At 66.9% G+C, this 905,410-nt stretch carries 808 protein-coding genes, 6 tRNA genes, 1 other RNA gene, 2 pseudogenes and 5 riboswitches (2 of these 822 running past the window's edge); of the genes and pseudogenes, 334 read left to right on the forward strand and 483 right to left on the reverse strand.

Annotated elements, in window-relative coordinates; translation table 11 throughout:
- The 4 genes from ACSDHM_RS13285 to ACSDHM_RS13300 form a co-directional block, all read right to left on the reverse strand.
- Nucleotides 1–994: the 5' portion of a virulence factor family protein gene (locus tag ACSDHM_RS13285; protein ID WP_072169110.1), read on the reverse strand. Its footprint begins 353 nt before the window's first position; 994 of the gene's 1,347 nt are visible here — the first part of the coding sequence; its start codon is at nucleotides 992–994; its stop codon lies off the left edge, out of view.
- A 78-nt stretch (nucleotides 995–1,072) separates the two neighbouring features.
- Nucleotides 1,073–1,690 carry a DUF998 domain-containing protein gene (locus ACSDHM_RS13290; RefSeq protein WP_072169109.1) on the reverse strand — a complete coding sequence of 206 codons (618 nt, stop codon included), beginning with the start codon at nucleotides 1,688–1,690 and terminating at the stop codon, nucleotides 1,073–1,075.
- The gene (locus ACSDHM_RS13295) at nucleotides 1,687–1,860 is read right to left on the reverse strand and encodes an oxidoreductase-like domain-containing protein (RefSeq protein WP_061480629.1); all 174 of its coding nucleotides are present in this window, start codon (nucleotides 1,858–1,860) and stop codon (nucleotides 1,687–1,689) included. Before ACSDHM_RS13295 ends, ACSDHM_RS13290 begins: the two co-directional genes overlap by 4 nt.
- A gap of 49 nt (nucleotides 1,861–1,909) precedes the next feature.
- Nucleotides 1,910–2,512 (reverse strand): HD domain-containing protein, encoded by a 603-nt coding sequence (locus ACSDHM_RS13300; RefSeq protein ID WP_188240756.1) that lies wholly within the window; start codon nucleotides 2,510–2,512, stop codon nucleotides 1,910–1,912.
- Nucleotides 2,513–2,741: 229 nt separating this feature from the next.
- Here ACSDHM_RS13300 and ACSDHM_RS13305 point away from each other — a divergent pair, with 229 nt between their 5' ends.
- A complete protein-coding gene (locus ACSDHM_RS13305; RefSeq protein WP_188240755.1) occupies nucleotides 2,742–3,893 on the forward strand; it encodes a transglutaminase domain-containing protein in 1,152 nt (383 codons plus the stop codon).
- Nucleotides 3,894–3,900: 7 nt separating this feature from the next.
- Here ACSDHM_RS13305 and ACSDHM_RS13310 read toward each other — a convergent pair whose 3' ends face one another.
- Complete coding sequence (locus tag ACSDHM_RS13310; protein ID WP_010482882.1) at nucleotides 3,901–4,236, reverse strand: zinc ribbon domain-containing protein YjdM; 336 nt, start codon at nucleotides 4,234–4,236, stop codon at nucleotides 3,901–3,903.
- Between the two features lie 179 nt (nucleotides 4,237–4,415).
- Here ACSDHM_RS13310 and ACSDHM_RS13315 point away from each other — a divergent pair, with 179 nt between their 5' ends.
- The 3 genes from ACSDHM_RS13315 to ACSDHM_RS13325 all read left to right on the forward strand — a co-directional run bounded on the left by ACSDHM_RS13315 (nucleotide 4,416) and on the right by ACSDHM_RS13325 (nucleotide 6,494).
- On the forward strand, nucleotides 4,416–5,777 hold the full coding sequence (locus ACSDHM_RS13315) for an Hsp70 family protein (RefSeq protein ID WP_061480625.1): 1,362 nt from the start codon (nucleotides 4,416–4,418) through the stop codon (nucleotides 5,775–5,777).
- Nucleotides 5,778–6,006: 229 nt separating this feature from the next.
- A complete protein-coding gene (locus tag ACSDHM_RS13320) occupies nucleotides 6,007–6,300 on the forward strand; it encodes a YkgJ family cysteine cluster protein (RefSeq protein ID WP_072169117.1) in 294 nt (97 codons plus the stop codon).
- Nucleotides 6,301–6,311: 11 nt separating this feature from the next.
- On the forward strand, nucleotides 6,312–6,494 hold the full coding sequence (locus tag ACSDHM_RS13325; protein ID WP_005410566.1) for a hypothetical protein: 183 nt from the start codon (nucleotides 6,312–6,314) through the stop codon (nucleotides 6,492–6,494).
- A gap of 49 nt (nucleotides 6,495–6,543) precedes the next feature.
- On the opposite strand, the gene ACSDHM_RS13330 is transcribed toward ACSDHM_RS13325, so the two are convergent.
- From ACSDHM_RS13330 to ACSDHM_RS13340, 3 genes are read right to left on the reverse strand one after another with little or no spacing between them, the layout of a single operon-like run.
- A complete protein-coding gene (locus ACSDHM_RS13330; protein ID WP_061480626.1) occupies nucleotides 6,544–7,425 on the reverse strand; it encodes a DUF4097 family beta strand repeat-containing protein in 882 nt (293 codons plus the stop codon).
- A gap of 11 nt (nucleotides 7,426–7,436) precedes the next feature.
- A complete protein-coding gene (locus tag ACSDHM_RS13335; RefSeq protein WP_188240753.1) occupies nucleotides 7,437–7,970 on the reverse strand; it encodes a hypothetical protein in 534 nt (177 codons plus the stop codon).
- Nucleotides 7,967–8,545, reverse strand: coding sequence for an RNA polymerase sigma factor (locus tag ACSDHM_RS13340; protein WP_005418173.1), 579 nt, complete (start codon nucleotides 8,543–8,545; stop codon nucleotides 7,967–7,969). Before ACSDHM_RS13340 ends, ACSDHM_RS13335 begins: the two co-directional genes overlap by 4 nt.
- Nucleotides 8,546–8,671: 126 nt before the next feature.
- Here ACSDHM_RS13340 and ACSDHM_RS13345 point away from each other — a divergent pair, with 126 nt between their 5' ends.
- Together ACSDHM_RS13345 and ACSDHM_RS13350 are read left to right on the forward strand one after the other, a co-directional pair.
- Entirely contained in the window at nucleotides 8,672–8,851 is a 180-nt protein-coding gene (locus ACSDHM_RS13345; protein ID WP_005418175.1) for a hypothetical protein, read from the forward strand.
- A 35-nt stretch (nucleotides 8,852–8,886) separates the two neighbouring features.
- Nucleotides 8,887–9,480 (forward strand): mechanosensitive ion channel family protein, encoded by a 594-nt coding sequence (locus ACSDHM_RS13350; RefSeq protein ID WP_005418176.1) that lies wholly within the window; start codon nucleotides 8,887–8,889, stop codon nucleotides 9,478–9,480.
- A 685-nt stretch (nucleotides 9,481–10,165) separates the two neighbouring features.
- Here the strand turns inward: ACSDHM_RS13350 and ACSDHM_RS13355 are convergent.
- Entirely contained in the window at nucleotides 10,166–10,432 is a 267-nt protein-coding gene (locus ACSDHM_RS13355; protein ID WP_072169104.1) for a DksA/TraR family C4-type zinc finger protein, read from the reverse strand.
- A gap of 171 nt (nucleotides 10,433–10,603) precedes the next feature.
- Entirely contained in the window at nucleotides 10,604–11,161 is a 558-nt protein-coding gene (locus tag ACSDHM_RS13360; RefSeq protein ID WP_005418186.1) for a DUF2058 domain-containing protein, read from the reverse strand.
- A 63-nt stretch (nucleotides 11,162–11,224) separates the two neighbouring features.
- Here ACSDHM_RS13360 and ACSDHM_RS13365 point away from each other — a divergent pair, with 63 nt between their 5' ends.
- The 3 genes from ACSDHM_RS13365 (at nucleotide 11,225) to ACSDHM_RS13375 (ending at nucleotide 14,191) form a co-directional block, all read left to right on the forward strand.
- The gene (locus ACSDHM_RS13365) at nucleotides 11,225–11,725 is read left to right on the forward strand and encodes a M48 metallopeptidase family protein (protein ID WP_053499398.1); all 501 of its coding nucleotides are present in this window, start codon (nucleotides 11,225–11,227) and stop codon (nucleotides 11,723–11,725) included.
- A 47-nt stretch (nucleotides 11,726–11,772) separates the two neighbouring features.
- Complete coding sequence (locus tag ACSDHM_RS13370; RefSeq protein ID WP_088496799.1) at nucleotides 11,773–12,471, forward strand: RNA pseudouridine synthase; 699 nt, start codon at nucleotides 11,773–11,775, stop codon at nucleotides 12,469–12,471.
- Nucleotides 12,472–12,634: 163 nt separating this feature from the next.
- On the forward strand, nucleotides 12,635–14,191 hold the full coding sequence (locus tag ACSDHM_RS13375; RefSeq protein ID WP_227836914.1) for a phospholipase D family protein: 1,557 nt from the start codon (nucleotides 12,635–12,637) through the stop codon (nucleotides 14,189–14,191).
- A 3-nt stretch (nucleotides 14,192–14,194) separates the two neighbouring features.
- On the opposite strand, the gene ACSDHM_RS13380 is transcribed toward ACSDHM_RS13375, so the two are convergent.
- Nucleotides 14,195–15,271 carry an HDOD domain-containing protein gene (locus ACSDHM_RS13380; RefSeq protein ID WP_072169100.1) on the reverse strand — a complete coding sequence of 359 codons (1,077 nt, stop codon included), beginning with the start codon at nucleotides 15,269–15,271 and terminating at the stop codon, nucleotides 14,195–14,197.
- A gap of 277 nt (nucleotides 15,272–15,548) precedes the next feature.
- Here ACSDHM_RS13380 and ACSDHM_RS13385 point away from each other — a divergent pair, with 277 nt between their 5' ends.
- On the forward strand, nucleotides 15,549–16,646 hold the full coding sequence (locus ACSDHM_RS13385) for a Glu/Leu/Phe/Val dehydrogenase dimerization domain-containing protein (RefSeq protein ID WP_088496797.1): 1,098 nt from the start codon (nucleotides 15,549–15,551) through the stop codon (nucleotides 16,644–16,646).
- A 47-nt stretch (nucleotides 16,647–16,693) separates the two neighbouring features.
- Here the strand turns inward: ACSDHM_RS13385 and ACSDHM_RS13390 are convergent, their stop codons facing one another.
- Nucleotides 16,694–19,537, reverse strand: a complete 2,844-nt coding sequence (locus tag ACSDHM_RS13390) for an autotransporter serine protease (RefSeq protein WP_188240751.1) — start codon at nucleotides 19,535–19,537, stop codon at nucleotides 16,694–16,696.
- Between the two features lie 182 nt (nucleotides 19,538–19,719).
- Here ACSDHM_RS13390 and ACSDHM_RS13395 point away from each other — a divergent pair, with 182 nt between their 5' ends.
- The 3 genes from ACSDHM_RS13395 to ACSDHM_RS13405 all read left to right on the forward strand — a co-directional run bounded on the left by ACSDHM_RS13395 (nucleotide 19,720) and on the right by ACSDHM_RS13405 (nucleotide 21,926).
- Entirely contained in the window at nucleotides 19,720–20,895 is a 1,176-nt protein-coding gene (locus ACSDHM_RS13395; protein ID WP_049413060.1) for a thiolase family protein, read from the forward strand.
- Between the two features lie 124 nt (nucleotides 20,896–21,019).
- Nucleotides 21,020–21,361, forward strand: coding sequence for a hypothetical protein (locus tag ACSDHM_RS13400; RefSeq protein ID WP_005418203.1), 342 nt, complete (start codon nucleotides 21,020–21,022; stop codon nucleotides 21,359–21,361).
- Nucleotides 21,362–21,515: 154 nt separating this feature from the next.
- Nucleotides 21,516–21,926 (forward strand): hypothetical protein, encoded by a 411-nt coding sequence (locus ACSDHM_RS13405; protein ID WP_088496748.1) that lies wholly within the window; start codon nucleotides 21,516–21,518, stop codon nucleotides 21,924–21,926.
- Nucleotides 21,927–22,206: 280 nt separating this feature from the next.
- On the opposite strand, the gene ACSDHM_RS13410 is transcribed toward ACSDHM_RS13405, so the two are convergent.
- Nucleotides 22,207–23,844 (reverse strand): acyl-CoA dehydrogenase family protein, encoded by a 1,638-nt coding sequence (locus tag ACSDHM_RS13410; protein WP_088496749.1) that lies wholly within the window; start codon nucleotides 23,842–23,844, stop codon nucleotides 22,207–22,209.
- Between the two features lie 113 nt (nucleotides 23,845–23,957).
- On the opposite strand from ACSDHM_RS13410, the gene ACSDHM_RS13415 reads away from it, so the two are divergent.
- Genes ACSDHM_RS13415 through pdeM form a run of 4 tightly spaced genes read left to right on the forward strand, consistent with a single transcriptional unit; the run spans nucleotide 23,958 to nucleotide 29,647 of the window.
- On the forward strand, nucleotides 23,958–24,956 hold the full coding sequence (locus ACSDHM_RS13415) for a ligase-associated DNA damage response exonuclease (RefSeq protein WP_061479802.1): 999 nt from the start codon (nucleotides 23,958–23,960) through the stop codon (nucleotides 24,954–24,956).
- Nucleotides 24,953–26,560 carry an ATP-dependent DNA ligase gene (locus ACSDHM_RS13420; protein WP_072169096.1) on the forward strand — a complete coding sequence of 536 codons (1,608 nt, stop codon included), beginning with the start codon at nucleotides 24,953–24,955 and terminating at the stop codon, nucleotides 26,558–26,560. The genes ACSDHM_RS13415 and ACSDHM_RS13420 overlap by 4 nt, the downstream gene beginning before the upstream one ends.
- Nucleotides 26,557–29,016, forward strand: coding sequence for a ligase-associated DNA damage response DEXH box helicase (locus ACSDHM_RS13425; RefSeq protein ID WP_088496751.1), 2,460 nt, complete (start codon nucleotides 26,557–26,559; stop codon nucleotides 29,014–29,016). The genes ACSDHM_RS13420 and ACSDHM_RS13425 overlap by 4 nt, the downstream gene beginning before the upstream one ends.
- Nucleotides 29,006–29,647, forward strand: coding sequence for a ligase-associated DNA damage response endonuclease PdeM (gene pdeM, locus ACSDHM_RS13430; RefSeq protein ID WP_072169094.1), 642 nt, complete (start codon nucleotides 29,006–29,008; stop codon nucleotides 29,645–29,647). The genes ACSDHM_RS13425 and pdeM overlap by 11 nt, the downstream gene beginning before the upstream one ends.
- Nucleotide 29,648: 1 nt before the next feature.
- Here pdeM and ACSDHM_RS13435 read toward each other — a convergent pair whose 3' ends face one another.
- The 9 genes from ACSDHM_RS13435 to rlmD all read right to left on the reverse strand — a co-directional run bounded on the left by ACSDHM_RS13435 (nucleotide 29,649) and on the right by rlmD (nucleotide 37,005).
- On the reverse strand, nucleotides 29,649–29,918 hold the full coding sequence (locus tag ACSDHM_RS13435; protein ID WP_088496771.1) for a hypothetical protein: 270 nt from the start codon (nucleotides 29,916–29,918) through the stop codon (nucleotides 29,649–29,651).
- 180 nt (nucleotides 29,919–30,098) lie between these two features.
- The gene (locus ACSDHM_RS13440; RefSeq protein ID WP_088496752.1) at nucleotides 30,099–31,367 is read right to left on the reverse strand and encodes an FAD-dependent oxidoreductase; all 1,269 of its coding nucleotides are present in this window, start codon (nucleotides 31,365–31,367) and stop codon (nucleotides 30,099–30,101) included.
- Between the two features lie 124 nt (nucleotides 31,368–31,491).
- The gene (locus ACSDHM_RS13445) at nucleotides 31,492–31,698 is read right to left on the reverse strand and encodes a cold-shock protein (RefSeq protein WP_005410590.1); all 207 of its coding nucleotides are present in this window, start codon (nucleotides 31,696–31,698) and stop codon (nucleotides 31,492–31,494) included.
- Nucleotides 31,699–31,786: 88 nt separating this feature from the next.
- Nucleotides 31,787–32,533, reverse strand: a complete 747-nt coding sequence (locus tag ACSDHM_RS13450; protein WP_005418222.1) for an S-methyl-5'-thioinosine phosphorylase — start codon at nucleotides 32,531–32,533, stop codon at nucleotides 31,787–31,789.
- A gap of 82 nt (nucleotides 32,534–32,615) precedes the next feature.
- Nucleotides 32,616–33,170, reverse strand: a complete 555-nt coding sequence (locus tag ACSDHM_RS13455) for a hypoxanthine-guanine phosphoribosyltransferase (RefSeq protein WP_005418223.1) — start codon at nucleotides 33,168–33,170, stop codon at nucleotides 32,616–32,618.
- Complete coding sequence (gene nagZ / locus ACSDHM_RS13460) at nucleotides 33,170–34,177, reverse strand: beta-N-acetylhexosaminidase (RefSeq protein ID WP_061479808.1); 1,008 nt, start codon at nucleotides 34,175–34,177, stop codon at nucleotides 33,170–33,172. The genes ACSDHM_RS13455 and nagZ overlap by 1 nt, the downstream gene beginning before the upstream one ends.
- 164 nt (nucleotides 34,178–34,341) lie before the next feature.
- Entirely contained in the window at nucleotides 34,342–35,037 is a 696-nt protein-coding gene (locus ACSDHM_RS13465) for a DsbA family oxidoreductase (RefSeq protein WP_151354904.1), read from the reverse strand.
- A gap of 113 nt (nucleotides 35,038–35,150) precedes the next feature.
- Nucleotides 35,151–35,636: a CYTH domain-containing protein gene (locus ACSDHM_RS13470; RefSeq protein WP_053500339.1), complete on the reverse strand. Its 486-nt coding sequence runs from the start codon at nucleotides 35,634–35,636 to the stop codon at nucleotides 35,151–35,153.
- Nucleotides 35,637–35,670: 34 nt separating this feature from the next.
- Entirely contained in the window at nucleotides 35,671–37,005 is a 1,335-nt protein-coding gene (gene rlmD / locus ACSDHM_RS13475) for a 23S rRNA (uracil(1939)-C(5))-methyltransferase RlmD (protein ID WP_088496755.1), read from the reverse strand.
- Between the two features lie 127 nt (nucleotides 37,006–37,132).
- Here rlmD and ACSDHM_RS13480 point away from each other — a divergent pair, with 127 nt between their 5' ends.
- Nucleotides 37,133–37,861 carry a response regulator gene (locus ACSDHM_RS13480; protein ID WP_072169087.1) on the forward strand — a complete coding sequence of 243 codons (729 nt, stop codon included), beginning with the start codon at nucleotides 37,133–37,135 and terminating at the stop codon, nucleotides 37,859–37,861.
- Between the two features lie 308 nt (nucleotides 37,862–38,169).
- Here the strand turns inward: ACSDHM_RS13480 and recO are convergent, their stop codons facing one another.
- From recO to rpoE, 9 genes are all read right to left on the reverse strand, one after another.
- Complete coding sequence (gene recO, locus ACSDHM_RS13485; RefSeq protein ID WP_049447075.1) at nucleotides 38,170–38,889, reverse strand: DNA repair protein RecO; 720 nt, start codon at nucleotides 38,887–38,889, stop codon at nucleotides 38,170–38,172.
- Between the two features lie 18 nt (nucleotides 38,890–38,907).
- Nucleotides 38,908–39,804 (reverse strand): GTPase Era, encoded by an 897-nt coding sequence (gene era / locus ACSDHM_RS13490; RefSeq protein ID WP_005410599.1) that lies wholly within the window; start codon nucleotides 39,802–39,804, stop codon nucleotides 38,908–38,910.
- Nucleotides 39,801–40,481 (reverse strand): ribonuclease III, encoded by a 681-nt coding sequence (gene rnc, locus ACSDHM_RS13495; protein ID WP_005418230.1) that lies wholly within the window; start codon nucleotides 40,479–40,481, stop codon nucleotides 39,801–39,803. Before rnc ends, era begins: the two co-directional genes overlap by 4 nt.
- Nucleotides 40,471–40,854 carry a DUF4845 domain-containing protein gene (locus ACSDHM_RS13500; protein WP_014038086.1) on the reverse strand — a complete coding sequence of 128 codons (384 nt, stop codon included), beginning with the start codon at nucleotides 40,852–40,854 and terminating at the stop codon, nucleotides 40,471–40,473. The genes rnc and ACSDHM_RS13500 overlap by 11 nt, the downstream gene beginning before the upstream one ends.
- 37 nt (nucleotides 40,855–40,891) lie before the next feature.
- Nucleotides 40,892–41,686, reverse strand: coding sequence for a signal peptidase I (lepB, locus tag ACSDHM_RS13505; protein WP_005418234.1), 795 nt, complete (start codon nucleotides 41,684–41,686; stop codon nucleotides 40,892–40,894).
- A 54-nt stretch (nucleotides 41,687–41,740) separates the two neighbouring features.
- Nucleotides 41,741–43,534 carry a translation elongation factor 4 gene (lepA, locus tag ACSDHM_RS13510; RefSeq protein WP_005418237.1) on the reverse strand — a complete coding sequence of 598 codons (1,794 nt, stop codon included), beginning with the start codon at nucleotides 43,532–43,534 and terminating at the stop codon, nucleotides 41,741–41,743.
- 182 nt (nucleotides 43,535–43,716) lie between these two features.
- Complete coding sequence (locus ACSDHM_RS13515; protein WP_439426323.1) at nucleotides 43,717–45,249, reverse strand: DegQ family serine endoprotease; 1,533 nt, start codon at nucleotides 45,247–45,249, stop codon at nucleotides 43,717–43,719.
- Between the two features lie 74 nt (nucleotides 45,250–45,323).
- Nucleotides 45,324–46,205, reverse strand: coding sequence for a sigma-E factor negative regulatory protein (locus ACSDHM_RS13520; RefSeq protein ID WP_072169164.1), 882 nt, complete (start codon nucleotides 46,203–46,205; stop codon nucleotides 45,324–45,326).
- Nucleotides 46,202–46,822, reverse strand: a complete 621-nt coding sequence (rpoE, locus tag ACSDHM_RS13525; protein WP_005418256.1) for an RNA polymerase sigma factor RpoE — start codon at nucleotides 46,820–46,822, stop codon at nucleotides 46,202–46,204. The genes ACSDHM_RS13520 and rpoE overlap by 4 nt, the downstream gene beginning before the upstream one ends.
- 235 nt (nucleotides 46,823–47,057) lie before the next feature.
- Here rpoE and ACSDHM_RS13530 point away from each other — a divergent pair, with 235 nt between their 5' ends.
- The 4 genes from ACSDHM_RS13530 (at nucleotide 47,058) to ACSDHM_RS13545 (ending at nucleotide 52,141) form a co-directional block, all read left to right on the forward strand.
- Nucleotides 47,058–49,121, forward strand: a complete 2,064-nt coding sequence (locus ACSDHM_RS13530) for a 3-hydroxyacyl-CoA dehydrogenase NAD-binding domain-containing protein (RefSeq protein WP_439426324.1) — start codon at nucleotides 47,058–47,060, stop codon at nucleotides 49,119–49,121.
- Between the two features lie 659 nt (nucleotides 49,122–49,780).
- Nucleotides 49,781–50,644 carry a pirin family protein gene (locus ACSDHM_RS13535; RefSeq protein WP_134972112.1) on the forward strand — a complete coding sequence of 288 codons (864 nt, stop codon included), beginning with the start codon at nucleotides 49,781–49,783 and terminating at the stop codon, nucleotides 50,642–50,644.
- A gap of 121 nt (nucleotides 50,645–50,765) precedes the next feature.
- Nucleotides 50,766–51,485 (forward strand): aquaporin Z, encoded by a 720-nt coding sequence (gene aqpZ, locus ACSDHM_RS13540; RefSeq protein WP_134972113.1) that lies wholly within the window; start codon nucleotides 50,766–50,768, stop codon nucleotides 51,483–51,485.
- Nucleotides 51,486–51,682: 197 nt separating this feature from the next.
- Nucleotides 51,683–52,141: a hypothetical protein gene (locus ACSDHM_RS13545; protein ID WP_049414687.1), complete on the forward strand. Its 459-nt coding sequence runs from the start codon at nucleotides 51,683–51,685 to the stop codon at nucleotides 52,139–52,141.
- Between the two features lie 128 nt (nucleotides 52,142–52,269).
- On the opposite strand, the gene ACSDHM_RS13550 is transcribed toward ACSDHM_RS13545, so the two are convergent.
- On the reverse strand, nucleotides 52,270–53,121 hold the full coding sequence (locus ACSDHM_RS13550; RefSeq protein ID WP_053499689.1) for a pirin family protein: 852 nt from the start codon (nucleotides 53,119–53,121) through the stop codon (nucleotides 52,270–52,272).
- A gap of 215 nt (nucleotides 53,122–53,336) precedes the next feature.
- Between ACSDHM_RS13550 and ACSDHM_RS13555 the strand changes: the two genes are divergently transcribed.
- On the forward strand, nucleotides 53,337–55,418 hold the full coding sequence (locus tag ACSDHM_RS13555) for a carbon starvation CstA family protein (RefSeq protein ID WP_005418274.1): 2,082 nt from the start codon (nucleotides 53,337–53,339) through the stop codon (nucleotides 55,416–55,418).
- Nucleotides 55,418–55,642 (forward strand): YbdD/YjiX family protein, encoded by a 225-nt coding sequence (locus ACSDHM_RS13560; RefSeq protein WP_005410613.1) that lies wholly within the window; start codon nucleotides 55,418–55,420, stop codon nucleotides 55,640–55,642. The genes ACSDHM_RS13555 and ACSDHM_RS13560 overlap by 1 nt, the downstream gene beginning before the upstream one ends.
- 117 nt (nucleotides 55,643–55,759) lie before the next feature.
- On the opposite strand, the gene ACSDHM_RS13565 is transcribed toward ACSDHM_RS13560, so the two are convergent.
- The 3 genes from ACSDHM_RS13565 to ACSDHM_RS13575 form a co-directional block, all read right to left on the reverse strand.
- Nucleotides 55,760–57,010, reverse strand: coding sequence for a DUF819 family protein (locus tag ACSDHM_RS13565; protein ID WP_072169169.1), 1,251 nt, complete (start codon nucleotides 57,008–57,010; stop codon nucleotides 55,760–55,762).
- Nucleotides 57,011–57,135: 125 nt separating this feature from the next.
- Entirely contained in the window at nucleotides 57,136–58,422 is a 1,287-nt protein-coding gene (locus ACSDHM_RS13570) for a sensor histidine kinase (RefSeq protein ID WP_088497636.1), read from the reverse strand.
- Nucleotides 58,409–59,122 carry a response regulator transcription factor gene (locus ACSDHM_RS13575; RefSeq protein ID WP_072169171.1) on the reverse strand — a complete coding sequence of 238 codons (714 nt, stop codon included), beginning with the start codon at nucleotides 59,120–59,122 and terminating at the stop codon, nucleotides 58,409–58,411. The genes ACSDHM_RS13570 and ACSDHM_RS13575 overlap by 14 nt, the downstream gene beginning before the upstream one ends.
- Nucleotides 59,123–59,252: 130 nt before the next feature.
- On the opposite strand from ACSDHM_RS13575, the gene ACSDHM_RS13580 reads away from it, so the two are divergent.
- The 4 genes from ACSDHM_RS13580 to ACSDHM_RS13595 all read left to right on the forward strand — a co-directional run bounded on the left by ACSDHM_RS13580 (nucleotide 59,253) and on the right by ACSDHM_RS13595 (nucleotide 66,051).
- Nucleotides 59,253–60,956: an ArnT family glycosyltransferase gene (locus ACSDHM_RS13580; RefSeq protein ID WP_439426325.1), complete on the forward strand. Its 1,704-nt coding sequence runs from the start codon at nucleotides 59,253–59,255 to the stop codon at nucleotides 60,954–60,956.
- 113 nt (nucleotides 60,957–61,069) lie between these two features.
- A complete protein-coding gene (locus ACSDHM_RS13585; RefSeq protein ID WP_227837263.1) occupies nucleotides 61,070–61,837 on the forward strand; it encodes a phosphatase PAP2 family protein in 768 nt (255 codons plus the stop codon).
- Nucleotides 61,834–63,483 (forward strand): phosphoethanolamine transferase, encoded by a 1,650-nt coding sequence (locus tag ACSDHM_RS13590; RefSeq protein ID WP_088497634.1) that lies wholly within the window; start codon nucleotides 61,834–61,836, stop codon nucleotides 63,481–63,483. Before ACSDHM_RS13585 ends, ACSDHM_RS13590 begins: the two co-directional genes overlap by 4 nt.
- 603 nt (nucleotides 63,484–64,086) lie before the next feature.
- Nucleotides 64,087–66,051, forward strand: coding sequence for a M2 family metallopeptidase (locus ACSDHM_RS13595; protein WP_439426326.1), 1,965 nt, complete (start codon nucleotides 64,087–64,089; stop codon nucleotides 66,049–66,051).
- 82 nt (nucleotides 66,052–66,133) lie between these two features.
- Here the strand turns inward: ACSDHM_RS13595 and ACSDHM_RS13600 are convergent, their stop codons facing one another.
- The 3 genes from ACSDHM_RS13600 to ACSDHM_RS13610 all read right to left on the reverse strand — a co-directional run bounded on the left by ACSDHM_RS13600 (nucleotide 66,134) and on the right by ACSDHM_RS13610 (nucleotide 68,859).
- On the reverse strand, nucleotides 66,134–66,526 hold the full coding sequence (locus tag ACSDHM_RS13600; RefSeq protein ID WP_005418286.1) for a hypothetical protein: 393 nt from the start codon (nucleotides 66,524–66,526) through the stop codon (nucleotides 66,134–66,136).
- 68 nt (nucleotides 66,527–66,594) lie between these two features.
- A complete protein-coding gene (locus ACSDHM_RS13605) occupies nucleotides 66,595–67,491 on the reverse strand; it encodes a siderophore-interacting protein (protein ID WP_439426327.1) in 897 nt (298 codons plus the stop codon).
- Between the two features lie 141 nt (nucleotides 67,492–67,632).
- Nucleotides 67,633–68,859 (reverse strand): multidrug effflux MFS transporter, encoded by a 1,227-nt coding sequence (locus tag ACSDHM_RS13610; RefSeq protein ID WP_072168607.1) that lies wholly within the window; start codon nucleotides 68,857–68,859, stop codon nucleotides 67,633–67,635.
- 299 nt (nucleotides 68,860–69,158) lie between these two features.
- A riboswitch (glycine riboswitch) is annotated at nucleotides 69,159–69,261 on the forward strand.
- A gap of 62 nt (nucleotides 69,262–69,323) precedes the next feature.
- Between ACSDHM_RS13610 and gcvP the strand changes: the two genes are divergently transcribed.
- A complete protein-coding gene (gene gcvP / locus ACSDHM_RS13615) occupies nucleotides 69,324–72,191 on the forward strand; it encodes an aminomethyl-transferring glycine dehydrogenase (RefSeq protein ID WP_072168600.1) in 2,868 nt (955 codons plus the stop codon).
- Nucleotides 72,192–72,283: 92 nt separating this feature from the next.
- On the opposite strand, the gene ACSDHM_RS13620 is transcribed toward gcvP, so the two are convergent.
- The 3 genes from ACSDHM_RS13620 to ACSDHM_RS13630 all read right to left on the reverse strand — a co-directional run bounded on the left by ACSDHM_RS13620 (nucleotide 72,284) and on the right by ACSDHM_RS13630 (nucleotide 75,053).
- The gene (locus tag ACSDHM_RS13620) at nucleotides 72,284–72,694 is read right to left on the reverse strand and encodes a VOC family protein (protein ID WP_005418291.1); all 411 of its coding nucleotides are present in this window, start codon (nucleotides 72,692–72,694) and stop codon (nucleotides 72,284–72,286) included.
- Between the two features lie 186 nt (nucleotides 72,695–72,880).
- On the reverse strand, nucleotides 72,881–74,248 hold the full coding sequence (locus ACSDHM_RS13625; protein ID WP_061478840.1) for an amino acid permease: 1,368 nt from the start codon (nucleotides 74,246–74,248) through the stop codon (nucleotides 72,881–72,883).
- 82 nt (nucleotides 74,249–74,330) lie between these two features.
- Nucleotides 74,331–75,053, reverse strand: coding sequence for a helix-turn-helix transcriptional regulator (locus tag ACSDHM_RS13630; RefSeq protein ID WP_005418296.1), 723 nt, complete (start codon nucleotides 75,051–75,053; stop codon nucleotides 74,331–74,333).
- Nucleotides 75,054–75,167: 114 nt separating this feature from the next.
- On the opposite strand from ACSDHM_RS13630, the gene ACSDHM_RS13635 reads away from it, so the two are divergent.
- Both ACSDHM_RS13635 and ACSDHM_RS13640 read left to right on the forward strand, forming a co-directional pair.
- Complete coding sequence (locus ACSDHM_RS13635) at nucleotides 75,168–77,249, forward strand: catalase (protein ID WP_188240746.1); 2,082 nt, start codon at nucleotides 75,168–75,170, stop codon at nucleotides 77,247–77,249.
- 22 nt (nucleotides 77,250–77,271) lie between these two features.
- Nucleotides 77,272–77,748, forward strand: a complete 477-nt coding sequence (locus tag ACSDHM_RS13640) for a hypothetical protein (protein WP_188240745.1) — start codon at nucleotides 77,272–77,274, stop codon at nucleotides 77,746–77,748.
- Nucleotides 77,749–77,757: 9 nt separating this feature from the next.
- Here ACSDHM_RS13640 and ACSDHM_RS13645 read toward each other — a convergent pair whose 3' ends face one another.
- Entirely contained in the window at nucleotides 77,758–78,498 is a 741-nt protein-coding gene (locus ACSDHM_RS13645) for an alpha/beta fold hydrolase (RefSeq protein WP_005418301.1), read from the reverse strand.
- 167 nt (nucleotides 78,499–78,665) lie between these two features.
- Between ACSDHM_RS13645 and ACSDHM_RS13650 the strand changes: the two genes are divergently transcribed.
- Nucleotides 78,666–79,178: a hypothetical protein gene (locus ACSDHM_RS13650; protein WP_242015793.1), complete on the forward strand. Its 513-nt coding sequence runs from the start codon at nucleotides 78,666–78,668 to the stop codon at nucleotides 79,176–79,178.
- 14 nt (nucleotides 79,179–79,192) lie between these two features.
- Entirely contained in the window at nucleotides 79,193–79,483 is a 291-nt protein-coding gene (locus ACSDHM_RS13655) for a hypothetical protein (RefSeq protein ID WP_032954416.1), read from the forward strand.
- 88 nt (nucleotides 79,484–79,571) lie between these two features.
- On the opposite strand, the gene ACSDHM_RS13660 is transcribed toward ACSDHM_RS13655, so the two are convergent.
- Nucleotides 79,572–81,698: a methyl-accepting chemotaxis protein gene (locus ACSDHM_RS13660; RefSeq protein WP_005418317.1), complete on the reverse strand. Its 2,127-nt coding sequence runs from the start codon at nucleotides 81,696–81,698 to the stop codon at nucleotides 79,572–79,574.
- A gap of 233 nt (nucleotides 81,699–81,931) precedes the next feature.
- Between ACSDHM_RS13660 and ACSDHM_RS13665 the strand changes: the two genes are divergently transcribed.
- Both ACSDHM_RS13665 and ACSDHM_RS13670 read left to right on the forward strand, forming a co-directional pair.
- A complete protein-coding gene (locus ACSDHM_RS13665) occupies nucleotides 81,932–82,894 on the forward strand; it encodes a L,D-transpeptidase family protein (protein ID WP_088496827.1) in 963 nt (320 codons plus the stop codon).
- A gap of 4 nt (nucleotides 82,895–82,898) precedes the next feature.
- Complete coding sequence (locus ACSDHM_RS13670; RefSeq protein WP_111007831.1) at nucleotides 82,899–83,579, forward strand: M23 family metallopeptidase; 681 nt, start codon at nucleotides 82,899–82,901, stop codon at nucleotides 83,577–83,579.
- On the opposite strand, the gene ACSDHM_RS13675 is transcribed toward ACSDHM_RS13670, so the two are convergent.
- From ACSDHM_RS13675 to hflK, 5 genes are all read right to left on the reverse strand, one after another.
- The gene (locus ACSDHM_RS13675) at nucleotides 83,509–84,177 is read right to left on the reverse strand and encodes a hypothetical protein (protein WP_439426328.1); all 669 of its coding nucleotides are present in this window, start codon (nucleotides 84,175–84,177) and stop codon (nucleotides 83,509–83,511) included. The two genes, ACSDHM_RS13670 and ACSDHM_RS13675, sit on opposite strands and share 71 nt — an antisense overlap.
- A gap of 132 nt (nucleotides 84,178–84,309) precedes the next feature.
- On the reverse strand, nucleotides 84,310–85,602 hold the full coding sequence (locus ACSDHM_RS13680; RefSeq protein ID WP_005418326.1) for an adenylosuccinate synthase: 1,293 nt from the start codon (nucleotides 85,600–85,602) through the stop codon (nucleotides 84,310–84,312).
- A gap of 317 nt (nucleotides 85,603–85,919) precedes the next feature.
- Complete coding sequence (locus tag ACSDHM_RS13685) at nucleotides 85,920–86,105, reverse strand: DUF2065 domain-containing protein (RefSeq protein WP_005410640.1); 186 nt, start codon at nucleotides 86,103–86,105, stop codon at nucleotides 85,920–85,922.
- Between the two features lie 67 nt (nucleotides 86,106–86,172).
- The gene (gene hflC / locus ACSDHM_RS13690) at nucleotides 86,173–87,036 is read right to left on the reverse strand and encodes a protease modulator HflC (RefSeq protein WP_019660037.1); all 864 of its coding nucleotides are present in this window, start codon (nucleotides 87,034–87,036) and stop codon (nucleotides 86,173–86,175) included.
- Nucleotides 87,033–88,166, reverse strand: coding sequence for an FtsH protease activity modulator HflK (gene hflK, locus ACSDHM_RS13695; RefSeq protein ID WP_005418335.1), 1,134 nt, complete (start codon nucleotides 88,164–88,166; stop codon nucleotides 87,033–87,035). The genes hflC and hflK overlap by 4 nt, the downstream gene beginning before the upstream one ends.
- A 153-nt stretch (nucleotides 88,167–88,319) precedes the next feature.
- Between hflK and ACSDHM_RS13700 the strand changes: the two genes are divergently transcribed.
- Entirely contained in the window at nucleotides 88,320–89,315 is a 996-nt protein-coding gene (locus ACSDHM_RS13700; RefSeq protein ID WP_088496826.1) for a YhdH/YhfP family quinone oxidoreductase, read from the forward strand.
- 88 nt (nucleotides 89,316–89,403) lie between these two features.
- The gene (gene pilH, locus ACSDHM_RS13705) at nucleotides 89,404–89,775 is read left to right on the forward strand and encodes a twitching motility response regulator PilH (RefSeq protein WP_005410644.1); all 372 of its coding nucleotides are present in this window, start codon (nucleotides 89,404–89,406) and stop codon (nucleotides 89,773–89,775) included.
- Nucleotides 89,776–89,855: 80 nt separating this feature from the next.
- Here the strand turns inward: pilH and ACSDHM_RS13710 are convergent, their stop codons facing one another.
- On the reverse strand, nucleotides 89,856–90,743 hold the full coding sequence (locus tag ACSDHM_RS13710) for a DnaJ C-terminal domain-containing protein (RefSeq protein ID WP_061478849.1): 888 nt from the start codon (nucleotides 90,741–90,743) through the stop codon (nucleotides 89,856–89,858).
- Between the two features lie 262 nt (nucleotides 90,744–91,005).
- Here ACSDHM_RS13710 and ACSDHM_RS13715 point away from each other — a divergent pair, with 262 nt between their 5' ends.
- Nucleotides 91,006–91,488: a peroxiredoxin gene (locus ACSDHM_RS13715; RefSeq protein ID WP_049413449.1), complete on the forward strand. Its 483-nt coding sequence runs from the start codon at nucleotides 91,006–91,008 to the stop codon at nucleotides 91,486–91,488.
- A 29-nt stretch (nucleotides 91,489–91,517) separates the two neighbouring features.
- Nucleotides 91,518–92,093 carry a ferritin-like domain-containing protein gene (locus tag ACSDHM_RS13720; protein ID WP_439426329.1) on the forward strand — a complete coding sequence of 192 codons (576 nt, stop codon included), beginning with the start codon at nucleotides 91,518–91,520 and terminating at the stop codon, nucleotides 92,091–92,093.
- Between the two features lie 120 nt (nucleotides 92,094–92,213).
- On the opposite strand, the gene pbpC is transcribed toward ACSDHM_RS13720, so the two are convergent.
- The 9 genes and pseudogenes from pbpC to prpB all read right to left on the reverse strand — a co-directional run bounded on the left by pbpC (nucleotide 92,214) and on the right by prpB (nucleotide 107,951).
- On the reverse strand, nucleotides 92,214–94,595 hold the full coding sequence (pbpC, locus tag ACSDHM_RS13725; protein WP_072168585.1) for a penicillin-binding protein 1C: 2,382 nt from the start codon (nucleotides 94,593–94,595) through the stop codon (nucleotides 92,214–92,216).
- A 49-nt stretch (nucleotides 94,596–94,644) separates the two neighbouring features.
- Nucleotides 94,645–99,552: an alpha-2-macroglobulin family protein gene (locus ACSDHM_RS13730; protein ID WP_439426330.1), complete on the reverse strand. Its 4,908-nt coding sequence runs from the start codon at nucleotides 99,550–99,552 to the stop codon at nucleotides 94,645–94,647.
- A gap of 160 nt (nucleotides 99,553–99,712) precedes the next feature.
- Nucleotides 99,713–101,173, reverse strand: a pseudogene (locus ACSDHM_RS13735) (bifunctional 2-methylcitrate dehydratase/aconitate hydratase).
- A 102-nt stretch (nucleotides 101,174–101,275) separates the two neighbouring features.
- Entirely contained in the window at nucleotides 101,276–102,454 is a 1,179-nt protein-coding gene (gene prpF / locus ACSDHM_RS13740) for a 2-methylaconitate cis-trans isomerase PrpF (RefSeq protein WP_439426331.1), read from the reverse strand.
- A 23-nt stretch (nucleotides 102,455–102,477) separates the two neighbouring features.
- Complete coding sequence (locus ACSDHM_RS13745; protein ID WP_072168582.1) at nucleotides 102,478–102,804, reverse strand: type II toxin-antitoxin system RelE/ParE family toxin; 327 nt, start codon at nucleotides 102,802–102,804, stop codon at nucleotides 102,478–102,480.
- Complete coding sequence (locus ACSDHM_RS13750) at nucleotides 102,791–103,048, reverse strand: type II toxin-antitoxin system ParD family antitoxin (RefSeq protein ID WP_019338677.1); 258 nt, start codon at nucleotides 103,046–103,048, stop codon at nucleotides 102,791–102,793. Before ACSDHM_RS13750 ends, ACSDHM_RS13745 begins: the two co-directional genes overlap by 14 nt.
- Before the next feature lie 100 nt (nucleotides 103,049–103,148).
- On the reverse strand, nucleotides 103,149–105,767 hold the full coding sequence (acnD, locus tag ACSDHM_RS13755) for a Fe/S-dependent 2-methylisocitrate dehydratase AcnD (protein WP_088496814.1): 2,619 nt from the start codon (nucleotides 105,765–105,767) through the stop codon (nucleotides 103,149–103,151).
- Between the two features lie 97 nt (nucleotides 105,768–105,864).
- Entirely contained in the window at nucleotides 105,865–107,022 is a 1,158-nt protein-coding gene (gene prpC / locus ACSDHM_RS13760; protein WP_005418357.1) for a bifunctional 2-methylcitrate synthase/citrate synthase, read from the reverse strand.
- Nucleotides 107,023–107,057: 35 nt separating this feature from the next.
- Nucleotides 107,058–107,951, reverse strand: a complete 894-nt coding sequence (gene prpB, locus ACSDHM_RS13765; RefSeq protein WP_088496824.1) for a methylisocitrate lyase — start codon at nucleotides 107,949–107,951, stop codon at nucleotides 107,058–107,060.
- 154 nt (nucleotides 107,952–108,105) lie between these two features.
- Here prpB and prpR point away from each other — a divergent pair, with 154 nt between their 5' ends.
- Nucleotides 108,106–109,689, forward strand: coding sequence for a propionate catabolism operon regulatory protein PrpR (prpR, locus tag ACSDHM_RS13770; RefSeq protein ID WP_227837283.1), 1,584 nt, complete (start codon nucleotides 108,106–108,108; stop codon nucleotides 109,687–109,689).
- Nucleotides 109,690–109,746: 57 nt separating this feature from the next.
- On the opposite strand, the gene ACSDHM_RS13775 is transcribed toward prpR, so the two are convergent.
- Together ACSDHM_RS13775 and pdxH are read right to left on the reverse strand one after the other, a co-directional pair.
- Complete coding sequence (locus ACSDHM_RS13775) at nucleotides 109,747–110,106, reverse strand: hypothetical protein (RefSeq protein ID WP_072168578.1); 360 nt, start codon at nucleotides 110,104–110,106, stop codon at nucleotides 109,747–109,749.
- A gap of 9 nt (nucleotides 110,107–110,115) precedes the next feature.
- On the reverse strand, nucleotides 110,116–110,715 hold the full coding sequence (gene pdxH / locus ACSDHM_RS13780) for a pyridoxamine 5'-phosphate oxidase (RefSeq protein ID WP_065178210.1): 600 nt from the start codon (nucleotides 110,713–110,715) through the stop codon (nucleotides 110,116–110,118).
- A 40-nt stretch (nucleotides 110,716–110,755) separates the two neighbouring features.
- Between pdxH and ACSDHM_RS13785 the strand changes: the two genes are divergently transcribed.
- Complete coding sequence (locus tag ACSDHM_RS13785) at nucleotides 110,756–111,583, forward strand: kinase (RefSeq protein ID WP_151355325.1); 828 nt, start codon at nucleotides 110,756–110,758, stop codon at nucleotides 111,581–111,583.
- Nucleotides 111,584–111,589: 6 nt separating this feature from the next.
- Here the strand turns inward: ACSDHM_RS13785 and ACSDHM_RS13790 are convergent, their stop codons facing one another.
- Nucleotides 111,590–111,793 (reverse strand): dodecin family protein, encoded by a 204-nt coding sequence (locus ACSDHM_RS13790; RefSeq protein ID WP_005410663.1) that lies wholly within the window; start codon nucleotides 111,791–111,793, stop codon nucleotides 111,590–111,592.
- 98 nt (nucleotides 111,794–111,891) lie between these two features.
- On the opposite strand from ACSDHM_RS13790, the gene ACSDHM_RS13795 reads away from it, so the two are divergent.
- The 5 genes from ACSDHM_RS13795 to mdtD all read left to right on the forward strand — a co-directional run bounded on the left by ACSDHM_RS13795 (nucleotide 111,892) and on the right by mdtD (nucleotide 116,495).
- Nucleotides 111,892–112,434, forward strand: a complete 543-nt coding sequence (locus ACSDHM_RS13795) for a shikimate kinase (RefSeq protein ID WP_061478864.1) — start codon at nucleotides 111,892–111,894, stop codon at nucleotides 112,432–112,434.
- Nucleotides 112,431–113,543, forward strand: a complete 1,113-nt coding sequence (aroB, locus tag ACSDHM_RS13800) for a 3-dehydroquinate synthase (RefSeq protein WP_272040565.1) — start codon at nucleotides 112,431–112,433, stop codon at nucleotides 113,541–113,543. Before ACSDHM_RS13795 ends, aroB begins: the two co-directional genes overlap by 4 nt.
- Before the next feature lie 102 nt (nucleotides 113,544–113,645).
- The gene (locus ACSDHM_RS13805) at nucleotides 113,646–113,885 is read left to right on the forward strand and encodes a WGR domain-containing protein (RefSeq protein ID WP_053498927.1); all 240 of its coding nucleotides are present in this window, start codon (nucleotides 113,646–113,648) and stop codon (nucleotides 113,883–113,885) included.
- Between the two features lie 25 nt (nucleotides 113,886–113,910).
- Nucleotides 113,911–114,993 carry a uroporphyrinogen decarboxylase gene (gene hemE / locus ACSDHM_RS13810; RefSeq protein WP_032954409.1) on the forward strand — a complete coding sequence of 361 codons (1,083 nt, stop codon included), beginning with the start codon at nucleotides 113,911–113,913 and terminating at the stop codon, nucleotides 114,991–114,993.
- Between the two features lie 92 nt (nucleotides 114,994–115,085).
- The gene (mdtD, locus tag ACSDHM_RS13815; RefSeq protein ID WP_134970372.1) at nucleotides 115,086–116,495 is read left to right on the forward strand and encodes a multidrug transporter subunit MdtD; all 1,410 of its coding nucleotides are present in this window, start codon (nucleotides 115,086–115,088) and stop codon (nucleotides 116,493–116,495) included.
- Nucleotides 116,496–116,831: 336 nt separating this feature from the next.
- Here the strand turns inward: mdtD and ACSDHM_RS13820 are convergent, their stop codons facing one another.
- Nucleotides 116,832–120,359, reverse strand: coding sequence for an ATP-binding protein (locus ACSDHM_RS13820; RefSeq protein ID WP_439426332.1), 3,528 nt, complete (start codon nucleotides 120,357–120,359; stop codon nucleotides 116,832–116,834).
- A gap of 96 nt (nucleotides 120,360–120,455) precedes the next feature.
- Nucleotides 120,456–123,998 carry a hybrid sensor histidine kinase/response regulator gene (locus tag ACSDHM_RS13825; protein WP_353761586.1) on the reverse strand — a complete coding sequence of 1,181 codons (3,543 nt, stop codon included), beginning with the start codon at nucleotides 123,996–123,998 and terminating at the stop codon, nucleotides 120,456–120,458.
- Nucleotides 123,999–124,162: 164 nt separating this feature from the next.
- On the opposite strand from ACSDHM_RS13825, the gene ACSDHM_RS13830 reads away from it, so the two are divergent.
- The 3 genes from ACSDHM_RS13830 to ACSDHM_RS13840 are packed head-to-tail and all read left to right on the forward strand — an operon-like array spanning nucleotide 124,163 to nucleotide 125,954.
- Complete coding sequence (locus ACSDHM_RS13830; RefSeq protein ID WP_088496806.1) at nucleotides 124,163–124,795, forward strand: YceI family protein; 633 nt, start codon at nucleotides 124,163–124,165, stop codon at nucleotides 124,793–124,795.
- A gap of 10 nt (nucleotides 124,796–124,805) precedes the next feature.
- Nucleotides 124,806–125,378, forward strand: a complete 573-nt coding sequence (locus ACSDHM_RS13835; protein WP_088496805.1) for a cytochrome b — start codon at nucleotides 124,806–124,808, stop codon at nucleotides 125,376–125,378.
- A 3-nt stretch (nucleotides 125,379–125,381) separates the two neighbouring features.
- Nucleotides 125,382–125,954 carry a YceI family protein gene (locus ACSDHM_RS13840; RefSeq protein WP_021202032.1) on the forward strand — a complete coding sequence of 191 codons (573 nt, stop codon included), beginning with the start codon at nucleotides 125,382–125,384 and terminating at the stop codon, nucleotides 125,952–125,954.
- A 71-nt stretch (nucleotides 125,955–126,025) separates the two neighbouring features.
- On the opposite strand, the gene ACSDHM_RS13845 is transcribed toward ACSDHM_RS13840, so the two are convergent.
- A complete protein-coding gene (locus tag ACSDHM_RS13845; protein WP_111200768.1) occupies nucleotides 126,026–126,256 on the reverse strand; it encodes a glutaredoxin family protein in 231 nt (76 codons plus the stop codon).
- Between the two features lie 100 nt (nucleotides 126,257–126,356).
- On the opposite strand from ACSDHM_RS13845, the gene ACSDHM_RS13850 reads away from it, so the two are divergent.
- Nucleotides 126,357–127,739, forward strand: coding sequence for an L-serine ammonia-lyase (locus tag ACSDHM_RS13850; RefSeq protein ID WP_049415888.1), 1,383 nt, complete (start codon nucleotides 126,357–126,359; stop codon nucleotides 127,737–127,739).
- Nucleotides 127,740–127,866: 127 nt separating this feature from the next.
- Nucleotides 127,867–128,862, forward strand: a complete 996-nt coding sequence (locus ACSDHM_RS13855; protein WP_072168570.1) for an alpha/beta fold hydrolase — start codon at nucleotides 127,867–127,869, stop codon at nucleotides 128,860–128,862.
- 107 nt (nucleotides 128,863–128,969) lie between these two features.
- On the opposite strand, the gene ACSDHM_RS13860 is transcribed toward ACSDHM_RS13855, so the two are convergent.
- Genes ACSDHM_RS13860 through metX form a run of 3 tightly spaced genes read right to left on the reverse strand, consistent with a single transcriptional unit; the run spans nucleotide 128,970 to nucleotide 132,297 of the window.
- Nucleotides 128,970–130,037 carry a homoserine dehydrogenase gene (locus tag ACSDHM_RS13860; protein ID WP_088496804.1) on the reverse strand — a complete coding sequence of 356 codons (1,068 nt, stop codon included), beginning with the start codon at nucleotides 130,035–130,037 and terminating at the stop codon, nucleotides 128,970–128,972.
- On the reverse strand, nucleotides 130,034–131,269 hold the full coding sequence (locus ACSDHM_RS13865) for an O-succinylhomoserine (thiol)-lyase (RefSeq protein ID WP_111200760.1): 1,236 nt from the start codon (nucleotides 131,267–131,269) through the stop codon (nucleotides 130,034–130,036). The genes ACSDHM_RS13860 and ACSDHM_RS13865 overlap by 4 nt, the downstream gene beginning before the upstream one ends.
- Entirely contained in the window at nucleotides 131,266–132,297 is a 1,032-nt protein-coding gene (gene metX, locus ACSDHM_RS13870; protein WP_049415906.1) for a homoserine O-succinyltransferase MetX, read from the reverse strand. The genes ACSDHM_RS13865 and metX overlap by 4 nt, the downstream gene beginning before the upstream one ends.
- A gap of 76 nt (nucleotides 132,298–132,373) precedes the next feature.
- Nucleotides 132,374–132,492, reverse strand: a riboswitch (SAM riboswitch).
- Between the two features lie 147 nt (nucleotides 132,493–132,639).
- Between metX and ACSDHM_RS13875 the strand changes: the two genes are divergently transcribed.
- The 4 genes from ACSDHM_RS13875 to ACSDHM_RS13890 all read left to right on the forward strand — a co-directional run bounded on the left by ACSDHM_RS13875 (nucleotide 132,640) and on the right by ACSDHM_RS13890 (nucleotide 138,049).
- Complete coding sequence (locus tag ACSDHM_RS13875) at nucleotides 132,640–133,524, forward strand: M23 family metallopeptidase (RefSeq protein WP_252744515.1); 885 nt, start codon at nucleotides 132,640–132,642, stop codon at nucleotides 133,522–133,524.
- 66 nt (nucleotides 133,525–133,590) lie between these two features.
- On the forward strand, nucleotides 133,591–135,195 hold the full coding sequence (locus ACSDHM_RS13880; protein ID WP_049415910.1) for a peptide chain release factor 3: 1,605 nt from the start codon (nucleotides 133,591–133,593) through the stop codon (nucleotides 135,193–135,195).
- Nucleotides 135,196–135,354: 159 nt separating this feature from the next.
- Nucleotides 135,355–135,993 (forward strand): PAQR family membrane homeostasis protein TrhA, encoded by a 639-nt coding sequence (gene trhA, locus ACSDHM_RS13885; protein ID WP_005418403.1) that lies wholly within the window; start codon nucleotides 135,355–135,357, stop codon nucleotides 135,991–135,993.
- Nucleotides 135,994–136,075: 82 nt separating this feature from the next.
- Nucleotides 136,076–138,049, forward strand: coding sequence for an AsmA family protein (locus ACSDHM_RS13890; protein ID WP_404830541.1), 1,974 nt, complete (start codon nucleotides 136,076–136,078; stop codon nucleotides 138,047–138,049).
- Between the two features lie 491 nt (nucleotides 138,050–138,540).
- On the opposite strand, the gene ACSDHM_RS13895 is transcribed toward ACSDHM_RS13890, so the two are convergent.
- The 3 genes from ACSDHM_RS13895 to mtgA all read right to left on the reverse strand — a co-directional run bounded on the left by ACSDHM_RS13895 (nucleotide 138,541) and on the right by mtgA (nucleotide 140,762).
- Entirely contained in the window at nucleotides 138,541–138,972 is a 432-nt protein-coding gene (locus ACSDHM_RS13895) for a CBS domain-containing protein (protein WP_005418405.1), read from the reverse strand.
- A complete protein-coding gene (locus ACSDHM_RS13900) occupies nucleotides 138,932–139,951 on the reverse strand; it encodes a glycosyltransferase family 2 protein (protein ID WP_072168565.1) in 1,020 nt (339 codons plus the stop codon). Before ACSDHM_RS13900 ends, ACSDHM_RS13895 begins: the two co-directional genes overlap by 41 nt.
- A 61-nt stretch (nucleotides 139,952–140,012) precedes the next feature.
- The gene (gene mtgA, locus ACSDHM_RS13905; protein WP_439426333.1) at nucleotides 140,013–140,762 is read right to left on the reverse strand and encodes a monofunctional biosynthetic peptidoglycan transglycosylase; all 750 of its coding nucleotides are present in this window, start codon (nucleotides 140,760–140,762) and stop codon (nucleotides 140,013–140,015) included.
- Between the two features lie 77 nt (nucleotides 140,763–140,839).
- Between mtgA and ACSDHM_RS13910 the strand changes: the two genes are divergently transcribed.
- From ACSDHM_RS13910 to ACSDHM_RS13920, 3 genes are all read left to right on the forward strand, one after another.
- Nucleotides 140,840–141,733, forward strand: coding sequence for an Hsp33 family molecular chaperone HslO (locus ACSDHM_RS13910; protein WP_439426334.1), 894 nt, complete (start codon nucleotides 140,840–140,842; stop codon nucleotides 141,731–141,733).
- Nucleotides 141,734–141,849: 116 nt separating this feature from the next.
- A complete protein-coding gene (locus tag ACSDHM_RS13915; protein ID WP_061478882.1) occupies nucleotides 141,850–142,698 on the forward strand; it encodes a hypothetical protein in 849 nt (282 codons plus the stop codon).
- Between the two features lie 372 nt (nucleotides 142,699–143,070).
- On the forward strand, nucleotides 143,071–145,953 hold the full coding sequence (locus ACSDHM_RS13920; RefSeq protein WP_111129172.1) for a TonB-dependent receptor domain-containing protein: 2,883 nt from the start codon (nucleotides 143,071–143,073) through the stop codon (nucleotides 145,951–145,953).
- A gap of 141 nt (nucleotides 145,954–146,094) precedes the next feature.
- Here the strand turns inward: ACSDHM_RS13920 and ACSDHM_RS13925 are convergent, their stop codons facing one another.
- The gene (locus ACSDHM_RS13925) at nucleotides 146,095–146,697 is read right to left on the reverse strand and encodes a TetR/AcrR family transcriptional regulator (protein WP_005418411.1); all 603 of its coding nucleotides are present in this window, start codon (nucleotides 146,695–146,697) and stop codon (nucleotides 146,095–146,097) included.
- 153 nt (nucleotides 146,698–146,850) lie between these two features.
- Here ACSDHM_RS13925 and ACSDHM_RS13930 point away from each other — a divergent pair, with 153 nt between their 5' ends.
- The 3 genes from ACSDHM_RS13930 to ACSDHM_RS13940 all read left to right on the forward strand — a co-directional run bounded on the left by ACSDHM_RS13930 (nucleotide 146,851) and on the right by ACSDHM_RS13940 (nucleotide 150,786).
- Nucleotides 146,851–147,768, forward strand: coding sequence for an alpha/beta fold hydrolase (locus ACSDHM_RS13930; protein ID WP_188240735.1), 918 nt, complete (start codon nucleotides 146,851–146,853; stop codon nucleotides 147,766–147,768).
- A complete protein-coding gene (locus ACSDHM_RS13935; RefSeq protein WP_072168562.1) occupies nucleotides 147,765–150,242 on the forward strand; it encodes an acyl-CoA dehydrogenase in 2,478 nt (825 codons plus the stop codon). Before ACSDHM_RS13930 ends, ACSDHM_RS13935 begins: the two co-directional genes overlap by 4 nt.
- A 76-nt stretch (nucleotides 150,243–150,318) precedes the next feature.
- On the forward strand, nucleotides 150,319–150,786 hold the full coding sequence (locus ACSDHM_RS13940) for a hotdog fold domain-containing protein (RefSeq protein WP_072168561.1): 468 nt from the start codon (nucleotides 150,319–150,321) through the stop codon (nucleotides 150,784–150,786).
- A 501-nt stretch (nucleotides 150,787–151,287) separates the two neighbouring features.
- Here the strand turns inward: ACSDHM_RS13940 and ACSDHM_RS13945 are convergent.
- Together ACSDHM_RS13945 and ACSDHM_RS13950 are read right to left on the reverse strand one after the other, a co-directional pair.
- The gene (locus ACSDHM_RS13945; protein WP_072168560.1) at nucleotides 151,288–151,638 is read right to left on the reverse strand and encodes a DUF1304 domain-containing protein; all 351 of its coding nucleotides are present in this window, start codon (nucleotides 151,636–151,638) and stop codon (nucleotides 151,288–151,290) included.
- Nucleotides 151,639–151,680: 42 nt separating this feature from the next.
- Nucleotides 151,681–153,009, reverse strand: a complete 1,329-nt coding sequence (locus tag ACSDHM_RS13950; protein ID WP_188240734.1) for an MFS transporter — start codon at nucleotides 153,007–153,009, stop codon at nucleotides 151,681–151,683.
- Nucleotides 153,010–153,294: 285 nt separating this feature from the next.
- Here ACSDHM_RS13950 and ACSDHM_RS13955 point away from each other — a divergent pair, with 285 nt between their 5' ends.
- Nucleotides 153,295–154,695, forward strand: a complete 1,401-nt coding sequence (locus ACSDHM_RS13955; RefSeq protein ID WP_005418422.1) for a serine hydrolase domain-containing protein — start codon at nucleotides 153,295–153,297, stop codon at nucleotides 154,693–154,695.
- Nucleotides 154,696–154,788: 93 nt separating this feature from the next.
- Here the strand turns inward: ACSDHM_RS13955 and ACSDHM_RS13960 are convergent, their stop codons facing one another.
- Complete coding sequence (locus ACSDHM_RS13960; RefSeq protein WP_072168558.1) at nucleotides 154,789–155,547, reverse strand: SDR family NAD(P)-dependent oxidoreductase; 759 nt, start codon at nucleotides 155,545–155,547, stop codon at nucleotides 154,789–154,791.
- Nucleotides 155,548–155,661: 114 nt separating this feature from the next.
- Between ACSDHM_RS13960 and ACSDHM_RS13965 the strand changes: the two genes are divergently transcribed.
- Complete coding sequence (locus ACSDHM_RS13965; RefSeq protein ID WP_439426335.1) at nucleotides 155,662–156,576, forward strand: LysR family transcriptional regulator; 915 nt, start codon at nucleotides 155,662–155,664, stop codon at nucleotides 156,574–156,576.
- Nucleotides 156,577–156,640: 64 nt separating this feature from the next.
- Here the strand turns inward: ACSDHM_RS13965 and ACSDHM_RS13970 are convergent, their stop codons facing one another.
- A complete protein-coding gene (locus ACSDHM_RS13970; RefSeq protein WP_032954412.1) occupies nucleotides 156,641–157,147 on the reverse strand; it encodes a hypothetical protein in 507 nt (168 codons plus the stop codon).
- A gap of 111 nt (nucleotides 157,148–157,258) precedes the next feature.
- On the opposite strand from ACSDHM_RS13970, the gene ACSDHM_RS13975 reads away from it, so the two are divergent.
- The gene (locus ACSDHM_RS13975) at nucleotides 157,259–157,630 is read left to right on the forward strand and encodes a hypothetical protein (protein WP_134968390.1); all 372 of its coding nucleotides are present in this window, start codon (nucleotides 157,259–157,261) and stop codon (nucleotides 157,628–157,630) included.
- 292 nt (nucleotides 157,631–157,922) lie between these two features.
- Here the strand turns inward: ACSDHM_RS13975 and gcvH are convergent, their stop codons facing one another.
- The 7 genes from gcvH to nudE all read right to left on the reverse strand — a co-directional run bounded on the left by gcvH (nucleotide 157,923) and on the right by nudE (nucleotide 162,653).
- Nucleotides 157,923–158,318, reverse strand: coding sequence for a glycine cleavage system protein GcvH (gene gcvH / locus ACSDHM_RS13980; protein WP_005418426.1), 396 nt, complete (start codon nucleotides 158,316–158,318; stop codon nucleotides 157,923–157,925).
- 93 nt (nucleotides 158,319–158,411) lie between these two features.
- A complete protein-coding gene (gene gcvT, locus ACSDHM_RS13985; RefSeq protein WP_049438098.1) occupies nucleotides 158,412–159,524 on the reverse strand; it encodes a glycine cleavage system aminomethyltransferase GcvT in 1,113 nt (370 codons plus the stop codon).
- A 159-nt stretch (nucleotides 159,525–159,683) separates the two neighbouring features.
- On the reverse strand, nucleotides 159,684–159,986 hold the full coding sequence (locus ACSDHM_RS13990; RefSeq protein ID WP_049415586.1) for a DUF962 domain-containing protein: 303 nt from the start codon (nucleotides 159,984–159,986) through the stop codon (nucleotides 159,684–159,686).
- 124 nt (nucleotides 159,987–160,110) lie between these two features.
- On the reverse strand, nucleotides 160,111–160,440 hold the full coding sequence (locus ACSDHM_RS13995) for a YnfA family protein (protein WP_072168556.1): 330 nt from the start codon (nucleotides 160,438–160,440) through the stop codon (nucleotides 160,111–160,113).
- A complete protein-coding gene (gene mazG, locus ACSDHM_RS14000; RefSeq protein ID WP_072168555.1) occupies nucleotides 160,437–161,276 on the reverse strand; it encodes a nucleoside triphosphate pyrophosphohydrolase in 840 nt (279 codons plus the stop codon). The genes ACSDHM_RS13995 and mazG overlap by 4 nt, the downstream gene beginning before the upstream one ends.
- 13 nt (nucleotides 161,277–161,289) lie before the next feature.
- A complete protein-coding gene (gene cysQ, locus ACSDHM_RS14005) occupies nucleotides 161,290–162,093 on the reverse strand; it encodes a 3'(2'),5'-bisphosphate nucleotidase CysQ (protein WP_111007839.1) in 804 nt (267 codons plus the stop codon).
- The gene (gene nudE, locus ACSDHM_RS14010; RefSeq protein WP_005418435.1) at nucleotides 162,090–162,653 is read right to left on the reverse strand and encodes an ADP compounds hydrolase NudE; all 564 of its coding nucleotides are present in this window, start codon (nucleotides 162,651–162,653) and stop codon (nucleotides 162,090–162,092) included. Before nudE ends, cysQ begins: the two co-directional genes overlap by 4 nt.
- Before the next feature lie 77 nt (nucleotides 162,654–162,730).
- Here nudE and bioA point away from each other — a divergent pair, with 77 nt between their 5' ends.
- A complete protein-coding gene (gene bioA, locus ACSDHM_RS14015) occupies nucleotides 162,731–164,122 on the forward strand; it encodes an adenosylmethionine--8-amino-7-oxononanoate transaminase (RefSeq protein WP_216358873.1) in 1,392 nt (463 codons plus the stop codon).
- A complete protein-coding gene (locus ACSDHM_RS14020) occupies nucleotides 164,113–164,850 on the forward strand; it encodes a 16S rRNA (uracil(1498)-N(3))-methyltransferase (RefSeq protein WP_111007840.1) in 738 nt (245 codons plus the stop codon). Before bioA ends, ACSDHM_RS14020 begins: the two co-directional genes overlap by 10 nt.
- Before the next feature lie 88 nt (nucleotides 164,851–164,938).
- Here ACSDHM_RS14020 and ACSDHM_RS14025 read toward each other — a convergent pair whose 3' ends face one another.
- The 7 genes from ACSDHM_RS14025 to pilG all read right to left on the reverse strand — a co-directional run bounded on the left by ACSDHM_RS14025 (nucleotide 164,939) and on the right by pilG (nucleotide 176,934).
- Nucleotides 164,939–165,403 (reverse strand): chemotaxis protein CheW, encoded by a 465-nt coding sequence (locus tag ACSDHM_RS14025; protein WP_005418442.1) that lies wholly within the window; start codon nucleotides 165,401–165,403, stop codon nucleotides 164,939–164,941.
- Nucleotides 165,400–166,737, reverse strand: coding sequence for a chemotaxis protein CheB (locus ACSDHM_RS14030; RefSeq protein WP_088496837.1), 1,338 nt, complete (start codon nucleotides 166,735–166,737; stop codon nucleotides 165,400–165,402). Before ACSDHM_RS14030 ends, ACSDHM_RS14025 begins: the two co-directional genes overlap by 4 nt.
- Nucleotides 166,724–173,443: an Hpt domain-containing protein gene (locus ACSDHM_RS14035; RefSeq protein WP_439426336.1), complete on the reverse strand. Its 6,720-nt coding sequence runs from the start codon at nucleotides 173,441–173,443 to the stop codon at nucleotides 166,724–166,726. Before ACSDHM_RS14035 ends, ACSDHM_RS14030 begins: the two co-directional genes overlap by 14 nt.
- 100 nt (nucleotides 173,444–173,543) lie before the next feature.
- Complete coding sequence (locus tag ACSDHM_RS14040; RefSeq protein WP_049415562.1) at nucleotides 173,544–175,580, reverse strand: methyl-accepting chemotaxis protein; 2,037 nt, start codon at nucleotides 175,578–175,580, stop codon at nucleotides 173,544–173,546.
- 41 nt (nucleotides 175,581–175,621) lie between these two features.
- A complete protein-coding gene (locus tag ACSDHM_RS14045) occupies nucleotides 175,622–176,152 on the reverse strand; it encodes a chemotaxis protein CheW (RefSeq protein ID WP_065178184.1) in 531 nt (176 codons plus the stop codon).
- Complete coding sequence (locus tag ACSDHM_RS14050) at nucleotides 176,152–176,514, reverse strand: response regulator (protein ID WP_005410717.1); 363 nt, start codon at nucleotides 176,512–176,514, stop codon at nucleotides 176,152–176,154. The genes ACSDHM_RS14045 and ACSDHM_RS14050 overlap by 1 nt, the downstream gene beginning before the upstream one ends.
- An 18-nt stretch (nucleotides 176,515–176,532) precedes the next feature.
- Complete coding sequence (pilG, locus tag ACSDHM_RS14055; RefSeq protein ID WP_005418455.1) at nucleotides 176,533–176,934, reverse strand: twitching motility response regulator PilG; 402 nt, start codon at nucleotides 176,932–176,934, stop codon at nucleotides 176,533–176,535.
- Between the two features lie 240 nt (nucleotides 176,935–177,174).
- On the opposite strand from pilG, the gene gshB reads away from it, so the two are divergent.
- Complete coding sequence (gene gshB, locus ACSDHM_RS14060) at nucleotides 177,175–178,122, forward strand: glutathione synthase (RefSeq protein ID WP_061478899.1); 948 nt, start codon at nucleotides 177,175–177,177, stop codon at nucleotides 178,120–178,122.
- Nucleotides 178,122–179,006 (forward strand): energy transducer TonB family protein, encoded by an 885-nt coding sequence (locus ACSDHM_RS14065; RefSeq protein ID WP_151354840.1) that lies wholly within the window; start codon nucleotides 178,122–178,124, stop codon nucleotides 179,004–179,006. Before gshB ends, ACSDHM_RS14065 begins: the two co-directional genes overlap by 1 nt.
- A gap of 455 nt (nucleotides 179,007–179,461) precedes the next feature.
- Here the strand turns inward: ACSDHM_RS14065 and tsaB are convergent, their stop codons facing one another.
- The 4 genes from tsaB to mrcB form a co-directional block, all read right to left on the reverse strand.
- The gene (tsaB, locus tag ACSDHM_RS14070) at nucleotides 179,462–180,175 is read right to left on the reverse strand and encodes a tRNA (adenosine(37)-N6)-threonylcarbamoyltransferase complex dimerization subunit type 1 TsaB (protein WP_072168547.1); all 714 of its coding nucleotides are present in this window, start codon (nucleotides 180,173–180,175) and stop codon (nucleotides 179,462–179,464) included.
- Nucleotides 180,176–180,184: 9 nt separating this feature from the next.
- Nucleotides 180,185–182,233 (reverse strand): ATP-dependent DNA helicase, encoded by a 2,049-nt coding sequence (locus tag ACSDHM_RS14075; RefSeq protein ID WP_252745519.1) that lies wholly within the window; start codon nucleotides 182,231–182,233, stop codon nucleotides 180,185–180,187.
- Between the two features lie 597 nt (nucleotides 182,234–182,830).
- The gene (locus ACSDHM_RS14080; RefSeq protein WP_050562713.1) at nucleotides 182,831–183,367 is read right to left on the reverse strand and encodes a hypothetical protein; all 537 of its coding nucleotides are present in this window, start codon (nucleotides 183,365–183,367) and stop codon (nucleotides 182,831–182,833) included.
- Entirely contained in the window at nucleotides 183,364–185,790 is a 2,427-nt protein-coding gene (gene mrcB, locus ACSDHM_RS14085; protein ID WP_188240732.1) for a penicillin-binding protein 1B, read from the reverse strand. Before mrcB ends, ACSDHM_RS14080 begins: the two co-directional genes overlap by 4 nt.
- 96 nt (nucleotides 185,791–185,886) lie before the next feature.
- Here mrcB and ACSDHM_RS14090 point away from each other — a divergent pair, with 96 nt between their 5' ends.
- Entirely contained in the window at nucleotides 185,887–187,986 is a 2,100-nt protein-coding gene (locus tag ACSDHM_RS14090) for a glycosyltransferase (protein WP_188240731.1), read from the forward strand.
- On the opposite strand, the gene ACSDHM_RS14095 is transcribed toward ACSDHM_RS14090, so the two are convergent.
- Nucleotides 187,983–189,548 (reverse strand): hypothetical protein, encoded by a 1,566-nt coding sequence (locus tag ACSDHM_RS14095; RefSeq protein ID WP_049414184.1) that lies wholly within the window; start codon nucleotides 189,546–189,548, stop codon nucleotides 187,983–187,985. The two genes, ACSDHM_RS14090 and ACSDHM_RS14095, sit on opposite strands and share 4 nt — an antisense overlap.
- Before the next feature lie 30 nt (nucleotides 189,549–189,578).
- A complete protein-coding gene (locus ACSDHM_RS14100) occupies nucleotides 189,579–191,735 on the reverse strand; it encodes a RelA/SpoT family protein (RefSeq protein ID WP_111008316.1) in 2,157 nt (718 codons plus the stop codon).
- 130 nt (nucleotides 191,736–191,865) lie between these two features.
- On the opposite strand from ACSDHM_RS14100, the gene ACSDHM_RS14105 reads away from it, so the two are divergent.
- Nucleotides 191,866–192,390 carry a hypothetical protein gene (locus tag ACSDHM_RS14105; protein WP_111008317.1) on the forward strand — a complete coding sequence of 175 codons (525 nt, stop codon included), beginning with the start codon at nucleotides 191,866–191,868 and terminating at the stop codon, nucleotides 192,388–192,390.
- Between the two features lie 75 nt (nucleotides 192,391–192,465).
- On the opposite strand, the gene hrpA is transcribed toward ACSDHM_RS14105, so the two are convergent.
- A complete protein-coding gene (hrpA, locus tag ACSDHM_RS14110; protein WP_188240730.1) occupies nucleotides 192,466–196,548 on the reverse strand; it encodes an ATP-dependent RNA helicase HrpA in 4,083 nt (1,360 codons plus the stop codon).
- Nucleotides 196,549–196,634: 86 nt separating this feature from the next.
- On the opposite strand from hrpA, the gene ACSDHM_RS14115 reads away from it, so the two are divergent.
- The 6 genes from ACSDHM_RS14115 (at nucleotide 196,635) to ACSDHM_RS14140 (ending at nucleotide 203,452) form a co-directional block, all read left to right on the forward strand.
- Nucleotides 196,635–197,183: a Dps family protein gene (locus ACSDHM_RS14115; protein ID WP_005418469.1), complete on the forward strand. Its 549-nt coding sequence runs from the start codon at nucleotides 196,635–196,637 to the stop codon at nucleotides 197,181–197,183.
- 513 nt (nucleotides 197,184–197,696) lie between these two features.
- On the forward strand, nucleotides 197,697–199,502 hold the full coding sequence (gene recQ, locus ACSDHM_RS14120) for a DNA helicase RecQ (protein WP_072167681.1): 1,806 nt from the start codon (nucleotides 197,697–197,699) through the stop codon (nucleotides 199,500–199,502).
- A gap of 93 nt (nucleotides 199,503–199,595) precedes the next feature.
- Nucleotides 199,596–199,979, forward strand: a complete 384-nt coding sequence (locus tag ACSDHM_RS14125; RefSeq protein WP_088497078.1) for a CopL family metal-binding regulatory protein — start codon at nucleotides 199,596–199,598, stop codon at nucleotides 199,977–199,979.
- A gap of 75 nt (nucleotides 199,980–200,054) precedes the next feature.
- Nucleotides 200,055–201,866, forward strand: a complete 1,812-nt coding sequence (locus ACSDHM_RS14130) for a copper resistance system multicopper oxidase (protein WP_439426337.1) — start codon at nucleotides 200,055–200,057, stop codon at nucleotides 201,864–201,866.
- Nucleotides 201,863–202,858, forward strand: coding sequence for a copper resistance protein B (locus ACSDHM_RS14135; protein ID WP_353761554.1), 996 nt, complete (start codon nucleotides 201,863–201,865; stop codon nucleotides 202,856–202,858). Before ACSDHM_RS14130 ends, ACSDHM_RS14135 begins: the two co-directional genes overlap by 4 nt.
- An 81-nt stretch (nucleotides 202,859–202,939) precedes the next feature.
- On the forward strand, nucleotides 202,940–203,452 hold the full coding sequence (locus ACSDHM_RS14140; protein ID WP_353761555.1) for a GNAT family N-acetyltransferase: 513 nt from the start codon (nucleotides 202,940–202,942) through the stop codon (nucleotides 203,450–203,452).
- A gap of 87 nt (nucleotides 203,453–203,539) precedes the next feature.
- Here the strand turns inward: ACSDHM_RS14140 and ACSDHM_RS14145 are convergent, their stop codons facing one another.
- Complete coding sequence (locus ACSDHM_RS14145) at nucleotides 203,540–203,860, reverse strand: zf-TFIIB domain-containing protein (protein ID WP_061480338.1); 321 nt, start codon at nucleotides 203,858–203,860, stop codon at nucleotides 203,540–203,542.
- A gap of 150 nt (nucleotides 203,861–204,010) precedes the next feature.
- On the opposite strand from ACSDHM_RS14145, the gene ACSDHM_RS14150 reads away from it, so the two are divergent.
- Together ACSDHM_RS14150 and ACSDHM_RS14155 are read left to right on the forward strand one after the other, a co-directional pair.
- Nucleotides 204,011–204,778 carry a CPBP family glutamic-type intramembrane protease gene (locus ACSDHM_RS14150; protein WP_072167676.1) on the forward strand — a complete coding sequence of 256 codons (768 nt, stop codon included), beginning with the start codon at nucleotides 204,011–204,013 and terminating at the stop codon, nucleotides 204,776–204,778.
- A gap of 93 nt (nucleotides 204,779–204,871) precedes the next feature.
- Nucleotides 204,872–205,297 carry a response regulator gene (locus ACSDHM_RS14155; protein WP_061480336.1) on the forward strand — a complete coding sequence of 142 codons (426 nt, stop codon included), beginning with the start codon at nucleotides 204,872–204,874 and terminating at the stop codon, nucleotides 205,295–205,297.
- A 37-nt stretch (nucleotides 205,298–205,334) separates the two neighbouring features.
- Here ACSDHM_RS14155 and ACSDHM_RS14160 read toward each other — a convergent pair whose 3' ends face one another.
- A complete protein-coding gene (locus ACSDHM_RS14160; protein ID WP_439426338.1) occupies nucleotides 205,335–206,273 on the reverse strand; it encodes an alpha/beta hydrolase in 939 nt (312 codons plus the stop codon).
- 82 nt (nucleotides 206,274–206,355) lie between these two features.
- Nucleotides 206,356–207,207 (reverse strand): alpha/beta hydrolase, encoded by an 852-nt coding sequence (locus ACSDHM_RS14165; RefSeq protein WP_072167674.1) that lies wholly within the window; start codon nucleotides 207,205–207,207, stop codon nucleotides 206,356–206,358.
- 1,033 nt (nucleotides 207,208–208,240) lie between these two features.
- On the opposite strand from ACSDHM_RS14165, the gene ACSDHM_RS14170 reads away from it, so the two are divergent.
- On the forward strand, nucleotides 208,241–208,393 hold the full coding sequence (locus ACSDHM_RS14170) for a hypothetical protein (RefSeq protein WP_227838078.1): 153 nt from the start codon (nucleotides 208,241–208,243) through the stop codon (nucleotides 208,391–208,393).
- 83 nt (nucleotides 208,394–208,476) lie between these two features.
- Nucleotides 208,477–208,806 carry a hypothetical protein gene (locus ACSDHM_RS14175; protein WP_252745503.1) on the forward strand — a complete coding sequence of 110 codons (330 nt, stop codon included), beginning with the start codon at nucleotides 208,477–208,479 and terminating at the stop codon, nucleotides 208,804–208,806.
- A 74-nt stretch (nucleotides 208,807–208,880) separates the two neighbouring features.
- Here ACSDHM_RS14175 and ACSDHM_RS14180 read toward each other — a convergent pair.
- Nucleotides 208,881–208,956, reverse strand: a tRNA-Lys gene (locus ACSDHM_RS14180).
- Between the two features lie 168 nt (nucleotides 208,957–209,124).
- On the opposite strand from ACSDHM_RS14180, the gene ACSDHM_RS14185 reads away from it, so the two are divergent.
- Entirely contained in the window at nucleotides 209,125–210,078 is a 954-nt protein-coding gene (locus ACSDHM_RS14185) for a DUF2268 domain-containing putative Zn-dependent protease (RefSeq protein WP_252744913.1), read from the forward strand.
- A 91-nt stretch (nucleotides 210,079–210,169) separates the two neighbouring features.
- Here ACSDHM_RS14185 and queC read toward each other — a convergent pair whose 3' ends face one another.
- The 18 genes from queC to aspS all read right to left on the reverse strand — a co-directional run bounded on the left by queC (nucleotide 210,170) and on the right by aspS (nucleotide 226,140).
- On the reverse strand, nucleotides 210,170–210,835 hold the full coding sequence (queC, locus tag ACSDHM_RS14190) for a 7-cyano-7-deazaguanine synthase QueC (RefSeq protein WP_061480332.1): 666 nt from the start codon (nucleotides 210,833–210,835) through the stop codon (nucleotides 210,170–210,172).
- Nucleotides 210,836–210,912: 77 nt separating this feature from the next.
- Nucleotides 210,913–211,614, reverse strand: a complete 702-nt coding sequence (gene queE, locus ACSDHM_RS14195; protein WP_072167671.1) for a 7-carboxy-7-deazaguanine synthase QueE — start codon at nucleotides 211,612–211,614, stop codon at nucleotides 210,913–210,915.
- Between the two features lie 176 nt (nucleotides 211,615–211,790).
- Nucleotides 211,791–212,609, reverse strand: coding sequence for a tol-pal system protein YbgF (ybgF, locus tag ACSDHM_RS14200; protein ID WP_053499377.1), 819 nt, complete (start codon nucleotides 212,607–212,609; stop codon nucleotides 211,791–211,793).
- A 3-nt stretch (nucleotides 212,610–212,612) separates the two neighbouring features.
- Nucleotides 212,613–213,131, reverse strand: coding sequence for a peptidoglycan-associated lipoprotein Pal (gene pal / locus ACSDHM_RS14205; RefSeq protein WP_005418510.1), 519 nt, complete (start codon nucleotides 213,129–213,131; stop codon nucleotides 212,613–212,615).
- Nucleotides 213,132–213,195: 64 nt separating this feature from the next.
- Nucleotides 213,196–214,515, reverse strand: coding sequence for a Tol-Pal system beta propeller repeat protein TolB (tolB, locus tag ACSDHM_RS14210; protein ID WP_005418511.1), 1,320 nt, complete (start codon nucleotides 214,513–214,515; stop codon nucleotides 213,196–213,198).
- Between the two features lie 285 nt (nucleotides 214,516–214,800).
- Entirely contained in the window at nucleotides 214,801–215,856 is a 1,056-nt protein-coding gene (tolA, locus tag ACSDHM_RS14215; protein WP_069139342.1) for a cell envelope integrity protein TolA, read from the reverse strand.
- Nucleotides 215,846–216,274, reverse strand: a complete 429-nt coding sequence (gene tolR / locus ACSDHM_RS14220; RefSeq protein ID WP_005410751.1) for a protein TolR — start codon at nucleotides 216,272–216,274, stop codon at nucleotides 215,846–215,848. The genes tolA and tolR overlap by 11 nt, the downstream gene beginning before the upstream one ends.
- 24 nt (nucleotides 216,275–216,298) lie before the next feature.
- Nucleotides 216,299–217,078 (reverse strand): protein TolQ, encoded by a 780-nt coding sequence (gene tolQ / locus ACSDHM_RS14225; RefSeq protein ID WP_005410752.1) that lies wholly within the window; start codon nucleotides 217,076–217,078, stop codon nucleotides 216,299–216,301.
- 10 nt (nucleotides 217,079–217,088) lie between these two features.
- Entirely contained in the window at nucleotides 217,089–217,520 is a 432-nt protein-coding gene (ybgC, locus tag ACSDHM_RS14230) for a tol-pal system-associated acyl-CoA thioesterase (RefSeq protein WP_049413323.1), read from the reverse strand.
- Nucleotides 217,510–218,550 carry a Holliday junction branch migration DNA helicase RuvB gene (ruvB, locus tag ACSDHM_RS14235; protein WP_005418515.1) on the reverse strand — a complete coding sequence of 347 codons (1,041 nt, stop codon included), beginning with the start codon at nucleotides 218,548–218,550 and terminating at the stop codon, nucleotides 217,510–217,512. The genes ybgC and ruvB overlap by 11 nt, the downstream gene beginning before the upstream one ends.
- Before the next feature lie 126 nt (nucleotides 218,551–218,676).
- Nucleotides 218,677–220,596, reverse strand: a complete 1,920-nt coding sequence (locus ACSDHM_RS14240) for a potassium transporter Kup (RefSeq protein WP_072167670.1) — start codon at nucleotides 220,594–220,596, stop codon at nucleotides 218,677–218,679.
- Nucleotides 220,597–220,645: 49 nt separating this feature from the next.
- Complete coding sequence (ruvA, locus tag ACSDHM_RS14245) at nucleotides 220,646–221,239, reverse strand: Holliday junction branch migration protein RuvA (protein ID WP_439426339.1); 594 nt, start codon at nucleotides 221,237–221,239, stop codon at nucleotides 220,646–220,648.
- A gap of 13 nt (nucleotides 221,240–221,252) precedes the next feature.
- Entirely contained in the window at nucleotides 221,253–221,774 is a 522-nt protein-coding gene (gene ruvC / locus ACSDHM_RS14250; RefSeq protein ID WP_005418518.1) for a crossover junction endodeoxyribonuclease RuvC, read from the reverse strand.
- A gap of 106 nt (nucleotides 221,775–221,880) precedes the next feature.
- The gene (locus ACSDHM_RS14255) at nucleotides 221,881–222,612 is read right to left on the reverse strand and encodes a YebC/PmpR family DNA-binding transcriptional regulator (protein WP_005418519.1); all 732 of its coding nucleotides are present in this window, start codon (nucleotides 222,610–222,612) and stop codon (nucleotides 221,881–221,883) included.
- Between the two features lie 175 nt (nucleotides 222,613–222,787).
- Nucleotides 222,788–223,420, reverse strand: a complete 633-nt coding sequence (locus ACSDHM_RS14260; RefSeq protein ID WP_032954421.1) for an esterase/lipase family protein — start codon at nucleotides 223,418–223,420, stop codon at nucleotides 222,788–222,790.
- Between the two features lie 75 nt (nucleotides 223,421–223,495).
- Nucleotides 223,496–224,017, reverse strand: a complete 522-nt coding sequence (locus tag ACSDHM_RS14265) for a GNAT family N-acetyltransferase (RefSeq protein ID WP_049415346.1) — start codon at nucleotides 224,015–224,017, stop codon at nucleotides 223,496–223,498.
- A gap of 31 nt (nucleotides 224,018–224,048) precedes the next feature.
- Complete coding sequence (locus tag ACSDHM_RS14270; protein WP_072167668.1) at nucleotides 224,049–224,372, reverse strand: DNA primase; 324 nt, start codon at nucleotides 224,370–224,372, stop codon at nucleotides 224,049–224,051.
- Between the two features lie 16 nt (nucleotides 224,373–224,388).
- A complete protein-coding gene (gene aspS / locus ACSDHM_RS14275) occupies nucleotides 224,389–226,140 on the reverse strand; it encodes an aspartate--tRNA ligase (RefSeq protein WP_072167667.1) in 1,752 nt (583 codons plus the stop codon).
- Between the two features lie 158 nt (nucleotides 226,141–226,298).
- Here aspS and ACSDHM_RS14280 point away from each other — a divergent pair, with 158 nt between their 5' ends.
- Nucleotides 226,299–227,042 (forward strand): DUF3011 domain-containing protein, encoded by a 744-nt coding sequence (locus ACSDHM_RS14280; RefSeq protein WP_072167666.1) that lies wholly within the window; start codon nucleotides 226,299–226,301, stop codon nucleotides 227,040–227,042.
- Nucleotides 227,043–227,092: 50 nt separating this feature from the next.
- Here the strand turns inward: ACSDHM_RS14280 and ACSDHM_RS14285 are convergent, their stop codons facing one another.
- From ACSDHM_RS14285 to blaL2, 3 genes are all read right to left on the reverse strand, one after another.
- Entirely contained in the window at nucleotides 227,093–227,734 is a 642-nt protein-coding gene (locus tag ACSDHM_RS14285; RefSeq protein WP_005410764.1) for a hypothetical protein, read from the reverse strand.
- Between the two features lie 53 nt (nucleotides 227,735–227,787).
- Nucleotides 227,788–229,005: a cation:proton antiporter gene (locus tag ACSDHM_RS14290; RefSeq protein ID WP_072167665.1), complete on the reverse strand. Its 1,218-nt coding sequence runs from the start codon at nucleotides 229,003–229,005 to the stop codon at nucleotides 227,788–227,790.
- A gap of 85 nt (nucleotides 229,006–229,090) precedes the next feature.
- The gene (gene blaL2 / locus ACSDHM_RS14295; protein WP_111007689.1) at nucleotides 229,091–230,002 is read right to left on the reverse strand and encodes a L2 family extended-spectrum class A beta-lactamase; all 912 of its coding nucleotides are present in this window, start codon (nucleotides 230,000–230,002) and stop codon (nucleotides 229,091–229,093) included.
- A gap of 173 nt (nucleotides 230,003–230,175) precedes the next feature.
- On the opposite strand from blaL2, the gene ampR reads away from it, so the two are divergent.
- Nucleotides 230,176–231,039: a LysR family transcriptional regulator AmpR gene (gene ampR, locus ACSDHM_RS14300; protein WP_088496740.1), complete on the forward strand. Its 864-nt coding sequence runs from the start codon at nucleotides 230,176–230,178 to the stop codon at nucleotides 231,037–231,039.
- 114 nt (nucleotides 231,040–231,153) lie between these two features.
- On the opposite strand, the gene ACSDHM_RS14305 is transcribed toward ampR, so the two are convergent.
- Complete coding sequence (locus ACSDHM_RS14305) at nucleotides 231,154–233,019, reverse strand: ABC-F family ATP-binding cassette domain-containing protein (RefSeq protein ID WP_061480402.1); 1,866 nt, start codon at nucleotides 233,017–233,019, stop codon at nucleotides 231,154–231,156.
- 333 nt (nucleotides 233,020–233,352) lie between these two features.
- On the opposite strand from ACSDHM_RS14305, the gene ACSDHM_RS14310 reads away from it, so the two are divergent.
- On the forward strand, nucleotides 233,353–235,740 hold the full coding sequence (locus ACSDHM_RS14310) for a TonB-dependent receptor plug domain-containing protein (protein ID WP_227838088.1): 2,388 nt from the start codon (nucleotides 233,353–233,355) through the stop codon (nucleotides 235,738–235,740).
- A 198-nt stretch (nucleotides 235,741–235,938) separates the two neighbouring features.
- Nucleotides 235,939–237,636, forward strand: coding sequence for a YbaL family putative K(+) efflux transporter (gene ybaL / locus ACSDHM_RS14315; protein ID WP_069139333.1), 1,698 nt, complete (start codon nucleotides 235,939–235,941; stop codon nucleotides 237,634–237,636).
- 592 nt (nucleotides 237,637–238,228) lie between these two features.
- On the opposite strand, the gene ACSDHM_RS14320 is transcribed toward ybaL, so the two are convergent.
- Entirely contained in the window at nucleotides 238,229–239,515 is a 1,287-nt protein-coding gene (locus tag ACSDHM_RS14320) for an O-acetylhomoserine aminocarboxypropyltransferase/cysteine synthase family protein (protein WP_439426340.1), read from the reverse strand.
- Between the two features lie 180 nt (nucleotides 239,516–239,695).
- Between ACSDHM_RS14320 and ACSDHM_RS14325 the strand changes: the two genes are divergently transcribed.
- The 3 genes from ACSDHM_RS14325 to ACSDHM_RS14335 all read left to right on the forward strand — a co-directional run bounded on the left by ACSDHM_RS14325 (nucleotide 239,696) and on the right by ACSDHM_RS14335 (nucleotide 242,660).
- Nucleotides 239,696–240,433, forward strand: a complete 738-nt coding sequence (locus tag ACSDHM_RS14325) for a response regulator transcription factor (protein WP_005418539.1) — start codon at nucleotides 239,696–239,698, stop codon at nucleotides 240,431–240,433.
- Nucleotides 240,430–241,719, forward strand: coding sequence for an ATP-binding protein (locus ACSDHM_RS14330; protein WP_353761569.1), 1,290 nt, complete (start codon nucleotides 240,430–240,432; stop codon nucleotides 241,717–241,719). The genes ACSDHM_RS14325 and ACSDHM_RS14330 overlap by 4 nt, the downstream gene beginning before the upstream one ends.
- 140 nt (nucleotides 241,720–241,859) lie before the next feature.
- Nucleotides 241,860–242,660 (forward strand): MipA/OmpV family protein, encoded by an 801-nt coding sequence (locus ACSDHM_RS14335; RefSeq protein ID WP_069139331.1) that lies wholly within the window; start codon nucleotides 241,860–241,862, stop codon nucleotides 242,658–242,660.
- Between the two features lie 39 nt (nucleotides 242,661–242,699).
- On the opposite strand, the gene ACSDHM_RS14340 is transcribed toward ACSDHM_RS14335, so the two are convergent.
- The 3 genes from ACSDHM_RS14340 to ACSDHM_RS14350 form a co-directional block, all read right to left on the reverse strand.
- Nucleotides 242,700–243,284, reverse strand: a complete 585-nt coding sequence (locus ACSDHM_RS14340; protein ID WP_242015783.1) for a hypothetical protein — start codon at nucleotides 243,282–243,284, stop codon at nucleotides 242,700–242,702.
- A 54-nt stretch (nucleotides 243,285–243,338) separates the two neighbouring features.
- Complete coding sequence (clpB, locus tag ACSDHM_RS14345) at nucleotides 243,339–245,924, reverse strand: ATP-dependent chaperone ClpB (protein ID WP_072167658.1); 2,586 nt, start codon at nucleotides 245,922–245,924, stop codon at nucleotides 243,339–243,341.
- A gap of 181 nt (nucleotides 245,925–246,105) precedes the next feature.
- Entirely contained in the window at nucleotides 246,106–246,927 is an 822-nt protein-coding gene (locus ACSDHM_RS14350) for a DUF3014 domain-containing protein (protein ID WP_439426341.1), read from the reverse strand.
- Between the two features lie 169 nt (nucleotides 246,928–247,096).
- Between ACSDHM_RS14350 and ACSDHM_RS14355 the strand changes: the two genes are divergently transcribed.
- On the forward strand, nucleotides 247,097–247,807 hold the full coding sequence (locus ACSDHM_RS14355) for a glutathione S-transferase (protein ID WP_072167656.1): 711 nt from the start codon (nucleotides 247,097–247,099) through the stop codon (nucleotides 247,805–247,807).
- A gap of 197 nt (nucleotides 247,808–248,004) precedes the next feature.
- On the opposite strand, the gene ACSDHM_RS14360 is transcribed toward ACSDHM_RS14355, so the two are convergent.
- From ACSDHM_RS14360 to ACSDHM_RS14375, 4 genes are all read right to left on the reverse strand, one after another.
- Nucleotides 248,005–249,609 (reverse strand): hypothetical protein, encoded by a 1,605-nt coding sequence (locus ACSDHM_RS14360; RefSeq protein WP_439426342.1) that lies wholly within the window; start codon nucleotides 249,607–249,609, stop codon nucleotides 248,005–248,007.
- 302 nt (nucleotides 249,610–249,911) lie between these two features.
- Complete coding sequence (locus ACSDHM_RS14365; RefSeq protein WP_439426343.1) at nucleotides 249,912–251,630, reverse strand: thiamine pyrophosphate-dependent enzyme; 1,719 nt, start codon at nucleotides 251,628–251,630, stop codon at nucleotides 249,912–249,914.
- Between the two features lie 126 nt (nucleotides 251,631–251,756).
- Nucleotides 251,757–252,611: an SH3 domain-containing protein gene (locus ACSDHM_RS14370; protein ID WP_072167653.1), complete on the reverse strand. Its 855-nt coding sequence runs from the start codon at nucleotides 252,609–252,611 to the stop codon at nucleotides 251,757–251,759.
- A 36-nt stretch (nucleotides 252,612–252,647) separates the two neighbouring features.
- Complete coding sequence (locus tag ACSDHM_RS14375) at nucleotides 252,648–253,130, reverse strand: DUF3574 domain-containing protein (RefSeq protein ID WP_439426344.1); 483 nt, start codon at nucleotides 253,128–253,130, stop codon at nucleotides 252,648–252,650.
- 214 nt (nucleotides 253,131–253,344) lie between these two features.
- On the opposite strand from ACSDHM_RS14375, the gene ACSDHM_RS14380 reads away from it, so the two are divergent.
- From ACSDHM_RS14380 to otsA, 4 genes are all read left to right on the forward strand, one after another.
- Nucleotides 253,345–255,780, forward strand: a complete 2,436-nt coding sequence (locus tag ACSDHM_RS14380) for a TonB-dependent receptor plug domain-containing protein (RefSeq protein WP_088497232.1) — start codon at nucleotides 253,345–253,347, stop codon at nucleotides 255,778–255,780.
- 207 nt (nucleotides 255,781–255,987) lie between these two features.
- A complete protein-coding gene (gene otsB, locus ACSDHM_RS14385; RefSeq protein WP_061480563.1) occupies nucleotides 255,988–256,746 on the forward strand; it encodes a trehalose-phosphatase in 759 nt (252 codons plus the stop codon).
- 41 nt (nucleotides 256,747–256,787) lie between these two features.
- On the forward strand, nucleotides 256,788–258,569 hold the full coding sequence (locus ACSDHM_RS14390) for a glycoside hydrolase family 15 protein (RefSeq protein WP_072167689.1): 1,782 nt from the start codon (nucleotides 256,788–256,790) through the stop codon (nucleotides 258,567–258,569).
- A complete protein-coding gene (gene otsA, locus ACSDHM_RS14395) occupies nucleotides 258,566–259,930 on the forward strand; it encodes an alpha,alpha-trehalose-phosphate synthase (UDP-forming) (protein WP_061480565.1) in 1,365 nt (454 codons plus the stop codon). The genes ACSDHM_RS14390 and otsA overlap by 4 nt, the downstream gene beginning before the upstream one ends.
- 70 nt (nucleotides 259,931–260,000) lie before the next feature.
- Here the strand turns inward: otsA and ACSDHM_RS14400 are convergent, their stop codons facing one another.
- The 4 genes from ACSDHM_RS14400 to rluD are packed head-to-tail and all read right to left on the reverse strand — an operon-like array spanning nucleotide 260,001 to nucleotide 262,699.
- The gene (locus ACSDHM_RS14400; RefSeq protein WP_072167650.1) at nucleotides 260,001–260,438 is read right to left on the reverse strand and encodes a thiol-disulfide oxidoreductase DCC family protein; all 438 of its coding nucleotides are present in this window, start codon (nucleotides 260,436–260,438) and stop codon (nucleotides 260,001–260,003) included.
- Nucleotides 260,413–260,919 carry a DUF4166 domain-containing protein gene (locus ACSDHM_RS14405; protein ID WP_227837960.1) on the reverse strand — a complete coding sequence of 169 codons (507 nt, stop codon included), beginning with the start codon at nucleotides 260,917–260,919 and terminating at the stop codon, nucleotides 260,413–260,415. The genes ACSDHM_RS14400 and ACSDHM_RS14405 overlap by 26 nt, the downstream gene beginning before the upstream one ends.
- Nucleotides 260,920–260,939: 20 nt before the next feature.
- Complete coding sequence (gene pgeF, locus ACSDHM_RS14410; RefSeq protein WP_227837958.1) at nucleotides 260,940–261,710, reverse strand: peptidoglycan editing factor PgeF; 771 nt, start codon at nucleotides 261,708–261,710, stop codon at nucleotides 260,940–260,942.
- Nucleotides 261,710–262,699: a 23S rRNA pseudouridine(1911/1915/1917) synthase RluD gene (gene rluD / locus ACSDHM_RS14415; RefSeq protein ID WP_080376926.1), complete on the reverse strand. Its 990-nt coding sequence runs from the start codon at nucleotides 262,697–262,699 to the stop codon at nucleotides 261,710–261,712. Before rluD ends, pgeF begins: the two co-directional genes overlap by 1 nt.
- 113 nt (nucleotides 262,700–262,812) lie before the next feature.
- Here rluD and ACSDHM_RS14420 point away from each other — a divergent pair, with 113 nt between their 5' ends.
- Both ACSDHM_RS14420 and ACSDHM_RS14425 read left to right on the forward strand, forming a co-directional pair.
- Complete coding sequence (locus tag ACSDHM_RS14420) at nucleotides 262,813–263,700, forward strand: outer membrane protein assembly factor BamD (protein WP_032960726.1); 888 nt, start codon at nucleotides 262,813–262,815, stop codon at nucleotides 263,698–263,700.
- A 190-nt stretch (nucleotides 263,701–263,890) separates the two neighbouring features.
- The gene (locus ACSDHM_RS14425) at nucleotides 263,891–265,093 is read left to right on the forward strand and encodes a lipase family protein (protein WP_439426345.1); all 1,203 of its coding nucleotides are present in this window, start codon (nucleotides 263,891–263,893) and stop codon (nucleotides 265,091–265,093) included.
- Between the two features lie 114 nt (nucleotides 265,094–265,207).
- On the opposite strand, the gene ACSDHM_RS14430 is transcribed toward ACSDHM_RS14425, so the two are convergent.
- From ACSDHM_RS14430 to sucC, 3 genes are all read right to left on the reverse strand, one after another.
- Nucleotides 265,208–266,842 carry an NAD+ synthase gene (locus tag ACSDHM_RS14430; protein WP_065178926.1) on the reverse strand — a complete coding sequence of 545 codons (1,635 nt, stop codon included), beginning with the start codon at nucleotides 266,840–266,842 and terminating at the stop codon, nucleotides 265,208–265,210.
- A gap of 226 nt (nucleotides 266,843–267,068) precedes the next feature.
- A complete protein-coding gene (sucD, locus tag ACSDHM_RS14435; protein WP_005418610.1) occupies nucleotides 267,069–267,944 on the reverse strand; it encodes a succinate--CoA ligase subunit alpha in 876 nt (291 codons plus the stop codon).
- Nucleotides 267,945–267,968: 24 nt separating this feature from the next.
- Nucleotides 267,969–269,138: an ADP-forming succinate--CoA ligase subunit beta gene (gene sucC, locus ACSDHM_RS14440; protein ID WP_005418614.1), complete on the reverse strand. Its 1,170-nt coding sequence runs from the start codon at nucleotides 269,136–269,138 to the stop codon at nucleotides 267,969–267,971.
- 407 nt (nucleotides 269,139–269,545) lie between these two features.
- Between sucC and ACSDHM_RS14445 the strand changes: the two genes are divergently transcribed.
- Nucleotides 269,546–271,159 carry a sensor histidine kinase gene (locus ACSDHM_RS14445; RefSeq protein ID WP_088497229.1) on the forward strand — a complete coding sequence of 538 codons (1,614 nt, stop codon included), beginning with the start codon at nucleotides 269,546–269,548 and terminating at the stop codon, nucleotides 271,157–271,159.
- A gap of 60 nt (nucleotides 271,160–271,219) precedes the next feature.
- A complete protein-coding gene (locus tag ACSDHM_RS14450; RefSeq protein WP_072167645.1) occupies nucleotides 271,220–272,593 on the forward strand; it encodes a sigma-54-dependent transcriptional regulator in 1,374 nt (457 codons plus the stop codon).
- 95 nt (nucleotides 272,594–272,688) lie between these two features.
- Here the strand turns inward: ACSDHM_RS14450 and pilB are convergent, their stop codons facing one another.
- The 3 genes from pilB to ACSDHM_RS14465 all read right to left on the reverse strand — a co-directional run bounded on the left by pilB (nucleotide 272,689) and on the right by ACSDHM_RS14465 (nucleotide 275,408).
- A complete protein-coding gene (pilB, locus tag ACSDHM_RS14455; protein WP_439426346.1) occupies nucleotides 272,689–274,419 on the reverse strand; it encodes a type IV-A pilus assembly ATPase PilB in 1,731 nt (576 codons plus the stop codon).
- 63 nt (nucleotides 274,420–274,482) lie between these two features.
- Nucleotides 274,483–274,902 (reverse strand): pilin, encoded by a 420-nt coding sequence (locus ACSDHM_RS14460; protein WP_227837949.1) that lies wholly within the window; start codon nucleotides 274,900–274,902, stop codon nucleotides 274,483–274,485.
- A 95-nt stretch (nucleotides 274,903–274,997) separates the two neighbouring features.
- Nucleotides 274,998–275,408, reverse strand: a complete 411-nt coding sequence (locus tag ACSDHM_RS14465; RefSeq protein WP_227837948.1) for a pilin — start codon at nucleotides 275,406–275,408, stop codon at nucleotides 274,998–275,000.
- 355 nt (nucleotides 275,409–275,763) lie between these two features.
- Here ACSDHM_RS14465 and ACSDHM_RS14470 point away from each other — a divergent pair, with 355 nt between their 5' ends.
- The 3 genes from ACSDHM_RS14470 to coaE are packed head-to-tail and all read left to right on the forward strand — an operon-like array spanning nucleotide 275,764 to nucleotide 278,518.
- Nucleotides 275,764–277,023, forward strand: coding sequence for a type II secretion system F family protein (locus ACSDHM_RS14470; RefSeq protein WP_227837946.1), 1,260 nt, complete (start codon nucleotides 275,764–275,766; stop codon nucleotides 277,021–277,023).
- Between the two features lie 8 nt (nucleotides 277,024–277,031).
- Complete coding sequence (locus ACSDHM_RS14475; RefSeq protein ID WP_005418626.1) at nucleotides 277,032–277,895, forward strand: prepilin peptidase; 864 nt, start codon at nucleotides 277,032–277,034, stop codon at nucleotides 277,893–277,895.
- An 11-nt stretch (nucleotides 277,896–277,906) separates the two neighbouring features.
- Complete coding sequence (gene coaE / locus ACSDHM_RS14480) at nucleotides 277,907–278,518, forward strand: dephospho-CoA kinase (RefSeq protein WP_439426347.1); 612 nt, start codon at nucleotides 277,907–277,909, stop codon at nucleotides 278,516–278,518.
- Between the two features lie 173 nt (nucleotides 278,519–278,691).
- Here the strand turns inward: coaE and ACSDHM_RS14485 are convergent, their stop codons facing one another.
- The 8 genes from ACSDHM_RS14485 to ACSDHM_RS14520 all read right to left on the reverse strand — a co-directional run bounded on the left by ACSDHM_RS14485 (nucleotide 278,692) and on the right by ACSDHM_RS14520 (nucleotide 284,885).
- Nucleotides 278,692–279,078 carry a hypothetical protein gene (locus tag ACSDHM_RS14485; RefSeq protein WP_072167640.1) on the reverse strand — a complete coding sequence of 129 codons (387 nt, stop codon included), beginning with the start codon at nucleotides 279,076–279,078 and terminating at the stop codon, nucleotides 278,692–278,694.
- Nucleotides 279,079–279,613: 535 nt separating this feature from the next.
- Nucleotides 279,614–280,984, reverse strand: a complete 1,371-nt coding sequence (locus tag ACSDHM_RS14490) for a sensor histidine kinase (protein WP_069139309.1) — start codon at nucleotides 280,982–280,984, stop codon at nucleotides 279,614–279,616.
- Nucleotides 280,947–281,624: a response regulator transcription factor gene (locus ACSDHM_RS14495; protein ID WP_005410804.1), complete on the reverse strand. Its 678-nt coding sequence runs from the start codon at nucleotides 281,622–281,624 to the stop codon at nucleotides 280,947–280,949. Before ACSDHM_RS14495 ends, ACSDHM_RS14490 begins: the two co-directional genes overlap by 38 nt.
- A gap of 162 nt (nucleotides 281,625–281,786) precedes the next feature.
- Complete coding sequence (locus tag ACSDHM_RS14500) at nucleotides 281,787–282,248, reverse strand: hypothetical protein (RefSeq protein WP_439426348.1); 462 nt, start codon at nucleotides 282,246–282,248, stop codon at nucleotides 281,787–281,789.
- A gap of 115 nt (nucleotides 282,249–282,363) precedes the next feature.
- Complete coding sequence (locus ACSDHM_RS14505) at nucleotides 282,364–282,834, reverse strand: hypothetical protein (RefSeq protein WP_111008108.1); 471 nt, start codon at nucleotides 282,832–282,834, stop codon at nucleotides 282,364–282,366.
- 94 nt (nucleotides 282,835–282,928) lie between these two features.
- Entirely contained in the window at nucleotides 282,929–283,408 is a 480-nt protein-coding gene (locus ACSDHM_RS14510) for a hypothetical protein (RefSeq protein ID WP_439426349.1), read from the reverse strand.
- A 258-nt stretch (nucleotides 283,409–283,666) separates the two neighbouring features.
- Entirely contained in the window at nucleotides 283,667–284,545 is an 879-nt protein-coding gene (rimK, locus tag ACSDHM_RS14515; protein ID WP_005418651.1) for a 30S ribosomal protein S6--L-glutamate ligase, read from the reverse strand.
- A gap of 97 nt (nucleotides 284,546–284,642) precedes the next feature.
- Nucleotides 284,643–284,885: a hypothetical protein gene (locus ACSDHM_RS14520; RefSeq protein WP_111008110.1), complete on the reverse strand. Its 243-nt coding sequence runs from the start codon at nucleotides 284,883–284,885 to the stop codon at nucleotides 284,643–284,645.
- Between the two features lie 145 nt (nucleotides 284,886–285,030).
- Between ACSDHM_RS14520 and ACSDHM_RS14525 the strand changes: the two genes are divergently transcribed.
- On the forward strand, nucleotides 285,031–285,534 hold the full coding sequence (locus ACSDHM_RS14525; RefSeq protein WP_146260250.1) for a hypothetical protein: 504 nt from the start codon (nucleotides 285,031–285,033) through the stop codon (nucleotides 285,532–285,534).
- Nucleotides 285,535–285,584: 50 nt separating this feature from the next.
- On the opposite strand, the gene ACSDHM_RS14530 is transcribed toward ACSDHM_RS14525, so the two are convergent.
- A tRNA-Gly gene (locus ACSDHM_RS14530) sits at nucleotides 285,585–285,658 on the reverse strand.
- Between the two features lie 117 nt (nucleotides 285,659–285,775).
- Nucleotides 285,776–287,629 (reverse strand): autotransporter domain-containing esterase, encoded by a 1,854-nt coding sequence (locus ACSDHM_RS14535; RefSeq protein ID WP_053501089.1) that lies wholly within the window; start codon nucleotides 287,627–287,629, stop codon nucleotides 285,776–285,778.
- Between the two features lie 207 nt (nucleotides 287,630–287,836).
- Between ACSDHM_RS14535 and thiS the strand changes: the two genes are divergently transcribed.
- The 4 genes from thiS (at nucleotide 287,837) to ACSDHM_RS14555 (ending at nucleotide 291,594) form a co-directional block, all read left to right on the forward strand.
- Nucleotides 287,837–288,037: a sulfur carrier protein ThiS gene (gene thiS, locus ACSDHM_RS14540; RefSeq protein WP_072167635.1), complete on the forward strand. Its 201-nt coding sequence runs from the start codon at nucleotides 287,837–287,839 to the stop codon at nucleotides 288,035–288,037.
- Between the two features lie 153 nt (nucleotides 288,038–288,190).
- Entirely contained in the window at nucleotides 288,191–288,985 is a 795-nt protein-coding gene (locus ACSDHM_RS14545; RefSeq protein WP_164229966.1) for a thiazole synthase, read from the forward strand.
- The gene (gene trmB / locus ACSDHM_RS14550) at nucleotides 288,985–289,719 is read left to right on the forward strand and encodes a tRNA (guanosine(46)-N7)-methyltransferase TrmB (protein WP_053501092.1); all 735 of its coding nucleotides are present in this window, start codon (nucleotides 288,985–288,987) and stop codon (nucleotides 289,717–289,719) included. The genes ACSDHM_RS14545 and trmB overlap by 1 nt, the downstream gene beginning before the upstream one ends.
- A 27-nt stretch (nucleotides 289,720–289,746) precedes the next feature.
- Nucleotides 289,747–291,594, forward strand: a complete 1,848-nt coding sequence (locus ACSDHM_RS14555) for an SLC13 family permease (RefSeq protein ID WP_005418803.1) — start codon at nucleotides 289,747–289,749, stop codon at nucleotides 291,592–291,594.
- Between the two features lie 392 nt (nucleotides 291,595–291,986).
- Here the strand turns inward: ACSDHM_RS14555 and ACSDHM_RS14560 are convergent, their stop codons facing one another.
- Nucleotides 291,987–292,322, reverse strand: a complete 336-nt coding sequence (locus ACSDHM_RS14560; protein ID WP_188240662.1) for a Rieske (2Fe-2S) protein — start codon at nucleotides 292,320–292,322, stop codon at nucleotides 291,987–291,989.
- A gap of 178 nt (nucleotides 292,323–292,500) precedes the next feature.
- Here ACSDHM_RS14560 and ACSDHM_RS14565 point away from each other — a divergent pair, with 178 nt between their 5' ends.
- The 4 genes from ACSDHM_RS14565 to ACSDHM_RS14580 all read left to right on the forward strand — a co-directional run bounded on the left by ACSDHM_RS14565 (nucleotide 292,501) and on the right by ACSDHM_RS14580 (nucleotide 295,699).
- Nucleotides 292,501–292,782: a hypothetical protein gene (locus tag ACSDHM_RS14565; RefSeq protein WP_005410817.1), complete on the forward strand. Its 282-nt coding sequence runs from the start codon at nucleotides 292,501–292,503 to the stop codon at nucleotides 292,780–292,782.
- Between the two features lie 75 nt (nucleotides 292,783–292,857).
- Nucleotides 292,858–293,574, forward strand: coding sequence for a fumarylacetoacetate hydrolase family protein (locus tag ACSDHM_RS14570; protein WP_010481460.1), 717 nt, complete (start codon nucleotides 292,858–292,860; stop codon nucleotides 293,572–293,574).
- Between the two features lie 54 nt (nucleotides 293,575–293,628).
- Entirely contained in the window at nucleotides 293,629–294,033 is a 405-nt protein-coding gene (gene mscL, locus ACSDHM_RS14575) for a large-conductance mechanosensitive channel protein MscL (protein ID WP_072167632.1), read from the forward strand.
- Between the two features lie 244 nt (nucleotides 294,034–294,277).
- Nucleotides 294,278–295,699 carry a M28 family peptidase gene (locus ACSDHM_RS14580; RefSeq protein ID WP_111008091.1) on the forward strand — a complete coding sequence of 474 codons (1,422 nt, stop codon included), beginning with the start codon at nucleotides 294,278–294,280 and terminating at the stop codon, nucleotides 295,697–295,699.
- Nucleotides 295,700–295,825: 126 nt separating this feature from the next.
- On the opposite strand, the gene ACSDHM_RS14585 is transcribed toward ACSDHM_RS14580, so the two are convergent.
- The 10 genes from ACSDHM_RS14585 to ACSDHM_RS14630 all read right to left on the reverse strand — a co-directional run bounded on the left by ACSDHM_RS14585 (nucleotide 295,826) and on the right by ACSDHM_RS14630 (nucleotide 310,339).
- The gene (locus ACSDHM_RS14585) at nucleotides 295,826–297,277 is read right to left on the reverse strand and encodes an alanine/glycine:cation symporter family protein (RefSeq protein ID WP_151355266.1); all 1,452 of its coding nucleotides are present in this window, start codon (nucleotides 297,275–297,277) and stop codon (nucleotides 295,826–295,828) included.
- 10 nt (nucleotides 297,278–297,287) lie between these two features.
- Nucleotides 297,288–298,274 carry a hypothetical protein gene (locus tag ACSDHM_RS14590; protein WP_088496988.1) on the reverse strand — a complete coding sequence of 329 codons (987 nt, stop codon included), beginning with the start codon at nucleotides 298,272–298,274 and terminating at the stop codon, nucleotides 297,288–297,290.
- A gap of 166 nt (nucleotides 298,275–298,440) precedes the next feature.
- Nucleotides 298,441–299,274: a TrmH family RNA methyltransferase gene (locus ACSDHM_RS14595; RefSeq protein WP_188240658.1), complete on the reverse strand. Its 834-nt coding sequence runs from the start codon at nucleotides 299,272–299,274 to the stop codon at nucleotides 298,441–298,443.
- Complete coding sequence (locus ACSDHM_RS14600; RefSeq protein WP_088496986.1) at nucleotides 299,275–300,783, reverse strand: alanine/glycine:cation symporter family protein; 1,509 nt, start codon at nucleotides 300,781–300,783, stop codon at nucleotides 299,275–299,277.
- A gap of 180 nt (nucleotides 300,784–300,963) precedes the next feature.
- The gene (locus ACSDHM_RS14605; RefSeq protein WP_439426350.1) at nucleotides 300,964–301,548 is read right to left on the reverse strand and encodes a GNAT family N-acetyltransferase; all 585 of its coding nucleotides are present in this window, start codon (nucleotides 301,546–301,548) and stop codon (nucleotides 300,964–300,966) included.
- The gene (locus ACSDHM_RS14610; protein WP_005418827.1) at nucleotides 301,541–304,666 is read right to left on the reverse strand and encodes an efflux RND transporter permease subunit; all 3,126 of its coding nucleotides are present in this window, start codon (nucleotides 304,664–304,666) and stop codon (nucleotides 301,541–301,543) included. The genes ACSDHM_RS14605 and ACSDHM_RS14610 overlap by 8 nt, the downstream gene beginning before the upstream one ends.
- Nucleotides 304,663–305,769, reverse strand: a complete 1,107-nt coding sequence (locus tag ACSDHM_RS14615) for an efflux RND transporter periplasmic adaptor subunit (protein WP_111128032.1) — start codon at nucleotides 305,767–305,769, stop codon at nucleotides 304,663–304,665. Before ACSDHM_RS14615 ends, ACSDHM_RS14610 begins: the two co-directional genes overlap by 4 nt.
- Before the next feature lie 273 nt (nucleotides 305,770–306,042).
- A complete protein-coding gene (locus ACSDHM_RS14620) occupies nucleotides 306,043–308,106 on the reverse strand; it encodes a TonB-dependent copper receptor (protein ID WP_439426351.1) in 2,064 nt (687 codons plus the stop codon).
- Between the two features lie 72 nt (nucleotides 308,107–308,178).
- Nucleotides 308,179–308,598 (reverse strand): DUF2946 family protein, encoded by a 420-nt coding sequence (locus ACSDHM_RS14625; protein ID WP_188240655.1) that lies wholly within the window; start codon nucleotides 308,596–308,598, stop codon nucleotides 308,179–308,181.
- A 757-nt stretch (nucleotides 308,599–309,355) separates the two neighbouring features.
- Nucleotides 309,356–310,339 (reverse strand): LysR family transcriptional regulator, encoded by a 984-nt coding sequence (locus ACSDHM_RS14630; RefSeq protein WP_061479313.1) that lies wholly within the window; start codon nucleotides 310,337–310,339, stop codon nucleotides 309,356–309,358.
- 209 nt (nucleotides 310,340–310,548) lie between these two features.
- On the opposite strand from ACSDHM_RS14630, the gene cysK reads away from it, so the two are divergent.
- Nucleotides 310,549–311,508 carry a cysteine synthase A gene (gene cysK / locus ACSDHM_RS14635; RefSeq protein WP_061479314.1) on the forward strand — a complete coding sequence of 320 codons (960 nt, stop codon included), beginning with the start codon at nucleotides 310,549–310,551 and terminating at the stop codon, nucleotides 311,506–311,508.
- 210 nt (nucleotides 311,509–311,718) lie between these two features.
- The gene (locus tag ACSDHM_RS14640; protein WP_065185299.1) at nucleotides 311,719–312,318 is read left to right on the forward strand and encodes an O-acetyl-ADP-ribose deacetylase; all 600 of its coding nucleotides are present in this window, start codon (nucleotides 311,719–311,721) and stop codon (nucleotides 312,316–312,318) included.
- 91 nt (nucleotides 312,319–312,409) lie between these two features.
- On the opposite strand, the gene ACSDHM_RS14645 is transcribed toward ACSDHM_RS14640, so the two are convergent.
- The 8 genes from ACSDHM_RS14645 to gap form a co-directional block, all read right to left on the reverse strand.
- A complete protein-coding gene (locus ACSDHM_RS14645) occupies nucleotides 312,410–313,555 on the reverse strand; it encodes an ABC transporter substrate-binding protein (RefSeq protein WP_088496280.1) in 1,146 nt (381 codons plus the stop codon).
- A gap of 129 nt (nucleotides 313,556–313,684) precedes the next feature.
- Complete coding sequence (locus tag ACSDHM_RS14650) at nucleotides 313,685–314,689, reverse strand: class I fructose-bisphosphate aldolase (RefSeq protein WP_019660018.1); 1,005 nt, start codon at nucleotides 314,687–314,689, stop codon at nucleotides 313,685–313,687.
- A 197-nt stretch (nucleotides 314,690–314,886) separates the two neighbouring features.
- Nucleotides 314,887–316,353, reverse strand: coding sequence for a pyruvate kinase (gene pyk, locus ACSDHM_RS14655; protein WP_005418863.1), 1,467 nt, complete (start codon nucleotides 316,351–316,353; stop codon nucleotides 314,887–314,889).
- A gap of 178 nt (nucleotides 316,354–316,531) precedes the next feature.
- Nucleotides 316,532–317,185, reverse strand: coding sequence for an HAD hydrolase-like protein (locus tag ACSDHM_RS14660; RefSeq protein WP_088496279.1), 654 nt, complete (start codon nucleotides 317,183–317,185; stop codon nucleotides 316,532–316,534).
- A complete protein-coding gene (locus ACSDHM_RS14665; protein ID WP_088496278.1) occupies nucleotides 317,182–318,357 on the reverse strand; it encodes a phosphoglycerate kinase in 1,176 nt (391 codons plus the stop codon). The genes ACSDHM_RS14660 and ACSDHM_RS14665 overlap by 4 nt, the downstream gene beginning before the upstream one ends.
- A gap of 645 nt (nucleotides 318,358–319,002) precedes the next feature.
- Complete coding sequence (locus tag ACSDHM_RS14670; protein ID WP_072168479.1) at nucleotides 319,003–320,379, reverse strand: DUF3999 domain-containing protein; 1,377 nt, start codon at nucleotides 320,377–320,379, stop codon at nucleotides 319,003–319,005.
- The gene (locus ACSDHM_RS14675) at nucleotides 320,376–323,042 is read right to left on the reverse strand and encodes a DUF2339 domain-containing protein (protein ID WP_439426352.1); all 2,667 of its coding nucleotides are present in this window, start codon (nucleotides 323,040–323,042) and stop codon (nucleotides 320,376–320,378) included. The genes ACSDHM_RS14670 and ACSDHM_RS14675 overlap by 4 nt, the downstream gene beginning before the upstream one ends.
- A gap of 124 nt (nucleotides 323,043–323,166) precedes the next feature.
- Nucleotides 323,167–324,171 (reverse strand): type I glyceraldehyde-3-phosphate dehydrogenase, encoded by a 1,005-nt coding sequence (gene gap / locus ACSDHM_RS14680; RefSeq protein ID WP_005418885.1) that lies wholly within the window; start codon nucleotides 324,169–324,171, stop codon nucleotides 323,167–323,169.
- Between the two features lie 192 nt (nucleotides 324,172–324,363).
- On the opposite strand from gap, the gene ACSDHM_RS14685 reads away from it, so the two are divergent.
- The 3 genes from ACSDHM_RS14685 (at nucleotide 324,364) to ACSDHM_RS14695 (ending at nucleotide 327,182) form a co-directional block, all read left to right on the forward strand.
- Nucleotides 324,364–324,993 (forward strand): OmpW/AlkL family protein, encoded by a 630-nt coding sequence (locus tag ACSDHM_RS14685; RefSeq protein ID WP_049410595.1) that lies wholly within the window; start codon nucleotides 324,364–324,366, stop codon nucleotides 324,991–324,993.
- Nucleotides 324,994–325,551: 558 nt separating this feature from the next.
- Nucleotides 325,552–326,370: a S1/P1 nuclease gene (locus ACSDHM_RS14690; protein ID WP_072168477.1), complete on the forward strand. Its 819-nt coding sequence runs from the start codon at nucleotides 325,552–325,554 to the stop codon at nucleotides 326,368–326,370.
- Between the two features lie 11 nt (nucleotides 326,371–326,381).
- Nucleotides 326,382–327,182 (forward strand): MBL fold metallo-hydrolase, encoded by an 801-nt coding sequence (locus ACSDHM_RS14695; RefSeq protein ID WP_065179072.1) that lies wholly within the window; start codon nucleotides 326,382–326,384, stop codon nucleotides 327,180–327,182.
- 53 nt (nucleotides 327,183–327,235) lie between these two features.
- On the opposite strand, the gene ACSDHM_RS14700 is transcribed toward ACSDHM_RS14695, so the two are convergent.
- From ACSDHM_RS14700 to ACSDHM_RS14710, 3 genes are read right to left on the reverse strand one after another with little or no spacing between them, the layout of a single operon-like run.
- Nucleotides 327,236–327,799 carry a hypothetical protein gene (locus tag ACSDHM_RS14700; protein WP_069139291.1) on the reverse strand — a complete coding sequence of 188 codons (564 nt, stop codon included), beginning with the start codon at nucleotides 327,797–327,799 and terminating at the stop codon, nucleotides 327,236–327,238.
- Nucleotides 327,796–328,998: a M56 family metallopeptidase gene (locus tag ACSDHM_RS14705; RefSeq protein WP_439426353.1), complete on the reverse strand. Its 1,203-nt coding sequence runs from the start codon at nucleotides 328,996–328,998 to the stop codon at nucleotides 327,796–327,798. The genes ACSDHM_RS14700 and ACSDHM_RS14705 overlap by 4 nt, the downstream gene beginning before the upstream one ends.
- Complete coding sequence (locus ACSDHM_RS14710; RefSeq protein WP_005418895.1) at nucleotides 328,991–329,356, reverse strand: BlaI/MecI/CopY family transcriptional regulator; 366 nt, start codon at nucleotides 329,354–329,356, stop codon at nucleotides 328,991–328,993. Before ACSDHM_RS14710 ends, ACSDHM_RS14705 begins: the two co-directional genes overlap by 8 nt.
- Nucleotides 329,357–329,474: 118 nt before the next feature.
- Here ACSDHM_RS14710 and ACSDHM_RS14715 point away from each other — a divergent pair, with 118 nt between their 5' ends.
- Nucleotides 329,475–330,032 (forward strand): flavin reductase family protein, encoded by a 558-nt coding sequence (locus ACSDHM_RS14715; RefSeq protein ID WP_005418896.1) that lies wholly within the window; start codon nucleotides 329,475–329,477, stop codon nucleotides 330,030–330,032.
- Between the two features lie 34 nt (nucleotides 330,033–330,066).
- A complete protein-coding gene (locus tag ACSDHM_RS14720) occupies nucleotides 330,067–332,019 on the forward strand; it encodes an acetyl-CoA hydrolase/transferase C-terminal domain-containing protein (RefSeq protein ID WP_088497532.1) in 1,953 nt (650 codons plus the stop codon).
- A gap of 128 nt (nucleotides 332,020–332,147) precedes the next feature.
- On the opposite strand, the gene tkt is transcribed toward ACSDHM_RS14720, so the two are convergent.
- From tkt to ACSDHM_RS14790, 14 genes are all read right to left on the reverse strand, one after another.
- Nucleotides 332,148–334,145: a transketolase gene (gene tkt, locus ACSDHM_RS14725; RefSeq protein ID WP_065179078.1), complete on the reverse strand. Its 1,998-nt coding sequence runs from the start codon at nucleotides 334,143–334,145 to the stop codon at nucleotides 332,148–332,150.
- 126 nt (nucleotides 334,146–334,271) lie between these two features.
- Nucleotides 334,272–334,694, reverse strand: coding sequence for a hypothetical protein (locus tag ACSDHM_RS14730; protein ID WP_227837915.1), 423 nt, complete (start codon nucleotides 334,692–334,694; stop codon nucleotides 334,272–334,274).
- Nucleotides 334,695–334,771: 77 nt separating this feature from the next.
- Nucleotides 334,772–336,091, reverse strand: a complete 1,320-nt coding sequence (locus ACSDHM_RS14735; protein WP_252745408.1) for a dicarboxylate/amino acid:cation symporter — start codon at nucleotides 336,089–336,091, stop codon at nucleotides 334,772–334,774.
- 57 nt (nucleotides 336,092–336,148) lie between these two features.
- Entirely contained in the window at nucleotides 336,149–337,864 is a 1,716-nt protein-coding gene (locus tag ACSDHM_RS14740; protein ID WP_252745409.1) for a BatD family protein, read from the reverse strand.
- Nucleotides 337,861–339,684, reverse strand: coding sequence for a tetratricopeptide repeat protein (locus ACSDHM_RS14745; RefSeq protein ID WP_334271244.1), 1,824 nt, complete (start codon nucleotides 339,682–339,684; stop codon nucleotides 337,861–337,863). The genes ACSDHM_RS14740 and ACSDHM_RS14745 overlap by 4 nt, the downstream gene beginning before the upstream one ends.
- On the reverse strand, nucleotides 339,681–340,685 hold the full coding sequence (locus tag ACSDHM_RS14750; protein ID WP_334271245.1) for a vWA domain-containing protein: 1,005 nt from the start codon (nucleotides 340,683–340,685) through the stop codon (nucleotides 339,681–339,683). The genes ACSDHM_RS14745 and ACSDHM_RS14750 overlap by 4 nt, the downstream gene beginning before the upstream one ends.
- Nucleotides 340,682–341,131 carry a DUF4381 family protein gene (locus ACSDHM_RS14755; protein ID WP_072168469.1) on the reverse strand — a complete coding sequence of 150 codons (450 nt, stop codon included), beginning with the start codon at nucleotides 341,129–341,131 and terminating at the stop codon, nucleotides 340,682–340,684. The genes ACSDHM_RS14750 and ACSDHM_RS14755 overlap by 4 nt, the downstream gene beginning before the upstream one ends.
- Entirely contained in the window at nucleotides 341,128–342,057 is a 930-nt protein-coding gene (locus ACSDHM_RS14760) for a DUF58 domain-containing protein (RefSeq protein WP_252745411.1), read from the reverse strand. Before ACSDHM_RS14760 ends, ACSDHM_RS14755 begins: the two co-directional genes overlap by 4 nt.
- An 8-nt stretch (nucleotides 342,058–342,065) precedes the next feature.
- Entirely contained in the window at nucleotides 342,066–343,091 is a 1,026-nt protein-coding gene (locus ACSDHM_RS14765) for an AAA family ATPase (RefSeq protein WP_005418911.1), read from the reverse strand.
- Nucleotides 343,092–343,264: 173 nt separating this feature from the next.
- On the reverse strand, nucleotides 343,265–345,235 hold the full coding sequence (locus ACSDHM_RS14770) for a type IV pilus secretin PilQ (protein ID WP_065185316.1): 1,971 nt from the start codon (nucleotides 345,233–345,235) through the stop codon (nucleotides 343,265–343,267).
- Between the two features lie 21 nt (nucleotides 345,236–345,256).
- A complete protein-coding gene (locus ACSDHM_RS14775; protein ID WP_005418914.1) occupies nucleotides 345,257–345,790 on the reverse strand; it encodes a pilus assembly protein PilP in 534 nt (177 codons plus the stop codon).
- Nucleotides 345,790–346,446 carry a type 4a pilus biogenesis protein PilO gene (locus tag ACSDHM_RS14780; RefSeq protein ID WP_057493352.1) on the reverse strand — a complete coding sequence of 219 codons (657 nt, stop codon included), beginning with the start codon at nucleotides 346,444–346,446 and terminating at the stop codon, nucleotides 345,790–345,792. Before ACSDHM_RS14780 ends, ACSDHM_RS14775 begins: the two co-directional genes overlap by 1 nt.
- The gene (locus tag ACSDHM_RS14785; RefSeq protein WP_088497528.1) at nucleotides 346,443–347,318 is read right to left on the reverse strand and encodes a PilN domain-containing protein; all 876 of its coding nucleotides are present in this window, start codon (nucleotides 347,316–347,318) and stop codon (nucleotides 346,443–346,445) included. Before ACSDHM_RS14785 ends, ACSDHM_RS14780 begins: the two co-directional genes overlap by 4 nt.
- Complete coding sequence (locus ACSDHM_RS14790; RefSeq protein WP_014038321.1) at nucleotides 347,318–348,376, reverse strand: pilus assembly protein PilM; 1,059 nt, start codon at nucleotides 348,374–348,376, stop codon at nucleotides 347,318–347,320. Before ACSDHM_RS14790 ends, ACSDHM_RS14785 begins: the two co-directional genes overlap by 1 nt.
- A 219-nt stretch (nucleotides 348,377–348,595) precedes the next feature.
- Between ACSDHM_RS14790 and ACSDHM_RS14795 the strand changes: the two genes are divergently transcribed.
- Together ACSDHM_RS14795 and ACSDHM_RS14800 are read left to right on the forward strand one after the other, a co-directional pair.
- Nucleotides 348,596–351,019 (forward strand): penicillin-binding protein 1A, encoded by a 2,424-nt coding sequence (locus ACSDHM_RS14795; protein ID WP_111007624.1) that lies wholly within the window; start codon nucleotides 348,596–348,598, stop codon nucleotides 351,017–351,019.
- Between the two features lie 191 nt (nucleotides 351,020–351,210).
- Nucleotides 351,211–351,855 (forward strand): hypothetical protein, encoded by a 645-nt coding sequence (locus ACSDHM_RS14800; RefSeq protein WP_049411389.1) that lies wholly within the window; start codon nucleotides 351,211–351,213, stop codon nucleotides 351,853–351,855.
- Nucleotides 351,856–352,567: 712 nt separating this feature from the next.
- On the opposite strand, the gene ACSDHM_RS14805 is transcribed toward ACSDHM_RS14800, so the two are convergent.
- The 15 genes from ACSDHM_RS14805 to gmk form a co-directional block, all read right to left on the reverse strand.
- A complete protein-coding gene (locus ACSDHM_RS14805; RefSeq protein ID WP_439426354.1) occupies nucleotides 352,568–353,314 on the reverse strand; it encodes a hypothetical protein in 747 nt (248 codons plus the stop codon).
- A gap of 69 nt (nucleotides 353,315–353,383) precedes the next feature.
- Nucleotides 353,384–357,715 carry an ESPR-type extended signal peptide-containing protein gene (locus tag ACSDHM_RS14810; RefSeq protein ID WP_439426355.1) on the reverse strand — a complete coding sequence of 1,444 codons (4,332 nt, stop codon included), beginning with the start codon at nucleotides 357,713–357,715 and terminating at the stop codon, nucleotides 353,384–353,386.
- Between the two features lie 65 nt (nucleotides 357,716–357,780).
- A complete protein-coding gene (locus ACSDHM_RS14815) occupies nucleotides 357,781–358,491 on the reverse strand; it encodes a pilus assembly protein (RefSeq protein ID WP_065197144.1) in 711 nt (236 codons plus the stop codon).
- A gap of 18 nt (nucleotides 358,492–358,509) precedes the next feature.
- A complete protein-coding gene (locus ACSDHM_RS14820; RefSeq protein WP_345782200.1) occupies nucleotides 358,510–359,643 on the reverse strand; it encodes a CfaE/CblD family pilus tip adhesin in 1,134 nt (377 codons plus the stop codon).
- A complete protein-coding gene (locus ACSDHM_RS14825) occupies nucleotides 359,640–362,366 on the reverse strand; it encodes a TcfC E-set like domain-containing protein (RefSeq protein WP_439426356.1) in 2,727 nt (908 codons plus the stop codon). Before ACSDHM_RS14825 ends, ACSDHM_RS14820 begins: the two co-directional genes overlap by 4 nt.
- Before the next feature lie 51 nt (nucleotides 362,367–362,417).
- Nucleotides 362,418–362,927, reverse strand: a complete 510-nt coding sequence (locus ACSDHM_RS14830; RefSeq protein WP_151354762.1) for a CS1 type fimbrial major subunit — start codon at nucleotides 362,925–362,927, stop codon at nucleotides 362,418–362,420.
- A gap of 281 nt (nucleotides 362,928–363,208) precedes the next feature.
- Nucleotides 363,209–363,571: a NirD/YgiW/YdeI family stress tolerance protein gene (locus ACSDHM_RS14835; protein ID WP_088497522.1), complete on the reverse strand. Its 363-nt coding sequence runs from the start codon at nucleotides 363,569–363,571 to the stop codon at nucleotides 363,209–363,211.
- A 238-nt stretch (nucleotides 363,572–363,809) separates the two neighbouring features.
- A complete protein-coding gene (locus ACSDHM_RS14840; protein ID WP_061480588.1) occupies nucleotides 363,810–365,087 on the reverse strand; it encodes a citrate synthase in 1,278 nt (425 codons plus the stop codon).
- Between the two features lie 296 nt (nucleotides 365,088–365,383).
- Nucleotides 365,384–365,626 carry a type B 50S ribosomal protein L31 gene (locus tag ACSDHM_RS14845; RefSeq protein ID WP_005410871.1) on the reverse strand — a complete coding sequence of 81 codons (243 nt, stop codon included), beginning with the start codon at nucleotides 365,624–365,626 and terminating at the stop codon, nucleotides 365,384–365,386.
- Between the two features lie 88 nt (nucleotides 365,627–365,714).
- Complete coding sequence (locus tag ACSDHM_RS14850) at nucleotides 365,715–366,653, reverse strand: nucleoside hydrolase (protein WP_005418952.1); 939 nt, start codon at nucleotides 366,651–366,653, stop codon at nucleotides 365,715–365,717.
- A 395-nt stretch (nucleotides 366,654–367,048) separates the two neighbouring features.
- On the reverse strand, nucleotides 367,049–369,160 hold the full coding sequence (recG, locus tag ACSDHM_RS14855) for an ATP-dependent DNA helicase RecG (protein ID WP_072168456.1): 2,112 nt from the start codon (nucleotides 369,158–369,160) through the stop codon (nucleotides 367,049–367,051).
- Nucleotides 369,161–369,167: 7 nt separating this feature from the next.
- Nucleotides 369,168–369,554: a RidA family protein gene (locus tag ACSDHM_RS14860; protein ID WP_005418954.1), complete on the reverse strand. Its 387-nt coding sequence runs from the start codon at nucleotides 369,552–369,554 to the stop codon at nucleotides 369,168–369,170.
- A 195-nt stretch (nucleotides 369,555–369,749) separates the two neighbouring features.
- The gene (locus tag ACSDHM_RS14865; protein WP_005410876.1) at nucleotides 369,750–371,912 is read right to left on the reverse strand and encodes a RelA/SpoT family protein; all 2,163 of its coding nucleotides are present in this window, start codon (nucleotides 371,910–371,912) and stop codon (nucleotides 369,750–369,752) included.
- A 106-nt stretch (nucleotides 371,913–372,018) separates the two neighbouring features.
- Entirely contained in the window at nucleotides 372,019–372,318 is a 300-nt protein-coding gene (gene rpoZ, locus ACSDHM_RS14870) for a DNA-directed RNA polymerase subunit omega (RefSeq protein WP_005410877.1), read from the reverse strand.
- Nucleotides 372,319–372,428: 110 nt separating this feature from the next.
- Nucleotides 372,429–373,094, reverse strand: coding sequence for a guanylate kinase (gene gmk, locus ACSDHM_RS14875; RefSeq protein WP_005410878.1), 666 nt, complete (start codon nucleotides 373,092–373,094; stop codon nucleotides 372,429–372,431).
- Nucleotides 373,095–373,384: 290 nt separating this feature from the next.
- Here gmk and fdnG point away from each other — a divergent pair, with 290 nt between their 5' ends.
- The 8 genes from fdnG to selD all read left to right on the forward strand — a co-directional run bounded on the left by fdnG (nucleotide 373,385) and on the right by selD (nucleotide 384,051).
- Nucleotides 373,385–376,453 carry a formate dehydrogenase-N subunit alpha gene (gene fdnG, locus ACSDHM_RS14880; RefSeq protein WP_141653593.1) on the forward strand — a complete coding sequence of 1,023 codons (3,069 nt, stop codon included), beginning with the start codon at nucleotides 373,385–373,387 and terminating at the stop codon, nucleotides 376,451–376,453.
- 10 nt (nucleotides 376,454–376,463) lie between these two features.
- A complete protein-coding gene (gene fdxH / locus ACSDHM_RS14885) occupies nucleotides 376,464–377,381 on the forward strand; it encodes a formate dehydrogenase subunit beta (protein WP_012481154.1) in 918 nt (305 codons plus the stop codon).
- Nucleotides 377,378–378,025 carry a formate dehydrogenase subunit gamma gene (locus tag ACSDHM_RS14890; RefSeq protein ID WP_061480581.1) on the forward strand — a complete coding sequence of 216 codons (648 nt, stop codon included), beginning with the start codon at nucleotides 377,378–377,380 and terminating at the stop codon, nucleotides 378,023–378,025. The genes fdxH and ACSDHM_RS14890 overlap by 4 nt, the downstream gene beginning before the upstream one ends.
- Nucleotides 378,026–378,485: 460 nt before the next feature.
- Entirely contained in the window at nucleotides 378,486–379,469 is a 984-nt protein-coding gene (gene fdhE / locus ACSDHM_RS14895) for a formate dehydrogenase accessory protein FdhE (protein ID WP_111008432.1), read from the forward strand.
- Between the two features lie 3 nt (nucleotides 379,470–379,472).
- Complete coding sequence (gene selA / locus ACSDHM_RS14900) at nucleotides 379,473–380,897, forward strand: L-seryl-tRNA(Sec) selenium transferase (RefSeq protein WP_111008431.1); 1,425 nt, start codon at nucleotides 379,473–379,475, stop codon at nucleotides 380,895–380,897.
- A complete protein-coding gene (selB, locus tag ACSDHM_RS14905; RefSeq protein WP_439426357.1) occupies nucleotides 380,894–382,825 on the forward strand; it encodes a selenocysteine-specific translation elongation factor in 1,932 nt (643 codons plus the stop codon). The genes selA and selB overlap by 4 nt, the downstream gene beginning before the upstream one ends.
- 24 nt (nucleotides 382,826–382,849) lie before the next feature.
- Nucleotides 382,850–382,945, forward strand: a tRNA-Sec gene (locus tag ACSDHM_RS14910).
- 26 nt (nucleotides 382,946–382,971) lie between these two features.
- Complete coding sequence (gene selD / locus ACSDHM_RS14915) at nucleotides 382,972–384,051, forward strand: selenide, water dikinase SelD (protein WP_439426358.1); 1,080 nt, start codon at nucleotides 382,972–382,974, stop codon at nucleotides 384,049–384,051.
- A gap of 57 nt (nucleotides 384,052–384,108) precedes the next feature.
- Here the strand turns inward: selD and ACSDHM_RS14920 are convergent, their stop codons facing one another.
- Entirely contained in the window at nucleotides 384,109–384,969 is an 861-nt protein-coding gene (locus ACSDHM_RS14920) for a YicC/YloC family endoribonuclease (RefSeq protein ID WP_072168451.1), read from the reverse strand.
- Nucleotides 384,970–385,093: 124 nt separating this feature from the next.
- Between ACSDHM_RS14920 and rph the strand changes: the two genes are divergently transcribed.
- From rph to pepQ, 7 genes are all read left to right on the forward strand, one after another.
- Nucleotides 385,094–385,819, forward strand: coding sequence for a ribonuclease PH (gene rph, locus ACSDHM_RS14925; RefSeq protein ID WP_111008428.1), 726 nt, complete (start codon nucleotides 385,094–385,096; stop codon nucleotides 385,817–385,819).
- Nucleotides 385,816–386,205: a VOC family protein gene (locus ACSDHM_RS14930; protein ID WP_061480722.1), complete on the forward strand. Its 390-nt coding sequence runs from the start codon at nucleotides 385,816–385,818 to the stop codon at nucleotides 386,203–386,205. The genes rph and ACSDHM_RS14930 overlap by 4 nt, the downstream gene beginning before the upstream one ends.
- Nucleotides 386,202–386,798: an RdgB/HAM1 family non-canonical purine NTP pyrophosphatase gene (rdgB, locus tag ACSDHM_RS14935; RefSeq protein ID WP_439426359.1), complete on the forward strand. Its 597-nt coding sequence runs from the start codon at nucleotides 386,202–386,204 to the stop codon at nucleotides 386,796–386,798. The genes ACSDHM_RS14930 and rdgB overlap by 4 nt, the downstream gene beginning before the upstream one ends.
- A 56-nt stretch (nucleotides 386,799–386,854) precedes the next feature.
- On the forward strand, nucleotides 386,855–388,081 hold the full coding sequence (gene hemW, locus ACSDHM_RS14940; protein WP_088497270.1) for a radical SAM family heme chaperone HemW: 1,227 nt from the start codon (nucleotides 386,855–386,857) through the stop codon (nucleotides 388,079–388,081).
- Nucleotides 388,082–388,284: 203 nt separating this feature from the next.
- Nucleotides 388,285–390,564 carry a DUF1631 family protein gene (locus tag ACSDHM_RS14945; protein WP_414607409.1) on the forward strand — a complete coding sequence of 760 codons (2,280 nt, stop codon included), beginning with the start codon at nucleotides 388,285–388,287 and terminating at the stop codon, nucleotides 390,562–390,564.
- Complete coding sequence (locus ACSDHM_RS14950; RefSeq protein WP_072168447.1) at nucleotides 390,561–390,935, forward strand: PilZ domain-containing protein; 375 nt, start codon at nucleotides 390,561–390,563, stop codon at nucleotides 390,933–390,935. The genes ACSDHM_RS14945 and ACSDHM_RS14950 overlap by 4 nt, the downstream gene beginning before the upstream one ends.
- Nucleotides 390,936–391,010: 75 nt before the next feature.
- Nucleotides 391,011–392,342: a Xaa-Pro dipeptidase gene (pepQ, locus tag ACSDHM_RS14955; RefSeq protein WP_353761400.1), complete on the forward strand. Its 1,332-nt coding sequence runs from the start codon at nucleotides 391,011–391,013 to the stop codon at nucleotides 392,340–392,342.
- A gap of 524 nt (nucleotides 392,343–392,866) precedes the next feature.
- On the opposite strand, the gene ACSDHM_RS14960 is transcribed toward pepQ, so the two are convergent.
- Both ACSDHM_RS14960 and ACSDHM_RS14965 read right to left on the reverse strand, forming a co-directional pair.
- Nucleotides 392,867–394,189 carry an aminopeptidase P N-terminal domain-containing protein gene (locus ACSDHM_RS14960; protein ID WP_111174779.1) on the reverse strand — a complete coding sequence of 441 codons (1,323 nt, stop codon included), beginning with the start codon at nucleotides 394,187–394,189 and terminating at the stop codon, nucleotides 392,867–392,869.
- Between the two features lie 5 nt (nucleotides 394,190–394,194).
- Nucleotides 394,195–394,743, reverse strand: coding sequence for a UPF0149 family protein (locus ACSDHM_RS14965; RefSeq protein WP_005418994.1), 549 nt, complete (start codon nucleotides 394,741–394,743; stop codon nucleotides 394,195–394,197).
- Nucleotides 394,744–394,897: 154 nt separating this feature from the next.
- Here ACSDHM_RS14965 and ACSDHM_RS14970 point away from each other — a divergent pair, with 154 nt between their 5' ends.
- From ACSDHM_RS14970 to ACSDHM_RS15005, 8 genes are all read left to right on the forward strand, one after another.
- Nucleotides 394,898–395,119, forward strand: a complete 222-nt coding sequence (locus ACSDHM_RS14970; RefSeq protein WP_005418996.1) for a TIGR02449 family protein — start codon at nucleotides 394,898–394,900, stop codon at nucleotides 395,117–395,119.
- A complete protein-coding gene (locus ACSDHM_RS14975) occupies nucleotides 395,116–395,412 on the forward strand; it encodes a cell division protein ZapA (RefSeq protein ID WP_006467013.1) in 297 nt (98 codons plus the stop codon). The genes ACSDHM_RS14970 and ACSDHM_RS14975 overlap by 4 nt, the downstream gene beginning before the upstream one ends.
- Nucleotides 395,413–395,509: 97 nt before the next feature.
- Nucleotides 395,510–395,695, forward strand: a non-coding RNA gene (gene ssrS, locus ACSDHM_RS14980) — 6S RNA.
- 83 nt (nucleotides 395,696–395,778) lie between these two features.
- Nucleotides 395,779–396,372: a 5-formyltetrahydrofolate cyclo-ligase gene (locus ACSDHM_RS14985; protein WP_032954483.1), complete on the forward strand. Its 594-nt coding sequence runs from the start codon at nucleotides 395,779–395,781 to the stop codon at nucleotides 396,370–396,372.
- Complete coding sequence (locus ACSDHM_RS14990) at nucleotides 396,369–396,848, forward strand: EVE domain-containing protein (RefSeq protein WP_005419001.1); 480 nt, start codon at nucleotides 396,369–396,371, stop codon at nucleotides 396,846–396,848. Before ACSDHM_RS14985 ends, ACSDHM_RS14990 begins: the two co-directional genes overlap by 4 nt.
- A 23-nt stretch (nucleotides 396,849–396,871) precedes the next feature.
- The gene (gene rpiA / locus ACSDHM_RS14995) at nucleotides 396,872–397,519 is read left to right on the forward strand and encodes a ribose-5-phosphate isomerase RpiA (RefSeq protein WP_005419003.1); all 648 of its coding nucleotides are present in this window, start codon (nucleotides 396,872–396,874) and stop codon (nucleotides 397,517–397,519) included.
- Between the two features lie 21 nt (nucleotides 397,520–397,540).
- A complete protein-coding gene (locus ACSDHM_RS15000) occupies nucleotides 397,541–397,987 on the forward strand; it encodes a DUF192 domain-containing protein (RefSeq protein WP_014648292.1) in 447 nt (148 codons plus the stop codon).
- A 160-nt stretch (nucleotides 397,988–398,147) separates the two neighbouring features.
- On the forward strand, nucleotides 398,148–398,993 hold the full coding sequence (locus ACSDHM_RS15005) for a SirB1 family protein (protein WP_005419007.1): 846 nt from the start codon (nucleotides 398,148–398,150) through the stop codon (nucleotides 398,991–398,993).
- A 40-nt stretch (nucleotides 398,994–399,033) separates the two neighbouring features.
- Here the strand turns inward: ACSDHM_RS15005 and ACSDHM_RS15010 are convergent, their stop codons facing one another.
- Complete coding sequence (locus ACSDHM_RS15010) at nucleotides 399,034–399,258, reverse strand: rubredoxin (protein ID WP_014038358.1); 225 nt, start codon at nucleotides 399,256–399,258, stop codon at nucleotides 399,034–399,036.
- Nucleotides 399,259–399,292: 34 nt separating this feature from the next.
- Between ACSDHM_RS15010 and thiE the strand changes: the two genes are divergently transcribed.
- A complete protein-coding gene (thiE, locus tag ACSDHM_RS15015) occupies nucleotides 399,293–399,919 on the forward strand; it encodes a thiamine phosphate synthase (protein ID WP_072168443.1) in 627 nt (208 codons plus the stop codon).
- 18 nt (nucleotides 399,920–399,937) lie between these two features.
- On the forward strand, nucleotides 399,938–401,227 hold the full coding sequence (gene hemL, locus ACSDHM_RS15020) for a glutamate-1-semialdehyde 2,1-aminomutase (RefSeq protein WP_088497614.1): 1,290 nt from the start codon (nucleotides 399,938–399,940) through the stop codon (nucleotides 401,225–401,227).
- 72 nt (nucleotides 401,228–401,299) lie between these two features.
- Here the strand turns inward: hemL and azu are convergent, their stop codons facing one another.
- The gene (gene azu / locus ACSDHM_RS15025; RefSeq protein ID WP_072168441.1) at nucleotides 401,300–401,749 is read right to left on the reverse strand and encodes an azurin; all 450 of its coding nucleotides are present in this window, start codon (nucleotides 401,747–401,749) and stop codon (nucleotides 401,300–401,302) included.
- A gap of 123 nt (nucleotides 401,750–401,872) precedes the next feature.
- On the opposite strand from azu, the gene ACSDHM_RS15030 reads away from it, so the two are divergent.
- Nucleotides 401,873–402,475: an HAD-IA family hydrolase gene (locus ACSDHM_RS15030; RefSeq protein WP_072168440.1), complete on the forward strand. Its 603-nt coding sequence runs from the start codon at nucleotides 401,873–401,875 to the stop codon at nucleotides 402,473–402,475.
- Between the two features lie 51 nt (nucleotides 402,476–402,526).
- On the opposite strand, the gene ACSDHM_RS15035 is transcribed toward ACSDHM_RS15030, so the two are convergent.
- Nucleotides 402,527–403,753 carry an acetylornithine transaminase gene (locus tag ACSDHM_RS15035; RefSeq protein ID WP_072168439.1) on the reverse strand — a complete coding sequence of 409 codons (1,227 nt, stop codon included), beginning with the start codon at nucleotides 403,751–403,753 and terminating at the stop codon, nucleotides 402,527–402,529.
- Nucleotides 403,754–403,816: 63 nt separating this feature from the next.
- On the opposite strand from ACSDHM_RS15035, the gene ACSDHM_RS15040 reads away from it, so the two are divergent.
- The gene (locus ACSDHM_RS15040; RefSeq protein ID WP_439426360.1) at nucleotides 403,817–404,689 is read left to right on the forward strand and encodes an ion transporter; all 873 of its coding nucleotides are present in this window, start codon (nucleotides 403,817–403,819) and stop codon (nucleotides 404,687–404,689) included.
- A gap of 102 nt (nucleotides 404,690–404,791) precedes the next feature.
- Here the strand turns inward: ACSDHM_RS15040 and ACSDHM_RS15045 are convergent, their stop codons facing one another.
- The 3 genes from ACSDHM_RS15045 to ACSDHM_RS15055 form a co-directional block, all read right to left on the reverse strand.
- A complete protein-coding gene (locus tag ACSDHM_RS15045) occupies nucleotides 404,792–405,733 on the reverse strand; it encodes a YiiG family protein (protein ID WP_439426361.1) in 942 nt (313 codons plus the stop codon).
- Nucleotides 405,734–405,893: 160 nt separating this feature from the next.
- Nucleotides 405,894–406,886 (reverse strand): YiiG family protein, encoded by a 993-nt coding sequence (locus ACSDHM_RS15050; protein WP_088497618.1) that lies wholly within the window; start codon nucleotides 406,884–406,886, stop codon nucleotides 405,894–405,896.
- Between the two features lie 91 nt (nucleotides 406,887–406,977).
- Nucleotides 406,978–407,796 carry an SDR family oxidoreductase gene (locus ACSDHM_RS15055; RefSeq protein ID WP_088497633.1) on the reverse strand — a complete coding sequence of 273 codons (819 nt, stop codon included), beginning with the start codon at nucleotides 407,794–407,796 and terminating at the stop codon, nucleotides 406,978–406,980.
- A 108-nt stretch (nucleotides 407,797–407,904) separates the two neighbouring features.
- Here ACSDHM_RS15055 and ACSDHM_RS15060 point away from each other — a divergent pair, with 108 nt between their 5' ends.
- On the forward strand, nucleotides 407,905–408,588 hold the full coding sequence (locus ACSDHM_RS15060; RefSeq protein ID WP_072168435.1) for a hypothetical protein: 684 nt from the start codon (nucleotides 407,905–407,907) through the stop codon (nucleotides 408,586–408,588).
- An 80-nt stretch (nucleotides 408,589–408,668) separates the two neighbouring features.
- Here ACSDHM_RS15060 and ACSDHM_RS15065 read toward each other — a convergent pair whose 3' ends face one another.
- A complete protein-coding gene (locus ACSDHM_RS15065) occupies nucleotides 408,669–409,175 on the reverse strand; it encodes a DUF2867 domain-containing protein (protein WP_111200504.1) in 507 nt (168 codons plus the stop codon).
- A complete protein-coding gene (locus ACSDHM_RS15070; protein ID WP_049413709.1) occupies nucleotides 409,172–409,834 on the reverse strand; it encodes a serine/threonine-protein kinase in 663 nt (220 codons plus the stop codon). Before ACSDHM_RS15070 ends, ACSDHM_RS15065 begins: the two co-directional genes overlap by 4 nt.
- An 85-nt stretch (nucleotides 409,835–409,919) precedes the next feature.
- Between ACSDHM_RS15070 and ACSDHM_RS15075 the strand changes: the two genes are divergently transcribed.
- Nucleotides 409,920–411,917 carry a bifunctional DedA family/phosphatase PAP2 family protein gene (locus ACSDHM_RS15075; RefSeq protein WP_111008266.1) on the forward strand — a complete coding sequence of 666 codons (1,998 nt, stop codon included), beginning with the start codon at nucleotides 409,920–409,922 and terminating at the stop codon, nucleotides 411,915–411,917.
- 132 nt (nucleotides 411,918–412,049) lie between these two features.
- On the opposite strand, the gene ACSDHM_RS15080 is transcribed toward ACSDHM_RS15075, so the two are convergent.
- The 3 genes from ACSDHM_RS15080 to ACSDHM_RS15090 form a co-directional block, all read right to left on the reverse strand.
- Nucleotides 412,050–412,628: an LON peptidase substrate-binding domain-containing protein gene (locus tag ACSDHM_RS15080; protein WP_072168432.1), complete on the reverse strand. Its 579-nt coding sequence runs from the start codon at nucleotides 412,626–412,628 to the stop codon at nucleotides 412,050–412,052.
- A complete protein-coding gene (gene mpl, locus ACSDHM_RS15085; protein WP_072168431.1) occupies nucleotides 412,625–413,989 on the reverse strand; it encodes a UDP-N-acetylmuramate:L-alanyl-gamma-D-glutamyl-meso-diaminopimelate ligase in 1,365 nt (454 codons plus the stop codon). The genes ACSDHM_RS15080 and mpl overlap by 4 nt, the downstream gene beginning before the upstream one ends.
- Nucleotides 413,990–414,317: 328 nt before the next feature.
- Complete coding sequence (locus ACSDHM_RS15090) at nucleotides 414,318–414,881, reverse strand: adenylate kinase (RefSeq protein ID WP_005419045.1); 564 nt, start codon at nucleotides 414,879–414,881, stop codon at nucleotides 414,318–414,320.
- 136 nt (nucleotides 414,882–415,017) lie between these two features.
- On the opposite strand from ACSDHM_RS15090, the gene ACSDHM_RS15095 reads away from it, so the two are divergent.
- Both ACSDHM_RS15095 and ACSDHM_RS15100 read left to right on the forward strand, forming a co-directional pair.
- Entirely contained in the window at nucleotides 415,018–416,274 is a 1,257-nt protein-coding gene (locus ACSDHM_RS15095; protein WP_072168430.1) for a 6-phosphofructokinase, read from the forward strand.
- A gap of 117 nt (nucleotides 416,275–416,391) precedes the next feature.
- Nucleotides 416,392–416,781, forward strand: coding sequence for a DUF488 domain-containing protein (locus ACSDHM_RS15100; protein WP_088497623.1), 390 nt, complete (start codon nucleotides 416,392–416,394; stop codon nucleotides 416,779–416,781).
- Nucleotides 416,782–416,853: 72 nt separating this feature from the next.
- Here the strand turns inward: ACSDHM_RS15100 and ACSDHM_RS15105 are convergent, their stop codons facing one another.
- Nucleotides 416,854–417,357 carry a hypothetical protein gene (locus ACSDHM_RS15105; RefSeq protein ID WP_061480501.1) on the reverse strand — a complete coding sequence of 168 codons (504 nt, stop codon included), beginning with the start codon at nucleotides 417,355–417,357 and terminating at the stop codon, nucleotides 416,854–416,856.
- Between the two features lie 308 nt (nucleotides 417,358–417,665).
- Between ACSDHM_RS15105 and ACSDHM_RS15110 the strand changes: the two genes are divergently transcribed.
- A complete protein-coding gene (locus tag ACSDHM_RS15110) occupies nucleotides 417,666–419,693 on the forward strand; it encodes a sodium-translocating pyrophosphatase (protein ID WP_072168427.1) in 2,028 nt (675 codons plus the stop codon).
- Between the two features lie 95 nt (nucleotides 419,694–419,788).
- Here ACSDHM_RS15110 and ACSDHM_RS15115 read toward each other — a convergent pair whose 3' ends face one another.
- On the reverse strand, nucleotides 419,789–420,256 hold the full coding sequence (locus ACSDHM_RS15115; protein ID WP_111008264.1) for a YbaN family protein: 468 nt from the start codon (nucleotides 420,254–420,256) through the stop codon (nucleotides 419,789–419,791).
- A gap of 31 nt (nucleotides 420,257–420,287) precedes the next feature.
- Nucleotides 420,288–420,875: a biliverdin-producing heme oxygenase gene (locus tag ACSDHM_RS15120; protein WP_072168425.1), complete on the reverse strand. Its 588-nt coding sequence runs from the start codon at nucleotides 420,873–420,875 to the stop codon at nucleotides 420,288–420,290.
- A 108-nt stretch (nucleotides 420,876–420,983) separates the two neighbouring features.
- Here ACSDHM_RS15120 and ACSDHM_RS15125 point away from each other — a divergent pair, with 108 nt between their 5' ends.
- Nucleotides 420,984–421,241, forward strand: a complete 258-nt coding sequence (locus ACSDHM_RS15125) for a DUF2789 domain-containing protein (RefSeq protein ID WP_005410930.1) — start codon at nucleotides 420,984–420,986, stop codon at nucleotides 421,239–421,241.
- A 95-nt stretch (nucleotides 421,242–421,336) separates the two neighbouring features.
- Here the strand turns inward: ACSDHM_RS15125 and ACSDHM_RS15130 are convergent, their stop codons facing one another.
- The 5 genes from ACSDHM_RS15130 to ACSDHM_RS15150 form a co-directional block, all read right to left on the reverse strand.
- A complete protein-coding gene (locus tag ACSDHM_RS15130) occupies nucleotides 421,337–424,255 on the reverse strand; it encodes a TonB-dependent receptor domain-containing protein (RefSeq protein ID WP_439426362.1) in 2,919 nt (972 codons plus the stop codon).
- Between the two features lie 256 nt (nucleotides 424,256–424,511).
- A complete protein-coding gene (locus ACSDHM_RS15135) occupies nucleotides 424,512–425,447 on the reverse strand; it encodes a FecR family protein (RefSeq protein WP_439426363.1) in 936 nt (311 codons plus the stop codon).
- A gap of 104 nt (nucleotides 425,448–425,551) precedes the next feature.
- Nucleotides 425,552–426,052 carry an RNA polymerase sigma factor gene (locus ACSDHM_RS15140; RefSeq protein ID WP_088497628.1) on the reverse strand — a complete coding sequence of 167 codons (501 nt, stop codon included), beginning with the start codon at nucleotides 426,050–426,052 and terminating at the stop codon, nucleotides 425,552–425,554.
- A gap of 84 nt (nucleotides 426,053–426,136) precedes the next feature.
- Nucleotides 426,137–426,592, reverse strand: coding sequence for a hypothetical protein (locus ACSDHM_RS15145; protein WP_439426364.1), 456 nt, complete (start codon nucleotides 426,590–426,592; stop codon nucleotides 426,137–426,139).
- Between the two features lie 35 nt (nucleotides 426,593–426,627).
- On the reverse strand, nucleotides 426,628–427,119 hold the full coding sequence (locus ACSDHM_RS15150; RefSeq protein ID WP_088497630.1) for a hypothetical protein: 492 nt from the start codon (nucleotides 427,117–427,119) through the stop codon (nucleotides 426,628–426,630).
- Between the two features lie 184 nt (nucleotides 427,120–427,303).
- On the opposite strand from ACSDHM_RS15150, the gene ppa reads away from it, so the two are divergent.
- Nucleotides 427,304–427,840, forward strand: coding sequence for an inorganic diphosphatase (gene ppa, locus ACSDHM_RS15155; protein WP_005410935.1), 537 nt, complete (start codon nucleotides 427,304–427,306; stop codon nucleotides 427,838–427,840).
- A 152-nt stretch (nucleotides 427,841–427,992) separates the two neighbouring features.
- Complete coding sequence (locus tag ACSDHM_RS15160) at nucleotides 427,993–429,114, forward strand: HDOD domain-containing protein (protein WP_049413685.1); 1,122 nt, start codon at nucleotides 427,993–427,995, stop codon at nucleotides 429,112–429,114.
- A 59-nt stretch (nucleotides 429,115–429,173) separates the two neighbouring features.
- On the opposite strand, the gene ACSDHM_RS15165 is transcribed toward ACSDHM_RS15160, so the two are convergent.
- The 6 genes from ACSDHM_RS15165 to thiC all read right to left on the reverse strand — a co-directional run bounded on the left by ACSDHM_RS15165 (nucleotide 429,174) and on the right by thiC (nucleotide 438,694).
- A complete protein-coding gene (locus ACSDHM_RS15165; protein WP_014648325.1) occupies nucleotides 429,174–429,383 on the reverse strand; it encodes a hypothetical protein in 210 nt (69 codons plus the stop codon).
- Nucleotides 429,384–429,552: 169 nt separating this feature from the next.
- Nucleotides 429,553–432,399 (reverse strand): TonB-dependent receptor, encoded by a 2,847-nt coding sequence (locus ACSDHM_RS15170; RefSeq protein ID WP_061479548.1) that lies wholly within the window; start codon nucleotides 432,397–432,399, stop codon nucleotides 429,553–429,555.
- Between the two features lie 49 nt (nucleotides 432,400–432,448).
- A complete protein-coding gene (locus ACSDHM_RS15175; RefSeq protein ID WP_053497516.1) occupies nucleotides 432,449–433,348 on the reverse strand; it encodes a helix-turn-helix transcriptional regulator in 900 nt (299 codons plus the stop codon).
- Between the two features lie 115 nt (nucleotides 433,349–433,463).
- Entirely contained in the window at nucleotides 433,464–435,782 is a 2,319-nt protein-coding gene (locus tag ACSDHM_RS15180) for a winged helix-turn-helix domain-containing protein (RefSeq protein WP_111008261.1), read from the reverse strand.
- A gap of 259 nt (nucleotides 435,783–436,041) precedes the next feature.
- Nucleotides 436,042–436,713, reverse strand: coding sequence for an ion channel (locus ACSDHM_RS15185; protein ID WP_188240630.1), 672 nt, complete (start codon nucleotides 436,711–436,713; stop codon nucleotides 436,042–436,044).
- Between the two features lie 136 nt (nucleotides 436,714–436,849).
- Nucleotides 436,850–438,694 (reverse strand): phosphomethylpyrimidine synthase ThiC, encoded by a 1,845-nt coding sequence (gene thiC, locus ACSDHM_RS15190; protein WP_072168417.1) that lies wholly within the window; start codon nucleotides 438,692–438,694, stop codon nucleotides 436,850–436,852.
- Nucleotides 438,695–438,776: 82 nt separating this feature from the next.
- Nucleotides 438,777–438,878: riboswitch (TPP riboswitch) on the reverse strand.
- A gap of 223 nt (nucleotides 438,879–439,101) precedes the next feature.
- Here thiC and ACSDHM_RS15195 point away from each other — a divergent pair.
- Nucleotides 439,102–440,679, forward strand: a complete 1,578-nt coding sequence (locus tag ACSDHM_RS15195) for a BCCT family transporter (RefSeq protein ID WP_069139241.1) — start codon at nucleotides 439,102–439,104, stop codon at nucleotides 440,677–440,679.
- Nucleotides 440,680–441,237: 558 nt separating this feature from the next.
- On the opposite strand, the gene ggt is transcribed toward ACSDHM_RS15195, so the two are convergent.
- On the reverse strand, nucleotides 441,238–442,956 hold the full coding sequence (gene ggt / locus ACSDHM_RS15200; protein ID WP_353080350.1) for a gamma-glutamyltransferase: 1,719 nt from the start codon (nucleotides 442,954–442,956) through the stop codon (nucleotides 441,238–441,240).
- 671 nt (nucleotides 442,957–443,627) lie between these two features.
- Here ggt and ilvC point away from each other — a divergent pair.
- The 9 genes from ilvC to leuB all read left to right on the forward strand — a co-directional run bounded on the left by ilvC (nucleotide 443,628) and on the right by leuB (nucleotide 453,279).
- Complete coding sequence (gene ilvC / locus ACSDHM_RS15205; RefSeq protein ID WP_252744848.1) at nucleotides 443,628–444,602, forward strand: ketol-acid reductoisomerase; 975 nt, start codon at nucleotides 443,628–443,630, stop codon at nucleotides 444,600–444,602.
- A gap of 39 nt (nucleotides 444,603–444,641) precedes the next feature.
- Complete coding sequence (ilvG, locus tag ACSDHM_RS15210) at nucleotides 444,642–446,378, forward strand: acetolactate synthase 2 catalytic subunit (protein ID WP_069139240.1); 1,737 nt, start codon at nucleotides 444,642–444,644, stop codon at nucleotides 446,376–446,378.
- Nucleotides 446,362–446,613: an ACT domain-containing protein gene (locus ACSDHM_RS15215; protein WP_005419108.1), complete on the forward strand. Its 252-nt coding sequence runs from the start codon at nucleotides 446,362–446,364 to the stop codon at nucleotides 446,611–446,613. The genes ilvG and ACSDHM_RS15215 overlap by 17 nt, the downstream gene beginning before the upstream one ends.
- Nucleotides 446,614–446,709: 96 nt before the next feature.
- Nucleotides 446,710–447,801 (forward strand): threonine dehydratase, encoded by a 1,092-nt coding sequence (locus ACSDHM_RS15220; protein ID WP_053499063.1) that lies wholly within the window; start codon nucleotides 446,710–446,712, stop codon nucleotides 447,799–447,801.
- The gene (locus tag ACSDHM_RS15225) at nucleotides 447,798–449,387 is read left to right on the forward strand and encodes a 2-isopropylmalate synthase (RefSeq protein WP_188240625.1); all 1,590 of its coding nucleotides are present in this window, start codon (nucleotides 447,798–447,800) and stop codon (nucleotides 449,385–449,387) included. Before ACSDHM_RS15220 ends, ACSDHM_RS15225 begins: the two co-directional genes overlap by 4 nt.
- A gap of 10 nt (nucleotides 449,388–449,397) precedes the next feature.
- Entirely contained in the window at nucleotides 449,398–450,171 is a 774-nt protein-coding gene (locus ACSDHM_RS15230) for a class I SAM-dependent methyltransferase (RefSeq protein ID WP_072167588.1), read from the forward strand.
- A gap of 60 nt (nucleotides 450,172–450,231) precedes the next feature.
- A complete protein-coding gene (leuC, locus tag ACSDHM_RS15235; RefSeq protein ID WP_072167589.1) occupies nucleotides 450,232–451,650 on the forward strand; it encodes a 3-isopropylmalate dehydratase large subunit in 1,419 nt (472 codons plus the stop codon).
- Nucleotides 451,650–452,228: a 3-isopropylmalate dehydratase small subunit gene (gene leuD, locus ACSDHM_RS15240; RefSeq protein WP_021202144.1), complete on the forward strand. Its 579-nt coding sequence runs from the start codon at nucleotides 451,650–451,652 to the stop codon at nucleotides 452,226–452,228. The genes leuC and leuD overlap by 1 nt, the downstream gene beginning before the upstream one ends.
- Nucleotides 452,218–453,279 (forward strand): 3-isopropylmalate dehydrogenase, encoded by a 1,062-nt coding sequence (gene leuB / locus ACSDHM_RS15245; protein ID WP_088496830.1) that lies wholly within the window; start codon nucleotides 452,218–452,220, stop codon nucleotides 453,277–453,279. The genes leuD and leuB overlap by 11 nt, the downstream gene beginning before the upstream one ends.
- Before the next feature lie 103 nt (nucleotides 453,280–453,382).
- Here leuB and ACSDHM_RS15250 read toward each other — a convergent pair whose 3' ends face one another.
- Complete coding sequence (locus ACSDHM_RS15250; RefSeq protein ID WP_072167591.1) at nucleotides 453,383–454,156, reverse strand: SDR family oxidoreductase; 774 nt, start codon at nucleotides 454,154–454,156, stop codon at nucleotides 453,383–453,385.
- A 117-nt stretch (nucleotides 454,157–454,273) separates the two neighbouring features.
- Here ACSDHM_RS15250 and ACSDHM_RS15255 point away from each other — a divergent pair, with 117 nt between their 5' ends.
- Nucleotides 454,274–455,179: a LysR family transcriptional regulator gene (locus tag ACSDHM_RS15255; protein ID WP_180890587.1), complete on the forward strand. Its 906-nt coding sequence runs from the start codon at nucleotides 454,274–454,276 to the stop codon at nucleotides 455,177–455,179.
- A 199-nt stretch (nucleotides 455,180–455,378) separates the two neighbouring features.
- Here the strand turns inward: ACSDHM_RS15255 and ACSDHM_RS15260 are convergent, their stop codons facing one another.
- Both ACSDHM_RS15260 and ACSDHM_RS15265 read right to left on the reverse strand, forming a co-directional pair.
- Nucleotides 455,379–458,540, reverse strand: a complete 3,162-nt coding sequence (locus tag ACSDHM_RS15260) for an efflux RND transporter permease subunit (protein ID WP_049416701.1) — start codon at nucleotides 458,538–458,540, stop codon at nucleotides 455,379–455,381.
- A gap of 4 nt (nucleotides 458,541–458,544) precedes the next feature.
- Complete coding sequence (locus ACSDHM_RS15265; RefSeq protein WP_088497410.1) at nucleotides 458,545–459,675, reverse strand: efflux RND transporter periplasmic adaptor subunit; 1,131 nt, start codon at nucleotides 459,673–459,675, stop codon at nucleotides 458,545–458,547.
- A gap of 118 nt (nucleotides 459,676–459,793) precedes the next feature.
- Between ACSDHM_RS15265 and ACSDHM_RS15270 the strand changes: the two genes are divergently transcribed.
- From ACSDHM_RS15270 to ACSDHM_RS15280, 3 genes are all read left to right on the forward strand, one after another.
- A complete protein-coding gene (locus ACSDHM_RS15270; RefSeq protein WP_072167595.1) occupies nucleotides 459,794–460,474 on the forward strand; it encodes a TetR/AcrR family transcriptional regulator in 681 nt (226 codons plus the stop codon).
- A 135-nt stretch (nucleotides 460,475–460,609) separates the two neighbouring features.
- Nucleotides 460,610–461,257, forward strand: coding sequence for a protein-L-isoaspartate O-methyltransferase family protein (locus ACSDHM_RS15275; protein ID WP_049416694.1), 648 nt, complete (start codon nucleotides 460,610–460,612; stop codon nucleotides 461,255–461,257).
- A 16-nt stretch (nucleotides 461,258–461,273) separates the two neighbouring features.
- Nucleotides 461,274–462,632, forward strand: coding sequence for a TolC family outer membrane protein (locus ACSDHM_RS15280; RefSeq protein WP_005419128.1), 1,359 nt, complete (start codon nucleotides 461,274–461,276; stop codon nucleotides 462,630–462,632).
- Between the two features lie 101 nt (nucleotides 462,633–462,733).
- On the opposite strand, the gene ACSDHM_RS15285 is transcribed toward ACSDHM_RS15280, so the two are convergent.
- Both ACSDHM_RS15285 and waaA read right to left on the reverse strand, forming a co-directional pair.
- Nucleotides 462,734–463,936: an amino acid transporter gene (locus ACSDHM_RS15285; protein WP_409349621.1), complete on the reverse strand. Its 1,203-nt coding sequence runs from the start codon at nucleotides 463,934–463,936 to the stop codon at nucleotides 462,734–462,736.
- A gap of 271 nt (nucleotides 463,937–464,207) precedes the next feature.
- On the reverse strand, nucleotides 464,208–465,506 hold the full coding sequence (gene waaA, locus ACSDHM_RS15290) for a lipid IV(A) 3-deoxy-D-manno-octulosonic acid transferase (RefSeq protein ID WP_065178339.1): 1,299 nt from the start codon (nucleotides 465,504–465,506) through the stop codon (nucleotides 464,208–464,210).
- Nucleotides 465,507–465,566: 60 nt separating this feature from the next.
- Between waaA and ACSDHM_RS15295 the strand changes: the two genes are divergently transcribed.
- Entirely contained in the window at nucleotides 465,567–466,484 is a 918-nt protein-coding gene (locus ACSDHM_RS15295) for an LpxL/LpxP family Kdo(2)-lipid IV(A) lauroyl/palmitoleoyl acyltransferase (protein WP_061479569.1), read from the forward strand.
- A 108-nt stretch (nucleotides 466,485–466,592) separates the two neighbouring features.
- Here ACSDHM_RS15295 and ACSDHM_RS15300 read toward each other — a convergent pair whose 3' ends face one another.
- The 4 genes from ACSDHM_RS15300 to ACSDHM_RS15315 form a co-directional block, all read right to left on the reverse strand.
- The gene (locus ACSDHM_RS15300; protein ID WP_072167598.1) at nucleotides 466,593–467,042 is read right to left on the reverse strand and encodes an REP-associated tyrosine transposase; all 450 of its coding nucleotides are present in this window, start codon (nucleotides 467,040–467,042) and stop codon (nucleotides 466,593–466,595) included.
- A 150-nt stretch (nucleotides 467,043–467,192) separates the two neighbouring features.
- Nucleotides 467,193–468,524 carry an O-antigen ligase family protein gene (locus tag ACSDHM_RS15305; protein ID WP_439426365.1) on the reverse strand — a complete coding sequence of 444 codons (1,332 nt, stop codon included), beginning with the start codon at nucleotides 468,522–468,524 and terminating at the stop codon, nucleotides 467,193–467,195.
- Nucleotides 468,505–469,620, reverse strand: a complete 1,116-nt coding sequence (locus ACSDHM_RS15310) for a glycosyltransferase (protein WP_061479571.1) — start codon at nucleotides 469,618–469,620, stop codon at nucleotides 468,505–468,507. The genes ACSDHM_RS15305 and ACSDHM_RS15310 overlap by 20 nt, the downstream gene beginning before the upstream one ends.
- 15 nt (nucleotides 469,621–469,635) lie before the next feature.
- Nucleotides 469,636–469,833 carry a zinc-finger domain-containing protein gene (locus ACSDHM_RS15315; protein ID WP_005410967.1) on the reverse strand — a complete coding sequence of 66 codons (198 nt, stop codon included), beginning with the start codon at nucleotides 469,831–469,833 and terminating at the stop codon, nucleotides 469,636–469,638.
- A gap of 418 nt (nucleotides 469,834–470,251) precedes the next feature.
- Between ACSDHM_RS15315 and ACSDHM_RS15320 the strand changes: the two genes are divergently transcribed.
- Nucleotides 470,252–473,596 (forward strand): GH92 family glycosyl hydrolase, encoded by a 3,345-nt coding sequence (locus tag ACSDHM_RS15320; protein WP_439426366.1) that lies wholly within the window; start codon nucleotides 470,252–470,254, stop codon nucleotides 473,594–473,596.
- Nucleotides 473,593–474,336, forward strand: a complete 744-nt coding sequence (locus ACSDHM_RS15325) for a basic secretory protein-like protein (protein WP_072167601.1) — start codon at nucleotides 473,593–473,595, stop codon at nucleotides 474,334–474,336. The genes ACSDHM_RS15320 and ACSDHM_RS15325 overlap by 4 nt, the downstream gene beginning before the upstream one ends.
- A 392-nt stretch (nucleotides 474,337–474,728) precedes the next feature.
- Here the strand turns inward: ACSDHM_RS15325 and ACSDHM_RS15330 are convergent, their stop codons facing one another.
- Both ACSDHM_RS15330 and ACSDHM_RS15335 read right to left on the reverse strand, forming a co-directional pair.
- Nucleotides 474,729–477,020, reverse strand: a complete 2,292-nt coding sequence (locus tag ACSDHM_RS15330; protein WP_005419150.1) for an NADP-dependent malic enzyme — start codon at nucleotides 477,018–477,020, stop codon at nucleotides 474,729–474,731.
- Nucleotides 477,021–477,250: 230 nt separating this feature from the next.
- A complete protein-coding gene (locus ACSDHM_RS15335; RefSeq protein ID WP_072167602.1) occupies nucleotides 477,251–478,594 on the reverse strand; it encodes a dicarboxylate/amino acid:cation symporter in 1,344 nt (447 codons plus the stop codon).
- 332 nt (nucleotides 478,595–478,926) lie between these two features.
- On the opposite strand from ACSDHM_RS15335, the gene ACSDHM_RS15340 reads away from it, so the two are divergent.
- Nucleotides 478,927–480,096 carry an OprO/OprP family phosphate-selective porin gene (locus tag ACSDHM_RS15340; RefSeq protein WP_188240621.1) on the forward strand — a complete coding sequence of 390 codons (1,170 nt, stop codon included), beginning with the start codon at nucleotides 478,927–478,929 and terminating at the stop codon, nucleotides 480,094–480,096.
- Nucleotides 480,097–480,162: 66 nt separating this feature from the next.
- A complete protein-coding gene (locus ACSDHM_RS15345; protein WP_188240620.1) occupies nucleotides 480,163–482,805 on the forward strand; it encodes a hybrid sensor histidine kinase/response regulator in 2,643 nt (880 codons plus the stop codon).
- Between the two features lie 444 nt (nucleotides 482,806–483,249).
- On the opposite strand, the gene ACSDHM_RS15350 is transcribed toward ACSDHM_RS15345, so the two are convergent.
- From ACSDHM_RS15350 to ACSDHM_RS15365, 4 genes are read right to left on the reverse strand one after another with little or no spacing between them, the layout of a single operon-like run.
- Nucleotides 483,250–483,900, reverse strand: coding sequence for a response regulator (locus tag ACSDHM_RS15350; RefSeq protein ID WP_065185360.1), 651 nt, complete (start codon nucleotides 483,898–483,900; stop codon nucleotides 483,250–483,252).
- A 28-nt stretch (nucleotides 483,901–483,928) separates the two neighbouring features.
- A complete protein-coding gene (locus tag ACSDHM_RS15355; RefSeq protein WP_111008233.1) occupies nucleotides 483,929–484,984 on the reverse strand; it encodes an ABC transporter substrate-binding protein in 1,056 nt (351 codons plus the stop codon).
- Entirely contained in the window at nucleotides 484,981–486,372 is a 1,392-nt protein-coding gene (locus ACSDHM_RS15360) for a sensor histidine kinase N-terminal domain-containing protein (protein WP_439426981.1), read from the reverse strand. Before ACSDHM_RS15360 ends, ACSDHM_RS15355 begins: the two co-directional genes overlap by 4 nt.
- Nucleotides 486,365–487,054, reverse strand: a complete 690-nt coding sequence (locus ACSDHM_RS15365; RefSeq protein ID WP_005419188.1) for a response regulator transcription factor — start codon at nucleotides 487,052–487,054, stop codon at nucleotides 486,365–486,367. The genes ACSDHM_RS15360 and ACSDHM_RS15365 overlap by 8 nt, the downstream gene beginning before the upstream one ends.
- A gap of 242 nt (nucleotides 487,055–487,296) precedes the next feature.
- Between ACSDHM_RS15365 and ACSDHM_RS15370 the strand changes: the two genes are divergently transcribed.
- The 4 genes from ACSDHM_RS15370 (at nucleotide 487,297) to ACSDHM_RS15385 (ending at nucleotide 493,105) form a co-directional block, all read left to right on the forward strand.
- Nucleotides 487,297–488,436: an OprO/OprP family phosphate-selective porin gene (locus ACSDHM_RS15370; protein WP_188241077.1), complete on the forward strand. Its 1,140-nt coding sequence runs from the start codon at nucleotides 487,297–487,299 to the stop codon at nucleotides 488,434–488,436.
- Between the two features lie 75 nt (nucleotides 488,437–488,511).
- On the forward strand, nucleotides 488,512–489,840 hold the full coding sequence (locus ACSDHM_RS15375; RefSeq protein ID WP_088497414.1) for a CitMHS family transporter: 1,329 nt from the start codon (nucleotides 488,512–488,514) through the stop codon (nucleotides 489,838–489,840).
- 24 nt (nucleotides 489,841–489,864) lie between these two features.
- A complete protein-coding gene (gene phbB, locus ACSDHM_RS15380) occupies nucleotides 489,865–490,605 on the forward strand; it encodes an acetoacetyl-CoA reductase (protein ID WP_188240619.1) in 741 nt (246 codons plus the stop codon).
- A gap of 202 nt (nucleotides 490,606–490,807) precedes the next feature.
- Nucleotides 490,808–493,105, forward strand: coding sequence for a TonB-dependent receptor (locus tag ACSDHM_RS15385; protein WP_439426367.1), 2,298 nt, complete (start codon nucleotides 490,808–490,810; stop codon nucleotides 493,103–493,105).
- Nucleotides 493,106–493,540: 435 nt separating this feature from the next.
- On the opposite strand, the gene ACSDHM_RS15390 is transcribed toward ACSDHM_RS15385, so the two are convergent.
- Nucleotides 493,541–494,794, reverse strand: coding sequence for a flavohemoglobin expression-modulating QEGLA motif protein (locus ACSDHM_RS15390; protein WP_151355246.1), 1,254 nt, complete (start codon nucleotides 494,792–494,794; stop codon nucleotides 493,541–493,543).
- A gap of 123 nt (nucleotides 494,795–494,917) precedes the next feature.
- Nucleotides 494,918–496,027, reverse strand: a complete 1,110-nt coding sequence (gene rsgA / locus ACSDHM_RS15395) for a ribosome small subunit-dependent GTPase A (protein ID WP_070489841.1) — start codon at nucleotides 496,025–496,027, stop codon at nucleotides 494,918–494,920.
- Nucleotides 496,028–496,141: 114 nt separating this feature from the next.
- Here rsgA and ACSDHM_RS15400 point away from each other — a divergent pair, with 114 nt between their 5' ends.
- The 3 genes from ACSDHM_RS15400 to ACSDHM_RS15410 are packed head-to-tail and all read left to right on the forward strand — an operon-like array spanning nucleotide 496,142 to nucleotide 498,761.
- Complete coding sequence (locus ACSDHM_RS15400; protein WP_252745077.1) at nucleotides 496,142–497,416, forward strand: pyridoxal phosphate-dependent aminotransferase; 1,275 nt, start codon at nucleotides 496,142–496,144, stop codon at nucleotides 497,414–497,416.
- A 3-nt stretch (nucleotides 497,417–497,419) separates the two neighbouring features.
- On the forward strand, nucleotides 497,420–498,037 hold the full coding sequence (locus ACSDHM_RS15405; RefSeq protein ID WP_065196456.1) for an SGNH/GDSL hydrolase family protein: 618 nt from the start codon (nucleotides 497,420–497,422) through the stop codon (nucleotides 498,035–498,037).
- Nucleotides 498,038–498,041: 4 nt separating this feature from the next.
- The gene (locus ACSDHM_RS15410) at nucleotides 498,042–498,761 is read left to right on the forward strand and encodes a class I SAM-dependent methyltransferase (RefSeq protein WP_353761320.1); all 720 of its coding nucleotides are present in this window, start codon (nucleotides 498,042–498,044) and stop codon (nucleotides 498,759–498,761) included.
- Nucleotides 498,762–498,886: 125 nt separating this feature from the next.
- Here the strand turns inward: ACSDHM_RS15410 and ACSDHM_RS15415 are convergent, their stop codons facing one another.
- On the reverse strand, nucleotides 498,887–499,666 hold the full coding sequence (locus ACSDHM_RS15415; protein WP_439426368.1) for a polysaccharide deacetylase family protein: 780 nt from the start codon (nucleotides 499,664–499,666) through the stop codon (nucleotides 498,887–498,889).
- 59 nt (nucleotides 499,667–499,725) lie between these two features.
- On the opposite strand from ACSDHM_RS15415, the gene grxD reads away from it, so the two are divergent.
- On the forward strand, nucleotides 499,726–500,652 hold the full coding sequence (gene grxD / locus ACSDHM_RS15420; protein WP_439426369.1) for a Grx4 family monothiol glutaredoxin: 927 nt from the start codon (nucleotides 499,726–499,728) through the stop codon (nucleotides 500,650–500,652).
- Between the two features lie 120 nt (nucleotides 500,653–500,772).
- On the opposite strand, the gene ACSDHM_RS15425 is transcribed toward grxD, so the two are convergent.
- The 3 genes from ACSDHM_RS15425 to ACSDHM_RS15435 form a co-directional block, all read right to left on the reverse strand.
- Complete coding sequence (locus tag ACSDHM_RS15425; protein ID WP_005419210.1) at nucleotides 500,773–501,312, reverse strand: DUF924 family protein; 540 nt, start codon at nucleotides 501,310–501,312, stop codon at nucleotides 500,773–500,775.
- A 43-nt stretch (nucleotides 501,313–501,355) separates the two neighbouring features.
- Entirely contained in the window at nucleotides 501,356–502,132 is a 777-nt protein-coding gene (locus ACSDHM_RS15430) for an AMP nucleosidase (RefSeq protein ID WP_049415280.1), read from the reverse strand.
- Nucleotides 502,133–502,257: 125 nt separating this feature from the next.
- A complete protein-coding gene (locus ACSDHM_RS15435) occupies nucleotides 502,258–505,851 on the reverse strand; it encodes an autotransporter domain-containing protein (protein WP_439426370.1) in 3,594 nt (1,197 codons plus the stop codon).
- Nucleotides 505,852–506,099: 248 nt separating this feature from the next.
- Between ACSDHM_RS15435 and ACSDHM_RS15440 the strand changes: the two genes are divergently transcribed.
- The 5 genes from ACSDHM_RS15440 (at nucleotide 506,100) to ACSDHM_RS15460 (ending at nucleotide 510,882) form a co-directional block, all read left to right on the forward strand.
- On the forward strand, nucleotides 506,100–507,509 hold the full coding sequence (locus tag ACSDHM_RS15440) for an amidohydrolase (RefSeq protein ID WP_065185374.1): 1,410 nt from the start codon (nucleotides 506,100–506,102) through the stop codon (nucleotides 507,507–507,509).
- On the forward strand, nucleotides 507,509–508,771 hold the full coding sequence (locus tag ACSDHM_RS15445; RefSeq protein ID WP_188240615.1) for an amidohydrolase family protein: 1,263 nt from the start codon (nucleotides 507,509–507,511) through the stop codon (nucleotides 508,769–508,771). Before ACSDHM_RS15440 ends, ACSDHM_RS15445 begins: the two co-directional genes overlap by 1 nt.
- Before the next feature lie 25 nt (nucleotides 508,772–508,796).
- Nucleotides 508,797–509,429 (forward strand): 2-hydroxychromene-2-carboxylate isomerase, encoded by a 633-nt coding sequence (locus ACSDHM_RS15450; protein ID WP_111202285.1) that lies wholly within the window; start codon nucleotides 508,797–508,799, stop codon nucleotides 509,427–509,429.
- 95 nt (nucleotides 509,430–509,524) lie between these two features.
- Nucleotides 509,525–510,466: a DegV family protein gene (locus ACSDHM_RS15455; RefSeq protein WP_053501128.1), complete on the forward strand. Its 942-nt coding sequence runs from the start codon at nucleotides 509,525–509,527 to the stop codon at nucleotides 510,464–510,466.
- A gap of 77 nt (nucleotides 510,467–510,543) precedes the next feature.
- Nucleotides 510,544–510,882 (forward strand): hypothetical protein, encoded by a 339-nt coding sequence (locus ACSDHM_RS15460; RefSeq protein ID WP_006469105.1) that lies wholly within the window; start codon nucleotides 510,544–510,546, stop codon nucleotides 510,880–510,882.
- 114 nt (nucleotides 510,883–510,996) lie between these two features.
- Here ACSDHM_RS15460 and ACSDHM_RS15465 read toward each other — a convergent pair whose 3' ends face one another.
- The 6 genes from ACSDHM_RS15465 to ACSDHM_RS15490 all read right to left on the reverse strand — a co-directional run bounded on the left by ACSDHM_RS15465 (nucleotide 510,997) and on the right by ACSDHM_RS15490 (nucleotide 516,604).
- Entirely contained in the window at nucleotides 510,997–512,442 is a 1,446-nt protein-coding gene (locus ACSDHM_RS15465) for a GGDEF domain-containing protein (protein ID WP_111008228.1), read from the reverse strand.
- A gap of 533 nt (nucleotides 512,443–512,975) precedes the next feature.
- Nucleotides 512,976–513,806, reverse strand: a complete 831-nt coding sequence (gene fghA / locus ACSDHM_RS15470) for an S-formylglutathione hydrolase (RefSeq protein ID WP_439426371.1) — start codon at nucleotides 513,804–513,806, stop codon at nucleotides 512,976–512,978.
- 63 nt (nucleotides 513,807–513,869) lie between these two features.
- On the reverse strand, nucleotides 513,870–514,226 hold the full coding sequence (locus tag ACSDHM_RS15475) for a YqcC family protein (protein ID WP_151354810.1): 357 nt from the start codon (nucleotides 514,224–514,226) through the stop codon (nucleotides 513,870–513,872).
- An 8-nt stretch (nucleotides 514,227–514,234) separates the two neighbouring features.
- Complete coding sequence (locus ACSDHM_RS15480; RefSeq protein WP_061479597.1) at nucleotides 514,235–515,344, reverse strand: S-(hydroxymethyl)glutathione dehydrogenase/class III alcohol dehydrogenase; 1,110 nt, start codon at nucleotides 515,342–515,344, stop codon at nucleotides 514,235–514,237.
- Between the two features lie 64 nt (nucleotides 515,345–515,408).
- A complete protein-coding gene (frmR, locus tag ACSDHM_RS15485; protein WP_005411009.1) occupies nucleotides 515,409–515,684 on the reverse strand; it encodes a formaldehyde-responsive transcriptional repressor FrmR in 276 nt (91 codons plus the stop codon).
- Nucleotides 515,685–515,926: 242 nt separating this feature from the next.
- Complete coding sequence (locus ACSDHM_RS15490; protein ID WP_439426372.1) at nucleotides 515,927–516,604, reverse strand: SMI1/KNR4 family protein; 678 nt, start codon at nucleotides 516,602–516,604, stop codon at nucleotides 515,927–515,929.
- A 114-nt stretch (nucleotides 516,605–516,718) separates the two neighbouring features.
- Here ACSDHM_RS15490 and ACSDHM_RS15495 point away from each other — a divergent pair, with 114 nt between their 5' ends.
- Entirely contained in the window at nucleotides 516,719–517,135 is a 417-nt protein-coding gene (locus ACSDHM_RS15495; RefSeq protein ID WP_088497890.1) for a VOC family protein, read from the forward strand.
- A gap of 112 nt (nucleotides 517,136–517,247) precedes the next feature.
- Here the strand turns inward: ACSDHM_RS15495 and ACSDHM_RS15500 are convergent, their stop codons facing one another.
- Nucleotides 517,248–518,132, reverse strand: coding sequence for a LysR family transcriptional regulator (locus ACSDHM_RS15500; protein ID WP_061479601.1), 885 nt, complete (start codon nucleotides 518,130–518,132; stop codon nucleotides 517,248–517,250).
- Nucleotides 518,133–518,239: 107 nt separating this feature from the next.
- On the opposite strand from ACSDHM_RS15500, the gene ACSDHM_RS15505 reads away from it, so the two are divergent.
- Nucleotides 518,240–519,298: an NAD(P)-dependent alcohol dehydrogenase gene (locus ACSDHM_RS15505; protein WP_061479602.1), complete on the forward strand. Its 1,059-nt coding sequence runs from the start codon at nucleotides 518,240–518,242 to the stop codon at nucleotides 519,296–519,298.
- A gap of 91 nt (nucleotides 519,299–519,389) precedes the next feature.
- Here the strand turns inward: ACSDHM_RS15505 and ACSDHM_RS15510 are convergent, their stop codons facing one another.
- Entirely contained in the window at nucleotides 519,390–520,754 is a 1,365-nt protein-coding gene (locus tag ACSDHM_RS15510; protein WP_065185383.1) for a glutamate--cysteine ligase, read from the reverse strand.
- A 152-nt stretch (nucleotides 520,755–520,906) separates the two neighbouring features.
- On the opposite strand from ACSDHM_RS15510, the gene ACSDHM_RS15515 reads away from it, so the two are divergent.
- The 3 genes from ACSDHM_RS15515 (at nucleotide 520,907) to ACSDHM_RS15525 (ending at nucleotide 524,015) form a co-directional block, all read left to right on the forward strand.
- On the forward strand, nucleotides 520,907–521,611 hold the full coding sequence (locus ACSDHM_RS15515) for a VIT1/CCC1 transporter family protein (protein ID WP_072167623.1): 705 nt from the start codon (nucleotides 520,907–520,909) through the stop codon (nucleotides 521,609–521,611).
- On the forward strand, nucleotides 521,608–522,432 hold the full coding sequence (locus tag ACSDHM_RS15520) for a helix-turn-helix transcriptional regulator (protein WP_061479605.1): 825 nt from the start codon (nucleotides 521,608–521,610) through the stop codon (nucleotides 522,430–522,432). Before ACSDHM_RS15515 ends, ACSDHM_RS15520 begins: the two co-directional genes overlap by 4 nt.
- Before the next feature lie 608 nt (nucleotides 522,433–523,040).
- Entirely contained in the window at nucleotides 523,041–524,015 is a 975-nt protein-coding gene (locus tag ACSDHM_RS15525) for an MBL fold metallo-hydrolase (RefSeq protein ID WP_134970508.1), read from the forward strand.
- Nucleotides 524,016–524,114: 99 nt separating this feature from the next.
- Here ACSDHM_RS15525 and yihA read toward each other — a convergent pair whose 3' ends face one another.
- Complete coding sequence (gene yihA / locus ACSDHM_RS15530; protein WP_049414655.1) at nucleotides 524,115–524,717, reverse strand: ribosome biogenesis GTP-binding protein YihA/YsxC; 603 nt, start codon at nucleotides 524,715–524,717, stop codon at nucleotides 524,115–524,117.
- Between the two features lie 156 nt (nucleotides 524,718–524,873).
- Between yihA and ACSDHM_RS15535 the strand changes: the two genes are divergently transcribed.
- From ACSDHM_RS15535 to ACSDHM_RS15550, 4 genes are all read left to right on the forward strand, one after another.
- Nucleotides 524,874–525,674 (forward strand): c-type cytochrome, encoded by an 801-nt coding sequence (locus tag ACSDHM_RS15535; protein WP_111007821.1) that lies wholly within the window; start codon nucleotides 524,874–524,876, stop codon nucleotides 525,672–525,674.
- A 106-nt stretch (nucleotides 525,675–525,780) separates the two neighbouring features.
- Complete coding sequence (locus ACSDHM_RS15540; protein WP_072167154.1) at nucleotides 525,781–526,431, forward strand: thiol:disulfide interchange protein DsbA/DsbL; 651 nt, start codon at nucleotides 525,781–525,783, stop codon at nucleotides 526,429–526,431.
- Nucleotides 526,432–526,537: 106 nt separating this feature from the next.
- Nucleotides 526,538–527,374 carry a thiol:disulfide interchange protein DsbA/DsbL gene (locus tag ACSDHM_RS15545; protein WP_072167155.1) on the forward strand — a complete coding sequence of 279 codons (837 nt, stop codon included), beginning with the start codon at nucleotides 526,538–526,540 and terminating at the stop codon, nucleotides 527,372–527,374.
- 53 nt (nucleotides 527,375–527,427) lie between these two features.
- The gene (locus ACSDHM_RS15550; RefSeq protein WP_172412138.1) at nucleotides 527,428–528,165 is read left to right on the forward strand and encodes an endonuclease/exonuclease/phosphatase family protein; all 738 of its coding nucleotides are present in this window, start codon (nucleotides 527,428–527,430) and stop codon (nucleotides 528,163–528,165) included.
- A gap of 78 nt (nucleotides 528,166–528,243) precedes the next feature.
- Here the strand turns inward: ACSDHM_RS15550 and ACSDHM_RS15555 are convergent, their stop codons facing one another.
- Nucleotides 528,244–529,119: an EamA family transporter gene (locus tag ACSDHM_RS15555; RefSeq protein ID WP_072167156.1), complete on the reverse strand. Its 876-nt coding sequence runs from the start codon at nucleotides 529,117–529,119 to the stop codon at nucleotides 528,244–528,246.
- A 72-nt stretch (nucleotides 529,120–529,191) separates the two neighbouring features.
- Here ACSDHM_RS15555 and ACSDHM_RS15560 point away from each other — a divergent pair, with 72 nt between their 5' ends.
- The 3 genes from ACSDHM_RS15560 to fhuE all read left to right on the forward strand — a co-directional run bounded on the left by ACSDHM_RS15560 (nucleotide 529,192) and on the right by fhuE (nucleotide 532,651).
- Nucleotides 529,192–529,674 carry an Lrp/AsnC family transcriptional regulator gene (locus ACSDHM_RS15560; protein WP_334271272.1) on the forward strand — a complete coding sequence of 161 codons (483 nt, stop codon included), beginning with the start codon at nucleotides 529,192–529,194 and terminating at the stop codon, nucleotides 529,672–529,674.
- Nucleotides 529,675–529,751: 77 nt separating this feature from the next.
- Nucleotides 529,752–530,303 (forward strand): M23 family metallopeptidase, encoded by a 552-nt coding sequence (locus ACSDHM_RS15565; RefSeq protein ID WP_334271273.1) that lies wholly within the window; start codon nucleotides 529,752–529,754, stop codon nucleotides 530,301–530,303.
- Between the two features lie 185 nt (nucleotides 530,304–530,488).
- A complete protein-coding gene (gene fhuE, locus ACSDHM_RS15570) occupies nucleotides 530,489–532,651 on the forward strand; it encodes a ferric-rhodotorulic acid/ferric-coprogen receptor FhuE (RefSeq protein WP_439426373.1) in 2,163 nt (720 codons plus the stop codon).
- Nucleotides 532,652–532,783: 132 nt separating this feature from the next.
- Here the strand turns inward: fhuE and ACSDHM_RS15575 are convergent, their stop codons facing one another.
- Nucleotides 532,784–535,594, reverse strand: coding sequence for a TonB-dependent receptor (locus ACSDHM_RS15575; protein ID WP_404830553.1), 2,811 nt, complete (start codon nucleotides 535,592–535,594; stop codon nucleotides 532,784–532,786).
- A 411-nt stretch (nucleotides 535,595–536,005) separates the two neighbouring features.
- Between ACSDHM_RS15575 and ACSDHM_RS15580 the strand changes: the two genes are divergently transcribed.
- A complete protein-coding gene (locus tag ACSDHM_RS15580; protein ID WP_439426374.1) occupies nucleotides 536,006–536,347 on the forward strand; it encodes a hypothetical protein in 342 nt (113 codons plus the stop codon).
- A gap of 9 nt (nucleotides 536,348–536,356) precedes the next feature.
- Here ACSDHM_RS15580 and ACSDHM_RS15585 read toward each other — a convergent pair whose 3' ends face one another.
- Nucleotides 536,357–536,764: an ExbD/TolR family protein gene (locus ACSDHM_RS15585; protein ID WP_088497183.1), complete on the reverse strand. Its 408-nt coding sequence runs from the start codon at nucleotides 536,762–536,764 to the stop codon at nucleotides 536,357–536,359.
- Between the two features lie 151 nt (nucleotides 536,765–536,915).
- Here ACSDHM_RS15585 and ACSDHM_RS15590 point away from each other — a divergent pair, with 151 nt between their 5' ends.
- Nucleotides 536,916–538,901 carry a transglycosylase SLT domain-containing protein gene (locus ACSDHM_RS15590; protein WP_111200770.1) on the forward strand — a complete coding sequence of 662 codons (1,986 nt, stop codon included), beginning with the start codon at nucleotides 536,916–536,918 and terminating at the stop codon, nucleotides 538,899–538,901.
- 205 nt (nucleotides 538,902–539,106) lie between these two features.
- Nucleotides 539,107–540,327 (forward strand): multifunctional CCA addition/repair protein, encoded by a 1,221-nt coding sequence (locus ACSDHM_RS15595; RefSeq protein ID WP_072167162.1) that lies wholly within the window; start codon nucleotides 539,107–539,109, stop codon nucleotides 540,325–540,327.
- Between the two features lie 48 nt (nucleotides 540,328–540,375).
- On the opposite strand, the gene ACSDHM_RS15600 is transcribed toward ACSDHM_RS15595, so the two are convergent.
- Nucleotides 540,376–540,810 carry an SseB family protein gene (locus tag ACSDHM_RS15600; protein WP_072167163.1) on the reverse strand — a complete coding sequence of 145 codons (435 nt, stop codon included), beginning with the start codon at nucleotides 540,808–540,810 and terminating at the stop codon, nucleotides 540,376–540,378.
- A 685-nt stretch (nucleotides 540,811–541,495) separates the two neighbouring features.
- Here ACSDHM_RS15600 and ACSDHM_RS15605 point away from each other — a divergent pair.
- Both ACSDHM_RS15605 and ACSDHM_RS15610 read left to right on the forward strand, forming a co-directional pair.
- Nucleotides 541,496–542,134, forward strand: a complete 639-nt coding sequence (locus ACSDHM_RS15605) for a hypothetical protein (protein ID WP_072167164.1) — start codon at nucleotides 541,496–541,498, stop codon at nucleotides 542,132–542,134.
- Nucleotides 542,131–543,615, forward strand: a complete 1,485-nt coding sequence (locus ACSDHM_RS15610) for an XVIPCD domain-containing protein (protein ID WP_072167165.1) — start codon at nucleotides 542,131–542,133, stop codon at nucleotides 543,613–543,615. The genes ACSDHM_RS15605 and ACSDHM_RS15610 overlap by 4 nt, the downstream gene beginning before the upstream one ends.
- Nucleotides 543,616–543,706: 91 nt before the next feature.
- Here ACSDHM_RS15610 and ACSDHM_RS15615 read toward each other — a convergent pair whose 3' ends face one another.
- Both ACSDHM_RS15615 and ACSDHM_RS15620 read right to left on the reverse strand, forming a co-directional pair.
- Complete coding sequence (locus tag ACSDHM_RS15615) at nucleotides 543,707–544,033, reverse strand: hypothetical protein (protein WP_072167166.1); 327 nt, start codon at nucleotides 544,031–544,033, stop codon at nucleotides 543,707–543,709.
- Nucleotides 544,030–545,073, reverse strand: coding sequence for a S41 family peptidase (locus tag ACSDHM_RS15620; RefSeq protein ID WP_438915071.1), 1,044 nt, complete (start codon nucleotides 545,071–545,073; stop codon nucleotides 544,030–544,032). Before ACSDHM_RS15620 ends, ACSDHM_RS15615 begins: the two co-directional genes overlap by 4 nt.
- A 409-nt stretch (nucleotides 545,074–545,482) precedes the next feature.
- Between ACSDHM_RS15620 and ACSDHM_RS15625 the strand changes: the two genes are divergently transcribed.
- Nucleotides 545,483–545,917 carry a hypothetical protein gene (locus tag ACSDHM_RS15625; protein WP_072167168.1) on the forward strand — a complete coding sequence of 145 codons (435 nt, stop codon included), beginning with the start codon at nucleotides 545,483–545,485 and terminating at the stop codon, nucleotides 545,915–545,917.
- 102 nt (nucleotides 545,918–546,019) lie between these two features.
- Here the strand turns inward: ACSDHM_RS15625 and ACSDHM_RS15630 are convergent, their stop codons facing one another.
- The 6 genes from ACSDHM_RS15630 to ACSDHM_RS15655 form a co-directional block, all read right to left on the reverse strand.
- On the reverse strand, nucleotides 546,020–549,046 hold the full coding sequence (locus ACSDHM_RS15630; protein WP_439426375.1) for an autotransporter family protein: 3,027 nt from the start codon (nucleotides 549,044–549,046) through the stop codon (nucleotides 546,020–546,022).
- Nucleotides 549,047–549,308: 262 nt separating this feature from the next.
- Entirely contained in the window at nucleotides 549,309–550,376 is a 1,068-nt protein-coding gene (locus ACSDHM_RS15635) for an acyltransferase family protein (RefSeq protein WP_072167170.1), read from the reverse strand.
- A complete protein-coding gene (nagA, locus tag ACSDHM_RS15640; protein WP_439426376.1) occupies nucleotides 550,376–551,524 on the reverse strand; it encodes an N-acetylglucosamine-6-phosphate deacetylase in 1,149 nt (382 codons plus the stop codon). Before nagA ends, ACSDHM_RS15635 begins: the two co-directional genes overlap by 1 nt.
- On the reverse strand, nucleotides 551,524–552,552 hold the full coding sequence (locus ACSDHM_RS15645) for an SIS domain-containing protein (RefSeq protein ID WP_072167172.1): 1,029 nt from the start codon (nucleotides 552,550–552,552) through the stop codon (nucleotides 551,524–551,526). The genes nagA and ACSDHM_RS15645 overlap by 1 nt, the downstream gene beginning before the upstream one ends.
- Before the next feature lie 7 nt (nucleotides 552,553–552,559).
- A complete protein-coding gene (locus tag ACSDHM_RS15650) occupies nucleotides 552,560–553,627 on the reverse strand; it encodes a LacI family DNA-binding transcriptional regulator (RefSeq protein WP_005411045.1) in 1,068 nt (355 codons plus the stop codon).
- A gap of 39 nt (nucleotides 553,628–553,666) precedes the next feature.
- Complete coding sequence (locus ACSDHM_RS15655; protein ID WP_072167173.1) at nucleotides 553,667–554,959, reverse strand: sugar MFS transporter; 1,293 nt, start codon at nucleotides 554,957–554,959, stop codon at nucleotides 553,667–553,669.
- Nucleotides 554,960–555,334: 375 nt separating this feature from the next.
- On the opposite strand from ACSDHM_RS15655, the gene ACSDHM_RS15660 reads away from it, so the two are divergent.
- The 3 genes from ACSDHM_RS15660 (at nucleotide 555,335) to ACSDHM_RS15670 (ending at nucleotide 561,627) form a co-directional block, all read left to right on the forward strand.
- Nucleotides 555,335–556,351, forward strand: a complete 1,017-nt coding sequence (locus ACSDHM_RS15660) for a glucokinase family protein (RefSeq protein WP_088496523.1) — start codon at nucleotides 555,335–555,337, stop codon at nucleotides 556,349–556,351.
- A 143-nt stretch (nucleotides 556,352–556,494) separates the two neighbouring features.
- On the forward strand, nucleotides 556,495–559,158 hold the full coding sequence (locus ACSDHM_RS15665; protein ID WP_088496524.1) for a TonB-dependent receptor: 2,664 nt from the start codon (nucleotides 556,495–556,497) through the stop codon (nucleotides 559,156–559,158).
- A gap of 111 nt (nucleotides 559,159–559,269) precedes the next feature.
- Entirely contained in the window at nucleotides 559,270–561,627 is a 2,358-nt protein-coding gene (locus ACSDHM_RS15670) for a family 20 glycosylhydrolase (RefSeq protein ID WP_439426377.1), read from the forward strand.
- A gap of 118 nt (nucleotides 561,628–561,745) precedes the next feature.
- On the opposite strand, the gene ACSDHM_RS15675 is transcribed toward ACSDHM_RS15670, so the two are convergent.
- Nucleotides 561,746–562,138 carry a VanZ family protein gene (locus tag ACSDHM_RS15675; protein WP_439426378.1) on the reverse strand — a complete coding sequence of 131 codons (393 nt, stop codon included), beginning with the start codon at nucleotides 562,136–562,138 and terminating at the stop codon, nucleotides 561,746–561,748.
- Complete coding sequence (locus tag ACSDHM_RS15680; protein WP_065178045.1) at nucleotides 562,135–563,319, reverse strand: class I SAM-dependent methyltransferase; 1,185 nt, start codon at nucleotides 563,317–563,319, stop codon at nucleotides 562,135–562,137. Before ACSDHM_RS15680 ends, ACSDHM_RS15675 begins: the two co-directional genes overlap by 4 nt.
- A 59-nt stretch (nucleotides 563,320–563,378) precedes the next feature.
- On the opposite strand from ACSDHM_RS15680, the gene ACSDHM_RS15685 reads away from it, so the two are divergent.
- A complete protein-coding gene (locus ACSDHM_RS15685; protein ID WP_005419347.1) occupies nucleotides 563,379–564,116 on the forward strand; it encodes a pteridine reductase in 738 nt (245 codons plus the stop codon).
- Between the two features lie 59 nt (nucleotides 564,117–564,175).
- Here the strand turns inward: ACSDHM_RS15685 and folK are convergent, their stop codons facing one another.
- The gene (gene folK, locus ACSDHM_RS15690) at nucleotides 564,176–564,661 is read right to left on the reverse strand and encodes a 2-amino-4-hydroxy-6-hydroxymethyldihydropteridine diphosphokinase (protein ID WP_088496526.1); all 486 of its coding nucleotides are present in this window, start codon (nucleotides 564,659–564,661) and stop codon (nucleotides 564,176–564,178) included.
- Between the two features lie 89 nt (nucleotides 564,662–564,750).
- Here folK and ACSDHM_RS15695 point away from each other — a divergent pair, with 89 nt between their 5' ends.
- Complete coding sequence (locus ACSDHM_RS15695) at nucleotides 564,751–565,491, forward strand: 20S proteasome subunit A/B (protein ID WP_061479677.1); 741 nt, start codon at nucleotides 564,751–564,753, stop codon at nucleotides 565,489–565,491.
- An 80-nt stretch (nucleotides 565,492–565,571) separates the two neighbouring features.
- On the opposite strand, the gene ACSDHM_RS15700 is transcribed toward ACSDHM_RS15695, so the two are convergent.
- The 4 genes from ACSDHM_RS15700 to ACSDHM_RS15715 all read right to left on the reverse strand — a co-directional run bounded on the left by ACSDHM_RS15700 (nucleotide 565,572) and on the right by ACSDHM_RS15715 (nucleotide 569,960).
- Nucleotides 565,572–567,083 (reverse strand): ATP-binding response regulator, encoded by a 1,512-nt coding sequence (locus tag ACSDHM_RS15700; protein ID WP_088496527.1) that lies wholly within the window; start codon nucleotides 567,081–567,083, stop codon nucleotides 565,572–565,574.
- A gap of 4 nt (nucleotides 567,084–567,087) precedes the next feature.
- On the reverse strand, nucleotides 567,088–567,528 hold the full coding sequence (locus ACSDHM_RS15705) for a response regulator (RefSeq protein WP_005411057.1): 441 nt from the start codon (nucleotides 567,526–567,528) through the stop codon (nucleotides 567,088–567,090).
- Nucleotides 567,525–569,342 (reverse strand): sensor histidine kinase, encoded by a 1,818-nt coding sequence (locus tag ACSDHM_RS15710; protein WP_111007681.1) that lies wholly within the window; start codon nucleotides 569,340–569,342, stop codon nucleotides 567,525–567,527. Before ACSDHM_RS15710 ends, ACSDHM_RS15705 begins: the two co-directional genes overlap by 4 nt.
- Before the next feature lie 231 nt (nucleotides 569,343–569,573).
- Entirely contained in the window at nucleotides 569,574–569,960 is a 387-nt protein-coding gene (locus tag ACSDHM_RS15715) for a BON domain-containing protein (RefSeq protein ID WP_072167181.1), read from the reverse strand.
- Nucleotides 569,961–570,132: 172 nt separating this feature from the next.
- Between ACSDHM_RS15715 and ACSDHM_RS15720 the strand changes: the two genes are divergently transcribed.
- Nucleotides 570,133–571,176, forward strand: coding sequence for an oxidoreductase (locus ACSDHM_RS15720; RefSeq protein ID WP_439426379.1), 1,044 nt, complete (start codon nucleotides 570,133–570,135; stop codon nucleotides 571,174–571,176).
- A gap of 184 nt (nucleotides 571,177–571,360) precedes the next feature.
- On the opposite strand, the gene gnd is transcribed toward ACSDHM_RS15720, so the two are convergent.
- The 7 genes from gnd to ACSDHM_RS15755 all read right to left on the reverse strand — a co-directional run bounded on the left by gnd (nucleotide 571,361) and on the right by ACSDHM_RS15755 (nucleotide 578,822).
- Nucleotides 571,361–572,266, reverse strand: a complete 906-nt coding sequence (gene gnd, locus ACSDHM_RS15725; RefSeq protein WP_072167183.1) for a phosphogluconate dehydrogenase (NAD(+)-dependent, decarboxylating) — start codon at nucleotides 572,264–572,266, stop codon at nucleotides 571,361–571,363.
- Between the two features lie 10 nt (nucleotides 572,267–572,276).
- Nucleotides 572,277–573,527, reverse strand: coding sequence for a hypothetical protein (locus ACSDHM_RS15730; RefSeq protein WP_088496531.1), 1,251 nt, complete (start codon nucleotides 573,525–573,527; stop codon nucleotides 572,277–572,279).
- A gap of 2 nt (nucleotides 573,528–573,529) precedes the next feature.
- A complete protein-coding gene (locus ACSDHM_RS15735) occupies nucleotides 573,530–574,126 on the reverse strand; it encodes a DUF2242 domain-containing protein (RefSeq protein WP_252744845.1) in 597 nt (198 codons plus the stop codon).
- 234 nt (nucleotides 574,127–574,360) lie between these two features.
- On the reverse strand, nucleotides 574,361–576,538 hold the full coding sequence (locus ACSDHM_RS15740) for a carboxy terminal-processing peptidase (RefSeq protein WP_072167186.1): 2,178 nt from the start codon (nucleotides 576,536–576,538) through the stop codon (nucleotides 574,361–574,363).
- 278 nt (nucleotides 576,539–576,816) lie between these two features.
- The gene (gene lipA, locus ACSDHM_RS15745) at nucleotides 576,817–577,827 is read right to left on the reverse strand and encodes a lipoyl synthase (RefSeq protein WP_072167187.1); all 1,011 of its coding nucleotides are present in this window, start codon (nucleotides 577,825–577,827) and stop codon (nucleotides 576,817–576,819) included.
- An 18-nt stretch (nucleotides 577,828–577,845) separates the two neighbouring features.
- Complete coding sequence (gene lipB, locus ACSDHM_RS15750) at nucleotides 577,846–578,556, reverse strand: lipoyl(octanoyl) transferase LipB (protein WP_072167188.1); 711 nt, start codon at nucleotides 578,554–578,556, stop codon at nucleotides 577,846–577,848.
- A complete protein-coding gene (locus ACSDHM_RS15755; RefSeq protein ID WP_065196483.1) occupies nucleotides 578,544–578,822 on the reverse strand; it encodes a YbeD family protein in 279 nt (92 codons plus the stop codon). The genes lipB and ACSDHM_RS15755 overlap by 13 nt, the downstream gene beginning before the upstream one ends.
- Before the next feature lie 350 nt (nucleotides 578,823–579,172).
- On the opposite strand from ACSDHM_RS15755, the gene ACSDHM_RS15760 reads away from it, so the two are divergent.
- Nucleotides 579,173–580,231 (forward strand): lipid A deacylase LpxR family protein, encoded by a 1,059-nt coding sequence (locus ACSDHM_RS15760; protein WP_080376906.1) that lies wholly within the window; start codon nucleotides 579,173–579,175, stop codon nucleotides 580,229–580,231.
- 244 nt (nucleotides 580,232–580,475) lie between these two features.
- On the opposite strand, the gene ACSDHM_RS15765 is transcribed toward ACSDHM_RS15760, so the two are convergent.
- From ACSDHM_RS15765 to ACSDHM_RS15810, 10 genes are all read right to left on the reverse strand, one after another.
- Nucleotides 580,476–581,696 carry a D-alanyl-D-alanine carboxypeptidase family protein gene (locus tag ACSDHM_RS15765; protein ID WP_061479685.1) on the reverse strand — a complete coding sequence of 407 codons (1,221 nt, stop codon included), beginning with the start codon at nucleotides 581,694–581,696 and terminating at the stop codon, nucleotides 580,476–580,478.
- 100 nt (nucleotides 581,697–581,796) lie between these two features.
- The gene (locus ACSDHM_RS15770; protein ID WP_053498246.1) at nucleotides 581,797–583,068 is read right to left on the reverse strand and encodes a septal ring lytic transglycosylase RlpA family protein; all 1,272 of its coding nucleotides are present in this window, start codon (nucleotides 583,066–583,068) and stop codon (nucleotides 581,797–581,799) included.
- Nucleotides 583,065–584,210, reverse strand: coding sequence for a lytic murein transglycosylase B (gene mltB, locus ACSDHM_RS15775; protein ID WP_061479687.1), 1,146 nt, complete (start codon nucleotides 584,208–584,210; stop codon nucleotides 583,065–583,067). The genes ACSDHM_RS15770 and mltB overlap by 4 nt, the downstream gene beginning before the upstream one ends.
- Before the next feature lie 608 nt (nucleotides 584,211–584,818).
- Nucleotides 584,819–586,170, reverse strand: a protein-coding gene (locus tag ACSDHM_RS15780; RefSeq protein WP_088497681.1) for an IS3 family transposase whose coding sequence is annotated in 2 segments (ribosomal slippage) — nucleotides 584,819–585,723 and nucleotides 585,723–586,170 — 1,353 coding nt in all. Because the reading frame shifts where the segments join, the coding sequence is not laid out codon by codon here.
- A 479-nt stretch (nucleotides 586,171–586,649) separates the two neighbouring features.
- Nucleotides 586,650–587,744: a rod shape-determining protein RodA gene (gene rodA / locus ACSDHM_RS15785; protein WP_072167190.1), complete on the reverse strand. Its 1,095-nt coding sequence runs from the start codon at nucleotides 587,742–587,744 to the stop codon at nucleotides 586,650–586,652.
- Between the two features lie 130 nt (nucleotides 587,745–587,874).
- Nucleotides 587,875–588,987 (reverse strand): rod shape-determining protein RodA, encoded by a 1,113-nt coding sequence (gene rodA / locus ACSDHM_RS15790; protein ID WP_005419392.1) that lies wholly within the window; start codon nucleotides 588,985–588,987, stop codon nucleotides 587,875–587,877.
- Nucleotides 588,984–591,056 (reverse strand): penicillin-binding protein 2, encoded by a 2,073-nt coding sequence (gene mrdA / locus ACSDHM_RS15795; protein WP_111007805.1) that lies wholly within the window; start codon nucleotides 591,054–591,056, stop codon nucleotides 588,984–588,986. The genes rodA (ACSDHM_RS15790) and mrdA overlap by 4 nt, the downstream gene beginning before the upstream one ends.
- Before the next feature lie 3 nt (nucleotides 591,057–591,059).
- A complete protein-coding gene (gene mreD, locus ACSDHM_RS15800) occupies nucleotides 591,060–591,545 on the reverse strand; it encodes a rod shape-determining protein MreD (RefSeq protein WP_005419400.1) in 486 nt (161 codons plus the stop codon).
- On the reverse strand, nucleotides 591,542–592,588 hold the full coding sequence (gene mreC, locus ACSDHM_RS15805; protein ID WP_111007806.1) for a rod shape-determining protein MreC: 1,047 nt from the start codon (nucleotides 592,586–592,588) through the stop codon (nucleotides 591,542–591,544). The genes mreD and mreC overlap by 4 nt, the downstream gene beginning before the upstream one ends.
- 121 nt (nucleotides 592,589–592,709) lie before the next feature.
- Nucleotides 592,710–593,756 carry a rod shape-determining protein gene (locus tag ACSDHM_RS15810; protein ID WP_005419402.1) on the reverse strand — a complete coding sequence of 349 codons (1,047 nt, stop codon included), beginning with the start codon at nucleotides 593,754–593,756 and terminating at the stop codon, nucleotides 592,710–592,712.
- A 283-nt stretch (nucleotides 593,757–594,039) separates the two neighbouring features.
- Here ACSDHM_RS15810 and ACSDHM_RS15815 point away from each other — a divergent pair, with 283 nt between their 5' ends.
- The gene (locus ACSDHM_RS15815) at nucleotides 594,040–594,978 is read left to right on the forward strand and encodes a carbohydrate kinase family protein (RefSeq protein ID WP_005419403.1); all 939 of its coding nucleotides are present in this window, start codon (nucleotides 594,040–594,042) and stop codon (nucleotides 594,976–594,978) included.
- Nucleotides 594,979–595,194: 216 nt separating this feature from the next.
- On the opposite strand, the gene ACSDHM_RS15820 is transcribed toward ACSDHM_RS15815, so the two are convergent.
- From ACSDHM_RS15820 to ubiE, 4 genes are all read right to left on the reverse strand, one after another.
- The gene (locus ACSDHM_RS15820) at nucleotides 595,195–595,827 is read right to left on the reverse strand and encodes an HAD family hydrolase (protein WP_111007807.1); all 633 of its coding nucleotides are present in this window, start codon (nucleotides 595,825–595,827) and stop codon (nucleotides 595,195–595,197) included.
- Nucleotides 595,815–596,546 carry a hypothetical protein gene (locus tag ACSDHM_RS15825; protein WP_088496534.1) on the reverse strand — a complete coding sequence of 244 codons (732 nt, stop codon included), beginning with the start codon at nucleotides 596,544–596,546 and terminating at the stop codon, nucleotides 595,815–595,817. Before ACSDHM_RS15825 ends, ACSDHM_RS15820 begins: the two co-directional genes overlap by 13 nt.
- 127 nt (nucleotides 596,547–596,673) lie before the next feature.
- On the reverse strand, nucleotides 596,674–598,602 hold the full coding sequence (locus tag ACSDHM_RS15830; protein WP_439426380.1) for a M1 family metallopeptidase: 1,929 nt from the start codon (nucleotides 598,600–598,602) through the stop codon (nucleotides 596,674–596,676).
- Between the two features lie 183 nt (nucleotides 598,603–598,785).
- Nucleotides 598,786–599,547 (reverse strand): bifunctional demethylmenaquinone methyltransferase/2-methoxy-6-polyprenyl-1,4-benzoquinol methylase UbiE, encoded by a 762-nt coding sequence (ubiE, locus tag ACSDHM_RS15835; RefSeq protein ID WP_005419407.1) that lies wholly within the window; start codon nucleotides 599,545–599,547, stop codon nucleotides 598,786–598,788.
- 81 nt (nucleotides 599,548–599,628) lie between these two features.
- On the opposite strand from ubiE, the gene ACSDHM_RS15840 reads away from it, so the two are divergent.
- The 4 genes from ACSDHM_RS15840 to ACSDHM_RS15855 all read left to right on the forward strand — a co-directional run bounded on the left by ACSDHM_RS15840 (nucleotide 599,629) and on the right by ACSDHM_RS15855 (nucleotide 601,444).
- Entirely contained in the window at nucleotides 599,629–600,081 is a 453-nt protein-coding gene (locus ACSDHM_RS15840) for a nucleoside deaminase (RefSeq protein ID WP_049399252.1), read from the forward strand.
- Nucleotides 600,082–600,279: 198 nt separating this feature from the next.
- Nucleotides 600,280–600,540, forward strand: coding sequence for a hypothetical protein (locus tag ACSDHM_RS15845; RefSeq protein WP_053497535.1), 261 nt, complete (start codon nucleotides 600,280–600,282; stop codon nucleotides 600,538–600,540).
- Nucleotides 600,541–600,615: 75 nt separating this feature from the next.
- Nucleotides 600,616–600,951, forward strand: a complete 336-nt coding sequence (locus ACSDHM_RS15850) for a hypothetical protein (RefSeq protein ID WP_005411085.1) — start codon at nucleotides 600,616–600,618, stop codon at nucleotides 600,949–600,951.
- Between the two features lie 70 nt (nucleotides 600,952–601,021).
- Entirely contained in the window at nucleotides 601,022–601,444 is a 423-nt protein-coding gene (locus tag ACSDHM_RS15855; RefSeq protein ID WP_065186225.1) for a low affinity iron permease family protein, read from the forward strand.
- 83 nt (nucleotides 601,445–601,527) lie between these two features.
- Here ACSDHM_RS15855 and smeF read toward each other — a convergent pair whose 3' ends face one another.
- From smeF to smeD, 3 genes are read right to left on the reverse strand one after another with little or no spacing between them, the layout of a single operon-like run.
- The gene (smeF, locus tag ACSDHM_RS15860) at nucleotides 601,528–602,928 is read right to left on the reverse strand and encodes a multidrug efflux RND transporter outer membrane subunit SmeF (RefSeq protein ID WP_143592510.1); all 1,401 of its coding nucleotides are present in this window, start codon (nucleotides 602,926–602,928) and stop codon (nucleotides 601,528–601,530) included.
- 57 nt (nucleotides 602,929–602,985) lie between these two features.
- Nucleotides 602,986–606,108, reverse strand: coding sequence for a multidrug efflux RND transporter permease subunit SmeE (smeE, locus tag ACSDHM_RS15865; protein WP_095378279.1), 3,123 nt, complete (start codon nucleotides 606,106–606,108; stop codon nucleotides 602,986–602,988).
- Between the two features lie 12 nt (nucleotides 606,109–606,120).
- Nucleotides 606,121–607,305: a multidrug efflux RND transporter periplasmic adaptor subunit SmeD gene (gene smeD, locus ACSDHM_RS15870; protein ID WP_072167198.1), complete on the reverse strand. Its 1,185-nt coding sequence runs from the start codon at nucleotides 607,303–607,305 to the stop codon at nucleotides 606,121–606,123.
- 207 nt (nucleotides 607,306–607,512) lie between these two features.
- Here smeD and smeT point away from each other — a divergent pair, with 207 nt between their 5' ends.
- Nucleotides 607,513–608,172 carry an efflux transporter SmeDEF transcriptional repressor SmeT gene (gene smeT / locus ACSDHM_RS15875; protein WP_088496536.1) on the forward strand — a complete coding sequence of 220 codons (660 nt, stop codon included), beginning with the start codon at nucleotides 607,513–607,515 and terminating at the stop codon, nucleotides 608,170–608,172.
- 45 nt (nucleotides 608,173–608,217) lie between these two features.
- Nucleotides 608,218–609,210, forward strand: coding sequence for a Gfo/Idh/MocA family protein (locus ACSDHM_RS15880; RefSeq protein WP_180867755.1), 993 nt, complete (start codon nucleotides 608,218–608,220; stop codon nucleotides 609,208–609,210).
- Nucleotides 609,211–609,306: 96 nt separating this feature from the next.
- Here ACSDHM_RS15880 and hslU read toward each other — a convergent pair whose 3' ends face one another.
- The 8 genes from hslU to ACSDHM_RS15920 form a co-directional block, all read right to left on the reverse strand.
- Nucleotides 609,307–610,680 (reverse strand): ATP-dependent protease ATPase subunit HslU, encoded by a 1,374-nt coding sequence (hslU, locus tag ACSDHM_RS15885; RefSeq protein ID WP_072167201.1) that lies wholly within the window; start codon nucleotides 610,678–610,680, stop codon nucleotides 609,307–609,309.
- 94 nt (nucleotides 610,681–610,774) lie between these two features.
- On the reverse strand, nucleotides 610,775–611,326 hold the full coding sequence (gene hslV / locus ACSDHM_RS15890) for an ATP-dependent protease subunit HslV (RefSeq protein ID WP_005411093.1): 552 nt from the start codon (nucleotides 611,324–611,326) through the stop codon (nucleotides 610,775–610,777).
- 85 nt (nucleotides 611,327–611,411) lie between these two features.
- Nucleotides 611,412–612,308 (reverse strand): tyrosine recombinase XerC, encoded by an 897-nt coding sequence (xerC, locus tag ACSDHM_RS15895; RefSeq protein ID WP_151355121.1) that lies wholly within the window; start codon nucleotides 612,306–612,308, stop codon nucleotides 611,412–611,414.
- Nucleotides 612,309–612,324: 16 nt separating this feature from the next.
- Entirely contained in the window at nucleotides 612,325–612,999 is a 675-nt protein-coding gene (locus tag ACSDHM_RS15900; RefSeq protein ID WP_005419445.1) for a DUF484 family protein, read from the reverse strand.
- Nucleotides 612,996–613,847 (reverse strand): diaminopimelate epimerase, encoded by an 852-nt coding sequence (gene dapF / locus ACSDHM_RS15905; protein WP_088496538.1) that lies wholly within the window; start codon nucleotides 613,845–613,847, stop codon nucleotides 612,996–612,998. The genes ACSDHM_RS15900 and dapF overlap by 4 nt, the downstream gene beginning before the upstream one ends.
- Nucleotides 613,840–614,112: an LPS translocon maturation chaperone LptM gene (gene lptM / locus ACSDHM_RS15910; RefSeq protein ID WP_188240599.1), complete on the reverse strand. Its 273-nt coding sequence runs from the start codon at nucleotides 614,110–614,112 to the stop codon at nucleotides 613,840–613,842. The genes dapF and lptM overlap by 8 nt, the downstream gene beginning before the upstream one ends.
- Nucleotides 614,113–614,194: 82 nt before the next feature.
- On the reverse strand, nucleotides 614,195–614,620 hold the full coding sequence (locus tag ACSDHM_RS15915; protein ID WP_061479705.1) for a YbaN family protein: 426 nt from the start codon (nucleotides 614,618–614,620) through the stop codon (nucleotides 614,195–614,197).
- 54 nt (nucleotides 614,621–614,674) lie between these two features.
- Complete coding sequence (locus ACSDHM_RS15920; protein ID WP_439426381.1) at nucleotides 614,675–616,786, reverse strand: S9 family peptidase; 2,112 nt, start codon at nucleotides 616,784–616,786, stop codon at nucleotides 614,675–614,677.
- A 143-nt stretch (nucleotides 616,787–616,929) separates the two neighbouring features.
- Between ACSDHM_RS15920 and ACSDHM_RS15925 the strand changes: the two genes are divergently transcribed.
- Nucleotides 616,930–618,123, forward strand: a complete 1,194-nt coding sequence (locus tag ACSDHM_RS15925) for a pyridoxal phosphate-dependent aminotransferase (protein WP_439426382.1) — start codon at nucleotides 616,930–616,932, stop codon at nucleotides 618,121–618,123.
- A gap of 119 nt (nucleotides 618,124–618,242) precedes the next feature.
- Here ACSDHM_RS15925 and ACSDHM_RS15930 read toward each other — a convergent pair whose 3' ends face one another.
- Together ACSDHM_RS15930 and ACSDHM_RS15935 are read right to left on the reverse strand one after the other, a co-directional pair.
- Entirely contained in the window at nucleotides 618,243–620,339 is a 2,097-nt protein-coding gene (locus ACSDHM_RS15930; RefSeq protein WP_072167207.1) for a prolyl oligopeptidase family serine peptidase, read from the reverse strand.
- A 69-nt stretch (nucleotides 620,340–620,408) separates the two neighbouring features.
- The gene (locus ACSDHM_RS15935) at nucleotides 620,409–620,708 is read right to left on the reverse strand and encodes a hypothetical protein (protein ID WP_334272015.1); all 300 of its coding nucleotides are present in this window, start codon (nucleotides 620,706–620,708) and stop codon (nucleotides 620,409–620,411) included.
- A 128-nt stretch (nucleotides 620,709–620,836) separates the two neighbouring features.
- Here ACSDHM_RS15935 and ACSDHM_RS15940 point away from each other — a divergent pair, with 128 nt between their 5' ends.
- Nucleotides 620,837–621,436 (forward strand): lipocalin family protein, encoded by a 600-nt coding sequence (locus ACSDHM_RS15940; protein ID WP_088496542.1) that lies wholly within the window; start codon nucleotides 620,837–620,839, stop codon nucleotides 621,434–621,436.
- 93 nt (nucleotides 621,437–621,529) lie between these two features.
- On the opposite strand, the gene ACSDHM_RS15945 is transcribed toward ACSDHM_RS15940, so the two are convergent.
- The 3 genes from ACSDHM_RS15945 to ACSDHM_RS15955 all read right to left on the reverse strand — a co-directional run bounded on the left by ACSDHM_RS15945 (nucleotide 621,530) and on the right by ACSDHM_RS15955 (nucleotide 624,299).
- Complete coding sequence (locus tag ACSDHM_RS15945) at nucleotides 621,530–622,219, reverse strand: methionine ABC transporter permease (RefSeq protein WP_065196496.1); 690 nt, start codon at nucleotides 622,217–622,219, stop codon at nucleotides 621,530–621,532.
- Nucleotides 622,216–623,223, reverse strand: coding sequence for a methionine ABC transporter ATP-binding protein (locus ACSDHM_RS15950; RefSeq protein ID WP_072167209.1), 1,008 nt, complete (start codon nucleotides 623,221–623,223; stop codon nucleotides 622,216–622,218). Before ACSDHM_RS15950 ends, ACSDHM_RS15945 begins: the two co-directional genes overlap by 4 nt.
- A gap of 179 nt (nucleotides 623,224–623,402) precedes the next feature.
- The gene (locus ACSDHM_RS15955; RefSeq protein ID WP_019660712.1) at nucleotides 623,403–624,299 is read right to left on the reverse strand and encodes a DMT family transporter; all 897 of its coding nucleotides are present in this window, start codon (nucleotides 624,297–624,299) and stop codon (nucleotides 623,403–623,405) included.
- A 151-nt stretch (nucleotides 624,300–624,450) separates the two neighbouring features.
- Between ACSDHM_RS15955 and ACSDHM_RS15960 the strand changes: the two genes are divergently transcribed.
- The 3 genes from ACSDHM_RS15960 (at nucleotide 624,451) to ACSDHM_RS15970 (ending at nucleotide 626,400) form a co-directional block, all read left to right on the forward strand.
- Nucleotides 624,451–624,933, forward strand: a complete 483-nt coding sequence (locus ACSDHM_RS15960) for a YajQ family cyclic di-GMP-binding protein (RefSeq protein WP_005419468.1) — start codon at nucleotides 624,451–624,453, stop codon at nucleotides 624,931–624,933.
- A 100-nt stretch (nucleotides 624,934–625,033) separates the two neighbouring features.
- Nucleotides 625,034–625,600 (forward strand): DUF1415 domain-containing protein, encoded by a 567-nt coding sequence (locus ACSDHM_RS15965; RefSeq protein WP_061479870.1) that lies wholly within the window; start codon nucleotides 625,034–625,036, stop codon nucleotides 625,598–625,600.
- Nucleotides 625,597–626,400 (forward strand): SDR family oxidoreductase, encoded by an 804-nt coding sequence (locus ACSDHM_RS15970; protein ID WP_111096771.1) that lies wholly within the window; start codon nucleotides 625,597–625,599, stop codon nucleotides 626,398–626,400. Before ACSDHM_RS15965 ends, ACSDHM_RS15970 begins: the two co-directional genes overlap by 4 nt.
- Before the next feature lie 103 nt (nucleotides 626,401–626,503).
- On the opposite strand, the gene ACSDHM_RS15975 is transcribed toward ACSDHM_RS15970, so the two are convergent.
- Nucleotides 626,504–628,534 carry a M3 family metallopeptidase gene (locus ACSDHM_RS15975; protein WP_072167211.1) on the reverse strand — a complete coding sequence of 677 codons (2,031 nt, stop codon included), beginning with the start codon at nucleotides 628,532–628,534 and terminating at the stop codon, nucleotides 626,504–626,506.
- 165 nt (nucleotides 628,535–628,699) lie between these two features.
- On the opposite strand from ACSDHM_RS15975, the gene ACSDHM_RS15980 reads away from it, so the two are divergent.
- Nucleotides 628,700–629,104, forward strand: a complete 405-nt coding sequence (locus tag ACSDHM_RS15980; RefSeq protein WP_005419475.1) for a hypothetical protein — start codon at nucleotides 628,700–628,702, stop codon at nucleotides 629,102–629,104.
- Nucleotides 629,105–629,151: 47 nt separating this feature from the next.
- On the opposite strand, the gene ACSDHM_RS15985 is transcribed toward ACSDHM_RS15980, so the two are convergent.
- The gene (locus ACSDHM_RS15985) at nucleotides 629,152–630,264 is read right to left on the reverse strand and encodes a PLP-dependent cysteine synthase family protein (RefSeq protein WP_072167212.1); all 1,113 of its coding nucleotides are present in this window, start codon (nucleotides 630,262–630,264) and stop codon (nucleotides 629,152–629,154) included.
- 125 nt (nucleotides 630,265–630,389) lie between these two features.
- On the opposite strand from ACSDHM_RS15985, the gene gloA reads away from it, so the two are divergent.
- Nucleotides 630,390–630,908 carry a lactoylglutathione lyase gene (gloA, locus tag ACSDHM_RS15990; protein ID WP_033834977.1) on the forward strand — a complete coding sequence of 173 codons (519 nt, stop codon included), beginning with the start codon at nucleotides 630,390–630,392 and terminating at the stop codon, nucleotides 630,906–630,908.
- A gap of 95 nt (nucleotides 630,909–631,003) precedes the next feature.
- Nucleotides 631,004–631,432 carry a VOC family protein gene (locus ACSDHM_RS15995; protein ID WP_019660719.1) on the forward strand — a complete coding sequence of 143 codons (429 nt, stop codon included), beginning with the start codon at nucleotides 631,004–631,006 and terminating at the stop codon, nucleotides 631,430–631,432.
- A 67-nt stretch (nucleotides 631,433–631,499) separates the two neighbouring features.
- Here the strand turns inward: ACSDHM_RS15995 and ACSDHM_RS16000 are convergent, their stop codons facing one another.
- Together ACSDHM_RS16000 and glmS are read right to left on the reverse strand one after the other, a co-directional pair.
- Entirely contained in the window at nucleotides 631,500–631,931 is a 432-nt protein-coding gene (locus ACSDHM_RS16000; protein ID WP_005411115.1) for a CBS domain-containing protein, read from the reverse strand.
- Nucleotides 631,932–632,378: 447 nt separating this feature from the next.
- Nucleotides 632,379–634,217: a glutamine--fructose-6-phosphate transaminase (isomerizing) gene (glmS, locus tag ACSDHM_RS16005; RefSeq protein ID WP_072167214.1), complete on the reverse strand. Its 1,839-nt coding sequence runs from the start codon at nucleotides 634,215–634,217 to the stop codon at nucleotides 632,379–632,381.
- A gap of 203 nt (nucleotides 634,218–634,420) precedes the next feature.
- Here glmS and ACSDHM_RS16010 point away from each other — a divergent pair, with 203 nt between their 5' ends.
- The 7 genes from ACSDHM_RS16010 (at nucleotide 634,421) to ACSDHM_RS16040 (ending at nucleotide 642,203) form a co-directional block, all read left to right on the forward strand.
- Nucleotides 634,421–635,698 (forward strand): efflux RND transporter periplasmic adaptor subunit, encoded by a 1,278-nt coding sequence (locus ACSDHM_RS16010; protein ID WP_072167215.1) that lies wholly within the window; start codon nucleotides 634,421–634,423, stop codon nucleotides 635,696–635,698.
- 28 nt (nucleotides 635,699–635,726) lie between these two features.
- Nucleotides 635,727–636,449 (forward strand): ABC transporter ATP-binding protein, encoded by a 723-nt coding sequence (locus tag ACSDHM_RS16015; RefSeq protein WP_439426383.1) that lies wholly within the window; start codon nucleotides 635,727–635,729, stop codon nucleotides 636,447–636,449.
- Between the two features lie 10 nt (nucleotides 636,450–636,459).
- On the forward strand, nucleotides 636,460–637,758 hold the full coding sequence (locus tag ACSDHM_RS16020; RefSeq protein ID WP_072167216.1) for an ABC transporter permease: 1,299 nt from the start codon (nucleotides 636,460–636,462) through the stop codon (nucleotides 637,756–637,758).
- A gap of 20 nt (nucleotides 637,759–637,778) precedes the next feature.
- Nucleotides 637,779–638,996, forward strand: coding sequence for an ABC transporter permease (locus tag ACSDHM_RS16025; protein WP_439426384.1), 1,218 nt, complete (start codon nucleotides 637,779–637,781; stop codon nucleotides 638,994–638,996).
- A gap of 16 nt (nucleotides 638,997–639,012) precedes the next feature.
- A complete protein-coding gene (locus ACSDHM_RS16030; RefSeq protein ID WP_172412113.1) occupies nucleotides 639,013–639,384 on the forward strand; it encodes a PDZ domain-containing protein in 372 nt (123 codons plus the stop codon).
- Between the two features lie 123 nt (nucleotides 639,385–639,507).
- The gene (locus ACSDHM_RS16035; RefSeq protein WP_049411106.1) at nucleotides 639,508–640,854 is read left to right on the forward strand and encodes a sigma-54-dependent transcriptional regulator; all 1,347 of its coding nucleotides are present in this window, start codon (nucleotides 639,508–639,510) and stop codon (nucleotides 640,852–640,854) included.
- Nucleotides 640,851–642,203 (forward strand): sensor histidine kinase, encoded by a 1,353-nt coding sequence (locus ACSDHM_RS16040; protein ID WP_005419497.1) that lies wholly within the window; start codon nucleotides 640,851–640,853, stop codon nucleotides 642,201–642,203. The genes ACSDHM_RS16035 and ACSDHM_RS16040 overlap by 4 nt, the downstream gene beginning before the upstream one ends.
- Nucleotides 642,204–642,259: 56 nt before the next feature.
- Here the strand turns inward: ACSDHM_RS16040 and ACSDHM_RS16045 are convergent, their stop codons facing one another.
- The gene (locus ACSDHM_RS16045) at nucleotides 642,260–642,793 is read right to left on the reverse strand and encodes a GNAT family N-acetyltransferase (RefSeq protein ID WP_072167220.1); all 534 of its coding nucleotides are present in this window, start codon (nucleotides 642,791–642,793) and stop codon (nucleotides 642,260–642,262) included.
- Nucleotides 642,762–644,129 (reverse strand): bifunctional UDP-N-acetylglucosamine diphosphorylase/glucosamine-1-phosphate N-acetyltransferase GlmU, encoded by a 1,368-nt coding sequence (glmU, locus tag ACSDHM_RS16050; protein ID WP_072167221.1) that lies wholly within the window; start codon nucleotides 644,127–644,129, stop codon nucleotides 642,762–642,764. The genes ACSDHM_RS16045 and glmU overlap by 32 nt, the downstream gene beginning before the upstream one ends.
- 83 nt (nucleotides 644,130–644,212) lie before the next feature.
- On the opposite strand from glmU, the gene ACSDHM_RS16055 reads away from it, so the two are divergent.
- The gene (locus ACSDHM_RS16055) at nucleotides 644,213–644,596 is read left to right on the forward strand and encodes a GtrA family protein (RefSeq protein WP_061479886.1); all 384 of its coding nucleotides are present in this window, start codon (nucleotides 644,213–644,215) and stop codon (nucleotides 644,594–644,596) included.
- Between the two features lie 19 nt (nucleotides 644,597–644,615).
- On the opposite strand, the gene ACSDHM_RS16060 is transcribed toward ACSDHM_RS16055, so the two are convergent.
- From ACSDHM_RS16060 to ACSDHM_RS16105, 10 genes are all read right to left on the reverse strand, one after another.
- Nucleotides 644,616–646,820, reverse strand: coding sequence for a YfhO family protein (locus ACSDHM_RS16060; RefSeq protein ID WP_242015782.1), 2,205 nt, complete (start codon nucleotides 646,818–646,820; stop codon nucleotides 644,616–644,618).
- Nucleotides 646,821–646,892: 72 nt separating this feature from the next.
- Nucleotides 646,893–647,315: a F0F1 ATP synthase subunit epsilon gene (locus ACSDHM_RS16065; RefSeq protein ID WP_005419509.1), complete on the reverse strand. Its 423-nt coding sequence runs from the start codon at nucleotides 647,313–647,315 to the stop codon at nucleotides 646,893–646,895.
- 113 nt (nucleotides 647,316–647,428) lie between these two features.
- On the reverse strand, nucleotides 647,429–648,835 hold the full coding sequence (atpD, locus tag ACSDHM_RS16070; RefSeq protein WP_005419510.1) for a F0F1 ATP synthase subunit beta: 1,407 nt from the start codon (nucleotides 648,833–648,835) through the stop codon (nucleotides 647,429–647,431).
- A 37-nt stretch (nucleotides 648,836–648,872) separates the two neighbouring features.
- Nucleotides 648,873–649,736, reverse strand: a complete 864-nt coding sequence (atpG, locus tag ACSDHM_RS16075; RefSeq protein ID WP_005411129.1) for a F0F1 ATP synthase subunit gamma — start codon at nucleotides 649,734–649,736, stop codon at nucleotides 648,873–648,875.
- Nucleotides 649,737–649,833: 97 nt separating this feature from the next.
- Nucleotides 649,834–651,381, reverse strand: a complete 1,548-nt coding sequence (atpA, locus tag ACSDHM_RS16080) for a F0F1 ATP synthase subunit alpha (protein ID WP_005411130.1) — start codon at nucleotides 651,379–651,381, stop codon at nucleotides 649,834–649,836.
- Nucleotides 651,382–651,425: 44 nt separating this feature from the next.
- The gene (locus tag ACSDHM_RS16085) at nucleotides 651,426–651,953 is read right to left on the reverse strand and encodes a F0F1 ATP synthase subunit delta (RefSeq protein WP_005411131.1); all 528 of its coding nucleotides are present in this window, start codon (nucleotides 651,951–651,953) and stop codon (nucleotides 651,426–651,428) included.
- A gap of 2 nt (nucleotides 651,954–651,955) precedes the next feature.
- Nucleotides 651,956–652,426 carry a F0F1 ATP synthase subunit B gene (locus ACSDHM_RS16090; protein WP_005419512.1) on the reverse strand — a complete coding sequence of 157 codons (471 nt, stop codon included), beginning with the start codon at nucleotides 652,424–652,426 and terminating at the stop codon, nucleotides 651,956–651,958.
- A gap of 106 nt (nucleotides 652,427–652,532) precedes the next feature.
- Nucleotides 652,533–652,838, reverse strand: a complete 306-nt coding sequence (gene atpE / locus ACSDHM_RS16095; protein WP_005411133.1) for a F0F1 ATP synthase subunit C — start codon at nucleotides 652,836–652,838, stop codon at nucleotides 652,533–652,535.
- A gap of 73 nt (nucleotides 652,839–652,911) precedes the next feature.
- On the reverse strand, nucleotides 652,912–653,712 hold the full coding sequence (gene atpB, locus ACSDHM_RS16100) for a F0F1 ATP synthase subunit A (RefSeq protein ID WP_005411134.1): 801 nt from the start codon (nucleotides 653,710–653,712) through the stop codon (nucleotides 652,912–652,914).
- 31 nt (nucleotides 653,713–653,743) lie between these two features.
- Entirely contained in the window at nucleotides 653,744–654,109 is a 366-nt protein-coding gene (locus ACSDHM_RS16105; RefSeq protein ID WP_014648497.1) for a hypothetical protein, read from the reverse strand.
- A 456-nt stretch (nucleotides 654,110–654,565) separates the two neighbouring features.
- Between ACSDHM_RS16105 and ACSDHM_RS16110 the strand changes: the two genes are divergently transcribed.
- A complete protein-coding gene (locus ACSDHM_RS16110; protein WP_005419516.1) occupies nucleotides 654,566–655,384 on the forward strand; it encodes a hypothetical protein in 819 nt (272 codons plus the stop codon).
- Between the two features lie 639 nt (nucleotides 655,385–656,023).
- On the opposite strand, the gene lpdA is transcribed toward ACSDHM_RS16110, so the two are convergent.
- The 3 genes from lpdA to ACSDHM_RS16125 form a co-directional block, all read right to left on the reverse strand.
- Nucleotides 656,024–657,832, reverse strand: a complete 1,809-nt coding sequence (lpdA, locus tag ACSDHM_RS16115; protein ID WP_065178009.1) for a dihydrolipoyl dehydrogenase — start codon at nucleotides 657,830–657,832, stop codon at nucleotides 656,024–656,026.
- A 106-nt stretch (nucleotides 657,833–657,938) separates the two neighbouring features.
- The gene (gene aceF, locus ACSDHM_RS16120; protein ID WP_438914931.1) at nucleotides 657,939–659,645 is read right to left on the reverse strand and encodes a dihydrolipoyllysine-residue acetyltransferase; all 1,707 of its coding nucleotides are present in this window, start codon (nucleotides 659,643–659,645) and stop codon (nucleotides 657,939–657,941) included.
- Nucleotides 659,646–659,812: 167 nt separating this feature from the next.
- Complete coding sequence (locus ACSDHM_RS16125) at nucleotides 659,813–660,328, reverse strand: DNA-deoxyinosine glycosylase (RefSeq protein WP_072167224.1); 516 nt, start codon at nucleotides 660,326–660,328, stop codon at nucleotides 659,813–659,815.
- A 186-nt stretch (nucleotides 660,329–660,514) separates the two neighbouring features.
- Between ACSDHM_RS16125 and ACSDHM_RS16130 the strand changes: the two genes are divergently transcribed.
- The 3 genes from ACSDHM_RS16130 to glpK all read left to right on the forward strand — a co-directional run bounded on the left by ACSDHM_RS16130 (nucleotide 660,515) and on the right by glpK (nucleotide 664,430).
- Entirely contained in the window at nucleotides 660,515–661,150 is a 636-nt protein-coding gene (locus tag ACSDHM_RS16130) for an OmpW/AlkL family protein (RefSeq protein WP_005419535.1), read from the forward strand.
- Nucleotides 661,151–661,343: 193 nt separating this feature from the next.
- Nucleotides 661,344–662,828 (forward strand): glycerol-3-phosphate dehydrogenase, encoded by a 1,485-nt coding sequence (glpD, locus tag ACSDHM_RS16135; protein ID WP_088496545.1) that lies wholly within the window; start codon nucleotides 661,344–661,346, stop codon nucleotides 662,826–662,828.
- A 102-nt stretch (nucleotides 662,829–662,930) separates the two neighbouring features.
- The gene (gene glpK, locus ACSDHM_RS16140; protein ID WP_049413243.1) at nucleotides 662,931–664,430 is read left to right on the forward strand and encodes a glycerol kinase GlpK; all 1,500 of its coding nucleotides are present in this window, start codon (nucleotides 662,931–662,933) and stop codon (nucleotides 664,428–664,430) included.
- A gap of 177 nt (nucleotides 664,431–664,607) precedes the next feature.
- On the opposite strand, the gene ACSDHM_RS16145 is transcribed toward glpK, so the two are convergent.
- Nucleotides 664,608–665,402, reverse strand: a complete 795-nt coding sequence (locus ACSDHM_RS16145) for a MetQ/NlpA family ABC transporter substrate-binding protein (protein WP_049413241.1) — start codon at nucleotides 665,400–665,402, stop codon at nucleotides 664,608–664,610.
- Nucleotides 665,403–665,428: 26 nt separating this feature from the next.
- On the reverse strand, nucleotides 665,429–666,400 hold the full coding sequence (locus tag ACSDHM_RS16150) for a helix-turn-helix transcriptional regulator (protein WP_061479894.1): 972 nt from the start codon (nucleotides 666,398–666,400) through the stop codon (nucleotides 665,429–665,431).
- An 80-nt stretch (nucleotides 666,401–666,480) separates the two neighbouring features.
- Here ACSDHM_RS16150 and ACSDHM_RS16155 point away from each other — a divergent pair, with 80 nt between their 5' ends.
- Nucleotides 666,481–667,083 (forward strand): hypothetical protein, encoded by a 603-nt coding sequence (locus ACSDHM_RS16155; protein WP_188240593.1) that lies wholly within the window; start codon nucleotides 666,481–666,483, stop codon nucleotides 667,081–667,083.
- A gap of 106 nt (nucleotides 667,084–667,189) precedes the next feature.
- Nucleotides 667,190–667,966: a DUF481 domain-containing protein gene (locus ACSDHM_RS16160; RefSeq protein WP_049413237.1), complete on the forward strand. Its 777-nt coding sequence runs from the start codon at nucleotides 667,190–667,192 to the stop codon at nucleotides 667,964–667,966.
- 75 nt (nucleotides 667,967–668,041) lie between these two features.
- Here the strand turns inward: ACSDHM_RS16160 and hemC are convergent, their stop codons facing one another.
- The 5 genes from hemC to mdoH form a co-directional block, all read right to left on the reverse strand.
- A complete protein-coding gene (hemC, locus tag ACSDHM_RS16165; protein WP_088496546.1) occupies nucleotides 668,042–668,953 on the reverse strand; it encodes a hydroxymethylbilane synthase in 912 nt (303 codons plus the stop codon).
- Nucleotides 668,954–669,516: 563 nt separating this feature from the next.
- Entirely contained in the window at nucleotides 669,517–670,248 is a 732-nt protein-coding gene (locus tag ACSDHM_RS16170) for a LytR/AlgR family response regulator transcription factor (protein ID WP_061478104.1), read from the reverse strand.
- A gap of 10 nt (nucleotides 670,249–670,258) precedes the next feature.
- Nucleotides 670,259–671,302, reverse strand: a complete 1,044-nt coding sequence (locus ACSDHM_RS16175) for a sensor histidine kinase (protein WP_181503449.1) — start codon at nucleotides 671,300–671,302, stop codon at nucleotides 670,259–670,261.
- Between the two features lie 3 nt (nucleotides 671,303–671,305).
- Nucleotides 671,306–671,965, reverse strand: coding sequence for an alpha/beta hydrolase (locus tag ACSDHM_RS16180; RefSeq protein WP_439426385.1), 660 nt, complete (start codon nucleotides 671,963–671,965; stop codon nucleotides 671,306–671,308).
- Nucleotides 671,966–672,015: 50 nt separating this feature from the next.
- Nucleotides 672,016–673,941, reverse strand: coding sequence for a glucans biosynthesis glucosyltransferase MdoH (mdoH, locus tag ACSDHM_RS16185; protein ID WP_439426386.1), 1,926 nt, complete (start codon nucleotides 673,939–673,941; stop codon nucleotides 672,016–672,018).
- Nucleotides 673,942–674,437: 496 nt separating this feature from the next.
- Between mdoH and ACSDHM_RS16190 the strand changes: the two genes are divergently transcribed.
- Nucleotides 674,438–676,471: a TonB-dependent receptor domain-containing protein gene (locus ACSDHM_RS16190; protein WP_439426387.1), complete on the forward strand. Its 2,034-nt coding sequence runs from the start codon at nucleotides 674,438–674,440 to the stop codon at nucleotides 676,469–676,471.
- Between the two features lie 60 nt (nucleotides 676,472–676,531).
- Here the strand turns inward: ACSDHM_RS16190 and ACSDHM_RS16195 are convergent, their stop codons facing one another.
- Nucleotides 676,532–676,702, reverse strand: coding sequence for a hypothetical protein (locus tag ACSDHM_RS16195; protein ID WP_172412093.1), 171 nt, complete (start codon nucleotides 676,700–676,702; stop codon nucleotides 676,532–676,534).
- Between the two features lie 214 nt (nucleotides 676,703–676,916).
- Here ACSDHM_RS16195 and ACSDHM_RS16200 point away from each other — a divergent pair, with 214 nt between their 5' ends.
- Nucleotides 676,917–677,303, forward strand: coding sequence for a DUF2628 domain-containing protein (locus tag ACSDHM_RS16200; protein WP_014648516.1), 387 nt, complete (start codon nucleotides 676,917–676,919; stop codon nucleotides 677,301–677,303).
- 77 nt (nucleotides 677,304–677,380) lie between these two features.
- Here ACSDHM_RS16200 and ACSDHM_RS16205 read toward each other — a convergent pair whose 3' ends face one another.
- From ACSDHM_RS16205 to ACSDHM_RS16215, 3 genes are all read right to left on the reverse strand, one after another.
- Nucleotides 677,381–679,912 (reverse strand): methyl-accepting chemotaxis protein, encoded by a 2,532-nt coding sequence (locus ACSDHM_RS16205; protein ID WP_439426388.1) that lies wholly within the window; start codon nucleotides 679,910–679,912, stop codon nucleotides 677,381–677,383.
- Nucleotides 679,913–680,123: 211 nt separating this feature from the next.
- Entirely contained in the window at nucleotides 680,124–681,017 is an 894-nt protein-coding gene (locus tag ACSDHM_RS16210; protein WP_072167234.1) for an NAD-dependent epimerase/dehydratase family protein, read from the reverse strand.
- Between the two features lie 98 nt (nucleotides 681,018–681,115).
- Nucleotides 681,116–682,027, reverse strand: coding sequence for a S41 family peptidase (locus ACSDHM_RS16215; protein ID WP_439426389.1), 912 nt, complete (start codon nucleotides 682,025–682,027; stop codon nucleotides 681,116–681,118).
- Nucleotides 682,028–682,077: 50 nt separating this feature from the next.
- On the opposite strand from ACSDHM_RS16215, the gene ACSDHM_RS16220 reads away from it, so the two are divergent.
- Complete coding sequence (locus ACSDHM_RS16220) at nucleotides 682,078–682,542, forward strand: MarR family winged helix-turn-helix transcriptional regulator (protein ID WP_072167236.1); 465 nt, start codon at nucleotides 682,078–682,080, stop codon at nucleotides 682,540–682,542.
- A 4-nt stretch (nucleotides 682,543–682,546) separates the two neighbouring features.
- On the opposite strand, the gene ACSDHM_RS16225 is transcribed toward ACSDHM_RS16220, so the two are convergent.
- On the reverse strand, nucleotides 682,547–682,681 hold the full coding sequence (locus ACSDHM_RS16225; protein ID WP_255299123.1) for a hypothetical protein: 135 nt from the start codon (nucleotides 682,679–682,681) through the stop codon (nucleotides 682,547–682,549).
- A 175-nt stretch (nucleotides 682,682–682,856) separates the two neighbouring features.
- On the opposite strand from ACSDHM_RS16225, the gene ACSDHM_RS16230 reads away from it, so the two are divergent.
- A complete protein-coding gene (locus ACSDHM_RS16230; protein WP_188247798.1) occupies nucleotides 682,857–683,159 on the forward strand; it encodes a KGG domain-containing protein in 303 nt (100 codons plus the stop codon).
- Between the two features lie 125 nt (nucleotides 683,160–683,284).
- On the opposite strand, the gene ACSDHM_RS16235 is transcribed toward ACSDHM_RS16230, so the two are convergent.
- The 3 genes from ACSDHM_RS16235 to ACSDHM_RS16245 form a co-directional block, all read right to left on the reverse strand.
- A complete protein-coding gene (locus tag ACSDHM_RS16235; protein WP_072167239.1) occupies nucleotides 683,285–683,635 on the reverse strand; it encodes a VOC family protein in 351 nt (116 codons plus the stop codon).
- A 104-nt stretch (nucleotides 683,636–683,739) separates the two neighbouring features.
- Nucleotides 683,740–683,940 (reverse strand): hypothetical protein, encoded by a 201-nt coding sequence (locus tag ACSDHM_RS16240; protein WP_072167240.1) that lies wholly within the window; start codon nucleotides 683,938–683,940, stop codon nucleotides 683,740–683,742.
- A gap of 91 nt (nucleotides 683,941–684,031) precedes the next feature.
- Nucleotides 684,032–684,550: a Rossmann fold nucleotide-binding protein gene (locus ACSDHM_RS16245; protein WP_252744762.1), complete on the reverse strand. Its 519-nt coding sequence runs from the start codon at nucleotides 684,548–684,550 to the stop codon at nucleotides 684,032–684,034.
- A 174-nt stretch (nucleotides 684,551–684,724) separates the two neighbouring features.
- Here ACSDHM_RS16245 and ACSDHM_RS16250 point away from each other — a divergent pair, with 174 nt between their 5' ends.
- Nucleotides 684,725–688,075 (forward strand): autotransporter domain-containing protein, encoded by a 3,351-nt coding sequence (locus ACSDHM_RS16250; protein WP_439426390.1) that lies wholly within the window; start codon nucleotides 684,725–684,727, stop codon nucleotides 688,073–688,075.
- Nucleotides 688,076–688,144: 69 nt separating this feature from the next.
- Here the strand turns inward: ACSDHM_RS16250 and cml are convergent, their stop codons facing one another.
- Nucleotides 688,145–689,332: a CmlA/FloR family chloramphenicol efflux MFS transporter gene (cml, locus tag ACSDHM_RS16255; RefSeq protein WP_072167243.1), complete on the reverse strand. Its 1,188-nt coding sequence runs from the start codon at nucleotides 689,330–689,332 to the stop codon at nucleotides 688,145–688,147.
- Between the two features lie 253 nt (nucleotides 689,333–689,585).
- On the reverse strand, nucleotides 689,586–690,038 hold the full coding sequence (locus ACSDHM_RS16260; RefSeq protein WP_088496113.1) for a PA2169 family four-helix-bundle protein: 453 nt from the start codon (nucleotides 690,036–690,038) through the stop codon (nucleotides 689,586–689,588).
- Nucleotides 690,039–690,505: 467 nt separating this feature from the next.
- On the opposite strand from ACSDHM_RS16260, the gene ACSDHM_RS16265 reads away from it, so the two are divergent.
- Nucleotides 690,506–691,147, forward strand: a complete 642-nt coding sequence (locus tag ACSDHM_RS16265) for a glutathione S-transferase family protein (RefSeq protein ID WP_088496112.1) — start codon at nucleotides 690,506–690,508, stop codon at nucleotides 691,145–691,147.
- A 23-nt stretch (nucleotides 691,148–691,170) separates the two neighbouring features.
- Here ACSDHM_RS16265 and ACSDHM_RS16270 read toward each other — a convergent pair whose 3' ends face one another.
- Nucleotides 691,171–691,578, reverse strand: coding sequence for a hypothetical protein (locus ACSDHM_RS16270; RefSeq protein WP_065196870.1), 408 nt, complete (start codon nucleotides 691,576–691,578; stop codon nucleotides 691,171–691,173).
- Between the two features lie 49 nt (nucleotides 691,579–691,627).
- Nucleotides 691,628–692,047, reverse strand: a complete 420-nt coding sequence (locus tag ACSDHM_RS16275; protein WP_005419573.1) for an H-NS histone family protein — start codon at nucleotides 692,045–692,047, stop codon at nucleotides 691,628–691,630.
- A gap of 118 nt (nucleotides 692,048–692,165) precedes the next feature.
- Here ACSDHM_RS16275 and ACSDHM_RS16280 point away from each other — a divergent pair, with 118 nt between their 5' ends.
- On the forward strand, nucleotides 692,166–692,558 hold the full coding sequence (locus ACSDHM_RS16280) for a DoxX family protein (RefSeq protein WP_088496111.1): 393 nt from the start codon (nucleotides 692,166–692,168) through the stop codon (nucleotides 692,556–692,558).
- A gap of 18 nt (nucleotides 692,559–692,576) precedes the next feature.
- Here ACSDHM_RS16280 and ACSDHM_RS16285 read toward each other — a convergent pair whose 3' ends face one another.
- Together ACSDHM_RS16285 and ACSDHM_RS16290 are read right to left on the reverse strand one after the other, a co-directional pair.
- Nucleotides 692,577–694,352: a serine hydrolase domain-containing protein gene (locus ACSDHM_RS16285; protein ID WP_253247513.1), complete on the reverse strand. Its 1,776-nt coding sequence runs from the start codon at nucleotides 694,350–694,352 to the stop codon at nucleotides 692,577–692,579.
- Between the two features lie 61 nt (nucleotides 694,353–694,413).
- Nucleotides 694,414–695,055 (reverse strand): hypothetical protein, encoded by a 642-nt coding sequence (locus ACSDHM_RS16290; RefSeq protein ID WP_439426391.1) that lies wholly within the window; start codon nucleotides 695,053–695,055, stop codon nucleotides 694,414–694,416.
- An 844-nt stretch (nucleotides 695,056–695,899) separates the two neighbouring features.
- Between ACSDHM_RS16290 and ACSDHM_RS16295 the strand changes: the two genes are divergently transcribed.
- The 3 genes from ACSDHM_RS16295 (at nucleotide 695,900) to ACSDHM_RS16305 (ending at nucleotide 699,833) form a co-directional block, all read left to right on the forward strand.
- A complete protein-coding gene (locus tag ACSDHM_RS16295; RefSeq protein ID WP_227836840.1) occupies nucleotides 695,900–696,763 on the forward strand; it encodes a hypothetical protein in 864 nt (287 codons plus the stop codon).
- Nucleotides 696,764–698,264: 1,501 nt separating this feature from the next.
- A complete protein-coding gene (locus ACSDHM_RS16300; RefSeq protein WP_065196868.1) occupies nucleotides 698,265–698,669 on the forward strand; it encodes a hypothetical protein in 405 nt (134 codons plus the stop codon).
- Between the two features lie 27 nt (nucleotides 698,670–698,696).
- A complete protein-coding gene (locus ACSDHM_RS16305) occupies nucleotides 698,697–699,833 on the forward strand; it encodes an XVIPCD domain-containing protein (protein ID WP_088496107.1) in 1,137 nt (378 codons plus the stop codon).
- A gap of 88 nt (nucleotides 699,834–699,921) precedes the next feature.
- Here the strand turns inward: ACSDHM_RS16305 and ACSDHM_RS16310 are convergent, their stop codons facing one another.
- Entirely contained in the window at nucleotides 699,922–700,932 is a 1,011-nt protein-coding gene (locus ACSDHM_RS16310) for a phage portal protein (RefSeq protein WP_088496106.1), read from the reverse strand.
- Nucleotides 700,932–701,753 (reverse strand): terminase large subunit domain-containing protein, encoded by an 822-nt coding sequence (locus tag ACSDHM_RS16315; RefSeq protein WP_245885063.1) that lies wholly within the window; start codon nucleotides 701,751–701,753, stop codon nucleotides 700,932–700,934. Before ACSDHM_RS16315 ends, ACSDHM_RS16310 begins: the two co-directional genes overlap by 1 nt.
- A gap of 390 nt (nucleotides 701,754–702,143) precedes the next feature.
- On the opposite strand from ACSDHM_RS16315, the gene ACSDHM_RS16320 reads away from it, so the two are divergent.
- The 5 genes from ACSDHM_RS16320 (at nucleotide 702,144) to ACSDHM_RS16340 (ending at nucleotide 708,173) form a co-directional block, all read left to right on the forward strand.
- Complete coding sequence (locus tag ACSDHM_RS16320) at nucleotides 702,144–703,481, forward strand: hypothetical protein (RefSeq protein ID WP_439426392.1); 1,338 nt, start codon at nucleotides 702,144–702,146, stop codon at nucleotides 703,479–703,481.
- 384 nt (nucleotides 703,482–703,865) lie between these two features.
- Complete coding sequence (locus ACSDHM_RS16325; RefSeq protein ID WP_135968299.1) at nucleotides 703,866–704,348, forward strand: LexA family protein; 483 nt, start codon at nucleotides 703,866–703,868, stop codon at nucleotides 704,346–704,348.
- A complete protein-coding gene (locus ACSDHM_RS16330; RefSeq protein ID WP_197604736.1) occupies nucleotides 704,332–705,582 on the forward strand; it encodes a DUF4113 domain-containing protein in 1,251 nt (416 codons plus the stop codon). The genes ACSDHM_RS16325 and ACSDHM_RS16330 overlap by 17 nt, the downstream gene beginning before the upstream one ends.
- A 56-nt stretch (nucleotides 705,583–705,638) precedes the next feature.
- Nucleotides 705,639–707,306, forward strand: coding sequence for an AAA family ATPase (locus ACSDHM_RS16335; protein ID WP_439426393.1), 1,668 nt, complete (start codon nucleotides 705,639–705,641; stop codon nucleotides 707,304–707,306).
- Between the two features lie 12 nt (nucleotides 707,307–707,318).
- A complete protein-coding gene (locus ACSDHM_RS16340) occupies nucleotides 707,319–708,173 on the forward strand; it encodes a DNA adenine methylase (protein WP_439426394.1) in 855 nt (284 codons plus the stop codon).
- Between the two features lie 100 nt (nucleotides 708,174–708,273).
- Here the strand turns inward: ACSDHM_RS16340 and ACSDHM_RS16345 are convergent, their stop codons facing one another.
- The 27 genes from ACSDHM_RS16345 to ACSDHM_RS16475 all read right to left on the reverse strand — a co-directional run bounded on the left by ACSDHM_RS16345 (nucleotide 708,274) and on the right by ACSDHM_RS16475 (nucleotide 733,623).
- The gene (locus tag ACSDHM_RS16345) at nucleotides 708,274–709,206 is read right to left on the reverse strand and encodes an SOS response-associated peptidase family protein (protein WP_439426395.1); all 933 of its coding nucleotides are present in this window, start codon (nucleotides 709,204–709,206) and stop codon (nucleotides 708,274–708,276) included.
- Between the two features lie 42 nt (nucleotides 709,207–709,248).
- Nucleotides 709,249–709,719, reverse strand: coding sequence for a hypothetical protein (locus tag ACSDHM_RS16350; protein WP_439426396.1), 471 nt, complete (start codon nucleotides 709,717–709,719; stop codon nucleotides 709,249–709,251).
- Between the two features lie 2 nt (nucleotides 709,720–709,721).
- Nucleotides 709,722–711,011, reverse strand: coding sequence for a hypothetical protein (locus ACSDHM_RS16355; protein ID WP_439426397.1), 1,290 nt, complete (start codon nucleotides 711,009–711,011; stop codon nucleotides 709,722–709,724).
- Between the two features lie 69 nt (nucleotides 711,012–711,080).
- The gene (locus ACSDHM_RS16360) at nucleotides 711,081–715,799 is read right to left on the reverse strand and encodes a host specificity factor TipJ family phage tail protein (RefSeq protein ID WP_439426398.1); all 4,719 of its coding nucleotides are present in this window, start codon (nucleotides 715,797–715,799) and stop codon (nucleotides 711,081–711,083) included.
- Complete coding sequence (locus ACSDHM_RS16365) at nucleotides 715,790–716,182, reverse strand: peptidoglycan endopeptidase (protein ID WP_439426399.1); 393 nt, start codon at nucleotides 716,180–716,182, stop codon at nucleotides 715,790–715,792. The genes ACSDHM_RS16360 and ACSDHM_RS16365 overlap by 10 nt, the downstream gene beginning before the upstream one ends.
- The gene (locus ACSDHM_RS16370; RefSeq protein ID WP_064239302.1) at nucleotides 716,182–716,643 is read right to left on the reverse strand and encodes a DUF1833 family protein; all 462 of its coding nucleotides are present in this window, start codon (nucleotides 716,641–716,643) and stop codon (nucleotides 716,182–716,184) included. Before ACSDHM_RS16370 ends, ACSDHM_RS16365 begins: the two co-directional genes overlap by 1 nt.
- Nucleotides 716,640–716,966: a hypothetical protein gene (locus tag ACSDHM_RS16375; RefSeq protein WP_134968102.1), complete on the reverse strand. Its 327-nt coding sequence runs from the start codon at nucleotides 716,964–716,966 to the stop codon at nucleotides 716,640–716,642. The genes ACSDHM_RS16370 and ACSDHM_RS16375 overlap by 4 nt, the downstream gene beginning before the upstream one ends.
- Nucleotides 716,967–716,995: 29 nt before the next feature.
- Nucleotides 716,996–719,767, reverse strand: a complete 2,772-nt coding sequence (locus ACSDHM_RS16380; protein ID WP_439426400.1) for a phage tail tape measure protein — start codon at nucleotides 719,765–719,767, stop codon at nucleotides 716,996–716,998.
- Nucleotides 719,768–719,801: 34 nt separating this feature from the next.
- The gene (locus tag ACSDHM_RS16385; RefSeq protein ID WP_262219382.1) at nucleotides 719,802–719,954 is read right to left on the reverse strand and encodes a hypothetical protein; all 153 of its coding nucleotides are present in this window, start codon (nucleotides 719,952–719,954) and stop codon (nucleotides 719,802–719,804) included.
- 41 nt (nucleotides 719,955–719,995) lie between these two features.
- Nucleotides 719,996–720,406: a hypothetical protein gene (locus tag ACSDHM_RS16390; protein WP_439426401.1), complete on the reverse strand. Its 411-nt coding sequence runs from the start codon at nucleotides 720,404–720,406 to the stop codon at nucleotides 719,996–719,998.
- Between the two features lie 3 nt (nucleotides 720,407–720,409).
- Nucleotides 720,410–721,165, reverse strand: a complete 756-nt coding sequence (locus ACSDHM_RS16395) for a hypothetical protein (RefSeq protein WP_087786502.1) — start codon at nucleotides 721,163–721,165, stop codon at nucleotides 720,410–720,412.
- Between the two features lie 36 nt (nucleotides 721,166–721,201).
- Nucleotides 721,202–721,657 carry a hypothetical protein gene (locus ACSDHM_RS16400; RefSeq protein ID WP_243412474.1) on the reverse strand — a complete coding sequence of 152 codons (456 nt, stop codon included), beginning with the start codon at nucleotides 721,655–721,657 and terminating at the stop codon, nucleotides 721,202–721,204.
- On the reverse strand, nucleotides 721,650–721,982 hold the full coding sequence (locus ACSDHM_RS16405) for a head-tail joining protein (RefSeq protein ID WP_439426402.1): 333 nt from the start codon (nucleotides 721,980–721,982) through the stop codon (nucleotides 721,650–721,652). Before ACSDHM_RS16405 ends, ACSDHM_RS16400 begins: the two co-directional genes overlap by 8 nt.
- Nucleotides 721,979–722,737 (reverse strand): hypothetical protein, encoded by a 759-nt coding sequence (locus ACSDHM_RS16410; RefSeq protein WP_439426403.1) that lies wholly within the window; start codon nucleotides 722,735–722,737, stop codon nucleotides 721,979–721,981. The genes ACSDHM_RS16405 and ACSDHM_RS16410 overlap by 4 nt, the downstream gene beginning before the upstream one ends.
- 45 nt (nucleotides 722,738–722,782) lie before the next feature.
- Nucleotides 722,783–723,784 (reverse strand): major capsid protein, encoded by a 1,002-nt coding sequence (locus ACSDHM_RS16415; RefSeq protein WP_439426404.1) that lies wholly within the window; start codon nucleotides 723,782–723,784, stop codon nucleotides 722,783–722,785.
- A gap of 87 nt (nucleotides 723,785–723,871) precedes the next feature.
- Complete coding sequence (locus ACSDHM_RS16420) at nucleotides 723,872–724,561, reverse strand: head decoration protein (RefSeq protein ID WP_423170760.1); 690 nt, start codon at nucleotides 724,559–724,561, stop codon at nucleotides 723,872–723,874.
- Nucleotides 724,562–724,563: 2 nt separating this feature from the next.
- Entirely contained in the window at nucleotides 724,564–725,985 is a 1,422-nt protein-coding gene (locus ACSDHM_RS16425; RefSeq protein WP_439426405.1) for a S49 family peptidase, read from the reverse strand.
- A complete protein-coding gene (locus ACSDHM_RS16430; protein ID WP_439426406.1) occupies nucleotides 725,915–727,396 on the reverse strand; it encodes a phage portal protein in 1,482 nt (493 codons plus the stop codon). The genes ACSDHM_RS16425 and ACSDHM_RS16430 overlap by 71 nt, the downstream gene beginning before the upstream one ends.
- On the reverse strand, nucleotides 727,389–727,604 hold the full coding sequence (locus tag ACSDHM_RS16435; RefSeq protein WP_049461274.1) for a phage head-tail joining protein: 216 nt from the start codon (nucleotides 727,602–727,604) through the stop codon (nucleotides 727,389–727,391). Before ACSDHM_RS16435 ends, ACSDHM_RS16430 begins: the two co-directional genes overlap by 8 nt.
- A 1-nt stretch (nucleotide 727,605) precedes the next feature.
- Nucleotides 727,606–729,645, reverse strand: a complete 2,040-nt coding sequence (locus ACSDHM_RS16440) for a terminase gpA endonuclease subunit (RefSeq protein ID WP_439426407.1) — start codon at nucleotides 729,643–729,645, stop codon at nucleotides 727,606–727,608.
- Nucleotides 729,646–729,667: 22 nt separating this feature from the next.
- Nucleotides 729,668–730,171, reverse strand: a complete 504-nt coding sequence (locus ACSDHM_RS16445; RefSeq protein ID WP_008265668.1) for a DUF1441 family protein — start codon at nucleotides 730,169–730,171, stop codon at nucleotides 729,668–729,670.
- A 192-nt stretch (nucleotides 730,172–730,363) separates the two neighbouring features.
- Nucleotides 730,364–730,651, reverse strand: coding sequence for a hypothetical protein (locus tag ACSDHM_RS16450; RefSeq protein ID WP_439426408.1), 288 nt, complete (start codon nucleotides 730,649–730,651; stop codon nucleotides 730,364–730,366).
- A 1-nt stretch (nucleotide 730,652) separates the two neighbouring features.
- Nucleotides 730,653–731,135, reverse strand: coding sequence for a hypothetical protein (locus tag ACSDHM_RS16455; protein WP_439426409.1), 483 nt, complete (start codon nucleotides 731,133–731,135; stop codon nucleotides 730,653–730,655).
- Nucleotides 731,132–731,575 (reverse strand): hypothetical protein, encoded by a 444-nt coding sequence (locus ACSDHM_RS16460; protein ID WP_235643177.1) that lies wholly within the window; start codon nucleotides 731,573–731,575, stop codon nucleotides 731,132–731,134. The genes ACSDHM_RS16455 and ACSDHM_RS16460 overlap by 4 nt, the downstream gene beginning before the upstream one ends.
- An 8-nt stretch (nucleotides 731,576–731,583) precedes the next feature.
- Nucleotides 731,584–732,072 (reverse strand): glycoside hydrolase family 24 protein, encoded by a 489-nt coding sequence (locus ACSDHM_RS16465; protein ID WP_134968318.1) that lies wholly within the window; start codon nucleotides 732,070–732,072, stop codon nucleotides 731,584–731,586.
- A gap of 72 nt (nucleotides 732,073–732,144) precedes the next feature.
- Nucleotides 732,145–732,894 carry a DNA adenine methylase gene (locus ACSDHM_RS16470; RefSeq protein WP_439426410.1) on the reverse strand — a complete coding sequence of 250 codons (750 nt, stop codon included), beginning with the start codon at nucleotides 732,892–732,894 and terminating at the stop codon, nucleotides 732,145–732,147.
- Between the two features lie 237 nt (nucleotides 732,895–733,131).
- Nucleotides 733,132–733,623 (reverse strand): GIY-YIG nuclease family protein, encoded by a 492-nt coding sequence (locus ACSDHM_RS16475; RefSeq protein WP_134968316.1) that lies wholly within the window; start codon nucleotides 733,621–733,623, stop codon nucleotides 733,132–733,134.
- Between the two features lie 148 nt (nucleotides 733,624–733,771).
- Here ACSDHM_RS16475 and ACSDHM_RS16480 point away from each other — a divergent pair, with 148 nt between their 5' ends.
- Nucleotides 733,772–733,999: a hypothetical protein gene (locus tag ACSDHM_RS16480; RefSeq protein ID WP_439426411.1), complete on the forward strand. Its 228-nt coding sequence runs from the start codon at nucleotides 733,772–733,774 to the stop codon at nucleotides 733,997–733,999.
- A gap of 26 nt (nucleotides 734,000–734,025) precedes the next feature.
- Here ACSDHM_RS16480 and ACSDHM_RS16485 read toward each other — a convergent pair whose 3' ends face one another.
- The 12 genes from ACSDHM_RS16485 to ACSDHM_RS16540 all read right to left on the reverse strand — a co-directional run bounded on the left by ACSDHM_RS16485 (nucleotide 734,026) and on the right by ACSDHM_RS16540 (nucleotide 742,059).
- Nucleotides 734,026–734,544, reverse strand: a complete 519-nt coding sequence (locus ACSDHM_RS16485; protein WP_134968314.1) for a hypothetical protein — start codon at nucleotides 734,542–734,544, stop codon at nucleotides 734,026–734,028.
- Between the two features lie 391 nt (nucleotides 734,545–734,935).
- Nucleotides 734,936–736,684 (reverse strand): SNF2-related protein, encoded by a 1,749-nt coding sequence (locus tag ACSDHM_RS16490; protein ID WP_439426412.1) that lies wholly within the window; start codon nucleotides 736,682–736,684, stop codon nucleotides 734,936–734,938.
- Complete coding sequence (locus ACSDHM_RS16495; protein WP_231352329.1) at nucleotides 736,684–737,115, reverse strand: hypothetical protein; 432 nt, start codon at nucleotides 737,113–737,115, stop codon at nucleotides 736,684–736,686. The genes ACSDHM_RS16490 and ACSDHM_RS16495 overlap by 1 nt, the downstream gene beginning before the upstream one ends.
- Nucleotides 737,115–737,357: a hypothetical protein gene (locus ACSDHM_RS16500; protein WP_439426413.1), complete on the reverse strand. Its 243-nt coding sequence runs from the start codon at nucleotides 737,355–737,357 to the stop codon at nucleotides 737,115–737,117. The genes ACSDHM_RS16495 and ACSDHM_RS16500 overlap by 1 nt, the downstream gene beginning before the upstream one ends.
- Entirely contained in the window at nucleotides 737,350–738,138 is a 789-nt protein-coding gene (locus tag ACSDHM_RS16505) for a phage antirepressor KilAC domain-containing protein (RefSeq protein WP_231352767.1), read from the reverse strand. Before ACSDHM_RS16505 ends, ACSDHM_RS16500 begins: the two co-directional genes overlap by 8 nt.
- Nucleotides 738,139–738,143: 5 nt before the next feature.
- Entirely contained in the window at nucleotides 738,144–738,656 is a 513-nt protein-coding gene (locus tag ACSDHM_RS16510; RefSeq protein WP_231352330.1) for a hypothetical protein, read from the reverse strand.
- Complete coding sequence (locus tag ACSDHM_RS16515; RefSeq protein ID WP_439426414.1) at nucleotides 738,656–739,186, reverse strand: hypothetical protein; 531 nt, start codon at nucleotides 739,184–739,186, stop codon at nucleotides 738,656–738,658. Before ACSDHM_RS16515 ends, ACSDHM_RS16510 begins: the two co-directional genes overlap by 1 nt.
- Entirely contained in the window at nucleotides 739,173–739,727 is a 555-nt protein-coding gene (locus ACSDHM_RS16520) for a hypothetical protein (protein WP_439426982.1), read from the reverse strand. The genes ACSDHM_RS16515 and ACSDHM_RS16520 overlap by 14 nt, the downstream gene beginning before the upstream one ends.
- Nucleotides 739,728–739,749: 22 nt before the next feature.
- Nucleotides 739,750–740,751, reverse strand: coding sequence for a YdaU family protein (locus ACSDHM_RS16525; RefSeq protein ID WP_439426415.1), 1,002 nt, complete (start codon nucleotides 740,749–740,751; stop codon nucleotides 739,750–739,752).
- Nucleotides 740,751–741,041, reverse strand: a complete 291-nt coding sequence (locus ACSDHM_RS16530; RefSeq protein ID WP_197637084.1) for a hypothetical protein — start codon at nucleotides 741,039–741,041, stop codon at nucleotides 740,751–740,753. Before ACSDHM_RS16530 ends, ACSDHM_RS16525 begins: the two co-directional genes overlap by 1 nt.
- A 92-nt stretch (nucleotides 741,042–741,133) precedes the next feature.
- Nucleotides 741,134–741,460, reverse strand: a complete 327-nt coding sequence (locus ACSDHM_RS16535) for a hypothetical protein (protein ID WP_439426416.1) — start codon at nucleotides 741,458–741,460, stop codon at nucleotides 741,134–741,136.
- Nucleotides 741,457–742,059 carry a hypothetical protein gene (locus tag ACSDHM_RS16540; RefSeq protein WP_064239326.1) on the reverse strand — a complete coding sequence of 201 codons (603 nt, stop codon included), beginning with the start codon at nucleotides 742,057–742,059 and terminating at the stop codon, nucleotides 741,457–741,459. The genes ACSDHM_RS16535 and ACSDHM_RS16540 overlap by 4 nt, the downstream gene beginning before the upstream one ends.
- A 126-nt stretch (nucleotides 742,060–742,185) precedes the next feature.
- Between ACSDHM_RS16540 and ACSDHM_RS16545 the strand changes: the two genes are divergently transcribed.
- The gene (locus tag ACSDHM_RS16545) at nucleotides 742,186–742,449 is read left to right on the forward strand and encodes a hypothetical protein (RefSeq protein ID WP_180845896.1); all 264 of its coding nucleotides are present in this window, start codon (nucleotides 742,186–742,188) and stop codon (nucleotides 742,447–742,449) included.
- Between the two features lie 158 nt (nucleotides 742,450–742,607).
- Here ACSDHM_RS16545 and ACSDHM_RS16550 read toward each other — a convergent pair whose 3' ends face one another.
- Nucleotides 742,608–742,844, reverse strand: a complete 237-nt coding sequence (locus tag ACSDHM_RS16550) for a Cro/CI family transcriptional regulator (RefSeq protein WP_439426417.1) — start codon at nucleotides 742,842–742,844, stop codon at nucleotides 742,608–742,610.
- Nucleotides 742,845–742,921: 77 nt separating this feature from the next.
- On the opposite strand from ACSDHM_RS16550, the gene ACSDHM_RS16555 reads away from it, so the two are divergent.
- A complete protein-coding gene (locus tag ACSDHM_RS16555; protein WP_439426418.1) occupies nucleotides 742,922–743,629 on the forward strand; it encodes a S24 family peptidase in 708 nt (235 codons plus the stop codon).
- A 2-nt stretch (nucleotides 743,630–743,631) separates the two neighbouring features.
- Here ACSDHM_RS16555 and ACSDHM_RS16560 read toward each other — a convergent pair whose 3' ends face one another.
- A complete protein-coding gene (locus ACSDHM_RS16560; RefSeq protein ID WP_439426419.1) occupies nucleotides 743,632–744,330 on the reverse strand; it encodes a hypothetical protein in 699 nt (232 codons plus the stop codon).
- A gap of 124 nt (nucleotides 744,331–744,454) precedes the next feature.
- On the opposite strand from ACSDHM_RS16560, the gene ACSDHM_RS16565 reads away from it, so the two are divergent.
- From ACSDHM_RS16565 to ACSDHM_RS16610, 10 genes are all read left to right on the forward strand, one after another.
- Complete coding sequence (locus ACSDHM_RS16565; protein ID WP_231352333.1) at nucleotides 744,455–744,970, forward strand: hypothetical protein; 516 nt, start codon at nucleotides 744,455–744,457, stop codon at nucleotides 744,968–744,970.
- Complete coding sequence (locus tag ACSDHM_RS16570) at nucleotides 744,967–745,251, forward strand: winged helix-turn-helix domain-containing protein (RefSeq protein ID WP_439426420.1); 285 nt, start codon at nucleotides 744,967–744,969, stop codon at nucleotides 745,249–745,251. The genes ACSDHM_RS16565 and ACSDHM_RS16570 overlap by 4 nt, the downstream gene beginning before the upstream one ends.
- Nucleotides 745,248–745,472, forward strand: a complete 225-nt coding sequence (locus ACSDHM_RS16575) for a hypothetical protein (protein ID WP_439426421.1) — start codon at nucleotides 745,248–745,250, stop codon at nucleotides 745,470–745,472. Before ACSDHM_RS16570 ends, ACSDHM_RS16575 begins: the two co-directional genes overlap by 4 nt.
- A 190-nt stretch (nucleotides 745,473–745,662) precedes the next feature.
- Nucleotides 745,663–745,908, forward strand: a complete 246-nt coding sequence (locus tag ACSDHM_RS16580) for a hypothetical protein (protein WP_439426422.1) — start codon at nucleotides 745,663–745,665, stop codon at nucleotides 745,906–745,908.
- Nucleotides 745,909–745,927: 19 nt separating this feature from the next.
- Nucleotides 745,928–746,134 (forward strand): hypothetical protein, encoded by a 207-nt coding sequence (locus tag ACSDHM_RS16585; protein ID WP_315805995.1) that lies wholly within the window; start codon nucleotides 745,928–745,930, stop codon nucleotides 746,132–746,134.
- 10 nt (nucleotides 746,135–746,144) lie between these two features.
- Nucleotides 746,145–746,597, forward strand: coding sequence for a hypothetical protein (locus ACSDHM_RS16590; protein WP_439426423.1), 453 nt, complete (start codon nucleotides 746,145–746,147; stop codon nucleotides 746,595–746,597).
- Between the two features lie 109 nt (nucleotides 746,598–746,706).
- The gene (locus ACSDHM_RS16595; protein ID WP_439426424.1) at nucleotides 746,707–747,240 is read left to right on the forward strand and encodes a hypothetical protein; all 534 of its coding nucleotides are present in this window, start codon (nucleotides 746,707–746,709) and stop codon (nucleotides 747,238–747,240) included.
- A complete protein-coding gene (locus ACSDHM_RS16600) occupies nucleotides 747,233–747,595 on the forward strand; it encodes a hypothetical protein (RefSeq protein WP_439426425.1) in 363 nt (120 codons plus the stop codon). Before ACSDHM_RS16595 ends, ACSDHM_RS16600 begins: the two co-directional genes overlap by 8 nt.
- Nucleotides 747,592–747,879, forward strand: coding sequence for a hypothetical protein (locus ACSDHM_RS16605; protein ID WP_439426426.1), 288 nt, complete (start codon nucleotides 747,592–747,594; stop codon nucleotides 747,877–747,879). The genes ACSDHM_RS16600 and ACSDHM_RS16605 overlap by 4 nt, the downstream gene beginning before the upstream one ends.
- A gap of 189 nt (nucleotides 747,880–748,068) precedes the next feature.
- Nucleotides 748,069–749,775, forward strand: coding sequence for a DNA cytosine methyltransferase (locus ACSDHM_RS16610; protein ID WP_439426983.1), 1,707 nt, complete (start codon nucleotides 748,069–748,071; stop codon nucleotides 749,773–749,775).
- A 17-nt stretch (nucleotides 749,776–749,792) separates the two neighbouring features.
- Here ACSDHM_RS16610 and ACSDHM_RS16615 read toward each other — a convergent pair whose 3' ends face one another.
- Nucleotides 749,793–750,620, reverse strand: a complete 828-nt coding sequence (locus tag ACSDHM_RS16615) for a hypothetical protein (RefSeq protein WP_439426427.1) — start codon at nucleotides 750,618–750,620, stop codon at nucleotides 749,793–749,795.
- A 221-nt stretch (nucleotides 750,621–750,841) separates the two neighbouring features.
- Between ACSDHM_RS16615 and ACSDHM_RS16620 the strand changes: the two genes are divergently transcribed.
- The 4 genes from ACSDHM_RS16620 to ACSDHM_RS16635 are packed head-to-tail and all read left to right on the forward strand — an operon-like array spanning nucleotide 750,842 to nucleotide 752,256.
- Nucleotides 750,842–751,090, forward strand: a complete 249-nt coding sequence (locus ACSDHM_RS16620; RefSeq protein WP_057503226.1) for a hypothetical protein — start codon at nucleotides 750,842–750,844, stop codon at nucleotides 751,088–751,090.
- Nucleotides 751,087–751,659 carry a hypothetical protein gene (locus ACSDHM_RS16625; RefSeq protein ID WP_439426428.1) on the forward strand — a complete coding sequence of 191 codons (573 nt, stop codon included), beginning with the start codon at nucleotides 751,087–751,089 and terminating at the stop codon, nucleotides 751,657–751,659. Before ACSDHM_RS16620 ends, ACSDHM_RS16625 begins: the two co-directional genes overlap by 4 nt.
- On the forward strand, nucleotides 751,656–752,069 hold the full coding sequence (locus ACSDHM_RS16630; RefSeq protein ID WP_439426429.1) for a hypothetical protein: 414 nt from the start codon (nucleotides 751,656–751,658) through the stop codon (nucleotides 752,067–752,069). The genes ACSDHM_RS16625 and ACSDHM_RS16630 overlap by 4 nt, the downstream gene beginning before the upstream one ends.
- On the forward strand, nucleotides 752,056–752,256 hold the full coding sequence (locus tag ACSDHM_RS16635) for a helix-turn-helix transcriptional regulator (RefSeq protein ID WP_439426430.1): 201 nt from the start codon (nucleotides 752,056–752,058) through the stop codon (nucleotides 752,254–752,256). The genes ACSDHM_RS16630 and ACSDHM_RS16635 overlap by 14 nt, the downstream gene beginning before the upstream one ends.
- A gap of 65 nt (nucleotides 752,257–752,321) precedes the next feature.
- Here the strand turns inward: ACSDHM_RS16635 and ACSDHM_RS16640 are convergent, their stop codons facing one another.
- The 5 genes from ACSDHM_RS16640 to dtd form a co-directional block, all read right to left on the reverse strand.
- A complete protein-coding gene (locus ACSDHM_RS16640) occupies nucleotides 752,322–752,948 on the reverse strand; it encodes a DUF4760 domain-containing protein (protein WP_439426431.1) in 627 nt (208 codons plus the stop codon).
- 392 nt (nucleotides 752,949–753,340) lie between these two features.
- Nucleotides 753,341–753,416: transfer RNA gene (locus tag ACSDHM_RS16645), tRNA-Ile, on the reverse strand.
- Between the two features lie 40 nt (nucleotides 753,417–753,456).
- A complete protein-coding gene (locus ACSDHM_RS16650; RefSeq protein ID WP_088496105.1) occupies nucleotides 753,457–753,768 on the reverse strand; it encodes a hypothetical protein in 312 nt (103 codons plus the stop codon).
- 265 nt (nucleotides 753,769–754,033) lie between these two features.
- Nucleotides 754,034–755,887, reverse strand: a complete 1,854-nt coding sequence (gene rpoD / locus ACSDHM_RS16655) for an RNA polymerase sigma factor RpoD (protein ID WP_088496104.1) — start codon at nucleotides 755,885–755,887, stop codon at nucleotides 754,034–754,036.
- Between the two features lie 90 nt (nucleotides 755,888–755,977).
- A complete protein-coding gene (gene dtd / locus ACSDHM_RS16660; protein ID WP_005419588.1) occupies nucleotides 755,978–756,418 on the reverse strand; it encodes a D-aminoacyl-tRNA deacylase in 441 nt (146 codons plus the stop codon).
- 61 nt (nucleotides 756,419–756,479) lie between these two features.
- Between dtd and ACSDHM_RS16665 the strand changes: the two genes are divergently transcribed.
- The 4 genes from ACSDHM_RS16665 to ACSDHM_RS16680 all read left to right on the forward strand — a co-directional run bounded on the left by ACSDHM_RS16665 (nucleotide 756,480) and on the right by ACSDHM_RS16680 (nucleotide 760,735).
- A complete protein-coding gene (locus ACSDHM_RS16665; RefSeq protein ID WP_005419590.1) occupies nucleotides 756,480–757,400 on the forward strand; it encodes a lauroyl acyltransferase in 921 nt (306 codons plus the stop codon).
- An 87-nt stretch (nucleotides 757,401–757,487) separates the two neighbouring features.
- Nucleotides 757,488–758,624 carry a GTP cyclohydrolase II RibA gene (gene ribA / locus ACSDHM_RS16670; RefSeq protein ID WP_088496103.1) on the forward strand — a complete coding sequence of 379 codons (1,137 nt, stop codon included), beginning with the start codon at nucleotides 757,488–757,490 and terminating at the stop codon, nucleotides 758,622–758,624.
- A gap of 75 nt (nucleotides 758,625–758,699) precedes the next feature.
- A complete protein-coding gene (locus ACSDHM_RS16675) occupies nucleotides 758,700–759,200 on the forward strand; it encodes a PH domain-containing protein (protein WP_005419594.1) in 501 nt (166 codons plus the stop codon).
- The gene (locus ACSDHM_RS16680; protein WP_072167252.1) at nucleotides 759,197–760,735 is read left to right on the forward strand and encodes a PH domain-containing protein; all 1,539 of its coding nucleotides are present in this window, start codon (nucleotides 759,197–759,199) and stop codon (nucleotides 760,733–760,735) included. The genes ACSDHM_RS16675 and ACSDHM_RS16680 overlap by 4 nt, the downstream gene beginning before the upstream one ends.
- Before the next feature lie 131 nt (nucleotides 760,736–760,866).
- Here the strand turns inward: ACSDHM_RS16680 and ACSDHM_RS16685 are convergent, their stop codons facing one another.
- Entirely contained in the window at nucleotides 760,867–761,925 is a 1,059-nt protein-coding gene (locus ACSDHM_RS16685) for a CDP-glycerol glycerophosphotransferase family protein (RefSeq protein WP_072167253.1), read from the reverse strand.
- Here ACSDHM_RS16685 and ACSDHM_RS16690 point away from each other — a divergent pair.
- A complete protein-coding gene (locus tag ACSDHM_RS16690) occupies nucleotides 761,924–762,730 on the forward strand; it encodes a glycosyltransferase family 2 protein (protein ID WP_088496602.1) in 807 nt (268 codons plus the stop codon). The two genes, ACSDHM_RS16685 and ACSDHM_RS16690, sit on opposite strands and share 2 nt — an antisense overlap.
- Before the next feature lie 30 nt (nucleotides 762,731–762,760).
- On the opposite strand, the gene ACSDHM_RS16695 is transcribed toward ACSDHM_RS16690, so the two are convergent.
- The 5 genes from ACSDHM_RS16695 to def all read right to left on the reverse strand — a co-directional run bounded on the left by ACSDHM_RS16695 (nucleotide 762,761) and on the right by def (nucleotide 768,793).
- Nucleotides 762,761–764,017 carry an O-antigen ligase family protein gene (locus tag ACSDHM_RS16695; RefSeq protein ID WP_334271793.1) on the reverse strand — a complete coding sequence of 419 codons (1,257 nt, stop codon included), beginning with the start codon at nucleotides 764,015–764,017 and terminating at the stop codon, nucleotides 762,761–762,763.
- Nucleotides 764,018–764,169: 152 nt separating this feature from the next.
- Complete coding sequence (locus tag ACSDHM_RS16700) at nucleotides 764,170–765,879, reverse strand: ArnT family glycosyltransferase (RefSeq protein ID WP_439426432.1); 1,710 nt, start codon at nucleotides 765,877–765,879, stop codon at nucleotides 764,170–764,172.
- A 22-nt stretch (nucleotides 765,880–765,901) separates the two neighbouring features.
- The gene (rsmB, locus tag ACSDHM_RS16705) at nucleotides 765,902–767,233 is read right to left on the reverse strand and encodes a 16S rRNA (cytosine(967)-C(5))-methyltransferase RsmB (protein WP_065196856.1); all 1,332 of its coding nucleotides are present in this window, start codon (nucleotides 767,231–767,233) and stop codon (nucleotides 765,902–765,904) included.
- 3 nt (nucleotides 767,234–767,236) lie between these two features.
- Nucleotides 767,237–768,160, reverse strand: a complete 924-nt coding sequence (gene fmt / locus ACSDHM_RS16710) for a methionyl-tRNA formyltransferase (RefSeq protein WP_439426433.1) — start codon at nucleotides 768,158–768,160, stop codon at nucleotides 767,237–767,239.
- A gap of 120 nt (nucleotides 768,161–768,280) precedes the next feature.
- The gene (def, locus tag ACSDHM_RS16715; protein ID WP_005419619.1) at nucleotides 768,281–768,793 is read right to left on the reverse strand and encodes a peptide deformylase; all 513 of its coding nucleotides are present in this window, start codon (nucleotides 768,791–768,793) and stop codon (nucleotides 768,281–768,283) included.
- A gap of 126 nt (nucleotides 768,794–768,919) precedes the next feature.
- Here def and ACSDHM_RS16720 point away from each other — a divergent pair, with 126 nt between their 5' ends.
- The 9 genes from ACSDHM_RS16720 to ACSDHM_RS16760 all read left to right on the forward strand — a co-directional run bounded on the left by ACSDHM_RS16720 (nucleotide 768,920) and on the right by ACSDHM_RS16760 (nucleotide 778,459).
- Nucleotides 768,920–770,050 (forward strand): LysM peptidoglycan-binding domain-containing protein, encoded by a 1,131-nt coding sequence (locus ACSDHM_RS16720; protein ID WP_439426434.1) that lies wholly within the window; start codon nucleotides 768,920–768,922, stop codon nucleotides 770,048–770,050.
- Nucleotides 770,051–770,160: 110 nt separating this feature from the next.
- Nucleotides 770,161–771,288, forward strand: a complete 1,128-nt coding sequence (dprA, locus tag ACSDHM_RS16725) for a DNA-processing protein DprA (RefSeq protein ID WP_072167259.1) — start codon at nucleotides 770,161–770,163, stop codon at nucleotides 771,286–771,288.
- A 43-nt stretch (nucleotides 771,289–771,331) separates the two neighbouring features.
- Nucleotides 771,332–771,805 (forward strand): DUF494 family protein, encoded by a 474-nt coding sequence (locus ACSDHM_RS16730; protein WP_005419622.1) that lies wholly within the window; start codon nucleotides 771,332–771,334, stop codon nucleotides 771,803–771,805.
- A 39-nt stretch (nucleotides 771,806–771,844) separates the two neighbouring features.
- A complete protein-coding gene (locus ACSDHM_RS16735) occupies nucleotides 771,845–772,603 on the forward strand; it encodes a pilin (RefSeq protein WP_053496977.1) in 759 nt (252 codons plus the stop codon).
- Nucleotides 772,604–772,652: 49 nt separating this feature from the next.
- A complete protein-coding gene (locus ACSDHM_RS16740; protein WP_061478133.1) occupies nucleotides 772,653–773,582 on the forward strand; it encodes an RDD family protein in 930 nt (309 codons plus the stop codon).
- A 193-nt stretch (nucleotides 773,583–773,775) separates the two neighbouring features.
- Nucleotides 773,776–776,259, forward strand: a complete 2,484-nt coding sequence (locus ACSDHM_RS16745; protein ID WP_439426435.1) for a DNA topoisomerase I — start codon at nucleotides 773,776–773,778, stop codon at nucleotides 776,257–776,259.
- Nucleotides 776,260–776,390: 131 nt separating this feature from the next.
- Nucleotides 776,391–776,981 (forward strand): Sua5/YciO/YrdC/YwlC family protein, encoded by a 591-nt coding sequence (locus ACSDHM_RS16750; protein ID WP_005419629.1) that lies wholly within the window; start codon nucleotides 776,391–776,393, stop codon nucleotides 776,979–776,981.
- Between the two features lie 43 nt (nucleotides 776,982–777,024).
- Nucleotides 777,025–777,714, forward strand: a complete 690-nt coding sequence (locus ACSDHM_RS16755) for a DUF4124 domain-containing protein (RefSeq protein WP_188240578.1) — start codon at nucleotides 777,025–777,027, stop codon at nucleotides 777,712–777,714.
- A 34-nt stretch (nucleotides 777,715–777,748) separates the two neighbouring features.
- Nucleotides 777,749–778,459: a hypothetical protein gene (locus ACSDHM_RS16760; RefSeq protein WP_088496606.1), complete on the forward strand. Its 711-nt coding sequence runs from the start codon at nucleotides 777,749–777,751 to the stop codon at nucleotides 778,457–778,459.
- Nucleotides 778,460–778,555: 96 nt separating this feature from the next.
- Here ACSDHM_RS16760 and ACSDHM_RS16765 read toward each other — a convergent pair whose 3' ends face one another.
- Nucleotides 778,556–779,332 carry an SDR family oxidoreductase gene (locus tag ACSDHM_RS16765; protein WP_014038643.1) on the reverse strand — a complete coding sequence of 259 codons (777 nt, stop codon included), beginning with the start codon at nucleotides 779,330–779,332 and terminating at the stop codon, nucleotides 778,556–778,558.
- A gap of 111 nt (nucleotides 779,333–779,443) precedes the next feature.
- Here ACSDHM_RS16765 and ACSDHM_RS16770 point away from each other — a divergent pair, with 111 nt between their 5' ends.
- Nucleotides 779,444–779,656: a hypothetical protein gene (locus tag ACSDHM_RS16770; protein ID WP_005419638.1), complete on the forward strand. Its 213-nt coding sequence runs from the start codon at nucleotides 779,444–779,446 to the stop codon at nucleotides 779,654–779,656.
- Between the two features lie 125 nt (nucleotides 779,657–779,781).
- Here the strand turns inward: ACSDHM_RS16770 and sppA are convergent, their stop codons facing one another.
- The 4 genes from sppA to ACSDHM_RS16790 form a co-directional block, all read right to left on the reverse strand.
- Entirely contained in the window at nucleotides 779,782–781,704 is a 1,923-nt protein-coding gene (sppA, locus tag ACSDHM_RS16775) for a signal peptide peptidase SppA (protein ID WP_061478137.1), read from the reverse strand.
- A 115-nt stretch (nucleotides 781,705–781,819) separates the two neighbouring features.
- A complete protein-coding gene (locus ACSDHM_RS16780) occupies nucleotides 781,820–783,184 on the reverse strand; it encodes an MATE family efflux transporter (RefSeq protein WP_005419642.1) in 1,365 nt (454 codons plus the stop codon).
- Between the two features lie 207 nt (nucleotides 783,185–783,391).
- Nucleotides 783,392–783,973 carry a DUF3106 domain-containing protein gene (locus ACSDHM_RS16785; protein ID WP_072167263.1) on the reverse strand — a complete coding sequence of 194 codons (582 nt, stop codon included), beginning with the start codon at nucleotides 783,971–783,973 and terminating at the stop codon, nucleotides 783,392–783,394.
- The gene (locus tag ACSDHM_RS16790; RefSeq protein ID WP_088496608.1) at nucleotides 783,966–784,970 is read right to left on the reverse strand and encodes a hypothetical protein; all 1,005 of its coding nucleotides are present in this window, start codon (nucleotides 784,968–784,970) and stop codon (nucleotides 783,966–783,968) included. The genes ACSDHM_RS16785 and ACSDHM_RS16790 overlap by 8 nt, the downstream gene beginning before the upstream one ends.
- Before the next feature lie 411 nt (nucleotides 784,971–785,381).
- Here ACSDHM_RS16790 and ACSDHM_RS16795 point away from each other — a divergent pair, with 411 nt between their 5' ends.
- The gene (locus tag ACSDHM_RS16795) at nucleotides 785,382–787,559 is read left to right on the forward strand and encodes a primosomal protein N' (protein ID WP_072167302.1); all 2,178 of its coding nucleotides are present in this window, start codon (nucleotides 785,382–785,384) and stop codon (nucleotides 787,557–787,559) included.
- An 82-nt stretch (nucleotides 787,560–787,641) separates the two neighbouring features.
- Here ACSDHM_RS16795 and ACSDHM_RS16800 read toward each other — a convergent pair whose 3' ends face one another.
- A complete protein-coding gene (locus tag ACSDHM_RS16800; protein ID WP_072167265.1) occupies nucleotides 787,642–788,262 on the reverse strand; it encodes a glutathione S-transferase family protein in 621 nt (206 codons plus the stop codon).
- Between the two features lie 133 nt (nucleotides 788,263–788,395).
- Nucleotides 788,396–789,175 carry an NYN domain-containing protein gene (locus tag ACSDHM_RS16805; RefSeq protein WP_049470953.1) on the reverse strand — a complete coding sequence of 260 codons (780 nt, stop codon included), beginning with the start codon at nucleotides 789,173–789,175 and terminating at the stop codon, nucleotides 788,396–788,398.
- Between the two features lie 123 nt (nucleotides 789,176–789,298).
- Here ACSDHM_RS16805 and ACSDHM_RS16810 point away from each other — a divergent pair, with 123 nt between their 5' ends.
- Nucleotides 789,299–790,579 (forward strand): NAD(P)/FAD-dependent oxidoreductase, encoded by a 1,281-nt coding sequence (locus ACSDHM_RS16810; protein WP_439426436.1) that lies wholly within the window; start codon nucleotides 789,299–789,301, stop codon nucleotides 790,577–790,579.
- Nucleotides 790,580–790,659: 80 nt separating this feature from the next.
- Here the strand turns inward: ACSDHM_RS16810 and ACSDHM_RS16815 are convergent, their stop codons facing one another.
- From ACSDHM_RS16815 to ACSDHM_RS16825, 3 genes are all read right to left on the reverse strand, one after another.
- Entirely contained in the window at nucleotides 790,660–791,112 is a 453-nt protein-coding gene (locus ACSDHM_RS16815; RefSeq protein ID WP_088496611.1) for a hypothetical protein, read from the reverse strand.
- Nucleotides 791,113–791,115: 3 nt separating this feature from the next.
- A complete protein-coding gene (locus ACSDHM_RS16820; protein ID WP_439426437.1) occupies nucleotides 791,116–791,547 on the reverse strand; it encodes a nuclear transport factor 2 family protein in 432 nt (143 codons plus the stop codon).
- Between the two features lie 144 nt (nucleotides 791,548–791,691).
- Nucleotides 791,692–791,955: a GIY-YIG nuclease family protein gene (locus ACSDHM_RS16825; RefSeq protein WP_111008366.1), complete on the reverse strand. Its 264-nt coding sequence runs from the start codon at nucleotides 791,953–791,955 to the stop codon at nucleotides 791,692–791,694.
- 40 nt (nucleotides 791,956–791,995) lie between these two features.
- A riboswitch (glycine riboswitch) is annotated at nucleotides 791,996–792,085 on the forward strand.
- A 13-nt stretch (nucleotides 792,086–792,098) separates the two neighbouring features.
- Nucleotides 792,099–792,202: riboswitch (glycine riboswitch) on the forward strand.
- 84 nt (nucleotides 792,203–792,286) lie between these two features.
- On the opposite strand from ACSDHM_RS16825, the gene ACSDHM_RS16830 reads away from it, so the two are divergent.
- Nucleotides 792,287–792,904 (forward strand): trimeric intracellular cation channel family protein, encoded by a 618-nt coding sequence (locus tag ACSDHM_RS16830; RefSeq protein ID WP_072167270.1) that lies wholly within the window; start codon nucleotides 792,287–792,289, stop codon nucleotides 792,902–792,904.
- Between the two features lie 206 nt (nucleotides 792,905–793,110).
- On the opposite strand, the gene ACSDHM_RS16835 is transcribed toward ACSDHM_RS16830, so the two are convergent.
- The 6 genes from ACSDHM_RS16835 to ACSDHM_RS16860 all read right to left on the reverse strand — a co-directional run bounded on the left by ACSDHM_RS16835 (nucleotide 793,111) and on the right by ACSDHM_RS16860 (nucleotide 798,270).
- Entirely contained in the window at nucleotides 793,111–794,184 is a 1,074-nt protein-coding gene (locus ACSDHM_RS16835; RefSeq protein ID WP_072167272.1) for a 3-deoxy-7-phosphoheptulonate synthase, read from the reverse strand.
- Between the two features lie 295 nt (nucleotides 794,185–794,479).
- A complete protein-coding gene (locus ACSDHM_RS16840) occupies nucleotides 794,480–794,737 on the reverse strand; it encodes a hypothetical protein (protein ID WP_227836833.1) in 258 nt (85 codons plus the stop codon).
- Nucleotides 794,738–794,922: 185 nt separating this feature from the next.
- Nucleotides 794,923–795,663, reverse strand: coding sequence for a DNA alkylation repair protein (locus ACSDHM_RS16845; RefSeq protein WP_088496615.1), 741 nt, complete (start codon nucleotides 795,661–795,663; stop codon nucleotides 794,923–794,925).
- Complete coding sequence (locus ACSDHM_RS16850) at nucleotides 795,660–796,160, reverse strand: MarR family winged helix-turn-helix transcriptional regulator (RefSeq protein WP_072167274.1); 501 nt, start codon at nucleotides 796,158–796,160, stop codon at nucleotides 795,660–795,662. Before ACSDHM_RS16850 ends, ACSDHM_RS16845 begins: the two co-directional genes overlap by 4 nt.
- Before the next feature lie 71 nt (nucleotides 796,161–796,231).
- A complete protein-coding gene (locus tag ACSDHM_RS16855; protein WP_111008364.1) occupies nucleotides 796,232–797,530 on the reverse strand; it encodes a sensor histidine kinase in 1,299 nt (432 codons plus the stop codon).
- A gap of 32 nt (nucleotides 797,531–797,562) precedes the next feature.
- Nucleotides 797,563–798,270 (reverse strand): response regulator, encoded by a 708-nt coding sequence (locus ACSDHM_RS16860; RefSeq protein WP_061478145.1) that lies wholly within the window; start codon nucleotides 798,268–798,270, stop codon nucleotides 797,563–797,565.
- Nucleotides 798,271–798,376: 106 nt separating this feature from the next.
- Between ACSDHM_RS16860 and ACSDHM_RS16865 the strand changes: the two genes are divergently transcribed.
- Nucleotides 798,377–799,300 carry an aspartyl protease family protein gene (locus ACSDHM_RS16865; protein ID WP_439426438.1) on the forward strand — a complete coding sequence of 308 codons (924 nt, stop codon included), beginning with the start codon at nucleotides 798,377–798,379 and terminating at the stop codon, nucleotides 799,298–799,300.
- A 68-nt stretch (nucleotides 799,301–799,368) separates the two neighbouring features.
- Nucleotides 799,369–800,529: a serine hydrolase domain-containing protein gene (locus ACSDHM_RS16870; protein ID WP_439426439.1), complete on the forward strand. Its 1,161-nt coding sequence runs from the start codon at nucleotides 799,369–799,371 to the stop codon at nucleotides 800,527–800,529.
- A 71-nt stretch (nucleotides 800,530–800,600) separates the two neighbouring features.
- On the opposite strand, the gene ACSDHM_RS16875 is transcribed toward ACSDHM_RS16870, so the two are convergent.
- From ACSDHM_RS16875 to ACSDHM_RS16885, 3 genes are all read right to left on the reverse strand, one after another.
- Nucleotides 800,601–801,212: a DUF6445 family protein gene (locus tag ACSDHM_RS16875; RefSeq protein WP_061478148.1), complete on the reverse strand. Its 612-nt coding sequence runs from the start codon at nucleotides 801,210–801,212 to the stop codon at nucleotides 800,601–800,603.
- A gap of 137 nt (nucleotides 801,213–801,349) precedes the next feature.
- Complete coding sequence (gene groL, locus ACSDHM_RS16880) at nucleotides 801,350–802,999, reverse strand: chaperonin GroEL (RefSeq protein WP_005411226.1); 1,650 nt, start codon at nucleotides 802,997–802,999, stop codon at nucleotides 801,350–801,352.
- Between the two features lie 81 nt (nucleotides 803,000–803,080).
- A complete protein-coding gene (locus ACSDHM_RS16885; protein ID WP_005411227.1) occupies nucleotides 803,081–803,368 on the reverse strand; it encodes a co-chaperone GroES in 288 nt (95 codons plus the stop codon).
- 311 nt (nucleotides 803,369–803,679) lie between these two features.
- On the opposite strand from ACSDHM_RS16885, the gene ACSDHM_RS16890 reads away from it, so the two are divergent.
- From ACSDHM_RS16890 to ACSDHM_RS16910, 5 genes are all read left to right on the forward strand, one after another.
- Nucleotides 803,680–805,470 carry an endonuclease gene (locus ACSDHM_RS16890; protein WP_262221006.1) on the forward strand — a complete coding sequence of 597 codons (1,791 nt, stop codon included), beginning with the start codon at nucleotides 803,680–803,682 and terminating at the stop codon, nucleotides 805,468–805,470.
- A gap of 68 nt (nucleotides 805,471–805,538) precedes the next feature.
- The gene (gene cutA, locus ACSDHM_RS16895) at nucleotides 805,539–805,877 is read left to right on the forward strand and encodes a divalent-cation tolerance protein CutA (protein WP_065196842.1); all 339 of its coding nucleotides are present in this window, start codon (nucleotides 805,539–805,541) and stop codon (nucleotides 805,875–805,877) included.
- The gene (locus tag ACSDHM_RS16900; protein WP_072167278.1) at nucleotides 805,874–808,255 is read left to right on the forward strand and encodes a protein-disulfide reductase DsbD family protein; all 2,382 of its coding nucleotides are present in this window, start codon (nucleotides 805,874–805,876) and stop codon (nucleotides 808,253–808,255) included. The genes cutA and ACSDHM_RS16900 overlap by 4 nt, the downstream gene beginning before the upstream one ends.
- On the forward strand, nucleotides 808,252–808,815 hold the full coding sequence (locus ACSDHM_RS16905; protein WP_439426440.1) for a TlpA family protein disulfide reductase: 564 nt from the start codon (nucleotides 808,252–808,254) through the stop codon (nucleotides 808,813–808,815). The genes ACSDHM_RS16900 and ACSDHM_RS16905 overlap by 4 nt, the downstream gene beginning before the upstream one ends.
- Nucleotides 808,816–809,533: 718 nt before the next feature.
- Complete coding sequence (locus tag ACSDHM_RS16910) at nucleotides 809,534–812,056, forward strand: PepSY domain-containing protein (protein ID WP_439426441.1); 2,523 nt, start codon at nucleotides 809,534–809,536, stop codon at nucleotides 812,054–812,056.
- Between the two features lie 44 nt (nucleotides 812,057–812,100).
- On the opposite strand, the gene ACSDHM_RS16915 is transcribed toward ACSDHM_RS16910, so the two are convergent.
- Nucleotides 812,101–814,689: a methyl-accepting chemotaxis protein gene (locus tag ACSDHM_RS16915; RefSeq protein ID WP_439426442.1), complete on the reverse strand. Its 2,589-nt coding sequence runs from the start codon at nucleotides 814,687–814,689 to the stop codon at nucleotides 812,101–812,103.
- Nucleotides 814,690–814,891: 202 nt separating this feature from the next.
- On the opposite strand from ACSDHM_RS16915, the gene ACSDHM_RS16920 reads away from it, so the two are divergent.
- The gene (locus tag ACSDHM_RS16920) at nucleotides 814,892–815,731 is read left to right on the forward strand and encodes an arylamine N-acetyltransferase family protein (RefSeq protein ID WP_072167282.1); all 840 of its coding nucleotides are present in this window, start codon (nucleotides 814,892–814,894) and stop codon (nucleotides 815,729–815,731) included.
- Nucleotides 815,732–816,003: 272 nt separating this feature from the next.
- Nucleotides 816,004–816,720: an ABC transporter substrate-binding protein gene (locus ACSDHM_RS16925; RefSeq protein ID WP_061478210.1), complete on the forward strand. Its 717-nt coding sequence runs from the start codon at nucleotides 816,004–816,006 to the stop codon at nucleotides 816,718–816,720.
- Here ACSDHM_RS16925 and ACSDHM_RS16930 read toward each other — a convergent pair.
- Nucleotides 816,704–817,615 carry a LysR substrate-binding domain-containing protein gene (locus ACSDHM_RS16930; RefSeq protein ID WP_032954576.1) on the reverse strand — a complete coding sequence of 304 codons (912 nt, stop codon included), beginning with the start codon at nucleotides 817,613–817,615 and terminating at the stop codon, nucleotides 816,704–816,706. The genes ACSDHM_RS16925 and ACSDHM_RS16930 overlap by 17 nt on opposite strands.
- Before the next feature lie 98 nt (nucleotides 817,616–817,713).
- Here ACSDHM_RS16930 and ACSDHM_RS16935 point away from each other — a divergent pair, with 98 nt between their 5' ends.
- A complete protein-coding gene (locus ACSDHM_RS16935) occupies nucleotides 817,714–817,857 on the forward strand; it encodes a hypothetical protein (RefSeq protein WP_176698770.1) in 144 nt (47 codons plus the stop codon).
- A gap of 7 nt (nucleotides 817,858–817,864) precedes the next feature.
- Here the strand turns inward: ACSDHM_RS16935 and ACSDHM_RS16940 are convergent, their stop codons facing one another.
- Nucleotides 817,865–818,431: a GIY-YIG nuclease family protein gene (locus ACSDHM_RS16940; RefSeq protein ID WP_072167283.1), complete on the reverse strand. Its 567-nt coding sequence runs from the start codon at nucleotides 818,429–818,431 to the stop codon at nucleotides 817,865–817,867.
- A 133-nt stretch (nucleotides 818,432–818,564) separates the two neighbouring features.
- Here ACSDHM_RS16940 and ACSDHM_RS16945 point away from each other — a divergent pair, with 133 nt between their 5' ends.
- On the forward strand, nucleotides 818,565–819,347 hold the full coding sequence (locus ACSDHM_RS16945; protein WP_072167284.1) for a D-alanyl-D-alanine carboxypeptidase family protein: 783 nt from the start codon (nucleotides 818,565–818,567) through the stop codon (nucleotides 819,345–819,347).
- 13 nt (nucleotides 819,348–819,360) lie between these two features.
- On the opposite strand, the gene ACSDHM_RS16950 is transcribed toward ACSDHM_RS16945, so the two are convergent.
- A complete protein-coding gene (locus ACSDHM_RS16950; protein ID WP_065178823.1) occupies nucleotides 819,361–819,954 on the reverse strand; it encodes a TetR/AcrR family transcriptional regulator in 594 nt (197 codons plus the stop codon).
- Nucleotides 819,955–819,970: 16 nt separating this feature from the next.
- Nucleotides 819,971–820,567: an NAD(P)H-dependent oxidoreductase gene (locus ACSDHM_RS16955; protein WP_072167285.1), complete on the reverse strand. Its 597-nt coding sequence runs from the start codon at nucleotides 820,565–820,567 to the stop codon at nucleotides 819,971–819,973.
- A gap of 125 nt (nucleotides 820,568–820,692) precedes the next feature.
- Between ACSDHM_RS16955 and ACSDHM_RS16960 the strand changes: the two genes are divergently transcribed.
- On the forward strand, nucleotides 820,693–821,226 hold the full coding sequence (locus ACSDHM_RS16960; protein ID WP_072167286.1) for a hypothetical protein: 534 nt from the start codon (nucleotides 820,693–820,695) through the stop codon (nucleotides 821,224–821,226).
- Nucleotides 821,227–821,259: 33 nt separating this feature from the next.
- On the opposite strand, the gene ACSDHM_RS16965 is transcribed toward ACSDHM_RS16960, so the two are convergent.
- Nucleotides 821,260–822,087, reverse strand: coding sequence for an isocitrate lyase/PEP mutase family protein (locus ACSDHM_RS16965; protein WP_375366689.1), 828 nt, complete (start codon nucleotides 822,085–822,087; stop codon nucleotides 821,260–821,262).
- 165 nt (nucleotides 822,088–822,252) lie between these two features.
- Between ACSDHM_RS16965 and ACSDHM_RS16970 the strand changes: the two genes are divergently transcribed.
- The 4 genes from ACSDHM_RS16970 (at nucleotide 822,253) to accC (ending at nucleotide 825,633) form a co-directional block, all read left to right on the forward strand.
- A complete protein-coding gene (locus tag ACSDHM_RS16970; protein ID WP_439426443.1) occupies nucleotides 822,253–822,981 on the forward strand; it encodes a DOPA 4,5-dioxygenase family protein in 729 nt (242 codons plus the stop codon).
- Between the two features lie 291 nt (nucleotides 822,982–823,272).
- Nucleotides 823,273–823,716 (forward strand): type II 3-dehydroquinate dehydratase, encoded by a 444-nt coding sequence (gene aroQ / locus ACSDHM_RS16975; protein WP_053498267.1) that lies wholly within the window; start codon nucleotides 823,273–823,275, stop codon nucleotides 823,714–823,716.
- Between the two features lie 59 nt (nucleotides 823,717–823,775).
- Entirely contained in the window at nucleotides 823,776–824,255 is a 480-nt protein-coding gene (gene accB, locus ACSDHM_RS16980; RefSeq protein ID WP_019660824.1) for an acetyl-CoA carboxylase biotin carboxyl carrier protein, read from the forward strand.
- Between the two features lie 10 nt (nucleotides 824,256–824,265).
- Complete coding sequence (gene accC, locus ACSDHM_RS16985; protein WP_065178826.1) at nucleotides 824,266–825,633, forward strand: acetyl-CoA carboxylase biotin carboxylase subunit; 1,368 nt, start codon at nucleotides 824,266–824,268, stop codon at nucleotides 825,631–825,633.
- A 133-nt stretch (nucleotides 825,634–825,766) separates the two neighbouring features.
- Here accC and ACSDHM_RS16990 read toward each other — a convergent pair whose 3' ends face one another.
- Nucleotides 825,767–826,141, reverse strand: a complete 375-nt coding sequence (locus ACSDHM_RS16990; protein WP_072167288.1) for a hypothetical protein — start codon at nucleotides 826,139–826,141, stop codon at nucleotides 825,767–825,769.
- Nucleotides 826,138–827,103, reverse strand: coding sequence for a hypothetical protein (locus ACSDHM_RS16995; protein WP_065178827.1), 966 nt, complete (start codon nucleotides 827,101–827,103; stop codon nucleotides 826,138–826,140). The genes ACSDHM_RS16990 and ACSDHM_RS16995 overlap by 4 nt, the downstream gene beginning before the upstream one ends.
- 164 nt (nucleotides 827,104–827,267) lie before the next feature.
- On the opposite strand from ACSDHM_RS16995, the gene prmA reads away from it, so the two are divergent.
- The 3 genes from prmA to fis all read left to right on the forward strand — a co-directional run bounded on the left by prmA (nucleotide 827,268) and on the right by fis (nucleotide 829,389).
- A complete protein-coding gene (prmA, locus tag ACSDHM_RS17000; protein WP_439426984.1) occupies nucleotides 827,268–828,188 on the forward strand; it encodes a 50S ribosomal protein L11 methyltransferase in 921 nt (306 codons plus the stop codon).
- Between the two features lie 42 nt (nucleotides 828,189–828,230).
- Nucleotides 828,231–828,998 (forward strand): DUF3426 domain-containing protein, encoded by a 768-nt coding sequence (locus ACSDHM_RS17005; protein ID WP_072167290.1) that lies wholly within the window; start codon nucleotides 828,231–828,233, stop codon nucleotides 828,996–828,998.
- A gap of 115 nt (nucleotides 828,999–829,113) precedes the next feature.
- Entirely contained in the window at nucleotides 829,114–829,389 is a 276-nt protein-coding gene (gene fis, locus ACSDHM_RS17010) for a DNA-binding transcriptional regulator Fis (RefSeq protein WP_005419706.1), read from the forward strand.
- A gap of 95 nt (nucleotides 829,390–829,484) precedes the next feature.
- Here the strand turns inward: fis and ACSDHM_RS17015 are convergent, their stop codons facing one another.
- Genes ACSDHM_RS17015 through ACSDHM_RS17040 form a run of 6 tightly spaced genes read right to left on the reverse strand, consistent with a single transcriptional unit; the run spans nucleotide 829,485 to nucleotide 835,285 of the window.
- Nucleotides 829,485–830,480, reverse strand: a complete 996-nt coding sequence (locus ACSDHM_RS17015) for a phosphatidate cytidylyltransferase (protein WP_088497430.1) — start codon at nucleotides 830,478–830,480, stop codon at nucleotides 829,485–829,487.
- Entirely contained in the window at nucleotides 830,477–831,106 is a 630-nt protein-coding gene (locus tag ACSDHM_RS17020; protein WP_072167292.1) for a lysophospholipid acyltransferase family protein, read from the reverse strand. Before ACSDHM_RS17020 ends, ACSDHM_RS17015 begins: the two co-directional genes overlap by 4 nt.
- Before the next feature lie 13 nt (nucleotides 831,107–831,119).
- The gene (locus ACSDHM_RS17025) at nucleotides 831,120–831,557 is read right to left on the reverse strand and encodes a hypothetical protein (protein ID WP_188240565.1); all 438 of its coding nucleotides are present in this window, start codon (nucleotides 831,555–831,557) and stop codon (nucleotides 831,120–831,122) included.
- Nucleotides 831,554–832,882 (reverse strand): phosphatase PAP2/dual specificity phosphatase family protein, encoded by a 1,329-nt coding sequence (locus tag ACSDHM_RS17030; RefSeq protein WP_252745373.1) that lies wholly within the window; start codon nucleotides 832,880–832,882, stop codon nucleotides 831,554–831,556. The genes ACSDHM_RS17025 and ACSDHM_RS17030 overlap by 4 nt, the downstream gene beginning before the upstream one ends.
- Entirely contained in the window at nucleotides 832,882–834,633 is a 1,752-nt protein-coding gene (locus ACSDHM_RS17035) for a bifunctional alpha/beta hydrolase/class I SAM-dependent methyltransferase (protein ID WP_072167295.1), read from the reverse strand. Before ACSDHM_RS17035 ends, ACSDHM_RS17030 begins: the two co-directional genes overlap by 1 nt.
- A gap of 34 nt (nucleotides 834,634–834,667) precedes the next feature.
- Complete coding sequence (locus ACSDHM_RS17040; protein ID WP_088497434.1) at nucleotides 834,668–835,285, reverse strand: CDP-alcohol phosphatidyltransferase family protein; 618 nt, start codon at nucleotides 835,283–835,285, stop codon at nucleotides 834,668–834,670.
- Nucleotides 835,286–835,491: 206 nt separating this feature from the next.
- On the opposite strand from ACSDHM_RS17040, the gene purH reads away from it, so the two are divergent.
- Nucleotides 835,492–837,075 (forward strand): bifunctional phosphoribosylaminoimidazolecarboxamide formyltransferase/IMP cyclohydrolase, encoded by a 1,584-nt coding sequence (purH, locus tag ACSDHM_RS17045; protein WP_072167297.1) that lies wholly within the window; start codon nucleotides 835,492–835,494, stop codon nucleotides 837,073–837,075.
- Nucleotides 837,076–837,136: 61 nt separating this feature from the next.
- Nucleotides 837,137–838,420, forward strand: a complete 1,284-nt coding sequence (gene purD / locus ACSDHM_RS17050; protein WP_151354803.1) for a phosphoribosylamine--glycine ligase — start codon at nucleotides 837,137–837,139, stop codon at nucleotides 838,418–838,420.
- A 134-nt stretch (nucleotides 838,421–838,554) separates the two neighbouring features.
- On the opposite strand, the gene rpoH is transcribed toward purD, so the two are convergent.
- The 6 genes from rpoH to rhlB form a co-directional block, all read right to left on the reverse strand.
- Nucleotides 838,555–839,430 carry an RNA polymerase sigma factor RpoH gene (rpoH, locus tag ACSDHM_RS17055; RefSeq protein ID WP_005411269.1) on the reverse strand — a complete coding sequence of 292 codons (876 nt, stop codon included), beginning with the start codon at nucleotides 839,428–839,430 and terminating at the stop codon, nucleotides 838,555–838,557.
- A gap of 278 nt (nucleotides 839,431–839,708) precedes the next feature.
- Nucleotides 839,709–840,422, reverse strand: a complete 714-nt coding sequence (gene ung / locus ACSDHM_RS17060; protein ID WP_005419723.1) for a uracil-DNA glycosylase — start codon at nucleotides 840,420–840,422, stop codon at nucleotides 839,709–839,711.
- Complete coding sequence (locus ACSDHM_RS17065) at nucleotides 840,419–841,261, reverse strand: response regulator (protein ID WP_005411271.1); 843 nt, start codon at nucleotides 841,259–841,261, stop codon at nucleotides 840,419–840,421. Before ACSDHM_RS17065 ends, ung begins: the two co-directional genes overlap by 4 nt.
- 7 nt (nucleotides 841,262–841,268) lie before the next feature.
- A complete protein-coding gene (ftsX, locus tag ACSDHM_RS17070) occupies nucleotides 841,269–842,216 on the reverse strand; it encodes a permease-like cell division protein FtsX (protein WP_005419726.1) in 948 nt (315 codons plus the stop codon).
- A 3-nt stretch (nucleotides 842,217–842,219) separates the two neighbouring features.
- Nucleotides 842,220–842,906 carry a cell division ATP-binding protein FtsE gene (gene ftsE / locus ACSDHM_RS17075; RefSeq protein WP_005419728.1) on the reverse strand — a complete coding sequence of 229 codons (687 nt, stop codon included), beginning with the start codon at nucleotides 842,904–842,906 and terminating at the stop codon, nucleotides 842,220–842,222.
- 115 nt (nucleotides 842,907–843,021) lie between these two features.
- Entirely contained in the window at nucleotides 843,022–844,746 is a 1,725-nt protein-coding gene (gene rhlB / locus ACSDHM_RS17080; RefSeq protein ID WP_088497439.1) for an ATP-dependent RNA helicase RhlB, read from the reverse strand.
- A 509-nt stretch (nucleotides 844,747–845,255) separates the two neighbouring features.
- On the opposite strand from rhlB, the gene trxA reads away from it, so the two are divergent.
- From trxA to ACSDHM_RS17095, 3 genes are all read left to right on the forward strand, one after another.
- Nucleotides 845,256–845,585 carry a thioredoxin gene (gene trxA / locus ACSDHM_RS17085; protein WP_005411275.1) on the forward strand — a complete coding sequence of 110 codons (330 nt, stop codon included), beginning with the start codon at nucleotides 845,256–845,258 and terminating at the stop codon, nucleotides 845,583–845,585.
- A 228-nt stretch (nucleotides 845,586–845,813) separates the two neighbouring features.
- The gene (rho, locus tag ACSDHM_RS17090; protein ID WP_065178838.1) at nucleotides 845,814–847,568 is read left to right on the forward strand and encodes a transcription termination factor Rho; all 1,755 of its coding nucleotides are present in this window, start codon (nucleotides 845,814–845,816) and stop codon (nucleotides 847,566–847,568) included.
- Nucleotides 847,569–847,777: 209 nt separating this feature from the next.
- A complete protein-coding gene (locus ACSDHM_RS17095) occupies nucleotides 847,778–849,352 on the forward strand; it encodes a sensor domain-containing diguanylate cyclase (protein WP_005419756.1) in 1,575 nt (524 codons plus the stop codon).
- Nucleotides 849,353–849,391: 39 nt separating this feature from the next.
- On the opposite strand, the gene ACSDHM_RS17100 is transcribed toward ACSDHM_RS17095, so the two are convergent.
- From ACSDHM_RS17100 to ACSDHM_RS17150, 11 genes are all read right to left on the reverse strand, one after another.
- Nucleotides 849,392–850,294: a TonB-dependent receptor gene (locus ACSDHM_RS17100; protein ID WP_072169177.1), complete on the reverse strand. Its 903-nt coding sequence runs from the start codon at nucleotides 850,292–850,294 to the stop codon at nucleotides 849,392–849,394.
- Nucleotides 850,295–850,374: 80 nt separating this feature from the next.
- Nucleotides 850,375–852,105 (reverse strand): bifunctional isocitrate dehydrogenase kinase/phosphatase, encoded by a 1,731-nt coding sequence (aceK, locus tag ACSDHM_RS17105; RefSeq protein WP_439426444.1) that lies wholly within the window; start codon nucleotides 852,103–852,105, stop codon nucleotides 850,375–850,377.
- A gap of 146 nt (nucleotides 852,106–852,251) precedes the next feature.
- Complete coding sequence (locus ACSDHM_RS17110; RefSeq protein ID WP_005419760.1) at nucleotides 852,252–852,611, reverse strand: hypothetical protein; 360 nt, start codon at nucleotides 852,609–852,611, stop codon at nucleotides 852,252–852,254.
- Nucleotides 852,612–852,664: 53 nt separating this feature from the next.
- Nucleotides 852,665–853,081 (reverse strand): roadblock/LC7 domain-containing protein, encoded by a 417-nt coding sequence (locus tag ACSDHM_RS17115; protein ID WP_061478181.1) that lies wholly within the window; start codon nucleotides 853,079–853,081, stop codon nucleotides 852,665–852,667.
- Nucleotides 853,074–853,622 carry a GTP-binding protein gene (locus ACSDHM_RS17120; RefSeq protein ID WP_072169179.1) on the reverse strand — a complete coding sequence of 183 codons (549 nt, stop codon included), beginning with the start codon at nucleotides 853,620–853,622 and terminating at the stop codon, nucleotides 853,074–853,076. The genes ACSDHM_RS17115 and ACSDHM_RS17120 overlap by 8 nt, the downstream gene beginning before the upstream one ends.
- Nucleotides 853,615–854,580, reverse strand: a complete 966-nt coding sequence (locus ACSDHM_RS17125; RefSeq protein WP_088497440.1) for a hypothetical protein — start codon at nucleotides 854,578–854,580, stop codon at nucleotides 853,615–853,617. Before ACSDHM_RS17125 ends, ACSDHM_RS17120 begins: the two co-directional genes overlap by 8 nt.
- A gap of 315 nt (nucleotides 854,581–854,895) precedes the next feature.
- On the reverse strand, nucleotides 854,896–857,118 hold the full coding sequence (locus tag ACSDHM_RS17130; protein WP_072169181.1) for an NADP-dependent isocitrate dehydrogenase: 2,223 nt from the start codon (nucleotides 857,116–857,118) through the stop codon (nucleotides 854,896–854,898).
- Between the two features lie 315 nt (nucleotides 857,119–857,433).
- Nucleotides 857,434–857,946 carry a hypothetical protein gene (locus ACSDHM_RS17135; RefSeq protein ID WP_072169182.1) on the reverse strand — a complete coding sequence of 171 codons (513 nt, stop codon included), beginning with the start codon at nucleotides 857,944–857,946 and terminating at the stop codon, nucleotides 857,434–857,436.
- Nucleotides 857,947–857,989: 43 nt separating this feature from the next.
- A complete protein-coding gene (locus ACSDHM_RS17140) occupies nucleotides 857,990–858,283 on the reverse strand; it encodes a LysM peptidoglycan-binding domain-containing protein (protein WP_049410686.1) in 294 nt (97 codons plus the stop codon).
- Between the two features lie 283 nt (nucleotides 858,284–858,566).
- The gene (queF, locus tag ACSDHM_RS17145) at nucleotides 858,567–859,385 is read right to left on the reverse strand and encodes an NADPH-dependent 7-cyano-7-deazaguanine reductase QueF (RefSeq protein ID WP_439426445.1); all 819 of its coding nucleotides are present in this window, start codon (nucleotides 859,383–859,385) and stop codon (nucleotides 858,567–858,569) included.
- A 491-nt stretch (nucleotides 859,386–859,876) separates the two neighbouring features.
- On the reverse strand, nucleotides 859,877–861,196 hold the full coding sequence (locus ACSDHM_RS17150; RefSeq protein ID WP_439426446.1) for a M20 family metallopeptidase: 1,320 nt from the start codon (nucleotides 861,194–861,196) through the stop codon (nucleotides 859,877–859,879).
- 186 nt (nucleotides 861,197–861,382) lie between these two features.
- Here ACSDHM_RS17150 and ACSDHM_RS17155 point away from each other — a divergent pair, with 186 nt between their 5' ends.
- The 10 genes and pseudogenes from ACSDHM_RS17155 to ACSDHM_RS17200 all read left to right on the forward strand — a co-directional run bounded on the left by ACSDHM_RS17155 (nucleotide 861,383) and on the right by ACSDHM_RS17200 (nucleotide 877,939).
- The gene (locus ACSDHM_RS17155) at nucleotides 861,383–862,627 is read left to right on the forward strand and encodes an efflux RND transporter periplasmic adaptor subunit (protein ID WP_353762327.1); all 1,245 of its coding nucleotides are present in this window, start codon (nucleotides 861,383–861,385) and stop codon (nucleotides 862,625–862,627) included.
- 74 nt (nucleotides 862,628–862,701) lie between these two features.
- Nucleotides 862,702–865,935, forward strand: a complete 3,234-nt coding sequence (locus ACSDHM_RS17160) for an efflux RND transporter permease subunit (RefSeq protein ID WP_334271149.1) — start codon at nucleotides 862,702–862,704, stop codon at nucleotides 865,933–865,935.
- Nucleotides 865,936–865,966: 31 nt separating this feature from the next.
- Nucleotides 865,967–869,089: an efflux RND transporter permease subunit gene (locus tag ACSDHM_RS17165; RefSeq protein ID WP_439426447.1), complete on the forward strand. Its 3,123-nt coding sequence runs from the start codon at nucleotides 865,967–865,969 to the stop codon at nucleotides 869,087–869,089.
- Between the two features lie 285 nt (nucleotides 869,090–869,374).
- Nucleotides 869,375–871,444 (forward strand): annotated as a pseudogene (locus ACSDHM_RS17170) (TonB-dependent siderophore receptor).
- 95 nt (nucleotides 871,445–871,539) lie between these two features.
- The gene (gene yccS / locus ACSDHM_RS17175) at nucleotides 871,540–873,717 is read left to right on the forward strand and encodes a YccS family putative transporter (protein WP_072168920.1); all 2,178 of its coding nucleotides are present in this window, start codon (nucleotides 871,540–871,542) and stop codon (nucleotides 873,715–873,717) included.
- A gap of 140 nt (nucleotides 873,718–873,857) precedes the next feature.
- Complete coding sequence (locus ACSDHM_RS17180; protein ID WP_111200489.1) at nucleotides 873,858–874,652, forward strand: SDR family NAD(P)-dependent oxidoreductase; 795 nt, start codon at nucleotides 873,858–873,860, stop codon at nucleotides 874,650–874,652.
- A gap of 98 nt (nucleotides 874,653–874,750) precedes the next feature.
- Nucleotides 874,751–876,640, forward strand: coding sequence for an MFS transporter (locus ACSDHM_RS17185; protein ID WP_353762325.1), 1,890 nt, complete (start codon nucleotides 874,751–874,753; stop codon nucleotides 876,638–876,640).
- A gap of 229 nt (nucleotides 876,641–876,869) precedes the next feature.
- The gene (locus ACSDHM_RS17190; protein WP_005419784.1) at nucleotides 876,870–877,157 is read left to right on the forward strand and encodes a CD225/dispanin family protein; all 288 of its coding nucleotides are present in this window, start codon (nucleotides 876,870–876,872) and stop codon (nucleotides 877,155–877,157) included.
- A gap of 34 nt (nucleotides 877,158–877,191) precedes the next feature.
- On the forward strand, nucleotides 877,192–877,470 hold the full coding sequence (locus ACSDHM_RS17195) for a CD225/dispanin family protein (protein ID WP_005419785.1): 279 nt from the start codon (nucleotides 877,192–877,194) through the stop codon (nucleotides 877,468–877,470).
- Between the two features lie 43 nt (nucleotides 877,471–877,513).
- Nucleotides 877,514–877,939, forward strand: a complete 426-nt coding sequence (locus ACSDHM_RS17200; protein WP_005419786.1) for a DUF2752 domain-containing protein — start codon at nucleotides 877,514–877,516, stop codon at nucleotides 877,937–877,939.
- A gap of 583 nt (nucleotides 877,940–878,522) precedes the next feature.
- On the opposite strand, the gene ampE is transcribed toward ACSDHM_RS17200, so the two are convergent.
- From ampE to ACSDHM_RS17225, 5 genes are all read right to left on the reverse strand, one after another.
- Complete coding sequence (gene ampE, locus ACSDHM_RS17205; protein ID WP_088497349.1) at nucleotides 878,523–879,410, reverse strand: regulatory signaling modulator protein AmpE; 888 nt, start codon at nucleotides 879,408–879,410, stop codon at nucleotides 878,523–878,525.
- A gap of 146 nt (nucleotides 879,411–879,556) precedes the next feature.
- Entirely contained in the window at nucleotides 879,557–880,462 is a 906-nt protein-coding gene (nudC, locus tag ACSDHM_RS17210; RefSeq protein ID WP_088497350.1) for an NAD(+) diphosphatase, read from the reverse strand.
- Between the two features lie 119 nt (nucleotides 880,463–880,581).
- Nucleotides 880,582–880,974 carry an iron-sulfur cluster insertion protein ErpA gene (erpA, locus tag ACSDHM_RS17215; protein ID WP_252744863.1) on the reverse strand — a complete coding sequence of 131 codons (393 nt, stop codon included), beginning with the start codon at nucleotides 880,972–880,974 and terminating at the stop codon, nucleotides 880,582–880,584.
- Between the two features lie 31 nt (nucleotides 880,975–881,005).
- Nucleotides 881,006–881,470, reverse strand: coding sequence for a bactofilin family protein (locus tag ACSDHM_RS17220; protein ID WP_053497672.1), 465 nt, complete (start codon nucleotides 881,468–881,470; stop codon nucleotides 881,006–881,008).
- A gap of 4 nt (nucleotides 881,471–881,474) precedes the next feature.
- Nucleotides 881,475–882,218, reverse strand: coding sequence for a DUF6776 family protein (locus tag ACSDHM_RS17225; RefSeq protein ID WP_005419791.1), 744 nt, complete (start codon nucleotides 882,216–882,218; stop codon nucleotides 881,475–881,477).
- Between the two features lie 179 nt (nucleotides 882,219–882,397).
- Here ACSDHM_RS17225 and ACSDHM_RS17230 point away from each other — a divergent pair, with 179 nt between their 5' ends.
- From ACSDHM_RS17230 to ACSDHM_RS17240, 3 genes are read left to right on the forward strand one after another with little or no spacing between them, the layout of a single operon-like run.
- The gene (locus tag ACSDHM_RS17230; RefSeq protein WP_252744862.1) at nucleotides 882,398–883,015 is read left to right on the forward strand and encodes a DUF4126 domain-containing protein; all 618 of its coding nucleotides are present in this window, start codon (nucleotides 882,398–882,400) and stop codon (nucleotides 883,013–883,015) included.
- Between the two features lie 44 nt (nucleotides 883,016–883,059).
- A complete protein-coding gene (locus tag ACSDHM_RS17235) occupies nucleotides 883,060–884,949 on the forward strand; it encodes an EAL domain-containing protein (protein WP_252744861.1) in 1,890 nt (629 codons plus the stop codon).
- 1 nt (nucleotide 884,950) lies between these two features.
- Nucleotides 884,951–887,185, forward strand: a complete 2,235-nt coding sequence (locus tag ACSDHM_RS17240) for an ATP-binding protein (protein ID WP_088497352.1) — start codon at nucleotides 884,951–884,953, stop codon at nucleotides 887,183–887,185.
- Between the two features lies 1 nt (nucleotide 887,186).
- Here ACSDHM_RS17240 and bfr read toward each other — a convergent pair whose 3' ends face one another.
- From bfr to ACSDHM_RS17255, 3 genes are all read right to left on the reverse strand, one after another.
- The gene (bfr, locus tag ACSDHM_RS17245; protein ID WP_005419804.1) at nucleotides 887,187–887,657 is read right to left on the reverse strand and encodes a bacterioferritin; all 471 of its coding nucleotides are present in this window, start codon (nucleotides 887,655–887,657) and stop codon (nucleotides 887,187–887,189) included.
- Nucleotides 887,658–887,799: 142 nt separating this feature from the next.
- A complete protein-coding gene (locus ACSDHM_RS17250) occupies nucleotides 887,800–888,009 on the reverse strand; it encodes a (2Fe-2S)-binding protein (RefSeq protein WP_005411309.1) in 210 nt (69 codons plus the stop codon).
- 203 nt (nucleotides 888,010–888,212) lie between these two features.
- Nucleotides 888,213–888,836, reverse strand: coding sequence for an RNA pyrophosphohydrolase (locus ACSDHM_RS17255; protein WP_005419809.1), 624 nt, complete (start codon nucleotides 888,834–888,836; stop codon nucleotides 888,213–888,215).
- 121 nt (nucleotides 888,837–888,957) lie between these two features.
- Here ACSDHM_RS17255 and ACSDHM_RS17260 point away from each other — a divergent pair.
- Nucleotides 888,958–889,034: transfer RNA gene (locus ACSDHM_RS17260), tRNA-Met, on the forward strand.
- Between the two features lie 55 nt (nucleotides 889,035–889,089).
- Nucleotides 889,090–889,164: transfer RNA gene (locus ACSDHM_RS17265), tRNA-Gln, on the forward strand.
- A gap of 330 nt (nucleotides 889,165–889,494) precedes the next feature.
- On the opposite strand, the gene rpsI is transcribed toward ACSDHM_RS17265, so the two are convergent.
- Together rpsI and rplM are read right to left on the reverse strand one after the other, a co-directional pair.
- Nucleotides 889,495–889,887, reverse strand: a complete 393-nt coding sequence (gene rpsI / locus ACSDHM_RS17270) for a 30S ribosomal protein S9 (RefSeq protein ID WP_005411311.1) — start codon at nucleotides 889,885–889,887, stop codon at nucleotides 889,495–889,497.
- 2 nt (nucleotides 889,888–889,889) lie between these two features.
- Entirely contained in the window at nucleotides 889,890–890,318 is a 429-nt protein-coding gene (gene rplM / locus ACSDHM_RS17275) for a 50S ribosomal protein L13 (protein ID WP_005414692.1), read from the reverse strand.
- 196 nt (nucleotides 890,319–890,514) lie between these two features.
- Between rplM and coq7 the strand changes: the two genes are divergently transcribed.
- Nucleotides 890,515–891,159 carry a 2-polyprenyl-3-methyl-6-methoxy-1,4-benzoquinone monooxygenase gene (gene coq7, locus ACSDHM_RS17280; protein ID WP_111202298.1) on the forward strand — a complete coding sequence of 215 codons (645 nt, stop codon included), beginning with the start codon at nucleotides 890,515–890,517 and terminating at the stop codon, nucleotides 891,157–891,159.
- A gap of 82 nt (nucleotides 891,160–891,241) precedes the next feature.
- On the opposite strand, the gene ACSDHM_RS17285 is transcribed toward coq7, so the two are convergent.
- Together ACSDHM_RS17285 and speD are read right to left on the reverse strand one after the other, a co-directional pair.
- Entirely contained in the window at nucleotides 891,242–891,562 is a 321-nt protein-coding gene (locus ACSDHM_RS17285; protein ID WP_005419816.1) for a DMT family transporter, read from the reverse strand.
- Nucleotides 891,563–891,730: 168 nt separating this feature from the next.
- Nucleotides 891,731–892,525, reverse strand: coding sequence for an adenosylmethionine decarboxylase (gene speD, locus ACSDHM_RS17290; protein WP_005411315.1), 795 nt, complete (start codon nucleotides 892,523–892,525; stop codon nucleotides 891,731–891,733).
- Nucleotides 892,526–892,674: 149 nt separating this feature from the next.
- On the opposite strand from speD, the gene crp reads away from it, so the two are divergent.
- Together crp and ACSDHM_RS17300 are read left to right on the forward strand one after the other, a co-directional pair.
- A complete protein-coding gene (crp, locus tag ACSDHM_RS17295) occupies nucleotides 892,675–893,364 on the forward strand; it encodes a cAMP-activated global transcriptional regulator CRP (RefSeq protein ID WP_010482649.1) in 690 nt (229 codons plus the stop codon).
- A gap of 135 nt (nucleotides 893,365–893,499) precedes the next feature.
- A complete protein-coding gene (locus ACSDHM_RS17300; RefSeq protein WP_072168911.1) occupies nucleotides 893,500–894,261 on the forward strand; it encodes a sulfite exporter TauE/SafE family protein in 762 nt (253 codons plus the stop codon).
- A gap of 97 nt (nucleotides 894,262–894,358) precedes the next feature.
- Here ACSDHM_RS17300 and ACSDHM_RS17305 read toward each other — a convergent pair whose 3' ends face one another.
- The 10 genes from ACSDHM_RS17305 to ACSDHM_RS17350 form a co-directional block, all read right to left on the reverse strand.
- On the reverse strand, nucleotides 894,359–895,075 hold the full coding sequence (locus tag ACSDHM_RS17305) for a haloacid dehalogenase-like hydrolase (RefSeq protein ID WP_005419826.1): 717 nt from the start codon (nucleotides 895,073–895,075) through the stop codon (nucleotides 894,359–894,361).
- A complete protein-coding gene (gene trpC, locus ACSDHM_RS17310; RefSeq protein ID WP_005419828.1) occupies nucleotides 895,072–895,866 on the reverse strand; it encodes an indole-3-glycerol phosphate synthase TrpC in 795 nt (264 codons plus the stop codon). The genes ACSDHM_RS17305 and trpC overlap by 4 nt, the downstream gene beginning before the upstream one ends.
- A gap of 74 nt (nucleotides 895,867–895,940) precedes the next feature.
- Entirely contained in the window at nucleotides 895,941–896,972 is a 1,032-nt protein-coding gene (trpD, locus tag ACSDHM_RS17315; protein ID WP_049443905.1) for an anthranilate phosphoribosyltransferase, read from the reverse strand.
- Nucleotides 896,973–896,988: 16 nt separating this feature from the next.
- Nucleotides 896,989–897,576 (reverse strand): anthranilate synthase component II, encoded by a 588-nt coding sequence (locus ACSDHM_RS17320; RefSeq protein ID WP_065178878.1) that lies wholly within the window; start codon nucleotides 897,574–897,576, stop codon nucleotides 896,989–896,991.
- 2 nt (nucleotides 897,577–897,578) lie between these two features.
- Nucleotides 897,579–898,358: an SIMPL domain-containing protein gene (locus ACSDHM_RS17325; RefSeq protein ID WP_065197061.1), complete on the reverse strand. Its 780-nt coding sequence runs from the start codon at nucleotides 898,356–898,358 to the stop codon at nucleotides 897,579–897,581.
- Between the two features lie 67 nt (nucleotides 898,359–898,425).
- On the reverse strand, nucleotides 898,426–899,901 hold the full coding sequence (gene trpE / locus ACSDHM_RS17330; protein ID WP_065178876.1) for an anthranilate synthase component I: 1,476 nt from the start codon (nucleotides 899,899–899,901) through the stop codon (nucleotides 898,426–898,428).
- Nucleotides 899,902–900,101: 200 nt separating this feature from the next.
- Complete coding sequence (gene yegS / locus ACSDHM_RS17335; RefSeq protein ID WP_111008326.1) at nucleotides 900,102–901,037, reverse strand: lipid kinase YegS; 936 nt, start codon at nucleotides 901,035–901,037, stop codon at nucleotides 900,102–900,104.
- Between the two features lie 254 nt (nucleotides 901,038–901,291).
- Nucleotides 901,292–901,774 carry a GNAT family N-acetyltransferase gene (locus ACSDHM_RS17340; protein WP_065178874.1) on the reverse strand — a complete coding sequence of 161 codons (483 nt, stop codon included), beginning with the start codon at nucleotides 901,772–901,774 and terminating at the stop codon, nucleotides 901,292–901,294.
- Between the two features lie 12 nt (nucleotides 901,775–901,786).
- Nucleotides 901,787–902,464, reverse strand: a complete 678-nt coding sequence (rpe, locus tag ACSDHM_RS17345; protein WP_072168909.1) for a ribulose-phosphate 3-epimerase — start codon at nucleotides 902,462–902,464, stop codon at nucleotides 901,787–901,789.
- Nucleotides 902,465–902,494: 30 nt separating this feature from the next.
- The gene (locus tag ACSDHM_RS17350; protein ID WP_008265098.1) at nucleotides 902,495–902,824 is read right to left on the reverse strand and encodes a J domain-containing protein; all 330 of its coding nucleotides are present in this window, start codon (nucleotides 902,822–902,824) and stop codon (nucleotides 902,495–902,497) included.
- Between the two features lie 144 nt (nucleotides 902,825–902,968).
- Between ACSDHM_RS17350 and ACSDHM_RS17355 the strand changes: the two genes are divergently transcribed.
- The 3 genes from ACSDHM_RS17355 to ACSDHM_RS17365 form a co-directional block, all read left to right on the forward strand.
- Nucleotides 902,969–903,895: a phosphoribosylaminoimidazolesuccinocarboxamide synthase gene (locus tag ACSDHM_RS17355; protein ID WP_171956169.1), complete on the forward strand. Its 927-nt coding sequence runs from the start codon at nucleotides 902,969–902,971 to the stop codon at nucleotides 903,893–903,895.
- Between the two features lie 199 nt (nucleotides 903,896–904,094).
- Nucleotides 904,095–904,580, forward strand: coding sequence for an Mpo1 family 2-hydroxy fatty acid dioxygenase (locus ACSDHM_RS17360; RefSeq protein ID WP_053497697.1), 486 nt, complete (start codon nucleotides 904,095–904,097; stop codon nucleotides 904,578–904,580).
- 331 nt (nucleotides 904,581–904,911) lie between these two features.
- On the forward strand, nucleotides 904,912–905,410 hold the start of the coding sequence (locus ACSDHM_RS17365) for a monovalent cation/H+ antiporter subunit A (RefSeq protein ID WP_072168907.1). 2,330 nt of this gene lie beyond the right edge of the window; only the first 499 of its 2,829 coding nucleotides appear in the window; its start codon is at nucleotides 904,912–904,914; its stop codon lies beyond the right edge, outside the window.

Here is a 905,410-nt window from a genome sequence, read left to right on the forward strand (position 1 = left end):
TCAGCATTACCTTGTCGCGGTGCCACTGCTGGCGGTAGTGGTCGATGATCTTCTGCAGGTCAGCGGCGAAGCCCTTCGGCGTGCGCTCGCTCCAGAAGTAGCGCAGCGAGTCGATGCCGACCACGGCCACGCCGTGCTCGTTGAGCGACGACGCCACGTCCTTGTCCAGGCCGGCCCAGCCGCCATCGCCGGACACGAACACGGCCAGCGTGTCACCGTTGCCACTCGCCGGCACTTCCACTATCGGCAGGTCCTTCAGCGCTGCCGGTGGCGGTGCCAGGCTGACACCCGCCTGCGCACCGATCACGCGCGCCGCGGCGACCAGACCCGGCGACGCATCACCGCGCGCGGTGCGCTTGAATTCGCGCGCCATCGCCACCTGCTGCACGAACTGGCTGGCCTCGCCCACCTTGCAGCCGTGATCGCCAGCGGCACTCAACCACGGAAAATTCAGTTCGGCGGGCTGCAGCGTGTTGTGCTTCACACCATCGCCGCAGACCATGCGCTCATGGTTGTGGTCCGGGCAGAAGCCGGTGGTCAGCAGGCCGGCAAACACCTGGGTGTCGGCCTGCGCCGCGAGCGAATAGGCCATCTCGGCACCCTCGCCGTCACCGCCGACCAGCGGCAGGTGGTAGCCGGGCAGATGCAGGGACGCCTGCAGCCAGCGCGAGAAGTTCTCGACGTCACCGGCGCCGAACGAGCAGGTCGGATCACCCTCGCGCTTGAGCACCCCGCGCAGGTGCGCGATGTCCACAGCGGCAACCATGGCGCCGTCGGCACGCAGGGCTTCGATCGGCAGGCGGCTGGTGTCACCCCCTGGGGTGGGTTCGTGGAACCAGATCACCACCCGCTGCGGCGTGCCGGCCGGCATGTGCACCGGAATCTGCTCGAACCGCCCGTGGCTGAACTGCTGCACGTTGGCCGCCGCCATTGCCGGCAGCGCCGCCAGCGCCAGAACCACACCCATTGCCCTGCCCAGCCCTGCACGCTTCATATCGCATCCCCGATGGAATGCGCACACGATACGCCGCCACCGCGTGCACGGCACGTACCGGTGCAGGCCGTTGGCGATTCAGTCGGCCGTGGTACGCCGACTGCGCCGGTACAGTGCCAGCGCCAGGTACAGCAGCCAGCCTACGATCACCACGATCACGACCTTCTGCCCCAACCCGCGCGGCGGCCCGCCACGCCACAGCACATGCAGCCACAACAGTACGAACGCCAGCCAGGCCCAGCCCCAGAGCAGGCCCGCGGCGGACTGCCAACCCGGTTCGCGGCGCAGGTACCAGGCCTGCAGCAGCATGCCGACGCTGGCACACAGGAACGCAGTGTTGGCCGCCAGCCCATGGATGAACGGTGCCAGCAGCGGCGTCGCTTCCGGCAGCCAGCTGTCACCGATGGCGACCGTGGCCAGGCCCAGCGCCGAGACAGTGAAGAGCAGCGGCGCCGCCGCGCTGCGCCGCGGGCCGACGCTGCCCCGGTAGAGGCTGATGCCGAGCAGGGCGATCGCCAATGCCAGCAGGCAGTAGGCCGCGCGCAATGCCAGCCCCCACGGCCCGTGCAGGTAGAGGCTGAGCGTGGCCCGCACCCAGTCCAGATCAGTGCGTGCGAACTGGGTCCACAGCGCGGTGGCCACGAACAGCAGCAGCGCCGCCAGCGCCAGCAGTGCCGCTGGGCGCGCGCGGCTCATGCGGACGCCTCCGGGTGCCGCGCCAGCCATTCGGCCAACGCCTTGCGATAGCGCTGCAGCTCGTCGGCATACAGGTCCAGCACGCACAGCGGGCAACCGCTGCCGCAGCATTCGTTCGGACCGGGCTCTTCCGGCGGCAACGGGCGGGGATCGGGATCAGGGACAGACACGGTTGGAAGCGGCAATCGGTGGAAACAGGCCCCAGTGTACCGGGCTGGTTCAGCGGCCCAGCTGCCGGCGCAGGTTGTCGCGCGCGGCCGCGTCGAGTCGCTGGTGGAAGAATTCGCTGAGGAAGATGCGCGGTGCACGCAGCAGGCCCTGCAGGAAACGGCGGCGGCCGGCGCGATAAAGGAAGCCCGGCACCACGCCCTTGTACTCTTCGGCCACGCCGCGGTCATAGGCGCTGAACACCGGTTCCGGCGCGGCCAGGATCGCCATGTCGCAGTCCAGGAACAACGCGGCCTCGGCATCGACATCGTCCAGGCCGAGCTCGCCATGACGGGCAGTCAGCAGGATCAGCTGCTCGACCCGGGCCGCGTCGACCGTGGCAAGTTCCGGCGCCTGCGCGATCACTTGCAGGGCCAGCTGCGCCGAACGCGCCTCATTGTCCTTTCGCCCCGCCACATAGATCGCATCGTGGTAGAGCGCGGCCAGGTAGACCTCGGCCGGCTGCTGCCAGCCTGGACCGTCGGCAACCTCCTGGCAGTGCTGCAGCACCGCACGCACGTGGCCGAAGTGATGGTAGGCACGTGGTGGCGTCGCATAGTTGTCCTGCAGCGCCTGCCACTGCGCCGGAGCGAGCGTCAGCGGGGAGAAGTCCATGACCGGATCATCCCGCCTGCGCCGGTGGCGGGCAAGCTGGCCATTTTTTCACCACACCCTCACAACGCCCTTCGCACGGGGCCCCAACGCGGTTGTCCACAGCTTTGTCGAGCGCTGGTCCACACCGGCTGTGGATGAACGCGCGTACCGACCAGCGGTCACTGCAGGGGGGCGCGCACAGGTCTACACTCGCCTCAGGCGGGAGCGCCCGCCGCTGCCGGGAGCCGTCATGTACCGTCCTGCCGCCCGATCCGTTCTGCTCGCACTGGCCGCATTGGCGGCACCCTCCGCGATCGCACTGAACCCTGGCGCGAACGAAGTCCCTGCGCTCACTGCCAGCACCGCCGCGCCGACGATTCCGACGCCGCAGCAGGTGTTCGCGATTCCACCGGCCATGCTCGATATGCTGCACACCCAGGTGACCCGTCGCAGCTATTCGCGCGAGCAGCGCCTGCAGGCGCTGGTGGAGATGATCTTCGACCGCCATGGCATGGACCTGCAGTACGACGCCGACGCGACCCTTACCGTCAGCGAGATCTGGCAGCAGCGACGCGCCAACTGCCTGGCCTTTACCCTGATGTTCGTGGCGCTGGCACGCGAAGCCGGCATCCAGGCGCGCGTGCAGGAGGTCGGCCAGGTGGTGTCGTGGTACCAGGACCAGGCCCAGGGCCTGGTCTACAGCGTAGGCCACGTCAATGCCGGGGTCGGCTTCGCCGGCCGCTTCGCCACCGTCGATCTGGATCGCAATGTGCTGTACGACCGCCGCGGGCCGCTGCCGATCAGCCAGGCGCGGGCGTTGGCGCACTTCTACAACAATCGTGGTGCCGAGCGCATGGCCAGCGGCGACCTGGCGGGCGCACGTACCTTCTTCGATACCGCGCTGGCGCAGGACGACAGCTTCGCTGCCACCTGGAACAACCTGGGCGTGCTGGAAAATCGCACGGGCGATACCGCCGCCGCGCGACGGGCACTGGAAAGGGCGCTGCGACTGGACGGCCGCCAGGATGCTGCACTCACCAACGCCAGCGCCCTCTACCGCAAGCTCGGCATGATTGCGCAGGCCCAAGCACTGGAGCAGCGGCTGCAATCGGTGCAGCGCGAAGACCCGTTCGCGCAGTACATGCTCGGTGCCGAGGCCGAACGCGCCGGGCAACTGCAGCAGGCGATCCGCTATTACCGGCAGGCCGTGCGCCTGTACGACACCGCGCACCAGTTCCACTTCGGGCTGGCGCGGGTCTATTTCCTGGCGGGCCAGCTCAAGCACGCCGATCGTGAGCTGCTGCGTGCACAGGAACTGGGCGGGGCGCCGCAGCAGGCGCGCTACCAGGCCAAGCTGGACAGCCTGGCCCGCTGGCGCGCACGGCAGCAGGCCAGGCGCTGAAGGCCGGTCAGGCCTTCTTGAGGAAGCAGGTCTTCAGGACCAGGCCCTTGATCTTGTCCGAATTGCCTTCGATGTGCTCGGCATCGTCCTCGACCAGGCGGATGTTGCGGATCACGGTGCCCTGCTTGAGCGGGATCGAGGAGCCCTTCACCTTCAGGTCCTTGATCACGGTGACGGTGTCACCGGCCTGCAGGGTATTGCCGTTGCTGTCACGCACGACCAGGGTCGAACCGGCACTTTCCTCGGCGGTCCATTCGAAGCCGCAGTCGGCGCAGATCCACAGCGCGCCATCGGCGTAGGTGTTTTCCAGGGTGCACTGCGGGCAGGCAGGGGCAGAAGACATCAGCAAGTACCTCAAAGTGAATCAACAGCCGCCATTGTAACCGTCCGGCTCCCCTGGCCTTTTCCGGGCAGTACGCCGCGACCTCCTTGACCCGGCCCGGAACAGGAAACTGCGGGACCTTGCAGTCGGCGGCGAACTGCAGCAGAGTGCGCGGCCCCTGATCGCCCCCGGAACTCCCCATGCGCCTCGGCATCGACTTCGGTACCAGCAACTCCGCCGCCGCCATCGTGCATGAAGGGAAGCTGCTGCCGATCCGCTTCGGCGACGCCGAGCAGTTCCGGACCAGCGTGTACTTCCCCGGCGTGGTTCCCGACCCGGATGACTTCCAGCTCGATGACGGCCAGGAGCACCAGCTGCAGCAGATGATCGACAGCGCTGCGCGTGCGGCGCGCGCCGCCGGCCAGGAACGCACGCCGCAGGCGCTGCGCCGCGAAGCCCTGCGCGCGCTGCGCCGGGAATGGATGGAAGCCCGTGCCGGCAAGGAACGCAGTGCCAGCGACCTGCTGCAGAATGCGGTCTACGGTGACGAAGCGCTGGAAGCCTATTTCGAGGAACACGAAGGCAACCTGGTGCAGAGCCCGAAATCGATGCTCGGCTACAACCTGCACCCACGCGCCAAGCAGACCATCACCGGCATCGCCGCGCACATCCTCGAGCACATCCGCCTGACCGCCAGCGCCCAGCTCGGCCAGCCGCTGCGAGCGGCCCTGCTCGGGCGTCCGGTGCAGTTCCGCAGCTCGATCGGTGCGGCCGGCAATGACCAGGCGCTGGACATCCTGCGCGAAGCCGCCAGCCAGGCCGGTTTCGACCAGATCGATTTCCTCGAGGAACCGGCCGCGGCGGCCATGCACTATCACGCCGAAAGCCGCGAACGGCACCAGGCCGTGATCGTCGACATCGGTGGCGGTACCACCGATATCGCCCACGCCGAAGTCGGCGGCGACGACGCCCCGCGCATCCACCGCGCCTGGGGCATCGCCCGCGGCGGTACCGACATCGACCTGGCGCTGAGCCTGTCCAGCTACATGCCGCTGTTCGGCCGCGGCATCACCCGCGTGCCCGCCCACCACTACGTGGAAGCGGCCACCGTGCAGGACATGACCCGCCAGCGCGACTTCCGCCAGCACAAGTATGACCATGTCGACAATCCGTGGGGCGCGCGCCTGCAGGCCCTGCAGGACACCGGCAATACCGCCCGCCTGTACCGCGACGTCGAGCGCGCCAAGATCGCCCTCAGCGCCGCCAGCGAACATCGCAGCACGCTGGACTACATCGCCCGCGACCTGCATGCCGACAGCAGCGCCGACGGCCTGGCCGCAGCCGCCCATGGTTATCTGGAGCAGCTCCGGGAGCTGCTGGCCCAGGTCCGCAGCGACATCGGCGGCGACCCGGACGCGGTGTTCCTGACCGGCGGCATGTCCCGCGCCGGGTATCTGCGCCAGGCCGTTGCGGAGGCCTTCCCGGGCGCCCGCATGGTCCACGGCGAGCCCTCGCTGGGCGTGGTCCAGGGCCTTGCGCTGGCGGCAGCCAGCCAGGATTAACAAAACGTTACGCGATCCAAGTTACTCTTGGTCGGCTAGAACCCTGCTGTACCTTCCACCGGCCACGCCGGTGTGTGTCCACGGTGCAGCCTGGCCCGCCCTGCGGGCCTAGCGGCCATGCCTTCCTGGCTCGTTCATGGTCCGCGTACCACCGGAGCCGCCATCGAGACCCGCTTTGGGCACCCGCCAGGCCCCTGAGGCCTTACAACCTGACGCAGCACATGCACCCATCGACTGCCGCCGTTGTGACGCGGTCTGTTGCCGGCTGCCCGTGTTGCTGCAGTCCGGCGACCACGTGCCCGGCCAGTTCCTGTCACGCGACACCCACGGCCGTGCCGTGATGGCGCGCAACGAGGAAGGCTGGTGTGCGGCGATCGATCCCTATCACCTGCGCTGCACGATCTATTCGCAGCGCCCGGCGATCTGCCGCCAGTTCTCGATGGGCGGCAGTGACTGCCGCCGCGAGCGGCAGGACTACCTGCGCCAGGCTGATGCCTGGGCGCTTTCCTCCCCTTCCACCTGACAGGAGCAACCATGCCCCGCAAGGCAAAGACCCCCGCGAAGGCCAGCAACAGCATCCGCAGCGAACGCAAGGGCGCGGCCGCCAGCACCGTGGTCAGCAGCGATTCGATCGCTTCGGACCTGGCAGCGTTCCGCAAGGCCGGTGGCAAGATCGAAGTCCTCGGCACCACCTGGGCGCTGAAGAAAGCCAGCTGACCCAGTAGCGACCGCGGCGGCGCTGCCGCCGCGGCCTGCCGGATCGCGCTCAGCGATCCAGGCTTACCCGAACACTGCCCGAATGCGACTGGATGCGGATATCACCGTCGCCGCTGCCCAGCCGCGTATCAAGATGGCTGCCGGGGCCGTAGCGCGGCCGCTCCACCTGGCCAGCATCGCTGTTGATCGACCCGCTGAAGCTGTTCACCGACAGCTGCGCCGAGACGGCGCGCGGCAGGCGCAGGTTGACCGACGCACTCACCGATTCGACATTGATACGGCCTCCCGGCGCCAGCCCGGCCGCCGACAGGTCAATGCTGCCCGATACGGTTTCCACCGCCAGCCGCTGCACCCGCCCGGCATCGACCTCGACCCGGCCGGATACCGTCTGTGCACCGATGTCGCCGGACACGCCGCTCCCGGCCACGATCCGGCCACTGACCGTATTTACGTCCAGCTTCGGCGTCTGCAGGCGCGCGCTGACACCGCCACTGACCGTATTGAGCTTGCTGTCACCGCTGCGACCGGAGGCGCTGAGGCTGCCGCTGACGGTGTCGGCCTGCAGGCGGCGCACGTCGATGCCACTGATGTCCTGGCTGGCACTGACCGTGCTCAGCAGCAGCTCCACCGAGCGCGGCACGTTCAGCACCAGCGTTGCGCCGCCGTTGTTGCTGCGACGCGGATACTCGATCTCCCAGCGGACGCGGTTGGCACTCTTTTCCTGGCGCAGCTGCAGGCCATCACTGAGCGTACCGGTGAGCTGCACGTCGTTGCGGTCCCAGCCACGCACGGTCACCTTGCCGGCCACGTTGCTCAGTTCGATGCGGCCGCCGGCGGCCAGGTTGTGGCGTTCGTCGATCCGGGTGTCAGCCAGGGCCACCGCGGGCAGCAGCAACAGCGCGGCGCAGCAGGTCATCAGGGTTCGTGTCATCGGGGGTCTCCTCAGGTCGTCAGGCCGGACTCGGCGGCATAGGCCGCCTGCCGGGTCAGTTCCAGCCGCAGCGCATAGGTGCGCTTGAGCTGGCCAAGCAGGTGAGGCGCACGTGGATCCTGCGCCAGCGCGGCCTGGATCTGTGCCGCGCTTTCATCCAGTTCGTGCAGGGCCGGCTGCCATTCCGGTGCCCGGCCTGAGGGCAGCGAGGCCACCGCCTGCCGGTACTGCTCGGTCATCGCCGCAGCCTGCAACTGCAGGGTAGACGGCACCGGCGCATCCGGCTGCACGTGGCGCCATGGCGCCACCGCGTACAGCGCCAGGCTGGCCGCCAGGACAGCGCCGGCCGGCAACCACCCGCGGCGCCGCGAACGCGCTGGCAGCACCACCACGTTGTCGGCCGGCACAGGCGCCGCCTGCGGCTCGCGCGGCGGCAGCTGCGCCGACAGGCGCGCCCAGCCATCGGCGGGAACTTCTCGCTCGCTGGGCAACGCGCGCAGCCGGGCCAGCAGATCGTGATCGGAATCGTGTTCGTGTGTACTCATGTCATGTCTCCCAGCCGTGCGCGCAGCAGGCCGCGCGCACGATGCAGCTGTGCCTTTGAACTGCCGACGGCCATCTGCAGCTGCTCGGCGATTTCCTGGTGCTTCCAGCCTTCGATGTCGTGCAGTACCAGTACCGCACGCGCCCTCGGAGGCAGCGTCGCGAGTGCGCGCTCCAGGTCGCGCTCGGTACCGGCACAACGGTCGTGCACCGCCAGCTCCTGCAGGCCGCCGTCGACCTCCTCCAGACTGTCGTGGTCCTGCCCGGCGGCGCGCCCGCGCAGTTCCATCAGTGCAGCGTTGACGCCCAACCGGTGCAACCAGGTCGACAGGCTGCTTTCGAACCGGAACCCCGGCAGCGCCTTCCATGCCTGCAGGAACGCTTCCTGCAGGGCATCCTCGGCACGCGCCTGCTGGCCCCCGCACAGGCGCCACAGTACGGCGAACACGCGCGGCGCATGGCGCCGGTACAGCAGTTCGTAGGCCGCAGTGTCACCGGCGGCGGCCGCCCGCACCAGGGCGGGTTCGTCGACAGGGGCGTGGGCGGCAGGCGGCGCTGGCATGGTGGTGTCGAGCATATCGCTTGGATGCGGCGCCCCGGAAAAAGGTTTAGAGCCGATCGCCGATCAAGGCCATGCAACCTTTTCGACGATGGCTGCATCCATGGAAGGTCATTCGAGAAAACACCTCCAGGGAGTTCCGCCATGTCCAGCTCGTCCTGCGCCGCCCTGCTGGTAATCGTCGCTTGCGTCGTGCTGCAGGCATCGGGCCTGTCCTTGCGGTTGTGCCCCGACAACGGCCGCGCCTGCCTGCAGCAGCATCGACAGGAGCTGGTCTGCCTGGCGTGGTCGCCGATGGTCGAAACCCCGGCACGCGCCGGGTAACATCGAGGCCGTTCCCGCCACCTGTTTTCGCCCCCATGATGTTGTCGCTGAAGGATCACCTGCCGGCCTGGAGCCACCCATGGCTGAACTACGCGGGCGTGGCCCTGCAGATCGTGCTGGTGCTGCTGGTCGCCTGGCTGCTGCGGGTACTGGCCCGTCGCCTGATCCGGCGCTTTGCCGAGCACTACACGCTGCCACCTGAAATGGTGATGGGCGCGCGCCGGATCACCAGTTTCGTGGTCTATTTCAGCGCCCTGCTGTATATCCTCAGCCTGCTCGGCGCGAAGCCTTCAGTGCTGTGGACCGCGTTCACCGGCTTCGCCGCCGTGGGCGCAGTGGCCTTCTTCGCGGCCTGGAGCGTGCTCTCCAACATCTTCTGCACGTTGCTGATCTTCACCACTCGCCCGTTCCGCCTGCATGACTACATCGAAGTGCTGGAGAACGGCGAGAAGCCGGGCCTGAAGGGGCGGGTGATCGACGTGAACCTGATCTACACCACGCTGCAGGAAACCGGCGACGGCCATGAGGGTACGGTGCTGCAGCTACCGAACAACCTGTTTTTCCAGCGCACGGTGCGCCGCTGGCGCGACCCGGCGCAGGCACCCGGCGGCATCCAGGGCGACGGCTGAGGGTGGGGTTTTCGGCAGGGCTGCGCCCTGCACCTGCAGAGGCCGAAGCCGAAGCAAGATCAAGAGCGGCATTCCGTGGGATGGCGGGGCGGTGTGGGTGGTCAGGACACGCCGTAAACCCATCCATGGGGGCTCGATGGCGCCATCCATGGCGCCAACGGTCCTGCCCACCCACACCGCCCCACCTCTGACAGATTCCGCGCGCTGTTGGTGGGTGCCGACCGTTGGTCGGCACATCTGTCAGATATCGATAGTCAGAATTGGATCCGACCCCGTGCCGACCAACGGTCGGCACCCACCATCAGCAGCAGGTTCCAACAGATCGCGGAAATCTGTCGAAGGCGGGGTGGGTCCGGTTGAGGGGGCGTGAGCCGCATGGGCCCGAGGCATGCCTCGGGCGGGTTGGGCAGGACGCCCAACCCCGGTCTTGCCGTGTGCGCAGGACAGCGCACACGAGCAAGCGGCGGCCGAGCTTACATGGGTGAGGGCGCTTTGCTTGCGAAGCATTGCTTCGCAAGCGCCCGAACGCACAGCCGCCAGCGGCTGGGCCGGGCCCCGGAGGGGGACTTGCAGCGTCCCCCTCAATCGGCCCCCCCCCCCCCGCCATCCCACGGATAGCACGCTTTTGCCGTTGCCGTTGCCGTTGCTCCAAGCAGGTGCAGGGCGCAGCCCTGCCCAACACCCCTTACCTCAACTGGCTGTCCTTGCTGCCGCGCCGGTTGTAACCGGCATGCGCCTGCGCTTCTTCGTCATGCGCCTGCTGGCACGCCACGCACAGGCGAACTCCCGGCACAGCACGACGTCGCGCCAACGGAATCGGCGCGTCACATTCCTCACAGTGTTCAAGGCCCGGGCCCTGCCGCAGCTGGCCTCGCGCGCGGGCGATCGCATCGTCGACGGTGGCGTCGATCTGGTCCTGGACCGCGCCATCTCCCGCCCAACCAGTGGCCATGGCCTTCCTCCGCAGGTGTGTCGCCTGATATGGGGACGATACACCCGCGCACAAAGGAGCAGGCCTGTGTTGCGCCGAGCCATGGCCGGTGCGCCTTCAGCAAGCTGAGCAGAACGCCAACGGATCCAATCAGGTCGATCGCGACTTAATCCCCTCCGTCCCCTTTTTTGCTTACCAGATCAGGTCGTCCGGCACCTGGAACTGGGCGTAGTAGGCGTCGTCCTCGGCGTTGCCGGTGGAGATCTCGGCGGTCGAGCCCGGCTGGCCGTGGTCGACGATGATCGCCTCCGGAGCCCGCTCGCGCACTTTCTCGGCGGCGGCGCGCGGCAGCAGGGCGTAACCCTCGCCATTGGCGACGATGACCAGCACGCCCACCGACAGCGCCTTGCGCAGCTTGGGGTCGATCAGCAGGGTGCGGATCGCCGCGCCATCGCTGAAGCGATACTCGTCATCGCCCTTGTGGGGCACGGCATGGGCCGCGATGATCTGCTTCGCCTGCGCCTTCTGTTCCGCCTGCCTGGCCTGGGCATTGCGCTCGGCGGCCAGCGCACGGTCGCGCTCGACCTTCTCGGCACGGGCACGTTCAGCCTCACGCTGGACCTCGGCCGAGGCCGATTCGGCCTTGCCCTGGCGGGCCTTGGCCTGCTCCCGCGCGGCGGCGCTGGCCTGCGATTTCTTGGCCAGACCGGCCTTGAGCAATTGTTCCTGCAGCGCGTTGGGCTTTGCCATGGTCGGTACGTACCGCGTGTAATCTTGGATGCTTCCATTCTACCGACGCCCCGCCGCCCCTGCATGGCAGTCCTGAAGTACCTCACCGGCTACCCCGAACCCCTGGTCGCCCAGGTCAGCGAACTGCTGGCGCAGGGCAAGCTCGGCCCCTGGCTGCAGCAGCGCTATCCCGACCCGCACGAGGTCCGCAGCGACCGCCAGCTGTACGACTACACCCAGGCGCTGAAGGACCGTTACCTGCGCAAGTCGGTGCCGCTCAACAAGGTCTGCTACGACAACACCCTGGAAGTGATCAAGCACGCGCTGGGTACGCATACCGCCATTTCCCGCGTGCACGGCAGCCGCCTCAAGGCCAGCCGCGAGATCCGCATCGCTACCGTATTCCGCCAGGCACCCGCGGCGTTCCTGCGCATGATCGTGGTGCATGAGCTGGCCCACCTGAAGGAAGCCGACCACAACAAGGCCTTCTACCAGCTGTGCCAGCACATGGAACCGGATTACCTGCAGCTGGAGTTCGATACCCGTCTGTACCTGACCGAGCTGGCCAACCGCAGCCAGCGCTGACCGGCCGCAGCAGCTACACTGCGCGCCCCCTGCCCGACCTGCCCGCCATGGAACCGATCCGTCTCGACAAACGCCTGTCCGCCCTGCTCGGCATCCCCCGCGGCGAAGCGCGGCGCTATATCGAAGGCGGCTGGGTAACGGTCGACGGCGAAGTGGTGGAACAACCACAGCGCCCGGTTGATGAAGCCGCGCAGATCGTGGTCGCCGAGCAGGCCAGCGATGAAAAGGCCGAGCGGGTCAGCATGCTGCTGCACAAGCCGGCCGGCGTTGCTGCTGAGACCCTGTGTGCGCTGGTCAGCAGTGACAGCCGCAGCGAACTTGATGCCAGCGACATCCGTCCGTTGCAGCGCCATTTCCACGGCCTGCAGCTGGCCGCTGCGCTTCCGGCCAGCGACAGCGGCCTGGTGGTGGTCAGCCAGGATCCGGCCACGCTGGCCCATCTACAGCGCAATCTGGGCCGCACCGAACAGGAGTACCTGATCGAAGTGGCCGAAGGCGGCCCCGAGCGAGGACCGTGGCTGCTGGCGCGGCTGCAGCAGGAATCCGGCGGCGCCAAGGTCAGCTGGCAAAGCGAGCAGCGCCTGCGCTTTGCCGGCAAGGGGCTGACCGCCAAGGGGCTGCGCGTGGCGGTGACCGCCGCCGGGCTGCAGGTGCTGGCCGTGCGCCGACTGCGCATCGGCCGCGTGGCATTGGGGCCGCTGCCGCCGGCGCAGTGGCGTTACCTGGGCAGCGACGAGCGGTTCTGAGGCCTGCGGGTCAGGGCCCTTTCCTGCGGAAACGGGTCCGCCCCCATCCTGACGCCCCCGGGGTCGGACCCGTTGCCGAAGGCAAGCGCGCTGACGCCCTATCGATCCTGCAGGCATTCCTTCACGCAGGGCGTGGATCTACCATCGAGGCATGAGCCTGCCCATGCCCCTGTGGCGACGCCTGTTGCGCGTCGCTGCAATCATCCTCGCCGCGCTGTTGCTGCTGGTCCTGTCCGGGCTGCTGCTGGCCGACCATCTCACGCCACAGGCACAGGGCGCGCCCTCGCATGTACTGCCATTGCAGCCGGCGCAGACCCGCATCGACCAGCAGATCGTGCCGCTGCAGGACGCGCATCCCGGGCAATCAGGCGTAGCGTTCCTCGGTGATGGCATGGATGCCTTCGCCGCGCGCGCGATGATCACCGCGCACGCTGGCCGCAGCCTGGACCTGCAGTACTACATCTGGCACGACGACCTGATCGGCCACCTGATGGCCAAGGCGCTGCATGACGCCGCCGAGCGCGGTGTGCGCGTGCGCATCCTGCTCGATGACATGAATGCCAAGGACAAGGACGCGCTGATGATGGCGCTGGACCGGCACCCCAACATTGAAATCCGCCTCTACAACCCGTTCCGCAACCGGACCGGCATCCTGCGCATGGTGGAGATGGTGCAACGCTTCTTCAGCGTGAACCACCGCATGCACAACAAGAGCTGGATCGCCGATGGCCGCGTCGCGATCGTCGGCGGCCGCAACATCGGCGAGGAGTACTTCAGCGCGCGCACCGATGTGAACTTCCAGGATCTGGACCTGCTGGTCGCCGGCCCTGCCGTGGAGCAGGCCAACCGGATCTTCGACGACTACTGGAACAGCGAGGCCGCCATTCCGGTATCCGCGCTTGCCTTCCATACCGATGCGCAGCTGCGCCTGCTGGTGCGCGAATCGGATCATGAGGCGCAGCGGGACGTGGCCCGGCCCTACCTTGCGCGCGTGGCCGAATCGCGCCAGCGGCAACGCCCGAGTCCCGAGCCATTGCACTGGAGCAGTGCAGTGCGCATCGTCTCGGACCCGCCGATGAAGCATCGCAGGGATGATCGCGCTGCCTGGCTGGTGTCGACCCTGATCAGCGAGCTGCAGGCCGCCCGGCACAAAACGTTGTTGATCTCACCCTACTTCGTGCCAGGCAACGAAGGCCTGGATGGCTTTTCGGCCATGGCCGGGCGGGGCGTGCAGGTCGGCGTGGTGACCAACTCACTGGCTGCCAACGACGTCGCCGCCGTGCACGGCGGCTACATGAGCTACCGCGTGCCGTTGCTCGAAGCGGGCGTCCGCCTGTACGAACTGAAGGCGCAGGGGCAGTCCGGCGATGCCGGCATGTTCGGCAGCAGCGGCGCGAGCCTGCACACCAAGGCGTTCGTGGTCGACGACCGCCGCGGCTTCGTCGGCTCGTTCAACCTCGACCCGCGCTCGGCCTACCTCAACACCGAAATGGGCGTACTGTTCGACGACCCGGTGCTGGGGGCGCGGCTGCGCGATGAGTACCTGCGCCTGGCAGACCCCAGGCACAGCTGGTGGCTGGCGCTGGACGACCGTGGCCGGTTGCGCTGGCTGGAGCGCGAGCCGCCACCGCACTGGGTCGAGGCCGAGCCAGGGGCAACGGCGCGCAAACGCTGGTTGTCGCGGGCCATCAGCTGGCTGCCTGTCGAATCGCAGCTGTAGCACTCAGGCGGCCGGGCCGGCCTGGTCCTGTCCGGCCTCATCCAGCGTTTCCACGCTGCGCCCATGCAGGCGCCGCCAGATCCAGCGCAATGCATGCGGCGGCGCTGAAGGCAGCTGCTCCAGCAGCGCCAGCATGCGGCTCTGGCTGGCATGCCCATGGCGGCACAACAGGCTGGCCGCTGCGGCGGCGCTGGCCAGGCGCAGGCTGTCGGCCAGCGCCCCTTCTGCATCCACCGCCAGGGCCTGGTGAACCGGTTCAGGCAGCTCCCATGCGGCGGCGACCCGCTGCGCCAACGGTAACGACCACTGCTGCAGCAGCTGCAGGGCCAACGCCGGCTCCACGGCCTCGCCGCGGGCCTGCGCTTCCTGCAGCAGCTGGCGCATTACCAGTGACGCGCCCAGTCCCTGCACCAGGCCCAGCCACTGCGCAGCGAAGGCATCACCGAAGGTGACCGTACGTGCGTGATCGGCGGCCGCGCGCGAGGCCAGCAGCGCGTGCTCCCAGATGATCGCGCTGAACTGCGGGAACACTTCGCACTGCACCTGCATCACCGGCTGCACCAGTACCGCGCTGATGATCTGCCGCACGCCTTCGGTACCCACCAGTGTCACCGCCCGCTGCAGGCTTTCGACCGGGCGCTCATGCACCTTGTAGGCCGGGCTGTTGGCGATGCGCAGCAGGTTGCCGGTCAGTACCGGGTCCTGGCCGATGATCGCGGCCATCACCCGCGCTGAGGCGGCATCGTCGTTGACGGTCTGGATCAGCTGCGGCAGCAGTTGCGGCCGGCGGGGCAGCTGCCTGGCCGCCCAGTTGCGGTCCTGCAGCGCGCGCGCCACCGCCTCGCCCAGCCCTGCGGCCTGCACCGGCGTGGATTCACCGGCCAGACGCGGGTACAGGGCCAGGGCATGCAGGCCACGTTGCAGATGTGCAGCGATCTCGGCCGGGGGCAGCGCCTCGCCCTGCAGGCTCGCCGCTGCGGCGGCCACCGCCTGGCGGGACGCAGCAACCAGCCGCGACGGTGCCGCCCCGGTCGAACGCGCCAGCCAGGCGCGCAGCGATCGCCACCAGGCCGCTGTCATCGCCGCCTGCCCTGTCGTTGTGGTGCCCTTGCCGTCACTGACCGCCTGCCTCTTCACGCGAATCCGGCCACCCGCCGTCGTCGCAGCATCGGCCGCATTTTCATCTTCTTTAACTGCAAGGCATGCGATGTCGACGGCACCGGCCGGGGGAATGGACTAGAATGGCGCCGCGCGACCCGTCCCCCAGCCATGACGACGTCGCTTTTTTTGTTTTGGGACCCTACCGTTCACTGGCCGTTCGCTGCAGTTCGCCGCTGTTCGCGCCATCGGAGACGCCATGCTATTCGAAACCCTCGCCACCACCGGCCACGAACAAGTGGTGTTCTGCCACAACCACGATGCCGGCCTGCAGGCGATCATCGCCATCCACAACACCACCCTGGGCCCGGCCCTGGGCGGCGTGCGCATGCGTCCGTATGCCAGCACCGACGAGGCGCTGGCCGACGTGCTGCGGCTGAGCCGGACGATGACCTACAAGAATGCGCTGGCCGGCCTCAACGTCGGTGGTGGCAAGGCGGTGATCATCGGCGACCCGAAGGTGGACAAGACTGAAGTACTGTTCCGCGCCTTCGGCCGTTATGTCGACTCGCTGGGAGGGCGCTACATCACCGCCGAGGACGTCGGTACCGACGTCAACGACATGGAGAACATCTACCTGGAGAGCCAGTTCGTGACCGGCGTGCACCAGGTCCATGGCGGCTCCGGCGATCCGGCCCCGTTCACCGCCTACGGTGCGCTGCAGGCGCTGATGGCGGCGATGCGCTTCAAGTTCGGCCATGAGGAAGTGGGCAAGACCAGCATCGCAGTGCAAGGCCTGGGCCACATCGGCATGGAGCTGGTCAAGCTGCTGCGCGACCGCGGCGCCAAACTGTATGTCACCGACCTGGACAGCGCGCTGATTGATCGCGCGGTCAGCGATTTCGGCGCCGAAGCGGTCAAGCCGGACGAGATCCACGAAGTGAACGCCGATGTGTTCGCACCGTGCGCGCTGGAAGGCGCGATCAACGCCGACACCCTGCCGCGGATCAAGGCGAAGATCATCTGCGGTACCGCCAACAACCAGCTGGCGAGCCTGGAAATCGGCGACGAACTGCATGCGCGCGGCATCCTGTATGCACCTGACTACGCGGTCAACGCGGGCGGCGTGATGAACGTGTCGCTGGAGATCGATGGCTACAACCGCGAACGCGCGATGCGCCTGATCCGCAGCATCTACCACAACCTCACCCGCATCTTCGAACTGTCGCAACGCGAGAACATCGCGCCGCAGCGGGCAGCCGACCGCATCGCCGAAAGCCGTATCCTGTCGATCGGCAAGCTGAAGATGCCGCTGGGCCGCAGCACCCCGCGCCTGGGCAACCTGCGCGGCGGCTGAGCCTGCCGATGTCGCGCCGGGCCTTTCGACCCGGCGCGACCGCCCGTTCAGAAGCCGGTGCTGTAGCGCAACGCCGCCTGGCGCGCGCCTTCGCCGCCGACGCGCTGGTCGAAGCCCAGGCTCAGGCGGCCGTTGCGGCCCCACCACGACTCCAGCGCCACGCCGAACAACGCACTGCCGCGCGGGGCGTTCCAGCCCGCCAGTGGCGCCCATGCATCAACGCCGACGAAACTGGCCTGCCAGTCCGCATCGGCACCATCGAGCCGCTGCTGCCATTCGGCATGCCCGCGCAGGGTCCAGCGCCCCCAGCCACGTTCGCCGCGGATACCGGCCAGCATCTGGCTGCGCTGTACGCGGTTGGCATCGCCACGCAGGCCGAAGCCGAACCCGCCCAGTTCGTTGAAGGCATCGGTATCCACGCGCGTCGTGCTTGCGCCCAGATACGGTGTCAACGACGCACCCGCGTTGCCGAAGCGATAGCCGCCTTCGACACTGGCACTGCTGAAACGTCCGCCGTAACGTGCAGAGACACCGTAGGCGCCGGCGCCCAGCAGCAACTGGCGATCCAGCGCCCGGGTGAACTGGCCGCTGCCGACCTGCGCCAGCGCATAGCCCCGGCCCAGGTTCCAGCCGGCGTACAGCTGCGCCTGCGCCTGGCGATCACGCCCACGATCACCGCCGAAGCCGCTGCCACCATTGCTGCGGGTTTCGCCAAAGGCCACGCCCATCAGCCCATTGCTGCCCAGCGGCAGGTCCTGGCCGGCCATCCAACCGCGGCTGTCGGCGGCATTGCCGGCGAAACTGCCCTGCCCGGCTTCGCCGAGCGCGCTCTGCCAGGCCCCGCGCAGGCGCGGCGCCGCCTGCACGCGATCAAAGCGCTCGGCGATCGCGCGGCGTGACATGTCGATGCTGTCGAAGGTGGCCGACTCGGCCCGCGCATGCGCCTGTCCGGACAGGCTCTGCAAACTGGCCTCGAGGCCTTTGCTGCCACCGCCAGTCCACTGCAGCGCACCGGCGGCCGTACCGAAGGCCGAGCCCTGCAGCGTCGTATCGCCATCAAGCGCGCTGAACGCACTGTCCACGCGTTGCGCAGCCGACTGCGCCGAGGCCGTGAGGCCGGTCGCTGCCGCCGTGACGCTGACCTGGGTCAGGTTCAACCAAGCGTTGTTGCTGTCATAGCCATAGCTGCTCTGCAGCAGCGACAGGCCCTGCAGGCCGCTGGAGGTGGCCGGGCTGCTGAAGGTGCCGCTGAGGCCGCCGGCGGCGTGGATCAGGTCCTGGCGGCTGCCGTTCTGCGGCACATAGCCGGAGACGAAGCCGTGTACGCGCACGCCCCCGTTGATCGTGGCGTTGCCGGTGACCTGCAGCGCATTGGCACCGAGCGCGATCATCAGCTGCGCGCCGGCCTGCTGGGTGTAGTTGCCCTCGATGGTGCCGGTGGTGCTATCGGTGGTCAGCAACACGCTGCTGCCGTTGACCACATTGCCGATCACGCGCGGCGTACCGCCATTGAACTGCAGGCCGGTCGAATCCGGATCGGGCTGCGCCAGGATCGTCACGTTGGAGCGGATCACGCTGCCGTTCTGCAGTGACAGGATGCCGCGCTCGATGCGGGTGGCACCGCTGTAGCTGTTGTTGCCCCCCAGCACCAGGGTTCCCCCGCCCTGCTTGACCAGGCCACCGCTGCCGACGATGTCATTGCTCCACAGCGAGCCACTCGATGGCGCATCGACATTGGCCACCACGTCGCCCCAGTCGAAGCGCCCCGGCCCCTTGATCGCCCGCGAGATGTCGAGCAGGCCGTAGCCGAACACCGCATCCACGCCGGGCGCACCGATGTCCTTGGCGGTGCCCAGCAGGGTCTGCCGCACCAGGTTGTTGTCGAAGTACGGGTAGCGCTGCCAGACCAGGGCGGCGGCGCCGGAAATCAGCGGGGCGGCGAAGGACGTGCCGTAGTTCCAGTAATAGCTGCCGCCGTTGGCATCGGGATAGACCGCGCTGCCCGGCGCCGCCAGGCAGTAGCGCGCGGCCTGGCCGCAGGCATTGGCGTAGCTGGCCAGCGTGCCCGGTGCATACGGATCCACCGCAGTGGCCACCAGCCAGCCGCGCTCCAGATCGGCCGCTGGCAGCGAGCCGGCAACGCCCAGCTGGCTGGGCAGCGCGGCCAGGCTGCTCGGCTCGGGGCGCGCATCGTTGCCGGCCGCGAACACCACCAGGCCGCCATGATTGATGACGAACGGCCGGTACTCGGCCGCCACCTGCGCGGTGGTCGGCAGGTCGGTCCAGTACAGGCCGCCCCACGAATTGTTCATCACCTTCACGTTGTAGCTGATCAGGTCCTGGTGGACCTGCGCCACGCCCAGTGGGCCGCTGAAGGAATTGCCCTTGCCGCTGCCGTCATCGACGGGCGGCTTGTCGGCGATGATCCGCGCCGAAACGATCTGTGCGCCAGGGGCGATGCCGCCCGGCCAGGACCCCACCGGAGCACCCGCGGCCAGGCTGGCCACCGCCGTGCCGTGGCCCACCACGTCGTCCACCTGCAGGTTGTTGCGGGCGGGGTCGATGTAGTTGAGGTTGGCGACCACGCGCCCGTTCAGCGCCACTGCGTTGCGCTGCACGCCCGAATCGACGATGCCGATGCGCACCCCCTGCCCGGTCAGGCCAGCGGCCTGTGCGGCACGCGCATTGGTCACGGACAGGTGCGCGTCGAAGGCCGGCTCCTGCGGCTTGGCCGGAGGCGGGGTGGTCGGCGGGGGCGTGGTCGGGGGCGTCGGGGTGGTCGGGGGTGGATCGATGCGGACATTGCCGCCGCCTCCGCCGCCACCACATGCCGTCAATGCCATCGCCAGCGCCGACGCCAGCGCCGACCTCACCATCATCGTGCGTTCCATCGATTCCTTCCCATGAACGTTGGCCTGCCCACATCCCGGCAGGCGTGCGGTGCCGCCCAGCGGCGGCCCTCCCCGACCCTCTATACTTGGGTCGACCCCCACGCAGTCTGCCGGGAAATCGCGGCGCTTCCAACGTCTTCGGTCTCCTTTCCGAACATTGCTTACGCATCAACGAGATTGCCATGTCCAACATCGTCATCGCCGCCGCCAAGCGCACCGCCATCGGCTCCTTCCTCGGCCAGTTCAACGGCGTGCCGACCCCGACCCTCGGCGCGGCCGCCATCGCGGCCGCCCTGGAACAGTCGGGCGTGCCGGCCAGCGACGTCTCTGAAGTCCTCATGGGCTGCGTGCTGCCGGCCAACCTCGGCCAGGCGCCCGCCCGCCAGGCGGCGATCGCCGCCGGCATTCCGCTGTCGACCGGTGCCACCACCCTCAACAAGGTGTGCGGCTCGGGCATGAAGACCATCATGCTCGGCCATGACCTGATCAAGGCCGGTTCGGCCAGCATCGTGGTTGCCGGTGGCATGGAATCGATGTCCAACGCCCCGCACCTGCTGCCCAACTCGCGTACCGGCAACCGCTTCGGCAACTTCCAGGCGATCGACCACATGGCCCACGACGGCCTGGTCAACGCCTACGACGGCAAGGCCATGGGTGAATTCGCCGAATGCGCCGTGGACAAGTACCAGTTCAGCCGCGAGGAACAGGACGCCTATGCGATCGAATCGGTCAAGCGCGCACAGGCCGCACAGGCCAATGGGGCATTCGCCGACGAGATCGTCGCGGTGAAGGTCGCCACCCGCAAGGGTGAGGTCGAGGTCGCCACCGACGAGCAACCCGGCCGCTCCGACATCGCCAAGATCCCGACCCTGCGCCCGGCCTTCAAGAAAGACGGCAGCGTCACCGCCGCCAGCTCCTCCAGCATCTCCGACGGCGCCGCTGCGGTGGTCCTGCTGACCGAGGAAGACGCCAACGCACGTGGCATTACCCCGCTGGCGCGCATCGTCGGCCACGCCACCCATTCGCAGGAACCGGAGTGGTTCACCACCGCCCCGATCGGCGCGATCCGCACGCTGCTGGCCAAGACCGGATGGTCGCTGGACCAGATCGACCTGTTCGAAATCAATGAGGCCTTCGCCGTGGTGGCGATGGCACCGATGCGTGAACTGGGCATCCCGCACGACAAGCTCAACGTGAATGGCGGGGCCTGCGCACTGGGCCATCCCATCGGTGCCTCCGGTGCACGCCTGGTGGTGACCTTGGTCAACGCCCTGCGCACGCGCGGTGGCAAGCGCGGCATTGCCACCCTGTGCATCGGTGGCGGTGAAGCAACAGCCATCGCCATCGAATTGATTTAAAAAGATTTAACGACGATTTCGCAAAAATGAATGCGGGATCGCTTGACACCCAATCTTGGCTTGTCATCATGTTGTCGGCGCGCAGCATGCGCGTTGCCTAATTCTAACGACGAGGATTTACACAATGAGCATCAACAAGCTGCTGGTCGCGATGTCCCTGGCTCTGGCCCTGGCCGCCTGCTCGAAGCAGGAAGCTGCCCAGGACGCCGCTGCTTCGGCCAACGAAGCCGCCACCGAAGCCCAGGCTGCTGCCGACCAGGCCGCCGCTGCCGGCGCCCAGACCGCCGACGCTGCCCAGCAGGCTGCCAACACCGCCGCCACCGCTGCTGACGCTGCGACCGACGCTGCTGCCAACACCGCTGCTGCCGCGACCGACGCTGCTGCTGGCGAAGCCAAGGACGCTGCCAAGGCTGCCGAAGCTACCGCTGAGCAGGCCAAGGACGCTGCTGAAGAAGCCAAGAAGTAATAACTTCTTTCTTCAGGCTGTTCTGGAAAAGCCGCTGGTTCGCCAGCGGCTTTTTCTTTGGCCTGCTGCCTGCGCGCGCCTCGGATCGCGACCCCGTCTTCACAACGGCATGAATAGGCTGGCGTCCCCATCCATTGCAGTACCGGAGACCGCCATGAAGATTCGCCCGATCACCACCACGCTGCTGGCCGCCTCCCTGCTGCTGGCCCTGGCCGCCTGCAAGGGTCCGGAAGCCGAACAGGCCAAGCAGGACGCGCAGCAGGCCGCCGACAGCGCCGGCGCTGCCGCCCGTGACGCCGTGGACAGGGCCGCCGAAGCCACCCGCAACGCTGCCGACAAGACCGCTGCCGCTTCCGAGCAGGCCGCCGCCGATACCCAACAGGCACTGGACAAGGCCGCAGACGCCACCGCAAACGCCGCAGACAAGGCCAAGGTTGCGGCCACCGACGCCGCTGCACATGCCAGCGACGCCACTGCGGACGCCGCACAGAAGGTTGCTGACAAGGCCCGTGATGTCGCCAATGACGCCAAGGCCAACGCCGCCAGGGAAGAAGCCAAGCACTAAGGCGTACCGGCAGCCGGGCATCGGCTCGGCGCCACAGGAAAAGCCGCGGCACTGCCGCGGCTTTTCTGCTTTTCGCTCTCTGCTCTTTCTGTTGATTCCGTGCTGGACGCGTACGGAAAGTGTCCAAGGACGCGCGGGTAGGTTGCGCAGGGGCGTAAGCGCCATGGATGGCGCGCCCGAGCCTACAAGAACGTATTCACGGCGTCCCCTGCGCGACCTACCCGCGCGGCCCACCCATCAGTATCAGCGCCCACCACGAGGGGCTTCGCCGTTGGCCGCCCTACGGCAGCGCGCGCGCCAGCATTGCCGACAGATCCACACCCGCCGGCAGCGTCCCGAACACCAGCCCATGCTGCCCTTCCAGCCGGCTGCGCACGAACGCTTCAGCCATTGGACTGCCCGCCCGCAACATCAACGCTGCCTGCAGCAGCAGCGCAGTGCGCTCGCAGAAAAGCCTCGCCTGCGACTCATCCGGTGCCGGTGCCGCTGCCCAACGCTGCAATGCCGCTGCGTAGCGCGCATCACGATCGGCCACCGCTGCCAGCTCGGCGCGCAGCGCCGCCAGTGCCTCCGGTTCACGTGCCAGCGCGCGCAGTACGTCCAGGCACTGGATGTTGCCACTGCCTTCCCAGATCGAATTCAACGGCGCCTGCCGGTACAGCCGCGGCAGCATCGATTCCTCCACATAGCCTGCGCCGCCGAGGCATTCCTGCGCTTCGTTGACGAAGGCCGGTGCGCGCTTGCACAGCCAGTACTTGCCCAGTGCCGTTCCCAGTCGCGCCAGCGCGGCCTCGTTGGCATCCACGCCTGCGCGATCCACCGCGCGTGCGATGCGCATCGAAAGTACCGTGGCCGCTTCCGATTCCAGTGCCAGGTCGGCCAGCACATTGGTCATCAACGGGTGCTCGACCAGCAGCTTGCCGAAGGTGCGGCGATGGCGTGCGTGGTGCAACGCCTGCGCCAACGCCATGCGCATTTCCGCCGCTGCGCCCAGCATGCAATCCAGGCGGGTCATCATCACCATGCCGATGATGGTGGCCACGCCACGCCCCTCCTCGCCCACCCGCCATGCCTGCGCGCCGCAGAACTCGACTTCGCTGGAGGCATTGGCCCAATCGCCGAGCTTGTCCTTCAATCGCATCAGGCGGAACGCGTTGCGGTCACCGTCGGCCAGCCGGCGCGGCATCAGCAGGCAGGTCAGTCCTCCCGGCGCCTGCGCCAGCACCAGGAAGCCATCGCACATCGGTGCGGAAAAGAACCACTTGTGGCCGACAAGGCGATAGCGCTCACCATCGATCGGTTCGGCGCGCGTGCTGTTGGCGCGCACATCCGAGCCGCCCTGCTTCTCGGTCATGCCCATGCCCAGGGTGATGCCGGCCTTGTCAGCCACCGGCACGTCGCGCGGGTCATAGACCGGCGCTGCGGCCTTGCGTGCCCACTCGGCCAGATGCGACTGCGCGTGCAGCACCGCTACTGCTGCATGGGTCATCGTCAAAGGGCAACTGGTGCCGGCCTCGGCCTGGTGGTGCAGGTAGCTCAACACCGCACGCGCGACGTGCGCGCCGGGTTGCGGTTCGTGCCAGGACAAGCCGGCGACACCGTGCGATTTCGCCGTTTCCATCAACTGGTGATAGGCCGGGTGGAACTCCACCGTATCGATGCGATGACCCTGCGCATCATGCGTGCGCAGGCGTGGGCGGTCGCGGTTGGCATCAAAGCCGAGCCGGTACAGCTCGTCGCCGGCCAGCGCGCCATAGACCGCCAGGCGTGGCGCGAAGCTGCCAGCGCCTTCGCGCTGCACAGCTTCCATCAGCGCCACGTCGTCAGTCCACAACTGGCGCCCCGCGAACGGTGGCGGCTGGTTCAACACCACATGGGTTTCGTAGGGCGCGTCGCTGCTGAAGCTCGGTCCACTCATCCGGTCCATCCTGGCGGCAAGAGGTATGCGGTCCGATTGTGCCGCATGACTTGCCAAGCCCGTGTTCAGGCCGGTTCTCACCCTGTGCACGAGCGGCAGGCCACAGTGACCGCATGGCAGCCAACGACGATCTGGTGGTGTTGCGCCCGGAAGGGCTGTACTGCGCCGCCGGCGATTTCCACATTGATCCCTGGCGACCGGTAGCGCGCGCGGTCATCACCCATGGCCACGGGGATCACGCCCGCCCGGGCATGGGCGAGTACCACTGCAGCGAAGGCAGCCTGCCGATCCTGCGCTGGCGCCTGGGCGATGTGCCGGTACAGGCGCACGTCGAGGGCGTGCCGTTCCGCCTGGGCCGGGTACAGGTCTCGCTGCATCCAGCCGGTCACGTCCTGGGATCTTCGCAGGTGCGCATCGACGACGGGCGGCAGGTCTGGGTCGCCTCCGGCGACTACAAGCGGCAGCCTGACCCAACCTGTGCGCCGTTCGAAGTGGTGCCCTGCGATACCTTCATCACCGAAGCCACCTTCGCCCTGCCGATCTACCGCTGGCCGGACACGCCGGCCGTCGCTGCTGAGATCGTGGCGTGGCGCCGCGAATGCGAACAACGCGGCGAGGCTGCGATCCTGCTGTGCTATGCACTCGGCAAGGCACAACGGGTGCTGGCCGAGCTGCGGCCGCTGGACGATCGGCCGGCCTGGCTGCATGGCGCCATCGCCAATGGCGTGGCGGTGTACCGGCAGGCCGGCGTACCGATGCTGGAGACGCTCACCGTGGCCGAACAGGGCCGCCAGCCCGATGCCGCCGGCCAGTTGATCCTCGCCCCGCCCTCGGCTGCGGGCACGCCCTGGATGCGCCGCTTCGGCCGTCACCAGCTGGGCTTCGCCTCGGGCTGGATGCAACTGCGCGGCAACCGCCGCCGCCGCAACGTTGATCGTGGCTTCGTCATTTCCGACCACGCCGATTGGCCCGCACTGCTGCAGACGATCGAACAGACCGGCGCGCAGCGGGTGATCGCCACCCATGGCAATACCGATGCGTTGATTCCGTTCCTGCGCGAGCGCGGCGTGGCTGCCGAAGCCTTCCGTACCGATTTCGGGAGCGAGGAATGAAGGCCTTCGCAGCACTCTACCAACGCCTGGACCGCAGCACTGCCACGCTGGACAAGCGAGCGGCACTGGTCGATTACTTCGGCCAGGCAGGCGCGCACGATGCGGCGTGGGCGCTGTACCTGCTCAGTGGTGGCAAGGTGGGCGGCGCGCGCAGGAAGATCGCCGCCAGTGGCGAACTGCGCGCCTGGATTGCCGAGGAATCAGGGTTGCCACCGTGGCTGGTGGAGGACAGCTATGCGCAGGTGGGTGACCTGGCCGAAACGCTGACCCTGCTGCTGGACGACCCACCGAACCCCTCGCCTGACCGGCCCCTGGCCGAATGGATCGAACAGCACCTGCTGGCGGTGGCCAACCAACCCGAGGCGATGCGCCGTGCGGCAGTCGTGGCCGGCTGGCAGCAGCTGTGCAGCAGCGAACGCCTGGTGTTCAACAAGCTGCTGACCGGCGCCCTGCGCGTTGGCGTCTCGCAACGACTGGTGCAGCAGGCGCTGGCCGAATGGTCCGGCCTGGACATCGCACGCATCGCCCAGCGCATGCTGGGCGAGTGGGTGCCCTCGCCCGGGCTGCTGGCCCAGCTGCTGTCGCCGGATGAGCTGCCGCTGGACCGGCAGCAGCCCTACCCGTTCTTCCTCGCCTCGCCACTGGAGGGCAACCCTGCCGAACGACTCGGCGCGATCGATGACTGGCTGCTGGAATGGAAGTGGGATGGCATCCGCCTGCAGCTGCTGCGCCGGCGCGGCGAGGTCGCCTTGTGGTCACGCGGCGAAGAGCGGCTGGATGGCCGCTTCCCCGAGATCGAACAGGCGGCGATGGCGCTTCCCGATGGCTGCGTGCTGGACGGCGAGCTGCTGGCCTGGGACGAAGCCGCGGACCTGCCGCGTGCCTTCACCGCGCTGCAGACGCGTATCCAGCGCCGAAAGCCCGGTGCGGCCACCCTGCGCAACACGCCAGTGCGGGTGCTCGCCTATGACCTGCTTGAACTCGATGGCGTGGACCTGCGCGAACGTCCGCTGCAGCAGCGGCGCGCGCGTCTCGCCGAGGTCGTCGGTGCACTGAACGATGCACGGATCCAGCTCTCACCCGGCGTTGACGCCGACGACTGGCTTCAGGCGGCGGCAATGCGCGACGTGGCACGCGAACGCGGCGTGGAAGGGCTGATGCTGAAGCGGCATGCCTCGCCCTACCAGGCCGGACGCCGCCGTGGTGACTGGTGGAAATGGAAGGTCGATCCGCTCACCATCGATGCGGTGCTCCTGTACGCGCAGGCCGGCCATGGGCGGCGCAGCACGCTGTACACCGACTACACCTTCGGCGTCTGGGACGGCGACACGCTGGTGCCGGTGGCCAAGGCCTATTCGGGCCTGGATGACAAGGAAATCCTCGCGCTCGATCGCTGGATCCGCGCCAACACCCGCGAGCGCTTCGGCCCGGTGCGCAGCGTTCGCGCCGAACACGTCTTCGAGCTGGGCTTCGAGGCGGTCAACCGCAGCAGCCGGCACAAGTCGGGCATCGCCGTGCGCTTTCCGCGCATCCTGCGCTGGCGCCACGACAAGCCCGCCAGCGAAGCCGATCAGTTGGCCACGCTGCAGGCGTTGGCACGATGAACCGCAGCCAGGCACTGCGCCGGCTTGAAGACTGGTTCGCGTCCAGAGGCTGGCGCTCACTGCCGTTCCAGCGCGCGATGTGGCGTCACTATCTCGCCGGCGAATCCGGACTGCTGCACACACCCACAGGCAGTGGCAAGACACTGGCGATGTTCGGAGGGCCGCTGCTGCAGGCCATGATCAACCCGCCGACCTCCCCCCGCCGCGCCAGCGCGGTACGCCCGCTGCAGGTGCTGTGGGTGACCCCCTTGCGCGCCTTGGCCAGCGACACTGCACGCGCGCTGCAGACCGTGGTCGATGGGCTGGGGCTGGGTTGGCGTGTCGGCCTGCGCAGTGGTGACGCCAGCAACCGAGAGCGGCGCCAGGCGCGCGAAGGCCGCATCGACGTACTGGTGACGACGCCGGAATCACTGGCGCTGCTGCTGAGCTATCCAGATACGCTGCCGCGCATGCAGCGGCTGCGCTGCGTGGTGGTGGACGAATGGCACGAACTGCTGGGAAACAAGCGCGGCGTCCTGCTGCAGTTGAACCTGGCGGTGTTGCGCGATGCCACGCCGGCATTGCAGCTGTGGGGACTGTCAGCCACCCTGGGCAATCTGCACGAGGCGCGCGACGTGCTGCTGCCCGGGCGACCGGAAGCACCGATCGTGCAGGGCGTACGGCCGCGCCCACTGAGCGTGCGCAGCCTGCTGCCAGACCCCGGCGAGCGCTTCCCATGGGCGGGGCATCTGGGCCTGGCACAGCTGCCACGCGTGCTGGAGGCGCTGATGCAGGCACGCAGCAGCCTGCTGTTCACCAACACCCGTGCACAGGCGGAACTGTGGCATCAGGCGCTGGCGGCGGTCTGGCCGGAAGAACCGGACACGCTTGCACTGCACCACGGCTCGCTGGATCCGGCACTGCGCCAGCAGGTGGAGGACGGCCTGCGCGCGGGTGCGCTGCGCTGCGTGGTTGCCACCTCCAGCCTCGACCTGGGCGTCGACTTCCCCGAGGTTGAGCAGGTCCTGCAGCTGGGCAGCCCGAAGGGCGTGGCGCGCCTGCGCCAGCGCGCCGGACGCGCACGCCACCGCCCGGGTGCCAGCGGCGCCATCCTGTGCGTGCCCAGCCATGCGCTGGAACTGGCCGAGTACGCTGCGGTGCGCCGTGCCTTGGCTGAAGGTGTGGTCGAAGCGCGCAGGCCGCCGACGCTGTCGCTGGATGTGCTGGCCCAGCACGCGGTCAGCCGCGCACTGGCGGGCGGCTTCGACAGCACTGCGCTGCTGGCACAGGTCCGGCGTACCCATGCCTTCGCGTCGCTCGGCGACGACCAGTGGCAGGCCGTGCTCACGTTCATTGTGCAGGGCGGGCAGGCGTTGGCCCAGTACCCCGATTTCCACAAGGTCGTGCGAGATGCCGATGGGTGGTACCGCATGCACGACCGCCGCCAGGCGCTGCGTCATCGGCTGTCGATCGGCACCATCAGCAGCGATGGCAGCGTGCGCGTGCAGTTCCTGCGCGGCGGCGGCCTGGGCGCCGTGGAGGAGCAGTTCGCCAGCCGCCTGCGCCGTGGCGACCGCTTCCAGTTCGCCGGGCGCCTGCTGGAGCTGGTGCAGCTGCGCGACATGACCGCCTTCGTGCGGTTGGCACGAGGGCGCGGAGACGGTGTCGTGCCACGCTGGCAGGGAGGCCAGTTGCCGCTGTCGATGCCACTCGGACGCGAGCTGGAGTGGGTACTGTCCGGTGCTGACGACAGCGCCGAATCACGCTGGCTGTCGCCCTTGCTGGCACTGCAGCAACAGTTGTCGGCGCTTCCCGGCCCGGACCACCTGCTGGTGGAAGAGGTGCGGCGTCGCGAAGGCCAGTTCCTGTTCGTCTATCCCTTTGCCGGCCGCCACGTGCATGAGGCGCTGGCCGCCCTGCTCGCGCTGCGCTGTACCCGCCGGCAGCGCAACAGCATCGGCTATGCGGTGAACGATCACGGCCTGGTGCTGGCACCGGCACAGGCCATCGATCTGGACGCGGCGCAATGGCGGGCGCTGTTCGCCACCGGTCAGCTGCTGGATGACCTGCGTGCTGCGGTGAACCTGGGCGAGCTGGCGCGTCGCCAGTTCCGCGGCATCGCACGCGTCGCCGGCCTGCTGATCCCCAGCCTGCCCGGTGGCATGCCACGGGCACTGCGCCAGCTGCAGGCGTCCGCGGGACTGCTCTACGACGTACTGCGCGAGCACGACCCGGATCACCTGCTGCTGGCGCTGGCGGAACAGGAAGTGCTGAATGACAGCCTCGACATGCCGGGGCTGCAACAGGTACTGGCCAGGATTCGGATGCAGACCCTCTCGGTGCAGCGCCCGGCGTCACTGACGCCGTTGGGTTTCCCGCTGTGGGCCGAACGCCTGCGCGGGCAGTTCAGCAACGAAGACTGGCGTACCCGGGTGCAACGCGTGGCCCAGCAGCTGGAGCGTCGGCATGGCCGATGAACTGCCGCTGCTGCGCGCAGGCGAGCCGCTGGTGCTGCTTGGCGCGCGTGCACTGTACTGGCCCGCGCGGCAGGCACTGCTGCTCGCCGACCTGCACCTGGGCAAGGCCGATGTCTTCCGCCGCGCAGGCATCGCGCTGCCCGGCGGCGGTACCGGCAAGGACCTGCAACGCCTGCAGGGGCTGCTGGACGCGCGTGCCTGCCGCGAGGTGTGGATCCTGGGCGACATCCTGCACGGCCCGGCGCATCGTGCTGCGTGGTACCAGCAATGGCTGGGATGGCGCGAACGCAATGCCGCACTGGACGTGCATGTCCTGCGCGGAAATCATGACCGGCAGCTGCCGCGTGCCGAGCTGCAGGTGCAGATCCACGACGAAGTACGGTTGCCACCGTTCCTGCTTCGGCATGAGCCGGTGCCCGATGCGGAGCTGCATGTGATCGCCGGGCATCTGCATCCACAGATCGCTTTGCCTCCGTTGCGGCGGCGCTTCCCCGCATTCTGGCTGCGTGACAGGATGACACTCCTGCCGGCCTTCTCCGCGTTCACCGCCGGAATCGTTCCTGTTCCCGCTGCCGGCGAACAGATGGTCGCCTGCGTGGACAACGGCCTGGTGGCACTGCCCCTGGCTTGAATCAGGCCGGACGGATATCCAGCTGCGGCATCAGCTGGAACTCAGGCGTGTCCTCTTCCCGTCGCCGCGGCAAGGCCTGGATCGCCGCCAGCATCTCCTGCGCGCAGGCGCGGATGCGCGTGTGGTGCTCCGGCGACGCATGACTGATCAGGCTGCCGACATGAAACTCGAACACGTCCTCCAGTACGTCGGGCTGGTCCTCGTGCAGCATCTGCAACAGACCGCGCAGCTTGCAGATTTCCGATTCCAGCTCCTCGACCGCGAACAACATGGCATCCTCCTCTTCGACAACAGGCGGCACATCCGGGCCGCAACAGGCCGCGACGGCAGCGCCTCCCGGGCCACGCGCGATGTTGATCACGGAAAGGAAAACGGGCGACGCGTAATCGCGTGCAACCTACTTCTCGCATATGCGCAGTGAGGCAACCGTTAATTCACGTGACGATGCGTTTCACGCAGTGGCTGTGATCGCGTTGATGCGAGGCACCTGCGCCGCAGTGGCCAGCGCGTCGACGAAAGCAGGATCCAGCGCGAGCGAACCGAACCAGCCATGCTGGGTACCGCTGAGCACACGCAGCATGTGACCACGTCCACCCGGCAGGCGCCCCATCGGGCCGAGCAGCACGTCGCGCGCTTTGGCCCAGGCATCGCGATCGGACTGGAACAGCGGCGTCAGCCAACGGCTCCAGCGCTGGTAGACCGCAACGTGTGCCCTGCGCTGCGCCTGGTAGGCCTGCAATGCCGCGGCACCGCCACCATGCGCGCGCAAGGCATCGCGCAGCGCCAGCGCATCGAGCAGCGCCATGTTCACGCCCTGGCCCAGCTGTGGGCTCATCGCATGCGCGGCATCGCCGGCCAGCACCATGCGGCCGTGATGCCAGCGCGTCATCACCGCGTCGCGGTAGACGGCCCGTGCCAGCTGGCCGGCGTCACGCAGATGCGCGAAGCGTGCACTGGCCTGCGGCCACAGCGCATGCAGTTCGTCCAGCCAGGGCATCATGCCGTCGGCCTGCCAACGTTCGAAATCGGCGCGTGGCAGGCTCCAGAAAAAGCTCAGGCGCGGCGTGTCATCACCGGGCCGCGTACCGACCGGCAACAGCCCGATCATCTTGCGAGCGGCCACGTAGCGCTGCCGCAGCTCCTGCAGGTGTGGCCAGTCTTCGGCCGGCAACAGGCACCACAGCGCACCCCACGGATACACGCGATCCAGTCCGTTACCGTCTTTGATCGTGCCGCGCAGCGTCGAGGCCGCACCATCGGCGGCCACCACCAGGTCGAACGCACCGTGCAGGCGCCCTTCGCTGTCACGCAGGCGGCCGTGCTCGGCATCCACTGCAGCGATGCTGACGCCGGCATGCAGCTGGCCCGCACCAGCACGCGCATCATCCAGCAACGAGAACAGGGCGCCGCGCTGCATGCCAAGGCCGTGCAGGCGCGCGTCCAGGCCGGCGTAGCGCATGTCCATCACTGCGCGTTCGCACGGCGTATCGCCGTACAGGCGATGCACCGGCGCGGCATGCGCGCGCACGGCGTCAAGCAGGCCCATCTGCCACAGCACCTGCAGGCCGCTGGGCTGCAGCAGGAAACCGGCGCCAACCGGTCCCGGCGTGGGCACACGTTCGAAGATCTCCACCTCGTGGCCATCACGGGAGAGCAGGATGGACAATGCCTGTCCAGCGGTGCCGTAGCCGATCACGGCGATGCGCAGTCGTTCCTTCATGGGCGCATTGTGCCCGAGCGCAAATCCGGATGCCCAGCGGGGCCCCGCCCACGGCAGCGCAATTCTTGTCGCAGCGCAAAAAAAACCCCGCCGGAGCGGGGTTTTCAACGCACTGTCGAGTGGATCACTCGGCCGGCGTGATGTTCGAAGCCTGGGCGCCCTTCGGGCCCTGGGTCACGTCATAGGTGACACGCTGGCCTTCCTGCAGGCTGCGGAAGCCCTTGGAGTTGATGGCGGAGAAGTGCGCGAACACGTCGGCGCTGCCATCCTCCGGCGAGATGAAGCCAAATCCCTTGGCGTCGTTGAACCACTTGACGGTACCGTTCGGCATGGTGATGCGAGACCTTATGCAATGAATGGGTGGTGTACGCTGAACCCGCGCACAAGCTGAGTATGCAAAGCTTGCTCGGGGAAGACAATCACCCCCGCGCCAATTCGCCCACCAGTTCCGGAAGTCCGTTGCTGGCCGCCTGCACATTGGCCAGCACTTCGGCCATCGTAATCTCCTCGCCATCACCGCAGCCGGCGGCCCAGTTGGCGATGATCGCCAGGCAGGCATAATCCAGCCCCAGCTCCCGCGCCAGTGCGGCTTCCGGCATGCCGGTCATGCCCACCAGATCGCAACCGTCGCGGCGCATGCGGGCGATTTCGGCGATCGTTTCCAGGCGCGGGCCCTGCGTTGCGCCATAGCAGCCACCGTCATGGACCGTGACACCGGTCACTTTGGCTGCCGCCAGGATCTTGCTGCGCAGCATCGGCGTGTACGGATGGCCGAAATCGACGTGGACCACGTCGGAGCCTTCTTCTTCACAGATCGTGCTGATGCGGCCCCAGGTGTAGTCGATGATCTGGTCCGGGCAGGCGAGCACGCGCGGACCGAAGTTCTCGGTGATGCCACCCACCGTGTTCAATGCCAGCACCCGCTGCGCGCCCAGCTGCTGCAGCGCAGCCAAATTGGCTCGGTAGTTGATCTTGTGCGGCGGCAGCGAATGCCCCTCGCCATGCCGCGCCAGGAACGCCACGCGATGGCCGAGCAGCGTGCCCACGCGCACCGGGCCCGATGGGCGGCCGAAGCGGGTGTCGACCTCGTGGGTCTGCACGTCGTCAAGCTTGGCCAGGTTGTAGACACCGGTACCGCCGATCACGGCCAGGGCGATCTGTTGCATTCGAAGCACTCCATGAAAAGACGAACGCCGGCACCCGAGGATGCCGGCGGCAGAAGAAGACGCGCCGCGGGCGGCTGCGCCGTTATTCCTTCATCGCGTAGATGGCCGGCACGCAGCGCAGGGTCTCGTTGACGTCCATGCCGAAGCCGAACACATAGCGGTCCGGCAGCTCGATGCCCGCGTAATCGGCGGTCACGTCAGGCAGCGCACGGTCGTGCTTCTTCACGGTCATCGCAGCGATGCGCACATCGGTCGCGCCCTGTTCCAGGCACCAGGTGCGAACGCCCTGCAGGGTGTAGCCCTCGTCGAGGATGTCGTCGACCAGCAGCACGCGGCGGCCGAACAGCGAGGTGGCCGGCTTGTGCTTCCAGACCAGGTCACCGCCGGTGGTTTCGCCGCGGTAGCGGGTGGCGTGCAGGTAATCGAACTGCACGTCCTGGCCGCGCGCGCCCAGTTCCAGCGCCAGCTGGCCGGCGAACGGCAGCGCACCATGCATGATCGACAGGAACAACGGCACCTCGCCCTTGTAATCGCGCGCGATGGCGTCGGCGATAGCAGCGATGGCCTTGTCGATGGTGGGGCGGTCGACCAGCAGGTCAGCCTGGGCCAGGGCCTGGGAAATGGTGAGGTTGGGCATCAGACGGTTCTTCCAAGGGTTTCAAGCAGACGGGATTGGGTGTCGCCATGGCGGGCATCGGCCAGCAGGCCGTCCCAGCCGAGTGCGCCGCGGCCGAGCAGGCCCAGCAGCGCAGCAGTATTGAGGGAGCGTCCCTGCACCGCATGCAGGGCTTCATCGACCAGTTCCGGATGGCAGACCAGCACCACGTCGCAGCCGGCGTCCAGGTGCGCGTGCACGCGTGCCGGCACGCCGCCGGCGCTGTGCGAGGCGGCCATGCCGATGTCATCGGAGAACACCACGCCGCGGAAGCCGAGTTCGCCGCGCAGGATGTCCTGGATCCAGCGTGGGGAATAGCCGGCGGGCTCCGGTGCCACCTGCGGATAGATCACGTGCGCCATCATCACCGCATCGGCACCGGCGGCGATGCCGGCCTGGAACGGCACCAGGTCCTGCGCGCGCAGTTCGTCCAGCGCGCGTGGATCGATCGCGGTATCCACGTGGGTGTCTTCCAGCACGGTGCCGTGGCCAGGGAAATGCTTGAGCGTGGCGGCCATGCCGACCGCGTGCATGCCGCGCACATAGGCTGCGGTGAACGCGGCCACGACCTGCGGGTCTTCACTGAAGGCGCGGTTGCCGATGGCGCGGTTGCCGCGGCCAAGGTCGACCACCGGGGCGAAGCTGAGATCCAGGCCGCTGGCGCGGACTTCACTGGCCATCAGCCAGGCATGCTGCTCGGCCAGCGCCAGGGCCTGCTGCGGGTCGGTGGCGTACAAGGCACCAATGTCCTGCAGCGGCGGAAGATCGCTGTAACCCTCGCGGAAGCGCTGTACGCGGCCGCCCTCCTGGTCCACGCAGATCAGCTGCGGGCGCGGGGCAGCGGCACGGATGGCCGCGCTCAGATCGGTCACCTGCTGGCGCGAGGCGAAGTTGCGCTTGAACAGCACCACTCCGGCCACGGCGTCGTGCTGCAGCCAGTCACGTTCCTGGGCGGTCAGTTCGGTGCCGGCAACGCCGATCAGCAGCATGGTCGATCTCCACAACGCGCGCCCGCATGGCGCAGTGCCGCATTGTCGCAGAACCGGCCGACAGGCGCAGTGGTCAGAAAAAGGGGACGGAGGGGATTAAGGCGCAATCGGCCCCAAGAGGCTGGATACGTCTTAATCCCCTCCGTCCCCTTTTGAGGAGCCGGTCAGACCTTGCAGCCGTCCGGGCCGCAGGCCTCGTCGCCGTCAGCCGGGGTGGCCGGGGCGCCCTGTTCGGCCGCGATCTGCTGCAGGGCCTGGGCGAACGCCTCGGGTGGTTGGGCCCCGGAAATCGCCCACTTCCCATCGATGACGAAGGTCGGCACCGAAGAAATGCCCAGTGCATGGGCCTGCGCCAGCTTGGCTTCGACCTCGGCCAGCCCGCGGTCGGAGGCCAGCATCTGCGCGATTTCGCCACCGTCCAGGCCGCCCGCCACGCCGGCCTTCACCAGTACAGCGTTGTCAGCCAGGTTCTGGCCATGCTCGAAGTGGGCGCGGAACAGCGATTCACCCACCGCATCCTGCACGCCATGCTGGCCGGCCAGCCACAACACCCGATGCGCCGGCAGCGTGGTCACCCGCACCTGGCCCTGGTTGAAATCCATCGGCAGCCCCTCCGCGCGTGCGGTGGTCTGGGTCTGGCCGAGGATCTGCTCGGTGCGCTCGACGCCCCCGAACTTGCGCGCATAGGCCTCGCGCAGCGGCACCGGGGTGTCGTCCGCATCCGGGTCCAGCTGGAACGGCTGCCAGTGGATATCGAGGTCAGGCGCGTTCGGGCCCAGCAACTGCACGCCCTGCTGGAAACGATGCTTGCCGATCCAGCACCAGGGGCAGACCACGTCGGAGTAGATGTCGATTCTCATCCGAACGACATGGGGACCGCCTTCCTCGATAAAAGGGGACGGAGGGGATTAAGTCGCTTTCCGCACAGGCGGGGTAAAGCCGACTTAATCCCCTCCGTCCCCTTTTTGGGGGCTCACCACTGTGAATACGGGCGGCTGGCCAGGGCAACGTTGTAGTAGCGGGCGTCATCGGTCACTTCGGCGCCGACCCAGTCCGGCAGGTCGATGGCCTGGTCCGCGCTTTCCAGCTCGACTTCGGCCACCACCAGGCCGGCGTTGTCACCGAGGAACTCGTCCACTTCCCAGGTCAGGCCGGCGTGTTCGACCAGATGGCGGCGCTTGTCGATCAGGCCGCCGACACACAGCGCCAGCAGTGCGCGCGCGTCCTCCACGGGGATCGGGTAGTCGAACTCCTGCCGGGTGTGGCCGAGGGTGCGCGACTTCAGGTTCAGCGCGGCGTGGTCGCCTTCGATGCGCACGCGCACCGAGGCGTTCTGGGTGCCGCGGTCGAGCGCGCCCATGTCGTTGATGTAGCCCTGCGCCATCGGGATCACCCGATGCGCGGCGGTGCGCCAGCCATCGCTGCTGACCAGGAATTTGCGTTCGATTTCGATGCCCATGGCGCAATTATGCGCCACGGGTGATGACAGCTGCTCAGCGCTTTTCGAATACCGCGATGCTTTCCACGTGCGCGGTGTGCGGGAACATGTCCATGGCACCGGCGCTGACCAGGGTAAAGCCCTGTTCGTTGACCAGATAGCCGGCATCGCGCGCCAGCGAGCCCGGGTGGCAGCTGACGTAGACGATGCGCTTGAACTGCTTCAGCGGCAGCTGCTGCAGCACTTCGATCGCGCCCGAGCGCGGCGGATCCAGCAGCAGCTTGTCGAAGCCCTGGCGCATCCACGCCGTGCTGCGCTGGTCCTGGGTCAGGTCGGCGCTGAAGAACTGCGCGTTCGCCAGGCCGTTGCGCTCGGCGTTCTCACGCGCACGCGCGACGAGGCCGGCATCGCCTTCCACACCCACCACTTCACGCACACGGCGGGCCAACGGCAGGGTGAAGTTGCCCAGGCCGCAGAACAGGTCCAGCACGCGCTCGTCCTTACCCGGCTGCAGCAGGTCCAGGGCGTGGGCGATCATCTTCTCGTTGAGCTTGGCGTTGACCTGGATGAAATCCAACGGGCGGAACGCCAGCTCGACATCCCACGGCGCCAGCCGGAACGACAGCGGCACGCCCTGCCCGTCCAGCGGCTGCACGGTGTCCACGCCGCCGGACTGCAGGTAGATCACGAACCCATGCTGCTGGCCGAAGGCAGCCCAGGCCGCGCGGTCCGCATCGCTGAGCGGTTGCAGGTGGCGCACGGTCAGCACCACCGCCTGGTCACCGGCGATGAACTCGATCTGCGGGATGTCGCGCTTGCCATCGAGCGTTTCAATGAAGGTGGACAGCGCCTCGACCTGGGTGCCGATTTCCGGAATCACCGTCAGGCATTGGCTGAGGTCGGCGACGAAACGCGGATCCTGTTCACGGAAGCCGACCAGGGTCTTGTCCTTCTTCTCGACCCGGCGCACCGAGAAGCGGCCCTTGCGGCGGTAACCCCAGCTCTCGCCGACCAGCGGCGGCAGCACGGTGCCCGGCTTCACATGGCCGATCCGCTCCAGGTTGTCCATCAGCACGCGCTGCTTGGCGACGATCTGCTGGGCCTCGTCCAGGTGCTGCAGTACGCAGCCGGCACAGGTGCCGAAATGGGGGCACTTGGGGGTCACCCGCTGCGGCGAGGCCTGCAGCACCTCCAGCGTGCGCGCCTCGTCGAAATGGCGGCTGCGGGCTGTCTGTTCGGCCATCACCACCTCACCGGGCAGGGCGCCGCTGACGAAGGTAACCTTGCCGCCCTCGCCTTCACGGCGGGCGACACCGCGACCATCATGGCTGAGGTCGAGGATCTCGGTCTGGAACGGGGTACGGTCGGTGCGGGAGCGGGATCGGGCCACGTGGCAACAGGCTGCGGGCAAAAATGGGGGCGTATTGTCGCAGATCCTGACCGATGGGGCCCGGACCCGCTTGCGCCCGTGGCCGTCGTGCATGATGATTGGGACAGCTGACATGGAGGCAGCCCTGATGCAGATGACCCCGCGGGCCGCACGGCCCCGCTTCCTGCTTGTCGAGGACGACATCATCAGCCGCGGTTTTTTCAAGGCGGCGTTGGAAACGTTACCGGCGGATGTGGACACCGCAGATTCGCTGGCCAGTGCCCTGGCCAGTGCCGAGCCCGGCTCGCATGACCTGTGGCTGATCGACGTCAACCTGCCGGACGGCAATGGCGCGCAGCTGTTGCGTGAGTTGCGCCGTTCACATCCCGACACGCCGGCGCTGGCACATACCGCCGACGGCGATGCCTCCATTCACGCCCGCCTGCGCGAAGCTGGTTTCAGCGACACGCTGGTCAAGCCACTGGGCCGCGACCAGCTGCTGAAGGCCGTGCGCCGAGCGCTGGTCAACAGCCCGGCGGGGATCTTCGTGGCACAGGCCCCGGCCGCGGTCGAACTGGCCGTACAGGACTGGGACGAGACCGCAGCCCTGGCAGCGCTCAATGGCCAGCGCAACCACCTGATCGCACTGCGCGAACTGTTCCTGGCCGAGTTGCCGGGCGTGCGCGACGCGGTCGAGCAGGCGGTCGACCAGCACGACGAGCGCCAGTTGCGCAGCCAGTTGCACCGATTGCAGGCCAGCTGTGGCTTCGTGGGGGCGGCACGGTTGGGACGGGCGGTGCGCCAGCTGCATCATGCGCCCGATTCCGGGCAGGCCCAGGCGGGGTTCCGCGACGCGGTGGCTGCCCTGCTGCACTGAGGGTTGCTCGGCAGGGCTGCGCCCCTGCAACTGCCGAGGCTTCAAACCAAGGCAACAGCAAAGGCCAGAGCCAGAGCGGCTCTGGCCTTTGCTTGTTGGGCGGGCCGGTGTGGGTGGGCAGGACACGCCGTAAACCCCGCTCCGCGGTCCGGCCCAGCCGCTGGCGGCTGGGCCGGGCCCCGGAGGGGTACTTGCAGCGCCCCCCCCTCAACCGGACCCACCCCGCCATCCGACGGAATGCACGCTGTTGCTGTTGCTGTTGCTTTGGCCTCGGCAGGTGCAGGGCTGCAAGCCCTGCCGAACACCCCTCAACGCCTGGGCGCCAGCTGCTCGAGCATTTCCCAGGACTTCAGCCCGCGCGGCCCCAGGTGATGGGCCAGCACCCGCCGCATCGGCAGGCGCAGGCTGGCCAGATCGGCGGCATCCGGCTCTTCGTCAGCCGCCAGCGCCAACAGCGCCGACCCGGTGGCGGCTGCCCGGCGCTCCCCGCCGCGCTCGCTCAACAGGCGCTGCGCACCCTCCTGCGGGTCCAGTTCGTACCGCGCCGCCGGGTCGATCGGCTGGCCATCGCTGGCGCTGTCCAGCTCGAAACCCAGGCCCAGCGCAGACAGCAGCTCGCGTTCGAAACGGCGCAGGGTCCAGGCCAGGCCAGCGCCCACCGCCAGCCGCGCACGCGCCTCGCCGTAGGCGAGGTACAGCTCCGGCAGCGGGTCCTGGCGCGGGGCCAGGCGCAGGGTCAGTTCGCTCAGGTAGAAGCCGGCCAGCATCGCCTGCCCGACCAGGCGTGGCGCGGCATCCAGCGCCTCGGCGCCACGCAGCTGGGCCAACTCACCCCGCTGCTGGGCACTGAAGCGGATCCACTGCAACGGCTGCAGGGCGGCGCGCAGCACCTGGCCCTTGGCAGTGGACACGCCACGCGCAAGCAGGCCGATACGGCCATGCTGTGCGCTCAACACTTCGACCAGCAGGCTGGTCTCGCGGTAGGCCCGTGCGTGCAGCACGAAGCCGGTGTCGTCCTCGATCATCATCGAAGCGACTACAACGCCTTACTCGTAACCGAAGGCCTTCAGCGCGGCCTCGTCGTCGGACCAGCCTTCACGCACGCGCACCCAGGTTTCCAGGAACACCTTGGCCCCGAACAGACGCTCCATCTGCAGGCGGGACTTGGCGCCGATCTCCTTCAGGCGGGCGCCGCCCTTGCCGATCACGATGGCCTTCTGGCCTTCACGCTCGACCCAGATCACCGCACCGATGCGCAGCAGGTTGCCGTCCTCGGTGAAGCGTTCGATCTCGACAGTGGTGGCATACGGTAGTTCCTCGCCGAGCTGGCGCATCAGCTGCTCACGCACCAGTTCACCGGCCAGGAAACGCTGGCTGCGGTCGGTGATCTCATCCTCGCCGAACATCGGCGGGGCTTCCGGCAGCAGCTTCAGCACGTCGCGCACCAGCGCTTCCAGGCCGTTGCGCTTCTGCGCGGAGATCGGATGCACGGCGGCGAAGTCGCGACCCTCGGTCACCTGCTGCAGGAACGGCAGCAACGCGCCCTTTTCCTTCAGGCGATCGATCTTGTTGACCACCAGCACCACCGGGATGCCGGCGTCGCGCAGCACGTTGAACGCCAGGCTGTCCTCTTCATCCCAGCGACCGGCTTCGATCACCAGCAGGCCGGCATCGACGCCTTCCAGCGAGCCACGCGCGGCGCGATTCATCACCCGGTTCATCGCCCGCTTCTGGACCTTGTGCAGTCCGGGGGTGTCAACCAGCACCAGCTGGCCCTCCGGATAGGTGGCGATGCCCAGCAGGCGATGACGCGTGGTCTGCGGACGGTTGGAGACGATGCTGACCTTGGCGCCGACCAGGGCATTGGTCAGGGTCGACTTGCCCACGTTCGGGCGGCCGATGACGGCCACGCTGCCGCAATGATGGGGAGTTTGTTCGCTCACTTGGAATCCAGTTGTTCTAGGACGGCCGCAGCCGCCTGTTGTTCGGCAAGCCGCCGCGAGGCGCCTTCGCCCTCGGTGCTGGCGGCCGGGTCGGCTACGTTGCAGCGTACCCGGAAGTGCTTGGCGTGGTCGTCACCGGATTCTGACACCAGTTCATACTGCGGCAACGCCTTCTGTCGGGCCTGCAGCCATTCCTGCAAGCGGGTCTTGGGGTCCTTCTCGGGTCGGCCGGAGGCCGGCAGTGCCTCGATCGAAGCGCTGAACCAAGGCAGTACCACCGCCCGGCAGGCCTCGAAACCGGCATCCAGGTAGATCGCAGCCACCACGGCTTCCACCGCGTCGGCCAGGATCGAATCACGACGGTGGCCACCGGACTTCATTTCGCCCGGGCCCAGGATCAGCCGCTCGCCCAGTTCCAGGCTACGTCCAATCACCGCCAGCGCGCCCTCACGCACCAGTTCGGCGCGGGCACGGGTCATCGCGCCCTCGTCAGCCTTGGGCCAGCGTCGGTACAACGCCTCGGCCGCCATCATGTTGACGATGCTGTCGCCCAGGAATTCCAGGCGCTCGTTGTGTGGCGCACCGGCGCTACGATGCGTCAGCGCCTGCTTGAGCAGCGCCGGGTCGCGGAAGGGATGACCGATCAGGTCACCACGTTGGAAAGGTTTATTCGGCACCGCTTCGAGTCAGGTCCTGGGATGAATCGAATTTGCCAACCACGTCCAGGTTGCCGACCAGCGGACGGCGCACTTCGTAGTTGACCTTGAGGGTCCAGCCATTGTCGCGACGGTCGAACTTCACGTTGGCCGGCTTCACGTTTTCCGAGTAATTGATGTACAGGCGCTTGAAGAACAGATCCTGGATCCGGGCCGGCTCCATGCTGCCCACGCCCGGCTCCTTGGCCAGGCTCTTCATCGCCGAGCGCACCGCGTAATACTCCTGGTACATCGGGAACAGCTTCATGCCGATGTAAAGGAAGAAACCCACCACGATCAGGACCGCCAGGAACGAGGTCAGGGTCATGCCACGCTGCGTGTTCATCGTCTTCATTGCGTTCTCCCCAGATACGCGTTGGATGTGAAGGTACTCAGTTGATGCTCGAGCCGATCCGCGACGGCTCGAAGCCATCCTTGCAGAACCAGCCCTGGCAGTTCAGCCAGATCAGGAAGGCCTTGCCGCGCAGGTTTTCTTCCGGCAGCAGGCCCCAGAAGCGGCCATCGTCGCTGTTGTCACGATTGTCGCCCATCACCAGGTACTTGCCGGCCGGTACGGTCCACTGGCCCTGGCCACGCGGATAGTCGGTCTCCAGCACGGTATGGGTACGGCCCGGCAGGTGCTCGACCAGCAGGTTGGCGCCCTCGCCCTGGCCCTTGTGGCCGGCATAGATGCCCTTGTTGTCGTACTTCAGCGGTTCGCCATTGAGGATCACGCCGTCGCCTTCGAAGACCACGGTGTCACCCGGCACGCCGATCACGCGCTTGATGAAGTTCTCGCCCTTGGCCGGGTCGTTGTCGCTGTGGCCGGGGAAGTGGAACACCACCACGTCGCCGCGCGACGGCTCGCCGAAGGGGACGATCTTGGTGTTGCTGATCGGCAGGCGCAGGCCGTAGGAAAATTTGTTGACCAGGATGAAATCGCCGATCAGCAGGTTCGGCATCATCGAGCTGGACGGGATCTTGTACGGCTCGGCGATGAAACTGCGCACGATCAGCACGATCGCCAGCACCGGGAAGAATGCACGCGAGTAGTCCACCAGCACCGGCTCGGTGTCGAGCAGGCCCGCGCGCTGGGCGCGGCGCTTGGCGAGGTACAGCTTGTCGGCGAGCAGGATCAGGCCCGAGGCCAGGGTCAGCACGACCAGGAGGATCTCAAACAGTTTCATTCAGGGTCCTTTGCAACGTCACCAGACGACCGGCCCCGCGAGGCCGGTGCGGGCTTACTTGTTGTCCATCTGCAGCACGGCCAGGAACGCTTCCTGCGGGATCTCCACGCGGCCGACCTGCTTCATGCGCTTCTTGCCTTCCTTCTGCTTTTCCAGAAGCTTCTTCTTGCGCGAGACGTCGCCACCATAGCACTTGGCCAGCACGTTCTTGCGCATCGCCTTGACCGTGGTGCGGGCGATGATCTGCGAGCCGACGGCGGCCTGGATGGCCACGTCGAACATCTGCCGGGGGATCAGGTCCTTCATCTTCTCGCACAGCTCGCGGCCACGGCGGTCGGCGTGGCTGCGGTGCACGATCAGCGACAGTGCGTCGACCTTGTCACCGTTGATCAGCACGTCGACGCGCACGAACGGGCCGGCGTCGAAGCGCACGAAGTGGTAGTCCAGCGAGGCATAGCCACGGCTGACCGACTTGAGCTTGTCGAAGAAGTCCAGCACCACCTCGGCCATCGGCAGCTCGTAGCTGATCTGCACCTGGCTGCCCAGGTAGTTGATGCCGATCTGGCTGCCGCGCTTTTCTTCGCACAGCTTGATGATGTTGCCGATGTATTCCTCGGGAGTGAGCACATTGGCGCGGATGATCGGCTCGCGGATCTCCTCGACCTGGTTCACCGGCGGCAGCTTGGCCGGGTTGTCCATGTTGATGACCGAGCCGTCGGTCTTCAGGACCTCATACACCACCGTCGGCGCGGTGCTGATCAGGTCCAGGTTGTATTCGCGTTCCAGGCGCTCCTGCACGATCTCCATGTGCAGCATGCCCAGGAAGCCACAGCGGAAGCCGAAGCCCATCGCTTCGGAGCTTTCCGGCTCGAAACGCAGCGCGGCATCGTTCAGGCGCAGCTTGTCCAGCGCTTCGCGCAGGTCCGGGTAGTCCTCGGCATCGACCGGGAACAGGCCGGCGAACACGCGCGGCTGCATTTCCTGGAAGCCCGGCAGCGGCTTCGGCGCCGGATCGCCGGCCAGGGTGAGGGTGTCGCCGACCGGCGCACCATGCACGTCCTTGATGCTGGCGGTGACCCAGCCCACTTCACCGGCACGCAGCGCCGGCAGCACCTTGCGCTTGGGAGTGAACACGCCGACGTTGTCGACCTGGTGGTTGCGGCCGGTCGACATCACCTGCAGCTTGTCACCGGCCTTGATCTCGCCCTGCATCACGCGCACCAGCGAGACCACGCCCAGGTAGTTGTCGAACCACGAGTCGATGATCAGCGCCTGCAGCTTGTCGGTGTCGCGCGGCACCGGCGGCGGGATGCGATGGACGATCGCCTCCAGCACGTCCTGCACGTTGAGGCCGGTCTTGGCACTGACCGGCACGGCGTCGGAGGCGTCGATGCCGATCACGGCCTCGATCTCGGCCTTGGCGCGCTCGATGTCGGCGGTGGGCAGGTCGATCTTGTTGATCACCGGCACCACTTCCAGGCCCTGCTCCACTGCGGTATAGCAGTTGGCCACCGACTGCGCTTCCACGCCCTGCGCCGCGTCGACCACCAGCAGCGCGCCTTCGCAGGCGGCCAGCGAGCGGCTGACTTCATAGGAGAAGTCGACGTGGCCGGGGGTGTCGATGAAGTTCAGGTGATAGGTCTGCCCGTCCTTGGCCAGGTACGGCAGTGACACCGATTGCGCCTTGATCGTGATGCCACGCTCGCGCTCGATGGGATTGGAGTCGAGCACCTGCGCTTCCATCTCGCGGGCCTGCAGGCCACCACAGAGCTGGATGATGCGGTCGGCCAGCGTGGACTTGCCGTGGTCGACATGGGCGATGATGGAGAAGTTGCGGATGTTCCGCATCGAATCAGAAGACATAGGTGGCGGCGGCGCGCGGCGTCGTCAGGGTAACGGTCGATTATCGCATGCCCGGCGCCCGGCCGCGAAAACTGCCTCATCGGGCCGGGGCCAGAACGGCCGAAGCCCCGCCGGGGCGGGGCTTCGGGGGCCGCGTCGGCGCCGCCGAAGCGGCCCCGGCAGGAGCCTTACTGGCCGGCCTTCACCGCCACGAAGGCGCTGTTGCCGTTGGCCGTGCGGACCAGCAGCATCACCACGTCGTCCTTCTTGAAGCTGGACAATGCCCGGTTCAGGGCATCCACGCTGCCGACCGCAGTGCGGCCGACCTGCAGGATCACCATGCCCGGCGACAGGCCGGCATCGCGTGCCGCCTGGCCCTTGACCCCGGTGATGCGCACGCCTTCATTGCCGTTGAGCCCCAACTGCTTGCGCTGGGCCGCGTTCAGGTCGCTGACGTCCAGCCCCAGCAGGGCGTTGGCACCGGTCTGCGGAGCCGCCTCGCCACCGCCAGCCGACGGCCCGCGGGCATTGGCCTGCCCGTCCTCGCTCAGTGCGGTCAGCGTGGCACTGAGCTCATGCGGCTTGCCGTCGCGGTAAACCACCAGGTTCACCTTGCTGCCCGGCGCCATCGCACCGATCAGCGGCGGCAGGTCGGACCAGCTGTTGACCGCGCTGCCGTTGACCGAGCGGATGACATCGCCCACCTGCACGCCGGCCTTGGCGGCCGCACTGCCGGCCACGATCTGGTTGACCAGCGCGCCGCGGCTGTCCGGCAGGCCCAGTCCCTGCGCCTTCAGCGAATCGATCGGTTCGACCACCGCGCCGAGCTGGCCGCGGGTGACCTTGCCGCTCTTCTTGATCTGCTCGACCGCGCTCATCGCCAGGTCGATCGGGATCGCGAAGCTGATGCCCATGTAGCCGCCGGAGGCCGAGAAGATCTGCGAGTTGATGCCGACCACTTCGCCGCGGGTGTTCAGCAGCGGCCCACCGGAATTGCCCTGGTTGATCGCCACGTCGGTCTGGATGAATGGCACGTAGCGCTGGTCCGGCCCCCCCGTACTGCGACCAACGGCGCTGACCACGCCGGCGGTAACGGAATGGTCGAGGCCGAACGGCGAGCCGATCGCGACAACCCATTGACCGGGCTTCAGGGTGTTGGAATCGCCCACGCGCACGGTGGGCAGGTTCTTGCCATCGATCTTGAGCAGGGCCACGTCGTACTGCTGGTCGCTGCCCACCACCTTGGCGGTGAACTCGCGGCTGTCGCCCAGCTTGACCTTCACCTCGCTGGCGTCGGCCACCACGTGGTAGTTGGTCAGTACATAGCCATCGGGCGAGATGATGAAGCCCGATCCCATGCCACGCCCCTTGATGCTGGGACCGCCATCCTGCCCACCCGGCCCCTGCCCCGGCATCGGGAAGTCAGGGCCGAAGAAGCGGCGGAAGAACTCCGGCATGTCATCGTCGCCCATCGGGCCGCGCGAGGCCTGGCGGTTGTTGCGGACGATGGTGGTGTCGACGTTGACCACGCCCGGGCCGACCTGTTCGACCAGGTTGGTGAAGTCAGGCAAGCCACTGACCAGCGGTTGTGCAGGCGCCCGCGGCGCCGCGGCCGGCGCAGGCTGGGTCTGCGCGGCAGGCGCCGGCTCCTGTGCGCAGGCCACCAGGGGAAGGGTCAGGGCCAGCAGGCCAATGGCCTGCGTGCGGAGTCGGGGAGTCATCGGACGGCAACCTCCGGATCGGGTGGAAAGAGGAATACGGGCCCCGCCGACGGCGGGGCGTGAAGGCGCCCGGCTCAGTCGCGCGGGCGCGGCGGCACCGGCAGGTCGTCCTGCAGGCGCGGCTCGAACGGGTAGAACGCGGCACCACCGGCATGGGCCGGGAAGCTGGCATTGAGCGCACCACCGGCGGCGGGCGCCAGGCTGGAGCGCGGCCATGGCCGGGCCTGCAGCCCACCGACCTCACCAAACGGCAGGTTGTGGTTGGCGTTGGCCGGTACGGTCGGAGCCAGCGGTGCCTGCACGGCGGCGATGGCGCGCTGCGGAGCGTCATCGCGCTGGGCGGCACGCGCGGCCTGCTGGCTGCGGGTTGCACTGGCGCGGCGGGCGTCCTGGCGACGGCTGGTAGCAGCCATCGCCACAGCCGGCGCCGCCGCCACGGCCATCGCGGCGGTATCCACCGATGCTTCGGTCACCGGGGCCGGCGCGGTTGGCGCCGGTGGCAGTTCCGCCTGGCTGGCGATCACCTGCGGCGCCAGCGGTTCACCCGGCGTGGCCTCCTTCAGTTTCTCGCCGCCGATGAACAGTGCGACGGCGGCCACCGACGCGGCCAGGGCGGCGCCGCCGCCCCAGGCCCGCCAGCCACTGCGACGTACCTGGCGACGCGGCTCGGCCTGTGGCGCCGGCTCGGCCGCGATGGCGGCAGCCACGGCGGCACTGAAGCCGGCCGGCGCCAGCGCCGACGCCTGTCCGCGCATCACGTCGCCCAGCAGCTGCCAGCGTTCCTGGCAGCCGGCCAGCTCGGGGTCGTGCTCCATCCGGCGCAGCAGGAAGCGCGCTTCATCGGCGCCCAGCTCGCCATCGACCAGGGCCGACAGCTGCTCGCGATGGCGCTGGTCCAGGCGCTGCCCGGCGGGCGATTGATGGTTCTGCGATTCGTTGAACGGGTTACTGGTCATACGCGGCTCTTCTCACGGGTGGCGCTGCCGATGTCCAGCAGCGGCCGGAGTTCGGTGTCGATCGCCTCGCGCGCCCGGAAGATCCGTGAACGCACCGTGCCGATCGGGCACCCCATCTTCTGCGCGATATCCTCGTAGCTCAGGCCTTCCACCTCGCGCAGGGTGATCGCTGACCGGAGTTCTTCCGGCAGCGCGTTGACGGCCTTCATCACCGTCTGTTCCAGCTCCTGGCGCATCAACTCGCGTTCGGGCGTGTCGGTGTCACGCAGGCGCGTACCACTGTCGAACTGTTCGGCATCGCCGATGTCGATGTCATCGGTCGGCGGCCGTCGATTGTGTGAAGCCAGGTAGTTTTTGGCGGTATTCACGGCGATTCGATGCAACCAGGTTGAGAACTGGGCATCGCCACGGAAACTCCCGATCGCGCGGTAGGCACGGATGAAAGTGTCCTGGGCGACGTCCTGACATTCGCTCCAGTCGGCGATGTAGCGACCGACCAGGGCCACCACCCGATGCTGGTACTTGCGCACCAGGACATCGAAGGCGGCACTCTCGCCGTGCTGCACGCGCCGGACCAGTTCCAGATCCAGCTCCTGTGGTGTATCAACCTCGGCCATGAGGGGCCGCACTCCTGTCAGCCCAACCGACGTCGGGCAATGAGACTGCCAATCCCGGGAAAAGTTCAGTCGCCGATCACCTGGCGCCGCACCAGCTTTTAACCACCGTTCCGTTAGCGTCCCGGTCCACGGCCATGGATCCGGGGGCGCCACTCCCCTGCTATTGGGATTTGACGCGAGGGAAACAACCTCTGGATCATAGCCGCTTCTCCATACACAACCGGATGGAACGTCCATGCTCTCAGGCTTCGATGGTCTCCGCTTCAGCCACTGGCACCCCGAGATCCGCGACGACGGCGTGGTGGTTCTCTCCCTGGATCGTCAGGACAGCAGCGTCAACGCGATGTCGCAGGACGTGCTGCTGGAGCTGGGCGACCTGCTTGAGCGCATCGCGCTGGACCCGCCCAAGGGCGTGGTGGTCCAGTCGCTGAAGAAGGCCGGCTTCATTGCCGGTGCCGACCTGAAGGAGTTCCAGGAATTCGACCGTCGCGGCACTGTCAACGACGCGATCCGTCGTGGCCAAGCGACCTATCAGAAGCTGGCCGAGCTGCCCTGCCCCACCGTGGCGGCGATCCACGGCCACTGCCTGGGCGGCGGCACCGAACTGGCGCTGGCCTGCCGCTACCGCGTGGCGTCCAATGACAGCAGCACCCGCATCGGCCTGCCGGAAACCCAGCTGGGCATCTTCCCGGGCTGGGGCGGCAGCGCCCGCCTGCCGCAGTTGGTGGGCGCGCCGGCGGCGATGGACATGATGCTGACCGGCCGCACCCTGTCGGCCTCGGCCGCGCGTGGCATCGGCCTGGTCGACAAGGTGGTGGCGCCAGCGGTGGTGCTCGACACCGCCGTCGCGCTGGCGCTGTCCGGTACCACCCGCCCGTTCAAGCAGCGCGCGACGGCATGGGCCACCAACACCTGGCTGGCACGCAGGCTGCTGGCGCCGCAGATGGTCAAGCAGGTCGCACGCAAGGCGAAGAAGGACCATTACCCGGCGCCGTACGCGCTGATCAGCACCTGGCAACGCAGTGGCGGCAAGCCGATCCAGGCCCGCCTGGACGCCGAGCGGCGCGCCGTGGTGAAGCTGGCCAGTACACCGACCGCGCGCAACCTGATCCGTATCTTCTTCCTCACCGAGCGACTGAAGGGCCTGGGCAGTGGTGATTCCGGCATCCGTCACGTGCACGTGGTCGGCGCCGGCGTGATGGGCGGCGACATCGCCGCGTGGGCCGCTTACAAGGGCTTCGAGGTGACCCTGCAGGACCGCGAGCAGCGCTTCATCGACCCGGCCATGGAACGCGCGCAGGCGCTGTTTGCCAAGAAGGTGCGCGACGAAAGCAAGCGCCCCGCCGTGGCCGCACGCCTGCGTGCCGACCTGGAAGGCAATGGGGTTGCCGAAGCGGATCTGGTGATCGAGGCGATCATCGAGAACCCGGAAGCCAAGCGTGCGCTGTACCAGACGCTGGAACCGAAGATGAAGCAGGACGCCCTGCTGACCACCAATACCTCGTCGATTCCACTGGTGGAACTGCGCGATCACATCCAGCGCCCGGCGCAGTTCGCCGGCCTGCACTACTTCAACCCGGTAGCGCAGATGCCGCTGGTGGAAATCATCCACCACGATGGCATGGCGCCGGAGACCGAGCGCCGCCTGGCCGCGTTCTGCAAGGCGCTGGGCAAGTTCCCGGTGCCGGTGGCCGGCAGTCCGGGCTTCCTGGTCAACCGCGTGCTGTTCCCGTACATGCTGGAAGCCGCCACCGCCTACGCCGAAGGCGTCCCGAGCCCGGTGATCGACAAGGCCGCCGTGAAGTTCGGCATGCCGATGGGCCCGATCGAACTGATCGATACCGTTGGCCTGGACGTGGCCGCCGGTGTCGGCCGCGAACTGGCGCCGTTCCTGGGCCTGCAGATTCCGGCCGCGCTGCAGACGGTGGAACCGGACAAGCGTGGCAAGAAGGATGGCCAGGGCATCTACACCTGGGAGAACGGCAAGCCGAAGAAGCCGGACGTGGCCAGCGACTACCAGGCCCCGGCCGACCTGGAAGACCGCCTGATCCTGCCGCTGTTGAACGAGGCAGTGGCGTGCCTGCACGAAGGCGTGGTGGCCGATGCGGACCTGCTGGATGCCGGCGTGATCTTCGGCACCGGTTTCGCCCCGTTCCGCGGCGGTCCGGTCCAGCACATCCGTGCGGTCGGTGCCGATGCGATCGTCGAGCGGTTGAAGGCGCTGCAGCAGCGCCACGGCGACCGTTTCGCCCCGCGCCCGGGCTGGGACAACCCCGTCCTGCGCGAACCGGTGGTCTGAGTTCATCGGCCGGGCCTGCGGCCCGGCACCCGCAGAGGCAACCGCCGAAGCAAAAGCCAGAGCCGGAGCCAGAACCGGAGCCGGAGCAACAGCCGGCTCTGGCTTTTCTGTTTGCTGGGCGGGGCGGTGTCGGGTTGCGGGGACGCCGTAAACCCGTCCTTGGGGGCTTGGCCGCGGCATCCATGCCGCGGACACCCCGCAACCCGACACCGCCCCACCCCTGACAGTTTCCCGGTGACGGTGGGTGAACTGCGATGGCTGTAGGTGTCGACCTTGTTCAGCACGGATCATTACGAACTGGCGGGTGTCGACCTTGGTCGACACCAAGAGCGAAGCGACCGGCGTTTGATTTTGATTTTCTTTTTCTTCTCCGTGGCTGGACGCACACGGAAACTGTCTGGGGCCGGGCGGGGTGGGTTCGCGGGGGTGTCCGCGGCATGGATGCCGCGGCCAAGCTTCCACGGACGGATTCACGGCGTCCCCCGCGAACCCACCCCGCCCGGCCAAGCACGGCTTGTGCTTGTGCCGTCAGCGACCAAGCGACCAGCCACGAGGGGCTGCGCCGTTGGCTGGAACACCCTGTTACCCATACGAGGCATGTCCCCGTCACAGCTGCATGCGATGCTGGCCCCCTGATCCCTGCCAGCGAGAACGCCCGCATGACCACCATCATCGCCCCGCGCGTGCACGACATCGGCGGCCTCGAAGTCCGCCGCGCCGTTCCCACCCTGCAGGCGCGCAGCATCGGTTCGTTCGTGTTCGTCGACCAGATGGGCCCGGCACTGATGCACCCCGGCACCGCCATCGACGTGCGCCCGCATCCGCATATCGGCCTGGCCACGGTCACCTACCTGTGGTCGGGCGCGATCGGCCACCGCGACACCCTTGGATCGGACCAGGTGATCCGTCCCGGTGACGTCAACTGGATGACCGCCGGCCGTGGCATCGCCCATTCCGAACGCACGCCACAATCGGACCGCGACCATGACAACCCGATCCACGGCATGCAGACCTGGGTCGCGCTGCCGAAATCGCACGAGGAAATCGAGCCGGCGTTCTATCACCATGCCGCGGCCACCCTGCCCGAGCAGCGCCGCAACGGCGCCTGGCTGCGGGTGATCGCTGGCCGCGCCTATGGCGAGGAATCGCCGGTGAAAGTGTTCGCCGATACGCTCAATGTGGCGATCGATCTGGACCCGGACGCGGAAATCGACATCGACGACGGCCACCGCGAGCGCGCGTTGTACATCCTTGAGGGCGACGCGCAGTTGGATGGCGTGGACATCCCCGCACAGCACCTGGTCATCCCCGAAGCCGGCGCACGCGGCCGCCTGCGCGCAAAGACACCGGTAAAGGCGATGCTGTTCGGTGGCGAGCCGCTGGATGGCCCGCGCCACCTGTGGTGGAACTTCGTGTCCAGCTCGAAGGAGCGTATCGAGCAGGCCAAGCACGATTGGGAAGCCGGTCGCTTCGGCACCATCCCCGGCGACGACAAGGAGTTCATCCCGCTGCCGCAGTACTGAGCATCGCGTGTTGCACACAGCCGAGGGTGTATTCCTGCACCCGGCGTTGACGCTACAGTCACCCGCTGATCATTGAAATGTGACATAAATCACACTTTCGACCGTCAAAGGAGTGCAACACATGAGCATGGGTAAACGCTTGTCCGCCGAATTCCTCGGCACGTTCTGGCTGGTTCTGGGTGGCTGTGGCAGTGCGGTGCTGGCCGCCAAGTTCGGTGGTGACGGCAATCCGCTGGGTATTGGCTTCCTCGGCGTGGCGCTCGCCTTCGGCCTGACCGTGGTGACCGGCGCCTATGCGTTCGGCCATATCTCCGGTGCGCACTTCAATCCGGCGGTCAGCGTCGGCCTGTGGGCGGGTGGTCGCTTCCCGACCAAGGACCTGGTGCCGTACATCATCGCCCAGGTTGCGGGCGGCCTGCTGGCCGGCTTCATCCTGCTGCAGATCGCCTCCGGCGCCAGTGGCTTCGCCATCGACGGCAGCCAGGCCGGAGCGTTCGCCAGCAATGGCTATGGCGCGCTGTCGCCCGGTGGTTACAGCGTGGCTGCGGCCTTCCTGTGCGAAGTGGTACTGACGGCGGTGTTCCTGATCGTGATCATGGGTACCACCCACGGCAAGGCACCGGCCGGGTTCGCCCCGCTGGCGATCGGCCTGTCGCTGACCCTGATCCACCTGATCAGCATCCCGGTCACCAACACGTCGGTGAACCCGGCCCGCTCCACGGCCGTGGCCTTCTTCGCCGGCAGCGGTGCGGTCAGCCAGTTGTGGCTGTTCTGGGTCGCCCCGTTGCTGGGCGGCGCGATTGGCGGCCTGATCTACAAGTGGATCGGCAACGACCGCTGATCCCCGCAGCAACCATTGCGGCCGACGGTCGGTCGCAATGGTTGCGCTTGCAACCGCGAATTGTGCGATTGCTCACGTTCCGTTAAGGTTCAGTTGACCGTCCGTGCACATGCCGGATGGGGTGGCGTCCGGGGATGGGATGCCATGGTCGCCGGCTCCGCTGGCGAAGCCAACCAATTCATCACCTTGGGGGATGCATGAAGTTCGTGCCTGTCATGTTGTCGAGCCTGCTTTTCGCTGCGGCCCAGGCCGCCGCGCAGGCGCCGTCCGAATGTCCTTCGCTGCCGGCCAGCAGCGGTCTGCAGTGGCAGCAGCAGGTGCAGGCCGATTTCCTGGTCTGCCGCGCCAGCACCCCTGATGGCCGCGAAGTGCTGAGCCTGATGCTCAGCGCGCGTGATCCGTCCATTCCGCTGAACCGCTCGCTGCGGCAGGAAAAAGGCAGCTTCGGCGGTGAATCGCTGTACTGGTACCAGCCCGACCTGGGCGGCCAGCAACCGCCGGGGTATGCCGAACGGCGCATCAGCGTGGTCAAGCTCGACAAGGGGCGTTACGCGCAGATTTCGCTGTATCCGGACAGCGCGCAGGAGCTGGGGTCACTGCAACAGCTGGCGCAGGGCATGAGCCTGACCCCGTCGGCCGTGGCCGCCGGGCGCTGAGGATGACGGGGATGACTGCTTGGCAGCATCCCCGCAGCGCGACCCGATCCAACGGTAGTGCCGGCCGCTGCCCGGCACCCCGATCCGCCTCCAGGCGAGGCAGTTGCCGGCCAGCGGCCGGTACTACGTCAGAACTTGCCTTCCTGGAAATCGACGAAGGCCTGCATCAGTTCCTGCCGCGTGTTCATCACGAACGGCCCGTGGCGCATCACCGGTTCGCGCAGCGGACGGCCGGCCACCAGGATCAGGCGCGCGCCTTCATTGCCGGCCGAGATGTGCAACTGCTCGCCACCGCCCAGCACCGCCAGTTCCTGGCGAGCGACGTCGCGCGCGGCGTCCTGCTCACCCACGGTCACGCCACCTTCGAACACGTACGCAAAGGCGTTGTGCCCTTCCGGCAGCGCATAGGTCCAGGCACGGTCGGGCGCCAACGTGATGTCGAGGTAGAGCGGGTCGGTGGCCGGTTGCACGATCGGGCCGCGGGTGCCATCGACCGTGCCAGCGATCACCTTCACCTCCACGCCCGCTTCCGGGTGCACCACGGGAATCCGCTCAGGCGCGAACTCCTGGTACTTCGGCTCGGTCATCTTCTCCTTCGCCGGCAGGTTCACCCACAGCTGGAAGCCACGCATCTGCCCGCTTTCCTGCTCGGGCATCTCCGAGTGCACCAGGCCGCGGCCAGCGGTCATCCACTGCACGCTGCCCGGGGTCAGCAGGCCTTCGTTGCCATGGTTGTCGCGATGCCGCATGCGCCCGTCGAGCATGTAGGTGACGGTCTCGAATCCGCGGTGCGGATGCTCCGGGAAACCGGCGATGTAGTCCTCGGCGCGGTCGGTGCCGAATTCATCGAGCAGCAGGAACGGATCGAGGTCGGGCAGCGTCGGGCCACCGATGACGCGGGTCAGGCGCACGCCGGCACCGTCGGAGGTGGGCATGCCACGGATGGTCCGCAGCACGCGGACCGGTTCGGGAAAGCTCATGGCGACTCCTGTTGGATGGATGCCACTGAAGATGGACGCCGCACGGCCACACGCCAATGGACGGCGCCGCAACCGATTGTTCCATCCCTGATGTTCGCTGCACGTCAGCACAACAAGCGTACGACCAAAGTACTACCGCCGATTCGTCCTGTGCCAATTGACCCTGTCGAGGGCTCGCGGGACTCTTTGACTGTCTTTCCGGGAGAGAGCACCTCATGAAAGGGTTTTCCAAAATAGGCTGGGCGGTCCTCGCCCTGCTCGGCGCCTTCTGTCTGGGCACCGTGGCCCTGCGCCGCGGCGAACACATCAATGCGCTGTGGATCGTCGTCGCCGCGGTTTCGCTGTACCTGGTGGCGTACCGCTTCTACAGCCTGTTCATCGCCAACAAGGTGATGCAGCTGGATCCGACCCGGGCCACGCCGGCGGTGATCAACAACGATGGCCTGGACTACGTGCCGACCAACAAGCACGTATTGTTCGGCCACCACTTCGCCGCCATCGCCGGCGCCGGCCCGCTGGTCGGCCCGGTCCTGGCCGCGCAGATGGGCTACCTGCCTGGACTGCTGTGGCTGGTGGTGGGCGTGGTGCTGGCCGGTGCGGTGCAGGACTTCATGGTGCTGTTCCTGTCCAGCCGTCGCAACGGCCGTTCGCTGGGCGACCTGGTAAGAGAAGAGATGGGCCAGGTACCTGGCACCATCGCGTTGTTCGGTGCGTTCCTGATCATGATCATCATCCTGGCGGTGCTGGCGATGGTGGTGGTCAAGGCGCTAGCTGAAAGCCCGTGGGGCATGTTCACGGTGATCGCGACGATGCCTATCGCCATCCTGATGGGCGTGTACATGCGCTATATCCGCCCCGGCAAGATCGGCGAGATCTCGGTGGTCGGCCTGATCCTGCTGCTGGCCGCGATCTGGTACGGCGGCAAGGTCGCCGCCGACCCGGTGTGGGGCCCGGCGTTCACGTTCACCGGCACCCAGATCACCTGGATGCTGATCGGCTACGGCTTCGTCGCATCGGTGCTGCCGGTGTGGCTGTTGCTGGCCCCGCGCGACTACCTGTCGACCTTCCTCAAGATCGGCACGATCATCGCGCTGGCCGTCGGCATCCTGATCGTGATGCCGGAACTGAAGATGCCGGCGCTGACCCAGTTCGCCGCCAGTGGCGACGGCCCGGTGTGGAAAGGCGGCATGTTCCCGTTCCTGTTCATCACCATCGCCTGCGGTGCGGTCTCTGGTTTCCATGCGCTGATCTCCTCCGGCACCACGCCGAAGCTGCTGGCCAATGAAGCGCACATGCGCTACATCGGCTACGGCGGCATGCTGATGGAATCGTTCGTGGCGGTGATGGCGCTGGTCGCGGCCTCGATCATCGATCCAGGCATCTACTTCGCGATGAACAGCCCGGCGGCGGTGATCGGCGCCGATGCGGCGTCGGCGGCGCACTACATCACCAACACCTGGGGCTTCACCATCACGCCGGAGCAGCTGACCGCGACCGCGGCGGCGATCGGCGAGCCGACCATCCTGCATCGTGCAGGTGGCGCACCGACACTCGCGGTGGGCATCGCGCAGATCCTGCACGAAGCGATCCCCAGTGGCAGCGACGCAATGATGGCGTTCTGGTACCACTTCGCGATCCTGTTCGAAGCATTGTTCATCCTGACCGCGGTGGACGCTGGCACCCGTGCCGGACGCTTCATGCTGCAGGACCTGCTGGGCAACTTCGTCCCGGCGCTGAAGAAGACCGAGTCGTGGACCGCCAACATCATCGGTACCGCCGGCTGCGTGGCGCTGTGGGGCTACCTGCTCTACACCGGTGTGGTCGATCCGTTCGGCGGCATCCAGACCTTGTGGCCGTTGTTCGGCATCTCCAACCAGATGCTGGCCGGTATCGCGCTGATGCTGGGCACGGTAGTGCTGTTCAAGATGAAGCGCGACCGCTATGCGTGGGTCACTGCGGTACCGGCGGTGTGGCTGCTGATCTGCACCACCTATGCCGGCTTCATCAAGATCTTCGACAGCAACCCGGCGCAGGGTTTCCTGGCACAGGCACACAAGTTCCAGGCCGCACTCGCCAGCGACACGATCACGGCGCCGGCCAAGTCGGTGGCGCAGATGAAGCAGATCGTGGTCAACGCCTACGTCAATACCGGCCTGACCGCGCTGTTCCTGCTGGTGGTGGGCGCAGTCCTGGTGTATTCGATCAAGACCATCCTGGCGGCACGCCGCAATCCGCAGCGCAGCGACCGCGAGACCCCTTACGTGGCGCTGAAGCCACATGAAATGGTGGATCTGTGATGAGTACGCAACTGGTTCCCGCCGGCCAGTACCAGGCGCACCGCCGCATCTGGCGGCGCCTGGTGCAGACCGCACGACTGTGCTGTGGCATTCCTGATTACGACAACTACGTCCGGCATATGCTGGAAAAGCATCCGGACCAGGAGCCGATGGACTACAAGACGTTCTTCCGCGAGCGCCAGGAAGCGCGCTACGGCGGACGCAATGGTGGCCGCTGCTGTTGAGGGCCGGGACGGTCTTTTCGCAGGCAAAAGAAGGCCGAGCGCGTGCTCGGCCCTGCACGGGCAGAGCGGGTTCGCGGCGCACGCCGCGAACCCGCAACAGGAACGTCCGGTCAGAACTCAGGCGCCGGCCATCCACTTCAGGATCAGGCCGGTGACATAGGCCAACCCGGTACCGGTGGCATAGCCCACCGTCCCCAGCAGCACCCCCACAGGCGCCAGCGTCGGATGGAAGGCCGCGGCCACCACGGGAGCCGAGGCGGCCGCCCCGATGTTGCCCTGCGAACCGATCGCGAAGAAGAACAACGGCGCGCGCAGCAGCTTGGCCACCCCCCACAGCACCAGCACGTGCGTGGCCATCCAGATCGCGCCGAGCAGGAACAGCCAAGGCCGATCCAGCAGCGACAGCAGGTTCATCTGCATGCCGATGCAGGCGATCAGGAAGTACAGGAACACCGTGCCCAACCGCGAAGCGCCTGCGGCTTCCAGCCGGCGCGCACGGGTGAAGCTCAGGCCCAGGCCCATCGCCGTGGACAGCAGGATCACCCACACGAACTGGCTGTCCAGGCTGAACTGGCTGGCCCAGCTGACGTTGGCCTTGAACCAGCCCGACAGCGGTGCGGCGATGGCGTGGGCCAGGCCGACGCCACCCAGTGCCACGCCGACGATCACCATCAGGTCGGTCATGCTGGGAATGCGCGCGTTCTGTGCCTCGTAGGCGCTGATGCGTGCCTTCATCTCGTCGATGGCACGCGTATCGGCCCCGTTGCGGGTGTCGATCTGCTGCGCGCGGTTGGCCAGGAACAGCAGGATCGCCATCCACAGGCTGGCGCAGGCCACGTCGACCACGGCGAACTGCCCGAAGGTGGTGGCATCGGTGCCGAACACTTCGCGCATGGCGACCATGTTGGCGCCGCCACCGATCCAGCTGCCGGCCAGCGCGGCCATGCCGGCCCAGGTATCACCGGCCACCGTTTCCGGATGGATCAGCTTCATCAGCTGGAAGGAGACGATCGCACCGAGCATGATGCCAGCGGTACCGGCACAGAACACAAGCAACAGCTTCGGCCCCAGCTTGATGACGCCCTTGAGGTCGATCGACAGCGTCAGCAGGACCAGCGCGGCCGGCAGCAGCACGTCACGCGCGACCGGGTTGTAGAGCGAGGTGTTGTGGCCATCGATGACACCGGCGGTGTTGTAGATGGCGGGGATGAAGTAGCACAGCAGCAGTGCCGGCACCCAGGCGAAGATCTTCTTCAACAGCGGGGTCGGACCACTGGCGGCCCAGAAGATCAGGGCCAGGGTGGCGGCAATCAGGCCCAGTCCAACGATATCGTTGCTGATCAGGGCAGTAGCGGGTTCGGTCGGCATGGGATCCTCTGTCGATCGAAGGAGCGGGGAAAAAAAAAAAAGCGCCGCATGAAGCGGCGCAGGTCGAGATTAACATTGTCTTCACGTCGGGTCATGCCGCAGCGCGGAGCAGGTCGGCCGTCCGATCAAGCGGGGCGCGAAGCGCCGAAGTCCAGGGTGACACGCGTCCCGCGCGGTTGGCGGGGCTGCAACTGCAGCGTCCAGCCCAGGTGCTCGCACAGCCGCGCGATCAGGTCCAGGCCGATGCCACTGCCTCGATCGGCACGCTCGCCGCGGGCCATGCGCGCGTGGATCGCCGCGATCTCCTCCGGGCTCATCCCATGCCCGGGGTCCTGCAGGGTCAGTACCGCCGACGAACTCAGCTGCAACTCGATATGGCCGCGGCCGCTGTTTTCGATGGCATTGCGCAGCAGGTTGCCGATCGCCGCCTGCACCACCGCCAGCGGCGCGACGATATCCACCGGCGCAGCCTGGATGCCGATGCTCAGGTCCTTGTCGCCGAGCAGGTGGCGATGGTCGTCGACGATCTCCGGCAGCAGCTGGTCCAGTGCGATGCGCTCGGCACGCGCGGCCAGGCGCGCAGGATCACGCGCCAGCACCAGCAGCAGCTCGATCAGCTGCTCCACGCTCTGTGCCGTGCGCAGGACCCGCTGCATCTGTTGGCGGGCACGTTCGGGCAGGCCCGGTTGCTCCAGCGCCAGCTCGGCTGCACCGGTCATCACTGCGATCGGCGTGCGCAGTTCGTGGCTGGCGGTACTGATGAAGACCCGCTCACGCTCGACGAACTGCTCGTTGCGGTCCAGGTAGTCGTTCAGCGCATCGGCGATGGTGTGCAGCTCGGAACTGCCGCGCGGGTCGACCTCGATGCGCTGGCCCTGAACGCCCGGCCGCAATGCGCCGATGTGCTGGGCCAGCAGGCTCAACGGGCGCACCATGCGTTCCATGCCGAAGGACGCCATCAGCACGGTGACGAAGATCATGATCACCCCGGCCAGCATCACCCAGCGCGTGGCGAACTGCTCCAGGTCATGGAAGTCGGAGATGTCCAGCGCCAGCGCGACCCGTCCCATCGACCGGGTCTCGCGCACCATCACCGCCGTCTCCCGGCCTTTGATCATCACGCCGTCGTGAAGGCCCGGATGCAGCGTACGCAGGCTGTCAGGCAGGTTGACTGCATCGAAGCGGTACAGGCTGAGCGTGTCCGAATCCTGCCAGCGATAGTGCGGTTCATGCTCGACGTGCTCGACGATGCTGTCCAGTTCGGAGTTGAGCAGCGCACGCCAGGCGGCATGTTCGGCGTGTTCGTGCACGTAGTTGCCGACGCTGAACACAGCGATCGACAGCAGGGCCAGGTAGCCCAGCAACCACCACACCACGCGCCGGTACAGCGGGCCCGGCCTACGCGCCTTCATCATCATCCTTGCCTGCATCGGCGGCCGCGGTCACCGCAAGGCGGTAACCAACCCGCGGCAGGGTGTGGATCAGCTTGTCGGCAAACGGACCATCGACGCTGCGGCGCAGCTCATAGACATGCGAGCGCAGCAGGTCACCATCCGGTGGCTCGTCACCCCACAGGGCGAACTCCAGCTGTTGGCGGGTGACCGCACCGGGGCTGGCGCGCATCAGCACCTCCAGCAGCTTCCGGCAGGCCGGGTAGAGGTGGAGCACCTGACCACCCCGCTGGGCTTCGAGGGTCGCCAGGTCCAGCACCAGGTCGCCCACCTGCAGGCGCTTGCGCGGGTTCCGGCCCTGCGCACGCAGCAGCAGCGCCTCCAGCCGAACTTCCAGCTCGGGCAGGGCGAACGGCTTGGTCAGGTAATCGTCGGCACCCGCGCGGAAGCCGGTGATCTTGTCCGGCAGTTCGTCGCGCGCGGTCAGCATGATCACCGGCACCTCCGAAGCCTGCTCGGCGCGCAGGCGACGCAGCACCTCCGGCCCCTCCATGCGCGGCAGCATCCAGTCCAGGATCACCGCGTCGTAGGGATGGCTGCCGGCCAGGTGCAGGCCGGTGATGCCGTCCGGGGCCACGTCGAGCACGTGCCCGCGCGACTCGAAGTAGTCGAACAGGTTGGCCACCAGCTGGCGGTTGTCCTCGATCACCAACAGACGCATGCACGAAACATCCACGGAACTTCGTACCATGGTAGCGCTGCCCATGTCGGAATGCGGTCGCCCCGGCCTCCTCTGACGCTTTTCCAACCCCCGCCACCTCAGAATGGCCGTTTTGCTCCCGGAGCCTGCCGTGCCCGTAGTCCTGCCCCGCCGTTGGCGCCTGCCCCTGTTGTGGCTGTTGATCGTTGCTGCGCTGGCAGCGGGGATCGGCCTTCGGCAGCCGCAGCCACCGGACGAGCCGCGCTTCGTGCTGGCGGCCCGCACCATGGTCGAGAGTGGGCAATGGCTGCTGCCGCACCGGGGCGTGGAGCTGTATGCGGAGAAGCCACCGGTCTTCATGTGGCTGCAGGCGGCGGCCTACGAGATCGTCGGCAGCTGGCAGTGGTCGTTCCTGCTGCCATCGCTGCTGGGCGCCCTGCTCAGCCTGTGGTTGGTGTCGGATCTGGCACGCCGACTGTGGTCACCGCGGCATTCCCTGTACGCCCTGGCGGCGCTGTTCTGCACCCTGCAGTTTGGCCTGATGGCCAAGCGCGCGCAGATCGACATGGTGCTGGTCGGCATGACCACGGTGGCCCTGTGGGGCTTGATGCGCCACCTGTGCGAACGCCGCAACCTGGCTGCCTTGTGGCTGGCGGGGTTCGCCGCTGGCCTCGGCACGGTGACCAAAGGCGTGGGTTTCCTGCCGCTGCTGATGGTCCTGCCGTGGTTCGGCTGGTGGCTGTACCAGCGTCGCCGCGGGCGCAGCGTTGACGGCCCCCACCCGGCAACGCTGCTGTGGCTGATCCCGGCCTTCCTGCTGGGCGTGTCGGTGTGGCTTGCGCCGCTGGGCTGGGCCCTGCTGCACACGCCCAACGCCGAACTGCAGGCCTACGCGCATGAGCTGTTGTTCAAGCAGACCGGTACCCGCTATGCCAACGCCTGGCACCATCGCCAACCGGCCTGGTACTACCTGCAGGTGATCCTGACCCTGTGGCTGCCGGGCAGCCTGCTGCTGCCGCTGCTGTTCAAGCCGTGGTGGCGCCGCATCCGCCGGGGCGACCGCCGGCAGTGGCTGCTGCTGGGTTGGGCGCTGCTGGTGCTGGTGTTCTTCAGCGCCAGCCCGGGCAAGCGCGAGGTCTATGTGCTGCCGATGCTGCCTGCGATGGCACTGGCGGTTGCGCCGTTGTTGCCGGGCTTGCTGCGCCGGCTGTGCGTGCGCCGGTATCTGTTCGGCTACAGCGTGGTGCTGATGCTGGCCACCGGCGTGCTCGGCGTGATGCTGATGACCGAGCACCCGTGGGCCTTGGCGCAACTGGAGCGCCGGGCCATGCCCGATACGCTGCTGCCGGTGCTGGGTGATGGCCTGCTGACCTTCGCCATCGCGCTGGCCACGTTGGCCGTCTGGTTGCGGGTGCGCCGCGCCACGACCCTGGTGCTGCTGACCCACGGCATGCTGTGGATGCTCTACGGCCTGGTGCTGATCCCGGCACTGGATCCCTACGCATCGGCATCGGCGCTGATGCGCCGCGTCGGCGCGCGGATCGGTCCGGACGCCGAATTGGCGCTGGTCGCCTGGCGCGAGCAGAACCTGCTGCAGGCTGACCGCCCGGTACGCGAGTTCGGCTTCAAGCGGCCCTGGGCCGAGCAATGGCACGATGCCGGCCCCTGGCTCGCCGAAGCGCCGGACAAGCGCTGGTTGCTGGTGCTGGACGAGGCGATGAGTCCCTGCGTAGACCGGGCCAAGGTGATCGACATCGGCATGGCCAACAGGAATCGTTGGCAACTGCTTCCCGGTACGGCCTGGGACCCGCAATGCCACGCCGAACGGGCCGGCTCGACCGCCGAAGAAGACTGAACGTTGACTCGTGCCGGGGAAATCATTAACCCGGCGCGAACGAGCGTCCGACCCTTCTCCGACATGCAGGTGACGAGCATGGCTGCGGATTCCCGAACCCGCCTTCCCTCAGCATGCCCGTTCGTCCCCTTGATTCGATCGCGCCGCTTGCGTCATCGCCACTGGCGTCAAGATTCGCCGTAACTCACTTTTGGCTGCCTGTCGCAATCGGTCTGCCCGTGTTTGCGCTGCTGATGGGGTTCGGCGGCGACCAGTGGGTGGCCGATCACCTGTTCCGCCTTGAGGGCAGCCGATGGGTGCTACAGGACGCCTGGATCACCCGCACGGTGGTGCACAAGGCCGGCAAATGGCTGAGCACGTCAGCGGCCTTGGTCGCGATCCTGCTGTGCTTCCACCACTGGCGTAAAGGACGCGATCACACCCTGCGGTGGGCGCTGCTTTATGTCGTACTTGCCCTGGCGCTGGGCACCGGCGTGATCTCCCTGCTGAAGTCACTGGTGCCGATGGAATGCCCTTGGGACTTGCTGCGCTACGGCGGCCACCAGCCATTTATCGGGCTTTTCACCGCACGCCCCGCTGGCATGGCCGCGCAGGCCTGCTTCCCGGCCGGGCACGCCAGTGCCGGCTACGCCTGGCTGTGCCTGTACTATTTCGCCCTCCTATGGCGCCCGTCGTGGCGCTGGGCCGGGTTGTGGATCGGCCTCGGCGCCGGTTTGGTGTTCGGCATCGGCCAGCAGCTGCGCGGTGCGCATTTCCTTTCGCATGACGTCGCCACTGCATTGATCTGCTGGCTGCTTTCGCTCGGCCTCTATCTGATCGCCAAGCGCGTCCTGACACACCGTCAACTGAACCATGCCAACCGCCAGGAGGCAAACGCATGAGCGCATCGGTCCAACGGCCCGCCCGCCTCCCCGCCCTTGCGGGTCTGCGCCACTGGCGGCCGCAGCTGTCCACCGAAGCGCTGATCGCGCTGACCAGCCTGTTCTTCGCGGTGGCCGGCAATGGCCTGTTCTGGCACAGCGCGATGGCCAGCCATCCAGGCAGCCTGCGCTACGCGCTTTCGCTGCTGCTGTTGCTGCTGGGTGCTCACGGCGTGCTGCTGGGCATCCTGGTCTGGCGCTGGAACGCCAAGGTGGTGATCAGCCTGTTGCTGCTGGTGACCGCATTCGCCGCGCACTACATGAGTCGCTACCACATCTACCTGGATGCGGACATGCTGCGCAACGTGCTGGCGACGGACCCCAAGGAAAGCCGCGAGCTGATGACCGTGTCGCTGCTGTGGCCGGTACTGTTGCTGGCCGTGTTGCCGATGGCGGTGTTGTGGCGCGTGCAGCTGCGTCGCCGCAGCTGGGGCCGCACCCTGCTGTGGCGGCTGGGCTTCCTGCTGGTGGCCGCGGTAACCGCCGTCGGCGGCGCGTTGATCTCGTTCCAGGATGTTTCAGCACTGATGCGCAACCAGCGCGAAGTGCGTTACCTCGCCACCCCGGCCAACGTGCTGCTGGGCATGCCGCGTGCGCTGCGTGGCGACAACCCGGTGCAGCGCGCACCGAAGCTGCCGATCGGCACCGACGCCAAGGCCACTCCGCGAGCGCCGGCCAGCAAGCCGCGCCTGCTGGTGATCGTCATGGGCGAGACCGTGCGTGCGCAGAACTGGGGCCTCAACGGTGGCCGCAACACCACTCCGGAACTGGCGCAGGCCAGCGTGATCAATTTCCCGGACATGCATTCGTGCGGCACCAGCACGGAGGTCTCGCTGCCGTGCCTGTTCTCGCCGTGGGGCCGCCACGACTACGACGAGAAGAAGATCCGTGCGCACCAGTCGCTGCTGCACGTACTGAACCGCGCCGGCATCGCGCCGCTGTGGCGTGACAACCAGTCCGGCTGCAAGGGCGTGTGCGAGGGCCTGGACTTCCAGTCATTGTCCGACGCCACCACACCCGGCCTGTGCGCCGATGGCCGCTGCATGGACGAGATCCTGCTGCAGGACCTGGCCACCCAGGTGCGGGCCAAGCCCGGCGACCGGGTCGTGGTGCTGCACCAGCTGGGCAACCACGGCCCGGCCTATTTCGAGCGCTATCCGCCCGCGTTCCGCCGCTTCACCCCGACCTGCGACACCCGTGACATCGGCCGCTGCTCGCGCGACGAGATCACCAACAGCTATGACAACGCCGTGCTGTACACCGATCACTTCCTGACCAAGACCATCGGCACGCTGCAGGGCATGCAGGACTACGACACGGCGATGATCTACCTGTCCGACCATGGTGAATCGCTGGGCGAGAAGGGCCTGTTCCTGCATGGCGTGCCGTATGCGATCGCACCGGCCGAGCAGACCCGCGTACCGATGACGATGTGGTTCTCGCCGGGCTTCGCCAGCAGCCGTGGGTTGGACCTGCAGTGCGTGCGCAAGCGTTCGGCGGCCTATACAGACCACGACAACCTGTTCCCGTCGGTGCTGGGCCTGATGCAGGTTAAGACGGCGCTGTACGAGCGCGACCGCGACGTGTTCGCCAACTGCGAAGGTTGAGGGGTGTTTGGCAGGGCTTGCAGCCCTGCACCTGCAGGGGCAACGGCAACGGCCGAAGCAACAGCAGAAGCGGGTTTCCTGAGGGGTGGCGGGGTGGGTCCGGTTGCGGGGGACGCTGCAAGTACGTCCATGTAAGCTCGGTCGCCGCATCCATGCGGCTCACGCCCCCGCAACCGGCCCCACCCCGCCTTCGACAGTTTTCCGCGATCTGTTGGAACGATCTTGGGGTCAGATCCGTTTTCCGGAAGAAAACGGATCTGACCCCATTTTGATTGTCGATACCTGACAGATGTGTCGACCAGGGTCGACACCTACCAACAGCCGCCACGATCTGTCAGACGTGGGGCGGTGTGGGCTTGCAGGACCGTTGGCGCCATGGATGGCGCCATCGAGCCCCCATGGATGGGTTTACAGCGTGTCCTGCAAGCCCACACCGCCGCGCCATCCCACGGATACCCCGCTGTTGCGGTTGCTTCGGCGGTTGCTGTTGCTTGTGCTCTGGCCTCTGCGGGTGCCGGGCGCCGCCCGGCTGACGTCCGCCACTTGCGGTGGCAGCGACGGCCTACTAGCCTTCGGCCGTCGTTCACCACCCAAGGACCGCCCGTGAAACACCGTCATCTCCTGCTGGCCTCGGCAATCGCCGCCGCCACGCTGGCCCTGGCCGCCTGCAAGAAGGAAGCTGCCCCAGGCACCGATACCGCCAGCAGCAGCGCTCCGGCCGGTGAAACCGCCGACCAGTTCGTGGCCCGCATCAATGCCGAATTCAAGGCCGCTTACCCGGAGATGACCTCGGCGCAGTGGCTGTCCTCCACCTACATCAACGGTGATTCGGAACGCATTGCGGCCAAGGCCAACGAGCGTTCGCTGACGCAGCTCAACAGCTGGATCGAACAGGCCGCCAAGTTCGACGGCAAGCCGATGAGCGAGGACAGCAAGCGCGCGATCCACCTGCTGAAGCTGATGTCCTCGATGCCTGCACCGCGCGACCCGGCCAAGCTGGCCGAGCTGACCCAGATCGCCACGCGCATGGAAGGCAGCTACGGTGCCGGCAAGTACTGCACCGATGCCAATGATCCGAACTCCTGCCGCCAGCTGGGCGAGCTGGAACAGGTGCTGGCGCGCAGCCGCGACTATGACAAGCAGCTCGACGCCTGGCAGGGCTGGCACAGCACCACCAAGAGCATGCGCGGCGACTACCAGAAGTTCGTCGGCCTGGTGAACGAAGGCGCCAAGGGCATGGGCTTTGCCGACGCCGGCCAGATGTGGCGCAGCGGCTACGACATGCCGCCGGAGCAGATCGGCCCGGAAACCGACCGGCTCTGGGAACAGGTCAAGCCGATGTACGAGCAGCTGCACTGCTATGCACGCGGCAAGCTGGACAAGACCTACGGCAAGGACAAGGCCGAAGTGGGCAACGGCCTGATTGCCGCGCACCTGCTGGGCAACATGTGGCAGCAGGACTGGTCGAACCTGTGGGACCAGCTGGAACCGTACCCGGGTGCCGGCAGCCTGGACATCACCGCTGCACTGGAAAAGCAGTACCAGGCCAACCTGAGCGCGGCGCTGGCCAAGGCCGGCAAGGACGCCAACGTGGCGGCGCAGTACAAGGCCCAGCGCGAAGCCGAACTGCGTACCGCCAAGCAGATGACCGAACGCGCACAGGACTTCTATGTGTCGCTGGGCATGCCGTCGCTGCCGCAGTCGTACTGGGAACGCACCCAGTTCATCAAGCCCGACGACCGCGATGTGGTCTGCCACGCCAGCGCCTGGGACATGAACATGGAAGGCGATGTGCGCACCAAGATGTGCATCAAGCCGAACGAAGAGAACTTCACCACCATCTACCACGAGCTGGGCCATATCTATTACGACCTGGCCTACAACCCGCTGCCGCCGCTGTTCCAGGGCGGTGCCAACGATGGCTTCCATGAGGCGATCGGCGACACCATCGTGCTGGCGATGACGCCCAAGTACCTCAGCTCGATCGGCCTGGTCGATGCACCGACCGAGAGCCGCGAAGCGGTCATCAACAACCAGATGCGCATGGCGCTGTCGGGCGTGTCGTTCCTGCCGTTCGGGCTGATGATCGACCGCTGGCGCTGGGGCGTGTTCGATGGTTCGATCACCGCCGACAACTACAACAAGGCGTGGTGGGACCTGAAGGCCAGGTACCAGGGCGTGGCCCCGGCCAGCCCCCGTGGCGAGGAATTCTTCGATCCGGGCGCGAAGTACCACGTGCCGGGCAACACCCCCTACACCCGCTACTTCCTGGCCCGCATCCTGCAGTTCCAGTTCTACAAGGGCCTGTGCGATGCAGCCGGCTACAAGGGCCCGCTGCACGAGTGCACCTTCTACGGCAACAAGGAAGCCGGCCAGAAATACTGGGCGATGCTGAGCAAGGGTGCCAGCCAGCCGTGGCAGGCCACGCTGAAGGAGCTGACCGGCACCGACAAGCTCGATGCCGGCCCGATGATCGAGTACTTCACTCCGGTCAACGAGTGGCTGAAGCAGCAGAACGAAGGCCAGATGTGTGGCTGGCAGGCCAACGCGGCCCCGGCGGCGAAATGAGAAAAGGGGCGGATCCGCAAGGATCCGCCCCTTTTCCGTGTTGTAGAGCCGAGCCATGCTCGGCTCTACAGATTCGGCGCGATCAGCTGTCCTTCTTCGCCGCCATCGCCGCGGCCAGTTCCGCCTTGAATTCCTCGAAGGTCTGGCCCTTCTCTTTCGCTTCGGCGTGCGCGGCGTCGCGCAGCGCATCGGAGTACATCAGGCGCACCGGCGTGCCGTTGCGCTCGTGCAGTTCACCGGCCTGCATGATCAGCGCCAGTACCTGTGCGGCGGAGTCACTGTGGCCGGCGATACGGCCGTCCATGCCCAGCACCCATTCGCCGTCGCGGCGCACGACACCGGCCAGCAGGGTGCGCTGCGCGTCGCGCAGTTCGGCATGCGGCTCCACCGGCGAGGCCTGGGCAGCGGCCTTGTTGGCGGCCTGCTTTTCCTGGCGACGGCGCTGGTCGCGGCGGGTCTTGGAGCTGGTGGACATGGTGCAATACCGCTGCGAGGGGGGCGCAAGGATAGCGCACCCCACCCGCCACGCCGCTTCACACCCCCTCAATCCAGCACTTTGCCGTGCCGCCAGTAGCCCATGAAGCTGATCGCGCGGCGATCCAGCCCGCAGTCGCGGACCAGATGGCGACGGATCGCCATCACCGCCGCCGCCTCGCCTGCCACCCAGGCATACAGCGGCCCGGCCACGCTGGCATCGGCCTGCTCCCAGAGGATCTGGGCATCGACATCGATCTCCTCCAGCTCATCGCCGGCAACCACGCTGGAAGCCGCCGCAAGCCGCGCCTGCACCGCTTGCAGCAGGGGCGCCCCGTAAGCCGCCTGTCCGCGCGGCAGCCAGACCAGCTCGGCCGTGGCCGGCGCCTTCAGCGGCACCGCGTCGCCGGCCTGCGCCACTTCCAGCAGCGCCAGCGTACGCGGCGGATCCACCATGGCCGCCAGTTCCTCAAGAATGCCGGCCACCGCCGGTAACGCGGTTTCATCGGCCACCAGCAGCACCTGGCCGACGCCGGCCGGCGGCTTCCATTCCCAACCTTCGCTGCTGTCGGCACAGTCGGCATCGGGAGCCAGCAACACCACACGGTCGCCGGGGCGTGCATGGATGGCCCAGCGCGAGGCCGGCCCGGTCTCGCCATGCAGCACGAAATCAACATCGACTTCGCCCAGCTCTGCACGCAGCTGGCGGATGGTATAGGTGCGCATCGGCGGGCGCTGATCGTCCGGCAGCGCCCGGTAGCGGGGATACCAGTCCTCGCCGCTGGGCACCTGTGGCAGGTCCTGCCCGGGCAAGGGGAAGAATACCTTGATGCGCTGGTCCGGGCCTTCGGTCTTCATCCGCGCCACGTCGGCGCCGGTGAACACCATGCGGTCCAGGGAAGGGGAAAGAACGCGGCGCTCCTTCAGCGCCACCTCGAACAGGCGGTAGGTCTGCTGCGCAGCCATGGCGAAACCTCATGCAACGACATTGGGTCGGCTGGCTGTCGTGCACCCACGCACCGGCTGGCTGGAATGCCCAGCCTAGTCCGGCCGTTCCCTGCCGCAAGTGTTTCGGGCATCGCGGCCCACCCTACCCCTGCGCGCTGCTCAGTGACCCGTGCAGGCTGCCTGCGCCGCGCGCTCGCGCTGGTGTTCCCAGTACCAGAACACGAAACCGGCGCCGAAGAACGCCGCCTGGCCCAGTGCCAGGTGCAGCGGGCTGCCGCTCAGCAGTGGTGACACCACGCCGGCCACCACGGTGCTGATCATCAGCTGCACGAAGGCCTGCAGCGACGAGGCCAGGCCGCGCTGATGCGGGTACATGTCCAGCACCGCCAGCGCCAGGATCGGGAAGATCAGCGCCATGCCCATGCCACCCAGGAAGATCGGCAGTACCGCCCATGGCAGCACGAACTGTGGCGACAGCACCACGTAGCCAACGTTCAACAGCACTGACAATGCGCACAGGCCGAAACCAATGGAGACCTGGCGGGTGGGCGTGGTGTGCCCGGCCATGCGCCCGGACAGGAATGAGCCGGTGGTCATGCCGCCGATGGTCGGGATGAACAACCAGGCGAAACCGCCCTCGCCCAGGTGCAGGTGCTGCATCACGAACACCGGCGCCGAGGAGATGTACAGGAAGATTCCACCAAAGCCGATGCTGCCGGCCAGCGCCAGGCGCAGGAAGCGTGGATTGAAACCGATGCGCACGTAATCACGCAGCAGCACGCGCGGCGACAACGGCACGCGCGCTTCGACGGGATGGGTCTCGGGCAGGTAGCGTGCAGTGGCCGCCAGCAGGACCAGCCCGAACACCACCAGGAACCAGAAGATCAGCGGCCACCCCGCGCCACTGAGCAGGATCCAGCCACCGATGATCGGCGCGATGGCCGGGGCGATGCCGAACAGCATGGACACCTGGCTCATCAGCCGCTGCGCGTCATGGCCGTGGTACAGATCGCGGATCACCGCGCGGCCGACGATCATGCCGACACCCGCCGACAGGCCCTGCAGCGCACGGAACGCCAGCAGCGTGGTCAGGTCGGTGGACAGTGCGCAGCCCACCGAGGCGCCGACGAACACCACCAGGCCACCGAGGATCACCCGCTTGCGGCCCCAGGCGTCGGACAGCGGACCGTGCGCCAGGCTCATCAGGCCGTAGAACAGCAGGTAGACGCTGATGGTCTGCTGCACCGCCACCTCGTCCACCGCCAGGCGCTGGGCCAGCTGCGGGAAGGCCGGGAAGATGGTGTCGATCGAGAACGGGCCGAACATGGCCAGGCCGGCAAGCAGCAGGGCCATGCGGCGGGTGGAGGGAGCAACAGCGGCGGTCATGGGAAAGGCGTCCGGCAGGGCCATGCGCGGCACGCACGGCGGGCGCCGGTCCCTGTCTGCAGGGAGGGCGCCAGATGAATTCGGGTATCTGGCCATCATAGGTGGGGATTGCGCCTGATGCCATGCAGCGATGCACAAAACGCACGTCCGGGCCATCGGCCATTCAGGCGCAGCGGCCAGGCCCGTAGACGGCCAGCGGGCCCGCAACGGGCTATAATCGGCGGGCAACACGGTGGGAGAAGCGGAACACCGCTGCCGAAGGCGCAACGCCCGTAATCGCTCAGGCCCGATACCACCCGTAACAGAACTCTGGAGAGACCGGTTCGATCCGGCGCCGAAGGGGCACGAAGCTGCGGTTTTCCGCGCTTCCAAACTCTCAGGCAAAAGGACAGAGGGGCGCCCCGCAGACCGCCGACCGGCGGCTTGTGCCCGTGCGTGTGCCCTTTCCTGACGGATCCTTCGCCATGTCCCAGAACACCCCTTCCCTGCGTGAGCTCGAGCACCACAATGCGTTCGTCGAGCGCCACATCGGCCCCAACGATGCCGAGATCGCGCAGATGCTCGACGTCGTCGGCCACGCGTCGCTGGATGCGATGACCGATGCCATCGTGCCGGCCAAGATCAAGTCGCCGGCGCCGCTGGCGCTGCCGGAGTCGATGACCGAAGTGCAGGCACTGGCGAAGATCCGCGCGATCGCCGACAAGAACACCGTGCTGCGCAGCTTCATCGGCCAGGGCTACTACGGTACCCACACCCCGAACGTGATCCTGCGCAACATCCTGGAAAACCCGGCCTGGTACACCGCTTACACCCCGTACCAGGCCGAGATCTCGCAGGGCCGCATGGAAGCGCTGATCAACTTCCAGACCCTGTGCGCCGACCTCACCGGCATGGAGATCGCCAACGCCTCGCTGCTGGACGAAGCCACTGCCGCCGCCGAAGCGATGACCCTGGCCAAGCGTTCGGCCAAGTCGAAGTCGGACACCTTCTTCGTGCACGACGCCGTGCACCCGCAGACCCTGGAACTGCTGCGCACCCGCGCAGAACCGATGGGCATCGTGCTGCGCGTCGGCACCCCCGCCGAAGCACTGGAAGCGGAAGCCTTCGGCCTGCTGCTGCAGTACCCGGACACCTTCGGCCAGATCGGCGATTACAAGGCCCTGGTCGAGGCCGTGCACGCACGCGGCGGCTTGGTGGCCGTGGCCACCGACCTGCTGGCGCTGACCCTGCTGGCCGCACCGGGCGAATGGGGCGCGGACATCGTGGTCGGCAACAGCCAGCGTTTCGGCGTGCCGTTCGGCTTCGGCGGCCCGCACGCCGCGTTCATGGCCTGCCGTGACGCCTACAAGCGCTCGATGCCGGGCCGCCTGATCGGTGTCTCCATCGATGCCCAGGGCAACCCGGCCTATCGCCTGACCCTGCAGACCCGTGAGCAGCACATCCGCCGCGAGAAGGCGACGTCGAACATCTGTACCGCACAGGTGCTGCTGGCGGTGATGGCCTCGATGTATGCGGTCTACCACGGTCCGGAAGGCCTGACCCGCATCGCCCGGCGCACCCACCGCCTGGCTTCGATCCTGGCTGCGGCACTGCGCAACGCCGGCGTGCAGGTCGGTGGCGACTTCTTCGACACCCTGCACATCACCGGCGTGCATGCCGATGAGATCCACGCCAAGGCACGCGCCGCCGGTTACAACCTGCGCGCGATCGACAGCGACTCGGTCGGCATCAGCCTGGACGAGACCGCCACCCGCGCCGACGTGGTCGCGCTGGCCACCGTGTTCGGCGCGCAGGCTGACGTCGAGGCGCTGGACGCCAGCACCGCCGACGCGCTGCCGGCCGGCCTGCTGCGCCAGTCCGCGTTCCTGACCCACCCGGTGTTCAACACCCACCACAGCGAGCACGAACTGCTGCGCTACCTGCGTTCGCTGGCCGACAAGGACCTGGCGATGGACCGCACGATGATCCCGCTGGGCTCGTGCACCATGAAGCTCAACGCCACCGCCGAGATGATCCCGGTGACCTGGCCGGAGTTCTCGCAGATCCACCCGCTGGTGCCGGCCGACCAGGCGCTGGGCTACAAGGAACTGATCGACACGCTGGAAGCGATGCTGGTCGAATGCACCGGCTACGACGCGGTCAGCCTGCAGCCGAACTCCGGCGCGCAGGGCGAGTACGCCGGCCTGCTGGCGATCCGTGCCTACCACCGCTCGCGCGGCGAAGGCCACCGCGACATCTGCCTGATCCCGGACTCGGCACACGGCACCAACCCGGCCTCGGCGCAGATGTGCGGCATGAAGGTCGTGGTGACCAAGACCGATGCCAACGGCAACGTCGACGTCGAGGACATCCGCCTCAACGCCGAGAAGTACAGCGACCGCCTGGCCGCGATCATGATGACCTACCCGTCCACGCACGGCGTGTTCGAGGAAGAGGTGGTCGAGATCTGCGAGATCATCCACAAGCACGGCGGCCAGGTGTACACCGACGGCGCCAACATGAACGCCCTGGTCGGCGTGGCCAAGCCGGGCAAGTGGGGTTCGGACGTTTCGCACCTGAACCTGCACAAGACCTTCTGCATCCCGCACGGCGGTGGTGGCCCGGGCGTGGGCCCATGCGCGGTCAAGGAGCACCTGGCCCCGTTCCTGCCGGGCAAGCTGGGTGACAACGGCCCGGTCGGCATGGTCAGCGCGGCCAGCTTCGGCAGTGCTTCGATCCTGCCGATCAGCTGGATGTACATCGCGATGATGGGCCGCGAAGGCCTGCGCAAGGCCACCCAGGTCGCGCAGCTCAACGCCAACTACATCGCCAAGCGCCTGGCTCCGCACTTCAAGACCCTGTACACCGGCCGTAACGGCCTGGTGGCGCACGAGTGCATCCTGGACGTGCGCCCGCTGGAGAAGACCAGCGGCATCGGCGCCGAGGACGTCGCCAAGCGCCTGATCGACTTCGGCTTCCACGCCCCGACCCTGAGCTTCCCGGTTGCGGGCACGCTGATGGTCGAACCGACCGAGAGCGAGTCGCTGCACGAGCTGGATCGCTTCATCAACGCGATGATCCAGATCCGAGAGGAAATCAGCGCGATCGAAGACGGTCGCCTGGACCGCGAGGACAACCCGCTGAAGAACGCGCCGCACACCGCCACCGCGGTGACCGCCAGCGAGTGGACCCACGCCTACCCGCGCGAACTGGCCGCCTTCCCGCTGGCCAGCCTGAAGCAGAGCAAGTACTGGCCGCCGGTGGCACGCGTCGACAACGTGTACGGTGACAAGAACGTGATGTGCGCCTGCATCCCGGTCGATGCCTACAAAGATGATGAAGTCGAGGCTTGATTCCTTACTGCATCGATAAAGAAAACGGCCCGCGCAAGCGGGCCGTTTTCATGAGGGCGTGTGAACCAGGGTCCACACCCACAGTTACCCGATCACGGGTCCGGCATCTGTCCCAGGCTCAACTGCCACGATACGCCAAAGCGGTCCTGCACCCAGCCATAGCGGTTGCTGAAGTCGTAATCACCCACCGGCATCAACCAATGGCCGCCCTCGCCCAGCACGCGTGCCGCACGCTCGAACTGCTCGGCACCGGAACACTCGACGAACAGCGAGATCGACGGGCTGAAGGTGAAGTCGTGCACATCCAGGCTGTCGAAGCACAGGTAATGGGTGCCACCGAGCAGGAAGATGGCCTGGCGGACCTGTCCGGGTACGCCGGCGCCGGCCCCCTCGGGGTGGCGTTGCAGGGCCAGCAGGCGGAAATCGGCAAAGGCTTCGGCGTACAGGGCCAGCGCGGCCTCGGCCTGGCCGGTGAACATCAGGAAGGGACGGCTGCGCAGCATGCGGTACTCCTGGTCGACGGGCCGCTGGCGGCCCACACGATCAGGATGGCACGGCGGATGTATGCCGGCTGTAGAGCCGAGCCCGCGCTCGGCTGGCGACTACGCGAACAGCAGCCGACCACAGGGTCGGCTCTACAGAAACTACAGCAACCGCAGCCGACCGTAGGGTCGGCTCTACAGCTTCAGTCACGCCTCGCGCATGCGCCGGGCGATGGCGCTGCCGGCGGCGATGGTGGCGGTCAGCGCCACCATCGACAGGAACTGCAGGCGGGTGTGCGCCTCGCTCAGCAGCAGGCCGAAGATCAGCGCCAGGATCGCCAGCGCGCAGCAGGTCAGCCACGGGAAACCGGCCATGCGGAATGGCAGCCGGGTACCCAGGCGATCGGCGCGGCGGCGCAGCACCAGCTGCGAAACCAGCGACAGCGTCCACACCAGCAGGCAGGTGGAACCGACGATGTTCAGCAGCACCGGCAGCACCCGGTCCGGGAACAGCAGCTCCATCACCGTGGCCGCAAAGCCGAACAGCACGCTGGCCAGCACGGCGATGACCGGCACCTGCCGCGGATCGGTCCAGCCCAGCACGGCCGGCGCTTCGCGGCGCTGCGCCAGCGAATACATCATGCGCGAGGCGCCGTAGAGGTTGGCATTGAGTGCCGACAGCAGCGCGATCACCGCGATCAGGGTGATGGCGGTGCCTGCGCCCGGAATGCGCGCTATGTCCAGCACGGCGGCGAACGGCGACTTCAGTGCTTCGCTGGTCCAGGGCACCACGGCGATGATCACGCTCAGCGAGCCGATGTAGAACACCAGGATGCGCCAGGCCACGGTACGGATGGCACGGGCGATGCTGCGTTCGGGATCTTCGGTTTCGGCCGCCGCAACGGCTACGATTTCGGTGCCGCCGAAGGCAAAAACGACAACCAGCAGCGCCGCACCGATCCCGGCCAGGCCCTTCGGTGCGAAACCGCCGTGTCCGGTGAAGTTGCTCAGGCCAGGTGAGGTGACCTGCGGCAGCCAGCCCATCAGCAGTGCCACGCCGATGGCAATGAAGGCCAGGATCGCCGCCACTTTCAGGATGGCGAACCAGAATTCGAACTCGCCGAAGTTCTTCACCCCGAGCAGGTTGATCGCAGTGAAGAACAGCATGAAGGCCAACGCAGCCATCGGCACCGGCACCACCGGCCAGACCGTGGCAAGCAACCCGGCCGCACCGACCGCCTCGGCGGCGATCACGATCACCAGCTGCACCCACCACAACCAGCCGACCGTGGCGCCAGCGGTGGCGCCCATGGCATCGGCGGCGTACACCGAGAAAGCGCCGCTGGTCGGTTTGGCCGCCGCCATCTCGCCCAGTGCGTTCATCACGATGATCACCAGCGCGCCAGCGACCAGATACGAGACCAGAACGGCCGGACCGGCCGCCTGCACACCCACGCCCGAGCCGAGGAACAGGCCGGCGCCGATGGCACTGCCCAGGCCCATCATGATCAGCTGGCGGGGCTTGAGCGAATGTCCGAGGCGGGACGGCGAAGCGGTCGGAATCGAATTGGGCATCGGCGGGGCTGGCGGCGGGCTACAGGGGCGACACCTTACCCTGTCCCAGGCCCGCGGGGATAGGCACAGCGCAGCAGGGGGCTCAGGCCAGTGCGGGCTCGCCGACGTTGCCGCCGATCCGGGCGCGATAGGCGCGCGGCGAGAAACCGGTTTCAGCCTTGAACTTGCGGGTGAAGGCGCTCTGGTCGCTGAAACCGCAGGCCTGCCCGATGCAGGCAATGCTGTCGTCGCCATGCAGCAAGTGCATGGCCATCTGGATCCGCAGCCGGGTCAGCACCTGCTGCGGGGTCATCTGGAACACCTTGCGGAAACTGCGCTCCAGCTTGGACAGCGAAAAGCCGGTGATGTCCAGCAGGGTCTGCATGCGCACGTTCTCGGCGTAGTGCGCGTTGAGGTGGGCCAGGGCCAGCCGCAGCTGCTCGTACTGGGCGCCCAGGCTGTCCTTCTGGCCCAGGTCGCGGGAAATGCCGATCAGGCCCTCGATGGCGCCATCGACCAGCAACGGGCGCTTGCAGGTCAGGCACCAGCCCGGTTCGCGGTTGGCGAACAGGTGCAGCTCCATCAGGTTCTCGATCACCTCGCCGGACAGCACGCGGGCGTCCTGGTCGACATAGTCCGCGCTGAGGCCGGTCGGGTAGATCTCGGCCGCTGTGCGCCCGATCACGTCCTTGCGCGCGCGCAGGCCCAGCCGTCGCAGCATGGTCTGGTTGACGTGGGTGTACCGCCCCTGGCGGTCCTTGATGAAGAACAGCACGTCCGGGATGGCGTCGAACAGGGCTTCGATGTCGGCGGGCTCGACTCGCATGGGGCAAGCATACCCGAGCCTGCTTTTGCCCGTACGTTCACCTTTGCCGGACCTGGGTTTAACGGGTTCGGTTCCAGTGTCGTGGTTCCCTTGATGATCCGGAGCCTCCCCCCCATGGCCGCCAGCAAGCCGACCGGCAAGCGCGCAACCGAAAACCACCCCCGCGGCAACGGCGATGAACTGCACCCGCGCGCCGGCGGCAGCCACCCGGCGATGACCACCGATCAGGGCATCCCGGTGGCAGACAACCAGAACTCCCTGCGGCAGGGACCTCGAGGACCCACGCTGCTGGAAGACTTCATCCTTCGCGAGAAGATCACCCACTTCGATCACGAACGCATTCCCGAGCGCATCGTGCACGCACGTGGCAGCGCGGCACATGGCTACTTCGAGTTGACCCGGTCTCTGGCCACCCACACCCGGGCGCGCATCCTGACCGAGGTAGGCGTGAAGACGCCCGTGTTCACCCGCTTCTCGACCGTGGCCGGTGGCGCAGGGTCGGTGGACACTCCGCGCGACGTGCGCGGCTTCGCGGTCAAGTTCTATACCAAGGAAGGCAACTGGGATCTGGTCGGCAACAACATCCCGGTGTTCTTCATCCAGGACGCCATGAAATTCCCGGACCTGGTGCATGCGGTGAAGATGGAACCAGACCGTGCGTTCCCGCAGGCGGCTTCGGCCCATGACACCTTCTGGGACTTCATTTCGCTGATGCCCGAGTCGATGCACATGATCATGTGGGCGATGAGCGACCGCGCCATTCCGCGTTCGCTGCGCATGATCGAAGGCTTCGGGGTGCACAGCTTCCGCCTGCTGAACGAGGCGGGCGAGTCGACCTTCGTCAAGTTCCATTGGCGGCCAAAGCTGGGCATCCAGTCAACGGTCTGGGACGAAGCGTTGAAACTGCAATCGGCTGACAATGACTTCCATCGCCGTGACCTGTTCGAGGCCATCCAGCGCGGTGATTTCCCCGAGTGGGAACTGGCGGTGCAGCTGTTCACCGAAGAAGAAGCCGACGCGTTCCCGTTCGATCACCTGGACCCGACCAAGATCATTCCCGAATCGCTTGTGCCGCTGCAGGTGATCGGGCGGATGGTGCTGGACCGCTGGCCCGACAACTTCTTCGCCGAGACCGAACAGGTGGCGTTCTGCCCGGCCAACGTGCCGCCGGGCATCGACTTCAGCAACGATCCGCTGCTGCAAGGCCGCCTGTTCTCCTACCTGGACACCCAGCTGCTGCGGCTTGGCGGCCCGAACTTCCACCAGATCCCGGTGAATGCCCCGAAGTGCCCGTTCGCCAATCACCAGCGCGACGGCCACATGCAGATGCAGGTGCCCAAGGGCCGCGTCGCCTATGATCCCAGCTCGCTGCAGGAGGACTCGCCGCGCGAGACGCCCGCAGGTTTCCGCAGCCACGCCAGCGCCGACGATGGCCGCAAGGGCCGCACCCGCGCGGAGAGCTTCGCCGACCACTACAGCCAGGCCCGCATGTTCTTCCGTAGCCTTGAGAAGCCGGAACAGGCGCATCTGGCATCGGCACTCGTGTTCGAATTGTCCAAGGTGGAAACACTCAAGGTGCGGGTGCGTACCGTCAGCCACCTGCGCAACATCGACGAATCACTGGCGCAGCGCGTAGCCGATGGGCTCGCACTGCCTGCACTGCCCGACCCCGCGCCGACCGCCACGCCGGCGCAGGACATGCCTGCCGCTCCCGAGGTGCGCGTGATCGGGCGCAACAAGCCCACCCTGCAAGGACGCAGCATCGGCATCCTGTTTGATGAGGGCTCCGACGCGCGCGTGATGGCCAGCCTGAGCAAAGCGGCGCGGAAGGCGGGTGCAGACGTGAAGCTGGTCGCGCCCAAAGTAGGCGGCGCCACGCTGAGCGATGGGGCGATACAGGCGGCGGATGGGCAACTGGCGGGCACGCCATCGGCTGTGTTCGATGCGGTGGCCGTGGTGCTCAGCCCGGAAGCCGCGAAGGCCTTGTCGAAAGAGAGTGCAGCCATCGAGTTCGTCAGCCAGGCGTGGGCGCACCTGAAGGCCATCGCCAGCGACGCAGGCGGCCAGGCGCTGCTGAAGGCGGCGCGCGTCGGCAACGACGCCGGCATCGTCGAAGCGGAAGACGCCAAGGCCTTCCTGGCGGCGGCCGCCACCCGCCAGTGGGCGCGTGAACCCAAGCTGCGCCTGCTGGCCTGACTACTACAACAGGAGAACCGTCATGCCCCGTGGTGACAAATCCGCATATACCGACAAACAGAAGCGCCAGGCCGAGCACATCGAGGACAGCGAGCGCGAGCGCGGTGCCAGCGAAAACACCGCCGAACGCATCGCCTGGGCCACCGTGAACAAGCAGGACGGTGGCGGCAAGCGTAGCGGCAGCGCACGCAAGGGTACGAAGAAGGCGGCGAGCAAGAAGGCGGCCAGCAAGGCGCCTGCCAGGAAGTCAGCCGCAAAGAAGGCCACGACCAAGGCGACGGCCGCGAAGAAGGCGCCTGCGAAGAAGGCGGCGGCAAAGAAGGCACCGGCTCGTAAGATTGCCACCAAGAAGGCCGCAAAGAAGACAGCGGTCAAGAAGGCCGGTACAGCCGCCTCGCGCAGTGCTGCAGCGAAGAAGGCGGCCAAGACCCGTGCGGCGAAGAAGACCGTGCGCAAGGTGGCGGCCAGGAAGGCGGCACGTACCCGCGCCCGCAGCTGAGCGCATCGTTCAACGCGGCAACGTCCTCATCCACGCGGCCACTTCGGCTGCAGCTGCGTCGGCACGCGCCTGCAGCAGCAGATGTGGCCCCTCCAACGACACATGGCGGGCATCGGGCAACAGGGCCTGCAGCTCGGCCACGCTGGGCGGCCACAGCAGGCGGTCGTGGCACGCGTGCAGGCACAGCGTCGGCACCTGGATTGCCGGCAGCAATGCACGCACGTCGACCCGCAGGGTCGCTGCGGCGCGTTGCCGCAACGTGCTCGTCGGAGTCCTGGCCAACGCTTCGCGCAGCATCGACGTGTGCCCGCGGGTGTACCACGGCCCCAGCAACAGGCGCGCCAGCAATGCCACGGGAGGCAGCGGCCAGGCCGGCGACAGCAGGGCTGCGCTGGCTGCCGGCAGTGGCACCGGCCGACGCGCAAAGGTCGCTGCAAGCACCAGTCCGCGCAGCCCCGTGGGATGGCGCGTGGCCAGTTCAACAGCCAACGGGCCCGAGAAAGACTCGGCGAGCAGGATGAAGGGACGACTGGGCAGCTGCGACCACAGCCGTTGGGCAAGCGTGGCGTGATCCTGCGGTCCCTGCGCGGGCAGCGTGATCGCCTGCGTTGACAGACCGTAAGCCTGGAGTGCCGACAGGAACGGGGGCGACAGCCTGCTGGAGCCATCCAGACCGGGCAGCATCAGCACGTGCTGCGGCGCGGCCGATGCAGGGAAACAGATCGGCGTTTCCTCGCTCCCGATTCCCATGCCACCTCCTTTGCTGGCAAGCATCACCCACATCGGCAGGCAACGGAACCCCTGCTCCGGCTGTCCTGCTGCTTTGCCGGCCAATGTTGGGCAATACTACCCGCTCTGCCGCGGGACGCGGCTACCCGGGAGAGCCGTTGATGCGATGGACCTGCGCGCTGGCCATGATGGCCATGATGCTGCCACTGAACAGCTCCGCCAGCGATGGTTGGATAAATGGGGATGGCAAGGCGTTGACGGAGACCGATGCCATGAAATCCAGCGGCGGCTTCGCGGCATCGCTGCTGGTCACTTCCGATGCCGACTGGCGGGCCAAGTGGGCGACCCCGCCGGAGACCACTCCCCGCTTCAACGAGGCCGACGAAGTCCACCCGGGCGGTGAGTTGTTCCTGCTGACATTCCTCTCCAACCCGCAACTGGACGAGAACCGCGTACCCAAGGTGCACTGCGATCTGCGCATGCTGCGCCCGGACGGCAGTACCAGTATCGACGAACGCGATGTTCCCTGTTTCACCGCCGCCCTGACCGGCCCGCCAAATCTGCTGTACATGACCAACCTGCACCTGAAGTTCGTCGCCGAGGCCGGTGATCCCAAAGGCACGTGGACTGCGCAGGTGGTGGTCCGGGATCTGCTGCGGAAGGTGAGCCTGCCGCTGCAGGCCCGCTTCGACGTCCGTTGAACCGGGGCATGCGGATGAAGATGCGGCGACTCCTGAGCTGGACCGGTCTTGCGCTTTGCGTGGTCTACCTGCTGTTGACCGCATGGCTGGTTCACGGCGCGCAGTCGGAGGGGGACCCGAAGGGTACCTATATCCTGATGGCGCTCCCCATCACCCTGCAGTCTGCCGCACTCGATGCCATCGGCGCAGGCGGCCTGCTGCGTGGCAAGCCCTGGTCGACCGCATATGCAGTGCTGGTTCCGCCAACACTGCTGTTGCTGTACGCAGCCGGCTGGCTGATCGAACGCTCAGCCCGCGGGCGCTAGCCCGCGGCATCGTTCCGGTGGGTGCATCGACGCCCTGCATGCGGGACATCGCAGGCAGGGCGCCATCCAGTATCCAGTTACAGGTCGCTTACGCCGCCCGCGCCGGCATGACCGGCATGCGCGGCCCCTGCTCCAGCTGGAATACCGCCACTGACGTGGTCAGTGCATGCGCCTGTTCTTCCAGCGCGCGGCTCGCGGCAGTGGCTTCTTCCACAAGCGCGGCGTTCTGCTGGGTCACCTGGTCCATCTGCACCACCACCTGGTTGACCTGCTCGATGCCGGCGGCCTGCTCCTTGCTGGCCGCTGCGATGTCGCTCATCAGCTGGGTGGTGCGCGAACTGGCCTGCGCCACGCGTGCGATCGCGGCTTCCGATTCAACGGTCACCGCCAGGCCACTCTTCACCTTGGAAGCGGCGTCCTCGATCAGTTCCTTGATCTCCTTGGCGGCGACACCGGCACGCTGTGCGAGCGTGCGCACTTCGCTGGCGACCACGGCAAAGCCACGGCCCTGCTCGCCTGCGCGCGCAGCTTCCACTGCCGCATTCAGCGCCAGGATGTTGGTCTGAAACGCGATGCCGTCGATCACCGTGGAGATTTCCGAGATGCGTGCCGAGGACTGATCGATTTCGCCCATCACCGATGCCATCTGTGCCATCGCCTGCTCGGTCTCGCGCACGGCGGCACCGGCGGCATGCGCTTCGCTGTCGGCCTGACGCGCCAGTTCGGCGTTCTGGCGTACGGTGGAGGTCAGCTCCTCCATCGACGCGGCCGCTTCTTCCAGATTCGCAGCCTGCTGCTCGGTGCGGCGCGACAGGTCGTTGTTGCCGGCGGCCAGTTCCTGGGCCGCGTTGTTGATGCTGTCGGCAGCCACTTGGATGCCGCGGACAATGCCGGTCAGCTGCGCGGTGGTGGTGTTGGCATCGTCGCGCATGCGCGCAAACACGCCGTCGTACTCGCCCTCCATGCGTGCGGTCAGGTCGCCATGCGAGATCGCGCGCAGCACGTCGGAAACATCGGCGATGCTGGCCTGCGAACTGGCCATCATGCCGTTGAGGTGCTCGACCATCGTCTTGAACTGGTACTGGAACGCAGCGGCATCGCCACGCATGCTGAAATCGCCGGCGCGTGCGGCGCGGGCCAGTTCATCGATCTGCGCGTTGATCGCCATCAGGCTCTGCTTCACCGCTGCCAGGGTGCGGGTCAGCGTGCCCTTCTCGCCCGGGTAGTCCGGCAGGTCGCGGCTGAGGTCACCCATGGCGTAACGCTGCATCACCTCGGCCATCAGCAGTTCCACCTGCACGTGTGACTCCACCAGGCTGTTGGTGGCCTGCACCATGCGGCCGAAATCACCGGGGAACGCACTGGCGTCCATGCGATAGCGGATTGCACCGGCCTCGTGCTGCTCGGCCATCTGCAACTGCGCGCCGATCGCCGCCTGCACACTCTGGCGCACGCTGGCCATCGCCTCGCCCAGCTGGGTCAGCTCGTCGCGGCCACCGAGGCGGAACTCCTGGTCCAGCTGTCCCTTGGACAGGCGCTCGGCCAGGTTCACCGCGCGCGCCAGCGGACCGGTCAGGCTGCGGCCGATCATCACCGAGGCACCGATGCCCACCAGCAGCGCGACGCCGCCCAGCACCAGCAGCTGCAGCAGGCTGCGCTCGCCCAGGCGGATGGCCTCGGCGGCTGCCTCACGGCTTTCCTTCTCTTCGAAATCCACGCCATCGGACAGTGCCTTGTTCCAGCCGTTGGCCGCTTCCTGCACCGGGCCCAGGGTCAGTGCCACGGCACCCGGGTAGTCGCCCTGCTCCATCAGTTCGCTGGTCTGCTTGTTGAGCGGGCGCGCGATGGCACGCTTGGCCGCGATGGTTTCCGCGATGGCCTTGCCCTCCGCATCGCCTGGCAGCGCCTGGTAGGCGGCCCAGCTGGCCTCATAGCGCTTGACCAGATCGGCAATGCGCTTCTCATCGCTGCCGCGGTCTTCGCCCTGGCGGATCAGCATTTCGCGCCGCACCACCATCATCTGGTTGTTGGCGTCGAGCATCTGCGACAACAGGCGCACCTTGGCCACGCTGACGTCGACCACCTGCTGCATCGCGCGCTTCTGCACGACGCTGGCGGTGGCGCCGGTGGCCACTACGGCGGCAACCAGCAGCAGCAACAGGCCAAAGCCCAGCCCAAGACGCCAGGCAACCCTGACGTTCCTCAAGTAGTTCATGGGGGTATCCAAAACGGGGGGATGTGGGCTTATCGGCGGCACGGCAGGCAATCTTGATCGCCGCCCATCGACGGCGTCGGCCACCGTTCACCTTGGTGAGTCCCCGTCCCAGCGGCACCTGCCGGTGCCAGCCGGCCGCAATGACATGCCTGCTCATGCGGGTATCAGATCCCTTTCACGGCGGTTCCGCACCGTCTGCGGGCAAGGTGGCGGCGTACCTGCTGGAGATCCCAATGCGCTCATCTGTGTCCCGATCCACCCTGCTCGCAATCTCGCTGCTGGCGTCGCCGGCCTTCGCGCAGGTGCCGCCGCCCAACCTGCCCGCCCCCATTGCCGAGAAGGCTGGCCCGGACACCGCAGTGCGCTCCGCACTGCATGCCCAGGTGCTGCTGGATCGTGCGAACTTCTCTCCGGGCCAGATTGATGGTGAGGTAGGCAGCAACCAGCGGCGGGCGGTGTCAGGCTTCCAGGCGGCGCACGGGCTGACCGTAACGGGTGAGCTGGACGACGCCACCTGGAAGGCTCTGCAGGCCGATACGATCACGCCGCTGGCCAGCTACACGCTGACTGCTGAGGATGTCGTCGGCCCGTTCCAGCCGATACCGAAAGGACCCGCCGCCCAGGCCAAGCTGAAATCGCTGGGCTACGGTAGTGTGGAAGAAGCCCTGGGCGAGCGCTTCCACGCGTCGCCAGAGCTGATGAAGATGCTCAATCCCGGCGTGGATCTGACCAGGGCTGGCAACCGTATCCAGGTCCCCAACATCGCCCCGGCCGCATTGCCGAAGGCCGCCAGGATCGTGGTCGACAAATCCGACTCCACGCTGCAGCTACTGGACGCACAGGGCAAGCTGATCGCGCAGGTGCCGGTGTCGTCCGGCAGCCAGCACGACCCGTTGCCGATCGGCGAATGGAAGATCCTGGGTGTATACCGCGACCCGCCGTTCCACTACAACCCGAAGCTGTTCTGGGATGCCCGAAAAGGTGAAAAGAAGGCCACGCTGCCGCCCGGCCCGAACAATCCGGTCGGCCGGGTCTGGATCGATCTGTCCAAGCCGCATTACGGCCTGCATGGCACGCCTGAACCCGGCCACGTGGGCAAGACCGAGTCGCATGGCTGCGTACGCATGACCAACTGGGATGCGCTGCGCGTGGCCGACGCAGTAGACACCTCGGTGCCTGTCGTGATGCAGGAGTGAGTCGATGCGTCTTCCGCAACTGATTGTGCTCGGTGTTCTGCTGGGATTGGGTGCAGGTTGGCGGCTGCACCGCGATATGGATGAGCCGGTGGCCGAAGCGCTGCCGGAAGCGCCATCGACGGTGGCCGCCGCGCCGGTGACGGAACCGGTAGCGCCAGGTGCAACAGCCCCACCCGCCTCCACTGCGCCGCCGGCCGCGCAGGCTCCGGATGCCCCGTCCGGCCTGCTGCTGCCGGTGCAGGGCATCCTGTTCTCGCAGCTGCGCGATACCTTCACCGATGCACGCAGCGAGGGCCGCGTACACGATGCCATCGACATCATGGCCGATGCAGGTACGCCGGTGCTGGCGGTGGCCGATGGCACGGTGGAGAAACTGTTCGACAGTGAGCGCGGCGGGCTGACGATCTACCAGTTCGAGCCCAGCAGGCGCTGGTGCTACTACTACGCGCACCTGCAACGCTACGCCGATGGCCTGGCCGAGAAGCAGGTGATCAGGCGCGGCGAGGTGATCGGCTACGTCGGCAGCACGGGCAACGCCAGCGCCGAGGCCCCACACCTGCATTTCGAGGTGCATGTGCTGGGGCCGGAGAAGCAGTGGTGGAAGGGAGAGTCGATCAATCCCTATCCGCTGCTGAAGTCGGCAGCGATGATGCCCGGCGCTGCCAGCGTCGCAATGCCACAGTAAAGACGGCCAACGCAGCTCCTGGAATCATCAGCAACAGCGCCGCCATCTTCCAGAAGAAGAACGGCCACAGCCAGAGGTAGTCGAGGTCGGTCAGCTTCAGCACGTCCATCGGCGGCAGCAGGTCCACCGAGGCCGCACGGCCGGCCAACGCCGGATCGACCTCCAGCACGGTCAGCCGCAGCGAGGAACGGCCTCGCCGCAGTGCGTCACTGCGGCCGTAGCCGAAGTACGAGGCGGCGAACCGGTCTCGCTCGACCGATTTCAGTGCGCGGTGGATCTCCGGATCGGTCACCGCCGAGCGGCTGTCCGCGCGGAACTCGGTGCGATCGGTTGGGGTTTCCGCGCGCAGGCGCAGCTCGGGATCGACCGCCGGATCGGCGCCGTCATCCGCATAACGCAGACGCAGTCGCAGCGGGTCGTCGATGAAGCGGTACACCGTGATCTCGGCGGTCGCGCCCGGCTGCAGCACCAGCGGCAGGGTCTGCGTGCGCGAAGCTAGGTAATTGGCGAGCGCGCCCAGCACCAGCACGATGCCGGCCAGCGTCCACAGGCTCCACAGCAGCCACAGAGTCACCCGTGCGACCGTCTCGCCCTTCATGCCGAAGTCTCCGTCATCGCTGCGCTGCCCTGCCGGCTGTGCCGCCACAGTACCGAAAACGAAAAAGCCCCGCTTGCGCGGGGCTTTTCCTTCAGCAACACCAGGCAGGGCCCAGCGCTACCGGTCTCTCACTCAGGCAAACGGATCCTGCAGGACCATGGTGTGGTCGCGGTCCGGGCCGGTCGAAACGATGCTGATCGGGCAGCCGGCCAGTTCTTCCAACGAACGCAGGTAGGCGCGTGCCGCCGGCGGCAGTTCGTCCCACTGGGTGATGCCGTGGGTGTTCTCGCTCCAGCCCGGGAACTCCAGGTATACCGGGGTGCACTCTTCCCAGCCCTGCGCATCCAGCGGAGCATATTCAGTGCGCTTGCCGTTGTATTCGTAGGCGATGCAGACCTTCAGCTTTTCCATGCCATCGAGCACGTCCAGCTTGGTGATGCACAGGCCGCTGATGCCGTTGATGGCCACGGCGCGCTTCAGCGCGACGATGTCCATCCAGCCGCAACGACGCGGGCGGCCGGTCGATGCGCCGTATTCGGCGCCGCGGTCACGGATGCCCTGGCCGACTTCGTCGTCCAGTTCGGTCGGGAACGGGCCGCCGCCGACGCGGGTGGCGTAGGCCTTGGCGATGCCCAGCACGTAGTCGATCGAATCGGCGCCGACGCCGGAACCGGCCAGCGCACCACCGACGGTGGTGTTGGAGCTGGTGACATACGGGTAGGTGCCGTGGTCGATGTCCAGCAGCGCACCCTGCGCGCCTTCGAACAGCACGCGCTTACCCTGCTTGCGCAGGTCGTGCAGGATGCCCGCCACGTCGGACTTCATCGGCTGCACGTATTCGCCGAAGGCCAGCGCCTCGTCGAAGGTCTTCTGGAAGTCGACCGCATCGGTGTTCAGATACTTGGTCAGCACGAAGTTGTGGTAATCCAGCGCGGTGCGCAGCAGTTCTTCCAGCTGCTTCGGGTAATGCAGGTCGGCGATGCGGATGCCGCGACGCGCCACCTTGTCTTCGTAGGCCGGGCCGATGCCACGGCCGGTGGTGCCGATCGCCTTGCCACCGGCAGCGCGCTCGCGCGCCTGGTCCAGGGCGATGTGGTACGGCATGATCAGCGGCGCGGCCGGGGAAATCTTCAGGCGCGAACGCACTTCCACGCCGGAGGCTTCCAGCTCGGCGATTTCCTTCTGCAGCGCGGCCGGCGAGATCACCACGCCGTTGCCGATCAGGCACAGCGCGTCGTCACGCAGGATGCCCGACGGGATCAGGTGCAGGACGGTCTTCTTGCCGTTGATGACCAGGGTGTGGCCGGCATTGTGGCCACCCTGGAAGCGCACGACGGCGCCGATTTCCTCAGTGAGCAGATCGACGATCTTGCCCTTGCCTTCATCGCCCCACTGGGCACCCAACACTACGACAGACTGACCCATGACGGGCTCCTCGATTTGTTGCGGCCATCGGGGCCGCGGACGGGTAAACCGTGGCGGGGCTGGCCAGCACCTGGAGGGCGGCTCCAGACGGGGAGCGGCCGGCGATGGAAGGCCCAGACACGGAAAAAGCCGAACGGGGAGGCCCGTCCGGCTTTTGTGCATTATCCGGGTTTCCGGGGTCCGCTGCCACCTTTCCGACCGGCGGCTTCACCCACCGGTCAGGCCGGCGTCTCATGTAGAGCCGAGCCCATGCTCGGCTGCCTTCCCGCCGCTGCGCGGCGCCGCCCGAGCATGGTCTCGGACGCTACAGGGCGGGGTCAGTGCCGTGCCCACCACAGCAGGCTCAGGCCGGCCAGCAGCACCAGCCCGCCGAAGCTGCGCAGGGCCGGGCTGGGCAGGTCCAGCAGGCGCTCGGCCATGCGCTTCCAGGCGAACGGCGCCACGAACAGGAAGAGGCCTTCCAGCACCGCGACCAGGCAGACGGCGGCGAACAGATCTTTCATGGGGAACTCCGGAAAAAGCACGGGGCCCGGCGTCTGGCCGGGCCCCGTGGGGTAGTGCCCTGCGACCTCAGCGGTCGTTCTTCAGGTACTGCAGGAACGGGTCGTTCTTGTCGAGCACAATCACGCCATTGCCGTCGGTCATGGAGCCACGGTAAGCCTCCAGGCTGCGGTAGAACGCATAGAACGACGGATCAGCCGAGCCAGCCTTGCCGTAGATGCGGGCCGCCTCGGCATCGCCTTCACCGCGCAGGCGCTGTGCATCGCGCTCGGCCTCGGCGATCAGAACCGTGCTGTCGCGGTCGGCCTGGGCACGGATGGTCAGCGACTGCTCCTCGCCCTCCGCACGCAGCTTGGCCGCTTCCTGCTTGCGCTGGGCGCGCATGCGCTCGTACACGTCGTTGATCACCTGGCTGTCGGTCGGCAGGTCCACCTGCTTGATGCGCAGGTCGATCATCTGCATGCCGAGGCCGGCCACCGCCTCGTTGATCCCCTTCAGCTGCTCGGCGATCAGCTCGCTGCGGTCGCCGGACACCAGCTGCTGCAGGGTGCGCGAGTTGATCTGGTTGCGCAGCGAGTCGGTGATGATCGGCGCCAGGCGGGCGTTGGCCACACGCGGGTCGCCGCCGGTGGCACGGAAGTAGTCACCTACGTTGGAGATGTAGCCGATGGCGAAGAAGTCGACGCTGACGTCCTTCTGCTCGGCGGTGAAGTAGCGCGCAGGCGCAGTGTCGAGCACCTGGAAGCGGCGGTCGAAGACCTTCACCGTTTCCACCACCGGCACCTTGAAGTGCAGGCCCGGCTTGATGTCCGAACGCACCACCTTGCCCAGGTTCAGCACCATGGCGGTCTGGTCCTCACGGACCACGTACACCGAGCCGAGCAGGCCCAGCACCACCGCCACGATCACGGCGATCCAGATAGGACTCTTCATCGGCTGCCCTCCTCACGGCCGCTCGGTCGCCCGGTCGGGCGGCCCACCGGCCGGCCCGGATCACGGGAAGCTTCCACCGCTGCACCCGGCAGCGACGGCATCACCACGTCCGGGTTCGCCACTGCGGCCGGGGCCGAGGTGGTGGGACGGGTATCGCCGGTCATCGGCACGTAGATCAGCTGGCGGCCATCGCCGCCGATCACCTTGCGGTTCTCGCTCAGCACCTGCTGCACGGTTTCCAGCCACAGGCGCTTGCGGGTCACTTCCGGGGCGTCCTTGTACTGGGCCTGCAACAGGCTGAAGCGCTGCGCGTCACCCTCGGCCTTGGACACCACGGCCTGCTTGTAGCCTTCGGCGGTGGTACGGGCGCGCGAGGCCTGGCCCCGGGCTTCCGGCACGACCTTGGCAGCGTAGGCCTGGGCCTCGTTGATCAGGCGTTCCTTGACCTGCTGGGCACCGTTGACTTCGTCGAAGGCCGGCTTCACTTCTTCCGGCGGACGGGCGTCCTGCAGGGTCAGGCCGGTCACGGTCAGGCCGGTCTTGAACGCCTTCAGCAGTGCCTGCAGGCGCTCCTCGGCAGCCACGGCCAGCGGGCCACGGTTGTTCAGTACCGCGTTGAGGTCGGCACGGCCGACTTCCTCGCGCACCGCGCTCTGCGCCGACTGCTCCAACACCTGGTTGGCATCGACGGTGCCGAACAGGTACTGCTGCGGGTCGTCGATGCGGTACTGGACGTTCAGCGAGACGTTGACGATGTTCTCGTCCCGGGTCAGCACCGGCACCTGGATCGAGAACGTCTTGATCTCGGTGGCGTTGACCTTGGTGACCGATTCGATCGGCCACGGCAACTTGAAGTTCGGGCCGGGCTGCAGGATGCGCGAGAACTGGCCGAAGCGCAGGACCACGCCACGCTGCTGTTCACCGATCAGCTGGAAGCTGGAGAACAGCACCAGCAGCACCACGGCCGCCACCACCCAACGCACGATGCCGCCGTCGAACAGGTCCTTCAGCGGCCCGGGCAATCCGCCCCAGCCACCACCATTGCCACCGCCGCGCGACCCGAACGGCCCGCGTCGATTGTCCTCGGGGCCTTGTCCGCCCTTGTTGCCGCCGGGTGTATTCCAGGCCATGCACGCTCCATCAAGATGTGGGCTGCGGCGCGGGCCCTTCCCGCGGCGCCAGCCGTGAAACCATTACTGATCATACAAGATGGGGCGGATTGGCAGGATCGAAAGGGGGGCAACGGGGTAAGGTGGCGTTTTCCTCGAAGTCAGGCAATGCCGATGGCCCCCACCACCCCGTTCACCGCCTTCCGCATCGAAAACGACGACGCCGGTTACCGCAGCGGCCTGGCCCAGCTCAAGGTCGAAGACCTCAGCCCCGGCCAGGTTCTGATCCGCGCCAGCTGGTCCTCGGTCAACTACAAGGACGCTCTGGCCGGCACCGGCAAGGGAAAGATCCTGCGCCGCTTCCCGCTGGTGGGGGGCATGGACGTAGCCGGCACCGTGGTCGCCAGCACCGATCCGGAATGGCGTGAAGGCGACGCGGTGCTGGCCACCGGCTGCGGCCTCAGCGAGACCCGCGACGGCGGCTACAGCCAGTATGTGCGGCTGGAATCGCGTGCGGTGATCGCCCAACCGGCCGGGCTGAGCCCACGCGAGGCGATGGTGCTGGGCACCGCCGGCTTCACCGCGGCGTTGGCGCTGCTGCGCATGCAGGACAACCGGCAGAGCCCGGAACTTGGACCGCTGGCGGTCACCGGCGCCAGTGGCGGCGTCGGCGCGCTGGCACTGTCGATCTTCAGCCGCGCCGGCTACACGGTGCATGCGATCAGCGGCAAACCCGACCAGACCGGTTTCCTGCACGCCATCGGCGCCACCGAGGTGCTGCCGCGTGAGGCCCTGGCCGACACCGGCCCACTGCAATCGGCGCGTTTCGGTGGGGGCCTGGACAATGCCGGCGGCGCCATGCTCGCCAGCCTGCTGGCGCAGACCGCGCCCTACGGCAGCGTGGTCAGTGCCGGCCTGGCGGCCAGCCCGACCCTGGAGATGACGGTGATGCCGTTCATCCTGCGTGGTGTGTCGCTGCTGGGCGTGTCGTCGGCCAATGCGCCACGCGGGCTGCGCGAGGACGTCTGGGCGCGGCTGGGCAACGAATGGAAACCGCAGCACCTGGACCGCATCTGTACCGCCGAGGTCGGCCTTGATGGCCTGCCGGCCGTGTTCGAGCGGATGCTGGCGGGCGGATCGCTGGGCCGCACCGTGGTGCGGATCGACTGAACGTCGCAGGCAGGCGACAGACGGCAGATGCGCCCCTCCCGCCGGTAATGAGCCCGCACTACACTGCGGGCATTACATGGGGAACAACATGGCACGCATTCTGATCGTCGACGACTCACCGTCGCAGCTGTTGGGGATACAGCGCATCGTCGAGAAGCTCGGGCACCAGATCCTGACCGCCACCGATGGCGCGGCCGGGGTCGAAACCGCCAAGGCCGAGCTGCCCGACCTGGTCCTGATGGACGTGGTGATGCCCAATCTCAACGGCTTCCAGGCCACCCGCACCCTCGCCCGCGACGAGGCGACCCGGCATATCCCGGTGATCCTGGTGACCACCAAGGACCAGGACACCGACCGCATGTGGGGCATGCGCCAGGGCGCCAAGGCCTACATCACCAAGCCGTTCTCGGAAGACGAGCTGTCCGAAGTGCTGGAGCGCGTGTTCGCCGGGCAGGGTTGAGACGCGCGCGGTAGTGCCGGCCGCTGGCCGGCAATCACAGCTCATTGCCGGCCAGCGGCCGGCACTACCGGAAGGCGTGCTCAGATCGTCTCGCCAAACGCCTTGGCCAGGTTCCGGTAGGCCTTCTTCTGCGCCTCGTCGGTCGCGGCCGGGGCCACGATCTCGATCTCGACGATCTGGTCGCCCTCCGGGTTGCCCGGCAGGCCCCGCCCGCGCAGGCGCAGCTTGCGCCCGGCATCGGAGTCGGCCGGGATCTTCAGTTCCACCGCGCCGCCCAGGGTCGGCACGCTGATGCTGGTACCCAGCGCGGCCTGCCACGGCGTGACCGGCAAGGTGTAGAGGATGTTGCGGCCATCGACCTCGAACTGCGGGTGTGCGGCGTACTCCACTTCCAGCAGCAGGTTGCCACCATGGTTGCCCTGCCCCGCCAGGCGGATCACCTGCCCCGGACGGATGCCCTTGGGCACGCGCACGTCCAGCTGCTTGCCGTTGACGGTGATGCGCAGGCTGTCGCCGCTGTAGGCCGCTTCCAGCGGGACCGACAGCTTGGCACGGGTGTCGCGGTTGGGGGCATGGCCCTGGCTGCTGAACCCCGGGCCAGGACCGGCACCGCCGCGCTGGCGCGCGAACAGGCTTTCGAAGAAGTCGCTGAAGCCGCCGTTGGCGCCACCACCCCCGAACACTTCCTCGAAATTGAAACCACCGGCGCCGCCGTAGTTCGGCGGCACGTTGAACTCCTCGCCCGGGCGATAGCCCTGCGCGCGCAGCTGGTCGTAGGCTGCACGCTTTTCCGGATCGCGCAGCGCCTCGTAGGCCTCGTTGACCGCCTTGAACTTGTCCTCCGCCCCGGCTTCCTTGCTGACGTCCGGGTGGTACTTGCGTGCCAGCCGCCGGTAGGCGGTCTTGATCTCCGCCTCGCCCGCGCTCGGTTCCACCCCCAGGGTGGCGTAGTAATCCTTGAATTCCATCCAGCTACCTCGATCTGCTTCGGCCGCGCCGGTGGCGCCGCCCCGGGTTCATTCTACGCGCCGGCGATGCTACGCCGCCCCTCGTGCGGCGCCGGTGAGGCCGACTGATCCTGCGCAATGCGGTTGCCATCGCCCTGCCCCAGGCTATGGCTGGAAGCCCGCTCCGCAAAGCCTGAAGATGGGGCCTGCACGCCGGTTTTCCAATGTCTTGACGTCCCTGTCCCATCCGGCCCACTACGCTGCCCCAGCAAGGAGTTCCCCCATGACCATCCATGTCGGCGACCGCATTCCGGAAGTGACCCTCAAGCGCATCCGCGAGGGCATTGAAACGCTCGATACGCATTCGCTGTTCGACGCGCGCAAGGTGGTGCTGTTCGCCGTGCCCGGCGCGTTCACGCCGACGTGCTCGGCCCGCCACCTGCCCGGCTACGTCGAGAAATTCGAGGCCTTCCGCCAGCGCGGCATCGATGTCTACTGCATGGCCGTCAACGACCCGTTCGTGATGAAGGCCTGGGCCGCAGATCAGCACGTGCCCGACGGCCTGCTGATGCTGTCCGACGGCAATGCCGAACTGACCCGCGCGCTCGGCCTGGAGCTCGACGCCAGTGCCTCGGGCATGGGCATCCGCTCGCGCCGTTTCGCCCTGTACGTGGTCGACGGCGTGGTCCGCGCCGCCTGGGTTGAACAGCCCGGTCAATTCGAAGTGTCTTCGGCCGACTACGTGCTGGAGCACCTGCCCACCTGATCTCCCACCGCAAGAGGAAACGGCCAGCCATGTCCAGCAAGCCAGCCAAAGCCCCCAGGCCCGGCGCGCAGATTCCCGGCATCAGCGAGCGCAGGGCCCTGCGCGAGCGCGCCCGGCGCAACATCGAGGATGGTGCGATCACCGACAGCTACAGCGCCGACCGCAAGGTGGTGATCAAGCTGCTCAACGACGCACTGGCCACCGAGTACGTGTGCGTGTTGCGCTACTACCGGCACTACTTCATGGCCAAGGGCATGCTGGCCGACGCGGTGAAAGCCGAATTCCTTGAACATGCACAGCAGGAACAGGCGCATGCCGGCAAGCTGGCCGAGCGCATTGTGCAGCTCGGCGGCGAGCCCGACTTCAACCCTGATACGCTGACCGCGCGCTCGCATGCCGAATACAAGGAAGGCAGCGACCTGCGCGACATGGTCCGCGAGAACCTGGTGGCCGAACGCATCGCCATCGACAGCTACCGCGAGATGATCAACTTCATCGGCGACCGCGATACCACCACCAAGCGCATCCTCGAAGAGATCCTGGCGCAGGAAGAGGAACACGCCGACGAGTTCGCCGATCTGCTGGATGGATGGATCGGGGAATGATTGCGCTGCGGATGCTCTGGTAGATGCCCACCTTGGTGGGCGCTTTGCCGTTCGCGTGCCAACCAAGGTTGGCACCCACCAAAGCGGAGCAATGCCATCCCGCCGCGCATGGCCCGGCACCTACCGGAGGACAGTGAACCGTACCTGCGTCCACGCGCCGTCCGCGGCCAAGGCGGTCAGGGTATGCGCCCCGGGATCGGCGAACTCACGCTGCATCAACTGTGCGCCGCGGGTCTGCGCGATCCAGCGTCCATCCAGCAACCAGTCCACCGCCTGCTCGCTGCCCAGCGCGCGCAGCTGCAGGCGTACGCCATGTTCGGCGTTGGGCGCACGCGCCAGTGCGGCGCCATCATTGAGGCCATCGATGTGCAGCGCGACGCTGGCCTCCCGGCCATCATCACGGCAGTCCGGCGACAGCGCCGGCAGCTGCGAGGCGTCGCGTGTGGCCTTGGGCAGCCACGGCGACAACAGCGCCGGCCAGCGCGCGATCTCACGCGCGACTTCTTCGTGCGGCAAGCGGCAATCGGCGGATACACGCAAGCCGGTGCGCGCGTCGGCAAGGTAGCGCTGCCGCCCCGGCTGCCAGCGCCGCGCCTCGCGCTCCGGGAAGGTCGGCGGTGCGGCGCCATCGAGCAGGTAGGCTGGCATCCTGCGCTGGCACAGTGCCGCCGGCAGCCCCTCGGCACGTTCGCCAGTGGGCCAGCAGATGTCTTCCTGGCTGACACTGGCCGGCATCGGCGCGGCCGCCGAATCACCACGCTGGCGCGGCAGGCTGTCCACCACTTCGAACATCAGCGGCAGCGCGGTGACCGCGCCGTACTGGCCCGGCAACGGAGTACCGTCCGGCCGGCCCACCCACACGCCCACCGTGTAGTGGCGGGTACTGCCGATCGCCCACGCATCGCGGTACCCGTAACTGGTGCCGGTCTTCCACGCCACGCGCGGGCGGCCACCGACATCGAACGTCCCGGCGCTGTATCCCGGGCGCGGGTTTGATTCGAGCATCTCGCGCACGATCCAGCTGGCGCCCGGCGAGGCCAGGCGCCGCTCGATCATCGGCTCGTCGTCGGTGTAACGCACGCGGCCGGCGATACCGCTCCGGTTGAGCGCGGCGAAGGCGCCGACCAGGTCTTCCAGGCGCGCGCCGGTGCCGCCCAGGATCAGCGACAGGTTGGGCGTACTGCCCGGCGGGAAGCGCAGCTGGATGCCCGCGTGCGACAGCCGGGCAGCGAAGCGCGCGGCGCCGACCCGCTGCAGCAGGTCCACCGACGGTACGTTGAGCGACAGCCGCAATGCGGCAGAGGCACCGATGGGCCCATTGAAGGCCATGTCGAAGTTGCCGGGGCGGTAGCTGCCGAAACTCTGCGGTGCATCGACCAGCAGGCTTTCCGAATGGATCAGGCCATCGTCCAGCGCCATCGCGTACAGGAACGGCTTGAGCGTGGAGCCTGGCGAACGCCAGGCCTGCACCATGTCCACGTGACCCAGCCGCTGGCGGTCACCGAAGGACAATGTGCCGACATAAGCGCGTGCCTGCAGGGTCCGGTTGTCGACCACCAGCAGGGCCGCCGAGGTACGCTCGGGCAGCGTCGAGAAATAGCTGGCCACGCGCTCTTCCAGCGTGCGCTGCAGGCCGATGTCGATGCTGCTCTGGATGCGTGCCTGGCCCGGATGCGCCGAGTGCAGGCGCTGCGCCAGCAGCGCGGCGTGCAAGGGAGGGCGCAGCGAACGCGCCACCACGTTCTCGATGCGCGCATCCTCCACTTCTTCCGGTGTCCACGCGCCCAGCTCGGCCATGCGTGACAGCACCTTGTCGCGCGCTTTCTGCGCAGCTTCCGGATGGCGGTCCGGGCGCAGCCGGCTGGGCGCCTGTGGCAGCACCGCCAGCAGCGCAGCCTCGGCATGCGACAGCTGCGCCGCCGGCTTGCCCAGATAGGCCCAGCTGGCCGCTTCCACGCCTTCGATGGTGCCGCCGTAGGGTGCACGCTCCAGGTACAGGGCCAGGATCTGCTGCTTGCTCAGGTGCACCTCAAGCTGCACTGCACGCAGCATCTGCTTCAGCTTGCCCCACGGGGTGCGTGAGTGCGGATCGAGAATGCGCGCGACCTGCATGGTCAGGGTCGAGCCACCGGACACGATGCGGCCGCCGCGCAGCAGCTGGCCGCTGGCCCGCAGGATCGCCAGCGGGTTGATGCCCGGATGGCGCCAGAACCAGCGGTCTTCGTAGGTCAGCAACGCTTGCAGGTACAGCGGCGAGACGCTGTCGACCGAGGCCGGATACCGCCACACGCCCTCGGCATCGGCAAACGCCCGCAATGGCGTGCCGTCGGCAGCCACCACCAGGGTGCTGGTATCACGCTGCTTCGGCAGCGGCGGCGGGAAGGCGAAATCCAGCACCAGCAGCAGCGCCAGCGCAGCGGCCATGCCCCAGCGCAGCCACGGCCACAGCGGCCGCCACCGGCGGCGCAGGGTCGCCAGCCGGGTCGTCATCGTGTTCTTCATTGCGGGTTGCCAGCAGGACGGGCCGCGCCGTCGCGGCCCGTCCGCGCGGTCACGGCTGTACCACCGTGATCGTGGTCGGGTTGCTGCGGCCGACACCGCGCAGCTGCGGCCGGTACATGTCCTCCACCAGCGGCGGCGGCACCGAGTAGGTACCCGGGGTCACCGCGCGCACCAGGTAGAACACGTTGGCCTTGCTGCCACGCGAGAGCTTCAGCGCAGCCACGTAGCGGTCGTCGCGGAACTCCTCGTGCTTGGTATCGGCGGCCTCACCCCGGTCGCTGATGGTGATGCCATCGACCACCACGTCGGCCCACTGCTTGGCATCGCCCAGGTTGAAGTTCTCGATCTCCAGGCCCGCCGGCAGCAGGTCGGTCAGCAGTGCATCGGGCATCGTGGTGTCGGCGGTGACGGTGACGCGCACGATCAGCGCTTCGCCTTCCTTCAGCGGGCGCGGCGACCACGGCTTGCCATCGGTACCGAAGTAACTGCGTTCAATACCCACTACGCTGTTGTCTGGTGCGGGTGCACTGCGCGGGATACCGGCCACGTCGATGCTGGCGAACATCGGCGGTTGCCCCTGCGGGGTGAAGCGCACGCCACTGGCCAGCTCGCTGGCGCTGAAGTTGCGTCCGAACAGCTTGCGCTCGCCGATCGCTTCGGTGGTGCCACCGATCACCAGCTCACCGGCTACCAGCGCCTTCTGGTTGGCGGCGAGCGCCTTGCCGAGGCGGGCAATCGCCACCTGCTCCTGCGTGCTCAGCCACATCCAGCCGGCATTGCGGCGCGCATCCAGGCCACGACCGAGGTCGACCGCGCGCGCGTCCCAGGCCGGCTTGGCCAACTTGTTCTCGTGGGTCAGCGCGATCATCAGCGCGTCATCGCGGATCGCGCTGCCGTAGTCGCCGAAGTACGACGGGCGCTCGCTGCTGGACTTGGCGAAGGCCGCCGCCAGCGCGGCCTGGCCACGCTTGGCATCACCCTGCAGCGACAGCGCCACGCCCAGGTGGACCAGCGACAGGCCACCGACCGCCTTGCTGCGTTCGTTGTCGTACAGCGTGCGCAGGGTACCCAGCGGTGCACGATTGACCCGAGCCAGCACGTAGCCCGAATACGCCTGGTTGGCGAACTTCAGCTTCTCGCGATCCTCCTGGCCATAGAACTGATTGCCGCCGGACAGCAGATCCTCGCTCAGGCGGTTGAGCGCCTTCTGCAGCACGTTGTCAGGCACGGCGAAGCCGGCGTCCTTGGCATCGAGCAGGAACTCGGTGATGTACGGGGTCAGCCACGGGTTCACGTAGCCGTCGTCACCCCACATCGAGAAGTTGCCGTTGGCCACCTGCATCGACGCCAGGCGACCGAACGCACCTTCCATGCGCTCGCGGCGGGTCTTGGCATCCAGGCCATCGGCGCCGAGCATCGACGAGGTGGCCTGGTCCAGGATCAGCGCGGCATAACCCTTGCTGGTGGTCTGCTCGGCGCAGCCATATGGATAGTTCAGCGCGCCCTGCAGTGCACTGGCGAACGGAATCGGCGGCAGCGGGCTGACCAGCAGGCGGGCATTGACCGACTCGGACATCAGGCCCTCGGTCAGGCTGTTGTCGAGGCTGACCGCCGCCAGTGGATCGAGCGTACGCACCTGAGAACGCAGCACCTGCGGCCACGCCGCACGCACCGGCAGGTCGTAGCGGCGATCGGCCTTGAAGCCGTTGCCGTCCACCCGCACCCGCACCTTGGCCACGCTGTGGCCCTCGCGAGCCGACAACGGGAAGCTCAGCGTGGTCTTGGCATCGGCATTCAACTGCACGCTGCGGCTGCCCTCACCCAGGTTCAGCGGGCCTTCGCTCTCCACCTTCACGTTGAACTGCCCCGGCTTGCCGGTGAAGTTCTGCACGTCCAGAGTCACCGTGCTGCGGTCGCCCGGGGCCAGCACGCGCGGCATGCTGGCTTCGGCCAGGATCGGGGCGCGCACAATGGTTTCCACGTCACGCTTGCCGTACTGGTCATCGCTGTAGACCAGCGCCGACACGCGCAGGGTGCCGTTGAAGTCCGGCACCTTCAGGCGGATGCGGGCATTGCCCTTGGCATCGAGCTGCACCGGGCCGGAGAACAGGTCCACGGTCTGCACGCGCGCGGTCGGGCGCTTGGCCTGCGGCAATGCCTGCAGCGCCATGTCGCCGCCGAACTTCAGCTTGCCGCTGCCGCCATCGAAGCTCTCGATCACCCGGCTGTAGATGTCGTAGGCATCGATACCGAGGCGACGCTGGGCGAAGAAGTGTGCACCGGCGTCGGGCACCGGGAAACGGGTGATGTTGAGGATGCCCACGTCCACCGCCGAAACGGTGACGTGCGCGGTCTTGCCGGCCAGCTGCGGCGCACTGACGGTTACCGGCAGGTCCTGCTCGGGCCGCATCTGCTTGGGCGCGACCAGGCCGACGGCCACGGTGCGGCCCTTGCGGTCCATCGGCACATGCACCACGCCCACGGCACGGGCCGGGGTGATCTTGCTCGGCGCACTGCCGCCACGGAACACCAGCGCAGTGATATAGACGTCGTGGCGTTCCCAGTCGGCGGTGACCGGAATCTTGAAGGTCGAACCCGGCTTGGCGTCGATGTCCTGCACGTACAGCATGCGGTCGGTCTCGACCATCAGGATGCCCTTGCCGGCGTGCGGCGGGGTCACCGTCACTTCCAGGGTGTCACCGGCCTTGTAGCCGGTCTTGTCCAGGCCCAGCTTGACCTTGTCCGGGCGTGCATCCAGGCCACGGTTGTCATCGCCCCAGCTCCAGCCGGCACGGAACGGGTAGCGGCTGGTCAGGCCGGTGGACGGATCGAACACGTCCACCCGGTACTCGCCCCACTCCACCGGGAAATCAAAGGCGACCGCGCTGTTGCCGGCATCGACGGTGCGGGTTTCCTTGTTCTCGAAACGGCGGGTGAAATCGTAATCCCAGCGGTTGTCGTTGAAGGTCCAGTGATAGTCGCGCAGCTCGCGCACCAGGGTGATCTTCAGGCCCTTGGCCGGCTGGGGCGTACCAGCGGCATCCACGCGCATCAGCTCGAAGCGCGCGTTGCCGTTGGAATCGGCGCCATCGTCCGGGTTGAACAGCGGCCGCACGCCGACCAGCGCATTGGCGGGCCACATCACCCGCTTCAGGGTGCGGGTGACTGTGCGGCCGCCGGTTTCATACAGGCTGCCGGACAGCACCACGGCGATCGGCGCCTTGGCCTTGGCCGCCTCTTCCGGCAACGCCACATCCTCGCGCAGCTGGCCATTGGCCGGCAGCGTGGTGTCGATCACGTCCTTGGCCTCGCGCGGCAGCTGCAGGGTCGGGTCACCGAAGAAATAGCCCGGCAGGCCGTCCACCGGCTTCTGTTCGGCGGCCACCGCCATGCGTGCGGTGAAGCGGTTGCCATCGGCCGGTGCGCCATACAGGTAGGCGCCATTGGCCTGCAGGCGCAGGTCCTCACCCGGCTTCAGCGTCTTCTGCGCGCTGTCCAGGTCCAGCTTCATGCGTTCGGGCAGGAACTCCTCGATGCGCAGGGTCATGCCCTGGATCGCTTCCTTGCTGGCCGGGTCGGTGCGGAACTCGACCTGCCAGCGGCCGGTCGGCGCCTCGGCGGGGATCACCTGCTCGAAATTGATGTAGCCCTGGTCGCCCGGCTGCAGGCGGGTCTCGCGGAAGGTCTTGCCGTCGGGCTGCTTCAGGCGCAGGAACACCGGTTGTGCCTTGACCGGCTTGCCGTCGTTGTCGCGCAGCAGCGCGGACAGGCGCACGGTCTCGCCCGGGCGGTACAGGTCGCGGCCGGACCAGGCGTAGACGTCGAACCACGCGTTGTCGCGGCCGGCCACAGCGAACTCGCTCAGGTCCAGCGCCGGCTGGTTGAACGGCAGGAAGCTGGTGTCCTTGCCACTGCTGGCGACCAGCACGTGGGTGGCATCCAGGGTGTAGTTCAGCAGCGCATTGCCGTTGCCGTCGGTGCTGCCCTTCAGCACCACCTCACCCTTGGCGTCGAGCACGCGCAGGTCGATGCCCTTCAGCGGCGCGCCGTCCTTGAGGCCGGCGGTATGGACGAACAGCTTGTCCTTGTAGGCGCGGGTATGCAGGCCGATGTCGCTGACCGAGAAGAACGCGGTGTCGAACTCGCCTTCGTAGTCACCGGTGCGCTTGAGCAGGGCGAAGTACAGGCCCGGCTCCTGCAGTTCCTTGATGTCCTGGGTCGGCAGGTAGGTCAGCACCCGCTCGTTCTTCTTGCCCCCCAGGATGAAACGGTTGACGTACACCGGCTCGGCCAGCTTGTTGATCGGGCTGCGCTCGTAGTCGCTGCTCAGCTCCCAGCTGCCACGGCGGCCGCCGCGCTGGTACTGGCTGAAGAAGGTCGGAAGATCCTTCTCGCGCACGCGCAGGAATTCGACGTCGACTTCCGGCACGTTCACCGAGACCACCGGCAGGCCACGGCTGTCCTTGGCAGGCAGCACGCTGCCCTGCGAGGCGAAGCCAACCACCGGCTTCAGCTCGCCGCTGAACACCTTCTGCTTCAGTTCCTTGCCCAGGCGGCTGCCATCGGCGGCCAGCAGGTCCGGCGAGACCACCAGGCTGAACTCCTTGCCGGCCTCGACGAACGGGTAGCGCAGGGTCAGGCCGTCATCGGACAGCGTCCAGCTGCTGTCCTCGGTGCCGACCTTCTCCTCGAAGCGCACCAGCGTGTCGAAATCCTGGGTGCCGACCAGCGGGCGCGAGAACTCCAGCGCCAGCGACAGGCCGTCATTCTTCTGGTCCGGGTAGGCGCGCAGCAGGGTGAATTCCTTCACCTGCTCGGCCTTGGTGGTGATCGCCTCGCCACTGGCCTTGGGCAGCTGCCCGCTGTCGTTGCGGCAGCCGGCCAGGCCCAGCAACAGGCCTCCTGCCAGTACCACCGCCGCCCATCCCCACCGCTTCCGCCGTGCCGGACCGCTCATGTCGTCACTCCTTGATCGAGGTGGCCATTATAGGCAGGCCGCGTCAAGGCGTTGGCGCCCCGGCGGTCGGAAACCCGGTTCCGCCCGGGACCCGGTAGCCGCCAACCTTGGTTGGCGCCCCCCCACTTGCCAACCAAGGTTGGCCTCTACCAGAGCGGCCCTACCCCGGCAGGTACAGGTCCACATAGTCGGTCACCGGCATTGCCGCCAGCGCCACCGGGTCCAGCGAGGCCGCCAGGATGCGCTGCTGCTGGACGGTCGGGAAGCGGTGGGCCAGGTGCCGGCGGAACTTGTCCATCAGCAGCGGAATGCCTTCCCCCCGGCGCCGGGCATGGCCGAGCGGGTACTCCACCAGTACCTCGGGTAGCTCAGTACCGTCGCTGAAGCGCACGCCCAGGCCATTGGCGATGCTGCGCTTGTCCGGATCCAGGTAGTCGGCGCTGAGTTGCGGATCCTCATGGCAGGCCATCTTCGCCCGCAGGGCATCGATGCGCGGATCAGCTGCAACGTCGTCCTCGTAGTCCTCGGCCACCAGCCGCCCGTGCAGCAGCGCGATGGCGACCATGTACTGCACGCAATGGTCGCGGTCGGCCGGGTTATGCAGCGGGCCCTGCTTGTCGATGATGCGGATGCAGGCTTCCTGGGTCCGGATCGCGATATGCGCGATGTCCTCGACCCGCCGCCCCATCGCGCGCAACTGCTGGTGCAGCGTGATGGCCGCCTCCACCGCGGTCTGGCCATGGAACTCGGCCGGGTAGCTGATCTTGAACAGCACGTTCTCCATCACGTAGCTGCCCAGCGGTCGCCCCAGCGTCAGTGCCTTGCCATGCATCGACACCGCTTCAAAGCCCCAGGTCGGCGCGCTGAGCACGCTGGGGTAGCCCATCTCGCCACTGGCCGCCATCAGCGCCAGGCGCACGCCACGGCTGGTCGCGTCGCCGGCGGCCCAGCTCTTGCGCGAGCCGGTGTTGGGTGCGTGCCGGTAGGTGCGCAGGGACTGGCCATCGACCCAGGCCAGCGACAACGCATTGAGCATGCGCTCGCGATCCAGGCCGAGCAGCTGCGCAACCACGGCGGTGGTGGCCACTTTGACCAGCAACACGTGGTCCAGCCCGACCCGGTTGAAGGAATTCTCCAGCGCCAGCACGCCCTGGATCTCGTGCGCCTTGATCATCGCCAGCAGCACGTCGCGCACGGTCGGCGGTGGGCGTCGCAGAGCCTGCGCGTTGCGCCCCAGCCAATCGCAGACGGCAAGGATGCCACCCAGGTTGTCCTAAGGGTGCCCCCATTCGGCCGCCAGCCAGGTATCGTTGAAATCCAGCCAGCGCACCATCGCGCCGATGTTGAAGGCGGCCTGCACCGGGTCCAGGACGTAATGCGTACCCGGAACGCGGGCGCCGTTGACCACGCTGATGCCCGGCACCAGGGGACCAAGCAGCTTGCTGCAGGCCGGGAAGGACAGCGCTTCCAGGCCGCAGCCCAGCGTGTCGAGCAGGCAGTGGTGCGCGGTCTGGAACGCCAGCGGTGAGTCGATGCGCGCGTCGCGCACGTAGTCGACGATGCCCACCAGCAGCGCATCCCACGCTGCACGCTCGTTGGATGGGGTGTGGCTGTCGGACATCGTCGATCTCCTCGCCGGAAAGCAGGTCAGGCCGCGTGTCCCGGTAGTCGCCAACCTTGGTTGGCGCTTGCATGCCAACCAAGGTTGGCATCTACCAGAGCACTATTCGGCCGGCACCCGCACCTTGCCTTCCATCAGCACACGGGCGCTGCGGCTCATGATGGCCTTGGTAACCGTCCACTGTCCGTCAACGAGACCGGCCTGCGCACCCACGCGCAACGTGCCGGAGGGATGGCCGAAGGTCACCGCTTCGCGTTCGCCGCCTCCAGCAGCGCGATTGACCAGCGTGCCCGGAATCGCTGCCGCGGTGCCGATCGCCACGGCAGCGGTACCCATCATCGCGTGGTGCAGCTTTCCCATCGACAACGCACGCGCATGCAGGTCGATCGCCGAGGCCGGAATGGCCTTGCCACTGGACGACACGTAGTCCTGCGCCGGTGCCACGAAGGCCACCTTCGGCGTGTGCTGGCGGGTCGCCGCATCTTCCAGGTTCTTGATCAGCCCCATGCGCAAGGCGCCGTAGGCGCGGATATTCTCGAAGCGCTCCAGCGCCCCCTTGTCCTCGTTGATCGCAGGCTGCAGTTCGGTGCCGGTGTAGCCCAGGTCGGCCGCATTGAGGAAGATGGTCGGAATGCCGGCGGTGATCATGGTCACCTCGAAACTGCCCACGCCCGGCACGTCCAGGGTGTCGACCAGGTTGCCGGTCGGGAACATCGCGCCCGCATCGCCGTCATCGGACGGATCGATGAATTCCAGTTGGATCTCGGCCGCCGGGAAGGTCACGCCGTCCAGCTCGAAATCGCCGATCTCCTGCACTTCGCCATCGCGCATCGGCACATGGGCGATGATGGTCTTGCCGATGTTGGCCTGCCAGATGCGCACGGTGCACAGGCCATCGCGCGGCACGCGGGCCGGATCGATCAATCCATTGGCGATCGCAAACGGACCCACCGCGGTGCTGAGGTTGCCGCAGTTGCCGCTCCAGTCGACGAAGGCGGTGTCGATCGAGACCTGGCCGTACAGGTAGTCCACATCGTGGTCCGGCACCGAGGCGGCGGAGATGATCACGCACTTGCTGGTGCTGGACGTTGCACCGCCCATGCCGTCGGTCTGCTTGCCATACGGATCGGGCGAGCCGATCACGCGCATCAAAAGCGCGTCGCGTGCGGCGCCCGGCACTTGCGCGGCGTCGGGCAGGTCCTGCAGGCGGAAGAACACGCCCTTGCTGGTGCCACCGCGCATGTAGGTGGCGGGAATACGGAGTTGCGGGAGGAAGGTCATGGTCGAATCCACGCGTTTGAATTTCAGGAAATGTCTTGCATCAGTGCGTCAAGACCACGATCAACGCACCACACGCGCATGATGTCCACGCGGTCCGGTAGATCGAGGTAATAGACGAGGTAGCGTTCGAAGCCCGGAACCAGCATGAACCGCAACGGCACCGGTAGCTGTGCTGCGAGGTCGGCGTGCCGGGTGGAACCCGAGCCTGGAAATACCGCGATGCGTTGAAGCGTGGCCTCCAACTCGGCGAGAAAGCGCCGACCCAGTATCAGCCCACCCTGCCGTGCGAACCACAGTGCGGCATCGGCTGCGTCGGCTTCGGCCCTAGGTCGCCATTCAATCGCCCTCACGCTCCATCCTTTCGGTCAGTTCACGACGCATGCGCTCGAATGTGTCGGCCGTCACCGGGACGCCAGGCCCAGAAGCCAGACCCTCGGCAATCAGCTGCTTGAGCAGTTCTTCGGCCTTGCTGCGCTGGCGCTGGCGGATCAGGTCACGCACGTAGTCCGACGTACTGGAATAGCCGCCTTCACGCACTTCCTCGTCCACGAACTGCTTGAGCGGGTCGGTCAGCGAAATGTTCATGGTGGCCATGAGACTCTCCATTGGCAGTTTTTGCCAAGTCAGTGTGCGCCCTGCCCAGGTGTCGGACAAGCCCGCCCCCGGCCTCCGGGGGCAGGCATTCAGGCCGGTATCACGCCACCTTGGCGCCTTCCAGGAAGTCCTGGGCGAAGCGCTGCAACACGCCACCGGCTTCGTAGATCGCCACTTCCTCGTCGCTGTCCAGGCGGCAGGTGACCGGCACGATCACGTCCTGGCCGTCGCGGCGGTGGATGACCAGGGTCAGCTCGGCGCGCGGGGTGCGCTCGCCGACCACATCGAAGGTTTCGGTGCCATCAATGCCCAGGGTCAGGCGGGTGGTGCCCGGCTTGAACTCCAGCGGCAGCACGCCCATGCCGATCAGGTTGGTACGGTGAATCCGTTCGAAGCCCTCGGCCACGATCGCCTCCACACCAGCCAGGCGCACGCCCTTGGCGGCCCAGTCACGCGAGCTGCCCTGGCCGTAGTCGGCACCGGCAATGATGATCAGTGGCTGCTTGCGCTCCATGTAAGTCTCGATGGCTTCCCACATGCGCATCACCTTTCCTTCCGGCTCCACGCGCGCCAGCGAACCCTGCTTCACGCTGCCGTCGTCGTTGCGCACCATCTCGTTGAACAGCTTCGGGTTGGCGAAGGTGGCGCGCTGCGCGGTCAGGTGGTCGCCGCGGTGGGTCGCGTAGGAATTGAAGTCCTCTTCGGGCAGGCCCATTTTCGCCAGGTATTCACCGGCGGCACTGGAGGCCAGGATCGCGTTGGACGGCGACAGGTGGTCGGTGGTGATGTTGTCCGGCAGCACCGCCAGCGCGCGCATGCCCGACAGCGTGCGCTCACCGGCCAGTGCGCCCTCCCAGTACGGCGGACGGCGGATGTAGGTGCTCTGCGGGCGCCAGTCGTACAGGGGGCTGACCGCGGCGCCGTGCTCCACGCGCACATTGAACATCGGGTTGTAGACGCGGCGGAACTGCTCCGGCTTCACCGATGCCTTGACCACGGCGTCGATCTCGGCGTCGCTCGGCCAGATGTCCTTCAGGCGCACCTCGTTGCCGTCGGCGTCCACGCCCAGCACGTCCTTCTCGATGTCAAAGCGCACGGTGCCGGCGATGGCATAGGCGATCACCAGCGGCGGCGACGCCAGGAACGCCTGCTTCGCATACGGGTGGATGCGGCCATCGAAGTTGCGGTTGCCCGACAGCACGGCCGTGGCGTACAGGTCCCGGTCGATGATCTCCTGCTGGATGGCCGGATCGAGCGCGCCGCTCATGCCGTTGCAGGTGGTGCAGGCGAAGGCGACGATGCCGAAGCCCAGCTTTTCCAGGTCGGGCAGCAGTCCGGCCTCTTCCAGGTACAGCTGCACCGCCTTCGAGCCGGGCGCCAGCGAGGACTTCACCCACGGCTTGCGCAGCAGGCCGCGCTCGTTGGCCTTGCGTGCCAGCAGGCCGGCAGCGATCACGTTGCGCGGGTTGGAGGTGTTGGTGCAGCTGGTGATGGCGGCGATGATCACCGCGCCATCCGGCATCAGGCCCTGCGCCTGCTCGGCCTTGCCCGCTGCCAGCTTGGCCTCGTCGGCGATGCCGCGCTCGGCCAGCTCGGAAGTGGCCACGCGCTTGTGCGGGTTGGACGGGCCGGCCATGTTGCGCACCACGCTGGACAGGTCGAAGCGCAGCACGCGCTCGTACTGCGCGGTGGCCAGGTCGTCAGCCCACAGGCCAGTGGTGCGGGCGTAGTTCTCCACCAGCGCCACCTGCGATTCCTCGCGGCCGGTCAGGCGCAGGTAATCGATGGTCTGCCCGTCGATGTAGAACATCGCGGCGGTCGCGCCGTATTCGGGGCACATGTTGGAGATGGTGGCGCGGTCACCGATGGTCAGTGCCGCCGCCCCCTCGCCGAAGAATTCAAGGTACGCGCCGACCACGCGCTCCTTGCGCAGGAATTCGGTCAGCGCCAGCACCACGTCGGTGGCGGTGATGCCCGGCTGCGGCCTGCCGGTCAGCTCGACGCCGATGATGTCCGGCAGCCGCATCCACGAGGCACGACCGAGCATCACGTTCTCGGCTTCCAGGCCGCCCACACCGATCGCGATCACGCCCAGCGCATCCACGTGCGGGGTGTGGCTGTCGGTGCCCACGCAGGTATCCGGGAAGGCCACGCCGTCCTGCACGTAGACCACCGGCGACATCTTCTCCAGGTTGATCTGGTGCATGATGCCGTTGCCCGGCGGAATCACGTCCACGTTCTGGAACGCCTGCTTGGTCCAGTCGATGAAGTGGAAACGGTCTTCGTTGCGGCGATCCTCGATCGCGCGGTTTTTCTCGAACGCCTGCGGGTCGAAACCACCGCACTCCACCGCCAGCGAGTGGTCGACGATCAGCTGCACCGGCACCACCGGATTGACCTTGGCCGGGTCACCGCCCTTGTCGGCGATCGCATCGCGCAGGCCGGCCAGGTCAACCAGTGCGGTCTGGCCGAGGATGTCGTGGCAGACCACACGCGCGGGGAACCATGGGAAATCGAGGTCGCGGCGGCGCTCGATCAGCTGCTTCAGCGAGTCGCCAAGCGTGGCCGGATCGCAGCGGCGCACCAGGTTCTCGGCCAGCACGCGCGAGGTGTACGGCAGAGTGGCGTAGGCGCCGGGCTGGATTGCATCGACGGCGGCGCGCGCGTCGAAATAGTCCAGCGCGCTGCCGGGGAGGTTCTTGCGGTAATCGGTATTCATGGGCTGGCGGAATGCTTGGGGCGGGCCGGGTGCCGGCGGTGCGGCGGCGAAAGCATCCGGCCGGCACGCGGCCGGCCGGATGGGGACAGCAGGTGGATCAGACGCGCTTGTCGATGGCGACGAAGTCGCGGTCTTCCGGACCGATGTAGTTGGCGCTCGGGCGGATGATCTTGCCGTCGATGCGCTGCTCGATGATGTGCGCGCTCCAGCCGGCGGTACGCGCGATCACGAACAGCGGGGTGAACATCGCGGTCGGCACGCCCATCATGTGGTAGCTGACGGCGCTGAACCAGTCCAGGTTCGGGAACATCTTCTTGATGTCCCACATCACCGATTCCAGGCGCTCGGCGATGTCGTACATCTTCATGCTCGACTGTTCTTCGGACAGCTCGCGGGCCACGTCCTTGATCACCTTGTTGCGCGGATCGGACACGGTGTAGACCGGATGGCCGAAGCCGATCACCACTTCCTTGCGCTCGACGCGGGCCTTGATGTCTTCCTCGGCCTCATCCGGATTGTCGTAGCGCTTCTGCACTTCGAACGCCACTTCATTGGCGCCGCCGTGCTTCGGGCCACGCAGTGCGCCGATGCCACCGCAGATCGCGCTGTACATGTCGCTGCCGGTACCGGCGATGACACGACAGGTGAAGGTCGAGGCGTTGAACTCGTGCTCGGCGTACAGGATCAGCGAGGTGTGCATCGCCTTCACCCACGAGTCCTGCGGCTTCTCGCCGTGCAGCAGGTGCAGGAAGTGGCCACCGATCGAGTCATCGTCGGTTTCCACGTCGATGGCACGGCCGTTGTGGCTCCAGTGGTACCAGTACAGCAGCATCGAGCCGAGGCAGGCCATCAGCTTGTCGGCAATGTCGCGCGCGCCCGGATGGTTGTGGTCATCCTTCTCCGGCGCCACGCAGCCGAGCACGGACACACCGGTGCGCATCACGTCCATCGGGTGTGCCGACGGCGGCAGTTCTTCCAGCGCGGCCTTCACCGCGGCCGGGATGCCACGCAGCGACTTCAGCTTGGCCTTGTACGAAACCAGCTCGGCGCGGGTCGGCAGCTTGCCGTGCACCAGCAGGTAGGCGATTTCCTCGAACTCGCTGGTGTTGGCCAGGTCCAGGATGTCGTAGCCACGGTAATGCAGGTCGTTGCCACTGCGGCCCACGCTGCACAGCGCGGTGTTGCCGGCGGCGGTGCCGGACAGGGCGACGGACTTCTTCGGCTTGAAGGTCGGGGTTGCGGTCGTATCGTTCATGTTTCCCTCCGAAACTTGATGGTGCAGGGTACTGCTTATTTCTTGGCGGCGAACAGCGCATCGAGCTGCTGCTCGAAGGCGTGGTAGCCGATGCGGTCGTAGAGTTCTTCGCGGGTCTGCATGGTTTCCACCACGTTGCGCTGGTGGCCATCGCGGCGCACCGCCTGGTAGACGTTCTCGGCCGCCTTGTTGGCCGCGCGGAACGCCGACAGCGGGAACAGCTGGATCGCAACTCCGGCCGAAGCCAGTTCATCGCGGCTGAACAGCGGGGTGGCACCGAATTCGGTGATGTTGGCCAGCACCGGCACCTTCACCGCGTCGACGAAGCGGCGGTAGGTATCCAGATCGTAGGCGGCCTCGGCGAAGATGCCGTCGGCACCGGCCTCGACACAGGCGATGGCGCGCTCGATGGCCTTGTCCACGCCGTCCACCTGGATGGCGTCGGTACGCGCGATCAGGAAGAAGTCCGGATCGGTCCTGGCATCGGCGGCCGCCTTCACCCGGTCCACCATTTCACCCTGCGAGACGATTTCCTTGCCCGGACGGTGACCGCAGCGCTTGGCGCCGACCTGGTCTTCGATGTGGCAGGCGGCCGCGCCGGCCTTGATCAGCGACTTCACGGTGCGCGCGATGTTGAACGCGCTCGGACCGAAGCCGGTGTCGATGTCAACCATCAGCGGCAGGTCGCAGACATCGGTGATGCGGCGCACGTCCACCAGCACGTCTTCCAGGGTGTTGATGCCCAGATCCGGCAGGCCCAGCGAGCCCGCGGCAACACCGCCGCCGGACAGATAGATGGCGCGGAAGCCGGCGCGCTTGGCCAGCAGGGCGTGGTTGGCGTTGATGGCGCCGATCACCTGCAGCGGCGATTCGGCAGCCAGCGCCTCACGGAAGCGGGCACCGGCGGAGAAAGGGGCGGAAGCGGTCATGCGGCAATCCAGGTTGGAGAACGGATAGGTAGCCGCAAGCACCATGCCAAGCTGCAAGCCGTTGATTTCACGAGGATGACCGCCACGCGATAGTGAAACATATGAAACATTGAAACGGATGTATCATGAAACATTCGGTCGACCTCCCGCCGCCATGTACCTGCCCCGCTCCCTCCTGCGCCACGCCGACGCCGACCCCGGTCGCCCGGTGATCTGGACCGTCAGCGTTTCGCGCCTGACCGGCCTGCTCGGCGACGTCATTCCCGAGTTCGACCGCCGTGCGCGCATCGAGCAGATCAACCTCGGCTTCGAGGAAGCGGTGGACGTGATCGGCCAACGGCTACGCCGCGAGCACTGCGACGTGGTGATCGCCGGCGGCTCCAACGCGGCCTGGCTGCGCGGCCGGCTGGAATTGCCACTGGTGCCGATCCAGGCCAACGGCTTCGACCTGATGGAAGCGCTGGCCCGTGCCCGCCGCATCGCCAGCCGCATTGGCCTGGTCACCCACGCCAGCGACGTGCCCGTGTTCAGCAACTTCCAGCAGAGTTTCGGCCTGGATATCGAGCATCGCCGCTTCGTCACCCGTGAGGACGCGCGCGACTGTATCGCCGACCTGCGCGCCAATGGCATCGAGGTGATCGTCGGCACCGGCATGGCCATTGACCATGCCGAGCAGGCCGGCCTGCCCGGCGTGCTGCTCTATTCGGCTGACTCGGTGCGGCAGGCGTTCGAGCATGCGCTGGAGCTGACCCGGGCCCTGGCCCGCTCCGGCGGCAACCACGCCGCCCCGCGCCGGCGCCCGGCAGCGCGTGCCGATGCGCATGAACTGCTCGGCGACAGCCAAGCGATGGCCCAGGTGCGCGCACAGATCGCGCTCTATGCACCGCATGACAGCACCGTACTGGTGACCGGCGAAACCGGCACCGGCAAGGAGCTGGTGGCGCGGCAGCTGCACGCAGCCAGTGGCCGCCGTGGCCGCTTCGTCGCGCTGAACTGCGGCGCCATCAGCGAATCACTGCTGGAGGCGGAACTGTTTGGCTACAGCGATGGTGCCTTCACTGGTGCACGGCGCGGTGGTCGCGTCGGCCTGGTCGAGGCCGCCGATGGCGGTACGTTGTTCCTGGATGAAATCGGCGAACTGCCGCTGCCGTTGCAGACCCGCCTGCTGCGCGTGCTGGAAGAACGCGAGGTGCTGCGTGTCGGCGCTACCGAACCGACCGCAGTCGACCTGCGCGTGGTGGCCGCCACCCTGCAGTCGCTGGAGCAGCGCGCGGCGACCGGCAGCTTCCGTCGCGACCTGTATTACCGGCTGGCCGCACTACGCATCGCCCTGCCCCCGCTGCGTGCGCGGCGCAGTGACATCCCGCTGCTGGCACAGCACTTCTTCCGCAAGCTGCGTGGCATCGACGCGCCATTGGATGCGGAGGCACTGGCGGTACTGAGCGCGGCCGAGTGGCCGGGAAACGTGCGCGAACTGCGCAATCTGGTGGATCGACTACGCATCCACTGGCAGCCTGGGGAAGGATTGATCGATGCAGCGCGTCTGCTGCAGCTCGCGCCCGAACTGGTGAAAGAAAGCGCCACCATGTTGCCGCTGGAAAGCAACGGCAAGCGTCCGCCGCGCGCGCAGTTGGAAACGCTGTTGCAGGATCACCGCAATGACCGTGAGGGCATGGCACAGGCGTTAGGGGTATCCCGCACCACGCTGTGGCGCTGGCTGCGCGCGGAGGGGCTGTAGAGCCTGGCCCATGCTCGGCTGCGCGTGCGGAAACATCAGCCGAGCATGGGCTCGGCTCTACAACGGCTGCCCACCCGTCAGCAGCAGCTCGACTTCCTCCACCTGCACCACCGGCACCCGCCACGGATGATGCGGCACGATGCCCTGCTCGAAGATGCGCTGCAACCGCTGCGGATCCCGAGGCAGGCAGAACTCCAGGCGCACGCTGTCAACCACTTCCGTGCGCCCCTCCTCCCCCTGGACGGGCGATGCACCCACCCGCGGGCGGAACTGCTCGAACCCCGGCGCCGACCACCACATGCCGTGCTCGTAGTCACCCGCCGCCAGGGCATCCACCGCAAGGATGCCCTGCTTCACTGCGTCCAGTGCTGCCGACGGCACGAACACCACCACGCGGTACAGCGGCAGGCGTTGCATCAGTCAGCCTTACGGGTACAGCAGTCGCTTGCTCCAGCGCCCTTCAGCACCGGCTTCATAGCACCAGCGCTCGTGCAGGCGGAACTGCGCGCCGTACCAGAACTCGATGCGGTCAGGCACCACGCGCAGGCCGCTCCAGCCGTCCGGGCGCGGAACGTCCTGGCCCTCGAAGCGGGCTTCGACCTCGGCCACGCGCGCGTCGAACTCCTCGCGCGTGGCCAGCGTCTTCGACTGCTGCGAGGCCCAGGCACCGATCTGGCTCATGCGCGGGCGGCTGGCGAAATAGGCATCGGCCTCGGCATCGGCCACCTGCTCGACACGACCTTCGATGCGCACCTGGATGCCGGCCTCGCGCAGGCTGCGCCACAGGAACAGCAGTGCAGCCTGCGGATTGGCCTGCAGCTCCCGGCCCTTGTGGCTGTCCAGGTGGGTGTAGAACACGAAGCCACGCTCATCGAACGCCTTCAGCAGCACGGTGCGCGCCGAGGGACGGCCGTGCGTATCGGCGGTCGCCACGGTCATGGCGTTCGGCTCGACCTCGCGGCTCTGCCTGGCCTCTTCGAACAGGCTGGCAAACGTGGACAGGGCTTCGGCGTACAGGTCGCTCATGATTGCGTTCTTCTCACACGGATTGGGCTATTGTGGCTGCATGGCCGCTGCTGCGTATATGCCCCAGGTGAAAGGATTCCCCGAAACATTGGCCGAACAGGTGCTGGACGACGCACTGGGCAGTGGCGCAGCGGTTCCAGTATTGGCGATCAGCGGCCTGCAGGGGAGCGGCAAATCGACGCTGGCCGCGCAGGTCGTGGCCCGCGCCCAGGCACGCGGCCTGAACGCGGCCACGCTGTCGATCGATGATGTCTACCTGACCCGCGCACAGCGCCAACGGCTTGCCCGCCAGGTGCATCCACTGCTGATCACCCGGGGTCCGCCGGGCACCCATGACCTGCCGCTGGCCCACGCAGTGCTGGATGCGGTGGCCGCACGCCAGCCCTTCGCGATGCCGCGTTTCGACAAGCTGGCCGACGAACGGCTGCCAGAAGCGCAATGGCCGCGCCTGCAACATCCGCTGGACCTGCTGGTGTTCGAAGGCTGGTTCCTGGGCACGCCCGCGCAGGATGACATCGCGCTGGACAGCCCGTTGAACGCGCTGGAGCGCGAGGCCGACGCCGATGGCCGCTGGCGGCGCTGGTGCAACCAGGCGCTGGCCCACGACTACACGGCGCTGTGGCAGCGCTGCGACCGGCTATGGTTCCTTCAGCCGCCGGATTTCTCGGTGGTACCGCGCTGGCGCTGGCAGCAGGAACAGAACCTGCAGGCCGCGCAGCCGGGCCGGCACGGCATGAGCCGGCCACAGCTGGAGCGCTTCGTGCAGTACTACGAGCGGGTCAGTCGGCAGGCACTGCACACCCTGCCCGCCATCGCCGACCACGTGGTGGTACTGGATGGCCAGCGCCAGGTGCAGGACGTGCGCTGAGCGCGCCTATTCCACCAGGAAGGTCACCCGCAGGTTGACCCGCCACTCGGTGATCTCGCCGCTGCCATTGGTGACCACCTTGGTCTCGTTCACCCAGGCGCCCTGGATGCCCTTGACCGTCTCGGAGACCTTCTTCAGCCCGCTGCGCACGGCGTCCTCCACGCTTTTCGGAGAGGAGGCGGTGATTTCGATGACCTTGGCGACCGTCATGGCCTGTACTCCGGCTGGCGCGGGAGACCCCGCAGGAACACCTACCCTGACGTGAAGGACGTAAAGGCCAGGGCACGGAGGTGTTAGCATCACAGGGCATGAATCCTGCTCCGAACCTGATCCTGATCGGCCCGATGGGCGCCGGCAAAACCTGCATCGGCCGCCGCCTGGCCGAGCGCTTCACGCTGGACTTCGTGGACGTCGACCAGGCCATCGTCGATGCCGCCGGCGCCAGCATCCCGACCATTTTCGAGCACACCGGCGAAGCCGGCTTCCGCAGCCATGAGCGGCAGGCCCTGGCCCGCGTGCTGGAAGGCCGCGGCCAATTGGTCTCCACCGGCGGCGGCGCGGTGCTGGACCCCGGCAACCGCGCATTGATTGCCCGGCGCGGCTTCGTGGTCTACCTGCGGGTCGGCGTGGCCGCGCAGCTGGAGCGCCTGGCCCGCGACAAGGGCAGGCCGCTGCTGCAGCGCCCGGACCGCGAGCAGGTACTGCATGATCTGGCCGCACAGCGCGACCCGCTGTACCGAGAACTGGCCGACCTCACCCTCGATACCGACCCGTATACCGCTGCCGACGCGACTGCCCAACTGGTAGTCAAGCTGGCCACGCAATGGCAGCGCCAGGACATGACCGCATGACTTCCCCCGCCCTGCTGCAGGTCGCCGTTGGCGGCGATCGCCCGTACTCCATTACCGTCGGCGCCGGTGCCCTGGCCGATGGCGCTGCACTGGTTTCACACGTGCGCGGCCGCCATGTGCTGCTGCTCAGCGACAGCGAAGTCGCCCCGCGCTATCTGGCGCCGGTGAAGCAGACGCTGCTCGCCGCACGCCCCGACCTGATCGTCGGCGAGCACGTGCTGGCCGCCGGCGAAGCGTCCAAGACCCTGGCCGAATTCGGCCGTGCCATCGAAGCGCTGGCCGCGCTCGGCGCCACCCGCGACGCCTGCGTGTTCGCCCTCGGCGGCGGCGTGGTCGGTGATCTCGCCGGTTTTGCCGCCGCCTGCTGGATGCGCGGCGTGGACTGCGTGCAGCTGCCGACCACCCTGTTGGCGATGGTCGATTCGTCGGTGGGCGGCAAGACCGCGGTCGACATCCCTGCCGGCAAGAACCTGGTCGGCGCGTTCCATCCACCGCGTGCGGTGATCGCTGATACCCGCGTGCTGGCTACCCTGCCGCCGCGCGAACTGCGCGCGGGCCTGGCCGAAGTGGTGAAGTACGGCGCGCTGGGCGATGCGGTGTTCTTCGAATGGCTGCAGCAGCATGCCGATGCGCTGCTGGCCGGCGAGGATGCCACGCTGGCCGAAGCCATCGCGCGCAGCTGCCGGCACAAGGCCGCCATCGTCGAGCGCGATCCGTTCGAGAAGGGCGAGCGTGCCCTGCTCAATCTCGGCCACACCTTCGGCCATGCCATCGAGACCGAGCAGGGCTACTCGGCTCCGGGCCGCGATGCGCTGAACCATGGCGAAGCCGTGGCGGTCGGTATGGTGCTGGCGGCAAAGCTGTCCACCGACCTGGGCCTGGCCGACGACGCCGACCGCGCTCGCCTGCAGGCACTGTTGGAACGCCTCGGCCTGCCGGTGGCGATCCCGGCCGGGCTGGACCCGCAGGCCCTGCTCGGCCGCATGCGCCTGGACAAGAAGAATGTGGCCGGCCGCCTGCGCGTGGTGCTGTGGCGCGGCATGGGCCGCGCCGAAGTGGTGCCGGACGTGGATGAGGCGGCGGTGCTGAAGGTGCTGTCAGCCAGGTAGAGCCGGCCGCTGGCCGACTTGTCCACGCATGAAGTTGCCGGCCAGCGGCCGGCACTGCCACGTTGCGGCAGGGGTCACCCCTGCCCCGCTACAATCGGCGCCATGCACGTCTACCTGCAACATCCCGACGCCGGTGCGCAGGCACCGCGTTTCCTGCGCCTGAGCCTGCAGCCGGACCTGTTCGGCGGTTGGGAGCTGCTGCGCGAGAGCGGCCGCGTCGGCAGCCGCTCGCAGCTGCGGCGCGAGCTGTTCCTGCAGGCCGACGACGCCCGCCACGCCTTCGAGAAGGCCCGCGATGCCGAACTGCATCGCGGCTTCCAGATCCTTTCGCACGGCGACTGACGCCGCTGCTCCTCCCGTCCAAGGAATGCCCATCGTGACCAGCCCTCTCCGCAACGATCGCCTGCTGCGCGCCCTGCGCCGCGAACCGGTGGACTGCACCCCCGTCTGGCTGATGCGCCAGGCCGGCCGCTACCTGCCGGAATACCGCGCGACCCGGGCCAAAGCCGGTAGCTTCCTGGCCATGGCCAAGACCCCGGAGATCGCCTGCGAAGTCACCCTGCAGCCGCTGCGCCGCTTCCCGCTGGACGCAGCCATCCTGTTCTCGGACATCCTCACCATTCCCGATGCGATGGGCCTGGAGCTGTACTTCGTCGAAGGCGAAGGCCCGAAGTTCCGCCACCCGGTACGTGATGAAGCGGCCATCGCCAAGCTGGCGGTGCCGGACATGGAGCAGGACCTGGGCTACGTGATGGATGCGGTACGCCTGATCCGCCGCGAGCTGGACGGCCAGGTGCCGCTGATCGGCTTCTCCGGCAGCCCCTGGACGCTGGCCTGCTACATGGTGGAAGGCGGCGGCAGCAAGGATTTCGCACGCATCAAGGCGATGGCGCTGAACCATCCGCAGGCGCTCCACCGCCTGCTGGAGGTCACCACCGAAGCGGTGATCGCCTACCTCGGTGCGCAACGCGCGGCCGGTGCGCAGGCGCTGCAGGTGTTCGACACCTGGGGTGGCGTGCTGTCCCCGGCGATGTACCGCGAGTTCTCGCTGCGTTACCTGCAGCGGATTGCACAGGGCCTGGATCGCGGCGAAGGCAGCGAGCGCACGCCGCTGATCCTGTTCGGCAAGGGTACCGGCCTGCACCTGGAAGCACTGTCGCAGACAGGCGCCGATGCACTTGGCCTGGACTGGACGCTGGACCTGGACGAAGCAATGCGCCGCACCGGTGGTCGCGTCGCCCTGCAGGGCAACCTCGACCCGACCACGCTGTACGCCTCGCCGGATGCGATCGCCACGGCCGCAGCGCGCGTGCTCGACACCTATGCCGCCGGCAACGGCGGCTCGCGCGAAGGCCATGTGTTCAACCTCGGCCACGGCATGTCGCCGGACATGGACCCGGCGCACGTGCAGGTCCTGGTCGACGCGGTGCACGCGCACAGCCAACGCTGAGCATTCCGCATGCCATCACGGCGCGATGTTGATCGCGCCGTGACCCGCAGTGCGCGATCATGGCGGCCCCCACGCCGCACCGGCCACACCCCATGCCCACATCGCCATCGACCTACAACCGCCAGCGTCCCCTGCTGTGGCTGGTGTCTCTGGCGATCTTCATGCAGATGCTGGACTCGACCATCGTCAACACGGCGTTGCCGGCGATGGCAGCCAGCCTGGGCGAGAGCCCGCTGCAGATGCAGTCGGTGGTGTTCAGCTATGCGCTGGCGGTCGCCACCTTCATTCCCGCCTCGGGCTGGATCGCCGACCGCTATGGAACCCGGCGCACCTTCCTGGTGGCGATCATTCTGTTCACCCTCGGCTCGCTGGCCTGCGCGTTGGCCCAGCACCTGCACCAGCTGGTTGGCGCGCGCGTGCTGCAGGGCATCGGCGGTGCGATGCTGCTGCCGGTCGGCCGGCTGGCGGTGATGCGCTCGGTGCCGCGCGAGGATTTCCTGCGCGCGATGAGCTTCATCGCCATCCCCGCGCTGGTCGGCCCGCTGATCGGCCCGACGCTGGGCGGCTGGCTGGTCGAGATCGCCTCATGGCACTGGGTGTTCCTGATCAACCTGCCGATCGGCGTGATCGGTTTCATCGCCGCGATGAAGATCATGCCCGACCACTACGCCAGCCATCGCACCCGTTTCGACCTGCGCGGCTACATCATGCTGGCCTTTGCGATGGTGGTGCTGTCGCTGGCATTGGACGGCATCTCCGGACTCGGCACCCCGCACGCGCTGGTGATGCTGATGACGGTCGCGGGCCTGGCTGCGCTGGTGGGCTACTGGCTGCATGCAGCCAATTCCACCGCGCCCTTGTTCTCGCTGGCCCTGTTCCGCGTACCCAGCTACCGCATCGGAATCCTCGGCAACCTGTTCTCGCGCATCGGCAGCAGCGCCATGCCGATGCTGATCCCGCTGCTGCTGCAGGTCGGCCTCGGTCTGGGCCCGATGAACGCCGGCCTGATGATGGTACCGGTGGCGGCCGCCGGCATGGTCTCAAAGAAACTGGCAGTGAAGCTGGTCGAACGTTACGGCTACCGCCGCGTGCTGATGACCAACACCGTGCTGGTGGGGCTGGCAATGGCCAGCTTCATCCTGATGACACCCGGCCAGCACCTGGCCTGGCGCCTGGTGCAGCTTGCATTCTTCGGCGCGGTCAATTCGCTGCAGTTCACCGTGATGAACACCGTGACGCTGCGCGACCTTGACCGCGAATTCGCCAGTTCCGGCAACAGCCTGCTGTCGATGGTGATGATGCTGGCCGCCGGTTTCGGCGCCGCGGCGGCCGGCAGCCTGCTGGCCGCGTTCGGCAATCACCTGGACAGCAACAGCGCGACCGCCGCGCTGCATGCCACATTCCTGTGCGTGGGCGCCATCACCCTGACCTCGACGATGATCTTCTGGCAGCTGCCTGACACCAAGCCCGAACCGCGGCAGGTCGAGCACGTCGCGGAGTGAGGGTGGTTCGGCAGGGCCTGCGGCCCTGCACCCGCGGTAGTGCCGGCTGCTGGCCGGCAACAGCAACAGCCAAAGCGGCATTCCGTGGGTTGGCGGGGCGGTGTCGCAGTGCGGGGACGCCGCAAGTACGTCCCTGTAGGCTTGGCAGCCGCATCCATGCGGCTGACACCCCGCACTGCGACACCGCCCCACCTCTGACGGATTCCGGCGGCTCTTGGTAGGTGTCGACCTTGGTCGACACATCTGTCAGATATCGAAATCGATCTGACCCCACGCCATTTCAACAGCTCGCAGAATTCTGTCGAAGGCGGGGTGGGTCCACAGGCCCTGCAGAACCTACCTACCCGTGACCCTGGCGATCGCTTCCACCAACAGCTCACCAGTCACCGGCTTGCGCAGGAAGCCGCCGATGCCGGCTGCTTCCACCTGCTGCTGCAGGTCCGGATCGGTGCGTGCGGTCACCGCCAGCAACGGCAGCATGTAGCCCTGGTTGCGCAGGTGCTGGGCCAGTTCGAAACCGCTCAGGCCCGGCAGGTCCAGATCCAGCAGGCCGACGTCGAAATCGCCGGCACTGACCTCGCGCAGCGCCGCCAGCGCATGGCCGGCATGCACCACCTCGTGGCCGCGTGCGCTCAACAGGCCACGCACCACGTCGGCCACGGTGGCATCGTCCTCGACCAGCAGCACCCGCAGCGGCGGCATGTTCGCCGCTTCGTCGCGATGCCCCTCGGCCGATGCCTCGGCATCGCTGTTCACCACCAGCGGCAACGGCAAGGTCACGCCGAAACAGGTGCCCCGGCCCAGCTGGCTCTCCACCTGGATCCGCCCCTGCATCGCATGCGCCAGCTCGCGGCAGATCGCCAGACCGAGGCCACTGCCACCGTACTGCGCGGCGGTACGGGCACCATCGGCCTGCTCGAAGCGACGGAACAGGCGCTGCTGCTGTTCCTGGCTGATGCCCGGGCCGGTATCGCGCACCTCGAAGTGCAGCGCGCGCAGCTCGCCATCGCAACGTGCGTGCAGGGTGATAGTGCCGCGGCTGGTGAATTTCACTGCGTTCGACAGCAGGTTGAGCAGGATCTGCCGCACGCGCATGGCATCACCGGTCGCCTGCAGGCCTGGCGGCAGCTGATTGTCGAGGACGAAGCGCAGGCCCTTCTGTGCAGCCAGCGGGCCCATCAGCGCCGCCAGATCCTGCAACAGGCCATTCAACGCAAACGACTGCGACTGCAGTTCCAGGCGCCCGGACTCGATTCGCGCCAGGTCCAGCGCATCGTTGACCAGGTGCAGCAGGTGCTCGCCCGCATGCCGGATCGACTGCGTGTAGCCACGCTGCTGCGGGTCCAGTGGCGAGGCCAGCAGCAGCTCGCTCATGCCCAGCACGCCGGTCATCGGCGTGCGGATCTCATGGCCAAGGTTGGCCAGGAAGCGGGTCTTGGCCGCCGAGGCCTGCTCGGCAAGCTCCTGCTTGTGCAGCGCCAGCTGGTAGGCATGGCGCCGCTGCAGGCGGCGTCGGTACAACCAGGCGAACCAGCTGGTCAGCAGCAACCCGACCGACGCCAGCACCAGCAGACCGGACAGGCTGCGCCACCACGGCGGCTGCACGCGGAATTCCAGGCTCTGCACCCGCGACCACACATGGTCGGCCGAGCGTGCCTGCACTTCCAGCCGGTAGCTGCCCGGCGCCAGGCGCGAGAACAGGCGCTCGCCGGCCGGGCCGACTTCGACCCAATCGGGGTCGTAGCCGGCCAGGCGGTAGCGGTACATATTGGACGCCGAGTCGGCGAAGGACAGCAATCGCGCGACGATGCGCAGGTCGCGGTCGCCATCGGCGATCTGCAACGGCGCATCGTGGGTCATGTCCAGCACCTGCTCGTTGCGGCGCACTTCCACCCGCTCGATCACCAGCGGGGCGCGACGGACCGAAGGCCGTACCTGCTCCGGGTCGAACACCACCGCGCCCGCTGCCGTTCCGGCCACCAGGTGGCCATCGGCCGCTGCGATCAAGGTGTGCTCGCGGAATTCCTGGCTGGGCAGCCCATCATGCACGCCGTACAGGCGCACGCTCTGCCCATCGGCACTGACGCGTACCAGGCCGCGTGCGCTGGTCGCCCAGGCCACGCCCTGCGCATCCACCACCAGACCAGAGGCGGAGATCGCCGGATAGCCCTGTTCGGCACCGACCACCGCCTGCCGTTCCAGCCTCCCCTGGCTCCAGCGGTAACGGGACAGGCGACCATCCTCGGACAACCAGACCTGGCCGTCACGGCCCACATGCAATGCATGGATCGCCGTTGCCGGCGCACCCGGCACCGGCTGGAAGCGCTCGCTTTCCGGCAGCCACTGCAGCAGGCCACGGCTGCTGGCCAGCCAGATGTGGTCCTGCGGCCCGCATTCCACATCAAGGTTGAGCTGGCCCTGCTGCAGGCCGCGCTGGCCATTGTCCAGCTGGCGCCGCACGTGGCCGTCGAGGTCGCGCTGCTGCAGGCCTGCGGGCAGCATCAACCAGAGGCTGTCGCCGTCGCAGGTCATCATCGCTTCGACGACCCCTTCCATCGCCGCATCTGCACCGGCATCACGGCCCCAACGACGCAGTTCGCGCCGCTGCGGGTCGTAGCGCACCAGCGCATCGGTTGATCCAATCCAGACCTGCCCACGCCGGTCCTCACGCACCGAGGTCAACCAGTGCATGCCGTTGACCCAGGTGCGATGCTGCTCGATCCTGCCGGTCTTCGGATCGAAGCGGTCCAGCGCGCCATGGCTGCCCACCGTCCAGACGCCGCCGTTGCTGGAGGGGCTGGTACCCAGCACGAGCGCATTGCGCAGCGAGCTGGGGTCGTCCTCCAGGCGCGACAGCACCGAGAACTGCCACCAGCGTGGCAGCAGGTGCCACAGCCCGGCATTGGTGCTGGCCAACCAGATGCCACCTTCGCGGTCCTCGTAGGCACCGGTCCAGTTCGGCCGTACCGGACCGCGCGCGATCACGCTGTACAGCGGCACGGTCTGGTACTGGCCATCGACCGCACGCCCCAGCCCGGTGCGTGTATCCAGCCAGTGCCCGCCCTGCTCGTCGCGCAGCATCATGCCCAGCACCTGCTCGCCCGGCGGCAGCTTCCACGGGGGGGCTTCGAAGCGGCCATCCGGGCGGCGCACGGTGGCGCCGGCCATCGTGCTGATCCACAGGCTGCCATCCGGTTCGGCGGTCAGCCCGTTGATCAGCAGGCTGGGGATGATGTCCGTACCGACACGCTCGAAGTCGGTCCCGGTCCAGCGCGCCACGCCATGCTTGGTGCCGATCCACAGGCTGCCATCGGCCAGCGTGGCCAGGTAGGGCACCGACGACGAAGGCAGGCTGCGCGGATTGTTCGGCTCGGGCAGGAAGCGCTGCAGGCGATCCTGGCTGTCCAGGCGGTACAGGCCGCCTTCGTGGGTACCGAACCAGATCGAGCCATCAGGCGTGCTGGCCAGGCTCCAGACCGTGTTGGTACCCATCAACGGCTGGCTGCTGCGGTCGTAGAAGTGCAGCTGGCGGCGGTCGGCCGACATGCGCACCAGGCCGGCGTTCTCGGTGCCTATCCACAACTGGTTGCGGGCATCGACCAGCACCGTCCAGATGCGGTTGTCACGCAGTCCATCCTCGGAACGCCACACGCGGTAGGTGCGGCCGTCATAGCGGGCCAGGCCATCGTTGGTGGCGATCCACAGGTAGCCGTAACGGTCCTCGGCCATGCGGTTGACGGTATTGGACGGCAGGCCATCGAACACCGTCACCTGCCGCGGGCTCGGAGGCACCGGCTGTGCCGCAGCGGGCAACGCGCAGCACAGGAGGACCAGCAGCAGCATCGCCGCCCGCAGATACACCACCGATTGCCTCCTCACGCTGGTCCTGATGATTCCCGCGCAGCGGGCGTCGGCATGGTAAACCGAAAGTCGCGCCGTTCACGCCCGGCGTCGGCGTCGTCACGCGGTCGCCTGTCGTTTCGCACGCGCCTGGGCGATGGCCGTCACCAGCAGGTCGCCGGTCACCGGCTTGCGCAGGAAGCCATCGAAGCCTGCGGCCAGCACCTGGGTTTCGGCATAGGCATCGGAACGGGCGGTCACCGCCACCAGCGGCAGTTCATAGCCCATGGTGCGCAGCTGGCGGGCGATGGCCGTACCATCCAGCGCGGGCAGATCGAGATCGAGCAGGCCGACGTCGAAACCATCGGTGGCGATCTCCGACAGCGCGCCCAGGCCATGCAGCACGTGGACCACCTCATGCCCGCGCACGCGCAGCAGGCCGGCGATGACCTCGGCCACCGTGGCATCGTCCTCGACCAGCAGGATGCGCAGCGGCGGCAGTTCCGGCAGGGCCGCCACGTCGCCCGCACTGTTGGCGGCCTGGCGCGTCCAGGGCAGGGGCAGGCGCACGCGGAACCGCGCGCCCTTGCCAGGCTGGCTGTCCACTTCGATGCGCCCCCCCATCGCCACCGCCAGTTCCTGGCAGATCGCCAACCCCAGGCCACTGCCGCCGTAGCGCGACGCGGTACGCGGGCCGTCGGCCTGTTCGAAACGATGGAACAGGCGCTGCTGCTGCTCGGCGTTGATGCCCGGGCCGCTGTCATGGACTTCGAAACACAGGCCGCCCTTTTCTTCCAGGCGTACGGCCAGGCCGACGTGGCCGCGCTCGGTGAATTTGATCGCGTTGCCGAGCAGGTTCAGCAGGATCTGGCGCACGCGCATCTCGTCGCCACTGACACTGATCGGCCCGGGCGGGTCTTCGCCGCGCTGGAACACCAGCTGGCGTTGCTGCGCCATCGGCTGCATCAGGCCCTGCACCTGGTCCAGCAGCTCCCCCAGATCGAACGGGCGCAGGTCCAGCTCCAGCCGCCCGGCTTCGATCCGGGCCAGGTCCAGGGCATCGTTGACCAGCCGCAGCAGATGGCTGCCGGCCTGCTGGATGGACCCGGCGTAGCCGCGCTGCACCGGATCCAGCGGGGTCGCCAGCAGCAGTTCGCTCATGCCCAGCACGCCGGTCATCGGCGTGCGGACTTCGTGGCCCAGCGTGGCCAGGAAACGGCTCTTGGCCTGCGAGGCCTGCTCGGCCAGCTGCTGCTTGTGCACCGTCAGCTGCCATTGCTGGCGGCGGCGCAACCGCGCGCGGATCGACCAGACCAGAACCACCAGCAGCAACGACCCCAGCAGGATGTAGCCGAATATCGCCATGCCGCTGCGCCACCACGGCGGCAGCACCTTCACCTGCAACTGCTGCGAAGGCGTCCACGTGCCCCGGGCAGTCGCAGCCTGCACCTCGATGACATAGCGGCCGGTCGGCAGCCGCGACAGGGTGCGCTGGCCATCGCCCCCCTGCTCCACCCAGTCCTGGTCGTAACCCTGCACGCGGAAGCGGTACCGGTTGCCCTGCGGGCTGGCATAGGACAGCAGCCGCGCATCGATCTGCAGATCGCGGTCGTCCGGTCCCAGCAGCAGGGTGCCAGTAAGCGGCAACGGTTGCCAGCCGCGTGCGTCGTCGCGCCGCACACGCACTTCGGCGATCACCAGCGATGAAGGCGGCAGCACGGTGTCGTCGGCATTCACATCAAAGGCGACCAGGCCGGTCTGGGTAACCGCCAACACGCGGCCATCGGCATTCACCGCAGGTGGCCGACCGGTGAACTCGGCATCGGACAGGCCATCGCGTTCGTTGAACTGTTGCAGGCGCCGCGTCTTCGGGTCCCACCGCAGCAGGCCGCGCGGCGTCGTGGCCCAGAGCTGGCCATTGTCGGCCAGCGCCAGCCCCCCCATGGTCACCGGCGGCACGCCCGCACTGCCGTCGATGCGCTGGATCAGGCGCAGGCTCATGCCATCCCACTGGTAGCGCTCGAAGGCGCCTTGGCGCGCCAGCCACAACTGCTGCGGATCGATCCATACCAGATCGTAGATCGGGCCGCGCGACACGCCAGGCACTGCCTCGAAGCGTCCGGCCTGCTCACGCCAGATGCCCATGTCGCCCATCACCCAGGGCCGGCCTTGGGCGTCGAAGCGAATCTGCTCGATCGGCGCATCGGCCGTCCCGCGGAAATGTTCCAGCGGATGACTGTGCAGCAGCCGGCCCTCTGCATCGCGCTGCTGCAGGTCCAGGCCCATCACCGACACCCACACCGTGCCATCAGGGGCCTGCCGCATCAGGTCGATGCGCTGGCGCAGGTCGGCACTGCCATCGATCCGCAGGTCACGCAATGCGCCGGTGGCCGGATCGTAGACGGTGATGCGGCCGCCGCGTCCCAGCCACAGGCGACCATCCGGGCGCGGCAGCACCGACCACACCACGCCGTTGCCGAGCTGCCGGTCGCTGGCCAGCAGACGCAGGGTGCCCTGCGCATCGAGCTGGTACACCCCTCGCGCCGAGCCGACGTAGTAGTTCTTCCCATCGCTGGCCGCGCTCAACAGGTACTGGCTGTCCAGGGGCTTGCCGTCGAGCTGGTTCCAGATCGAGAAGCGCCGCCAGTCCGGTGGCAGATAGGCCAGGCCCTGGGTCAGCAACGCCACCCACAGTCCGCCCTCGTGGTCCTGCAGCAGGTCAAGCACACCGCTGTGCGCGGTCAGGAAGCCGCTGCCGCGGTCCCCCTCCAGGCGGCGCAACGCCGCCGCATCCCCTCGCAACAGGCCATCGGAGGTACCCGCCCAGTAGCCCCCCTGGCGATCGGCCAGGACCAGGGCCGACCGCAGCTGGGCACTGTCGGCCCATCGCGGGCGACTGACCCGGTCCTGCCCATCGATGCGGTAGAGGCCATCGTTCTGGCTGCCTACCCAGATCGAACCGTCTGCATCACGGCTCAACCGGAGCACGCTCAGCCTACCCAGTTCCCGCGCGGCGACCGGCTCGAAGCCGCTGCCGTTCCAACGCGCCACACCGGCTTCGGTGCCGACCCACAGGCGGCCCCGCGCGTCGACCAGGCTGGTGAAGATGCTGTTGCTGGGCAGGCCACCCGGGCGCGCCGGATCATGGGTGTAGAGGCGCACGCTGCCGTCTTCGCCGAAACGGCAGACGCCATGGTTGTTGGTCCCGATCCACAAGGCGTCGTCGACATAGGCCAGTGCCCAGAACTGCCCCTGGCAGGTGGAATTGACCGTATCGAAGGTCTGGAAGCGTTCGCGGTCGGCATCCAGGCGTGCCACGCCCTTGCCATTGATGCCCACCCAGACCCGGTCCAGCGGGTCGATCAGCAGGGTCTCGATCTCGTTGCCTGGCAACGAGCCCGGCTGTTCCGGGTCGTGCTCCCAGACCCGCAGGCTGTTGCCGTCATAGCGGGCGAGTCCACCATCGGTGGCGGCCCATACGTGGCCCTGGCGATCCTCGGCCAGCGCCACCACCATGCGAGACGGCAAGCCTTCGGCGGCACCGAAGCGGCGCAGGCGTGGTGTTTCTGCCATGTGCAGGGTCGCAGCCGCCGTGGCCATCGCCACCAGCAGCAGTCCCATACCTGCGATGCCACGGCACCACAGGCGCCAGCCGCTCGTCATCCTGAACCCCCTGTCCTGCGCCGATTGTCACACAGGGCCGGGGTCATGGCTGCAACAGCCTGTTTCCAGCGGCGGCACCACCACGAACTGTTGCACCCATGCACGCAACGTTGGCAGGGGGCTGTGCGTATGATCGCAGCGTCCCCTTCCGGAGCCCGCCATCGATGCGTCCCTGTCTGGCCCTGCTGCCGATGCTGCTCGCCACCGCCCCTGCCTGGGCGGCCGCTGACACCTATCGCCTCGATCCGGTGCACACGCGGGTGCTGTTCTCGATCGACCACGCAGGCTACTCGCAGGCCATGGGCACGGTATCGGGCAGCGAGGGGCGCGTGCGGTTCGATCCCGACAACTGGCGCGACGCCACCGTGGAAGTGGATGTCCCGGTGTCGCGACTGGACCTTGGTGATGCCAAGTGGAACCAGGCCACGTTGGCCCGCAGCCTGCTCGACGGCGAGCGTTTCCCGACCGCGCGATTCGTCTCCACCAAGGTCGAGCCGATCGATGCCAGGCGCGCGCACGTGTCCGGCACGCTGACCCTGCGCGGGGTCAGCCAGGAAGTCACGCTGGATGTGACCCTCAACGCCATCAAGCGCTACCCGCTTCCCCCGTTCCGACGCACCGCCGGTTTTTCCGCCAGCACCACGCTGAGCCGGCGCGCGTTCGGCATCACCGCCTGGCCGGGCGTCATCGGTGATGCAGTACAACTGAGGATCGAGGCTGAAGCCACCCTCGACCGCAGCGACGCCCCGGGAACTCCCGCTCCCGTTCCGCACTCCGACCCCAAGACGGCCCCCTAGAGGACCCCTCATGACCGCCAAGAACACCCCCGCCGCCTGGGGGAGTGTCAGCCAGATCCTGCATTGGTTGATCGCACTGCTGATCCTCGCCCTGGGCGTGGTCGGCCTGACCATGGGTGAACTGCCCAAGACCCCGAAGTACTTCTGGGTCTACACCGCGCACAAGTCGATCGGCATCACCGTGCTGGCGCTGGTGCTGTTCCGCCTGGGCTGGCGCCTGTACGCCGGTGCACCGAAGCCGGTGCCGGGCGTGCCCAGCTGGCAGGAGCGCATCGCCGGCGCCACCCACGTGCTGCTGTACGTGCTGATGTTCGCCATCCCGCTGTCGGGCTGGCTGTACGACTCGGCCAGCGGCCTGCGCCCGTTCCGCTGGTTCGGCCTGGTCGACGTGCCCAAGCTGAGCGGACCCGACCCGCAGGTTGTCGCGGTATCGCATGCCATCCACGAATACGGCTTCTGGCTGTTGATCGCGGTGGTGCTGGCCCATGCCGGCGCTGCCTTCTACCACCACCTGTTCCAACGCGATGCAACGCTGTCCCGCATGTTGCCGCGCGGCTGGCTCGCCTCCCCTCAGAAGGACTGACCGATGAACCTGAAACTGACCACTCCGGCCGCCGTGGCCGCCGCCCTGGCCGGCATGCTGGCCACCGCTCCGGCACTCGCTGCCGATTACGCGCAGGCTCCCGGCGCCGGTTCGATCCTGGTGTTCGCCACCAAGTACGACGGCGAAGTGTTCACCGGCAGCTTCCCGGGCTTCGCGACCAAGCTCAGCTTCGACCCGGCCAACCCGGCCGCCGGCTCGCTGGACGTGGTGATCCCGCTGGCCGGTGCCAAGAGCGGCAACAGCGACCGCGATTCGACCCTGCAGGGTGCCGACTTCTTCAATGTTGGCAAGTTCGCCACCGCACGCTACACCGCCAAGGGCTTCCGCGCGGTGGGCAACGACCAGTTCGCCGCCGATGGCACACTGGAGCTGCGCGGCGTCAGCAAGCCGGTCACCCTCACCTTCACCTGGAAGCCGGGCACCCAACCGGTGCTGACCGGCAAGGCCACGGTCAAGCGCCTGGACTTCGGCGTCGGCGGCGGTGACTGGGCCGACACCAAGACCATCCCGGACGAAACCGCGATCAGCACGATCGTGAAGTTCGACGCGAAATAAACCGCATCTGGTAGTGCCGGCCGCTGGCCGGCATCACCGGGAACAGAGGGGTTGCCGGCCAGCGGCCGGCACTACCGATCGACGGCCAACCACGCCCGAACCGTGGCGGCGTCGAACGGCCAGTCCAGCTCGCGGTCGCCGCGCTCGTCACGCAGCACAGGCACCCGCGTGCCATAGCGCGCTTCCAGCGCCGGCTGGTCGTCCAGGAACACCGATTCGAACTCCGGCGCCCGTGCCCTGGCCAGCTCGGCCAGGGCCATGTCGCACAGGTGGCAATCGTCACGTTGGATAAGGGTCAACACCGGCCGGGCTCCCGTGGCGGAAATGCTGCGCCGCAGCCATGGAAGTGCGGCGTGAACCGCTAGAATAGCGATCTCTTCCGGTACCCGCAGTACGGCAACCATGGCTGTCAGCACGTTCGACGTTTTCAAGATCGGCATTGGCCCGAGTTCCTCGCACACCGTCGGGCCGATGAAGGCCGCCGAGCGATTCATCCATCGCTGGCTGCTCGACCCGGGCCGCCTGCACGAGGTCGCGCGCATCCGCGCCGATGTCTATGGCTCGCTGGCACTGACCGGCCGCGGCCACGGCACCGACAAGGCGATCCTGCTGGGCCTGGAAGGCCAGCGGCCGAACCTGATCGACCCGGACATCATTCCGGCCACGCTGGAGCGCATCCGCAGCAGCAAGCGCATCCAGCTGATGGGCCAGCACGAGATCGCCTTCGACGAGAAGCGCGACCTCGGCATGAACAAGCGCCAGAAGCTGCCCTACCACACCAACGGCATGCGCTTCACTGCCTACAACGCCGACGACGAAGTGATCGCCACCCGCGACTACTACTCGGTGGGCGGCGGCTTCGTGGTCAACCAGGACGACGCGGCCGATGATCGCATCGTGCCCGACGAGACCCCGCTACCCTACCCTTTCAAGAGCGGCGATGAGCTGCTGGCGCAGACCGCGCGCAGCGGCCTGAGCATTGCCCAGCTGATGTTCGAGAACGAGAAGTGCTGGCGCAGCGAAGACGAGATCCGCGCGCAGCTGCGCGAGATCTGGAGTGCGATGCAGTCGTGCGTGGCGCGCGGCATCCGCGAGGAAGGCGTGCTGCCGGGTGGCCTGAAGGTGGGCCGTCGTGCACCGGCGCTGTACCGCGAGCTGTCGTCGAAGCCGGAAGCGGCGATGCGCGACCCGCTGACCACGCTGGACTGGGTCAACCTGTACGCGCTGGCCGTGAACGAGGAGAACGCGGCCGGTGGCCGTGTGGTGACCGCGCCGACCAACGGTGCGGCCGGTGTGCTGCCGGCGGTGCTGCACTACTTCGACCGCTTCTGCCCGGGCGCGAACGAACAGCGCGTGTTCGACTTCCTGCTGACCTCGGCGGCGATCGGCATCCTCTACAAGGAAAACGCCTCGATTTCCGGCGCCGAAGTGGGCTGCCAGGGCGAGGTTGGCGTGGCCTGCTCGATGGCGGCCGGCGGCCTGGTCGCGGCACTGGGTGGCAACCCCAGCCAGATCGAGAACGCCGCAGAAATCGGCATGGAACACAACCTGGGCCTGACCTGCGACCCGATCGGTGGCCTGGTGCAGATCCCCTGCATCGAACGCAACGCGATGGGCGCGGTGAAGGCGATCAATGCCTCGCGCATGGCGATGCGTGGCGACGGCAAGCACAAGGTGTCGCTGGACAAGGTGATCAAGACCATGCGCGATACCGGCCGCGACATGCAGGACAAGTACAAGGAAACCAGCCGCGGTGGCCTGGCGGTGAACGTCATCGAGTGCTGAGTTGTAGAGCCGGGCACCTGCCCGGCTGATGGGGCAGGAGCAGCCGGGGGTGGCCCCGGCTCTACATCGGACGACACCATCACCGCGTTCCGGTTAGGCTCGGGGCTCCCCCATCCCGGATTGCCCCATGCGCGTGATCGCTGCTGCCCTGCTTGCCTGCCTTCCGCTGCCTGCCCTGGCCGCGCCCAGCTACGGGCCGCGCCTGGAGGGCTTCGACTACGGCTATCCGGTGAAGACCTTCGCGCTGGAATCGCAGCGGCAGCCGCTGGAGATGGCCTACCTGGACATCGCACCGAAGAAGACTCCGATCGGCGTGGTGGTGCTGCTGCATGGCAAGAACTTCTGTGCGGCCACCTGGAAGGAATCGATCAAGCCGCTGGTTGCCGCCGGCTACCGGGTGATCGCTCCGGACCAGGTCGGCTTCTGCAAATCCAGCAAGCCCGAGCGCTACCAGTACACGTTCGCACAGCTGGCAGCCAACACCCATGCCCTGCTGCAGCAGCTGCAACTGGGCGACGTGCCAGTGCACCTGGTCGGACATTCGATGGGCGGCATGCTGGCGGTGCGCTACGCGCTGATGTACCCGCAGGACCTGCGCAGCCTATCGCTGGTCAACCCGATCGGACTGGAAGACTGGAAGGCGCTGGGCGTGCCATGGCGCAGCGTGGACGCGTGGTATGCCGGTGAAATGAACATCAGCTACGACAGCATCCGCCGCTACCAGCTGGATGTGTACTACGACGGCAAATGGAAGCCGGCCTACGAACCCTGGGCGCGGATGCAGTCAGGCATGTACGAAGGGCCCGGCAAGCAGGCCGTCGCATGGAGCCAGGCGCTGGCCTCGGACATGGTGTTCAACCAGCCGGTGGTCTACGAACTGAAGAACCTGCAGGTGCCGACTACGTTGTTCATCGGCCAGAAGGACCGCACCGCGATCGGCCGCGACCTGGCGCCGCCTGCGGTGAAGGCGACGCTGGGCAACTATTCGGTGCTCGGCAAGTCCGCGGCCGCGACGATTCCCGGCGCCACGCTGGTCGAGTTCGCCGAACTGGGCCATTCGCCGCAGGTGCAGGACCCGAAGCAGTTCAACGCCGCGTTGCTGAAGTCCTTGAAGTCACGCTGACCGGCAGGGCGCCCCTGTAGAGCCGAGCCCATGCTCGGCTCATCCAGCAGGAGGGGATCTCGCCAGTAGCAGCCGAGCATGGGCTCGGCTCTACAAGAACTGTGCGATCAGCCGACGATCCGCAGCACGTCATCCAGCAACGCGGCGGCGGTGACTTCCGCGCCCGCACCCGGGCCTTGAATCAACAGCGGCTGGCGACGGTAGCGATCACTGTGGATGGCGACGCGGTTGTCGGTCCCCGCACCCTGCGCCAACGGGTGATCAGCCGGCAGCTCGCGCAGGCCCACCTGCGCACCCTCACCGTCAACACGGCCAACGAAACGCAACACGCGGCCGTTTTTGCGTGCCTGCTGCCAACGCGCCTGCAACGGCGCATCCAGCTGCTCCAGCGCAGCCACTGCGCCCTCCAGCGGCAACGCGGCCAGCGTTTCAGGTACCAGTGAATCCACCTGCACCTGCGAAGCATCCAGCGCCAGCCCGCTGCTGCGGGCCAGGATCAGCAGCTTGCGCCGCACGTCTTCGCCGGACAGATCCAGGCGCGGATCGGGCTCGGTGTAGCCGGCCGCCAACGCTTCGCGCACCGCCGCCGAGAACGGCGACTGGCCGTCGTAACGATGGAACAGCCACGCCAGCGAACCGGACAGCACACCCTCGATGGCATGGATGTGATCGCCACCGGCCACCAGCGCGCGCAGGCTGCTCAGCAGCGGCAGGCCCGCGCCGACGGTGGCGCTGTCGCCATAGCGCGCACCACTGTCTGCGCAGCTTTCGGCAATCGCCTGCGCGCGTGCGAGCTGCGCACCACGGCCCAGCTTGTTGGCGGTCACCACATGCACGCCGCGCGCCAGCCACTGCACGTGACGTGCGGCCACGTCTTCGCTGGCGGTGGCATCGACCACCACATCGCCACGCTCCAGCCCTTCGGTGCTGGCCCACGCCGGCGAACTCTGGCCATCGCGTGGCGCACGTCGCGCCAGCTCCAGCGGCAGCACCAGGTCACGATCGATCTCCAGCGCAGTGCGTGAATTGGCCAGCCACTGCACGCTGGGCAGTTCCAGCCCACGCGCCCGCAATGCCTGGTAACGCTGCACGAAGGCCGAGCCGACCGTGCCAGTGCCCAGCAGCGCCAGGCGTCCCACGCCCAGCGCAGGAATGTCGGCGGCGAGCGCGCTCATGCATCCACCACCTGTTTGCGGCGTGCGGCCGCATCGATCACGACTTCGGCGCGCTGCAGCGCGGCACCGAGATCGGCCAGCAGGTCGCGCTCGGCCTCGATGCCGACCGACAGGCGCAGCAGCCCTTCGCTGATGCCAGCGGCGGCACGTGCTTCTGGGGTCATCGCCGCATGGGTCATGGTCGCCGGATGGGCGATCAGGCTTTCGACGCCGCCCAGCGATTCGGCCAGGGTGAAGCAGCGCAGGCCATCCACGAATGCGCGCACTGCCGCGTGCGGATCTTCACCGGCGCAGTGCGCAAGCTCGAACGACAGCATCGCACCGAAGCCGTTCTGCTGGCGTGCGGCGATGGCATGGCCGGGATGTTCGGCCAGGCCCGGGTAGTACACCGTGCCGACCGCCGGATGCCGGTCCAGCAGGGCGACGATCGAGGCGGTATTTTCCTGGTGCACGCGCAGGCGCGCATCCAGCGTGCGCAGGCCACGCAGCGTCAGGAAGGCATCGAACGGTGAACCCGTCAGGCCCAGCGCGTTGCCCCACCACACCAGCTGCTCGTGCAGTGCCGGATCACGCGCGACCACTGCCCCGCCTACCACATCGCTGTGGCCGTTGATGTACTTCGTGGTGGAATGCAGCACCAGGTCCGCACCGAACGACAGCGGTTGCTGCAGCGCTGGCGACAGGAACGTGTTGTCGACCACCACGAGAGCGCCGGCCTTGTGCGCGGCATCGATGACGAAGCGCAGGTCGGTGATGCGCAGCAGAGGGTTGGACGGCGTTTCCACCAGCACCAGCTTCGGCTGGGTGGCCAACGCCTGCGCCAGTGCACGCGGATCGGTCAGGTCGGCGGTGACCAGTTCAAAGTGGCCCTTCCTGGCCAGCGCATTGAACAGGCGCCAGCTGCCGCCGTACGCATCGTGCGGCACCACCAGGGTATCGCCCGGCTGCAGCAGTGCGTTCAGCACCAGGTTGATCGCGCCCATGCCGGTGGCGGTGACCACACCACCGACGCCGCCTTCCAGTTCCGCCAGCGCCTCACCCAGCAGGTCGCGGGTCGGGTTGCCACTGCGCGTGTAGTCGTACTGGCGCTTGTTGCCGAAGCCGTCGAAGCTGAAGTTCGACGACAGCACGATCGGCGGTGTGACCGCGCCATGCGCGGTGTCCCGATCGATGCCCGCACGGACGGCGGCAGTGGTGCGACTACAGGACGGCTCGTTGGCGTGCAGGCTCATGCGGACTCTCCAGAGGTGCGGAAGGCGGTGGCGAGGATCGCGTCGATGCGATCGGTTTCTTTGAGGAAGGCGTCGTGGCCATAGGGCGAACGCAGCACGCGCAGGCTGCCGCGCGGGCCCAGCCCTTCGACCAGGCCGACCAGGTCGGCCAGCGGCACCAGGCGGTCGCCCTCCACGGCGACCACCACGGTCGGTGGCAGGATCGCGGCGGGGTCGACACGGTGCAGGTCGATCGATTCGGACAGGCGCAGGTAGGCGGTCACCGGCGTGCGCGCGACGTACTGCGCGCCGGCGGCGTCGAGGTAGTCTTCGGCGGCCACGCGCACGCGGCCATTGATGACCTCCGGCGCGGCGTCGAAGCGCTCGCCGAATTCTTCCGGGGTGCGGTAGCTGAGCATGGCGAACTGCCTGGCCAGGGCCAGGCCGTGGTCTTCGCCGCACTGCAGCTGGCCCAGCGCAACCGCGCGGCGCTGCAGCGCGCGCCACGCGGCGGCATAGGGATGCGGGCGGTGCGCGCCGCTGGCCAGCACCAGCTGGCGCACGCGGGCGCGGTGACGGATCGCGAACTGCTGGCCGACCAGCGCGCCATACGAATAGCCGACGAAGGCCTTCAGCGTGCGGATGCCGAGATGGTCCAGCAACAGCGCCAGCGCATCGGCCTGGTCGGCAGTATCGATCGGCACATCCAGTGCACCGTCGGCACCGATGAAATCGAAGGCCAGCACGCGCAGCTGCTGCGGGTCGAGCGCGCGGCCGCTACCCACAAGCGCTTCGGCCCAGCCCTTCTCGCTGAACTGTGCATTGGACGCCACGTGGCGATGGGCGGAAATGCCACCGGCCAGCACCACCACCGGTGCGTTGGCCGGGCCCACCCACTCATAGCGCAGGCGCACCGGGCTGGGGCCTGCATGGCGCATCGACAGCACCGCGGCGAACTCACCGCGCTCCGCGTGCACGCGGTCTGCGACCGGCACGCTGACGGGGACAAAGGGTTCGGGGCGAATGGCGGTACTGGCAGCGAAGCTCATGGCGGGATCCGGTTGGGGAATCGGCCATCGAGCCTTCGCGGGCCCGCGTTCGATATGCACGTGGGGTGCATGGTTCGAACCATCTTTCGGTGGACGCCACGGTCCCCGCAGGATTTGGCACCTACGCAGACGCTTGCGCGCCTGCGGGCTGCCCCGGCTTCAAAGGGCCTGTCCCTCTGCCGGTCTCGATGGTGGAGCCACGATGCCAGCCCTTTCCGGCACTGTCAATCCCTTCATGCGGATAAAGCGATAGATATTTCCAGGATCACTCTGCGAGGGCCGTCCCGGTCGCCCCGTTCAGGATCGGGTACAGTCCCGGCGGTCCTCTTGCTGGAAACGCCGATGCCGCGCCTGCCCCTGTCCTGCCTGCTGTTGCCTCTGCTGGCGAGCGCGACCGCATACGCCGGCGACTGGCGCCAGGGCTGGGGACTGGCTCCCCCTTCCGCCCCTGCCACCCGCGCAGGCAGTGCCGAGGGCGCCGTCCCCATGGCCCGGTTGCGCCTGCAGCCGGTCGGTACGCAATGGCAGGCGCGGATCGACAACGGGCTGGCAGGGCCGCTGCAGATCCAGCTGCGCGCCGCCCCCGGACACCCGGTCGAAGGCCTCCCGGTCGAGTCGCTGATCCAGGGCGACAGCAGCCTGGTGGTCGGCCACCTGCCCGCCCCGATCGATGGCCGCATGCTGGATCTGCGCCTGCAGTCGGTGCCGGGCAACCCGGCCGCACAGGCCGAAGATGTCGGCTATCGCCTGCCGTTCGATGCGGCCCGCCTGCGTGTAGACCAGGCACCGCAGGGGCGATTCAGCCATGACGACGAGGAGAACCGCGACGCGGTCGACTTCGCACTGCCGGAGGGCACCCTGGTGCTGGCCGCGCGCGAGGGCACGGTGATGCAGATCCAGGATGGCTTCCGTGGCAACGGCCAGGACCGCGAGCGCGATGGTGCCCGTGCCAATTTCATCCGCGTGCTGCACAGCGACGGCAGCATGGCCCTGTACGGCCACCTCCAGGCCGGCGGCATGCGCGTGCGCCGCGGCCAGGCGGTGGGAGCCGGGCAACCGATCGGCCTGTCCGGCAACAGCGGCTACAGCACTGCGCCGCACCTGCACTTCGTGGTGCAGGTCAACCGCGGCATGGGCCTGCGCTCGGTGCCGGTGCGCATCTTCGCCGGGCAGGGCCAGCTGCAGTTCGCCCGCCACAGCGAGGCCGACGGCGGTATCGGGCGCTGACCGGCCCCGGCCGGTATAATCGGGCGCTTATCTCTTTGAAAAGCGCCCCGGGCGGGCGCCACTGCCATGTCCGAAGTCGCCAACGAAGCGTCGCGTCGCCGCACCTTCGCCATCATTTCCCACCCTGACGCCGGCAAGACCACGCTGACCGAAAAGCTGCTGCTGTTCGGAGGCGCGATCCAGATGGCCGGTTCGGTCAAGGGCCGCAAGGCCGCCCGCCACGCCACCTCCGACTGGATGGCGCTGGAAAAGGAGCGCGGCATCTCCGTCACCTCCTCGGTGATGCAGTTCCCGTACGAAGGCAAGATCGTCAACCTGCTTGACACCCCTGGTCACGCCGACTTCGGCGAGGACACCTACCGCGTGCTGACCGCAGTGGACTCGGCGCTGATGGTGATCGACGTGGCCAAGGGCGTGGAAGAGCGCACCATCAAGCTGATGGAGGTGTGCCGCCTGCGCGACACCCCGATCATGACCTTCATCAACAAGCTCGACCGCGAGGGCAAGGACCCGATCGAGCTGCTGGATGAAGTGGAGACCGTGCTCGGCATCCAGTGCGCGCCGGTCACCTGGCCGATCGGCATGGGCCAGCGCCTGAAGGGCGTGGTTCACCTGCTGACCGGCGAAGTGCACCTGTACGAACCGGGTCGCAACTTCACCCGCCAGGACTCGACCATCTTCCCATCCATCGATGCGCCCGGCCTGGCCGAGAAGATCGGTGCGCAGATGCTGGCCGACCTGCGCGACGAACTGGAACTGGTGCAGGGCGCCAGCCATCCGTTCGATCTGGACGCTTACCGCGCCGGCAAGCAGACCCCGGTGTTCTTCGGGTCGGGCGTGAACAACTTCGGCGTGCAGCCGCTGCTGGACTTCTTCGTCGAGCATGCGCCGTCGCCGCAGGCGCGAACCACCACCGGCCGCGAAATCGCACCGGAAGAGAACAAGCTGACCGGCTTCGTGTTCAAGATCCAGGCCAACATGGACCCGCAGCACCGTGACCGCGTGGCATTCATGCGGGTCTGTTCGGGCCGTTTCAGCGCCGGCATGAAGACCTTCCACGTGCGCACCGGCAAGGAAATGAAGCTGGCCAACGCGCTGACCTTCATGGCCAGCGACCGCGAGATCGCGGCCGAAGCGTGGCCCGGCGACGTGATCGGCATCCACAACCACGGCACCATCTCCATCGGCGATACCTTCACCGAAGGCGAAGCGGTGACCTTCACCGGCATTCCCAACTTCGCCCCGGAACTGTTCCGCCGCGCACGCCTGCGTGATCCGCTCAAGCTCAAGCAGCTGCAGAAGGGCCTGGCCCAGCTGTCCGAGGAAGGCGCGACCCAGTTCTTCCGCCCGCTGACCAGCAACGACCTGATCCTGGGTGCCGTCGGCGTGCTGCAGTTCGACGTGGCGGCCTACCGCCTGAAGGACGAGTACGGTGTGGAAGCCACCTTCGAGCCGGTCAGCGTGACCACTGCGCGCTGGGTCCACTGCAGCAACGAGAAGAAGCTGGAAGAGTTCCGCGAGAAGAATGCGCTCAACCTGGCGCTGGATGCGGCCGGTCACCTGGTCTACCTCGCTCCGACCCGGGTCAACCTGCAGCTGGCCCAGGAACGCTCGCCGGATGTGCGTTTCTCGGCCACACGCGAAGCGGCGCACACCGTTTCGGCAGGCTGATGCCACGGGGTCGGATCCCTTTCCGCAAGGAAAGGGCTCTGACCCCGCCGTCGCAACGCAGGGATTCACCCACCATACGGTGACGGGCGTGCACGTGCCGCCCATCGCGGCGATGATAGAGGGGTGCGGGTCCCCCTCCCCGCGAACGATGCCTACGCCATGTCCACGACTTCCGTTGCTTCGATCCGCGAAGAAATCGCCAGCGCCCTGACCCACGGCCTCGGTGCCGTGCTCGCCCTGGGCGCCGGTGCGGTGCTGATCACCCTGGCCGCGATCTACAGCGATGGCTGGCAGCTGGCCGGCGCCATCGTGTTCGGCATCGCGCTGCTGCTGCTGTACACCGCGTCCACCCTGTACCACGCCATCCAGCACCCGGTCGCCAAGGGCCGGCTCAAAGTGTTCGACCACTGTGCGATCTACGTACTGATCGCCGGCACCTATACCCCATTCACCCTGATCGGCCTGCGCGGCCCGTGGGGCTGGGGCCTGTTCGCCGCGATCTGGACCCTGGCCCTGGCCGGCGTGGTGTTCAAGCTGTTCTACACCGGTCGCTTCAAGCGCCTGTCCACTGCCATCTACGTGGCCATGGGCTGGCTGGTGATCGTGGCGGTCAAGCCGATGCTGGCCTCGATCGACGGCTGGACGCTGGGCTGGCTGCTGGCCGGCGGCCTGTCCTACACGCTGGGCACCTATTTCTACCACCGCGAATCGATTCCCTATTCGCATGCGATCTGGCACCTGTTCGTCATCGGTGGCAGCGTCTGCCACTTCGTCGCGGTCACCATGCAGGTGCTGTAGCACCGGCCCGTGCGTGGCGCGTGCACGCCGCGCACATGGACGCTTCGCGCCCCGTCCACGATGAGGGGGCAACCATGGCAGCGTGAATGCCGCCGCCTCCCCTGCCACAAAGCGCACGAACCGCTGGCGCCTGGGCCGCCCCGGCCCGCGAGGCCGGCGCTGGTTGACGCTGCTGATCTTCCTGCTCGCGGCGATCCTGGTACTGATCGCACTGTGGGACTGGAACTGGTTCAAAGGCCCTGTCGAGCGCGCCGTGCAGGCCCGTACCGGCCGTGCACTGCACATCGGCCATCTGGATGTCGACCTCGGCCGGACCAGCACCATCCGTGCCGATGCGATCACCTTCGCCAATGCCGGTTGGGCGAAGCAGCCGAACATGGTCACGGCCGACCGCGTCGAGATCGACGTGCGCGTGTGGCCCCTGCTGCGCGGCAGCGTGCAGCTGCCGGAAGTGCGCCTGACCCGACCGGACGTGCTGCTGGAAACCGCCCCACGCCAGGGCGAGCCGGGCAACTGGGACTTCCTCGGTGACAGCGCTGGCGGCACCAGCCCGCAGCTCAAGCGCCTGCGCGTCGACGACGGCCGGCTGCAGTTCCTCGACGCACCGGGCCGTACCGACATCCGCGTGGGCGTGCGCAGCGGCCAGCCGAAGCAGGCAGATGCCTCGCCGCCGCTGCTGGTGCAGGGCAAGGGCCACTGGCAGGGCAATGCGTTCACCCTGCAGGGCGGAACCGAATCGCCGCTGGAACTGACCAACAGCGACCACCCGTTCCGCATCCACCTCGACGGCCGCGCCGGCGCCACCCACGCGGTGGCCAGCGGCACGCTGACCAATCCGTTCCAGCTGCGCGTGTTCGACCTGCAGTTCGCACTCAGTGGCCAGGACCTGGCCGATCTCTACCCATTGCTCGGCATCGCCATTCCGCCGTCCCCGCCCTACGCGCTGAACGGACGCCTGAAGCGCGACCACGACGTCTGGCGTTACGACGGTTTCACCGGCAAGGTGGGCGACAGCGACCTCGGTGGCAGTCTTCAGTTCGAGGTGGGCCGCGACCGTCCGCGGCTGACCGCGACGCTGGAATCCAAGCGCCTGGACTTCGATGACCTGGCCGGCTTCGTCGGCGCGCCGCCGAAGACCGGCGGCGGCGAAACCGCCAATGCGGAGCAGAAGGCCGAGGCCGCACGGGTGGCCGCGCGCGCGCGCGTGCTTCCGGACACGCCCTACAACCTCGGCAAGCTGCGTGCGATGGATGCCGATGTGCGCTGGAAGGCCCACCGCATCAACGCACCGTCATTGCCATTGGACGACATGGACGCCCATCTGCTGCTGGATGACGGGGTGCTGCGGCTGGCCCCGCTGAACTTCGGCGTCGCCGGCGGCGATATCCGCAGCACCATCCGCATGGACGCACGCCAGCCGCAGATCAGCACTGCGCTGAAGGCGAGCGTGCGCGGCGTTCAGCTGGGCCAGCTGTTCCCCGATGCCAAGCTGGCCGAACAGGCCAAGGGCGGCATCGGCGGTGAGGTGGACCTGAGTGGCCGCGGCAATTCGATCGCCGCGATGCTCGGCAGCAGCAGCGGCAAGGTCGGCCTGGCGATGGGCCGTGGCCACGTCGGCAACCTGGTGATGGAGCTGGCCGGCCTGGATATCACCGAATCGCTGAAGTTCCTGGTGACCGGCGACAAGCAGATTCCCCTGCGCTGCGCCTTCGCCGACTTCGGTGTGCGCGACGGCCTGATGACCAGCCAGGCACTGGCGGTGGACACCACCGACACGATCCTCATCGGCGAAGGCACCGTCAGCCTGCGCGACGAAACCCTGGACCTGCTGTTGAAGCCGCGCCCCAAGGACAGGAGCATCCTGGTACTGCGCTCGCCGCTGCACGTTGCCGGCACGTTCAAGGACCCGTCGTTCCGCCCCGACTTCAAGGCGCTGGGCATCCGCGGTGCGGTGGCCCTGGCACTGGGCAGCATCGCCCCGCCGGCGGCGCTGCTGGCGACGATCGAGCTGGGGCCGGGCAAGGATGCCGACTGCGGTGGGCAGTATGCGAAGTAGGTTTACAGCGTTGTTCGCGGCGCCTCTTTTCCCGCGCGTAGAGCCGGAGCAGGGCGACAGGCAGGACACGCCGTAAATACGTCCCTGTAGGCTCGGTCGGCGCATCCATGCGCCTCACGGTCCTGCCTGCCGCCTTGCTCCGGCTCCGGACAGTTTCCTGCGCGCGCGGAACTAGAGCGAAATTCAAAGTCAAAAGAAGAAAGCAAAGTCAAAAGCTGTTGCCAACCAAGGTTGGCGGCTACCAAAAGCGAGCCATCGCGCATGTGCGCACCGCACTCACAGGAACGTGTCCAGAGGCGGAGGGTGCGGCTGGGCAGGACCGTGAGGCGCATGGATGCGCCGATCGAGCCCCCATGGATGGGTTTACGGCGTGTCCTGCCCAGCCGCACCCTCCGCCTCCCAACGTATCAGGAAGGCGCTGCTTTGGCTTTGGCTGTGGCTTTGAGCTTCGAAAAGCGGGCCGGCGGGCCGCAGGCCCGCCAGCGACACCCTCACCCGGCAACGATGTACTGCTGCAGTTGATCCAGCTCCCGCCGCTGCGCATCGATCACCGACTTCACCAGGTCGCCGATGGAGATCACCCCCAGCACCTGCGCGCCCTCCACGACCGGCAGATGGCGGATGCGATAATCGGTCACCAACTGAAGGCAATGCTCCACCTGCTCGCCCGGCGACACCGTCACCACCTGCGACGTCATGATCTCTGCCACCGCCGTATCGCGCGAAGAGCGATCACGCAACACGATCTTGCGCGCGTAATCACGCTCGGACAGGATTCCCACCAGCCGCGGGCCGTCCATCACCAGCACCGCACCGATGCCCTTTTCCGCCATCAACCGGATCGCATCGATCACCGCCGCATCCGGCGCGACCGCATGTACTTCAGGAGACTTGCCGTCCAACAGTTGCCGTACCGTGGTCATCTGCCTGCCCTCCCAGGGTGGGTTGCGGGACCGAGTCTGCCACGGACGATGCTAGCCAGGCGTCAACCAGGTACAACGGCCGCTGCTTGGACTCCTCGTACAGCCGCCCCAGGTACTCGCCGATCAGGCCAAGCGCGATCAGCTGCACGCCGCCCAGAAACAGGATCACCGCCATCATCGTCGGCCAGCCCGCCACCCGGTCGCCATACAGCGCCGCCTTCACGATCACCCACAGGCCGAACACGAAAGCGACGGCCGCGGTTGCCAGCCCGAGGTAGGTCGCCGCCCGCAACGGCACGGTCGAGAACCCCGTGATGCCTTCGAGGGCGAAATTCCACAGCCGCCACAGGCTGAACTTGCTGGTGCCGGCCACACGCGCGTGGCGGTGGTAGGTCACGGCGATCCGCTTGAATCCCACCCAGCTGAAAAGTCCCTTCATGAAGCGGTGGCGCTCGCGCATCCCGCGCAGGGCGTTCAGCGCGCGCGGTGACAGCAGGCGGAAGTCCCCGGTATCGGCCGGAATCGGTGTCCGCGACAGGCGGCCCATCACCCGATAGAACATCGCTGCCGTGGCGCGCTTGATCCAGGCCTCGCCATCGCGGGCCATGCGCGTGCCGTAGACGTTGTCATGCCCTTCGCGCCAGCGCGCAACGAACTGCGGCACCAGCTCCGGCGGGTCCTGGCCATCGGCATCGAGGATCATCGCCGCACCCTCGTGCACCAGATCCAGGCCGGCGGTCAGCGCCGCTTCCTTGCCGAAGTTGCGCGACAGCTTCAGCGCCGATACGCGTGCATCGGCCTGGGCCAGCCCGGCGATCACGTCCCAGGTACCGTCATGGCTGCCGTCGTCCACATAGAGGATGTGACCGTCGATGTCGGGCATGCCGTCGAGCACCGCGCACAGCCGTGGATGCAGCAGCGGCAGTGCCAGGGCCTCGTTGTAGGCGGCGATGACGAAGGTAAGCCGTTCGCGGGTCATGCCCGGATTATACGTTGCCGGCACGCGCCCGGCCCGTCGCCTGCCAATTGCAGCGCCGGGCTCAGTCCTCCGACAGATAGGACGCACCACCCAGCTGGCGCGCCTGGCGTTGGATCCACGCGGCCCGCCGCTGCACATACGGCCCAGGTTTTGCCGCGTTGTAGCGACGCGGTGCCGGCAACACCGCGGCCAGGCGCGCGCTCTCGGCCGGACTCAGCCGGGCCGCGTCCTTGCCCCAGAATTTCTGCGCTGCCGCTTGCGCGCCATACACGCCATCACCGAATTCGGCAATGTTGGCGTACATCTCCAGGATCCGCTCCTTTGGCCACAGCGCCTCGATCAGCACCGTGTACCAGACTTCCAGGCCCTTGCGGATCCAGCTGCGGCCCTGCCACAGGAACAGGTTCTTGGCCACCTGCTGGCTGATCGTGCTGGCGCCGCGCAGGCGCCCGCCCCTGGCGTTGTGGTCGCGCGCCTTTTCGATGGCCTGCAGGTCGAAGCCGTTGTGGTCGGGGAAGCGCTGGTCCTCGGCCGCCACCAGCGAGATCGGCAGGCTTGGTGCCATCTGGCCGAGGTCGCGCCACTGGTAATGCAGCCGATAGGACCAGTCGGCCTCGCCCAGCGCCTCGCCATAGCGCCACAGCATCACCATGGACACCGGCGGGTCGGTGAACCGCAGCACCAGCACCTGCAGACAGCTGAAGGCGGCCAGCAGCACCGGCAGCCACAGCAGCCGCTTCCAGCGCCAGCGTCGCCGGCGCGGCGCGGCGACCACGGCCTCTACCTTGTGCTGCTCTCCCGCTGCCCCCATTACTGGTGCATCCTTCTTCTGTCTGGTTGTCGGCGCATTATCCGGCAACCGCCCCCGTTTACGCGCGATGTGAGCCGATGACCGCCAACCCCGATTCCCTGATCCGTTTCCTGCTCCCCGACGCCGGCGTGCGTGGCGTGCATGTGCACCTGCAGGCCACCTGGCAGGAAATCCTGTCCCATGCCGCCTACCCGGACGCCGCTGCCGAACTGCTTGGCGAGGCCTGCGTCGCCTCGGCGCTGTTCACCGGCCACACCAAGATCGACGGGCGCCTGTCGGTGCAGCTGCGCAGCAGCACCGCGCTGCGCACCCTGTTCGCCGAATGCACCGCCGTCGGCACCCTGCGCGGTATCGCCCAGCTCAGCGAGGGTGGCGACGCACCGCGTAACCTGTCCCGCCTCGGTGATGACGCAATCCTCGCCATCACCATCGAGAACCCCGGCCTGGACCCGCGCGAGCCGCAGCGCTACCAGAGCCTGGTCGCGCTGACTGCGCCGGAACTGGACGAGGCCTTCGAGGACTACTTCCGCCAGTCGGAGCAGCTGCCGACCCGCCTGCTGCTGGCGGCCGACCGCAACGGTGCCGCCGGTCTGCTGCTGCAGAAGCTGCCGGGCGACGAAGGCGACGAAGATGGCTGGGCCCGCGCCAGCGCCCTGTTCGAAACCCTGGGCAAGGCCGAACTGCTGGCGACCCCGGCCGAGCAGCTGCTGCACCGCCTGTTCCACGAGGAGCGGCCGGAACTGCTGGGCGACAAGCCGCTGTCCTTCGCCTGCTCCTGCTCGCGCGAGCGGGTGGCTGGCATGCTGCAGTCATTGGGCGAGGACGAAGCCCGCGCGGCCGCCGAGGCCACCGGCGCCGTCGAGGTGCGTTGCGAATTCTGCGGGCGTGAGTATCACTTTCCATTGACGGAGTTCGGCATACTGTTCCACGGCGCCCAGGGGGCTGTGGCGGCGCCTGAACGACTTCAGTAAACGGCAGTCTTGTACCTGGGGAGGATCAAGGCTTGTTAAGAATTCATAAACACCCTAGGATCGAGTTCCCGTCCCCGCGGGAACTTCCGTTGTCCGTCCCTGTCTGAACTGGTCCGATGCGTACCTTCCTGCGTCTACCGCTGGCCCTGCTGATCGCCCTTGGCGCGATCACGGGCGTGCATGCGCAGAGCAAGGACACCCGCACCGTGTTGCCGGTATGGAACAAGGGCAGCGGCAAGGTCGAGGCGCTGCTGTACCTGGAGCCGACCGGCGAACAGGCAGCCGGCGCCCGCTGGCATTTCGGCCGCAATTCGCTGGACGCGGCCTTTGGCCTGTCCTCCGGCGATTCGCTGGGCCTGCTCTGCAACAGCAGCAGCGGCACCAGCATCAGCGGCCTGGCCAGCCATTGCATGCTGGCCAGCCTGGGCGACGAGGATGATCTGAACAGCCGTCGTTTCAGTGGTACCGCCGCGTTGAACCGGGGCAACAGCCGCTTGGGCATCACCGCCGGCACCGGCCGTGAAACCCTGCCCGCCTGGTTGTCGGGCCCGAACAAGACGCCCTCGCTTCGCGCCGAGCAGAACGATCTGACCGTGTTCGCGCAGAAGAACATTGGCCGCGAAGGCTTCGTCTCCATCGCCGGTACCTACGCCAAGGCACGCCTGGTACCGCTGGCCGACGCTTCGCCGGCCATCGTCGATCGCTGGGACAGCAAGAGCCTGAGCATCGGTGCCGGTTACGGCAACTTCACCGGCAGCATCATCGGCCGCGTGGTCGACGTGCCGGGGAAGCCCGGCAAGTTCGAAGGCCTGGGCATCGGCCTGACCTGGCGTACCCCGTGGTCTGGCCAGCTGACCGTCGGCGCCGAGAACGTGATCAGCCGCGGCAAGAATCCATTCTCCCCGCGCAACGAAAGCAACGACGACGGCACCGTGCCGTACGTGCGTTACGAACAGGATCTCTGATCCCCTCAATCAGGTTCAGCAACGATATTCCCGAAGGCGCCGAAAGGCGCCTTTTTGCATCTGCGTGCCTGCCTCGCACTCGCATGAGCGGTATCGACCGTAGAGCGTATCGACATATTGGGATACATATCAATCGAAACTTTTTTCATCATTCCGTGTTAACAAACGAGGCAGATCAGCATGACCATACCGGCAACCCGTTGATTGGGCTGGGAAAAGCGCTTTTTTACCAAAATCACAGACTTCATTAACACAGCTTTAATTCTTGGCGAACGCCCGTTACTATCGGGTCAGCCTCGCGATTTGGGAGCGCTTTTTCGCTCCCCCGCCGGGCACTAACCCCAGCCAAGATTTCTTGGAGAGAGAGAGCCAATGAAACTCAAGTCCAGCCAGCTGCGTGACGCAGTTGTGATCGCGCTTGTCGCCGGTGCCACCACCGCGACGGCCCACGCCCAGGAAGCGACCAACCTCGACCGCATCGAGGTCACCGGTTCGCGCATCCGTCAGGTCGATACCGAAACCGCCCAGCCGGTGTTGAGCCTGAGCCGCGCCACCATCGAAAAGAGCGGCTTCAAGACGGTTGCTGACGTGCTGCAGAACATTTCTGCCGCCGGCAGCCCGGCCATCAGCCGTTCCGAACCGCTGTCCTCTGGTGAAATGGTCGGCGGCTACTACATCGACCTGCGCAACCTGGGTGCACAGCGCACCCTGATCCTGGTCGACGGCAAGCGCCTCGGCGCCAGCGTCAGCGGTTATCAGGACGTGTCGCAGATCCCGTCGGCGATCGTCGAGCGCATCGACGTGCTGAAGGACGGTGCTTCCTCGGTGTACGGTTCCGATGCCATGGCCGGCGTGATCAACATCATCACCCGCAAGAATTTCGAAGGCCTGGAAGTCAACGCCTACACCGGGCAGTACAGTGAAGGCGACGGCCAAAAGCAGAGCGCCGATTTCGTTGCCGGCTTCACCGGCGATCGCGGCTCGATCACCATCGGTGCCGAGTACTCCAACGAAAAGGCGGTGTGGGCAAAGGATCGCTGGTTCTCCGAATCGTCGCGCACCAATCGCCATCCGACCGCCGGCTGGACCTCGGTCAGCCAGTGGGGCTCGGTGTTCGACCCGACCGATCCGGACGCACCGTCGCTCACCCTCAATCGCGGCGGCAATCCTTACAACGCGGCGGACTTCCACGAAACCGACCTGACCCCGATCACCGGTGACGTAAGCAACTCCAACCAGCAGATGCAGCTGCTGACCCCGACAAAGCGTCGCAGCGTATTCGCCAACCTGCAGTACGACCTTACCGACAATGTCCGTTTCAGCGGTGACCTGCTGTACACCCGCCGCGAATCGGAAGCGCAGGTGGCCGGTTACCCACTGCAGTCCGAAGCCTACGCCAACCTCGGTTCCATCTGGTCGGCCAACAGCTACTACAACCCGTTCGGCCAGGATATGGCGTATGTCCGCCGTGGCTGGGAAGTGCCGCGCGTTTCCAACAACAAGCTGACGACGTTCCGCTTCAGCGGCGCGCTGCAGGGCTCGTTCCAGTTCAATGACAAGTACTTCGACTGGGAAGCCGGCTACCTCTACCAGAACTCCGAAAACAACCAGAGCCAGACCGGCAACTACAACGTCCTGGCTGCCAACGCCGCCACCGGGGCCTCGTTCTACAACCCGGCAACCGGCCGCGTGGAGTGCGGAACCGCAGCGGGCCTGGCTGCGGGCACCAACCCGGCCTACGGCCCCGGCGCCGGCGGCTGCATCCCGTGGAACCCGGCCATTCCGTTCGGCCGCACCGGTGATGGCGGCTTGACCGGCAATCCGGACCTGCAGCAGTTCCTGTTCCCGACGACGCACAACGTCGGCGAAACCACGATGACGTCCTACTACGCCAACATTGCGGGTAGCATCCTGACCCTGCCGGCAGGCGACCTGGGCTTCGCACTGGGTTACGAGTACCGCGAGGAGAAGGGCAACTTCAATCCGGACGCGCTGTCGCAGTCGGGTTACTCCACCGACCTGGCGGCTGGCCCGACCGGCGGCAAGTACGACGTCAATGAAGTGTACCTGGAGCTGAACGTACCGATCCTGGCCGACCTGCCCGGTGCCAAGGAACTGAGCCTGAGCGCAGCCACCCGCTTCTCCGACTTCAGCACCTTCGGCAACACGACCAACAGCAAGTTCGGCCTGAAGTGGCGCCCGATCGATCAGCTGCTGGTTCGTGCGACCTACTCCGAAGGCTTCCGCGCGCCGACCATCGCCGACCTGTACGGCGGCAGCTCGCAGTCCTTCGAGTACTTCACCGATCCGTGCGATACCTCGTTCGGTCTGGCCGCAACCGATGCCGCCACGGCCCAGCGATGCGCTGCCGCCCTGGGTGCCCTGGCCCCGAACTTCCGCCAGCTGAAGCAGGGTTACGTCCCGGCTGAAGGCCCGGATGAGCAGAGCCCGGTGCCGTTCACCTCCGGCTCCAATCCGAACCTGACTCCGGAAACGTCCAAGTCCAAGACCGTTGGCCTGGTCTGGAGCCCGACCTTCGCCCCGGGCCTGAACCTGAGCCTGGACTGGTTCAACATCAAGATCGAGAACACGATCGTTTCCGATACCCCGACGGATCAGCTGAACGACTGCTACGTTCTGGGCATTGCTGAGCGCTGCAGCACCTTCACCCGTGACGCCACGCTCGGCTACGTCAACAACCTGACCTACGGCAGCCGCAATGCCGGCTTCATCGAAACCGAAGGCTTCGACTTCGATGCAAGCTACCGCTATGCGACCGACACCTGGGGCAGCTTCAACTTCAACCTGCAGAACACCTACGTCACCAAGAACGTTCTGAAGACGGCCAATGATGACTCCCCGGTGCAGATCTACAATGGCTTCGGCAGCAACTTCCGCCTGCGTTCGAACCTGACCGTTGGCTGGGAATTCGGCGACTTCGGCATCACCTGGGGCACCCGCTACTTCTCCAGCGTGAAGGAGCGTTGCTACTACGCCACCGAGTGCTCGCTGCCTGACTACGGCTCGCCGGATCCGGCTCGCAACCAGGCGCAGAACAAGCGCGGCGCCACCACCTTCCACGACGTCCAGTTCTCCTGGAACGCGCCGTGGAATGCGACCATCGCGGTCGGTGCACGCAATGTGTTCGACCACTACGGCCCGCAGATGTACTCGGCGCCGAACTCGCAGTACTCCTACTACGGCGGCTACGACATCGGTCGCCTGATCTACATGCAGTACAAGCAGAAGTTCTGATCGGGAACCTGATCAGCTGATGCAGCAACGGCCCCGAAAGGGGCCGTTGTTCTTTGTGCGCCATGGACGGGCGCTGGCCAGCGCACAACAAAAAAGGCCGCAGCATCGCTGCGGCCTTCCTTCGAGATCATTTCCGGGCGCTCATCCGTTCGGAATCAGCGTCTCGATCAGATGCTCGACGTACGCTTCGAAATCCTCGCGCGCCTGCTTGGGCTGCTGCAGCTGCAGCGACAACTGCAGGAAGCCGACATAAGCGGCGTACGCAAGGCGTGCGCGATGACGCGCATCGGTCGAGCTGAGGCCGGCCTGGCGGAACGAGGCGACCAGATAGTCGAGGCGACGCTGCGAGACCCGGTCGATCACCGGCCGCACCATCGGATGATCCAGCGCCTTCAGCAGCTCGCTGTAGATGATGTGCGGCTGCACTTCATGCGCCACCATCTGGAACAGCTGGCGCAGGCGCACGCGCGGATCCGGTACGTCTTCCAGGCTGCCGAACACCTGTTCCTGTTCGAACAGTTCCCAGCGTTCCAGCGCCGCCTGCAGCAATGCATCGCGCGAAGGGAAATGCCAGTAGAAACTGCCCTTGGTAACGCCGAGCCGCCGTGCCAGCGGCTCTACCGCGACGGCGCCGACACCTTGTTCAGCAATCAGATCGAGGGCCGCCTGGGCCCAGTCTTCGGCACTCAGGCGGCTGTTGCGGCCGGCGCGCGGTTCGCCGGCGGAAGCGTCAGGTTGATTCATGGACTGATTTAACCATACGCCGGGGTTCGTTGCAGTACGCGGTTGCGGCCGAAACCGTCGCAGGCCCGTCGGAAGGGTCCCTCCACGCGCGTTCTGCAACGCACCATACCGTGCAGTATTGACTTCCTCTCGAAGCTCTCCATACTAGCAAGTATGGTTATGTCCCCAACTCCAGCTGCGTTCCATGACCTGCGCCTGGACGCCGCCCATGGCGCCCGCCTGGCGGCGACCGTCAGCGACCATGGCCGGCGTGGCCGGGTCCTGTTTGCCCATGGCTTCGGCCAGACCCGCCACGCCTGGAATGCCACTGCCCGCGCACTGAACGCGGCCGGCCTGCAGACGCTGGCCTACGACGCCCGCGGCCATGGCGATTCCGACTGGAATGGCGCCGATCTGCCCTATCACGGCGAACAGTTCGCCGACGACCTGATCGTGTTGGCCGGCGAACAGCCGCGCCCGCCGGTGCTGGTTGCCGCTTCGATGGGTGGCCTGTTCGGCCTGCTTGCCGAATCGCGCTGGCCGGGCCTGTTCTCGGCCATGGTGCTGGTCGACATCACCCCGCGCTGGGATACCGCCGGTGTCGAGCGCATTCTCGCCTTCATGACCGCCCATCCCGACGGCTTCGCCTCGCTGACCCAGGCCGCCGACGTGATCTCGGCCTACATGCCGCACCGGCCGCGCAAATCCGAGCAGTCGCTGCGTGCGCTGCTGCGCGAGGACGGCCACGGGCGCTGGCGCTGGCATTGGGACCCGCGCCTGGTGGCCGAGCTGGCCCGCGACAGCGAACAGCACCAGGACGCACTGGCCGAGGCCGCACGCCAGGTGAAGTGCCCGCTGCTGCTGGTCAGCGGGGGCCGCAGCGACCTGGTCACGCCGCAGACCGTGGCCGAATTCCTGACGCTGGCGCCGCATGCGCGCCATGTACAGCTGCCGCAAGCGACCCACATGGTCGCCGGCGATGACAACGACGCCTTTACCGCTACTGTGTTGGACTATCTGGACGTGTTGCCCGCAGCGGACGCTGCGGCTTCGTCCGCCACAAACGAGCACGTCACCGGAGCACGCTCATGAGCATCGTTCTTCCCTTCCTCGCCTTGCTGCTGGCAGGCGCCTTCGTCGCCTACCACCGCATGCGGCTGGTTACCTGGACGCTGATCAGCGTGGCCCTGCTGGCCGCCTGCTGGTTCATTCCCTACGTCAACCAGACCGCCACCATCGTCGCTGCGGCGGTGCTGGCGGTGATCGCCGTGCCGCTGCTGCTGCCGTTCATCCGCAAGCCGCTGCTGACCAGCCCGATGATGAAGGTGTTCCGCAAGGTGCTGCCGCCGCTGTCGCAGACCGAGCGCATCGCGCTGGAAACCGGTTCGGTCGGTTTCGAGGGCGAACTGTTCACCGGTGATCCGGACTGGAACATCCTGCTCAACTACCCCAAGCCGCAGCTGACCGCTGAAGAACAGGCCTTCCTCGATGGCCCGGTGGAAGAGCTGTGCACGATGGTCAACGACTGGGAAATCACCCACGTCCACGCCGACCTGCCGCCGGAGCTGTGGGCCTTCATCAAGAAGAACAAGTTCTTCGGCATGATCATCCCGAAGGAGTACGGCGGCCTGGGCTTCTCCGCGCTGGCCCACCACAAGGTGATCCAGAAGCTGGCCTCGGTGTCCTCGGTGGTCAGCTCCACCGTCGGCGTGCCCAACTCGCTGGGCCCGGGTGAACTGCTGGTGCATTACGGCACCCAGGAACAGAAGGACCAGTACCTGCCGCGCCTGGCCGATGGCCGCGAAGTGCCCTGCTTCGGCCTGACCGGTCCGTTCGCCGGCTCCGACGCCACTTCGATCCCGGACTACGGCATCGTCTGCAAGGGCGAGTGGAACGGCGAGCAGGTGCTCGGCGTCAAGCTGACCTTCGACAAGCGCTACATCACCCTGGCCCCGGTCGCTTCGCTGATCGGCCTGGCCTTCCGCATGTACGACCCGGATGGCCTGATCGGCGATACCCGCGACATCGGCATCACCCTGGGCCTGCTGCCGCGTGACACCGCCGGCGTCGAAATCGGCCGTCGCCACTTCCCGCTGAACTCGACGTTCCAGAACGGTCCGATCCGCGGCAAGGACGTGTTCATTCCGCTGACCCAGCTGATCGGTGGCGCAGCCATGGCCGGCAAGGGCTGGAACATGCTCAACGAGTGCCTGGCCGTGGGCCGCTCGATCACCCTGCCGTCCACCGCCAGCGGCGGTGCCAAGGCTGGCGCCGCGGTGACCGGCGCCTATGCACGCATCCGCAAGCAGTTCGGCCTGTCGGTCGGCCGCTTCGAGGGCGTGGAAGAAGCGCTGGCCCGCATCGGCGGCAAGGCCTACAAGATCAGCGCGCTGTCGCAGGCCACTGCCGCCGCGGTCGATCGTGGTGACGTGCCGTCGGTGCCGTCGGCGATCGCCAAGTACCACTGCACCACCATGAGCCGCGAAGTGATCTCGGACATGATGGACGTGATCGGCGGCAAGGGCATCATCCTGGGGCCGCGCAACTTCGCCGGCCGCAGCTGGCAGGCCGCGCCGATCGCGATCACCGTGGAAGGCGCCAACATCATGACCCGCAGCCTGCTGATCTTCGGCCAGGGTGCGATCCTCTGCCACCCGTGGGTGCTCAAGGAAATGAAGGCCGCGCAGGATCCGGATACCCGTGCCGGCCTGCAGGAGTTCGACCGCAGCCTGTTCGGCCACATCCGCTTCGGCATCTCCAATGCCGTGCGTTCGTTCTGGTTCGGCCTGACCGGCGCGCGCTTCGGCGCCGCCCCCGGCGACGCCTACACCCGCCGCTACTTCCGCAAGCTGGACCGTTACTCGGCCAACCTGGCGCTGATGGCCGACATCTCGATGATGACCCTGGGCGGCAAGCTGAAGTTCAAGGAATCGCTGTCCGGCCGCCTGGGCGACGTGCTGAGCCATGTCTACATGACCAGCGCCATGCTCAAGCGCTACCACGACGAAGGTGCACCGCAGGCCGACCAGCCGCTGCTGGCCTGGGCCTTCCATGACAGCGTGCACAAGATCGAAGAGTCGCTGTCGGCCGCGCTGCGCAACTTCCCGATCCGTCCGATCGGCTGGCTGATGTGGGCGCTCATCTTCCCGTTGGGCCGTCGTGCCGAGGCTCCGGGTGATCGCTTGAGCCGCCGCGTCGCCGCCCTGCTGATGGCGCCGAATGAAGCCCGCGACCGTCTCGCCAATGGCGTGTTCCTGACCCCGTGCGAGAACAACCCGGGCGGCCGCATCAACAGTTACCTGAGCAAGGCGATCATGGCCGAGCCGGTGGAGCGCAAGTTCCTCAAGGCGCTGAAGAGCAAGGGCATCGAGGCGCTGGACTTCAAGGCGCAGCTGGACGAAGCCGTGGCCGAGGGCGTGATCACCCAGGACGAGCGCAGCCTGCTGGAAGAGCTGCGCACGCTGACCCTGGACACCATCACCGTGGACGACTTCGACACCCATGAACTGCGCGCGGCCAGCTACTACGACCGCCAGCGCAAGGATCCGCATTCGCAGGCGGCCTGATCGCCCGCGACACGCGTTGCCTTCGACGGCGGGCCTCGGCCCGCCGTCGCGTTATCCGCCGAACGGAATACCCCTCATGTCCACGCCCCTGCTCTCGCTTTACCAACGCCTGCAGCGCTGGCCCGCCGGCGCCTGGCTGTTCTCGCGCGCGGTGTGCCTCAAGGCCCCCTACTTCGCCAGCATCGCGCCACGCATCACCCGCCTGGAACACGGCCGCTGCGAAGGCACGCTGGCCGACCGCCGCAGAGTACGCAACCACATCGGCACGGTGCACGCGATCGCGATGTGCAACCTGGCCGAACTGACCGCCGGGCTGATGGTCGATGCATCGCTGCCGAAGGGCATGCGCTGGATCCCGAAGGGGATGCAGGTGCAGTACCTGGCCAAGGCGCGTGGCACGCTGCAGGCGGTGGCGTTGCCGGCACAACCGATTGTCGTTGCGGCCGAGGGCTATGCGCTGCCGGTGACGGTCAGCGTGCGCGACCGCGCGGGCACCGAGGTGTTCAGCGCGATCATCGACATGTGGATGTCGCCGGCCAAGTAAGTTCCCGCGAACGGCGCAGCCCCTCTTGGGTGGACGCGGAATGCGGTTTATCGGTGGGGCCGGAGGGGTGGGGCCAGGCGGGGACGCCGCAAGTACGTCCCTGTAGGCTTAGCCGCGCCATCCATGGCGCGGATACCCCGCCCGGCCCCACCCCTCCGGCCTCTGACAGATCTCTGCGGCGTCCACCCACGCAAGAGAAAAAAGAAGAGCAGAAGCAGAAGCGGCCCAATGGCCGCTTTTTTCCATGCGCACAGAACCCAACGAGCGCAGCGACCCGCTGTTGCTCTTGATCTTCTTTTTTTCTTCTCCGTGGGCTGGCCGCGCACGGAACCTGTCTGAGGCCGGGCGGGTTGGGTTCGCGGGGGTGTCCGCGGCATGGATGCCGCGGCCAAGCCTACACGGACGTACTTGCGGCGTCCCCCGCGAACCCAACCCGCCCGGCCAACCCCATGACAAGCTCTACGCGGCCAACCCACGAGGGGCCGCGCCGTTGGCTGGAATCTACGCTACCGCGCGAAACACCAACGCCAGGATCGCAGGCACCGCCTGGATCATGAAAATGCGGCGGCTGACGCTGTAGGCGCCATAGCACCCCGCCACCACCACGCAGGCCAGCGAGAACGTCACCAGCACTGGCTGATCGATCACCAGCCCCACCACGATGCCTGCTGCCAGGAAGCCGTTGTACAGGCCCTGGTTGGCCGCCAGGACGCGCGTGGTCGCCGCCTTCTCCGGCGTGTTGCGGAACGTCTTCAGGCCCAGCGGGCGGGTCCACAGGAACATCTCAAGCGCCAGGAAATAGACGTGCAGCAGTGCGACCAGCAAGGTCAGGGCGAGTGCGATCCAGTACATGGGCGGTTCCTTGGACAGGGATGGGGCTCGGAGCCCGGGAAATCATCGGTCGCGCGGCAGTTTCTTTTCTTCGCGCAGTACACCGAACGCGGCTGCGGTCATGCACGCGGCCACCAGCATGCCGCCGATGAACACTACGTGCGAGCCGAACAATGACAGGCCCTTGTGCACCCAGGCAAAGCTCAGGTCCGCACCGCGGTAGACCACGGTGTCGATCGCTGCGCCGGCCTTGTAGCGCCACTGCCGGTCCACGCGCGTGTAGATTGTCTCGCGCGCCGGCTTGGCCAGTGCGAATTCGCTGGCCCGGGTCATCACCTGCACTACCGCGACCATCAGCGGCATCGGCGAGGCCGCCAGCACCGAGAAGCCGATCAGGATCGCGAAACCGGGAATCAGCAGCGCCGGGGCGATGCCGTGCCGGGACAGCAACCAGCGGGTCAGGCCCAGCTGCATCAACAGCGCCAGCGCATTCACTGCCAAGTCGATGCGCGAGAAAAACGCGGTGCTGGCTGCGGGGTCAGTGAACGCCGCACGCACGATCGCAGCCTGCTCGTTGTAGAGCAGCGTCCCCACGCCCACCCCGAACACCACCATGATCGCCAGCCAGCGCAGCAGCGGCTCGCGCACGATCAACTTCAGGCCGTCCAGCACGCTGCCGCCCATCGGCTGCTCGCCGGACACCAGCTGCTGCTCGCGTTCGCGCAGCACCGCCCAGTGCCGCAGCCGCCAGATGCACAACAGGCACACGACCAGGAAAGCTGCGGAGACCAGCATCAGGTTGGCGATGCCCACGCTCTGCACCAGCGCACTGGTGATGATCGGACCAAGGAAGGCACCGACGGTGCCCGCCGCGCCAATGTATCCATAGAAGGCCCGGGCCTGCACATTGGAGAACACATCGGCCATGAAGCTCCAGAACACCGCCACCGCGAACAGGTTGAAGACGGTGATCCAGAAGAAGAAGGCCATGCCGCGGCCAGGCACGCCGCTGTCGAACATCATGTAGAAGCCCAGCAGGGTCACGATGAAGAACCCATACACCGCCGGCAGGAACACCCGTCGCGGGAAGCGGCTGACCAGCCAGCCGTACACCGGCTGCAGCACCAGCATGATCACGAACACGCAGGAGAACAGGAACTGCAGCACGAAGTCCTTCAACGCAATGCCGTGGCTGGCGAACCAGGCGATCAGCACGGGTGGGAACACCGTTTCCAGGTCTGCCGAGGCGGCCATGGCCTCACGCACCGGGCGCAGCACGTAGTAGCCGCTGAGCAGGCAGAAGAAGTACAGGAACGACCACCACAGCGCCGGCGACTCGCGCAGTGCCGACGCCAGGCCCTGCAGCGGCCCCTTGTTCCGTACCGCACTCACGCGGTGTCCCTCGCCTGAAGACGGCGGTTGGACAGCGGCATGGCAGGCTCCGGGGCGATGAAACGCGTACGTTAGCCAATGCACCGCAACATCGCCAGCGCGACGCGCCTTCCTGCGGGCGGATCGGCTCCGCTGATCGGCCCCGGATGACACGTTCCGATACATGCTTTCAGCACCTCAAATTCCAAATTTTTCAACGAGATGCGCATTCATCTTCGCTTTGTTTGTGCACAAGGGAAAAGCGGCGCTAGAATCGCCATCAGCAGTCGCGCACGGGTCCAACCGATGAAAAAGAACAGCCTGCGTCGCCCGATCCGTTCGGCGGCCACCGGTTTGCTGGGCATGCTGATGCCCGTTGCCTTGTCCACCACCGCGCAGACACCGCCGGCATTGCCGCCGATGCCGACCAACATCGAATCCGCTGCCGGTCCCACTGTCGCCCACACCCAGCCGGCGGCCTACCGCACCGGCCTGGTGCCGCGCGTGCAGGCCCCGGCGCCCGGCTTCAACGTCGCCAACATCGAATCGATGGCGCAGCAGCTCACCTATGGCGAACGCGTGCCGGGCATGGCCGTGGCGATCGTGCAGGGCGGCCGTATCCTCAGCGCGCGCGGCTATGGCGTCACCGACGTCAACAATCCGCTGCCGGTCGATGCGCACACCGTGTTCCGCCTGGCTTCGCTGTCCAAGGCCTTCGCCGGCACCATGGCCGGCCTGCTGGTCAACGACGGCACGCTGCGCTGGGACAGCAAGGTCACCGACTACGTGCCGGGCTTCCGCCTCAATTCGCCCGAAGCCACCGACCGCCTGACCGTGGCCGACGTGCTCAGCCATCGCGTCGGCCTGCCGTACAACGCCTACGACCGCGACATCGAGGGCAACGCCGAGTACTACGCGCTGACCCAGAAACTGGCCAACACCAGCCTGAAGTGCCTGCCGGGCGACTGCTATGCCTACCAGAACGTGGCCTTCAGCCTGATCGGCGATGTCGTCTACGCGGCCTCCGGCAGTTTCTACGAGCAGTCGGTCGAGCGCCGCATCTTCAAGCCGCTGGGCATGAACGATGCGAGCCTCGGCCTGGCCGGCATCCAGGCCAGCTCGCGCTGGGCGCGTCCTCACGTGCGCAGCCGCAACGGCTGGGTCTCGCTGACGCCGAAGCCGACCTACTACCGGGTCGCCCCGGCGGCCGGCGTCAATGCCAGCGCCAGCGACATGGCGCAGTGGCTGCTCGCCCACACCGGCCACCGCCCCGACGTGCTGCCGGCACCGCTGCTGGCCACCCTGCATTCGAGCCTGATCAGCACCCCCGGCGAGATGCGTTCGGGCTGGCGCCGCGAGCGCCTGCACTCGGCCGGCTACGCCCTGGGCTGGCGCACCTTCGACTACGCCGGCCACGACGTGGTGTTCCATGCCGGTGCCGTGCAGGGCTATCGCGGCCTGGTCGCGCTGGTGCCGGAACGCGATCTGGGCATCGCCATCATGTGGAATGGCGAAAGCAGCCTGCCCAGCGGCCTGCTGCCGACCGTGCTCGACTCCGCGCTCGGCCTGCCGGCGCAGCGCTGGCTGGACGTGGACACCGACTTCGGCAGCGACAACCTGATGGCCGAGGGCGCCAGCCCGGCGCAGCAGGACAAGCGCAAGGGCAAGGGCGCCTCGGGCAATCGTGCGGTGGCGTCGCCGCGCTGATCAGGCGGGCTCGATCGTGTGTGCGAAGGGCGGCCTGCGGGCCGCCCTTTTTGTTGGCTCGACTCTACAGATGCAAAGAGCAGTTCCGCGGCGCTAGTGCGCGAAGTAGTGCATGCCGCCGTCCACCGGAATCACCGCGCCTGTGATGTAGCCGGCCAGCGGCGAGGACAGGAAGGCCACCAGTGGCGCCACTTCCTCGGGTTCACCGAAGCGTCCGATCGGGATATTGCTGGCGATGAACGCACGCCGGCTTTCCTCGGTGGGATGCAGGCGTTCCAGGATCTGCGCGCTGTTGATGCGCCCCGGTGCAATCGCATTCACCGTAATGCCCTGCCCGGCCACCTCCGACGACAGCCCCTTGCTCCACAGATGCAGCGCCGCCTTCGCCGCAGTGGCCGCGTTCACCGCACGCGGTTCCATCGAACCGCTGAAGTTGATCACCCGCCCCCATGCCTGCGCCTGCATGCCAGGCAACAGCGCCTGGGTCATCCGCCGCGCAGCGGAAAAGTTCAGGGCGATCGCTTCCTCCCAGACATCATCATCGGCATCGACGGTGGTCGGCCGGGAGCCACCTGCGGCGTTGACCAGGATGTCGACGCGTTGCAATGCGTCCCGGGATGCCTGCGCGATGTACCGGACGTCACCGGCCACGGTGACATCGCCGGCCACGATGACCGGTGCCACGCCGCCTTCGGCTTCGATCCGCGCCGCCAGCGCCTGCAGGGGTGCCCGCTGCCGTGACGTGATGGCAACGCGCACGCCCTGGGCCGCCAGCTGCCTGGCGACGGCGGCACCGATGCCGCTGGCCGCGCCCGTCACCAAAGCGGTACGGCCTGCAAGATTCAAGTCCATGGTGTTCTCCTGTCCGCATGGCCGGCCAATCCAGCCCTTGCACGACATGCTGTTTGATCACCCCTGATTGATAAACTCCGCGCAGGTTTCAGCATTTAACACCCGGGGTGTCAGATGAACCTGCTGGAAAGCATGCGGGTCTACGTGCTGATCGTGGACAAGGGCAGCCTCAGTGCGGCAGCTGCGGCGATGAACATCTCCGCGACGATGGCCGGCAAGCATCTGCGTGCATTGGAAGCACGGCTGGGCATGCAGCTGTTGAGCCGAACCACCCGGCGCCAGCACACGACCCCGTTCGGCCAGGATTACTACACGCGCTGCCGGGAGATCCTGCGCCTGGTGGACGAAACCGATGCGCAGGCGCAGCACCAGCACCTGGCACCGGCGGGCACGCTGCGCATCAGTGCACCAGTGATCTTCGGTACGCATGCGCTGGTACCGGCACTGGCCGAGTACATGGCGCGCCATCCGGATGTCCGGGTCGAAGCGACGCTGACCGATCGCGTGGTCGACCTTGCCGAAGAGGGCTTCGAAGCGGCGCTGCGGATCGGCACGCTGGCCGACAGCAGCGTGCTGGTGGCACGAGCCCTGGCCCCTTATCGCCTGATGATGTGCGCCTCGCCGGCGTATCTGGCCAGGCATGGCACGCCACACAGCGTGCATGCACTTGCCGGCCATCAATGCCTGTCGTTCGAACCGAGTGCACTTGCGCAGTGGCTGCAGGACGACGCTGGCGAGCTCGACCACGTGCCCGACGGCCGACTGCAGATCAACAATGGCGAAGCGCTGCGTTCGGCGGCGCTGCTTGGCCTGGGCATCGTCCTGCAGTCGACGCTGCTGCTGGCAGCCGATGTCGAGGCTGGACGACTTGTGCAGCTGCTCCCAGGGCACGGCCAGGCCGGTCGGCCGATGCACGTGGTCTATGCGCACGACCGTTACCACTCCACCCGCCTGCGCAGCTTCCTCGACTTCCTGGTGGAACGATTCCCGCCGGTAGTCACCCCACCAGGCGATCGAAGCCGCCCATAAAAAAACCCCCTCCCCGCTGGGCAGCCAGGGAAGGGGGTTTCAGGATGCGGCTATCGGGAAGTACTTAGATCAGCGGCGCCGGGGTTGCCGGCAGAGCGACCGGAGCGGCCTTCTTCTTGCGGGCGGCCGGCTTGCGCTTGGCAACCTTCTTCGCTGCCTTCTTCGGGGCAGCCTTCTTGGTAGCCTTCTTCGCGGTCTTCTTTACTGCCTTCTTGGCGGTCTTCTTGACGGCCTTCTTGGCAGTCGCCTTCTTTGCGACCTTCTTGGCCGGCTTGCGGGCCGTAGCCTTCTTGGCAGTCTTCTTGGTGGCCTTCTTGGCCGCCTTCTTCGCGGTCTTCTTGACGGCCTTCTTGGCAGTGGACTTCTTGGCGACCTTCTTCGCCGCCTTCTTCACTGCCTTCTTCGCAGTGGTCTTCTTGGCGACCTTCTTCGCCGCCTTCTTCACTGCCTTCTTGGCAGTCGCCTTCTTCGCGACCTTCTTCACTGCCTTCTTGGCAGCGGCCTTCTTCGCGACCTTCTTCACCGCTTTCTTGGCGGCGGGCTTCTTCTTCGCAGCTTTCTTGGTTGCCATGGGATGGCTCCTCGTCAGTGATAGGGAGTTGAAACGCCCAGTTGGATCAAACCCGCGGATGCTGCGTGCGGGGACCGCCGGCGCGTCAGGCGCGCCGTTACGGATGCGGCGATGCCCGCCTCGATCGGCGGAGCGGACATCGGAACGGGAGGTGCCTTGCATTTCTCCGGGGGAAGCGGGGCCGTGTCCACCGTCATCAGGGTCGCGGTGGTCTTGAAGGGGCTGCTTCGCATCGGACGATTGATTCTGCGCACTCGGTTGGGCAGGCAAGGTCTGCTGAGGCGAAACCTAATCACGGTTTTTTTTACTGTCAACAACCCCCGCGAAAAATTTTCACATCCGCGCCTTTCCGAGCGCCGTCGGCGCCACTGCTCTACGCGGCCCGCGATGGCGGTTGAAGCATCGCGCAAGCGTGCTGCATGCACCGGCATCGATGCATACGTTGAACAAAAAACACTTGAAATAAGCACTCCGCGCATTTAGACACAGACTCGCAACGGCATCGCGCGTGCGACGTCGATGGTCACCGGCGCCGCCACCAACGCCAGCACAACGGCGCCGCAACAGGGGGCGAAAAGTTTTCACATCCGAGTGCGTCGGCGCGGGGCTGAAACGCGGATTTGCGCAAAACTGCGCACGCCCATCGGCACCGTTCGCCTGTCGGCTGATGCCACGCCGAGGGTGCGCAGCGAACCCCGCGTCATGAGTCCGGTGCAGTCGCCAAAACAAAAACGGCCACCCGAAGGTGGCCGTTCCAGAATCCGGAAACGACGACTCAGTGGTCTTCGTTCTCCAGGGCTTCGGCGTACGCGTCCGGATCCAGCAGCTCGTTGACCTCATCGGCGTTGGTCAGTTCGACCACGAACATCCAGCCTTCGCCGTAGGCATCTTCGTTGATGGTTTCCGGCTTGTCGGACAGGGCCGAGTTGACCTCGACGACCTTGCCGCTGATCGGGCTGTAGACGTCCGAGGCGGCCTTCACCGACTCGACGACGGCGATCTGCTCGCCGGCCTTGGCGTCGGCGCCGACTTCCGGCAGTTCGACGTAGACCAGGTCACCCAGCAGGCCCTGGGCGTGGTCGGAAATACCGACGGTGACGCGGCCATTGCCTTCGACACGGGCCCACTCATGGGACTTGAGGAACTTGAGGTCGCCGGGGATCTCGCTCATGGGACTGCTCCAGAGATATGCAGGGGTGGAAAAAACGGGGCTAGTGTAACCAACCGGCCACCACTGCTGTCAGTGACGACCGGCACGTACGGATCAGGCGTCGGCGAGCACGCCGGGCTGCGCCTGGCCTTCCCGAACGAACGGGAACTTGACCACCCGCACCGGCACCTGACGGCCACGGATGTCGACGGTGACCTCGCCGAGTTCACCGGCCGGCACGCGGGCGAAGGCGATGCCCTTGGCCAGCGTCGGCGAGAAGGTGCCGGACAGGATCTCGCCCTGGCCGCTGGCCGTGGTGACCGTCTGGCCATGGCGCAGCACGCCCTTCTCGTCCATCACCAGGCCGATCATCTGGCGCGCGGTGCCGGCGCTCTTCTGCGCCTCCAGCACGTCGCGGCCGATGAAGTCGCGGCCTTCGTCCAGCGACACGGTCCAGGCCAGCGCCGCTTCGTAGGGGCTGATCTCTTCGTCCATGTCCTGGCCGTACAGGTTCATGCCAGCTTCCAGGCGCAGGGTGTCGCGCGCGCCAAGGCCGGCCGGCTTCACGCCCGCCGCCAGCAGGCGGTTCCAGAAGGCGACCACGGCGTCCTGCGGAAGCAGGATCTCGAAACCATCTTCACCGGTGTAGCCGGTGCGCGCGACGAACAGCTCGACGCCGTCATCGGACTGCACCTGCAGGGCGGCGAAGCGGCCCAGCTTGGTCAACGCTGCGCGGTCGGCTTCGCGGGCCAGGCCGATCACGATGTCGCGCGCCTGCGGGCCCTGCACGGCGAGGATGGCCAGGTCCGGGCGCTGCTCGACGGCGACGCCGAACGGCGCAGCCTGCTCGCGCAGCCAGGCCAGGTCCTTCTCGCGGGTAGAGGCATTGACCACCATGCGGAAGAAGTCGTCGCCCAGGTAGTAGACGATCAGGTCGTCGATGACGCCGCCGCGCGGATTCAGCATGCACGAGTACAGTGCCTTGCCGGTCACCTTCAGCTTGTCGACCGAGTTGGCCAGCAGGCGGCGCAGGAACGGCTTGACCTGGTCACCGCGCAGGTCGACCACCGTCATGTGGCTGACGTCGAACACGCCGGACTCACGGCGCACCAGATGGTGCTCGTCCAGCTGCGAGCCGTAGTGGATGGGCATGTCCCAACCCCCGAAATCGACCATCTTGGCGCCAAGGGCGCGGTGGGTATCGTTGAGCAGCGTCTTCTGGGTCATGACCGGGTCCGGCAGCAGAGGAAACAGGAAACCCCATTATCCCAGATCGGTCGCCCGCAGGCGTGCCGCAGCGCAGCGGTTCATGCAAGCGGAAGTGCAACCCGCCCCACCCTTTCCTCTGCCGGCGAGGCAATGCCCGCAAAGCGCCGCAGCCGCCCGCTACAGGCGCACCCGCCCACGCAGGATGTCGAGGAACATCACCCAGTCACCCATGAACGAGTACAGCGGATGGCGGAACGTCGCCGGTCTGTTCTTCTCGAAGAAAAAATGGCCGACCCAGGCGAACCCGTAGCCGCAGAACAGGGCGCCGAGCAGGAACAGCGGCTGGCCGCGCAGCAAGGCAGTGGCGACCAGCAGCAGGACCCCGCAACTGCCGATGAAGTGCAGCCGCCGCGATACCGGGTGGCGGTGTTCGCTGAGATAGAACGGATAGAACTCGCGGAAGCTGGCGAAGCGGGACATGAGCAGGCTCGGGGAACCAGGGTCGCCCACATCATGCGCCATCGCTGACCTTGTAGAGCCGAGCCATGCTCGGCTTGCGCGCGCCAGCGCGGTCGGAAGGAGAGCAGCCGAGCATGGCTCGGCTCTACACCGATGAGGTGCGCGGCCCGAACATGATCACCGCCATGCCGGCCAGGCACAGCGCTGCGCCCAGCAGGTCCCAGCGGCTGGGACGAATGCCATCGACCAGCCACAGCCAGAACAGCGCGGTGCCGATGTAGACGCCACCGTAGGCGGCATAGACCCGTCCACTGGCCGTCGGGTGCAGGGTCAGCAGCCAGGCGAACAGGGCCAGGCTGGCCGCCGCCGGCAGCAGCAGCCAGACGCTGCCTCCCTTGCGCAGCCACAACCATGGCAGGTAGCAGCCAACGATCTCGGCCAGCGCGGTCAGCAGGAACAGGCCAAGCGTTTTCACGCCTTCTCTGCTGCCTTGGCCTGCTGCCACAGTGCTTCCTGCGCATCCAGGTCCAGTTCGGCCAACGCCTCCCCCTGTGCGTCGGCCTGCGCTTCCATCGCGCGGAAGCGACGCTCGAACTTGTGGTTGGCACCGCGCAGTGCAGCGCCCAGATCGATATCGGCATGACGCGCCAGGTTCGCGCAGACGAACAGCAGGTCGCCCAGTTCTTCCTGCAGGCGCGCCTTGTTGCCCGCGACATCGCCGCGTTCGAACTCCTCGCGCAGCTCCTGCAGCTCCTCGGCGGCCTTGTCCAGCACCGGCAGCGGACCCGGCCAGTCGAAACCGACCTTGGCTGCGCGCGACTGCAGCTTCACCGCCCGCTGCCATTCCGGCAGGCCGCGCGAGATACCGGCCAGTGCGGAGGTGTCCTGCTCGCCCTTGGCGGCACGCTCGGCGCGCTTGATCGCCTCCCAGTTGCGCGTCACCCCGTCGGCATCGTCCACGCTGACATCGGCGAACACGTGCGGGTGACGGCGCTGCATCTTGTCGCTGATCGCACGGGCGACCTCGGCGAAGGCAAACGCCCCCTGCTCCTCGGCCATGCGTGCGTGGAACACCACCTGCAGCAGCAGGTCGCCAAGCTCGTCGCAGAGATCGTCCAGGTCGCCGCGGTCGATCGCATCGGCGACCTCGTAGGCTTCTTCGATGGTGTAGGGGGCGATGGTCGCGAAGTTCTGCTCCAGATCCCACGGGCAGCCTCCCTGCGGGTCGCGCAGCCGCGCCATGATCGCCAGCAGGCGCTCCAGTTCGTTGCTTGCGGCGCTGCCAGTGGTGGGGGTGTCGTGCGCGCTCATGCGGCCTCCAGGATCAGTCGGACAACCAGTCGCGCCACGGCAGGCTGGTATCACCAAGGGCAATGAAATCGCCGTTCAACAGGGTCTCGCGGCGGTTGTAGCGGAACGGCTTGCCGGTCGCCGCCGACAGCACCGCGCCGCCGGCGGCATGCAGCACGCACTGGCCGGCGGCCGTATCCCATTCGGAGGTCGGGCCCAGCCGCGGATAGACATCCAGGCCGCCTTCGGCGATCCGGCAGAATTTCAGCGACGAGCCCTGCGCGATGGTCTCGATGCGGCCCATGCGCGCCAGCAGCGCCTCGGTTTCCGGCGAACGGTGCGAGCGGCTGGCGGCAACGCGCAGCGGAGCCGTGGCCGGTGTGCGGGTGCGCAGCACGGTGTCATGCAGGCCCTGCCGCCGATAGGCCAGTTCGCCGCGCATGGCATGCCAGACAATGCCGGTGACCGGCGCCAGCACCACGCCGAATGCCGGCGCGCCCTGGTAGATCAAGGCGATGTTGACGCTGAATTCGCCGTTGCGCTTGACGAACTCGCGGGTACCGTCGAGCGGATCCACCAGCCAGTAAGCGCCCCAATGGCGGCGATGCTCCCAGCCCACCTGCGCCGATTCCTCGGACAGGATCGGCAGGTCCGGTGTCAGCTGCTGCAGGCCCAGCTCAATGACCTGGTTGGCCGCCAGGTCGGCCGCGGTGACCGGGCTGTTGTCGTCCTTGATCTGGACCTCGAAGCCATCGGCATACACCTGCATGATGGCTTGGCCGGCCTGCTGGGCGATGGCGATGGCGGTCTCGCGCAGGTCCGTCGTCAGCTTGATCATCGCGTTCCCTGCAGCCACTGGCGGGCAATGAACAGCGCCGCCAGCGAGCGTCCCTCGGAGAAGTCCTCGCGCAACATCAGCTGGTCCAGTTCGGCCAGCTTCCACGGCACCACTTCCAGTTCTTCCGGCTCGTCGCCGGCCAGTTTTTCCGGGTACAGGTCGCGCGCCACCACCAGCCACGACTGGTGGCTCATGTAGGTCGGGGCCAGTGTCATCGCGCGCAGCACGTCGACCCGGCGCGCACCATAACCAGCCTCTTCCTTCAGTTCGCGGTCGGCAGCCTGCTCGGGGGTCTCGCCGGCGTCGATCCTGCCCTTCACCAGCCCCAGTTCGTAACGATGCATGCCGGCGGCGTATTCACGCACCAGCAGCACGGTTTCATCGTCGAGCATCGGCACCACCACCACCGCACCGTGGCCACGGCTGACCAGGCGCTCGAAACGGCGACGTTCACCGTTGGAGAACTCCAGGTCCAGATGCTGGCGCTGGAAGGGGCCGTTCTCCTCATCGGTGATCCGATGGATGATCGGCAAGCGACGGCCGGCACGGTCATCGTTCATGCGGAATCTCCGCGGCGACCGGCGGCTGCGCCGGGGCCGATAGAATGTGCAGGCAGCAACATGTTCATGAGCCCGAAATGCTAGCAGACCCGACCCCCTCCCCGCTGGCCCGCCACTGGCGGCAGCGCGACCTGCAGGTGCTGTGGCACCCGTGCACGCAGATGCGTGAGCATCCGGACACCCTGCCGCTGGTGCCGATCGCCCGTGGCGAAGGCGCGTGGCTGATCGACCACGACGGCCACCGCTACCTGGACGCCGTCAGCAGCTGGTGGACCAACCTGTTCGGTCATGCCGAACCGCGCATCGGCGGTGCCATTGCCACCCAGGCCACGCAGCTGGAACAGGTGATGCTGGCCGGCTTCAGCCATGAGCCGGCCATCACCCTGGCCGAACGCCTGCTGGCATTGGCACCACGCCAGCCCGGCCGCGAGCCGCTGGCCAAAGTGTTCTACGCCGACAACGGCTCGGCCGGCGTGGAAGTGGCGCTGAAGATGGCCTTCCAGTATTTCCAGAACCGTGGGGAGCCGCGGCGCACGCGTTTCATTGCACTGGAAAACGGCTACCACGGCGAGACCCTGGGCGCGCTGGCGCTGGGTGACATCCCGCTGTATCGCCGCGTCTATGCGCCGCTGCTGGCCGAAGCGCTGTTCGCGCCGTCGCCCGATGCCTACCTGGCCGAACCCGGCCAGAGCGCGGCCGACCGCGCGCGGCAGGCTGCCGACGGCCTGGCCACGCTGTTCGACCAGCATCCGGGCGAGATCTGCGCGGTGATCCTGGAACCACGCCTGCAGTGTGCCGGCGGCATGCGCATGCATGACCCGGTCTATCTGCAGCGCGTGCGCGAACTGTGCGATGCCCATGGCGCGTTCATGATCGCCGACGAGATCGCCACCGGCTTCGGCCGCACCGGCACCCTGTTCGCCTGCGAGCAGGCAGGGGTGATGCCGGACCTGATGTGCCTTTCCAAGGGCCTGACCGGTGGCTTCCTGCCGCTGGCCGCCGTGCTGGCCACGCAGGCGCTGTACGACGCCTTCCTCGACGACTCGCGCGAGCGCGCCTTCCTGCATTCGCACAGCTACACCGGCAATCCGCTGGCCTGCGCGGCGGCACTGGCGACGCTGGACATCTTCCGCGACGACGATGTGATCGCCCGCAACCGGGGCATCGCGTCGGTGATGGGCACGCTGGCGGCGCCATTTTCCGACCATCCGCACGTGGCCGACGTGCGCCAGGCCGGCATGGTGGTGGCGTTCGAGCTGTCGCGCGACGGCAACAGGCGCACGCCGTTCGACCCGGGCCTGCGGCTGGGCCTGCACGCTTACAAGGCCGCCCTCAAGCGCGGCGTGGTGCTGCGCCCGCTGGGCGACGTGCTGTACTGGATGCCACCCTATTGCGTGGATGACGAACAACTGGAGCTGCTGGCACACACCACGCTGGCGGCCATCGACGAGGCGATTGCATGCGCGTGACCCGCTGCCCCATCGACCTGGCGCTGCACAGCGGCCAGACCGTGACCCTGCCGGAAGAGACGGCCAACCACCTGGTGCGGGTGATGCGCCTGCGCGAGGGAGACACCTGCGTGCTGTTCAACGGCGACGGCCATGACTACAGCGCCACGCTGACCGTGGCCGGCAAGCGCGAAGTGCAGGTGCGCATCGATGCTGTGCAGGCCATCGATAATGAATCACCGCTGGCGATCACCCTGCTGCAGGGCATCGCCCGTGGCGAGAAGATGGACCTGATCCTGCAGAAGGCCACCGAACTGGGCGTGGCGGCGATCATTCCGGTCAACGCCGAGCGCACCGAGGTGAAGCTCGATGCCGCGCGCGCCGAGAAGCGCGTGGCGCACTGGAACAACGTGGTGACGTCGGCCTGCGGCCAGTCCGGGCGTGCGCGCATTCCGCAGGTGGGGCCTCCGCTGTCGCTGGCGCAGGCCGCGGCGGCGCTGCCGGCCGATACGCTGCGGCTGACCCTGGATCCGCGGGGCGCACATCGCCTGTCGACGCTGACGGCCGCTCCGGCAGGGGGCGTCGTGCTCGCGATCGGCCCGGAAGGGGGCTGGTCGCCGCGCGACCGCGACCAGCTGGCGGCGGCAGGGTTCCAGGGACTGCAGCTGGGCCCGCGGATCCTGCGCACGGAAACGGCCGGGCTGGCCGCGGTCGCGGCGTTGCAGGCGCGGTTGGGCGACCTGGGATAAGACAGGTTCGTGGTAGTGCCGGCCGCTGGCCGGCATCCACGGGATCATGAGGTTGCCGGCCAGCGGCCGGCACTACCGGTCTGGTGGATCAGGCGGCGAGCGAATCCAGCGCCGCTTCCAACGCGTCCAGGTTCGGCAGCAGCGCACTCTGCTCACCCAACAGCACGCGCATGTGCACGGTCTGCGGCAGGGTTTCTTCGGAGGCGTCGGCCAGCAGGCCATCGCGTGGCACCGAGATCAGCTGCGGGAAGTTCTGCGTCAGCAGCGCGTAGTACGGGCGCTGCGCGTTGCCGCTGAGGGACTTCAGCACCACCACCTTGTTGTGGCCGGCCACGGTCTCTTCGCCCAGCCCCGAAAGGCGCGCGAACGACACCAGCGGCACCTGCCAGCCGTGCCAGCCGATCTCGCCTACCAGCCAGCGCGGCGCATCGGAGACCGGCTGCACCGGCACGCGCGACATCATTTCGGCCACGGTGGCATTGGGCAGCAGCACGCGCTCGTTGCCGGCCTGGATCAGGACGCCGCGGATTTCGTCATTGCTGGCATAGCTCATGGTGCGTCTCCGTTGTCGTCCTGCTCACCCCAGCGCGCGGCAATTGCCTGCGCCAGTTCCTGCGGTTCACCGGCCACCATGCCGGCAGCCACCACGGCGGTGGCCGCCGCCGGGTCATAGCAGCCCTCGCCCACCTGCCCGGCCACCCACGCACCGGCGGCCGCCAGGTCCAGCGCCGGGCCTACGTGGGCCAGGTCGGCACCGCTGAGCAGCACCAGTGCGGTGTGTTCGGCCGGCAGCGAAGCGAGCGAAATACCGTTGGCATCGCTCTGGAAATGCAGGCCATCGCTGGCCGCGCGCACGCCGATATCATCGGCCAGCACGTGCACCTCGCCCGGCACCGCGTGCTGGCCGGCCTCGGCCAGCTGCACCGGCAACGGCGAAACACGGGACATCTGCTTGACCAGGTTGCCGTAGCGGCCACCATCCAGACGCATGTGCACCAACACCGGCACGCTCAACGACGCAGGCAGTGCGCCGAGCAGGCGACGCAACGCATCCGGGCCACCGATGCCGGCCAGCACCAGCAGCGATGCGGCACGCGCACCGGCCGGGGCGGCGGCATCCAGATCGACCAGGCTCAAATGATCGGTATCGAACGAGGGCTGCGGCGCGACGACCGGCGCCACGGCTTCTGCCGATACAGGTGCTTCGATCGATTCCTCGACCAGCGACCAGGCGGTGTGATCGAAGGAGACCGGCGGTGTCGCGGGCGCCGCCGGTTCGGCCAGTGCCTGCGGCGCCGAAGGCGGATCCAGAGGCTCGGGCACGACCGGCTGCAGCGCCGCCAGGGCCTGCTCCAGCGCGATCGGTTCGTGCAGGTCTGCCGGTGGCGAATACAGGCCGTCGGCCGGAACGTCATCGGCCCAGCTCAGCGCCTGTTCCAGGTGCGTGCGCAGGGCTTCTTCCTGCGGCGCCGGCGCGGGCGCCGGATGACCAGGCTCCAGCTGCAGGCTGGGCTCTTCTTCGGCGCCCGGCGGCAACACCTGCTGGTGGCCGTGCAGCTTGGCGGCCAGGTGGCGCCCCCAACGTTGCGCCTCCCAGCCGTCGCGGCGGGCGGCCAGCTCAGCCTCATCGAACACCAGGGTCAGCCCCGGTGCCGAGAGCGCGGATTCCAACCGTTCCAGTGCGTCCTCGATGGCAGCTTCCAGCGCGATCACCACGAACTGCGGATCCGCGGCCTGCAGGACCTGCGGCTCCAGGCCGTTCGGATCATCTTCCAGGACCAGCTGTACATCGGCATGCGCCAGTGCCTCGCGCAGGCGTTCACGCGCCGCACCGGGGCGGGCCAGCAGGGCGACGGCCGGGGCCGGATGGGTTTCACTCACGGACACGGGCGATCCCCAGCAGGTCGTACACGTTACGCATCAGGTCCAGTTCCTGGTACGGCTTGCCCAGATAACGCTGGACACCGATCTCGAAGGCACGCTGGCGGTGCTTGTCGCCGCTGCGCGAGGTGATCATCACGATCGGCACATCCCTGTAGCGCGGATCGGCACGCATCACAGTGGCCAGCTCGTAGCCGTCCATGCGCGGCATCTCGATGTCCAGCAACATCAGGTCCGGCACGCGCTCTTCCAACCGCTCCAGTGCTTCCACGCCATCGCGGGCGACACTGACTTCGAAGTTGTGGCGCTCGAGGATGCGGCCGGTCACCTTGCGCATGGTCAGCGAGTCATCGACCACCATCACCAGCGGCACCTGGCGTTCGTCGCGCGGTGCATTGGCCAGCACCGGTGCCGTCGGATTGGCCAGGAAGCGGCGCACCAGCGGCGCGACGTCCAGGATCACCACCACGCGGCCATCGCCGGTGATGGTGGCACCGTAGATGCCCGGTACCGATGCGATCTGCAGGCCGACCGGCTTGACCACGATTTCGCGGTTGCCCAGCACCTGGTCGATCGCCACGGCTGCACGCAGGTCACCGGCACGGACCAGCAACAGCGGCACCTGGTCCTGGCCATCGGCACGCGCCGGGGCCTGCCCGACCAGGCTGCCGAGGTCATACAACGGATAGTCTTCGCCGCTGTAGCGGTAGCTGCTGTCGGCGGCCTCGAAACGTTCGCGCGACAGGCGGCCGATACCGCTGACCGAGGCCACCGGCACGGCGAAGGTGGTCTCGCCGATCTGCACGAACACCGCCTGGGTGACGGCCAGCGTCTGCGGCAGGCGCAGGGTGAAGCGCACGCCCTGGCCGCGCACCGACTGGATGTCGACCGAGCCGCCCAGCTGGCGCACTTCGTTGCGCACCACGTCCATGCCCACGCCACGACCGGCCAGCTGGCTGACCTGGTCGGCGGTGGAGAAACCGGAGGCGAAAATCAGGTTGTCCAGTTCCTGATCGTTCGGCTGCGCGTCGGCGGCCAACAGGCCACGGTCGATGGCGCGGCGGCGGATCGCTTCGCGATCGAGGCCGGCACCGTCATCGGCCACTTCCAGCACGATTTCCGAGCCTTCACGGTGCAGGCGGATGGCAACTTCGCCCTCTTCCGGCTTGCCGGCGGCGCGGCGCTGTTCCGGCGCTTCCAGGCCATGGGCCACCGAGTTGCGCAGCATGTGTTCCAGCGGCGCGACCATGCGGTCGAGAACATTGCGGTCCAGTTCGCCGTGGGTGCCTTCCAGGGTCAGGTGCACCTGCTTGCCGGTATCCATGCCGGACTGGCGGACCACGCGGCGCAGGCGCGGCACCAGGCCATCGAACGGCACCATGCGCGCGCGCATCAGGCCGTCCTGCAGCTCGGAGCTGACGCGCGACTGTTGTTGCAGCAGCGAATCGTACTGGCGCGACAGATCGTCCAGTACCCCTTGCAGGCCGCCAAGGTCGGCCGCCGATTCGTTCAGCGCACGGCTGAGCTGCTGCAGCGTGGAGAAGCGGTCCAGCTCCAGCGGATCGAACTTCTGGTCTGCCTGGTCCTGCTCACGCTGGTAGCGGGCGACGATCTGCGCTTCGGTTTCCAGGTCGAGCCGGCGCAGCTGGTCGCGCAGTCGCGCATTGGTGCGCTCCAGCTCGCCCATCGCACCACGGAACGCGCCGAGCTGCTGCTCGAGGCGCGAGCGGTAGATCGCTACTTCACCGGCATGGTTGACCAGGCGGTCGAGCAGATCCGCGCGCACGCGCACCTGTTCCTGCTGCGGGCGTGCCAGCGGATCTTCATCGACCACGCCTTCGGCCGGCAGCGGTGCTGACAGTGGCGCATCAAGCAGTGCCGGTGCCGATGCCGGACTGGCAACCGGTGCCGAAGTGGCTTCTGCGACGCTCGCCACGTTGGCTGCGGCTGCGGCTGCAGCAGCCGCCGCAGCGATATCGGTGGTGGTACGCACTTCGAACGCATCGACCAGGTCCTGCGCCGGTTCCACCACGCGGTGGTCGCCGGTGCGGGTGAGCAGCTGGTGCAGCCGATCAAATCCGCGCTCCAGCAACTGCACATCGCGGCGTTCGATCTCGGTGCGACCAGCGGCGACGGCTTCCAGCAACGATTCGATGCTGTGGCCAAGATCGCCGATGGCGTTGATGCCGGCCATGCGTGCGCCACCCTTCAGGGTATGCAGGTCACGCTGCAGGCCGGCCAGCACCTCGCGGTCCTGCGGCGCATCGCGCAGATCGCTGATCAGGCCATCACAGTGGTCGAGCAGGTCCTTGCCTTCCTCGACGAAGATGTCGACCAGCTCGCGATCGTAGACGCTGAAGTCGAGCGTATCGGCGCTGTCTTCCGGCACCGGGATGTCAAGGACGTCGGGTGCCACGGTTTCAACCACGTCGGCGTCAGGCGCGCCAACGGCCGGGGCATCCGATACGGCATCGGCATCGGCATCGGCAGCTTCGGCGTGGACTTCCACCTGGCCCGGCGCGTCTTCCAGTTCGAAGAACCGCACCGGTTCGGCGGTGGCCGGCGTCGCGGCCTCCGCGATCTCCTCATTCACCGTCGCCGGGGACGGCTGATCGGCGCTCTCTCCTTCACCGATCGCCGCCTCCCCGCCGACGTCCGCATCCTCGGCAAAGGCTTCCGCCTCGCCCGGCGCGAGTTCGCTGGCCTGCAGGCCGAGCACGGACCATTGCCCGTCGTCGGCCAGGGGCTGCTCTTCGTCGATCACGTGCAGGCCGGCCTCGAGCGCGGCGTCCAGCGAGACCGGTTCTGCAAACCCCGGCGCAGCCATTTCATCCTGCAGGCTCGACAGCTCGCTGTCGAGTGGCAGTGCAGCAGGCGTCTCGAATGCCTCAGCGTCCGCGACGTGCACGTGATCGAACAAGGACGCATTCAGGTCAGATGCGACGGCTTCGACAGCATCCGGAATCTCTTCGGCATCGCGGTCGTCGACCGGCAGCGCACTGGCATCCAGGTACGGCGACAGATCGTCCACGACGGTCAAACCGGCATCGTCGGCCAACAGCGGCGCGCTTTCGGCCTCCGTCTCGACACCGTCTACCTCAACGCCCGGAACATCGTCGGCCACCTGGATCGATTCGACCACCGGTAGCGACGCCGCTCCCTCACCCGGTACCGACGGCCATCCGGCATCGAAGTAGCGCGAAAGATCGTCGCTGGCGGTCAGCTCACCGACCTCCAGCCCGCCCTCGCCCTCGATCGCCGCATCCTCGACCGGGGCTTCGGCGACATCGGCAACTGCCTGCGGTTCCTGCTCCGGCGCGACGGACGAAGGCGGTACCGCATCGGTTTCAGGCGCGATGGCTGCCGAGGCGTCCGCATCCCATTCCGCCGTCGGTTCGTCATCCAGCGCCAGCTCGGCTTCGTCGTCCTCCAGGCCCACCATCGGCCAGCGCGCTTCCGGCAACTCGCTGGCCAGCGCCTGCAGGCGCTGTGCCAGTACCTGTTGCGGTGCGATACGCGGCTGTTCGGCCTGCAGCGCTTCCATGGTGGCGGTGATCGCCTGCGCGGCCGCATCCAGCGCGGCCACGCCCTCATCACCCGGCACCACTTCGGCGGCCAGTGCACGCTTGATGTAGGACTCTGCACCGCCGGTTACAGCCGTGATCTCGGGCACTTCGGTCATCGCGAAGGCGCCGTTCATGGTGTGCACTGCGCGCAGGAGTGCGTCGCTGACCGGCTGCGGTGCCTGCTGCGCCGAACGCAGCCAGTCCTGCAGGGTGGCCTGATGGACTTCCACCTCGGCCTCGAGAATCTCGCGCAACACGCTGTCGATGTTGGCCGGCGTGCCGGTGGTTTCGGCCTCCTCGGCGGTATCGGCCAGCGCCGAAGCGGCAATCTCCGCGTCGAGAATGCGGCTGATCTCGTCTTCGCCCTCGGCTTCGGCCAGCGGTGCGACCGGTGCAGTGGCCCCAGGCAGGGGGACGTAGTAGGTCTCCTCGCCTGCACCGACACGATCGGCGATGGCCTGCATGGCCTGCAGGTCAACGCTGATGCGGTGGCCATGGCGCAGCGCCGCGTTCAGCTGCGGCAGCGCCGCATGCGCGTTGTCGACCATCGCCAGCACGGCGGGAGATGCGGCGCGGCTGCCATCCAGCACGCGGTTGAGCATGCCTTCGATCTTCCACGCGAACTCACCCAGGGTGCGTGCGCCGACCAGGCGGCCACTGCCCTTGAGGGTATGGAAGATGCGGCGGATCGGGCGCAGCCGGTCCATGTTGTCCGGCTGCATGCGCCATGCCGGCAGCAGCGTGCCGAGATTGGCCAGCTCATCGTCGAACTCTTCCAGGAACACCTCGCGGATGTCCTCGTCGATGTTCTCGGCATCGTCGTCGAAACCAGCGTCGAAGCCCGCATTGGTGTCGGCATCGGTCCCGGCAACGGCCGAATCCACCGCCTCTGGCGCTGCCGCAGCGGCCATCGCCTGTGGGTTGAAGCCGGCAGCGGCCGCACTCAATTCGGCGAAGAACTGGGCGTCGGCCTCGCTGAAATCGATCGGCGCGATGGTGTCGATATCGATCACCGACACGGCCGGAGCGGACGTATCCGCCGCAGGAGCCGCCGCATCGATCAACGGCGACGTGATCGACGGTACCGGCAGGTCATCCGGGGCCTCATCCACCCCGGTCAGCGGCGGGACGACGGCATCGACGATCTCCAGCGACGGATGCAACGCGGCGTCATCGTCCAGCGACGGCGTTTCCATCGCATGCAGCGACAGCACGTCGTCAGCGTTGTCCAGCGCGTCGGCATCGAAGCGGAACACCACGTCGTCGGCCACGGCAGCCGCATCCTGTTCGGCCGCCACCGGGTCGAATACCGGTGCAGCATCGAAAGCGGTCGCGGAGGAATCCACCGCGTCCGTCCTCTCATCGATCACAGGCGCTGCGGTGTCCTCAAGCATCTGCGGCGCCTCGGACAGCGACCACTGCGGTGCACCGGGGGGGCCGCTGTCAGCCAGTTCGAAGCTGACCGGATCGAAACTGGCGAAGGTCGGGCTGCGCTCGTCATCGGCAGGCACGATGGCGTCGGCCTCCGGATGGAACGGCGCCAGCTCCCACTGCGGGACATCCGGCGCAGGTGCGCTGGACGCCGCGAAGACCAGCGATGCCCCCGCATCGTCGTGCGTCGGCGACGGCGAAGCATCGATATCAGCCTTGCTGGCGGCCACGGCGGCCACGGTGCCCAGTGCGCCGAACATCAGGCGGTTGTCGGACACCATCGGCGCCGGCGAGGCCGGCGGCGGATCGAAGGTGAAGTCCGGCAGTGGCACCGGCACGTCGCCGGCAGCGGGCGCCGCAGGCTGCACCGGAACCTCGACGCGCTCCGGCTGCAGGGGCTCGGCCTGCAACGCAACCAGCTCACGTTCGACCGGCAGCAGTGCCGGCGCGTCCGGCGCGACGGCATTGTGCTCCGGCAGCGGCCAGTAGCGCAGAGCCTCGAGGCTGCTGCGGGTGATTTCGAGGATGTCCTCGCGGCCCGGGCGGCGGTCGCGCAGGGCTTCCAGGTAGTACTCCAGGCTGGCCATGGCATCGGCCAGGGTGTCCAGCTGGCGGCCACTGGGCACGCGCTGGCGGCCGATCAGTTCGGCCTCGATGTACTGCTGCACGCCGCGCAGGTAATCGGCGGCGGTACCCAGGTCGAGCATGCGCAGCGCGCCGGACACATCGCCCAGCAGGCGTGGTACATCCTGCAGCTCGGCATGGTTCCAGCTGGTTTCGATGAAGGCGACGAAATGCTCGCGGGCAGCGGCGAAGTTGGCGATGGCTTCATGCGCCAGCACCTCCACCGTGCGCCGGTTCTCGACCGCGCTCGGATCGTCCTCGCCACTGCCGCCGGCGCCCAGATGGGCAACCTGGTCGTCCAGCGAGGCATCGACGTACAGCAGTGCACCGGCAATATCCAGCAGCAGGTTCTCGTCAATCTGCTGGCGACCTTCGACCACGCCGCGCAGCGCATCGCGCTGCTGCACGACCACGCCGCGGGCCACGCCCAGGCCCATCATGCCCAGCGTATCGGCCACGGCGCCGAGCTCGTTGGCCTGGGTCTGCAGCTGTTCCGGCGCACCACCGGTGCGCAGGTGCAGGTCAAGCGCATCCTTGATGCGCAGCAGTTCTTCCTTCACCGCACTGCCGACCGTGTCGAGCAGCTCGCGGTTGCGTCCGCTCAGGCTGCCACGGGCATGGTCCAGCTCGGCCTCGGTGGCGGTGACGCTCTCCGGCGCAAAGGCCAGCAGCACACTGTCAGTGACGCCTTCTTCGCCGCGCGACGCACGGATCTCGTTGAGCAGCGGCATCAGCACGATCGGAATGTCGCGATGGCCGTTCTGCAGGCGTTCCAGATAGTCGGGCAGCAGCACGCTGCCACGCATCAGGGTTGCGCAGGCTTCATCACGGTCGGCCACGCGACCGGCGCCGATGGCATTGGCCAGCTGCTCCAGTTCTTCGGCCACCATCGCCGGGGCATACAGCTCGACCATGCGCAGGGTGCCCTGCACCTGGTGCAGGTAGCCGGCGCAGATGCGCATGCGGCTGGCATCGGTGGGATCTTCTGCGTAGTACTCGACCTCGTTGCGCACCTGGCGCAGGGTCTCGTCCAGCTCGGGCTTGACCCAGCCCAGCGCTGCGTGGCTCATCGCATCGCGCAGACTGCTCATGGACGCGCTCCGTTCGCCGCCGCGCGGTGGCCGCGCGAGTTCTGGCGTGGGGAATGGAAATGCTTCATCGACTGGTTCCTTGCTCGCCGCCCTACCCGCGTCACGCCGGCAGCTTGAAGTCGGCGACCGAACGGCGCAGGTCCGCCGCCAGCTGCGCGAGGTGGCCGATCGACTCGGCGGTCTGTCCGGCACCCTGCGAGGTCTGCCCGGTGATCTGCCGGATCACGCCCATGGTGCGGGTGATGTCCGAGGCGGCGGCCGACTGCTGCTGGGCGGCGATGGAGATGTTCTTGATGAGGGTGTTCAGCGCGTTTGACACGCGTTCGATCTCGGTCAGCGCGGTACCGGCGTCCTCGGCCAGGCGCGCACCAGACACCACTTCGGCCGTGGTCTGCTCCATCGAGGTGACCGCTTCATTGGTGTCGGCCTGAATGGCCTGGACCAGGTTTTCGATGCGTCGGGTCGCACCCGAGGTGCGTTCTGCCAGGCGCTGCACTTCGTCGGCCACGACCGCGAAACCGCGGCCCGCTTCACCGGCCGACGCGGCCTGCACCGCCGCGTTCAACGCCAGGATGTTGGTCTGCTCGGAGATGTCGTTGATCAGTTCCACGATCGAGCCGATTTCCTGCGACGACTCGCCCAGGCGCTTGATGCGCTTGGAGGTTTCCTGGATCTGGTCACGGATCTGGTCCATGCCCTGGATGGTCTCGCGCACCACGCCGGCACCTTCGGCAGCGATCACCACCGAGCGCTGTGCCACGTCGGCCGACTCGGCCGAGTTGCGCGACACCTGCTCGATGCTCGCCGCGATCTCCCCGATGCGGTCCGAAGCCGAGGTGATCTGGTTGGCCTGGTGCCCTGCGGCCTCTGCCAGCTGCATGGCGGTGGCCTGGGTTTCCTGGGTGGACATCGCGACCTTGGCCGAGGTGTCATTGATGGTGGTCACCAGGTGGCGCAGCTCGTCGACCGCGTAGTTGATCGCGTCGGCGATCGCGCCGGTCATGTCCTCGGTCACCGAGGCCTTCACCGTCAGGTCGCCCTCGCCGAGCGAGGAGATTTCGTCCAGCAGCCGCATGATCGCCTGCTGGTTGCGGCTGTTGAATTCCACCTGGGTCTGGTAGCGCAGTTCCTGCTCGCGCGAGCGGCTGCGCACGTTGGTGGAGACGAAGCCGATGATCGCGATCAGCGACAGCGCACCGGAGACCACGCCAATCCAGAAGTTCGGGAACAGGCGGGTGTCGGATACCGAGCCGAACGAGGAGAACGCGTCGAACAACTTGCGGCTGTCATCCAGCATGTGGGCCGAACCCTGGCCCAGCGCGGTGGCAGCGGACTGCGCCGCGAACAGCTGGCGCGAGCTGGCCAGGATCGCGTCGGCGTCCTGCTTCATCGCTTCCCACTTCTGCTGCGACTGTTCCAGCGCGGCCACGGCGGCGGCACCGCGCACGGCGGTGATGCCCAGTTCCTCGTTGCCGTTGCGCAGGCCGTCGAGCACCTGCGAGAACACGGTGATGTCACGTGCCAGCGCATCGCCGGAGGTCGCCGCGGCGCTGCCACCGGCACGCATTTCGGTCACGCGGCGGGCCATCGAACCGGCCACCACAACCTGCTGCAGCGCGCTGTACACCTGCGACGACGGCGCGCCGGAAGCGGACATCGCACGCACCAGCTCGTTCAGCTGGGCCTGCAGGCCCGGCACTGCGCCGGTGAAGTTGTTCGCGTTGCCGGCCAGCGCCAGCACGGCCGGTTCGCTGGCCACCAGCTGCCCGGCCTGCTTGCCCAGCGGCGCCCAGGTCTCGCCGAGGGTGGCGATGGCACCGGCTACGCCCGGCTCCTTGCCGTAGCGTCCCTGCAGGGTCGACACGTTCTGCTCGATCGCGTTGCGGGTGGCCTTGAAGGCGGTGAAGGCCTGGGCGTTGCCGCCGACCGCGTCACGTCCCTGGTTGGCCAGCTGCTGCGACAGCACCTGCAGGTCGGCGGCCTTGGAGCCGGCGTCGGCAAGGCGGCTGCCCTGCCAGGTGGCGACGCCGGTGTTGACGCCGAACAGGATCATCGATGCCAGCAGCAGGAACAGCCAGAGGTTGCTGCCGCCCAGCCGCAGCTTGCCGGTCTTGGTGGCGTCCGAAGCAGTACTCATCGTTCAACCTCGATCTTCAATGCAGGGGGCGATGCCTGGCCTCAGGCCGCGGCTTGCCGGAATTCAGGGGTGCGCGACAGCAGCGAGAGCGAGAACACGCCCCAGTCATGGCCGTCGGCATGGAAAGCACGATCGACGAAATGCCCGTAGCGGCCATCGGCCAACGTGCCCGCTTCGATCTGCTGGTCCAGCTCGAAGCTGCGCTGGCCGAACAGTTCATCGATGGTCAGTGCGACGTCGCCGCCGGCCTGGCGCATGATCAGCACGCGCTGGCCTTCCTGCTGCACGGTGCGCGTGCCTTCCAGGAAGTACTTCAGGTCGACCACCGGGAACAGGTTGCCGCGCAGGTTGCCCACGCCCAGCAGCCAGGGCTGCGCACAGGGTACCGGGGTCACCGGCGGCATCGGTACGATTTCCACCACTTCGCGGAAATCGGACACCAGCCGGCGCTGGCCGACGCGGAAACCCACGCCACGCCACAGGTCCTGGGCAAACTGTTTTCCGGGCAACTGCACCGCATGGGCCAGGCTGCGCCGTTCATAGGCTTCAAGGATGTCGAAGGGCGAGCGCATCAGGCCACCAGTTCGTTGATCCGCGCGATCAGTTCATCCTCGCGCGGCGGCTTGACGATGTAATCGGCGGCGCCCTGGCGCAGGCCCCAGGCCTTGTCGGTTTCCATCGCCTTGGTGCTGACGATGATCACCGGGATGTGCTTGATCGCCGCATCACGGGCCATCGCACGGGTCGCCTGGAAGCCGCTCATGCCGGGCAGGACCACGTCCATCAGCACCAGCTGCGGCACCTGGTCGCGGACCAGCTGCAGGCCATCCTCGGCGTTGTCCGCTTCCAGCACTTCGTGGCCGGCACGGCGCAGCCACTGGGTGAACACCGCGCGGTCGGTCGGTGAATCCTCGATCAGGACGATACGAGCCATTGTGCCTTTCCCCCCTGGTCAGGCGTTGACGTATGTGCGGATGGCACCCAGCAGTTCTTCACGCGTGAAAGGCTTCGTCAGGTACTGCTCCGAGCCGACGATGCGTCCCCGCGCCTTGTCGAACAGGCCATCCTTGGACGACAGCATGATGACCGGGGTCGCCTTGAACAGCTGGTTGCCCTTGATCAGCGCGCAGGTCTGATACCCGTCCAGGCGCGGCATCATGATGTCGACGAAGATGATCTGCGGTTGCTGGTCTGCGATCTTGGCAAGCGCTTCGAAGCCGTCGGTGGCGGTGACCACCTCGCAGCCTTCGCGCTTGAGCAGCGTTTCCGCAGTCCTGCGGATGGTCTTCGAGTCATCGATGACCATCACCCGGAGTCCTGCGAGTTCCCCGCCCGCAGTCGTGTTTTCAGTCATTGCCTATCCCCAAGCGCACGGCCCGATCTCTGGCGGGGGCCGCTGCGAAAGCGTATCTATATCGCACTTTCCGCGCCCGCTTCAAGGCCGCCCCACGGCGCGGGGCATGGCCCCCTCCTGAACGTGACGGGTTTCGCAATGAGTGCGCGACCGCCGGGCGGACGCTGCGTTGCAGTATGGCGGGGAGGCGCGCGACCGGCGTTGCCGCTACCATCAACGCCTTGCCTGACAGGTGCGCCCATGCCGTTGAACGTCATCGTGGTGATGGACCCCATCGCCCACATCAAGATCGCCAAGGACACCACCTTCGCCATGCTGCTGGAAGCCCAGCGCCGCGGCCATGCCCTGCACTACGTGCGGCCGGGCGGACTGGCCCTGGAAGGTGGCGTGGCGGTGGCCCAGACCGCGCCGCTGCAGGTGCGCGACGACCCGGCCGGCTGGTATGAGCTGGGTGAGTTCAGCCGTACCGAGTTCGGGCCCGGCCAGATCGTGCTGATGCGCAAGGACCCGCCGGTCGACGCCGAGTACATCTACGACACCCAGGTGCTGGACGTGGCCGCCGCTGCCGGTGCCTGTGTGGTCAACAACCCGCAGGGCCTGCGCGACTACAACGAGAAGCTGGCAGCCCTGCTGTTCCCGCAGTGCTGCCCGCCGACCCTGGTCAGCCGCGATGCCAAGGCGCTGAAGGCCTTCGCCCTCGAACACGGCCAGGCGGTGCTGAAGCCGCTGGACGGCATGGGCGGCCGCTCGATTTTCCGCAGCGGCCAGGGCGATCCGAACCTGAACGTGATCCTGGAGACACTGACCGACGGCGGCCGCAAGCTGGCGCTGGCCCAGAAGTTCATTCCCGACATCACCGCCGGCGACAAGCGCATCCTGCTGGTCGACGGTGAACCGGTCGATTACTGCCTGGCGCGCATTCCCCAGGGTGACGAGTTCCGCGGCAACCTGGCGGCCGGCGGCCGTGGCGAAGGGCGCCCGCTGAGCGAGCGTGACCGCTGGATCGCCGGCCAGGTTGGCCCGGAGATGAAGCGTCGTGGCATGCGCTTCGTCGGCCTGGACGTGATCGGCGATTACCTGACCGAGGTCAACGTGACCAGCCCGACCTGCGTGCGCGAGCTCGACGCGCAGTACGGCCTGAACATTGCCGGCACCCTGTTCGACGCGCTCGAGGCCGGCCTGCGCTGATGCCGTCCGCACCCGCCGTTCTGCCCCCGCCGCCACGCGAAGCGCAACGGCTGGGGGCCACCATCGCACTGTCGGTGCTGGTCCACGCCCTGCTGATCCTGGGCGTGGGTTTCGCCGTGAAAGGCGATGCTCCGCTGGTGCCGACGCTGGAAGTGATCTTCAGCCAGACGCGCACCGCACTGACGCCAAAGCAGGCTGATTTCCTTGCCGCCGCCAACCAGGAAGGCGGTGGCGAGCACGACCGCGCACAGCGTCCGCGCGACAACCAGGCCGGCATCGTGCCGCAGGCCCGGTCCGGGTTGAGCCCGGTGCCGCAGCAACAGCAATCGGCCGCCCCGGTTCCGCCGCCGCAGGCACGGGTGGTCAGCAGCCGCAACGGACAGGATACGGTGGCACAGGCGCAGGCCCAGCCAACCCCGGAACGCCCCGAGCCGGACGCGCCGTTGAGTGCACGCGAGCAGCGCGATGTGGAGATGGCGCGACTGGCTGCCGAAGTGCATCTGCGCTCGGCGCAGTATGCCAAGCGCCCGAATCGCAAGTTCGTGTCGGCCAGCACGCGTGAATATGCCTATGCCAATTACCTGCGCGCCTGGGTCGACCGTGCCGAGCGCGTCGGCAACCTGAATTATCCGGACGAGGCCCGGCAGCGCCGGCTCGGCGGCCAAGTGGTGATCAGCGTGGGCGTGCGGCGCGATGGCAGCGTGGAGAGCAGCCGCATTCTGCGTTCAAGCGGGACGCCGCTGCTGGATGAAGCGGCGCTGCGGGTGGTGAAGCTGGCGCAGCCGTTCCCGCCATTGCCAAAGACCGAGGACGAGATCGACATCCTGCAGGTGACCCGCACGTGGGTGTTCCTGCCGGGCGGCGAACTGCGCGACGACCGGTAGGGTTTTGGTGCCCGGGCCTGCGGCCCGGGACCCGCTGAAGGGCTAGAGCAACAGCAACAGCAGCGGTTGGTGTACTGAAGCTTGGCGGGGCGGTGTCGGGCGACGGGGACGCCGCAAGTACATCCGTGTAGGCTTAGCCGCGGCGTCCATGCCGCGGATACCCCGCCGCCCGACACCGCCCCGCCTCTGACAGATCGCGGCGCACCATTGCTTTGGTAGGTGTCGACCTTGGTCGACACACATCCACGCCAGGCGTGGATACGAGCGAAGCGACCCGCTTTTGACTTTGATCTTCTTTTTTTGATTTTCCGTGGCGGACGCACACGGAAACTGTCAGAGGTCGGGCGGGGGTGGGTTCGCGGGGGTCACGTCAGAGACGGGTTCACGGCGTCCCCCGCGCACCCACCTCGCCCGGCCAAGCGCGGCTCGTGCTTTCGCGCCCCGCCACGAGGGGCTCAGCCGTTGGCCTTCGCCTTCGCCTCGCGCGCGGCCTGCTGCTCGACCAGGGTCAATGCCACGTTGTCGCGCAAGTACGCCGGCTCGACCTTCTCCGGTGCGATCGCCTCGCCACGCGCGAACGCCGGCACGGCCAGTGCCAGCACGTCCGACGCCCGCGGCAATGCCGCAGCATCGAAACCGCGCAGGCTACTGCCCAACTGTGCCACCAGCGCGCCGTCGCCCGCGCCGAAACCGGTACCGACACCGTAGGCCGACATTCCCTCCGGCAACGTCACCACGGAGGGCGCGCAGACGCGCTCGGCATCGCGCGCGACCGGCAGGCCGTCGACGCGTTCGAAGCGCGCGACGTAGAGTTCACCCATCCGGGCATCGATTGCCGACAGGATCTGCGTTTCTTCCACCGGTGCCCGCAGCGCCAGCACCTGCAGCGTCGAAACCGGCAGCAGCGGGCGGTCCAACGCCAACGCGATGCCCTGGGCGATGGCGATCGCCAGGCGCACACCGGTGAACGCCCCCGGGCCGCGACTGAGCGCGATGCCATCGAGCTGGCGACGGCTGATGCCGGCTTCGGCCAGCAGCGCCTCGGCCCATGGCAGGCTCAGGTCGGCATGCCGGCGCGGGGCGATCTCGAAGCGTTCCAGCACCTGCCCATCGACATGCAGGGCAACGGAGCAGGCTTCGGTGGCGGTTTCAAAGGCGAGCAGTTTCATCAGATCAGGTCAGAACAGGGGGAACGTGGCACCAGGAGCCGGCTCCGGGCCCGGCGCAACAGCGGCCGGGTCAGCCGCATCATCAGCCACGGGCACCCATTGTGGCGTAAAGAAGGCCTGCACATCGGCCAGGCTGCGGGTGCGGCGGAAGGGTGGCAGTGAATCCAGGAAGACCCGGCCATAGCCACGGTTGAGCAGGCGCGGATCGCACAGGACCAGCACGCCACGGTCGCTTTCGCTGCGGATCAGGCGACCGACACCCTGCTTCAGTGCGATCACCGCCTGCGGCAGCTGTTCGTCGCGGAACGGATTGCCGCCCTGGCTGCGGATCGCCTCCAGGCGTGCCTCGTACACCGGATCGTCCGGTGCCGCGAACGGCAGCTTGTCGATCATCACCACACTCAGCGCTTCGCCGACCACGTCCACGCCCTCGCGGAAACTGGCCGAGCCCAGCAGCACGCCATTGCCCGATTCACGGAAGCGCTGCAGCAGCGTCGCGCGCGGTGCCTCACCCTGCACGAACAACGGCCATGGCCCGTCGCGCAGTGCTTCGGCCGCCTCGCGCAATGCACGGTGCGAGGCGAACAACAGGAATGCCCTGCCCTGCGATGCCTGCAGTACCGGCCGAAGGGTCTGGATCAGCGCGGTTCCGAAGCCCCGTGCGGCCGGATCAGGCAGGCCTTCCGGGAGGTAGCACAACGCCTGCTCGGGCCAGTTGAACGGACTCGGCTGGACCAGGGTATGCGGATCGTCCAGGCCCAGGCGCGTGGCGATGTGGTCGAATCCATTGCCCACGGTCAGCGTGGCCGAGGTGAAGATCCATGCCGCGCGGCTGCGCTCGCGATGCTCGCGCAGCGGGCCGGACACATCCATCGGCGTACGCTGGCAGCGGAAACCCCGCGGCGTGAGCTCGTACCAGAGCACATCGGCGGCACTGGCGTGGTCCGCCGGATCGGCATCGAAATCGAGGGTGGGTTCATCATCGCCCAGCCAGCGCTGTAACCGCGACACCGCCTCGCGCGCCCGCGCATGGCAGGCGTCCAGACCCGCCGCCGATTCGCGCAGCGGTTGAAGTGCCTGCTCCAGCGCCACCAGGCCGGCCATCACCGTATCGAAGCCGTCGCGGACCTGTGGCATGGCCAGCGCACGCCACTGCGCACCCCGCGGCGGCAGCCCCTCCATCGCCGAACGCAACGCCAGCAACGCCAGTTGCAACTGGTCGACCGGCTCCTGCAGCGCCGATTGTGCGCCCCCTACGCCGCGCGCTTCAGCCAGGCAGTCGCGACCCAGTTCCTGCCATGGGCGCATGCCGAAACCTTCGCCGAAGAACTGCGCTGCCAGTTCGGGCAGCTGGTGTGCCTCGTCGATGACAAAGGCCTGCGCCCCCGGCAGCAACTCGCCGAAGCCGTCCTGTTTCAGTGCCAGATCGGCCAGCAGCAGGTGGTGGTTGACCACCACCACGTCGGCGGCCTGCGCACGCTGCCGTGCGCGCACCACGAAGCAGTCGTCCCAGAATGGGCAATCGGTGCCCAGGCAATTGTCGACAGTGGAGGTGACCATCGGCAGCAGCGGCGAGTCATCGGCCAGGCCCTCCAGTTCGGCGATGTCACCGAACTCCGAGCGGCCGGACCACGCCAGGATGCGCTGGAACTGCGCGGCCTGTTCGGGACTGGAAAACCGCGGCTCGCCCCGCGCCTGCTGCAGTCGATAGCGGCACAGGTAGTTCGCGCGCCCCTTCAGCAGCGCGCTGCGCAGGCCGACGCCCAGCGCCTGGCGCACGCGCGGCAGATCGCGGTGGTAGAGCTGGTCCTGCAGCGCGCGGGTACCGGTGGAGATGATGGTGCGCAGCCCGGACAGCAGCACCGGCACCAGATAGGCGAAGGTCTTGCCGGTGCCGGTACCGGCCTCGGCCAGCAGCAGGTCCCGCTGCTGCAGCGCATCGGCAATGGCTGCGGTCAGGTGCAGCTGTGCCGGACGCGGGACGAAGGCATCCAGGTGCGAGGCGAGCGCGCCGCCTTCGCTGAGGGCTTCGCGGCTGGCATGGACAAGGTCGGACATCAGAGGGAAAGGATACCCGGCCGGGCGCTGCCCGGCACCCGTTTCAAGCCAGAGCGCAGGCAAAAGCAACAGCAACAGCGTGGTTCATGGCTCTGGGTTGCTGCGTGTTTGGCGGGGCAGGAGGGGCAGGCAGGACACGCCGTAAACCCGTCCATGGGGGCTCGATGGCGCCATCCATGGCGCCAACGGTCCTGCCTGCCCCTCCCGCCCCGCCTTCGACAGTTTCCCGGTGACGGATGGACGTGCTTCGTGGCGTCGCGCTTGCTCGACTGATTCAGAAGCGGTGGGTCGAACGGAAACAAGAAGGGGTCGGAGCCGTTTTCCTGCGGAAAACGGATCCGACCCCACAACGAGTGCGCGCAGCGCGCGACCCGCTTTTGATTTTCTTTTTCTTTTCCGTGGCTGGACGCACACGGGAACTGTCAGAGGCCGGGCGGGGTGGGTTCGCGGGGGTGTCCGCGGCATGGATGCCGCGGCTAAGCCCCCAGGGACGGGTTCACGGCGTCCCCCGCGAACCCACCCCGCCCGGCCAAGCGCGGCTTTTGCTTTACTCGGCCAAGCAGCCAGCCACGAGGGGCTGTGCCGTTGGCTGAAAACTCAGTAACGCTTGATCCCCGGCACCGTGCAACCTTCAATCTGCGCGTGCGCCGACACCGCATTTTCCTTCTCGCCCCGCGCCAGCCGCGACTGCTCGATCGTCGCCCAGTGCCGGCGGCACAGCGGCCCGGTCTTCGAGCCCAGATCCACGGCCTTGCGCGCGAACGTCTCCGCTTGTGCCCACTGCCCCTGCAGCAGCGCCAGTTCGGCACGCTCCTGCAGCACCGCCGGGTCACCAGCCACGATCTCCAGCGCATGGTCCAGGCTGCTGGCGGCACCGGCGAGGTCGTTGGCCTGGCGCTGCGCCTGTGCGGCCAGCCTCAGGTCTTCCACCTGCGAATCACGCAGCGGCTGCACCGACAATTCCTTGTCGTCCGGACCCGCTGCAGCATCCACGGCCGCCAGGCGCTGCGCCGGCGTGGTGGTGTCGACCGGCTTGACTACCGGCGGCGCGCTGCTCACGCAGGCGGCCAGGGCCAGACTTAGGCCGGTCAGGGCCAGGGGCTGCAGCAGGGTTCGCATGTTCATCGGCATCATCGGCTCGGGGGAGGAGTGGTGGCGGCAGGTTCGGCGGGTGCTTCCGGCTTGCGGTCCAGGCCGAACCAGCTGCGCCAGCCACCGCCCTCGCCTTCAGCCTCGCCCTGCCCCTCGGGCGACGCGGCCGGCGCGCACGGCACATAGGCAGGCGCATAGCCCACCACGAACGGGAAACGACGCGCGCCGGGGCAGCCTTCATCGGTGCTGTTGAGACCGGTGGGAGCCACCGGCTGCCAATCCAGGCCCTTGTTGCTGACCCGCAATGGCGCACTCGGCAGGCGCTGGAAGATGCCCGACCAGACCCGCATCGCGCCAGTGGCGCCATACAGGCCGGCCTGCTGGTTCTGATCGTTGCCGATCCAGATCACCGCCAGGTGGTCGCCGGTGTAGCCGGCATACCAGCTGTCACGGCCATCGTTGGTGGTGCCGGTCTTGCCGGCTGGCTGCAGACGGCCGAGGCCATCAGCATTGAGCCGCTGCGCGGTACCACTGGCGACGACCTGCTGCAGGCCGACACTGATCAGGTTGGCGGCAATCGAATCGCCTTCCTGTGCCGGTGCCGGGGTCTTGTCGTAGCGCTTGAGCAGCTTGCCCTGCGGATCGAGCACGCCACGCACGGCGTGCAACGGCTGGATCTCACCCCCGGACGCGAGGAACTGGTACAGCTGCGCCATCGCATACGGGCTCTGGTCGGTCGAGCCGAGGATCACCGCCGGATTGGCCTCGGCCTTGATGCCGGCCAGCACATGGATCAGCTGGGTCACGCGCTCGGGGCCGACCTGCATGCCCAAGCGCACCGTCGCCTGGTTGTACGAATGCGCCAGCGCATCGATCAGGCGCACCGTGCCGTGGCTGCGGTTGTCGGCGTTGCCGGGGCTCCAGTTGCGGCCGCGGCCGAGCTGCACCGTCACCGGCGAATCATCGACCCAGCTGGCCAGCGAATAGCGGTCCGGCTGCGCCAGGGCCAGCAGGTACACGAACGGCTTGAGCAGCGAACCGACCGGGCGCTGCGCCTCGATCGCACGATTGAAGCCGACCTCGGACACCTCACGGCTGCCGATCACCGCCAGCACGTCGCCGTTGTGCACGTCGGTCAGCACCATGCCGGCCTGCAGTTCAGGGCGACGCTGGCTTTCCAGCGACTTGATGGTGCGGGTCACCGCGCCTTCGGCATAGGCCTGCGCGGACGGCGACATACCGGTCATCACGCTCAGGCCCGCGCCCTGCAGCGCAGATTCCGGATAGTCATGCGCAAGCTGCCGGCGGACCAGGTCGACGTAGGCGGGGAAGCGGTTGGCTGCCACCAGGCCCGGTGTCTTGGGCACACCCAACGGAGCCTTCAGCGCGCGCTGGTACTCGGCATCGTCGATCAGCGTGGCCTCGTGCAGCTTGCCCAGCACGAAGTTGCGGCGATCCAGCGCGCGTTCCGGGTTGCGCCGCGGGTCGTAGAAGGACGGCCCCTTGACCAGGCCGATCAGCAGGGCGATCTGCTCGGTCTCCAGCGACTGCAGGTCACGCCCGAACCAGAATTCGGCACCGGAGGACATGCCATGGATCGCCTGGCTGCCGCGCTGGCCCAGGTACACCTGGTTGAGATACGCCTCGAAAATCGTGCGCTTGTCGTAGCGCGCCTCCATGATCAGCGCGTACAGCACCTCATTGAACTTGCGGGTGAGCGTCTGCTCCTTGCCGATGCCAAGCAGGCCGCTGCGGGCCAGCTGCTGGGTGAGCGTCGAGGCGCCCTGGCGGCTCTGGCCACCGGAACGGATCGTCACCCACACCGCGCGCGCGATGCCGGACAGGTCGATGCCGTGATGGCGGTTGAAGTCCTTGTCTTCCACTGCCTGCAGGCCGGTCACCAGCAGGTCCGGCGCCTCGTCCATGCGGATCAGGCGGCGTTCTTCCTGCTTCTGGCCGTACAGCGTGGCGATGCGCGCCGGATCCAGCCGCGCGGCCTTCAGTGCCTTGCGGCTGTCGGCGTCGCGCAGCGAGGCCACGCCGCCATCGGCCAGCGACAGCTCCACCCGGCGCGGCGCCACCCGGCCATCGACATCGTTGTAGCCACGACTGGAGATCACGAAGCGACCGCCGTTCACCGCATAGGTGGCCGGCTCCTTGCCCTGGCCGTCATCACGATAGGCGGAGGCGGCCAGTTCGGTCTTCAGCGTGGACGCATCCATCGCCTTGCCGGGGGTGAGCACCAGCGGGCGCGCATACACGCGCGTCGGGATCTGCCAGCGCAGCTCGCCGAAACGCTGGGTCACCTGCTGGTTCAGGTACAGCGTATAGGGAATGAGGAAACCCAATCCCAATGCGACCGCAGCCATGCTCCAGGTGATCAGCCGGCGCCGCCACAGCGGACCGCTGTCCTGCGGGTCGTCGTCGAAATCGTCGATGTCGTCGGAATCGTAGCGTCGGGGCACGGGAATGCGAGAATGTAGGGTCTGGCGAGTCTACCCCAGCCACTGCGGCTGGCGAGTTCTCCCGGGTTCCCCTGCTTAAGCTGGAGTTGCAACCGGATGGCGATGTCCCTGGCCGAGATCCGATACCTGATCAACCGCCTGTCGGGCCTGGCCCGCCGGAGCCTGGCAAGCCTGCGCACCCGCGGGTGGCGGGCCACCTGGCAACGCATCCGCGTGCACACCCAGCGCGCCGTTCCCGCGCCGCGCACGCCGCTGTTCCTGCCGCCAGCACAGGCTTTCGCTCCCTTCACGGTGCCGTTCAGCGAGTTGCCGGAGGTAAGCATCGTCATCCCGGTCTACAACCACGTCGACCACACCCTGGCCTGCCTCCGCGCCCTGGCGGCACACCCGCCCGCAGCCGCGTGCGAGATCCTGGTGGTGGATGACGGCAGCAGCGACGCTACCGCACAGTGGATGCCGCAGGTGGCGGGCTTGCGCTATGAGGTGCGTGCGCACAACGGCGGCTTCATCGAAGCCTGCAACGAGGGTGTATCGCGCGCACGCGGCCGCTACGTGGCGCTGCTCAACAACGATACGGTGCCGCAGCCGGGCTGGCTCGACGCCCTGCTGGACACCTTCGGCAGCGTCCCCGACGCCGGCCTGGTCGGCAGCCAGCTGCTGTATCCCGATGGCCGCCTGCAGGAATCGGGCGGAGTGATCTTCGCCGATGGCAGTGGCTGGAGCTATGGCCGCTTCGAGGCCGCTGACGACCCGCGCTTCGCCAGCCTGCGCGACGTCGACTATTGCTCCGGTGCGGCGCTGATGCTGCCGCGTGCCCTCTGGCAGCAGCTGGACGGCTTCGATACCCGCTACAAGCCAGCGTACTACGAGGACACCGACCTGGCCTTCCGCGTGCGTGCACAGGGCCTGCGCGTGCTGGTGCAGCCGGCCAGCCGGGTGATCCACGACGAGGGCACCAGCAACGGCACCGACACCGGCAGCGGGGTGAAGGCCTACCAGGTGCGCAACCAGGCCATCTTTGCCGCTCGCTGGGCCACCGAGCTGGCCGGCCATCCGGCGGTCGGCGCAGTGCCGTCGCCAGCGCTGCTGCTGCGCGGCCGGCGCCAGGTGCTGATCCTGGACGAGGAAGTACCGCAGCCCGATCGCGATTCCGGGTCGCTGCGCCAGGTCAATCTGATCCGCCTGCTGCTGCAGGGCGGTGCCCACGTGGTATTCGTCCCGACCCGGCGCGAGCATGCCGGCGCGGCGACCGAGGCGCTGCAGCGGATGGGCGTGGAAGTCTGGTACGCCCCCTTCCTGGACGGTGTAGCCGGCTGGCTGCGCAGCCATGGGTCGCGTTTCGACGTGGCGATGCTGGTGCGCCACCACGTCGCCCACGAGTGCCTGCCCCTGCTCAAGCGCTATGCGCCGCAGGCACGAACCGTGTTCGACACGGTCGACTTGCACTACCTGCGCGAGCGCCGCGGTGCCGAAGTGGCGGGTGATGCGGCCCTGCTGCGCGCAGCAGAACGCACCCGCAGCAGTGAATTGGCAGTGATGGAGCAGTGCGACATCACCGTGCTGGTCAGTGCGGCCGAACGGGAGCAGCTGCAGGCCGATGCGCCGCGGGTACGGGTGGAACTGATTTCCAACCTGCACGAGGTTGCCGGCGCCGGCGCTGTCTACGAGCAACGACACGATCTGGTGTTTGTCGGTGGCTTCCGCCATCCGCCGAACCTGGACGGCATGGAGTGGTTCATCGGCGAAATCTTCGCCCACATCCGCGCCCGGCTGCCGGAGGTACGCCTGCACTGCATCGGCGCTGCGGCGCCGGAATCGTTGCTGGCACTGGCCGCACGCCACCCCGGCGTGCAGATGCACGGCTTCGTCGAGGACATCACGCCCTACATGGACGGCGCGCGCATTGCCATCGCACCGCTGCGGTTCGGTGCCGGCGTGAAAGGCAAGATCAACCTGAGCATGGCCCATGGCCAGCCGGTGGTCGGTACCACCTGCGCCGTGGAAGGCATGCACCTGCATCCTGGCCAGGACGTACTGGTGGCCGATGACGCTGCCGGTTTCGCCGATGCGGTGGTCCGCCTGTACCAGGACCCGCAGCTGTGGCAGCAATTGTCCGATGCCGGCCTGGCCAACGTCGCCGAACATTTCTCACTCGACGCCGCCCGTGCGACCGTGCAGCGGGTGTTCTTCGCCTAGTCCACCCGTCCACCGGCGCGGCGCAGGCGATCTTCAAACGCCGGCAGTTCGGCCAGATCCGGCTGCAGCAACCGCGCCTGTTCGGCGGCATGCGCGGCGAAGGCCAGGTCACCGTTACCGAGCCGCTCGCTGCCGATCGCCAGCCAGCGCTGGGCCAACCGCAGCCGCGCCGAGGGCAGTCCGGCTGCGGTCGGTGACAGGGTCTGCCAAGCCTGCAGGCAGGCGCCTGCCGCCTGCACGCGGTTCTGCCGCAGATTGTCGTCGAAGCAGCGTCGGCTGGCGGGCAGCAAGCGTGCGGCGGCTGCCTTCACCCGCGCATCGCGGGGAGCCAGCGACTGGGCTTCGCGCAACGCGTCGAACGCGCTGTGCCCGGGTGGGCTGATCCACTGCCCCGCGCGCTCGGCACGTTCGATCTTCCGCAGGTGGTCGCGCAGCTGGCGTTCGCGCTGCGCCGTGCTGACCGCGGGCTGCTGCAGAGCCCGCTGCGCCTGCTGCGCGCGCTGCAGGCGCTGCGCCAGTTGTTGCCGGACGGCCTGCGAAGCCCCCAGCTCCGCCGCCAGGGCCGCATCACGTTGCGCCGCATCGAACTGGAAGTCGTCGGCGGACTTCTGGCTGCGTGCAACCACTGCCTGCAGGGTCTGCTCACGCCCGCGCTGCGCATTGGAATCATCGGCGGCCACCACCAGCACCGCCTGGAAACCCTTGGCCGCAGCTTCCAGCTGCTGCCGTCGCAACGCACGCTGCGCCTGCCGCAGGCGCCGGTCGGCCGCGCGCGCGAGGGCCTCCTCGCTCGCCGGCAGATCGGCATGACCGGCATCGAACTGACGGGCACGACGCAGGAGCGCAGCCGCCTCGGCCAACTCCCCTCGCTCTGCCAGCGTGCGTGCCTGCAGCAGCAGGTCGCTCAGCGCATCTTCGCGCCCTTCCAGCGCCGGCAGGTTGTCCGGCTGCAGGGCCAGGATGCGCTGGAACAAGGGCAACGCACTGCTGTCGCCGTCATCCAGGCGTCCGGCCGCGAACGCGTTACGCGCCTGCGCCAACAACGCACCAATACCGGCTCCGGCGCTACGTCGCGCCTGCAACTGGCGGGCGACCGCATCGGCGTCGCCCTGCGGCACCTGCAGCTCACGGGCCAGTGCCAGGGCCTGCGCGCTGCCGTCCAGGTCATCCGCCTGCAGGCGATCGCGCGCCTGTTGCAGCGCTGCCGCGCCGGTATTGGCGAGGCCCTGGCGCGCCTGCGGGCGATCACCGTCCAGCGCCAGCGCCGCCTGGTAGCGCTCGCGCGCACCACTGCCGTCGGCATCGCTCAGGCGCCCAGCCGCCAATGCACGATCCCCCTCGGCCAGCAGCTGTTCGATCTGCGGCTCATCCCAGAACCAATCTGCCAACGGCTTGCGCAGCAGGACCAGCAGCACGAACACGGCCAGCGCTGCGAGCAGCGCCCAGCGCCAGATCCGGCGCGCATGGCGCGCCTGCAGCCACCACCAACGCCCCTCGCGACGGACACGGTCCAGCGCAGGATGTTCAGCGCCATGCGGGCGATGCGGGGGCTCGCGTTCCATGCGTGCAGGGTAGCCGGGGCAGCGTGAAGCTCAGCCGAGGCGACGCGCCTCGCTCACGCCCGGCAGCGCATCGAGCTTGCCCAGCAGCGTCGACAACTGCCCGTAGTCACTGACCTTCAGGCGCAGCCGCAGATGGGCACGGCCACTGTTGCGCACGTTGTCACTGTGGATGTCGAGCACGTAGGCGTCTTCCTGGGCGATCAGGTTGGTGATGTCCTTCAGCAGCCAGCGGCGATCGACCGCATCGACCACGACGTCCACCTCGTAGCCGCCCCCAGCCTGGCCCCACTCCACCGGCAGGATGCGCTGCGGGCTGCTGGCCGCCAGCCGGGCCAGCGCGGCGCAGTCTGCACGATGCACGGTGACACCCCGGCTACGGGTCAGGTAGCCGACGATCGGCTCGCCGGCCACCGGCTGGCAGCAGCGTGCCAGCTGCACCAGCAGGTTGCCCACGCCCTGCACGGTGAACTTGGACTTGCCCAGGTTCTCGCGGCGCGCGGTCGGCCGCGGCAGAGCCGGTGCGGGCGCGGGCTGGCTGGCGGCACGCTCCGCCTCCAGCAGCGCACGGCTGACCTGGTTCGGGCCGGTATCGCCCAGCGCCACCTGGATGTACAGGTCATCGACGCTGTCGGCATGGAACTTCTTCGCCGCCACAGCCAGGTCCGCGTGCTGCAGGCCCAGCCGCTTCAGCTCGCGCTCGAGTAGCTCGCGACCGGCCTGCACGTTGCGCGCGCGGTCCAGCTTGTGGAACCAGCTGCGCACCTTCTCGCGCGAGCGGTTGCTGGCCAGGAAGCCGTTGGCCGGCATCAGCCAGTCGCGGCGCGGATCGGCCTCCTTGCCGGTCAGGATCTCGACGCGGTCGCCGCTGCGCAGGCGGTAGGTCAGCGGCACGATGCGGCCGTTGACCTTGGCGCCGCGGCAGCGGTGCCCGACCATGGTATGCACCTGGTAGGCGAAATCGAGCGGCGTAGCGCCCTGCGGCAGGTCCAGCACCTCGTCCTTCGGGCTCAGCGCATAGACCCGGTCCTCGGTCAGCTCAGCATCAAGCGCCCCGGCCAGTTCATTGCCCTGCCCGTCCTGCGCCTGTTCCAGCAACTGGCGCATCCAGGTGATCTTGCGGTCGAAGGACTTCTCCGCGCCCTTGCCACCTTCCTTGTACTTCCAGTGCGCGGCCACGCCCAGCTCGGCCTGCGAGTGCATTTCATGGGTGCGGATCTGCACTTCGATGGTGCGACCTTCCGGGCCGACCACGGCGGTATGCAGCGAGCGATAGTCGTTGGCCTTCGGGCGTGCGATGTAATCATCGAACTCGCTCGGTACCGGTGCCCACAGCGCGTGCACCACGCCCAACGCGGCATAACAGGCGGCAACGTCGTCGACCATCACGCGCACCGCACGGATGTCATACAACTGGTCGAAGGCCAACCGCTTCTTCTGCATCTTCCGCCAGATGCTGTAGATGTGCTTCGGGCGGCCGCTGACTTCGGCCTTGATGCCCTGGGCGACCAGCTCGCGCGACAGCACCTTCTTGACGTTCTCGACGTAACGCTCGCGGGCGATGCGGGTTTCATCCACCTCGCGGGCGATGCGGCGGTAGGTTTCCGGTTCCAGGTGGCGGAACGCCAGGTCCTCCAGCTCCCACTTCAGCTGCCAGATGCCTAGCCGATTGGCCAGGGGCGCGTGGATGTCGCGGGTCAGCTGGGCCAGCGCGCGGCGCTGCTCCTCGTCCAGCTTGTCGGCCGCGCGCATCCGCGCCAGCTGCCGTGCCAGCAGGATCGGCACCACGCGCAGGTCGCGGATGATCGCCAGCAGCAGCCGGCGCAGGCCTTCGCTGTTGCGCCCCGCCTCACGGCCGGCGTGCAGCGCCCACACCGGGTCGGCCGCATCCTGGCCATCCAGCAGGCCGATCACCGCCGCCTTGTGGTTGCCCAGCGGCAGCTGGTCCAGGCTGGCGCGCAGGCCCGGCAGGTCGAACAGCAATGCGGCCACCACTGCGCCTTCGTCGGCCGAGAGCATCGCCAGCGCATCGAGGGTATCGCCCAGCACCGACCAGGTGGCACGCATCTGGTGCTCGCAATCCGGCGCTTCCCAATGCTCACGCAGGGCCTGGCGCAGCGGAGCAGGCAGCACCGCTGCCGAGGGACGGTTCAACAAGGCATCCAGGCCAGGGACGGAAGCGCGGTTCACAGCATCGAGCAGGCAAGACAGAGGCCCCTACACTAGCGCCGGCGCCGTTCAGGGACAATCACTGCACCTACCATCACCCGGCATGAAGACATGCCGCTACACTCGCCCACACACCCAGGAGAGACCCGCCATGCCTTCGATTGCCCCGCGCGTCCGTCCACGGCTGCTGGCCTGTGCCGCCGTGCTGCTGTCCCTGTCCGCGCCTGCGCTGGCCCAGCGCGTGGTGGAGGGCGACCTGCAGCAGCAGATGTCGCCCTCCGAGTTCAAGGCCGCCGGCCTGGACAAGCTCAGTGCCGGTGAACTGGCCACGCTCAACCGCTGGCTGCAGGGCAAGGTCGAGGCGGCCACCAACCAGGCCGTCGCCGCAGCGCGCGAAGAAGGCCGCCAGGAAGTGATCAAGAAGAACCGCGGCTTCCTGGACTTCGGCAGCAGCGAACCGATCGAAAGCAACCTGCAGGGTGAATTCCGTGGATTCGGCCAGGGCCGCCGCTACGTGCTGCAGAACGGCCAGGAGTGGGAGCAGATAGACGCCACGCACTATTCCGGTGGCCGCAAGGACGCCCCGGGCGTCAGCATGCGCCCAGGGGTGATGGGCGCCTGGTATATGAAGGTGGACGGGGTGAACGTGCAGCCGAAGGTTCGCCGCACCAAGTAACGTCCGGGCATTCCGGCCGTGCCCGGCTCCCTGCCCGGCCGGCCCCGGTCGCCCGAGGGGGCGGCCGGGGCGCGCTCAGGCCTGGCGCAATGCAGCCACGCGCTGCGCCAGCTTCTTCGCCGAGATGCCGGTGCGTGCCCCCAGCTCCTGCGCGAACAGCGATACCCGCAGTTCTTCCAGATCCCAGCGCAGCGCCTGCCATTGCGGGCGATCACGCAGGCCCTGCTGCTCGCCCGCCTCCAGCGCTTCCAGGAACGGATGCAGTTCCAGCATGCGCGCCTGGTCGCGCGGCGGATCACGCTTGGCACGTTCGGTGCGCAGGATCATCGCCTTCAAGTAACGCGGGTACTGCGCCAGCGCGTCGGCCGGCGTGTCGCGCAGGAAGCCGGGGTGGATCAGCCCGGCCAGCTGCGCTTCCATGTCGTCCAGGTTGCCGCGCGCCCAGCCCATCAGCGGCGCCTCCAGCATCGGCTTCAGCTCCGCCACCAGCGCCAGGATGGATTCGGCCAGCTTCAGCCGCGACATCGCCTCGCCAAACAGGGCCTTGGCGGCATGCTCGCGGCGCTGCTCGAAGGCCGCCGCATCACGGATGTCTTCCAGGCCCTCGGCCAGCACCGCGTTCATCGCTGCATCGACCAGGTCACCACGCAGGCGCTCCTGCGATTCGATCGCGGCATACAACAGGCCGGTCTTGGCACCGACCGGCAACTGCTTGCGTGCCTGCTTCACCTTGTCGGCCAGGGCGATCTCCAGCAGGCGGCGCACGCCCAGCGGATGGGCGTCCTGCGCCTGCTGGCGGTCGGCGAAGATGCGCAGCGCCACGCTGTCGCCCTCGTCCAGCAGCGCCGGATAGGCCGGCACGCCGGCTTCACCGGGTACCTGCAGCGGAATCGGCGTGGCCGGGAACGTGCGCAGGCCGTCAGCCGCCATCTCGCGCCCGGCACGCGCGGCGAAGGCATCGCCAGCACGGCCACCGAATTTCGCGCGCAGCGCTTCCAGATCACGCGAGGTGGCCAGCACCTTGCCCTGTTCGTCGCGCAGCCGCAGGTTCATGTGCAGGTGTGGCTCGATCGAACCCGGCTCGAAATCCAGTGCGGTCACCGTCGCGCCGGTCGCACGTGACAGGAAACGCGCCAGCTCGCCGGTGATGGCATCGGCGCTGGGCTGCGGGAAGGCCTCGTAGAACGCGCGACCGAAGTCCGGCGCCGGCACGTAGTTGCGGCGCATCGCCTTGGGCAGGCTGCGGATCAGTGCCGAGGCCTTGTCGGCAACAAAGCCCGGCGCCAGCCAGCCCAGCTGCACCGGGTCCAACGCGTTGAGCAGGTGCAGTGGCACGTCCAGGGTGACGCCATCGTCGTCGGCCCCCGGTTCGAAGCGGTAGTGCAGCGGCAAGCGCGCCTGGCCCAGCGCCAGGTACTTCGGATAGCGCTCCTGTTCGCTGCCCTCACCGGGCAACAGGTCTGCCAACGACCAGTGCAGCGCCTTGCGCTGTTCCGGCGCCAGCCCTTTCCACCAGCTATCCAGTCCCGCCGCCGAGTGGATCTGCGGCGGCACCCGGTCCAGGTACCAGCGTGCCTGCCAGTCTTCGTCGGCAACGATGCCGGCGCGCCGCAGCTTGGCTTCTTCCTCGCGCGCGACCTCCAGCACTTTCTGGTTGTCGGCGACGAAACTGGCGCGGGTATTGATCTCGCCGGTCACCAGTGCCTGGCGCACGAAGATGTCATGCGCCTCGCCCGGCGCGATGCGGCCGTAATGGACCGGTTTCTTCGGTGCCAGCACCAGGCCGAACAGGCTGATCTGCTCGGACGCCAGCACCTGGCCCTGCGCGCGCGACCAGTGCGGGTCGAAGTGCTTGCGCAGCAGCAGGTGCGGCAGTTCGGCGATCACCCAGTCCGGCTCGATCGCGGCCAGGGTCATGCCCCATACCTTCTGCGTATCCAGCAGGTTGGCCACCAGCAGCCACGGCGGTGGCCGCTTGGCCAGCGCCGAACCGGGGAACGGCAGGAAGCGGCGCTGGCGTGGTGCCTGGAAATCGCCCTTCTCGGTGCGGTGGCCGATCTGCGTCGGCAGGCCCGCCACCAGTGCCCGGTGCAGGGTCTGGTAGGCAGCAGCGCGTACACGTTCGCTGAAGCCGCCGCCGACGGGCGCCTGTTCCTTCTGCGCGCGCGCGGCCGCCGGTGCCGGTGCGGCCTCGGCCTTGCCTTCGCGGGCCAGGCGCGCGGCACGATGCAACTGGCCGCGGGTGGCCTTTACTGCGGCCGCGTCATCACGCGCCGGTGCCGGCGCACTGCTGCCGGCCAGCAACGGTGCCATCGACGCCTCGCTGGCCTCTTCCTTCCAGCCCAGTTCCTCGCACAGCAGCCGCAGCTGGCGATGCAGCTCGCGCCACTCGCGCATGCGCAGGAAGCCGAGGAAATGACGTCCGCACCAGTCGCGCAGCTTGGACTGGGTCAGGTCCTCATGGGCCTGCCGGTAGGCATCCCACAGGCGCAGCACGCCGACGAACTCGGAGCGGCCATCGGCGAACTGCGCATGCGCGCTGTCGGCCGCACCGCGCGCTTCCGGCGGGCGTTCGCGCGGGTCCTGGATGCCCAGGAACGAGGCAATCACCAGCATCGGCCGCAGGCAGCCGGCGGCCTGCGCGGCGACCAGCATGCGCGCCAGCTTCACGTCCACCGGCAGGCGCGCCATCTGCTTGCCGATGGTGGTCATGCGCCGCTCGGCATCGATCGCGCCCAGCTCGGTCAGCTGCTGCCAGCCATCGGCCACCGCGCGCTCGTCCGGTGCCTCCAGGAACGGGAACTCCTCGATGCGGCCCAGGCCCAGCTGCAGCATGCGCAGGATCACGCCGGCCAGGCTGGAGCGGCGGATTTCCGGATCGGTGAACTCCGGCCGCGCCTGGAAATCCGCCTCGGCGTACAGGCGGTAGCAGATGCCTTCGGCGATACGGCCGCAGCGACCCTTGCGCTGGTTGGCGCTGGCCTGCGAGATCGGCTCGATGTGCAGGCGATCCAGCTTGTTGCGCGGGCTGTAGCGCTTGACGCGGGCGAAGCCCGGATCGACCACGTAGCGGATGCGTGGCACCGTCAAAGAGGTCTCGGCCACGTTGGTGGCCAGCACGATGCGCCGGTTCGGCCCGGGGTTGAACACCCGGTCCTGGTCCTGGTTGGACAGGCGCGCGTACAGCGGCAGCACCTCGGTATTGCGGTACTTGCGCCGTTCCAGCGACTGGTGCGCATCGCGGATCTCGCGCTCGCCCGGCAGGAAGATCAGCACGTCGCCGCGTGCGTCCAGGCGAGTGATCTCGTCGATGGCCGACACGATGGCATCGTTGACGGTGCGCTCGCCCTGGTCTTCGCCCTCACCTTCCAGCGCGCGGTAGCGCACTTCCACCGGGTAGGTACGGCCTTCGACGCTGATCACCGGCGCATTGTCGAAATGCTGGGCGAAGCGTTCGGTGTCGATGGTGGCCGAAGTGACGATCAGCTTCAGGTCCGGGCGCTTGCGCAGCAGCTGCTTCAGGTAGCCCAGCAGGAAGTCGATGTTGAGGCTGCGTTCGTGTGCCTCGTCGACGATGATCGTGTCGTAGTTCGACAACCAGCGGTCGCTGGCGATCTCCGCCAGCAGAATGCCGTCGGTCATGAACTTGATGCGGCTGTCGTCGCTGACCTTGTCATTGAAGCGCACCTGGTAGCCCACCAGCTGGCCCAGTTCGCTCTGCAGTTCCTGCGCCACGCGGCTGGCTACCGCACGTGCGGCGATCCGTCGCGGCTGGGTGCAGCCGATCATGCCGGCCTGGCCACGGCCTGCGGCCAGGCACAGTTTCGGCAGCTGGGTGGTCTTGCCCGAACCGGTTTCACCGGCGATCACCACCACCTGGTGGTCGCGGATCAGTTTGATGATCGCGTCGGCTTCACGCGCAATCGGCAGCTGCGGGTCCAGAGTAATGGACGGCTGCTGTTGCGCCCGCACCTGCCGGCGCTGCACCGACGCCTGCAAGGCCTGCTCGAAAGTAGCGGCCAGTGCCGCATCCTGCGGCTTGGCCTGGCAACGCGAGAGCATTCCCAGCAAACGGCCCCGGTCGCGGCTCATGGCGCCGTCGATGGCGGCGCGCTGTTGGCGCAGGCGGGGCGATGGATTTTTATCGATAGAGTTCATCAATCGGTTCGTTCAAAACTTTGAAAGCGACCAGTCATCACGACCGGTTTATTGTGAAGGCCAACGATTCCACAAGGAGGAACCCCATGGCGAAGACCAAGAGCACGACCAAGGCCAAGACCGGCAAGCAGAAGCTTGCAGCGGCGGCACCGTCGGCGCCGAACATCGATATCGGGATCACCCAGGGCGACCGCAAGAAGATCGCCGACGGTCTGTCGCGCTTCCAGGCCGACGCGTTCACGCTCTACCTGAAGACGCACAACTTCCACTGGAACGTGACCGGGTCGATGTTCAACTCGCTGCACACCATGTTCGAGACGCAGTACACCGAGCAGTGGGCGGCACTGGACGACGTGGCCGAGCGCATCCGCGCGCTGGGCTTCAATGCCCCGGGCTCCTACCGGGAATTCGCTGCGCTGACCTCGATCGTCGAGGAACCGGGCCTGACCGACAGTGCGGACTGGCGTGAAATGGTACGCCAGTTGGTGGTCGCCAACGAAGCGGTATGCCGTACGGCGCGTGAAGTGCTGGATGTGGCGGCCAAGGGTGACGATGCCCCGACCGAGGATCTGATGACCCAGCGCCTGCAGACCCACGAGAAGTACGCCTGGATGCTGCGTTCCCTGCTGCAGTAAGGGTTGGGGGGGGGGGGCGGCAGGGCTGCGCCCTGCACCCGCAGAGGCAACTGCAACGTCAACGTCAACGTCAAAAGCGGGCTATCCGTGGGTTGGCGGGGCGGGTCCAGTTGCGGGGGACGCCGTGAATACGTCCATGTAGGCTCGGTCGCCGCATCCATGCGGCTCACGCCCCCGCAACCGGACCCACCCCGCCTTCGACAGTTTTCCGCGATCTGCCAGGGCATTACTTGGGGTCAGATCCGTTTTCCGCAGGAAAACGTGTCTGACCCCATTTTGTTTGTCGATATCTGACAGATTTCATCCACGCATGGCGTGGATCTACCGCCCACCGGGCCAAGTCCGGGGGAGAGCCCCCTGAGTCAGGGGGCGGACGCGAAGCGGCGGGGGTCTGGGAGCTGGTAAGTGGGGCCCGCGTTTCGCGGAGCGAAGCGTGGGAGCGGCAGCGCGCATGCGATGGCCCGTTCCCAGGGCGCAGCCCTGCCGACTCCCCCGCCGGGGTAAACTAGCGCGATGGCTTCCCGTCCCGCGCACGACCTGCTCCAACGCGTCTTTGGTTACGACGATTTCCGTGGTCCGCAGCAGGACATCGTGGAGCATGTGGCTGCCGGTCACGACGCCCTGGTGCTGATGCCCACCGGCGGCGGCAAATCGCTGTGCTACCAGGTCCCGGCCCTGCTGCGTGACGGTTGCGGCATCGTCATCTCGCCGCTAATCGCACTGATGCAGGACCAGGTCGAAGCCCTGCGCCAGCTCGGCGTGCGCGCCGAGTACCTGAATTCAACCCTGGATGCCGAGACCGCCGGCCGCGTCGAGCGCGAGCTGCTCGCCGGCGAACTGGACATGCTGTATGTCGCCCCTGAGCGGCTGCTTACCGGGCGTTTCCTGTCGCTGCTGTCGCGCAGCCAGATCGCCCTGTTCGCCATCGACGAAGCACACTGCGTGTCGCAGTGGGGCCATGACTTCCGCCCCGAATATCGCCAGTTGACCGTGCTGCACGAGCGTTGGCCGCAGATCCCGCGGATCGCGCTGACCGCCACCGCCGATCCGCCGACCCAGCGCGAGATCGCCGAGCGCCTCGATCTGCAGGAAGCGCGCCATTTTGTCAGTTCCTTCGACCGCCCCAACATCCGCTACACCGTGGTGCAGAAGGACAACGCCCGCAAGCAGCTGACCGACTTCCTGCGCGGCCACCGTGGCGAGGCCGGCATCGTCTACTGCATGTCGCGGCGCAAGGTCGAGGAGACCGCTGAATTCCTCTGCGGCCAGGGCTTCAACGCTCTGCCTTACCACGCCGGCCTGCCGCCGGAAGTGCGCGCCGGCAACCAGCGCCGCTTCCTGCGCGAGGACGGCATCGTGATGTGTGCCACCATCGCCTTCGGCATGGGCATCGACAAGCCGGACGTGCGCTTCGTCGCGCATACCGACCTGCCCAAGTCGATGGAGGGCTACTACCAGGAAACCGGACGCGCAGGCCGCGATGGCGAAGCCGCCGAGGCCTGGCTGTGCTACGGCCTGGGTGATGTGGTACTGCTCAAGCAGATGATCGAGCAGTCCGAGGCGGGCGAAGAGCGCAAGCAGCTGGAGCGGGCCAAGCTCGACCATCTGCTGGGCTACTGCGAATCGATGCAGTGCCGCCGCCAGGTGCTGCTGGCCGGCTTCGGCGAGACCTACCCCCAGCCGTGCGGCAACTGCGACAACTGCCTGACGCCACCGGCCTCGTGGGACGCGACCATACCGGCACAGAAGGCGCTGAGCTGCGTCTACCGCAGCGGCCAGCGCTTCGGTGTCGGCCACCTGATCGACATCCTGCGCGGCAGCGAGAACGAGAAGGTGAGGCAGCAGGGCCACGACAAGCTGAGCACTTATGCCATCGGCCGCGACCTCGATGCACGCACCTGGCGCAGCGTGTTCCGCCAGCTGGTCGCGGCCAGCCTGCTGGAAGTGGACAGCGAGGGTCACGGTGGCCTGCGCCTGACCGATGCCAGCCGCGACGTGTTGACCGGCCGCCGCCAGATCAGCATGCGCCGCGACCCGGCCAGCAGCAGCAGCGGACGCGAGCGCAGCGCGCAGCGCACCGGCCTGTCGGTACTGCCGCAGGACCTGGCCCTGTTCAACGCGCTGCGCGGCCTGCGCGCCGAACTGGCCCGGGAACAGAACGTACCGGCGTTCGTGATCTTCCACGACAGCACGCTGCGCAACATCGCCGAGCGGCGCCCGACCAGCCTGGATGAACTGGCCCGGGTCGGCGGCATCGGCGGTACCAAGCTGAGCCGCTATGGCCCGCGCCTGGTCGAGATCGTGCGCGAAGAGGGGTAAGCCGGGCTCGGCTCTACATTGGTGCGGCTCCAACCTTGAACCGGCCATTCAGCCGGAAGTGCATCCGCACCCGCTTGCGGCTAAATTAGCGCCATGTCCCTGGCCTCGACCCTGCTCCGCGTCGTGCTCATGCTCAGCCTGTTGCTCAACGGGCTGAACGCGGCCATGGCCCGTGGTCACGAAGAAATGGGGCGGATGGCCCACGCCGCAGCCGCTGCTGTTGATGGCGGCACTGCCGACTGCCACCACCACGCCGACACGCAGGCCAACCCGGCCCCGCAGGCCAAGGCCCCGGCCCACGACGCCCACTGCCAGATCAAGGACTGCGTGCGCAGCTGCGCCCAGCACCCGCTGCTGGTGGTGCAGCCGTTGCCGTTCATTGCCGGGCCGGCACTGTCGCTGGCCCCGCAGCCGATGCCGGCCACCGGCCGGCCGGCGCCGCCGCTGCCGCCGATCTCACGCCCTCCCATCGGCTGATTCCACACGCACCGTGCGCCCTGCGCACCGCAGCCCGCCGCCTGCCGGCGTCTTTACGTGTCTGGAGTCACCACCATGAATACCCGCATCCCCCGCGGTCCGGGCGCTGTGCCCATGCCGTCGCGCCGCCTGTTCGTGCAGGGCCTGGCCGCCGGTGGCGTGGTTGCCGGCATCGCCGCTGTCGGCGTGCCGCAGCGCGCGCTCGCCGCCGCCACTGCCGCCCCACGCCTGGCCGGCGCCCCCGCCGTGCTCAGCGACACCCGCATCGAACTGGCCATCGGCGAATCGCTGGCCAACTTCACTGGCCGCACCCGTCCGGCGATCACCGTCAATGGATCGCTGCCGGCACCCATCCTGCGCTGGCGCGAAGGCCAGACCGTGGACCTGTTCGTGCGCAACACGCTGGACCGCCACCCGAGCTCGATCCATTGGCACGGCATCCTGCTGCCGGCCAACATGGACGGCGTGCCCGGCCTGAGCTTCAATGGCATCGGCCCCGGTGAGACCTACCACTACCACTTCGAACTGAAGCAGTCGGGTACCTACTGGTACCACAGCCACTCGATGTTCCAGGAGCAGGCCGGCCTGTACGGCGCGCTGATCATCGACCCGGCCGAGCCGGCGCCCTACCAGCACGACCGCGAGCACGTGATCCTGCTGTCCGACTGGACCGACATGGACCCCGGCGCGCTGTTCCGGCGCATGAAGAAGCTCGCCGAGCATGACAACTACTACAAGCGCACCCTGCCCGACTTCCTGCGTGACGTGAAGCGCGACGGTTGGTCGGCCGCGTTGTCCGACCGTGGCATGTGGGGGCGGATGCGGATGACGCCCACCGACATCTCCGACATCAATGCGCACACCTACACCTACCTGATGAATGGCACCGCGCCGGCCGGCAACTGGACCGGGCTGTTCCGCAGCGGCGAGAAAGTACTGCTGCGCTTCATCAACGGCGCCTCGATGACCTACTTCGACGTGCGCATTCCCGGCCTGAAGATGACCGTGGTCGCCGCCGACGGCCAGTACATCCATCCGGTCAGCATCGACGAGTTCCGCATCGCGCCGGCCGAAACCTACGACGTGCTGGTGGAACCGACCGGGCAGGACGCGTTCACCATCTTCTGCCAGGACATGGGCCGTACCGGCTTTGCCGCCGGAACGCTGGCAGTCCGCCATGGCCTGCAGGCACCGATTCCCGCGCGCGACCCACGCCCGTTGCTGACGATGAGCGACATGGGGCACGACATGGGTAGTGGTGGCCATGGTGGCCACGACATGGCCGCGATGAAGGGCATGGAAGGCGGCTGCGGCGCCAGCATGGGCCACAGTGCGCACGGCGGTAGCGATGCCGCCAGCAAGGCACCGAAGCACCCGGCCAGCGAACGCAACAACCCGCTGGTGGACATGCAGAGCTCGGCCACCGAACCGAAACTGGACGATCCCGGCATCGGCCTGCGCGACAACGGTCGCCAGGTACTCACCTACGGCGCGATGCGCAGCCTGTTCGAGGACCCCGATGGCCGCGAGCCGAGCCGCGAGATCGAGCTGCACTTGACCGGCCATATGGAGAAGTTCTCCTGGTCATTCGATGGCATTCCGTTCGCCAGCGCCGAGCCGCTGCGGCTGAACTACGGCGAGCGCATGCGCATCGTATTGGTCAACGACACCATGATGCAGCACCCGATCCACCTGCACGGCGTGTGGAGTGATCTGGAAAACGCGCAGGGCGAATTCCAGCTGCGCAAGCACACCATCGACATGCCACCCGGCACCCGCCGCAGTTACCGCGTGCGTGCCGATGCGCTCGGTCGCTGGGCCTACCACTGCCATCTGCTCTACCACATGGAAGCGGGCATGATGCGCGAAGTGAGGATCGAAGAATGAGCCACTCACTGCTTTCCCCCAGCCTGCTGGCCCTGGGCCTGGCCGCGGCATGGCCGGTATTCGCGCAGTCGCATGCTGGCCATGACATGGGCGCGATAGATCCGCCCGCAAAGACCGCCAACGCGCCGGCCGAACCGGTCGATCATTCGAAGATGGATCATTCGAAGATGGACATGGGCGCGGCGGATCACGCCGGCATGGACCACTCCACGATGGACCACTCGAAGATGGACCATTCACAGATGGACCACGAGGCGATGGGTCACGGCACGCCCGCACCGATCGAACCGCGCGAGCCGATCCCGGTTCCCACCGATGCCGACCGCGCTGCCGCATTCCCACCGATCGCGCACGATGCGATGGAGCATGCACCGCAGATCAACAGCCTGCTGCTGATCGATCGCCTCGAACACTGGGACGGCAAGAACAGCACCGGCCAGGCCTGGGAGGCCACCGGCTGGATCGGTGGCAACATCAACCGCCTGTGGTTGCGCACCGATGGCGAACGCAGCCGCGGCCGCACGGAATCGTCGTCACTGGAAGCACTGTATGGTCGCAGCGTATCGCCGTGGTGGGACGTGCTGGTCGGCGTGCGCCAGGACTTCCAGCCGGCCGACTCGCGCACCTGGGCGGCCATCGGCATCCAGGGCCTTGCACCGTACAAGTTCGAGAGCTCGGCAACGCTGTACATGGGTTCCGGCGGCCAGGTGCTGGCCAAGGCCGAGGTCGAGTACGACGTGCTGCTGACCAACCGCCTGATCCTGCAGCCGCTGCTGGAAGCCACCATCGCAGCCAAGGATGAACCGGAGTACGGCATTGGTCGCGGACTGAACAAGGTCGAAGCCGGGCTGCGCCTGCGTTATGAGTTCAGCCGCCGTTTCGCGCCGTACATCGGCATCAGCCACGAGCGCACGTTTGGCGACACCGCCGACTACGCCGGTGACCACGCGCGCGACACGCGTTGGGTGGCCGGCGTTCGCATGTGGTTCTGATCAGCGGGGTGTGAGCAACCGCCAGCCCCGGCAAACGCCGGGGCCGGCTACACTGCGCCACGTTCCAATGCAGGCTCCGCCATGTCGCTGCAGATCCGCCGCGCCACCCTTGCCGATGTCGACGCGCTGTCGGCCATCGCCATCACCACCTACAACGAAACCTGGGGCGACTCGTATCCGGCGCAGGAGCTGCAGGATTTCCTGCAGGCGCACTACAGCAGCGAACCGCAGCGCGCCGAACTGTCCGACCCGCGCAGCGCGATCTGGCTGCTGATGGACGGCAACAACGTGGTCGGCTACCTGGCTGCCGGTGCCAACACCCTGCCGCATGCCGAGGCCTGCGAAGGCGACATCGAACTGAAGCGCTTCTACATCCTGGCCGACTACCAGAACGGCGGCCACGGCGCGCGCCTGATGGACGCGTTCATGGCCTGGCTGGACCAGCCGCAGCGCCGCACCCTGTGGGTGGGCGTCTGGGAGGAGAACTTCGGCGCGCAGCGCTTCTACGCGCGCTACGGCTGCAGCAAGGTCGGCGAGTACGACTTCATCGTCGGGGATACGCGCGACCGCGAGTTCATCCTGCGCCGGCTGTGACCATGCTGCACATGTAGAGTCGAGCCATGCTCGACTGCTTTGGCAATAGCCAGTCGAGCATGGCTCGACTCTACAAAAGCGAAGCACCTAGAAGTCGAACAACTCCGACAGGAAGCTGTCCTTCTTCTTTTTCTTGTACCCATGGCCGTACTGCTGGCCCCGGTTGTCCTCGTAGCGCTGGCCCAGGTGGCGGGTATCGCGATGCATCACCGGCGGCGGCGCAGCGGCCGGCTGTGCCTGCACAGGGGCGGGCGGCGGCACCGCAGCACCGGCGCCGGCACGTTCGATGATCTTGTCCAGCTCGCCACGGTCCAGCCACACGCCACGGCAACCGGGGCAGTAATCGATCTCGATGCCATGGCGCTCGGCCATCTGCAGGGTCTGGGTCTTGCACACGGGGCACAGCATGGGCATGGCTCCTGAAGGTCTGGCAACGACTCTACCTGCCCACGGATGACTGTGCGGCAACACATGACCGATGGCACAGGGACTTCCGGCGCGTGCCAGCGTCCTCGGCCGCCTTCCACACTGCACGCTGGTTCCGCAGGGAGTGCGTGCATGACCGTCCTGTCCCGCCTGCCCAACGCGGCGCGCCTGCTGCTGGTGCTCCTCGGCGTCGGCCTGGGCCTCAATCTGCGCGATGTCGCTGCGGCCGCAGGCGCGCCGATTCCCGCCTTGCCCATGCCCTACGGCGGCAGCCTGCTGGACAACGCACTGGCCGTGCTGCTGGCACTGCTGCTGGCCGCACTGCTGCGCCCCCATGGGGTAGGCCTGATGGCCAGCTTGGGGCTGCGCGGCAACGGCTGGCGCGGCCCGATGTGGGTGCTGCTGGCCAGCCTGCCCTGCTGGCTGGGCCTGGCGCTGCTGGGCACGCCCAACACCGCACTGACCACCCTGGATGCAACGATGCTCGCCGTGCTGTTCCCACTGGCCGAGGAAGTGCTGTTCCGCGGCCTCGGCTTCGTGTTGCTGGTGAAGCTCATGCGTGGCCCGTGGTCCCTGCTTGCGCTGCCGCAGGCGCTGCTGTTCGGTTGGGTGCACTGGCTGGGCTTCGGCGGCTTCGACGGCGGCGGCACTGCCCTGTTCGTCGGCGCGGTCATCGCACTGGGCGGCTTCATCTTCGCTTGGCTCGACCATCTGGACGGCGACACCCTGTGGTGCGGCCTGGTGCTGCATGTATCGATGAACATGGCGTGGAACGCGTTCAGCCTCGATGACGCCGTCGCGCTGGGCTGGCAGGCCACCAGCCTGCGTATCGGCACCGCGCTGCTGGCGGTGGCGGTGCTGGCCTGGCAGGTACGCCGCCGGCAGCAGCATCGGCTGTAACGCCCACTTAGCCTGGCGTGCACGCCGGGATCACCCCCGGCTTGCGCATACTTGCGCGCCTTCTGCTCCCCTGTTGTCCGGAGTTGCCGCGTCATGTTGCTGTCCAAGCGCTTTGTGGAACCGCGCGTCCTGCTGATCGAGGACGCCGAGGAAACCCAGGAACTCAGCCGCCTCGCCCTGGAAAGCCAGGCCTGCCAGGTCACCGCTGTCAGCAGTGCCGAGGCCGCGCTGGGCCTGCTCAACGCCGGCGAGCCGTTCGACCTGCTGTTCACCGACGTCTGCCTGGGCGGGATCAGCGGCATCGAAACCGCCAACCGCGTGCGCGAGCATCTGCCGCAGCTGCCGATCCTGGTCACCTCCGGCATGGACCAGCATCATGTGCTGCCGCAGCTGCGCGCCGGCATCCACTTCCTGCCCAAGCCGTACAGCATGAGCGAGCTGCTCGATGCCATCCGCCTGTGCTTCCGCCATGCAGCGGATGCCACGTTGATGCCGCCGCCGCAGGCCAGCGCGGCCTGAGGCAATCATTCACGCATGGCGTGGATTGAACCTGCAATCAACCGCTGCTGTACGGTCCGGTACCCGGGAACACCTTCAGCAGCGCGCGGGTGATCATGTCCGGATACACGGTGAAGTGATCCTGGTCATCGATCACCATGTTGTCCACCGTCAACGAGCGCCCGTTGGCGCGCAGCTGCTCGGCGAATTCGGCGTTGTGGCGCAGCATGTCGTTGCGGGTGAAATAGCGCGGCTCCGGCTTCACCGTTTCGAAGCTGCCGATCGACAGCACCACCGTGGTCGGCTGCGTGGGCGCCTTGGCCTCGGCCTGCATGCGCGGCACCCGATGGTTGTCGAACCACAGCGACGGGCTTGACAGGATGTAGGTGCGGAACATGTCTGGGCGCGTGGTCAGCACGTAGGCACCGAACAAGCCACCATAGGAATGACCGGCATAGGCGCGCCGCGCCGGATCAGTGCGGTAGCGCGCATCGATCATCGGCAGCACCTGCTCAGCGAGGAAATCACGGTAGTGCGCCGCGCCGCCGTAGCTGACGTCGTCGCTGTAGTCACGCGGATCGGTGCGCGCCGGATCGCTGGGCGTGTAATCGCGCGAGCGGCTCTGCTTGGACGTCAGGCCTTCCTGCGGCGACAGCCCGACCAGGATGAAATCCTCGAGGTTCACGCCCTTCTGCCCCACCATGTTGCGCACGCTGCGCACCAGCGGGAAGGTGTACAGCGCATCGGTCACATACAGCACCGGATAGCGCCTCTCTGGATGCGCCGCGTAGTCAGCCGGCAGTGCTACCCAGATCGGATAATCGCGGCCCACCGGATCGTGCACGCGCAGCGCTTCGGTATCCGGCAGCACCACGCCCGGCACAGCGGTGGCCGCGCTTTCTTTCGCTTCATTCTGCGTTGCCGGTGGCGCCACCGACATCGCACAGCTACTCATGGCCAGGCAGGCCGCCATACTCCATCCACGCACACGCTGCATCCACACTCTCCCATTGCGGGCGGCGCACCGCATGGCACCGCTGCCGCATCCCTGCATGGCGTGCAGCCCGGTGCCAGTGCGGTCAGGGCGAGGCCGGCGGTGGTGCCGGGAACAGCGTGCGCAGCGCCTGCATTGCGGCCGGGTGATAGAGGGTCGCGTGGGTTTCCTCCGGCAGTGGCAGGTACTTCACCAGCGGCGACGGCGAGGCGTGCTGCAGCAATGCGGCTAGTCGTGCGGCAGAGGCGGCCAGCTCCGGCTGCCCGCTGCTGGCCAGGAATACGTGCGGCTGCGCACGCGTCACCGCAGGCAACTGCTTGGCCACTCCGGCCAGCATCGCGCCGCGGTTCCACCACAGGCTGGGATCCAGCGCGATGTAGCTGTTGAACAGCGCCGGTTCCTGCAGCAGCGTCTCAACCACGAACAGGCCGGCCAGCGACTCACCGATCAGCGCGCGCTCGTCGGTGGTCGGGTAGCGCTGGCGTACCTGCGGCATCAGTTCATCGCGCAGAAACGTGCGGTAGGCCGCGGAACCCCCAATGCGCGGCGCGATCTTCTGGTCCTGCGGATCGCTGCTGGGGCCGGTCATGTCGCGACGGCGCTCGGTGTTCTCGATGCCGACCAGCAGGAACGGGCGCATGCTGCCATTGCCGCTCAGCACCTGCACCAGTCCTGCCACGTGCAGGAAGTCCTCATCGATGCCGCCGTCGGGCATGTAGATCACCGGCAGCGGTGTTTTCGGGTCCAGGCCCCACGGCTGCGGGCGGTAGACGTTGATGCGGCGGGTCTCGCCCAGCGCCTTCGACTCAACGGTGAAGGTCTCGCCGATCACCAGCGGGGTTGCGGCCGCTGATTGTACGGACGGCGCCGGTTCGGCGGCCATCAACGGCGCGACGGAGACGGCGGACAACAACAGCGACAGCATGATCAAGCGCATGGGGTGACCCGTCCTGGGAAAGAGGCCGAGCATAGCGCCCAGCGGCAGGCATTGGCGGCTTCTGCACGCTCAGCATCCCTGCCAGATGCATAGATCCATGCCATGCGGGGGATGACCTCCCCGCGCGCAACCGGGTACGGCTCGGTTTCCCATGCGAATCGCAGCCGAGCATGGCTCGGCTCTACAACAGTTCAACCGTCGCGGATGGGACGGATCACTGTAGAGCCGAGCCCACGCTCGGCTCAGCCCACCGCGCAAACCGCAGCCGAGCATGGCTCGGCTCTACAACACCTTGGACGTCGCAGATGCACCGATTTTTGAGTGCGTGACCCGCTGTTCCGCACCACCACGGCTGGCAAACGTGGCGCGCACTTTCCACGTTCCCCACCACGGCAAACGTGCCGTCAGCGGCAGTTACCGACATTGTCCAACGCGACCGACCGAGCGCATGAGCACATGCGTCGCGCCCTGTCGCTTGCTGCGTCGGCGCGGCCTGCGCCACCATCGTCGCGCGCCTGGATTCCGCATCGTTCTTCGGAAAATCCTCATTGAGCTCCAGGCGCAGGCGTAAACACCATACTGCGCCACCGACAACGGGTGGCAGCGGGCCTGCAAGCCCGTAATGACATTCACGCTGTTGTTTGCGCTCACCCGCCGACACTGTCTTTGGACCGTGCCGGCGGGTGATCCGTCGGCCTTCATGGCGGGCGGTGCGTGGGGGTCTTCGGACCCGCCGGTTACTACGTGATGTCATTCCGGCTTGCAGCCACGCATCGCCTGCCACCCGCCCTGCGCGGTGGCACGCCCACTCCAGAACTGAGGAAGCCGAGATGACCGACCGTCCGCCCTATGCTTCATACGCCGCCAGCACCCACGATGACGACGACAACCCTGCGCCCGAACTGAGCACGTTTCTGGCTGCCTCAAACGCATCCGCGCGGGCGAAGGCGCCGATGGCCTGCCCTGGCCTGAAACCAGCCTATCTGCAGGGCGCGGGGTTGCCCTGTCGCGGGTGGAACGAGCCGCCATTGGCATGCTGACCGTGGCGGAAATGCTGCACGCCGCCGACCGCTGCCGAGCAATGGCCACGCCGGACCGGCATCTGGATGCCGGCGTGGTTGAAGGGCTGTTCTTTGCCTGCCGCAGTCTGGCCGAGCTGGTGTGCCGGGACGTGCGGCCGGAGTAGCCTCACCCTGTACTGCAAACCGGGCCATACTGGGGCCGGACCGGCCGGTACCGGGTCCCATCGAAACCTACAAGGAGGTTTGCGTGTTGAATGTCGTGATCGTTGCCGCGCTGGCTGCTGGCCCCGCTGCGTCCGTACCGTATGCCGATTGCCTGCTGGGCAATATCCAGCCCGGGCTGTCCGATCATGCTGTGCAACTGGTACAGCGGGCGTGTGCGGCGAAGCATCCAGACAGTTTCCTTGCCTCGCTGGAACTGGAACGCGCCTACAGCGCCCAGCGGCAGGCGCGGTTCGATGCGGATCGTGCGACAGCGGAACGCTCTGCGAATGCTGCCGCCAACGCCGCAGCGGTCGCCGCGCAGGCAGCCGCCGAACACGAGGCGGCGCGGGCGCGCGGCGCCAAAGCGAAATAGGCATTTTGCGGGCAACAACACAAAAGGCACCGCTGAGCGGTGCCTTTTTGAATGACTTGGGTCATTGATCGCAATGGTGGGCCGTGAAGGATTCGAACCTTCGACCAAAAGATTAAAAGTCTTCTGCTCTACCGACTGAGCTAACGGCCCATTGCACTGCCCCAGCCTTTCGGCAGGGTGGGCATTCTACCCTACTTTGGCCGGTCGCGTGAAACCCCGGTGTGTCGAAGTTGCCGGCCAGCGGCCGGCACTACCAGTGGGCTTAAACCTTTCGGGCCACTGGCGCATCCCATCTGTGATCCTTCCCCGGAGCCATGGATGCGCCTGATCGCCAGCCTGCTTGCCGCCCTGCTGCCCTGCGCAGCCCTGGCCGCCCCATCCCAGGTCGTCACTGACGACATCGCCCGCTTCTGGGCCACCTATGATGCGGTGCGCGCCGAGCCCGATGGCGAACGCCGGGTGGCGCTGGTCCAGCAGCGCTACATCGATCCGGGCAGCCCCGGCTTGCATGCGCTGATGCAGGTGCGCCACTACACTGCCCGCGAATACGCCGAGGCCATGTGGGCGTGGCCGCGCTTCTGGACGTCGGTGCGGCCGCTCACCGCCAACGCACAGCTCGCCAGCGCCACGCTGGAGCGCGACCTGACTGCGTTCCGGGCGCTCTACCCGGCACTGCGTCCAGCCACCATCACCTATGCAGTGGGCGTGCTGCGCACAGGCGGCACCACGCTGGGCAACAAGGTATTGATCGGCGCGGAGATGGCGCTCGGCGATGAGCGCGTGGACGTGAGCGAGCTGCCCGAGCCGATGCGCAGCCGCCTGCGGATCTTCTACGACAGCCGCCCCGGTGCGAACAACGCGCAGAACAACCTGCACGAATACGTGCATACCCAGCAGCGCGAGACCACCGGCAGCCTGGCCCAGTACGCGGTACGCGAAGGCGTGGCCGAATACGTGGCAGAGCGCATCAGCGGGCGCCGCCCGGCGTTGCCGCTGTACACCTATGGGCCAGCGCACGAAGCGGAAATCCGCGCGCGCTTCCGTGCGGAGATGCACGGGGACAACCTGGACAACTGGCTGTACAACAGCGCGCGCAATCCGTTCGGGGTGAGTGACCTGGGCTACTACGCCGGCTACCGCATTGCGCAGGAGTACATGCGCCGGCAGACCGACGAGAGGACTGCTGTCGCGCAGATGATCGAGTTGGACTATGCCGATCCGGCTGCGGTGCGGGCCTTCATCGAGGCATCGGGATGGTTGCAGGCCCGCTAGGTCAAGGAGTGCGGACCAACGGTTGGCACCCACCGAGGGAGTGATTGCCCCACCGGGGAAGCCGGCCAGCGGCCGGCTCTACCAGGCGCGGTCAGGCGTACCGCGTGGGGTCGGGCACGCCGGCTTCGGCGAAACCCTGCGCGCGCAGGCGGCAGGCGTCGCAGTGGCCACAGGCAGCGCCGTTGGCGTCGGCGTTGTAGCAGGACACGGTCAGGCCGAAGTCCACGCCCAGGCGCACGCCTTCGCTGACGATCTGGCCCTTGCTGAGGAACTGCAGCGGGGCATGCACCTTGATGCCGGCGCCTTCCACGCCCGACTTTGTGGCCAGGTTGGCCAGCGCCTGGAACGCGGCCACGAACTCGGGGCGGCAGTCCGGGTAGCCGGAGTAGTCGACGGCGTTGACGCCGCAGAAGATGTCATTGGCACCGAGCACTTCGGCCCAGCCCAGCGCCAGCGACAGCATGATGGTATTGCGCGCCGGCACGTAGGTGACCGGAATGCCGGCACCGCCCGCCTCCGGTACGTCGATGTCATCGGTCAGCGCCGAGCCACCGATGCTGCGCAGGTCCACGTCCACGGTCTTGTGCGCGACCACGCCCTGGGCCTTGGCCACGCGGGCGGCGGCGTCCAGTTCGGAGGTGTGGCGCTGGCCGTAGCGCACGCTCAGGGCGTGCACGGCGAAGCCCTGTTCCTGGGCCATGGCGATGACGGCGGCTGAATCCATGCCGCCGGAGAGAAGCACGACTGCCTTCTTCATGGGAAATCTTCCGGTTGGGAGGGGAAAGCCAGCACGCTGTCCCGCGCCGGAGCTACATCAGGGAACGCTGCGCCGGCTCATCGGCCCGGCTCGTCGTTCCACAGGATTTTATGCAACTGCATCTGGAAGCGCACCGGCAGCCGGTCTTCGACGATCCAGTCGGCCAACTGCCGCGCGCTGATCTCGCCCTTGCTCGGCGAGAAGAACACGGTGCAACGCTCCACCAGGCCGTGCTCGGCGACCATGGCCTTGGCCCAGTCGTAGTCCTCGCGGTTGCAGATGACGAACTTGATCTGGTCGCGGACGGTCAGCAGCGGCAGGTTTTCCAGGCGATTGCGGACGGCTTCGGCCGAGCCCGGCGTCTTGATGTCGACCACGCGCGACACGCGCGGGTCCACTGCACTGACATCCAGCGCGCCGGAGGTTTCCAGCGAGACATCCATGCCCGCATCGCACAGCTTCTGCAGCAGCACCAGGCAGCGCTTCTGCGCCAGCGGCTCGCCGCCGGTCACGCAGACGTGGCGGACGCCCTGGGCCAGCACCTCGGCCACGATGTCGTCGATGTCCCACCAGGTGCCGCCGTGGAAGGCATAGGCGGTGTCGCAGTACTGGCAGCGCAGCGGGCAGCCGGTCAGGCGCACGAACACGGTCGGCCAGCCGGCGGTATCGGCCTCGCCTTGCAGCGAGGTGAAGATCTCGGTGATCTTCAGGCGCGGCAGCGGCGACTGCACGATGTCGCTGGGGGTGGCGACGGCGTTTGACGGGGTAACGGCGGTCATGGCGGGTACTTCTTGGTGGGACACGTGGCGGGTGGGCTACCGTGGCCGGTAACGAAAACAGCCGAGCATGGCTCGGCTCTACAACAGCAACCGGACGGGTTTGCTGGTCCGGAAACGAAAGCAGCCGAGCGTGGGCTCGGCTCTACAGGGCACCTATTGTACGCCCGCTCAGCGGATCAGCGGATCTGCCTGCCCAGGCGGATGGACTGCAGGCGGTCCTGCGCGGTGCGCGCGGCGTCCGAACCGGGGTACTGCGCCACGACGGTCTCCAGCGTCTGCTGGGCCTGGTCGACCTTTCCCTCGCCGTACTGCGAGAGGCCGATCTTGAGCAGGCCGCCCGCGGCCTTGTCGTGGGTCGGATAGCGCGAGAGCAGCTCTCGGAACTGGGTCTCGGCCATCGGGAAATTGCGGGTGGCGTAGTAGCTCTCGCCCAGCCAGTACAGCGCGTTCGGCGCGTAGACGCCGTTCGGGTACAACTCCAGGAAGCTCAGGAACAGCTGTGCTGAATCGTCGTACCTGCCGGCCTTCAACGCATCGAAGGCAACGTTGTAGGAGGTGCGCTCGTCGCCGGTGGCGGCAAGGCTGCCAGCATCACCATGGACGGAAGGCGGCCGCTCGGAAGTGGCCGCCGCTGCGGGCTTTGCCGGGGCCGGTGCGGCCTTCGGCGCGCTCGCCGGAACGGGCGGCAGGGCCGGGGCGGCGTTGCCCCCTTCCAACCGGTTCAGGCGGCTGTCCAGATCCAGGTACTGGTCCTGGGCGGACTGCTTGAGCTGGGCGTTGTCATGCTGCAACTGCTCGATCGAGGCCTGCAGGCTGGTGACCTGCTGCCGCAGCTGATTGATCTGGTTCAACAGGTCCTGGTTGGCACTGTTGTTGTACATCTGCTGCTCGAGCGCGCCGACACGGTCAGCCAGGCTCTGTCGCTGTGCGTGCGCCGGTGCGGCAGCCACGAGGGCTGCCGCAACGACCAGCATCAGTTTGATGCCAATGCGCATGGATTACTGCGCGGTGTAGACGATTTCGACGCGACGGTTCTGCGACCAGCACGACTCGTTCGACTCGGTGCAGACCGGACGCTCTTCACCGTAGGACACGACGGTCAGCTGCGAAGCCGAACCACCGTTGGCCTGCAGGGCCGAGCTGACGCCGTTGCCACGACGCTCACCCAGGGCCTGGTTGTACGCGCGCGAACCGCGCTCGTCGGTGTGGCCCTGCAGGGTGATGCGCGAGGACGGACGGTCACGCAGGTACTTGGCGTGGCACGCCATGATGGCCTGGAATTCCGGCTTCACGTCTTCCTTGTCCAGGTCGAAGTAGACAACGCGCTGGCGCAGGCAGGCGTCGGTGTCCAGGTCGCCCGGGCCGTACAGGCCGGAGGTCGACGGACCGGTCGGGGTGGTGGTCGAGGTGCCGGTGTCGACCGGGGCTGCCGGCTCTTCCTTCACCTTCTTCGAGCAACCGGCCAGGACGGCCACAGACAGCAGGGAAACAAGCAGAACGCGGGTGGACTTGTTCATGGCGATACCTTTGTGGCTCCTAAGCCGATGAGGGGTTCAAGACAACGAAAATATTAACACTCTTTTAGCGCTGGGTACGGTATGGGGACCATGCCGGTTCGCGCACATCACCGTCGGCCAGGACCAGGCGCTGGCGAACCCGCGCATCGGCCGAAACGGCATACAACACACCACGGCCACCTTCGCGGGCGGCGTACAGCACCATGCTTGCGTTGGGCGCAAAGCTCGGAGATTCATCCAGCGAACCCGGGGACAGCGTGCTCCAGCGGGGCGACCCCAGCGAGCTGTCCATCATCGCGATCTTGTAGCTGTTGCCCGAGCCCTGGGCGACGGCGATCTTCTTGCCATCGTAGGACACCGAGGGCTTGGCATTGTAGTTGCCCTGGAAGGTGACGCGCTCGGCGCTGCCGCCACCGGCACCGACCTTGTAGACCTGCGGACGGCCGCCGCGATCGGAGGTGAAGTACACCGCGCTGCCGTCCGGTGCCCAGGTCGGCTCGGTATCAATGGCGAAGTGGTTGGTCAGCTGGGTCAGCTGCTTGCTACCCAGGTCCATCACGTAGATTTCCGGGTTACCGGAGCGCGACAGGGTCAGGGCCAGCTTGCGGCCGTCCGGCGAGAACGCCGGGGCGCTGTTGATGCCGCGGAAGCTGGTGACCAGCTCGCGCGCACCGGTGCCGATGTTCTGGATGTAGATGGCCGAATTGCCACGCTCGAAGCTGACGTAGGCCAGCTTGCTGCCATCCGGGCTCCACGAGGGCGACAGCAGCGGCTCGGCCGAGCGCACGATGGTCTGCGGGTTGAAGCCATCGGAATCGGCCACCATCAGCGCGTAGCGCATGGCGTCGCCCTTGCCACTGGCGGTCACGTAGGCGATGCGGGTCCAGAAGGCGCCGCGCACACCGGTGATCTTTTCGTAGATGGCGTCGGCCATCTGGTGGGCAACGTCGCGCATGGCGTTGCCACGGGCGGTCATCGCCAGGCCCAGCAGGCGCTCGCCCTTGGGCACGTCGAACAGTTCGTACTCGACGCGGTAGGCACCCGCACCAGCATCAAGCACGCGGCCGACCACGATGTAGTTCTGCTTCAGCGCGCGCCAGGTCGCGAACTGGATATCCCCCCCCCGCACGGGCTTCTCGACGATCTGCGCTTCCGGCAGCGTGCGGAACTGGCCCGAACGCTCCAGATCGGCACGGACCACGCCGGCGACGTCGGTCTGCGGAGCGGCCGACGAACCCTGATAGGGCATCGGCACGATGGTGATCGGCAGCGCGGAGGCATTGCCGCCGATGATGTCGATATCCAGCCCCTTCTGCTGCGCGACAGCAGCAAAGGGCAGCAACAGGGCCGCAAACACGGCAAGCCAGCGAGGCATCTTTTTCATGGAGCGCTCAATAAGGGGAAACCGGAACGAGGGATAACAAAGCGGGAGTGAACCGCTTCGCAATCATGAACCAAGGGTACGTGAATTCCGGGTCAGTTCCAGCCCGTCTTCTCACGCACCGTTAACGTCGTGGCTAACATCGCACCGTCTGCCCTGGTCACGCCGCCCCGGAGGACGGTGTTCGACAGCAGCCCACAGCCTGCCCGGTCGAAACCGAGCACACCAGAGGCAAGCGCGACAACCGTGGGCGCGGGTGGCCCGAAAGCCCCCCGCTGGCCCGCCGCCTCAGCGATCCTGGGCAGTAAACGTGAAGTTGAGCGTGCGTGCGAACACCGACTCGAAGCCACGGTACGGCAGCGGCTGCGCGTTGAGCACGGCGGCCTCGATCGAACGCTTGCCGGCCTCGTCGTACGGGCAGTTCGGGCTGACCTTGGCCTGCATCACCGTGCCACCCGGAATCTGGGTGATGGTGATCTGGCAGCGCTGGCCCAGCGGCACCGTGTCCGGCCGCACCCACTGCGACAGCACCTTGGCCTGGATCGCCGCGGCGTACTTGGCCGAAAGATCATCGCTGTTGCCACCACCACCGGCGGCCGGCTGGGACGCACCGCTGGAACCGGCGGCGGCACTGCCCGCGGCATTGCGGGCGGCGGCGACCTGGCGCAGCTTCTGCTCAGCCAGCTTGGCTTCCTTTTCGGCCTGTTCGCGGCGGGCACGGATCTCGGCGATCTTCTTCTGCTTCTCGGCCTCGGCCTTGTCCGCGGCCTGACGCGCCTGATCGGCCAGCTTCTTCTTCGCGTCTTCTTCCTGCTGCTTGGCCAGGCGCAGCTTCTGCTCGGCCTCTTCCTGGCGCTTGCGTTCGGTCAGGTCGATCTGCTCCTGGCGGCGCTTGGCTTCCTGCTCCTGCCTGGCCTTCTCCTGCGAGATGGCCAACGCGCTGACCGCTTCCTGGTCCTTGGTATCCGGCTGCGCGACACGCTCCTGTGCCTGTTGCTGCTGCGGCGTGGGGGCGTCCTGTGGGCGCGGCTCGGGAATCGGCTGTGGCGGCGGAATGGTGTCTTCCGGCACCGGAACCGGCTCGGCCACCGGCGGCGGCAGGTCCTCCAGCTTTTCGGACTGGCGCAGGGCCTGGCGGGCGGCGGATGCTTCGGACGCGGACAGCGCCAGGCTGGCCTCCACCGACGGATCACCGGCGGCGGCGTCGGTGTTGCGCTCGGGCGACCAGAACCAGGCCACGATGAAGACCAGCGCGACCAGCAGGTGCACCAGCAACGCCAGCGCCAGGGGCAGGCCCCAGCCGGGTTCGCGCTGCTGCGGAGGTGGCAGGGCGTCAGCGTGCATCGGTGGCCAGGCCTACCTTGTCTACCTTGGCGCGCTTGATCACATCCATCGCGGCGATGACCTTTTCATAGGCCACGGCACGGTCGGCGGCGACGATCACGCGCACGCCCTTGTCCTGGGCGGCGATGCCGGCCAGGCGGCCTTCCAGTTCCTCGGCCGACACGGCGGTCGGCTCCTTGGCGTCGGGCAGCTTCAGGCTGAGCTGGCCGTCCTGGCGCACCGAGACGATCACCGGGTCCTGCTTGCTTTCCAGCGCCTTGGCGTTGGATTGCGGCAGGTCGACGTCGAAGCTCAGGGTGAGCAGCGGCGCGGTGACCATGAAGATGATCAGCAGCACCAGCATGACGTCGATGTAGGGAACGACGTTGATTTCCGATTTCAGCTTGCGGCGCTTGCGGCGACCGATGGCAGCGGACATGGCTTGGACTCCCGGGTCAGGCGCTTACTCGTCGCCAGCGCTCTGGCGCTGCAGGATGGAGCTGAACTCTTCGGCGAAGGTCTCGAACCGCACCGACATGCGCTCCACGCGGGTGGTGAAGCGGTTGTAGGCCCACACCGCCGGGATCGCCACGAACAGGCCGATGGCGGTGGCGAACAGGGCTTCGGAGATGCCTGGCGCGACGGCGGCGATACCGGCCTGCGCACCGCTGCTGATCATGTCGTGCATGGTCACCATGATGCCGAACACGGTACCGACCAGGCCCACGTACGGGGCAGTCGAACCGATGTTGGCCAGCAGTTCCAGGTTGCGCTCAAGCTGGTCCACTTCGCGGGTGTAGGTGGTGCGCATGGCACGCTGCGCGCCTTCCAGCTGCGCACGGCCATCCAGGCGGCGCTTGTCGCGCAGGCGGGTGTACTCGCGGAAACCAGCTTCGAAGATGGCTTCCAGGCCGGTCACGCTGCGGCTGCGGTCGGTGGCGGCGCTGTACAGCTTGCCCAGGTCGGCGCCGGACCAGAAGCGGTTCTCGAACTCGTCAGCTTCGCGGGTGGCCTGCTTGAACACGCGGGCCTTGCGGAAAATGATCACCCAGCTGACGAACGAGCCGACCAGCAGCAGCAGCACGATGATCTTCACCGGCAGGCTGGCCTTGGCCATCAGTTCGAGGTAGTTGATGCCGCCGCCGGTGGTGGCCTGGGCAAGGGTCTGTGTCGCGGCGTTGCTGACGTCGGCCGGCAGTGCCTCGGTGACCGTGGCCTGCAGGGCCAGGAGCGTTGCGATCATCCGTTGTTCCTCAGTGTTCGGATTCGGGGTGGAGGTGGGGTTGCAGCATGGCAAGGACGGCCTCGTCCATGCCACGCGGGCGGAAACTGGCCGCTTCCAGTGCGGCGATGCGGACCCGGGCCGACAGCAGCAGCTCGCCGTCGCGCAGGATCTGCTGGTCGAAGACCATGCTGGCCTTCTTCAGCTGGACCAGGCGGGCGCTCACCTGCAGGGTGTCATCCAGCCGTGCCGGCTTGATGAAATCCATCTGCATCGAGCGCACCGCGAAGACCATCCCATGCTCGGCGCGCATGCGCTCCTGGCCGTAGCCGAGCGCACGCATCCATTCGGTCCGGGCCCGTTCCATGAAGGCCACGTAGCGGGCGTGGTAGACCACGCCGCCTGCGTCGGTATCTTCCCAGTAAATGCGTGTCGGCCAACTGAATAGTGGCTCAACCGACATCGGGAACCTCCGCGAACAGATCCTGCGGCGGGTTCTTCGGCTTCAGGCCCATGTGCCGGTAGGCCTTGTGGGTGGCCATGCGGCCGCGCGCGGTGCGCACCAGGAAGCCCTGCTGGATCAGGTACGGCTCGACCACGTCTTCCAGCGTGCCGCGCTCCTCGGACAGCGCCGCGGCCAGCGACTCGATGCCGACCGGGCCGCCATCGAAGTAGTCGACCAGGGTCTTGAGCAGGCGCCGGTCGAGCTCGTCGAAGCCTTCCGGATCAACCTTGAGCATCTTCATCGCGGCCTGCGCCACGGCCTCGTCGATGTGGCCGCCCGCCTTCACCTGCGCGTAGTCGCGCACGCGGCGCAGCAGGCGGTTGGCGATACGCGGGGTGCCGCGCGCGCGCCGCGCGATCTCGCCGGCGCCGTCGGCGGTGCAGTCGATGCCGAGAATGGTGGCCGAGCGGCGCACGATCCGGGTCAGCTCCTCGACGCTGTAGAACTCCAGCCGCTGGACGATGCCGAAGCGGTCGCGCAGCGGCGCGGTCAGCAGGCCGGCGCGGGTGGTGGCACCGATCAGGGTGAACGGCGGCAGGTCGATCTTGATCGAACGGGCCGCGGGGCCCTCACCGATCATGATGTCGATCTGGAAGTCTTCCATCGCCGGGTACAGCACTTCCTCGACCACCGGCGACAGGCGGTGGATCTCATCCACGAACAACACGTCGTGCGGCTGCAGGTTGGTCAGCAGCGCGGCCAGGTCGCCGGCCTTCTCGATCACCGGGCCGGAGGTCACCCGCAGGGCCACGCCCAGTTCGTTGGCGATGACGTGGCTGAGCGTGGTCTTGCCCAGGCCGGGCGGCCCGAAGATCAGCACGTGGTCGAGCGCGTCGCCGCGCCCCTTGGCCGCTTCGATGTAGATCTCCATCTGCTCGCGCACCGGGGCCTGGCCGAGATAGTCGGCCAGGCGCTTGGGGCGGATGCTGGCGTCGGCGGCGTCATCCTCGCGGGTGGCGCCGGCGCCGATGATGCGGTCGTCGGTCATACCGTGATTATGCGGTAAATGGTTGCATTCCGGGGCCGGAAGCACGGTAGTGCCGGCCGCTGGCCGGCAACCCCATGAACACCGGTGGTGCGGCGGATGCCCGCCAGCGGCCGGCACTACCAGACCTCAGATCTCGACCTGGGCCCCGAGTTCGACCAGGCGGTTGCCGGGAATACGGAAGAAGCCCGTGGCCGGCGCGGCATTCCGGTGCATCAGCGCGAACAGCTTGTCGCGCCAGATCGGCATGCCGCGGTTGGCGGTGGCCACGATGGTTTCGCGGCTGGCGAAGAAGGTGGTGTCCATCGGGTCGAAGTAGATGCCACCGTGGTCGCACGAGCGCATCAGCGCCAGCGGCACGTCCGGGGTTTCCATGAAGCCGAAGCGCACATAGACGCGGTAGAACTCGTCGCCCACCGATTCGATCTTCAGCCGCTGCCCTTCCATCGCATACGGGATCGGCAGGGTCTCCACGTGCAGGAACACGTTGCGCTCGTGCAGCACCTTGTTGTGCTTGAGGTTGTGCATCAGCGCATGCGGGGCGACGGTCGGGTCGGCGGTGAGGAATACCGCGGTGCCCGGCACGCGTACCGGCGGTGCCAGCATCAGGCCCGGCAGGAAGGTATCCAGGCGGATGCCGTCCTTGCGGATCTCATCGCGCAGCAGCTCGCGGCCACGGCGCCACGTGCGCATCATGGTGAACAGGAAGATGCCCAGCACCACCGGGAACCAGGCGCCCTGCAGCAGCTTGGCACCGTTGGCGATGACGAAGCCGAGGTCGATGATGAAGAACACCACGCACAGCGGCAGCAGCCAGGCGCGCGCCTTCGGCCACAGCGAACGGGCCACCAGGGCCAGCAGCAGGGTGTCGATCAGCATGGTGGCCGACACCGAGATGCCGTAGGCCACCGCCAGGTTGGACGAGCTGCGGAAGGCCAGCACCAAGCCGATCACCATCACCGCGATGCCCCAGTTGATCCCCGGGATGTAGATCTGGCCGATGGTGTCGTGCGAGGTGTGCTTGATGCGCATGCGCGGGATGTAGCCCAGCTGCATCGCCTGACGCGAGACCGAGAACGCGCCGGTGATGACCGACTGGGACGCGATCACCGCCGCCATCGTGGCCAGGATGATCATCGGGTACAGCGCCCACGGCGGCACCGCCTCGAAGAACGGGTTTTTCAGCGCCTCGGGGTGGTTGAGCACCAGTGCGCCCTGCCCCAGGTAGTTCAGCACCAGGCACGGCAGCACGAAGAAGTACCAGGCGTGTCGGATCGGCTTGGCACCGAAGTGGCCCATGTCGGCGTAAAGCGCCTCGCCACCGGTCACCGCCAGCACCACTGCGCCGAGGATGAAGATCCCATGCCAGCTGTGCTCCATGAAGAAGCGGATCGCCCACCAGGGGTTGAACGCCTTGAGCACTTCCGGCGCATCGACGATGTTGTAGATGCCGATCGCCGCCAGCGAGATGAACCAGACCGAGGTGATGGGGCCGAAGGCCTTGCCGATCTTCTCGGTACCGAAGCGCTGCGCCGCAAACACCATCAACAGCACCACCACCGTGATCGGCACGATGAAGGCATGCAGGCCCGGCGCGGCCACCTCCAGGCCCTCCACCGCACCCAGCACCGATATCGCCGGGGTGATCACGCCGTCGCCGAAGAACAGCGACGCACCGAAAATGCCGAGGATGCCGACCACGTAGGCCGAGCGCGAGCCGTTGCGCAGCGTGCGCTGGGTCAACGCCATCAGCGCCATGATGCCGCCCTCGCCGTCGTTGTCGGCGCGCATGATGATGGTCACGTACTTCAGCGTGACCACGATGTTCAGCGCCCAGAACGCCAGCGACAGCACGCCCAGCACGGTGTCGTGGTCGCTGTTGAGCCCGTAGTGTGGCGAGAACGCCTCCTTCAGCGTGTACAGCGGGCTGGTACCGATATCGCCGAACACCACGCCGATCGCTCCGATGATCAACGCCATGCCTCCTGCTGGAGGGGCGTGACCGTGGCTGCCGGGGGCAGCTGCGTGCGGGGTTTGACTGCTGGACATGGGACTCCTGGCGACGCTCAGGCGGTTCGTTGAAGGAAAGGGACGCGGCTCAGCGCAGCGCCGACTGCAGCGCCTTGCGGATCACGGTGGCCACTTCGTCGCCTTCATTGAAGGCGTCGCGGGCCATGCGTGCCGCTTCGGCCGGCTTGTAGCCCAGCTGCTGCAGGGCCACGGTGGCATCGGACAGCGGGTCGGCCGGGGCTGGGCCGCTGCCGGTGGGCAGCGCGCCGCCGGCGCCGAACTGGGCTGCACGGTCACGCAGTTCCAGCACCATGCGTTCGGCAGTCTTCTTGCCGATGCCGGGAATGCGGGTCAGCGCGGTGATGTCACCGGCCTGGACCATGCGCGCGAACTCCTCGACGGAAACGCCGGACAGCACCGCCAGCGCGATCTTCGCGCCGATGCCACTGACCTTCTGCACGTTGCGGAACAGGCGCCGCTCCCCCTCGCGCAGGAAGCCGTACAGCGAAACGCTGTCTTCCTTCTGCGCGTAGTGGGTGTACAGCGTGACCTCGCGGCCGAGCTCGGGCAGGTCGTAGAAGGTGCTCATCGGCGCCTCCAGTTCGTAGCCCACCCCGTTCACGTCCACCACCAGCCACGGCGGCGCCTTGTAGGCGACGATGCCGCGCAGTCGACCGATCATTGCGTGCAGCTCCTCATTTGCGGCCCCACGCCTGGCGGGCACTGAGCCCCAGGCGGTTGGCCGTTGCCCGTACGTGGGCATGGGTGATCGCCACCGCCAACGCGTCGGCCGCGTCGGCCTGCAGCTTGGTTTTCAGGTTGAGCATGAGCCCGACCATGTGTTGAACCTGTTGCTTTTCGGCGCCACCACGGCCAACCACGGCGAGCTTGATTTCGCTGGCGGCGTATTCGTGCACCGGCAGGTCGCGCAGCACCACGGCCGAGATCGCCGCGCCCCGGGCCTGGCCCAGCTTCAGCGCCGAATCGGGATTGCGGGCCATGAACACCTTTTCAATGGCCACTTCCTGCGGCTGGTACTCGCGGCACAGGTCGGCCAGGCCCAGCACCAGCAGCTTCATGCGCTGCGGGAAGTCGTCGGCGCCCAGCAGCACCAGTGGCTGGTGGTGCACGTAGGTGACGCGGCCGGCGGCATCGACATCGATGATGCCGACCCCGGTCCGCTGCGAACCGGGGTCGATGCCGAGGATGCGGGTCATGCTGCACTCCTGGCGGGGCGGAACGGGATGCGCTGGCAGGCGTAGGGGGCTCATGGCTGTCCGCGGTGACCGTTCAACGGCCCGCGCCCAGGCCGTCGCAGACGGCTCAGGCGTAGGCGTCGGCGCCGAGTTCGGCGTTGGAATACACGTCCTGCACGTCGTCCAGGTCTTCGAGCATGTCCAGCAGCTTCTTGACCTGCAGGGCGACGTCGCCTTCAACCTTGATGTCGTTGTCCGCGCGGAAGGTGATCTCGGCGTGGTCGGCGACATGGCCGGCGGCGGCCATCGCATCCTTCACCGCGTTGAACGCGTCAGGGCTGGTGACCACATCGATCGAGCCGTCATCGGGGTAGACCACGATGTCATCGGCACCGGCCTCAATGGCCGCTTCGGTGATGGCTTCCTCGTCGGCCCCTGCGGCGAAGCTGAGCACGCCCAGGCGCTTGAACATGAAGGCCACCGAGCCTTCGGTGCCCATGTTGCCACCGCACTTGCTGAACGCATGGCGGACGTCGGCCACAGTGCGCACGCGATTGTCGGTCAGGCAGTCGACGATCACGGCCACGCCACCCGGGGCGTAGCCCTCGTAGCGGACTTCCTCGTAGTCGACGCCTTCCAGCTCACCGGTCGCCTTCTTGATGGCACGCTCGATCACGTCCTTGGACATGTTCACGGCCAGGCCCTTGTCCACGGCCACGCGCAGGCGCGGATTGTTGTTGGGGTCGCCTCCACCGCCGCGCGCGGCAACGCCGATCTCGCGGATGATCTTGGTGAAAATCTTGCCGCGCTTCGCGTCGGACGCGTTCTTGCGGGCTTCGATGGAGGGGCCTCTACCCATGGGTGCTACCGTCTGGCTGCTTCAGGATCAAGGCGCGGATTCTACCTGATCGGGCGCTGCAACCGTGTCTAGGCCCGTATTGTTGTAGAGCCGAGCCAATGCTCGGCTCAATGGGCCCGACGGAATGCAGCCGAGCATGGGCTCGGCTCTACAGGGCGGCCTGCCTCCCCTGCCCCTATGCTGCCGCCGCGTCGCGGCTGTGGTCGAACTTGCCATGGCGCAGGAAATGCGCGGTCTGCCGCGCAGCGTCGGGCGACACCACCAGGCCGCTGTGGCTGGTGCGGACCACGCAATGGTCGGCCAGGCCCGGCAGCCGGGTCTCGGCCAGTGCCACGGTGCCGTCGGAGGCATCGTCGATGGCACCCAGCAGGCTGCCCAGCCCGTGCGGCACCGAGCCGGCAATCAGGCCAACCTCGGCCCTGCCCTGCCAGTCCGGCAGGCCATCGAGCAGCAGCTCGCTGCTGCGTCCCAGCGCCAGGCCCCAGCCGTGCTCGGACAACGAGCGTGCGGTGCCACTGCCGCGCAGCGGTGAACCCAGGCAGACCACGCGCTGCACCGGCAGCTGCGGATTGCGCCGCAGCGCTTCCAGCGCCAGCAACCCGCCCAGGCTGTGGCCGACCAGCGACAACGGCCCGGCGTCGGCCAACCGTTCCAGCAGCTGGGGCACCGCCACGTCGGGACCACCGAACACCGAGGAGTAACCGAACGCATGCACCTGGAAACCACGCGCGCGCAGGCGCCAGGCCAGCGGCCCGACCCAGGCGCGGGCATTCCAGATGCCATGCAGCAGCAATACGGGGGGAGTCATGCAAACAGCCTGGCGGTCAGCGGGGCAGGAACGTGAGGTGATTGAACACGCGCGCGCAGCAAGCGGCGGTGAACGTCAGGCCGCGCGCGGTGCGCGGCGCAGGATGAATTCAAGATCGTTGGTATCGCCAACCGGGAACAGGTACTCGCCGGCCTTCTCGAAACCATAGCGGGCGTAGAAGCGTTGCGCGCCGAAGTTCTCCGACCACACGCCCAGCCACAGCGTGCGCGGGCCTTCGCGCTCCAGCCAGGCCAGTGCGGTTTCCAGCAGGCGGCTGCCCCAGCCGCAGCTCTGCTGCGTCTTGATCAGGTACAGGCGCTTGAGTTCGCCGTCACCGGGTTTCACATCCGGATGCGGCAGGCCACAGGGGCCGGCGGCGGCATGGCCGACCGCCTCCCCATCCAGTTCCAGCAGCCACACTGCGTAATCGGGGTGGGCCAGGATCACGCGCTGGCGCTCGACCGTGTAGGCCTCCTCCAGGAAGGCCTGCAGGTCCTGCGGCGGGTACAGATGGCCGAAGGTTTCGGTGAACGTGCGGGCGGCCAGCGCCGACAGGGTCGGCGCATCGTCCACAGTGGCGCGGCGGATCGAATACATGCAGGAAGTTGACGCCAGGGCGAAGCGGGGGTCAAGCCTTTTCAGGCGACTCCTCTTCTTCCTCGTCCTCTTCCTCGTACTCTTCTTCGTCCTCGTCCTCGTCCTCTTCTTCCTCGCCTTCCTCGTCCTCGTCGTACTCTTCCTCTTCGTCGTCCTCGTAATCCTCGACGCCGAAGTCTTCACCGTCCCAACGGCCTTCGCCGTCGGCGACGAAGGTCAGGGCCATCGCCGCCGGGTTGGTACCGACGCGGACCAGCCAACCACCGAACACGCGTGCACGCTCGGTGACCAGGTTGGCCTCGGAGCCTTCATTGCCCAGCTTTTCCCACTCCAGCGAAAACGCAAACTCGGTCATTGCCTGGATCTCCTGATCAGTTGGTCTTGGGGCGAACCTGGATGTGCACTTCGGCCAGCTGCGCGTCGACGATCGGCGACGGCGCGTCGGTCATCAGATCCTGTGCACCGGTGGTCTTCGGGAACGGGATGACGTCGCGGATCGACTCGGTGCCGGCCATCAGCGCGGCGATGCGGTCGATGCCGAAGGCGATGCCACCGTGCGGCGGCGCGCCGTAGTTCAGCGCGTCGAGCAGGAATCCGAACTTGGCGCGGGCCTCTTCGGCGCCGATGCCGAGCAGCTCGAACACTGCGCTCTGCATGTCCGGACGGTGGATACGGATCGAACCGCCGCCGATTTCATTGCCGTTGAGCACCATGTCGTAGCCGCGCGAGACGGCGGTACGGGCGTTGGCGCGCAGGTCGGCGATGTCGTCCACGGCCGGTGCGGTGAAGGGATGATGCAGGGCGACGTAGCGCTGTTCTTCCTCGTCCCATTCGAACATCGGGAAGTCGGTGACCCACAGCGGCGCCCAGCCATCGGCGATCAGGCCGAAGTCCTTGCCGGCCTTCAGGCGCAGCGCACCCATGAAGTCGGAGACCTTGTTGTAGCCACCGGCACCGAAGAACACGATGTCGCCGTTGCCGGCGCCAACATGGGCGACCAGCGCAGCGAAGGAGGCCTCGCTGAAGAACTTCTGGATCGGCGAGCTGACTTCGCCGTTGTCGGCGATCTTGATGTAGGCCAGGCCCTTGGCGCCGTATTTGGCGGCGTGCGCGGCGTACTCGTCGATCTGCTTGCGGCTCAGCGCTGCACCGCCCGGGATGCGCAGCGCGGCGACGCGGCCTTCGGCATCGTTGGCCGGGCCGGTGAACACTGCGAACCCGCTGTCCTTGACCAGTTCAGCCACGTCGACCAGCTCCAGCGCGATGCGCAGGTCCGGCTTGTCCGAACCGTAGCGGCGCATCGCCTCGGCCCAGGTCATGCGCGGGAAGCTGGCATCCAGCTGGACGTCGACCACTTCCTTGAAGATGGCGCGGATCATGTCTTCGACGAAGTCCTGCACGTCGCGCTCGCGCACGAAGGCGAATTCCATGTCCAGCTGGGTGAACTCCAGCTGGCGGTCGGCACGCAGTGCTTCGTCGCGGAAGCAGCGCGCGATCTGGTAGTAACGGTCGAAGCCGGCCACCATCAGGATCTGCTTGAACAGCTGCGGGCTCTGCGGCAGCGCGTAGAACTCGCCCGGGTGCATGCGCGCCGGCACCAGGAAGTCGCGCGCGCCTTCCGGGGTGGCCTTGGTCAGGATCGGGGTCTCGATGTCCTGGAAGCCCTTTTCGTCCAGGTGGCGGCGCAGGGCCTGCACCAGCTTGATGCGGGTGCGCTGCATGCGCTGCATTTCCGGACGGCGCAGGTCCAGATAGCGGTACTTCAGGCGGGTTTCCTCGCCCGGGTTCTCGTGGGCGTGGAACGGCAGCGGCGCAGCCTTGTTCAGCACGGTGATGGCGGTGGCGATCACTTCCACCTTGCCGGTGCGCATCTTGTCGTTCACCGCGTGGCGGGCGCGCACGACACCCTCCACCTGCAGCACGTCCTCGTAGCCCAGCGAAGCGGCCACGGCGAACACTTCGGCGTTGTCGACCTCCACGGTCACCTGCACGATGCCTTCATGATCGCGGAGATCGATGAAGCAGACGCCGCCCTGGTTACGGGCCACGTCGGTCCAACCGGCGAGGGTGACAGTCTGGCCAATCAGGGTCTCGTCGACCAGGCCGCAGAAGTGGGTACGCATTGGGGGAAGCTCCGCTGGAGAACGCCGGCACCGGACGGGGGCCGGAAAGCCTCGTATTCTGCGGCCGAGGCCCCGGCCGGGGCAAATCCGGCCAGTCACACCGGCTTGATCATCCCCCTCCCTATAGTCAGGCACCTGCCACCGTATGGGATGCCGCCATGAATCCGCTGTCCCTGGCCCGCCTGGCCGTGACCCTGAGCCTGGGCACCATCGCCACGCTCGCCCTGCCCTCCGCCCCGGCCGCCGCGCAGAGCGGGGTGATCCGTTGCGAGAGCCAGAACAACCGAGAACGCGTGTGCAATACAGGCTGGCGCAATGCGCAGCTGGTCCGCCAGCTGTCCGGCAGCGCCTGCGACGAGGGCCGCACCTGGGGCAGCCGCAATGGCAGCATCTGGGTCAGCAATGGCTGCCGCGCCGAATTCGTCGAGGCCCGTGGTGGCTGGGGCGGCGGCAACGGCGGTGGCTGGGGCGGCAACAACGGCCGGCCCGGCGAGACCATCCGCTGTGAGAGCCAGAACAATCGCGAACGCAGCTGCCCGGTCGGCTGGCGCAATGCCCGCCTGGTCCGCCAGCTGTCCGGCAGCCCCTGCGACGAAGGCCGTACCTGGGGGGTGCGCAATGGCGCGGTGTGGGTCAGCAACGGCTGCCGCGCCGAATTCGCCGAAGCTCGCGGCTGGGGCGGCGGGGGCGGTGGCTGGGGCGGCGGCAACAGCAACTACTCCATCACCTGCAGCAGCAACAACAACCGCACGCAGAACTGCGACTGGGATGAGCGCCAGGGCCGGCCGGTACTGCAGCAGCAGCTGTCCGGCAGCGCCTGCCAGGAGGGCCGTAGCTGGGGCTACGCACGGGGCCAGGTGTGGGTGAGCAACGGTTGCCGGGCGCGCTTCGGTACGCGTTGAGTTGAGGGGTTGGGGTCAGAGCCCTCCGCAGGAGGGGTCCGACCCGGGGATCACGGCGCGGGTGCTGTGTCGTCGCCCCACGGTGGCGGTGGCAGGTCGACCGGCTTGCTCAGGTCGAACTGCACGCGGAAGCGGCGGCCGTCCGGGCGCGTCAGTTCGTAGACGAACGTCTGATCCGGATCGATCTCCATCGCCCAGGTGTTATGCGTGGAAGCCAGCATGTCGGCACGGCGGAACATCGCCACCGAATCGGCATCGGCCGGGAACTGCTGGCGCTCGGCGGTGCCCGGCGGCGTGCTGTCGCCACCGTACAGGGTGATCGCGTCGGGGCTGCCGTCTTCGTGGCGATGGTCGTGCTTCAGCCGCAGCCCGTTCGGCGTGCGGGTCAGCACCCAGGTCCGCGAGTGGTCATCACCGACATGGAACGGGATGCGCAGTTCGTGCGCCGGGTCGGCGCAGCCGCGCACATGCATGACCAGGCGCTGCCCGGCGAACGGATCCTTGGCGGTCGGTGCAGGCGTGTCCTCCACCACCTTGCCGACGTAGGCCTGGCCGCAATGTGCGGCGATGGCGGCCATGAACGCATCGGCCGGTGCGGTCGCCAGGTCATGGGCGACCGTGTCGGAGCGCTGCGTGCACGCAGCGAGGCTGAGCAGGAGGGCGGCGGTAGTGGCAACGGCAATCGGTCTCATACCCCAACCCTAACGGCCATGGACGATGGGCGCAAACCGCGCGCCAGTCCCGCTCAGCGCTCGGCAGACGGTGCTGCCGGCAGTGCTTCGGTCGCCGCCGCTACCGGCGCGGCCTCGCCCTCGCCGGCCGGCTCCTGCTCCACCGGATCAACGTCAAACGGTGTACGGAACACCAGCGACGGCAGCAGCGTGGTCAGTGCGGCGTACAGCAGCAGCGCGCCGAACAGCACCGCCGGAATCTGGAAACGCTCGCGCATGATCGCCGCCAGCACCAGGGTGAAGATCAGGGTCGGAGCCAGCGCCAGCGAGACGCGCAGGCTGCTGCGGAAGCTCTCGCCGAACATCACCCGGCGCTGCAGCCAGACCACGCCGATGCGCAGCGGCAGCACCACCAGGGTGATGACGATGCCCAGCCCCAGCGCCTCGAAGCTCAACGCTTCGCTGGGCACCTTGGTGCCGGCGTTGAAGAAGTAGAATGGCACGAAGAACGAGGCGAACAGGCGCAGCGCGTGCAGGTTCTCGTGCGAGGCCAGCAGCGGCATGCGCTGGTGCAGCAGGCGCGCAACCAGGCCGGCGATGAACGCGCCCACCAGGTAATACACGCCCAGCAGGTAGGTGATGTAGGCCGCCACCATGCCGACCATCACCAGCAGCGAGAACTCCGAGCCCGGCGCGTGCGGCGCCACCCAGCGGCCCAGCGCGATGAACAGCAGCGGCAGGCCGACCATCATCGCCAGCAGCGCCAGGCTGGACAGCGCCATGTGCCCCGGGTCGCCGGCCTGCAGCACGATGAACAACGCCGCCAGCGCCAGCAGCTCACCGGCGATGGCCTTGCTGGTCACCCAGAACCGTTCGTCCTCGCTCAGGCCCAGCCGCGACAGCGAGTCCATGATGAAACCGGTCGAGGGCGTCAGCAGCGCCAACGCCAGCAGCCCGGCGGCCTGCCACGGCAATCCTGCGTAACGCCAGGCCAACCAGCCGACGCCGAACAGCGTGCCGGTACGGATGACCAGATGTGCCAGCAGCGGCCACATGCCCCGGCGCAGCGCCTGCAGATCCACTTCCAGGCCGGCGAACAGGAACAGCGAGGAAATGCCCAGGGTGGCCAGCAGTCCGATCACCGCATCATGTGCCTGATCCCCCAGCCAGAGCATGCCGATGATGCCGAACAGCAGGCAGGTCAACGGGGCGGGCAGGCTGAAACGCTGCAACGCGCGTGGGATCACCAGCAGCGCGAAGATCAGCAGCAGGTAGATCAGTTCATGGCTCATGGGGTCTTCCGTGGGGTTGGAACGCGCGCAGGATGCGCGCGCTGAACCGATCCGGCAAGCCGTTTCTGGATGACTCCCGGTTACCTCAACCGATCAGGCGATCGGCAATGCGCCCCACCTGCGCCAGCACCCCGGCGCGCTGCTCGTTGCTGATCGCACTGGCCTGCAGATAGGCGGTCAGCACCCACGGTGCGCCGCCGGACAAGGGCCACAGGACGGCGATGTCGTTGCGCGCGTCTTCACCATTGCTGCCGGTCTTGTCACCCACCCGCCAGCGCTTGCCGAGTCCCGCGCGCAGGCAGGCATCACCGGTCTCATTGTCGATCAGCCAGTCGGACAACTGCTGCCGCGACGCCGGTTGCAGCACATCGCCCAGCACCACACGCTGCAGGGTGGCGGCCATCGCCGCCGGGGTGGTGGTGTCGCGCGGGTCGCCCTCGGCGAAGCTGTTCATTTCCGGCTCCAGCCGATCGCTGCGGCTGACCGTATCGCCGCTGGCACGCAGGAACGCGGTCACCGCGGGCGGGCCACCGACCACGCCGAACAGCAGGTTGGCGGCGGTGTTGTCACTGGTGATCACAGTGGCCCGGCACAGGTCACGCACGGTCATGTCCTTGCCGGCATGACGGCGGGTGACCGGTGCATGCGAGAGCAGATCGGCATCGCGCACCGGCACGCGCCGGTCGAGCAGCGCGGGCGCACGCTCGGCCTGGCTGAGCACGGTGGCCGCCAGCATGCTCTTGAAGGTACTGCACATCGGGAAGCGCTCATCCTGGCGATGACCCAAGCGGCGACCGCTGGCGGTGTCGAGCAGGGTCACGCCCAGGCGGCCGGCGCAGGCCATCTCCAGCGCTGCGAAATCGTTGGCGGTGGTAATGGCAGCCTCGGTCGGTGCGCGTGCGCTGGCCTTGCCTGCCGCACGCGCCAGCAACGGCAGGGCAAGCGAAGAAGCGGCGGCGGCACCACTGAACTGCAGGAATCGGCGACGGGCGAGCATACGGAATCTCCTGGCAACCCCTCGATTATTCAGGCCAGCACGATGGGCGACCAGCGCGAAATATCAGCGAGAGACATGAAAATTATTCATGCCTGTCGCATTCAACCCACTGCTTTACGAACAACTCCATCGACAGGGTAGGATCAGCCATCACTCCAGCTCACGACTGCACGATGCTGCACCCGACCCTGCCGCTGAATGCGCTGCGCGCGTTCGAGGCCGCCGCCCGCCATCAGAACTTCACCCGTGCCGCGCTGGAGCTGTGTGTCAGCCAGGCGGCGCTGAGCCACCAGATCCGAGGCCTGGAAGACCGGCTCGGCATCCGCCTGTTCCATCGCCTGCCGCGCGGCGTGGCGCTGACCGATGAAGGCGCAGCGCTGTATCCGGTGCTCAACGAATCGTTCGAACGCATCTCGGCCAGCATCGCGCGCTACACCGGCGGGCCGGCCCGCGAAGTGCTGACACTGGGGGTGGTCGGCACCTTTGCCACCGGCTGGCTGCTGCCACGGCTGGCCGCATTCGAGGCCGCGCATCCGGACATCGAGCTGCGCCTGCAGACCCACAACAACCGCATCGACCTGGCCGGCGAAGGGCTGGATCTGGCCATCCGCTTCGGTGATGGCGACTGGCAGGGCCAGGCCTGCACGGCGATCCTCGATGCGCCCTTCGCGCCGCTGTGCGCCCCGGCATTGGCGCGGCGGCTGAAGCAGCCGCGCGACCTGGCCACGCTGCCGCTGTTGCGTTCCTATCGCAGCGACGAATGGCCGCGCTGGCTGCAGGCGGCCGGCGTCAGCGGTGTGGAAGCACGTGGGCCGGTGTTCGATTCCTCGCTGACGGTGGCGATGGCCGCCGCCGGCGGTGCCGGCGTGGCCTTGCTGCCGCTGCGCATGTTTGAGCAGGAACTGGCCGAAGGCCGCCTGCTGCAGCCGTTCGGCACCACGCTGGAGCTGGGCCGCTACTGGCTGACGCGGCTACGCTCGCGCGCCGAGCGCGAGCCGGCCAAGCGCTTCCGCGAGTGGCTGCAGGCGCAGGCATGATGTAGCGCCGAGCCTACGCTCGGCTGCTCCGTGTCCAATGCCGCGCTACGCGCGAAAGCCGAGCGTGGCTCGGCTCTGCAGAAATGCCAGTCGGCCGCTGGCCGGCACGACCGGTCAGGACTCCAGCAGCTCCATCCACGCCGCTTCAGCCTTTTCCAGCTGCGCGGCGGCGGTTTCCCGATCGCGGCCAAGCACGGCCATGCGGCTGGCATCGGCGTAGTTGGCCGGGTCGGCCAGCTGGCGATCCAGTTCGGCCAGCGCACCTTCCAGCTCGGCCACCTTGGCTTCAGCGGCGGCCAGCTTGTGCGGGTTCACCGGCTTCTTCTGCACCACCTGCGCCACCGGGGCGGTCTTGACCACCACCGGCTCTTCCACCTGTTCCATGCGCGCCTTGGTGCCCTGTGCCTGCGGGCGGGTACGCAGCCACGCGGCGTAGGCATCCAGATCGCCGTCGAACGGCTCGACCACGCCATCAGCCACGCGCCAATAGGTATCGCAGACCAGGCCGATCAGGTGGCGGTCGTGCGAGACCATCACGATCGCGCCTTCGAAGGTGGCCAGTGCTTCGGCCAGCGCTTCGCGCATTTCCAGGTCAAGGTGGTTGGTCGGTTCGTCCAGCAGCAGCACGTTCGGCTGCTGCCAGGCGATCAGCGCCAGCGCCAGGCGCGCACGCTCGCCACCGGAGAAACCATCGACCGGCTCGAACGCGCGGTCGCCCGGGAAATTCCACTTGCCAAGGAAATCGCGGAACGACTGGTTCGGCGCATCCGGGGCGATCTCGCGGAAGTGCTCCATCGGCGACTGGCCTTCGTGCAGCGACTCCACCGTGTGCTGGGCGAAGTAGCCGATCTTCAGGTCCGGGTGCGCCATGCGCTCACCGACGATCGGCGCCAGTTCACCCACCAGGGTCTTCACCAGGGTGGTCTTGCCGGCGCCGTTGGGGCCGAGCAGGCCAATGCGCTGGCCCGCTTCCAGGCCGAAGCCGACGTTGTGCAGGATCACCGCATCCTGGCCGTAGCCGGCCTCGACGTGGTTGAGGCGGATCAGCGAGAACGGCAGCTTGGCCGGCGGCGCGAACTCGATGCGGAACTCGCGTTCGGCACGCACCGCTTCGGTGCCGGCCAGCTTGGCCAGGCGCTTCATGCGGCTCTGCGCCTGCGCGGCCTTGCTCGCCTGCGCCTTGAAGCGGTCGATGAAACTCTGCAGGTGGGCGCGCTCGGCCTGCTCCTTCTCGTGCGCGATCTGCTGCTGGCGCAGCTGTTCGGCGCGCTGGCGCTCGAAATCGGTGTAGCCGCCCGGGTAGAGCTTGGCGCCGCCGCCGTGCAGGTGCAGGGTATGGGTGGCCACGTTGTCGAGGAACTCGCGGTCATGCGAGATCAGCAACAAGGTGCCTGGGTACTTCAGCAGCCACTGTTCCAGCCAGTACACCGCGTCCAGGTCCAGGTGGTTGGTCGGTTCGTCGAGCAGCAGCAGGTCGCTGGGCATCATCAGCGCACGGGCCAGGTTCAGGCGCACGCGCCAGCCACCGGAGAACGAGGACACCGCGCGGTGGTGCGTCTCGGCCGGGAAGCCGAGCCCGTGCAGCAGCTTGCCGGCGCGCGCTTCGGCGTCGTAGGCGCCCATCTCGGCCATCTTCGTGTGTGCGTTGGCCACCGCCTCCCAGTCTTCGCGGGCGGTTGCCTCGGCCTCTTCGGCCAGCACCGCAGCCACCTCGGTATCGCCGCCCAGCACGAAGCTCAGCGCCGGGTCCGGCAGCGACGGGGTTTCCTGGGCCACGCTGGCGATACGGACCTTGCCGGGCAGGTCGACGTCACCCTTGTCGGCCTCCAGTTCGCCCTTCACCGCCGCGAACAGGCTGGACTTGCCAGCACCGTTGCGGCCGACCACACCTACCCGGTAACCGGCGTGCAGGGTCAGGTCGACATTGGACAACAGCAGCCGCTCGCCGCGGCGCAAGGCGAAATTACGAAGGGAGATCATCGGGGAAGGGTCCATATAACCGGATGGAATGTGCTGGTGAGCACTGTTCCTGCGACGCAATTCTAGCGTTAACGAATACTTGACGCGTCCCGGGATGCGCAGTGGCCGACGTTCCTCTCTCCCACGTCCTCGCCGCGCGCTTCCCGGGTCTCCTCCCCGCCGATGCCTGTCCGGGCTAAATGGTTGCTGCTGCAACGTTTTTTCCGATGACCGGCATTTGACAGGCACTGAATATCCCGTTAATTGCTGTATTGCGCACCGCAACAACCGCCGTCCGCCTCACCCCCGTGATGTCGATTCCGGTGCCGCCCCCGCCAACCGGAGCCCATCCCGATGACCCGCAAGACCAGCCTGATCGCCGCCGCCGTCGCTGTCGCACTCGGTGGCTCTCCGTTCGTCGCCGCCGCCCAGCAGGCCGGCACCGCCGCCAACACCCTGGACACCGTGATCGTCACCGGCACCCGCGTGGCCGACCGCACCGTCGCCGAATCGCAGTCGCCGATCGACATCATCACCCCTGAAGTGCTGCAGTCCACCGGCACCAGTGAACTGGCCACCGCCCTGTCACGCGCCCTGCCCTCACTGAACTTCCCGCGCCCTGCCCTGACCGACGGCACCAGCGGCGTGCGCCCGGCGCAACTGCGCGGCCTGTCGCCGGACCAGGTGCTGGTGCTGGTCAACGGCAAGCGGCGCCACACCTCGGCGATGATCAACGTCAACGGCAGCATCGGCCGTGGCTCGTCGGCGGTGGACATCAACGCGATCCCGATCGCCGCGATCGAGCGCGTGGAAGTGTTGCGCGACGGCGCGTCGGCGCAGTACGGCTCGGACGCCATCGCCGGCGTCATCAACATCGTGCTCAAGGGCAGCGGCCGTGGCGGCAGCCTGGCCGTGGACTACGGCCAGTACTCCGCCGGCGACGGCAACAAGTACCAGCTTTCCGGCGATACCGGCGTCGAGTTCGGCAACGGCCGTGGCCGCGTGCACGTGGCCGGCCAGATCAGCCAGCAGGACGAGAGCAACCGCGCCGGCCCGTACCGCGGCACCACGCCGAATACCGGCAACTTCCCGAGCATCGGCCAGAAGACCTTCATCGTCGGCGACCCGCGCGTGGACGCCACTGCCGCCTCGGCCAACGCCAGCTTCGATTTCAGCGACCACGTGACCGGCTACGCCAGCGCGCTGCTCAGCAACCGCGACATCACCTCGTTCGCGTTCTACCGTTCGCGCAACCATAGCGGGCAGAGCGCGCTGCTGGCGCAGACCTATCCGGACGGCTACGTGCCGGAGATCAACCAGTATTCCAAGGACCGCTCGCTGGTGGCCGGGGTCAAGGGCAACACCGACAGCGGCTGGACCTGGGACCTGAGCCTGAACCACGGCGAGAACACCCTCGATTTCCACACCCGCAACAGCATCAACTACAGCCTCGGTGCGACCAGCCCGCGCTCGTTCTACGACGGCACGCTGAAGTACCAGCAGGACATCTTCAACGCCGACCTGACCAAGTCGCTGGACTGGGGCCTGGCCTACCCGGTCACGCTGTCCTTCGGCGGTGAGTACCGCAAGGAGAAGTGGGACCAGAATCCGGGCGAACTGAACTCGTACACCGGCAGCGGCGCGCAGGGCTTCGCCGGCTTCACCCCGACCAATGAAGTGCATGCCGACCGCCACAACTACGCGGTCTATGCCGGCCTGGAAGCGGACCTGACCGAGAAGTTCTCGGCCGGCATCACCGGCCGCTACGAGGACTACTCGGACTTCGGCGACCGCTTCTCCGGCAAGCTGTCGGCGCGCTATGCGTTCACCGACAAGGTCGCGCTGCGTGCCACCGCCTCCAGCGGCTTCCGTGCACCGTCGCTGGCGCAGCAGGGCTACCAGGCGGTCACCAGCCAGTTCCTCAATGGCGTGTTCGTTGAACGCGGCACCTTCCCGACCACGAGCCCGGCCGCGCAGGCGCTGGGTGCCTCGCCGTTGAAGGCCGAAACCTCCACCTCCTACAGCCTGGGGCTGGTGCTGCAGCCGGTCGACCGTCTGTACATCACCGTCGATGCGTACCAGATCGACATCGATGACCGCATCGCGCTGTCGTCCAGCATCACCACCAACGCCGCCACCAGCGCGCTGCTGGGCACCCTCGGCCTGCCGCAGGTGACCGCGTTCTCGTACTTCACCAACGGCCTGGATACGCGCACCCGCGGCGTCGACTTCGTGTCCAGCTACACCGTGCCGTTCAGCGCCAGCAGCCTGGAGCTGACCGCCGCCTACAGCTACAACGACACCGAAGTGCGCCGCGTCGGCGGCACTCCGGCGGTGTTCGGCACGCTGGGCCTGACCCAGTCGCTGATCGGCCGTGATGAGATCGGTCGCATCGAGGACAGCTACCCGCGCGACAAGGCGATCCTGAGCGGCACCTGGCGTTCGGACCACTGGGAACTGGGCCTGGCCGCGACCCGCTACGGCAAGTTCACCGTACGCAACTCGGCCACCGCGCTGCGCGACCAGACCTACGGCGATGCCTGGGTGGTGGATGCCTCGGCCAGCTACAAGCCGAGCAGCAACTGGACCCTGACCGTGGGCGCCGACAACCTGCTGGACAAGTACCCGGACCGCACCGAAGACCTGCAGAACTCCACCTTCGGCATGCTGCCGTACAGCAACTACTCGCCGTTCGGCTTCAACGGCGCGTATGTGTACGGGCGGATCAAGTACACCTGGTAAGCGGTAGTGCCGGCCGCTGGCCGGCAACCCCGGGCCGCATCTGGAGGAGAGCCCCTTCTTGTTGAAGGGGCGCGCCGAAGGCGGGGGTAGAGGGAAATGTGTGGGCAAACCCGCCGGCCACGGCACGTGGACGGCAGGTTTGCCGTATCTGGCTTCATCGGTGAAAATCGGGGCACCCCCGATTTCCTGCGAGTGCCGATGCACCATGACACCGACCTGATCAACATCGTTGCCGTTGGCCTGGGGCTCGCCTTCATCTTCGGCGCGCTGGCCAACAAGCTCCGCTTGTCTCCCCTGGTCGGTTACCTGGTTGCTGGCATCTGCGTAGGCCCGTTCACCCCCGGCTTCGTCGCCGACCAGGCGCTGGCCAACCAGCTGGCCGAACTGGGCGTGATGCTGCTGATGTTTGGCGTCGGCCTGCACTTCTCGCTGAAGGACCTGATGGCGGTCAAGGCCATCGCCATCCCCGGCGCCATCGGCCAGATCGCGGTGGCCACCCTGCTCGGCTGGGGCGTGGCCTCGCTGATGGGCTGGCCGGCCATTCATGGCGTCATCTTCGGTTTCTCGCTGGCCACGGCCAGTACCGTGGTGCTGCTGCGGGCAATGGAGGAACGGCGCCTGCTGGAGACGATGCGCGGCAAGATCGCGGTCGGCTGGCTGATCGTCGAAGACCTGGCCTGTGTGCTGGCGCTGGTGATGATGCCGGTGATGGCCGGCGTGTTCGGTCCCGACGCGGCCAAGGAGTCGCACTCGCTGGGCAGCGTGCTGGCCGACATCGGCTGGACCTTCGTGCAGCTGGGCCTGTTCGTGGCGGTGATGCTGGTGGTCGGGCGCCGGGTCATCCCGTGGATCCTCGAACGTATCGCCGGTACCGGCTCGCGCGAACTGTTCACCCTGTCGGTGCTGGCAATTGCGCTGGGCGTGGCGTTCGGCTCTGCGATGCTGTTCGGTGTCTCGTTCGCGCTGGGCGCGTTCTTCGCCGGCATGCTGCTCAACGAATCGGAACTGAGCCACAAGGCCGCGCATGATTCGCTGCCGCTGCGCGATGCGTTCGCGGTGTTGTTCTTCGTCTCGGTCGGCATGCTGTTCGACCCCAACATCCTCGTCCAGCATCCGTGGCAGGTGCTGGCCACGGTGCTGATCATCATGTTCGGCAAGTCGGCAGCCGCGTTCTTCATCGTGCGCGCGTTCGGCCACCCGACCAGCACTGCGCTGACCATCTCGGCCAGCCTCGCCCAGATCGGCGAGTTCGCCTTCATCATCGCCGGCCTCGGCGTGGCGCTGCAGATCCTGCCGAAGGAAGGCCAGTCGCTGGTGCTGGCCGGCGCGCTGGTGTCGATCATGCTCAACCCGCTGGTGTTCGGCCTGCTCGACCGATGGCAGGCCAAGCAGGAAACACAGCCGCAAACGCCAGAGCCGGAAGAGGCGACCGGCCCGTCGCGCGACCTGCATGACCACGCCATCGTGATCGGCTATGGCCGGGTCGGCAGCGAGCTGGCACAGGTGCTGCGCGATCGCGGCGTGCCGGTGCTGGTGATCGATGACAACAAGGAGCACGTCGAGCAGGCGCACGCCAGGGGCCTGGCAGCGATCCGCGGCAGCGCCGCCGCCGACCGGGTGCTGGCCGAGGCCCATCCAGAGCGGGCCAAGATCGCAGTGCTGGCGATTCCGCAGCCGCTGGAAGCCGGTGAGGCGCTGGCCAAGCTGCGTGCGATCAACCCGGACCTGACCCTGCTGGCACGTGCGCACAGCGATGCCGAAGTGAAGCATCTGCTGGAGCATGGTGCCGATGGCACGGTGATGGCCGAGCGCGAGCTGGCCTATTCGCTGGCGGAGATGGTCATGTCCACGCCGCCATATCGGAATCTGGGGCAGCACAGCATTCCGGTGGTGTGAGGGGTGTGCTTGCGGCAGGGCTTGCAGCCCTGCACCTGCCAAGGCAACGGCAAAGGCAAAGGCAAAAGCTGACTATCCGTGGGATGGCGGGGTGGGTCCGCTTGCAGGGGCTGCTGCAAGTACGCCCATGTAAGCTCGGTCGCCGCTTGCTCGTGTGCGCAATCCTGCGCACACGGCAAGACCGGGGTTGGGCGTCCTGCCCAACCCGCCCGAGGCATGCCTCGGGCCCATGCGGCTCACGCCCCCGCAAGCGGACCCACCCCGCCTTCGACAATTTCCCACGATCTGCAGTAGATCCACGCCATGCGTGGATGCTGTTTGATGAACTGTCGGAATGTTCGATTCCGATGGTGATCCATCCACGCATGGCGTGGATCTACCAGGATTGATGCCGACCGTCGGCACATGGGGTCAGATCTGTTTTCCACAGGAAAACGGATCTGACCCCGGAAACAAAAAAATCCCCGGTCGACCCGCATCGACCGGGGATCTGGATCGCCACGTTGCCACGCCTTGGAGAGGCAGTTCCACCCTAGCGCATCGCGCCACCGGTGGTGATCGCCTGTGGCGATATGCACCAAGCGCGCGGCTATCAGGCGGCGGCCAGGGCCTGCTCCAGGTCGGCGCGCAGGTCACCGATGTGCTCGATGCCGATCGACAGCCGCACGGCATCTTCGCTGACCCCGGCCTTGGCCAGCTCTGCCGCATCCAGCTGGCGATGGGTGGTCGAGGCCGGATGGGTGGCCAGCGACTTCGCGTCGCCCAGGTTGACCAGGCGGGTGAACAGCTTCAGCGCATCGAGGAAGCGCGCGCCAGCCTCGCGCCCGCCCGGCAGGCCGAAGGTCAGTACCCCCGAGCCATGCCCGCCCAGGTAGCGCTGCGCGGCGGCATGCTCGGGGTCGTCTGCCAGTCCCGCGTAACGCACCCAGGCGACCTTGTCGTGCGCCTTCAGGAACTGCGCGACGGCCAGTGCATTGGCGTTGATGCGCTCCATGCGCAGGGCCAGGGTCTCGATGCCCTGCAGGATCAGGAACGCATTGAACGGCGACAACGCGGCACCGGTATTGCGCAGCGGGACCACCCGCGCGCGGCCGATGTAGGCCGCCGGCCCCAGTGCTTCGGTATAGACCACGCCGTGGTAACTGGGGTCGGGTTGGTTGAGGCGGGCGAAACGCTTCGGCTGCGCCGCCCAGTCGAAGCGGCCGGAGTCGATGATGGCACCGCCGAGGCTGTTGCCGTGGCCGCCCAGGTACTTGGTCAGCGAGTGCACGACGATGTCGGCACCGTGCTCGAACGGGCGCAGCAGGAACGGGGTGGCCACGGTGTTGTCGACGATCAGCGGCACACCCGCCGCATGCGCCACCTCGGCAATGGCGGCGATGTCGGTGACGTTGCCGCGCGGGTTGCCGATCGATTCGACGAACACCGCCTTGGTGCGCTCGTCGATCAGCGCGGCGAACGCAGAACGATCGGCCGGGTCGGCGAAGCGCGCCTGGATGCCGTACTGCGGCAGCGTGTGGGCCAGCAGGTTGAGGCTGCCGCCATACAGCGCGCTGGAGGCGACGATGTTGTCACCGGCCTCGGCGATGGTCTGGAGGGCATAGGTGATCGCGGCCTGCCCCGAGGCCAGCGCCAGCGCACCGATGCCACCTTCCAGTGCAGCCAGGCGCTGCTCCAGCACGTCGGTGGTGGGGTTCATGATGCGCGTGTAGATGTTGCCGGGCACCTTCAGGTCGAACAGGTCGGCACCGTGCTGGGTGTCATCGAAGGCATACGCCACGGTCTGGTAGATCGGCACCGCCACCGCGCGGGTGGTCGGGTCGGGACGGTAGCCACCGTGCACGGCCAGGGTTTCCAGTTGCCACTGCGGTTCGCTCATTGCACCAGGCTCCATCCGGGGAAACCGCCACCATAGGCCAGCTGGCACCCGCCGCTGAAAGCCACTGGCGATGACGCCCGTACCGGCGGTTATCAGGTTGGCCGCGATTCAGGCAGCCGTCATGGGGCGTTGCTAGGCTGCGCCGCCGGGCGCTCCTGCCCGGGCACGGAGGCCCCACCCATGCAGCCATCGCCCTGGCATCCCACCACCAGCAGTTCGCCTACGTCGGTCATGCTGGTAGAGGACGACCGTCGCCTGGCCGAACTGGTGAGCGACTACCTTCACCAGCATGGCTTCGCCGTGCAGCACATCGCACGCGGCGACCTCGCCGGCGCCGCCTGCCGCCAGCACGCGCCGGAGCTGGTGGTGCTGGACCTGATGCTGCCCGGCCTGGGCGGCATCGACGTGTGCCGCCAGATCCGCAGCTTCTCCGATGTGCCGATCCTGATGCTGACCGCCTGCGAGGACGACATCGAACAGGTGCTGGGCCTGGAATCGGGCGCCGACGACTATGTGCACAAGCCCATCGAACCACGCCTGCTTCTGGCCCGGCTGCGCGCCCTGCTGCGCCGCCGCCACGGCAGCAGCAACACCGGCACGCCCAGCCGGCTGATGCACGGTGAACTGCTGATCGACCGCATGCAGCGTGAGGTACACCTGCACGGTGCCACGGTGGACGTGGGCACCACCGAATTCGAGATCCTGTGGCTGCTGGCCAGCCAGCCGGGGCAGATCCTGTCCCGTGACCAGATCCTGCAGGCGGTGCGCGGAATCGGTTTCGACGGCCTGGACCGCAGCGTTGACGTCTGCATCGGCAAGCTGCGTCGCAAGCTCGGCGACGATGCGCGCGAGCCGCGGCGGATCAAGACCGTGTGGGGCCGCGGCTACCAGTTCAATCCGTCGGCCTGGACGGCATGAAGCGGCTGTTCCTGTGGCTGTGGTTCATCACCGGCGCCTGTTTCCTGGCCTCGGTGTTCTTTCTCAACCGGGTGCTCGACAGCATCTATACGCCCGTGCAGGATCGCGTTTTCGTCCAGCAGGTGCGCGGGCAGGTGTACGCCCTGCGCAGCGGCCTGGCCGGCCTGGACGGTAGCCAGCAGCGTGAGCGCCTGCAGCGGTGGCAACCGCACTATGGCATCGCATTGACCCTGCTCGACACGCCTCCCGCGCTGACCCCGCAGGAACAGGCAGCCGTGCAGGCCGATGGCTTCATCGTGCGTGATCAGTACCAGCAGGTCCTGCTGCCCATCGAAGGCATCGATGGTCGCTGGTTGCACCTGCGCGTGCCTGGCGCGGTGCAGATGACCACGTACATGACCATCGCGGCCTACCTCAGCATTCTGCTGCTGGTCGGCGCCAGCCTGTACGCCTGGGTACGCCTGCTCTGGCGCGATCTGGATGCCCTGCGCGTGCATGCCGACCGCATCGGCGCCGGCGATCTGCAGGCACGCGCGCAGGTCTCGCCACGCTCGCAGATCCGGGTCATCGTCGACCATTCCAACCGCATGGCCGCGCGCGTGGCCGAACTGGTACAGCGCCAGCGCGACCTGACCCATGCGATCTCGCACGAACTGCGTACGCCGATCGCGCGCGTGGCCTTCGGCCTGGACCTGATGCAGGACAGCGATGATCGCGAGCGCCGCGAACGACTGGCGCAGGGCCTGCATGGCGACCTGGCCGAGCTCAACCGGCTGGTCAGCGAACTGCTGGCCTACGAACGGCTGGAGCATCCCAGCGAGGGCGAACCGATGCAGCGGATCGAAGCCAACGACTGGCTGCAGGCCTGCCTGGCCGATGCCCGCCGCGATGCCGAACGTGCCGGCCTGGTGCTGCGCGTGCAGCCCAGCGCCCTGCCTCGGCTGGAAGCGGAACCGCGCCTGCTGCAGCTGGCGCTGAGCAATCTGGTCGGCAATGCCCTGCGCCACGCGCGCTCGCAGGTGGACGTGTCGCTGGTGAGTGTGGGCGGGCGCGCCTGCCTGCGCGTGGACGACGACGGCCCCGGCATCGCCGAGGCTGACCGCGAAAAGGTGGTCCGCCCGTTCACCCGCCTGGATGACAGCCGCAGCCGCGACACCGGCGGCTTCGGCCTGGGCCTGGCGATCGTCGGCCGCATTGCCGCACGCCACCACGGCGAACTGCGCATCGGTCGCGCCGCCCTCGGCGGCGCACGCCTGGAAATGCACTGGCCGCTGGCTGCCAGCTGAACGCCCACGGGCGCAATTACAGTTGATTACAACTCCCGCACAAGTGCGGACGGATCGGTCGCCGGCGTATCGCCACGCTAGCGACCCTGCAGCACTCGCCGGATGCGCGCGCTGCTTTCCTCCCATTGTCGAGAGTTTCCATGTCCCAGCTTCGCCGTTCCCCCGCCCTGCTCCACCTGGCCCTGTTGCCGCTGTTCGCCGCCCCGATCGCCCACGCCAAGGATGACCACTGGACCTTCGAGCTCGCCGCCGGCGGTGGCGTGGCGCCGCGCTACAGCGGCAGCGAGGAGTACCGTGCGACGCCTTCGCTGTCCTTCGATGTCACCTCGCCGGGGGGCTGGTTTCTGGGCACCAGTGGCATCGGCTGGGGCACGACCCTCGGCGAGCACACCCGCGTGCGCGCCTATGTCGGTGCCAGCGGTATCCGCAGGGACAAGGATTCGCTGCTCGGCGGTTCGGACTTCCTGCGCGGCATGGGCGATATCGATACCCGTCCCCTGGTCGGTGTCTCGGCTGGATATACGCTGGGCGAGGCCGTGCTGAGCGGCTCCTGGCAGTTCACCCGCAAGGACGAGGACAAGGCTGAGAATGGACTGGCTACCCAGCAGATCCACCTGAACCTGAGCATGCCGCTGTTCGACCTGGCCGGTGGCGTGGTCAGCGGCAGCGTCTCCACCGACTACGGCAACCGTGGCTACATGCAGACCTGGTACGGCGTCAGTCCGGAACAGGCCGCACGCACCGGCTTTGCCGAGCACAAACCGAAGGCGGGCCTGGTCAGCGCCGGTGTCGGCCTGAAGTGGAGCCACCGCGTGGGCCGTAATGGCAACTGGTACATCTCGGCCGAAGGCACGCGCCTGCTCGGCGATGCGGCCGACAGCCCGATCGTGCAGAAGGCCAACCAGTTCGGCGTGATGAGCGGCTATACGCACCGCTTCTGATGCATGAAGGACGCCGCTGGGCGCCCTCTTTCGCTGCGATCAGTGGCAGGCTTGTGCGGTGCCGCTGCCGCACAAGCCGACCTCGCGCAGCCAGCCGATCCACTGCACGACGTCGTCCTTCTCCGGCTCGGCGCGGAACGACTTCTGCACGGTGTGGAAGCCCTGCCTGCCCTGCATGCCCTTGATCCAGGTGAACTCCGGTTTGCCGGTGCCGGGGTTCAGCGGGCAACTGAGCATCAGCAGCGCGAATGGCCGTCCGCCCTCCTCGCCTTCGCGGATCCAGTGGCTCTGCGCAGCCGGACAGGCCATGCGCCACCCCGCCTCGATGATGCCGAGGAACTCGCGCGGACTCACATGGCCACTGTTCGGCGCATCATTGACGGTGACCATGTCGGTCCAGTCCTGCACGGTCTGGCCCTGCGGCACGTACTCGGTGATGCGGTTGCCTTGTGCGTCGGTGCTCTGGTGGGCCTGCTGGTAACCCTTCATCGGCGGCAGCTGGACCTGTTCGACGGCTGCAGCGTGTCCAGCAACAGCAGCGAGCGCCAGCGCCATGCAGAGTGAAACCCTGCGGGTAACGTCCATGCGGTTCTCCTCGTCCTTGCGAAAGTGAAACGGGATCATTGTGCCTTGCTGAGGCTTTGGTGGCGCGCCAGCCATGGCAGGCGCGCCACCGGTTCAGGCCTTGGCGAAGACCAAGTGCCCACCCTCATTGCCGACTTCGATGGTGTCACCGTTGACGAACGCGCCGGACAGGATCTGCTGCGCCAGCGGATTCTCCAGCTGCGACTGGATCGCGCGCTTCAGCGGCCGCGCGCCATACACCGGATCGAAGCCGACGTTGCCGAGCAGGTCGAACGCCGCATCGGAGACCGCCAGCTTCAGCCCGCGCTCGGCCAGGCGCTTCTCCAGCCCGCGCATCTGGATGCGTGCGATCTGCTTGATCTGCTGCTTGTCCAGCGGGTGGAACACGACGATGTCGTCCAGGCGGTTGATGAACTCCGGACGGAAGTGCGCCTGCACCACGCCCATCACGGCCGCCTTCATCTGCGTGTAGGCCTCCGGGCTGTCGTCGCTGCTCATGTCCTGGATCTGATGCGAGCCCAGGTTCGAGGTCATCACGATGACGGTGTTGCGGAAGTCCACCGTGCGGCCCTGGCCGTCGGTCAGGCGGCCATCGTCCAGCACCTGCAGCAGGATGTTGAACACATCCGGATGCGCCTTCTCCACCTCATCGAGCAGGATCAGCGAATACGGGCGACGACGCACGGCCTCGGTCAGGTAACCGCCTTCCTCGTAGCCGACGTAGCCCGGGGGCGCACCGATCAGGCGGGCGACGCTGTGCTTCTCCATGAACTCGCTCATGTCGATGCGGATCATCGCGTCGGCACTGTCGAACAGGAACTCGGCCAGCGACTTGCACAGCTCGGTCTTGCCGACGCCGGTCGGGCCGAGGAACAGGAACGAGCCGGCCGGACGATTCGGATCGGACAGGCCGGCACGCGAGCGGCGTACCGCATCGGAGACGACCTTGATCGCCTCTTCCTGGCCGACCACACGGTTGTGCAGCACTTCTTCCATGCGCAGCAGCTTGTCGCGCTCGCCTTCGAGCATCTTGTTGACCGGGATGCCGGTCCAGCGCGAAACGACCTCGGCGATCTCCTCATCGGTCACGCGGTCCTGTACCAGCTTGAAGTCCTTGTGCTCGGCTTCCTGCGCGGCGGCCAGCTGCTTTTCCAGCTGCGGCAACAGGCCGTACTGGATTTCGCTCATCTTGGCGAAATCCTGGCGGCGCTGCGCAGCTTCCAGCTCAAGCTTGGCCTGCTCGACCTGTTCCTTGATCTTGGTGGCGCCCTGCAGCGCCGCCTTCTCCGACTTCCAGATTTCATTGAGGTCGGAGAACTCGCGCTCCAGCCCGTCGATATCGTTCTCCAGGTCGGCCAGGCGCTGCCGCGAGGCTTCGTCCTTTTCCTTCTTCAGCATCTCGCGCTGGATCTTCAGCTGGATCACCCGGCGTTCCAGGCGATCCAGCTCCTCCGGCTTGGAGTCGATCTCCATGCGCAGGCGTGAGGCGGCTTCGTCCATCAGGTCGATGGCCTTGTCCGGCAGCTGGCGGTCGGTGATGTAGCGGTTGGACAGCGTGGCGGCAGCCACGATGGCCGGGTCGGTGATTTCCACGCCGTGGTGCACGGCGTACTTTTCCTTCAGCCCGCGCAGGATCGCGATGGTGTCCTCCACCGTGGGTTCGCCGACGAACACCTTCTGGAAGCGGCGCTCCAGCGCGGCATCCTTCTCGATGTACTTGCGATATTCGTCCAGCGTGGTCGCACCGATGCAATGCAGCTCGCCACGCGCCAGGGCCGGCTTCAGCATGTTGCCGGCATCCATCGCGCCATCAGCCTTGCCGGCGCCGACCATGGTGTGCAGCTCGTCGATGAACAGGATGATCTGGCCTTCGTTCTTGGCCAGGTCGTTGAGCACGCCCTTCAGGCGCTCCTCGAATTCACCGCGGAACTTGGCGCCGGCGATCAGCGCGCCCATGTCCAGCGACAGCACGCGCTTGCCACGCAGGCCCTCGGGTACTTCGTCATTGATGATGCGCTGGGCCAGCCCTTCCACGATCGCGGTCTTGCCCACGCCGGGTTCGCCGATCAGCACCGGGTTGTTCTTGGTCCGGCGCTGCAGCACCTGGATGGTGCGGCGGATTTCCTCGTCACGGCCGATCACCGGGTCGAGCTTGCCGCTCTCGGCGCGCGCGGTCAGGTCGATGGTGTACTTCTCCAGCGCCTGCCGCTGCTCCTCGGCGTTCTCCGACTGCACGTTCTCGCCGCCACGCAGCTTGTCGATGGCCGCCTGCAGGCGGGTCTTGTCGGCACCGGCGGCGCGCAGCGCCATGCCCAGCGTGCCACCATCCTCCAGCGCCGCCAGCACGAACCACTCGCTGGCGATGAAGGCATCACCGTGCTGCTGGGCCAGCTTGTCGGTCTGGTTCAGCAGGCGCCCCAGGTCATTGCCCATCGAGACGTTGCCGGCCTGGCCGGACACCTTGGGCAGCGCGTCCAACGCCTCGGTCAGGCGCTCGCGCAGGACCGGCACGTTCACCCCGGCCTGCGCGAGCAGCGGGCGCGTGCTGCCGCCCTGCTGGTCCAGCAGCGCGCTGAACAGGTGGACCGGTTCGATGATGCTGTTGTCGCGGCCCACGGCCAGCGACTGTGCGTCTGCCAGCGCCTGCTGGAAACGCGAGGTGAGCTTGTCCATCCGCATTGCGAATCCTCATCGGTCATCAGGGCCGGCCCGCGCCGGCGATGCTGGGAAGATGCGGCTGCCCCACCCCGTTTCAAGGGTGGCTGCGACTGCACCCCGTAGCGAGTCAGCCTGCGGCCAGCATGCCGGAACGGGTGTGGTCGGCGCGTTGATCCCGATCAGTTCGGCGCAGTGGACCGGTTCAGCGGATGATCGCAGAGCGGAGCGCCCGCAGCTGCTGCTTGACCGCCCGCGCCTGCGTGGCGTCCATGCGCAACAGCGCCTTCTGGCCTATCGAGCGCGACTGCAGGGTGGAATCGACGAAGCGGTAGCGACCGCGCTCATCACGCTGCACCAATGGCGCCTGCACCAGTTCCGGGGTCTCCAGCAGATGGTCGATCACCGCCACCAGACGGTCGTTGAAGTAGCCGTCGGGCCGGCCCAGGTCGACGTAGGCCTGCTGGATCAACGGATAGAAGCGCTTGTAAGCCGTAGCCGCTGCCGCTGGATCCAGCGCAGTAAAGGCCTGCACATAGGGCGCGTAACGCGCCGAGTTGCTTGCCGCGATGCGTTCCCCACCCTCGCCAGGCTCGACCTGCAGGTTGCCCGGCAGCGGCCGTGCGGCCAGCGCCGTCGGCGGCACGCTTGGTTTGTCCAGGTTGTCGACCTGGGTGACCAGGCGCTGGATCAGGTGATCGCGCAGCAGCAGGGTCATCGGGCCCTCGCCCTGGAACAGCTGGCTCAATGCACCCCAGGCAGCCGTATCGCTGTCAGCCAGCTTCGGTAGCGCCGGATCAGCTGCGGCCTCGGTATCCAGCGGATGCTTGATCGTCGGTGGCGCTGGCGCGGGTTCCGCGGCCGCCTGCGGTTGTGGCGGTGCGTTGGTACTGGCGGGGGGCGATTGCACCGGCACCGAGACACCGTCTGCCAGGCTCTTCAGCTGATCGCGGAACAACCAACCGCCCGCGCCACCGATCACCACCACTCCCAACACCCAGGGCCATACCGCCTTTCCACTCTGCATGATGCAGCACCTCGTTTCACACGCATGGAGAAGGTGTGACCCCACCGGTTCCAGCCGGTTCCCCGTCTGTTCCGCTGCCGTTCGGCTTCGGCCCGCGCCAAAGCCGCGCTCACGCCTGCTTTGCATGCCCCGCGCGACGCTGTGGGTCTTTTCATGTGGAGGCACTGCCATGCAGTACGCGCTGTATTACTGGACCGGCATCCAGGGCCGCGGCGAGTTCGTGCGCCTGGCGCTGGAGGATGCCGGCGCCGACTACATCGACATGGCGCGGGTGCACGGCGATGCGGTGATGCAGCCGTTCCTGGAGGGCCACAGCGAAGGCCCGCAGCCCTTCGCGCCGCCGTTCCTGAAGGCCGGTCGCCAGGTCATTGCGCAGGTTGCCGCGATCCTGGACTTCCTCGGCCCGGCGCTGGATCTGGTGCCGCAGGCCGCATCGCGGCGGATGCAGGCGCTGCAACTGCAGTTGACCATCGCTGACCTGGTGGCCGAAGTGCATGACACCCATCATCCGATCGCCGCATCGAAATACTACGAAGCGCAGAAGACCGAGGCCAAGGCACGTGCCGCGTCGCTGCGCAGCGAGCGCCTGCCGAAGTTCCTGGGCTACTTCGAACGGGTGCTGGCCGCCAACGGTGGCCGCCATGCACTGCGCGAGCATTCGTATGTGGACCTGTCGCTGTTCCAGCTGCTGAGTGGGCTGGACTACATGTTCCCGCGTCGCATGCAGGCACTGGCGCCCACACTGCCCCTGCTGCGCGCGCTGCAGGCGCGGGTGGCGAAGCGGCCGAACATCGCCGCCTACCTGGCCTCGGAACGGCGGCTGGCGTTCAACACGAATGGCATCTTCCGCCACTACCCGGAGCTGGACGCCGAGCGGTAGTGCCGGCCGCTGGCCGGCAGAGCGCGCTGTGAGCATTCGCCGCCCGCAACACGCCCCTGTAGAGCCGAGCCATGCTCGGCTCAGCGCAGCCGAGCGCAGGCTCGGCTCTACAAGGCGGCAGAAGCAGAAGGGCCGGCAATGCTCCGGCCCTTGGATACCCATGAGCATGCCGGCCAGCGGCCGGCACTACCGTGGGGTCAGCTGTTCCCACCCAGCGGCTTCACCGGCTGCTTCTGCAGCGACAGCAGGCCCAGCAGCAGCGCCAGGGCCACGTAGGCGCCGGCAAACTGCAAACTGATGATGCGCGCCAATCCTTCCAGGTCCCACGGCAGGTAGATGCCGCCGCGCGGATCCACCGAGTGGATCAGCCCGAACAGGGTCAGTACCGCCGCCACCAGCAGGAAGCCGCAGGCACGGCGCAGGCGGCCATCGACCATCGCCGCCACCGCCGAAATCCACAGCATCGAGGTGATGATGAAGCCATTGCCCAGGGTGAAGATCACCGCCAGCTCCGGCAGGCCGTGGCCGTCGAGCTTGGTCAGCAGCTGGGGCAGCTGATCCGGTGCGATCCAGCCGGGTGCCTTGATCGCCAGCAGGTAGGCCACCGAAGGCAGGAAACCGAACACCATCGCGCCGGTATGGTGGCGCGGCGTGGCCTGGAAGGCCTGGGTGGTGATGTCGATGGCCACGTACACGATGATCGGTGCCAGCACCGCCAGCGGCAGCCACTGCACCAGCCCGGAGATGATGCCGAGCATGCCGCCGATGCCGACGAACAGGCCGGTCAGCAGCGTATAGCCGCTGCGCGCGCCCATGTGCTTGTACGCCGGCTGGCCGATGTACGGCGTGGTCTGCGCGACGCCGCCACAGACGCCTGCCACCAGCGTAGCCACCGCTTCCACCAGCAGGATGTCGCGGGTGCGGTAGTCATCGCCGGCCGCACGCGCGCTTTCAGACACATTGATGCCGCCGACCACCATCAGCAGGCCGAACGGCAGCAGCAGCGGCAGGTAGGTCATCGCAGTGGGCAGGCCGTCGAGGAAGCCCAGCGTCGGCAGCGGCAGCACCACCTGCGGCGGCACCCACTCCGGCACATGGAAGCCCGGCGCACCCAGCCCGGCCAGGCCCAAGCCGTAATACAGCACGGTGCCGAACACGAAGGCCAGCAGCACGCCCGGGCCACGCACCGGCAGCTTCCCCTTGGCGATCAGCACATACAGCAGCAGGCCCAGCGTGGTGAAGCCGACCAGCGGCGAGCGCAGCGTTTCCAGCAGCGGCAGCAGGCCCATCAGCACCAGCGCGATGCCGGCAATGGAACCCAGCAGCGCGGCACGCGGCAGCGCGCGGGTGACTGCTTCACCGAAGAACGACAGCACGAACTTGAGCACGCCCATGATGACCAGCGCCGCCATGCCCAGCTGCCAGGTGGCGATGCCCGCCGCGTGCGGGTTCATGCCCTGCTGCTTGAACGCGATGAAGGCCGGGCCAAGCACCAGCAGGGCCATGCCGATGCTGGTGGGGGCATCCAGGCCGAGCGGCATGGCGGTGACGTCGTCACGGCCGCTGCGCGCGGCCAGCCGGCGTGCCATCAGGGTGTACAGCAGGTTGCCTATCAGCACGCCGAAGGCCGTGCCGGGGAACATGCGGCCGAACACCACGTCGGCGGGGAACTGGAAGATCCCGACCAGGGCCATGGCGATGAAGCCGAGGATGGAGAGGTTGTCGACGACCAGGCCGAAGAAGCCGTTGAAGTCGCCGGCGACGAACCAGCGACGCGGTGCGGCGGAAGCGGGAGCGGACATGGAAGGGGCGGTGGGGGGTGGGGAGCGCCGATGGTAGGCCCAGCGGGGCCTGGGCGCCAATTCCGCGGTGGAATGATGGGTTCCAGCCAACGGCGGCGCCCCTCATGGCTGGGCGCGGGTAGAGTCGACTGTTAGTCGACTGGCATTGCCAGTTGGGCCGGTCGGGTAGGCTGCGCAGGGGTCGCCGCAACCGGACCCACCCCGCCATCCCACGGATACCCAGCTGTTGCTGTTGCTGCTGATGTTGCCGGCCAGCGGCCGGCCCTACCTCGGGTGCAGGGCGCAGCCCTGCATCGACCACCTCACTTCTTCAGGAAGTTGTCCACCAGCAGATGCTTCACGTCGTCGAAGCGACCGTTCAACACCGCCTTGGCCGCATACAGCGCCGTGCCGGCGACCTGCTTGGCCTCGATCTGCGGCGGCATCACCAGCTCGGCGCGACTCGTGTGCACGTCCAGCAATGCCGGGCCGCGCTGCGACAGGAAATCCTGCACCGCTTCCTCCAGATCCTCGCTGCGGGTGACCGTGCGGCCATGGAAGCCGATCACTTCGGCCAAGCGGCCGAAGTCCGGGTTCTTCAGGTCGGTGTAGTTGTCCAGAAGGCCTTCCACCTTCTGCTCCAGCTCGACGAAGTTCAGCGAACCATTGTTGAACACCACCACCTTGATCGGCAGGTCCTCCTGCACCGCCGTCAACAGATCACCCAGCAGCATCGCCAGGCCACCATCGCCGGACAGCGAGATCACCTGCCGGCCGGGGAAGGCCTTCTGCAGCCCCAGCGCCTGCGGCATCGCGTTGGCCATCGTTCCGTGCAGCAGGCTGGTCAGCGTGCGGCGGCGGCCGTTGACGCGGATATGGCGCAGCACCCACACCATCGGCGAGCCGCCGTCGGCGGTGAACAGTGCATCCTCGGTAGCGTGCTTCGAGAGCAGCGCGGTCAGGTGCTGCGGATGGATCAATTCGCCTTCGCCCGGCTGCTCTTCCTGTTCGCGCTTCTTCAGCGCCTTGTCGCGATGCTCGATGCACTCGTCCAGGAAACTGCTGTCCTCGCGCGGCGGCAGCATCGGCAGCAACGCATCCAGCGTCGGTGCGATATCGCCGACCACGCCGAGGTTCACCGGGTGGCGGCGGCCAAGGTGGCTGCCATCGCGGTCGACCTGGATGATGGTGGCCTTGTCCGGGTAGAACTGGCCCCAGGCGAAGTCGGCGCCGAGCAGCAGCAGCGTGTCGCACGCCATCAGCGTGTGGAAGCCGGACTCGATGCCGAAGATGCCTGTCATGCCCATGTTGTACGGGTTGTCCGGCTCGACGAAATCCTTCGCGCGCGAGGTATGCGCGATCGGGGCCTGCAGGCGCCGGGCCAGTTCCAACAGCTGTGCGTGCGCGCCCTGGCAACCGGCACCGGCGTAGATGCCGATGCGCTTGCCCTGCCCCAGCAGCTCGGCGATGCGCTGCAGTTCGGCGTCGGAGGGGCGCAGTACCGGCTGGGTGTAATGCACCGAGAACGGCACATCGTGCTTCACCTCGGCCTGGCTGATATCGGCCGGCAGGATCACCACCGCCACGCCACGGCGGCTGATCGCGGCCTGGCAGGCCAGGGCCACCACGCGTCGCGCCTGCTCCGGGCTGTGCACCTGCTCGCAGAACACCGTGCAGCTGCCATAGACCGACTTGAAATCCACTTCCTGCGGGAATTCCATGCCCAGCTCGCTTGTCACCACCTGGCTGGCGATCAGCACCATCGGCGCACGGTTGCGGTTGCTCTCGAACACGCCATTGATGAAGTGCAGGCCACCGGGACCACAGGAACCCGCGCAGGCGGTCAACTCGCCGCTCACCAGCGAATCGGCGCCAGCAGCGAACGCTGCCACTTCTTCATGGCGCACGTGCACCCAGGCGATCTCGCTGCCATGCATCGCATCAGTCACATGGTTGAGCGTATCGCCCACGATGCCGTAGCAACGGCGGACACCGGCCTGCTGCAGGGCGTCCACCACGATTTCGGCCACGCGCTTGCTCATCGGATACATCCTCGAACGGGGGAACTCCCGAGGCTAGACCCGATGAAGTGATGCCTCCGCAAAAAAAGGGACGGAGGGAACTAACTCGCTTGTGCCGCAAGCGACTTAATTCCCTCCGTCCCCTTTCTAGTCGTTGACGTTGATCCAGCCCAGCACGTCGCCGTGCTTCGGGCTGCGATAGCGCAGCTTCACCCAGCCGTTCTGTTCATCCAGCAGTTCCACCCGATCGCCCTGCACCAGGTAACGCTTGGTGCTGGACGCACCAGGCCGGTCGAACAGGAACAGCCGCGCGGATGCCACGGTGGCCTGCTGGCCGCGCAACGGTCCATCCGGCGGTGCGCCCAGGCCATCGGCAATGGCACTTTCCAACACACGGCCGGCGGGATCATAGGTGCGCCAGACCGCCAACGGCCCGTTCTCTTCGCGTTGTTCCCACTGCAGCGCGGCGTTCACCGTATCGCCCAGCATCAGCACGCTCTCGGCGCGGTACAGATAGAGTGTCGCACCTGCAAAGCGATACTGGTCGGTGTACCACATCGGGCCGCTGCGGCAGCTACTGGTCAGGGTGCGGCTCAGGTGGTCGACCATCAGGCCCATCAGCTCGCCGCAGCTCTCCCTGCCGTGGGTTTCAGCCCGCAGCGCGCGGAACCCGGCACTGGCGGGATCGAACCGGTACACCGCCACCGCTTCGTTGACCATGCCGACCGGGGCGCGTGCAACCAGCTCCGGGTAACCATCGAAATCGACATCTTCGAGCGACCAGCGCGAATGGCCGTCGGCATCCGCCGCGCCGGCCAGCGTCTGCCGCTTGCCCGACGGTGACAGCTGCACGGCAATGCTGCCGTCCTGCAGGGGATCGGCATGCGCCTGCACATGCGCGCCCACCTGGAAGCGTAGCGTTTCGCCCTCGTCCTCCGCCTGCGCCGTCGGTGCCAGCGCGCCGGCCAACACCAGGCCCAGCAGGCATTCCCTGTAGTTCATCGTTGCTCCCTGCGGCACCGCGGCGGCACCTTCAACTCAGAACGATACCTCGACCGGCTGCCGCGACCACAGCACCGACTGATGCCTGGTCTGCTGCTTCCACGCCAGGCGGATCGCTTCGATATCGGCGCGGCGCTGCGGGGTGTCCTCATGCAGCACTACCAGCACCTTGGTGCGCAGGCGGTTGGGCGCGCCATCGCCGCGGAACAGCCACTGGCCATAGGCATCGAACACTGTCAGGCCATCCGGGAAGCGCGGGGTCACTTCCTTGTCCAGGAACGCGCGCCACTGCGCCTCGCTGATGGTGTCGGCCTGCGGGCGGTTGCCGGCGCCCTGCTCCTCGCCCACGCCGAAGTACAGCTCGCTGCGCACCCAGCCGTGCGCGGAAGACGGGCGCGCGGCGTCGCCCTTCAGTTCGGCGGTAGTGGCCGTGGCATAGGCGCTGGGCGCCTGCGATGAGAGGCTGGCGCAGCCGCTGGTGGCCAACAGCACGGCGAAGACGAGGCCAAGGTGTTTCATCGGTACAGCTCCGGGGAAGGGGGACAAGGCGAGCCGGCAGCGTACCGCGCCACCGGCCCGGCGTGCTGATGCCAACCGGGCATCAGCTCATGCCGGACCGGCAGGGGCTTGCATCCGCACCGGTCATCACGCGATGATAATATATCGCTTCATCCGGATGGATGTAAGTGAAACCATCTCCCCTTCCCCCGTCGTCGTTGTTGCTGGAGTCCCCATGTCCGCCCGCCTGCCCGCGTCGCCGCTCGGCCTCGCCATCGCCCTCGCGCTTTCCTCCGCCGCCGCCCCGGCCCTGGCCCAGGACGCCACCAACCTGGATACGGTGATCGTCACCGGCACCCGTGCCGCCGACCGCACCGTGCTCGAATCCACCTCGCCGGTGGATGTGCTCACCGCCGAGGACATCCGCAAGGCCGGCGTGGTCAACGGTGAGCTGGGCAGCGCGCTGCAGGCGCTGCTGCCGTCGTTCAACTTCCCGCGCCAGTCCAACTCCGGTGGCGCCGACCATGTGCGCGCCGCGCAGCTGCGTGGCCTGTCGCCGGACCAGGTGCTGGTGCTGGTCAACGGCAAGCGCCGCCACCACACCGCGCTGGTCAACACCGACAGCAAGATCGGCAAGGGCACCACCCCGGTCGATTTCAATTCGATTCCGGTCAGTGCGATCAAGCGCATTGAAGTGCTGCGCGATGGCGCCGGTGCGCTGTACGGCTCGGACGCCGTGGCCGGCGTGATCAACGTGATCCTCGACAACGGCGGTGACGGCGGCGAGATCGAGGCGAGCTACGGTGCCAACCACACCGACCTCAAGCCGATCGGCCGCACCCTCACCGATGGCCAGACCGGCAACATCAGCGCCAAGGTCGGCACCTCGCTGGGCGAAGACGGTGGCTTCCTGCGCGTCGGCCTGGAATACAAGCACCGCAACGGCACCAACCGCGCCGGCTTCGACCAGATTCCGCCGTGGGACCAGACCCCGGGCAACCTGGCACTGCGGGGCAAGCGCAACTATGTCCTGGGTGATGGCAAGAGCAAGGACATCAACCTGTGGCTGAACACCGAGATTCCGGTGGGCCAGACCTCGACGTTCTACGCGTTCGGTACCTTCAACCAGCGTGACACCGAAGGCGCGAACTACTTCCGCTATCCCGATGGCGATGCCAACTGGAAGCAGGTCTATCCGAATGGCTACCGGCCGATCTCCGAAGGTGAGAACCGCGACGTGCAGGCCGTGGCCGGCGTGCGCGGGCAGTGGGGCGAATGGAGCTACGACGGCAGCCTGGACTACGGCCAGAATGACTTCACCTATCGCCTGCGTGATTCGCTCAACGCCTCGCTGGGCCCGACCAGCCCGACCCGCTTCAAGACCGCCGATTACGAATATGCGCAGACCGTGGGCAACCTCGATCTGAGTCGCGTGTTCACCCAGAACGACAGCATCAGCCACACCCTGGGCCTGGGCGTGGAAGCACGCCACGAGCGCTACCAGACCCGCCCTGGCGACCCGGCCAGCTATGCCGCCGGCCCGTACACCGACCGCCCGACCGGTTCGCAGGCCGGTGGCGGCCTGACCCCGCAGGATGCGGCGCGCCTGTCGCGCGATGTGGCCAGCGCCTATGCCAGCCTGTCCAGCCAGTTCGGCGAGAAGTTTTCCACTGATCTGGCCGCGCGCTACGAGCACAACGACGACTTCGGCGGCGAACTGACCGGCAAGCTCGGCCTGCGCTATGAGTTCACCCCGGCGTTCGCGCTGCGCGGCGCGATCTCCAACAACTTCCGCGCGCCGTCGCTGGCACAGATCGGCTACGAGTCCACCTCCACCGGCTACAACGCAGCTGGCCAGCTGGTGCAGGGCCGCCTGCTGTCGGTCAACAATCCGATCGCACGCGGCCTGGGGGCACAGAACCTGAAGCCAGAGAAGTCGCTGAACACCTCGCTCGGTTTCACCAGCCGCATCGGCGAGCATTTCGACCTGTCGCTGGACTTCTTCCAGATCGACATCGATGACCGCATCGCGCTGTCGGAGAGCATCACCGGCGATGCGCTGACCGACTACGTGGCCGCCAACTACGGCGTCAGCGGCCTGCAGAGTGCCAGCTTCTTCGTCAACGCCGCCGACACCCGCACCCGTGGCGCCGAGCTGGTGAGCAACTGGCGCCAGTCGCTGGGCGATGGCCAGCTGCTGCTGACCGGCACCTATGCATATACCAAGACCACGCTGAAGAACGTGCTGGCCACGCCGGCCCAGCTGCAGGCGCTGGACCCGGATTATGTGCTGTTCGGGATTGAAGAGACCAACACGCTGACCGATGCCACACCGCGTACACGTGGCAGTTTCTCGGCCGCATGGAGCAACGACCATTGGTCGCTGAGCACCCGCGTGAACCGTTATGGCAGCGCCACCCGTGTGTTCAACTTCGGAGACGGCTACATCCCGCGCCAGACCTACCAGGCCGAGTGGCAGCTGGATGCGGAAGTCGAATACCGCATCACCCCGCAGTGGAGCGTGGCCATCGGCGGGCAGAACCTGACCGACAACTATCCGGATCGATCCAACAGCGATATCCACTACTTCGGCAACCTGCCCTACGACGTGCTGTCGCCGATCGGCAGCAACGGTGCGTACTACTACGGCCGCGTCCGCTATACGTTCTGATTGCATTGGACCAATCACTCCCGGTGGGTGCGGACCGTTGGTCCGCACTGCCCGGGTTCCATGCAAGCCTCCCCTTCGTGCCGACCAACGGTCGGCACCCACCGGAGGTGATCGCTCTGGGTGGGTGCCGACCGTTGGCCGGCACTACCCCGATCCGTAGCCTGCCCTCGACCCCACGTACACGCCCACGCTGGCAAGCTGGGCTTCATGGCTGAACCGCTCCCCCTGCGTCCGCCGCCGCCATTGCTGGATGACGCCTGCGCGTTGTTCCTCGATGTCGACGGCACCCTGATCGAATTCGCTGCACGCCCGGATGCCGTGCAGCTGCTGCCGGATGTGCGCGAAGCCATCGGCCGCATCAGCGACCGCCTGGAAGGTGCCGTGGCACTGGTCAGTGGTCGCCCGCTCGAACAGCTGGATCAACTGTTCGCTCCGCTGCAACTGCCTGCTGCGGGCCTGCATGGCCATGAACTGCGTGGGCAGGATGGCCGCGTACTGCGCGACGAACACGACGACGACACCGCCGAATGGCTGCACGCACTGCACCAGCAGGCGATGCGCTTCGCCCACGGCCATCCCGGCGTGCTGGTGGAAGACAAGGGTGTCGGCCTGGCTCTGCACTGGCGCGGCGCGCCGCATGCAGCCAGGGACGTCCGCGCCTTCGCCGACCGCCACGTGCGGGGCCGTGCCAGCTACCGCCTGCAGCCCGGCGACCATGTGGTCGAGTTCGTGCCCGTCGGCACCGACAAGGGCCGTGCGGTGCTTCGGATGATGCAGTACCTGCCCTTCCGCGGTCGCCTGCCAGTGTTCCTCGGCGATGACCTGACCGATGAGTTCGGCTTCGATGCCGCCAACGGCCAGCATGGCTGGAGCGTGCTGGTGGGTGAACGTGAACCCAGCGCGGCGGTGTTCGCGCTGCCCGACATACGCAGCGTGCACGCCTGGCTGCGTGAGAATGCCTATTGACCCGGCCAACCCCTACGGCCGCAACCGAGATGTACCGCGTGATGACCCAACCCGATCTTGATCTGGGCGTGGTCGGCAACGGCAGCTTCGGCGCCCTGGTCGACAAACGTGCCCGCGTTGTCTGGAGCTGCCTGCCCACCTTCGACGGCGACCCTACCTTCTGTGCGCTGCTCGGCCCCAGCCAGCAGACCGGTGGCGACTTCGCCATCGAGCTGGAAGACTTCGCCAGCAGCGAGCAGGAATACCTGACCAACACGGCGATCCTGCGCACCGTGCTGCGCGACGCGCACGGCGGCGAACTGGAAATCCTCGACTTCGCCCCACGCTGGCGCCAGAACGACCGTTTCTACCGCCCGGTCAGCCTGATCCGCCAGGTGCGTCCGCTGGCTGGCAGCCCGCGCATCACCGTACGCGCACGCCCGCTGGCGGACTGGGGCGCGCGCGTTCCGGAATCCACCTGGGGCAGCAACCATGTGCGCTGGGTGCTGCCCGAACACGTGCTGCGGCTGACCACCGACGTGCCGGTGCGCTTCGTGCGCGACGGCCTGCCGTTCGTGCTCAACCATCCCATCCACCTGATCCTGGGCGTGGATGAATCGCTCAACCGTTCGATCAGCGGCTATGTGCAGGAGGCCTTCCAGCGTACCCGCGATTACTGGCGCGAATGGGTGCGCTACCTGTCCATTCCCCTGGAATGGCAGGACGCGGTGATCCGCAGTGCGATCACGCTGAAGCTGTGCCAGTACGAGGACAGCGGCGCGATCATCGCGGCGATGACCACCTCCATTCCTGAAGCCCCCGGCAGCGTGCGCAACTGGGATTACCGCTACTGCTGGCTGCGTGATGCCGCGTTCGTGGTGCGTGCATTGAACCGCCTCGGCGCCACGCGCACGATGGAACAGTTCCTCGGCTACATCTTCAACCTGGCCACCACCGACGGTACGCTGCAACCGCTGTACGGCATCGGCTTCGAAGCCAAGCTGGACGAGGATGAGGTCCCCAGCCTGTCCGGCTACCGCGGCATGGGCCCGGTACGACGCGGCAATCTGGCCTGGGTGCAGCGCCAGCACGATGTCTACGGTAGCGTCGTGCTGGCGTCCACGCAGCTGTTCTTCGACCGGCGCCTGCAGGACCCGGGTGATGCGCACACCTTCGCCCGCCTCGAACCCCTCGGCGAGCAGGCCTTCGCCCTGCACGACGTACCCGATGCCGGCCTGTGGGAGTTCCGCGGCCGCACCGAGGTACACACCTACACCAGCGCGATGTGCTGGGCCGCCTGCGACCGCCTGTGCAAGATCGCCGTGCGGCTGAAGCGCGACGACCGCGCCCACTACTGGCGCACACGTGCCGACACCATCCACGCGCGCATCATGGCCGAATCCTGGAGCGAAGAGCTGGGCCACTTCACCGATACCTTCGGTGGCCATCGCCTGGACGCCTCGCTGCTGCTGCTGGCCGACATCGGCTTCATCGACGCGATGGACGCCCGCTTCATCGCCACCGTCGAAGCCATCGGCCGTGACCTCAAGCATGGCAATTCGCTCTACCGCTATGTCGCTCCGGATGACTTCGGTGAACCGGAAACCAGCTTCACCATCTGCACGTTCTGGTACATCGATGCACTGGCGGCGATCGGGCGCCTGGACGAGGCGCGCGAGATGTTCGAACTGCTGCTGAGGCAGCGCAATCACCTGGGCCTGCTGTCGGAGGATCTGGCCTTCGACACCGGCGAGGCCTGGGGCAACTTCCCGCAGACCTATTCGCATGTCGGCCTGATCACCGCCGCGATGCGCCTGTCACGGTCCTGGCAGGAGGCATCGTGAGTCGTCTGGTCGTGGTATCAAATCGTGTGGCCGTGCCCGGCGAGAACCGCGCAGGCGGCCTGGCGGTCGGCCTGCTGGCCGCCCTGAAGGAGCGCGGCGGGCTGTGGTTCGGCTGGAGCGGCAAGACCGTGAAGGAAGGCAGCGGCACGCTGCACCGGCAGAAGGACGGTGACATCGACTACGTCACCATGGACCTGAGCAAGCGCGAAGTCGATGGCTACTACAATGGTTTCGCCAACCGCACGCTGTGGCCACTGCTGCACTTCCGGCTGGACCTGGTCGACTACGACCGCGGCACCCGCGAGACCTACCACAAGGTCAATGCGCTGTTCGCCGACAAGCTCGCGCCATTGCTGCGCGAGGACGACATCGTCTGGATCCACGACTACCACCTGATCCCGCTCGGCGCACTGCTGCGCGAGCGCGGCATCGGCTGCCGCATCGGTTTCTTCCTGCACATCCCGATGCCGTCGGCCGACCTGCTGCAGGCCATGCCCGATCATCTGCGGTTGTTCTCCGCGCTGTACGCCTACGACCTGGTCGGCTTCCAGACCCAGCGCGATGCCGATCGCTTCCAGACCTACCTGCGCCTGTTCGGTGGTGGCCGCGTGCTCGACAACGGTGAGCTGGAAGCGCCCGGTGGGCGCCGATTCCGCGCGGCGGCCTTCCCGATCGGCATCGACACCGAACTGATCGCGCGCCAGGCCGGCACCGCCGCGACCAAGACCGCAGTGAAGAACCTGCGCAGCAGCCTGCGGGACCGCCAGCTGGCGATCGGCGTGGATCGCCTGGACTACTCCAAGGGCCTGCCCGAACGCTTCCTCGGCTTCGAGCGCTACCTGCAGCGCCACCCCGACCAGCGCGGCTCGCTCACCTACCTGCAGATCGCGCCGGTCTCGCGCGGCGATGTCACCGAGTACCGGCAGCTGCGCAGCCAACTGGAACAGATCGCCGGCCACATCAACGGTGGCCACGCCGAGCCGGACTGGACGCCGCTGCGCTACGTCAACCAGAACTTCACCCATGCCACGCTCACCGGCTTCTACCGAGCGGCGGCGGTCGGGCTGGTCACGCCGCTGCGCGATGGCATGAACCTGGTGGCCAAGGAATACGTGGCCTCGCAGGACCCGGAGGATCCCGGCGTGCTGGTGCTGTCACTGTTGGCCGGCGCCGCCGACGAACTGAAGCAGGCACTGCTGGTGAACCCGCACGACCTCGACGGCGTGGCCGATGCGATCGCCACCGCAGCGACGATGTCGCTGAGCAGGCGCAAGGAACGCTGGCACGCGATGATGGAACATCTGCGCACCTACGACATCAACCACTGGCGCCGCAGCTACCTCGACGCACTCGAAGGCTGAAGAAAAAGGGGACGGAGGGGATTAAGTCGTTTGCGCACAAACGACTTAATTCCCTCCGTCCCCTCTTTCGTCAATCCAGGAACCGCGCGGCCTGTTCCGGTGCGGGTAGATGGCAGGTGTCATGCCGACCGAACCAGCGGTAGCGGTTGCGTGCCAGCGCGCGATACGCCGCATCACGCCAGCCGCGCGGCACGAGCCGCAGCACGCCGGCCAGGCGCCAGGCGCCGCCCAGCCCCGCAAGTACGCGCAGGATCGCATCGGTATCGGTCCAGGCACCCTGTGCGTCCAGCAGCAGGAACGACATCGGGTCCTGCGGATCCAGCCCGTGCGCGCGCAGCATCGCGCTGCCCTTCTGCCCCTGCATCGCTGCAAAGCGGTAGCGCCCCCTGCGGTCGAAACGCAGCAGGAACCGCACCCAGCGATTGCACAGTGCGCACACGCCATCGAACACGATCACCGCGCTGCCAGCCTCGGCGGCAGCGTCACCGCGGTTCGAGCCAACCTTCATAGCGGATCAGGGCTCCGGCCCAGGGCAGCGTCACATCGACCAGGAAAGTGTAGCGCTCGCCCTGCCAGGCTTCACGGCAGCGCACACCGCCGAACCAACGCGTCGGCAGCGGCAGCAGCCCGAACGCCCAGACCCGGCGCACCGACCAGTCGATACCACCGTCGCGGGCCTGCAGCGCGAACTCGAAGCGCACCGCGCCCAGCTGCTCGCGCAGATGCCCGTCGTGCGCCCACAGCCGCGACACCATTGGCCAGCGCCCGAACCGCCGCGCCCACTGCTCGCCCTGCCGGTAGCGGTTGAACGCCACCTCGGTGGGCAGCGCGTCACCGTCCTGTGGCAACCGCGCCAACGCAGCCAGCAGCGGCACCAGCCAGTGCCGCCCCCTCACGATGCAGGCCTGCCCTGCGTAGCGGCGCGGCAACGGCGCGGCATGCAGCGCCTGCACCGGTCCTGCCAGGGTGACGAAGGCCGGCCCCAGCACACGCGCGAACAGCGGCGCAGTCAGGGCGCGATCCAGGCCAGGGTCGCCATGCGCCCGGTGCGACGATCGCGCCGATGCGAATACAGGTCCGGGTCGGCCATCGTCGACACCGTGCCGCCATACACCTGTGCCGGGTCCATTCCCGCAGACTGCAGGCGCTGCCGCGCCAGAGCGAACAGGTCCACCTTCCAGTGTCCGGGACGGGTCACGACGAACGCCCCCTCAGCAGCGGGATCATGGCCGACGAAGGCGTGATAGACCTCCTCGCCGATCTCATAGTCGGACGGCCCGGCGGCCGGGCCCAGCCAGGCCCGCAGCTGCGCCGGCGGCGTCTGCAGGGCGGCCACCGTGGCCTCCAGCATGCCGTCCGCCAGCCCCCGCCAGCCGGCATGGGCCGCGCCCACCTCGCTGCCGTCGGCGGCGGCGAACACCACCGGCAGGCAGTCGGCGGTCAGGATCGCCAGCACCACGCCCGGCACCGAGGTTACCGCCGCGTCGGCCACCGGCTCGCTCGCGCCGGGCACCGGCGGTGCATCGAAGCGCAGCACGGTGCTGCTGTGCACCTGGCGCAGCCAGTGCGGTGCCGAGGGCAGTGCCAACCCCTGCTGCAGCAGCTGGCGGTTGTGCTCCACGTTGGCCGGGGTATCACCATCGGCCGCGTGCCGGTTGCCCAGGTTGAACTGCGCGAACGGCGCCGGCGAGATGCCCGCACCGTGCCGGCGCGTGGTCAGCGCATGGACGCCTTCGGGCGCCGGCCAGTCGGCCTGCAGCAACGGCAGCGCGGCCACCATCACCAGCGGTCCCGCTCGCGGGCGGCGAAGGCTTCGCTGTCTTCGCGCAGCACCTTCAGCAGGTGCAGCATGTCCTCCGGCACCGGCGCGGTGTTGCGCACCGGTTCACCGGTGATCGGGTGCGTGAACTCCAGGGTCTCGGCGTGCAGGGCCTGGCGCTTGAAGCCGCGCAGCGCGGCCACCAGCTCGTCGCTGGCGCCCTTGGGCAGCTTCAGCGCGCCGCCATACAGCGGGTCGCCGATGATCGGATGGCGCACGTGCGCCATGTGCACGCGGATCTGGTGGGTACGGCCGGTTTCCAGGCGGCACTCCAGCGCGGTGTGTGCCCGGAAGCGCTCGCGCAGGCGGTAGTGGGTCACCGCCTCCTTGCCGTCCTCGCGCACCGCCATCTTCAGGCGGTCGCGCGGGTGGCGGTCGATCGGGGCATCGGCAGTACCACCGGCCACCAGTGCGCCCATCACGATGGCCAGGTACTGACGGTGCACGTCACGTGCCGCCAGCTGCTCGACCAGCGCGGTCTGCGCTTCCAGGGTCTTGGCCACCACCATCACGCCGCTGGTGTCCTTGTCCAGGCGATGCACGATGCCGGCGCGCGGCAGCACCGCCACCGACGGATCGCGGAACAGCAGCGCGTTGACCAGGGTGCCGCTGTGGTTGCCGGCACCCGGATGGACCACCAGGCCCACCGGCTTGTTGATCACCAGCAGGTGCTCGTCCTCGAACAGCACGTCCAGCGGGATGTCCTCCGGCTGGGCGTCGGTCTGGGTTTCCAGCACCGCGTTGAGGGTCACCACCTCGCCGCCACGCAGCGGATCACGCGGGCGCACCTGGGCACCGTCCAGCAGGACCTCACCGGCCTTGATCCACTCGGTCAACCGCGAGCGCGAGTATTCGGGGAACAGTTCGGCCACGACCGCGTCGAAACGGCGGCCGGCGGCGGTGTCGGGGACGATGGCCTGGCGGGCCGATTCAGAGGGTTGTTCAGACATGGCAGGGGGCGTTCTTTGAAATTTTGGGGTCCCGGCGGCCGGTTTCAGTCGCTGGACAGGACACTAGGCTATCATCGACCCTTCGTATTCCAGCCGCGTCCCGCCTCGACCCCATGATCCGACGCTCCGCCATGCTCTCCGCGCCCGTCCGCCTCACCGCCCTGCTGCTGGTGCTGGTCATCGCCGCAACCGGCTGCCATCGCGGCGCCAAGAAGGGTGATCGCCCCGATGAAGGCGTGCCGGTCGAACAGCTGTACGAGAAAAGCCACAAGCTGATGCAGGGCGGCAACTGGAGCGGCGCCGAAGCCAGCTTCCGCCGTCTGGTGGCCCAGTATCCGTACGGTCCGTACACCGAGCAGGCGATGATCGAAACCGCCTACGCGCAGTACAAGGCCGGCAAGCACGATGACGCGGTGTCCAGCATCGACCGCTTCATCCGTACCTACCCGACCCACCGCAACATTGCCTATCTGTACTACCTGCGCGGCCTGGCCAACTCCAACCGCAGTACGGTTTTCCTGCGCCGCGTATGGTCGCTGGATGCCAGCCGCCGCGACCTGTCCACGCCGCACCAGGCGTACTCGGACTTCAACATCGTGGTTGATCGTTACCCGAACAGCCGCTACGCCGCCGATGCGCGCCAGCGCATGCTGGAGCTGCGTGACGTGTTCGCCCAGCACGAGCTGGACAACGCCCTGTACTACATGCGCCGCGGCGCCTGGGTGTCAGCCGTCGGCCGCGCCAACTACCTGCTGGAGACCTACCCGCAGAGCGCCTTCCAGTACGACGCCGTGGCCGTGCTGGCCGATTCCTACACCCACCTGGGCAACAAGACCCTGGCCGACGACGCCCGCCGCGTCCTGCAGCTGAACCAGCCGGATCACCCGTGGCTGGAAGGCAAGTGGCCGAAGTACCCGTGGATGATCCGCAAGCTGAACCCGTTCGCCGGCGAGAAGTCCGCCAGCACCGGCCAGCGCAACGCGCGACTGGAAAAGAAGTAAAAGAAGGCCCCGAAAGGGGCCTTTTCTTTGTCGGCAGATCCACGCCATGCGTGGAGGGTTCGTGCGCCCATGGACCACGACACTAGGAATTCTACGAATCCCCGGCGGATGCGACGCCGGTCCCGATCGGCGTAGGCGAGGCCATCCACACTGCGGTGCAACGGCCATCCCGGCCGTGAAGGAGCGCCCCATGACCCCACCGCCCCGCCGTTTCCACCCGCTCGCCTGCATCCTCGCCACTGCCCTGCTGGCGCTGTCCTCGGGCTCCGTGGCGGCTGCCTCACCCGCACCGGGCGATCTGCTGTCTGCTGCCACCTATCGCGCGTCATGGGTGCCGTCCAAGGCCGCCCAGGCCTACAAACTGCACTACCGCACTCCTGATCACCGCGGGCAGCTGGCCGAAGGCACCGGCCTGCTGTACCTGCCCGCCGGCACGCCGCCCATCGGCGGTTGGCCGGTGGTGTCGTGGGCGCATGGCACCCAGGGCATTGCGGATCGTTGTGCGCCCTCGGTCTCCGGCCCCTATCAACCCGAACGCGACGGGCGCTTCCTCGATCGGTTCCTGGCACAGGGCTATGCAGTGGTCGCCGCGGATTATCAGGGCCTCGGAAGCTCAGGCGACCATGCCTATCTGCATGTGCGCACTGCCGCGCGCAACGCCATCGACATGATCAAGGCCAGCCGCCAGTACCTCGGCAACGGGACGCTGTCGCCACGCTGGGTCTCGGTCGGCCATTCGCAGGGCGGTGCCGCCGCGCTCACGGCGGGCCACATCGCCCCCACCTATGGTGGACCGTCGCTGCAGTACCGCGGCAGCTTCACCACCGGCACGCCCACCGCAGTCGAACTGACCGCGCTGGTGATGAAGCCGGACAACCGCACGGCCAATCCTGGCGCGCTCAACGCGTATCACGCGTATCTGCTCGATGGCCTGCTGCAGGTCGCGCCACAGATCGACCGCGTCCTCAGCGACGCCGGCCGCGCCCGTGTGGCCGTGGCACGCGAGCAGTGCCTGGGCGAACTGGCCACCACGCTGGACGGCGCCGACACCGGCAGCATGTTCACTGCACCGCTGGCCAGCGTGCCGGGCATCTGGGCGGTGCTGTACGACTATCTCGGCGTACCGCGCCGCGGCTTCAGCCAACCGCTGATGTTGGGCCATGGCAGCCAGGACCGCGATGTGCCCTACCTGACCACCCTGCTGTACGCCGCTGGCCTGGCCCTGCGAGGCGAGCCGGTCGCGTTCCGGCGCTACCCCGTCGACCACCGGGGCACGCTGGACGCAGCCGCCGCCGATGGCCTGGGGTTCGTACGTGCGCGACTGGGGGACGATCCCTTCAACGACGCTGCGGAAACCGCCGGCCTCGAACAGTTGCTCGACGGAGTCCGGTAGATCCACGCCAAGCGAGGATGATCTTCGACCATCGTGCGGACCAAGATCCGCCCCCACCGGAGAGGGGCCAACGGGTTGCCGGCCAGCGGCCGGCACGACCCGCCAAGCGCTGCCTCAGCCCTTGTAGCCGTTGCTGATCGGGTAGCGCCGCTCGCGGCCGAACGCGCGGCGCGAGACCTTCGGCCCCGGCGCGGCCTGGTGCCGCTTCCACTCGCTGATGCGCACCAGGCGCAGCACGCGGTCGACCACGGCTGCGTCGTAGCCGGCGGCCACGATCTCGCCGCGCGACTGCTCCTGGTCGATGTAGCGGTACAGGATGCCGTCCAGCACGTCATAGGCCGGCAGCGAGTCCTGGTCCAGCTGGTTCTCGCGCAGCTCGGCCGACGGCGGGCGGCTGATCACCGCCGGCGGGATCACCGGTGCGCCGCCCACGGTATTGCGCCACTTGGACAGGCCGAACACTTCGGTCTTGTACAGGTCCTTCAGCGGCGCGTAGCCACCGCACATGTCGCCGTAGATGGTGGCGTAGCCGACCGCGTACTCGCTCTTGTTGCCGGTGGTCAGCAGCAGGCCGCCGAACTTGTTGGCAAGCGCCATCAGGATCACGCCGCGGCTGCGCGACTGCAGGTTCTCTTCGGTCACGTCCGGCGCGGTGCCTTCGAACATCGGCGCCAGCGATTCCATCAGGCCCTTGAACGCCGGCTCGATCGACACAGCCTCAAGCTTCACCCCCAGTGCCCGGCACTGCTCGGCGGCCAGGTCGTTGGACAGGCCGGCGGTGTAGCGCGACGGCAGGCGCACGGCGGTCACGTTCTCCGCGCCCATCGCATCCACGGCCAATGCCAGCACCAGGGCCGAGTCGATGCCACCGGACAGGCCCAGCCACACCTTCCTGAAACCGTTCTTGCGGCAGTAGTCCTGGATGCCACGGGTCACCGCGCGCCAGGCCAGCGCGTCCATGCTCTCGTCGCCGTCGTCCATCCACACATGCGGCATGAAGCGGCGGGTCTCACCGTCATACTCCACCACCAGCCACTGGTCGACGAAGGCAGCAGCGGCCGGGTGCACCGTGCCATCACCATCCGCCACCACCGAAGCACCGTCGAACACCAGCGCATCCTGGCCGCCCACCACGTTGAGGTAAGCGATGGCCGCCCCGCTCTCGCGGGTACGCGCGGCCAGTACGGCGTCGCGCTGGGCGTGCTTGCCACGCTCGTAGGGCGAAGCATTCGGCACCACCACCAGCTGCGCACCCGCGCGCATGGTGTCGGCCAGCGGCTCGGCAAACCACAGGTCCTCGCAGATCAGCAGGCCGACCGGAATGCCATTGACCTCGAACACGCAGCTGCCACCATCCGGATCGACGTCGAAGTAGCGGCGCTCGTCGAAGACCGCGTAGTTGGGCAGTTCGCGCTTGCGGTAGGTCTGCTCGACCAGGCCGTCACGCAGTACGCTGGCAGCGTTGTAGACCACCGCGCCAGCCGCCTGTGGCCAGCCGACCACGGCGGTGATGCCACGGCAGGCGGTGGCGATGCGGGTCAACGCCTGCTCGCACTCGTACAGGAAACCCGGGCGCAGCAGCAGGTCCTCCGGCGGGTAGCCGCTCACCGCCAGCTCGGGGAACATCACCAGCTCGGCGCCGTACTCATCGCGCGCCTGGCCGATCATCTCGATGATGCGCTCGGTGTTGCCGGCGACGTCGCCGACCGGGAAGTCGAACTGCGCCATCGCGATGCGAATCGAAGCCATGGGAATCCAGCCTGTGGTTGCAATGCTTCCATTGTAACGCCGCGCCGTGCGCGCGCCGGGGGCGTTCACTGCGTGGACAGCCCCGGCTCAGTACGCCATGCGTGGATGGGGTTACCGGAACCGTCAGGGCGCCAGACGCAGAAAGGCCGCCCAAAGGCGGCCCTTCTGTTTCAGGCAGCCGGCCAGCGGCCGGCTCTACAGCATCGTCTGCGCGAGGCAGCCGATCTTATTTCACCAGCTTGGCGATGGCAGCGCCCAGGTCGCCCGGCGAACGGACGGTGACCACGCCAGCGGCTTCCATCGCGGCGAACTTGCCTTCCGCGGTGCCCTTGCCGCCCGAGGCGATCGCGCCCGCGTGGCCCATGCGCTTGCCGGCCGGAGCCGACGCACCGGCGATGAAACCGACGACCGGCTTCTTCACATGGTTCTTGATGTACTCGGCGCCGGCTTCTTCTGCGTCACCGCCGATTTCGCCGACCATGATGATGCCTTCGGTCTGCGGGTCTTCGTTGAACAGCTTCAGGCAGTCGACGAAATTCAGGCCGTTGATCGGGTCACCGCCGATGCCGATGCAGGTGGACTGGCCCAGGCCGACCTCGGTGGTCTGCTTGACCGCTTCATAGGTCAGGGTGCCCGAACGCGACACGATGCCGATCTTGCCCGGCTTGTGGATGTGGCCCGGCATGATGCCGATCTTGCACTCGCCCGGCGTGATGACGCCCGGGCAGTTCGGCCCGATCAGCACGGTGTCCGGGTAGGAACGGGTCAGCACGTTCTTCACGCGCAGCATGTCCAGCACCGGGATGCCTTCGGTGATGCAGACGATGACCTTGATGCCGGCAGCCGCAGCTTCCAGGATCGCGTCGGCCGCGAACGGCGGCGGCACGTAGATGACCGAAGCGTTGGCGCCGGTGCTCTGCACGGCGTCGGCAACGGTGTTGAAGACCGGCAGGTCGATGTGGGTGGTGCCACCCTTGCCCGGGGTCACGCCGCCAACAACCTGGGTGCCGTACTCGATCATCTGAGTGGCGTGGAAGGTGCCCTGCTGGCCGGTGAAGCCCTGCACGATCACCTTGGTGTTCTTGTTAATCAAAACAGACATGGGAATTTCCTTCGGTGTCGTGGATCAGGCGGCGTTCTTGACCGCTTCAACGACCTTCTTGGCGCCGTCGTTGATGTTGTCAGCCGGGATGATGGCCATGCCGCTGTCACGCAGCAGCTGCTTGCCCTCTTCCACGTTGGTGCCTTCCAGGCGCACCACGACCGGAACCTTGACGCCCACTTCCTTCACGGCGGCGATGATGCCTTCGGCAATCATGTCGCAGCGGACGATGCCGCCGAAGATGTTGACGAAGATGCCTTCAACCTTGTCCGAGGACAGGATCAGCTTGAACGCTTCGATGACGCGCTGCTTGTTCGCACCGCCGCCCACGTCCAGGAAGTTCGCCGGCTCGCCGCCGTTGAGCTTGATGACGTCCATGGTGGCCATGGCCAGGCCGGCACCGTTCACCATGCAGCCGATGTTGCCGTCCATGGTGACGTAGTTGATGTCCAGCTCCGAAGCGGTCACTTCGGTTTCATCTTCCTGGGACTTGTCGCGCATCGCGACCAGTTCCTTGTGGCGGAAGTTGGCGTTGTCGTCGCTGTTGAACTTGCCGTCCAGCGCGTACAGGTTGCCATCGTCCAGGATCGCCAGCGGGTTGATCTCAACCAGCGCCAGGTCCTTCTCGTTGAAGATGCGGTACAGGTTCACCATGATGTTGGCGAACTGGCCGGCCTGCTTGGCGGTCAGGCCCATCTTGAAGCCGATGTCACGGCCGTGGTAACCCTGCACGCCCTCGACGAAGTCCACGTTCAGGGTGTGGATCTTGTCCGGGGTCTCGGCAGCGACCTGCTCGATTTCCATGCCGCCTTCGGAAGAGGCGATGTAGCTGATGGTGCGGGTGCCGCGATCCACCAGGACCGACAGGTACAGCTCCTTGACGATCTCACCGGCGGTGGTCACCAGCACCAGGTTGATCGGCAGCTCGACGCCGGCGGTCTGGTAGGTGGCCATCTTGGTGCCGAGCATCTTGGCCGCTGCGGCCTTCACGTCGTCGACGGTCTTGCAGAACTTGACGCCGCCAGCCTTGCCGCGGCCGCCAGCGTGGATCTGCGCCTTGACCATCCAGGGGCCCTGGCCCAGCGACTGGGCGACTTCAACCGCCTCGTCCGGGGTCGCCGCGACCTTGCCGGCCGGGACCGGGATGCCGTATTCGGCAAGCAGTTGTTTTGCCTGGTATTCGTGGAAATTCATGCGTCACCGTGGGAATAGGAACGACCGCACGCAATTCCTCAGGGCCCCCTCAAAGAGGCACCGGCACGGACCGCGGCGGGCCCACTATTGTGGCCGAGCCGGCGCCGGGGCGCAAAGAAGTCTGTACAAAACGCCAGACCCGGCCAGATTTCCGCCGTCATTCAGGCAGTTGCGCCCGGGGGCCGGCTGGCCAGCGGTATCCATCCCAGGCCAAATGCGCGATCCGGGCCGCACCGGCGGGCGCCTGCCGGCGGCCCTATACTGGTCAACCAGGGTGTGTAGCGTCGGGGGTGCTCGACGGCTTCCACCGCAAGCCACATCGAAGCGACGTACCGCCCGGCCTCAGGGGACGCCGGGCAGGCCCGCCGCAGATTCCAGACCCAGGCAGCCAGAAGGGGAGTTCCGGCGTGTCACCCAGTGCTTCATTGATCGACCGCATCGAATCGATTCCGCGGCGTGAGCTGTATTTCTTCGCGCTGTACCGGGTGCTGATCGCCTCGGTCATCGCCGCCCTGCTCTACAGCCCGCTGTCGGCCATGGTCGGCGAAGCGCACCACCCGCGGCTGGCCGACACCGTCGCGGCGATCTACCTGGCGCTGTCGCTGCTGGCCCTGGTGATCGGCCGCAACGAACGCTGGCTGCGCCCGATCGTGGTCAGCGGCGTGCTGGTGGACATCGTCGCCGCCACCCTGTTGTCGCATGCCCTGCCCGGTGCCAGCGCCGGCATTTCGATGTCGCTGCTGTTCAACATCGCCGCTGCCGCCACCCTGCTGCCGCTCAGCCTGGGCCTGGGCCTGGCCCTGGCCGCCAGCCTCGCCACCGGCGTGGAATACACTTGGAAGCTGCTGGAAGGTGGCGACCCCACCCGTACCCTGGCCGAACTGGCGATGTTCGCCACCAGCTACCTGGCGCTGGCCTTCATCAGTTACCAGGTCGGCAGCCGCGCGCGCCGCAACCAGCAGCTGGCCAACCAGCGCGGCGATGAAGTGGCCAACCTGTTCCAGATCAACGAGCTGATCATCCGCCGCATGCGTACCGGCGTGCTGGTGGTCGACGCCGACAACCGCGTCACCCTGGCCAACGAGGCCGCCTCGATGCTGCTCGGTGACAGCGACGGCAGCGGCGAAAGCGGCCGCCTGGACCTGGCCAGCGCCGCCCCGGAACTGGCCCGTCGCCTGCAGCGCTGGCGCAACGGCTGGGCCCAGGACGAACTGCCGCTGCAGCTCAACCCCGACCAGCCCGAAGTGCAGCCCCGCTTTGCGCGCCTGCTGGCCGGCAGCGAGCTGGCCCTGGTGTTCCTGGACGACTCCAGCGTGGTCTCGCGCCGTGCCGAATCGCTCACCCTGTCAGCAATGGGACGCTTCTCGGCCAGCCTCGCCCACGAGATCCGCAACCCGCTGGCCGCGATCAACTACGCGGTGCAGCTGCTGGAGGAAGGCACCGGCTTCAACGAAAGCGATCGCCGCCTGCTGCAGATCATCCGCCAGCAGTGCCAGCGCACCAACGGCATCGTCGAAAGCGTGCTGGGCCTGGCCCGGCGCGAGCGCGCCACGCCCGAAAACGTCGACCTGGCCGCCTTCGTGCGCCGCTTCGTGCTGGAGTACAAGCAGGGGCAGACGCTGGAAACCGACAGCATCGAGCCGATCATCAACGACACCTCGGTGCTGGCCCAGGTCGACAGCAAGCACCTCTACCAGGTGCTGACCGTGCTGGTGCACAACGCGCTCAAGTATGGCCGCATCGGCCAGCAACCGGCGCGGGTGCGCCTGCGCGTGGCGCAGCACGAGCGCAGTGCGGTCATCGACGTGATGGATCGTGGCCCCGGCATTCCCGAGAGCGTGGCCGCGCAGTTGTTCCGGCCGTTCTTCACCACGTCCGAGCACGGCACCGGGCTGGGTCTGTACATCGCCCGCGAGCTGTGCCGGGCCAACCAGGCACGGCTGGACTACATCCCGGTGCCCGCCGGCGGCTCCTGCTTCCGCCTGGTGTTGCCCGGCCCGCATACGCTGTTGCCCACCTGATCTCCATTCTGTGCGTCAAACATTTGTCGCTTCCAGCCCCCTCGTTTATCTTTCACGCCCATGAACGAAACCCGCAGCGCCCTCGTCGTCGACGACGAACGCGACATCCGCGAACTGCTGGTACTGACGCTCGGCCGCATGGGGCTGCGCATCAGTACCGCAGCCAACCTTGCCGAAGCGCGCGAACTGCTGGCCAGCAATCCGTACGACCTGTGCATCACCGACATGCGCCTGCCGGACGGCAACGGTATCGAGCTGGTCAGCGAGATCGCCCAGCACTACCCGCGCACGCCGGTGGCGATGATCACTGCCTTTGGCAGCATGGACCTGGCGGTGGAAGCGCTGAAGGCCGGCGCCTTCGATTTCGTCAGCAAGCCGGTGGACATCGCCGTGCTGCGTGGCCTGGTCAAGCACGCGCTGGAACTCAACAACACCGAGCGGCCCGTGCCCGGCCCTGCCGCCGAACAAGGGGCGCGACTGCTCGGCGACTCGCCGGCCATGGACGTGCTGCGCACCACCATCGGCAAGGTCGCGCGCAGCCAGGCGCCGGTCTACATCCTCGGTGAATCCGGCGTGGGCAAGGAACTGGTCGCACGCACCATCCACGCCCAGGGCGCCCGCGCGGCCGGCCCGTTCGTACCGGTCAACTGCGGTGCCATTCCCGGCGAGCTGATGGAGAGCGAATTCTTCGGCCACCGCAAGGGCAGCTTCAGCGGCGCCCACGCCGACAAGCCCGGGCTGTTCCAGGCCGCGCATGGCGGCACCCTGTTCCTGGACGAAGTGGCCGAGCTGCCCCTGCAGATGCAGGTGAAGCTGCTGCGCGCGATCCAGGAAAAGTCGGTGCGCGCGGTCGGCGCCGCCAACGAAGAGCCGGTGGACGTGCGCATCCTCTCGGCCACCCACAAGGACCTGGCCGAGCTGGTCGAGGACGGGCGCTTCCGCCACGACCTCTACTACCGCATCAACGTGATTGAGCTGAGGGTGCCGCCGCTGCGCGAGCGTCGCCAGGACCTGCCGGAACTGGCCGCGTCGGTGCTGGCACGGCTGGCCCGCAGCCACGGCCGCCCGACGCCGTTGCTGGCGCCGTCGGCATTGGATGCACTGGCCCAGTACGCCTTCCCCGGCAACGTGCGCGAACTGGAGAACATCCTGGAACGCGCGCTGGCCCTGGCCGAAGAAGACCGCATCGGCGCCGACGACCTGCGCCTGCCGCAGCATGCCCCGCGCACGCCCGGCAGCGCAGCACACGCCGAAGCCGTGGTGGACCTGCAGCCCGGCAGCGCCGCCCTGCCCTCGTACATCGAACAGCTCGAACGCAGCGCCATCCAGCGCGCGCTGGAAGAAAACCGCTGGAACAAGACCCGCACCGCCGCGCAGCTCGGCATTACCTTCCGCGCGCTGCGTTACAAGCTGAAGAAGCTGGGGATGGAGTAAGCACAGGGCCCGACGCGGGCCCACCAACCTGGTAGTGCCGGCCGCTGGCCGGCAAACTCATGCATCGCGGCATCCACGCATGGCGTGGATCGACCTCAATCCTTGGTAACGCGGTTGATCTCGGCCAGGCTGGTGATGCCCGCAGCGGCCTTCTTCAACGCCGACTGGCGCAGATCGTTCACCCCGATCTGCTGTGCGGCCTCGGCAATCTGCAACGCATTGCCGCCAGCCAGTACGATCGTGGCGATCTCGTCGGTCATCGGCATCACCTGGTAGATACCGGTACGGCCCTTGTAGCCCTCGGTGCACTCATCACAGCCGACCGCCTCGTACAGCTCGATACCCGCGTCCAGCTGCGCCTGGGTGAAGCCTTCGGCCAGCAGCGCATGCTCGGGCAGATTGGCCGGGCGCTTGCAGTTGCTGCACAGCCGGCGCGCCAGGCGCTGGGCGATCACCAGCGTCACCGAGCTGGTGATGTTGTACGGCGCGATGCCCATGTTCATCAGGCGCGCGATGGTCTGCGGCGCATCGTTGGTGTGCAGCGTGGACAGCACCATGTGGCCGGTCTGCGCCGCCTTGATCGCGATCTCGGCCGTTTCCAGGTCGCGGATTTCGCCGACCATGATGATGTCCGGATCCTGTCGCAGGAACGAGCGCAGGGCCGCGGCAAAGGTCATGCCGCGCTTGTTGTTCTGCTGCACCTGGTTGACGCCGGGCAGGCGGATTTCCACCGGATCTTCGGCGGTGGAGATGTTGCGCGTCTCGTCGTTGAGGATGCCCAGCGCGGTGTACAGCGACACGGTCTTACCCGAACCGGTCGGGCCGGTCACCAGCACCATGCCGTACGGCTTGTGGATGGCGTCCAGGAACAGCTTCTGCTGGTCCGGCTCGTAACCCAGCTTGTCGATGCCCAGCTTGGCCGCGCTGCCGTCCAGGATACGCAGCACCACCTTCTCGCCGAACAGGGTCGGCAGCGTGCTCACGCGGAAGTCGATCTGCTTGGTCTTGGACAGGTTGAGCTTGATGCGTCCGTCCTGCGGCACGCGCTTCTCGGCAATGTCCAGCTGCGCCATCACCTTCAGGCGCGCGGCGATGCGCTGGTTCAACTTGACCGGCGCACGCGCCACCATCTTCAGCAGGCCATCGATGCGCAGGCGCACGCGATAGTCGTCTTCATAGGGCTCGAAGTGGATGTCCGAGGCACCCTTGCGGATCGCGTCCACCAGCACCTTGTTGACGAACTTCACCACCGGGGTGTCGTCGCCCTTGGCATCGATGCCGGAGTCGCCGCCGCCGGAAATGTCCTCGTCACCGCCGGACACATCCAGGTTGCCAATGCCATCGTCGTCACCGCCCAGCGCGTCGCCCAGCGTGTCATGGCTGGCATGCCACTGCTCGAGCGTGCGGCGGATCTGGTCTTCATCCACCAGGATCGGCTCCACCACCAGATTGGTGTGGAACTTGATCTCGTCCAGCGAATGGGTCGGATTGCTGGTGCCCACGAACAGCTTGCCGCCGCGTTTGAACAGCGGCAGCACGTTGTGCTTGCGCAGCAGCTCCTCGCTAACCAGGCTCATCGCGTTCTGGCTGGCGTCGAACGTGGACACGTCGAACAGCGGCATGCCGAACTCGACCGCATTGGCGGCCGCCAACTGTGCGGCACCGACCACCTTGTTCTGCGCGAACCAGGTCGGCAGCGGCTGGCGGGCCGCAGCGGCCTTGGCCATCGCGTCGCGGGCGGAAGCCTCGTCCAGCGCACCATCCTGGACCAGGCGACGGGCCAGGCCGGTGATGCCGACGAGATTGGCGGTGGTTACGGCGTTCATGAAGCTGCTCCTACTCCCCTGCTCAGACTACCCCAGCGGCAGCGTCAAAACCACCAGCGAAAGTCACCCATGGGGACAGGCTTTGGGAGCAACTTCCTCTGGCGCATTGGTCTTGCAGTCCCAGATGCCCGTGCTAGCGGAATAGGTGATCGTGACCGTCGCCGACCTGATCTTCTCACTGACGCCAGTCGCCTTCATCGTGGCGGTGATCACGCAGGGCACCCCCGCCACGGCTGCAACACCGTCAACATACTTACCTGTGACAACCGCACTGGCAGGCAATGAACAGGAAGATGCACCGTTGCTGTTAGCGAACTGCTCAGCCACGGGCGCTTTCAGCCCGCCCAACAGTGTGATCGCTTCGGACACCTGACTGCGGGCCACATAATCGTTGTACTGCGGAATCGCAATTGCAGCCAAGATCGCGACAACCGCGACGACGATCATCAACTCAATTAGAGTAAATCCAGACTGCTTTTTCATGCGAGCGCCCCCAACGCGCATCCCCCCACCGATGTAGGAAAAACAAAAAGCCCCGGGCAGAATCTCCCGGGGCTCTCGACTCTACCTAGAGCTGTTTAGATGCAAGCCTTCGGCTTGACCTCGGCCGGGGCGGTGGTCGCACAGGTCCATGCGCCGGTTGCCGGAGCAAAGGTCAGGGTCACGGTCGAACCAGACACCTTGTTGTTCACACCGGCGGACTTCATGGTTGCGACAACCGCGCAATCACCGCTCGCCTCAACCTTTTCAACATACTTGCCGGTCACGACCGAGTTCGCCGGCACCTTGCACGAATTAGCTGCGGCGTTGTCCTGAGCATAAGCTTCAGCGATCGGGGTCTTGAGACCGCTCGCCAGGGTGAACGCTTCCGACAGCTGCGCGCGAGCGGTGTAATCGTTGTACTGCGGGATCGCGATCGCGGCCAGGATGGCGATGATCGCGACAACGATCATCAGTTCGATAAGGGTGAAGCCCTTCTGGTTCTTCATTTGGTACATCCCCAAGATAAGTGGTGGTTGATTTCAGAAGTCAGGATCGGTCTGACCAGTGGTCAGCTGAGCGGGTCCTGCCCCCTGCGGGTGGATCAACGCAGGTTGCGTGCCAACCCCGGCACGCCTCCCCCTGGATTTCCCCGCGCCCATGATGGCAGCTATTTCACGGATGGGAACCCCCCGGATGCGAATCTGCGATGGACGCGGCAATGTGACGCAGTGCGTCACCTTTGGTCGGCACCCGGCACGAATTCGCATCATGGGCCCCTTGGCAACTGCCCAGACGGGCATGAACCCGCTACCATCGACGGCTAGACGCCCGCCTGGGGATGGCGGGTCTTGGGGAGCCGATATGTCTGTCAGTCGCAGTGCGATCAAGAAAGAGCCCGTGGCGCGCAGCACCACGGAGCTGCAGCCGTTTGTCTGGGAGGGGATCGACAAGCGGGGCGTGAAGATGAAGGGAGAGCAGTTGGCAAAGAACGCCAACTTACTCCGCGCCGAACTTCGCCGCCAAGGGATCAATCCTGGTCAAGTCAAACCGAAACCCAAACCTCTCTTTGGGGCAGCTGGAAGCCGGATCACGCCGAAAGACATCGCGTTCTTCAGCCGTCAGATGGCAACGATGATGAAATCTGGCGTACCGATCGTGTCGGCGTTGGACATCATCGGTAGTGGGCACAAGAATGCCCGCATGAAGAAGATGGTAGAAGGGATCCGAGCCGACATCGAGGGTGGCTCATCCCTCTACGAGTCCGTCAGCAGGCATCCGGTGCAGTTTGATGAGCTGTATCGAAATCTCGTGCGTGCAGGCGAAGGAGCCGGCGTGCTCGAGACTGTCCTGGACACTGTGGCAACTTACAAAGAGAACATCGAAGCCCTCAAAGGCAAGATCAAGAAGGCCTTGTTCTACCCTGCTATGGTGGTCGTGGTCGCGCTGCTGGTCAGTGCAATTATGTTGATTTTCGTGGTACCGCAGTTTGAAGAGGTCTTCAAGGGATTCGGAGCTGAGCTACCGGCTTTCACTCAGCTGATCGTGAACCTCTCGCGATTCATGGTGTCTTGGTGGTGGTTGATAGCCATTGTTCTGGTGGGGGCGGTTGCTGGGTTTGTGATGAGCTACAAGCGCTCACTTAAAATGCAGCACACGCTTGATCGATTTGTACTCAAGATCCCCATCATCGGCCAGATCATGAACGACAGTGCCGTCGCGCGGTTCGCGAGAACAACTGCCGTAACGTTCAAGGCCGGTGTACCGCTCGTGGAGGCGCTCGGGATCGTCGCGGGCGCAACGGGCAACAAAGTCTACGAGGAAGCCGTTCTGCGCATGCGTGACGACGTGTCGGTAGGCTACCCCGTCAACATGGCTATGAAGCAGACCGCACTGTTCCCCCACATGGTGATCCAGATGACTGGCATCGGTGAGGAAGCCGGCGCACTGGATTCCATGTTGTTCAAAGTCGCCGAGTATTATGAACAGGAAGTCAACAATGCCGTGGATGCCCTGAGCAGCCTGCTCGAACCGATGATCATGGTCTTCATCGGCGTCGTCGTAGGCAGTATGGTCATCGGCATGTACCTTCCCATCTTCAAACTTGGCGCCGTCGTCGGCTAAAGGTATCAATGGCATTTCTCGACCAGCATCCCGGCCTCGGCTACCCCGCCGCGGCCGCCCTGGGGCTGCTGCTGGGCAGTTTCCTCAACGTCGTCATCCTGCGCCTGCCCAAGCGGCTGGAGTGGCAGTGGAAGCGCGATGCGCGGGAGGTCCTGGAGGAACCGGACTTCTACGAGCCCCCACCACCGGGGATCGTGGTCGAGCCCTCGCACTGCCCGCACTGCAAGCACAAGCTGAGCTGGTACGAGAACATCCCGCTGTTCAGCTGGATCATCCAGGGCGGCAAGTGCCGCCACTGCAAGGCGCCGATCTCGCTGCAGTACCCGCTGGTCGAGGCCCTGACCTCGGTGCTGGTGCTGGCCTGCGTCTGGCAGTTCGGCTTCGGCTGGCAGGGCTTTGGCGCCATCGTGCTGACCTGCTTCCTGATCGCCCTGTCCGGCATCGACCTGCGCACCCAGCTGCTGCCCGACCAGTTGACCCTGCCCCTGATGTGGCTGGGCCTGATAGGCAACATCGACAACCTGTACATGCCGGCCAAGCCTGCCTTGGTCGGCGCAGCGGTGGGTTATCTGTCGCTGTGGATGGTCTGGTGGCTGTTCAAGCAGCTGACCGGCAAGGAAGGCATGGGCCACGGCGATTTCAAGCTGCTGGCCGCCCTCGGCGCCTGGTGCGGGCTGAAGGGCATCCTGCCGATCATCCTGCTGTCGTCGGTGCTGGGCGCCATCATCGGTTCGATCTGGCTGTACACCCGGGGCCGTGACCGCGCCACGCCCATTCCGTTCGGCCCCTACCTGGCCATCGCAGGCTGGCTGTACTTCATGTGGGGCGCGCCCGTGGTCGAGCAGTACCTGGTGTTGAGCGGACTGCGCTGAGGGGAATCCCCATGAGCCGGTATGTGGTTGGCCTGACCGGCGGCATTGCCGCCGGCAAGAGCGAGGTGACCCGGCGCTTCGAGGCGCTGGGCATCGTGGTGGCCGACGCCGACCTGGCCGCCCGCGCGGTGGTCGCTGCCGGCAGCCCCGCCTTGGGCCGCATCGCCGAGCGCTTCGGCGCCCACATGCTGCAGGCGGACGGCAGCCTGGACCGGGCGCGCCTGCGTGCCCACGTGTTCGCCGATCCGGCCGAACGGACCGCGCTGGAAGCGATCACCCATCCGGCCATCCGCCTGCTGATGCAACAGCAGTGCGAGCAGGCCGCCAGCCCCTATGCGATTGCCGCCATTCCACTGCTGACCGAGGTCGGCGGGCGGCAGGCCTACCCGTGGTTGGACCGGGTATTGCTGGTGGACGCGCCCGAAGCCGTGCAGCACGCCCGGCTGATGCAGCGCGACGGCATCGACGCCGCGCTGGCCGACAAGATGATCGCCGCCCAGGCCAGCCGCGCGCAGCGGTTGGCACTGGCCGATGATGTGGTGGTCAACGATGGCCACCCCGAGGATCTGCAGGCGCAGGTGGAAGCGCTGCATGAGCGCTATCTAGGGTTGGCTGGGGGTTGAGGCCTGGTTGCCGGCCAGCGGCCGGCACTACCGGAGCGCATCCACGCATGGCGTGGATCTACCCGGCGCCAGCGTGGAACTGCTGCAGAGCCAAGCCCATGCTCGGCTGCGATCATCAAGCCGAGCATGGGCTCGGCTCTACAAAGCGTTCTGCATCCACGCATGGCGTGGGCCTACTCCAGCTGCAGGCGGGCATAACGGGCCAGTTCTCGTGCGCCAAGCAGCAATCCATCTACGACATCCGGGCTGAGCTGCTGATGGGCACCGCCCTGCTCGCGGGCGGCTTCGGCGGCGTGCAGCACCTGCATGAGTGCATTCAAGCCGGCCAGGGTGCGGCTGAGGCCGGCCATGGTGGCCGCCTGTGCCGGGCTCAGTCCCTCCGCTTCCAGCCGTCGACCGTCGGCTGCATCGCGCCCGTCCATGCGGGCCAGCAGCGCGGGCAGCAGATCCTTGGGATCATCGAGCAGGGTTTCGATGCGCTCGGCGACGTCGGCGGGCAGCAGGTCAGCGGCTTCGCCGATCAGGGCGTGCAGCTGGGGGAACAAGGGGCGTGCGGACATGATGAATCTCCTCGCAGACGGCGGGCCACCCGCGGATGCAAGGTGGCGGACGGTGCGGGTTGGCGTACCGGAGACCCAACAATTCAAAAGCTAAGGAAAAAGACTCCAGCGGATTCTGACGAATCCCCACGCACCATCCGCCGAAACGAGGCAGGTGATGCATTTTCCATGATGGCCGCTGCACATCTGGAGCTTTTGAATTGTCGGTTTTTTTCGGGACGCCAATCCCGGCCAGGGCACCTGCCCCGGCCGCCCCATCTGGCCATCACGCAGCGCTGTGATCTGTAAGGAAATTCTCAAGCCGCAGTTGGGTGCACGAATGCGTGCATGCGGACACGCGCGCGGCGTGGTGGCGATCACGGTGATGTCGTGTTGGGCTTCTGGCGCATCACGACTGCGAAGTTAATTCGATGGCACTAGCGACACAGGGCGCAACACGAACCCGCGGTAGAGCCGAGCCTATGCTCGGCTCCGGGAAGCCACCGCAGCCGAGCGCGGGCTCGGCTCAGTGGAGCACCCACCAAAGTAAAGCTCCTTACAACGGCTTCGGCGAGAATGTCAGGGTGGCGATTACGCCGCGCTCGCCACCGGGGCGCACGCTGACCTGCCAGCCATACAGATCGCACAGGCGGCTGACGATCGACAGGCCGATACCACCGCCCTGCGAATGGCCGGCGTGCGTGCCGCGATAGCCGCGCTGGAACAGCTTGGCGGCATCCTCTTCGCTCAGGCCCGGTCCGCTGTCGGTTACCGACACCGAATTGCTGCCGACAAAGACGCGCACCTCACCATCCTGCGAGTACTTCACCGCGTTGCCGATCAGGTTGCCCAGCGCCACCGACAATGCGGCTTCCGGCGCATCGATCACCAGGTTGCGCTCGCCTTCCAGTGCCAGTTCCAATGGCTTGCCGCCCAGCTGTGCACGGTGGGCGTCCAGCAGCTGTTCGGCTACGCGGGCGACGTTACTGGTGCCCTGCCCGCGTTCGTTGCGCGACAGCAGCAGCAGTGCGCCGATCAGGTCGCTGCACTGTTGTTCGGCGCGCTGGATGCGCTGCAGACGCTGCAGCACCTTCTCATCCAGGCCGGGCCGGGTCAGCAGCAGCTCGGTGGCGCCACGTATCACCGCCAGCGGCGTGCGCAGCTCGTGGCTGACGTCGGCATTGAACTCACGGTCGCGCTGCACCACTTCGGTCAGCCGCGACGAATAATCATCCAGCGCCTGCGCCAGCTGCCCCACTTCGTCATCGGGGAAACGTGGCGCCAGCGGCTCGGGCTCGCTCGTGCCGCCGCGATAGGCACGCAATCGCGCGGCCAGGTCCGAGACCGGCTTCATCACCTTCGATGCCGACCACCAGCCCAGCACCAGCGACAGCAGGCTGAACACCAGCACCGATAGCACCAGCGCGCGGTTGAGTTGCTGCCCACCGCGCACGCTGTCGGTCATGTCGTAGGCCAGGAACGCCCAGGCGTCGGGTGTTTTGCGCACGGCCAGCTTGTACGCATACGGTTGCCCGCGCTCGTCCACGCCAGAGATGTTGTGATTGCCATCGGGCAGCGCAGCCCAGTCCGGCTCTTCCTCGCGCAACGCCTCGAACTTGTCGGGTTTGACGAGGCGCGCACGCATCTGCTGCACGGGCAAGTCGGGGTTGCGATCCGGGCTCTCGTAGAACCGCCGCACATACTCGTTGATGTTGCGGTTCATCACGTCTTCCACCAGCTGGTTTTCCACGCGCATGCGGGCCCAGTTGGTGGCGAACGCGAACAGTGTTGTCAGGCAGAAGCCCAACAACACGAACGAGACGATGATGCGGCTGCGCAGGCGCCGCCGATACGGCGAACGCCGGCGCTCCCCCTTGGTTGCCACGGAATCAGGCTTCCGGGGTAGCGATGCGGTATCCGATGCCATGGCGGGTCTGGATCAGCGGCACTTCAAACGGCTTGTCGACCACCGCACGCAGGCCGTGGATGTGGACACGCAGCGAATCCGAATCGGGCAGCTCTTCGCCCCAGACGCGGGTCTCCAGTTCCTGGCGGGTAACAACGGCCGGCGCGGCCTCCATCAGGGCCTGCAGGATCTTCAGCGCGGTCGGGTTGAGCTGCAGCAGCTTGCCCTGGCGGCGCACTTCCAGCGTGTCCAGGTTGTATTCCAGATCGCCGGTTTCCAGCACGCGGGTCTGCACGCCCTTGCCGCGGCGCGACAGCGCGTTCAAGCGCACTTCCACTTCCTGCAGCGCGAACGGCTTGATCAGGTAGTCGTCGGCGCCGGAATCGAAACCGGCCAGCTTGTTGTCCAGCGAGTCGCGGGCGGTCAGCATCAGTACGGGGGTCTGCTTGCGCGCTTCGTTGCGCAGCTTGCGGCAGACTTCAATGCCGTCCATGCCCGGCAGGTTCAGGTCCAACACGATGGCGTCGAACTCGTGGACCACCGCCAGGTGCAAGCCGGTCACGCCGTCGGCGGCGAAGTCCACGGTGTGGCCACGATCCTCAAGGTAGTCGCCAAGGTTGGCGGCGATGTCGCTGTTGTCTTCGATTACGAGAATGCGCACTGGGACCTCTGGTTCTTGAAGGGTCGTCGGGGGGCCAGGCCCACCTGCTCAGGATGCCCCTGCGCGGGTGGACGCGACGTCTACCTGCTGAACGATACAGGTTCCATTCTTAACATTTCGTACCGACGGGGCGACACCGGGCAAGGCCCCTGCGGCGGCGGGTCAGCGGCTGATGCGCTGCTGGTCGGTCAACGCCTGGCGGCTGTCTTCCTGGGCCTTGCGACGCTGGGCCACGGTCAGGCAGGCGCTGGTCGGCATGTTGCTGCCGGTCAGGCGCTCGCGGCGGCAGATCATGCGGCTGTCGGCCTGGGCGCGGGTCATGATGGTGTTGACGATCTCCTGCTCGTTGAACAGGTCGTTGCGCTCCTGCGGGGCCAGCTCTTCCACCTTCTCGCGGCCATTCATCTTGATCCGGATCCGGTTCAGCGCCTGCTGCACGCGGCTCTTGTCCTCCAGCCCGATCTCGCTGTAGTCCTCGCTGCCCATGGCCGTTTCAACGCGGCGGATCTGTTCGGATACCGGGGTGAAGGAATCCATCTGCACGGTGTCCTTCTGCGCCTTGGCCTGCACGGTGGCCACCAGGCCGAGCGACAGCATCAGGGCGAGCGTAGTGGCGCGGTACATGACGAGCTCCATGTTCGTCCATGAATAGGGTCTCGACTTTACGGTTGCGCCGATGCGTCCACAAGGGACGCACGGCAGGGTGACCGATGGCGGCCTGCGACCGGCCCAACCACGGTTACGGCTTGTAGTTGTTGAAGCGCTGGTTGTCGTTGAGCGTCTTGCGGCTGTCTTCCTGCGCCTTGCGGCGCTGGGCCACGGTCAGGCAGACGCTCTGCGGCATGTTGCTGCCGGTGGTGCGCTCGCGGCGGCAGACCATGCGACTGTCGGCGTGGGCGCGGGTCATGATCGTGTTGATCACTTCCTGGTCGTTGAAGATCTCGGTGCGGTCCTGTGGGCTCAACTGCTCCACCCGTTCGTGGTCGCCCATCTTGATCTTGATGCGGCCCAGCGCCTGCTGCACGCGGCTTTTGTCTTCCAGACCGATCTCGCTGTAGTCCTCGGTGTTGATCGCCGTTTCAACGTTGCGGATCTGTTCGGCCACCGGTGCGTTGGCGTCGAACCTCACCTGCCCTTTCTCGGGCTTGGCGTGCGCGGTGGTGGCCAGTGCCAGGCCCAGCATCAGGGCGAAGGGGGTCATGCGCTGCATTGTTACCTCCAGGTTCTTCCATGAGTGGAAAATCGGCCCCACGGTGCCACCGATACGCCGTTACGGCACCCCGGTGGACCGGAAGGCGGTGCGGTCAACGCCCGGCGGGCGGTGGGCTGAGCGTGTTGTAGCTGCGCTGGTCGTTGATCAGCGCCTTGCCTTTCTCTTCGATCCGGCGCCGTTCGGCCACGGTCAGGCAGCGGCTCCTGGGCATGTTGCTGCCAGTGGTGCGTTCGTACCTGCAGATCTGCCGGCTGTCGTCATGGCCACGCGCCATCAGGGTATTGATGCGTTCCTGCTCGTTGAAGACCTCGGCCTGCAACTGCGGCGGCAGCTCCTGCACGGTCTGGCGTTCGCCCAGGTGCTGGCGGATACGCGACAGCGCCTGCCGCACCTGGCCGCGATCCTCGGCAGACAGTTCGGCATAGTCGGGGGCGGCCAGCGCGGTTTCCACCTGGCGCATCTGCTCGGCGACCGAGCCCTGCCGGTCCATCTGTACAGCGACTTTCTCCGGCTTGGCGGCAACAGCGCCAGACAGGCCCAGCAGCAACGCGATCGTCATGATGCGGTACATCGCCAACCTCCCGATCCATCCCGGAACGAAGGGCCAACTCTACGACCGTCACGCGGCCTCCACAAGAGACCTTGGGCACAGAGCCGACATGCATAAAAAAGGCCCAGACGGTGCACCCGCCTGGGCCTGAAGTCGTATCCCGATACCGATCCTGCTGAGAGGCAGAGCTGCGGTTCGCTGAAGCCTACGCCGGGGCCGATTAAAGCCTCGTTAAAGCCCCGGATCATTTACCCATGAGAATCACAACCCCATGAATAATCAGGGTTTTTTGATCTTCTCTACGTGTTCGATGATGCGTGTGGCCACGTCGACCCCGCAGGCCGCTTCGATGCCTTCCAACCCGGGCGTGGAGTTGACCTCCAGCACCAGCGGGCCGCGCGCGGAGCGGATCAGGTCCACGCCGCACACCGACAGGCCCAGCGCCTTGGCCGAACGCACCGCCACCTGTTGCTCGGCGCGACTGGCCTTGGCCGCCACGGCGGTGCCGCCGGCGTGCAGGTTGGAGCGGAAGTCACCCTCCGGTGCCTGCCGCTGCATCGACGCCACCACCTGGTCGCCCACCACGAAGCAGCGCAGGTCGGCGCCCTTGGCCTCGCCGATGAATTCCTGCATCAGGAAGTTGGCGTACAGGCCGCGCAGCGCTTCGACGATGCCGCGCGAGGCACTGGCCTTCTCGGTCAGGATCACGCCGCGACCCTGGGTGCCTTCATTGAGCTTCACCACATGCGGCGGCGGGCCGAGCATGGACAGCAGATCGACGGTGTCATCGGGGTTGTCGCCGAACACGGTGACCGGCATGTCGATGCCCTTGGCCGCCAGCAGCTGGTGCGCGCGCAGCTTGTCGCGCGAACGCAGGATGGCATCGGACGGATTGGGCGTGCGCGCGCCCATCAGCTCGAACTGGCGCAGCACGGCGGTGCCGTAGCGGGTGATCGAGGCACCGATGCGCGGAATGACCATGTCCACACCGGTCATCGGCCGGCCCTTGTAGTGCATGGAAAAGCCATCGGCGGCGATGCGCATGTAGCAGCGCAACGGGTCGAGGATGCGCACGGTATGGCCGCGCGCGCGCGCCGCCTCGACCAGCCGACGGGTGGAATACAGGGAGCTGTTGCGGGACAGGATGGCGAGCTTCATCGCGGAGGGATCGGTCGGCAGGCGCGCAGCATAGCGCGGGCGTGTGGCGGGCGGATGATGCCCGTCGCCGACGATCTCGAACGTTGTGGATGAAGCTTCAGCTGTCCCGTTCAGCACTGACCTGGAAGCCACGGGCCGCTTCGCCCAGCGCCGCCACGCAGGCCATCTGCAGGGCAGAATTGCTGAACGCCTGCTGGTAGATCTGCTCGAGCAGTTTCGCGGCCTTGGGACCACCGGCACGCCCGAGCGCGCGCACGGCCTCAAGCTGCTTGTTCGAGCCGACGCCGGCTGAAAGAAAGATCCGATGGATGCGCTCGACGACGTCGTTCCGGCAGTTCATGGAAGGCAGCTCCTGATCAGTATCCGCTCACGCTAGCTGCTCAGTGCCGGCCTGCCCATGGGAAAAGTTTGAAGCGTTACGCGCCCCTCCGCAGCGCCTCTAGGAGTTCTACGAAAATGTCGCTTTCGGCTGGAAGCAGGCGAGCGTGCCGATCACCATGGAAGCTCCTCCCAAAGCGGAAATCCCGATGTCGAAAATGGAGCGACTTGCACAGAAGCTGCAGCAATCCGCACACGCGGAGCAGGCCAGGGCCGCCGCCATCGAAAAGCAGTACCAGGACTGGATCCAATCGCTGCATGTGCTGTTCGACACCATCGAACTGTGGCTGCAACCGTTGGTGCAGGCGAAGGTGGCCACGCTACGTCGGGACACGGTCACCATCACCGAGAATCCGTCATCCGGGGAACTGAAAACCTACGCGGCCCCCGCACTGACCCTGAACGTCAATGGCAAGGCCGCCGCGATCAAGCCTCTGGCCCGCTTCTGCTTCGGCTGCCAAGGACGGGTGGATATTCTGGCCCGGGAAAACCAGTGGCACCTGACACGGCACTTGGAGCCGGACGAGGTCTGGTACCTGCACACGCATGATCGCGCCCAGGGACGCGTGCTGGACGCGGACGCGTTGGCCGCGGTGTTCGCGGCGTACTGAGGCGGTCTGAAGGAACCTGCGCGGCGGAAACGCGACGCGGTCTTGAAGGATGGAGCGGGCGATGGGAATCGAACCCACGTCAGTAGCTTGGGAAGCTACAGCTCTACCATTGAGCTACGCCCGCAGTGCGCGGTGAAAGTCTATGCGGTTGGCCCGGTGTTGCGCAATGGCGGCCACCGCATCCGCGAGGGGTCAGAGCCCTTTCCTCGCGGAAAGGGCTCCGACCCCCGGCGGTTGCTGCTTAGAACGTGCCGCTGAAGTTGGCGAACAGGGTGGCGTCCTGCGCGCGCTTCTGGCCGGTCGACGCGCTCAGGCCGAAGTTGCTCTGCAGGCCGAACAGTTCGGTGCGGGCACCCAGCACGACGGTGGCGTAGTTCTTGTCGAACTTCAGGCCCGGCACGCGGTAGCTGCCCAGTTCCGGCAGGGTCTGCAGCCAAGCGCTGGCCTGCTTGGTGTCCTCGAACTCGTGGTCGTAGGTCACCTGCGCGTACGGCTTGAGGGTGCCGCCATCGAAGCGGGCCTGCCAGCCGATGCGGCCGACGGTCGAATCGACATTCTGGCGGTCGTAGCCCAGCGCGGTGGCCAGCGTGCCGGCCGCGGCGCTTTCGGTGTAACCGTCGATCTTCACCTTCTGCCAGATCACCGAAGCGATCGGGCCGTGACGGAAGCCGCCTTCGGTGCCGAACTCGTAACCGGCGTTCAGGGCGGCGGTCAGGTTGCTGCCGTCCGGCGAACCACCATGCTCACGGGTGGCCGGGCCCAGCTGGACCTTGCGGTTCACGTCATAGGACAGCCAGGTGTAGCTGACCTGACCGTTCACCCAGATGCGGTCGCCGTACCAGCCAGCGAACAGACCGGCCGAGGTGTCCTTCTGGGTGAAGTCGCCGCGGTTGTTGCCGAAGTCGGCGTTGAGGCGACCGAAACCGGCGAAGCCGCCGAACACCATGCCGTCGCGTGCCCAGTCGATACCGAACAGGCCGGCCGGGGCCAGCCCGTCGTACAGGTCGGCGTGGTCGTAGCGCTGCAGGTCGCCCCGCACGCCACCCCACCAGGACAGGCCGTCAGCCGGACGACCGCCCAGGTGCATGCTGACCTGGTCGGCGCGCGAGCGGCCGATGGTCTGCGCCGAGTGGCTCAGCACCTGCTGCAGGCGCGGCGCTTCCAGCACCGAGACTGCGTACTGGCCCAGCAGCTGATGGCCGGCGGTGGTCGGGTGCACGCCATCGGCGAACAGGTAGGTGTTGGCCGCATCCGGGCTGACGTAGCTGGTCGGGTTGCAGGTCAGGATGCTCTGCGTCGAGTTGGCCGGATCGATCTTGCAGGCGGTGCTGGTGACGTTGGTGAAACCGTACATGCCCGGGTTGGCGGTCACTTCACGCAGGATGCTGAAGGTATCGAGCGGAATGAACTCGATGCCCGCCTGCTTCAGGCCACCGTACAGGGCCTTGTTGTAGCCGGCCGACAGTGCGGTGGCGGCGGCGGCATTGGGGCCGCGGAACTGTGGGGTGATGCCCACATCCGGCAGGTTTGGTACCAGCACGTACTGGGCGCCGGCCTGCTTCAGCGCACCCACCAGCGCGATCTGGTCGGTGACCGCTGCGCCGATGATGCCCTGCACCTGGGCCTGCGACGCGCCACCTGCCGCCGCACGGGTGGCCGCGAACAGATCATTGGCGCCTCCCCATACGGTGTACAGGGCGTTGCCGTCGGCCTTGCCACCGTTCGCAGCAAGGTAGCGGGTTGCTTGCGACTTCAGCGACGGAATCACGCCCAGGCCACCGGCCTCGTCCACTGACACGCGGGCACCGCCGACTGCATAGTTATCACCGCTCTGGCCGTTGCCGTTGGCGGCGCCATTGAGGCCATAGTAGTTGGCGACCTGCTGCGACCACACCCAACCCGGGTTGGTGGTGAACTGGCCGGTGACCGGACGCACATCGGCCGGCAGCAGCGGGCGGAAATAGCCGGCGTCGGTCAGGCTGTCGCCGAAGAACACGGCCTTGGAATACGGGGATTCGCCTGCCATGGCCGGAACCGCGGCCAGCGCGATCGCGGCCGCCATCAGGGAGCGGATCGGGCGTTTGCTGAGCAGCATGTAAGAAACTCCTGTGGGGATATCGTTGAGGACCCGGCGGACGTACGCCGGCGCACGGTGAATGGTTTCACTGCGCCGCCTTTTGCTCACGCTGCGCCGCCGCATGGATTGTCGCCCGGCAGCGTCGGACAACGCTGTGCCGGGGCTGGCGGCCGAGGCAATTTGCAAGGGTTCCGATCCGCGAAGGCCATAGGCGACAATGCGGCGATGAACATCCAGCTCAACGGCGAACCCCGTACCCTGCCCGCCTCGGCGACCCTCCACGATCTGCTGCAGGCAGAGCAGCTGCTGCAACGCCGGGTCGCGGTCGAGGTCAACGGCGAGATCGTCAGCCGCAGCCGCCATGGCGATTACGTCCTGGCCGAGGGCGACGTGGTGGAGATCGTGCACGCGCTGGGTGGGGGCTGAGACCTATCCGCGCAGTGCTGGCCGCTGGCCGGCAATCCGACGCTGTCAGGCACCCTGCATTTGCCGGCCAGCGGCCGGCACTACCCATACCGATCCGCGGCCGGCACGCCATTGCGTGACCCCATCTTCAGGCGGATAAGCGATAATCGCGCCATGAACGTTCATGTCTCCCCCGATTCGCTGGTAATCGCCGGCAAGACCTATGGCTCGCGGCTGCTGACCGGCACCGGCAAGTTCAAGGACCTGGAAGAAACCCGCCTGGCGACCGAGGCCGCTGGTGCCCAGATCGTCACCGTGGCCATCCGCCGCACCAACATCGGGCAGAACCCGGGCGAGCCGAACCTGCTGGACGTGCTGTCGCCGGAGCGCTTCACCATCCTGCCCAACACCGCCGGCTGCTACACCGCCGAGGACGCGGTGCGTACGTGCCGCCTGGCCCGTGAGCTGCTGGACGGCCACAACCTGACCAAGCTGGAAGTGCTCGGCGACCAGAAGACCCTGTACCCGGACGTGATGCAGACCCTGAAGGCCGCCGAGCAGCTGGTCAAGGACGGTTTCGAGGTGATGGTCTATACCTCCGACGACCCGATCCTGGCCAAGCGCCTGGAAGAGATCGGCTGCGCTGCGGTGATGCCGCTGGCCGCGCCGATCGGTTCGGGCCTGGGCATCCAGAACAAGTACAACCTGCTGCAGATCATCGAAGACGCCAAGGTCCCGATCATCGTTGATGCCGGCGTGGGTACCGCGTCGGACGCGGCGATCGCGATGGAGCTGGGCTGCGACGGCGTGCTGATGAACACCGCCATTGCCGGTGCGCGCAGCCCGGTGCTGATGGCCAGCGCGATGCGCAAGGCGGTCGAGGCCGGCCGCGAGGCCTTCCTGGCCGGGCGCATCCCGCGCAAGCGCTACGCCAGCGCCTCCTCGCCGGTGGACGGGCTGATCGGCTGATGACCAATCCTTTTGACAGCGCCGGTTCCAAGGCCCCGCCCAAGCCCTTCACCGTGAGCGAGGGCCGCCGCGAGGTGCGCAGCTTCGTGTTGCGCCAGGGCCGTTTCACTCCCGCCCAGCAGCGCGCATTCGACGAACGCTGGCCGCGCTTCGGCATCGATTACAACGGCCAGCCGCGTGACCTGGACGCCACCTTCGGCCGCCCGGCACACAAGGTGCTGGAGATCGGCTTCGGCAATGGTGCCGCGCTGCGGTTCGCCGCCCAGCACGACCCATCGCGCGACTACATCGGCATCGAGGTGCACGCCCCGGGCGTGGGCCGGCTGCTGAACGCGCTGGCCGAGGACAATGCCGACCACGTGCGCCTGTACCACCACGACGCGGTGGAAGTGCTGCAGAACGAGATCGCCGACGGCGCGCTCGATGAAGTGCGCATCTACTTCCCGGACCCGTGGCACAAGAAGCGCCACAACAAGCGCCGCCTGCTGCAGCCGGCATTCGCCGAACTGCTGGTGCGCAAGCTGCGCCCGGGGGGCCGCCTGCACTGCGCGACCGACTGGGAAGACTACGCCGAGCAGATGTGGGACGTGCTCGACGCCACCGCCGGCCTGGTCAACCGCGCCGGCCCGCGGGGCAGCGTGCCGCGCCCGGACTGGCGCCCGCAGACGCACTTCGAGACCCGCGGCCAGAAGCTCGGCCACGGCGTCTGGGACCTGTTGTACGACCGCACCTGACGATCGCCTGAGGACGCCGCGCCCCACATGGATACCGCGCTGACGCTGACCAACGACATGAAGCTCGTGCTCGGGCTGGTCGGCTTCACGATGGCGATGTTCCTGTTCGAGCGCATCCGCGCTGACGTGGTGGCGCTGGTGGTGCTGGTGGTGCTCGGTGTCACCGGCCTGATCGCGCCGGAGGAGATCTTCGGCGGTTTCTCCGGTAACGCGGTGATGAGCATCATCGCCACCACCATCCTCGGTGCGGGCCTGGACCGCACCGGGGCCCTGAACCGGCTGGCGGCCTGGCTGCTGCGGCGCGGCCACGGCGTCGAGCAACGGCTGCTGATGATGACCACCGCCATCGCCGGCCTGAACTCGTCCTTCATGCAGAACCCGTCGGTGATGGCGTTGTATCTGCCGGTCGCCTCGCGACTGGCGGCGCGCACCGGGCTGACGATGCAGCGCCTGCTGCTGCCGATCTCGGCGGCGATCGTGATGGGCGGCGCGCTGACCATGGTCGGCAATTCGCCGCTGATCCTGCTGAACGATCTGCTGGCCTCGGCCAACAACAACCTGCCTTCCGGCCTGGCCACCATCGAGCCGCTGCGCATGTTCGCGCCGCTGCCGATCGGCGTGGCGTTGCTGATCGCTTCGTTGCTGTACTTCCGCTACTACGGCGACCGCAAGCTGATCGAAGAGGAAAGCCTGGTCAATGACGGGGTCACCCCGGCGCGCACCGAGAGCTACTTCGCCAAGACCTATGGCATCGAAGGCGATGTGTTCGAGCTGGTGGTGACCGCCGAGAGCCCGCTGGTGGGCATGACCCTGGGCGAGGCCGAGACCCTGCACGATGCGCCACTGCTGCTGGCCCTGAAGACCGGCAACGACACCCGCCTGGCGCCGCCGGCGGAGATGCGCATCTGGGTCGGCAGCGTGCTCGGTGCGATGGGACCGCGCCAGCAGATCAGCGACTTCGCGCAGAACCAGTTCCTGCGCATGTCCTCGCGCCTGAAGCACCTGGGTGACCTGTTCAACCCCAGCCGTGCCGGCATTTCCGAGGCAGTGGTGCCACCGACCTCGAACGTGATCGGCAAGAGTGCGGCCGATCTGCGCCTGCGCAAGGAGCGCGGCATCAGCCTGCTGGCGATCAACCGCGACAAGCAGGTGATCCGCGAGGACGTGCGCGACGTGCAGCTGCGCGCCGGCGACATGCTGGTGTTCCACAGCATCTGGACCGACCTGGCGCAGGCCGCGCGCAGCCGTGACTTCGTGGTAGTGACCGATTACCCGACCGGCGAGCAGCGCCCGCACAAGTTCAAGATTGCGATGGCGATCTTCGCGCTGACCATCCTGATCGCGCTGACCAGCAAGCTGCCGGTGGCGCTGACGCTGATGACCGGCGTGGCCGGCATGCTGCTGACCGGCGTGCTGCGCATGGACGAGGCGTATGCCTCGATCAACTGGAAGACGGTTTTCATGATGGCCGGGCTGATTCCGCTCGGCTGGGCGATGGATTCCAGCGGCGCGGCCGCGTGGGTGGCCGGCCATACCATCGACAAGCTGCCGACCGGCATTCCGGTGTGGGTGCTGGAGGTGGCGCTGGCGCTGCTGACCACGGCGTTCTCGCTGGTGATCAGCCATGTGGGTGCGACCATCGTGATGGTGCCGATCGCGGTGAACCTGGCACTGGCAGCGGGGGGCAACCCGACCGCGTTCGCGCTGATCGTGGCGCTGTCAGCGTCCAACAACCTGATGACGGCCTCCAACCCGGTGATCTCGATGATCACTGGCCCGGCCAACTACACCCCGCGCGAGATGTGGCGGGTCGGCGGCCCACTGTCGCTGATCTACACCTGCGTGGTGGTGCTGATGATCAACCTGATGTTCTGAGGGTTGGGGTTTGTTGGCAGGGCTGCGCCCTGCACCCGCAGAAGCCGAAGCAACAGCAACAGCAACAGCGTGCATTCCGTGGGATGGCGGGGGTGGGTCCGGTTGCGGGGGACGCTGCAAGTACGTCCCTGTAAGCTCGGTCACCGCATCCATGCGGCTCACGCCCCCGCAACCGGACCCACCCCGCCTTCGACAGTTTCACGCGGCTGGTGGTGGGTGCCGACCGTTGGTCGGCACCGATCTCGCTCTGGTAGCTGTCGACCTTGGTCGAGACCGTAGATCCACGCCATGCGTGGATGCCCTTTGTAGCGTCGAGCCATGCTCGACTGCTCCTGGCTTGATGGGGTCAGAGCCGTTTTCCTGCGGAAAACGGATCCGACCCCCAGCTGGCCTCAAGCCAGGTAAACCTGCCCGTCGCGCACGTCCACCGGCACAGCGCGCAGCCGGTCGCCCTTGCAGGGGCCGGCGATGCAGTCGCCGCTGTCCAGCGCGAACGAGGCACCATGCGCGGCACACACCAGATGACCCTCGCGGCTCTTCAGGAACTGGCCCGGCGCCCAGTCCAGGCGGCGGCCGGCGTGCGGGCAGATGTTCAGGTAGGCGCGCACCTGCTCGCCGTCGCGATACAGCAGCAGCGACTCGGCATCGCCATCGATCACCGCTTCGACCTCGGCAAACGCGCCATCGGCAATGGCATCAAGGGCGATCAGGGCAGCAGCGATAGTCATGGCGAAGGCTCGGGCGGTAAACCGGAATTGTCGCATGCCTGCTCAGGTGACTGGCTGCGACATGAACACAAGTCATTGATCCGTAATAAGCACAGGGTATATTTAACGAGTTTTTCACTCAATGACAGTGGCGCGTCCCGATACTTTGGTTTCGCTGATCCCAGCCTATCGAGCCGCCATGTTCAATCGCGCATCCGCCTTCAACCAGTTCCGCACCCTGTTCGCGCCGCGCAAGCCGCGTCACCCGCTGGTGCGCGTTGCCGTTGGCCTGCTCGGCCTGGCGATCCTGGCGGCGATGGTGTTCATCGGCGTGTTCGTTGGCGCGGCGATGATCCTGGTCGGCCTGGCGTGGAAGCTGCTGGCCTCGCGCAAGCCGGGCGTTGCGCGTCCGGTTGACCCGACCGTGGTTGAAGGCGAGTACCGCGTGGTGCGCAAGCCGGTGTTGCCGGCCTCGCGCTGATGCAGGCCTTCCGCACCCGCTGACGGCGGGCGCCATGCGTTCTAGACTGCGGGCACGCCCTTCCTGGATGCCCGCATGTCCGATGTCTCCGATGTGATCCCTGCCGTAGCCCTGCCGCGTGTACCGGTAGCCGGTGGCGGCAGCTTCCCTGTGCACCGCATCTACTGCGTCGGCCGCAATTTTGCCGACCACGCCCGCGAAATGGGCGCGGCGGTGCCGGCGGCCGATGACCGCGGCCGCCCGATGTTCTTCAGCAAGCCGGCCGACGCCATCGTGGTCGGCCACGACGATGTCATCCCCTATCCGCCAGCAACCGCCAACCTGCACCACGAAGTGGAACTGGTGGTGGCGATCGGCCGCGATGCGCCCGCAGGCGAGCTGGCCGTGGCCGACGCCGATGCGCTGGTCTATGGCTACGCCGTCGGCCTGGACCTGACCCGCCGCGACCTGCAGGCCGCGGCCAAGGACAAGGGCCACCCGTGGGACGCGGCCAAGGGCTTCGACGCCTCCGCGCCGATCAGCGAAATCGTCCACGCCGAGGAAGTCGGCGACCTCGCCGCGCTGAACCTGTCGCTGGAGGTCAACGGCGAAGTGCGCCAGCAGGCACTGCTCGACCAGATGATCTGGAACGTACCGGAGATCCTGCATGAGCTGTCCAAGCTGTGGCAGCTGCGTGCCGGCGACCTGGTGTTCATGGGCACCCCGTCCGGGGTGGCTGCGTTGAAGCCCGGCGACCGCTTCAGTGCCCGCCTTGAAAACGTGGCCGAGCGCCACGGCGTGATCGCCGGCTGACATCACCTGCGCTACCCTGCGCGCTGTCCACTTCCCCACCGGAGAAAAACAACAATGGGAATGCTCACCGAGTTCAAGGAATTCGCCATGCGCGGCAACGTCATCGACCTCGCCGTCGGCGTGGTGATCGGCGCGGCCTTCGGCAAGATCGTGACGGCGCTGGTCGAGAAGATCATCATGCCGCCGCTGGGCTACCTGATCGGGCGCGTGGATTTCTCCAGCCTGGCCTGGACGTTGTCGCCAGCCCGGATCGGACCGGATGGCAAGGAGATCCCGGCGGTGGTGGTTGGCTACGGCGACTTCATCAACACCGTCATCCAGTTCGTGATCGTGGCTTTCGCGATCTTCATCGTGGTCAAGGCGATCAACCGGCTGTCTCGCAAGAAGGAAGCTGCCCCGGCGGCGCCGGCCGAAGAAGTGGTGCTGCTGCGCGAGATCCGCGACAGCCTGAAGAAATGAGGTATCGGGCGCCTATGGGCGCCCCTCCCATCTGTAGAGCCGAGCCCACGCTCGGCTGATCTGCAAAAGGCAGCCGAGCATTGGCTCGGCTCTGCAGAAGCAGGCGAAAGCCCCGCCCCGGCGGGGCTTTCGCTTTGCCGGTCATGGCGGAAAACAGCGTTCGCGCCAGCCATGACCTCCCGCCCATGCGCCGGGCTGAACGACTGTTAAGCTCCAAGGCTTAGGTCCCTTCCCGGAGTTGTCCATGCGTCGCCGCGTCCTTGCCATCGCATCCTCCCTCGCCCTGCTGGCCGCCCCGGCCTTCGCGGCGCCGCACACCACTACCCTGCCCCCGGCGTCGCTGGCCACCGCCGCACAGCTGCGCGACCAGGCGCTGGCCGATGACACCGGCTGGAAGGTTGTCGAGTCGCTCACCACCGAGATCGGTCCGCGCATCGCCGGCAGCGAAGCCGACGCCCGCGCCGTGGCCTGGGCCGAAGCCAAGTTCAAGGCCCTCGGTTTCGACAAGGTGTGGAAGGAGCCGGTGACATTCCCGAAGTGGGAGCGGCGCAGTGAACACGCCGCCGTGACCGGCAGGAACCCGCAGCCGCTGCAGATCACTGCACTGGGCGGCAGCCCAGGCGGCACCGTGGAAGCCGAGGTGGTGCGCTTCGCCGACCTGGCCGCGCTGCAGGCCGCACCGGCGGGCTCGCTGAAGGGCAAGATCGCCTTCGTCGATTACCAGATGCTGCCCTTCCGCGATGGCCGCGATTACGGCCGCGGCGGTGCGATCCGCAGCAAGGGGCCGTCCGAAGCGATCCGCAAGGGCGCGGTCGGTTTCCTGATGCGCTCGGCCGGTACCGACTCGCACCGCGTGCCGCACACGGGTATCACCCGTTTCGATGACGGCCTGACCCCAGTGCCGTCGGCCGCGCTGTCGGTGCCCGATGCCGACCAGCTGGCCCGCCTGCTGGCGCGTGGCAGCACCACGGTGAAGATGGCACTGGATTGCGGTTGGGATGGCACCGCCACCTCCTACAACGTGATCGGCGAGATCACCGGCCGCAGCCTGCCGAAGGAAGTGGTGGTGATCGGTGGTCACCTGGATTCGTGGGACCTGGGCACCGGCGCGGTGGATGACGGCGCGGGCGTGGGCATCACCATGGCCGCAGGCCACCTGATCGGCCAGCTCAAGCAGGCACCGAAGCGCACCATCCGCGTGATCGCCTTCGCCAACGAGGAACAGGGCCTGTACGGCGGCAAGGCCTACGCCGAAGCGCACGCGAAGGACGTGGCCCTGCACCAGCTGGCCGCCGAGAGCGACTTCGGCGCGGGCCGCATCTACGCCTTCAATACCGGTTCGCCGAATCCTGCAGGCTCGCGAGAAGCGACGAAGCAGATTGCCGAAGTGATGAAGCCGCTGGGCATCGAGTACCAGGCCGACAAGGGTGGCCCGGGCCCGGACGTCGGCCCACTGGCCGCCAAGGGCGGTGCGTGGGCGTGGCTGGCGCAGGATGGCTCGGACTACTTCCACCTGCACCACACCGCCGACGACACGCTGGACAAGATCGACCCGAAGGCACTGGCGCAGAACGTGGCCGCGTACACCGTGTTCGCCTACCTGGCGGCGGAAGCGGATGGCAGCTTCGGTAGCGAGGCCAAGGCGACCACGCCGCCGAACGAATGATGCGCTAGCGCCGGGCCATGCCCGGCGAGCACAGCGGGACGAGCGGTGCGAACCGAGGTTCGCACCCATCGGGTGATGGCGTGGGTCAGACCCCTCGCCATGGCGAGGGGTCCGCCCTCGATCCAGTCAGCCTTCCCACACGCTGGTGTTGCGCACGCCCAGCAGTTTCGGGTTGAACAGTGGATCCTTGCCGGCATGGCGATGCTGCTCGTAGTCCCGCAGCGCCGCCAAGGCCGGTTTCTGCAGCAGCAGGATGGCGATGATGTTCAACCAGCTCATCAGGCCGACGCCGATGTCACCCAGCGACCAGGCCACCGTTGCACTGTTCACCGCCGAGTAGCCTGTTGCCGCCAGGAACAGCAGCTGGAAGCCGCCGATCACCCAGGGTGCCGGAAGGTTGCGGCACAGATAGCTGACATTGGTCTCGGCCATGTAGTACAACGCCAGCAGTGTGGTGAACGCGAACGGCAGGATCGCCAGCGCCACGAATGAACGGCCGAAGCCCGGCAATGCCGATTCCACCGCATGCTGCACGAAGCGTGGCCCGGCCTCGACGCCCGGCAGATTGCCCAGCAGCAGGCGCGTCTCATCCGGAATGCCGTTCACTGCCGGGTCGTAGACGTTGTACAGGCCCGTGGAGAGGATCAGGAAGGCCGTGGCACTGCACACCACCATCGTGTCGATGTAGACCGAGAACGACTGCACCAAGCCCTGCTTGACCGGATGCGAGACTTCCGCGGCAGCGGCCGGATGCGCGCCACTGCCCATACCGGCCTCGTTGGACAGCACGCCGCGGCGCACGCCCCACTGGATGGCAGTACCGATCATCGCGCCGAACGCTGCATCCACGCCGAATGCACTGCGCAGCACCAGCATGATCACCTCCGGCACCTTCTCCGCGTTCAGCACCATCACCAGCGCCGTGACCAGCAGGTAGGCCACGGCCATCAGCGGCACCACCCATTCGGCCACGCGCGCAATGCGCCGCACACCGCCGATGAGGATGGCGCCCAGCACCACCAGCAGAACCGCGGTGGTGGTCATCACCGGTACGTCCCAGGCTTCGTTCACCGCACTGGTGATCGCATTGGACTGGGTGCCGGCCAGCATCGCGCCCGCCAGCACCGTCACCAGTGCGAACAGCACTGCATACCAGCGTTGGCCGAGGCCTTTCTCGATGTAGTACGCCGGGCCGCCCCGGTACTGCCCTTTGCCGTCTCGATCCTTGTAGATCTGCGCGAGCGTGGATTCGATGAAAGCACTGGACGCGCCGAGGAAGGCGACGATCCACATCCAGAAGATCGCGCCGGGGCCGCCGAAGGCGATGGCCATGGCGACGCCGGCGATGTTGCCGACGCCCACGCGGCTGGACAGCGAAATGGACAACGCCTGGAACGGTGAGACGCCGGCATCGGAGCGCTCATGGCGGAACATCAGGCGCAGCATGTCCGGCAATGCACGCAACTGGATGAAGCGTGTGCGCACGCTGAAGTACAGGCCGGCGAGCAGGCACAGCACCACCAGGTAGGGGCTCCAGACGACGCCGAGGATCGTGTTGACGATGGATTCGATGTTCATCGGCGGCCCCTCAGAAGAACATGCCCAGGGCAACCTGGGGGCTGACGATTCGACTGGTGTTGCGGCCCGCCACGCTGAACTCCACGCCGGCGATCAGGCCCAGCGTCGGGCTGAAGTGGTACTCCACGGCCGGCGCCAGGGTGACGCTGCGGCTGGCCGGGCGATGTTCGTCGATACGCTCGAAGGCACCGCTTGCGTTGCGCGCGAATCCACTCAGGCGCTGTCCGGTCTCACGGCTGGCGGCTACTTCCATCACACCTACCCAGCGCGAGTTGAAGCTGTACTCGGCACCCACCGACAGGCCCAGCACCGAGCCGCGGGAGATGTGGCCCTGGAAGCTGTCATCGGTGCCGTAGACGCTGGCCCCGGAAATCGCCGTGCGCGACGGCGCCGGCCCGGCGCTGAGCTGGGCACGCCAGCGCAGCGGACGCTCGTTGCCCAGCCACACCACCTGCTGCATGCCCAGCGCGGCGGTGGTGCGCTGCACGCCGTCGCCCTGTGCATCGAGTGGATTGCCGGTGATGCGGTCATGGCTGCCGGTGCTGAAGCGCTGCACCAGCGCGACCGAGATGGCCGGGCGCGTGCCATCGGCGTTGGGCGCCTGCAGCAGGTACTGCAGGCGCGCGGTGGTATCGCCAGCGCGGAAACCGCTGCTGCGTGCGCTGCCCTGTTCGGCGCGCGATGCACTGAGATTGACCTGGCCCATCACCCGGTCGCTGAAGCCGTAGATGATCGGCACCACCGTGGCCCATGCACCGCTACGCTGCCCACTGCGGCGGCGATGGCCGCCATCGTCATAGTGATCGCGACTGTCGACCCTCACCAGATAGGGTTCGATGTACCAGTTGCCCTGCGGCAGGCCGGCCGGATTGGGGGTGATCAGCGGCCCGGTGAAGTTGACGCCGTCCAGGCTGCGTTCGCCGGCTGCGGCACGGCCGCTGGCAAGGACACTGGTCAGTACCAGCAATGCGATGAGGATACGGCGTGGGTGATGCATGGCAGCCTCTTCTGGACAACGTGGGATGGAGTTCCACCCTGCGTTGCCGGAAGCGGCTGACCAATAAGGAAACTTTCAAAACGTCATGCGCGCTTGACGCGTTTACCACCCCTGGAAGGGGTCAGAGCCCTCGCCTGCGGCGAGGGATCCGACCCGGGATACCGGATCAGCCGCGACGGCTCGCCCATTGCGCCAGCAGCACGGCCGTGGCCGAGGCCACATTCAGGCTCTCCACGGCGCCGCTGCCGGGAATCGAGACCTGCAGGTCGCACGCCCCCGCCAGGCTGCGGTCCATGCCCTCGCCTTCGGCGCCCATCACGTACACCAGCCGCTCCGGCAGGGACGCGCGGAACACGTCATCCCCGCCCTCGACCAGGGTCGCGGCCAGGCCGAAACCGGCTGCGCGCAGTTGCGCCATTGCCTGAGCGGTCTCCGGCAGCTGCACCAGCGGCACCGCTTCGGCACCGCCTTCGGCCACGCGCGCGGCGGCGCCGGACAGGGCCAGCGTGCTGCCGGCCGGCAACAGCAGCGCCTTGGCACCGAAGTGCGCGGCCGAGCGCAGGATCGCGCCGAGGTTGTGCGGGTTGCCCACACCATCCAGCCACAGCGCCAGCGCCGGGCCGTCACCGACCTGCTGCAGCCACTGCGCCAGCGGCGGTGCCGGGGCGCGCAGCACGTCGGCCACCACACCTTCGTGGTGGGTGGTGCCGGCCAGCTTGTTCAGATCGCCGTCTTCAACCACGCGGTAGCCCACGCGGTTGGCCACGCACCACTTCAACAGCGGCTGCAGGCGCGGGATGCGTGCTTCCAGCAGGTACAGCTTGCGCAGCGCCTGCGGCCGCGCTTCGAACGCAGCCAGCACGGCATTCAGGCCGTACAGACGCAGCTCGTCGCTGCCACCGCGCCCACCACCGCCCGTTGCCGGCACTTCCGGGCGCGGCAACGGCGTTGCGCGCGGCGGACGGGCGGACGGGCGGCGGTTGTTCCAAGGGTTGTTCACTTACACACTCTCCTGCTTGCGCTGGCGCCAGAAATCGGCGTTCTTGATGCCCAGGGCATCAGGGTCGAACACCGGATCCAGGCCCAGCTTCTTCTGTCGTTCGTAGTCACGCAGGGCCAGCATCGCCGGCTTCTGGATGATGAGGATGGCGATGATGTTCAGCCAGGCCATCAGGCCGACGCCGATGTCGCCCAGCGCCCAGGCCAGGGTGGCATTGTGGAACGCGCCGAACACCACCATGCCGATGATGCCCAGGCGCAGCAGCAGGACGGTCAGCGGCCGCTTCCTGTTGTGGTTCACATAGCTGAGGTTGGTCTCGGCCATGTAGTAGTACGCCATGATGGTGGTGAAGGCGAAGAAGAAGATGGCCACCGATACGAACGCCGAACCCCAGCCCGGCAGCACCGCTTCCACGCCGGCCTGGGCGTAACCGGCGCCTTCGGGAATACCGGCCAGGCCCTGGAAGATCGGCGCGGCACCCTCCACCGGCGAGTACACGTTGTAGGTGCCGCTGGCCAGGATCAGGAACGCGGTGGCGGTGCACACCATCATGGTGTCGAAGTAGATCGCGAAGGCCTGCACGTAGCCCTGCTTGGCCGGGTGCGAGACTTCCGAGGCAGCCGCCGCGTGCGGGCCCGAGCCCTGGCCGGCTTCGTTGGCGTAGATGCCGCGCTTGATGCCCCACTCCACCGCCAGGCCCATCATGGCGCCGAATGCGGCATGCGTGCCGAAGGCACTCTTGAAGATGATGCCGAACATTTCCGGCACGCGGTCGTAGTTGATGATCATGATGATGATGGCCATCAGGATGAAACCGGCGGCCATGAACGGCACCACCACTTCGGCGAAGTTGGCGATGCGCTTGACGCCACCGAAGATCACCACGCCCAGCAGCAGCGCCACCACGATGCCGATCCCCAGCTTCAGCGCCTGCACCGATTCCATGCCGAAGGCCTGGCCATCGAGCGGACCGCACAGCGCGGTGCCACGGCAGGCGTTGATGATGCTGTCGGCGATGGCGTTGGCCTGCACGCCCGGCATCAGGAAGCCTGCGGCGATGATCGTGGCGATGGCGAAGGCCAGCGCATACCACTTCAGGCCCATGGCCTTTTCGATGTAGTACGCCGGGCCACCGCGGTAGCGGCCTTCGGCGTCCTTGGTCTTGTAGATCTGCGCCAGGGTGCATTCGACGTACGAGGTGGATGCGCCAAGGAAGCCCATCACCCACATCCAGAAGATCGCACCGGGACCGCCGAAGGCGATGGCGGTGGCCACGCCAGCGATGTTGCCGATGCCCATGCGGCCGGCCATCGACATGGCCAGCGCCTGGAACGAGGACACGCCGGCGTCGGATTTCTCACCCCTGACGGTGAGGCGGCACATCTCCAAGAAGCCACGGATCTGCATGAAGCGGGTGCGCAGGCTGAAGAACAGGCCGGCGCCCAGGCACACGAAGATCAGTGCCTTGCTCCAGATGATGCTGTTGATGAAGTGTACGGTTGCTTCCACGCGCGCTCTCTCCAGTCGGCGGGTTGTAAGGACGTCCCGTCGGCTGGAGGGGACCGGTCGATTCTCCCTGATCGCAGGCCGCTGCGGTAGCGCTGTTTTGCAGAGCCGAGCCCATGCTCGGCTTGGGCTCCCGAGGGCAGCCGAGCATGGGCTCGGCTCTACAGCGGCCAGCCCGCGTGTTCAGGGCAGCTGCGTGCGTACCCGGGCAAAACGGCGCAGGTCGTGCAACACGCCGCGCTTGTAGACCGCGCAACGTTCCACGCCCTCTTCCTGGAAGCCGTTCTTCTCCAGCACCCGGGCCGAGCCGAGGTTGAAGTCGACCACGGTGGCCTGCAACCTGAACAGGCGCAGCTCATCCATCACCCACGGGGCGAACAGGCCGACCACGCGGGTCATCAGGCCCTGCCCCCAATAGGCCCGGCCCAGCCAGTAACCCAGTTCGGCGGTATGCCCACGCTCGGCCACGCCCTGTTGGGCACCGACGCTGCCGCAGGCCTGGCCGTCGATCTCGATGGCCAGGTTCAGGGTGCCGGGAGCCAGCACGCGGCCGGCGAGGAAGGCCTCGCCATCCCCGCGCGTGTACGGGTAAGGGAAGCGGTCGCGCAGACCGCGCGATACCTCGGCGTCGTTGGCGTGGCGCAGCAGGGAGTCCAGGTCGTTCGGGCGCCAGGGGCGCAGCTGGAAGCCGTCGCCTTGCAGGTCTGGGGTCAGAGCCCTTTCCCTTTGGGAAAGGGATCCGACCCCGCCGGCGTACCGGTCAGGCATGACCGCCTACCGAGGGCGACTCGGCTTCCTGCTTCTCCAGCTCGCGCTTCACCGCTTCGGGCGAACGGGTGTACGGTGCCAGCCGTGCGTAGAACGCCGGCACCACGAACAGCGACAGGAACGTCGACAGAGTCACGCCGAAAATGATCACGATGCCGATCGTGCCACGGCTGGCCGAACCAGGCCCCCCGGCGACCACCAGCGGGATCGCGCCGACCACGGTGGCGATCGAGGTCATCAGGATCGGGCGCAGGCGCACCATCGCCGACTCGATGATCGCCTCGCGCACGCTGCGCCCATCGTCGCGCAGCTGGTTGGCGAATTCGACGATGAGGATGCCGTTCTTCGCGGCAAGGCCGACCAGCATCACGATGCCGATCTGGCTGAACAGGTTCACCGTACCGCCACTCACCCACAACCCGACCAGCGCGCCGAGCACGCCCAGCGGCACGGTCAGCATGATGGTGAGCGGATGGATGAAGCTCTCGAACTGCGCGGCCAGCACCAGGTACACCACCAGCAGCGCCATCGCGAAGGTCAGCAGCACCGCGCCGCCGGCGCTCTGGTACTCGCGCGATTCGCCCTTCCAGTTCACCTGCGCGTACTGCGGCAGCTCTTCCTGGGCTACGTTCTGTGCCCAGGCGATGGCCTCGCCCAGCGGATAGCCCGGCGCCAGGCCGGCACTGATGGTGATCGAGCGCAGTCGGTTGAAGCGGTTCAGGGTGCCGGCCTCGGCCACTTCACTCAACGTGACCAGGTTGGACAGCGGCACCAGCTCGCCGGAGTTGGCGCGGACGCGGATCGCGGCCAGGTCGGCCGGGCTGGCGCGACCATCGCGACCGGCCTGCACCAGCACGTCGTACTCCTCGCCGTTGTCGACGAAGGTGGTGACGCGACGCGAGCCCATCATGGTTTCCAGCGCCGAACCGATCGCGGTGACCGGCACGCCGAGATCGGCCGCACGCTGGCGGTCAATGTTCACCCGCATCTGCGGCCGGGTTTCCTTGTAATCGGAATCGGGGCCGACCAGGCCGGGATTGTCGGCCATGCGCAGCAGGATGCGGTCGCGCCACTGCGCGATCTCGGCATATTCCGGACCGCCCAGCACGATCTGGAACGGTTGGCCGCCGCTGCGCACCAGGCCACCACCCACCTGCGTGCGTACGCGCACGCCGCGGATGGTATCCAGTTCCTTCTGCAGTTCGTTGGCGACTTCGGGCGTACCCTCGCTGCGCTGGCGCCACGGCTGCAGGAAGATGCTGACGCGGCCGGTATGCATTTCCTCGCTGGCGCCCCAGCCGCCCGGCACGCGGGGGTTGGCACGCACGATCGGCTTGTCCGGGCCGACATGCGGTGCCAGCAGCGCTTCCACCTGCTGCACCTGCTGCACGGTGTAGTCGTAGCCGGCGCCTTCCGGGCCGTCGATCATGATCTGGAACGAACCACGGTCTTCGGCTGGCGCCAGTTCCGACGGCAGCAGCTTGAGCAGGCCCCAGCTGGCGGCCAGCGCAGCCACCATCACCAGCAGGTAGATCCAGGTGCGGTCGACGTGGTGATCGAGCACTCGCCCATAGGCACCCGCAAGGCGTTCCAGGTTGCGGTTGATGAAGCCGTGCAGGCCCCGCGGGGCCTGCCCGGTATGCGGCTTGAGCAGCTTGGAAGCCATCATCGGCGTCAGCGTGAGCGCAACGAACGCGGACAACGCCACGGCAGCGGCCAGCGCCACGGCCAGTTCGCGGAACAGTCGCCCGGTGTTGCCCTCCAGGAAGCCGACCGGCAGGAACACCGCCACCAGCACGGCAGTGGTGGCGATCACCGCGAAGGCGACCTGCGCGGTGCCGCGCTTGGAGGCCACCAGCGGTGGTTCGCCCAGGTCGATGCGGCGCTGCACGTTTTCCACCACCACGATCGCATCGTCCACCACCAGGCCGATGCACAGCACCAGCGCCAGCAGGGTCAGCAGGTTGATCGAGAAGTCGAACGCATACAGCGCGATGAACGCCGCCACCAGGCAGACCGGCACCGTCACCGCCGGAATCAACGCGGCGCGGAAGCTGCCGAGGAACAGCCAGATCACCGCCAGCACCAGGATCATCGCTTCCACCAGGGTGGCGTAGACGCGGTCCACTGCAGCTTCGATGAAGGTGGTGTTGTCGAAGGCGACGAAGATCTGCGTGCCCTTGGGCAGGGTCAGCGCCACCCGCTCGGCCTCAGCGCGCGCAGTGCGTGCCACGTCCAGCGAGTTGGCGGTGGAGGTCTTGACGATGCCCAGGCCGATGCCGGGCTCGCCGTTGCTGCGGTAGTACGCGCGGCGTTCGGCCGAGGCCAGCTCGATCTTCGCCACGTCGCCCATGCGCACCACGTAGCCGTCGCGGCCCTTGCCCAGCGGGATGGTCGCGAAATCCTCGGGCTTGATGTAGTTGCGTTCCACGCGCAGGGTGAAATCGCGGTCGGTCGACTCGATGCGGCCGGCCGGCAGCTCCACGTTCTCGTTGCGCAGTGCGGTTTCCACGTCGCCGGTGGTCAGCCCGCGCGCGGCCAGCTGGTCACGGTCCAGCCAGATCCGCATCGCATAGCGCTGGCGGCCGCCGATGCGGACCTGGGCCACGCCATCGAGGCTGGAGAAACGATCGACCACGTAGCGGTCGGCGTAGTCGCTCAGCTCCAGCGTGTCCATGGTCGAGGACACCATGTTGAACCAGATGATCGGGTCGGCATCGCTCTCGACCTTGGCAATCTCTGGTGGCCGCGCCTCTTCCGGCATGCGGTCGGCGACGCGGCTGACCGCATCGCGCACGTCGTTGGCCGCTGCTTCGATATCACGGTTGGAGGTGAACTCGATGCTGACCTGCGAGCGGCCGTTGGTGCTGCGCGCGTTGATCGTATCGATGCCTTCGATGCCAGCCAGCGCATCTTCCAGCACCTGGGTGATGCGGCTTTCGATGACCGCCGCCGACGCGCCGGTGTAGTCCACCGACACCGAAACGATCGGAGGGTCGATGGCGGGCAGTTCGCGCAGGGTCAGGCGGGTGAAGGACATCACGCCCAGCACCAGCAGCAACAGGCTCATCACCACGGCGAACACCGGCCGCTGGATGGAGATGTCGGACAGCTTCATCCGCCGTGGCCCTCGGTCGCGACCGGCGCCGGCGCGTCAGCCGGTTTGGCGCCGGAGGCCGGTGCGGCGTCCTTCGCAGCGACCTTCAGGCCCGGGCGCAGCTTGCCGGTGCCATCGACCACGATGCGCTGGCCTGCTTCCAGGCCCTGCCGGATCTCGACCACGCCGGCACGGCGCGCGCCGGTGACCACGTCCACCCGCTCGACGCTGTCGTCGGCCTTGATGCGGTACACGAAGGTATCGCGGCCGACCTGTACCACGGCGATTTCCGGGACCACCAGCGCCGGGCGCTCGGGGCGGAACAGGCGCACGTCCAGCAGCATGCCCGGGCGCAATGCGTGGTCGCCATTGGCGAAATCGGCGCGCACGGTCACCGCACGGGTGGCCGGATCGATGCGCGCATCGATGGTGCTGACCACGCCCTCGAAGGTGCGGCCCGGCCAGGCCACGCTGGTGGCACTGACCTTGTCACCAACGCCCAGCGCAGCCAGCTCCACTTCCGGCACCTGGAAATCGACATGCATGTGCTCGATGTCGTCGAGCGTGGCGATGACCGTGGTCGGGGTCAGCAGCGATCCCGGACTGACCTGGCGGATGCCAAGCACACCGGCAAAGGGCGCACGCACGCGGCGGTCGCCAATGTCTGCCTGCATCTGCATCACGCGCGCCTCGGCGGCGTCGCGGATCGACTTCTGCGTATCCAGCGTGGCGCTGGACACCAGCCGCTGGGCGGCCAGTTCGCGCTGGCGCTTGTACAGCTGATCGGCTTCATGGAAAGTGGCCTGCGCCTGCACCAATGCGGCTTCCTGGGCCTGCCCGCGCAGCGTCACGATCGGCGCACCGGCAGCAATGTGCTGGCCGCTCTCGAAGTGCACTTTCTCGACGATCTCGCTGACTTTGGCAGTGACGCTGATCGACTCGCGCGCCTTGGCCGTGCCCAGTGCCTGCAGGGTGTCGTTCCACTGCGTGGGCTGCACGACCTGCGCAGTGACCGGCACCGCTTCGCCCTGCCGACGTGCGGCGGCCTCCTGTTTGCCTGCGCACCCGGCCAGCACGGCCAGGCTGAGGCCGAGGGCCAGGGTCGAAGCGATACGAGCCAACATGAACGGTCCTGATTGATCCACGGCCGCCGAGTGTAGGCAAGTGCCCATAAAAGCGGTATGTGCCAAGCGTTTACCGGCGTGGAACCAAGGCTGCGATAGCGCCTTGAACCCGTTCCGTGCAAGGCTGCCATGGGCGGTGTCGGCGTGTGTCGGGGTGTATCCAGTGGTGCACCACCGCGGCCGTCATCGTAGAGTCGAACCTGCCCGACCGAGGGCGTCGGGCGGGGACGGATCCTGGCGGGGATCCGGCCCCGTTTTTTTATGCCCGGCGGATCAATACCGGTAGTTCAACTTCATCCACGCGCTGCGCCCCGGCTCGTTGAAGCGCACCGGGTCGGCCGGGAAGCCGAAGTCGGCGCTGCCGGCCAGGTTCAGGTGCTCGCTGTAGGCGCGGTCGAACAGGTTGTCGACGCCGGCGCTGAGCTGCAGCTGCGAACTGAAACGGTACGCGGCATTGAGCGCGAAGGTGGCAAACCCGGCGCTCGGCCCGAGGTCCTGCGCGACCACGTTGCCCTGTCCATCTGCGACACGATGCTGATGGGTCACCGCGCGCAGCAATGCGCCGGCACTCCAGCGCTGGCCCTCCCAGTTCGCACTCAGGCGCGCTTCCAGCGGCGGCATCTGCGGCAGCGGACGCTGCTGGTCGCGGTTCTCTCCCCAGGCATAGGCCAGCGTGCCGCCCAGCCTCCACTGCTCGGTCAGGCTCGCTTCCAACCCGGCCTCGGCACCGGCAATGCGCGCCTCGACGTTGCTGGCCTGGCTCATGCCCATCATGCCGCTGCCGTGGTAGGTGAACAGGATGTAGTCCTGGATCTGCCCGGCATAGGCCGAAACCCAGGCCTGCACGCGCGGTCCCTTGTACTGCAGGCCCATGTCGAGCTGGGTGGTGCGCTCGGGCTGGATGCCGGCAAACGCGTTCACTGCGCCGGCCGGGCCGTGGTTGGGCGAGAACAGCTCCCAGTAGTCGGGCATGCGCTCGCTGTGGCCGAGGCCTGCATACCAGGTCAGGCCGTCGGCCAGGTCCTGCTCATAGCGCAGGAAGCCACTGCCGAGCCACGCCTTGCGCTTCTCGCCGGCCGTTGGGTTGGGCCGGCTGCCCATCATTCCACGGATGGACTGCCGCTCATCACGCATGCTGGCGCGATCGATGCGCAGCCCGCTGATCCAGCGCTGGTCGGTGCCGGCGCCGAGGGTCAACTCGGTGAACACGCCATAGCGGCGGAAGTTGGCATCGGTCTCCCAGACGGCCTGGCGGTAGGTGTCGCGGCCCATGCCCATGCGGCCACGATGGCGGCTGTCCTCGCCATCCATGCCCGCCACCAGTTGCACGTCCTGCCAGCGCCACTCGGAACTGACCCGGCCGCCCTGGGTGCGGCGGTCCACGTTCGACGCCATCGGCATCGGCATCATGCTGTTGGGATTCGGCGTGCGCAGCGTGTAGTTGTCCATCACGTGGTCGGCCTCGTTGTAGTACACGTTGGCCTGCAGCGTGTCCCACGCACCCGGCAGATTGCGCTTCTCGAAGCGCGCGGCGTAGCTGGTGCGTTCGAACGCGGCACCGTCCATGCCGCGCCCCGCGTAGCGTGCGATCGCATCGCCGGCACCGGCAGAAATTTCCAGCAGCGTGTCGGCATCCGGCGTCCAGCCGATCGCCACGTCACCGTTCCACTTGCGCCACTTCGATGGCACCACATCGCCGTTGCCGTCCTTGTAGTCATCGGCTTCGGAACGGTTGCCGCTGGCGCGCACATAGCCGGCCGGGTTGCCCAGGGTCAGGTCCAGCACCTGGTCGTTGCGGTTGCGCGAACCGACCAGCGCGCTGGCATCGGCACGCAGGCCCGGTTCCTCGAAGCGCGGTGTATCGCGTTCGAAGCGCACGGTGCCGGCCGAGGCACCTGCCCCCCAGCGCACGCTCTGCGGGCCCTTGATGATGGTCAGGCGGTCGAAGCTCTCCGGTGCGATGTAGGACAGCGGGTTGTCCATGCGCGAGGGGCAGGCGCCGATCAGGTTGCCGTCATTGCTGAGGATGTTCAGGCGCGAACCCAACATGCCGCGCAGCACCGGGTCACCGTTGGTGCCGCCGTTGCGGATGGCCGAGAAGCCAGGAACGGTCTTCAGGTAATCGGCGCCGTCACTGGCCGGAACCGGCTGCCGCGGCAGGCGTGGATCGGTCACCCAGTGCAGTGGCGACGAAGGCGCGGCGGCGGTGACCACCACCGTATCGAGAGTGCGCGCCTCTTCGGCGGGCGCGGCATGGGCGAGCGTTGCAGCTGCGGCCAAGCCAAGGGCAACCGGCAGGCGCACGCAGGCGCCCGCGGGGCGGGAAGTCATTTTCATCGGAACAGCTCCAAGGTACGCACGCGCACACGGCGCCCGCTCAGGCGTCGTGCGGCAGATTCGACAGGAAAATCAGCGGACGATGGAGGACCGCGGTGGCCCACGCGCGGCGTGTGCCGGCCAGCGCAGTGCCGGCAGTACCTGCTGTGACCACGGGAATACCAGCCGCGGCCGCCACAGCAGCGGCAACAGCAGCACCAATACCGCCAGCCACGGCAGCAGGCGCATGGCCAGCACGCAGTATTCGCAGGCTTCGCCATGCATGGCGTGGGGGTCGGCCGGTGGGGTCGGACTCCGTTGCCCGTGCAAAGGGCTCGGACCCAATGCGGCAGCGTCGTGGTGCATGTGCGCGTGGTCCATGCCTGCCATCGCCGCGTGGTCCATCGGCGGCGCCTGCAGCGCGCGGCTGACCAGTGGCGCAAGCACCATCAGCAGCGTCGCCAGGACGGCGAGCTGCAGCAGGAGGCGCTGCGGGCGGGACAGGCGGGTCACCCTGCTAGTGTAGAGCCGGGTCCCGGGTTGCCCGTGCGACGAACCGTCGCAGGAGGGGGTTTATCGGCAGGGCTGCGCCCTGCACCTGCTGCTAGCTGGAGCAACAGCAACAGCCGAAGCAACATCAAAAGCTGGCTTCCTGTGGGTGGGCGGGGTGGGTCCGGTTGCGGGGGGCGCTGCAAGTACCCCTCCGGGGCCCGGCCCAGCCGCTGGCGGCTGTGCGTTCGGGCGCTTGCGAAGCAGTGCTTCGCAAGCAAAGCGCCCTCACCCATGTAAGCTCGGTCGCCGCATCCATGCGGCTCACGCCCCCGCAACCGGACCCACCCCGCCTTCGACAGATCTCTGCGGTCTGCAGTAGATCCACGCCATGCGTGGATGAATCTCCATCGGAATCGAATATTTCGAATTGGAATCGAAAAGCATCCACGCATGGCGTGGATCTACCGTGTCGACCAAGGTCGACACCTGCCAACAGCCGCCGGAATCTGTCAGAGGTGGGGCGGTGTCGGAGTGCGGGGTGTCAGCCGCATGGGCCCGAGGCATGCCTCGGGCGGGTTGGGCAGGACGCCCAACCCCGGTCTTGCCGTGTGCGCAGGAAAGCGCACACGAGCAAGCGGCTGCCAAGCTTACAGGGACGTACTTGCAGCGTCCCCGCATTCCGACACCGCCCCGCCAACCCACGGAATGCACGCTTCTGCTGTTGCTGTTGCTTGAATGTCGTAGCGGGTGCAGGGCGGCACGCCCTGCTCGACCCACCTCACACCGTGATGGTCTGGGTCAGTGACTCCCAGGTCGGGGGCACCGGCCACGCTGCGGCCTGGTTGCCATCCAGCACCCGCCGCAGGTCGCGCGGATCAATCTGTGGGGCCAGCACATGCACCAGCTCCAGCGCGTAATCACGCAGCACGCGGTCGCGCGGCAACACCGCCCAGGCGATGCACTCGCTGATCGGATCCGGCGCCGGCCACGACCTCAGGTCTTCGTCATTGGAACTGACCGCCATCTCGGCCAGCAGGCCTACGCCCAGCCCCGTGCGCACGTAGGTCTTGATCAGGTCGGCATCGAGCGCGGTCAGCGCCAGGTCGGGCACCAGCCCATTGGTGGCGAAGGCGCGTTGCAGGGATGAGTTCGGTCGGGTTGAGGATTCGTAGCTGATCAGCGGCTGGCGGGCCAGCGCGGCCAGGTCCGGTGCGCGGCCGGCGCGGTCCAACGGGTGGCCCTTGGGTACCACCACCAGGCGTCGCCAGCGGAACAGCGGCACTGCGATGCCATCGGTTGGCTCACCGCCTGCGGTGCTGATGATGGCGATATCGGCGTCACCCTGGTTCAAGCGGTCCAGCGCGTCGGTTTCACCGGCCTGCTGCAGGTGCACGCTGACCTGCGGATAGGCCTGCTTGATCGCCGCCACCGCCGGCGGCAACACGAAGCGCGCCTGGGTGTGCGTGGTGGTCAGGATCAGCTGGCCCTGGCTTTCGCGCCGCTGGTTTGCCGCGTACGTACGGATGTTGTTGGCTTCGGCCAGCACCGCGCGGGCACGCGCGATGACTTCGGTTCCGGCCGGGGTAACCGACTCCAGGCTGCGCCCCTTGCGCACGAACAACAGGAAGCCGAGCTCGTCCTCCAGCTGCTTGAGCTGCTTGGAGAGGCCGGGCTGGGTGGCGTGCACGCGCGAGGCGGCCAGCGTGATGTTCAGCTCGGCGTCGGCGATGGCTACCAGGTAGCGCAGCTGGGTCAGCGTCATGGGCAGGCAGGCGGCATGGGGCGGACGTCCACTCTAGGGTCAATTGCCGTCACCAGCTTATAACCAAAGGTTGTTTAAGAAAGGTATCTGGTCATTTCCGGGCGTCATATGCCGGCGCTACGGTCAGCCGGCAGCCGCTGGCCTGAACGGCCAGCCCTCCCCCCTTCGCCCGCCGTAACCCGGCGCGGCCCCGTTTCCGGAGCGCTCCCATGGCCCTGTACGACTCCATCCTCGATACCGTCGGCAACACCCCCATCGTCAGGCTGCAGCGCCTGGCGCCGCCACAGGTCAGCGTCTACGCCAAGGTCGAGTCGTTCAACCCGGGCGGCTCGGTGAAGGACCGCCTGGCACTGGCGATCATCCTCGATGCCGAAGCACGTGGCCTGCTCAAGCCGGGTGACACGATCGTGGAGGCCACCTCGGGCAACACCGGCGTAGCACTGGCGATGGTCGCCGCCGCGCGCGGCTACAAGTTCGTGGCCACCATGGTCGAAACCTTCTCGGTCGAGCGCCGCAAGCTGATGCGTGCCTACGGCGCCAAGGTGATCCTGACCCCGGCCGCCGAGCGCGGCAGCGGCATGGTGCGCAGGGCGGCCGAGCTGGCCGAGCAGCACGGTTGGTTCCTGGCCAGCCAGTTCGCCAACCCGGCCAACCCGGCGTATCACCGCAACACCACCGCTGCCGAGATCCTGCGCGACTTCGCCGGCAAGCGGCTGGACTACTTCGTCAGCGGCTGGGGCACCGGCGGCACGCTCACTGGCGTAGGCGAAGTGCTGAAGGTGGCACGCCCGCAGACCCGCATCATCGCCACCGAACCGGCCGGCGCCGCCCTGCTGAAGGGGGATGACTGGAAGCCGCACAAGATCCAGGGCTGGACCCCGGACTTCGTGCCGGACGTGCTCAACCGCGACGTAGTGGATGAACTGGTCTCGGTCGAAGATGATCGCGCGATCGCCACCGCGCGTCGCCTGGCCGCCGAGGAAGGCATCTTCGTCGGCATCTCCGCCGGCGCCACCGTGGCCAGCGCGCTGGACATCGCTGCCCGCGCTGAACCGGGCTCGGTGATCCTTGCGATGCTGCCGGATACTGGTGAACGTTACTTCTCAACACCGCTGTTCGCCGATGTGAACGAAGGATCCGACGACGACTGGCTGGCCGGCCTGCCGTAACAGCCGGGGTCAGAGCCTTTTCCGTTCGGAAAAGGATCCGGCTCCTTCCCGCTTCAGCCTGCGTGAAGGCGTCGCCCGCCATCGTGCGCGAAGGCCGTTGGATCGCAGCGCGTGAGACGGTCATGACGCAGCATCGATGCCCTGTCCCCTACCGTGGGAACAGCCGGCGCAGATGCTGCGCGGATCACCTCACAGGCAGGAGACGGACGCATGAAGATCGAGGTTTGGCAGGGCGACATCACGACCCTGGCGGTGGATGCGATCGTCAACGCGGCCAATGAAACGCTGCTCGGTGGCGGCGGTGTCGACGGCGCGATCCATCGTGCGGCCGGGCCCGCCTTGCGGGCCGAATGCGAGCAGTTGCCGGAGCTGCGCCCGGGCGTGCGTTGCCCGACGGGTGAAGTGCGCGCCACCGGTGCCCATGCGTTGCCGGCGCGCCATGTACTGCACACGGTAGGCCCGGTCTGGCACGACGGCCAGCGCGATGAACCGGCGTTGCTGGCCAACTGCTACTGGAAGTCACTGCAGCTGGCCGAATCACTGGGCGTGCACTCCATCGCCTTCCCGGCGATCAGCTGCGGCGTGTATGGCTACCCGTTGTACCAGGCCGCGCAGATCGCTGTCACCGAAACACTGGCCTGGCAGCGCAGCCATGCGCAACCGATGCGCATCGTGCTGGTGGCGTTCAATACCGCAACGGCCAAGGCCTACCAGCAGGCGTTGAGCGCCGCCGGGCAAAGTGCTGACAGCGAACCGCGTGGGTCGCTGCTGCCGCCCCTGGGTGATGCGGGCCTTGCCGCCGCGCACTGAATCCGGCGGTCAGCGTCAAGGAAAAGGCCGGGCATTGCCCGGCCTTTCCTGTAGCACCGTTGTCCACACTCCCACGGAGTGTGGAACACGTTCAACGGCTGGCAGCTTCCACCGCGGCGGCATCATCGGCCACAGCAGCGGCGGCGTCGGCAGCAGCACTTGCCGCCGAGGCCGCAGCCTCGTCGGCGCTGGCGCCGTCCACCTGCACGCGTACTTCCACCATGCCCGCGCCGTTGCTCAGGCTGGACACCTCGACGGTGTAATGACCAGCCGGCAACGCTTCTTCCAGGCGTGCGTTGGTATCGTTGCCACCGTCATCGTCGGTCAGTTCGACATCGCCGCCAACCACGCGCAGCACGGTATCGAGCTGGCCGGAGATCGCATCCAACCGCACATTGGTCGGACGGTCCAACGTCAGCAGGAAGCGGCGGACGCCATCGTTGTCGAGCATCGTGTACACGCTGCCGGACTTCGGCAATGCGGTGCCATCGCGATCGACCAGGTTGCCCGGCAGCTCGATGCGATTGGCCGACAAGGTGAACATGCCACTGACGCCGTCGCCGAGGCCGCGCGCGGTCAGCGTGTACTTGCCCGGCTTCAGTGACAGGGTCAGGCGCGAGTTGATGCTGTCGCCGCCGTCGTCATTCTCGGCATCCACGCCCTGCCCGGAAAGCTTCAGCACCGGGTCGAAGGCATCCGAGACCAGCCGGATCTCGTACAGGCCCGCCTTGTCCACCTGCAAGGTGTAGTCCTGCGAATTGCTGGCCAGCATATCGACGATCTCGCCACTGCCCACCAGCGGCTTGCCGTCATATGGCTTCAGCTTCTCGGCGCGAAGGCGATAAGGGCCGAACGCGGTCGGGCCATCGGCGTTGACTGCCACCTGGTAGATACCACTGCCGTTGGCGCGGAAAGCCAGCGAGACGTCCCCCTCGCGCTCATAGCCGGTGTTGCTGGTGGATACCAGGCTGCCATTGTTGAACACCGCAATCGAGCCGCTGAGGGCACCAGTAAGCTTCAGGCCGACCAGCTCCCTGTCTTCCAGCTTGATCTGGTAGAGCTGGTGATGGCTGCCGTCGTTGAAGTTGATGCCGCTGCGCGAGGTGATCTCGCCGGAGACCGGCTTGTCGAAATCGAGCGACGCGGCCTTGCCCGCATCCGCGCCGCCGCCGATGCGGTTGCACCCGCCGGCGACCAGGACCGTGGCTACGGCCAGTGTGATTGCTGCCAAACGCATGTTGTTTCTCCTTGGCCTTCCATGTGGTTCCCACGCACCGGCCAGGCGCATGGGGGCGGAAAAGATACCCGCAAAAGCAAACGCCGGCGTGATGCCGGCGCTGCCTTGTTCATCCAGCGATGGGACGGATCAACCGTTCCACTTGCCCAGCGCCGCCAGGCCGTTGTCCCTGGCGCGCTCGTACACGGTCTTCTGGGCAGCAGCGTAGTTGCCCTTCATGTCCTTGGCCCACAGCTTCAGCGCGGCCTGCTGCATGGCGCGGCCGTAGGAGAAGCTCAGCGGCCACGGCAGGTTGCCCAGCTGGTTCATCGCGTTCAGGTGCTCGGTGGACTGCTCGTCGCTCTGGCCACCGGACAGGAACACCACGCCCGGCAGGATGGCCGGCACGGTGCTCTTCAGGCACATCACGGTCGACTCGGCCACTTCCTCGACATCGGCCTGCTCTTCACAGTCCTTGCCGGAGATGACCATCGACGCCTTCAGGATGGTGCCTTCCAGCAGCACGTTCTGCTGGTACAGGGCGTCGAACAGCGAACGCAGGGTGGCTTCGGTGACTTCGTAGCAGGTCTCGATGTCATGATCGCCGTCCATGATCACTTCCGGCTCGACCATCGGCACCAGGCCGCATTCCTGGCACAGCGCTGCATAGCGGGCCAGCGCATGGGCGTTGGATTCGATGCAGGTACCCGACGGGATGCTCTCGCCGATGTTGATGACGGCACGCCACTTGGCGAAGCGCGCGCCCAGCTTGTAGTACTCCTGCAGGCGCTCACGCAGGCCATCGAGGCCTTCGGTCACCAGCTCGCCCGGGCAGCCGGCCAGCGGGTGCGCACCCTTGTCCACCTTGATGCCCGGAATCATGCCGTGGTCGGCCATGTACTTGGCGAACGGCACGCCGTCCTTGGTCGACTGGCGGATGGTTTCGTCAAACAGGATGGCGCCGGAAATGTGCTCGTTGAGCTTCGGCGTGGTCAGCAGCAGCTCGCGGTAGGCGCGACGGTTCTCCTCGGTGTTCTCGATACCGACGCCGGCGAAACGCTTGGCGATGGTAGCGGTGGATTCGTCGATCGCGATGATGCCCTTGCCCGGGGCGACCATGGCCTGGGCGGTTTCAGCCAGCTGTTCGATGCTCATGTATTTCCTGTGGCGGGTGCGGGAAAAACACAAGTATAGCCCCGCGGCCCGTTGCCTCGCCGTGGAGGACAGGATGGAAACGCTTCCAATGTCCGCACCGGACACGCCGTGTCCCGCCGTCGGGGGTCAGGGCCCCTGCGGGGATCCGACCCCGGGGTCGGATCCGCAACGCGGCGCCGGCCCCAGGGCAGCACTACTTACAGGTCGCCCAGGCCGATGGCGCGGCCGTCCTCACCCACTTCCAGCAGGCGCAGGGTATTGGTGGCACCGTGGGTTTCCATGTGCTCGCCACTGGTGAACACGACGCGATCACCGGCCTGCAGCAGTTCCGATTCCACCAGCAGGCGGATGCTGCCGCGCGCGGCTTCGCGCGGGGTCAGGCCGCGGCTGTCGAAGTTGATCGGGAACACATCGCGCATCAGCGCCATCTGGCGGCGCGCGCCGTCATGGCGGGTCACCGCGAACACCGGCGCCTTGGCGCGGAAACGCGACAGGTAACGTGCGGTGCCACCGGATTCGGTCATCGCCACGATCGCACGCACGCCCACGTGCTGCGACAGGAACATGGTGGCCATGGCAATCGCCTGGTCGGCACGTTCCAGGTTGCGCGGCGATGCGTTGAAGTCGGTCTCGGTCTGGAACTGGCGCTCGGCCCCCAGGCAGATGCGTGCCATCGCTTCCACGGCCTTGACCGGGTAGGCGCCAGCGGCAGTTTCCGCCGACAGCATCACTGCGTCGGTGCCGTCGATGACCGAGTTGGCCACGTCCAGTACTTCGGCGCGGGTCGGGATCGGGCTTTCCACCATCGACTGCAGCATCTGCGTGGCGGTGATCACCACCTTGTTCTGCGCCAGCGAGGCCTTGATGATCTTCTTCTGCAGGCCCGGCAGCTCGGCATCGCCGATTTCCACGCCCAGGTCGCCACGGGCGACCATCACCACGTCGCTGGCCTCGACGATTTCTTCCAGGTTCTCGATTGCCTCGGTGCGCTCGATCTTCGACACCAGCGCGGCATCACAGCCGTGCGAACGGGCGATGTCGCGCGCATCGTTCATGTCCTGCGCATTGCGGCAGAACGACACGGCGATGAAGTCCACGCCGATCTTGGCAACGATGCCGATCAGCTCCTTGTCGCGCTCGGTCAGCGCACCCAGCGAGAGGCCGCCGCCCTGCTTGTTCAGGCCCTTGCGGTCGGACAACACACCATCGTTGAGCACGGTGTTGACGATACGGTCGCCCTGCACTTCCACCACCTGCAACTGCATCAGGCCGTCGTCGAGCAGCAGCACATCACCCGGGCCGACGTCCTGCGGCAGGCCAAGGTAGCTCACGCCCACCTCGCTGGCAGTGCCCGGGCCGGCGTTCTCGCTGGCGATCAGGTCGAAGCGGTCGCCCGCCTTCAGCTGCACCTTGCCTTCGGCGAAGCGCTCGATGCGGATCTTCGGGCCCGGCAGGTCGGCCAGGATGCCCACTTCCACGCCCACGCGGGCCGCAGCGGCACGCACTTCGGCGGCGCGCTTGGCCTGGCCGGACGGATCGCCATGGCTGAAGTTCAGGCGCACCACGTTGACGCCGGCGCGGAACAGATCCTCCAGCACGCCCGGCGGGTCAGTGGCCGGACCGAGGGTGGCAAGGATCTTGGTGCGACGCTGACGCTCGAACATGGTGGATGGGCCTCTCCCGGTAAAGAACGGAAATTAGCACATCCTTCACGCCGCATGTATACGGTTACAGCCTTGTGCCGCCTGACTTCGCGGGTCATGGAGCGGACATCGTCCGGACATACGCTGGCGCAGGGGGGCGGTTCTGTGGGGCCGAGCATGGGCTCGGCTCTACAGGAAGCTAGGCCAGCAGCGTTTCCAGCTGCGCCGGCTCACGTGCCAGCTGACTGGCACCGGCTTCCGTCAATTCCGCCTCTCCGCCAAAGCCCCAGAGCACGCCGACACTGCGCAGGCCATGGTGGCGCGCGCCTTCGATGTCCATGCGCCGGTCGCCGATCATCCAGCACTGTGCCGGCTGCACCTGCAGCCGGCGCAGTGCCTCGCCGACCAGTTCCGGCTTGTGGCTGCGCGAGCCATCCAGGGTTGAACCGACGATCTCCTCGAACAGCCCACCGAACGGCAGGTGGGCGAGGATGCGGCGCGCGTGCGGCTCGTTCTTGGCGGTGACCACCGCCAGCCGGTGTCCACGGCCATGCAGCGTGCGCAGCGTGCCTTCCACCTGCGGGTACACCGTGTGCTCGCGCCAGCCTTCGACGTCGAAGCGCTCCCGGTAGTAGCCCACGGCCTGTTCCACCCGCGCCGGTTCGACGAACAACGGCGCGAAGGTGGTGCGCAGCGACGGACCGATCCAGCCCAGCAGGGTTTCCCGCGGCGGCACCGGATGGTCCATCTTCTGCAGCGCATAGGCGATGCAGGCGGTGATGCCCACCTGCGAATCGATCAGCGTGCCGTCGAGATCGAAGAACAGCACATCCTTGCCGCGCTCGGCACTCATGCGCCGCGCGCGTCGAGTGCCGCCACTGCCGGCAGGGTCTTGCCTTCCAGGAACTCCAGGAACGCGCCGCCACCGGTGGAGATGTAGCTGACGTCCTTGGCGATATCGAACTTGTCGACCGCCGCCAGGGTGTCGCCACCGCCGGCGATGGAGAACGCCTTCGAGCTGGCGATCGCGCGGGCCAGCGCTTCGGTGCCCTTGCTGAAGGCTTCGAACTCGAACACGCCGACCGGGCCGTTCCAGACCACGGTGCCGGCGTTCTCGATCAGCTGCGCGTACTGCGCGGCGGTCTGCGGGCCGATGTCCAGGATCAGGTCGTCTTCGGCAACGGCATCGACCGCCTTCACTTCCGCGGCAGCGTCGGGCAGGAACTGCTTGGCGGTGACCACGTCCACCGGCAGCGGAATGTCGGCGCCGCGCGCCTTGGCATCGGCCACGATCTTCTTCGCGGTGTCCAGCAGGTCCGGCTCGTACAGGGACTTGCCGACGTTGTAGCCAGCTGCGGCGATGAAGGTGTTGGCGATGCCGCCACCGACGATCAGCTGGTCGACCTTGCCAACCAGATTGGCCAGCAACTCCAGCTTGGTGCTGACCTTGCTGCCGGCGACGATGGCCAGCAGCGGCTTGGCCGGTGCATCCAGTGCCTGCGCCAGCGCGTCCAGCTCGGCCATCAGCAGCGGGCCACCGGCCGCGACCGGTGCGAAGCGGATGACACCATGGGTGGAGGCCTGCGCACGGTGCGCGGTACCGAAGGCATCCATCACGAACACGTCGCACAGGGCGGCGTACTTCTTCGACAGGGCCTCGTCGTCCTTGCCCTCGCCGACGTTCATGCGGCAGTTTTCCAGCAGCACCAGCTGGCCCGGCTGCACGTCGACGCCGTCGACCCAGTCGCGCACCAGCGGAACTTCGCGGCCCAGCAGCTCGGACAGGCGCTGGGCGACCGGTGCCAGCGAATCGGCCTCGCTCCACACGCCTTCCTTCGGGCGCCCGAGGTGCGAGGTGACCATCACCGCCGCGCCCTGCTCCAGCGCGCGCTTGAGCGTCGGCAGCGAAGCGGTGATGCGCTGTTCGGAGGTGATGCGGCCATTCTCGATCGGCACGTTCAGATCCTGGCGGATCAGCACGCGCTTGCCGGAGAGGTCGAGGTCGGTCATGCGGACAATGGACATGGGCAACTCTTTGGCTCGGGGACGGGATGCCGGTCTGCGGCAGACGGCCATTGTATCGGGTGCGGCTGGTGGGAGGGCCGATGCCTGCGGCAGGCAGAGGCGAAGGGCAAATGCAACAGCAACAGCAACGGCCAAAGCGCTGGCGCTTCGTGGTGCTGTGAGTGGGCCGGGGTGGTGTGGGCTGGCAGGGGACGCCGTGAATCCATCCCTGGAGGCTTGGCAGCCGCATCCATGCGGCTGACACCCCTGCCAGCCCACACCGCCCCGGCCTCGACAGGCACCTGAGGTGATGCAGATGGCAAAGGCAAAAGCGGTTTCTGGTGTCGGAGAAAAATGTAGAGCCGAGCCCGTGCTCGGCTGGGTCTATCGCGAACAGCAGCCGAGCATGGGCTCGGCTCTACAAAGAGCGCCCTGCCAAGCAGCTTTTGCTCTTCTTTTTTTCTTTCCGTGGGTGGACGCACACGGAAATTGTCAGAGGCCGGGCGGGGTGGGTTCGCGGGGGTGTCAGCCGCATGGATGCGGCTGCCAAGCCTACAAGGACGTACTTGCGGCGTCCCCCGCGAACCCGCCCCGCCCGGTCAAGCGCTGCTTTTGCTTTACGCGACCAACCGCCCACCCACGAGGGGCTGCGCCGTTCGCTGGAACCTATTCCGAAGGCGCAGGTTTCTGCCGAAGCAGGCTGAGCGCCAGGCCACCCACCACCAGTACGCCCAGGCCCAGCAACGCCCACAGCAACCACGATTTCCAATCGCGCTGCGGCTTCAGCGCCGCATCGCCGGCCAGCGGCTCCGGACTGCCTTCCAGGCGCGCCAGTGTTGGCTGCCACGAAGGATCGTTGCGCTGCCGAAGTTCCTCGATCAGCACCCCGATCGGCGCGTCCGTGCGGCGCGCGGTCGCGCTGCCCACCGCCAGTGCGTAGGGCGCCGCACCCTGGCTCAGGAACACCAGCACTTCCGGCTGGTAGCCCAGGCGCAGCGTCGGCGCGGTGGCGGTTTCCGCCGGATTCGCCACCAGTTTCCAGTAGCGGTCGCGGTGCGCCCCGCCCAGCGGCTGTGCCGCCGACTGCTGGCGCTGGCCCTGCGTGCCCTGCTGCACCTGATAGGCGATCCACGGCGCGCTGCGACGTTGCCATTCCGCACTCTCGTCATCGCGGCTGAACAGCGTCCATTGCACGAGGCTGTTATCGGTGCTGGCGACATCGGCACGCGCCACCGGGAACCGGCCATCCATCTCGAAGGTGTACTCGCCCTTGCCCGACGACGTCGGCTCCAGCGACAGCCATTCCCAGGGCAGCGTGGCCGGTGCTGGCGGCAGTTCCGCCAGTACGCCGCGCAGGGTCGGCAGGCGCGAGTCGCCCTGCGCCAGGATGCGCAGGTAGCGTGCAGCGCCGTCCACCTGCAGGCGGCGCTGCAGCAGGCGCTTGCCGGCGCGCTGCAGATCCACCAGCGGCACGTCGCGACCAATCGATCGCCAGTGCTGTAGGTCGTCACTGGCATCCAGCTGCACCTGCGCCTGCAGCGGCTGGCCGCTGTCGGTCCAGTCCAGCACCAGTGCCGCCAGCGGCTGCTGGTCGAGCATGCTGGCGTCGATCAGCCAGCCGCCCTGCCCGCTCGCCGCTGCCCCGCCACCCACCCGCGCTTCGACCCGGCGCACGCGCCCATCGGTATCGCGCTCGGTCAGCAGCTGCAGGTCGTTGCGCTGTGCATCGGCCAGCGGCGGCAGCACGAACCACGGCAGTTCACGCTGCACCGGCGACTGCGCCAGCGGCTGGTCCGGCGCCAGCAGTGCCGACGGCAACAACTGGCTGGCCGCGTTGAACACCTGCAGATCGCTGAGATCGGCGGTTACGGCACGGCGGTAGATCGCCGGCTCCAGCACGATACGGTAGGCACCGGACTGCGCACTGGACAATGTAAGCGGCCATTGCTCGGCATACTGCGTGCGGTAATCAGCCGCCTGTACCACGACGGCGGCCAGCATGCCGAACATCGCCGACAGCAGCGCCCTGCTCCACTTCCTCATTGCGTTTCCTCCACGGTCGGCGCCGCGCTTGGCGGTGCCGGTGCCAGATAACCCACGACCGTGCACAGCAGGCCGTAGGCGATGAACGATGCGATGCCCAGCAGGTTGCCCAGGTGCTGGCGATCGACAATAACCAGCTTGGCCAGCACCACGCCCATCAGCACGGCACCGACCATCCACAACACACGCTGGCTGCGACGCGAACCCCACACCCAGGCAATCACACCCAGCACGCTCCACAACACGGTCAGGCTGGTCTGCGCCAGGCTGAAGCGCATCATCGACGCATTCCACGCCAGTCCACCCCATTGGTGTACGCCATGCAGCACCAGGCTGGTCAACGCGAGGAAGGCCGCCAGTGCCAGCAGCGGCATGCGGATGTTCAGCAATGCCTGCGGTGCCTCACTGCCGTACAGCCAGCGCGCCAGCAGCAACAAGCTCAGCCACTGGCCGATCTCCGCCGGATTCAGCACCGGCAGCCACAGCAGCGGCGCGGCGTCGCCCGGCAGCAGCTGTCCGAACAGCCAACCGATCGCCAGCAGGCCGAACAGCACGCACTGCAGCGGGACGCGCACGCTGTCGAAGGCCGCGCCCAGCGGCCAGCGCAATGCGTTCCAGCGCCACAGCGACAGCGCCGCCATCAGCAGCCACGGCAAGGTCACCAGCAGGGTCGTCCAACCCTGCGCCAGGCCGGCCTCGCCACCACCCCACAAGGCCAGCAGCGAAAGCAGCGACGGCCACAGCAGCCACCACAGGAACTGCGCGATGCGGGCCACGGTATCGCCGCCCTGGCGCAGGCACAGCAGGGTCCGCACGCCCAGCACCGCGAACACCGCCCAGGCCAGCGCGCCATGGCCGGCGAACGGCTGGTGGTGTGCATCGCTCTGCATCAGGGCCAGCGGGAAGCCCAGCGCGAGCATGGCCAGCGCAGTAACGCCCAGCGCACGCGCCGGCTGGCGACGCTGCGCTTCGGCCGCCAGCCAGGCAGTGACTGCGGCCAGCACCAGCAACGCGTCCACTTCGGTGCGGTACGGGAAGAAGCGGGTGATCTCATGGACCAGGCCGCCCAGCCACCACAGCACGCCCCACAGGTAATACACCAGTGCGACCTCATGACGCGGCCTGCGCTGGTAGCTCCACGCCGACGCGAAGCCGGCCAGGGCCAGCAGCAGCGCGCCAATGGCGGTCGGGTTGATCAGGAAGCGCAGGTCTTCGTGCCAGTGATCGCCACCGGCAACGAAGGCGAATGCGGCGCCGATCTGCAGCAACGCGCCGGAGACCTGCGGCAGCCAGCGCTTCTGGCGCAGCCCCAACCACGCCAGGCCAGCACCTTCCAGTGCAAACACGGCGCCGGTGGCGCGCGCCGACAATGCCAGCGGCACCGCCAGCGTGGCAAACCCCACCGCGAGCACCGCATGCGACTGCGCCAGCACGGTGTACGACGCACGTGCGATCAGCGCCCGGGCCAATACCGCGTAGATCGCCGCCAGGCCCAGCGCGCACAGTGCCAGCGTCATCGGTTGCGCGTGCAGCATGCCTGCCTGCAGCGAGAACGCGACCAGCGGCGTGCCGAACACCAGGCTGCCATCGATCAGGTCACGGCAGCCGGCCGGCTGGCGACGCGCGTACAGCAGCGGTATCAGCAGGTAGAACACGAAGAACAGCGCCAGGAACGGCTCGGTGCTGCTGAACTTGTCCGGCGCGTACTGCAGCACGCCCCAGAAGGTGCCAATGCCGAAGGTGAAGGCGAAACCCAGCAGGTTCAGTGCGCGCCATGGCCGGAACCACGCAATGGCAAAGATGCCCGCGTTGAGCACCGCGTAATAGCTGAACAGCCCCACGTGGTTGCCACTGCCGGTGGACAACCACAGCGGTGCCATGAAGCCGGCCAGGATGCCCAGCACGGCCAGCGTGCGCGAGTTCTGCACCACCGCCAGCACGCACAGCCCGGCCACCAGTGCGATCGAACTGGCAAAGGCAAAGGCCGGCGGAATCAGGTCGAAGCGCTTGAACGCCGCGAAGATGGTCAGCAGCAGTACGCCGATGGCACCGCCCTGCAGCGCCAGCGCAAACAGCTGCCGGCGCTCGCGCTGGTGCCAGCCGAAGGCCAGCAGGCCCAGCGCAGCCACGGTGACGCCGGCAAGGCGCAGTTCGATCGGCAGCACCAGCCAGCCCTGGTCGCTGACGTACTTCAGCAGCGCAGCGACACCGGCCAGCAGCACCAGCATGCCGATCTTGACCGGCACGTTGCCTTCGGTGAACCAGCGCTTGACCGCACCGATGCCACGCTCGATGACATTGGGCAGTGCCGGTTCGGAAGGCAACGGCGGCTGCACCGGCACCGGCGGCACGGGCGGTGGCGCAGCAGGACGGGGGACAGGCACCCCGGTGGGCGTTGCTTCGCGCACCGGTGGCTGCGGGGACGGAGGCACAGCAGCGGCGGCCGGCCGCAGGAACGGTGGATCGTCGCTGGCAGGTGCGGCCACAGGCCGTTCAGGCGCGGGGGCGGTAGCGGCCGGCCTGACGGCGGTCGGCGCGGCGGCCATCGCGCTTTCCAGCGCAGCGACGCGGCGGCGCAGGCCGGCAATCATCACCAGCGCGACCACCAGCAACAGCGGGATGGCCAGAAGAACCAGTACGACCAGGGCTATCAGTGCTTCCATTGCGTGCTTCCAATGCGATCCCGCGCCCCAGCGGCGGCGGTCGACCGCCCCATGCTACGACAGGGGGGCCCCATAAACGACGAACCCCGGCCAGGCCGGGGTCCGTCTTCGATCTACACCGGCCTTACTTGGCGGCGATGACCTTGGCCATTTCCAGGCACTTGTTGGAGTAGCCCCACTCGTTGTCGTACCAGGTCACCAGCTTGACGAAGGTGCCGTCCAGGGCGATACCGGCGTCGGCGTCGAACACCGAGGTGCAGGTCTCGCCGCGGAAATCGGTGGCCACCACCTTGTCTTCGGTGTAGCCCAGGATGCCCTTCAGCGCGCCTTCGCTCTGTGCCTTCACCTCAGCGCAGATCTCGGCGTAGGTGGCTTCCTTCTCCAGCTCGACGGTCAGGTCGACCACCGACACGTCCGAGGTCGGGACGCGGAAGCTCATGCCGGTCAGCTTCTTGTTCAGTTCCGGGATGACCACGCCGACGGCCTTGGCCGCACCGGTGGACGAGGGAATGATGTTTTCCAGGATGCCACGGCCACCGCGCCAGTCCTTGTTGGACGGGCCATCGACGGTCTTCTGGGTGGCGGTGGCCGCATGCACGGTGGTCATCAGGCCGCGCTTGATGCCCCACTTGTCATTGATGACCTTGGCCAGCGGGGCCAGGCAGTTGGTGGTGCACGAGGCGTTGGAGATGATTGCCTGGCCAGCGTAGGTCTTGTCGTTCACGCCGAACACGAACATCGGCGTGTCGTCCTTCGACGGGGCCGACATGATGACCTTCCTGGCGCCGGCATCGATGTGCTTCTGCGCGGTCTCCTTTGTCAGGAACAGGCCGGTGGCTTCCAGCACCACGTCGGCGCCGACTTCGTCCCACTTCAGGTTGGCCGGGTCGCGTTCCTGGGTCAGGCGGATCTTCTTGCCGTTGACCAGCAGGTCGTTGCCCTGCACCGCCACATCGGCCTTGAAGCGGCCGTGCACGGAGTCGTACTTGAGCATGTAGGCCAGGTAATCCGGCTCCAGCAGATCGTTGATGGCCACGATTTCGATGTCGTCGCCGAAGTTCAGCACCGCCGAGCGCAGGACGTTACGCCCGATGCGACCGAAACCGTTGATACCAACCTTGATTGCCATTTCTCAAGCTCCTGCAGCCGCGACGGGTGCGGCGGGATGGATAGGGCCCACAAGTCTAGCAGGCCGGGGCTGGCCACCGTGGGCCAGGCCGGGCCGCCAGCAGGTCGGCGGACAGGATTTGATCCGGATCAAAGCGTTAGCGCGGCGTGAGGCCGAGACTGTCGCCATCCACCCAGCAACGAGAACACCCCCATGCGCAAGACCTCCCCCCTGATCGTGGCCAGCCTGGCCGCCGCCCTGTCCCTCGCCGCCGCCCCGGCCATGGCCCAGTCCAAGGGCGACTGGACCGTTTCGGCTGGCGTGCACCAGGTGGCGCCGAAGTCGAACAACGGCTGGCTGGCCGGCGGCACCCTGAAGGTCGACGTCGACAACGACGTCAAGCCGACCATCACCGGCGAGTACTTCATCGCCGACAACCTGGGCATCGAAGTGCTGGCCGCACTGCCGTTCAAGCACGACATCAACATCAACGGCCTGGGCCGTGTCGGCAGCACCAAGCAGCTGCCGCCGGTGGTGACCCTGCAGTACCACTTCAACAGCAAGGGCAAGGTGTCGCCGTTCGTTGGCGCGGGCGTGAACTACACCACCTTCTTCAGCGAAGACACCACCGGTGCATTGGCCGGCAGCAAGTTGAAGCTGCAGGATTCGTGGGGCCTGGCCGCGCATGCGGGCATCGACTTCGCGATCGGCGAGAAGGGCGCCCTGCGCGTGGACATGCGCTGGATCGACATCGACAGCAAGGTGAAGTTGAACGGCGAGAAGATCGGCACGGTCAATATCGATCCGCTGGTCTACGGCGCTTCGTACGTCTTCAAGTTCTAAGCGGTGTGTTGATTGCGGGTGCTTCGCCCCCGCTCCCCCGCTGCACGCAGAAACCCTCGCAGCATGTTGCCCCGGTGATTGCCGGGGCTTTTTTGTTTGTGCGAGAAGCACCGGCTTCTGGAATTGGGCGGAGAGGGTGAGGTGATCGGGACACGCCGTAAATACGTCCCTGTAGGCTCGATCGCCGCATCCATGCGGCGAACGGTCCCGCTCACCTCACCCTCTCCACCCTTCCCATCTGCGCGCGCGTACCAGCTCAAGCAAAAGCAGCAGCAACGCCCGGTCATTCGAAGCGTAATGGTTGCCTGCAACTGCAGGAGGCCGATTCTGATCCCGCATTTGTTTTTGATCCTGCCTTTGACGTTTCCATCTGCCTCCGCGGCCATGTTTGGAGGGGAGCGCAGCGGGAGGGGCGGCGGGACCGTTGGTGCCATGGATGGCGCCATCGAGCCTCCAGGTACGGATTCACGGCGTGTCCCGCCGCCCCTCCCGCTGCGCTCCCACTTCGGAACAGGAACGCGCCGCTCTTCAATCCACCTACCCCGCTAGAATGTGTGCATGAAAGCCCTGCACTCCCTGTTCCTCGCCGCCGCCCTGGCGCCGGCCCTGCTGTCCGTCTCCGCCCCCGCCCATGCCTGGGGCGCACAAGGCCACCGCCTTGTCGCCGAAGTCGCCGACGCCCGCCTCAACCCCACCGCCCGCGCCGAAGTGGACCGCCTGCTGGCCACCGAAGCGGACGCCACCCTGGCCAGCATCGCGCCGTGGGCCGACCAGCTGCGCGCCAAGGACCCCAGCCTGGGCCGTCGTTCGGCCGGCTGGCACTACGTCAACATCGCCGAAGACGACTGCCACTACGAAGCACCGAAGCACTGCAAAAACGGCAACTGCATCGTCGAGGCCCTGAAAGCACAGAGCGCCATCCTGGGCGACCGCAGCCTGACCGATGGCGAGCGCCTGCAGGCACTGAAGTTCGTCGTGCACCTGGTCGGCGACATCCACCAGCCGATGCATGCCGGTTACGCCCATGACAAGGGCGGCAACGATTTCCAGCTGCAGTTCGGCAACCGCGGCACCAACCTGCACTCGCTGTGGGACAGCGGCATGCTCAACACCCGCAAGCTCGACGACACCGGCTATCTGCCCGTGCTGCAGGGCCAGCGCGCGCCGAAGCTGGCGCGCCAGTCCAACCCGCAGCGTGACCCGCAGGCCTGGGCCGAGGCCAGCTGCCGCATCTCCATGCAAGCTGGCGTTTATCCGGCGTCGCATAAAATCGGTGACGAATACACCGAGCGCTACCGGCCGCTGGCCGAAGCGCAGCTGCGACTGGCCGGTGAAAACCTGGCGCAGTTGCTGAATCGCGTGCTAGGCACGCGCTGAGGAGAATTCCGATGCCGGTCCAGGTGCAGTCGTTCTTCCACCGTGACAGCAATACCTTCAGCTACCTGGTCAGCGATCCGGCCAGCAGTGAGGCGGCGCTGATCGACCCGGTCCTGGACTACGACCCGGACACCGACGCCAGCAGCGAATCACCGCTGCGCGGGGCATTGCAGGCCATCGAACAGCAGGACCTTCAGCTGCGCTGGCTGCTGGAAACCCATGCCCATGCGGACCATGTGTCGGCCGGGCGCCGGCTCAAGCAGCGCTTCCCGCACGCCACGCTGGCCATCGGTGAAGGCATCCGCGCGGTGCAGGCCACGTTCGCGCCGCGCTATGGCCTGCAGCTTCCGGCCGCCGATGAGATCTTCGATCACCTGTTCAGCGACGGCGAAACCTTTGCCATTGGCGAGCTGCAAGGACAGGTGATCGCCGTGCCCGGCCACACCAGCGACAGCATCGCCTACCTGATCGGCGATGCGCTGTTCACCGGCGATTCGCTGTTCATGCCCGACGGCGGCACCGCACGCTGCGATTTCCCGGGTGGCGATGCCGCGCAGCTGTATCGCTCGATCCAGCGCCTGCTGGCGCTGCCCGATACCACCCGGGTTTTCGTCTGCCACGACTACGGCCCGGGCGGGCGTGATTTCGCCAACGAAACCACCATCGGCGAACAGCGCGCGCACAACATCCACGTGCATGACGGCGTGGCCGAGGCAGAGTTCGTCAGCGTGCGCCAGGCCCGCGATGCCACGCTGGAAGAACCGAAGCTGATGCAACCGGCGGTGAAGGCCAACATCCAGGGAGGGGCCTGACGTACGCCGGGCAGAGCCCGGCGCCATCGGTTTCCATCACGGACCGCGAGCGTTCATTTTCCCTGCGTGCGCACCACATGCTGGCCCTTCACGATCTCGAAGGTGAAGGCGTACTGCAGGGTGACCGCCACCGGCTCGACCCGTTCGGCGCCCCGGCAGTCACCGCGGTCGGCAGGCACCTTGCCAGCCGCGAAGTGGCAGACCGCTGCGGACGAGTACTTCCACATCGCCACGGCCTCCTGCGCAGCCTGCAGCAGGGGCGCATTCTCGCCCGCAGCACCTGCCGCGCACTCCGGGCGATCGGTCAATGGCAGGCTGCGCTCGACGACGCCGTTGGCATCAACCACCACCTGCAGGCAGATCGTGGTCGGCGCCAGTTCCGCACGCGGGTCACGATCGCCGACCTCCGGGTCCGGTGCCGCGTACAACTGCGGCATCCGGTAGCCCTCGGTCGCACCCAGCGAATACGCCTGCAACTGCCCACTGCCACCGCCCGCCTGCGGCTGCAGTCGCTGGTGGCCGACATTCTCGCTGCGGGTGTGCACGGTGGCCAGCCGTTCCTGGCTCGCACACCCCATCATCAGCGCCGCCACCACGAGCAGCGGCGCGGACTTCACTGGGCGTCCTCGATGTTGTCCATCGCAAAGGTGATCGGAATCTTCACTGCGCCTGCCACCGGCTTGCCGTTCTTCATCGCCGGCCGATAGGTCCAGCTGCGCGCTGCGGTGATCGACACCGCGTCGAACACGCCCGGATTGGTGGCACTGAGCACCCTGACATCGGTGGGTTGGCCGCTGGCATCCACTTCCACGCGCAGGTTCACCACGCCCACCTGGCGCTCCTCGACCGCGGATTTCGGATAGGAAGGCGGTGGCATCTTGACGACCTGGATCTCCCGATCCATGACCGCCGCTGCCGGGCGGCCAGCCATCGCATCGCCCTGGCTGGCCCACGCTACTGCGCCCATTCCCAGGCACAACCCGACGACCAGCACCTGCCCCGATACCCACGGCAATGCCTTCCGCTTGGACTGCTTCAACATGGCGATACGCTCCTTCAACACGGGTTGGCTGCGCCAATGGCAGACCGCTGGCGCAACCGGGTGGACCAGCTGCGCCTTCAGCAGCGTGCTGGCGTAAAGCCCGCGCAGCGCAGGCTGCGGGGCGATGGTGCGGGCATCGCAGGCTAGTTCCTGGTCGCGCAGGAAGCAGCGTGCAGCCCAGAGCACCAGCGGGTGGAACCAGAACACCGCACGCATAAGCAGCAACGCACCATTGGCCCAGTGATCGCCATTGCGGCGGTGGCTGCGCTCGTGCTGCAGGATCAGCCCCTGTTCCTGTGCGCTGAACTGTTGATCGAAGTCCGGGCCAACCACGATTCGCGGCCGCCACAGGCCAACCAGTGCTGGCAGGCCTGGGTCACCACTGGCCTGCCAGCTGCCATCGGCGCGCGGCTTCAGCGGGCCCATGCGCCGTTCGAAACGACGCTGTGCGCGCAGGTCGCGCAGCAGGCAGATGCCCATGCCCAGCGCCCATGCCAGCAGCAACAGCGGTGCCCATGGCAGCGACGGCCCTGCCAGTTCGTCCACGGCCCCTGGCTCGACTTTCAGCAGCACTGTCGGCACGTGCTGCAACAGCGCAGCCTGCGGCAACGGCAGCAGCAAGGTCACCAGCAGCATCGGCAACAACCACCAGCTGCGATAAGCCAGTCCAGCGCCCCCCATCCACACCAGCAGCGGTCGCAGCACGGCCAGCAGGATCACCCCCATGGCCAGCCACACGCTGGCCTGCCACAGTCCACCGAGCAGCTCAGTCATGGTCCAGCTCCTGGATCAGCTTCTTCAGTTCGGCGATGTCCTGTGCGCTCAACTGGCCGCGTTCGCTGAAGTGCGCGACCAGCGGCGCCACGCGCCCTTCGAAGACACGGCCGATGAAGTCCTGGCTCTGCGCCTCCACCCACACCTGGCGCTGCAACAGCGGGCGATACAGATAGCGCCGGCCATCGCGCTCGGCGGCGATCGCGCCCTTGGTCAGCAGGCGGTTGAGCAGGGTCTTGATGGTCGGCTCGGCCCAGTCGCGGTGGGCCAGCGCGGCCACCACGTCATCGGCACTACGCGGTGCCTGATGCCACAGCACCTCCATCACAACGGCTTCGGCTTCGCTGATCGGGGTCATGATTTACATCCGTAATCGACAGCTCGATTACGCGCGTAATCGAACCGGCTGTCAAGCCCCTCGACTCCGGATTCATCGGCTTTGCGCCAGCATCGAGCCCTCCCGGCCGAGGCCTCGGATGAAAGCGCTTCCCAAGAAGGAGTTCCCGGTCGAGCAGGCCCGCCGCTTCCTCGAACCCGGCCCGATCGTGCTGGTCAGCACCGCCTGGCGCGGCCAGCACAACCTGATGACGATGGGCTGGCACATGGTGATGGGCTTCTCGCCGTCACTGGTCGCCACCTACCTGTGGAATGAAAACCACAGCCATGCACTGGCCGTCGGCAGTGGCGAGTGCGTGATCAACGTACCCGGCGTGGAACTGCTCGATACCGTGGTGGACATCGGCAACTGCAGCGGCCGCGAGGTCGACAAGTTCGCCCGTTTCGGGCTCGATGCGCTGCCCGCGCGCGAGGTCGGCGCGCCGCTGGTCGGGCAGTGCCACTCGAACTTCGAATGCCGGTTGTACGACGACAGCCAGGTGGCGTCGAGCAATCTGTTCATCTGGGAGATCGTGCGCGCCCATGTTGCGCCCCGGCCGAAACTGCCGCGCACGGTGCATTACCGCGGCGATGGGCAGTTCATGGTGTCCGGCGCAGAAGTCTCGCGTCGACGGCGGTTCAAGCCCGACATGCTGTAATGCCCGCACTCCCCCACACGCAGGACCGCCGCGCATGACCGAACACCTCACCGACCTGGACGCCGCCGTCGACTGGCTGTTTGCGCGCGTGGACGGGCCGCTGCGGATCGGGGCACCGCTGGCACTGGGCAAGCCGCATCGGCTGCTCAATGCCCTCTACGCACGCGTCGAACATGATCCTTCGCGGCCGCTGCAGCTGTATACCGCGCTGTCGTTGAACCCGCCGAAGGCGCGGGGCAACGGCCTGGAGGCGCGCTTCCTGGCACCGTTCGCGCAACGCCATTTCGGCGACGACTTCCCGCGCCTGGCCTATGCCGATGCGATCGCGCGCGACGCGTTGCCAGCGCACGTGCAGGTGGAAGAGTTCTACATGCAGTCCGGCGCCCTACTCGGGTCGCGGCAGGCGCAATCCAGCTATACCAGCCTGAACTACACCCATGCCGCCGACGCGGTCGCGCAGCGCGCGCCGCAGGTGATCGTGCAGAAGGTGGCGATGCGGCCGAATGACCGTCGGCTTTCGCTGTCGTGCAACAACGACATCACCCAGGACACGCTCGATGCGATGACCGCGCGTGGCCTGCCACGCCCGTTGCTGATTGCCGAGATCGATCCGCAGCTGCCCTATCTGGGCGGCTCGGCGACGGTCGATGTGTCGTTCTTCGATCTCGTGATCACTCCGCCTCCGCCGTACCCGGCGCTGTTCGGGCTGCCGCGGCAGCCGGTCGGCGACGCCGACTACGCCATCGGCCTGTATGCCAGCACCCTGGTACGCGATGGCGGCACCCTGCAGATCGGCATCGGCACGCTGGCCGATGCCCTCAGCCATGCGCTGGTGCTGCGCCACACCGACAACGCGCGCTACCGCCGCGTGCTGCACGCGCTGGATCCGCAGCTGGTCAGCCACCCGCTGGTGCAGGAGATCGGCGGCGTGGATCCATTCGAGGTGGGCCTGTACGGCTGCAGCGAGATGCTCAATGAAGGCTTCCGCCGCCTGGTGCAGACCGGGGTGATCAGGCGCAAGGTGCACGACGACCTGGCGCTGATGCAGCGCATCGAGAATGGCAGCACGTTGTCGATCGACCACGCCACCCTCGCCGCGGAAGGCGAGTACCTGCATGGCGCGTTCTACCTGGGCTCGCCGGAGTTCTACGAGTGGCTGCGCACGCTGCCGGAAGACGAATGCCGTGCGATCGGCATGCGCCGCATCAGCGAGATCAACCAGCTGTATGGCGGTAACGAGGCACTGGAGCGCCTGCAGCGCCGCCATGCGCGTTTCTTCAATTCCTGCATGATGGCTACCGCGCTCGGCGCGGCCGTATCGGATGCGCTGGACGATGGACGCGTGGTGTCCGGCGTGGGCGGCCAGTACAACTTCGTGGCGATGGCACATGCGCTGCCGGAAGCGCGCAGCGTGCTGATGTTCCGTGCCGCACGCGATGACAAGGGCCGCCGGAAATCGAACGTGCGCTGGAACTACGGCCACACCACCATCCCTCGCCACCTGCGTGACATCTACCTCAACGAGTACGGCATCGCCGATCTGCGCGGGCTGACCGACGAGGACTGCGTGCATGCGATGACCGCAATTACCGAAGCGCCCTTCCAGGGCGATCTGCTGCAGCAGGCACAGGCCTCGCGCAAGCTGCTGGCGGCGTCCCAGCCCGACCCGCAGCGCCTGCAGCGCAACACGCCCCAGGCGCTGGCGGCGGCACTGGCACCATTCCGCGCCGATGGCAGCCTGCCGGACTACCCGCTGGGCAGCGATTTCAACGAGATCGAGCAGGTGCTGGTCAAAGCGCTGGCGTGGCTGAAGGCCAACACGCAGACCCGCAGCGACAAGCTGCGCACCGTCTGGGCAGCGCTGCGGCAACCGGCCGGCGACGGCGATGCCGTGTACCTGCAGCGCATGGGCCTGCAGGCACCGAAGGATTTCGCAGAGCGCCTGGACGCGCGGCTGCTGCGGCTGGCGCTGGCGCGTACCGCCTGAGAAAAAGGGGACGGAGGGAATTAAGTCGTTTGTGCACAAACGACTTAATTCCCTCCGTCCCCTTTTTCTTCCGGCAACGAGAAAGGCCGGCTTGCGCCGGCCTTTCCTTTGTTGCGCCGAGAGGCTGCTTACAGCGCCTTGGCAGCTTCCACCACGTGCGCCGTGGTGATGCCGAAGTGCTTGTACAGCTGGTCGGCCGGGGCCGAAGCGCCGAAGGTGTCGATACCGATCACGGCACCGTCCAGGCCTACGAACTGGCGCCAGAAACCGGTGACGCCAGCTTCCACGGCCACGCGCTTGCGCACCGCGTTCGGCAGCACCGATTCACGGTAGGCCGCATCCTGGCGCAGGAACACGTCGGTGGACGGCATCGAGACCACGCGGGTCTTGATACCGGCCGCATCCAGCTGGGCCTTGGCTTCGGTAGCCAGCGAGACTTCCGAACCGGTGGCGATCAGGATCACGTCCGGCGTACCGGCGGCATCGGCCAGCACGTAACCGCCGCGCTCGATCTGCTTGATCTGCTCGGCGCTGCGCGGCTGGTGCGGCAGGTTCTGGCGGCTGAACACCAGGCAGCTCGGGCCGTCCTGGCGGGTGATCGCGGCCTTCCAGCTCACGGCCGACTCGACCGCATCGCACGGGCGCCACACGTCGTTGTTCGGGATGTAGCGCAGCGAGGCCAAGTGCTCCACCGGCTGGTGGGTCGGGCCGTCTTCGCCCAGGCCGATCGAGTCGTGGGTATAGACGTGGATGGCGTGGGCCGGAATCAGCGCGCTCATGCGCACGCCGTTGCGGGCGTAATCGCTGAACACCAGGAAGGTGGCGTCGAACGGAATGAAGCCACCGTGCAGGGCCAGGCCATTGGCGATGGCGGTCATGCCGAACTCGCGCACGCCGTAGTACACGTAGTTGGCGTTGGCGTCGTCGCTGGCGACCGACCTGCTGCCCTTCCACAGGGTCAGGTTGGAGTGCGCCAGGTCGGCCGAGCCACCGACGATTTCCGGCAGCAGCGGCGCATAGGCTTCGATGGCCAGCTGCGAGGCCTTGCGCGAGGCGATCGTCGGGCCCTCGGCGGCCACCTGGGCGATGTAGGCATCGGCCTTGGCAACGAAGTCGGCTGGCAGCTCGCCGTGCGAGCGGCGGGTCAGCTCAGCCGCCTCCGCCGGATACTGGCTGGCGTACTTGTCGAACAGCTGTTCCCACTCGGCCTGGCGCAGGGTGCCGGCGCCATTGGCGCGCCAGCCGTCGTAGATCGCCTGCGGGATCTCGAACGGGCCGTATTCCCAGCCCAGCTGCTTGCGGGTGGCTTCCAGCTCGTCCTTGCCCAGCGGAGCACCGTGGCTGGATTCCTTGCCCGCCTTGTTCGGCGAACCGAAGCCGATGGTGGTGCGGCAGCAGATCAGGGTCGGCTTGTCGCTCTGCGACAGCGCGGCCTCGATGCCGGCCTTGATGCTTTCCGGGTCGTGGCCGTCAACATCGCGGATCACGTTCCAGCCATAGGCCTCGAAACGTTCCGGGGTGTTGTCGGTGAACCAGCCCTCGACGTTGCCGTCGATGGAGATGTGGTTGTTGTCCCAGAAGCAGACCAGCTTGTGCAGGCCCCAGGTGCCGGCCAGCGAGGCCGCTTCGTGCGACACGCCTTCCATCAGGCAGCCATCACCCATGAACACCCAGGTGCGGTGGTCGACCACTTCCAGCTCCGGGCGGTTGAAGCGCTGTGCCAGCAGCTTCTCGGCCAGGGCGAAGCCCACGGCATTGGCGAAACCCTGTCCCAGCGGGCCGGTGGTGGTTTCCACGCCCGGGGTCTCGTGGCGCTCCGGGTGGCCGGCGGTGTGGCTGCCCAGCTGGCGGAACAGCTTGAGCTGCTCGATCGGCAGGTCGTAACCGCTCAGGTGCAGCAGCGCGTACTGCAGCATCGAACCGTGGCCGTTGGACAGCACGAAACGGTCGCGGTTGAACCAGTGCGGGTTGCTCGGGTTATGGCGGAGGTAGTCGTTCCAGAGGACTTCGGCGATGTCGGCCATGCCCATGGGCATGCCGGGGTGGCCGGACTTTGCGGTTTCAACCGCATCGGCGGCGAGGAAGCGGATGGCGTTGGCCAACTGGCGACGGGTAGGCTGCGTCATGGTTCTGTCGGAATCGGGAGGCGGCCGCGGACGTGCGGGCGGCCTATTGTCCCACAGACGCGGGGCCGGGTTCAGGCGTAGGACCAGATCCCTTGCCAGTGAAAGGGATCTGGTCCCGCCACCCCCTTACTTGGGCGCGGCAGCCTCGATCACGCCACACATCGACTTCTTCTGGAAGTCCTCGCCAGTGGCGTAGGTGGCCGGGGTGGTCTTGGTCACGGTGATCTTGGAACCCTTGCCCTCGGCTTCAACCAGCACGTTCCACGGCAGGGTGGTCTGGCCACCATTGAACTGGACGTTCTGTTCCAGGGTCAGCATGCCCAGGTCCTTGTCCACGCTGGCCACCTTCAGGCCCGACTTCACGCCCTCGATCTGGATACGCTTGAGAGCGTCGGCCGGGGTAACGTTGGGCACCACGTCCCAGGTGGTGAAGGTGCGCCCGGCGAAGAAGCTGCCGGTCTTGGTGTAGTTGGTTTCACAGGCCTTCTGGGCACTGGCGTCGAAAGCCAGCAGGCCCAGGGCGGCGACCATCACGTACGAAATCCTCATTTCTGCTCCCTTTCGCACGGCGCCAATCCCGACGCCTTCCATGCGTCGGGATAGTATCCATGGCATTCAGGGCGCGTTCAATCGAGGGGCGCGCCCAGCGCCGGTCCGTCATGGGACTCGCCCTTGGCCACCAACGTGGTCAGGGCCAGGTCGCCGGTCACGTTCAGGGCGGTACGGCACATGTCCAGGAAGTGGTTCACGCCCAGGATCAGGCCAATGCCCAGCGGGTTCACACCGACCATCGCGCAGATCATCGCCACCACCGGCAGCGAGCCCGAAGGCACGCCCGCCGTGCCGATGCCGCCAAGGATGCAGACCGCCATCACCATGACCTGCTGGCCAATGCTCAGGTCCACGCCGAAGAACTGGGCCAGGAAGATCACCGTCACGCCCTCGAACAGGGCGGTGCCGTTCTGGTTGGCGGTGGCACCCACGGTCAGCACGAAGCGCGACACGCGCTGCGGCAGGCCCATCTGGTCCGCCACGCGCAGTGCGGTCGGCAGGGTCGCGTTGCTGGAGGCGGTGGAGAACGCCATCACCGTCGCTTCCTGGGTATCGCGGAAGAACGACAGCGGCGAGCGGCCGGACAGCCATACGGCAGTACCGTAGGTCACGACCATGTGCAGGCCGAGCGCCAGCACCACCACGCCCACGTACGCGCCCAGGCGGATGATCAGCTCGAAGCCGAACAGCGCGGCCAGATTGAACATGAAGCAGGCCACTGCATAGGGGGCCAGGCGGATGACCAGGTTGATCAGGGTCATCGAGATTTCGAACACGCCTTCGATGGCGCGGCGCAACGGGGCGACCTTCTCATTGTCGGTCAGCACCATGCCGATGCCGAACATCAGCGCGAAGAACATCAGCGACAGGATCGCGCCATTGTCCGACGCGGCCTGCAGCACATTGCTCGGCACGATCGACAGCAGCATGTCCATGCCCTTCGGCGTGCCATGGATGCCAGCGACGATTTCCTTGCTGCGCTCGGCGTTCTCCGACAGCATCATCGCGGCGACCTGCGGATCCACGCCGACGCCCGGCTTGAGCAGGTTGACCAGCACCAGGCCGATGCCCACGGCAATGCCGGACAGCAGCACGGTATAGGCCAGGGTTTTCCAGCCGATGCGGCCCAGGGCGCGGATGTCGCCCATCTCCGACACGCCCATGATCAGCGCCGAGAAGATCAGCGGCACGATCAGCATGAAGATCAGGTTCAGGAACAGGCCCGACGCCGGGGTGGTGACGTAGTCCATGACCCACTTGGCACCGGCCTGCAGGCCATCGACGCTGCCGCCCAGGGCGTGCACGATCAGTCCCAGGATCAGGCCGATCGCAAAGCCGATGCCCATCTTCCAATGCAGGGGCAACTTCTTCTTGTCGGCAGCAGCTGCTGTCATGCGCGGGTTTCCTCGAAAAATGAATGCACTCTAACAAAGCGCGCAAGCGGCGCCGGTTCAGGTTCGCCGCGTTGGATACAGCGGCGCCAGGCCAGTGTCGGCGGCGCCGGTTGCCGCCGACCAGTGCGGTCCGTCACGGAAGACCTCACGCAGGCGCGCGCGCAACGGGGCCAGTTCGCCCTGCCCGCCCCAGCGCGCCTGCTGCAGGTCCAGCAACACCTGGCGCTGGGCCGGGTCATCCAGCCGGGCGATGACCTGCTCGATGCGTTTCACGCCGGCCATCGCACACAGCCGTGCCTCCACCTGGTCGAAGCCTTCACCATCCAGCGCACGGCGCAGTTCGGCCAGGCCCGCGCGTCCGCTCACTACGGTCGGCACAGAGGGCGTGCCGGCTGCAGGCGCCGCCACACGCGGGCGTCGGCCTCGCTGCCAGCCCCACAACAGGGTCAGCAGCCACAGCAGCGCCAGGCCAATGGCCGCCGCCATCCATGGCCACGGTCGCTCGGACAGGCCGCTGGCGCGTGGATCGGTCGCGGCGATACGCGCATCCTGTCCATCGCTGCCGGGCAGCGCGGCAGCGGTGTCGATCGGTGGCAGCGCTGCCGGCGAGGCAGTGGCGGCGCCGGTACCGGCCGCAACGGCCAGCGTCAGGTCCGGCAGCTTCGCTTCCTGTGCCTTGCCGTTGCGCACATCCCACCAGGGCAGGCGTGGTCCCGGCACCACCAGCGAACCCGGCTGGCGCGGCACGATCGAATAGCGGCGGGTGATCTTCAGGCGCGGCGTGCTGCCGTTGAAGGTCTCTTCGTACTGTGCCGGTTCGGCGAACACCTGCGCGTTGGCGCCGACATCCGGCACCGGCAGGTCGGTGAACTGTGCTCGGGTCGCGCCTTCGGCAACCGCTTCGACCACCACGTTGGCTGCCTCGCCGGTACGGGCACTGGTGGGCGCGCTGGTGTAGCGCAGCTGCAGGCTCTGCAGGGGCAACCACGGCTGCGGCGCCTGTGCCGGCTGTGCCTGCACCTGCAACGTGCGGTCTGCGCCGGTGGCATTCATGCGGCCATCGCCGCCCCCGAAGAAGTCATCGAAGAAACCTCCGGCGCTGCGCCCGCTGAAACGCGCACCGGACAGCCGCAACGCGCCGCTGCGCTCGGGGATCAGCAGGAAACGTCGTTCGACCACGTTGTAGCGGCGCCCGTTGACCTGGCGTACGTCGGTGCGGTCATCGCCCACCCGCTGCAACGACGCGCCCGCCGGGGTGTCCAGCACCAGCTCGCCGGAGGCCAGCTGCGAGGCGAAATACAAGCGCACCACCACGCCCACGCTCTGCTGCACGTACGGCGTATCGTCATCGACAACGGTCTCGATGAAGGCCATCGCATTGCTGTCAGGTCCGGCCACGGCGGCCGCATCGACCTGCAGCGTCAGCGGCGCGGTTCGCGCACTGCCCACCTGCAGGCCCGGTACCACCAGCGCACCGCTGCGCCGGGGGGTCAGCGCCACGCCATACAGGTTGCGCTGCTGCATGCTGCCATTGCTCCATTCCACTTGGCGGCTGCTGGTCTGGCCGCTCAGGTCGAAGTCGGTGCGCAATGGCGTGAAGTCGGGAGCGCCCTGATCGCTCTCGACATTGAGGGTGACCGTATCACCCATCGCGATGCGGTCGCGATCCAGCCAGGCGCGTGGCTGCGCCCAGGCCAGCAGCGGCAGCCACAGCAACAGCGCCGCCAGTACCGGCCGTGACCAGTGCCCGTGCATGTTGATCGCCCGCGTCATCGCCCTTCCCTCTTCCTGCGTTCGTTTTCCAGCTGGAACTTGGCCCGCAGCAACGCGCCCGGATCGTCCGGCACACGCCGCATCCACGCTTCCACCGCCTGTTGCTCCTCGCGCTCGCGCGGCGTGCGGCCCTCAGCCCCCGGTACGGGTTTGCCGTCCTTGCCAGCCTCGCCTTCGCGTGCCTGCTGCATCGCCTGCTGCATGCGCTGGCGCTGCTGCTCATCAGCCTGGGCCTGTGCCTTGGCATCCTCCACCTGTGGTGGCGCCTGCTGGCCATCGCGGCCGCGCTGGCCGGGCTGCGGGCTCGACGGGTTCTTGTCGTCACCCGCCTTGGGCTGCCCCTGCTGGCCCTGGCCGGGATTCTGCTGTCCCTGCTGCGGCTTCTGGCCCTGCGGGTTCTGCTGGCCCGGGGCATCGTTCTGCTGCTTCTGCTGCCCGCTCTGCGGTGGCTTCTGCTGATCCTGGCCTTTGCCACCGGACTGCCTGCGCTTGCGCGCGGCATCGACCACGGCACGGTTGGCGACCGCATCGGCCATGCCGGGATGCAACGCCAGCGCGCGGTCGTAGGCGGCGATCGCTTCGTCGTAGTTGCCTTCGCGTGCCAGCGTGTTGCCCAGGTTGTACCAACCGGCATCGTTGTCGATGCCTTCGAAGCGTTTGCGTGCAGTGGTGAAGTCGCCGTTGCGGTAAGCCTGGACCCCCTCGGCCAGGCGCTGATGCTGCGCCTGGTCGCTACGCTTCCACAGCGTGCCCTGCGCGGGTTGCGAGGCCTGCGTCGCAGGTGCCTGCGCCTGCGCGTCATTCATCCATGGCACGAGGCCGACCGCGAGCACCGCCGCCAGCAGCGCACGACGGCGGAAGGCCAGCAATGCCAGCAGCATCACCGGCGGCAGCAGCCAGAAGCCTTCGTCACGCCACTGCTTGCCTTCGCCCGGCCGCTGCGCCGCCGTGCCTTCGCGCGCGTCGAGTACACCGAGCGCACGCAGATCGCTGTCATCGGCGGAGATGCGTGCATAGCGGCCGCCGCCTGCAGTGGCCACCGCGCGCAGGCTGCCCTCATCCAGCGCAGCCTGGCGGATCTGCCCGCTGCCATCGCGGTAGGCCGCACCGGCAGGCGTGCCCAGGCCCAGCACCGACACCTGCAGGCCCAGGCTGCGTGCCTGCGCTGCCGCCAGTGCAGCTTCACCATCCGCCTGGTCGCTGACCAGCAGGATCTGCCCCTGCAGCGCACCAATCTGCCGCATCAGCCGTGTTGCCCAGTCGATGCCGCGGTCGGCACGCTGGCCATCGCGCGGCATCACGTCCGGCGACAGCGCATCCAGATACAGCGCGACGTTGCTGCCGTCGTCGGTCAGCGGCGCCACGGTGTAGGCATCATCGGCATACACCACCAGGCCCACCTGCCCGCCCTGGCGCGCGCGCAGCAGCTGGCCCACTTTCGCGCGCGCCTGCAGCAGGCGCGACGGTGGCAGATCGGTTGCGCTGATCCGGCTGGACAGGTCCAGTACCACCAGCAGCGGTGCGCTGGCCTGGAACATCGGCTGCGCCTGCTGCCGCCAGCTCGGCCCGGCCATCGCCAGCGATGCCAGTGTCCAGCCCAGCAGCAGCGCCCATGGCAGGCGCACGCGACGCTTCGCACCGGCGGCCAGCAGATGTGGCAACAGATGTGCATCCACGGCCTGCCGCCACGCATCACTGCGTCGCTGCCGGTACAGCGCCAACGCGATGATCAGCGGCAGCGCCAGCAGCGCCCACAACCACTCGGGCCGCAGGAAGTGCAGCGCGTTCCAGTCGGGAAGATTCGAAGCAAACGCGATCATCGGCGACGCTCCGGCCACAGCCAGGCCAATGCGCCCAGCAGCAATGCCAGGCCCAACGGCCACGCATAGCGTTCCTCGCGAGGGCGCAGGCTCGGGCCCTTTGCGGCCACTGGCTCCAGGCGATCGAGCTCGGCGTAGATCCCGGCCAGCTGCGCGGTATCACGCGCGCGGAAGAACTGGCCGCCGGTCATGCTGGCGATCCTCTTCAGAGTGGCCTCATCGACCGGATCCTGGTCGGTGGAAATCGGAATGCCGAACAACCGCATGCTGCCATCGCCGCCAAACGCAACCGTGTGGATGCGCACGCCTTCGGCGCGTGCGACTTCCGCGGCGCGCAGCGGTTCCAGCACACCGGCATTGCTGACACCATCGGTCAGCAGGATCAGCACGCGCTGTCCCTCCGGCTGGGTGCGCAGGCGCTTGACCGCCAGGCCGATGGCATCCCCGATGGCGGTCTCGCGCCCGGCCAGGCCGACCACGCTGTCGCGCAGCTGGTCGCGCACGCTGGCCAGGTCCGCAGTCAGCGGCGTGAGTGTGTAGGCGCGGTCGCCGAAGATCAGCAGGCCGACGCGGTCGCCCGCACGACGATCCAGGAAGTCGGCAAGCACGGCCTTGGCTGCGGTCAGGCGATCGACCGCCTGGTCGCCCAGCACCATGTCGCCCTCGCCCATGCTTCCGGACACGTCCATCGCCAACATCATCTGTCGGCCCTCCTGCGGGGGCGTGATGGCGTCGCCCAGCTGCTGCGGTCGCGCCAGCGCGATGCACAGTGCACACCACCCCAGCCACAGCAGCAGCGTGCGCAGCCACGACACGTCGACGCGGCCACCACCGGACAGCGCTTCCAGCTCGGCGGCAGCGTAGGGGACGCGTAGTGCAGCACCCGGCGCTGCACGGCGCTTCCACCAGCGCATCAGCAGCGGCATCGGGAGGGCCAGCAGGGCCAACGGCCACGCCAGCTGCAGGTCCGGCCATGGCCAGTAACTTGCCAGCAGGTTCATCGGCGGCGCTCCAGCAGCATCGCCAGGTAGCGTTCGCGGGCCCAGCTGCGTATGGCCGCCACGTCGCGGTTGTCGACGCGCGGGCGATAGGCGCCTTCGGCCAACAGGCTGCGGTGGTCATCGGCCAGCGTGCGCTGCGGGTCGAGGCGTTGCCACCAGGCGTCATCGCGCAGCGATTCACTGCCCGGCCGTGCATGGCGTGCGGCACGGCGCAGCAGTCCGGCGATGGCCGCCAGTTCGGCCGCAGCGTCGGGGGCGGTTGCCAGTTCCTGATCGAACAGCTGCAACCAGCGCTCGCGACGGCGGCGACGTCGCCACATCACCACGGCGATCACCAGCAGCACCAGCACGACCACCGCGCCGATCATCAGGTAACCGGGGGCTGGCGGCCACCATGACGGTGCCGGCGGCAGCTGCACATCGCGCAACGGCAGCGCGGCGCTCATGCCGGCACCTCGGTCGGCGACGGCGCCAGCCAGGCGTCGCTGGGCGCATCGGAGGACAGCACCTGCACGTCGACGCGGCGCGCGCCGAGCTGGTGCCGCAGCTCCTGCAGCGGCTCGACAAAATGCGCCTGCCAGTGCGCCTGCACTTCGCTGCGGCGCAGGTCGAGACCGATGCGCTGCTGCGCGGTCTGGAACTGCAACGCCGCCGACGGTGGCCGCAGCTCCAGTGGATCGACCAGCAGCACCAGGCTGAGGTCGTGATGCTGGGCCAGCGCGCTCCAGCGCGCGGGCGGAATGCGGATGGCCTGCTGCGGATCGGCCAGCACCAGCATGCGCGCGCCTGGGCGCAGCACGCGGCCGGCATGATCCAGCGCGCGCTCCAGGCCCAGATCATCGGCCGGCGGCTGTGCGTACCAGCGGGTCAGCGCGTCGAGCACGCGCAGCACTCCGCGTGGCCCACCTGCGGGGGTGATCGGCGCTTCGCGGTCGCTGCCACGCAATGCGCCCACGCGGTCGCCACGGCGCTGCGCCGACCACGCGGCGACAGCACCCGCGCGTGCGGCCTGCACCGATTTGAAGCGCACGCGGGTACCGAAGTACAGCGCCGGCGACGTGTCGGCCACGATCAGGCTGACCCGCTCACGCTCGGCCTGGAACAGTTTGGTATGGGCGCGGCCGGTGCGCGCCGTCACGCGCCAATCGATGTGGCGCGCGTCGTCGCCGGCCACGTATTCGCGCGACTCGGCGTACTCCATGCCGCGGCCGCGCAGCGGGGATGGTGCCTGGCCCGCGTTGCCGGTGCGGCCACGGCGCGGCGGCGGCGGACGCTGTGCCAGCCGACGCAGCGCGACCAGTTCGGCCAGCTGCGGGCGCAGCCCGTCACCTTCGAGCGCAGACGGTGCCTGTTCCAGGGATCGATCGGTCATGCGCAGGCTCAGGGTGCCGGCACCCGGGCCAGCAGCTCCTGCACCAGGCGCTCGCCGTCCCAGCCTTCGGCGGTGGCTTCATAGCTGGGCAGCACGCGATGGCGCAGCACATCAGCGGCCACCGCACGCACGTCATCGGGGGTGACGAAGTCGCGGCCGGCCAGCCAGGCGCGCGCACGGGCACAGCGCTCCAGTGCGATGGATCCGCGCGGGCTTGCCCCCCATGCGATGCGGCGGCCGAGGCCGGCGTCGTAGCGCGATGGATCGCGCGAGGCCAGCACCAGTTCGATCAGGTAGCGCTCCAGTGCCGGTGCCATGTGCAGGTCCAGCACTTCGCGGCGGGCGTCGAACACGTCCTGCATCGGCATCTTGTCCGGCGCCGGCGCGGCCTCACCCAATGCGCCACGGGCACGCTCACGGGCCAGCCGCAGGATCTCCGATTCGGCGGCCTGGTCCGGGTAACCGATGCGCACATGCATCAGGAAGCGGTCCAGCTGCGCTTCCGGCAGCGGGAAGGTACCTTCCTGCTCGATCGGGTTCTGCGTGGCCATCACCAGGAACAGCGGCGGCAGCGCATAGGTATGGCGGCCAACCGTGACCTGGCGCTCGCCCATGGCTTCCAGCAGCGCCGACTGCACCTTGGCCGGCGCACGGTTGATCTCGTCGGCCAGCAGGATCGGGTGGAAGATCGGGCCAGGCACGAACTCGAAGCGGCCCTCCTGGGGGCGCCAGATCTCGGTGCCGGTGAGGTCGGCCGGCAGCAGGTCGGGGGTGAACTGCACGCGGGCAAAGTCTGCTTCCAGGCGCGAGGCCAGTGCACGGATCGCCGTGGTCTTGGCCAGGCCCGGCGCGCCCTCCACCAGCAGGTGGCCGTCGGCCAGCAACGCGATCAGCAGGCGTTCGACCAGGGCCGCCTGGCCGACGATCTCGGTCGACAACGCATCGCGCAGCTGGGTGAATGCCGCATGCAGGCGTGAGGTTGCCGGCGCGGGCGGCGGCGAGACAGTTTCGGGCATCGGCGGTGGCAGGTTCATGGGGGCCTTTGACCGGCGCGGGACGGCACGGGTTCCCGACATCATCGCAGGGTGCCCTGCGATTGGCATCAAGAACGGCTGAACAGCGCATCCACGCAGGGCGTGGATCTACCGGCAGAAACGAGGAAGGGCCGCACAGGGCGGCCCTTCTTCGAAGACTTCGGAGCGATGGCTCAGTTCTGCTTGGCCACGCGCAGCACCTTCGGGGTGACGAACACCAGCAGTTCGGCCTTGTCCTTGTTGCGACCGCGCTTCTTGAACAGGTTGCCCAGGAACGGCACGTCGCCCAGGAACGGCACCTTGCTGATGCTGTTGCGATCGGTGAATTCGTAGACGCCACCGATCACCACGGTCTGCCCGTCCTCGACCAGCACCGCGGTATTGACTTCGCGGCGGTTGATCGACGGCACGGTACCGTAGCCCTCCAGCTGGATCAGCTGGTCGACTTCGTCCTTCTTCACCTGCATGTTGAGGAACACGCGGTTGTCGTTGGTGATGGTCGGAGTGACCTTCAGCTCCAGCACCACTTCCTTGAACTGCACGTTCGGCGTCGCCACGCCGCCAGCGGTACCACCACTGATGGTGACGTAACCGATCTCCTTGCCCTGCTTGATCATCGCTTCGCGCTGGTTGGTGGTGACCACGCGCGGGTTGGAGATCACCTCGCCTCGCGATTCCTGCTGCATGGCCGACAGCTCCACATCCAGCAGATAACCGGCATTGAGGATGGACAGTGCCAGCGAACCCGGGTTGCTGGCGGCGGCCACCGGCAGGTTCCAGTTCAGGCCACGGGTGATCGCCGAGCCGGACTTCACCGGCGGCGGGCCGACCCGGCCACCGGCTTCCCAGTCACGCTCGGCCTTGGCGTTGGCCAGGTCGGTCGTCACCTGCGACTCGCGGGTCTTGGCGTTGGCATCCAGGCTGCCGCTGAAGTACACGTTGTCGCGGCTGCCGCTGACACCGAACTTCGCACCCAGTTCGCGGGCGAAGGTATCGGTGGCGATGACGATGCGGCTTTCGATCAGCACCTGGTCGACCGGGCGGTCGATCACGTTGATCAGCTCGCGCATGCGCGCGATCTTCTTCGGGATGTCGCTGATCATCAGCGTGTTGGTGCGCTCGTCGGCCACGATGCGGCCGCGCGAGGACAGGAAGCCACTGTCTTCCTGCGACGAGCTGCCCGAACCACCGCCGCTGCCACCACCACCACTGCCACCGATGCCCTTGGCCTCGGTCAGCGCTTTGAAGATCTGCGTAGCGCTGTGGTAGTTGATCTGGATGTAGTCGGTCTGCAGGTCTTCGCGGTTCTCGATGGCGATGCGCGCGTCTTCCTTCTCCTGCTCGAACTTGGCCAGTTCGGCCTGCGGCGCCACCCAGATCACGCTGCCGTCGCGACGCTTGTCCAGGCCCTTGGCGCGCAGCACGATGTCCAGCGCCTGGTCCCACGGCACATTGACCAGGCGCAGGGTCACATTGCCCTGCACCGAGTCGGACGCAACCACGTTCAGGTTGGACTCCTCGGCGATCAACTGCAGCACGGTGCGCACCGGCACGTCCTGGAAGTTGAAGGTCACCGGCTTGCCGGTGAAACCGCGCTGGCCGACGGCCTTGGCCGCCTGGGTGACGCTGCCGGCAGTGACCGCGCCGACGGCGGCCGGGGCCTGCCGCGGGCTGATCTCGACCACGTACTCATTGCCGCTCTGGTAGGCCAGCGACTCCACTGCACCGCCGGTGCTCAGCACCAGCTGGGTGCCGGCACCGGACGGCTTGGCGTCGATGCGCTGTACCGGCGTGGCGAAGTCGGTGACGTTCATCGGCTTCTGCAGGTTGGCCGGCAGTCGGGCATTGCCGACGTCGACCACGACGCTGTTGCCCTGCGTGCGCAGGTCAGGGATCGCGCCCTGCCCGTCGAACTGCACGATCAGGCGCCCGGCGCCGTCATCGCCACGCTTGAAATCGATCTTGGCCACCGACAGGCCTGCCGGCGCAGCGGCCGGTGCCACGGTGGCGCCCACCGGCTTTTCCGCCGGTGCGGCAGCCAGCGCCGGAGCGCAGGCCAGCATCAGCGCGACTCCCAGCGCGCTGACACGGTTCAAGGTAGAGCGCCGGATGGGACGCAGCCCCTTGGCTTGGTGAAAGGTCATCGTGCTATCCCCAGTAAACGATCATTGATCTTCAAGCGAGAGCGTTGCCGGCCGTTCCAGCCAGCCACCCGCGCCATCCGGCACCAGTTCGATCAGCTCCACGCGGTCTTCGAAGACCGCCGTGACCCGCCCGTCGCTCTGCCCCAGGTAACCGCCCGGGCGAACCCGGTAGGTGACCTTGTCCGGCCCCATCACCAGCGCCACGGTGCCTGCACCGGTACCGATGGTGCCGACCATGTCCAGCGCATCCAGCGGGAAGCCTTCCAACGGCTCCTTGCGCCGGTTCGGGTCCGGTCGCAATCCGCCGTTCCCCTGCTGCGGATTGGTCCAGGCATCGGTGAACGGATCGCGCATGCCCTGCGCGGAGTATTCAAAGGTCTCGAACTGCTGCATCACCGGCAGCGGCTCCAGCGGTTGCGCCGGTCGCGCGCGCTCGCCTTCCACCCACTTCTCAAGGTTCGGTGCGTCGCCGGGCGTGCTGGTCACGCCACGGCCGCAACCGGCCAGCAGCAGTACAGCCAGCACCATCGCACCACGTACGGTCTGCGCGCGCATCACTTCTTGCCCTCCTTGCCAGCGTCGGCCGCCTGCTGCGCCTGCACTTCGGTCTCGTCCAGGTAACGGTAGGTCTTGACCGTACCGGACAGTTCCAGTGCACCGCTGCGGACGTTGCCGCCGGTCTTTTCCTTGGGCTTGAGGTTGATGTCATGCATGGTCAGGATCACCACCCGCGGCAACGAGGCCACGCCACTGACGAATGCGCCGAACTGGTGGTAACTGCCCACCATGCGCAGCTTGATCGGCTTCTCGGCGTAGAACTCCTTGATCTGCTCCTGCTCCGGCTCAAACAGCTCGTTGGTCAGGCCGCTGGACAGCGCGGTCTGCGAGATGTCGATGATCAGGTCGGGCATTTCGGTCTTGCTCGGCAGCTGCCGCAGCATCTGCTGCAGCACCTGCTCCATCTGCGCCAGCTGCTGCTTCAGCGGCCCCAGGTTCACCGCGCGTTCCTGCTGCTTGGTGAACTCGGCGCGCAGCTCGACTTCCTTCGATTCCAGGCCGGCCAGTTCTTCGCGCTTGCCGCTGATCAGCAGCATCCACGCCACGAACATGATGACCAGCGCCAGCAACGAGCAGAAGACGATCTTGGCCTTCTGCGGCCAGTTGCCGATGTCGTTGAAATCCAGGTTCTTGATGTCGATCTTCTGGCTCATGCGCGGTCCCCCTGCAGCAGCGCATTGAAGGCCTGCGGCGGCTGCGCCAGGCGGCTGCCCTCAGGCTTCGGGGCGGGTGCCGGGGCCGGCGCGGCGGCCGGAGCGGCCGGTTGGTTCGGCTTGGCCGGCGGTGCAGCGGCCGGTGCAGCGGGAGCCGCTGCCGGCTGGCCCGCTGCCGGAGCCGCAGGCGTCGCGGCACCCGGACCTGCGGCCAACGGAGCCACCGGTGCGGGCGCAGCCGTCGCCACCGACCCATCGGCGTTCAGGCCCGGCGTCGCCGAGACCTCTTCGCTCTGTGCCGGCAGTTTCACCTTGACCACGAACACGTAGGGCAGCGCCTTGATGTCGGCCAGCGGACCGACCTTGCCATCCTTGTCCTTCTCCGGGTCACGCGCTTCGATGATCGACAGCTCCGGATTGGTCATCCAGCCGGAGGTCTCCAGGTTGCGCATGTAGGCCGAAACGCGGGCGTTGGACTGGGTGCGGCCTTCCAGCGTCAGCACATCCCCTTCCTGCTTCAGCGCGGTCAGCACCACGCCATCGGGAATGGTGCGTACCAGCGCGTCGAACAGGTGGACCATCTGCGAGCGCTTGGCCTGCAGTTCCTCGATCACCTTCTTGCGGGCCAGCAGGCGTTCCTTCTGCGCGTCGAGGCGATCGATCTCCTTGTTCTGTTCCTTGACCTTCTCGATCTCGGCTTCCAGATAGGCGTTGCGGTCCATCTGGCCGCTCACCTGGCGGTCGTAATAGAACCAGATCATCAGCGACAACAGCAGGCCACCGACAGCGGCCATGCCCAGCATTGCGTAGAACTCGCGCTGGCGTTGCTTGCGCCGCTCGGCGCGCCAGGGCAATAGATTGATGCGTGCCATCAGTCGAAGCTCCTCAGCGCCAGACCGGTCGCGATCATCAGCGCGGGGGCATCCTGGGCCAACGCATGCGCGTTCACCTTCGGCCCCAGGGTCATCTGCGCCAGCGGGTTGGCGACCACGGTCGGCACGCCCAGCTGTTCCTCGACCATCTCCGGCAGGCCACCGAGCACGGCGCAGCCGCCGGCCAGCACGATGTGATCGACGCGGTTGAATTCGCTGCCTGCATAGAAGAACTGCAGCAGGCGGCTGATCTGCTGGACCGTGGCTTCCTTGAACGGCTCCAGCACCTCCATCTCGTAGCTTTCCGGCAGGCCGCCCTGGCGCTTGGCCAGCCCGGCTTCCTCGTAGCTCAGGCCATAGCGGCGCATGATCTCGTCGGTCAGCTGCTTGCCACCGAACACCTGCTCGCGGCTGTAAAGGCTACGACCGCCGCGCAGGACATTGAGGGTGGTCATGGTGGCGCCGATGTCGACCAGCGCAACCACGCCGTCGATGGACACCGGCAGCTCGCTGGCGACCAGGGCGTAGGCGTTCTCGACCGCGAAGGCCTCCACGTCCATCACCTTGGCCTGCAGGCCACCGAGCTCCAGCGCGGACTGGCGCAGCTCGACATTCTCCGAACGCGACGCGGCCAGCAGCACCTGGACCATCTCCGGGTTGTTCGGGATCGACCCGATCACCTCGAAGTCCAGGTTCACTTCCTCGATCGGATACGGAATGTAGTTGACCGCTTCCAGCTCGATCTGGGCTTCCATGTCGTTTTCGTCGAGATCGGCCGGCATCGGGATCACCTTGGTGATCACCGCCGACCCCGCGACGGCGGCAGCGGCCAACTTGGCCTTGCTGCCTGAACGGTTCATCGCCCGGCGGATGGCCTCACCGACGGCCTCCACTTCGACGATGTTCTTCTCCACCACCGCATTCGGCGGAAGAGGTTCCACAGCGTAATGTTCCACGCGGAAACGATTGCCGCTGCGGGACAGCTGCAAAAGCTTTACCGCAGTCGAACTGATGTCGACGCCTACAAGCGGCGACTGACTTTTTGGGATGAGCCCCACGGTTTCTCCCCTGCCGACGGGCACTTGGACGCAAGACCTGCGTCCGAGCATTAATAACGTATTCTTAGCAAATGGCAACGGCCCTGCTGTGAAATCCCTCACGGATTCACCATGCAGCCCCTGACTGTTCCCCTTGCGCTCCCCGGTGCCGACCCCAGCCGCCACCTTGCGTAATCTATACTCTGCGACCACGAAATTCGCAATCGGAATCTGAACCCGATGACTCGACTCCGCCGCTGGCTGCGCTGGATCTTCCTGATTGTCCTGGTCCTGGCGCTGATCGGCGCGGCCGCCGTGGGCGGTCTGTACTATGCCGTTTCCTCCAAGCTTCCCGACGTGCAGACCCTGCGCGACGTGGAAATGCAGGAGCCGATGTACGTCTACGCTGCCGACGGCAAGCTGATGGCGGTGTTCGGCGAGACCCGGCGCACCCCGGTCACCATGAAGGACGTGCCCGAGCGGCTGAAGCAGGCCTTCCTGGCCACCGAGGACGCCCGCTTCTACGAACATGGCGGCGTGGACTACATGGGCATCGGCCGTGCGGTCTGGCTGCTGGCCACCACCAACGACAAGCGCGTGCCGGGTGGCTCCACCATCACCCAGCAGGTCGCCCGCCAGTTCTTCCTCAGCTCCGAGTACAGCTACACCCGCAAGCTGGCCGAGATCCTGCTGGCGCGCAAGATCGAGTCCGAGCTGAGCAAGGACGAGATCTTCGAGCTGTACCTGAACAAGAGTTTCTTCGGCAACCGCGCCTACGGCGTGGCCGCCGCCGCCGAGTTCTACTACGGCAAGAAGCTGAACGAGCTGGACCTGGACGAGATGGCCTCGCTGGCCGGTATCCCCAAGTTCCCGTCGTCGGGCAACCCGATCTCCAACCCGGAACGTGCCCGCCAGCGCCGCGACAATTACGTGCTGCAGCGCATGGCCGACCTGAAGTTCGTCAGCCAGGCCGAAGCCGACGCGGCCAAGGCCGTGCCGATGCACGCCACCGCGCATGAGCCGCCGGTGCAGGTCGATGCACCCTACGTGGCCGAGCTGGTGCGCCAGGAAATGATCGCCCGCTTCGGCGGCGACGTGGTCAACAAGGGCTACCACGTCACCACCACGATCGACTCCACCCTGCAGACCGCCGCCAACCTGGCCGTCCGTGATGGCCTGCTGCTGTACGACCACCGCCACGGCTGGCACGGCGTGGAGAAGCAGGTGCAGCTGGGCGCCGGCGACGATACCGCCGCGCTGGCCGAGCACCTGCGCGGCATGTACGGCCAGGCCGGCCTGCTGCCGGCAATCGTCGCCAGCACCGCTGCCGATGGCAGCGCCACGGTGGTGCTGGCCAACCGCACCGAGATCGTGCTGCCGGCCGGTGCCGCCAAGTGGACCAACAAGACCCCGGGCAAGCTGGTGCAGCGCGGCGACATCGTGCGCGTACGCGCCGGTGCCAAGGAAGGGGAGTGGCTGCTGGACCAGATCCCGCGCGGCCAGTCCGCACTGGTCTCGCTGGATGCCCACAGCGGCGCGCTGAAGGCGCTGGTGGGTGGCTTCAGCTTCTCCGGCAACAAGTTCAACCGCGCCACCCAGGCCCGCCGCCAGCCGGGTTCGAGCTTCAAGCCGTTCGTCTACGCGGCCGCTTTCGACAAGGGCTACAACCCAGCCTCGATCGTGCTCGACGCCCCGGTCGTGTTCCGCGATCGCCGCGGCAAGACCTGGGCCCCGCAGAACGACGGCGGCGGCTTCCGCGGCCCGATGCGCCTGCGTGAAGCGCTGGTGCAGTCGCGCAACCTGGTCTCGGTGCGCCTGCTCGATGGCATGGGCGTGGACTATGCGCGCAAGTACATCAGCGAATTTGGCTTCGCCGAATCGGAGCTTCCGCCGAACCTGTCGATGTCGCTGGGTACTGCCTCGCTGACCCCGCTGTCGGTGGCGCGTGGCTACGCGGTGTTCGCCAATGGCGGTTCGCGCGTGGATACCTGGCTGATCGACCAGGTCAATGACCGCGACGGCAACCTGGTGTTCAAGGAAAACCCGGCGCTGGCCTGCCGCGACTGCGCCGGCAGCAGCGATCAGCCGGTCAACCAGGTGGTGGATGGCTTCAACTTCGGCGCCCCGGCCCCGAAGGTGGACCCGGCCGCTGCGGCCAAGGCCGAAGCCAAGACCGAGACCCCGGCCGCGCCGGCCAACCCGGATGCCCGCACCGCCCCGCGCGCGATCGACGCCCGCACCGCCTACCAGTTGGTGTCGATGATGCGCGACGTGGTCCAGCGCGGTACCGGTGTGCAGGCCAAGGTGCTCGGCCGCGAGGACGTGGGCGGCAAGACCGGCTCCACCAACGACCATCGTGACGCCTGGTTCTCCGGCTTCGGCGGCCCGTACGTGACCACCGTGTGGGTGGGCCGCGACGACTTCCGCTCGCTGGGTTACCGCGAGTACGGTGGCAAGGCGGCGCTGCCGATCTGGATCGACTACATGCGCACCGCGCTGAAGGACACCCCGATCGCGCAGAACGAGCCGCCCAGCGGCATGGTCCAGGCCACGCTCAACGGCGCGACCGAGTGGGTGAAGGTGGAAGACATGGATCGCCTGACCGACTACGACCTGAACCTCAATACGCCACAGGCCGACGCCGCCGCGTTCGATATCTTCTGAGGAAGGGTGCAGTGGGTGCCAACCGTGGGGTTGGCACCGATGCGGCTGTGGGGCCGAGCCCATGCTCGGCTCAGGGCCCCCGCGTAGAGCAGCCGAGCGTGGGCTCGGCTCTACATCCCCTCCGTGAAATACCTACGCGGATGTCACATCCGTGCGCTAGTCTGTAGCCAGGTCGCAACAGGAGTCATCGCATGCATCGCGCCCGTCAGCATGCTGCCAGCCAGACCCGCGAGCGGCGCCACCGCCTCGCCCACGAAGCCGCCCGCCTGATGGCCGAAGGCGGCATCCGCGACTATCACCAGGCCAAGTTGAAGGCCGCCAGCCGGCTCGGCATCCACGACGATGCCTCCCTGCCCCGCAACACCGAGATCGAAGACGCCTTGCGCGAATACCAGCGGCTGTTCGCCGGGCCCCAGCACGGCAATGAACTGCAGCGCCGCCGCGAGGCCGCGATGCGCGCGCTGGAGTTCCTGCACGGCTTCGCCCCACGGCTGGCCGGCCCGGTGCTGGAAGGCACCGCCGATGCCAACAGCCCGGTGCAGCTGCACCTGCACAGCGACGACCCGGAAGCCGTGCATCGCTTCCTGGACGAGCACGGCATTCCCGCTGAATCGCGGACGCGCCGCCTGCGCATGGACCGCGAGCGCAGCCTGGACGTGCCGGTGTGGGTGTTCAGTGCCGAGGAGCTGACCTTTGACCTGGCCGTGCTGCCATACGATGCGCTGCGCCAGGCGCCGCTGTCGCCGGTGGATGAGAAACCGATGCGGCGCGCGTCTGTCGCACAGCTGCGGCAGCTGCTGGCCGAAGCGGAGATCACCGCGTATATCGGCGGGTGACGGTTGCGCCGGCCTTGGATGGTTCCGGCCTTGGATGGTTCCGGCCTTGGTAGGTGCGGACCGTTGGTCCGCACTGTGCATCAGGCGTGCGGACACCTGGCCCAAGAGCAGCCGAGCATGGCTCGGCTCTACAGAAGACGCGCTACCTGCTTCCTTCTTCTGGTGGGTGCGGACCGTTGGTCCGCACGGTGCATCAGGCATCCGGACACCTGGCCCAAGAGCAGCCGAGCATGGCTCGGCTCTACAGAAAGCGCGCTACCTGCTTCATTCTTCTGGTGGGTGCGGACCGTTGGTCCGCACGGTGCATCAGGCGTGCGGACACCTGGCCTAAGAGCAGCCGAGCATGGCTCGGCTCTACAGAAAGCGCGCTACCTGCTTCCTTCTTCTGGTGGGTGCGGACCGTTGGTCCGCACGGTGCATCAGGCATCCGGACACCTGGCCCAAGAGCAGCCGAGCATGGCTCGGCTATACAGAAGACGCGTTGCCTGCTTCCTTCTTCTGGCAGGTGCGGACCGTTGGTCCGCACGATGCATCAGGCATCCGGACACCTGGCCCAAGAGCAGCCGAGCATGGCTCGGCTCTACAGAAAGCGCGCTACCTGCTTCCTTCTTCTTGTGGGTGCGGACCGTTGGTCCGCACGGTGCATCAGGCATCCGGACACCTGACCGAAGAGCAGCCGAGCATGGCTCGGCTCTACAGGAGGTGCGTTGCCCTACCAGACATCATGGTGCTGCTCCTCCGTCTCATCGCCAAGCAGGCGCATCAGCCAAGGAGCTCCCACCCGCTGCGGGTACGCCATCATCATCCGCGCGTGCATGTTCTGCAGATCGCCCAGCAACCAGGTCTGGTTGTAGACATCGCCGAACGGGTCCGACCACGCCGTCTGGATCCGCGCGCGCTCACCGCCGTTGAGGTTGGGCATCCTGTCCAGCGGCACCTCCAGCACCGGCTCCAGCGCCCGGTTGATGGCCGCGTTCTCCGCCTCCGCCGCACGCATGAGCTCCAGCCGATGGCTCACCTGCCAGCACGGGAAAGGGAAGCAGCTTCCCGTGGCATCGATGTACGCCGCGATGTCGGCCAGCATGTGGGCCTTCAGCTGCCACACCATCGCACTTTCCAGCAGCTGCCGCACCCGCAGTGTGCGCAGCGTGCCGGCACGGACATCCTCCGGGGTGGTGAACGGCTCGCCCGGCGTGGGGCCGCCATGCCGCACCAGCACGATGCGGTGGATCGCCTCCTGGGTGATGTTCTCCACGCGCAGCGCGGCGGCCTCCGGATGCACGCGCGGCGGCGGCACACTCGATACCCGCCAGGTGTACCAGGCCGCCAAGCCCATGCCCGCCACGCACAGCAGGGCGAACAGCAGCCAGCGGTCCAGATTGCGGGTGTAGTAGTAATACCGCGCCCGCCAAAGGTAGAACGTGCGGTAGCTGATGAACCGGCTTACCCATCGATACATTGCCATCTCCTCGGCAAGGACCCCGGCGCGGCGGGGCGGATTACGCGCGTCACGCCGGGGCTCCATCGCTTACCAGCCGATGCCGACGCCGACGCCCATGCTGCGCTCACCGCTGTTGGTGAACGCCCCATTGAGGCTGAAGGTGGCCGAGCCCTTCTCGTTGAGCACGCGCTGGTAGCCCACCGCCATCGCCGACTCACCCTCGCTGTAGCCCACGCCCGCACCCAGGCGGTTGTAGGTGGCCAGGCCCGCGGTGTTCATCGCCATCGCGGTCTGTGCGCTGCTCATCGCCGCCATGCGGTTGAAGCGCTTGTCCATCTTGTCCAGGCGACGTTCGAAGTTGCTGATCGCGCCATCGGTATACTCGTTGGCGCGTGCCAGCATCTTCTCCAGTTCAGCGGTGTCGACCTGCGGCTTGGGCGTGTCGTCCTTCTTCGACTTCGGCTGCGGCGCGGGCTTCTCACCTTCGCCGGCCGACGCCACCTGCTGGCCGCCTTCGGCCTGCGGCACCGGCGCTTCCGGTTCGGGCACTGAAGCCACCGCCATTGCCTGCGGCTGCGGCGCATCGATGCGCTCTTCCAGGCCATCGATACGGCCGTTGAGCTGCTGCTGCATCGAATGCAGCTGGCCACCATTGACCGCATCGCGGCTGCCGGCGGCAATCAGGCCATTGGCCACGTTGGAGATGACCATGCCGTGGGTTCCGGCGAGGGTGAGCTGGTTGAGACCGTCGGCGCGGACCGAGGGCGTGTCCTGGAACACGCTGCGCAGCTGCGACTCGACGTGGTTTACGCGCGAGGTGGTGCTGACCACTGCGCCGTCGAGCGCTTCCAATGCACCATTGAGCGTGGGCTGGGACTGGCCCTGCACGGTGAAGCTGGGGCCGACGATGTTGCCGTTGGCATCGACTTCGCCGCCGAGCGCGGACAGCGCGCCGCGCAGCTGGCCGACGGTGGCGGCGTTGTGGTTGGCGGTGCCGTTGGCGATGTTTATGAGGCGGCGATAAGTAGTTGCACTTCCAAATGAAACCACTCCGGCCTCATTCGCCTGAGAGCCTTCGCCTATTGCCAGCGAACCATTCGCTCCTTTACCCACTTTTGCTCCAGCACCGATAGCAATGCCTCCTCGTGCACCACCTCCGGCAATGCCTACCTCCGCTCCAGTACCTAGCGCAAATCCGCTATCGGAATCCTCATGCACGACCGAAGCGCGACCAAGGGCTATGGAATTTCTGCCCAGTGCCTTCGCATGGGTTCCCACTGCAGTTCCTCCATCGTTGCCGGTCTTAGCGAAGTTCCCAATTGCAAGACCAACCGGTCCAGCCTGAGCAGGACCATAGCCTGGAGCGGCACCCACACTGACGTACTGGCTGATGCCTTCCATGGCCGAAACACGGCTGTTGGTCTCATAGAGCTGGCTGCCCCGCACAACATCCGAGCTGTCAGCCGACAGCTTAGCCTCGGCCACTCCAGTCAAACGCGCACCGCCAAAATCGATCGGGCCGCTCGTATCCAATCCACGCATGGCCCGCTCGCCCATCTCCCTCTCCTTGCGCATCGCCTCCAGATCATTTCGATTCTGCGAGATCTTCTGCTCCGCGGCGTACAGCTGATTGCCGGTTACGGCATCACGGCTTCCTGGCGCCACCCGACCGTCAGCCAGATTGGTCAACACCATGCCGTTCGCGCCACTCAGCGCGATCTGGCTCCTGCCATCGCCACGGGCCGAGGGTGAATCCTGGAAGATCGAGTTGAGCTGGCCTTCCACCATGTCCGCACGGCGGCCTGCGGTGGTGACAGCTCCATCGAGCGCCATCAGCGCGTCCTGCACGGTGTTCTGCGTACCACCCTGCACCGAATAGGTCGGGGCAATGATGTTGCCGTTGGCGTCCATCCCTGCGCTGCCACCGAGGGTGGCAAGGGAGTCCTTCAGCTGAGAGACGGTCGTGGCGTTGTGATCAGCGGTGCCGCGGGCAAGATTTGTAATTCGACGTTTGAGACTGTCATTGCCAACAGAAACAGTGTCGCTCTCAGCCACAACGGAACCAGCGCCGAGAGCAACGCCCCCATCTGCACCAGCCTCAACTTCCGAACCGGCGCCAATCGCAATTCCGTCAGTTGCAGCCACATAGGCGCCCGCGCCAAGTGCAAATCCGGCAACCGCTCCGGCTTCCACGCTGGCCGCGCGCCCAAGGGCAACGGAGTTCCTGGCGAGTGCGCCAGCGAATGCACCCAAGGCGACCCCTCCTTCGGAATCGACTGATGCCACAGCACCGTTGCCTATCGCCACCCCGAACTCACCGGCGCGTGCTGAGGCCGCACCAGCTTCATTGCCTGCCCCAAAGAGACGGCTCTTCTCCTCGAGCACTGCTATCTTCAGATTGGAAGAGAACAACTGCCCGCCGTTCACCGCATCACTGCTGCCCGCACCAACGTCTGCGTCGGCAATTCCAGTGATCTTACGATTAGTGCCCAAGCTGTTACGCACATCCAACACCGTTCCGCTGTTCTTCTCACCCAGACGGACATTGCCGTTGGCGGCGATCTGGCTGACCAGTCCTTCCAGAGCGGTGGTGCTGACCAGCGCCTTGGCAGCATCTGCCTTCGCAACCGTTGCATCCGCCTGCGCGGCCGTAGCCGCTTTCTCCACGGCAGCGACCTGCACGTTGGTGGCATTGAGCTGCTTGCCGTTCACAGCCTCGTTGCTGCTGTCATCCAAGTCGCCATCCGCCACACCGGCAACCTTTCGGCTGGCGTTGGCGCTGTTGCGCACGTCCAGTACGGTGCCGCTGTTCTTCCCGCCCAGGCGGACATTGCCGGTGGCGCCTGTCTGGGAGACCAGGCCGGCGAGCGCGGTCGTCTCGGTCAGCGCCTTGGCGGCGTCGGCCTTGGCCGCGTTGGCCGCCGTCTGCGCGCTCGTGGCCGTGCTCTGGGCAGCGGATAGGGCCTGGTTGGTCGCGAACAGCTGATTGCCGGTGATCGCGTCGGTGCTGCCATTGCTGACCACGCCATCGGCAATGTACTGGATCTTGCGCTTGAGCGTAGCGCTGCCCACCGAAACGGAGTTGACCGACGCCGTGACAGAGCCGGCACCCAGTGCCACCGCATTGTCATGGCGGGCGTTGGCCCGATCACCCAGTGCCACGGCACTGGTATTGGCCGATACCGCAAGATTGCCCAGCGCGGTGGCGAACTGCGCCTTGGCCTCGCTGCCACGCCCCAGCGCCGTGGACTGCTTTGCCGTGGCTTTGCTCAGGTACCCGATTGCAGTGGCATGTTCGGCGGCCGCATTGGCGTCACCGCCTACGGCAATGGAGAAGTTTCCGCTGGCAATGGCCCGGAATCCGGTCGCGACCGCGCCGTTCGCGCTGCGCGTGCTTGCACCGATGGAAACGCCGGCATTCTGGCCGGTCACTCGATTGCCCTCCGCATCGACGCCGGCCAGCGCATCGAATCCGAGTGCGACACTGCGGCCGTTGTAGGCCTTGGCATTGTTGCCGATGGCGGTGCTGATGCCGTAGCTGCCCGATTCTGCGACCGCGCCCTTGCCCAGTGCCAGGGTAGTGGCATCGATGCGATTGGTGGCGGACTGCGCAAGCGTCCGAACCGCTGTCAGATCATTCTTCATGGTGCCGACGTTTGCTTCGACCGCACCCAGCTTGCTGTTGGTCGCGTACAACTGTTTGCCCGTGACGGCGTCGGTACTGGCAGCGGTGATCCGCCCATCGGCTACGTTGACGATCCGCCGCTTCTCCTTGTCGCTGCCGACGGAGACGGTGTTCACTTCACTGGCAAGGGAATTTGCACCGATCGCCACTGAATTCTCGCTCTGCGAGAGCGATCCGCTACCGATGGCGATCGAGTTCTGCCGTGTGGCCGAGGCTTTGTTTCCGAACGCGGTAGAGCCGATGCCCTTGCCATAGGCGTTGGCACCGACCACCGTACTGTGCCCCAGCTGGGCACTGGCGTTGTAGCCCACGGCAACACTGTCTACGCCGTTGATGTTGGCCTTGTGGCCCAATGCCGCGTTGTAGTTGCCAATGATCTGGGCCTTGGGACCAAAGGCAGCGTTCCAGGAGCCGTCGTTGTACGAACCTCCCCCCATGATCAGATAGTCCTTGGAGGTGGAGATCTTTGCATTGGCAGAGGTTCTTCCATCCTCACTTTGTCCTGACATGGGCACGCAATAGACGTCCGCCTTGTCCCAATCGAAGGGCGAACATCCCCAGTACATGCTGCCCGCGTTCGCGGAAATGGAGCCGGCCGCAGACATCGATAGTGGAATGACTAGTAGCCGGAGTCTTCTCGGCGATGAGGAACACTGCCTTGCGACAGCCAGCTCGCTCGCTACCACCCAGCACTGGCGTGCAGCATTCCAGATACGTCGATAGATTCGATTCATGGTCTTTCTCCTTAACAGTCTGCGGAAAAGGCATCCCGCGCCAGGCGCGGGACGCAGGGAGGGGATCAACTGGACTGGATGGCCACGTCCTGGACATGCTCGCGATAGCCGTCCTGGCTGAGCCGGTAGCGCAGGCGCAGCGAATTGCCCGGCTGCGGTTGGAACGGCAGGGTGAAATCGGCGTCCGGGTACAGGCTGTGCGAGAGGTCGTGCGGCGTGCAGACGCCGGCGGCCGTACATTCGGCCGCATGGACGATGCCCACGCGCAGGGTGCCGCTGTTGTGCAGCGTGTTGCCGCGCACCTGCAGGTCGACCACGCCATCGGCGGGCACCACGTTCACCAGCGCGCCCCACACCAGGCTGACGCCGACGTCGGCGTGCGCAGCGTCGTCGCTGCTTTCCAGTTCAGTGCCTTCCGGGCCGCGCACACCTTCGAAGTACACGCGATATGCGGTTTCCTTCTGCACCGGCTGCAGGGGGATCAGCCGGATCAGGCGATTGCCACCGCCTGACAGCGCGAACTTTCCGGGCGTGATGGCAATGGCCGAATCGGCAACCTCGATGTCCTGCTCCTGTTCGCGGGGCGTTGCCGGGTTGTCGATGCGGCGCAGGCTGGCCTGTACATACTGCGGGCGGGTGGACTGCGAGTAGACGCGTATCTGCGCACCCCGCTTGGCATCCATCGCGGTTCGCATGGGATGGATGGACAGGTTGGCGTGTGCTGATGGCGCAAGCAGCGCACTCAACGGCAGCATCCAGACGATCAGTTTGTTCATGGCAGGCTCCGTGTGGGATCAGGGTTTGGCGGTGGGTACGCGCAGTTCCACCGTCAGCTCGCCCTCGTAGAGACCGGGGCGCTTGCTGGCGATAGGGGTGGGAGGTGTCAGCAATGTCAGCGGCGTGGGCACGCAATAGACCGGCTGGCTGATGCCGGGCAGCATGACCAGGCGCAGTTCGGCGCTCTCGATGCCATGCAGCAGCTCTTCCACGCCATGCCGCATGCGGATATCGCGCCCGCCGTAGTTCAGGCTGACGTGGTAGTCCAGGCGCTGGCGGTCGTCGCTGCCACCATCGCGATGCCAGACCGCGAAGTCGCTGCCGGGTGGCGGGCGCGGCCCGCTGTCGCGCACGGTGACGCCGAGGAACTCGCTCTGCGAGCCGAGGCCGTCGTAGAGGCACATCTCCAGCTGCTTGCGGCCGCCTACCATCTGCTTGATGGGGTCGTAGCGCAGGTCCATGTTGACCAGCGGCGCAATGGTGTCGAAGGCCGGAAAGTAGATCGAGATCGCGTCGTAATCGGTGACGGTGAATGCAAGATCGAAGACATAGGTCGCCAACAGCGGACCGCCACGGGTTTGACGCAATTGGAGTTCAATCCGCCCTGCCCACGCCCCTGCAACCAAGCGCTTCAGTTCAGAGCTCCGAATGGCAAGAGAGACACCTATTCCGCCGGATATCAGCGGTCGGCATACATCTGGTACAGATGACCAGATCGGATAGATCAGTGAGCCCCAGTGATCCGAAGAGCAGTTAGGGCCATTCAACGGCCTCTTGATGTAGCCGAGTGCATGAATCTCCGTGCGAAGTCCAGTTCGCTGATCAGTCATGTAAAACCAAACGGGGAGCGCATTGCCACGTGCTTCCGGATTTCCAATCACTGGACAGCGTCCGCGGGATGCATCGGTATCGGACAGGCAGACAAGGTGAGAAACTTCATAAGGGGAATCTGGACCTTCCTGAAAGGCCAACAATGTCATCGGCGACCAGAGCACGACTTCGGCTGGGACAGCTGATCGGTCCCAGCTTTCGGTGACTCGACGGGTCTCATCTGTCGGATGTATTTCCGGAAACTTCTGCGCCCACGCTCGTGGCATCAGCACGGCCAGCGCGCACACCAGCATCAACACGAACAACACACGCCGGCTCATGGCGTTCCTCCTGCAGCAGCGGTCTGGGGTGTGGCGGCAATCAGCGCGCGTTCCTGCAGCAGCCGGGTGACGCGGGCCTGCTGGCGGATCTCCGCCGGCAGCTGGGCCACGGCCAGCGGTTCGCAATGCACGGCACCGACCAGCAGCACCACCTGGCGGCGCTCGCGCACCTGCAGCGGGCAGTGCAGCAGGCGGTCGTCCTGCAGCAGGTAGAGCGTTGTCTCGCGACGCGGGAAGTCGGCGACGAAGCCGCCGTTGGCGCTGGTGCCGGGCACCGGCGCGTTGAGGATGCGGGCGCCGCCCAGCGGCGCGCCGGCAAGCGTGCGGGCGGTGCCGATGAAGGTGTAGGTCACTTCGATCGGCACCGGCATGCGCATCAGCCGCCCCGGGGCCAGGAACATCGGGCGCGCACCGCCTACGCCGCTCACGCGGATGGCGGCCATGCTGGTATCGATGCCGGCGTCCTGCAGTTCGGCACGGTGCGACTGGTAGGCGGTCAACGGCAGCAGCCGGCGCTCGCCGATCTGCAGCCGTTGCCGGCCTGCGCCGCTCACCTGCAGTTCGGCCGCCACGCCCTGCAGGTCCAGATCATCGGTGGCGGCTACCTGTACCGCCAGCCCAGCATCGGCGCCGGTGCCTGCGCCCCAGTAGGCCCCCCGCCGGCCCAGCGCGAAGGCGGAGCTGTGCGTGCCGCTGTAAGCGGTCTCGCTGCGGCCATGCTGCTGGTAGTACGCCACGGTGGCGCCGGTCTGTCCGTAGCGGTTCTGCAGCTGCCCGCCCAGCGATGCGCTGTAGCGGTCGTTGTTGTTGGCGCGCAGCTCGGAGGTCAGCTCACGCAACTGCGCGTCCACCTCCTGGCGATAGCTCTGGCCGACGCTGTAGTTGATCTCCGGCCGCTGGTGCTGCGGCTGGCGCATGTCCACCGCGTAGCGGCGCTGGCCGTTGCCAACATGGCTGCGTTGCAGGCGGGTGAAGCTGACGTTGAGGTAGATGCCACGGTCGCGCGTGCGGGTGTCACGGGCACTGTCGTGGCTGTGCTGCTGCCACAGGCCCAGCCGCGTGGAGACGCTGAAATCCTGCCAACGATGGCTGCGGCTGAAGCTGGCCTGCCAGGTGCGGCTGAGCTGCGGCTCACGGTGCGGTTGCAGCGGTTGCGGCGGCAGGAACGGATCCAGTGGCGCCAACGGATCATCGTCACCGGGACGGCTCCAACCGGTGCGCCAGGTCTGGCGCCGGGTGTACCCCAGGTACGCCGTACCACCGGCGATCGGCAGCGAGACCGATCCGCTGAGCGAGTTGGTGCAGCCCAGGCGGTCCCGTGCATCGGCCTCGAACTGGCAGGCCTTGCCGCGCATGCGCTGCTGGTAGATGTTCCAGGAGGCCTTGCGCCGGTATGACAGCTGATGCTGCTGGCCGTGGCTGCCATCGCTGCCGCGCATGCCGCTGAACGTTGCGCGCATCTCCTGCGTGGCCAGCACGCGGCGCAGGTCGATCCGCAGTTCGCCATAGCTGTGCCCGCCCAGGTGGGCGACGCCCGCAGTGGCCGCCAGATCGCGAGCCAATGGCACGCGCGTGCCGGCCACCGTTACCTGCTCACCATCGAAGCGGTCGCTGCGGCGCTCGTTGCGGCGGCCACCCTGCACGAACCACTGCCATTGGCTGTCGGTCCAATCGCCGCCCTTGTCAAAGGGGGCCTCTTCGGTACGCACCAGCACGCCATCCTCGTAGATGCGCATGCGCACCAGGTAGCTGCCGAACGGGAAGTTGCGGGTATCGATCTGGTTGATGCCGGCCTGCAGGTAGTAGGTCTGCAGCAGGCGCTCGCCGTCGAACACGTCCACGCGCGCATCGCGGGCGAGCAGGACCGTCAGTGGCGAGGCCTGCACGGCAGCATCGCTGTCCACGTAAGCCTGGGTGGTGCCCACGCGGGCACCGTCGAAGCGGTCCAGCGGCAGCATGCTGAAACCGAAGGTGCCGCCCTGTGGACTGGACAGGTTGCGGCGGTCCATGCGCCCGGCCTGCAGGTAGTACTGCTGGCCCAGGTCATGGCGGTAATAGACGTTGTCGAATTCGAAATGCGCATCGCCACCGTTGCTGCGGTAGCGCTGCTGGGTGAAGTACCAGTCGGCGGACATATGGCCCCGCTGGAACAGGCCAAGGACGCCGGTGCCGCGCGCACTGAACGACTGGTAGTCGCGCCCACCGGTGAGGTTGAGCACCTGCTGGTGCAGGAAAGCGTTCTCGGCATTGCTGCTGAGCGCGTGGAAGCGTTCCGCGGCGGGCTCGCCACCGATCCACTTGCGCGCCACGAACAGGCGCACGGCGCCCTCGCCTTCGTCATACAGCGCGCGCGCGGCCGCAGGGTCTTCCGGGGGATCCAGATAGCCGCAACCGGCCTCGGCGCCACCGAAGCGGCAGGCCAGGTGGCTGTTGCGTGGCAGCGGCTGCGACAGCGCCGGCAGCAGCGCGGCCTGCGCCTCGGCGGGCAGGTCCAGTGCCTGCAGCACGCGCGCGGGATCTTCCAGCTGCACATGCTCCAGGGTGACGCGCACCGGCGACAGCCCGGCCGAGCGGCCGAACAGCCGGATGTCGAGTTGTTCGGTCTGTCCTTCGACCAGATCTTCGAAACCGGGCGGGACGCCGCGCGCGGCCGCCAGCGGAGTGGACAACGCCAGGGCGAGCGCGACCGCCAGCCGGGTGACGGCGGGGGCGTGTGAGGTCATGAGGGTACCGCTGGAGAAGCGGCCGGCCCGGGAGCCGGGCCGGCGCGGGGATTACGGCGTGGTGGCCTTCTGGTTCAGCACGACGTTGACGATGCCGCTGTAGCGACCCTTGGTGGTGATCGGGGCCGGGGTGGCCTGGGCGATGGTCAACGGCATCGAGATCGAGGCGCCCGGGGTCGAGCCGGCGCCGGTGAACAGGTCGACTGCCTTGTATTCGATGGCGGCGGCACCCAGTGCGCGATTGTTGAGGCTGATGGTCATCGGCACGGTGACGGTGCCGGTCTCATTTGCGAGGGCAAACGCACCGTCGATGCGTGCCTCGATATCCGCGGTGTCATCATTGGAGTGAATGCGCACGCGCTGCGTGTCCGGAATCAGGCCGCGCAGCGGATCGTGGGTCAGCGTGACCAGGTCCGGCAACGGGGTGCCGTCATCACGCAGCAGTGCCAGGGTCGGGTCGACGTCGGCATAGACGGAGATCTTGGTTTCCAGCGCGTGCGCGGACAGCGAAGCGGTGGCCAGCGCTGCCGCGAGCGCGGCCTTCTTGATGATGGCGTGCATGGTTGTCTCTCTCGGACAAAGGGGGAATATGAAAGCTCCCCTCCCCAAGGAGAAAAGGGAGGGAAGCATCGCCCGCGGGGATGGGTGCGGGCGACGGAGAGAATGTTAGAAATCCATTGCCATGCAGGCCATTCAAGCATTCCTAAAACGTTGAACGTTAAGGGGAATTCTTGAATTCGCTCAATGTTTGAGGGTTATGCAATTTCCCTCATCGGTTCAATGCAACAAACCTCATTGCATTGAATTTGTAGAGCCGAACCCACGCTCGGCTGCCGTTCGCTTCAACCTGCAGGCACGACGGTGACGTGATCGACATCGATGTCGGTGGGCTTGAAGCGATGCGTGTCGACCTTGCCACGCAGCTCGACCACGGTGTCGGCACCGATGGCCTGCGGCGGCAGGTCTTCGTCATCGATCTCGACCTCGATCTGGCCGCTGGCATCACGGAACTGGTAGCGCTCGTCACCGATCTTGGCGATGAGGGTGCCACGCAGCACCACCGGATGATCATCGCGCTGCGCACGTGCGTCGGCGACGGTGCTGGCAGCGGCCCCTGCCCCCGGCCCGGTGTACTGCGCGAAGGCCTGCGGGCTCAGCAGGGCCAGCGGCGTGGCGATAAAAGCGATGGCGAGCAGTCGGTTCATGGCGTTCTCCACACAGGGATGAGTACGCACAGGTTCTATCGCCTTCGACGTGATACCCATGCAATAGATCCGAAAAGATGTGAATGCGACATTCATTGTCAGAACGCGTTCAGATCCGGAAGCGGGCTCTTATCGTGCGGACCAACGTTCCGCGGTCGCCATCCGCCGAAGACGATCAGGGCACAAAAAAAAACGCCCCGCGGATGCGGGGCGTTCTCAGCAAATCTGCTGCGGGCGATCAGCCCTGGTAGTCGCGCACGTCGCTGCCGGTGTAGACCTGGCGCGGACGGCCGATCTTCATTTCCGGATCGACCTGCTGTTCCAGCCAATGCGACACCCAGCCGGAAGTACGGCCCAGGGCGAACATGACGGTGAACATTTCGGTCGGGATCTGCAGCGCCTTGTAGATGATGCCGCTGTAGAAATCGACGTTCGGGTACAGCTTGCGGGCGACGAAGTACTCGTCCTGCAGCGCAGCCTGTTCCAGCTTCACGGCCACGTCCAGCAGCGGATCCTGCACGCCCAGCTGCTTGAGCACCTTGCTGGTCATCTCGCCGATGACCTTGGCGCGCGGGTCGAAGTTCTTGTAGACGCGGTGGCCGAAGCCCATCAGGCGGAAGCCGGAGGTCTTGTCCTTGGCCTTGACCACGGCGGACTCGACGTTGTCGGCGCTGCCGATCTCTTCGAGCATCTTCAGCACGGCTTCGTTGGCACCGCCGTGGGCCGGACCCCACAGCGCGGTGACGCCCGCAGCGACCGACGCGTACGGGTTGGCACCGGTCGAGCCGACCAGGCGCACGGTCGAGGTCGAGGCGTTCTGCTCGTGGTCGGCATGCAGGATGAACAGCAGGTCCAGTGCCTTGACCACGTCCGGGTTCAGGTCGTACTGGCCGTCAGCGGACTCGAAGGTCTGCTTCAGGAAGCGGCTGACGTAGTCCAGCGAGGTGTCCGGCTTGTTGGCCGGCAGGCCCTTGCCGTGGCGGTAGATCAGCGCCGACAGGGTCGGCACCTTGGCGATCAGGCGCACGGCGGCCTTGCGGCGCTGCTCGGCGTCGGACAGGTCCAGCGAGTCGTGGTAGATGGCCGACAGCTGCGCGATCGCGGCCGCCAGGATCGCCATCGGGTGGGCATCCTTGGCAAAGCTGCCGATCAGGGTGTTGATCGACTCATCGACGTTGGCTTCGGCGGTCAGCTCATCGGTGAAGGCCTTCAGCTGCTCGGCGCTCGGGCGCTCGCCGTTGATCAGCAGGTAGGCCACTTCGACGTAGCTCGACTTTTCCGACAGCTGTTCGATCGGGTAGCCGCGGTACAGCAGCACGCCCTTGTCGCCGTCGATGTAGGTGATGGCGGACTTGCAGCTGGCCGTCGCGGTGAAGCCGGAATCGTAGGTGAAGAAACCCGTTTCCTTGGTCAGCTTCGCGATGTCGACGCAGTCGTTGCCAAGGGTGGGTTTGATGACGGGCAGAACGACGGACTTGTCGCCGGCGTTGAGCGTGACCTGATCAAGATCGGACACTGTGTGCGCTCCTTCATGGGAAGGCGCCTGCCCAAGCGCATTGGTCAGGCACGTGAATGACGTCCTCGGCCTGTGCCGGGGATCATGTCATTATCGCACAGCAGCATTTGTCGGGTGCTAGACGGAAGTCGTATACGACAGGCGGCCAGACACCGGCCGTTGAGCGGCCCGGATCGGCAAAAGCGTTGTCACACGAACGCAGTGTTCCGTCCATCCAAACGCCCGTTGGGTTGGCGTTGGGGAAAAACAAACGGCCGCGCAGAGCGCGGCCGTCGGTTCGAAGCTGGATCGACAGATCAGCGCGCGTAGCGCTTCTGGAACTTGTCGATACGGCCCGAGGTGTCGATGACCTTGTGCTTGCCCGTGTAGAACGGATGCGAAGCCGAGGAAATTTCAACCTTGACCAGCGGGTATTCGTTGCCGTCTTCCCACTGGATGGTTTCCTTCGTCGCCATGGTGGAGCGGGTCAGGATCTTGAAATCGGAGGTGACGTCATGGAAGACGACGTCGCGGTAGTTCGGATGGATATCGGCCTTCATGGGCTCACACCGTAAATGGGCTGGTGGTCAAGAGCGGCATTATAAGCACCGGTTGCCGCTCGGGGCAACCGGTGCGGGGCAACGGACGTCAGTCCGCGCCCAGGGCCTGGCGCACCAGGGCCTCGAAACGCTGCTGGTCGTAGGCCATCAGCAGATCGCAGTTGTCCGGCTGGCCGGTCTGGCGGTTCCAGTCGACGATGGTGGCGCCGCGGCTGAACGTGCCATTCAGCTCGACGTTCAGCGGCCGCGACTCGACCTGCAGCTGCCCTTCCGGATTCAGCGCCCACGCCATGGCCACCGCATCGGCGGTATACCAGCGGCCGCCCTTGGCATCTTCCGACAGCGCGCGGGTCTTGCGCGAGATCAGTTCGTAGAAGCGGGCGCGATCGGAATCGGCCTGCAGCCATTTCTCGGCGTCCTCCAGCGGCAGGCCGTGGGCAACGGTGGCCTCCCAGTCCGACACCAGCAGGTGCTTGAACGAGGTGAACACCACGTGCGCGGCTTCCGGATCGAAGGCAATGTTGAATTCGGCTGCCGGGGTGATGTTGCCGTGGCAGGTAACCGCACCGCCCATCACCACGATGCGCTTGATGCGCTGGGGCAGGGTCGGGTCCAGCTTCAGTGCCAGCGCCAGATTGGTCAGCGGGCCCAACATCACCAGCATCAGTTCGCCGGCGTGTTCGTGCGACAGGCGCAGGATGGCCAGGGCCGCGTGCTCGGCCTCGGCCTGGCGGCTCGGCGGCGGCAGGTCCACGTCGCCGTAGCCATCACGGCCATGCACGTGGGCAGCGTCAACGGAGGGGTGCAGCAGCGGATCCGGGCTGCCGGCAAACACCGGTACGTCGGGGCGGCCGACGATGTCACAGAGCTTGAGGGCGTTGCGGACGGTGTATTCGAGGCCGACATTGCCGGCGGCGATGGTCAGGGCGACCACGTCGTGCCGTTCATCGGCAAAGGCCATCAGCAGGGCCAAGGCGTCGTCCACACCGGGATCGGTGTCGATCAACAGGGGGATCTTGTGGGTCATTATTGCCGTCTTCAGATCGGCAACGAAGTGTGGACCGGGATGATGACCGTTGCAAGTACGGAGGTTGGGGTTCTGGCAGGGCTGCGCCCTGCACCCGCAGAGGCAGGAGCAACGGCAACGGCAAAAGCTGGTTTCCTGAGCGATGGCGGGGTGGGTCCGGTTGCGGGGGACGCTGCAAGTACGTCCATGTAAGCTCGGTCGCCGCATCCATGCGGCTCACGCCCCCGCAACCGGCCCCACCGCGCCTTCGACAGATCGCTACCGCTCTTGGTAGGTGTCGACCTTGGTCGACATATCCGCGAGATGATCGAAAAGGCTGTCTGTAGCGTCGAACCATGCTCGACTCCCGCGCGCAGCGCGAACGGCAGCCGAGCATGGGCTCGGCTCTACAGGGATCAGGCCGAGGCGTAACGCACCGCGGTGCCGATCCAGCGCTGCACCACGCGATCAGCCAGGGCCGGTTGCTGGGCCAACAGGCGCTCGGCCAATTCATGCACGCCGGGCAGCAGGCCAGCGTCGCGGGCCAGGTCGGCAATGCGGAAACCGGCCAGGCCGGTCTGGCGCGTCCCGAGCAGTTCGCCGGGGCCGCGCAGTTCCAGGTCCTTCTCGGCGATGACGAAACCATCGTTGGTTTCGCGCATGGTCTGCAGGCGCTCACGCGCCATCTGCGAGAGTGGTGCCTGGTACAGCAGCACGCAGCGCGACACCGCCGAACCACGGCCCACGCGGCCACGCAGCTGGTGCAGCTGGGCCAGGCCGAGGCGCTCGGCGTTCTCGATCACCATCAGCGAGGCGTTCGGTACGTCCACGCCCACTTCGATCACGGTGGTCGCCACCAGCAGGTCGATCTCGCCGGCCTTGAACGCCACCATCGTCGCAAGCTTCTCGGCGGCCTTGAGGCGGCCATGCACCAGCCCGACGCGAACACCGGGCAGCAGCGCCTGCAGTGATTCGTAGGTGGCCTGCGCCGGGGTGGCATCCAGCTCTTCGCTTTCCTCGATGAGCGTACACACCCAGTACACCTGCCGCCCTTCCTGGCAGGCAAGTGCGATGCGCTCGATCAGCTCCGGGCGACGATCATTGTTGAGCGCGACCGTCTGCACCGGTGTACGTCCCGGCGGCAGTTCGTCGATCGCCGACACATCCAGGTCCGCGTACTCGGACATCGCCAGCGTGCGCGGAATCGGCGTGGCGGTCATCACCAGCTGGTGCGGCACGCTGTTGCCGCCCGCGCCCTTGTCGCGCAGGGCCAAGCGCTGGTGCACGCCGAAGCGGTGCTGCTCGTCGACGATGGCCAGCGCCAGGTCCTGGAACACCACCGCCTCCTGCATCAGCGCGTGGGTACCGACCACCACCTGTGCTTCGCCGTTGGCGACCTGCTCCATCACCTTGGCGCGCGCCTTGCCGGTGACCTTGCCGGCCAGCCAGGCGATGCGCACACCGAGCGGTTCCAGCCAGCCGCGCAGATTGTTGAGGTGCTGCTCGGCCAGCAGTTCGGTGGGTGCGGCCAACGCAACCTGCTTGCCCTGCTCCACCGCCAGCATGGCGGCCAGCGCGGCCACCACCGTCTTGCCGGAGCCGACGTCGCCCTGCACCAGCCGCAGCATCGGGCTGGGGCGCGCGAGGTCTTCACGGATCTGCTTGAACACGCGTGCCTGCGCGCCGGTCAGCGCGAACGGCAGCTGCTTCAGCAGCGCCTTGGCCAGCTTGCCAGGACCGGCCAGCGGCGGCGCATGGTGTGCCTGCAAGGCAATGCGCTGGCGGCGCAGGCTGAGGTGATGGGCCAGCAGTTCTTCCATCGCCAGGCGACGCTGCGCCGGGTGGGTACCGGCGGCCAACGCGGCCAGATCGGCATCCGGCGGTGGCCGGTGCACGGTCAGCAGCGCGCTGCGCAGCGAAGGCAGGCCCAGGCCATCGAGCCAGCCGCTGGGCAGCAATTCCAGCGTGCTCTCCTCGGGCAGGCGGTCCAGCGCCTGGCCGATCAGCTTGCGCATGGTCATCGGGCCGACCCCTTCGACGGTGGGATACACCGGGTCGAGGCGGTCGCCGAGTTCGGGATCGTCGTTGCGGCCCAGCACCTGGTAGCTGGGATGGACGATTTCCAGGCCGAGGTGGCCGGGCTTGGGCGTGCCGAAGCAGCGCAGCCGGGTGCCGACCGCGAACTGCCCGACCTGCTGCTGGCGGAAGTGGAAAAAGCGCAGCACCAGGGTGCCCTGCCCTTCGTCTTCCACCGCCACTTTCAGCATCGGCCGGTAGCGCATGCCGCGCTCGACCGCGACCACCCGCCCTTCCACCTGCGCCGGCACACCGTTGCGCAGGTCTTCGATGCGGGTCAGCCGGGTCCGGTCTTCATAGCGCAGCGGCAGGTGAAGCCAGAGATCCTGCAGGGTGGCCAGGCCACGCGCCTGCAGCTTGGCGGCCACGGCCGGACCGACGCCGGCGAGCATCGCCAGGGATGCTTCGCCGGACGGTGACAGGACCGGGGTGACCGCCGCCTTGCGTGCCACGTGGCGGTCAGTCGATGACCATCACCGCGTCGACCTCGAAGCTGGCGCCCTTCGGCAGGCCGGAGACTTCGATGGTGGAACGGGCCGGGTACGGGGCCTGGAAGTAGTCCTGCATGACCGCGTTGACCTTGGCGAACTCGCCCAGGTCGGTCAGGTACAGGCCCAGGCGCACGACCTTGTCCAGCGAACCACCTGCGGCTTCGGCCACGGCCTTGAGGTTGTCGAAGGCGCGGCGGGCCTGTGCTTCGACGTCACCGGCGCCGACGATGTCGCCGGTGGCCGGGTCGAGCGGGATCTGGCCGGAGAAATACACGGTGTTGCCGGCGCGCACGGCCTGCGAGTACGGGCCGATGGCGGCGGGAGCCTTTTCGGTGTTGATGATCTGGCGAGACATGGGTCGCTCCGGTGCTTGGGGGAAAACAGAGCGGTGATTGTACCGGCTGGGGGTGCATCCACGCATGGCGTGGATCTACCGCAGTCCGGGCATGTGATGCGCCGCCTGTAGAGCCGAGCCCATGCTCGGCTGCTTCAGGCAAGAGCAGCCGAGCATGGGCTCGGCTCTACAAAATCCACCACGCATGGGGTGGGGTTATTGGCGGCGTACCGATTGCACGACCGACAGGCGGCGCAGGCGGCGCATCACTTCGGCCAGGTGGTTGCGGTCGCGCACCTGGATGTTGAACGCCAGCACGGCGGCGTTGAAGTCGCGGTCCAGGTAGTCCACGCGTTCGATGTTGGAATGGCTCTGTGCGATGGCGGCGGCCAGCTGCGCCAGCACGCCGGTGCCGTTCTCCACTTCCACCACCAGCGAGGTGTCGTAGTCGCCGGAGACGGTGGTGTCCCAGCCGATCGGCACCCAGCGCTCGGGCGACTTGCGCAGCTCGGCCAGGTTCGGGCAGTCCATGCGGTGCACCACGATGCCCTTGCCGGCGGTGTGGTAGCCCATGATCTCGTCGCCGGGTATCGGCTGGCAGCAGCCGGCGAAGGTCACCACGCCACGCTCGCTGCCGTTGATCAGGATCTTCTCCTGCGAGTGGTGGCGCGAATGCGGGCCGCCACGCAGTTCGGCGTAGGCCATCAGCGCCTGCGCGGCCTGGGTCGGCATCCAGTTGCCCAGTGCGACCTCGGCCAGCAGCGCTTCCAGGCGCGGGAAGCGGTGTTCGGCCAGGAACGCATCCAAGCGGCCTTTCGGCAGGCGCTCCAGCGACGAGTCCATCGCTTCCAGCGCGCGGTCGAGCATGCGATGGCCGAGCTGCACGGCATCTTCGTGCTCCAGCTGCTTGAGCTGGTGGCGGATGGCGGTGCGTGCCTTGCTGGTCACCACGAATTCCAGCCACTGCGGTTTCGGCGTGGCCGAGCGCGCGGTGATGATCTCCACCGACTGGCCCGACACCAGCTTGGTGCGCAGCGGCACCAGTTTCTTGTCCACGCGCGAGGCCACCGCCATGTTGCCCACGTCGGTATGCACGGCGTAGGCAAAATCAAGCGCGGTGGAGTTGCGCGGCAGGGCCAGGATCTTGCCCTTCGGGGTGAACAGGTAGACCTCGTCCGGGAACAGGTCGACCTTGACGTTGTCGAGGAATTCCAGCGAGGAACCGGCGGCGCGCTGCGAGTCGATCAGCTCGACGATCCAGGCGTGGGCACGGCTCTGTGCGCTGTTGGGCGAATCACCACCGAACTTGTAGGTCCAGTGCGCGGCCACGCCGCGTTCGGCGATCAGGTCCATTTCCTCGGTGCGGATCTGCACCTCGATCGGCGAGCCATACGGCCCGAACAGCACGGTATGCAGCGACTGGTAACCGTTGGCCTTGGGAATGGCGATGAAATCGCGGAAGCGCCCATCCAGCGGCTTGAAGGTGGCGTGCACCGAGCCCAGCGCGTGGTAGCAGCTGGGCACGCTGCGCACGACCAGGCGGAAGCCGAACACATCCATCACCTGGTCGAAGGATTTGTTCTCGTCGCGCATCTTGTTGTAGATGCTCCACGGGGTCTTGATGCGGCTGATCAGCCGATGCTCGATCCCCTCCTTGGCCAGTCGCTGCGACAGCTGCACTTCCACCTGCGCCATAGCTTCGCGGCGCACCACCGGCTGGCTGCGGATGTGTTTTTCGATGATGGCGTGGCGCCATGGGTAGAGCGCCTTGAACCCCAGGTTCTGCAGCTCGCTCTTGACCAGGCTCATGCCCAGGCGCTGGGCGATGGGCGCGTAGATCTCCAGCGTCTCGCGGGCGATGCGGCCACGCGCTTCGCGGCTCTGCGCGCCCAGCGTGCGCATGTTGTGCAGGCGGTCGGCCAGCTTGATCATGATCACGCGCAGGTCGCGCGACATCGCCAGCAGCATCTTGCGGAAGCTCTCGGCGGCCGCCTCCTGGCGGTCACGGAACTTCAGCTTGTCCAGCTTGGTGACACCGTCGACCAGTTCGGCCACGGCTTCGCCGAACTCGGCGGCCAGCGCCTCGCGGGTCAGCGGGGTGTCTTCGATGGTGTCGTGCAGGATCGCGGCGATCAGCGCTTCCACGTCCAGGCCGAGTTCGGCCAGCACCTGGGCAACGGCCACCGGATGGGTGATATAGGGCTCGCCCGACTTGCGCGTCTGCCCAGCGTGTGCGGAGGCCCCGACTTCCCAGGCACGGCGCAACAGCGGCAGCTGTTCCGGCGGCAGGTAATGGGCGGCGCGTTCAAGCTGGAGGACGTAGTCGGGTACGGCGGCAGCGGGGGCTGCGGCGACCTTGGCAGTGGGGCCTGGGTTCATGCCCGAAGCCTATTCCAGCGCGACGTTTACGGCAAATCCTGAATGCGAAACAGCCCGCACGGGGCGGGCTGTTCGGTGTATCCAACGATTACGTTGATCGATGCGATCAATCGTCGTTCTTGGACATGTCTTCGTCGGCGACCACTTCGGCGGCAGCCCACTCCAGCGCTTCGCGCTCGGCGCGCTCACGCTCGGCCTTCTCGACTTCGTCGATCAGGGCGTTGTCGATCTTGCGGGCGGCGATTTCGCGCAGCGCCAGCACGGTCGGCTTGTCCTCGGTCTCGCTGTTGTCCAGCGTGGCCTGCACGCCGTTGGCGAGCTGGCGGGCACGCTTGGACGCCATCATGACCAGTTCGAAACGGTTGTTAACGACTTCCAGGCAATCTTCTACGGTGATGCGGGCCATACGGGCTCCCGGCGACCGGTCGGCCGCTCAGTCGAATGAGGGAAAGGGGACGGAGTGTACTGGCAGGGGCTGGACAAAATCAAGCCAACCCCTACCCGATTCTTTTGGAATCAGTCAGTTGCACCCGGATCGGGGGTCAGCAGCGCCTGGATCAGGCCGGCGTGGCGGACCTTCTGGGCCTCCCGGCGCAGGCGGCTGGCAGTGAAGATGGCGCACAGCTCGTCCACGGCAGTGTCGAACACCTCGTTGACGATGACGTAGTCGAACTCGTTGAAGTGCAGCATTTCATCGCGGGCTGCCCCGAGCCGCTGGGCGATGACCGCTTCGCTGTCCTGGCCGCGCTTGCGCATGCGGTCCTGCAGGGCCTGCTTGGACGGCGGCAGGATGAACACGGTGACCGTGCCCGGCACCAGCTGCCGCACCTGCTGCGCGCCCTGCCAGTCGATCTCCAGCAGCACGTCCTGGCCGGCGGCCAACTGCGGTTCCACCGACTGCCGGGCCGTACCCTTCCAGTCGCCGTGCACCCAGGCGTGTTCGAAGAAGTCGCCCGCGGCGATCATCTGCTCGAACTTCTCGGCACTGACGAAGTGGTAGTGCTGGCCGTTCACCTCACCGGGGCGCATCGCGCGCGAGGTGAAGGAAATCGACAGGGCGATCTGCGGGTCACGCGCCAGGGTGGCATTGACGATGCTGCTCTTGCCGGCGCCGGAGGGGGCGGCCACGATGTACAGCGTGCCGCGCGCAACGGCGTCCGACGGCTTCGACGGGGCGCTCATGCGCGGAACCCAATTGGTTGATTTCGCAAAATTTTTCCTCGGTGTTCCAGGTCCGGCGCGGAGGATCGCGCCAGGACGGCGGGGGCTGCGCGGAACATCCTGGAACCAGGCCCGGCAGACGCTTCCCCAGGGGGCGGGCACGCAACTTTACCAGAGCAGGCCCTTTCCGGGCCCGTCCGGCAGGCGCCGCGCCTTGTGCCACATGGGCATCCGGAGGCCTGTGCTATAACCGGCCCGTACCCAACGACAGCCCGGAGGCCTGCGCCTCCCCGCCATCCCAGGAGAACGGCATGCCATCGATGAGCCGCCGCCAGTTCCTGAAAGTGACCGGGACAACCCTGGTCGGCTCCAGCCTGGCACTGATGGGCTTCGCGCCCGGCATCGCGCTCGCGGAGGTCAGGCAATACAAGCTGACCCGCGCGACCGAGACCCGCAACACCTGTACCTACTGTTCGGTGGCCTGCGGCATCCTGATGTACAGCCTCGGCGATGGCGCCAAGAACGCCGAGCCGAGCATCTTCCACATCGAGGGCGACCCGGACCATCCGGTCAACCGCGGCACGCTGTGCCCGAAGGGTGCCGGCCTGGCCGACATCATCCACAGCAAGTCGCGCCTGCTCTACCCCGAGTACCGCGCGCCGGGCTCGAACGAGTGGAAGCGGCTGAGCTGGGACGATGCGCTGGACCGCATCGCGCGGCTGATGAAGGAAGACCGCGATGCCAACTTCGTGCAGAAGAACGAAGCCGGGCAGACGGTCAACCGCTGGCTGACCACCGGCATGCTGGCGGCCTCGGCCACCAGCAATGAAACCGCGGTACTGACCCACAAGGTCGTCCGCTCCCTTGGCATGCTGGCATTCGACAACCAGGCACGTGTCTGACACGGCCCGACGGTGGCAGGTCTTGCCCCGACGCTAGGCCGTGGTGCGATGACGAATCACTGGGTCGACATCAAGAATGCCGACCTGATCCTGATCATGGGTGGCAATGCCGCCGAGGCGCATCCGTGCGGGTTCAAATGGGTGACCGAGGCCAAGGCGCACAACAAGGCCCGGCTGATCGTGGTCGATCCGCGCTTCAACCGCTCGGCCGCGGTGGCCGATGTGTACGCGCCGATCCGCACCGGTACCGACATCGTGTTCCTGGGCGGCCTGATCAACTACCTGTTGACCGAGGACCGCATCCAGCACGAGTACGTGCTGAACTACACCGACATGTCGTTCCTGGTGAAGGACGAGTTCGCCTTCAAGGACGGCCTGTATTCGGGCTACAACGAAGAGAAGCGCAGCTACGACCGTTCCAGCTGGGACTACGCCTACGGTGACGATGGCTTCGTGCGCAGCGACCCGACGCTGAAGGACCCGCGCTGCGTCTACAACCTGCTGAAACAACACTACGCGCGTTACACCGTGGAGATGGTCGAGCGCATCTGCGGCACGCCGGCCGACAGCATCCGCCAGGTGTGGGACATGATCGCGTCCACCGCCGGCAAGGACAAGGCGATGACCATCCTGTACGCGCTGGGCTGGACGCAGCACTCGATCGGCGCGCAGAACGTGCGTGCCGGCACCATGGTGCAGCTGCTGCTGGGCAACATCGGCGTGGCCGGTGGTGGCATGAACGCGCTGCGCGGGCACTCCAACATCCAGGGCCTGACCGACATCGGCCTGATGTCCGACCTGCTGCCCGGCTACCTGACGCTGCCGAAACAGGATGAGCAGGACTACGAGGCCTACATCGCCAAGCGCACGCAGAAGCCCCTGCGCGCCAACCAGATGTCGTTCTGGCAGAACTACCCGAAGTTCCACGTCAGTCTGATGAAATCGTGGTGGGGCGATGCTGCCACCGCCGACAACAACTGGTGCTTCGATTACCTGCCCAAGCTCGACAAGCCGTACGACATGCTGCAGGCGTACGAGCTGATGAACGAGGGCAAGATCCACGGCTACATCTGCCAGGGCTTCAACCCACTGGCTTCGGCGCCGAACAAGGGCAAGCTGATCAGCGCGTTCTCCAAGCTGAAGTTCATGGTCAGCATGGATCCGCTGGAAACCGAGACCATCGCCTTCTGGCAGAACCACGGCGCACTGAACGACGTCGACCCGAGCACGATCCAGACCGAAGTGTTCCGCCTGCCCACCACCTCCTTCGCCGAGGAGAACGGCGCGGTGGTCAACTCATCGCGCTGGCTGCAGTGGCACTGGAAGGGGGCCAACCCGCCGGGCGAAGCGCGCAGCGACATCGAGATCATGTCCGAGCTGTTCCATCGCATCAAAGCGATGTACGAGAAGGATGGCGGTGCGTGGTGGGAGCCGGTGCGCGACCTGGCCTGGAAGTACGCCAACCCGGAGCTGCCGACGCCGGAAGAACTGGCGATGGAATACAACGGCAAGGCGCTCGTGGACGTGTTCGATCCGAAGGACCCGACCAGGCTGGTGCGCAAGGCCGGCGAGCAGCTGGCCGCGTTTGGCGACCTGCGCGACGACGGCAGCACCGCCTCCGGCTGCTGGATCTACATCGGCGCCTGGGGTCCGACCGGCAACATGATGGCGCGGCGTGACAACAGTGACCCGACCGGCATCGGCAACACCCTGGGCTGGGCCTGGGCCTGGCCGGCCAACCGCCGCGTGATGTACAACCGCGCCTCGTGCGACGTGGCCGGCCAGCCCTTCGATCCGCGCCGCACGCTGCTGGCCTGGAACGGCAAGAACTGGGGCAACGTGGACGTGCCGGACTTCAAGGCCGACGAAGATCCCGCCGGCGGGATGGGCCCGTTCATCATGAACCCGGAAGGCATCGCCCGCTTCTTCGCCAAGGCCGGGATGGCCGAAGGCCCGTTCCCGGAGCACTACGAACCGTTCGATACCCCGCTGCGCAGCAACCCGCTCAGCCCCGGCCAGGCGCTGACGCTGAACAACCCGGCGGCACGCGTGTTCGCCAGCGACCGTGCACAGATCGGTTCGCCGGACGAGTTCCCGCATGTGGCCACCACCTACCGCCTGACCGAGCATTTCCACTTCTGGACCAAGCACGGCAAGTTGAACGCCATCATCCAGCCCGAGCAGTTCGTCGAGATCGGCGCGGCATTGGCCGACGAGCTGGGCATCACCAACGGCAGCCGCGTGCGGGTGAGTTCCAAGCGTGGCCATATCGAAGCCGTTGCGATGGTGACCAAGCGGATCAAGGCCCTGCAGATCGATGGAAAGACCGTGCACCAGGTGGGCGTGCCGATCCACTGGGGCTTCCTCGGTGCGGCCAAGCCCGGATATATCGCCAATACGCTGACCAATGCCATCGGTGACGGCAACTCGCAGACGCCCGAATCGAAGTGCATCCTGGTCAAGGTCGAGAAGGTGTAGGAGAAACGCCATGTCACTGCAATCGCTGGACATCATCCGCCGCTCGGCCACCACCACGCCCTCACCGGAGGCGCGCGGTGCGCACACCGGCCAGGTCGCCAAGCTGATCGATGTGAGCAAGTGCATCGGCTGCAAGGCCTGCCAGGTCGCCTGCATGGAGTGGAACGACCTGCGCGACGAAGTGGGCAGCTGCGTTGGCAGCTATGACAACCCGCCCGATCTGAGCGAACAGTCGTGGACGGTGATGAAGTTCCGCGAGTACGAGGACGAAAAGGGCAAGCTGGAGTGGCTGATCCGCAAGGAAGGCTGCATGCACTGCAGCGACCCGGGCTGCCTGAAGGCCTGCCCCTCGCCCGGCGCGATCATCCAGTATGCCAACGGCATCGTCGACTTCCAGGAAGAGAACTGCATCGGCTGCGGCTACTGCGTGACCGGCTGCCCGTTCGACGTACCGCGCATCTCCAAGAAGGACCACAAGGCCTACAAGTGCACGCTGTGTTCGGACCGGGTGGCGGTCGGCCAGGAGCCGGCCTGTGTGAAGACCTGCCCGACCGGGGCGATCACCTTCGGCAGCAAACAGGCGATGACCGAGCATGCCGCCGGACGCGTGGAAGACCTGAAATCACGGGGTTACGAGAACGCCGGGTTGTACGACCCGCAGGGCGTCGGCGGTACCCATGTGATGTACGTGCTGCAGCACGTGGACAAGCCCGAGCTCTACGCCGACCTGCCCAAGGACCCCCGCATCAGCCCGATGGTGGAAGTCTGGAAGGGCGTAGCCAAGCCGCTGGGCGTGCTGGCGATCGCCGCCACGGCCTTTGCTGGGTTCCTGCATTACATCGGCATCGGCCGCAACACGGTCAATGACGAGGAAGAAGAAGAAGCCGAGCACGAGGCGAAGAAGATCGAAGAGGAGCAGCGGCCATGAAGTACGCCCCGCACCCGCGGCAGATCGTCCGCTACCGCGCGCCGACCCGCATCAATCACTGGATCGTGGCGATCTGCTTCGTGCTGACCGCGCTGTCCGGGCTGGCGTTGTTCCACCCTGCCCTGTTCCCGTTGACCCAGCTGTTCGGTGGCGGCCCGTGGACGCGCATCCTGCATCCGTTCATCGGCCTGGCCATGGTGGTGGGCTTTGCGCTGCTGGCGTTGCGCATGTGGCGCGACAACCTGCCGACCGCCGATGACCGCGCGTGGATGCGTGGCATGCGCGATGTACTGCGCAACGAGGATGAAAAGCTGCCGCCGGTCGGTCGCTTCAATGCCGGCCAGAAGCTGCTGTTCTGGGCCATCATCGGCTGCCTGTCGGCACTGCTGCTGACCGGCTTCGTGATCTGGCGGCAGTATTTCAGTCATTTCTTCCCGATCGGAGTGATCCGCTTCTCGGTGCTGGCCCATGCGCTGTTCGGCTGGGTGCTGGTCTGCGCGATCGTGGTGCACATCTATGCGGCGCTCTGGATCAAGGGATCGGTGCGGGCGATGACCCAGGGCAAGGTGACCTATGGGTGGGCGTACAAGCATCACCGTCAGTGGTTCCGCGACATCCTGCGCGGGCGCCGGGAACAGGGGTAGCCGCAGGGCCTGCGGCCCTGCACCCGCAGAATCAACGTCAAGAGCGGGCCTTCTGAGGGGTGGCGGGGTGGGCCCGGTTGCGGGGGACGCTGCAAGTACCCCTCCGGGGCCCGGCCCAGCCGCTGGCGGCTGTGCGTTCGGGCGCTTGCGAAGCAGTGCTTCGCAAGCAAAGCGCCCTCACCCATGTAAGCTCGGTCGCCGCATGCGGCTCACGCCCCCGCAACCGACCCCACCCCGCCTTCGACAGTTGGCCGCGATCTGTCGGTGGGTGCCGACCGTTGGTCGGCACTGATCGAATCCCGACCAACGCTCGGGATCCACTTTCAACAACCGATGGGGTCAGATCCGTTTTTCTTTGGAAAACGGATCTGACCCCAACCATTTCAGATGGCCGGCAACACGCTGGACGCCAGCGCCGACAACAGCGACGATGGAGCCTGGTTCTTCTGGCTGGCCCTGCATGGCGCAACGCATCCTTGAACCCGGTGAGATCGAGACGCTCGCCTCGCGCGATGTGCCGCGCATCATCCTGCCTGATACCGAGTCACTGTTTGCTACGCGCGCGGCACGCCTGCGCAGCCTCGCCGCGCACAGTGCCATCGGCGGCTACCTGCAGCTGCTGGCGGCGCTGGCCGATGCACAGCAGGCGCTGCTGGAGGATCTGACACCGCAGCAACGCGAGGACCTGCAGGCACAGGCGCGTGCACAGCAGCCGAGCGCGGCGGCCGGCGCCGGCATGCCATTGCGGCCGGCCAACTCGCTGCAACTGGATGGGCGCTGGCGCGACTGGCTGCGCACGCTGTGCCAGCACTGTGCCGACGAAACGGGCCTACCGCTGGAAACCCGGCGGGAGCTGCAACGCGTCGCGGCTGCTGATGATGCGTGGCTGGATGCACAGGCGCATGCGGTGCTGGAACGCGATGACGCGCCCTCGGTCGACGCCGTCGCTGCGCTGCTGGTGATGAACGCGCTGCAGGTGTACTGGGCGGTGCTCGCCGCCAGCTTCCATCCGACCGACCTGAAGCCGCTGGCCGATGCACCAGGGCTGTGCCCGCTCTGTGGCACGCTGCCGGTGGCCAGCGTGGTGCAGGCGCGCCCGCCCTACGCCGCCTATCGCTACCTGTCGTGCTCGCTGTGTGCCTGCCAGTGGCATTACGTGCGCGTGCAGTGCAGCCAGTGCGGCGCCGCAGGCAAGGACATTGCCTATCGCGCCCTGGCCGATGTGGACGGTGACCGCGGCGAGGCGGTGCGCGAGAGTGCGGTGCGCGCCGAGACCTGCGACCACTGCCACAGCTATCGCAAGATCCTGTACCTGGAGAAAGATCCGTCACTGGAGCCGGTGGCCGATGACCTCGGCACGCTGGCGCTGGACCTGCTGCTGGCCGAGGAAGGCTATGCGCGCGCCAGCCAGAACCCGCTGCTGTGGCAATCCGACGGCGACTGACCTATGCCACGCGCGCACGCCACACCGGCATCGGCCGCCGCCCTGCCTTCGCTGGACCGGCTGCTGCGCCTGCCTGCGTTGTCGGCCATGATCGAACGCCACGGCCGCAGCCGCATCACCCAACTGCTGCGCGCACACCTGCAGGAACTACGCGACCGTATCAGCGCCGCGCAGCTCTCGGCCGAACGCCTCGAACAGGCCATCAACGGCCCGTCGCTGGTCGCGGCGCTCGACGCCGCACTGGCGGCCGATGCACGGCTGGACCTGCAGCCGATCTTCAACCTGACCGGCACCGTGCTGCACACCAACCTGGGCCGCGCGCTGTTGCCCGATGCCGCCGTGCAGGCGGTCACCCGCGCAATGACAGCGCCGGTCGATCTGGAATTCGACATCACCCGCGGCCGCCGCGGCGACCGTGATGCACGGGTGCAGGCGCTGGTCTGCGAACTGACGGGCGCCGAAGCCGCCACCGTGGTCAACAACAATGCGGCGGCGGTCCTGCTGCTGCTCAACAGCCTGGCCAACCGCCGCGAGGTGGTCGTCTCGCGCGGCGAACTGGTGGAGATCGGCGGCGCCTTCCGCATTCCCGATGTGATGCGCAGCGCCGGCGCGCGACTGCTGGAAGTGGGCACCACCAACCGTACCCACCCGGCCGACTTCGCCCATGCCATCGGCGCCCGTACCGCGTTGCTGATGGAAGTGCATGCCAGCAACTACGCGATCACCGGTTTCACCGCCAAGGTCGACACTGCGGCAATGGCTGCGATCGCGCACGAGCACGGCCTGCCGCTGGTGGTGGACCTGGGCAGTGGCAGCCTGTGCGACCTGGCGGCCTTCGGCCTGCCCCACGAGCCCACCGTGCAGGAAGCACTGGCGGCCGGCGCCGATCTGGTTTCGTTCAGTGGCGACAAACTGCTGGGCGGCCCCCAGGCCGGGATCATCGCCGGCCGCGCCGACCTGATCGCGCGGATCAACCGCAATCCGCTCAAGCGGGCGCTGCGCATGGACAAGATGGGCCTGGCCGCACTGGAAGCCGTGCTGGCCCTGTACCGCGAACCGGAACTGCTGGCACTGCGGCTGCCGACCCTGCGCAGCCTTTCGCGCCTGCGGGATGCCATCGACGAGCAGGCACACCGCCTGCTGCAGCCGATGCGCGCGTCGCTGGCCGCCGACTATGCGCTTGAACGGGCTTCGATGTACAGCCAGATCGGCAGCGGCGCGCAGCCACAGGCGCAGCTGGCCAGCGCCGGACTGCGCGTTACCAGCGCGCGCCGCGGCGGGCTGGATCGCTTGGCCAAGCGCTTGCGCCAGCTGCCGCGGCCGGTGCTGGGCCGCATTGCCGATGACGCGCTTTGGCTGGACCTGCGCTGCCTGGAACCCACCGACGAAGCCACCTTCCTCGCGCAATGGAGCACGCTGCAGGCATGATCGTCGGCACCGCCGGGCATATCGACCATGGCAAGACCAGCCTGGTGCGCGCGCTGACTGGCATCGAAACCGATCGCCTGCAGGAAGAACGCACGCGCGGCATCTCCATCGAGCTGGGCTATGCCTATGTCCCGGTGGAGAACACAGGCGGCGGCAATGCCGAGGCGACGCTGGGCTTCGTCGATGTGCCGGGCCACGAGCGCTTCGTGCATACGATGGTGGCCGGCGCCACCGGCATCGATGTCGCCCTGCTGGTGATCGCCGCCGACGACGGTGTAATGCCGCAGACCCGCGAGCACCTGGCGATCCTGCAGTTGCTGGGCGTGGATCGCGGTGCAGTCGCCCTGACCAAGATCGACCGCGTGGACGCCGCGCGCATCGCCCGGGTCGAGATCGAGATCGCCGCGCTGCTGGCCGGAACGCCGCTGCAGGATTCCCCCGTATTCGCCTGCAACAGCACCGTACCCGACGATGCTGGCATCAACGCGCTGCGTACCCAGCTGCACGCGTGGGCGTCGGACGACGCCAACACGCGCCAGGCCGAACTGCGCGGCGAGCTGTTCCGCATGCCGGTGGACCGCGTGTTCTCGCTGGCCGGCCACGGCACGCTGGTGACCGGCGCAGTGCACGGCGGCATCGCTGCCGTGGGTGAGCATCTGCAGCTGATGCCGGCCGCCACGGACGTGCGCGTACGCAGCATCCACGCGCAGAACCAGGCCAGCGAACACGCCATGGCCGGGCAGCGCTGCGCGTTGAACCTGGCTGCCATCGCCCGCGACGACATCCACCGTGGCGACTGGATCGCCGACCCGCGCGCCCTGCTGGCGACCCGTCGCGTCGACGTGCGCCTGCGGCTTTCCGCACTGGCCACACCGTTGCACGACTGGGCACCGCTGCACATCCACTGGGGCACGATGCACCGGCAGGCCCATGTGGTGCTGCTGGAGGATGTCGATCATGGCGACGGACAGTTGGTGCAACTGGTGTTCGATGCACCGGTCTGCGCGATGTGCGGTGATCGATTCATCGCCCGTGATTCAGCGGCCATCCGCACGCTGGGTGGTGGCATCGTGCTCGATCCGGACCCACCACAGCGGCGCCGGCGCAGCCCGGCACGGCTCGCCTGGCTGGGCGCACTGGAGCAGCTGGCCACAGGTGCGGGAATCGGCCCACTGTTGCAGCAGGCTTCCTTCGGCATAGCCATGGCCGCCCTGCAACGCTACTGCCGGCGCGCGGCCGACCGGATCGATCTTCCTGCGGGCACGCGGCGCATCGTCACCCGCGAAGACACGGTGGTCATCCTTGCTTCGCACTGGCAGGCGCTTCGCGAACAGGTGATCACGTCGCTGCGCAGCTGGCACGAGCGACGTCCGGACGAGCCCGGTGTTGATAGCAGGCGCCTGCAGCGCAGTACGCTGCCCGCGCTTGCAGCGAGCCTGTGGAATGCCCTGCTGCAGGGCCTGCTGGACGACGGCAGCGTGCAGCGCGTGGGCGCCTGGTGGCGCCTGCCCGGCCATGACCATGCGCCACCGGAACGCGAACGACTTCTGCTCGAACGCGTGCTGCCGCAACTGCACGCCGGTCGCTTCGATCCACCGTGGGTGCGCACGCTGGCCACCGACGCCGGTCTGGCCGAAGACGAGGTCCGCGCCGTACTGCGCCGCGCCACCGCGCGTGGCGAACTGTTCCAGGTAGTGCCGGACCTGTTCTATGCACCGGCCCGCATTGCCGAGCTGGCCGCGATCGTCGCGCAGCTGTCGCAGGCCACCGGCACGGTGGATGCGGCCACCTTCCGCGATGCCATCGGCCTGGGCCGCAAGCGCAGCATCCAGATCTTGGAGTTCTTCAACCGCGTTGGCTACACTCGACGCGTCGGTGACCAGCATCGGCCGCGCGGCGACCTGCAGTGGAACGCAGCCCGCGACTGAGCCCACCGGTGCCGCCGTACTTTCGGAAGGCATGCGCATCCGGGCATGCGGCTGGGCTTCAAACCCAGTAGGGGGCGTCGATCGTTCCCTGGTAGGTTCGACTCCTGCTGCCTTCCGCCATTGGTGTTTCCGCAGGAGATGTCGGCATGGCCACGCACGCGCAGTCCCCCGCCCCTTCAACGGCCGATGCTCCGCAACGACTGACTTCGCTGGCACACGGCGGCGGCTGCGGCTGCAAGATCGCGCCGGGCGTGCTGTCCGAACTGCTGCGTGGCGTGCCAGCGCTTCCGGCACCGGCCGAACTGCTGGTCGGCCGCGAGACCAGCGACGACGCCGCGGTGTACCGCCTCGATGACCGCCAGGCAATCGTCGCCACCACCGATTTCTTCATGCCGATTGTCGACGACCCGTTCGACTTCGGCCGCATCGCCGCCACCAACGCGCTGTCGGACCTGTACGCGATGGGGGCACGACCATTGTTCGCGCTGGCCATCGTCGGCATGCCGATCAACACGCTGCCGCAGGAAACCATCCGCGGCATCCTGCAGGGCGGCGAGCGTGCCTGCGCCGAGGCCGGCATCGTGGTCGCTGGAGGCCACAGCATCGATTCGGTGGAACCCATCTATGGCCTGGCCGCGATCGGCGTGCTTGACCCGCAGCGGCTCAGGCGCAATGCCGATGCCCGCGCCGGCGATGTGCTGGTGCTGGGCAAGCCGTTGGGCGTGGGCGTGTATTCGTCGGCGCTGAAGAAAGAAGTGCTGGACGCCGACGGCTACCAGCAGATGATCGCGTCGACCACCCGCCTGAACACCGTGGGCGTGGCCCTGGCCGCGCTGGACGGTGTGCACGCGATGACCGATGTCACCGGTTTCGGCCTGCTCGGCCACCTGCTGGAAGTGTGTCGCGCCAGTGGTGTCGCTGCGGAGGTGGACAGCGCACAGGTGCCGCTGCTGCCTCAGGCCCTGGAGCTGCTGCAGCGCGGCTGCTTGACCGGCGCGTCCAACCGCAACTGGGCCTCGTATGGTGCGGAGGTGCGTTTCGCCGATGGGTTGCCGGCACACTGGCAGCCGCTGCTGACCGACCCACAGACCAGCGGTGGGCTGCTGGTGTCCTGCGCCCCGGAAGCGGTGGACGCGGTGCTGGCCTGCTTCCACGACGCAGGGTTCGGCCAGGCAGCCGTCGTGGGGCGATTGAGCGCGGGCCTGCCGGGTGTCAGCGTCCGCTGAGACGCTGTAATGAGAAGGGCGCCCGAAGGCGCCCCGGCTGTAATGCTGGATGCAACATCACTCGATGTTCTGCACCTGTTCGCGGATCTGGTCGATCAGCACCTTCAGCTCCACCGCGGCATTGGACGTACGGCTGTCCACCGACTTCGAGCCCAGCGTATTGGCTTCGCGGTTGAACTCCTGCAGCAGGAAGTCCAGGCGACGACCGACCGGCTCGCGCTGCTTGAGCACGCGGCGGATCTCGACAATGTGGCTGCCAAGGCGATCCAGCTCCTCATCCACGTCCAGCTTCTGCAGCCAGAGCACCAGTTCCTGCTCGGCGCGGCCGGGATCGACCGGGTGCGGCAGGTCGGCCAGGCGTGCAGCCAGCTTGGCGCGCTGGCCGTCGCGAATGGCCGGAATCAGCGTGCGCACTTCAGTCGCGATGCGTTCGATGCCGTCCACGCGCTCGCTGATGGCGGCCGACAACTTGCCGCCTTCGCGCTCACGGGCCTCGACGAAGCCGTCCAGCACCTGGTCCAGCAGGGCCAGTGCCTCGGCCTGCAGGGCGGCGGCATCGGTGGCCTCGCCGCGGGTCACGCCGGGCAGCTGCAGCAGCTCGGTGAAGCTGACCTGCAGATTGGGGAAATCCGAGGTCAGCCGGTGCGCCAGGCGGCCCAGCTGGCCCAGCAGGGCCTCGTCCACCTGCAGGTTGGCCGCTGCCTCCGGTGCACGCAGGCGCATCACCAGATCCAGCTTGCCACGGCTCAGGCGCGCGGCGATGCGCTCGCGCAGCTGCGGCTCCAGCGCCCGCAGTTCCTCGGGCAGGCGGGTGCCGACCTCCAGGAAGCGGTGGTTGACCGAGCGCAGCTCGCAGCCCAGCGTGCCCCACGGGGTGACCCGCTCGCCGCCGGCATAGGCGGTCATGCTTCGAATCATGGAATGTGTCCGGTGCGTGCAAAGGGGGAATGGTACCCTAGCGCCCTCACCAGAGCCCCCTTGCCCGCCCCGTGAAGGCCGCGGGCGTGGCGGCGTACTCCCTCGCCATTACGGAACCCGCACCATGTCCGATTCCCGCCCCAGCGGCCGCCAGCCCGACCAGCTCCGCCCGGTCGTCATCCAACGCGGCTTCACCCGCCACGCCGAAGGGTCGGTACTGGTGTGCTTCGGTGAAACCCGTGTGCTGTGCACCGCCAGCGTCGAGAACCGCGTGCCGGGCTTCCTGCGCGGCAAGGGCGAAGGCTGGGTCACCGCCGAGTACGGCATGCTGCCGCGCGCCACCCACAGCCGCAGCGACCGCGAAGCGGCCCGTGGCAAGCAGGGCGGTCGCACGCTGGAGATCCAGCGCCTGATCGGCCGCAGCCTGCGTGCCTGCGTGGACCGCAACGCGCTGGGCGAGCGCACCATCACCCTGGACTGCGACGTGCTGCAGGCCGACGGTGGCACCCGCACCGCCGCCATCACCGGCGCCTACGTGGCCCTGGTCGATGCGGTGAACGTGCTGATGAAGCGTGGCGACATCAAGCGCAACCCGATCCTGGGCGCAGTGGCGGCGGTGTCGGTGGGCGTGTACCGCGGCACCCCGGTGCTGGACCTGGACTACGCCGAAGACAGCGACTGCGACACCGACATGAACGTGGTGATGAACGACGGTGGCGGCTTCATCGAACTGCAGGGCACCGCCGAAGGCCACGCCTTCCGTCGCGATGAACTGGACGCGCTGCTGGGCCTGGCCGAAAAGGGCGTGGCCGAGCTGCTGGCCGCGCAGCAGGCGGCGCTGTCGGCATGAACCGGCGCCTTGCCCTGACCACCCTGGTGGTGGCCGACTATGACGAAGCCATTGCCTGGTACACCGGCAAGCTCGGCTTCACGCTGCTGGAAGACATCGACCAGGGCCACAAGCGCTGGGTGGTGGTCGGCCCGACCGACGGCAGCGCCGCCGCTCTGTTGCTGGCCCGTGCCAGCGACGAGGCGCAGCGCAGCCGCATCGGCAACCAGACCGGTGGCCGCGTCGCCTTCTTCCTCAACACCGACGACTTCCACCGCGACCACGCAGCGATGCTTGCCGCGGGCGTCGAGTTCCTGGAAGCGCCGCGCGAAGAACCCTATGCAACGGTCGCGGTGTTCCGCGATCTGTATGGCAACACCTGGGACCTGCTGGAGCCCCGTCAATGAAGAAACTGGTACTGGCCAGCCACAACGCCGGCAAGCTGGTGGAGATGCAGGAGATCCTCGCCGACCTGCCGCTGCAGATCACCTCGGCCGCCGAACTGGGCCTGGGCGACGTGGAAGAGACCGGCCTGACCTTCGTCGAGAATGCGCTGCTGAAGGCACGCGCGGCCTGCGAAGCGACCGGCCTGCCGGCACTGGCCGATGATTCGGGCCTGATCGTCGATGCACTCGGCGGCGCGCCCGGCCTGTACAGCGCGCGCTATGCCGGCCACCCGACCAACGCGGTGGCCAACAACGCCAAGCTGCTGGACGCGATGGCCGACATTCCCGACGGCCAGCGCAGCGCCCGCTTCTATGCGGTGATCGTGCTGCTGCGCCACGCCACCGACCCGCAGCCGTTGATCTGCGAAGGGCGCTGGGAAGGACAGATCATCCGCGAGCTGCGTGGCACGAATGGTTTTGGCTACAACCCGGTATTCCTGGACACCACCCACGGCCTGACCGCCGCGGAAATGGAGCCGGCACTGAAGAATGCCATCAGCCACCGTGCCATCGCCCTGCAGCAGCTCAAGCAGCAGCTGGCGACGCTGTACTGACGCCGCCTGATCGAACCAGGGAAGCCGGCCAGTGGCCGGCACTACCGAAGAAGCCCATGCCGCACGACCACGACCACTGCAACCACCTGCCCGGCGAAGCCTGCTCCGCTGCCCACGACAGCCCGCCGCGGCTGGTGCCGCCACCGCTGTCGCTGTACGTGCACCTGCCGTGGTGCGTGCGCAAGTGCCCGTACTGCGATTTCAACTCGCACCAGGCCAAGGGTGAGCTGCCGTTCGATGGCTACATCGATGCGCTGCTGCGCGATCTCGACCAGGACCTGCCGCTGGTCTGGGGCCGGGTGGTGCACAGCGTGTTCTTCGGCGGCGGTACGCCCAGCCTGTTCCCGCCGGAAGCGATCGACCGTTTCCTGCAGCAGGCCAGCGCACGCCTGCGCTTCGCGCCCAATGCCGAAATCACCCTGGAAACCAACCCGGGCACCGCCGAGCATGGCCGTTTCGACCGCTACCGCGCGGCCGGGGTGAACCGCCTCAGCTTCGGCATCCAGAGTTTCGACGATGCCATGCTCAAGCGCCTGGGCCGCATCCACGACAGTAGCGAAGCCGAGCGCGCGGTGAAGATGGCGCAGGACGCGGGCTACGACAACTTCAACATCGACCTGATGTACGCGCTGCCGGAACAGACCCTGGCCGGTGCCGAGGCCGATCTGGAACGTGCATTTGCACTGCAACCGGCCCATATCTCGCACTACCAGCTGACCCTGGAACCGAACACGGTGTTCTTCGCGCGTCCGCCGCAGGGCATTCCCGATGAAGACAATGCCTGGGACATGCAGGAGCACTGCCAGTCGCTACTGGCGCAGGCTGGTTTCAGCCAGTACGAAGTCAGCGCCTACGCACGCCCCGGTCGGCAGAGTGCGCACAACCTGAACTACTGGCGCTTCGGTGACTATCTTGGCATCGGTGCTGGCGCGCACGGCAAGATCAGCTCGGGTGCCGAAGAACACGTGCTGCGCCGCTGGAAACTGAAGCACCCGCAGGCCTACCTGGACAGCGCAGGCACCCCGGCCTCGTTCGGTGGCGACGATGTGGTCGCACCCGAGCGCCTGCCGTTTGAGTACATGCTCAACCTGCTGCGCCTGCACGAAGGTTTCGGCCTGCGCGATTTCGAGTCGCGCACCGGGCTGCCGCGCAGCGTGCTGGACGCGCCCCTGGGCGAGGCCGTGCAGCGCGGCTGGCTGGACGTGGCGGATGGCCACGTACAGCCAACCGAGCTGGGCCGCCGATTCACCAACGATGTGGTGAGCCTGTTCCTGGAGGAATAGACCTTCCCGCCGTTAGCGGGTAGTGCCGGGCGCTGGCCCGCACTCCGGTGGAGACAGCGCTGCCGGCCAGTGACCTGCACCATCGCTCATCCGTCGTCCCCCCCCAGCGGACGTGAGACACGTTCACCCTAAAGTAGCGCCGACTGCGGCCGACACGGTAGATTCACAAGATCGATCCGCGGGAATCCGGGTACCGCTCGCCGATGTCAGCTGTCTTTTCCATTACCTCTGCCGACAAAGCCCGCCTGGCCGCCAGCGACCTGCCACCGCGGGTGCGTGAGCTGCTGGGCGCGTTGATCGGCCTGTGCCGGCAGACGCTGGCAGCGCCGCTGATCCTGACCGTCGAAGCGTTGGAGCAGACGTTGCTGCACGACGCGGATCGCGCGCGCAATCCGCAGCTGCAGGCGGAGCTGATGGCCCAGCGCGGCCAGTTGCATGCCTTCTCCGGTCATTTCGCTGACCGCATGCTTGATGCCGTGGCCGATGCGCTGATACGGCTGCGCGAACCCACGGCCCACTTCAGCCCCGGTTCCACGCCGCCGCCGCTGCCCGGCATGCTCGGGCTGTCGCTGGTCGATGAGCATGAAGTGGACCGCGACCTGCTGCTGACCGAGATGGTGCGGCGGGAGACGCTGCGTTCGACCAACACGCTGAACCTGCTGGGCCAACGCCTGGGCGTACTGGCGGCAGCACCGGCCTTCGAGGCCGACACCCTGCCGCTGGCACCGCAGGCACTGTGCGCCATGCTGCGCCGGATTGCCGAACAGGATTCGCTCGCTGTCGACGTTCAGCTGGCGCTGTACCGCAGCTTCGAACGCCAGGTGCTGGAGCGCCTGGGCGACATCCTCGACCGTGCCAATGCCCTGTTGGCCCAGCACGGCGTGCTGCCCGGCCTGGTCTACACCCCCTACCTGGCGCGTTCATCGAGCACCCGGCGGATCATCACCCAGTCGGTGGGCGGTGGTCGCACCACGCAGCCGGCAAAGCGTGCCGCCGCGCCACTGACCGGCTGGAACGGATCGGCACCGGCCGGCTCCTGGTCGAGCCTGGTGCAGGACGCTTTCCAGGATGACAGCACGGCCGGCGCGGCCATGCCGGGCCTGACCACCTCCACGGGCAGCGCGCTGCATGCGCTGCTGCAGCAGGCACGCCATGCCAGCGCAGCACCTGCGGATCGCGATGCAGTGCCGAGCGCAGCCGTGGATGCGGTCCTCGCGCGCCTGCAGGCGCAGTCCAGCGCCGCCACCGGCGTAGCCGACCTGCAGGCGGCCGTGGTGGCGCAACTGCGCAGCGAGCATGGCATGCAGGCCCAGCTGGGCAGCCACGACCGCGACAGCCTCGACCTGCTGCGCATGCTGATGCAGCAGGTGCAGCAGCAGCAGCGTCCGGACCCGGTGCCGGCCGCCCTGCTGGCGCGCCTGCAGGTACCGCTGGCACGTGCGGCAATGGCCGACCCCGGCTTCTTCGTGCGCGACGAGCACCCCGCGCGCGAACTGCTCAACCAGATTGCCGAAGTCGGCGCCAACTGGCTGGGCGACGATGATGTCGACCCGCAGTTGCTGCAGCGCATGGCACAGAGCGTGCAGGGCCTGCTGGGTCAGGATGCGCGGGCGCCGGAGGCCTTCGCCAGCGCGAACGAGGACGTGCAGCAGCATCAGCGCGCCGCAGCGCATCGCGCCGAGTTGGCCGAACGCCGCCATGTCGAAGCTGCACGCGGCAAGGAGCGGCTGGAACTCGCGCGGCGACAGGCCAGTGCACAGATCGACCAGTGCTGCGACGCGCAGCAGCCGCCCCGCTTCGTGCAGACCCTGCTGCGTCAGGCCTGGGCCGATGCCCTCACCCTGACCCGCCTGCGCCACGGCGACGATTCACCGCAGTGGCAGGAACGCCTGCAGCAGACCCAACGCATCGCCGCCATCACCGCGCAACCCGTTGATGCACCCGGCGGCACCGATGCAACGCTTGCTGCCGAGGTCGAGGCCGCCCTGCTGCAGGTCGGCTACCACGCCGAGGAAGCCGCCGCCGTCGCACGCAGGCTGGCCACGCCTGGCGGCGAGGACGAGAGCACCTCGCGTACCGAACTCAGTGCCCGCCTGAAGGCACGCGCGCGCCTGGGCGAGCACGCCGGTACGGCCGCCGGCACGACGCCCGCCACACCGCGCAGCAGTGCCGAGGAAGCCGCTTACCAGCAGCTGTCCTCCCTGCCCTTCGGCAGCTGGTTCGACATCGACACTGGCGATGGCACACTGCGCCGCCAGCGCCTGTCCTGGTACAGCCTGCTGACCGGCCACGCCCTGCTGGTCAATCCACGCGGGCAGAAGATCGCCGATACCGACCTGGATACGCTGGCCCGGCAGATCAGCGCCGGCCAGGCGCAGCTGGTCACTGAGGACAAGGCCCGGCTGGTTGACCGTGCCTGGGAGGCCAGCCTTGGCGCATTGCGTGCACTGGCGGCCGGCCATACGCAGGAGACCTCCGCATGATCACCCAACCGCCGCAGGACACCCGCCGCGCACCGCGCCGCCAGGTCTCGGACCTGGTACCGGTCACCGACCAGATGCGCGAAAGCGTGGTGGGCCGGCTCGGCAATATCTCCGAAACCGGCATGCTGATGCTGGCCAGCGCAACGTTGCGCGAGGATGCGCTGTACCAGTTGCGCTTCCCCTTGCCGCTGGGCGACGGCCGCCACCAGGACATCGACGTGGGCGTGCACCTGCTGTGGAGCGAACCTGCACACGCCCCCGGACAGAGCTGGACCGGCTTCCGGTTCCTCACCCTGTCGCGCGAGCATCGGCAGCTGCTGCGCCAGTGGGTGGGCGAAGACAGCGACGAGGGGCCGGTTTCGACGGCCTGAGTGCCGGTTCCAGCACAGCGGTTTTTCCCGGTATGCGGCAGAATCTAGGGCCGTTTTCCGTGTCGAGCCACCGCAATGCTCCAGCAAGACCCCGGCGCCCTGTATTCCGACCACCTGGCCGTGCTGTGCCGACGTGCCGAACAGGCGCTGGCCCGCGGCGGCTTCGATCACCTGGTGGTGCCCAGCGGCACCCTGCACTACCAGGTGTTCGACGATCGCGACTACCCGTACGCGGTCAATCCGCAGTTCAAGGCCTGGCTGCCGCTGACCCGCGTGCCCAACAGCTGGATCGTGTTCACCCCCGGCAAGCGCCCGGCGGTGATCTTCCACCAGCCCTTCGACTACTGGCACGTGGTGCCGGATGCCCCCAGCGGCTGGTGGGTGGAGCATTTCGACATCCACATCATCCGCAAGCCGGAAGACGCGCTGGCGCTGCTGCCGGCCGATCCATCGCGCTGCGCGATCCTCGGCGAGCCGCAGAGCGCGCTGGGCAGCTACGTGCCGAACAACCCGGCGCCGGTGGTGAACTACCTGGAATGGCACCGCGGCAGCAAGACACCGTATGAGATCGCACTGATGCGCGACGCCCAGGTGCTGGGCGTGCGCGGCCACCGCGCTGCCGAGGCCGCATTCCACAATGGCGCCGACGAGTTCAGCATCCACATGGCGTACTGCCAGGCCGTGGGCCAGGATGCCAACGAACTGCCGTACGGCAACATCGTGGCGTTGAACGAACATGCCGCCGTGCTGCACTACACCGAGCTGGGCCGCAAGGCACCGCAACCGCTGCGCAGCTTCCTGATCGATGCCGGCGCCAGTGCCCACGGCTACGCCAGCGACATCACCCGCACCTACGCCGCGCAGGGCCACGACGAATTTGCGGCGATGATCGCCGCCGTCGACGCTGCCCAGCAGCAGATGTGCGCAGCGGTGCGCCCGGGCTTCGACTACAAGCAGCTGCACGTGGACGCACATCTTTCGCTGATGGGCGTGCTGAAGGACTTCGGCGTGATCAAGGTCTCGCCGCAGACCGCGCTGGAGACCGGCGTCAGCGCCGCGTTCTTCCCGCATGGTATCGGCCACCTGATCGGCCTGCAGGTGCACGACGTGGCCGGTTTCGCGGCCAGCGACGAAGGCGGCCGCATCGAGCGCCCGGCGGGCCACCCGTACCTGCGCCTGACCCGCGTGCTGGAGCCGGGCATGGTGGTGACCATCGAACCGGGCCTGTACTTCATCGACATGCTGTTGAATGAAGTGAAGGACGCTGGCCACGGTGATGCGATCAACTGGGACCGCGTGGACTTCTTCCGTCCGTATGGCGGCATCCGCATCGAAGACGAAGTGCTGTGCACCGACGGCGAAGCGGACAACCTGACGCGGCCGGCGTTTGCGGCGGCCAACGGCTGAGCCCCTCGTGGTTGGCTGCTTGGAGCAATAGCCGCGCTTGGCGGGGCGGGGTGGGTTCGCGGGGGACGCCGTGAATCCATCCCTGGAGGCTTGGCCGCGGCATCCATGCCGCGGACACCCCCGCGAACCCACCCCGCCCCACCTCTGACAGTTTCCGTGTGCGTCCAACCACGGAAGAAAGAAAGAAAAGCAAAAGCGGGTCGCTTGCTGCGCTCGCTCTGTGTCGACCAAGGTCGACACCTACCCGTAGATCCACGCCATGCGTGGATGATTCATTCGATATCTGACAGATGTGCCGACCAACGGTCGGCACCCACCAACAGCCGCGTGAACCTGTCGAAGGCGGGGTACTGTGGGCTTGCGGGGTGTGAGCCGCATGGATGCGGCGACCAAGCCTACAAGGACGTACTTGCGGCGGCCTCGCAAACCCACAGTACCCCGCCATCCCACGGAATGCCGCTGTTGCGGTTGCTGTTGCTGTGGCCTCTGCGGGTGCAGGGCCGCAAGCCCTGCAGAAAAACACCCTACCCCGCCATCACCGCTTCGATCTCATCGGCGCTGCGCGCCAGGCCTTCGGTCAGCACGCGATGGCCGTCATCGGTGATCAGCACATCGTCTTCAGTGCGGATGCCGATACCGCGCCAACGCGGTTCCACCGTCGTGTCGTCCACGCCGATGTACAGCCCCGGCTCGATGGTGAACGCCATGCCAGACTCCAGCAGACGTGAATCACCGGCGAGGCGGTAATCGCCCACATCGTGCACGTCCAATCCGATCCAGTGGCCGGTCTTGTGCCGGTAGAAGCGCTGGTACAGGCCTTCGGACAGATTCTTTTCCAGCGTGCCCTTCAGCAGGCCCAGGCGCAGCAGGCCCTCGGTCAAGGTCTGCACTGCGGCCAGATGGCCGGCCTCGTAGGGCACGCCCGGCTTGGCCTGGGCCAGCGCCGCCGCCTGCGCTTCACCGACCAGGTCGTGCAGCGCGCGCTGCTCGGCACTGAAGCGGCCGTTCACCGGGAAGGTGCGGGTGATGTCGCTGGCGTAGCCGCGGTACTCGGCACCGGCATCGATCAGCACCAGCTCGCCATCGCGCGACCGCGCGTTGTTGTCGCGGTAATGCAGGATGCAGCCGTTGCGGCCGGCACCGACGATGCTGCAATACGCAGGCACCGCATCGCTGGCGCGGAACACGCGTTCCAGCTCGGCCTGCAGTTCATACTCGTGGATGCCGGCCCTGGCGGCCTTCATCGCCGCCAGATGCGCACGCACGCTGATCTGTGCGGCGTGGTGCATCAGTGCCACTTCGGCGCCGGATTTGAACAGGCGCTGCTCGTGCAGCAGGTGGCCCAGCTCCAGGAACTCATGGGGCGGCTGCGCACCGTGGCGTACCTGCGAACGCACGCGGTTGACCCAGCCGATCAGCTTCAGATCGAAGTCGGCGTCGCGGCCGAAGTGGTAGTAGACGCGCGAGCGCCCTTCCAACAGGCCCGGCAGGATGTCGTCCAGATCATCGATCGGGTAGGCATCGTCCATGCCGTACTGCGCTACCGCGCCTTCCTGGCCGGCGCGGCTGCCGTCCCATGCCTCGCGCTCGGCATCGCGCTCGCGGCAGAACAGGATGGCCTCGCCGTGGCGGCGGCCCGGAATCAGCACCAGCACCGCTTCCGGTTCCGGGAAGCCGGTCAGGTACTGGAAATCCGAATCCTGGCGGAACGGATAATGGGTATCGAGGCTGCGCACCTTCTCGGCTGCGGCCGGCAGCACCAGGATCGCGTCCTCGCCAGCCATGTCCATCAGCTGGCGGCGGCGACGCTTGTATTCGCCGGCCGCGATGCCGGTACGCTGCTTGATATCCATCAGTTCAGGCGCTGCCGATGGCGCGCGGCCAGCACCACGTCGCCGTGCAGCAGCAGCACCGCCACGCGGATGAACTCCTCGATCTCCGACAGGGCTTCGTCGTCGTCATCGCCGCCGGCCTCGAAATCCTCACTGGACGCACGTGCCAGGCTGGCCATGTCGGTCAGCGCTTCTTCGCCCTCTTCGGACAGGGCCGGGCGGCGGCCGCCACTGCCCAGGCCGAAGCCGCCCAGGAACGAGCGGGTCCAGCTGAACATGGCATCGGCCTGCGCGGACACGTCGTCGCTGTCGGCGAGCAGCAGTTCGAAGGCGAAGTCACGGTCTTCCAGCTGCTTGATGGTGGCCTGCAGCAGCTGCCCCAGCACGCTGTCGGCGGCCACCGGCGGCAGGGTGTCGTCGGCCAGCACGCGCGCCGGCCAATCGTTGCCGGGGGCGCCGCCGGCGGCCAGCCAGCCGCACAGCGCGCCGTGCAGCTCGGCAGCGGTAGCGCCCAGGCCCAGCGCCTGGCTGGCGCGGGTAACGTCGTCGACGGAGGGAAGTTCGGTCATCGTGCGGCTCGTTCGGAATAAGAAAACCCGGGGTGCGCACGCGCGCGCCCGTCAGACCCCGTAGTGTAGCAACCCTGCGGCATCCTCTCGTGGCCGTCCGGCCTTGCTGCGACAGCGCTTGACCGCCCTCACCCGGCTTGCCTATCGTGCCCGCATGGAACCCGCCGATCCCCTTGCCCAGCTGCAGGACTTTGCCGCCCGCGTGGACGCGTTGCTTGAACGCAACCAGCGTCTGGCCGAGGAGAACCGCAGCCTGCGCCACCAGCAGGAACAGCTGGTGGCCGAGCGCTCGACGCTGTTGGCCAAGAACGAGCAGGCACGCTCGCGGGTGGAAGCGATGATCAGCCGGCTCAAATCCCTGGAGCAGCACACATGAGCGCCGAACCGGTCAGTGTCCGCATCCTCGATCGTGAATACACCGTGGGCGTCGGCGGCGATGAGCGCGACAGCCTGATGGCCGCCGCACGCCTGCTCGATGCGCGCATGCGCGAGATCCGCGGCAGCAACCGCATGGCCGCCGTCGACCGCGTCGCCGTGCTGGCCGCGCTGAACCTGGCCCACGAACTGCAGCTGCTGCGCGACGAGAACGCCCGCCAGGCCGTGGCGCTGCAGCAGACGCTGGCCGACCTGAACCGGCGCCTGGACCGCGCGATCGACGGCGGCGCCTGAAGACCGTGCACAACGCGTCTTCTCATATCTGAATTGGCACGGACTGTTGCCGACGAACGGCCTATCCAGATCCTGCGTGCTGGCTATAATGGCCACGCGTTCTCTGCGGTACTCGACGGCATGTGCAAACATTCGCCTTGTCCCTTAAGAACGACACCGGGAGCGCGACAGCGCCGGGAGTGCAGGTCCGCCTTGTAGCGGGAAGCCCGATGGTTCTCCAGCGTTCCCACTTGAGCCCCCGGGTTCAAGGTCGTTTCGCATGCATCGACATTGCGGAGAATGCAATATTCCAGCAAGGGCGGCGTCTTCGGGCGTCGCCCTTGTTCTTTCCGGCACAATGACGGCTGATCCTTGCCGCTCGCTGCCATGACCGACCCGCGCCAGGCCCTGCGCCACGACCTGCGGCAACGCCGTCGTGACCTTAACGCTGGTGAGCGCATCGCCGCCGCCGAATCGCTTGCCGATGCCCTGCTCGCCCTGCCGTTCGCCCCGCGCGAAGGCGCCGTGGCCGGCTACTGGGCGCTGGATGGCGAAATCGCCCTGCACCGCTGGCAGCTGCAGCTGCCCGAAGGACTCACCTACTGCCTGCCGGTGCTGGCCGGCGACGTGCTGCGCTTCGCACCATGGCGGCCCGGGCAGCCGCTGACCAGCAACCGCTATGGCATCCCCGAGCCGGACGTGGCCGTGGAAGACACCCTGGAACCGGAACGGATGGCGCTGGTCGTGACTCCATTGGTGGGTTTCGACGCACAGTGCCGTCGGCTGGGCATGGGGGGCGGCTGGTATGATCGCAGCTTCGCCTTCCGCCACGACCGGCCGGCGCCGCCCTGGCTGGTCGGTGCTGCGTTCGCGGTGCAGCAGGTCGAGTCCTTGCCGGTGGCGTCGTGGGACGTGCCGGTGGATGCGATCTGCACCGAAGACGGCACCCTGTTCCCCTCCGCTGCCCCCGTGAACGCATGACCGCCCGCAAGCGCTACTGGCTGATGAAGTCCGAACCGGACGCCTTCTCCATCGATGACCTGGCCAAGGTCAAGGTCGAACCCTGGAACGGGGTGCGCAACTACCAGGCGCGCAATTTCATGCGCGATGGCATGCAGGTGGGCGACGGCATCCTGTTCTACCACTCCAACACCAAGGTGCCCGGCATCGTCGGCCTGGCCACCGTCGCCAGCCCAGCCTACCCGGACGACACCCAGTTCGACCCGAAATCCGACTACCACGACCCCAAGAGCACGCGCGAAAACCCGCGCTGGATGCTGGTGGACGTGGCCTTCGACCGCAAGCTCAAGCAGGTGATCGCGCTGGACGAGATCAAGCTGCACGCTGACGAGCTCGGCGAGGGCTTCCCGCTGGTTGCCAAGGGCAATCGCCTGTCGGTGTTCCCGGTGACCGCCGCGCAGTGGAAGCTGCTGCTGTCGCTGGAAAAGAAATCCTGATTCCCCGCCTGAGAGTTCTTCCCATGTCCGAAGCCAAGCGCCTGGCCGCCGAGAAAGCCATCGAGTACGTCGAAGACGGCATGATCGTCGGTGTCGGCACCGGTTCCACCGTGGCCTATTTCATCGATGCCCTGGCCCGCATCCAGCACCGCATCAAGGGAGCCGTGTCCAGCTCCGAGCAGAGCACCGCACGCCTGAAGCAGCACGGCATCGAGGTGATCGAGCTGAACCACAGTGGCAACCTGTCGCTGTACGTCGATGGCGCCGACGAGTGCGACCCGAACAAGTGCCTGATCAAGGGCGGCGGCGCCGCACTGACCCGCGAGAAGATCATTGCCGAGGCCAGCGAGCGCTTCATCTGCATCGTCGACCCGAGCAAGCAGGTGCCGGTGCTGGGCAAGTTCCCGCTGCCGGTGGAAGTGATCCCGATGGCGCGCAGCCTGGTCGCCCGCCAGATCCGCGACATGACCGGCGGCCAGCCGACCTGGCGCGAGGGCGTGGTCACCGACAACGGCAACCAGATCCTGGACATCCACAACCTGCAGATCACCGATCCGGAAAAGCTGGAGCGCGAGCTCAACCAGTTGCCGGGCGTGGTCTGCGTCGGCCTGTTCGCGCGCCGTCGCGCCGATGTGGTGATCGTCGGCGGCGAGCCGCCGGTCGTGCTCTGACCCTTCCGAAGGAGCCTGACGATGTCGCTGTTGCGTTCGCTGCTGATGCTTCCGCTGCTGGCCCTGGCCGGCTGCGCCACCGACGCGGCCCGCCATTGGGTCGAGCTGGACGGCGCCCGCTACCAGGTCGAGCTGGCCACCAACGATGAAACCCGCGCGCGCGGGCTGATGTTCCGCGACCAGATGGCGGCCGACCACGGCATGCTGTTCATCCACGACCGCGAGGAAATGCAGGCGTACTGGATGAAGAACACCAGGATCGCGCTGGACATCCTTTACTTCGACAGCCAGCGCAGGCTGGTCAGCCAGCAGCGCGACGTACCGCCGTGCTCGGCCGGCGACATGTGCCCGCCCTATCCCAGCGGCGGTCCGGCGCGTTATGTACTGGAACTCAACGCCGGCCAGGCCGAGAAGCTGCAGCTCAAGGACGGCACGGAGCTGAAATTCGGTCCGGGCATCGAAAAGTAAACGATGCGGCCGGCCAGCGGCCGGCACGCGCGGTAGTGCCGGCCGCTGGCCGGCAACCCTGCAGGGGTCAGATCCCATTCGCTCGCGAAAGGCATCTGACCCCTGAATTTTTCACGCGATACCGCTTGAAACCGCCTGCGAATGACGCCAGTCTGTGGCCATGCAGGACCGGATCACACTCCCCGACTGGGATGCCCTGGCCGACCTCGAAGACGAGGCGCTGCCACTGTTGCCGACCGCGCTGCTGATCGCGCGCGATGAATACCCCGATCTGCAGCCGTCCACCTACGACGCGCTGATCCAGAGCCATGTCGAGCACCTCCGCTCGGAAGTGGAGAGCATCGACAACAGCCCGCTGAAGATGGCGGCGATCAACCGCCACCTGTTCGACGAGCTGGGCTACAGCGGCGACCACGACGAGTACTACGACCCGCGCAACAGCTACCTCAACCAGGTATTCGAGCGCCGCCTGGGCAATCCGATCTCGCTGGCGCTGGTCCAGATGGAAGTCGCGCGCCGGCTGGGTATTCCGCTCGATGGCGTGTCCTTCCCCGGCCACTTCCTGGTGCGCCTGCCGGTGGACGACGGCGTGCTGGTGATGGACCCGTTCAACGGTGGCCGACCGCTGGACGTGGACGAACTGCGCGAGCGGGCCAAGTCACACCTGGGCGGGCAGATGCCCGACGACCAGGTGCTGGCGCAGATCCTCGACCCGGCGCCCGCGCGCGCGATCCTGATGCGCATGCTGCGCAACCTGCACGGCGTGTATGCCGAAGCCGGCGAGTGGGACCGCGCCGCGCGCAGTGCCGACCGCCTGCTGAAGCTGGCCCCGGAGCAGGACGATGCGCTGCGCGACCGCGGCCTGGCCTACCTGCAGCTGGAGTACCTGGCCGGTGCCCGGCACGATCTGGGCCAGTACCTGAAGCGCAACCCGGAAGCCAGCGATGCGCAGTGGCTGCGCGAGAAGCTGATCGACCTCGGCGGGCCGATGCCGCGGCTGCATTGAGGGAGTCGGTGTGTGGACCGGCAGTCCACACCTACCCTCATCAATCGACCTCGACCATCTCGAAATCAGCCTTGGTCACCCCGCAATCCGGGCAGGTCCAGGTCTCGGGAATGTCCTCCCAGCGCGTCCCTGGCGCGATGCCTTCCTCCGGCAAGCCTTCCGCTTCGCTGTACAGGAAGCCGCAGACCACGCACATCCAGGTGCGCAAGGTGGTGGGGGTGGCATCGCTCATCGGATAATCAGGACTGGATTCACGGGCCGCCATTGTCCCATCGCGGTCCACTCACCGGTAGCCATCGATGACTTCTGCTTCCCCGGCGCCCCGCGGCGTCTACCTGATCACCCCGGACGAGCCCGATACCGCACGCCTGCTGGCCCGCACCGCGCCGCTGCTGGCCACGGGCGCCACTTGGCTGCAGTACCGCAACAAGACCGCAAGCGACGCGCTGCGGCGGGAACAGGCCACCGCGCTGCAGGCACTGTGCGCAGACCACGGCGTGCCGCTGATCGTCAACGACGACCCGGCGCTGGCCAAGGCCGTGGGCGCGGCGGGCGTGCACCTGGGCGGTACCGACGGCGACATCCCCAGCGCGCGCGCCCTGCTCGGCCCCGAGGCCATCATCGGCGCCTCCTGCTATGACCAGCTGGCCAATGCCGAGAGGGCCGTCGCCGCCGGCGCCAGCTACGTGGCCTTCGGCGCGTTTTTCCCGACCACCACCAAGATCACCACCAGCCGCGCCCATACCGACCTGCTGCGGCAAAGCGCCGCACTGGGCGTGCCGCGGGTGGCGATTGGTGGCCTGACGCCGGACAATGTCGGTCCCATCATCGACGCCGGCGCCGATCTGGTCGCCGTGGTCAGCAGCGTGTTCGCCGCCGAAGACCCGGTCGCGACCCAGCGCGCCTTCCTCGCCCAGTTCGCGTAACGCCCAGGATATTCCCCCATGAACCACGACCAGTCCCACGCCCTGTTCTCCCGCGCCCAGCAGCTGTTGCCGGGCGGCGTCAATTCGCCGGTGCGCGCGTTCAAGTCGGTCGGCGGCGAACCGTTCTTCGTCGAGCGCGCCGACGGCGCCTACCTGTACGACGTCGACGGCAACCGCTACATCGACTACGTCGGCTCCTGGGGCCCGATGATCGTCGGCCACAACCACCCGGCGGTACGCCAGGCGGTGAAGAAGGCGATCGACAACGGCCTGTCGTTCGGCGCGCCATGCGCGGCTGAAGTCACCATGGCCGAGACCATCACCCGCCTGGTGCCGTCGTGCGAGATGGTGCGCATGGTCAACTCCGGCACCGAGGCCACCCTGTCGGCGATCCGCCTGGCGCGTGGCGCCACCGGCCGCAACCGCATCGTCAAGTTCGAAGGCTGCTACCACGGCCACGGCGACTCGTTCCTGGTCAAGGCCGGCAGCGGCATGCTGACCCTGGGCGTGCCGACCTCGCCGGGCGTCCCGGCCGGGCTGAGCGAACTGACCCTGACCCTGCCCTACAACGACTTCGAAGCGGCCACTGCGCTGTTCGAGCAGCAGGGCGATGACATCGCCGGCCTGATCATCGAACCGGTGGTCGGCAACGCCAACTGCATCCCGCCGCGCGAGGGCTACCTGCAGCACCTGCGCGAACTGTGCACGAACCACGGCGCGCTGCTGATCTTCGACGAAGTGATGACCGGCTTCCGCGTTGCCCTCGGCGGTGCGCAGGCGCACTACGGCATCACCCCGGACCTGACCACCTTCGGCAAGATCATCGGCGGCGGCATGCCGGTGGGCGCCTACGGCGGGCGCCGCGAGCTGATGCAGCAGATCGCCCCGGCCGGCCCGATCTACCAGGCCGGCACGCTGAGCGGCAACCCGGTGGCGATGGCCGCTGGCCTGGCGATGCTGGAACTGATCCAGCAGCCGGGCTTCCACGCCGACCTGGCCGAGCGCACTGCACGCCTGTGCGCCGGCCTGGAAGCGGCCGCCGCCGAAGCCGGCGTGGCGGTGACCACCAACCGCGTGGGTGCGATGTTCGGGCTGTTCTTCACCAGTGAGAAGGTGGAGACCTATGCGCAGGCCACCGCCTGTGACATCCCAGCGTTCAACCGCTTCTTCCACGCGATGCTGGAGCAGGGCGTGTTCCTGGCGCCGTCGGCGTACGAGGCCGGTTTCCTGTCCAGCGCGCACGATGATGCCGTGATCGAGGCCACCCTCGCCGCTGCACGCGTGGCATTCAAGGCCGCCAAGGGCTGATCGCAAAAAAAGGGGACGGAGGGGATTAAGTCGTTTGTGCATAAACGACTTAATCCCCTCCGTCCCCTTTTTTCAACCGAAGACGAACTTGCCCTTCATCATCGCGAAGTGGCCGGGGAACGAGCAGAAGAAGGTGTAGTCGCCGCCCTTCTGCAGGCCCTGCGTGGAAAAGCGCACGCGCGTGGTCTCGCCACCACCAATTACTTTGGTGTGCGCCAGCACGCGCTTGTCGGCTTTCGGCAGGTAGCTATCGGCCAGGGTCATGCGCATGCCTGCCAGTGCCACCGGCTGGTAGTCGGCCGTGCGGGTCAGCACCCAGTTATGGCCCATCGCGGTAGCGGCGAGCTTGCCGGTGTGGCGCAAGGTCAGGTCCACGGCAGTGCAGTCGGCGACAAGCTTGATCTCGCGAGTGCTGAAGCTCATCTGGTCGGTGCTGTCGATGCTCACCGCACACACCCGCGCCATCGCCGACGGCGCCAGCATCAGCGCGCCCAGTCCCACTGCCACCCACCAAGCCTTCATCGTTGCCTCTCCTGCGGATTCAAGCACCATTCTAGGCAGGCCCCTGCGGCCGCGTCTGCGACCGTCTGTCGCATGCCTACTCCAGGGTTTCCCGCGCACTCACTGCAATGGCATGCTCGACCGATGCGGATCGACCTGTTGCTGCTGGATGTGGATGGCGTGCTGGTGCAGTACCAGCGCGCGCAGCGCGTGCTGCATCTGGCCCAGGCACTGCAGGTTCCGACGCAGGCCGTACAGGCCGCGCTGTATGACAGCGGACTGGAAGCGGCGCATGACAACGGCACGCTGGATGGCCCGGCCTATCTGGCGCAGCTGGGGGAGTGCCTGGGCAGGACCATCGATGTACCCAGCTGGATCGCCGCACGCCAAGCGGCCAGCCATCCGCAGCACGCGGTGCTGCAGCGGCTGCAGGTTCTGCAGCTGCCGCTGGCGGTACTGACCAACAATGGCGCGCTGATGGTGCAGGCGCTGCCCACCCTGCTGCCGGAACTGTTCCCTGCGCTGCAGGGACGCGTGTTCTGCAGCGCCGATTTCGGCCTGCGCAAACCCGCACCGGAGGTCTTCCTGCGCACGCTTGAGGCCCTCGGCGTGGCGCCTTCGCGCACGCTGTTCGTCGATGACCTGTTCGCCAATGTGCGCGGTGCACGCGCCGCCGGCCTGCACGCGGAAACCGTGCGCGATGGCCGTGGCTTGGGCAAGGTGTTGAAGCGTTACCAGATTGCGTGAACCACTGTAGAGCCGAGCCCATGCTCGGCTCTACAGATGCCTCTGCCGGCTTCAGCGCGCGGCGATGAACGCCGCAATCGCTGCGCGCAGGCGCTTGAGGCCTTCGGCCACTTCTTCGTCGGTGATGTTCAACGACGGCACGAAGCGCAACACGTCCGGGCCGGCCTGCAGGGTCAGCAGGCCGTGCTCGGCGGCATGGTCGAGGATCGCCCCGGCCTGGCCGGCGAAGTCCTTGCCCAGCACCGCGCCCAGCATCAGGCCGCGGCCGCGCACTTGGCTGAACACACCGAACTCGTCGTTGATGCGGGCAAAGCCATCGCGCAGTGCCTTCGACTGGCGGCTGACATTGGCGGCGATCTCTGCCGAGGCCAGCTTGCGCAGCGCCACGCGGGCCACCGCAGCAGCCAGCGGGTTGCCGCCGAAGGTGGTGCCGTGCGCGCCGAACTGCATGGTCTCGGCCACCTTCGGGCCGGCCAGCATCGCGCCGATCGGGAAGCCGCCACCGAGTGCCTTGGCCAGGGTGACCATGTCCGGCACCACATCATCCTGCCAGTGCGCGAACAGCGTGCCGGTACGGCCCATGCCGGCCTGGATCTCGTCCAGCACCAGCAGTGCGTTGTGCTGGTCGCACAGTTCACGCACGCGCTTGAGGAAACCGGACTTGGCCGGCATCACGCCGCCCTCGCCCTGGATGGGCTCCAGCATCACCGCCGCCACGTCGCCGGCGGCCATCGCGGTTTCCAGCTGCACCTCATCGTTGAAATCGATGTAGCGGAAGCCGCCAGGCAGCGGCTCGTAGCCTTCCTGGTACTTCGGCTGGGCGGTAGCGGTCACCGCGCCCATCGTGCGGCCGTGGAAGCTGCCACGGAAAGTGATGATCACCCGCTTGTCGGCGGGACGGCCCTGGCTGGAGGCCCACTTGCGGACCATCTTGATCGCCACTTCGTTGGCTTCGGCGCCGGAATTGCACAGGAACACGCGCTCGGCGAAGCGGCTGGCCTTCACCAGCTCCTCGGCCAGATGCAGCGGCGGTGCGCTGTAGAACACATTGCTGGTGTGCCAGAGCTTGCCGGCCTGCTCGACCAGCGCGGCCACCAGGTCCGGATCGTTGTGGCCCAGGCCGCACACGGCGATACCCGCAGCCAGGTCGATGAACTCACGCCCCTGGCTGTCCCACACGCGGGCGCCCTGCCCTCGCTCCAGTACCACCTGGCGGGGCTTGTAGACCGGCAGGTAATAGTGCGAAAGGGAGATCAGCGGATCGGTCGCGGTGGTCATGGCAGTCGGCAGGGTTCAGGAACGCCCATTCTCGCGCCGGAGCCCCTGCTGCACAATGCGCCCATGCGACCGTTTTCCGCCCCCCAGCTCAACCCCGCCACCGAGACCGGCTGGCGCCGTCGGTGGTTCGACATCATCTACCGCCATGACTCGCGGCCCTCGCGCAACTTCGACCTGATCCTGGTGGTGGCGATCGTCGCCAGCATCCTGGTGGTGATGATCGACAGCGTGCAGCACCTGCATGCCGAGTGGTCCACCGGCCTGTACATGCTGGAATGGGGCTTCACCATCATCTTCACCGCCGAGTACCTGCTGCGCCTGGCGGTGGTCAAGCGCCCGCTGCGCTACGCGGTGAGCATCTGGGGCATCATCGACCTGCTGTCGATCCTGCCCGCCTACCTGTCGATGTTCATCCCGGGCGCGCAGAGCCTGCTGGTGGTGCGTGCGCTGCGCATCCTGCGCGTGTTCCGCATCCTCAAGCTGACCCGCTACATCGAGGAAAGCGGCGTCCTGATGACGTCGCTGTGGCGCAGCCGGCGCAAGGTGCTGGTGTTCCTGTTCACGGTGATCACCATCACCATCATCGCCGGCGCGCTGATGTACGTGATCGAGGGCCCCGAACACGGCTTCACGAATATCCCGGCCAGCATGTACTGGGCGGTGGTGACCATGGCCACGGTCGGCTTCGGCGACATCGTGCCGCAGACCGTGCTTGGCCGCTTCGTCACCTCGGTGCTGATCCTGATCGGCTACAGCATCATCGCCGTGCCCACCGGCATCTACACCGCCGAACTGGCCAGCACCATGCGCGAAGCCGAACTGGCCGCGCGCCGCGATGCCCGCGGCTGCCCGCATTGCGGGCTGGAGGGGCATGAACCGGATGCGCGCCACTGCCGCAAGTGTGGTGGCCAGCTGCCGGATGCGTTCAGCCATTGAGGCACATGCCGGCCCGCGGCCGGCACTACCGGACCAACAGGGTGCGCGCCGGGCATGGCCCAGCGCTACCGTGAGCAGATCCACGCCCCGCGTGGATCGCCCTCAACGCATGCGGTTGCTGGTGGTTACCAGGTCGTTGTAGGCATCCAGAATCGTCGACTGTGCGCCTTCAGGGTCGGTGGTGAGCCAGCTGCCCGACGCCTTGCGCTCGGCAGCCAGCGCATCGGCGGTGATCGGTTTGCCCTGTTTCAGGCGCTCGACTCCGCGCCCGGCTGTACGCACCAGCTTGTCGGCCGAGCGCTGCACATGGCCCCACATCGGGTCGTCCTTGCCGACACCACCGTTCTGGATTTCCGTCACCAGCGCCTGAAAGTCGGCCAGCTGGCCGCGCAACACCGCAACGTCCGGTGCCTCGCCCTGGAACGTCATTGCCAGCTGCTTACCATCGCCGACAAGGCGCAGATGGTAGTACGCCAGCGAGCGGCCTTCGCTTTCCTCGATCTGCTTCAGCTGGACGGCGCGGCGATCGTTCTCGTTCTTTTCCAGTGCCGCATCCATCGCCTCGCTGGCCTTGAAGAAATCAGCATAGGCCTGCATCAGCGGGGCATGCTGGCTGCGCATCCCTTCACCACCGTCGCGACGATAGTCCTCGCGGGTGAAATAGCCATCGGCGCGCTCGATCAGGGTGTTCAGCGCCAGGAACGCCTGCTGGTACTGCCGCGCGGCCGCATCCAGCGACGTCGCCGGGGCCTTTGCCAGCGCCTCGCTCAACGGCTGGCCGCAGTATTCCACGCGGTGCGAAAGCACCTTGCCCGGTGAGCGCGGCTGTGCTTCCTTGCCGGTCGGACCCGCCTCAGGATCCTTCATCCAGCCGGTGTAAGTCTGGAAGCCTTCGTGGATGGGCTGTTCGACGCCGTTGTAGCACTGGATGTAGGCGTTGACCTTCTCCAAGCCGGGATCGGCGACTGCCAGCCCGGCCGGGTTGTTGCAGCCGGCCAGCACGCCAAGCAGGAGAACAGGAATCAGGCGTGTGGATGCATGCAAATCAGTTCCTTGCACAAGTGAAAACTGCAGGCATCGTCATGCATGGCGCGAGCGCGCGCTCCAGCACCTCGGCAAGGTGCTGGCATTCGGGGCTGCAGGGCGTGTCATGCCGCAATCAACCTGCTCAATCGCGACAAAAATGAAGCGTTGAGCTTCCCGCTTACTGGCGGTTGCTCTGGAAAACCAGCGAGTTGTATTCCTGCATCAGCTTGTTGGCCGAGCCGCGTGGCGCCATCGAGGGCGAATCCAGCATGCGGCGTTCGAAATCGCTGTAGGGCGTCTTGCTGCTGACCCGCTGCAGCCGCTCCTTGCCTTCCCGACGGAAGTTCTCGGCTTCGCGCTCGAAGCTGTTCCAGTCCAGCTTGCCCGGCTCCTGATCGGCCACCTTGGCATGCGCCTCGTCGGAAATACGGTTGAAGGCGTCGAGTCGTTCACGGGCTTGGGCCGGATCAAAGTCGTCGTCGCTCATCAGCTCCACGATCGCTTTGGCTTCCAGCATCATCGCCAGACGGTAGTACTCGCGCGTTCGCCCCTCGGCCTGTTCCAATACCTTGAGCTGCTCGCGCTGGGCAGCGTCATTCTGGCGCTCCAGCTCGGCGTTGAACGTTTCGCTGGCAGCCACGAAGTCCTTGAATGCGGCCATCAAGGGCGCGTGCAGTTGCTTGCCCTTGGCAAACTGGTCGTCTTCGTAGTCCTGGCGATCGTAGTAGTCGTGCGCCTCCTTGCTGATCGGCACCAGCGCCTTCAGCGCCTGCTGATAATGGCTGGCAGCAGCATCGAGTTCGGCCAGCGCCGGCTTGGCAGCCATCGCCTCGGTCACCGGGCCATCGCACTGCTTCATGTCGTAATCGCTGATCTCGAACGGGCCGTACACCTGTGTCTCGCGCCCGGTCGGGCCGGTCTCGACGTCCTTGATCCAGCGCGTATAGGACTGGAGACTGTCGTGCGTCTTCGAATCAAGCGCGTTGAAGCAGCCGATGTAGGCGTTGAGCTTCGCCGTCAACTGCTGCTGTGCGTCGGACGGCACCGTGTTGGCCTCCGGCTTGCCCGAGGTGCCGGCGTCGCCAGCGGTTGCAGGGCCCTTGCCACCGCAGGCGGCCAGGACAAGCGACAGCGAAGCGGCCAGCGCCGCGACGGAAAGCGTACGTGACATGTGTTCACATCCCTGTTGAAAACGATTACAGCCCTGCATTCTAGCGCAGCAGGCCGAGGGCCGCAGCCCTCGGCCCTGCGCAACGAAGCACTCAGTCCAGGAACAGATCCGGCAACAACGACCGCGACGGGTCCACGGCATAGCCGGACAGATCGCTGACGCCGGCCTGTGCCAGCACTTCATCGTCGATCAGGAACTGGCCGTGGAAGCCTGCCGCTTCACGCACCAGCACCGCATGCGCGGCGTCGGCCATGATCTGCGGCGTACGGCAGCCCGCTGCATCCACGCCCGGAATCATGTTGATTGCATCGGTGGCGATCACCGTGCGCGGCCATAGCGCGTTCACCGCCACCCCCTGCGGGCCGAATTCCGCGGCCAGGCCGAGCGTGACGAAGCTCATGCCCATCTTCGCCAGCGTGTAGCCGGTATGCGCGCCCCACCACTTTGGTTCCAGGCTCGGCGGCGGCGCCAGGGTCAGGATGTGCGGATTCGGCGCCTGCAGCAGGTACGGCAGGCAGGCCTGCGCGCACAGGAAACTGCCGCGCGAATTGACCTGCTGCATCAGGTCGAAGCGTTTCATCGGCGTATCCAGCGTGCCACGCAGCCAGATCGCGCTGGCGTTGTTGATCAGGATGTCGATGCCCCCAAAGGTGTCGACCGTGGCCGCAACCGCGGCCTGCACCTGCTCTTCCTCGCGGATATCGCACTTCAGCGCCAGCCCTTGGCCACCGGCGGCGGTAACGGCCTCGGCCGCGCTGTGGATGGTGCCCGGCAGCTTCGGATTCGGCACCGCCGACTTGGCCGCAATGGCCACGTTGGCCCCGTCACGCGCAGCGCGCAGTGCGATGGCCAGGCCGATGCCACGCGAGGCACCCGTGATGAAAAGCGTTTTGCCCTGCAGACTGCCCACGTTCCACACTCCAGCGTATGCAATGAGCCGCTAGTATGCCGCGCCGACGTGGAGTTCACCCGGCCTTGACGATACTGGCGCCTCCAGTCAACGCACGAGGTTCACGCCATGCGCCGTTCCCGCCTGTTGCTGCCTGCCCTGGGGCTTGCCCTGCTGACTGCCTGCCAGGGCCGTTCGCCCGAACCCGGCAAGGAACCGTCGGCCGGTGACACGCCCAGCGCAGAAAAAGCCGCCGCGGACGGCAAGCTGCGCTGGAGCGATGCAGTGGTGTGGGATGGCGACCTCAACGCCTGCCGCCAGGGCGAGAATGCGGCCACGCGTGAGTGCCTGCGCGATGCGATGCGCGCTGGTGGCGCAAGCGCCGATGCCATTGCTGCCGCCGAACAGTTGTCCACCGGCGGCGAGCTGGCCTACGTGACGGCCTGGCATGAGAACGAAGGCTTGGGCATTGCCACGGTCGAGTATCCGTTCCGCGCCAACACCAACGAGGGTACCCGCCTGGTCGACGCCACCGGCAAGCGCATCGATGTGGATGCCGTGCAGCTGGACGACACCCTGCGTGCCGACCCCGCCGTGCAGGCCCTGCTGAAGGACCACCCGCAGGCCACGCCGTTCGCGCCGGCGCGGTCGGCCGGGGCCACGCCGCTGGAGAACGGCGGCATCCGCCTGCTGTACCGCACGCCGCTGCGTGACTGCCACGCCTGCCCGGATGTCGGCCAGCTGCAGATCGCCTACGACTTCGACGCCAAGCGCAACTTCATCGGCCAGCAGGTAGTGCCGGCAACGCCGTAAGATCACAAGCCTCTGTAGAGCCGAGCCATGCTCGGCTCTACAATACGGTTCTCCCCTGCGCATCCACGCATCGCGTGGATCTACCGGTACACCTGCACCTGCTTCCTCAGCAGATGCGGCACGATCAGCTGATGCACCGGCGCAACCGGCAGCATGTACACGCGGCCGAACGCGTTGTGCGTATGCACCACCGTCACCACCTCCAGCACGTCGCCCTGCCACTGCAGGGCCAGCTGCACACGCAGGTGGCGGTCGTCGTCTTCCAGCACGATGGCATCGTCGCTGAGCGACTGCAGGGTGAAGATGCCCAACCGCTGCCCGGGTTGAGGATCCGCAACATCCTGCACCGCGCGCAACGAGCCCAGGTGCTTCATGCCGAGCAGGCGCATGCCGCGATTGCGCAGCGCCATCAGCCCATCGAACCAGCCGGGAATGGTCGCGGCCATATCGCGATAGGCCTGCAAGGCCGAGCGCCCATCACGATGGGTTGTTGCCTGGCAGGCGTGCACGAAGTCGGCACCGGCCAGCTGTGGGCGCAGGACGCTGCCCGCACTCGGTGGGCCGGTCACTACCTGCAGTGGACTCACGGCTTGGGCCCCTGCCCCTCGTTGTCTTCCCAATGCAGGATGCGACGGGTAACGAAGCGGTAGACCGGCTTGCCCGTGGCGAACCACAGTTCGCGCACCCACGAGGTGCGCTTGAGCACGCGCTTTTCCACTGGGGTGAGCGACTCACGGCAGTACATGCGCTTGTGCTTGAGCAGGTGGCGCAGGTCCTCGCGGGCCAGCAGGCGCATCCAGCGCGAGCGCGGGTTGCCGATCACTGCCAGCTGGAAGTCGATCAATGCCGGGCGGCCGTCTTCGGTCACCAGCCAGTTGGCTTCCTTGGCCAGGTCGTTGTGGGCCACGCCGCGCCGATGCAGCTGCTGCAGCAGCCGACGCGCGGCGCGGAACCAGGCCAGGTCGCCACGCGGTGGGCGCTGGTACATGGCGTCGCCGGCCATGAAACTGCGGTCGAGATGATGTCCATTCCACGCCAGCAGCTGCGGCACGTCGGCCATGCCATGGATATGGCGCAGCGCGCGCGCTTCGCGGCGGGCCAGCCACCAGGCCGGCAGGCGCAACCACAGCGGCGTGGCGCCCAGGTCACGGCGTACGAAGGGGCCGGCAGGCCCTTCCACACGGAGGATGCGACCGAAGCTGTCGGCCTTCAAAGCATGTGGTGGCGTGTCTGGCGTATGCGGCATGGGCCCATTCTAGGCGATGGCGCCGGTTGCAAACGGTCACCAAGCGGCTGGGAACCAGTCACCTTCACGCCCCTATAATCGGGCAATGGACTCTTCATGGATCGACGCCACGCTTGCGTGGATTGCCGCTCACCCCGTGCTGGCGGGTGCCGTTATCTTCCTCATCGCCTTCTGCGATGCGGTGATCATTCTGGGCGCCATCGTGCCGGCGCTGCCGCTGCTGTTTGCGGTGGGCGTGTTCATCGGCCTGGGCCAGATCTCCGGACCGTACGCGGTGGCGGCGGCCGCACTGGGCGCATTCGCCGGCGATGGCATCAGTTACTGGATCGGGCGCCGCTGGGGCGACCGCCTGCGTGGCGTGTGGCCGTTCAGCCGTTACCCGCAACTGCTCGACCGCGGCGAGAACCTGTTCCGTCGCAATGCGTTCAAGAGCATTCTGGTGGCACGCTACGTCGGCGCGATCCGGCCGTTCGTGCCGGCCATCGCGGGCATGATGAAGATGCCAGCCAGCCGCTATGTACAGGCCAGTGGTATCGCCAGCATTTCATGGGCGGTACTGTTCCTGGCCCCGGGCTGGATTCTTGGCGAGGCCTATGACGCGGTGGCCGCAGTAGCCGGTCGGCTGGTGGTGGTGGTCGGCCTGCTGGCGGTGATCCTCGGCCTGGTCTGGGCCATCGTGCTGTACGGCTACCGCTGGTCGGCCGCGCGCATGGACAACTGGCTGGCACGCCTGCTTGACTGGTCCAACCGCCATCCGACGCTGGGCCGCTACACCGTCGGTGTGCTGGACCCGAAGCGGCGCGAGTCGGTGCCGCTGGCGATGCTGGCGCTGATGCTGCTGGTGCTGGGCTGGGGCTGGTTCGCGCTGCTGACCGTGGTGGTTGCGCATGGCGAGCCGCTGGCGATCGACCTGCTGGTGCACCAGGCCATGCTGGCGCTGCGCAATCCGTTGGCCGACTACCCGATGGCCGCGCTGGCCTCACTGGGCGCCTGGCAGGTACTGCTGCCGGCCACTGCGGCGGCGATGGGCTACCTGGTCTGGCGCCGGCGCTGGATGGCGGCCGCGCACTGGCTGGCCGCCCTCGCCTTCGGCCTGGCACTGACCATGCTGCTGGGCGCCACCGTGGATGTGGTGCGCCCGGTCGATGCCAGCAGTGGCTTCGGCTTCCCGTCGGTGTCGGTGACGATGGCCACCATCACCTTCGGCTTCTTCGCGGTGCTGATCGCCCGCGAGATGCCCGGCCGTACCCGCGTCTGGCCGTACCTGGTATCGGGCATCGTGGTCAGCCTGATCGGCTTCTCGCGCCTGTACCTGGGCGCGCATTGGCTGAGCGATGTGATCGGCGGCATGCTGTTCGGCACGTTCTGGCTGCTGGTGCTGGGCATCGCCTACCGCCGCCGCTTCAACCGCTCGTTCTGGGTGAAGCCGGTGGCATGGCTGTTCTACGGCGTGTTCGCCGTCGCCGCGATGTGGTACGCACCGCGCAACATCCCGGTGAAGCTGGAACGCTTCGAGCCGACCTTGCCGGCCCCGCAGGCAATGGACACGCAGGCCTGGTGGCAGCACGACTGGGCGACACTGCCGGCGCGCCGCAACGAGTTCGATGACGACCAGCGCTGGCCGTTGGACGTGCAGGTGGCCGGTCCGCTGGCACCGCTGCAGGCGCAACTGGAAGCGCGCGGCTGGAAGCGGCAGGAGCAGGCCGGCTGGCAGCAGGCGCTGCTGATGCTGGACAAGAACACCGGCGCCGATGAACTGCCGGTGCTGCCGGCGACGCTGGAAACCCGCGTGGAAGCGCTGTTGATGGTACGCCCGGGTACACACCGTGATGAGCGCTACGTACTGCGCCTGTGGCCGGCCCCTGCGCAGTTGCAGCCGGGCAACACGCCGCTGTGGCTGGGCAGTGCACAGACCCTGCGCTACGAACGCCATTTCGAGTGGATCGGCATGTGGCACCCGCTGCGTGGCGTCGACCCGGCATTGAATGCCGTGAAGGACGCCGTGCAGGAGCTGCCGCAGCGCGAGGACGTGCACAGCGAAACCGGGTTGCCGGTGCTGCGGCTGAAGACTACAACGCCCTGACCGGTACCGGTGCGCGATCCAACAAGCCGAGCATAGGCTCGGCTCTACAGTAGATCCACGCCATGCGTGGATGCGGATTCCACGGATACCCCAGCGTGTGCCCCAAGGTGCACACCCACCCGAGGATGGCGTCTACGGCATCCAGCCCAGCAGCTGCTGCAGACGCTGGTGCGGGTCATCCAGCTGCAGCAGCTGCAACCGCTGCTGCTCGCTCAGCGGCAGCAGCTCGGCCAGCCGCCAGCCGACCCAGCTGGCCTGGTCCAGCAGCGCCGGATTGGCCGGCGCATAGGCCTCGCCGGCCTGCTCGATGATGTGCCCCAGCACCGTGGCCAGCAGTGCATGCTGCGGCCGCAGTTCGTCATCGGGGTCTTCCTCGCACCAGCGCACATCAGCCACCACCAGGCCGTTGTCGCGCACGCGGGTGCGCTCGACATGGAAGCGACGGGTGCCGCGCAGGCGCAGCTGCAGCACGCCGTCGGCGCCGACATCGAAGTCTTCGATGCGTACCTGCACGCCAAAGGCGGCCGGTGTCGCCGGTGCGCCGACCTCCTCGCCCTCGAGGATCAGGCAGACGCCAAATCCCTCACCACTGCGGCCGCTGTCGCGGACAAGGTCCAGATAGCGCCGCTCGAACACGCGCAGGCCCACCGCTGCACCCGGTACCAGCGCGGTGTGCAGCGGGAACAGCGGCAGCGAGCCGTCGCCGCTCATCGGGCGTGCAGCGCGGCGAGGAAGCGGCGCGGCGCGCCGTCGAAGCCACCGTTGGACATGAATACCACGTGGTCACCGCTGCGCGCGCTGGCCTGCAGCTGCGCCAGCAATGCGTCGGTATCGGGCACCGCGTGGGCTTGGCCACGCACCGCGGCGATCACCGCCGCAGCATCCCAGGCCAGTTCCGGGCGATGCAGGAACACCACTTCATCGGCCAGCGCCAGCGAGGGAGCCAGCGCCTGCGCATGTGCGCCCAGCCGCATCGAGTTGCTGCGCGGCTCCATCGCGACCACGATGCGCGCATCACCCACCTTGGAACGCAGGCCCTCCAGCGTGGTGGCGATCGCAGTCGGATGGTGGGCGAAATCGTCGTAGACGGTGATGCCGTCATGGCTGCCGATCACTTCCATGCGGCGCTTGACGCTGCGGAAGCGCGCCAGCGCTGGAATAACCTGGGCAGGTGCCACGCCCACTGCATGCGCGGCGGCCAGCGCAGCCAGTCCATTGAGCACGTTGTGGCGGCCCAGCAGCGACCACTGCACATCACCCAGCGCCTGCCCACGATGATGCACGCGGAACGCGCTGCCGTCGGCAGCCAGCAGCTCGGCATGCCATTCCAGCGCCGGATCGAAGCCGAAGCGCTCGACCGGGGTCCAGCAGCCCATCGCCAGCACTTCGGCCAGGTACTGATCCTCGCCGTTGACGATCAGCCGGCCACGTGCGGGTACGGTACGCACCAGATGGTGGAACTGGCGCTGGATCGCGGCCACGTCCGGGAAGATGTCGGCGTGGTCGTATTCAAGGTTGTTGAGGATGGCCACCAGCGGCCGGTAGTGCACGAACTTGCTGCGCTTGTCGAAGAAGGCCGTGTCGTACTCATCGGCCTCGACCACGAACTCGCGGCCCCGGCCCACGCGGGCGGAGACACCGAAATCCTCGGCGACACCACCGATCAGGAAGCCCGGCGAGCGGCCTGCACTTTCCAGCAGCCAGGTGAGGATGGTGGTGGTGGTGGTCTTGCCGTGGGTACCGGCCACGGCCAGCGTGTCGCGGCCCGGCAGCACCTGCTCGGACAGCCACTGCGCGCCGGAGATATAGCGCTGGCCGGCATCGAGCACGGCTTCCACGGCGGCATTGCCGCGCGACAGCGCGTTGCCGATCACTACCTCGTCGGTGCCGGCCGGCACGCTGTCGGCGCGGTAGCCCTGGTCAAGGGTGATGCCCAGCTGTTCGAGCTGGGTCGACATCGGCGGATAGATGGCCTGGTCGCTGCCGCTGACGGAATGCCCAAGTTCCCGCGCCAGGGCGGCCACGCCGCCCATGAAGGTGCCGGCAATTGCAAGGATATGTACGCTGCTCATGACCGAGGATTGTGACCGATGACGGCTGTATAGGGCCAATGTCCGCTATCGGGTAAGACAACCCCTACACGGGATGTGAGAAAACTCCAATCAACTGTCAGGGAATTCCCGATAGCGATGTTCTGTGAACCCGGACACAATTCGAACTGCCAGCCGCAGTACCCGAACCGGTCCTACTCCCCAAGAGGCCATCCCCAAGGGAGCTCATGCTGCGGGGCCCTGAGCAAGCCCTTCGCTGGCGCCTATCAAACGACACAGGCCTGATCCTCGCGGACCAGGCCTGTGCTTTTTGCGCCGGAAGGACCGGACGCGTGCCGGCCCCGCCGGATCAGGCCTTGATCGCTGCCAAGATGCGGGCTTCGATCTCGTCCAGCTCACCGACGCCATCGACGCGGGCCAGGGTGCCACGGCCGGCGTAGAAATCGACCACCGGGGCGGTCTGGTCGTTGTAGACCTGCAGGCGCTGGCGCACCGCTTCCGGGTTGTCATCGGCGCGGCCCTGCTCCTTGGCACGACCGGCAATGCGGTCGACCAGCAGCTCGGTGGGCACATCCAGCTGTACCACCGCGTCCAGCGGCTGGCCGATCTTGGCCAGCAGGCCGTCCATCGCATTGGCCTGGGCCACGTTGCGCGGATAACCATCAAGGATGAAGCCCTTGGCGACATCGGCCTGGGTCAGGCGCGACTCCAGCATGCCCAGCAGGATGTCGTCCGACACCAGGTTGCCGGCATCCATCACCGTCTTGGCCTGCTTGCCCAGCTCGGTGCCGGCGGCGATTTCCGCGCGCAGCATGTCACCGGTCGAAATGTGGGCGATCCCCAGCTTTTCCTTCAGGCGCGTCGCCTGTGTCCCCTTGCCCGAACCGGGCGGTCCCAACAGAACCAATCGCATTGACCTGACTCCAACGTGTTGAAAACAAAGAAGGTTCGCGTCCCGGACGGTCCGGTATCGCTGCACCGCAATAGCGCCACTTTACCGCATCCGGGTAATGTCCCTGCAATGTCCCCTCCCCCGAGCAGGTAGAAGCATGCGCAACGGTACTCTCCTTTATGCCCAGTCCGGCGGTGTCACCGCCGTCATCAATGCCACGGCGGCAGCGGTGATCGAGCAGGCCCGGGCCAAGGGCATCAAGGTCCTGGCCGCCCGCAACGGCATCCTCGGCGCGCTGCGCGAGGAGCTGATCGACACCAGCAGGGAGAGTGCCGCCGCGATCCGCGCCCTCGCCCATACCCCGGGCGGCGCCTTCGGCTCGTGCCGGGTCAAGCTGAAATCGCTGGACGCCGACCGCGCCCGCTATGACCGCCTGCTGGAGGTGCTGCAGGCCCACGACGTGCGCTGGTTCCTCTACAACGGCGGCAACGACTCGGCCGACACCGCACTGAAGGTCTCGCAGCTGGCCAAGGCCTCCGGCTACGACCTGACCTGTATCGGCGTGCCCAAGACCATCGACAACGACCTTGCCGTTACCGATACCTGCCCCGGCTTCGGATCAGCGGCCAAGTACACCGCGGTCTCGGTCCGCGAGGCGGCACTGGACGTGGCGGCGATGGCCGAAACCTCCACCCGTGTCTTCATCTACGAAGCGATGGGTCGCCACGCTGGCTGGCTGGCCGCCGCCGCCGGCCTGGCCGGCAACGGTGATGACGAAGCGCCGCACATCATCCTGCTGCCTGAGCGCGCCTACGACGAGGCCACGTTCCTGGCCAAGGTGAAAGCCGTGGTCGAGCGCGTCGGCTACTGCGTGGTGGTGGCGTCGGAAGGCATTGCCACCGCCGATGGCCGCTTCGTTGCCGATGCCGGCGGTGGCAAGGACTCGTTCGGTCATTCGCAGCTCGGCGGCGTGGCGGCGCACCTGGCCGGCCGGGTCAAGGATCAGCTGGGCCTGAAGGTGCACTGGGCACTGCCCGATTACCTGCAGCGCTCGGCCCGCCACCTGGCCAGCAGGACCGACTGGGAGCAGGCGCAGGCGGTGGGCAAGGCCGCGGTGCAGCTGGCCCTGAAGGGTCAGAATGGCGTGATGCCGGTGATCGTGCGCAGCAGCGATTCACCGTATCGCTGGAAGATCGAAGCCGCGCCGCTGTCGAAGATCGCCAATCACGAGAAGAAGATGCCGGCTGGTTTCATCCGCCGCGATGGCTTCGGCATCACGGCCAGGGCACGCGCCTACCTGTCACCACTGATCAAGGGCGAAGCACCGCTTCCCTATGGCACCGATGGCCTGCCGAAGTACGTCACCCTGAAGAACGTGTCGGTGAAGCAGAAACTGCCGGCCTTCGAAGGCTGACCTGAAAAAGGGGACGGAGGGGATTAAGTCGCATACGCCCCTCTGTCATCTCCAACAGCATCAGCAGTGGGTCGGATACGACTTAATCCCCTCCGTCCCCTTTTCACGGAGGTCATAATGGCACTGCGTGTTGTTCGACTCGGTACGCCGCGCCAACCCGGCGAGGGACTGCGCATCGGCACCGTTCGGCGCCCACCGCGCGGCGTGCCGCGCAGCGAGTTCGCCCGACAGGACTGGTACGACGTCTGGTTTCCTACGCTTTCACCCAGCGCGGAGCTGGTGAAGCGGGCACATGAGGCAACGACGGCGGCCGATTGGACCGCCTTCTTCCGCCATTACAAGGCCGAGATGAAGGCGCCCGATGCCGCCCACGCGCTGGACCTTCTGGCCGCGATGTCACAGCACAGCGACATCAGTGTGGGCTGCTACTGCGAGGATGAAGCGCACTGCCACCGCAAGGCATTGCGCGAGCTGCTGGTGGCGCGCGGGGCAATGCTGGCGGATTGATCAGCCGGATGCCGGCCAGCGGCCGGCACTACCACGCGTGGATGGCGGCGCGGGCGCAGCGCCCACGCCACCTCAATTGCAAGCCTTGCCTTCCATCTGCAGCTGCGCGGCGAACATCGTCACCTGCGGAATCTGGCCGGCGGCGGCCTGCTTCTTCGCCTCTTCCAGATAAATGCGCGATTGGCCCTGCCCATCCAGCTCGACCTTGTGGCTCGACGGCAGGCGCCACACCCGCACCACCGCCTGCTGCGCCGGGCATGCGGCGTTGGGCACGCGGATCACATCATTGAGCTTCCAGCCCTTGTCGGCACTCGGCTGCGCCTTGGTGTAATCGACGAAGCGCGCGCGTGGCTGGCATTGCTCGCTGGTCCGGACGGCGGAGAAGCGATATGGCGCGGCGGCATCACCGGTGAACGCACCTTCCAGCCGCGCGCAGGCCTCGGGGATCTGCCGCAGCGTATGCACCGCGCCCACCGCCTGCGGCGCACCGACCGCACGCTGCAGTTCCGGCGTTTCCGCAGCAAAGGCCGGTGCGGCCGGGACCAGGGCGGCAAGCATCAACAGGGACAGGCGCATGGGGGATCTCCTACGGGGCTGTGCGCAGGCTTGCAGAGGCTGCCTTAACGGGGTGCAAAGGCCGTTGGCTCGCCAATCATGCCCAGGGCCCGACGGCATGCGCCGCGGCTCCCAGGAGCCAGTCGAGCATGGCTCGACTCTACAAGTGGCGGCACGCATACTGCGGGCACCAGGGAATGCTGAACACCGCCATACGTCGGACGACCGCCCAGGTCGGTACGGGTTGGTTCCAGGCTGCAGCCCGTCGTCCCCCTCGTGGTGCCGTTCATCGCCACTGGATGCCTACATCCATTCTGCGGAGGGGTCTAATGCTGGAACGTCACGGGCTGTCACTGGCGCTGGGCTGCGCCATTCTCGCGATCCTGTTCGGAATCGTCTCGGCGCGCTGGATCCTGCGCCAACCCACCGGCAATGCGCGCATGATCGCGATCGCCACCGCGATCCAGGAAGGTGCGCGTGCCTACCTCAACCGCCAGTACCTGACCATCGGCGTGGCCGGCGTGGTGCTGTTCGTGCTGGTCGGTGTGTTCCTCAGCTGGTACACCGCGATTGGTTTTGCAGTCGGCGCGGTGCTGTCCGGCGCGGCCGGCTACATCGGCATGAACGTGTCCGTACGCGCCAACGTTCGTACCGCAGAGGCGGCGCGCAACGGCATCAGCGCGGCGATGGACGTCGCCTTCCGCGGCGGTGCGATCACCGGCATGCTGGTGGTCGGGCTGGGCCTGCTGGGCGTGGCCGGCTACTACGCACTGCTGCTGCGCATGGGCCTGCCGATGGAACAGGCGCTGCACGCGCTGGTCGGCCTGGCCTTCGGCTCTTCGCTGATCTCGATCTTCGCGCGGTTGGGCGGTGGCATCTTCACCAAGGGCGCCGACGTGGGCGCCGACCTGGTCGGCAAGGTCGAAGCCGGCATTCCCGAAGACGATCCGCGCAACCCGGCGGTGATCGCCGACAACGTCGGTGACAACGTCGGCGACTGCGCCGGCATGGCGGCCGACCTCTTTGAAACCTATGCGGTCACCGTCATCGCCACCATGCTGCTGGGCAGCCTGATGCTGGCCGAAGCCGGTGCCAATGCCGTGCTGTATCCGCTGGTATTGGGCGGCGTGTCGATCATCGCGTCGATCATCGGCGCGCTGTTCGTCAAGGTGAAGCCCGGCGGCTCGATCATGGGCGCGCTGTACAAGGGCGTGATCGTTTCCGGCGTGCTGGCCGCCATCGCTTTCTACCCGATCACCTCCGGGCTGATGTCCGACAACGTGCATGGACCGATGGCGCTGTATGGCTGCGCGCTGATCGGCCTGGTCCTGACCGGCCTGATCGTGTGGATCACCGAGTACTACACCGGCACCCAGTACAAGCCGGTGCAGCACGTGGCGCAGGCCTCGACCACCGGCCACGGCACCAACATCATCGCCGGACTCGGCATCTCGATGAAATCCACCGCGCTGCCGGTGGTGGCGGTGTGTGCGGCGATCTGGGGTGCGTTCGCACTGGGCGGCCTGTACGGCATCGCCATCGCCGCAACCGCGATGCTGTCGATGGCAGGGATGATCGTCGCCCTCGATGCCTACGGCCCGATCACCGACAACGCCGGTGGCATCGCCGAAATGGCCGAGCTGCCTTCGGAGATCCGCGACATCACCGATCCGCTGGATGCGGTGGGCAACACCACCAAGGCCGTGACCAAGGGTTATGCGATCGGCTCGGCGGCGCTGGCGGCACTGGTGCTGTTCGCCGACTACACCCACAACCTGCAGGCAGCCAATCCCGGCCAGGAGTTCCGCTTCGATCTCAGCGACCACACGGTGATCATCGGCCTGTTGATCGGCGGCCTGATTCCCTACCTGTTCGGTGCGATGGCGATGGAAGCGGTCGGCCGCGCGGCAGGCGCAGTGGTGGAAGAAGTACGCCGCCAGTTCCGCGAGATCCCCGGCATCATGCAGGGCACCGGCAAGCCGCAGTACGACAAGGCGGTGGACATGCTGACCCGCTCGGCGATCCGCGAAATGATCGTGCCCTCGCTGTTGCCGGTCGCCGTGCCGGTAGTGGTCGGCCTGCTGCTGGGGCCGCGCGCACTGGGCGGCCTGCTGATCGGCACGATCGTCACCGGCCTGTTCGTGGCCATTTCGATGACCACCGGCGGCGGCGCCTGGGACAATGCCAAGAAATACATCGAGGATGGCCACTTCGGTGGCAAGGGCAGCGAAGCGCACAAGGCCGCAGTGACCGGCGACACTGTTGGTGACCCGTACAAGGACACCGCCGGCCCGGCGATCAACCCGCTGATCAAGATCATCAACATCGTGGCGCTGCTGCTGGTGCCGCTGTTGTAGATCCACGCGACGCGTGGATGGCGGGCTCGACGGGGTCAGAACCCTTTCCTGCGGAAAGGGATCCGACCCCGATGCCGGCCACCGCCCGGGCCCGGTCAGCAGGCAGCATCGTCTCGGGTTCCAGCGGTATCGGGGGATGCGGCGCGGCGGCGGGCCGCGCGAGGATCGTTGGCGTCGTCCACTTCCACGACCGGATTGGGCTCCGGTCGCGGTGCCGGCCGGCTGAGCACGTAACCGGCGCTGGCGGCAAAGAACAGGCCCAAGCCAAGCAACAGGCGCCACGACGGATGCGCGCCCCAGCAGAACAGGGCAAAGCCCGCCGCCATGCCTGCGCTGGCAAACGCCTTGCCCTTGCCCGACACGGCGCCCTGCTCGCGCCACAGCCGCAGCGACGGGCCGTAGCGTGGATGCGTCAGCAGGCGCTGCTCGAACTTCGGCGAGCTGCGCGCGAAGCAGCCCACCGCGAGGATCAGGAAGATGGTGGTCGGCATGACTGGCAGCAATGCGCCGATCACCCCGAGGCCGACCATCAGCCAGCCCAGCGCGAACCAGAGCCAGCGCATCAGCGCTGCACCTGTGGGCGCGCGCCGCGCATCAGGCGAATTCCACTTCGACGTGGCGATGCACGCTGCGGAACGCAGCGTCGGCTGCATCGATCACCTGCTGGTCCTGCTCGGCACTCAGCGGCACCGCGTCCAGCGCAGCGGTGAACTCGCGCCAGTGGCGCGCTGCGCCATCGGGATGGGCGGCCAGGTGGCGGGCGCCGAAATCACGGTCCAGGCCGAGCTTGGCCGCCATCTTGTACAGAATGGTGCCGCCCAGATTGGAGCCTTCGGCCACGTACAGCCAACCCAACGCAGTCGGCAGCGCGAGGTCCGAGGGCAGCGCGTCGATGTCCGCGCCCGGGAGCGTCTGCTCCAGATCCTGCAGGTCGCGCGCGACCTGTCTCAGTCGGCGGCGCGCGCCCAGATCGGGCAGCAATGCGTCCAGCGCAGGATTGGCATACAGCGCATCGATGCTGCGGTGGAAGCGATACTGCACGCGCAGGAAACGGGCGAAGTTGCTGCGGTCGGCGAAGATGTCACCGGCCATGATGCGCTTGTCCAGCGCACCGTGGCTGTCGCGGGTGGCGGCCTTGAGCCGCAGGCTGCGGCTGTCTTCGGGAGCGATGTGTGCGTTCATGGGGGAATGCCAGGAGGGTCGTCCTGCTGTAGACGTCCGCCGCAGGGGTTTCCCCAAGCCCATGTGTGCCGATAATGGGCCATCCCCTTCTTCCACCCGGAACCGATAATGATCACCACCGAACCGCGCATGACCAACCTGTTCCTGCAGCTGGGCCTGGACGCCAGCGCCGAGGGCATCGCCCGCTTCATCCGCGAGCACCAGCTGGCCACCGACGTCGAAGTGGTCGAGGCGCCGTACTGGAATGATGCCCAGCGCCAGTTCCTGTCCGAGTCGCTGCAGGCCGATGCGGCATGGACCACCGTGGTGGATGAGCTGAACGAGTCGCTGCACGAAGATGCGGTGAAGGCGTCGAGCGGGCTGTAAGTGCCCTGATGGGGGCGCCGGGCATGGCCCGGCGCTACCGTTGTCTCCCGCTGGGGTCAGAGCCCTTCCGCAGGAAAGGGATCCGACCCCGCAGATCAGTACTTCCAGGTCAACGCCAGCCTTGCGGTGCGACCCGGCGCCGGCATCACGCCCAGAGCCAGCGGGTCCAGGTAATAGCGGTCGGTCAGGTTGTCCACGCCGGCTTCCACCGACAGCTGGTCGTTGAAGCTCCAGCTGGCGAACAGGTCGACCAAGGTGTTCGGCCGGTACAGCTGTTGGATCGCCGACAGGCCCACGTTCCAGTCCTTGTCCAGCCTGCTGATCGGGCCAGCGTTGTGGACCATGCGGGTGCCGAAGGTCAGGCGCTCGTCGAACAGGCGCGAGCCCAGGATCAGGTTGACTGTGTAGCGCGGCGGGTTCTGGGTGTTGGTGTACGAGCCCTCGAAGCCACCGTCCACGCAGTTGGGCGTATTGGCCAGCTCATCATTCCTGCGCTGCGCACCATAGGCACGACGCTCGGCGGCGATGTCAGGCGCGCAGGTCTTGGCCTTGACATAGTAATGCGCGGACAGGTCGGCGAAGACCTTGCCGCTGTCATAGCTGGACTGGAACTCCATGCCCGCGACCTTGAACTGATCGACGTTGCGGATCAGGCCGGCCGACAGCGTGCGGTAGTCACGGGTGATCAGGTCGTCGATGCGGGTATCGAAGTACGCCAGCTTCAGCGCCAGGCGGTCGCCGGCGGTGAACAGGTCGTAGCGGAGGGTGCTGGCACCGATTTCCCAGCTGCGCGCACGCTCCGGCTTCAGCTCAACCACCGGCTTGGCGGCGGTGAACAGGCCCAGCGTGGTCTCGAACAGGCTCGGCAGCTTGCTGCCCTCGGCGTACTTCACATAGACCAGAGTGTCTTCGCTGAAGCGGTAGGCCACACTGGCGGTCGGCGAGAACGCGGTATCACGGCGGCGGATCGGCTGCGACCAGGTCCAGCTGACCGGCACTTCCAGATCCTGCGGCTTGCCGGCGTCATAGAAGTTCCACCCACCGATGTCGCCCACCGTGCCCTTCTTGTACGGCGAGGCCAGCAGCGATTCCTGGGTGAAATTGCCATTGGCATCCGGATACCAGTTCAGCAGCGCAATGCGCTTTGCACGCCACGACGGCAGTGCCGGGTTGCCGTTGAGAAGCTCGGTGTAGCGGTACTGGCCCTGCACCTCATAGGTATCAGGCGTGGCCAGGCGGTTGCGGTCATGCACATCCACCCGGTTCCAGCGGCCACCGGCCAGCAGCTCCCAGTGTTCGTCGGGCTGCCACTTCAGCGAGGCCACGGCGCTGTATTCCTTGCGCTCGGCGTTGCGCAGGAAGCGGTTGTTGACCAGGTCGTCATGCTTGATCGGGCCCGAGCCGCCCGGGGCGATGTCTTCGTCGCTGTAGGACAGGCCATAGTCGAGCGTGAACGCACCGGCGCGGGTGCCGAACGTCGAGGTGTTGCTGGCATCCAGGTTGAAGCGCTTCTGCCGCAGCGGGTTCCGGTAGGCATCCTTGTAGCCGGGATCGCCACTGAAACTGGGCGCGTCGTACCACTCGGTGCGGCGATCGAAGTACCACGGCGTGATGCCGGTCAGGCTGTTGTACATCACGCTGTCGGTGTCGGTGTACGCTGCATTGACGCGCAGGTCGATCAGCTCGCTGTCCGGATCGAAGCGATAGCGCAGGGTGTAGCTGTCCATGTCGACGTGGCCCGGGTCCCACTGCGGGATGCGGTCACGGTCGACGCGGATGATCTGCGAGGCCATGATCTCGCCGGCCGTGCCTTCATAGCGGCGGTAGCCGGCTTCCAGGCTCTGCGTGTCATCGATGCGCCAGGTGCCCTTGAGCAGCGCCGACTTCGAACGCGAGGAGGTATTGAACACTTCGGTACGCGGCGGATTCAGCGGCGCCAGCGTACGACGGGTCTGCGGGAAATCATCGTAGCCGTGCTTGCCGGAGAAGTAGTTGCCGTTGTCCCGGTACGCGTAGGCCGCAACCAGGTCGAAGCGGTCCCAGTGACCGGCACCGGCCACGTTGAAGAACTGGCTGCCGGTGGCGCTGCGATCGGTGCGCGGCGTCGCACTGTATGACGGCAGGTTGTTGGCACTGCCATTGGCCAGGCCACCGCGCACGCGCACGCCGAAGTCGCGGCCCTCGCGCAGCACGTCACCGATCTTCAGCGTCTCCATCTCGACCATACCGCCGATGCCACCGGAGGCGTTGGCCTGCAGGCTCGGGCCCTTGGTGATGGTCAGGCTGGAGATCAGGTCGGGGTCGAGGTAGGTGCGCTGTGACTGGCCCGCATAGCCGCGGTAGGTGTCCATGCTGGACTGGCCACCGTCGATGATCACCGGTACGCGGCCCTGGCCCTGGATGCCACGGATGTTGACGTCGAAGCCATTGCCGACGCGCGGATCACCGGCGGTGACACCGGCCACACCCTTGACGATGTCACCGTTGGAGGTGCCGCGGAAGCGCTCCAGATGCGCGCGGTCGAGCGTGGTGGTCGAACCCACGCTGCGGTAGCTGTCGAGCAGGCGCGCTTCATCGTTGTTCGCACCGCTGTCGACGCGGTCGCCGGCCACACGCAGCGTGCCGGTGACGATCACACCGCTGTCGGCCCGCACCGGCGTTGCTGACTCCAGAGTGACCGCATCGGCGCTGACCCGGCGCACCGCCACGCCACTGCCCTGCAGCAGGTGCTGCAACGCCTGGTTGGCCGACAGGCTGCCGCTGACCGCGTGGGAGGTTGCGCCGTGTGCCAGCGATGCGGGATACACCACCTGCACGCCGGATTGGCGCATGTAGTTGCGCAGCGCCTCATCCAGCGGTTGTGCAGGAATTTCGAAGCGCAGTACGGCCGCGTGGTCGCTGCGGGCGCTCTGCGCCAGTGCGGGTGGCGTCGTGCTGGCCAGCCCGGCGGCAAGCAACGCAATGCACAGACGGGACGGGCGCAGTACGCGGCCCGAGCGGTGGGAGTCGAACATGGAAGAACCTGTCAGGTAATCGGTGCCGCGAACGCGGCGTCATCCGCAACACGGGCGGACACGGCGACGTACGTGGCGACGGCGGGTACGTTCGCCGGGTAAGACGGCTGGGCACGCGACAACCCCAAGAGCGATTTGCGGTCGCGGGGGGATGCCGACGCGGCGCGGGTGGGTGCCGACCGTTGGTCGGCCGGTGGTAGCGGTGGGTGCCGACCGATGGTCGGCACAGGGACGCTCATCCACGCGAGGCGTGGATCTACTGCACGATGGCGACGCCGAATGGAAGACGAGTAACCTGAAGACCTGCCGTTACCGCCAGCGCGTCCAGCGCCTGTTCCGGGCGGTCGATGCGCAACGCAGCACTCACTGCAGGCAGACGTGACAGATCGCCGCGCACGAAGGTCGGCCCCGCGCGATAGCGCCCCACCCACTGCACGGCATCGGCGACGCTGGCCTGCTCCAGCAGCAGCTCGCCCTGGCGCCAGGCGCCGACGCTGTCGGCGGTCACGTCAGCCCGTCGCATGACCCCGCCACGTTCAGTGTAGACGGCACGCTGCCCCTGCTGCAGGTAGGTCCAGCCACCGTCGGCCGGGCTGGCCACGCGCACCCTGCCCTGCCCAACCTGGGTTTCCACCCCCTCGTCTCCACGCGCCACGGTGAACGCGGTCGAGATGTCCTCGACCAGGCCATTGCCGGCGCGCACGCTGAAACGCCGCTGTGCATCCGGGCTTACCTCGAACCAGGCGCGCCCGCGCAGCAGCTCGACCTCGCGGGCGTCCGCATCGAAGCGCACGGCAATCGCACTGTCCGCATCCAGCACCGCCCGACTGCCATCGGGCAGCCGCACGTGCTGCACCTGATGCGTGCTGCGATGATCGGACTGCAGGCGCAGCCACGCCTCCGGCCATGCCACCAGCATCGCCAGCATTGCCGCCACAGCCATCGCCCAGCGCAGTCGATGCGGCCCACGCCGTCCGCTGGCCCCGGCGGCCTGTGGGCGCGGCCCGACACTGCGCCACAACGCGCGCTCGTGTTCGAAGGCCCTGCGGTGCCCCGGCTGTTGCAGCCAGTGCTCGAACGCCTGCATGCGTGCATCGCTGATGTCACCCGAGGCCAGCCACGCGATCCAGTCCCGGGCCTGTTCGGCCAGGGCATCGTCATTGGCGGCGGGCTGCATGTTCGGCGGGCTCATCGGCTGGCGGACAGGCGCATTCAAGCGCAAGCGGGGGAACTGGACCGCATCCACGGTCCAGTGATCAAGACGTCTGCGCGAAGGCCAGCCCCAAGCCGGCGCGCTCATCGACCGCTGCGCGCCCAGGCCAGGCGCTGCAGCGCGGAGCGCACATGATTCTCGACGGTGGTCACCGACACCCCCAGGCGGCGTGCGATCTCGGCCTGGGTGAGGCCCTGCAGGCGGTTGAGCCGGAAGATGGTGCGGGTCGGCTCCGGCAGGTGGCCCGCCGCATCGAGCACCCGCTGCAGCTCATCCTGTGCCATGGCCTGCTCCTCGGTGGAGATCACCTCGTCGCCCCCCCACAGGTAGCGGTCGGCCAGCAGCCGGTTGCGGCGGCTCGATTCGCGGCCGTGGTCAGTGGCAAGGTTGGCGGCCAGCCGATACAGATAGGCCCGCGGATTGTCGATCGCCTGGCTGTCATCGACCCCTCGCGCCTTGAACCACACCGCCTGGATCACGTCCTCGGCGCCGTTGTCGCCCCCGAGGATGCGCTGCACCCGGCGCAGCAGCGCGGGCCGCTCGCGGATCAGCAGCTCAGTGAGGGAGGCAGCATTGGAGGACATGCGCGGAGCCGGGACGACAGACGGGAGGCACCGCGCATGCTACTCCGGTAATGCGAATAAGTCACATTCTTGTCTATGCCGGAACTACAGGCAATCAACCAGTGCGTCGTAGGTATTGGCTTTCGTGCCGGGCAGCGGCGCGTGCAACGCATCGAACCCGTCCCCCGTTTCCCACACCTGCAACAGGGTTTCCAGGCGTGTTCCTGTTGCCAGCGGCAGCACGCAGGCATAGCGTCCGCGGTTGACCGTGATCAGGCCGCTGGGCTTTACCCTGGTGTTGCTACCGGCGAAGGTCCATACACACTGGACAACCACCCCCGTGGCCTGTTCCACGGAACAGCGCAGGCGCATAGCCCACAGATTGAGGTACTCGCCCTCGCAGAAGGTATCGCCACATACCTCATCGAAGCCACGCACCAGTTGCCGCTCGGCAGCAAGGAAACGCTCGTTGCCGCCCCCCGGGCCGGCGTAATCCCGCGCATCGACGAACGCAGGCGCAGCCTGCGCGACACCGGCGCACGGCAGGCTGACAGACAGCACGCCACACAACAGCCAGCATCTACGGAAGCTCCCCATCAGCCCACCCTCCCCTGCGTGCGCAGGCATTCAGGCAAGCCATCGAAGATGCCGTGGTCAAGCCCAGGCAAAGGCGCGGTCAGGCCGCCCGGCGCTTCCAGGGAGGCGTAGAACGCGTCGACGGGCACCCCGGGCTGCATTTCGACCGGACAGACCCAGCTCCCGTTGTCGATCCGCACGTGTCCCGTGTCGGGCTCAACCTCCAGCTCGCTGGCGGCCACCACCCAGACACAGCGCTGCACGGTGCCGCGGTGGGCGAGCACGGCGCAGCGGAACTCCATCACCCGGTAGTTGCTGTAATCACCTTCACACAAGGTGTCGGCACACCATGCGGCGAATTCGCCGGCTACCGCGTCCTCCAGCGCAAAGGCCCGGTCCCATCCGGCTTCGTCGGAGGGATAGTCGATCAGGTTGACATGCGCCCCGCGCGCAAGCGCAGGCAACGGCGCCAGCAGCAACAAGGCGCAACAGCCCAAGCGGTTCCAGTTCATGGCAAGTCTCCTTGGCAAGGACGTCCAGCCTGCCGCGGGGACCGGGTGGAACCCATCGGGAAACCCCGCCCCATTCGCTCCGCCAGGGGCGGGCGCGCAGGTCGGTCCAGCCCTACCCTGCACAGCGCCCGGCAAAGGCATAAAATGGTGAGCTATCCGTCTATATCCCCACCTGGAGCACACCATGGGCCTGGAACTCGTCTCGCCCGGCAAGAACCCGCCGGAAGAAATCAACGTCATCATCGAGATCCCGAAGGACTCGGAACCGGTGAAGTACGAAGTGGACAAGGAAACCGGCGCGATCTTCGTCGACCGCATCCTGTCCACCCCGATGCGCTATCCGTGCAACTACGGCTACGTGCCGAGCACCCTGTGTGGCGACGGCGATCCGGCCGACGTGCTGGTGGTGCTGCCGCTGCCGCTGGTGCCGGGCTCGGTCGTGCGCTGCCGTCCGGTCGGCGTGCTGAAGATGAGCGATGAGGCAGGCAGCGACGAGAAGATCCTGGCCGTGCCGGTCTCAAAGATCTTCAGCGGCTACGCCCACGTCGAAGACATCGCCCAGGTCTCGAGCCACTGGCTGGAGCGCATTGGCCACTTCTTCGAGCATTACAAGGACCTGGAGAAGGGCAAGTGGGTCAAGCTGGACGGTTGGGGTGGCGCCGCTGAGGCCAAGCAGATCCTGATCGAGGCGCACCAGCGCCATCTCGACAGCAAGGCCTGAGCCTGAACCGCATCGCTCCGGCGATACCCTGCCGGAGCGATGCGGGTCACGTTTCATGACGACGGCACATCACTCTTGCTGCCGTATTAGGTAAATTGCGTCACTTCACACGTCATCGACATCCATCGTCGAGACAGCCAGGGGAACGTGTCGTGCGTATTCTGCTTGTTGGGGATGCAGCCAGCCTGCCGGCTGAGCTGACCGAATTCATTGCCGATCTTGGGGAAGACTGGCAGCCGCTGACCGCCGCCGATGGCCAGACCGCGATGACCGCGGTGGCCACGCAGGGCGTGGACGCGGTGATCGTCTGCCCGCAGTTGCCCGATCTCAATGCCACCACGCTGCTGGGCCAGATCCGGACACTGCGCCCGGAAACCATCCGCATCGCGCTGGTCGATGCACACCATGGCAACCGCCCGCCGCCGGCGCGCCTGATCGGTGTCGCCCACCGCTTCCTGCCGCTGCCGCTGGCGCCGGAAGTGCTGCTGGAGGCATTGACCAGCCTGGAAGAACTGCGCGAAGTGCTGGACAGCCCGCGCCTGCGCGATGCCATCGGCCGTATCGAGAAACTGCCATCGCCACCGCACCTGTACCTGAGCCTGACCCAGGCCCTGGAACATGACGACGATACCGACAGTGCCGATGTGGCCAAGCTGGTCGCCGCCGATCCGGCCATCGCGGCCAAGGTGCTGCAGCTGTCGAACTCGGCTTTCTTCAGCCAGGGCCGCACCATTGCCGACCTGCGCACTGCGGTCACCCGGCTGGGCCTGGCCACGCTGCGTGACCTGGTGCTGGCCAGCGAAGTGTTCTCCGCGCCGACGCTGTCGGCTGCCGAGCGCAACTCACTGCAGCAGCGCGCCCTGCTCGCCTCCCGGCTGGCCGCACGCCTGCTGCCCGAGTCCAGCGCCGAACTGGGGGCGACCGCCGCACTGCTGGCCGACATCGGCCTGCTGCTGCCCGGCGTGCGCAACGAGCGCAGCGAGCCCGCGCTGGCCGGCGATACCCGCCCAGGCCATGCCGAGGCCGGCGCCTACCTGCTGGGCCTGTGGGGCCTGCCGATGCCGATCATCGAAGCGGTGGCCTTCCACCTGCAGCCGCAGCGCGCCAACACCCGCAGCTTCTGGGTGACCGGCGCGGTGCACGTGGCCCTGGCGCTGGTCAATGGCGATCCAGTGGACGAGGACTACCTGCAGCGTGCAGGCGTGCTGAACAAACTTCCGCAATGGCGCGAGCACGCCAATGCACTGATGGGACTGGTGCCCAGCGACGCCTGAGCGTGCTGGATGATGTCCGGACGACAGAGGGCGCACCCGCACGGTGCGCCCTTTCCATGTCAGCGGGTACCGCAGGCATCCTGCACGCAACGCCGGTACTGCGACTCGCAGATGACCGGTGACTTGCCACTGGCCAGGCACTGCTGGCGGAACTCTTCGCAATAGAGCCCGCCACCACAGACACCGAGGCCCTGCGCGAACACCGCGCCCACCAGCGTTGCATAGATCAATGCAGCCGCCGATGCCTGGCGCAGCAACGTGTTCTTCATACCCCTCTCCACATGCGAGCGTCCGGTATTGGACCTCCTGACTGTGTCGATTACGACACGACGGGACCGTGACTGCGCTCACCTTCCAACAGTTTCCGGAATTCCCCTACAAAAAAGAGGGCGGACCTAGCGGTCCGCCCTCCTCGTGTTGCTACCGCACTTCGATGGATCAGAAGCGCTGGGTGTACTTCATGTACAGGAAGCGACCCACATCGAAGCCGCCGTAGTAGGCGAACGCCGAGTTCGGAGCCGAGTACTGCAGCGGACCCTTGTGGTCGAACACATTGTTCGCGCCCAGGGCGATCGTCGCATCCCACGGTGCCTTCCAGCTGACCTGCAGGTCGTGGAAGGTGTTGGAGCCGGTGTGACGCAGCGGATCGGTTTCGCCATTGGCCATGTGGTTCGGCGCATCGCACCAGCCATCAGCCAGCGAGATGCAGCTTTCCTTCATGCCGGAGTAGTAGCGCGCGGTGTAGTTCACACCGAAATCGCCGTACTGCCAGTTGACGCCCAGGTTCGAACGCACGCGGAACAGGCCCGGCTCGCCGACGCGGCCGATCATGATGTTGTCACCCGCGCTGTTCTGGCCCTGCTCGTCGTACTTGGCGGTGTAGCTGGTGGTCCAGTCGATGCTGAACTGACCGATGGCCAGTTCCGGCAGGCGGTACTTGATGCCCAGGTCGTAACCTTCGGTTTCCATCTTGCCGAGGTTGGCGGTGCCGTAGGTGATCGCACTGACGTGGCCGTCAGCCGCACGGGTCACGCTCGAGCAACGCTCGGAGTTGCCCAGCACGTAGCAGTCACGCAGGATGCGGTCGACGCTGTCAGCGATGATCATGTCGCTGATTTCGTACTTGTACCAATCCAGCGAGACGTCCAGGCCCTGCACCCAGCGCGGGCTCCACACCAGGCCGAAAGTGGTGCTCTTGGAGGTTTCCGGCTTCAGGTTCGGGTTGGCACCCGAGACGAACTGGTCACCCGACTGGCACGGCAGGGTCGAGCACGGCAGGTTGCCCTGGCCCAGCTGCACATAGTTGGCCGGAGCGCCAGCGGCGGTGCACGCGGCATTGCCGGCAACGCTGCCCGGGGCGTTCACGCCGCACGGATCGATGTACGACTCGAAGCTCGAGCTCAGGCCACCGTACAGGTCGCTGATGGTCGGAGCGCGGAAGCCCTCGGCGTAGGTGCCGCGGACCAGCAGTTCATCCAGCGGACGCCAGGTCAGGCCGAACTTGCTGTTGGTGGTGCCACCGAAGTTGCTGTAGTCCGAGTAACGGCTGGCAACGTTCAGGGTCAGTTCCTTGGCGAAGGCCATGTCGGCCAGCAGCGGCACGTTCAGTTCGAGGTAGACCTCGTTCAGATCGTACTGGCCGCGGGTCGGCTTCTGGCCCAGGCCGGTGGACTGGCCCGACTGCGCGAAGGCGTCCGGCACGTAATTGCCTTCTTCCTTGCGGTGCTCGACACCCAGCGCGAAGCCCAGGTCGCCGGCCGGCAGGGTCACGATGGAACCGGACAGGTTGGCGGTGAAGCTGGTGGTCTTGGTGACGCCGCGGGTGGTGAAGGTCGGGAACAGGAAGTCCTGCAGCTCCTGGTTCGCCAGCGAACCCTGGCCATCAACGCCGTACGGCAGCAGCGGGTTCCACGGGCGGCAGTCGCCCAGGATCGGCTTGGCCGAGGTGCCGCAGCGTGCAACGCCGCCGGCATCGATGAACGACGGGCCCAGGGCCTGGCCTGCAGCGATCAGGCTCATGTCGCCGCGGTTGCTCTTGATCGACTCGTTGCGGTTCCACAGCGCGCCGACGTCCCAGTCGAAGGTCTTGCCGCCCAGCTCGAAGAAGCCGGTCAGGGTCGGAGCGAAGCGCAGGGTCTTGAGCTGGCTGTCAGTGGTACGCGGTACTTCCCACAGGCGGCGACGGAAGCTGACGTCCTGGCCGACCGGGTTGAAGGCGCTCGAACCCTCCAGCGGGGTGCCGAAGGAGTTGGACTGGAACGGGTAGCCGGCGATCTGCTGGAACGTCTGGCGCTCGTTGTAGAGCACGTCGGTGTTCAGGCTGATCGAATCGGTGAAGTCGTACGTGCCGTTGATGTAGACCGACTTGCGCTTCACACCGGTCAGCAGGGTCATCTGCTCGTTGGAGTTGGCGAATTCGTCCGGCGTAATGACATGGTAGTCATTCGGGTTCTTCGGGTTGCCGCCGGCGTTCAGGGTCTTCCAGACAGCCTGCTTGGAGTCGCCGCAGTTGACCTGGGTCGGGTTGCACCAGCTGCCGTTCTGGCTGATCGGGCTCCAGGTGGCCGAGGTCGAGTTCGGACCCAGCGAGCCGTCGCGGCTGTACCAGCGGTCCTTGGCCCACACCGGATCCTGCTTCGAGTACTCGGCCGACAGGGTCAGGCTGCCGCGTTCGCCGCGGGCACCGAGGGTCATCGAATAGGTTTCGGTGTCGCCGTCGCCCTTGCCGTACTGGCCGACGTAGACGTTGGCTTCGCCGCCGTCGAAGTTCTTGCGGGTGATCACGTTGACCACGCCGGCGATGGCGTCAGAGCCGTAGATCGACGAGGCGCCGTCCTTCAGGATTTCGATGCGCTCAACGGCCGACATCGGGATCTGGCTCAGATCCTGGTAGCCCGCAGTGGTTGCGCCCAGACGCTTGCCGTTCATCAGCACCAGGGTGCGCTGGGCGCCCAGGTTGCGGATGTCGACGTAGTAGCCGCCCACGTTCTCGCCCGAAGCCAGCGACTCCGAACGCGAGATGGCCGGGGAGCCGGCCGAGGTCAGGTTGTTCAGCACGTCGGCGACGCTCGAGAAGCCCTGCTTTTCCAGGGATTCGCGGGTCATCGTCAGGATCGGCTGCTGGGTTTCCACCGAGGCGCCGCGGATGCGCGAGCCGGTGACCGAAATGCGGTCCAGGTCGGTGGTGCCCTTTGCTTCCTGCGCCGAAGCAAAGGCCGGCGCCAGCGCCAGCGCAATGCCGGCCGGCAGCAAGCCGAACCGCACTGCGGGATTACGAACGTTCATCTATCTCTCCAAGGTACGTGTTAGCAGCGTGTTAAAACACCCCAGCACGTTACGATTGCGTTGCAGCGCTGTATTTGCGCGAACCAACCGGAGACTTTGCGGATTGTGGCGGGAGCAAGCCGCCGTTCTCCCTGAAGCGCGATGCGGACTGGCCGTAGCGGGCGCGGAACGCACGCGCGAAGCTGCAGCAGTTGTCGAAACCGCTGGCGGCAGCGACCTCGCCCACCATCATGTCGGTGTCGCGCAGCAGATCAGCGGCGCGTTCGAGGCGCAGTCGTGCCGAAAGCGACTGCGGGCTTTCCTCGTACAGGCTCTGGAAGGTCTTGGACAGGTACCAGCTGGAGAAGTTGGTCAGCTCGGCCAGTTCGCCGATGCGCACCACCCGGTGGCTGTTGCCTTCCAGATAGAGGCGCGCGCGCTGCATGCGGCCGAACACCTGGCGCTTGCGGCTGCGCGAGCGGCCCGGGCAGCGCTGCACGTTGTCGGCCAGGCCACGCTGCAGGCCCGCGAGGTGCAGCAGCAGCGGGCGCAGGGCCTGCGCCGGCTGGCCGCTGGCCAGCGCATCGCGCCACAGGCGCAGCGCCACGCGGGCATCAGTACGGTTCATCCGGCCACGACCTGCATACAGGCCGCAGTCGGCCATCTCGGTCAGCACGCGAAGCGCTTCGATGTTCAGGTTCAGGCCGACGCACAACCCGTTGCGACCGGCCTGCACCAGCGGCCGCGATTCCTTCTCGAAGGCGATCCACTCGCCCTGGCGCAGGCGGAAGCGCCCTTCCTTGGCCTCGACCCACGAGCTGCCACGCACCTGCATCCAGACAGTGAAGCTGGAGCCGGCGGTCTGCAGGCTGCCCAGCCGGGCCACGCCCAGGCAGGTCGGTGCGACGTCGTCGAGCGACCGGTCCAGGGAAACAGTTTGGCCGCGATCGGCCAGCGAGAGTTGACGCATGGGGGCACCACGGATTTGCCTAGTACAGGACTCCGTTTTGCCAAATCAGGCGGCACCGCGTCAGGAAGGTCCGACGAGATCGCCACGAATTCGCGACGAGATCCCGACGAAGAAATTACGAAGGCCCATTTCCCTTGAACAACAACAACTTGGAGAATGCGGGGAACAGTGCAGGCGGGCGTTCGGGCAACCGCATCACGCCGATGTCAGCGCCATCGCTGACCGCCATCGCCACGAACAGGTCCTTTCCGTCGGCGCTGGCACTGAGCCCGTTGCCGGCGCTGAGCCGTTCTGCGTCCAGGCAGCGTTCCGCCTCCTCGCGGCCGGGCTGGATGCGCACGAAGGTGGTGCCACACGTGGTCGAGGTACCGAGGTAGCCGATGCCGTTGTTGCCGGTCACGGTCCAGGCCCGGTATCGCCAGCGGCTGGGCCGGTCATCGCTGATCTGCTGCACACTGGCCGGGGACAACGCGGCATCCGCCGACCACAGGCCTCCGGCGGCCAAGCGGGTGAACAACACGCGGCCACTGCTCCGGTCAAAGCGCGCCTGCGACACCCCATCGATGCTGGCCAAGCGGCGCCAGGGCTGGACGCTGCGATCGAACAGGCTCAACCGCGTGCGCTGGTCGGCATCGCGCTCGACCACAAACAGCTGCTGCGGCGAGGCGCCATACAGTGCCTGCAACGGCTGTTCGGCCGGAACCGGCAAGGGTTGCAGGCGTTCATCGCGTGGCGCGATTTCATAGAGCACCGTGCGCCCATGCGCATCGCGGCCAACCACGAGCAACTGCCGGCTGTCGGCCGACCAGTCCGGCGCCTGCCGCGCCTCCGGCCGCAGCCCTTCGATGGGACGCAGCGAATCCGGTCGCTGCATGTCCGCCCACCACAGGGCGAAGCTGCCGGAACGATCGGAGGTGAAGACCAGCTGGCGGCCATCAGGCGCTGCCATCGGCTGCCCATCGCGGCCACTGGAGGCGAACAGGCGCTCGGGCGTGCCGCTGCCCTGCATCGGCACCTTGAACACGCCGAACTGCGCGCGCCGGTGGACGAACGCCAGCATGCCACCGCGTCGCGACACCGCTGGCCACTGCGCATCATCCAGGCCGGCATCGCGCAACGTGTGCCGCTCGACGTCCAGGTAATAGAGCCGCGCCTCGCTATCGACACGGCGGCCGAACACGATGGTTCGGCCATCGTCCAGCCAGGCCCAGCCGCGCAGCTCTGCCGCTTCATCGGTCAACTGCTCGGGCGTACCGCCCGCGGCTGGCACCCGCCACAGATCACCCAGCTGCGGGTTGCGCACGAACACCAGCCATTGCCCATCAGGCGAATAACGCGGTGCGTAGTCGAAGTCATCCTGATCGACGCTGTAGGCCAGCGCGCGCCACTGGCCACTGGCCAGGTCCAGCACGCGGATGCCACGGTGCGCGTAGCGACCGACCATGCTGCCGAACACCAGGCCACGCCCATCCGGCGTCCAGTCGAAGCTGAGCAGCTCCGTGCCATCGCAGCGTGTGGCCTGGCGCAGCGCGCCACCGGTGGCGCTGGCGATCAGTACCTGGCACCCGCCGTCGGCGGAGAATCGCGCGAAGGCGATTTCGCGGCCATCCGGCGACCAGTTCGGGAAGCGATCGACGGCACCGGCTGGTGGCGCCAGCAACTGGCGCGCCGGCGCGTTGCCGGAGGTCTGCAGCTTGATCGCGCCACCGCCGTTGCCATCCTCGTTGGCGCCCTCATAGGCCACCAGCGAACCGTCCGGTGACAGCGTGGGATAGGTTTCAAAGCCGCTGGTCGCGGTGATCAACCGATACGGCCGCTGCGGGCTGCCGATCACCCGCGTACCGTTCTCCACGGCAGCCTCCACCGGCGAACTGCCGGCCGGTGCACGGCGCAGCAGCAGCGTGGTCAACACCAGCAGCGTGGCCAGCATCAACACGCCCAGCGCCAGCAGCACGCGCCGACGGATATGGCGCCAGCGGCGGCGCGCTGCCTGTGGATGCGCAGGCAACGCAGCAGTGGTCACCGGCTGCGCGGTCATGCCTTCGTCGTCGCGGACGCCTGCGGCCACGGGCTCGGCATCGTCCAGCACCTGCACCGGGACCAGAAGCCGATAGCCTGTCTTGGCGATGGTTTCGATGTAGGCCTGGCCGTTGTCGTCGTCGTTGCTGAACGCCTTGCGCAGCTGGGTGACGGCCTGGGTCAGCACATCGTTGGTCGGCAGCGTGTCCGGCCATACCTCGGCGAACAACTCGTCGCGGGTGACAACGCGGCCCGGCTGCCGCAGCAGCACGCGCAGCACGCCCAGCGCCTTCGGCGTCAGCCGGCGCGGGCGACGCGCACCGACGACCTCGACTTCGCGCGAGGACAGAGTGACGGTGCACTCTCCTATCCGTATCCGATCGGATACCGGGGGCTGGATTTCGCTGCTGTTCATTTTCTGCTACACAGTAGAGACAGGTCCCGGGCAGTGTTTGCCTTCGATACCGCCCCGTCCTGGGAACAGCGAAAAGCCAGACTCCGCACAAAGCATCGGCGCATACCGCAAAAACAATCGAGCGCGCGAATACTAGCCTATGCAAGTTACCTCGCCTATCGCGTGGTCGACATCAGGCTCTCTCTCGCCGACGCATTCACATAATTTGCGACATCATTCGCGCCCTTTCGGGCGCGAAATTTTTATCTGGCGTTCATTTTCACATGCGCCGCAACATGGTCAATCCGACCAGCCGCGAAACCACCAAAGCCACGTACATCACGCCGGAAAACTGCTCCAGCATGACCAGTGCGCGTGCCTGTGGATGCAACGGCACGACGTCACTCAAGCCGACGCCAGACAGCAAGCTGAAGCTGAGATAAAGCAGCTCCATCCAACTGCGCTGCGCGCCTCCGCCGGTGCCCTGGAAGCTGCCCGGGTACCACTGCTGGCATACCGCGAATGCGAACGCAAATGCCCATGCAAGCAAGGTGAATGTCGCGCCTGCGGCGAACAGTTCGTCGCGGGTGACCTTGTGGTCCTGGAGCATGTAGGCGATCAGCGCGCCGGCCGTGTAGAAGTACAGCAGGCTCTCCAGCAACTGCGCGGTGGTCAGCAATGCGCTGCGGTCGAGCAATGCACCGGCCAGCGAGAACACCACCGACGGGAGGGCCAGCACCAGTGCCAGCCAGGTGCCCAGCGGGCTGCGCTGCACCACCCACAGCGCCAGGCCCAGTACCGCCATGCCGAACATGCCCAGCGCCGCGCGGCCGGCAGCGGTGTCATCCAGCGCGGGGTACAGCAGCACCGCGATCAACTGGGCACCCAGCAGCCAGGCCGAAGGATGACGGCGGGCGATGGCCAGCCAACGGGTGGTCATGGCAACAGGCATGGTGTCCTTTCCCCAGGGTGATGCGCGGAGCATAGCCGGGAGAGGCGCGATGAGCGGTGGTGCCGGCCGCTGGCCAGCACGCTTCCCGGCCCCCGCACAACCGGCTGCCGGCCAGCGGCCGGCACCCGGCTACTCGTCATCCCTGGTGGTAGACCTCTGCGCCAGCCGCGCGGAACTCCTCCGACTTCTCCTTCATGCCGGCCTCGGCGTAGTCACGCACATCCTGGGTGATCTTCATCGAACAGAAGTGCGGGCCGCACATCGAGCAGAAGTGGGCCAGCTTGTGCGCATCCTTCGGCAGCGTCTCGTCATGGAACTCCTTGGCCTTCTCCGGATCCAGCCCGAGATGGAACTGGTCCTCCCAGCGGAACTCGAAACGCGCCTTGCTCAGCGCGTTGTCACGCACCTGCGCACCCGGGTGGCCCTTGGCCAGGTCGGCCGCGTGCGCGGCAATACGGTAAGCCATGATGCCGTCGCGCACGTCCTGGCGGTTAGGCAGGCCGAGGTGCTCCTTCGGCGTCACGTAGCAGAGCATGGCCGTGCCGAACCAGCCGATCATCGCCGCGCCGATCGCGCTGGTGATGTGGTCGTAGCCCGGTGCGATATCGGTGGTCAACGGCCCCAGCGTATAGAACGGCGCCTCGCCGCACTCACGCAGCTGCTTGTCCATGTTCTCCTTGATCAGCTGCATCGGCACGTGGCCGGGGCCCTCGATCATGGTCTGCACGTCGTGCTTCCAGGCAATCTTCGTCAGCTCGCCCAGCGTTTCCAACTCACCGAACTGCGCGGCGTCGTTGGCATCGGCGATGCAACCCGGGCGCAGGCCATCGCCCAGCGAGAAGGTCACGTCGTAGGCCTTCATGATTTCGCAGATCTCTTCGAAATGCGTGTAGAGGAAATTCTCCTTGTGATGCGCCAGGCACCACTTGGCCATGATCGAGCCCCCGCGGCTGACGATGCCGGTCACCCGCTTGGCGGTGAGCGGCACGTAGCGCAGCAGTACGCCGGCGTGGATGGTGAAGTAGTCCACGCCCTGCTCGGCCTGCTCGATCAGGGTGTCGCGGAAGATTTCCCAGGTCAGTGCCTCGGCGCGGCCATCAACCTTTTCCAGCGCCTGGTAGATCGGCACGGTACCAATGGCCACCGGCGAGTTGCGGATGATCCATTCACGGGTCTCATGGATGTGCTTGCCGGTGGACAGATCCATCACCGTGTCGCCGCCCCAACGGATCGCCCACACCAGCTTTTCCACTTCCTCGGCGATGCCGGAAGATACGGCGCTGTTGCCGATGTTGGCGTTGATCTTGGTAAGGAAGTTGCGGCCGATGATCATCGGCTCGCTTTCCGGATGGTTGATGTTGTTGGGCAGCACCGCGCGGCCGCGCGCGATTTCATCCCGCACGAACTCCGGGGTGATGATCTTCTGGATCGAGGCGCCGAACGCCTCGCCCGGATGCTGCTGCAGCAGGCCCGCATCGCGGATCGCTTCCAGCCGCTGGTTCTCGCGGATGGCAACGAACTCCATTTCCGGGGTGATGATGCCGCGGCGCGCGTAGTGCATCTGGGTGACGTTCGCGCCTGCCCGTGCACGACGCGGCAGGCTGCGCGCGGGGAAGCGCACGGCATCAAGCTTCGGGTCATGCTCGCGATCACGCCCGAACGACGAACTCAGGCCTTCGAGCTGCTCGGTATCGCCACGTTCCTCCACCCAGCCGCGACGCAGTGCCGGCAGGCCGGCGGACAGATCGATACGCACGCCCGGATCGGTGTAGGGGCCGGACGTGTCGTAGACCGTGACCGGTGCATTCTCTTCGCCGCCGAACAGCGTCGGGGTGCGGGTCAACGCGATCTCCCGCATCGGCACCTGCAGATCCGGGCGCGAACCGGGCACGTGGATCTTGCGTGAGCCGGGAATGGGCCGGGTCACGGATTCGGAGAGTTGCTGGGCCTGTTGCTGCAGGGCGGAGAGCTGTGCGTTCATCGGGCATCGTCCAGGAAGGTCAGGGACGAAGCGGCGGCGCACTGCGACCGCGCCCGGACGGTCCTTGGGCGGAGTCCGGGAATGGCTGCATTGCAAAGCTTCCCTACGCCGGTATGAGCCGGATCAGGTTCCAAGGGACTGTCTCAACCGTGGCCACATGGCCGCGGTACCCCCGCTTCTTGGCGTGCATTAGAGCATAGACCGCCCGCCTCCGGAGTTGCCCCCAATCGCCGTTCGTTAACGGAATCATGACGTCCCGTTCAGTAACGTGCACGCGCATCGTGTCGCTGCGACCGGTGCTTCCCTTGCCGCCCCTGCGGCCCCTGCCCGGTTCCGCTGTATACCGCCGGCCCTTCGCTGCAAGCTCTGCTCGCTCCCCTCAATCCCTTGATCGGAGAAGCTCCTTCATGGTGTTTCGTGTTTCCATCGCACTGGTTCTGATGCTGGTGCTGCTTGCCGGTATTGCACCCGGCCCCTTCAATACCGTGGTGCAGAGCATCCTCGGCGAGCTCATCCGCGGCATCGGCTGGCTGTACCTGCTGGTCGTGTTCCTGGCCCTGGTATTCCTGATGTACCTGGCCTTCGGTCGCTTCGGCAACCTGCGCATCGGCGGCGAAGACGCCGAGCCGGAGTTCTCGCGGGCCAGCTGGATGTCGATGCTGTTCGCCGCCGGCATGGGCATCGGCCTGGTGTTCTGGGGCGCCGCCGAGCCCATTTCGCACTTCAGCAAGCCACCGGAAGGGCTTGCTCCGCAAAGCCTGGACGCGGCACGCGCCTCGATGCGCTATGCATTCTTCCACTGGGGCCTGCACCCGTGGGCCATCTACGCGCTGATCGGGCTGGCAATGGCCTGGTTCCAGTTCAACCGCAACGGCCGTGGCCTGGTCAGCGACATGCTGCAGCCGATCATCGGCCGCCACCATCGCGGCTGGATCGGTCGGGTGGTCAACATCGCTGCAGTGGTCGCCACCGCGATCGGTGTCGCGACGACGCTGGGCTTCGGCACCATCCAGATCGCCGCCGGCATCGAGCGCGTGTTCGGCGTGCAGGCTACCGTCCCAGTGCAGATGACCATCATTGCCGTCGCCTTCGTGCTGTATATGGCGTCCACCGCCAGTGGCGTGGAGCGGGGTGTGAAGTGGCTGTCCAATTTCAACCTGGCGTTGGCTGCCCTGCTGGCAGCCATCCTGCTCGTGCTGGGGCCGACCGGCTTCATCTTCGATACATTCACCACCACGCTGGGCTCCTACCTCAACCAGCTGGTGACAATGAGCCTGCGCATGTCACCGTTCTCCGGCAGCACCTGGGTGGCGGACTGGACAATCTTCTACTGGGCCTGGTGGATCTCGTGGGCACCGTTCGTGGGCTCATTCATCGCACGCATCTCGCGCGGCCGCAGCGTGCGCGAGTTCGTGATTGGCGTAGTGCTCGCGCCGACGCTGCTGGGCTTCTTCTGGTTCGCGGTGTTCGGCGGCACCGCGCTGTGGGCACAGATCTTCGGCCATGCCGACCTGGTGCAGGCGCTGGGCAATGGCTACGAGACGGTGCTGTTCACGCTGTTCGACAGCATGCCGCTGCCGTTGCTGCTGTCGTGCATCGCACTGGTACTGCTGATGATCTTCTTCGTAACTTCGGCCGACTCGGCGGTACTGGTTCTGGCCAGCATGTCCACTGACGAAGCAGGCGATCCTCCGTTGAAGCGCAAGCTGGCCTGGGGCATCGCGGTGGCGTTGATCGCAGCGGCGTTGCTGCTGGCCGGTGGCCTGGATGCACTGCAGGGCATGATCACGATTGCGGCGTTGCCATTCGCGCTGCTGATGGTGCTGGTGATGGTGTCGCTGTACCGCGTGCTCGACCAGGAGTACACGCGTGAGCGACGGCAGGCGCAGCGCCAGCGGCACATGATCGATGCGTGGATCGCACGCGAGATGGCGGCGCAGGAGGAGACGCAGGCCGAGGCCGCACGCGCGCACGATCAGGATTGAGGGTGTTTTGCAGCCTGCGGCTGCACCGCTTTTTCAAGCAAGTGCAAGTGCAAGTGCAGAAGCCAAGGCGGCTCTGGGCTTCTGCTTGCTTGACGGGGAGGGGGCAGATGGCGGGACACGCCGCAAGTACGTCCCTGTAGGCTCGGCCACGGCATCCATGCCGTGGACGGTCCCGCCATCTGCCCCCTCCCCGCCTCCGACGATCTCCCAGTGACGGCAGTAGATCCACGCCATGCGTGGATCAGGTGTATCGGAAAACAAGAAGGGGTCGGATCCGTTTTCCTTCGGAAAACGGATCCGACCCCAACCCACAGCGCGCGGCTGTTGCTGTTGCCTTTGCTCTTGATCTTCTTCCTTCTCTTCCGTGGCTGACGCGCACGGAAATTTTCGGGGGGCGTGCGGGTGGGAGTGGCGGGGGTATCCGCGCCATGGATGGCGCGGCTAAGCCTACAAGGACGTATTTACGGCGTCCCCCGACACTCCCACCCGCACGCCCCAGCGCATGAACCTGCTCCAGCGCTCAGCCGCGAGGGGGCTCAGCCCGGTGGCCGGTAAACCTCAGTACCCCGCCGCCTGCCCATCCTTTCGGCTCTCCGAAGCCCCGTAGTAAACCCCGGTCTCGGGATCGCGCATGATCGCCTGGTAACCGCCATACGGCCCATCTGCGAACACGATGCGATGCCCCTTGCGCATCAGCGCACGCACTGTTTCATATGGGAAGCCGGTTTCCAGATTCACTTCACCACCGTCGGTCATCGCCGTGGCCTGGCCGGTCGGCTCGGTCGAGCCTTCATGCTGGATGCGCGGTGCGTCACCGGCTTCCTGCAGGTTCATGCCGAAGTCCACCAGGTTCATCACGATCTGCGCATGGCCCTGCGGTTGCATCGCACCGCCCATCACGCCGAAGCTGGCATACGGCTTGCCACCCTTGGTGATGAACCCCGGAATGATCGTCTGGAAGGGGCGCTTGCCCGGTGCGTATCCGTTGGGATGGTTCTTCTGCAGCACGAACATCTCGCCGCGGTCCTGCAGGATGAAGCCCAACCCCGGCGGCGCCATGCCGCTGCCCATGCCGCGGTAATTGGACTGGATCAACGAGACCATCATGCCGTCGGCGTCGGCCACGGTCATGTAGATCGTGTCGCCTTCCTCCAGCTGCTTCGGTGTGCCTGGCTGCACTTCCTTCAAGGCCTTGTCCATCGAGATCAGCGCCCGGCGCTGCGCGGCGTACTCCTTGGAGATCAGCTTCTGCACCGGCGCCGGCTGGAATGCCATGTCGGCGTAGAAGCGCGCACGGTCGGCGAAGGCCAGCTTCTTCGCTTCGACGAACAGGTGCACGTGCTCGGGTGAGCCGAACGGGATCTTCGAGAAATCGTAGCCTTCCAGCACGTTGAGGATCTGAAGCGCAGCGATGCCCTGGCTGTTGGGTGGCAGCTCCCAGACGTCGTAGCCACGGTAGTTGCTGCTGACCGGCTCGACCCATTCACCGTGGTGCTCGGCCATGTCCTGGTAGCTCAGGTAGCCACCGTTGGCCTTGAAGTAGTCACCGATGGTGCGGGCGATCTCGCCCTTGTAGAAGGCGTCGCGCCCGCCGTCGGCGATCTTCTGCAGGGTGCTGGCCAGGTTCGGGTTCTTCCACATCTCGCCCTTGCGTGGAGCATGGCCGTTGATCGTGAACTGCTCCTTGAAGCCCGGGTACTGCGACAGCTTCGGCACCGAGCGATCCCAGTAGTAGGCAATCACCTCGGCCACCGGGTGCCCTTCGCGGGCGTAACGGATGGCCGGCGCCAGGTTGTCGGCCATCGGCTTGCGGCCGAAGCGATCGTGCAGGGCGAACCAGCCGTCGACCGCACCGGGCACAGACACCGGCAGCGGGCCGGTGGCCGGGATGTCCTTCAGGCCGCGGCGCTGGAACTCGGCCAGGGTGAGCGATTTCGGCGAGCGCCCCGAGCCGTTGTAGCCATAGAGCTTCTGCGTCTTCGGGTCCCAGACGATGGCGAACAGGTCGCCGCCGATGCCGTTGCCGGTGGGCTCCATCAGGCCCAGCGCTGCGTTGGCCGCGATGGCGGCATCCACCGCCGAGCCACCGCCCTTCATCACGTCCAGCGCGATCTGGGTGGCCAGCGGCTGCGAGGTGGCGGCCATCGCATGGGGGGCGATCACCTCCGAACGGGTCGCGAAGGTGTGGCCGGTGATGCGGTCGGCGGCGATGGACAGTGCAGGCACGGCAGCCAGCACGGCGGCGGCGAGCAGGGAGCGGGCAAGGCGTCGGGACACGGTCGGGTTCCGGTGGAAGGCTGATCGCCTGATCTTCGCCGCTGCGACCTTCCTACGGTATCGGGCAGAGGTCATGGACGTTGATCCTGGGTTAGATGCGGAGGAAGCCAGAAAGCCGCCGGATTCCGCGCAAAAACCGCTCTGAAAAGAGTGAATTCGGGTTCACTGAAACACTTTCAGCGGCAACCATCCTTGTGCCGCAAGCGATTTAGCTGGACTCACTGGAAACCGATAAAAAAACTGTCGTGAGGGTTGACACCGCCAAAACGCCTGTGTTTCTCTCGATCGCATGTTGCATCACAACACGCCACCGCGAACCCACATTGAAGCCGCCGCCATCGGCGCCGCCTCGCTGCGTTCGATTCTTGTGCTCGTACTTATTACCCAACCCACAGGTGCGGGACGAGCCAGCGTGTAAGCAACAGACACACCGGAACTCTTCAAAAACCCGCACCCGCCCCGGTGCGGGTTTTTTCATTTCAGAACCTGGTTTCAGACGCAACCACCATGACCAACGCTCATCGCACAACCCGGACCTGCAGCACCATGCCTCGTGGTGGCTGTGCCTGTGCGATGCGCGGCGCCCCCTCCACCGCTTTCCCCTGACCGGCCGGCACGTCACCTCGACGACCGGCCGTTCTTTTTTCTTCCCACCGCAAGGAACCTCCCCCATGAGCACCAACGACCTGCCCCAGACCAAGATCGCCGTCGTCGGCTACGGCAGCCAGGGCCGCGCCCACGCACTGAACCTGCGCGAATCCGGCTTCGACGTGGTGGTAGGCCTGCGTCCGGGCGGCCCGACCGAAGCCAAGGCCCAGGCCGATGGATTCACCGTGGTGGCGCCCGCCGATGCGGTGAAGGACGCCGACCTGGTCGCCGTGCTGACCCCGGACATGGTGCAGAAGAAGCTCTACAACGATGTGCTGGCGCCGAACATGAAGCAGGGGGCGTGCCTGCTGTTCGCCCACGGCCTGAACGTGCACTACGGCATGATCGAGCCGCGCGCCGATCTGGACGTCGTGCTGGTCGCGCCGAAGGGCCCGGGTGCGCTGGTGCGCCGTGAGTACGAGATCGGCCGTGGCGTGCCGTGCATCTGGGCGGTCTACCAGGACGTCAGCGGCAAGGCCGCGCAGCATGCCCAGGCCTATGCGGCCGGCCTCGGCGGTGCCCGCGCCAACCTGATCCAGACCACCTTCAAGGAAGAGACCGAGACCGATCTGTTCGGCGAGCAGGCGGTGCTGTGTGGTGGTGCGTCGGCGCTGGTGCAGGCCGGTTTCGAGACCCTGGTGGAAGCCGGCTACCAGCCGGAGATCGCCTACTACGAAGTACTGCACGAGCTGAAGCTGATCGTCGACCTGTTCTATGAAGGCGGCATCTCGCGCATGCTGGAATTCATCTCCGAGACCGCGCAGTACGGCGACTACGTCAGCGGCCCGCGCGTGATCGACGCCAGCACCAAGGCGCGCATGAAGGAAGTGCTGAAGGACATCCAGGACGGCACCTTCACCAAGAACTGGGTGGCCGAGTACGAAGCGGGCCTGCCGAACTACAACAGGTTCAAGCAGGCCGACCTGGAGCACCCGATCGAGAAGGTGGGCAAGGAACTGCGCGCCAAGATGGTCTGGTTGCAAGGACAGGCCGCGTAACCGCGCGGCCCTCCCCCACCCGCTTTGCAAGGTTCCCCCATGAACTCTTCCACACACCGCAGCGCGCCGCCCAACGGCGCGCGCTGGCTGACCCAGGCGCTGGAGGCCGAAGGCGTCCGCACGCTGTTCGGCTATCCCGGCGGCACCATCATGCCGTTCTACGACGCGCTGGTGGATTCGTCGCTGAAGCACATCCTGGTACGCCATGAGCAGGGCGCGGCGCTGGCCGCCAACGGTTTCGCCCGCGCCAGCAACCAGGTGGGCGTCTGCGTGGCCACCTCCGGCCCGGGCGCGTCGAACCTGGTCACCGGCATCGCCGATGCGATGCTGGATTCGGTACCGATGGTCTGCATCACCGGCCAGGTCGGCACGCCGCTGCTGGGCACCGACGCCTTCCAGGAACTGGATGTGTTCGGCCTGACGATGCCGATCGTCAAGCACAGCTGGCTGGTTCGCAGCGTCGATGACCTGCCGCGCGTGGTGGCCGATGCGTTCCGGATCGCCCGCGAAGGTCGCCCCGGCCCGGTGCTGATCGACCTGCCCAAGGACGTGCAGCTGGCCGACGCCAGCCATCTGCCGGCGCATGCGCCCAGCAGCGTCGAACCACCGCCGGCGCCGGCCGAGGCCGCCATTGCCGAGGCCATTGCCGCGCTGGCCGCGGCCGAGAAGCCGGTGGTCTACGCCGGCGGTGGCATCGCCCTGGGCGACGCCGTACAGGACCTGCGCGACTTCGTCGAGGCCAGTGCCATCCCCACCGTGATGACGCTGCGCGGCCTGGGTGCACTGCCGGCCAGCCATCCGCAGTCGCTGGGCATGCTGGGCATGCACGGCACCCGCGCGGCCAACATGGCGGTGCAGGAAAGCGACCTGCTGCTGGTGCTGGGCGCACGCTTCGACGACCGTGCCACCGGCAAGCTGGCGGAGTTCGCACCGTTCGCCCGTGTCGTCCACATCGATGCCGATGCGTACGAGATCTCCAAGCTGCGCAGTGCCGATGTCGCCGTGCCCGGCAATGTCGGCCATGCCATCCGCGCCCTGCGTGCGGCCTTCCCCTCGCCCAAGGCCCACCAGGAGGCGTGGCGCAAGCGCTGTGCGCAGCATCGCGATCGCTTCGCCGCGCGCTACGACGCACCGGGCCAGCACATCTACGCGCCGGCCCTGCTGAAGCGCCTGAGCGAGCTGGCCCCGGCCGATGCGGTGATCGCCTGCGACGTTGGCCAGCACCAGATGTGGGTGGCCCAGCACTGCCGCTTCAACCACCCGCGCAATCACCTGACCAGTGGCGCGCTGGGCACCATGGGCTTTGGCCTGCCGGCCGCGATGGGTGCGCAGTTCGCCTGCCCCGATCGCACCGTGGTGCTGGTGTCCGGCGACGGCAGCTTCATGATGAACGTGCAGGAGCTGGCCACCATTGCCCGCTGCCGCCTGCCGGTGAAGATCGTGCTGCTGGACAACAGTTCGCTGGGCATGGTGCGGCAGTGGCAGGAGCTGTTCTTCGCCGAGCGCTACAGCGAGATCGACCTGTCCGACAACCCGGACTTCGTGGCGCTGGCGCAGGTGTTCGGCATTTCCGCCACCCGCATCGACGCGCGGGATGACGTCGAGGGTGGCCTGGCCGCGCTGCTGGCCGAACCCGGCCCGGCACTGCTGCACGTGGCCATCGATGCACGCGCCAACGTATGGCCGCTGGTGCCACCGAACACCGCCAACAGCACGATGCTGGAAAGCAACCCCGCCCATGCCCGCCAGGAGATCCCCAATGCACTACCGGCTTGACCTGGTGCTGCACCCGGCCGAAGGCGCGCTGTTGCGCGTGATCGGCATGGCCGAGCGCCGTGGCTTCGCGCCGCGTGCGATCAGCGGTGCGCCGGTGGCCGCCGACGATGGCCGCTGGCACCTGCAGCTGGTGGTGGATGGCCAGCGCCCGGCGGAAACGCTGTGCCGGCAGATCGAGAAGATCTACGACTGCGTGTCCGTGCAGGTCACCGCCGTGGAAGGAGCATCCGTATGAACACCCGTACCGTAGTGACCACGGTGCCGGTACGGAGGCGTCTTCTTCGCCGCCCGTGCCCGCATGCGGCGGTCGCCTGCACCCCGCTGGTGGCCCATGCCGGCCGCTGATGCCAGCCAGGAAAGCGATGTCGGCGACGTAAGCGTCGCCGACGTACTGGCGGCGCAGGCCCGGCTGCGCCGCTTCCTGCCGCCTACCCCGCTGCACCATGCCGAGCGCTTCGGCACCTGGCTGAAGCTGGAGAACCTGCAGCGCACCGGGTCCTACAAGGTGCGCGGCGCGTTGAACGCGCTGCTGGCCGGCCGCGAGCGCGGCGATACCCGGCCGGTGATCTGCGCCTCGGCCGGCAACCATGCCCAGGGCGTGGCGTGGGCGGCCTACCGCCTGGACGTCCCGGCCATCACCGTGATGCCGCATGGCGCACCGGCCACCAAGATCGCCGGCGTCGCTCACTGGGGCGCCACCGTGCGCCAGCATGGCACCAGCTATGACGAGGCCTACGCCTTCGCCGTCGAACTGGCACAGCGCCATGGCTACCGCTTCCTGTCCGCGTTCGACGACGCCGATGTGATTGCTGGCCAGGGTACGGTCGGCATCGAGCTGGCCGCGCACGCGCCGGACGTGGTGATCGTGCCGATCGGTGGTGGCGGACTGGCCTCAGGCGTTGCACTGGCGCTGAAATCACAGGGCGTGCGCGTGATCGGCGCCCAGGTGGAAGGCGTTGACTCAATGGCGCGCGCCATCCGCGGCGACGTGCGCGAGATCGCCCCCGTCGCCTCGCTGGCCGACGGCGTGCGGGTGAAGATCCCTGGATTCCTGACCCGACGCCTGTGCACCTCGCTGCTGGACGACGTGGTGATCGTGCGCGAAGCCGAACTGCGTGAAACCCTGGTCCGGCTGGCACTGGAAGAACACATCATCGCCGAGGGCGCCGGTGCGCTGGCGCTGGCAGCCGGCCGCCGTGTCGCTGGCCGCCGCAAGTGCGCGGTGGTGTCCGGCGGGAATATCGATGCGGGTGTCCTGGCCGGCCTGCTCACCGACATCCGGCCGCGCCCGCCGCGCAAACCACGGCGACGGCGTAGTGAAACCCCACGCTCGCCCGGCAAGGCCAGCGCCCTCGCGTCCCCCACCTCTTCCCCTTCCCCCCTGCAAGCCGCCGCACCCGCTGTCGAGGAGATTTCCCTGTGACCACCATCGAACGAATTACCACCCCGCGCATCCGCATCTTCGACACCACCCTGCGTGACGGCGAGCAGTCCCCCGGCTGCAGCATGAGCCCGCCGCAGAAGCTGGTGATGGCGCGTGCGCTGGACGAACTGGGCGTGGACATCATCGAGACCGGCTTCCCGGCCAGCTCGCAGTCCGACCGCGAGGCGATGGCCCTGATCGGCCGTGAGCTGCGCCGCCCGAGCCTGAGCCTGGCCGTGCTGTCGCGCTGCCTGCAGGCCGATATCGAAACCTCGGCGCGTGCCCTGGAAGCTGCGGCCAACCCGCGCCTGCACGTGTTTCTGTCCACCAGCCCGCTGCACCGCGAACACAAGCTGCGGATGACCCGCGAGCAGGTGCTGGAATCGGTACGCAAGCATGTATCGCTGGCACGCTCGTACATCGACGATGTCGAATTCTCGGCCGAGGATGCCACCCGCACCGAGCTGGACTACCTGATCGAAGTCTCGCGCGTGGCCATTGCCGCCGGCGCCACCACCATCAACCTGCCCGACACCGTCGGCTTCACCACGCCGGAAGAGATCCGCGCGATGTTCCAGCAGGTCATCGCCGGCGTCGCCGATGTGCCGAATGCCGCCAACGTGATCTTCAGCGCGCATTGCCACAACGACCTGGGCCTGGCCGTGGCCAACTCGCTGGCCGCCATCGAAGGCGGCGCGCGCCAGGTCGAGTGCACCATCAACGGCATCGGCGAGCGTGCCGGCAACTGTTCGCTGGAAGAGATCGCGATGGTGCTGAAGGTACGCCAGGCCTTCTACGAGCAGGACAGTTCGATCAACACCCCGCGCATCGTCGGCACTTCGCAGCTGCTGCAGCGCCTGGTCGGCATGCCGGTGCAGCGCAACAAGGCCATCGTCGGCGCCAATGCCTTCGCCCACGAATCGGGCATCCACCAGCACGGTATGCTGCGCCATCGCGGCACCTACGAAATCATGCGCCCGGAAGACGTGGGCTGGGAGGATTCGCAGATGGTGCTGGGCCGCCACAGTGGCCGCGCCGCCGTCGAAGCGAGGCTGCGCGCGCTGGGCTTCTGGCTGGACGAAGACGAACTGAAGCTGGTGTTCGAGCAGTTCAAGGGCCTGTGCGAACAGCAGCGCGTGGTGACCGATGCCGACCTGCAGGCGCTGATGCAGGGCGGCGGCTCCAACGCACAGGGCTACCGCCTGGCGTCGATGACCATCAGCGATGTCGGCAGCCGCGCCAACGCGCTGGTGGAACTGTCCGACCCCGACGGCAACCGCGTGGCCGAGACCGCGCAGGGCGACGGCCCGGTCGATGCGCTGTTCGGCGCGCTGTCGGCCGCCACCGGCGTACAGCTGATGCTGGACAGCTACCACGTGCACAGCGTGGGCATCGGCGCCGATGCGCGCGGCGAGGCCAACCTGAGCGTGCGCCACGACGGCGTGGAGTACGACGGCACCGGCACCAGCAAGGACATCATCGAAGCCTCCGCGCTGGCCTGGCTGGACGTGGCCAACCGCCTGCTGCGCCAGCGCCACGCCGCCGCCCACAGCAGCACCGACGTTCCCACCCCCGCAACCGCCTGAGGAACCCGAGATGAGCGCCTTCGACACTCCTACCGCAGCCGCTGGCCAGCAGTGGAACGCCCAGGACTATGCGATCGATGCCGGCTTCGTACCGTTGCTCGGTGGCGCGGTCGCGCGCCTGCTCGATCCGCGCGCCGGTGAGCGCATCCTCGACCTGGGCTGTGGCGACGGCGTGCTCAGCACCGAACTGGCCCTGAGCGGCGCGCGCATCCACGGCGTGGACGCGTCGCCGGAACTGGTGATCGCCGCCCGTGCACGTGGCGTCGACGCGCAGGTGATGGACGGCCACGCGTTGTCGTTCGACAGCGAGTTCGATGCGGTCTTCAGCAATGCCGCATTGCACTGGATGGGCAACCCGGACCGCGTGCTGGAAGGCGTGCGTCGCGCGCTGCGCCCCGGTGGCCGCTTCGTCGCCGAGTTCGGCGGCCATGGCAACGTGGCCACGATCGTCGCGGCGGTACAGGCCGCACGCGTGGCCCACGGCCATGGCGCCAGCACCTTCCAGTGGTACTTCCCGAGCGCCGATGCCTATGCCGACCGCCTGCGCCAGCATGGCTTCCAGGTGCAACTGACCGAATGCACGCCGCGCCCGACCCCACTGCCGACCGGCGTAGCCGGCTGGCTGCGGGTATTCGCCGCGCCGCTGCTGGATGACCTGCCCGCCGAGGCCCGCGCCACCGTGCGCGAGGCGGCCACCGCGTTGCTGGCCGACCTGCCACGCAATGCCGCCGGCCAGCCGCTGGCCGACTACGTGCGCCTGCGTGTGCTCGCCCGCCGTCGCTGACTTGACCGTTCCGCTTTCTTTACTGATGTTCGCTATCTCGTACTTCTGCCAGGCATACGCATGACTTCCGCACCCCGCACCCTGTACGACAAACTGTGGGACGCCCACGTGGTGGTTCCCGAATCCGAGAGCGCGCCCGCCGTGCTGTACATCGACCTGCACCTGATCCACGAGGTGACCTCGCCACAGGCATTCACCGAACTGCGCGAGCGCGGCCTGGCGCCGCGCCGCCCGGACCGCACCAAGGCGACGATGGACCACTCCACGCCGACCTTGCCGGCTGCGGCCGACGGCACGCTGCCCTACGCCAGCGCCGCTTCCGAGGCACAGGTCGCCACCCTGGCGCGAAATTGCGCCGAGCACGGTATCGAACTGTTCGACATGGCCTCGGACAACCGCGGCATCGTCCACGTCATTGCGCCGGAACAGGGCTTCACCCAGCCGGGCATGACCATCGTCTGCGGTGACAGTCACACCTCCACCCACGGTGCATTCGGCTCGCTGGCCTTCGGCATCGGCACCAGCGAGGTCGGCCACGTGCTGGCCACGCAGTGCCTGCTGCAGCGCAAGGCCAAGACCTTCGCGATCACCGTTGACGGTGCGCTGGCACCCGGCGTCGGCGCCAAGGATGTGGTCCTGCACATCATCGGCGTGATCGGCGTCAACGGCGGCACCGGCCACGTGATCGAGTTCCGTGGCAGCACCATCGAAGCGATGGACATGGAACAGCGCATGACCCTGTGCAACATGTCGATCGAAGCAGGTGCACGCGCCGGCATGGTCGCGCCCGACCAGGTCACCTTCGACTTCGTCGCCGCTACGCCGCGCGGCCCCAAGGGCGCCGACTTCGACGCTGCCGTGGCGCGCTGGCAACAGCTGCGCAGCGATGATGGCGCGCGCTTCGACAGCGAAGTGCACATCGACGCCGCCGACATCCGCCCGACCCTGACCTGGGGAACGCATCCGGGTACCGCGATCGCCGTGGATGCGCCGATTCCCGCCGCCAACGATGCCGCCGCACAGAAGGGCCTGGACTACATGCACTTCCAGGCCGGCAAGGCGCTGGCGGGCACACCGGTGGACGTAGTGTTCGTTGGTTCGTGCACCAACGGCCGCCTGAGCGACATGCGCGAAGTCGCACAGGTGCTGCGCGGCCGTCGTGTCGCCGAGCGCGTGCGCATGCTGGTGGTACCGGGCTCGGAGATCGTCAAGCGCGAGGCCGAGGCCGAGGGCATCCACGAGATCGTGCGCGCGGCCGGTGCCGAATGGCGCGAGCCGGGCTGCTCGATGTGCATCGCGATGAACGGCGATCTGGTCGCCCCCGGCCAGCTGGCCGTGAGCACCAGCAACCGCAATTTCGAAGGCCGCCAGGGCCCCGGTTCGCGCACGCTGCTGGCCTCGCCGATGAGCGCCGCATGGGCGGCGGTGAACGGGCACGTCGCAGATACCCGCGAACTGTTCGCACAGGAGGTGGCGTGATGGCCGGTTTCCGTACCCTGACCTCGGCCAGCGTGGTGCTGCGCCAGACCAACATCGACACCGACCAGATCATCCCGGCGCGGTTCCTGTCCACCACCGAGCGTGCCGGGCTGGGTCGCAACGCGTTCAACGACTGGCGCTGGCAAGCTGATGGTTCGCCGGTGGCCGACTTCGCCTTCAACCAACCGCACAACGCCGGCCGCAGCATCCTGCTGGCGGGCCGCAATTTCGGTTGCGGCTCGTCGCGCGAACACGCTCCCTGGGCACTGACCGACCTGGGCCTGCGTGCCATCGTCAGCAGCGAGATCGCGGACATCTTCCGCGGCAACGCGCTGAAGAACGGCCTGCTGCCGATCGTGCTGGACGAGGCCGACGTGCAGGCGCTGATGCAGCGCCCGGACGATGCGCTGACCATCGACGTGGCTGCGCGCGAACTGCGCACCCCCGATGGCCGCGTCTATTCCTTCCCGCTGGATGGCTTCTCGCAGACCTGCCTGCTGGAAGGCGTCGACCAGTTGGGGTATCTGCTGGGCCGTGTCCCTGAAATCGAACGTTACGAGAGTGAGCATGCACGCTGAAATTGTTGTCCTGCCCGGTGATGGCATCGGCCCGGAAGTGGCCGCCGCGGCAGTTGCCGTCCTGAAGGCGGTCGCCGGACGCTTCAACCACACCTTCACCTTCAGCGAGCACGACATCGGTGGCATTGCCATCGACCGCCACGGTGAACCGCTGCCGGCGTCGACCCTCGCCGCCTGCCAGGCCGCCAATGCGGTGCTGCTGGGCGCGGTCGGCGGCCCGAAGTGGTCCGACCCGAACGCCAAGGTGCGCCCGGAACAGGGCCTGCTGGCGATCCGCAAGGCGCTGGGCCTGTATGCGAACCTGCGCCCGGTGCGTACCCACGAGGCCGCGCTGCACGCCTCGCCGATCAAGGCCGAGCTGCTGCAGGGCGTGGACTTCGTGGTGGTGCGTGAACTGACCGGCGGCATCTACTTCGGCGACAAGACCCGCGACGCCGACAGCGCCAGCGACCTGTGCCGCTACACCGTGGCCGAAATCGAGCGCGTGCTGCGCAGCGCCTTCCGCCTGGCCCAGCAGCGTCGCGGCAAGGTCACTTCGGTGGACAAGGCCAATGTGCTGGAAACCTCGCGCCTGTGGCGCGACGTGGCCGCACGCATCGGCCGCGAGGAGTTCCCGGACGTGGCGCTGGAGCACCAGTTGGTCGACTCGATGGCCATGCACCTGCTGGCCAAGCCACGCGAGTACGACGTGATCGTCACCGAGAACATGTTCGGCGACATCCTCACCGATGAGGCCTCGATGCTGGCCGGTTCGCTGGGCCTGCTGCCGTCGGCCTCGCTGGGCGAGCCGGGTGCGGTGGGCATTTACGAGCCCATCCACGGTTCGGCCCCGGACATCGCCGGCAAGGGCATTGCCAATCCGTACGCGACAATCTTCAGCGCCGCGATGCTGCTGCGCCATTCGCTGGGGCTGGAGGCCGAAGCGGCAGCCGTGGAAGCCGCCGTGCATGCGGTGCTGGATGACGGCGTGTTCACTGCTGATCTGGCTGCAAAGGGCAAGGCGGTGAGCACCGCGGCAGCGACCGACGCGGTGCTGGCGAAGCTGGGCTGATCCGGTAGCGCCACGCCATGCGTGGCGCGCTTCCCGTCGGATATCGTGCGCAGCCCCCCCATGGGGTGGCTCTACTGGTAGACCCACGCCATGCGTGGCTGCGTTACTTGGTGGTGTACCCACCATTGACCAGGATCGTCTGCCCGGTCATCCACCAGCCATCCGTCACCAGGAAGCGGATCCACGGCACGATATCGGCGATGTCGGTCAGCCCGGTGCGGGTGAACGCCGACAACGCCGCCGCAGTCTTGTGATACGCCTGCGCATCGGCGCTCTCGGCCGGATAGAAGAACGGCGTGTCCATCGGACCGGGACCGATCGCGGTCACCGAAATGCCGCGCTCGCCGAACTCCTTCGACGCCGCGCGGGTGAAGTGCTCGACCGGCGCCTTGGTGCCGGCGTAGCTGGAATAGAACGGCGTGAACGCACCCAGCAGCGAGGTGACCAGGGTGCAGATGCGGCCACCGTCATTGACGTGGCGACCTGCCTCCTTCAGGAAGAAGAACGCGGCCTTGGCATTGACCGCGCTCATCTCGTCGTACTCCACTTCACTGATGTCCAGCAGCGGTTTCTTCAATACCTTGCCGACCGTATTGATGGCGATGTCGGGACGGCCGACTGCGGCCACGGCATCGGCGAACAAGCGCTCCATCGCTGCCGCCGAGGTCAGGTCGCCCTGCAGGGCCACCGCCTTGCTGCCGGCGGCCTGCACCGCGGCTACCGTCGCTTCTGCGTCGGGCTGGGTAGCGGCACTGTTGTAGTGGATGACGATGGCTTTGGCGCCCTGTGCGGCGAAGTCGCGGGCGATCAGGCCACCCAGGTTCTTGGCGCCACCGGCGATCAGCACGGTCTTGCCCTTGAGGGAATGCTCGGTCATGGCTTCGGTCTCGGGAGGGGGCTGCCCGGGGTGGCAACCCTGCCCTGACGACGATATCGTGCAGAAAATGCGGATAAAGCCCGCCACTTTGACTTAACTTTCCAGAGCCAGCGAACAATGGACCGGATCGATCGCTTCCGCATCTTCACCCGGGTCGTGGAGTGCGCCAGCTTCACGCGCGCCGCCGACCAGTTGGGCCTGCCCCGTTCCACGGTCTCGGCAGCCATTGCGGAGCTGGAGCAGCGGCTCGGCACCCGCCTGCTGCAGCGCTCGACCCGCCGGGTGTCCACCACCCACGACGGCGACGTGTTCCATGCGCGCTGCCTGCGCCTGATCGCCGAGGTCGAAGACGCCGAATCGCTGTTCCTCCAGGTCGACGCCCAGCCGTCGGGCCTGCTGAAGATCGACGTACCCAGCCGCATCGGCCGCCGCATCATCGCACCGGCGCTGCCCGGGTTCTTCGCGCAGTATCCGCAGGTGGAAGTCGACCTGGGCATGACCGACCGCGCGGTGAACCTGATCGAAGACGGTTGCGATGCGGTGCTGCGGGTCGGCCAACTGGGCGATTCCAGCCTGGTGGCGCGCACGCTGGGCCAACTGGATTTTGTCAACGTTGCGGCGCCGGCCTACCTGCGCGAACACGGCGTGCCGCAGCATCCTGCCGACCTGCCGCAGCACCGCGCGGTGAACTACGCGTCGCCGACCACGGCACGGGTGGAACCGTGGGAGTGGCAGGACGGCGGCCAACTGCGCACGCTGCCGATGCCTGGCTGGGTGCGTGTGAACAGCGCCGAGGCATCGATTGCGTGCTGTGTGGCGGGGTTGGGTCTTTTGCAGATTCCGCGCTACGACGTACAGGCCGAGCTGCAATCCGGCGCGCTGGTGGAAGTGATGCCACAGCACGTCGCACAGCCATTGCCGGTCACCCTGCTGCAGCCGCATCGGCAGCACCGTGCGCTGCGCGTGCAGGTGTTCATCGAATGGTTGCTGCCGGTGCTACGGATCGGTCTGCAGCTGCGGTAGATCCACGCCATGCGTGGATGCATGCATCCGTGCCAACCAAGGTTGGCACCTACCGAGCGATGGCGAATCGCGGTAGATCCACGCCATGCGTGGATGACGGAGCCTGGAAATCCGCAGCCACCCATGGGGTGGCTCTACTGGAAGATGTGCCAGCCAGGGTTGGCACCTACCAGGGGCCGCGGCCGCAGAACCCGGGGCATCACGCCCCGGATTCATCGGGCTTCACCCGGAACCACGCCGCGTACAAGGCCGGCAGGAACACCAGGGTCAGCACCGTACCGACGATCAGGCCGCCCATGATCGAGATCGCCATCGATCCGTAGAACGCGCTGCGCGACAGCGGAATCATCGCCAGCACGGCTGCCAGTGCAGTCAGCACGATCGGGCGGAAGCGGCGCACCGTGGCGTCGATGATCGAATGCCAACGGTCATGCCCGGCATCGATGTCCTGCTGGATCTGGTCGATCAGGATCACCGAGTTGCGCATGATCATGCCGGCCAGCGCGATCGTGCCCAGCAGCGCCACGAAGCCGAACGGCGCCCGGAACAGCAGCAGGAACAGGGTCGCGCCGATGATGCCCAGCGGCGCGGTCACCAGCACCATCGCTGCACGCGAGAAGCTGCGCAGCTGCAGCATCAGCAGCGTGGCCACCACCACCAGGAACAGCGGCATGCCGGCCTTGATCGAGTTCTGGCCACGCGCCGAATCCTCCACGGTACCGCCGGTTTCCAGCAGGTAACCACTGGGCAGCTCGGCACGGATGCCGTCCAGTGTGGGCAGGATCTGATGCACCACGTCCAGCGCCTGCATGCCATCACTGATGTCGGCGCGCACGGTCACCGTCGGCAACCGGTTGCGGTGCCAGATGATGCCGTCCTCGAAGCCGTACTCCATCGTCGCCACCTGCGACAGCGTGATGCTGCCACCGTTGGCGGTGGGCATCGACAGGCTGGACAGCAGCTCCAGTTGATTGCGCTCATCGGCCGGCCCGCGCAGCAGCATCTCGATCTGGCGATTGCCCTCGCGATACACGCTGACCGATTGCCCGGCCAACGAACTGGACAGGAACTGGCTGACCTGGGCGCTGCTCACGCCCAGCGCGCGGGCGCGCTCCTGGTCGACCACCAGGCGCACCACCTTGCTCGGCTCGCTCCAGTCCAGGTTGACGTTCATCACGTGCGGGTTCTCCCGCACCTTGGCCTCGACCTGGCGCGCGATCGCCTGCACCTTCTCGATGTGCTCGCCGGAGATGCGCATCTGTACCGGATAGCCGACCGGCGGGCCGTTCTCCAGGCGGGTCACGCGCATCTGCACGTCCGGGAACTTCGGGATCACCTCGTGCAGCAGCCAGTCGCGGGTGCTTTCGCGTGAAGTGATGTCCTTGGCCAGCACCACGAACTGGGCGAAGTTGGTCGCCGGCAGCTGCTGGTCCAGCGGCAGGTAGAAGCGCGGCGAACCGGTGCCCACATAGGACACGTAGTTGGCAATGCCCTCGCGGCTGGACAGCAGCTTCTCAAGCTTCTCGGCCTGGGCCTGGGTCGAGCGCAGCGAGGCGCCCTCGGCCAGCTCGATGTCCACCATCAGTTCCGGCCGGGTCGAATCCGGGAAGAACTGCTGCGGCACGAAGCGGAACATCATCAGCGAGAACACGAACAGGCCGATGGTCGCCGCGATCACCCACCAGCGATGCCGCAGGCAGGTATCGAGGAAGCGACGGAAACTACGATAGAACGGGCGCTGGTACGGATCGTGGTCGTGCCCGTGCTGCGGCGGCGCGATCAGATTGGCCAGCGCCGGATAGCGGTCGGCCCACTGCTGGCGCTTGGCGTGCCAGCGCGCTGACAGGCTGCCCGGCTTCGGCGGCTGCGGATTGAACAGGTCCGGCAGCATCTTGTCGCCCAGGTAAGGGATGAACAGCACCGCTGCGATCCACGACACCACCAGCGCGATGGTCACCACCTGGAACAGCGAGCGGGTGTATTCACCGGTACTCGATGCCGCAGTGGCAATGGGCAGGAAGCCGGCCGCGGTGATCAGGGTGCCGGTCAGCATCGGGAACGCGGTCGACTCCCAGGCGAAACTGGCGGCGCGCAGGCGGTCGTAGCCCTGCTCCATCTTGGTGGCCATCATCTCCACCGCGATGATCGCATCATCCACCAGCAGGCCCAGCGCCAGCACCAATGCACCCAGCGAGATCTTGTGCAGGCCGATGTCGAAGTAGTGCATGACGAAGAAGGTCATCGCCAGCACCAGCGGGATGGTCACGCCCACCACCAGGCCGGTGCGCAGGCCCAGCGAGAAGAAGCTGACCAGCAGCACGATCACCACCGCCTCGGTCAGCACCTGCACGAACTCGCCGACCGACTCTTCTACCGATTGCGGCTGGTCGGACACCTTGCGCAGCTGCATGCCGGCCGGCAGGGTCTTCTGCAGGCGTTCGAACTCGGCATCGAGGTTGGCGCCGAGCTTGAGGATGTCACCGCCATCCTTCATCGCCACCGCCAGGCCGATCGCCTCTTCGCCCATGAAGCGCATCTTCGGCGACGCCGGATCGGCGAAGCCGCGCTTGACCTCGGCGATGTCGCCCAGGTGCACGGTGCGGTCACCGGCGCGGATCGGGAACTGACGGATCGCTTCGATGTCGTTGAACTGGCCGGTCACCCGCAGCTGCACCCGATCGGTGGCGGTCTCGAAGAAGCTGGTGCCGGTCACTGCATTCTGGTCGGCCAGCGCCTGCTGCACCTGCTGCATCGACACGCCCAGCGTGGCCAGCCGGGTGTTGGACAGTTCGATCCACACCTTCTCGTCCTGCAGGCCGACCAGGTCGATCTTGCCGACGTCGGGCACCCGCTGCAGTTCCAGCTGGATGCGGTCGGCGTAGTCGCGCATCACCGCATAGTCGAAGCCCTTGCCGGTCAACGCATAGATGTTGCCGTAGGTGTCGCCGAACTCATCGTTGAAGAACGGACCGACGATCTCGCGTGGCAGCGTCGGGCGGATGTCGCCCACGCGCTTGCGCACCTGGTACCACAGGTCCGGGATCTGCCTGGAGCGCAGGCTGTCGCGCGCCATGAAGATGATCTGCGATTCGCCCGGACGCGAGTACGAGCGGATGAACTCGTACTCGCCGGTATTCATCAGCGCCTTCTCGAGCGGCTCGGTCACCTGCCGCGAGACCTGCTCGGCAGTGGCCCCGGGCCACAATGTGCGCACCACCATCGCCTTGAAGGTGAACGGCGGGTCCTCGGACTGGCCCAGATGCTTGTACGACCATGCGCCGATCAGCGCGAAGGCCAGCATCGCAAACAGCACCAGCGGGCGGTTGGACAACGCCCACTCGGAAAGATTGAAGCGGCGCACCGGCTTACTCCCTGGCCTTGGCGGCAGCGGCCGGCGTAGCCGGCTTCAGCACGGGACGGTTCTGCCGGTCCACGGCGATCACCGGCTGACCGGCCCGCAGCAGGTGGCCACCCGCAGCAACTACCCAGTCCCCCCCGCTCACGCCCGACAGTACCGGTACCGTCTCGCTGCCAAACACACCGGTGGTAACCGTTGCGGCCCTCAGCGTGCTGTTGGCTGGATCGACCACCCATACGCTGGCGGCACCGTTGACACCGCGCTGCAGCGCGCCGAGCGGCAGCTGCAGGGTGCCGTGGCGACCGGCGCTGCTGTAGACGCGGGCACTCTGGCCCAGTTCGACGTCGGCCAGCGCATCGGCCGGCAGGCTGACCCGGGTCGCATAGGTGCGAGCCTGCGGATCGGCAGCGGCGGCAATCTCCCGGATCGTGCCCGGCAGGCGCTGGCCGGGGCGGTTCCACAACTCCACCTCGACCGGCTGGCCCACCGCATAGTCGCGGATGGTGGCCTCGGGCAGGTCGATCAGCACTTCGCGGCCACCGTCGGCAGCCAAGTTGAAGATGGTCTGCCCGGCGGACACCACCTGCCCGGCCTCGGCCTCGCGGCTGGCGATCACACCGTCGGCTGGCGCGCGCAGCTGTGCGTAGCCGGCCTGGTTGCGCAACACATCGAGGTTGGCGCGGGCGGCGTTGGCCTGGCCCTGCGCGGCCTTGAACGCGGCGGACTGCTGGTCCAGCTGCGAGCGGCTGACCAGCTGCTGGTCGGCCAGCACCTGGTAACGCTTGAGGTCATCGCGGGCACGCACCAGATCGGCTTCGGCTGCCGCCAGCTGCGCCTGCGAGGCACGGGCCTGCAGCGCGAAGTCGGCCACGTCCAGCTCGGCCAGCACGTCGCCCTTCTTCACCCGTTGCCCGGCATCGACGTGGCGCTTGACCAGGTTGCCGCCAACGCGGAACGACAGCGGGCTTTCCTGCCGGGCACGCACCGTGCCCGGGAACGCCGCCGGCGCCTGCCCGGCCTGCTCGCCGGGGTGAACCACCAGCACCGGCACGGCCGCCGGTGGCGCCTGTTCCTGCCCCGAACAGGCTGCCAGCGCAGCCATCCACACCATACCGCCCATCCAGCGCACGATCTTCATCGGTCAACGTCCTGAAACGCAGGGTTGCAACTAAGGAGGGAGCCGCGACTGCCGGCCCAATTTAATAAACCGGCCGGTATAGTATAAATATCGAACCGCTTGGTCTAGTATTGTTGCGATGAGTTCTCCCACTTCCCGCAAGCCGTCGGCCAAGCCCGCTGCCAAGGCCGCCGGACCCGGGCGCCCCAAGGACCTCGGCAAGCGCGCGGCGATCCTTGAAGCAGCCAAGGCACTGTTCATCGAACAGGGGTATACCGGCGTGAGCATGGACACCATCGCCGCTCAGGCCGGCGTCTCGAAGCTGACTGTGTACAGCCACTTTGGCGACAAGGAGACGCTGTTCTCCGAGGCGGTGCAGTCAAAGTGCGTTGAAATGCTGCCCGACGCGTTGTTCGTAGCCGACGCGGACGGCCCGCTGCGCGACCAGCTGATCGGTATCGGCCTGGCCTTCTTCGAGCTGATCACCTCCGACGCGGCGATCTCGATCCAGCGCATGATGATGGCGCCGGAGACCGACGAACGCCTGCGCGCGCTGTTCTGGAAAGCCGGCCCCGAGCGTACCTGCGAGGCGCTGGCCGATTTCCTGCGCGCCCGCGCCGAACGCGGCGAACTGGAGATCACCGACTGTGCTCTGGCCGGCGAGCAGTTCCTGACCCTGGTCAAGGGCGAAGTGCACATGCATATGATGTGCGGCATGCCACTGTCGCCCGTGGAATGCGACCCTGTTGCCCACGTGACCGCCAGCATCGACTTCTTCCTGCGCGCCTACGCGCCGCGAGGGGCCGGAACGGCTGAATAACCAAAACTGAACGAACCGGAGGTCGCGATGACTTCCGGCACTGCGACCCCGGCCCCCGGCAGCTGATGCTCTGGGCGCGCCGCCGGCCTCCGGCACCGGTAAAATGGCCGGCCCACTGCGCTGGATTTGAACCTCATGACGATTGATTACGCCCACGCCCGCGAACTGATGGTGGAACAGCAGATCCGTCCCTGGGACGTGCTGGACATCAAGGTGCTCGACGTCCTGGCCCGCCTGCCGCGCGAGGCCTTTGTCGCCGACGCGCACCGGGCACTGGCCTACGCCGATGTCGAACTGCCGATCGGCCACGGCCAGAAGATGATGAAGCCGGTCATCGAGGGCCGTACCCTGCAGGCACTGGACCTGCAGCCGGGTGACGAAGTACTGGAAATCGGCACGGGCAGCGGCTTCCTGTCGGCCTGCATCGGCGCGCTGGCGCGCGATGTGCTGAGCCTGGAAATCGACCCGGAGCTGGCCGCCGCTGCGCGTGCCCGCCTGGACGCCTCCGGCCTGGGCAGCAACGTCCGCGTGGAAGTGGCCGATGCCCTGTCCTGGCAGACCGAACGCCGCTTTGACGTGATCTGTGTCACTGGTGCGGTCGACGTGGTGCCGTCACAGTTCGCCTCGTGGCTGCGTCCGGGTGGCCGCCTGTTCGTGATCCACGGCCGCTCGCCGGCGATGGAGGCCCTGCTGGTCAAGGCCGACGGCAGCTCCGAGTCGCTGTTCGAGACCGATATCGATTACCTGCGTGGTGCCGCCCCGGCCCCCCAGTTCCACCTCTGAGTCCAAGGAAGCCGCAATGATCCGCCGATCCCTCGCTGTTGCGCTGGCCACTGCCCTGCTGCCGTTGTCCGCCCATGCCGCCGACCTGCTGCAGGTCTACGAAATGGCCCGCAACGGCGATCCGCAGCTGTCGGCCGCCGAATCGACCCGGCTGTACGACAAGGAAGGCGCCGTGCAGGCGCGTGCCGCCCTGCTGCCGCAGATCAACGGCCAGGCCGCGCTGAACCGCACGCGCAGCGAGCCGAACGCCGACGCCAACTCCGGCTCGTTCACCAACAAGCGCCGCACCTACACGATCGACGGCAGCCAGACGCTGTTCAACTGGACCCAGATCAACAACCTGCGCTCGCAGCGTGAGCTGAGCAAGGCGGCGGACTTCACCCTCGAATCGGCCAACGACAACCTGATCGTGCGCACCTCGGCGGCCTACTTCAATGTGCTGGTGGCGATCGAATCGCTGAACGCCGCACAGACCAATGAAGCGGCCGCGAAGAAGCAGTTCGACTTCGCCGACAAGCGCCTGGAAGTGGGCCTGGCGCCGATCACCGACGTGCACGAAGCACGCGCCCAGTACGACCAGGCGCGCGCCAACACCATCATCGCGCAGAACACCCTGGCCGATAACTACCAGGCCCTGACCGAACTGACCGGCCAGCCGGTGACCAACCTGCGTGGCCTGCCGGCGGACTTCCGCCCGGAAGTGCCGGCCAACCGCGGCAACATCGACGAGCTGGTGCAGCAGGCCACCACCCAGAATCCGGCGCTGAAGGCGCAGGAGCTGAAGGTCAGTGCCGCCGAAGCCGGCGTGCAGGCTGCCCGTGGTGGTCATTACCCGACCCTGTCGCTGGGCGGCAGCTGGGGCAAGAGCGCCACCTGGGGCGACAGCACCGGTGCCGGCTCGCTGTCGCCGGATGCGCGCACCAACAGCATCGGCCTGACCCTGAGCGTGCCGATCTTCTCCGGTGGTGCCACCCAGTCCGGCGTGCGCCAGGCGCTGGCGCAGCGTGACATCGCCCAGGACGGCTACGAGCAGCAGAAGCGTGCCCTGGATCGCAATACCCGCAATGCCTACCAGACCCTGGTGCAGGGCATCAGCGAAGTGGAAGCCCGCCGCCTGGCGGTGGTTTCGGCGCAGAGCGCGTACGACGCCTCGCAGGTGGGCCTGGAAGTCGGTACCCGTACCGTGCTGGATGTGATCCAGAACCAGCGCATCCTGTTCTCGGCGCAGCTGGACTATGCCCAGGCCCGCTACACCTTCCTGCAGAACCGCCTGCTGCTGAGCCAGTCGCTGGGTGCGCTGGACGTGGCCGAACTGCAGGACGTCAATCGGCTGCTGACCCAGGACGCGGGCAACCCGGCCACGACCACGCACTGAGTCGCCGCCCCTGCAACGAAAAAGCCACCCGCGAGGGTGGCTTTTTTGCAGGTGCTGCATCCACACACGCGCCCCCCCCCCCGGCGTGGCCCCACGAACCGTCAGCCCGGCCACGCGCGCAGGCGTTCCAACGCCGCAAGCACGCACAGCGCGGCTGCCAAAGGGGCCAGCATCGACATCATCAGCCCGCAGCCGGCTGCGCCTTGCCGGGTGTCATCCCGACGCCGCCGCAGCACCGCCAGGCACAGCGCCGCCATCACCGCCAGCGTTGCCGGACCCGGCAGCGCCGGCAAGGTGCCCTGCGGCAGCCACAACACCAGCATCACCGCCGGCAGCGCAACCACCATTGCGCTCAGGCGCGTGCGGGATCGTCCCGCCGCGTCAGCTGCGCGGAGCCACAACGATGTGGCCAACCGGACGGCCAGCATCAGCAGCACCAACTGCAGGGCGGCCAGGCCCGCTGCCCCGGCCAGGGGCAACAATGGCAGCATCCACTGCAGCTCGGGGTGCACCTGCAGCGCCACCGCCAGTGGCCGGGTACTGGCGAGCGCGGAAAACTCGACCAGCCCGGCCTGCAATGCTGCCAGCACGATCAGCAGCAGCATCGCCAGCAACGAGACCAGCGCCAGCACCGCCGGCTGCCACATCGCGCCCTGGCGGCGCAGCGCAGGAAAGCCCAGTGCCAGGCCCACGCTGGCAAATATGCCCAGCAGCGGCACCGCAGCCGCCAGCACGCCCCCCAGCCCGAAGCGATACGGCGCGGTCGCCGGAGGCAGCCAGGGAATCCAATGCCCGTAGTGCACGTGACGTGCCGCCAGCGCCAGCAGCAACACCCCCACACCGATCTTCACCGTCAGCAGCGCACAGGCCGCCAGGGCCACACCCCGCGGCGGCAGCAACGCGAGCGCGCTCAACGTCAGCAGGCCCACGGCCGCCGCTATCTGCACGGGCAGCCAGTCGTTGGCATGGAGGCCTCCGGTAGCCAGCACCGCATGTACATGGCGGGCCATGGACTGTGCCGCGCCCGCCGTGGTCGCCGTCAGCTCAAGCAACAGGATCGTGCCCAGAACGACGGCCACCCGTGGCCCCCAGCTGGCGGCCAGCAGCCCGTACAGGCCATCGGCCGCCGGCAGTCGCAGCACCAGATCCTGCAGGCAGCACAGCACCAGGCCAGCCCCCAGTGCGGCCAGCAACAGGCTCAGTACGATGGCGGGGCCCGCCTGTGCCGCCGTGTGCTGGCCCACCAGCGCGATCACGCTGCCGCCCACCAGCAGCGTCAGTGCCACCACAGCCAGGTGGTCCATCCCCAAGCGCGCCCCACCGGTGCCGTCCCTGCCCCTGTCGCCGTCCATCGCAAGTTCCCTTGATATCCGCCCAAGCGCGGTCGACAGCAGGCTGGCAGCCTGCGTCGTCCTGCGGAATCGGAATCGGTGCTGCGTGCGCCACGATGTGATGGCAGGCACGCTGCCATCGGCAGGGTCGGTCCAGCAACGACAGAAAAATCGTCGCTAAGCAGAATTGATGAAGTTGATCACGACAACGCAGCGCAGCGCCGCCGACGCCGCAACGCCGGGATCACTCGCGTGGCGGTGGCAGGTGCGGTGCGACCAGCGCAAGCGTGCGCTGCAGCGCGCCACGGCCATTGCTGACCAACGTGCAGCCCGCACGCGCCATGTCTTCGCGGGCCTGCGCATCTTCAAGCAGATGCTGCAGCAGGTCGCCCACCGCCTGCGCATCTTCGCCGATCAGCAGCGCACCGGCCTCGCGCATGCGCCGGGAGATTTCCGCGAAGTTGTGCAGGTGCGGGCCGGTCACCGCCGCGGTTCCCATCGCAGCGGGCTCCAGCAGGTTGTGGCCACCGATGGCCTGCAGGCTGCCGCCGACGAAGGCGACCTGGGCGCAGGCGTAGAACGGCATCAGCTCGCCGAGGGTATCGATGACGAACACGTCTGTGGCGGCGTGCGGCCACTGGTCCACGCGGCGGGTCGCCACGCTCCAGCCCTGTTCGCGCGCCAGCGCTTCCACCTTGGGGAAACGTTCGGGATGGCGCGGTGCCCACAGCAGCAGCAGATCCGGATGCTGCTGGCGCAGGCGGCGGTGCAGGTCGATCACCGCCTGCTCTTCGCCGTCATGGGTACTGGCGGCGATCCATACCGGGCGCGCGCCCGGCACCCGTGCATGGAACTGTTCGACGAAGCCCTGCACGTCCGGCGTGGTGATGTCGAACTTCAGGTTGCCCAGTGCCTGCACCTGGCCGGGCTCCGCCCCCAGCTGCACGAAGCGCTCGGCATCGTCCTGCGACTGCGCGGCCACGCAGGTGACGGTGCGCAGGGCGCGGCGGATCAATGCGGCCAGCAGCCGGTAGCCGCGCAGCGAACGCGCCGACAAGCGGGCATTGAGGATGTAGACCGGAACACCACGGTCACGGCAGCCGAACAGCATGTTCGGCCACAACTCGGTTTCCAGGATCAGCGCCAGGCTGGGCTGGAAATGGCCGAGGAAGCGGTTGACGCTGCCCGGCACGTCGTACGGCAGGTAGACATGGTCCAGCGCGTCGCCCCAGAGCGCACGCACGCGCTCGGAGCCGGTCGGAGTGATGGTGGTGATGACCCAGCGGATGTCCGGGCGCTGCTGGCGCAGGGCATTGACCAGCGGCGCGGCGGCATTGACCTCGCCCACCGAGACCGCGTGCAGCCACACCCGTGGCTGGCCGGTCGGCTGCGGATAGGAGGCGTAGCGTTCGTCCCAGCGCCGGAAGTACTCACGGACCCGGAAACCGCGCCAGACCAGGTGGTACACGGTGATCGGCAGCAGGATATAGAGCACGACCGAGTACAGGCCGCGCAGGATCCATTCGACAGGGTCTTTACGCATGCGGCAAGGATACGGGAGCCCCCCGGGAAAGACACGCGGCCGCCTTGGTAGAATGGCCCCATGTCAGATGCCTCCACCGCCGTCCGCCCGTCGCTGCGCGATCCGCGCAACTGGCCGATGTTCGCCGCCATGTTCGGCGCCTTCGCCATCGCCCGCCTGCCGTGGATGCTGCAGCGCGCGCTGGGCCGGGGCGTCGGCTGGATCACCTGGCGCCTGCTCGGCAGCCGCCGCCGCGCCGCCGAGGTCAACCTGCAGCTGTGCTTCCCCGAGAAGGACGAAGCGTGGCGGCAGCGCCTGGTGCGCGACAGTTTCGATGCGCTGGGCGTCGGCGTGTTCGAGTGCATCCGCGCCTGGTGGGGCAGCATCGACAGCATCCGCCCGCAGGTACGGGTCGAAGGCCTGGAACACCTGCGGCAGATGCAGGCCGAAGGCCGCGGCGTCCTGCTGGTCTCCGGCCACTTCATGACCCTGGAGATGTGCGGCCGCCTGCTGTGCGACTACGTCGATCTTTCCGGCATGTACCGCAAGCACAAGAACCCGGTGTACGAGTGGGCGGTCAAGTTCGGCCGCCTGCGCTATGCCAAGGCGATGTTCGCCAACGAGGACATCCGCGCGACCGTGCGCCACCTGAAGAAGGGCGGTTTCCTCTGGTACGCGCCAGACCAGGACATGCGAGGCAAGGACACGGTATTCGTGCCGTTCTTCGGCCACACCGCTTCGACCATCACCGCCACCCATCAGCTGGCGCGCATGACCGGCTGTGCGGTGATTCCGTACTTCCACCGGCGCGAAGGCGGAAAGTACTTCCTGAAGATCGGCGCGCCGCTGGAGAACTTCCCCAGCGAGGATGTGGAAGCCGATACCACCCGGGTCAACCAGGCCATCGAAGCGATGGTGCGAGAGGCTCCCGACCAGTACCTGTGGATCCACCGCCGCTTCAAGCGCCAGCCCGGCGGCCGGAGTGATTTCTACAAATAGCGGTGCGGCGGGAGGGTTTCATCCACGCATGGCGTGGATTTGATGACGCGGAGCATTCTGAAGTAGATCCACGCCATGCGTGGATGCTCTACATCCGGATGGCGGCACCTACAACGGCCAACGGCACCATGCGTGCGGGTACTCACCCAACGTGCTGGCCAGGCCCGCACGGACCGGATTGGCCATGATGTACATCGCCTTCTCATGAAGGGATTCATCGCTGCGTACGGCGTGATCGTGGTAACCGCGCTGCCACAGCGGCCCTTGTCGCTCCAATCGCCGGTTCAACAGACGGCTGCTGCGTGATTTGAGCAGGGCCATACACTCGGCCAGGGTTCCTCCGCGCAGCTCCATCAGCCAGTGCAGATGGTCGGGCATGACCACCCAGGCGAGGCTATGGCTGAAGCCCTTGCGCTCTACGAAGCGCAGTGTGTCGATAAGGATCGCAACGTTTGCCGCATCGGCGAACAACGGTTCGCGGCCGAGGGTTGCTGTGGTCAATGAGTACACGTTGCCGGATCGGGAATACCGACCGTAGCGAAGTCTGGGGCTGGCCATGCCTCCAGCGTGCGATACGCATGGAAACACCGGTAGTGGTGGTTGACCGGTATTCGCGTCGGGAATGCTCCATCCACGCATGGCGTGGATCTACCAAAGCACGCTCCGTTCGGTACATGCAGTAGAGCCGCGCCATGCGTGGATGGACGATCAGAGCACCGTCGGCGTGTCGTCCGCGTCCCGCGCCAGCAGGCTGCCGGCGAACAGGGCTGCCAGCAGCACCGTCAGGCCACCCCAGAAAGCGGAATAGAACGCCAGGTGCGTATTGAGCGGGAACACCGTGACCGCCAGCGCCAGCATCGCCGGCCGGGCGCGATCACGCGCAGCCGCCGGGGCATAGCGCCAGGCCCGCCAGGCCTGCGCCACCGCCGCCAACCACAGCAGCAGGCCCAGAACGCCGGTCTCGGCAAGGATTTCCAGCACGATCTGGTGGGCGTGCAACGCCGGTTGGTTGCCCCACACGGCGGGGCCCTCATCTGACACGCAGGCCGGATACGCATCGCGGAAGCCGCGCGCACCGACACCGTTGACCGGATGCTCCTCGATCATGCACACCGCTGCGGTCCAGATGCGCGCGCGCCCCGAAAGCGCCTCGTCAACGCCCTGCCCGTCTTCGTTCCATGCCTGCGCCGTGCGCGCGACACGCTCGCGCAGCTGCGGCACGCCCGCTGCCAGTGCGGCCGTACCCAGCGCTGCCACCAGGGCCAGCAGCAGCAGCCGCTTCCAGCCGAACTGGCGCACGCCGCTGTAGGCCAGCACCAGCACAAAGGTGATCCACGAGGCGCGCGAACCTGCCAGCAGCAGCACGCACCCCAGTGTTGCAGCGGCCAGCAGCCACCCTGCATTGCCGAAACGCCGCGCCATCGGCAGCAGCAGGAACGGTGACAGGCTGGCCAGCACCTGGCCGAATTTCAGATTGCAGGGCCCAAGCGCGCCACTGAGGCGGTCGGCCAGTGCGGCTTCGTCGGCCGGGCACAACGCGTGGCCACTCACGGCCAGCTTCAGGTGTTCCAGCGACCAGAACCACGGGCTGGTGCCAGCCAGCGCCTGCACCAGCGCGTCCAGCGTCCACACGCCGGTGATCAGCGCCAGGCCACCGAAGGTCAAGCGCCGCCGTTCCGGCGTGGCCACCGCGATCGCCACCAGCCACATGAAGGGCAGGTAGCGCAGTCCGGCGGCCGCCTTGGTCCACGAGGCCGAAGGGTCGATCGCATCGATGGCCGAAATCGCCTGCGGCAGCCAGTAGCCGAGGAACAGGATCGAGGTCAGCGCCCACGCCGCCGTGCTCAACAGGTGCGGGCGGCGCTGCAGCCGGCGCATCACCATGCGCGCGGCAGCATAGACCGCGCCAAGGCCCAGCACGGTTTCGGCAATGCCCGGCAGCGGCCACATCGCCACGTACGCCAGCACCCACCAGGGCGCCCAGCGCCCGGCACGGTCGTCGCGCACGATGGCAGCGGGGTCAGCCGGCGAGATCGGCATAGAGGCGGAGGGTGTCGCGCTGCATGGCCTGCAGGGTAAACGGGATGCGGGTCGGCAGGGACGGCGGCTGCGCCAGCAGGGCCAGCGCACGTTCACCCAGCGCGTGCGCGTCGCCCAGCGGCACCGCACCGCTGGGCTGCAGCTGCTGCAGCAGTTCGCCGACGCCACCGTGGTCCCAGCCCAGCACCGGGCGGCCGACCGACAGCGCCTCGAGCACGGTGCGGCCAAAGGCTTCCGGCTTGTCCGACAGCTGCAGCACCAGATCGCTGGCGGCGTAGGCCTGGGCGATGCGGACGGTAGGCGTGCTGATCTGTACGGCCTCGGCCACGCCCAGCGCCGCGGCCTGGCGGCGCAGGCCAGCCACGTAGGCCTCGCGCCCGGGTTCGTCGGTGCCCAGCATCCACAGCTGGGCAGGCACGCCGGCGGCACGCACGTCGGCCAGCAGCTGCAGCGCGTGGGCGTGGCCCTTCAGCCGGGTGCCGCGCCCCGGCAGCAGCAGCAGCGGGCCCTCAACCTGCGCCAGCCAAGGGTAGTCGGCCGCCAGGGCCAGCCGCGGGCGGCGGTCGGCGCGCGCCACGCGCGGGAACTGGTTGACGTCGACACCTCTCGGTACGACCCGCAGTTTTTCTTCCGGCACCGTCGGGTAATGGCGTTGCACGTAGGCACGCACGGTGTTGGACACGCAGATCACGCGTTCGCCACTGGTCATCACCGCGCTGTAGCGGCTGGGTGAGTTCAACCCGTGCACGGTGGTCACCCAATGCGGGCGCTGTGCGGCGGGCATGGCGCGGATCGCGTACAGGCCCAACCAGGCCGGCAGCCGCGAACGGGCATGCACGATGTCCGCACCAACTTCGGCAAACAGCCGGCGCAGGGTCGGCAGATGGCGCAGGGTCAGCAGCGACTTGCGGCCGATATCCAGGGTGAGGTGCTCGGCACCGCTGTCCAGCAGCGGCTGCACCAGGCGGCCGCCGGCAGACACCACCAGCGCGCGATGGCCGGCGGCAACCAGGGCCGCAGCGATTTCCAGGGTCGAGCGCTCGACACCACCGGAGTGCAGCGCCGGCAGCAACTGCACCACGGTCAATCGGCGCATCGAAGGGGCCGCCGTTTAGTCGGCCAGCACGAACACGGACCCGCAGTACGGGCACTGCGCTTCGCCGTTGGGCTCGTCCTCGATCGGCAGGTACACGCGCGGATGCGAGTTCCACAGCGCCATTTCCGGGGTCGGGCAGCTCAACGGCAGATCGCTGCGGTGCACGGTGTAGCGCTTCTCGGCGTTGGCGGGCGCGGTGGCGGTATGGCTCATGGCGGATTCGGTGAACGGGTTGCGAGGCCTGTGATTCTAGCATCTGGGCCGCAACGACATTGCCCCGCAACGGGCCTTTGCACGCCGCCGCCGATGCCTCGCATCTCCCCGCCGCACGCCGGGCGGCGGTGATTCCGGGGATTTCGCGGTCGTTCCGGCAGGTTCGCTCGCCAGAATCGGCTCCAGCGATATTTCCCGCATTTGGATCGAACTAAATGGCACTTGCCAGCGCGCGGCGGCTGTTGCAGGATCGGGCCAGGTCGCACCTCGACCCACCCAATCCAACCCGATCGCATGGCCCGCCCCCACCGGACCGGCATCGCCTCTTCCACTGCCAGCCTGGCGGGCGGAGCGATGCTGTCCGTGGTGTCCGCCGATGCGGGTTCGCCCGCCGCCAGCCCTTCCGGGAGACCCTTGCATGACCCTGTCCGATCCGCGCCGCGCCCTGCTTCCGCTCGCCCTGGCCCTGGCCTGTGCGACCACTGCGATGCCGGCGCGGGCGCAGGGGCTGCAGACCTCGTTCGAACCGGGCGAACCTGTCCCGGCGCAGGCCACCGGTGCGCTTCAGGTCACGATCGGCAATGGACCGGCCGCGCCCTACGCCGCCAAGCGCAATGCCGGCTACAGCGGCCTGCATGCGCTGCGCTACAGCAGCGAAGGCGGCAGCGCGCGGCGCGAACTGTTCAAGGCCGACCTGCCCATCGAGGCCGATACCACGCTGTCGTGGCTGGTGCTGCCGGAAATCGTCGGCAAGGACACCGTCGCCTCGACCTATGTATCGCTGGACCTGCTGCTGGACGATGGCAGCCGCGTTTCGGCCGGTGCGGCACGCGACCAGCATGGCGTGGCGATCGGCGCGCGCGCGCAGGGCGAATCGAAGACGCTGTACCCGCAACAGTGGGCCCGCAAGGCGGTGCGGCTGGGCGACGTGCCCACGCTGAAGGGCCGCCGCGTGGTGGCGATCGAGCTGGAGGTGGCCAGCGCCGAGGGTGCGCCGGTCTCTGGCTGGATTGATGACGTGCGCCTGGATGCCCAACCGCGGCAGCGGCCGCAGCGCGTCTCCGACTGGGTGCTGACCACCCGCGGCACCCAGGCCAACGGCACCTTCTCGCGCGGCAACAATTTCCCGGCCACGGCGGTGCCGCACGGGTTCAACTTCTGGACCCCGGTGACCGACGCCGGCGCACTGAACTGGCTGTACCGCTGGAACGAACAGAACGATGCGCAGAACCGCCCGCAGCTGCAGGCACTGGCACTGAGCCACCAGCCCAGCCCGTGGATGGGCGACCGCCAGACCTTCCAGGTGATGCCCTCGGCCAGCCGTGGCGTGCCGGACGCCGACCGCCGCAAGCGCGCGCTGTCGTTCGACCGCCGTCATGAAAGCGCGCGCCCCTACCGCTACGACGTGCGCTTCGACAATGGCATCGCTGCTGCCATCGCACCGACCGACCATGCCGCGCTGTTCCGCTTCCAGTTCCCCGAGGGCGGCGACGCCAACCTGCTGTTCGACAATGTCGATGCGCGTGGTGGCCTGACCCTGGACACGGCCACGCAGACCCTCAGCGGCTACACCGATACGCGCAGTGGCCTGTCCAACGGCGCCAGCCGCATGTACGTGGTGGCCAGCTTCGACAAGCCGTGGCGCAGCAGCGGCCGCCTCGACACCGGCCGCCCGACCGGTTACATCAAGTTCGATGCCGGCAGCGACCGGCAGGTGACGATGCGTATCGCCACCTCGCTGATCTCGGTGGAACAGGCGCGTCACAACCTGGCGCTGGAAATCGCCGCCGCCGACACGCTGGAAAGCGTGGCCGGCCGTGCGCAGGATGCATGGGACGCGCGCCTGGCCCGCTTCGACATCGGCGATGCCACTGACGACCAGAAGACCACCTTGTATTCCAGCCTGTACCGGCTGTACCTGTATCCCAACTCCGGCCACGAGAATGCCGGCAGCGCGGCCGCGCCTGACTGGCGCTACGCCAACCAGGCCAGCGCCAGCGACGACAACACCGAGGGCAGCGCGAACCGCAGCTTCACCGGCGTGCGCGATGGCAAGGTATTCGTCAACAACGGCTTCTGGGACACCTTCCGCACTACCTGGCCAGCCTATGCGCTGTTCACGCCCGACGATGCCGGGCAGATGGTGCAGGGCTTCATCGAGCAGTACCGTGCCGGTGGCTGGATCGCACGCTGGTCGTCGCCGGGCTACGCCGACCTGATGGTCGGCACCAGTTCGGACGTGGCCTTCGCCGATGCGTGGCTGAAGGGCATCGGCGGCTTCGATCCGGCCGAGGCCTACGCCGCCGCGCTGAAGAACGCGACCGTGGTACCCCCCGACCGCCATGTCGGCCGCAAGGGCATGGACCGTTCGACCTTCCGTGGCTACGCCAGCGCGGACGTGCACGAAGGCATGTCGTGGACGATGGAAGGCGCACTGAATGACTTCGGCATCACCAACATGGCCGAGGCCCTGGCCAAGCGCGCGACCACGGCGGCGGCACGCGAGCGCTACAGCACCGAGGCCGACTACTTCCGCCATCGCGCCGCCAGCTACGCGACGATGTTCGATCCGGCCGCCGGCTTCTTCCAGGGCCGCAAGGCCGATGGCCAGTGGCGCGTGGACGCCAGGGCCTACGACCCGCGCGTGTGGGGCCACGACTACACCGAATCCAATGGCTGGACCTTCGCCTTCACCGCCGCCCACGATGGCGAAGGACTCGCCGCGCTCTATGGTGGCCGTGACAAGCTGGCAGCGAAGCTGGATGCCTTCTTCGCCACGCCGGAAACCGCCGACCCCGCGTTTGCCGGATCCTACGGCGGCACCATCCACGAGATGACCGAAGCGCGCGATGTGCGCATGGGCATGTACGCGCACAGCAACCAGCCGGCGCACCACATCCCATGGATGTACCTGTACGCCGGGCAGCCGTGGAAGACCCAGCAGCACGTGCGCGAGATCCTGTCGCGGCTGTATGTGGGCAGCGAGATCGGCCAGGGCTATCCGGGCGACGAGGACAACGGCGAGACCTCCGCGTGGTACGTGCTGGCTTCGCTGGGCTTGTATCCGCTGCGCATGGGCGCCCCGGAGTACGTGATCGGTTCACCGGCGTTCGAACATGCGAGGGTGGAACTGCAGGGCGGTGCGGTGCTGACCGTGAACGCGGCCAACAACTCACGCGAGAACGTCTACGTGCAGTCGCTGAAGATCAATGGCAAGCCGTGGACGAAGACCTGGGTGCCGCACGAGCTGATCGCCAAGGGCGCGACGCTGGACTTCGTGATGGGGCCGCAGCCGTCGCGCTGGGGCAGCGGCGTGGACGATGTGCCGCGCTCGCTGACCGCGCGGGGCCAGCGCCCGCAGCTGCTGCACGACCTGCTCGGCAGTGGCGCCAAGGCGACGCTGGCCGATGGTCGCGCCCTGCCAGCGCTGGTCGACGACGATGCCGCCACGACCGTCGGCCTGGGCGGCGGCGCAACCATCGCACTGACCGGCCTGGGCGACGGCGTGCCGACCATGTACACGCTCACCAGCGGTGACGGCCGCATCCAGGGCGGCGAATGGACGCTGGAAGCGCGCAGCGGCAACGGCCGCTGGATCGTGCTCGACCAGCGCAGCGGCGAAGCCTTCGAGTCTGCCCGCCAGACCCGACCGTTCCACATCGCCAAACCCGGTCGTTACAGCGAGTATCGGCTGCGCCTGGCCGCACCGGGCCGGCTGCCGCTGGCGGAGATCGAACTGTTGGCGCCCAGCGCCGTACAATGAGCCCCATGCGCTACCGTCTGCTGCCTCTGGCCCTTGTTGCCCTTTCCTTCTCCAGCTTCGGCCAGACCCAGGCCTTTGATGCGCAGCTGATCCGCGACGGCGTGACGCTGAACTACCAGGACGCCCGTGGCGCCCTGGCCGCGCCGCAGCGCAAGCGGGTGATCGATACGTTCTACTTCGCCTACCTGCGCGAACGTGCGGACTTCCACCCGGCCGCGCCGTCGATGGTGCGCATCGTGATCGACCCGGCCTACACCGGGATCGCCTTCGTCGGTGACAAGGACCAGGCCGCAACGATCACCATCAACCCGGGTTGGCTGGCGCAGCACCCCAACGACATCGACCTGGTCACCCATGAGGCCATGCACATCGTGCAGGGCTATCCGGGCTATGGCGACGCACGGGTGCCGGGTTGGCTGGTGGAGGGCATCGCCGACTACGCACGCGACCGCTACGGCATGGACAATGCCGCCGCGGGCTGGGCACTGCCGGGCAAGGTCGAGAAGGGGCAGAACTTCGACAGCGGCTACCGTGTCACCGGTGCGTTCCTGAAATGGGCCGACGCCGAACATCCAGGCCTGGTGCTGGCACTGGACAAGGCCCTGCGCGACGGCCGCTATGCACCGGCGCTGTGGCAGAAGCACACCGGCAAGGCACTGCCGGCGCTGTGGGCGCAGTACGCCAAGCCGCGTTCCGACGCTCCGCCGCCGGCCCCTGCACGCCGCGGCAAGCGGCGCTGACGCCCACGCTGTCGCCGGCGCCTCAGCGCGACTGCACGAAACCGGCGTACAGCGCGAACAGCTGCTGGAAGTACCGCCGCGTCACTCGATTGCGCATGACACCCTCGCCGATGGGAAGTTGGTCGGGCCCAGGGTGGGAAGGCCGGTCCGGTCCCTTCCCACGGCCGGGCCGCGTGGGCGTATTGGGCCGCAGTGGCGTTGCAGGGAAATGACCGGGTTGCATAGCGCGTGTGGCACAGCCCGGGGTAGAACCGGCCGCTGGCCGGCTGTCGTCGTGTATCTGGACATGATTGAGGTTGCCGGCCAGCGGCCGGCACTACCCGTTTCCGCTGCGCGGAAACAAAAACGCGCCCCGTGGGGCGCGTTTCCGCAGCTGTCGCTGGAAAGAAGGCTTATGCCTTCTTTTCCGCTTCCAGCTGCTTCCTGATCTGCGCATCGACCGCCGCAATGGCGGTCATGTTCAGGATCCGGCGCGAGGTCGCGCTGGTGGTCAGGATGTGCACCGGCTTGTTCACGCCCATCAGGATCGGACCGATCGCCACGCCGTCGGTGAACACGCGCACCAGGTTGTAGGCGATGTTGGCCGCTTCCAGGTTCGGCAGCACGAACAGGTTGGCGCGGCCCTGCAGGGTCGAGCCCGGCAGCAGCTTCTGGCGCAGCGCTTCATCCCATGCGGTGTCGCCCTGCATTTCGCCATCCACGTTCAGGCGCGGGTTGCGCTTGAGCAGCAGCTCGCGCACCTGGCGCATCTTCAGCGCATCCTTCGAATCATGGCTGCCGAAGTTGGAGTGTGACAGCAGCGCCACCTTCGGCTCGATGCCGAACAGCTTCATGCGATAGGCCGCCTGCAGGGTCGCCTCGCACAGCTGCTCGGCGGTCGGGTCTTCCTGCACGTGGGTATCGACGAAGAAGAACACGCCCTGCTGGTTGATCACGCCGGTCATCGCCGAGGTCGAGGTGACCTTCGGCTCCAGCGGCAGCACGCTGCGCACGTAGCCCAGCTTCTTGTGGAAGCGGCCGACGATGCCGGTCAGCATCGCATCGGCTTCGCCACGGGCGACCATCACCGCTGCGATCAGGGTCGGGCGCGAACGCATCAGGTTCTTCGCCGCGGCCACGGTCACGCCGCGACGGCCGGTCAGGCCGTGGTAGTACTGCCAGTATTCGTTGAAGCGCGGGTCGTCGTTGATGTTGGTGACTTCAACGTTCTCGCCGATCTTCAGGCGCAGGCCGAGGCGCTCGATGCGCGACTCGATCACTTCCGGGCGACCGATCAGGATCGGATGCGCCAGGCCGTCATCGACCACGTTCTGCACTGCCTGCAGCACCACTTCCTCTTCGCCCTCGGCGTACACCACGCGCTGCTTGTCGCTGCGCGCGCGGTCGTACACCGGCTTCATCATCAGGCTGGTGCGGTAGACGAACTGGGCCAGCTTGTCGCGGTAGGCGCCCATGTCCTCGATCGGGCGCGAGGCCACGCCCGAATCCATCGCGGCCTGGGCCACGGCGGCCGACAGTTCCACCAGCAGGCGGCGGTCGAACGGGCGCGGGATCAGGTATTCACGGCCGAAGCTCGGGGTCTCGCCGCCGTAGGCCGAGCCCATGTCGGTGGCTGCACGGCGTGCCAGTGCAGCGATGGCGCGCACGCAGGCGATCTTCATTTCCTCGTTGATCGCGGTGGCGCCCACGTCCAGCGCACCACGGAACAGGTAGGGGAAGCACAGCACGTTGTTGACCTGGTTCGGGTAGTCCGAACGGCCGGTGCCGATGATCGCGTCCGGACGCGCAGCGCGCGCCACCTCCGGCATGATTTCCGGGGTCGGGTTGGCCAGCGCGAAGATCACCGGATCCGGCGCCATGGTCTTGACCATGTCGGCGGTCAGGATGCCCGGTGCCGACAGGCCCAGGAAAATGTCCGCGCCGTCGACGATCTCGGCCAGGGTGCGCTTGTCGGTGTCGCGCGCATAGCGCTGCTTTTCCGGGTCCAGGTCGGTACGACCGGTGTGGATCACGCCCTCGCGATCGAAGGCCAGGATGTTCTCCGGCTTCAGGCCCAGCTGCACCAGCATGTTCACGCAGGAAATGCCGGCCGCGCCCATGCCCGTGGTCGCCAGCTTCACTTCCTCGATCTTCTTGCCGGTGATCGCCATCGCGTTGAGCACGGCCGCGCCGACGATGATCGCCGTGCCGTGCTGGTCGTCATGGAATACCGGGATCTTCATGCGCTCGCGCAGCTTGCGCTCGACCACGAAGCATTCCGGCGCCTTGATGTCCTCCAGGTTGATGCCGCCGAAGGTCGGTTCCAGCGAGGCGATGATGTCGACCAGCTTGTCCGGGTCGGTCTCATCCACTTCGATGTCGAACACATCGATGCCGGCGAACTTCTGGAACAGCACGCCCTTGCCTTCCATCACCGGCTTGCCGGCCAGCGCGCCGATGTTGCCCAGGCCCAGCACCGCGGTGCCGTTGGAGATCACCGCCACCAGGTTGCCGCGGGCGGTCAGCTCGCTGGCCTGCTGCGGGTCGGCCTTGATCGCTTCACAGGCGTACGCCACGCCCGGCGAATACGCCAGCGACAGGTCGCGCTGGGTCAGCATGGGCTTGGTAGCGGAAACCTTGATCTTTCCCGGCGGGGACATCCGGTGGTAATCGAGGGCGGCCTGTTTGAAATCTTCGTTGGACATCGATGTGGGTTACATGAATGGGCAGAAGGGACAGGGGATGATACCCCCGTTGGAGCGTCCGGACCTGTCGCAATCCTGTCGCAAGCATGCTGCGACCGCACAATTCCGTGCCGTATGCGACGGTACCGCGATACCAGCTTCGGCGCTGCCCATGACAGCCATGGGACGCCCTGAAACGCCGCGGGGCCGTACCACTGACGTGATCGGCCCCGCGGTACCACACACCTGGATCAGCCCTTGGCCGGCAGCGCCTCGGGCAGCGCATCGACCGGCGGCGGCAGTTCGCTCTCGCGGCCATCCAGCGCCAGCTGCAGGCGGTTGCGGTCCAGCGCGCCTTCCCAGCGCGAGACCACCACGGTGGCCACCGCATTGCCGATGAAATTGGTCAGCGAGCGGCATTCGCTCATGAACCGGTCCACGCCCAGGATCAGCGCCATGCCAGCCACCGGTACCTCCGGCACCACGGCCAGGGTGGCGGCCAGGGTGATGAAACCGGCGCCGGTGACACCGGCCGCGCCCTTGGAGCTGAGCATGGCGACCAGCAGCAGGGCGATCTGGTGGCCCAGGGTCAGTTCGGTGTTGGTGGCCTGGGCGATGAACAGTGCCGCCAGGGTCATGTAGATGTTGGTGCCGTCCAGGTTGAACGAGTAGCCGGTCGGGACCACCAGGCCCACCACCGACTTGCTGCAGCCGGCGCGTTCCATCTTCTCCATCAGCGACGGCAGCGCCGACTCCGACGAGGAGGTGCCGAGCACCAGCAGCAGTTCGGCCTTCAGGTAGCGCGCCAGCTTGAACACCGAGAACCCGCACAGGCGGCAGACCACACCGAGGATCACCGCCACGAACAGGAACGCGGTGAGGTAGAACGAGCCCACCAGCCAGGCCAGGTTGATCAGCGAGCCGACGCCGTACTTGCCGATGGTGAAGGCGATCGCACCGAAGGCACCGATCGGGGCGGCCTTCATCAGGATGTGCACCAGCTTGAACACCGGGGCGACCAGCGCCTCCAGGAAGTTCAGCACCGGCTTGCCCTTCTCGCCCACCATCGCCAGCGCGATGCCGAACAGCACGGCCACGAACAGCACCTGCAGGATGTTGCCATCGACAAAAGCGCTGAGCAGCGTCTTCGGGATGATGTCCATCAGGAAGCCGACCAGGGTCAGGTCATGCGACTTCTCGACGTAGCTGTGCACTGCGGTCTGGTCCAGCTCGGCCGGATTGATGTTCATGCCGGCGCCGGGCTGCACCACGTGCGCCACGATCATGCCGACAATCAGCGCCAGCGTGGAGAAGAACAGGAAGTACGCCATCGCCTTGGCGAACACCCGGCCCACCGTGCGCAGGTGGGTCATGCTGGCGATGCCGGTGACGATGGTGAGGAAGATCACCGGCGCGATGATCATCTTCACCAGGTTGATGAAGGCATCGCCGAGCGGCTTCATCTTCTCGCCGACCAGCGGTTCGTAGTGGCCGAGGATGGCACCCAGGACGATCGCCACGATCACCTGGAAGTACAGCTGGCGATAGATCGGCAACGGCTTTGCAGGCACCGGTGCTGCGGTCGGGATGTGCATGGCGGACTCCGGAAGGGGCGTTTTCAGGCACGTACGGCCCCGGGACTGCACGGGAGCCGTTACCGTGGAAACTGATCGCAGGCCCTGTACTGCACGCACAGGGGGTGCGACCAATGGACGCCTTTGTACGCGCCAGGCACGCCGGCGCAGATAACCTATTGGTACTAGCCCCCCGGTTCAGGTGGCACAGGTGCCTACACTGGCGCCGCACCGCCCGGAAACGGGAAGGCCGGTGGCCCGGGCTGAACGGCTGGGCATGTCCCTGCGAAAGTTTCGGCCCCTGCGGCCGTTGATGTCCTGTCCACACGCAATCTGAGAGAGCCGCACCCAACATGCGCCCGAATCCCACCTTGCTGGCCCTGTCGCTGGCCGCCCTTCCCGCCTTCGCCTCGGCCGCCGATTTCGACAACTGGCCGACCAGGTACACCTTCGGCGATGGCACCGAGCTGGCGGCCACCGCCAACATCGCCTACGACTACAACGACTTCTCCTCGGCCAGCGGCCTCGAGGACGACGACGCTGTGCGGCGCAAGGAATTCGGTGCGACGCTGAAGAAGAAGGGCGTGTACGACGCGATGGTCTACTACGACTTCCAGGCCGATACCTGGCTGGACGTGTTCGTGCGCTTCGAGAGCAAGGCCTTCTTCGGCCGTGACGTCGGCCGCTTCCGCTTCGGCTACATGAAGACCCCGGTCGGCCTGGATGCGAACACCTCTTCGCGTGCCGGCAGCTTCCTGGAAACCTCGCTGCCGGTGCAGGCCTTCTACGAAGGCCGCCGTACCGGTGTGGAATGGGTGCTGGAGCGCCCGCAGTACCTGCTGCAGGCAGGCGCCTATGGCGGCAAGGACCTGCAGGGCGACAACCCCGGAACCACCCAGGCGGTGCGGGCGGTGTGGACGCCGGTGAAGGCACCGGGTGACGTTATCCACCTGGGCCTGGCCTACTCGCAGGAGAACCCACGCGGCTACAGCGACGGCCGCGACGTGCACCACGAGGCCAGCGCCCGCCTGCGCGCGCGCCCGGAAGCCGGCCTGACCGACATCCGCTACGTCGATTCCGGCGCGCTGGTCACCGCCGACCAGATCCGCCGCACCGGCCTGGAAGGCATCTGGGTCCGCGGCCCGTTCTCGCTGCAGGCCGAAGCGCTGCGCGCCACGGTCACCCGCCATGACGGCAAGCCCGACTTCACCGGCAGCGGCCAGTACGCGATGGCCAGCTGGGTGCTGACCGGCGAATCGCGGCCGTACAACGCCGGCGCGGTGGCCAACATCAAGCCGGCGCACAACTACGGTGCGGTCGAACTGGTGGCGCGTTACAGCCGCCTGGACCTCGACGATGGTGACATCCTGGGTGGCCGCCAGCACGACCTGACGTTGGGTGCGAACTGGTACCTGACCAGCCACTTCAAGTTCCAGGCCAACTACGTGAAGGTCGACGCCAGCCGTCGTGGCGTGCACAGCACGCCGGAGATCTTCGAACTGCGCGCGCAGATGCACTTCTGACCCCTTCCACGTCAGAGCCCGGCGGGCGTGCACGCCGCGCCCGCCGGCCCTGCGTAGACTGCCGCCATGTATTGGCTCAGCCGCCACCGGATGCTGTTGCTGACCATCCTGGTGATGGTCGGTGGCACCGTGCTGTGCGCGGTCGCCGCTGGCCATTACGCCTGGCGGCGCGCGCTCGGCGACGAAAGCAGCCAGGTGCAACGCCAGCTGCAGCTGTATGGCCAGGGCCTGCAACAGCGCATCGACCGCTTCGGCACCTTGCCGCAGGTCATGGCGCTGGATCCGGATCTGCTGCACGCACTGCGTGTGCCGCCCTCGCCCGGCGAACGTCAGCGACTGAACCTCAAGCTGCAACGTGCCAATGAAGTCACCCGGGCCTCGACCCTGACCCTGGTCGGCCACGATGGTGTGGCGGTGGCGGCCAGCAACTGGGACCAACCGACCAGCAACGTCGGCGAGAACTACAGCTACCGCCCCTACTACCGCCAGGCGCTGGCGCAGGGCCGTGGCCGCTTCTACGGCATCGGCATGACCACCGGCGTGCCCGGCTATTACCTTTCGCAGGCCATCGAGGCTGACGGCAAGCGGCTCGGCGTGGTGGTGATCAAGGTCGAGCTGTCCGCGCTGGAACAGGAATGGTTGAGCAGCCCGGACGTGGTGCTGGCCAGCGACGACCATGACGTCGTATTCCTGTCCAACCGGGACAGCTGGCGCTACCGGCTGCTGCGTCCGCTGCGTGCCGGTGAGCGCCGCGAAATGCTCGATGCACGTCAGTACGCCGACCGTGCCCTGCAGCCCTTGCGTGCACGTACCGAAGACGTGCTGTCCGATGGCGGCCGCATGGTGCGGCTGCTGGATCCTGCGCTGCCGCAGCCGAGGCTGTGGCAAAGCCTGGCGCTGCCCGCCGAGGGCTGGAACCTGCACCTGCTGCACGACGCCGGCGCCGCTACTGCAGCAGGTCGCGCGGCCGCCCTGACCGGCGGTGCCGCGTGGCTGGCCTTGGGCTTCCTGGTGCTGTTCGTGCAGCAGCGCAGGCGCCTGGCCAAGCATCGCCTGCGCAGCCGCCGCGAACTGGAAACCCTGCTCAAGCAGCACGCACAGGAGCTGCGCACCGCACAGGATGGCCTGCTGCAGGCCGCCACCGACGCCGACAGTGGTCTCAGCCGCAGCCTCGAACACCTGCCGCAGGGTGTGGTGGTGATCGACCGCGACCTGCGCCTGGTCGCGTGGAATTCGCGCTATCTGGAACTGTTCCGGTTCCCGGCAGACCTGGTGCGCGTCGGCCGGCCGATCGAGGAACTGTTCCGTTTCAATGCCCGTCGTGGCCTGCTCGGTCCCGGCCCGGTGGACGAGGCCATCGAGCGCCGCCTGAACCACCTGCGCAGTGGCCGCCCGCACATGCGCGAGAGCGAAAAGGACGACGGCACGGTGCTGGAGATCCGCGGCAATCCGCTGCCCGACGGCGGCTTCGTCACCAGCTATGCGGACATCACCAGCTACAAGAATGCGGCGCGCGAACTGCGCTCGCTGGCCGATGCGCTGGAACACCGCATCGCCGAGCGCACCCGTGACCTGGACGAGGCGCGGCGCGAGGCCGAGCAGGCCAACCGATACAAGACCCGCTTCGTCGCCTCGGCGGTGCACGACCTGCTGCAGCCGCTCAACGCTGCGCGCATGTTCGTCTCAGTGCTGCGCGGCAAGCTGGGCGACCCGGCGCAGCAGCAGACTGCCGATCATATCGATGCCGCGCTGGCGGCGCAGGACGCGATCCTCAACAGCCTGCTGGATATCGCGCGGCTGGAATCAGGCAGCCTGCCCACCCGCGTACAGGCGTTCCGGCTGGGCCCCCTGCTGCAGACACTGGCGCGCGAGTTCGGCATCGCCGCGCAGTCACGCGGGCTGGTGGTGGACTGGGTCGATAGTCATGCCGTGGTGGTCAGCGATGAAGCGCTGCTGCGCCGCATCCTGCAGAACTTCCTGTCCAACGCGCTGCGCTACAGCGAACGCGGTCGCGTGCTGCTTGGCTGCCGCCGCCGTGAAGGACTGCTGTGGATCGAAGTGCACGACCAGGGCCCGGGTATTCCCGACGCGTTGCAGGGCGAGATCTTCGAGGAGTTCCGTCGCCTGCACGACGGCCAGCAGCGCGGCGCCGGCCTTGGCCTGGCCATTGTCGACCGCATCGGCCGCCTCCTCGGCCATCCGATCCGGCTGCGCTCGCAGCTGGGCCGGGGCAGCGTGTTCGCGGTAGGCGTACCGTTCGGCGAAGCCAGCGCGATTCCGGCCACCGCGCCTGCGCCGGTACTGGCGCAGGAACCGGGCGCGGACAACCCGCTGCGTGGGCGTCGGGTGTGGGTGATCGACGACGATCCGCACGTGTGTGCGGCCAGCCGTGCGCTGCTGGAGCGCTGGGGCTGCGAGGTGGCGCTGGCCGATGGGCCACAGGCGGCGCTGCAGTTGGCCAGTGCCGAGACGGTTCCGGAGCTGGTGCTGCTGGATGTGCGCATGGGCGATCACCACGGGCCGGTGCTGTACGAGACGCTGGCGGAGTTGTGGCAGGCACGCCCACCGGTGGTGCTGGTCACTGCAGAGCGCGATGCGGGATTGCGTGAGATGGCCGCCGAGCGCGGCTGGGGAATGATGGCCAAGCCGGTGAAGCCGCCGGCGCTGCGGGCGCTGATGAGTCAGTTGTTGATCCGGCATCGCGGGTAGTTTCCAGCCAACGGCGCAGCCCCTCGTGGGTGGACGCGCAAAGCAGTTCATCGGTGGGGCCGGGTAGATGGGCTGCACAGGGGGCGCTGCAAGTACGTCCCTGTAAGCTCGGTCGCCGCATCCATGCGGCTCACGCCCCTGTGCAGCCCATCTACCCGGCCACGGACACGTGCCGTGCGCGTCCACCCTCGGAGAAGAAAATAAGATCAAAAGCGAGTCGCGCGCTGCGCTTGCTTGTGTAGAGCCGAGCCCATGCTCGGCTTCGCGGACCGGCCGCAAAGCAGCCGAGCGTGGGCTCGGCTCTACAAAAAGCGGCCTGCCAGGCTGCCTTTGCTTTTGATCCTCTTTTCTCTTCCGTGGGTGGACGCGCCCGGAACCTGCCCAGCCTCTCCCATGAACTGCTCTACGTGTCCACCCACGAGGGGCTGTGCCGTTGGCTGGAAATTACAGCCCGATGCCGGCGTCGCCTTCAGGCTCCAGCGCCTTCACCAGCACCGCGGCCTGGGTGCGGCTATGGCACTCGAGTTTTTTCAGGATGGCGGTGACATGCACCTTCACCGTGTTCTCAGCCAGCCCCAGCGTGTAGGCGATCTGCTTGTTGAGCAGGCCATCGGCCAGGCAGAGCAGCACGCGGAACTGCTGCGGGGTCAGCTGGGCCAGGCGGCTGGCCAGCAGCGCATCGGCCTCCGAGCGCTCGGCGGCCATTGCCGGGAACCACAGGCCGCCGTCGAGCACCGCCTGCACGGCCTCGCCGATGGTCTCGGCCGGGGCCGACTTCGGGATGAAACCGGCCGCGCCGAACTGCTGGGCACGGCGGATCACCCGCGGGTGGTCGTTGGACGAGAGGATCACCACCGGAATGTCCGGATGCGAGCCACGCACGTGCAGCAGCGCGGAAAAGCCGTGCGCGCCAGGCATGGTCAGGTCGAGCAGCACCAGGTCCACGTCCGGCTGCGCGTCGAGCGTCTCGGCCAATGCCTCGGCGCTCGCAACCTCGCGCACCTGTGCCAATGGCAGGCTCTGCCGCAAGGACTGCACCACCGCCGAACGCAGCAGCGGGTGGTCATCGGCGATCAGGATGGTGTATTCGCTCATACCGCCATTGTACGGGCAGGTCGCCGCCTCAGCGCCCGGCCGGCTCGACGCTGCTGCGCCAGGCATCGAGGAACTGGCGACGCTTGAGCGCGTCCAGGTACACCAGCAGGCCCGGGCCGAGCTGGATCGGACGGCGGCTGCGGCCGGGCGCATCGTCACCGCGTGCGTTGCCGGTCACGATCGGCATCAGCCGCGCTTCGCGCGACAGCACCTGCTGGCCACGCGGCGACAGCAGGTAATCGAGGAAGCGCCGCGCTTCTTCCGGGTGTGGGCCGGTGCGCGGGATGACTGCGGTGCGCAGCACCACCAGCGTGTAGTCCTCGGGCTCGATGATGGCCAGTGGCGCGCCGGCATCGACACGTGCCTGCGCGTAGGAGCCGAGCACGTTGTAGACCAGCGACAGCTGGCCACTGGCCACCTGGTCCAGCAGCACGCCAGTACGCTCCTCGCGCACCACGTCGTTGTCGCCGAGCGCGCCCAGCAGCGCACCGGCAATGCTGCCGCGCTGCGCGTCCTGGGTGGCCAGCAGGTAGCCGACACTGCTGCGCTCGATGTCATAGGTGCCGACCTTGCCGCGCAGCGGTGCACCTTCAGCACGCAGCCGGTCGAGCAGCTGGCGGCGCGTGTGCGGCACCTTCGCTGCCGGCAGTGCGCGGGTGTTGTAGACCATCACCACCGGCTCGTAGCTGATGCCGAATGCCTCGTTGCGCCATTGCGCCCACGCCGGCAGCGCCGCAGTCTGCGCCGAGCGGTGCGGCAGCGCATGGCCATCGTTGACCAGCTTGGTCTGCAGGTCCATGCCGCTGGAGATCAGCAGGTCCGGTGATGCCGGCCCGCCACGGTCGTGCAGGTAACGCGCGTACAGGTCCTGGGTGATGATGTCCTCGTACACCACTTCGGTGCCGGGGTGAAGGCGCTGGTAGTCGGCGATGACCACCGCGAACACTTCGATGTCGGTGGTGCCGTGGATGCGCAGCTGAGCGGTGGCCGCTCCCTGTGCGGGAAAACGGCGCACATCGCCGGGCGCGGCCAACACCGGCAGGGCCAGCAGCAGGGCAACGGCCGTCGCGAACAAGCGGATCATGGACTGCTCCGGGGCAGGCGGATGGTGGCGACCAGCCCGCCCTGCGGGCGGTTGCTGAGGTCAATGCTGCCGCCATGGCTGTCGACCACGCGCTTGACGATGGCCAGGCCCAGCCCCGCACCACCTGAGGGCGCGCCTTCGCCACGGGCGAAACGCTCGAATACGCGCTCGGCATCGGCCGGGGCGATGCCTGCGCCGTGGTCGGCGATGGTCAGCACGGCCTGCTCGCCTTCCACGGTAAGGGCAATCTGCAAGTCGCCGTCACCGCCGTACTTCAGTGCGTTGTCGACCAGGTTCTTGATCGCCTCGCGCAGCAGCAGCGCATCGCCGTGCACCAGTGCCGGTTCGGCGGTCATCGCCAACTGCACGCGCGGCGCCGGACCGGCCTGCGGCAGCGCTTCATGCAAGGCCTGGTGCACGGTCTCGGCCAGGTCCACCGCTGCAAAGCGCTGCAGATGCGAACGATGGATCACGCTGGCATCGCTGAGCAGCTGGTTCAGCAGCCGGCTCATATGGGTGGCGTTGCGCTCGATCGCCTGCAGGCTGCGCCGCATGTCCTCCGGATCGTCATCATCCAGCGCCAGCTGTGCCTGTGCGCGCAACGCAGCCAGTGGCGTGCGCATCTGGTGCGCAGCCTCGGCCATGAACGCGCGCAGTGTCTCGTTGCTGCTGGACAGGCGTTCCATGAAGCGGTTCAGCGCCGCCACCATCTGGTCCATCTCGCGCGGAACGCGGGCATCCAGCGGCTTCAGGTCGGACGGCTCCCGTCGCGACAGCTCGCGCTCCACCCGCACCAGCGGCCGGAATGCGCGATGCACGCCGAACGCCACCAGTGCCAGCAGCAGCCCGGACAGCACGCCGATCGCGAGCAATGCGCGATTGACCATGTCCTGCGCGACCGCTTCACGCGCACGCCGGGTCTGGCCGACCTGGACCTGCACCTCGCCCTGCGCCGAGGCAGCGGCGAAGCTGCGACCGACCACCACGAAGCGCACGGTCTCGCCGCTGTAGGTGGCATCGAACAGCTGCGGCTGGGTACCGGGCCGGCGCGGCGGTGCCGGCAGGTCGCCGTAGCCGGTGATCAGGGTGCCGCGGCTGTCGGCCACGCGATAGAACACGCGGTCCTCGGGCGCCATCGCCAGCAGGTCCAACGCCGCATACGGCAGATCGACCTGCCACTGCCCATCGACCAGGGCCACCGAATCGGCAATGGACAGCGCCGAGGACACCAGCAGGTGATCGTAGGATCGATTGGCGGCGCGCTGGCCGTAATCGCGCGCGGCGAACAGCAGGGCCACTGCGAACACCGCCAGCAGCACGCCGAGATAGAGCAGCAGCGTTCGCCGCAGCGAACCCGGCGCCGCAGTCGCAGCGCGCGCGTCAGCCATCGGCGTCGGCATGGGTATCGCTGGCCTCCAGCAGATAGCCGACACCGCGCACCGTGGTGATGCGCAGCGGTGCGCCCGCCAGCTTCTTTCTCAGGCGGCCAACATACAACTCGATGGCATTCGGGCCCGCTTCGTCATCGAAACCGAACAGGCCGTTGCCGATCTCATCCTTGCCGACCACTTGGCCGAGGCGCCCGACCAGGATCTCCAGCAGGCGGTACTCGCGGTTGGGCAGTTCGATCGGTTCGCCGTCGAGGCTGACCCGGTGCGCAGCGTTGTCGAACTGGAAGCCGCCGATCTGCACCACTTCGCTGGCCTGGCCACGCGCACGCCGCAGCAGCACACGGCAGCGCGCTTCGAACTCGCGAAAATCGAATGGCTTGCCCAGGTAATCGTCGGCACCGACATCCAGCGCCTGCACGCGATCCTCGATGCCATCGCGCGCGGTCAGCATCAGCACCGGCGTGCTGTCACCGCGCTCGCGCATGCCGGCCAGCACGCGCAGGCCATCGAGCTTGGGCAGGCCGATGTCCAGCACCACCAGGTCGAAGCTCTGGTAGCGCAGCACGCTGGCGGCGGCCAGGCCATCAGCCTGCCAGTCCACAGCGTGCCCGCTACGGCGCATCCGGCGGATGATCGCATCGGCCAGATCCGGGTTGTCTTCGACCAGCAGCAGGCGCATGGGCACACGGGTGGGAGGGGAACCGAATGCTACCGCATGCCGCCGCCGCGCTTGCCGGGCACGGCACGGCGAGATCGACGACACGCTTTTCGCTGCACCGCACAAACCGCTGACAGGACGATGACAGCTTGCCCGACCCAGACTGCGGCCGCGCACCGTCCGGTGCCCACGATTGCCGCGCGCCTGGCGCGCACCTGGGAGGGTTTGTGGAATTCACGTTTGCCTGGCGGCGTCCTGCCGCCATGATGGCGCTGGCTGCCCTGTCGGCGCCGGCCTTCGCTGCCGAAGACGACCGCCCGGTCACCGCCATCCTCGGTGGCCGCCTGCACCTGGACTTCGCCACCTTCGACAACGACAACCGCGGCACCCCGAACAAGGACGACACCGAGGTCCGCCGCGCCTGGCTGGACGTGTCGGGCAAGTTCTTCGTGGTCGACTACAAGCTGGAAGCCGATTTCTCCGGCGACCGCGTCGAGGCCAAGGATGTCTATCTGGCACGCAGCTTCGGCAAGGCCGGCAAGCTGACCGTGGGCCAGTTCAAGCAGTACTTCTCGCTGGATGACCGTACCAGCTCCAACTACGGCAGCTTCCTGGAGCGCGGCAACGCCGGCACCACGCTGGCGCCGCTGTACCGCCTGGGTGCGTCCTGGCAGGCCAACCCGGGTGACTTCACCTGGGCGGCCAGCATCTACAGCCTGGAGAGCATCGACGCCTGGCAGGTGAAGGGCCGCGCGGCGGGTGGTCGCGTCACCTGGGCGCCCTCGCCCAGCGACGGTGACGTGCTGCACCTGGGCCTGTCGCTGGCCCGCGAGGCCTACGACAACCCGGGGGCCAACGGCGTGCCCGGCCTGCGTATCCGCCCGCGCCCGGCCGGCCACCTGTCCGACAACAGCCGCCTGACCCTGGTCGACTTCTCCGCCGGCCGCGATACCGACGTCAACAAGTGGTCGCTGGAATACGCGCAGGTGCGCGGCCCGTTGTCGTGGCAGGGCGAGTTCAGTGGCGCCACCTTCGATGATGGCGCCCAGCGCGGCGACGTGATGGCGGCCTACGGCATGCTCAGCTGGTTCGTCACCGGCGAAAGCCGTGCCTACGACCGCAAGACCGGCCGCTTCGCACGGGTCAAGGACATCCGCCACAAGGCTGGGGCCTTCGAAGTGGCGCTGCGTTACGACCAGATGTGGGGCGCGCAGCACCTCGATGGCGCGCCGGACCTGCGCCGTGGCAGCACTGAAGCGTGGACGCTGGGTGGCAACTGGTACCTGCGCGACAACCTGCGCTTCATGCTCAACGTGATCGAAAGCCGCAATCGCGACCGCCTGGCCGGGGTCACGGTGGACCGCACGCGCGCGGTCACCGGCCGCCTGCAGTACGACTTCTAAGCCAGCTGTGCCGGGCAAACCACCCGGCCCCCTTCCACTCCCCCACATCCTGTTTTCGCAAGGAGTCCGCAGATGATGCTGAGCATCCTCGGCTTTGGCATGGTCATTACGTTCATGTACTTGATCATGAGCAAGCGGTTGTCGCCGCTGGTGGCCCTGATCACCATCCCCATCCTGTTCGCGCTGATCGGCGGCTTCGGTGCCGGCATCGACGAGATGATGCTGGAGGGCATCAAGAAGATCGCGCCGACCGGCGTGATGCTGATGTTCGCCATCCTCTACTTCGGGGTGATGATCGACGCCGGCCTGTTCGATCCGCTGGTACGGGTGATCCTGCGCTTCGTCAAGGGCGATCCGATGAAGATCGTGCTCGGCACCGCGGTGCTGGCGATGCTGATCTCGCTCGATGGCGACGGTTCGACCACCTACATGATCACCGTCTCGGCGATGCTGCCGCTGTACCAGCGCCTCGGCATGAACGCGCTGAACATGACCTGCGTGACCATCCTGGCCGGCGGCGTGATGAACCTGACCCCGTGGGGCGGCCCGACCGCACGCGCGGCCACCGCGCTGCACGTGGACCCGGCCGATGTGTTCGTGCCGCTGATCCCGTCGATGGTGATCGCCTGTGCCGGCGTGCTGCTGCTGGCCTGGTACCTGGGCCTGAAGGAACGCCGTCGCCTTGGCGTGGTGACCCTGCCCAAGGGCGGCAGCTGGGTGGACAACAGCGTGTCCGACGACAGCAACCCGCTGCCGACCGTGGAAGACGCCGAGGACATCAAGCGCCCGAAGCTGCTGTGGGTCAACCTGGCCCTGACCGTGGCGCTGATGACCGCGCTGATCATCGGCGTGCTGCCGATGCCGGTGCTGTTCATGGTCGGCTTCGCCATCGCCCTGGTGATCAACTACCCGAACCTGGCCGAGCAGCGCCGCCGCGTGGTCAACCACGCCGGCAACGTGCTGTCGGTGGTGTCGCTGATCTTCGCCGCGGGCATCTTCACCGGCATCCTCAACAACACCGGCATGGTCGAGGCGATGTCACACAGCTTCCTGGCGGTGATTCCGGAGTCGTGGGGCCCGTACCTGGCGGTGATCACCGCCGTGGCGTCGATGCCGTTCACCTTCTTCATGTCCAACGACGCGTTCTACTTCGGCGTGCTGCCGATCCTGTCCGAGGCCGCCGGCAACTACGGCATCACCCCGGTGGAGATGGCGCGTGCCTCGCTGGCCGGCCAGCCGGTGCACCTGCTCAGCCCGCTGGTGCCGTCCACTTACCTGCTGGTGGGCCTGGCCAAGGTCGAATTCGCCGACCACCAGAAGTTCACCCTGAAGTGGGCCATCGCCATCTCGATGCTGCTGATGATCGGCAGCCTGCTGTTCGGCCTGTATCCCCTCGCCGCCTGACCCTTTACCAAGGAGCCTTCTGCAATGACGCTTCGAATCGCTTACGTCACCAGTGGAATGGGCAGTGTCGGCACTGCCATCTGCCAGAGCCTGGCCCGCAGCGGCCACACCGTGGTCGCCGGCTGCGCGCCCAGCTCGCCGCGCAAGGCCAACTGGCTGCGCGAGCAGCGCGAACAGGGCTTCGACTTCATCGCCTCCGAAGGCAACGCCACCGACTGGGCCTCGACCAGCGCCGCGTTCGCCAAGGTCCGTGCAGAAGTCGGTGAAGTGGACGTGCTGGTCAACAACTCCGGCGGCAGCCGCGACCTTCTTTTCCGGCAGATGACGGTGGAAGACTGGAACGCGGTGATCGCCTCCAACCTCAATGCGCTGTTCAACCTGACCAAGCAGGTGGTCGATGGCATGGCCACGCGCGGCTGGGGTCGCATCATCAACATCGGTTCGGTCAGCGCCCACAAGGGCCAGATCGGCCAGGTGAACTACGCCACCGCCAAGGCCGCGATGCACGGTTTCAGCCGTGCACTGGCCGCCGAAGTGGCCTCGCGCGGGGTCACTGTCAACACGCTGTCGCCAGGCTACATCGCCAGCCAGGCGATCAGCAGCTTCCCGCCGGATGTACTGGATCGGCTGGCCGCCTCGGTGCCGGTGCGCCGGCTGGGTCGGCCCGAGGAAGTGGCCGGCCTGTGCGCGTGGCTGGCCTCGGATGAAGCCTCGTACGTGACCGGTGCCGACTATCCGGTCAACGGTGGCCTGTACATGGGTTGAGCCCTCCCCCACGGAGTGCGCGGGGCCGGTGAATCTTCGTTCGCGAGGGGGATCCGGCCCCTTTTTCTATCGGGTTGCAGGACACGCACGGGGGCCTGCGTCGTTCGTTGGTTTCTCGTAAAGAAGGTTTCATGTTCCGTTCGCATAGTGGCCATGCACCGCGCACGTGTGCCGGTGACCATCCCCCATGCAACGGACCACCATGCAGACCCGACACCTGACGATCGCCGTGGCGATCGCGCTCTCCGCCGCCACCAGCGCCCATGCCGCCACCGCTGCCGATACCGGCGCCAGCACCGATGCCGCGCTGAGCGCGCAGACGCTGGATACCGTCTCCGTGATCGGCCAGGGCGAGACCCGCCAGGTGCAGCGCATCGCCACCGTCGACAAGCAGGTGCTGCCGCCGGGCACCAGTGGCCAGAAAATCCTCGACCGCCTCCCGGGCGTGTCGGTGCAGTCCAACGATGCCTTCGGCGCCAACGAAGAATCGCAGACCATCAGCCTGCGCGGCTTCGACAAGAGCCGCCTCGGCTATACGCTGGACGGCATCCCGTTGGGTGACAACAGCTACGGCAACTACAACGGCCTGAGCATTGCCCGCGCGATCATTGCCGAGAACCTGGCCGGTGCCGAGCTGTCGCAGGGCATCGGTTCGCTGGGCGTGGCTTCGACCAGCAACCTGGGCGGCACCATCCAGTATTTCTCGATGGACCCGTCCACTGAATTCGGTGGCCGTGCCAGCGTCACCGTCGGCGACAACAACCAGCGCCGTGGCTACCTGCGCGTGGATACCGGCGACCTCAACGGCTTCTCGGCCTATGTGTCCGGCGTGCACCAGGACCAGGACATGTGGGCCGCGCCGTACCAGAACCAGACCACCCGCCAGTTCAACGCCAAGGCCGTGTGGAATGTCGGCGACCACCGTTTCGGTGCGTTCGTGGCGACCTCGCGCGCCAGCCAGGCCAACTACGCCTACCTGTCCAAGGACATGCTGGCCCGCGGCCTGGGTTATGACTGGAACATCTACGCGCCGGACTGGGATCGCGCCGTCGCCGCCGCGTACTGCGCGCCGGGCACCTACAACAAGGCGCGCTGCAGGTTCAGCGGCGGCGTCAACAGCATCGACGATGCGTACTACCAGAGCCGTGCACTGCGCGACGACAACCTTTATTCGGTCGATGCCGACCTGCGCCTGGGCGAGCAGGGCCGCCTGAAGCTGCTGGCCTACCACCACGACAACCGTGGCCAGGGCCACTGGTGGGCACCGGGCCAGCCGTCCTACCCGGGCACCGACAGGATGCTGCCGATTTCGATCCGCAGCACCAACTACACGATCAACCGCGATGGTGTGACCGCCGCGCTGTCGTGGACGGTGGGCATCCACGAACTGGAGGCGGGCCTGTGGTACGAGCAGAACGACCACAACGTGTCGCGCAACTTCTACTACATCAGCGGCCCGTTCCTGGACGACCTGTACCTGAAGAACCCGGACCGCCTGCTGTTCAACCAGGATTTCGACATCCGCACGCGCCAGTTCTACGTGCAGGACCGCATGCGCTTCCTGGACCAGCGCCTGACCGTGGACGTGGGCATCAAGAGCCCGAACACCCGCATGCGCGCCACCGCCCAGCCGGGCGTGGAAACCAGCATCGCCTCGGGCACGCTGACCGCCAAGAAGTCGGTGCTGCCGCAGGTGGGCCTGGGTTTCAAGCTCAACGCCAACAATGAACTGTTCGCCTCGTACGCCGAGAACATCGCCGCCTTTGTCGGTGGCGGCAGCGGTGGCCCGTTGCAGGTGTCGCCGGAATCGTTCGCGGCCAGCGCCGGGCTGGAACCGGAGAAGTCCAAGAGCCTGGAAGCCGGCTTCCGTACCTTCGGCGAGAAGTACCAGGCCTCGATCGCCGCCTACAACGTGAAATTCGACAACCGCCTGCTGTCGCTGAACCCGTGCTCGAGCATCGAAGTCGGCACGCGTCCGGAGTGCGTGACGCGCTTCATCAACGTCGGTTCGGTAAAGAGCCACGGCGCGGAACTGACCTTCATCCTCAAGCCGATCGACGGCCTGCAGTGGTACAACGCGCTGTCCTGGAACAAGACCACCTACGAGGATGACTACACCTCGGGCGGCGCGATCGTGCCGGTGGCCGGCAAGATCACGGTGGATACGCCGCAGCGCATGGCCTCCAGCGAGATCAGCTGGAACCGCGATGGCTTCTTCGCCAGCCTGCGTGCCAAGTACACCGGCAAGCGCTACTACACCTACACCAACGACCAGTCGGTGCCGGGCGTGACCACCTTCGACGCCGGTGCAGGCTACGACTTCGGCCCGGGCCTGGGCCTGCGCAACGTTCGGGTGTCGTTGAATGCGACCAACCTGACCAACAAGCGCTACGCCGGCCAGCTGAGCTCGTTCGCACCGACCGATCCGAAGGGCACGCGCTATGCGATCCATGCGAGCGCACCGCGGCAGCTGTTCATGACGGTGGCGGCGGAGTTCTAAGTCAAAAGCGGGCGCTGCGGCGCATCAGAGCCGCAGCGGGGCGAGGTCGGACGGGCCGAGGCAGGACACGCCGCAAGTACGTCCATGTAGGCTCGGTCGGCGCATCCATGCGCCTCACGGTCCTGCCTCGGCCCGTCCCACCTCGCTCGACAATCCCCTGCGCCGGCGCGGAGGCAATGGAAAGCAAGAGCAAAGCAAAGCGCCGGGCAGTGCCCGGCGCTTTGCTTTTCAAGCTTTTCAAACGCAATCCCTCTGGTGGATTGCTGGCCGTCTCGCGGAAATTGTCCAGAGCGGGGGGCTTGCGCTGGCCAGGACCGTCCACGGCATGGATGCCGTGGCCGAGCCTACAGGGACGTACTTGCGGCGTGTCCTGGCCAGCGCAAGCCCCCCGCTCTATCCGATATCAATCAAGACGCCACAAACCGCCAACGCATTTCATTCCGGTGCCAGCTGGTCCATCCGTATCCGGTTGGCAAACAGCGAAAACGCCAGCATGCCGGCCAAGCCGTTCGCCCGGCTCACCCAGTGCGGCAGCCAGCGCGGTGGCTTCAATACCCCCGCCTCGAACAGCGGCGCGAACGCGATCGCATCGGTCAAGCTCATCTTGCCGGCGAACAACCAGCGGCAGACCTGCAGGCGGTCCTCGGCCAGCATGTGGCGGAAGAAGGTGTGCACCGACACCAGGCCGCGCAGGTACACCGTGTCCTTGGTGAAGGCCAGGCCGCCACTCGGCGGCACGCCGCGGAACACGCGCTGCGCCGAGGCGAAACTCTCTTCCGCGTTCTGTCCCGCGTCGCAGAAGTAGCGGAACACCTCGATGAAGTCGGCGCCTTCGCGTGCCATGGCAATCGCTTCGGTACGCAGGCTGATGCGCTTGAGGCGCTCGATGTCGATGCTGCCGGTGATCTGCTCGGCAAACGTCGCCAGCCCTTCCTGGGTGGCCGTCACCCGCGGCGACGACAACGCCAGGCTGGGCAACACCGGTTGTTCGCGGCCGTTCAATGCGGTCAGCGAATGCACCAGCGCTTCGTGGTGGAACAGCTGCGCGCGGTCGTAGGCGCTGAAGCGGGCACTGGTGCGCAGTCGAATACGGGTCGGGCCGGCAGCCGCCTTGGACACCAGCTCCGGATCCAGCTGTACCTGGATGATGCGCGATTCGAAGAACGCATCCAGGTCGTTCTGCAACTGCAGTTGCAGGGCGATGGCCGAGACCGGTACCTGCTCTTCCGGTGCCAGCAGTTCGTGGTCCAGTTCTGCGGCAATCTGGATGAAGTGGCGTGCCGCGTCGCGCGTGCTCGGGCCATTGCCCGGCAGTGGCTGCTCGGGGGCACCGAACAGCTGCACCGAACAGGTATCGACGGCGGCAGTGCCCAGCCCTTCCAGCAGCTGCGCGGCCAGGTCCCAGCTCTGCGCCGACTGCTGCACATAGTGGCCCAGCGGGTGGCTGTCATCGCAGTCGGCAGCGATCGCGGCCAGGGCGCGGCGCTCTTCGCTGAAGTCCAGCCGAGGGTAATCCACCTTCGGCAGCACCGGCTGGCCGCGCGCCACGCTGTCCAGGAACGGTACCTGCACCGTGGCCGGCCAGCTGGTCAGCCCCAGCAGGCGGATGCCTCCCACGGCCTCGACCAGGCGCGCATCGAGCGCTGCATGGTGGGCCACCTCACGGTCCAGCGTCGCGGTCGGTTCCATGCGCGGACTATAGCGCCCTGCCATGTCCGGCGCTGCGCGCCGCCGCCCGAGCGTTGGCTCGGGCGCTACAGGGTGTCCCGGGATGCATCTCTTGTAGAGCCGAGCCCACGCTCGGCTGCACTGTCAGCGCCTACGCGGCTTTCCGGCCGGGCGGAACTGCTGGCCTTTGCCCTTCTTGCCGCCACGTTCCTGCGCGGTCTCGGCCTGGCGCACCGCCAGCTTGGCGGCAGCGGCGGCCACTTCTTCCTTCAGCTTGAAATAGTTCAGCAGCCGGCTCTCTTCGATCTCGCCAGCGTCGATCGCTGCGCGGACAGCACAGCCCGGTTCCTGCTGGTGCTTGCAGTCGTTGAAACGGCACTGCGTGGCCAGCGCTTCGATGTCGGCGAAGCCACCTTCGGACAGCGTTTCTTCGCCGGTCGGTTTCAGCTCGCGCATGCCGGGGGTGTCGATCAGGCAGGCGCCGGTCGGAAGCGGCATCAACGCGCGATGGGTGGTGGTGTGGCGGCCGCGCGAATCGTTGGCACGCACCGCGTTGGTCTTCATCCGCTGCTCGCCGAGCAGGGTGTTGGTCAGCGTGGATTTGCCGGCACCGGAGGAGCCCACCAGCACCACCGTGCGGCCCGGGCCCAGCCACGGTTGCAGCACCGCCACACTGTCGGCATCCAGGCCGTTGATCGCATGCAACGCGATGCCCTGCATCTCCAGTTCTTCCAGCACCGCCAGCGCATCCTCGCTGTACTCGGTCTGGTCGGCCTTGGTCAGCACCACCACCGGTTCGGCGCCGCCACCGCCGACCAGCAGTAGGTAGCGCTCGATGCGGCGCGGATTGAAGTCGGCATCCAGGCCACAAACGATGAACACCGTATCGATGTTCGCTGCGATCACCTGCTGGTGGTAGTGCTCGCCCGCCGCGCCACGCTTGATCGCGGTGCGACGCGGCAGCAGCGCAACGATGCGGATGCCGTCCAGCAGCACCCAGTCGCCCACTGCAGGCCGCTCGTGGCTGGGGAAGCGCGGGCGCTGCCATTCCGGCAGTGACTCCGCTTTGATCGCCGCATCCGGGCCATCGGCCACCACGTAATGGGTCCGGTGCTGCTCGATCACCCGCGCCGGGCGGGCCTGCGGGTGCGCGGCCATCATGGCCTGCCAGTCGGCCTGCTGCGCCGGGCCCGGCCAGGGCCAGCCGATGGTCTGCAGGGCGATGAAATCGGGGGTCTGGGTCATCGCCGCCATTCTACCTGTGACGGCCCCCGGCCAGCCCAGCAATGGCAGGCGCGGAGCCGTTGCCATGCACTGCAGCAATTCCGGTAGGATGGAATCCCCATGCCTTTTGACGGCCCAGCCCCCATGTCCACCCTTTCGCCCAAGCCCCTGGCCATCCGCGAGCGCCTTTCCGAAGTGCGCTACGAAATCCGCGGAGAACTGGCCCGGCGAGCGCGGGAGCTGGAGGCGCAGGGCCGCAAGCTGATCAAGCTCAACATCGGCAACCCGGGCAACTTCGGTTTCCGCGCACCCGAGCATCTGCAGCGCGCAATCGCCGACGACATGGGCCGCACCGACCCGTACACCCACCAGCAGGGCCTGCCGGTGGCGCGTGAAGCCATCGCCGATTACTACGCCCGCCGCGGCGCACCGGATGCACACCCGGACCGCGTGTTCGTCGGCAACGGTGTCAGCGAGCTGATCGACCTGTCGCTGCGCGCACTGCTCAATCCGGGCGATGAGGTGCTGGTGCCGTCGCCGGACTACCCACTGTGGTCGGCCTCCACCATCCTCAACGATGGCCGACCGGTGTACTACCGCTGCGCCGCCGAGAACGGCTTCCAGCCGGACCCGAGCGAGATCGAGACGCTGGTGTCCTCGCGCACCCGCGCCATCGTGCTGATCAACCCGAACAACCCCAGCGGCGCCAGCTACCCGCGCGAACTGCTGGAGCGCGTGGTCGAGATCGCACGCCGCCACAACCTGCTGCTGCTGGTCGATGAGATCTACGACCAGATCCTGTACGACGATGCGGTGTTCCAACCGGTCGCGCCGCTGGCCGGCGACCATCCGTGCCTGACCTTCAGCGGCCTGAGCAAGGTGCACCGTGCCTGCGGCTGGCGCGTGGGCTGGGCCCATCTCAGCGGCGACGACGCGCGCCTGGGCGACTTCCGCGCCGCGCTGGACCTGCTGGGCGCGCTGCGCCTGTGCGCCAACGTGCCGGGCCAGTACGCCATCGAGGCCGCAGTGAACGGCCCGGACACCATCTCCGAACTGTGCACCCCGGGTGGCCGCCTGTATGAAACCCGCCGTGCGGTGATCGACGCCTGCGAAGCCAGCGAGCACCTGTCGCTGGTCGCGCCAGCCGGTGCGCTGTATGCGTTCCCGGCCGTGGTCGGTGCCGCTGCCAAGAGCTTTGACGACCACACCTTCGCGCTGGACCTGATGAACAACGAAGGCGTGCTGGTGGTACCGGGTTCCAGCTTCAACGTGCCCTACCGCCACCATTTCCGCGTGACCCTGTTGCCGGAAGCCTCGGTGATGCGCGATGTGTTCGCCCGCATCGACCGCGTGCTGGCCCGGCGTGCCGAGGACGCGACCAAGGTCGTGCCGCTGAAGCCGCGCCGTTCGGTGGCCTGAGCGGTGGCGCTGTCCTACCTGGCGCTGGGCGACTCGTACACCGTCGGAGAAGCCGTTGCTGTCGAAGGCCGCTGGCCGCACCAGCTGGCCGCCGCCCTGCGTGCGCAGGATGTGGCGCTGGCCGACCCGCAGACCATCGCCACCACCGGCTGGACCACCGACGAGCTGGACGCCGGCATCGATGCGGCTGCACCCCAGGGCCCGTTCGATTTCGTCAGCCTGCTGATCGGCGTCAACAACCAGTACCGCGGCCGGCCGCTGGACGAGTACCGCGTACAGTTCCAGGCCCTGCTGCAGCGGGCGATCGGCTTTGCCGGGGGCCGCCCCGGGCGCGTGCTGGTGCTGTCCTTCCCCGACTGGGGCGCGACGCCGTTCGGTGCCGGCAGCGGCCGCGACCTGGCCACCATCGAGATCGAGACCGACGAGTTCAACGCAGCTGCCGAGGTGATCAGCACCCAGCAGGGCGTGGCCTTCGTCGACATCACCGACATCAGCCGTGACCAGGGCGGCAACCCGGCAATGATCGCCGAAGACGGCCTGCACCCGTCGGCGCGGATGTACGCATTGTGGAGCGCGCGCGCGCTGCCGGTCGCCGCACGCCTGCTCGGTGGAACGGACTGATACGATGGATGGTACGCCACGGAACGGCCCGCCGCTGCCCTGCACACCGCTGACCGCCCCGCAGGCCCGCGCGATCGCCGAAGCGTTCCGCCCGGCACGGGCCTGGGGCAGCCGTCGCGACTACTACTACACCCGCGGCAAGCTCGGCAGCGACCCGTTGTATGACGGCGTGCTGCAGCATCTGCGCGACGACGGGCAGCCGGTGCTGGACCTGGGCTGCGGGTTGGGGCTGTTCGCCCATGTGCTGCGCCAGCGCGGCGGCACCCACCCCTACCTCGGCGTGGACGTGGATGCCAGCAAGATCACCCGTGCCCAGCGTGCCGCCACCGGCCTGCACGCTGTGCGCTTCGACTGCCTGGACGTGCAGGCGCCACTGCCGGCGCAGCCCGGACACGTCCTGTTGCTGGATGTGTTGCAGTACCTGGACGCGGGCCCACAACTGGCACTGCTGCGTGCGGCCAGCGCGCGGGTGGCCGCCGGTGGCCGCCTGCTGCTGCGCACGCCACTGGCCACCGGCGATGGTCGCGACCGCACCACGCGGGTGGCGGACCGGTTGGCCTGGCTGGTCGGCTGGATGGGCACGCGGCCGCGCCACTACCCCGACCCGCACGTGCTGCAAGCGACACTGGCCGAGGCCGGATTGCAGGTGACGGCGCCGCGTCCCCTGCATGGGCGCACGCCATTCAACAGCTGGTTGCTGGTGGCCCAACGCCCCGCGCTGTAGAGCTGCGCTGCGACCTTTTTCCGGTGCTGCGCACCGCCGCCCGAGCATCGGCTCGGGCGCTACAGTAGCGCCCCCCTTGTAGAGCCGAGCCCATGCCCGGCTGCTCTACATCACCAGGGCCGGCGCTACGGGACCGGCAGCCGCGCTTTCAGCCCGCGCTCGTCCAGTGCCTGCAGCACGCCCTCGATGATCGCCAGGTTGTGGCCGTGGGCGGCCCCCTCATGCAGCAGCACGATGGCCCCCGGTCGCAGATCCGGCAGCAGGCGGTCGAGCACCCCCTGCGCCGTGCAACCGATGCCGTCGAAGCCGCGCGCGCTCCAGCCGACCCGGACCAGGCCCAGCCGCTGCAGCACCGGCGCCACGAACGGATTGGTCATGCCCACCACCGAGCGGTACCAGCGCACCGGGCGACCGCTTACCGCCTGCAGCGCGTGCTGGCAGCCCTCGATCTCGGCGCGCATCGCCGCCGGGCCCAGCCGCCAGAAGCGCGCCTGCGGATGGCTGTGGCTGTGGTTGCCCAGGTCGTGGCCGCGGCGCAGGATCTCCTGCACCAGTTCCGGCTGCGCCAGCGCGCGCTCGCCCACCAGGAAAAAGGTGGCATGGGCCTGGTGGCGGTCCAGCAGGTCGAGCACGGCACGGGTTTCCGGGCCAGGACCGTCATCAATGGTCAACCAGACGCTGTTGCCGGCATCCGGCAACCGGCTCAGCACCGGCGCATAGAAGCGACTGTTGGGCAGGAACACCGGCACCAAAAACAGTGCGTGGCTGGCCACCATCAGCGGCCCCCCCCAGTGCCAGCCCGCCAGGGCCCAGACCAGGATCACCAGCAGCTGCGACGCCACCAGCCAGGGCAGCCAGCGCCAGGGCCGGGTCGGAATGCGATGCAATGTTCCTGCGTTGCTCATCCCCCATGATGCCATGAGGGGTAGAATCGATGGTTCGAATTCCCGGAACCCCGACGTCCATGTCCCTCGATCCCGCCCTGCGTTCGCGCATCGAATCCATCCTCAACGCCAACCGCGTCGTGCTGTTCATGAAGGGCCAGCCGTCGATGCCGCAGTGCGGTTTCTCGGCCAAGGCCGTGGGCGCCCTGCAGGACCTGGGTGTCGAGTTCGCCCACGTCAACGTGCTGGCCGACCAGGAAATCCGTGAAGGCATCAAGGCCTATGGCGACTGGCCGACCATCCCGCAGCTGTACATCGACGGCGAACTGGTCGGCGGCAGCGACATCGTGCTGCAGATGGCCGCCAGCGGCGAGCTGAGCAGCGTGCTGGGCCTGGCTGCGCCGGACCGTACCCCGCCGAGCATCACCGTCACCCCGGCCGCCGTGGAAATGCTCAAGGGCGCGCTGGCCGATGCCCCGGGCGCGGCCCTGCAGCTGTCCATCGACGCCGGTTTCCAGCCGAACTTCCAGCTGGCCCCGCACGACGAAGGCGCCATCGCTGCCGAGTCCAATGGCCTGCGCGTGCAGTTCGACCTGGCCAGTGCCCGTCGCGCCAACGGCATCACCATCGACTGGGTGGACGACATCCGCGGCAAGGGCCTGACCATCGACAACCCGAATGCGCCCAAGCCGGTGCAGGAAATCAGCGTGCGCGATGCCGACGACCTGGTGCGTGCCGGCAACATCACCCTGGTCGACGTGCGCCCCGCCGACGAACGTGAGATCGCCGCCGTCGGCGTGCCGTTCAAGACCTTCGACGGCAACGGCCGTGCCGCGCTGGAAGCCCTGCCGAAGGACACTGCACTGGCCTTCATGTGCCACCACGGTGGCCGCAGCGCGCAGGCCGCCGAGCAGTTCCGCGCCCTGGGTTTCACCAAGGTGTTCAACGTGACCGGCGGCATCAACGCCTGGTCGGAAGACGTCGACAACGGCGTGCCGAAGTACTGATTGACGGCGCGGGGTCAGCGCCCTTTCCTGCGGAAAGCGGATCTGGCCCCCGAAAAAAGAGGATGGAGGGGATTAAGTCGTTTATGCCACAAACGACTTAATCCCCTCCGTCCCCTTTTTTCAGCCGGCGAAACCGCCTTCGGCCAGGTAGTCCAGTTCCTCCGGCGAGGGAATGCGCCCCAGCACTGCGTTGCGGTGCGGGAAACGGCCGAAGCGGCGGATGATGTCGCGGTGCAGCTCGGCGTACTGCAGGTATTCCTTGTCGCCCAGCACATCGAACATCGCCACCGAACGGTCCTGGTCCAACGGGTCCTCGGAGTGCTCGAACGGCAGGTAGATGAAGGCGCGCAGCTTCGGCACCAGCTGCAGGTCCAGGCCTTCCTCGATGGCGCGCATGGCGTAGTGCCGGGCCAGGCCATCGGTGGCATAGGAATGGGCAGTACCGCGGAAGCAGTTGCGCGGGAACTGGTCCAGCAGCAGCATCAGCGCCAGTGCGCCCTCGGCACTGCCCAGCCAGTGTTCACGCCCACGCGAAGCGGCGGCGAAATGCTCATCCAGGAACAACTGGCGGAACTGCGCGTCGAACGCATCGTCGCGGGCGAACCACTTCGCAGGGCCCGCTTCTTTCCAGAAATCCACCACTTGCGCGGCAACGTCCATCACCTACTCCCCAGGGCCGGCGCGCCGCGCCAGGCCATCATCATCATTCATCGAAGCGCAGGTGGCGGACCGACTTGCCGTTGCGCCGGATAAGCTTAAGCGCCTCGATACCGATCTGGATATGGTTTTCCACGAACTGGGAGCTGACCTTGGCATCGGAAGCCTCGGTCTTGACCCCGTCGGGGATCATCGGCTGGTCCGAGACCAGCAGCAGCGCGCCACTGGGAATGTGGTTGGCGAAACCGGCCGCGAACACGGTGGCGGTTTCCATGTCGATGGCCATGCAGCGCATCGCCCGCAGCCGCTCCTTGAAGGCCTCGTCGTGCTCCCAGACCCGGCGGTTGGTGGTGTAGACGGTGCCGGTCCAGTAGTCGTGGCCGAGGTCGCGGATCATGGTCGAGACTGCACGCTGCAGCGCAAACGCCGGCAAGGCTGGCACTTCCGGCGGCAGGTAGTCGCCCGACGTACCTTCGCCGCGGATCGCCGCGATCGGCAGCACCAGGTCACCCAGCTGGTTCTTGCGCTTGAGGCCACCGCACTTGCCCAGGAACAGTACCGCCTTGGGCATCACTGCCGACAGCAGGTCCATGATGATCGCGGCATTGGGGCTGCCCATGCCGAAGTTGATCATGGTGATGCCGTCGATGGTGGCACTGGCCATCGGCCGGTCCAGGCCGATGATGGGCGCACCGGTCAGCTCGGAAAAGGTGTGCAGGTAGCCGCCGAAGTTGGTCAGCAGGATGTGCTGGCCGAACTGGTCCAGCGGCACGCCGGTGTAGCGCGGCAGCCAGTTGTCGACGATTTCCTGCTTGCTCTTCATGGGCGGTCCGGTACGGCGTGGGGGCCGCCATTGTAGGCGTGCACGGGCCAACCCACACCTGGGCCGGCAACGAAGAAGGGCGGCCCTGCGGCCGCCCTCCTGGTTTCCCTGCAGTCACCGGCGGCTTAGAAGCGCACCGACCAGCGCAGGTTGGCACTGTGGTCACGGCTTTCGTCGCCATACTGGCCGCTATAGCCCAGCTCCAGCTGCTGGCGTGCGGTCAACCATGCCGACAGCCCCAGTTCGGCCACCACCGTCCTGTCAGCCATCGGGGCACCGCTGACCACGAAGCTGTCGCTGCCGGTGGCAAAGGCGAAGCGGGCCGCCGGGTCGCGATCCCCGCTGGCATGGCGGTACCCGACGCCACCGCGCAGGTGCAGCCAGCTGTCCTGCTGGAACGAAGCCTTCAGGCCCTTGTCAAAACGCAGGCCGGCCGTGGCCACGGTGGTACGCAGATCGTCCACCTCACCCTGCAGTGCAGCCGCACCGCCGCGCTCGTTGACGCGCTTCATGTCCACTTCCACACGTGCGAGCTGCAGGTAAGGTTCCAGCCCCGCCTCGCGGCCGCCGAAGCGATAGCTTGCCTCGACGAACGCCTGGCGGGTGCGGCCGTCATAGCGTGCCGCCAGCGTATCGCTGTAACCGGAGAAGGCCAGCTCACGGGTGCTCTTCACCTCATGCTCGCTCCAGGCCAGGCCACCCCGCAGGCCGAAGGCGCCCCAGTCGTGACTGGCATAGGCCCCCAGGTGCGTATTGTCGACCTTGGCACGCGCACGGCGTCCTTCCTGCTGCTTGGCATCGGTACGGCCGGTACCGGCCAGCATGCCCACCTGCCAGCCGTTGATCTCGCGGTCCACGCCTGCCAGCAGGCCGCTGCTGTTGGCTTCGGTGCGTGCGGTGTTGCCATTGCCGTCCAGCGTGGTGCTGCCACCGATGGCCTGTACCCAGACCCCCGCGGCGGCGTCGCCGTCTGCTCCCGGCGCGCGTACACCGACGCGGCGCGACAGTGCGGCATCACGCACGTAGCGGCTGCCCTCGACCAGGGCCATCGCGGTGGCCGCATGCAGCTCGCCGCTGAGGCCGTCCAGTGCAGCGCCTACCTGTTGAGGGAACAGCAGGGTCAGTGGGCGCGGCAGGCCCTGGTTGACCGCCAGCCGGTCGGCCACAATGGCCACCGCGCGCTGGTTGTCGGTACTGGCGGCACTGGCGAGCGGATTGCCACGGGTGACTTCAATGCGCGCGCCACCGGTGCCATAGGACAGCCCGAATTCCAGGAACGGCGAGAACGCACTGAAGTCGGTGGTGGCGAACTGGCCACGGATTCCGCCGTCGGCACGGATGAAGTTGAACTGCTCACCCAGGTAATAGGTGCCCGCTTCCGGCAGGGCGATCAGGGTGCCGCCCAGGGTGGCGGTACCGGTGACGCGCAACTGGTCACTGTGCCCGCCCGGGGCCAGCTCGGCCTGGTACACACCGGTGGCGGTCTGCACGTAGTCGCCGTTGATGGTCAGCGTGCCGATCGAGTTGCCCGGTGCAACGATACCGGCCACGGTGGTATCGCCCAGCTGGCCGATGCCCTTCAGTGTGCCGTTGCGGCCAACGAGGGTGTGACCACCGGTCTGCGTGCCGTTGAACGACAGCACGCCACCGTTGACGGTCAGGTCGGAGCCTGCGAGTAACCCGCCTGCATTCACACGGCTGTTGCCCAGGTTGGTCAACGCGCTGTTTTCCAGCCTTCCGTTCAATTCGAACGTCCCCTGCGCGGCCACCGAGGTCTGGGCGCCGCGCTGCACGCCGTCGAAGATGACCACGCCACCGTTGACGTTCAGGTCGGAGCCATCCAGCACACCGCGTGCGTTGATGTGGCTGGAGCCCCCCTGGCTGTTCAGCGCAGTGTTCTTCAACGTGCCATTGAGCAGGAAGCTGCCGCCGGCCACGTCCACCGCTCCGGTGAGCGTATTGACACCATCCAGTTCGAGCACGCCCTCGCGCACCAGCGCACCGTTGAAGCTGTTGTCGCCGCTCAAGCGCAGCCAGCCGATGCCGCTCTTGGTCAGCTTGCCGGGGCCGCCGATGTCGTTGGTCCAGTTGTCCCAGGCATCGCCTTCCCACACTTTCAGGCCACCGGCACGCTGGTTCATCACCACGTCGGTGTCGACGCGCAGCGAACCGTAACCCTCGATGGCCTTGGCCAGGTTCAACAGGCCCCAACCGTAGATGTCGTCGATGCCGGGCGCGCCCAGATCGGTGGTCGTGGTCAGCAGCACATCGCGCACCTGAGCGCTGTCCAGATAGGGGAAGCGTTCAAACAGCAGGCCCAGCGCGCCGGTGACGTGGGGCGCGGCCATGGAGGTTCCACTCAGCAGCGCATAGCCATAGGTAGGCACGCGCTGCTGGATGTCCAGGCTGACGTTGCCGTTGGCGTCGATGCCGACGCTGCCGGCCAGGCTGGAATCATCACCATAGGCGGTCGATACGATGTCCGAACCCGGTGCGGCAAGGCACCAGTTGGCACTCAGGCCGCACTTGTTGGAACGATTGCTCAGGGTCAGATTGGTACCGACGTTGACCACGCTCAACCAGTACGGCTCGATGTCGGCGAATGCGCGCGGCAGCGTGGCGTAGAGGCCGGCGATGGGGCTCTGCGCAGGCGCCGGAATGACCGAACTGGTATTGCCGGCCGCCCACACCTGGATCATCCCGCGCGCACGCGATCCGTCGGCAAAGGTGTTCAGGTACTGGCGGTCGTCCGGGTCGTTGTAGATCGCGTCCATGTCCGTCGCTGTCGTCGGTTCCGTGACCAGGCCCCAGCTATGGTTGATGGCACGCACGCCCTGCGCGTTCATCTGGGCATACAGGTCCTGGAAGGCGCTGACTTTCGGGCCGATCGCGCCCAGTGTCACGACCGAGTAGCCAGTCGCCGTGCGCTGCCACTCGCGGATGCTGTCGGAGAACAGCCGGCCAACGGTCAGGTCCGAACCGAAGGACACACCGTGCATGCCGCTTCCGTCCCGGTTCGCCGCGATGGTGCCAGCAACGTGCGTGCCATGGATCTCGAACTGCATCCCCGGCTGCACATAGGGGCCCGACTCGATGATCCTGCGGATGTTGTCGGGCACGTTGGCGTTGTACCCGACATAGCTGATCTGGACGTCATCGCCATCACTGGCGAAGCAGGCCGCCGGCCCACGCACTGCGGTGGTGTTGGTGCAGCGCGTGCCGTCAGCCATCAGATCGGCGATGCGGATGCTGCGGTTGTCCTTGCCGGCGAATTCCGGATGGTCCAGACCCGTGCCACTGTCGAATACGCCCAGGCGGATGCCCGCACCGGTCAGCCCGCGCGCATAGGCCACGTCGGCATTGATCGCAGCCAGGCCCCAGTCGAGTTCGAATTCACTGGTACGCCAGCTCGCTGCGTCGCCGGGCTTGCCCATGACCGGCTTCGCGGAAGCACCGGCGCTGGGAGCCAGCGCCGCCACCGGAATCGCTACCGAGGGAGCGATCATCGCGGGAGCGGAGGCGCTCACCCCGCTTTGCGCGGCGAACGCCGACTGCAGGCTGCGCTGCAGCTGGTAACGGGCCAGGGCGTCGTCACTGTCCTGGGCCAGGACCGGTAGTGCGGTGGCCACCAGCAAGGAACCGACAATGGCCGACGCCAGCGGCGAGGGCAGGAAGGAACGGCGCGAAACGGTCGAACGGCGGAGCTTTGCAGCAGTCATCGGTTGCGTCCTTGATTCCATGAAAGGTACGGGCCCGGCTCCGTCGTTGGAGCAGGTGCGTAAGCTGGTGATACAGGTCAGCGCAAGACGTAATCAGCCCATCGCTTCATCCAACGTTAATATTTCCTTCACAAATCCTCCATCAGAAAATTCCTACCCCCCCCCACGCCCCTGTCCAAGGTCACTTGGCAAGCCACATCGGCCCCGGCTAGCGTCCGTGGATTCATGTTTCTGGTGAGGGGAACTGCATGGCATCGACGTTGTTGCGCACCGGGGTGGCACTGGCGCTGCTTTCATTGAGCACGGCACCGGCGGTGGGCGCCTCGCGCTTCGTCGCCGATCCCTACCCCAGCACCTACCAGGCACACCCCGATGCACCGGTGCTGATCCAGAACGCGACCGTGCTGACCGGCACCGGCCAGCGCCTGGACAACGCCGACGTGCTGCTGCGCGAGGGCCGCATCGTTGCCGTCGGCCGCCAGTTGCAGGCCGATGCTGGTGTCACCCGCATCGATGCGCAGGGCAAGTGGGTCACACCGGGCCTGATCGACGTGCACTCGCACCTGGGCGTGTACCCCAGCCCGGGCGTCGGCGCGCACAGCGACGGCAACGAGATGACCGCGCCGGTCACCGCCAACGTCTGGGCCGAACACTCGGTGTGGCCGCAGGACCCGGGTTTCGCCACCGCACTGGCCGGCGGCGTGACCAGCATGCAGGTGCTGCCGGGCTCGGCCAACCTGGTCGGTGGTCGTGGTGTGACCCTGAAGAACGTCCCCGCCATCACCTACCAGGCGATGAAGTTCCCCGGCGCGCCGTGGGGGCTGAAAATGGCCTGCGGCGAGAACCCGAAGCGGGTCTACGGCGGAGGCAAGGGCGTCGCTCCGGCCACGCGGATGGGCAACGTTGCCGGTTACCGCGCCGCCTTCATCGATGCCGCCGACTACATCGCCAAGAACAAACCGAAGCCGGCCAAGCGCAAGGGCTGGTTCGGCAGCGACAAGGGCGACAGCGCCGGTGATGCTGGCGGCAAGCGCGATCTCAAGCTGGACACGCTGGCCGGTGCGATCGAGGGCGACATCCGCGTGCATATCCATTGCTACCGCGCCGACGAGATGGCCACCATGCTCGACCTGGCCAAGGAATTCGGCTTCAAGGTGGCCGCCTTCCACCACGGCGTGGAGGCCTACAAGCTGGCCGACCGGCTGGCCGCCGACGGCGTCTGCGGCGCGCTGTGGGCCGACTGGTGGGGCTTCAAGATGGAAGCCTTCGACGGTATTCCGGAGAACATCGCATTGGTCGATCGGCCGAAGAACAGCTGCGCCATCGTCCATTCCGACTCCCCCGAAGGCATCCAGCGCCTGAACCAGGAAGCGGCCAAGGTGATTGCCGCCGCGCGCCGCGCACGCATGCCGGAGATCCCCCCCGAACACGCCATCACCTGGATGACCGCCAACGCCGCCAGGGCGCTGGGGATTGAAGGCCAGACCGGCACCCTGGAGGCCGGCAAGATGGCCGACGTGGTGGTGTGGAACGGCAACCCCTTCAGCTCGTACGCGCTGGCCGAGCAGGTCTTCATCGACGGCCGCCGCCTGTACGACCGCAGCGCACCTGCGGCCACGCCACGTTCCGACTTCCAGCTTGGCCAGGAGGTGCACTGATGCGCGCGTTGAACAAGCGTCGCCGGGCATGGCTCGGCGCTACGGTCATGGTGCTGGCCTGCCTCTCCGCATCCGCGCAGGCGCAGGACCTGCTGGTGCGCAACGCGACCGTGCATACGGCCAGCACGCGCGGCAGCCTGCAGCACGCCGATGTGCTGGTGCAGGGCGGGATCATCCGCGCAGTCGGCAGCGGGCTGTCCGCCCCGGCCGGCGCCAGCGTGGTCGAGGCCGATGGCCGCCCGCTGACACCGGCGCTGTTCGGGGGCATCACCGAGATCGGCATCGAAGAGGTCTCCGGTGAAGCGAGCACGGTCGACAGCACGTTGAAGATCGGCGAACAACCGTTGCGCCCCGAGTTCGATGTCACCCTGGCGTACAACCCGGCCTCGGTGCTGATCCCGGTGGCACGCCTGGACGGCATCGGCTTCACCGCCCTGGGGGCGGCCACCGGTGGCGGCTTCGTTGCAGGCCAGGGTGGCGTGATGCGGCTGGACGGCAGCGCCGATCCCCTCGGGCCGCGCGCGCTGTTCCTGCGCCTGGGGTCGGCCGTAGTGGAGCTGACCGGGCAGTCGCGTGCAGCGCAATGGATGCTGCTGCAGCAGATGGTGGACGAGGCGCGTGGCCAGGTTGCCGCGGACTCACCGCACGCGCTGCTGACGCCGGCCGGGCGCCGCACGCTCAGCCGCTACCTGGCCGGGCACGGCCGCATCGTGGTGGAGGTGGACCGCGCGGCGGACATTCGCCAGCTGCTGCGCTGGGCCGCCCGCGAAAAGGTGAAGATCGCCATCGCCGGTGGCAGCGAAGCCTGGCAGCTCGCGCCGGAGCTGGCCGCCGCACAGGTACCGGTTTTCGTCGATGTGTTGTCCAACCTGCCGGCCAGCTTCGACCAGATCGGCGCCACGCTGGAAAATGCGGCACGCCTGCAACGTTCCGGCGTGGCGGTCTCGTTCGTGCAGCGTGGCGACGCCTCGCACAACGCCCGCAAGATGCGCCAGCTGGCCGGCAATGCCGTGGCCAACGGTTTGCCCTGGGCCGACGGCCTGGCCGGCCTGACCCGGGTGCCGGCGCAGGCGTTCGGCGTGGCCGACCAGATCGGCAGCATCGAGCCGGGCAAGCGTGCCGACCTGGTGCTGTGGGAGGGCGACCCGCTGGACGTGGCGCACTATGCCGAACAGGTCTGGCTGGGCGGCCGGGCGATGCCGATGCGCTCGCGCCAGACCGAACTGCGCGACCGCTACCTGCAGCGCAACGCGCAGCCCTGACCTCCAGTTATTCAAGGAAACCTGCATGGCCACCCTGCGCTGGTACTTCGACTTCGTCTCGCCCTATTCCTACCTGCACTGGCAGAAGCTGAAGCAGCTACCCCAGTTCGCACAGATCCAGACCGTGCCGATCGCCTTCGGTGCCGTGCTGCATCACCTGGGCAACCTCGGGCCGGCCGAGATTCCGGCCAAGCGCCGCTTCATGTACCGCCAGCTGCTGTGGACTGCGCAGGCCGAAGGAACACGGCTGCGGTTCCCGCCGGGCCACCCGTTCAACCCGTTGTCTGCCCTGCGGCTGTGCCTGGCCGCCGGTGGCAGCGTGCAGGCGGTGGACGTGCTGTTCGACTGGATCTGGCGCGACGGCAATGCCGCCGATAGCGCCGAGGCCCTGCGCGAACCGGCTGCGCGGCTGGGGATCGAGGATGTCGCCAGCGCCATCGCGGCCCCCGCGGTCAAGGAGCAGCTGCGGAGGAACACCGAGGCCGCCATTGCTGCCGGCGTGTTCGGCGTACCAACCCTGGCCATCGATGACGAACTGTTCTGGGGCAACGACGCCCATCCGTTGATGGCCGCCGTGCTGGCCGATCCCGCCCTGCTGCAGCAGCCCGAATGGCAGCGCCTGGCCGAACTTCCGGTGGCCGTGCAGCGCAGTCGCTGAACAGGGCCTGGCGCGTTTCCCTCGCGCGCCACGCCAGAATTTGAGATAGATTTCACGTTTCCGAACCTACAACCGCCCTGGAGGGGGAGCCGCGGATGCGCATCGGAATCGTCGTCGACTCGGCCTGCGACCTGCCGCAGGACTTCATTGCCGAGCACAACATCGTGCTGCTGCCGATCACCGTCCGCATCGGCGAAGCCGTGCTGGCTGATCATCGCGATGAGCAGGCCACGCTGAGTTTCCTGCATGCACACGTGGCCGAGCACGGTGCCGAGGCGGAGACCATCCCCTTCAGTGTCAACCAGATCCGCGACCTGTTCCTGCAGCAGCTGGTGATCGATTACGACCACGTGTTCTGCATGACCATCACCAAGACCCGCAGCCCGATCCACGACAATGCGCTGCAGGCCAGCTTCGCCATCCTCAACGACTACAAGCCGGTGCGGCAGGCGGCGGGCTACAACTCGCCGTTCGCGCTGCGCGTGCTCGATACCCAGAACCTGTTCGCCGCGCAGGCGGTGACTGCGGTGGAGGCGGTTCGCCTGCGTGACAGTGGCGCCAGCGTGCAGCAGATCCGCGAGCGGCTGGAAGAACTGGCCGGCAATGTGCACGGCTACATGATCACCCGCGACCTGTACTACATGCGCGCGCGTGCACGACACAAGGGTGACCGCAGCGTCGGCCTGCTCAGCGCCGCACTGGGCAGCGCGCTGGACATCAAGCCGGTGCTGCACGGCTACCGTGGCCAGACCGGGCCGGTGGCCAAGATCAAGGGCTTCGACAGTGCCGTGCAGAAGCTGTTCGCGGTGGTCAGCCAGCGCGTGCGTGCCGGGCTGATGACGCCGACGGTATGCGTCAGCTACGGCGGTGAGCTGGATGAGCTGCGCAGCCTGCCCGGCTACGCACAGATGAAGGAGGTCTGCGCCGGCCATGGCGTGACCGTGTACGAATCGGTGATGAGCCTGACCGGCATGGTCAATGTCGGCAAGGGCGCGGTCACGGTGGGTTTCGCCGATGGGCCACATCGGTTTGAATGAAGGCCGACCGTGGCTGGAATCTGCACATCGATTCCACCACGGTTGTGCCAGCCTTGCCGCACTTCAAGGAGAACTTCATGCCTGCGCAGTACCACATCAGCCTGCCCGACCCGTCCAAGGCCCGCGGCAACGACCCTGACCTGTCCTTCCATTCGCAGGGCGCCGCCGGTTTCGCCGAAGAGCTGCAGGACGCCCTGCGCAGCGGCACGCTGTTCGAGCGCTGGAAAGCCAAGCAACCCGACCCGGATGCGGTGGAACCGCAGTGGGGCGTGACCGATCCGGACGCCACCGTGACCGGCGAGCAGAAGGACCTGCGCATCAACCTGGTCGCCACCACCCGTATCGACAGTGACGTGTTCAAGCAGCGCCTGCGCCTGCTGGCCGGCCACCACTGGGAACTGCGCGACGTGCGTTGAGGCCACGCCGTGGTAGTGCCGGCCGCTGGCCGGCAACCGAGGTGATGCCGGCCAGCGGCCGGCACTACCCAGTGCGATGTCCCTGGACGGGCGGCACGCCATGGGCTGGTCCGCTCAACAGTCCATGGTGCCGTGCGCGTTGCCCTCGTCATCCAGCACGCGCGCATGCAGGACCACCCGGTTGCGGCCGGCACGCTTTGCGGCATACAGGCCGGCATCGGCATCGGCCAGCAGCTGGTCGGCACTGGCCAGCGCCGGTGGGTGCAGGTAGCCCACGCCGACGCTGATGCTGACCGGGCCTTCCGGCAATGGCAGCGCTTCGACCGCTTCGCGCAGGCGCTCGGCCAGCGCCAGCACGCCCGACAGTGGGCTTCCAGGCACAATGACAGCGAATTCTTCACCGCCATAACGCGCAACGCTGTCACTGCCGCGACCTGCGACGCCCTTCAGCACCCCGGCCACCGCCTGCAGGCAACGATCACCGGCCGGATGGCCGTGCCGGTCGTTGAAGGCCTTGAAGTGGTCGATATCCACCAGCAGCAGGCCCAGCTCGGTGCCGCTGCGCCGCGCGCGATTCCACTCGGAGGTCAGCCGCGCGTCGAACTCGCGGCGATTGGCCACGCCGGTGAGGCCATCCTGCCGCGCCAGTTGATCCAGCGCCGCCTGACGCTCCAGCAGATCGGTCTGCAGCAGGACGCTGCGCAGGCCGAAACCAAGGGTGGCTACGACGAAGCCCGCGACGGCCAACGGCCGCGCATGATCGACCACCAGCGTGCCGACCACCAGCAGCAGCAACGGCAGGATGATCGGACCGGCGGCTTGCACCGTCCTCGCCAGCCGCGGGTGTGCCGTGGTGCCTGTGTCCGGCGCCGTGTCCAGCGCCATGCAGGCGATCAGCAGAAAAGGTACGTCGATCAGCAGGTCGTTGAACGCACCGAATGCATCATCGGAGGTGTAGTGGTTGATGTAGTAGGCCACCAGCAGATAGGCCAGTGCGTACAGCGCCAGTGCACGGAAGAACCTGCGCCGTTCGGGCACGTCGCCGGCCAGCCATCGCACCACGGCGAACGCGGCGATACACAGGTTCTGGATGTCGAACATGCGCTGCATGTTGGACATGGCATGGGCGTCGACCTCGACACGGGCGGCGAACGATGCGGTGTGCACGAAGAACAGCACACCCAGCAGCGCCGCCATCGCCGCGTCGATCAGGCTGATGCTCGGGCGCTCGCGGCGTGCCCGGGCCAGGATGAACACCAGCGGCACGCCATACAGCACGTACAACAACAGGCTGACGCGTGGGGTGAAGTCAGCCCGGCCGGCACCCAGCGCATCCACCATGTTGAACGTCATGCCACCGGCCCACAGCAGCAGTGCCATCGCGGTAGAACGCCAGCCCAGAGCGGCGCGGTCACGTTGCGCCCGCAGCAGGCACGCGGCGGCGGCCAGCAGCGGTGCGCCGGTCAGGAACAGGAAAGAACCCACGCCCGCCGGGCTCGGCCAGAACGCCACGGCCAGCCCATGGCAGAGCACGTACAGCAGCGCCAGCACTACCGGCATGCATCCCCCCGATCCGCAAGGCCGTCTGAGCGCACGATAGCGCGCCGGCACGCCACAGCGGCGTGATCCACTGCGGCAAAACGGCACTCCGCGTGCATCACCATGGTAGTGCCGGCCGCTGGCCGGCAATCCCAGGGAATTGCAGGGCTGCGGATTGCCGGCCAGCGGCCGGCACTACCGGAAAGCCCTCAGGCGTGCAGCGCGTGGGGGTGATGGACCGGCACGCCACAGCGGCGTGATCCACTGCGGCGAAACGACGCTCCGCGTGCATCGCCAGGGTCGTGCCGGCCGCTGGCCGGCATCCGTGGGAATCACGCGGCGGCAGGTTGCCGGCCAGCGGCCGGCACTACCGGAAAGGCCTCAGGCGTGGAGCGCGTGGGGGTGATGGACCGGCACGCCACAGCGGCGTGATCCACTGCGGCAAAACGACACTCCGCGTGCATCACCATGGTAGTGCCGGCCGCTGGCCGGCAATCCCAGGGAATTGCAGGGCTGCGGATTGCCGGCCAGCGGCCGGCACTACCGGAAAGCCCTCAGGCGTGCAGGGCGCGGGCGTGGTGGGCGACGTGCTCGCCGATGAAGCTGGCGATGAAATAGTAGCTGTGGTCGTAGCCCGGCTGCAGGCGCAGGGTCAGCGGATGGCCGGCTGCGGCGCAGGCCTGCTGCAGGCGCTGCGGCTGCAGCTGGGTCTGCAGGAACTCGTCCGCCTCGCCCTGGTCGACCAGCAACGGCAGGCGCTCGCTGGCCGTCGCCAGCAACGCACACGCGTCCCACTGCGCCCAGTCGGCTGGGTTGTCGCCCAGATAAGCCGTGAACGCCTTCTGCCCCCACGGTACGTGGCTGGGCGCGACGATCGGCGAGAACGCCGACACACTGCGGTAGCGCCCCGGGTTGCGCAGCGCGATCACCAGCGCACCATGGCCGCCCATCGAATGGCCGCTGATCGCGCGTGCATCGGTCACCGCGAAGTTCGCCTCGATCAGCGCCGGCAGTTCCTGCGCCACATAGTCATGCATGCGGTAGTGCTTCGCCCACGGTGCACGGGTGGCGTTGAGGTAGAACCCCGCCCCCTTGCCCAGGTCATAGCCCTCGGCATCGGCCACGTCATCACCGCGCGGGCCGGTATCCGGCGCGACGATGATTACGCCGTGCTCGGCTGCATAGCGCTGCGCACCGGCCTTGGTGATGAAATTCTGCTCGGTGCAGGTCAGCCCGCTCAGCCAATACAGCACCGGCAGCTTCTGCGTTTCCGCCTGCGGCGGCAGGTACACGGCGAACTGCATGTCGCAGCCCAGCGTGGTCGAATGATGGCGGTAGACGTCCTGCCAGCCGCCGAAACTGGCGCGGTGTTCAATGCGTTCCATGGTGCTCTCCTGCGCGGCGCGTCAGCGCACGCGTGCTTCTGGTAGATGCCGACCTTGGTCGGCTTATCCACGCCCGGCGTGGACGCCTTGGTTGATCAGTTCATCCAGCTGTGCCAGCAGGCGCAGCAACGATTCGACGCCAGGCTGGCCGTCCAGGTTGCGGTACGCCGCGACCGCCACGTCACTGCGCGGTGGCCATTGGCCATCGGCGCGGGCTTCGTGCAGGCGCGGCAGGAACACCTGCGCCAGCCAGTGCTCGAACGGCATTTCATCAATGCCGAAGGGTGAGTCCACTGCGCGCGGCGGACCCACGACGCCTTCGACCCAACCCAGCACGCGCAACGCCTGCTCGATCGGATCAACCAGGGCCGCGCGCGGATCTTCCGCACGCGGCCTGCGCAAGGCATCGAACCAGCCCACGCTGCGGCTCAGTAATGGACCACCGAACGGATCGACTTGCCTTCATGCATGAGGTCGAAGGCGTCGTTGATCCTGTCCAGGTCCATGGTGTGGGTGACGAACGGGGCCAGTTCGATGTCGCCCTTCATCGCGTCCTCGACCATGCCCGGCAGCTGGCTGCGGCCCTTCACGCCACCGAAGGCAGTGCCCATCCACTTGCGGCCGGTCACCAGCTGAAACGGGCGGGTGGAGATCTCCTGCCCGGCACCGGCCACGCCGATCACCACGCTCTGGCCCCAGCCACGGTGCGCGCATTCCAGCGCCGCGCGCATCACGTTGACGTTGCCGATGCACTCGAAGCTGTGATCCACACCCCAGGTGGTCATTTCCACGATGACCTGCTGGATCGGCTTGTCGAAGTCCTTCGGGTTGATGCAGTCGGTGGCGCCGAATTCGCGCGCCAGTTCGAACTTGGACGGATTGGTGTCCACCGCGATGATGCGGCCGGCCTTGGCCTGGCGCGCACCCTGGATCACCGCCAGGCCGATGCCACCCAGGCCGAACACCGCCACGCTGTCGCCTTCCTGCACCTTGGCGGTGTTGTGCACCGCGCCGATGCCAGTGGTGACGCCACAGCCGAGCAGGCAGACGTGCTCCGGGTTGGCGTCCGGGTTGATCTTCGCCAGCGAGACTTCGGCCACAACGGTGTACTCGCTGAAGGTCGAGCAGCCCATGTAGTGGTACAGCGGCTCGCCGTTGTAGCTGAAGCGGCTGGTGCCATCGGGCATCACGCCCTTGCCCTGGGTGGCACGCACCGATACGCACAGGTTGGTCTTGCCGCTCTTGCAGAACAGGCACTCGCCGCACTCGGCGGTATACAGCGGAATCACGTGGTCGCCCGGCTTGACGCTGGTCACGCCCTCGCCCACTTCCACCACGATGCCGGCGCCTTCATGGCCCAGCACCACCGGGAACAGGCCTTCCGGGTCATCACCGGACAGGGTGAACGCATCGGTGTGGCAGACACCGGTATGGGTGATCTTCACCAGCACTTCGCCCTTCTTCGGCGGGGCGACGTCGATCTCGACGATCTGCAGCGGCTGGCCGGGACCAAAGGCGACGGCGGCACGTGACTTCATGATGGCTTCTCCAGGATCAGGCGGAAATGGGATACAGCGTGAGCGGCGCGACGTCGCGCCGTCGTTATTTCAGGTACGAGCGGATCAACGCGCTCATGTCGCGCACGCGTTCGGCGCGTTGTTCGTCGGAGGCGGCGGGCTGGCCGAATTCCTCGCGCAGATGGGCCTCCATCACCTCGGACATCAGGCCGTTGACCGCGCCACGGATGGCGGCGATCTGCTGCAGCACCGGCCCGCAGTCGGCGCCGGCTTCCAGCGCGCGGTCCAGCGCATCGCACTGGCCGCGGATGCGGCGCACGCGGGCCAGGACCTTCTTCTTCTCTTCGGGGGAGTGCGGCATGGCGGGCCAGCTCGGAACTATACTGGGGGATAGTATATACGCAAAAAGCAGAAGGGTTGACGCAATAGGCTGCTTGGCAGCTCTACGCCGGGTGCCTGCAGAAACCAGATGCAGCCACCGCACTGTCCTAGATGCACGTCATCCGCCGCGAGCTGGCCCAGCTGCCGCCGGCCCATGCCATCTGGTCGTTCGATGATAGGTAGCTGGAGCACGACCGATGGCGGCGCTCCGGCCTACCGGGTTCAGGCCTCCTCGCGCACGTAAGCGAACGACTCGTCCAACCGCTCGAAGCCGATCACATCAGCGACGATGGCCTGTGCGTCGTCTTCGCTGATGTTTCCTTCTTCAATATCGTCAACGCGGGCGAACAACCGCTGCAACGCCGCGAACTGGTCGCCGCGCAGGAACGACTGGTGGCTCTGCAGCCAGCGCTGCAGATTGCCGGCCAGCTCGCCATGCGACAGCAGCGTATACGGCGCTTGGTAGTCGGCAACGGCTTCGACCATCTTGCGGAACAGGAAATCCTGGTAGTTGGCGGCCAGCACATCGGCACGATCATCGTCATGCCACACGAGCACGACGGGCGGCTCGGCAGAATCGGGCGCGTTGCTCCAGAAGCAGTAGCTGTCGCCGCCGCCGGTCCGCGCGAACGGCAGCAGCTGCAGGTCGGAACGCAGGGGATTGTAGTGGTCCTCGGCGGTCAGCTCCTGCCACGCTTCGAGCAGCTCATCGTGTTCCAGTGGTTCGTATTCCTGCGCGTACAGCAGCACCGGCGGATCCGCCTGCAGCGTCGGGAACACCACCTCGGACCAATCCGGATGCGGACTGCCCCAGCTCAATCGGCCTGCTGTCTGCAACTGCTTGAACAAAGGGGGGAAGGCCTGCCCGGTGGCCTGTTCGATGTCAGAGAGTGCGCTCATGGAAGTCCTTGTCGATAGAGGTCGCCCAGCTTGCCCGAATCCTCGCAGGAGATGAACCGGCAGCAACAGGTGGCGGGACTAGACTGCAACCACCGGATGCAGGAAATCACTGCCATGAACGCCACTGCCCGCAACTTCATCATCAACATCGACGTGCCCGACCTGGCCGCCGCCGAAACGTTCTACCTGGCCGCGTTTGGATTGCGCATCGGTCGTCGGCTCGGCCCCGGCGCGGTGGAACTGCTCGGTGGACCCACGCCACTGTACCTACTGCAGAACGACGCCGGCAGCGCCGCCACCGAAGACGGCGACGTGCGTGACTACGAGCGCCACTGGACCCCGCTGCACCTGGACTGGGTGGTGGAGGACATCGACGCCGCGTTGATGCGTGCGGTCGCGGCCGGGGCGATGCTCGAGCAACCGGTGCGCGAGCGCCGCTGGGGCCGTATCGCCGTGCTGGCCGATCCGTTCGGGCACGGCTTCTGCCTGATCCAGTTCAGTGGCGAAGGCTACGACGCGCTGGTCGAATGAATTGCCGTCTGCATTGCGGGCGCCAATCCACGCATGGCGCGGATCTACTGGTCTGGTCCTGGTGGACGCCATCCGGTAGATGCCGACCGTTGGTCGGCACTCCTGCAGCACCTCACTCCCGCAACATATCCACGAACGCACGCAACGCACCGGGCATCTGCCGTTGCTTCGGGTAGTACAGCGCAAACCCGGCGAACGGTTCGCTCCAGTCTTCCAGCACCGCCACCATCTGCCCCGATTCGATGTACGGCCGCGCGGTGTCTTCCAGCACGTAGGCCAGGCCGATGCCATCAAGCACCGCGCCGACCACGGTGCCCTGCTCGCTCAGCGTCAGCCGTCCGGGCACGTCGATTTCCAGCGCCTGCCCACCGCGCTCGAACTGCCACTTGTACAGATGCCCGCTGGCAAAGCGGAAGCGGATGCATTCATGCGCGGCCAGGTCGCGCGGATGCAGCGGCGCCGGATGCCGCCGCAGGTAATCCGGCGAGCCGACGATCAGCCCGCGCAGCGGTGGCCCCATCGGCACCGCCACCATGTCCTCGGGCACGAACTCGTGCAGGCGCACGCCCGCGTCGTAGCCCTCGGCGACGATATCGACCAGCCCATCATTTTCGGTCAGCTCCACCCGCACGTCGGGATGAGCGTGCAGGAAGCGCGCCAGCCGAGGCCGCAGCTGGGTCGCCACCGCCGCGCGGGTGGCGTTGATGCGCAGCAGGCCGGCCGGGGCGGCGCGGAAGTGGTTCATTTCTTCCAACGCGTCATGCACCTGCCCCAGCGCCGGCTGCAAGCGCTCCAGCAGGCGCTGCCCGGCCTCGGTCAGGGCCACGCTGCGCGTGGTGCGGTGGAACAGGCCCACGCCCAGTCGTTCTTCCAGCGCGCGGATCGCATAGCTCACCGCCGAGGTCGACAGCGCCAGCTCGGCGCCAGCGCGGCGGAAGCTGCGGTGGCGGGCAACCGCCGCGAACGCGGCCAGGTGGGAAAGGTTGTCAGTGGCCATGATTGTGCAGTTTCACTTGATGAATCATGCCGATATCCACGCTTCTTGCCATTGGGAACGCGGCGTATTGTAAAGCGCCTTTCGATAAACCCTGCCAAGGATTCCCCATGTCCCTCGCCCGTGGTTACGCCGCCCATTCCCATACTGCTCCGCTGGTCCCCTATGAGTTCGAACGCCGTGCGGTCGGTCCCGACGATGTGCGCATCGAGATCCTCTACAGCGGCATCTGCCACTCCGACCTGCACCAGGCCCGCGATGACTGGGGTGGCTCGATCTACCCGATGGTGCCGGGCCACGAGATCATCGGCCGCGTCACCGAGGTCGGCAGCAACGTCACCCGCTTCAAGGTCGGCGACCACGCCGGCGTGGGTTGCATGGTCGACTCCTGCCGCCACTGCGACGCCTGCCAGCACGACCTGGAGCAGTACTGCGCCGAGGGCGCGACCTGGACCTACAACGGCCGTGAACGCGAAAGCGGCGCACCGACCTACGGCGGCTATTCCGACCACGTGGTGGTAGAGCAGCGCTTCGTGGTGAAGGTCTCCGACACCCTCGACCTGAAGGCGGCCGCACCGCTGCTGTGCGCCGGCATTACCACGTGGTCGCCGCTGCGCCATTGGAAGGTCGGCCCGGGCCAGAAGGTCGGCGTGATCGGCCTCGGCGGCCTCGGCCACATGGGCGTGAAGTTCGCCAAGGCGCTCGGTGCGCACGTGGTGATGATCACCACCACCCCGGAAAAGGGCGCCGATGCCAAGCGCCTGGGCGCCGATGAGGTGCTGGTCTCGCGCGATGCGGCGCAGATGAAGGCGCACGCCGGCAGCTTCGACTTCCTGCTCAATACCATCCCGGTCAGCCATGACACCAATCCGTACATGGGCCTGCTCAAGCGCGAAGCCACCATGTGTCTGGTGGGCGTGCTGACCGAACTGGACCCGCCGTTGACCGGCGGCAGCGTGATCTTCGGCCGCAAGCACCTGACCGGCTCGGCGATCGGCGGCATGGCCGAAACCCAGGAAATGATGGACTTCTGTGCCGAGCACGGCATCGTCAGCGATGTGGAGATGATCGACATCAGGAACGTCAACGAAGCCTGGGAGCGCATGGCGAAGAACGATGTGCGCTACCGCTTCGTGATCGACATGGCGACGTTGAAGAACGCGGCCTGAGCCAAGGCAGATGTGGAAATGAAAAACCCCGGCAATGCCGGGGTTTTTCTTCTGGTAGTGCCGGCCGCTGGCCGGCAACCCCGCATGACGGTCAGTACGCGAACTCGCGGAACACCGGATCGACGTCACCATGCCAGCGGCCATGGAACAGCGCCAGCTTGCGCTCGGCCGGGGTCAGGCCGGATTCGACGATCTCCTGCAGTACGTCCAGGAACTTGCTCTCGTCCTGGCCATCGGCATTGCGCGCCGCACGGCGCTTGAGGCCTTCCACGGAAATCCTGACCGCTTCCCGGGCCAGGTCGCGCACCGTGCCGTTGCGGAACGGCAGGTTCATTGCATGCTTCGGCACGCCGTCACGCAGCGCATGGCGCTCGGCCAGGGTGAAGTCACGCACCAGGTCCCAGGCAGCGTCCAGCGCAGTGTCGTCGTACAGCAGGCCCACCCAGAACGCCGGCAGCGCACACAGGCGGCTCCACGGGCCACCATCGGCGCCGCGCATTTCCAGGTACTTCTTCAGGCGCACTTCCGGAAACGCGGTGGTCATGTGGTCCGACCAGTCGCGCAGGGTCGGCAACGCGCCCGGCAGCACCGGCAGCTTGCCCTGCATGAAGTCGCGGAAACTCTGCCCGCTGGCGTCGTGGTAGGTGCCGTCGCGATAGGAGAAGTACATCGGCACGTCGAGCAGGTAATCGACATAGCGCTCGTAGCCGAATCCATCCTCGAACACGAAGTCGAGCATGCCGGTGCGGTCGGCGTCGGTGTCGGTCCAGATGTGCGAGCGATAGCTCAGGTAGCCGTTCGGCTTGCCTTCGGTGAACGGCGAATCGGCGAACAGCGCGGTGGCGATCGGCTGCAGCGCCAGGGACACGCGGAACTTCTTCACCATGTCCGCTTCGGTGGCGTAGTCCAGGTTCACCTGCACCGTGCAGGTACGGGTCATCATGTCCAGGCCCAGCGAACCGACCTTGGGCATGTACGCGCGCATGATCTTGTAGCGGCCCTTCGGCATCCACGGCATTTCATCGCGCTTCCACTTCGGCTGGAAGCCCATGCCGAGGAAGCCCAGCTGCAGTTCGCCGGCCACCTGCGCCACTTCGTTGAGGTGGGTGCCGGTCTCCACGCAGGTCTGGTGGATGGTCTCCAGCGCCGCACCTGACAGCTCCAGCTGGCCGGCCGGTTCCAGCGTCACCGAGGCCCCATCGCGCAGCAGGGCGATGGTGCAGCCATTCTCCTGTACCGGCTCCCAGCCGAAGCGGACCAGGCCGTTGAGCAGTGCTTCGATGCCGCGCTCCCCCTCGAAGGTCGGCGGTCGCAGGTCATCCAGGCGGAAACCGAACTTCTCGTGCTCGGTGCCGATGCGCCACTGCGCGCGGGGCTTCTCGCCGGAGGCGATCACCTCCACCAGCTGCGAGCGGTCGGTAATGGGGGTATCGGCGACGTGGCTGGGGCTCGACAAGGGGAAGGCTCGCTGGACGGTGGCGGGGGATGTGGGGCTCGCGGCCTTCCATCGCAAGGGCGCACTATAGCGTGGCACCTCGTTGCGTCATGCGACGGTGACGGGTTTCAGCATCCTACCGACGCCCTCTTGACCCTCGTACACTCAACGTCATGAGCCGCCATTCACGACACCCCGAACTGCACCGCTCCGAGCGCGTCGGCTGGCTGCGTGCCGCCGTGCTGGGCGCCAATGATGGCATCGTCTCGGTGGCCGGCCTGGTGGTCGGCGTGGCCGCCGGCGGCGCCTCCGCTACCACCATCCTCGCCACCGGCGTGGCCGGCACCGTGGCCGGCGCGATGTCGATGGCCGCCGGCGAGTACGTCTCGGTACAGACCCAGGCCGACACCGAGGACGCAGACCTGGCAATGGAAAGGCGCGAGCTGCGCGAAAATCCGCACAGCGAGCTGGAGGAGCTGGCTTCGATCTACCGCCACCGCGGCCTGGAGCCTGCGCTGGCACGGCAGGTGGCCGAACAGCTCACCGCCCATGATGCGCTGGGTGCCCACGCCCGCGACGAACTGGGCATCACCGATACCCTGCGCGCCCGCCCGCTGCAGGCAGCGCTGGCCTCGGCCGGTGCGTTCACCTGCGGCGCGGTGCTGCCTGTGCTGACCGCCCTGCTCGCACCGGTCGACAGGGTCGCACTGATGACCACGGCCAGTACCCTGCTCGGCCTGTGCCTGACCGGCGCAGTGGCGGCCAGGGCCGGCGGCGCACCGCCGGTTCGCGGCGCGATCCGGGTGATGTTCTGGGGCGCATTGGCGATGGCCGCGGCGGCCGGCGTCGGTCGCCTGTTCGGTGCCCACGTGTCATGACCGCCATGCTGCCACCGGCCACCGCACTGCTGGCCGAGATGGCCAGCCTGGCCGGCTGCGCACGCGCCGAAGGTTATGCGTGCATCACCGCTCGGCGCGAACATGGCGCCAGCTCGGTGGAGATTCCACAACCGCAGTTCGCGATCCTGCTGGAAGGCCGCAAGCAGGTGCGTACCGCGCACCAGTCGCTGGAGTTCATCCCCGGCGACATCCTGCTGCTGACCCAGCGCTGCCGCATCGATGTGGTCAACACCCCCGACCCACGCAGTGGCCGCTACCTCAGCGCCATCGTGCCGCTGTGTGCCGAAGTGCTGGCGGCCGCACGTACGCTGTGGAGCGGGGAGCTTCCCGCCGCCGGTCATGCGATGGCGCGACTGCCGTTGATCGATCATGGCGTGGTGCTGCGCCAGTGGCGGCAATCACTGCAGGACGGCCGTTACAGCGAAGCGCGGCTGGCCCTGGCCTCGTTGGTACTGACCCTGTGCCGGCAGGGCCACGGCAACCTGCTGCTGCCGCAGGCGCCGAGCCTGGGCGAACAGATCCGCGACCGCATCGCCGCCGAACCGGCTCGCGACTGGCAATCGCGTGATGTGGAAGCGCTGTTCGCGCTGAGCGGCGCGACCCTGCGCCGTCGGCTCGCCGCCGAGGACACCAGCCTGCGCCAGCTGCTCACCGAGGCCCGGCTGGCGCATGGCATGCAGTTGCTCTACACCACCGACCTGCCGCTGAAGACCGTGGCCGCACGCGCGGGCTACCGGTCTGCGGCCAGTTTCAGCAAGCGCTTCGCCGAGCAGTACGGGCTGGCTCCCACAGACATTTGAGGGGGTTCGGCAGGGCTTGCAGCCCTGCACCTGCAGACGCGACGGCAACAGCCGAAGCAACAGCAACAGCGTGCATTCCGTGAGGTGGCGGGACGGTGTCGGAGTGCGGGGACGCCGCAAGTACGTCCCTGTAGGCTTGGCAGCCGCATCCATGCGGCTGACACCCCGCACTCCGACACCGCCCCACCTCTGACAGATCGTCGCGGCTGTTGGTAGGTGTCGACCTTGGTCGACACATCTGTCAGACATCGAAATCGATCTGACCCCAAGAGAATTTCCAACAGATCACGGAAAACTGTCGAAGGCGGGGTGGGTCCGGTTGCGGGAGTGTCCGCGGCATGGATGCCGCGGCCAAGCCCCCATGGACGGGTTTACGGCGTCTCCCGCAACCGGACCCACCCCGCCATCCCACGGATAGCCCGCTGTTGCTGTTGCTGTTGCTGTTGCTGTTGCTTCGGCCGTTGCTCTGGCTCGTAGCGGGTGCAGGGCGCAGCCCTGCAGACAACACCCCCTTCCCTGAGCATTCCACGCAGTGGTTTGAGCGCCGTGCGCACGCCAGTCACGGCACGCTAGGCCAACGGAACCCCCGTCATCCACCGAGAACCCTCATGACCCTGCGCCACCTTCCCCTGCGCACCGCCCTGCTGCTGGCCCTGTCCGCCCTGCCACTGGCCGCGCTGGCCGAAGCCACCTCGCCCGCGCCCACCCAGCAGGTGCCCGGCGTCTACCACCAGCGCGTCGGTGCGCTGCAGGTCACCGCCCTGTTCGACGGCGTGGTCGCGCTGGGCCGGCAGGAAGTGGTCGACGTGCCGCCGACACTGGTCAGCCGCCTGTTGGAAGGCCGCTACGTGCCCGAAGACAAGAAGGGCCTGCAGACCGCGATCAACGCCTTCCTCGTGCGCCAGGGCAACCACCTGACCCTGGTCGATACCGGCACCGCGCAGTGCTTCGGCCCCGGCCTGGGCCAGGTGCTGGGCAACCTGCGCGCCTCCGGCGTGGACCCGGCCGAGGTGGACGAGGTGCTGCTGACCCACGCCCATCCGGACCACCTGTGCGGGGTGCTCGATGCGCAGGGCAAGCCGGCCTACCCGAATGCCACCGTGTGGCTGTCCAGGGCCGATGCCGACTACTGGCTCAATCCGGCCAGCGAGGCTTCTGCGCCGAAGGGTGTGCGCTTCGCCTTCCCGCTGGCACGCAACGCGGTGGCGCCGTACCAGGCCAGTGGCCACCTGCGCACGTTCAACCCCGGCGATGCCCTGCCCGGCGGCGCGGTGGCAATGGACACCCATGGCCACACCCCCGGCCACGTCTCCTACCGGTTCGACAGCCAGGGCCAGTCACTGCTGGTGTGGGGCGACGTGCTGCACTTCCATGCGGTGCAGTTCGCGCACCCCGAGGCCGCGTTCGAGGCCGATTCGGACCGCAAGGCGGCCATCGCCAGCCGTCGCGGGCTGCTGCAGCAGGCCACCGCCAACGGCTGGTGGGTGGCCGGTGCGCACCTGCCGTTCCCCGGCCTGGGCCACGTCCGCAGTGAAGGCCAGGCCTATGCGTGGGTCCCGGCGGAGTATTCGCCGTTGAAATGACCTCGTGTAGCGCCGAGCCCATGCTCGGCTACCACGCGCAGCGTGCCGGGATTCCGCAGCCGAGCGTAGGCTCGGCTCTACAGGAAGGCAGGGAAGGCCTTATTCCAGCCCCAGCCAGCCGCCGATCACGGCGCGGGCTTCGTCCACGCCGGTACGGTCTTCGCCGGAGAACACCTGCACGCTGACGCTGTCACCGTAGGCCGATTGCAGCTCCTTGCGCACCTTCTGCAGGGACTGCATCTGCTGGCTGCGGCTGAGCTTGTCGGCCTTGGTCAGCAGGGCGTGCGCCGGCAGGCCGCGCTGCACGGCATAGGACAGCATCTGCCGGTCGTAGTCCTTCAGCGGATGACGGATGTCCATCACCACCACCAGCCCCTTCAGGGCCTCGCGGGTGCGGAAGTACTTGTCGATGAAGGCCTGCCAGTGCGCCTGCAGGTCCAGCGGCACCTTGGCGTAGCCGTAACCGGGCAGGTCGACCAGATGCGCCTCCGGGGTGACCTGGAAGAACACCAGCTGCTGGGTACGGCCGGGGGTCTTGGAGACACGCGCCAGGGCGTTCTGGCGGGTCAGCGCGTTGAGCGCACTGGACTTGCCGGCGTTGGAGCGGCCGGCGAAGGCCACTTCGGCCCCTTCGTCGGGCGGCAGCTGCCGCACGTTATGGGCCGAAAGGTGGTAACGGGCGCGTTCGATGAGCAATGACATGTGCCTAGGATCGCATGTTGCGGCGCCGCGCGCCCGTGCCGGCGGCCTTTGCGGGCATTTTGCTGCACTGCTGCGTTGACCGTGCGCGGAAACGGCGTTGATAATCCGAACGATGCCGGCGGCCACCGCCCGGCCCGGTCCATACGGAGCTTCAGCATGCGCCACGCTCGCGTTCTTGCCGTATCCGCCCTTGCCACTGCTGTAGTCGTTGCCGCTGCTGCGTTCGCGCAGACCACGTTGACCCCGCTGCCCGACAATGGGCCGATCAACACCGCCTCGCTGGAGGTGGATTTCAGCAAGACCCACTGGGGCGATGCCAAGGCCGGCCAGGCCAAGGCCTCGGCCTGCGCGGCCTGTCATGGCGTCGACGGCAATTCCACGGTGGACATGTATCCGTCCATTGCCGGCCAGAGCGAGCGCTACGTGGCCCAGCAGATGGCCCTGATCGCCAATGGCCAGCGCAGTTCCGGCGCGGCAGTGGCGATGGTGCCGTTCGTGCAGAACCTCACCCCGCAGGACATGCGTGATATCGGCGCCTACTTCGCCACGCAGAAAGCCAACGCCGGCATCGCCGATGACACGGCGGTGACCGAGGGCCCGTACAAAGGCATGAAGTTCTACGAGATCGGCCAGCAGCTGTACCGCGGCGGCGATGCCAAGCGTGGCCTGCCGGCCTGCATGGCCTGCCATGGCCCCAGCGGTGCCGGCAATCCCGGTCCGGCCTATCCGCACCTCGGTGGGCAGCACGCCAGCTATGTCGCGCGCCGCCTGCAGGAGTACCAGGCCGGCCAGACCAACGAGACCGACAAGGCGCACTTCCAGATCATGGCCACGGTCGCGCAGAAGCTCAGCGAGCAGGAGGTGCAGGCGCTGTCGAGCTACCTGCAGGGCCTGCACAACAAGGCCGACGATGTGGCCGGCGCGGCCACGCCAACACAACCGGCTGCCGCCCCCTGACCACCACTGGTCGGCCCGGGCCGCGACGACGGCCCACGGCTGCGGTATGTTTCCTTCACGCCGGCGGCTGCGCCGGCGTTGCTTTTTTCAACGGAGATGCGTGTCGATGAGGTTGATTTCCCGCCTGCTGTTGTCCGTGCTGGTGCTGCTGCCGCTGGCAGCCTGCGCCGCCACCCCCGCCAATGCCCCGCTGGTCGAGGGCAAAGACTACGAGCGCATCGCCCAGCCGGGCCCGTTCCAGCCGCTGGCCGGCAAGATCGAGGTGGTCGAAGTCTTCGGCTACACCTGCCCGCACTGCGCCCATTTCGAACCGCAGCTGGAAGCCTGGGCGGCCAAGCTGCCGGCCGACGTGCGCTTCACCCCGGTCCCGGCGGCCTTCGGCGGTGCCTGGGATGCCTGGGCCCTGGCCTACTACGCCGCCGATGAAGTCGGCGTGGCCAAGCGCAGCCATGCCGCCGTGTTCAAGGCCCTGCACGAGCAGGGGTCGCTGCCGATGCAGAACGTCTCGGCCGATGAGCTCGCCACCTTCTACAAGGCCTACGGCGTGACCCCGGACCGCTACATCCAGGCCCTGCGCGGCGATGCCGTGCAGAAGAAGGTCGACGCCGCGCGCGCGTTCGCCCAGCGCACCAAGATCCCGGGCACCCCGGCCCTGATCATCAACGGCCAATACCTGGTGCGCGGCGAGAGCTTCGACGACCAGCTGCGCATTGCCTCGGCGCTGATCGCGCAGGCGCGCGCCGCCCGCGGCCGCTGAACCAACACCCACCACCGACACGGCGTTGTCGCCGCCGCATGTCATCATTTCCCCTTGGCCGGCGCTTGCCGCCGGCCCCACCTTTCCAGATGCTGGAGACGTTTCCATGAAGATCCGTTACGCCCTCGCCCTCGCAGCGCTGCTGCCGATCCTGGCCGCCTGCAAGGCCGACGACGGCAGCACCAACACCACCGCGGCCCCGGCCGAACCGGCAGCCACCCCGGCAGCCACCACCGAACCGGCTGCTGCGCCGGCAGCGGGCAGCGAAGGCGCCGCGCCGGCTGCCGCTGAAGGCGAGAAGGCCCCGGCCGAAGCGGCGCCGGCCGCCGCACCGGCCCCGACCACCGCCGCACTGACCGGCCCGGCTCCGGTGGAAGGTGCCGACTACCAGGTGATCCCGAACGGCCAGCCGTTCCAGCCGGCCGCCGGCAAGATCGAAGTGACCGAGATCTTCGGCTACGTCTGCCCGGCCTGCGCCGCGTTCCAGCCGCTGGTCGGCCCATGGAAGGCCGGCCTGCCCAGCGACGTGAACTTCGTCTACGTGCCGGCCATGTTCGGCGGCACCTGGGATGACTACGCCCGTGCCTTCTACGCCGCGCAGACCCTGGGCGTGCAGGAGAAGACCCACGAAGCGCTGTACGCCGCCATCCACTCGCAGAAGACCCTGAAGGGCGAGCGCGGCCGTGACTCGGTAGAAGACATCGCCAAGTTCTACGCCGCCTACGGCGTTGATCCGAAGCAGTTCGCGGCCACCATGGGCAGCTTCGCGGTGAATGCCAAGACCAACTCGGCCAAGCAGTTCGCCCAGCGCAGCCAGATCAGCGGCACCCCGTCGATCATCGTCAACGGCAAGTACCTGGTGAAGGGCAAGAGCTTCCCGGACATGCTGCGCATCGCCGACCACCTGATCGCCCGCGAACGCGGTGCGGCCCAGGCTCACTGATCCAAGAGAAGCATTTCCCGGCCGTGAATTCCCCCCGTACACGGACCCTGCGCTTGCTGACGGCCAACATCCAGGCCGGCTCAAGTACCCGCCGTTACAGCGACTATGTGACCCGCAGCTGGTCACATGCGTTGCCGGCGGGTCGCAAGCGCAGCAGCCTGGACGCGATCGCCACCCTGGCGCGCGAACATGACATCGTCGGCCTGCAGGAGGCCGACCCGGGCAGCCTGCGCTCGGGCTTCACCAACCAGACCCATTACCTGGCCCAGCGCGCCGGCTTCAACTACTGGAGCCACCAGCCGAACCGGCGCATGGGCGGGGTCGCGTCCAGCGCCAATGGCCTGCTGAGCAAGCTCGAACCGGTGGAAGTGCAGGACCACGCCCTGCCCGGCCGCATCGGCGGGCGCGGCGTGCTGCTGGCCAAGTTCGGCGACGGTACCGACGGCCTGGCGGTGGCGGTGGCGCATCTGTCATTGGGCGCGGGATCGCGGATGTCGCAGCTGGGCTTCATCGCCGAGCTGCTGTCCGACCACCCCAACGCGGTGCTGATGGGCGACTTCAACTGCCTGGCAGAACGCCCGGAAATGCAGGTGCTGTACCAGAAGACCCGGCTGCAGCCGCCCGGCTGCATCGTGCCGACCTTCCCCAGCTGGCGCCCCGACCGCGCCATCGACCACATCCTGGTCAGCAGTGGCCTGCAGACCCGCACCGTGGAAGCCATACCGGCCGCGTTTTCCGATCACCTCGCCCTGGCGATGCAGATCGACGTCCCGGCCGACGCCCTGCGCTGAACGCTCCCGGTAGGTGCCAACCTTGGTTGGCACGCCGCTCTGCTGGGTGCGGACCGTAGGTCCGCACGCTCTCCGGCGCTACCCTGCCTGCACCACCGGCACCTTCAATCGCCGCGCCGTCATCGTGCTGCCCACCGAGGCCAGCACCGTGCAACCGATCGCCAGCCACTGCAATCCATGCAGGTGCTCGTGCAGCAGCAGCATCGCCCACAGCGCGGCCACCGCCGGCTCCATGCTGATCAGGATGCCGAAGGTTTCCTTTGGCAGGCGCTTGAGCGCCATCATCTCCAGCGACATCGGGATCGCACTGGACACCAGCGCCACCAGCAGGCCGGCCGCCAGGATCTTCGGATCGAGCAGCGCGGCACCGGCATGCGCCACGCCCACCGGCACCACCACCAGCGAAGCCGCCAGCAGCCCCAGCGACACCGAATGCCCAGCGTGCAGGTGGCCGGCACGCTTGCCGAACACGATGTACAGGCCCCAGCACGCCGCTGCGCCCATCGCATACAGCACGCCTGCCGGATCCAGTGCCGGCCCGCCGCCGATCGGCAGCAGCAGCAACAGCCCCACCGCCGCGCACCCCACCCAGACGAAATCGATGGGGCGTCGTGATGACAGCATCGCTACCGTCAGCGGCCCGGTAAATTCGATGGCCACCGCAATGCCGAAGGGAATCGTGCGCAGGGCCATGTAGAACAGCAGGTTCATCAGGCCCAGGGTGAGCCCGTAGCGCAGGAGGGTGATGGCATCCACGCGGCGGGTCTTCCAGCGCCAAGGCCGCCAGAACAGCAGCAGCAACAGCGCCGAGAAGCCCACGCGCAGCGCACTGGTGCCCTGTGCGCCGATCAGCGGGAACAGGTGTTTGGCGTAGGAGGTGCCGATGGCCAACGAGGTGACCGAGCCGAGCACCGCCAGCGCCGGCAACATCGGCGCAAGTCGTGAGGTCTGCATGGGCAAAGTCTATTGCGCCGGCGCCGAGCACTTGGCTCAATTGACAGCCTGTTCGTGCAACTTCTGCTCGCCATGGCCACCGCCCCCGTGCTCGACAGCTTCGACCGCGCCATCCTCGACCTGCTGCAGCGGGACAACACCCTGCCGCAGCGCGAGATCGCCGAGGCCGTGCACCTGTCCACCCCGGCCGTGCAGCGACGCATCAAGCGGCTGCAGGACAGCGGCGTGATCGCGGCCAATGTGGCGGTGATCGATGCCGCAAAGATCGGCCGGCCGCTGACCATCATCGTCGAGGTGCGCGTGGTCAGCGAACTGCGTGAACGCGTGGCGCCGTTCAAGCGCCGCGTGCAGGACGACCCGGCCGTGCAGCAGTGCTACTCGATCACCGGCGATGGCGATTTCCTGCTGCTGCTTTCGGCCGCGTCGATGGAGGAGTACGAAGCGATCACCGAGCGCCTGTTCGGTGACGATGACAACATCGAGCGCTTCCGCACCTCGGTGGCACTGGGAACGTTGAAGCGCAGTTTCGAAGTGCCGCTGGCCCCGGTTCTGTAGCGCTGAGCCATGCTCGACTGCGCTTTGACCACAAAGTAACAGCCGCCGAGCATGGCTCGGCGCTACAGTCGGAGACCATGAACATACCGCCCTCCCCCGCCCGTCGCCTGCGCCGCTGGCTGCTGCGCGGCCTGTGGCTGGTCATCGCGATCGTTGCCGCGATGGCGCTGTGGAACAGCCCATGGGCTGCTGCACCGAAACTGCTGTGGACACTGTCGCGGATGCCTCCGGCCACCGAGCTTCCGGTGCCGGTGGAAGGCGTGCGGCCCCGCCAGATCGCCGATACGTTCGGCGCTCCGCGCGGCCGTGACCGCTCCCACGCCGGCATCGACATCTTCGCCAGGCGCGGCACCCCGGTGCGCAGTGCCACCGCCGGCGTCGTCGTGGATGTCAGCGACCGCGGCCTCGGTGGCCGCCAGGTGTGGGTGATCGGGCCCGGGCGCGAGCGCTACTACTACGCCCATCTGGACGACTGGGCCGAGGGCCTGGCGCGCGGCCAGGTGGTCCAGGCCGGCGACCTTCTCGGCCACGTCGGCGACAGCGGCAACGCCAAGGGTACGCCGCCGCACCTGCACTGGGGCATCTACGGCGCCGACGGCGCCCGCGATCCACTGCCGCTGCTGCGCTGAACGCCGTGTGCTGCGTCGAGTCCTGCGCGAGCGCCTTCCGCGTTCATCATTTGTAAATAGGAATAGTTCGTATTACCATTTCTTTCGTTTCCGGTGGTGCCAGGACGGCCTGCCCGCCCGTTTCCCACCCGTAGCGCCTCGCCTTCTGGATGCTGGCCGAGCGCGCGTGCTCGTCCAGGACCCCCATGAACCGTTCCGCCTTCCGTATCCCGCAGCCGCAACGGCTGTCCGTTGCCGTGCTCGCTGCACTCTGCGCCGTGGCCCCGGCCGCCTTCGCCGACACCGCCGCCGACCCGACCACGCTCGACAAAGTGGTGGTCAAGGGCGAACGCGCCGAAGGCTATTCGGTGCGCCGCACCTCGGCCGGTACCCGCTTCGACCTGGCGCCGCGCGAGATCCCGCAGTCGCTCAGCATCATCAGCCACCAGCGCATCGAAGATCAGAACCTGGACGACATCATCGACGTGCTGGCCAACACCACCGGCGTCAGCAGCACCCAGTCCGACAGCGAGCGCACCGAGTTCTATTCGCGTGGCTTCTACATCGACAGCTACCAGTTCGATGGCCTGCCGACGCAGATGGTGCAGAACTGGAGCTACGGCGATTCCGGCCTGGACCTGGCGCTGTATGACCGCGTGGAAGTGGTGCGTGGCGCCACCGGCCTGCTGACCGGTGCCGGCAACCCGTCGGCGTCGGTGAACCTGGTGCGCAAGCACGCCGACAGCGCCGAACTGACCGGCAGCGTCTCGGTGAACGTCGGCAGCTGGGGCCGCACCCGCAGCACCGTGGACGTGACCACCCCGCTGAACAAGAGCGGTTCGGTGCGCGCCCGCGTGATCGGCAGCTACCTGGACACCGACGCGCAGATGGACCGCTACAACCAGCACAAGACGCTGGGCTACGCCGTCATCGACGCCGACCTGACCCCGGACACCCAGCTGAGCGTGGGCTACGACTACCAGCAGAAGCGCGCCAACGGCGCCACCTGGGGTGGTTTCCCGATGCTGTTCTCCGATGGAACCAGCACCGGCTACGACGAATCGTTCAATCCGAACCCGAGCTGGACCTACTGGGACACCACCAGCAAGCGCGCGTTCGCCACGTTGGAACACGCCTTCAACGATGACTGGAAAGTCCGCATCGGCGCCACCCACGACGAAACCAGGGCCGACGACAAGCTGTTCTACCCGGCCTACAACGACTGGGTCACCGGCGCTTCGTTCTTCGACAGGAACACCGGTGCCGGCATTTCGCCGTCGGCCGGCTTCTACAACACCGAACGCAAGGTCAATGCGGTGGACGGCTACTTCAGTGGCACGTTCGAGCTGTTTGGCCTGAAGCACGAAGTGATGGGCGGCCTGAGCTACAACAGGCGCGAGTACGCCAACTACGGCGACTACCAGATCGGCGGCGCCGGCCTCGCCTGGGACCCCTTCTCCAGCTACCTGAACTGGAACGGCAACATCAGCGAACCGAACTGGAATCCGCTGGCCCTGGCCAGCGAAGGCACCATCACCCAGAAGGCCGCCTATGCTGCAGCACGCCTGTCGCTGGCTGATCCGCTGAAGTTGATCGTGGGCGCGCGCTACACCGACTGGAAGAGCGAAGGCGAAGGCGCCGACCGTTCGCACAAAGTCACCACCCCGTATGCGGGCCTGGTGTTCGACATCAACGACACCTACTCCACCTATGCCTCGTACACCGAGATCTTCCAGCCGCAGATGCTGAAGGACCGCAACGGCAGCTACCTGGACCCGGTGGACGGCAAGAGCTACGAAGTGGGCGTGAAGGGTGCCTGGTTCGACAACCGACTGAATGCCTCGGTGGCGGTGTTCCGCATCGAGCAGGACAACGTCGGCCAGTCCACCGGCGAGCCGGTCATCGGCGGCACCGGCGGCGAAACGGCCTACGTGGCCGCGCGTGGCACCGTCAGCCGTGGCTTCGAGTTCGAACTGAACGGCGAACTGGCACCCGGCTGGAACGCGACCTTCGGTGCTTCGCGCTACGTGGCCAAGGACATCAACGGCGCCGACATCAACACCAACCTGCCGCAGACCGCGCTGAAACTGTTCACCAGCTACACCCCGCAGTCGCTGCAGGCACTGACCGTCGGCGGCGGCGCCAACTGGCAGAACCGCATCTACTACGCGGTGCCGGCTTACGGCCGCATCGAACAGAGCGGCTACGCCCTGGTCAGCGCCTTCGTGCGTTACCGCCTGTCGCCGGAATGGAGCGTGCAGGCCAACCTGAACAATCTGCTGGACAAGAAGTACTTCTCGCAGATCAACGGCTACGGTGCGTACGGCGATGGCCGCAATGGCTCGCTGACGTTCACCTGGGCGTTCTGATCAGACGCGGGGTACGACCGCCCCGCACCTGTAGAGCCGAGCCCATGCTCGGCTCAGAGAATCAGCCGAGTGCGGGCTCGGCGCTACATCCGCAAGGCAGCGCCGGAACTGACCGGCGCTGCCCCCCTCACATCAGAACCGCAGGTCCGCGCGCAGGTACCAGTAACGGCCACGCGGGATGTCGTAGGTCGAGGCGTCATACCCGTTCAACGAGCACGACAGGCAGATCGGCGGATCCTTGTCGAACACATTGTTCAGGCCCGCGGTCAGCTGCAGCCCCTTCATCCAGTCGATCTTGTAGCCCACCTGCATGTCGTGGAAGGTGGTGGCCGAGAGCGTGTTGGTGCCGTCGGCCTGGTTGCTGCACACCGGGAATGCCACGGCATCGCCGCAGTTCTCGGTCAGCTCGGAAATGTGCCGCACCGTCCAGTTCGCACTCCAGCGGTCCATCGTCCAGGCGATGCTGGCGTTGCTGGTCCACTCCGGAATGGAGCTGTCGGCCACTTCCACGCCCGGCTTCTGCGGCTGCTTCTGCCCGGCCGCGCCGGTGGCTTCGTAACGACCGACGAACGTGTTCTTCCACGCCAGCTTGAACTGACCGAAGGAGGTCTGCGGCAACGTCCAGAACAGGTCCACGTCCCAGCCGTCGGTCTTGATCGAGCCCAGATTGGTCAGGCGGTTGTTGAAGCTGCTGACCGCACCGGTGCTGGCGCGGGTGATGCCATCGCAGTACAGCGGGTCGAGCGTGTCCACGCACAGGTCCAGCTGGGTCTGCGCGTTGATGGCCTGGATCGCACCATCGATGGCGTGGCGGTAGAAGGTCACCTCCACATCGAAGCGCTCCGACCACGACGCGTTGTTGCCGAACCACGGGCTCCACACGAAGCCGGTGCTGAAGCTGCGCGAGCGCTCCGGTTCCAGATCACGATTGCCGCCGGTGGTCACCGAGATCTGCGAGTTGGCCTGCTGGAAGCCGGCCGGCACGCCCAGCGCGGCACAATTGGCGGCACTGCCACGTGGCGGCGTACCGCCCAGGCCCACCGAGCACGGATCGAACAGTTGCAGGTCGGCACGTGCGGCCGAGCCGTACAGTTCGCCGATGGACGGTGCGCGGAAACCCTCGGCGTACGTGGTGCGCAGCACGAAGTCATCGGTCACCTGCCAGCGCAGGCCGTACTTGGGCGTGAACTCGCCACCGAAAGTGGAGTAGTCCGAATAGCGGCCGGCCAGGCTCAGGTCCAGCTTCTTGCCGAACGAGGAGTCGGCGAAGATCGGCACGCTCAACTCCAGGTAGGCCTCGTTGACGTCGTAGGAACCGGAGGTCGGCTGCGACGGCACGCCGTTGTAGTGGCCGATCACCGTCAGCGGATCCGGCTGGTACCAGCCCTCGTACTTGCGGTACTCGAAACCGGTGGCGAAGGACACCGGGCCGGCCGGCAGCGAGAACAGCTCGCTGGACAGGTTGGCGGTGAACAGGCTCAGCTCGTTCTGGCTGCGGTCGCGCACCACCGGCTGGATCCACTTCAGCATGTCCGGGGTGATCGAACCGACGCCACCGAAGATGTTCAACGGCACGCAGCCCGGGGTAGCCGCGCACACCGCCGGGTCACCCAGCGCCATGTTGACGTTGTAGATGTTGTAGCTGCCGTAGTTGGTCTGTTCGGCCTTGTTCTTGCTGTACATGCCGTTGACGTCCCAATACCAGCTACGGTCGGCCGCCTGGAAGTTGCCGACCAGGCCGGTGGCCACGTAGGTCGTGTTGACCTCCTGCTTGAACACGCGCGCACCGCCTTCCACCGGGCGACGGCCGATCAGGCTCATGTTGCCCGAGGACACCAGGTCGAAGCCGAACGGGTTGTACGGGTTCAGGCGCGAGACCACGATGTTGTCGGCCAACGGATTGCCGGTGGCGCCATCGGGACCAAAGAACAGCGGCTCGGGGCCGGCCTGGTTGGTCGACTCGCGGCGGTTGCCCAGTGCCTTGATGTACCACTGCACGTTGTCAGTGATGTCGAAGCGGAACTGACCGAACAGGCCCTTGCGCTCGGACGGCGTGAGCACCATGTTGTATTCGGCGAAGTTGAAGCGGTCGGCGCTGGTGAAGCAGTGGTAGTCATCGCTGCGGTTGCAGCCGGCGCTGCCGTCGTAACGCGGGTTGGGCACGCCGCTGTTGGGCACGATGTCCTGCTCGGCACCGGTGTTGGGGTCGACGAAGGCGAAGCGGCCCTGTGGAATGCCGCCGCTGCCGAAGGCCAGGCCGGTGCCCGGAATCGGGAAACGTGACTGCTCGCGATCCTTGGCGAATACCGGGTCCTGCTTGGTCCAGCTGGCGCCCAGGAACAGGCTGAAGCGATCACCGCTCTTGCCCCACGCCAGGTCCACGCCCTTCTGGGTGCCGTCGCCCTTGCTGTACTCACCATAGTTCAGCGTCACCTGCCCGCCATCGAAGTCGCGGCGGGTGATGATGTTGACCACGCCGGCGATGGCATCGGAGCCGTACAGCGACGACGCGCCGTCTTCCAGCACCTCGATGCGTTCGACGATGGCCAGCGGAATGGTGTTGAGGTCGGTGGCCGCACCGACGCCCGATGCGGACGACTCATTGACCCAGCGGATGCCGTCAACCAGCACCAGCACGCGCTTGGCACCCAGGTGGCGCAGATCGACCTGCGCCGAGCCGGCACCCACGCCACTGCCATCGGGCGGGAAACCGAAGTTGCCGGACGAGTTGAACTTGGCGTTGAGCGCAGAGCCGGATCCGGTGAGCTGCTGCAGCACTTCGCCGATCGAGGTCAGGCCGGTGCGTTCGATGTCGCCACGGGTCAGGGTCTGGATCGGGACCTGGCCTTCGACTTCAGCGCGCTTGATGCGGGTACCGGTGACTTCCACCGCGTCGAGGTTGGTGGTGGATTGTGCAGCGGCACCCAACGGGGCCAGGGCCATCACGCACAGCGTGACGGCAACCGCCAACGGGCGGTGGTGCAGGTGATTCATTCGCTCTCTCTCCAAAGGAATGTCGGGACATGGACTGCCGTGCTCCCCCTGCATGGCGGCAGCGTCTCCTTTGTAAACAAGCGGTAAAAATCGCGGCGTGACGATCGACACTCTTTCACGCGAAATTGACGCAATTGCATGACATTTGCGTCAGATGAGTGCCGTTTAGAACCGGACGGTAATGTTCCGCCGCCTTCGCTTTGATGCTGGCCGCGACAGCGCGCGCCGGAAACTGCCGCGCGCATGAAAGTGCCTTTGCCGAACCATTTCAGGAATAGTCTGAAATTCCTTCATTCAGAAGGCCCGCTTGATCGACCCGGTGCAGACTCGCACCTCCAGCCATTCGCGGGAAGATCGATCATGAAAGCACTAACTGCCGTGCCGAGCGTCATGATGGTGATCACGCTGCTTCTTCCTCTGGCAGGCGAATCGAGGGCAGGCGGCGTGATCGAGTGCAACAACTGCCTCTCTCCCAGCGATGCGGCCTCGGCCTCAGGAGAGGGGTTGACGGTTGTGGTGGATTTCGAGAGAGCCGAGTTGATCGCTTTCGACGTTGAACATGACCCTGAGACCAGAAGGTGGCGAGCACATCCGACCCCGGTTCCGGCGCAGATTGAAATGGCTTTTCTGCGGATCCTGGATGCGACACTGTCAGCAGGGCAAGCGCCGCTCATGCTGCAATCACCGCATGAGCGGCAGTGAGACAACGCTCTATCGCACGAAGGCAATCCGCTCCATGCCGGTCGCCTCGGCCGCAGCCAATATCCGCGCCATGCCTTCGTACTCGGCCGCCGGATCGGTGGCGATGCGCAGCTCCGGCAGGTTGCCGGCATGTTCGCCCACCTGTGCCTGCAGGCGCGCCTGCAGCTCACTGATCGCCATCGGCTGGCCATTCCAGCTGAGCTGGTTGCCAGCGTCCAGGCGCAGCTCGATCGGCGGGGGCGGTTCGGGACGGTCAACCACGCGATCGGTGGCCTGCGGCAACTGCACGGCAATCGGCCGGGCCACGATCGGCGCGGTCACAATGAAGATGATTAACAGCACCAGCATCACATCCACCAGTGGCGTGACATTGATGTCCGCCAGCGGGCCGCTTCCTCCTGCGCTACTGAACGCCATGTGCCGCTCCCTGCAGCCGGGCCGTTCGCCCAGGGCCGACGTTACGACGCCTGCGACCCCGTGCGGCAGGGGCCTGCGCGGATTCATTCAGCTGTCGTTGCCGACGCCGGGCGTGCACGCAATGCGAAACTGAATTCAGCCATCGCCCGCTATGCTGGTCGCCATGACCCGACGCACTTCGACCGCCCTGTCCCTGCTGCCCTTGGCCACCACGCTGCTGATCGGCTGCGCCAATGCCCAGTCCCTCGATGCCCAGAACGCGCAGCTGAAAGCCGCGATCGCAGCCGCCGAACGCGGCCAGTACGATCCTGGCCAGGCCGCTGCGCTCAGCCGCCATCCGGCCTATGGCTGGCTGGAGTACGCCAACCTGCGGCGCAACATCGACACCGTCGATACCGCGCAGGCGCAGGCCTTCCTCAAGCGCTATGACGGCCAGGCCGTGGCCAGCACCTTCCGCAGCGTGTGGCTGCCCTCGCTCGCACGCCGCCAGGACTGGCCGACCCTGCTGGCCAACTGGGCGCCCACCGACAACCCCGGCCTGCGCTGTGCGCAGCTGACCGCGCGCCAGGTGACGGGCAGGGTCGATCCGCAGTGGATCAGTGAAGCGCAGGATCTGTGGCGCAAGAACGGCAAGTCGCTGCCGGACGGCTGTGATGCCGTTTTTGCCGTACTGCAGGCACAGGGTGGCCTGAGCGACGCCCTGCGCTGGGAACGCATCGATGCCGCCGCCGATGCCCAGCAACCGGCGGTGATGCGCAGCGCCGCACGCGGCCTGCCCGCCGCCGACCTGGCGCTGGCGAACAATTACGCAGCCTTTGTCGACAAGCCCAATGCCAGCGCGTTGAACTGGCCGCGCAACGAGCGCAGCCGGCGCATCGCCACCGATGGCCTGGCCAAGCTGGCCAAGGCCGACCCCGGCGCCACCGAGCAGCAGCTGCCGCAGTACGCCCAGGCGCTCGGCCTGAGTGCCGACCAGCAGGGCCAGGTGCTGTACCAGATCGCGCTGTGGACGGTGGCCTCCTACCTGCCCGATTCGGCACGCCGCCTCAACGCGGTACCCGAATCGGCCTACGACGAGCGCCTGCACGAATGGCGCGTGCGCGAAGCGATGTCGCGCGGCGACTGGCCGGCAGCGCTGGCCGCGATCCGCAAGATGGGCAGCAAGCAGCGCAGCGACCCGCGCTGGCGCTACTTCGAAGGCCGCATGCTGGAAAAAACCGGCCAGGCCCAGCAGGCGCAGCCGCTGTTCCGCGAAGCCGCACGCGCACCGACCTTCCACGGTTTCCTGGCCGCCGACAAGCTGCAGCAGGGCTACACCCTGTGCCCGTGGAAGCCGAACGACAGCGCACAGGCACAGGCGGTGATCGCGCGCGACCCGGCCATCCAGCGCGCGATGGCGCTGTACCAGATCGACCGCGCCGGTTGGGCCGTGGCCGAATGGAACAGCGCGCTGTCGCGCTTCGATGACACCCAGCGCCGCCTCGCCGTGCGCGTGGCGCAGGACAACGGCTGGTTCGACCGCGCCGTGTTCGCGCTCGGCAAGCAGCCGCAGGAACAGCGCCTGTACGACCTGCGCTTCCCGCTGCATCACGACGCCACCATCCGCCGCGAATCGGCACGCAACGCGATCGACCCGGCCTGGGTGGCCGCGGAGATCCGCGCCGAGAGTACCTTCACTCCGCGTGCGCGCTCGCCTGCCAATGCCATGGGCCTGATGCAGGTGCTGCCGGCCACCGGTGCCAGCGTGGCCAAGTCGATCGGCCTGACCGGCTACGGCGGCGCCGACAGCCTGTACGACCCGGACACCAACATTGCCATCGGCACCGCCTACCTGCGCCAGCTGATGAACAAGTACGACGGTCTGCCGTACGTGACCATCGCCGCCTACAACGCCGGCCCGACCCCGACCGCACGCTGGCAGGGCCAGCGCCCGGGCTTCGATCCGGACCTGTGGATCGAGACCATCAGCTACAAGGAAACCCGCGAGTACGTTGCCCGCGTTCTGGCCTTCAGCGTGATCTACGACTGGCGCCTCAATGGTGATGCCCTGCCGCTGAGCGACCGCCTGATGGGGCGCCTGGTGGACAAGCGCAAGAAATTCAGCTGCGCGGCCGACGCCGAGCAGGGTGGCGATTGACCGCAACACGGTACTGCCGGCTGCTGGCCGGCATTCCCCGGTATCCATTCCGTGGGGAGGGAAACGATGAGCCTGCTGGCCTGGCTCGGGCTGGCCGCTGCATCGGTAGTGCCGGCCGCTGGCCGGCAGCTTCGGGGTGACTGCGGTTGCCGGCCAGCGGCCGGCACTACCGGAACATCTGCGCCTAGCGTGCGATCATTCCCCCATGAAGATCTATCTTGTCGGCGGCGCCGTGCGCGACCGCCTGCTGCAGCGCCCTGCCGGCGACCGCGACTGGGTGGTGGTTGGCGCCACGCCTGCGCAGATGGAAGCGCAGGGCTACACAGCGGTTGGCCGCGATTTCCCGGTGTTCCTGCACCCGAAGACCGGCGAGGAATACGCACTGGCGCGCACCGAGCGCAAATCCGGCCGCGGCTATCGCGGCTTCGTGGTCGATGCTGATCCGGCGGTGACGCTGGACGAAGACCTGCAGCGCCGCGACTTCACCATCAACGCGATTGCCTGTGACGAAGACACCGGCACGCTGGTGGATCCCTATGGCGGTGTGCGCGATATCGAGCAACGCGTGCTGCGCCACGTTGGCCCGGCCTTCGTTGAGGATCCGCTACGCGTGCTGCGCGCGGCCCGGTTCATGGCGCGCTTTGCGCCGCTGGGCTTTACCGTCGCCGAAGAGACCATGGCGCTGATGCGCGAGGTCGCCGCCAGTGGCGAGCTGGACGCGCTGGTGCCCGAGCGCGTCTGGCAGGAACTGCGCAAGGCGCTGGTCAGTGAGCGGCCCTCCGCCTTCCTGCGCACACTGCACGATGCGCATGCCCTGGGCCCGATCCTGCCCGAACTGGAAGCGCTGTACGGCGTGCCGCAGCGTGCTGAGTTCCACCCGGAAGTCGATACCGGCATCCACCAGGAAATGGTCAGCGACATGGCCGCGAAGCTGGCCCCCGGCGATGACCTGGTCGGCTTCGCCGCGCTCACCCACGACCTCGGCAAGGGCCTGACCCCGCCGGAGGAATGGCCGCGCCACATCATGCACGAGCAGCGCGGCATCAAGCCGCTGAAGGCACTGTGTGCGCGGTTGAAGATTCCAGCCGAGCACCAGCAGCTGGCTGAAGCGGTGTGTCGCGAGCACTTGAACGTGCACCGCATCGACGAACTGCGCGATGCCACCGTGCTGGAACTGCTGGGCCGCTGTGATGCGCTGCGCCGGCCGGAGCGCGTGGCGCGCATCGCACTGTGCTGCGAAGCCGACAAGCGTGGCCGTCTCGGCTTCGAGGACGCCGACTACCCGCAGGGCGAAACGCTCAAGCGACTGCACCAGGCGGCGTTGTCAGTGCAGGCGCGGGATCTGGATACCACCCATCTGAAGGGCCCGGCCATCGGTGAAGCGCTGGCCAAGGCGCGGGTGAAGGCGATTGCCGCCGCCCGCTGAAGCACCTGGTAGTGCCGGCCGCTGGCCGGCACCCCTATATCACTGGCTTCAATGCGCCATCCCACGGGTAATCGCCGCCGCACGCTGCTTCAGCTGGGCCACGGCATCGGGAATCATCTCCATGCCCACGTCCAGGCCCGGGTTCAGCACCAGGCCGACGCCCTCGCCGATGCCGGCCAGCAGCGCGTGCACCGCGATCGGCATGGCATGCGCGAACTGCGGCAGCTGCTCGTGCCACAGGCCCGCGCGCTCGGGGGCAGTGAACACCGCGAACATCGGCTCACCGCTCTCGCTGGTCAGCACCAGCGGCGAGATGCTCTCGTCCCAGGCGCCATCTTCGCCGATGGCCTTGTCCAGCAGCACGAACGCCGTCGAGGTCAGCAGGCCGTCGAGGAACTGCGCTGCGGTCAGCGTACCGTCCTGGGCCTGCAGCAGGCGCACCTCGAGGTCGTTGAGGGGTTCGAACGGGGTGTCGTGGTCCATGGTCGGTTCCGGTACGTGGTTGCAGGGCAGACTTTAACAGGCCTAGGGTGAGGCACGACAGCGCATTGGCAGGGACACGCAGGGCGTCGGCGACCGTTATTCCAAAGCGCCCAGCGCTCACCGGTCTGGATCCAGCCAAAGGGAATCGGGGCCGCGGAAATCTTGATGGCCTTGGGAGGAAAGCACGGCGGGCAGGATACGGCCGGCCGCTGATTCTGCGAACGCTGCTCCCCCCTGAGCCGTTCGACGAGGTAATTGTTAAGACCCTGCTCCAACAGTTTGACGAAATCGTCAATGTGTCCGATTCGCTTCTGACCCTGTGCCGGCGTCGCTTCACTCAATCCTGGAAGGACGTTGAGACTGGCATGACCGAGAGCTTTGAGCACGGCTGGAGCGGATCGTATAGTCGGATGACGTAGAGCAACGGAACGCCGATGAACGCTACCTCGCAAGGCCTCGCGCCACAGGCATGCATGGATGAAGGCCAAGGAAGCTGGCAGCACGAGCAGCGCAACCTGTCAGATGTGCACCGTAGCGCGGTACATGGCGCCGTCTTCCTCGGCCTTCCCTCCTGTCCAGCCGATCAAGGATCAGGGCAATCCTGCCGGTATCGTCACGCGCAGAGAACCGTGCCCCGTAGTAACCCTGAAGAGGCGCCTACCTCAATCAGCGACATGGACCGCTCATGCTGAAACCCTCCCCCCCCCTCACTCACGTGGCGTTGATCGCCTTGATCACACTGGCCGTTACTGGATGCAACAAGGAACGCTCATACCCGGTCTATCGCGAGAATCCTGCACCCAAGGATGCACTACCGATTGTGATCCGGGTCCACGATGCGCCTGTGGAGCTCACCCTCCCGAAGGTTTTCGTCTCCTACGAGATAGATCCGCTCTGCCTCCCACCGATCAACAACTACGAGGGTGTGCAGTACGCCCCCCAACGGCAGTCAGTAGAGTTCCCAGTACAACGCGTCAGTGCAACCGAGTTCAGCAGCACCGTGTTCGAGGACGGCATGGCAGTCGCTGACTATTACGGGCGTGGGCCATGCGAATGGAAACCCAGCATCATTCGAGCTTCATTCCCAGTCATTTCCGAGGGACGCGAAGGCTTCATATCAGTTGCCGTCCACCATCTCGAACTGAAGAAACTACTCACATCGATTTCGTACGCAGACAGTCAAATGACCCTGCAAACAAAGAGTTCGACGCCTGGGTGGGTGCGAACGCAGTCCCAGTATAGCTACAACAGATTGTCTGATATCGAGAAGCAGAAGTACTTTGCCATAGAGATATCGTCTCCTTCGAAAGGAATCGTCCCATGAGACCTCTAACCAATGCAGCCCTGGCCAATGCAGCCTACTCCCCACCGTCACATCCAGCTCCAGGCGATAAGGAATCGCTGCGCGTTGATGGTGAAGACTTCGAAGTTCTAGGGCGACGTGACGCAGTCAGCGGCTATCAAGGCGTTGTGTACCGGAACATCAAGACCAACGAGATCATCATCGCCCACCGAGGCACCGAGTTTGATCGCCAGGCCATACTTGATGGCGGCGTCGACGCAGCGATGGTCAGCGCCAGAGTCAACGCACAGATTAATGATGCCCTCGTACTGACCAAGCAGGCAATCAAGCAAGCTGAGGAAAACGGATATGGCCCGGTGTACGTCACTGGACATTCCCTAGGCGGCGCACTCGCGCAGATCACTGCCCACCACTACAATCTTCCTGGCGACGCCTTCAACCCCTACGGCGCTGCCGGGCTGGCGTATCGCCTGCCTGAAGGCCAGCCGGCCAATGCGGCGCCCTTCACCAACCATGTGATGGCGGGCGACCTGGTTAGTGCGGCCGGCCCTCATTACGGCAAGGTTGAGATGTACGCACTCCCCAAGGAACTGGGAGTCTTGCGCGATGCCGAGCAGGGCCAGCGCATCGCCTCGCTCGTATCGCTTGGGATGAAAAGCGGCCATGTCATGTCCGCTGCGGTTGCGGTCCAGTTGGGTGATTCCCATCGAATGGTTCACTTCATTGACCGTATGACCGACAAGGGCCCAGTGCAGTCCGTACTGGACGACCCCGAGGCGCGGATCACTGATGCCGAGGACCTACGCCGGATAGCGGAGTATCGCAAAGACATCCACCAGTTGCGGCTGGGGGCGACCGTACTTGTCGGCGGTGGCCCTGGACTCCTGCGCGACGGGGTCAATCACCTTCGCGGCACTGAGGAAGCCGGAGCGTACGCCCGTCGCGAAGCCGAAGCCGTGCAGCGCGCAGAAAGTGCATTGAAACCTGGGGAGCGTCTGGTCCATGAGACAACCGAAAAGGGCTCGCCCTCTCTAAGCCACCCAGGCTTTGCTCCCAAGAGTCCATTGCAGGAAAGCATCGAATCAACCTTGGACAAGGCAGGCCTGGATCCCCGAACGGACGGCCACCCCGACCATGCGCTCTACCGGCAGATTCGCGACGGTGTATCTGCCGTGGATGCCAAGCACGGGCGCAGCTTCGATGAAACCAGCGAGCGAATGACGGCCAGCCTGCTTGCAAAGGCCAAGCACAGCGGCCTGGAACGCGTCGATCATGTTGTCTTGGGCGATCCTCCCAGCGATGGTTCAGGCCCTCGCATGTTCGTCGTGCAGGGAGCGCTCGACAATCCGGCACACTTGCGGGCGTCGATCGCGGTCAGCGAGGCCGTCAATACACCCGTAGAACAGTCGCTCGCCAAGGCCGAGCAGACTTCGCAGGCACAGCAGGTCGCCCAGCACGAGCAAACCCAAGAGCAGATTCGAACCGCGATGCGCATGGGCTAGGCCAGCGTGATTGCTTGGCCCTACTTGAGGCCGGCGCCCGTTGGAACGACCTGCTGAGGCCATGTCGGCCCGCCCTCTCTCTCTAGGAGGCCTACAGGTGCCGCCACATCCATCCGGCCACCGCCAGCCCCGCCACCACCACCAGCATCAACGGCAGGCCGAAGCGGTGCCGCCACGGGATCGGCACCCCACCCAGCTGCTGGTCCATGGTCTCGGTATCCAGCACCCAGCCGTGCTCGCAACGGGTACAGGCCAGTTCGTAGCGGCGCTGGTAGGTGAAGCCGAACAGCAGGTCGATGCGCGCCATTTTGTAGCGCAGCTGCGGGGCGAATTCGGTTTCGGTCTGGCAGCGCAGGCAGTGGTGGGCTTCGGTGGGGCCGACGATCAGCACCCGTTCCTGTTGACCGATCAGGATCATGACCGGGTGCCTTGGCAGGCGGGCTGGGCCAGCAGCCAGGCTTGGGCGGCGGCCACGGTGGCGGCGTCCCCGTCGACGCGCTGGTCGGGCTCGATCTTCAAGCCATCACCACGATCATTGCGGTCCCGCATCACGCTGGTGGTCAGCAGCAGGCGACTGCCATCGGCAAGCGTGTGCACGACATTGCCAGTGGATACACCCGCAGTAGGCTGACCGAAACTCCGCGTCTGCGGACGACCACGCCACGCCAGCACCGAGGCCTCGCCCGAACTGCCGGTGCGCGGCCCGAACAGCACCGCCACCGGCGCGCCGGGCTGCCGCAGCACATAGCCGGACTGGCCGAAGTCCAGCACCGACTTGCCTGCACGCTGTACAGCGGTCGCGGTCAACGTCCAGCGCTCCGGCCCCTGTGCGGCTTCGAACGCTCCCACATCTTCGTTGTTCACCACCGAGGTGCGCAGCAACGGTGCCATGCCCAGCAGCATCGGCCACATGTTGCCACCGCTGTTGTCACGCAGGTCGACGATCCAGCCACAGCGCATGCCGTCGTCCTTGCTACGGATTACCTGCTGCCACCGCGCGGCGCGCTGGATGTCCTGGCGGAATTTCTCCTGCGGCGTCGCGCCGGGCATAGGGGCATAGCCCTCGATGACCACCCAGCCGATGCGCGCATCCACCGCATCGACGGCCTTGGCCTGGTCCACGGCGGCGGCACCGGCCTGCTGCGCGCGCGCAAGGGATTCACGCTGGCGCTGGGTCGTGGTCCATGCACCATGGTGGCCGGTGCTGAGCGCAATGGCTTCGCGCAGAACGGCCAGCCGTTGCGCGGGGTCGGCCTGCGCCGATTGCAGGCGGATGCGGATGGCGGGCCAGTCCACCCGATCGCGATACAGCGCCTGGCGTTCAAGCAGGCTGAGGATCTCGGCCAGGGCCTCCGGCGAGGGCACCTCGACCGTGCTTGGCGTATCGGCCATGGCGCCGGTCGCCAGCAACACGAACATCAGCGCGCCGATGCGACGCACTCCCTTGCGAACCTGCATGCGACGCTTCCTTGTCGTTGAGTCAGGACCGCAGCATAACCGGGGCATGATCGCTTGCGCCACGCGCGAACCGTCGTATCCGGCCCGGTCGCTGGTTGCAGCAAGGCGGCTTGCGTGCAGTCACTACATTGCAACTTTGCCCATGTCATCGCGGCGCACAACGCGCCAAGGTGGCCCCCGTCGGCGCTTCCTGCGCTGACCGGGATTGGCGTCCCGAATCAAACATCGAAGCGATCGATTTGCCGCATCAGCGGCAGTCGCGACAATGCACCGGCTTGCCCATGGTGGGCGGTGCGTGGGGATCCTCGTGATCCGTCGGCTTTTTCGCTTTGATTTTGACCGGCACGCCAACCCGCACCGCCCGCCACCTTGCATCCCGCAGGTGGCCTTGCCTTGTGAGGTTGCTGCCATGAACACGCCCTACCCCACCTATCCGCGCCTGCAGGCACTGCTCGGTGCTGCATTGCCCGACCTGCAGCTGTCCACTACGGCAGCCGAAGCGCTGGAAGATGCGCTCACCGAAGCCGACGAACAGGCGCCGCAGTCGGCGTTCTTCGCCCGGTTGCGCGGCATCGCACACAGCCACGGAGCCGACGGCCAGGCGTGGCGCGAGCGGCAACTCAGCGAGGCGCGCGGCCGGGAACTGGCCGAGGCGACGCGCTGTCTTGCCGCATTGTCCGCCTGCGGCGGTGTGTTGCTGGCGGCGCAGTCGGCGCGCGAGATGGATGATGCGCAGGTGCAGTGTCCGCCACAGGTGGAGGAAGGGTTGCTGCATGCGGTGGTGGTGTTGGCCGATCATGCCGGGGCGTTGGTGGAGCCGGATGCGTGCGCGCCGTTGTCGTAGAGCCGAGCCTATGCTCGGCTGCACTGTGCTCGTGGCGTCGGTAGGTTCAGTGCCGACCAAGGTCGGCACCTACCAGAGCAGGGTCCCCCGAGCGCAAGGGCGCTACCAGTCCGCGCGCAGCCCGATGTTGCCTTCGATGATGCGGCGCTTCTCGTTGCGGTCGCCGCCCAGCTCGCGCGTGTAGTCGGCCACGGCGTACGCACTGATGGTGCGGTTGAAGCGCCCGACCACACCCACGCCGGCTTCCAGCGCGCGTGAACGCTGCGAATTGATGATCACGTCGTCGTCGAAGCGGATGCGATCCTCGCCGGAACGACCATGCCAGTAATTCAGCTTGAAATACGGTTGCCAGCCGTTGTCGGCCAGCTGGTAATGGCCGGCCAAACGCAGGCCCACACGGCCGGTCCAGGCGTTGTCGTTGTCGAAGCGCACGCTCGATATTTCATCGCGACGGTCATCCAGCGAAGTGCGTTGCCAGATCACCTGCACCTGCGGTTCCAGCCACCATGCGGACTGCCCGAAGTGCAGCAGCGGCTTGCCAGCCTCCACCGACACACTGGTGCCGTCGCCGCTCAGGCCGAAGCCGAGCCCGCGCGAGGAACGCGCGCGGCCGTCGTAGCGGCTCTGCATCGCCACGGCGTCGATGTAGGCACCGCTGCTGTCGGTGAACGTCCAGTACAGGCCCACGTGCTTGTCGTCCAGGCGGTTCTGGCCCACCTGTACGTTCTCCCAGCCCAGTGCCAGGCCGGTGGTCTTGCCCTGCGCGCGGGTGCGGCCGACGAACACGCCGATCTGGTTGCGGTGGTTGTCCGACGCCGCAGCCCATACGTCGAGGCCGGCCTGCAGGCCCATCACGTCGCCATCAAAGCCGGGCTGTGCATCGCCCTTCCAATGGATCTCGCTGCTCTGCCCCACCAGGCGACCCCAGGCGGTGCGGAATGCGCCCTGGTTGTACAGCAGGCGCTGTTCGCCCTGCCGCTCGTGGAAGGTACCGAGGCTGGCCAGCGAGGTCTCGCGCAGCAGCGGCGGCACCACCGCGTAGGCGGCGGTCTCCACGCGGTACAGCGGTACCACCGCGCCTTCGGCCGGGCGTGCACCCGGCGTCGGCGGCGCGCCGGTACCGGGCAATGCACCGCCGGCCACGGGCACGTCCGGCACCGCCGGATCGCTGGGCGGTGCCACCGGCGCCGGTTCCGGCGGCGGTGGTGGTGGTGCGGTCTCGCCTGCGGTCAGGTCCGGATCGGTGGCGCCTTCCGGCGGCGGCGGAGGTGCCGGGGCAATGGGGGGCGGGGGTGCCACCGGCGGCGTCAGCGGCGGCGGGGCGGCACTGCCACCACCGTTGGGTGCCGGCGTCGGGCCGGTCACCAGCGTCGAACGCAGGTACCAGTTCTCGCTGGTACCGGCACTGACACCGCCCTTGAACAGGAAGTACTCGTAGGCGCCGGCCGCGACCGGTGCGAACAGCGAGAACGCGCCCGGCGAGGTGCGGCCACCATTCAAGGCCTGCACCACCAAGATGCCATCGGCCAGCGTGGCCGCGCCGCTGCCGCCGGCATTCAGCACGCCGATGCCGGTGGTTCCGGTGGCGGTACCGCCATCGATCACCAGGCGATCGCTGGGGGAGTTGTCCGCGCCCAGCACGGTGCGCAGGTACAGGCCACCACCGTCACCGCGATAGTTGCCGCGCACGGTGAACACGTCGCCGGCGCCGGTACCGGTCAGGTCGATGCGCCCGGCATTGACCATCTCCACCAGTGCAGCACTGTTGAATGGGCGGATGGCATGGCCGCCACTGCCCGCGTAGACGGTGCTGGTGTCGTCCACCGTGAGCGTACCGGTGCCGGTTGCGCTGTCGCCCAGCACCAGGTCGCCATCGAAGCTCAGCTCCGTGCTGTTGGCCAGGCTGATCGCCTCCCAGTTCTGGAAGCGGCCCACGCCTGCGGTCTTGACGTTGCTCAGGTTGAGCTGGTCGATGCCACTGCCCCCGTCAAACAGCGGCACCGCACCCAGGTTGCCCTGGTTGAGGTTGCTGAGGTTGGCCACGTCGTTGTCCGGGCCCATGTCGATCGCACCGTAGACGATGCCACCGCCGTTCCAGTTGAAGGTGTCATCGCCGGTGCTGAGCAGTACCTGCCCGCGCACGGTGCCGTCGGTGATGGTCACGCTGTCGTTGCCGCCGCTGACGCTGATGTTGCCGCCGATGTAGGCCGTGCCCGAAATGATGATGGTGTCGGTGTCGAAGCCGGTCACCACGTTGCCATCCACGGTGCCGCCGGACTGGTCCCACAGGTTCTTGTCCAGCTTCATGTTGACGCGGCCGATGCGGCCAGCGGTCATCCAGGCCTGGTCGCCATCCTCGAACGCGCCGATGATGCGACCACCGCTCATGCGGAAGGTATCGATGTTGTCGCCCTGCTGCAGCGCGCCGATCGTGCCGCCACTCATGACGAAATCATCGCGGCCACTGTCCTGCGCTACCAGGCCGGTGACGGTGCCGCCGGTGACGGTCATCCGGTCATCGCCACTGCCCTGGTCGACGCTGTCGATGGTGCCATTGCCTAGCAGCAGCACGTCGTTGCCATCCCCTTGCAGGACACCGCCGCTGATGCTGCCGGCCTGCATGTCCAGGCGGTCGTTACCTGAATCGAACTGTACGCCGGTACGCCCACTGATCGTTCCGCGGTTGACCAGCACGCTGTCGCCCGCACCGACGAACTGCAGCGCGGTGTTGTTGCCGGTGCTGATGCTGCCCGCATTTTCGACGCGGCTGCCACCACCGAGCTGGACCGCCACACCCCCCACCGAACTGATCGTGCCTTGGTTGGTCAACAGGTGACCACTTGCACCGACCAGGGTAACGGCCGACGCCCCACCGCTCTGCTGCAACTGGGCACCGCTGGCGACGTTGACGGTGATGCCCGCTTCGCCGCTGGCCGAGATGGGCACCGTCTGCGGATTCGGCGCGTTGGCGTCACAGGTGACCGTCTGGCCGGCGACCGGAGCGACGGTGCTGCAGCCGGCCCAGGCGGCGCTGGCGGTCAACAGCACCATGGACGGGACTGCCAGTGCCTGAAGCACGGAAACGGTGAGGCGGCGCGGACGGAAAGCGCGCGGGACGGCACGGGTCATACAGTCCTCCTGGACAGAGAATCAGGAACTGCAAATGCACGCTGCTGCGTATGCAGTCTGCCGTGATGTGAATCGTTTCGATAGGTGAACTTGCGTGCGGAAAATCACATTTCGGATGTGAAATCGCCGGGCCCTCACGCCAATGTGATGTGGCTGAAATCGTTCATTTTTTCTGGGCGTTGGGAGCCGCACATGCGTGGATGCCGTTGGCGGATCGGGTCAGGGCCTTTTCCTGCGGAAAAGGGTCCGACCCCGGGACTGCTCAGATCTTCAGGTAGATCTTGCGACGGTCCAGCCACCAGGCCACGCCCCACCACAGCGCGACGAACACCAGTGCCTGCAGCATCGATGCCAGCTCGAGCGCCTGCGGCATCGCGTTGGCCAGCTGCTGCCAGATCCAGCCCCAGGCACCGCTGGCCATCAACGCCACCGACATCACCGAGGCCCCCAGATACGCGGTGATCGCGTTGACCCCGAAACGCCGGCCCAGCGGCGGCCATCCCTTCTTGTCGATCAGCACGTGGCCCAGCCACAGCGCCAGCGCGGCCAGGCCGCCGGTCCACAGCACGTAGCTGGGCGTCCACAGCGGCTTGTTCAACGGCAACACCCCGGCCAGCAACAGGCCCAGCACGGCGGTCGCCACGCCCAGCCCGGCCAGTGCCGTCGAACGCCCGCTGCGCAGCAGGCCACCGGCCAACAGGCCGAGCACGGTACTGGCCAGTGCACCCAGCGTGCTCAGCAATCCTTCCGGGTCATGGCCGAGGCCGGTATCGGCATGCCATTGATAGATCCACGGCGCGAACAGCGCGGTGTCCAAGCGGCTGGCCGGGTTGATCCACGGCGCCAGGTCACCCATGCCGAGCAGCAACATCGTGTATCCCACCAGCAATCCAACAAGCACGCCGGCCTGCATGCGCGGCTGTGCATACACCGCCAGCACGCCCACCAATGCCGCGCACACGGCGATCCGTTGCAGCACGCCCCAGATGCGGAAGTGGTGCGTATGCAGCGCCCACCAGATCAGCAGATGCAACAGCACGCCGGCCACCAGGATGCGCAGTGCGCGCTCCAGCACGCCGCGCGCCAACACCGGGCGTGCGGCGGCATCCAACGCGCGCGGTGCCACGCTGAAGGCCATCGACACACCCACCAGGAACAGGAAGAACGGGAACACCAGGTCGGTGGGCGTGCAGCCATGCCATTCCGAATGGCGCAGCGGTGCGAACACTGCACTCCAGTCGCCTGGGTTGTTGACCAGCAGCATCGCCGCCACGGTGATGCCGCGCAGGGCATCGATCGAGCCCAGACGGCGCGGCGGCGTACTGTTCATCAGGCGGCCTCGTACTGTCCTGCAATCCAGGTGCCACGCACCTGCAGGGCGTCATCCAGCAGCACCAAGTCGGCCTGGTAGCCCTCGGCGATGTGGCCCAGGCGGTCGTCGACGTTGAGGAACTGCGCCGGGTAGGTCGAGGCCATGCGCGCGGCCTCGGCCAGCGGCTGGCCCAGCAGCTGCACGGTGTTGCGCACCGCCGTGGCCATGTCCAGCGCAGAACCGGCCAGCGAACCAGCGGCATTGCGCACCACGCCATCGATGGCGGTGATGGTTTCGCCATACAGCACGTAGCTGGGATCGTCGGCACCGACCGGCGGCATCGCATCGGTCACCAGCAGCAGGCGACCGCGCGGCTTGGCCGCCAGCGCCACGCGCAGGCTGGCCGGATGCACATGCACGCCATCGACGATGATGCCGATCCAGCTGTCGCGGTCTTCCAGCGCAGCGCCCACTGCGCCAGGCTCACGGCCCTGCAGCGGCGACATCGCGTTGTACAGGTGGGTGAAGCCGCGTATGCCGGCATCCAGGCCGGCGCGGACCTCTTCGTACGTGCCTGCGGTATGGCCGGCGGCCACGATCACGCCACGTTCGACCAGCGCACGGATGGTTTCCAGTGGCACGCGCTCCGGCGCCAGCGTCAGCAGCGTCACGCCGTTGTCCAGCGACGCGGCCAGCGTGATCTCTTCTTCGTCAGGCACGCGGAACTTGCTGGCATCGTGCGTGCCCTTGCGCGCCGGCGCGATGTAGGGCCCTTCCAGATGGATGCCGATCACGCCCGGCACGCCCTGCGCGATGGCCTCGCGCATCGCACCGATGGCTTCGCGCATCACCGCCACGTCATCGCTGATCAGCGTGGGCAGCATCGCGGTGGTACCGAAGCGGCGGTGTGCCTGCGCGATGGTGCGCAGCGCCGCCACGTCCGGCGTGTTGTTGAACAGCGCACCGCCACCCCCATTGACCTGCACGTCGATGAAGCCGGGCAGCAGCCAGCCGCCGCCCAGGTCCACCTGCTCGGCAGCGTGGCCCAGCTGCGGTGCGGCGTCGGGCAACAGCGCGCTGATGCGACCCTCTTCGATCACCACAGCCAGATCGTCGCGGAATTCATCGCCTGCCAGGATGCGGGCATTGCGCAGCACGGTTGCCATCACACCGTCTCCGTGACCTTGTTCAGGTGCGGCGGCAGGTCCGGGTTGAAGCCACGGCGCAGCGCCAGCGCGTTGATCGCGCGATAGAAGCTCTGCACGGTCAGCAGCGGTGCGCACAGCGGGTGTGGCGCGGGCGCCACCGGCAAGTTGCCGCCGGCACCGGCCAGCCACACCTGCGCGCCGCGTGCAGAAAATTCCTCGACCACCGCGCGGGTGCCGGCGCCGGTTTCATCGGGCTGCGCGAAGGCCAGCACCGGGAAGCCACGGTCGACCAGTGCCATCGGGCCGTGCTTGACCTCGGCCGAGCTGTAGGCTTCGGCGTGCAGGCTGCAGGTTTCCTTGAACTTCAGCGCCGCTTCCTGCGCCGCACCCAGGCCCAGGCCACGGCCGAGCACGAACAGGTTGGTGGCCTCGACCAGGCCTTCGGTCACCGCGCTCCAGTCGCACTGCCAGGCTTCACGCATCGCGTCCGGCAGCAGGTCCAGCGCGTTGCGCAGGCTGCTGTCCTGCTTCCAGTAGGCGGCCAGCTGCAGCAGTGCAGCCAGCGAGGCCAGGTAGCTCTTGGTTGCCGCCACGCTCTTTTCGGCACCGGCATGCAGCGGAATGACCGTGTCGGCCAGCTGCGCCAGCGGCGAATCCTCGACGTTGACCAGCGCGATCACGCGTGCGCCAGCGGCCTTGGCCGCCTCGGCGTTGCGCAGCAGGTCCGGGCTCTTGCCCGACTGCGAAATGACGATGAACAGCGCACCGCGCAGCTGCAGTGGTGCGGCGTAGACCGAGCCTACCGACGGCGACGCGGAGGCGACCACCAGGCCCAGCTGGGTTTCCAGCAGGTACTTGCCGTAGGTGGCGGCATGGTCGGAGCTGCCGCGTGCACAGGTGACCACGAACGGCGGCGGCGCGGCGCGCAGGCTGGCGGCCAGGGTTTCCATGGTGGCGTGGTTGCGCGAGAACTGGCGGGCAACCACGTCTGCCGCTTCAGCGGCCTCGGCGAACATCAGGGTGGCGGTGGGGTCTGACAGCGACATGGCAGGCTCAGGCAGGATCGGAAGGAAGGGGGCGTGCGCCGGCCGGGCGCATCGGCGCGGTCGAACCGCGCACCACCAGTTGCGGCACGAAGCCCTGGTTGTGCAGCGGTGCCGGCGCATCGTCGTAGGCGTCGCTGCGCAGTTGTGCGATCAGCAGGCGCGCGGCGTGGCGGGCGATGTCCTCGGTGGCCTGCTTGGCGGTGGTCAGCGGTGGCCACGACTGGCGCGAGAACGGGCTGTCCTCGAAACCGGCGATGGACAGGTCGTAGGGCACGTTCATGCCGGCCGACTTGGCGGCGGCCAGCACGCCGGCAGCGATTTCGTCGTTGGAACCGAAGATGGCGGTGGGCGGTTCGCGCAGCGCCAGCAGGCGGCGCGCCCCACGGAAACCATCGTCGAAGGTGTAATCGCCCTGCACCACCAGGTGCTTGTCCACGGTCATGCCGTAGTCCTTCAGCGCGGCTTCGTAACCGGCGTAGCGTTCGCCCGAGGAGCGGTGCGAGCTGCCGCCCCAGAGGAAGCCGATGCGCTGGTGGCCCAGCTGGATCAGGTGCTCGGTGATCTCGTAGGCCGCCTCGCGGTCGTCGACGAACACGCAGGCGCCGTCGGCCGGGTCTTCAGTGGCGGCGATGATGCGCACCAGCTTGATGCCACGCGCGGTCAGCGCCTGGATCAGGTCGCGGCGCTCGGACATCGGCGCGGTCAGCACCAGCCCCGCCAGCCGCGAGCGCTGCACCCAGTCGGCCAGTTCATCGGCCAGCAACGGCGAGCTCGAATCACAGGGATGGATCTGCAGGCCGAAACCGGTCTCGCGGCACGCGGCCAGCACGCCGTTCTGCACGCCGATGATGTGGTACGGGTTCGGGTTGTCGTAGACCAGCCCGATCACGAAGGTAGTGCCGCTGCGCAGGTTGCGCGCGGACGGATCGGGCTCGTAGTCGAGCTCGGCGATGGCACGCAGCACCCGCGCACGGGTGGCCTGCATCACCGAGGGCTCGTTGTTGATCACCCGCGAGACCGTCTTCAGCGAGACCTTGGCCTTCTCCGCAACGTCCTTGATGGTCGCTCTGCGCATGGGTTTTCCCTGGGGTTGGCTGCCGTCCATCATCGCCGATCAGGCCTTGTCCTGCGGCAGGCCGGCACGATGGCCGATCACCGAGTAGAACAGGATGTACAGGTAGCACGGCACCATCAGCAGCACGAACACCAGCTGGAAGTCGATGTGCTGCTTGAGCACGGCGAACAGCTGCGGAATGATCGCGCCGCCGGCGATGCCCATCACCAGCAGGGCCGAGCCGGTCTCGGTGAAGCGGCCCAGGCCGCGGATCGCCAGCGGGAAGATGGCCGGCCACATCATGGCGTTGGCAAAGCCCAGCAGCGCCACGAAAGCCACCGAGACGTAGCCGTGCGTAGCCCAGGCGCCCAGGCAGAACACCACGCCCATCACTGCCGAAATGGTCAGGTAGCGCGACTGCGAGACCAGGCCAGGGATCGCCAGCAGGCCGACCACGTAGCCGGCCAACATCGCACCCAGCGTCAGCGAGGTGAACATCTTGGTCTGGTCCAGCGGCAAGCCGAAACCGTGGCCGTAGGTGCCGATCGCATCACCGGCCATGACTTCCACGCCTACGTACACGAACAGGCACAGCACGCCCAGCCACAGATGCGGGAACTGGAAGATGCTGCGGCGCTCGGCCGTTCCCGGTGCCCCTGACGGCGTTGCATTGGCTTCGGAGGACTTGATCTCGGGCAGAGGCGAGAACAGCACGGCCACCGCCAGCACCACCAGCAGCGCGGCCATCGCCAGGTACGGCGCATGGATCTTGGCGGCGAATTCGTTGAGCAGCGCGGCCTTGGTGACCGCGTCGGCAGCCTGCACCTGCTTGTCCAGATCGCCGATGCCATGCAGCACCAGAGTGCCGATCAGCACCGGCGCCAGCATGCCGGCAATCTTGTTGCAGATGCCCATCAGCGCGATGCGGCGTGCCGCGGTTTCAATCGGACCAAGGATGGAGATGTAGGGATTGATCGCGGTCTGCAGCAGCGCCAGGCCGCTGCCGATCACGAACAGTCCGCCGAGCGCGCCCGGGTACCAGCGCTGGGTGGCGAATTCACCGAACAGCGCGGCACCACCGGCCATCACCAGCAGGCTCAGGCTCAGGCCCTTCTTCATGCCGGTGCGGCGCAGGATCCAGGACGCCGGCAGGGCCAGGAAGAAATAGGACAGGTAGAACACCATCAGCACCAGGAAGGCGCCGACCTCGCTGAGTTCGAAGGCCAACTTGACGAAGGTGATCAGCGGGCCGTTGAGCCAGGTGAAGAAGCCGATCAGGAAGAACAACACGCCAACGATGGCGATGGAGGTGGCCACGTTCGGGCGCGCGCTTGCAGCGGGGACGGCGGACATCAGGAGGGCTCCTGCGGCGACGGCCGCAGAACGCGGCGTCGGAGAGTGGCTGGGAACAACGTTGTCACATTCTTTCGATGGACAACGGCGGTTTGTCAACTTCCATGCACGCCTGCCTGAACCTTGTGCTGCACTGCGCAAGTCCGCCGCGGTACGCCCCGCTGAATGCGCGGCAGGCCTAGAGCCCCGTGCGCCAATGGTTCCCATGTGAAACCCGCACTCACACCGTGTAAACGTTTACTGCGCGCCGCATTCGTTGCGACGCAGCAACGAAAGTGTCACGAACTCGTTGACATCGTTGTCAGCGCGGTTACAGACTCCGCCCCAATCGCCGCCCCCGATCCCCGGGCCGGCCCACCTGCAGCAGGAGCCCGCGTGACCGCCAGCCACCCCGCCCCGTCGCATGTCCTGTCCCGCGTCGCGCCCTCGTTCCTGGCCGCCGACGTCGGTGGCACCCATGTGCGCGTGGCCCGGGTCCAGGCCAGCGGTGACGCCGCCCATCCGGTGCAGGTGCTGGAGTACCGCAAGTACCGCAATGCCGACCATGCCGGCCTCAGCGCGATCCTGTCCGACTTCCTGGGCGAAGGCCCGCGGCCCACGCATTGCGTGGTCGCCAGCGCCGGCTATGCCCGCGAAGACGGCACGGTGATCACCGCCAACCTGCCGTGGCCGCTGTCGGCGCGCCAGGTGGAGGCCGACGTCGGCCTGCAGCGGGTCTACATCGTCAACGATTTCGAAGCGGTGGCCTACGCCGCCGCGCAGGTGGACGCCAGCGGCGTGCTGCACCTGTGCGGGCCGGAGACCGCCGCGCGTGGCCCGACCCTGGTGGTCGGCCCCGGCACCGGTCTGGGCGCCGCGCTGTGGATCCCCACCGCGCACGGCCCGGTGGTGCTGCCCACCGAAGCCGGCCAGCCGACCCTGGCGGCCAGCACCGAACTGGAAATGGCCATCGTCCGCTACATGCAGCGCGACCGCGCGCACGTGTCGATCGAGCATGCGATCTCCGGCCCCGGCCTGATGAACCTGTACCGTGCGGTGTGTGCACTGCAGGGGCAGGCGCCGACCCTGGCAAGCCCCGACGCAGTCACCGCCGCCGCCATGGCCGATACCGATGCACATGCGCGCCAGGCGCTGGACGTGTTCTGTGGCCTGCTCGGCAGCACCATCGGCGACATGGCGCTGTTCTACGGCGCCCACGGTGGCGTCTACCTGGCCGGCGGCATCCTGCCGCAGATCCGCGAATACCTGCACGCCAGCACCTTCGTCGAACGCTACCTGCAGAAGGGGCCGATGGGCGAAGCGCTGGCACGCATCCCGGTGAAGGTCGTCGAACACGGCCAGCTGGGCGTGGTCGGCGCTGCCAGCTGGTACCTGCAGCAATCGGCCGCCTGACACCGCAACAGGCTTCAACGCAATCGCAGCACGCAGTACGTGGCACGCCAACGCACGGGACTTCGCCGCCGCCCCGCGCATGTCATCGCAACCGTAACCGAACACCGCCGCCGGCACCCAATCGAGTGATGAGGAGAGACATCATGAACACCCGCAAGACCCTGCTTTCGGCCGCCATCGTCAGCTGCATCGCCTTCAGTGCGCACGCGCAGCAGGCGGCCCCGACCGCCACCGATCTGGACACCGTGACCGTTACCGGCATCCGTGGCTCGATGGAAAAGTCGCTGGACACCAAGCGCGAAGCCAATGCGCGCGTGGAAGTGGTCACCGCCGAAGACGTGGGCAAGCTGCCCGCGCACAACGTTGCCGATACCCTGCAGCGCCTGCCGGGCGTGAACATCAGCTCGTCCAGCGCCGACGAAGGTGGCTTCGACGAAGCCGACCGTGTCAGCCTGCGCGGCACCAGCCCGAGCCTGACCCAGACCCTGATCAACGGCCACACCGTCGGCTCGGCCGACTGGTTCGTGCTCAGCCAGGGCAACAACGTCGGCCGCAGCGTCAGCTACTCGCTGCTGCCGTCGGAACTGGTCAGCTCGGTGGAAGTGAACAAGTCCTCGCAGGCCAAGCTGCAGGACGGCGGCACCACCGGTACCGTCAACATCATCACCCGCAAGCCGCTGGAATTCTCCAAGCCGTTCACCGCGGAAGGCTCCATCGGTGCGGTGCGTTCGGACCTGGCCAAATCGACCGATCCGCAGTACTCGGCATTGTTCAATTACAAGAACGACGAAGGCACCTTCGGCGTGATGGTGCAGGGCTTCAGCCAGAAGCGCGAACTGCGCCGTGAAGCGCAGGAAATCCCGGGCGGCTTCTTCAAGATCGGCGCCGGCGACCCGGTCGCCAGGACCAATCCGGACCTGATCGGCGTCAACGTGCCGGGCCTGCTGGGTTCGACCCTGTTCGAACAGACCCGCGAACGCAAGGGCGGCCTGGTCTCGCTGCAGTTCAAGCCGAGCGACAGCCTCACCCTGGGCCTGAATGGTTTCAGCTCCGAGCTGAAGGCCAACAACTACAACCGCAACTTCATGATGTTCGGCAACAGCTTCGCCAAGTCGCAGGCGCCGGATCCGGGCTATGTGGTCAAGGACGGCGTGCTGACCAACGCCACCTACAGGGGCGTGCCGGGCACCGACTATGCGGTGTACGACATGATCTACCGCGAGTCGAAGGCCAAGTCGAGCTATGTCACCTTCGATGCCGACTGGCAGATCAGCGACAGCCTGACCGCCACGTTCCAGGCCGGCAGCACCAAGGGCACCGGCGAGACGCCGCGCCAGTACATCGCCGAGGTCACCCTCGCCAACGGCGGCGGCGCCAGCTGGGCCACCCACGGCAATGGCTCGCCGATCGACTGGAACGTCGGCGGCGACCTCTCGCCCAACGGCGTGACCAGCTTCGGCACCTGGGGCAACCAGCAGGTCACCGCTGAAGACAAGGAGAAGTGGGCCACGCTCGACTTCAACCAGTACTTCAATGATGGCGGCGTACTGAGCTCGATCGACTTCGGCCTGCGTTTCGCCGACCACAAGCGCGAAGCGCTGTCGCCGGAAGGTGCAACCCCGGGTGACATCTGGAGCGCGCTGAAGAACGGTGCCACGGCCAACTATCCCAGCGGCTTTGCCGGTGACATCGGCGGCACTTTCCCGCGCAACCTGTGGTACTTCACCCCGGGCGCGCTGAAGGACGCGGTGACCAACAACTCCACCTGGCTGGCCGGCAATGACGGCCCGACCGGTCGCCACAACTATGGCGCCGAGTGGAAGGTGAAGGAAAAGAACTTCGCCGGCTACGTGCAGGCCAACTTCCGCGGCGACTGGTGGAGCGGCAACGTCGGCCTGCGCTACGTCAACATCAAGCAGGACATCGACACCTACAACGCCGTCAGCAAGGCCGCAGATGCCGATGTCAGCAGCCTGTTCGGCATGTGGGAGCGCCTGGCCTTCCAGAACAAGCGCAACCGTGTCCTGCCCAGCGCCAACATCAAGTTCGACCTGGACGACTCGCTGGTGCTGCGTGTCGCCGCCTCGCAGACCCAGACCCTGCCGGACTACTCGGCACTGGGCGCGTCCTCGTACGGCTCGGACCTGAACCGCACCGGCGGCGGCGGCAATCCGAACCTCAAGCCGACCCTGTCGACCAACCTGGATGCCAACCTGGAGTGGTACTTCATGCCGCGCGGCCTGCTGTCGGTGGGTGCGTACCACATGAAGCTGAAGGACTACATCGCCTTCGACGTGGTCTCGCGCCAGCTCTACAGCGAACTGACCAACCAGCTTGAGACCTACCAGATCTCCACCCCGATCAATGCCGACGGCAAGGTCACCGGCGTGGAAGTGGCCTACGAGCAGCCGATCGGCGAGTACTTCGGCATCAACGCCAACTACACCTACGCCAACGGCACCACCTCGCACACCTGGTCGGATGGTTCGCACAACCTGCTGGGCACCTCGAAGAACACCTACAACGTGGGTGCCTACTTCGAGAACGAGCGTTTCGGCGCCCGGGTCAGCTACACCCGCCGTTCCTCGTTCCTGATCAGCCTGTCGGGCACCAACCCGTACTACCAGGATGATTTCGGCACGCTGTCGGCATCGCTGAGCTACAAGGCCACCGATTGGCTGAGCATCAGCCTGGATGGCCTGAACCTCAACAACCCGACCTACAAGTACTACCAGACCGCGGCCATCCCGACCTCGTTCTACAGCAACGGTCGCCAGTACTACCTCAACTTCCGCTTCAAGTACTGATCCAGCGGCAGCAACATCGCCGAGTCGTGCACGCACGCCGGGCCTGGGTCATTCCGGGCCCGGCGTTTTTCATGTATAGCGTTCATCGCACCGTTCCAAGGAGTCGTTCCGATGGTCAAACCTTCCCGCGCCCGGATGCGCAGCGCAGTGCTGCTGGGCAGCCTGCTCGCCCTGTTGCCGGCACTGCCCGCACTCGCCGCCGATCCCACGCCGGCCGCTGAAGCACCGGGTCCGCAGCTGCGTGCCGGCAGCCTGATGCTGATTCCCGCGCCCGCTACCGTGCAGCACGGCCAGGGCAGCGGCATCACCGTACGCGCCGATACCGCGCTGCACGCCGAAGGCGAAGCCGCGCAGCGCGTCGCCACCCAGTTCGCCGACCTGCTGGCCCGCAGTGGCGGTCCGCGACTCATGCCGGCCATGAGCAAGGCGGCAGGCAAGTCGGGCAGCATCCGCTTCCAGATCATCCCGACCTTCCGCGACAGTGGTGAGAGCTACACGCTGGAAAGCACCGCGCAGGGCGTGCTGGTGCAGGCCGGCAACGAAACCGGCCTGTTCTACGGCGCAACCACGCTTGCCCAGCTGGCCACGGGTGGCAGCAACGGCGTGCTGCCGGCGGTGCAGATCCAGGACGCGCCGCGCTTCGGCTGGCGCGGTTTCATGCTCGACTCGGCGCGGCACTTCCAGAGCCTGGACGAGATCAAGCATGTGCTCGATGCCATGGCCGCGCACAAGCTCAATACCTTCCATTGGCACCTCACCGATGACCAGGGCTGGCGCATGGAGATCAAGCGCTACCCGAAGCTGACCGAGGTGGGCAGCTGCCGCCTGCCGGCCGGCGACGGCGGCATCGACCCGGCCAGTGGCAAGGAGCATCCGTACTGCGGCTTCTACACGCAGGAGCAGATCCGCGAAGTGATCGCCTATGCCGCCAGGCTGCATATCCAGGTGATTCCAGAAATCGACGTGCCCGGCCATGCCACCGCGGCGATCGCCGCGTACCCGGAATTGGGTTCGATCAACACCCCGCTGAAGCCGATCAGCGAATGGGGCGTGTTCCCGAACCTGTTCAACGTGGAAGACAGCACCGTCACCTTCCTCGAGAACGTACTGGAAGAAGTGATCGCGCTGTTCCCTGCGAAGTACGTCCACGTCGGCGGCGACGAAGCAGTCAAGGACCAGTGGGAAGCCTCGAAACAGGTGCAGCAGCGCATGCGTGCGCTGGGCATCAAGGATGAAATGGCCATGCAGAGCCACATCATCAAGCGCCTGGAGACCTTCCTGGAGCAGCACGACCGGCGCCTGATCGGCTGGGACGAAATCCTCGAAGGCGGCCTACCACCGCAGGCCACGGTGATGTCGTGGCAGGGCACCGAAGGTGGCCTGGCTGCAGCCAGTGCCGGCCATGACGTGGTCATGTCGCCGGTGGGGTACCTGTACCTGGATTACCTGCAGACGGCCTCGCCGAACGAGCCACCGGGCCGCCCGACCCAGGTCAACCTCGGCAAGCTGTACAACTTCGAGCCGGTGCCGGCCGAGCTGGCGGCCGACAAGCGCCAGCACATTCTCGGCCTGCAGGCCAACATGTTTACCGAGCACACGCGCACCTACGCGCGCCTGCAGCACAACCTGTTCCCGCGCCTGGCCGCCGTGGCCGAGACCGGCTGGAGTACGCCGGAACATCGCGACTTCCGCGATTTCCTCGCGCGCCTGCCCGCGCAGCTGCAGCGCTACCGTGCCTGGGGCCTGGCCTACGCGCAGACCCCGTTCGAAGTGGGCGTGGACTACACCGATGATCGCGCGAAAAACTCCGTGACCCTATCGCTGGCCAATCCGCTGGGCTATGAAGTGCGCTACAGCACCGATGGCCAGCCGGTGACCGGGCAGTCGCCGTTGTACCAGCAGCCGCTGACCGCGACGCTGCCGACCACCGTGCAGGCCGCCGCGTTCTACCAGGGCCAGATGCTGGCCGCGAAGCCGACCATCGCCACGTTCACCGCGCAGTCGCTGCTCAGCCGCCGCAGCGATGCGCTGCTCAGCTGCGTGGGCAAGAAGGGGCTGGTGCTGCGCCTGGAAGACGACGGCCCGCGCGAGGGAACGCGTGCGGTGTTCAACGTCGACATCTTCCAGCCATGCTGGCGCTGGCCGCAGGCGCAGCTGGACGGCATCGGCAGCGTGGAGGTCCGCGCGGGCCGCATTCCGTACTACTTCCAGCTGGCCCACGATGAACCCAAGCGTCGCTTCGAAAAGGCCCGGAGCGCACATGGCGAAATGCTGATCCGCCGCGGTGATTGCACGGGCAAGGTGCTGGCTGAAGTACCGCTGCCGGCCACGCCCGATGCCGATGGCTTCGTGACCCTGCGTGCGGCGCTGCCGAAGGGCACGCAGGGCACGGGTGACCTGTGCATCAACTTCACCGGCGATACGCGCCCGGCGATGTGGGTGCTGGATGAGGTCACGCTGAAGAAGTAACCGCAAGCCTGTCCTGGCGCAATCCATCCACGCATGGCGTGGATCTACTGTACAGCCGAGCCCATGCTCGGCTGCCTTTCGGGAGGGAGCCGAGCACGGGCTCGGCGCTACAGGAACCTCAGCCCCGCCAGCGCATCAGCAGATCGCGCAACGGGGTCAGTGCCGTGGCCATGCCGGCCAGCACGCCGATCGTGTTGGCCAGCGCATCCATCGGGTCAGCAGTGCGGTTGCTGGTCAGCGTACCCTGCGCGAACTCGATGCCGACGCCCATCAGCACCAGCCCCACGCCCACCCACAGCAGCGGGCGCCCCGGCCGGAACAGCTGCACCGCGCTGCCGGCCAGGAGGAAGTAGGCGAGGAAGTGCTCGCCCTTGTCGCTGTTTTCCGGCAGCGGGATCGGCGGTGGTGGGATCAGGCAGACCACGATCACCAGCAACACCGCCAATGTCCAAAGCGCGGTCCACAGCCGCTGCCGCCGCAGCGGCTTGATCAGCGGCAACGCATTGCTCACAGGCGCCAGCTCAGGTCGCCCAGTTCGAACGCCGGCTCGAAATCGACACCACGCTGCAGGCCGATGGCCTGGAAGCGCTCGCCCATCTCGGTCGGCAGGGTCAGCTTCTTCACCTGGTCACGCAGCTGGATGCGGCCGACCTCATCCGTACGCTCTTCGGCCAGCAGCAGCACCTGGTCCAGGCCGTTGCCGAGCAGGAAACTGGCCTGGCTGCAGTACCCCGCCAATTCGAAACCACCGTGCATGCCCGCCTCGGCCATCGCGGTGAAATCCACCGACGCGGTGATGTCCTGCAGGCCGGGCCAACGATGCACGTCGTTATGCACGTGGTGGCGGTAGAACGCGCGGACCGTGCCATCGTCGCGGTCGTGCTGGTAGAACTCGCTGCGGCTGTAGCCGTAATCGACAAACAGCATCGCACCACGCTGCAGGCCGCCAGCCACTGCCTGCAGCCAGTACGGCAGCTGCGGCAGCACCTCGGAGCGGTAACCGTCGGCAAAGGGCTTTTCCAGGTAGCGCTCGATGTGGCGCACCGCACCGTTGAGCAGGATGTCAGCCGGCTGCGCGCCACGGATGAAGTTGCCTTCGCCATCAAGCTCGACGGTTTCCTCATAGACCTCGCCGTCCCGGATCAGGAAACGCGGGGTCGGCAGCGCGTCGATCACCTCGTTGGCGAACACCACGCCCTCCCAGTCCTCCTCGAACGGGCGGTCGATCCAGCCCACGCGCGCGGCCAACTCGGCCGGCAGGTTCTGCTGCAGGCGCTGCTGCTGGCGCTCGCGCAGGTCGGCGCTGGGTTCGAGGATGGCGTAGCGCGATGGCAGCGCGTCCAGTTCGGCCAGGCGCAGCAGCACGGCCTCGGCGAAGGCGCCGGTACCGCCGCCCAGTTCCAGCATGCGGGCCTGCGCGCCCAGCTGGGCGAACACTGGCGCCAGCGCATTGGCCACGCTGCCGGCGAACAGGCTGCCGAGCTCGGGTGCGGTGGTGAAGTCGCCGCTGCCTCCGAACTTGCTGGCGCCGGCGCTGTAGTAGCCCCAGCCGGGGGTGTACAGGCACAGCTCCATGAAGCGCGAGAACGGCATCGCCCCGCCCTGCGCAAGGATTTCGGCGCGCAGGGCGGCCGCCAGCTGGTCGCTGTGGGCCAGGGCATCGGCTTCGGGCAGGGGGAAGGTGGGCTGCATGGCGTCTTCGAATGCGGTGACAATGGTGCACAGGATAGCCGAGCCTTGGAGGACCCTCGATGAGCGATACCCACCCCGTGGTCCTGATCACCGGCAGCGCGCGCCGGATCGGTGCGGCCATCGCCCGCCAGTTCCACGCCTGTGGCTGGTCGGTGGTACTGCATGCCAACACCTCCAGCGCCGAACTGCAGCAGGCCGCGTTCGATTTCGACAATGTGCGGCCGGGCAGCGTGCTTGCGCTGCAGGCCGACCTGCGTGACGCCGACGCCCTGCCCGACCTGGTGGAACAGGCCGTTACCCACTTCGGCCGCCTGGACGCGCTGGTCAACAACGCCTCCAACTTCTATGCCACCCCGCTCGGCCAGGTCACCGCCGAGGCGATGGACGAGCTGTATGCGGTCAATGCGCGCGCGCCACTGCTGTTGTCACAGGCGGCCGCGCCCTACCTGCGCCGCCAGCAGGGCTGCATCGTCAACCTGACCGACCTGCACGGCACCGACCCGATGCGCGACCACATCGCCTACACGATGGCCAAGGCCGCGCTGGAGATGGCCACCCGCTCGCTGGCGCTGGAGCTGGCGCCCAAGGTGCGGGTCAATGCGGTGGCGCCCGGCGCGATCCTGTGGCCGGAACAGGGCAAGGACGATTTCGCCCGCGAGGCCCTGCTGGCGCGCACGCCTTTGGCGCGGATCGGTACGGTCGAGGAGATCGCCGAAGCGGTGTACTGGCTGGTGGCCGAAGCCAGCTTCGTCACCGGCCACACGCTGCGCGTGGATGGCGGGCGCACGGTCAGCTGAGAGGTTGCCGGCCAGCGGCCGGCGCTACCGGTCATGCCGGCCGCTGCCGGCAACCTCCATCAATCCAGGTCAACCACCTCGAACGCCTCGCCAAACTGCGCGTGCGCGCGCCACAGCGTGGCCAGGCCCAGCCCGCTGACCGGATCGATGAAGTCGGGCGCGATATCGGCCAGCGGCTTCAGCACGAAGGCATGCTTCAGTTCGGGACGGGGAATGCGCAGGTGGCCGGGACCTTCCACCACCAGGTCGCCGTAGAACACCACGTCGATATCCAGGGTCCGGTCGGAGAAGCGCGGCCCACTACGGTCGCGGCCGTGCGCGTCTTCCAGCGCATGCAGCCAGTCGTCCAGTTCCTGCAGCGGCAAGTCCGTCTCGATCGCCACCGCGTTGTTGAGGAAGGCCGGGCCGTCGAAGCCGACCGCGGCGGTACGGTAGGCCGGCGAGACCTGCAGCGCGCCGAAGCGCTCGCGCAGGGCCGCCACCGCGGCGTGGAGGTAGCGGCGGGGCTGGACATTGCTGCCCAGGCTCAGGAGCACGGTCGTCATGCGGTTCAGGTGGCAGCGAGGGGGGCGTGGACATGCCGTCGTCACGGCGGCCTGCCTACAATCCGGGACGCACATGATAGGGCACCGACATGACCTATTGCGTTGGAATCGAGGTGGACGAGGGCCTGGTCTTCGCTGCCGACACCCGGACCAATGCCTCGCTGGACGATGTACGCGTGCATCGCAAGCTGCACGTGTTCGAATATCCCGGCCAGGCAGCCTACGTGCTGATGGCGGCTGGCAACCTGGCCACCACCCAGCTGCTGGTGTCGCGCCTGGGCCGCGACGCCGCAGAGCGGCGCGTGCCCAACCTGCGCGACATGACCCACCTGTTCGAAGCCGCCGCGTATGTGGGGCAGCTGCTGGTGGACAGCCAGGTGCACAGCAGCCACAGCGAACACGGCCATGACGGGGTCAACACCCAGGCCACGCTGATCTTCGGCGGCCAGATCGCCGGCGAGCGGCCCGGGCTGTACATGATCTACCCGCTCGGCAACGCCATAGCCGCCTCGCCGGAGACGCCCTACCTGCAGATCGGTGAATCCAAGTACGGCAAGCCGATCCTCGACCGCATCCTCAGCCCCGCCACGCGCCTGGAGGATGCTGCCCGCACGGCGATCGTCTCGTTGGACTCCACCATCCGTTCCAACCTGTCGGTAGGCCTGCCGATCGACCTGGCGCTGCTGCGCGACGGTGAACTGCGCATCGGCCAGCAGCTGCGGCTGGGCGCGGATTCCACGCTGTATGCCGACATCCACCAGAACTGGTCGCGGCGGCTGGAACAGGCGGTGGACGCGCTGCCGCGGTTCCCCTGGGAAACCGCCCTGTAGAGCCGAGCCCATGCTCGGCTGTCGAGGTCAATGCGAACAGCAGCCGAGCATAGGCTCGGCTCCACAGAACCCCAGCGGCATCAGCCCAGCGCCTCGGCCACTGCCCGGAACACCTGCTGCATCTGCAGCGGCTTGCGCAGTACATGGACGTCCACGCCGGCCGGGAATGCATCGGCAGGCACCGCCACCGCCGCGTCCTCCAGCACCAGCGCCGGGCCGCGATAGCCCAGCGCAGCCATCTCGCCCAGCAGCTGGCTGGCCGGCAGCAGCTTTGAGCCGGCGTCTGCAATCACCAGCGCCGGCATCGCCTCCTGCTGCATCCAGCGCAGCGCCGCCGGGCCATCGGAGGCCAGCTGCAGCTGATACCCCTGGCTGGACAGCGCGTTGCCGAGCAGCGACAGGCGCGTGGCTTCGCCGTCGACCACCAGGATCGACTGGCCACTGCCCAGGGCCACCAGCTGCTCGATCGGCTCGCTGCCGTCGCTGGCTTCGTGCATCGGCAAGCGCAGCTCGAAGCAGGTGCCCTGCCCTGGTTGGCTGCTGACATGGATGCTGCCGCCGGCGCCTTCGACGATGCGCTTGCAGGAAATCAGGCCCAGGCCGGTGCCATCGGCCTTGGTGGTGAAGAACGGATTGAACAGGTGCGACAGCGTGTCCGCATCCATGCCGATGCCTTCGTCGGACACGCAGATCTGCATCCAGTCCACGCCATCGCGCTGGCCGGCATGGCTGGCGGTCAGGCTCAGGCGGCCACCGTTGGGCATCGCCTGGATCGCGTTGAGCGCCAGGTTCAGCATTACCTGCTGCAGTTCGGTGTAGTTGGCGTCGACTACCAGGCCTTCGTCCAGCACCTGCAGTTCCAGGCGCACGGCATCGGGCACGTTGCTGCGCAACAGCAGCGCCACCGCATCGAACAGGCCATCGATCTCGATGCGCTCGCTCGGCTTGCGCGAACCACGCACGAACGACAGCATCGACTCGGCCATCTCATGGCCGCGGCGGCCACACTCGGCGATGACGTCGGCCAGGTGGTGCAGCTGCGGATCCTCGGTGCGGGCCTTCAGCAGGTCCGGCATGATCAGCAACGGCTGCAGGATGTTGCGCAGGTCGTGGCTGAGCCCGGCGGCAAGCAGAGACAGGCTTTCCAGCCGCTGCGCACGCATCAGTTCGGTTTCCACGCGTGCGCGCTCGACAGCACTGCGTGCATCGCGGATCGCACGCGCGACCGCCGAAGGCAGGCGCGCAGGCTGGTGCTTGATGATGTAGTCGTTGGCGCCCTTCTGCAGCGCCGCCACCGCATTCTCCTCACCCATCGTGCCGGAGACGAAGATGAAGGGCACCTCCGGCGAGGTCTCGCGCACGATGCGCAGCGCGTCGTCACCGGAGAACCCCGGCATGCTCAGGTCGGACAGCACGATGTCCGGCTGGAACACAGCCAGTGCCTGGCGCAGTTCCGCCTCGCTCTCCACACGCTCGAAGCGGGCCTCCAGGCCCGCGTCGAGCATCTGTTCGGACATCAGCTCGGCATCTTCCGCTGAGTCTTCCACCAGCAGGATGCGCAGCGCCCCCAGGGCGGGACCGGTCAGGGGCATGGGCTCACTCGAGTTCCGGTGCCTGGTTGATCAATGCCCAGAACTTGCCCAGGGTCTGCACCGCGCCGAAGAACTGGTCCACGTCCACCGGCTTGACCACGTAGGCGTTCACGCCCATGTCCCAGCTGCGGGCCAGGTCACTTTCCTCGCGCGAGGACGACAGGATCACCACCGGCAGGCGCTTGAGTTCTTCGTGCTCGCGGATCTGCCGCAGCACTTCCAGGCCATCCATGCGCGGCATCTTGATGTCCAGCAGCAGCACCGCCGGCAAGCCTTCCTCGCGGTTGGCGAAGGCACCGCGGCGCAGCAGGTAGTCCATCACTTCCACGCCGTCCTCGACGTGCACGATGGGATTGGCCAGACGCGCTTCTTCCAGGGCGTCGATCGCCATTTCGGCGTCCGCCGGGCTGTCTTCGGCGAGAAGAATGGTGCGCAGAGTCGTCATGCAGAGGGACCTTGTTTGTCCGCGTCGGTCGCGGGAGGCAGGTAGAAGTGGAAAGTGGCGCCGACGTCCGGTTCGGCCTCGGCCCAGATACGGCCACCATGGCGGGTCAGCACGCGGCGCACGCTGGCCAGGCCGATGCCGGTCCCCGGATAGTCGCTGGCCTTGTGCAGGCGCTGGAACACACCGAACAGCTTGCCGGCGTAGGCCATGTCAAAGCCTGCACCATTGTCGCTGACCGTGAACTGATGGCCGCCGTCGGGCTGCTGCTGGTAGTCAACGCGGATCTTCGCCGGCTCGCGGTTGCCCGAGTACTTCACTGCGTTGCCGAGCAGGTTGAGCCAGACCTGGCGGATCATGTTCTCGTCGCCCACCACGATCGGCAGCGGCGCGATGTTCCACTCCACCTGGTGCACATGGCCGCTGTTCTCGGCCTCGGCCTGCAGGTTGGAATCGAGCATGGCCCGGGTGTCGGCCACCAGCGACTGCATGTCCACCGCCTGCTGCCGCATCGCCGCACGGCCAAGGCGCGAGTAGACCAGCAGGTCGTCGATCAACGCTGCCATGCGCCGGGCCGAACTGGAAATCACGTCCAGATAGTGGCGGCTCTTGTCATCGGCCTGATCGCCGAGGTGGCGCGACAGCTTGTCGGAGAATCCGGCCACGTGGCGCAGCGGTGCACGCAGGTCATGCGAGACCGAATAGCTGAAGGCCTCCAGCTCGCGGTTGACCTCGGATACCTGCGCAACCTTGCCTTCCAGCTGGCGGTTCAGCTCTTCCACGCGCAGCTGCACTGCGCGCTGCATGGTGACGTCGCTGATGGTCAGCAGCACTACCTCGTCATCGCTGTCGGGCAGCGGCATGCGCCGCGCGTTGAGCAGCATGTAGCGCACCACGCCGTCAGCGGTGCGCTGCTCGTGCTCGAAGTCCCACAGTTCGCGACCGCGCGACAGTACGTCGGCCAGGCGCTGCCGGACCACCGGGTCCTGCCATGCATTGTCGCCAACGTTTTCCAGCAGCAGGCCGTCGGCACGCTCGTCCTGCAGGCCGTACAGCTCAGCGAATGCTGGATTGTGCAGCTGCACGCGCAGGTCGCGGTCGAGCAGCACGATCGGTTCGCGCACGGTCTGCAGCACCGACGCCGCACGTGCAGCCGAGCGCAGCGATTGCCGCTCCGCATGCAGGCGACGGCCGATCTGCCGCTGCAGCAGCCACAGCACCAGGCCGAGCAGCGCCAGCTGGATCACCAGCGAACTCCACGACACCAGTTCGGTCTGCTTGCGTTGGCGCGCCGCCTGCTCGGCGCGCAGCGCCAGCAGCTTCTGCTCGCTGGCCTGCAGTTCTTCCACCAGCCCGCGGATGGGATAGCGCGTACTCAGGTCCTGCACCAGCTCGCGCTGGTCGCTGTTCGGCTCGGACCTGGCCAGCTCGCGGGCGAGTGTCATGCGGCCTTCCAGCATCGATTCGATCCGACCGATGCGGATCAGCTGGTCGGGATTGTCGCGGGTCATCCGGCCCAGTTCGGCCAGGCGCCCGGGAATTTCATCGGCGCGGGCCATGCGCTCGCGCAGGCCGGGGGCATCCACGCCCTTGGACAGGGTCAACGCGGCCGATTCAACGTCGCGCACATCGGCCTGCAGTTGCTGCAGTGCCACGCCCACGGCCTGGGTGTGGTTGACCCAGGCCATCGCTTGTTCGCTGTCCTGCTGCAGTTTACGCAGGGTCAACCACGGCACCACGATGATCGCGGCGGCGGCCAGCGCCAAGGCCGGCAACCGCCAGCGGTCCCAGATGTCGTCACTGAAAACCAGCGCCATAGTTCCTCTTCAGCTCTGCCGCGACGCATTGGCCGGGCCGAACCCGGTTGCGGCGGAACCGGCAATATAGCGCAGGCGGTCACAACTCTGGAATTTCCAGCGCGGTCGGCTGAACGGGTTGGCAATCAGACCTGTAGGGCCAAGCCCATGCTCGGCTGCCTTGGAGTTCCAGCCGAGCGTGGCTCGGCTCTACAGGTCACCGGGCGCCCCACGCGGGGGCGCCCAACCGGTTCAGCGCTTGGCGGCAGCGCTGACCTTCAATGCGGCGGCATCGACGCGGGTCACGCCCTTGATGCCCTTGGCGGTGGTGACCGCCTTGTCCTTCTCGGCCTGGGTGGCCACGGTGCCGCTCAGGCTGACCACGCCGTTCACCGTTTCCACCTTGATCTCGGTGCCGGGGACGTTGCTGCTGGTCAGCAGGTCCGCCTTCACCTTGGTGGTGATCCAGCTGTCGGTCACCGGTTCGTTGGAATCATGGCGATCCGCATGGGTAGCCGGATGTGCGCTGGTGGCCGGCGGGCTCTTCGCGGCCGGGTCCTTGGCGAAGGCGGCCGAGGAGGACAGTGCCAGGCCCAGCGTCAGGGCAGAAGCAATCAGCGTGCGAGTGGTATTGCTCATCGTGTCGTTCTCCTTCGGGATGTGCTGCCAGTCTGGACAAGCGCACGTAGAGCAGGCGTGGCGTCGCGGTCATGCCGCCGTGAATCGAAGCGTTTCCAACGGCAACGGTTCAGTTTTGGGCTGTCCGCATCCGTCGTTTACCCTGCCCTTCCCCCCCAGCCGGAGCTCTGCCATGCGCCCCGACCTGCACCTGGCCCTGATCGGCTACGGCCTCGCCGGCCGCGTCTTCCATGCCCCTCTGATCCAGCACACGCCCGGCCTGGTCCTGCACAGCATCGTCAGCTCGCAGCGCGACACGTTGCTGCGCACGTTCAGCAACGTACACGTGCGTGCAACGCCACAGGACGTGTTCGACGATCCAGCGGTGGATGCGGTGGTGATCGCCACGCCGAACGAACAGCACGTGCCACTGGCGATGGCCGCGCTGGCCGCCGGCAAGCACGTGCTGGTCGACAAACCCTTTGCGCTGGATGTGGCCGAAGCGGAAACAGTACTGGCCGCAGCACGCGACGCCGGCCGCATCGCCACCGTGTTCCAGAACCGGCGCTTCGATGCCGACTTCCTCACGCTGCAGGCGCTGCTGTCCGAAGGCACGCTGGGCGAGGTGGCCGAATGCCATGCGCATTTCGACCGCTACCGGCCGCAGGTGCGCGACCGTTGGCGCGAACAGGACGGGCCAGGCAGTGGCCTGTGGTACGACCTCGGCCCGCACCTGCTGGACCAGATGCTGGTGCTGTTCGGCTGGCCCGACGCCATCGATGCGGATCTGGCCGTGCAGCGCCAAGGTGGCGCCGGCATCGACTACTTCCACGCCGTACTGCACTACCCGCGGCACCGCGCCATCGTGCATGCCGGTTCGCTGGTGGCTGCCCCTGCCCCGCACTTCAGCGTGCATGGCAGCAAGGCCAGCTGGATCAAGTACGGCCTGGATGTGCAGGAGGCCCAGCTGCGCCGCGGCGTAGCGCCGGGTGCGCCCGGTTGGGGCATCGATCCCCGGCATGGCGAACTGGTGCGCTGTGATGCAGAAGACAATGTTCTGCGCAGCACCGTCGACAACCTGCCCGGCGACTATCGTCGGTTGTATGCGCAGTTCGCAGCGGCGATGCACGGCGACGGCGAAGCGACGGTCAGCCCGATGCAGACATTGCAGTTGATGCGGCTGCTGCAGGCCGGCATGGACAGCGCGCGCGAAGGGCGGCGGATCGCGTTGGACTGACCAGTAGATCCACGCCATGCGTGGATGACGTGGCAACGATCAGAGACGGCTTTTGTAGAGTCGAGCCATGCTCGACTGGCTGCATGGGGTCAGAGCCCTTTCCTGCGGAAAGGGATCCGACCCCGATCTGCCCGGGGTCGGATCCCTTCGGCAACGCCGAAGGACTCTGACCCCACCGCAGTGCTTACGACTTCTTGATGGCGTGGCCGCCGAATTCATTGCGCATCGCCGACAGCAGGCGATCGGTGAACGAATTCGATTCGCGCGAACGCAGGCGCTCCAGCAGCGACAACGTGATCACCGGTGCCGGCACGTCCAGCGCGATGGCTTCGGCCACGGTCCAGCGGCCTTCGCCGGAATCCTCCACGTATGGCGCGATGCCATCCAGCGACGGATTGCGCTTGAGTGCTTCGGTACTCAGGTCCAGCAGCCACGAACGCACCACGCTGCCGTGGCGCCAGACTTCGGCCACCTGGGCCAGGTCCAGTTCCATTTCCTGCTTGCGCTCCATCAGCGCGAAGCCTTCGGCATAGGCCTGCATCATTCCGTATTCGATGCCGTTGTGGACCATCTTGGTGAAATGGCCGGCGCCGGATGGACCAACACGCGCCCAGCCGCGATCCTCCGCCGGAGCCAGCGTGCGCAGCAGCGGTGCGATCTGCTCCACCACCGGCGCTTCGCCACCGACCATCAGGCTGTAGCCTTCCTGCAGGCCCCACACGCCGCCGCTGGTGCCGCAGTCGACGTAGCCCAGATCGTCCTCCGCCAGCGCCTTGGCGCGACGGATCGAGTCCTGGTAGTTGGAGTTGCCGCCGTCGATGACGATGTCACCCTCGGCCAGGTGCGGGGTCAGCTGTCCCAGCGTCTGGTCGACGGTTTCACCCGCCGGCACCATCAGCCACACCACGCGTGGCACCGGCAGCGCGGCCACGGCGGCGGCCAGCGAATCAACCACTTCCAGGCCGGCCTCTGCAGCGCGCTGGCGCGCACTTTCGCCCGGGTCGTAGCCGACCACGCGGTGGCCGCCGCGATGCAGGCGCTGGGCCATGTTGGCGCCCATGCGGCCGAGGCCGATCATTGCAATATCCATTGTTTCACCTTCAGTTGGGGTCTAGGGTCAGGCTGCCTGGCCTGCCGGTAGCCGCGCAGTGGCGCAGTTGCGCCTCGCGCCAACGCCGGTAGAGCGTGGTATGCAGATTGTGCACCGCCAGGTCGATCGAAAACGGCGTTCTCGGGTTGCGATCGAGCAGGCGGACGATGTGGTAGCCGATAGGACGTATACCGCGCGGATGCACGTAGATCACGAACTGCTGGTAGAACGGATCGTCCAGCAGCTGATCCATGCGCACCAGAGCCGCGTGGTAGCGCGGTGCCAGGCGTGCGCGCAGCTGTGGATCGCGCTCGAACAGCAGGCGCTCGAAATAGCGCTGGCCGGCGCGCGGAATGTCCTGCGCCAGTTTCCAGAGCTCGGCATTGCGCTGGTCGTACCAGGCCAGGCCGGCGTGCAGCGCCAGCGCCTGCGCAGCGCCCTCGCCCACCTCGACCACCACGAAGTTCTCGGCCTGGTTGCTCAGGTCGTCCAGCGTGCCTTTGTCGTACACATGTTCGATGAAACCGGGCACGCCCACGAACGCCTGCCGCCCCATCGCCGCGGTGCGCACCGCCTTGCCATCGGCGAAGAGGTCGCCCGCATGCGCGCCGAGCAGGATGCTGTCGGTGTCGTGCAGCGCGAGGAAGGTGCCGATCGACAGTTCCTCCGCTGCGAACCCGGTGTCGAACGCAGCATCGCCATACAGCTCGCGCTGGGTGGCCAGCTGTGCGACCTGGCGGCCGACACCGCATTCGGCACGCACGGCACCGCTGTAGAACGCCTGCAGCGCATGGCTGTTGCCCGCGCGGGGCACGAAGCCACGACCGAAACTGCGCGTACGCTGCCAACCCTGTGCCGGTGCGCCCTGCAATCCGAAGCCGATCCATCCCAGCTGCGGGCCGGAGAAGCGGAACGTGGGATTGCCCTGCAATGCCGAAGTCGCGCGCCGCGTGGCCGCCCCCAGCTCGAAGGCATAGGCGCAGACGGTGGCGGGGTCATCCAGCAGCTGCTGCAGCAGTGCCTGCCGAGCGGCAGCGGGCAGCGCCGCCGGCCACCGCACCTGCAGGTCGCCGGCCGCCTGTGAATCAGCCAGCGAGGCACGCGTACATACGGGACCACCGCGCACCTGCGGCGCGGTGAGGGACGCTTCTTCGAAGCGCCACCCCAACCGCTGCAGCAGGCCCTGCGTACAGTCCGGGGATGGCGCTGCCACGACCCACGCGGGCGCCAGCAGGGCTGCAATCAGCCACCTGCCGCGCACACTCAGCCCTGGTCCGTGACCGCCGGTGCGGGTTCCGGCGCCGCTGCCGGCGACGGCGATGGCGATGGCGTGCCAGCCGCGGCCGGCAGATACTGCTGCAGGCGCTGGAAGAAGCGACGATAGAACTCGGCATCCGTGACCGTGCTGCTGGCCACCTTCACCAGCGAGTCGTCGTTGCTGCCGAACGGCAGCGACACCGAGCCCAGCGCACCCACGCCGACACTGGCCGAGGTCGGGCTCTTCTTCAGCGCGTAGCGGTCCTGCACGGCACTGACGAACACCAGCGTCTGGCTGCCGCGCGGGGCGCAGGAGATGCGCAGCACCAGCTGCTCATGGTCATCCTCGCGCGGCTGGAAGTTCTTGTTGCCCTCCACCTGTGCGTCATCGGAGCGGGCGATGGCATAGCCTTGGCTGAGCAGCGTGCGGCGCGCGGCCTCGCAGGCTTCGCCGGGGCGTCCCTCAACGGTGCGCGAGAAGGTATCGCCGGAATCGAAAGACTCGCGCAGCACGGTGCTGTCGGCGGCGCGGCCACCACAGGCCGAAAGGATCAAGGCGCTGGCGCACGCCACGGCAGCGCGGGAAAGACGGGAGGCCCGCATGGGTACTCCTGCGAGGACGGAAGCACCAAGGGTAGTCCGGCCCCCGTGTGCGGCAGGTCGATATGCCCCCCCACGTTGCTCCCGGTTCATGCACGTAAAAGGGGACGGAGGGGATCAAGTCGTTTGCGGCACTTCATTGGCCCGGGCATGGCCCGGCGCGACCGGGAATGGGCTTCCCAAACAGATAGGGGCCGGCAATGCCGGCCCCTGCGGATGTCGTGCGCCGCCTCCGGCTCAGTCCGCCCAACGCCCCGCGCCGGTGGACTGCGGCAGCACCTGGGCCGACAGCGGACGGTCATTGGCCAGCAGGTTCACCGCGTCGGCCAGGATCGAGGCCGACTCGCGCAGCAGCGGGTCCGGACGCTTTTCGGCGGCCTTCTCGCGGGCGGCATCCTTCACGATGTCGCGTTCGTTGCCGGTCAGGCCATCATCACTGCTGTCATCGGCCAGCGGGTCCAGGGCCAGGCCCAGCTCCTTGCGCTGCAGCTGGCGTTCCTTGCGCTGGGCGTCCTGGCGCTCGCGTTCGGCGCGACGGGTGGCCTCGTTGAGCGAGATGTACTTCTTCGCCGCCTCGGTCCGGAACTGCTGCACGTCCTCGTTCCACCACTGGAATTCCTTGTCGGTGGCGATTCGCGCGTCGTGGCGGACCTCCAGCTTCGGCAGCAGCGGCGCGAAGTTGCCGTACTGGGTGTGCGGCACGGCGGCGATGCGGGTCCACGGCAGGGCGTTATCGTAGGTGCTCTCGCCGAATTCGGTGGCATCGACGCTGGCCGGGAAGGCCAGGTCCGGCACCACGCCCTTGTGCTGGGTGCTGCTGCCGCTGATGCGGAAGAACTGGGCGATGGTCAGCTTGACCTGGCCGAAGCGCTGGGTCTCGCCACTCGGCCAACGGTCGAGGTCGACGATGTTCTGCACGGTGCCCTTGCCGAAGCTGGTTTCACCGATCACCAGGCCACGACCATAATCCTGGATCGCACCGGCGAAGATCTCCGAGGCCGAGGCCGAACCGCGGTTGATCAGCACCGCCAGCGGGCCATCCCACGCCACACCCTGGTTGCGGTCGCTGTTGACGGTGACGCGGCCACCAGACTCACGCACCTGCACCACCGGGCCCTGCTCGATGAACAGGCCGGTCAGTTCGATGGCTTCATCCAGCGAACCGCCGCCATTGTTGCGCAGGTCCAGCACCACGCCGTCCAGCTTGTCGTTCTTGAAACCAGCCAGCAGCTTGGCCACGTCGCGGGTGGCCGAAGCATAGTCGGCGGCGTTGCGGCGACGGCCTTCGAAGTCCTGGTAGAAGGTCGGCAGCTTGATCACGCCGATCTTCCGTGCCGGCTCGCCGTTGGCGGCCGGAATGGTCATGGTCTCGCCCTTGGCGGCCTGTTCGGCCAGGCGCACCTTCTGCCGGGTCAGTACCAGGGTGTGGTGCTTGCCGTCGGCACCTTCGGCAGCCGGAATGAACTCCAGCTTGACCTGGGTGTCCTTGGCGCCGCGGATCTTGGCCACCACATCGTCGATGCGCCAGCCGATCACGTCCTCGACCTGGCCAGACTTGCCCTGGCCAACGCCGACGATGCGGTCACCCGGCTTCAGCGTGCCGTCCACCGCAGCCGGGCCGCCGGCGATGATCTCGCGGATCACCACCACGTCGTCCTGGCGCTGCAGCTGCGCACCGATGCCTTCCAGCGACAGCGACATCGCCTGGTTGAAGTTCTCGGCCGTGCGCGGGGTGAAGTAATCGGTGTGCGGATCAACCGCGCTGGTGTACGAATTCATGAAGAACTGGAAGACGTCTTCGCCCTTCAGCTCGTTGACCGACTTCTCCAGCGTCGCGTAGCGCTTGTCCAGCGTCTTGCGGATATCGTCCGGCTTCTTGCCTGCGAGCTTCAGGCGCAGCCAGTCGTTCTTCACCGACTTGCGCCACAGCTCATCCAGCTCGGCGCTGCTGGCCGCCCACGGCACCTTCTTGCGGTCGTACTCGAAGCGCTCGTCGGTGGTGAAGTCCGGCTCCTGCTTGAGCAGCTTGCGCGCAAAGGCCACACGTTCGCCGACACGCTGCTTGTAGACCGCGAACACCTGGAACGCCGGTTCCAGTTCGCCGCCACGGATGGCCGAGGAGATGTTGGCTTCGAAGGGCGCAAAGCGCGCCACGTCGGCCTGGGTGAAATACTGCTTGGCGCCGTCCAGCGTCTCCAGATAGCGCTTGAACACGTCCTTGGAGGTGGCCTCGTCCAGCGCACGCGGTCGGTAGGCGTAACGACTGTCGGACAACAGGCCATACACCAGCTTGGAGGTGGTCACCTGATCGGCAGTTGCCGCAGCGGGCAATGCAGGCGAGTCGGCCTTGGCCGCCAGCGCCAGCGGCGCGACCAGCGCCAGGGCCATCAGGAATGCGGGGGCTTTGAATTTCATTGACGTGCTCGAAGGCGCCTTGCCAAGGGGGAGACTGCAGGGTGTTCAGACACCCCGACAGTGCCGAAAGTTGCCGGGTTTGTCACCCGGCCGCGCTCGGTGGAAAACCAGCCTAGCCGGGCCGGTGTAGCAAATTGTGAATGCATGTAGAGCCGAGCCCATGCTCGGCTGGCCGGCAGCAAGCAGCCGAGCATGGGCTCGGCTCTACCGCAGGCAGAGGTGTGCGGACCAACGGTCCGCACCCACAGGAGAAGCAGCTCCCACCCACCGGGAGGGTGTCAGGAAACCCCTGCGCCCTTGGCCTGCACGTCGGCGTGGTACGAGGAGCGCACCATCGGGCCGGACGCCACATGGCTGAAGCCCAGCTCGTAACCGTAGTCTTCCAGCGCCTTGTAGTCCTCGGGGGTCCAGTACTTCAGCACCGGGTGGTGGTGCGCGGTCGGCTGCAGGTACTGGCCGATGGTGATCATGTCCACGTCGTGCGCGCGCAGGTCACGCATCGTGGCCTTGATCTGTTCGAAGTCCTCGCCCAGGCCCAGCATGATGCCGCTCTTGGTCGGCACGTCCGGGTGCTGCGCCTTGAAGTTCTTCAGCAGGTTCAGCGACCACTGGTAGTCCGCACCCGGGCGCACGTTGCGGTACAGGTCCGGCACGGTCTCGATGTTGTGGTTGAACACATCCGGCGGGTTCTGCGCCAGGATCTCCAGCGCACGTTCCATGCGGCCCTTGCCGCGGAAGTCCGGGGTCAGCACCTCGATGCGGGTACCCGGCGACTTCTCGCGGATGGCGGTGATGCAGTCAACGAAGTGCTGGGCACCCCCGTCGCGCAGGTCATCGCGGTCGACGCTGGTCACCACCACGTACTTCAGGCCCATGTCGGCCACGGTCTGGCCGAGGCTGGCCGGCTCGTTGGCATCCGGCGGCTTCGGGCGACCATGGGCCACGTCGCAGAACGAGCAGCGCCGGGTGCAGACCTCACCGAGGATCATGAAGGTGGCGGTGCCATGACCGAAGCACTCGTGGATGTTCGGGCAGCTGGCTTCCTCGCATACGGTCACCAGGCGGTTCTCGCGCAGCTTGGCCTTCAGGTTCTGCACGGCATTGCCCGAAGGAATGCGCACGCGGATCCAGGACGGCTTGCGCAGTACCGGCGCGTCGGCGAACTGCACCGGCGAACGGTTGATCTTGTCACCGCCCAGCTGCTTGACCCCGGCCTGCAACGGCGCGGTGGACGGAGAATCGCCCTGCACGATCTGCAGGGGAATGGAACGGGCGGTGGTTTCAGTCATGGCAGTTCCGGGGGGCGGTCAGGCGGCCGCAGAAAGATCGGGCCGTTCGGGCGTGTGCTGCAGCAGCAGGCCAAACTGGCGGGCCAGGTGGTCCAGCAGCACTGGCTTGACGGCGTCCATCCCGGAGGGGCCGCCCAAGTCCAGCACCGAGGTCACCTGCAACCCCTGATAGCCACAGGGATTGATGCGGTGGAAGGGTTCCAGGTCCATGGCCACGTTGAAGGCCAGCCCATGGAAGGTGCAGCCGCGGCGCACGCGGATGCCGAGTGCGGCAATCTTGGCACCACCGACGTAGACGCCCGGGGCGCCCTCGCGGCGTTCGGCGCCGATGTTCCACTCGGCCAGGGTATCGATGAGCGCCTGCTCGATGCGGCACACGTAATCGCGTACACCGATGCCCAGCCGTGGCAGGCGCAGCAACGGATAGATCACGATCTGGCCGGGACCGTGATAGGTCACCTGGCCGCCGCGGTCCACGTGCAGCACGGGGATGTCGCCCGGCGCCAGCACATGCTCGTCCTTGCCGGCCTGGCCCAGGGTGAACACCGGATCGTGCTCGACCACCCACAGCTCGTCGGCATCGGCGTCGCTTCGCTGGTCGGTGAAGCGCTGCATGGCGCGCCACACCGGTTCATACGGCTGGCGGCCGAGGTCACGGACCAGCGCCGGACGCGGCGCACGGTCCTCCGGGGCGGCTTCGGCCGGGCAGGAGTCGGCTACAGCGTCCACTTCACTTCCGGGTGGTCACGCAGCGCCTGGTGCGCCAGGTCGTACTGTTCGCGGCTCCCGGCCTTGAACACGATGCGGACGGACACGTACTTGCCGTTGGAGGAGTGCTTCCAGCTGATGCGTTCGTTCACCACATCGATGCCGGCGGCCAGCAACAGGCGGGGAAGCTCATGCTCCAGGCCGCGGTTGGCCGGGCCCATGGCGCTGAGCTCGAACTGGCCGGGGAACTGGAAGCCGTGGTCGGGGTTGTCGGACTTGATTTCCATGGCCCCATTATCGGGCCGCAGGGCAACAAACCCAAGAGTATTCATCAACGCCAGGACCGCACCGGCGGTCTGCTGCGTTGCAGGCAGCCCAAGGGACGGGCCTGAGGCCCAACGGCAGCTGACTGCAATCTCCTGACCGTCACCAACGCGAACATCGTACGGGCGGCCCGCGACCGCCTTCACGCCCGGCCTGCGGCGCGTACGCGGGTAACAAATTGTGCCCGCCGGACAATGTTGTTTTCGGAACAGACAAGTGATCCGGACGTGCTCGTTCCGACGCGCGGGCACGAGTACCGTAGCGTTGCAGAAAACGACTGAAAACCGCCCCCTTCCCCATGAGCATTCCATCCATGCGTAGTGTCGCAGCTCTCGGGCTCGCCGGCCTGCTGGCCTCTGCCCTCCCCCTTGCCGCCCAGGCGGCCGAACAATGTGGCCCGGACGCCATGCGCGACCACCCGCCGCAGGTTAATTTCCGCGTCGACAACGACCTGTTCGGCGGCCGCCACCAGGATCAGGGCTATACCAACGGTGCGCTGTTGACCCTGGTTTCCCCCAATCTGGTCGATTACACCGACGACCCCTGCCTGCCGCGCATGGCGCGCTGGGTGAACCGGTACCTGGAAGGGCTGCATCCGGGCAAGTTCGAACAGCAGAACATGATCTTCAGCATCGGCCAGGGGATCTTCACCCCGACCGATTTCACTCGCAGGGACCTGATCGAGGACGACCGCCCTTACGCCGGCGTGCTGATCGCGAACTTCGGTTTCAATGCGCGCAGCGGCGACCGCCTGCAGACCACCCAGCTGACACTGGGCGTGGTCGGTCCGTGGGCACAGGGCAAGCAGGTGCAGAATGCCGTGCACGACGTGCTGGGCGACGAAAAATTCAAGGGTTGGGACAACCAGCTGCACAACGAACCACTGTTCATGCTGACCCATGAGCGCATGCGCCGCTGGCCGGGCGATGCCAGCGTCAATGCCGACGGTTGGGGTTGGGACGCGATCAGCCACTACGGCGGGTCGATCGGCAACCTGGAAACCAAGGCCAATTTCGGCGGTGAAGTGCGCTTTGGCTGGAAGCTGCCAGACGACTTCGGCAGCACGCCGCTGCGCCCGGCCGGCGAGAACACCGCGCCGACCCGCCGCGGCCGCCCCAGTGGGTGGTCCTGGCACCTGTTCGCGACCTCGGACGCTGCCTGGGTGATCCGCGATATCACCCTGGATGGCAACACCTTCCGCAACAGTCACAGCGTGGACAAGCGCCATGTGGTGGCCTACGGCGGGTACGGCGTGGCGGTGATGTACGGCCGCTGGAAGTTCGCCGCCGCGCGCTACCACAGCACGCGCGAGTTCAACGGCCAGCGCGAGGCGCCGGTGTTCGGCAGCTTCACCATCAGCCGGTCGCTGTAGGCGAGGGGCTGATGGTGAAGCGGGTAGGTGCCGACCGTTGGTCGGCACACCGGTTATTGCATCGCTCGCTGTAAGCGAGCGGCTGAGGGTAGTGCCGGCCGCTGGCCGGCTGTTGGCACATCCGGATGGGTTCAAGCGGAGCCGGCCAGCGGCCGGCACTACCCGCATCCGCACGCAACCGGCATCCCGAAACAGAAAAGGCCGGCATTCGCCGGCCTTTTCGTTCACCACGCCGGGGCGTGGATCATTCCGATTCCCACCACATCCAGAAGCTGTCCCACAGGCGCTTGAAGAAGCCGGCCTGCTCGACGGCGGCCACGGCCACCAGCGGCGCTTCGGCGACGACCTTGCCATCCAGGGTGACCTTCACGGTGCCGATCTGCTGGCCGGCGGTGAACGGTGCTTCCAGGGTCTTGGGCACATCGATGCTCGGCTTCAGGTCGTTGTAGCGGCCGCGCGGCACGCTCACCAGCATCGGCTGGGCCACGCCCAGCTGCACCTTGTCGGTGGTGCCCTTCCAGACCTTGTGCTCGGCAACGGCCTTGCCCGGCTCGTACAGGCGGTGGGTCTCGAAGAAGCGGAAGCCCCAGTTCAGCAGGGCCAGGCTGTCATCGGCGCGCTGCTTTTCCGACGCACCGCCCAATACCACGGCGATCAGGCGCTGGTCGCCACGCTGCGCCGAACTCATCAGGCAGTAACCGGCTTCGGAGGTGTGGCCGGTCTTGATACCGTCCACGCTGCCGTCGCGCCACAACAACAGGTTGCGGTTCGGCTGCTTGATGTTGCCGACCTGGAATTCCTTGATCTTGTTGTACGCGTAGGTTTCCGGGTAATCACGCACCATCGCGCGGCCCAGCAGCGCCAGGTCGTAGGCGGTGCTGTGGTGGCCTTCGGCAGTCAGGCCGTGGGCGTTGACGAAGTGCGAGTTCTTCATGCCGATCTTGGCGGCGTAGCTGTTCATCAGCGACGCAAAGGCTTCTTCGCTGCCGGCCACGTGCTCGGCCAGGGCGATCGCGGCGTCATTGCCGGACTGGATCGCCATGCCCTTTTCCATGTCTTCCAGGCGTGCGGTCTGGTTGACCGGGAAGCCGCTGTAGCTGCCATCGGTGCCGGCGCCGCCTTCGCGCCAGGCGCGCTCGCTCATCATCACCTGGTCATCCGCACGGACCTTGCCGTTCTTGACCTCGGCGGCAACCACGTAGGACGTCATCACCTTGGTGATGCTGGCCGGCGCGAGCTGCTCGTGGATGTTCTCGCCGGCCAGCACCTGGCCGGTGGCGTAGTCCATCAGCACCCAGGCCTTGGATACGCTCGGCACCGGCGCCGGCGGGGTGGCAACGGTGGCCGGGGCGGCAGCGGCGGCGGCAGGCGCCGGCGTGGCCGGGGTCGGCAGCGGGGTCTGGGCGGAAGCCAGGCCCACCACCAGGGTGGCGGCCAGGGCGGTGGCGGCGGAACGGAAATTCATTGGACAGCAGGCTCCAGGGGACGGCCAGGAATGGAGGGTGGAACGTAGTGGCCATTGTAAGGCCGGGGCGGCATGGGCCGGCAGCACCGGCCCGGGCGGGTCAATCCTTGACGATCTGCGGCGAACCCAGGCCCAGACCGGCAATGCGGCCGACAAGTTCCGCGGCACTGGCATGGTCGCTGGCGGGAACGCGCAGGCGGAACAGGGTGCGGCCACCGGCGGCGATGTCGCTGATGGTCGCGCCAACGATGCCGGCGGCGTTGAGCTGGCCCATTGCGCGGTTGGCATTGTCGCGGCTGGAGAAGCTGGCGACCTGCACCATCACCGCGCCTACCACCTGCTGCGACAGGCTGGGGGCCGTCGGTGTGGCCGGCGTCGTACGCGCCGGCGCCGGCGTGACCGCGCGCGGCGCCGCGCTGGCGACGGCAACCGGTGCCACAGGGGCGCTGCGCGCCGGCGGTGCGCTCGGCGGCAGGCTGCTGACCGCCACGTCCGGCACGGCGCTGGCCACGCCCTGGGTGGTGGCCGGCTGGCCACGCGCAGGCATGGCGTCGGCCGGCAGGCGCTTGACCAGGCGATCAATGTCGCTGTCGGCGGTGGCACGCGCAGCCGTTACCGGGCGCGTACTGGCCGCCGCGACAGCCGTTTCGGCGGCACGGCGCTCGCGGCGCGACGGCTTTTGGGCCAGCAGGTTGCTCTCGCCCGGTTGCAGCGCACGCACTTCCACGTTGCCGGTACCGCGCTGGGTGATGCCCAGTCGAACCGCGGCGGCATAACTGAGATCGACCACGCGACCGTCATGGAACGGGCCACGGTCGTTGACGCGCACGATCACCGACTCGCCGTTGTCCAGGTTGGTGACGCGGGCGAAGCTGGGCAGCGGCAGCGTCTTGTGCGCGGCGGTGAACTGGTACATGTCGTAGACCTCGCGGTTGGAGGTCAGGCGGCCGTGGAACTTGGCGCCGTAGTACGAGGCCGTACCGCGCTCGACATAGTTGCGGGTGTCGTCGAGCACCTTGTACGACTTGCCCAGCACCACGTACGGCGACTTGTTGCCGATGGCCGAACGCTCTTCGGCGGTCACTTCCGGCTCGGGAATGCAGGCGACGTTGGGAATGTAGTCCGGGGTGCTGTCACGCACGCCGGGCTTGTACAGCCCCCCGGCGGTGTAGTTGCCGCGCGTGTTCGGGTCTTCCTTGGCCGCGGCATAGGGCGAGCCCTCCGGGCAATGCGCCGGGCGCGAGCCGCGACCCTGCACCACCGTGCCGCTGGGCTTGCCACCGTGGCCGGCCGTGGCCGGCTTCTTCGGCGCACTGCTGCAGGCAGCCAGCGCGAGGACGATCAAGCTCGGGACCAGCCATCTGATGTTCATGCCGGGGGCAGCTCCTGTCCGGCGATGGCCTGCGACAACTGGAACACGGCCATCGCGTACATCTTCGAGAGGTTGTAGCGGGTGATCGCGTAGTAATTCTGGAAGCCCAGCCAGTACTGCTTGCCGGTGCTGCCCTCAAGTGTGATCGGCGTTGCGGTGGCGCCCGGCTGCACCGCAGCGCTGGGCTGGTAGCCGCGCTGCGCCAGGTCGGCCAGCGACCAGGTCGGCATCCATTCGGTCGGGTTGAACTCCTCGCGCCCCGGCGCCAGCGTGGCCGGTACGGCCACCTGGCCACCACGGACCCAGCCGCCCTTCTTCACGAAATAATTGGCGATGGACGAGAACACATCGTCGTAGCTGGTGAACAGGTCGCGACGGCCATCGCCATTACCGTCCACGGCGTAATCGAGATAGCTGGACGGCATGAACTGGCCCATGCCCATCGCACCGGCATAGCTGCCCTTGAGCGTGGTGATGTCCAGCTTTTCCTCACGGCCCAGCTCGAACAGCTTGGCCAGCTCATCGCGGAAGAACAGCTCGCGACGCACTTCGCGTTCCAGCTTGGCCGGGTCGCCACTGCGCGGGTAGTAGAACGCCAGCGTGTACAGCGCATCGAGCACGCGGTGGTTGCCGGCATTTTTCCCGTAACTGGTCTCCACGCCGATGATCGCCACGATCACTTCGGCCGGCACGCCGGTGCGCTGCTGCACGCGATCCAGTTCGGCACGATGCTGGGCCAGGAACGCACGGCCGCCATCGATGCGTGCCTTGCTGATGAACATCGGCCGGTATTCGTTCCACGGTTTGACCCGTTCGGCCGGGCGCGACATGGCTGCGATGATCGGCTGGCGCACCTGCGCCTGGTCGAGCACGCTGCTGATCTGCTCTGGCTTCAGGCCATAGCGCTTGGCCGTATCGGCAACAAAGCGGGCCCGTGCGACCTCGAACGGCACCGGGGTGAGATCGACCGGCGGCGCTGTAGCAGCGGCCGCTTCGGGCGCGGCCTCGGCCGGGCCGTGGGCCTTGGTGGCGGGCTGGCGCGGCGTACTGCTGGCCTGGGGCGGAGACGGTGGGGACTTCGGCTGGGTCGCGCAGGCGACCAGGCCGAGGGTGAGCATGCAGGCCAGAGTGCGTCGAATCATCGTCGCAGGTTAGCAGGTCATGGATGAATTAAAACCCCTAACACCATGAATCACAACGATTTGCCCACGTTCAGCGGGAAATGTGAAGACGCCGTGATCGAGCTTCCCCATTCAGATAGAGGTGGCCGGTTGCGTCCCCATCCCCGCAGACGCAACCGGCGACCGGATCCGGTCGGTACCTGCGCGGCTGCCGCTCCCCAGTGGCAGTTCCCCGCGCTCCCTGTACCCGTTGGATCAGTACTGCTCCCGCCCGACGCCCCCTCGCGCTGCATCGATTGACGGCGCGCCGTACCGAACGGGCCGCCATTGTGCAGGCCGATTACGACAAGTCCATTGATCAAGATCAACGCGGTGTAAAAATGTGAACCAGCTAACGTTTTTCGCGGACTTTGGTCGGAGAGCGTGTTGCGTCGCATTGTTGTGAGAACGCTTCCACAACGGGCATTGCGCAGCGCCAGGAAGTCTCCGGCCAACGGCGCAGCCCCCTCGTGGGTGGTGTCTGGGTGGTCGCAGAAAGCCGGATTGCTGGGAGCTGGCCGGGTGGGTGGGCAGTGCGGGGACGCCGTGAACCCATCCATGAAGTGACCCCCGAGACTTGGACGGTGGGGTCAGGCGGCTGCTTGGGCCTGTTCCCGGTACTTTACCGGGCTTAGCCCCTTCAATTTCAATCTGATTCGCTCTTGGTTGTAGTACTTGATGTACTCCACCAGCCCGGCCTCCAGGCTTTCGATGCTGTCAAATCTGTTCAGGTAGAAGAACTCCGACTTCAGCGTCCCGAAGAAGCTTTCCATTGCCGCATTGTCCAAGCAGTTGCCACGTCGGGACATGCTTTGCTTCAACGAGTGCTTTTCCAGCATGTGCCGGTAGTTCTCATGCTGGTACTGCCAGCCCTGGTCGGAGTGGATCATTGGCCGCTCATCCGGCGAAAGCTTCTTGATGGCCTCCTCCAGCATCTGACCTACCAGATCGAACACAGGCTGGCGCTTGATCTGATAAGCCACGATTTCACCGTTGTAGAGGTCCATGATCGGCGACAGGTACAGCTTCATGCCTTGCACCTTGAACTCGGTGACGTCGGTCACCCACTTCTGGTTGGGCCGCTCGGCATGGAACTGGCGATTGAGGTCATTGCCAACCACAACATTGGCGGCCCCTTTGAAGGACCGGTAGCGCTTCACGCGTACCCGTGATTTCAGGCCCATCTCCCCCATCAGGCGCTGTACCCGCTTGTGATTGGTCCGATGGCCCTGATTGGCCAGTTCCAGCGTCACCGTGCGATACCCATAGCGCCCTTGGCTTTGATCGTAGATTGCCCGGATGCGCTCGCACAGGGCTGCCTCATCCTGATCCGGATGGGCCAGGACATGGTTCTGGTAATAGAACGTACTGCGTGACAGCTCTGCCGCTTCGAGCAGAAGCGACAGCGTATGAACCTGCCTCAATCCTTGGATGGCTTGCGCTTTGCGTCCTGCGCCGCCTGCTCTTCCCGGATCAAGGCATCGAGTTTTTTTAGGTAGTCGGTCTCCGCACGCAGATAGGCGACTTCCTTGAGCAGCTCATCGCGGCTCATTTCCTCAGGTGGCTTGGACGAGCGGGTCTTTTTCATCGGCTTTCGGGGCGGCGGCGGAGGTGGTGCCAGCGCTTGGGCACCGCCTTGAGCATACAGGCGACGCCACCGACCCACCGCGCCGGCATCGCCAATTTGAAAGTAAGTGGTGGCCTCCCGCCCGGACATGCCGTCCTGGCCCATCTTCTTCAGGACAGCCAGCTTGAATGCGAGGTCATAGGACTGGGCCTGGCGGCGAAACCCGCGCCAACCATGCAGCCGATAGGTCGCCACCCAGCGCCTGACCGTGGAGAACTCCAGGCCGTAGCGACGAGCAACGGCTTTGACCGATGTGGAGGTCTTGCAGGCCTCTTTGGCGACCTGCAGTTTGAAACGCGCGTCGTATCTGTTCATGTATCCCTCGGGGTTGGATCTGATGTCCAACTCCCGGGGGTCACTTCACCATGGGGGCTTGGCCGCGGCATCCATGCCGCGGACACCCCGCACTGCCCACCCACCCGGCCGCTGACAGTTTTCGGGCGCGTTCACCCACGGAGAAGAAAAGAGAAGATCAAAAGCAAAAGCGGTTTGGCGGGTCGCTTCATTGCCTTGTGTGGAGCCGAGCCATGCTCGGCTCACGAGCAAGCGCAGCGCCGTGACCCGCTTTTGATTTTCTCTTGCTTCTCCGTGGGTGGCAGACCGCCAAAATCTGTCAGAGGGCGGTCGGGTTGGGTACGCGGGGGTGTCAGCCGCATGGATGCGGCTGCCAAGCCTCCAGGGACGGATTCACGGCGTCCCCCGCGTACCCAACCCGACCGGCCCACCCGCGGCTTCTGCTTTCCGCGACCACCCAGACACCACCCACGAGGGGGCTGCGCCGTTGGCTGGAAACGCTATCCCCCGTGCACGGGCCGATGCCCGCGTACCGCCATCACCAACCCGACGCCGGCCAGCAACGAGACAGCGGATGTCCCGCCATAACTGATCAGCGGCATCGGAATGCCCACCACCGGCAGCAGGCCGGAAATCATTCCGCCGTTCACCAGCACGTAGACGAAGAACGCCAGCCCCAGGCTACCGGCCAGCAATCGCGCGTGCGTGTCGCGCGCGTGCACCGCAATCCACAGGCAACGCCCCACCACGAACAGGTACAGCGCGAACAGCGTCGCCACGCCGATCCAGCCAAACTCTTCGGCCAGCACCGAGAACGCAAAGTCGGTGGTGTACTCGGGCAGGAAATCCAGCGTGGCCTGCGTGCCCTGCCCCCAGCCACGTCCTTGCCAGCCCCCGGAACCGATCGCGATGCGCGATTGCAGGATGTTCCAGCCGGTACCAAGCGGGTCGGCCGCCGGGTCGAGGAAGGTCAGCACACGATCCTTCTGGTATTGCCGCAGCAAGCCGAACCACGCCAGGGGTGCAGCCACTGCCAGCCCTGCCGCCCCGGTCGCCAACCAGCCCCAGTGCAAGCCCGCCAGCAACAACGCGAACACGCCACTGGCAGTGACCAACGTGGCGGTGCCGAGGTTGGGCTGCATGAGGATCAGTACCGCCGGCATGCCGATCAGCAGCGCGGCAGTCAATACCGTGCGCGGCGAGGGCGGCAGTGGTTGCCGATGCAGGTACCACGCCATCATCAGCGGCAGGCTGAGCTTGAGCAGTTCGGACGGCTGCAGGTAGAACACGCCGAGGTTCAGCCAGCGCTGCCCGTACTTGCCGGTGCCGATGACGTACACCGCCATCAGCGGCAGCATCGACAGCGCGTAGATCGCAGGGGTCCATGCACGCAATCGCAGCAGCGAAACACGCGACAGCAGCCACATCGCCAACAGCCCACCGGCAAAGCGTGCCGCCTGCCCGGCCACCGGGCCGGACACGCTGTGCAGCACCGCCAGGCCGGCGCCCATCAGGATCAACAACGCGCCCAGCAACGGCAGATCGATCGTGCGCAGCGCCTCACGGCAGCTGCCAAGCAGTCGTTTCCATTTCACGCGGGCACGGTAGCAACGGGTGCTTGCGTGAAGCTGTCATTGTGGTTCTGCGTTTGTAGAGTCGAGCCATGCTCGACTGCATTTCCGGCAGTCGAGCATGGCTCGACTCTACAGAAGCGCGCAGCCGGTGTTACCCGTACCCCCCGTGCACCGGGTTGTGGCTGCGCACCGCCATTACCAGGCCGAAACCGGCCAGCAGCGACACCGCCGAAGTACCTCCGTAGCTGATCAGCGGCATCGGCACGCCTACCACCGGCAGCAGGCCGGAAATCATCCCGCCATTCACCAGCACGTAGACGAAGAACGCCAGGCCGGTGGCACCCGCCAGCAGGCGCGAATAGGAATCGCGCGACTGGCTGGCGATCCACAGGCAGCGCCCGATCACCACCAGGTACAAAGCCAGCACGGTGGCCACGCCGATCCAGCCGAATTCCTCGCTCAACACCGAGAACGCGAAGTCGGTGGTCTGCTCGGGAATGAAGTTCAGGTGCGACTGCGAGCCTTCGCCCCAGCCCTTGCCATCGAAGCCGCCGGAACCGATCGCGATCTTCGACTGGATGATGTTCCAGCCGGCGCCCAGCGCGTCCATCTCCGGGTCCAGGAACATCATGATGCGGTCCTTCTGGTACGGCCGCAGCAACCAGAACCAGGCCACCGGCGCAACCGCTGCCACGCCGCCCACGCCCAGCCCAACCCACCACCACGGCAGGCCCGCCAGCAGCAGCACGAACACGCCGCTGGCGGCGATCAGCACGCCGGTACCGAAGTCCGGCTGCAGCATCACCAGGCCGGTGGGTACGCCGATGATGATCAAGGCCACGAGCACGGTATTGAAGCGCGGCGGCAGCGGCATCTTGTGCAGGTACCACGCCACCATCATCGGCAGGCTCACCTTCAGCAGTTCGGCCGGCTGCAGGTAGAAGAACTTCAGGTCCAGCCACTGCCGGCCATATTTACCGGTGCCCAGCACGAACACCGCCAGCAACGGGATCATCGAGATCGCGTAGATCATCGGCGTGGCCGAGCGGATGCGCAGGATCGGCACCCGCGAGATGCCCCACAGTGCGGCCATGCCCACCGCGAAACGCGCGCCCTGCGCCATCACCAGGCTGTCGCCACCAGCGCTCTTCAGGGTCGCCAGGCCAATCACCATCAGCGCGCCCAGGGCCAGGCACAGCACCCAGTCCAGCGTGCTGAAAAAGCGGCGCAGCATGTCGCCGGCCCAGCGCAGGAACACTCTCATCGTGCAGGCTCCGCAGGGGTCGGGCGGGGCGTGGCGGGCAGCGCGGCGGTCGGCGCACCCGGCTGCGGCGCAGGCGCCGGCTCCGGTGCGGGTGCACCGATCAGCACCGGATGCTCTCCCACCTGTGCAGCGGCGAGGTCACCGGCCTGACGTGCGCCCGCGTCTTCGTTGTCGAACGCGGTGGCGCCGATGGCGGTGGTGCCGCGCTCGCTGTCCAGCGGCTGCATGCCTTCGGGCATCTTGCCCAACAGGTAAGCGTCGAACACCTTGCGCGCGATCGGCGCCGCGGCCGAACCACCATAGCCACCACCTTCCACTGCCACCGCAATCGCGATGACCGGGCTCTCGACCGGCGCGAAGCCAACGAACAGCGCGCGGTGGCGCAGGTGCATCGGCAGGCTCTTCGGGTTCACTGCAGCAGTGCCCTTGCGGCTGATGACCTGTGCGGTACCGGTCTTGCCGGCCATCACGTACGGCGCACCGACCGCGACGCGCCAGCCGCTGCCGCCGGGCCGCATGGTCGCCATCATGCCCTCACGCACGGCCTGCACGTTGTTGGGGTTGGGGCTGATCGGCTTGCTTTCGCCGGCCGGCATTGCCGTCCAGTCGCTGTCGAAGCCGTCGCGCTGCTGGATCACCAGGTGCGGGGTGCGCAGCTGGCCGTCGGCCAGGCCGCTGACGCCGCGCGCCAGCTGCAGCGGGGTGACCTTCCAGTCACCCTGGCCGATGCTGATGTTGACCGTATCGCCGGGATACCAGGCTTCCTTGCGGGTCTTCCGTTTGTAGGCCGGCGACGGCAGGATGCCGCCGATCTCGCCGGTGAGGTCGATGCCGGTCGGCTGGCCGAAGCCGTAGTACTCCATGTAATGGTCGAAGCGCTCGATGCCCAGGTCCAGCGCCAGCTTGTAGTAATAGGTGTTGACCGATTCGGCGATGGACTTGCGCAGATCCGTCCAGCCGTGGCCGCCACGGTGGGCGTCACCCCAGCCGCGCGAGGTGCCCGGCAGGTAGAACATGCCGGTGGACAGCACCTTGTCTTCCGGGCGGCGCACGCCGGAGTCCAGTCCCGCCAGGCCGATCAGCGGCTTCAGCGTGGAACCGGGAGCGACGCCACCGAGCACCAGGCGATTGAACTGTGGCCGCGACGGGTTTTCGTTCAAGGCCTTGAAGTCGGCATGGGAAATGCCGTTGACGAACAGGTTGGGATCGTAGGACGGCAGGCTGACCATCGCCAGCACTTCGCCAGTGCGCGGATCCATCGCCACCGCCGAACCTTCCTGGTCGCCGAACGCGGCCACCATCGCGCGCTGCAGGTCGGCGTCGATCGACAGCCGCAGGTCGGCGCCGGACTGCGCGGCGACGCGGCCGATGGTGCGGATCGCGCGGCCCTGCACGTTGGTCTCGACCTGCTCGTAGCCGACCTTGCCGCGCAGCTGCTGCTCGTAATAGCGCTCCAGGCCGGATTTGCCGATGTGGGTCAGCGCGGCATTGCCTTCGCCGAGGATCTCCAGATCCTTGTCATCAACGCGGCCGACGTAGCCGATGATGTGCGCGAACAGATCGCCGTACGGGTAGCGCCGGGTCAGGTAGGGTTCGAGCTCGACACCGGGGAAGCGCCAGCGGTCGACGGCGAAGCGCGCCATCTCCTCATCGCTCATGCGCAGCTTCAGCGTGACCGGCAGGAACTTGCGGCGCGCCTTGCGCGACCTGTTGAATGCTTCCAGCTCTTCCGGGCTGATGTTGATGATCTTCGCCAGCCCTTCCAGGGTGGCATCCATGTCCTTGACCTTGTCCGGGGTCACGTCCAGGCGGAAGGCCGGCACGTTTTCGGCCAGCAGGCGACCGTTGCGGTCGTAGATCATGCCGCGCCCCGGCACCACCGGTCGCGGCTTGATGCGGTTGGCCTCCGAGCGCGTGGCGTAGACGTCGTGGTCCAGCACCTGCAGCTTGAAGTACCAGCCGCCCAGGCCCAGCAGGCAGACCAGCACGCCCAGGAAACCCAGCGCCGCGCGGCGGCGGAACTGTTCGGCTTCGGCGTGCGGGTTCTTGACCTGGCGGCGCGGGATCATGGCTCAGCGCCCGCGCTTGCCGAAGCGCACCGCGTCCAGCAGCACGAACACCAGCGGCCACAGGCCCATGCCCAGCAGAGGCGCCCACCAGTACGACCAGGGCAGCGTTGGCTCATCCACCACGATGTGGACCAGCGCGCTGACGATGCGATCGTTGAACAGCAGGCCGCCGATGGCCAGCATCTGCTGGGACATCGGGAAGAAGCGGATGCGGGCACGGAAGCGCTGCAGGATGAAGGCCAGCATCACCAGCCGCAGTGCCTGTTCGCCCAGCACGCCGCCGTACAGCAGGTCGGCCACCACGCCGCTGGCGAAGGCGATGCCCAGGCCGACGCGTTCGGGAGCTTCGATCACCCAGTACGCCAGCACCAGCGCCAGCCAGTATGGGCGCAGCGGCTGCAGCAGCGCCGGCAGCGGCAGCAGGCCCAGCAGCAGCGCCACCACCAGGCTGGCCGGCAGCACCCACGGGTTGTCGCGCAGGCGGCTCATCGTGCGGGCTCCTGCGCGGCGGGTTGGATGGACTGGGCGGGTTGCGGTTGCCGGCCAACGGCCGGCACTACCGGGGACCCGGCGGGTGGAGAGCTCCCCTCTTGTTGAGGGGGGCGCGCCGAAGGCGGGGGGGTAAGGGAAGATGCGCGGGCCGGTTGCGCCGAAGGTGCAGTCGGCTGCGGTTCGCTGGCCGCAGGCAAGCGGATCGCCGCGCCCGGGCGCAGCAGCAGCACGTCGCGGCCGCGGTCGAGCTGGGCCGCCGGCTTCAGTTCGCCGACCAGGAAGGCGTGGGTGTCGTCCGGGCGCAGGCCGGTGATGGTGCCGACCGGGAAACCGGCCGGGAAGCGCCCGCCGAGGCCGGAGGTGACGATCTCATCGCCCACTTCCACGCCAGCGCTGAGCGGGATGTCGCGCAGTTCCAGCGTGTCGCCGCGGCCATAGACGATCAGGCGCACGCCGTTGCGGGCCACGGTGACCGGCACCGCGTGGTCGGGATCGGTCAGCAGCAGCACGGTGGAGGTGCCACCGGTGACGCTGATCACCTGCCCCATCAGGCCGCCGGCGTCGATCACCGCCTGGCCGACGTGCACGCCCTCGCGGCTGCCTGCGTCGAGCACCAGGCGCTGCTTCACCGGGTCCAGGTCGATGTCCAGGATCGGCGCCAGCTGCACGTCCAGGCCACTGCGCTCGGCCACGTTCAGCAGTTCGCGCAGCTGGGCGTTGTCCAGCGCGGCGGTCTGCAGGCGAGTCAGGCGCGCGTTGGCCAGCAGCAGCTGGTTGCGCAGTTCACGGTTTTCGGCGACCAGCTGGGTATGGCTGGCGGCGGAGTCCTTGACCTGGTTGCCGAGCTTGCCGGGCAGGCCAGCCAGTGCCCATACCGGCTGTACCAGGCTGTTGGCCTGCTCGCGCAGGCGTGCCAGCCAGCCGGCCTGGTCATCAAGCACGATCAGGGTGATGGCCAACGCGAGATAGGCCAGCAACCGCAGGGGGCTGGCGGCATCACCGGATCGGGAGGCGACGGGAGGACCGGCGTAGGGCGGCACGGCAACGATTCAACTGGCAGAAGGCGGAAGGGAAACACGCGGGCGCCCCGCCGGTGCCGGCCCGCCATCACGGCGGGCCGCACCCCGGAAGGGCGCGGCGGGCAGGAACGGCCGGGACGGCTTATTCCGGCGCAAAGAACTCGTTGCCGTGCATGTCCACCAGCTCCAGCGCACGGCCGCCACCGCGCGCCACGCAGGTCAGCGGATCGTCGGCCACCTGCACGTGCAGGCCGGTCTCCTCGGAGATCAGGCGGTCCAGGTCGCGCAGCAGGGCGCCACCACCGGTCAGCACGATGCCGCGCTCGGCGACGTCGGCGCACAGTTCCGGCGGGGTCTGCTCCAGCGCCAGCTTGACCGCGCTGACGATGCCCGACAGCGGCTCGTGCAGGGCCTCGAGCACCTCGTTGGAGCTGATCTTGATCATCTTCGGCACGCCCTCGGCGAGGTTGCGGCCGGAGATCTCCATCTCGATCACTTCCGCCTGCGGGTAGGCGCAGCCCAGCTCGACCTTGATGCGCTCGGCGGTGGCTTCACCGATCAGCATGCCGTGGTTGCGGCGCACGTAGTTGGTGATGGACTCGTCGAAGCGGTCGCCGCCGATGCGGACCGAGGCCGAATAGACGATGCCGTTGAGCGAGATGACCGCCACTTCGGTGGTGCCACCGCCGATGTCGATGACCATCGAGCCACGGGCTTCGGTGACCGGCATGCCGGCGCCGATCGCGGCGGCCATCGGTTCTTCGATCAGGAACACGTCACGGGCACCGGCTTCCTCGGCCGATTCCTTGATCGCGCGGCGCTCGACCTGGGTCGAGCCGGCCGGCACGCAGACCAGCACGCGCGGGCTCGGGCGAAGCACGCGCGACTTGTGCACCTTCTTGATGAAGTGCTTGAGCATCGCCTCGGTATAGGTGAAGTCGGCGATGACGCCATCCTTCATCGGGCGGATGGTGGTGATGTGGCCCGGGGTACGGCCCAGCATCTGCTTGGCTTCGGCGCCGACGGCTGCCACCGAGCGGGTGCCACCGATGGCACGGTCCTGGCGCACGGCCACGACCGACGGCTCGTTCAGCACGATCCCCTGCCCGCGCACGTAGATGAGGGTGTTGGCCGTGCCCAGGTCGATGGACAGGTCGTTGGAGAACATGCCACGGAGTTTCTTGAACATCTGAGGAAGGAGTCCTGAGGGGTGTCGTGCCCGCCGCGGGATGGCGAAAAAATGGGCAGAAATCGAGGCCGACAAGCCTAGCAACCCGCCTGCCGCCGAGCAAGGAAAAAACTAGCTGAACCCGCGTCTTCACAGGCTTTCGGCCTGATCGGGTCTCACCCGGTTCTGGCCCTGAGCGGCACCAGCGGGTAACCTTTGCGCCGTCGGGCGCCCAAGGGCGCCGTTTGCTTGCCCGATGAACCGGGCCGGCCCACCCCAAAATTCACCGCATAGGCTTACATCGATGTCCGCTCTGATCTGTGGTTCTCTTGCCTTCGACACCATCATGGTGTTCCCGGACCAGTTCAAGAATCACATCCTGCCGGACAAGGTGCACATCCTGAACGTGTCCTTCCTGGTGCCGCGCATGCGCCGCGAGTTCGGCGGCTGCGCAGGCAACATCGCCTACAACCTGCACCTGCTGGGCGGCCAGCCGATCCCGATGGGCACCGTGGGTTCGGACTTCGGCCCGTACCGCGAATACTTCGAAGGCCTGGGCATCGACCTGTCGCGCGTGCGCGTGATCGATGAGCTGTTCACCCCGCAGGCGTTCATCACCACCGACCACGACAACAACCAGATCACCGCCTTCCACCCGGGCGCGATGATGCGTTCCTACGAGAACCACGTGCGTGGGGTGCCGGGCGTGACCCTGGGCCTGGTCGGCCCGGATGGCCGCGAAGGCATGATCCAGAACGCGCAGGAATTCCACGAAGACGGCATCCCGTTCATCTTCGACCCGGGCCAGGCCATGCCGCTGTTCAACGGCCCGGAACTGCGCGCCTTCATCGAGCAGGCCGACTACGTGGTGGTCAACGACTACGAGTCGAACCTGCTGCAGGAGCGCACCGGCTGGGACGAAAAGGAGATCGTCAGCCGGGTCAAGGCCTACATCACCACCCGTGGCCCGAAAGGCGCGGTCATCCACACCCCGGAAAAGAGCTATGACATCCCGCCGGCGCACGAGCGCCGCGTGGTCGACCCGACCGGCTGTGGCGACGCCTTCCGCGCCGGCCTGATCTACGGCATCCAGAAAGGCTACGACTGGCTGACCATCGGCCGCATGGGCAACCTGATGGGCGCGCTGAAGGTCGAGCATCCGGGCACGCAGAACCAGCGTTTCACCTTCGATGAGTTCAACGAGCAGTTCAAGCAGCAATTTGGCTACGCGCTTGGCGCGTAACCAAATTGCTCGCGCATTCCACCTTATCCCCGCGCCTTCAGCGCGCCCCGTTGAACAACAAGGGGGCTTTCCACCCGATGCGCCGCTGGGAATGCTGTTGGTAGGTGTCGACCTTGGTCGACACTGCCGGCCAGCGGCCGGCACTACCGGAACTTCCGACCGACACGTTGCCTGCTCTCTGTAGAGCCGAGCCCATGCTCGGCTTGCGCGCGCCGGTCATGCGGCCTGCCAGGCAGCCAACAGCGCGCGGCAATCGGCGAAATGCCAGTCGGCGCGGCCCGGCCATGGGTTTTCCGGCAGGTTGACCAGTACGGTATGGGCGCCCGCGGCGCGGCCGCACTCCAGGTCGTAGGCGTGGTCACCCACCATCACCGCCTGCGCAGGCCCGATGCCCCATCGCCGCAGATGCTGCTGCAGGCCCTCCGGCGAGGGCTTGGGCACCGCTTCATCGCGACCAATGATGTCGGCATCGTCGAACAACGCCCCGACCCCGATCGCGTCCAACGTCAGCTTCGCCAGCGCATGATCATTGCGGGTCAGGATGCCCAGCCGGCAGCCAGCCGCCGCCAGCGCGCGCAGCAGCTTCACCGCACCCGGCGCCGGCAGCGCGTCCTCGGCCAGCGCGCGCTCGTGATCCAGCAACCACTCACGCTTGGCCTGCGCCGATGCATCCGGCAACGCCGCGATATGGTCGAGGATGTCTTCCTCCGCGGCGATCTGCAGCGTACGGCGGATCGCGGCGAAATCATGCACGGCGACGGTCAGCGTGCCATCCATGTCGAACACCCAGTGCCGGATCGCGGACAACGCGTGCACTGCGCTGCCCGCCGCCCCCGTCACTGCCACCACTGCGGCATGCGGCTGGCGTCTACACCACCCGTTTCGAACACCGCCGTGCGGGTGCCGCCGGCCTTGACCGGGAACTCGATGCTGATCGACCTGCCCTTGCGCGCCAGCTTCCACAGCGCCTTCTGGTCGGTGATGAACAGGGCGATGGCTTCATCGGTCTTCGGGCGCCACGCCGCCATCGACACCGGCTTGCCGTCGTCCACGGTCACTTTCACCGTGCACTGCGGGCAACGGAAATCGCCGGCCTGCAGCACCAGGTAGGCATGCCGCTTCCACTCCGGATGATCGCGGAACACCAGCTGCACCGTCTTCGCGCCGCTGCCATCCACGTCCACCCGTTCCTTGCTGTAGATCTGCGCCGACACCTGGTTGCCCTTGTTGCCCACCGGGATCTGGTTGTACTGCCACAGCGCCTGCATGCGGCGCAGGTCGCGCGCGGCATCGCCCTTGGCCTTGACCTCGTCGAAGCCTGCAGCGATGCGCTCGGCGGCGGCGGTGTCCTTGTACTGGTCCAGCAGCGAGGCGCCGTGCAGGCGCGCGCGCTCCCAGTCCTGCGCGGCCACGGCCATGTCGTACTGCTTGGCCAGGTCTTCGGCCTTGGCCTCCTTCTGCGCCTGCACGGCGGCCGCGGCGGCTTCCTGCGCCTTGCGTTCTTCCTCGGGGTTGCTGCAGGCGGCCAGCGCCAGGGTGCAGGCGGTGAGCAGGATCAGTCGTTTCATGGCGGAGGTCCTTTGCGAGTGCATCCCGATTCTATCGGCAGCGAAAAGCGGATACACCAACGGCGGGTTTCCCCGCCGTTGGTGGTGAAGCAGTGACCGGTTGCCGGTCAGCGACCGGCACTACCGCTTACTTGGCTTCAGCCTTGGCCAGCATGTCCTGGACCGAGGCGGTGGTGATCGGGTGGTAGCCCGGCTTGGCCTTTTCGAAGGCCTGCTTGGCCAGCTCCAGCCCCTTCGGGGTCTTCACCAGTTCGGCGTAGATCGGCATGATCAGCTTGCGACGGCCGACGCGCTCGATGAATGCAGCCGCGCCTTCATTGGCCTGCTCGTAGCCGCTGCGGATTGCCAGCGGGTACCAGCGCATGGCGATCTCGCCATTCGGGGTGCCGGTGAAGTGGAAGGCCTTGTCCAGCGTGGCCAGCTTGTCCAGCGGCTGGGTCGCGCCCAGGCCATCGATGAAGCGCACCCATTCCTGCGTGCTCCAGTCGGCGATGACCTGGCTGCTCGGCACAGTGCCGGCGCTGGCGAAGGCGATGCGCGCGGTATCGACGCTGCTGAAGTTGCGCGACTGCGCCTTGGCCGCGAACGCCGGAATGCCCGGCTCGTCCAGCCATGCCTTCAGTTCGGCCTCGGTCACTGCCGACGGATTCTTCGGCAGCAGGTTCTTCTTCATGTAGTCGACGAACTGGTCGGTGTTCGCGCTCTGGAAAGCATGGTCATCGAACCAGCCGCGCAGGAACGGATCGAAGGTCTCGCGGCCGAAGCGCTGCTCCAGGAATTCCAGGAACCACGCACCCTTGACGTAGGCCACCTGGCTGAGGGCTTCGTCGGGATCACGCTCGTTCAGCGGCGGCAGCGCCAGTGCCTGGTCGGCCGGGCTCATGTCCTTCACTTCGGCCAGCAGGTCGGTCTGGTCGATCTGCTTCTCCATCTCGGCCATTTCCTTGCCGTACAGGGCTTCGGTGATGCGGCCCTGGACGTAGGTGGTGAAGCCTTCATTGAGCCAGATGTCCTTCCAGCTGGCGTTGGTCACCAGGTTGCCCGACCAGCTGTGCGCCAGTTCGTGGGCGACCAGCGAGACCAGCGACTTGTCGCCGACGATCACGGTCGGGGTGGCGAAGGTCAGGCGCGGGTTCTCCATTCCACCGAACGGGAACGACGGCGGCAGCACCAGCATGTCGTAGCGGCCCCAGCGGTATTCGCCGTACAGCTTCTCGGCGGCACCGATCATCTTCTCGGTGTCTTCGAATTCCTTGGCGGCCTTGTTGACCATGGTCGGCTCGGCCCAGACGCCGGAGCGGCCGGAGATCGGCTCAAACACCAGGTCGCCGGCGGCGATGGCCAGCAGATAGGACGGAATCGGCTGCGGCATCTTGAAGGTGTAGTCACCATCACGCGCGGCCTTCGGATCGTTGTCGGCGCTCATCAGCACCATCACGTCCGGGCGCGAGACCACGTGCGCGCTGTAGGTGAAGCGCACGCTCGGGGTGTCCTGCAGCGGCACCCAGGAACGGGCATGGATGGCCTGCGACTGGCTGAACATGAAGGGCAGCTTCTTGCCCTCGGTCATCGACGGCGCCAGCCACTGCAGGCCCGAGGCGGTCGGTGCGGTGTGGTAGGTCACTTCCACCTTGGCCGGCTGTTCCGCAGCCTCGATGGTCAGCTTGCTGCCGAACACCTTGTCGGCCGGGGCCAGTTCGAACTTCAGCGGGCTGCGCGCGCCGTCGGCGGCAACGGCCTCGACCTTGGACACGGTCAGCTCGCGGGTGTCGAGCACCAGCTGCCTGGCGTCCTTCTGTTTCCATTCCAGGGTGTAGGTGGCGGTACCGCCGATCTGCTTCTGGTCGAAGTCCAGCTTCAGATCCAGCTCGATGTCCTTGATGACGACCTTGTCCGGCTCGGCGTACGAGCTCTCGTCGTGGCTGCGGTTCTCGGCGTTCACGGGGGCGGCAGGGGCCTTTGCGGCAGTCGGGGCGGCGGCGGGCGCGGCCGCCTCCTGGGAGCAGCCGGCGGCCAGGGCCACGGCCAGCGGAAGGAGCATCAGCGGATTACGCATGAATCGGGACCGTTACGGGGATCAAACCCCAATGGTACCTCCCTCCGGCCCGGCAGGCGTTGCGCGGTGCGGGGTAATGGCAGGCACAGCGCCGGTAGTGCCGGCCGCTGGCCGGCAACCCCGTCGCCCGGTGGTTGCCCGCGCAGGTGCCGGCCAGCGGCCGGCACTACCGGAACACCGGGCTTACAGCTTGTAGCCGGAATGGATCGACACGATGCCGCCGGTCAGGTTCTTGTAGTGGCAGCGCTCGAAGCCGGCCTGCCCCATCATCGCCTTCAGTTCGTCCTGCGGCGGATGCTTGCGGATGCTCTCGGCCAGATACTGGTAGCTGTCCGAATCGTTGGCGAACAACTTGCCCAACCTGGGCAGGATCTTGAACGAGTGGAAGTCGTAGATCGGCTTGAACCAGTCCGCAGTGACCTCGGAGAACTCCAGCACGCGGGCCTGGCCGCCCACCTTCAGCACGCGGTACATCTCGCGCAGGCCGGCGTCCTTGTCGGTCACGTTGCGCAGGCCGAAGGCAATGGTGACCAGGTCGAAGCTGTTGTCCGGGAACGGCAGGGCTTCGGCGTTGCACTGCACGTAGTCCAGGCCAAGCACCAGGCCGCGGTTGGTCAGGCGGTCCCGGCCGACCGACAGCATGCCGGCGTTGATGTCGCCCAGCACCACCGAGCCCTCGGCGCCGACGCGTTCCTTCAGCAGGGCGGCGATGTCGCCGGTGCCGCCGGCCAGATCGAGCACGCGGTCGCCCGGCTTCACCTGCGCGGTCGCGACGTAGTAGCGCTTCCACGCCCGGTGCACGCCCAGGCTCATCAGGTCGTTCATCAGGTCGTAGTTGCGCGCGACCGAGGTGAACACCTGGCCGACCAGCTTCTGCTTGTCCTTGGCGGCGACGTCGCGGAACCCGAAATGGGTGGTACCGGCTTTGTAGGGGGATTCGCTCATGGCCCCGATTATCGCACCGCCGGGGGCGAGCGGCACCCCCTGCCCGTATGATGGCGGGCCACGACTGACCGGAGCCCCCGCATGATCACCACGCCCGACTACCAGGCCCTGCTGCAGACCGCCATCGCCGAAGCCCGCCAGGGCCTGGCCGAGGGCGGCGTGCCGATCGGCGCGGCGCTGTACCACAACGACGGCCGCCTGCTCGGCTGCGGCCACAACCGCCGCGTGCAGGAAGGCGACCCGTCGGTGCACGGCGAAACCGACGCCTTCCGCAAGGCCGGCCGCCAGCGCCGCTACCAGGACACCATCATGGTCACCACCCTGGCGCCGTGCTGGTACTGCTCGGGCCTGGTGCGCCAGTTCAACATCGGCACCGTGGTGGTGGGCGAATCGCGCACGTTCCAGGGCGGCATCGACTGGCTGCGCGAGAACGGCGTCAACGTGATCGACCTCGACAACCAGGAATGCGTTGACCTGCTGGGTGGCTTCATTGCGCAGCATCCGGAGATCTGGAACGAAGACATCGGTGAATAAGCACCGTGCAACGTGTCATTGAACCCGTTTAATGAACGCTTCAGCGCGGGCACGTTCTAGTGCCTGCAGCGTTTGCGGCCGATGCCGTGAACCCGTGCACAGTCAGCTGCGCTGCGTGCATACACTGCGGTAACACCCCATCCGGCCGAGGCGCCTAGGGTGGGGTTACCGGGGTCCCTTTCCCCGGCGGAGCCAGCCATGTGCGCGCACGCCGTACGTCCCCCGCCCGACCCGATCCTCGATGCCATCCGCGAGCGCCTGCAGCAGCAGTACGCGCTGCACCAGCGTGGCGCCAGGTTCTGGACCGCCTACCAGGGCCTGCAGCTGGAACTGGTGCGCGACCATCCGCTCGATCAGGAGCGCCTGTGCAATGCGATGGCCGACATGGCCGAGGACCTCGGTGCGGTCGAGCATGCGCAATTGATCGGCAATCGCCACGCCGGCTCCACATCCCGCTGACGCGGCATGCACCGCCACATACGCCACACTCCGATGAACCCCCACTCCCTTTCCACTCAACCGAACTGGATTGTCATGCACGCTGAAGTCCCCACCATTCCTCCGGTCATCAACGTAGACGCCGAGCTTGACCACTGGCGCCGCCAGCATGCCGAAGGCGCACTGCCGCACAACTCGTTCGGCTCGTACGTGCCGTGGATCAAGTTCGCCTGTGATTCGCTGATCACCCAGCCGCGCGCCAGCGAGGCCGAACGTGACGAGATGTTCCAGACCCAGTATGCCTTGCAGATCATGCCGCGGCTGAGCGAGGCCCAGGCCCGTGAGTTCGTCGACCGTTGCTGGCAACACGTCTACCAGAGCAGCCCGGTGCGCAGCCTGCAGGCGCCACGACTGCAGCGCATGCGCGCCTGACCGGCGCTGCACGGCGCCTGCACGGGTCACTGCCGATCATCCTCGTCACCTGAGTGGGCACACGACGACGATGAAAGCGCGCAACCTGTTCAATACGATCGCCAAGAAGGCCGCGACAGCCACCGGCTCACCGTGGACCTTCCTGGCTGCGGTGGCGATCGTGGTGATCTGGGGCATCACCGGCCCGGTGTTCGGTTTCAACGACACCTGGCAGCTGGTGATCAATACCGGCACCACCATCATCACCTTCCTGATGGTGTTCCTGATCCAGCACACGCAGAACGCCGACACTGCCGCGATGCAGATCAAGCTGGACGAGCTGATCCGGGCGACGGCCGAAGCCAACAACGAACTGCTGGATCTGGAAGAACTGGACGAAGCGCGCCTGGAAGAGATCCGTGCCGAGTACGAGCAGATGGCCCGCGAAGCAGGCGATGCGCTGGCGCGCGTCCGCGCCTGCCATGCGGCGCGACGCGACGATGAAGCGGTGTAGCAGGCCCCAGAATGACAATGCCGGCCAGCGGCCGGCACTGCCATCGATCATCCAGGTAGAGCCGGCCGCCGGCAGGCCTTCCCTCAGCCGCGCTCGTGCCAGCCGCCGCCCAGTACCTTGTACAGAGTGATGCGGTTGGCCTGCTGGGCCAACTGCGCCTGCAACTGGGTCTGCTGCGCGTTGTAGGCAGTACGTCGTGCGTCCAGCAGGGTCACGAAGCTGTCCAGGCCGGCGTCGTAACGTGCCTGCGACAGGCGGTTGGCCTGTTCGGCCGCTTCCACCAGGCGCTGCTGTGAACTCACCTGTTCATCCAGGCTGACATTCAACGCCAGCGCATCGGCGGTTTCGCGGAAGCCCACCTGGATCGACTTCTCGTACTGCGCCAGTGCGATATCACGATCAGCGTTGGCGACGGCCAGGTTGGCGCGCAGCTTGCCGCCCTGGAAGATCGGCAGGGTGATCTTCGGCAGGAAACTCCATACGCGAGTGCCGCTGTCGAACAGACTGGACAATTCGCTGGAGCCACTGCCAATGCTGCCGGTCAGCGAGATGCTCGGGAAGAACGCGGCACGTGCCGCGCCGATGTTGGCATTGGCGGCCAGCAGCTGGTGTTCGGCGGCCATGATGTCCGGGCGCTGCAGCAGCACATCGCTGGGCAGGCCGGCCGGCGGAGGCGCCAGTGCCAGCAACTGCGGTTCGATGCCGTCCGGCAGCAGCGCCGGATCCAACTGGCCACCGGCCAGCAGCGCCAGCGCGTTGCGGTCCTGGGCCAGCTGGCCACGCAGGCGCGCGGCATCAGTGCGCGCGGTCTCGACCAGCGTGCGGGTCTGGGTCAGTTCCAGTGCCGAACTGCCACCACGCTCGTGGCGGGCCTCGGCCAAGCGCAACGAATCCTCGTAGGTCTTCAGCGTGGCATCGGCGATCTTCAGACGCTGGGCATCGGCACCGTAGGTCAGCCACGCCGTCGCTGTCTCGGCCACCAGGCTCAGCTGCGCGTTGCGACGATTGGCAGCTACGGCAAAGTACTGCTGCAGTGCCGCTTCGCTGAGGTTGCGCACGCGGCCGAACAGGTCCAGCTCGAACTCGGCCACGCCGACACCGGCGGTGAACTGCTCGGTGACGCCAGCGTCGGTGCCCTGGCGCTGCATCTGGCCGGTGACGGCCACGCCGGGCACGCGGTCGGCACGCTGTACGCGGTACTGGCCGCGCGCGCGTTCAACGTTGAGCACGGCCACGCGCAGGTCGCGGTTGTTCTGCAGCGACTGCTCGATCACTTGCTGCAGGCGCGCATCGGTGAAGAAATCGCGCCAGCCGACGGCGGCGACATCAGCCACCTGGCCCTGTACAGCCTCGGCCGGCCACTGCGCCGGAATTGCCGGAGCGACGGCGGTGTTCTTCGGCACCAGAGTGGAGCAGCCGGCCAGCACGAGCGCGGCGGCAATGGAAAGGAACAGGGATGCACTTTTCATGGGAATGACTTCCATCGGTACTGCCGTATGGCAGGAGGCAGTGCCGGCCAGCGGCCGGCACTGCCGTTTCGATCACGTCGTGGATTTGCGCTTGAACACGCGCTGCACCACCACGAAGAACAGCGGTACGAAGAACACGCCGAGCACGGTGCCGACGATCATGCCGCCGAGCACGCCGGTGCCGATCGCCTGCTTGGCGCCGGAGCCGGCACCGGTGGAGATCGCCAGCGGTACCACGCCCATGCCGAAGGCCAGCGAGGTCATCACGATCGGGCGCAGGCGGTCGCGCACCGCATGCATGATCGCCTCGATCAGGCCCGCGCCCTTCTCCAGGTTTTCCTTGGCGAACTCGACGATCAGGATCGCGTTCTTGCTGGTCAGGCCTACCGTGGTCAGCATCGCCACCTGGAAATAGATGTCGCGCTCCAGGCCCTTGAAGGTATTGGCCAGCACTGCGCCGAGGATACCCAGCGGGGCCGCCAGCAGCACCGCCGTCGGCACGCTCCAGCTTTCGTACATCGCGGCCAGGCACAGGAACACGATCATCAGCGACAGCGTGTACAGCAACGGCGTCTGCGAGCCCGCCTGGCGTTCCTGGTAGGACATCGCCGTCCACTCGATGCCGAAGCCCGCAGGCAGCTGCTTGGCCAGTTGCTCGATCTCGGCCATGGCATCGCCAGAGGCAATACCCGGGGCCGGTTCGCCCTGGATCTCCATCGCCGACACACCGTTGTAGCGCTCCAGGCGCGGCGAACCGTAATCCCAGTGCTTGGTGGCGAACGCGCTGAACGGCACCATCTCGCCCTTGTCGTTCTTCACGGACCAGAGGTCAAAGTCCTCCGGGACCATGCGGAACGGCTGGTCGGCCTGCACGAACACGCGCTTGACGCGGCCACGATCGACGAAGTCGTCGATGTACGAGCTGCCCCACGCAGCGGCCAGCGTGCCGTTGATCTGGTCGATCGACAGCCCCAGCGAGGTCGCCTTGGCCGCGTCGATGTCGATGCGGAACTGCGGCGTGTCCTCCTGGCCGTTCGGGCGCACGTTGGCCAGCTTCTTGCTGCCGGCGGCCAGGCCGAGCAGCTGGTTGCGTGCGGCCACCAGTGCCTCGTGGCCCTGGCCGCTGTTGTCCTTCAGGAAGAAGGTATAGCCCGAGGCGGTACCCAGTTCCGGAATGGCCGGCGGCGGGAAGGCGAAGATGAAGGCATCCTTGATCTGGCCCAGGGCTGCCATCGCACGACCGGTGATCGGCATCACGCCATTGTTGGCGTCACGCTCGCTCCAGTCCTTCAGCTTGACGAACGCCATGCCGGCGTTCTGGCCCATGCCGGCGAAGCTGAAGCCCTGCACGGAGAACACCGAATCCACCGCATCCTTCTCGTTCTGCAGGAAGTGGTTCTCCAATGCCGCGATCGATTCCAGCGTGCGCTCCTGGGTGGCGCCGACCGGGGCCTGCACCAGCGCCATCAGCACGCCCTGGTCTTCGTTGGGCAGGAACGAGCTGGGCAGGCGCACGAACAGCACGCCCATCAGCACGAACAGTGCCGCCACGATGCCCATGAAGCGCCACGGACGATGGATGATGCCGCGCACACCACGCTGGTAACTTTCGCTGGTGCGGTCGAAGCCGCGGTTGAAACCGTTGAAGAAGCGACCGGCCAGGCCGCGGTGGGCAACATGATGCTCGCCCTTCTTCAACGGCTTGAGCATGGTCGCGCACAGTGCCGGCGTCAGCACGATCGCCACCAGTACCGACAACGCCATTGCAGAGACAATCGTGGCCGAGAACTGCCGGTAGATCACGCCGGTGGATCCGCTCATGAAGGCCATCGGCACGAACACCGCCGACAGCACCAGGCCGATACCCACCAGCGCACCGGTGATCTGGCCCATCGACTTGCGGGTCGCTTCAAGCGGCGACAGTCCTTCCTCGGACATGATGCGCTCGACGTTCTCCACCACCACGATGGCGTCGTCCACCAGCAGGCCGATCGCCAGCACCATCGCGAACATGGTCAGCATGTTCACCGAAAAGCCCAGCATCGCCAGCACGCCGAAGGTACCCAGCAGCACCACCGGCACGGCGATGGTCGGGATCAGGGTGGCGCGGAAGTTCTGCAGGAACAGGTACATCACCACGAACACCAGCACGATCGCTTCGAGCAGGGTCTGCACCACGCCCTTGATCGACACGCGCACGAAGGGGGTGGTGTCGTACGGGATCTCGGCCTTCAATCCGGCCGGGAAGAAGCTCTTCATGTCGTCCAGCGCAGCATCCACGCCGGCAGCGGTATCCAGCGCATTGGCGCCGGTGGCCAGGGTGACCGCCAGGCCGCTGGCCGGCTGGCCGTTGTAGCGGGTGACGAAGTCGTAGGACTCGGCACCCAGTTCGACGCGGGCGACATCACCCAGGCGCAGCTCGGCACCGTCCTGCGCGCCGCGCACGATGATGTTGCGGAACTGTTCCGGGGTCTGCAGGCGCGACTGCGCGTTGATGGTGGCGTTGAGCTGCTGGCCCTTCACCGACGGCGCACCGCCGAGCTGGCCGATCGCCACCTGGGCGTTCTGCGCCTTGATCGCCGCAGTCACTTCCGCGACGGACAGGCCATAGGTATGCAGCTTGTTCGGGTCCAGCCAGATGCGCATGGCGTACTTGCCACCGAATACCTGGATGTTGCCCACGCCCGGCACGCGGCTGAGGCGGTCGACGACATTGGAACCGACGTAGTCGGCGATGTCGTTGGCGTCCATGCTGCCGTTCTCGGACACGAACGCGATGACGTTCAGGAAGCCCGAGCTGGACTTGGCCACGTTGATGCCCTGCCGCTGCACTTCCTGCGGCAGCAGCGGCATGGCCAGCTGCAGCTTGTTCTGCACCTGCACCTGGGCGATGTCCGGGTTGGTGCCGCTCTCGAAGGTCAGGGTGATGGTGGCCTGGCCGTTGGACGAGCTGTTGGAGGAGAAGTAGATCAGGCCATCAAGGCCCTTCATGTTCTGCTCGATGATCTGCGTCACCGAGTCTTCGACCACCTTGGCCGATGCACCCGGGTAGGTGGCGCTGATTTCCACCGCCGGCGGCGCGACGTTGGGGTACATCGAGACCGGCAGCTTGAACAGGGCCAGGCCGCCGGCGAGCATGATGATGATGGCGATCACCCACGCGAAGATGGGTCGATCGATGAAAAAGCGTGCCATGGGGTTCTCCGCTTACTTCGCGTCGCCGGCCGGGGCGGCAGGCTGGGCGGCGGCCGCCGGCTTGGCCGGTACGTCGCCCTTTTCGGTGGCCTTGACCGGCATGCCGGGGCCGATCTTCTGCAGGCCTTCCACGATGACCTTGTCACCGGCCTTCAGGCCGTCCTCGACCAGCCACTTGTCGCCAACCGTGCGGCTGACCTTGACCGGGCGTACTTCGACCTTGTTGTCCTTGCCGACCACCATCGCCGTGGTATCACCCTTCGGATCGCGGGCGATGCCCTGCATCGGCACCAGCACGGCATCACTGCGCACGCCGCCGCCGATCACCGCACGCACGTACATGCCCGGCATCAGCAGGCCGTCCGGGTTGTCCACCTTCACGCGCAGGCCGAAGCTGCCGGTGGTCGGATCGACGCTGACTTCGGAGAACTCCAGCGTGCCCTTGTGCTCGAAGGTGCTGCCGTCTTCCATCAGGATGCTGACCGGCAGGGTCTGGTTGTCCTGCAGGCGGCCGGCGGCCAGTTCGCGGCGCAGCTGCAGCAGCTCGGCCGAGGACTGGGTCAGGTCGACATAGATCGGATCCAGCTGCTGCACCGTAGCCAGTGCATTGGCCTGGCCGGCGCTGACCAGCGCACCCTGGGTGACGCTGGACTTGCCGATGCGGCCGCTGATCGGCGCGGTGATGCGGGCGTAGCCCAGGGTGACGTTGGCTGCGTCCAGCGATGCCTTCGCGGCACCGACATCCGCCTCGGCCTGCTTCTGCGCGGCCACGGCATTTTCCAGGTCCTGCTGGCTGACCGCATCGACCTTGGCCAGCTCGGTGATGCGCTTGGCGCTCAGCCGGGCGGCGTTGGCGGTGGCCTCGGCGCGGGCCAGCTGGGCACGGGCACTGTTGGCCTGGGCGCGGTAGCTGGCGTCCTCGATCTGGTACAGCGCCTCGCCGGCCTTGACCATGCCACCTTCGGAGAACAGGCGCTTGGCGACGATGCCACTGACCTGCGGCCGCACTTCGGCGACCAGGAAGGCGTTGGTACGGCCCGGCAGTTCGCGGGTCAGGCCCACGGTCTCGGACTTCAGCGTGACCACAGTGACGTCACCCGGGCCCTGCTCGGGGGCCTGGGGTTGGCCGCCGCAGGCAGCCACGGTCGCGGCGATCGCCAGCGACAGCGCAAAGGGTCGGATTCGGCTCAGCAACATGACAGAAAGGCTCTTAGGGGAAGGAATCTCAAATCGCGCTGATACAGGCCGAAAGCGCCAGCAGGCAACGCTCACCAGCGGGGAGTGGAAGCCGGACCGGCCTGCCACGCACACGACGGGAATGATGGGAGCGAAATATACATACATGATTGTTTGTTTGTAAACCGGTACAATTCAGCCACGTTTCACCCGCACTCGTACCCATCCATGGCCCGCAAGACCAAAGAGGACACCCAGGCAACCCGGGAAGGCATCCTTGACGCCGCCGAAGCCTGCTTCCATGAACACGGCGTGGCCCGTACCACGCTGGAGATGATCGGTGCCCGCGCCGGCTATACCCGCGGTGCGGTCTACTGGCACTTCAAGAACAAGAGCGAGGTGCTGGCCGCGATCGTCGAGCGCGTGCATCTGCCTTTCATGCAGGAGCTGGAGCGCACCTCGACCGACCAGCGCGACACGCCGGTGCACGACCTGCGCGCGGTGATGATCCACTCGTTCATCGAACTGTCCGAGGACGAGCGCCTGCGCAAGACCATGGAGATCATGCTGCGCAGCGATGCGTCGGCTGATACCCGGGTGCTGACCGAACTGCAGCAGGCCGGTTTCCGCGATGGACTGGACCGGATGGAACGTGCCCTGCGCCGGGCAAAGGACCTGGGCCAGCTGCGCGAGGGTGCAGACCCGAAGATCGCCGCACGCATGCTGCATGCCACCGTACTGGGCGTACTGCACGGTGCGATGGTCGAACCGGAACTGATGGACCTCAAGCGCGATGGCATGCTCGCACTGGACATGACCCTGGCCGCCTACGTGAAGGACGGCGTGTTCGTTCCCGGCACCGTGCCCGAGCCGCTGCCCGAGGCATGAGCGGGGTCGCTGCCGCCACCGCAGCCCCACTGTGAGGACAGACCCATGATCCTGGACAACGTGGTGTGGGGCTTCATCGGCTGCGGCAGCGTCACCGAGAAGAAGAGCGGCCCCGCCCTGGCCAGCACACCCGGCTCACGGGTGGCGGCGGTCATGCGCCGCAATGCCGCATTGGCCGAAGACTATGCGCGGCGCCACGCGGTGCCACGCTGGTACACGGATGCCGACGCGCTGATCGGCGATCCGGACGTGAACGCTGTGTACGTTGCAACACCGCCCTCCACGCACATGCAGTACGCATTGCAGGCGATTGCGGCGGGCAAGCCGGTCTATATCGAGAAACCCATGGCCCTGGACCTCGCCGAATGCGAGCGCATCCTGGAAGCCAGTGCACGCCGTGGCGTGCCCGTGTTCGTCGCCTACTACCGCCGTGCCCTGCCCCGATTCGCGCAGGTGAAGCAGCTGCTGGACAGCGGCGCGATCGGTACACCGCGCAGCGTTCGCGCCACCCTGCATCGGCCGCATTCGGTGAATGCCGCATCGCCGGACTTCTGGCGGACCAATCCCGCGATCTCCGGCGGCGGGCTGTTCGTCGATCTGGGCTCGCACACCCTGGACCTGCTCGATCATCTACTGGGGCCGCTGAGCGATGTGCGCGGCCTGGCCAGTTCATTGGCCGGCGCTTACGCCGCCGAGGACAGCGTCTCGATGTGCTTCCGCATCGGGCCAGGCGTGCATGGCATCGCGCAATGGAGCTTCTGCGCGTTCCGCCGCCAGGATGAGATCGAGATCACCGGCGACCGCGGCCAGCTGCGTTTTGCCACCTTCGAGGATGTACCGGTGGTGCTGGAGACCGAAGCCGGTGTGCAGACGTTCGACATCCCCAACCCGTCGTCGATCCAGCAACCGTTGATCGCGCATCTGGTGGACGAGTTGCGCGGCAGCGGCCGTTCGCCCTCGACCGGCGTAAGTGCTGCCCGCACCAGCGCGGTGATCGACCAGGTACTGCAGGACTACCGCGCCCGGCAATCGTGCTGAGCGCCAACACAAAAGGCCGCCCTGCGGCGGCCTTTTCTGTTGCAGTGGATGGAGTCAGGGCCCTCGCCGTGACGAGGGATCCGGCCGGATCGGGCGTTACAGGATGTAGCGGCTCAGGTCCGGGTCCTGCACCAGCTCACCCAGGTGTGCATCGACGTAGGCGCTGTCGATGGCCAGGGTTTCGCCATCGCGGTCCGGTGCCTCGTAGCTGAGCGAATCCAGCAGGCGCTCCAGCACCGTATGCAGGCGGCGCGCGCCGATGTTTTCCTGGCGCTCGTTCACCTGGAACGCGATCTCGGCCAGGCGCTCGATGGCATCGGCGGTGAAACTGACCTTGACGCCCTCGGTGGCCAGCAACGCTTCGTACTGCTTGGTCAGCGCAGCCTTCGGCTCGGTCAGGATACGCACGAAATCACCCTTGCTCAGCGCACCCAGTTCCACGCGGATCGGGAAACGGCCCTGCAGCTCCGGAATGAGGTCGCTGGGCTTGGCCAGGTGGAACGCGCCCGACGCGATGAACAGGATATGGTCGGTCTTGATCGTGCCGTACTTGGTGGACACGTTCGAGCCTTCCACCAGCGGCAGCAGGTCGCGCTGCACGCCTTCGCGGGAGACATCGCCACCGCCCACGTTGTCGCCGCGCTTGGCAACCTTGTCGATCTCGTCGATGAAGACGATGCCGTGCTGCTCGCAGGCCTCGATCGCCGCGGTGCGGATATCGTCTTCGTTGACCAGCTTGCCGGCTTCTTCCTCGATCAGCAGCGGGCGCGCAGCCTTGATGGTCAGCGTGCGCTTGTGCGCCTTCGCGCCGCCGCCGAGATTGGCGAACATCGACTTCAGCTGCTGGCCCATTTCCTCCATGCCCGGCGGGGTCATGATGTCCATGCTGACATTGGCGGCCAGGTCGAGCTCGATCTCACGCGCGTCCAGCTCACCGTTGCGCAGCATCTTGCGGAACTTGATGCGGGTCTCGTTGTCCTGCGCCGACGGCTCGTTGCGGGCGGCTTCCGGATCGAAACCGATGCCACCGCTGCGGCGCGGCAGCAGCGCATCGAGGATACGGTCTTCGGCGCGTTCCTCGGCCTGGGTACGCACGCGCACCTTGGCCTGTTCGCGGTACAGCTTGACCGCAGTATCAGCAAGGTCGCGGATGATCTGCTCGACGTCCTTGCCGACGTAGCCCACTTCGGTGAAGCGCGTGGCTTCGACCTTCACGAACGGCGCGTTGGCCAGCGTAGCCAGGCGGCGCGCGATCTCGGTCTTGCCGACACCGGTCGGGCCGATCATCAGGATGTTCTTCGGCATCACTTCATTGCGAAGCTCCGGCGCCAGCTGCATGCGGCGCCAGCGGTTGCGCAGGGCAATGGCCACCGCGCGCTTGGCGTCGTGCTGGCCCACGATATGCCGGTCCAGTTCCTGCACGATCTCGCGCGGGGTCATGGTGGCGGAGGAAACTTCGATCTTCGACATGGATGTGCTCACGGATTCAGATGCATGTAGAGCCGAGCCATGCTCGGCTGACGGGCAGCCCTGCCGAGCATGGCTCGGCACTACAGAAGAGCGGTCACAACTCCTCGACCACCACGTTGCGGTTGGTGTAGATGCAGATGTCGCCGGCGATGCCGATCGCTTCACTGGCGATGGTGCGTGCATCCAGTTCGGTGTGCGCCATCAACGCGCGCGCGGCCGACAGTGCATAGGAACCACCGGAGCCGATGGCGATGATGCCGTCCTCCGGCTCGATCACATCGCCGGTGCCGCTGATGATCAGCGAGGTCTCCTTGTCAGCCACTGCCAGCAGGGCTTCGAGCTTGCCCAGGCGGCGCTCGGTGCGCCAATCCTTGGCCAGCTCGACCGCGGCGCGCTGCAGCTGGCCGTGCTTTTCCAGCTTGGCTTCGAACAGCTCGAACAGGGTGAAGGCATCGGCGGCGGCACCGGCGAAACCGGCCAGCACCTGGCCGTCGCGGCCAAGGCGGCGCACCTTGCGCGCGTTGCCCTTCATCACGGTGTGGCCCAGCGTGACCTGGCCGTCGCCGGCAATGGCCACGTGCTCGCCGCGACGGACGCAGACGATGGTGGTGGCGTGGAAAACGTTGGGGTTCTGACTGGGGTCCATGATGCCTCCGGGGTGACAGAGCCAGAGGTGGGGACTGCGCTGCGCCCTTCAAGCCACCCGCGACCGGCTGACGCAGGGGCAACGTTCAGCTTTCTCCGCTGCCCTCGTTGCTGCGTCGCCGCTTGGCGCGCGGATGCGCGGCGTCGTAGACCTTGGCCAGGTGCTGGAAATCGAGGTGGGTATAGATCTGCGTGGTGGCGATGTCGGCATGGCCCAGCAGCTCCTGCACACCACGCAGGTCGCCGGACGATTCCAGGATGTGGCTGGCGAAACTATGCCGCAGCATGTGCGGGTGCACCTGCTTGAACAGGCCCTGGCGCTGCGCCAGCTGGCGGATGCGGATCTGCACCGCACGCTGGCTGATTGGCCCGTTGCGACCGGGGAACACCGGCGATGCCGGACCACCGCCACTTTCCGCGCGCCACGCCTGCAGCGCTTCGCGTGCCGGCCGCCCGAACGGCACCCGGCGCTGGCGGTTGCCCTTGCCCAGCACGTTGACCAGCCCGCTGTCGAAATCCAGGTCGCGCCAGGTCAGCGCGCAGACTTCGCTCAGGCGCAGGCCGGAGGAATAGAACAGTTCCAGCAGCGCGCGGTCACGGCGGCCGAGCTCACCTTCCGGCTCCAGTTCGACCAGCTGCACCGCCTCATCGGCGTCGAGGACCTGCGGCAACCGGCGCGGCGCGCGCGGTGCCTTCAGCGTCGCTGCCGGACTGACCTCGATGCGCCCGTGCTTGAGCAGCCAGGCATAGAAGCTGCGGCAGGCCGACAGGCGGCGTTGCAGGCTCTTGGCCGACAGGCCGCGGCGATGCTCGTCGGCGACGAACTGGCGCAACGCATCGGCATCGAGCGCCTCCACCGCTACGCCACGCGGTTGGGCCCAGACCGCTAGCGCGTCCAGGTCGCGGCGGTAGGCGTCAAGCGTATGCGCCGACATCCGCCGCTCCACCTGCAGATGCTGCAGGAAGGCCTGTACCGCGCTCATCGTCGTCCGGTCCTGCTCAGTCGTGGAAGCGCTTCAGGCCAGTGGCCAGGGCGTCGCCCATCATGCGCAGGAACAGCGTGCCCATGCCCGGGTAGAAGCGGTTCGGGTCGTGGCTGCCGACCGCGATCAGGCCGACGCCCGGCAACGGCAGCAGCGCGGTGGTCTGCACTTCCTCGCTGCGCACGCCGTACAGGACGGCATTCTTTTCCGGCTGCAGGCGGCCGCAGATCGGCTCGCCGTCGTTCAGGCAATCGCGGAACGGGCCCAGTTGCGGATCATCGGCAGCAATCACCTGCAGCCAGTCGGCCTGTTCCAGCCCGGCCACCGGCGCATGCACCACCAGCCGCACCAGGTCGCCGGCGAAGTCTTCCTGCAGCGATGCGGCCATCGCGCGCAGGGTATCGGCCGCGTTGTCCTGCTTCATCAGTGCCAGGGTCAGCTGGTGCGTGCGCACTGCCAGGCGTTCATTGACCTGGGCGGTGGCGCCCAGGTCGGCCAACCGTCGTGCCAGCTCGCGGTTCTTCTCGCGCAGCACTTCCAGCTGGTAGCTGGCCAGCGATGCGGTCGGGCCGTCATCGCGCGGCACCACCAGGGTCAGGGCCAGGTCCGGGAACTGCTTGAGGAAGCCGGGATGTCGCCGCAACCAGGCAGCGACTTCATGGGCCCCGAGCTTGTCGACGGTTTCGGTCATGCCATCCACTCCCCTTCGAAGACGAATGCGGTCGGGCCCGCCATCACCACCGGCTGGCCATCGCCCGGCCACTGGATGCGCAGGTCACCTCCGGGCAGGCTGATGCGCGCATCGCGCTGCAGGCGGCCGCGCTGCATCAGGGTCACGGCGGCGGCGCAGGCGCCACTGCCGCAGGCCAGGGTCTCGCCGACACCGCGCTCGAACACGCGCAGGCGGGCGTGCGCCGGGCCCATCACCTGGGCGAAGCCCACGTTCACCGAGCGCGGGAACGACGCGTGCTGCTGCAGCAGCGCACCGACGCGTTCAACCGGAGCGGCATCGATCAGGCCCACTTCGATCACCGCATGCGGGTTGCCCATCGACACCGCAGCAAAGCGGACGCTCTCCCCCTGCAGCGGCAGCAGGTATTCCTCGCGCGGATGGGCGAAGCCCATCAGCGGCACGTTGGCCGGCTCGAACGCGGGCACGCCCATGGTTACCGCGAATTGCCCATCACCGAGCACCTTCACTTCATGGCTGGCCAGCGGGCTGTCGATGACGAACGCATCGCCCTGCGCACTGCCCTCGCGCACCAGCCAGGCCGCGATGCAGCGCGCGCCATTGCCGCACTGCTCGGAATTGGAACCGTCGGCGTTCCAGATGCGGTAGGAGGCCACCGAGCCTTCCGCACGCGGCGCCTCGATGGTCAGGATCTGATCGCAGCCGACGCCGGTGTGGCGGTCGGCCAGGCGCGCGGCCAGTTCAGGCGTGGGCGGCGCAGTACCGTCACGCAGGTCGATCACTACGAAATCATTGCCCGCGCCATGCATCTTGCTGAAGCGCAAGGCCCTGGAACCGGCCTTACTCATTCCCGCTGTCCGCCTTCTTCGCTGGCGCGGGTGCCGGCTGGGGGGTCGTTGCAGCCGGGTCGACGGTCGTGGCCGGAGCAACGGCGCCCTGGCCCTCGGCCGGGGTCGCCTCGGTGGCGGGCTCGGCGGCCGGTTCGACGGTTTCTTCCACCGGCACCGGCTTCTGCGGCAGTACCAGCGGGCCCTTGTTGCCGCAGGCGGCGAGGAGCAGCAGCGAGGCCGCTGCCAGCGGAATCAGGATGGCGTTTCGATGGGGGATCTTCATGCCCCGAGTATAGCCATTGGCGGCTGAGCGGTTCGTGCAGGGGATCGGGTTGCCGGCCAGCGGCCGGCACTACCGCAGGCGCTCAATCCGCGGGCGGTGGCAACGGCCGCGTCCACAGCCAGATCGCCACCACGGTCATGCTGCCGATCGAGAACCACTTCACCCAGGCGACCGGCACGCACCACAGCATGATGCAGGCGCACACCGCCATGGTGATCGTGGCCATCCACTTGCCGTAGCGGCTGACCGCACCATGTGCCTGCCAGTTGGCGATGGCCGGGCCGAAGCGCGGGTGCTGCAGCAGCCAGGTGTGCAGGCGTTCGGACCCACGTGATGCAGCCCACGCCGAGATCAGGATGAATACGGTGGTCGGGAGGCCCGGCACGAAGATGCCGACGATGCCGGTGCCCAGGCTGACGTAGGCCAGCAGCCACCACGCCCAGCGGAAACGCACCACGCGCGGTGGCGTGGCGGTATCGCGGGATGCGGAGGGCTCGGGCAGGCTCATGGCCGCAAGGATAACGGTTCGGGGTGCCCGGCAACGCCCGGCACCCCTTCGCCGTTACTTCTGGGCGATGCCCAGCTGCTGCAGCACGAACGCGTACGACTCGGACAGCTCGCGGTAGCGCTGGAAGCGCCCCGACTTGCCGCCGTGGCCGGCTTCCATGTTGGTGCGGAACAGGATCGGGTAGGGGCCGGTGTTGTGATCACGCAGCTTGGCCACCCACTTGGCCGGCTCCCAGTACTGCACCTGCGAATCCCACAGGCCGGTACCCACGAACAGCGCCGGGTACGCCTGCTGCTTCACGTTGTCGTAGGGCGAGTAGGACAGCATGTAGTCGTAATACGGCTTCTGCTCCGGGTTGCCCCACTCATCGTATTCGTTGGTCGTCAGCGGAATGGTCGGGTCGAGCATGGTGGTGACCACGTCGACGAACGGGACCTGGGCCACCATCACCCGGTAATCCTGCGGGGCCTGGTTGGCCACCGCGCCCATCAGCAGGCCACCGGCGCTGCCGCCGGACGCGGCGACGCGATCCTTCGCCGCCCAGCCCTGTGCGACCAGGCCGCGGGTGACGTCGATGAAGTCGTTGAAGGTGTTCTGCTTGTGCAGCAGCTTGCCGTTCTCGTACCAGTCGCGGCCCATTTCCTGGCCACCACGGATATGGGCAATGGCATACACCACGCCGCGGTCGAGCAGGCTCACCGCCGTCTGGTTGAAGTACGGATCCATCGACATGCCATAGCTGCCATAGGCGTACTGGAACAGCGCGCCCTTGCCATCCTTCTGGTAGCCCTTGCGGTAGACCAGCGACACCGGCACCTTCACCCCATCGCGCGCGGTGATCCAGACGCGGTCGGTTTCGTACTTCGAGGCGTCATAGCCGATCACCGGCTGCACCTTCAGCTGGCGACGCTCACCGGTGGCGGTGTTCAGCTCGAACACGGTGGTCGGGGTTGTCATCGAGGTGTAGACGTAGCGCAGCCACGGCGTATCGGCCTCGGTGTTGTCGCCCAGGCCCATCGAGTACGCCGGCTCATCAGCCTTCACGTAGTCGCTGCGGCCATCCTTGAACAGCAGGCGGATGCGCTCCAGGCCCTCGGAACGTTCGGCGATGGCGGTGTAGCTGTCGAACAGCTCGAAGCCTTCGATGAACACCGCATCGTCATGCGCGATCCAGTCCTTCCACTGCGCACGCGAGGTGGCATCGGTCGGTGCGGTGACCAGCTTGAAGTTCTTCGCACCGTCGTTGGTGCGGATCACCCAGCGGCCGTCGTAGTGGTCGGCGTCGTACTCGACGTCACGCTGGCGCGGGGCCAGCACGGTGAAGGTGGTCGGATCGCTGGCCGGTGCGTAGCGCTCTTCCGAGGACACAGTGCTGTGCACGCCGATGGTGATGAAGCGATCGTCGCGGGTGCGGCCGATGCCCATGTAGAAGCTGTCGTCCTTCTCTTCGTAGACGACGGTGTCGGCGCTGGCTGGAGTGCCCAGCACGTGCTTCTTCACGCGCACGGTGAGCAGCGTTTCCGGATCGTTCTCGACATACAGCACGGTGCGGTTGTCGTCGGCCCAGACCAGGTCGCCGGAGCTGCCGGTGATCACATCGGGCAGCACCTTGCCGGTGGCCAGATCCTTGAAGCGGATCGTGTACTGGCGGCGGCCGACATCATCATCGGCCCAGGCCAGCAACTGGTTGTCCTGGCTGACCTCCATCGAGCCGACGCTGAAGTAGCCCTTGCCGGCAGCCATCGTATTGACGTCCAGCAGGATTTCCTCGGCGGCCTCCATGCTGCCCTTGCGGCGCGCGTGGATGGGGTAGTCCTGGCCGGTCTCGAAACGGCTGTAGTACCAGTAGCCGCGCTCGCGCGCCGGCACGCTGGAATCGTCCTGCTTGATGCGCCCGACAATCTCCTTGTACAGGGTGTCTTCCAGTGGCTTCAGCGGTGCCAGCAGTTGGTCGGCGTAGGCATTCTCGGCCTGCAGGTAGGCCAGCATGTCCTTGTCCGCGCGCTTGTCATCGCGCAGCCAGTAATAGTCATCGTTGCGGGTCGCGCCGAATGGCGCCTTGACCACGTGCGGATGCCTGGCGGCGTCCGGCGGAACGGGCGGAGTGGCGGCGGTAGCAGTCGTGGTCATCAGGCTGGCGAGCAACAGGCAGAGGGTGGACTTCATGAAGTAGGGTTCCTGGCGCATCAATGCAATGGTCTTCGGCGGGGTCAGATCCCTTTTCCCGAAAAGGGATCTGACCCCAATCGCAGCCAAGCGGCAACCCTGCGGATCGTCATGGGCCATGCCGACCGGCGTACCATGGATCCATGAGTACCCTGCCCCACACGCCGGGCTACAGCCGGCGCAGCCATGAAATCGCCCCGTTCCATGTGATGTCCCTGCTGGCCCGCGCGCAGGCGCTGGAACAGGCCGGCCACGATGTGATCCACCTGGAAATCGGCGAACCGGACTTCACTACCGCCGAACCGGTCGTGCGTGCCGGCCAGGCCGCACTGGCCGCCGGCCATACCCGCTACACCGCCGCACGTGGCCTGCCGGCCCTGCGCCAGGTGATCAGCGGTTTCTATCGCAGCCACTACGGTCTGGACATCGATCCTGAACGCATTCTGGTCACCCCGGGTGGGTCCGGTGCGCTGCTGCTGGCCAGCAGCCTGCTGGTCGACCCCGGCCGCCACTGGCTGCTGGCCGACCCCGGCTACCCCTGCAACCGCCACTTCCTGCGCCTCGTCGAAGGCGGCGCACAGCTGGTGCCGGTCGGCCCGGACACTGCGTACCAGCTCACGCCGTCGCTGGTGGAACAGCATTGGAATGCCGACAGCGTCGGCGCGCTGGTTGCCTCGCCGGCCAACCCGACCGGCACCGTGCTCTCCGCCGACGAACTGGCTGCACTGTCGCAGACCCTGCACGCGCGGGGCTGCCACCTGGTGGTGGACGAGATCTATCACGGCCTGACCTACGGCCTGGACGCGCCCAGCGTGCTGCAGGTGGACGACAACGCATTCGTACTGAACAGTTTTTCCAAGTACTTCGGCATGACCGGGTGGCGGCTGGGCTGGCTGGTGGCGCCGCCGTCCGCAGTACCGGATCTGGAGAAGCTGGCGCAGAACCTGTACATCAGCGCCTCGAGCATCGCCCAGCACGCCGCGCTCGCCTGCTTCAGCGAGGAATCCATGGCGATCTTCGAGCAGCGCCGCGACGCGTTCCGCCAGCGTCGCGACTTCCTGCTGCCGGCACTGCGTGAGCTGGGCTTCCGTATCGAAGTCGAGCCACAGGGCGCGTTCTACCTGTACGCCGACGTCAGTGCATTCACCGACGACGCGCAGGCATTCTGCGCGCATTTCCTGGAAACCGAGCACGTGGCGTTCACCCCGGGCCTGGATTTCGGCTTCCATCGTGCCAACCAGCACGTGCGCCTGGCCTATACCCAGGAGGTACCGCGATTGCAGGAGGCGGTGGCGCGGATTGCGCGCGGATTGAAGCGTTGGCAGGGATCACGTTGACGGTAGTGCCGGCCGCTGGCCGGCGACGGCATCATCCACGCATTGCAGGTTTGCCGGCCAGCGGCCGGCACCACCGGGCAAAGAAAAACGCCGCCCTGGGGCGGCGTTTTCCGTTCTGCTTACTTGCCGCCCAACCGCTCCCACAGGAAGCTGTACGCCAGCGCCGACATGTGCGCGGCCTGCGCGTTGTTGGCGGCGCCGCCGTGCCCTCCTTCAATGTTCTCGTAGTAGGTCACGTCCTTGCCGGCGTCGATCATCTTCGCCGCCATCTTGCGGGCATGCCCCGGGTGCACGCGGTCGTCGCGGGTCGAGGTCGTGAACAGCACCGGCGGGTAGTTCTTCTTCGCGTTGAACAGGTGGTACGGCGAGAAGGTCTTGATGAACTCCCAGTCACTGGTATCCGGGTTGCCATACTCGGCCATCCATGAGGCACCCGCCAACAGGTGGCTGTAGCGCTTCATGTCCAGCAACGGCACCTGCACCACCACCGCACCGAACAGCTCCGGGTACTGGGTCAGCATGTTGCCGGTCAGCAGGCCACCGTTGCTGCCGCCCTGCACGCCCAGGTGCTTGGCGCTGGTGATCTTGCGCTTGACCAGGTCCCGCGCCACCGCGGCCATGTCTTCGTAGGCCTTATGGCGGTTCTGCTTCAGCGCCGCCTGGTGCCAGCGCGGGCCGTACTCGCCGCCGCCACGGATGTTGGCCACCACGTACACGCCGCCCTTCTCCAGCCAGGCGCGGCCCATGCCACCGGAATAGCTCGGGGTCAGCGAGATCTCGAAGCCACCGTAGCCGTACAGCAACGTCGGATTGGAGCCATCGAGCTTCATCGCCCTGTCGTGCACCACGAAGTACGGCACGCGGGTGCCGTCCTTGCTGGTGGCGAAGTGCTGCTCGATCACCTTGCCCTTGGCGTCGAAGAAGGCCGGCATGGTCTTCAGCGTTTCCGGGGCCTGGCCGATCTCGGCCAGGGCCAGCGTGGTCGGGGTCAGGTAATCGGTGGCGGTCAGCCACACCGCGTCGCTGTCATTGCTGTCCACTGCAGCCACGCCCAGCGTGCCGAAGGCCGGGGCGCCGACGAAGCGGCTGGTCTGCCAGCCATTGGCGCCCGGGGTCAGCACCGACAGGCGGTTCTTGACGTCGTCCAGCACGTTCAGCACCAGGTGGCTTTTGGTCCAGGTGGCGCTGGCCAGCGAGGTGGTCGCGGTCGGGGTGAACAGCACCTCGAAGTCGCGCTTGCCGGCAAGGAAGTCGTCCAGCTGGATCGCCAGCAGCGAACCGGACGCATAGGTCTTGCCGCCCACGGTCCACGGGTCGCGCAGCTCCAGGGTCAGCCACTGCTTGTGCAGGCCCTTCTCGGCCGAATTCGGCGCGTCGATCTTGGTCAGCGTGCCGTCGTCGCCACGCAGGTAGAGTTCGTTGTTGTAGAACGCCAGCGTACGGCTGACCAGGTTGCGCTCGAAGCCCGGGGTGTCATCGTGCATCGCCGCGATGTACATGTCTTCCGGCTTGCCTTCGTACACCACGGTGGCCGAGGCCATCGGCGTGCCGCGCTTCCACAGCTTGGCCACGCGCGGATAGCCGGACGTGGTCATCGTGCCGGCACCGAAGTCGGTGTAGACGAACACGGTGTCGCGGTCGACCCAGTTGAGGCCCCCCTTCGACTCCGGACGGAAGAAGCCGTCCTTGATCCAGGTCTTGTTGGCCAGGTCGAACTCGCGGGTGACGTCGGCGTCGGCGCCGCCGCGCGACAGCGCGATCAGGCAACGGCTGTAATCCGGGCGCAGGCAATCGGCGCCGTGCCAGACCCAGTTCTCACCCTCGGCCTTGTTCAGCGCATCCAGGTCGAGCACGGTCTCCCACTGCGGCGACGCCTTGCGGTACTCGGCCAGGGTGGTGCGCCGCCACAGGCCGCGCTCGTGCTGCTGGTCCTTCCAGAAGTTGTAGTAGTAGTCGCCGATCTTCTGCACGCCCGGAATCTTGGCATCGGAATCGAGCACCTCGCGGATGCGGGTCTCCATCTGCTTGAAGGCCGGGGTCTGCGCCAGGCGCGCCTCGGACTTGGCATTCTGTTCCTTGACCCAGGACAGCGGCTTGTCGCCGGTGACGTCCTCCAGCCAGGCGTAGCGGTCGGTATCTTCAGCGGCCACGGCGGTCCCCACCGAGGCAGCGGTCATCATGCCGGCCAACAGGCAGGCGGAAGCGAGTCGTGACATTGCAGCTCCAGGCAGTCATAAGCCGTGGAACGCTAGCACGGAATGCCGCGGCCTCCCCCGTGTCGAAGGTCAGGCCGTGGCCGCCGGGCCGCGCCGGCGACGCGCCTGTCCACCGGTACGCCGCACCTTCTGCAGCCGCGACAGGCGCGGCAGCGGGAAGCGCAACAGCGCCCACCAGGCCGCGAGCGGCATGCCGATCAGCCACATCGGCAGCCAGCCCAACCACGCGCTGCTGCCACGTGCCGCTGGCCAGACCAGTACCAGCGCCAGTCCGGCCAGCACCAGTTGCCGCACGCCACGCAGCAGGCGCGGGTCGGCGCGTTCGATGATGCGTTCAGTTGCAGAGTGACGGACGGAACGTGTGTTCATGAGCCTTCTCCGGTAGACAATGCAACACAGCTTGGGCAAGCCCCTTCTCACAGATTGCGACACCATTGACGGATCGCGCACGCTCAGTCGACCATGCTCAGGCAAAGCCCTCCTGAGCCCGCTCCCGCATGACTTCGATCCGCCCGCTCTGCGCCGTGTTGCTGGCCCTGTCCCTGGCGGGCCCCGCCATGGCGGTCGGTGAGCCGCCATCACCCCGTGCCAGCGCCCCGCGCGCCAATCCGGATGCCCCGATCGACCTCAAGCGCTTCATGGGCACCTGGTACGTGATCGGCCGCGTGCCGAACTTCATCGAACGCGGGCACGTCGCCAGCGTCAACGAGTACGAGTTGCGCGACGAGCACAAGGTCGGCATCACCTACCGCTACCGCGACGGCTTCGGCGAACCCCTGCAGGAGATCCGCGCACGCGCCAGCGTCGACCCGGACAGCGGCAACCACGGCTGGCGCACCTGGTTCTACCGCGTGGTGCCGACCCACTCCCGGGTGCTGGACGTCGCCCCGGATTACTCGTGGGCGCTGATCGGTTATCCGGGCCGTGAGATGGCGTGGATCTTCTCGCGCACGCCGGACATGGACAAAGCCCTGTACAAGGAGCTGGCCGAGCGCCTGCGTGACGAGTACGGGGTGAACACCGACAAGCTCAAGCGCGTGCCGCAGCACCCGGAGCAGGTCGGCAAGCTGGGCTACGAAGTACCGAACGCGCGTTGACCGCACGTGGAATTGCCGGCCAGCGGCCGGCACTACCGTTTCCAGGCAATGGGGTAGAGCCGGCCGCTGGCCGGCTACCGGCAGGCGTAGCGGTTACTTGCGGCTGTAATGCGCGACCAGGCGGTCGCCGAGCATCTGCAGCAGCTGCACCAGGACCAGCAGCAGGACCACGGTGACCAGGGCCACGTCGGTGTGCGAACGCTGGTAGCCATCGCGGAACGCCAGGTCGCCGAGGCCGCCGGAACCGATCGCACCGCCCATCGCAGTGAAGCCGATCAGGGCCACGGTGGTGACGGTGGCACCGGCGATCAGGCCGGGGCGCGCTTCCGGCAGCAGCACGCGGGTCACCAGCTGCCAGGTGGTGGCGCCCATCGCCTGGGTCGCCTCGATGACGCCTCGATCCACTTCGCGCAGCGCGGTCTCGACCAGGCGCGCATAGAACGGCGCTGCGCCGATCACCAGCGGCACGATCGCGCCGCGCACGCCCAGCGAGGTTCCCATCAGGAACAACGTGACCGGAATCAGCACGATCATCAGGATGATGAAAGGCACCGAGCGCAGCAGGTTCACCACCAGTGCCAGCGCGCCATAGGCGAACGGCCTCCGCTTCATCTGTGGCGCGCCGAACAGGTACAGCAGCACGCCCAGCGGCAGGCCGATGGCCAGCGTCAGCGGCAGCGAACCGAGCAGCATCAGCAGCGTGTCGAGGGTGGCCTGGCCGATGTCGGCCCACTTGCCCGCATCCAGGTGACGGAAGAAGCCGCCAGCAGCAGCAATGATCATCGACGCAGCTCCTCGACGTGCACGCCGGCGGCCACGAAGGCAGCCTGCGCGGCGGACTGGTCGCCGCCCACCAGGGCGACCACCAGCTGGCCATACGGGGTGTCCTTGATCCGGTCGATACGGCCGGACAGGATGTTGTAGTCGACCCCGGTCTGCCGCGCGACGCTGCCGAGCAGGGGTTCGTAGGTGTCGCCACCGAGGAAGGTCAGGCGCACGATACGGCCGCCAACGGCATCGAAATCACGGTGCAGCGCGCCCTCGTCCACATGCTCCGACTCGCTGACGAACCGGCGCGTGGTCGGATGCTGCGGGTGCAGGAACACCCGGGTGACCGGACCGGTTTCGACCATCTGGCCGGCATCGAGCACCGCAACGCGGTCGCAGACACGGCGGATCACGTCCATCTCGTGGGTGATCAGCACGACGGTCAGGCCGAGCTCGCGATTGATCTTCGACAGCAGTGACAGCACCGAAGCAGTGGTCTGCGGGTCGAGCGCACTGGTGGCCTCGTCGCACAGCAGGATCTGCGGACGGGTCGCCAGCGCGCGGGCGATGCCGACGCGCTGCTTCTGGCCACCGGACAGCTGCGCCGGATACTTCTGCGCATGCGCTTCCAGGCCCACGGTCTGCAGCAGCTCGGCCACACGCGCGTCGATTTCCGCCTTCGGCGTGCCGGCCAGTTCCAGCGGAAAGGCGACATTGCCCGCCACCGTGCGCGACGACAGCAGATTGAAATGCTGGAAGATCATGCCGATGCGCCGGCGCAGCGCGCGCAGGCCGTCGGCGTCCAGCGCGGTGACATCCTCACCACCAATCAGCAGCCGGCCACCGCTGGGTTCTTCCAGGCGGTTGATCATGCGGATCAGGGTCGACTTGCCGGCGCCGGAATGGCCGATGATGCCGAAAACCTCACCGGCCTCGATGGTCAGGTCCAACGGTTGCAGCGCGCTGATCTCGCGGCCGGCAACGGCATAGGATTTGTGCAGGCGCTGGAACTCGATCACGGGCGTGGCTCACCGGCTGGGTGACGGAAGGGGGCGTGCAGCCTACCAGCGCAGGCGGTCGCGCGCCCGCGCCATGGGCCAGAATGTTATTCCTTTTGGTTCTAACGTACCTGCTCCGGCGCGGGTTCCGGGGTCGGATCCCCGCAGGGGCTCTGACCCCGCTTCCCGGCCAAACCGGTTCAGGGATGATCCAGCGGCTTCGGCGGCTCCTGCCTGTTCACCCGCTCGCGGTGCAGCAGGTAAAGCCCCGAAGCCACGATGATTGCCGCGCCCACCCAGGTATAGCCATCGGGCAGCTGGCCCCAGAAGGCCAGGTCCCAACCGATCACCCAGACCAGCCCGCTGTACTCCAACGGCGCGATCATCGAGGCCTCGCCCAGCTGGAAGGCCCTGGTCAGGGCGATCTGGCCCAGCGCCCCGGCCAGGCCCATGCCACCGATCAGCGGCGCATGTGCCAGCTGCAGTGGCACCCAGCCGGGAAGGGCCAGCAGCCCGGCACCGATGGCCATGATCACCAGGAACCAGACCACCATCGACTGCGAAGTATCTGTGCGGGTCAACAGGCTGACCGTGATCGCGGCTACGGCATAGGCAGTGGCCGCGGCCAGCACCATCAGCCCCGGCACCGAGATGAAGCCATCGACGCCCGGCCGCAGCACCACCAGCACACCGACCAGGCCAATCCCGATGGCGACCCAGCGCCGTGGCCCGACCCGCTCGCCCAGCAGCGGCACCGACAATGCGGCGATCAGCAGCGGGGCAACGAAATAGATGGTGTAGGCAGTGGACAGCGGCAGGTCGCGCAGGGCGAACACGAAGCAGCCGATCATCGCCATGCCCAGCGCACCACGCAGCAGGTGCAGCCCCCAGCGGCGCGGCACCAGTGAACGCGGCCCGGCGCTGGCCAGCACCCAGACCAGCACGAACGGCAACGAGGCCGCGCCGCGCAGGAAGGTTACTTCCAGGGTGGGGTAGCTGGCCGACAGCTGCTTCATGCCAGCATCCATCAGCGAGAAGCAGGCGACCGCAGCGACCATCCAGGCCACTGCGCGCGAGGGGGAGCGTTGCACGTTCATGGCCCATTATCGCCGACCGCACGGGATTGTAGAGTCGAGCCATGCTCGACTGCCTTGTGAAGAGCAGTCGAGCATGGCTCGGTTCTACAAAGGGCGGGCATGGGGCCCTCGCGATAGAATGGCGGCCACTGAATCCTGCGGAGCATCGCCCATGCCTTCCTTCGACGTCGTGTCTGAAGTCGACACCCACGAACTGACCAACGCCATCGACCAGGCCAACCGCGAACTGGCCACCCGCTTCGATTTCAAGGGCGTGGATGCCAAGTTCGAACGCGATGGCGATGTGATCAACCAGTTCGCGCCGACCGAGTTCCAGCTCAAGCAGATGAACGACATCCTGCGTGCACGCCTGGCCGCGCGCGGCATCGATGTGCTCAGCCTCGAATTCGGCGACATCGAGACCAACCTGGCCCAGGCCCGGCAGAAGATCACCGTCAAGCAGGGCATCGAGCAGAAGATCGCCAAGAAGATCGCCGCTGCGCTGAAGGAGGCCAAGCTGAAGGTTGAAAGCCAGATCAATGGCGACAAGCTGCGCGTGCAGGGCAAGAAGCGTGATGACCTGCAGGACGCCATCGCCGTGCTCAAGGCCGGCAAGTTCGAGCTGCCGCTGCAGTTCAACAATTTCCGCGATTGATCTGGCCGCCGGGCATGGCCCGGCGCCGGCACCTGCGGTAAGACGGCGCGTTGCAAGCGACGCGCCTACAATGTCCGCCCCGCCAGCCGACGTGCCCGCCATGACCGACGCCCAACTGCCCACCGAGGACCCGATCGCCGCCACCCGCCTGTGGCTGGAACGCATCGTCATCGGCCTGAACCTGTGCCCGTTCGCCAAGGCGGTCTACGTGAAGGACCAGGTCCGCATCGTGCTCAGCGATGCGACCACGACGGAAGCCCTGGTTGAGCAGCTGGCCGAGGAACTGGTCCTGCTGCGCGATACGCCGGCCGAGCAGATCGATACCACGCTGATCGTGCATCCGCAGGTGCTGACCGACTTCCTCGACTACAATGACTTCCTCGACAACGCAGACGCGGCGATCGAGGCGCTGGACCTGCAGGGCATCCTGCAGGTGGCCAGCTTCCACCCCGACTACCAGTTCGACGGCGTGGCCGCGGACGACGCCAGCAACTACACCAATCGCGCGCCCTTCCCCACCCTGCACCTGCTGCGCGAAGACAGCGTTGCGCGCGCGGTGGACGTCTATCCGGATCCGGACGTGATCGTCGAGCGCAACATCCAGACCCTGGACCGCATCGGCGTGGACGGCTGGCATCGCCGCCTGCGTGGCGAAGACCTGTCGTGAGCACGGTGCCGCCGATTGCCGCTTGGCCGGCCGCGCCGCTGTCGGGCAAGGTGGTGCTGGTCACCGGCGGCGCCAACGGCATCGGCCGTGGCATCGCGCAGGCCGTGCTCGGCGCCGGTGGCCGCGTGCTGATCGGCGACCTCGACGTGGAGGCCGGCGAGGCGTGCCTGGCGGAATGGCAGCGTGGTGAGGATGCCGTGTTCCAGCGCCTGGACATCACCGACGAAGCCAGCGTGCGCGCCTTCATCGCCGTGGCCCTGCAGCGTTTCGGCCGCATCGACGGGCTGGTCAACAACGCGGGGATTGCCAGCCCGCACGGCACGCTGCTGCAGGACATGGACTGGGACGAGTGGCAGCGCCGGCTGTCTTCGCTGCACGGCGCGTTCCTGTGCAGCAAGCATGCGTTGCCGGCGCTGACCGCCAGCGCCGCCGGTGCGATCATCAACATCGCCTCGACCCGCGCCTGGCAATCCGAAGCACACAGCGAAGCCTATGCCGCAGCCAAGGGCGGACTGGTGGCGTTCACCCATGCGCTGGCGATCAGCAGCGGCCCGGCGGTGCGGGTGAACAGCATCAGTCCCGGCTGGATCGGCACCTGCGAGTGGCAGGCACCCTCACGCCGACACGCACCGGAGTATTCGGCCACCGACCATGCGCAACACCCGGTCGGCCGCGTCGGCCAGCCGGAGGACATCGGTGCGTTGGCCGTGTACCTGCTGTCATCACTGTCCGGTTTCAGCACCGGCCAGGATTTCATCGTCGACGGCGGCATGACCCGGAAGATGATCTACGCCGAATGACCCACCACCGGTAGTGCCGGCCGCTGGCCGGCATTCCGGTAGATCCACGCCATGCGTGGATGGCGGTGAAGTGCCAACCAAGGTTGGCACCCACCACCATGGATTACGCCATGCCCGAGTGGCGCAGCAGCGCATCGATCTGCGGCGCACGGCCGCGGAAGGCCTTGAAGTTGTCCGCCGCCGGGCGGCTGCCACCGCGCGACAGGATCTCATCACGGAAGCGTGCGCCGGTTTCAGCCAGTGCCTGCGGCGCTTCCTCGAAGGCGGCATAGGCGTCGGCGCTGAGTACCTCGGCCCACTTGTAGCTGTAGTAACCCGCGGCGTAACCGCCCGCAAAGATGTGGCTGAACTGGTGCGGGAAGCGGTTCCAGGCCGGCGGGTGGTTCACCGCCACTTCCGCGCGCACGCGGTCGAGCAGCGCCAGCACGCTGTCCTGCGCTGGTTCGAACTGGCTGTGCAGCAGCATGTCGAACAGGCCGAACTCCAGCTGGCGGACGGTGGCCATGCCGCTGTGGAAGTTGCGCGCGGCCAGCATGCGCTCGTACAGCGCGCGCGGCAGCGGCTCGCCACTGTCCACATGCGCGGTCATCGCCTGCAGGTGGTCCCATTCCCAGCAGAAGTTCTCCATGAACTGGCTGGGCAGCTCCACCGCATCCCATTCCACGCCGTTGATGCCAGCCACGCCCAGTTCGCTGATGCGGGTCAGCAGCTGGTGCAGGCCGTGGCCCATCTCATGGAACAGCGTGGTCACTTCGTTGTGGCTGAAGGTGGCCGGCTTGCCGTTGGCACCGCGGCCGAAGTTGCACACCAGGTAGACCAGCGGCGTCTGCACGCTGCCGTCGGTGCGCACGCGACGGTTGCGGCAATCATCCATCCACGCCCCGCCGCGCTTGCCCTCGCGGGCGTACAGGTCCAGGTAGAACTGGCCAACCAGCGCGCCCTGCGCATCGACCAACCGGAAGAAGCGCACATCCTCGTGCCACACCGGCGCGCTGTCCTCCTGCACGCGCAGGCCGTACAGCTGCTCGATCACTGAGAACAGGCCACCCAGTACCTTCGGCTCGGTGAAATACTGCTTCACCTCCTGCTCGGAATAGCTGTAACGCGCCTGCTTCAGGCGGTCGGCGGCGAAGGCCAGGTCCCAGGCCTGCAGGCTGTCGATGCCGAGCTGTTCGCGCGCGAACTGCTCCAGCTCGGCGCGGTCCCTGGCAGCGAACGGCTTGGCACGCGCGGCCAGGTCACGCAGGAAACCGAGCACTTCGGCCGGGTCCTGCGCCATCTTGGTCGCCACCGAGTAATGGCCGTACGAATCGAAGCCGAGCAACGCAGCCAGTTCGGCGCGCAGGGCAAGGATGCGGTCGATGTTGCCGCTGTTGTCCAGTGCGTCATCGCCGAATTCGGACGCACGCTGGGCGCTGGCGCGGTACAGGATCTCGCGCAGGTCGCGGTCCTCGCCCCAGGTCTGCACCGGCAGGTAGCACGGCATCTGCAGGGTCAGTTTCCAGCCGGCCTTGCCGTCCTTCTGTGCTGCGGCATGCGCGGCGGCCTTCACGTCTTCCGGCAGGCCCTTCAGCCGCGCTTCGTCTTCGATGAACAGCGACCAGGCATCGGTAGCGTCGAGCACGTTCTGCGAGAACTTCGCCGACAGCGCCGACAGTTCTTCCTTGATCGCAGCAAAACGCTGCTGCGCCTCGGGCGCCAGCTCGGCGCCGCCCAGGCGGAAGTCGCGCAGGGTGTTGTCCAGCACCTTGCGCTGGGCTTCATCGAAATGCGCCGCCTCCGGGCTGGCGGCCAGCGCCTGGTACTGGCGGTAAAGCGCTAGGTTCTGCCCCAGCGCACTGGCGAAGCGGGTCACCCGCGGCAGGTTGCTGTTGTAGGCCTCGCGCAGCTCCGGGGTGTTGACCACGCCCTGCAGGTGGCCGACCAGGCCCCAGGCGCGCCACAGGCGCTCGGTGGCATCGTCCAGCGGGGTCACGAAGGTCTGCCAGGTGACCGGCTGCACCTGCTCGGCTGCGCTGACGGCGGCTGCGGCCTCGGCCAACAGCACATCCAGCGCCGGCGCCACGTGCTCGGGGCGGATCGCCTCGAAGCGCGGCAGGCCGGAAAAATCGAGCAGGGGGTTGGCAACGGTCACGGCAGGTCTCCAGGGTACGGGCCCGGCAGGCGGGCAGCCCGGTAGATATGGCGCTGCCAGGCATCGCTGACAAGGGGGCACGGCATTCACATCGGCCTTACGCATGCCCCCCGAAGCTCAGGGTGCGGGGGAGTCCGCAGCGGCACGTACCGAACGAGGCCCCACATGGAAGGTCTGGCTGCAGTTGCATCCGCCTCACCGGCGCGGTCGCTGGCACTGTCTGCCAGCGCGGCCGAACTGGCCTGGATCGCCGCGCTGTGCGATGCCGGCGACGACGCCCCGCGCCACCTGCAGCAGTTGCAGGCGGTGCTGCAGCAGGGCGGCACGTTCAATGAAAGCCAGGAGTGGTACCCGTTCGAAGTGGTCGAGCGCGGCGCCAGCCAGCTGCAGCTGGGCCATGAGCGCGAGTTCGTGATCTGCGTGCTGCTGTGGTTGCAGGCATTGGCCCAGGGCCGCGCCAGCATCCTGGATCCCACCCTGCACCTGGATGACCGTGCGATGGACATCGAGGCGTTGCCTGATGCGCTTCGCGACGCGGTGCTCGACGCGTTCACCGCAGCGGGGTACTGAGACACCGTCGCGGACGCCAGCATGGCCCGGCGCGAGCTTCGTCCGTGCTACAGCGCTTCCAGGCTGCACCATGGCAGCTCGGGCAAGCCCTGCCCGGCCACCGCAGCGGCCAGCTGTGCATCGGCGCCATCGACATCGATGCCCTGGCGCGCGTACCACGCCGGGTCGTAATAGCTCTGCGCATAGCGCTCGCCGCTGTCGCACAGGATGCTGACGATGCTGCCCTGGTGGCCCGCCTCGCGCATCCATTGCGCGGCCTGCAGCACGCCGATGAAGTTGGTGCCGGTCGAGCCACCGACACGGCGGCCGAGCTGGCGGCTGACATGGCGCATCGCGGCCAGGCTCAGTGCGTCGGGTACCTTGACCATCGCATCGACGCTGGTCGGGATGAAGCTCGGTTCCACCCGTGGCCGGCCGATGCCTTCCACGCGCGAACCACCACTGCAGGTCAGGTCGCGCCAGTCCTGTTCACCGGCCACGGCGGCCCGGTAACCGTCGAAGAACACCGACACTTCCGGGTCCGCGCACAGGATGCGGGTGTCGTGGCGGCGGTAGCTGACATAGCGGCCCAGGGTGGCGGCGGTACCGCCGGTGCCGGGGCTGCACACGATCCATTCCGGAACCGGGCTGGGCTCTTCGGCCATCTGCTTGAAGATGGACTCGGCGATGTTGTTGTTGGCACGCCAGTCGGTCGCGCGCTCAGCGTAGGTGAACTGGTCCATGAAGTGGCCACCGGTTTCACGGGCCAGCTTTTCCGAATCACAGTTGAGGTCGCAGGCGCGTTCGACAAGATGGCAGCGGCCGCCTTGGAACTCGATCGCGGCGATCTTTTCAGGCGAGGTGGTGGCCGGGATCACTGCAATGAACGGCAGGCCGAGCAGGCGCGCGAAATAGGCTTCGGACACCGCCGTCGAGCCGCTGGACGCCTCGATCACCGGTCGCCCTTCGCGCAGCCAGCCATTGGCCAGCGCATACAGGAACAGCGAGCGCGCCAGCCGGTGCTTGAGGCTGCCGGTGGGATGGCTCGACTCATCCTTCAGGTACACATCGATGCCATCGAACCCGGGCAGCGCCAGCGGGATCAGGTGGGTATCGGCGGAGCGGTTGAAATCGGCTTCAATCTTGCGGATGGCGGCGGCCACCCATTCACGCTGCGACATGGCGGGCAATCGTTGTCAGGACGGAACGGTGCGATCCGGCCATTGTACGTCGCGGTACCGTCAGGTGCTGGCCGGTAGAATGCCCCCATCCGGCCGGCAACGGCCCTGTCTGAAGGACCTCCCCCATGACCATTCCCGCCCTGCGCGATGTCCCCGGCGTCGCCGCCCAGGCCCCGGCCGAAACCACCGGCTTCGTGTTCAACCACACCATGCTGCGGGTGAAGGACATCACCGCCTCGCTGGACTTCTACACCCGCGTGCTCGGCTACCAGCTGATCGACAAGCGCGACTTTCCCGAAGCCCAGTTCAGCCTGTACTTCCTGGCCTACGTCCCAGCTGGCGTGGCGGTTCCGGAAGATGACAGCCAGCGCCGCCTGTGGATGGCCGGCCTGCCGGGCGTGCTGGAACTGACCCACAACCACGGCACCGAGAGCCAGGACGGCGCGGTCTACCACGACGGCAACAGCGACCCGCGCGGCTTCGGCCACATCTGCGTGTCGGTGCCGGACATCGAGGCGGCCTGCCAGCGCTTCGAGGACCTCGGGGTAACCTTCCAGAAGCGCCTGACCGACGGCCGCATGAAGAACCTGGCCTTCATCAAGGACCCGGACGGCTACTGGGTCGAGATCATCGCCAACGTCTGACCCCGAAAAGGGGACGGAGGGGATTAAGCCGTTTCTGGCACTATTGTGCTGGAAGCGACTTAATCCCCTCCGTCCCCTTTTTCTGTGAGGTTCGTATGGAAACGATGGAACTGCACCGTGGCCGCCTGATCGACCACATCCAGCTGGTGGTGCGTGACCTGGCCGCCAGCCGCCGCTTCTACCAGGCAGTGTTCGATACGATCGGCATCCCACTGGGCGGCGAAGGGCCAGACTTCTTCTGGGCCGACGAGCTGTTCATTTCCAGCGCCAGCAGCCGTGCCGCCGCCGGCCAGTTGACCGGCCGCCACCATCTCGCCTTCCAGGCGCGCGACAGCGCAACTGTTGATGCCTTCCACACTGCCGCGATCGCCGCCGGCGGTACCGACAATGGCGCGCCAGGCGAACGCCCCTACCACCCGGGCTACTACGGCGCCTTCGTGCTCGACCCCGATGGCAACAACATCGAAGTGGTCTATCACGGGCCGGCGAACTACAGCGCCGATTCGGTGAAGGTCACTTTCTGATATCACCGGCGCCGTGAATGAAGAAGCCGGGCAATGCCCGGCTTCTCTGCTTCCAGCGCTGCGGCCCTCAGTGGGCGGCCATGTAGATGTCCTGCAGCACGGCCTTTTCCAGTTCCAGCTCGCCCAGCAGGTTCTTCACGATATCGCCCAGGCTGAGGATGCCGACCAGGCGGGTGCCTTCGGTGACCATCAGGTGACGGCGCCGCGAGTACGTCATCAACGACATGGCCTGTTTCAGCGTGGCTTCCGGCGCAATGCCCTCCAGACCGGTGGACGGCAGGCTGGAAATCACCCGGCGGCCGGCCTGCGGGCCGTCGTCGGCCAGGGTGCGCACGATGTCCTTCTCGGAAATGATGCCGACCGGGGCATCGTCCTTCATCACCACCAGCGCAGCGATCCTGTTCGCGCTCATCTTGTGGGCGGCGGCACCGATCGTGTCTTCGGCATCGATGGTGATGACAGCTTCTTTCTTGGATTGCAGGAGTTCGCGGACGTTCATTCTTGTTTCCTGGTGCAGGTCACTGAAGTCAAAAAAGTGTGCTCTTCCGATACGCCCCCTCCCCGGGAACAGACCTTTCAGCGCACGTCTGGCGCACCCGTCTGCCGCTTGGAATCACTCGGCAGACGATGTGCTGCAACGCGAACGAGGCGGGTTCAATCGCTCAACCCTAACCTCGGCCAGATCGATTCTACGACTGCGACCCTCGGTCACTACCGGCATCGATAGGACAGTTCGTCGTGGGAACCAACTGACGATCCAGAGAATGGCACCGCGGCTGAAACCGCCGCTGAATACAGGCGGCTTCGCGCATTAAAGAATGATTGCCTGCTGCCGACGACGGACAGAACGCCCGGCAGCTGTCCCACTTCGCACTGCGTCCGGCACAAACGAAAGGGGCCTCGCAGGCCCCTTTCGCATGCAGCATCCCACAACTCCGGGAATGCCTTACTCCACCGTCACGCTCTTGGCCAGGTTGCGCGGCTTGTCCACGTCGGTGCCGCGTGCCAGCGCGGTGTGGTAGGCCAGCAGCTGCACCGGGATGGTGTGCACGATCGGGCTGAGCACGCCGGCATGGCGCGGCGTGCGGATCACATGTACGCCTTCGGACTCATTGAAGTTGCTGTCCTGGTCGGCGAACACGAACAGCTCGCCACCACGCGCACGCACTTCCTGCATGTTCGACTTCACCTTCTCCAGCAGGCTGTCGTTCGGCGCGATCACCACCACCGGCATGTCCTCGTCCACCAGCGCCAGCGGACCATGCTTCAGCTCACCGGCCGGGTAGGCCTCGGCGTGGATGTAGGAGATTTCCTTGAGCTTGAGCGCGCCTTCCAGCGCGATCGGGTAATGCAGGCCGCGGCCCAGGAACAATGCGCTGCTCTTGCGCGCGAAACGCTCGGCCCAGGCGGCGATCTGTGGCTCCATGTTCAGGGCGTGCTGCACGCTGCCCGGCAGGAAGCGCAGCTGCTCCAGGTAGTCCGCTTCCTGCGCCGCGTCGATGCGGCCATGCAGCTTGCCCAGCACCACGGTCAGCTGGAACAGTGCGGCCAGCTGGGTGGTGAAGGCCTTGGTCGAGGCCACGCCGATCTCGGCGCCGGCGCGGGTGTAGCAGACCAGTTCGCTGGCGCGCGGGATCGCACTTTCCGGCACGTTGCAGATCGACAGCGTGTGCTGGTGGCCCAACGATTTGGCGTACTTCAGCGCTTCCATCGTATCCAGCGTTTCGCCGGACTGCGAGATGGTCACGATCAGATGCTTGGGGTTCGCGTAGGCCGCGCGATAGCGGTACTCGCTGGCGATCTCCACGCTGCACGGCAGGCCGGCGATGGCTTCGATCCAGTAGCGCGCGGTCAGGCCGGCGTAGTAGCTGGTTCCGCAGGCAATGATCTGCACGCCTTCGATGCCCGACAGCACCGCTTCGGCGTTCTTGCCGAACAGCCCGGCCGGGAAACCACCGGCATCGATCGCCGCCTCGATGGTGTCGCCCAGCGCGCGCGGCTGCTCGTGGATTTCCTTCTGCATGAAGTGGCGGTACGGGCCCAGCTCCAGCGATGCCAGCGATACGTCGGACAGATGCACGTCGCGCTCGACCGGCTGGTCGTGCTCGTCGAAGACGCGCACGCCATCGCGGCGGATCTCGGCGGTGTCGCCCTCTTCCAGGAAGATCACCTTGCGGGTGGCCGAGATCACCGCCGAGACATCCGAAGCGACGAAGTTCTCGCCCTCGCCCAGGCCGACCAGCAGCGGGCAGCCCATGCGCGCGCAGACGAAGCGCTCCGGCTCGGCGCGGCTGACCACGGCCAGCGCATAGGCACCGGTCAGTTCCTTCACCGTGTGCTGCAGTGCCACCAGCAGATCGTCGCCATCCTTCAGATGATGATGGATCAGGTGCGCGATGACTTCGGTATCGGTCTGCGATTCAAACGTGTAGCCCAGCGCGCGCAGCTTCTCGCGCTGCTCTTCGTGGTTCTCGATGATGCCGTTGTGCACCAGGGCCACACCGTGGCTGATGTGCGGATGTGCATTGGCCTCGGTGACACCGCCGTGGGTGGCCCAGCGGGTGTGGCCGATGCCCAGCACCGCATTGAAGCCCTCAGTCTCGGCCGCCATGGCCATTTCCGACACGCGGCCGGTACGACGCACCCGGCGGACTTCCGGACGCTCGCTCTGGTCGATCACCGCGATGCCCGAGGAATCGTAGCCACGGTATTCAAGGCGCTTCAGACCCTCGATCAGTACCGGTACTACGTCGCGATCGGCGATTGCACCCACGATTCCACACATGTCACGCGTTTCCTTGAAGACGATTGCCGCATTCTAGCCTGCGTGTCCGGCTTCCCCCTCCTGTCCGCTTAATGAAAGTGTCCGGAAAGGTGTCCGCGGACACCCGGACACTTCCCCGAAAACCCCAACCCCTTGACCTGAAAGGAAATAAAGTTGGCACGCTACGTGCTTGGTATTGGCTACCACCGTCAGGCACGCACCCGATGATCCGCGACACTTCCGCACAGGACCAGATCGTTTCCTCCGCCCCGGCCGGCACCACCCGCGCAAGCTGGCATCGCTACCGCTGGCCGGCGCTGGGCGCCATCGCGCTGCTCGCCGGCATCGGCTGGGCGGTCCATGCCTGGTCCAATGCCAGCCGCTCCTTCGACAGCAGCCGCGTGCGCATCGCCGAGGTGAAGCGGGGCGACCTGGTCCGTGACATCGCTGCCGACGGCCGCGTGATCGCCGCCAACAGCCCGATCCTGTACGCGATCTCGGCCGGTACCGTGGACCTGAAGGTCGTCGCCGGTGACGTGGTCAAGAAGGGCCAGGAGCTGGCGATCATCGACAGCCCGGAACTGCGCAGCAAGCTGGCCCAGGAACAGGCAACGCTGGCCGGCCTGGAAGCCGAGGCCAGCCGCGCCGCGCTGGACGCGACCCTGGCCCGTGCCAAGTCACGCAAGGAAACCGACCAGGCCACCATCGAACGTCAGGCCGCCGACCGCGACCTGCAGCGCTACCAGCGCGGCTACGACGGCGGCGCGGTACCGCAGATCGACCTGGCCAAGGCCAAGGATTCGCTGAAGAAAGCCGACATCGCCCTGGCCAATGCCACCACCGATGCGCGCCTGCAGAGCCAGGGCGCCGACCTGGATGCCCGCAACAAGCGCCTGCTGGCCGACCGCCAGAAAGCGGTGGTGGCCGAAGTGCAGCGCCAGGTCGATGCGCTGACCCTGCGCGCGCCGTTCGATGGCCAGGTCGGCCAGGTGCAGGCCGTGCAGTCCACCAACCTGGCCGCCAACGCGCCGGTGCTGGGCGTTGTCGATCTGTCCAAGTTCGAGGTCGAGATCAAGGTGCCGGAAAGCTTCGCCCGCGACCTGGCGATCGGCATGCCGGCGCAGCTGACCGGCGGCAACGGCCAACCGTTCCCGGGCGAGATCAGCGCGGTGTCGCCGGAAGTGGTCAACGGCGAGGTCAACGCCCGCGTGCGCTTTGCCAGCGCGCAGCCGGAAGGCCTGCGCCAGAGCCAGCGGATGTCGGTGCGCGTGCTGCTCGATACCCGCAAGAACGTGCTGAAGGTCGAGCGCGGCCCGTTCGTCGAACAGGGCAACGGCATGGCCTACGTGATGGATGGCCGCACCGCCGTGCGCCGCCCGGTGGAACTGGGCGTCAGCAGCCTGGGCGAAGTGGAAATCAAGTCGGGTGTGCAGCCGGGCGACCGCATCGTGGTCTCCGGCAGCGACCTGTTCAAGGACGCCGAACGCGTCTCCGTCAACTGATACCTGAATCCTGGAGAGAGGACACCCCATGTACATGCTCGAAATGCGTTCGGTCGCCAAGGTCTTCCGTACCGACCAGGTGGAGACCCACGCGTTGCGCTCACTGGAACTGCAGGTCAAGGAAGGCGAGTTCGTCGCCGTCACCGGCCCGTCCGGTTCCGGCAAGACCACTTTCCTCAACATTGCCGGCCTGCTGGAAACCTTCACCAGCGGTACCTACATGCTGGACGGGCAGGATGTGAGCACGCTGGGCGACGACGCCCGCAGCCGCCTGCGCAACCAGAAGATCGGCTTCATCTTCCAGGGCTTCAACCTGATCCCCGACCTGAACCTGTTCGACAACGTCGACGTGCCGCTGCGCTATCGGAAGATGAGCGCCAACGAGCGCCGAGAGCGCATCGAGAAGGCGCTGACCCAGGTCGGCCTCGGTTCGCGCATGAAGCACTACCCGAACGAGCTGTCCGGCGGCCAGCAGCAGCGCGCGGCCATCGCACGCGCCCTGGCCGGCAGCCCGCGCCTGCTGCTGGCCGACGAACCGACCGGCAACCTGGACACGCAGATGGCGCGCGGCGTGATGGAACTGCTGGAGGAGATCAATGCCGCCGGCACCACCATCGTGATGGTCACCCACGACCCGGAACTGGCCGCGCGTGCGCAGCGCAACGTGCATATCGTCGACGGCCAGGTCACCGACCTTGTGCGCGAGCCGGTACTGGCCACGCCACGCCACATCGTCGCCGTCAACGAGTGAGGGCATTCCCATGTTCGCCTACTACGCCCGATTGGCGGTACGCAGTTTCCGCCGCAACAAGGTCCTGACTGCGCTGATGGTGGTGGCCATCGCCCTCGGCATCGGTGCCTCGATGACCACCCTGACCGTGTTCCACGTGCTGTCCGGCGACCCGATCCCCGGCAAGAGTGACCGGCTGTTCTATGTGCAGCTCGATGCCGCGACCGGCGCCTACGTCGCGGGCGAGGAGCCGGAAACCCAGTTGACCCGCTTCGACGGGGAAGCCCTGCTGCGCGAAGCCAGGGGCGAGCGCCAGGCGCTGATGAGCGGCGGAGGCGGCACCATCGAACCGGACAACAGCACCCTCAAGCCCTTCAGCATCGACACCCGCTGGACCTCGGCCGATTTCTTCCCGATGTTCGAGGTGCCCATGCAGTACGGCCGCCCGTGGACGCGCGAGGACGACGAAGGCCGAGCACGCGTGGTGGTCATCTCCAAGGCGCTCAACGACAAGCTTTACCAGGGCGCCAACAGCGTAGGCCGCGACCTGCGCATGGAAGGCCAGAGCTACCGCATCGTCGGCGTGATGAAGGAGTGGAGCCCGGAGCCGCACTTCTACGACCTGACCACCGGCAGCTACGGCAAGAACGAGGACCTGCTGCTGCCGATTTCCACGTCCTTCGACCTGAAACTGGGCAGCAACGGCAACATGAACTGCTTCGGCGAAAATCCCGACGGCAACAGCTACTCGCTCAATGCGCCGTGCGCGTGGCTGCAGTACTGGGTGGAGATGGACCCGGCCAAGGCCGCCGACTACCGCCGCTACCTGGAGAACTATTCGAGCCAGCAGCGCCAGGCCGGCCGCTTCAAGCACCCGCCGAACGTGCGCCTGCGCACCGTGATGGAATGGCTGGACTTCAACGGCGCGGTGCCCAGCGACGTGCGCCTGCAGCTGTGGCTGGCACTGGGATTCCTGGGGGTCTGCCTGGTCAACACGGTGGGCCTGCTGCTGGCCAAGTTCCTGCGCCGCAGTGGTGAGATCGGCGTGCGCCGCGCACTCGGTGCCAGCCGCGGCCAGATCTTCCTGCAGTGCCTGGTGGAAGCCGGCGCAGTCGGCGTGGTCGGGGGCGTGCTGGGCATCGGCCTGGCCCTGCTGGGCCTGTTCGCGGTGCGCCAGCAACCGGTGGAGTACGCAAAGCTGGCCCACCTGGACGGCAACATGCTGCTGCTCGCGCTGGGCTTGACCCTGTTCGCCAGCCTTGCCGCCGGTTTCCTGCCTGCCTGGCGCGCCATGCAGGTCACTCCGGCCATCCAGCTCAAGTCGCAGTAAGCACCCGAACGAGGACTCCCATGGACATCCGCCCCATCCTCAGCACGCTGCGCCGGCACAAGACTGCCGCTGCCCTGATCGTGCTGGAAGTCGCACTGACCTGCGCCATCGTCTGCAACGCGCTGTTCCTGGTCAGCCAGCGCGTGGAGAAGATCAGCATGCCCAGCGGCATCGCCGAGAACGAACTGGTGATGCTCCGCGTCAGCGGCATCGGCAAGCAGACCGATGCCATGGCCCGCACCCGTGAGGACCTGGCGTCATTGCGTGCGCTTCCCGGCGTCAGCAACGTCACCATCATCAACCAGGTGCCTTTCCGCAACGGCTCGTCCAGCAGCAGCATCTCGCGCGAGGTCGACCAGGAACGGCCGACCACCAACGCTTCGATGTACACCCTCTCGGAGAACGGGTTGGCCACGTTGGGCATCAACCTGATCGCCGGCCGTGACTTCCTGCCCGGCGAGTACCAGAACTTCGAAGACGTCAACAAGGGCGGCGCCAAGGAAAAGGCCATCCCGGTGATCTTCACCCAGTCCACTGCCGCCAAGATGGAACCCAACGGCAGCGCGCTGGGCAAGACCTACTACATGGGCAAGCAGCCGCTGCACGTGGTCGGCATCGTCGACACGCTCAGCACGCCCAATGGCTGGAATGACAACTGGACCAACTCGATGCTGCTGCCGGTGCGGCGCACCTTCGACGACGGTGGCACCTACATGCTGCGCACCTCGCCGGAACGCCGCCAGGAAGTGCTCGACGCCGGTGCAGTCGCGCTGGAGCGCAACGACCCCAACCGGCTGATGCGCGACAAGCTGACCTATGAAGACCAGCGCAAGGACTTCTTCAAGAACGACCGCGCGATGGTTGGCCTGCTGATCACCGTCAGCATCTCGCTGCTGGTGGTCACCGCATTGGGCATCATCGGCCTGGCCAGCTTCTGGGTGCAGCAGCGCAGCAAGCAGATCGGCATCCGCCGCGCGCTCGGTGCCACCCGCGGGCAGATCCTGCGCTACTTCCAGACCGAGAACTTCCTGCTGGCCTCGCTGGGGATCGTGCTGGGCATGCTGGCGGCCTACGCGATCAATCTGGCACTGATGAACCTGTACGAGCTGCCACGCATGCCCCTGTACTACCTGCCGCTGGGCGCGCTGCTGCTGTGGGTGCTGGGCCAGGTCGCGGTGTTCGGGCCGGCCAGGCGCGCAGCAGCGGTCCCGCCCGCAGTTGCAACGCGGGGCGCGTGAGATGCGTGCCTGCCGGATGCTGTTGATGGCACTGCTGCCACTGCCGGCGCTGGCCGGCGGTGGCAGCTCGCAGACGCTGGAATGGCGCCAGGATGATGCCCGCCTGGCGCTCCGCTCGACCGAGGGCCAGGTACGGGTGGAAGCCGCGCGTCCGGAAGCCCGCTTCGGCGTGCGCAGCGGCGACCGCATCCTGCGCCTGGACGATACGGCTGTGCGGCGGATCGAGCATCTTGCCGATGCACTGCGGCATTCCAGTGCCCCGACTGCGTACCTGTTGCTGCGCCGCGACAAACGCGAGCTCACCGTGCCGGTGGACGCCGCCTCGTGGCGGCTGGCGCTGGTCGCTCCGCCACCGCCGGCACCACCGCCTCCACCAGCGCGGCGCTGAAACCAGCCCGCCCTCGTCGCCACGGCTTTGGCTATGCTTGATGGGTGGCGCCGGGCTCTCCCGGCGTATGGATACGAACACGGCTCCATCGGCGCCGCCCATCCCTTTCTGCAGAACTGCTTGATGCCTTCGATCCTGATCATCGACGACAACGCCAGCGTGGGCACCGCGCTGGACGTGCTGTTCTCCCTGCATGACATCGACACCCTGCAGGCGCAGAGCCCGGCCGAAGGGCTGGCCCTGCTCGAGTCGCAGCCGGTCGACCTGGTGATCCAGGACATGAATTTCAGCGAGGACACCACCTCCGGCGAAGAAGGCGAAGACCTGTTCGCACAGATCCGCGCGCGCCACCCGGACCTGCCGGTGATCCTGCTCACCGCCTGGACCCACCTGAGCAGTGCGGTGGACCTGGTCAAGGCCGGTGCCGCCGACTACCTGGCCAAGCCCTGGGACGACCGCAAGCTGCTGACCACGGTCAACAACCTGCTCGAGCTGTCCGAGGCGCGGCGCGAGCTGGACCGCCGCCGCAGCCGTGAGCTGCGCCAGCGCAATGCGCTGGAAGAAAAGTACGAGCTGTGTGGTGCGGTCTTCGCCGATCCGGCCAGCGAGCGCATCATCGCGCTGGCCTGCCAGGTCGCGCGCTCCGAACTGCCGGTGCTGATCACCGGCCCCAATGGTGCCGGCAAGGAGAAGATCGCGCAGATCATCCAGGCCAACTCGCTGGTGGCCAAGGGCCCGTTCATCACAGTCAACTGCGGCGCCCTGCCCTCGGAACTGATCGAGGCCGAACTGTTCGGTGCCGAGGCCGGCGCATATACCGGCGCCAACAAGGCACGCGAGGGCAAGTTCGAAGCCGCCGACGGCGGAACGCTGTTCCTGGACGAGATCGGCAACCTGTCGCTGGGCGGCCAGATGAAGCTCCTGCGTGTGCTGGAAACAGGGCGCTTCGAGCGTCTTGGCTCCAATCGCGAGCGCCAGGTCAAAGTCCGTGTGGTCAGCGCGACCAATGCCGACCTGCCGGCGATGATCCGCGACGGCACCTTCCGCGAAGACCTGTACTACCGCCTCAACACGGTGGAACTGGTACTGCCACCATTGGCCGAGCGCCCGGGCGACATCGTGCCCCTGGCCGAGCGCTTCCTGACCGCCGGCAAGCCACTTTCCAGCGCCGCCACCGCGGCCTTGCAACGGCACCCCTGGCCCGGCAACGTGCGCGAACTGCGCAACGTGATCCAGCGGGCCGAGCTGCTGGCGACCGGCAACCGCATCGAAGTGGCCGACCTGAACCTGCCGCGTGCCGCACCTGCGCCGCGACCGGCACCCAGTGCCGGCAATGATCCCGACCGTGCGCGCATCGAGGATGTGCTGGCGCGCAACCACGGCGTCATCGCCCAGGCCGCCGCCGAACTCGGCCTGAGCCGCCAGGCACTGTACCGGCGCATGGACCGGCACGGCATCCCACGCGAATGAAACGGCGCTCGTTCACCTTCCGCCTGTTCCTGCGCCTGCTGCCGGTGCTGGCGCTGGCCGCCGCGTTGCCGTGGCTGCTGGCCTACTGGATGGACCATGGCTGGGTGGTGACCACGGTGTCGGCGCTGATCCTGCTGTCGCTGATGTGGTGGACCCTGCGCCGTGCCACCGCGCCGGTACGTTCATTGATGCGCGCCTTGGCCGGCACCACCAGCAGCTACCGCGACGGTGAGTACAACTTCGGTGTGTACTGGCCGGGCAACGACGAACTGGGTGACCTGGTGCAGGCGCACCGCGAACTGGGCGACGTGCTGCGCGAGCAGCGGCAGGGCCTGGTGCAGCGCGAACTGCTGCTGGACACCATGGTACAGAACACCCCGGTGGCGATGCTGCTGATTGCTTCCGGCGGCGATGGCATCGCCCGCGTGGTGTTCTCCAACCTGGCCGCGCGCAAGCTGCTGCATGGCGGCTGGAAGCTGGAAGGCCAGCGCCTGGAAGAGGTGCTGGAACAGGTGCCGGTGGAGCTGCGCGATGCCATCGCCCGTGGCGGCGACAGCCTGTTTGCGGTGCATGCGGAAGGCGAAGACGGCGATGAGGACGACGAACAGGTCTATCACCTTTCACGCCGATCTTTCCAGCTCAACGGCCGCCCGCACGACCTGCTGCTGGTACGCCTGCTCACCGCCGAACTGCGCCGCCAGGAAGTGCAGACGTGGAAGAAGGTGATCCGGGTGATCAGCCACGAGCTCAACAACTCACTGGCACCGATCGCCTCGCTGGCCCACTCCGGTGGCGTGCTGGTGCAGCGCGAGCGCTTCGATCGGCTGCCGGAGATCTTCACCACCATCGAAGACCGCGCGCGCCACCTGGAAGGATTCATCCGTGGCTATGCGCGCTTCGCCAAGCTGCCGCAACCGCAACTGCAGACCGTGCACTGGGCGCCCTTCCTGTCCAGCCTGCGCCAGCAGATTCCGTTCAGCATGGAACGCGAACCGGACGAGGAACTGAGCAGCCGGATCGACATCGCGCAGTTCGGGCAGGCGCTGTTGAACCTGCTGAAGAACGCGCATGAAGCCTGTGCCGAAGCCGATCCGCCCAATGATGACGTGCAGGTGCAGCTGACGCGGTTGCCGCAATGGCTGCGCCTGGATGTGCTGGACCGTGGCAAGGGCATGAACGAGCAGGTGCTTCAGAACGCGCTGATGCCGTTCTATTCGACCAAGCGCAACGGTACCGGGTTGGGACTGGCACTGACCCGCGAGATCGTGGAGGCGCACGGTGGGCGGGTGTCGCTGCAGAACCGCGGTGATGGCGGGCTGTGCGTGTCGATCCTGTTGCCGGTGGGGTGAGCGGGCCAATCGGGTAGATCCACGCCATGCGTGGATGTGCCGACCAGGGTCGGCACCTACCAGACCCGCCGCATCGCCACCCGCAGGTGCATCGGAAACCCGAGCGCAGCCTCTTCGGCCATGACGGCGCGCAGGCCATCGTTCCACTCCGCCTCCGGCACTTCAACGAATCCTTCGCTGGCATAGAAGGCTGCATTCCACGGTACATCGCTCAAGGTGGTCAGCACCGCTGCAGCAAAGCCGGTGGCCCTGGCCTGCGCCAAGGCATGCCGCAGCAATGCACGGCCATGGCCACGACGCGCGTGCGCTGGATCCACATCCATCTGCAGGACATGGAACTCGCCTGCCAGGTCGCCGGCCAGCAGGTAGCCGGCAATGCCGCCGCCGGCGCCATCCACCACCCAGAGCTGTCCACGCTCACGGCCTTCCTGCAGCGTCGGCAGGTCCAGGCCGTGGCCGGCAAACACCGGATAGGCCTCGTGGCCCCTCAGCAGTTCACCGGCACGCTGTTCGATCGTCGGCAGCACACCCAGCTCATCGGTGCGCGGCACCCGTGGCTCAGGACTTCTTGACCGGGCGCTTCCAGCCATCGATGGTTTCCTGTCGTGCACGTGCCAGCGTCAGCTTGCCGTCCGGCGCGGTGCGGGTGATGACCGACCCGGCAGCGATGGTCGCGCCCTCGCCGATGGTGATCGGCGCCACCAGCGAGGTGTTGGAGCCGATGAAGGCGTTGTCGCCGATGGTGGTGGTCGACTTGTTCACGCCATCGTAGTTGCAGGTGATGGTGCCGGCACCGATGTTCACCCTGCTGCCGATCACCGCGTCACCCAGGTAGGTGAGATGGTTCGCCTTGCTGCCGACGCCGAGGGTGACCTTCTTGGTTTCGACGAAGTTGCCGACGTGTACGCCATCGGCCAGCACGGTACCCGGCCGCAAGCGTGCGAACGGGCCGATCTGCGCGGCACCTTCGGTGACCACGCCTTCCAGGTCGCAATGCGCGCGCACTTCGGTGCCGGGCCCCAGGTTGACGTCCTTCAGCCGGTTGAACGGGCCTACGGTAACGCCGTCACCGAGCACGACGTTGCCTTCAAGAACAACGTCGACATCGATCAGCACATCGCTGCCCACGGTGACGGTGCCACGGATATCCAGGCGTGCCGGATCGCGCACGCGCGCGCCCTGAGCGCACAGAGCACGCACCGCACGGCGCTGCCAGGCGCGTTCCAGCTGCGACAGCTGCCACGGATCATTCGCGCCCTCAGCCTCCTGTGCATCGGCGACCAGGGCCATCTCGGCCGGGGTGTACTCATGCGCGGCGAACGCGAACACATCGGTAAGGTAGTACTCGCCCTGCGCATTGCTGTTGGACAGCTGCGACAACCAGCGGCGCAGCGCGGTCGACTCTGCGGCGATGATGCCGGTGTTGATCGTGCGCACGCGCAGCTGGTCGTCGGTGGCGTCCTTCTGCTCGACGATGGAGCCCACCTTGCCCTCTGCATCGCGCAGCACGCGGCCGTACCCGCTCGGGTCATCGACATCGGCCACCAGCACTGCCAGCCGGCCCGGCTGCGCGAGCAGGTCGCGCAGGGTCTGCGCGCGGATCAGCGGCACATCGCCGTACAACACCAGCACCTGCGCAGCGTCGGGAACCTGCGGCATTGCCTGCGCCACTGCGTGGCCGGTACCGAGCTGCTGGGCCTGTTCGGCCCACTGCAGGTCGGGCTGGCCGGCGAAGTACCGACGCACCGCCTCGCCACCATGGCCGTAAACCACGTGGATGGCCGCCGGCTGCAGCTCGCGGGCCGCATCGATCACGTGCGCCAGCATCGGCTGGCCGGCGATCGGCTGCAGCACCTTTGGCAGCACCGACTTCATGCGCTTGCCGGCGCCGGCGGCGAGGATGATGACGTGCAGGGCTTGGGTCATGGGAGCAGCAGTCCGTAGTTCGTTGCCGGTGATTCTAGAGCGTGGGCCGTTAACATGGGCATCCCTCCTCCTTCACCATGCCGATGAGCCTGCTCCGCCAGGGAAGCACCTACCTTGTGATCGGGCTCGTGCAGCTGCTGGTCGATTGGCTGGTGTTCGTGGTCGCCACCGCGCTGGGCATGCCGGTCGCGCCGGCCAACATCGCCGGTCGCCTGGCCGGCATGCTGCTGGGCTTCTGGCTCAACGGCCGCTACACCTTTGCCGAGGCCGGTGCCGGCAAGCTGGGATGGAAGCGCTTCGCACGCTTCTTCGGGCTGTGGCTGCTGCTGACGGCAGCGAGCACGCTGCTGGTCAGCCTGGTCGACCAGGCGCTGGGCCTGCAGTACACGTGGCTGGCCAAGCCGCTGGTGGAAGGCGGGCTGGCGTGCGTGTCGTTCCTGTTGATGCGCCATGTGGTGTATCGCTGATCGCGGTCAGCGGTCAGCGTCACGGCTCTGGCACAGGCGCGCCGAGTCCCTCACGCCACAGCTGCAGCGCGCTGTAGCGCAACCGCACCTGATGCTGCCCGGCCGGCACGCACAACGCATGGAAGAGGCCATTGCCGCGCAGCAGCGGCAGTACCTGGCCATCCTCAAGCTGCGCCTGCCAGCCACGACCGGTGGTTTCGTTGATCACCACCCATGCTGCGTGGTCGGCCACCACCGTCAGCTCGATGCGTCCCGGCTGGTAGTGCAGCACCTGCACCGTGGCCTCGCCGGCATCCTGTTCGGCACAGTGGCTGCTGGCGGCTGCCGGCAGCCATAGCTGCCGGTTGAAATCGGTCTGGTTGAACAGCGGCGCAGGCGGTAGACGCTCCTCATGGCGGCGCACCTGCCGCGGATTCAGTACACGTGGCAGCACGCTGTCACGCCGCGCAAGTTCCACCTGGTCGCCGTGCGCGCTGGAGCCCGGAAACGGCTCCTGAGCCAGCAGCCAACGCACGCCCAGCAGGTCGTACAGGGGAGCAGCGGTGTCTGGCATCCAGGCAGTGGGGACCTTCTGCTGGAAGGTATCCACCGGCTCGCCCGGCATCCCGGTCATCTGCAGATAGTCGCTTGCCAGCAGCGGGTTGTAGCCGTTTGCCAGCGCAATGGCATGCACCGCCGCGCCGTTGGTGAGTCCGCCGATGCCGAAGACCACCGCGCGCTCGGGTATGCCGACATTCCGCTCTGCCGCCAGCAGCGCATAGGCGCGCTGCGCAGGACCTGCACGATCGGCGGTGAGCACCGACTTTGTGCCGCTGCCCGCGTTGAACCTGGTGCCGACGTTGAACAGCAGCAGGTCCAACAGCACCAGTACCAGCACCCAGCGCGCAGGCGCCTGGTGGCGGCGCAGCACCCGCACCGCGGCTACGCCCAGCGCGGCGCTGACCGCAAGCCAGGCGAAAGCGAGCGGATGACAATGATCGATCGCCAGCCATGCAGCGCACGCACCCAGCACTGCGACGACCGCCACGGACACCCGATGCAATCGCAATGGCTGCCGCTGCAGGGCAACCTGCAGGGCATTGGCACCCAGCCACGCCGCCGGAGGCACGGTAAGGAACAGCGCATCGGATGGGCGCCGGAACAGGTCCAGCCCCGGAAGCCAGCCAAACAACCAGGGAAACAGCGGCGTCGCGCCACCCACCGCGACCATGATCGCCAGCGTCAGCGCACACAGCGCGATGCGCGTCGCCGCCGGCTTGCGCCGCAGCACCTCACCGCCCCAGAGCAGCCACAGCGCCAGCGGCACTGCCCCCACATAGAGGTAATCGGCGCTGATATCACCGAAGGCCCAGCTGTCGCCGCGCCCCTGCGAGAACACGTTGCCCGACAGCAGTGTCACCAGTGTCTGCCAGTGGATGGCACCCGGCAGCGCGGCTTCCAACGTCAAGCCATTGCGATTGGTCTGGTCCAGCCAAGCCAGCGTGGACAGCCACTGCGGCGCACTGACAACGCCGGCGAGAATGGCCACCACGCCCAGCTGCCACAGCAGGCGCATGCGCTGCCCCTGTGCCAGCACGACAGCAGCTACTGCGTAGATCACGCACGCGAGGATGATGAAATAGGTGACCTGGGTCAGTTGAAGCGTACACATACCGCCGGCCACACCGGCCAGCAGGATGTCGCGCATCCGTCCCCGCCGGCGGACCTGCTCCAGGCCCAGCCACAGCCAGGGCAGCAGGCAGTAGCTGATGATCATCGGCGTGTGCTGCAGGCGCGACGCGGCCACGCCTCCAAACATCAGCGTGAGTGCGAACAGCAGCTGCGCCGGCGGCGGCATGCCCTGCACGCGGCTCAACCGCAGTGCACCCAGGCCGCCTGCCAGCACATGCAGCAGCACCACCACCGTGAACAGGTGCAGGGAGCCCGGCGCCAGCAGCATCGGCAGCAGCATCGTCGGCTGCAGCGTCATCATCTGCGGATCGGCCACCTGCGGGTAGCCACCGTAGAGATACGGATTCCACCAGGGGGCCTGCAGGTGACGCAGCTGCTCGGCACTGAAACTGACCGCCGGGAAGAACTGCTGCACGGCATCGAAGGGGATGGTCTTGATGCCACTGAGCCATGGCAGGCACAGAACGATCCACGCAATCAGGAACACGCCTGCCGGTGTGCGCCACGGCCGCTGCGAGCTGCCGCCTTCAATCGCTGTCGAGTAGTGCTGCATTCCCTGCTCCTGTGGCGAACAAACAAAAACGCCGGCAGCTAGCCGGCGCCTGTGCTTGATGACGCGCGAACCTCAGTGCTTGAGATTCTTGCGCAGGCGTTCCAGTGCCTGCAGCTGGACGACGGCTTCAGCCAGCTTCTGCTGGGCTTCGGCCACTTCCATCGCTTCGCCGCGGTTGGCCAGGATGCGCTCGGCTTCTTCCTTGGCCTTGCGGACCGAGGCTTCGTCGATGTCCTGCGCGCGGATCGCGGTGTCGGCCAGCACGGTCACCACCTGCGGCTGCACTTCCAGGATGCCGCCGGAAATGGCGAAATCCAGCTGCTCGCCGTTCGGCGTGGTCACCACCACCTTGCCCGGCTTCAGGCGGGTGATCAACGGCGCGTGCTTGGGCGCGATGCCCAGTTCGCCCAGCTCACCGGTGGCCACGACCAGGGTCGCTTCGCCACGGAAGATTTCCTGCTCGGCGCTGACGATGTCGCAACGGATCGTGCTCATGCAAATCTCTTCGCTGTTCGCGGTGGCGCAATGCCACCGTGGGGGTCCACCGGCGCGGGCGGTTGCCCGGCGCCGGCGTCAGGTCGGCCAGGATCGCTCCTGCCCGTCCCGGATCAGGCCTTCTCGGCCATCTTCTTGGCCTTCTCGACCGCTTCTTCGATGCCGCCGACCATGTAGAACGCCTGCTCCGGCAGGTGGTCGTACTCGCCATCGACGATGGCCTTGAAGCCACGGATGGTGTCCTTCAGCGGCACGTACTTGCCCGGCGAACCGGTGAACACTTCGGCCACGTGGAACGGCTGGCTGAAGAAGCGCTCGATCTTGCGGGCGCGCGACACGGCCTGCTTGTCCTCTTCGGACAGTTCGTCCATGCCCAGGATCGCGATGATGTCCTTCAGTTCCTTGTACTTCTGCAGGGTCTGCTGGACGCGCTGGGCGGTGTCGTAGTGCTCGTGGCCGATCACCAGCGGATCCATCTGGCGGCTGGTGGAGTCCAGCGGATCGACGGCCGGGTAGATACCCAGCGAGGCGATCGAACGCGACAGGGTGACGGTCGAGTCCAGGTGGGCGAAGGTGGTCGCCGGCGACGGGTCGGTCAGGTCGTCCGCGGGAACGTAGACGGCCTGGATCGAGGTGATCGAGCCGTTCTTGGTCGAGGTGATGCGCTCCTGCAGGACGCCCATTTCCTCGGCCAGGGTCGGCTGGTAACCCACCGCGGACGGCATACGGCCCAGCAGTGCCGACACTTCGGTACCGGCCAGGGTGTAGCGGTAGATGTTGTCGACGAACAACAGGACGTCCTTGCCCTTGCCGTTCTCGTCCTTCTCGTCGCGGAAGTACTCGGCCATGGTCAGGCCGGTCAGCGCGACGCGCAGGCGGTTGCCCGGCGGCTCGTTCATCTGGCCGTACACCATCGCCACCTTGTCCAGGACGTTGGAGTCCTTCATTTCGTGGTAGAAGTCGTTGCCCTCACGGGTACGCTCACCCACGCCGGCGAACACGGACAGGCCGCTGTGCGCCTTGGCGATGTTGTTGATCAGCTCCATCATGTTGACGGTCTTGCCGACGCCGGCGCCGCCGAACAGGCCGACCTTGCCGCCCTTGGCGAACGGGCACATCAGGTCGATGACCTTGATGCCGGTTTCCAGCAGCTCGGTGGCCGGAGACTGGTCTTCATACGACGGCGCAGCGCGGTGGATTTCCCAGTTGTCGCTGGCAGCGACCGGGCCGGCTTCGTCGATCGGACGGCCCAGCACGTCCATGATGCGGCCCAGGGTGCCGGCGCCGACCGGCACCGAGATGCCGCGGCCGGTGTTGACGGCAACCAGGTTGCGCTTCAGGCCGTCGGTGGAACCGAGGGCGATGGTACGCACCACGCCGTCGCCCAGCTGCTGCTGGACTTCGAGGGTGATCTCGGTGTTTTCGACCTTCAGTGCGTCGTACACCTTCGGCACCGATTCACGCGGGAATTCGACGTCGACGACCGCGCCGATGATCTGAACGATCTTGCCCTGACTCATTGCTGCATCCTCTAATGTGTGCTTTGAACGAACGCGGTCAGACTGCTGCCGCGCCGCCGACGATTTCGGAGATTTCCTGGGTGATCGCTGCCTGGCGCGCCTTGTTGTAGACGAGCTGCAGAGTGCCGATCAGCTTGTTGGCGTTGTCGCTCGCCGCCTTCATCGCGACCATGCGTGCGGCATGCTCGGAGGCGACGTTTTCCAGCAGTGCCTGGTACACCAGCGACTCGATGTAACGCGTCATCACGTGCTCCAGCACGGTCGCGGCATCGGGTTCGTACAGGTAGTCCCAGTCGTGGTGAGCGACCTGCTTCTCGGCCGGCGGCAGCGGCAGCAGCTGATCGAAGCTGGCCTTCTGCACCATGGTGTTCACGAAGCGGTTGTAGACCAGGTACACGCGGTCGATCTTGCCTTCGGTGAAGGCGTCGAGCATGACCTTGATCACACCGATCAGCGATTCCAGCTTCGGCACGTCGCCGATGTGGGTCACGCTGCCGACCATGTTGACCTTCACGCGGCGGAAGAAGGTCGAAGCCTTCTGGCCGATGGTCACCAGGTCCACTTCGGCACCCTTGTCCTGCCATGCCTTGGCTTCGCCCAGCATCTTGCGGAACAGGTTGTTGTTCAGGCCGCCGGCCAGACCGCGATCGGAGGAGATCACGATAAAACCGACCCGCTTGACCTGCTCACGCTCGACCAGGAACGGATGCTGGTAGTCGGTGCTGGCCTGGGCCAGGTGACCGATCACCTGCTTCATCGCCTGCGCGTACGGACGCGAGGTCTTCATCCGATCCTGCGCCTTGCGGATCTTGGAGGCCGAGACCATTTCCAGGGCGCGCGTCACCTTGCGGGTGTTCTGCACGCTCTTGATCTTGGTTTTGATTTCGCGTCCGCTTGCCATCTCTTGTTTCCCGTGGCGCGGGGCTGATGCCCCGCGTTGTTCAACCGTTTGTCATCTGGTCCAGCGGAGCCTGGGGCTCCGCTCTACAGGACCGCGATTACCAGCTGCCGGTGGTCTTGAACTCGGCGATGCCCTTCTTGAAGGCACCTTCGATGTCGTTGTCCCAACCGCCGGTAGCGTTGACCTTGCTGACCAGCTCGCCCTGGGTGTTGGCGAAGTGGGCGTGCAGGCCTTCTTCGAACGCCAGCAGCTTGTTGACCGGCACGTCGTCGAGGTAACCCTCGTTGACGGCGTAGATCGACAGCGCCTGGTTGGCGATCGACATCGGCGCGTACTGCTTCTGCTTCATCAGCTCGGTGACGCGCTGGCCACGCTCCAGCTGCTTGCGGGTCGCTTCGTCCAGGTCCGAGGCGAACTGCGCGAAGGCAGCCAGTTCACGGTACTGGGCCAGCGAGATACGGATGCCGCCCGACAGCTTCTTGATGATCTTGGTCTGGGCCGAGCCACCGACGCGCGACACCGAGATACCGGCGTTCACGGCCGGGCGGATGCCGGCGTTGAACAGGTCGGTTTCCAGGAAGATCTGGCCGTCGGTGATCGAGATCACGTTGGTCGGAACGAAGGCGGACACGTCGCCGGCCTGGGTTTCGATGATCGGCAGCGCGGTCAGCGAACCGGTCTTGCCGGTGACCTTGCCTTCGGTGAACTTCTCGACGTATTCCTCGGACACACGGGCAGCGCGCTCGAGCAGACGGGAGTGCAGGTAGAACACGTCACCCGGGTAGGCTTCGCGGCCCGGCGGGCGCTTCAGCAGCAGCGAGATCTGGCGGTAGGCGACAGCCTGCTTGGACAGATCGTCGTACACGATCAGCGCGTCTTCGCCGCGGTCCATGAAGTACTCACCCATGGTGCAGCCCGAGTAGGCGCTGATGTACTGCATGGCAGCCGATTCGGAAGCGGTCGCGGCGACCACGATGGTGTGGGCCAGCGCGCCGTTCTCTTCCAGCTTGCGCACGATGTTGGCGATGGTCGACGCCTTCTGGCCGATCGCAACGTACACGCACTTGATGCCGGTGCCCTTCTGGTTGATCACGGCATCGATCGCCATGGCGGTCTTGCCGGTCTGGCGGTCACCGATGATCAGCTCGCGCTGGCCACGGCCGATCGGGATCATCGAGTCGACCGACTTGTAACCGGTCTGCACCGGCTGGTCGACCGACTTGCGCCAGATCACGCCCGGAGCAACGCGCTCCACCGGAGCGGTCAGGTCGGTGCCCAGCGGGCCCTTGCCGTCGATCGGCTCGCCCAGCGCGTTCACGACGCGACCCAGCAGTTCCGGACCGACCGGCACTTCCAGGATGCGGCCGGTGGTCTTGGCGACATCGCCTTCGCGCAGGTGCTCGTAGTCACCCAGGACCACGGCGCCGACCGAGTCGCGCTCCAGGTTCAGGGCCAGTGCGAAGGTGTTGTTCGGCAGTTCGATCATTTCGCCCTGCATCACGTCGGCCAGACCGAAGATGCGCACGATGCCGTCGGACACGCTGGTCACGGTGCCTTCGTTGCGCGATTCCGCGGCCAGCTTGACCTTCTCGATGCGGTTCTTGATCAGTTCGCTGATTTCGGAGGGGTTGAGCGTGGTTGCCATCGTCAAGTCCTAGTGCCGGCAGCGGGGCCGGACGTTAAATGAATTCAGTTAGCGAGCGCGGTCTGCAGACGGGCCAGCTTGCCCTTCAGCGAACCATCGATGACCACGTCGCCGGCGTCGATCACGGCGCCGCCGATCAGCGAGGCATCGACCGCGGTGGTCACGTCGACCTCGCGGTTGAAGCGCTTGCGCAGCGCGACCTTGATCGCGTCCAGTTCACCGGCCGACAGTTCGGCAGCCGAGGTGACGGTGGCCTTGACCACGTGCTCGGCTTCGGCGCGCAGGGCGTCGAACATGCCGGAGATTTCCGGCAGCAGCGGCAGGCGATGCGATTCGGCCAGGATGGCCAGGAAGCGCGAGTAGGTCTCGCCGTGGGACACCGGCGCCAGCAGGGCGACGGCGTCGTCACGACCCAGCTCCGGGTTGGCGAGCAGGGCCGCCACGCGCGGGTCGGCGGCGACGTGGGCGGAGAACGCCAGGGCGTCCGACCACGGCGCGAACGCGCCTTCGTCGCGCGCGGTCGCGAACGCGGCGCGGGCGTACGGGCGGGCAAGCGTGAGGGCCTGGCTCATCCTTAGATCTCCGAGGCCAGCTCGTCGAGCAGCGCCTTGTGGGCGTTGGCGTCGATTTCGCGCTTGAGCAGCTTTTCGGCACCGGTCACGGCCAGCGCGGACACCTGCTTGCGCAGATCTTCACGGGCACGGTTGGCGGCGGCGTCGATTTCAGCCTGGGCCAGTTCCTTCTGACGGGTGGCTTCGGTGATCGCTTCGTTGCGGGCAGCATCAACGATCTGGTTGGCACGCGCATGGGCCTGATCGATGATCTCGTTGGCCTTGGTGCGGGCTTCCTTCAGCGCTTCGTTGACCTTCTCCTGCGCCTGGGCCAGATCTTTCTGGCTGCGGTCGGCAGCAGCGAGGCCTTCAGCAATCTTCTGCTGGCGCTCTTCGATCGCGTTCATCAGCGGCGGCCAGATCTTGGTCGCGATGATCCAGATCAGACCAGCGAAGGCCAGCGCCTGCGCAAGAAGGGTGAAATTGATATTCATGGTTAGCTCGATCGCTGGTTTCGGGGTGGACGCGCCGCCGAAGCGGCACATCCGGCCTTCATCCGAAACCGGGTGCATCAGCACCCGGTCGTCTCAAACCGCTGTATCAGCCGGCCAGAGCCTTGGTGACGGCGCCAGCGAAGGCAGCCGACAGCGGGTTGGCGAAGGCCAGCAGCAGGCCAACGGCGACCGAGATGATGAACGCGGCGTCGATCAGGCCGGCGGTGATGAACATGCGGACCTGCAGGACCGGGATCAGTTCCGGCTGGCGGGCGGCCGACTCCAGGAACTTACCAGCCATGATGGCCAGACCCAGACCGGCGCCCAGCGCGGCCAGGCCGATCATGATGCCGACGGCAAGGGCGGTGGAGCTCTGAATCTGCGCGAAGTTGGTCAGGACGGCGAAGTACATGGTTATCTCCAGGAACTTAAGTTGCTAAGGGTGATGAAACGGATGAAGGTTGAAACGCGTTGAAGCTTGAAACTCAGTGAGCGTCTTCCGACAGGCTCAGGTACACGATCGACAGCATCATGAAGATGAAGGCCTGCAGCGGGATCACCAGCAGGTGGAACAGCATCCAGCCGAGGCCGAACACACCACCGGCAATGGCACCGAAGAAACCGGCACCACCCAGCACCCAGATCAGCAGGAACACGATTTCGCCGCCGAACATGTTGCCGAACAGTCGCATCGCCAGCGAGATCGGCTTGCTCAGCCACTCGACGATGTTGAGGATCAGGTTGAACGGCATCATCCACTTGCCGAACGGCGCCGTCAGGAATTCCTTGATGAAGCCGCCCAGGCCCTTCGACTTCAGTGCGAAGAACAGCATCAGGAAGAACACGCTGATGGCCATGCCCAGGGTGGCATTGACGTCAGCGGTCGGCACCGGCTTCCAGTAGTGCACGCCCGCCCATTCCAGCGGCTTGGCGATGAAATCGGCCGGGATCATCTTCAGCAGATTCATCAGCAGAATCCAGAAGAAGATGGTGATGGCGATCGGCGTGACCAGCTTGCTCTTGCCGTGGTAGGTGTCCTTGGCCTGGCGGTCGACGAACTCCAGGCAGATCTCGACGAAGGCCTGCCACTTGCCCGGCACGCCGGCGGTGGCCTTGCGGGTGCCCAGCCAGAACGCGACAACGATCACCAGGCCCATCAGGACCGCAGTGAGGAAGGTATCGACGTGGATATGCCAGAACATACCCTCACCCTTGCCGACCGGCGCGGTCAGGTTGTGCAGGTGATGCTGGATGTAGCTGGTAGGGGTTAGAGCCTCGCCCGCCATGTGTCCGGAACCTTCAGTTAATTGAATTCTGTCAACGCCTGGCCATCGCCAGGACCTGGAACATCAAGCCGACGGCGATACCGGCCAACAGCGCCAATGCAGGCAGCTTGAAGACCAGGAACCCCACCAGCAGGACGCCGAAAACCACGACCCACTTGGCCACGATCGCAATGATCAGGCGAGCCATCGCCGATCCTGCGGCCACCGCACCGCCCCCCAGCGCCATCCTTGCCGCCACCCAGCCACCGGCCGAAATGGCCACACCGGACGCCAGCGCGCCGAGGGCATATTTCGGACCGACCAGCAGGAAGGCCAGGGCCAGGACAGCGACCGCGGCCAGCGGGTAGACCGCGGCGCGCAGCATCAGTCGCCGACCCGCATCAACGGAGTTCAGCACAGGACGTCCCGCGTGGTTGCAAGTGGAAGGCTGAGGCGGCTACAGCAGGGGGGCCTCATCGAGCCGCCAAATTATAGCAATGGGACAATTTGCGAGACAACCGCTGCCTGTTCATCCCGGGAAGCCGCAAGTTGCGGTAACGGTTACATTTTTGCGTACCACCCGGGGGACAATGACGTCCGCATGATGCTGCACCGCAGTATTGAACTTTGGTCGCAGGCGAGGAACTTTCGCCGGATACGCGGGTCCAATCTTTCGACCTGCCTGCAGCATCCTCGTCGGCTCCACCCCGCAGGTCCCACGATGGCCCCGAAGCCCGTCTCCGGGGCCATCTTTTTGCATCGCCGCGACAGCACTGAACCGTGCACATGCCGTGGACCATACGTTCACGGATGGTGGACGGGCCGGTCCGGCACAGTGGTCTTCATTCTGATGAACCACTGCAAGGACTCTTCGATGCGCCCCGTACCCACCCTGCTCGCTCTCTCCCTGATCGCCGCCGGCGCCTCGTTCGCCACCGCTGCCCACGCCGCCGAAGGCGACGACCGCTTTGCCCTGCGCTTGGGTGCGATGAACATCGACTCGGACAACACGCTCCGCGGCAAGACCAATGTCGCCGGGCAGGACATCGGCTTCTCCGAGGACTTCAAGCTGGGTGGCAAGGAGTGGGAGCCGCGCATTGACGGCATGTTCCGCATCAGCAACCGCCAGCGCCTGCTGTTCAACTATTTCAAGTACGACAAGGACCGCCGCGAGACCCTCGGCCAGGACATCTCCTTCGGTGACGTCAACGTGCCGTCCGGCAGCTTCGTCAAGGGCGAACTGAAGTACCAGGTGGCCAGCCTGGTCTATGACTACTCGGTGGTGGACACCGATACGTTCGACCTGGGCCTGCAGCTGGGTGCCGAGTACGCCAAGGTCAGCACCAAGGCCTACGCCGATCTGGGCACCGTGTACGAAGGCCAGTTCCTCAACGAGAAGACCGACGGCGTGGCGCCGGTGGTCGGTGCGCGATTGAGCTTCACCCCGTCCGAGAAGTGGATGATCACCCTGCAGGGCCAGTACCTCAACACGCGCTGGGGCAGCTTCGATGACTACAAGGGCGATCTGAGCCGCGCCAACGCCATCGTCGATTACCGCTTCACCAGGAACTTCGGTGTGTTCGCCGGCTACGACTGGTTCAAGCTCGATGCGGACAAGAAGGGCAGCGACGGCACCATCGGCCTGAAGCAGGAATTCAAGGGCCCGGTGGCCGGCGTCAGCTTCGTGTTCTGATCCCTCGTCCCTTCCACGCTCTCTCTCCTGGCGCGGCCTCCGGAACATCGGGGCCGCGTTTTTTGTGGCATCGTCGAGCAGAGAAGCAGGTTGGTCGAGCGCGGGGGGAGAGGGGCTTGCGTGCGAATGTCCCCCGGCGCCGGCCTACGGCCGACGCCTCTTTCCTTTACTTCGCACACAAGCCCCTCTCCCCCCGCGTATCAGGCATCCACGCGGCCTTTGCAGTGGCAGTGGCTCTACTTTCAGCAAGCCGAGCCGCTGCGAGCGGTGGCAGTTGCCGCAGATGCAAGCTGGGTCGAGCGCTGGAGGGAGCGGGGCTGCGTGCGAATGTCCCCCGGCGCCGGCCTGAGGCCGACGCCTCCTCCTTTACTTCGCACACAGCCCCACTCCCTCCGCGTGTCATGCATCCAGGCGGCCTGAGCACCGACTCTCGACTTTCCGCAAGCCGAGCCGCTGCGCGGGTGGCAGGCATTTGGACAAAGTAAAGGAGGAGGCGACCGCCGCAGGCGGGCGACGGGGGACATTTGTCCAAATGCCTGCCACCCGCGCAGCGGCCCGAACGCTCGCAACGGCGTCGAACGAAGAAACAAAAAGCCCCGGCAGATGCCAGGGCTTTTCGTTCGTGAAGGCGCAGGCGCCTTACTTCTTCTTCGGCATGTACAGATCGGTGATCGTGCCGTCGTAGATTTCCGAGGCCATCGCCACCGATTCGCTCAGCGTCGGGTGCGCATGGATGGTGTGGCCGATGTCTTCGGCTTCGGCACCCATCTCGATGGCCAGGCCGATCTCGGCCAGCAGGTCACCGGCATGCACGCCAACGATCGCGCCGCCGATGATGCGGTGGGTCTCCTCATCGAAGATCAGCTTGGTGAAGCCCTCGGTGCGACCGATGCCGATCGCGCGGCCGCTGGCGGCCCACGGGAACTTGGCCACGCCGACCTTCAGGCCCTTGGCCTTGGCTTCGGTCTCGGTCACGCCCACCCAGGCAATTTCCGGGTTGGTGTAGGCCACCGACGGAATCACCCGGGCCACCCACTCCTTCTTGTGGCCAGCGGCCACTTCGGCGGCCAGCTTGCCTTCGTGCGTGGCCTTGTGGGCCAGCATCGGGTTGCCGACGATGTCGCCGATGGCAAAGATGTGCGGAACGTTGGTGCGCATCTGGCGATCAACCGGGATGAAGCCACGCTCGGTGACCTGCACGCCGGCCTTCTCGGCATCGATCTTCTTGCCGTTCGGCGAACGCCCGACGGCCACCAGCACACGGTCGAAAGTGCCCTGCGCCAGCGCCGGCGCCTGGCCTTCCTCGGCCGCCTCGAAGGTCACGGTGATGCCCTTGGCATCGGCGGTGACGCCCGAGGCCTTGGTCTTCAGGTGCACTTCGATGCCCTGCTTCTTCAGGCGGTCGGCCAGCGGCTTGACCAGGTCCTTGTCGGCGCCCGGCATCAGCTGGTCCATGAACTCGACCACGGTGACCTTGCTGCCCAGTGCGCTGTACACAGTGGCCATTTCCAGGCCGATGATGCCGCCGCCGACGACCAGCAGCGAGCCCGGCACTTCGGCCAGCTCCAGCGCGTCGGTGGAATCCATCACGCGCTTGTCGTCCCACGGGAAGTTCGGCAGCTTCACCGCCTGCGAACCCGCGGCAATGATGCACTTCTGGAAGCGCAGCAGCTGGGTGCTGCCGTCTGCGGCGGTGATCTCCAGTTCGTTGGCCGAGATGAACCTGCCGACGCCCTGCACGTTGCGGACCTTGCGCTGCTTGGCCATGCCGGCCAGGCCCTTGGTCAGCTGGTTGACGACCTTTTCCTTGTACTGGCGCAGCTTGTCCAGGGTGATGGTCGGCTTGCCGAACTCGACGCCGAAATCGCCGGCGTGGGCCACTTCGTCGATCACCGCGGCGGCGTGCAGCAGCGCCTTGGACGGAATGCAACCGACGTTGAGGCAGACGCCGCCGAGGCTGGCGTAGCGCTCGACCAGCACCGTGTCCAGGCCGACGTCGGCGGCGCGGAAGGCGGCGGTGTAGCCGCCCGGGCCGGAGCCCAGCACGACCATTTCGCATTCGATGTCGGCCGGCTTGCCACTGGACAGCGCCGGCTTCGGTGCCACCGGCTCGGCCGGGGCGCGGTGCGAGGGGGTCACCGGCGGCTTGCTGGCCGGAGCGGCCGCAGCCGGAGCCGGCGCAGCGGCCTTGGCCGGGGCATCGGCGGCGCCTTCAGCGTCCAGTACCACGACCACGGCGCCTTCGGACAAGGTGTCGCCCAGCTTGACCTTGATCTCCTTGACCACGCCGGCCGCCGAGGACGGCACTTCCAGGGTGGCCTTGTCCGACTCCAGGGTCACCAGGCCCTGGTCCTTCTTCACCGTGTCGCCGACGGCGACCAACACTTCGATCACCGGAACATCGCTGTAATCGCCGATGTCGGGAACCTTGACTTCAATCGTGGCCATGGTGGTTTTCCTTGTGCCCGGCCGGCAGGGCCGGCGGGCTGTCACTGCATCTGTTCACGCGGCCGCGCCAGGGGCAGCGGCCGCACGGTGGGGGCGAAGCGATGCCTTACAGCAGCACGCGGCGCATGTCGGCCAGCACCTGCGACAGGTACGTGGTGAAGCGTGCGGCCAGGGCGCCGTCGATGACGCGGTGGTCGTAGCTCAGCGACAGCGGCAGCATCAGCTTCGGCGCGAACTCCTTGCCATTCCAGACCGGCTGGATGGAGGACTTGGACACGCCCAGGATGGCCACTTCCGGTGCATTGACGATCGGAGTGAACGCGGTGCCGCCAATGCCGCCCAGCGAGCTGATCGAGAAGCAGCCGCCGCTCATGTCGGCCGGGCCCAGCTTGCCGTCGCGCGCCTTCTTGGCCAGTTCGCCGGTTTCCTGCGCGATCTGCACCACGCCCTTCTTGTCCACGTCGCGGATGACCGGCACGACCAGGCCGTTCGGCGTATCGGCGGCAAAGCCGATGTGGAAGTACTTCTTCAGGGTCAGGTTTTCACCGCTGGCGTCGAGCGAGGCGTTGAATTCCGGGAACTTCTTCAGCGCCGCGGCGCTGGCCTTGATCAGGAAGGCGAGCATGGTCAGCTTGATGCCGGCCTTCTCGTTTTCCTTGTTCAGCGCCACGCGCAGGCCTTCCAGGTCGGTGATGTCGGCCTGTTCGAACTGGGTGACGTGCGGGATCATCGCCCAGTTGCGGGCCAGGTTCGCGCCGGAGATCTTCTTGATGCGCGACAGCGGCTGCACTTCCGTCTCGCCGAACTTGCTGAAGTCGACCTTCGGCCACGGCAGCAGGTTCAGGCCACCGCCGGCAGCGACGGCAGCACCACCGGCAGCCGGCACACCACCGCTGAGCGCGGCCTTGACGAACTTCTGCACGTCACCCTTGGTGATGCGGCCGCCCTTCTCGGTGCCGTTGATCTGCAGCAGGTCCACGCCCAGCTCGCGGGCGAACACGCGCACCGCCGGGGTGGCGTACGGCACCTTGGCCGGCAGCACGCCATCGGCGTTGAACTGCACCGGCGGGCTGGACGGGGTGCCGGCCGAGGCGATCTCGCGCGCCGCCAGCTTGTCCGGCTGTGCCGGCACAGCGACCGGCTCGACCTTGGTGGCGGTCTCGGCGGCAGCCGGAGCAGCGGCCGCCGCCGCCTTGGTCGGTGCCGGCGCGGCAGCGCCTTCGGCTTCAATGATGGCAACCACGTCGCCCTGCGACAGATTGTCGCCCACCTTGACCTTGATCTCCTTGACCACACCGGCCACAGACGACGGCACCTCCATCGTGGCCTTGTCGCTTTCCAGCGTGACCAGGCCCTGGTCCTTCTTGACCGTGTCGCCGACGGCGACCAGCACTTCGATGACCGGAATGCCGGCGTAGTCGCCGATGTCCGGCACCAGCGCTTCCACTGCGCCACCGCTGGCGGCCGGAGTGGCCGGAGCGGCCGCCGCAGCAGCGGCGGGGGCCGGCGCGCTCTGGGTGGCGGCAGCCGGGGCAGCGGACTTGGCCGGTGCCGGTGCGGCGGCTTCGCCTTCGGCCACTTCGATCAGCGCCACGACCTTGCCTTCGGACAGGCTGTCGCCCACCTTGACCTTCAGTTCCTTGACCACGCCTGCCACCGAGGACGGCACTTCCATGGTCGCCTTGTCGCTTTCCAGCGTCACCAGGCCCTGGTCCTTCTTGACCGTGTCGCCGACGGCGACAAGCACCTCGATTACCGGGATATCGCTGTAGTCACCGATATCGGGGACAAGTGCTTCCTTGATTTCGGCCATGGGGATAACTCCGGCAATCTGGTGTAGGGAAACGTCTATTGTGCGGCCAGCGGGGTCCAGCGCCAACCGTTACAGGTGTTTTCAGTACGCACGCAGCCGGGACAGGCTGTTGCCCACGGGTCCCGGCCGCGACCAGTCGGTAGCGTATTGTCCGGACGATGTCCGCTTCATGTCGCCAGTGCGTCTGCAACCGGCTGCCAGGCCTGGCGCAGGCGCGGCAACGACCACGCCGCATTGGCCGGGCTGGTCGAGGGCAATGCAACCACCTGTGGCGGGGTCTCCAGCTGCGGCAGCACCCAGCGCTGGAACGCCTGCCATGATGCAGCGCCATTGCAGCCGATCAGCGTCAGCTCAGGCAACGTGGCGATCAGTTCCGGCAGTGCATTGGCCACTTCCGTGCCACGCACGATGTCCGCATCCAGGCTGCCTCGGCGCTCGCAGCGACCGATCACATCCCACAGACCGATGCCCGCGGCATTCAATGCCTGCAGCCGCGCGGCGTAGGCCAGATCCGCCTCGAAACCACAGATGTCGGCCATCAGCGGCCAGAAGCGGTTGCGCGGATGGGCGTAATAGCGCTGCTCCTGCAGGGACGCCACGCCCGGCATCGAGCCCAGCAGCAGCACCCGGCACTCCAGGTTCACCTGCGCTTGCAGGCCAATGCACAACGTTGCTGTGCTCACATCTTCTCCAACTGCATGAATGTCCTCGAGCGCCAGAAACCCCATGGATAAAGGCATTCCGTACCCGTCGCTGAACAAGGAAAACTTTTTTTTAACGTGCGTCGGATTCGATTCATGTTGGGGCGACTACGGTGTGCTCGCCCCGCAACCGGGGGCCCAAAACAAGAAACATTAGGAGATACCCCCATGCGCTCCATCCGTATCCTGAGTCTCGCCCTGCTGACCTCCGCCGCCTTCGCGCCGGCCGCTTTCGCCCAGGACAGCAGCAGCACCGACACCGCGTCGGGCAAGCATTTTGCCGTTGTTGGCGGCATCTCGCTGCTGGAACCGAAGAACGACCCGATCTCCGGCGTGAAGAAGACCGATGGTGGCCCGGCGCCGACCGTCAGCTTCAGCTACTACATCAACGACAACTGGGCCGTTGAACTGTGGGGCGCCGCTGACAAGTTCGACAACAAGTTCAAGGGCCCGAACAACGCCCGCCTGGGCTCGGTCGAGCAGCAGCCGGTCGCGCTGAGCGGCCAGTACCACTTCGGCCAGGCTGACAACGTGTTCCGTCCGTTCGTGGGCGTCGGCTACTACCAGTCGAGCTTCAGCAACGAGAAGCTGGGCAACGGCGCTGACACCGACATCCGCTTCAAGGATGCCAAGGGCGTGATCGGCACCGTCGGCGTCGACATGAACATCAACTCCACCTGGTTCGCCCGTGCTGACGCCCGCTACATGCGCGCCCGCCCGGACATCAAGGTTGGCGGCGAGAAGATCGGCGAAGCCAAGATGGATCCGTGGACCGTCGGCTTCGGCATCGGCGCCCGCTTCTGATCCAGGCTGCACCCGCTTCACTGATGCAACGCGACGGGCCCTTCGGGGCCCGTCGTCGTTTCCGTCACCGGCGTTCCGCGTGTAGAGCCGAGCCCGCGCTCGGCTGCTTTTTTGTAGAGTCGAGCTTGCCCGGCTGACCCGGAAAGCAGCCGAGCATGGGCTCAGCTCTACACAAACAGGACGCGAAGACACGATGGACGACGTCGACCTGCTGGTGATCGGTGGCGGCATCAACGGTGCCGGCATCGCCCGTGACGCCAGCGGCCGCGGCCTGCGCGTGCTGCTGTGCGAGCAGCACGACCTGGCCGCGCATACCTCCAGCGCCAGCAGCAAGCTGATCCACGGCGGCCTGCGCTACCTGGAACAGGGCGAGCTCGGGCTGGTGCGCAAGGCGCTGGGCGAACGCGAGGTGGTACGCCGGCAGGCGCCCCATCTGGTCCATCCATTGCGCTTTGTGCTGCCGTGGGAACCCCATCTGCGCCCACGCTGGATGCTACGCGCGGGACTGTGGCTGTATGACCACCTGGGCCGTCGCAGCCCGGCATTTCCCGCCTCGCGCGCCCTGGACCTTCAGCGCGATCCGCTCGGCCCCTGGCTCTCGCCGGATCTGCGGCAGGCCTTCAGCTACGCCGACGCGCAGGTCGATGACGCGCGACTGGTGCTGCTCAACGCCCTGGACGCCGCGCAGCGGGGCGCACAGGTGCGTGTGCGCAGCCGCTGCATCGACCTGCAGCCCTTGCAGGGCCGGTGGCAGGCGGTGCTGGAATCCGCTGATGGCCAGCAGCAGGTGACCGCGCGCGCCGTCGCCAATGCGGCAGGGCCGTGGGCCGGCGGCCTGCTGGAACGGATGGAGGCACGCAGTGGCGGCCCCGCGCTGCGGCTGGTACAAGGCAGCCACATCGTCCTGCACCGGCCCTGGCCCGATGACAGCGCGTGCCTGCTGCAGCAACCCGATGGACGCGTGGTGTTCCTGTTGCCCTTCGCCCACGACCACCTGCTGGTTGGCACCACCGACACCGACTATCGCGGCGACCCGGCGCGCTGCAGCGTGCTGCCTTCAGAGGTGGCGTACCTGTGCGAAGCGGCCAATCGCTACCTGCATGAACCCATCGCGCCGGAAGATGTGGTCTGGCAGTTCGCCGGTGTCCGCCCGCTGCTGGCCGATCCCGATCCGCGCGCGGCAAGACTCAGCCGCGATTACCGCCTGCAGCTGCAGGTGGACCCGGCACCGGCGCTGCATGTGCTGGGCGGCAAGCTGACCACCTACCGGGTGCTGGCCGAGGAAGCGCTGGAGCTGCTGCGGCCCGCCCTGCCGCAGATGGGAGCGGCGTGGACGGCAAACGGAGACCCGCTGCCAGGCAGCGACTGGGGCGACGCCGCGCAGGCGGGCGCGCATCTGCAGGTATCGGCACCCTGGTTGCCCGCAGGTATCGCGCGACGCTGGGCCGGGGCCTATGGCAGTCGCAGCGCGGAACTGCTGCAGGGTGTACGGGGCCTGCACGATCTTGGCGAGGCGTTTGGCGGCGGCCTGCATGCCCGGGAAGTGGCCTTTCTGCGCGAGCAAGAGTGGGCGCGCACTGCCGAGGACGTGCTGTGGCGAAGGAGCAAGCTGGGGTTGCGGCTGGACGCTGCGCAGGTGACACGGCTGCAGGCGTGGATGGAACACTCCACTGTGTAGAGCCGAGCCATGCTCGGCTGCGTTGTGCAAATGCAGCCGAGCATGGCTCGGCTCTACAGAGAGAAAGGTAAGTTACCCTGACTGCTCTACCGGAGACGCTGCATGACGCCCCGCTACGTGCTGGCCATCGACCAGGGCACCACCAGTTCGCGCGCGATCCTGTTCGACCGTGCCGGCGACATCATCGGCAGCGCGCAGCGCGAGTTCGCGCAGATCTTCCCGCAACCCGGCTGGGTCGAGCATGACCCGCGCGAGATCCTTACCAGCGTCTATGCCACGCTGACCGAACTGCTCAGCCGCGGGCAGATCGACCCGCGTCATATCGCCGCACTGGGCATCACCAACCAGCGCGAAACCACCGTGGTCTGGGACCGTGCCACCGGCCAGCCGATCCACAACGCCATCGTCTGGCAATCGCGGCAGAGCCACGCCATCTGTGAACGCCTGAAGTCCGAAGGCCATGAAGCGCTGATCCGCGAGCGGACCGGCCTGCTGATCGATGCCTATTTCTCTGCGACCAAGGTGCGCTGGATCCTCGACCACGTGGAAGGTGCGCAGCAGCGCGCCGAACGTGGCGAGCTGCTGTTTGGCACCATCGACAGCTGGCTGGTGTGGAACCTCAGCGGCGGCCAGGCGCATGTGACCGACTACAGCAACGCGGCGCGCACGCTGTTGTTCAACATCCACACGCTGGACTGGGATGACGATCTGCTGGCCCTGCTCGACATCCCGCGCGCGATGCTGCCGCAGGTGCGCGACTCCAGTGCGGTGTACGCACACACCCGGCCGCAGTTCTTCTTCGACCACCCGATCCCGATCGCCGGCATCGCCGGTGACCAGCAGGCGGCACTGTTCGGCCAGGCCTGTTTCCAGCCGGGCATGGTCAAGAACACCTATGGCACCGGTTGCTTCATGTTGATGCATACCGGCGCGCAGGCGGTGCGGTCGCGCAACGGCCTGCTGACCACCATTGCCTGGGGCCTGGACGGGCGCGTGGAGTATGCGCTGGAAGGGTCGATCTTCATCGCCGGCTCGGTGGTGCAGTGGCTGCGCGACGGACTGCGCATGATCGAACGCGCCAGCGACAGCCAGGCACTGGCCGCGCAGGTGCCCGACAGCGGCGGCGCCTATCTGGTGCCGGCGTTTGTCGGCCTGGGTGCACCCTATTGGCGCAGTGATGTGCGCGGTGCGATGTTTGGATTGACCCGTGGCACGCGCAAGGCGCACTTCGTGCGCGCCGCGCTGGAAGCGATGGCCTACCAGACCCGCGACGTGCTCGATGCCATGCAGTCCGATGCCGGTATCGCGCTGACCGAACTGCGCGCCGATGGCGGTGCGATCGGCAACGACTTCCTGGCCAGCTTCCAGGCAGACATCCTCGGTGTGCCGCTGCTGCGGCCGCGGTTGACCGAAACCACCGCGCTCGGTGCGGCCTATCTGGCCGGCCTGGCCGTCGGGTTCTGGTCCAGCCGCGAACAGATCGCTGCACAGTGGGGCCTGGACCGGCGCTTCGAGCCACAGATGGAGGTGTCGCGGCGCGAGAAGCTGTATGCGGGATGGCAGCAGGCGGTTGCCGCCACCCTCGCCTTCCACGTCGATTGAAACTGCAATGCCCTGCCCTGCTGCGGCACGTGGAGTGACACGGTAGAGCCGAGCCATGCTCGGCTGCCGTTGGTGAAATGCCGGAAACAGCAGAGCCGAGCGTGGGCTCGGCTCTACAGGGCAGGCAGTGTCGACCAAGGTCGACACCCACCATTCAAATCAACAGATCAGCCGCAATCAGAACGCCGGCAGCACCGCGCCCTTGTACTTGGTCTCGATAAAGGCCTTCACCTGCGGGCTGGTCAGGGCCTTGGCCAGCTTCTGCACACGGGCGTCGTCCTTGTTGTCCGGGCGCGCGACCAGGAAGTTCACGTACGGCGAATCCTTGCTCTCGATCGCCAGCGCATCCTTGGTCGGGTTGAGGCCGGCGTCCAGCGCATAGTTGGTGTTGATCAGGGCCAGATCGACCTGGTCCAGCACGCGCGGCAGCATCGCCGAGTCCAGCTCGCGGAACTTCAGGTTCTTCGGGTTGGCGGTGATGTCACGCTGGGTCGACAGCGCGTTGGCCGGGTCCTTCAGTTCGATCACGCCGGCCTTGTGCAGCAGGATCAGCGCGCGGCTGTTGTTGCTCGGATCGTTCGGGATCACCACGTCGGCACCGTCGCGCAGCTCGGCCAGCGACTTGACCTTGCGCGAGTACGCACCGAACGGCTCGATGTGCACGCCGATCACCTTCACCAGGTCGGTCTTGCGGTCGCGGTTGTAGGCATCCAGGTACGGCTCGGTCTGGAAGTAGTTGGCGTCCACCTGCTTCTGCACCAGCTGGTCGTTGGGCTGCACGTAGTCGTTGAATACGCGCACGTCCAGGTCCACGCCTTCCTGCTTGAGGATCGGCTTGACCACCTCGAGGATCTCGGCATGCGGCACGGCCGTGGCGGCCACCACCAGCTTCTGCGAGGGCTCGCCGGACTTGCCGCAGGCGGTCAGGGCCAGCGCAGCGGCGAGCAGGGACAGCAACAGGGTCTTCTTCATGGGGGACGGGGTTCTCGGGGGGAGTGTCAGGATTTTTCGTAGTTGCTCAGGGCCAGCTCAAGCAGCGCCTTGGCCTGCTCGCGCAGCATGATCGGCTCGATGATCTCGGCATCCGAACCATAGTGCAGCACGTCCATCAGCAACTCTCGCGAGACGCTGTACGGCACCTTCAGTTCGTAGCGGCCATCGGCCAGGAAACGACCCTGCTGCTTGGAATGCCAGTGCTCGTCGGCCACCCAGCGCGCAGCCTTGGCGCTGAACAGGATGGTCGCCCAGCCCTTCGGGGCACCCGAAAAAATGCCATAGCTGGCGCCGAGCTGCTCGTCCAGCTCGCTGTCGGCGACATCGCGGGCGGCATTGTCGATTACCCGTGCCTTGTGGATGCGGTCCACCGCGAAACTGCGCAGCGCCTCGCGGTCGTGGTCCCAGGCATCCAGGTACCAGTTGTCGCGATAATGGGTCAGGCGCTGCGGCGAGACGGTGCGCTTGGTCGGCTCGTCGGTGGAGCGGGCGCGGTATTCGAACGCCAGCTGGCGGCGCTCCAGCACCGCCGAGGCCACGCTGCGGAAGCTGCCTTCGTCGAACTTGCGGCCACGGTGCGGAATCACCCGCACGCGGTCGACCGGCCAACTGGAAACACCGGCCTGCGCCGCCAGCAGGCTCTCGATGCGCTGCTGCAGCGGGGCCAGCACCGACGACAGCACGCCGCCGCCGGTACGCGCCAGCAGGTGCTGCGAGGCCAGCAGGGCATGCAGCTCCTCCGAGCTGAGCCACAGGCCGGGCAGCTCGAAGCGGTCGCTCTCGTCGGCCTGGTAGCGGAAGCCGGCCTCGCCGTCGCCCTCGATCGGTGCCATCAGCGCATCGCGCAGGAAGGCCAGGTCGCGATAGACGGTGGCACGGGAACAACCGAGCTTGTCCTGCAGGGTCGCCACCGTCACCGGATAGCGCGCGGACTTGAGCAGACGATGCAGGGCGGTGATGCGTTCGTATCGGTCCATACCCCCGATTATGTCCGAGTCGCGGGTCTTGTGTGGAACGTTTGGGCTATCGTGGTCGCCCCCACCCCGTGGAATGCCCGATGCGCCGGTTGCCTGCCCTGTCCCTGCTGGCCTGCCTGCTGCTGGCCGCCTGCGATCGCGCGCCGGCGCCGGCGGGCCCCGAGGCCCCGGTACCCGCCGCCGATCCGGCACAGGCGGTGCTGGGCGCCAGCCAGCGTTTCGCCGCCCTGCGCAGCTTCCACGCCGAACTGGAGGTGCTGGGCGCGCCGCAGCGGGTACGCAGCGCCATGGACTTCGTTGCACCCGACCGTTTCCGGGTGGAGACCCCGGCCGGGCCGCAGACCATCATCGGCGACACCCTGTTCCTGCAGGCCGACGGTGCGATCCGCCAGGTGCCGGCCCCGCCCGGCCTGCTCGAGCAGTGGCGCAACCCGCTGCCGGCCGACGCCCTGCCCGCCGACCTGAAGGCCGAAGACCTCGGCAGCCAGGCGCTGGACGGGGTCGAGACCCGTCACTACCGGCTGCGCGGCAGCCAGCCCGGCGAACGCCTGGAGTACTGGGTGGATGCCCAGGGCCTGCCACGCCAGATCGTGCGCAGCGGCAGCAGCAATGGCCGCAGCTTCCAGCTGCGCCTGCGCTATTCGCGCTTCAACGACCCCGCATTGCGTGTCGATCTGCCCTGAATAGGCGATCGCGGCAACGTTCGCTGAAGCACGCTTTGGATCGATTCGGACCGCCATCACGCTTCCAGTATCATCACCGGCTGTTAACCGTTCCGGAGAAGCCTCGATGTCCCTGCGCGTGTCCCTGCTGATCCCCCTGCTGCTGTGTGCGCCGCTTGCATACGCGCAGGATGCCTCCGAACTGGCGGCGATGTCCTCGCCGTGGAGTGGCAGCGGCGGCGAGCTCGGCTTTGCCTCGGCACGCGGCAACAGCAGCACCGAGAGCTTCAACGGCCGCCTGCGCCTGCGCTACACCGACGGCGACTGGGTGCACAGCATGGACCTGTTCGGCCTGCGCTCCAGCTCCAAGGTGACCGAGACCAATGACGACGGCACCACCACCCGCCGCAGCAACACCACCGCCAACCGCTACACCGGCAGTGCGGGCAGCGCGCTGCAGCTGGGCGAGCACCGCCAGCTGACGGCCACGGTGCGTACCGAGCGCGACGACTTCGCCACCTACGACCGCCAGAGCTCGTTCGGTCTGGGTTACGGCACCCGCCTGTGGAACACCGAGCGCTTTTCGTTCGACGCGCAGATCGGCCCCGGCGTGCGCCGTACCCACAGCACCGAGGATGACCGCACCCGTACCGGCATGATCGGCCGTGGCCTGTTCGACCTGAAGTACTCGCTGACCGACAACACCGACCTGGTGAACACGCTGCTGGTCGAGTCCGGTTCGTACAACACTTTCGGCCAGAACGACTTCGGTGTCTCGGTGAGCATGAACGAGCACCTGGCGCTGAAGGCCGGCTGGCAGGCGCGTTACAACAGCGACGTCGCTGTCGACAAGCGCAAGACCGATACGCTGACCACGATGAACGTGGTCTACAAGTTCAAATAAGCAGAACGGGCGCCCAGGGCACCCGTTCTTCTTCCGGTAGTGCCGGCCGCTGGCCGCGGCACTACCTGCGATGGCTCAGACGTTCAGCAGTTCGCCAGCACCATCGTCCAGCAGCAGCTTCGCCACCTGCTGGCCCAGCGCTTCCGGATCGCGGGCCGGACCCACCGCTTCGGCACGCACGGCGCGGCCATCACTGGCGCTGCCGACCAGGCCCTGCAGGTGCAGGTCGTCGCCCTGCCACTGCGCGATCGCCGCCACCGGCACGTGGCAGCTGCCATGCAGCGCGCGGTTCATGGCCCGCTCGGCTTCCACGCAGGCGCGCGTGGCGGCGTCATCAAGCGTGGCGAACAGCGCCATCAGGCGCGTGTTGCCTCCGTCGCACTCCACCGCCACCGCGCCCTGCGCCGGCGCCGGCAGCCACTGCGGCGGTTGCAGGCGCGCGACGATGCGCTCGCCCAGGCCCAGGCGCTCCAGGCCGGCCACCGCCAGCACGATGGCGTCGTAGCCACCGTTGTCGAGCTTGGCCAGGCGAGTATTGACGTTGCCGCGCAGGTCCAGCAGTTCCAGGTCCGGGCGCAGCGCGCGCAGCTGGGCCTGGCGGCGCAGCGACGAGGTGCCGACCCGCGCGCCGATCGGCAGCGCGTCCAGCGAGGCGTACAGGTTGGAGACGAAACCATCGGCCGGGTCGTGCCGGGTCAGCATCGCCGGCAGCGCGAAGGGCGCATCCAGTTCCATCGGCACATCCTTCAGCGAGTGCACGGCGCAGTCGGCCTCACCCCGCAGCATGGCCAGCTCCAGTTCCTTCAGGAACAGGCCCTTGCCACCGATGGCGGCCAGCGAGCGGTCCAGCACCTCGTCACCGCGGGTGCTCATCGGCACCAGTTCCACGTGCAGGCCGGGGTGGGCCTGGCGCAGGCGGCCGGCGACGTGTTCGCTCTGCCAGAGGGCGAGCGGGCTCTTGCGGGTAGCGATGCGGACAGTTTCCATACGGTCATTATCGCGCCTTCGGCGCGGATACGGCCAACGGCGGAGCCCCTCGTGGCTGGTGCATCGGCTGGATCTATCGCGCTTGGCCGGGCGGGGTGGGTTCGCGGGGGACGCCGTGAATCCGTCCGTGGAGGCTTGGCCGCGGCATCCATGCCGCGGACACCCCCGCGAACCCACCCCACCCGGCCTTTGACAGGTTCCGTGTGCGCCAGCCACGGAAGATCAAAAAAAAAGAGTGCAGAAACAAAGGCAACAGCCGACGGCTTCCGGGGTCAGATCCCTTTTCCGCAGGAAAAGGGATCTGACCCCTCTTCCCCCCTCGATAACAACAATGCCTTTGCCGTCCGTCACCGGGAAATTCGCGAGGGTGAGGCGGGATAGGCGGGCGGGACCGTTGGCGCCATGGATGGCGCCATCGAGCCCCCATGGATGGGTTTACGGCGTGTCCCGCCCGCCCATCCCGCCTCACCCAACACGCAACAACACAGAGCCGACAACCCGCTGTTGCTGTTGCTGTTGCTGTTGATTTCGCAGCAGTCGCGGCCGCAGGCCGCGCGGACCACTCACAGATGCCGCAGTTCCTGCTTCAGCGTCGCCACGCACCGGCGGCTGACTTCCAGCGGCTGCTTGCCATGCCGCAATACCGCCTGCACCTGCCCGCCCGAGCCCCGACGCAGCTCCACCAGCTCGTGGCGTGCCACCAGGCAGTTGCGATGGATGCGGATGAAACGACTGGCGAACTCTTCTTCCAGCGACTTCAGCGATTCCTCGATCAGGTCCTCGCCGCGCGCGTGGTGCACCACCACGTACTTCTCCTCGGCCTGCAGGTAGTGGATATCGTCCAGCGGAATCAGGCGCAGGCTGCCGCGCAGGCGTGCGCACAGCACGCTGCGTGCCTGCTGCCCGCTGTGCTCCTGTGGCCGGCCACCGCGGCCGGCCAGGAACGTGCGCGCACGCGCGATCGCCGCCGCCAACCGTTCGGCACGCACTGGCTTCATCAGGTAGTCGATCGCTGCGGCCTCGAACGCCGACAGCGCATGCGCATCGTAGGCGGTGCAGAACACCACCGCTGGCCGGGGTTCGAAGCTGGCCAGATGGCGGGCCGCTTCCAGGCCATCCAGCCCGGGCATCGCGATATCCAGCAGGACCAGGTCCGGCTGCAGCTCCGCGCACGCATGCAGGGCCTGCTCACCGTTGCCGGCCTCGGCCACCACGTCCACGCCGTCCTGTGCCGCCAACAGGCTGCGCAGGCGCTCGCGCGCCAGCGGTTCGTCGTCGGCGATGACTACCCTCACGATCGTTCCCTCACTGGATCGGCACTGTCACCTGGCAGGCATAGTAGCCCTCGCTCCAGCCAGCCGTCATCCGCGCGGTGCTGCCGAAGCGCCAGGCCAGCCGATGGCCGATGCTGTGCTGGGCATGGCCGGCGCCGCGTGCCAGCGCCAGCCCCGGCGCCTGCGGATCGGGTGCCGGGTTGCGTACGCGGATCTGCAGTTCATTGCCCTCGCGCGCCAGCTGCAGTTCGATGGTGCCGCCGTCGGGCAGGCGCGAGATGCCATGCAGCACGGCATTTTCCACCAGCGGCTGCAGTACCAGCCTTGGCAAGGGCAGGTCCCATGGCAGCGGCTCGTCGCGCTGCCAACGCACCTGCAGGCGTTCGCCCAGGCGCAGCGATTCGATCGACAGGTAGCGCTCTGCCAGTTCGCATTCGTCGCGCAGGGTGGAATCGCCCTCGCCCGCCCCCAGCGCGGCACGGAACAGATCGGACAGGTCCAGCACCGCGCGCTCGGCGACTGCCGGGTCACGATGCAGCAGGCTGGCGATCAGGTTCATGCTGTTGAACAGGAAATGCGGGCGGATACGCGCCTGCAGCGCGTCGGCCTGCGCGCGCGCGTTGGCCTGCACCTGCGCGGCCCAGCGATCGCTTACGTAGAAGTAGCGCAGCGCCAGCGCGGCGATCAGCGCCGTAGTTGCCGCGCTGCCGAGGGTGAAACGCCAGAAGCTGATGCCACTGGCGAAGTTGTCGCCCAGCACCGCGTACAGCGCGTGCACGATGCCGGCGCAGACCACCGCGATCAGGGTGGCCAGCACGGTCGCCGCAATGGCGCCCAGCACCGGCGGCAGCCGCGACAGGGTCTGCCGCAGCATGCACAGGCTGGCGGTCACCGCCAGCGCCAGCCACAGCGCGAATCCGCTGGCCGACAGCAGTTCGCCGAAGGTCCAGTGACGGCTGCCGTCCGGCGCCAGCGCCAGTACCACCACCACCAGCTCGGCCAGGCCGAGCATCGCCGCCAGCCGTGGCAGGCGGCACAGTTCCGGCATCCACGGCGGTGTGCTGGCCGGCGACATGGCTCAGGCGGCGCCCAGGCGTTCCTGCAGCCAGTCACCCAGTGCCTGGATCTCCTCGACACAGACCTGGTGAGCCATCGGGTAACTGTGCCACGCCACATCCAGGCCCAGCGTACGCAGCGCCTGCGCGCTGTGCGCGGCGACGGCCTGCGGGATCACCGGGTCGCCACTGCCATGGGCCATGAACACCGGCACCTGCACCGCGCCGTCAACACGCGTGGCGCTGTCGGCTTCGGGCAGATAGGTGGACAGCGCGATCAGGCCGGCCAGTGGCGCGGTACGCGAGAGCGCGGCCGTCAGGATGATCGCCCCACCCTGCGAGAAGCCTGCCAGGAAGATCTTCTCCGGCGCGATGCCGCGCTCGATCTCGCGCGCGATCAGTGCGTCCAGATGCACCACCGATTCCTGCACGCCGGCCATGTCGGCGCGCGAACGGAAGTCCATGCCCACGATGTCGTACCAGCCGCGCATCGGCACGCCGTTGTTGATCGTGATCGGCCGCACGGGTGCGTGCGGGAACACGAAGCGCAGCGCCGGCCAGTGCGGCCGCACCAGTTCCGGCACGATCGACGCGAAATCATGGCCGTCGGCGCCGAGGCCGTGCAACCAGATCACCGACCACTGCGGCGAGGCGCCGGTTTCCTGTTCCACCGTTTGCAGCATGATGCGGCTCCTTCAAGTTCGAGCCGCATTATGCCGCTGGCGCGGGGCAATCAGTACAGCGGCGGTTGCTCGGCCGCTTCCCGCCGCAGCTGCGCGGCGCGTACCAGCACCGGTGGCGGAATGTTCTCTTCCGGAATATCGAGCAGGCCGAGGCGATGCAGGAAAGCACCGGGGCCGCGCGAGGAGGTCAGCGCCACCACCGGAACGGCCAGAACCATGCCGATCACCACCGGCGCCATCCAGGCCGCCAGCGACGGCGATACCGCCCAGGCCAGCACGCCCATGAAGGCGCCGAACACACCCAAGCCACCGTAGCCACGGATCAACGCCATCCACGAGATGCCGCCGTCGTCACGCTGCTGCGCGTCCCAGCCGGAATCGCGCCCGGACAACACTTCGGCCACGCCGCGTGACTGCACGTACATCACCACCGGCGCCATCAGCGCGGCGAGCACGGTTTCCACCAGCATCGATACGAAGGCACGGATCGGACCGCCACAACCGCGGCGGTCGATCGGGTCCAGCAGCATTGCCAGGTAGCCGAGCACCTTGGGCAGCAGCAGCACCGCCATGGTGGCGGCGAACAGGCGCACCACCTGCTCTTCATCCTGTGCGCGCCAGTACACGCTGGGCGACAGGTGCAGCAGGGCGTTGAAATCGATGCCTTCCTGGAACAGCGGGATGGCGATGCCGATCAGCATCAGCATGGCCCACATCGGTGCGGTGAAATAGTGGCCGATGCCGATCAGCATGTGCGTGCGGCTGATCCAGTGCAGCCCGCGGCTGCCGACCACCTTGCCGTGCTGCAGGTTGCCCTGGCACCAGCGACGGTCGCGCACCAGCAGGTCGGTCAGCGTCGGCGGGCCTTCCTCGTAACTGCCACCGAGGTAGGGCACCATGTGCGCGGCCCAGCCGCCACGACGCATCAGCGCCGCTTCGACGAAATCGTGGCTGAGCACGTGGCCGCCGAACGGCTTGCGCCCCGGCAGCGCCGGCAGGCCGGCGTGGTCGGCGAAGGCACGGGTACGGATGATGGCGTTGTGGCCCCAGTAATTGCTCTCGGCACCGTGCCACCAGGCCACGCCGCGGGCGATCACCGGCCCGTACACGCGGCCACCGAACTGCTGCATGCGCGCGAACAGGGTGCGGCCGCCGATCACCGACGGCAGGGTCTGGATCAGTCCGACGTCGGCGTTGTGTTCCATGCCGGCCACCAGGCGCACGATGCTGTCGCCGGTCATCAGGCTGTCGGCATCAAGGATCAGCATCTGCGGATAGGCACCGCCGAAGCGGCGGACCCAGTCAGCGATGTTGCCGGCCTTGCGCCCGCTGTTGTCACCACGTCGACGATAGAACAGGCGCGTCTGCCCCTCCGGCACACGCTCGCGCAGCTCGGCGAACACCTGTTCCTCGGCAGCGGCAATGTCCTCGCGGCGGGTGTCGCTGAGCACGAAGAAGTCGAAGCGGTCGAGCTGGCCGGTGGCCGCCACCGACTCGTAGATCGCCTGCAGGCCGGCCAGCAGGCGGCGCGGGTCTTCGTTGTAGGTCGGCATCAACAGCGCAGTACGGCTGTGCACGGCCGGCAACGGCTTGTCCGGGTCGATGCCGAGCCGATAGCCCCGGTCGAACACAGCGGTCAGGAAGCCGGCCAGGGCGCTGGCAAACGAGAGCGCGATCCAGGCAAACAGGCCGACGAACAGCACCAGCAGGCAGGCTTCGAGCACGCTGATGCCATTGGCCGACAGCACCCGCCACATCATCCGCGTAGCCACGGCGGTCATGCCGAGCGTGCCACCAAACAGGTACAGCCGGCGCAGGCCGATCAAGCGCGGCGAGGTGCGATGCCGCCGGACCTTCAGCGCGCCTTCGCGCAGGGTCTGTTCGGGCATCGGCAACGGCGATTCAGCGGGCAGCAGCGCCCAGCCGGCATCGAGCCGGGGCGTTCCTGCTTCCGCATGGATGGTCTGCACCCCCATCGTCGCTTACTCCGCGCCGTCGGCACGGCCGGCCATCCCGGCCGGGCTGCATGCACCAAGGTTCCCGGCGCGCTTTCCCGGCGCCCGCACTTGTCCTGGCTGTGTCGGCCTCACGCCGCACAGTCGATGTCTGTCACTACCGGAACCCACACGATCTCCAACGGGGCGGAATCGAAAATGCGGCCCAGTCTAGGGCCCAGAATGTAAGCCGGGTGCGAAGGTCTACACCGGGATTTGTCCCCATTCAGCAAATAGCAGGCGATCACGCCAGGGCATGGCCAGATGTCACTGCATCGCCCCCGGTACTGGATCGTAACAAACGCGAACGGTTATCATTTAATTAACCAGGCAGGTCACCGTCTTCCGCGCGGCCGCGACCCACCCAGCTGCGCCGGTCCAGACCGCGCACCCGACGACCCACGGAAGGGGGGGCTGCCTGCTGTCTGCCTGCGCCTGCTGCTTCCACCGGGTCACCCCACCTCCCATGGAAGCCGTCATGTCCCTGTCGTCCCGTTCCCGTTCCGCGCGCCTGCCGCGCACCCGCCTGGCCACCGCCTGCCTGCTGGCCCTGCCAGGCCTGGCCGCCGCAGAGGCCGCCGCCGATGCCTCCACCAAGGACCTGGATACCGTGGTGGTCACGGCTTCAGGCAGCCAGCAGTGGATCAAGGATGCCCCGGCCAGCATCAGCGTGATCAGTCGTGAGGACATCGAGCGCCAGCCGGTACCGGACCTGGCCGCCCTGCTCAGCCGCGTACCGGGCGTGACCGGCGGCCTCAGCGCCGTCGGCGAGCAGTCCAAGATCAAGCTGCGTGGCATGCCGTCCAACTACACGCTGGTGCTGGTGGACGGCAAGCGCATGGGCAGCTCGGCCTCGACCAACTATCGCCCCGACCTCGGCCGCCAGGACCTGAACTGGATCTCGCCGGACCAGATCGAGCGCATCGAAGTGGTGCGCGGGCCGATGTCGTCGCTGTATGGCTCCGATGCGATGGGCGGGGTGATCAACATCATCACCCGGCGCATCGGCGACGAATGGAACGGCAGCGCCACCCACAGCTACACCCGCCCGGCTGACGGCAAGCGCGGCGATACCCAGCAGATCGGCGCCACGTTCTCCGGACCGCTGGGCGAACGCTTCGGCCTGCGCATCGGTGCCAACAGCATGCGCCGTGATTCGGACCGCTCCAACGGCGGTGTCTACGGCAACGCCTATGCCGGCGAGAAGGACCGCAACGCCGATGCGCTGCTGCAGTGGAAGCTGAGCGACGCACAGGAACTGTCGCTGGAAGCCGGGCACGGCGTGCAGCAGGCCTTCATCGATGCGTCGCTGGAAAAGCAGGACGAAGGTGCCTGGGGTGCCAGTGAGCTCAAGCGCAGCTCGCTGGCGCTCAACCACGATGGCAAGTGGCGCTTCGGCAATTCGAAGATCAGTGCGTACTGGACCGAGTACAGGAACGACATCGGTGCTGCCGGCCGTTCCGAAGCGACCGATACGATCATTGAGGGCAGCCTGACCACGCCGTTCGCCCTCGGCGTTGAACACCAGTTCGCCGTAGGCGGCCAATGGAAGCGGCAGGAGCTGACCAACACCGACACCATCGGCCGCGCACCGATCGACTATGCCGGCAACGCGGTCAGCGGCTCCACTCTGGACGTGGACACCTGGGCGCTGTTTGCCGAGGACGAGCTGAAACTGCACCGCACCCTGGCCCTGACCGTGGGCGCGCGCCTGGACCATCACGAGCAGTTCGGCGGCCACGTCAGCCCGCGTGCGTACCTGGTGTGGCACCCGGCCGAACAGTGGACGATCCGCGGTGGCGTCTCCAAGGGCTTCCGTGCGCCCAGCCTGACCGAGAACTCGGCCAGTGCCGCTACCCAGTCCGGGGGCCGCGGCTGCACGTCGCTGATTCCGCTGGGCTACACCCGCGGCGGGTGCTACATGGCCGGCAACCCGGACCTGGATCCGGAGACCAGCACCAACCGCGAGATCGGCATCAGCTTCGACAATGATCTGATCGATGTCGGCGTGACCTATTTCCACACCGACTTCCGGAACAAGATCGAGTACGCACCGCTGGGCCGGTTCAACGGCATCTGGTGGACGCGCATGAGCAACGTACAGCGCGCGCGCACCCGCGGCATGGAAGGCAACCTCAACGTCCGCTTCGGCGAGCAGTGGCGCTGGCGCACCTCGGCGACCTGGATGAAGGAAGCCAGGAACCTGACCACCGGCCGCAACCTGATCGATACGCCGGAGTTCTCCGGCTATTCGTCGCTGGACTGGGCGCCCAGCACGGTGTTTTCCGGCAGCCTGTCGGCGCAGTACACAGGCAGGCAGACGGGCACCGCCACGACCTTCCTCAAGGCCTATACGCTGTATGACCTGACCGCGGCATGGAACGTCAACGAAGTGCTGACCCTGCGCGGTGGCGTCAGCAACCTGGCCGACAAGAAGCTGTATGCGGAAGGCTCCACCGACTACTTCGTCGCCGGGCGCAGCTACTTCCTGAGCATGACCGCGCGGTTCTGACCGGCGGCACGCACCGTGATCGCGCTGGCGACATGCCAGCGCGATCGACGGTGTTGCGGGTTACTCGCTTTCCAGCGCGGTCGGTGCCGCATCCCGCGTGGCGGCCGTGCGCGCACGGTCCATCGCCACCGCCAGTTGCTGGCGTGCGAGCAGTTGTTGTGCCTGCACCACTTCAGGTGTCGGCAGGAGCACCGGTCCCGGTGCGTTTTCCGGTGTAGCAGCTGTGGTCATGCAACCTCCATGGACATCCCGCCACCGCACGGGCTCAGCCGGGGCGGCAGCGGAACTGCGCACCCTATCCTAAAAACAAGGCGGGTGGGTGACGGCGCGGCGCTTGGCCGCAGGCGCGGGAACAAGGCAGGCGTCACATTCTTGACGCTAGCGCTTGGATCCTGAATAGGACTTGTCCTATCATGAAAACGTTTTCTCACAGGGATGTTTCCCAATGAATACCACCGACCTGTCCCAGTTCAGCCCGAAGTGGCAGTTCCGCTTCAACTTCTTCCGCCAGCACGGCGCCCCCAAGAACCCCGGCTTCAAGCAGGCTTGGAAGGCACTGTCCTTTGGTGACCGCCTGAAGATCAACCTGAACTTCTTCGCGTTGTTCTTCGGTGCCATCTACCTGCTGATTCTCGGCATGTGGCGCAAGGCACTGGTGGTGATCGGCATCAACATCGCGCTGGCCATCGTCAGCATGTTCCTGCCGGATGTCGTCGGGCGCATGCTGTTCATCGCCATGAACCTGCTGGTCGCCTCCAGCACCAACTACAGCTACTACCTGGAAAAGGTGGAAGGACGCGCCAGCTGGAATCCGTTTGAAGGAATGTTCTGAGCCATCAGACCTGCGCAGGATGCGCGGCAAGGATGCATGCGACGCCCGGCAGCCGCCGGGCGTCTTCGTTTCCGGCATCAGGCCGCGCGGCGGGCCATGCCCTCCGGCTCGGCCTGCAGGCGGAAGCGCGACACCGCCACTGCCAGCTGCTCGGCCTGCTCCTCCATCGCACGGGCGGCGGCACTGGCTTCCTCCACCAGCGCGGCGTTCTGCTGGGTGGTTTCGTCCATCTGCACTACGGTCTGGTTGACCTGCTCGATGCCGGCAGACTGTTCGCGCGACGCGGCCGAGATCTCGGCCATGATCTCGTTGACCCGGCGGACCTGACCGACGATGTCCTGCATGGTGCGCCCCGCACCGTGCACCAGCTGCGCGCCGGCACCGACCTGGGCCACCGAGGCGTCGATCAGCTCCTTGATCTCCTTGGCAGCACCCGCCGAGCGCTGCGCCAGCGCCCGCACTTCACTGGCCACCACTGCGAAGCCACGGCCCTGTTCGCCGGCGCGCGCCGCTTCCACTGCGGCGTTCAACGCCAGGATGTTGGTCTGGAACGCAATGCCATCGATCACCGAGATGATCTCGGCGATGCGCTGCGAAGACGCCTCGATCTGCTCCATGGTGTGCACCACCTGGCTGACCACCTGGCCGCCTTCGCTGGCCACGCCCGCTGCGGAACCGGCCAACGTGTTTGCCTGCAGCGCATGGTCGGCATTCTGGCGCACGGTGGAGGTCAGTTCTTCCATCGACGCGGCGGTTTCTTCCAGGTTGGCGGCCTGCTGTTCGGTGCGGCGCGACAGGTCGCTGTTGCCGGCGGCGATTTCACCGGCGGCCAGGCGGATGCTGGCCGCCGACTGCTGGATCTGGCCGACGATCTGGGTCAGCTGCTGCACGGTGCTGTTGGCATCGTCGCGCATCACCGCAAACACGCCGTGGAAGTCGCCCTGCATGCGCGCACTGAGGTCACCGACGGCGATCGCGCGCAGCAGCGTCGACAGTGCCGCCAGGTTGTGGTCGCTGACCTGCATCATTGTGTTCAGGGTCTCCACCATGCGGCGGAAATCATGTTCGAAGCGCAGTGCATCACCGCGCACGGCGAAGTCACCGGCGGCGGCGGCGGCGGCCAGTTGCTGGATCTGCTCGTTGATCGCGGCCAGGTTGCGCTTGGTGGTCGCCATTGCGGCAGTGAACACCGCCTTCTCGCCCGGCAGCACTTCCATGTCCACGCTGAGGTCGCCCACGGCATAGCGCTGCATCACTTCAACCAGGCGCTGGGTGACCGCATTGCTGGAGGCCACCAGCTGGTTGCTGTCGGCCACCATGCGGCCGTACTCGCCCGGGAAGGCCGCAGCATCCATGCGATAGCTGAGTTCACCGGCATCGTGCCGGCGCGCCATTTCGGCCTGCGCAGCCATCACCGACTGCAACTGCCCACGCATGCCCTGCATTGCGTCCAGCAGGCGCCCCACTTCGTCGTTGCTGCGCGCCGGCAGCGTGCTGTCCAGCTTGCCGGCGGCGACATCACCGGCCACGCGTACCGCTTCGGCCAACGGGCGGATCGCCAGGCGGCGCAGCAGCACGTAGACGCCGGCGCTGAGGGTCAGCGCGGCGATCACGCCGACCAGCAGGGTCAGCCACAGCAGCTGGCGTGCCTCAGACACGATCACCGCATGCGGCATCACCACGCCCAGCGCGAAGCGTTGCGGGGCGTCGCCCACGCGCAGCGGCACATACACGCGTACGTTGCCGGCCGCGTCGGGGCTGAAGGCCTCGAACGGACGGTCGGCGGCGATGTCGGCCAGCATGCTGCGGGTCAGGGCATCGTTGCGCGGCTTGCCGATCTCGGCGGCATTGGCCGAGGCCAGCACCACGCCCTTGGGCGACAGCAGTTCGACGCGGCCAGCCCCCATCGGCTTCAGCGTTGACAGGTGCTTCTGCAGCGCTGCCAGCGAGAAGTCGACGGTGAACACGCCCAGGAATCTGCCGTTCTCGATGATCGGCGTGCTCAGGGTGCTCATGAGCACCTTCTGGCCGGCGATGTCATAGGCGTAAGGTTCGCTGACCTTGGGCAGCTTGTCGCGGCTGGGCACCATGTACCAGTCACCGGAACCGCTGGCAGTTTCGGTGTAGTCGGTCATCACCGACTGCTGCGGTTTGCCGTCTTGCCAGGCCCAGTAGCTCATGTAGCGGCCGGTGGCATCGTGTGCTTCGGAATTGACGAACTCCGCATCCTTGCCGTCGAAGGCATCGGCCTCCCACATGGTGCTCTTGCCCAGCCATTGAGGATGAGCACGCAGCTGTTCGCCGAGCACCGCCGCCAGGCTGGCGCGGTCGGGTATGTCACCACGGGCACGCTGGGCCAGCACGGCCTCGACCATGGCGTCATTGCTGGCGAAAGCCGTGCCCAGATCAGCCGCCACCTGGCGCGCCTCAGCGTTGGCCTCGCTGGTCATGGTCTGGCGCGAGGCGCTGATCAGACTGGCGCTGGCCTGCCGGTAGATCAGGAAGGCGGTCAGGCCGAAGCACAGCAGCGCGATCACGGCGGTGCCCAGCATCAACTTGTGGGCGATGCTGCCCGGGCGTTGGGCAGCGGCAGAGCGGGAAGAAGACATGGGAGGGTCCGCAAGGAAGTTCAGGACGACCGGCACCACGAGGGCACCGCGCAGGCGCGCGATCCGTCGCGCAGGCCACCGGCCGCCGGGGCGCGCCCGGCGCTGGAAGCGCACTGGGTTAGCGGCCGCCCGCCAACGAGGTTGAGGCGGTCGGCCTGCACATTCCTGAATCCGCTCAGGGTCGGCTCAACGCTCCCCCTCTGCGATGCCCTCACTCGGCCACGCGGTCCTTGATCCACTGTGCCCGCGGCAGTACCTCGATGCTGCCGACGGCATACTGCTGAAGCACGTCGTCGGGCCCGAAGCACGGTTTCCAGCCCAGCGCGCCGCGCAGGCGGGCACTGTCGTAGACACGGTCGATGCTCAATGGCAGCGGCCAGCCACGGCGTTCGAATTCGGCCAGCAGCTGTGGCGCGCGACGGGCCAGCACGCTACGCGGGTGGGTGGCCAGCTCCAGGCAGTCCTCGCGCCGGAACGGCGTCGGGGCACAGGCGAGGTAGCGCGCGAACCGGGCGCCTTCGTCGAGCAGCAGTGCAGCATGTGCGCTGGCCACATCGCGGGCGTCGATGCCGCGATGCAGGCGGAACATCGCCATCCGTTCGGGCGGTTCCGGGAAACACCGGCCCATGCGCAGCACGCGAACGCTGAAGCCCGGCGTGGCGGCGGCTTCGGCCAGGGTCTCTGCCTGCAGCTTGGTACGGTGGTAGATCGTGCGCGGCAGCGGCTCGGTGTCTTCGTCGATCCAACGGCAGCCACCGGCCACCACGGCATGGCCATACAACGCAGTGGTGCTGGTCAGCACGAAGCGCCGTGCACCGGCTTCGCGTGCCGCCTGCAGCAGGTGTGCGGTGGCCTCCACGTTGATCTGCTGGAACACCGCATCCGGCACCAGGCCGACATGCGGGGCATGCAGGGCCGCGGTATGGATGACCGCATCCACGCCCTGCACCGCGCGCGCGACGGCCTGCCGATCGCTGACATCGGCAATGATGCGCGTGGTGGCAAACGGACTGCGGTCCAGCCCCACCACTTCGTGGGCAGCCGCCAACGCACCGAAGATCGCGCGCCCGATGCGGCCGGAACTGCCGGTCAACAGAATCTTCATTGAGTCCATTCACTCGAAGCGCCCGGGAACTACCGGGATGCTTCGATTCTAGGCATGCAATCGCGCATCCGCGATAGGACAGCCATGCAATCGTGCGTTCATCTTGACGACTTCGCAGGCGCCAGCAGTTGCCGCGCGATGAACAGCGGATCGTCGCCGCCGGCCACATCAGGCCTCACGCCAGTACGTTCCCAGTTTCCACCGGTGCGCAGATTGATGGGTTGCCGGTCGGGAATACTGATCTGATAGCCATCGGGCAGCAGCACAGGATCACCAAACATATGCGCGGCACCGCCACTGCGCGTACCGACAATCCGCGCACGGCCCAGTGCCTGCAGCGAATAGGCGACGAACTCGGCCGCCGAACCGGTGCGGCGGTCGATCAGCACCACCAGCGGTTTCAGGTACGCAGGCAGGCTGGCAGGCGGCAGCGGGACCGGCGTGCGCCGGCCGCGCTGGTCCAGCTGCTGCACCGCGTCGATCTTCGCGTCCAGCAGCGTGCGTACCAGCAGGTCGGCACTTGCATCGTCGCCGCCCCCGTTCTGGCGCAGATCCAGCACCAGGCCATCGGTGTCGGCCAGCAGGGCAAGGGCCGCAGCGAACTTCGGGCGCGCCAGATCCAGCGGATAGAAGGTACTCAGGCGCAGGTAGCCAATGTTGCCCTCCATCACCCGCACCTCGCGCACGCCGGCACCATTGCCGCGGGCATCGGCGCGCCAGGCCATCAACCAATCGTCCTGGCCGGCCGCTGCGTCCACGCGTTCAACATGGAAGTGGCCATCGAACATGTCCAGGTCCTGGTTCAGGCGTGCGCTGAACGCAACCGGATCCGAACAGCTGTCCGTATAGCGCTGCTGCACCGACCAGGTGCGCAGGGCATCGGCGATACGGGCGCCCTCCGCCTCGTCAAGGTACTGCGCCTGCACGGCGGTGGCCGCCGCGCGCAGCACTCCGTCCTGCGCCGGGCAGGCCCCTGCCAGCAACGCAGCGAGCATCCAGGACACGGCCATCAACCACCTCCGCGTTGAAGATATATAAGCGCTTATATATCATCCCGGTCATGGATCTCCAACACGCCACGCTCGGCACGTTGCTGCGCGCCCTGCTCGACCAGCTGGACCCGGCGGTCGAGCAGGCCTACCGGGACCTGCAACTGGACTACCGGCCCCGCTACACACCGGTGCTGCGCACGCTGATGGCGCAGGGCCCCTGCCGGATCAAGGACCTGGCATCGGCCTGCGGGCTCAGCCATTCGGCGCTCAGCCAGACCGTGGCGGCGATGGTGCGCGATGGCTGGCTGCACGCGTCCAGCGGCGACGATGGTCGTGAACGCATCCTGCAGTTGAGCCCCCGCGCACAGCGCGCGATGCCTGCGCTGCAGGCGCAATGGCAGGCCACTGCCGTAGCGGCGCGCAGCCTCGATGCCGATCTGGGCCAGCCGCTGGAGCAGGTACTGCGCGACGCCCTTGCAGCGCTCGCACAGCGGCCCTTCGCGCAGCGCCTGCAGGACGCCCGCCGGCGCTGAAGCCTTACTGCTCTGCGGCCATTTCGATTTCGCTGGGGAAGGTCCAGCCGCCGTTGCCCAGGCGCAGCTCCATCGTGCGGCACTGCGCGGCCAAAGGGGCTGTATTGCCGAGCACGTACTCCTCTTCGGTCGAGCCCATCACGCCGGCCTGGGTGAAGGGTGCAGTTCGTCCTAGCCACTCAGGGCGATGCGCGCAGCGGCGCGCCGTGAAAAGCAGTACGGTGCGGCGTGAAGGCAGCCGCACCGGTGCGGACACTCCGTTAGCCGGGCACCGGCAAGGATGAGCTTCCCTTCCATGCAACGGGAGCCTTCCCATGGCCGACCAGCACCACGGCACTTCCCATCGTGGCTTCGCCTCGATGGACCAGGACAAGCAGCGCGCGATCGCCGCAAAGGGAGGACGCGCCGCGCATGCGTCCGGCAATGCACACGAGTTCAGCCCGGCCGAGGCACGCGTGGCCGGCCGCAAGGGCGGCGAGGCGATCAGCCGCAACCGACAGCACATGGCAGCGATCGGCCGCGAAGGCGGGCACGCTCGCCACGCCAATGCACGGCAGCAGCGGCAAGCGGCCGAAGCGACGCCGACGAGGGACGGTCCACAACGCCAGCAGGGCTGACCGCGGCGCGTTCAGGCTCGCCTGGGCTGCCGGAGCAGCCCGGATGCCGCGAGCAGGGCCAGCACGCCGGTAGACGGTCATCGTCCCGCGCGCACCGTCAGGCGTGGCGAGGCACCATCCACCGCTCAGGCGTGGGCGAGGATGTTCAACAGCCGACCGAACGGATCGCGGACGAAGAAGCGCCGCACGCCCCAGGGTTCGTCGGCCGGGCCATATTCCAGCGCGATGCCGGCCGCGCGCATGCGCTGCAGCACGTCCTGCAGATTGTCCACTTCGATCGACAGGTCCGGCACCGGCGTGCCCGAGCCCCCTTCGCTGGCGAAGCTGACCTGCGCTTGCGCACTGCCCTGCCCGCCGTGGGTGACGATCCAACCATGGTCCATCACCACCGGCATGCCGAGCAGCTCGCCATAGAACGCAGCGGCACGTGAGGGATCGGGCGTGGCGATGTTGGCGACGACACGCTTGACGGCCATGTTCCACTCCACCAGGAAGAATGTGTCGAGACTGCCCAACCTTGCGCATGAACAGAAGAGCCCCGTCACGGACGGGGCCCGTCTTCAGCCGAGCATGGCTGGGCTTACACCGCGCCGCAGCGCTCCATGACACATCGATCGTATTCGTACTGGCATTCCATGGCATCACCACCACCGGACACACATGCTTGGTAAGCCTTCCAGCAGGGTAGATCGCAGGGCTGGACCGGTCCGGCCAGGGCCACCGAGCCGCTGCAGGCCAACGCGAACACAACACCGGCGATCACTTTCCCGAAAGTACGCATCGACATCGCTCCTTGATAAGCCTGGTGATCCCAGGCCGGGCCACCTTAGCGCTGCACACGGGACGCTGGGTGAAGGCCGATGCCGCTCGACTCAGCGGTGCAGCAACCCCAGCACACGCAGCTGCCCGGCCAACTCATCAACGTTGCGCCACGGCAGGATCGGCGAATTGCCGCGCTCGTCCGGCGGGTTGTCCGGCAGCGCATCGGACCAGCCACCGGCCCCGACAAGCGGCAGCAGCGGCCGCTTGTGCAGCCAGGCCAGGCAAACCTCCGAGATCGTACCGGCGCGCCCGCCGATCACGATGCAGGCATCACCGGCCAGGGCCATGATCAGGTTGCGCGCATCGCCCATGCCACAGGGCACCACCACCGTGGCGGGCCAATCGGCTGCCGGCATGCCGCTTTCCGGGATCACGCTGAGCACCTGGCCACCGGCGGCTACCGCCTGCTCGGCAGCTACCCGCGTAGCGGCACTGCCACAGCCGCTGACCAGCGTGATGCCCTGCACGGCCAGGAAACGCCCTGCTTCAGCTGCGCGCTCGAACGCGTCGCTGCCAGGATCGGCACTACCCAATATCGCCAACTGTGGTTTACGCAATGCGTTACGCATGGACGGCTCCAAGGCCTCGGAAAAAAAGGTCGCGGTGCCCGGCCCGGCGGAACCACGTCATGCACCGATCACAAATCATTAACGCGTTCATAAAATTCCTTTCACATTGCTGGGGGATATCGCCACGCCTTGACGTTAACGGCCTTGATGTCCGTCAACCAAGGAAGTTGTCCGATGAATCACCCGCTGTACGGCCGTTCGTCCCGCTCCCTGTCGCACCGCCCGCTGGCGCTTGCCGTCGCCAGCTCGCTGCTGCTGGCCACCGCACTGCCAGCCATGGCCAGCGAATCACTCGAGGCCTGGCAGCAGCAGCGCCAGCTGCAGGCCGCGTGGGTGCAGCCCGCTGCCAGCACGGCACCCGCAGCGACAACCGCTGCGCCTGCCGCCAGCAGCACCGCCGTTCTTGGCAACCCGGGCGATCCCGCCAGCTGGCGCAGCGATGAATTCAACGCCGATTGGGGCCTGGCTGCGATGGGCGCGGATTACGCCTATGCACGCGGCCTGACCGGCAAGGGCGTACGCCTGGCGCTATTCGATTCGGGCTCCGCGCTGGCGCATCCGGAGTTTGCAGGACGCAATACCTCCAGCATCACCATCGGTGCCGACTGCGCGACGCCGGGTGTGGTTGCAGGTGCCGGTGCCTGCGGGCAGACCCGCGGCGAACAGCCCGGCTACAACTACTACGGCCTCGGTGCCGGCGTTCCGGCCGCACTCGCGGCACGCCTCATCGCGGCCGGCCAGCCCTATGGCTTCAGCTACGCCGACCACGGAACGCATGTGCTTGGCACCATCGGCGCCAACCGCAATGGCACCGGCATGCATGGCGTGGCCTTTGGTGCGGATCTCACCGCCGCCCGCGTGTTCGGCGACACCTACTATGAGTGGCGCCTGGATCCGGACAAGTACTATCGCCCGCGCGCGGTGTACCGCACCGATCCGGATGACGCCGCCACGCTGGACATGTATGCACAGATCCAGGCGCAGGGCGTGCGTGCCATCAACCACAGCTGGGGCATCTCCACGCGCAACATGACCGCCGCCGCGCTGGACCAGCAGTACGCCAACATCGGGGCCGACTACGGCGTGTACGGCAGCATCTACGCCAGCAATGGCGATACCCCGGGCTCCACCCTCATCCAGGTGTGGTCGGCTGGCAACGGCAGCGGCGCCGTCGCCGGAATCACGGCCGCCATGCCGCGCTGGAAGCCCGAACTGGAACCGTACTGGCTCGCGGTCGCCAACGTCCGCCGGCCCAACGCCGCTGCGGGCGAAACCGACTATGTGATCGATGGCAGTTCCAGCATCTGCGGCGTTGCCGCCAACTGGTGCATCTCGGCACCCGGCACCGACATCGTCAGCACCATCGTGTCCGGCGATATCCAGGGCCGCGTCGAGAACACCTCCGCCTATGTGCGGCTGATCATCGACAGCGAGAATACCCAGTACGTCTATGGCACCAAGACCGGCACGTCGATGGCGGCGCCGCACATCACCGGCGCGCTCGGCCTGCTGATGGAGCGCTTCCCCTATCTGGACAACGCGCAGGTGCGCGACGTGCTGCTGACCACGGCACGCGACCTGGGTGCAGCAGGCATCGATCCGATCTACGGCTGGGGCATGGTGGACCTGAAGAAGGCCATCGAGGGCTACGGCTCGCTGCGCGTGGACACCAACGTGGTGATGAACCAGAAGGCCGGCGGCCTGAAAGTCTGGGAAGGCGATGCCTGGGACAACTGGACCAACGACATCGGTGGCCCTGGCAAGCTGACCAAATCCGGTATCGGCTGGCTGCGCCTGAGCGGCAACAACAGCTTCAACGGCGCGGTACTGCAGGACGGTACGCTGGAATTGAACGGCGCCAACACGCTTGCATCGGCGGTCGAAGTACAGGGCGGCCAGTTGCTGCTCAACGGCAGCCTGGTCTCCACCGCACTGACCACTACCGGCGGCGTGAGCACGGTCAGCGCCAGCGGCGTGCTGAACAACAGCAACCTGGTGATCAACGGCGGCGTGGTGTCCTTCAACGGCACGCAGACCGGCGGCACCACCACGGTCGGCGCCAATGGCCTGCTGAAGGGCGTCGGTACGCTCGGCAATACCCGCGTGGACGGCCTCATCGCGCCGGGCAACTCGATCGGCACGCTGACCATCAACGGCAACTACGTGCAGGGCGCCACCGGCGTCTATGCCACCGAGCTGGCCCCGGGTGGCCGCAGTGACCAGTTGCACGTGACCGGCACCGCCACCCTTGGCGGCACGCTGGTCGCGCTGCCGGAGCCGGGTGTGTACTACCTCGGCGAGCAGTTCAACTTCCTGCGTGCCGACGGAGGCATCAACGGCCAGTTCGCCAAAACCGACTTCAGCGCGTTCTCCCCATTCCTGCAGTTCAGCCTGGCCTACGGCACCAACGGCACGCGCATCGACGTCGCCCGTGGCGCTTCACTGACCACCGCCGCGCACACGCCCAACCAGCGTGCCGTGGCGGCCGCCGCCGACCTGCTGCCGATCGCCCAGGGCCTGCCCAAACCACTGACCCAGCTGTTCCCGCAGCAGGTTGGAGGCGTGCTCGATGGCCTCAGCGGCGAGCTGCATCCGGCCACGGCCATCACCCTGGTCGAGGGCAGCCGCTACGTGCGCGATGCCGCGTTGTCACGCCGTGCCGGCGCCGCCGCACCCGGTAGCGACGTGGGTGACGCGACGGGTGCATGGGTGCAGGCCATCGGTGGCAACAGCAAGCTGGACGGTGACGTCAACACTGCCCGCACCGAAGCCAACAGCAACGGCCTGCTGGTCGGCATCGACCGCGAGTTCTCCGGCTGGCAGGTCGGCGTGCTGGCCGGTGCGGGCCGCACCGACGTGAAGCAGCAGGAGCGTCGCGCCAAGTCGAAGATCGACAACACGCACTTCGGTGCCTACGCCAGCCACAACTGGGGCGGTTTCGGCCTGCGCGGTGGTGTGGCGTGGAGCAAGCACGAGGTGAAGAGCACGCGTGATGTCGCCTTCGCAGGCTTCAGCGACAGCCTGAGCGCGCGCTACGACGCCCACACCCGCCAAGCCTTCATCGAAGCCGGCTACCGCTTCGGTGGGCCGGAAGCCGGGCTGGAGCCCTACCTGCAGGTCGCACGTGTCGAAGTGGACCTCAAGCGCGTCAACGAACGCGGTGGAGCAGCGGCACTGCAGGGCAAGGTGGACGATACCGGAACCACGATTGCCACTGCCGGTCTGCGCTTCGACAAGGGACTGAAGGCTTCGTTCCAGCAGGAGAGCTGGCTGCACCTGCGCGGTGGCGTCGGCTATCGCCGCGCTTCCGGTGATCGCAGCCAGGTCGCCAACCTGGCCTTCGCCAACGGAAGCGCGACGTTCGCGGTCAACGGCGCACCGATCGCCGACAACGCGGTGGTGGCCGAACTGGGCCTGTCGGCCTGGCTGACCGAGCGCCAGCAGCTGGAACTGGGCTACAACGGCCAGTACGGCAGTGAAAGCCGCGACCACAGTGCGAATGTGCGCTGGTCGGTGCGCTTCTAGTTCCCGTCACGTGTTCTCATGAAGGATTGGGCGGCCTGATGGCCGCCCTTTTTTTATCACCGGCCGAGGCTAGCGGCAGCCGCGCAACATCGCCGCGGCGACCAGGCTGGCCACTGGCAGCAACAGCCCATAGGCCACCAGCGGCCATACCGTATCGCCCGGCAGCAGCACCGTAGCCAGTGTTCCGAAGCAGGCCACGATCAGGCTCTGCATCGCGTAGTAGAGCGCCACCGCCATACCCGACGCATCGGCAAACTCACTCAACGCGCCGTTGGCAGCCACCGAAACCACCATCACCAGCCCCGCCGCGATGCCCCACATGGGCAGCACGACGCTGGCGAATGACAGTGGCAACTCCGCAGCGAGCGCCATCAACAACACACCCCCCACCATCACGCACAGGCCACGCACGAATGTGCCAGGCACCGCCCAGCGCGCGATGAACGTCTTCGCCATGCGCGACGTGAGGATCATCATCAGTGCCACCGTCGCGAACGCCAGGCTGAAGGTGATCTGGGAGTACTGCATGCGCTCGACCAGCACGCGCGGTGCGATCGAGAAGAACACGAAGAACGCGCCCATCGCGGCACTGAATCCCAGCGTGTAGACCCAGAAGGCACCACTGCGAAGAATTCTCTGCAGTGCCGGTCCAGCGTCTCTGCGCCCTGCGGGTCGGGTTTCCTGCCACAGGCGTTGCGCGCGCAGGACGGCGACCAGGCCAAGCACACCCAGCAGCACGAAGATCGCACGCCAGCCTGCTGCCGCAGCCACCAGTGCACCCAGCATCGGCCCCAGCGCCGGTACGAAGGCCAGCATCGAAGCGAACAGTCCATACAAGGACGCCCCCTGCGGTGTATCCGCGTATACGTCGCGGACCGTGGCAAATGTCGCTACCAGCGCTGCCGACGCGCCAATCGCCTGCACTGTGCGCCAGGCCAGGAAGAACCCGCTATTGCTGGACAGCGCCAGCGCGAACGAGGCAACGGTGAACAGCAGCGCCCCCAGCAACAGCACGGGGCGGCGCCCGATCCGGTCGGACAACGGGCCGAACAACAGTTGGCCGACGCCGAGCACCAGCAGGTAGATGCTCAGCGTCAATTGCACCCGCGCAGGCGATGTTCCCAACGCGCCGGGCATCAAGGGCACTACAGGCAGATAGATATCCATGGCCAGCGAGGCCAGGAGGTCGAACGGCGCCATCAGCGCAATGGCCGATGGCAGAGTATGGGCCCAACGCGGGGCCTGTCGATTGAACATGGGGAGTCTCCGCCCAGAGTGAGTCCGGCGGTGATCCATCCACTTCGCATGTATCGCAGGGATGTTCACCGCAACAACGTCTGCGTCGTTGTTGCGGCTCAGCGAACTGTCTGCGGACCGTTCCCGTTGTTCATGGTGCTCATTGTTGGCAGTGCGGAACCGGCAAGAGTGTAGCAGCGACCGATTCAGGGTGGCCGGGGCAGCGGTGCCGCCCCGGCCGCGGCGCCCCTGGGGAGTGGGACGCCGCTGATCGTCAGGCCGCCTTCATCGCATGCTTGCGCGCGCGCATCACGTTGTGGCACTCCTGCACTTCCGGCAACAGCTGGGTGACTTCCTGGCGTACCGCCGGCGGCAGCTCGTTGTCCTTCAGCACGTCCTTGAACGCGGCAAGCAGGCGGTCCTCCGATTCTTCCAGCTCGGCAACATAGCCGTAGTTGGTATCACCGAAGGCTGCACGCACCTTGCCGTAGAACTGCTGCATCGAGCCGACCACGGTGCCGTGCTCAGCCGGCTTGCCGCCGCTGGCGGCCACCGAGCCACTCAATGCGGCCACGATGCGACCCTTGACACCGGCAATGCGGGTGAACAGGGCCGACAGCTCGGCATCCTTCACCTTGGTCGCGGCCTCTTCATAGAACGACTTGCCGTCACGGGCGATCTCGATCAGGTCGTTGAGACGATGTTCGATGGTGGACTGGGTGCTCATGGCGTTGCTCCTGTATCGTCGTTTCGGGGGAGAAAAGCAGCCTCGACTGCGCTGCCTGTGGATCCACTCTGGACACGCTCGTGTGGTTCGCAGGTGAGCAACGATTGATACGTACATCACTTCACCCAACCCGCACTGACTTTTTCACGCGGCGGTGGCGCGTGGATCACATCGAGCGATCCTGGGCAGGGTCACCAAGGAACAAAGAGGATGATCAGCACGATCACCAAGACCGCAACGAGTGCTCCCATCAGCACGTTTCTCTGGCGCCAACTGGGCTTCGGTTTTCCGGGGGTATTCATGCCTGTTACCTGTCTCTGCGGATGACCCCGGCAGACTGATGTATCCAGGACAGTGCGTGCGTGCAGAACACGTGCAGGCAACGTGCAGGGCACCGCCCGCATGTCGATTTACGGCGCACTCGCTCGTCAGATCATCAAAGCCATCCTTGACCGCGGACTGCTCCCATGCCTCCCATCCTCACCGCCTTCGCCACCTCCCCCGACCGCGGCCAGGGCATGGCCCGTGACACGCGCGTGCGCTGGGCACTGGAGGAACTGGCCGTAGCCTATGACGTACAACTGCTCACCTTCACCGAAATGAAGCAGCCCGCGCACCTGGCACGGAATCCGTTCGGGCAGATTCCCACCTGGCAGGAGGGCGACCGGACCCTGTTCGAATCCGGCGCCATCGTCCTGCACCTGGCCGAACAGCACCCCGGCCTGCTGCCGCGCGATCCGGACGCCCGCATGCGCGCGATCATGTGGGTGTTCGCTGCGCTGAACACGGTGGAACCCCCCATCGTTGAGCGCTCCATGGCCTGGGTGCTGGAGCGCGAGCAGCCGTGGTACGCACAGCGGCTGCCGATGCTGGATGAGCGGGTTCGGGCGCGACTGGCGCAACTGTCGACATGGCTGGCCAAGGCGCCGTGGCTGGATGGCGATTTCAGCGTGGGCGACCTGATGATGGTCTCGGTGCTGCTGCGCCTGAAGAGCAGCGGGCTGCTCGACGAGTATCCGACGGTGGCCGCCTATGTGGCCCGCGCGACGCAGCGGCCCGCCTACCAGCGCGCCTTCGCCGCGCAGCTGGCGGTATTCCAGAACGGGTAGTTCCACGCCATGCGTGGAAACACTCAGCGCAAGCTGCGCCGGCAGGCGGCCTGCACCAGCATCAGCTGCGCCACCAGGATCAGCATCGCGCAGCCCGACAACAGCCAAGGGTTGATGTACCACTGCTCATTGAAACTGAAGTCGCCTGCGGAAATGCGCTTCCAACCGTTGAAGTGCTGCATCGCTGCGACCACGAAGGCGAAGCCACCCGCTGTGTACGACAACCAGGGCACGATGAGGCTCCCCGGGCGCGCGAACAGCGTCAGCAGGCCGAGCACGCCGATGACCGTGCGCTGCACGCGGCAGTACGGGCAGACATAGGCCATCCCGCTCCATTCCACCGCCCAGGCCAGCAGGCTGACCAGCACGGCCGCGCCTGCGGCGGCGTGCAGGACTTTCGGCGTGATCGTCATGCCACTCGCGTGTGCCATCCCGTGCTCCTTGGTTGAAAGACCCGGGCAGGGTAGCAGTGCTGCAGCCTCATCCCTTCTTGATGACGGTCCGCTTGCCGATGGTGCTGGTCTTGCCAGCGGTCGGCCTGGCCAAACCAGGAATCAGGAAATCGGTGACCTTGTGGCCCATCGACACCTTGGACGCCAACCAGCGCGGCATGCGCCCGCGACCGGTCCAGGTCAGGCGCTTGTACTCCGGGTCGCGATACTTGGGCGCGACTTTGCCGGATTTACGGCGGGCGGGTTTGCGGGCGGGCGCAGGTGTTTCCGAGGCTTGGCCGCCAAAGAGTTCTTCGAGGGTGTAGCCGGCTTCGGCGGCGGCGGCCTTCAGCATCCGCCGCACCGCACTGGCCGGACGGCGGCTGGAAATGAGCTGTTTCCGCTGTTCAGCGGCAACCACCAGGGCACCCAGCTCGCGAAGGCTGAGCGATTCAATATCGATCGTCATGCGGGAAAGGTCTACTGCAGCGCGGCAGCTGTCAAGGCGCCTTGCCCGGCGCGTAGACACGGGCTTCACTGCCGGTGGGCTCCGATCGCCTGCGTCGGCCATCTCCGAGGACCTCGACGTGAGCACTTCATCGCATTCGCTCGCCTACCTGCTTGCACGCATCCTGCTGATGGCCCTGTTCCTGATCTCCGGGCTGGGCAAGCTCGGCGATCTCAGCGGTACCCAGGGCTACATGGAGGCGATGGGAGTACCCGGCATCCTGCTCTGGCCGACCATCGCGTTCGAAATCGGCAGCGGCCTGTGCATCCTGCTCGGCTTCCAGACCCGGCTGGTGGCGGTCGTGCTCGCAGGCTTCAGCCTGGTCACCGCTTTCATCTTCCACCACAACTTCGCCGACCAGACCCAGCAGATCATGTTCCTGAAGAACCTGGGCCTCGCCGGCGGCTTCCTGCTGCTGGCCTGCACCGGGGCGGGACGCTACAGCATCGATGGGCGTGAGCGGCGCGGATGAGCACGCGGCATGCCGCCATCACCCCTGGTCCACGGGCGCGACGCGCTGCAGGCGCAGGTTGCGCCATGTCGGCTGGGAGCCGCGAAAATCCACCGCTTCGCCATCGCTGGTGAACAACAATCCTGGCTCCACCTCAGCAACCAGGCGGATGCCATCGATGTACAGCCAGCCGTGTCGTTGCTCCAGCACAACGAACATCGATGGTTTGCCCCATTGGTCAACGCGATAGCGTCCCAGCCAGGGTTGCCAATGGGGCGCCTGCGGCCCGGTGGGCCCATCGATGGGATCGTTCTGGTCCAGGCCATCCTCGCCGTTGCTGCATTCCAGGTACGCCGGCAGCATGTCCGTCGCCGCATGGTAACGGTACGTTGCAACCTCTCCATCGGTGTCCACAGTGAAAAGTTGATCGCCGTCGATGGCCGCAAAGCGGGTACCCTCGGCGTGCGCCCCTCGATGCAGTTGCAGCTCCCCGTTTCCGGCAACCCCGATCTTCGCCTTGCCGCTGCGCCCGATCCAGCTTCCCGCCATCTGCTGCATCTGGTCCTGGGTCAACCTGATCGGCGCCAGGCTTGATAGGGGCACACGCGGCTGACGGGGCCCGAAACGCGCCGACAACAGCTGATCGAGCAGACGCTCGCCGATGCCGTACCCCGCAGACGTCGCGCGATTGAACATCGCGGCAAATCCAGCGTTTGCCTGCCTGCAGTAGGTGAACACGCACCCGAATCCGAAGCCCCCGCCGCGGTGGTGCAGCAGCCGCACCGGTGTACTGCCGTAGAGGCGTTCGCTGCGCATGACACCGAGCCCGTAGTCGCCGCCCAGGCCGAAACCATGCATCTCGTCCCAGAGACGGGGCTCAAGCAGTTGCTGCGCACCGGATCGGCCGCCACCGAGCAGGAAGCCAAGATACTTCGCCATGTCGGCGGCACTGGTCCACACGCCTCCCGACACCACCAGCGGCGTCACCGGCGGTACCTGCGTATGGCCTTCCTGGGTTCCCAGTGCCCGCACCTTGCTTGCCAGGTAGACCGACGCATCGGCCGTACTGTCGTGCATTCCCAGCGGCTCGAAGATCCGGCGCTGCAGCCAGGCCGGATAGCTGATGCCCGCAACCTGCTCAAGGACATGACCGGCAAGGTCGAAGCCCAGGTTGGAGTAGCGATAGCGCGTACCCACCGGAAAGCGCAGCCATGTCTGCGAGATGCTGCGGACGTGCGCATCAAAGCCCGGCGACGCCGGTTCGTAGTTGTTGCCCAGTGGCGCCTCGTGCGTGAATCCCGCGCGATTGGCAAGCAGCAGGCGCAGGCTGATGCGCCCCTGTGGAGCATGCTCGAAGCGGCTGCGCACCGTGAACGACGGCAGATAGCGGGTAATGGGCGCGTCCAGATCAAGGATGCCGTCCTGCACGGCCAACAGCACCGCCACCGCCGCGAAGTTCTTCGAGGTGGACTGGATGCTGAACATCGTGCTGGCGTCTACGGGCACGCTGCCCTGGCCTGATACGTGACCGAAGCCTTCAGTCCAGCGCACCTGCCCGCCTTCGACCAGGCAGACGGCAACGGCACCGATGCCGCTGCCGTCCATGGCCGAGCGGATCACGCCGCGTTCCGCGTCGATCAGGCTCGCAGTGGTGACGGTTGGCTGCGTCACCGCAGCAACGCCGGTGGGCATGAGCGTGGCCGCCGGAACGGCAGCGGCGTTGGCCAGGAAGGTGCGACGACTGAGCGTACCAGGCATCAGATCACTCCACTTCAGGATGCCGCCATCTTCCCGCCAGCAGAAATGGCAGGCCATGTGTCATTCGGCACAGAGTGCGGTGATCGATGAAGCTGCACCTTCGCCGGCTGCGCAGGCCTCAGCCCGGAGGGGGCGGCAAGCGGATTCCCTGCGCCAAAACAAAGGCGCGGGACTCGCTCCAATAGGCCTGTGGCGGTTCCCGCAGCTCGGGTCGCGCCCAGTAGTCGTTGCCATGCAACGCGCTCATCACATGGCACCAGCCGTCACGCGGATCGTGAACCTGAAATCGCCCGCGATGATGGCGCGGATGATACGCGTAGTGGCCAAGCGCCTCCTGGCGCGCTTCATCCGGCGAACGACCCGCCTGATGGACCAGCGTCCATGCACGCATGTGGCGTGCATGCGCAAGCGCGCCAAGGTACTCGTCCTCATCCAGCAGCGGCACCTGCTCACCGCGGGCCAGGCACAGTGCGTCCGATTCGGCTTCGTAGTCCAGCGACGGATGCGCCAGTTCCGGGTGCTGCTGCCAATACCCTTCGCCCTTCACGTGCAGCATCGCCCAGTGCCAGGGCTCGTCGTGGAAGATCAGCGCGTGTTCGTATTCGCGGCCGGGGCTCTGGTCGGGATAGCGCTTCCGTGCCTGTTCGTTCGCCTGCGCCTCGGGCACCTGGCCATAGTGGACCAGGCACCAGGCGAACAGGTGCCGGCTGTCTTCGATTTCGGTGGCGAAGTCTTCCACCGGTGTATCGGTGTTGGGCATGGTCGATCCCTGTGTGCGGATCAGATGGTACCGACGCTGCAGGGTGCGTGGGGGGCGGGGGCAATGAGATCTGCAACAAGTCGTGCGAGGTCGCGTGGGGGCCCATCACGATTCGAATCTGGAATCGACGGAGTATGGGACCTCTACAGCGCTTCCACGCGCCTCCACAGACCTTCCGGCCGTAGTCCACGCGGCTGATTCCCAGGCCCCGCGACCATCTTCGCTCATCTTTGTGCACCTCCTTCCGCTGACAAAAGGTCGCCGAGCGGTCGCCAATGGGCGCAATGAAGGGAATGCTCGGAGAGAACGGACTGGCCACCTTGCCGATCGGCAAACGGGCCTTGGATCCAGCGTCGCATGGTGTGGGCTGCCCGGATGTGCGGAAGCTCGCCGGCGGTGGGCTCAGGTTCCGCTGCAGATACACCAAGGCCAACGGTCAACGCGATCGCGTCGCGGCCGCACCACGAGGGAGGGCGCAACCTTCGCGGTGAGATCGCAACTGCGGCGGCCGCCGTCGGGCTAGCGAGAGAACAAGCCAATTGCTACCGCGGCACGGAATGGCCATTTTGCCACTCATGCGCTCGCCTTCCGAGGAAGGGTATTTGTCGCTTTACGTCCACCGATGCGTGATTGAGAACACCCAAGAGCCAAGCGTAGCCAGCTGCAACGAATTTCTGGTTGACAGTGAATTTCACCCCGCAATATGAAACCCCGGGAATCGAGAGGCAGGGGATCAGCGCCGAAATCAGTTATCACCACGGCCCGAGGTCCAGTCCATCGCAAAGCTCCGCCACGACAAGGGAAAAAGAATCAGGTGAAGATCAGTAGAAGTCTCACATATGGAATGTTCGTCATCGGCGTAGTCGCAACCATTTCCTGGTCGACCTGCAGACCATCCGATGTCACAGGAAGCAAAGGAGATGAGGTTCCTCCCAGTGAAAAAAGCACTTCGCCAACGCATGTCGCATCTGAATCAAGCATTCATCAATCCTTGCGTTCACCACACCAATCCATCGAATCAACAGTGGCTTTGGGTGGCAAGGCATTTCTGCTCAAGATCGAAACACCTCACTACGAAGGCGACGCCTCGGAATACATTGACAGGCGCATCACGGCTGCACGGGCGGGCGATGCCCAGTCGAGCTATGAGATCCATAACCGCATTGCCAGTTGCAAGCGAGCGCTTAACTCAGGTGATGCCGATGAGTACAAGGCCTACGCATCAGTGGGCCTGGGGGAGCAGTACTCAAGGAAAATCGATCAGGAGATTGACCACTGCCAAGGGCTGATAGGGCGAACGGAACTCGGAGATGAGAATTGGCTCTCTCTAGCTGCCGCCCAAGGGTCGGTCGAAGCGAGACTGATCTTCGCCAAAGACCCGAAAGCCATCATTGGAAACTTGACCGAAGCGCTCAAGGATCCGGAACGAATAACCAATTATCGAAGGGATGCGATTGATTATCTAAATGAGTCGGTTTCACAGGGAAGCGTCGACTCGATTGAAGCCCTTGCTGACATCCATGACCGAGGGATCATTGCCGATAAATCCCCTGAAAATAGCCTTGCATACTGGCTCGCATATCAGCGCGCGCACCCCAATAGCCAATCGACGGCATCCATTGCGAGACTCTCCAAACTGTTGCAGCCCAACCAGATAGAGCGATCCAACGAGATGTCTGAGGCTATATACAGATCCTGCTGCTTGTAACCCAACAGAAGTTTCCTACTCACCCAACATGGCGCACGATGAAAGCAATTATTTCGAAGAAATGGTTGATTGCAACCTCCCTGGTTGTCGCAATTGCTGCCCTTCCCGTGGCTTATGCGATTTGGCCCTTTGATCCTGCCCCCACCGTCTTTGGCCCAGTCAGCTGTGGTACGTGTCAGTTGCAGGCTCGAATTCCAGACAATGCCACGAAGGCGTTCCTGAATAGATACAGAGATGTAACAAACCAGCAGAGAAAGGGGGGATTCGAATTCTCAATTCAGGCAGGTTCCAAAGTCATCGTCTGCAACGCGACGCACTGCGCTACCTACGAGTTGACAGACAGCAATGACTGGAATGGAACCAACCAGGAGCCCATCACGCGTCCACCCTCCAGTCGCGGCGGCGCTGGCGCCGGCAGCGGAGGAGGTAGCGGTGGCACGGGCGGAGCCAATCTGGGTGGAGGCTGCCACGGCAACTGCGGAGGCAGCGGCAGCGGAAGGGTAACGGTCAAACCGATTACTCCTATTCGCCCGAGGTAGCTTTGGAAACGCAGAACAGATCAGGCAAGCGGGATCACCACGTCCCGCAAGTAGGGGGGGGGCATAGGCAATGGGTGTGCGCGCAGTGCACTACATCACCCTACCAAATGCTCGCAATCACCACTTTTGCCACTCAAGATCCCGCTGCTCGCGCCAGCCATCTGGCTCGCGTTCTAGTTCGTAGAGATCAAAGCTCGACCGACACCCATTGATGAGGAGCGCGTTCCGCTCATCCAACTGCGGTTCGACTAGCCTAGCGAAACTCCGGTCCTCGGTCACCGATACGACCAGACGATACTTTGGCCGCACCGTCCTGGTCCAAGCAAGCATCCGCTGCAAGTGACTCCAGAACGGGGCGAGCGTTGCTACCTCATGATGATCCAAGCATGAAGGTTGGGGTGCACACGCTTCCTGCCAGAATAATTGCCCTTGTCTCGAGAAGAGCACCGCCGATACTCGCCTCTCCATTCCAGCAACATGATCTACACCAGATGCCCAGTCCACCGTCCATCACCGACATCAGCTCAGATATGAAGCGGAACTGCTCATGATCCCAAGTCGCTCGAATGCTCAACTTGCGGCAACCTTACTTCGCAGTCCTATCAACGTTTTCCTCTTGCCCCCATAGCTCGCCCCTTCCAACTAAACGAACAATCTAACACTGCGCGAAATCTCCCAGATTCGCTATCAGGTGGGGGTTCCGACCCGTGCATCACAAGACGCTGTGCTAGATTCGGGACAGTGTTCCTGGCGCGAGAGGTACCTTCATGGATGCATGGCTCAACAAATGCGCTACTTCATTAAGGCGCGGAGATCGGAGTCACCTCCGGCTTGCAGCGTATCGCTGCCTCTCAATAGCCGTTTCAGCGTTGATACTGTCAGCGTGTTCGAGCGGTGCCTCACCAACCCCATCGCATAAATCTAATCAAAGACAGTCCGTCAAATCAGGGAGTGAAATTGGTATGGAGCGATTCAAGAACGACATCGAGCGCCTGTCTAGTGTACGTTTTGATGATGTCGACGCGTTAAATGAACAGCTCCACACGCATCTGGGAGAGCCGACACGCCAGGACGTGATGGACGAACGGATCGCAGAACACGGAATGTTGGGCGACCTTGAGGTCCGGAACATCAGGCTGAGAAGTGCTGCTGACGATCCTGCACTCGCGAACCTGATCTTTGAGATCGCACCACCAAGCATTGCGCTCAAGGAAATCATCTGGGAAAACTCGACCAAACATCCACCTCGGCCTGACGCGCCTGGCTCTCGCCCTTACTGGTCTGCGCAGGTGAACGATGCAAAGGTCGTGCTCGGACTCGATTCCGATAACGTGACGCTGACCTACATATCGATCAGTCAGCGCTGATCCCTGTTATTGCGAAGGAGCCGGAGCATGGAGCGTACTGAAGAATCTGGACTGCCACAGCCGCAGGAGGGAGGCCGCCCAGGAGCCACACGGCGTCCCGCATCGCCATTGGACGACCCCTCCTTGGCGCCGCTTCTAGCAAAATCCCCAACACTTCAGGCGGGCCTCACCCAGGCGAGGCGTGAAGGTATCGTTATCCAATGGGGGGCAGCCGGTGAAGGCACTTATCTTATACCCGGCGTCAAGATCGTTATTGACGAGAATGCGATTGGGCAAGGCTCAAGGATCGCAAGTTCTCTTGCTCATGAAGTTGGGCACCATCTCTTCACCGAACCCGAAAATCGAACTTCTAAGCAAGCCTATGTGAACAGCGAGCTGCGAGGAGAAGCCGCCGCGACTCTCAGCAATGTCCAGGTCCAGCGTGAGATCGTTGCAGCTGGCGGTCCAGATATTGGCGTTTCCGGCACAGGTAATCGTCCACAACAATACGGAACCATTGCGGCGGAACTCCAGGCCGGACGGATCAACCGTAACCAAGCACTTGGGCAGATCGCTGAGGTGTTCAAGACAGAGGCGCCGTCTGTTGGTCCTCATGCGACATACGAACTCTACTATGGCGACTACTACGATCGGGAAATAGCACCCACGCAACGGCGGCGTAGGCCAGATCCAGAATTTGACGCCGAGCGCATTGCGGTTGCGGGAAGAGTCGGTTCGGACAGCGACGACTCGCCCTCACGGCAGCGAGCATCCTCCTCAGCCCCTGAACTCGGCGATGCTGACCGCTCTCTCTACATGCAGATTAGGGCAGGTGTGGAACGCCTGGACGCAGAGCATGGGAAACCCTGGGACGAGTCGAGTCAGCGCATGTCTGCAAGCTTGCTGGTACTGGCGAAGGAGCAGGGCCTTTCACGGGTTGACCATGTTGTCTTGAACAACCCGACAGAGAACCTAGCTCGAGGTGAGAGGGTCTTCATAGTCGAGGGAGCAATGGACGATCCCGCCCATCGTCGAGGCCATATGAATACGATGGATGCGCTTCGCGCACCGGAGGCGGAATCGCTCCATCGCGCTGATGCGTTGAGCCAATCACAAGCAGCGAGCCTTGAACAACAACCGGCACAGCAGGCACATACGCGAGACGGGCCATCGTTCTCGAGATAAAGCCGTCACTGTGCTATCGGCGCCATTCATTCCACCGCCTTGGCCCAAAAGTGAGCGCCCACGCTGCAGCTCGGGCGCTCTCGAATCATCATGCGGTCGCCTCCAGTTCGAAGGGTTCGAAGCGGATCACGTCCTGGCCCAGCCACTCGTTAATAGCTGCCATGCGCGTCTGCAGCGGCGCCAGTTCCATCGCCGCCCACACGCCCGCCGCGTCGCGGATCGACCCAAGCCCGCCACTGTTCTGCGGCACGATACCCAGAAGCTGCGGTGGCACCCGGAGCACCGCCGACATGTCATCGCGGGTCACACTCTTGATCCCGGTGAACTCATCTCGGACCGCCACCTCACTGACCGGGATCACCTGCAAGCCGTCCTTCTTCCCATTGGGCGAGTGCACGAACAGGTTCTTGAAATTGCCCGGCCCGCGCGACTGCCGCAGCGCGTCGCGCAACGCGTCCACGTCCAAGCCCTCGGGTTGAGGGTCGGTCATGTAGAGGATGTAGCCGGCGTGCGAACCGTTGTTGTAATACTTCCGGCGGAATAGCGTGGCCGACTCGTTCAGCAGCGCGGCCTGTACGGCTGGCATCCACTCCGGCAGGCCGTAGATCTCCTGATCAGCATCTGCCTCTCGCAGCTGGAACACCTCACCGGCGGGAAACTCATGCTCTACCCGTCCGGCACGCACCGGGAAGAACTCACCGGGCTGCACGCCACGGCGCACGTACTGCGCCAGCGGCACCGCCAGACTGTGCGCGGCTCCTGACATGGGGCGGCGACGCTCGACATACCCCATGCCGAAGGTGGTGTAGTCCAGCGCCAGCTGCGAGAACGCCTCACGGCTCAGCAGCCGGTGCTGTCGGAACGTGCGCACCAGCATGTTGCGTTTGAATGTCAGGCCGCTGTGCAGGTACGGGTTGGAGCGCGTTGTGCGCGACAGCCCTTGCAGATCCACCGGTGGCTCGAAGTAGCGGCCATTGCGCCAGCATTCGAGGTAGTCGAGGAAGCCGCGTGATTCCAGCACAGGGCTGGCCTCGCCAAAGGTGAAGGCTTCGATACTCACCGGCGGCGCGGCGATGGCGCTCTGGTCGGTGTCGGTCATCAGAAAATCTCCATGGTGCCGCGCGCAGCCCGTCCGCCTTCCAGCGGCTCGCTCTGCAGCGCGTGCGTGAGTGCCCAAGCCAAGTCAGCATGGCCGGTGGTACGCGAGCGCCCGGCGGTGTAGGTCACCTGGCGCCCGCTCGGGGTGATGGTTTTCTGGATCGCCAGCAGTGACTGCGTGAGGTCGATACAGCCGGCGTCGTATTCCAGCCGTTCGTCATTGATTACGTCATAGGCTTTCAGCACCAGCCGCGCTTTCACCTCGGGCGAATAGTTGAAGACAGTCACGCCGGGGAAGAACTGGCGCACCAGCTGAGCAACGCCGGTGCCCATGCCGGTCGCATCCACGCCGATGTAGGTCACCCAATAGCGCTTGGTGATCTGCTCGATGAACGCCGCCTGGTCTTTGAACTCCATGCCCTTGAACTGGTGGCGTTCCAGCACGCGGAACTTGCCCCCAGGCACCAGCGGCGGGGCCACAACCACGATGCCCGCGCTGTCGCCGGTCTCAGCCGGGTCGTAGCCGATCCACACGGCGCGGTCGCCGTAGGGCCGGACGGCAAACGGCTTGTGGTCGTCCGCCCATTCGACCCAGCTATCGACCTGGCAGGGCTGCAGCATCGTGAGCGGGAACACACTGGCGCTGTCGTCCACGAACTCGCACATCAGCAGGTTGGCGAACTCCTCGGCGCTGTAGTCACGGCGCAGTTCCTCGATATCGAACAGGTCACAGCCACGGTCCGCCGCGTCCAGCACGGTCACGATCTGGCGCCAGATGGCGTCCTCGCAGGGCCTGCCACCCATCAGGCGCGCATGGCTCACGTCCAACACCGAGGGCAACCGTGGCGACAAGCAGGATGCGGCCGGGCACAATCGCCCACCACTACGGGCCGCTACGATCACGACTTGCCAGTCGTGAAACCACCTCGCAAGCGTTGAGTTTTCCCGCGAATTTTCCCGCCGGCACAAAAAAGGCACTTGGGCGTAAGCCTAAGTGCCTGTTTTTTTTTATGGTGGGCCCACCAGGATTCGAACCTGGAACCAAGGGATTATGAGGCCTCTATAGGGCTTCCACAACCTTCCACAGGCGTCCCGACTTTAAGCTAAGTCGTTGATTTTCTCAGGTTGTGCGACCACCTGCGCCCATCATCGTCCACCTCTTTCCATGGACAAACGGTCACCGAGCGGTCACCAATGGGCGCATCAAAGGGAATGCTTACAGCGAAGGGACTGGCCGCACTGCCGGCCGGCGAATGGGCCTCAGATCCGGCGCCGCGCGGCGCGGGCTGCCTGGACGTGCGCAAGCTGGCCGGCGGGCAGCTGCGGTTCTATTACAGGTACACGAAGTCCAACGGGCAGCGCGACCGTCTGCTGATCGGCACCGGCCTGGCGTTGACCGCGGCACGCGAAGCGGCGGCGGCGTTGTCACGGCGGTATCAGGCCGGCGAACGGGATCTGCGCGACGCGATCGCGGCCGAGGCAGCGGCAGCGGACCGCGCGAAGGCTGAGGCCCTGGCCGAATCGACACGCCGATCTGGTGCAACGCTTGGCGCTCTGATGACAGCCTACGTCCAGAGCTTGGAGGACGCTGGCAAGGTCTCTGCCGCCGCGACGCGCGCTTCCATCAAGCGCCACATCGAGGATCCGTGGCCAGCCCTCTGGGCGCGCCCGGCGTCCGAGCTTGAGCTGGATGACCTGCTTCCGATCCTGTCGCGACTGGTACGCGCCAAGAAGCTGCGCGAGGGCGGCAAGATCCGGTCGTATCTGCGGGCGGCGTATGCAGCAGCGATCGCAGCGAAGCAGGATGCGGCAGCTCCCGACGCTCTGCGCGTGCTCAACGTATCCAGAAACCCGGCGCGCGACCTGGCCACGCTCGACAGCGGGCAGCCGCGCGACCGGGTTCTGTCGGTGGCCGAGCTTCGTGCCTACTGGCGCCGGATCGAGGCGATGCCCGGGAGGGAGGGCGCTCTGGTGCGCTTCCACCTGCTGACCGGCGGGCAGCGCATTGCACAGCTGATGCGGCTGAAATGGTCTGATCACGATCACGACACGGACACCGGCACCGGATCCGTCCGCTTGCTCGACATCAAGGGGCGTCGCCGCGTGCCTCGCGTGCACCTGGTGCCACTGCTCCCGCTGATGGCTGCGGATCTCGCCGTCTTGCGCGGCGATGATGACAGTGAAGGCGGCGGCGACGGCGCCAGGCCGCACCTGTTCTCGCTCACCGCCGGAAAGGCGCCGGCCACCTATGACGAGTTCCGGGGGATCATGGATCCGGTGGTGGCTAACATGGTGGCCGCCGGCGAGCTGACATCGCCGTTCACGCCGGGCGATCTACGACGCACGGTGGAGACTCGGCTCGCTGCGCTGGGCCTGTCGGAAGAAGTTCGTGGCCACCTGCAATCCCACGGCCTGAGTGGCGTCCAGAAGCGGCATTACAACTTCTTCGAGTACGACGCGGAGAAACGCGCTGCGGTGGAGGCCCTGTACGAACTGCTTACCGGCGCCGGTGCGACGGTGGTGCCGATGCGCAAGGGCCTGAGCCGTTAGAACGGCAGGTCCTCAGGAAGATCCAGGCCTACCAGACGGCCTGCGGCGCGTTGATGACTGCTGGCCGTAGCGCGGAGACGTTGCGCGCTCTGCCGGCGGCGCGCGCGGGAGCGCCAACTTCCGGAGGTATCTCGTTCGAGGTCCGACGCCTGCTGCAGCTTGGCCGCAGCCTTGGCCTCCAATGAGGCCGGGTCCTTTTGCCAGTTCGCCATCGCTGCAGGATGCCTGCTGAGCGTCGCGCAGTTCGCGACTCCCACGGCACCTGGGCCTCTGTGCGGAACGCGTTCAGGAATCCGAGGGCGACGATCACGGCCAGCAATTAGTAATTGTACTAACATGCGCCCCGTCTCGACCCGTGAGACATGCCGCTACCAGAGTACGCCCATGCAGTCCCTTCCCCACTCCCACACGCTGGCCCGCCCAATCGGCCCGGCCATGATCGATGGCCCGGCGCAGTTCGTGCCCCTTGCCGCAGCGCGCGCTCGGCTTGGCTTCCCTTCGCCGGCCGACGACTTCATGGACGACGCGATCGACCTGCATCGCCTGCTGGTACGCAACCCAGCCGCCACGTTCCTGTACCGCGCCGATGGCTGGTCCATGAGCGGCGCCGGCGTCAGCGACGGGGACATCCTGGTGGTCGACCGGTCGGTAACCCCCCAGGCGGGGGACCTGGTCATCGCCATTTGGGACGGGAACCAACCCACCTGCAAGGTGCTGCAGCTCTTCGAACGGCACATGGAGCTGCACTCGGCCAATCCGGACTTCCCCCCCATCGTGCTGGAGCAATCCACCGAGGTGGAAGTGTTCGCTGTCGTTGGAGTCGTCCGCCAGATCAAACGCCGGAGCGGCCGTGTTCGGGCTCGTTGACGGCAACAACTTCTACGCCAGCTGCGAGCGCGTGTTCCAGCCAGGCCTTCGCGGCGTTCCGCTGGTGGTGCTGAGCAACAACGACGGCTGCGCGATCGCGCGCTCGGCCGAGGCCAAGGCGCTCGGCATCAAGATGGGCCAGCCCGCTCACGAACTGAAGCACCTGGTGCGCCGGCATGGCCTGCAGATGCGCTCGGCCAACTTCGGGCTCTATGGAGACATGAGCGCCCGGGTCGTGAGCGTTCTGCGGGAGGCCGCGCCGCGGGTGGAGGTCTACAGCATCGATGAGAGCTTCATCGACCTGGACGGAATCCGGGATCGCGAGCGGTTCGCCCGGGATCTGCGCCAACGTGTGCACCGGTGGACCGGCATACCGAATTGCATCGGCATTGGCCCCACGAAGACCTTGGCCAAGTTGGCCAACAAGGTGGCCAAGGGTGCTGACGGTGTGATCGACCTCGGCAATGCGGCCTACCGGGACACAGTGCTGCAGACATTCCCCGTCGGTGATCTATGGGGCGTCGGGCGCCGGCTGGCACCGCGGTTGGAATCGATGGGCATCAGCACCGCCGCGGCACTACGCGACGCGCCGGCGGACGACATCCTGGCCACCTTCGGCGTCACGTTGGCACGCACCCAACGTGAGCTGCAGGGACATCCGTGCATGGAACTGGAGGAAGTTGAGCCGGATCGGCAGCAGATCATGGTGAGCCGGTCCTTTGCGGATCGGGTGGAAGACCATGACGCGGTAGCTCAGGCGCTCGCTACCTTCGCCATCAGGGCCTGCGAGAAGCTACGCGCACGCGGCCTTGTCACCGCGGGGGTATGGGTGTTCGCGCATTCCGACACGTTCCGTCCGGAGCTGCGGCAGCACAACGCCACCCGGTCAGTAAGCCTACCGGCCTCGACCGCCGACACGATGGTGGTGCTGGGTGTCGTCCGCCGGCTGCTGCGCGGCCTGCTGCGGGAGGGCATCGGGTACAAGAAGGCGGGTGTGGCGCTGCTCGACCTAGCCCGGCCGGAAGAGCTGCAAGCGGATCTGTTCGGGCCCACGGTGGTAGGCAACGAACGGCTGATGGCCACCATGGACCGAATCAACCAGAAGTTCGGGCGGGGCACTGCGGGACTCGGTGCGTCAGGCTGGCAGGCTCGACCGGCCTGGGGCATGCGGCAGAACATGCTGTCCCCGTCCTACACAACTTCATTGGGAGCCCTTCCAAACGCCCGTTGCTAGCAACGCATTTCGTTAAGGTTGCGTATAGAATTGGCTGTAAGCACGACCGTCCGTGCATGAAAGGAGCTGCTGTGGTTGCGAATAGTGGAAGGATCCTTGTGCGGTCAATTGAGTTCAATCAACCGCCGTTTCGTAAACTGAGCAAGTTGAGAATTGATTTCGCAGAGCGCGTTACGCTTATCGCTGGCCACAACGGTATTGGCAAATCAACAATCCTGGGCCTTCTAGCAAACACGTTTGGCATCACCACAAAGGAACCACGCACTTACTTCGGCGAGAGCTTCTACACCAATATCGAGAAAATTGTATACCTATCTCTCGAAGAAGCCGTGTATGCAAAAGATAATCCAACCTCCGCGCCGATCGTAGTTTCGACCGTCGGCGAGGTAACCGTCCGAAAGCGTAGCGCCATGACGCAGCGCACAGTCTGGAATCGCGCGCGCGTTGTACCTCGCACCGTGGAGAAGGCTGCTGACGATCCGGTTGGCCAAGATGCCAAGGTGCCGCTCCCCACCATTTTCCTTGGACTGCGCCGCCTAGCTCCGATTGGTGAGGCCGACGAGAAGGACGTTGCCAGCTCTCTCCTTCAGATGGACGAAGAGGACCGCCGACTCATGGTCGATTTCGTCGGCTCGGTGATCGTCGGTGCTCGCGTCAATGATCAAATGACCCAGACAGTTATACGTGGCGCCGGGAAAACGTCAATTCAGCCGGGGTTTGACACGCATGACGCGATGGCCATATCAACAGGCCAGGATAGCCTAGGCAGTATTGCCACGGCATTCGCCTCCTTTAATCGACTGAGGCGCGAACAGGGGGCTGCATATCAGGGAGGCCTTCTAGTAATTGATGAAGTGGACGTCGGATTCCATCCGCACGCGCTTGAACGTCTCGCGGGCGCTCTCAAAAAGCATGCGAAAAAGCTCGAAGTTCAAGTGATAGCGACAACGCACTCACCGGCGCTGATCGAGTGTATCCATCCAGATGGCAAGGGCGTCGCTTTGGCCCCAGACGCGGTTGTCTATTTGCTTGACACGGCTAGGCCGCGTGTCGCGGAGGATCAGTCACTCACTGCAATCCTAGACGACATGGCACTTCGGGAAAATGTTCCCCAAACCAGCACGAAACCCAAGCTCGGCGTTTATTTCGAGGACAAAGAGGGAGTCCAGATTTTCGATGCTATCGTGACGCGCGGAAAGCGTATGAGCCTTTCGAGAAAGTATGACGTCACGGTGAAGCCGATTGCACTCGAGGTGGGCGGCTCTAACCTGCTCAAGCTTCCTGAACACGACCCAATCTTTAAGGATCGTGTGCTTGTGGTTGACGCCGACACGACAGTGCCTGCAAAGGCCAAGAAGCGTGGCAACGTGGTGAAGCTGCCGTGCCCCACAGGCGCCACTGGCACAGCGCGCTCACCGGAGAACATGATCATCCAGTTCCTAGTCGCCATGACGAAGGCAAAGGACGGGGTATACTTGGACGCGATGTTGAGCCTTAACGTCAAGAACGTCTCGACCGACAAGATTTTGAACACATTTTTCCAAGACGGCCCCAAAGTATCTACCGACCGCGAGTCGACGAAAAAATGGTGGAATAAGAATTGGCCAAAGCTGAAAGCATGGAAAGTAATTGAGGTGTGGGCTGACTGCCACCAAGCTGAGGTTAATTTGTTTTTGGATGAATTTGAAAATGCGGTAAAAGTAACCTCGACCCGCCTACGCTGATTAACGGGACCTATGTACTCCAACAAGCTGTACACGCCGCTAAGATATCCAGGAGGGAAAGCACGCTTCTCCTCCTTGATAGAGCGCATTATTCGAGATAATGACCTTCATGGAGGTCATTATTTTGAGCCATTTGCGGGCGGGGCTGGGCTTGCGCTCATACTTCTGGTTGATGATGTGGTCGAGGCGATTCACATCAATGATATCGACCCAGCGGTTGCCGCCTTTTGGAAAGCCGCAGTCAGCGATACTGACAGCCTTATCAGGATGGTTGAGATGGCCGACGTTTCAATGGATGCGTGGCACCATTGGCGTTCGGTAATGATTGGCGAGGAGGCTGGCACGGAGCTTGAGCGTGGCTTTGCGACCCTCTTCATGAACAGAACCAATCGATCTGGAATCCTGAAGGGTGGAGTCATCGGTGGGAAACAACAAGCCGGAAAATACCGGCTAGATGCGCGTTTTATGCGAGAAAAGATCTGCGAAAGACTTAAGCGCATCGGCCAGCTTTCGAGCCGCATCAACGTCTACGAAGAAGATGCACAGTCCATTCTGCATCGCAGCAAAGAATTCCTTCCAGAAAGAACGCTCATCTATCTTGACCCCCCCTACTATGTAAAGGGAGCAGGGCTGTACCGTAATTCATACAAAGACGACGATCACAAGAAGATTGCGAGCCTTCTTCTCACGAAGGATTTCCCCTTCCCTTGGATCGTGTCGTACGACAATGCGGCAGAGATTCGCGAGATGTACGGCGAAGCTAGCGGTGTATCTTATGGCTTGAATTACACAGCACAGCGGCGATACGTAGGAGACGAAGTCATGTATTTCAGTGACAGACTCTCGGTAGTACCAAATAAAATTTGAAAGCGCTGCGGATTGTGCCAGGCCGTGAGCTGCGCTCAGCTCGTGGGTTGTGTCCACATACTTGGTGCCGGGAGTGGATCGCCACAGGCCGCCTGCTCTATCACGCCGCCAGCCGGTGCTCGTAGAACGGGTGCCGCTTGTCGTCGAAGATCCTGTAGAGCGCAGCCAGGTTGGCCGGATCCGGATTGAGCCAGGCATCCACGTGCTCTGGCTTGATGTTGATGATGGTCCGGTCATGGCCGGCGGCGGCCACCTCGGGCTCGGGGTCGTCGGTGATGGCAGCGAACGACAGCAGATCCGGCTCTTTGCCGGCCGGGTCCTTCCAGTGCGACCACAGGCACGCGACCAGCATCGGCTCGCCCGTGCGCGGGGTGAACTGCACCACCTGGTTCTTCCCGTCCGGGCCTTCGACGTTCTCGTAGAACGTGTCGACCACCATCAGGCCGTGGGTGTGCCCGAACGCCGGCGCCCAGAACTTCTCCAGGCTGTCGCGACGGGCGTTGTAGGTGCCGGGGAAGCGCTGGTCGTAGTTGGCCGGCTTCCCGGCCAGGCGGCACTGGTAGCGCATCGGCTTGATGACCAGCTTCCCGCCCTCGGAGACGATCACCGGAGCGTACACGCCGGGGAAGATGCGGCTGTCGCGATCCCTCGGCTCGACGCGCTGCAGGTCCGCCAGCCGCGCCTTGGCCCGCTCGATCTTGTTGCCGGCAATCCGCACGTCCTCGCGGGCCTTCTTCGTCTCCTTCAGCTGCAGCGCCCGCTCAGCGTCGGCCAGACGCTTGCGGTTGGCGAACAGCTCCTGCTCCAAGATGGCGGCCTCGGCCCTGTTCCATTGCTCGACCTCGGCCCACACTGCCAGCTCTGCCGGGCTCGCGCCGGCCCGGAAGGCGTCATCCATGGCCTTCGGCGTCTTGGGCCGCTTCTTGCCCGGGTCGTGCGCGTAGAGCGCGGCGAACTCCTGCAGCGACAGGGTGGCGCCGGTCATCCTGACCAGCTTCTGATAGGCGGCGGTGATCTGGGCGGAATAGCACATGGCTGCCATCTCGCCGCAAGCGCCGTTGCCGCCGCGTGAGGATCAAGTCACGGGCTGCGGTGCCAGTCCATCCAGCGGCAACTCCGCCTTCTCCGGCCAGGCGAACGTCTCCGGCTGCGGCAACAGCGCGCGCACCTGCTCCCAGGTCTCGATGCCTTCCGGCGGCGCCAGCACCAGCTGCTCCAGCGCCTGGTTCACAGCATTGCGCCAGGCCACCATCGCCCGAGCCTCGGCGCGGTATCGGGCCACGCCGCTGTTGTAGTAGCTGGCGCACGACTCGATGCTGTCGTAGCCACGCTCTACCGCTTCGGCGCGCATCCACGCGAACGCCTGGTCGCGGATGTAGCGATAGTGTGCGGGCGTGTGCAGCTCGAAGCCCAGGCCGGGCGATGACGCCGGCAGCGGTGTGTTCCGTTCCAGCCATTCGGTCGGCCACAGGTAGTGCCCGCGCGGGATGAAAGCACCCGTTTCGACGCAGCGAATGACGTCCGGGTCATCGGTAAGCTGGTACATGATTAAATCTCCGCGTCTGCAGTCCAATTGAAACGCGTCAGGTATGACCCGTTTACAGTCAAACCCGAACCAAATACGCCATTCACGGCAAACCCCCTACTTGAAGCGCTGTCAAAGCTCCAAGAGGCGTTAGAGTTCCACACTGCGCCGTTCCACAAAGCCGCGCCATTACCCTGCGAGTTTGCGTCATTGCTGGTGTAGAGCAGCAACGCAGGGGTGGCGCGCATTTCGACCGGGAAATGGACTGTGCCTGTACGTACATCTGAGCCGCTCCACGCGGTCGCCCCTTGTGCTGTCGCTGCCGCAAGCGCAACGGCGGGGGTGGTGCCTACGGGGAATGACTTGCAATAGAAGCGCTGGCAGAGAGTCAATTCCAGTCCATCAGGTCGGTACTCGAAAGCGCTTGCTGAAGAACCTTCTTCGACCTGCACCTGCGTGAAATGCACATCACCAGCTTGCGCACCAAGCGATGCGTTGCGAGCGTTGAAGTTGCTTCCGCCTGTTGCCCAAAGAGTCAGAATCAGAGAACTGTTGGCACCCACAGTCTTACCGCTGATAGACGGAATCTGCACGGTATGAGTGACGGTATTGATTCCAGCTGCGAGGCTGTACTTCGCAGCACCGATCCCCGAAACCTGCGCACTTCCGCCAGCACCGAAGCTTTGACCAAATTCGATGGCAATCTGTCGGCCTGCCGCGCCACTGTTGAACACCTTCAAACTCACGGTTACCGTTCGACCCGCGAGCGTGGTCACATTCTCCATTCGTTGTTCAAGCACAACGTAATGGTTTGCAGCATCAGTCACAGCACCGTATGCGATTTTGGCAAGATAGATACATTCGGTATCGAATGCACCTGGCGTTACCGTGTTCCGTGACAAGCTCGGCGTTGCCACGCCGCCCGCGTTGAAGTACCAACGGTCGACGGAGTAGCCCGGCGCAGTGAAGTTGGTCCCGCGCTGCCACCAGCGCATCGAACCGTTGATGAGCCGGTTCTTTCCGATGAAGCGTGCACCGAGCGCAGTGTCGGCGTTCTGGCGTGCGGTCACTTCTGCAGTGATGGCCTGCGAGAGGGCGGCATCGGCATCGGCGCGCTGCTGCGTCTCCTGCTGCAAGCCCGTTTTCAGGTCGGCCACATCCTGGCCGATGTTCGATGACCCACCTTCCAGCGCGGAAAGACGCTGTTCGGCGTCCTCGAAGTTGTCGTTGCAGGTCGCAAACGCGGTGAATGCGTCGTCGCCTGGCCTGCCATCCGGCTGGATGGTCGTTTGGTTAATGAGTTTCTGCGGCATGTGTGTTCTCTGCTGTTGATCGCCCACGGCAAAGCGGGCCGGACATGCCGGCCCGCGCCTTGTGCGGTTTCAGTTCTCGACCGAGATGATCGACAGGCTCTGCGTGATGGACTGCTGCTGGAATGAGCCGGAGGTGTGCGTCACGGTCTGCTCGGTGAAGCTGGTGATCACTGCGCGGTAGGTCATAGTCTGCGCGCTGGTGCTGGTGTCGTTCACCGTGAACGATCCACCCCAGCCGGAAATCGCATTGTCCGGGCCATCCGTCTCATTGAGGATGTTCACCCCGCCGCTGGCGTTGAGGACTTGCCACAACGATTCAGCGCCCTCACCCACTCGCCGATAGATTTCCACGCGCGCCGTGTTCTGGCCCCCGCCAGCGACGAATCCGTCAGTGCCATAGGTCGTCTTCGTGCGCACATGTCGACGGGAGAAGCTGACAGTGACGCTCCGCACCCGACCGTTGGTGGCGAACGGGCCGTTGACCAGCTCCACGCCGACGGTCTGCGTGGTCGTCGTTTGGAACGCGTTGCGCAGGATGCCCGCCGACAGCTGGCCACCGAAGTAGGCACTGCCGTTGGCGTCCATCCACATCACAGCGTTGGCCTTCGACGCAGCACCCGCACCGACGTTCGGCCCGAAGTAGTCGACCAGGTTGTCGCCGGCGGCGCCGAAGTTGGTGCCGATGATGCGTTGGGCGGCCCCCTTCCAGACGCGCAGGAAGCCGTCGCGCCACTCCATGCCCTCGCTGGCCCCGGGCGAGATCACCTCGAACGTGTTGCTGGCGAAACGGGTGTTGATGACCTGGCCATTGTTGTCGATGACCATGCCACCGATCAGCGGTCCGCCGCCGCTGTTGGCGATGACGTTCAGGAACGCCCGGGCCAACACCTGGTTCAGGCCGTTCTCGTTCTGCACGACGCGGGCCTCCATGCCCTGGACCACTTCGGCGCTGGCCTTGCCGGACACCTCCGCCTTCACCGACGCAAGCTGGCCCGTGACGGCCTCGATGCCGTCCTCGGTGACGGCCACGCGGGCATCAATGCGCTCCACGTAGTCAGATGATGCCTTGCCCTCCAGCTCTGCGCCCACGTGCTCGATCTGTTCGGCTTGGCTGGCCTGCTCGGTTGCGATCAGCTTGATGGACTTCGTGGCACTGGCCTTGAAGTCGCCCAGCTCGACGTTGAGCGAATCGACGGTCTTGGCCACCGCCCGATCGCCCTGGACCATGACCGACTGCCAGGTGCGCACGCCGGCGTAGACGTTCCGGTCACCCGCGTTCCAATCGCGGTCGCCAGCGTGCTTGTACGTCATCTGCGCTTCCAGCGACGATGTGCGATCTCCGACTGCGCGCAGGCCCTCTTCGGTTTCCTCCACCCGGCCGCTGACCGCCTCGACCGCCTCGACCGACGCCACCTTGCCGTCACCGTCCGGCATACGCGCGACGATGGCATTGATGCGGCCAGCCTCGGCCGCCAGGTCTGAAGCGTTCTGGTAGGCCATGTCAATCGACGCGGCCAATGCCTCGCCCACGCCAGAGAAGTTCCCCACCAGTTGCCAATCGTCCGGGGCGGTGCCCGGCTCGGCGTCGGTGTTCTCTCGCAAGGCCCGGTACAACTTCCCGTCGTGCCGGGTGAAGTCGCCCACCGGGTAGGTCTTCCCAGCCTCCCATTCGTCGGCCTCGGTCAGATCCGCGACGATTGCCCCGATGGCATCGGCATGCGCGATCGCTGCTGCCATCGCGTCATTGGCCTTCTTCGTGGCATCGGCCGCGGCCTCGCTCGCGACACGAGCGTCCTCGTTGAATCGCTCGATCTTCTCCCGGTCAATGCGCTGCTGCGCGTCGATCAGTTCCTGAATGGTCTTGTCGATCACCTGCCCGAGGTTGGCGCCAAGCTTCTTGGTGATGACACGAGCCTCGGTGGACAACTCCCCCGACGTGTTCACACTCCGGCAGGCGAAAGTCCAGTCGCCCGACTCCGGCACAACGGCTTCAAAGGGTACTGCGTGGTAGCCGCTGCCCCCGATGGGGATCATCTGCTCCCATTCCGGTCGCAGCACCGCGCCCTGCATGTAGCGGATCTCGACGCCGGCAAAGTCCGGCGACTGGATGCTGTTGGCCAGGAATCCCCAGGTGTACATGCGCACGCCGCCGGACAGCTCGTCCACGTCGAAGAAGTCCACCAGGCGCGGCGGGACATCCGCACCGGCCGTGATGTAGGTCACCGACGCTGCAACGCCGGCCCGGCCGTCGGGGCTGAACGGTCGGACCACCACGGTGTATTGATCCGCATGGCTGATGCGCCAGGTGGCCGTGCGGGTGGTGGTCTGGGCCACCTCGGAGAGCACACCGTCGCTGCCGGCGGCCAGCACCACGATGTTGCCGACCGGGCCGCTGATCTCGAAGGTGACGGTCAGCTCGGTGAACACCGTATCGCCCTGCACCACCTGCTGCTCAGTGATGGCCAGGCCGCTGGCAATCGGGCGGCTGGTGATGGGGTTGGTATTGACCGGCGGGACGTATTCGCCGGTGAGCACGTAGTTCCAGAACTCGGGTGGTTCGGGTACCACGGACACCTTGGCGCCTTTCAGGTCGCTCTCGGGCTCGATGCCAACTACACGGACCCGGTACCCCGGCGTCTGCTTGAAGTCGTAGATCCAGATGGTGTCGTGAGCCGGGTTGTCCGGTGTGTCGCCGGGCAGCGGCGCATCGCCTGGCCAGGAACCGGTCAGGCGGATGGTGTCGCTGGTGCCGGTGAACGGCTGCACGCCGAACACGCGGTACACCCGCTCGCCGGGAATGCGCAGGCCGATCCAGGCGTTGCCGTTGGTCGGTGCCTGGACCGGCTCGTCCAGCCGCAGCGTGACAACGCCGTTGGCCGCGGTGGCCGAAACGATCCGGCCGCCGGCGCCCCACTGCGTCAGGTCGTGCTGCAGGGCCAGCAGGGACAGGCGACGATAGCTCAGGTGCTCGATGTCTGTGCTGTAGGTGATGTCCTTGTACTGGTAGAGGGACTGCGCCAGGTGGTAGCGCGCCATCCGCGCGGCGTGCGCCTCGTTGGTGATGCCCTCACCCTCCACAGTGGCGGGGTTGAGCATGGTGGTTACGCCGGGCGCGGCCACGCGCAGGGTCTTGGTCGTCCAGTCGGTGGCATCGTAGTAGCTGTACTCGATCCCGTCGGCGGCGTTGGCCAGGGTGTAGTCAACCTGGAATTGCCCCTTCTTGATAGTGGCCATGTTGACCACGCCGGACAGCGGCTGCTCCGACCCGGCCCACACCACCGACAGGCGACCGCCGGCCCAGGTGATCTGGCCGAACCCGGCCAGCGCGACGGCGTTGAGCACGTCATCGTGGTTGCGGACATCCTTGATGTAGTTCGAGTAGCCGTAGCCGTTGGCCTGGCAGAACAGCATGAAGGCCTTCAGCGCCTCGATATCGATCTGGACATCGTCCAGGCCGATGCCGGCGATCAGCTTGCCGTGCTCGTCCCTGAAGCCGCGGGCATAGGCCAGGATCAGTGCGCCCGGGTTGTTGGTTTCCTTCGTCGCCCACCCCGCCTCCGTCCAGACCGATGCCGGCTCGGCGTAGGCGACGCAGCGGATCTCGTCCGGCTGGCCGTTGAGCTGCCCGGTTGCCTTGATCCGGATGCCGATTCGGGCCAGGCCGGCGTAGTCGGCGGTGTCCTTCTGGACGCTGGTCAGGGTGGACCAGGTGAAGTCACTGGTGGCGCCGCTGCCGTCGGTGTTGTGACCGGCAATGCGGACCCGCACTTCGTACTGGCCCTCCGGTACATCCCGGGAGTAGCTGCGGCGCTGCTGCTTCTGCGACCGGCTGACGATCGAATAGGACCCGAAGAAGCTCCAGTTGGCGATGCCGACGGCGCGGTACTGGATCTCAATCGTCTCGCGGTTGTCCTTCGGCTTGCCCTTGCTGGTCGTGTCGAACAGCATGAAGTCCACGTCCACCTTCAGGCGGATCGTGTTCGGGCTGCTGGTGCGCTGCACCCACGGGCTGGGCTGGCCCTTCTCCGCCTCCAGCGCGCCGCCGTTGATCGTGTCGGCGTTGCTGTAGAGCGGGATGGCCTCGCTGGGCATCTCGGAAAAGCCGTTGTGCCACACCGTGACGCCCTCGAAAGACGACAGCAGCGCATCGCCGTTGTACAGGGCCTCCACGCGCCCGACGTTGATGCCCGCCGTCAGGGTCATGGCGAGGTACTGGTCGTCGGCCTCGTACCAGGTGTAGGGGTTGCTGGCCACGTCCGGTGCGATGCGCAATGGCCCGCCCAGCAGCAGCGGCAGGGGCTGGTACGGGCGCGGCTGATTCCGGGCCGCGCCGATGGTGTACACCGGGCTGGCATCGCTGGCGCTGGGCTTGGGCCGCTTCGGCCCCAGCACTTTCTGGATCAGCAGCGCCCCTGCGGCGTAGATCGCGCCCTGCGCCAGGCCGGCGACGGCTGCGCTGTAGCCGGCGGCCACGATGGCCGTACCGACACCCATGGTGAAGACGGTCAGGGCGATCAGCGCAACGATCATCAGCGCGGTCTTCTTGACCACGCCTCGAACCTCGATCACCGTTCCGTCCTTCGGGCGCACGCGGTCCATGACCTCATGCGGCACGACCACCCCATTGATGCGCACCTCCCACAGGTCGCTGGAGTAGTCAGGCACCACGCGTGCCAGGAAGCCGCCCAGCCGCTCCCCCTCCTGCAACTGCGCCGCCAAGGTACGCTGGCCCTCCAGCGTCACCGGGTGCGGTGTGATGATCAGCGGCGCGTCCTTGATCAGGCCCATCTGTAGTAACCCTCAATCCTCAAGCCGAACTCCGGCAGGTCACGAACGCGGTGCAGCACGCTGCAGCCGTTCTTTTCGTTGGAATGCAGCACCCACCCCTCATGGGCCAGGTGGAAGTAGACGCCGGCATGGCCGGCGCGCTTCTGCCCGTGCTCGACCATCAGCACCAGGTCACCGTCCGTTGGCACGGTCACCGCGGTCCCATACGGCCTCGACAGCTCGCCGATGGCGGCTTGGCCCACCACGCCTCTCGGGCGGCCGTTGGGGAGCTGAACGGCGCGCCCGAACAGCTGCCGTTGGACCAGCACCACGAAATCGGCGCAATCGCACGTGTGCTCGCAGTACGGCACGCCCACCAAGGCTTCTACGTCTGCCAGCCGCATCAGAAGATCCCCGGTAGCGTGAACGGGTTGGCGCGCAGGCGCACGGCCTGCTGCCGCATCAGGTAGTCGACACCGCACTGAGCGGTGGCGGTGGCGCCGGCCACCGACACGCTGGTGATCGGCAGGTAGTAATCCCGCTCGTACAGGTTGGGGTCCGCACGGTCCGACACCATCAGCCGCGCCATCATCAGCTCGTTCGGCCCCAGCGCCTCCAGGTCCTCGGAGATGCCGCGCCCGACGTTGTCCAGCACCAGCTGGGCACGCGGGGACTGACCGCGGGTGTCATCGGGCAATTTGAAGCCAAAGGGCACGCCCATGTAGGGAATGCCCTGGCTTACCCAGTCCTGGGTGTCGTTGACGATGCGCAGCGGACCCGGAAGCGACGGCGAGGTGATGGACAGGAACAGCAGCGTCCCACTGGTGTCGGTCATGCGCTGCTTACGTTCAGTGAAACTGCTCATCGCATGTACTCCACGACCACATCCATCCTGTAGTCCTCGGGCAGCTTCTCTTCGGGCACCAGGTCGCCGAGGGCACCGTTCTCGAAGCGCGCGGTGATCACTTCCCCCGTGTAGGGGTGCACAAGGGTGAACCACCCAATGCGCTTGATCTCGCCGAAGTACCAGGCATCGAAGGTGTTCACGTCCGCGATGCTGGCGAAGTAGAGCGTCATGGCCTGCTTGATCAGCACCTGGCTGTTCTCCAAGCGCTGCTTGGGCGCGCCGCGCTCCATTTCGGTCCTCAGAACTGAGGGGTCGAAGGTTCGTTTTTGCCCTTCGAACATGACACGTGCCACTGAAGGTAGTGCTGTCATCACACCGAGTCCTTTAAGCCGAATCGGCTCCCCATTGCTGCATACGTTGATCCCTGACCACTGGCGACCTGGCCACCGATGTAGCTGTCGACCTGGCCCAGCAGAACCTCAATGTCGAAACCGCCCTGACTGTTGCGAGATGCGCTGGCGGTGGTGCCCGCTGGCGCGTTCATCACGCGAACATTGATCGCGCCGGCGGCCATTCCGGAACCGACCGGAGTAGCCACAGCTCCGCCCGAGTCATAGCCCTTCAGCCCTTTGCGCATCGCCTCGACCACCTCAACGCCACCCGCGCGCGCCACATCCCTCTGCGACCAGACCACCTCGCCCTTATGGACCACCCCGGCCGGCTGATGAACACCACCGTCACCCGTGTACCCGCCGGTGAAGTAGCCGCCCCTCATGTTCTGGAACAGCTGGTTATTGATGCTGCTGGTGCCGGAGGTGACCGCCTGGTTACCCGCAGCGGTGACACCGCCACCCCAAGCACTGGCGAACATGTTCACGATTCCCATTGCCGCCTGCCGCGCGGCGATCCGCGCCAGATCGGCCAGTACCGACTTGGTGAGGTCGGAGAAGCTGAGCTTCCCGGTCGTGGTGAACTTGACCCACGCGTCTTCGAAGCCACCGATGGCGCTTCCGACCACGTCGCCCATCTGCCGAGCGGCATTGCCGGCCTCCTGCTGGTAGTTCGCCCAGGCAGCGGTGGCGCCTGCCAGCCAGCTTCCCTCTGCCTGCTGGAGCTCGTCGTACCCGTCTCGAATCATTTGCAGGCGGTCGAGCGTCTTCGACAGCAGCTGCGCTCTCTCAGACTCGAATGTTTCCTGATCGATTTGCCCCGCGTTCAACTGCAACTGCAGTTCTCGAAGCTTGTCCGCTTGGTCGGCGTAGGCGTCATTGATGCGCTGCTGAATCTCGTACTCACGATCACCCATCCCAACGCGCTGGGCCTGCGTTGAGAGCTGTCGCTGTAGTGCTTGATTGCTCGCGTCCAAGGCGTTTCCATACGCCGCGATAGCATTCAGGCGCGTTTTAACTGCGGCCGCTTCCTCAGTCGCCAGAACCTGCAGAGCGCCGGCCCCCTCGGTGCGGACCTTAGCGAGCCGTGCTTCCAGATCCCCGACCTGTCGGTTCACGCCGATGGCTTCTTTTCCCGACACCGCCTGTCGCTGGAGGAAGGCAATCTGCCGCTCCAACGATTTCGCCTGCGCGTCAGTCCCCTTCTGAACGAGCTCCCGCATTCGACCGTAATACTCGCCCGCCGTGATTTCTCGCGCCGAGTACTGAGCACGCAGCATCTGGGTAGCGGCATTGATCTGCGCCTGCTCTGCCAGCAGATCGTCTTTGTAGCCCTGCAGTCCTGCCGCCCTCGAAGCCGATCCGCCGGATGCCTTCGGCTTCTCTGCATACTTCTTCTCGATAGCGGCGACGGCTGCGGCGCGGCGTTCCTCGATGGCACGAACCTCGTCCACGAGCCCGGCCGCTTCAGCTTTACGCCGGACGACCTCGGCCTGACCGTTGATCTGGGCAATTTCCCTCTTCTTCTTCTGCTCCTTCGTGGCCTGGGCCTCGATGATCGCGTCCTGCTGCTGCACGTAGTCCGCGCTGGCGTCCTGCGCAGCCTTTACTTCTGCATCCTTTCGCTCTTTGATCAGGTCGACGGCCAACGCCTTGATCTTCTCCGACCGGTCCTTGATCGACTTCTCCATCGCAGCCAAGGCAATGGGATTCCGGGCCAACGGCAGGCCCCGCTGTGTGCCACTAGCCAGATTGTTCAGCTTCTCCAGTTCCCGCTGGTTTTCAGCCAAAAGTTGCTGCATTTGCGCTGCCGCCGGCCCGAGGCCCACGCTCGCCTGCATCGCCGACCACGCCTTCGTGGCCTCGACCCACAGGTCCTTGAATCCCCGGATCACCGGGTTCTGGCTGGCGCGGACCCGAGCGAGCGCCATGACGGTTTCATCCGCTGCTGCACGGGTGATCACAGTCACAGCGTCCTGATTCCGGCCCTGCTCCTGCAACGCCTTCACCTGCTCGTAGAGCGCCAGGGTCATGAAGTTGACCTGCTCGTTGAGCTTCTGCATTCCTTTGACCGGGTCTTCCGCCAGCTTCGCGTACAGGGCGATGGTTTCATCGAGCGCCTGCCCGCTGATTTCCTTCATCGCCACGGCCGCATTGGCCACGTCCTGAAGGTTCTGCGCGGCAATCTTCCCGTTCGATCCGACGGCCTGAGCTGCCTCGGCACCAACGCCGGCGGCAACCTGCAGCGCGTCGCTGGTCTTCTGAGCCATGGTGACGAGCGTCAGGGTCGTCGCGGCCGCCTCATTGCGCGACAGGACAAGTGCCTTCGTGTAGGCCTGGGCCTGCTGCTCGGCGTCATACCAGGCGTAGACCACCAATCCGACAGCCGCCGCGGCCACGGTATACGGATTCACCATCCCCAACAGCGCCGACGAGACCCCCTTCAATGCCGGCTCCACACCCCCGAAGCTGTCCTTGATCTGGCCACCCTGCTGCACCAGCACTGTGAAGAAGGGCATGCCGCCCTGCAGGCTGGTGAAGATGTCGGTGAACTGCGCCGGTAGCTGGCGCATCGCCTGCGCCGTCTGCCCTGCAGAGACCCCGAGCTCCGTGATGTTGTTCTTCGTCGGCAGCGGCTTGGCCGCCTCCGTGCGTACCTCGCGCAGCTGGCGAGTGAGCACGCCCAAGCCCTGCCGAATGTCGGCCAGGTCCGCGCTGATGCGGACGCGCAGATTTGCTGAAGGATCAGCCATCGTTCGATATTCCTTGTCGCTGCTGTGCCGGGGCCTAGCCGCGCAGGGCAGCCAGGTACATCTGCCAGTCGGCAGCCGGGGCGGCCATAGCCATACGCGTGGCCACGGCGAATTCCGCGATGCGGTCGCGCTCAACCTGCGCAGCTGCGGCGGTGAAGGCTCGCAGCTGCGCCAGGGTGTAGGTCATCACCTCAGCGCGGGAGTGTCCGTGGGCGATGAGGTACTGGATCAGGTCGGCGAGGCCGTACTCTCTTCCGCCGGACGCTTCGCCTGCAGCAGAAGCCGCCGCAGGCGGAGGGCAAAAAAATCCCTGTTGAGCCCGACAACCGCCTCCAGCAAGTCAGCGATCTCGTCCAGCGTTGCCCCCGCAACCCATTCTGCTTCGCGTCCGATTGCCACCCCCAAAGCCGCGGCGATCTCGTTGCTGTCCTGCTCGAGCAGGTCGAGCAGGATGGCACCGACGGCAGCACGATCGGCATCTTCGACCACGCCGGCCATCATCGCCACTCGGGCGATGATGGTGCGGCTGGCCGTAATGAACGGACCGATCTGTTCCAGGCGCAGGGGACCCACAACCACCTTCTCGCCACGTACAAGAACCGTGCGCGTCGGCGGGGCGATCACGTCATCGTCGGCCACGGCTTACTTCTCCTGCTGCCAGTAGAAGTAGGCCGACTTATCGTTGCCCGTGGCCTTCGACGAGTCCTTGAGCAGCGCGCCGGGCACGCTTCCCGCGCCGAACTCATTGCCGATCAGGCCCATGCTCTCGATGACGCCGCCGGCCACCTTGTGCGCTACCAGGCGGACCAACTTGCCGCCGCGTGCCTCGTTGGCACCGTAGAACTGCATCTCGTAGAACTTCTGCGAGGTGACCGCAGCTTCAACGTGGCCCAGGTCCGCGTTCTTGTAGGTGACCTTGATGTTCGGGGTGCCGACCGCGGACGGTGCTGCAATCGCAGATCCTACCGGGATGAACAGCATGCCGCGCTCGAAACGATAGTCCTTCCCGGCCTCGTAGGCGGTGGTTCCGGTTGCTGGCTTCACGGCGGTCACCTCCGTGGCCAGGCGCGACAGTGGCGCGAAGCTGCCCGGCACGGCCAGCACCGGCTCATCGGTGACGGTACCCGCGGCGATGCTGCTGGCCTTGCCGCGAGTTGCCCGGGCGAAGTTCTCCGGGTTGAAGTCGTGGAACGTGTAATTGAGGTTGTAGCCGGTCACGCGATCGACACGGTTGGCCGTGCCGCCGCCGGGGTTCTGGTAGTCGGCCAGCTCGATGGTATTGGTCTGCGGCGCCACGGTATAGGCTGAGATATTGCCGATCTCCAAGAACGGATCAGCGGTGTTCCACTCACGGATCAGGACGATTCCTGCGCCCAGGTAGCTGTAGTCTTCGGCCATGATGGCTCTCCAGTTGGGTTGCCGCTGTGCGGCGGGTTATTTCTTGGGGATGTGGGTCTGGTAGGTGATCAGCACGCCGACCCAGCCGGCGCTGGCCTTCTCCGGCATCAGCGGTTCCATCCCGACGTACACCGGCACCTGGATGCCGTCGGGGAAGTTGCGGGCTACGCACCGGCTATCCATGGCCGCCTCGATATCGGTCACCAGGTCGTCCAGCGCCTGCTGGTATCCCTCGGTGTCGGTGGGAACCTTGGCGATGACGCTGACGGTGGTAAGCCGGTGCGTGTTGACTTTCGAGGGGCTCTCCGCCCGCTGCTGCTTCTCGATCACGGCCGTCAGCACAGTCTGCGTGTCCTGATCACCGGGCTTCGGCTCCAGTGTCCAACCGGCACCGGCATCGGTCAGGTAGCCGTTGTCGGTGCTGATCAGCTGCAGCGTCTTGCCCATCGCCTGCAGCAGCTGCTTCCGCGGGCTGGGGGCACGATCAGACATTGGCCACCTCCCACACCGCTGTCGATTCGTCGGCGTGGATCTTCTGGACCAGTTTGAGCCGGCGGCCAGTGCCCTCAATCCGCACCACACCGCCCGCGCGAGGGCTGATTTCGGCCAACTGGAGCGTCACCCGATCAACGGTGGTCGCGATGGGCGCCACATCGTCGGGTGTGAACTGCTCCACGGCCTCGTCCAACAGCACTGTGCACGGCACCTCAACCGTGCCGCCCGGTTCTTTGTAGTGGGCAGCATCGGCGACGCCGGCTGCGCGGAAGGCATCGAACGCGACTGCGTCGAAGGCCTGCATGAAGGCTTTCTGGTTCAAGGCAGGGGCCTCGCGGTTTCCATGGCCTTTTCCAGCTCGCGCTTCAGGAAGAACGGCATCAGCCGCTTCCAGGTGTCCTCGGCCATGCCGAAGATGTCGTAGCGCGGCGTGTAGGTGGCGGTGTTGGTGAAGATGAAGATGGATCGGACACCCGATCCGCGTCCGATTCGCTCATAGATGCCCGGGCGCAGCACGCCGCGGCGCTTGGTGATCACGAAGTACTCGCCATCACGGTTGTTGCCTTTGCCCCGTCGCCGCTTCCGGCTGACACTGGTCTCGTTCTGGTACCGGTCCCGCTGGGCGCCCAGCTGCGACAGGATCTTGGTCATCTGGCCGGCCGGAACGTTGCCGTACTGGTTTGCCTGAGCGCCCCGACCCATCACCGCAAACTGCGTCGGCGACAGCAGGCCTCGGCTCTGCAGCAGCCGCTCGAAGCCCTTCCGGCGGCGCTGACCACCATCCACCTCGGCAAGCAGGTACTTCGCCGGCGGCGTGCCCTTGAAGGCCTCGTCCCGGACGTAGATTTCGGCGTACGGCTGGGCCTTGGTGGCCTTGCGGTACATCGCTGCGTTGACGGTCAGCGGCGTGGGCCGGTCAAACACCCGGGGCGCCTGGCGCTTCCAGCGCTCGCGGATCTCGTAGGCCACCTTGTTGGCAGCCTGCGATGCAGCGTAGGGCAGCTGGGACTGCTCCAGCGCGGTCAGCTGTCGCCCGAAGACGTTCTCGGGGTCGATCCCGATCCTGATCTGGGCCATACACCCTCCTGCCTGGCCCGCCGGAGCGGGCCAGGCACTGTTGGCTTACTTGGCGCCGGCCTTCAGGCGGATCACCGCGTCCGGTCGGGTGTTGATGTTGAGCGGGTTGGACTGGCTTTCCAGCTGGATGCCCTTGTTCATGCGCATCGGGGCGGTCTTGGTGTAGTACGGCAGGCCGATGCCGCGCACCGTTTCCAGGTAGTCCGCCGGCGCGAAGCGGGTCAGGAACATGTCCGGCACACCCAACGGGAACGCGATGGCCTCGCCATCGGCCAGGGCCAGATCGCCGCCGGTATTGCCCTGCAGCTCTTCGAAGGTGATATCGCCGAACACGAAGCCCTTGCGGACGTCATCGCGCAGCGCGGCACCGTCCTGCCAGCGCTCGTAGGCCTTCTGGACGTCCGGGTGGTCGGTCAGGGCATCGAAGAAGCCGGCGCTGCAGAACACATGGATGCCGGTGTACGGAACGCCACCCAGCTTGTCCTCGATTGCGCGCTTGATGGCCATGCACTTGGCGCGGACCTTGGTGGCGTCCTTGTTCAGCTCCATGCCGATGACGATCTGGCTGACACCGAATTCCTCGTAGAAGTTGATGATCACCGATCCGTCGGCATCGAGCAGCTTGCCCTGCAGCGCGCCCATACGGTGGTATTCGATGGTGAAGTCCAGGTCGCGCTTGTGCACCGCCTGCAGCGCGTTGACCACGGCGGCAACGTTGGCGCCTTCCGGGTCGGCCGGGTCATAAACGCCCAGCAGCTGGTCAGCCATGACCGTCGAGTTCTGCGGCAGGTGGGTGGTTTCCAGCAGCTTCACCTTGCCACGCTCCAGCCCCTTGGGCTGGCCGGGCGCACCGCGCGGAACGTTCGGTACCAGCACCAGCTTGGTGCCCTTGATACCCACCTTGACGATGGTGGTGCCGACCAGGCCATCTTCCTGGAACAGGCGCATGTCGGCCAGCCGCGTGGAGATGCGCGGCAGGTTGTTGATGTAGGCGTTCAGGGCGTCGAAGCTCAGCACGCCCAGAGCCAGAAGGGTCTGCAGATCCATGGTGATTTCTCTCTTGGAATGGGATACGAAAAGGCCCCGCGAAAGCGGGGCCAGGGGTCAGCGGGTGAAGAGGGAGCTGCTCGGCGGTCAGCCGCCGGCAGCGGCTGCGATGGTGATGGTGTCGCTGATGGCTTCGCCCAGGTCGGCGGCCGTCACCTTGAGGGTGTAGTCGCCCGCTGCGCTCAGCGTCGCGGCATCCCAGGTGATGACGCCGCCCACGGCTGCCTTTGCACCGCCGCCGGCCAGGTTTCCGGTGCCGCTGGCCTTGGCAAGAGTGGCGCTGACGGTGCTGCCGGTGACCAGGGCACCAAAGACGTCCTTGACGTGTACCACGATCGGGCCCAGCGCAACCCCGGCGGTGCCGGTCAGCGGTTCGGACACGAACACCAGGTGATCGGCTGCGTTCGACGCGATCGGCTGCTGGGTCCAGCGGGTGATGATTCCCGACTCGGCCAGGCTCAGCGCGGCCAGCAACTTCTGATCGTCGGTAACGCCGTCAGCCCAGACCAGCTTTTCGCCAAAGACCTCTGCATCGCGTGCGATCGCTGCGCCCTTCACCGGCAGCTCGCCAGCGTTCGCACCGGTATCCACCGGGCCGTAGAGCACCTTCACTGCATCGGCACCGTTGGCGGCCACGGTATTGTCGGCCTTGAGCAGGGTGCCGGCGGCCAGCATGCCCTGCCCGGCCGGCAGACGGATCAGTTCGCGGCTGCGCTCGCCGCCTGCTTCGGACAGCAGGAATTCGCCGGTGCGGGTGCCGGCCAGAGAGATTTCCATCGTCAGTTACCTCGGTTCTTGTAGATGTTGTTGGGGTTCAGCTGCGCCTTCATTTCGGCGGCTCGTTGATCGGCCATGGAGGCCGGGTGTGCGGTGACGACCTGAGTACTCCGGCCCTCTTCCGCCTTCATCGACAACAGCTGTGCACGCACCGTGTCGAGGTCGGTGTTCTTCTCGATGAAGCTGGCCGCGATCGTGTCATCGCCACGCAGTGCGGCCGCGCATGCATCCTGGACTGCGGTCGCGTACTCGATCGCGCTTGCCGCCTGCTCACCCTGCGGCATCGGGCGACGCAGCAATGCCACAGCGAGCGCCGGCGGTAGATCGCTGGAAGCGACCGCGGCAGCCAGCGCGGCTGCCGGGTTCTCTGAGACGGCTGCCGGCGGCGCGAGTGCGGCCTCGGGTACCAACGGCGTTGCCGCTGCCTCCGGCTCGTCGTCCGGATCCGCGCCGCCCGGCGCGGGCGGCGGTGCCGCTTCGGCCGCGCCGAGGTGCGCGATCAGGTCGTGCCAGGTGCCGAGCCGGGTAGCAAAACCCACCGCCACAGCGGCCTGGCCGCGGTAGCAGGCCGCCTCGGTGGCGCGCACCGCTTCGGCTTGCATGTCGAGGTTGCGCGCCACGGTATCGACGAACAGCGTGTACATGTCCTCCAGATCCGCCATTGCCTCTGCGTGCGCTTCCTCGCTGAGGGGGAAGTTGGGGTTGAAGTCGACCTTGCGGGCACCTGCGAAAAGCGGGGTGACCTTCAGGCCGATCTGTGCGTTGTTGCCACTCCAGTCATGGTGGAAGCGGACCACGCCTACCGACCCGACACCGCCGGTGCGGCTGATCCAGATCTCGTCGCAGGCAGAAGCGAGGGCGAAGCCGGCGGAGTACGCATGGTCATCGACCAGCGCATACACCGGCTTCCGGCCACGCGCCTCGAAGATGTGGTCGACCAGGTCAAAGCAGCCAGACGCCATGCCGCCCGGCGTGTCCAGTCGCAGGATGATGGAGGTCACCGCATCGTCGTTGAGCAGTTCATCGAAGGTGTCGCGCACCGCGGCATAGCTCACCGGACCTGGGCCGCTGGCGCCGGGCATCGGCCGGTTGACCATTGCACCGGACAGGTTGATCACACCGATCAGTTTCTGGGCGACGCCCACCGGCTGCCCGTCGGCGCCGGACACTTCGAAGCGGTCGGCCTTCAGCACGCTGTCGTCGCTGGTGACCTTCCCTTCCAGATAGCCGCCCACCAGTGCCTCGCCGATGGTCGGCTGCACCAGCAACGGCTGATTGAGGACCGCGGCCGCGAGCGAGGCCACCACAGGCGCACGGCTGCCGCGACCCAGCATTCGGGCCAAGAGGCCAGGCTTACTCGTCATCGTCATTCCCTTCATCGTTGTTGGCGCCAGGGGCGCCGGGTTTGTCGTCCTGCCGAGCACCGGAGGCGTTCGTACGCCTCGGGTCGCTGTCGTAGCGAAGCCCGGCCGCGTCTGCGCGCTCGTTGTCCAGCGCCTGCTCAGCGTCGACCTGTTCGGGATCCTCGCCAGCGCCCAGCACCACCTTGCTGCGTGATTTGAAGCCGGCCCGCACAGCCTTGAGTTCGGACGTCACGTCCTGCACCGGGTGGCTCCACGGCCAACCCTCGGGCACCCACAAGGTTTCGGTCACGTCGTCGCGAAGGGCCGCATACCGTGGCACCTTCAACAGACCAGCCAGCACCGCCTGATCAATGAAGGCGTCGCGAACCTTCTGGCAGAACATGGGGATCATGTAGAGCCACTGGTCCTGCTCGATGACACGGCGGAACTCGTTGAGGATCAGGCGCAGCGCGCGGTCGGAGACGTTGCGCAGGTCGCCGGTGAGCACCTCGTAGGGCACGTCCTGGCTGGCGCAAATCGCCAGCAGGTGACCGCGCAGGAACTCGGCATAGTCCGAGCCTGCACTTGGCGGAGCCGCAAATGTGACCTTTCGGCCGGGTGGCAACTCCTGCAGGGTGCCGGGTTCAAGGCCACCGAGGGCGGTGCCGTCCACATCCTCACCGGTGATCAGGTCTCCGATGGCATCGCCCTCTTCCCCATCCGAATTGGCATCGGTGGTGATGAAGCCTGCGAACAGGTTGGCCAGCGCCTGCCGTTCCAGCACCGCGTCATCGAGGCGGTCCAGGTTGAACATGCGCAACAGAGCCGGAGCGGAGCGTGGTACACCTCGCATTGCACCGGCGCGGCTCGGCCGGAAGAGGTGCAGCACCTGCTCCGCCGGCACACGCACCAACTCGTTGCCGTTGACGGTCTGCTGCAGATCTCCGGGATGTTCCCGGTACATCCAGTAGGCCACGCGGCGCCCGATGCGATCGACCTCAATGCCTTGTCGAATCGCGTTTCCGTTGCTGGCCACGCCGTTGTAGTGCTGCGGGCACTGCTCCGATTCGATCAGCTGCACCTGCAGCGGCACCGGCAAGCCGTCCTCGGGCCGCCGGTAGCGGAGCCGGGCGAACACCTCGCCGGCTTCGTTCCACTCGCGCCAGGACAGCGCCTGCAGGCCCTCCCAGCCCAGCACGCCGTCTGCATCAGCGTACTTGCCCCAGCGGGTCCACAGCTTGGTGAGCTTCTTCTTGTGCTCCTTCGACCCCCAAACTGGCTTTGCCTGGATGCCCGTGGCGATGCCGTTGGATACGCTCTTGTTGAGCGCACTGACCATCCACGGGTCATTGCGGGCCAGATGCCGTGCCCGGGCCAGCAATGTGGACAGGCCCGTCAATGCGGCATTGGGCCCGAGCGAGGTCGGCCGGAAAGTGCGCAGGCGTCGGCCATTGCCGGCGGCGCGGTAAGGGCCTTCGGCGATATCAGACATTTCCGGTCCCCGACTGGTAGAGGCGCACGATGCGGCGACGCCGTGGCGCGCCTGATGCTTGGCCAATCTCGTCCCGCATCTGCTTCAGCAGCCGCCGCATCGAGTCCAGGCTTTGGTAGGTCACAGTTCGGTCGGCATAGCGGACGCTCAGGACGCCCGCCGAGATAGCTGCCTCCAGCTTCGCGACCTGTTCTTTGGTAAATGCCATATCAGCGTCCCAGGTACTTGCTTCGGATGACGCGGCGGGTTCGCGTGCGCGGCGTTGGCGCCGGCGCGACGTCGTCTGCCCTCACGTCTGGGTTGTCGTCCCACGGCGCGGCCCATGCCGGCGGCGCGGTCCAGTTGATGGCCGGAACCTTCAGCCACAGCGCCATGCCTTCGGCATAGCCGCACAGGTCGAAGGCTTCGTTGCGGCGCTTGGCCAAGTTTTCCCAGCCTCGGGCCGTCCTCGATTCGGCCGTCAGCTCCGCGTAGAACGCCTCGGGTAGCCAGTCGGGAAAGTGGTAGTAGCCCGGCCCGGGCTCGGCCCGCTTGATGTTGGCGTCCACCGTGTCCTTCAGTCGGTCCACGTTGAGCAGCAGCTGCGGCACATCGCCCTTCGACCCTGATTTGCGGTCCCGGCGCTTGCTGCTGTCCGGGAAGGTCTCCCGGAACAGCCCACCCTCGCGGCGCGCGTCGCCCTTGATCAGCCTGACCCTGGCGTGCAGCTTCCTGGCCTTGAGCGAACGCCAGAACTCCAGCGCGCGCACCGAGGTGCCCGACTTGCCGCCCCAGTCGATACCCACTGCATGCACCGGCATGCTGCGGCCGGTGGCATCGTCCAGCGGGTAGCGCCGGCTGATGACCTTTTCGACCAGGCGTTCCCAGTCTTCCAGGTACTTCGGCGGGTCCAGTGGCAGGAAGCCGCCCGAACCGTCCTCCCGCTTGGAGGTGCGCAGGGTGAAGGAATCGACCACCCAGCGCTCCAGTTGCCCGGATTCTCCGATGCCAAAGCCCAGCACCAGCACGACGAACCGGTTGGCCTGGACGTCGACCTCACCGAGCAGGAAACGCACGCCCGCCGGCACAGCACCTGCAGGCCAGACCTCGGCGCGCTCCTGCATCTCGTTCGGATCACTGGCAGAGCGCGCTGCCATCGGCACGTAGTTGATCGCGCCGTCGACGTTGTGCGTGGTCTTCAGCGGCCGCTCTTCACCGGTGGTGGCGAACGTCCGCAGTGCCTGGAAGTAGCGCTCGATCAGCGATTCCCAGGACTGGTAGGCGGCTGCAACACCACCCAGCCAGTAGCTGGCGATGCGCGCTTCCGGCCTTTCACCGGTGACCGTTCCGTCGGCGTGCACGACCTGGCCCTCCGCAGCCCACACGCCGCCGCGGTTCATCCCGTCCTTCCACCGGTGCTGCAGGCCCACACCGCAGTGCGGACAGTGCAGCAGCGAGTAATGCCGCGCCATCTTCTGCACGTCGTCCAGCACGACCCGTTCGAGCAGTTCCTCCATCGGCGGTAGCGCGAAGCCGTCATAGCCTGGCGCTGCCTGAAACCGCTCGCCGCACTCCGGGCATGGCCAGTACCAGCGTCGGCGGTCGCCGCGCGCGTACAGCGCCGCGATGCCGGCCGCCGGCGGGCCTTGGTGTGGGTGCAGAGGCTTCCACGCACCGTCGGCGTAGTCGGTTGCCGGGCTCGATTCGGCCACCACCATGCCGGCGGACATGTAGGTCTGCGTGCGCTTCAGGCCAAGGCCGAAGCACTCGTCGATAGTCAGGTCGCCGGTGTAGTTGTCCACGTCCGTCATCAGGACGTCGTGGATGTCCTTGCCCGACAGCACCGACACCGACGGCCAGCCCATGCGCAACGACATTCCCGACCGGAAGAACTTCAGCAGGATGTTGTCGTCGTGAGCACGCGGGCTCAGCCTGGAGCGCAGCTCCGGGCTGGCGGCGATGCTGCGGGCGATACGGGTCTTGCTGTAGTCCTCGGCCGCATCCTTGGACATCTGCACAACCATGGCGTCGGCCGGGTTGCAGGTGATCAGGTAGGCCAAGCGCGCATCGATCAGCGAGATGGTCTTGCCAGACCGCGCCGGCCCTACGAACACCACCGCCTCGTAGTGGCGGCTACCGGTCGTGTCCAGCGGCTCGACCATGTAGGGCGTCGTGTCTGGATCCCAAGATCCGGCTGCGCCGGCGGCATTGGCCACCTGCAGCACGCGCGCTCCCTCGCTCACCCTGATGCGGCGCGGCGGCCGGATCATCTCGGCAACGCCTTGGCGCACGCTACGCGCTGTCGCGTACGTCGTCATCGGTGATGCCCTCGTACATGGATTGCCGGACGCGATCGCACTCGTCCTGCACCTTGACCACCTGCTCCGGCGTGAGCCCGGCCTTGCGCTCGAGCACGTCAGGTAGCGTGTCGAAGAACTGCACGACCTTCTTCACCAGCTCGGCGTAGTCGGCCTCGACCTCTGCGGCCGGCACCAGCTGCCCAATGGTCGACTCGACCTTCAGGCGCTCGTTCTCCGACTGGTAGTAGGCGCGGCGCTCCATCGGCGGCAGGTCGCGCGGATCGACCACGCCCTCCGCGCCGAACGCCGCGGCACCCGGGTTCACCAGCGCCGGTGCTGCATCGGCCAGGCGATAGACGTCGTGCCCAGCGCGCTTGGTCAGCGGCGGGACGCCGGCCTCCTTCAGCCGCTTGCTGGCCGTTCGGCGGTCCATTCCGAACTCATCCGCCAGCCTGGCCACGGACCAGCCCTTGGTGAATTCGTGGATGTCGGCCATGTGCTACTCGATGCGCAACCTATTCAGCTATGAAAATTGGGTTTCTCCCGGGAAAACCCGCCAAAACCGTGCCCTGTGGTGGAGCACCACAGAGGCCGAAAAACTGTCTTTGACCGGGTCCGAATTCCCCCCGGTTGGTGTGGATAAGCCCCGGGGCCCCCGCCCGCCGTGAAACGCACGCGTGAAACGGCCTCAGCCGCCGCCCGTGCCGTCCGCTGCCGGCTTCCCCTGCACCTGGTCGATGCCGTCGAGCTGCGCCTCGTACTGCAGCAGGCAACGCTTTCGGCCGTTGCTCACTTCGAACACGGCCGAAGGCGCCGCCTCCTTCACCCACTTACAGCGCTTCCGCAGCTGGGCGTCGATCGGAACGTAGGTGGCCACCGGAACCGTGATGACGGCTGCCGGCGGCGGGTTCTGCTTGGTCGGTGCGGCTTGGCATGCCGCCAGCAGCGCAGCGGTAGTAACCACGAGGACGCGCATGTCAGTACCCCTTCAGTGCCGGGCAGGCGGAATCGAGCAGCTCCAGTGCTGCCTTGCAGGTGTCGGGCCGTTGCTCATATCGACTGCGCCAGGTGGATGCCTCCTTCTCGGAAGCTTCGACCTTTCCCGCCAAGGCCCGCAATGCCTCAGCACTCTCGTCCCGGAGGGCTTGCAGCTTCTCGGCTTCCGCCCTCAATGCGGCGGCGACCTCGGCCAGACGCTGATCGCGGCTGTCCACGTCGGCCTGCAGTCGGGCGGCATCAGCCTGCCAGTCGGCCCGGACCTTGATTACCTGGGCGCTCAGGTCGCGGATCTTCTGCTCCTTCTCGTAGGCAGTCAGGCCGGAGACCATGCAGCCGAAGGCCAGCACCGCACACACCACCTTGATCTTGCTACCGGGCTTGCTCAGCCACTGCAGCGCATCGGCAGCGGCGCCAACGATCAGCGTCCACAGCGCGCGAAAGAATCGAATCAGTACGCTCATGGCTTATCGCCTCCGATGGCGCCGGTGGCTCGCTCCACCATGCGCACGTAGCCGGGCAGCAGCCGGCGGATCAGCACACCCGAAATGCCTGCCATCGGCAGCTGCGGGGCGCCGGCAAGCTTTGGCCAGATCCAAGCGGCGATGGCCACCACCCATGCAGCAAGAACTGCGTAAGCCGCGACGGCTACGGCCAGTGCAGCCCAGCGGGCGGCGGTCTGCAGCAGCCGGTGCCTGCGGAGCCTATTGGCGTCTGCCGCCACTCGCCCAGCATCCTTGTCCGGAAGGATCAGCACGCCGATCAACGCGCCCGCCAAGGCGAGCAGAAGTACAGACTGTGGAACGCCGAGGATGATCCTCTCGGCCTCGCGCAGCGCATCAGCGGTTGCCGGCGCCACCACCGCAGCGGTGAACGTCGCGACGATTGTCTTGAAGGTGCTCACGGGCTCAGTCACGGCGCCACCGTCCCGCCGGCCTTGCGGTACACGGCCAACAGGTCGGCAAGCTTCTGTTCGTGCTGGCCGTAGCCCGCGCCAGGCAGGCTCGCCCAGGTCTTGCGGACGGCCGTGATGGCTTCCTCGATCTTCCCCGCTTGGATCAGGGGCAGCGCGCGGCGCTCCCGGATCTGCTGCAGCGCAATCAGGTCCTGGCTCAAAGGCGAGAAGTCCTTCAGGCCGAGCGTCTTCTTGTAGGCGTCGTAGTAGCGGCGCAGCAGCTGGTAGCGGCCTGCCGCGGTGGACTGGATCTTGAGCTTCGGAAGGTCCACCAGCACGCGTGGATGGTCGGCGTAGCTCTTGAACAACTGCCCGCCAACGATCACGTCATAGCCGCGGTCCTTGGTGGCCTGCTTGCCGTTGTCCGTACCTTCGGACCAGGCCAGCATGTCGAGGAAGGCCACGACGTTCACGCCGCCAGCCTGTTGGGGAGTGATCTGCGTCATCTCGGTTCCTGCGGAGGTTCAGCCCCGCCGCGCTGAGCGGGGCATGGATACCCGGCCGAACCCAATGCCCGGCTAGGTGGTGTAGATCAGCTCGCTCCGAGCAACGCCTTGGCCACCGCCCACGGTGTAGCGGATGGACACGCTGACCCGACTGAAGCGATCGAACAGCGCGCGCATGGCGGGGTGGTCGTTGATAGTCAGGATTGCCCGGCCTTTGAGCTGGCCCATGGTTTCAGCCAGCAGCTCGTACTGCTCCATGCCGAACTCGCTTCCATAGCCCGTGGTCTCCCAGTACGGAGGATCGAGCAGGAACAACGTTTCGGGCCGATCGTACTTCTCGATGCAGCGCTGCCAGGTCAATTGTTCGATCACCACGCCTTGCAGTCGGAGGTGGGCATCACTCAGATCCTGTTCCAGCCGGAGCAGGTTGATGCGTTTTGCCGCTGTCGGGCCAACGCCCAGCGACTGCCCGTCCACCTTTCCACCGAAGCTCAGCTTCTGCAGGTAATAGAACCGCGCGGCGCGCTGGATTTCAGTCAGCGTTTCGACGTGCTGCAGCTGAGCCCACCGGTACATTTCCCGGCTGGTCAGCGACCACCGGAAGTGCCGAACGAACTCGTCCAGGTGGTTGGCAACCACTCGGTACAGCCTCACCAGCTCTCCGTGCGTGTCGTTCAGAACTTCAATCTTGGCCGGTGCACGCTCGAACAGCATGGCGGCGCTGCCAGCAAAGGCTTCGACGTAGCAGGTATGGGGCCGCTCGTTGATCAGGGGCAGCAGGTGCTTCGCCAGGCGTGTCTTACCGCCCGGCCAGGGGAACAATGTCTTTGTCTTCAAGTCTCAACCTGTGCGACATTCGTTAAGCAAACTGCGCGCGCTCTCCGGAGAGCGGCAGGGCTTAGGCCAATGGCACGCGGCTGAAACGCGTGTACTGCGGCGGCGCCCCGGTGCTGGCAGGCATCGGGGCGTCGCTCTGTTTGATGATCGGGCTTCGCGCCCAACAACGACGAACCGCAGGCCTGGACCTCCCGAGTCCAGGCCTGCGGCCGCCACAACCTTCTAGATTCCTGCCGCAGCCCTTACAGCTGTCGCTCGTCGGCGCTTCTCGCGATATGCGTTCTTCCGATGAGCCTCGATGAGACGCTTCATGGCAAATACCTTCTGAAGGTCCACATCCTCAAGCGCCCAGTCCTTGACTCTGGACATATGGGCCTCGATGGCGACGTTCAGTGCCTGCTTGTGCGCCACATTGGCCCAATCGAATCGGAACCACTCACCATTGGAGCCGAACGGCGCCAGTTCAACGTGAAGTTCCTTCTCAATCAATCTGGCCTGTGCCCTACTCATGCACTTGACCATGCCCGCCCTGACCAAAGGGATTGGACATCCCGTCTGGATCGCTCCAATTCGCGAGTAAGGATCGTCACTTACTCCGATCTTCACGTACATGGGGCCTTGCGCGTCGCGAGCCATCAACACGTATACGTAGCATCGACCGAGGGCCCAGCGCCCATTGCAGTCGTACACCCCGTTATGCACTTTGTCGCCCATGGTCCCAATTGGACACGAACTGTGGTTCCCGCTGCAACTGCGGTAAGGTTCCTTACCGCATTCGCGCGAATGCGGTAAGTTTCGCGGCGACTGCGGTAATGTTCCTTAGCGTTTCTTCATTATTCCCCCCTGACCCTCGAGATAGCCCATGAGCCACATCATTTTCATTAACAACAATGTCCGTCAGGTAGCAATCGTGGCGGAGACAATCACCAGCGTCAGCCTCGAAAGCAGCGGCGTAACCGTTCACCTGATTGGGGGCAACTCGTTCAACTTCCGCACCCACGGGGGGGCTGGGCCCAATCTCTACAAATTCATCCTTGACGAAATGGCAAGCGCTGGAGCCAGTTCTGGTGGGACGCACAAGACGACGTAACGGCTCGAGGCCGTGCCCTGCACTCGCTAGTGGCCAAACAGCCGTCCCTTGAACTCCTGACGGCCATCTTCGAGCGCCTGCCGCAGCGAGGCTGCGGCAATGGCATAGACCCGAAGATAGTTTCCTTTTCTCATCTTGGCCGCTCTAGCAGCTTCCTGCGCTGCGACTTTCCGTTCTGGCCACACCAGATCGTTCACCGCATCCTGCAGCACCAGGCGCATACGCCATCGGTCCGCAGGTTCGTCCATTCGAAGGGCCGGCTCTGCCCCATGTCGACGCTCCCACTGTAACTGCCGCATTACTTGCCTGGTCAACGACCGGCCCAGCGACGCCAGAGATACCCCGTGCCCCCGCAGCGCTACAGCTATGACGGCTTGCTTGGCGACCGAATCCCGCATCAGTCCGACGGCACCGGAAACGTCGGCGGACGTCAGCGGCTGCGTCGTTGACCGGCCATTCGATGGCTCCCGGAAACCTCCGCCGACCAGCATGCGGGCGATCAGCTCGAGCGGATCGCGCTGCAGGGTTGGTTCCGGCATCGGCATTCTGCCGCGCACCAGACCCACAGCCGGCGGCGCCGGAGGCACGTGGGGTTTGTGTACCCACGCCTTGGCCGCCTGAGCTTCCGCATCTGCGCCGACGCACAGCTCACTCCGGGCGCTGCACCGCGCGCACACGACCTGCGCGGTGCGCCGGCTGCTGGAGCTGCCCCTCGCGCGCATGCGCACCTCGTCGCTTCCGCAGTTGCCACACGGCACCAGGGCCGCCGCAGGCGAGGCTACAGCCGGCATCAGGCCACCTCGTTGCTGACCCAGCGGGACCGGCCGTCCTGCCAGACGTCCCACAAGCTGCCGTCGACCTGGCACCTGATAGGGCCTTCCCTGCCCTCCAGGTACAGGTGGTGGGTTGCCTCATCCAGGCTCGGGAATTTCGGGATCATCGGGAGGTCTCCATGGTTGTCACGTTCGTTGTTTCCAGGGCCACGCCCTGGTGTTGAAGGAACTGCTGGGCCAGCGCGCGCAACTGGTTCTCGCCTACGTCCAGACGCTCCACCAGGTGTTCCCCCGGGCTGCGGACGCCTTCGATCTGTTCCCGCTTCACCCCGAGCACGTCCGACACGATCGGGTCGCTGCCGCTGTCGGAGAGCAGGAAGTACGCCATGACCGGCTCGGTCTGCCCGTCGCGGTGGACGCGGCCGATGCACTGCTCGTGGACACCTGGCGACCAGTCCAGTTCGCCGAACACCACGGTGCTGCACACGTGCTGCAGCCCGTCGATGCCCGCACCAGAGCGGAGGCTGATCAGCATCACCTGGCTATCGCCCCTGATGAATGCGTCCTTCGCCGCCTGCTTCTGGCTCGGCGACTCGCTGCCGGTGTACATGACGGGGTTGTACGCAGCGAGCTTCTCCTGCCAGATGCTGTAAACCTCGCGGTGCCATCCGAACAGCAGCACCTTCTGGCCGCTCTCCAGCAGCAGCCTGACGAACTCGGCCACGTAGGGGGCCTTGGCCACGCCGGTCGCCTGCCGCAGCAGGCGGTCGAACTCGCCGGCTGCCTGCATCTTCTCGCCGCGGTACTGCTCGTTGGCCCGCAGGATGATCCGCGCCAATGCCGCGGCGTCGCCGGTGATTGCGTCCAGTGCTTTGGTGTCGGATTCCACCTCGTGCGGAATCTTCGACAGCGCCGGCAGCTCGCGACCCACTTCCTTGCGGGTGCGGCGCAGCATGATCCCCTGGCGACGCAGGTACTGGCCGAACTGCTCTGCGTCCTGCAGCTTGGCCTTCTCCCCGGGTGCGGAGATGCACCATTCCCGCAGGAACTCGTCATAGGTGCCCAGGCAGCCCGGCAGCAGCGGGTCGACCACATGGAAGAACTCGCAGCCGTAGTTGTAGATGGGGGTAGCGGTAAGGCCCATGCGGAGCCGCGCACGGCTGGCCAGATGGCGGCAAGCGCTGTGGATGCTGCTGTCCGGGCTGCGCAGCTGCTGGCATTCCTCGAACACCACGTACTGCGCGATCTCCCCCAGCGTCTCGGCCCAGCCCCGGAGCTTGTGGTAGCTGACCAAGATCACGTCCGGCAGCGTGTCCCACAGGTCCTTGATCCTCTGCTTCGGCTGGCGCACGAGCGGGTAAGGCGCGCTCTTCCTGATGTGATGCACGCGCAGCTGCGGTGCAAATTCGGCCAGCTTCTCCGGCCAGTGGTTCGGCAGCGCCGCTGGGTACACCACCACGGCCGGCAGGTTGCCCGGCGCGGCCATCGGGCAGATGCCGGTGACTGTCTTGCCGAGGCCAAGATCGTCGGCCAGCAGCAGACCGCCGCGGATGGACAGCTGCGCCCCCGCCACCCGCTGGTACTCCCGCGGCGGCTTGGCCAAGGTGAACTCTGGAATCTGAACGCGACCGGCCAGCAATTCGCCCAGGCTGCGCTCCATGTCCACGTGCTCGTCCGCCAGCTGCTGCAGCGCGCGCTGCGTGTCGGCATCCATCGCCAGCGGATAGCGCTGGGTGAACCACTGCAGCTCCCGGCTGTTCTCTGGCGTGGCAGACAGATCGATGTGCTCTGCGGCGTGCTGGCGCACCCGGGGAAATACGCGCTTCATGCGCGCGCGGACCTGCGGCTCGCAGATCACCCGCCAGGTACTGCCGGCGGCGCTGTACAGAAGGGTTCCATAGGTCGTCTGCATTACAGTGCCTGCCTCTTCAGGCGAATGATGTTGAAGGGTTTCCCCTGCCAGGCCGGCCGGGCCACGAGCGGGCGTTCACCCCAGCGCTCGGTAGTGGCGAGCAGCACACCGCGCACCTGCGGCAGGCTGATGTAGCGCCCAACCTGCCGCAGGGCGTCGGCGAGCGAACCCGCTACCTTCACCTCGATCACCAGGCCGTCGAGCCAGAAGTCTGCGCGGTTGCTGGCATCGAGCCGGTACTCGCGAACGTGGGCATGGCCGGCCTGGTCAAGGACGGTCGACAGAGCCTGGTGCAGCTGCACCTCAGAGCCGTAGCGATACCCGAAGCCCGCCAGCAGCCGACCAATACCCTTCAGCTGCAGCTGCTCTTCCATGGCGGTACCCGGCTTGACCGGCGTCACCTCCCGGCGCATGACGACTTCCCCGGCCATCAGCTCACCTCCGGCCGCTGCGCGGCCTCAGTTGCTTGGCGAATGTCTCTGCGTGCCGCTTGGGCCAGACTGGCAAGGCGAGCCGCGCGGGTGAAGGCCTCGGCCATAATCTGTTGGGCCTCGTCCTTCAGGCTCCACACGACAAGGCATTCCGGATCATTGCTGCGCACGTCTCGATCCATTGCCGCAACTTCGGCCAGGGCATGCACTGCGCGGTCCGCAAGGCTCGGATGGTCAGCCATGGACCACCTCCGCAGCCAGCTGCAAACCGGTGGCCGCGTCGGCCTGCGCCCAGCTCATCTGCCCCCGGTCGATGCTCTCGGCCAGCCGCGACAGGCCCTTCGCGGTCACCAGCACCTGCTCGTGTACGCGCTCCTGCTCACCGTCGGTGCGCTGTATGCACGCCTTGTGCACCAGCACGCCCTGCTGCAGCCGGTTCTGGTACGCCAGCCAGTTCTTGCTGCCCGCGCGGCGGTAGATCCAGCCGTGCTCGGACAGCCAGGCGAACAGCTGGCGCGGCTGGACCTGCAGCATCTTGGCGGCGGTGCTGATGTTGAAGGCACCGTCAGCCTGGGTCAGTCGCAGCAGCGCGCGGACCTGCGGTTCCTGGTACTGCACGCGCGCCTCAAGGATCTCGGCCTTCTCGCTGTAAGACAGCAGCAGCGCGCGCAGCGTCGCCGGATCGGTCAGCGCCTGCATCGGGTCAGGCGCCGCCGCCCCGGCCGTGAGCGCGTCATAGGCGCGGATCACCTGCAGGCTGAAGCTGGGGCTGATCCACATGGCGTAGGCATAGACCAGTTCGCGCACCACGTAGCTGCCGCCGTAGCGGCCTGCCACCGAGTGCACCGGGTAAATCCGGGAATCACCGGAGTTGACCAGCTCGGCCACCAGTTCCTCGGTCTGCTTCAGGCGCTGCCAGTCGCTGGGCTGGTGGCGCTTCGCACCACCGGATGCCTGGTGCAGGTCGTTCAGGCAGAACCTGCCCACGTCGTCGCGGCGCACAGTGACCCCGCCAATCATCATTGCGTTCAAGAGAACACCTCCGTTTTCCAGCCGCCGCCTGGGGCGCGCTGGACTGCCAGGAATCGAAACGGGTACATCTCGGCGGCCACCTTCACCTTCACGCGGGCGTCTTCCTCCCAGTAGCCCTTCACCTCGTGGGCCTCCAGGTCACCAGCGGCCGTCATCACGAAGAAGTCGATGGTGAGGTGGGTCTTTTCGGCCAACTTCAGCTTCACGGACTCAAACCGGAACCATGCGATCTCGCCGGCGGCCAGCTGCAGCGCCAGATGCGCGGCATAGGCTTCTTCGGTCTTGTTCATCTCCCCGGGCACGTGCCGCGGCCTGCCGCGTGCGACCTTGCCGGCGGCGTTTCCGCTGCCAGAGGGCTGACCAGCAGACGGCGGACGGTAGGCGCGCGGCGCGGCCGGTGCTGGCCCGGCTGCCGGCGCACTGGCCTGCACGAGGCGGCGCATGCCTTCCGGCATGTCCTGCACGGTTGCGTAGCGCAGGGAGCGGCTGGATGTCTTCTTCGGCGGCATCAGGCAGATGCCTCCATAGCGCTCCACACTCGCATTGCGCGCTGCCGGAATGCGTCGAACTCCTGCCGGGCGCGTTGCTGCGCGGCCTGGTGCTCGCGGTCCATCTGCTCGAGCATGCAGTCGAATTCGACGTTAAGCAGTGCCATCAGCTGTTCCATGGACAACCCGCCGCGCGTGCGCTGCCCCGATGGTGGCGCGAGCATTGGCATGGCCAGCTGCTGCTGACCCGAGGGCGGCACCGGCGCACGCTCCACGCGGCCGGCCTCGGTCGCAGCCCACGTCGCCACCGGCCGCCCATCGCGGCCGCTGTCGCGGTTCTCGCACCTGCGCACCAGGCCATCACCGTCCAGCTCTCGCAGTAGGCCAGCCACGGCGGCCGTGCTCAGCAGCATCACCTCGCGCGGCGCGCCTGACTCGAGCGCGGCGTTGCCCATCAGTTCCAGCGCCTCCGCTGCAGTGCTCTCGCCGTGGATGCCCAAGCAGAACAGCAGCAGCTGCCGCTGGTAGGCGCGGATTTCAGCCGGCTCCATGCGTGCCTCCGAAACCCAGATCCGCCGCCGCCTGCGCCATGGCGCTGCGCGCGGCGTCGCGGTTGCGCACCACGTGCAGCTCTGGCTTGGGTGCAGGCAATGCAGCCATCGCCTCGGGCACGGCGCCGCCGTCCATGACGTGCTTCACCGCCCTCTCGTAGGCGTTGGCCAACATGCGCTGCTGCTGCGCGCCGCTCTCGGCCGTGGCGTAGGCATGCAGGTCCAGATTCGATCGCACCAGCACGGTGAACCCGCTATGAGCCTGGCCGGGTCGCATCTGGCCATCAACCTCTGCCAACGACGGCACGCCCAGGCACATGGCCCGGAATTGCCCGGGATTCGGTGGCCACTGCAGCGCACTGCGCAGGCAGTTACCCATACCGTCAGCGACCCGTCGTGGGGTGATGCCAACCAGCACCTGGAGCCACAGTTCACCGGCGGTGGTCAGGCTGCCCGCGTTGTTCACTGGGGCTGAGCCGTTCTCACGCACCCACTTCCCCGGAAACATGCCGGCCATCCGTTCCCACACCGTCCACAGCATGCTCACCGCGCGCTGGTCCGGCTCAGTGGTGGACGGGCTCGAACTCGACGTCGATGACGTCGCCGCCCGTTCCGCCAAAGCCGCCAACTCCCGCGCGCTGCTCGAATTGTCGCCGCTGCTCTGTGACCTGATCGGCAGAACCTGGCTGATGGCTTGCATTGGTGCCTCCGGTGGTATTGGGGATTGCGGGCATTGCGCCTGCCGCATGGCGATTGCGGGCGGTCTTGATTGCCCAAGGGAACGGGTTCGTGACCGGTGGCGATCGCGCCAGCCCTTCAGCGACCGTGTGCCCCAGCGTCTCGGGCGTCACGCCCTCCTTCAGGGCGGCCAGCAAGTCGGGGTGGCTCGGGTTGGTGGAATGGCAACCGGCCTTGCGCATCAGCAAGCACGCACGCCCCGCGTCGGTCACGCCTCCCAGAGATCCATGAGTGAGATGTGATGTATCTGGAGTAGTAATGGGGTCTGGGGTCTGGGTACCCGTGTTCACACCTGTGTTCACACCACATGTCACACGTGACTCTGCGTGACATGTCACGCGTGACAACTGATCAAATGTCACGCGCTCGTCGCCCGTGACATGCGTGACATGGAGCGCCTTCAGCTGTGCCATCGTGACCATTCCTCCCGGCACGACGCCGACGGCGCGCAGGTCTTCGAACAGCATGGTCCTGCGTGCTCGGGTGCGTGCCTGGCGCTCGGTTTCATTGCTCTTTCTGGCATCGCGGCGGCCTTGGCCCTCGGCAATACGGCCTTGCGCCTTGGCGATTTGTTCATCGCAGCGCTTGCTGTGCCGCAATCCGTCTTCTGCCACGGGGAAGTAGCGCTCAGCGACCTTCTTGACCGCAGCCTTGTCCGCCGCAGTGATTGCGCCGGCGATGATGTACAGCTCGGGCAGGCTCTCTGGCAGCGCCTGCTCTTCCGAGTAGTACGCCAGCATCAGCTTGAAATAGACGCCGTGGTCGGTCAGGGACAGTCGGGTCGTGTCCTTGAGGTAGTCGCCCGGATACATCTCGAAGTAGATCATCAGGGTTCCCCGGCACCGTGCTTGCCGCGTGCCGCAGCACCGGGGCTGCCAATCCTGGTCAGCTCATGCTCGTTGGGAGGCAGCGTCTCCAGCCGGTATGTCTCACCCAGGCTGTTGCGCCAGCGGTACGCTGTGGCGCGGCTCACGCCGAAGTGCCGGACAATGGCCTCAACGGTTGGGAAATCGCTGAGCTCGACTGCCCAGCGCATGAACTCCATGACGATCCTGGTGGTGTTGTAGCCGGCAAGGGCGTGCTGCGGCGCGCTGCGGCGCTGCTTCTTTTCAGACATCGCGGCGGCTACCGGAGCTACGGTCGGCTCTCGCTCAACCGGAGCGGTGCGGAGCGCAGGGCCACAGCGCAGACCGAGGGTCGGACTGATGTTCATCCCGTCGCCCCCGCACGACCCGATACGGGAACCTCACGCCCCATCGCGGTGCTCAGCTGCCGCTGGCCGGGAAGTCGCCGCCTGGCGGCCGCCGGATCGTTGAGGTCCTGCAGCGCGAGCTGCCAGCGATATGCCGTCGCGCGCGAAAGGCCGAATCGCTTCTGAAGTGCATCAACGCGCACCGGCTGCGGCTGCTCTTTTGCCCAGAGGACTACATCCACCATGGGCAGAAGCGGCACCACACTCTCAGGGATGCGACGGCCGGCACTGTCGAATTCGCTGACCACGGCGATTGCCCAGCTCACCATTGCACCGCCGCTCATCGCTGCGCACCCTGCACCGCTCGCGGCGCCAGATCCTGCAGGTGACCCGACACGTAGCGCTTGGCCGTAACCAGTTCCGCCTCGAGCTGACCGATCTCGTCCAGCGCGCGGCGCAGCTCAGGTATGTCCTTCGGGCAGATGCGGCCGTCGGCCAGGACGTTGGTGATCGCTTCGAGCGTGTGGCCGAACTCCACCGACAGGCGGGCCACAGCCAGCACGCCGGCATGCGGCTCCATCATCGGAATACGGGCACCGAGAAAGCCATAGCGCTGGGCCAGTTCGCGCGAGCAGGCGTCGCGCCAGTGCGGCGGCAGCGCACGAACCCACGACTCTTCCAGGTCAACAGGCATCTTGACCGTGCCGTTGCGGATGCGGGCAATGAGCTGGCCGTTGGACTTCAGCGCTTTTTCGGTGCTGTCGGCGTCTACACCGACATGGAAGTGCAGAATGCGCTCGGCTGGCGCTACGTCCGCCATGTACTGCTCGGCGATCGCCTGGGCAAGGCTGCTGTCGGTGTGGCCGCTGTTGCGGATGGCGTCGGTCGTGTGCCGGAACACCACCGCAGAGCGCGGCTCGTGGTACTGAGGATCAGGCTTCATTTACGCACCTCGGGAGGCGATGCAAAGTGGTCGCCATGGACAGGACGACCGGAATTCAAAGGCTTGGAGCCGCCCTCCTTGCGCTAGGCTGGATGTGCTACCAACACAGCCCGCAAGGAGGGCGACATGGACGGAGTGAAATTCACCGCAGAACAGCAACTGATCTTTCGTTTGATCGGCGAAGTGGAACTGCTCAAGGGCTGCGTTCTGGACCTGATGGCTTCGCGACGCGACCCCGCAGGTGCCGTAGCCTCCATCGAAAGCGCCAACCGGAACGCAATGGCAGTCATCAACGAGATGCTCTCGAACGATCCACCACCTCGGATGGTCTGCCTTGGGCATGCAGATTCATTGGCCCGGACATGGTCGGAGGCACTGCAGGCGCCCTAAGTCCCGCGCAAATGAACTGCCCGCTCGGAAGCTGGACAAGGCCAAGCGTTGGAACTGATAACGCCTGTAGGCCGGCCAGCTTCCGGGCGAGTGCATTCCATTGCGCAAATGCGCTGATACGGCGATGGATCGCCAGGCGTCGCTTCAGGGCGCTCATCTCAGGCGACCTCCACTGGCACGATCCGGTCAGCGTCGGGGTCGCCTTCCGCAGGTCGCTCAAGCGCCTGGAAATGGGCTGGCATCAGCACAAAGCGCAGCTTCAGCGCCCAGAGGTCGTCGATCTGCCCCTCGGGCCACTGATAGACAGCCGACGGCGTGATTCCGAGAGCGCGTGCGAGCGCGGCTGCATTGCCCTCGTAAGCGGCAATGGCTTCTTCCTTGGTGATCCGAGGCATGTTCATGCCACCTATATAAGCACGCTTCCATTACACATGCAAGCACGCTTACTTAACGGACTAATAAGCTCGCTAACATGACTACTGCCCTCGCCACCCGCTTGAAGCGCGCACGATCAGAGTGCGGCATCACCGAACCTGCTGACGCGGCACGCCGTGCTGGCATCACGCCATCGGCGCTGTATCAATTGGAGGACGGCAAGACCAAGTCGCTAAGTGGAGAGACGGCAGTCAAGCTCGCCCGCGTCTACCGACCATTTCGAGTGGAATGGTTGATCACTGGCGAGCTGCCCGAGCGATGGGATGAGTCTCATGGCACTTTGATATCAACCAGTGAGACGCTCGCTGGATATGTTCGCTTCCGAGTTATGGAAGGCGAAGCATCAGGGGGCTTTGGCGCAATGAATCAGGATTTCCCAGATGTGGTCAGGGAGCTCGACATCGCAGAGTGGCAGGTGCGCCAGCAGCTTGGGTTCGTACCAGAAGCTGACCGTGTTCGACTCGTCACCGTGCGGGGCGATTCGATGTATCCCGACATCAAGAACGGTGACGTCGTTTTTGTTGACGTGGCCAAGGACTACTTCGACGGGGACGGCCTGTATCTGATCAACCTACATGGCCTGACATACGTGAAGCGCCTGCAGCTACTGCGGGACGGGCTGCATGTGATCAGCACCAACAGGAAGTACCTGAGTGAAGTTGTGCCACCACAAGAAGCGGATCAGCTTCATGTGGGCGGCAAGATCCTGGGCCTGGCTTTGCTGCGCAGTGCCCAGGAAGTCTGAAGTTAGAAGGATTTCTCGTTCTCAGATTGGCGAGCCATTTCGCGCGCCCTCTGCGCCTGTGTGAGAACGACGATGAGACCTGCATCGACAGTGCCGACGATACCGTTGAACTGAACATAGGCATCTGGAAGATCCCACACAGCTTTGGGGCTGGAGAACCTAGCTCCTACGCCGCTAATCACTTCAGTCGTCTCCTGCAAGGTGGGCTTGCCCAGCTTCTGCTTCAGCTGCCCTAGCAGTTCGTTGGCATGACGGAAACCATCGGTTTCCACGTTCAACCCTTCAATCCTTCCATCCACCACGATGGCCGTCACCGCTTGGGTGCCGGTCGGCCTTTTGTTGTCCATAGGCGCGATCGGAAGGGTTCTGTTGTTGCGGGTGTTCAGACGGGGGTCGGGACGCATACTGAAAGTCGCCCAGCAAGCGGACTTACGCGAAGCCACGTTGTACAAATTGCCACCATACGCCTGCTCCTGCGGACACTCACGCACCAACGGGCCGCCGAGGGTGATTCCCATAAACTCAAAGCCAGTCGCCGACGCTGCTTCATCGACGCCCGTAGACGCTCCCGTCTTCCTGACCTTATTGGGAACTTCCAGCCCGATTACCTGGCGCTTGATCTCGAGATGAGAACCGGACTGCGCGTGCACCGATCCGATCAATCCGCCGACGGCCAGTACCGCCACCTTCCGCCATTCCATCCCGTGTCTCCTTCTCCATGGAAGGCTAGCGTAGAAGTACGCTGAATAAGCGTGCTTGCATTCTCCGTATTAGCGTGCTTTTATAGCGTCGCAGTCGGCTACTGCCGCCAACGGAGACCTTGCAATGCCCCTGACCCTCAACACCATGCGCACCGCCCGCGTCGGCCTGGCCGCCTTGGCGTGCTTCACCGCCCTAGGCGTGGTTGCTTGGGCCACCCCCACCGATGCACCCGCCGCGGCTACAGACGACGCGCCGAACGGGCTGGTGATCACCAGCCCCCGCATCTGCGCCGCTCTGGCTGTGTATGAGCTGGCCGCCGGGGACGATTGGGCACTGCGTGCCACCGTCGCCAACACGACCCTCAACGCTTTCCGCGATGCAGACCGGGTGCCCGACTGTGCGGCAGGCGTCACTGCGGCGCTGACGCAAAACTTCGAGCCGGCGCGCTGGCAGCTTTCCCTCGATGCAGCCGATGCCGTCCTGAGCGGCTCCTATGAGATTTCCCCGGCGGCATGCGTCCGGGCCAATGCGGTTGTCCCCCTGTCGACCGCAGACGGCAAAGAGCCGAGCACCTCCCCGGTGCTGGCCCGGGCGCAGTGCGTCATGCACGAACTGGCCTTCGTGGAGGTGGCGCCGTGATCACCGGCCTCCTTACCGAACCACGCGCCGCGATGATCGGCACACAGCGCCTGCCCCTGAGCCCCACCGAATCTAAGGTGCTGGAGCTGATCATCAACGCAGGTGACACCCCGATCAGCCGCTCCGCGCTGGAAGAGAGCCTGTATGGCGGTGCAGGTCGTAAATCGAACACCGTCGAGGTGACCATTTGCCGCCTGCGCCAGAAGCTGGCCCAGCACGGCTACCGCATCAATGCCACCCGCGGCCGTGGCTACACGATCAGCCAGGCCGGTGCAGCATGATCACCGCCATCACCTATCCACTCGCCCAGCGCGCGGCCGTCGCCGCCAAGGCAGCCGCTACGGCCGCCACTGGTATGGGCTTTGACCCGAACCTGGTCGCCGCCGCCGCCGACGTTGCCGCGCGCGCAGTGCTGGAGCGTCGCGCCAGTGCCGGCCGAGCCATCGCCGATGTGCGCAAGAACCTTCGGCGCATGCTGCGGGCACAAGGCGGTGCCGCATGAGAGCACCCGCGATCAAGCTCCCAGCACCTGACCTGACGCCGGACCAGCGCGCGGCCTTGGAGCGCGCGAAGCGCCCCCGCCGGCATCCCTACCGCGTGTACTGCACGCACCAGGCGAGCGCGCAGCGTCAACGCGAGGCGGAGGAGCAGCGCCAGCGCGTCGCGCCGAACCTGCACAGGTTGGTGCGCTGATGGACGGCCTGCATCCGATCGGCGGCGGCCTGGACGCGGTGATCGTCAGCACGGCCACGCCGACGCCTGAAGAGAGGCTGCAGCGGTACGCGGCGGCAGTTGCTGCCCACCCGTGCCGCTGGTTCACGCTGCGCGTGCAGTTCGGCCAGATCCTGCAGCGCTCGCTCAAAAACGGCATCCGGGTGGGCTACGCGGCGTGGCAACGGCAGATGCCGGCCCTCTGGCCACGCACACAACTCCGCTGACGCTTCGCCGGCGGCATCCATGGACCTCCGCAACCAGCTCGACATCTTCGACCACGACCCAGCCCGCCTGGCCAAGGCCAACCGCGTTGCGGCCGAGAACGCCCTGACCGATCCGTTCTTCTCCGCGAAGGTCCGACAGGACCGTCACGACTACTACATCGCCGAAGCCGAACGCCTTGAGCGCTTGGCAGCCATGGCCGAGAAGCCGGCCACCACCGCAGCCTGAGATCTCCCGAATGAAACAGCCTCAGCCCAGCGACGCCAAACCTTCAACTCCGATCCCCGATAGCGCGATTGAAGCGTTCCGCGCTGCCTACGCAACCCATGGCACCCAAAAGGGCTACGCCGAGGCCATCCGCGCCGGGCTCGCCGCCGCAGCGCCACTGATCAGCCATGACGCCATGCTCTCGCTCGAGCAGGATGCGCAGGCCTACCTGGTGCGCCAGCTGGACATTGCCCTGAATGGTGAAGCAGCCGCAGCGCGCGAGCCAGTGCTGGCTGATCTTCTAAGCCAGTGCCAGGAAGAGGCTTCCCGCCGGCATGGCCCCGTGCTGAGGACGATGCCCGTCAGCACCGAAAACCACCTGAAGTCGGTGCTGAAAGACATGGCCCGTAGCGCGCACCACGCCAGTGACTTCGCGACGACGTTGCTCAATCTGATCAACACCAGGGAGGTGCACTGTGGCTGATCGCCAAAGGATTTCCGCCCTTTCCGCCCAGCCCTCCCTGGGTGGTCAGGGGGATGCGCTGATTGAAGCAGCGAGGATCGTAGCGAATGCCGCACACGACCGCGCCTTGATGAGCGACATCCTTAGCGGCATGAGGGCGCATGAAGCTCAATCTCTGAAATCCGCAATCCTCGCACTCGACGCCGCGCTCGCCGCTCGCCAGCCGGTGGGGGAGCCGGTGTGCAGCGGCGGATTTGTGATCTCCAACGGCAGTGGCGAGAAGTACATGGCATGGGGGCAGGTTGGCCCCGAGTGGACCGCAGACAGGTCCGCCGCGCTGTGGCTGGTTCGTCGCGCCGACGCCGAAGCACTGGCAGCGGAGAACGAGGACGCATGGTCCATCCTTCCGGTCGAGCGTTGCGCGCTGCCGCCGAACGGCTGGGCGTGCACGCTGGCAGCGGGGCATGAGGGTCCGTGTCCGACCATCGCAGCCTCGCCCCCGCAGGCCGTGGACCTGGGGCAGTTCCGGCCTGCAGTTGAGCTGATGGAATGGCAGGAGCGCGGGCACGCCAACCCGGACTTCCCGCGTGGCGACGCCAAAAAGCACGCCGAGGCGCTGCGACTGCTGGCCCTGATCGACAGCCAGGCGGTGCGCAATGGCTGACCAGACGACCTCCGGAGCTCTGCCGGATGCCGAGCTGCAGATTCTTCGCCACGCCTTGGGCGTCGGCGAAGGCGGCTTGGAGCGCAGCTACCGCAGTCACTTCGTCACCGGCCCAGGCGGCGCCGACCACCGGCACTGCATGGCGCTGGTCGAGCGTGGATTCATGGTGCGGCGCGCGGGGAACGCGATCACCGGCGGCAGCGACGTGTTCAACGTCACCCAGGCTGGCCGTGCAGCGGTGCAGGCGCACACTCCGCCGCCGCCGAAACTGACCAGGTCGCAGCAGCGCTACCAGCAGTTCCTGCGCTACGACGGCGGTGTGACGTTCGGCGAGTTTCTGCGGGGCTGGCGATGACTACGATCACCACAAACACGCGCAGCGCAATGCATAGGCCAGAGATCATCGGCGGCGACGCTATCGCTGAGGCAAACGGAAAGCTCTGCTCGTTCTCGATGCGATGGGAACTCGATGGCGACTACATACGCTGCAGGATCTGCCAGCGGCCTCAGCTGACCAGCTACGCACACTACCCGTTCCCGCACGTTGACGGCTGCAAGGGCGCCCAAGCGCATGAGGCAAACCCGTGGATCACGTTTGTGCAGCTGCTGGCTCCGCTCAGCCAGGCGGTGGGCAAATGAGAGGCATGCCCATTGGACTGTGCTGCGTCTGCGATGAGCCGCTCGACCTCGCCGACGCTGGCGTCTGCAAGACCTGCGGCAACGGCTTCTGCTGGAACGAATGCGGCCAATGGCACCGCGGCGAACACACCTGCTCCACCTGCATGGACGCCGATGACAGCGACCAGGACGACGACGAGGACGATTCCAATGGCTGACGGCTCCCGCGCTTTCAACTTCCCAATGCCGCAGCGCTCCCGGCTGCGCCCCGGCGAGATTGTTGTGGATCTGTTCGCCGGTGGTGGCGGCGCATCGGAAGGGCTCAAGCAGGCCCTTGGCATCGATCCCGCCCTGGCCTACAACCACGACGAGTTGGCCATCGGCATGCACGCCGCCAACCACCCGCTGACCCAGCACCACCGCGAGGATATCTGGCACGCAGACCCACGCGTGGACGTGGCCGGCCGGCCCATCGGCTGGTTCCATGCCTCGCCGGACTGCACCCACTTCAGCCAGGCCAAGGGCGGCCAACCGCGCAGCCGCAAGACCCGCGCACTGTCGTGGGTGGTGCTGAAGTGGGTTGGCCAGCTGCTGCGCGCTGATCGGCTGCACGGGACCAACACCGCGCCGCGCATCATCTCCATGGAGAACGTATGGCAGATCCTGACCTGGGGTCCGCTGGTGGCAAAGCGCTGCTCCAAGACCGGCCGGGTGATCACCCTAGACTTGGTCCAGGCCGTGCATCCGGAGTCGGGAAAGCCACTGTTCCGGCGCGGCAAGCCGGTCATGGTCAACCGAGTCGCCGACAAGGGCGAGCGGGTGCCCGTCGAGCGCCAGGCTCTTGTCCCCCATAAGCGCTACAGCGGCCGCACTTGGCGGCAGTTCGTCGCAGCACTGCGGGCGCTGGGCTACGCCGTGGAGTGGCGGAAGCTGGTGGCCAGCGATTACGGCGCCGGCACCAGCCGCGAACGCCTGTTCCTGCTCGGTCGCCGCGATGGCCAGCCCATCGTGTGGCCAGAGCCGACCCATGGCACAGCCCCGGGACTGAAGCCGCGCGTGACTGCTGCTGACTGCCTGGACTTCTCGATCCCCTGCCCGTCCATCTTTACTCGGGATCGGCCGCTGGCCGACGCCACCATGCGCCGCATCGCCAAGGGCGTCATGCGGCACGTCATCAACTCGGCCGATCCCTTCATCGTCCCTGCAACGCACCAGGGCGGCGATCGCGTGCATAGCGTGCGCGACCCTATGCGCACCATCACCGCCGCCAATCGCGGCGAGCTGATGCTGCTGGCGCCCGAGCTGGCGCCGTTCCTCACCGAGCATGCCAACGCAAGCCGTCAGCGGACGATGCCGGCGGGCGAGCCACTTCCTACCGTCTGCGCCGGGGTGAAGGGTGGGCACTTCTCGGTGGTATCCCCGACACTTGTCCAGAAACGCTGGGGAACTGGCAGCAAGGATGCTCGCTCACCGGTCGGCACGGTCACTGCCAGTGGCAATGGCGGGCATGCGGTGGCACAGGCGGAGCTGGCACAACTGTCCCCCGAGCAGGAGGCAGGTGCCCTGCGAGTTGCCGCGTTCCTGGTGAAGTACTACGGCAGCGGCATCGCCGTGGGGCTGCATGACCCCGTGGACACGGTCACCACCAAGGACCGCCTGGCGCTGGTCACCGTGGTCATCAAGGGCACGCCCTACGTCATCGTTGATATCGGCCTGCGCATGCTCAAACCGCATGAGTTGTTCCGCGCGCAGGGCTTCCCGGTGACCTACATCATCGACCGCACCGCCGACGGAACGGTACTGAAGACCACTGCGCAGGTTCGAATGTGCGGCAACAGCGTCAGCCCGCCCCCCATGTTCGCGATCGCAGAGGCGAACTTGGACCGGGTGCCGGCCGACATGGCGGTGGCGGCATGACTGAACTCTGTAAAGGACTACCCAATCTGATAGCCCTCGGGAAGAAGCCCCACGTAGCTCATTCCCGAGACTTCCATCATGAAGGATCCATTCTGGGTTTCGCGTGCCCTTCCTATGAAAAGAACCTTTCTACCAACGAGCCCGGTAATTGCTTCAAGTTGATATCTCGCCTCGAGCTTCTTCGCGAGAGCGGGCAGGATTTCAAATCCCAAGGCCGGCTTCGGAGCGCCGTTGAAAACTTGCGTGTTGTAGTACTGATTGGTCCGCGTCAATTCGCCCCAATAGCCTCGGAGCTCACCCACATGTTTCTTACGATCTGCTTTGGGTATCTCTACAAAAAACTCATTCACCGGAATATCGCCGCCAGGCGTAGCGATCACCAAGTTGCTCGTTTTGAAGCTGGGGGCTGCGTACAGCCACTCCAGCAGTTTGTCCGCATTACGTTGAATCTTCGTCTTTGCGGGCTCCCCTCCACCGGCAAATCGCCTGCCACCCCCACCTCGCTCTTGGTGGCCACGCACACCACCGGCTCTGCCCTCAGCACCGTCTTCAGCACTCATCCCCAAGATGATCTTGGTGTTATCGGCTTCAAGCCTTTGCACGAGGTCGTCTCCGGCCTCACCCCAAGGGTCTTCCGAGCGGACCGCCAGCTGGCAATTGTCGAGGTGCCTTGCTCCGAAACAGGGACCGCGACCGGATACGGAGGCCTTTCGAAAGTACCCCGGCTCTTTGCACTCGTCGCAGATGAAATTACGACGAAGTGCTTGGATCTGCTCTGGGGGCAGAAGCGAGAACTCCAGGGCGATGTGCTTCTGCCCCGTAATGGTGTTGAACGCGAAATCCATACGCCCCCCCCATGCGAAAGTTTCTATTTAACTTTCACAATTCTTAAACGCCTCCGCCTCCTAATGCAATCGGATATTCCCTACCCAACGCATGCTCCGACCGATTCACCTGAGCCCACTCCCTCGTTCCGCGGGGCCGGTGCGTGACTCCCGGCCCAAAGGTCTCGGCTACTAAGGCTGCTCTACGCGGTCCGGCGCCGGTGCACGCGTCGGTTCGCGACATGATCCGCCGCCACTGCCGGGAGCACGGCAAACAGCTGGCCTGCCTTGCGCCGGCCTGGGGCTGCCAGGTGTTCAGCGTTTGGCGCGCATTCGGCCGGACGTCCCGCCCCCTGCAGCCGCATCAGGTTGAGGGCGCGATCACAACGCTGCAGCTGGACGAGTTCGATGCGAACGAGCTACGGCTGCGTGCTGCTCGCGAAGCAGGGTGGCACATCGATCCCAAGATGCTGCTCGAGGGCGGAGCATGAGCGGCGATGCCTCGACCATCAGCACAGCACCGCCGCAGACTGCGAGTGACGCCGTGCGCGAGATGCGAGCAGCAGGCCGCGCCGGTCATGCGGTGCCGGCCGATCAGGTGAATCGATGGGCCACCACGCTGATGCGTCTGTTCGGTCAGCAGCGAGCCGTCAGGCTCGAGCAATGGGGCGGATCGTTCTGGTATCAGATCGATGAAAGGCAGTGGTACCGAGCCCTTGCAGCTGGCGAACAGGTCCGGGCTCTTTACACCCAGCCGCTTCTCCACGAGGTTCGCAGGGCCGGCAAAGATCGGGATCACATCTGGTCGGCGGATCGAACGCACTGCACCGTCTGTAACGACCCCTTCGATTGGGCCGATCCGTACTGCAACCCACCCAAGCCGCCGACGCCCATCGCGCTGAAACCCCAGCCGTTCAATCCGTCCTGGGTTCTCCCGCTGCTCGACCGACTGGAGCGAGCGTTGAAGCGTGAAGGCAAGCGGGAAAGGGACGAGTGGGGTTTCCGAATTGCGCAGATGCGTAAATCAATCGATGAGCATACGAAGGAGAAATCACATTGACCGTTGAGCACATCAAGGCCGCCCCGAGCGAGCGGTCACCACTGATCCACCAGCAGCGCGCAGCCATAGCGGTTGCAGCAGCGCTCGAAACCGCCCTGACCAGCACGCGCCCCGCCAGCGGTGGCGGCGGCGGCGCATTGACCTTCACGTTTGCCGGCGAGCCTCAGCTGCTGGCCGCGTGCGACGCCTGGCGCGCATACGCCCTCGCCACCATCGACACGCCGTCGCCGCTGGCGGCGACGGCGACCCAGCGGCTGACAGCCCAGATCGGCCTCGCCCTTTTCGATGACCCCACAATGGACCTGACACAGATCGCAAACCTTGTGACCACGGCACGGTCGGATTCGCACACTGCGCTGCTGTTGGCGCCCACCACTGAAGTAACGGAGGCCCGAGATGGGCGCAGCTGAGAACTTCCCCGAAGTCCTTCTGAAGCTCGAGCAGGTCGAAGCCCAGACCGGGATGAAGAAGAGCTACATCTACCGCGAGATGAAGAAGGGGACCTTTCCGCCCAAGCTCAAAATCGGTGGAGGGAGTCGTTGGTATCAAAGCGACGTACAGCGTTGGATTACGACCAAGAGAGAGCTGCTCAGATAGCAGCTCTTCGACGAAACAACGGGCTGATCGTAACCGCTAAAAATATGTGTAGTGAACAATAAGCTCTAGCGCGACTCAGCCTCAAGCTCCTGCACGAGCGTCTGAAACTTGATCAATATCGCAGTGTTTTTGGACTCTGCTCGCCATGCATCGATCAATGCACGTGAATGCCTGAAGCTGTCGATCATGATCGTTCTCCAAGCGTCAACAATCATGTCGCGGCAGAATATTCCACGTTCAATGCATATCGCCACATTCTCGAAATGGTTAAGAAGATAGGTGATGTCCGACCTATCACCATCGATGCGCAGGCAACGCGCACCGTAGTCGTCATCACTTTCACCTTCCAACCGGGTAGGCCTAAATTCCTGGCTGGCCAGGACTTTGATGTTTAGCTCTGTACCGTTGTAGTACATATCAACCGCCCGCCATCCGCGCTGCAGCTTCTCATCACCGCGACTTTCCAACAGAAGCCGAGCCGTCTCGCGCCGCTTAGCGATCAATCTTGACTCAGCGATAGATGCTTCCTGTCCACCTTTCGATGCTTCTATCTGCTCTTTTACTGAAAGCAACTGAGCTTTGACAGCGTCTTCTGCGTGCTTCAATTGCCGAAGCGCAACAAGTACACCAACAAGGAGCACAATGCTGTTGAATCCTGGCGTGTTAAGAAAATCCCCTATAGCCGACAACATCCTTTGTCCCCTGTAGTCCAGAAATAGCTCCGCCCGCTAATAAGCGGGCGGAGGTTGGTGAATGCTCAACGCTTTTTAGAAACCGCCGACAACTTCACGCATGGCACACTCCTATGTGGGGTGGGTGGGGCCTTCGCAACCAATGTCGCGCAACTTGAAGCAGTCTGCAAGTGCTGGAAGGCGATGCTGTTAAGCAAGACGCAGAATTCTTCCAACAAATGCTCGCAACCGCAAGTGCCATCGCAATCTCGTGCCGCTTTGATACTGAATGAGATTGGTTGCGTGGCTTCGCTCCCGGTGGACACTATCCCACAAACGGTCACCGAGCGGTCACCGTGCGGCACTGGCTTGACGAGGAAGGCACTGCGGATGATCCTAAGTGCCTGATTCGATGGTGGGCCCACCAGGATTCGAACCTGGAACCAAGGGATTATGAGTCCCCTGCTCTAACCGTTGAGCTATAGGCCCTGCGCAGCGCCACAGTGTAGTGGAGGCCGCCCACGATCGGCTACCCGGCAGCAGCAAGAGCCTCAGCAACGCGCCCCAACCGCTTCTCCGCCGCTTCCGCAAACCACATCTGCCGCCGCAGATGTGCCTGGAACAGCGCCACCGTCCGCCTGGCCTCTTCCAGTCCCTTCTGGTTGCCGCCGCTGAAGCCGGCAAGCAACCCAGCTTCAGGCAGCGTCAGCAGCGCATACGTCGTCCGACGTGCAAACCCCAACGGATCCTCACACTCATCCCGCATCACCTCATCCCAGTTCAGCAGCGGCGGGAAATCGATTTGCACGGGCTCAGGCATATCGTGCTCCACATCATTCATGGCGTGACTCCAGATGCATGACGAATCAGTGCCGCAGGCCGCATGTGATGTACGTGACCTGCTGCGCGCTTGCATCAGCGCCGATGAAGATCGGCCTGCCTACGCGATGTGTTGAGCATCTGCACGGTCAGCGTGCGACCGCCGCGGGACGTAATCAAATGGCAGATGCGACATCGTCAGGATCCGACCGGCATGGCCGGGAGCTACTAAAGAAAAACCCCGCACCAGGCGGGGTTTCTCTCAACGCTTCAACAGCCGCTGGCTATCAATCGATATCCAGGAAGCTGCGCAGCTGCTCCGAACGGCTCGGGTGACGCAGCTTGCGCAGGGCCTTCGCTTCGATCTGGCGGATGCGCTCGCGGGTCACGTCGAACTGCTTGCCGACCTCTTCCAGCGTGTGGTCGGTGTTCATGTCGATGCCGAAGCGCATGCGCAGCACCTTGGCTTCCCTCGGGGTGAGGCCGGCCAGCACGTCGCGAACGGTTTCGGACAAGTTGATGTTGGTGGTGTTCTCGATCGGGGACTCCACGTTGGTGTCCTCGATGAAGTCGCCCAGATGGGAATCCTCGTCGTCGCCGATCGGGGTTTCCATCGAGATCGGCTCCTTGGCGATCTTCATCACCTTGCGGATCTTGTCTTCCGGCATGTCCATTTCCTTGGCCAGCTCCTCCGGCGTAGCCTCGCGGCCATACTGCTGGAGCATCTGGCGGGAAATGCGGTTCAACTTGTTGATCGTCTCGATCATGTGCACCGGAATACGGATGGTGCGCGCCTGGTCGGCGATCGAGCGGGTGATCGCCTGGCGGATCCACCAGGTGGCGTAGGTCGAGAACTTGTAGCCGCGGCGGTACTCGAACTTGTCCACGGCCTTCATCAGGCCGATGTTGCCTTCCTGGATCAGGTCGAGGAACTGCAGGCCACGGTTGGTGTACTTCTTGGCAATCGAGATCACCAGGCGCAGGTTGGCCTCGACCATTTCCTTCTTGGCCTTGCGCGCCTTGGCTTCACCGTAGGCCATGGCACGGCTGATTTCCTTCAGCTCTTCCAGGTCCAGCTGGGTCAGCTTCTCGATGTCGATCGTCGCCTGCTGTTCGGCGATGATCTGGTCCTTCACTTCGCGCAGGGCCGACGACCACTTCTGCTTGCGCTTCAGTGCGTCTTCCACCCACTCCAGGTTGGTCTGGTTGCCTTCCCAGGAACGGATGAAGTCCTTGCGCGGCATGCGCGCGGTGACGGTGGCCAGGTTCAGCACACGGCGCTCATGCGACTTGATGTCGGCCATCGTGTCGCGCAGCTGCTTGGTCAGCACGTCGGTCAGCGGCAGCGGCAGCTTCAGGGTGACGAACACCGCCGACATCTCTTCGCGCAGGCGCGGCAGGTTCTTCTTGTCGCCCTTGGTCGCGGCCTTCTTGAAAGCGTTGAAGGCATCGCTCAGTGCCTGCATGCGCGCGGCGACTTCCTCCGGATCCGGACCGGTCGGTGCGGCTTCTTCATCGCCACCGTCGACATCGTCGTCCTCGTCCTCGTCGCCTTCGGCGTCCGCATCGGCGCTGTCATCGGCAATGACCGCCGGCGGTGCCGGCTCTTCGTCGACCAGGTCGTTGAAGCCGACGATCACTTCGGCCAGGCGCTTCTTGCCTTCCTTGTGGGCTTCGTAGTCGTTCAGCAGCGACTCGACCGAAACCGGGAACTGACCCAGGGCGGCCTGGACCTGCGAAAGGCCTTCCTCGATGCGCTTGGCGATGGCGATTTCGCCTTCGCGGGTCAGCAGCTCGACGGTGCCCATTTCGCGCATGTACATGCGCACCGGGTCGGTGGTACGGCCACCTTCGGTGTCGAGCGCGCTCAGCGCGGCGGCAGCTTCTTCAGCCGCAGTGTCATCGACTTCGCGGTTGCCGGTGTTGCCATCGTTGAGAAGCAGGGTTTCCACATCCGGCGCAACTTCATGGACATCAATGCCCATGCCGTTGATCATGCCGATGATGTCTTCGATCTGTTCCGGGTCGACCATGTCGTCCGGCAGATGGTCATTGACTTCGGCGTAGGTCAGGTAGCCCTGTTCCAGGCCCTTGCTGATCAGTTGCTTGATTTCGGATTGGGCAGGACGTTCGTTGGCCATGTAGTGCTCGCGCCACCGGCTAGGGAGAAATAGGGAACGTAGCATTATACCAGCCCGGGGCCCCGCCTGCCGGGCGGTGGTCCCGCAGGCTCAGGGCCTGAGAAGGAAGGTCACGGGACCGTCATTGACCAGGCTGACGACCATATGGGCACCAAATCGGCCCGTTTCCACCCCGGGCGCGTGATTTTCACGACAGATCTCGACAAATCGATTGAACCCGCGTTCAGCCTCGTCCGGCGGTGCGGCGGTCGTGAAACTGGGGCGCATGCCCGAACGGGTATCGGCGGCCAGGGTGAACTGGCTGACCAGCAGCAGGCCGCCGCCGGTGTCGCGCAGCGACCGGTTCATCTTCCCGGCCTCGTCGGCGAACACCCGGTAGCCCAGCAGGCGCTCGGCCATCCGTCGCAGCTGGGCCTCGGTATCGCCCGGTTCCATGCCGACCAGGGCCAGCAGGCCGGGGCCGATCTGCCCCACCACTTCCTGGTCGACGTGGACGGCGGCCTGGCTGACGCGCTGGATCAGGACGAGCATCGTGGGCTTCCAATGAACAGGGCCGGCCACGATAGCAGCGCCCTTGGCTAAACTGGCGCCGATGAATCCGCAACGCAAAGCCCGGCTGGTCTACCGCGCCACCACCCTGTTCGCCCGCCTGCCCTGGCCAGTGCTGCGGGGATTCGCGCATGCCCTGGCGTGGACGTGGGTCCGTCTCAACGCTCGCGAGAGCCGCGTCACCCGTCGCAACCTGGAACTGGCCTACCCGGAACTGGACGGTCCGGCGCGCGACCGCCTGCACCGCGAGCTGCTACGCTCCACCGCCCTGCAGGCCATCGAGACGCTGCGGCTGTGGAGCCAGAGGCCCGCCGACAACCTGCGCCTGCACCTGAAGCAGCGCCACGGCGAAGCCCTGTACGACGCGGCGCTGGCCAGCGGCAAGGGCGTGATCGTGGCCGCACCCCACTTCGGCAACTGGGAGCTGCTGAACCAGTGGCTGGCCTCGCGCGGGCACATCGCCATCGTCTACAAGCCACCGGAGGACGAGGCCAGCGACGCCTTCCTGCAGCTGGTGCGGGGCGGCCAGAACGTGCAGCAGGTGCGCGCCGAGGGCCCCGCCGTGCGCCAGCTGTTCAAGGTGCTCAAGGACGGCGGTGCCACCGGCATCCTGCCCGACCAGCAACCCAAGGCCGGCGACGGCGTGTTCGTGCCGTTCTTCGGCGTGCAGGCACTGACCATGACCCTGGTCAACCGGCTGGCCGAGCGCACCGGCGCCACCGTGCTGTATGGCTGGTGCGAGCGCATCGGGCCGGACATGGAATTCGCCCTGCACATCGAGCCGACCGACCCGGCCGTGGCCGACCCGGACCCGCAGGTGGCGGCCACCGCGCTCAACGCCGGCATCGAGCGCATCGCCCGCCGCGACCCGACGCAGTACCAGTGGACCTACAAGCGCTATACGCTGCGGCCACCGGGCAGCGGCGAGGAAGACCCGTACGCGACCGAAGAGCATCCGCACTGACGGTCGCACCACGCGGGCCCGTCCGGCCCCTGCGACCGGCGGCCGCACCACGTTGAATACGACGCCGTCGCCCCCATAGAGACTGCGATGTCCGCCTCCCCCGGTCCTGCCATGCCTGCTGCCTCTTCCCTGTTCGGCGACCCCGCCGCGATCCGCTGCGAACGCGCGGTGGCCGAACTGCGTGCCGGTCGCCCGGTACTGCTCCACGATGGCCAGGGCCAGCGCCTGGCGGTGATTGCACTGGACAGCGCCACTGCCAGCAGCTTTGCCACGTTCGCCGCTGCCGCGCGCGAGCGCCACTACCTGTTCCTGACCGCCACCCGCGCCCGCGTGCTCGGCGTGGAAGCACCGGAAGGCGCGCGCCTGCCGCTGGCCGGCATTGACTTCGATACCCTGCCCTCGCTGGGTTACCTGCGCGAGCCCGGCCCCATGCCCGACGACTGGGCGGCCGGCGACGCCTTCGATGCCGGCGCGGTGGAGCTGGCCCGCCTGGGCCTGCTGCTGCCGGCGATGGTCGCGGTGCGCCTGGACGTGGATGACCACACGTTCGACGGTGCCGCCGAGGTGGCCCTGTGCGACCTGGCCGAAGGCGCAGCACATGCGGCCCACGACTACGAACTGGTGGCGCGTTCGCCGGTACCGCTGCGCGACGTCGGCATGACCACCTTCGCGGTGTTCCGCGGCGGCGTGGCCCAGCGCGACCAGGTCGCGATCATCGTCGGCGAACCGGACCTGTCGTCGGTGGTACCGGTACGCGTGCACTCCTCGTGCCTGACCGGCGACCTGTTCGGCTCGCTCAAGTGCGACTGCGGCGACCAGCTGCGGCGCGGGCTGCGCAAGCTGAAGGAACTGGGCGGTGGCGTGCTGCTGTACCTGGACCAGGAAGGCCGCGGCACCGGCATCGCCGCCAAGATGCGCGCCTATGGCTACCAGCACGACGGCCTGGACACCATCGACGCCGATGCGCAGCTGGGCTTCGGTGCCGACGAACGCCGCTACGGCAGTGCGGTGGCGATGCTGCATGGCCTGGGCATTTCGCGCGTGGCTCTGCTCAGCAACAACCCGACCAAGGCACAGCGCCTGCGCAATGCCGGCATCGAGGTGCTGGACTGCATTCCGGTCACCGGCGAGATCACCGCCGAAAACGAACACTACCTGCGCACCAAGGCCGATCGTGCTGGTCACCTGCTGGATGTCGATGCGCTGATCCAGGCTGCCCAGTAACACAGCCGACCTGCTACCGTCTGCGCGGTGCGGCCACCGCCGCCGCCGCTCGCCCTGCCACCTGACGGAGCCCGCGTGACCGACGTCGCCCCTATCGCCCCGACCACCGAAGCCTGGCAATCGCTGCCGCAACGTGCCGCCCGCCTGGCCGCACTGGAAGGCGCCTTCGGCGGACTGTTCGTACCGGGTCTGCCACTGGCCGCAGCTGCCTGGTTCTTCGATCTGCCCGGCGGCCTGTGGACTGCCGCCCTGGGGCTGCTGATCGGCATCCTCTTCGGCGCCTGGCTCGGCCGCCGGCGACTGACCCGCACCCGCTGGCGCCTGGATGACCAGGGCCTGGGCCTGCGCCGCGACCTGATGTGGCAGCTGGAAACCCGCATTCCCATATCGCGCGTACAACACCTGGACCTGCGCCGGGGCCCGTTGGAGCGCCGCGCCGGCCTGGCCACGCTGATCGTGCACACTGCCGGTACCCGCATGAGCGCGGTCACCGTCAACGGCCTGGATGAAGCCGACGCCGAGCGCCTGCGCGACACCCTCTCGCACCAGCTCGACCAGGACGCCGACGCCCTGTGAGCCTGCCGCCGCCCCTGCCCGCATCGCTGCCTGCCGGTGGCGAGGACCATCGCCTGCACCCGTGGTCGTGGCTGTTCGTACTGCTGATGCAGCTGCGACACTACTTCCTGCCGCTGGTCGCGCTGCTGGTGTTCGGCCAGCGTGGCGAGCGCGACCCGATGTGGGCGCAGTTGATTCCACTGTCGGCGATCGCGGCACTGGTGCTGGTCTCGGTGCTGCAGTACCTCAGCTACCGCTACCGCATCGGCAGCGATGCCATCACCGTGCGCAGCGGGCTGCTGGCGCGCAACCGCCGCGAGATCCCGTTCGCCCGCATCCACAACGTGGAAGTGCGGCAGAACCCGTTGCACCGGCTGTTCGGTGTGGCCGAGCTGCGCCTGGAATCGGCCGGCGGCGTGCGGCCGGAAGCCGAGATGCGGGTACTGAGGCTGGACCAGGCGCTGGCGCTGGAACGGCTGGTGCGCCAGCGTGGGCAGGCACCGCAGCCCGCCGGCGTCGTCGCCACGCCCTCGATCACCGGGACCGACACCGAACAGGTGCTGCTGCGCCTGTCGAGCTGGGACGTGGTGCGCATGGGCCTGCTCTCCAACCGCGGATGGGCACTGGCGATCGCCGCCTTCGGCGTGCTGTTCCAGACCGTGCCGCGGCCGGTGATGGACGCGGCCATCCAGCGTGGCGGCAGGGAGGCCTTCGGCTACGCAAGCCACCTGCATCCCGGCGTGGCCGGCGCCTTCCTGCTGCTGGCCGCAGCCCTGCTGCTGGGCTGGCTGGCGCTGCGGGCGTTGTCGGTGGTGCTGACCCTGCTGCGCTATCACGGCTTCACTCTCAGCGAGCAGGATCGCCGGCTGACCGTCTCGGCTGGCCTGGTCAGCCGAACCCGCAGCAGTGTCGCGCGTCGCCGCATCCAGGCCTGGACGCTGTACGAGACCACCCTGCATCGCTGGTTCGGCCTGCGCCAGCTGCGCGTCGACAGCGCCGCCGGCGGCCCTTCGCGGGATCAGGACCGCGCTCTGCGCGAGCTGGCACCGCTGGCCCCGGCAATGCGCTGCGAGCAGCTGGTGCAGCACCTGTTGCCTCAACTGCAGTGGCCGCCGGCGCAATGGCAGTCCATTCCGCAGCGTGGCTGGTGGCGGCTGTGCCTGGGCGCGCTGCTGCTGGTTCCCCTGCTGGCCGCCGCCGCGTACTGGCGCTGGGGATCATGGGGCCTGATCGTGCTGGCCTGGCTGCCGCTGGCGCTGCTTGTGGCCCACCGGCAGATGGCGCGCATGGGCTGGTATCTGGATGACCACTACGTCGCCGTGCGCGGCGGCTGGTGGAAGCGCTGGTGGCGCTGGGCCGAGCTGGACAAGGTGCAGGGCCTGCGCCTGCTGCGCTCGCCACTGGACAAGCTGCTGGGCACCAGCAGCCTGCAGCTGGATACCGCCGGCGCGCATGGCGATGTGGCATTGATCCTGCACTACCTGCCGCAGGCGCAGGCGCAACAGGTGATGGATCAACTGGCGGCCGCGCTGGCGCGGCGCAAGCTGCGCTGGTAGGTAGTGCCGGCCGCTGGCCGGCAACCGCAGACATCCCCGAGGTTGCCGGCCAGCGGCCGGCACTACCGCGGCCGGGGGCCGCGCATCCACGCATGGCGTGGATCTACTGTAGAGCCGAGCCCACGCTCGGCTTACCGCTGCGACGGCCCCCAATACCCCAGGTCCTTGCGGATCTGCAGGTCGCGCACCCAGCTGCCGAACGGCTTGCGCCGCAGCACGCCCATTTCACCGGACAGGAAATCCTCGGTAGCCGCAATCACGCGCTCGCTGGACAGGCCATCGCGGTACGGATGGATGGCATCGGCGTAGCGCACGATCTCCGCCTGCAGCGCGGCGTCGGGATGCAGCGCGCGCTGCAGCATCGCCGGCAGCTGCACCGGGTCGTCGAAGTCGATCATGTGCGGCTTGGGCACCCGGTTGCGGAAGGTCACCACCGGCTTGTGCTGGACGATGAACTCCGAAACGATCGAGGACGTATCGGACACCAGCACATCGGCGGCGCGCTGTGCGGCCATCACCTGCTCCGGCTCGATGAAGCGTGCATTGGCACCGGCCAGCGCGCGGTAGCGTTCGAACAATTCCGGTGGGCACTTCGGGTGCAGGGTCAGCAGCCAGTAGCGGTTGCCCTCGGCGATGTCGGCAGCAATCTGCGCATGCAGGTGCGGGGCTGCGCTCAGGCGTTCGGTGAAGGTCGAACCGAACAGGATCACCGGGCGTCCTCCAGCGGCGGCGCGCAGCGCGGCGCTCTCGCCACCATCGTCGCGGAACAGCGGATCCAGCTTCGGCCAGCCGGTCTCGGCCACCGCGAAGTGGCCCTGCAGGGCCGCGATCTCACGGAACGGCCCGGTGGTGGCCGGCCCCTGCGTGCAGTACAGGTCGAACATGCCGCGCACCCGGAAGTGGCCGCGCGCACTGTCCCGCTTCTCCACGTTGAAGCCATGGAACAGCTGCACCTTGGCTCCCGAAAGGAAGGTCGGCACCCAGTTGGCGGCGCTGAACACCGCCCGCGGCCGCATTGCCAGCGCCTGCTTGAGGCCGATGTTGGGCACGCCCGGCAGCTGGCTGCCGGCCGCGCCGCCCTCGAACCAGGCCGCCACCTCCTGCCCGGAGGCGTGCAAGGCCTGCGCCAACGGGGCGAGAATAGGCAGCGCATAGCGCTCCGTCGCAAACAACAGGTACCCGGCCATCATGTCCTCCACGACCGCTCCCATCGAACGGCCTCGCATCTCGGCCTGCATTATCGCGTTCAACGAGGCCGGCCGCATCGGCGACTGCCTGGCCTCGCTGGCCTTCTGCGATGAGATCGTCGTCGTGGACTCCTACTCCACCGATGCCACCGTGGCCATCGCCGAGGCCGCAGGCGCCCGCGTGCTGCAGCGCCCGTTCGACGGCTTCCGCAGCCAGAAGGCGTACTGCGTCGAGCAGGCCGGCCACGACTGGGTGCTGTGCCTGGACGCCGATGAGCGGATCAGCCCGGAACTGCGTGCGGCCATCGAACAGGCCCGCGACGGTGGCTTCGCCGGCCATGCCGGCTATCGCTTCGCACGCCTGTCGGAGTACTTCGGCAAGTTCCTGCGCCATGGCAATGCCTACCCGGACCGGGTGATGCGCCTGTTCGACCGCCGCCGTGGCGGCTGGCGCGGCAAGCGCGAGATCCACGAGGCCGCCAGCGTCGATGGCAGTGTGGGTACCCTGCGCGGCGACCTGGTCCACTATCCCTACCGCTCCTTGCAGCAGCAGCTGGCCAAGACCGAGAAGTACGCGCGGATGATGGCCGAGCACGAGTTCGCGCGCGGTAAACGGGCCACGCTGGGCAAGCTGGTGCTGGCACCGGCCTGGCGGTTCTGGCGCGGCTTCGTGTTCCGTGGCGGCTTCCGCGACGGCTGGCATGGCCTGGTCTACGCTTATGTGCGCGCCAACTACGTGCGCCAGAAGACCATCATGCTGTGGATGCTGGGCAACGGCCAGGCCGTGGCCGACCCGCCGAACCCCTGATCGCCGGGCCCTGCCCGGCGCGCCGATGCGTCACGCCCCGGTGACTGCCCGGTGGCGCGCGCCTTCGACGATCGACAGGCCGGTCAGCAGGCCGACCAGGGTCACATAGAAACTGGCCGTCATCTGGTGCGCGAACATCGACTGGGTCAGGCCGCACAGCGCATAGGTGATCACCAGCATGATGCCGGCTGCGGCCGGCCCCCGGAAGGTCGTCCGTCCGCTGCGGCGATGAAGCCGCACGAACACCCCTAGCGGGATGCCATACACCGCCAGCAACAGCAGCAGGCCCGGTACGCCCTGGGTCGCTGCCCATTCGGCAACATCGTTGTGTGCATGCCCCAGGTGGCAACGCAACTCTTCCGGATTCTCACGGCAGACCGGCACGCGCAGCATCGCGCTGTCGAAATGCCCGATGCCAACGCCCACCAGCGGGTGATCGAGGAAGGTCTCCCAGGCCACCTGCAGGCGTTCCACGCGGGCACCGGCGGAAGAATCACTGTCGCCCTGCTCCATCCGCTGCACGTCGCTGTGCAGCTCGCTCAGGCGCACCTGGTGACGCAGCTCCGGTACCGACAACAGCAGGGTCGCACCGATTGCCAGCATGCCGGCCAGCACCGACAGGCGCGCCGCACCGGTGCGCCAGCGCAGGCTCAGTGCCAGCACCACCAGCAGCGCCAGCAGGGCAGCGAACACGCCGCGGCTGCCGGTCAGCACGATGGTGCCGCAGCCAGCGGCCATGCCAAGGATCACCAGCGACCAGCGCCGCGACGGGCGGCAGAACACCAGCAGCACCATCAACACCATCACGATGTCGGCCAGCACGATGGCGTTGGTGAACAACTCTGCGCGCGCGGCGCCACCCAGCACCTGCCACAGCGACATCGCGAAGGTGGCGAGCAGGCCTGTCAATGATCCGTACCAGAGCCACCGCAGGTTGGGACGCAGCGCGCAGACCCAGAGCGCGATCCACGGGATCACCACGAATCGCGAGCGGTTGTCGACGTCACGCAGGCCCTGCTCGAACAACACCACCGACAGTACGCCGAGCGCCAGCACCGCCAGCATCAGCCAGGCCAGCACTTTCACCGGCTGACCGGCCATGCCGCGCGCGCGCCACAGCAGCTCCGGCGCCAGCAGCGTGCTGAGCAGCAGCAGCAGGCCATACGGCAGCAGGTTGATCGGCACGGTCAGCACCAGTGCCGGCAGGCAGAACAGGCCCAGCTGGGCCAGGCCGCGGGCCACCCCGTGACGCCCGCCGGCGGGAACGCCCAGCGGGTCGCCGGCCAAGGGGTTCAGGTTGTCCGGTGAAGCTGGCACGTCGGGAAGTATCGCTGCAATCTGCGGGAAGAACGGGAAGGACCAACGGGGGCCGTCCCAGCCTGCTGTTTTACTGCCTTTGGGCCCGCTTGGGCAGACTGGACAAGCCGGAATCGTGGTGGCTAGTCATGTTCCTGCAAACGCCGTTCACGTTCGCGCTCCTCTGCAGTGACCACGCAGGGCACCTTCACCGCTGCTGCCGGCACCAGCCACCAGCGCCGCCGGTTGGCCACGCCGGCCAGTTCAGAACGGTTGCGGTCGACGCACGACAGCATCGCGTATTCGTGCACCAGCAACCAGCGGCGTCCGGGCGCCAGCCGCTGCCAGCGCGTGGCCGCAATCAGCTGCTCGTCCCAGTCCGTCTCGAAACCGAAGGTCGCTGCAGGACGGTCGGCCAGCAGCAGATGCTGCTCCTTCCAGGCCACCAGCCCCAATTCGGCATCCGGGCCCAGACGGCTACCAACCGTGCGCATCAGGCCGCGGGCGGAACTGGAATCGTTCAGCAGCGGATAGCCGACCAGGCTGTACAGCACCCAGACCATCCCCAGGGTCGACACCAGCGCCAGATGCCGGCGACGGCCGCAGGCCAGCAGGCTCAATCCGCCCCACACGCCCATCGCCAGGATCGTCCAGGCCAGTGCGTCGACAGCGCCGGGCGCCAGCCCGCGGCTGTGGGTCAGGCGCAGCTCGAAGGCCGGCTCGCCCAGCACCGCCATCGCACCGGCCAGGGCCAGGCCCAGTGACAGCAGGCCGGTGAACACCCCCACCACGGCCTGAACGTCGCGCCGCCTCAGCAATCCAGGCAACAGCGGCGCCAGCACCAGGCAGAACATCGGCAGCGCCGGCAGGATGTACACATCGCGCTTGCCGGCCGGAATCGAGAAGAACAGCACCACCATCAGCCACCAGGCCAGCGGCAGCACGTAGCGCGGGTCGCGACGGCGCAGCCGGCGGCGCCACGCCGGAATCGCCCAGGGCAGGGCCAGGAACGCCGGGATCCACATCAGCGGCATCGTCGCCAGGAAGTACCAGGCGGGCTGGTGGTGGTCCCAGGAATGGGCGTAGCGCCGCGCCGTCTGCTGGAACAGGATGTCGTCCATGTAGGCCCGGTACTCGTCCGAGCCGGTGGCAAAGCCGGCCAGCAGCATCGGCGCCAGCCACAACGACACCGCCAGCAGGAAGGCCAGCGGCGCCAGCCAGAAACGCGCGTCGCGCGCATGCAGTCCCACCCGTGGCCACTGCAGCGCCGCGGCGATCGCCGCAGGCACGAGCATCAGCAGCGCCAGCATCCCCACGCCCTTGGTGATCACGCCGATGCCAGCAAAGAACCAGCCCAGCCACCACCAGCGCCAGCTGGGTCCCAGCAGAAGGTGGCGCAGCAGGCCGTAGTTGGCCAGGGTGATGAACAGCAGCAGCAGTGGGTCGATCTGCGCCTTCTTCGCCTGGAAGGTGAACTGCAGCGCGAACAGCAGCGCCCAGCCGGCGTACAGCCCCACCCGCCGCGTCCACAGGCGCCGCCCCAGGTCGACCACGCACCACAGCGTGCCCAGGGCCGCCAGCAGCGACGGCAGCAGGAAGGCCACGCGCCACTGCCCGACCAGGCTGTACAGCGTGGCCTGCCACCACATCAGCATCGGCGGCTTGTCCGAGTACAGCTCGGTGCCGCGATGCGGGAACAGCCACTGCCCGCTGTCGAACATCTGCTTGGCCACCAGCGCGAAGCGCGGTTCGTCCGACGGCCACGGATCACGAAGGCCCAGCCCGGCCCCCAGCACCAGCAGGGCCATCACCACGAACAACCACGTCTCGCGCGACGCGCGGGATTTCAGCATGGGACTCGGAACGTCAGCGGGGTCAGGCTGTTTTTAGCAGACGCGCGTAAAAGAAACCGTCAGCATCGTTGTCACCCGGCAGGCGCTGGCGCGCAATCCCCTCGCAATCGAGGCCGAATGTGTCATCCAGAGGCTGTGCCGCTGCGTCCGGATGCCACTTCAGGAAGGCTCGCACCTGATCGACGTTCTCGGCGCGCAGGATCGAACAGGTGGCGTACAGCAGCACGCCTCCCGGGCGCAGCATCGACCAGCAGGCCTCCAGCAGGCGGGCCTGCACGCCGACCAGCGCATCGATGTCCTCGGCGCGGCGGTGGAACATCACGTCCGGCTGGCGGCGGATCACGCCGGTGGCCGAGCACGGGGCATCCAGCAGGATGGCGTCGAACGGCGTGCCATCCCACCAGGCCCCGGGATCGCTGGCATCGGCCACCCGGGTCTGCGCGCCCTCACCCACACCGGTGCGGGTGTAGGTATCGCGGGCGCGCGCGAGGCGACGCGCATCGATGTCGAGCGCCAGCAGGCGCAGACTGGGGTCACGTTCCAGCAGGTGCGCCGACTTGCCACCGGGCGCCGCACAGGCGTCCAGCACGCGGGCGCCGGTCGCGGGCGCCAGCGCGTCGGCTGCGCATTGCGCCGACAGGTCCTGTACCGACAGTGCGCCGTCGGCAAAACCCGGCAGCTGGTTCACCGCAACGGGGGCTGCCAGGCGCAATGCATCGGCGCAGAGCGCGCTGGGTTCGGCGGCAATGCCCGCCTCGGCCAGTGCCGCCAGTGCCTTGTCACGGCCACCGTGCTGGCGGTTGGCACGCAGCCACAACGGTGCCGGTTGCAGGCTGGCGCTGAAGATCGCGTCGGCCTGTGCCGGCCAATCGCGCTCCACCGCATCGGCCAGCCATTCCGGGAAGGCATCGCGCGCCGGCTGCTCCGGGAAACCTTCGCGCTGCGCGCGGCGCAGGATCGCATTGACCAGGCCGGCCTGGCGCTCACGGCCCAGCGCACGCGCGGCATCGACCGTGGCCGACAGCGCCGCATGCGCCGGCAGTTCCAGCACGTCCAGCTGGGCGAAGCCCACCATCAACAGGGTGCGCAGGTCGGCGTCGCGCGCCGACAGCGGCTTCTGCATCCACGACTGCAAGGCAGCGTCATAGGTACTGCGGCGACGCAGGACCGCAAAGCACAGCGCTTCCAGCAGGGCACGATCGCGGCTGTCGGCCAGCTTCGGCAGCGCCCAGGCCAGTTCGGCCTTCAATGAACGGCCCCGGGTGAACACCTGTGCCAGCACACGTGCGGCCAGCATGCGCGTGGCCGCGCCCGGCGCCGCCTTGGCCACGGAGAAATCGTTCTGCTTCGACACCGCTTATGCTCCCACGCGCAGATCACGGCGGGCGTTGAGGTAGTCGGCGGCGGTGATCGCCTTGCCGCCTTCCCGCTGCAGCGTACGCAAACGCAGTGCACCCTGCCCACAGGCGATGTCGATGCCATCGCGGCTGGCCGCCAGCACCGTGCCCGGCGCTTGGCCGTGGGCCGCATCCAGCGCCACCGCGCCATGGATGCGCACGCGTTCGCCAGACAGCGTCGCTTCGGCGATCGGCCACGGATTGAAGGCACGCACGGTACGCGCCAGCACATCGGCGCCCTGCGCCCAGTCCAGACGGGCTTCGGCCTTGTCCAGCTTGTGCGCATAGGTCACGCCCTGCTCCGGCTGCGGCCGCGCGATCGGCTTGATGCCGGCCCGCAGCAGGCCCAGGCCGTCGGACAGGACCTGTGCACCCAGCTCGGCCAGCTTGTCATGCAGCTGACCACCGGTATCGGTGGCAGCGATCGGCAGTTCCTGGTGCAGCAGCACCGGGCCGGTATCCAGGCCCGCTTCCATCTGCATCAGGCACACACCGGTCTTTGCGTCACCGGCCTGGATCGCGCGCTGGATCGGCGCAGCACCGCGCCAGCGTGGCAGCAGCGAGGCATGCACGTTCCAGCAGCCGTGGGTCGGGATCGCCAGTACCGCCTTGGGCAGGATCAGGCCGTAGGCCACCACCACCATCAGGTCCGGCTGCAGGTCGCGCAGCTGCTGCTGTGCAGCCTCGTCCTTCAGTGATTCGGGCTGGTAGACCGGAATGCCACGGGCCACGGCCTCGAGCTTGACCGGCGACGGTGCCAGGCCACGGCCACGGCCGGCCGGCCGGTCAGGCTGGGTATAGACGGCCACGACCTCGTGGTGGCGCGCCGCGGCGCGCAGCGACGACACCGCGAATTCCGGCGTACCGGCAAAGACAATCCTCATGGCTACCCCACTTGCAGGATGGATTCGTGCAGGAAAGAAAACGGCGCCGTCGGCCGGCGCCGTGCAGCCCGCGCGCGTCGCGCAGGCACGGGCCACCCGAAGGGCGGCCCGGATGGGCGATCACGCCACGTGCTTGCGCTGCTTGGCCAGCTTCTTGCGGACCATCTCGCGCTTGAGCGGCGACAGGTAGTCGATGAACAGCTTGCCGTCCAGGTGGTCCATCTCATGCTGGATGCAGGTGGCCAGCACTTCACCGGCCTCCAGCTGCTGTTCCTGGCCGTTGCGGTCCAGGTACTTCACGGTGATGGTGTCGGCGCGGGTGACGTCGGCGAAGATGCCCGGGACCGACAGGCAGCCCTCCTGGTACACCCGGCCCCCGTCCCTGGCGACGATTTCCGGGTTGATGAACACATGCGGTTCATTCTTTTCTTCGCTGACATCGATGACCATGAAGCGCTTGTGCACGTCCACCTGGGTGGCCGCCAGGCCGATGCCCGGGGCGTCGTACATGGTCTGGAACATGTTGTCGATCAGTTCCTGGAAGGCCGGCGTGGTGACTTCGGCGGCGTCGATCAACGCAGCCTTGGTACGCAGGCGCGGATCGGGGAACTCGAGAATGGGGAGAAGGGCCATGGCTGTTTCCGGATAGGGGGCCGGCACGCCGGCATACGTCGCAGATTCTAGCTCCAACGCTTGCCTTGCGCCCCGGTTTCTGGACTATAGTGCGCGGACCTGTTGGGGAATCAGGGCTTCACACCTATGTTGCTTCGTTTTCGTACGGTCGTCGCCGCGGCGATGCTGACCGTGGCTGCCTATGCTACCGCCGTGGAAGTGAATGGCGGGCACCCGGACACCTATGTGGTCCGAAAAGGGGATACGTTGTGGGATATCGCCGCACGTTTCCTGCAGAAGCCTTGGCTGTGGCCGGAGATCTGGCAAGCCAATCCGCAGATCGCCAACCCGCACCTGATCTATCCAGGTGACGTGCTGAGCCTGGCCTACCTGGACCGGGTGACCGTATCCCAGGCCGGCCCGCGCCAGGAGGCCCCGATCGACGCCATTCCGCTGGCCAAGGTCGAGCCGTTCCTGAAGCAGCTGAGCGTTGTCGACAGCATCAAGCAGCTGCCCTACGTGGTCGGCCTGGAGGACAGCCGCCTGCGCGTGTCCGGCGGTGACACCGTCTACGTGCGCCTGGCCGATGCCCAGGTGGGCCAGCGCTGGGCCGTGGTACGCCCGACCGTGCGGTACGCCCAGCCCAAGCCGACCGAAGACCTGACCGCCAATGGCGACGTGACCCCGGGCAGCGGCAACCTGTGGAAGGCCTACAACGCGCCCAACGCCCGCCGTGGCGTGCTCGGCTACGAGCTGGCCCAGGTCGCTACCGGCACCATCACCCAGATTGCCGGCGGCAAGGTCGAGGCCTCCACGCTGGTGCTGGACAAGAACGACGGCGGCCGCGAAGTGCGCGCCGGTGACCGCCTGGTGCCGGTCGAAGCCAAGCCGTACGACCTGCAGTTCATCCCTCATGTACCCGCTGCCGGTGTCGAGGGTGTGGACGTGCGCGTGCTGGCCGTCACCGACATGTTCAACGCCGGTGGCCCGCGCGACGTGATCGCGATCTCGGCCGGCCGTGCCCAGGGCGTGGACAACGGTACCGTGTTCTCGCTGTGGCGCCCGGGCCGCCATGTGGCGCACCGCATGAAGTACCCGGGCTCCTCGCGCATGGACGACTCGCTCAGCACCGGCGCGGGCCGGGTCTCGCTGCCGGACGAGTATGCCGCGCACGCGATGGTGTTCCGTACCTTCGACAACGTCAGCTACGCGCTGGTGATGCAGGGCGTGAAGCCGGTGCAGGTGGGTTACAACGCGCTGCACCCGGACGCAAAGTAACCGTTGCCGGGCGTGCCGGCCGCTGCCCGGCAGGCGTCTGCGGGAAAACCTGACGATCACATGCGAAGGCGCCCTAGGGCGCCTTTGTTGCGTGCGGCCGATAGTGGGGGATGACCACGCATGCATATGAGGCGCTGCTGCGCCTGTTGATGGCGGGAGGCGCACTGGCGCCACGACGGGCCCTGCTGCAGGCCGCGGGCGGTGCGCAAGCCGCCATCGCGCAAGGCCCGGCGAACTGGCGCGCGCACGGCTGCACGCCGGAGCAATGCGCCGCGCTGGAACGTCCCGACGCCCGGGCGTGTGCATCCGCCCTGCGCTGGCTGGAACAGGACAACCATCACCTGCTGCCCTGCACCGATCCGGCCTTTCCACCCTCGTTGCTGGAGGTGCCCAACCCGCCGCTGGCGCTGTTCGTCGCCGGAGACCCCAGCCTGGCCTGGCGCCCGTCGGTGGCGCTGGTCGGCAGCCGTTCCCCCACCCCGGGCGGGCGCGCACTGGCCGCGCGTTTTGCCGGCTGTTTCGTCGAGGCGGGCCTGGCGGTGACCAGCGGCCTGGCCGCAGGCATCGATGCGGCTGCGCACCAGGCCACGCTGGAGGCCGGTGGCTGCACCGTGGCGGTGATCGGCACGGGCCCTGACCGCGCCTATCCGGACAGCCACGCCCGGCTGCAGGCGCGCATCGCCGCCGAGGGCGTGGTGCTCAGTGAGTACCTGCCGGGTACGGCGGCCCGCCCAGGCCACTTCCCCGCGCGCAACCGGCTGGTAGCCGGGCTGGCGCTGGCCACCGTGGTGGTCGAGGCCGCGCAGCGTTCGGGCGCGCTGATCACCGCGCGCCTGGCCGCCGAGGCAGGCCGCGAGGTCTGTGCCCTGCCCGGATCGGTGCTCAACCCGCGCGCGGCGGGCTGCCACCGCCTGATCCGCGAGGGCGCGGCGCTGGTCGAGCGCCCCGAGGAGGTTCTGGAACTGCTCGCCCCCGCCCTTCGCCAGCAGCTGCCGGGCTTGCAATCGCGGCTGGTCACCCCCACTGAACAGGCACTGCCGGCCCTCCTGCCGGCGCGCTGGGCCGACGACCCTGACTACCAGTGCTTGTGGCGAGCCCTGGACCACAACCCAAGCGGTATGGATTCACTGATCACGCGCTGTGGATTGACGGCGTCCCAGGTGTCCTCCATGCTGCTTGCCATGGAACTGGCGGGAATCGTGGTGTGCGTACACGGCCGCTACTGTCGAACTCCCTAGTTTCTTCACCTCCACAGCGTCGCGCGACGCAGGCCGAGGGGCAATGAAAGAGAGCATCCTGGATGTACTGCTGTACCTGTTTGAACACTATTTCAGCGAAGATGCGGACCTGATCCGTGACCGCGATTCGCTGCAGAACGGCCTGATCCAGGCCGGTTTCAGCCCCACCGAGATCAACAAGGCGTTCGACTGGCTCGATGCCCTGGCCGCCCAGCGGCCGAGCGTGGCCCAGGCGCGGGTCGACGGCCCCGTGCGCATCTACCATGGCCCCGAGCTGGACAAGCTGGATGTGGAATGCCGCGGCTTCCTGCTGTACCTGGAACAGCACGGCATCCTCGACGCCGACCAGCGCGAGCTGGTGCTGGACCGGGCGATGGCCCTGGACCAGGACGAACTGGACCTGGACGACCTGAAATGGGTCGTGCTGATGGTGCTGTTCAACCAGCCCGGCTCCGAAGCGGCCTATGCCTGGATGGAGACGCAGATGTTCATGGACGAGCCAGAACCCCTTCACTGACCGTACACTTGGGGGCATAGCGCATTCAGGAGCGTCCCCGTGAGCGAGTGGTTCCATGCAGAAGGCAACCGGCAGCAAGGCCCGCTGCCGGCGGAACAGTTGGTCGAGTTGTTCCGAAACAACCAGATCTCCCTGGACACCCTGGTCTGGCGCGACGGCCTGCCGCAATGGCAGCCGTTGCGTACCGTGGTCGACGAGCTGGGCCTGATCGTGCCGGCACTGGACGTTGCTGCGCCGGCCCAGCAACCCGAGCCGGAACCGGAACCGGTGGCCCCCCCTCCGCCGCAGCCGCCTGTGCTGCCGCCGTCCACGCCCTATGCCACCCAAGCGGCAGCCGGGGTTCTGCCACCGCCGAAGAAGAAGCTCTCCGGTTGCGCCCTGACCGCGATCATCGGCGGCGGCCTGCTGCTGGTACTGGTACCGATCATGGCCATCCTCGCGGCGATCGCCCTGCCCGCATACAACGACTACACCGTGCGTGCCAGGATCGCGACCGCGGTCAATGCCCTGCAGCCGCTGAAACAGCAGGTGCAGCACTTCGCCGACGATGAAGGCCGCTGCCCCGGCGCCAACGATGCCGGTTTCCCGGCCCCGGGTGACTTCACCCAGGCCGGCCTGTCGGCGGTGAACATCGGCCGCTTCAACAACGGTCACTGTGGCATCGAAGCAACGCTGGCCGTGCCCGGCAAGAGCCTCGATGGCGACCTGCTGTGGCTGGAATATGATCGCGACAGCGGCCGCTGGGAATGCAGCGGTGAAAGCGACGACAAGTACCTGCCGACGTCGTGCCGCGGCTGAGCCACGCGCACGGCAGCACCTCCAAGGACGATCCAACAGGGAACATGCAATGACTGAGTGGTACTACGCCGTAGGACAGCAACGCCAGGGCCCGCTGTCGGTCCAGGAGATCCGCCAGCGCTTCCAGCGCGGCGAACTGAACCTGGACACCCTGGTCTGGCGCGAAGGCATGGCCCAGTGGGCTGCACTGCGCCAGGTGGTCGATGAACTGGGCCTGCAGACGCTGGCCGACGCCAGCACCGCCACTGCCAGTGGCGGCTTCGACCTGCGCAGCGACTACGCCGCCATCGACAACGGCACTGCGCCGCTGCCTGGCACGGGCGCGCTCAGCAGCTCGCCCTACAACGCCCCGGCCGCCGCCGCTGCCGGTGGCGCGCGGCCGGTGATCGGCGGCGAGGTGGTCTACGCCGGCTTCTGGAAGCGCGTCGCGGCCTACATGATCGACTACTTCGTGCTGGCCGTGCCGGGCGGCATCATCGGCGCCATCATCGGCGTGGTGCTTGGCGCCAGCATGGGCGCGGTGGGCAGTGGCGAAACCTCCATCGAAATCGTCGCGCAGCTGGCCAGCGCGCTGATCAACATGGCCATCGGCGTGGCCTACTACACCTGGTTCCATTCCTCGCCGGGCGGCGCCACGCTGGGCAAGATGGCGGTCGGCATCAAGGTCGTGCGCAGCAACGGTGACCGCCTGACCCGGGGCCGCGCCTTCGGTCGCTACTGGGCCATGCTGCTGAGCAGCTTCACCCTGGGGATCGGCTTCCTGATGGCCGCCTTCACCGAGCGCAAGCAGGGCCTGCACGACATGATCTGCGACACCCTGGTGGTCGACCGCTGGGCCTACACCGACCAGCCGCAGCTGCAGCGCCATGAGCTGGGTACGGTCACCATCGTGATCCTGGTACTGACCGGCCTGCTGACGGTCGCGGGCCTGGTGCTGCTGGTGGCTGCGGTCGGCTTCATCGCCAAGATGGCCTCATGAACGGCCATCCTCACGTCTGGCTGCTTGACAGGGGCTGGCCGGGCGTGATTCCTCTAATAAGGTGAAACCTGAACGCCCGGCACACTACCGGGCGTTCAGCGTATTGATTTGTCCGTGGCCGCTTCACTAATGCGGCCGTTTGCTCCACCCTAGCGGCCCCTTCCCTGCGGCTCGCCCCACAGACACTGCTGCCATGCCCAAGCACCTGCTCATCGTCGAATCGCCGGCCAAGGCCAAGACGATCAACAAATACCTCGGCAAGGACTACACCGTCCTGGCCTCGTATGGGCATGTGCGTGACCTGATTCCGAAGGAAGGCGCGGTCGACCCGGACAACGGGTTCGCCATGCACTACGACGTGATCGACAAGAACGAGAAGCATGTCGATGCGATCGCGAAGGCCGCCAAGGGCGCCGACGACATCCTGCTGGCAACCGACCCGGATCGCGAGGGTGAAGCGATCAGCTGGCATATCGCCGAGATCCTGAAGGAACGCGGGCTGGTCAAGGACAAGCCGATGCAGCGCGTGGTGTTCACCGAGATCACCCCGCGCGCCATCAAGGAAGCGATCAGCCAGCCGCGCGCGATCGCCAGCGACCTCGTCGACGCCCAGCAGGCCCGCCGCGCGCTGGACTACCTGGTCGGCTTCAACCTGTCGCCGGTGCTCTGGCGCAAGGTGCAGCGCGGCCTGTCCGCCGGCCGCGTGCAGAGCCCGGCGCTGCGCATGATCGTCGAGCGCGAGGAAGAGATCGAAGCCTTCATCGCCCGCGAGTACTGGTCGATCGCTGCCGAGTGCGCGCACCCGTCCCAGCACTTCAATGCCAAGCTGGTCAAGCTGGACGGGCAGAAGTTCGAGCAGTTCACCGTCACCGATGGCGACACCGCTGAAGCGGCGCGCATGCGCATCCAGCAGGCCGCGCAGGGTTCGCTGCACGTCACCGACGTGGCCAGCAAGGAGCGCAAGCGCCGCCCGGCGCCGCCGTTCACCACCTCCACCCTGCAGCAGGAAGCCTCGCGCAAGCTCGGCTTCACCACCCGCAAGACCATGCAGGTGGCGCAGAAGCTGTATGAGGGCGTGGCCATCGGCGACGAAGGCACCGTCGGCCTGATTTCGTACATGCGTACCGACTCGGTGAACCTGTCGCAGGACGCGCTGGCGGAAATCCGCGACGTGATCGCCCGCGACTACGGCATCGCCTCGCTGCCGGACCAGCCCAACACGTACCAGACCAAGTCGAAGAACGCCCAGGAAGCGCACGAAGCGGTGCGCCCGACCTCGGCCCTGCGCACGCCGTCGCAGGTCGCCCGCTTCCTGACCGACGACGAGCGGCGCCTGTACGAGCTGATCTGGAAGCGTGCGGTGGCCTGCCAGATGATCCCGGCCACGCTCAACACCGTCAGCGTCGACCTGTCGGCCGGCAGCGAACACGTGTTCCGCGCCAGCGGCACCACCGTGGTCGTGCCCGGCTTCCTGGCCGTGTACGAGGAAGGCAAGGACAACAAGAGCGCCGAGGACGAAGATGAGGGCCGCAAGCTGCCCGCGATGAAGCCGGGCGACCGCATCCCGCTGGAACGCATCCTGGCCGAACAGCATTTCACCCAGCCACCGCCGCGCTACACCGAAGCGGCGCTGGTGAAGGCGCTGGAAGAGTACGGCATCGGCCGTCCCTCGACCTACGCCTCGATCATCCAGACCCTGCTGTTCCGCAAGTATGTGGAAATGGAAGGCCGCAGCTTCCGCCCGTCCGACGTGGGCCGCGCGGTGTCCAAGTTCCTGTCCAGCCACTTCACCCAGTACGTGGATTACGACTTCACCGCCAGGCTTGAGGACGAGCTCGATGCCGTCTCGCGCGGTGAGGAAGAATGGATCCCGCTGATGGCCCGTTTCTGGGAGCCGTTCAAGGAACTGGTCGAAGACAAGAAGGAATCGGTCGACCGCGCCGAGGCCAGTGGTGCGCGCGAGCTCGGCACCGACCCCAAGACCGGCAAGCCGGTCAGCGTGCGGCTGGGTCGTTTCGGGCCGTATGCTGCCATCGGCAGCACCGCCGAGGACGCCGAGGAAAAGCCGAAGTTCGCCTCATTGCGCCCCGGCCAGTCGATGCACACCATCTCGTTGGAAGACGCGCTGGAACTGTTCCTGATGCCGCGCGCGCTGGGCGAGGACAATGGTGAGCCGGTCAGCGTCGGCATCGGCCGCTTCGGCCCGTTCGCCAAGCGCGGCAGCACCTACGCCTCGCTGAAGAAGGAAGATGACCCGTACACCATCGACCTGGCCCGCGCCGTATTCCTGATCGAAGAGAAGGAAGAGATCGCGCGCAACCGGATCATCAAGGAGTTCGAGGGCAGCGACATCCAGGTGCTGAACGGCCGCTTCGGCCCGTACATCAGCGATGGAAAGATGAACGGCAAGATCCCCAAGGATCGCGAGCCGTCATCGCTGACCCTGGCCGAAGTGCAACAGCTGATGGAAGAAACCGGCAAGCCGGTGCGCAAGGGCTTCGGCGCCAAGAAAACCGCCGCGAAGAAGGCGCCGGCCAAGAAGGCTGCAGTGAAGAAGGAAGCAGCGCCGAAGAAGGCCACGGCCAGGAAAGTGCCGGCCAAGAAGGCGGTGAAGAAAGCTGCCGCAAAGAAGGCACCGGCGAAGAAGGCTGTCAAGAAGACCGCTGCAAAGAAGTAGATCCACGCGATGCGCGGATGAGGGGTAGTGCCGGCCGCTGGCCGGCAACACCTGGAAGCCTCGGATGCCGGCCAGCGGCCGGCACTACCGAGCGGGCGCGTTCCACCCCTTCTGCACGCAGCGGGGGGATAATGGAGGCCCACGCCGGGCCGGTCGCCGTCATGAAAGAACTCACCCTGAACTCTGCTGTCGCCACGCTCCGCGCCGGTGGCGTGATTGCCTATCCGACCGAAGCGGTCTGGGGCCTGGGCTGCGATCCGTCACATGAAGCCGCGGTGCACGCGGTGCTGCGGCTGAAGCAGCGCCCGATCGAAAAGGGCATGATCCTGGTCGCCGCCGAACTGTCGCAGCTGGAGGGCTGGGTCCGCCTGCAGGCATTGCCCGACGCCCGCCAGCGCGCGGTGCTGGCCAGCTGGCCGGGCGCCAACACCTGGATCCTGCCGGCCGGTCCGCACGCGCAGCCCTGGGTCACCGGCGAACACAGCGGTATCGCGGTGCGCATCAGCGCCCACCCGCTGGTCGCCGCCCTGTGCCGCGCCTGGGGTGGCCCGCTGGTCTCCACCAGCGCCAACCTGGCCGGTGAACCACCGGCCCGCAGCCGTGCCGAGCTCGATCCGCGCCTGCTGCGCCTGCTCGATGGCCTCCTCGACGGCGAGACCGGCGGCCTGGCCCAGCCAACCCCGATCCGCGACGCGCTAAGCGGCAACGTGCTGCGCTCCTGAACCGACGATTGCACTGCCGCGGACAATCACGCACCCTGCCGCCATGAACCTGCTGCGCACCGCCCTGGGCCTGTGCCTGTTGCTGCCATGGACCGCACCCGCCGCCGAGGACGTGCGCGTGTACCGCTGTGTCGCCAGCAACGGCGCCGTGGCCCTGCAGGACAAGCCATGCAGCAGTGGCCGGCAGGAAGTGCGTGACCTGCAGCGCCCGCGCGACCCGGCCCCCCGGGTGGTGCGCAGCGACGCGGCACCCGCCCGGCCGGACGAGGTTCCGGTGATGCGTGATCGTGAGGTCCGCCACGTCTACCTCCAGCCACCACAACCGTTGTACGAGTGCGTAAGCGACGACGGTCGCCGCTACACCAGCGACAACAACGAGGGCAATCCGCGCTGGGTGCCGTTGTGGACCAGCGTCTGGCTCCCGCATGGGCACCACGGCCCGGTCCATCCCGGCCCACGCCCCGCCTTCGGCACGCCGGTCGCCCCCCCCATCGGTGAAGGAACCGGCTACCGGCCGCCAGCGGTAGGTGTCGGTGTACAGGTTCCGGCCGGCAGCGTGCTGGTCCGCGACAGCTGCCACGCGCTGCCGCCACAGGAAGTCTGCGCGCGCCTGCGCGACCGCCGCTGGGAACTGGACCGCCGCTACAACAGCGCGCTGCAGAGTGAACGCACCGCCATCAGCAACGAACAGCGTGGCATCGACGCGCGCCTGTCGCGCGACTGCGAACGCTGAGCGCAGCACCTGCCGTGGCATGTACGCTGTGCGCATGAAGAACCTGATCTGGCTGGCCCTGGGCCTGTTCGCCGGCAACGCAGTGGCCGACGACGGGGTGATCTACCGCTGCACCTCCAGCAACAGCGATGTGCCCACCCTGCAACGTACGCCCTGCCCTGGCGGCAGCAAGCAGCAGGTGGTGCGGATTCCGGCCGCTGCCAGTGCGTCGCCCACGCCGGCCCCTGTGCCGTCGCCACCCGAACCGGCGGCGGCGGGTATGCCGCCGGCTTCCGCGCCCAGCCCCCGCCGCCCCGGCGAAGGACGCACGATCATGGAAGCCGGCATGGTCGAACGCGAAGGCGGCGATCTGATACTCGACAGTGCATCGCTGCCACGCCAGGCCGATGCCGCGCCGGACAGCAATGCGCCGCCGAAGCCGCCGCTGCCGCCCATCTTCCAGTGCACCGACAGCCAGGGCGGTGGCTACCTGCACGAATACGAGGCTGCCCCCGGCCGCTGCGAACTGATGACCGTGCAGGGCCTGGGCGGCGCCACACCGGTCAACGCTGCAGGCTGCGAAGTGGTGCGCGACCGCTGCGAGGAACTGCCGGACGCGCAGCGCTGCAGCAGCTGGCAGCAACGCTTCCGCGACGCACGTGGCCGCGAGCGGTTCGCCTCGCCGGAGAACCGCGACAAGGCCCGGGGCGAACGCGAACGGTTGCAGGGCGTGCTGGAGGCCAGCAACTGCCCGGTACCGGGGTGACTGCCATGCGGTAGTGCCGGCCGCTGGCCGGCAATCGCAGGATCTTCAAAAATGGTTCCAGTTGCCGGCCAGCGGCCGGCACTATCCGCTGGAAGATCAGAACCCGTAGCGCAGGAAACCACCATCCACGGCGATGCACTCGCCGGTGACATAGCTGGCCGCCGGCAGGCACAGGAAGCCTACCGCGGCAGCCACTTCCTCCGGCTCGCCGATACGACGCATCGGCGTGCGATTGATGACTTCCTCGTAGTAGTCCGGGTCCGACAACGGACCGGACGTGCGCCGCGTGCGGATGTACCAGGGCGCCACCGCGTTGACCCGGATGCCATCCTCCGCCCACTCGACGGCCAGGTTGCGCGTCATCTGGTGCATCGCGGCCTTGGTCATGCCATAGACCACGCCACTGCGCACGTGGGTCAGGCCGGACACGCTGCCGACGTTGACGATGGACGACGACGCATGCCGCGCCAACAGCGGATGCGCGTAGCGCGACAGCTCGAAGGCCGAGAACAGGTTGGTCTCGAAGATCTTGCGCCATTCGTCCTCGGAATACTCCGTGGCCGCCTTGGTGACGTTGCCACCGGCGTTGTTGACCAGGATGTGCAGGCCATCGCTGTGGTCTTCCACCCAGTCCAGGATCTGCCGGCGGTCCTCGTCATCAGAGACATCGGCAGCCAGCGCGTGCACCTGGTGCTGCGGATACACGTCCAGCAGTTCGTCGCGCGCCGTCTCCAGCATATCGATGTCACGGCCCACGATCATCAGGTCGGCACCGAGGCCGGCCAGTTCGTGCGCGATGGCCAGGCCGATGCCGGCGCTGGCGCCCGTAATCAGGGCAGTCTGGCCGTCCAGGCGCCACCGTTGCTGGGTCATGTGTCCTCCGGGGCCGCGCCCGCTGTGTTTCGATGCCGCAAGGATACGCGCTCACGGCAGGGCGTTGCCGGAGATGCGACACTGCGCGAACGCCCACCGCGGAGTACCGCCATGCGCATCCTGATCCTGTTCTTGTCCCTGCTGGCCATCGTGCAGCTGGTGGCCTGCCAGCGTCCGCCGACGCCGAACCCGGAGAAGCCACCGGTACCCAAAGCGATGTCGCATGCGATGCAGGAGCCGCTGGACCGCGCCAAGGGCGCGCAGAAGGCCGTGGATGAAGCCGCCGCACGCGAGCGCAAGGCCGAGGCCGACGCGGCGCGATGACGAGTGGCCTATGGGGTCAGAGCCCTTTGCGAAGCCAAGGGATCAGACCCCATGAACGAGAACGCCCGGCCAAGGCCGGGCGTTTCGCTGTCCAGTAGTTCCACGCCCTGCGTGGATGGCTTCCGTCAGAACCCGCAGAAGCAGTAAGCAAGCGCCTTCACCGGTGCGCCATTGCCCTTCTCGCGGGCCGCGTTCTCGACGAAGCGCAGCTGCGTGTCCACTTCCGGCATCGTGCGTGCCAGCATCATCCGCGCCATGCCCGAATCGGACAGCATCCAGGCACCGGCGCGGCTGCCGGCGAAACCGCTGACGAACTGTGCGAACGGCGTGGCCGCCTTCTCGATGTAGCGCACGCGATAAGCGTCGGCCTTGCCCAGCTTGGCACGGCTGGCAGCGTCGGCCACGGCATCCTTCAGGCCACCGAAGGCATCGACCAGGCCGCGTTCCTTGGCCTGCGCACCGCTCCACACGCGGCCGCGAGCCACCTCGTCCACCGCCTCGACCGGCTTCTTGCGGGCGTCGGCGACGCGGCCGGTGAAGTCGGCGTAGCCCTTGTTGATCACCGACTGGATGACCTGTCCCACGGCCGGGTCCATCGGGCGGGTGACATCGAATGCACCGGCGAAACGGGTGGTGCCGACACCATCGGTGTGCACGCCGATCTTGTCCAGCGCGCGGCTGAAGTTCGGCACCATGCCGAAGATGCCGATCGAACCGGTGATGGTCGACGGATCGGCGTAGATGCGATCGGCATTCATGCTGATCCAGTAGCCACCGGAGGCAGCCAGGTCGCCCATCGACACCACCACCGGCTTGCCGGCAGCCTGCAGCGCCACCACTTCACGGCGGATCTGCTCGGAGGCGAACACCTCGCCGCCCGGCGAATCGACGCGCAGCACCACGGCCTTCACGTTGTCGTCGTCGCGCGCGGCGCGCAACAGCGCTGAGGTCGACTCGCCGCCGATGCGGCCGGCCGGCAGGTCGCCACCGCTGATCTCGCCGGCAGCCACCACCACGGCCACCTGCGGACGCGAGTCCACCGGGTTGCGGCGCGCGTCGAGCAGGGCCAGGTAACGCCCGAAGTCGACGTTGCGGAAACCACCGTCGGCGTCTTCGTCGGCCACGCCGCGCTCGATCATCAGATCCTCGAACTCCTCGCGGGTCTTCAGCGCGGTCACCAGCTTCTGCTGCAGCGCGAACTTGGCCAGGTCGCCACCGGCGGCGGCAATGCCTTCCGGCAGCGTGTCGATGCCGGCAGCCAGCTGCGCCGGATCCAGGCGGCGCGCCTTGGCGATGTCGCCCAGATAGCGCTGCCACACATCGTTCATCCAGAACAGGTCGGCTTCCTTGGAGGCCGGCGACGCGGCGTCGAGCACGTACGGTTCGGCCGCGGACTTGTACTCGCCCACCTTGAACAGGTGCACGTCCACGCCCAGCTTGTCCTGCAGGCCGGTGCGGAAGTACTGGCGGTAGCGGCCGAGGCCTTCGAGCACGACCGAACCCATCGGGTCCAGGTAGACCTCGTCGGCCTGCGCGGCCAGCAGGTACTGCGACTGGCCCATGCTCTCGCTGTAGGCCACCAGCTGCTTGCCGGAGGCACGCAGATCCTGCAGCGCGGCGGCCACTTCGCGCAGCGAAGCGAAGCCGGACGGCTGCAGCTTGTCCAGCTCCAGCACCACGCGCTCGATCTTCTTGTCGTCCTTGGCCGACTCGATCACCCGCAGCAGATCGCGCAGCTGGATCTCTTCGGCACCGTTGTCACCCACTGCCTTGGCCAGTGCGCGGCTGACCGGATCGGCACTGAACTGCTCGACCAGGCGGCCCTCCGGCGCGATCACCAGGGTGGTGCGGTCCTGCAGCGACTTGCTGGCACCGGCGCCCATGCCGGCGGCGATGACGAACATCACCAGCAGCAGGAACAGCAGGCCGAAGAACACCAGGTTGAGGATCAACCGGCGGGTGAAGTTCATGACGTCCCACAGCCCGATGAAGAAACTGGCGACGGGGTTGCGACGCGCCGGGGGCAGCGGGGGCACGGGTTGATTCATGGAACGCTCCGGATGGCTTCTTGCCGTGGTACCAGCATAGCCGGTGCCGCGTGATGCAGCATCGGACACAAGTCAGGGGATCGCCCGTCACGGGTGAACGTGGCGGGCACGAAGATCAGGACAGCGCGGACTGCCCGATGCGCTGGCTGCTGCGGCGCAGGCGCCAGCCCATCAGGATGGCAGCGGCAGTCAGGCCGACGATCAGGCCGATCCACATGCCCTGCGGGCCCATGCCCAGCCCCAGGCCGAGCCCGGCGCCGAGCGGCATGCCCAAGCCCCAGTACGCGAACATGGCGATGAACATCGGCACGCGGGTGTCCTTGAGGCCGCGCAGCGCGCCCGCCGACAGCACCTGGATGCCGTCCGGGAACTGGAAGGTGGCCGCGTACAGCAGCAGGGTCGAGGCCAGGCCGGCCACTGCCAGGTCGTTGGTGTACACACCGACGATGGCATCGTGGCCGAACAGCAGCACCGCCGCTGACAACGTCTGCGTGCCCATGATGATCGCGTAGCCGGCCCAGGCCGCACGCCGCACGCCGAAGCCGTCACCACGGCCGACCGCATGGCCGACGCGCACGGTGGTGGCCTCGGCCACGCCCATCGGGATCATGAAGCACAGCTGCGCGACGTTGATCGCGATCTGGTGTGCCGCCGCTTCATTGGCGCCCAGGCGGCCGATCAGCAAGGCGGTGACGATGAACAGGCCGCCTTCCATCAGCACGGTGATGCCGATCGGCAGGCCGGTGCGCAGCAGCTCCCAGATCGCCTTCCAGCGCGGTCCCTCGAAGTGCGAGAACAGCTGCAGATGGGCGAAGCGCTTGGTCCGCCACAGATACAGGGCGAATGCGGTTGCCTGCAGCCACATCATCACCGCCGAAGCGATGCCCAGGCCCTCGGCCCCCAACTCCGGGAAGCCGAGTTTGCCATTGGCCAGCACGTAGCCCATCGGTGCCAGCACCAGCAGGCCACCGAAGCCGAGCAGCATGGTCGGCAACGTCCAGTGCATGCCCTCGCTGAGATAACGCATGCAGAAGTACAGGGTCAGCGCCGGGCCGCCCCAGCGCACCGCATGCAGGAACGCGGTCGCCCCCGGCACGATGTCCGGCGCGATGCCGAAGGCCGGCAGCAGCGGCGGCACCACGGTGAGGAAGGTGAACATGATCAGCCCCAGCCCCAGCGCCAGCCACAGTGCCTGGCGGAACAGCGGGCCGATCTCGCGCTCGCGGCCGGCGCCGTGCAGCTGCGACACCGAAGCGGTGAGCGAGATCAGGGTGCCGATCGGAATCAACATCGGCAGCCACAACAGCGCCGTACCGATGGTGACTGCGGCAAGGGTCGCCGTAGCGTGGTGGCCGGCAATCACGTTGTCGACGAAGGAGATCAGACCGGTGGACACATGGCCCAGCACGAGCGGCAGGGCGAGCAGACCGGTGGCGCCGACTTCCTTGCTGAAGCGCGGCGTGGAGGTTGCAGTAGACATAAGGTGCTTGACGCGAACTGCGGTTGCGCGCGAAGGGCACAGGCACCGGGTTGCGGGCGCTCATCTTACGCGGGCGGCGCCTGCATTCCCATGACATGGCGTGAATGCTGGGTTTCAGCCGCCCCACACAAAAAAGGGGACGGAGGGGATTAAGTCGTATCAGGCCAGTCAGTGCCGAATGCGACTTAATCCCCTCCGTCCCCTTTTCTACTGGCCGGCCTGGCGCTTCAGCCAGCTGTCGCGCTCGGCGGCGGGCACGGCGAGGAAGGCGCTGCGCACCGTGTCGCGTTCCTGCGGCGGCGTGCGCTGCGCGACCAGGGCCAGCTGGGCCAGCTGCGCCGGGTTGAGCTGGCGCAGCACGGCCAGCGCGGTCTCGCGTTGCTCCGGTGGCACGAATCCGAACAGTCCGTGCAGCTTGGGGAATTCCAGGCCCAGCTGCGGGCCCAGCCGCCATCCGTCGCGGAACGCCTGATCCTGCGCCTGGAATTGCTGCCGCATGCGCTGCTGTTGATCGGCCGGCAGCGAATTGAAGCGCGCAGCCGCCTGACGGATGCGCTCGCGCTCTGCTTCCGGCAATGCGCGCCAGGCGGCGTAGTCGGCACGGCGCTGTCGCTGCTGCTGCGTATCCAGCTGGGCGAATTCCGCAGGTGCTGTTGCAGCGGCCGACGCCGGCGTGGCCGGCGAACTGCCCGGAACTGGTGGCGGCAACGGCACACTCAACGGCTGCGGTGCGGCGGACAGCGACAGCGGCAGGGCCAGCAGCAGGCTGGCGAGCACGGACTTATTCATCGGCGGCAGCCGTTTCCAGCGTGGCACTGGCCGGCTCCGGCCGGCTCGGCTTGGCTTGCGATTCATCCACCGGCAGCGGGCCGCCCGCGGCAGTCCACGCGTACAGGTCGGCATCGGCGACCAGCGGGTAGTCGCGGTCTGCCAGCATCGCTGCGTCATCATTGGCTTGCGCCTGGCCCGCGTCCGGTGTGGCGTCGACCTTGCTCGGTGGCAGGGCTTCCACGGTCACCGGACCGGCTTCGCCCACCACGCCCTCCGGCAAGGGTGCATCGCTGCCGAACGAATGTCCCTGCAGGTAGCGCCAACCCAGCGCCGCGGCCAGCAGCACCGCCACGGTCGCCAACAGGATCAGCGGACCGCGCCAGCGCGGCTTGGCACTCGCCCGACGGCGCTTGGCGTTGGCGGCCGCACGCTCGTCCCGCTGCGGTGCGCGCCAGCTGGAGGCCGGTGCTTCATTGTGGGTGGTGGGTGCGGCCGGCTGCTGCAGTTGCTGCAGGCGCGCGGCCGGCAGGTCACGGACACGCGCCTGTACCTGCTCGGCCAACTGGCGCCAGGCCACGGCATCGGGCCGGCCCTGGGCGTCACGCGGGCAGGCATCGGCCAGCAGGTGCTGGTAGCCGGCCTCGTCCTGGTCGAGCACGCGCATGGCGATGCCCTCGTCCAGGCTGCCGCCCACCCGCAGCAGCAGCGCCAGTCGTGGAAGTGGCGGCATCGCGCCCAACGCGGCCAACGACGGCGCCCACTGCCCGCCCGCCGGCTCGCGCAGCGCCTGGCGCTGGCCCAGCAGGGTCCAGAAGCGGGTCGGCCATTGCGCCATCGGCAGGTCGCTGGCGACCGCCGCAAACGCGCGCATCACTGCCACCAGGGTCTGCTCGGCACGCGCGGCATCGCCGCACTGCAGTTCAGCCACCACCAGGGCGCGGCGTTCGACGCCACGCAGGAACGCCGACAGCGCGCCGGCCGCGGTCGAGGAAACAGGGGCGGGCACAGCCGTCATCGGTCACTCCAAAGGTCTGCCGGCATGATAGCGGCAGCCCATCGGCACCCGTAGGACTTGCGCCCACAGGCACTTCGTGCTGCAGGTTGTGCACAGCACCACGCTCCCCGCGCGGGAAATTGCGGCATGCAGCTGAATTCACTCTGTTTCAGCAATGTTTCACACTCAAGTTGTTGATTTTGAATGCCTTTCAAGTGTGGCGATTTTTTGACCAACACAAGCGTGAGCTCGTCGCCATCGGCCTCCTGGGTTGCCGTCGACCGGTAACGCACAACGTTATCCACAGAACATGTGGATAAGACTGAATCTCCAATGGACACCGATATTTAGGTGACATTTATGATTCAGCGGTCGTCGCCCGGGCACGTCTCCCCTGCCATTCGCGCGCGCATGGCCCGTTACACTGGCCCGATGCTTTCGCCCATTCCGACCCTGCAGGTCGCCCTGCCCGTCCCCCTGCCGCGCCTGTTCGACTACCTGTCGCCGGAGGGCGATGGCCCCACGGCCGCGGTCGGCTGCCGCCTGAAGGTGCCGTTCGGCAACCGCGAGCTGGTCGGCGTGGTGGCTGGCCACGGCCAGACCGACGACGGCCAGGGACTGCGCCAGGCGCTGGCCTGGTGCGACCGGCAGCCGCTGCTGCAGGGCGAACTCTGGCAGAGCCTGCAGTGGCTGGCGCGCTACACCCATGCGCCGCTGGGTGAGGTGCTGAGCACCGCCCTGCCCGGACCGCTGCGCCATGGCGAGGCCCTGCCCGACACACATCACTGGGGTTGGCAGCTGACCACCGAAGGCCACGCCCAGCGCGAAAAGCTGCGCGCCGGCAGCCGTCCGCGGCAGCTGGCCGAGCTGCTGGCCGGAGCGATCGTGGATGAGGACGTGCTCGGCGAACGCATGGCCGACTGGCGCACCGCTGCACGCAGCCTGGCCAAGCGCGCGCTGGCCGAGCGCGTGGCGATGACGGTGGCACCGCAGCATGCGCAGCCGCTGCCCGGCCCCACGCTCAACCCGGACCAGGCCGGGGCGGTGGCTGCGATCAACGCTGCCGACGGCTTTCAGCCGTTCCTGCTGGACGGCGTGACCGGCAGCGGCAAGACCGAGGTCTACCTGCAGGCGATCATCCATTGCCTGGCGCAGGGCAGGCAGGCGCTGGTACTGGTGCCGGAAATCGGCCTGACCCCGCAGACCCTGGCACGTTTCCGCGGCCGCCTGGGCATCGCCGTGCACGCCTTGCATTCGGGGTTGAACGACAACGAGCGCGCGCGCGTCTGGGCGGCCGCCTCGCGTGGCGAAGCACGGGTCATCGTCGGCACCCGCTCGGCGGTGTTCACGCCATTGCCGCAGGCTGGCCTGCTGATCGTCGACGAGGAACACGACGGCAGCTACAAGCAACAGGACGGCATCCGTTACCACGCGCGCGATTTCGCCCTGGTCCGGGCCAAGGCACTGGGCATTCCGGTGCTGCTCGGCAGTGCCACCCCTTCGCTGGAAACGCTGCATAACGCCTACGCCGGGCGCTACACGCACCTGCGCCTGAAGCAGCGCGCCGGCGATGCACGGCCACCGCGCGTGCGCATCCTCGATGTACGCAAGCGGCCGCTGCACGATGGCCTCTCGGCCGATGTGCTGGCCGGCATCGGCGAACACCTGCAGCGTGGCCAGCAGGTGCTGGTGTTCAAGAACCGCCGCGGCTATGCACCGGTGCTGCTGTGCCACGACTGCGGCTGGACCGCGCCGTGCCAGCGCTGCGATGCGCCGATGACCGTGCATGGTGGCGGCCGACGCCTGCAGTGCCACCACTGTGGCGCGCGCCAACCGGCGCCGTTGGCATGCCCGGCCTGCGGCAGCCTGGCGCTGCAGCCGCAGGGCATCGGCACCGAACGCCTGGAAGAACACCTCACCGCCGCCTTCGCCGATTTCCCGGTGGTGCGCATCGACCGTGGCACCACCTCACGCCGCGATGCGCTGGAACAGCAGCTGGCGAAACTGGGCGACCAGCCCGGCATCCTGGTCGGCACGCAGATCCTGGCCAAGGGCCACGACCTGCCGAAGCTGACCCTGGTGGTGGTGGTCGGCATCGACGAAGGCCTGTTCTCCGCTGACTTCCGCGCCAGTGAGAAACTCGCGCAGCAGCTGATCCAGGTGGCCGGTCGCGCCGGGCGTGCACGTGACCCCGGCGAGGTCTGGCTGCAGACCCATCACCCGGGTCACCCGCTGCTGGAAACCCTGGTGAGCGGTGGCTACCACCCGTTCGCGCAGGCCGAGTTGAACCAGCGGCAAGCCGCAGGGTTCCCCCCGTTCGCGCACCTGGCGTTGATGCGCGCCGAAGCGCAGCAGGTGGAGCATGCCAATGCGTTCCTGCTGGCTGCGCGGCAGCTGCTGGGCGAGCAGAACGTGGTGGAGGCGTACGGCCCGATGCCGGCGCCGATGCCGCGGCGCGCGGGCTACCAGCGCACACAGCTGCTGCTGTCGGCGCCGCAGCGGCCACCCTTGCATGGCGTGCTCGCGCAGCTGGTGCCGCAGCTTTATGCGCTGCCGGAAGCGCGCAAGGTGCGCTGGTCGCTGGATGTGGATCCAACGGACCTGTATTGATCCCGTAGAGCACTGCCGAGCATGGCTCGGCACTACCTTAGAGCCGAGCCGTGCTCGGCTGCGTTTCAGTACCGGGCAGTGCTTACGTCAGCGGCGACATCACGCCGCGCTGGTAGGCCGGCCGCTCGCGCAGGCGCGCATACCAATCCGCCAGGTGCGGAAGCTCCGGTCGCTGGATCGGCAGTTCGAACCAGGCATAGACCAGCGAGCCCAGCGGGATGTCGCCCATCGCGAACGTCTCGCCCGACAGCCACGGCTGCCTGGCCAGGGTGGCGTCGGCCATCGCCAGGTAGTCACCGGCGCGCACGATGGCGGCATTGATCCGCGCTTCGTCGCGGTCGGCCGGCGCGGTGCGCATGATGCCCCAGACCAGGTCGCTGTACAGCGGCGCCATCCGCGAAGTGCTCCAGTCCATCCACTTCTCGGCCTGGGCGCGTTCCATCGGGTCCTCGGCGTACAGGGTGCCCAGCGCGTAGCGGGCGCTCAGGTAGCGCACGATGGCGTTCGATTCCCACAGCGGCAGGCCGTGGTCTTCGATCACCGGCACCAGGCCGTTGGGATTCATCGCCTGGTACTCCGGCGTCTGCGTGCCGCCGTGGCTGCCACCGACCTCGATGGATTCGTACGGCAGGCCGATTTCCTCAGCACACCACAGCACCTTGCGGACGTTGCTGGAATTGCGGCGGCCCCAGATCTTCAACATGCGGGTTTCCTTTGCTGGCAATGCGAGCGGCAACGATACGCCTGATCGTTACGGGTGTGTGCGTGCCGGATGCGGGATCTTGCGTCTGTAGCATGCCGGCCAGCGGCCGGCACTACCGGTTCTTTTGCCGGCACTACCGGTTCTTTTTTGGCAGCGCGCGCACGTAGGAGGACTTGCCATCCTTCTTCAGCTCGAACAGGCCGATCGCCGCCAGCAGGTCGCTGAGCTTGCCGTAGCCATAGTTGCGCGGATCGAACGAAGCCTGGTTGCCGATCTGGCTGCCGACCGGGCCGAGGTGCGACCAGCCATCCTCACCCTCGGCCGCGGACACCGCACGGCGCAGCATCTTCACCAGCCGGGTGTCACTGCGCATTTCCGCACCGCTCTTGCGTGGCCGGGCATCGTCGTTGGCCACCGGCTCGTTCGAGGCCTGCTCGCTGGACGCCTGTTCGGCATCCGGCACGCTGGCATGGGTCTGGCCCAGTGCCTCCAGGTAGGTGAACTTCGAGCACGCATTGACGAATGGCTCGGGCGTCTTCTTCTCGCCGAAGCCATATACCTTCACGCCATCGGTCAGCAGGCGCATCACCATCGGGGTGAAGTCCGCATCGCTGGAGACGATGGCGAAGCCATCAAGGTTGCGCGCGTACAGCAGATCCATGGCATCGATCACCATCGCCATGTCCGAAGCGTTCTTGCCCTTGCTGTAGGCGAACTGCTGGATCGGGCGGATCGCATACTCATGCAGCACCGCTTCCCACCCCTTCAGTCGCGGGCTCTTCCAGTTGCCGTAGGCACGGCGCACGTTGGCCACGCCGTAGCGGGCGACTTCCGCCAGGACCTCGTCGATCTTCGAGGCCGGCGCATTGTCGGCGTCGATCAACAGGGCGATGCGCTTTTCCGGTTCGCTCATGGGCTCCTCACGGGCCGTTGCCTGAACCCGAGTATCGCCGATCCGGGCCGGCGCTGACGTGACAGGTGGCCGCCGTGCGAAGATGCCAGGCGCTTCCCCCGATGCCCCCACTGGAGTGAGTCGATGAGTCGCGAACGCGTTCCCCACCTGGTCGTTGTCGGCGGCGGTTTTGCCGGTCTCTGGGCCACCCGTGCCCTGGCCCGCGAGCGCATACGCATCACCCTGGTCGATCGCCGCAACCATCACCTGTTCCAGCCGCTGTTGTACCAGGTGGCCACCGCCGGCCTGTCCGCGCCGGATATCGCCGCACCGCTGCGCCACATCCTCGGCCACCAGCGCAATGTGGAAGTCCGCCTCGGCGAAGTGGTGGCCATCGACAAGCAGGCGCGGCAGATCCGCATGGCCGATGGCAGCACGCTGGACTACGACAGCCTGCTGCTGGCCACCGGCGCCACCCACGCCTACTTCGGCAACGATCAGTGGGCCGATGATGCGCCCGGCCTGAAGACGCTGGACGATGCCATCGCGCTGCGCCGCAAGCTGCTGCTGGCGTTCGAACGCGCCGAGGCTGAACCGGATCCGGCGAAGAAGGCGGCGTGGCTGAGTTTCGCCATCGTCGGTGGTGGTCCCACCGGTGTCGAACTGGCCGGCACCCTGGCCGAGATCGCGCGCCACACGCTGCGCAACGAATTCCGCCACATCGACCCGGCCAGCGCCAGGGTGCGGCTGGTCGAGGCTGGGCGCCGCGTGCTGTCCTCGTTCCCGGATGTGCTTTCGCTGAAGGCGCGCCGCCAACTGGAAAAGCTGGGGGTGGAAGTGCTGACCGGTACCCCGGTGAGCGACATCGACAGCCAGGGCTTCAAGCTCGGCGAACAGTTCGTACCGGCGCGCACCGTGGTCTGGGCCGCCGGCGTGGCCGCTTCACCGCTGGCGCGCACGCTGGACGTGCCACTGGACCGCGCCGGACGCGTGCCGGTGCAACCGGACCTGACCCTGCCCGGTCACCCGGAGCTGTTCGTGGCCGGCGACCTGGCCGCACTGAGCCAAGCCGACGGCAAGCCGGTACCCGGGGTGGCACCGGCCGCCAAGCAGATGGGCAAGTACGTGGCCGAGGTGATCCGCGCGCGCCTGCACGGCAAGCCCGAGCCCGGCCCGTTCAAGTACGCCGACTACGGCAACCTGGCCACCATCGGCCGCATGGCCGCGATCGTGCACCTGGGCCGGCTGCAGCTTTCCGGCGTGCTGGCCTGGTGGTTCTGGCTGGCCGCGCACGTGTTCTTCCTGATCGGCTTCCGCAACCGCATCGTGGTGCTGCTGAACTGGGCAGTCGCGTACTGGAGCTACCAGCGCAGTGCGCGGATCATCTTCGGTGATGATCAGGATGACCGGCGGCCGAGGCGGTAGGGCTGCACGCAACGGGGTCGGATCCCTTTCCACAGGAAAGGGCTCTGACCCGGTCAACACCCTCCACGCATGGCGTGGATCTACTGGTTCATCGGGCCACCGGGCACCCGCCGTTTCGACCAGGTCCGGCAGAAGTCCTCCTTCCTCGCGGTGTCGGCAATCTGCGCGGCACTCCAATGCCGGGTGATCCAGATCGTCAGTGCGGTACTGCTGAGATGCCAGCGCAGCATGCCGCGCTGCGGTTGCCGCCACAGGTAGCGCCGGGCAATCCAGAAGGCCTCCCGCTCCACTTCAGGCACCTTCTTCATCGCGTCCTTGTCGAAGAACTGGGCGGTAAAGCGCCAGGGGTTCATCGGCTGGTATCCCGCCCGTGGCTCGCTGCTACACGCAGCCACACCACTGGGCGCACGGTCGGCCGGCTTCGGCCGACCGCCTGCCAATGCCAGCCCGAGCAGGTACAGCAGGCCAGGCAGCAGCGCGATGCCGGCGACCAGCACGACGACGGAGATCCATGCTTTGCCGGCGGCACGCATCGCTCACTGTGCCTTCGGCTTTGGATACCACAACGCGTTGACGATGACCCAGCGCTGGTCGAAGCGCCCCATGTGGAAGTAATCGACGAACCAGGGGGTCTCCAGCCGCACCGAGGCCGCGTTGCCGGTCACGTCCAGCACCGTGCAGCGACGATCCCATTGATCCTTCGGGGTCTTCAACGCGCCCTGCTTCGTCAGCGAGACCAGTTCTTCCTTCGACATCCGGCGCAGGCCCAGGCGTTCGTCGGGTGTATCGCCGAGCACAGCGCGCTTGGCCAGGTCCGGATGCAGGGAGCGGGCGACGCGCTGCGGGTCGGCCTCCAGCTGGCCGTCGACGTAGTCGTGGCAGGTGGCTTCGATGGCCGCGAGGGTGGCCGGGTCGGCGGCAGGGTTCGTTGCTGCGGAAAGAGCGAACAGCAGGGCGATCGTGGACATCCGGGTCTCCAGCTCTGGGCGCGGGGCGATCATCGCATGGGCCGGGTAGCCCATCCACGCGTGGCGTGGATCTACTGTAGAGCCGAGCCCATGCTCGGCTTCACCATCAGGCAGCAGCAACAACAGCCGAGCGTGGGCTCGGCTCTACAAGAGCGCCTGCAGCCAGGCCAGCTTGCGTTCGCGGGGCTGCTGCTTGAGTTGCCACTCGGCGCGTGAGGCGGCGGCCCGGTCCGGGTATTCGCGCACGGCCAGCACGCGCAGCGGTGGCCGGGCCCGGGTGTAGCGCGCGCCCTTGCCGGCCTGGTGGGCGGCGAAACGCGCGTCCACGTCGGTGCTGATGCCGGCGTAATAGCTGCCATCGCGGCATTCGAGCAGGTACAGGAACCACGGGCGGGCGGAAGGGGCCATGCCTGGATTATGCCGTGCTGCACTGCAGCGGATATACTGGCGCCCGAATGCAGGAGAGAGGCGCCGCGCTGGCGCCCGCCGAAGGCGCAGGCTCCCATGATCGCTCAGGCCGGTGGGCTGGAATCCCACCAACCATGCATTCGACTCGCCGAGCTGGAGAGAGGTCACCGGGCATGCCCGGGACGATCCGCCGAAGGGGCACGCGGCCAACGCCGCTGAACTCTCAGGCAAAAGGACAGCGGGAGCGGCACCGGTCATCGTCATCCCGTCATTGCGCAGGCAGTGGTGGCAGTTGCGCATGGCCGGCCCCACCGCGCCCGGAGCCTGTTCCATGCTGCTGTCCATCATCTACCTGATTGCCATTTCCGCCGAAGCCATGACCGGTGCACTGTCTGCCGGCCGCCGCCGCATGGACCTGTTCGGTGTGGTCATGATCGCCTGTGTCACTGCCCTCGGTGGTGGATCACTGCGCGACATCCTGCTCGGCCACTACCCGCTGGGCTGGGTGAAGCATCCCGAGTACCTGGGGTTCACCGTATGCGCGGCGCTGATCGCCACTTGGGTGGCACGCTGGATGCACCACTTCCGCCGCACCTTCCTGGTACTCGACGGACTGGGCCTGATCGCCTTCACCCTGATCGGCTGCTCGATCGCGCGCGAAGCCGGCCATGCGATGCCGATCGTGCTGATCGCCGGCATGCTGACCGGGGCGTTCGGCGGCGTGCTGCGCGACATCCTCTGCAACGAGGTGCCGCTGATCTTCCAGAAGGAGCTGTACGCGATCATCGCGCTGCTGACCGGCGCGGCGTATCTGTTGCTGCTGCAGTGGGGCGTGGCCGACGCCACCGCGATCCTGTGCTGCCTCGGCGGCGGCTTCGCGCTGCGCCTGATGGCGATCCACTACCGCTGGGAAATGCCGAAGTTCGTGTACCACGACGAAGTGCATTGAGGTTCGCGTTCGCCTGGGGTTCCATGCTGGGCGCGGATCGACTGCACCACCCCGGCGATGTACCTGGCGCTGTCGCTCATGCGCAGCGCCAGGCGCATCGCCGGTGCAGATGGGCCGGTCTCCAACTCCGGCCGGCCCTGATCGCGGCCGCACCCCCGCAGGCGCTGGCCGCCATCCACACACGTGCCGCCATCAGGCGGCTTCATTCACGCCGCTTCGGACACCTTCACTTCACGACGGGCACGCACGGCCGCAGCCAGTCGCTCCAGCACGGTCACGGTGGTGTCCCAGTCGATGCAGCCATCGGTGATGCTCTGCCCGTAGACCAGCGGCTGGCCTTCCACCAGTTCCTGGCGGCCCCCGACCAGATGGCTCTCGATCATCACGCCCACGATGCGCTGTTCGCCGTCTTCCATCTGAGCGGCGATGTCGTCGATCACCTTCGGCTGGTTCTCGGGGTTCTTCAGGCTGTTGGCATGGCTGGCATCGATCATCAGGCGCGCCGGCAGCTTGGCCTTGGCCAGCACCTGGCAGGCCTCAGCCACGCTGCCAGCGTCGTAGTTCGGTTGCTTGCCACCGCGCAGGATCACATGGCAATCCGGGTTGCCGGTGGTCGACACGATGGCAGTGCCACCCTGCTTGGTGACCGACAGGAAATGATGCGGGTTGGATGCCGCACCCACCGCGTCGGCGGCGATCTTCACGTTGCCATCGGTGCCGTTCTTGAAGCCGACGGGGCACGACAGCCCCGAAGCCAGCTCGCGATGCACCTGGCTTTCGGTGGTGCGTGCGCCGATCGCGCCCCATGCCACTAGGTCGGCGATGTACTGCGGCGAGATCACATCGAGGAATTCAACACCGGCCGGCAGGCCGAGCTTGTTGATGTCGCGCAGGAGGCCACGGGCGACGCGCAGGCCCTTGTCGATCCTGAAGCTGCCGTCCAGGTCCGGGTCGTTGATCAGGCCCTTCCAGCCCACCGTGGTGCGCGGCTTCTCGAAGTACACGCGCATGACGATTTCCAGCTCGCCAGCCAGCGCGTCGCGCAGCGGCTTCAGGCGCTGGGCGTACTCGATGGCGGCCTTCGGGTCGTGGATCGAGCACGGGCCCACCACCACCGCCAGGCGGTCGTCACGGCCGTGCAGGATCTGGTGCAGGGCCGCGCGCGAGGCGCTGACGGTGTCGGAAGCCTCATCGTCACAGGGCAGCATCGCCAGCAGCTGGGCGGGCGGTGTCAGCGGTTCGATGGTGCGGATACGCAGGTCGTCGGTGTGCGGGGGCATTGCAGGAGATCTCCGGAACGTTGGGGGTCCCCAGCGTGGCGGCATGAAAAAAGCCGCCAGGTTCGCTGGCGGCTTTCGGGAATGCGTCTGAAGCTTTCTTCAGGGTGAGCGCAGTCCTTCCTCCGCCAGTGGCTTCGGAAAGTAATACCAGTAAAAGCGGGTGGCGGCTGCGTTCATGGGATCTATTGATAGCACAGCTTTTGCGCAGTGCAAAATGTTTCATCCGCAACTGGGCGCGCGGTTCAGTGATGCGCCTGACCGCGCAGCCCACGCGGTGGCCGCCGTGCAAGGTCGCTCATCTGCCATGCACTTCCACGTCCAGCAGCAGGCCTTCGTGGATGTCGGCCCAGCGCTCCAGCACGCGGTCCAGCTCCTGCCGGGCCGCGTCCAGCTGCTCGGGATTGAGCAGGGAACGGATGGTGTAGAGATCGGACACCAGCCGGCGCAGTACCGCTTCCGGGATGGCCACCGAGGGCCCTTCCATCTGCGGCAGCTGCAGTGCCGGCGTATCGCCCTGCGGGCCGTACAGCGTTACCTGGAGCGTGCTCTGCATGATCAACTTCCCTGCGGATGGACATGGGCAATGTCCTGTTTACCGCGTCCGGGTGACAGACGCATGTGCCATGCGCCTCCGGAGGCGCTGTTACAAGGTGGCCAGAGCGGTGTAGAGCTCGATGAGGGTGTAGGACATGGAAGGCCTTCCTTGAGGTTGATGAGGTTGCCGGCCAGCGGCCGGCACTACCGCAACGAGCGCATGGCGCGTTTGCGGATGTAGGCATTGGCATCGCCAGGGTGCTGCTGTTGCCATCGTGCGCACAGCTCACGCAGCCACTGCGGTTGAGTCTTGCCGGCATCGTTGAGCCAGTTCCCGACCGAGTCCTGCACGTAGCGCTCCGGGTCGTTGGCCATTGCTTCCAGCATCGGCAACGCGAGTTCTGGATGCTGCTTGAACAGCGCGATATGCGTGGACCACACGCCTCGTGGGCGCAGCGCTTCGCAGGCGAAGCGGCGCAGGTAAGGCGATGCTTCCTGCGTCCACACCTGCAGGTACTCAAGCGCCTGCAACGGTGCGGCAACGATGTCGCTGCGCAGCGCCAGCCATGCCCATTCGCGCACGCCGAAGTGCGGGTCGTCAGCCAGCGGACGCATCGCCCGCAGCTTGGCCGGCAGCGCCGCGCCGGCATCGCTGCCAATCAGGTAGCAGGCCCAGCCACGCACGGTGTCTGATGCGTGTGCCTGCCAGTGCGCGGGATCACCCTGGCCGGCTTCGTGCAGCAACCGCGCCGCCAGCGCCATGCGCTGGGTGATGCCCTTGCCGGAGGCGTCGCGCATACGTTGCAGCGCTTCCGGCTCGAGCACAGGTGCCACCCCCTGCAACAGCGCGGCGAAATCCACTGCCAGGCATTCGGCCAGATGCGTGGCAGCGGCACCACCGCTGTTGAGTGCACGCAGCCGTTCCGCGGGAATGGGCGTGCTCATGCGGCGGCTTCCCGCCCGGTGTCCGTGTGCTGCCAGACCTTGTGCAGCAGTTGTGACAGCTGCTGCCGTTCATCAGCATCCAGGCCGTTGAACAGGCCGCTGATCCATTGAGTGTGCCGCTCGAACAGCGACTCGGCCAAACGCTTGCCCGGTGCGGTCAACACGATCTGCAGACGACGGCCATCCTCGTCATCGCTGCGACGCTGCAGCAGGCCTTCGCGCTGCAGGCCATCGAGCAGGCCGCTGATGGTGGCCCGGGTCACGCCAGCGCGCTCGGCCAGCGCGTGCGGCGCCAGTGCGCCGCCGGCCCCGTGCAGCAGGAACAGCACGATGAAGCGACCCTCGCTGAGCCCGTGCGGTGCCAACCGTGCAGCGCAGTCGCGATCGATCGACGAGGACAACGAGAGCAGCTGGAAGCACAGGCGCAGCTGCGCGATGTTGGCGTGGCCGCGCCGCTGCGCTTCCTCCAGCAACGCCTGATGCTTGGCTTCGATCATCCTTTCCTCACTTCATGATTAGGCGCCTAATCATATGGAGGAGTGGCCAGTGGAAGCAAATCGGAGTTGACTCAGGAAGTGCGTCCCAGCAGCAGCCGCGCGATCAGCCCCCCACCCTCGCGGTGCAACAGCTGAAGTTCGCCCGCGTGGCGCTTCGCCACGTTGGCAGCCACGGCCAGTCCAAGTCCGGCGCCCCCGGTGGCGCGGCTACGCGAGCCCTCGCTGCGCTGGAACGGTTGCAGCAGGCGTGCGCGATCGATCTCGGCGATGCCAGGGCCGCGGTCCATCACGTCCAGCTGCACTCCATCACCCGCCGTGGCGACCCACAGCTCCACGGCGCCCGCGTAGCGCTCGGCGTTGTCGATGAGATTGTCGACCGCGCGCCGGAGCAGCAGCGCATCGCCATGCCACGGCAACGTATCCGGGCCCTGAAGGGAAATGTCGACCCCGCGCAGCAGCGCCGCCTGCACGCAGTCCTCCAGCAGCGCTGAAAGATCCAGCATCCGCATCTGCAACGGCTGCAGCTCACCGCGTGCGTAGTCGAGCACCTGCTCGATCATCGTATCCATGCGCTCGATGTCTGCCACCATCCTGGCGGCCTGTGGCGCGGGAGCGAACTCCGCGCGCAGGCGCAGGCCGGTCAAGGGCGTGCGCAGGTCATGCGCCACGGCCGCCAGCATATGCGTCATGTCCCGTGCCTGGGCGCGCAGACGTTCGCGACCGGTGCTGATCGCTGTGGCCAGTACCTGCACTTCGCGTGGACCGTCATCAGGCAATGGCGTTTCGGCCTGCAGGTCGACCCGTGCGCTGGCTTCAGCCAGGCGTCGCAGCGGGCGCCCCAACCGGATCGACGCCCACGCCGCCAGAGGGGCCAGCAGGATCGCACCGCCCAGCAGGGCGAGCATCACCTGGCGGCGCCAGGCCGCCAGGTCACTGTGGTCGCTGCCGACCACCCGCCATCGGCCATCGGCTTGCCGCATCCCCAGTTCGAACGGCGGCCACTGCATGGCGGTCAGCAACGCGGCCTGCGATTTCAGCACGCCAGCACGAGCGGAGGCGTCCAGTACCGCGCCACCCTCGATGACCTGCACATCGGGCGCCCTGCCCTGCCCCGTCCACACCAGGCGTACATTTCTGGCCGGCAGGTCCATCTGCAGCGCCACCAACTGGGTGAGCCAGTCACTGGCGCTGCCCCGGGGTGGCGCGTCCTGCGTCGACATATGCAATCCCAGTGGCGCCGGCGCCTGTTCCCCACGCAGCACCTGCATCGCATGGTCCAGCCGCATCGGTGGCGGCGCGGGCCGGGGCATCCACCCCACTACCGCCACGCTGACCAGGGTTGCCAGCAGCAGGCTGGCCAAGGCCAGCATCGCGATCCAGCGGGTGGTTGACCACCGGCTGCTCACAACACCCCTACCTCCGCGTTGAAGCGGTACCCTTCGCCACGCAGTGTCTGCACAAGGGCTTCAGCGCCGGACGCGGCCTGCCCGAGCTTGCGGCGCAGGCGGCTGATCGCAAGATCGACGGCACGGTCCACGCTGTCGCTGGCTTCTCCGCGACTCAACTGCAGCAGCTGTTCGCGCGCCAGCACCCGCCCGGGACGTTCAGCCAGTGCCAGCAGCAGGGAGAATTCACCGCGGCTCAGCACCAGTTCGGCGCCATCCGGCGCGAACAGGCGACGCTGGTCAGGCAGCAATCGCCAGCCATCAAACCGCAGCTCGCTGGCCACCTGTGCGCGCAGCTTGTCCTGCCTGCGCAGCAGCGCGCGTACCCGCGCCAACAGCTCGCGCGGGTCAAACGGCTTGGCCAGGTAGTCGTCCGCGCCCATCTCCAGGCCGATCACGCGATCCGGCGCGGCCCCCATCGCCGACAGCATCAGGATCGGGATCGCCCGCGCCTGCAGCCGGCGGCATACCGACAGGCCATCCTCACCGGGCATCATCCAGTCGAGGATGATCAGGTCAGGACGTTCAACCTGCAGCAACACGTCCAGCGCCGTTGCATCCGCCGCCACACGCACCTGGTAGCCGTGCAGCAGCAGGTGGTCGGCGATGGCGTCACGAATGCTGGCATCGTCATCGACGACGATGACGCGGATGGGAGTGTTCATTGCCTCAGTATCCCGCACCTGTGTATCAGGACGGTATCAATGCCGATATCGCGGTGATACGCCGCTGCGCGCCAATGGCCGCCCACGATCACTGCGGAGTCTCCCCTTGCGCCTGTTCCTGCTGCCCCTGTTCGCCATCCCCTTGCCGGCGCTCGCCTCCGATGCCGCCGAGCACGTCCTGCCGATGTGGATGCAGGGCGGTCATCCGGCAGTGGCCGTCTCGCTGGACGGGCGTTCAGAGCCGCTGCGCTTCGTGGTCGACAGTGCCGCCGGGGCAACCCTGGTCGATGCACGCGTAGTGCGGCGCTACGGTTTGCAGGATGCGGAAGCGGCAGTGTCGCAGGCCCAGGGCGCGAGCGCGAAGGCGGCGCAGTTGCAGCGCATGCGCAGCACAGCGTGGCAGCTGGGCAGCTGGCGATTGAAGGCCAGCGGCATGCAGGTCGACCTGTCATCGCTGGCGAAGGGCGATGATCCGGCCATTGACGGCTTGATCGGCAACAACCTGACCGGGCGCTGGGACACCCGTTGGGACTTCGGCCGCAATCAACTGGCGCTGTGGACACCCGGCGGCTTGGACCTGGAAGGGCCGGGTTGCCAACCCAATGCGCTGCCCGGCCGCGATGACGGCCTGCGCCAGTTCGGCTTCATCACGCTTGCCTTGGGTACGCCCGGCGTGGACGCCATCGCCGTGGTCGACACCGGTGCCGCGCAGACCGTCCTCAACGCCGAAGCAGCCCGCGCACTGGGCCTGCGCACCGACGGCAGCGATGCTCGGGTGCGTGCACGTGAAGAGGGCACCGAGGGGCTGGGTGGCGGTGCACAGGCAACCTGGCTGTACACCCTGCCCGGCATGACCGGCGGCAACTGGCAGCACCCGCCGATGGAGGTCCGGATCAGCGAACTGCCGGTGTTCAGGGCGATCGGCCTGGAGGCGCGACCGGCCTTGATCCTCGGTGCCGACGCGATGCGCGGTGGCCAGGTGGACATCGGTGCGGGTGCCGCGCGGATCTGCCTGCGCCGACCCGGCTGACGTCTGGCGCATGACGGCGGGAGCTGGCAGGCGTAGCATCGCGCCACGTCCCGCCAGGAGTTCCACGCATGCGCCGTGCTGTCCTGCTGTTGCTGACGCTGCTCCCGCCGGCCGTGCTGGCCGCGCCGCCGCTACCCTCGCCCGCGCGCATCGATGCCGAAGCACAGCGGCTGATGCAGGCGGCGCATGCGCGCGGGATGGCGCTGGCGGTGATCGATGGCGGCCAGGTGGTACACGTGGCCGCCTACGGCGAACGCAACGCCGCAGGCGAGCCGCTGCGCACCGATACCGTGATGTACGCCGCCTCGCTGACCAAGATGGCGTTCGGCCACCTGGTCGCACAGCTTGCCCAGGACGCGCGGATCGAGCTGGACGCCAGCATCGCCACGGCGCTGGACAAGCCGCTGCCGGACTACCCGCCGGAGCCGAAGAAGTACGCCGACTACAGCGTACTGGCCGATGATGCGCGCTGGCGCCAGCTCACTCCGCGCCTGCTGCTCAACCATTCCAGTGGCTTCGCCAACTTCGGGTTCCTGGAACCCGATGGCCGCCTGAAGTTTCACTTCGATCCGGGCAGTCGTTATGGGTATTCCGGCGAAGGGCTGATCCTGTTGCAGTTCGTGATCGAGCGTGGACGGCTTGGCCAGGACGTGGGTGCATTGATGCAGCGGCAAGTATTCGACCGCTTCGGCATGGTCCGCACCAGCATGATGTGGCGTGAGGATTTCGCCGCCAACCTGGCCGATGGCTGGACAGCGGAAGGCACGGTCGAGCCGCACGATGAACGCAGCCGCGTGCGTGCGGCCGGTTCGATGGATACCACCATCGCCGACATGGCGCGCTTCGCCGCCGGCTATGTCCGCGGCGATGGGCTGTCGCCTGCAATGCGCAGGGAACTGGTGCGGCCGCAGCTGCCGATCACCACCGCCAGCCAGTTCCCCACGCTGCAGCCGGAGCTGCCCGTGGCGCAGCAACGCAAGGATCTGGCCGCGGGCCTGGGCGTGGTGACGTTCCGCGGCCCGCAGGGCGCAGGCTTCTACAAGGGCGGCCACGACGATGCGGTCGGCAACACGCTGGTGTGCATCGAACGGCACAAACGCTGCGTGGTGATTCTGGGCAACGATGTACGGGCGGAAGCTGCGTTCCCGGCACTGGTGGCATTCGTACTGGGCGATACCGGCGTGCCGTGGCAGTGGGAGTATGGTGCGGCGAAGGCATTCGTCGAATGAGGGTGCGATGACGCCTGCATGGCGAACGCGGCTGGGAGAGGAGCATCCACGCCAAGCGTGGATGGCACTCTTCAACGCGCCTGCTCGAAGAACATCAGGTATACCAGCCGGCCATTCTCCGGTCGATCACCGAACGCTGGCCCGGCGGTGTGCCAGAACCAGGGCCGCAGCAGCACCAGCCGGTTGAAGCGCATCGGAATGCGCATGGTCATTTCCCACTGGCTGTCGTCGTTGCTGTCGCGCTCGATGATGTCGCGATGCATGTCGCCGCCGTTGGCGTAGCCCAATGCGGCCAGCTCCGCCGCGTCCAGGGCCATGCGCTCGGTGCCGGTACGGCGATGGCGGAAGAACTCGGTGCCGCCCTCGCAGTGCTCCGGTGCACTCAGGTAGAGAATGCCCGACCAGTGCGAGTGGTCGGCGTGTACCTTGGCGCGGCCGATGTCGCCGGCGAGGGTAAGGCGGAACTTGCCGTGCGACTGCAGCGGGTTGACCGGCCGCAGCGGTTCGTTGACCAGTCGCGAGACCGCACCGGACAGTCCCTCCAACTCCAGCCGCTGCTGTGAATTGCGGCCGGGGAATGCGCCCTCCTGGACGGGATAGTCCAGGCCCAGTGCCGCCTGGCGCAACCCCTGCGCATCGGCGGGAGAAAGGAAGTCGTCAACGACGATGAACGAGGTAGGCATGGTTACCGAGCGTAGCGATGCACTGCGGCGACGGCAACCGGGCAACGAAAAACCCCGCCTTGCGGCGGGGTTCTTCTTTACATCACATCGGGAAGGCGTGCCGACCGAGGCCGGCAACGACCGCCGGAGGCGTGGACTTAGAAGTCCATGCCGCCCATGCCGCCCATGCCACCCATGCCACCAGCGCCGCCCATGGCCGGCTCGTCCTTCTTCGGAGCTTCGGCAACCATGGCTTCGGTGGTGATCATCAGGCCGGCGATCGAGGCCGCGTTCTGCAGGGCCGAACGGGTCACCTTGGTCGGGTCCAGGATGCCGAACTGCAGCATGTCGCCGAACTCGCCGGTGGCCGCGTTGTAGCCGAAGCTGCCGGTGCCTTCCTTGACCTTGTTGATGATGACCGACGGCTCGTCGCCAGCGTTGGCCACGATCTCGCGCAGCGGGGCTTCCATCGCACGCAGGGCAATCTGGATGCCGTGGTTCTGGTCTTCGTTGGCACCCTTCAGGCCGGCCAGCGCGGTGATCGCGCGGACCAGGGCAACGCCGCCGCCCGGGACCACGCCTTCTTCAACGGCTGCACGGGTGGCGTGCAGGGCGTCGTCGACGCGATCCTTCTTTTCCTTCATTTCGATTTCGGTCGAGGCGCCGACCTTGATCACCGCAACGCCGCCGGCCAGCTTGGCCACGCGTTCCTGCAGCTTCTCGCGATCGTAATCCGAGGAGGTGTCCTGGATCTGGGTCTTGATCTGCGCCACGCGTGCATCAACGTTGGCCTTGTCGCCGACGCCGTCGATGATGGTGGTGTTCTCCTTGGAGACCTGCACCTTCTTGGCGCGGCCCAGGTCCTTGATGGTGGCCTTTTCCAGCGACAGGCCGACTTCTTCGGAGATCACGGTGCCGCCGGTCAGCACGGCCATGTCTTCCAGCATCGCCTTGCGACGGTCGCCGAAGCCCGGGGCCTTGACGGCCACGACCTTGACGATGCCACGGATGGTGTTGACCACCAGGGTCGCCAGCGCTTCGCCTTCAACTTCCTCGGCCACGATCAGCAGCGGCTTGCCGGCCTTGGCGACGCCTTCCAGCACCGGCAGCAGGTCACGGACGTTGGAGATCTTCTTGTCGTGCAGCAGGATGAACGGGTCATCCAGGTCAGCGGTCTGCGACTGCTGGTTGTTGATGAAGTACGGCGACAGGTAGCCGCGGTCGAACTGCATGCCCTTGACCACGTCCAGCTCGTTGTCCAGGCCCGAGCCTTCTTCAACGGTGATGACGCCTTCCTTGCCGACTTCCTTCATCGCGTCAGCGATGATCTGGCCGATCGACTCATCCGAGTTGGCCGAGATGGTACCGACCTGGGCAATCGCCTTGTCGTCGGCGGTCGGCTTGGAGATGTTCTTCAGCTCGGCGACGGCAGCCGAAACGGCCTTGTCGATACCGCGCTTGAGGTCCATCGGATTCATGCCGGCGGCAACGGCCTTGGCGCCTTCGCGGATCAGGGCCTGGGCCAGCACGGTGGCGGTGGTGGTGCCGTCGCCGGCATCGTCGTTGGTGCGCGACGCGACTTCCTTCACCATCTGCGCGCCCATGTTCTCGAACTTGTCAGCCAGTTCGATTTCCTTGGCGACGGAGACGCCGTCCTTGGTGATGGTCGGGGCGCCGAAGCTCTTTTCCAGCACGACGTTGCGGCCCTTCGGGCCCAGGGTGGCCTTGACGGCATTGGCGAGAACATTGACGCCGCGCACCATGCGCGAACGGGCGTCTTCACCGAAACGAATATCCTTGGCAGCCATTGCATTTACCTCATTGGTAGCGCCGGACGAGGCCCGGCGGCTGGGAGTTTGGGATCAGGTTGAAACAGGTCGCGCCGAAGCTCAGCCGATGACGGCGAGCACGTCGTCTTCGCGCAGGACCTTGTATTCGACGCCTTCGCTCTTGTACGAGCTGCCGGCGTACTGGCCGTAGATGACCTTGTCGCCGACCTTCAGCGACGGCGCGCGCACGTTGCCGTTGTCCAGCGGCTTGCCCGGGCCGACGGCCACGACCTCACCCTTGGTGGACTTTTCCTTGGCCGAGTCGGGGATGACGATGCCACCGGCGGAGATTTCGTCGGCTTCGATCGGCTTGACCACAACGCGGTCGTGCAGCGGCTTGATGCTCATAGGAGACCTCTTAAGTGATTGATTGGTCTAAAAAAGTCCGGCGATGTTAGCACTCACCCCAGGCGAGTGCCAGAACCGCACGTGAAGAAACCCGACAACGTCGGGAGCAGGGCAGAGATGGAGCCCTGCCGCCCCCTTTCAAGGGCGGAATGAAAAAATTTTTTCGCCCGCGCGCCTCGGCCAGGGCGTCGGTCCAGATCAATTTCGGTGACAAGCGTCGCACTGTCAGATATCTGACGTTCATTTACGACAAAGTGTCACTGGATCGGCCTTAGGCTCGGTCAGGCATTCCCAATCACAAGGAGTAGTCGATGCGATTGCTGTCCCCGCTTGCCGCCGCCTGCCTGCTGGCGCTGGCCGCTGCGCCGGTCCAGGCCGAGGTCTTCATCAATGAACTGCACTACGACGACAGCACCGCCGCCGGTGACGTCGGCGAAGCGATCGAGGTCGTAGCCACTGCCGGTGAGGACCTGTCCGGCTACCGCCTGTACCTCTACAACGGCAGCAACCCGTCGGCCGCCACCGTCTACGCCAACAATCCGGTCCCGGCCGGCACCGCCGCCGGCTGCGGCAGCGCCACCATCGCCGTGGTCAACTATCCGACCAACGGCCTCCAGAATGGTCCGAACGACGGCATCGCCCTGGTCGATGCCAGCGGCAAGGTGGTCCAGTTCCTCAGCTACGAGGGCGCCATCACCGCCTCCGGTGGCCCTGCCGCGGGCATGACCAGCCAGAACATCCCGGTGGCCGAAAGCAACAGCACGGCGCCGGGTACGTCACTGCAGCTGACCGGCAGCGGCAGCCAGTACACCCACTTCACCTGGGCCGAATCGGCCGGCCAGACGTTCGGCAGCTGCAACAACGGCCAGACCTTCAGCGGCGGCGGCACGCCAGGCCCCAACACGCCGCCGTCAGTCTCCACCACCACCCCGGCGCAGGGCAGCAGCACCTTCCCGGCTGCCGCCGACCTGGAAGTGGTGTTCAGCGAGACGGTGAACCTGGCCAGTGGCGCCTTCGCCCTGAGCTGCGGCACCTCCGGCACCGTGCCGCTGACCTTCCCGGCCAGCGGCCGCAGCGTGAAGCTGTCCACCAACACCGCGCTGGTGGCCGGTGAAGCCTGCCGCTTCGACATCCGCGCTGCGCGCATCACCGACCTGCAGGGCGCGCATCCGGCCGCCGACAGCCGCATCGCCTTCACCGTGGCCAGCACCGGCGGCAATCCGGACCCGGGCAACCCGGGCGTGCCGGCCGGCTACTACTCCAGGGTCAACACCAGCAGCCCCAGCCAGCTGCGCTGCTCGCTGCACGCCACCATCAAGGGCCATACCGCCTACCCGTACAGCGGCTCGGGCACCAGCACCTGGACCATCCTGGAAATCGCCGACGAGGATCCGAACAACCCGAACCGCATCCTCGATGCGTACCGCAACCGCAGCTACGCCAAGGTCAGTGATCGTGCGGGCACCGGCAGCGGCCTGACCTACAACCGCGAGCACACTTGGCCGAACTCGCTGGGCTTTGCCACCACCACCGGTGACAAGGGCCTGCCCTACGCGCCGTACACCGACACCCACATGCTGTACCTGACCGACGCGCAGTGGAACGCCGACCGTGGCAACAAGCCGTTCGCCAAGTGCGATGCCAGCTGCGGCGAGCGTGCCACCGAAGCCAACAATGGGCAGGGCGGCGGCAGCGGTGGCTACCCGGGCAATTCCAACTGGGTGCGCACGCCGGACGGCAACACCGGCACCTTCGAGGTGTGGGGCAAGCGCAAGGGCGACATGGCGCGTGCGGTGATGTACATGGCGATCCGCTATGAGGGCGGCAAGGATGCGGCCACCGGTCAGTCCGAGCCGGACCTGGAGCTGACCGACGACCGCAGCAAGATCGTCAAGACCAGCAGTTCGCCGGCCTACATGGGCCTGCTGTCGACGCTGATCGACTGGCACCTGTCCGATCCGCCGGATGATGCCGAGCGTGCCCGCAATGACGTGGTCTACAGCTTCCAGGGCAATCGCAACCCGTTCATCGACCACCCCGAGTGGGCGACCCCGGCCCTGTTCACCTCGGCCAAGCCAGCCACCTGCCAGCTGGCCAACTGACCGCGCAACGCAGCGGTCCACTGCCGCCGCCGGGCCCTGACCCGGCGGCGGCCCTATACTCGGCGGTCATGCCGATCGTCGATCCCGTCCTGCTGCTGTTGACCACCTGCCCGGACCGGGCCAGTGCAGAGCGCATTGCGCACGCGCTGGTCGGCGAGCGCCTGGCCGCGTGCGTGACCCGCCTTGATGGCGCGCAGTCCACCTACCGCTGGCAGGGCGAGGTGACCACCGATGCCGAGCTGCAGCTGCTGGTAAAGACCACCGCGAGCCGCATCGATGACGCAATCGCCCGGATCGTCGAACTGCATCCGTATGAACTCCCGGAGTGCATCGCGGTCGAAACCCGGGCCGGCCTGCCGGCGTATCTGGACTGGATCCGGGCACAGACCCGGGAGGACACTGATTGAAGACTCTGTTTGCGCGTGGCGCTGCCTTGTGCGCCCTGTTGTGGCTCTCGCTGCCCGCCTTGGCCCTGGATGAGAAGGACCTGCTGCCGGTGGACCAGGCGTTCGCGCTGACCGCCACGGCCCCCGAACGGGGCCAGGTGCAACTGCAGTTCAAGATCGCACCGGGCTACTACCTGTATCGCCACCGCACCAGCGTCAAGGCGGATCCGGCATTCAATGCCGGCACGCTGCAGATGCCCAAGGGTGACAGGCACCACGATGATTTCTTCGGCGAGGTCGAAACCTATCGGGAGCGCCTGCAGGCCACCCTGCCCGGCACGCCGACGGACGCCGCCGGCACCATCAGCCTGGAAGTCCGCTACCAGGGCTGCGCCGATGCCGGCGTCTGCTACCCGCCGCAGAAGCGCGTGGTGCAGGTCACCCTGCCTGGTGCCGGTGCGGCGGCCGCGGTGCCTGCCGCGCGTACCGGTGCCGCCAGTCCGTTCAACAACCCGCTGGCCGGTGCCGGCAACAGCGGTGGCCTGCGCCTGCCGGGCGCGGCCAACAACAGCCAGGCGCTGCCGCTGCCGTCGGAACAGGCGTTCGGCTTCGATGCCATCGCCAGCGACGGCAACACCCTGCTGCTGCGCTTCAGCCCGGCACCCGGCTACTACCTGTACCGCGACCGCACTTCGCTGAAGCTGGAAGGCAGCGCCGGCGTGCTCGCCGACAAGCCGCGCTGGCCGGCCGCGCAGTCGCATCGCGACGAGCACTTCGGCGATGTCTCGGTGTACTTCAACCAGGTGGAAGTGCCGCTGCCGCTGCGCCGCACTGTTACTGATGCGGTCGACAGCACCCTGGTGGTGACCTTCCAGGGCTGCCAGACCGATGGTATCTGCTACCCGCCGATGACCCGTCGGGTGAAGCTGTCGATTCCGGCCGGCAAGCTCACCGCCGGCACCGGCCAGGCGCCAGTGCGCGAGGAAGCCGTCAATGCGCTGCACGCTGCCGGTGCGCCGCGTGAATCCGCCAATGGCGTACCGCTGCGCCTGCTGCCGACCGTACCCAACGACGGCAACGCCACTCCCGCCGCCACGGGCGGCCAGGGCGCAGGCAACGCGTTCGCCACCGACGCGCGTGGTGACAATGCGCTTCGCACGCGTCCGCCGGCGACCACCCCGAACCCGGACCGTTCGTTCGTCTGGGTGCTGCTGCTGGCGCTGGCCGGTGGACTGGTGCTGAACCTGATGCCCTGCGTGCTGCCGATCCTGTCGCTGAAGGTGCTGAGCCTGGCGCAGAGCGGCGAAAGCCCGCAGCGCGCCCGCAGCCACGCGCTCTGGTACACGTTGGGCGTGCTGGTCGCGTTCGCCGTGATCGGCGCATTGATGGTCAGCCTGCGCGCGATCGGCAACGCCGTCGGCATCGGCTTCCAGTTGCAGCACCCGGGCGTGGTGGCGGCACTGGCCTACATCATGTTCGCGGTGGGCCTGAGCCTGTCCGGCGTGTTCACCCTCGGCGGCGGCATCGGCAACCTTGGCCAGTCGCTGGCCAGCCGCAGCGGCCCGGCCGGTGACTTCTTCACCGGTGCGCTGGCCTGCGTGGTCGGCAGTGCCTGCGTCGGCCCGTTCATGGGCGGTGCGATCGCCTACGCCTTCATTGCCCCGCCGCTGAAGGCGATGACCGTGTTCCTGTTCCTCGGCCTGGGCCTGGCGCTGCCGTTCCTGCTGATCGGCTTCGTGCCAGCGCTGGCACGCCGCCTGCCCAAGCCCGGCCCGTGGATGGAAACGCTCAAGCACGTGCTGGCCTTCCCGATGTACGCCACTGCGCTGTGGCTGCTGTGGGTGCTGGGCAAGCAGCGCGGCGTGGACGGCATGGCGCTGGTGCTGGGTGGCCTGCTGCTGTTTGCGTTCGGCCTGTGGCTGTTTGAACGCAACCGCTGGACCGGCTCGCGTGCGGGGACCCTGCTCGGCGTGCTGCTGGCGATCGGTGCACTGGTTCCGGCCTGGGGCGTGACCCAGCTGGCACCGCCGGCGAGGGCCGCACAGGCCGCCAGCGACAACGTGGTCGAGTATTCGCCGCAGCTGCTGGACCGCCTGCGCGCCGACAACCGCGTGGTGTTCGTCAACATGACCGCCGACTGGTGCGTGAGCTGCAAGGCCAACGAACGTGCGGTGCTGTCACGGCCGGAGTTCAAGGAACTGCTCAAGCGCACCAATGCGGTGTACATGCGCGGTGACTACACCAACGTCGACCCGCAGATCACCACGTTCCTGGAAGAGCACAAGGCGGTTGGCGTACCACTGTACGTGGTGTACGGCCCCGGCGCGCCGCCGACCGTGCTGCCGACCCTGCTGACCCAGGCGGTGGTCGAGGAAGCGCTGCTGCGCACCGCACGATGAAGTGGCAACGGCCAGCGCTGCTGTGGACAGCGATGCTGGCCGCCGGCCTCGGCCTGTGGGCCGGGCATCGTCTGTCACCCGGCACATCAGCACCTGCCGCGCCAGCAACGGCTTCCAGGGCGACGGCCATGAAGCCCACGCTGCAGGTGGGCGATCAGTTGCCCGCGCTGACACTGCCGGACCTGGCGGGTCAGCCATTGGTCCTGCGCGATCACTTCGCCGGCCGGCCGCTGCTGATCAACGTCTGGGCCAGCTGGTGTGCGCCCTGCGTGGAAGAGATGCCCGAACTGGCGCGCTTCGCCGGTGCCCAGGGCGACAACGGTGTGCAGGTGCTGGGTCTGGCGCTGGACACCACGGACGACGTGCGCGGTTTCCTGCAGCAGGTGCCAGTGGACTACCCGATCGTGATCGAGACACCGGGCCCGCGCGATGCCAGCGTGCAGCTCGGCAACGCGCAAGGCCTGCTGCCCTACAGCGTGTTGTTCGATGCGCAGGGGCGAATGGTAAAAGCGAAGCTGGGACCGTTCGCCCACGGCGAGATCGACAGCTGGGTGAAGTGAGGGTGTTTTTTGCAGGGCTTGCAGCCCTGCACCCGGCTCAGTGCAACGCCAACAGCCAAAGCGGGCATTCCGCGGGTTGGCGGGGCGATGTCGGAGTGGGGGGACGCTGCATGTACGTCCCCGTAAGCTTGGCAGCCGCTTGCTCGTGTGCGCTGTCCTGCGCACACGTCAAGACCGGGGTTGGGCGTCCTGCCCAACCCGCCCGAGGCATGCCTCGGGCCCATGCGGCTGACACCCCGCACTCCGACACCGCCCCACCTCTGACAGATCTTCGCGGCTGTTGGTAGGTGTCGACCTTGGTCGACACATCTGTCAGATATCGATATTCAGAACGGAATCAGACCCCGTGCCGACCAACCGTCGGCACCCACCAAAGCAGAACGCCGTTCCGACAGATCGCAGGAAACTGTCGAAGGCGGGGTGGCTCCGGTTGAGGGGGTGTCCGTGGCATGGATGCCGTGACCAAGGCTACAGGGACGTACTTGCGCCGTCCCCCGCAACCGGACCCACCCCGCCTCCTCACAGGAAACCCGCTGTTGCTTCGGCTGTTGCTTCTGAGGTTGCCGGCCAGCGGCCGGCACTACCGCGGGTGCCGGGTGCCGCCCGGCCGGTACCTCCAGCTTGACCGCAGCCGGGGCGCCACGGAGAATTACGCGACTAATTCTCATTTGCTGTTGCGCAGGATGCGGGCGGCAGCCTCCCGGGCCCCTCTCCTTCGATGTTCAAGAACGTCCTGTTCCAACTGCATTGGCTGCTGGGCATTACCGCCGGTGCCGTCCTGGCCGTGATGGGCCTCAGCGGCGCCGTGCTGTCCTTCGAGGACGAGCTGCTGCGCGCCGCCAATCCCGGCTTTGCCGAGATCGCCGAGCACCATGCCGACGGACAGCCTCCCCTTGCACTCAGTGAACTGGTGCCGCTGCTCCAGGCCGGCAGCGAACGCCCCCTGCAACGCCTGCGTATCGATGCCACCGGACAGCGGCCGTCGGTCGCGCGCTTTGCCGGCGGCAAGGACCACTGGGTGTACTTCGACCCGTACAGCGGTGAGCGCTTCAGCGCCCTGCGCGGCCAGGCGTTCTTCGACTTCGTCGAGGACCTGCATCGCCACCTTGCCGCGGGCGAACGCGGCAAGTGGATCACCGGCAGCTGTGCCATCGCCCTGCTGTTCTTCACCCTGTCCGGCCTCTACCTGCGCTGGCCACGACGCTGGTGGCACTGGCGCAGCTGGCTGGCAGTGGAGTGGAAACGCAGCGGGCGCGGCTTCCTGTGGAGCCTGCACTCGGTAGTCGGCACCTGGGTGCTGCTGATCTACCTGATGAGTGCGCTGACCGGCCTGTGGTGGTCGTTCGACGGGTATCGCAGTGCGGCCAGCACGCTGCTGGGCGTCCCACCGGCGGCCAAGCACCAGGTTGCCACCGATGCGTCGCTGGACCTGCACCGCATTGAAGCCACGCTGTACGCGCTGCCGGGCGTGCGCGCCGGCTTCATTGACCTGCGCCTGCCGGAGAAGCCCGGGCAGGCGCTGAACGTGCGGGTGATGGCCGGTGATCCGTCGCAGCGCGGCGGCCACCACGATCGTGCGCATGACCTGCTGCAGCTCGATCCGGCCAGCGGTGCGGTTCTCGATGCCCGCCCGTACGCACGCCAGGGCGCGGGCGGACAGCTGGCCACCAGCGTGTTCGCGCTGCATTCGGGCAGCTACTTCGGTGTACCCGGGCGCGTGGTGGTGATGCTCAGCAGCCTGGGCATGAGCCTGTTCTTCATCACCGGCTGGATGCTGTACCTGGACCGCCGCCGCAGCCAGCGTGCCGCGCGCGGGCTGCGCCAGGCGCTACCGATGCCGGCCAGCGACGCCGGCAACGCAGCGTGGCTGGTGGTGCATGCCAGCCAGAGCGGACTGGGCGAACAGCTGGCGTGGCGCGCGGCGGCCCAGCTGCAGGCGGCCGGCCATGCGGTGCAGGTGCTGCCGCTGGCGCGCATCGATGCCGCGCTCCTGCTGCGTGCATCGAGCGCGCTGTTCGTGCTGAGCACCTTCGGCGACGGCGAGCCGCCCGATGCCGCCCGGCGCGCAGCGCGGCAGTTGCTTGCACAAGCGCTGGACCTTTCGGGCCTGCAGTTCGGCCTGCTCGCGCTGGGTGACCGCCAGTACCCGCACTACTGCGGCTTCGGCCGCCGGGTCGATGGCTGGTTGATCGGAAACGGCGCGCGTGCACTGTTCGAGCGCGTCGACGTCGATGCCGCCTCGGTCCCGGCGCTGCGCCGGTGGCAGCAGGAGCTGGGTGCGCTCACCGGCATCGTCACCGATGACAGCGTGCTGCCTGCGGCTACGCAGATGCATGAGTGGCGCCTGCTCGGCCGCGACCGCCTCAACCCTGGCAGCGTCGGCGGAGCCATCTGGCGTATCCGTCTTGCCGCACCGGCCGACGTGCAGTGGCAGGCGGGTGACATCCTGCACATCGCGCCCCGCCACAATGCCCAGCACGCCGGTGCCGTGTTGAAGGCGCATGGGCTGGATCCGCTGCAGCCCCTGCTGGTCGATGGCCATCCGCGCACGCTGCTGGCGCTGGCCAGTGAACGCGAGCTGCCCGAGGCCGATGCTGCGCTGGCGGTGCAGGATGCCTGCCTGTGGCTGGCCGAGCTGCCGCTGCTGCCCAGTCGCGAGTATTCGATCGCCTCCTGCACGGATGATGGCATGGTGGAGCTGGTGGTGCGGCTGGTGCATGACGCCTCCGGTCGAGCCGGGCTGGGCTCGGGCTGGCTGTCGTTGCATGCGCCGATCGGTGCCGGCATCGTCGCCCGCGTGCATCGCAACCCCGGTTTCCATCGCGTCATTGGCGCGCCGATGGTGCTGATCGGCAACGGCACCGGCATCGCCGGGCTGCGCAGCCTGTTGCGCGAAGCCGCCCGTGCAGGCGAACACGGGCACTGGCTGTTGTTCGGCGAACGCCAGCGTGCGCACGATTTCCTGTTCGCTGACGAGATCGAAGCGTGGCAGGCCGATGGCCATCTCGCCCGGGTGGACCTGGCATTCTCGCGCGATGGCGACGGCGGTTATGTGCAGGACCGCCTGCAGGCGGCCACCGGAACGCTGCGCGACTGGGTGCAGCGCGGTGCGGTGATCCATGTCTGTGGGTCGTTGCAGGGCATGGCCGAGGGCGTGGACCAGGTGCTGCGAACCGCGCTGGGTGATGAAGCGGTGGAAACGCTGCTGGAAAACGGGCGCTACCGCCGCGACGTGTATTGATTCCTGCCGCCGAACGCTGGTGTGAGCCGAGCATGGGCTCGGCTCTACAGTGTTCCTGCAGCCGATGTAGCGCCGAGCCTACGCTCGGCTGACCAGGCCGCCGCGGCGCGCGCCTGCGGCATCGACTGCAACCGGAACGCGCCCACCGCGTCGGCCAGGGCACGCACCTGGACCTGCATCTGCGCCGTGGAGGCACCGGCCTCTTCCACCAGGCTGGCGTTGCGTTGGGTACTGGCTTCCATCTGCACGATGGTCTGGTTCACCTGTGCGATGCCGGCATGCTGGTCCTGCGACGCACTGCGGATACCCGCCAGCAGCTCGGCCAGCTGCTGCACGCTGCCGACGATCTCGCCCATCGTGATGCCGGCCTGTTCGGCCTGCTGGTTGCCCTGTCCCACACGCGCCACCGAATCCTCGATCAGGCCCTTGATCTGCTTGGCCGCCTCTGCGCTGCGTTGTGCAAGCAGGCGCACTTCCGCGGCCACCACGGCGAAACTGCGGCCCTGCTCACCGGCACGCGCCGCTTCCACCGCCGCATTCAGCGCCAGGATGTTGGTCTGGAAGGCGATGCCGTCGATCAGCTGGGTAATGTCGCCGATCCGCCGCGATGCCTCGCTGATGCCCTGCATGGTCGCCACCACCTGGCCGACAGCCTCACCGCCGCGCTGCGCCACCGCTGCCGCACCCTTGACCAGCGCGTCGGCACGGCCTGCGGCATCAGCATTGCGACCGACCGTATCGGTCAGTTCGTGCATGGAAGCGGCGGTCTCTTCCAGGTTGGCGGCCTGCTGCTCGGTGCGCTGTGACAGATCTTGATGACCGGCAACGATCTCGCCAACGCCGGTATCGAGACTGGAGGTGGCGTGCTGGATGCGGGTGACGATGCGGCCCAGCTGCGCGACCGTCGCGTTGGCATCATCGCGCATGCGCGCGAACACGCCCTGCAGCTCACCCTCCATGCGCACACTGAGGTCACCACGGGCCAGCGCGGCCAGCAATGCCTGCAGGTCGCCGAGGTTGGTTTCAAACGTCGCCAGCAGGCGGTTGATGCTGGTCGACAACGTGCGCACGAAGCCCTGCTTGCCCTCCAGCGCGATGCGACCTTGCAGGTCGCCGTGTGCTGCAGCATCGACCAGCGCAGCGACCTCGGTTTCCAGCAGGGTCTCCAGCGCACGACTGCGCCATTCCACCGCTACGCCGAGGAATTGCCCTTCATCGATGACGGGGTTGGCAATCAGCTGGTAACGCGTGCCAGCATGGCCGATCTCGCGCTCTTCGCGCTGGCGCACGCCGGCCAGGCTGGCCAACGCCGGATGCAGGCGTACCGCGTCGCTGCCCACCAGCGCTTCGTTCCGCAGGTCAAGCAGCTGTAGCAGTGCCGGGTTGGCGTAGGCGACCTGCCCTTCCGCATCGATCACCATCAAACCGGTCTGCGCACTGTCCAATGCCTGGCGCACCCGGGTGTTGCCGCGCGCCACGGCACGCTCGGTCTCGATACGCGCGCGGAGGCGCTGCTGCATGTCGACCAGGCGCTGCGCCAGCTGGCCGATCTCGTCGTTGGCGTTGTAGACGCGCAGGGTGGTGTCCAGGCGGTCGTCGGCGATGTCGCTGGCGAAGTGCAGGGTGTCCTGGATCGGCTGGCGCACTGCACGCAGCACCAGCACGAGGCTGGTGATCAGCACACCGGCGACCAGCAGCACGGTCAATGCAAACAGCACGCTCATCGTGCGCGCACCAGCCAGCTGGCGGGCCTGGGCACGGGCCAGTGCCGCGGCCTGTGCCTGCTGGAATGCGGCCAGCGCAGGCGCTACGCCCGCAGCGGTATCCAGCAGCGACTGCGCTTCCACATCCAGGCCGACACGGGCAGCGGTATACCCCAGCAATGCGGCCTGATACGCCTCCATTCCGGTGCGCAGGGTGTCCTGCGCATCCGCGGGCAGGCCCGCCAGCGCGAGATCGAACGGCAGCTTTTCTTCACTGGCGCGGTCGGCGTGGGTGGAATCACCGTCGAGCAGCAGCAGTGCCTCCTGCCGCCGCATCTTCTGCAGGGACAACGCCAGCGCATCCCGCTGCTGCGCATCCACCTGCCCCTGCAGCGTGTCTGCAGCCTGTTGCAGCTGCGCGGCGAGGCCGGCCTCACCACGGCCCATCTCGTCGACCCGTTCGAACAGGGCGGCCACACCCTGCGAGAACGCGCCTGCAGCTTCGGTCAACGCCTGCAGGGCCTTGCGCCGGCCGGCATCCATCGGCATCGTGCGCAGCGCCTGCAGATCGTGCTGCAGCGCCTTTTGCGTGGCCAGCAGCTGCGCGCGGTCGGCATCATCGAAACTGCGTGCATACTGGATCTGCAGGCGGCGCGCTTCGGCCACCCGCGTGGCCAGGCGCGCGGCGAGGTCACTGCCGCGCTGGTAGCTGGCCTGGCTGCGCGCAGCCTGCGTGCTGGCATGCCCGGTCCAGGCGTAGACGGCTGCGATTGCGACCAGTCCCAGGCCACAGACCCACAAGGTCGCCTTGAGCTTGTTGGCTACGCTCAGCCGATGCGGTTGCAGCCACAGCAGCAGGCCGGAGGACGCCGGGCGCAGCGCCGCAAGCCGCGTGCGCAGGGACCGGAGGTGGGAGACAACGGCCGACATGACAGACTCCAGGCAGAAGGACACACCTGTATCGGCCGGATTCAAGGCAACTTTAGAACTTTCGTCGTCCTGGCCCAGCGGTGATTGGCGGACGCGGCCTTTGTACCGGGTGCAGGCGACGCTGGCGTGACACGACCAGCGCCCTTGACCTCAGCCCCGGTTGGGGGAGCACAGTGGACGTTCCTCCCCGCCCGGTGCCGCCATGACGACGCTCGATGTCCCCCGCTACCTGCAGCGCCTGCAGCTGGATGCACCGCCACCGCGGACGCTGGCCGGCCTGACCCTGCTGCAGCAGCGCCACAACGCAGTGCTGCCGTTCGAGACCCTCAGCTGCCTGCTGCGCGATGCGGTACCGATCGACCTGGACAGCGTGCAGCGCAAGCTGCTGGACGAGCGCCGTGGCGGGTACTGCTTCGAACTCAATGGGGGCCTGCTGTCGCTGCTGCAGGCGCTGGGCTTCGATGCGCAGCCATTGACCGCGCGCGTGCTGCTGGCTGCCCAGGACGGCGAACTGACCGCACGGACCCACCTGCTGCTGCGCGTGCAGGTGGACGGCGATGACTGGCTGGTGGATGCCGGTTTCGGCAGCCTGACCCCGACCGTGCCGCTGCGGCTGCATGATCCGCAGCCGCAGGCCACGCCGCACGAACGCTATCTGCTGCAGCGGCTGCCTGGCGAGGGGGATTTCGTGCTGTACGCCGAATCCGGTGACGGCTGGCGGGCGATGTACCGTTTCGACCTGCACGTGCCCGCACCGATCGACAACGTGGTGGGCAACTGGTACGTGTGCACCCATCCCGACTCCAGCTTCCCTGGCCAACTGCGCGCGTCGCTGACCGGGCCGGACTGGCGACGCACCATCGGCAGCGGCAACTACACCGAGTACCGCCCCGGCCAGGCACCGGACAAGCGTCCGCTGCACGATGTTGCCGACGTGCGCGACGTGCTGCAGCAACGCTTCGGCATGCAGTTGCCCGAAGACCCGCGGCTCGATCCGGCGATCAACGACTGGCTGCAGCGCTCACGCGCCGCGACCTTGTAGAGCCGAGCCCATGCCCGGCTGAGCTTGGGCGGCTGGGTCAACAGCAGCCGAGCATGGGCTCGGCTCTACGGAACCGTGCGCGCCTGCAACGCAATCGGGTTGCCTTCACTTTCGCAGATCTCGGCCACGCTCCAGGCTCACCTCCAAGTCCATGCCCACACCTGCGGCCTCGTCGGCAAACGGAAGGTAGGCCATCCTGCAGTCGTGCAGCATGACACTCCTTGCAGGGCAGCGCTGGCATGCTGGGTGCCCCTTTCCTCGCGGAGTCCTGCATGTCCCTGGCCGATCACCAAAGTGCGCTGGCACCGCAGGGCTTCCTGCGCGTGGCGATCAACCTGGGCAACCCGGTGCTGGCGCAGGGCGATGCGCACTCGCCGCGCGGACCGTCGGTGGAGCTGGCCGCGATATTGGCGCAGCGCCTGGGTGTGCAGGCACGCTTCACCTGTCACGATGCCGCAGCCTCGGTGGTCGCTGCGGCAGGCGAAGACGGCTGGGATCTGGCCTTCCTGGCCATCGATCCGGCACGTGCCGACCGCATCGCCTTCAGTGCTCCGTACGTGGAGATCGAAGGCACCTATCTGGTGCGCGAGGACAGTCCCGCGCAGCAGGTGACCGACCTCGACCGCGAGGGGCTGCGCATCGCGGTGGGCCGCGGTGCAGCCTACGATCTGTTTCTCAGCCGCGAACTGCGCCACGCCACGATCGAACGGGCCGAGACGTCGGCGGCTGCGATCACCCTGTTCGATCTGCAGCGCCTGGATGCCGCCGCCGGCGTGCGCCAGCCGCTGCAAGCATGGGCGCGGGCGCATCCCGGCCACCGCGTGCTGGCTGACCGTTTCACCGCGATCCAGCAGGCGGTGGCGGCGCCGGCATCCCGCCCCGCCGACGCGCTGCAGGCGCTGTTCGAAGAAGTGGAGGCGATCAAGGCCGGCTCGCTGCTGGAGGAGGCATTCGCGCGCGCCGGGCAGGCGGTCACGCTGGTGCGATGAGTGTAGCGTCCGCCATGTGCCGCACGTGTTCGGCAGCCTGCGCGTGCAGCCAGTCGCGGAAGGCAAGAAAGCCGCGGTGGCGGGCCGAACGCTGCGGGTAGACCAGCCAATGCGGCCAGGCGGTTTTCAGGCGCAGGTTGGACAGCGCAACCAGTTGGCCGGAATCCAGCAACAAGCGCGCCCGCGTCACCCGCCCCAGCGCCACGCCCACCCCGTCCAGCGCCGCACGGTGGTGTGCCTCCGAATCATCCAGCACCGCTACGAAGCGCGACGGCGGGGTCTGCCCGCTCAACGCGAACCAGGCCCCCCACGCGCCATCGGGGTCCCCCAGCAGTGGCCACTGGTTCAGTGGCACCCGGTCGATCCCTCCCATGCGTTCGATCAGCGCCGGGCTCGCCATTGGCAGCAGCCACTCGTCGAACAGCGGCTCAACCACCAGGCCCGGCCACTGCCCGCTGCCCAGCCGCAGCGCGGCGTCGAACTGGCGCTGCCGCTCGAAATCAATCAGGCGCTCACTCGACTGCAGGTTGATCTCGATCTGTGGGTGCTCAGCCACGAAATGCCCCAGGCGCGGCACCAGCCACGCCGACGCCATCGACGGCACCGCACTGATCGTCAGCACGTGCTCGGCGCGGGCCGCATAGGGCTGGAAGGCTTCGTTGATCGCATCCAGATGCGGGCCGACCTGGTCGAGCAGGCGCTGCCCCTCCAGGGTGAGGGCGACGCCACGCGGTTGGCGGACCAGCAGTGGCTGCCCGAGCCGCTCTTCCAGCTGGCGCATCTGATGGCTGAGCGCACTGACGGTCAGGTTCATCGATGCCGCTGCCCGTGACAGGTTGCCCAGCCGCGCGGCGGCCACGAAACCCTGCAGGGCATGAAGGGGCGGACGGGACATCAGGCTTGAATTCCTCTCAAGGCATGCTTGCGGAAATGTCGCTTTTTGCCCGCCCATGCTGCCCGTATCGTGCAATCCACTCAAGTGGAGGCACGCTCATGAACATCTTCGGCAGCCTGTTGTTCCTGCACGGCCATGTGGCCAACGCCGAGCTGGCACGCCAGCTGGCCAGTCCGTCCACCGACTCCCCTGCGTGCGCGGCGCAACCGGCCGCGCCGGTTCAGCAGCCGGGGACCCGTTGAACGCGGCTCAACCTGTGTACCAGCGTTGGACGTATTCAGGCAGCCAGGGCATTGGATCGATATCCAGTGCCCGGCAACCGTCGAGCGTGTCACGCAGCACGCCCTCGCCGGGGCCACCGGAAATCCGCAGTCCTTCCTCTTCCGGAAGCTGCACCACAGCCCAGTCGTGCAGCCGGTCCATGCGCAGGCGCATCGCCACCTGCAGCCACGCCTTCAGCGGGTAACAGCGATAGCCTTGTTCACCCAACGCAGCAATTGCGAGCGACAAGGCCTGGTTGGCACCACGTACCCATTCAGTACGACCCCCAGCCTTGTGCTGGATCGTCATCGGTGCCGGTGCGCGGTGCGCCTTGAACGGCGAACGCAGCTGCAGCTCCAGATCACGTGCATCACGCTCGCCCTCCGCTTCCACCAGCGCACCGGCATCGAGGTCGAAGAACTCGAACCAGCGCCGATGCAATGCGCTGATGCGTCCGAGCGGATCACGTGAAAAGCCGATCTTCGCGTAGTCCTCCCACGCACACGGGAAGACGTAGGTAAAGACACGACCATCGATGCGGATATCCGATTGCATGTGCGCAGGCTGCCTCCACCTCAGCCCGGGCGCAACCGGGCGCTACCGTGCACGCTGCAGCGCACCGGCAGTGCGGCTTCGTGCAGCCGGCACGAACTATTCTTGCTGACTGTCGCTGCCATCTCCGCCCGCCATGCCGTCTGCTGCGCCCGCCCCCCTACCGATTTCATCCATCACCCTGGAAGCGGCAACCTCTGCGGTGATTCACCAGCACAACGCTGAAACCGCGCGGCAACCGGCATCGCTGACCAAGCTGATGACCGCCTACGCCGCCTATGCGTGCGTCGAAGAGAACGGACGCTCGTGGGACGACCCGGTCACCATCGCCGCCGACGATGTGCATGCCGTGGCCGATGATGAAACGCGCATGGGCCTGGCGCCCGGCGAGACAATCACCCTGGCGCGCCTGCTGGAAGGGTTGATGGTGGTGTCCGGCAATGACGCTGCATTGGCGATCGCGCGCCACCTGGACGGATCGCAGGCCGCATTCCTGGAACGCATGAACCGGCACGCACGCCAGCTCGGGCTGCGCAGCACCTGGTTTGCCAGCGTGTCCGGCATCACCACACCGCACCATGTCTCCAGCGCGCGCGACATGGCGGTGCTGGCCGCCCGCCTGTTGAACGATCATCCGCAGATCCTGGCGATCACCGCGCAGCGCGCGTTCGCCCATGGCAGCTTCAACCGCAGCAACCAGAACGCCCTGCTCGGCGAAGACGGCGTGGACGGCTTGAAGACCGGCTACACCCAGGCCGCAGGCTTCTGCCTGGCCGCCACCGCGTGCCGGCCAGTACCCGGGCGGGACCAGCCGGTACGGCTGATCACCGTGGTGTTGGGCTCTGCAAGCCGCGACGCGCGCGACGCACTGGTGCGCGACCAGTTGGCCGCGGGATTCGCCGCCCTGGCCGGCGGCTGACCGCTCGTGCGGCTCAGCGCCGCTTGACCGTCGCCACGATCAGCCGCTGCAGCTCGGCCACGGCACCGGCCTTGTCCAGCGCGCCGGCAGCCACACCCTCTGAAAGGGCTTCAGCCGCACCGAGGATGGCCCAGCGCCCGGCCAGCGACACCGTGCCGTCGGCCGCGAACGGGCCCAGCCAGACCTGGCAGTTGTCGATGAAATCCTGCTGGTAGCGCCGCCGCACCTCATGCAGTTCCGGCGCCCCCACCAGCGCGGCGAGGATGCCTTGCACTTCACTGCCCTGGCTGAGGACGCAGTCGATGTAGCCGGAGGCGATAGCCGCCGCCCGATCGACCAGTTGCGCCCGGGCGCGACCGATACGCTCGTGGAAGACCACGGTCTGGCGTCCGTCATAGTCATCGTAGAGCGCCGCCAGCAAGCCATTGCGGGTCACGAAGTGATCATAGGCCACAGGCTTGGTCACGCCCGCCGCTTCGGCCAGCCGCCCCAGCGTCAACGCTCCGGTACCTTCTTCGCGGACCAGTGCCCAGGCCACATCCAGCAACTGGCGGGTGCGTTGCTCCCGGGTCATTCGGCGGCGCGTGGGGGTGGCGTTGGCGGGCATCGGCGGAGCACGGCGATCAGCGCATCGGAACACCAATTTTACGGCCGATCGCCAGCGCGGTCTGCAGATGCGCTTCAGCGGCACCGGTATCGGCGTCCAACAGCAGGTGGGACGACAGCACGCGCGCGCCGCAATAGTCGAAGATGCCCATGTCGATCTGGGTCCTCATTGCCGCGTCGTAGCCACGACGTTCGACCATGGCTGCGTCGGCGCCGCCCAAGCCGACCAGATGCACATTCAGGCGCTGCAGCTTCTTCACCAGCCTGCCCTGCGCATCCTGTGCGTAGGCCCAGTCGTTGGTGAACACACGGTCGATCCAGCCTTTCAGCAGCGCCGGGAACGACCACCAGTACAACGGGAACACCAGCACCAGCGTATCGGTGGCATCCAGCCGCGCGTGCTCGGCAGCGACATCGGCCGGTACCGCGCCGGTGCTGCGGAACAACGCCTGGTCCTGCGGGTTGAAGCGCGGATCGAAGCCTTCGGCCATCAGGTCGGCATAGGCCACGGTGTTGCCGGTGTCGGCCGCGGCAATGGCATCACCGATGCGACGCGCCATCGCGTGGGTCAGCGAACCGGGCTCAGGGTGGGCGATGACAATGAGGCTGTGCATGGAGATCTCCAGGAATCGATACTTACTAATGGTAAGTAGCGATTCCGGGGAAACCAGCGCCACCGGTGGGACGCTGTTTTCGCGTCCAACGTATAGTGCAACGATGCCCTGTGGGACATCCGGACATGGATCGACGCCTGCCCCTGGCGATACTGACGCTGCTGCTGTCGCTGTTGCTGCCATCCGTCTTCGCGGGTGAACTCAGTCCCAGTGACGCGAAAGCCCTGCGCGAAGATGTGCGCGCCCTGATGACTGCCTACGCCCGCGGGGATGCGGACTTCCTCATCGAGCGCACGCATCCCAGCCTCAAGCGGCTGGCCGGCGGCGATGAGGCCTTCCAGGCGATCACCCGCGATGCGTTGAAGAAGCAGCACAGCGGCGGCGTGGTGGTCATCAGCGAGGACGTCGGTGTGCCGACCCGGACCTATGCGGCCGGGGAGGAAGAAGTCTGCTTCGTGCCACGCCAATCCCTGGTACGGGTGCGTGAAACCCCGATGCGCAGCACCACGTTCATGGTGGCCGTGCGCCGCATTGGCGGTTCCGGGTGGACATATCTGGACGGCACGGGGCTGCAGGACAATCCACGCCTGCTTCGCCAACTGCTGCCAGCGTTGGAACCCGGCGTGATCCTGCCCAAGCGGGAGATCGAGGCGTTGTAGTCGCCGGCCCTTCCCGCCATGCAGGGCGCGGGGCTACTGGAACAACGCGTTCAAGGCCGCCCCGGACGCCGCCTGCTGCAGGCCATCGAAGCGTCCGTCCTGCACGATCGGCTGGGTCGCCTGCATCAGTCCAGCCCACGCGGCACGCGCCAGCGCACCGCCCAGGCTGACCCGGCGAACGCCAAGTGCGGCGATGTCCTGCAGGCTCAGTGCTGTGGGGCCAGCGACCAGCAGGTTCACCGGCTTGGAGCCCGCGGCGGCGACCACCGCACTGATCTGCTCGCGCGTACTGATGCCCGGTGCATACAGCACATCGGCTCCGGCCTCGGCATAGGCACGCAGGCGCCGCAGGGTGTCCTGCAGATCCGGTACGCCCACGAAGAAGTTCTCCGCTCGCCCGACCAGCAGCACGTCGCCGCCCGCGCGGTCGATGGCCGCACGCGCCGCGCGCAATCGCTCGACCGCCTGCTCGATGGGCCTCAGTGGTGCATCGGCCAGGCCGCTGGCGTCCTCGATCGACAACGCCGCGATGCCGGTATCGAGCGCCGCGGTCACCGCCTCCTCCACCGCGAGTGGCGTAGCGCCGAAACCATCACCGAAGTCGGCATTCAATGGCAACGGGGTCGCCGCCGCCATCAGTCGCAGGTGCTCCAGCGTGGCCTGCAGCGATACCGCGCCGTCCGGTCGCCCCTCACTCCAGGCGCAGCCGGCACTGGTCGTGGCCAAGGCCTGGAAGCCCTGCCGTTGCAGATAGCGCGCACTGCCGACGTCCCACGGATTGGGCAGCACGAAGCATCCTGCTGCATGCAACTGGCGGAAGCTGGCGCGCTTGCGCAGGGTGTCGGCATCAGGCGAGGCCATGGCGGGCTCCGGGGCGGCAAACCTGCACCCTAGCCCGCCGTTCGGTCGCGCTCAAGGCGACGAAGGCAGCCGTGCATGAAGTGATGCCGGCTGCTTATTGGACGCCACCGGCAGCCGTGCCCGAGCGTGGACGCCTGCCCCCCCAATGCCGCCACGGAGCACCTCATGCACCCGGACCCGCAGCCCCTCATCGACGCGGGCGACGATGACGCCCACCGGGCCGACCTGCTTTCGCCCGCCCGCCGGCGCCTGATCGCGTCGGCCGGCCTGGCCGCCGGCGGCCTGGCCAGCGCGTCCACCGCCACCGCCGCCGCGCGCGTCGGCAGCGCCGTGAACACCACCGAACCCGGGCGACCCGGCTTCCGCGCCATCGTTCCGCCAGCGTCCAAGGGCCGCAGCCCCTGGGGCCACGCCACGGCCAGCGAACCGACCCCGCGCCCGGCCAGCGTGCGCCCCGGCGAGGCCACGTTGCCCACCGCCCCGCGCGCCTACACCGACATCAAGAGCTACCACGCCCATATCTATTTCGATGAGGACAGCTTCGAGAAGGCAGCCCTGCTGCGGCGCTGGGCCGCCGAGCGCTTCCCGGTGGAGCTGGGCAACTGGAACCTGGAGCCGCGTGGCCCGCACGTCACCCCCTCTTTCTACTTCGGCTTCACCAACGACCTGCTGCCGGTGCTGGTGCCCTGGCTGCAGCTCAACAGCCTGGGGCTGACCATCCTGATCCACCCCAATACCGGCGACGGTCGCGCCGATCACCTGTACTACGCGTTGTGGGTGAACCGCGCTCAGCCGGTGAACGCCTACAACTGGCCGGCGCCGCAGCCGGGGGAACAGGAGCCGTTGGAGGAGGTATTCCCGAACGTGGTGCCGACGGTACCGTTGGAGACCTGAGCGATCAGCTGACAGGCAACTCCCTGGTAAGGGCACAGCGGCTGCGCCCTACGCCTCCTCATCCACGCAGGTGCGGCTCTGCCGATGAGCGGCCCGGGCGTGATCGTCGGCCTACGTGCTCGCAACCACCGCAAGCACGCCGTTCAGCGCGCCTTGATCCAGCGCCCGCCGTACGGCGACAAGCCCTGCAGCGAATTTCAAACGGACGATTGAAACGCTGCAAACTTCGCCGAACTGGACAGCATCCGCCGGTTCCGCCAGACTGCCGCCCTTTCCCGTCTTCCGGATCCCATGGCGAAGCTGCTGGTCCTGCACGGCCCCAACCTCAACCTGCTCGGCACCCGCGAGCCGGAGGTGTACGGCCACACCACGCTGGCCGACATCGACCAGGCCCTGGCCGCGCAGGCATCCGCTGCCGGGCACGCCGTGGAGAGCCTGCAGTCCAATGCCGAGCATGTGCTGGTCGACCGCGTGCAGGCTGTGCGCAACGACGGAACCGCTTTCATCCTGATCAACCCCGCCGCCTTCACCCACACCTCGGTGGCCCTGCGCGATGCGCTGGCAGCGGTGGCGGTGCCGTTCATCGAGATCCATCTGTCCAACCCGCATACCCGCGAACCCTTCCGCCAGCACAGCTACTTCAGTGACAAGGCGGTGGGCGTGGTGTGCGGCTTCGGTGCCGACAGCTACCGCTACGCGATGGACGCGGCGCTGCTGCGCGTATCCGCCACCTGATTGTCGACCCGGGCGCCCACGGCGCTCTCCTCACCTAGATAGAAACCAAAGAGGCCCTCATGGATCTGCGCAAAATCAAGAAGCTGATCGACCTGCTGGAAGAGTCGAACCTGGCTGAAATCGAAATCAAGGAAGGCGAAGAGTCGGTGCGCCTGTCGCGCGCTCCGGTCGCTGGTTATGCCGCGCCGGTCGCAGCTCCGGTGTACGCCGCCCCGGCGGCGCCGGCGGCGCAGGCGATGCCGATGCAGTCGCCGACCGAAGCGTCCACCGGCGGCACCGCCAAGCCGGGCCCGGCGCTGCCGGAAGGCCATGTGCTGCGCTCGCCGATGGTCGGCACGTTCTATGCCTCGTCCGCCCCGGACAAGCCGGCCTTCGTCACCGTGGGCCAGCAGGTCAAGGAAGGCGAAACCCTGGCCATCATCGAAGCGATGAAGATGTTCAACCCGATCGAAGCCGACACCTCCGGCACCATCGTCGCCATCCTCGGCGAGAACGGCCAGCCGGTGGAGTTCGACCAGCCGCTGTTCGTGATCGGCTGAGGGGCGCGCCATGCTCGACAAAGTCGTCATCGCCAACCGAGGGGAGATCGCGCTGCGCATCCTGCGCGCGTGCCACACCCTCGGCATCCGCACGGTGGCCGTGCATTCCACGGTCGACCGCAACCTCAAGCACGTGGCCATGGCCGACGAGTCGGTCTGCATCGGTCCGGCGCCGTCGCCGCAGAGCTACCTCAACATCCCGGCACTGATCGCCGCCGCTGAAGTCACCGACGCCCAGGCCATCCACCCGGGCTACGGCTTCCTGTCGGAGAACGCCGACTTCGCCGAGCGCGTGGAAGAGTCGGGCTTCATCTTCATCGGCCCCAAGGCTGACACCATCCGCATGATGGGTGACAAGGTCGAAGCCATCCGCGCGATGAAGGCCGCTGGCGTGCCGTGCGTGCCCGGCTCGGGCGGCCCGCTGGGCGACGACATCGTCGCCAACACCAAGATCGCCCGTGAGATCGGTTATCCGGTCATCATCAAGGCGGCCGGCGGCGGTGGTGGCCGTGGCATGCGCGTCGTGCACGCCGAAGCTTCGCTGAAGACCTCGATCGAAACCACCAAGAGCGAGGCCAAGGCCGCGTTCGGCAATGGCGAGGTCTACATGGAGAAGTTCCTGGAGAACCCGCGCCACGTGGAGATCCAGGTGCTGGCCGACGGCCAGGGCAACGCCATCCACCTCGGCGAACGCGACTGCTCGATGCAGCGCCGCCACCAGAAGGTGGTGGAAGAAGCACCGGCACCGGGCATCACCGCCGAACAGCGCGAGCAGATCGGCAAGGTGTGCGTGGAAGCCTGCATCCGCATCGGTTATCGCGGCGCCGGCACCTTCGAGTTCCTGTACGAGGACGGCCGCTTCTACTTCATCGAAATGAACACCCGCATCCAGGTAGAGCATCCGGTCACCGAAATGGTCACCGGCATCGACCTGGTGGCCGAGCAGCTGAAGATCGCCGCTGGCCAGAAGCTGTCGATCAAGCAGAGCGACGTGGTGCTGACCGGCCATGCCATCGAATGCCGCATCAACGCCGAAGACGCTGAGACCTTCGTGCCGAGCCCGGGCACCATCACCGGCTTCCATCCGCCGGGGGGGCCCGGCGTGCGCGTGGATACCCACATCTACAGTGGCTATCGCGTGCCGTCCAACTACGACTCGATGATCGGCAAGCTGATCGTGCACGGCCCGGACCGCGAAACCGCCATCGCCCGCATGCGGGTGGCGCTGAGCGAGATGGTGGTCGATGGCATCAAGACCAACATCGCCCTGCAGCAGCGGATCATGCGCGACAAGGGCTTCCAGGCCGGTGGACAGAACATCCACTACCTGGAAAAGCGCCTTGCCGAGCGCAAGAACAAGCCGATCGCGCTGACCTGATCGTCAGCCGATGCTGGACAAGGAAAGGGCGGGGATATCCCCGCCCTTTTCTGTTTTCCTTCCGGCAGCGCCGAGCCGTTCCCGGCTTGCGGGCGAGTGCAGCCGAGCATGGCTCGGCTCTACTGATGCTGCCTCAGCGCGCGTCCGCCGCCGTCGCCGGAATCTGCGAATTGGCCAGCGGCCGCACGCCATTGGGCGAGGCTGGATCGACGATCACCATGGTCTCGGTCGAGCCATCCGGCCACACTACCTGGAAGGTGCTGCCAGCCGGCAGTGAAGCGAACGGCATGCCCGTCTGCGCGCGATAGACCGCAGCGACCTGGCTGGCGCCGGCGCGGCGCACGTCTTCCTGCGCCTTCACCGTGGTCAGTTCCACCTTCGACAGATGCCGGTACCGATCCTCGTAGGTATCGATCATCAGCAGGCCGACCGCACCGGCAGAGTAGGCCACGAACAGCGCCACCCAGAACCAGAACTTGGCCCCATGCAGGAATCGACGGTAATTCATCGCCCGTCCCTCTTTCCAATCAATCGCTTGATCCATTCCTTCATTTTCCCAGCACCTTGCCGCGATACCGCAGCGTCATACACGAAATCCCGGAAATCCTGCGCTCCATCCTGCGAACAGATCCCTCCGTTCGCACAAAAACTGTTGACCAGCACGCTGTCCGCTCCACACGGTAGACCGAGTTCGCAGGCCGCAAGCCGCCATGCAAGCTCACTGAGCTGTTCGCCCGCCACCAGGCCGTCGAGTGCGCTGTCACCGGCGGCACGCACGCCCATGCCCGGCGCGATCGCCATATAGGCCTCCGGGTCACGCGAAGTGCGCACGCGCTCGACCAGGTCGCGGCGGTACTCGGCACTGTCATGCAACGGCTCACCCTCGGCGAACAGCGATGCTTCTGCGGCCAGATTGCCCTGCGCGGCCGCCTTGCGGCGTTCGGCCAGCACCAGCGCAGCGCCCAGCTTGTCGCCCGGAACGAAGCCGCCACACCGCTGCGCCACGCGCTCGCGGGCCTCGATCATCGCCGGCGCCGCGGTCAGGCCCAACCCGCTCAACACGTTGTTGTCCAAGCGGTAACCACCCGGATCGAGTGCGTACTGCGCGCAATAGTCATACACGCGGCTGAGCATCCAGCGCGCTTCATGGTTACCGGTATCGGCCTGCACGCGCAGTCGCTGGGCGTAGGCGTACAGATCGCTGGCATCTTCGATGTCAGCGCGGAGGTCCAGCGGCAGGCCCGACGGCAGCGTGTTGCCGCGCTCGACGGTAGCCAGCCGGCGCGCCAGGGCTTCCGGCACCACCGGCAACGCCGCTCCGCTGTCGCGGCTGGCCACGACGGTCGGCAGGTCCGGCGACGGTGATGCCACGCCCGCCGCATGGCCGCTGGCCCGGTACCCGGCCACGCCCAGCACGGCCACCGCCGGCAGCACGAGCAACCAGGTTTTCAGGGTCGGGGCGAAGGCCATCGGCGGCGGTGAGCGTTCACGGCGCACAGGAAAGTGCCGAGTTTAGCAAGGCCCGGCAGGCCTGTCTGAACTGCCCCCGTTCATCTCAAGATGGCATCTCACGCGATACGGAGACGCTCCGATGGTCTAGCATGGCCCCCTTTCCCGTGATTGCCCCCACCGCCATGCCGTTCCTGGAACTGACCCTGCGCTGCACCGAAGCCACCCAGCCCCGCTATGAAAATGCGCTGGAGGACGTCGGCGCACTGGCTGTGACCCTGCTCGATGCCGAAGCCGACACCAGCAACGAACAGGCCATCCTCGAACCCGGCGTGGGTGAAACGCCGCTGTGGGACACCCTGGTGCTGAGCGCACTGTTCCCCGCCGACAGCAATGCGCTTTTGCTGCTGGCCGCGCTGGAATCGTTCGATCCGGAACTGGACTGGAGCAACGGCAGCTTCCGCGCCGTCGAGGATGAAGACTGGGAACGCGCCTGGCTGGACCAGTTCCAGCCGATGGATTTCGGCAGCCGTACCTGGATCGTGCCGTGGAACCATGAACTGCCGGACGCCGCGCAGGCCGCCGATGCCGCCGTGGTGCGGCTGGACCCGGGCCTGGCCTTCGGCTCGGGCACCCACCCGACCACCGCCCTGTGCCTGCGCTGGCTGGACCAGCTGGCCGTGGACGGCCAGTTGCAGGGCCAGCGCGTGCTCGACTTCGGCTGCGGCTCGGGCATCCTCGCCCTGGCCGCGCTGAAGCTGGGTGCCGCCGAAGCGGTCGGCGTGGACAACGATCCACAGGCGCTGGTCGCCACCGCCGACAATGCCGAGCGCAACGGCGAGCAGGCGCGCATGCACGTGTACCTGCCGCAGGACGAACCGGTCGCCACCTACCCGATCGTGGTCGCCAACATCCTTGCCTCGGCACTGGACGCGTTGGCCGAGCTGCTGGCCGCGCGCGTCGCTGCCGGCGGCCGCATCGCCCTGTCCGGCATCCTGCATGGCCAGGAAGGCGAACTGCTGCAGCGCTACGCCGCGTGGTTCGACGACCTGCAGGGGACCCAGGATGGCGACTGGATGCGCATCACCGGCATACGCCGCGCCTGATCGTGATTGAATGACCGCTGGATCCGAGCCCGCACCCTGAGCATGTCCGAGCCGAACCCGCCGCGCCGCCCCTTGGCCACCTTCCTGCGCCCCACGTCGGAAGGCGAGGCTGCACCTGCGACCGATTCACGCACGCCCGACCCGGCGATGCAGGACATCCCGCCAGCCCAAGCCCGCGCCCCCCTCGAAGCGGCGCTGCCACCGATGGCGGAAACGCGACCGAGCGATGACATCGTCAACCCCGACGAAGCGGCCGTGATCGAACCCGTCCTTGCCGTTCCGGCCCCGCAGGCCGTGGCTGGGGATGCACCCAGTTTCCTGGGCACCTCGCGGCCACGCGCACTGCCGACGCCACGCTGGCACTGGGGGCTGGTCGCCGGACTGGCACTGCTGCTGGTCCTGCAGAGCGTGCTGGCCGATCGAGCGCGACTGGCCGCCGACGCCGGCAACCGCGCCTGGCTGGGCGCACTGTGCGGCGTATTGCGCTGCAACCTGCCGGCCTGGCATGAACCCACCGCGTTCACCATGACCAGCCGCGAGATCCGCCCCCTGCCGGGCCAGGCCGGCGTACTGCAGGTGCAGGCCAGCATCCGCAACGATGCACGCTGGGCACAGGCCTGGCCGGATCTGCGCCTGTCGCTGTCCGATGCCGATGGCCGGGTGATCGGCAGTGGCGTGTTCGCACCGGCGCAGTACCTTGGCGAAAACCCCGGCGCGGCCGTGCTGGAACCGGGCCAGAGTGCACGCATTGCGTTCCGCGTGCAGGAACCCGCCGCATCCACCGTCGCATTCACCTTCGACTTCCTCTGAGCAGGATAGAGGCGACCAGCCGTGGCAGGTCGGGCACGCTCGCGCTAGACTGGCCGCCACCACCTCGTCCGGCCGCGCGCTCCGCGCGCACGGGCCAACCGAATCGGGAATCCCCTTGAACGCTGTCCTCTCTCGTCCTGACAACAGTCGTGGCGCTCCCCGGCCACCGCTGCGTGAACACGTCGCCCAGTCCGTGCGCCGCTACCTGCGTGACCTTGATGGCTGCGACGCGGACGATGTCTACGAGATCGTGCTGCGCGAGATGGAAATCCCGCTGTTCGTGGAAGTGCTCAACCACTGCGAAGGCAACCAGAGCCGTGCCGCGGCGATGCTGGGCATCCACCGCGCCACCCTGCGCAAGAAGCTGAAGGAATACGGCATCAGCGCGTAAGCGCGCGTGGGTAGTGCCGGCCGCTGGCCGGCAACCCCATGAACGATGGCAGGACCGGTGGATCCACGCCATGCGTGGATCGAAGCCCGGCAGAATCAGCTGCCTCCGCCCGCCTTCCAGTAGTACCTCACCACATGGAAGAACACGGGCGCGGCGAAGCACACCGAATCCAGCCGGTCGAGCATGCCGCCATGGCCCTCGATCATGTGGCCCCAGTCCTTGATGCCACGGTCGCGCTTGATCGCCGACATCACCAGGCCGCCCCAGAACCCCATCAGGTTGATCAGCAGCGACAGGCCGAACGCCTGCAGCGGCGTGAACGGGGTGATCCACCACAGCGCCGCTCCCAGCGCGCTGGCACTCAGCACGCCGCCCACGAAGCCCTCCACCGTCTTCGACGGCGACAGCTTCGGGGCGATCAGGTGCCGGCCCAGCAGCTTGCCCCAGATGTACTGCAGCACATCCGAGGACTGCACCACGATCACCAGGAAGGCAAACAGCAGCACGTTGCGCGCCGGATCATGCCCGGGCACATGCAGGTTGAGCAGCAGCGGCACATGCGAGATGCAGAACACGCAGATCATCAGCCCCCACTGCACCTTCGCCGTCCGCTCCAGGTAGTGCGTGGTATCGCCACCGATGGTGGACAGGATCGGCAGGAACAGGAACGCGTAGACCGGAATCAGCAGCGTGTACATGCCGTACCAGTCGATCCACACCAGGTAGTACTGCCACGGCAGCACGATGTAGAACGCGGCCAGCAGCGCGTAGTAGTCGCCCGAGCGGGTCGGTGCCAGAGTGATGAACTCGCGCAGCGCGAACAGCGAGATGATCGCAAACAGTACGATCACCCCCGCGCGACCAAAGAACAGCGCCAGCCCGACCACGATCGCCATCACCCACCAGGCGCGGATGCGCGACACCAGGTTGGCGATCACTGCACTGGGCTGCCCACGCTGCCGCCAGCGCAGGGTCTCGGCCACCAGCGTGGCCAGCACCAGCACCGCGCCGACGCCGGCAAACAGCAGGCCGGTCTGCTGGCCCACGCTGCGCGCGGCCAGGTCACCGGACACGTCCATCAGATAGCTCATGCGCGCCCTCCATTCGGCGCCAGGTCCAGCAGCGCCTGCCGGCTGCGGGCCAGGAATGCGGCCTTGTCCTCGTCGGCCTGCAGCCGCAGCGGCGTGCCGAACGTAGCCGTGCACAGCAGCGGCAGCGGCAGGAACCGGCCCTTCGGCATCACCCGCTTCAGGTTGTCGATCCACACCGGCACGAACTCCAGCTCCGGCCGTTGCCGCGCCAGGTGGTAGATGCCGCTCTTGAACGGCAGCAGCGGCTCATCGCCCACATTGCGCGTGCCTTCCGGGAACAGGATCAGCGAGCACTCTTCGTCGACCGCATCGCGCAGCACCTGCAACGGGTCCTGCTGGCGATGCCCGGCCTCACGCTCTACCAGTACACCGTTGAATACCGCATCGATCAGGTAGCGGCGCAGGCGGTCGCGCTGCCAGTATTCGGCGGCGGCCACCGGGCGTACCTGTCGCCGCAGCGCGGGCGGCATCGACGACCAGATCAGCACGAAGTCACCATGGCTGGCGTGGTTGCCGTAGTACACGCGGCGCTCGCTGGACGGCGCACAGCCGATCCACAGCGCACGGGCGCCGGTCACCACGTGGATCGCGCCACTGCAGGCGCGTGCAATCAGTTCGGCGAACATCGGCCCCTCCCGTTCACGTCTGCGGCCACACTACGGCCAGCACCAGTAGTGCGGCCTGCACTGCTGTCAGCAGGTACTGGCGCAGCAGCAGCCGGCGCATGCCGGCCCAACGCACGTCCCAGCCGCGCAGCGGCGCATCGGCCGGTGTGCGGCGCAGGCCACTGTCCTGCAGCAGCTGGTCGGTACGGCGTGCAGCGGCTTCGCCATCCAGGCCTTCATCGCACAACAGCTGCAGCAGGCTCGCGTCCAGCCCGACCCGCCATGCATGGTAGGCCTGCATGAGCCCAGCGCCCACACTGAGCAGCAACAGCCCGGCGGCGATCATCGCCAACCCCGCTTCGATGCCCAGCAGCAGCAGCGCTACCAGCAGCAGCCCGAGTGACAGCAGCGCGGGCCAGCGTCCCTGGCGCAGCAGCAGCTGCATGGTCGCCAGTTCGGGAACGGCACTCATGCGCGCCCTCCAGCCGCTGCGGTGATGGCTTGCAGATGCTCCGGGCCCAGCACGATGCCGGGGCGTGCCGCACGCACGATGGCGACCGCCGCCTCGACTTCCGCGGCACGGCCCGTGCGCAGCAGCCACGTCGCCACGCTGGCGGCACTGCGTGAGTAACCCAATGCGCAGCACACCAGCAGCGGTCCCTGTACCCGCAGCCGTTCGATGGCCTCGGCGGCCTCGCACAACTGGTGCGGCGTGGGCACCACCAGATCCAGCATCGGCACGCTGGCATACGCCGCGCCCGGCGCGCGGCAGGACAGCTCGGCGCAGGCATCGATCACGCCCACCAAAGGTGCCGGCAATACCGTGCAGGGAATCCGGCCCAGCCACACGCCGTCCAGCACCGGCACCGGCTGCGGCGCACGCCGTGTCCACAGCCGCGAGTTGATCCAGGCGGCGCCCAGGTACGGTGCCAGCAGCCAGCGTGCCGCCATGGTCAGGCGACCATCGGCGCGCTTCTGGAACACCGCCGTACCCAGACCGGCATACGCCAGCGCCACCAGCAGCAGCGACACCACCGGCCACAGCAGCCACAACGCCGTACCCCGCAGCAGGACCACCGGCACCAGCAGCACAGCGGCCCCCAGCAGGTACAGCGCAGCCAATCGCCACCGCTTGGCATGCCGCACGATGCGCCAGGCACGCAGCGGTGGCGTGCCCTGCTCCGGCCACAACCACACGCACAGCCAGCCGGCCAGCAGGCCGGTCGGGATGTCGATGAAATGATGCTGGAACGTGGTCAGCACCGAGACGCCGATCAGCAGCGCCCACACATGCAGTACCCAGCGCCAGGCACCGTGCAGGTACTGCGCGAACTTCACCCACAGCACGATCAGCAGCACGATGTGCAGCGATGGCGCCTGGTTGAACGGCTTGTCGAAACCCAGCAGCACATCGAACAGCCAGCCGAACACACCGCCGATCTCCGGCCGCTCGAAACTGAAGCGCAGCGGCCACAGCAGGAAGCAGCTCACGGCGATCAGCTGTGCACTGAACAGCCGCAATGCGTGCCGGTCCAGTTCGAGGCGCTGCCGGCACAGGAAGAAGGAGACCGCGTAGAACAGGTCGATCGACCAGTACGGCACGATCGTCCATGGCACGAACGGAATCTGCGTTTCCCAGCCGAACGCCATCACCGGCAGTTCGGCGTGGCGGCCGGCCATCCAGTTGGCGAAGCCGTAGCTGGCAAAGAAGAACGGGCCCAGCAGGGCCAGCCACAGCAGCGCGCGCCGCCAGGGGCGCCCCGCCGTGGCAAGCGGAGTTGCAGCCAGCGTCGCCATCACGCGGTCCGGCGTGCCAGCGACACAGTGAAGATGCCGAAGTCATCGATGCGCTGCGTCACTTTCTCGAACCCGGCCAGGCGCACCAGTTCATCCATTTCCTGCTGGGTGCGGCGGCGCATCACCCAAGCAGCGCCACCACGATGACTGGTCAGCGCGCGGGCGATGAACTCCAGCTGCGGGTGCCAGGGCTGGCCGGTGTAGGCCAGGTAGCCACCCATCGGCACCGTTGCGGCGATGCCCTGCAGCGAGCGCAGCACGGCGTCGTTGTCGGGGAACAGTTCGTACAGGCCCGATACCACCGCCAGCGTCGGCGCCGGGTCGACCTGCGCCAGCTGCACCGGATCGAACGCATCGCCCTGTTCGAAACGGGCGATGTCGGACGCACCGAGGCGCTCGATCAACGCCTGGCCCTGGGTCACGTTCAGACCGCTGAAGTCGCGCAGCACGATGCGCTCGGCGCGTTGCTCGCCCTGGCCCAGCGCTTCCAGTACATAACGGCCATGGCCAGCGGCCACGTCCAGCACGCGCACCGGCATGCCCTGCCCACGCAGGCGCTGGGCGGCATCGCGCAGCAGTTCCTGCAGGTGCCGACCGCGAATGCGGATGCCGCGCCAGCCGATCGCATCCAGGTAGTTGCGGTCGACCAGGCGACCCAACGGGCCTTTGCCACGTGCTTCGTCGCGATAGATGTAGTCCAGCGTGCTGCCCGAATCGAAACCGGTCTGCAGGCCCAGTGCAATGCCTTCGGACAGTCTGCCGCCAAAGCGCAGGCCACCGCGCACCACGCGCCAGCGAAGATCGGCCAGGCTGTTGCGCTCGGGCGGCCAGGCCAGGATTTCAGACTCTTCAAATGTCGGCCCATGGCGGTGCGCATCGCGGCGCGACAGCTCGCGCAACGGCTCGGCGAAACGCGCCTGGATGAAGCTGCGGATGCGCGCCAGTGCCGGTGCCCGATCACGCTCGCCCAGCGTGTCGTGGAAGAAGCCCGGCAGATGCACGCGCTCCTTGATCGGGCTGGACAGGCGCTCGTAGAAGCGGTCCTGCGGGCCACGGTGCACGACGAAGTCCGAGCCGGACACCAGCAGCTGCACCGGCACGCTGATCGCCTGCGCATCGGCGACGATGCGATCGGCCGCCTCGTACAGGCCCAGCAGCACCCGCACCGAGATTGGCCGGGTGATCAGCGGATCGGTGCGGTAGCTTTCCACCCGCGCCGGATCGTGGGTCAGCCATTGCGGCTTGACGTAACTGTTGACGAAGAAGTTGCCGCGCAGCTTCTGCATCAAGGCCAGGCCCGGGCGTGCGAACGGCACGTACAGCTTCACCTTGAACGCCGGCGAGGCCATCACCAGCGCGCGCAGGCGTGGCGCGTAGTCGTGCACCCAGGTGGCGGCGACCACGGCACCCACGCTCTGCGCGATCACCACGATGTCTTCCACCGCGATGCCATGCTCGGCGCCGATGTGGGCGATGAAGCTGTCCAGGTCGCGCACCAGCGCCGGAAAGCCCGGTGCATCGCCACGCGCGCCCGGCGAACGGCCATTGCCGCGCGCATCCCAGGCGAAGAAGGCGGTGTCAGGCAGGTCCAGCTCATCGACCAGATGGGTAACACGCCCGGAGTGCTCGTGCCCGCGGTGCAGCAGCACGATGGCCCGGGTGGCCGGGGTGGCGGTGGTGCCGGCCCAGTACCGGTAGAACAGCGGTACCTGGTCGAAGCTGTGGAATTCCCGTTCCTGCGCCTGACGCATGCAATCTCCTGATTGTCTTTTTCTATCTGCTTGATTAATTTGGCGAAACTGCGGTTTCCCGCAGTCCGCGACGGACCCGGTTGATCATCGTCAGCACGCACAGCACCGCCATGGCCGCGGCCACGCCCGTGACCGTCAACGCGCCAACCCACTCAAACGCCAGCAGCAGGCCCAGCGCACCGATCACGAAGGCGCGGTCGCTCTTGCCCATCGGGCCGTCATAGCGGCGGCTGGCGCCGACCATCAGCCCCAGCACGCCGGCGTATTCGCTCAGCGCCGCGGTCCAGGCCAGCAGCCACAGCGCCTCCGGGCGCACGCCCGGCACGCTGAGCAGGCTCAGGTACAGCGCCGCATCGGCGATCACATCGCATAATTCGTTCAGATAGGCACCCAGCCGCGACTGCTGGCCGAATTCGCGGGCCAGCATGCCGTCCACGGCGTTGAGCGCCATGCGCAGCAGCATCCACAGCGGCAGCAACAGGTACAGCCATGGCTGGGCCGGCGCGCAGCACCAGACGGCGCCGGCCACCAGCAGCGAGACCACGGCAGCGGCCACGGTCACCGCATTGGCGGTGATCCCCACGCGGTACAGGCCGCGTACGGCCGGACGCAGGAGGTCCTGAAAACGTCCTTTCAATGCATAGATCGACACGATCCGAACCCGCTGATCCTTGGCAGTTCCCGCACAGCCTACCCGATTGGGGCAGCGCGCCCCATCGAATTGATTGCGGCCCCCCCGGCCAGACGGTGCTGAAGGCGGCCACAGGCCATCGGTGCGGGTTGATTACCACCACCAGCGCCCGCCACCGGCCCCCACCGCCTACAATATCGGCCCCGCTCCGCTGCCGATTCCGTCCCATGACTGCTGATCTGTTGCCCGTCCGCCGGGCCCTCCTCTCCGTTTCCGACAAGACCGGTCTGGTCGAGCTGGCCACTGCGCTGGCGGCACGCGGCGTGGAGCTGCTGTCCACCGGCGGCACCGCCAAGGCGATCCGCGAGGCGGGCCTGGCAGTGAAGGACGTGGCCGAGGTCACCGGTTTCCCGGAAATGATGGACGGCCGGGTCAAGACCCTGCACCCGATGGTGCACGGCGGCCTGCTGGGCCGCTCCGGCCTGGATGACGCGGTGATGGCCGAGCACGGCATCGGCGCCATCGACCTGCTGGTGCTGAACCTGTATCCGTTCGAATCGGTCACCGCCAAGGCCGACTGCACCCTGGCCGACGCGGTCGAGAACATCGACATCGGCGGCCCGGCCATGCTGCGTTCGGCGGCCAAGAACTTCGCCCGCGTGGCAGTGGCCACCGACCCGTCGCAGTACCCCGAGCTGCTGGCCTCGCTGGAGGCCAACAGCGGCCAGCTGACGGCTGCCACCCGCTTCGCGTTCTCGGTGGCCGCGTTCAACCGCGTCGCCCAGTACGATGCGGCGATCAGCAACTACCTGTCGGCGGTCACCGCCACCGACGCCGCCGTGCCGGCCCGTGCCGAATACCCGGCGCAGATGAACTCCACCTTCGTGAAGGTGATGGACCTGCGCTACGGCGAGAACCCGCACCAGAGCGGCGCGTTCTACCGCGACCTGTACCCGGTCCCGGGCACGCTGGCCACCTTCCAGCAGCTGCAGGGCAAGGAGCTGAGCTACAACAACCTGGCCGATGCCGATGCGGCGTGGGAATGCGTGCGCCAGTTCGATGCGCCGGCCTGCGTCATCGTCAAGCACGCCAACCCGTGCGGCGTGGCCGTCGGCGCCGGCAACGGCGATGCCTACGAGCTGGCCTACGCCACCGACCCGACCAGCGCCTTCGGCGGCATCATCGCCTTCAACACGCCGCTGGACGCCGCCACCGCCAAGGTGATCCTGGACCGCCAGTTCGTGGAGGTGCTGATTGCCCCGGACTACGAGCCGGCCGCGCTGGAGTACGCGCAGAAGAAGGCCAACGTACGCGTGCTGCGCATCCCGCATGGCGACGGTCTGAACAACTTCGACAGCAAGCGCGTCGGCTCGGGCCTGCTGCTGCAGTCGTCAGACAACCGCGGCATGACCCGCGACGAGCTGAAGGTGGTCAGCAAGCTGGCGCCGACCGACAAGCAGTTCACCGACCTGCTGTTTGCCTGGAAGGTAGCCAAGTTCGTGAAGTCCAACGCGATCGTCTACGCCAAGGACAACCGCACCATCGGTGTCGGCGCCGGCCAGATGAGCCGCGTGTACTCGGCCCGCATCGCCGGCATCAAGGCCGCCGACGCGAACCTGGTGGTCGAGGGTTCGGTGATGGCCTCCGATGCGTTCTTCCCGTTCCGCGACGGCATCGATGCCGCCGCTGCCGCCGGCATCAAGGCGGTTATCCAGCCGGGCGGTTCGATGCGCGATGCCGAAGTGATCGCCGCCGCCGACGAACATGGCCTGGCCATGGTGTTCACCGGCGTGCGCCACTTCCGCCACTGATCCGCATCACCAAGCCGGGCCCTGCCCGGCTTTTCTTTTCCGTATCCGAGAACCCTGTCCCATGAAGATCCTCGTCATCGGCTCCGGCGGCCGCGAACACGCCCTGGCATGGAAGCTGGCCCAGTCCTCCCGTGTCACCGACGTGATCGTGGCGCCCGGCAACGCCGGTACCGCCAGCGAAGACAAGTGCCGCAACGTGGCGGTGAAGGTGACCGATATCGACGGCCTGCTGGCGCTGGCCCAGGCTGAAGGCGTGGCGTTGACCGTGGTCGGCCCGGAAGTACCGCTGGTGGCCGGTGTGGTCGACCGCTTCCGCGCCGCCGGCCTGCGCATCTTCGGGCCGACCGCCGCCGCCGCGCAGCTGGAAGGCAGCAAGGCCTACGCCAAGGACTTCCTGGCCCGCCACAACATCCCCACCGCGTTCTATGCCGTGCACACCGACGTGGACGCTGCCCTGGCCTACATCCGCGAGAAGGGTGCACCGATCGTGGTCAAGGCCGATGGCCTGGCCGCCGGCAAGGGCGTGATCGTCGCAATGACGTTGGCCGAGGCCGAAGACGCGGTGCGTGACATGCTCTCCGGCAACGCGTTCGGCGATGCCGGCGCCCGCGTGGTGATCGAGGAATTCCTCGATGGCGAGGAAGCCAGCTTCATTTCGATGGTGGACGGCGTGCATGCGCTGCCGATGGCCACCTCGCAGGACCACAAGCGCGTCGGCGACGGCGACACCGGCCCCAACACGGGTGGCATGGGCGCGTACTCGCCAGCGCCGGTAGTGACGCCGGAGGTGCATGCACGCGTGATGCGCGAAGTGGTGAACCCGACCGTGCAGGGCATGATCGCCGACGGCATCCCGTTCACCGGTTTCCTCTACGCCGGCCTGATGATCGATGCCAGCGGCGCGCCGAAGGTAATTGAATTCAACGTGCGCTTCGGCGATCCGGAAACCCAGCCGGTGATGCTGCGCCTGCAGTCCGATCTGGTCGAACTGGTCGAAGCGGCCATCGAGGGCCGCCTGGACCAGGTAGAAGCGCAGTGGGATGCGCGCCCGTCACTGGGCGTGGTGCTGGCCGCGAAGCCCTACCCGGAAGCGCCGATCACCGGTGACGTGATTTCCGGCCTGGGCGACGTGCCGGCCAGCGCCAAGGTGTTCCATGCCGGTACGGCATTGGATGCGCAGGGCCAGGTGGTCAGTGCCGGTGGCCGCGTGCTGTGCGTGGCCGCACTGGGCGACAGCGTGCGCGACGCACAGGCCAATGCCTATGCCGGCGTGGCCAAGGTGACCTGGGCCAACGCGTTCCACCGCACCGACATCGGCTGGCGCGCGATCGCACGCGAGGGCTGAGGCCGCGCCGCGGCCACGCATGGCGTGGCTCTACTGACACTGGGTAGATCCACGCCATGCGTGGATGGGAACGCCACCAAAAAGAAAAGGCCCGGCAATGCCGGGCCTTTTCCTGGCTTCAACGCCATCCCGCCTTACGCGGTGAACAGCGCCTTCATCTTCTTCAGCGCGTTCGCCTCGACCTGGCGGATGCGCTCGGCGGACACGCCGTACTCGTCGGCCAGCTCCTGCAGCGTCACCTTGCTGTCGGCATCCAGCCAGCGACGACGGATGATGTCGCGCGAACGCGCATCCAGTTCGGCCAGGCCTTCGCGCAGCAGCTGCATCTGGTTGTCTTCGCTGTCCTCGCGCTCGTAGGCCATCGACGGGTCTTCGTCATCGGCAACCAGGAACGCAGCCGGCGACGGCGGGGCGTGCTCGTTGTCCTCGTCGGTCGGCGCATCGAAACCGATATCGCGACCGGACAGGCGCGATTCCATTTCCATGACCTCGCGCTCGGACACGTTCAGGTCCTTGGCCACCGCGCTGACTTCCGCCGCGTTCATCCAGCCCAGGCGCGTCTTCGACTTGCGCAGGTTGAAGAACAGCTTGCGCTGCGCCTTGGTGGTGGCGACCTTCACGATGCGCCAGTTCTTCAGGATGAACTCGTGCATTTCGGCACGGATCCAGTGCACGGCGAAGGAGACCAGGCGCACGCCCATGTCCGGGTCGAAGCGCTTGACCGCCTTCATCAGGCCGATGTTGCCTTCCTGGATCAGGTCGCCCAGCGCGAGGCCGTAGCCGTTGTAGCCGCGGGCCACGTGCACCACGAAGCGCAGGTGCGAATGCACCAGCTCGCGGGCGGCGTCCAGATCGTTGCCGTCGCGGAAGCGACGGGCCAGGTCCTGTTCGTCATCGACCGACAGCACCGGGATCTGGTGCACGGCACCGATGTAGGCGTCCAGCGAACCGAGCGCACTGGGAATCGGGAGATTGTTTGCCACAAGGGCAGTAGAGGTGTTCTGGCTCATAGGCACCCATCTTAGCAGTCCGGGATTTGGACTGCTAAAGGAGGAAAAAGTTCCAGCATCCTATTGATGCAACACTGGTCCCAAACAGAGCCCTACCGTAACGCGATTTGATGACAGTGGCGAGCACGCTTTTCGGGATTCACAATCCCTTTGAATTCAGGCAATTACCCGGCAGAAACCTGCCGATTTCAGTCAAGCGGAGCTGAACGGGCCGTTCTGAAGGCCCATTCAGGCCCGGAGACGTTGCCCGGTGTTCAGGCCCGGCAGCCCGCCGGTGCTCAGAGCGCCGAACGCGGCGGCAGCGACCAGTCGATCGGGGCCTGGCCGCGGCGCTGCAGGTACTCGTTGGCCATCGAGAAATGCCGGCAGCCGAGGAAGCCACGATGGGCCGACAGCGGCGACGGGTGCGGCGACTTCAGCACGCGATGGCGACGGGTGTCGATGACCTTGCCCTTCTGCTGCGCATAGGCGCCCCACAGCATGAACACCAGGCCTTCGCGTTCGCGGTTGAGCACGTCCACCACGTGATCGGTGAAGCCCTCCCAGCCACGCCCCTGGTGGGCACCAGCCTTGCCCTCTTCCACCGTCAGCACGGCATTGAGCAGCAGCACCCCACGTTGCGCCCACGGAATCAGGCAGCCGTGGTCCGGGCGCGGGATGCCGAGATCGCTCTCGATCTCCTTGTAGATGTTCAGCAGCGACGGCGGCACCGGCACGCCCGGCGGCACCGAGAAACTCAGGCCATGCGCCTGGCCGCGGCCGTGATACGGGTCCTGCCCGAGGATCACCACCTTCACCTGCTCGAACGGCGTGGCGTCGAACGCGGCGAAGATCTGCGGGCCGGGCGGGAACACCGCCGCGCCACTGGCCTTGCGCTGGCGCAGGAAGCTGGACAGCTCGCGCATCTGCGGCTGCAGCAAGTAATCGCCGACATGCTGCTTCCAGCTCGGTTCCAGCTGGATCGTCGGGGTGTCGGCTACTTCATCCATCATCGGATCAGGGGTCCATCGTTCAATCGGGCCAGGCGCAGCTGGAACAGCACCTTGGTGACCAGCAGCCGCTCTTCGATCGGCTTGAGCACCAGGTCGTTGGCACCGGACTGCAGCAGCCCGGTCTGGTTGTGCGGGTTGCCGTCACCGGTCATCACCAGCACCGGCAGGCGGCGCTTGCCGTAACCGAAGTCCACGCGCACGCGCTGCACCACGTCGCGCCCGCTCAGTTCGCCCTTCAGGGTGACATCGGTCAGCACCAGGTCGATGCGGTGGCGGCTGCGGCCCAGCGACTCGGCAGTGAGCAGGGTGAATGCCTCTTCGGCGCTGACCACGTGCAGTACGTTCAACTGCTGGCGCTCGAGCATGCGCTTGGTGGCCTCGGCCACCACGCGGCTGTCTTCGATATAGAGGATGGTGGCGCCGGGGATGGTCTGCGGCTGCACATAGCCACGGATGAAGGTCGCCAGTGCCTCATGGCCCAGCGCCTTGTCGAAATAGTCGGTGACGTACTCGGTGAAGCGTCGCTGCTCCAGGTGCTGCTGGGCATCGCCGGACACAACGATCACCGGCACATAGGCCTGGCCGGCGGCTTCGCGCACCATCCGCGCCAGCGCCAGGCCGTCGCCATCGCGCAGGGTCAGCGAGGTCGTCACCAGGTCCACCGGGCCCTGCGCCAGCGCCTGCTGCGCATCCTCGATGCTGTCGCAGCCGATCACCTCCACGCCCGGCAGGTCACGCTGCAGGACATCGGCGATCAGTTTGCGGACCAGCTTCGAACCATCGACCACCATCACCCGCGTCGCGGGCCCTTCAAGGTGCTTCAGCGCTTGCGGTTGCATGCCGGTCTCAGGTGTCGGTCGGACGGGTCTGGCGGAGGAAGTGGCCGGTCACCAGCCAGGCGCCCAGCCAGCCCAGCAGCAGCGTGCCGACCAGGACCAGGCCGCCGTGCAGCAGGTCCAGGCCATGCAGCACGAACGGGCTGCCGTAGCTGCGCGAGAGTTCGGCCAGCGGCACGCGCAGGGCGGCACCGGCGGCGCCGATCAGGGCCAGCGCTACCGCGCCGGCGCCCAGCCCGTACCACGCGCCCAGGTACAGGAACGGGCGGCGGATGAAGCCATCGCTCGCGCCGAGCAGCTGCAGCACGCCGATCTCTTCGCGACGGGCCTGGATGTCAAGGCGCACGGTGTTGCCGACCACCAGCGCGGCGCCCACGCCGAGCAGCACCGACAGCACCTGCACCAGACGTGCACCGAACGCCAGCCAGGCGTCCAGGCGCTGGCGCCACAGCGCATCGTGCTGCACCAGATCGGCCTCGGGCAGGCTTTCCAGCGCGCGTGCCAGGCGTGCGTCGTCCTTGCCCTGGCCCGGGGTGATCACCAGCAGCGAGGGCAACGGATTGTCGTTGAGCGCATCGATCGCCTCACCGAGGCCGGCATCACGCAGTTCCTGCAGGCCCTGCTCGGGTGTGCGCACATTCACTTCGGCCACGTCATCGCGGTCGCGCAGCTGGCCGGCCAGGCGAAGCGCACCGGGACCATCGATGTTGCCCTTCAGGAACACGTTGATGTCGCGCGACTGCTGCACGCTGCCGGCGAACTGCTTGAGGTTGTCCAGCGCGATCGACAGCCCCAGCGGCAACGCCAGGGCCAGCGCCATGACCATCACGGTCAGCAGGGTCGCCCACGGCTTGCGGCAGGCGCGGCCCAGGCTGAACACCACGCTGTGCACGTGGTGCTGGAACCAGACGCCCACGCGCGACGGGGCGGCGGCTTCGCTGTTTTCGTTCTTCGCCATCGGTTACTCCGCCAGGTCCTGCGGCGAGATGTCATCCACCAGCCGGCCGTGGTCGAGGATCAATACGCGCTTGCGCATGCGGCGCAGCAGCGGCAGGTCGTGGCTGACCACCAGCACGCTGGTGCCGCGCGAGGGCAGCTCGGCGAACAGGGCCATGATCTCCGCTGCCAGGGTCGGGTCGAGATTGCCGGTCGGCTCATCGGCCACCAGCAGCTTGGGCTCGCCGACGATGGCGCGGGCGATGCCGACGCGCTGCTGCTCGCCGGCCGACAGCTGCGAGGGCAGTGCCTTCTCACGATGGCCCAGGCCCATGCGCTCGAGCACTGAACGCACGCGCTTGTTGATGTCGCCACGGCGGGTACCACGCAGGATCAGCGGCAGCGCCACGTTCTCGGCAATCGAGCGGTCCATCAGCAGGCGGTGGTCCTGGTAGACCGCCCCCACCGCGCGTCGGTGGCGCGGCACGTCGCCGCCGCGCACCTTCAGCAGGTTGCGCTCGTCGAACACCACCGCGCCACGGCTGGGCCGCTCGTCGAGGTGGATCAACTTGAGCAGCGTACTTTTGCCCGCACCGGAATGGCCGGTGACGAACAGCATCTCGCCCGGCGCGACCTCGAAGCTGACATCGGTCAGTGCCTCGTGGCCACCGGCGTACTGTTTGCTGACATTGTCGAAGCGCAGGACACTCATGCCCCGATTATGCAGGACCGGCGCGACGGCGTGGAGATGGTCACGGGATCGGTAGTGCCGGCCGCTGGCCGGCACGCCCATGAAGCCACCCGACCAACGGTCGGGTGCTACAGGATCAGTTGCCCGACAGCATCCGGCGGATCTTGCGGCCGATGCGGGTCAGGAACGAATCGCCGGTATCGGCGGCGGTACGCACCGGCTTGGCCACCACCTGCACCGGGGTCACCGGGCTCGCGCCGTTGCCGGCGTTGGCCTGCACGCCCTCGGCACCCTCGACCGGACGGCCATGGCGACGACGACGGCGCTTGCGCGGCTTGTGTTCACCATCCACGGCAGCGTCCGGTGCGCCTTCGGCGCGCGGCGGGCGCGGCGGACGCGGGGCCTGGGCAGCGGCGCCTTCAGCACCGGCGACCGGGGCCGCAGCCCCCTGCTCGCCTTCCACGCGCGGCTTGCGCGGGCCGCGCGAACGGCGTTCGCCGCTGCGCTCGCCGTCACGGCCACCACGACCACCACCACTGCCGGAACGACCGCCACTGCGGCCACCACCCCGACGCTCTTCCTCGGCGGCGCGGGCTTCGCGCGCTTCACGGAAGATCTGGCCGACGCTTTCGTTGTCCTCGCCTTCCTCGCCTGCAGCCGGGGCCGGGCGTTCCGGGCGCGGCAGCGGGGTCAGCAGTTCCTTGGTGACCGGCTCGGAGGGAATCTTCTGCTCGATGTAGGCCTCGATGTCCGGCAGGCCCATCGCGTAGCGTTCGCAGGCGAAGCTGATCGCATCACCTTCTTCACCCAGGCGCGCGGTACGGCCGATGCGGTGCACGTAGTCTTCGGCATCGAACGGCAGGTCGTAGTTGTAGACGTACTTGATGCCGTCGATGTGCAGGCCGCGCGCGGCGACGTCGGTGGCCACCAGGATTTCCAGCTGGCCCTTCTGGAAGCGGTTGAGCAGGCTCTCGCGCTTCTTCTGCGGCACGTCGCCGGACAGCACGCCGACACGGTAGCCGGCCTTTTCCAGCGAGCGGGCAACGCGCTCGACGAACACCTTGGTGTTGACGAACACCATGGTCCGCGCGCCTTCGCTGCGCGACAGCAGGCCCAGCAGCAGCGGGATCTTCTCGTCGTCGGCCGGGAAGTAGATGCGCTGGCGCACGCGGGCAGCGGTGATGGTCTCGGCTTCGACCACCAGCTTCTGCGGCTCGTTCATGTGCTCGTAGGCCAGCTCCAGCACGCGATGGCTGAGGGTGGCGCTGAACAGCAGGGTCTGGCGGATGGTGCGTTCCGGCATGCGGCGCAGCAGGAAGCGGATGTCCTTGATGAAGCCCAGGTCGAACATGCGGTCGGCTTCGTCCAGCACGCAGATCTCGCAGGCATGCAGCGAAACCACCTTGTGCTGCTTGACGTAGTCGATCAGGCGGCCCGGGGTGGCGATGATCACGTCCACGCCCTGCTGCAGCAGCTCGCGCTGCTTGTCGTAATCCACGCCACCGTAGACCAGCGCGAAACGCAGGCCCAGGTCGGAACCGAACTTCACCGCATCCTTGTGGATCTGGATGGCCAGTTCGCGGGTCGGGGCGAGGATCAGGGCGCGGGGGTCTTCCGGCTTGCGGTCGGCCAGCGCCGGACGGGTCAGCAGGCGGTTCACGACAGCGACCAGGAAGGCCAGGGTCTTGCCGGTACCGGTCTGGGCCTGGCCGGCAACATCACCACCGGGCAGCGCGACCGGCAGGGTCAGCGCCTGGATCGGGGTGCAGCGGGTGAATCCGGCTCCTTCAAGGCCGGCCTGCAGGGCCGGGTGCAGCTCGAAGGAGGAGAAGGTCAAATCGGTCAGCGGTTTGTCGCTCATGAGTCCGTCTTGGTATGGCCGCCGGCCCTTGGGGCGGCTGGCACTTCAGCGTCTAGGGGAACCGTCGCAAACTGCGGCCCCTGCGGCGGGTTGGCAGCCCGGGACCCCTCGGTCCGTGCGCCGCACAATGTCCCAGTTTAACGCACTCGGGCAGGCAAACCGGAATGCGACGTCTCATGGCATCCAGAGACGTCACCTTCACCCAGCCACACCGGACTTGAACGGCCTGCACGGGGGCGCTGGTGTCGCCCACTGCCAGCCCCATCTTCAGGAAGACAGTGAAATCCGACACATACCGGCCATCGAAGCGATCACGATACGCTGGGTTCCAGACGGCGCCTGTCCCTGCCCCGCGATAGGGGTACACTGCCGGCCGTGAGCGTCCAGGCATCCCGCCGAACGCACCGCGGCAGTGCGCCGCGAGGCAACGACGAGGGTCGCGCCACCGGGCAAGGCCCAGTTCACCCACCTCCGGCATGGCCGGGTGCAATCCAAGACGAGAAACCAAGATGAGCGACAAGGTTGTACATGTCGGCGACGCCGACTTTGATAGCGCAGTGCTGAATTCCAAGGAACCGGTGCTGGTCGATTTCTGGGCCGAGTGGTGTGGCCCCTGCAAGATGATCGCCCCGGCGCTGGACGAGCTGGCCGATGCCTACCAGGGCCGCGCCAAGATCGCCAAGGTCAACGTTGACCACAACCGTGCGCTGGCCGCGAAGTACCACGTGCGTTCGATTCCGTACCTGGTCGTGTTCAAGGATGGCGAGAAGGTCGGCGAGCAGATCGGTGCGGTGGGCAAGGCCCAGCTGGCCGGCCTGCTGGACAAGGCCTTGGCCTGATCCTGCCGGTCTCCGGCAGCCGCCGAGCGCGGCTGCCGGCGGGCGCACCACGCCCATGATGAATGCTGTTCCCGGCGACCCTTGCATGGCGCCGCAGGCCGATGATAGTGTCGGCATATCCGGCCGCGTTCGCGTGCCGCACCCTCTGGACGCAGTTTCTTCCAGACCCATTCCCAACGTTCGCCGCCCCAGCCGGGCGCTCGCACCGTCAAGCGAGGAATAACGCTCTTGTCCGATAACACTTCCGAAACCGGCAGCGCTGATGCGCCCGCCGAAAAGCGCGTGCGCAAGCCCCGCGTGAGCAAGGCCGCCGCCCCGGCAGCCGCAGAAACCAGCGCCGCTCCGGCGCAGCCGACCCTGCCGCTGGCCGCCGCGCCCGAAGCACCGGCGCCGGCCGCAGCACCTGCGCCGAGCGCGCCCGCCGCCGAGGCCCCTGCCAGCAGTGGCGGTGGCGAGGGTGGCGAGGGCCGCGAATCCGGCCAGCCGCGGCAGCAGAATCACCAGGGGGGTGGCCAGAACCAGGGCCAGAACCCGTACAACCAGAACGGCCAGCAGGGCCAGGGGCAAGGTCAGGGCAACCGCCGCGACCGCTTCCGCAACCGCCGCGACCGTGACCGTGACCGCAACAACCGCTTCCGCGACGATGGCATGTCCAATGACGGCGGCGAACAGCAGCCGTTCGTGCCGCGCCCGCACGCCAACGTGCCCGAGGGCTTCCCGGTGTACTCGCTGAGCGACCTCAAGCGCATGCCGGCACAGAAGCTGCTGGAAATCGCCGAGCAGCTGCAGATCTCCGAAGGCGTGGCCCGTGCCCGCAAGCAGGACGTGATCTTCGCCCTGCTGAAGGTGCTGACCCGCCACGGTGACGGCGTCGCCGCCGATGGTGTGCTGGAAATCCTGCCGGATGGCTTCGGTTTCCTGCGCGCGGCCGAAGCCAGCTACCTGGCCGGCCCTGACGACACCTACATCTCGCCCAGCCAGATCCGCCGCTTCAACCTGCGCACCGGCGACCACATCTCCGGCCGCATCCGCTTCCCGAAGGACGGCGAGCGCTACTTCGCGCTGAACATCGTCGACACCATCAACGGCGAGCCGATCGAAGCGTCGAAGAACAAGGTGCTGTTCGAGAACCTGACCGCACTGTTCCCGCGCCGCCGCTTCACCCTTGAGCGTGGCAACGGTTCGTCGGAAGACATCACCGGCCGCATCCTCGACCTGATGGCGCCGCAGGGCAAGGGCCAGCGCTCGCTCATCGTGTCGCAGCCCAAGGCCGGCAAGACGATGATGATGCAGCAGGTCGCCACCGCCATCACCACCAACCATCCGGACGTGCACCTGATCGTGCTGCTGATCGACGAGCGCCCGGAAGAAGTGACCGAAATGCAGCGCACCGTGCGCGGCGAGGTCATCAGCTCGACCTTCGACGAGCCGGCCGCGCGCCACGTGCAGGTGGCCGAAATGGTCATCGAGCGCGCCAAGCGCCTGGTCGAGCACAAGAAGGATGTGGTGATCCTGCTCGACTCGATCACCCGCCTGGCCCGCGCCTACAACAACGTGGTGCCGAGCTCGGGCAAGGTGCTGACCGGTGGTGTGGACGCCAACGCCCTGCACCGCCCGAAGCGCTTCTTCGGTGCCGCGCGCAACGTGGAAGAAGGCGGCAGCCTGACCATCATCGCCACCGCGCTGGTCGACACCGGCTCGAAGATGGACGAGGTGATCTACGAAGAGTTCAAGGGCACCGGCAACAGCGAAGTGCACCTGAGCCGTCGTATCGCTGAAAAGCGCGTGTTCCCGGCCATCGACATCAACCGTTCCGGTACCCGCCGCGAAGACCTGCTGATCGAACCGGAACTGCTGCAGAAGATCTGGATCCTGCGCAAGCTGCTGCATCCGATGGATGAAATGGCCGCGATGGAATTCCTGCTCGACAAGATGAAGAACACCAAGTCCAACGACGAGTTCTTCGGTTCGATGAAGCGCTGATCCGCGCCATTGCATCGAAAAGAACCTGCCGCCCGCTGCGGCAGGTTTTTTTTTGCCTGCAGGGCGACCTGCTTCACTTTGCCGCCGCTGACTTTTGGCGATAATTCGCCCCATACCCTGCCCGGCCCCAAGGGCGTGGCCACCGATTCCCGCTGTCGCCCCTTCCGGAGAACCGGTCGGGTCCAGCCTCCTGCCGGATCCGTCGACGCATGCGAACGCTGTCCCCCCGCCTCAACCTGGGCAAGCTGATCCTCGCCCTGGCCCTGCTCAGCGCCATCATTGCCCTGGCCAATACCCTGCTGGCCAGTTACCGCGTGCAGCGCGACCAGCTGGTCGGCAACACGCTGGAGGCCAACCGCGTCTATGCCACCAAGCTGGCCGAGACCACCCAGAACTTCCTGCTGGCCGCGCAGCAGGAGCTGGCCTACGCCGCCACCCGGCTCGGCCAGAATGATCTCGATCCGGCACAGGCCCAGGATGAAGCCAGCCGGCTGCAGCTGCAGACCAACAGCTTCAACTCCTCGCTGGTGGTCGACGCCGACGGCCTGGTGATCGCCACCTCGCCGCAGACCCTGCAGCTGCAGGGCGAGATCCTGCACAGCGCCGGCAACAACGCCGCACTGGCCGCGCGCCAGCCGATGATCAGCGATCCCTACCAGTCGACCACCGGCAAGCTGCTGGTCTCGCTGTCGCACCCGATCTTCGATCGCCAGGGCCGCTATCGCGGCTACGTCAGCGGCACCCTCTACCTGCGCCAGCGCAGTGCGCTGCACACGCTGCTGGGCAAGCACTACTACCGCGACGGCTCGTACCTGTACGTGGTGGACCGCAATGGCCGCCTGCTGTACCACGCCGATGGCAAGCGGGTCGGCGACTACGTGGTCGGCAACCCGGCGGTGAAGGCAGTCGTGCGCGGTGAACGCGGTGCGCAGCAGGTCCGCAACAACCTGGGCGTATCGATGCTGGCTGGCTATGCACCGGTGCCGGCCACCGGCTGGGGCATCATCGCCCAGCGGCCGACCGAGGCCACGCTGCAGCCATTGTCACGGTTGATGACCGCGGTGATCTGGAATGCGATCCCGCTCGGCCTGCTGTCACTGCTGGTCACCTGGTGGTTCGCCCGTCGCATCTCGATGCCGCTGTGGCAGCTGGCGCGAAACGTGCAGGGTGGCGAGGACACCGGCAACGCGATCAGCCACGTCAGCGGCATCCGCGCCTGGTACTTCGAGGTGGCCCAGCTCAAGCAGGCGGTGCTGCACAGCTTCAACGCGCTGCAGGACCGCATCGGCACGCTCAGCCGCGCCAACCGTACCGATCCGCTGACCGGCCTGCTCAATCGCCGCGGCCTGCAGCAGGCGCTGGATGCGCTGCAGGTGCAGGGCATTCCGTTCGCGATCCTGGCGCTGGACATCGATCGCTTCAAATCGATCAACGACAGCCACGGCCATGACGTCGGTGACGCCGCCATCGTCCATATCGCCGACCAGATGCGCCGCTACTCGCGCGACAGCGACATCCTCTGCCGCGCCGGCGGCGAGGAATTCCTGCTGCTGTTGCCGGGCATCAGCACCGACTCGGCGCGCCAAGCTGGCGAGCGCCTGCGCCAGCACATCGCCGATCACCCGTTCGAGCCGGTCGGCACCATCACCGTGTCACTGGGCGTGGCCCACTTCCCCAGCTTCCATGTCGATGCCGAGCAGGCGCTGCGGCTGGCCGACAAGGCCCTGTACATGGCCAAGGAACAGGGCCGCAACCGGGTGGTGGTCTACCCGTACGCGGACTGAAAAGCGGCCGGCCTGGCCGACCGCTTCACCGCGCCGGGCTCAGCGCTGCGCCAACGGTGTCAGCAGGCGCAGGCCGCGCTGGGTGCCATCGACCATGTACACGCCCCCGGCCGGCAGCAGATCACTGCCCGCCTGTTCGACGGCATCCGGCCTGCGCCACGGTGCGGCCTGGCGCGGGCCGGGGATGTAGGCACGCCAGCGGCCATAGCGCTCCGGCTGGGCATTGCCGTTGCTGCCGGTGTCGCTGTTCAGGGCGAAGTTCACCGGCACGCGCACGGTCCAGAAGTCGCGCGTGCTGTTCTCGCCGGTGGTCGGCGGGATGAAGGTCCACTTGCGCGCGCCGCTGATGCTGGCCTTGGCGAGCAGGTCACGCATCTTGGCCAGGGTCCGCTCCGGCGCGACCACGGTCATGTTCACCTGTTCGGCAATGACGTCGGCCACGGTCCCATCGCGGGCTACCTTGACCAGCAGCAGCACATCACCCTGCCCACCACTGCGGAAGACATCCTCGGGGTAGCGCGGTGGCGGCATGCTCTTCCGGGTCACCGAATCGGTAGCCTTCGGGTCATACTCACTGAAGTCGACACTGGTCATGCTGACCTGGTAGCTGCCGTCCTCCTGCTGCTTGCCACGCAGGCGCACCCGCAGTGGTGCGTGGACCGCCACCGGCTTGCCATCGCGCAGCGTCGGCTCGAACTGCCAGCCACGGATGGTGCCCTCCACGAATGAGGCGATACCCGGTGCGAGCATCGCCTGCTGGTCCAGGACCAGCGCGCTGACCGAACCATCGGCCGCCACGTCGATACTGCCCGACAGCGCCATGCTCATCTCGGCGGTGGCACGCACGGCGCGCGCGTTCTGGGCGACGGCCTCGGCTGGCAGCAGGGGGGCACCGGCGGAGAACGCCAGGGCCAGGGCAAGGAACAGGGGGGAACGCATCATTGCCGGATCCGTGGTGATGAAGTGAGCACCGAGCGTACCGCAGTCCTGACCGGACCGGCACGTGCTTCACGCCACGCCGTTCAGGCCAGGCGATGGGCCGCCGCGTAGGGCGGCGTATCCGGATAGTTCCCCTCGGCGAAGCGCGCCTGCAGGTCCTGCCACCACGCCGGATCGAACAGGTGCCGGTAGTGCTCCCTCACCGCCGCCAGTTCGCTGGCGGGCAGGCCCATGAACGGGCCGAAGCGCTCGGGAAACACGTCGCGTGGACCGACATGGAACCAGGGTTCATCGGCCATGGCTTCCTCCGGCGTACGCGGCTGCGGCCAGGCGCGGAACACGCAGTCGCTGACCAGGCACAGCTCGTCGTAGTCGTAGAACACGGCCCGGCCATGCCGCGATACGCCGAAGTTCTTCGGCAGCATGTCGCCGGGGAAGATGTTGTTGCGCGCCATGTCGGTGATCGCCTGCGCGTAGTCGAGTACCGCTGCGCGCACCGCCTCGCCCCCCTGCTCGCGCAGGTACAGGTTCAATGGACGGAAGCGACGCTGTACGTAGCAAAGTGCGACTTCCACATGGTCGCCATCGACCCGCACGGTCTGCGCGCATTGCTGCAGCAGCTCCTCCAGCAAGGCCGGTGCGAAGCGGTCGCGCGGGAAGCGCAGGTGGCGATACGGCTGCGCATCTAGCAGGCGGCCGACGCGGTCGAGGTTGAACACCAGCGCGTACTTCTCTTCCACCTGCTGCCGCGACATCGCCTTGGGCCACGCGAAGCGGTCGCGGATCAGCTTGAACACCAGCGGATAGCTGGGCAGGGTGAACACTGCCATGACCATGCCAGGTGTGCCTTCGGCGGGCACCAGCCGCTCCTGCGGATGCTCGTTGAAGTGGCGGAAGAAGGTCCGGTAGCGCTCGGTCTTGCCCTGCTTGGCACGGCCCAGAACGGTGTAGATCTCATCGATGGGCTTGCTTGGCAGCAGGCTGCGCAGGAACACCACCGCATCGCCCACCGTGGCGAGGTCGGCCTGGAAATAACTGCGCGACACGCCGAACAGGTGGGCGACGTCGCGGCGCCGGGTGAGCACCGCGTCGGCACGCAAGCCACGCTCATCGTTGACCAGCGCGATCACGCAGGGTGAGAAGCGGTGCTCGCCGAACACGCGGCCCACCAGGTAGGCACGGCGCTCGCGATAGAACACGGTGTCCAGCAGCTCGATGCTGCGCACCTGCGTATCGCCCCAGTGGGCCAGATCATCCTGCAGGCGCACGGCGATGGCCGCCGCGCAGCGCAACTGGTGCGCATACGGAATGTCGAAGCGGTAATCGGCCAACACGCGCTGCAGGGCCTCCACCGGCCGCGTCGGTGAAACCGCGTAGGTATGCCGCGCGACCGGATGGGTGATCGCATCGGACGGCTCGACGTCAAAGGCGATGAACTCCAGCGCCGGATCCACGCCACGGGTGGAGAACAAGCGCCGCGACAGGGTGTTGTAGAACGTCTTGTACAGTTCGGCGTCGATCAGCCCCCGCAGCAATTCGCTGTAGCGTGCATGCACCTGCAGCCACAGTGCGCGCTCCCCGATCGCTTCGCCGGCAAGGCGCCGCAGTGCATCCATCTGTTCGGCAATGCACAGGTCGTACAACGCGATGCGCTCGACTGCATCCCGGCGTGCGCCCGCCCAGTCGCGCTGCTCGAAACGCTGCCGCGCGCGGGCGGTGATCGCCGCAAAGCGGGCGTGGTACTGCTCGAAGCCAGCGTGGATGGCACCAGCGATGCGCGACGCCAGCTCGGCATCGATATCAGGCTCGGACATGCAGGACTCAGCCGGGAGGACCGGCTTCACCATACGCTGGCGTGTGCAATGGCGTCGAGTGCGAAGGTAGTGCCGGCCGCTGGCCGGCAGCACCTGGACCGTCGATGGATCGATGCAGACGCCGGCCAGCGGCCGGCACTACCGGCTCAGATCGCCAGTTCGGCCTCTACGTCCTGCACCTTGCGTCGGGCCAGTGCAAGGTTGGACTTGGTCCGGTCCAGCACGATGTAGAAGAACAGGCCCTTCTTCTTCGCGACCGGTCGCATGATGTGGTACGCCTTGCCCAGCGAGATCAGGATATCCTCGATGCTGTCATTGAGGTTCAACGAGGCAGCGGTCTTCATCTTGGCCCGGATCACTTCGGTGTTGCCGGCGGCGGCCACTTCCATGTCCATGCCGGCACCGGCTTCGCCCAGCAGCATGCCGCTTTCGTAGTCGACCAGCGCCACTGCCTGCGCGCCGTCGATGCCCATCAGTGCGTTCAACGATTCATTCAATCCAGCCACGTCGCACCCCTTGTCGATGTTGGTTCGAGCCCCTCGTTCCCCTGCGGCCGGGCTCACGATCCGCCGAGTTCGGCCAGGATCGCCTGGCCACATTCCCTGCTCTGCCACAGCACCTGCCCGATCACGCTGCGCTGGTCGCAGGCCGCCATCAGCAGCAGCGGCGCACGCCCTTCGGCCTGGATCGCCAGCATCAGCACCTTCCCGCCCATCGCTTCCAGCATCAGCGTCTGCAGATCGCCCAGCACCAGTTCGCGCCCCACCGCTGCGGCCAACGCCAGCATCGCGCTGGTCATCGCCGCCAGCCGTTCGCCGCGCCCGTCGGCACCGGCGCTGACCAGGGCAAAGCCATCGACGCTGGCCAGCACCACCGTGCGCACGCCTTCCACCCGCTGCTGCAGGTCCTGCAGCAGCGGCTGCAGGCGCTCACGCTGGCCCGCGTCGGGCAGTACCGCCATCTGCCCGTCACCCATGCGCAGCCACCAGTGCGTGCGCTTCCATTTCGCTCATCAGTACATCCATCAGCAGCAGTCCCTGTTCGCGGTCACGGGCATCGACGGCCAGCAACGGCAGTGGCTGGTCGTCAAGGCAGGCGTGCGTGGCCCAGTCATCCAGCGCCGCCTGTGGTGCCTGGTCCAGGTGGCTGACGGCCACGACCAGTGCCAGGGATGATGCGAACGGCTGCAGCACCTGCAGGTAGTCCTGCAGCTCGCTGGCAATGCCGGCGCGCCGTGCGTCCAGCAGCAGCACCGCGCCCCGTGCACCCTGCAGCAGGATCGGCCACAGGAAATCGAAACGCTGCTGGCCGGGCGTTCCGTACAGACGCAGGCGTTCTCCGTTGGGCAGGTCGATGTCTGCATAGTCCAGCGCGACGGTGGTGGAGGCCTTGTCGGCACCGAGGCGATCACTGTTGGCCACATCGGTGTCGACTACCGCGCCGGCCGCGATGCTGCGCACCAGCGTCGACTTGCCGCTGCCCATGCCGCCCAGCACCACCACCTTGTGCTCACGCATTGCGCTCACTCCCGCGCAAGTGCCGCCACAGGCGGGCAAGCAGTCCGTTGTCGGTGCGGGTGCCACCGGTCGCCATCATCGGCGTCGCCGGGGCGGCCTGCAGCTGCGCGTAGCCACACAGGTAGGCCGCGTGGATGAAATCGCGAACGGCCGCCGCCGGCAGCTCAAGCAGCATCGCGCATTCTTCAACCGTGCACGCGCGCTTGAGCAGCAACGAGCAAAGGCGGAATCCATCGTGGTCGTGTCCCAGTACGCGGAAATCCGGCCAGCGCAGCAGCTTCACCGAAGCGCCGCGCAGGCGTTCGTCCAGTGCCTGCCAGTGGCGGCTGCGTTGCGCCCATTGCCACAACAGCGGCCGCAGCGGCTGGCGTGTTCGCTCACCAGCCAGCGCCTGCAGGCGCATTGGCGTCAGTGCATCCAGCTGCAGGCGTTCGAAAGCATCGGCCAGGCGCTCCACCAGCGCGCTCGCGGGTTCCTGCAACAGCACGGCCTGGTCGTGCTCCAGATCCATCAGCAGCAAAGGCTCGCCCGCATCACTCAACAGTGCCTGGCCATGGCGCAGCGGCAACCGCTCGCGCAGCAGGCGGGTAATGGCGTGTGCGCCATCGGCCAGACGTATCAGCGCGGGTGCGGGCATGGCCAGGGGCTCCGGTGCCAACTGCATGCGACGCAGCGCGCGGCCGATGGCACCGTCGTCGAGAACATCCTGGTGTCCGTCGCCGTCGCGCAGTTGGCCGCCGTTGTCCTCGATCCAGCATTGCAGGCGCGGTCGCTGCTGGCGCATGCGCTGGGCCGCGTTGCGCAGTGCCGGGGTATCGCGGATGACCAGCAGGTCGCAATCGTCCAGGTCCCGGCTGCGGCGGACCTGGCCGTCCGGCAGTGCCGACGCCAGGCGCAGCCGTTGCAGCAGGGCCTGCTCGCCCTGGATATCGGTTCCCACTACCAGCACGCGTGCCATCCGTGTCCCCGGGCGACCACCTCCCCGGTGGTCTCGCGTCGCCAAGGCTAGGATATAGCCGACGAAGACCGTCGTGATCGACTACTCAGATTGAAGGCGGTTGCACGCCCCCTTCTGTCGGTTCTGCGACAGCCATCGCGGGCAAGTTTCATGCCCCGTTGACGGCAGTCCGACAGCTGACGGATGTCACGGTTTCATCGCCTGGGGTCAGATCCCTTTTGCGCGCAAAAGGGATCTGACCCCCCACGGCCCCGGAAAAAGAAAACCCGCGCCGAAGCGCGGGTTTCCATGTTGCAGCAGGCGAACGGCGCAGGATCAGCCGCGCAGCTGCTCCAGCGCGGCGTTGAAGGTCGCGCTCGGGCGCATTGCCTTGCTGGCCTTGGCCAGGTCCGGGCGGTAGTAGCCACCGATGTCCACGGCCTTGCCCTGCACCGCGATCAGCTCGTCGACGATCTTCTGCTCGTTGTCGGTCAGCGCCTTGGCCAGCGGGGCGAAGCGTGCCTTCAGTGCAGCATCCTCGTCCTGCGCGGCCAGGGCCTGCGCCCAGTACAACGCGATGTAGAAGTGGCTGCCACGGTTGTCGATGCCGCCGAGCTTGCGCGACGGCGACTTGTCGTTGTCCAGGAACTGGCCGTTGGCTTCGTCCAGCGCCTTGGCCAGCACGCGGGCGGCGGCGTTGTCATAGCGGTTGCCCAGGTGTTCCAGCGACGCGGCCAGGGCCAGGAACTCACCCAGCGAATCCCAGCGCAGGTAGTCCTCTTCGACGAACTGCTGCACGTGCTTCGGGGCCGAACCACCGGCGCCGGTCTCGAACAGGCCACCACCGGCCATCAGCGGCACGATCGACAGCATCTTGGCGCTGGTGCCCAGCTCCATGATCGGGAACAGGTCGGTCAGGTAGTCGCGCAGCACGTTGCCGGTCACCGAGATGGTGTCCTCGCCCTTGCGGATGCGGTCCAGCGAGAACGCGGTCGCTTCCACCGGCGGCAGGATGCGGATGTCCAGGCCGTTGGTGTCGTGGTCCTTCAGATACTGCTCGACCTTGGCGATGACCTGCGCGTCGTGGGCGCGGGCGGCATCCAGCCAGAACACGGCCGGGGTGCTGCTCAGGCGGGCACGCTCGACGGCCAGCTTGACCCAGTCCTGGATCGGCGCGTCCTTGGTCTGGCACATGCGCCAGATGTCACCGGCTTCCACGGCGTGCTCGAACACCACGGTGCCGGCATCGTCGGTGACCTTGACCACGCCATCGGCAGCGATCTGGAAGGTCTTGTCGTGCGAGCCGTACTCCTCGGCCTTCTGTGCCATCAGGCCGACGTTGGGCACCGAACCCATGGTGGCCGGGTCGAAGGCGCCGTGCGCCTTGCAGTCGTCGATGACGGCCTGGTACACGCCGGCGTAGCAGCGGTCCGGAATGACGGCCTTGGTGTCCTGCAGCTTGCCTTCGGCGTTCCACATCTTGCCGGAGTCGCGGATCATCGCCGGCATCGAGGCGTCGACGATGACGTCGCTCGGCACGTGCAGGTTGGTGATGCCCTTGTCCGAGTTGACCATGGCCACGCCCGGGCGCTGTGCGTACTCGGCAGCCAGGTCGGCTTCGATCGCAGCACGGGTGGCTTCCGGCAGCGACGGCAGGCGCGCAGCCAGGTCACCGATGCCGTTGTTGGCGTCGAAACCGGCCTGCTTGAGTACGTCGGCGTGCTTGGCCAGCACGTCCTTGTAGAACTCATTGACCGCCACGCCGAACATGATCGGGTCGGAGACCTTCATCATGGTCGCCTTCAGGTGCAGCGAGAACAGCACGCCCTGGGCCTTGGCATCGGCGATCTGCTCACCGAGGAACGCGGCCAGTGCCTTGCGGCTCATCACGGCGGCGTCGACGATCTCGCCGGCCTTGACCGCGGTCTTTTCCTTCAGCACGACGGCGCTGCCGTCCTTGCCGTGGAAGGTGATCTTCAGCGAACCGGCGTTGGCCAGGGTGGCCGACTTTTCGCTGCCGTAGAAATCGCCGGCGGCCATGTGCGCGACGTGCGACTTCGAATCGGCCGACCAGGCGCCCATGCGGTGCGGGTGCTTGCGCGCGTAGTTCTTCACCGACAGCGGTGCACGGCGGTCGGAGTTGCCTTCGCGCAGCACCGGGTTCACCGCGCTGCCCTTGACCTTGTCGTAGCGCGCCTTGTAGTCGCGCTGCTGGTCGTCGGCCGGGGTTTCCGGGTAATCCGGCAGCGGGTAGCCCTGGTCCTGCAGTTCCTTGATGGCCGCCTTCAGCTGCGGCACCGAGGCGGAAATGTTCGGCAGCTTGATGATGTTGGCGTCCGGGGTGGTCGCCAGCTGGCCCAGCTCGGCCAGGTCGTCGCTGACCTTCTGCGCGTCGGACAGCAGTTCCGGGAACTGCGACAGGATGCGGCCGGACAGCGAGATGTCACGGGTTTCCACCACGATGCCGGCCGTGGCGGTGTAGGCGTCAACGATCGGCAGCAGCGACTGGGTGGCCAGGAACGGTGCTTCGTCGGTCAGCGTGTAGAGGATCTTGGACATGGGGGACTTGGACTCTGTAGCAATGCTCAGGGGAAGGCCGGCGCCAGCGCCGGGCCACGTGCAACCGTGTCGCGCGCGAGGCGGGGCCCCACGCTTTCCCCCGTCGCCGTCAGGGTGGGCGCGCGGCGGGGAAACCCCTGCATTGTCGCGTTTTCAGTCGCGCGGGGCAAAGCCACGCCATACGCGGCGGTACTGGATGCCGGCAACGCTGTGATCCATCGACGCCTGGATGAAGCCAACCATCGCCCAACAAAAAAGGACGCAGCCTCGCGGCTGCGTCCATCGTGAGCCCTGCCGGGAGAGAGTCGGCTGGACTTACTTGACCTCGAACTCCTGCGGCGTTCCGGCCGCCTTGCCATCGACGGTGACTTCGGCGCGGTACTTGCCGGCCGGCCAGCCCTTTGCATTCTTGAAGGTGACGTTGGTGGTTTCCGCACCGCTGGTGTTCAGCGTGGCATTCTGTTCGCCGGCCACCTGGCCGTCCTGGTAGGTCAGCTTCGCGCCAACGGCGACGTTGTTGGCAGCACCGTCGGTCTTGACCGAGACGATGATGTCGTCCTTCGGCGCGAACAAAGCCGTCGTCGCAACCGACTTGTCGGCGGCTGCGGTCTTGCCGACCGTGACCGACGAGACGCTGACAGCAGCGGCTTCGGCCATCGGCGGCGGCGCGCCGGTCATCGGGGCCGGTGCTGCCGGTTCGGCCGGAGCAGTCGCTGCCGGAGCGGCATTGTTGTCGGTCGACTCTTCTTTCTTCTTGCAACCGACCAGGGCGACGCTGCCCAGCAGGGCGGCGATCAGGGCGGTCTGGAGCGGGGTGGTCTTGATCATTCGGGGTTCCTCCCAGGGATTGTTGGACGGCACTCTGGCCGGCTTACTTCGGCGGCAGTTTCAGGGTCTGGCCCGGGAAGATCTTGTCCGGGTCATCAAGCACATCGCGGTTGGCTTCGAAGATCTTCTTCCAGGCATTGGCGTCGCCCAGATGCTGCTTGGCGATCTTCGACAGCGAGTCACCCTTCTGCACGGTATAGGTGCCGCCGCTGACAACGTCTGCGGTGCTGTCCACCGAAGCGCTGACGCCGGAGAAGTCCGCCTTCGGTGCCTGTTCGGCGGTACTGTCGACGCTGCTGCTGACGCCGGAGAAATCGGCTTTCTTCTCGGTACTCATCCACAACTCCCGTCTGCATGACTACGTGATTGGCACGGTGCCATGGCGGTTGTTAAATGGGGATGGTGCAGATGTGAAGCCGCCCCCGGGGCGGCTGAACAATCGGGGGAATGGACGCCCGGTAGTGCCGTCCGCTGGCCGGCTGTGCCACGGGATCCGGCCTTGGCCGATTGCCGGCCAGCGGCCGGCACTACCCGTAACCGCCTGCGAACCATGGTAGTGCCGGCCGCTGGCCGGCGCTCGCCGGGCATGGCCCGGCACAACGGGTATCCGACTGCGGCGGTTACTGCCGCAGCTCGCGGTAGGTCGCAGCCGGGGCGGCGATGCCGGGGCTGGCACGCCAAGGGTTGATGTCCAGGCCACCACGGCGGGTGTAGCGGGCCTCAACCTCGAGCCAGTGCGGCCGGCAGCGCGCGGACACCTCGCTGAAGATCCGCTCAACGCACTGCTCGTGGAACTCCGCATGCTCGCGGTAGCTGACCAGATAGCGCAGCAGGCCGGCGCGGTCGATCTTCGGCCCACGGTAACGCAGGCTGACCGTGGCCCAGTCCGGCTGGCCGGTGACCGGGCAGTTGGACTTCAGCAACGCCGAAACCAGGGTCTCCTCCACCACCTCGCCCGCATCGGCGGCAAGGAAGTCGGCCTGCGGCGGGCCGTAGCAATCGATCTCCACGTCCAGCCCGTCGATGGATTCGCCGAGCGGCGTCTCTCGCAGCTCCGGCAGGCCGAACTCGACCTGGACCGGCGCACCGGCGCAGGCCGACAGATCCGCCACCAGGCGCTCGCGCAGTGCCTCGGCGCTGTCGACGCGGGTGCTGTTGAGGGAGTTGAGGTACAGCTTGAACGACTTCGATTCGATCAACTGCGGCGAGGTGCACGGCACCTGCACGGTGGCGACGGCCACCTGCGGCTTGCCGCGCGGATCGAGCCAGCTCAGCTCGAAGGCATGCCAGCGGTCGTGGCCGACGAACGGCAGCGCGGCGTCATCGAGGCCGATCTCGACGCGGGCACCGCTACGGGGGATCGGGAACAGCAGGCCGGGATCGTACTGCGACGGGTAACTGACCTCGCGACCGAGGCTGGAATCCTGTGGGGTGTTCATGGTGGGCATTGTATCGCGCGGAGGGCGGGCCTTCGGCCGGCCGGCCAACGGCGGAGCCCCCTCCGTGGTGGGGTGTTGGGTCGTCGAAAGCCTGGATTCCCGGGAGTGGGCCGGGCGGATGGGGCTGGCGGGGACGCCGTGAATCCGTCCCTGGAGGCTTAGCCGCGCCATCCATGGCGCGGATACCCCGCCAGCCCCACCCGCCCGGCCCCCCGACACATTTCTGCCGCCGATCCACCACGGGAAAGATCAGAAAATCAAAATCCGATCCTTCGGACATTTTCGATGTCTGCCATCCACGCATGGCGTGGATCTACCGGCAAGCCACGGGATCGGGTCTGGAGGAAAGCCCCCTGAGTCAGGGGGCGGCCGCGAAGCGGCAGGGGTCTGGAAGCTGGTAAGGGGGGCCCACCGTTCGCGCAGCGAACTGTGGGAGCGACAGCGCGCATGCGATGTCGCGTACCCAGGGCTGCAAGCCCTGCCGGTAACCCTTACCCCGCAGGAGTGCCGGCACCGTGCAGGTAATCCAGGCTCACCTGCAGCAACGCCCGCAGTCCCACATCCAGTGCCCTCTCATCCAGCAGGAACTTCGGCGAATGGTTGGCCGGCGCCGTCGCCGGGTCGATGCCCACGCTGGTGGACCCGACGAAGAAGAACATGCCCGGCACTTCCTTCGCGTACAGCGAGAAATCCTCCGCACCCATCTGCAACGGCGGCTCGTACACATTGTCCTTGCCGACCACCGCCTGCAGGCTCGGCAGCATCTTCGCGGTCAGCGCCGGGTCGTTCACCGTGGCCGGGTTGCCCTCCGATTCGTAGATGTCGGTCACCGCCTTCGCACCGTGCGCGGCGGCCGTGTGCTCGGCCACGTTGCGCAGGTCGGCAAAGATCTGCTGGCGCATGCCTTCGTCGAAGGTGCGGATGGTGCCGACCATCTCCACTTCATCGGGAATGATGTTGTAGCGGATGCCGCCGTTGATCGCGCCGAAGGTCAGCACCGCCGGTTGCTTGGACAGGTTGGCGCGGCGGCTGACGATGGTCTGTGCGGTGCCGACCAGATCGGCGGTGGCGACGATCGGGTCAACACCGTTCCACGGTGCCGAGCCATGCGTCTGGCGACCGATCACCTTGATCCCGAAGCGATCCGAGGCGGCCATCAATGGGCCGCCGCGCACCGCGATCTGGCCGGCCTGCACGCTGGAGAACACATGCAGGCCGAACACGGCCTCCGGCTTGAAATCGGCAAACAGCCCTTCCTTCAGCACGAGTGCCGCACCGCCCTCTTCCGGCGGCGGCGCGCCTTCCTCGGCCGGCTGGAAGATCAGCATCACCTGGCCCGGCAGGTCCTTCTTCATTGATACCAGCGCTTCGGCCACGCCCAGCAGCGTCGCGGTGTGCGCGTCGTGGCCACAGGCATGCATCACGCCCACGGTCTGCCCGCGGTACTGGTCGGTGGCCTTGGAGGCGAACGGCAGGCCGGTCTGCTCGGTCACCGGCAGCGCGTCCATGTCCGCGCGCAACGCGATCTTCGGACCCGGCTTGCCGCCTTCGATGATCGCCACCACGCCGTGGTGGGCGATGCCGGTCTTCGGCTTCAGGCCCATCGCACGCAGGCGCTTGGCGACCTCGGCCGAGGTGCGCGCCTCGCGGTTGGACAGCTCCGGGTGCTGGTGGAAATCACGGCGCCATTCGACCACCCGGGCCTGCAGCCGCTGCGCGGCGGCGGTCACTTCCGGGCGTTGCCCGTCCTGGGCATGGGCAAGCGCCGGCAGGGCCAGCAGCAGGGCGGACAGCAGCAGCGAACGGCGCATCGCAATCTCCACAGCAAGAGGGTTCCAGCTGAATGTAGGGCAACACCGGCGCCACGGGAACCTCCGGCGCCGCATCCGGTCTTAGCGCCCGTCCCATCCGTCATGCAGGAAACGTGATGTGGCACAGGTATGCTTTGCGCATTGTCCCGGCGTCCCGTCCGGTCCAGCCCTCTCGGAGTCCTCGTAATGTCACGTGTTTGGAAGATCGTGCTGCTGGTCGTGGCGATCCTGGTGCTGGCCGTGGTCGGCCTGCGCGTCATCGGCGGGGGCAAGGACAAGGCTGGAAAACCTGCTGCGGGCGCGCGCCAGGGCGGCGAAGATCCGAATGCCGGTCCAGTGCCGGTGACCGTGGTGGAGGCCATGCGCCAGGACGTGCCGGTGTATGCCAGCGCGCTGGGTACGGTGACCGCGATGAACACCGTCACTGTCAGCCCGCAGGTCGGCGGCCAGCTGATGAGCCTGAATTTCCGTGAAGGCCAGGAAGTGAAGCAGGGTGATGTGCTGGCGGTGATCGATCCGCGCACCGCCCAGGCCAGCTACGACCAGGCCGCGGCAGCCAAGCGCCAGAACGAGGCCCTGCTGGCCACCGCGCGCTCCAACTACCAGCGCTCGAACGCGCCGGAGTATCGCCAGTACGTCGCCAAGACCGATCTGGATACACAGCGAAACCAAGTGGCACAGTACGAAAGCGCCGTGGCCGCCAACGAGGCCAGCATGCGCTCGGCGCAGGTGCAGCTGCAGTACACCCGGGTCACCGCGCCGATCTCAGGCATCGCCGGCATCCGTGCGGTCGACGCCGGCAACGTGGTCAGCGCCGGTACCGCGCTGGTCACGCTGACCCAGATCCATCCGATCCACGTGCTGTTCAACCTGCCCGAGCGCCAGCTCGGCGATGTGCGCCAGGCGCAGGCCGCCGGCACGGTGCCCGTGGCGGCGCTGGACCGCGCCGATTCGCACGTGCTGTCCGGCGACGGCAAGCTCGATGTGGTCGACAACCTGATCAGTGCCGACAGCGGCACGTTCAAGGCGCGCGCCGTATTCGACAACACCGACAACGGCCTGTGGCCGGGCCAGTTCGTCAACGTGCGCATGCAGCTGCGCACCATCGGCGGCGGCGTGGTCATTCCGACCCAGGCGGTGCTGCGTGGCCCGGACGGCGAGTACGTCTATGTCGTGCAGGGCGACAACACGGTGAAGATGCAGACCGTGCGCAGCGGCGTGGAAGTGGGCGACAGCCAGGTGCAGATCGCCGAAGGCCTCAAGGGCGGCGAGCGGGTGGTCAGCGAAGGCCAGTTCCGCCTGAAGCCGGGCAGCAAGGTCACCGCGCTGAAGCCGGGCGAGACCCCGGCCGCGCCGACCGAGGCCGAACTGAAGGCGGCCGAACAGAAGAACGCGGGCGGCGGTGGCCGTCGCGGTGGTGGCCCGCGCTGAGCGCAGGCCACGGTTCTCCCTCGCGCCGGCGGACCCGCCGGCGCCGACATTGAAGTGCCAGCAAGGATCAGTCCGTGGGCTTTTCGACGATCTTCATCCGCCGCCCGATCGCCACCTCGCTGTTGATGGCGGGCCTGTTGCTGCTGGGCATCCTCGGTTACCGCAAGCTGCCGGTGTCGGCGCTGCCGGAAATCGATGCGCCCAGCCTGGTGGTCACCACCCAGTACCCCGGCGCCAATGCCACCACCATGGCCTCGCTGGTCACCACCCCGCTGGAGCGCCAGTTCGGGCAGATCTCCGGGTTGGAACTGATGACGTCGGACTCGTCGGCCGGGTTGTCGACGATCATCCTGCAGTTCTCGATGGACCGCGACATCGACATCGCCGCGCAGGACGTGCAGGCGGCGATCCGCCAGGCCACCCTGCCCTCGTCGCTGCCCTACCAGCCGGTCTACAACCGGGTGAATCCGGCCGACGCGGCCATCGTCACCCTGAAGCTGACCTCTGACACGCGCCCGCTGCGCGACGTCAACAACTACGCCGATTCCATCCTGGCCCAGCGCCTGTCGCAGGTGCAGGGCGTGGGCCTGGTCTCGATTGCCGGCAACGTGCGGCCCGCCGTGCGCATCCAGGTCAATCCGGCGCAGCTGTCGAACATGGGGCTGACCCTGGAACAGCTGCGCAGCGCGCTGACCCAGGCCAACGTCAATGCGCCCAAGGGCTCGTTGAACGGCAAGACCCAGTCCTACAGCATCGGCACCAACGACCAGCTGGCCAGCGCCGCCGAGTACCGCGACACCATCATCAGCTACAAGAATGGCCGCCCGGTGCGGCTGTCGGACGTGGCCGAGGTGATCGATGGCGTGGAGAACGACCAGCTTGCCGCCTGGGCCGACGGCAAGCCGGCGGTACTGCTGGAAGTGCGCCGCCAGCCCGGTGCCAACATCGTGCAGACCGTCGAGCGCATCCGCGCCATCCTGCCGCAGCTGCAGGGCGTGCTGCCAGCCGACGTGCACCTGGAGATCTTCAACGATCGCACCGAGACCATCCGCGCCTCGGTGCATGAGGTGCAGTTCACCTTGATCCTCACCATCGGCCTGGTGGTGGCGGTGATCTTCGTGTTCCTGCGCCGCCTGTGGGCCACGATCATCCCGTCGGTGGCAGTACCGCTCTCGCTGGCCGGTACCTTCGCGGTGATGGCCTTCGCCGGCATGTCGCTGGACAACCTCTCGCTGATGGCGCTGGTGGTGGCCACCGGCTTCGTGGTCGACGATGCGATCGTGATGATCGAGAACATCGTGCGCTACATCGAGCAGGGCAAGAGTGGCAAGGAAGCGGCCGAGATCGGCGCACGCCAGATCGGCTTCACCGTGCTGTCGCTGACGGTCTCGCTGGTGGCGGTGTTCCTGCCGCTGCTGCTGATGCCCGGCGTCACCGGCCGCCTGTTCCACGAGTTCGCGTGGGTGCTGAGCATCGCCGTGGTGCTGTCGATGCTGATCTCGCTGACGCTGACCCCGATGATGTGCGCCTACCTGCTCAAGCCCGATGCCCTGCCCGAGGGCGAGGACGCGCATGAGCGCGCGGCGGCGGCCGGCAAGCAGAACCTGTGGACGCGCACCGTCGGCCTCTACGAGCACAGCCTGGACTGGGTGCTTGGCCACCAGCGGCTGACCCTGGCCGTGGCCGGTGGCGCGCTGGTGCTGACCGTGCTGCTGTACGTGCTGATCCCCAAGGGCCTGCTGCCCGAACAGGACACCGGCCTGATCACCGGCGTGGTGCAGGCCGACCAGAACATCGCCTTCCCGCAGATGGAGCAGCGCACCAGGCAGGTGGCCGAAGCGCTGCGCCAGGATCCAGACGTGACCGGCGTGTCGGCCTTCATCGGCGCCGGCAGCATGAACCCCACCCTCAACCAGGGCCAGCTGTCGATCGTGCTGAAGGAGCGCAGCCAGCGCGATGGGCTGGAGGAGATCCTGCCGCGCCTGCAGAAGGCAGTGGCCGGCATTCCGGGCGTGGCGCTGTACCTGAAGCCGGTGCAGGACGTAACCCTCGATACCCGCGTGGCCGCCACCGAGTACCAGTACTCGCTGTCGGACGTGGATTCGGCGACGGTGGCGACCCAGGCCACGCGCCTGACCGAAGCGCTGCGCAAGCGCCCGGAACTGGCCGACGTCGACAACAACCTGTCCAACCAGGGCCGCGCCCTGGAGCTGAACATCGACCGCGACAAGGCCAGCGTGCTGGGCGTGCCGATGCAGACCATCGACGACACGCTCTACGATGCGTTCGGCCAGCGCCAGATTTCGACCATCTTCACCGAGCTCAACCAGTATCGCGTGGTGCTGGAAGTGGCACCGGAGTTCCGCACCAGCACCGCGCTGATGGAACAGCTGGCGGTCGCCTCCAACGGCGCCGGCGCATTGACCGGCACCAATGCCACCAGCTTCGGCCAGGTCACCTCCTCCAACTCGTCCACCGCCACCGGCATCGGCGCGCAGAACACCGGCATCACCGTCGGCGCCGGCAACATCATTCCGCTGTCGGCGCTGGCCGAAGGCAAGGTGAGCAGCGCACCGCTGGTGGTCAGCCACCAGCAGCAGCTGCCGGCGGTGACGGTGTCGTTCAACGTGGCGCCGGGCTATTCGCTGTCCGAAGCGGTGCGAGCGATCCAGGAGACCAAGGACAGCCTGGACATGCCCACCCACCTCCATGCCGAGTTCATCGGCAAGGCCGCCGAGTTCACCGGCAGCCAGACCGACGTGGTGTGGCTGCTGCTGGCCTCGCTGGTGGTGATCTACATCGTGCTGGGCGTGCTCTACGAGAGCTACATCCACCCGATCACGATCATCTCCACGCTGCCGCCGGCCGGTGTCGGCGCGCTGCTGGCGCTGATGCTGTGCGGGCTGAGCCTGTCGGTGGATGGCATCGTCGGCATCGTGCTGCTGATCGGCATCGTCAAGAAGAACGGCATCATGATGGTCGACTTCGCCATCGAAGCCCGCCGCGCCGGCGCCAACGCGCACGAGGCGATCCGCCGCGCCTGCCTGCTGCGCTTCCGCCCGATCATGATGACCACCGCCGCGGCCATGCTTGGCGCGCTGCCGTTGGCGCTGGGCACCGGCATCGGTTCGGAGCTGCGCCGCCCGCTGGGTATCGCCATCGTTGGCGGCCTGCTGCTGTCGCAGTTGGTGACCCTGTACACCACGCCGGTGATCTACCTGTACATGGAGCGCTTCTCCGAGTGGCTGGCGCGCCGCCGCGAACAGCGTGCGCTGCGCGACGGTTCGCTGCAGGAGCCGCAGGCATGATCCACGCCCCGCTGCCGTGGGGGGCCGCACGATGAACCTGTCCGGCCCCTTCATCCGCCGCCCGATCGGCACCGCACTGCTGGCCATCGGCTTGTTCATGGTCGGCCTGATCTGCTACCTGCGCCTGGGCGTATCGGCGCTGCCGAACATCGAGATCCCGGTGATCTTCGTGCATGCCAGCCAGTCCGGCGCCGACGCGGCGACCATGGCCTCGACGGTCACCGCGCCGCTGGAACGCCATCTCGGCCAGCTGCCGGGCATCGATCGCATGCGCTCGTCGAGCTCGGAAGGCAGCTCGCTGGTGTTCATGATCTTCCAGAGCGGCCACAACATCGATTCGGCGGCACTGGATGTACAAACGGCGATCAACTCGGCTCAGGCCGACCTGCCCTCGGGCATGGGCTCGCCGATGTACCAGAAGGCGAACCCGAACGACGACCCGGTGATCGCCATCGCGCTGACCTCGCAGACGCAGTCGGCCGACGAGCTCTACAACGTGGCCGACTCGCTGCTGGCGCAGCGCATCCGCCAGATCAGCGGCGTCGCCTCGGTCGACATCGCTGGCGCGTCGACGCCTGCGGTGCGCGTGGATGTCAACCTGCGCCTGATGAACGCGTTGGGCCTGACCGCCGATGACCTGCGCAACGCAGTGCGCGCGGCCAACGTGACCTCGCCCACCGGCTTCCTCAGCGATGGCAACACCACCACGGCGATCATCGCCAACGACTCGGTGGCGCGCGCCGCCGACTTCGCCGACCTGGTGGTCAAGACCCAGGGCGACGGCCGGGTGATCCGGCTGAAGGACATCGCCAACGTCTACGACGGCCAGCAGGATGCCTACCAAGCGGCGTGGTTCGACCACAAGCCGGCGGTGGTGATGTACGTGTTCACCCGCGCCGGCGCCAACATCGTGGAGACCGTAGACCGGGTCAAGGCGCAGATCCCGACCCTGCGCGACTACCTGCAGCCGGGCACCACGATGACGCCGTACTTCGACCGTACGCCGACCATCCGTTCGTCGCTGCATGAAGTGCAGGTCACCCTGCTGATCAGCCTGGCGATGGTGGTGCTGACCATGGCGCTGTTCCTGCGCCGGCTGGCACCCACCCTGATCGCGGCGGTGACCGTGCCGCTGTCGCTGGCCGGCGCCGCGCTGGTGATGTACGTGATGGGCTTCACCCTGAACAATCTGAGCCTGCTGGCGCTGGTGATCGCGATCGGCTTCGTGGTCGACGATGCGATCGTGGTGATCGAGAACATCATGCGCCACCTCGACGAGGGCATGCCGCGCATGCAGGCGGCGTTGACCGGTGCGCGCGAGATCGGCTTCACCATCGTCTCGATCACCGCCTCGCTGGTGGCGGTGTTCATCCCGCTGCTGTTCGCCAGTGGCATGATGGGCGCGTTCTTCCGCGAGTTCACCGTCACCCTGGTGGCGGCCATCGTGGTCTCGATGATCGTCTCGCTGACGTTGACCCCGGCGCTGTGCAGCCGCTTCCTCAGCGCGCACGACCACAGCGCGCCGCCGTCGCGCTTTGGCCGCTGGCTGGACGCCGGCCACGAGCGGATGCTGCGCATCTACACCGTGTTCCTCGATTTCTCGCTGCGCCACGCGCTGCTGCTGTCGCTGACGCCACTGATCCTGATCGGCGTCACCATCTTCCTGTTCGGCGCGGTGAAGAAGGGCGCGTTCCCGCCGCAGGACACCGGCCTGATCTGGGGCCGCGCCAACTCCAGTGCCACCGTGTCGTTCGAGGACATGGTCGCGCGCCAGCGCCGCATCACCGACATGCTGATGGCCGACCCGGCGGTGAAGACGGTGGGTGTACGCCTGGGCAGCGGCCGCCAGGGCTCCAGTGCACAGTTCAGCATCGAGCTGAAATCACGCAGCGACGGCCGCCGCGAAACCACCGCGCATGCGTTGGCGCGCCTCAGCGCCAAGGCCGATCGCTATCCCGACCTGCAGCTGCGCCTGCGCGCGATCCAGGACCTGCCCAGCAACGATGGCGGCGGCTCCAGCCAGGGCGCGCAGTACCGCATTTCGCTGCAGGGCAACGACCTGGCCGCACTGCAGGAATGGCTGCCCAAGCTGCAGGCGGAACTGAAGAAGAACCCGAAGCTGCGCGACGTCGGCACCGACGTGGACAATGCCGGCCTGCGCCAGAACATCCAGATCGACCGCGCAAAGGCCGCGCGCCTGGGCATCACGGTGGGCGCCATCGACGGCGCGCTGTACGGTGCGTTCGGCCAGCGCCAGATCTCCACCATCTATTCGGACATCAACCAGTACAGCGTGGTGGTCAATGCCCTGCCCTCGCAGACCGCCACCCCGGCGGCGCTGGATGAGGTGTACGTGCGTGCGCGCAACGGCGACATGGTGCCGATCACCGCGGTGGCCACGCAGATGCCTGGCCTGGCCCCATCGCAGATCACCCACGAGAACCAGTACACGACGATGGACCTCAGCTACAACCTGGCTCCCAACGTGAGCATGGGCGAGGCCAAGGCGATCATCGACGCGACCGTGGCCGGCATGCGCATGCCCGGCGACATCCGCCTGGCCGACGATGCGGGCTTCGGCTTCAACTCCGATCCCAGCGACATGCTGATCCTGGTGTTCGCCGCAATCCTGACCGTGTACCTGGTACTGGGCATGCTCTACGAGAGCCTGATCCACCCGGTCACCATCCTGTCCACGCTGCCGGCGGCCGGTGTCGGTGCGCTGCTGGCCCTGTTCGGCACCAACACCGAGCTGTCGGTGATCTCGATGATCGCGCTGGTGCTGCTGATCGGCATCGTCAAGAAGAACGCGATCATGATGATCGACTTCGCACTGGTGGCGCAGCGCGAGCATGGGCTGGCGCCGCGCGATGCCGCACGCGAGGCCAGCATCGTGCGCTTCCGCCCGATCATGATGACCACGATGGTCGCGATCCTGGCCGCAGTGCCGCTGGCGATCGGCCTGGGTGAAGGGTCCGAGCTGCGCCGCCCGCTGGGCATCGCGATGATCGGCGGCCTGCTGTTCTCGCAAAGCCTGACCCTGCTCAGTACGCCGGCGCTGTACGTGATCTTCTCCTGCCTGGCCGAGCGCTGGCGCGCCCGTCGCGTGCGCAGGCGCGAAGCGAAGCTGCTCAAGCGCGCGCAGCGGGCGTAGTAGAGCCCATCCACGCATGGCGTGGATCTACTTCTAGGGGCTGCGAATCTGCCGGCCAGCGGCCGGCACTACCACCGGCACGGAGGGTGGGTGCGGACCGTTGGTCCGCACGCCTCCGGGTTTGACGTGCTGTAACGAAAAGAGAACAATTCCCCTCCAGCCATGGTCCTGCGCCCCTTCGCGGCGCCCCGCTGCCCTCTCCGGCAAGCCTGCGTGATCCCAGCCATCAACCTTTCCCCCATGCGGGCGGATGGCGCGTGGCCGTTCGCCGAGGATGACTGAACCATGCTCCTGCACCCACTCTGCCGCCCGGCCCTGCTTGCCGTTTCCCTGTCACTGGCCTGCGCCGCGCATGCCCAGTCCGTTCCCGAGCGCACCCATCGGAACCGCAGTGCCACCGATCTGGATGCGGTGAAGGTCACCGCCGAACGCACCCACGCCGATACTGGCGCCCTTGGTGATCGCGTGCTGCGTGATACCCCGTTTGCGATCACCGCCGTGGGCCGCGAGCAGATCGAGCAGCGCCAAGTGGTCTCGCTGGGCGAAGCGTTCCTGCTCGACCCTTCGGTCACCACCCAGGTCAGCGCCTATGCCAGTGGCTGGAGTTCGCCGATCCGCAACCGTGGCATCGACCTGAACTTCGACAGCTATCGGGTCAATGGCCTGCAGGTCTCCTCGTGGGGTACCGAGTGGCCGCTGGAAGTGATGGAACAGGTCGATCTGCTGAAAGGCCCGGGCGGATTCCTTTACGGTTTCGGTGCCCCCGGTGGCATCGTCAACTACATCACCAAGAAGCCGACCGATACGCCCACCTTCTCCACCCAGCTGGGCTGGCGCGAGCAGGGCATCGTCAGTGCCGGGATGGACGTCGGCGGCCGCTTCGGCAACGAGCAGATGTTCGGTTATCGCTTCAATGCTTTCGAGGAAAAGGGTGAGACCTTCAATGGTGGCCACGTCGATCGCAAGGTGGGCGCACTGTCGCTGGACGCGCGCCTGAGCGACGCACTGATCTGGACCTTCGACGGCGTGTTCCAGTCACGCGACCTGCGCGAGGAATCGCCGCAGTACTACTTCCGCGGACTGACCTCGTTGCCGCGACCGATCGCCGGGAATACCGGCAACAGTGTCCCCGGCACCTACTACGACACTCGTTCCAGCCTGTTGTCGACCCGCTTGGACTGGCAGATCAACAGCGACTGGAAAACCAGCCTGAGTTATGGCGTCACCACCTCGTGGAATGACGTCAACAAGATCTTCGCCTACATCGATTCGCCCAATGGCGACTATGACGTCAACGTCTATGAACTGGGTGGCAAGAGCGAGTGGAAGCTGGCGCAGGCGATGCTGTAGGGCAGCTTCCACACCGGTCCGCTGCAGCATCAGGTGGTGGCAGGCATCAGTCACCAGACCGGGCTGGGCTGGGACCGTCCCTACGAATGGAGCCTGATCGGCCGCGCCAACCTGTACCAGCGCCATGCCATCCGCCATGACGCCGTCGGTTCACGGGTGATGACCCGCGGCGACGAGACCGTGCAGCAGGCCGTGTTCGCAAGCGATACCGTCGATCTCGGCAGCGGCTGGTCGGTGCTGGCGGGCTGGCGCTACAACGATTACGAGACCAAGGGCCGCTACCACACCTATCCGGTCACACCGACCTATGCCGTGATGTTCAAGCCCAGCGAGGCGGTCACCCTCTACGCCAGCTACATCGAATCGCTGGAAGCGGGCAGCCGCGTAGGCAACAACTACATCAACGCCGGTGATGTGCTCGACCCGACCCTCAGCAAGCAGTACGAGATCGGCGCGAAGGCCGAGGCCGCGCGCTGGAACGCGAACGTGGCGGTGTTCCGGCTGGAGCGTGGCGCCAACATCGATGAATTCACACCGGCCGGCAAGCGCCTGGTGCAGGACGGCATCACGCTGTACGAAGGCATCGAGGCCAGTGCCGACCTGCACCTCAGCGATGTCCTCACGATTGGCGGAGGCGTCACCTGGCTGGACCCGACCTACGACAGGCTGTCCCCGGCCAGCGCTGCACAGGAGGGCAACCGTACCGCCGGTGCGGCACGCTGGAGCGGGGCCGTGCACGCCACCTACCAGCTGCCGTGGGTGGATGGCCTGGAAACATACGCCGCGGTGCGCTACTACGGCGATGTCTGGTACGACGCCGACAACACCCTGAAGCTGCCCGATTACACGCTGGTCAATGCAGGCATCGGCTACCGCCTGCTCGCCTCCGGTCATCCGGTGACCGTGCGCGCCAGCGTCGAGAACCTGGCCAACCGGAGGTACTGGTCCAACGCCGGCACAGGCCTGCCACGCACGTTCGCTGTGAGCGTGCGGTTCGACATGTAGGGCCCGGCAGCACCGTGGGTGCGGACCGTTGGTCCGCCCTCCATATTTCACGCGCAGCCCGCAATAATGGTGGAAGACCCTTCCACCGAGCCTGCATGTCCGCCCGCCAATCCCGCCTCAGCCGCCTGTGGGCCCACGAAAAGGCCAGCTACGGCCTGCGCGTGTTCATCGCGCTGACCGCGGCCGTGGCCGTGTGCTGGCAGTTCGACGCGCTGACCGCCCTGCCCGGCGTATTCCTCGGCATCATCGCAAGCGCCATCGCAGAAACGGACGACAACTGGTGGGGCCGGATCAAGGCCGTGGTGTTGTCACTGTTGTGCTTCTGCATTGCGGCAGCCTCGGTGATCTGGCTGTTCCCGTGGCCGTGGATCTTCATCGGCGCGCTGGCACTGTCCACCTTCGGCCTGACCCTGCTTGGCGCGCTCGGTGAGCGCTACGCATCCATTGCCCAGGCCACGGTGACGCTGGCGATCTACACCATGATCGGCTTGGAGCAGCATGGCGCCAGCGACCTGCACAGCGCGCTGGACGCGGTCAGCCATCTGCTGGCCGGTGCAGCCTGGTACGGGCTGCTGTCGATCCTGTGGACTGCGCTGTTCGCCAACCGGCCGGTGCGCGAACGCGTGGCGCGGCTGTACGTTGAGCTGGGCCGCTACCTGCAGCTGAAGGCTGCGCTGTTCGAGCCGGTGCGCGAAGCCGACCTGCAACGTCGCCAGCTCGACCTGGCGGAACAGAACCGGCGCGTGGTCGGTGCGTTGAACGAGGCCAAGACCGCGATCCTGGCCCGCTTCGGCCGTTCCGGGCGGCCGGGCGTGAACTCCGGCCTGTACCTGCGCCTGTATTACATGGCACAGGATTTCCACGAGCGCGCCAGTTCCTCGCACTACCCGTATGGCGCGCTGGTGGACGCCTTCTTCCACAGCGATGTGCTTTACCGCTGCCAGCGCCTGCTCGACCTGCAGGGCCAGGCCTGTGCCCGCCTGGGCGAGGCGATCCGGCTGCGTCGTCCGTTCGTATACGGCGAAAGCAACCAGCAGGCCGGGCGCGACCTGGCCGACGCGCTCGCCTACCTGCGTGACCAGCAGCGCCCGCAGTGGCAGCGCCTGCTCGGCTCGCTGGACCTGCTGGTTCACAACCTGCGCAGCATCGAGCGCCGCCTGCTGGATGCCGAACGTTCCGAAGCCAGCCTGGACAACGTCGACACCCGCCTGCGCGACAGCAACCCGCATACCCTGCGCGAGATGGGCGTGCGCATCCGCCAGCAGCTCACGCCCGGCTCGGTGCTGTTCCGCCATGGCCTGCGCATGGCACTGGCACTGATCGCCGGCTTTGCAGCGATCCGGCTGTTCAATGCGCAGAACGGTTCATGGGTACTGCTGACCATCGTGTTCGTGTGCCGGCCCAACTTCGGCGCCACCCGCCAGCGCCTGGCACAGCGCATCGTCGGCACCGTCGCCGGACTGGTGCTGACCTGGGCACTGCTGCAGCTGTTCCCGCAGCTGCACGTACAGCTGCTGATCGCACTGCTGTCGGCACTGTTGTTCTTCTTCACCCGCACCGACCGCTACCTGGTGGCATCAGCCGCGATCACCGTGATGGCGCTGACCTGCTTCAACCTGATCGGCGATGGCTTCGTGCTGATCGTACCGCGCATGGTCGATACGCTGTTGGGCTGCGCGATCGCAGCGGCGGCAGCGTTCCTGATCCTGCCCGACTGGCAGGGCCGCCAGTTGCATCTCGTCCTGGCACGCGTGCTGGACACTGCCGCTCGCTACCTGGATTCGGTGCTGGGCCAGTACCGCAGCGGCATGCGCGACGACCTGGCCTACCGCATCGCCCGCCGCGACATGCACAACGCCGACGCCGCGCTGTCCACCGCACTGTCGAACATGCTGCGCGAACCCGGCCACGTGCGCCGCAACCTGGATGCCGGCTTCCGCTTCCTGGCGCTGTCCAACACGCTGCTGGGGCATCTGTCGGCGCTGGGTGCGCACCGCGACCAGGTGGACAGCTACGCAGGCGATCCACTGGCGCTGGCCGCGGGCGATCGCGTGCGCAAGGCACTTCAGCAGCTGGCGACGGCGCTGACCGCGCGGCAACCCGTCGCGGACGATGACAACGACGCCGACCGCGCGGTGGCTGCCGAGCTGGAGCAGATCGACGAGGCGATGCCGCCGAAACTGCAGTTGATCCGTACCCAGATGGCGCTGGTACTGCGCATGCTGCCGAAGGTGCGTGCCGCGGCCAATGAGGCGGTGACCAACCTGACCTGATCCCTCATCGCTGATCGGGCATCCCATCCACGCATGGCGTGGATCTGCTGCGCCGCGTGCAACGGCGCGTTGCACCGGGCGATGCAGTTCGATCACGCCGCCACGCGGATACTGGGCAGCTCCCGCCCCGGATCATCACCATGAAAATCGAACTCAGCGGCCGCACCGCGCTGGTCACCGCCTCCACCGCCGGCATCGGCCTGGCCATCGCCCAAGGCCTGGCCAGCGCTGGTGCGCGGGTCATTGTCAATGGCCGCAGCACCAGCAGCGTCGAGCGCGCCCGCCAGCATCTGCTCGCGGCCGTGCCGGGAGCCGACGTATTGGGTGTCGCCGCCGACCTCTCCGATGCGGCCGGTGTCGATACGCTGCTGGCTGGGCTGCCGAGGGTCGACATCCTGGTCAACAACGCTGGCATCTTCGGCCCAGAGGATTTCTTCCAGACCGATGACGCCACCTGGGAGCGCTACTGGCAGACCAACGTGATGTCCGGCGTACGCCTGTCGCGTGCGCTGCTGCCAGCGATGGTCGATGCCGGCTGGGGCCGCGTGCTGTTCATTTCGTCCGAATCGGCGCGCAACATCCCGGTCGACATGATCCATTACGGGGTCAGCAAGACCGCGCAGCTGTCACTGTCGCGCGGCTTGGCCAAGCGCGTGGCCGGCAGCGGCGTCACCGTCAACGCGGTGCTGCCTGGCCCGACCCTGTCCGATGGCTTCGCGGCGATGTTCGAGGATGAACGCCGGCGCAGCGGCAAGCCGCTGGAGCAGATCGGCCGCGAGTTCGTGATGGCACACCGGCCGTCCTCGGTGATCCAGCGCACTGCCACGGTCGAGGAAGTGGCCAACATGGTGGTGTACCTGGCGTCGCCGCAGGCTTCGGCCACGTCCGGTGCGGCACTGCGCGTGGATGGTGGCGTGGTCGACGATATCGTCTGAGTCCGACGGCAGGTGTGCGGACCAACGGTCCGCACCCACAGGTCCGCACCCACAGCGGATGGGCAGGAATGCTAGGCTGCGCCGGTCAAGGAGGTTCCATGTCCGGTCACAACCAGTTTGCCCTGCTCCGCCAGCGCCGTTTCCTGCCGTTCTTCGTGGTACAGGCGCTCGGTGCTTTCAACGACAACGTGTACCGGCAAGCGATCATCAGCATGTTGCTGTTCATGGCCGTGCCAGAGGAGGAACTCGGGCTGTACGCCACGTTGGCACCGGCCATCTTCATCCTGCCGTATTTCCTGTTCTCGGCACTGGCCGGGCAGATCGCCGACAAACTGGAAAAATCGCGGTTGATCGTGATCACCACCACCATGGAGATCGTGATCATGTCGCTGGCGGCGGCCGGCTTCCTCACCCAGAGCCTGCCGGTGTTGCTGGTCGCCCTGTTCTGCACCGGCATGCAATCGACCCTGTTCGGCCCGGTGAAGTATTCGGTGCTGCCGTCGGTGCTCAGGCCCGAGGAACTGACCGGCGGCAACGGCCTGGTCGAGATGGGGACCTCGATGTCGATCCTCTCCGGCATGATCGTCGGCGGCCTGGTGTTCACCGTGGCCGGGAGCCACGGCACGGTGGTGGCTGCGTGCGCGATCATCGCCCTGGCGATCTGCGGCAACATCGCCGCGCGCCTGATTCCCAGGGTCGATGCAGGCGACCCGACCCTGAAGATCAACTGGAACCCGTTGCCGGAATCGCTCGCGGTACTGCGCATGGCGCGCCAGCAGAAGGCCGTGCGCAACTCGATCCTGGGCGTGTCCTGGTTCTGGTTCGTTGGCACCGTGCTGACCTCGCAGCTACCGGCCTACGCGGTGACCAACCTGGGCGGCGAGCCGACCCTGTACATCTTCGCGCTGGCCCTGTTCTCGGTGGGCACCGGCGTCGGCTCGCTGCTGTGCGAGAAGCTGTCAGCCCGTACGGTGGAAATCGGCCTGGTACCGCTGGGGGCGTTCGGCATGACCGCGTTCCTGCTCGACCTGTACTTCGCCCGCAGCGGCGAAGCGACGGTGCACGGACTGACCATCGCGCCGTTCCTGCAGCAGCCCGGCAGCATCCGCATCGTCATCGACCTGGTCGGCATCGGCCTGTTCACCGGCATCTTCGTGGTGCCACTGTTCGCACTGATCCAGAGCCGCACGCCGAAGGCGCAGATGTCGCGCGTGTTCGCCGCACTGAACATCCAGAACTCGGGCTTCATCGTCGCTGCGGCGTTGCTGTCGCTGGCCGCGCACACGCTGCTGCACTGGACCATTCCGCAGCAGTTCCTGGCGCTGGCCATCGCCAACGCGCTGGTGGCGATCTACATCTTCACCATCGTCCCCGAATTCCTGATGCGCTTCCTCAGCTGGCTGATGGTGCGCACCCTGTACCGGCTGCGCCCGCACGGCATCGAGGCCAACGTGCCCGACGAAGGCGCCGCGCTGCTGGTCTGCAACCACGTCAGCTACATGGACGCGCTGATCCTGTCGGCGACCATTCCGCGCCCGGTGCGCTTCGTCATGTACTACAGGATCTTCAACATCCCGGTAATGCGCTGGATCTTCCGGACCGCCAAGGCAATCCCGATCGCCGGTGCGCGCGAAGACCCGGCACTGATGCAGCGGGCGTTCGACGAGATCGACGCTGCGCTGGCCGAAGGCGAACTGGTCTGCATCTTCCCCGAGGGTGCGCTGACCCGCGACGGGGAGATGGCGCCGTTCAAGTCCGGCGTCGAGAAGATCCTCGAGCGCCGGCCGGTGCCGGTGGTGCCGATGGCGCTGCGCGGCATGTGGTCGAGCATGTGGAGTCGCCGCGACAGCCGCCTCGGCCGCATGCGGGTGCCGCGCCGTTTCCGCGCTACCGTCGAGGTCGTGGCGGCACCGGCCGTCGATGGCCACGCCACCCGCGCCCCGGTGCTGGAGGCGCAGGTGCGGTCCCTGCGTGGCGATCACGCCTGATCGGCCCGGCGGCCGTCGGTAGCGCTTCCAGGCGATAGCCCCAATCCTCGGAATGACGGCCTCTGTCTCATGACATAGGCCCGTCAAATAGCGCCCAGTCAAGGGCCACACACACCACCATCTGACTGTAAACGCATACATGCAGCGCAGGTTGAGGTAGATTACGCACCCACAGGGGGGAGGTTCGGCCAATGCACCAAGGCCGGCCACCAAGGAATGGAGTCTTGCTTTGAATCAACCGCCACCGCTCAGCCGTCCCGTCTACATCCCCAACCATCTGGTCTGGGCGATCCTGACGACGCTGTTCTGCTGCCTGCCGTTGGGCGTGGTGTCGATCGTCTATGCCTCCCAGGTCGATGGCCGCCGCGCGGCCGGCGACCTGCCGGGGGCCTACAGCGCGTCGCGCAAGGCGGGCTGGTGGGCGGTGGCTTCGGCCGTGGCCCTGCCGGTCCTGTTGCTGTTGTGGTTCGGGCTGTTCGGCGGCTTGGCCGTACTGGGCGCTCTTTCCGACCAATGATTCACCACCACCACCCATCAAGGAGCTTGAACCCATGAATACCGCCACTCCGCAGGTCCCGAACAATCTGGTCTGGGCCATCCTGAGCACCCTGTTCTGCTGCCTGCCGGCCGGCATCGTGTCGATCGTCTACGCCGCCCAGGTCAACGGCAAGCTGGCCGCTGGCGACATCGCCGGTGCCCAGGAATCCTCGGCCAAGGCCAAGAAGTGGGCCATCTGGTCGGCCATTGCCGCCGTCGTGGTCGGCGTGCTGTACGGCATCCTGATCGTCGCTCTCGGCGGCATGGGTGCGATGAGCAACAGCGGCTACTGATCCGCGTGGACGGATCCGGCGCCTGCGCCGGATCCGTTGCTGCATGTCCGCCCTGCCCACCCGATCCCGACTGGCCCGCTGGGCACCACTGCTGGCCGCCACCGGCCTGGCCGCCGGTGCCGCGCTGGTGCTGCGCAACGTCAATCCGTATGTCGCCGGCAATCCCTTGCCGAGCTGCCCGCTGTACGCGCTGACCGGCCTGTACTGCCCGGGCTGTGGCAGCACCCGCTGCCTGTATTCGCTGGTCCATTTCGACCTGCCCGGCGCGATGGCGATGAACCCGCTGCTGGTCATCAGCCTGCCCTTCCTCCTGCTGATGCTGCTGAACGTCGCCGGCATCCGTCCGCGCCTGCTGGACCCGCTGATGCGGGTGCTGGCCAATCCCACGTTCTGGCTCTGGGTACTGCCCGGGTATGCGCTGCTGCGTAACCTGCCGTGGGCACCGTTCACGGCGCTGGCACCGGTCTAGGATTCCAGCCAACGGCGCAGCCCCTCGTGGCGGGCGGCGTTTGAAGGCAGAAGCCTTGGGGTCGGCCGGGCGGGATGGGTTTGCGGGGGACGCCGTGAATCCGTCCGTGGACGCTTGGCCGCGGCATCCATGCCGCGGACACCCCCGCAAACCCATCCCGCCCGGCCACGGACAGTTTCCGTGTGCGTCCACCACGGAAAAGAAAGAGAAGATCAAAAGCGGAAGCGGATCGCTTCGCTCTGCATCCACGCATGGCGTGGATCTACCGTGTCGACCAAGGTCGACACCCACCGGCAGTCGCAGTTGACCCACCGTCACCGGGAAACTGTCGGGGGTGGGGCGGTGTGGGGCCGCAGGACCGTTGGCGCCATGGATGGCGCCATCGAGCCTCCAGGGGTGAGGGCGCTTTGCTTGCGAAGCACTGCTTCGCAAGCGCCTGAACGCACAGCCGCCAGCGGCTGGGCCGGTTTGGGGGTTTACGGCGTGTCCTGCAGCCCCACACCTCCCCGCCCAACCGTCAGCAACCCAGAGCCGCTGTTGCTGTTGCCTCTGCAGGTGCAGGGCTGCAAGCCCTGCAAAACAACTACGTCACCCAGCCTGCAATCACCAGCAGGGCGAGGATCGCCAGCCACAGCAGCAGCATCCGCCACACCAGGCTCATCGCATCACGCAGGTCCGGCAGCCGCTGCCACACCGGCAACAGCCCCGCCTCGGTGTAATCGTGCGCGTCCTCGCGCAGCTCGGCGTTGACGCTGGCCCGCGCCACCGCGCCCAGGAACCCGATGGTGCCGACCAGGCGTTCGCCATGGGCCTGGCGCCAGGCCTTCCACGCCGTATCGAAGTTGCCGACCAGCGCCATCGAGAACGCCATCAGCTGCGCTACCGGCCACTCGATCCAGCCCAGCAGGCGCTGCGCCAGCGCCAGCGGCTCCACCGGCACGCGTGCACGCATCGGGCTTTCCGCCATCAACGCCAGCAAGCGGTAGCCCAGCGCACCGACCGGGCCCAGCAGCAGGAACCAGAACAGCACCGCGAACCAGCGACGCAGCGCATTGAGCACGGTCGCTTCGACCAGCGACGGCACGTCTTCGCGCAGGCTGCCACCGGCGGCCTGCAGGTTGCGCACGGCTGCCTGCCGCGTCGCGGCGTCGTCCGCATCAATGATGGCTTCGATATCGCGATCCAGGTCGCGCGGCCCCCAGCACCAGGCCAGCACGGCCACGCCCAGCAGCAGCGACGGCAGGCCGAACAGCACTCCGCGCAGCAGCCACGCCAGCAGCCCCATCAGCAGCAACGGCGGCAGCAGCGCCAGCGCCACTCCAGCCGGTCCCTGCCAGGCCTTGCCACCACGCGCGTCCAGCCAGCCCAGCCAGCGCCGGAAGCCGTCGAAACGGCGCATCGAGGCGGCAGCGGCCGGGGCAACGTGGCCCAGGGCCAGCGCCACCAGCACGGCGGCCAGAGTGGTGAACATGGCAGGTCTCCCTACGAAACAGAACGCTCGGCGCCGCTACCTTACCTGTCGCAGTGGTGCCCTCGCGGGTGAACCGGACTGTAACCCGGGCCGTGTTCAGGTGGCGGCAATACAGCTGCCACGATCGGCCCGGCCGAAACGCCGGCTCAGCCCCGCTGCTGGCGGTACCAGTGTTCGATCAGGCTCCGCGAAATCGAGATCGGTGGCGACAGGCGGATGCCCTGGCCGTCGTCCTCCACATCGCGCGCCAACGCGGCGCCGACCTCGTCGGCACTGAACCAGCGCGCGTCTTCCAGCTCGCCATCCACGGTCGGCAGGTCGTCATGCGCCTGTGCACGGAAGCCGACCATCAGCGCGCCGGGGAACGGCCACGGCTGCGAACCGAGGTACTGGCAGGCGGTCACCCGCACCTTGCTCTCCTCATGGACTTCGCGCACCACGGTCTGCTCGAAGGTCTCGCCAGGTTCGACGAAGCCGGCCAGCACCGAGTAACGGCGCGGGGCCCAGTTCGACTGTCGGCCCAGCAGCAGCCGGCCCTGGTTTTCCACGGCGACGATCACCGCCGGATCGACGCGCGGATAGTGTTCGGTGGAACACTGCGCGCAACGGCCGACGAAGCCGCCACGGGCAAACGCCACCGCGCCGCCGCATACGCCGCAGAAGCGGGTGCGCGAGTGCCAGTAGGACATGCCACGGGCATAGCTGAAAGCGGTGGCATCGGCCATCGGCCACAACAATGCAGCCTGGCGCAGATCGAGTCGGCGTGGCGCGCTCACGGTGACATGGGTGGCTTCGACCGAGAACCATGCCTGATCACCGCGAAGCCCCAGGAAAACTGCGGCGCCCGGGCCACCGCCGACGTCGGCGCCGGTCAGCGCCAGCGGCTGGTCGTCATCGCCGGTGAAGGCGCTGCCATCGTGATCGAGGACGAGGATGCGCGCGCCCGGCCACAGGCGCGCCAGTGCATCGGCATCTTCGCGCAGGGCATCGGCGCGCTCCAACGGTTCGCCAACGAAGGCAAAACCGGAAAGCGGCGAAGGAGTATTGGGCATCCGCCAAGCGTGCCGCCAATCGATGCAGGTGGCAAGCCGCAGGCTTTGCGGAAACCGTCTGTGGGTGTGGAGCTTGCTCCACACACCTTGTCGCGCGGGACACAGGCCCCGCGCCCTGCTTACATGCTGAAACTGCTGCCGCAGCCGCAGGTGGTCTTTGCGTTCGGGTTGCGGATCACGAACTGGGCACCCGTCAGGCTCTCGGTGTAATCCACCTCCGCGCCCATCAGGTACTGCAGGCTCAGCGGGTCGACCAGCAGGGTCACACCGCTGGTCTGTACCGCCAGGTCATCCTCGGCACGGTTCTCGTCGAACTCGAACCCGTACTGGAAGCCCGAACAGCCGCCTCCCTCGATGTACACACGCAGGGCCAGGTCGGGGTTGCCCTCTTCCTGGATCAGGGATTTGACCTTGGCGGCCGCCGACTCGGTGAAGTTCAGCGGGCGCTCCAGCGATTGGTAATCGGGCGCGGCAACCGAGGTGGCGCCGGGCAGGGAGACTAGCGTGCTCATGCTGCCAGCATGGGGGTGCCGACGACGGCTTTCAAGCCATCGCCTCGGCCAGCTTGCGACGCGCGGCGGTATCGCCCTTGCCATCATGGGCGTCTTCGCCTTCCGGCGCCGGCAAGGCTGCCATCGGGGCGCTGGCATGGATCAGGCGGCCGTTCAGCTGCGCGCCCGCGTTCATCTCCACCACCTGGTAATGGACGTTGCCATTGACCCGTGCGCTCGGGGTCAACTCGACCTTCTCGGTAGCGTGTACATCGCCGTCCAGGCGGCCACTGATGACCACCACCTGGGCCCGGATCTCACCTTCGATCACGCCGTGCTCGGCAACCGTCAGGGTCGCACCACTGGCGCCTTCGGCGGCGATCACCTTGCCGTGGATGCGGCCTTCCACATACAGGCCACCACTGAATTCCACATCACCGCGGATCACCACCTGGTTGCCGATCAGGGCATCCACCACCAGCTGGCCTTCACGGTTGGATTTGCTGCTTCCGAACATCTGCCTACTCCCCTTTGCTGGCCGGCGCACCGGCCTGTTTCCAGTCGAATACCTGGGTGGTACCCCCCGTACCACTCCCCAATGTCACCCGCACGCGTTGCGGGGTGAAGTCAGCCGGCAGCATCACGCTGCCGGTGAGCTGCTGGAAGTACCGGAACGAGTAGTCCTGTCCCGGCACCTTGCTGCGCTGGTGCAGATCATCCCAGCTGATCGTGGCCAGCTTGCCGTTCTTCACGCCTTCCACGGTGAAGCGCATCTGCCCCTGGCTGATGGCCCCGCGGTTGAGGTTCTGGGTCAGCACGGCGGTGTACTGCCAGGTGCCGGCCGCTTCCGGGCTGAACTCGATCGAATGGGTGTTCAGGCCCTTGCGCTGGCTGGTCGAGCCGACCAGCCGCTCATAGAAGGCAACATCGGCGCGCAGCCCGGCGATTTCCTCATCGCGCTCGGCCAACGAGGACTGCACCTCGGTATTTGCGGCACGGCTGATGCGGTCGGAGGCTTCCAGCGTGGCCTGCTTCTGGCGCAGCTCGGTCAGCTGCGCCTGCAGCGCCTCGGCACGCTTCTCGGCGGCCTGCAGGCGCTGGCCCTGGGCATCGCGCGGGGTGGCCATCCAGCAGCCGCCAAGCACCGCCAGCACCAGGCTGAGCAGCCAGATGCCGCCGATCACCAGCAGGCGGCGACGGTCGGCAGGCGGTTGCGGCGCGCCGGGCAGGCGGACCTGCACGCGCATGGGAGGACGGTTGGTCATGGGTGGTTTCCGGGGTATCGCAAGGGCGACACCGGTACGGCCCCTGTGGCAAACGACGGGCTAGTGTATGACAGGACGGGTGGGTTTCCTGCGCAGTGGCCGGCCACGGTCGGTGGCGTTCAGGCACGCCATCGTCGATAGTGTGGCCCCCTGCACAGTTCCGTCGCCGGAGCATCGCCATGACCGAAGCCCACCTGTTCGTGATCGGCATCCTGCTGGCCTGGCTGGCCGGTATCCGCGTCTACCTCACCGTGTTCGGTGTCGGCCTGGCCGGGCTGCTTGGCTGGGTCGATCTGCCCCCCGCCCTGCAGGCCACCGAATCATGGTGGGTGCTGGGCACCTCGGCGGCGCTGGCGGTGGCCGAGTTCTTCGCCGACAAGATCCCTGGCGTGGATTCGGTGTGGGACCTGGTGCAGACGCTCGCGCGCGTACCCGCCGGCGCATTCCTTGCGGCGGCCACGCTGTCGCCGGATGGCCAGCTGGGCACCGGTGCGCTCGCCGCCGGTGCCGGCGTCGCCCTGGCCAGCCATGGCCTGAAGGCCGGTACCCGCGCCCTGCTCAACACCTCGCCGGAACCGGCCAGCAACTGGGTCGCCTCTGCGGCCGAAGACACCGTCGTGATCGGTGGCCTGGCCCTCGCCCTGGCACACCCGTGGATCGCGCTGGTCGTGGTGCTGGCCTGCAGCCTGGCCGGTGCGCTGCTGGTGTGGCTGGTCTGGCGCGCCCTGTGGAAGGGCGTGCGCTGGCTGGCGCGCGGTGCATCGGCAGCACCGCCAGGGCACACCGGTACCGGCTGAGCGCCGGGCTTGTCGCATAATGGACGCGAACACCAGGAGCACCGATGGCCGCAAACGAATCCCCCGCGGGCGCCCGCCCGGGACGCGCTGAAACCCCTCCGGCCGACCATTGGCAACGCTGGGCCCCCGAGACGGCGTCTCCGGCCGTGGTCCCACCGATGGCGGCGAGCCCATCCCCTGTCGCGGCCGATGCGTCCACGCCGGCCAACAGCGCGCCGCCGCCGCTGCCCGGCCCGGTCGCACTGGCCGACGCCGACAACAACGATCTGGCCCCGTCGCCATCGGACTCGCCCTACCGCGTGCTGATCGTTGAAGACGATCGCGCGCAGGCCCTGTTCGCGCAGAGCGTGCTGCACGGCGCCGGCATGCAGGCGATCGTCCACAACGATGCCGATGCCGCGCTGCAGGCCATCAAGGAGCACCGCCCCGACCTGATCCTGATGGATCTTCACCTGCCCGGCCTGGACGGCATGCGCCTGACCGCGCTGATCCGCCAGCAGCCCGGCCTGCAGCTGCTTCCGATCGTGTTCCTCAGCGGTGATCCGGATCCGGAGCGCCAGTTCGAAGTCCTCGACAGCGGCGCGGACGACTACCTGAGCAAGCCGATCCGGCCCCGCCACCTGATCGCAGCGGTGGCCAACCGCATCCGCCGCGCACGAGCCCAGGCCGCGACCCTGCCCGGCGCCACCGGCGCACCGGCCACCAGCAATCCGGAAACCGGCCTGCCGACGCGCCACCACGTGCTGCAGCAGCTCAACACCGCACTCGCCCACCGCGATCAGGGCGGCGTGTTCTTCATCGAAGTGGCCAGCGCGCTGGGCCTGCGCGAACGCTATGGCTATGCCGCGTTTGAACGGCTGATGGTGCAGGCCGGGCAGCGCCTGGCCGAAGCCGGCCATCCGCACCTGCTGGCACGCCTGAACGACAACAGCTTCCTGCTGCTGGCCCGCAGCGCCGACGAGGACGCCCTTGACAGCATCGCTGCCAGCCTGCGCGAGCAGCTGTCGGCACGTGCCTTCGTGATCCGCGACGACGAATCCGTGCACCTGCGCGGCGTAGTCGGCTATGCACCGCTGTCACCAGGCTTCGACGATGCCAGCAGTGCGTTGGAAGCCGTCGAGCGCACCACCCTGCAGGCGCGCCTGCTCAGCGCCGGGGTGGCCGGCCATGTGCACCGCCAGGCAGTCACCGAACAGGAACACCTGGCGCTGCTGGAAGGACAGCTGGAACTGGCCTATCAGCCGATCGTCGCTGTTGCCGGCGGCAACACCGCGCAGTACCAGTTGCTGTTGCGCCTTCGCCAGGCCGACGGCACCGTGCTGGCGGCCGGGCAGGTAATCCCGGCCGCGGAAGCCGCAGGCCGCATCGCCGATCTCGATCAGCAGGTGATGGACCACGCGCTGGGGCTGCTGGACCTGTACCGCCACGCGACGCAGCCACTGAACCTGTTCGTCTCGCAGTCGCTGCGCACCCTGCAGCGCGACGCCTTCGCCGACTGGCTGCTGGAATCACTGCAGCAGCGCGACCTGCCGGGCAGTGCACTGGTGATCGACGTGCGCCTGCCGGACGCACTGATCCACACCGTGCCGCTGCAGCAGTTCTGCCAGCGCATGGCCAGTGCCGGGGTGCGCTTCTGCCTGAGCCAGTTCGAACCCAGCGGCGAGGCCGATGCCCTGCTGAACCAGCTGCCGCTGTCGTTCGTGCGCATGGCTGCGCGCTTTTCCAGCAGCCATGCCAATCCGGCCACGCGCGAGGAGCTGCGCAAGGCGATCGATCAGGCCCATGCCGCCGGGCTGCAGATCATCGGCCAGCAGATCGAGGATCCGCAGGCTGCGGCGGCGATGTGGGTCGGCGGCGTCGACTACATCCAGGGCAACATGGTGCAGTCGGCCGGCAGCGACCTGAACTTCGACTTCCACAACGCGGTGCTCTGACGTGCCGCTGTGGGGCGTGCTGCTGGTTGCCCTCGCCGCGGCCACCATCGCGCTGATGGCGCTGGGCCTGCGGCTTCGTGCGCGCGACCGTGCGCTGGCGCAGCTGCAGCGCACGCACGGCGCGCTGGCCGCTGAACGGGACCAGCTACGCCATACCACTGAACGCCAGGGCCAGCTGGAACAACAGCTGCTGCAGGCCAAGCAGGCCGCCGAGGCGGCCGTGCTTGCCAAGGGCGAGTTTCTGGCCACGATGAGCCACGAGATCCGCACCCCGCTCAATGGCATTCTGCCGATGCTGGAGCTGATCGCACGCGGGCCACTGGGCGAGGACCAGCGGCAGATGCTGGCCACCGCCTCGGCCAGCTCGCAGCAGCTGCTGCGCATCGTCGACGACATCCTCGACTACTCCCGGCTGGAAGCACAGGCGCTGGAGCTGGAAATCACCAGCTTCAACCTGCGCGATCTGCTCGACGGCGTGGTGCAGCTGATGCAGCGCGCCGCCGACGCCAAGGGCCTGGCACTGGGCCTGCAGCTGGATCCATCGGTGCGCCTGCCGGTGCGCGGCGACCCGGTGCGCCTGCGCCAGGTGCTGAGCAACCTGCTGGCCAATGCGATCAAGTTCACCGCCCGCGGCCAGGTGCAGCTGCGTGTGCTGCGCCTGGGCGAAGGTGCCGCGCAGCACCAGCTGCGCTTCGAGATCATCGATACCGGCATCGGCATCGACGACGCGCTGCAGGCACGCCTGTTCCAGTCTTTCAGCCAGGCCGACGCATCCACCACGCGCATCTACGGCGGCACCGGCCTGGGCCTGGCCATCTGCAAGCGCATCATCGACCTGATGCATGGGCGTATTGGTGTGCAGTCCACGCCCGGCCAGGGTGCTACGTTCTGGTTCGAGATCCCGCTGCTGAAGGTTCCTGGCGACCTGCCGGCGATGACGCGCGCGCCGGCACCGCTGCTGCTGTTCAGTGCCGATGCAACGCTGCAGGCACGCATCGAGCGCATCGCTGCCCACCATGGACTGCAGGTGGAGGTGCTGGCGCAACTGGACAGCGTGGTCGAGCGCCTGCGCGCTCCCGCGCGGCCCGGAAAACCGGCACCCGCCTGGCTGCTGGTCGATGCGCGCGCACGCCGCAACGGCGAGGCCACGCTGCAGCTCGCACTGGGGGAACGCGACGACGACGATGCACTGCAGGTACTGTGGCTGCAGGAGGATGCGATTGCGCAACGCCCCCGCCAGCGCCAGCTGCCCTCCCACTTCGACGACGCCGCCCTGCATGCACTGCTGGCGGCACCGGTCGCCTCTGCCCGCCCCGCTGCGCTGCTGGCCAGCGCGGAACACGAGCAACCGGCTGCCACGCTGCCGCCGCTGCATCTGCGCGTACTGGTGGTGGAGGACAATACGGTGAACCGGATGGTGGCCGAGCAGCTGCTGCGGGTGTTCCAGTGCGAGGTGCGCAACGCCGCCGATGGCGAACAGGCCCTGGCCGCCCTTCGCGAAGGCGGGCTGGACATCGTGCTGATGGATTGCCAGATGCCGGTGCTGGACGGCTACGCCGCCACGCACCGCTGGCGCGCCGAAGAAGCGGAAACCGGGCGTGCGCGACTGCCGATCATCGCGATGACCGCCAATGCGATGGCCGGCGACCGCGAGCGCTGCCTGCAGGCCGGCATGGACGATTACCTGTCCAAGCCGATCGCGCGCGCAACGCTGCATGCGCTGCTGCAGCGCTGGGGTGGCGGTAAAGCCGCAGCACCTGCACGGCCTTCTGTGGAGCCGGGTGATGCTCGCCTGACGGCCAATTGCAGTCGCACGCCATCAGCCGAGCATGGCGCGGCTCTACAGAATCCGGAAAAGCAGGTGGCGCCAGCACCACAACCGGTGCTCGACCGCGATGTGCTGGATGAACTGCACGCGGTGATCGGCGATGCTGCCACCCAGATCGTCACGGCATTTCTTGAAGATGCGCCGGCGATGGTGCAGCAGTTGCAGCTGGCCGCGCGGAACAGCGATGAACCGCGCATGCAGGCCGTCGCGCACAGCCTGAAATCATCAAGCGCGAACGTGGGGGCGTTGTCGCTGTCGGCGATCGCGCAGCGGATCGAGCACGAGACCCGTAGTGGCAGCCTGCAGCGCCCCGCAGTGGCGGTGGCGCTGCTGGTTGCGGAATTCGCCCGGGCGCGCGTTGCACTGACGGGCTACCTGGCACAGCATCGCGCCGGCCAGGACCGCTGATTCACTCTTCCAGCTTGCTCAGCAGGTACTTCGGCTCGCCGATACGCTCGATCAGGTCGAGCTGGGTTTCCAGCCAGTCGATGTGTTCTTCCTCCGAGTCGAGGATCTTCACGAACAGCTGGCGGCTGACATAGTCGCCAACCGAATCGGAATAGGCCACCGCCTCGCGCAGGGTGACCACGCCATCGCGTTCCAGCGACAGGTCGCACTGCAGGATTTCGGTGGGGTTCTCGCCGATGCGCAGCTTGCCCAGCGCCTGGAAGTTCGGCAGGCCTTCGAGGAACAGGATGCGGTCGGCGAGCATGTCGGCATGCTTCATCTCGTCGATCGATTCCTTGTACTCGTGTTCGGCCAGTTCCTTGATGCCCCAGTTCTTCAGCATCTTGGCGTGCAGGAAGTACTGGTTGATCGCGGTCAGCTCGTTGTAGAGGACCTTGTTGAGGAATTCGATGACCTTGGTGTCGCCCTTCATGGGGATGCTCCTGCACGCTGAAAACGCAGGCACTGTAACGCCTTGCGTGCGGTGGTGAAGGAACGCGAATCGTGCGCATTGGCCTGCGCGGTTGCAGGTGAAGGACGCGAAAGCGCGGCGTCAACAGGCCGCGAGGAAACGATCAGGCGACCTGGGCGAGGCCCAATACCGGCAGCGGCAGATCGTGCGTCGCGCGTGCCTTGGCCAGCAGGTCGCCGGCCATGTCCAGGCACGAACCGCAGGTGGCACCGCAACCGGTACGCATGGTCAGTTCCGCCACCGTGCTGACGCCATGGCTGGCGGCTTCGCGGATCTGGTGGTCGGTGACTCCGTTGCAGATGCAGACGTACACAGGCGGGGACCGGGCTGACAGGCCAGAAGCGGCCTGTTGCGTATTCCAATGGAAACGAGAATGGTTGTCAATCAGAGACCTGAACCATTCTCGATACCGTTCAGAGTCGGATTGACCGGCCCGGCGGGCAGCCAGGTCCTGCTGGAAACAGCCGGGGGGGACGCGTTGTGACGAATCGGCCCACAGCCTGCGTGGCCTCCCATTCAAACCGCCCCGGACTCCCCCTTGGCCTTGCGCGGCCAGTAGCCGCCGCGCTTGGGCGTGCGCTTCCGGGGCCTGTCGTGGCCGGCTGCGTGGCCCGGCATCCAGGCCTCGGCGGCACTCTTGGGCATGGCGCTGACGCCCTGCCCGGCCACCCCACGCGCCAACGGCGCCAGGTGTCGCAGCGCGCGCGCATAGACGCCACGCTTGAACATCACCACGTGCTCCACCGGGTACCAGAAGTCCACCCACCGCCAGTGGTCGAACTCGGGCGAGTCGGTATGGTCCAGCTGCACATGCGATTCATCGCCGGTCAGGCGCAGCAGGAACCAGACCTGCTTCTGCCCGATGCAGACCTGCCGCTCATTGCGGCGGATGGCCCGTGCCGGCAGCTTGTAGCGCAGCCAGCCGGGCGTCGCCCCGAGCACTTCCACGTGCTCAGGCAGCAGGCCGGTCTCTTCCTGCAGTTCACGATACATGGCCTCGACAGGCGTCTCGTCGGTGTTCATGCCACCCTGCGGGAACTGCCAGCCGTCCCGGCGCACGCGTCGTGCCCAGAACACCTGGCCGTCCTGCCGCATCAGCACGATGCCGACGTTCGGTCGATAGCCGTCCGGATCGATCACGATGCGGACTCCTAAGAAAATCTACTGGTCGGGACTATCCCATGCCCTCTGTCGGCCCACAAGCGCGGCACAAAAGTGTTGACAGGGCCGATACACATCCGCAGAATAGCGGGCTCACCAAGGCTATGTAGCTCAGCCGGTTAGAGCACAGCACTCATAATGCTGGGGTCGGTGGTTCGAGTCCACCCATAGCCACCACGCTGAAAATCAAGTTGTTTTTCAGTGTGAAAAGTGAGAAAATAGTTGCACGTTTTGCCCCGTCGCCAAGCGGTAAGGCACCTGACTCTGACTCAGGCATTCGGTGGTTCGAATCCATCCGGGGCAGCCAAATTAAAAGCAAAAGGCCAGATCGAAAGATCTGGCCTTTTGCTTTTGATTTGGTCGCGCATTCCACCTTATCCCCGCGCCTGTCGGCGCGCCCCCCCCCCCTTGAACAACAAGGGGGCTCTTCTCCAGAGAGAGGCCCGGGGTCGGATCCTTTTCCCAAGGAAAGGGCTCTGACCCCACCCCTTCCGAGATGCGAAACCATGGGTAGTGCCGGCCGCTGGCCGGCAACCCGGAAATGCATCCCCCCCGAAACGACAAAAGCCCGGCCGAAGCCGGGCTTTTGCTTTCCCATCCAGCGGGCTCCTGAAGGAGCCCAACCAGGCGCGGTAGATCAGCGCTTGGAGAACTGGGTGGCGCGGCGGGCCTTGTGCAGACCAACCTTCTTACGCTCGACTTCACGGGCGTCACGGGTCATGAAGCCAGCCTTGCGCAGCTCGGACTTCAGGGTTTCGTCGTACTCGACCAGAGCACGGGCGATGCCCAGACGGATCGCACCGGCCTGGCCGGTGGTGCCGCCGCCAGCGGCGGTGACCAGGATGTCAAAGCTTTCGGTGTTCTTGGTCAGCTCGAGCGGCTGGCGCACGATCATGCGCGCGGTCTCACGACCAAAGAACTCGTCCAGCGGACGACCGTTGACGGTGATGTTGCCCGAACCCTTGCGCAGGAACACGCGAGCGGTGGAGGACTTGCGGCGGCCAGTGCCGTAGTTTTGAGTGATAGCCATGATTAGATATCCAGAACCTGCGGCTGCTGTGCGGCGTGCGGATGCTCAGTGCCGGCGTAGACCTTGAGCTTGCGGTACATCTGGCGACCCAGCGGGCCCTTCGGCAGCATGCCCTTGACGGCGATCTCGATCACGCGCTCCGGGTGGCGCTCCAGCGCCTGGGCCAGGGACTCGGTCTTCAGGTTGCCGATGTAACCGGTGAAACGGTGATACATCTTGTCCTGCAGCTTCTTGCCGGTGACGGCAATCTTTTCTGCATTGATGACGACCAGGTAGTCGCCGGTATCAACGTGCGGGGTGTAGACCGGCTTGTGCTTGCCACGCAGACGGCGGGCCAGCTCGGTGGCGAGACGGCCCAGGGTCTTGCCCTCGGCGTCGACGAGGTACCAGTCGCGCTGGACGGTCTCGTTCTTGGCAGTGAAAGTGCTCATGAAGAACTCTATGTTAGGTCGGGCTCATTGCGGCGAACGGCTCGCCGGAACTCTGCCACGCGTTGTGAAAGGTGAAGCGTAAGAGGCGGGATTGTACGCAGGTCAAGCCCCCGGTGCAAGCCGGCCATGTCCCGGGTTGGCAGGGGGCCGGAGCCGGGGGAGAATCGAGGGGTCTTCCGTCCCACCGCGTACCGCCATGACCGTGCTCCGCCAGACCACACCGCTGGACCACCTGCTGACCGAAGCGCAGCGCGCCTTGGACACGGTGTTCGGCAACCCGCCGGCGGCCCGCCCCTACCCGGCCGCGGACACCAGCGAGCCGGGCATGGACAACGCTGAACGCCGCCACGCGGCCGGGCTGATGCGGATCAACCACGTCGGCGAAGTCTGCGCACAGGGCCTGTATTTCGGCCAGGCCGCCGTGGCCCGCGACCCTGCCACGCGTGAACACCTGCTGGAAGCGGCCCAGGAAGAGACCGACCACCTGGCGTGGTGCGCCACCCGGCTGGGCGAGCTGGGCAGCCGCCCGAGCCTGTTCAACCCGTTGTGGTACGCCGGCAGCTACACCATCGGCACCCTGGCCGGGCTGCGCGGCGACGGCTGGAACCTCGGTTTCGTGGTCGAAACCGAGCGCCAGGTGGAAGCCCATCTGGACGAGCACCTGGTCGACCTGCCGGCCGGCGACCTGCGCAGCCGTGCGGTCATCGAGGTGATGAAGGAAGACGAAGCCCGCCATGCGGAGCACGCCGAGCAGGCCGGCGCACGCCGCCTGCCGTTCCCGATCCCGGGCGTGATGGCGCTGGCCTCCAGGGTGATGAAGACCATCGCCTACCGCATTTGAAGGGTCGCCCGCACCAACGGTGCGGGCCTACCAGGAGGTGCGGGGGGCGACGGTGGGGCCCGACCGTTGGTCGGGCCATCCATCAGTTGGGCGACACCAGCTTCAAGCCGATCACGCCGGCCACGATCAGGCCCACGCAGGCCAGGCGGGCCGGCGACGCACTGTCATTGAACAGGTAGATGCCGAGCACAGCCACGCCCATGGCACCGATGCCGGTCCAGATCGCATAGGCGGTGCCGACCGGGATGCTCTTCATCGCCTGGCTCATCAGGTACAGGCTGATCAGGGCCGATACCACCGTGGCAACGGTGGGCAGGGGTTTGCTGAAGCCTTCGGAGTACTTCATTCCGAGGGCGAAACCGATCTCGAACAGGCCGGCCAGCAGCAGGTAGATCCAGGGCATGGGTGGGGGCTCCTTACCTTTCTTGAGAAAAACGAAACGGCCCGGTGTTTTCACACCGGGCCGTGGGTCGGTACATCACCGTGGAACTGTAACGTGTGTGGGGCACTGGTTCCACGGGGCGGGTCGTCCCGCCTGGGTGGCGATGCCTGCGGGCATCGCACATGGGACTTACTCGGACAGGTTCCGGCCGTGGAACAGCTCTTCGATCTCGCGCTTGAGCAGCGCTTCGATCTTCATGCGTTCCTTGAACGAGAGGTTCTTGGCCTTTTCCTCGAACAGGTACTGGTCCAGGTCGAAGTCCTTCAGGTGCATCTTCGTGTGGAAGATGTTCTCCTGGTAGACGTTGACGTCGAACATCTCGTAACGCGACTTGATGTTCTTGGCCAGGAAGTTCTGGATCGAGTTGATCTTGTGGTCGATGAAGTGCTTCTTGCCCTTCACATCGCGGGTGAAGCCACGGACGCGGTAGTCCATGATCACGATGTCCGACTCGAGGCTCTCGATCAGGTAGTTCAGGGCCTTCAGCGGGGAAATGACGCCACAGGTGGCCACGTCGATGTCCGCGCGGAACGTGGCGATACCTTCCTGCGGATGGGTTTCCGGGTAGGTATGGACCGTGATGTGGCTCTTGTCCATGTGCGCGACCACGGCGTCGGAGATCAGCTCCTTGCCGGCCAGCTTCTTGTCGATCACCGGTTCTTCGGAGATCAGGATGGTCACCGAGGCACCCTGCGGATCGTAGTCCTGGCGGGCCACGTTCAGGATGTTGGCGCCGATGATCTCGGCGACATCGGTCAAGATCTGAGTCAGCCTGTCGGCGTTGTACTCTTCATCGATGTATTCAATGTAACGCTGACGCTCCTCTTCGGTGCGCGCGTAACACACGTCATAGATGTTGAAGCTCAGCGCCTTGGTGAGGTTGTTGAAACCCTGCAGCCTCAGGCGAGGCAACGGCTTGACCACGGCGGTCGATTCCTGTGTAAGAAGGGAAAGGGGGAATTATGGGGCAAACTGCCCCCGGGGGGAACGTGAAGACGCAAGAGTTCTGGCACACTGTTTGCCCTTAACAATTGCGCTGGTTAAGCTCCGCTATCGACCCCGTGAATCCGTTCATGCGCAGAGGGAGCGCTCCTATCGTGTCAACCGTGCGCCTAGCTAGCAGTCCACTGGCCCTGGATATCGCCACAATCGATCGTTTCCTGGCGCACAGCCACAGGCGGCGATATCCCACCCGTACCGACGTCTTCCGGCCCGGAGACCCGGCGGGAACCCTGTATTACGTCATCAGCGGCTCGGTTTCGATCATGGCCGAGGAAGATGACGATCGCGAGCTTGTGCTGGGCTACTTCGGTGCCGGCGAGTTCGTCGGCGAGATGGGCCTGTTCGTCGAATCGGACCGCCGCGAGGTGATCCTGCGGACCCGTACCGCCTGCGAGCTGGCTGAAATCAGCTACGAGCGCCTGCATCAGCTGTTCCTCGGCCCGCTGTCGGCCGATGCCCCGCGCCTGCTGTATGCGCTGGGCCAGCAGATTTCCAAGCGCCTGCTCGACACCAGCCGCAAGGCCAGCCGCCTGGCATTCCTGGACGTTACCGACCGGATCGTGCGCACCCTGCACGACCTGGCGCAGGAACCGGAGGCGATGAGCCACCCGCAGGGCAGCCAGCTGCGCGTCTCGCGACAGGAACTGGCGCGACTGGTCGGCTGCTCGCGCGAAATGGCCGGCCGCGTGTTGAAGAAGCTGCAGACCGACGGCCTGCTGCATGCCCGCGGCAAGACCGTGGTGCTGTACGGCACCCGTTGATTGCAAGGCAACCCAACGCTGCCGGAGCCATCCTGTAGAGCCGAGCCGACGCTCGGCTGCGGTACGTCAAAGGCAGCCGCGCAAGGGCTCGGCTCTACACGGCCCCTGCGCGGCCCGCTGAGCTAGGCTCGGTACATGGAGCTGAGCAGCGAATTCTGGTGGTTCATTCTCATCGGCCTCGGCGCACAGCTGGTGGACGGTGCATTGGGCATGGCCTTCGGCCTGGTGTCCTCGTCGGTGATGCTCAGCATGGGCCTGCCCCCGGCACAGGTCAGCGCCAGCATCCACACCGCTGAAGTGTTCACCACTGGCGCCTCGGGGGTGTCGCACCTCGCAGCCGGAAATGTCGATAAACGCCTGTTCGTGCGCCTGGCCCTGCCCGGCGCAGTGGGCGGTGCCGTGGGCGCGTACGTGCTCACGCAGCTCCCGGGCGAGATCATCCGGCCACTGATCTACCTGTACCTGCTGGTGCTGGCGATCATCATCCTGGCCCGCGCCGCTGGGCGCTTTATGCCCAAGGGCGAGATCCGGCGGGTGCCGGTGCTGGGCTTCTTCGCCGGCCTGCTCGACGCCAGCGGCGGCGGTGGCTGGGGGCCGATCGCGACGTCCACCCTGCTCGCCCGCGGCGGCCAGGCGCGCACCACCATCGGAACAGTCAACGCAGCCGAGTTCGTGGTCACGTTGACGGTGTCAGCGACCTTCCTGTTGTCGATGGGCGTGCAGCATCTGCAGATCGTCGCCGGCCTGCTGATCGGCGGCATGATGGCCGCGCCGGTGGCGGCGATCCTGGTCAAGCGGGTGAAGGAGCGCTGGGTGCTGGTGGCCGTCGGCGTGCTGGTGCTGGGCATCAGCCTGTTCCAGATCGGGCATGCGGTGTACGGGCACCTCTACCGCTGAAGCATCCCCTGTAGAGCCGAGCCATGCTCGGCTGAGGACGCACGGATCCCGCAACGAAGAGCAGCCGAGCATGGCTCGGCTCTACAACAGGCGCGGGTCAGGCCTTGTCGCCGCCGCGATCCACGCATCCCCAGTTGAGGATGCGGGTGCCGGCCGGCAGCACGCGGCGGAAAAACGCCACCCGCCCCGGCTTCGGGTTCACCACCACCGGCGCCTTGGCCGCCAGCAGCAGCGGCAGGTCGGCGGTGCTGTCGGAGTAGGCGATATCGATGTCGCCATAGCCGCGTTCGCGCAGCATGCGCATCTTCTCTTCGTTGTGGCAGTGCCGGGTCGGGCCAACACCGCCCAGCCGCGGGCCGACCTCGGTACCGATCACCGGTACGTCCTGATGGGCGACGAAGGCCAGGATCGCGCGGGCCAGCTCCGGCGGCGCGCCGGTGGCAACCACCACGCGATCGCCCTTGGCGCGGTGCGCGGCGAACACCTCCAGCGCCTGCGGCAGCAGCTTGGCGCGCATCTGCGCCTGGTTGCGCAGCACGTAGGCGTCGATCACCTTGTTGAAATCGCGCGCACGGTGCAGGCCGAAGCTGCCGATCCACACATAGACCGAGATGCCCGCGCGACGGGTCGGCAGCATCGCCACCATCGGCCCGGCAATCGGCGTGACCAGCAGCGCCGCCAGCATGCGCAACGGGTTGCGCTTGATCAGCGAGGCGAACAGGTGGGTACCCGAATCGCCGTCGTAGAGGGTGTGGTCGAAGTCGAAGACCACCAGCGGCGCATCCTCGCGCGGCGTCGGATAGTGCGTTGTCATGTTGCGAAGAATAGCTGACGCAGGCCCTCGCCCGGCTCTTCCACGCGCATGAAGGCCTCGCCGACCAGGAAGGCATGGATGCCTGCATCGCGCATCAGCGCCACGTCCTGCGGGCCGAGGATGCCGCTCTCGGTGACCAGCAGGCGGTCACGCGGCACCGCCTGCTGCATGTCCAGCGTGGTCTGCAGCGACACCTCGAAGGTGCGCAGGTTGCGGTTGTTGATGCCGATCATCGGCGCCGGCACCTGCAGCGCGCGCTCCAGCTCGTCGATGTCGTGCACTTCCACCAGCACGTCCATGCCCAGCGACAGCGCCAGTTCGGACAGCGTGGCCAGCTGGGTGTCGTCCAGCGCGGCGACGATCAGCAGGATGCAGTCGGCGCCCAGCACGCGCGCCTCGTACACCTGGTAGGCGTCGATCACGAAGTCCTTGCGCAGCACCGGCAGCGTGCAGGCTTCACGGGCCTGCTGCAGGTAGGTATCGGCGCCCTGGAAGAAGTCCACGTCGGTCAGCACCGACAGGCAGCTGGCACCACCGAACTCGTAGCTGACCGCGATATCGGCCGGCCGGAAATCGGGGCGGATGACGCCCTTGGACGGGCTGGCCTTCTTCACCTCGGCAATCACCGCCGGGTCGCCGTTGGCCACGGCCGCCTGCAACGCGCGTACGAAGCCACGTACCGGCGGGGCGCTGGCCACGGCGGCCTGCAGCTCCTCGAGCGGGCGCTGGGCGCGGCGCTGGGCCACTTCTTCGGCCTTGCGGGCCAGGATCGTCTGCAGAATGTCGCTCATCGTCTTCGATTCGGTGCGGGGGCGCTGAGGACGGCCATTATCGGCCATCGACGGGGTCAGGCTGAACCGCGCGCTCAGGCAACCAGCGCGCGGGTGGTCTCCACATACTGCTGCAGGCGCTGGCGGGCGCTGCCATTGGCGATGGCGGCACGGGCACGGGCCAGGCCATCACCGATGTCGCTGGCCACGCCGGCCACGTACAGCGCGGCGCCGGCATTGAGCGCGACGATGTCCAGCGCCGGGCCGGGCTCGTTGTCCAGCACCGCGCGCAGCATCTGGATGGACTGCTCCGGGCTGTCCACGCGCAGGTTGCGGCTGGCCGACATGGCGATGCCGAAGTCCTCCGGGTGGATCTCGTACTCGCGCACCTTGCCGTCGCGCAGCTCGCCCACCAGGGTGCCGGCGCCGAGCGAGATCTCATCCATGTTGTCGCGGCCCCAGACCACCATGGCGCGCTCGGTGCCCAGCTCGCGCAGCACGCGCGCCTGGATACCCACCAGATCAGGATGGAACACGCCCATCAGCACCGACGGCGCGCTGGCGGGGTTGGTCAGCGGACCAAGGATGTTGAAGATGGTGCGCACGCCCATCTCGCGGCGGACCGGCGCGACGACCTTCATCGACGGATGATGGATCGGCGCGAACATGAAGCCGATGCCGGTCTGCTCGATGGCAGCGGCCACCTGCGCTGGCTGCAGCTCGATGGCCGCGCCCAGCGCCTCGACCGCATCGGCGCTGCCGGACTTGGACGACACGCTGCGGTTGCCGTGCTTGGCCACGCGCGCACCGGCCGCAGCCGCAACGAACATCGCGCAGGTGGAGATGTTGAAGGTGTGCGAGCCATCGCCACCGGTGCCGACGATGTCGACCAGGTGGGTGCTGTCGGCCACCGGCACCGCCAGCGCGAATTCGCGCATGACCGTGGCGGCGGCGGCGATCTCGTCGATGGTCTCCTTCTTCACCCGCAGGCCGGTGAGGATGGCGGCGGTCATCATCGGCGACACGTCGCCGCGCATGATCTGCCGCATCAGGTCGACCATCTCGTCGAAGAAGATCTCGCGGTGCTCGATGGTGCGTTGCAGGGCTTCCTGGGGGGAGAAGCTCATGGGAATGCTCCTTGGATCAGGCCGCCGGGCGCTGCAGGAAATTGCGCAGCAGGGCGTGACCGTGTTCGGTGAGGATGGATTCGGGGTGGAACTGCACGCCTTCCACCGGGAACTGGCGGTGGCGCAGGCCCATGATCTCTTCGATCGAGCCGTCCTCGTTCTCGGTCCAGGCGGTCACTTCCAGGCAGTCCGGCAGACTGTTCTTGTCCACCACCAGCGAGTGGTAGCGGGTGGCCTGGTAGCGGTCCGGCAGGCCGGCGAACACGCCCTTGCCTTCGTGGCGGATCGGCGAGGTCTTGCCGTGCATGATGTTGCCGGCGCGGATCACGGTGCCGCCGTAGACCTGGCCGATGCCCTGGTGGCCCAGGCACACGCCGAGGATCGGCGTGGTCGGGCCCAGCCGCTGGATCAGCTCCAGCGACACGCCCGCTTCGTTGGGCGTGCACGGGCCGGGCGAGATGACGATGCGCTCGGGCTTCTGCGCGACGATCTCGTCCACGCTCATTGCATCGTTGCGCACCACCTTCACTTCAGCGCCCAGCGTCTGCAGGTACTGCACGAGGTTGTAGGTGAAGCTGTCGTAGTTGTCGATCATCCACAACATGGTCAGGTTCCGTCGCTTATCAGGAAAATGGCGTACACGTTTTCGGTGTAGGTGATGGGGCCGGCTTCGACCGACTCGGGCAGGCGGGAGCCCGTGGTCTCGATGCTGTTCATCGGTGCCTCGGGCGCGGGCGGCGAAGGCGGCGTCACCAGATCCCCACTGCTCGGCCAACTGCCGGCCTGGATGCCATAGGCAAAGTTCGGCGCTACGTCGGAAATGCTGTACAGGCCGCGCAGCCGGGTGCCGTAGGCCTTGGCCAGGCCCTGCGCGGACTCGCGGGTCCGGGCCGCCGCCTCACCCTTGAGTTCGCGGCGCAGCGCCACTTCACCCGAATAGGTTGGCGCCAGGCTGCTCACCTGTACGTTCTCGTCGGCCTTCAACGCACCCAGCACATCCTGCATCGCCTTCACGCTGGCGAAGCTCGCACGCAGCTGGCGCGATACGCGGGTACCGATGAAGACCTGCCGGTTCTGCTCATAGCGCGTCGCCGGGCCGATCCGCAGGTTGTCCGCACGCACGCTGCCGTCCACCGCCTTGTGCTGCTTGAACAGCGCCAGCGCGCGCGCCACGTTGTCCTGCACGCGGCGGCGCGCGGCGTCGGCGTCCATGTCGGTCTCTTCGATGTTCAACTGCAGGCCGAACCGGTCCGGCATCACCACCCGACGCGCCTCGCCCTTCACCAGCAGGTGCGGCTGCGACGGAATGGTATTGGCCTGCGCCCACGCAGACGGGGCCATCGTGGCCAGCAGCGACGACCACAGCAATGCGCTCAGCAGCTTCATGCGGTACTCCTTGTCTTCAACGGGAACAGCGGAAGATGCCGCGGCGCAGGCCACGGCACGGGGAGCGTCACAGGCCCTTGGCGGCCTGGGCGACGGCGCGGAACAGCGCACGGCCCTTGTTCATCGTCTCGTCCCATTCCTTGTCCGGGTCCGAGTCGTAGACGATGCCGGCGCCGGCCTGCACGTACAGGCGGCCATCCTTGATGACCGCAGTGCGGATCGCGATCGCGGTATCGGCATCGCCGTGCCAGCCGATGTAGCCGATGCTGCCGGCGTAGACGTTGCGCTTGATCGGCTCCAGTTCGCGGATCACTTCCAGCGCGCGGATCTTTGGCGCACCGCTGACCGTGCCGGCCGGGAAGGTGGCGCGCAGCACGTCGGCGTAGCTCAGGCCCGGCTGCAGTTGGCCGGTCACTTCGCTGACGATGTGCATGACATGGCTGTAGCGTTCGATCACGAACTGCTCGCCCACTTCCACGGTACCGGCCCTGGAGACGCGCCCGGCATCGTTGCGGCCGAGGTCGATCAGCATCAGGTGCTCGGCGCGTTCCTTGGGGTCGGCCAGCAGCTCGGCTTCCAGTGCCAGGTCCAGCTCGGGCGTGGCACCACGCGGGCGGGTGCCGGCGATCGGGCGCACGGTGACTTCGCCATCCTGAAGGCGTACCAGGATCTCCGGCGAGGAACCGACCACCTGCAGGTCGCCGACATCGAGGAAATACATGTACGGCGAGGGATTCAACGCGCGCAGCGCGCGGTACACATCCACCGGGCGCGCCTTGAACGGCACGCTCAGGCGCTGGCTGAGCACTACCTGGAAGATGTCACCGGCGCGGATGTATTCCTTGCTGCGCTGGACCGCATCGACGAAGCCTTCGCGGGTGAAGCCGGAGACGAAATCCGATTCGTCCAGCACGTCGCTGTTGAGCGGTGCCGGATAGCCGGCGCCCGGTGCACGCAGCTTCGCAGTCAGTGCGTCCAGGCGCGCCTGCGCCTGTTCGAAGGCACCGTCGACACGCGGGTCGGCGTGCACGATCAGGTACAGCCGGCCCTTGAGATTGTCGAATACCGCCAGCTCGTTGGAGTCCAGCAGCAGGATGTCCGGCGTGCCCAGCTCATCACGGCCGGCCGGCGGGGCCAGGCGCGGCTCGATGTAGCCGATGCACTCGAAGCCAAACCAGCCGACCAGGCCGCCGGTGAAGCCCGGCAGGCCTTCCAGCTTGGGCACCGAGTGGGCGCTGCGCAGCGCCTCGACTTCGGCGAAGGGATCGGCTACCTCGCGGGTGTCCACCACCTGGCCGTCTTCGCGCACGGTCAGCGTGTGGCCGTGGAAGGCATACACGCGGCGCGCCGGCAGGCCGATGATCGAGTAACGACCAAAGCGCTCGCCGCCTTCGACGGATTCAAACAGGTAGGTATTGGGGCCGTCGGCGAGCTTCAGATAGACCGAGAGTGGCGTGTCCAGGTCGGACAGCACTTCGCGGACGACGGGAATGTGGGTGTGGCCTTCAGCGGCCTGCTGCTGAAACTGAGCGTGCGAGTTCAAGACGACTTTCCTTCCGGGACACAGCGTTATGGGGGCGGACGACGGCAACGGGCCACCATCGCCACCAACGGCGTGCGGAAGAAAGAGTATGCGGGGTCGTCAGGCTGGACACCCCTTGACTGTATCGCAGCTTGCGCGGCAGGGGAACCCTGGGAAACTGAACCACGGGACGCCCGCAGCGGCCGCGGGGACCGATGACTCTACCCCTGCCCGTCCAGCAACGGGCAACCGACCGGCAGGTGCATCCGCACCCTGCCCGGCACGCACTCGACGCGGAAGTGACGGGCCTGCACGGGTTCGCCGTCCAGGTTGAGCGTCAACGGACGCTCGGATTCCACCTGCAGCCACGGCAACCGCGCCCGTGTGGCCAGCTGTTCCAGTGCGGCCTGGGTACCGGACTTCAGCATCTGGCCGAGGGTGGCGGTGACCTCCCCTTCCAGTTCCGGAAGCACGGTCACATCCAGCAGTCCATCATCGATCAGTGCCTGCGGGCACAGCTGCTGGCCGCCACCGGCCTGGCGCCCGTTGCCGATGCCCAGCGCGATGAAGTCACCTTCCCAGGCGAAGTCCGGGCCGGACAGCCGCGCGGCGATCGGCTCGATGCGGCCCAGCTTGGCGATGCCGGTGATCACGTAGGCCAGCCCACCGAGCATCTTCTTCAAGCCGGCATCGGTCTCCACCGTCACCTGCGTGCCGAAGCCACCACTGGCGAGGTTGGCGCACCACCAGGGCGTGCCATCGGCATCCACGCGCAACAGGTCGATGGGCCGTGCCGGCACCTGGCCGATCAGCGCGAGGGCATCGCCGGGCTCGGTGGGAATGCCTGCCGACGTGGCGAAGTCGTTGGCGGTCCCCATCGGAATCAACGCCAGCGAAGGCAGCGCTTCTGCCGGTTCCTCACGATGGGCCAGCGTCTCGGCCACCGCGCTGAGCGTGCCATCGCCACCGGCGGCCACGATCACGTCCACGCCATGATGGATGGCCTCGGCAACGTAGCGTTCAGCGTCACCGTCTTCCCAGGTCACCCGCACCTCCAGCTGCACGCCCTGCCCGCGCCAATGGCCCACGGCGTCGCGCAACTCTTCGTTGCCTGCGGATTTGCCATTGAGGATCAGGCGCCAGCGCGGGGTGGTCATGCGGTACTTCCAGGTCAGGGCGGCACAGGCTAGCAATGCACTGTTTGCCCGCAGTGAATGTCACGCAGATGTCATTCAGCTGCTGGAGAATGGAAGGCCATAGCAGGGACGACGGATGGAGGCAGGATCAGCCTCCCACGCATGCAGCGAGGCCACGCCAGTGATTGGCGTGGCTTTTTTTTTGGGGGGGGGACGCAGGGAGTGCGAACCAGGGTTCGCACCCACCGGGTTGCGGTTCGCACCCACCACACGCCTCACCCGTTGGCGAAATCGTGCAGCGCCTGCCCCTGCAGCCGGTACACGGTCCACTCGTCCTGCGGTTTGGCACCGGCGGCGGTGTAGAACTCGATGGCCGGAGTGTTCCAGTCCAGCACCGACCATTCGAAACGGCCGCAGCCTTCGGCCACGGCCTGGCGTGCGATGTACTTCAGCAACGCTTTGCCGGCACCGGCACCGCGCTTTTCCTGGCTGACGTACAGGTCTTCCAGGTAGATGCCCTTGCGGCCCAGCCAGGTGGAGTAGTTGTAGAAGTACACCGCATAGCCGATGGCCTCGCCGTCGGCCTCGCAGATCAGCGCGCGGGCGGTGGCGTCGGCGCCGAACAGGCTCTCGGCGATGCCGATCTCATCGGTCTGCACCGAATGCTCGGCCTTCTCGTAGATCGCCAGCTCGCGGATGAAATGCAGGATCAGGCCAGCATCGGCCACGGTGGCCGGGCGAATGTTCAACACGGCCACCGTACTCATGGCTCAGCCCCGTGCCGCAGCGACGTTGGCGCGCATCTGCGCGATCACGTCCTGGTAGCTGGTCCTGGCGTTGAAAATGGCCGAACCGGCAACGAAGGTGTCGGCGCCGGCGGCGGCGATCTCACCGATGTTGTCGGCCTTCACGCCACCGTCGATCTCCAGGCGGATGTCCTTGCCGCTGGCATCGATCATCTTGCGCACCACCTTCAGCTTGTCCAGCGCCGAGGGGATGAAGGCCTGGCCGCCGAAGCCCGGGTTGACCGACATCAGCAGCACCAGGTCCAGGTCATCCAGCACCCAGTCGAGGATGTCCACCGGGGTGGCCGGATTGAGCACGATGCCCGGCTTGCAGCCCAGCGAGCGGATCAGCTGGATGGTGCGGTGCACGTGCCGGCTCGCCTCCGGGTGGAAGCTGATGTAGGTGGCACCGGCCTCGGCGAAGTCCGGGATGATGCGGTCCACCGGCTCGACCATCAGGTGCACGTCGATCGGCGCGGTGACGCCGTGCTTGCGCAGGGCCTGGCAGACCATCGGGCCGATGGTCAGGTTCGGCACGTAGTGGTTGTCCATCACGTCGAAGTGGACCCAGTCCGCACCGGCAGCGAGGACGTTGTCGACTTCCTCGCCGAGGCGGGCGAAGTTGGCGGACAGGATGGAGGGGGCGATGAGGCAGTGGGACATGGCCGGGCCTTGCAACGAGGGGAAAGTGGGTCAGCGCTTGCGCAGGGTCTTGATGCGGTCGTAGGCGGCATTGATCCGCCGCGACTTCTGCTCGGCCTGCTGCTGCAGCTCGGGGGCGGCGCCGCCAAGCTTGTCGGGGTGGTACTGCGAGATCAGCTTGCGGTAGGCGCGCTCGATCTCGGCATCGGTGGCCTCGGAGGTCAGCCCCAGCTCCCGGTACGGGTTCTCCTTGTTCAGGCGGAACCAGTCCGAATCGAAGGCGTGGCCAATCAGCAGGCCGACCACCGCGCCGAACAGCGGATTGGGCCGGAACAGCAGGGCGCCGGCGATGAATCCGAGCAGTTTTCCGTACCAGCGCATGGCGCTCCGGGGTCGACCGACGAAATGGACGCTCATTTTACGTCACAGCGGGCCCGGACGGCTTTACACTAGGCCGCCCGCTGGTCAGCGGGCCCGCCGGGTCCGTTGGGCAGCAGCCGTATCGACAACGCCCCAGGAGTGCCCGTGCCAACCACGCTGTTGCAATCCGATCTCCCCGGCCTGCCCTTGCGCCATCGCGGCAAGGTGCGTGATGTGTTCGATATCCCGCGCGAGCGGCTGCCAGCCGGAACCCCGCCGGGCGACTACCTGCTGATGGTGGCCACCGATCGCCTGTCGGCGTTCGACGTGGTCCTGCCCGACCCGATCCCCGGCAAGGGCGAGATGCTCTGCCAGGTCTCCAACTTCTGGTTTGCCAAGACCGCGCACCTGATGCCCAACCACCTGACCGGCATCGACGTGGCCAACGTGCTGCCCGAAGGCGTGGACCCGGCGCTGTACGCCAAGCGCGCGGTGGTCACCCGCAAGCTGAAGCCGGTGCCGGTGGAAGCGATCGCCCGCGGCTACCTGATCGGCAGCGGCTGGAAGGATTACCAGCGCACCGGCAAGGTCAGCGGCATCGACCTGCCCGACGGCCTGCGCCAGGCCGAACAGCTGCCCGAGCCGATCTTCACACCCTCGACCAAGGCCGCAGTCGGCGACCATGACGAGAACATCGATTTCGACGCGATGGTGAAGCAGGTCGGTGCGGAACTGGCCGAGCGGGTGCGCGACGCCACCCTGCGCATCTACAAGTTCGCCGCCGATTACGCCCGCGAGCGCGGCATCATACTGGCCGACACCAAGTTCGAGTTCGGTACCGACGCCGATGGCCGGCTGTACATCATGGACGAGATGCTGACGCCGGATTCCTCGCGTTACTGGCCGGCCGACGAGTACGAAGTGGGCACCAGCCCGCCGAGCTATGACAAGCAGTTCGTGCGCGATTACCTGGAGACGCTGGACTGGGGCAAGACCGCCCCGGGTCCGAACATCCCGGCCGACATCATCGAGCGCACCCGCGCCAAGTACGCCGAGGCGCTGCAGCGCCTGGCCGGGATCAGCGTCGACTGATCCGCCTGCGCCCCTGGCCGGAAAGGCGGGGGGCGCGTTCGGTAGTGCCGGCCGCTGGCCGGCGCTTCGGTGAACCTGCAACCAGGCATGGCCTGGTCCTGGTAGTGCCGGCCGCTGGCCGGCGACGTCGCGAACTCGGCTATGCTCTGGTTTGCCGGCCAGCGGGCGGCACTACCGTTGTCCGAGGAAGCGACGCAGCATGCAGACATCCACCGAGCTTGCGCGGCCGATCGACCGCTATTTCGCCAGCTACTCCGACGACCACCGCAACGTGATCAACCAGCGCATCCACGTGGTGGCGGTGCCGGCGATCCTGTGGTCGGTGGTGGCCCTGCTGTGGTGCCTGCCGCCGCTGATCACCTGGTTCCAGTACGGCATCTGGTCGGCGTTCGCGATGTTCAGCGCCTGGTGCTTCTACAACAAGCTGTCGCGCCCCCTGGGCATCGGCATGCTCGTCCAGTTCTTCGTATTCGGCTGCCTGTGCCGCCTGCTGGAGGCCGAGATCGGCCTGCATGCGCTGCGCTGGCTGGCGGTGGGCGTGTTCGTGGTGGCCTGGATCGCGCAGTTCATCGGCCACACGTTCGAGGGCCGCAAGCCCAGCTTCCTGACCGACCTGACCTACCTGCTGATCGGCCCGGCCTGGGTGATGGCCAAGTTCTATCGCAAGCTCGACTGGCGCTACTGATCGCCGGCGGCCGACAGCGGCCGTCGTTTCCTGAACGGGCGAATTCCATCACCCACACTCCACGGCGGCCCTGCCAGCCTGCGCCGGTGACCCGCTCCCCGCCTTCCGTCCATTGACGGCAGCCCCTGTGCGACAGGGCCTGCGGTGTCCCTTCGTGGGCGTAGGGTGTCCCCCGAGGGCAACCGGAAGGGACCGCAGGAACGTGATGTTGCGGCGCAGAAAAAATGAATCAGCGAACGTTACATGCAATTGATCGCTGTTTGATGGGTTTCGGCGACATTTCGCAGCCTGTTATTCTCCCTGACCTGCTCGTGAATCATGGATTCCCTGCATGCTCTCCAGCCTGCCCCTGCTGCTGGCCCTGCCGTTCCTGATGGCAGCGGCTGTTGCGGCCTTCCCCCGTAGTTCGCGCTCGGCTGCTGCCTGGCTGGCGGCACTGGCGCCGTTGGGCGGGCTGGCCATCCTCGGCTGGCTGACCCCGGCGGTGCTCGATGGCCAGGTGGTCCGCACCCTGGTCCCCTGGCTTCCACAGATCGGCCTGGACTTCACCCTGCGCCTGGACGGGCTGGCCTGGATGTTCGCCGGGCTGGTGCTGGGCATCGGCGCCCTGGTGGTGCTGTATGCGCGCTACTACCTGAGCCAGCAGGACAACGCGCACCGCTTCTACTGCTACCTGCTGCTGTTCATGGGCGCGATGCTGGGGATGGTGCTGTCGGGCAACCTGCTGTTGCTGATGATCTTCTGGGAAATGACCAGCATCAGCTCGTTCCTGCTGATCGGCTTCTGGTCGCACCGCCAGGACGCACGCGAAGGCGCGCGCATGGCGCTGG

It is taken from the genome of Stenotrophomonas sp. T8 (genome assembly GCF_051853085.1).
Classification (GTDB): Bacteria; Pseudomonadota; Gammaproteobacteria; order Xanthomonadales; family Xanthomonadaceae; genus Stenotrophomonas; species Stenotrophomonas sepilia.

Coding starts and splice junctions, on each gene's coding strand:
- ACSDHM_RS15595 (WP_072167162.1), top strand. CDS start 539,107: ATGAAGATCTATCTTGTCGGCGGCGCCGTGCGCGACCGCCTGCTGCAG.
- mreD (WP_005419400.1), bottom strand. CDS start 591,545: ATGAGCCGCCTGCGCGACAACCCGTGGGTGCTGCCGGCCAGCCTGGTG.
- smeE (WP_095378279.1), bottom strand. CDS start 606,108: ATGGCACGCTTTTTCATCGATCGACCCATCTTCGCGTGGGTGATCGCC.
- ACSDHM_RS14780 (WP_057493352.1), bottom strand. CDS start 346,446: ATGAGCCAGAAGATCGACATCAAGAACCTGGATTTCAACGACATCGGC.
- ACSDHM_RS16605 (WP_439426426.1), top strand. CDS start 747,592: ATGACTACGATCACCACAAACACGCGCAGCGCAATGCATAGGCCAGAG.
- ACSDHM_RS15415 (WP_439426368.1), bottom strand. CDS start 499,666: ATGAGCAACGCAGGAACATTGCATCGCATTCCGACCCGGCCCTGGCGC.
- ACSDHM_RS15655 (WP_072167173.1), bottom strand. CDS start 554,959: ATGTCCGCCGTCCCCGCTGCAAGCGCGCGCCCGAACGTGGCCACCTCC.
- ACSDHM_RS15365 (WP_005419188.1), bottom strand. CDS start 487,054: ATGCGCCTGCTGCTGGTCGAAGACAACCCGGATCTGGCCGATGCGATC.
- tsaB (WP_072168547.1), bottom strand. CDS start 180,175: ATGAAACTGCTCGCCTTTGAAACCGCCACCGAAGCCTGCTCCGTTGCC.
- lipA (WP_072167187.1), bottom strand. CDS start 577,827: ATGACTGAAACCACCGCCCGTTCCATTCCCCTGCAGATCGTGCAGGGC.
- ACSDHM_RS14330 (WP_353761569.1), top strand. CDS start 240,430: ATGAAGCGGCTGTTCCTGTGGCTGTGGTTCATCACCGGCGCCTGTTTC.
- ACSDHM_RS14240 (WP_072167670.1), bottom strand. CDS start 220,596: ATGTCCAGCAGTCAAACCCCGCACGCAGCTGCCCCCGGCAGCCACGGT.
- ACSDHM_RS17025 (WP_188240565.1), bottom strand. CDS start 831,557: ATGAGTGCCGTTCCCGAACTGGCGACCATGCAGCTGCTGCTGCGCCAG.
- tolB (WP_005418511.1), bottom strand. CDS start 214,515: ATGAAAAAGATGCCTCGCTGGCTTGCCGTGTTTGCGGCCCTGTTGCTG.
- ACSDHM_RS14580 (WP_111008091.1), top strand. CDS start 294,278: ATGCGTCGCCGCGTCCTTGCCATCGCATCCTCCCTCGCCCTGCTGGCC.
- ACSDHM_RS16885 (WP_005411227.1), bottom strand. CDS start 803,368: ATGAGCATCAAGCCGCTGCACGACCGCGTTGTGGTCAAGCCGATCGAA.
- ACSDHM_RS15080 (WP_072168432.1), bottom strand. CDS start 412,628: ATGAGCGGCGACGGCTCGCTGCCGCTGTTCCCGCTGCACACCGCGCTG.
- ACSDHM_RS14775 (WP_005418914.1), bottom strand. CDS start 345,790: ATGCGCGCGCAGACCGTACGTGGTGCGATGGTGCTGGCTGTACTGCTG.
- ACSDHM_RS17235 (WP_252744861.1), top strand. CDS start 883,060: ATGGCCGCAAACGAATCCCCCGCGGGCGCCCGCCCGGGACGCGCTGAA.
- ACSDHM_RS16580 (WP_439426422.1), top strand. CDS start 745,663: ATGGACGGCCTGCATCCGATCGGCGGCGGCCTGGACGCGGTGATCGTC.
- ACSDHM_RS16635 (WP_439426430.1), top strand. CDS start 752,056: ATGGGCGCAGCTGAGAACTTCCCCGAAGTCCTTCTGAAGCTCGAGCAG.
- ACSDHM_RS13445 (WP_005410590.1), bottom strand. CDS start 31,698: ATGCCGAACGGTACCGTCAAGTGGTTCAACGACGCCAAGGGATTTGGC.
- ACSDHM_RS16830 (WP_072167270.1), top strand. CDS start 792,287: ATGCTGCTGTCCATCATCTACCTGATTGCCATTTCCGCCGAAGCCATG.
- ACSDHM_RS14665 (WP_088496278.1), bottom strand. CDS start 318,357: ATGTCCATTGTCCGCATGACCGACCTCGACCTCTCCGGCAAGCGCGTG.
- ACSDHM_RS15580 (WP_439426374.1), top strand. CDS start 536,006: ATGAAAGCACTAACTGCCGTGCCGAGCGTCATGATGGTGATCACGCTG.
- ACSDHM_RS15845 (WP_053497535.1), top strand. CDS start 600,280: ATGTGCGCGCACGCCGTACGTCCCCCGCCCGACCCGATCCTCGATGCC.
- ACSDHM_RS15940 (WP_088496542.1), top strand. CDS start 620,837: ATGACTTCGATCCGCCCGCTCTGCGCCGTGTTGCTGGCCCTGTCCCTG.
- ACSDHM_RS17285 (WP_005419816.1), bottom strand. CDS start 891,562: ATGCCCTGGATCTACCTGCTGCTGGCCGGCCTGTTCGAGATCGGTTTC.
- aroB (WP_272040565.1), top strand. CDS start 112,431: ATGACTTCCCCCGCCCTGCTGCAGGTCGCCGTTGGCGGCGATCGCCCG.
- ACSDHM_RS16155 (WP_188240593.1), top strand. CDS start 666,481: ATGCGCCGGTTGCCTGCCCTGTCCCTGCTGGCCTGCCTGCTGCTGGCC.
- ACSDHM_RS14645 (WP_088496280.1), bottom strand. CDS start 313,555: ATGCGTTTGGCAGCAATCACACTGGCCGTAGCCACGGTCCTGGTCGCC.
- ACSDHM_RS15525 (WP_134970508.1), top strand. CDS start 523,041: ATGACCCTGCGCCACCTTCCCCTGCGCACCGCCCTGCTGCTGGCCCTG.
- ACSDHM_RS15310 (WP_061479571.1), bottom strand. CDS start 469,620: ATGCGCCGATTGACCGTGGTGCAGTTGCTGCCGGCGCTGCACTCCGGT.
- rsgA (WP_070489841.1), bottom strand. CDS start 496,027: ATGGCGGCGATGACCCAGACCCCCGATTTCATCGCCCTGCAGACCATC.
- ACSDHM_RS14045 (WP_065178184.1), bottom strand. CDS start 176,152: ATGCGCTCGCCCTTCGACATCCTTGAAGCCTATGAACGGCGCAGCCTG.
- ACSDHM_RS16800 (WP_072167265.1), bottom strand. CDS start 788,262: ATGTTGAAGATCTGGGGCCGCCGCAATTCCAGCAACGTCCGCAAGGTG.
- rpiA (WP_005419003.1), top strand. CDS start 396,872: ATGTCCGAAGCCAAGCGCCTGGCCGCCGAGAAAGCCATCGAGTACGTC.
- ACSDHM_RS15960 (WP_005419468.1), top strand. CDS start 624,451: ATGCCTTCCTTCGACGTCGTGTCTGAAGTCGACACCCACGAACTGACC.
- ACSDHM_RS16245 (WP_252744762.1), bottom strand. CDS start 684,550: ATGCGTAACGCATTGCGTAAACCACAGTTGGCGATATTGGGTAGTGCC.
- ribA (WP_088496103.1), top strand. CDS start 757,488: ATGTCCGCCTCCCCCGGTCCTGCCATGCCTGCTGCCTCTTCCCTGTTC.
- hemL (WP_088497614.1), top strand. CDS start 399,938: ATGAACCACGACCAGTCCCACGCCCTGTTCTCCCGCGCCCAGCAGCTG.
- ACSDHM_RS15285 (WP_409349621.1), bottom strand. CDS start 463,936: ATGGACCACCTGGCTGTGGTGGCACTGACGCTGCTGGTGGGCGGCAGC.
- ACSDHM_RS14040 (WP_049415562.1), bottom strand. CDS start 175,580: ATGAGTACTGCTTCGGACGCCACCAAGACCGGCAAGCTGCGGCTGGGC.
- ACSDHM_RS13965 (WP_439426335.1), top strand. CDS start 155,662: ATGAACCTGCTGGAAAGCATGCGGGTCTACGTGCTGATCGTGGACAAG.
- ACSDHM_RS15185 (WP_188240630.1), bottom strand. CDS start 436,713: ATGCCTGTTGCCATGACCACCCGTTGGCTGGCCATCGCCCGCCGTCAT.
- ACSDHM_RS14020 (WP_111007840.1), top strand. CDS start 164,113: ATGCGCGTGACCCGCTGCCCCATCGACCTGGCGCTGCACAGCGGCCAG.
- ung (WP_005419723.1), bottom strand. CDS start 840,422: ATGATGGATGAAGTAGCCGACACCCCGACGATCCAGCTGGAACCGAGC.
- ftsE (WP_005419728.1), bottom strand. CDS start 842,906: ATGAGTGTCCTGCGCTTCGACAATGTCAGCAAACAGTACGCCGGTGGC.
- ACSDHM_RS16145 (WP_049413241.1), bottom strand. CDS start 665,402: ATGAAGAAGACCCTGTTGCTGTCCCTGCTCGCCGCTGCGCTGGCCCTG.
- ACSDHM_RS16465 (WP_134968318.1), bottom strand. CDS start 732,072: ATGACGCAGATCACTCCCCAACAGGCTGGCGGCGTGAACGTCGTGGCC.
- ACSDHM_RS15565 (WP_334271273.1), top strand. CDS start 529,752: ATGAACATACCGCCCTCCCCCGCCCGTCGCCTGCGCCGCTGGCTGCTG.
- fmt (WP_439426433.1), bottom strand. CDS start 768,160: ATGAGGATTGTCTTTGCCGGTACGCCGGAATTCGCGGTGTCGTCGCTG.
- ACSDHM_RS13675 (WP_439426328.1), bottom strand. CDS start 84,177: ATGAAGGGCGAGACGGTCGCACGGGTGACTCTGTGGCTGCTGTGGAGC.
- gcvT (WP_049438098.1), bottom strand. CDS start 159,524: ATGACCCAGAAGACGCTGCTCAACGATACCCACCGCGCCCTTGGCGCC.
- ACSDHM_RS14710 (WP_005418895.1), bottom strand. CDS start 329,356: ATGACCCCGATCAGCGAAGCCGAAGCCGTTGTGATGGAGGTGCTGTGG.
- ACSDHM_RS16110 (WP_005419516.1), top strand. CDS start 654,566: ATGCGCCCCGTACCCACCCTGCTCGCTCTCTCCCTGATCGCCGCCGGC.
- ACSDHM_RS15900 (WP_005419445.1), bottom strand. CDS start 612,999: ATGACCGAAACCGTCGACAAGCTCGGGGCCCATGAAGTCGCTGCCTGG.
- ACSDHM_RS16495 (WP_231352329.1), bottom strand. CDS start 737,115: ATGGCCGGGGAAGTCGTCATGCGCCGGGAGGTGACGCCGGTCAAGCCG.
- ACSDHM_RS16275 (WP_005419573.1), bottom strand. CDS start 692,047: ATGACGATCGATATTGAATCGCTCAGCCTTCGCGAGCTGGGTGCCCTG.
- ACSDHM_RS16175 (WP_181503449.1), bottom strand. CDS start 671,302: ATGTCGCCGGCCAGCACACCGCCGTGGATGCCGGAACTGTGCCGCCTG.
- smeF (WP_143592510.1), bottom strand. CDS start 602,928: ATGGAAGTCATTCCCATGAAAAGTGCATCCCTGTTCCTTTCCATTGCC.
- ACSDHM_RS14505 (WP_111008108.1), bottom strand. CDS start 282,834: ATGCAGCGCATGACCCCCTTCGCCCTGATGCTGGGCCTGGCACTGGCC.
- ACSDHM_RS17065 (WP_005411271.1), bottom strand. CDS start 841,261: ATGCAACCGCAAGCGCTGAAGCACCTTGAAGGGCCCGCGACGCGGGTG.
- rimK (WP_005418651.1), bottom strand. CDS start 284,545: ATGAAGCTCGCCATCCTGTCCCGCAACAGCTCCCTGTATTCCACCCGT.
- ACSDHM_RS13960 (WP_072168558.1), bottom strand. CDS start 155,547: ATGGACTTGAATCTTGCAGGCCGTACCGCTTTGGTGACGGGCGCGGCC.
- ACSDHM_RS16000 (WP_005411115.1), bottom strand. CDS start 631,931: ATGAACGTCCGCGAACTCCTGCAATCCAAGAAAGAAGCTGTCATCACC.
- ACSDHM_RS15325 (WP_072167601.1), top strand. CDS start 473,593: ATGAGCCCCATGCGCTACCGTCTGCTGCCTCTGGCCCTTGTTGCCCTT.
- ACSDHM_RS16210 (WP_072167234.1), bottom strand. CDS start 681,017: ATGAAGATTCTGTTGACCGGCAGTTCCGGCCGCATCGGGCGCGCGATC.
- ACSDHM_RS15575 (WP_404830553.1), bottom strand. CDS start 535,594: ATGGCCCTGGCCCCGTTGGGTGCCGCTGCACAATCCACCACCAACCTC.
- ACSDHM_RS15825 (WP_088496534.1), bottom strand. CDS start 596,546: ATGAAACGACTGATCCTGCTCACCGCCTGCACCCTGGCGCTGGCCGCC.
- hemW (WP_088497270.1), top strand. CDS start 386,855: ATGCCGCACGACCACGACCACTGCAACCACCTGCCCGGCGAAGCCTGC.
- ACSDHM_RS16395 (WP_087786502.1), bottom strand. CDS start 721,165: ATGGCCGAAGACTACAGCTACCTGGGCGCAGGAATCGTCCTGATCCGT.
- ACSDHM_RS17015 (WP_088497430.1), bottom strand. CDS start 830,480: ATGAGCTATCTGATGGACGTGTCCGGTGACCTGGCCGCGCGCAGCGTG.
- rph (WP_111008428.1), top strand. CDS start 385,094: ATGTCCGATTCCCGCCCCAGCGGCCGCCAGCCCGACCAGCTCCGCCCG.
- ACSDHM_RS16530 (WP_197637084.1), bottom strand. CDS start 741,041: ATGTCTGAAAAGAAGCAGCGCCGCAGCGCGCCGCAGCACGCCCTTGCC.
- ACSDHM_RS16505 (WP_231352767.1), bottom strand. CDS start 738,138: ATGATGATTGGCGGGGTCACTGTGCGCCGCGACGACGTGGGCAGGTTC.
- ACSDHM_RS16955 (WP_072167285.1), bottom strand. CDS start 820,567: ATGCACAGCCTCATTGTCATCGCCCACCCTGAGCCCGGTTCGCTGACC.
- ACSDHM_RS14255 (WP_005418519.1), bottom strand. CDS start 222,612: ATGGGTAGAGGCCCCTCCATCGAAGCCCGCAAGAACGCGTCCGACGCG.
- ACSDHM_RS16480 (WP_439426411.1), top strand. CDS start 733,772: ATGAGCCACATCATTTTCATTAACAACAATGTCCGTCAGGTAGCAATC.
- ACSDHM_RS15505 (WP_061479602.1), top strand. CDS start 518,240: ATGTCCCTCGCCCGTGGTTACGCCGCCCATTCCCATACTGCTCCGCTG.
- ACSDHM_RS16565 (WP_231352333.1), top strand. CDS start 744,455: ATGCCCCTGACCCTCAACACCATGCGCACCGCCCGCGTCGGCCTGGCC.
- ACSDHM_RS16455 (WP_439426409.1), bottom strand. CDS start 731,135: ATGAGCGTACTGATTCGATTCTTTCGCGCGCTGTGGACGCTGATCGTT.
- ACSDHM_RS15095 (WP_072168430.1), top strand. CDS start 415,018: ATGCGCAACGGTACTCTCCTTTATGCCCAGTCCGGCGGTGTCACCGCC.
- ACSDHM_RS14105 (WP_111008317.1), top strand. CDS start 191,866: ATGCCTTCGATTGCCCCGCGCGTCCGTCCACGGCTGCTGGCCTGTGCC.
- ACSDHM_RS14965 (WP_005418994.1), bottom strand. CDS start 394,743: ATGACCGAACTTCCCTCCGTCGACGACGTTACCCGCGCCAGCCAGGCG.
- ACSDHM_RS15040 (WP_439426360.1), top strand. CDS start 403,817: ATGCGACCGTTTTCCGCCCCCCAGCTCAACCCCGCCACCGAGACCGGC.
- ACSDHM_RS15100 (WP_088497623.1), top strand. CDS start 416,392: ATGGCACTGCGTGTTGTTCGACTCGGTACGCCGCGCCAACCCGGCGAG.
- sucD (WP_005418610.1), bottom strand. CDS start 267,944: ATGTCTGTTTTGATTAACAAGAACACCAAGGTGATCGTGCAGGGCTTC.
- selA (WP_111008431.1), top strand. CDS start 379,473: ATGCCACGCGCGCACGCCACACCGGCATCGGCCGCCGCCCTGCCTTCG.
- ACSDHM_RS16335 (WP_439426393.1), top strand. CDS start 705,639: ATGAAAGGAGCTGCTGTGGTTGCGAATAGTGGAAGGATCCTTGTGCGG.
- mrdA (WP_111007805.1), bottom strand. CDS start 591,056: ATGATCCCGCGCCGCCAGGTCAAGAACCCGCACGCCGAAGCCGAACAG.
- ACSDHM_RS13625 (WP_061478840.1), bottom strand. CDS start 74,248: ATGCCCAATTCGATTCCGACCGCTTCGCCGTCCCGCCTCGGACATTCG.
- ACSDHM_RS13635 (WP_188240746.1), top strand. CDS start 75,168: ATGGCCGCCAGCAAGCCGACCGGCAAGCGCGCAACCGAAAACCACCCC.
- ACSDHM_RS15280 (WP_005419128.1), top strand. CDS start 461,274: ATGATCCGCCGATCCCTCGCTGTTGCGCTGGCCACTGCCCTGCTGCCG.
- ACSDHM_RS15480 (WP_061479597.1), bottom strand. CDS start 515,344: ATGAAGTCACGTGCCGCCGTCGCCTTTGGTCCCGGCCAGCCGCTGCAG.
- ACSDHM_RS16875 (WP_061478148.1), bottom strand. CDS start 801,212: ATGCCTACCTCGTTCATCGTCGTTGACGACTTCCTTTCTCCCGCCGAT.
- ampE (WP_088497349.1), bottom strand. CDS start 879,410: ATGTTCACCACTCTGGCCGCCGTGCTGGTGGCGCTGGCCCTGGGCCAC.
- ACSDHM_RS16015 (WP_439426383.1), top strand. CDS start 635,727: ATGTACATGCTCGAAATGCGTTCGGTCGCCAAGGTCTTCCGTACCGAC.
- ACSDHM_RS14695 (WP_065179072.1), top strand. CDS start 326,382: ATGCCGGTCCAGGTGCAGTCGTTCTTCCACCGTGACAGCAATACCTTC.
- ACSDHM_RS14610 (WP_005418827.1), bottom strand. CDS start 304,666: ATGAAGCTGTCCGACATCTCCATCCAGCGGCCGGTGTTCGCCGTGGTG.
- ACSDHM_RS17135 (WP_072169182.1), bottom strand. CDS start 857,946: ATGATCAAGACCACCCCGCTCCAGACCGCCCTGATCGCCGCCCTGCTG.
- ACSDHM_RS13375 (WP_227836914.1), top strand. CDS start 12,635: ATGCCCCTGTGGCGACGCCTGTTGCGCGTCGCTGCAATCATCCTCGCC.
- queE (WP_072167671.1), bottom strand. CDS start 211,614: ATGACCGCCGTTACCCCGTCAAACGCCGTCGCCACCCCCAGCGACATC.
- ACSDHM_RS15695 (WP_061479677.1), top strand. CDS start 564,751: ATGACCTATTGCGTTGGAATCGAGGTGGACGAGGGCCTGGTCTTCGCT.
- ACSDHM_RS13315 (WP_061480625.1), top strand. CDS start 4,416: ATGCGCCTCGGCATCGACTTCGGTACCAGCAACTCCGCCGCCGCCATC.
- ACSDHM_RS16375 (WP_134968102.1), bottom strand. CDS start 716,966: ATGTTCGAAGGGCAAAAACGAACCTTCGACCCCTCAGTTCTGAGGACC.
- ACSDHM_RS14555 (WP_005418803.1), top strand. CDS start 289,747: ATGGATACCGCGCTGACGCTGACCAACGACATGAAGCTCGTGCTCGGG.
- ACSDHM_RS13710 (WP_061478849.1), bottom strand. CDS start 90,743: ATGGAATTCAAGGATTACTACGCCACCCTGGGGGTGGAACCGAGCGCG.
- ACSDHM_RS13935 (WP_072168562.1), top strand. CDS start 147,765: ATGAGCATCGTTCTTCCCTTCCTCGCCTTGCTGCTGGCAGGCGCCTTC.
- ACSDHM_RS15615 (WP_072167166.1), bottom strand. CDS start 544,033: ATGATCCTGATCGGTCAACAGGAACGGGTGCTGATCGTCGGCCCCACC.
- ACSDHM_RS15930 (WP_072167207.1), bottom strand. CDS start 620,339: ATGTCACGACTCGCTTCCGCCTGCCTGTTGGCCGGCATGATGACCGCT.
- prpR (WP_227837283.1), top strand. CDS start 108,106: ATGTACCTGCCCCGCTCCCTCCTGCGCCACGCCGACGCCGACCCCGGT.
- rhlB (WP_088497439.1), bottom strand. CDS start 844,746: ATGAGCGACAAACCGCTGACCGATTTGACCTTCTCCTCCTTCGAGCTG.
- ACSDHM_RS14290 (WP_072167665.1), bottom strand. CDS start 229,005: ATGAGCCATGAACTGATCTACCTGCTGCTGATCTTCGCGCTGCTGGTG.
- ACSDHM_RS15330 (WP_005419150.1), bottom strand. CDS start 477,020: ATGTCCAACGAAGATTTCAAACAGGCCGCCCTCGATTACCACCGGATG.
- ACSDHM_RS14365 (WP_439426343.1), bottom strand. CDS start 251,630: ATGAGCAAGCGCGTGGCCGAAATCGTGGTGGACGCCCTGCAGCAGGCC.
- ACSDHM_RS16700 (WP_439426432.1), bottom strand. CDS start 765,879: ATGCTGAAATCCCGCGCGTCGCGCGAGACGTGGTTGTTCGTGGTGATG.
- ACSDHM_RS16195 (WP_172412093.1), bottom strand. CDS start 676,702: ATGACCACAGCTGCTACACCGGAAAACGCACCGGGACCGGTGCTCCTG.
- ACSDHM_RS13720 (WP_439426329.1), top strand. CDS start 91,518: ATGTCCAGCAAGCCAGCCAAAGCCCCCAGGCCCGGCGCGCAGATTCCC.
- ACSDHM_RS16025 (WP_439426384.1), top strand. CDS start 637,779: ATGGACATCCGCCCCATCCTCAGCACGCTGCGCCGGCACAAGACTGCC.
- ACSDHM_RS16435 (WP_049461274.1), bottom strand. CDS start 727,604: ATGGCATTTACCAAAGAACAGGTCGCGAAGCTGGAGGCAGCTATCTCG.
- coaE (WP_439426347.1), top strand. CDS start 277,907: ATGAGCCGGTATGTGGTTGGCCTGACCGGCGGCATTGCCGCCGGCAAG.
- ACSDHM_RS13345 (WP_005418175.1), top strand. CDS start 8,672: ATGTCCAGCTCGTCCTGCGCCGCCCTGCTGGTAATCGTCGCTTGCGTC.
- ACSDHM_RS17300 (WP_072168911.1), top strand. CDS start 893,500: ATGGAGCTGAGCAGCGAATTCTGGTGGTTCATTCTCATCGGCCTCGGC.
- yccS (WP_072168920.1), top strand. CDS start 871,540: ATGTCCGCCCGCCAATCCCGCCTCAGCCGCCTGTGGGCCCACGAAAAG.
- def (WP_005419619.1), bottom strand. CDS start 768,793: ATGGCCCTTCTCCCCATTCTCGAGTTCCCCGATCCGCGCCTGCGTACC.
- ACSDHM_RS14115 (WP_005418469.1), top strand. CDS start 196,635: ATGGCGAAGACCAAGAGCACGACCAAGGCCAAGACCGGCAAGCAGAAG.
- ACSDHM_RS13630 (WP_005418296.1), bottom strand. CDS start 75,053: ATGCGAGTCGAGCCCGCCGACATCGAAGCCCTGTTCGACGCCATCCCG.
- ACSDHM_RS13920 (WP_111129172.1), top strand. CDS start 143,071: ATGAAACTCAAGTCCAGCCAGCTGCGTGACGCAGTTGTGATCGCGCTT.
- ACSDHM_RS14660 (WP_088496279.1), bottom strand. CDS start 317,185: ATGAGTGCCGAGCGCGGCAAGGATGTGCTGTTCTTCGATCTCGACGGC.
- lpdA (WP_065178009.1), bottom strand. CDS start 657,832: ATGGCCACGATTGAAGTCAAGGTTCCCGACATCGGCGATTACAGCGAT.
- ACSDHM_RS14605 (WP_439426350.1), bottom strand. CDS start 301,548: ATGCCTGACCGGTACGCCGGCGGGGTCGGATCCCTTTCCCAAAGGGAA.
- ACSDHM_RS16090 (WP_005419512.1), bottom strand. CDS start 652,426: ATGAATATCAATTTCACCCTTCTTGCGCAGGCGCTGGCCTTCGCTGGT.
- ACSDHM_RS16615 (WP_439426427.1), bottom strand. CDS start 750,620: ATGGATTTCGCGTTCAACACCATTACGGGGCAGAAGCACATCGCCCTG.
- ACSDHM_RS16295 (WP_227836840.1), top strand. CDS start 695,900: ATGTTCGTCATCGGCGTAGTCGCAACCATTTCCTGGTCGACCTGCAGA.
- ACSDHM_RS13385 (WP_088496797.1), top strand. CDS start 15,549: ATGCTATTCGAAACCCTCGCCACCACCGGCCACGAACAAGTGGTGTTC.
- ACSDHM_RS15035 (WP_072168439.1), bottom strand. CDS start 403,753: ATGACCACCGCGACCGATCCGCTGATCTCCCTTTCGCACTATTACCTG.
- ACSDHM_RS13945 (WP_072168560.1), bottom strand. CDS start 151,638: ATGTACTGGATCGCACTCGCCCTGACCTTGCTGGTCGCACTGCTGCAC.
- ACSDHM_RS13390 (WP_188240751.1), bottom strand. CDS start 19,537: ATGGAACGCACGATGATGGTGAGGTCGGCGCTGGCGTCGGCGCTGGCG.
- tolR (WP_005410751.1), bottom strand. CDS start 216,274: ATGTCCGCTGCCATCGGTCGCCGCAAGCGCCGCAAGCTGAAATCGGAA.
- rluD (WP_080376926.1), bottom strand. CDS start 262,699: ATGTCTGAACAACCCTCTGAATCGGCCCGCCAGGCCATCGTCCCCGAC.
- ACSDHM_RS14865 (WP_005410876.1), bottom strand. CDS start 371,912: ATGAACCCAGGCCCCACTGCCAAGGTCGCCGCAGCCCCCGCTGCCGCC.
- cutA (WP_065196842.1), top strand. CDS start 805,539: ATGCCGATCGTCGATCCCGTCCTGCTGCTGTTGACCACCTGCCCGGAC.
- ACSDHM_RS13925 (WP_005418411.1), bottom strand. CDS start 146,697: ATGAATCAACCTGACGCTTCCGCCGGCGAACCGCGCGCCGGCCGCAAC.
- ilvG (WP_069139240.1), top strand. CDS start 444,642: ATGAACTCTTCCACACACCGCAGCGCGCCGCCCAACGGCGCGCGCTGG.
- ACSDHM_RS14615 (WP_111128032.1), bottom strand. CDS start 305,769: ATGTTGGCTCGTATCGCTTCGACCCTGGCCCTCGGCCTCAGCCTGGCC.
- ACSDHM_RS13900 (WP_072168565.1), bottom strand. CDS start 139,951: ATGACCCGCGAACGGCTTACCTTCGTCATCGCCGCCTACAACGAGGCC.
- ACSDHM_RS15355 (WP_111008233.1), bottom strand. CDS start 484,984: ATGATCCGCTTGTTCGCGACGGCCGTTGCCCTGCTGCTGGCCCTGCCG.
- ACSDHM_RS17325 (WP_065197061.1), bottom strand. CDS start 898,358: ATGAAGCTGCTGAGCGCATTGCTGTGGTCGTCGCTGCTGGCCACGATG.
- ACSDHM_RS16990 (WP_072167288.1), bottom strand. CDS start 826,141: ATGAATTACCGTCGATTCCTGCATGGGGCCAAGTTCTGGTTCTGGGTG.
- ACSDHM_RS15340 (WP_188240621.1), top strand. CDS start 478,927: ATGCGCCCGAATCCCACCTTGCTGGCCCTGTCGCTGGCCGCCCTTCCC.
- ACSDHM_RS14425 (WP_439426345.1), top strand. CDS start 263,891: ATGACCCCACCGCCCCGCCGTTTCCACCCGCTCGCCTGCATCCTCGCC.
- ACSDHM_RS15560 (WP_334271272.1), top strand. CDS start 529,192: ATGGCCACCGCCCCCGTGCTCGACAGCTTCGACCGCGCCATCCTCGAC.
- ACSDHM_RS16665 (WP_005419590.1), top strand. CDS start 756,480: ATGAATCCGCAACGCAAAGCCCGGCTGGTCTACCGCGCCACCACCCTG.
- ACSDHM_RS17020 (WP_072167292.1), bottom strand. CDS start 831,106: ATGTTCGCCGAACTGATTGCACGCGCCTGCAGTGGCGCGATCCACGTG.
- ACSDHM_RS13880 (WP_049415910.1), top strand. CDS start 133,591: ATGTCCGAAGTCGCCAACGAAGCGTCGCGTCGCCGCACCTTCGCCATC.
- ACSDHM_RS14685 (WP_049410595.1), top strand. CDS start 324,364: ATGCGCAAGACCTCCCCCCTGATCGTGGCCAGCCTGGCCGCCGCCCTG.
- ACSDHM_RS13545 (WP_049414687.1), top strand. CDS start 51,683: ATGAAGTTCGTGCCTGTCATGTTGTCGAGCCTGCTTTTCGCTGCGGCC.
- ACSDHM_RS15700 (WP_088496527.1), bottom strand. CDS start 567,083: ATGCCCCTGACCGGTCCCGCCCTGGGGGCGCTGCGCATCCTGCTGGTG.
- hemE (WP_032954409.1), top strand. CDS start 113,911: ATGCCCATCGTGACCAGCCCTCTCCGCAACGATCGCCTGCTGCGCGCC.
- ACSDHM_RS15440 (WP_065185374.1), top strand. CDS start 506,100: ATGGCATCGACGTTGTTGCGCACCGGGGTGGCACTGGCGCTGCTTTCA.
- ACSDHM_RS13535 (WP_134972112.1), top strand. CDS start 49,781: ATGACCACCATCATCGCCCCGCGCGTGCACGACATCGGCGGCCTCGAA.
- ACSDHM_RS15070 (WP_049413709.1), bottom strand. CDS start 409,834: ATGCCGCATACGCCAGACACGCCACCACATGCTTTGAAGGCCGACAGC.
- aspS (WP_072167667.1), bottom strand. CDS start 226,140: ATGCGTACCCACTTCTGCGGCCTGGTCGACGAGACCCTGATTGGCCAG.
- ACSDHM_RS14815 (WP_065197144.1), bottom strand. CDS start 358,491: ATGAACAAACTGATCGTCTGGATGCTGCCGTTGAGTGCGCTGCTTGCG.
- aqpZ (WP_134972113.1), top strand. CDS start 50,766: ATGAGCATGGGTAAACGCTTGTCCGCCGAATTCCTCGGCACGTTCTGG.
- ACSDHM_RS14305 (WP_061480402.1), bottom strand. CDS start 233,019: ATGATCTCCCTTCGTAATTTCGCCTTGCGCCGCGGCGAGCGGCTGCTG.
- ACSDHM_RS15450 (WP_111202285.1), top strand. CDS start 508,797: ATGGCCACCCTGCGCTGGTACTTCGACTTCGTCTCGCCCTATTCCTAC.
- ACSDHM_RS15385 (WP_439426367.1), top strand. CDS start 490,808: ATGCAGACCCGACACCTGACGATCGCCGTGGCGATCGCGCTCTCCGCC.
- ACSDHM_RS14945 (WP_414607409.1), top strand. CDS start 388,285: ATGTCAGCTGTCTTTTCCATTACCTCTGCCGACAAAGCCCGCCTGGCC.
- ACSDHM_RS13855 (WP_072168570.1), top strand. CDS start 127,867: ATGCGCGTGATCGCTGCTGCCCTGCTTGCCTGCCTTCCGCTGCCTGCC.
- ACSDHM_RS13330 (WP_061480626.1), bottom strand. CDS start 7,425: ATGACACGAACCCTGATGACCTGCTGCGCCGCGCTGTTGCTGCTGCCC.
- ACSDHM_RS15005 (WP_005419007.1), top strand. CDS start 398,148: ATGCAGGACCGGATCACACTCCCCGACTGGGATGCCCTGGCCGACCTC.
- pyk (WP_005418863.1), bottom strand. CDS start 316,353: ATGTTCGAGCGTCAGCGTCGCACCAAGATCCTTGCCACCCTCGGTCCG.
- ACSDHM_RS13520 (WP_072169164.1), bottom strand. CDS start 46,205: ATGACCAGTAACCCGTTCAACGAATCGCAGAACCATCAATCGCCCGCC.
- nudE (WP_005418435.1), bottom strand. CDS start 162,653: ATGAACGATGACCGTGCCGGCCGTCGCTTGCCGATCATCCATCGGATC.
- ACSDHM_RS15680 (WP_065178045.1), bottom strand. CDS start 563,319: ATGCAGCCCACCTTCCCCCTGCCCGAAGCCGATGCCCTGGCCCACAGC.
- ACSDHM_RS16845 (WP_088496615.1), bottom strand. CDS start 795,663: ATGAGCACGCCCATTCCCGCGGAACGGCTGCGTGCACTCAACAGCGGT.
- ACSDHM_RS16030 (WP_172412113.1), top strand. CDS start 639,013: ATGCTGTTGATGGCACTGCTGCCACTGCCGGCGCTGGCCGGCGGTGGC.
- lepB (WP_005418234.1), bottom strand. CDS start 41,686: ATGAAACTGTTTGAGATCCTCCTGGTCGTGCTGACCCTGGCCTCGGGC.
- ACSDHM_RS16250 (WP_439426390.1), top strand. CDS start 684,725: ATGAATCACCCGCTGTACGGCCGTTCGTCCCGCTCCCTGTCGCACCGC.
- ACSDHM_RS15455 (WP_053501128.1), top strand. CDS start 509,525: ATGCGCATCGGAATCGTCGTCGACTCGGCCTGCGACCTGCCGCAGGAC.
- ACSDHM_RS16190 (WP_439426387.1), top strand. CDS start 674,438: ATGTCCCTGTCGTCCCGTTCCCGTTCCGCGCGCCTGCCGCGCACCCGC.
- ACSDHM_RS13600 (WP_005418286.1), bottom strand. CDS start 66,526: ATGTCCACCAGCTCCAAGACCCGCCGCGACCAGCGCCGTCGCCAGGAA.
- ACSDHM_RS16225 (WP_255299123.1), bottom strand. CDS start 682,681: ATGGGCTCGACCGAAGAGGAGTACGTGCTCGGCAATACAGCCCCTTTG.
- erpA (WP_252744863.1), bottom strand. CDS start 880,974: ATGAGCACGCTAGTCTCCCTGCCCGGCGCCACCTCGGTTGCCGCGCCC.
- ACSDHM_RS15650 (WP_005411045.1), bottom strand. CDS start 553,627: ATGCGCAGAGCGACCATCAAGGACGTTGCGGAGAAGGCCAAGGTCTCG.
- ACSDHM_RS16575 (WP_439426421.1), top strand. CDS start 745,248: ATGATCACCGCCATCACCTATCCACTCGCCCAGCGCGCGGCCGTCGCC.
- ACSDHM_RS14390 (WP_072167689.1), top strand. CDS start 256,788: ATGACCCAACCCGATCTTGATCTGGGCGTGGTCGGCAACGGCAGCTTC.
- rpoE (WP_005418256.1), bottom strand. CDS start 46,822: ATGGCCGAGGTTGATACACCACAGGAGCTGGATCTGGAACTGGTCCGG.
- ACSDHM_RS14035 (WP_439426336.1), bottom strand. CDS start 173,443: ATGAGCAGTCTGCGCGATGCGATGAGCCACGCAGCGCTGGGCTGGGTC.
- ACSDHM_RS16555 (WP_439426418.1), top strand. CDS start 742,922: ATGACTACTGCCCTCGCCACCCGCTTGAAGCGCGCACGATCAGAGTGC.
- dtd (WP_005419588.1), bottom strand. CDS start 756,418: ATGCTCGTCCTGATCCAGCGCGTCAGCCAGGCCGCCGTCCACGTCGAC.
- ACSDHM_RS16010 (WP_072167215.1), top strand. CDS start 634,421: ATGATCCGCGACACTTCCGCACAGGACCAGATCGTTTCCTCCGCCCCG.
- ACSDHM_RS16340 (WP_439426394.1), top strand. CDS start 707,319: ATGTACTCCAACAAGCTGTACACGCCGCTAAGATATCCAGGAGGGAAA.
- ACSDHM_RS14630 (WP_061479313.1), bottom strand. CDS start 310,339: ATGACGCTGACCCAGCTGCGCTACCTGGTAGCCATCGCCGACGCCGAG.
- ACSDHM_RS13410 (WP_088496749.1), bottom strand. CDS start 23,844: ATGAGTGGACCGAGCTTCAGCAGCGACGCGCCCTACGAAACCCATGTG.
- ACSDHM_RS14985 (WP_032954483.1), top strand. CDS start 395,779: ATGACCGACCCGCGCCAGGCCCTGCGCCACGACCTGCGGCAACGCCGT.
- tkt (WP_065179078.1), bottom strand. CDS start 334,145: ATGACGCAGCCTACCCGTCGCCAGTTGGCCAACGCCATCCGCTTCCTC.
- hflK (WP_005418335.1), bottom strand. CDS start 88,166: ATGGCCTGGAATACACCCGGCGGCAACAAGGGCGGACAAGGCCCCGAG.
- ACSDHM_RS15600 (WP_072167163.1), bottom strand. CDS start 540,810: ATGGACCACGACACCCCGTTCGAACCCCTCAACGACCTCGAGGTGCGC.
- ACSDHM_RS15840 (WP_049399252.1), top strand. CDS start 599,629: ATGATCACCACGCCCGACTACCAGGCCCTGCTGCAGACCGCCATCGCC.
- hslU (WP_072167201.1), bottom strand. CDS start 610,680: ATGTCGAAGATCGAAGTTTCCTCCGCCACCATGACCCCGCGCGAGATC.
- ACSDHM_RS16870 (WP_439426439.1), top strand. CDS start 799,369: ATGCGCCGTGCTGTCCTGCTGTTGCTGACGCTGCTCCCGCCGGCCGTG.
- ACSDHM_RS17165 (WP_439426447.1), top strand. CDS start 865,967: ATGAACCTGTCCGGCCCCTTCATCCGCCGCCCGATCGGCACCGCACTG.
- ACSDHM_RS14280 (WP_072167666.1), top strand. CDS start 226,299: ATGAATCCGCTGTCCCTGGCCCGCCTGGCCGTGACCCTGAGCCTGGGC.
- ACSDHM_RS15295 (WP_061479569.1), top strand. CDS start 465,567: ATGTCAGATGCCTCCACCGCCGTCCGCCCGTCGCTGCGCGATCCGCGC.
- ACSDHM_RS15670 (WP_439426377.1), top strand. CDS start 559,270: ATGGTCAAACCTTCCCGCGCCCGGATGCGCAGCGCAGTGCTGCTGGGC.
- ACSDHM_RS16515 (WP_439426414.1), bottom strand. CDS start 739,186: ATGGAGCCGGCTGAAATCCGCGCCTACCAGCGGCAGCTGCTGCTGTTC.
- atpA (WP_005411130.1), bottom strand. CDS start 651,381: ATGGCAACCACGCTCAACCCCTCCGAAATCAGCGAACTGATCAAGAAC.
- ACSDHM_RS15850 (WP_005411085.1), top strand. CDS start 600,616: ATGCACGCTGAAGTCCCCACCATTCCTCCGGTCATCAACGTAGACGCC.
- ACSDHM_RS16825 (WP_111008366.1), bottom strand. CDS start 791,955: ATGGCCCCTTCCGCCCGCCCGTGGTTCCTGTACCTGCTCGAATGCCGC.
- ACSDHM_RS14745 (WP_334271244.1), bottom strand. CDS start 339,684: ATGATCGCGTTTGCTTCGAATCTTCCCGACTGGAACGCGCTGCACTTC.
- ACSDHM_RS16415 (WP_439426404.1), bottom strand. CDS start 723,784: ATGGATCTGCAGACCCTTCTGGCTCTGGGCGTGCTGAGCTTCGACGCC.
- ACSDHM_RS15400 (WP_252745077.1), top strand. CDS start 496,142: ATGTCCACCCTTTCGCCCAAGCCCCTGGCCATCCGCGAGCGCCTTTCC.
- ACSDHM_RS13940 (WP_072168561.1), top strand. CDS start 150,319: ATGTCCACGCCCCTGCTCTCGCTTTACCAACGCCTGCAGCGCTGGCCC.
- ACSDHM_RS16625 (WP_439426428.1), top strand. CDS start 751,087: ATGAGCGGCGATGCCTCGACCATCAGCACAGCACCGCCGCAGACTGCG.
- ACSDHM_RS15755 (WP_065196483.1), bottom strand. CDS start 578,822: ATGGAAATCAAGTCCGACAACCCCGACCACGGCTTCCAGTTCCCCGGC.
- ACSDHM_RS13805 (WP_053498927.1), top strand. CDS start 113,646: ATGCACGTCTACCTGCAACATCCCGACGCCGGTGCGCAGGCACCGCGT.
- ACSDHM_RS14950 (WP_072168447.1), top strand. CDS start 390,561: ATGATCACCCAACCGCCGCAGGACACCCGCCGCGCACCGCGCCGCCAG.
- ACSDHM_RS14450 (WP_072167645.1), top strand. CDS start 271,220: ATGAACGAAACCCGCAGCGCCCTCGTCGTCGACGACGAACGCGACATC.
- ACSDHM_RS14090 (WP_188240731.1), top strand. CDS start 185,887: ATGGCGATGTCCCTGGCCGAGATCCGATACCTGATCAACCGCCTGTCG.
- gcvP (WP_072168600.1), top strand. CDS start 69,324: ATGTCCCAGAACACCCCTTCCCTGCGTGAGCTCGAGCACCACAATGCG.
- ACSDHM_RS17005 (WP_072167290.1), top strand. CDS start 828,231: ATGTCCGAGCCGAACCCGCCGCGCCGCCCCTTGGCCACCTTCCTGCGC.
- ACSDHM_RS15390 (WP_151355246.1), bottom strand. CDS start 494,794: ATGGAACCGACCGCGACGCTGGACCGTGAGGTGGCCCACCATGCAGCG.
- purD (WP_151354803.1), top strand. CDS start 837,137: ATGAAGATCCTCGTCATCGGCTCCGGCGGCCGCGAACACGCCCTGGCA.
- ACSDHM_RS13750 (WP_019338677.1), bottom strand. CDS start 103,048: ATGGCCACCATGAACATTTCGCTGACCGACCCGCTCAAGCAGTTCGTG.
- ACSDHM_RS14355 (WP_072167656.1), top strand. CDS start 247,097: ATGCAGTACGCGCTGTATTACTGGACCGGCATCCAGGGCCGCGGCGAG.
- ACSDHM_RS16585 (WP_315805995.1), top strand. CDS start 745,928: ATGGACCTCCGCAACCAGCTCGACATCTTCGACCACGACCCAGCCCGC.
- ACSDHM_RS14930 (WP_061480722.1), top strand. CDS start 385,816: ATGAACCGGCGCCTTGCCCTGACCACCCTGGTGGTGGCCGACTATGAC.
- pdeM (WP_072169094.1), top strand. CDS start 29,006: ATGGCCGATGAACTGCCGCTGCTGCGCGCAGGCGAGCCGCTGGTGCTG.
- folK (WP_088496526.1), bottom strand. CDS start 564,661: ATGACGACCGTGCTCCTGAGCCTGGGCAGCAATGTCCAGCCCCGCCGC.
- ACSDHM_RS14370 (WP_072167653.1), bottom strand. CDS start 252,611: ATGAACTACAGGGAATGCCTGCTGGGCCTGGTGTTGGCCGGCGCGCTG.
- ACSDHM_RS16905 (WP_439426440.1), top strand. CDS start 808,252: ATGAAGTGGCAACGGCCAGCGCTGCTGTGGACAGCGATGCTGGCCGCC.
- ACSDHM_RS15935 (WP_334272015.1), bottom strand. CDS start 620,708: ATGAACACACGTTCCGTCCGTCACTCTGCAACTGAACGCATCATCGAA.
- ACSDHM_RS15180 (WP_111008261.1), bottom strand. CDS start 435,782: ATGAACAGCAGCGAAATCCAGCCCCCGGTATCCGATCGGATACGGATA.
- rpe (WP_072168909.1), bottom strand. CDS start 902,464: ATGTCCCACTGCCTCATCGCCCCCTCCATCCTGTCCGCCAACTTCGCC.
- ACSDHM_RS14670 (WP_072168479.1), bottom strand. CDS start 320,379: ATGAGGAAGTGGAGCAGGGCGCTGCTGTCGGCGATGTTCGGCATGCTG.
- ACSDHM_RS15535 (WP_111007821.1), top strand. CDS start 524,874: ATGCGCCACGCTCGCGTTCTTGCCGTATCCGCCCTTGCCACTGCTGTA.
- ACSDHM_RS16045 (WP_072167220.1), bottom strand. CDS start 642,793: ATGGCTGGAAGCGCCCGGTCAAGAAGTCCTGAGCCACGGGTGCCGCGC.
- ACSDHM_RS13875 (WP_252744515.1), top strand. CDS start 132,640: ATGCCGCGCCTGCCCCTGTCCTGCCTGCTGTTGCCTCTGCTGGCGAGC.
- ACSDHM_RS15215 (WP_005419108.1), top strand. CDS start 446,362: ATGCACTACCGGCTTGACCTGGTGCTGCACCCGGCCGAAGGCGCGCTG.
- ACSDHM_RS13500 (WP_014038086.1), bottom strand. CDS start 40,854: ATGAAGACGATGAACACGCAGCGTGGCATGACCCTGACCTCGTTCCTG.
- ACSDHM_RS16860 (WP_061478145.1), bottom strand. CDS start 798,270: ATGAACACTCCCATCCGCGTCATCGTCGTCGATGACGATGCCAGCATT.
- ACSDHM_RS13335 (WP_188240753.1), bottom strand. CDS start 7,970: ATGAGTACACACGAACACGATTCCGATCACGATCTGCTGGCCCGGCTG.
- ACSDHM_RS16950 (WP_065178823.1), bottom strand. CDS start 819,954: ATGCCCGCCAACGCCACCCCCACGCGCCGCCGAATGACCCGGGAGCAA.
- pilG (WP_005418455.1), bottom strand. CDS start 176,934: ATGACTGAAAACACGACTGCGGGCGGGGAACTCGCAGGACTCCGGGTG.
- ACSDHM_RS13840 (WP_021202032.1), top strand. CDS start 125,382: ATGAACCTGAAACTGACCACTCCGGCCGCCGTGGCCGCCGCCCTGGCC.
- ACSDHM_RS14165 (WP_072167674.1), bottom strand. CDS start 207,207: ATGCGCTTGATCATGCTGTCGCTGTTGTTGTCCGCCGTCTCCGTCGCG.
- ACSDHM_RS16215 (WP_439426389.1), bottom strand. CDS start 682,027: ATGGCCGTGTCCTGGATGCTCGCTGCGTTGCTGGCAGGGGCCTGCCCG.
- ACSDHM_RS15735 (WP_252744845.1), bottom strand. CDS start 574,126: ATGCGGGCCTCCCGTCTTTCCCGCGCTGCCGTGGCGTGCGCCAGCGCC.
- ACSDHM_RS15360 (WP_439426981.1), bottom strand. CDS start 486,372: ATGGCTGACGCGCGCGCTGCGACTGCGGCGCCGGGTTCGCTGCGGCGA.
- ACSDHM_RS15135 (WP_439426363.1), bottom strand. CDS start 425,447: ATGAGCCCGCCGAACATGCAGCCCGCCGCCAATGACGATGCCCTGGCC.
- ACSDHM_RS16260 (WP_088496113.1), bottom strand. CDS start 690,038: ATGAGCACCCAGTCCACCATCGAACATCGTCTCAACGACCTGATCGAG.
- ACSDHM_RS17230 (WP_252744862.1), top strand. CDS start 882,398: ATGACCGAAGCCCACCTGTTCGTGATCGGCATCCTGCTGGCCTGGCTG.
- ACSDHM_RS16400 (WP_243412474.1), bottom strand. CDS start 721,657: ATGTCTGATCGTGCCCCCAGCCCGCGGAAGCAGCTGCTGCAGGCGATG.
- ACSDHM_RS13585 (WP_227837263.1), top strand. CDS start 61,070: ATGCCCGTTCGTCCCCTTGATTCGATCGCGCCGCTTGCGTCATCGCCA.
- hrpA (WP_188240730.1), bottom strand. CDS start 196,548: ATGAACTCTATCGATAAAAATCCATCGCCCCGCCTGCGCCAACAGCGC.
- ACSDHM_RS15175 (WP_053497516.1), bottom strand. CDS start 433,348: ATGCGTCAACTCTCGCTGGCCGATCGCGGCCAAACTGTTTCCCTGGAC.
- ACSDHM_RS15770 (WP_053498246.1), bottom strand. CDS start 583,068: ATGAACATCAGATGGCTGGTCCCGAGCTTGATCGTCCTCGCGCTGGCT.
- gap (WP_005418885.1), bottom strand. CDS start 324,171: ATGGCAATCAAGGTTGGTATCAACGGTTTCGGTCGCATCGGGCGTAAC.
- ACSDHM_RS14785 (WP_088497528.1), bottom strand. CDS start 347,318: ATGGCACGCATCAATCTATTGCCCTGGCGCGCCGAGCGGCGCAAGCAA.
- ACSDHM_RS15165 (WP_014648325.1), bottom strand. CDS start 429,383: ATGAAGAACACGTTGCTGCGCCAGGCATCGGCGGCTGCATTGATCTAT.
- ACSDHM_RS14890 (WP_061480581.1), top strand. CDS start 377,378: ATGAAGTACGCCCCGCACCCGCGGCAGATCGTCCGCTACCGCGCGCCG.
- ACSDHM_RS16475 (WP_134968316.1), bottom strand. CDS start 733,623: ATGGGCGACAAAGTGCATAACGGGGTGTACGACTGCAATGGGCGCTGG.
- ACSDHM_RS14835 (WP_088497522.1), bottom strand. CDS start 363,571: ATGAACCGACTGCTCGCCATCGCTTTTATCGCCACGCCGCTGGCCCTG.
- ACSDHM_RS13405 (WP_088496748.1), top strand. CDS start 21,516: ATGAAGATTCGCCCGATCACCACCACGCTGCTGGCCGCCTCCCTGCTG.
- trpC (WP_005419828.1), bottom strand. CDS start 895,866: ATGAGCGACATTCTGCAGACGATCCTGGCCCGCAAGGCCGAAGAAGTG.
- ACSDHM_RS17150 (WP_439426446.1), bottom strand. CDS start 861,196: ATGCGCCGTTCGCTGCTGCTGTCCGCCCTGCTGCTGGCCCTGCCGGCG.
- ACSDHM_RS14155 (WP_061480336.1), top strand. CDS start 204,872: ATGTTGCTGTCCAAGCGCTTTGTGGAACCGCGCGTCCTGCTGATCGAG.
- gcvH (WP_005418426.1), bottom strand. CDS start 158,318: ATGAGCGAGATCCCCGGCGACCTCAAGTTCCTCAAGTCCCATGAGTGG.
- ACSDHM_RS13360 (WP_005418186.1), bottom strand. CDS start 11,161: ATGGCAAAGCCCAACGCGCTGCAGGAACAATTGCTCAAGGCCGGTCTG.
- ACSDHM_RS13455 (WP_005418223.1), bottom strand. CDS start 33,170: ATGCCCAACCTCACCATTTCCCAGGCCCTGGCCCAGGCTGACCTGCTG.
- ACSDHM_RS15705 (WP_005411057.1), bottom strand. CDS start 567,528: ATGACGACTCTGCGCACCATTCTTCTCGCCGAAGACAGCCCGGCGGAC.
- smeT (WP_088496536.1), top strand. CDS start 607,513: ATGGCCCGCAAGACCAAAGAGGACACCCAGGCAACCCGGGAAGGCATC.
- ACSDHM_RS15460 (WP_006469105.1), top strand. CDS start 510,544: ATGCCTGCGCAGTACCACATCAGCCTGCCCGACCCGTCCAAGGCCCGC.
- ACSDHM_RS16525 (WP_439426415.1), bottom strand. CDS start 740,751: ATGATCTACTTCGAGATGTATCCGGGCGACTACCTCAAGGACACGACC.
- ACSDHM_RS15270 (WP_072167595.1), top strand. CDS start 459,794: ATGAGTTCTCCCACTTCCCGCAAGCCGTCGGCCAAGCCCGCTGCCAAG.
- ACSDHM_RS16055 (WP_061479886.1), top strand. CDS start 644,213: ATGAGCCTGCTCCGCCAGGGAAGCACCTACCTTGTGATCGGGCTCGTG.
- ACSDHM_RS14590 (WP_088496988.1), bottom strand. CDS start 298,274: ATGCATCACCCACGCCGTATCCTCATCGCATTGCTGGTACTGACCAGT.
- ACSDHM_RS14585 (WP_151355266.1), bottom strand. CDS start 297,277: ATGAACATCGAATCCATCGTCAACACGATCCTCGGCGTCGTCTGGAGC.
- ACSDHM_RS14150 (WP_072167676.1), top strand. CDS start 204,011: ATGACCGTCCTGTCCCGCCTGCCCAACGCGGCGCGCCTGCTGCTGGTG.
- ACSDHM_RS16040 (WP_005419497.1), top strand. CDS start 640,851: ATGAAACGGCGCTCGTTCACCTTCCGCCTGTTCCTGCGCCTGCTGCCG.
- ACSDHM_RS15605 (WP_072167164.1), top strand. CDS start 541,496: ATGCTGAAACCCTCCCCCCCCCTCACTCACGTGGCGTTGATCGCCTTG.
- ACSDHM_RS14320 (WP_439426340.1), bottom strand. CDS start 239,515: ATGAGCGAACCGCAGTGGCAACTGGAAACCCTGGCCGTGCACGGTGGC.
- ACSDHM_RS15300 (WP_072167598.1), bottom strand. CDS start 467,042: ATGGCCAGCCCCAGACTTCGCTACGGTCGGTATTCCCGATCCGGCAAC.
- ACSDHM_RS13400 (WP_005418203.1), top strand. CDS start 21,020: ATGAGCATCAACAAGCTGCTGGTCGCGATGTCCCTGGCTCTGGCCCTG.
- ACSDHM_RS14325 (WP_005418539.1), top strand. CDS start 239,696: ATGCAGCCATCGCCCTGGCATCCCACCACCAGCAGTTCGCCTACGTCG.
- ACSDHM_RS15230 (WP_072167588.1), top strand. CDS start 449,398: ATGAGCGCCTTCGACACTCCTACCGCAGCCGCTGGCCAGCAGTGGAAC.
- ACSDHM_RS13930 (WP_188240735.1), top strand. CDS start 146,851: ATGGTTATGTCCCCAACTCCAGCTGCGTTCCATGACCTGCGCCTGGAC.
- ACSDHM_RS14975 (WP_006467013.1), top strand. CDS start 395,116: ATGAGCGCCGAACCGGTCAGTGTCCGCATCCTCGATCGTGAATACACC.
- ACSDHM_RS16060 (WP_242015782.1), bottom strand. CDS start 646,820: ATGCAGCACTACTCGACAGCGATTGAAGGCGGCAGCTCGCAGCGGCCG.
- ACSDHM_RS17115 (WP_061478181.1), bottom strand. CDS start 853,081: ATGGGTGACGGGCAGATGGCGGTACTGCCCGACGCGGGCCAGCGTGAG.
- ACSDHM_RS16150 (WP_061479894.1), bottom strand. CDS start 666,400: ATGGACCGATACGAACGCATCACCGCCCTGCATCGTCTGCTCAAGTCC.
- pilH (WP_005410644.1), top strand. CDS start 89,404: ATGGCACGCATTCTGATCGTCGACGACTCACCGTCGCAGCTGTTGGGG.
- trxA (WP_005411275.1), top strand. CDS start 845,256: ATGAGCGACAAGGTTGTACATGTCGGCGACGCCGACTTTGATAGCGCA.
- ACSDHM_RS16240 (WP_072167240.1), bottom strand. CDS start 683,940: ATGCGTACTTTCGGGAAAGTGATCGCCGGTGTTGTGTTCGCGTTGGCC.
- ACSDHM_RS16430 (WP_439426406.1), bottom strand. CDS start 727,396: ATGTCTGATATCGCCGAAGGCCCTTACCGCGCCGCCGGCAATGGCCGA.
- bioA (WP_216358873.1), top strand. CDS start 162,731: ATGCTAGCAGACCCGACCCCCTCCCCGCTGGCCCGCCACTGGCGGCAG.
- lptM (WP_188240599.1), bottom strand. CDS start 614,112: ATGAAGATCCCCCATCGAAACGCCATCCTGATTCCGCTGGCAGCGGCC.
- ACSDHM_RS16855 (WP_111008364.1), bottom strand. CDS start 797,530: ATGCTGGCCTTGGCCAGCCTGCTGCTGGCAACCCTGGTCAGCGTGGCG.
- ACSDHM_RS15010 (WP_014038358.1), bottom strand. CDS start 399,258: ATGGCGGCCCGTGAATCCAGTCCTGATTATCCGATGAGCGATGCCACC.
- ACSDHM_RS16385 (WP_262219382.1), bottom strand. CDS start 719,954: ATGACCTACACCCTGGCGCAGCTGCGAGCCTTCACCGCCGCAGCTGCG.
- ACSDHM_RS16270 (WP_065196870.1), bottom strand. CDS start 691,578: ATGGCACACGCGAGTGGCATGACGATCACGCCGAAAGTCCTGCACGCC.
- ACSDHM_RS14470 (WP_227837946.1), top strand. CDS start 275,764: ATGTCTGTCAGTCGCAGTGCGATCAAGAAAGAGCCCGTGGCGCGCAGC.
- ACSDHM_RS16560 (WP_439426419.1), bottom strand. CDS start 744,330: ATGGAATGGCGGAAGGTGGCGGTACTGGCCGTCGGCGGATTGATCGGA.
- mdtD (WP_134970372.1), top strand. CDS start 115,086: ATGCCCACATCGCCATCGACCTACAACCGCCAGCGTCCCCTGCTGTGG.
- ACSDHM_RS15585 (WP_088497183.1), bottom strand. CDS start 536,764: ATGGCGTTCAGTAGCGCAGGAGGAAGCGGCCCGCTGGCGGACATCAAT.
- ACSDHM_RS15115 (WP_111008264.1), bottom strand. CDS start 420,256: ATGCGCTGGCTCTGGTTCGCGCTGGGCTGGCTGATGGTCGGCCTCGGG.
- ACSDHM_RS13605 (WP_439426327.1), bottom strand. CDS start 67,491: ATGGCTGCGCAGCAGACCTACCGCCTGTTCGAGGTGGCGCTGAAGGAG.
- ACSDHM_RS14750 (WP_334271245.1), bottom strand. CDS start 340,685: ATGAACCTGCTGGCAAGTTACTGGCCATGGCCGGACCTGCAGCTGGCG.
- ACSDHM_RS16810 (WP_439426436.1), top strand. CDS start 789,299: ATGAGTCGCGAACGCGTTCCCCACCTGGTCGTTGTCGGCGGCGGTTTT.
- ACSDHM_RS13655 (WP_032954416.1), top strand. CDS start 79,193: ATGAAGATGCGGCGACTCCTGAGCTGGACCGGTCTTGCGCTTTGCGTG.
- ACSDHM_RS13795 (WP_061478864.1), top strand. CDS start 111,892: ATGAATCCTGCTCCGAACCTGATCCTGATCGGCCCGATGGGCGCCGGC.
- ACSDHM_RS13680 (WP_005418326.1), bottom strand. CDS start 85,602: ATGGGTCAGTCTGTCGTAGTGTTGGGTGCCCAGTGGGGCGATGAAGGC.
- ruvA (WP_439426339.1), bottom strand. CDS start 221,239: ATGATCGGTCGACTGCGCGGCATCGTCGCCTACAAGGCGCCGCCGTGG.
- ACSDHM_RS14735 (WP_252745408.1), bottom strand. CDS start 336,091: ATGACAGCAGCTGCTGCCGACAAGAAGAAGTTGCCCCTGCATTGGAAG.
- ACSDHM_RS15710 (WP_111007681.1), bottom strand. CDS start 569,342: ATGGCGCTGGTTTTCAGTGACGACATCTGGGACCGCTGGCGGTTGCCG.
- ACSDHM_RS15130 (WP_439426362.1), bottom strand. CDS start 424,255: ATGTTCGACTCCCACCGCTCGGGCCGCGTACTGCGCCCGTCCCGTCTG.
- leuC (WP_072167589.1), top strand. CDS start 450,232: ATGACTTCCGCACCCCGCACCCTGTACGACAAACTGTGGGACGCCCAC.
- grxD (WP_439426369.1), top strand. CDS start 499,726: ATGTCCCTCGATCCCGCCCTGCGTTCGCGCATCGAATCCATCCTCAAC.
- ACSDHM_RS14990 (WP_005419001.1), top strand. CDS start 396,369: ATGACCGCCCGCAAGCGCTACTGGCTGATGAAGTCCGAACCGGACGCC.
- ACSDHM_RS16230 (WP_188247798.1), top strand. CDS start 682,857: ATGGCCGACCAGCACCACGGCACTTCCCATCGTGGCTTCGCCTCGATG.
- ACSDHM_RS14620 (WP_439426351.1), bottom strand. CDS start 308,106: ATGAAAATGACTTCCCGCCCCGCGGGCGCCTGCGTGCGCCTGCCGGTT.
- ACSDHM_RS13425 (WP_088496751.1), top strand. CDS start 26,557: ATGAACCGCAGCCAGGCACTGCGCCGGCTTGAAGACTGGTTCGCGTCC.
- ACSDHM_RS13290 (WP_072169109.1), bottom strand. CDS start 1,690: ATGAGCCGCGCGCGCCCAGCGGCACTGCTGGCGCTGGCGGCGCTGCTG.
- rplM (WP_005414692.1), bottom strand. CDS start 890,318: ATGAGCACTTTCACTGCCAAGAACGAGACCGTCCAGCGCGACTGGTAC.
- ACSDHM_RS16755 (WP_188240578.1), top strand. CDS start 777,025: ATGAACCTGCTGCGCACCGCCCTGGGCCTGTGCCTGTTGCTGCCATGG.
- ACSDHM_RS16320 (WP_439426392.1), top strand. CDS start 702,144: ATGCTTACAGCGAAGGGACTGGCCGCACTGCCGGCCGGCGAATGGGCC.
- ACSDHM_RS15715 (WP_072167181.1), bottom strand. CDS start 569,960: ATGAGCAATACCACTCGCACGCTGATTGCTTCTGCCCTGACGCTGGGC.
- ACSDHM_RS14170 (WP_227838078.1), top strand. CDS start 208,241: ATGCTGACCGTGGCGGAAATGCTGCACGCCGCCGACCGCTGCCGAGCA.
- tolA (WP_069139342.1), bottom strand. CDS start 215,856: ATGCACGCTGACGCCCTGCCACCTCCGCAGCAGCGCGAACCCGGCTGG.
- ACSDHM_RS13310 (WP_010482882.1), bottom strand. CDS start 4,236: ATGTCTTCTGCCCCTGCCTGCCCGCAGTGCACCCTGGAAAACACCTAC.
- ACSDHM_RS16420 (WP_423170760.1), bottom strand. CDS start 724,561: ATGGAAATCTCTCTGGCCGGCACCCGCACCGGCGAATTCCTGCTGTCC.
- mpl (WP_072168431.1), bottom strand. CDS start 413,989: ATGAGCAGCGTACATATCCTTGCAATTGCCGGCACCTTCATGGGCGGC.
- glmU (WP_072167221.1), bottom strand. CDS start 644,129: ATGACCCAAGCCCTGCACGTCATCATCCTCGCCGCCGGCGCCGGCAAG.
- waaA (WP_065178339.1), bottom strand. CDS start 465,506: ATGCGTAAAGACCCTGTCGAATGGATCCTGCGCGGCCTGTACTCGGTC.
- ACSDHM_RS17030 (WP_252745373.1), bottom strand. CDS start 832,882: ATGGCGACGCTGGCTGCAACTCCGCTTGCCACGGCGGGGCGCCCCTGG.
- rpsI (WP_005411311.1), bottom strand. CDS start 889,887: ATGGCTATCACTCAAAACTACGGCACTGGCCGCCGCAAGTCCTCCACC.
- leuD (WP_021202144.1), top strand. CDS start 451,650: ATGGCCGGTTTCCGTACCCTGACCTCGGCCAGCGTGGTGCTGCGCCAG.
- ACSDHM_RS13670 (WP_111007831.1), top strand. CDS start 82,899: ATGCGTCTTCCGCAACTGATTGTGCTCGGTGTTCTGCTGGGATTGGGT.
- fhuE (WP_439426373.1), top strand. CDS start 530,489: ATGAACCGTTCCGCCTTCCGTATCCCGCAGCCGCAACGGCTGTCCGTT.
- ACSDHM_RS15635 (WP_072167170.1), bottom strand. CDS start 550,376: ATGAACAGTACGCCGCCGCGCCGTCTGGGCTCGATCGATGCCCTGCGC.
- ACSDHM_RS17200 (WP_005419786.1), top strand. CDS start 877,514: ATGTCCGCCCTGCCCACCCGATCCCGACTGGCCCGCTGGGCACCACTG.
- ACSDHM_RS16450 (WP_439426408.1), bottom strand. CDS start 730,651: ATGCGCGTCCTCGTGGTTACTACCGCTGCGCTGCTGGCGGCATGCCAA.
- ACSDHM_RS14260 (WP_032954421.1), bottom strand. CDS start 223,420: ATGACTCCCCCCGTATTGCTGCTGCATGGCATCTGGAATGCCCGCGCC.
- accC (WP_065178826.1), top strand. CDS start 824,266: ATGCTCGACAAAGTCGTCATCGCCAACCGAGGGGAGATCGCGCTGCGC.
- ACSDHM_RS16815 (WP_088496611.1), bottom strand. CDS start 791,112: ATGCGTGCCGCCGGCAAAGCATGGATCTCCGTCGTCGTGCTGGTCGCC.
- rpoH (WP_005411269.1), bottom strand. CDS start 839,430: ATGAGCCAGAACACCTCTACTGCCCTTGTGGCAAACAATCTCCCGATT.
- ACSDHM_RS14475 (WP_005418626.1), top strand. CDS start 277,032: ATGGCATTTCTCGACCAGCATCCCGGCCTCGGCTACCCCGCCGCGGCC.
- ACSDHM_RS16355 (WP_439426397.1), bottom strand. CDS start 711,011: ATGCCGCAGAAACTCATTAACCAAACGACCATCCAGCCGGATGGCAGG.
- ACSDHM_RS13480 (WP_072169087.1), top strand. CDS start 37,133: ATGCAGATGACCCCGCGGGCCGCACGGCCCCGCTTCCTGCTTGTCGAG.
- ACSDHM_RS14795 (WP_111007624.1), top strand. CDS start 348,596: ATGACTCGACTCCGCCGCTGGCTGCGCTGGATCTTCCTGATTGTCCTG.
- ACSDHM_RS13300 (WP_188240756.1), bottom strand. CDS start 2,512: ATGGACTTCTCCCCGCTGACGCTCGCTCCGGCGCAGTGGCAGGCGCTG.
- ppa (WP_005410935.1), top strand. CDS start 427,304: ATGGGCCTGGAACTCGTCTCGCCCGGCAAGAACCCGCCGGAAGAAATC.
- ACSDHM_RS15410 (WP_353761320.1), top strand. CDS start 498,042: ATGGATGGTACGCCACGGAACGGCCCGCCGCTGCCCTGCACACCGCTG.
- ACSDHM_RS13910 (WP_439426334.1), top strand. CDS start 140,840: ATGACCGCCAACCCCGATTCCCTGATCCGTTTCCTGCTCCCCGACGCC.
- ACSDHM_RS16930 (WP_032954576.1), bottom strand. CDS start 817,615: ATGTCCCGTCCGCCCCTTCATGCCCTGCAGGGTTTCGTGGCCGCCGCG.
- ACSDHM_RS14720 (WP_088497532.1), top strand. CDS start 330,067: ATGACCGAACACCTCACCGACCTGGACGCCGCCGTCGACTGGCTGTTT.
- ACSDHM_RS15920 (WP_439426381.1), bottom strand. CDS start 616,786: ATGAAGTCCACCCTCTGCCTGTTGCTCGCCAGCCTGATGACCACGACT.
- ACSDHM_RS17140 (WP_049410686.1), bottom strand. CDS start 858,283: ATGAGTACCGAGAAGAAAGCCGATTTCTCCGGCGTCAGCAGCAGCGTC.
- selD (WP_439426358.1), top strand. CDS start 382,972: ATGGCCACGCACGCGCAGTCCCCCGCCCCTTCAACGGCCGATGCTCCG.
- ACSDHM_RS15430 (WP_049415280.1), bottom strand. CDS start 502,132: ATGAAGAGCAAGCAGGAAATCGTCGACAACTGGCTGCCGCGCTACACC.
- ACSDHM_RS13420 (WP_072169096.1), top strand. CDS start 24,953: ATGAAGGCCTTCGCAGCACTCTACCAACGCCTGGACCGCAGCACTGCC.
- ybgF (WP_053499377.1), bottom strand. CDS start 212,609: ATGCGCATTGGCATCAAACTGATGCTGGTCGTTGCGGCAGCCCTCGTG.
- metX (WP_049415906.1), bottom strand. CDS start 132,297: ATGAGCTTCGCTGCCAGTACCGCCATTCGCCCCGAACCCTTTGTCCCC.
- ACSDHM_RS16345 (WP_439426395.1), bottom strand. CDS start 709,206: ATGTGCTATTCCGCCCAGATCACCGCCGCCTATCAGAAGCTGGTCAGG.
- nudC (WP_088497350.1), bottom strand. CDS start 880,462: ATGCCCAATACTCCTTCGCCGCTTTCCGGTTTTGCCTTCGTTGGCGAA.
- ACSDHM_RS15915 (WP_061479705.1), bottom strand. CDS start 614,620: ATGAGCCTGCCCGAGCCCTCCGCATCCCGCGATACCGCCACGCCACCG.
- ACSDHM_RS16620 (WP_057503226.1), top strand. CDS start 750,842: ATGATCCGCCGCCACTGCCGGGAGCACGGCAAACAGCTGGCCTGCCTT.
- ACSDHM_RS15255 (WP_180890587.1), top strand. CDS start 454,274: ATGGACCGGATCGATCGCTTCCGCATCTTCACCCGGGTCGTGGAGTGC.
- recO (WP_049447075.1), bottom strand. CDS start 38,889: ATGATGATCGAGGACGACACCGGCTTCGTGCTGCACGCACGGGCCTAC.
- ACSDHM_RS16520 (WP_439426982.1), bottom strand. CDS start 739,727: ATGCTGTGGACGGTGTGGGAACGGATGGCCGGCATGTTTCCGGGGAAG.
- ampR (WP_088496740.1), top strand. CDS start 230,176: ATGCTGCACCCGACCCTGCCGCTGAATGCGCTGCGCGCGTTCGAGGCC.
- ACSDHM_RS16910 (WP_439426441.1), top strand. CDS start 809,534: ATGTTCAAGAACGTCCTGTTCCAACTGCATTGGCTGCTGGGCATTACC.
- ACSDHM_RS16915 (WP_439426442.1), bottom strand. CDS start 814,689: ATGTCGGCCGTTGTCTCCCACCTCCGGTCCCTGCGCACGCGGCTTGCG.
- cysK (WP_061479314.1), top strand. CDS start 310,549: ATGGCCCTGTACGACTCCATCCTCGATACCGTCGGCAACACCCCCATC.
- ACSDHM_RS15075 (WP_111008266.1), top strand. CDS start 409,920: ATGGACTCTTCATGGATCGACGCCACGCTTGCGTGGATTGCCGCTCAC.
- ftsX (WP_005419726.1), bottom strand. CDS start 842,216: ATGGCGAAGAACGAAAACAGCGAAGCCGCCGCCCCGTCGCGCGTGGGC.
- ACSDHM_RS16035 (WP_049411106.1), top strand. CDS start 639,508: ATGCCTTCGATCCTGATCATCGACGACAACGCCAGCGTGGGCACCGCG.
- ACSDHM_RS15335 (WP_072167602.1), bottom strand. CDS start 478,594: ATGCACATCCCGACCGCAGCACCGGTGCCTGCAAAGCCGTTGCCGATC.
- ACSDHM_RS14050 (WP_005410717.1), bottom strand. CDS start 176,514: ATGGCTCGTATCGTCCTGATCGAGGATTCACCGACCGACCGCGCGGTG.
- hslV (WP_005411093.1), bottom strand. CDS start 611,326: ATGGACCCCAGTCAGAACCCCAACGTTTTCCACGCCACCACCATCGTC.
- aceF (WP_438914931.1), bottom strand. CDS start 659,645: ATGGCCGAAATCAAGGAAGCACTTGTCCCCGATATCGGTGACTACAGC.
- ACSDHM_RS15105 (WP_061480501.1), bottom strand. CDS start 417,357: ATGCGCCTGTCCCTGTTGATGCTTGCCGCCCTGGTCCCGGCCGCACCG.
- ACSDHM_RS13790 (WP_005410663.1), bottom strand. CDS start 111,793: ATGACGGTCGCCAAGGTCATCGAAATCACCGCCTCCTCTCCGAAAAGC.
- ACSDHM_RS14820 (WP_345782200.1), bottom strand. CDS start 359,643: ATGAGCCGGCGTGTGTTGTTCGTGTTGATGCTGGTGTGCGCGCTGGCC.
- ilvC (WP_252744848.1), top strand. CDS start 443,628: ATGAGCACCAACGACCTGCCCCAGACCAAGATCGCCGTCGTCGGCTAC.
- ACSDHM_RS15195 (WP_069139241.1), top strand. CDS start 439,102: ATGGTGTTTCGTGTTTCCATCGCACTGGTTCTGATGCTGGTGCTGCTT.
- ACSDHM_RS15315 (WP_005410967.1), bottom strand. CDS start 469,833: ATGAGCCATACCGCCACCGCGCCCGCCAACGCCGAGAAGCGCTACACC.
- ACSDHM_RS15815 (WP_005419403.1), top strand. CDS start 594,040: ATGTCCGCTCTGATCTGTGGTTCTCTTGCCTTCGACACCATCATGGTG.
- ACSDHM_RS13730 (WP_439426330.1), bottom strand. CDS start 99,552: ATGAGCGGTCCGGCACGGCGGAAGCGGTGGGGATGGGCGGCGGTGGTA.
- atpB (WP_005411134.1), bottom strand. CDS start 653,712: ATGGCGGGCGAGGCTCTAACCCCTACCAGCTACATCCAGCATCACCTG.
- ACSDHM_RS16790 (WP_088496608.1), bottom strand. CDS start 784,970: ATGACGGCTGTGCCCGCCCCTGTTTCCTCGACCGCGGCCGGCGCGCTG.
- ACSDHM_RS15955 (WP_019660712.1), bottom strand. CDS start 624,299: ATGAACGTGCAACGCTCCCCCTCGCGCGCAGTGGCCTGGATGGTCGCT.
- ACSDHM_RS15520 (WP_061479605.1), top strand. CDS start 521,608: ATGACCGCCATGCTGCCACCGGCCACCGCACTGCTGGCCGAGATGGCC.
- ACSDHM_RS13865 (WP_111200760.1), bottom strand. CDS start 131,269: ATGAGCCTGCACGCCAACGAGCCGTCCTGTAGTCGCACCACTGCCGCC.
- ACSDHM_RS14805 (WP_439426354.1), bottom strand. CDS start 353,314: ATGTATCGATGGGTAAGCCGGTTCATCAGCTACCGCACGTTCTACCTT.
- ACSDHM_RS14310 (WP_227838088.1), top strand. CDS start 233,353: ATGACCCGCAAGACCAGCCTGATCGCCGCCGCCGTCGCTGTCGCACTC.
- ACSDHM_RS15855 (WP_065186225.1), top strand. CDS start 601,022: ATGAAAGCGCGCAACCTGTTCAATACGATCGCCAAGAAGGCCGCGACA.
- otsB (WP_061480563.1), top strand. CDS start 255,988: ATGGCTGAACCGCTCCCCCTGCGTCCGCCGCCGCCATTGCTGGATGAC.
- ACSDHM_RS16065 (WP_005419509.1), bottom strand. CDS start 647,315: ATGAGCACGATCCGTTGCGACATCGTCAGCGCCGAGCAGGAAATCTTC.
- purH (WP_072167297.1), top strand. CDS start 835,492: ATGACTGCTGATCTGTTGCCCGTCCGCCGGGCCCTCCTCTCCGTTTCC.
- ACSDHM_RS15250 (WP_072167591.1), bottom strand. CDS start 454,156: ATGACCGAGCATTCCCTCAAGGGCAAGACCGTGCTGATCGCCGGTGGC.
- ACSDHM_RS13955 (WP_005418422.1), top strand. CDS start 153,295: ATGAAAAAGAACAGCCTGCGTCGCCCGATCCGTTCGGCGGCCACCGGT.
- ACSDHM_RS16920 (WP_072167282.1), top strand. CDS start 814,892: ATGACGACGCTCGATGTCCCCCGCTACCTGCAGCGCCTGCAGCTGGAT.
- ACSDHM_RS15265 (WP_088497410.1), bottom strand. CDS start 459,675: ATGAAGATCGTGCGCTGGATGGGCGGTATGGTGTGGATGGCTGCGCTG.
- ACSDHM_RS15545 (WP_072167155.1), top strand. CDS start 526,538: ATGAAGATCCGTTACGCCCTCGCCCTCGCAGCGCTGCTGCCGATCCTG.
- ACSDHM_RS15090 (WP_005419045.1), bottom strand. CDS start 414,881: ATGCGATTGGTTCTGTTGGGACCGCCCGGTTCGGGCAAGGGGACACAG.
- ACSDHM_RS14350 (WP_439426341.1), bottom strand. CDS start 246,927: ATGCAGAGTGGAAAGGCGGTATGGCCCTGGGTGTTGGGAGTGGTGGTG.
- ACSDHM_RS14920 (WP_072168451.1), bottom strand. CDS start 384,969: ATGATTCGAAGCATGACCGCCTATGCCGGCGGCGAGCGGGTCACCCCG.
- sppA (WP_061478137.1), bottom strand. CDS start 781,704: ATGAATCAACCCGTGCCCCCGCTGCCCCCGGCGCGTCGCAACCCCGTC.
- ACSDHM_RS16610 (WP_439426983.1), top strand. CDS start 748,069: ATGGCTGACGGCTCCCGCGCTTTCAACTTCCCAATGCCGCAGCGCTCC.
- ACSDHM_RS16795 (WP_072167302.1), top strand. CDS start 785,382: ATGCTTTCGCCCATTCCGACCCTGCAGGTCGCCCTGCCCGTCCCCCTG.
- dprA (WP_072167259.1), top strand. CDS start 770,161: ATGACCACGCATGCATATGAGGCGCTGCTGCGCCTGTTGATGGCGGGA.
- ACSDHM_RS16730 (WP_005419622.1), top strand. CDS start 771,332: ATGAAAGAGAGCATCCTGGATGTACTGCTGTACCTGTTTGAACACTAT.
- ACSDHM_RS15980 (WP_005419475.1), top strand. CDS start 628,700: ATGGAAGGTCTGGCTGCAGTTGCATCCGCCTCACCGGCGCGGTCGCTG.
- ACSDHM_RS15120 (WP_072168425.1), bottom strand. CDS start 420,875: ATGAACGCACACATCGCTCCCGAAGACAGCCGCAGCCTGCGGCTCAAG.
- ACSDHM_RS17095 (WP_005419756.1), top strand. CDS start 847,778: ATGCGAACGCTGTCCCCCCGCCTCAACCTGGGCAAGCTGATCCTCGCC.
- ACSDHM_RS14140 (WP_353761555.1), top strand. CDS start 202,940: ATGTCGCTGCAGATCCGCCGCGCCACCCTTGCCGATGTCGACGCGCTG.
- ACSDHM_RS13590 (WP_088497634.1), top strand. CDS start 61,834: ATGAGCGCATCGGTCCAACGGCCCGCCCGCCTCCCCGCCCTTGCGGGT.
- ACSDHM_RS13380 (WP_072169100.1), bottom strand. CDS start 15,271: ATGACAGCGGCCTGGTGGCGATCGCTGCGCGCCTGGCTGGCGCGTTCG.
- ACSDHM_RS16820 (WP_439426437.1), bottom strand. CDS start 791,547: ATGTCCACGATCGCCCTGCTGTTCGCTCTTTCCGCAGCAACGAACCCT.
- ACSDHM_RS13355 (WP_072169104.1), bottom strand. CDS start 10,432: ATGGCCACTGGTTGGGCGGGAGATGGCGCGGTCCAGGACCAGATCGAC.
- ACSDHM_RS16205 (WP_439426388.1), bottom strand. CDS start 679,912: ATGTCTTCTTCCCGCTCTGCCGCTGCCCAACGCCCGGGCAGCATCGCC.
- ACSDHM_RS13325 (WP_005410566.1), top strand. CDS start 6,312: ATGCCCCGCAAGGCAAAGACCCCCGCGAAGGCCAGCAACAGCATCCGC.
- pilB (WP_439426346.1), bottom strand. CDS start 274,419: ATGAACGCCGTAACCACCGCCAATCTCGTCGGCATCACCGGCCTGGCC.
- ACSDHM_RS16510 (WP_231352330.1), bottom strand. CDS start 738,656: ATGCCGCCGAAGAAGACATCCAGCCGCTCCCTGCGCTACGCAACCGTG.
- ACSDHM_RS13370 (WP_088496799.1), top strand. CDS start 11,773: ATGGAACCGATCCGTCTCGACAAACGCCTGTCCGCCCTGCTCGGCATC.
- ACSDHM_RS17225 (WP_005419791.1), bottom strand. CDS start 882,218: ATGACCAACCGTCCTCCCATGCGCGTGCAGGTCCGCCTGCCCGGCGCG.
- ACSDHM_RS16740 (WP_061478133.1), top strand. CDS start 772,653: ATGACTGAGTGGTACTACGCCGTAGGACAGCAACGCCAGGGCCCGCTG.
- ACSDHM_RS14755 (WP_072168469.1), bottom strand. CDS start 341,131: ATGAGCGCCGCGCTGCCGTTGCGCGATGTGCAGCTGCCGCCGGCACCG.
- ACSDHM_RS15220 (WP_053499063.1), top strand. CDS start 446,710: ATGCCGGCCGCTGATGCCAGCCAGGAAAGCGATGTCGGCGACGTAAGC.
- prpC (WP_005418357.1), bottom strand. CDS start 107,022: ATGAACGATACGACCGCAACCCCGACCTTCAAGCCGAAGAAGTCCGTC.
- ACSDHM_RS16750 (WP_005419629.1), top strand. CDS start 776,391: ATGGAGGCCCACGCCGGGCCGGTCGCCGTCATGAAAGAACTCACCCTG.
- ACSDHM_RS13435 (WP_088496771.1), bottom strand. CDS start 29,918: ATGTTGTTCGCGGTCGAGGAGCTGGAATCGGAAATCTGCAAGCTGCGC.
- gshB (WP_061478899.1), top strand. CDS start 177,175: ATGCCGTTGAACGTCATCGTGGTGATGGACCCCATCGCCCACATCAAG.
- ACSDHM_RS15645 (WP_072167172.1), bottom strand. CDS start 552,552: ATGTCGCTGTCAGACCCCACCGCCACCCTGATGTTCGCCGAGGCCGCT.
- ACSDHM_RS15370 (WP_188241077.1), top strand. CDS start 487,297: ATGATGGCGCTGGCTGCCCTGTCGGCGCCGGCCTTCGCTGCCGAAGAC.
- ruvC (WP_005418518.1), bottom strand. CDS start 221,774: ATGACCCGCATCCTCGGCATCGACCCCGGTTCGCAGCGGACCGGGGTC.
- fghA (WP_439426371.1), bottom strand. CDS start 513,806: ATGGAACGCATTGAACACCGCGCCAGTTTCGGCGGCTGGCAGGACGTC.
- ACSDHM_RS15590 (WP_111200770.1), top strand. CDS start 536,916: ATGCTGGTCGCCATGACCCGACGCACTTCGACCGCCCTGTCCCTGCTG.
- ACSDHM_RS16690 (WP_088496602.1), top strand. CDS start 761,924: ATGTCCTCCACGACCGCTCCCATCGAACGGCCTCGCATCTCGGCCTGC.
- prmA (WP_439426984.1), top strand. CDS start 827,268: ATGCCGTTCCTGGAACTGACCCTGCGCTGCACCGAAGCCACCCAGCCC.
- smeD (WP_072167198.1), bottom strand. CDS start 607,305: ATGTTGCTGAGCCGAATCCGACCCTTTGCGCTGTCGCTGGCGATCGCC.
- ACSDHM_RS16130 (WP_005419535.1), top strand. CDS start 660,515: ATGCGCTCCATCCGTATCCTGAGTCTCGCCCTGCTGACCTCCGCCGCC.
- ACSDHM_RS13700 (WP_088496826.1), top strand. CDS start 88,320: ATGGCCCCCACCACCCCGTTCACCGCCTTCCGCATCGAAAACGACGAC.
- ACSDHM_RS13555 (WP_005418274.1), top strand. CDS start 53,337: ATGAAAGGGTTTTCCAAAATAGGCTGGGCGGTCCTCGCCCTGCTCGGC.
- ACSDHM_RS15275 (WP_049416694.1), top strand. CDS start 460,610: ATGACGATTGATTACGCCCACGCCCGCGAACTGATGGTGGAACAGCAG.
- ACSDHM_RS13350 (WP_005418176.1), top strand. CDS start 8,887: ATGATGTTGTCGCTGAAGGATCACCTGCCGGCCTGGAGCCACCCATGG.
- ACSDHM_RS16640 (WP_439426431.1), bottom strand. CDS start 752,948: ATGTTGTCGGCTATAGGGGATTTTCTTAACACGCCAGGATTCAACAGC.
- leuB (WP_088496830.1), top strand. CDS start 452,218: ATGCACGCTGAAATTGTTGTCCTGCCCGGTGATGGCATCGGCCCGGAA.
- rpoD (WP_088496104.1), bottom strand. CDS start 755,887: ATGGCCAACGAACGTCCTGCCCAATCCGAAATCAAGCAACTGATCAGC.
- atpD (WP_005419510.1), bottom strand. CDS start 648,835: ATGAGTCAGGGCAAGATCGTTCAGATCATCGGCGCGGTCGTCGACGTC.
- ACSDHM_RS16960 (WP_072167286.1), top strand. CDS start 820,693: ATGGATCGACGCCTGCCCCTGGCGATACTGACGCTGCTGCTGTCGCTG.
- prpB (WP_088496824.1), bottom strand. CDS start 107,951: ATGACCGCTTCCGCCCCTTTCTCCGCCGGTGCCCGCTTCCGTGAGGCG.
- ACSDHM_RS16970 (WP_439426443.1), top strand. CDS start 822,253: ATGCACCCGGACCCGCAGCCCCTCATCGACGCGGGCGACGATGACGCC.
- fdxH (WP_012481154.1), top strand. CDS start 376,464: ATGTCACTGCAATCGCTGGACATCATCCGCCGCTCGGCCACCACCACG.
- ACSDHM_RS16945 (WP_072167284.1), top strand. CDS start 818,565: ATGCCGTCTGCTGCGCCCGCCCCCCTACCGATTTCATCCATCACCCTG.
- ACSDHM_RS16180 (WP_439426385.1), bottom strand. CDS start 671,965: ATGCTGCAAACGGTGGAACAGGAAACCGGCGCCTCGCCGCAGTGGTCG.
- ACSDHM_RS14565 (WP_005410817.1), top strand. CDS start 292,501: ATGTTCAATCGCGCATCCGCCTTCAACCAGTTCCGCACCCTGTTCGCG.
- ACSDHM_RS17185 (WP_353762325.1), top strand. CDS start 874,751: ATGTCCGGTCACAACCAGTTTGCCCTGCTCCGCCAGCGCCGTTTCCTG.
- ACSDHM_RS16590 (WP_439426423.1), top strand. CDS start 746,145: ATGAAACAGCCTCAGCCCAGCGACGCCAAACCTTCAACTCCGATCCCC.
- accB (WP_019660824.1), top strand. CDS start 823,776: ATGGATCTGCGCAAAATCAAGAAGCTGATCGACCTGCTGGAAGAGTCG.
- ubiE (WP_005419407.1), bottom strand. CDS start 599,547: ATGAGCGAATCCCCCTACAAAGCCGGTACCACCCATTTCGGGTTCCGC.
- bfr (WP_005419804.1), bottom strand. CDS start 887,657: ATGAAGGGCGACACCAAGGTCATCGAATTCCTCAACAAGGTCCTCTAC.
- ACSDHM_RS15620 (WP_438915071.1), bottom strand. CDS start 545,073: ATGCAGGTTCGCAAGGGAGTGCGTCGCATCGGCGCGCTGATGTTCGTG.
- ACSDHM_RS13785 (WP_151355325.1), top strand. CDS start 110,756: ATGGCCGCTGCTGCGTATATGCCCCAGGTGAAAGGATTCCCCGAAACA.
- rpoZ (WP_005410877.1), bottom strand. CDS start 372,318: ATGGCCCGCATCACCGTAGAAGATTGCCTGGAAGTCGTTAACAACCGT.
- ACSDHM_RS13560 (WP_005410613.1), top strand. CDS start 55,418: ATGAGTACGCAACTGGTTCCCGCCGGCCAGTACCAGGCGCACCGCCGC.
- ACSDHM_RS14800 (WP_049411389.1), top strand. CDS start 351,211: ATGCATCGCGCCCGTCAGCATGCTGCCAGCCAGACCCGCGAGCGGCGC.
- ruvB (WP_005418515.1), bottom strand. CDS start 218,550: ATGACCGACGACCGCATCATCGGCGCCGGCGCCACCCGCGAGGATGAC.
- pbpC (WP_072168585.1), bottom strand. CDS start 94,595: ATGAAGAACACGATGACGACCCGGCTGGCGACCCTGCGCCGCCGGTGG.
- ACSDHM_RS15555 (WP_072167156.1), bottom strand. CDS start 529,119: ATGCAGACCTCACGACTTGCGCCGATGTTGCCGGCGCTGGCGGTGCTC.
- ACSDHM_RS15810 (WP_005419402.1), bottom strand. CDS start 593,756: ATGTTCAAGAAACTCCGTGGCATGTTCTCCAACGACCTGTCCATCGAC.
- pdxH (WP_065178210.1), bottom strand. CDS start 110,715: ATGAGCGACCTGTACGCCGAAGCCCTGTCCACGTTTGCCAGCCTGTTC.
- thiE (WP_072168443.1), top strand. CDS start 399,293: ATGACTTCTGCTTCCCCGGCGCCCCGCGGCGTCTACCTGATCACCCCG.
- ACSDHM_RS15630 (WP_439426375.1), bottom strand. CDS start 549,046: ATGACCCGTGCCGTCCCGCGCGCTTTCCGTCCGCGCCGCCTCACCGTT.
- ACSDHM_RS16780 (WP_005419642.1), bottom strand. CDS start 783,184: ATGTCTACTGCAACCTCCACGCCGCGCTTCAGCAAGGAAGTCGGCGCC.
- ACSDHM_RS14080 (WP_050562713.1), bottom strand. CDS start 183,367: ATGATGCCGATGAACATGCGAACCCTGCTGCAGCCCCTGGCCCTGACC.
- mdoH (WP_439426386.1), bottom strand. CDS start 673,941: ATGGGGGTGCAGACCATCCATGCGGAAGCAGGAACGCCCCGGCTCGAT.
- ACSDHM_RS14160 (WP_439426338.1), bottom strand. CDS start 206,273: ATGCAGCGTGTGCGTGGATGGAGTATGGCGGCCTGCCTGGCCATGAGT.
- ACSDHM_RS13915 (WP_061478882.1), top strand. CDS start 141,850: ATGCGTACCTTCCTGCGTCTACCGCTGGCCCTGCTGATCGCCCTTGGC.
- ACSDHM_RS15880 (WP_180867755.1), top strand. CDS start 608,218: ATGATCCTGGACAACGTGGTGTGGGGCTTCATCGGCTGCGGCAGCGTC.
- ACSDHM_RS15985 (WP_072167212.1), bottom strand. CDS start 630,264: ATGTCGCAGCGTGAATGGGTGGCCGCCGCCATCCGCAAGATTGAAGCC.
- ACSDHM_RS13645 (WP_005418301.1), bottom strand. CDS start 78,498: ATGGGAATCGGGAGCGAGGAAACGCCGATCTGTTTCCCTGCATCGGCC.
- ACSDHM_RS16760 (WP_088496606.1), top strand. CDS start 777,749: ATGAAGAACCTGATCTGGCTGGCCCTGGGCCTGTTCGCCGGCAACGCA.
- ACSDHM_RS14640 (WP_065185299.1), top strand. CDS start 311,719: ATGAAGATCGAGGTTTGGCAGGGCGACATCACGACCCTGGCGGTGGAT.
- ACSDHM_RS15000 (WP_014648292.1), top strand. CDS start 397,541: ATGTCGCTGTTGCGTTCGCTGCTGATGCTTCCGCTGCTGGCCCTGGCC.
- ACSDHM_RS14485 (WP_072167640.1), bottom strand. CDS start 279,078: ATGTCCGCACGCCCCTTGTTCCCCCAGCTGCACGCCCTGATCGGCGAA.
- queC (WP_061480332.1), bottom strand. CDS start 210,835: ATGAAGAAGGCAGTCGTGCTTCTCTCCGGCGGCATGGATTCAGCCGCC.
- ACSDHM_RS16850 (WP_072167274.1), bottom strand. CDS start 796,160: ATGATCGAAGCCAAGCATCAGGCGTTGCTGGAGGAAGCGCAGCGGCGC.
- ACSDHM_RS13665 (WP_088496827.1), top strand. CDS start 81,932: ATGCGCTCATCTGTGTCCCGATCCACCCTGCTCGCAATCTCGCTGCTG.
- ACSDHM_RS14185 (WP_252744913.1), top strand. CDS start 209,125: ATGCGCCTGATCGCCAGCCTGCTTGCCGCCCTGCTGCCCTGCGCAGCC.
- ACSDHM_RS14125 (WP_088497078.1), top strand. CDS start 199,596: ATGTCCCTGGCCTCGACCCTGCTCCGCGTCGTGCTCATGCTCAGCCTG.
- gmk (WP_005410878.1), bottom strand. CDS start 373,094: ATGAGCGCCCCGTCGAAGCCGTCGGACGCCGTTGCGCGCGGCACGCTG.
- ACSDHM_RS17035 (WP_072167295.1), bottom strand. CDS start 834,633: ATGCGTCAGGCGCAGGAACGGGAATTCCACAGCTTCGACCAGGTACCG.
- pal (WP_005418510.1), bottom strand. CDS start 213,131: ATGAACAAGTCCACCCGCGTTCTGCTTGTTTCCCTGCTGTCTGTGGCC.
- acnD (WP_088496814.1), bottom strand. CDS start 105,767: ATGAATACCGATTACCGCAAGAACCTCCCCGGCAGCGCGCTGGACTAT.
- ACSDHM_RS14285 (WP_005410764.1), bottom strand. CDS start 227,734: ATGAGACCGATTGCCGTTGCCACTACCGCCGCCCTCCTGCTCAGCCTC.
- ACSDHM_RS14545 (WP_164229966.1), top strand. CDS start 288,191: ATGAACGTTCATGTCTCCCCCGATTCGCTGGTAATCGCCGGCAAGACC.
- ACSDHM_RS13775 (WP_072168578.1), bottom strand. CDS start 110,106: ATGCAACGCCTGCCGCTGTACCGCGTGGTGGTGTTCGTGCCGTCGGCA.
- ACSDHM_RS14850 (WP_005418952.1), bottom strand. CDS start 366,653: ATGACCCACAAGATCCCCCTGTTGATCGACACCGATCCCGGTGTGGAC.
- ACSDHM_RS13640 (WP_188240745.1), top strand. CDS start 77,272: ATGCCCCGTGGTGACAAATCCGCATATACCGACAAACAGAAGCGCCAG.
- ACSDHM_RS14075 (WP_252745519.1), bottom strand. CDS start 182,233: ATGTCCGACCTTGTCCATGCCAGCCGCGAAGCCCTCAGCGAAGGCGGC.
- ACSDHM_RS15540 (WP_072167154.1), top strand. CDS start 525,781: ATGAGGTTGATTTCCCGCCTGCTGTTGTCCGTGCTGGTGCTGCTGCCG.
- ACSDHM_RS14500 (WP_439426348.1), bottom strand. CDS start 282,248: ATGTACCGCGCCACTACGCTCGCCCTGATGCTGTCGCTCGGCCTGGTG.
- ACSDHM_RS15925 (WP_439426382.1), top strand. CDS start 616,930: ATGAGTACCCTGCCCCACACGCCGGGCTACAGCCGGCGCAGCCATGAA.
- ACSDHM_RS16540 (WP_064239326.1), bottom strand. CDS start 742,059: ATGAAGCCTGATCCTCAGTACCACGAGCCGCGCTCTGCGGTGGTGTTC.
- ACSDHM_RS15305 (WP_439426365.1), bottom strand. CDS start 468,524: ATGCCGATCTCGCCGGCTGACCCCGCTGCCATCGTGCGCGACGACCGT.
- ACSDHM_RS14135 (WP_353761554.1), top strand. CDS start 201,863: ATGAGCCACTCACTGCTTTCCCCCAGCCTGCTGGCCCTGGGCCTGGCC.
- ACSDHM_RS13440 (WP_088496752.1), bottom strand. CDS start 31,367: ATGAAGGAACGACTGCGCATCGCCGTGATCGGCTACGGCACCGCTGGA.
- ACSDHM_RS14375 (WP_439426344.1), bottom strand. CDS start 253,130: ATGAAACACCTTGGCCTCGTCTTCGCCGTGCTGTTGGCCACCAGCGGC.
- ACSDHM_RS16485 (WP_134968314.1), bottom strand. CDS start 734,544: ATGCCGATGCCGGAACCAACCCTGCAGCGCGATCCGCTCGAGCTGATC.
- ACSDHM_RS15375 (WP_088497414.1), top strand. CDS start 488,512: ATGCTGAGCATCCTCGGCTTTGGCATGGTCATTACGTTCATGTACTTG.
- ACSDHM_RS13620 (WP_005418291.1), bottom strand. CDS start 72,694: ATGCTGCGCAGCCGTCCCTTCCTGATGTTCACCGGCCAGGCCGAGGCC.
- frmR (WP_005411009.1), bottom strand. CDS start 515,684: ATGCCGCACTCCCCCGAAGAGAAGAAGAAGGTCCTGGCCCGCGTGCGC.
- mltB (WP_061479687.1), bottom strand. CDS start 584,210: ATGATTCGACGCACTCTGGCCTGCATGCTCACCCTCGGCCTGGTCGCC.
- ACSDHM_RS16445 (WP_008265668.1), bottom strand. CDS start 730,171: ATGGCCGACATCCACGAATTCACCAAGGGCTGGTCCGTGGCCAGGCTG.
- clpB (WP_072167658.1), bottom strand. CDS start 245,924: ATGCGGATGGACAAGCTCACCTCGCGTTTCCAGCAGGCGCTGGCAGAC.
- atpE (WP_005411133.1), bottom strand. CDS start 652,838: ATGTACTTCGCCGTCCTGACCAACTTCGCGCAGATTCAGAGCTCCACC.
- ACSDHM_RS14535 (WP_053501089.1), bottom strand. CDS start 287,629: ATGCTGCTCAGCAAACGCCCGATCCGCTCCCTGATGGCGGCCGCGATC.
- fdhE (WP_111008432.1), top strand. CDS start 378,486: ATGGCGCAACGCATCCTTGAACCCGGTGAGATCGAGACGCTCGCCTCG.
- pgeF (WP_227837958.1), bottom strand. CDS start 261,710: ATGGTGGCCGCGCTGCCGTTGCTGCAGGCCGACTGGCCGGCGCCCGAA.
- ACSDHM_RS13530 (WP_439426324.1), top strand. CDS start 47,058: ATGCTCTCAGGCTTCGATGGTCTCCGCTTCAGCCACTGGCACCCCGAG.
- ACSDHM_RS15740 (WP_072167186.1), bottom strand. CDS start 576,538: ATGAAATTCAAAGCCCCCGCATTCCTGATGGCCCTGGCGCTGGTCGCG.
- ACSDHM_RS13975 (WP_134968390.1), top strand. CDS start 157,259: ATGCCCGCCTCGATCGGCGGAGCGGACATCGGAACGGGAGGTGCCTTG.
- ACSDHM_RS16595 (WP_439426424.1), top strand. CDS start 746,707: ATGAGCGACATCCTTAGCGGCATGAGGGCGCATGAAGCTCAATCTCTG.
- ACSDHM_RS15625 (WP_072167168.1), top strand. CDS start 545,483: ATGAACACGCCCTACCCCACCTATCCGCGCCTGCAGGCACTGCTCGGT.
- ACSDHM_RS16650 (WP_088496105.1), bottom strand. CDS start 753,768: ATGAATGATGTGGAGCACGATATGCCTGAGCCCGTGCAAATCGATTTC.
- ACSDHM_RS15610 (WP_072167165.1), top strand. CDS start 542,131: ATGAGACCTCTAACCAATGCAGCCCTGGCCAATGCAGCCTACTCCCCA.
- ACSDHM_RS15500 (WP_061479601.1), bottom strand. CDS start 518,132: ATGGCCACTGACAACCTTTCCCACCTGGCCGCGTTCGCGGCGGTTGCC.
- glmS (WP_072167214.1), bottom strand. CDS start 634,217: ATGTGTGGAATCGTGGGTGCAATCGCCGATCGCGACGTAGTACCGGTA.
- trmB (WP_053501092.1), top strand. CDS start 288,985: ATGACCAATCCTTTTGACAGCGCCGGTTCCAAGGCCCCGCCCAAGCCC.
- ACSDHM_RS15995 (WP_019660719.1), top strand. CDS start 631,004: ATGGAAACGATGGAACTGCACCGTGGCCGCCTGATCGACCACATCCAG.
- selB (WP_439426357.1), top strand. CDS start 380,894: ATGATCGTCGGCACCGCCGGGCATATCGACCATGGCAAGACCAGCCTG.
- ACSDHM_RS16995 (WP_065178827.1), bottom strand. CDS start 827,103: ATGGCCTTCGCCCCGACCCTGAAAACCTGGTTGCTCGTGCTGCCGGCG.
- ACSDHM_RS14810 (WP_439426355.1), bottom strand. CDS start 357,715: ATGAATCGAATCTATCGACGTATCTGGAATGCTGCACGCCAGTGCTGG.
- ACSDHM_RS14095 (WP_049414184.1), bottom strand. CDS start 189,548: ATGGAACGCGAGCCCCCGCATCGCCCGCATGGCGCTGAACATCCTGCG.
- ACSDHM_RS13825 (WP_353761586.1), bottom strand. CDS start 123,998: ATGACGAGCGGCTGGCGCCTGTGGTGCCGTGGCATCGCAGGTATGGGA.
- ACSDHM_RS13415 (WP_061479802.1), top strand. CDS start 23,958: ATGGCAGCCAACGACGATCTGGTGGTGTTGCGCCCGGAAGGGCTGTAC.
- thiS (WP_072167635.1), top strand. CDS start 287,837: ATGAACATCCAGCTCAACGGCGAACCCCGTACCCTGCCCGCCTCGGCG.
- ACSDHM_RS17305 (WP_005419826.1), bottom strand. CDS start 895,075: ATGACAACGCACTATCCGACGCCGCGCGAGGATGCGCCGCTGGTGGTC.
- ACSDHM_RS13365 (WP_053499398.1), top strand. CDS start 11,225: ATGGCAGTCCTGAAGTACCTCACCGGCTACCCCGAACCCCTGGTCGCC.
- ACSDHM_RS14845 (WP_005410871.1), bottom strand. CDS start 365,626: ATGAAGGCCGATATCCATCCGAACTACCGCGACGTCGTCTTCCATGAC.
- ACSDHM_RS14430 (WP_065178926.1), bottom strand. CDS start 266,842: ATGGCTTCGATTCGCATCGCGATGGCGCAGTTCGACTTCCCGGTCGGC.
- ACSDHM_RS14760 (WP_252745411.1), bottom strand. CDS start 342,057: ATGACCGATCGATCCCTGGAACAGGCACCGTCTGCGCTCGAAGGTGAC.
- ACSDHM_RS15110 (WP_072168427.1), top strand. CDS start 417,666: ATGCTGGAACGTCACGGGCTGTCACTGGCGCTGGGCTGCGCCATTCTC.
- queF (WP_439426445.1), bottom strand. CDS start 859,385: ATGAACACCCCACAGGATTCCAGCCTCGGTCGCGAGGTCAGTTACCCG.
- ACSDHM_RS15465 (WP_111008228.1), bottom strand. CDS start 512,442: ATGCCGGTAGTGCTGGCGCTGCTGTACGTGCTCTGCCATGGGCTGGCC.
- ACSDHM_RS13570 (WP_088497636.1), bottom strand. CDS start 58,422: ATGAAGGCGCGTAGGCCGGGCCCGCTGTACCGGCGCGTGGTGTGGTGG.
- ACSDHM_RS14335 (WP_069139331.1), top strand. CDS start 241,860: ATGTCCCAGCTTCGCCGTTCCCCCGCCCTGCTCCACCTGGCCCTGTTG.
- ACSDHM_RS17350 (WP_008265098.1), bottom strand. CDS start 902,824: ATGCGCTGGTACGGAAAACTGCTCGGATTCATCGCCGGCGCCCTGCTG.
- ACSDHM_RS13990 (WP_049415586.1), bottom strand. CDS start 159,986: ATGTCCCGCTTCGCCAGCTTCCGCGAGTTCTATCCGTTCTATCTCAGC.
- ACSDHM_RS17220 (WP_053497672.1), bottom strand. CDS start 881,470: ATGTTCGGAAGCAGCAAATCCAACCGTGAAGGCCAGCTGGTGGTGGAT.
- ACSDHM_RS17125 (WP_088497440.1), bottom strand. CDS start 854,580: ATGGCACGCGTGCTGGTAGTGGGAACCGATATCCAGGGCGAGCAGGCC.
- ACSDHM_RS14520 (WP_111008110.1), bottom strand. CDS start 284,885: ATGAACTGCCGGAACGACGTCGTCGAGCGCATCCATCGGATCTTTCTT.
- ACSDHM_RS16770 (WP_005419638.1), top strand. CDS start 779,444: ATGCGCATCCTGATCCTGTTCTTGTCCCTGCTGGCCATCGTGCAGCTG.
- ACSDHM_RS17100 (WP_072169177.1), bottom strand. CDS start 850,294: ATGATGCGTTCCCCCCTGTTCCTTGCCCTGGCCCTGGCGTTCTCCGCC.
- ACSDHM_RS13450 (WP_005418222.1), bottom strand. CDS start 32,533: ATGCAACAGATCGCCCTGGCCGTGATCGGCGGTACCGGTGTCTACAAC.
- ACSDHM_RS15350 (WP_065185360.1), bottom strand. CDS start 483,900: ATGAGCGAATACACCATCCTGATCGCCGATGACCACCCGCTGCTGCGT.
- ACSDHM_RS15170 (WP_061479548.1), bottom strand. CDS start 432,399: ATGAACGTTCGTAATCCCGCAGTGCGGTTCGGCTTGCTGCCGGCCGGC.
- ACSDHM_RS17120 (WP_072169179.1), bottom strand. CDS start 853,622: ATGCGTGAGCACAAGGTGGTGGTGCTGGGCGGCATGGGCAGCGGCAAG.
- ACSDHM_RS13650 (WP_242015793.1), top strand. CDS start 78,666: ATGGCCATGATGCTGCCACTGAACAGCTCCGCCAGCGATGGTTGGATA.
- ACSDHM_RS16805 (WP_049470953.1), bottom strand. CDS start 789,175: ATGAGCGAACCGGAAAAGCGCATCGCCCTGTTGATCGACGCCGACAAT.
- ACSDHM_RS14380 (WP_088497232.1), top strand. CDS start 253,345: ATGTCCGCCCGCCTGCCCGCGTCGCCGCTCGGCCTCGCCATCGCCCTC.
- ACSDHM_RS16785 (WP_072167263.1), bottom strand. CDS start 783,973: ATGAATAAGTCCGTGCTCGCCAGCCTGCTGCTGGCCCTGCCGCTGTCG.
- ACSDHM_RS15720 (WP_439426379.1), top strand. CDS start 570,133: ATGCGCCCCGACCTGCACCTGGCCCTGATCGGCTACGGCCTCGCCGGC.
- pepQ (WP_353761400.1), top strand. CDS start 391,011: ATGCTCCAGCAAGACCCCGGCGCCCTGTATTCCGACCACCTGGCCGTG.
- ACSDHM_RS14825 (WP_439426356.1), bottom strand. CDS start 362,366: ATGACCTCACACGCCCCCGCCGTCACCCGGCTGGCGGTCGCGCTCGCC.
- ACSDHM_RS13550 (WP_053499689.1), bottom strand. CDS start 53,121: ATGAGCTTTCCCGAACCGGTCCGCGTGCTGCGGACCATCCGTGGCATG.
- ACSDHM_RS14570 (WP_010481460.1), top strand. CDS start 292,858: ATGTCCGATGTCTCCGATGTGATCCCTGCCGTAGCCCTGCCGCGTGTA.
- ACSDHM_RS16020 (WP_072167216.1), top strand. CDS start 636,460: ATGTTCGCCTACTACGCCCGATTGGCGGTACGCAGTTTCCGCCGCAAC.
- ACSDHM_RS16350 (WP_439426396.1), bottom strand. CDS start 709,719: ATGTACCAGCTTACCGATGACCCGGACGTCATTCGCTGCGTCGAAACG.
- prpF (WP_439426331.1), bottom strand. CDS start 102,454: ATGACCTTCCTCCCGCAACTCCGTATTCCCGCCACCTACATGCGCGGT.
- ACSDHM_RS16310 (WP_088496106.1), bottom strand. CDS start 700,932: ATGACCGACACCGACCAGAGCGCCATCGCCGCGCCGCCGGTGAGTATC.
- ACSDHM_RS17130 (WP_072169181.1), bottom strand. CDS start 857,118: ATGTCCAAGATCCTCTACACGCTGACCGACGAAGCACCGTTCCTGGCC.
- ACSDHM_RS17320 (WP_065178878.1), bottom strand. CDS start 897,576: ATGTTGTGGATGATCGACAACTACGACAGCTTCACCTACAACCTCGTG.
- ACSDHM_RS14705 (WP_439426353.1), bottom strand. CDS start 328,998: ATGACTGAGCTGCTCGGTGGACTGTGGCAGGCCAGCGTGTGGCTGGCC.
- ybaL (WP_069139333.1), top strand. CDS start 235,939: ATGCACCATGACACCGACCTGATCAACATCGTTGCCGTTGGCCTGGGG.
- ACSDHM_RS15945 (WP_065196496.1), bottom strand. CDS start 622,219: ATGATCATTGCTGCTGCTGGCGGCTTCTTCCGTCACCTGGATGCGGGC.
- ACSDHM_RS16940 (WP_072167283.1), bottom strand. CDS start 818,431: ATGCAATCGGATATCCGCATCGATGGTCGTGTCTTTACCTACGTCTTC.
- lepA (WP_005418237.1), bottom strand. CDS start 43,534: ATGCGGAACATCCGCAACTTCTCCATCATCGCCCATGTCGACCACGGC.
- ACSDHM_RS16935 (WP_176698770.1), top strand. CDS start 817,714: ATGAACATCTTCGGCAGCCTGTTGTTCCTGCACGGCCATGTGGCCAAC.
- ACSDHM_RS13395 (WP_049413060.1), top strand. CDS start 19,720: ATGTCCAACATCGTCATCGCCGCCGCCAAGCGCACCGCCATCGGCTCC.
- ACSDHM_RS16765 (WP_014038643.1), bottom strand. CDS start 779,332: ATGACCCAGCAACGGTGGCGCCTGGACGGCCAGACTGCCCTGATTACG.
- ACSDHM_RS13575 (WP_072169171.1), bottom strand. CDS start 59,122: ATGCGTCTGTTGGTGATCGAGGACAACCGCCAGCTGGTGGCCAACCTG.
- azu (WP_072168441.1), bottom strand. CDS start 401,749: ATGAAGGCTTGGTGGGTGGCAGTGGGACTGGGCGCGCTGATGCTGGCG.
- mscL (WP_072167632.1), top strand. CDS start 293,629: ATGGGAATGCTCACCGAGTTCAAGGAATTCGCCATGCGCGGCAACGTC.
- coq7 (WP_111202298.1), top strand. CDS start 890,515: ATGACCGTGCTCCGCCAGACCACACCGCTGGACCACCTGCTGACCGAA.
- ACSDHM_RS17360 (WP_053497697.1), top strand. CDS start 904,095: ATGCAGACATCCACCGAGCTTGCGCGGCCGATCGACCGCTATTTCGCC.
- ACSDHM_RS13470 (WP_053500339.1), bottom strand. CDS start 35,636: ATGGGCATCGAAATCGAACGCAAATTCCTGGTCAGCAGCGATGGCTGG.
- ACSDHM_RS14770 (WP_065185316.1), bottom strand. CDS start 345,235: ATGACCTTTCACCAAGCCAAGGGGCTGCGTCCCATCCGGCGCTCTACC.
- ACSDHM_RS15425 (WP_005419210.1), bottom strand. CDS start 501,312: ATGGACGTTGCCGCGCAAGTGGTGGATTTCTGGAAAGAAGCGGGCCCT.
- ACSDHM_RS16835 (WP_072167272.1), bottom strand. CDS start 794,184: ATGCCCCCGCACACCGACGACCTGCGTATCCGCACCATCGAACCGCTG.
- ACSDHM_RS15830 (WP_439426380.1), bottom strand. CDS start 598,602: ATGCGTAATCCGCTGATGCTCCTTCCGCTGGCCGTGGCCCTGGCCGCC.
- recQ (WP_072167681.1), top strand. CDS start 197,697: ATGGCTTCCCGTCCCGCGCACGACCTGCTCCAACGCGTCTTTGGTTAC.
- ACSDHM_RS13305 (WP_188240755.1), top strand. CDS start 2,742: ATGTACCGTCCTGCCGCCCGATCCGTTCTGCTCGCACTGGCCGCATTG.
- ACSDHM_RS14560 (WP_188240662.1), bottom strand. CDS start 292,322: ATGACTATCGCTGCTGCCCTGATCGCCCTTGATGCCATTGCCGATGGC.
- ACSDHM_RS14765 (WP_005418911.1), bottom strand. CDS start 343,091: ATGAACCTGCCACCGCCGATGCCCGAAACTGTCTCGCCGCCGCCCGCG.
- ACSDHM_RS15140 (WP_088497628.1), bottom strand. CDS start 426,052: ATGTCCTCCAATGCTGCCTCCCTCACTGAGCTGCTGATCCGCGAGCGG.
- ACSDHM_RS16365 (WP_439426399.1), bottom strand. CDS start 716,182: ATGCGGCTGGCAGACGTAGAAGCCTTGGTGGGCGTGCCGTACTGCGAG.
- ACSDHM_RS17180 (WP_111200489.1), top strand. CDS start 873,858: ATGAAAATCGAACTCAGCGGCCGCACCGCGCTGGTCACCGCCTCCACC.
- ACSDHM_RS14830 (WP_151354762.1), bottom strand. CDS start 362,927: ATGCACGCCATCATCAAGAAGGCCGCGCTCGCGGCAGCGCTGGCCACC.
- rodA (WP_005419392.1), bottom strand. CDS start 588,987: ATGAGAGTGTTCCTGCGCTGGGCCGGCGACATGCTGCGCCGCTTTTTC.
- ACSDHM_RS15765 (WP_061479685.1), bottom strand. CDS start 581,696: ATGAATTTCCGTTCCGCCGCCACCGCCCTGGCCGCCACCCTGGTGGTG.
- ACSDHM_RS16840 (WP_227836833.1), bottom strand. CDS start 794,737: ATGCAGAGCACGCTCCAGGTAACGCTGTACGGCCCGCAGGGCGATACG.
- ACSDHM_RS16325 (WP_135968299.1), top strand. CDS start 703,866: ATGCAGTCCCTTCCCCACTCCCACACGCTGGCCCGCCCAATCGGCCCG.
- ACSDHM_RS14420 (WP_032960726.1), top strand. CDS start 262,813: ATGATCCGACGCTCCGCCATGCTCTCCGCGCCCGTCCGCCTCACCGCC.
- ACSDHM_RS15435 (WP_439426370.1), bottom strand. CDS start 505,851: ATGACTGCTGCAAAGCTCCGCCGTTCGACCGTTTCGCGCCGTTCCTTC.
- ACSDHM_RS13860 (WP_088496804.1), bottom strand. CDS start 130,037: ATGAGCGCGCTCGCCGCCGACATTCCTGCGCTGGGCGTGGGACGCCTG.
- ybgC (WP_049413323.1), bottom strand. CDS start 217,520: ATGTCGGTTGAGCCACTATTCAGTTGGCCGACACGCATTTACTGGGAA.
- ACSDHM_RS16745 (WP_439426435.1), top strand. CDS start 773,776: ATGCCCAAGCACCTGCTCATCGTCGAATCGCCGGCCAAGGCCAAGACG.
- ACSDHM_RS16535 (WP_439426416.1), bottom strand. CDS start 741,460: ATGAGCGGCGGTGCAATGGTGAGCTGGGCAATCGCCGTGGTCAGCGAA.
- ACSDHM_RS15665 (WP_088496524.1), top strand. CDS start 556,495: ATGAACACCCGCAAGACCCTGCTTTCGGCCGCCATCGTCAGCTGCATC.
- ACSDHM_RS13660 (WP_005418317.1), bottom strand. CDS start 81,698: ATGAACTACTTGAGGAACGTCAGGGTTGCCTGGCGTCTTGGGCTGGGC.
- trpD (WP_049443905.1), bottom strand. CDS start 896,972: ATGAGCTTCTCCCCCCAGGAAGCCCTGCAACGCACCATCGAGCACCGC.
- ACSDHM_RS14340 (WP_242015783.1), bottom strand. CDS start 243,284: ATGATCCCGTTTCACTTTCGCAAGGACGAGGAGAACCGCATGGACGTT.
- ACSDHM_RS14690 (WP_072168477.1), top strand. CDS start 325,552: ATGAAAGCCCTGCACTCCCTGTTCCTCGCCGCCGCCCTGGCGCCGGCC.
- dapF (WP_088496538.1), bottom strand. CDS start 613,847: ATGAGTAAGGCCGGTTCCAGGGCCTTGCGCTTCAGCAAGATGCATGGC.
- ACSDHM_RS16965 (WP_375366689.1), bottom strand. CDS start 822,087: ATGGCCTCGCCTGATGCCGACACCCTGCGCAAGCGCGCCAGCTTCCGC.
- glpD (WP_088496545.1), top strand. CDS start 661,344: ATGGACGACGTCGACCTGCTGGTGATCGGTGGCGGCATCAACGGTGCC.
- ACSDHM_RS14460 (WP_227837949.1), bottom strand. CDS start 274,902: ATGAAAAAGCAGTCTGGATTTACTCTAATTGAGTTGATGATCGTCGTC.
- ACSDHM_RS15125 (WP_005410930.1), top strand. CDS start 420,984: ATGATCACCACCGAACCGCGCATGACCAACCTGTTCCTGCAGCTGGGC.
- ACSDHM_RS16925 (WP_061478210.1), top strand. CDS start 816,004: ATGTCCCTGGCCGATCACCAAAGTGCGCTGGCACCGCAGGGCTTCCTG.
- groL (WP_005411226.1), bottom strand. CDS start 802,999: ATGGCTGCCAAGGATATTCGTTTCGGTGAAGACGCCCGTTCGCGCATG.
- glpK (WP_049413243.1), top strand. CDS start 662,931: ATGACGCCCCGCTACGTGCTGGCCATCGACCAGGGCACCACCAGTTCG.
- ACSDHM_RS13895 (WP_005418405.1), bottom strand. CDS start 138,972: ATGACCACGGTACGGCAACTGTTGGACGGCAAGTCTCCTGAAGTACAT.
- ACSDHM_RS14860 (WP_005418954.1), bottom strand. CDS start 369,554: ATGTCTCGCCAGATCATCAACACCGAAAAGGCTCCCGCCGCCATCGGC.
- cml (WP_072167243.1), bottom strand. CDS start 689,332: ATGTTCAATCGACAGGCCCCGCGTTGGGCCCATACTCTGCCATCGGCC.
- sucC (WP_005418614.1), bottom strand. CDS start 269,138: ATGAATTTCCACGAATACCAGGCAAAACAACTGCTTGCCGAATACGGC.
- ACSDHM_RS16200 (WP_014648516.1), top strand. CDS start 676,917: ATGAATACCACCGACCTGTCCCAGTTCAGCCCGAAGTGGCAGTTCCGC.
- ACSDHM_RS14270 (WP_072167668.1), bottom strand. CDS start 224,372: ATGACCGAGTTTGCGTTTTCGCTGGAGTGGGAAAAGCTGGGCAATGAA.
- ACSDHM_RS16220 (WP_072167236.1), top strand. CDS start 682,078: ATGGATCTCCAACACGCCACGCTCGGCACGTTGCTGCGCGCCCTGCTC.
- ACSDHM_RS15490 (WP_439426372.1), bottom strand. CDS start 516,604: ATGAGCGCACTCTCTGACATCGAACAGGCCACCGGGCAGGCCTTCCCC.
- cysQ (WP_111007839.1), bottom strand. CDS start 162,093: ATGATCAAGCTGACGACGGACCTGCGCGAGACCGCCATCGCCATCGCC.
- nagA (WP_439426376.1), bottom strand. CDS start 551,524: ATGGCAACCGTGCTGCGCAATGCCCGCATCCTGGCAGGCGATGAATTC.
- ACSDHM_RS15050 (WP_088497618.1), bottom strand. CDS start 406,886: ATGTCACGTACGCTTTCCGTCGCGGCGCTGGCCGCTTCGCTGTCGCTT.
- ACSDHM_RS13685 (WP_005410640.1), bottom strand. CDS start 86,105: ATGAAAGATCTGTTCGCCGCCGTCTGCCTGGTCGCGGTGCTGGAAGGC.
- ACSDHM_RS15150 (WP_088497630.1), bottom strand. CDS start 427,119: ATGAACTGGAACCGCTTGGGCTGTTGCGCCTTGTTGCTGCTGGCGCCG.
- ACSDHM_RS16265 (WP_088496112.1), top strand. CDS start 690,506: ATGCCTCCCATCCTCACCGCCTTCGCCACCTCCCCCGACCGCGGCCAG.
- thiC (WP_072168417.1), bottom strand. CDS start 438,694: ATGAACGCACAGCTCTCCGCCCTGCAGCAACAGGCCCAGCAACTCTCC.
- ACSDHM_RS15030 (WP_072168440.1), top strand. CDS start 401,873: ATGCGGATCGACCTGTTGCTGCTGGATGTGGATGGCGTGCTGGTGCAG.
- ACSDHM_RS13515 (WP_439426323.1), bottom strand. CDS start 45,249: ATGACTCCCCGACTCCGCACGCAGGCCATTGGCCTGCTGGCCCTGACC.
- ACSDHM_RS15345 (WP_188240620.1), top strand. CDS start 480,163: ATGTATTGGCTCAGCCGCCACCGGATGCTGTTGCTGACCATCCTGGTG.
- ACSDHM_RS15760 (WP_080376906.1), top strand. CDS start 579,173: ATGCGTAGTGTCGCAGCTCTCGGGCTCGCCGGCCTGCTGGCCTCTGCC.
- ACSDHM_RS16160 (WP_049413237.1), top strand. CDS start 667,190: ATGTCCCTGCGCGTGTCCCTGCTGATCCCCCTGCTGCTGTGTGCGCCG.
- ACSDHM_RS16290 (WP_439426391.1), bottom strand. CDS start 695,055: ATGCCCAACACCGATACACCGGTGGAAGACTTCGCCACCGAAATCGAA.
- ACSDHM_RS13850 (WP_049415888.1), top strand. CDS start 126,357: ATGGCTGTCAGCACGTTCGACGTTTTCAAGATCGGCATTGGCCCGAGT.
- ACSDHM_RS15060 (WP_072168435.1), top strand. CDS start 407,905: ATGCGCCGTTCCCGCCTGTTGCTGCCTGCCCTGGGGCTTGCCCTGCTG.
- yegS (WP_111008326.1), bottom strand. CDS start 901,037: ATGACCACCCCGCGCTGGCGCCTGATCCTCAATGGCAAATCCGCAGGC.
- ACSDHM_RS13715 (WP_049413449.1), top strand. CDS start 91,006: ATGACCATCCATGTCGGCGACCGCATTCCGGAAGTGACCCTCAAGCGC.
- ACSDHM_RS16720 (WP_439426434.1), top strand. CDS start 768,920: ATGTTGCTTCGTTTTCGTACGGTCGTCGCCGCGGCGATGCTGACCGTG.
- ACSDHM_RS16380 (WP_439426400.1), bottom strand. CDS start 719,767: ATGGCTGATCCTTCAGCAAATCTGCGCGTCCGCATCAGCGCGGACCTG.
- ACSDHM_RS13565 (WP_072169169.1), bottom strand. CDS start 57,010: ATGCCGACCGAACCCGCTACTGCCCTGATCAGCAACGATATCGTTGGA.
- ACSDHM_RS16545 (WP_180845896.1), top strand. CDS start 742,186: ATGGACGGAGTGAAATTCACCGCAGAACAGCAACTGATCTTTCGTTTG.
- ACSDHM_RS16285 (WP_253247513.1), bottom strand. CDS start 694,352: ATGGCCTGCCATTTCTGCTGGCGGGAAGATGGCGGCATCCTGAAGTGG.
- ACSDHM_RS16410 (WP_439426403.1), bottom strand. CDS start 722,737: ATGGCCCAGATCAGGATCGGGATCGACCCCGAGAACGTCTTCGGGCGA.
- ACSDHM_RS13610 (WP_072168607.1), bottom strand. CDS start 68,859: ATGACCGCCGCTGTTGCTCCCTCCACCCGCCGCATGGCCCTGCTGCTT.
- rdgB (WP_439426359.1), top strand. CDS start 386,202: ATGAAGAAACTGGTACTGGCCAGCCACAACGCCGGCAAGCTGGTGGAG.
- tolQ (WP_005410752.1), bottom strand. CDS start 217,078: ATGATCGCAACGCTCCTGGCCCTGCAGGCCACGGTCACCGAGGCACTG.
- gloA (WP_033834977.1), top strand. CDS start 630,390: ATGACCATTCCCGCCCTGCGCGATGTCCCCGGCGTCGCCGCCCAGGCC.
- ACSDHM_RS14730 (WP_227837915.1), bottom strand. CDS start 334,694: ATGAGGATTTCGTACGTGATGGTCGCCGCCCTGGGCCTGCTGGCTTTC.
- ACSDHM_RS14360 (WP_439426342.1), bottom strand. CDS start 249,609: ATGTCCGCTCCCGCTTCCGCCGCACCGCGTCGCTGGTTCGTCGCCGGC.
- atpG (WP_005411129.1), bottom strand. CDS start 649,736: ATGGCAAGCGGACGCGAAATCAAAACCAAGATCAAGAGCGTGCAGAAC.
- ACSDHM_RS14130 (WP_439426337.1), top strand. CDS start 200,055: ATGAATACCCGCATCCCCCGCGGTCCGGGCGCTGTGCCCATGCCGTCG.
- ACSDHM_RS14675 (WP_439426352.1), bottom strand. CDS start 323,042: ATGGAAGCACTGATAGCCCTGGTCGTACTGGTTCTTCTGGCCATCCCG.
- ACSDHM_RS15320 (WP_439426366.1), top strand. CDS start 470,252: ATGACCCTGTCCGATCCGCGCCGCGCCCTGCTTCCGCTCGCCCTGGCC.
- ACSDHM_RS13835 (WP_088496805.1), top strand. CDS start 124,806: ATGACCGCCAAGAACACCCCCGCCGCCTGGGGGAGTGTCAGCCAGATC.
- ACSDHM_RS14025 (WP_005418442.1), bottom strand. CDS start 165,403: ATGAGCTATGCCAGCAATGACGAAATCCGCGGCGTCCTGATCCAGGCC.
- ACSDHM_RS16305 (WP_088496107.1), top strand. CDS start 698,697: ATGGAGCGTACTGAAGAATCTGGACTGCCACAGCCGCAGGAGGGAGGC.
- hflC (WP_019660037.1), bottom strand. CDS start 87,036: ATGAAGAGTCCTATCTGGATCGCCGTGATCGTGGCGGTGGTGCTGGGC.
- ACSDHM_RS13340 (WP_005418173.1), bottom strand. CDS start 8,545: ATGCTCGACACCACCATGCCAGCGCCGCCTGCCGCCCACGCCCCTGTC.
- ACSDHM_RS14400 (WP_072167650.1), bottom strand. CDS start 260,438: ATGAAGGTTGGCTCGAACCGCGGTGACGCTGCCGCCGAGGCTGGCAGC.
- ACSDHM_RS16685 (WP_072167253.1), bottom strand. CDS start 761,925: ATGATGGCCGGGTACCTGTTGTTTGCGACGGAGCGCTATGCGCTGCCT.
- nagZ (WP_061479808.1), bottom strand. CDS start 34,177: ATGCTGCTGATCGGCGTTGCCGGCACCGAACTGACCGCCCAGGAACGT.
- ACSDHM_RS14490 (WP_069139309.1), bottom strand. CDS start 280,984: ATGGCATCGGATACCGCATCGCTACCCCGGAAGCCTGATTCCGTGGCA.
- ACSDHM_RS13465 (WP_151354904.1), bottom strand. CDS start 35,037: ATGAGAATCGACATCTACTCCGACGTGGTCTGCCCCTGGTGCTGGATC.
- xerC (WP_151355121.1), bottom strand. CDS start 612,308: ATGAGCGCGGTACAGGCCTTCCTGCAGCATCTGCAGGTGGAGCGGCGG.
- gnd (WP_072167183.1), bottom strand. CDS start 572,266: ATGGATATTGCAATGATCGGCCTCGGCCGCATGGGCGCCAACATGGCC.
- hemC (WP_088496546.1), bottom strand. CDS start 668,953: ATGGAAACTGTCCGCATCGCTACCCGCAAGAGCCCGCTCGCCCTCTGG.
- ACSDHM_RS13970 (WP_032954412.1), bottom strand. CDS start 157,147: ATGGCAACCAAGAAAGCTGCGAAGAAGAAGCCCGCCGCCAAGAAAGCG.
- ACSDHM_RS16550 (WP_439426417.1), bottom strand. CDS start 742,844: ATGCCTCGGATCACCAAGGAAGAAGCCATTGCCGCTTACGAGGGCAAT.
- ACSDHM_RS17195 (WP_005419785.1), top strand. CDS start 877,192: ATGAATACCGCCACTCCGCAGGTCCCGAACAATCTGGTCTGGGCCATC.
- phbB (WP_188240619.1), top strand. CDS start 489,865: ATGACGCTTCGAATCGCTTACGTCACCAGTGGAATGGGCAGTGTCGGC.
- ACSDHM_RS16235 (WP_072167239.1), bottom strand. CDS start 683,635: ATGGCCGTCAAGCGTGTCGTCGCCAACATCGCCACGCCCGATCCCTCA.
- trhA (WP_005418403.1), top strand. CDS start 135,355: ATGTCCACGACTTCCGTTGCTTCGATCCGCGAAGAAATCGCCAGCGCC.
- ACSDHM_RS14970 (WP_005418996.1), top strand. CDS start 394,898: ATGGAACCCGCCGATCCCCTTGCCCAGCTGCAGGACTTTGCCGCCCGC.
- ACSDHM_RS16490 (WP_439426412.1), bottom strand. CDS start 736,684: ATGCAGACGACCTATGGAACCCTTCTGTACAGCGCCGCCGGCAGTACC.
- aceK (WP_439426444.1), bottom strand. CDS start 852,105: ATGTCCGAGCCTGATATCGATGCCGAGCTGGCGTCGCGCATCGCTGGT.
- ACSDHM_RS16890 (WP_262221006.1), top strand. CDS start 803,680: ATGCGATTGCTGTCCCCGCTTGCCGCCGCCTGCCTGCTGGCGCTGGCC.
- ACSDHM_RS16600 (WP_439426425.1), top strand. CDS start 747,233: ATGGCTGACCAGACGACCTCCGGAGCTCTGCCGGATGCCGAGCTGCAG.
- ACSDHM_RS14265 (WP_049415346.1), bottom strand. CDS start 224,017: ATGTATTCGATCCGCCGCGCCACTGTGGACGATGCGCCGACCCTGTCG.
- mtgA (WP_439426333.1), bottom strand. CDS start 140,762: ATGGGGGCAGCGGGAGAGCAGCACAAGGTAGAGGCCGTGGTCGCCGCG.
- ACSDHM_RS14740 (WP_252745409.1), bottom strand. CDS start 337,864: ATGACGCGGGCGATCAACATGCACGGGCACTGGTCACGGCCGGTACTG.
- mazG (WP_072168555.1), bottom strand. CDS start 161,276: ATGAGCGCGCACGACACCCCCACCACTGGCAGCGCCGCAAGCAACGAA.
- ACSDHM_RS16085 (WP_005411131.1), bottom strand. CDS start 651,953: ATGAGCCAGGCCCTCACGCTTGCCCGCCCGTACGCCCGCGCCGCGTTC.
- ACSDHM_RS16360 (WP_439426398.1), bottom strand. CDS start 715,799: ATGGGCCTGATCAAGGACGCGCCGCTGATCATCACACCGCACCCGGTG.
- ACSDHM_RS16300 (WP_065196868.1), top strand. CDS start 698,265: ATGGAGCGATTCAAGAACGACATCGAGCGCCTGTCTAGTGTACGTTTT.
- aroQ (WP_053498267.1), top strand. CDS start 823,273: ATGGCGAAGCTGCTGGTCCTGCACGGCCCCAACCTCAACCTGCTCGGC.
- ACSDHM_RS15495 (WP_088497890.1), top strand. CDS start 516,719: ATGAACGCCACTGCCCGCAACTTCATCATCAACATCGACGTGCCCGAC.
- ACSDHM_RS15445 (WP_188240615.1), top strand. CDS start 507,509: ATGCGCGCGTTGAACAAGCGTCGCCGGGCATGGCTCGGCGCTACGGTC.
- ACSDHM_RS17155 (WP_353762327.1), top strand. CDS start 861,383: ATGTCACGTGTTTGGAAGATCGTGCTGCTGGTCGTGGCGATCCTGGTG.
- ACSDHM_RS16370 (WP_064239302.1), bottom strand. CDS start 716,643: ATGAGCAGTTTCACTGAACGTAAGCAGCGCATGACCGACACCAGTGGG.
- ACSDHM_RS16440 (WP_439426407.1), bottom strand. CDS start 729,645: ATGATCCGGCCGCCGCGCCGCATCAGGGTGAGCGAGGGAGCGCGCGTG.
- ACSDHM_RS16500 (WP_439426413.1), bottom strand. CDS start 737,357: ATGGCTGACCATCCGAGCCTTGCGGACCGCGCAGTGCATGCCCTGGCC.
- ACSDHM_RS14715 (WP_005418896.1), top strand. CDS start 329,475: ATGAAAGCGCTTCCCAAGAAGGAGTTCCCGGTCGAGCAGGCCCGCCGC.
- ACSDHM_RS14650 (WP_019660018.1), bottom strand. CDS start 314,689: ATGAGCATCGAACAGCTGGCTGAAACCGCCCAGGCCATGGTCGCCCCG.
- ACSDHM_RS14510 (WP_439426349.1), bottom strand. CDS start 283,408: ATGTACCGCATCATGACGATCGCGTTGCTGCTGGGCCTGTCTGGCGCT.
- crp (WP_010482649.1), top strand. CDS start 892,675: ATGCGCAGAGGGAGCGCTCCTATCGTGTCAACCGTGCGCCTAGCTAGC.
- ACSDHM_RS15685 (WP_005419347.1), top strand. CDS start 563,379: ATGAGCGATACCCACCCCGTGGTCCTGATCACCGGCAGCGCGCGCCGG.
- ACSDHM_RS15965 (WP_061479870.1), top strand. CDS start 625,034: ATGACCGACGCCCAACTGCCCACCGAGGACCCGATCGCCGCCACCCGC.
- ACSDHM_RS13830 (WP_088496806.1), top strand. CDS start 124,163: ATGCGTCCCTGTCTGGCCCTGCTGCCGATGCTGCTCGCCACCGCCCCT.
- ACSDHM_RS14065 (WP_151354840.1), top strand. CDS start 178,122: ATGCCGTCCGCACCCGCCGTTCTGCCCCCGCCGCCACGCGAAGCGCAA.
- ACSDHM_RS15515 (WP_072167623.1), top strand. CDS start 520,907: ATGAGCCGCCATTCACGACACCCCGAACTGCACCGCTCCGAGCGCGTC.
- ACSDHM_RS14465 (WP_227837948.1), bottom strand. CDS start 275,408: ATGAAGAACCAGAAGGGCTTCACCCTTATCGAACTGATGATCGTTGTC.
- ACSDHM_RS14145 (WP_061480338.1), bottom strand. CDS start 203,860: ATGCTGTGCCCCGTGTGCAAGACCCAGACCCTGCAGATGGCCGAGCGC.
- yihA (WP_049414655.1), bottom strand. CDS start 524,717: ATGTCATTGCTCATCGAACGCGCCCGTTACCACCTTTCGGCCCATAAC.
- blaL2 (WP_111007689.1), bottom strand. CDS start 230,002: ATGCTCGCCCGTCGCCGATTCCTGCAGTTCAGTGGTGCCGCCGCCGCT.